At 43.9% G+C, this 922,746-nt stretch carries 813 protein-coding genes, 6 tRNA genes, 1 other RNA gene, 28 pseudogenes, 2 riboswitches and 1 other annotated feature (1 of these 851 only partly in view); of the genes and pseudogenes, 427 read left to right on the top strand and 421 right to left on the bottom strand.

Annotation, left to right across the window (positions count from 1 at the left end):
• Positions 1-133 precede the first annotated feature (133 nt).
• The 9 genes from BTO10_RS15150 to btuD all read left to right on the top strand — a co-directional run bounded on the left by BTO10_RS15150 (position 134) and on the right by btuD (position 8,988).
• Complete coding sequence (locus BTO10_RS15150; RefSeq protein ID WP_004741831.1) at positions 134-745, top strand: flavin reductase family protein; 612 nt, start codon at positions 134-136, stop codon at positions 743-745.
• A gap of 72 nt (positions 746-817) precedes the next feature.
• Positions 818-1,846, top strand: coding sequence for a nicotinate-nucleotide--dimethylbenzimidazole phosphoribosyltransferase (gene cobT / locus BTO10_RS15145; protein ID WP_105025077.1), 1,029 nt, complete (start codon positions 818-820; stop codon positions 1,844-1,846).
• A complete protein-coding gene (locus BTO10_RS15140; protein ID WP_105025076.1) occupies positions 1,846-2,652 on the top strand; it encodes an adenosylcobinamide-GDP ribazoletransferase in 807 nt (268 codons plus the stop codon). The genes cobT and BTO10_RS15140 overlap by 1 nt, the downstream gene beginning before the upstream one ends.
• Before the next feature lie 26 nt (positions 2,653-2,678).
• On the top strand, positions 2,679-3,272 hold the full coding sequence (gene cobU / locus BTO10_RS15135) for a bifunctional adenosylcobinamide kinase/adenosylcobinamide-phosphate guanylyltransferase (protein WP_105025075.1): 594 nt from the start codon (positions 2,679-2,681) through the stop codon (positions 3,270-3,272).
• A gap of 9 nt (positions 3,273-3,281) precedes the next feature.
• Positions 3,282-3,899, top strand: a complete 618-nt coding sequence (locus BTO10_RS15130) for a histidine phosphatase family protein (protein ID WP_105025074.1) — start codon at positions 3,282-3,284, stop codon at positions 3,897-3,899.
• Positions 3,900-4,023: 124 nt separating this feature from the next.
• Entirely contained in the window at positions 4,024-5,820 is a 1,797-nt protein-coding gene (locus tag BTO10_RS15125) for a M3 family oligoendopeptidase (protein ID WP_105025073.1), read from the top strand.
• Positions 5,821-6,084: 264 nt separating this feature from the next.
• Positions 6,085-7,113, top strand: coding sequence for a succinylglutamate desuccinylase (locus tag BTO10_RS15120; protein ID WP_004741837.1), 1,029 nt, complete (start codon positions 6,085-6,087; stop codon positions 7,111-7,113).
• A 134-nt stretch (positions 7,114-7,247) separates the two neighbouring features.
• Positions 7,248-8,243, top strand: a complete 996-nt coding sequence (gene btuC / locus BTO10_RS15115; RefSeq protein ID WP_105025072.1) for a vitamin B12 ABC transporter permease BtuC — start codon at positions 7,248-7,250, stop codon at positions 8,241-8,243.
• A complete protein-coding gene (gene btuD / locus BTO10_RS15110; protein WP_105025071.1) occupies positions 8,230-8,988 on the top strand; it encodes a vitamin B12 ABC transporter ATP-binding protein BtuD in 759 nt (252 codons plus the stop codon). Before btuC ends, btuD begins: the two co-directional genes overlap by 14 nt.
• Positions 8,989-9,194: 206 nt before the next feature.
• Here btuD and BTO10_RS15105 read toward each other — a convergent pair whose 3' ends face one another.
• Complete coding sequence (locus BTO10_RS15105) at positions 9,195-10,172, bottom strand: phage integrase (RefSeq protein WP_445656369.1); 978 nt, start codon at positions 10,170-10,172, stop codon at positions 9,195-9,197.
• 276 nt (positions 10,173-10,448) lie between these two features.
• On the bottom strand, positions 10,449-11,432 hold the full coding sequence (locus BTO10_RS15100) for an integron integrase (protein ID WP_105025070.1): 984 nt from the start codon (positions 11,430-11,432) through the stop codon (positions 10,449-10,451).
• Positions 11,433-11,775: 343 nt separating this feature from the next.
• Between BTO10_RS15100 and BTO10_RS15095 the strand changes: the two genes are divergently transcribed.
• From BTO10_RS15095 to BTO10_RS15050, 8 genes are all read left to right on the top strand, one after another.
• Positions 11,776-12,099 (top strand): hypothetical protein, encoded by a 324-nt coding sequence (locus tag BTO10_RS15095; RefSeq protein ID WP_146106821.1) that lies wholly within the window; start codon positions 11,776-11,778, stop codon positions 12,097-12,099.
• Positions 12,100-12,223: 124 nt separating this feature from the next.
• Positions 12,224-12,880, top strand: coding sequence for a hypothetical protein (locus BTO10_RS15090; RefSeq protein ID WP_219846858.1), 657 nt, complete (start codon positions 12,224-12,226; stop codon positions 12,878-12,880).
• 87 nt (positions 12,881-12,967) lie between these two features.
• The gene (locus BTO10_RS15085) at positions 12,968-13,447 is read left to right on the top strand and encodes a hypothetical protein (RefSeq protein WP_105025068.1); all 480 of its coding nucleotides are present in this window, start codon (positions 12,968-12,970) and stop codon (positions 13,445-13,447) included.
• A 146-nt stretch (positions 13,448-13,593) separates the two neighbouring features.
• Positions 13,594-14,004 (top strand): cytidine deaminase, encoded by a 411-nt coding sequence (locus BTO10_RS15080; RefSeq protein WP_010648722.1) that lies wholly within the window; start codon positions 13,594-13,596, stop codon positions 14,002-14,004.
• Positions 14,005-14,136: 132 nt separating this feature from the next.
• Positions 14,137-14,511, top strand: coding sequence for a hypothetical protein (locus BTO10_RS15070; protein WP_105023409.1), 375 nt, complete (start codon positions 14,137-14,139; stop codon positions 14,509-14,511).
• A 128-nt stretch (positions 14,512-14,639) separates the two neighbouring features.
• Positions 14,640-14,924, top strand: coding sequence for a MazG nucleotide pyrophosphohydrolase domain-containing protein (locus BTO10_RS15065; RefSeq protein ID WP_025794344.1), 285 nt, complete (start codon positions 14,640-14,642; stop codon positions 14,922-14,924).
• A 140-nt stretch (positions 14,925-15,064) separates the two neighbouring features.
• Positions 15,065-15,424, top strand: a complete 360-nt coding sequence (locus tag BTO10_RS15055) for a hypothetical protein (protein WP_105025066.1) — start codon at positions 15,065-15,067, stop codon at positions 15,422-15,424.
• Between the two features lie 95 nt (positions 15,425-15,519).
• Positions 15,520-15,918 (top strand): Imm41 family immunity protein, encoded by a 399-nt coding sequence (locus BTO10_RS15050; protein WP_105025065.1) that lies wholly within the window; start codon positions 15,520-15,522, stop codon positions 15,916-15,918.
• 389 nt (positions 15,919-16,307) lie between these two features.
• Here BTO10_RS15050 and BTO10_RS15040 read toward each other — a convergent pair whose 3' ends face one another.
• On the bottom strand, positions 16,308-17,333 hold the full coding sequence (locus BTO10_RS15040; protein WP_105025064.1) for an IS110 family transposase: 1,026 nt from the start codon (positions 17,331-17,333) through the stop codon (positions 16,308-16,310).
• Between the two features lie 90 nt (positions 17,334-17,423).
• Between BTO10_RS15040 and BTO10_RS15035 the strand changes: the two genes are divergently transcribed.
• The 6 genes from BTO10_RS15035 (at position 17,424) to BTO10_RS15005 (ending at position 22,480) form a co-directional block, all read left to right on the top strand.
• On the top strand, positions 17,424-17,843 hold the full coding sequence (locus tag BTO10_RS15035; protein ID WP_105025063.1) for a hypothetical protein: 420 nt from the start codon (positions 17,424-17,426) through the stop codon (positions 17,841-17,843).
• 111 nt (positions 17,844-17,954) lie between these two features.
• Entirely contained in the window at positions 17,955-18,287 is a 333-nt protein-coding gene (locus tag BTO10_RS15030; protein WP_105025062.1) for an immunity protein Imm33 domain-containing protein, read from the top strand.
• Between the two features lie 457 nt (positions 18,288-18,744).
• Positions 18,745-19,161: a DMP19 family protein gene (locus BTO10_RS15025; RefSeq protein WP_105025061.1), complete on the top strand. Its 417-nt coding sequence runs from the start codon at positions 18,745-18,747 to the stop codon at positions 19,159-19,161.
• Positions 19,162-19,253: 92 nt separating this feature from the next.
• The gene (locus BTO10_RS15020) at positions 19,254-19,574 is read left to right on the top strand and encodes an SMI1/KNR4 family protein (protein ID WP_105025060.1); all 321 of its coding nucleotides are present in this window, start codon (positions 19,254-19,256) and stop codon (positions 19,572-19,574) included.
• Between the two features lie 436 nt (positions 19,575-20,010).
• Positions 20,011-20,292, top strand: coding sequence for a hypothetical protein (locus BTO10_RS15015; protein ID WP_105025059.1), 282 nt, complete (start codon positions 20,011-20,013; stop codon positions 20,290-20,292).
• 1,393 nt (positions 20,293-21,685) lie between these two features.
• Entirely contained in the window at positions 21,686-22,480 is a 795-nt protein-coding gene (locus BTO10_RS15005) for a class I SAM-dependent methyltransferase (RefSeq protein ID WP_105025057.1), read from the top strand.
• A 274-nt stretch (positions 22,481-22,754) separates the two neighbouring features.
• Here BTO10_RS15005 and BTO10_RS15000 read toward each other — a convergent pair whose 3' ends face one another.
• Positions 22,755-23,012, bottom strand: a complete 258-nt coding sequence (locus BTO10_RS15000) for a bacteriocin (RefSeq protein WP_004741852.1) — start codon at positions 23,010-23,012, stop codon at positions 22,755-22,757.
• A 32-nt stretch (positions 23,013-23,044) separates the two neighbouring features.
• Between BTO10_RS15000 and BTO10_RS14995 the strand changes: the two genes are divergently transcribed.
• From BTO10_RS14995 to BTO10_RS14930, 14 genes are all read left to right on the top strand, one after another.
• Positions 23,045-23,353 (top strand): hypothetical protein, encoded by a 309-nt coding sequence (locus tag BTO10_RS14995; protein WP_105025056.1) that lies wholly within the window; start codon positions 23,045-23,047, stop codon positions 23,351-23,353.
• Entirely contained in the window at positions 23,354-23,896 is a 543-nt protein-coding gene (locus tag BTO10_RS14990) for a baseplate complex protein (RefSeq protein ID WP_105025055.1), read from the top strand.
• A 13-nt stretch (positions 23,897-23,909) separates the two neighbouring features.
• The gene (locus BTO10_RS14985; RefSeq protein ID WP_105025054.1) at positions 23,910-24,599 is read left to right on the top strand and encodes a hypothetical protein; all 690 of its coding nucleotides are present in this window, start codon (positions 23,910-23,912) and stop codon (positions 24,597-24,599) included.
• On the top strand, positions 24,590-25,285 hold the full coding sequence (locus BTO10_RS14980; protein WP_105025053.1) for a hypothetical protein: 696 nt from the start codon (positions 24,590-24,592) through the stop codon (positions 25,283-25,285). Before BTO10_RS14985 ends, BTO10_RS14980 begins: the two co-directional genes overlap by 10 nt.
• Positions 25,286-25,287: 2 nt before the next feature.
• A complete protein-coding gene (locus tag BTO10_RS14975; RefSeq protein ID WP_105025052.1) occupies positions 25,288-25,485 on the top strand; it encodes a hypothetical protein in 198 nt (65 codons plus the stop codon).
• Positions 25,486-25,645: 160 nt separating this feature from the next.
• Positions 25,646-27,205 carry a methyl-accepting chemotaxis protein gene (locus BTO10_RS14970; RefSeq protein ID WP_105025051.1) on the top strand — a complete coding sequence of 520 codons (1,560 nt, stop codon included), beginning with the start codon at positions 25,646-25,648 and terminating at the stop codon, positions 27,203-27,205.
• Positions 27,206-27,776: 571 nt separating this feature from the next.
• Positions 27,777-29,588, top strand: coding sequence for a hypothetical protein (locus BTO10_RS14965; RefSeq protein WP_258098771.1), 1,812 nt, complete (start codon positions 27,777-27,779; stop codon positions 29,586-29,588).
• A 520-nt stretch (positions 29,589-30,108) separates the two neighbouring features.
• On the top strand, positions 30,109-31,575 hold the full coding sequence (locus BTO10_RS14960) for a lytic polysaccharide monooxygenase (RefSeq protein ID WP_105025050.1): 1,467 nt from the start codon (positions 30,109-30,111) through the stop codon (positions 31,573-31,575).
• 213 nt (positions 31,576-31,788) lie between these two features.
• Entirely contained in the window at positions 31,789-33,207 is a 1,419-nt protein-coding gene (locus BTO10_RS14955; protein WP_181143985.1) for an aminotransferase-like domain-containing protein, read from the top strand.
• A gap of 172 nt (positions 33,208-33,379) precedes the next feature.
• Complete coding sequence (locus BTO10_RS14950; RefSeq protein ID WP_105025048.1) at positions 33,380-34,966, top strand: cytochrome ubiquinol oxidase subunit I; 1,587 nt, start codon at positions 33,380-33,382, stop codon at positions 34,964-34,966.
• Between the two features lie 12 nt (positions 34,967-34,978).
• Positions 34,979-36,115, top strand: a complete 1,137-nt coding sequence (gene cydB, locus BTO10_RS14945; RefSeq protein WP_105025047.1) for a cytochrome d ubiquinol oxidase subunit II — start codon at positions 34,979-34,981, stop codon at positions 36,113-36,115.
• Positions 36,116-36,125: 10 nt separating this feature from the next.
• Entirely contained in the window at positions 36,126-36,227 is a 102-nt protein-coding gene (cydX, locus tag BTO10_RS14940; protein WP_004741637.1) for a cytochrome bd-I oxidase subunit CydX, read from the top strand.
• Positions 36,228-36,448: 221 nt separating this feature from the next.
• Complete coding sequence (locus BTO10_RS14935; protein ID WP_004741638.1) at positions 36,449-36,628, top strand: hypothetical protein; 180 nt, start codon at positions 36,449-36,451, stop codon at positions 36,626-36,628.
• A gap of 293 nt (positions 36,629-36,921) precedes the next feature.
• Positions 36,922-37,410 (top strand): GNAT family N-acetyltransferase, encoded by a 489-nt coding sequence (locus BTO10_RS14930; protein ID WP_105025046.1) that lies wholly within the window; start codon positions 36,922-36,924, stop codon positions 37,408-37,410.
• Between the two features lie 100 nt (positions 37,411-37,510).
• Here the strand turns inward: BTO10_RS14930 and BTO10_RS14925 are convergent, their stop codons facing one another.
• Positions 37,511-38,086, bottom strand: a complete 576-nt coding sequence (locus tag BTO10_RS14925; protein ID WP_008217561.1) for a nucleoside triphosphate pyrophosphohydrolase family protein — start codon at positions 38,084-38,086, stop codon at positions 37,511-37,513.
• 212 nt (positions 38,087-38,298) lie between these two features.
• Here BTO10_RS14925 and BTO10_RS14920 point away from each other — a divergent pair.
• Positions 38,299-39,371: pseudogene (locus BTO10_RS14920) on the top strand (sensor domain-containing diguanylate cyclase).
• 25 nt (positions 39,372-39,396) lie between these two features.
• On the opposite strand, the gene BTO10_RS14915 reads toward BTO10_RS14920, so the two are convergent.
• Together BTO10_RS14915 and BTO10_RS14910 are read right to left on the bottom strand one after the other, a co-directional pair.
• On the bottom strand, positions 39,397-39,963 hold the full coding sequence (locus tag BTO10_RS14915) for a DUF1415 domain-containing protein (RefSeq protein ID WP_004741642.1): 567 nt from the start codon (positions 39,961-39,963) through the stop codon (positions 39,397-39,399).
• Between the two features lie 85 nt (positions 39,964-40,048).
• Positions 40,049-41,248: an MFS transporter gene (locus BTO10_RS14910; RefSeq protein WP_105025045.1), complete on the bottom strand. Its 1,200-nt coding sequence runs from the start codon at positions 41,246-41,248 to the stop codon at positions 40,049-40,051.
• 110 nt (positions 41,249-41,358) lie between these two features.
• Between BTO10_RS14910 and BTO10_RS14905 the strand changes: the two genes are divergently transcribed.
• Positions 41,359-42,231, top strand: coding sequence for a LysR family transcriptional regulator (locus tag BTO10_RS14905; protein WP_105025044.1), 873 nt, complete (start codon positions 41,359-41,361; stop codon positions 42,229-42,231).
• 682 nt (positions 42,232-42,913) lie between these two features.
• On the opposite strand, the gene BTO10_RS14900 is transcribed toward BTO10_RS14905, so the two are convergent.
• Positions 42,914-43,150, bottom strand: a complete 237-nt coding sequence (locus BTO10_RS14900) for a glutaredoxin family protein (RefSeq protein WP_004741645.1) — start codon at positions 43,148-43,150, stop codon at positions 42,914-42,916.
• 153 nt (positions 43,151-43,303) lie between these two features.
• Between BTO10_RS14900 and BTO10_RS14895 the strand changes: the two genes are divergently transcribed.
• A complete protein-coding gene (locus tag BTO10_RS14895) occupies positions 43,304-43,801 on the top strand; it encodes a M48 metallopeptidase family protein (RefSeq protein ID WP_105025043.1) in 498 nt (165 codons plus the stop codon).
• A 4-nt stretch (positions 43,802-43,805) separates the two neighbouring features.
• Positions 43,806-45,050 carry a 23S rRNA (adenine(1618)-N(6))-methyltransferase RlmF gene (gene rlmF, locus BTO10_RS14890; protein WP_105025042.1) on the top strand — a complete coding sequence of 415 codons (1,245 nt, stop codon included), beginning with the start codon at positions 43,806-43,808 and terminating at the stop codon, positions 45,048-45,050.
• A gap of 93 nt (positions 45,051-45,143) precedes the next feature.
• Here the strand turns inward: rlmF and pilW are convergent, their stop codons facing one another.
• On the bottom strand, positions 45,144-45,884 hold the full coding sequence (gene pilW / locus BTO10_RS14885) for a type IV pilus biogenesis/stability protein PilW (RefSeq protein WP_105025041.1): 741 nt from the start codon (positions 45,882-45,884) through the stop codon (positions 45,144-45,146).
• A gap of 181 nt (positions 45,885-46,065) precedes the next feature.
• On the bottom strand, positions 46,066-47,007 hold the full coding sequence (gene metA, locus BTO10_RS14880) for a homoserine O-acetyltransferase MetA (RefSeq protein WP_004739682.1): 942 nt from the start codon (positions 47,005-47,007) through the stop codon (positions 46,066-46,068).
• Positions 47,008-47,270: 263 nt separating this feature from the next.
• On the opposite strand from metA, the gene BTO10_RS14875 reads away from it, so the two are divergent.
• Together BTO10_RS14875 and BTO10_RS14870 are read left to right on the top strand one after the other, a co-directional pair.
• A complete protein-coding gene (locus BTO10_RS14875) occupies positions 47,271-47,639 on the top strand; it encodes an AAA family ATPase (RefSeq protein WP_004739680.1) in 369 nt (122 codons plus the stop codon).
• Between the two features lie 78 nt (positions 47,640-47,717).
• Positions 47,718-48,140, top strand: a complete 423-nt coding sequence (locus tag BTO10_RS14870; RefSeq protein ID WP_004739678.1) for a DUF3859 domain-containing protein — start codon at positions 47,718-47,720, stop codon at positions 48,138-48,140.
• 106 nt (positions 48,141-48,246) lie between these two features.
• Here BTO10_RS14870 and BTO10_RS14865 read toward each other — a convergent pair whose 3' ends face one another.
• Positions 48,247-49,353, bottom strand: a complete 1,107-nt coding sequence (locus tag BTO10_RS14865; protein WP_105025040.1) for a M20/M25/M40 family metallo-hydrolase — start codon at positions 49,351-49,353, stop codon at positions 48,247-48,249.
• A gap of 280 nt (positions 49,354-49,633) precedes the next feature.
• On the opposite strand from BTO10_RS14865, the pseudogene BTO10_RS14860 reads away from it, so the two are divergent.
• Positions 49,634-50,599, top strand: a pseudogene (locus BTO10_RS14860) (GGDEF domain-containing protein); the annotation flags it as partial.
• Here BTO10_RS14860 and BTO10_RS14855 read toward each other — a convergent pair.
• On the bottom strand, positions 50,593-50,901 hold the full coding sequence (locus BTO10_RS14855; RefSeq protein WP_181143984.1) for a TetR/AcrR family transcriptional regulator: 309 nt from the start codon (positions 50,899-50,901) through the stop codon (positions 50,593-50,595). The pseudogene BTO10_RS14860 and the gene BTO10_RS14855 overlap by 7 nt on opposite strands.
• Before the next feature lie 228 nt (positions 50,902-51,129).
• Positions 51,130-51,315, bottom strand: coding sequence for a hypothetical protein (locus tag BTO10_RS14850; protein WP_105025039.1), 186 nt, complete (start codon positions 51,313-51,315; stop codon positions 51,130-51,132).
• Positions 51,316-51,597: 282 nt separating this feature from the next.
• Between BTO10_RS14850 and BTO10_RS14845 the strand changes: the two genes are divergently transcribed.
• The 3 genes from BTO10_RS14845 to BTO10_RS14835 all read left to right on the top strand — a co-directional run bounded on the left by BTO10_RS14845 (position 51,598) and on the right by BTO10_RS14835 (position 52,658).
• On the top strand, positions 51,598-52,260 hold the full coding sequence (locus BTO10_RS14845; RefSeq protein ID WP_105025038.1) for a DUF2726 domain-containing protein: 663 nt from the start codon (positions 51,598-51,600) through the stop codon (positions 52,258-52,260).
• A 167-nt stretch (positions 52,261-52,427) separates the two neighbouring features.
• A tRNA-Val gene (locus tag BTO10_RS14840) sits at positions 52,428-52,504 on the top strand.
• A 77-nt stretch (positions 52,505-52,581) separates the two neighbouring features.
• Positions 52,582-52,658: transfer RNA gene (locus BTO10_RS14835), tRNA-Val, on the top strand.
• 616 nt (positions 52,659-53,274) lie between these two features.
• Here BTO10_RS14835 and BTO10_RS14830 read toward each other — a convergent pair.
• On the bottom strand, positions 53,275-54,168 hold the full coding sequence (locus tag BTO10_RS14830) for a LysR family transcriptional regulator (RefSeq protein WP_105025037.1): 894 nt from the start codon (positions 54,166-54,168) through the stop codon (positions 53,275-53,277).
• A 410-nt stretch (positions 54,169-54,578) separates the two neighbouring features.
• On the opposite strand from BTO10_RS14830, the gene BTO10_RS14825 reads away from it, so the two are divergent.
• From BTO10_RS14825 to BTO10_RS14755, 15 genes are all read left to right on the top strand, one after another.
• Positions 54,579-54,791, top strand: coding sequence for a Flp family type IVb pilin (locus tag BTO10_RS14825; RefSeq protein WP_105025036.1), 213 nt, complete (start codon positions 54,579-54,581; stop codon positions 54,789-54,791).
• A 137-nt stretch (positions 54,792-54,928) separates the two neighbouring features.
• Entirely contained in the window at positions 54,929-55,354 is a 426-nt protein-coding gene (locus BTO10_RS14820; RefSeq protein WP_105025035.1) for an A24 family peptidase, read from the top strand.
• Between the two features lie 21 nt (positions 55,355-55,375).
• On the top strand, positions 55,376-56,200 hold the full coding sequence (cpaB, locus tag BTO10_RS14815; protein ID WP_105025034.1) for a Flp pilus assembly protein CpaB: 825 nt from the start codon (positions 55,376-55,378) through the stop codon (positions 56,198-56,200).
• The gene (locus tag BTO10_RS14810; RefSeq protein ID WP_105025033.1) at positions 56,200-57,570 is read left to right on the top strand and encodes a type II and III secretion system protein family protein; all 1,371 of its coding nucleotides are present in this window, start codon (positions 56,200-56,202) and stop codon (positions 57,568-57,570) included. The genes cpaB and BTO10_RS14810 overlap by 1 nt, the downstream gene beginning before the upstream one ends.
• Positions 57,567-58,046 carry a hypothetical protein gene (locus BTO10_RS14805; RefSeq protein ID WP_105025032.1) on the top strand — a complete coding sequence of 160 codons (480 nt, stop codon included), beginning with the start codon at positions 57,567-57,569 and terminating at the stop codon, positions 58,044-58,046. The genes BTO10_RS14810 and BTO10_RS14805 overlap by 4 nt, the downstream gene beginning before the upstream one ends.
• Positions 58,046-59,287 (top strand): AAA family ATPase, encoded by a 1,242-nt coding sequence (locus BTO10_RS14800; protein ID WP_105025031.1) that lies wholly within the window; start codon positions 58,046-58,048, stop codon positions 59,285-59,287. Before BTO10_RS14805 ends, BTO10_RS14800 begins: the two co-directional genes overlap by 1 nt.
• Positions 59,284-60,555, top strand: coding sequence for a CpaF family protein (locus BTO10_RS14795; RefSeq protein WP_105025030.1), 1,272 nt, complete (start codon positions 59,284-59,286; stop codon positions 60,553-60,555). The genes BTO10_RS14800 and BTO10_RS14795 overlap by 4 nt, the downstream gene beginning before the upstream one ends.
• 1 nt (position 60,556) lies before the next feature.
• Positions 60,557-61,459, top strand: a complete 903-nt coding sequence (locus BTO10_RS14790; protein WP_105025029.1) for a type II secretion system F family protein — start codon at positions 60,557-60,559, stop codon at positions 61,457-61,459.
• Positions 61,456-62,298, top strand: a complete 843-nt coding sequence (locus BTO10_RS14785; protein ID WP_105025028.1) for a type II secretion system F family protein — start codon at positions 61,456-61,458, stop codon at positions 62,296-62,298. The genes BTO10_RS14790 and BTO10_RS14785 overlap by 4 nt, the downstream gene beginning before the upstream one ends.
• An 11-nt stretch (positions 62,299-62,309) precedes the next feature.
• Positions 62,310-63,047 carry a tetratricopeptide repeat protein gene (locus BTO10_RS14780; RefSeq protein WP_105025027.1) on the top strand — a complete coding sequence of 246 codons (738 nt, stop codon included), beginning with the start codon at positions 62,310-62,312 and terminating at the stop codon, positions 63,045-63,047.
• A complete protein-coding gene (locus tag BTO10_RS14775) occupies positions 63,034-63,516 on the top strand; it encodes a TadE/TadG family type IV pilus assembly protein (RefSeq protein WP_105025026.1) in 483 nt (160 codons plus the stop codon). The genes BTO10_RS14780 and BTO10_RS14775 overlap by 14 nt, the downstream gene beginning before the upstream one ends.
• Complete coding sequence (gene tadF / locus BTO10_RS14770; protein WP_004739654.1) at positions 63,506-64,063, top strand: tight adherence pilus pseudopilin TadF; 558 nt, start codon at positions 63,506-63,508, stop codon at positions 64,061-64,063. Before BTO10_RS14775 ends, tadF begins: the two co-directional genes overlap by 11 nt.
• A 4-nt stretch (positions 64,064-64,067) precedes the next feature.
• Positions 64,068-65,606, top strand: a complete 1,539-nt coding sequence (locus tag BTO10_RS14765; RefSeq protein WP_105025025.1) for a TadE/TadG family type IV pilus assembly protein — start codon at positions 64,068-64,070, stop codon at positions 65,604-65,606.
• Between the two features lie 8 nt (positions 65,607-65,614).
• Positions 65,615-66,253 carry an OmpA family protein gene (locus BTO10_RS14760; protein ID WP_105025024.1) on the top strand — a complete coding sequence of 213 codons (639 nt, stop codon included), beginning with the start codon at positions 65,615-65,617 and terminating at the stop codon, positions 66,251-66,253.
• A 190-nt stretch (positions 66,254-66,443) separates the two neighbouring features.
• Complete coding sequence (locus BTO10_RS14755; RefSeq protein ID WP_105025023.1) at positions 66,444-67,385, top strand: sensor domain-containing diguanylate cyclase; 942 nt, start codon at positions 66,444-66,446, stop codon at positions 67,383-67,385.
• 75 nt (positions 67,386-67,460) lie between these two features.
• Here the strand turns inward: BTO10_RS14755 and BTO10_RS14750 are convergent, their stop codons facing one another.
• On the bottom strand, positions 67,461-68,720 hold the full coding sequence (locus BTO10_RS14750; protein WP_105025022.1) for an adenylosuccinate synthase: 1,260 nt from the start codon (positions 68,718-68,720) through the stop codon (positions 67,461-67,463).
• Positions 68,721-69,428: 708 nt separating this feature from the next.
• Between BTO10_RS14750 and BTO10_RS14745 the strand changes: the two genes are divergently transcribed.
• The 7 genes and pseudogenes from BTO10_RS14745 to BTO10_RS14715 form a co-directional block, all read left to right on the top strand.
• The gene (locus BTO10_RS14745) at positions 69,429-70,346 is read left to right on the top strand and encodes a LysR family transcriptional regulator (RefSeq protein WP_105025021.1); all 918 of its coding nucleotides are present in this window, start codon (positions 69,429-69,431) and stop codon (positions 70,344-70,346) included.
• A gap of 222 nt (positions 70,347-70,568) precedes the next feature.
• Positions 70,569-71,543, top strand: a complete 975-nt coding sequence (gene dmeF / locus BTO10_RS14740) for a CDF family Co(II)/Ni(II) efflux transporter DmeF (RefSeq protein ID WP_105025020.1) — start codon at positions 70,569-70,571, stop codon at positions 71,541-71,543.
• On the top strand, positions 71,521-71,937 hold the full coding sequence (locus tag BTO10_RS14735) for a MarR family winged helix-turn-helix transcriptional regulator (protein WP_063523660.1): 417 nt from the start codon (positions 71,521-71,523) through the stop codon (positions 71,935-71,937). Before dmeF ends, BTO10_RS14735 begins: the two co-directional genes overlap by 23 nt.
• A 564-nt stretch (positions 71,938-72,501) precedes the next feature.
• A complete protein-coding gene (locus BTO10_RS14730; protein ID WP_105025601.1) occupies positions 72,502-74,211 on the top strand; it encodes a methyl-accepting chemotaxis protein in 1,710 nt (569 codons plus the stop codon).
• Between the two features lie 238 nt (positions 74,212-74,449).
• Positions 74,450-75,445 (top strand): acetyltransferase, encoded by a 996-nt coding sequence (locus BTO10_RS14725; protein WP_105025019.1) that lies wholly within the window; start codon positions 74,450-74,452, stop codon positions 75,443-75,445.
• Positions 75,446-75,897: 452 nt separating this feature from the next.
• Complete coding sequence (locus BTO10_RS14720; RefSeq protein ID WP_105025018.1) at positions 75,898-78,087, top strand: immunoglobulin-like domain-containing protein; 2,190 nt, start codon at positions 75,898-75,900, stop codon at positions 78,085-78,087.
• 246 nt (positions 78,088-78,333) lie between these two features.
• Positions 78,334-79,249, top strand: a pseudogene (locus tag BTO10_RS14715) (LysR family transcriptional regulator); the annotation flags it as partial.
• A gap of 8 nt (positions 79,250-79,257) precedes the next feature.
• Here BTO10_RS14715 and BTO10_RS14710 read toward each other — a convergent pair.
• On the bottom strand, positions 79,258-79,776 hold the full coding sequence (locus tag BTO10_RS14710) for a hypothetical protein (protein WP_258100155.1): 519 nt from the start codon (positions 79,774-79,776) through the stop codon (positions 79,258-79,260).
• 187 nt (positions 79,777-79,963) lie between these two features.
• On the opposite strand from BTO10_RS14710, the gene BTO10_RS14705 reads away from it, so the two are divergent.
• The gene (locus BTO10_RS14705; RefSeq protein ID WP_105025017.1) at positions 79,964-80,422 is read left to right on the top strand and encodes a GNAT family N-acetyltransferase; all 459 of its coding nucleotides are present in this window, start codon (positions 79,964-79,966) and stop codon (positions 80,420-80,422) included.
• Positions 80,423-80,871: 449 nt separating this feature from the next.
• Here the strand turns inward: BTO10_RS14705 and BTO10_RS14695 are convergent, their stop codons facing one another.
• Positions 80,872-82,590: a S8 family peptidase gene (locus BTO10_RS14695; protein ID WP_105025016.1), complete on the bottom strand. Its 1,719-nt coding sequence runs from the start codon at positions 82,588-82,590 to the stop codon at positions 80,872-80,874.
• 415 nt (positions 82,591-83,005) lie between these two features.
• Positions 83,006-84,358 carry a sphingomyelin phosphodiesterase gene (locus BTO10_RS14690; protein ID WP_105025015.1) on the bottom strand — a complete coding sequence of 451 codons (1,353 nt, stop codon included), beginning with the start codon at positions 84,356-84,358 and terminating at the stop codon, positions 83,006-83,008.
• A gap of 186 nt (positions 84,359-84,544) precedes the next feature.
• On the opposite strand from BTO10_RS14690, the gene BTO10_RS14685 reads away from it, so the two are divergent.
• The 6 genes from BTO10_RS14685 (at position 84,545) to BTO10_RS14660 (ending at position 92,570) form a co-directional block, all read left to right on the top strand.
• A complete protein-coding gene (locus BTO10_RS14685; RefSeq protein WP_105025014.1) occupies positions 84,545-85,141 on the top strand; it encodes a LysE/ArgO family amino acid transporter in 597 nt (198 codons plus the stop codon).
• Positions 85,142-85,251: 110 nt separating this feature from the next.
• Positions 85,252-85,908, top strand: coding sequence for a glutathione S-transferase family protein (locus BTO10_RS14680; protein WP_105025013.1), 657 nt, complete (start codon positions 85,252-85,254; stop codon positions 85,906-85,908).
• A 472-nt stretch (positions 85,909-86,380) separates the two neighbouring features.
• A complete protein-coding gene (locus BTO10_RS14675; protein WP_105025012.1) occupies positions 86,381-86,962 on the top strand; it encodes a porin family protein in 582 nt (193 codons plus the stop codon).
• Positions 86,963-87,150: 188 nt separating this feature from the next.
• A complete protein-coding gene (gene sbcD / locus BTO10_RS14670; protein ID WP_105025011.1) occupies positions 87,151-88,404 on the top strand; it encodes an exonuclease subunit SbcD in 1,254 nt (417 codons plus the stop codon).
• A 5-nt stretch (positions 88,405-88,409) separates the two neighbouring features.
• Positions 88,410-92,126 carry an AAA family ATPase gene (locus tag BTO10_RS14665; RefSeq protein WP_105025010.1) on the top strand — a complete coding sequence of 1,239 codons (3,717 nt, stop codon included), beginning with the start codon at positions 88,410-88,412 and terminating at the stop codon, positions 92,124-92,126.
• Between the two features lie 306 nt (positions 92,127-92,432).
• On the top strand, positions 92,433-92,570 hold the full coding sequence (locus tag BTO10_RS14660) for a DUF2256 domain-containing protein (RefSeq protein WP_105025009.1): 138 nt from the start codon (positions 92,433-92,435) through the stop codon (positions 92,568-92,570).
• Between the two features lie 1,038 nt (positions 92,571-93,608).
• On the opposite strand, the gene BTO10_RS14655 is transcribed toward BTO10_RS14660, so the two are convergent.
• The 4 genes from BTO10_RS14655 to BTO10_RS14640 form a co-directional block, all read right to left on the bottom strand.
• A complete protein-coding gene (locus BTO10_RS14655) occupies positions 93,609-94,349 on the bottom strand; it encodes an SDR family oxidoreductase (RefSeq protein WP_105025008.1) in 741 nt (246 codons plus the stop codon).
• Positions 94,349-95,908, bottom strand: a complete 1,560-nt coding sequence (locus BTO10_RS14650) for a cryptochrome/photolyase family protein (RefSeq protein WP_105025007.1) — start codon at positions 95,906-95,908, stop codon at positions 94,349-94,351. Before BTO10_RS14650 ends, BTO10_RS14655 begins: the two co-directional genes overlap by 1 nt.
• Complete coding sequence (locus BTO10_RS14645) at positions 95,905-97,263, bottom strand: DASH family cryptochrome (RefSeq protein ID WP_105025006.1); 1,359 nt, start codon at positions 97,261-97,263, stop codon at positions 95,905-95,907. The genes BTO10_RS14650 and BTO10_RS14645 overlap by 4 nt, the downstream gene beginning before the upstream one ends.
• A 204-nt stretch (positions 97,264-97,467) precedes the next feature.
• Positions 97,468-97,890 carry a universal stress protein gene (locus BTO10_RS14640; RefSeq protein ID WP_105025005.1) on the bottom strand — a complete coding sequence of 141 codons (423 nt, stop codon included), beginning with the start codon at positions 97,888-97,890 and terminating at the stop codon, positions 97,468-97,470.
• 235 nt (positions 97,891-98,125) lie between these two features.
• Here BTO10_RS14640 and BTO10_RS14635 point away from each other — a divergent pair, with 235 nt between their 5' ends.
• From BTO10_RS14635 to BTO10_RS14630, 3 genes are all read left to right on the top strand, one after another.
• A complete protein-coding gene (locus tag BTO10_RS14635; RefSeq protein ID WP_105025004.1) occupies positions 98,126-99,268 on the top strand; it encodes a PcfJ domain-containing protein in 1,143 nt (380 codons plus the stop codon).
• Between the two features lie 26 nt (positions 99,269-99,294).
• Positions 99,295-99,432: a hypothetical protein gene (locus tag BTO10_RS23500; protein ID WP_181143983.1), complete on the top strand. Its 138-nt coding sequence runs from the start codon at positions 99,295-99,297 to the stop codon at positions 99,430-99,432.
• A gap of 76 nt (positions 99,433-99,508) precedes the next feature.
• Entirely contained in the window at positions 99,509-99,976 is a 468-nt protein-coding gene (locus BTO10_RS14630) for a GNAT family N-acetyltransferase (protein ID WP_105025003.1), read from the top strand.
• Between the two features lie 60 nt (positions 99,977-100,036).
• Here the strand turns inward: BTO10_RS14630 and BTO10_RS14625 are convergent, their stop codons facing one another.
• Positions 100,037-100,531, bottom strand: coding sequence for a hypothetical protein (locus BTO10_RS14625; protein WP_258098714.1), 495 nt, complete (start codon positions 100,529-100,531; stop codon positions 100,037-100,039).
• 312 nt (positions 100,532-100,843) lie between these two features.
• Between BTO10_RS14625 and BTO10_RS14620 the strand changes: the two genes are divergently transcribed.
• The 14 genes from BTO10_RS14620 to BTO10_RS14555 all read left to right on the top strand — a co-directional run bounded on the left by BTO10_RS14620 (position 100,844) and on the right by BTO10_RS14555 (position 115,089).
• Positions 100,844-101,623, top strand: coding sequence for an ABC transporter ATP-binding protein (locus BTO10_RS14620; protein WP_105025600.1), 780 nt, complete (start codon positions 100,844-100,846; stop codon positions 101,621-101,623).
• Positions 101,623-102,558 (top strand): ABC transporter substrate-binding protein, encoded by a 936-nt coding sequence (locus BTO10_RS14615; protein WP_374955531.1) that lies wholly within the window; start codon positions 101,623-101,625, stop codon positions 102,556-102,558. Before BTO10_RS14620 ends, BTO10_RS14615 begins: the two co-directional genes overlap by 1 nt.
• Positions 102,555-104,531 carry a Fe(3+)-hydroxamate ABC transporter permease FhuB gene (gene fhuB / locus BTO10_RS14610; protein ID WP_105025001.1) on the top strand — a complete coding sequence of 659 codons (1,977 nt, stop codon included), beginning with the start codon at positions 102,555-102,557 and terminating at the stop codon, positions 104,529-104,531. Before BTO10_RS14615 ends, fhuB (BTO10_RS14610) begins: the two co-directional genes overlap by 4 nt.
• Before the next feature lie 411 nt (positions 104,532-104,942).
• On the top strand, positions 104,943-107,153 hold the full coding sequence (locus tag BTO10_RS14605; RefSeq protein ID WP_105025000.1) for a TonB-dependent siderophore receptor: 2,211 nt from the start codon (positions 104,943-104,945) through the stop codon (positions 107,151-107,153).
• Positions 107,154-107,365: 212 nt separating this feature from the next.
• On the top strand, positions 107,366-107,620 hold the full coding sequence (locus BTO10_RS14600; RefSeq protein WP_004739610.1) for a DUF3297 family protein: 255 nt from the start codon (positions 107,366-107,368) through the stop codon (positions 107,618-107,620).
• 444 nt (positions 107,621-108,064) lie between these two features.
• Positions 108,065-109,435: a glycerol-3-phosphate transporter gene (glpT, locus tag BTO10_RS14595; protein WP_063523272.1), complete on the top strand. Its 1,371-nt coding sequence runs from the start codon at positions 108,065-108,067 to the stop codon at positions 109,433-109,435.
• 82 nt (positions 109,436-109,517) lie between these two features.
• Positions 109,518-110,573 (top strand): glycerophosphodiester phosphodiesterase, encoded by a 1,056-nt coding sequence (gene glpQ, locus BTO10_RS14590; protein ID WP_105024999.1) that lies wholly within the window; start codon positions 109,518-109,520, stop codon positions 110,571-110,573.
• 223 nt (positions 110,574-110,796) lie between these two features.
• Positions 110,797-111,261 carry an ASCH domain-containing protein gene (locus BTO10_RS14585; protein ID WP_105025599.1) on the top strand — a complete coding sequence of 155 codons (465 nt, stop codon included), beginning with the start codon at positions 110,797-110,799 and terminating at the stop codon, positions 111,259-111,261.
• A 97-nt stretch (positions 111,262-111,358) separates the two neighbouring features.
• Positions 111,359-112,303, top strand: a complete 945-nt coding sequence (locus BTO10_RS14580; RefSeq protein ID WP_105024998.1) for a D-2-hydroxyacid dehydrogenase family protein — start codon at positions 111,359-111,361, stop codon at positions 112,301-112,303.
• Positions 112,304-112,341: 38 nt separating this feature from the next.
• Positions 112,342-112,842: a GNAT family N-acetyltransferase gene (locus BTO10_RS14575; RefSeq protein WP_105024997.1), complete on the top strand. Its 501-nt coding sequence runs from the start codon at positions 112,342-112,344 to the stop codon at positions 112,840-112,842.
• A gap of 42 nt (positions 112,843-112,884) precedes the next feature.
• Positions 112,885-113,406, top strand: coding sequence for an HAD family hydrolase (locus tag BTO10_RS14570; protein ID WP_105024996.1), 522 nt, complete (start codon positions 112,885-112,887; stop codon positions 113,404-113,406).
• A complete protein-coding gene (locus BTO10_RS14565; RefSeq protein WP_105024995.1) occupies positions 113,399-114,001 on the top strand; it encodes a class I SAM-dependent methyltransferase in 603 nt (200 codons plus the stop codon). The genes BTO10_RS14570 and BTO10_RS14565 overlap by 8 nt, the downstream gene beginning before the upstream one ends.
• A gap of 108 nt (positions 114,002-114,109) precedes the next feature.
• The gene (locus tag BTO10_RS14560) at positions 114,110-114,490 is read left to right on the top strand and encodes a SpoIIAA family protein (protein ID WP_105024994.1); all 381 of its coding nucleotides are present in this window, start codon (positions 114,110-114,112) and stop codon (positions 114,488-114,490) included.
• Positions 114,491-114,687: 197 nt separating this feature from the next.
• On the top strand, positions 114,688-115,089 hold the full coding sequence (locus BTO10_RS14555) for an NUDIX hydrolase (protein ID WP_004739594.1): 402 nt from the start codon (positions 114,688-114,690) through the stop codon (positions 115,087-115,089).
• Between the two features lie 30 nt (positions 115,090-115,119).
• On the opposite strand, the gene BTO10_RS14550 is transcribed toward BTO10_RS14555, so the two are convergent.
• Positions 115,120-115,521: a YkgJ family cysteine cluster protein gene (locus BTO10_RS14550; protein WP_105024993.1), complete on the bottom strand. Its 402-nt coding sequence runs from the start codon at positions 115,519-115,521 to the stop codon at positions 115,120-115,122.
• A 142-nt stretch (positions 115,522-115,663) separates the two neighbouring features.
• On the opposite strand from BTO10_RS14550, the gene BTO10_RS23495 reads away from it, so the two are divergent.
• The 51 genes and pseudogenes from BTO10_RS23495 (at position 115,664) to BTO10_RS14290 (ending at position 147,355) form a co-directional block, all read left to right on the top strand.
• Positions 115,664-115,825 (top strand): hypothetical protein, encoded by a 162-nt coding sequence (locus BTO10_RS23495; protein ID WP_004739590.1) that lies wholly within the window; start codon positions 115,664-115,666, stop codon positions 115,823-115,825.
• A 121-nt stretch (positions 115,826-115,946) separates the two neighbouring features.
• A complete protein-coding gene (locus tag BTO10_RS14545; protein ID WP_258098695.1) occupies positions 115,947-116,336 on the top strand; it encodes a VOC family protein in 390 nt (129 codons plus the stop codon).
• Between the two features lie 88 nt (positions 116,337-116,424).
• A pseudogene (locus BTO10_RS14540) lies at positions 116,425-117,033 on the top strand (sugar O-acetyltransferase).
• Between the two features lie 218 nt (positions 117,034-117,251).
• Positions 117,252-117,722, top strand: coding sequence for an MOSC domain-containing protein (locus BTO10_RS14535; RefSeq protein WP_105024991.1), 471 nt, complete (start codon positions 117,252-117,254; stop codon positions 117,720-117,722).
• A 205-nt stretch (positions 117,723-117,927) separates the two neighbouring features.
• Positions 117,928-118,842 carry an alpha/beta hydrolase gene (locus tag BTO10_RS14525; protein ID WP_105024989.1) on the top strand — a complete coding sequence of 305 codons (915 nt, stop codon included), beginning with the start codon at positions 117,928-117,930 and terminating at the stop codon, positions 118,840-118,842.
• Positions 118,843-118,983: 141 nt separating this feature from the next.
• On the top strand, positions 118,984-119,478 hold the full coding sequence (locus tag BTO10_RS14515) for a GNAT family N-acetyltransferase (protein ID WP_004741073.1): 495 nt from the start codon (positions 118,984-118,986) through the stop codon (positions 119,476-119,478).
• Positions 119,479-119,657: 179 nt separating this feature from the next.
• Positions 119,658-120,383 (top strand): class I SAM-dependent methyltransferase, encoded by a 726-nt coding sequence (locus tag BTO10_RS14510; RefSeq protein WP_105024988.1) that lies wholly within the window; start codon positions 119,658-119,660, stop codon positions 120,381-120,383.
• Positions 120,384-120,868: 485 nt separating this feature from the next.
• Entirely contained in the window at positions 120,869-121,285 is a 417-nt protein-coding gene (locus tag BTO10_RS14505) for a GFA family protein (protein ID WP_008217676.1), read from the top strand.
• A gap of 121 nt (positions 121,286-121,406) precedes the next feature.
• A complete protein-coding gene (locus tag BTO10_RS14500) occupies positions 121,407-121,820 on the top strand; it encodes a lipocalin-like domain-containing protein (RefSeq protein ID WP_102426578.1) in 414 nt (137 codons plus the stop codon).
• Positions 121,821-121,897: 77 nt separating this feature from the next.
• The gene (locus tag BTO10_RS14495) at positions 121,898-122,332 is read left to right on the top strand and encodes a transglutaminase-like domain-containing protein (protein ID WP_308736830.1); all 435 of its coding nucleotides are present in this window, start codon (positions 121,898-121,900) and stop codon (positions 122,330-122,332) included.
• Positions 122,322-122,939 (top strand): HAD family hydrolase, encoded by a 618-nt coding sequence (locus BTO10_RS14490; RefSeq protein ID WP_105024987.1) that lies wholly within the window; start codon positions 122,322-122,324, stop codon positions 122,937-122,939. The genes BTO10_RS14495 and BTO10_RS14490 overlap by 11 nt, the downstream gene beginning before the upstream one ends.
• 142 nt (positions 122,940-123,081) lie before the next feature.
• Positions 123,082-123,666, top strand: a complete 585-nt coding sequence (locus BTO10_RS14485; RefSeq protein WP_004741067.1) for a nucleotidyltransferase domain-containing protein — start codon at positions 123,082-123,084, stop codon at positions 123,664-123,666.
• A gap of 50 nt (positions 123,667-123,716) precedes the next feature.
• Positions 123,717-124,142, top strand: a complete 426-nt coding sequence (locus BTO10_RS14480; protein WP_105024986.1) for a GNAT family N-acetyltransferase — start codon at positions 123,717-123,719, stop codon at positions 124,140-124,142.
• A 44-nt stretch (positions 124,143-124,186) separates the two neighbouring features.
• Entirely contained in the window at positions 124,187-124,954 is a 768-nt protein-coding gene (locus tag BTO10_RS14475) for an alpha/beta hydrolase family protein (protein WP_063523254.1), read from the top strand.
• A gap of 293 nt (positions 124,955-125,247) precedes the next feature.
• Positions 125,248-125,712, top strand: a complete 465-nt coding sequence (locus tag BTO10_RS14470; protein WP_008217680.1) for a cupin domain-containing protein — start codon at positions 125,248-125,250, stop codon at positions 125,710-125,712.
• 25 nt (positions 125,713-125,737) lie between these two features.
• Complete coding sequence (locus tag BTO10_RS14465) at positions 125,738-126,172, top strand: GNAT family N-acetyltransferase (protein WP_258098670.1); 435 nt, start codon at positions 125,738-125,740, stop codon at positions 126,170-126,172.
• A 206-nt stretch (positions 126,173-126,378) separates the two neighbouring features.
• Entirely contained in the window at positions 126,379-126,774 is a 396-nt protein-coding gene (locus BTO10_RS14460; RefSeq protein ID WP_308736829.1) for a GFA family protein, read from the top strand.
• Between the two features lie 269 nt (positions 126,775-127,043).
• Complete coding sequence (locus tag BTO10_RS14455) at positions 127,044-127,442, top strand: GFA family protein (RefSeq protein ID WP_105024985.1); 399 nt, start codon at positions 127,044-127,046, stop codon at positions 127,440-127,442.
• A gap of 58 nt (positions 127,443-127,500) precedes the next feature.
• Complete coding sequence (locus BTO10_RS14450) at positions 127,501-127,998, top strand: GNAT family N-acetyltransferase (protein ID WP_105024984.1); 498 nt, start codon at positions 127,501-127,503, stop codon at positions 127,996-127,998.
• A gap of 193 nt (positions 127,999-128,191) precedes the next feature.
• Positions 128,192-128,614 (top strand): VOC family protein, encoded by a 423-nt coding sequence (locus BTO10_RS14445; protein ID WP_105024983.1) that lies wholly within the window; start codon positions 128,192-128,194, stop codon positions 128,612-128,614.
• A gap of 194 nt (positions 128,615-128,808) precedes the next feature.
• A complete protein-coding gene (locus tag BTO10_RS14440; RefSeq protein ID WP_105024982.1) occupies positions 128,809-129,654 on the top strand; it encodes an MBL fold metallo-hydrolase in 846 nt (281 codons plus the stop codon).
• Positions 129,655-129,700: 46 nt separating this feature from the next.
• Entirely contained in the window at positions 129,701-130,303 is a 603-nt protein-coding gene (locus tag BTO10_RS14435; RefSeq protein ID WP_105024981.1) for a glutathione S-transferase family protein, read from the top strand.
• Positions 130,304-130,370: 67 nt separating this feature from the next.
• Positions 130,371-130,709, top strand: a complete 339-nt coding sequence (locus BTO10_RS14430; protein WP_105024980.1) for a GFA family protein — start codon at positions 130,371-130,373, stop codon at positions 130,707-130,709.
• A 30-nt stretch (positions 130,710-130,739) separates the two neighbouring features.
• Positions 130,740-131,222 (top strand): AAA family ATPase, encoded by a 483-nt coding sequence (locus tag BTO10_RS14425; RefSeq protein WP_105024979.1) that lies wholly within the window; start codon positions 130,740-130,742, stop codon positions 131,220-131,222.
• A 142-nt stretch (positions 131,223-131,364) separates the two neighbouring features.
• Positions 131,365-132,120, top strand: a complete 756-nt coding sequence (locus BTO10_RS14420; RefSeq protein ID WP_105024978.1) for an isocitrate lyase/PEP mutase family protein — start codon at positions 131,365-131,367, stop codon at positions 132,118-132,120.
• Between the two features lie 192 nt (positions 132,121-132,312).
• Complete coding sequence (locus BTO10_RS14415) at positions 132,313-132,825, top strand: DinB family protein (RefSeq protein WP_105024977.1); 513 nt, start codon at positions 132,313-132,315, stop codon at positions 132,823-132,825.
• Positions 132,826-132,853: 28 nt separating this feature from the next.
• Positions 132,854-133,312, top strand: coding sequence for a GNAT family N-acetyltransferase (locus BTO10_RS14410; protein ID WP_181143998.1), 459 nt, complete (start codon positions 132,854-132,856; stop codon positions 133,310-133,312).
• Positions 133,313-133,394: 82 nt separating this feature from the next.
• Positions 133,395-134,243: an NAD(P)-dependent oxidoreductase gene (locus BTO10_RS14405; protein ID WP_105024975.1), complete on the top strand. Its 849-nt coding sequence runs from the start codon at positions 133,395-133,397 to the stop codon at positions 134,241-134,243.
• Between the two features lie 115 nt (positions 134,244-134,358).
• Positions 134,359-134,808 (top strand): DUF3291 domain-containing protein, encoded by a 450-nt coding sequence (locus BTO10_RS14400; protein ID WP_008217710.1) that lies wholly within the window; start codon positions 134,359-134,361, stop codon positions 134,806-134,808.
• A 349-nt stretch (positions 134,809-135,157) separates the two neighbouring features.
• Positions 135,158-135,643 carry a GNAT family N-acetyltransferase gene (locus BTO10_RS14395; protein WP_004741049.1) on the top strand — a complete coding sequence of 162 codons (486 nt, stop codon included), beginning with the start codon at positions 135,158-135,160 and terminating at the stop codon, positions 135,641-135,643.
• 70 nt (positions 135,644-135,713) lie between these two features.
• A complete protein-coding gene (locus BTO10_RS14390; RefSeq protein ID WP_004741048.1) occupies positions 135,714-136,103 on the top strand; it encodes an HIT family protein in 390 nt (129 codons plus the stop codon).
• 46 nt (positions 136,104-136,149) lie between these two features.
• Positions 136,150-136,758, top strand: a complete 609-nt coding sequence (locus BTO10_RS14385; protein WP_004741047.1) for a pyridoxamine 5'-phosphate oxidase family protein — start codon at positions 136,150-136,152, stop codon at positions 136,756-136,758.
• Positions 136,759-136,763: 5 nt separating this feature from the next.
• A complete protein-coding gene (locus BTO10_RS14380; protein ID WP_105024974.1) occupies positions 136,764-137,195 on the top strand; it encodes an NUDIX domain-containing protein in 432 nt (143 codons plus the stop codon).
• A 102-nt stretch (positions 137,196-137,297) separates the two neighbouring features.
• Complete coding sequence (locus BTO10_RS14375) at positions 137,298-138,020, top strand: riboflavin synthase subunit alpha (RefSeq protein WP_105024973.1); 723 nt, start codon at positions 137,298-137,300, stop codon at positions 138,018-138,020.
• A 68-nt stretch (positions 138,021-138,088) separates the two neighbouring features.
• Complete coding sequence (locus BTO10_RS14370) at positions 138,089-138,592, top strand: GNAT family N-acetyltransferase (RefSeq protein WP_105024972.1); 504 nt, start codon at positions 138,089-138,091, stop codon at positions 138,590-138,592.
• A gap of 44 nt (positions 138,593-138,636) precedes the next feature.
• A complete protein-coding gene (locus tag BTO10_RS14365; protein ID WP_105024971.1) occupies positions 138,637-139,266 on the top strand; it encodes an HAD family hydrolase in 630 nt (209 codons plus the stop codon).
• Positions 139,267-139,452: 186 nt separating this feature from the next.
• Positions 139,453-139,872: a GNAT family N-acetyltransferase gene (locus BTO10_RS14360; RefSeq protein WP_105024970.1), complete on the top strand. Its 420-nt coding sequence runs from the start codon at positions 139,453-139,455 to the stop codon at positions 139,870-139,872.
• A 26-nt stretch (positions 139,873-139,898) separates the two neighbouring features.
• Entirely contained in the window at positions 139,899-140,234 is a 336-nt protein-coding gene (locus BTO10_RS14355; RefSeq protein WP_105024969.1) for a 5-carboxymethyl-2-hydroxymuconate Delta-isomerase, read from the top strand.
• A gap of 70 nt (positions 140,235-140,304) precedes the next feature.
• Entirely contained in the window at positions 140,305-140,661 is a 357-nt protein-coding gene (locus BTO10_RS23765) for a hypothetical protein (protein WP_105024968.1), read from the top strand.
• Between the two features lie 122 nt (positions 140,662-140,783).
• On the top strand, positions 140,784-141,323 hold the full coding sequence (locus BTO10_RS14345; RefSeq protein WP_105024967.1) for a GNAT family N-acetyltransferase: 540 nt from the start codon (positions 140,784-140,786) through the stop codon (positions 141,321-141,323).
• A 27-nt stretch (positions 141,324-141,350) separates the two neighbouring features.
• Positions 141,351-141,743, top strand: a complete 393-nt coding sequence (locus BTO10_RS14340; protein ID WP_105024966.1) for a VOC family protein — start codon at positions 141,351-141,353, stop codon at positions 141,741-141,743.
• A gap of 10 nt (positions 141,744-141,753) precedes the next feature.
• On the top strand, positions 141,754-142,227 hold the full coding sequence (locus BTO10_RS14335; RefSeq protein ID WP_105024965.1) for a GNAT family N-acetyltransferase: 474 nt from the start codon (positions 141,754-141,756) through the stop codon (positions 142,225-142,227).
• A gap of 47 nt (positions 142,228-142,274) precedes the next feature.
• The gene (locus tag BTO10_RS14330) at positions 142,275-142,619 is read left to right on the top strand and encodes a VOC family protein (RefSeq protein ID WP_105024964.1); all 345 of its coding nucleotides are present in this window, start codon (positions 142,275-142,277) and stop codon (positions 142,617-142,619) included.
• A 95-nt stretch (positions 142,620-142,714) separates the two neighbouring features.
• Entirely contained in the window at positions 142,715-143,131 is a 417-nt protein-coding gene (locus BTO10_RS14325; protein ID WP_105024963.1) for a VOC family protein, read from the top strand.
• A 42-nt stretch (positions 143,132-143,173) separates the two neighbouring features.
• Entirely contained in the window at positions 143,174-143,581 is a 408-nt protein-coding gene (locus tag BTO10_RS14320) for a GNAT family N-acetyltransferase (protein WP_105024962.1), read from the top strand.
• A 62-nt stretch (positions 143,582-143,643) separates the two neighbouring features.
• The gene (locus BTO10_RS14315) at positions 143,644-144,225 is read left to right on the top strand and encodes an HD domain-containing protein (RefSeq protein ID WP_105024961.1); all 582 of its coding nucleotides are present in this window, start codon (positions 143,644-143,646) and stop codon (positions 144,223-144,225) included.
• A 165-nt stretch (positions 144,226-144,390) separates the two neighbouring features.
• Complete coding sequence (locus BTO10_RS14310) at positions 144,391-144,804, top strand: GNAT family N-acetyltransferase (protein WP_004741032.1); 414 nt, start codon at positions 144,391-144,393, stop codon at positions 144,802-144,804.
• Between the two features lie 67 nt (positions 144,805-144,871).
• Positions 144,872-145,264: a hypothetical protein gene (locus tag BTO10_RS14305; RefSeq protein WP_105024960.1), complete on the top strand. Its 393-nt coding sequence runs from the start codon at positions 144,872-144,874 to the stop codon at positions 145,262-145,264.
• Positions 145,265-145,426: 162 nt separating this feature from the next.
• Entirely contained in the window at positions 145,427-145,684 is a 258-nt protein-coding gene (locus BTO10_RS14300) for a hypothetical protein (protein ID WP_102423004.1), read from the top strand.
• Positions 145,685-145,788: 104 nt separating this feature from the next.
• Positions 145,789-146,793, top strand: a complete 1,005-nt coding sequence (locus BTO10_RS14295; RefSeq protein WP_105024959.1) for a S66 family peptidase — start codon at positions 145,789-145,791, stop codon at positions 146,791-146,793.
• Between the two features lie 40 nt (positions 146,794-146,833).
• On the top strand, positions 146,834-147,355 hold the full coding sequence (locus tag BTO10_RS14290) for a GNAT family N-acetyltransferase (RefSeq protein WP_105024958.1): 522 nt from the start codon (positions 146,834-146,836) through the stop codon (positions 147,353-147,355).
• Positions 147,356-147,653: 298 nt separating this feature from the next.
• On the opposite strand, the gene BTO10_RS14285 is transcribed toward BTO10_RS14290, so the two are convergent.
• Positions 147,654-147,986: a PBPRA1643 family SWIM/SEC-C metal-binding motif protein gene (locus BTO10_RS14285; RefSeq protein WP_004741022.1), complete on the bottom strand. Its 333-nt coding sequence runs from the start codon at positions 147,984-147,986 to the stop codon at positions 147,654-147,656.
• Between the two features lie 339 nt (positions 147,987-148,325).
• Between BTO10_RS14285 and BTO10_RS14280 the strand changes: the two genes are divergently transcribed.
• The 3 genes from BTO10_RS14280 (at position 148,326) to catB (ending at position 150,259) form a co-directional block, all read left to right on the top strand.
• Positions 148,326-148,721, top strand: a complete 396-nt coding sequence (locus BTO10_RS14280; RefSeq protein WP_004741021.1) for a nuclear transport factor 2 family protein — start codon at positions 148,326-148,328, stop codon at positions 148,719-148,721.
• Positions 148,722-148,807: 86 nt separating this feature from the next.
• Positions 148,808-149,539 (top strand): SDR family oxidoreductase, encoded by a 732-nt coding sequence (locus BTO10_RS14275; RefSeq protein WP_063523221.1) that lies wholly within the window; start codon positions 148,808-148,810, stop codon positions 149,537-149,539.
• A 93-nt stretch (positions 149,540-149,632) separates the two neighbouring features.
• Positions 149,633-150,259, top strand: a complete 627-nt coding sequence (gene catB / locus BTO10_RS14270; RefSeq protein ID WP_008217767.1) for a type B chloramphenicol O-acetyltransferase — start codon at positions 149,633-149,635, stop codon at positions 150,257-150,259.
• 34 nt (positions 150,260-150,293) lie between these two features.
• Here catB and BTO10_RS14265 read toward each other — a convergent pair.
• Both BTO10_RS14265 and BTO10_RS14260 read right to left on the bottom strand, forming a co-directional pair.
• Positions 150,294-151,376, bottom strand: a pseudogene (locus tag BTO10_RS14265) (glyceraldehyde-3-phosphate dehydrogenase).
• 210 nt (positions 151,377-151,586) lie between these two features.
• Positions 151,587-151,952 carry a c-type cytochrome gene (locus tag BTO10_RS14260; RefSeq protein WP_105024957.1) on the bottom strand — a complete coding sequence of 122 codons (366 nt, stop codon included), beginning with the start codon at positions 151,950-151,952 and terminating at the stop codon, positions 151,587-151,589.
• A gap of 204 nt (positions 151,953-152,156) precedes the next feature.
• Between BTO10_RS14260 and BTO10_RS14255 the strand changes: the two genes are divergently transcribed.
• Genes BTO10_RS14255 through BTO10_RS14245 form a run of 3 tightly spaced genes read left to right on the top strand, consistent with a single transcriptional unit; the run spans position 152,157 to position 153,151 of the window.
• Positions 152,157-152,408 carry a Rho-binding antiterminator gene (locus tag BTO10_RS14255; protein WP_105024956.1) on the top strand — a complete coding sequence of 84 codons (252 nt, stop codon included), beginning with the start codon at positions 152,157-152,159 and terminating at the stop codon, positions 152,406-152,408.
• An 8-nt stretch (positions 152,409-152,416) separates the two neighbouring features.
• Entirely contained in the window at positions 152,417-152,650 is a 234-nt protein-coding gene (locus tag BTO10_RS14250) for a hypothetical protein (protein WP_008217774.1), read from the top strand.
• Positions 152,651-152,701: 51 nt separating this feature from the next.
• Positions 152,702-153,151, top strand: a complete 450-nt coding sequence (locus tag BTO10_RS14245) for a GyrI-like domain-containing protein (protein WP_105024955.1) — start codon at positions 152,702-152,704, stop codon at positions 153,149-153,151.
• 81 nt (positions 153,152-153,232) lie between these two features.
• On the opposite strand, the gene BTO10_RS14240 is transcribed toward BTO10_RS14245, so the two are convergent.
• A complete protein-coding gene (locus BTO10_RS14240) occupies positions 153,233-153,892 on the bottom strand; it encodes a glutathione S-transferase (protein WP_105024954.1) in 660 nt (219 codons plus the stop codon).
• Between the two features lie 104 nt (positions 153,893-153,996).
• On the opposite strand from BTO10_RS14240, the gene BTO10_RS14235 reads away from it, so the two are divergent.
• The gene (locus BTO10_RS14235; RefSeq protein ID WP_105024953.1) at positions 153,997-156,252 is read left to right on the top strand and encodes a peptidase U32 family protein; all 2,256 of its coding nucleotides are present in this window, start codon (positions 153,997-153,999) and stop codon (positions 156,250-156,252) included.
• Positions 156,253-156,390: 138 nt separating this feature from the next.
• On the opposite strand, the gene BTO10_RS14230 is transcribed toward BTO10_RS14235, so the two are convergent.
• Both BTO10_RS14230 and BTO10_RS14225 read right to left on the bottom strand, forming a co-directional pair.
• Positions 156,391-156,855, bottom strand: a complete 465-nt coding sequence (locus BTO10_RS14230; RefSeq protein ID WP_004741007.1) for an acyl-CoA thioesterase — start codon at positions 156,853-156,855, stop codon at positions 156,391-156,393.
• A gap of 146 nt (positions 156,856-157,001) precedes the next feature.
• The gene (locus BTO10_RS14225; RefSeq protein ID WP_105024952.1) at positions 157,002-158,840 is read right to left on the bottom strand and encodes an ABC transporter ATP-binding protein/permease; all 1,839 of its coding nucleotides are present in this window, start codon (positions 158,838-158,840) and stop codon (positions 157,002-157,004) included.
• A gap of 517 nt (positions 158,841-159,357) precedes the next feature.
• Between BTO10_RS14225 and artP the strand changes: the two genes are divergently transcribed.
• From artP to BTO10_RS14195, 6 genes are all read left to right on the top strand, one after another.
• Positions 159,358-160,086 carry an arginine ABC transporter ATP-binding protein ArtP gene (artP, locus tag BTO10_RS14220; protein ID WP_004741003.1) on the top strand — a complete coding sequence of 243 codons (729 nt, stop codon included), beginning with the start codon at positions 159,358-159,360 and terminating at the stop codon, positions 160,084-160,086.
• Positions 160,087-160,181: 95 nt separating this feature from the next.
• A complete protein-coding gene (locus tag BTO10_RS14215; RefSeq protein ID WP_105024951.1) occupies positions 160,182-160,913 on the top strand; it encodes an arginine ABC transporter substrate-binding protein in 732 nt (243 codons plus the stop codon).
• 3 nt (positions 160,914-160,916) lie between these two features.
• Positions 160,917-161,603 carry an arginine ABC transporter permease ArtQ gene (artQ, locus tag BTO10_RS14210; protein WP_105024950.1) on the top strand — a complete coding sequence of 229 codons (687 nt, stop codon included), beginning with the start codon at positions 160,917-160,919 and terminating at the stop codon, positions 161,601-161,603.
• Positions 161,600-162,268: an arginine ABC transporter permease ArtM gene (gene artM, locus BTO10_RS14205; RefSeq protein WP_105024949.1), complete on the top strand. Its 669-nt coding sequence runs from the start codon at positions 161,600-161,602 to the stop codon at positions 162,266-162,268. The genes artQ and artM overlap by 4 nt, the downstream gene beginning before the upstream one ends.
• 336 nt (positions 162,269-162,604) lie before the next feature.
• The gene (locus BTO10_RS14200; protein ID WP_105024948.1) at positions 162,605-163,069 is read left to right on the top strand and encodes a GNAT family N-acetyltransferase; all 465 of its coding nucleotides are present in this window, start codon (positions 162,605-162,607) and stop codon (positions 163,067-163,069) included.
• A gap of 135 nt (positions 163,070-163,204) precedes the next feature.
• A complete protein-coding gene (locus BTO10_RS14195) occupies positions 163,205-163,780 on the top strand; it encodes an NADPH-dependent FMN reductase (protein WP_105024947.1) in 576 nt (191 codons plus the stop codon).
• Positions 163,781-164,205: 425 nt separating this feature from the next.
• Here BTO10_RS14195 and BTO10_RS14185 read toward each other — a convergent pair.
• Positions 164,206-165,404 (bottom strand): annotated as a pseudogene (locus BTO10_RS14185) (IS110 family transposase).
• Between the two features lie 143 nt (positions 165,405-165,547).
• On the opposite strand from BTO10_RS14185, the gene BTO10_RS23760 reads away from it, so the two are divergent.
• The 15 genes from BTO10_RS23760 (at position 165,548) to BTO10_RS14100 (ending at position 175,962) form a co-directional block, all read left to right on the top strand.
• Positions 165,548-166,330, top strand: coding sequence for an SAM-dependent methyltransferase (locus tag BTO10_RS23760; RefSeq protein WP_008217796.1), 783 nt, complete (start codon positions 165,548-165,550; stop codon positions 166,328-166,330).
• Positions 166,331-166,482: 152 nt separating this feature from the next.
• On the top strand, positions 166,483-166,890 hold the full coding sequence (locus BTO10_RS14170) for a VOC family protein (RefSeq protein WP_105024946.1): 408 nt from the start codon (positions 166,483-166,485) through the stop codon (positions 166,888-166,890).
• Between the two features lie 142 nt (positions 166,891-167,032).
• Positions 167,033-167,554: a GrpB family protein gene (locus BTO10_RS14160; RefSeq protein WP_105024944.1), complete on the top strand. Its 522-nt coding sequence runs from the start codon at positions 167,033-167,035 to the stop codon at positions 167,552-167,554.
• Positions 167,555-167,696: 142 nt separating this feature from the next.
• The gene (locus BTO10_RS14155) at positions 167,697-168,332 is read left to right on the top strand and encodes a LysE family translocator (protein WP_105024943.1); all 636 of its coding nucleotides are present in this window, start codon (positions 167,697-167,699) and stop codon (positions 168,330-168,332) included.
• Positions 168,333-168,649: 317 nt separating this feature from the next.
• On the top strand, positions 168,650-169,255 hold the full coding sequence (locus BTO10_RS14150; protein ID WP_105024942.1) for a rhomboid family intramembrane serine protease: 606 nt from the start codon (positions 168,650-168,652) through the stop codon (positions 169,253-169,255).
• A 152-nt stretch (positions 169,256-169,407) separates the two neighbouring features.
• The gene (locus tag BTO10_RS14145; protein ID WP_105024941.1) at positions 169,408-170,145 is read left to right on the top strand and encodes an SDR family NAD(P)-dependent oxidoreductase; all 738 of its coding nucleotides are present in this window, start codon (positions 169,408-169,410) and stop codon (positions 170,143-170,145) included.
• A 151-nt stretch (positions 170,146-170,296) separates the two neighbouring features.
• Positions 170,297-170,932 (top strand): hypothetical protein, encoded by a 636-nt coding sequence (locus BTO10_RS14140; RefSeq protein WP_258098617.1) that lies wholly within the window; start codon positions 170,297-170,299, stop codon positions 170,930-170,932.
• A 132-nt stretch (positions 170,933-171,064) separates the two neighbouring features.
• Entirely contained in the window at positions 171,065-171,598 is a 534-nt protein-coding gene (locus BTO10_RS14135; protein ID WP_105024939.1) for a DUF6817 domain-containing protein, read from the top strand.
• Between the two features lie 145 nt (positions 171,599-171,743).
• Entirely contained in the window at positions 171,744-172,199 is a 456-nt protein-coding gene (locus tag BTO10_RS14130) for a GNAT family N-acetyltransferase (RefSeq protein WP_105024938.1), read from the top strand.
• Positions 172,200-172,765: 566 nt separating this feature from the next.
• Entirely contained in the window at positions 172,766-173,392 is a 627-nt protein-coding gene (locus BTO10_RS14125; protein ID WP_105024937.1) for a LysE family translocator, read from the top strand.
• 219 nt (positions 173,393-173,611) lie between these two features.
• Entirely contained in the window at positions 173,612-174,250 is a 639-nt protein-coding gene (locus tag BTO10_RS14120) for an RraA family protein (RefSeq protein ID WP_105024936.1), read from the top strand.
• Between the two features lie 164 nt (positions 174,251-174,414).
• A complete protein-coding gene (locus BTO10_RS14115) occupies positions 174,415-174,837 on the top strand; it encodes a hypothetical protein (protein WP_105024935.1) in 423 nt (140 codons plus the stop codon).
• A gap of 44 nt (positions 174,838-174,881) precedes the next feature.
• Positions 174,882-175,295: a hypothetical protein gene (locus BTO10_RS14110; protein ID WP_004742201.1), complete on the top strand. Its 414-nt coding sequence runs from the start codon at positions 174,882-174,884 to the stop codon at positions 175,293-175,295.
• A gap of 61 nt (positions 175,296-175,356) precedes the next feature.
• A complete protein-coding gene (locus BTO10_RS14105) occupies positions 175,357-175,689 on the top strand; it encodes a YnfA family protein (protein WP_105024934.1) in 333 nt (110 codons plus the stop codon).
• A gap of 57 nt (positions 175,690-175,746) precedes the next feature.
• Positions 175,747-175,962 (top strand): DUF6434 domain-containing protein, encoded by a 216-nt coding sequence (locus BTO10_RS14100; protein WP_105024933.1) that lies wholly within the window; start codon positions 175,747-175,749, stop codon positions 175,960-175,962.
• Positions 175,963-176,088: 126 nt separating this feature from the next.
• Here the strand turns inward: BTO10_RS14100 and BTO10_RS14095 are convergent.
• The 18 genes and pseudogenes from BTO10_RS14095 to BTO10_RS14010 form a co-directional block, all read right to left on the bottom strand.
• A pseudogene (locus BTO10_RS14095) lies at positions 176,089-176,316 on the bottom strand (LysR family transcriptional regulator); the annotation flags it as partial.
• Between the two features lie 144 nt (positions 176,317-176,460).
• The gene (locus tag BTO10_RS14090) at positions 176,461-177,120 is read right to left on the bottom strand and encodes a sugar transferase (protein ID WP_105024932.1); all 660 of its coding nucleotides are present in this window, start codon (positions 177,118-177,120) and stop codon (positions 176,461-176,463) included.
• Between the two features lie 9 nt (positions 177,121-177,129).
• Positions 177,130-178,317 (bottom strand): glycosyltransferase family 2 protein, encoded by a 1,188-nt coding sequence (locus tag BTO10_RS14085; protein ID WP_105024931.1) that lies wholly within the window; start codon positions 178,315-178,317, stop codon positions 177,130-177,132.
• The gene (locus BTO10_RS14080) at positions 178,314-179,417 is read right to left on the bottom strand and encodes a glycosyltransferase (protein WP_105024930.1); all 1,104 of its coding nucleotides are present in this window, start codon (positions 179,415-179,417) and stop codon (positions 178,314-178,316) included. Before BTO10_RS14080 ends, BTO10_RS14085 begins: the two co-directional genes overlap by 4 nt.
• Before the next feature lie 289 nt (positions 179,418-179,706).
• Positions 179,707-181,131, bottom strand: coding sequence for a GumC family protein (locus tag BTO10_RS14075; RefSeq protein WP_105024929.1), 1,425 nt, complete (start codon positions 181,129-181,131; stop codon positions 179,707-179,709).
• Positions 181,128-182,246 carry a glycosyltransferase gene (locus BTO10_RS14070; protein ID WP_105024928.1) on the bottom strand — a complete coding sequence of 373 codons (1,119 nt, stop codon included), beginning with the start codon at positions 182,244-182,246 and terminating at the stop codon, positions 181,128-181,130. The genes BTO10_RS14075 and BTO10_RS14070 overlap by 4 nt, the downstream gene beginning before the upstream one ends.
• Positions 182,239-183,024, bottom strand: a complete 786-nt coding sequence (locus BTO10_RS14065) for an acyltransferase (RefSeq protein ID WP_004742213.1) — start codon at positions 183,022-183,024, stop codon at positions 182,239-182,241. The genes BTO10_RS14070 and BTO10_RS14065 overlap by 8 nt, the downstream gene beginning before the upstream one ends.
• Before the next feature lie 93 nt (positions 183,025-183,117).
• Positions 183,118-184,491 carry an O-antigen ligase family protein gene (locus tag BTO10_RS14060; protein ID WP_105024927.1) on the bottom strand — a complete coding sequence of 458 codons (1,374 nt, stop codon included), beginning with the start codon at positions 184,489-184,491 and terminating at the stop codon, positions 183,118-183,120.
• A gap of 197 nt (positions 184,492-184,688) precedes the next feature.
• Entirely contained in the window at positions 184,689-185,777 is a 1,089-nt protein-coding gene (locus BTO10_RS14055) for a glycosyltransferase family 4 protein (protein WP_105024926.1), read from the bottom strand.
• Positions 185,758-187,266, bottom strand: a complete 1,509-nt coding sequence (locus tag BTO10_RS14050) for a sigma-54-dependent transcriptional regulator (RefSeq protein WP_105024925.1) — start codon at positions 187,264-187,266, stop codon at positions 185,758-185,760. The genes BTO10_RS14055 and BTO10_RS14050 overlap by 20 nt, the downstream gene beginning before the upstream one ends.
• A 123-nt stretch (positions 187,267-187,389) precedes the next feature.
• The gene (locus BTO10_RS14045) at positions 187,390-187,794 is read right to left on the bottom strand and encodes an Hpt domain-containing protein (protein ID WP_105024924.1); all 405 of its coding nucleotides are present in this window, start codon (positions 187,792-187,794) and stop codon (positions 187,390-187,392) included.
• A gap of 360 nt (positions 187,795-188,154) precedes the next feature.
• Complete coding sequence (locus BTO10_RS14040) at positions 188,155-189,387, bottom strand: quaternary amine ABC transporter ATP-binding protein (RefSeq protein WP_105024923.1); 1,233 nt, start codon at positions 189,385-189,387, stop codon at positions 188,155-188,157.
• Positions 189,380-190,279, bottom strand: a complete 900-nt coding sequence (locus tag BTO10_RS14035) for an ABC transporter permease (RefSeq protein WP_105024922.1) — start codon at positions 190,277-190,279, stop codon at positions 189,380-189,382. The genes BTO10_RS14040 and BTO10_RS14035 overlap by 8 nt, the downstream gene beginning before the upstream one ends.
• Positions 190,280-190,432: 153 nt before the next feature.
• Positions 190,433-191,425, bottom strand: coding sequence for an ABC transporter substrate-binding protein (locus BTO10_RS14030; protein ID WP_004742220.1), 993 nt, complete (start codon positions 191,423-191,425; stop codon positions 190,433-190,435).
• Between the two features lie 516 nt (positions 191,426-191,941).
• Positions 191,942-192,631 carry a CpsD/CapB family tyrosine-protein kinase gene (locus BTO10_RS14025; protein WP_105024921.1) on the bottom strand — a complete coding sequence of 230 codons (690 nt, stop codon included), beginning with the start codon at positions 192,629-192,631 and terminating at the stop codon, positions 191,942-191,944.
• Positions 192,631-194,730 (bottom strand): SLBB domain-containing protein, encoded by a 2,100-nt coding sequence (locus BTO10_RS14020; RefSeq protein ID WP_105024920.1) that lies wholly within the window; start codon positions 194,728-194,730, stop codon positions 192,631-192,633. The genes BTO10_RS14025 and BTO10_RS14020 overlap by 1 nt, the downstream gene beginning before the upstream one ends.
• Entirely contained in the window at positions 194,727-195,560 is an 834-nt protein-coding gene (locus BTO10_RS14015; RefSeq protein ID WP_105024919.1) for an OmpA family protein, read from the bottom strand. Before BTO10_RS14015 ends, BTO10_RS14020 begins: the two co-directional genes overlap by 4 nt.
• Before the next feature lie 64 nt (positions 195,561-195,624).
• Positions 195,625-195,954, bottom strand: coding sequence for an STAS domain-containing protein (locus BTO10_RS14010; protein ID WP_105025598.1), 330 nt, complete (start codon positions 195,952-195,954; stop codon positions 195,625-195,627).
• 331 nt (positions 195,955-196,285) lie between these two features.
• Between BTO10_RS14010 and BTO10_RS14005 the strand changes: the two genes are divergently transcribed.
• A complete protein-coding gene (locus BTO10_RS14005; protein WP_105024918.1) occupies positions 196,286-197,131 on the top strand; it encodes a DNA ligase in 846 nt (281 codons plus the stop codon).
• A gap of 151 nt (positions 197,132-197,282) precedes the next feature.
• On the opposite strand, the gene BTO10_RS14000 is transcribed toward BTO10_RS14005, so the two are convergent.
• Positions 197,283-198,653: an MATE family efflux transporter gene (locus tag BTO10_RS14000; protein WP_105024917.1), complete on the bottom strand. Its 1,371-nt coding sequence runs from the start codon at positions 198,651-198,653 to the stop codon at positions 197,283-197,285.
• A 141-nt stretch (positions 198,654-198,794) separates the two neighbouring features.
• On the opposite strand from BTO10_RS14000, the gene BTO10_RS13995 reads away from it, so the two are divergent.
• Positions 198,795-199,403 (top strand): riboflavin synthase subunit alpha, encoded by a 609-nt coding sequence (locus BTO10_RS13995; RefSeq protein ID WP_105024916.1) that lies wholly within the window; start codon positions 198,795-198,797, stop codon positions 199,401-199,403.
• A gap of 106 nt (positions 199,404-199,509) precedes the next feature.
• Here the strand turns inward: BTO10_RS13995 and BTO10_RS13990 are convergent, their stop codons facing one another.
• Both BTO10_RS13990 and BTO10_RS13985 read right to left on the bottom strand, forming a co-directional pair.
• Positions 199,510-199,713, bottom strand: a complete 204-nt coding sequence (locus BTO10_RS13990) for a CPXCG motif-containing cysteine-rich protein (protein WP_004742234.1) — start codon at positions 199,711-199,713, stop codon at positions 199,510-199,512.
• Positions 199,714-199,770: 57 nt separating this feature from the next.
• A complete protein-coding gene (locus tag BTO10_RS13985; RefSeq protein WP_105024915.1) occupies positions 199,771-200,637 on the bottom strand; it encodes a fructosamine kinase family protein in 867 nt (288 codons plus the stop codon).
• Positions 200,638-201,145: 508 nt separating this feature from the next.
• Between BTO10_RS13985 and BTO10_RS13980 the strand changes: the two genes are divergently transcribed.
• Entirely contained in the window at positions 201,146-201,490 is a 345-nt protein-coding gene (locus tag BTO10_RS13980; protein ID WP_008217871.1) for a DUF3802 family protein, read from the top strand.
• A gap of 85 nt (positions 201,491-201,575) precedes the next feature.
• On the opposite strand, the gene BTO10_RS13975 is transcribed toward BTO10_RS13980, so the two are convergent.
• A complete protein-coding gene (locus BTO10_RS13975) occupies positions 201,576-202,061 on the bottom strand; it encodes a C40 family peptidase (RefSeq protein WP_105024914.1) in 486 nt (161 codons plus the stop codon).
• A 104-nt stretch (positions 202,062-202,165) separates the two neighbouring features.
• Between BTO10_RS13975 and BTO10_RS13970 the strand changes: the two genes are divergently transcribed.
• Positions 202,166-204,223 (top strand): methyl-accepting chemotaxis protein, encoded by a 2,058-nt coding sequence (locus BTO10_RS13970; RefSeq protein ID WP_105024913.1) that lies wholly within the window; start codon positions 202,166-202,168, stop codon positions 204,221-204,223.
• Between the two features lie 123 nt (positions 204,224-204,346).
• On the opposite strand, the gene BTO10_RS13965 is transcribed toward BTO10_RS13970, so the two are convergent.
• On the bottom strand, positions 204,347-204,682 hold the full coding sequence (locus BTO10_RS13965) for an AzlD domain-containing protein (RefSeq protein ID WP_004742244.1): 336 nt from the start codon (positions 204,680-204,682) through the stop codon (positions 204,347-204,349).
• 2 nt (positions 204,683-204,684) lie between these two features.
• Positions 204,685-205,422: an AzlC family ABC transporter permease gene (locus tag BTO10_RS13960; RefSeq protein WP_105024912.1), complete on the bottom strand. Its 738-nt coding sequence runs from the start codon at positions 205,420-205,422 to the stop codon at positions 204,685-204,687.
• A gap of 303 nt (positions 205,423-205,725) precedes the next feature.
• On the opposite strand from BTO10_RS13960, the gene BTO10_RS13955 reads away from it, so the two are divergent.
• The 3 genes from BTO10_RS13955 to BTO10_RS13945 all read left to right on the top strand — a co-directional run bounded on the left by BTO10_RS13955 (position 205,726) and on the right by BTO10_RS13945 (position 208,157).
• A complete protein-coding gene (locus BTO10_RS13955; RefSeq protein ID WP_004742245.1) occupies positions 205,726-206,106 on the top strand; it encodes a RidA family protein in 381 nt (126 codons plus the stop codon).
• Positions 206,107-206,146: 40 nt separating this feature from the next.
• Positions 206,147-207,421 (top strand): L-cysteine desulfidase family protein, encoded by a 1,275-nt coding sequence (locus BTO10_RS13950; RefSeq protein ID WP_105024911.1) that lies wholly within the window; start codon positions 206,147-206,149, stop codon positions 207,419-207,421.
• Positions 207,422-207,509: 88 nt separating this feature from the next.
• Positions 207,510-208,157: a helix-turn-helix transcriptional regulator gene (locus BTO10_RS13945; protein WP_105024910.1), complete on the top strand. Its 648-nt coding sequence runs from the start codon at positions 207,510-207,512 to the stop codon at positions 208,155-208,157.
• Between the two features lie 26 nt (positions 208,158-208,183).
• Here the strand turns inward: BTO10_RS13945 and BTO10_RS13940 are convergent, their stop codons facing one another.
• Positions 208,184-208,981, bottom strand: coding sequence for a sterol desaturase family protein (locus BTO10_RS13940; protein WP_105024909.1), 798 nt, complete (start codon positions 208,979-208,981; stop codon positions 208,184-208,186).
• Between the two features lie 72 nt (positions 208,982-209,053).
• Between BTO10_RS13940 and BTO10_RS13935 the strand changes: the two genes are divergently transcribed.
• Positions 209,054-209,800, top strand: coding sequence for a tRNA-uridine aminocarboxypropyltransferase (locus BTO10_RS13935; protein ID WP_105024908.1), 747 nt, complete (start codon positions 209,054-209,056; stop codon positions 209,798-209,800).
• 163 nt (positions 209,801-209,963) lie between these two features.
• Positions 209,964-210,872 (top strand): N-acetylglucosamine kinase, encoded by a 909-nt coding sequence (gene nagK / locus BTO10_RS13930; RefSeq protein WP_008217891.1) that lies wholly within the window; start codon positions 209,964-209,966, stop codon positions 210,870-210,872.
• Positions 210,873-211,004: 132 nt separating this feature from the next.
• Here nagK and BTO10_RS13925 read toward each other — a convergent pair whose 3' ends face one another.
• The 6 genes from BTO10_RS13925 to BTO10_RS13900 form a co-directional block, all read right to left on the bottom strand.
• A complete protein-coding gene (locus tag BTO10_RS13925) occupies positions 211,005-211,271 on the bottom strand; it encodes a DUF2960 family protein (protein WP_004742251.1) in 267 nt (88 codons plus the stop codon).
• Positions 211,272-211,489: 218 nt separating this feature from the next.
• The gene (locus BTO10_RS13920; RefSeq protein WP_105024907.1) at positions 211,490-213,307 is read right to left on the bottom strand and encodes a bifunctional molybdopterin-guanine dinucleotide biosynthesis adaptor protein MobB/molybdopterin molybdotransferase MoeA; all 1,818 of its coding nucleotides are present in this window, start codon (positions 213,305-213,307) and stop codon (positions 211,490-211,492) included.
• The gene (gene mobA / locus BTO10_RS13915) at positions 213,307-213,891 is read right to left on the bottom strand and encodes a molybdenum cofactor guanylyltransferase MobA (RefSeq protein ID WP_004742253.1); all 585 of its coding nucleotides are present in this window, start codon (positions 213,889-213,891) and stop codon (positions 213,307-213,309) included. The genes BTO10_RS13920 and mobA overlap by 1 nt, the downstream gene beginning before the upstream one ends.
• Positions 213,869-214,588, bottom strand: coding sequence for an energy-coupling factor ABC transporter ATP-binding protein (locus BTO10_RS13910; RefSeq protein WP_004742254.1), 720 nt, complete (start codon positions 214,586-214,588; stop codon positions 213,869-213,871). The genes mobA and BTO10_RS13910 overlap by 23 nt, the downstream gene beginning before the upstream one ends.
• 10 nt (positions 214,589-214,598) lie before the next feature.
• Positions 214,599-215,297: an ABC transporter permease gene (locus BTO10_RS13905; RefSeq protein ID WP_004742255.1), complete on the bottom strand. Its 699-nt coding sequence runs from the start codon at positions 215,295-215,297 to the stop codon at positions 214,599-214,601.
• A gap of 209 nt (positions 215,298-215,506) precedes the next feature.
• The gene (locus BTO10_RS13900; RefSeq protein ID WP_004742256.1) at positions 215,507-216,313 is read right to left on the bottom strand and encodes a substrate-binding domain-containing protein; all 807 of its coding nucleotides are present in this window, start codon (positions 216,311-216,313) and stop codon (positions 215,507-215,509) included.
• Positions 216,314-216,616: 303 nt separating this feature from the next.
• On the opposite strand from BTO10_RS13900, the gene BTO10_RS13895 reads away from it, so the two are divergent.
• From BTO10_RS13895 to BTO10_RS13885, 3 genes are all read left to right on the top strand, one after another.
• Entirely contained in the window at positions 216,617-218,080 is a 1,464-nt protein-coding gene (locus tag BTO10_RS13895; RefSeq protein WP_105024906.1) for a sigma-54-dependent transcriptional regulator, read from the top strand.
• A complete protein-coding gene (locus BTO10_RS13890; protein WP_105024905.1) occupies positions 218,070-220,097 on the top strand; it encodes a sensor histidine kinase in 2,028 nt (675 codons plus the stop codon). Before BTO10_RS13895 ends, BTO10_RS13890 begins: the two co-directional genes overlap by 11 nt.
• Positions 220,098-220,358: 261 nt before the next feature.
• Positions 220,359-221,978: a methyl-accepting chemotaxis protein gene (locus tag BTO10_RS13885; RefSeq protein WP_105024904.1), complete on the top strand. Its 1,620-nt coding sequence runs from the start codon at positions 220,359-220,361 to the stop codon at positions 221,976-221,978.
• A gap of 123 nt (positions 221,979-222,101) precedes the next feature.
• Here BTO10_RS13885 and BTO10_RS13880 read toward each other — a convergent pair whose 3' ends face one another.
• Entirely contained in the window at positions 222,102-222,992 is an 891-nt protein-coding gene (locus BTO10_RS13880) for a mechanosensitive ion channel family protein (protein WP_105024903.1), read from the bottom strand.
• A gap of 1 nt (position 222,993) precedes the next feature.
• Entirely contained in the window at positions 222,994-225,339 is a 2,346-nt protein-coding gene (locus tag BTO10_RS13875) for an AAA family ATPase (RefSeq protein WP_105024902.1), read from the bottom strand.
• 461 nt (positions 225,340-225,800) lie between these two features.
• Here BTO10_RS13875 and BTO10_RS13870 point away from each other — a divergent pair, with 461 nt between their 5' ends.
• Positions 225,801-227,384: an ABC-F family ATPase gene (locus BTO10_RS13870; RefSeq protein WP_004742262.1), complete on the top strand. Its 1,584-nt coding sequence runs from the start codon at positions 225,801-225,803 to the stop codon at positions 227,382-227,384.
• A gap of 171 nt (positions 227,385-227,555) precedes the next feature.
• Here the strand turns inward: BTO10_RS13870 and BTO10_RS13865 are convergent, their stop codons facing one another.
• Both BTO10_RS13865 and BTO10_RS13860 read right to left on the bottom strand, forming a co-directional pair.
• The gene (locus tag BTO10_RS13865; RefSeq protein ID WP_105024901.1) at positions 227,556-229,445 is read right to left on the bottom strand and encodes a methyl-accepting chemotaxis protein; all 1,890 of its coding nucleotides are present in this window, start codon (positions 229,443-229,445) and stop codon (positions 227,556-227,558) included.
• A 296-nt stretch (positions 229,446-229,741) separates the two neighbouring features.
• Entirely contained in the window at positions 229,742-230,581 is an 840-nt protein-coding gene (locus tag BTO10_RS13860) for a formate dehydrogenase accessory sulfurtransferase FdhD (protein ID WP_105024900.1), read from the bottom strand.
• 419 nt (positions 230,582-231,000) lie between these two features.
• Between BTO10_RS13860 and BTO10_RS13855 the strand changes: the two genes are divergently transcribed.
• The 11 genes from BTO10_RS13855 to cobB all read left to right on the top strand — a co-directional run bounded on the left by BTO10_RS13855 (position 231,001) and on the right by cobB (position 242,567).
• The gene (locus tag BTO10_RS13855; RefSeq protein WP_102424329.1) at positions 231,001-231,462 is read left to right on the top strand and encodes a DUF3305 domain-containing protein; all 462 of its coding nucleotides are present in this window, start codon (positions 231,001-231,003) and stop codon (positions 231,460-231,462) included.
• On the top strand, positions 231,452-232,099 hold the full coding sequence (locus BTO10_RS13850) for a DUF3306 domain-containing protein (protein ID WP_105024899.1): 648 nt from the start codon (positions 231,452-231,454) through the stop codon (positions 232,097-232,099). The genes BTO10_RS13855 and BTO10_RS13850 overlap by 11 nt, the downstream gene beginning before the upstream one ends.
• Before the next feature lie 301 nt (positions 232,100-232,400).
• The gene (locus BTO10_RS13845) at positions 232,401-234,068 is read left to right on the top strand and encodes a 4Fe-4S dicluster domain-containing protein (RefSeq protein ID WP_105024898.1); all 1,668 of its coding nucleotides are present in this window, start codon (positions 232,401-232,403) and stop codon (positions 234,066-234,068) included.
• A 9-nt stretch (positions 234,069-234,077) separates the two neighbouring features.
• Positions 234,078-234,716: a TorD/DmsD family molecular chaperone gene (locus BTO10_RS13840; protein WP_105024897.1), complete on the top strand. Its 639-nt coding sequence runs from the start codon at positions 234,078-234,080 to the stop codon at positions 234,714-234,716.
• A 78-nt stretch (positions 234,717-234,794) separates the two neighbouring features.
• On the top strand, positions 234,795-234,995 hold the full coding sequence (locus BTO10_RS13835) for a twin-arginine translocation signal domain-containing protein (RefSeq protein ID WP_181143982.1): 201 nt from the start codon (positions 234,795-234,797) through the stop codon (positions 234,993-234,995).
• Between the two features lie 10 nt (positions 234,996-235,005).
• A complete protein-coding gene (locus BTO10_RS13830) occupies positions 235,006-237,861 on the top strand; it encodes a formate dehydrogenase subunit alpha (RefSeq protein WP_105024895.1) in 2,856 nt (951 codons plus the stop codon).
• Positions 237,862-237,872: 11 nt separating this feature from the next.
• Positions 237,873-238,481, top strand: a complete 609-nt coding sequence (gene fdh3B, locus BTO10_RS13825) for a formate dehydrogenase FDH3 subunit beta (protein WP_004742271.1) — start codon at positions 237,873-237,875, stop codon at positions 238,479-238,481.
• A gap of 13 nt (positions 238,482-238,494) precedes the next feature.
• Positions 238,495-239,568, top strand: coding sequence for a formate dehydrogenase subunit gamma (locus BTO10_RS13820; protein ID WP_105024894.1), 1,074 nt, complete (start codon positions 238,495-238,497; stop codon positions 239,566-239,568).
• The gene (locus BTO10_RS13815; RefSeq protein ID WP_004742273.1) at positions 239,552-239,968 is read left to right on the top strand and encodes a hypothetical protein; all 417 of its coding nucleotides are present in this window, start codon (positions 239,552-239,554) and stop codon (positions 239,966-239,968) included. The genes BTO10_RS13820 and BTO10_RS13815 overlap by 17 nt, the downstream gene beginning before the upstream one ends.
• Positions 239,969-240,352: 384 nt before the next feature.
• On the top strand, positions 240,353-241,573 hold the full coding sequence (locus BTO10_RS13810) for an ammonium transporter (protein ID WP_105024893.1): 1,221 nt from the start codon (positions 240,353-240,355) through the stop codon (positions 241,571-241,573).
• Positions 241,574-241,832: 259 nt separating this feature from the next.
• On the top strand, positions 241,833-242,567 hold the full coding sequence (gene cobB / locus BTO10_RS13805) for a Sir2 family NAD+-dependent deacetylase (RefSeq protein WP_105024892.1): 735 nt from the start codon (positions 241,833-241,835) through the stop codon (positions 242,565-242,567).
• A 111-nt stretch (positions 242,568-242,678) separates the two neighbouring features.
• Here cobB and BTO10_RS13800 read toward each other — a convergent pair whose 3' ends face one another.
• The 6 genes from BTO10_RS13800 to potA all read right to left on the bottom strand — a co-directional run bounded on the left by BTO10_RS13800 (position 242,679) and on the right by potA (position 248,693).
• Entirely contained in the window at positions 242,679-243,479 is an 801-nt protein-coding gene (locus BTO10_RS13800) for a GGDEF domain-containing protein (protein WP_105024891.1), read from the bottom strand.
• 85 nt (positions 243,480-243,564) lie between these two features.
• The gene (locus tag BTO10_RS13795) at positions 243,565-244,602 is read right to left on the bottom strand and encodes an extracellular solute-binding protein (protein WP_105024890.1); all 1,038 of its coding nucleotides are present in this window, start codon (positions 244,600-244,602) and stop codon (positions 243,565-243,567) included.
• A gap of 180 nt (positions 244,603-244,782) precedes the next feature.
• A complete protein-coding gene (locus tag BTO10_RS13790; RefSeq protein ID WP_105024889.1) occupies positions 244,783-245,817 on the bottom strand; it encodes an extracellular solute-binding protein in 1,035 nt (344 codons plus the stop codon).
• Positions 245,818-245,966: 149 nt separating this feature from the next.
• Positions 245,967-246,737, bottom strand: a complete 771-nt coding sequence (potC, locus tag BTO10_RS13785) for a spermidine/putrescine ABC transporter permease PotC (RefSeq protein WP_105024888.1) — start codon at positions 246,735-246,737, stop codon at positions 245,967-245,969.
• Positions 246,737-247,594 (bottom strand): spermidine/putrescine ABC transporter permease PotB, encoded by an 858-nt coding sequence (gene potB, locus BTO10_RS13780; protein ID WP_105024887.1) that lies wholly within the window; start codon positions 247,592-247,594, stop codon positions 246,737-246,739. Before potB ends, potC begins: the two co-directional genes overlap by 1 nt.
• Complete coding sequence (gene potA / locus BTO10_RS13775; protein WP_105024886.1) at positions 247,578-248,693, bottom strand: spermidine/putrescine ABC transporter ATP-binding protein PotA; 1,116 nt, start codon at positions 248,691-248,693, stop codon at positions 247,578-247,580. Before potA ends, potB begins: the two co-directional genes overlap by 17 nt.
• A 330-nt stretch (positions 248,694-249,023) precedes the next feature.
• On the opposite strand from potA, the gene BTO10_RS13770 reads away from it, so the two are divergent.
• From BTO10_RS13770 to ttcA, 4 genes are all read left to right on the top strand, one after another.
• Positions 249,024-249,839, top strand: coding sequence for a hypothetical protein (locus tag BTO10_RS13770; protein ID WP_105024885.1), 816 nt, complete (start codon positions 249,024-249,026; stop codon positions 249,837-249,839).
• The gene (locus BTO10_RS13765; protein WP_105024884.1) at positions 249,832-250,683 is read left to right on the top strand and encodes a glucosaminidase domain-containing protein; all 852 of its coding nucleotides are present in this window, start codon (positions 249,832-249,834) and stop codon (positions 250,681-250,683) included. Before BTO10_RS13770 ends, BTO10_RS13765 begins: the two co-directional genes overlap by 8 nt.
• Positions 250,684-250,805: 122 nt before the next feature.
• Positions 250,806-251,456: a DUF2987 domain-containing protein gene (locus tag BTO10_RS13760; protein WP_105024883.1), complete on the top strand. Its 651-nt coding sequence runs from the start codon at positions 250,806-250,808 to the stop codon at positions 251,454-251,456.
• Positions 251,457-251,752: 296 nt separating this feature from the next.
• Entirely contained in the window at positions 251,753-252,646 is an 894-nt protein-coding gene (gene ttcA / locus BTO10_RS13755; RefSeq protein ID WP_008221945.1) for a tRNA 2-thiocytidine(32) synthetase TtcA, read from the top strand.
• 122 nt (positions 252,647-252,768) lie between these two features.
• Here ttcA and uspE read toward each other — a convergent pair whose 3' ends face one another.
• The 10 genes from uspE to ccoN form a co-directional block, all read right to left on the bottom strand.
• A complete protein-coding gene (uspE, locus tag BTO10_RS13750) occupies positions 252,769-253,719 on the bottom strand; it encodes a universal stress protein UspE (protein WP_008221946.1) in 951 nt (316 codons plus the stop codon).
• A 132-nt stretch (positions 253,720-253,851) separates the two neighbouring features.
• Positions 253,852-254,598 (bottom strand): FNR family transcription factor, encoded by a 747-nt coding sequence (locus tag BTO10_RS13745; protein ID WP_105024882.1) that lies wholly within the window; start codon positions 254,596-254,598, stop codon positions 253,852-253,854.
• Positions 254,599-254,684: 86 nt separating this feature from the next.
• A complete protein-coding gene (locus BTO10_RS13740; protein WP_105024881.1) occupies positions 254,685-255,359 on the bottom strand; it encodes a sulfite exporter TauE/SafE family protein in 675 nt (224 codons plus the stop codon).
• Entirely contained in the window at positions 255,349-255,585 is a 237-nt protein-coding gene (ccoS, locus tag BTO10_RS13735) for a cbb3-type cytochrome oxidase assembly protein CcoS (protein WP_102425549.1), read from the bottom strand. Before ccoS ends, BTO10_RS13740 begins: the two co-directional genes overlap by 11 nt.
• On the bottom strand, positions 255,585-257,957 hold the full coding sequence (locus tag BTO10_RS13730; protein WP_105024880.1) for a heavy metal translocating P-type ATPase: 2,373 nt from the start codon (positions 257,955-257,957) through the stop codon (positions 255,585-255,587). The genes ccoS and BTO10_RS13730 overlap by 1 nt, the downstream gene beginning before the upstream one ends.
• A gap of 5 nt (positions 257,958-257,962) precedes the next feature.
• Positions 257,963-258,442 carry a FixH family protein gene (locus BTO10_RS13725; RefSeq protein ID WP_105024879.1) on the bottom strand — a complete coding sequence of 160 codons (480 nt, stop codon included), beginning with the start codon at positions 258,440-258,442 and terminating at the stop codon, positions 257,963-257,965.
• Between the two features lie 85 nt (positions 258,443-258,527).
• The gene (gene ccoP / locus BTO10_RS13720) at positions 258,528-259,502 is read right to left on the bottom strand and encodes a cytochrome-c oxidase, cbb3-type subunit III (RefSeq protein ID WP_105024878.1); all 975 of its coding nucleotides are present in this window, start codon (positions 259,500-259,502) and stop codon (positions 258,528-258,530) included.
• Positions 259,502-259,678 (bottom strand): CcoQ/FixQ family Cbb3-type cytochrome c oxidase assembly chaperone, encoded by a 177-nt coding sequence (locus BTO10_RS13715; protein ID WP_004742291.1) that lies wholly within the window; start codon positions 259,676-259,678, stop codon positions 259,502-259,504. The genes ccoP and BTO10_RS13715 overlap by 1 nt, the downstream gene beginning before the upstream one ends.
• Before the next feature lie 9 nt (positions 259,679-259,687).
• Entirely contained in the window at positions 259,688-260,308 is a 621-nt protein-coding gene (gene ccoO / locus BTO10_RS13710; RefSeq protein WP_004742292.1) for a cytochrome-c oxidase, cbb3-type subunit II, read from the bottom strand.
• Positions 260,309-260,319: 11 nt separating this feature from the next.
• Positions 260,320-261,747: a cytochrome-c oxidase, cbb3-type subunit I gene (gene ccoN, locus BTO10_RS13705; protein WP_181143981.1), complete on the bottom strand. Its 1,428-nt coding sequence runs from the start codon at positions 261,745-261,747 to the stop codon at positions 260,320-260,322.
• Between the two features lie 258 nt (positions 261,748-262,005).
• Between ccoN and BTO10_RS13700 the strand changes: the two genes are divergently transcribed.
• The 5 genes and pseudogenes from BTO10_RS13700 (at position 262,006) to BTO10_RS13680 (ending at position 267,773) form a co-directional block, all read left to right on the top strand.
• Entirely contained in the window at positions 262,006-262,371 is a 366-nt protein-coding gene (locus BTO10_RS13700) for a hypothetical protein (protein ID WP_105024876.1), read from the top strand.
• Between the two features lie 111 nt (positions 262,372-262,482).
• Complete coding sequence (locus BTO10_RS13695; protein ID WP_105024875.1) at positions 262,483-263,667, top strand: FIST signal transduction protein; 1,185 nt, start codon at positions 262,483-262,485, stop codon at positions 263,665-263,667.
• Positions 263,667-265,391 carry an ATP-binding protein gene (locus BTO10_RS13690; protein ID WP_105024874.1) on the top strand — a complete coding sequence of 575 codons (1,725 nt, stop codon included), beginning with the start codon at positions 263,667-263,669 and terminating at the stop codon, positions 265,389-265,391. Before BTO10_RS13695 ends, BTO10_RS13690 begins: the two co-directional genes overlap by 1 nt.
• 878 nt (positions 265,392-266,269) lie before the next feature.
• Positions 266,270-266,856 (top strand): annotated as a pseudogene (locus tag BTO10_RS13685) (outer membrane beta-barrel protein).
• Between the two features lie 314 nt (positions 266,857-267,170).
• A complete protein-coding gene (locus BTO10_RS13680; RefSeq protein ID WP_004742299.1) occupies positions 267,171-267,773 on the top strand; it encodes a DUF2971 domain-containing protein in 603 nt (200 codons plus the stop codon).
• 94 nt (positions 267,774-267,867) lie between these two features.
• Here the strand turns inward: BTO10_RS13680 and BTO10_RS13675 are convergent, their stop codons facing one another.
• From BTO10_RS13675 to matP, 4 genes are all read right to left on the bottom strand, one after another.
• Entirely contained in the window at positions 267,868-269,088 is a 1,221-nt protein-coding gene (locus BTO10_RS13675) for a hypothetical protein (protein ID WP_004742300.1), read from the bottom strand.
• A gap of 146 nt (positions 269,089-269,234) precedes the next feature.
• Positions 269,235-269,546 carry a hypothetical protein gene (locus tag BTO10_RS13670; protein ID WP_105024873.1) on the bottom strand — a complete coding sequence of 104 codons (312 nt, stop codon included), beginning with the start codon at positions 269,544-269,546 and terminating at the stop codon, positions 269,235-269,237.
• A gap of 105 nt (positions 269,547-269,651) precedes the next feature.
• Positions 269,652-269,960 (bottom strand): DUF3634 family protein, encoded by a 309-nt coding sequence (locus tag BTO10_RS13665; RefSeq protein ID WP_004742302.1) that lies wholly within the window; start codon positions 269,958-269,960, stop codon positions 269,652-269,654.
• Positions 269,961-269,988: 28 nt separating this feature from the next.
• The gene (matP, locus tag BTO10_RS13660; RefSeq protein ID WP_004742303.1) at positions 269,989-270,444 is read right to left on the bottom strand and encodes a macrodomain Ter protein MatP; all 456 of its coding nucleotides are present in this window, start codon (positions 270,442-270,444) and stop codon (positions 269,989-269,991) included.
• A gap of 189 nt (positions 270,445-270,633) precedes the next feature.
• On the opposite strand from matP, the gene BTO10_RS13655 reads away from it, so the two are divergent.
• Together BTO10_RS13655 and fabA are read left to right on the top strand one after the other, a co-directional pair.
• Complete coding sequence (locus BTO10_RS13655) at positions 270,634-272,286, top strand: AAA family ATPase (RefSeq protein ID WP_105024872.1); 1,653 nt, start codon at positions 270,634-270,636, stop codon at positions 272,284-272,286.
• A 70-nt stretch (positions 272,287-272,356) separates the two neighbouring features.
• Entirely contained in the window at positions 272,357-272,872 is a 516-nt protein-coding gene (gene fabA / locus BTO10_RS13650; protein ID WP_105024871.1) for a bifunctional 3-hydroxydecanoyl-ACP dehydratase/trans-2-decenoyl-ACP isomerase, read from the top strand.
• A gap of 246 nt (positions 272,873-273,118) precedes the next feature.
• On the opposite strand, the gene rmf is transcribed toward fabA, so the two are convergent.
• From rmf to BTO10_RS13575, 14 genes are all read right to left on the bottom strand, one after another.
• Positions 273,119-273,292, bottom strand: a complete 174-nt coding sequence (gene rmf, locus BTO10_RS13645; RefSeq protein WP_004742306.1) for a ribosome modulation factor — start codon at positions 273,290-273,292, stop codon at positions 273,119-273,121.
• Positions 273,293-273,454: 162 nt separating this feature from the next.
• On the bottom strand, positions 273,455-275,164 hold the full coding sequence (locus tag BTO10_RS13640) for a DUF3466 family protein (RefSeq protein ID WP_105024870.1): 1,710 nt from the start codon (positions 275,162-275,164) through the stop codon (positions 273,455-273,457).
• Between the two features lie 9 nt (positions 275,165-275,173).
• Positions 275,174-277,090 carry an ABC transporter ATP-binding protein gene (locus BTO10_RS13635; protein ID WP_105024869.1) on the bottom strand — a complete coding sequence of 639 codons (1,917 nt, stop codon included), beginning with the start codon at positions 277,088-277,090 and terminating at the stop codon, positions 275,174-275,176.
• Positions 277,068-277,328, bottom strand: a complete 261-nt coding sequence (locus BTO10_RS13630; protein ID WP_105024868.1) for a glutaredoxin family protein — start codon at positions 277,326-277,328, stop codon at positions 277,068-277,070. The genes BTO10_RS13635 and BTO10_RS13630 overlap by 23 nt, the downstream gene beginning before the upstream one ends.
• A 25-nt stretch (positions 277,329-277,353) precedes the next feature.
• Entirely contained in the window at positions 277,354-279,474 is a 2,121-nt protein-coding gene (gene rlmKL / locus BTO10_RS13625) for a bifunctional 23S rRNA (guanine(2069)-N(7))-methyltransferase RlmK/23S rRNA (guanine(2445)-N(2))-methyltransferase RlmL (protein ID WP_105024867.1), read from the bottom strand.
• 507 nt (positions 279,475-279,981) lie between these two features.
• Positions 279,982-280,533, bottom strand: a complete 552-nt coding sequence (locus BTO10_RS13620) for a cell division protein ZapC (RefSeq protein WP_105024866.1) — start codon at positions 280,531-280,533, stop codon at positions 279,982-279,984.
• Positions 280,534-280,754: 221 nt separating this feature from the next.
• Positions 280,755-281,765, bottom strand: coding sequence for a quinone-dependent dihydroorotate dehydrogenase (gene pyrD, locus BTO10_RS13615; RefSeq protein ID WP_105024865.1), 1,011 nt, complete (start codon positions 281,763-281,765; stop codon positions 280,755-280,757).
• A 299-nt stretch (positions 281,766-282,064) separates the two neighbouring features.
• The gene (locus tag BTO10_RS13610) at positions 282,065-286,906 is read right to left on the bottom strand and encodes an NAD-glutamate dehydrogenase (protein WP_105024864.1); all 4,842 of its coding nucleotides are present in this window, start codon (positions 286,904-286,906) and stop codon (positions 282,065-282,067) included.
• Between the two features lie 228 nt (positions 286,907-287,134).
• Positions 287,135-287,353, bottom strand: a complete 219-nt coding sequence (locus tag BTO10_RS13600) for a DUF2835 domain-containing protein (protein ID WP_102425630.1) — start codon at positions 287,351-287,353, stop codon at positions 287,135-287,137.
• 220 nt (positions 287,354-287,573) lie between these two features.
• Positions 287,574-290,180: an aminopeptidase N gene (gene pepN / locus BTO10_RS13595; protein ID WP_105024863.1), complete on the bottom strand. Its 2,607-nt coding sequence runs from the start codon at positions 290,178-290,180 to the stop codon at positions 287,574-287,576.
• Positions 290,181-290,398: 218 nt separating this feature from the next.
• Positions 290,399-291,082 carry a hypothetical protein gene (locus BTO10_RS13590; protein WP_105024862.1) on the bottom strand — a complete coding sequence of 228 codons (684 nt, stop codon included), beginning with the start codon at positions 291,080-291,082 and terminating at the stop codon, positions 290,399-290,401.
• 259 nt (positions 291,083-291,341) lie between these two features.
• Positions 291,342-293,336 (bottom strand): carboxy terminal-processing peptidase, encoded by a 1,995-nt coding sequence (prc, locus tag BTO10_RS13585; protein ID WP_105024861.1) that lies wholly within the window; start codon positions 293,334-293,336, stop codon positions 291,342-291,344.
• Between the two features lie 17 nt (positions 293,337-293,353).
• Positions 293,354-293,977 carry an RNA chaperone ProQ gene (gene proQ / locus BTO10_RS13580; RefSeq protein WP_004742319.1) on the bottom strand — a complete coding sequence of 208 codons (624 nt, stop codon included), beginning with the start codon at positions 293,975-293,977 and terminating at the stop codon, positions 293,354-293,356.
• 97 nt (positions 293,978-294,074) lie between these two features.
• Positions 294,075-294,548 carry a GAF domain-containing protein gene (locus BTO10_RS13575; protein WP_004742320.1) on the bottom strand — a complete coding sequence of 158 codons (474 nt, stop codon included), beginning with the start codon at positions 294,546-294,548 and terminating at the stop codon, positions 294,075-294,077.
• A gap of 90 nt (positions 294,549-294,638) precedes the next feature.
• On the opposite strand from BTO10_RS13575, the gene BTO10_RS13570 reads away from it, so the two are divergent.
• The 4 genes from BTO10_RS13570 to rsmF all read left to right on the top strand — a co-directional run bounded on the left by BTO10_RS13570 (position 294,639) and on the right by rsmF (position 302,001).
• Positions 294,639-296,435 (top strand): ABC transporter ATP-binding protein, encoded by a 1,797-nt coding sequence (locus tag BTO10_RS13570; protein WP_105024860.1) that lies wholly within the window; start codon positions 294,639-294,641, stop codon positions 296,433-296,435.
• 54 nt (positions 296,436-296,489) lie between these two features.
• Positions 296,490-297,776 (top strand): paraquat-inducible protein A, encoded by a 1,287-nt coding sequence (locus tag BTO10_RS13565; protein ID WP_105024859.1) that lies wholly within the window; start codon positions 296,490-296,492, stop codon positions 297,774-297,776.
• Positions 297,763-300,420, top strand: a complete 2,658-nt coding sequence (locus BTO10_RS13560; protein WP_105024858.1) for a PqiB family protein — start codon at positions 297,763-297,765, stop codon at positions 300,418-300,420. Before BTO10_RS13565 ends, BTO10_RS13560 begins: the two co-directional genes overlap by 14 nt.
• Before the next feature lie 159 nt (positions 300,421-300,579).
• The gene (gene rsmF, locus BTO10_RS13550) at positions 300,580-302,001 is read left to right on the top strand and encodes a 16S rRNA (cytosine(1407)-C(5))-methyltransferase RsmF (protein ID WP_105024856.1); all 1,422 of its coding nucleotides are present in this window, start codon (positions 300,580-300,582) and stop codon (positions 301,999-302,001) included.
• A gap of 99 nt (positions 302,002-302,100) precedes the next feature.
• On the opposite strand, the gene BTO10_RS13545 is transcribed toward rsmF, so the two are convergent.
• A complete protein-coding gene (locus tag BTO10_RS13545) occupies positions 302,101-303,006 on the bottom strand; it encodes a CvfB family protein (protein WP_181143980.1) in 906 nt (301 codons plus the stop codon).
• A 28-nt stretch (positions 303,007-303,034) separates the two neighbouring features.
• Here BTO10_RS13545 and BTO10_RS13540 point away from each other — a divergent pair, with 28 nt between their 5' ends.
• Positions 303,035-304,390 (top strand): hypothetical protein, encoded by a 1,356-nt coding sequence (locus tag BTO10_RS13540; RefSeq protein WP_105024855.1) that lies wholly within the window; start codon positions 303,035-303,037, stop codon positions 304,388-304,390.
• A 101-nt stretch (positions 304,391-304,491) separates the two neighbouring features.
• Here BTO10_RS13540 and BTO10_RS13535 read toward each other — a convergent pair whose 3' ends face one another.
• Together BTO10_RS13535 and BTO10_RS13530 are read right to left on the bottom strand one after the other, a co-directional pair.
• Positions 304,492-304,977 (bottom strand): PaaI family thioesterase, encoded by a 486-nt coding sequence (locus BTO10_RS13535; RefSeq protein ID WP_105024854.1) that lies wholly within the window; start codon positions 304,975-304,977, stop codon positions 304,492-304,494.
• A gap of 176 nt (positions 304,978-305,153) precedes the next feature.
• Positions 305,154-306,041 (bottom strand): putative PEP-binding protein, encoded by an 888-nt coding sequence (locus tag BTO10_RS13530; protein WP_105024853.1) that lies wholly within the window; start codon positions 306,039-306,041, stop codon positions 305,154-305,156.
• Positions 306,042-306,248: 207 nt separating this feature from the next.
• Between BTO10_RS13530 and BTO10_RS13525 the strand changes: the two genes are divergently transcribed.
• Together BTO10_RS13525 and BTO10_RS13520 are read left to right on the top strand one after the other, a co-directional pair.
• Positions 306,249-307,307 (top strand): 3-deoxy-7-phosphoheptulonate synthase, encoded by a 1,059-nt coding sequence (locus tag BTO10_RS13525; protein ID WP_105024852.1) that lies wholly within the window; start codon positions 306,249-306,251, stop codon positions 307,305-307,307.
• 12 nt (positions 307,308-307,319) lie between these two features.
• Positions 307,320-307,802, top strand: a complete 483-nt coding sequence (locus tag BTO10_RS13520) for a YajQ family cyclic di-GMP-binding protein (RefSeq protein ID WP_105024851.1) — start codon at positions 307,320-307,322, stop codon at positions 307,800-307,802.
• A 185-nt stretch (positions 307,803-307,987) separates the two neighbouring features.
• On the opposite strand, the gene BTO10_RS13515 is transcribed toward BTO10_RS13520, so the two are convergent.
• Positions 307,988-308,929, bottom strand: a complete 942-nt coding sequence (locus tag BTO10_RS13515) for a precorrin-2 dehydrogenase/sirohydrochlorin ferrochelatase family protein (RefSeq protein WP_105024850.1) — start codon at positions 308,927-308,929, stop codon at positions 307,988-307,990.
• A gap of 481 nt (positions 308,930-309,410) precedes the next feature.
• On the opposite strand from BTO10_RS13515, the gene BTO10_RS13510 reads away from it, so the two are divergent.
• The 6 genes from BTO10_RS13510 (at position 309,411) to BTO10_RS13485 (ending at position 315,127) form a co-directional block, all read left to right on the top strand.
• Positions 309,411-310,439, top strand: a complete 1,029-nt coding sequence (locus BTO10_RS13510; protein ID WP_004742333.1) for an amino acid ABC transporter substrate-binding protein — start codon at positions 309,411-309,413, stop codon at positions 310,437-310,439.
• 146 nt (positions 310,440-310,585) lie between these two features.
• Complete coding sequence (locus BTO10_RS13505) at positions 310,586-311,791, top strand: amino acid ABC transporter permease (protein WP_105024849.1); 1,206 nt, start codon at positions 310,586-310,588, stop codon at positions 311,789-311,791.
• A gap of 1 nt (position 311,792) precedes the next feature.
• Positions 311,793-312,890 carry an amino acid ABC transporter permease gene (locus BTO10_RS13500; protein WP_105024848.1) on the top strand — a complete coding sequence of 366 codons (1,098 nt, stop codon included), beginning with the start codon at positions 311,793-311,795 and terminating at the stop codon, positions 312,888-312,890.
• A 22-nt stretch (positions 312,891-312,912) separates the two neighbouring features.
• Positions 312,913-313,677, top strand: a complete 765-nt coding sequence (locus BTO10_RS13495; protein ID WP_105024847.1) for an amino acid ABC transporter ATP-binding protein — start codon at positions 312,913-312,915, stop codon at positions 313,675-313,677.
• Between the two features lie 294 nt (positions 313,678-313,971).
• The gene (locus tag BTO10_RS13490) at positions 313,972-314,637 is read left to right on the top strand and encodes a Bax inhibitor-1/YccA family protein (protein WP_105024846.1); all 666 of its coding nucleotides are present in this window, start codon (positions 313,972-313,974) and stop codon (positions 314,635-314,637) included.
• Positions 314,638-314,797: 160 nt separating this feature from the next.
• Positions 314,798-315,127, top strand: coding sequence for a TusE/DsrC/DsvC family sulfur relay protein (locus BTO10_RS13485; RefSeq protein ID WP_008223499.1), 330 nt, complete (start codon positions 314,798-314,800; stop codon positions 315,125-315,127).
• Between the two features lie 44 nt (positions 315,128-315,171).
• Here the strand turns inward: BTO10_RS13485 and yccX are convergent, their stop codons facing one another.
• Positions 315,172-315,459: an acylphosphatase gene (gene yccX / locus BTO10_RS13480; protein ID WP_105024845.1), complete on the bottom strand. Its 288-nt coding sequence runs from the start codon at positions 315,457-315,459 to the stop codon at positions 315,172-315,174.
• An 88-nt stretch (positions 315,460-315,547) separates the two neighbouring features.
• Here yccX and BTO10_RS13475 point away from each other — a divergent pair, with 88 nt between their 5' ends.
• Together BTO10_RS13475 and BTO10_RS13470 are read left to right on the top strand one after the other, a co-directional pair.
• On the top strand, positions 315,548-316,951 hold the full coding sequence (locus BTO10_RS13475) for a methyl-accepting chemotaxis protein (protein ID WP_105024844.1): 1,404 nt from the start codon (positions 315,548-315,550) through the stop codon (positions 316,949-316,951).
• 150 nt (positions 316,952-317,101) lie between these two features.
• Positions 317,102-318,295, top strand: coding sequence for a class I SAM-dependent methyltransferase (locus BTO10_RS13470; RefSeq protein ID WP_004742341.1), 1,194 nt, complete (start codon positions 317,102-317,104; stop codon positions 318,293-318,295).
• Between the two features lie 55 nt (positions 318,296-318,350).
• Here the strand turns inward: BTO10_RS13470 and BTO10_RS13465 are convergent, their stop codons facing one another.
• The gene (locus BTO10_RS13465) at positions 318,351-323,300 is read right to left on the bottom strand and encodes an Ig-like domain-containing protein (RefSeq protein ID WP_105024843.1); all 4,950 of its coding nucleotides are present in this window, start codon (positions 323,298-323,300) and stop codon (positions 318,351-318,353) included.
• A 401-nt stretch (positions 323,301-323,701) separates the two neighbouring features.
• Between BTO10_RS13465 and BTO10_RS13460 the strand changes: the two genes are divergently transcribed.
• From BTO10_RS13460 to BTO10_RS13445, 4 genes are all read left to right on the top strand, one after another.
• Positions 323,702-325,009 (top strand): TolC family outer membrane protein, encoded by a 1,308-nt coding sequence (locus BTO10_RS13460; protein WP_105024842.1) that lies wholly within the window; start codon positions 323,702-323,704, stop codon positions 325,007-325,009.
• On the top strand, positions 325,009-325,626 hold the full coding sequence (locus BTO10_RS13455; protein WP_105024841.1) for an OmpA family protein: 618 nt from the start codon (positions 325,009-325,011) through the stop codon (positions 325,624-325,626). Before BTO10_RS13460 ends, BTO10_RS13455 begins: the two co-directional genes overlap by 1 nt.
• 135 nt (positions 325,627-325,761) lie before the next feature.
• The gene (locus tag BTO10_RS13450) at positions 325,762-326,112 is read left to right on the top strand and encodes a DUF2750 domain-containing protein (RefSeq protein ID WP_004738289.1); all 351 of its coding nucleotides are present in this window, start codon (positions 325,762-325,764) and stop codon (positions 326,110-326,112) included.
• A 161-nt stretch (positions 326,113-326,273) separates the two neighbouring features.
• Positions 326,274-328,307 (top strand): GGDEF domain-containing protein, encoded by a 2,034-nt coding sequence (locus tag BTO10_RS13445; protein WP_105024840.1) that lies wholly within the window; start codon positions 326,274-326,276, stop codon positions 328,305-328,307.
• Here BTO10_RS13445 and queC read toward each other — a convergent pair.
• Positions 328,267-328,962 (bottom strand): 7-cyano-7-deazaguanine synthase QueC, encoded by a 696-nt coding sequence (queC, locus tag BTO10_RS13440; protein WP_004738292.1) that lies wholly within the window; start codon positions 328,960-328,962, stop codon positions 328,267-328,269. The genes BTO10_RS13445 and queC overlap by 41 nt on opposite strands.
• 63 nt (positions 328,963-329,025) lie before the next feature.
• Positions 329,026-329,694, bottom strand: coding sequence for a 7-carboxy-7-deazaguanine synthase QueE (queE, locus tag BTO10_RS13435; RefSeq protein ID WP_308736828.1), 669 nt, complete (start codon positions 329,692-329,694; stop codon positions 329,026-329,028).
• A 184-nt stretch (positions 329,695-329,878) separates the two neighbouring features.
• Here queE and BTO10_RS13430 point away from each other — a divergent pair, with 184 nt between their 5' ends.
• Positions 329,879-330,688, top strand: a complete 810-nt coding sequence (locus BTO10_RS13430; protein WP_105024838.1) for a Cof-type HAD-IIB family hydrolase — start codon at positions 329,879-329,881, stop codon at positions 330,686-330,688.
• Positions 330,689-330,760: 72 nt separating this feature from the next.
• On the opposite strand, the gene BTO10_RS13425 is transcribed toward BTO10_RS13430, so the two are convergent.
• From BTO10_RS13425 to BTO10_RS13350, 16 genes are all read right to left on the bottom strand, one after another.
• Complete coding sequence (locus BTO10_RS13425) at positions 330,761-332,173, bottom strand: bifunctional NUDIX hydrolase/phosphatase PAP2 family protein (RefSeq protein ID WP_105024837.1); 1,413 nt, start codon at positions 332,171-332,173, stop codon at positions 330,761-330,763.
• Between the two features lie 83 nt (positions 332,174-332,256).
• Positions 332,257-332,736 (bottom strand): GNAT family N-acetyltransferase, encoded by a 480-nt coding sequence (locus tag BTO10_RS13420; protein WP_105024836.1) that lies wholly within the window; start codon positions 332,734-332,736, stop codon positions 332,257-332,259.
• 325 nt (positions 332,737-333,061) lie between these two features.
• Positions 333,062-334,234, bottom strand: coding sequence for a 2-methylaconitate cis-trans isomerase PrpF (gene prpF / locus BTO10_RS13415; protein WP_105024835.1), 1,173 nt, complete (start codon positions 334,232-334,234; stop codon positions 333,062-333,064).
• 9 nt (positions 334,235-334,243) lie between these two features.
• Complete coding sequence (gene acnD / locus BTO10_RS13410; RefSeq protein WP_105024834.1) at positions 334,244-336,898, bottom strand: Fe/S-dependent 2-methylisocitrate dehydratase AcnD; 2,655 nt, start codon at positions 336,896-336,898, stop codon at positions 334,244-334,246.
• A 78-nt stretch (positions 336,899-336,976) separates the two neighbouring features.
• On the bottom strand, positions 336,977-338,167 hold the full coding sequence (gene prpC, locus BTO10_RS13405; RefSeq protein WP_105024833.1) for a bifunctional 2-methylcitrate synthase/citrate synthase: 1,191 nt from the start codon (positions 338,165-338,167) through the stop codon (positions 336,977-336,979).
• Positions 338,168-338,326: 159 nt separating this feature from the next.
• Positions 338,327-339,223 (bottom strand): methylisocitrate lyase, encoded by an 897-nt coding sequence (gene prpB / locus BTO10_RS13400; protein WP_105024832.1) that lies wholly within the window; start codon positions 339,221-339,223, stop codon positions 338,327-338,329.
• A gap of 37 nt (positions 339,224-339,260) precedes the next feature.
• Positions 339,261-339,980 (bottom strand): GntR family transcriptional regulator, encoded by a 720-nt coding sequence (locus tag BTO10_RS13395; RefSeq protein WP_105024831.1) that lies wholly within the window; start codon positions 339,978-339,980, stop codon positions 339,261-339,263.
• 307 nt (positions 339,981-340,287) lie between these two features.
• Positions 340,288-340,608 carry a hypothetical protein gene (locus BTO10_RS13390; RefSeq protein ID WP_004738312.1) on the bottom strand — a complete coding sequence of 107 codons (321 nt, stop codon included), beginning with the start codon at positions 340,606-340,608 and terminating at the stop codon, positions 340,288-340,290.
• 187 nt (positions 340,609-340,795) lie between these two features.
• A complete protein-coding gene (locus tag BTO10_RS13385; protein WP_004738313.1) occupies positions 340,796-341,575 on the bottom strand; it encodes a winged helix-turn-helix domain-containing protein in 780 nt (259 codons plus the stop codon).
• Positions 341,576-341,909: 334 nt separating this feature from the next.
• Positions 341,910-343,544, bottom strand: a complete 1,635-nt coding sequence (locus BTO10_RS13380) for a carboxylesterase family protein (RefSeq protein ID WP_105024830.1) — start codon at positions 343,542-343,544, stop codon at positions 341,910-341,912.
• A 92-nt stretch (positions 343,545-343,636) separates the two neighbouring features.
• Complete coding sequence (locus BTO10_RS13375; RefSeq protein WP_105024829.1) at positions 343,637-346,231, bottom strand: hypothetical protein; 2,595 nt, start codon at positions 346,229-346,231, stop codon at positions 343,637-343,639.
• Between the two features lie 317 nt (positions 346,232-346,548).
• On the bottom strand, positions 346,549-347,238 hold the full coding sequence (locus BTO10_RS13370) for a hypothetical protein (RefSeq protein ID WP_258098451.1): 690 nt from the start codon (positions 347,236-347,238) through the stop codon (positions 346,549-346,551).
• Between the two features lie 272 nt (positions 347,239-347,510).
• On the bottom strand, positions 347,511-348,434 hold the full coding sequence (locus BTO10_RS13365) for a hypothetical protein (RefSeq protein WP_105024828.1): 924 nt from the start codon (positions 348,432-348,434) through the stop codon (positions 347,511-347,513).
• A gap of 73 nt (positions 348,435-348,507) precedes the next feature.
• Complete coding sequence (locus BTO10_RS13360; protein ID WP_105024827.1) at positions 348,508-349,239, bottom strand: hypothetical protein; 732 nt, start codon at positions 349,237-349,239, stop codon at positions 348,508-348,510.
• 50 nt (positions 349,240-349,289) lie between these two features.
• Entirely contained in the window at positions 349,290-351,536 is a 2,247-nt protein-coding gene (locus BTO10_RS13355) for an inverse autotransporter beta domain-containing protein (RefSeq protein WP_105024826.1), read from the bottom strand.
• Positions 351,537-351,931: 395 nt separating this feature from the next.
• Positions 351,932-355,102 (bottom strand): HD domain-containing phosphohydrolase, encoded by a 3,171-nt coding sequence (locus tag BTO10_RS13350; RefSeq protein ID WP_105024825.1) that lies wholly within the window; start codon positions 355,100-355,102, stop codon positions 351,932-351,934.
• Between the two features lie 385 nt (positions 355,103-355,487).
• On the opposite strand from BTO10_RS13350, the gene BTO10_RS13340 reads away from it, so the two are divergent.
• From BTO10_RS13340 to BTO10_RS13320, 5 genes are all read left to right on the top strand, one after another.
• Entirely contained in the window at positions 355,488-356,459 is a 972-nt protein-coding gene (locus tag BTO10_RS13340) for a tripartite tricarboxylate transporter substrate binding protein (protein WP_004738325.1), read from the top strand.
• Positions 356,460-356,701: 242 nt separating this feature from the next.
• Positions 356,702-357,202 (top strand): tripartite tricarboxylate transporter TctB family protein, encoded by a 501-nt coding sequence (locus BTO10_RS13335; protein ID WP_105024824.1) that lies wholly within the window; start codon positions 356,702-356,704, stop codon positions 357,200-357,202.
• 10 nt (positions 357,203-357,212) lie between these two features.
• Complete coding sequence (locus BTO10_RS13330) at positions 357,213-358,733, top strand: tripartite tricarboxylate transporter permease (protein ID WP_105024823.1); 1,521 nt, start codon at positions 357,213-357,215, stop codon at positions 358,731-358,733.
• Positions 358,734-358,929: 196 nt separating this feature from the next.
• Positions 358,930-359,688: a sulfite exporter TauE/SafE family protein gene (locus BTO10_RS13325; RefSeq protein WP_105024822.1), complete on the top strand. Its 759-nt coding sequence runs from the start codon at positions 358,930-358,932 to the stop codon at positions 359,686-359,688.
• Positions 359,689-359,911: 223 nt separating this feature from the next.
• Entirely contained in the window at positions 359,912-360,103 is a 192-nt protein-coding gene (locus BTO10_RS13320; RefSeq protein ID WP_004738330.1) for a hypothetical protein, read from the top strand.
• A gap of 126 nt (positions 360,104-360,229) precedes the next feature.
• Here the strand turns inward: BTO10_RS13320 and BTO10_RS13315 are convergent, their stop codons facing one another.
• Complete coding sequence (locus BTO10_RS13315) at positions 360,230-360,643, bottom strand: VF530 family protein (protein WP_032554115.1); 414 nt, start codon at positions 360,641-360,643, stop codon at positions 360,230-360,232.
• Between the two features lie 388 nt (positions 360,644-361,031).
• Between BTO10_RS13315 and BTO10_RS13310 the strand changes: the two genes are divergently transcribed.
• Positions 361,032-362,192, top strand: coding sequence for an HD-GYP domain-containing protein (locus BTO10_RS13310; protein ID WP_032554104.1), 1,161 nt, complete (start codon positions 361,032-361,034; stop codon positions 362,190-362,192).
• Positions 362,193-362,602: 410 nt separating this feature from the next.
• Here the strand turns inward: BTO10_RS13310 and gnd are convergent, their stop codons facing one another.
• From gnd to BTO10_RS13280, 5 genes are all read right to left on the bottom strand, one after another.
• Entirely contained in the window at positions 362,603-364,051 is a 1,449-nt protein-coding gene (gene gnd / locus BTO10_RS13300; RefSeq protein WP_004738333.1) for a decarboxylating NADP(+)-dependent phosphogluconate dehydrogenase, read from the bottom strand.
• Between the two features lie 29 nt (positions 364,052-364,080).
• Complete coding sequence (pgl, locus tag BTO10_RS13295) at positions 364,081-364,797, bottom strand: 6-phosphogluconolactonase (protein WP_105024821.1); 717 nt, start codon at positions 364,795-364,797, stop codon at positions 364,081-364,083.
• On the bottom strand, positions 364,794-366,296 hold the full coding sequence (gene zwf, locus BTO10_RS13290; RefSeq protein WP_004738336.1) for a glucose-6-phosphate dehydrogenase: 1,503 nt from the start codon (positions 366,294-366,296) through the stop codon (positions 364,794-364,796). Before zwf ends, pgl begins: the two co-directional genes overlap by 4 nt.
• 435 nt (positions 366,297-366,731) lie before the next feature.
• Complete coding sequence (locus BTO10_RS13285) at positions 366,732-367,427, bottom strand: response regulator (protein WP_105024820.1); 696 nt, start codon at positions 367,425-367,427, stop codon at positions 366,732-366,734.
• 61 nt (positions 367,428-367,488) lie between these two features.
• Positions 367,489-369,141 carry a sensor histidine kinase gene (locus BTO10_RS13280; protein ID WP_105024819.1) on the bottom strand — a complete coding sequence of 551 codons (1,653 nt, stop codon included), beginning with the start codon at positions 369,139-369,141 and terminating at the stop codon, positions 367,489-367,491.
• A 618-nt stretch (positions 369,142-369,759) separates the two neighbouring features.
• Between BTO10_RS13280 and BTO10_RS13275 the strand changes: the two genes are divergently transcribed.
• The 6 genes from BTO10_RS13275 to BTO10_RS13250 all read left to right on the top strand — a co-directional run bounded on the left by BTO10_RS13275 (position 369,760) and on the right by BTO10_RS13250 (position 377,102).
• Entirely contained in the window at positions 369,760-369,987 is a 228-nt protein-coding gene (locus tag BTO10_RS13275; RefSeq protein ID WP_004738340.1) for a hypothetical protein, read from the top strand.
• 214 nt (positions 369,988-370,201) lie between these two features.
• Positions 370,202-371,650, top strand: coding sequence for a TolC family protein (locus BTO10_RS13270; RefSeq protein ID WP_105024818.1), 1,449 nt, complete (start codon positions 370,202-370,204; stop codon positions 371,648-371,650).
• 3 nt (positions 371,651-371,653) lie between these two features.
• Entirely contained in the window at positions 371,654-372,628 is a 975-nt protein-coding gene (locus BTO10_RS13265; RefSeq protein WP_105024817.1) for an HlyD family secretion protein, read from the top strand.
• Between the two features lie 7 nt (positions 372,629-372,635).
• On the top strand, positions 372,636-373,844 hold the full coding sequence (locus BTO10_RS13260; protein WP_105024816.1) for an ABC transporter permease: 1,209 nt from the start codon (positions 372,636-372,638) through the stop codon (positions 373,842-373,844).
• Positions 373,841-375,010 carry an ABC transporter permease gene (locus tag BTO10_RS13255; RefSeq protein WP_105024815.1) on the top strand — a complete coding sequence of 390 codons (1,170 nt, stop codon included), beginning with the start codon at positions 373,841-373,843 and terminating at the stop codon, positions 375,008-375,010. The genes BTO10_RS13260 and BTO10_RS13255 overlap by 4 nt, the downstream gene beginning before the upstream one ends.
• Positions 375,011-375,560: 550 nt before the next feature.
• On the top strand, positions 375,561-377,102 hold the full coding sequence (locus BTO10_RS13250; protein ID WP_105024814.1) for an alanine/glycine:cation symporter family protein: 1,542 nt from the start codon (positions 375,561-375,563) through the stop codon (positions 377,100-377,102).
• 88 nt (positions 377,103-377,190) lie between these two features.
• On the opposite strand, the gene BTO10_RS13245 is transcribed toward BTO10_RS13250, so the two are convergent.
• Together BTO10_RS13245 and BTO10_RS13240 are read right to left on the bottom strand one after the other, a co-directional pair.
• A complete protein-coding gene (locus BTO10_RS13245; protein ID WP_105024813.1) occupies positions 377,191-377,376 on the bottom strand; it encodes a hypothetical protein in 186 nt (61 codons plus the stop codon).
• Positions 377,377-377,683: 307 nt separating this feature from the next.
• Positions 377,684-378,418 carry a hypothetical protein gene (locus BTO10_RS13240; RefSeq protein WP_004738350.1) on the bottom strand — a complete coding sequence of 245 codons (735 nt, stop codon included), beginning with the start codon at positions 378,416-378,418 and terminating at the stop codon, positions 377,684-377,686.
• A 529-nt stretch (positions 378,419-378,947) separates the two neighbouring features.
• A riboswitch (glycine riboswitch) is annotated at positions 378,948-379,067 on the top strand.
• 129 nt (positions 379,068-379,196) lie between these two features.
• Between BTO10_RS13240 and BTO10_RS13235 the strand changes: the two genes are divergently transcribed.
• The 4 genes from BTO10_RS13235 to BTO10_RS13220 all read left to right on the top strand — a co-directional run bounded on the left by BTO10_RS13235 (position 379,197) and on the right by BTO10_RS13220 (position 384,305).
• The gene (locus BTO10_RS13235) at positions 379,197-380,567 is read left to right on the top strand and encodes an alanine/glycine:cation symporter family protein (RefSeq protein WP_105024812.1); all 1,371 of its coding nucleotides are present in this window, start codon (positions 379,197-379,199) and stop codon (positions 380,565-380,567) included.
• Positions 380,568-380,892: 325 nt separating this feature from the next.
• Positions 380,893-381,687: a winged helix-turn-helix domain-containing protein gene (locus BTO10_RS13230; RefSeq protein ID WP_105024811.1), complete on the top strand. Its 795-nt coding sequence runs from the start codon at positions 380,893-380,895 to the stop codon at positions 381,685-381,687.
• Positions 381,684-382,145 carry a hypothetical protein gene (locus BTO10_RS13225; RefSeq protein ID WP_105024810.1) on the top strand — a complete coding sequence of 154 codons (462 nt, stop codon included), beginning with the start codon at positions 381,684-381,686 and terminating at the stop codon, positions 382,143-382,145. The genes BTO10_RS13230 and BTO10_RS13225 overlap by 4 nt, the downstream gene beginning before the upstream one ends.
• A gap of 678 nt (positions 382,146-382,823) precedes the next feature.
• A complete protein-coding gene (locus tag BTO10_RS13220; RefSeq protein ID WP_004738358.1) occupies positions 382,824-384,305 on the top strand; it encodes an aerolysin family beta-barrel pore-forming toxin in 1,482 nt (493 codons plus the stop codon).
• A gap of 88 nt (positions 384,306-384,393) precedes the next feature.
• On the opposite strand, the gene BTO10_RS13215 is transcribed toward BTO10_RS13220, so the two are convergent.
• Positions 384,394-385,029, bottom strand: coding sequence for a LysE family translocator (locus tag BTO10_RS13215; protein ID WP_004738359.1), 636 nt, complete (start codon positions 385,027-385,029; stop codon positions 384,394-384,396).
• Positions 385,030-385,324: 295 nt separating this feature from the next.
• On the opposite strand from BTO10_RS13215, the gene BTO10_RS13210 reads away from it, so the two are divergent.
• Positions 385,325-386,797 (top strand): carboxypeptidase M32, encoded by a 1,473-nt coding sequence (locus tag BTO10_RS13210; RefSeq protein ID WP_004738361.1) that lies wholly within the window; start codon positions 385,325-385,327, stop codon positions 386,795-386,797.
• A gap of 123 nt (positions 386,798-386,920) precedes the next feature.
• Here BTO10_RS13210 and BTO10_RS13205 read toward each other — a convergent pair whose 3' ends face one another.
• The 3 genes from BTO10_RS13205 to BTO10_RS13195 form a co-directional block, all read right to left on the bottom strand.
• Entirely contained in the window at positions 386,921-387,922 is a 1,002-nt protein-coding gene (locus BTO10_RS13205; RefSeq protein WP_105024809.1) for a metal-dependent hydrolase, read from the bottom strand.
• A 190-nt stretch (positions 387,923-388,112) separates the two neighbouring features.
• On the bottom strand, positions 388,113-388,496 hold the full coding sequence (locus tag BTO10_RS13200; protein ID WP_105024808.1) for a hypothetical protein: 384 nt from the start codon (positions 388,494-388,496) through the stop codon (positions 388,113-388,115).
• 196 nt (positions 388,497-388,692) lie between these two features.
• Positions 388,693-389,502: a sulfite exporter TauE/SafE family protein gene (locus BTO10_RS13195; RefSeq protein WP_105024807.1), complete on the bottom strand. Its 810-nt coding sequence runs from the start codon at positions 389,500-389,502 to the stop codon at positions 388,693-388,695.
• A 318-nt stretch (positions 389,503-389,820) separates the two neighbouring features.
• On the opposite strand from BTO10_RS13195, the gene BTO10_RS13190 reads away from it, so the two are divergent.
• Positions 389,821-390,798 (top strand): DUF1852 domain-containing protein, encoded by a 978-nt coding sequence (locus BTO10_RS13190; RefSeq protein WP_105024806.1) that lies wholly within the window; start codon positions 389,821-389,823, stop codon positions 390,796-390,798.
• Between the two features lie 78 nt (positions 390,799-390,876).
• The gene (locus BTO10_RS13185; RefSeq protein WP_004738368.1) at positions 390,877-391,905 is read left to right on the top strand and encodes a methionine synthase; all 1,029 of its coding nucleotides are present in this window, start codon (positions 390,877-390,879) and stop codon (positions 391,903-391,905) included.
• A 97-nt stretch (positions 391,906-392,002) separates the two neighbouring features.
• Here BTO10_RS13185 and BTO10_RS13180 read toward each other — a convergent pair whose 3' ends face one another.
• From BTO10_RS13180 to BTO10_RS13140, 8 genes and pseudogenes are all read right to left on the bottom strand, one after another.
• Positions 392,003-392,485 (bottom strand): tetratricopeptide repeat protein, encoded by a 483-nt coding sequence (locus BTO10_RS13180; protein ID WP_105024805.1) that lies wholly within the window; start codon positions 392,483-392,485, stop codon positions 392,003-392,005.
• Between the two features lie 135 nt (positions 392,486-392,620).
• The gene (locus tag BTO10_RS13175; RefSeq protein ID WP_105024804.1) at positions 392,621-392,995 is read right to left on the bottom strand and encodes a RidA family protein; all 375 of its coding nucleotides are present in this window, start codon (positions 392,993-392,995) and stop codon (positions 392,621-392,623) included.
• Positions 392,988-393,437: a GNAT family N-acetyltransferase gene (locus BTO10_RS13170; RefSeq protein WP_105024803.1), complete on the bottom strand. Its 450-nt coding sequence runs from the start codon at positions 393,435-393,437 to the stop codon at positions 392,988-392,990. The genes BTO10_RS13175 and BTO10_RS13170 overlap by 8 nt, the downstream gene beginning before the upstream one ends.
• 667 nt (positions 393,438-394,104) lie before the next feature.
• Positions 394,105-394,425, bottom strand: a pseudogene (locus tag BTO10_RS13160) (hypothetical protein); the annotation flags it as partial.
• 118 nt (positions 394,426-394,543) lie between these two features.
• Positions 394,544-395,380, bottom strand: a complete 837-nt coding sequence (locus BTO10_RS13155) for a DUF3626 domain-containing protein (RefSeq protein WP_105024802.1) — start codon at positions 395,378-395,380, stop codon at positions 394,544-394,546.
• A 102-nt stretch (positions 395,381-395,482) separates the two neighbouring features.
• Complete coding sequence (locus BTO10_RS13150; RefSeq protein ID WP_105024801.1) at positions 395,483-396,310, bottom strand: MBL fold metallo-hydrolase; 828 nt, start codon at positions 396,308-396,310, stop codon at positions 395,483-395,485.
• A gap of 56 nt (positions 396,311-396,366) precedes the next feature.
• Entirely contained in the window at positions 396,367-397,257 is an 891-nt protein-coding gene (locus BTO10_RS13145; protein ID WP_105024800.1) for a hypothetical protein, read from the bottom strand.
• 253 nt (positions 397,258-397,510) lie between these two features.
• The gene (locus BTO10_RS13140) at positions 397,511-397,987 is read right to left on the bottom strand and encodes a DUF2059 domain-containing protein (protein ID WP_105024799.1); all 477 of its coding nucleotides are present in this window, start codon (positions 397,985-397,987) and stop codon (positions 397,511-397,513) included.
• 584 nt (positions 397,988-398,571) lie between these two features.
• Between BTO10_RS13140 and BTO10_RS13135 the strand changes: the two genes are divergently transcribed.
• Positions 398,572-400,395: a M4 family metallopeptidase gene (locus BTO10_RS13135; protein WP_105024798.1), complete on the top strand. Its 1,824-nt coding sequence runs from the start codon at positions 398,572-398,574 to the stop codon at positions 400,393-400,395.
• Positions 400,396-400,930: 535 nt separating this feature from the next.
• Here BTO10_RS13135 and BTO10_RS13125 read toward each other — a convergent pair.
• The 8 genes from BTO10_RS13125 to BTO10_RS13090 all read right to left on the bottom strand — a co-directional run bounded on the left by BTO10_RS13125 (position 400,931) and on the right by BTO10_RS13090 (position 406,754).
• Positions 400,931-401,329, bottom strand: coding sequence for a MaoC family dehydratase (locus BTO10_RS13125; protein WP_105024797.1), 399 nt, complete (start codon positions 401,327-401,329; stop codon positions 400,931-400,933).
• Positions 401,329-403,086: a class I poly(R)-hydroxyalkanoic acid synthase gene (phaC, locus tag BTO10_RS13120; protein WP_105024796.1), complete on the bottom strand. Its 1,758-nt coding sequence runs from the start codon at positions 403,084-403,086 to the stop codon at positions 401,329-401,331. The genes BTO10_RS13125 and phaC overlap by 1 nt, the downstream gene beginning before the upstream one ends.
• 78 nt (positions 403,087-403,164) lie before the next feature.
• Positions 403,165-403,515, bottom strand: coding sequence for a phasin family protein (locus BTO10_RS13115; RefSeq protein ID WP_105024795.1), 351 nt, complete (start codon positions 403,513-403,515; stop codon positions 403,165-403,167).
• Between the two features lie 464 nt (positions 403,516-403,979).
• Positions 403,980-404,696, bottom strand: coding sequence for a dihydromonapterin reductase (folM, locus tag BTO10_RS13110; protein ID WP_105024794.1), 717 nt, complete (start codon positions 404,694-404,696; stop codon positions 403,980-403,982).
• Entirely contained in the window at positions 404,693-405,331 is a 639-nt protein-coding gene (gene folE / locus BTO10_RS13105; RefSeq protein ID WP_105024793.1) for a GTP cyclohydrolase I FolE, read from the bottom strand. Before folE ends, folM begins: the two co-directional genes overlap by 4 nt.
• Before the next feature lie 11 nt (positions 405,332-405,342).
• On the bottom strand, positions 405,343-405,720 hold the full coding sequence (gene folX, locus BTO10_RS13100; protein WP_063522227.1) for a dihydroneopterin triphosphate 2'-epimerase: 378 nt from the start codon (positions 405,718-405,720) through the stop codon (positions 405,343-405,345).
• A gap of 109 nt (positions 405,721-405,829) precedes the next feature.
• Entirely contained in the window at positions 405,830-406,327 is a 498-nt protein-coding gene (gene folK / locus BTO10_RS13095) for a 2-amino-4-hydroxy-6-hydroxymethyldihydropteridine diphosphokinase (protein ID WP_105024792.1), read from the bottom strand.
• 181 nt (positions 406,328-406,508) lie between these two features.
• Positions 406,509-406,754: a hypothetical protein gene (locus BTO10_RS13090; RefSeq protein WP_105024791.1), complete on the bottom strand. Its 246-nt coding sequence runs from the start codon at positions 406,752-406,754 to the stop codon at positions 406,509-406,511.
• 1,004 nt (positions 406,755-407,758) lie between these two features.
• Here BTO10_RS13090 and BTO10_RS13080 point away from each other — a divergent pair.
• On the top strand, positions 407,759-408,988 hold the full coding sequence (locus BTO10_RS13080; protein ID WP_105024790.1) for a DUF3103 domain-containing protein: 1,230 nt from the start codon (positions 407,759-407,761) through the stop codon (positions 408,986-408,988).
• A gap of 118 nt (positions 408,989-409,106) precedes the next feature.
• On the opposite strand, the gene BTO10_RS13075 is transcribed toward BTO10_RS13080, so the two are convergent.
• Both BTO10_RS13075 and BTO10_RS13070 read right to left on the bottom strand, forming a co-directional pair.
• A complete protein-coding gene (locus BTO10_RS13075; protein WP_032554108.1) occupies positions 409,107-409,430 on the bottom strand; it encodes a Dabb family protein in 324 nt (107 codons plus the stop codon).
• Between the two features lie 180 nt (positions 409,431-409,610).
• Positions 409,611-409,850, bottom strand: coding sequence for a hypothetical protein (locus tag BTO10_RS13070; RefSeq protein WP_105024789.1), 240 nt, complete (start codon positions 409,848-409,850; stop codon positions 409,611-409,613).
• Between the two features lie 256 nt (positions 409,851-410,106).
• Between BTO10_RS13070 and BTO10_RS13065 the strand changes: the two genes are divergently transcribed.
• Positions 410,107-410,991: a LysR family transcriptional regulator gene (locus BTO10_RS13065; RefSeq protein ID WP_105024788.1), complete on the top strand. Its 885-nt coding sequence runs from the start codon at positions 410,107-410,109 to the stop codon at positions 410,989-410,991.
• A 126-nt stretch (positions 410,992-411,117) separates the two neighbouring features.
• Here the strand turns inward: BTO10_RS13065 and tnaA are convergent, their stop codons facing one another.
• The 3 genes from tnaA to BTO10_RS13050 form a co-directional block, all read right to left on the bottom strand.
• Positions 411,118-412,590, bottom strand: a complete 1,473-nt coding sequence (gene tnaA, locus BTO10_RS13060; RefSeq protein ID WP_105024787.1) for a tryptophanase — start codon at positions 412,588-412,590, stop codon at positions 411,118-411,120.
• Positions 412,591-413,316: 726 nt separating this feature from the next.
• A complete protein-coding gene (locus BTO10_RS13055) occupies positions 413,317-414,969 on the bottom strand; it encodes a GTPase family protein (protein ID WP_105024786.1) in 1,653 nt (550 codons plus the stop codon).
• Positions 414,956-416,053 carry a YcjF family protein gene (locus BTO10_RS13050; RefSeq protein ID WP_105024785.1) on the bottom strand — a complete coding sequence of 366 codons (1,098 nt, stop codon included), beginning with the start codon at positions 416,051-416,053 and terminating at the stop codon, positions 414,956-414,958. Before BTO10_RS13050 ends, BTO10_RS13055 begins: the two co-directional genes overlap by 14 nt.
• A gap of 252 nt (positions 416,054-416,305) precedes the next feature.
• Between BTO10_RS13050 and BTO10_RS13045 the strand changes: the two genes are divergently transcribed.
• The 4 genes and pseudogenes from BTO10_RS13045 to BTO10_RS13030 all read left to right on the top strand — a co-directional run bounded on the left by BTO10_RS13045 (position 416,306) and on the right by BTO10_RS13030 (position 419,565).
• Entirely contained in the window at positions 416,306-416,800 is a 495-nt protein-coding gene (locus BTO10_RS13045; protein WP_105024784.1) for a peptide-methionine (S)-S-oxide reductase, read from the top strand.
• A 249-nt stretch (positions 416,801-417,049) separates the two neighbouring features.
• Positions 417,050-417,661, top strand: a complete 612-nt coding sequence (locus BTO10_RS13040; protein ID WP_105024783.1) for a toxin-antitoxin system YwqK family antitoxin — start codon at positions 417,050-417,052, stop codon at positions 417,659-417,661.
• 310 nt (positions 417,662-417,971) lie between these two features.
• Positions 417,972-418,598 carry a bifunctional 4-hydroxy-2-oxoglutarate aldolase/2-dehydro-3-deoxy-phosphogluconate aldolase gene (locus BTO10_RS13035; RefSeq protein WP_004738414.1) on the top strand — a complete coding sequence of 209 codons (627 nt, stop codon included), beginning with the start codon at positions 417,972-417,974 and terminating at the stop codon, positions 418,596-418,598.
• Between the two features lie 217 nt (positions 418,599-418,815).
• Positions 418,816-419,565 (top strand): annotated as a pseudogene (locus BTO10_RS13030) (transporter substrate-binding domain-containing protein).
• A 102-nt stretch (positions 419,566-419,667) separates the two neighbouring features.
• On the opposite strand, the gene BTO10_RS13025 reads toward BTO10_RS13030, so the two are convergent.
• The 3 genes from BTO10_RS13025 to speA form a co-directional block, all read right to left on the bottom strand.
• Positions 419,668-437,223 (bottom strand): retention module-containing protein, encoded by a 17,556-nt coding sequence (locus tag BTO10_RS13025; protein ID WP_105024782.1) that lies wholly within the window; start codon positions 437,221-437,223, stop codon positions 419,668-419,670.
• Between the two features lie 657 nt (positions 437,224-437,880).
• Positions 437,881-438,810, bottom strand: coding sequence for an agmatinase (speB, locus tag BTO10_RS13020; protein ID WP_105024781.1), 930 nt, complete (start codon positions 438,808-438,810; stop codon positions 437,881-437,883).
• Positions 438,810-440,717 (bottom strand): arginine decarboxylase, encoded by a 1,908-nt coding sequence (gene speA, locus BTO10_RS13015; protein WP_105025596.1) that lies wholly within the window; start codon positions 440,715-440,717, stop codon positions 438,810-438,812. Before speA ends, speB begins: the two co-directional genes overlap by 1 nt.
• A 423-nt stretch (positions 440,718-441,140) precedes the next feature.
• Between speA and BTO10_RS13010 the strand changes: the two genes are divergently transcribed.
• From BTO10_RS13010 to BTO10_RS12990, 5 genes are all read left to right on the top strand, one after another.
• Positions 441,141-441,845, top strand: coding sequence for a class I SAM-dependent DNA methyltransferase (locus BTO10_RS13010; protein ID WP_105024780.1), 705 nt, complete (start codon positions 441,141-441,143; stop codon positions 441,843-441,845).
• Between the two features lie 232 nt (positions 441,846-442,077).
• Positions 442,078-443,514, top strand: coding sequence for a coniferyl aldehyde dehydrogenase (locus tag BTO10_RS13005; RefSeq protein ID WP_105024779.1), 1,437 nt, complete (start codon positions 442,078-442,080; stop codon positions 443,512-443,514).
• Positions 443,511-444,098, top strand: coding sequence for a TetR/AcrR family transcriptional regulator (locus BTO10_RS13000; protein ID WP_105024778.1), 588 nt, complete (start codon positions 443,511-443,513; stop codon positions 444,096-444,098). Before BTO10_RS13005 ends, BTO10_RS13000 begins: the two co-directional genes overlap by 4 nt.
• A 491-nt stretch (positions 444,099-444,589) precedes the next feature.
• Positions 444,590-446,164, top strand: a complete 1,575-nt coding sequence (locus BTO10_RS12995; RefSeq protein WP_105024777.1) for an ATP-binding cassette domain-containing protein — start codon at positions 444,590-444,592, stop codon at positions 446,162-446,164.
• 115 nt (positions 446,165-446,279) lie between these two features.
• Positions 446,280-447,518 carry a leucine-rich repeat-containing protein kinase family protein gene (locus BTO10_RS12990; protein ID WP_105024776.1) on the top strand — a complete coding sequence of 413 codons (1,239 nt, stop codon included), beginning with the start codon at positions 446,280-446,282 and terminating at the stop codon, positions 447,516-447,518.
• Between the two features lie 131 nt (positions 447,519-447,649).
• On the opposite strand, the pseudogene BTO10_RS12985 reads toward BTO10_RS12990, so the two are convergent.
• The 7 genes and pseudogenes from BTO10_RS12985 to BTO10_RS12955 form a co-directional block, all read right to left on the bottom strand.
• A pseudogene (locus tag BTO10_RS12985) lies at positions 447,650-447,838 on the bottom strand (hypothetical protein); the annotation flags it as partial.
• Positions 447,834-448,148 carry a N(4)-acetylcytidine aminohydrolase gene (yqfB, locus tag BTO10_RS12980; protein WP_008224694.1) on the bottom strand — a complete coding sequence of 105 codons (315 nt, stop codon included), beginning with the start codon at positions 448,146-448,148 and terminating at the stop codon, positions 447,834-447,836. The gene yqfB and the pseudogene BTO10_RS12985, both read right to left, overlap by 5 nt.
• Positions 448,149-448,357: 209 nt before the next feature.
• Positions 448,358-448,711 (bottom strand): 50S ribosomal protein L20, encoded by a 354-nt coding sequence (gene rplT / locus BTO10_RS12975; protein WP_004733517.1) that lies wholly within the window; start codon positions 448,709-448,711, stop codon positions 448,358-448,360.
• Between the two features lie 42 nt (positions 448,712-448,753).
• On the bottom strand, positions 448,754-448,948 hold the full coding sequence (rpmI, locus tag BTO10_RS12970) for a 50S ribosomal protein L35 (RefSeq protein ID WP_004738430.1): 195 nt from the start codon (positions 448,946-448,948) through the stop codon (positions 448,754-448,756).
• Positions 448,949-449,052: 104 nt separating this feature from the next.
• On the bottom strand, positions 449,053-449,604 hold the full coding sequence (infC, locus tag BTO10_RS12965) for a translation initiation factor IF-3 (RefSeq protein ID WP_080566530.1): 552 nt from the start codon (positions 449,602-449,604) through the stop codon (positions 449,053-449,055).
• A gap of 2 nt (positions 449,605-449,606) precedes the next feature.
• Entirely contained in the window at positions 449,607-451,535 is a 1,929-nt protein-coding gene (thrS, locus tag BTO10_RS12960) for a threonine--tRNA ligase (protein ID WP_105024775.1), read from the bottom strand.
• A 790-nt stretch (positions 451,536-452,325) separates the two neighbouring features.
• Positions 452,326-452,937 (bottom strand): short chain dehydrogenase, encoded by a 612-nt coding sequence (locus BTO10_RS12955; RefSeq protein WP_105024774.1) that lies wholly within the window; start codon positions 452,935-452,937, stop codon positions 452,326-452,328.
• A gap of 113 nt (positions 452,938-453,050) precedes the next feature.
• Between BTO10_RS12955 and BTO10_RS12950 the strand changes: the two genes are divergently transcribed.
• Entirely contained in the window at positions 453,051-453,950 is a 900-nt protein-coding gene (locus BTO10_RS12950) for a LysR family transcriptional regulator (RefSeq protein WP_105024773.1), read from the top strand.
• Between the two features lie 907 nt (positions 453,951-454,857).
• Here the strand turns inward: BTO10_RS12950 and BTO10_RS12945 are convergent.
• The 4 genes and pseudogenes from BTO10_RS12945 to BTO10_RS12925 all read right to left on the bottom strand — a co-directional run.
• Positions 454,858-454,962 (bottom strand): annotated as a pseudogene (locus BTO10_RS12945) (IS200/IS605 family transposase); the annotation flags it as partial.
• An 826-nt stretch (positions 454,963-455,788) separates the two neighbouring features.
• Positions 455,789-456,052: a hypothetical protein gene (locus tag BTO10_RS12935; RefSeq protein ID WP_258098284.1), complete on the bottom strand. Its 264-nt coding sequence runs from the start codon at positions 456,050-456,052 to the stop codon at positions 455,789-455,791.
• Positions 456,053-456,182: 130 nt separating this feature from the next.
• On the bottom strand, positions 456,183-462,950 hold the full coding sequence (locus BTO10_RS12930) for a TcdA/TcdB pore-forming domain-containing protein (RefSeq protein ID WP_105024772.1): 6,768 nt from the start codon (positions 462,948-462,950) through the stop codon (positions 456,183-456,185).
• A gap of 1,036 nt (positions 462,951-463,986) precedes the next feature.
• The gene (locus BTO10_RS12925; RefSeq protein WP_181143979.1) at positions 463,987-465,405 is read right to left on the bottom strand and encodes a trypsin-like serine protease; all 1,419 of its coding nucleotides are present in this window, start codon (positions 465,403-465,405) and stop codon (positions 463,987-463,989) included.
• Positions 465,406-465,533: 128 nt separating this feature from the next.
• On the opposite strand from BTO10_RS12925, the pseudogene BTO10_RS12920 reads away from it, so the two are divergent.
• Positions 465,534-465,759: pseudogene (locus tag BTO10_RS12920) on the top strand (DUF3187 family protein); the annotation flags it as partial.
• Positions 465,760-465,850: 91 nt separating this feature from the next.
• Here BTO10_RS12920 and BTO10_RS12915 read toward each other — a convergent pair.
• A complete protein-coding gene (locus BTO10_RS12915) occupies positions 465,851-466,594 on the bottom strand; it encodes a sporulation protein (protein WP_105024770.1) in 744 nt (247 codons plus the stop codon).
• Between the two features lie 177 nt (positions 466,595-466,771).
• Here BTO10_RS12915 and hutC point away from each other — a divergent pair, with 177 nt between their 5' ends.
• From hutC to BTO10_RS12885, 6 genes are all read left to right on the top strand, one after another.
• Positions 466,772-467,485, top strand: coding sequence for a histidine utilization repressor (gene hutC / locus BTO10_RS12910; protein ID WP_105024769.1), 714 nt, complete (start codon positions 466,772-466,774; stop codon positions 467,483-467,485).
• A gap of 113 nt (positions 467,486-467,598) precedes the next feature.
• Complete coding sequence (hutI, locus tag BTO10_RS12905) at positions 467,599-468,843, top strand: imidazolonepropionase (RefSeq protein WP_105024768.1); 1,245 nt, start codon at positions 467,599-467,601, stop codon at positions 468,841-468,843.
• A complete protein-coding gene (hutG, locus tag BTO10_RS12900) occupies positions 468,830-469,855 on the top strand; it encodes a formimidoylglutamase (RefSeq protein ID WP_105024767.1) in 1,026 nt (341 codons plus the stop codon). The genes hutI and hutG overlap by 14 nt, the downstream gene beginning before the upstream one ends.
• Before the next feature lie 60 nt (positions 469,856-469,915).
• Positions 469,916-471,610, top strand: a complete 1,695-nt coding sequence (hutU, locus tag BTO10_RS12895; protein WP_105024766.1) for a urocanate hydratase — start codon at positions 469,916-469,918, stop codon at positions 471,608-471,610.
• Between the two features lie 14 nt (positions 471,611-471,624).
• Positions 471,625-473,157, top strand: coding sequence for a histidine ammonia-lyase (hutH, locus tag BTO10_RS12890; RefSeq protein ID WP_105024765.1), 1,533 nt, complete (start codon positions 471,625-471,627; stop codon positions 473,155-473,157).
• A 208-nt stretch (positions 473,158-473,365) separates the two neighbouring features.
• On the top strand, positions 473,366-474,091 hold the full coding sequence (locus BTO10_RS12885) for a DUF3581 domain-containing protein (protein WP_105024764.1): 726 nt from the start codon (positions 473,366-473,368) through the stop codon (positions 474,089-474,091).
• 94 nt (positions 474,092-474,185) lie between these two features.
• On the opposite strand, the gene BTO10_RS12880 is transcribed toward BTO10_RS12885, so the two are convergent.
• From BTO10_RS12880 to ydiJ, 3 genes are all read right to left on the bottom strand, one after another.
• Complete coding sequence (locus BTO10_RS12880; protein ID WP_105024763.1) at positions 474,186-475,841, bottom strand: trypsin-like serine protease; 1,656 nt, start codon at positions 475,839-475,841, stop codon at positions 474,186-474,188.
• 145 nt (positions 475,842-475,986) lie between these two features.
• A complete protein-coding gene (locus BTO10_RS12875; protein ID WP_105024762.1) occupies positions 475,987-476,448 on the bottom strand; it encodes a methyltransferase family protein in 462 nt (153 codons plus the stop codon).
• Positions 476,449-476,515: 67 nt separating this feature from the next.
• Positions 476,516-479,548 (bottom strand): D-2-hydroxyglutarate dehydrogenase YdiJ, encoded by a 3,033-nt coding sequence (gene ydiJ, locus BTO10_RS12870; RefSeq protein ID WP_105024761.1) that lies wholly within the window; start codon positions 479,546-479,548, stop codon positions 476,516-476,518.
• Between the two features lie 222 nt (positions 479,549-479,770).
• Between ydiJ and BTO10_RS12865 the strand changes: the two genes are divergently transcribed.
• The 7 genes from BTO10_RS12865 to BTO10_RS12835 all read left to right on the top strand — a co-directional run bounded on the left by BTO10_RS12865 (position 479,771) and on the right by BTO10_RS12835 (position 485,884).
• Positions 479,771-480,454, top strand: a complete 684-nt coding sequence (locus BTO10_RS12865) for a DUF3334 family protein (protein WP_004738470.1) — start codon at positions 479,771-479,773, stop codon at positions 480,452-480,454.
• A 209-nt stretch (positions 480,455-480,663) separates the two neighbouring features.
• Positions 480,664-481,353: a DUF2786 domain-containing protein gene (locus BTO10_RS12860; RefSeq protein WP_004738471.1), complete on the top strand. Its 690-nt coding sequence runs from the start codon at positions 480,664-480,666 to the stop codon at positions 481,351-481,353.
• 116 nt (positions 481,354-481,469) lie between these two features.
• Positions 481,470-482,135 (top strand): OmpA family protein, encoded by a 666-nt coding sequence (locus BTO10_RS12855; protein ID WP_105024760.1) that lies wholly within the window; start codon positions 481,470-481,472, stop codon positions 482,133-482,135.
• A gap of 154 nt (positions 482,136-482,289) precedes the next feature.
• The gene (locus BTO10_RS12850) at positions 482,290-483,348 is read left to right on the top strand and encodes a J domain-containing protein (protein ID WP_105024759.1); all 1,059 of its coding nucleotides are present in this window, start codon (positions 482,290-482,292) and stop codon (positions 483,346-483,348) included.
• A gap of 165 nt (positions 483,349-483,513) precedes the next feature.
• Positions 483,514-483,702, top strand: coding sequence for a hypothetical protein (locus tag BTO10_RS12845; protein WP_004738475.1), 189 nt, complete (start codon positions 483,514-483,516; stop codon positions 483,700-483,702).
• Between the two features lie 433 nt (positions 483,703-484,135).
• Positions 484,136-484,543 carry a SulA-like leucine-rich domain-containing protein gene (locus tag BTO10_RS12840; RefSeq protein ID WP_105024758.1) on the top strand — a complete coding sequence of 136 codons (408 nt, stop codon included), beginning with the start codon at positions 484,136-484,138 and terminating at the stop codon, positions 484,541-484,543.
• Positions 484,544-484,780: 237 nt separating this feature from the next.
• Positions 484,781-485,884, top strand: coding sequence for a phosphoribosylaminoimidazolesuccinocarboxamide synthase (locus tag BTO10_RS12835; RefSeq protein WP_105024757.1), 1,104 nt, complete (start codon positions 484,781-484,783; stop codon positions 485,882-485,884).
• 111 nt (positions 485,885-485,995) lie between these two features.
• On the opposite strand, the gene BTO10_RS12830 is transcribed toward BTO10_RS12835, so the two are convergent.
• Complete coding sequence (locus tag BTO10_RS12830; RefSeq protein ID WP_004738481.1) at positions 485,996-486,373, bottom strand: hypothetical protein; 378 nt, start codon at positions 486,371-486,373, stop codon at positions 485,996-485,998.
• 203 nt (positions 486,374-486,576) lie between these two features.
• Positions 486,577-488,964, bottom strand: a complete 2,388-nt coding sequence (locus tag BTO10_RS12825; RefSeq protein ID WP_105024756.1) for a helicase-related protein — start codon at positions 488,962-488,964, stop codon at positions 486,577-486,579.
• A gap of 184 nt (positions 488,965-489,148) precedes the next feature.
• Between BTO10_RS12825 and BTO10_RS12820 the strand changes: the two genes are divergently transcribed.
• The 3 genes from BTO10_RS12820 (at position 489,149) to BTO10_RS12810 (ending at position 493,321) form a co-directional block, all read left to right on the top strand.
• Complete coding sequence (locus tag BTO10_RS12820; RefSeq protein ID WP_004738485.1) at positions 489,149-490,837, top strand: NAD-dependent malic enzyme; 1,689 nt, start codon at positions 489,149-489,151, stop codon at positions 490,835-490,837.
• 161 nt (positions 490,838-490,998) lie between these two features.
• Complete coding sequence (locus BTO10_RS12815; RefSeq protein WP_105024755.1) at positions 490,999-491,751, top strand: SanA/YdcF family protein; 753 nt, start codon at positions 490,999-491,001, stop codon at positions 491,749-491,751.
• Positions 491,752-491,950: 199 nt separating this feature from the next.
• Positions 491,951-493,321 carry an SLC13 family permease gene (locus BTO10_RS12810; protein ID WP_105024754.1) on the top strand — a complete coding sequence of 457 codons (1,371 nt, stop codon included), beginning with the start codon at positions 491,951-491,953 and terminating at the stop codon, positions 493,319-493,321.
• Positions 493,322-493,570: 249 nt separating this feature from the next.
• Here the strand turns inward: BTO10_RS12810 and BTO10_RS12805 are convergent.
• Positions 493,571-493,786, bottom strand: a pseudogene (locus tag BTO10_RS12805) (GlpM family protein); the annotation flags it as partial.
• A 123-nt stretch (positions 493,787-493,909) separates the two neighbouring features.
• A complete protein-coding gene (locus BTO10_RS12800) occupies positions 493,910-495,205 on the bottom strand; it encodes a GGDEF domain-containing protein (RefSeq protein WP_105024753.1) in 1,296 nt (431 codons plus the stop codon).
• Positions 495,206-495,506: 301 nt separating this feature from the next.
• Here BTO10_RS12800 and BTO10_RS12795 point away from each other — a divergent pair, with 301 nt between their 5' ends.
• On the top strand, positions 495,507-496,331 hold the full coding sequence (locus BTO10_RS12795; protein WP_004738492.1) for a DUF2797 domain-containing protein: 825 nt from the start codon (positions 495,507-495,509) through the stop codon (positions 496,329-496,331).
• Positions 496,332-496,439: 108 nt separating this feature from the next.
• On the opposite strand, the pseudogene BTO10_RS23875 reads toward BTO10_RS12795, so the two are convergent.
• Together BTO10_RS23875 and BTO10_RS12785 are read right to left on the bottom strand one after the other, a co-directional pair.
• Positions 496,440-497,616: pseudogene (locus BTO10_RS23875) on the bottom strand (sensor domain-containing diguanylate cyclase).
• Between the two features lie 307 nt (positions 497,617-497,923).
• Positions 497,924-498,808 (bottom strand): LysR family transcriptional regulator, encoded by an 885-nt coding sequence (locus BTO10_RS12785; protein WP_105024752.1) that lies wholly within the window; start codon positions 498,806-498,808, stop codon positions 497,924-497,926.
• A gap of 207 nt (positions 498,809-499,015) precedes the next feature.
• Here BTO10_RS12785 and BTO10_RS12780 point away from each other — a divergent pair, with 207 nt between their 5' ends.
• Positions 499,016-499,687, top strand: coding sequence for a type 1 glutamine amidotransferase domain-containing protein (locus tag BTO10_RS12780; RefSeq protein WP_105024751.1), 672 nt, complete (start codon positions 499,016-499,018; stop codon positions 499,685-499,687).
• A 138-nt stretch (positions 499,688-499,825) separates the two neighbouring features.
• Here BTO10_RS12780 and BTO10_RS12775 read toward each other — a convergent pair whose 3' ends face one another.
• The 3 genes and pseudogenes from BTO10_RS12775 to BTO10_RS12765 all read right to left on the bottom strand — a co-directional run bounded on the left by BTO10_RS12775 (position 499,826) and on the right by BTO10_RS12765 (position 503,596).
• Positions 499,826-501,061 (bottom strand): cysteine desulfurase-like protein, encoded by a 1,236-nt coding sequence (locus BTO10_RS12775; RefSeq protein WP_105024750.1) that lies wholly within the window; start codon positions 501,059-501,061, stop codon positions 499,826-499,828.
• Positions 501,045-501,701 (bottom strand): 2OG-Fe dioxygenase family protein, encoded by a 657-nt coding sequence (locus BTO10_RS12770; protein WP_105024749.1) that lies wholly within the window; start codon positions 501,699-501,701, stop codon positions 501,045-501,047. Before BTO10_RS12770 ends, BTO10_RS12775 begins: the two co-directional genes overlap by 17 nt.
• A 718-nt stretch (positions 501,702-502,419) precedes the next feature.
• A pseudogene (locus BTO10_RS12765) lies at positions 502,420-503,596 on the bottom strand (ISL3 family transposase).
• A 324-nt stretch (positions 503,597-503,920) separates the two neighbouring features.
• On the opposite strand from BTO10_RS12765, the gene BTO10_RS12760 reads away from it, so the two are divergent.
• Both BTO10_RS12760 and BTO10_RS12755 read left to right on the top strand, forming a co-directional pair.
• Positions 503,921-504,268: an Ldh family oxidoreductase gene (locus BTO10_RS12760; RefSeq protein WP_105024748.1), complete on the top strand. Its 348-nt coding sequence runs from the start codon at positions 503,921-503,923 to the stop codon at positions 504,266-504,268.
• Position 504,269: 1 nt separating this feature from the next.
• A complete protein-coding gene (locus tag BTO10_RS12755; protein WP_105024747.1) occupies positions 504,270-505,451 on the top strand; it encodes an MFS transporter in 1,182 nt (393 codons plus the stop codon).
• 475 nt (positions 505,452-505,926) lie between these two features.
• Here BTO10_RS12755 and pheT read toward each other — a convergent pair whose 3' ends face one another.
• The 6 genes from pheT to BTO10_RS12725 form a co-directional block, all read right to left on the bottom strand.
• The gene (gene pheT / locus BTO10_RS12750) at positions 505,927-508,332 is read right to left on the bottom strand and encodes a phenylalanine--tRNA ligase subunit beta (protein ID WP_105024746.1); all 2,406 of its coding nucleotides are present in this window, start codon (positions 508,330-508,332) and stop codon (positions 505,927-505,929) included.
• 18 nt (positions 508,333-508,350) lie between these two features.
• Positions 508,351-509,334 carry a phenylalanine--tRNA ligase subunit alpha gene (gene pheS / locus BTO10_RS12745; protein WP_004741591.1) on the bottom strand — a complete coding sequence of 328 codons (984 nt, stop codon included), beginning with the start codon at positions 509,332-509,334 and terminating at the stop codon, positions 508,351-508,353.
• A 430-nt stretch (positions 509,335-509,764) separates the two neighbouring features.
• Positions 509,765-510,973, bottom strand: a complete 1,209-nt coding sequence (locus BTO10_RS12740; protein WP_105024745.1) for a hypothetical protein — start codon at positions 510,971-510,973, stop codon at positions 509,765-509,767.
• A 9-nt stretch (positions 510,974-510,982) separates the two neighbouring features.
• Positions 510,983-511,774 carry an outer membrane lipoprotein-sorting protein gene (locus tag BTO10_RS12735; RefSeq protein ID WP_105024744.1) on the bottom strand — a complete coding sequence of 264 codons (792 nt, stop codon included), beginning with the start codon at positions 511,772-511,774 and terminating at the stop codon, positions 510,983-510,985.
• A gap of 44 nt (positions 511,775-511,818) precedes the next feature.
• Positions 511,819-514,281 carry an efflux RND transporter permease subunit gene (locus BTO10_RS12730; protein WP_258098223.1) on the bottom strand — a complete coding sequence of 821 codons (2,463 nt, stop codon included), beginning with the start codon at positions 514,279-514,281 and terminating at the stop codon, positions 511,819-511,821.
• A 171-nt stretch (positions 514,282-514,452) separates the two neighbouring features.
• On the bottom strand, positions 514,453-515,238 hold the full coding sequence (locus tag BTO10_RS12725) for a TetR/AcrR family transcriptional regulator (RefSeq protein ID WP_004741595.1): 786 nt from the start codon (positions 515,236-515,238) through the stop codon (positions 514,453-514,455).
• Between the two features lie 422 nt (positions 515,239-515,660).
• On the opposite strand from BTO10_RS12725, the gene BTO10_RS12720 reads away from it, so the two are divergent.
• Positions 515,661-516,452, top strand: a complete 792-nt coding sequence (locus BTO10_RS12720; RefSeq protein ID WP_105024742.1) for a hypothetical protein — start codon at positions 515,661-515,663, stop codon at positions 516,450-516,452.
• The gene (locus BTO10_RS12715) at positions 516,373-517,125 is read left to right on the top strand and encodes a hypothetical protein (RefSeq protein WP_102424434.1); all 753 of its coding nucleotides are present in this window, start codon (positions 516,373-516,375) and stop codon (positions 517,123-517,125) included. The genes BTO10_RS12720 and BTO10_RS12715 overlap by 80 nt, the downstream gene beginning before the upstream one ends.
• A 134-nt stretch (positions 517,126-517,259) precedes the next feature.
• On the opposite strand, the gene BTO10_RS12710 is transcribed toward BTO10_RS12715, so the two are convergent.
• Together BTO10_RS12710 and hrpA are read right to left on the bottom strand one after the other, a co-directional pair.
• Positions 517,260-517,754, bottom strand: coding sequence for an outer membrane beta-barrel protein (locus BTO10_RS12710; protein WP_105024741.1), 495 nt, complete (start codon positions 517,752-517,754; stop codon positions 517,260-517,262).
• 143 nt (positions 517,755-517,897) lie between these two features.
• Complete coding sequence (hrpA, locus tag BTO10_RS12705) at positions 517,898-521,938, bottom strand: ATP-dependent RNA helicase HrpA (RefSeq protein WP_105024740.1); 4,041 nt, start codon at positions 521,936-521,938, stop codon at positions 517,898-517,900.
• Positions 521,939-522,147: 209 nt separating this feature from the next.
• On the opposite strand from hrpA, the gene BTO10_RS12700 reads away from it, so the two are divergent.
• Positions 522,148-522,732, top strand: a complete 585-nt coding sequence (locus BTO10_RS12700; RefSeq protein ID WP_105024739.1) for an FMN-dependent NADH-azoreductase — start codon at positions 522,148-522,150, stop codon at positions 522,730-522,732.
• 189 nt (positions 522,733-522,921) lie between these two features.
• On the opposite strand, the gene BTO10_RS12695 is transcribed toward BTO10_RS12700, so the two are convergent.
• The 3 genes from BTO10_RS12695 to BTO10_RS12685 all read right to left on the bottom strand — a co-directional run bounded on the left by BTO10_RS12695 (position 522,922) and on the right by BTO10_RS12685 (position 526,922).
• Positions 522,922-524,133, bottom strand: a complete 1,212-nt coding sequence (locus BTO10_RS12695; protein WP_004741602.1) for an L-lactate MFS transporter — start codon at positions 524,131-524,133, stop codon at positions 522,922-522,924.
• 22 nt (positions 524,134-524,155) lie between these two features.
• On the bottom strand, positions 524,156-525,202 hold the full coding sequence (locus BTO10_RS12690) for an alcohol dehydrogenase catalytic domain-containing protein (protein WP_004741603.1): 1,047 nt from the start codon (positions 525,200-525,202) through the stop codon (positions 524,156-524,158).
• A gap of 403 nt (positions 525,203-525,605) precedes the next feature.
• Positions 525,606-526,922 (bottom strand): MipA/OmpV family protein, encoded by a 1,317-nt coding sequence (locus BTO10_RS12685; RefSeq protein WP_004741604.1) that lies wholly within the window; start codon positions 526,920-526,922, stop codon positions 525,606-525,608.
• 81 nt (positions 526,923-527,003) lie between these two features.
• Here BTO10_RS12685 and BTO10_RS12680 point away from each other — a divergent pair, with 81 nt between their 5' ends.
• From BTO10_RS12680 to BTO10_RS12665, 3 genes are all read left to right on the top strand, one after another.
• Positions 527,004-527,468: a hypothetical protein gene (locus BTO10_RS12680; RefSeq protein ID WP_080566577.1), complete on the top strand. Its 465-nt coding sequence runs from the start codon at positions 527,004-527,006 to the stop codon at positions 527,466-527,468.
• 23 nt (positions 527,469-527,491) lie between these two features.
• Positions 527,492-529,480: an alkaline phosphatase D family protein gene (locus BTO10_RS12675; RefSeq protein ID WP_105024738.1), complete on the top strand. Its 1,989-nt coding sequence runs from the start codon at positions 527,492-527,494 to the stop codon at positions 529,478-529,480.
• Positions 529,481-529,856: 376 nt separating this feature from the next.
• Positions 529,857-530,306, top strand: coding sequence for a tellurite resistance TerB family protein (locus BTO10_RS12665; protein ID WP_105024737.1), 450 nt, complete (start codon positions 529,857-529,859; stop codon positions 530,304-530,306).
• A gap of 116 nt (positions 530,307-530,422) precedes the next feature.
• Here the strand turns inward: BTO10_RS12665 and BTO10_RS12660 are convergent, their stop codons facing one another.
• From BTO10_RS12660 to BTO10_RS12650, 3 genes are all read right to left on the bottom strand, one after another.
• On the bottom strand, positions 530,423-530,860 hold the full coding sequence (locus BTO10_RS12660; protein ID WP_008222104.1) for a hypothetical protein: 438 nt from the start codon (positions 530,858-530,860) through the stop codon (positions 530,423-530,425).
• Complete coding sequence (locus BTO10_RS12655) at positions 530,850-531,731, bottom strand: winged helix-turn-helix domain-containing protein (RefSeq protein ID WP_105024736.1); 882 nt, start codon at positions 531,729-531,731, stop codon at positions 530,850-530,852. The genes BTO10_RS12660 and BTO10_RS12655 overlap by 11 nt, the downstream gene beginning before the upstream one ends.
• Positions 531,732-531,796: 65 nt before the next feature.
• Complete coding sequence (locus tag BTO10_RS12650; RefSeq protein ID WP_105024735.1) at positions 531,797-532,477, bottom strand: hypothetical protein; 681 nt, start codon at positions 532,475-532,477, stop codon at positions 531,797-531,799.
• Positions 532,478-533,219: 742 nt separating this feature from the next.
• Here BTO10_RS12650 and BTO10_RS23735 point away from each other — a divergent pair.
• Positions 533,220-533,534: a cytochrome b/b6 domain-containing protein gene (locus BTO10_RS23735; protein WP_258098198.1), complete on the top strand. Its 315-nt coding sequence runs from the start codon at positions 533,220-533,222 to the stop codon at positions 533,532-533,534.
• A 123-nt stretch (positions 533,535-533,657) separates the two neighbouring features.
• Here the strand turns inward: BTO10_RS23735 and BTO10_RS12635 are convergent, their stop codons facing one another.
• The gene (locus BTO10_RS12635; protein ID WP_105024734.1) at positions 533,658-534,188 is read right to left on the bottom strand and encodes a 3'-5' exonuclease; all 531 of its coding nucleotides are present in this window, start codon (positions 534,186-534,188) and stop codon (positions 533,658-533,660) included.
• Between the two features lie 87 nt (positions 534,189-534,275).
• Positions 534,276-535,814, bottom strand: a complete 1,539-nt coding sequence (locus tag BTO10_RS12630; protein WP_105024733.1) for a sensor domain-containing diguanylate cyclase — start codon at positions 535,812-535,814, stop codon at positions 534,276-534,278.
• 349 nt (positions 535,815-536,163) lie between these two features.
• On the opposite strand from BTO10_RS12630, the gene BTO10_RS12625 reads away from it, so the two are divergent.
• The 3 genes from BTO10_RS12625 to BTO10_RS12615 all read left to right on the top strand — a co-directional run bounded on the left by BTO10_RS12625 (position 536,164) and on the right by BTO10_RS12615 (position 541,733).
• Positions 536,164-536,796, top strand: a complete 633-nt coding sequence (locus tag BTO10_RS12625) for a DUF2760 domain-containing protein (RefSeq protein ID WP_105024732.1) — start codon at positions 536,164-536,166, stop codon at positions 536,794-536,796.
• Positions 536,796-538,727, top strand: coding sequence for an Hsp70 family protein (locus BTO10_RS12620; RefSeq protein ID WP_105024731.1), 1,932 nt, complete (start codon positions 536,796-536,798; stop codon positions 538,725-538,727). The genes BTO10_RS12625 and BTO10_RS12620 overlap by 1 nt, the downstream gene beginning before the upstream one ends.
• Before the next feature lie 153 nt (positions 538,728-538,880).
• Positions 538,881-541,733, top strand: a complete 2,853-nt coding sequence (locus BTO10_RS12615) for an Hsp70 family protein (RefSeq protein WP_105024730.1) — start codon at positions 538,881-538,883, stop codon at positions 541,731-541,733.
• A 156-nt stretch (positions 541,734-541,889) separates the two neighbouring features.
• Here the strand turns inward: BTO10_RS12615 and BTO10_RS12610 are convergent, their stop codons facing one another.
• Positions 541,890-542,105, bottom strand: a complete 216-nt coding sequence (locus BTO10_RS12610; protein WP_105024729.1) for a hypothetical protein — start codon at positions 542,103-542,105, stop codon at positions 541,890-541,892.
• Between the two features lie 332 nt (positions 542,106-542,437).
• Between BTO10_RS12610 and BTO10_RS23730 the strand changes: the two genes are divergently transcribed.
• On the top strand, positions 542,438-542,632 hold the full coding sequence (locus BTO10_RS23730; protein WP_004741542.1) for a hypothetical protein: 195 nt from the start codon (positions 542,438-542,440) through the stop codon (positions 542,630-542,632).
• On the top strand, positions 542,610-543,431 hold the full coding sequence (locus BTO10_RS12605) for a sensor domain-containing diguanylate cyclase (protein WP_258098189.1): 822 nt from the start codon (positions 542,610-542,612) through the stop codon (positions 543,429-543,431). The genes BTO10_RS23730 and BTO10_RS12605 overlap by 23 nt, the downstream gene beginning before the upstream one ends.
• Before the next feature lie 50 nt (positions 543,432-543,481).
• Here the strand turns inward: BTO10_RS12605 and BTO10_RS12600 are convergent, their stop codons facing one another.
• The 7 genes from BTO10_RS12600 to BTO10_RS12570 form a co-directional block, all read right to left on the bottom strand.
• Positions 543,482-543,955: a DUF2947 domain-containing protein gene (locus tag BTO10_RS12600; protein ID WP_004741544.1), complete on the bottom strand. Its 474-nt coding sequence runs from the start codon at positions 543,953-543,955 to the stop codon at positions 543,482-543,484.
• A 133-nt stretch (positions 543,956-544,088) separates the two neighbouring features.
• Positions 544,089-544,676 (bottom strand): ribosomal protein S5-alanine N-acetyltransferase, encoded by a 588-nt coding sequence (gene rimJ / locus BTO10_RS12595; RefSeq protein WP_004741545.1) that lies wholly within the window; start codon positions 544,674-544,676, stop codon positions 544,089-544,091.
• An 18-nt stretch (positions 544,677-544,694) separates the two neighbouring features.
• Positions 544,695-546,239, bottom strand: coding sequence for a transcriptional regulator TyrR (gene tyrR / locus BTO10_RS12590; protein WP_105024728.1), 1,545 nt, complete (start codon positions 546,237-546,239; stop codon positions 544,695-544,697).
• A gap of 144 nt (positions 546,240-546,383) precedes the next feature.
• Positions 546,384-547,457, bottom strand: coding sequence for a YcjF family protein (locus BTO10_RS12585; RefSeq protein WP_105024727.1), 1,074 nt, complete (start codon positions 547,455-547,457; stop codon positions 546,384-546,386).
• Positions 547,458-547,472: 15 nt separating this feature from the next.
• The gene (locus BTO10_RS12580) at positions 547,473-548,846 is read right to left on the bottom strand and encodes a YcjX family GTP-binding protein (RefSeq protein ID WP_105024726.1); all 1,374 of its coding nucleotides are present in this window, start codon (positions 548,844-548,846) and stop codon (positions 547,473-547,475) included.
• Between the two features lie 208 nt (positions 548,847-549,054).
• Positions 549,055-549,240 (bottom strand): hypothetical protein, encoded by a 186-nt coding sequence (locus BTO10_RS12575; protein WP_105024725.1) that lies wholly within the window; start codon positions 549,238-549,240, stop codon positions 549,055-549,057.
• Positions 549,241-549,404: 164 nt separating this feature from the next.
• Positions 549,405-550,922: a fumarate hydratase gene (locus BTO10_RS12570; protein WP_105024724.1), complete on the bottom strand. Its 1,518-nt coding sequence runs from the start codon at positions 550,920-550,922 to the stop codon at positions 549,405-549,407.
• 520 nt (positions 550,923-551,442) lie between these two features.
• Here BTO10_RS12570 and pabB point away from each other — a divergent pair.
• Positions 551,443-552,819: an aminodeoxychorismate synthase component I gene (gene pabB / locus BTO10_RS12560; RefSeq protein WP_105024723.1), complete on the top strand. Its 1,377-nt coding sequence runs from the start codon at positions 551,443-551,445 to the stop codon at positions 552,817-552,819.
• Positions 552,820-552,953: 134 nt separating this feature from the next.
• On the opposite strand, the gene BTO10_RS12555 is transcribed toward pabB, so the two are convergent.
• Both BTO10_RS12555 and BTO10_RS12550 read right to left on the bottom strand, forming a co-directional pair.
• The gene (locus BTO10_RS12555) at positions 552,954-554,669 is read right to left on the bottom strand and encodes an ATP-binding protein (protein WP_105024722.1); all 1,716 of its coding nucleotides are present in this window, start codon (positions 554,667-554,669) and stop codon (positions 552,954-552,956) included.
• Between the two features lies 1 nt (position 554,670).
• On the bottom strand, positions 554,671-555,213 hold the full coding sequence (locus tag BTO10_RS12550; RefSeq protein ID WP_105024721.1) for a heme NO-binding domain-containing protein: 543 nt from the start codon (positions 555,211-555,213) through the stop codon (positions 554,671-554,673).
• Between the two features lie 267 nt (positions 555,214-555,480).
• Here BTO10_RS12550 and BTO10_RS12545 point away from each other — a divergent pair, with 267 nt between their 5' ends.
• The 3 genes from BTO10_RS12545 to BTO10_RS12535 all read left to right on the top strand — a co-directional run bounded on the left by BTO10_RS12545 (position 555,481) and on the right by BTO10_RS12535 (position 559,126).
• A complete protein-coding gene (locus tag BTO10_RS12545) occupies positions 555,481-556,080 on the top strand; it encodes a CoA pyrophosphatase (RefSeq protein WP_105024720.1) in 600 nt (199 codons plus the stop codon).
• Positions 556,081-556,389: 309 nt separating this feature from the next.
• Positions 556,390-557,643 carry an aromatic amino acid transport family protein gene (locus BTO10_RS12540; protein ID WP_105024719.1) on the top strand — a complete coding sequence of 418 codons (1,254 nt, stop codon included), beginning with the start codon at positions 556,390-556,392 and terminating at the stop codon, positions 557,641-557,643.
• A 121-nt stretch (positions 557,644-557,764) separates the two neighbouring features.
• Positions 557,765-559,126, top strand: coding sequence for an L-serine ammonia-lyase (locus BTO10_RS12535; RefSeq protein WP_004741556.1), 1,362 nt, complete (start codon positions 557,765-557,767; stop codon positions 559,124-559,126).
• A 92-nt stretch (positions 559,127-559,218) separates the two neighbouring features.
• On the opposite strand, the gene BTO10_RS12530 is transcribed toward BTO10_RS12535, so the two are convergent.
• Complete coding sequence (locus tag BTO10_RS12530) at positions 559,219-560,373, bottom strand: amino acid permease (RefSeq protein ID WP_374955528.1); 1,155 nt, start codon at positions 560,371-560,373, stop codon at positions 559,219-559,221.
• Between the two features lie 735 nt (positions 560,374-561,108).
• On the opposite strand from BTO10_RS12530, the gene BTO10_RS12525 reads away from it, so the two are divergent.
• Positions 561,109-562,731 carry a methyl-accepting chemotaxis protein gene (locus BTO10_RS12525; protein ID WP_105024717.1) on the top strand — a complete coding sequence of 541 codons (1,623 nt, stop codon included), beginning with the start codon at positions 561,109-561,111 and terminating at the stop codon, positions 562,729-562,731.
• A gap of 108 nt (positions 562,732-562,839) precedes the next feature.
• Here BTO10_RS12525 and BTO10_RS12520 read toward each other — a convergent pair whose 3' ends face one another.
• Entirely contained in the window at positions 562,840-564,330 is a 1,491-nt protein-coding gene (locus BTO10_RS12520; protein ID WP_105024716.1) for a SulP family inorganic anion transporter, read from the bottom strand.
• 623 nt (positions 564,331-564,953) lie between these two features.
• On the opposite strand from BTO10_RS12520, the gene asnS reads away from it, so the two are divergent.
• Positions 564,954-566,354: an asparagine--tRNA ligase gene (gene asnS / locus BTO10_RS12515; RefSeq protein WP_004741585.1), complete on the top strand. Its 1,401-nt coding sequence runs from the start codon at positions 564,954-564,956 to the stop codon at positions 566,352-566,354.
• 128 nt (positions 566,355-566,482) lie between these two features.
• Here asnS and BTO10_RS12510 read toward each other — a convergent pair whose 3' ends face one another.
• Together BTO10_RS12510 and BTO10_RS12505 are read right to left on the bottom strand one after the other, a co-directional pair.
• The gene (locus BTO10_RS12510) at positions 566,483-566,689 is read right to left on the bottom strand and encodes a hypothetical protein (protein ID WP_105024715.1); all 207 of its coding nucleotides are present in this window, start codon (positions 566,687-566,689) and stop codon (positions 566,483-566,485) included.
• A 138-nt stretch (positions 566,690-566,827) separates the two neighbouring features.
• Entirely contained in the window at positions 566,828-568,228 is a 1,401-nt protein-coding gene (locus BTO10_RS12505; RefSeq protein WP_105024714.1) for an aminotransferase-like domain-containing protein, read from the bottom strand.
• A gap of 219 nt (positions 568,229-568,447) precedes the next feature.
• Between BTO10_RS12505 and BTO10_RS12500 the strand changes: the two genes are divergently transcribed.
• From BTO10_RS12500 to BTO10_RS12490, 3 genes and pseudogenes are all read left to right on the top strand, one after another.
• Positions 568,448-568,747, top strand: a complete 300-nt coding sequence (locus BTO10_RS12500; protein ID WP_004741582.1) for a hypothetical protein — start codon at positions 568,448-568,450, stop codon at positions 568,745-568,747.
• A 178-nt stretch (positions 568,748-568,925) separates the two neighbouring features.
• Positions 568,926-569,207 (top strand): annotated as a pseudogene (locus tag BTO10_RS12495) (HD-GYP domain-containing protein); the annotation flags it as partial.
• A 203-nt stretch (positions 569,208-569,410) separates the two neighbouring features.
• Entirely contained in the window at positions 569,411-570,601 is a 1,191-nt protein-coding gene (locus BTO10_RS12490; RefSeq protein ID WP_063522461.1) for an amino acid aminotransferase, read from the top strand.
• Between the two features lie 103 nt (positions 570,602-570,704).
• On the opposite strand, the gene BTO10_RS12485 is transcribed toward BTO10_RS12490, so the two are convergent.
• The gene (locus tag BTO10_RS12485) at positions 570,705-571,349 is read right to left on the bottom strand and encodes an outer membrane beta-barrel protein (RefSeq protein ID WP_105024712.1); all 645 of its coding nucleotides are present in this window, start codon (positions 571,347-571,349) and stop codon (positions 570,705-570,707) included.
• Positions 571,350-571,499: 150 nt separating this feature from the next.
• On the opposite strand from BTO10_RS12485, the gene BTO10_RS12480 reads away from it, so the two are divergent.
• Positions 571,500-573,389, top strand: coding sequence for a DUF294 nucleotidyltransferase-like domain-containing protein (locus BTO10_RS12480; RefSeq protein ID WP_105024711.1), 1,890 nt, complete (start codon positions 571,500-571,502; stop codon positions 573,387-573,389).
• Between the two features lie 5 nt (positions 573,390-573,394).
• Positions 573,395-574,111, top strand: a complete 717-nt coding sequence (locus tag BTO10_RS12475) for a 3'-5' exonuclease (RefSeq protein WP_105024710.1) — start codon at positions 573,395-573,397, stop codon at positions 574,109-574,111.
• A 76-nt stretch (positions 574,112-574,187) separates the two neighbouring features.
• On the opposite strand, the gene BTO10_RS12470 is transcribed toward BTO10_RS12475, so the two are convergent.
• Together BTO10_RS12470 and BTO10_RS12465 are read right to left on the bottom strand one after the other, a co-directional pair.
• On the bottom strand, positions 574,188-574,880 hold the full coding sequence (locus BTO10_RS12470; RefSeq protein ID WP_105024709.1) for an MOSC domain-containing protein: 693 nt from the start codon (positions 574,878-574,880) through the stop codon (positions 574,188-574,190).
• A gap of 66 nt (positions 574,881-574,946) precedes the next feature.
• Entirely contained in the window at positions 574,947-575,189 is a 243-nt protein-coding gene (locus BTO10_RS12465; protein ID WP_004741575.1) for a hypothetical protein, read from the bottom strand.
• 87 nt (positions 575,190-575,276) lie between these two features.
• Between BTO10_RS12465 and BTO10_RS12460 the strand changes: the two genes are divergently transcribed.
• Positions 575,277-576,089 carry an AraC family transcriptional regulator gene (locus BTO10_RS12460; RefSeq protein WP_105024708.1) on the top strand — a complete coding sequence of 271 codons (813 nt, stop codon included), beginning with the start codon at positions 575,277-575,279 and terminating at the stop codon, positions 576,087-576,089.
• A gap of 88 nt (positions 576,090-576,177) precedes the next feature.
• Here the strand turns inward: BTO10_RS12460 and serC are convergent, their stop codons facing one another.
• Positions 576,178-577,272 carry a 3-phosphoserine/phosphohydroxythreonine transaminase gene (gene serC / locus BTO10_RS12455; protein WP_105024707.1) on the bottom strand — a complete coding sequence of 365 codons (1,095 nt, stop codon included), beginning with the start codon at positions 577,270-577,272 and terminating at the stop codon, positions 576,178-576,180.
• Positions 577,273-577,435: 163 nt separating this feature from the next.
• Positions 577,436-578,698, bottom strand: a complete 1,263-nt coding sequence (locus tag BTO10_RS12450) for a DUF945 family protein (RefSeq protein WP_105024706.1) — start codon at positions 578,696-578,698, stop codon at positions 577,436-577,438.
• 183 nt (positions 578,699-578,881) lie between these two features.
• Between BTO10_RS12450 and BTO10_RS12445 the strand changes: the two genes are divergently transcribed.
• The 3 genes from BTO10_RS12445 (at position 578,882) to BTO10_RS12435 (ending at position 582,151) form a co-directional block, all read left to right on the top strand.
• Positions 578,882-580,825: an ATP-binding protein gene (locus BTO10_RS12445; RefSeq protein WP_105024705.1), complete on the top strand. Its 1,944-nt coding sequence runs from the start codon at positions 578,882-578,884 to the stop codon at positions 580,823-580,825.
• Entirely contained in the window at positions 580,818-581,315 is a 498-nt protein-coding gene (locus BTO10_RS12440; RefSeq protein WP_105024704.1) for a response regulator, read from the top strand. The genes BTO10_RS12445 and BTO10_RS12440 overlap by 8 nt, the downstream gene beginning before the upstream one ends.
• A gap of 293 nt (positions 581,316-581,608) precedes the next feature.
• The gene (locus tag BTO10_RS12435; protein ID WP_004741569.1) at positions 581,609-582,151 is read left to right on the top strand and encodes a hypothetical protein; all 543 of its coding nucleotides are present in this window, start codon (positions 581,609-581,611) and stop codon (positions 582,149-582,151) included.
• 140 nt (positions 582,152-582,291) lie between these two features.
• On the opposite strand, the gene BTO10_RS12430 is transcribed toward BTO10_RS12435, so the two are convergent.
• Complete coding sequence (locus BTO10_RS12430) at positions 582,292-582,873, bottom strand: TfoX/Sxy family DNA transformation protein (protein ID WP_105024703.1); 582 nt, start codon at positions 582,871-582,873, stop codon at positions 582,292-582,294.
• 361 nt (positions 582,874-583,234) lie between these two features.
• Here BTO10_RS12430 and BTO10_RS12425 point away from each other — a divergent pair, with 361 nt between their 5' ends.
• The 5 genes from BTO10_RS12425 to BTO10_RS12405 all read left to right on the top strand — a co-directional run bounded on the left by BTO10_RS12425 (position 583,235) and on the right by BTO10_RS12405 (position 588,779).
• Positions 583,235-584,155 carry an HDOD domain-containing protein gene (locus BTO10_RS12425; RefSeq protein WP_105024702.1) on the top strand — a complete coding sequence of 307 codons (921 nt, stop codon included), beginning with the start codon at positions 583,235-583,237 and terminating at the stop codon, positions 584,153-584,155.
• 39 nt (positions 584,156-584,194) lie between these two features.
• Complete coding sequence (locus BTO10_RS12420) at positions 584,195-585,100, top strand: lysine exporter LysO family protein (RefSeq protein WP_105024701.1); 906 nt, start codon at positions 584,195-584,197, stop codon at positions 585,098-585,100.
• A gap of 174 nt (positions 585,101-585,274) precedes the next feature.
• The gene (locus BTO10_RS12415) at positions 585,275-585,802 is read left to right on the top strand and encodes a hypothetical protein (RefSeq protein ID WP_004741565.1); all 528 of its coding nucleotides are present in this window, start codon (positions 585,275-585,277) and stop codon (positions 585,800-585,802) included.
• A gap of 118 nt (positions 585,803-585,920) precedes the next feature.
• Complete coding sequence (gene panP / locus BTO10_RS12410) at positions 585,921-587,564, top strand: pyridoxal-dependent aspartate 1-decarboxylase PanP (RefSeq protein WP_105024700.1); 1,644 nt, start codon at positions 585,921-585,923, stop codon at positions 587,562-587,564.
• A gap of 360 nt (positions 587,565-587,924) precedes the next feature.
• On the top strand, positions 587,925-588,779 hold the full coding sequence (locus tag BTO10_RS12405; RefSeq protein ID WP_004734686.1) for a MurR/RpiR family transcriptional regulator: 855 nt from the start codon (positions 587,925-587,927) through the stop codon (positions 588,777-588,779).
• 90 nt (positions 588,780-588,869) lie between these two features.
• Here BTO10_RS12405 and BTO10_RS12400 read toward each other — a convergent pair whose 3' ends face one another.
• On the bottom strand, positions 588,870-590,162 hold the full coding sequence (locus BTO10_RS12400) for an iron-containing alcohol dehydrogenase (protein ID WP_105024699.1): 1,293 nt from the start codon (positions 590,160-590,162) through the stop codon (positions 588,870-588,872).
• Positions 590,163-590,687: 525 nt separating this feature from the next.
• On the opposite strand from BTO10_RS12400, the gene BTO10_RS12395 reads away from it, so the two are divergent.
• Positions 590,688-590,951 carry a GrxA family glutaredoxin gene (locus BTO10_RS12395; RefSeq protein ID WP_004741562.1) on the top strand — a complete coding sequence of 88 codons (264 nt, stop codon included), beginning with the start codon at positions 590,688-590,690 and terminating at the stop codon, positions 590,949-590,951.
• A 242-nt stretch (positions 590,952-591,193) separates the two neighbouring features.
• Entirely contained in the window at positions 591,194-592,876 is a 1,683-nt protein-coding gene (locus tag BTO10_RS12390; RefSeq protein ID WP_105024698.1) for an aspartate:alanine antiporter, read from the top strand.
• 313 nt (positions 592,877-593,189) lie between these two features.
• Here BTO10_RS12390 and fabV read toward each other — a convergent pair whose 3' ends face one another.
• The 4 genes from fabV to BTO10_RS12370 form a co-directional block, all read right to left on the bottom strand.
• On the bottom strand, positions 593,190-594,392 hold the full coding sequence (gene fabV / locus BTO10_RS12385) for an enoyl-ACP reductase FabV (protein ID WP_004741296.1): 1,203 nt from the start codon (positions 594,390-594,392) through the stop codon (positions 593,190-593,192).
• A 210-nt stretch (positions 594,393-594,602) separates the two neighbouring features.
• Entirely contained in the window at positions 594,603-596,885 is a 2,283-nt protein-coding gene (locus BTO10_RS12380) for an acyl-CoA dehydrogenase (RefSeq protein ID WP_105024697.1), read from the bottom strand.
• A gap of 57 nt (positions 596,886-596,942) precedes the next feature.
• Positions 596,943-597,572 (bottom strand): TetR/AcrR family transcriptional regulator, encoded by a 630-nt coding sequence (locus BTO10_RS12375; protein WP_105024696.1) that lies wholly within the window; start codon positions 597,570-597,572, stop codon positions 596,943-596,945.
• Positions 597,573-598,008: 436 nt separating this feature from the next.
• On the bottom strand, positions 598,009-600,786 hold the full coding sequence (locus BTO10_RS12370) for a VCBS domain-containing protein (protein WP_105024695.1): 2,778 nt from the start codon (positions 600,784-600,786) through the stop codon (positions 598,009-598,011).
• 300 nt (positions 600,787-601,086) lie between these two features.
• On the opposite strand from BTO10_RS12370, the gene BTO10_RS12365 reads away from it, so the two are divergent.
• Together BTO10_RS12365 and BTO10_RS12360 are read left to right on the top strand one after the other, a co-directional pair.
• A complete protein-coding gene (locus tag BTO10_RS12365) occupies positions 601,087-602,394 on the top strand; it encodes a TolC family outer membrane protein (protein WP_105024694.1) in 1,308 nt (435 codons plus the stop codon).
• A complete protein-coding gene (locus BTO10_RS12360) occupies positions 602,394-603,005 on the top strand; it encodes an OmpA family protein (protein ID WP_080566573.1) in 612 nt (203 codons plus the stop codon). Before BTO10_RS12365 ends, BTO10_RS12360 begins: the two co-directional genes overlap by 1 nt.
• A gap of 204 nt (positions 603,006-603,209) precedes the next feature.
• Here BTO10_RS12360 and nhaA read toward each other — a convergent pair whose 3' ends face one another.
• The 5 genes from nhaA to BTO10_RS12335 form a co-directional block, all read right to left on the bottom strand.
• Entirely contained in the window at positions 603,210-604,373 is a 1,164-nt protein-coding gene (gene nhaA / locus BTO10_RS12355) for a Na+/H+ antiporter NhaA (RefSeq protein ID WP_105024693.1), read from the bottom strand.
• 275 nt (positions 604,374-604,648) lie between these two features.
• Positions 604,649-605,785 (bottom strand): lipocalin-like domain-containing protein, encoded by a 1,137-nt coding sequence (locus BTO10_RS12350; RefSeq protein ID WP_105024692.1) that lies wholly within the window; start codon positions 605,783-605,785, stop codon positions 604,649-604,651.
• A gap of 1 nt (position 605,786) precedes the next feature.
• The gene (locus BTO10_RS12345; RefSeq protein WP_105024691.1) at positions 605,787-608,240 is read right to left on the bottom strand and encodes an ABC transporter permease; all 2,454 of its coding nucleotides are present in this window, start codon (positions 608,238-608,240) and stop codon (positions 605,787-605,789) included.
• Entirely contained in the window at positions 608,221-608,892 is a 672-nt protein-coding gene (locus BTO10_RS12340) for an ABC transporter ATP-binding protein (protein ID WP_004741308.1), read from the bottom strand. The genes BTO10_RS12345 and BTO10_RS12340 overlap by 20 nt, the downstream gene beginning before the upstream one ends.
• Positions 608,893-609,014: 122 nt before the next feature.
• Complete coding sequence (locus BTO10_RS12335; protein ID WP_004741309.1) at positions 609,015-610,388, bottom strand: MATE family efflux transporter; 1,374 nt, start codon at positions 610,386-610,388, stop codon at positions 609,015-609,017.
• A gap of 96 nt (positions 610,389-610,484) precedes the next feature.
• On the opposite strand from BTO10_RS12335, the gene BTO10_RS12330 reads away from it, so the two are divergent.
• Entirely contained in the window at positions 610,485-611,909 is a 1,425-nt protein-coding gene (locus BTO10_RS12330; protein WP_004741310.1) for a DUF2867 domain-containing protein, read from the top strand.
• 135 nt (positions 611,910-612,044) lie between these two features.
• Here the strand turns inward: BTO10_RS12330 and BTO10_RS12325 are convergent, their stop codons facing one another.
• The 3 genes from BTO10_RS12325 to rsuA all read right to left on the bottom strand — a co-directional run bounded on the left by BTO10_RS12325 (position 612,045) and on the right by rsuA (position 614,771).
• On the bottom strand, positions 612,045-612,704 hold the full coding sequence (locus tag BTO10_RS12325) for a DUF2913 family protein (RefSeq protein ID WP_004741311.1): 660 nt from the start codon (positions 612,702-612,704) through the stop codon (positions 612,045-612,047).
• Positions 612,704-613,921, bottom strand: coding sequence for a Bcr/CflA family multidrug efflux MFS transporter (locus BTO10_RS12320; protein ID WP_105024690.1), 1,218 nt, complete (start codon positions 613,919-613,921; stop codon positions 612,704-612,706). The genes BTO10_RS12325 and BTO10_RS12320 overlap by 1 nt, the downstream gene beginning before the upstream one ends.
• A gap of 154 nt (positions 613,922-614,075) precedes the next feature.
• Positions 614,076-614,771: a 16S rRNA pseudouridine(516) synthase RsuA gene (gene rsuA, locus BTO10_RS12315; protein ID WP_004741313.1), complete on the bottom strand. Its 696-nt coding sequence runs from the start codon at positions 614,769-614,771 to the stop codon at positions 614,076-614,078.
• 97 nt (positions 614,772-614,868) lie between these two features.
• On the opposite strand from rsuA, the gene BTO10_RS12310 reads away from it, so the two are divergent.
• The 4 genes from BTO10_RS12310 (at position 614,869) to BTO10_RS12295 (ending at position 619,422) form a co-directional block, all read left to right on the top strand.
• Entirely contained in the window at positions 614,869-616,611 is a 1,743-nt protein-coding gene (locus BTO10_RS12310) for a DEAD/DEAH box helicase (protein ID WP_105024689.1), read from the top strand.
• Between the two features lie 157 nt (positions 616,612-616,768).
• Entirely contained in the window at positions 616,769-617,167 is a 399-nt protein-coding gene (locus BTO10_RS12305) for a PepSY domain-containing protein (RefSeq protein WP_004741315.1), read from the top strand.
• Positions 617,168-617,262: 95 nt separating this feature from the next.
• Complete coding sequence (locus tag BTO10_RS12300; RefSeq protein ID WP_004741316.1) at positions 617,263-617,922, top strand: response regulator transcription factor; 660 nt, start codon at positions 617,263-617,265, stop codon at positions 617,920-617,922.
• Positions 617,923-618,072: 150 nt separating this feature from the next.
• Entirely contained in the window at positions 618,073-619,422 is a 1,350-nt protein-coding gene (locus BTO10_RS12295) for an ATP-binding protein (RefSeq protein WP_004741317.1), read from the top strand.
• 103 nt (positions 619,423-619,525) lie between these two features.
• Here BTO10_RS12295 and BTO10_RS12290 read toward each other — a convergent pair.
• From BTO10_RS12290 to BTO10_RS12280, 3 genes and pseudogenes are all read right to left on the bottom strand, one after another.
• A pseudogene (locus BTO10_RS12290) lies at positions 619,526-619,881 on the bottom strand (VOC family protein).
• Between the two features lie 232 nt (positions 619,882-620,113).
• Entirely contained in the window at positions 620,114-621,421 is a 1,308-nt protein-coding gene (locus BTO10_RS12285) for an LssY C-terminal domain-containing protein (RefSeq protein ID WP_105024688.1), read from the bottom strand.
• 14 nt (positions 621,422-621,435) lie between these two features.
• Positions 621,436-622,164, bottom strand: a complete 729-nt coding sequence (locus BTO10_RS12280) for a glycosyltransferase family 2 protein (protein ID WP_004741320.1) — start codon at positions 622,162-622,164, stop codon at positions 621,436-621,438.
• A 369-nt stretch (positions 622,165-622,533) separates the two neighbouring features.
• Here BTO10_RS12280 and rplY point away from each other — a divergent pair, with 369 nt between their 5' ends.
• The 4 genes and pseudogenes from rplY (at position 622,534) to tnpC (BTO10_RS12260) (ending at position 626,042) form a co-directional block, all read left to right on the top strand.
• A complete protein-coding gene (gene rplY / locus BTO10_RS12275) occupies positions 622,534-622,812 on the top strand; it encodes a 50S ribosomal protein L25 (RefSeq protein ID WP_004741321.1) in 279 nt (92 codons plus the stop codon).
• Between the two features lie 1,058 nt (positions 622,813-623,870).
• A complete protein-coding gene (gene tnpA, locus BTO10_RS12270) occupies positions 623,871-624,182 on the top strand; it encodes an IS66 family insertion sequence element accessory protein TnpA (protein WP_011999494.1) in 312 nt (103 codons plus the stop codon).
• Complete coding sequence (gene tnpB, locus BTO10_RS12265; protein WP_105024687.1) at positions 624,179-624,532, top strand: IS66 family insertion sequence element accessory protein TnpB; 354 nt, start codon at positions 624,179-624,181, stop codon at positions 624,530-624,532. The genes tnpA (BTO10_RS12270) and tnpB (BTO10_RS12265) overlap by 4 nt, the downstream gene beginning before the upstream one ends.
• A 59-nt stretch (positions 624,533-624,591) precedes the next feature.
• Positions 624,592-626,042: pseudogene (tnpC, locus tag BTO10_RS12260) on the top strand (IS66 family transposase).
• A 691-nt stretch (positions 626,043-626,733) separates the two neighbouring features.
• Here the strand turns inward: tnpC (BTO10_RS12260) and BTO10_RS12255 are convergent.
• The 9 genes and pseudogenes from BTO10_RS12255 to BTO10_RS12205 all read right to left on the bottom strand — a co-directional run.
• Positions 626,734-627,597 (bottom strand): annotated as a pseudogene (locus tag BTO10_RS12255) (IS5 family transposase); the annotation flags it as partial.
• Positions 627,598-627,634: 37 nt separating this feature from the next.
• A pseudogene (gene tnpC / locus BTO10_RS12250) lies at positions 627,635-629,085 on the bottom strand (IS66 family transposase).
• Between the two features lie 59 nt (positions 629,086-629,144).
• Positions 629,145-629,498, bottom strand: a complete 354-nt coding sequence (gene tnpB / locus BTO10_RS12245) for an IS66 family insertion sequence element accessory protein TnpB (protein WP_105024687.1) — start codon at positions 629,496-629,498, stop codon at positions 629,145-629,147.
• Positions 629,495-629,806 (bottom strand): IS66 family insertion sequence element accessory protein TnpA, encoded by a 312-nt coding sequence (gene tnpA / locus BTO10_RS12240; protein ID WP_105024686.1) that lies wholly within the window; start codon positions 629,804-629,806, stop codon positions 629,495-629,497. The genes tnpB (BTO10_RS12245) and tnpA (BTO10_RS12240) overlap by 4 nt, the downstream gene beginning before the upstream one ends.
• A gap of 292 nt (positions 629,807-630,098) precedes the next feature.
• A complete protein-coding gene (locus BTO10_RS12235) occupies positions 630,099-630,425 on the bottom strand; it encodes a hypothetical protein (protein WP_105024685.1) in 327 nt (108 codons plus the stop codon).
• A gap of 384 nt (positions 630,426-630,809) precedes the next feature.
• On the bottom strand, positions 630,810-631,169 hold the full coding sequence (locus BTO10_RS12225; protein WP_105024683.1) for an SMI1/KNR4 family protein: 360 nt from the start codon (positions 631,167-631,169) through the stop codon (positions 630,810-630,812).
• Positions 631,170-631,414: 245 nt separating this feature from the next.
• Positions 631,415-631,921, bottom strand: coding sequence for a cytochrome c oxidase assembly factor 1 family protein (locus BTO10_RS12220; protein WP_258098025.1), 507 nt, complete (start codon positions 631,919-631,921; stop codon positions 631,415-631,417).
• 143 nt (positions 631,922-632,064) lie between these two features.
• Positions 632,065-632,577 (bottom strand): DUF3916 domain-containing protein, encoded by a 513-nt coding sequence (locus BTO10_RS12210; protein WP_105024682.1) that lies wholly within the window; start codon positions 632,575-632,577, stop codon positions 632,065-632,067.
• A gap of 183 nt (positions 632,578-632,760) precedes the next feature.
• Positions 632,761-633,315 carry a hypothetical protein gene (locus BTO10_RS12205; RefSeq protein WP_105024681.1) on the bottom strand — a complete coding sequence of 185 codons (555 nt, stop codon included), beginning with the start codon at positions 633,313-633,315 and terminating at the stop codon, positions 632,761-632,763.
• A gap of 173 nt (positions 633,316-633,488) precedes the next feature.
• Here BTO10_RS12205 and BTO10_RS12200 point away from each other — a divergent pair, with 173 nt between their 5' ends.
• From BTO10_RS12200 to BTO10_RS12180, 3 genes are all read left to right on the top strand, one after another.
• Positions 633,489-634,643: an IS110 family transposase gene (locus tag BTO10_RS12200; RefSeq protein WP_105024680.1), complete on the top strand. Its 1,155-nt coding sequence runs from the start codon at positions 633,489-633,491 to the stop codon at positions 634,641-634,643.
• A 1,026-nt stretch (positions 634,644-635,669) separates the two neighbouring features.
• Positions 635,670-636,644 (top strand): integron integrase, encoded by a 975-nt coding sequence (locus BTO10_RS12185; protein ID WP_105024678.1) that lies wholly within the window; start codon positions 635,670-635,672, stop codon positions 636,642-636,644.
• A gap of 427 nt (positions 636,645-637,071) precedes the next feature.
• Positions 637,072-638,031, top strand: a complete 960-nt coding sequence (locus tag BTO10_RS12180; RefSeq protein ID WP_102426359.1) for a nuclease-related domain-containing protein — start codon at positions 637,072-637,074, stop codon at positions 638,029-638,031.
• Positions 638,032-638,127: 96 nt separating this feature from the next.
• On the opposite strand, the gene BTO10_RS12175 is transcribed toward BTO10_RS12180, so the two are convergent.
• From BTO10_RS12175 to BTO10_RS12165, 3 genes are all read right to left on the bottom strand, one after another.
• Positions 638,128-639,390 carry an integrase gene (locus tag BTO10_RS12175; RefSeq protein WP_016788799.1) on the bottom strand — a complete coding sequence of 421 codons (1,263 nt, stop codon included), beginning with the start codon at positions 639,388-639,390 and terminating at the stop codon, positions 638,128-638,130.
• On the bottom strand, positions 639,391-639,600 hold the full coding sequence (locus tag BTO10_RS12170) for a hypothetical protein (protein ID WP_010434910.1): 210 nt from the start codon (positions 639,598-639,600) through the stop codon (positions 639,391-639,393). It abuts the gene before it with no gap.
• Between the two features lie 468 nt (positions 639,601-640,068).
• A complete protein-coding gene (locus BTO10_RS12165; RefSeq protein ID WP_004741322.1) occupies positions 640,069-640,944 on the bottom strand; it encodes a LysR substrate-binding domain-containing protein in 876 nt (291 codons plus the stop codon).
• Between the two features lie 391 nt (positions 640,945-641,335).
• Here BTO10_RS12165 and BTO10_RS12160 point away from each other — a divergent pair, with 391 nt between their 5' ends.
• The 3 genes from BTO10_RS12160 to BTO10_RS12150 all read left to right on the top strand — a co-directional run bounded on the left by BTO10_RS12160 (position 641,336) and on the right by BTO10_RS12150 (position 644,908).
• Positions 641,336-641,830, top strand: coding sequence for a DUF4865 family protein (locus tag BTO10_RS12160; protein ID WP_105024677.1), 495 nt, complete (start codon positions 641,336-641,338; stop codon positions 641,828-641,830).
• 384 nt (positions 641,831-642,214) lie between these two features.
• Positions 642,215-642,904: a tryptophan 2,3-dioxygenase family protein gene (locus BTO10_RS12155; protein ID WP_004741324.1), complete on the top strand. Its 690-nt coding sequence runs from the start codon at positions 642,215-642,217 to the stop codon at positions 642,902-642,904.
• A gap of 723 nt (positions 642,905-643,627) precedes the next feature.
• Positions 643,628-644,908, top strand: coding sequence for an MFS transporter (locus tag BTO10_RS12150; RefSeq protein WP_146106820.1), 1,281 nt, complete (start codon positions 643,628-643,630; stop codon positions 644,906-644,908).
• Positions 644,909-644,978: 70 nt separating this feature from the next.
• Here the strand turns inward: BTO10_RS12150 and BTO10_RS12145 are convergent, their stop codons facing one another.
• The 5 genes from BTO10_RS12145 to BTO10_RS12125 form a co-directional block, all read right to left on the bottom strand.
• Positions 644,979-645,371 (bottom strand): NUDIX hydrolase, encoded by a 393-nt coding sequence (locus tag BTO10_RS12145; RefSeq protein ID WP_105024675.1) that lies wholly within the window; start codon positions 645,369-645,371, stop codon positions 644,979-644,981.
• Positions 645,372-645,494: 123 nt separating this feature from the next.
• Positions 645,495-645,911: an RDD family protein gene (locus tag BTO10_RS12140; RefSeq protein WP_258098002.1), complete on the bottom strand. Its 417-nt coding sequence runs from the start codon at positions 645,909-645,911 to the stop codon at positions 645,495-645,497.
• Between the two features lie 150 nt (positions 645,912-646,061).
• Positions 646,062-646,817, bottom strand: a complete 756-nt coding sequence (locus BTO10_RS12135; protein WP_105024674.1) for a nucleotidyltransferase domain-containing protein — start codon at positions 646,815-646,817, stop codon at positions 646,062-646,064.
• Positions 646,801-647,565: a carbon-nitrogen hydrolase family protein gene (locus tag BTO10_RS12130; protein ID WP_105024673.1), complete on the bottom strand. Its 765-nt coding sequence runs from the start codon at positions 647,563-647,565 to the stop codon at positions 646,801-646,803. The genes BTO10_RS12135 and BTO10_RS12130 overlap by 17 nt, the downstream gene beginning before the upstream one ends.
• A gap of 106 nt (positions 647,566-647,671) precedes the next feature.
• The gene (locus BTO10_RS12125) at positions 647,672-648,334 is read right to left on the bottom strand and encodes a DNA alkylation repair protein (RefSeq protein ID WP_105024672.1); all 663 of its coding nucleotides are present in this window, start codon (positions 648,332-648,334) and stop codon (positions 647,672-647,674) included.
• A 205-nt stretch (positions 648,335-648,539) separates the two neighbouring features.
• On the opposite strand from BTO10_RS12125, the gene BTO10_RS12120 reads away from it, so the two are divergent.
• The gene (locus BTO10_RS12120; protein ID WP_105024671.1) at positions 648,540-649,061 is read left to right on the top strand and encodes a prepilin-type N-terminal cleavage/methylation domain-containing protein; all 522 of its coding nucleotides are present in this window, start codon (positions 648,540-648,542) and stop codon (positions 649,059-649,061) included.
• 82 nt (positions 649,062-649,143) lie between these two features.
• On the opposite strand, the gene BTO10_RS12115 is transcribed toward BTO10_RS12120, so the two are convergent.
• From BTO10_RS12115 to BTO10_RS12070, 10 genes are all read right to left on the bottom strand, one after another.
• A complete protein-coding gene (locus tag BTO10_RS12115) occupies positions 649,144-649,677 on the bottom strand; it encodes a GNAT family N-acetyltransferase (RefSeq protein ID WP_063522410.1) in 534 nt (177 codons plus the stop codon).
• Entirely contained in the window at positions 649,667-650,215 is a 549-nt protein-coding gene (locus BTO10_RS12110) for a GNAT family N-acetyltransferase (RefSeq protein WP_105024670.1), read from the bottom strand. The genes BTO10_RS12115 and BTO10_RS12110 overlap by 11 nt, the downstream gene beginning before the upstream one ends.
• 38 nt (positions 650,216-650,253) lie before the next feature.
• Positions 650,254-650,772: a GNAT family N-acetyltransferase gene (locus tag BTO10_RS12105; RefSeq protein WP_105024669.1), complete on the bottom strand. Its 519-nt coding sequence runs from the start codon at positions 650,770-650,772 to the stop codon at positions 650,254-650,256.
• A 38-nt stretch (positions 650,773-650,810) separates the two neighbouring features.
• Complete coding sequence (locus BTO10_RS12100; RefSeq protein ID WP_105024668.1) at positions 650,811-651,458, bottom strand: HAD-IA family hydrolase; 648 nt, start codon at positions 651,456-651,458, stop codon at positions 650,811-650,813.
• Between the two features lie 60 nt (positions 651,459-651,518).
• The gene (locus tag BTO10_RS12095) at positions 651,519-652,148 is read right to left on the bottom strand and encodes a LysE family transporter (RefSeq protein WP_004742137.1); all 630 of its coding nucleotides are present in this window, start codon (positions 652,146-652,148) and stop codon (positions 651,519-651,521) included.
• Positions 652,149-652,336: 188 nt separating this feature from the next.
• Positions 652,337-652,825: a hypothetical protein gene (locus BTO10_RS12090; RefSeq protein WP_105024667.1), complete on the bottom strand. Its 489-nt coding sequence runs from the start codon at positions 652,823-652,825 to the stop codon at positions 652,337-652,339.
• Positions 652,826-652,888: 63 nt separating this feature from the next.
• Entirely contained in the window at positions 652,889-653,140 is a 252-nt protein-coding gene (locus BTO10_RS12085) for a TIGR03643 family protein (RefSeq protein WP_004742130.1), read from the bottom strand.
• Between the two features lie 113 nt (positions 653,141-653,253).
• Positions 653,254-653,775: a GNAT family N-acetyltransferase gene (locus BTO10_RS12080; protein WP_105024666.1), complete on the bottom strand. Its 522-nt coding sequence runs from the start codon at positions 653,773-653,775 to the stop codon at positions 653,254-653,256.
• Positions 653,776-654,633 (bottom strand): hypothetical protein, encoded by an 858-nt coding sequence (locus BTO10_RS12075; protein WP_258097989.1) that lies wholly within the window; start codon positions 654,631-654,633, stop codon positions 653,776-653,778.
• 97 nt (positions 654,634-654,730) lie between these two features.
• The gene (locus BTO10_RS12070) at positions 654,731-655,159 is read right to left on the bottom strand and encodes a hypothetical protein (RefSeq protein ID WP_105024665.1); all 429 of its coding nucleotides are present in this window, start codon (positions 655,157-655,159) and stop codon (positions 654,731-654,733) included.
• A gap of 506 nt (positions 655,160-655,665) precedes the next feature.
• On the opposite strand from BTO10_RS12070, the gene BTO10_RS12065 reads away from it, so the two are divergent.
• A complete protein-coding gene (locus BTO10_RS12065) occupies positions 655,666-655,863 on the top strand; it encodes a hypothetical protein (RefSeq protein WP_004742124.1) in 198 nt (65 codons plus the stop codon).
• A gap of 138 nt (positions 655,864-656,001) precedes the next feature.
• Here the strand turns inward: BTO10_RS12065 and BTO10_RS12060 are convergent, their stop codons facing one another.
• The gene (locus tag BTO10_RS12060; RefSeq protein ID WP_004742123.1) at positions 656,002-656,868 is read right to left on the bottom strand and encodes a LysR family transcriptional regulator; all 867 of its coding nucleotides are present in this window, start codon (positions 656,866-656,868) and stop codon (positions 656,002-656,004) included.
• Between the two features lie 141 nt (positions 656,869-657,009).
• Here BTO10_RS12060 and BTO10_RS12055 point away from each other — a divergent pair, with 141 nt between their 5' ends.
• On the top strand, positions 657,010-657,384 hold the full coding sequence (locus tag BTO10_RS12055) for a YybH family protein (protein WP_004742121.1): 375 nt from the start codon (positions 657,010-657,012) through the stop codon (positions 657,382-657,384).
• A gap of 310 nt (positions 657,385-657,694) precedes the next feature.
• Positions 657,695-658,432 (top strand): HAD-IIB family hydrolase, encoded by a 738-nt coding sequence (locus BTO10_RS12050; RefSeq protein ID WP_105024664.1) that lies wholly within the window; start codon positions 657,695-657,697, stop codon positions 658,430-658,432.
• A 53-nt stretch (positions 658,433-658,485) separates the two neighbouring features.
• Here BTO10_RS12050 and BTO10_RS12045 read toward each other — a convergent pair whose 3' ends face one another.
• A complete protein-coding gene (locus BTO10_RS12045; protein WP_102423016.1) occupies positions 658,486-658,698 on the bottom strand; it encodes a TIGR02450 family Trp-rich protein in 213 nt (70 codons plus the stop codon).
• 171 nt (positions 658,699-658,869) lie between these two features.
• Here BTO10_RS12045 and BTO10_RS12040 point away from each other — a divergent pair, with 171 nt between their 5' ends.
• Both BTO10_RS12040 and BTO10_RS12035 read left to right on the top strand, forming a co-directional pair.
• Positions 658,870-659,145 carry a nitrogenase-stabilizing/protective protein NifW gene (locus BTO10_RS12040; RefSeq protein ID WP_105024663.1) on the top strand — a complete coding sequence of 92 codons (276 nt, stop codon included), beginning with the start codon at positions 658,870-658,872 and terminating at the stop codon, positions 659,143-659,145.
• Between the two features lie 134 nt (positions 659,146-659,279).
• Positions 659,280-660,404: a M14 family metallopeptidase gene (locus BTO10_RS12035; protein WP_105024662.1), complete on the top strand. Its 1,125-nt coding sequence runs from the start codon at positions 659,280-659,282 to the stop codon at positions 660,402-660,404.
• Between the two features lie 130 nt (positions 660,405-660,534).
• Here BTO10_RS12035 and BTO10_RS12030 read toward each other — a convergent pair whose 3' ends face one another.
• Positions 660,535-660,891 (bottom strand): PilZ domain-containing protein, encoded by a 357-nt coding sequence (locus tag BTO10_RS12030; RefSeq protein ID WP_105024661.1) that lies wholly within the window; start codon positions 660,889-660,891, stop codon positions 660,535-660,537.
• A gap of 276 nt (positions 660,892-661,167) precedes the next feature.
• The gene (locus tag BTO10_RS12025) at positions 661,168-661,794 is read right to left on the bottom strand and encodes a LysE family translocator (protein ID WP_105024660.1); all 627 of its coding nucleotides are present in this window, start codon (positions 661,792-661,794) and stop codon (positions 661,168-661,170) included.
• Positions 661,795-662,003: 209 nt separating this feature from the next.
• Between BTO10_RS12025 and BTO10_RS12020 the strand changes: the two genes are divergently transcribed.
• From BTO10_RS12020 to BTO10_RS12010, 3 genes are all read left to right on the top strand, one after another.
• Complete coding sequence (locus tag BTO10_RS12020; RefSeq protein WP_105024659.1) at positions 662,004-663,287, top strand: DEAD/DEAH box helicase; 1,284 nt, start codon at positions 662,004-662,006, stop codon at positions 663,285-663,287.
• A gap of 287 nt (positions 663,288-663,574) precedes the next feature.
• Complete coding sequence (locus tag BTO10_RS12015) at positions 663,575-663,796, top strand: hypothetical protein (RefSeq protein WP_004742106.1); 222 nt, start codon at positions 663,575-663,577, stop codon at positions 663,794-663,796.
• Between the two features lie 123 nt (positions 663,797-663,919).
• Entirely contained in the window at positions 663,920-664,222 is a 303-nt protein-coding gene (locus tag BTO10_RS12010; protein WP_032554455.1) for a thiamine-binding protein, read from the top strand.
• A 40-nt stretch (positions 664,223-664,262) separates the two neighbouring features.
• On the opposite strand, the gene BTO10_RS23485 is transcribed toward BTO10_RS12010, so the two are convergent.
• On the bottom strand, positions 664,263-664,430 hold the full coding sequence (locus BTO10_RS23485; protein ID WP_004742101.1) for a hypothetical protein: 168 nt from the start codon (positions 664,428-664,430) through the stop codon (positions 664,263-664,265).
• Positions 664,431-664,538: 108 nt separating this feature from the next.
• Positions 664,539-664,802 (bottom strand): DUF1289 domain-containing protein, encoded by a 264-nt coding sequence (locus tag BTO10_RS12005; RefSeq protein ID WP_171368276.1) that lies wholly within the window; start codon positions 664,800-664,802, stop codon positions 664,539-664,541.
• Positions 664,803-664,990: 188 nt separating this feature from the next.
• Here BTO10_RS12005 and BTO10_RS12000 point away from each other — a divergent pair, with 188 nt between their 5' ends.
• From BTO10_RS12000 to BTO10_RS11980, 5 genes are all read left to right on the top strand, one after another.
• On the top strand, positions 664,991-665,437 hold the full coding sequence (locus BTO10_RS12000) for an META domain-containing protein (protein WP_102422912.1): 447 nt from the start codon (positions 664,991-664,993) through the stop codon (positions 665,435-665,437).
• A 381-nt stretch (positions 665,438-665,818) separates the two neighbouring features.
• Positions 665,819-666,985, top strand: a complete 1,167-nt coding sequence (locus tag BTO10_RS11995; protein ID WP_105024658.1) for an ABC transporter substrate-binding protein — start codon at positions 665,819-665,821, stop codon at positions 666,983-666,985.
• 5 nt (positions 666,986-666,990) lie between these two features.
• Positions 666,991-668,691, top strand: a complete 1,701-nt coding sequence (locus BTO10_RS11990) for an ABC transporter permease (protein ID WP_105024657.1) — start codon at positions 666,991-666,993, stop codon at positions 668,689-668,691.
• Positions 668,657-669,307 (top strand): ATP-binding cassette domain-containing protein, encoded by a 651-nt coding sequence (locus BTO10_RS11985; protein WP_105024656.1) that lies wholly within the window; start codon positions 668,657-668,659, stop codon positions 669,305-669,307. Before BTO10_RS11990 ends, BTO10_RS11985 begins: the two co-directional genes overlap by 35 nt.
• Complete coding sequence (locus BTO10_RS11980) at positions 669,297-669,917, top strand: CDP-alcohol phosphatidyltransferase family protein (RefSeq protein ID WP_105024655.1); 621 nt, start codon at positions 669,297-669,299, stop codon at positions 669,915-669,917. The genes BTO10_RS11985 and BTO10_RS11980 overlap by 11 nt, the downstream gene beginning before the upstream one ends.
• A gap of 81 nt (positions 669,918-669,998) precedes the next feature.
• Here the strand turns inward: BTO10_RS11980 and BTO10_RS11975 are convergent, their stop codons facing one another.
• From BTO10_RS11975 to BTO10_RS11960, 4 genes and pseudogenes are all read right to left on the bottom strand, one after another.
• The gene (locus tag BTO10_RS11975; RefSeq protein WP_105024654.1) at positions 669,999-670,952 is read right to left on the bottom strand and encodes a class I SAM-dependent methyltransferase; all 954 of its coding nucleotides are present in this window, start codon (positions 670,950-670,952) and stop codon (positions 669,999-670,001) included.
• Between the two features lie 8 nt (positions 670,953-670,960).
• A complete protein-coding gene (locus BTO10_RS11970) occupies positions 670,961-671,659 on the bottom strand; it encodes a TIGR01621 family pseudouridine synthase (RefSeq protein WP_061031732.1) in 699 nt (232 codons plus the stop codon).
• Between the two features lie 192 nt (positions 671,660-671,851).
• Positions 671,852-673,432, bottom strand: a pseudogene (locus BTO10_RS11965) (methyl-accepting chemotaxis protein).
• A gap of 174 nt (positions 673,433-673,606) precedes the next feature.
• Positions 673,607-675,040 carry a sodium-dependent transporter gene (locus tag BTO10_RS11960; protein ID WP_105024653.1) on the bottom strand — a complete coding sequence of 478 codons (1,434 nt, stop codon included), beginning with the start codon at positions 675,038-675,040 and terminating at the stop codon, positions 673,607-673,609.
• Between the two features lie 366 nt (positions 675,041-675,406).
• Between BTO10_RS11960 and cls the strand changes: the two genes are divergently transcribed.
• Positions 675,407-676,861 carry a cardiolipin synthase gene (cls, locus tag BTO10_RS11955; RefSeq protein ID WP_105024652.1) on the top strand — a complete coding sequence of 485 codons (1,455 nt, stop codon included), beginning with the start codon at positions 675,407-675,409 and terminating at the stop codon, positions 676,859-676,861.
• Between the two features lie 181 nt (positions 676,862-677,042).
• Positions 677,043-678,227 (top strand): cystathionine beta-lyase, encoded by a 1,185-nt coding sequence (locus BTO10_RS11950; protein WP_105024651.1) that lies wholly within the window; start codon positions 677,043-677,045, stop codon positions 678,225-678,227.
• A 111-nt stretch (positions 678,228-678,338) separates the two neighbouring features.
• Here the strand turns inward: BTO10_RS11950 and BTO10_RS11945 are convergent, their stop codons facing one another.
• The 9 genes from BTO10_RS11945 to pspA form a co-directional block, all read right to left on the bottom strand.
• Positions 678,339-678,809, bottom strand: coding sequence for a hypothetical protein (locus tag BTO10_RS11945; protein ID WP_105024650.1), 471 nt, complete (start codon positions 678,807-678,809; stop codon positions 678,339-678,341).
• Positions 678,800-679,708: a winged helix-turn-helix domain-containing protein gene (locus tag BTO10_RS11940; RefSeq protein ID WP_105024649.1), complete on the bottom strand. Its 909-nt coding sequence runs from the start codon at positions 679,706-679,708 to the stop codon at positions 678,800-678,802. Before BTO10_RS11940 ends, BTO10_RS11945 begins: the two co-directional genes overlap by 10 nt.
• Positions 679,709-679,815: 107 nt before the next feature.
• Positions 679,816-680,382, bottom strand: coding sequence for a DNA-3-methyladenine glycosylase I (locus BTO10_RS11935; protein WP_105024648.1), 567 nt, complete (start codon positions 680,380-680,382; stop codon positions 679,816-679,818).
• A 76-nt stretch (positions 680,383-680,458) separates the two neighbouring features.
• A complete protein-coding gene (locus BTO10_RS11930; protein WP_105024647.1) occupies positions 680,459-683,569 on the bottom strand; it encodes an efflux RND transporter permease subunit in 3,111 nt (1,036 codons plus the stop codon).
• A complete protein-coding gene (locus BTO10_RS11925) occupies positions 683,562-684,647 on the bottom strand; it encodes an efflux RND transporter periplasmic adaptor subunit (protein WP_004742071.1) in 1,086 nt (361 codons plus the stop codon). Before BTO10_RS11925 ends, BTO10_RS11930 begins: the two co-directional genes overlap by 8 nt.
• A gap of 1 nt (position 684,648) precedes the next feature.
• Positions 684,649-685,683, bottom strand: a complete 1,035-nt coding sequence (locus BTO10_RS11920; protein WP_105024646.1) for an efflux RND transporter periplasmic adaptor subunit — start codon at positions 685,681-685,683, stop codon at positions 684,649-684,651.
• A 158-nt stretch (positions 685,684-685,841) separates the two neighbouring features.
• Positions 685,842-686,228, bottom strand: coding sequence for an envelope stress response membrane protein PspC (gene pspC, locus BTO10_RS11915; protein ID WP_008222647.1), 387 nt, complete (start codon positions 686,226-686,228; stop codon positions 685,842-685,844).
• A complete protein-coding gene (pspB, locus tag BTO10_RS11910) occupies positions 686,221-686,454 on the bottom strand; it encodes an envelope stress response membrane protein PspB (RefSeq protein WP_004742066.1) in 234 nt (77 codons plus the stop codon). Before pspB ends, pspC begins: the two co-directional genes overlap by 8 nt.
• 14 nt (positions 686,455-686,468) lie before the next feature.
• The gene (pspA, locus tag BTO10_RS11905; protein WP_105024645.1) at positions 686,469-687,140 is read right to left on the bottom strand and encodes a phage shock protein PspA; all 672 of its coding nucleotides are present in this window, start codon (positions 687,138-687,140) and stop codon (positions 686,469-686,471) included.
• Between the two features lie 272 nt (positions 687,141-687,412).
• Here pspA and pspF point away from each other — a divergent pair, with 272 nt between their 5' ends.
• From pspF to BTO10_RS11870, 7 genes and pseudogenes are all read left to right on the top strand, one after another.
• A complete protein-coding gene (gene pspF / locus BTO10_RS11900) occupies positions 687,413-688,435 on the top strand; it encodes a phage shock protein operon transcriptional activator (RefSeq protein ID WP_105024644.1) in 1,023 nt (340 codons plus the stop codon).
• Between the two features lie 102 nt (positions 688,436-688,537).
• Positions 688,538-690,160: an ABC transporter substrate-binding protein SapA gene (gene sapA, locus BTO10_RS11895; protein ID WP_105024643.1), complete on the top strand. Its 1,623-nt coding sequence runs from the start codon at positions 688,538-688,540 to the stop codon at positions 690,158-690,160.
• Positions 690,160-691,122 (top strand): ABC transporter permease, encoded by a 963-nt coding sequence (locus tag BTO10_RS11890; RefSeq protein WP_008222638.1) that lies wholly within the window; start codon positions 690,160-690,162, stop codon positions 691,120-691,122. The genes sapA and BTO10_RS11890 overlap by 1 nt, the downstream gene beginning before the upstream one ends.
• Positions 691,109-691,996 carry a putrescine export ABC transporter permease SapC gene (sapC, locus tag BTO10_RS11885; RefSeq protein ID WP_105024642.1) on the top strand — a complete coding sequence of 296 codons (888 nt, stop codon included), beginning with the start codon at positions 691,109-691,111 and terminating at the stop codon, positions 691,994-691,996. Before BTO10_RS11890 ends, sapC begins: the two co-directional genes overlap by 14 nt.
• A complete protein-coding gene (locus BTO10_RS11880) occupies positions 691,996-692,997 on the top strand; it encodes a peptide ABC transporter ATP-binding protein (protein ID WP_004742055.1) in 1,002 nt (333 codons plus the stop codon). The genes sapC and BTO10_RS11880 overlap by 1 nt, the downstream gene beginning before the upstream one ends.
• Positions 692,994-693,776 (top strand): peptide ABC transporter ATP-binding protein, encoded by a 783-nt coding sequence (locus BTO10_RS11875; RefSeq protein ID WP_105024641.1) that lies wholly within the window; start codon positions 692,994-692,996, stop codon positions 693,774-693,776. Before BTO10_RS11880 ends, BTO10_RS11875 begins: the two co-directional genes overlap by 4 nt.
• A 35-nt stretch (positions 693,777-693,811) precedes the next feature.
• A pseudogene (locus BTO10_RS11870) lies at positions 693,812-694,592 on the top strand (DUF2927 domain-containing protein).
• Between the two features lie 104 nt (positions 694,593-694,696).
• Here BTO10_RS11870 and BTO10_RS11865 read toward each other — a convergent pair.
• Together BTO10_RS11865 and BTO10_RS11860 are read right to left on the bottom strand one after the other, a co-directional pair.
• Complete coding sequence (locus BTO10_RS11865; protein WP_105024639.1) at positions 694,697-695,086, bottom strand: DUF2750 domain-containing protein; 390 nt, start codon at positions 695,084-695,086, stop codon at positions 694,697-694,699.
• A gap of 149 nt (positions 695,087-695,235) precedes the next feature.
• Positions 695,236-696,141, bottom strand: coding sequence for a manganese-dependent inorganic pyrophosphatase (locus tag BTO10_RS11860; RefSeq protein WP_004742049.1), 906 nt, complete (start codon positions 696,139-696,141; stop codon positions 695,236-695,238).
• Between the two features lie 202 nt (positions 696,142-696,343).
• Between BTO10_RS11860 and BTO10_RS11855 the strand changes: the two genes are divergently transcribed.
• Positions 696,344-697,558: a putative manganese transporter gene (locus BTO10_RS11855; protein WP_105024638.1), complete on the top strand. Its 1,215-nt coding sequence runs from the start codon at positions 696,344-696,346 to the stop codon at positions 697,556-697,558.
• A 268-nt stretch (positions 697,559-697,826) separates the two neighbouring features.
• Here the strand turns inward: BTO10_RS11855 and torA are convergent, their stop codons facing one another.
• The 3 genes from torA to torE are packed head-to-tail and all read right to left on the bottom strand — an operon-like array spanning position 697,827 to position 701,725.
• Complete coding sequence (torA, locus tag BTO10_RS11850) at positions 697,827-700,289, bottom strand: trimethylamine-N-oxide reductase TorA (RefSeq protein WP_004742046.1); 2,463 nt, start codon at positions 700,287-700,289, stop codon at positions 697,827-697,829.
• A gap of 26 nt (positions 700,290-700,315) precedes the next feature.
• Positions 700,316-701,500, bottom strand: coding sequence for a pentaheme c-type cytochrome TorC (torC, locus tag BTO10_RS11845; protein WP_105024637.1), 1,185 nt, complete (start codon positions 701,498-701,500; stop codon positions 700,316-700,318).
• A gap of 45 nt (positions 701,501-701,545) precedes the next feature.
• Complete coding sequence (gene torE, locus BTO10_RS11840; RefSeq protein ID WP_105024636.1) at positions 701,546-701,725, bottom strand: trimethylamine N-oxide reductase system protein TorE; 180 nt, start codon at positions 701,723-701,725, stop codon at positions 701,546-701,548.
• 449 nt (positions 701,726-702,174) lie between these two features.
• On the opposite strand from torE, the gene BTO10_RS11835 reads away from it, so the two are divergent.
• The gene (locus BTO10_RS11835; RefSeq protein ID WP_105024635.1) at positions 702,175-702,969 is read left to right on the top strand and encodes an ABC transporter permease; all 795 of its coding nucleotides are present in this window, start codon (positions 702,175-702,177) and stop codon (positions 702,967-702,969) included.
• Between the two features lie 299 nt (positions 702,970-703,268).
• Here the strand turns inward: BTO10_RS11835 and focA are convergent, their stop codons facing one another.
• Together focA and BTO10_RS11825 are read right to left on the bottom strand one after the other, a co-directional pair.
• Positions 703,269-704,111 carry a formate transporter FocA gene (focA, locus tag BTO10_RS11830; RefSeq protein WP_004742041.1) on the bottom strand — a complete coding sequence of 281 codons (843 nt, stop codon included), beginning with the start codon at positions 704,109-704,111 and terminating at the stop codon, positions 703,269-703,271.
• Positions 704,112-704,473: 362 nt separating this feature from the next.
• Positions 704,474-705,778: an ATPase gene (locus BTO10_RS11825; RefSeq protein ID WP_105024634.1), complete on the bottom strand. Its 1,305-nt coding sequence runs from the start codon at positions 705,776-705,778 to the stop codon at positions 704,474-704,476.
• A 260-nt stretch (positions 705,779-706,038) separates the two neighbouring features.
• Here BTO10_RS11825 and BTO10_RS11820 point away from each other — a divergent pair, with 260 nt between their 5' ends.
• The 3 genes from BTO10_RS11820 (at position 706,039) to BTO10_RS11810 (ending at position 707,878) form a co-directional block, all read left to right on the top strand.
• Positions 706,039-706,269: a TIGR02647 family protein gene (locus BTO10_RS11820; protein ID WP_004742038.1), complete on the top strand. Its 231-nt coding sequence runs from the start codon at positions 706,039-706,041 to the stop codon at positions 706,267-706,269.
• A 114-nt stretch (positions 706,270-706,383) separates the two neighbouring features.
• Positions 706,384-707,238 (top strand): NAD-dependent epimerase/dehydratase family protein, encoded by an 855-nt coding sequence (locus tag BTO10_RS11815; protein ID WP_105024633.1) that lies wholly within the window; start codon positions 706,384-706,386, stop codon positions 707,236-707,238.
• Positions 707,231-707,878 (top strand): YdcF family protein, encoded by a 648-nt coding sequence (locus tag BTO10_RS11810; protein ID WP_181143978.1) that lies wholly within the window; start codon positions 707,231-707,233, stop codon positions 707,876-707,878. Before BTO10_RS11815 ends, BTO10_RS11810 begins: the two co-directional genes overlap by 8 nt.
• A 100-nt stretch (positions 707,879-707,978) precedes the next feature.
• On the opposite strand, the gene BTO10_RS11805 is transcribed toward BTO10_RS11810, so the two are convergent.
• Together BTO10_RS11805 and cysS are read right to left on the bottom strand one after the other, a co-directional pair.
• Positions 707,979-708,557 carry a thymidine kinase gene (locus tag BTO10_RS11805; RefSeq protein WP_004742035.1) on the bottom strand — a complete coding sequence of 193 codons (579 nt, stop codon included), beginning with the start codon at positions 708,555-708,557 and terminating at the stop codon, positions 707,979-707,981.
• A gap of 97 nt (positions 708,558-708,654) precedes the next feature.
• Positions 708,655-710,040 carry a cysteine--tRNA ligase gene (gene cysS / locus BTO10_RS11800; protein WP_105024632.1) on the bottom strand — a complete coding sequence of 462 codons (1,386 nt, stop codon included), beginning with the start codon at positions 710,038-710,040 and terminating at the stop codon, positions 708,655-708,657.
• Between the two features lie 189 nt (positions 710,041-710,229).
• On the opposite strand from cysS, the gene BTO10_RS11795 reads away from it, so the two are divergent.
• From BTO10_RS11795 to BTO10_RS11780, 4 genes are all read left to right on the top strand, one after another.
• Positions 710,230-710,724, top strand: a complete 495-nt coding sequence (locus BTO10_RS11795) for a peptidylprolyl isomerase (protein ID WP_004742032.1) — start codon at positions 710,230-710,232, stop codon at positions 710,722-710,724.
• A gap of 84 nt (positions 710,725-710,808) precedes the next feature.
• The gene (gene lpxH, locus BTO10_RS11790) at positions 710,809-711,555 is read left to right on the top strand and encodes a UDP-2,3-diacylglucosamine diphosphatase (protein ID WP_032554447.1); all 747 of its coding nucleotides are present in this window, start codon (positions 710,809-710,811) and stop codon (positions 711,553-711,555) included.
• Between the two features lie 111 nt (positions 711,556-711,666).
• A complete protein-coding gene (locus tag BTO10_RS11785) occupies positions 711,667-712,878 on the top strand; it encodes an EAL and HDOD domain-containing protein (RefSeq protein ID WP_004742030.1) in 1,212 nt (403 codons plus the stop codon).
• A gap of 113 nt (positions 712,879-712,991) precedes the next feature.
• Positions 712,992-713,501, top strand: coding sequence for a YchJ family protein (locus tag BTO10_RS11780; RefSeq protein WP_105024631.1), 510 nt, complete (start codon positions 712,992-712,994; stop codon positions 713,499-713,501).
• Positions 713,502-713,671: 170 nt separating this feature from the next.
• On the opposite strand, the gene hisIE is transcribed toward BTO10_RS11780, so the two are convergent.
• The 9 genes from hisIE to BTO10_RS11735 form a co-directional block, all read right to left on the bottom strand.
• On the bottom strand, positions 713,672-714,307 hold the full coding sequence (gene hisIE / locus BTO10_RS11775; RefSeq protein ID WP_105024630.1) for a bifunctional phosphoribosyl-AMP cyclohydrolase/phosphoribosyl-ATP diphosphatase HisIE: 636 nt from the start codon (positions 714,305-714,307) through the stop codon (positions 713,672-713,674).
• The gene (hisF, locus tag BTO10_RS11770) at positions 714,304-715,077 is read right to left on the bottom strand and encodes an imidazole glycerol phosphate synthase subunit HisF (RefSeq protein ID WP_105024629.1); all 774 of its coding nucleotides are present in this window, start codon (positions 715,075-715,077) and stop codon (positions 714,304-714,306) included. Before hisF ends, hisIE begins: the two co-directional genes overlap by 4 nt.
• Complete coding sequence (gene hisA / locus BTO10_RS11765) at positions 715,059-715,796, bottom strand: 1-(5-phosphoribosyl)-5-[(5-phosphoribosylamino)methylideneamino]imidazole-4-carboxamide isomerase (protein WP_105024628.1); 738 nt, start codon at positions 715,794-715,796, stop codon at positions 715,059-715,061. Before hisA ends, hisF begins: the two co-directional genes overlap by 19 nt.
• A gap of 44 nt (positions 715,797-715,840) precedes the next feature.
• The gene (gene hisH / locus BTO10_RS11760) at positions 715,841-716,455 is read right to left on the bottom strand and encodes an imidazole glycerol phosphate synthase subunit HisH (protein ID WP_105024627.1); all 615 of its coding nucleotides are present in this window, start codon (positions 716,453-716,455) and stop codon (positions 715,841-715,843) included.
• 9 nt (positions 716,456-716,464) lie between these two features.
• Positions 716,465-717,553, bottom strand: a complete 1,089-nt coding sequence (gene hisB, locus BTO10_RS11755; RefSeq protein WP_008223535.1) for a bifunctional histidinol-phosphatase/imidazoleglycerol-phosphate dehydratase HisB — start codon at positions 717,551-717,553, stop codon at positions 716,465-716,467.
• Between the two features lie 132 nt (positions 717,554-717,685).
• On the bottom strand, positions 717,686-718,726 hold the full coding sequence (gene hisC / locus BTO10_RS11750) for a histidinol-phosphate transaminase (RefSeq protein WP_105024626.1): 1,041 nt from the start codon (positions 718,724-718,726) through the stop codon (positions 717,686-717,688).
• 9 nt (positions 718,727-718,735) lie between these two features.
• A complete protein-coding gene (gene hisD / locus BTO10_RS11745; protein WP_105024625.1) occupies positions 718,736-720,037 on the bottom strand; it encodes a histidinol dehydrogenase in 1,302 nt (433 codons plus the stop codon).
• On the bottom strand, positions 720,037-720,933 hold the full coding sequence (gene hisG, locus BTO10_RS11740) for an ATP phosphoribosyltransferase (protein WP_061031761.1): 897 nt from the start codon (positions 720,931-720,933) through the stop codon (positions 720,037-720,039). Before hisG ends, hisD begins: the two co-directional genes overlap by 1 nt.
• A gap of 53 nt (positions 720,934-720,986) precedes the next feature.
• Positions 720,987-721,123 (bottom strand) — a sequence feature (His leader region).
• Positions 721,124-721,313: 190 nt separating this feature from the next.
• On the bottom strand, positions 721,314-722,906 hold the full coding sequence (locus BTO10_RS11735) for a Na+/H+ antiporter NhaC family protein (RefSeq protein ID WP_105024624.1): 1,593 nt from the start codon (positions 722,904-722,906) through the stop codon (positions 721,314-721,316).
• A 112-nt stretch (positions 722,907-723,018) separates the two neighbouring features.
• Positions 723,019-723,196: riboswitch (Lysine riboswitch) on the bottom strand.
• A gap of 364 nt (positions 723,197-723,560) precedes the next feature.
• Here BTO10_RS11735 and BTO10_RS11730 point away from each other — a divergent pair.
• Complete coding sequence (locus tag BTO10_RS11730; protein ID WP_105024623.1) at positions 723,561-723,971, top strand: H-NS family histone-like protein; 411 nt, start codon at positions 723,561-723,563, stop codon at positions 723,969-723,971.
• A gap of 211 nt (positions 723,972-724,182) precedes the next feature.
• On the opposite strand, the gene BTO10_RS11725 is transcribed toward BTO10_RS11730, so the two are convergent.
• Together BTO10_RS11725 and BTO10_RS11720 are read right to left on the bottom strand one after the other, a co-directional pair.
• Positions 724,183-725,487, bottom strand: a complete 1,305-nt coding sequence (locus BTO10_RS11725; protein ID WP_105024622.1) for an inosine/guanosine kinase — start codon at positions 725,485-725,487, stop codon at positions 724,183-724,185.
• Between the two features lie 102 nt (positions 725,488-725,589).
• Positions 725,590-725,859, bottom strand: a complete 270-nt coding sequence (locus BTO10_RS11720) for a hypothetical protein (protein WP_102426520.1) — start codon at positions 725,857-725,859, stop codon at positions 725,590-725,592.
• Between the two features lie 203 nt (positions 725,860-726,062).
• On the opposite strand from BTO10_RS11720, the gene mnmA reads away from it, so the two are divergent.
• From mnmA to purB, 3 genes are all read left to right on the top strand, one after another.
• Entirely contained in the window at positions 726,063-727,199 is a 1,137-nt protein-coding gene (gene mnmA, locus BTO10_RS11715; RefSeq protein WP_061031765.1) for a tRNA 2-thiouridine(34) synthase MnmA, read from the top strand.
• A 43-nt stretch (positions 727,200-727,242) separates the two neighbouring features.
• Positions 727,243-727,860 (top strand): high frequency lysogenization protein HflD, encoded by a 618-nt coding sequence (gene hflD / locus BTO10_RS11710; RefSeq protein ID WP_061031766.1) that lies wholly within the window; start codon positions 727,243-727,245, stop codon positions 727,858-727,860.
• Positions 727,861-728,004: 144 nt separating this feature from the next.
• Positions 728,005-729,375: an adenylosuccinate lyase gene (purB, locus tag BTO10_RS11705; protein WP_105024621.1), complete on the top strand. Its 1,371-nt coding sequence runs from the start codon at positions 728,005-728,007 to the stop codon at positions 729,373-729,375.
• Positions 729,376-729,639: 264 nt separating this feature from the next.
• On the opposite strand, the gene htpX is transcribed toward purB, so the two are convergent.
• A complete protein-coding gene (gene htpX / locus BTO10_RS11700; RefSeq protein ID WP_032498836.1) occupies positions 729,640-730,503 on the bottom strand; it encodes a protease HtpX in 864 nt (287 codons plus the stop codon).
• Positions 730,504-730,779: 276 nt separating this feature from the next.
• On the opposite strand from htpX, the gene BTO10_RS23480 reads away from it, so the two are divergent.
• Entirely contained in the window at positions 730,780-730,947 is a 168-nt protein-coding gene (locus BTO10_RS23480) for a hypothetical protein (protein WP_004742006.1), read from the top strand.
• Between the two features lie 83 nt (positions 730,948-731,030).
• Here the strand turns inward: BTO10_RS23480 and bioD are convergent, their stop codons facing one another.
• The 4 genes from bioD to bioB are packed head-to-tail and all read right to left on the bottom strand — an operon-like array spanning position 731,031 to position 734,729.
• The gene (gene bioD / locus BTO10_RS11695; RefSeq protein ID WP_004742005.1) at positions 731,031-731,714 is read right to left on the bottom strand and encodes a dethiobiotin synthase; all 684 of its coding nucleotides are present in this window, start codon (positions 731,712-731,714) and stop codon (positions 731,031-731,033) included.
• Positions 731,711-732,514, bottom strand: a complete 804-nt coding sequence (gene bioC, locus BTO10_RS11690; protein ID WP_105024620.1) for a malonyl-ACP O-methyltransferase BioC — start codon at positions 732,512-732,514, stop codon at positions 731,711-731,713. The genes bioD and bioC overlap by 4 nt, the downstream gene beginning before the upstream one ends.
• A gap of 3 nt (positions 732,515-732,517) precedes the next feature.
• Positions 732,518-733,690, bottom strand: a complete 1,173-nt coding sequence (gene bioF / locus BTO10_RS11685; protein WP_105024619.1) for an 8-amino-7-oxononanoate synthase — start codon at positions 733,688-733,690, stop codon at positions 732,518-732,520.
• A complete protein-coding gene (gene bioB / locus BTO10_RS11680) occupies positions 733,677-734,729 on the bottom strand; it encodes a biotin synthase BioB (protein WP_105024618.1) in 1,053 nt (350 codons plus the stop codon). The genes bioF and bioB overlap by 14 nt, the downstream gene beginning before the upstream one ends.
• A gap of 159 nt (positions 734,730-734,888) precedes the next feature.
• On the opposite strand from bioB, the gene bioA reads away from it, so the two are divergent.
• A complete protein-coding gene (gene bioA / locus BTO10_RS11675) occupies positions 734,889-736,166 on the top strand; it encodes an adenosylmethionine--8-amino-7-oxononanoate transaminase (RefSeq protein WP_105024617.1) in 1,278 nt (425 codons plus the stop codon).
• Between the two features lie 135 nt (positions 736,167-736,301).
• Here bioA and BTO10_RS11670 read toward each other — a convergent pair whose 3' ends face one another.
• The 6 genes from BTO10_RS11670 to lrp form a co-directional block, all read right to left on the bottom strand.
• A complete protein-coding gene (locus BTO10_RS11670; protein WP_004741997.1) occupies positions 736,302-736,568 on the bottom strand; it encodes a DksA/TraR family C4-type zinc finger protein in 267 nt (88 codons plus the stop codon).
• A 235-nt stretch (positions 736,569-736,803) separates the two neighbouring features.
• Complete coding sequence (serS, locus tag BTO10_RS11665) at positions 736,804-738,111, bottom strand: serine--tRNA ligase (protein WP_004741995.1); 1,308 nt, start codon at positions 738,109-738,111, stop codon at positions 736,804-736,806.
• A 142-nt stretch (positions 738,112-738,253) separates the two neighbouring features.
• Entirely contained in the window at positions 738,254-739,603 is a 1,350-nt protein-coding gene (locus BTO10_RS11660) for a replication-associated recombination protein A (protein ID WP_102425947.1), read from the bottom strand.
• Positions 739,604-739,696: 93 nt separating this feature from the next.
• A complete protein-coding gene (gene lolA, locus BTO10_RS11655; protein WP_105024616.1) occupies positions 739,697-740,293 on the bottom strand; it encodes an outer membrane lipoprotein chaperone LolA in 597 nt (198 codons plus the stop codon).
• Between the two features lie 83 nt (positions 740,294-740,376).
• The gene (locus tag BTO10_RS11650; RefSeq protein ID WP_105024615.1) at positions 740,377-743,544 is read right to left on the bottom strand and encodes a DNA translocase FtsK 4TM domain-containing protein; all 3,168 of its coding nucleotides are present in this window, start codon (positions 743,542-743,544) and stop codon (positions 740,377-740,379) included.
• Between the two features lie 163 nt (positions 743,545-743,707).
• On the bottom strand, positions 743,708-744,202 hold the full coding sequence (gene lrp / locus BTO10_RS11645) for a leucine-responsive transcriptional regulator Lrp (RefSeq protein ID WP_004734558.1): 495 nt from the start codon (positions 744,200-744,202) through the stop codon (positions 743,708-743,710).
• Positions 744,203-744,358: 156 nt separating this feature from the next.
• Between lrp and ald the strand changes: the two genes are divergently transcribed.
• Positions 744,359-745,483 carry an alanine dehydrogenase gene (gene ald / locus BTO10_RS11640; protein ID WP_063522332.1) on the top strand — a complete coding sequence of 375 codons (1,125 nt, stop codon included), beginning with the start codon at positions 744,359-744,361 and terminating at the stop codon, positions 745,481-745,483.
• Positions 745,484-745,643: 160 nt separating this feature from the next.
• On the opposite strand, the gene BTO10_RS11635 is transcribed toward ald, so the two are convergent.
• Together BTO10_RS11635 and cysB are read right to left on the bottom strand one after the other, a co-directional pair.
• A complete protein-coding gene (locus BTO10_RS11635; RefSeq protein ID WP_105024614.1) occupies positions 745,644-746,846 on the bottom strand; it encodes a methyltransferase in 1,203 nt (400 codons plus the stop codon).
• A 149-nt stretch (positions 746,847-746,995) separates the two neighbouring features.
• On the bottom strand, positions 746,996-747,970 hold the full coding sequence (gene cysB / locus BTO10_RS11630) for an HTH-type transcriptional regulator CysB (RefSeq protein ID WP_004741986.1): 975 nt from the start codon (positions 747,968-747,970) through the stop codon (positions 746,996-746,998).
• A gap of 321 nt (positions 747,971-748,291) precedes the next feature.
• On the opposite strand from cysB, the gene BTO10_RS11625 reads away from it, so the two are divergent.
• Complete coding sequence (locus BTO10_RS11625; RefSeq protein ID WP_004741985.1) at positions 748,292-749,059, top strand: hypothetical protein; 768 nt, start codon at positions 748,292-748,294, stop codon at positions 749,057-749,059.
• Between the two features lie 106 nt (positions 749,060-749,165).
• Entirely contained in the window at positions 749,166-749,960 is a 795-nt protein-coding gene (gene miaE, locus BTO10_RS11620; protein WP_284473949.1) for a tRNA isopentenyl-2-thiomethyl-A-37 hydroxylase MiaE, read from the top strand.
• An 89-nt stretch (positions 749,961-750,049) separates the two neighbouring features.
• Here miaE and pyrF read toward each other — a convergent pair whose 3' ends face one another.
• From pyrF to BTO10_RS11565, 11 genes are all read right to left on the bottom strand, one after another.
• Positions 750,050-750,745 (bottom strand): orotidine-5'-phosphate decarboxylase, encoded by a 696-nt coding sequence (gene pyrF / locus BTO10_RS11615; protein WP_105024613.1) that lies wholly within the window; start codon positions 750,743-750,745, stop codon positions 750,050-750,052.
• A gap of 125 nt (positions 750,746-750,870) precedes the next feature.
• On the bottom strand, positions 750,871-752,046 hold the full coding sequence (gene lapB, locus BTO10_RS11610; RefSeq protein ID WP_004741982.1) for a lipopolysaccharide assembly protein LapB: 1,176 nt from the start codon (positions 752,044-752,046) through the stop codon (positions 750,871-750,873).
• Positions 752,047-752,059: 13 nt separating this feature from the next.
• Positions 752,060-752,332 carry a LapA family protein gene (locus BTO10_RS11605; protein WP_105024612.1) on the bottom strand — a complete coding sequence of 91 codons (273 nt, stop codon included), beginning with the start codon at positions 752,330-752,332 and terminating at the stop codon, positions 752,060-752,062.
• 129 nt (positions 752,333-752,461) lie between these two features.
• Complete coding sequence (gene ihfB / locus BTO10_RS11600; protein WP_004741980.1) at positions 752,462-752,746, bottom strand: integration host factor subunit beta; 285 nt, start codon at positions 752,744-752,746, stop codon at positions 752,462-752,464.
• Between the two features lie 100 nt (positions 752,747-752,846).
• Complete coding sequence (gene rpsA / locus BTO10_RS11595; RefSeq protein ID WP_061031784.1) at positions 752,847-754,517, bottom strand: 30S ribosomal protein S1; 1,671 nt, start codon at positions 754,515-754,517, stop codon at positions 752,847-752,849.
• A gap of 106 nt (positions 754,518-754,623) precedes the next feature.
• Complete coding sequence (cmk, locus tag BTO10_RS11590) at positions 754,624-755,304, bottom strand: (d)CMP kinase (RefSeq protein WP_004741977.1); 681 nt, start codon at positions 755,302-755,304, stop codon at positions 754,624-754,626.
• A 255-nt stretch (positions 755,305-755,559) separates the two neighbouring features.
• Positions 755,560-756,306, bottom strand: a complete 747-nt coding sequence (gene kdsB, locus BTO10_RS11585) for a 3-deoxy-manno-octulosonate cytidylyltransferase (RefSeq protein WP_004741975.1) — start codon at positions 756,304-756,306, stop codon at positions 755,560-755,562.
• Entirely contained in the window at positions 756,306-756,485 is a 180-nt protein-coding gene (locus BTO10_RS11580; RefSeq protein WP_004741973.1) for a Trm112 family protein, read from the bottom strand. The genes kdsB and BTO10_RS11580 overlap by 1 nt, the downstream gene beginning before the upstream one ends.
• Entirely contained in the window at positions 756,466-757,473 is a 1,008-nt protein-coding gene (lpxK, locus tag BTO10_RS11575) for a tetraacyldisaccharide 4'-kinase (RefSeq protein WP_105024611.1), read from the bottom strand. The genes BTO10_RS11580 and lpxK overlap by 20 nt, the downstream gene beginning before the upstream one ends.
• A gap of 15 nt (positions 757,474-757,488) precedes the next feature.
• Positions 757,489-759,237, bottom strand: a complete 1,749-nt coding sequence (gene msbA, locus BTO10_RS11570) for a lipid A ABC transporter ATP-binding protein/permease MsbA (protein WP_105024610.1) — start codon at positions 759,235-759,237, stop codon at positions 757,489-757,491.
• A gap of 31 nt (positions 759,238-759,268) precedes the next feature.
• On the bottom strand, positions 759,269-761,572 hold the full coding sequence (locus BTO10_RS11565; RefSeq protein WP_105024609.1) for a DNA internalization-related competence protein ComEC/Rec2: 2,304 nt from the start codon (positions 761,570-761,572) through the stop codon (positions 759,269-759,271).
• A 17-nt stretch (positions 761,573-761,589) separates the two neighbouring features.
• Here BTO10_RS11565 and BTO10_RS11560 point away from each other — a divergent pair, with 17 nt between their 5' ends.
• Entirely contained in the window at positions 761,590-762,099 is a 510-nt protein-coding gene (locus BTO10_RS11560) for a DUF2062 domain-containing protein (RefSeq protein WP_008223866.1), read from the top strand.
• Positions 762,100-762,272: 173 nt separating this feature from the next.
• On the opposite strand, the gene lolE is transcribed toward BTO10_RS11560, so the two are convergent.
• Genes lolE through lolC form a run of 3 tightly spaced genes read right to left on the bottom strand, consistent with a single transcriptional unit; the run spans position 762,273 to position 765,411 of the window.
• Complete coding sequence (gene lolE, locus BTO10_RS11555; protein ID WP_105024608.1) at positions 762,273-763,517, bottom strand: lipoprotein-releasing ABC transporter permease subunit LolE; 1,245 nt, start codon at positions 763,515-763,517, stop codon at positions 762,273-762,275.
• Positions 763,518-764,210, bottom strand: a complete 693-nt coding sequence (gene lolD / locus BTO10_RS11550) for a lipoprotein-releasing ABC transporter ATP-binding protein LolD (RefSeq protein WP_105024607.1) — start codon at positions 764,208-764,210, stop codon at positions 763,518-763,520.
• Positions 764,203-765,411 (bottom strand): lipoprotein-releasing ABC transporter permease subunit LolC, encoded by a 1,209-nt coding sequence (gene lolC / locus BTO10_RS11545; protein WP_105024606.1) that lies wholly within the window; start codon positions 765,409-765,411, stop codon positions 764,203-764,205. The genes lolD and lolC overlap by 8 nt, the downstream gene beginning before the upstream one ends.
• 227 nt (positions 765,412-765,638) lie before the next feature.
• On the opposite strand from lolC, the gene BTO10_RS11540 reads away from it, so the two are divergent.
• The 4 genes from BTO10_RS11540 (at position 765,639) to BTO10_RS11525 (ending at position 771,192) form a co-directional block, all read left to right on the top strand.
• Entirely contained in the window at positions 765,639-766,208 is a 570-nt protein-coding gene (locus BTO10_RS11540) for a PilZ domain-containing protein (protein ID WP_105024605.1), read from the top strand.
• 6 nt (positions 766,209-766,214) lie between these two features.
• Positions 766,215-769,676: a transcription-repair coupling factor gene (gene mfd / locus BTO10_RS11535; RefSeq protein ID WP_105024604.1), complete on the top strand. Its 3,462-nt coding sequence runs from the start codon at positions 766,215-766,217 to the stop codon at positions 769,674-769,676.
• A 63-nt stretch (positions 769,677-769,739) separates the two neighbouring features.
• Complete coding sequence (locus BTO10_RS11530) at positions 769,740-770,504, top strand: peptidoglycan binding protein CsiV (RefSeq protein ID WP_105024603.1); 765 nt, start codon at positions 769,740-769,742, stop codon at positions 770,502-770,504.
• A 142-nt stretch (positions 770,505-770,646) separates the two neighbouring features.
• Positions 770,647-771,192: a GNAT family N-acetyltransferase gene (locus BTO10_RS11525; protein WP_105024602.1), complete on the top strand. Its 546-nt coding sequence runs from the start codon at positions 770,647-770,649 to the stop codon at positions 771,190-771,192.
• A 119-nt stretch (positions 771,193-771,311) separates the two neighbouring features.
• Here BTO10_RS11525 and BTO10_RS11520 read toward each other — a convergent pair whose 3' ends face one another.
• The 7 genes from BTO10_RS11520 to hinT all read right to left on the bottom strand — a co-directional run bounded on the left by BTO10_RS11520 (position 771,312) and on the right by hinT (position 777,855).
• Positions 771,312-772,601, bottom strand: a complete 1,290-nt coding sequence (locus BTO10_RS11520; RefSeq protein WP_004741956.1) for an NAD(P)/FAD-dependent oxidoreductase — start codon at positions 772,599-772,601, stop codon at positions 771,312-771,314.
• 486 nt (positions 772,602-773,087) lie between these two features.
• Positions 773,088-773,627 carry an alpha/beta hydrolase YcfP gene (gene ycfP, locus BTO10_RS11515; RefSeq protein WP_004741955.1) on the bottom strand — a complete coding sequence of 180 codons (540 nt, stop codon included), beginning with the start codon at positions 773,625-773,627 and terminating at the stop codon, positions 773,088-773,090.
• 108 nt (positions 773,628-773,735) lie between these two features.
• The gene (locus BTO10_RS11510) at positions 773,736-774,590 is read right to left on the bottom strand and encodes a phosphotransferase (protein WP_105024601.1); all 855 of its coding nucleotides are present in this window, start codon (positions 774,588-774,590) and stop codon (positions 773,736-773,738) included.
• A gap of 153 nt (positions 774,591-774,743) precedes the next feature.
• Positions 774,744-775,334 (bottom strand): penicillin-binding protein activator LpoB, encoded by a 591-nt coding sequence (gene lpoB, locus BTO10_RS11505; protein ID WP_004741952.1) that lies wholly within the window; start codon positions 775,332-775,334, stop codon positions 774,744-774,746.
• A gap of 125 nt (positions 775,335-775,459) precedes the next feature.
• On the bottom strand, positions 775,460-775,843 hold the full coding sequence (locus BTO10_RS11500) for a YcfL family protein (protein WP_004741950.1): 384 nt from the start codon (positions 775,841-775,843) through the stop codon (positions 775,460-775,462).
• The gene (locus tag BTO10_RS11495) at positions 775,843-777,234 is read right to left on the bottom strand and encodes a COG3014 family protein (protein ID WP_105024600.1); all 1,392 of its coding nucleotides are present in this window, start codon (positions 777,232-777,234) and stop codon (positions 775,843-775,845) included. Before BTO10_RS11495 ends, BTO10_RS11500 begins: the two co-directional genes overlap by 1 nt.
• Before the next feature lie 270 nt (positions 777,235-777,504).
• Positions 777,505-777,855: a purine nucleoside phosphoramidase gene (hinT, locus tag BTO10_RS11490; protein ID WP_065112155.1), complete on the bottom strand. Its 351-nt coding sequence runs from the start codon at positions 777,853-777,855 to the stop codon at positions 777,505-777,507.
• A 276-nt stretch (positions 777,856-778,131) separates the two neighbouring features.
• Here hinT and BTO10_RS11485 point away from each other — a divergent pair, with 276 nt between their 5' ends.
• Positions 778,132-780,123 carry a methyl-accepting chemotaxis protein gene (locus tag BTO10_RS11485; protein ID WP_105024599.1) on the top strand — a complete coding sequence of 664 codons (1,992 nt, stop codon included), beginning with the start codon at positions 778,132-778,134 and terminating at the stop codon, positions 780,121-780,123.
• 195 nt (positions 780,124-780,318) lie between these two features.
• Positions 780,319-781,485 carry a DUF1887 family protein gene (locus BTO10_RS11480; protein ID WP_063522306.1) on the top strand — a complete coding sequence of 389 codons (1,167 nt, stop codon included), beginning with the start codon at positions 780,319-780,321 and terminating at the stop codon, positions 781,483-781,485.
• Positions 781,486-781,653: 168 nt separating this feature from the next.
• On the opposite strand, the gene udp is transcribed toward BTO10_RS11480, so the two are convergent.
• From udp to BTO10_RS11460, 4 genes are all read right to left on the bottom strand, one after another.
• Positions 781,654-782,415: a uridine phosphorylase gene (gene udp, locus BTO10_RS11475; protein ID WP_105024598.1), complete on the bottom strand. Its 762-nt coding sequence runs from the start codon at positions 782,413-782,415 to the stop codon at positions 781,654-781,656.
• A 280-nt stretch (positions 782,416-782,695) separates the two neighbouring features.
• Positions 782,696-785,041 carry a zinc/cadmium/mercury/lead-transporting ATPase gene (locus tag BTO10_RS11470; protein ID WP_105024597.1) on the bottom strand — a complete coding sequence of 782 codons (2,346 nt, stop codon included), beginning with the start codon at positions 785,039-785,041 and terminating at the stop codon, positions 782,696-782,698.
• 166 nt (positions 785,042-785,207) lie between these two features.
• Positions 785,208-786,671 (bottom strand): MATE family efflux transporter, encoded by a 1,464-nt coding sequence (locus BTO10_RS11465; protein WP_105024596.1) that lies wholly within the window; start codon positions 786,669-786,671, stop codon positions 785,208-785,210.
• Positions 786,672-786,815: 144 nt separating this feature from the next.
• Complete coding sequence (locus BTO10_RS11460) at positions 786,816-787,232, bottom strand: CBS domain-containing protein (RefSeq protein ID WP_004741940.1); 417 nt, start codon at positions 787,230-787,232, stop codon at positions 786,816-786,818.
• Positions 787,233-787,900: 668 nt separating this feature from the next.
• Between BTO10_RS11460 and BTO10_RS11450 the strand changes: the two genes are divergently transcribed.
• Positions 787,901-788,173, top strand: a complete 273-nt coding sequence (locus BTO10_RS11450) for a hypothetical protein (RefSeq protein ID WP_105024595.1) — start codon at positions 787,901-787,903, stop codon at positions 788,171-788,173.
• Between the two features lie 90 nt (positions 788,174-788,263).
• Here BTO10_RS11450 and BTO10_RS11445 read toward each other — a convergent pair whose 3' ends face one another.
• Positions 788,264-789,250: a glycosyl transferase family protein gene (locus BTO10_RS11445; protein WP_105024594.1), complete on the bottom strand. Its 987-nt coding sequence runs from the start codon at positions 789,248-789,250 to the stop codon at positions 788,264-788,266.
• Positions 789,251-789,417: 167 nt separating this feature from the next.
• On the opposite strand from BTO10_RS11445, the gene BTO10_RS11440 reads away from it, so the two are divergent.
• From BTO10_RS11440 to BTO10_RS11425, 4 genes are all read left to right on the top strand, one after another.
• Positions 789,418-790,029 carry a TetR/AcrR family transcriptional regulator gene (locus tag BTO10_RS11440; protein WP_105024593.1) on the top strand — a complete coding sequence of 204 codons (612 nt, stop codon included), beginning with the start codon at positions 789,418-789,420 and terminating at the stop codon, positions 790,027-790,029.
• A gap of 148 nt (positions 790,030-790,177) precedes the next feature.
• Positions 790,178-790,510 (top strand): hypothetical protein, encoded by a 333-nt coding sequence (locus BTO10_RS11435; protein ID WP_105025593.1) that lies wholly within the window; start codon positions 790,178-790,180, stop codon positions 790,508-790,510.
• Between the two features lie 85 nt (positions 790,511-790,595).
• Positions 790,596-791,195 carry a thiol:disulfide interchange protein DsbA/DsbL gene (locus BTO10_RS11430; protein WP_105024592.1) on the top strand — a complete coding sequence of 200 codons (600 nt, stop codon included), beginning with the start codon at positions 790,596-790,598 and terminating at the stop codon, positions 791,193-791,195.
• Between the two features lie 209 nt (positions 791,196-791,404).
• The gene (locus BTO10_RS11425) at positions 791,405-791,899 is read left to right on the top strand and encodes a peptidylprolyl isomerase (protein WP_063522298.1); all 495 of its coding nucleotides are present in this window, start codon (positions 791,405-791,407) and stop codon (positions 791,897-791,899) included.
• 54 nt (positions 791,900-791,953) lie between these two features.
• Here BTO10_RS11425 and cyoE read toward each other — a convergent pair whose 3' ends face one another.
• The 7 genes from cyoE to BTO10_RS11390 form a co-directional block, all read right to left on the bottom strand.
• The gene (cyoE, locus tag BTO10_RS11420; RefSeq protein ID WP_105024591.1) at positions 791,954-792,823 is read right to left on the bottom strand and encodes a heme o synthase; all 870 of its coding nucleotides are present in this window, start codon (positions 792,821-792,823) and stop codon (positions 791,954-791,956) included.
• A gap of 8 nt (positions 792,824-792,831) precedes the next feature.
• Positions 792,832-793,143 carry a cytochrome o ubiquinol oxidase subunit IV gene (cyoD, locus tag BTO10_RS11415; RefSeq protein WP_004740018.1) on the bottom strand — a complete coding sequence of 104 codons (312 nt, stop codon included), beginning with the start codon at positions 793,141-793,143 and terminating at the stop codon, positions 792,832-792,834.
• Positions 793,143-793,760 carry a cytochrome o ubiquinol oxidase subunit III gene (cyoC, locus tag BTO10_RS11410; RefSeq protein WP_105024590.1) on the bottom strand — a complete coding sequence of 206 codons (618 nt, stop codon included), beginning with the start codon at positions 793,758-793,760 and terminating at the stop codon, positions 793,143-793,145. The genes cyoD and cyoC overlap by 1 nt, the downstream gene beginning before the upstream one ends.
• A complete protein-coding gene (gene cyoB / locus BTO10_RS11405) occupies positions 793,750-795,807 on the bottom strand; it encodes a cytochrome o ubiquinol oxidase subunit I (protein ID WP_102424600.1) in 2,058 nt (685 codons plus the stop codon). Before cyoB ends, cyoC begins: the two co-directional genes overlap by 11 nt.
• A gap of 5 nt (positions 795,808-795,812) precedes the next feature.
• A complete protein-coding gene (cyoA, locus tag BTO10_RS11400; RefSeq protein WP_008221709.1) occupies positions 795,813-796,709 on the bottom strand; it encodes a ubiquinol oxidase subunit II in 897 nt (298 codons plus the stop codon).
• 693 nt (positions 796,710-797,402) lie between these two features.
• The gene (locus BTO10_RS11395; protein WP_105024589.1) at positions 797,403-800,501 is read right to left on the bottom strand and encodes an efflux RND transporter permease subunit; all 3,099 of its coding nucleotides are present in this window, start codon (positions 800,499-800,501) and stop codon (positions 797,403-797,405) included.
• 8 nt (positions 800,502-800,509) lie between these two features.
• A complete protein-coding gene (locus tag BTO10_RS11390; protein WP_105024588.1) occupies positions 800,510-801,631 on the bottom strand; it encodes an efflux RND transporter periplasmic adaptor subunit in 1,122 nt (373 codons plus the stop codon).
• Between the two features lie 179 nt (positions 801,632-801,810).
• On the opposite strand from BTO10_RS11390, the gene BTO10_RS11385 reads away from it, so the two are divergent.
• Positions 801,811-802,425, top strand: coding sequence for a TetR/AcrR family transcriptional regulator (locus tag BTO10_RS11385; protein WP_105024587.1), 615 nt, complete (start codon positions 801,811-801,813; stop codon positions 802,423-802,425).
• 70 nt (positions 802,426-802,495) lie between these two features.
• On the opposite strand, the gene BTO10_RS11380 is transcribed toward BTO10_RS11385, so the two are convergent.
• Positions 802,496-803,014, bottom strand: coding sequence for a lipocalin family protein (locus BTO10_RS11380; protein WP_048669028.1), 519 nt, complete (start codon positions 803,012-803,014; stop codon positions 802,496-802,498).
• Between the two features lie 270 nt (positions 803,015-803,284).
• Between BTO10_RS11380 and BTO10_RS11375 the strand changes: the two genes are divergently transcribed.
• Complete coding sequence (locus BTO10_RS11375) at positions 803,285-803,947, top strand: hypothetical protein (protein WP_004740009.1); 663 nt, start codon at positions 803,285-803,287, stop codon at positions 803,945-803,947.
• Between the two features lie 147 nt (positions 803,948-804,094).
• On the opposite strand, the gene BTO10_RS11370 is transcribed toward BTO10_RS11375, so the two are convergent.
• Positions 804,095-805,294: an MFS transporter gene (locus BTO10_RS11370; RefSeq protein ID WP_105024586.1), complete on the bottom strand. Its 1,200-nt coding sequence runs from the start codon at positions 805,292-805,294 to the stop codon at positions 804,095-804,097.
• Between the two features lie 153 nt (positions 805,295-805,447).
• Between BTO10_RS11370 and BTO10_RS11365 the strand changes: the two genes are divergently transcribed.
• From BTO10_RS11365 to BTO10_RS11345, 5 genes are all read left to right on the top strand, one after another.
• Complete coding sequence (locus BTO10_RS11365; RefSeq protein WP_105024585.1) at positions 805,448-806,215, top strand: ABC transporter ATP-binding protein; 768 nt, start codon at positions 805,448-805,450, stop codon at positions 806,213-806,215.
• A gap of 17 nt (positions 806,216-806,232) precedes the next feature.
• Positions 806,233-807,144, top strand: coding sequence for an ABC transporter substrate-binding protein (locus tag BTO10_RS11360; protein WP_105024584.1), 912 nt, complete (start codon positions 806,233-806,235; stop codon positions 807,142-807,144).
• Positions 807,141-809,141, top strand: coding sequence for a Fe(3+)-hydroxamate ABC transporter permease FhuB (gene fhuB, locus BTO10_RS11355; protein ID WP_105024583.1), 2,001 nt, complete (start codon positions 807,141-807,143; stop codon positions 809,139-809,141). Before BTO10_RS11360 ends, fhuB (BTO10_RS11355) begins: the two co-directional genes overlap by 4 nt.
• 241 nt (positions 809,142-809,382) lie before the next feature.
• On the top strand, positions 809,383-810,339 hold the full coding sequence (locus tag BTO10_RS11350; protein WP_004740004.1) for a GntR family transcriptional regulator: 957 nt from the start codon (positions 809,383-809,385) through the stop codon (positions 810,337-810,339).
• 375 nt (positions 810,340-810,714) lie between these two features.
• Positions 810,715-812,871 (top strand): TonB-dependent receptor, encoded by a 2,157-nt coding sequence (locus BTO10_RS11345; RefSeq protein WP_105024582.1) that lies wholly within the window; start codon positions 810,715-810,717, stop codon positions 812,869-812,871.
• 135 nt (positions 812,872-813,006) lie between these two features.
• Here the strand turns inward: BTO10_RS11345 and BTO10_RS11340 are convergent, their stop codons facing one another.
• The 4 genes from BTO10_RS11340 to BTO10_RS11325 all read right to left on the bottom strand — a co-directional run bounded on the left by BTO10_RS11340 (position 813,007) and on the right by BTO10_RS11325 (position 819,692).
• Positions 813,007-813,663 carry a hypothetical protein gene (locus BTO10_RS11340; protein ID WP_004740002.1) on the bottom strand — a complete coding sequence of 219 codons (657 nt, stop codon included), beginning with the start codon at positions 813,661-813,663 and terminating at the stop codon, positions 813,007-813,009.
• Between the two features lie 374 nt (positions 813,664-814,037).
• Positions 814,038-815,519, bottom strand: a complete 1,482-nt coding sequence (locus tag BTO10_RS11335) for a serine protease (RefSeq protein ID WP_105024581.1) — start codon at positions 815,517-815,519, stop codon at positions 814,038-814,040.
• A gap of 578 nt (positions 815,520-816,097) precedes the next feature.
• Positions 816,098-818,032 (bottom strand): TonB-dependent receptor domain-containing protein, encoded by a 1,935-nt coding sequence (locus BTO10_RS11330; RefSeq protein ID WP_258097675.1) that lies wholly within the window; start codon positions 818,030-818,032, stop codon positions 816,098-816,100.
• Positions 818,033-818,099: 67 nt separating this feature from the next.
• Positions 818,100-819,692 carry an alpha/beta hydrolase gene (locus tag BTO10_RS11325; RefSeq protein WP_105025592.1) on the bottom strand — a complete coding sequence of 531 codons (1,593 nt, stop codon included), beginning with the start codon at positions 819,690-819,692 and terminating at the stop codon, positions 818,100-818,102.
• A gap of 120 nt (positions 819,693-819,812) precedes the next feature.
• Here BTO10_RS11325 and BTO10_RS11320 point away from each other — a divergent pair, with 120 nt between their 5' ends.
• Positions 819,813-820,802, top strand: coding sequence for a helix-turn-helix transcriptional regulator (locus tag BTO10_RS11320; RefSeq protein WP_258097672.1), 990 nt, complete (start codon positions 819,813-819,815; stop codon positions 820,800-820,802).
• A 97-nt stretch (positions 820,803-820,899) separates the two neighbouring features.
• Here the strand turns inward: BTO10_RS11320 and BTO10_RS11315 are convergent, their stop codons facing one another.
• The 4 genes from BTO10_RS11315 to BTO10_RS11300 form a co-directional block, all read right to left on the bottom strand.
• Positions 820,900-821,238, bottom strand: coding sequence for a hypothetical protein (locus tag BTO10_RS11315; RefSeq protein ID WP_004739996.1), 339 nt, complete (start codon positions 821,236-821,238; stop codon positions 820,900-820,902).
• A gap of 210 nt (positions 821,239-821,448) precedes the next feature.
• Complete coding sequence (locus BTO10_RS11310; protein ID WP_004739995.1) at positions 821,449-821,901, bottom strand: septal ring lytic transglycosylase RlpA family protein; 453 nt, start codon at positions 821,899-821,901, stop codon at positions 821,449-821,451.
• A gap of 409 nt (positions 821,902-822,310) precedes the next feature.
• Entirely contained in the window at positions 822,311-823,516 is a 1,206-nt protein-coding gene (locus BTO10_RS11305) for a serine hydrolase domain-containing protein (protein ID WP_105024579.1), read from the bottom strand.
• 398 nt (positions 823,517-823,914) lie between these two features.
• Complete coding sequence (locus BTO10_RS11300) at positions 823,915-824,406, bottom strand: VOC family protein (protein ID WP_004739993.1); 492 nt, start codon at positions 824,404-824,406, stop codon at positions 823,915-823,917.
• Positions 824,407-824,844: 438 nt separating this feature from the next.
• On the opposite strand from BTO10_RS11300, the gene ahpC reads away from it, so the two are divergent.
• Together ahpC and ahpF are read left to right on the top strand one after the other, a co-directional pair.
• Positions 824,845-825,402, top strand: a complete 558-nt coding sequence (gene ahpC, locus BTO10_RS11295) for an alkyl hydroperoxide reductase subunit C (RefSeq protein ID WP_063522278.1) — start codon at positions 824,845-824,847, stop codon at positions 825,400-825,402.
• Positions 825,403-825,603: 201 nt separating this feature from the next.
• Positions 825,604-827,196 (top strand): alkyl hydroperoxide reductase subunit F, encoded by a 1,593-nt coding sequence (gene ahpF / locus BTO10_RS11290; RefSeq protein ID WP_105024578.1) that lies wholly within the window; start codon positions 825,604-825,606, stop codon positions 827,194-827,196.
• A 159-nt stretch (positions 827,197-827,355) separates the two neighbouring features.
• Here the strand turns inward: ahpF and BTO10_RS11285 are convergent, their stop codons facing one another.
• Positions 827,356-827,955 (bottom strand): LysE family translocator, encoded by a 600-nt coding sequence (locus BTO10_RS11285; protein WP_004739990.1) that lies wholly within the window; start codon positions 827,953-827,955, stop codon positions 827,356-827,358.
• Positions 827,956-828,075: 120 nt separating this feature from the next.
• Here BTO10_RS11285 and BTO10_RS11280 point away from each other — a divergent pair, with 120 nt between their 5' ends.
• Complete coding sequence (locus tag BTO10_RS11280; RefSeq protein ID WP_004739989.1) at positions 828,076-828,561, top strand: Lrp/AsnC family transcriptional regulator; 486 nt, start codon at positions 828,076-828,078, stop codon at positions 828,559-828,561.
• A gap of 105 nt (positions 828,562-828,666) precedes the next feature.
• Here the strand turns inward: BTO10_RS11280 and BTO10_RS11275 are convergent.
• Positions 828,667-828,915 (bottom strand): annotated as a pseudogene (locus BTO10_RS11275) (L-serine ammonia-lyase, iron-sulfur-dependent, subunit alpha); the annotation flags it as partial.
• A 73-nt stretch (positions 828,916-828,988) separates the two neighbouring features.
• Here BTO10_RS11275 and BTO10_RS23725 point away from each other — a divergent pair.
• A pseudogene (locus tag BTO10_RS23725) lies at positions 828,989-829,154 on the top strand (carbohydrate deacetylase); the annotation flags it as partial.
• 63 nt (positions 829,155-829,217) lie between these two features.
• Here BTO10_RS23725 and soxR read toward each other — a convergent pair.
• The 4 genes and pseudogenes from soxR to BTO10_RS11250 all read right to left on the bottom strand — a co-directional run bounded on the left by soxR (position 829,218) and on the right by BTO10_RS11250 (position 832,938).
• Positions 829,218-829,658 (bottom strand): redox-sensitive transcriptional activator SoxR, encoded by a 441-nt coding sequence (gene soxR, locus BTO10_RS11265; protein ID WP_105024577.1) that lies wholly within the window; start codon positions 829,656-829,658, stop codon positions 829,218-829,220.
• 187 nt (positions 829,659-829,845) lie between these two features.
• On the bottom strand, positions 829,846-830,367 hold the full coding sequence (locus BTO10_RS11260; RefSeq protein WP_105024576.1) for an NADPH-dependent FMN reductase: 522 nt from the start codon (positions 830,365-830,367) through the stop codon (positions 829,846-829,848).
• Positions 830,368-830,614: 247 nt separating this feature from the next.
• Positions 830,615-832,177, bottom strand: a pseudogene (locus BTO10_RS11255) (glutamate synthase-related protein).
• 203 nt (positions 832,178-832,380) lie between these two features.
• Positions 832,381-832,938 carry a DUF1439 domain-containing protein gene (locus BTO10_RS11250; RefSeq protein WP_105024575.1) on the bottom strand — a complete coding sequence of 186 codons (558 nt, stop codon included), beginning with the start codon at positions 832,936-832,938 and terminating at the stop codon, positions 832,381-832,383.
• Positions 832,939-833,100: 162 nt separating this feature from the next.
• Here BTO10_RS11250 and BTO10_RS11245 point away from each other — a divergent pair, with 162 nt between their 5' ends.
• The 4 genes from BTO10_RS11245 to BTO10_RS11230 all read left to right on the top strand — a co-directional run bounded on the left by BTO10_RS11245 (position 833,101) and on the right by BTO10_RS11230 (position 836,309).
• Complete coding sequence (locus tag BTO10_RS11245) at positions 833,101-833,487, top strand: thiol-disulfide oxidoreductase DCC family protein (RefSeq protein WP_004739984.1); 387 nt, start codon at positions 833,101-833,103, stop codon at positions 833,485-833,487.
• Between the two features lie 384 nt (positions 833,488-833,871).
• Positions 833,872-835,215, top strand: a complete 1,344-nt coding sequence (locus BTO10_RS11240) for an ABC1 kinase family protein (protein ID WP_105024574.1) — start codon at positions 833,872-833,874, stop codon at positions 835,213-835,215.
• Positions 835,216-835,299: 84 nt separating this feature from the next.
• A complete protein-coding gene (locus BTO10_RS11235) occupies positions 835,300-835,845 on the top strand; it encodes a glutathione peroxidase (RefSeq protein ID WP_105024573.1) in 546 nt (181 codons plus the stop codon).
• Positions 835,842-836,309, top strand: coding sequence for a DUF3429 domain-containing protein (locus BTO10_RS11230; RefSeq protein WP_105024572.1), 468 nt, complete (start codon positions 835,842-835,844; stop codon positions 836,307-836,309). The genes BTO10_RS11235 and BTO10_RS11230 overlap by 4 nt, the downstream gene beginning before the upstream one ends.
• Before the next feature lie 56 nt (positions 836,310-836,365).
• On the opposite strand, the pseudogene BTO10_RS11225 reads toward BTO10_RS11230, so the two are convergent.
• From BTO10_RS11225 to BTO10_RS11195, 7 genes and pseudogenes are all read right to left on the bottom strand, one after another.
• Positions 836,366-836,800, bottom strand: a pseudogene (locus BTO10_RS11225) (GNAT family N-acetyltransferase).
• Positions 836,801-836,833: 33 nt separating this feature from the next.
• Complete coding sequence (locus BTO10_RS11220; protein ID WP_004739978.1) at positions 836,834-837,610, bottom strand: phosphotransferase family protein; 777 nt, start codon at positions 837,608-837,610, stop codon at positions 836,834-836,836.
• A 36-nt stretch (positions 837,611-837,646) separates the two neighbouring features.
• Positions 837,647-838,627, bottom strand: coding sequence for a phosphotransferase enzyme family protein (locus BTO10_RS11215; protein ID WP_105024571.1), 981 nt, complete (start codon positions 838,625-838,627; stop codon positions 837,647-837,649).
• Positions 838,628-838,648: 21 nt separating this feature from the next.
• A complete protein-coding gene (locus tag BTO10_RS11210) occupies positions 838,649-839,263 on the bottom strand; it encodes a LysE family translocator (protein ID WP_004739976.1) in 615 nt (204 codons plus the stop codon).
• Positions 839,264-839,390: 127 nt separating this feature from the next.
• Positions 839,391-839,708 (bottom strand): hypothetical protein, encoded by a 318-nt coding sequence (locus tag BTO10_RS11205; protein ID WP_105024570.1) that lies wholly within the window; start codon positions 839,706-839,708, stop codon positions 839,391-839,393.
• Positions 839,709-839,782: 74 nt separating this feature from the next.
• Positions 839,783-841,219 carry a lipopolysaccharide biosynthesis protein gene (locus tag BTO10_RS11200; protein ID WP_105024569.1) on the bottom strand — a complete coding sequence of 479 codons (1,437 nt, stop codon included), beginning with the start codon at positions 841,217-841,219 and terminating at the stop codon, positions 839,783-839,785.
• A 16-nt stretch (positions 841,220-841,235) separates the two neighbouring features.
• Complete coding sequence (locus BTO10_RS11195; RefSeq protein ID WP_105024568.1) at positions 841,236-842,162, bottom strand: glycosyltransferase family 2 protein; 927 nt, start codon at positions 842,160-842,162, stop codon at positions 841,236-841,238.
• A 295-nt stretch (positions 842,163-842,457) separates the two neighbouring features.
• Here BTO10_RS11195 and BTO10_RS11190 point away from each other — a divergent pair, with 295 nt between their 5' ends.
• Positions 842,458-843,603 carry a glycosyltransferase family 4 protein gene (locus BTO10_RS11190; protein ID WP_105024567.1) on the top strand — a complete coding sequence of 382 codons (1,146 nt, stop codon included), beginning with the start codon at positions 842,458-842,460 and terminating at the stop codon, positions 843,601-843,603.
• Between the two features lie 102 nt (positions 843,604-843,705).
• Here the strand turns inward: BTO10_RS11190 and BTO10_RS11185 are convergent, their stop codons facing one another.
• The 5 genes from BTO10_RS11185 to BTO10_RS11165 form a co-directional block, all read right to left on the bottom strand.
• Positions 843,706-844,488, bottom strand: coding sequence for a ribonuclease H1 domain-containing protein (locus tag BTO10_RS11185; RefSeq protein WP_105024566.1), 783 nt, complete (start codon positions 844,486-844,488; stop codon positions 843,706-843,708).
• An 81-nt stretch (positions 844,489-844,569) separates the two neighbouring features.
• A complete protein-coding gene (locus BTO10_RS11180) occupies positions 844,570-844,875 on the bottom strand; it encodes an NIPSNAP family protein (RefSeq protein ID WP_105024565.1) in 306 nt (101 codons plus the stop codon).
• A 46-nt stretch (positions 844,876-844,921) separates the two neighbouring features.
• Positions 844,922-845,251 carry an AzlD domain-containing protein gene (locus tag BTO10_RS11175; protein WP_105024564.1) on the bottom strand — a complete coding sequence of 110 codons (330 nt, stop codon included), beginning with the start codon at positions 845,249-845,251 and terminating at the stop codon, positions 844,922-844,924.
• 2 nt (positions 845,252-845,253) lie between these two features.
• Positions 845,254-845,982 carry an AzlC family ABC transporter permease gene (locus BTO10_RS11170; RefSeq protein ID WP_004739968.1) on the bottom strand — a complete coding sequence of 243 codons (729 nt, stop codon included), beginning with the start codon at positions 845,980-845,982 and terminating at the stop codon, positions 845,254-845,256.
• 104 nt (positions 845,983-846,086) lie between these two features.
• Positions 846,087-846,920 carry an AraC family transcriptional regulator gene (locus tag BTO10_RS11165; protein ID WP_105024563.1) on the bottom strand — a complete coding sequence of 278 codons (834 nt, stop codon included), beginning with the start codon at positions 846,918-846,920 and terminating at the stop codon, positions 846,087-846,089.
• A 248-nt stretch (positions 846,921-847,168) separates the two neighbouring features.
• On the opposite strand from BTO10_RS11165, the gene BTO10_RS11160 reads away from it, so the two are divergent.
• Positions 847,169-847,474: a hypothetical protein gene (locus tag BTO10_RS11160; protein WP_105024562.1), complete on the top strand. Its 306-nt coding sequence runs from the start codon at positions 847,169-847,171 to the stop codon at positions 847,472-847,474.
• Positions 847,475-847,666: 192 nt separating this feature from the next.
• On the top strand, positions 847,667-848,428 hold the full coding sequence (locus BTO10_RS11155) for a transporter substrate-binding domain-containing protein (protein WP_105024561.1): 762 nt from the start codon (positions 847,667-847,669) through the stop codon (positions 848,426-848,428).
• A gap of 108 nt (positions 848,429-848,536) precedes the next feature.
• Here BTO10_RS11155 and ffs read toward each other — a convergent pair.
• Positions 848,537-848,633: signal recognition particle sRNA small type (gene ffs, locus BTO10_RS11150), an RNA gene on the bottom strand.
• 211 nt (positions 848,634-848,844) lie between these two features.
• Entirely contained in the window at positions 848,845-849,588 is a 744-nt protein-coding gene (locus tag BTO10_RS11145; RefSeq protein ID WP_004739958.1) for a hypothetical protein, read from the bottom strand.
• Positions 849,589-849,639: 51 nt separating this feature from the next.
• Between BTO10_RS11145 and BTO10_RS11140 the strand changes: the two genes are divergently transcribed.
• On the top strand, positions 849,640-849,942 hold the full coding sequence (locus tag BTO10_RS11140; RefSeq protein ID WP_004739957.1) for an MGMT family protein: 303 nt from the start codon (positions 849,640-849,642) through the stop codon (positions 849,940-849,942).
• Positions 849,943-850,017: 75 nt separating this feature from the next.
• Here BTO10_RS11140 and BTO10_RS11135 read toward each other — a convergent pair whose 3' ends face one another.
• Positions 850,018-850,458 carry a YbaY family lipoprotein gene (locus BTO10_RS11135; protein ID WP_063523546.1) on the bottom strand — a complete coding sequence of 147 codons (441 nt, stop codon included), beginning with the start codon at positions 850,456-850,458 and terminating at the stop codon, positions 850,018-850,020.
• Positions 850,459-850,626: 168 nt separating this feature from the next.
• Between BTO10_RS11135 and tesB the strand changes: the two genes are divergently transcribed.
• Positions 850,627-851,487 (top strand): acyl-CoA thioesterase II, encoded by an 861-nt coding sequence (gene tesB / locus BTO10_RS11130; protein WP_105024560.1) that lies wholly within the window; start codon positions 850,627-850,629, stop codon positions 851,485-851,487.
• A gap of 112 nt (positions 851,488-851,599) precedes the next feature.
• Here the strand turns inward: tesB and BTO10_RS11125 are convergent, their stop codons facing one another.
• Positions 851,600-852,265 carry a hypothetical protein gene (locus tag BTO10_RS11125; RefSeq protein ID WP_105024559.1) on the bottom strand — a complete coding sequence of 222 codons (666 nt, stop codon included), beginning with the start codon at positions 852,263-852,265 and terminating at the stop codon, positions 851,600-851,602.
• 62 nt (positions 852,266-852,327) lie between these two features.
• Positions 852,328-852,783 carry an Lrp/AsnC family transcriptional regulator gene (locus tag BTO10_RS11120; RefSeq protein ID WP_004739953.1) on the bottom strand — a complete coding sequence of 152 codons (456 nt, stop codon included), beginning with the start codon at positions 852,781-852,783 and terminating at the stop codon, positions 852,328-852,330.
• A 147-nt stretch (positions 852,784-852,930) separates the two neighbouring features.
• Here BTO10_RS11120 and BTO10_RS11115 point away from each other — a divergent pair, with 147 nt between their 5' ends.
• On the top strand, positions 852,931-853,998 hold the full coding sequence (locus tag BTO10_RS11115; RefSeq protein ID WP_004739952.1) for a PLP-dependent cysteine synthase family protein: 1,068 nt from the start codon (positions 852,931-852,933) through the stop codon (positions 853,996-853,998).
• 85 nt (positions 853,999-854,083) lie between these two features.
• Here the strand turns inward: BTO10_RS11115 and BTO10_RS11110 are convergent, their stop codons facing one another.
• Entirely contained in the window at positions 854,084-854,404 is a 321-nt protein-coding gene (locus BTO10_RS11110) for a DUF1244 domain-containing protein (RefSeq protein ID WP_004736423.1), read from the bottom strand.
• A gap of 127 nt (positions 854,405-854,531) precedes the next feature.
• On the opposite strand from BTO10_RS11110, the gene BTO10_RS11105 reads away from it, so the two are divergent.
• Positions 854,532-855,125, top strand: coding sequence for a thioredoxin domain-containing protein (locus tag BTO10_RS11105; RefSeq protein ID WP_105024558.1), 594 nt, complete (start codon positions 854,532-854,534; stop codon positions 855,123-855,125).
• A 99-nt stretch (positions 855,126-855,224) separates the two neighbouring features.
• Here BTO10_RS11105 and vexH read toward each other — a convergent pair whose 3' ends face one another.
• The 3 genes from vexH to BTO10_RS23475 all read right to left on the bottom strand — a co-directional run bounded on the left by vexH (position 855,225) and on the right by BTO10_RS23475 (position 859,829).
• Entirely contained in the window at positions 855,225-858,338 is a 3,114-nt protein-coding gene (vexH, locus tag BTO10_RS11100) for a vibriobactin export RND transporter permease subunit VexH (protein ID WP_105024557.1), read from the bottom strand.
• Entirely contained in the window at positions 858,338-859,414 is a 1,077-nt protein-coding gene (locus tag BTO10_RS11095; RefSeq protein WP_004739949.1) for an efflux RND transporter periplasmic adaptor subunit, read from the bottom strand. Before BTO10_RS11095 ends, vexH begins: the two co-directional genes overlap by 1 nt.
• Positions 859,415-859,688: 274 nt before the next feature.
• Positions 859,689-859,829 carry a hypothetical protein gene (locus BTO10_RS23475; RefSeq protein WP_181144006.1) on the bottom strand — a complete coding sequence of 47 codons (141 nt, stop codon included), beginning with the start codon at positions 859,827-859,829 and terminating at the stop codon, positions 859,689-859,691.
• Positions 859,830-859,979: 150 nt separating this feature from the next.
• Here BTO10_RS23475 and BTO10_RS11090 point away from each other — a divergent pair.
• The 4 genes from BTO10_RS11090 to BTO10_RS11075 all read left to right on the top strand — a co-directional run bounded on the left by BTO10_RS11090 (position 859,980) and on the right by BTO10_RS11075 (position 860,628).
• Positions 859,980-860,064, top strand: a tRNA-Tyr gene (locus BTO10_RS11090).
• A 103-nt stretch (positions 860,065-860,167) separates the two neighbouring features.
• A tRNA-Tyr gene (locus BTO10_RS11085) sits at positions 860,168-860,252 on the top strand.
• Positions 860,253-860,356: 104 nt separating this feature from the next.
• Positions 860,357-860,441, top strand: a tRNA-Tyr gene (locus tag BTO10_RS11080).
• Between the two features lie 102 nt (positions 860,442-860,543).
• A tRNA-Tyr gene (locus BTO10_RS11075) sits at positions 860,544-860,628 on the top strand.
• 159 nt (positions 860,629-860,787) lie between these two features.
• On the opposite strand, the gene BTO10_RS23470 is transcribed toward BTO10_RS11075, so the two are convergent.
• Positions 860,788-860,943 carry a hypothetical protein gene (locus tag BTO10_RS23470; RefSeq protein WP_004739947.1) on the bottom strand — a complete coding sequence of 52 codons (156 nt, stop codon included), beginning with the start codon at positions 860,941-860,943 and terminating at the stop codon, positions 860,788-860,790.
• 232 nt (positions 860,944-861,175) lie between these two features.
• A complete protein-coding gene (locus BTO10_RS11070) occupies positions 861,176-862,090 on the bottom strand; it encodes a Tim44 domain-containing protein (protein WP_105024556.1) in 915 nt (304 codons plus the stop codon).
• Positions 862,091-862,287: 197 nt separating this feature from the next.
• Between BTO10_RS11070 and BTO10_RS11065 the strand changes: the two genes are divergently transcribed.
• The 3 genes from BTO10_RS11065 (at position 862,288) to BTO10_RS11055 (ending at position 865,838) form a co-directional block, all read left to right on the top strand.
• Positions 862,288-862,878, top strand: a complete 591-nt coding sequence (locus tag BTO10_RS11065) for a TetR/AcrR family transcriptional regulator (RefSeq protein ID WP_004739945.1) — start codon at positions 862,288-862,290, stop codon at positions 862,876-862,878.
• 17 nt (positions 862,879-862,895) lie between these two features.
• Positions 862,896-864,770 (top strand): MFS transporter, encoded by a 1,875-nt coding sequence (locus tag BTO10_RS11060; protein WP_105024555.1) that lies wholly within the window; start codon positions 862,896-862,898, stop codon positions 864,768-864,770.
• Positions 864,771-864,917: 147 nt separating this feature from the next.
• Positions 864,918-865,838 (top strand): YeiH family protein, encoded by a 921-nt coding sequence (locus BTO10_RS11055; protein WP_105024554.1) that lies wholly within the window; start codon positions 864,918-864,920, stop codon positions 865,836-865,838.
• A 119-nt stretch (positions 865,839-865,957) separates the two neighbouring features.
• Here BTO10_RS11055 and BTO10_RS23465 read toward each other — a convergent pair whose 3' ends face one another.
• The 7 genes from BTO10_RS23465 to BTO10_RS11025 all read right to left on the bottom strand — a co-directional run bounded on the left by BTO10_RS23465 (position 865,958) and on the right by BTO10_RS11025 (position 873,655).
• The gene (locus BTO10_RS23465; protein WP_004739942.1) at positions 865,958-866,122 is read right to left on the bottom strand and encodes a hypothetical protein; all 165 of its coding nucleotides are present in this window, start codon (positions 866,120-866,122) and stop codon (positions 865,958-865,960) included.
• Positions 866,123-866,261: 139 nt separating this feature from the next.
• Positions 866,262-867,713, bottom strand: coding sequence for an o-succinylbenzoate--CoA ligase (gene menE / locus BTO10_RS11050; protein WP_105024553.1), 1,452 nt, complete (start codon positions 867,711-867,713; stop codon positions 866,262-866,264).
• A 52-nt stretch (positions 867,714-867,765) separates the two neighbouring features.
• Entirely contained in the window at positions 867,766-868,773 is a 1,008-nt protein-coding gene (menC, locus tag BTO10_RS11045; RefSeq protein ID WP_105024552.1) for an o-succinylbenzoate synthase, read from the bottom strand.
• Positions 868,774-868,847: 74 nt separating this feature from the next.
• A complete protein-coding gene (gene menB, locus BTO10_RS11040) occupies positions 868,848-869,714 on the bottom strand; it encodes a 1,4-dihydroxy-2-naphthoyl-CoA synthase (RefSeq protein ID WP_004739939.1) in 867 nt (288 codons plus the stop codon).
• A gap of 105 nt (positions 869,715-869,819) precedes the next feature.
• Positions 869,820-870,617 carry a 2-succinyl-6-hydroxy-2,4-cyclohexadiene-1-carboxylate synthase gene (gene menH / locus BTO10_RS11035; protein WP_004739938.1) on the bottom strand — a complete coding sequence of 266 codons (798 nt, stop codon included), beginning with the start codon at positions 870,615-870,617 and terminating at the stop codon, positions 869,820-869,822.
• A gap of 9 nt (positions 870,618-870,626) precedes the next feature.
• On the bottom strand, positions 870,627-872,351 hold the full coding sequence (gene menD, locus BTO10_RS11030; RefSeq protein ID WP_105024551.1) for a 2-succinyl-5-enolpyruvyl-6-hydroxy-3-cyclohexene-1-carboxylic-acid synthase: 1,725 nt from the start codon (positions 872,349-872,351) through the stop codon (positions 870,627-870,629).
• Positions 872,348-873,655 carry an isochorismate synthase gene (locus tag BTO10_RS11025; RefSeq protein WP_105025590.1) on the bottom strand — a complete coding sequence of 436 codons (1,308 nt, stop codon included), beginning with the start codon at positions 873,653-873,655 and terminating at the stop codon, positions 872,348-872,350. Before BTO10_RS11025 ends, menD begins: the two co-directional genes overlap by 4 nt.
• Positions 873,656-873,946: 291 nt before the next feature.
• Between BTO10_RS11025 and BTO10_RS11020 the strand changes: the two genes are divergently transcribed.
• The 3 genes from BTO10_RS11020 to BTO10_RS11010 all read left to right on the top strand — a co-directional run bounded on the left by BTO10_RS11020 (position 873,947) and on the right by BTO10_RS11010 (position 877,334).
• Complete coding sequence (locus BTO10_RS11020; protein ID WP_004739935.1) at positions 873,947-875,179, top strand: pyridoxal phosphate-dependent aminotransferase; 1,233 nt, start codon at positions 873,947-873,949, stop codon at positions 875,177-875,179.
• A 171-nt stretch (positions 875,180-875,350) separates the two neighbouring features.
• On the top strand, positions 875,351-875,935 hold the full coding sequence (gene yfbR, locus BTO10_RS11015) for a 5'-deoxynucleotidase (protein ID WP_004739934.1): 585 nt from the start codon (positions 875,351-875,353) through the stop codon (positions 875,933-875,935).
• A 55-nt stretch (positions 875,936-875,990) separates the two neighbouring features.
• Positions 875,991-877,334 carry an anti-phage deoxyguanosine triphosphatase gene (locus BTO10_RS11010; protein ID WP_105024550.1) on the top strand — a complete coding sequence of 448 codons (1,344 nt, stop codon included), beginning with the start codon at positions 875,991-875,993 and terminating at the stop codon, positions 877,332-877,334.
• Positions 877,335-877,384: 50 nt separating this feature from the next.
• Here BTO10_RS11010 and BTO10_RS11005 read toward each other — a convergent pair whose 3' ends face one another.
• A complete protein-coding gene (locus BTO10_RS11005) occupies positions 877,385-877,984 on the bottom strand; it encodes a tRNA-uridine aminocarboxypropyltransferase (protein WP_105024549.1) in 600 nt (199 codons plus the stop codon).
• A 9-nt stretch (positions 877,985-877,993) separates the two neighbouring features.
• Between BTO10_RS11005 and rrtA the strand changes: the two genes are divergently transcribed.
• Positions 877,994-878,536, top strand: coding sequence for a rhombosortase (gene rrtA, locus BTO10_RS11000; protein WP_004739931.1), 543 nt, complete (start codon positions 877,994-877,996; stop codon positions 878,534-878,536).
• Here rrtA and BTO10_RS10995 read toward each other — a convergent pair.
• The 8 genes and pseudogenes from BTO10_RS10995 to BTO10_RS23870 form a co-directional block, all read right to left on the bottom strand.
• Entirely contained in the window at positions 878,533-878,832 is a 300-nt protein-coding gene (locus tag BTO10_RS10995) for a ComEA family DNA-binding protein (protein ID WP_105024548.1), read from the bottom strand. The two genes, rrtA and BTO10_RS10995, sit on opposite strands and share 4 nt — an antisense overlap.
• Positions 878,833-879,011: 179 nt before the next feature.
• Complete coding sequence (ppiD, locus tag BTO10_RS10990; protein WP_105024547.1) at positions 879,012-880,877, bottom strand: peptidylprolyl isomerase; 1,866 nt, start codon at positions 880,875-880,877, stop codon at positions 879,012-879,014.
• A gap of 220 nt (positions 880,878-881,097) precedes the next feature.
• Positions 881,098-881,391 (bottom strand): HU family DNA-binding protein, encoded by a 294-nt coding sequence (locus BTO10_RS10985; protein ID WP_012604504.1) that lies wholly within the window; start codon positions 881,389-881,391, stop codon positions 881,098-881,100.
• 169 nt (positions 881,392-881,560) lie between these two features.
• A complete protein-coding gene (gene lon, locus BTO10_RS10980; RefSeq protein ID WP_105024546.1) occupies positions 881,561-883,912 on the bottom strand; it encodes an endopeptidase La in 2,352 nt (783 codons plus the stop codon).
• Positions 883,913-884,044: 132 nt separating this feature from the next.
• On the bottom strand, positions 884,045-885,325 hold the full coding sequence (gene clpX, locus BTO10_RS10975; RefSeq protein ID WP_008220631.1) for an ATP-dependent protease ATP-binding subunit ClpX: 1,281 nt from the start codon (positions 885,323-885,325) through the stop codon (positions 884,045-884,047).
• Between the two features lie 82 nt (positions 885,326-885,407).
• On the bottom strand, positions 885,408-886,034 hold the full coding sequence (gene clpP / locus BTO10_RS10970; protein WP_105024545.1) for an ATP-dependent Clp endopeptidase proteolytic subunit ClpP: 627 nt from the start codon (positions 886,032-886,034) through the stop codon (positions 885,408-885,410).
• A gap of 105 nt (positions 886,035-886,139) precedes the next feature.
• Positions 886,140-887,438, bottom strand: coding sequence for a trigger factor (gene tig / locus BTO10_RS10965; RefSeq protein ID WP_004739926.1), 1,299 nt, complete (start codon positions 887,436-887,438; stop codon positions 886,140-886,142).
• A 318-nt stretch (positions 887,439-887,756) separates the two neighbouring features.
• Positions 887,757-887,939 (bottom strand): annotated as a pseudogene (locus BTO10_RS23870) (hypothetical protein); the annotation flags it as partial.
• Positions 887,940-888,101: 162 nt separating this feature from the next.
• Here BTO10_RS23870 and BTO10_RS10960 point away from each other — a divergent pair.
• The 3 genes from BTO10_RS10960 (at position 888,102) to BTO10_RS10950 (ending at position 891,622) form a co-directional block, all read left to right on the top strand.
• Complete coding sequence (locus tag BTO10_RS10960; protein ID WP_105024544.1) at positions 888,102-889,895, top strand: sensor histidine kinase; 1,794 nt, start codon at positions 888,102-888,104, stop codon at positions 889,893-889,895.
• 114 nt (positions 889,896-890,009) lie between these two features.
• Positions 890,010-891,344 (top strand): sigma-54-dependent transcriptional regulator, encoded by a 1,335-nt coding sequence (locus tag BTO10_RS10955; RefSeq protein WP_105024543.1) that lies wholly within the window; start codon positions 890,010-890,012, stop codon positions 891,342-891,344.
• 98 nt (positions 891,345-891,442) lie between these two features.
• Entirely contained in the window at positions 891,443-891,622 is a 180-nt protein-coding gene (locus tag BTO10_RS10950; protein ID WP_063523574.1) for a hypothetical protein, read from the top strand.
• A 42-nt stretch (positions 891,623-891,664) separates the two neighbouring features.
• Here BTO10_RS10950 and BTO10_RS10945 read toward each other — a convergent pair whose 3' ends face one another.
• The 13 genes from BTO10_RS10945 to prmB all read right to left on the bottom strand — a co-directional run bounded on the left by BTO10_RS10945 (position 891,665) and on the right by prmB (position 907,429).
• On the bottom strand, positions 891,665-893,026 hold the full coding sequence (locus BTO10_RS10945; protein ID WP_004739921.1) for a TRAP transporter large permease: 1,362 nt from the start codon (positions 893,024-893,026) through the stop codon (positions 891,665-891,667).
• A 2-nt stretch (positions 893,027-893,028) separates the two neighbouring features.
• Positions 893,029-893,763 (bottom strand): TRAP transporter small permease, encoded by a 735-nt coding sequence (locus BTO10_RS10940; protein ID WP_105024542.1) that lies wholly within the window; start codon positions 893,761-893,763, stop codon positions 893,029-893,031.
• Positions 893,764-893,829: 66 nt separating this feature from the next.
• Positions 893,830-894,825, bottom strand: a complete 996-nt coding sequence (locus BTO10_RS10935) for a TRAP transporter substrate-binding protein (RefSeq protein WP_105024541.1) — start codon at positions 894,823-894,825, stop codon at positions 893,830-893,832.
• A gap of 365 nt (positions 894,826-895,190) precedes the next feature.
• Positions 895,191-896,558 (bottom strand): GTPase HflX, encoded by a 1,368-nt coding sequence (gene hflX, locus BTO10_RS10930; RefSeq protein ID WP_105024540.1) that lies wholly within the window; start codon positions 896,556-896,558, stop codon positions 895,191-895,193.
• Between the two features lie 268 nt (positions 896,559-896,826).
• A complete protein-coding gene (locus tag BTO10_RS10925) occupies positions 896,827-897,939 on the bottom strand; it encodes an ABC transporter ATP-binding protein (protein ID WP_004739916.1) in 1,113 nt (370 codons plus the stop codon).
• Between the two features lie 6 nt (positions 897,940-897,945).
• On the bottom strand, positions 897,946-898,803 hold the full coding sequence (locus BTO10_RS10920; protein WP_008218366.1) for a carbohydrate ABC transporter permease: 858 nt from the start codon (positions 898,801-898,803) through the stop codon (positions 897,946-897,948).
• The gene (locus tag BTO10_RS10915; protein WP_105024539.1) at positions 898,800-899,738 is read right to left on the bottom strand and encodes a carbohydrate ABC transporter permease; all 939 of its coding nucleotides are present in this window, start codon (positions 899,736-899,738) and stop codon (positions 898,800-898,802) included. The genes BTO10_RS10920 and BTO10_RS10915 overlap by 4 nt, the downstream gene beginning before the upstream one ends.
• A 181-nt stretch (positions 899,739-899,919) precedes the next feature.
• Positions 899,920-901,167: an ABC transporter substrate-binding protein gene (locus BTO10_RS10910; RefSeq protein ID WP_105024538.1), complete on the bottom strand. Its 1,248-nt coding sequence runs from the start codon at positions 901,165-901,167 to the stop codon at positions 899,920-899,922.
• A gap of 110 nt (positions 901,168-901,277) precedes the next feature.
• The gene (locus BTO10_RS10905; RefSeq protein ID WP_105024537.1) at positions 901,278-902,723 is read right to left on the bottom strand and encodes an ATP-binding protein; all 1,446 of its coding nucleotides are present in this window, start codon (positions 902,721-902,723) and stop codon (positions 901,278-901,280) included.
• Between the two features lie 13 nt (positions 902,724-902,736).
• Positions 902,737-903,465, bottom strand: coding sequence for a response regulator (locus BTO10_RS10900; RefSeq protein ID WP_032549618.1), 729 nt, complete (start codon positions 903,463-903,465; stop codon positions 902,737-902,739).
• Positions 903,466-903,617: 152 nt separating this feature from the next.
• Positions 903,618-905,075, bottom strand: a complete 1,458-nt coding sequence (locus tag BTO10_RS10895) for a protein adenylyltransferase SelO (protein ID WP_105024536.1) — start codon at positions 905,073-905,075, stop codon at positions 903,618-903,620.
• A 513-nt stretch (positions 905,076-905,588) separates the two neighbouring features.
• On the bottom strand, positions 905,589-906,230 hold the full coding sequence (locus BTO10_RS10890) for a LysE family translocator (protein ID WP_105024535.1): 642 nt from the start codon (positions 906,228-906,230) through the stop codon (positions 905,589-905,591).
• Between the two features lie 266 nt (positions 906,231-906,496).
• Positions 906,497-907,429, bottom strand: a complete 933-nt coding sequence (gene prmB, locus BTO10_RS10885) for a 50S ribosomal protein L3 N(5)-glutamine methyltransferase (protein WP_105024534.1) — start codon at positions 907,427-907,429, stop codon at positions 906,497-906,499.
• Positions 907,430-907,491: 62 nt separating this feature from the next.
• Here prmB and smrB point away from each other — a divergent pair, with 62 nt between their 5' ends.
• Positions 907,492-908,022, top strand: coding sequence for an endonuclease SmrB (gene smrB, locus BTO10_RS10880; RefSeq protein WP_061033674.1), 531 nt, complete (start codon positions 907,492-907,494; stop codon positions 908,020-908,022).
• 102 nt (positions 908,023-908,124) lie between these two features.
• Here smrB and sixA read toward each other — a convergent pair whose 3' ends face one another.
• Entirely contained in the window at positions 908,125-908,589 is a 465-nt protein-coding gene (gene sixA, locus BTO10_RS10875; RefSeq protein WP_105024533.1) for a phosphohistidine phosphatase SixA, read from the bottom strand.
• Between the two features lie 305 nt (positions 908,590-908,894).
• On the opposite strand from sixA, the gene BTO10_RS10870 reads away from it, so the two are divergent.
• The gene (locus BTO10_RS10870; protein WP_105024532.1) at positions 908,895-911,672 is read left to right on the top strand and encodes an insulinase family protein; all 2,778 of its coding nucleotides are present in this window, start codon (positions 908,895-908,897) and stop codon (positions 911,670-911,672) included.
• A 635-nt stretch (positions 911,673-912,307) separates the two neighbouring features.
• Here BTO10_RS10870 and fadJ read toward each other — a convergent pair.
• Positions 912,308-914,524 (bottom strand): fatty acid oxidation complex subunit alpha FadJ, encoded by a 2,217-nt coding sequence (gene fadJ, locus BTO10_RS10865; protein ID WP_181143977.1) that lies wholly within the window; start codon positions 914,522-914,524, stop codon positions 912,308-912,310.
• On the bottom strand, positions 914,524-915,831 hold the full coding sequence (gene fadI / locus BTO10_RS10860) for an acetyl-CoA C-acyltransferase FadI (protein ID WP_105024531.1): 1,308 nt from the start codon (positions 915,829-915,831) through the stop codon (positions 914,524-914,526). The genes fadJ and fadI overlap by 1 nt, the downstream gene beginning before the upstream one ends.
• A gap of 561 nt (positions 915,832-916,392) precedes the next feature.
• Between fadI and BTO10_RS10855 the strand changes: the two genes are divergently transcribed.
• From BTO10_RS10855 to BTO10_RS10840, 4 genes are all read left to right on the top strand, one after another.
• Positions 916,393-916,941 (top strand): sigma-70 family RNA polymerase sigma factor, encoded by a 549-nt coding sequence (locus tag BTO10_RS10855; RefSeq protein WP_063523592.1) that lies wholly within the window; start codon positions 916,393-916,395, stop codon positions 916,939-916,941.
• Positions 916,934-917,662: a DUF3379 domain-containing protein gene (locus BTO10_RS10850; protein WP_105024529.1), complete on the top strand. Its 729-nt coding sequence runs from the start codon at positions 916,934-916,936 to the stop codon at positions 917,660-917,662. Before BTO10_RS10855 ends, BTO10_RS10850 begins: the two co-directional genes overlap by 8 nt.
• A 297-nt stretch (positions 917,663-917,959) precedes the next feature.
• Positions 917,960-919,240 carry an outer membrane protein transport protein gene (locus BTO10_RS10845; protein WP_105024528.1) on the top strand — a complete coding sequence of 427 codons (1,281 nt, stop codon included), beginning with the start codon at positions 917,960-917,962 and terminating at the stop codon, positions 919,238-919,240.
• Positions 919,241-919,536: 296 nt separating this feature from the next.
• The gene (locus BTO10_RS10840) at positions 919,537-920,838 is read left to right on the top strand and encodes an outer membrane protein transport protein (RefSeq protein WP_105024527.1); all 1,302 of its coding nucleotides are present in this window, start codon (positions 919,537-919,539) and stop codon (positions 920,836-920,838) included.
• Positions 920,839-920,926: 88 nt separating this feature from the next.
• Here BTO10_RS10840 and BTO10_RS10835 read toward each other — a convergent pair whose 3' ends face one another.
• The gene (locus tag BTO10_RS10835; protein WP_105024526.1) at positions 920,927-921,706 is read right to left on the bottom strand and encodes an MlaA family lipoprotein; all 780 of its coding nucleotides are present in this window, start codon (positions 921,704-921,706) and stop codon (positions 920,927-920,929) included.
• 116 nt (positions 921,707-921,822) lie between these two features.
• Positions 921,823-922,746: the 3' portion of a c-type cytochrome biogenesis protein CcmI gene (gene ccmI / locus BTO10_RS10830; RefSeq protein WP_105024525.1), read on the bottom strand. 297 nt of this gene lie beyond the right edge of the window; only the last 924 of its 1,221 coding nucleotides appear in the window; its start codon lies off the right edge, out of view; the stop codon is at positions 921,823-921,825.

The following is a 922,746-nucleotide window of genomic DNA, read 5'->3' as shown; positions in this document are numbered from 1 at the left end:
CTCAAATTGAGAAAATGTCGGTTTAAACTGCTTAAATTAAGAACATCCTCTCCGCTTTAGCTGATATAACGATAGATACAGCCTCGCTTAACACGTAAACTAAATCGTAATCCCCATAGACCAAGGATGTGCTATGAACCTCAAGCTTAATACTCTTGCTCCTACTCAGATTTACCACCTGATGACGCAAACCGTTGTCCCTCGTCCTATCGCGTGGGCATTAACGGAATCTGCTGACCAAGAATACAATTTAGCACCTTTCTCTTATTTCACGCCTGTTTCAAGTAACCCGCCACTGCTGATGTTATCGGTCGGGAAGAAGCCATCGGGAGAAATCAAAGACACCACTCGTAATGCCCATGAGACGGGTAAGCTAGTTATACATATTGCATCGTCGAGTTCAGCTGAAGTGATGACTGCGACTGCAGCTACTCTTGAGCATAATGAGTCAGAAGTAACCGCGAATAACATTGAATTAGTTGAATTTGAGGGTTTTTCCTTACCGAGAGTGAAGCGGTGCGCTGTGGCTTTTGGTTGCACACTCTACGAGGTCAAAGAAGTGGGTGAAGTGCCACAAAGCCTTATCTTTGCGCAAATTGAACAGGTGTATATAGCTGAAGAGGTGATCGATAATGAGAGCGACCGCCTGAAGATAGATGCGCTCGCATTGGATCCTTTATCTCGACTAGGTGGAGGGGAATACGCCACGCTATCCAATGTATTCTCAGTGACTCGTCCTAAGTAAGTGTTATTCAATTGAGCTTCAACTGGATAATAACGCTAAACCCCATTCTGCAATCTAAGTACCAGTAATTATATGTTAGATACCAAATACTCACAGCAAATCCAACACCGTATTGATCAAAAAACTAAGCCGCTTGGGGCATTGGGTTTACTCGAAAAAACTGCCTTTCAATTAGCATTAATTCAGAGCCAAGGGCAAGATTCGGCGGCCGAACATATCGAATTGAACAAGCCGAGCATCATTATATTCGCAGGCGATCATGGTATCGCTGACGAAGGTGTGAGTATTGCGCCAAGTGCTGTCACGCAGCAGATGGTATTGAACTTCTTAAACGGCGGTGCTGCGATTAACTGTTTTTGTGCTGTGAACAATATCGATATTACGGTGATAGACACAGGCATCTTATTACCCGTTGAAGCTGATTCTTCAATGCTAGTGTCACAACGTTTGGGCACACGAACCAATAACTTTGCCAACGAAGCCGCAATGAGTTTAGAAACGGTAGAACGTGGTATTGAACTGGGCACGGAGCTTGTATCTAGTACCATTTCGAATGGCACCAATATCATCATGTTCGGTGAGATGGGTATCGGCAACACCAGCAGCGCGTCAGCGATTTTAAGCGCACTAGCAAAGCGAACTGCGGCAGAGTGTGTTGGTTTAGGTACAGGCATTAATCACGAACAACTCGCACGTAAAGTGGCGCTGGTTGAACAAGGTGTTGCGCGCTGTAAAGGGCTCGATCCTAAATCGATTTTAGCTCAAGTCGGTGGCTACGAGATCGTGCAAATGGTGGGTGGTTTCCTTGGTGCTTACCACAACAGAACGCCAGTATTGGTCGATGGTTTTATTGTGTCAGTTGCGGCGTATGTTGCGACCTTAATTGAGCCTAACTGTCGCGATTACATGATCTTTGCACATCGTTCTGAAGAGTCAGGGCACAAAATCTTATTAGAGCTGCTCGATGCTGAGCCATTGCTCGACCTTGGTTTAAGGCTAGGTGAGGGGACAGGCGCTGCACTGGCGATGCCAATCCTTCGAGCGGCGGCAGAGTTTTACAACAATATGGCGAGCTTTGAGAGCGCTGGAGTAACGGTTTAATGAGTGATAAGCCAGAAAGGTCATTGAGAGATCGCATCGCTTATCAATGGGAACTGTTTTCGTTAGCCATGGGCTTCTTTTCTCGTTTGCCGATGCCAAAGAATACGCCTTATTCAGAAGAACGTATGAACCGCTCTGGTCGCTACTTCTCTACTGTGGGCTTACTGCTCGGTGTGTTGTGTGGTGGCGTATTTTTATTGCTTGATGCTGTACTACCAAGTGCTATTGCCATCTTTTTGATGATGAGTTTCAGCTTGATGCTCACCGGTGCTTTCCATGAAGATGGTTTGACCGATATGGCGGATGGCATTGGTGGTGGCATGACGGTCGAACGCCGTTTGACCATCATGAAAGACAGCCGAATTGGCACTTATGGCGCATCTGCGTTGATAATGGCGCTGCTTGGTAAGTGGGTGCTGTTGAATGAATTGGTCAGTATGGCCGGATTGTTCATGATCATTATAACGGGTTACACCTTTAGTCGTGCGATTGCGGCATCCCTTATTTACGACATGCCTTATGTCAGCGATTTAGATACTAGCAAGAGCAAGCCTCTCGCCAATAAGCAAACTAAGGGCGAACTTGCCTTTCTTATGCTGATTGGTTTGTTGCCGAGCTTGTGGTTTGGTTTGGCGTTTACGTGTGTATTGGCATTCGTCGCTTACGTGTTCAGGGTGGGATTCAAAAAGTGGCTCATCGCGCGAATCGGTGGCTTCACAGGAGACTGCTTGGGCGCTGCTCAACAGTTAATGGAACTACTGATTTACATCGTGTTTGCCGCAGCTTTTTATAACGGCTTTATGTAACGTATTCAGGGTATTATAGGCCATACATGACAACGAAAAATCAAGCTTATCAGATTCATCGACATCTTGTTTTAGGTGGCGCACGCTCGGGTAAGTCGAGCTTTGCAGAACAACAAGCATTATGTGCGCTCGAAGCATGTTCAAATGGTCGTTTGCATTACATTGCGACCGCCACGTATCTGGACGATGAAATGCGTGATCGAATCGCTCATCATAAAGATCGCCGTTGTGCACAGTGGATAGAACATGAAGTACCTGTCGAATTAGCCGCTAAACTGCAGTCATTCAAGCAAGACGATGTGGTACTGATTGATTGCTTAACACTATGGCTCAATAACATCATTTTCGAACTGGGTGATGATGCAACGAATGCCCAGGTTGAGGCCGTGATTGAATCCCTGGTTGAAAGCGTAGAGCAAAGCCCGGCACAGATCATCATGGTATCGAACGAGGTGGGTTTAGGGGTTGTTCCTCTCGGGAAAGTATCGCGCTTATTTGTTGATAATGCTGGTCGCATGAACCAAGCACTTGCTCGCGTTGTCGAACATGTCACTCTAATAGCCGCGGGGTTGCCACTACACCTTAAGCCTTCAAATCATTCTATCAACGCTCAAGGCTAGATCACTGATATGTTCAATGGAACCACTAAAAACATCTATTTGCTCAGACATGGCAAAGTGGAAGGGAAGGCTGCGCTAAACGGTGTCTCTGACGTATTGGTCAATCCGGAGCTTCAACAACAGATTTGTGACGCTCTGGTACATCAGGGTATAGCGGTTGATGCGGTCATCACTTCACCGTTGAAGCGTTGTAGCGACTTAGCTCACTTGTACGCGGAGCGCATGTCTGTGCCTTTGTCTGTTGCTCCTGAATTTCAAGAAATGAACTTTGGCGAAGTGGATGGTATCGCATTTGATGAGCTAGAAGACAAGTGGGCAATGCTCGACACCTTCTGGCAAGACCCATCGAACCATAAGCTCAATGGTGCAGAAAGTTTACGGAGCTTCCACGAAAGAGTAACTCAAACTTGGTCGCAACTTTTGAATAACCCAAGTGACAATCTACTGCTGGTTACTCATGGTGGCGTAATTCGAATGTTATTGGCGCATTGCCTTGATTTTGATTGGAAAAATCCGAGTTTGTACTCAAAGTTGTCGATTGATAATGCATCGATAACCCATATTCAAGTCACTCAGTTCGCGCAAAGCTTTATCAGTGTTAAAGCGATAGGGCTGCCCGTACTTTGAGTGCTAAAGCACAGTTATAACAAACAATTTATTAAACCTATAAATAGAAAGATAGAAGTAAAAGGCGGTATCCATAACCGCTGTACCAGATTGGTATTACTACCTACGCGAAAGGAATTTAGTCATGACAACACCTAGCTGGGATTTAAGCATTGCTTATCGCGGTCTTGATGATGCAAAAATCGAACAGGACATTGAACTGATTCAACAGTGTATTGAGCTGTTACATCTACATGTTGAAAAGCGCCACATTATTTTGGCGATGCAAAATGCCATCCAAACTTCAGAAGCGGCTGGTACATTACTTAGCACTATCAATACCTTCGCTAATTGCCACGCGTCAGTGGATGCAACACACACAGAAGCGAAAGCGTTGCTTGGCCGTGTTGCAAAGCTTAACTCTGAAATGTCTCAAGCGTTTAGCCCTTATGAAGACACATTGATTCACGCAGAGCCCGAGTTTATAGATGCTGTTTTAGAACACGAGAGCGCCGATGTTGCAGGTCAGCGCTTTGCGATTGAGAGCTCACGTAAATTAGCCAGCAGCCGACTCAGCGTTGCAGAAGAGCAGTTATTAGCAGCGATGAAAGTCGATGGTCGTGATGCATGGGGGCGTTTATATGACAACCTAACTGGTTCTTTGAAACTGTCGCTAAAACTTGATGGTGAAGAAGAAGCGCTTGGTTTCTCACAAGCCGCTAGCTTGCTGTATGGCAGTGAATTCGATAAACAAGAACCAGCATGGCGCGCTGTTCAAGGTGCCATGAAGACGCACCAAGAGTCATTTGCTTCGATCTTAAATGCACTGGCAGGCTGGCGTCTGACTGAAAATAAAAAGCGTTCGAAAATCAGTGATGTACATTTCTTAGATCCTAGCTTGCATGGCAGCCGTATCGTGCCTGAAACATTAGACACTATGATGTCTGTCGCTAAAGCGAATCGCGAAGTAGGTCAGAAAGCGGGTCAACTAATGGCAAGAGTTCACGGCTTAGATGAGATGAAGCCTTGGAACCACTTAGCAGCAATGCCACCACTGGGTGACACTGAATCTAAGGTTTACCCTTTTGATGAAGCGATTGAGGTGATCAAAACCGCTTTTGCTGAAGTGAATCCAGAGATGGCTAAGTTTGTCGCTTTAATGGTTGAGAATGGTTGGATTGATGCGGCACCAGCAGCCAACAAGCGCTTAGGCGCCTACTGCACTAAGTTTGCTGCGACACGCACACCACTGGTGTTTATGACATGGAGTGGGAGCCGCTCTGATCTAATGACACTGGCACATGAACTTGGCCATGCGTTCCACAACTGGGTAATGAGGGATATGCCACTGTGTAAGACGCGTTACCCAATGACGCTTGCTGAAACCGCCTCAATCTTTGCTGAAAACATCGTGCGTGATTACCTACTCAAACAAGCACAAACACGCAATGAAAAGCTTGAAATGCTATGGGAAGAACTCTCTTCTTCGTTAGCCTTGATGGTCAATATCCCAGTTCGTTTTGAGTTTGAAAAAGCGTTTTATGAGCAGCGTGAAAAAGGTGAACTGACGGCACAGCAGTTATGTGATCTGATGGAAAGCACTTGGAAAGAGTGGTACGGCGATGCAATGACTGAGGCCGACCCTTACTTCTGGGCGAGTAAATTACACTTCAGTATTTCTCAGGTGAGTTTCTACAACTACCCATACTTGTTCGGCTACCTGTTCAGTAAAGGCGTATACGCTCAGCGTGATGCGAAGGGCGAACAGTTCTATGGCGACTATGTGTCTTTGTTGCGAGATACGGGCAGCATGATGGCAGAAGAAGTGGTTCAAAAACATCTTGGAATGGACCTGACTAAAGCCGATTTTTGGCAACAAAGTATCGACATGGTCAAAGTTCAAATCGACGAATTTGAAAGATTGCTCAATCAGGAAGATTAATTGATCTCAATCTGTTCATGGTAGGTCAGAGTCGTGTTAGCTTACGTGGCTCTTATCCTGCTGAACTAACCTGAAGTAACGAAAAGTCGCTTTAAATGAGAAAGTTATTTGGCACAGGCCTCGGTTTGTTAATAAGCAGGAAATATAAATATATGGGTAGTATTTGTGAGTGATAACGGAGTTTCTATTGATAAGTGCGATCCTAGCAACACAATTTCTATGTACAATTTATTAACATACGGCCGTGCAATTAAGGAGTAGCGCATGACGAAGACCCTATTTCGCCAATCATTTCTTTTTGACAGCCTAGATCTTGAACAAGAAGTGTTTGCAGGACAGACCGTACTGAGTAACGGTGTTCAAATTAAGCTTCATCAACGTGGTGTATTGGAAGTCATTCCCGCGGATTACAATTCTGAAACCAAGAACATCATCTTTTCAAGCGGTGTACATGGCGATGAAACGTCACCAATGGAGCTGATTGATAAGCTCGTTGAAGATATTGAAACAGGCTTTCAGGCAGTGAACGCTAGATGCTTGTTTATCATAGCTCACCCAGAAGCAACCAACGCGCATACCCGTTTTCTTGATGTGAATATGAACCGTCTGTTTGATGACAAACAGTACGAAAGTAATCGAGAAGTGGATATCGCCCAGAACTTAAAGTTTTTGGTGACAGAGTTTTACAAAGAAACCAAACCAGCAACCCGCTGGCACTTAGATCTACACTGTGCAATCCGTTTGTCTAAGCATTATTCATTTGCAGTGAGCCCTAAGGTTCGCCACGAAGTACGAAGTAAAGAGTTATTCGACTTCATCAACAGTGCTCACGTTGAAGCCGTGTTGCTGTCGAATGCGCCAACCAGCACCTTCAGTTGGTACAGTGCAGAGAACTTCGAAGCGCAAGCTCTGACTATGGAACTTGGGCAGGTTGCAAGAATTGGTGAGAACCAACTTGATAAGCTAACCGCTTTTGATTTAGCAATGCGTAATTTAATCGCGGAAGTAGAGCCAGAGCACCTACCAAAGCCAACCATTACTTATCGAGTGAGCCGTACTATTGTTCGTTTACATGATGATTTCGACTTCATGTTCTCAGACTCTGTAGAGAACTTTACTGCCTTTAAGCACGGTGAAGTCTTTGGTCATGATGGTGACAAACCATTGATGGCAAAGAACGAAAACGAAGCGGTGGTGTTCCCCAATCGCAATGTTGCTATCGGTCAACGAGCAGCTTTAATGGTGTGTGAAGTGGAAACGCGATTCGACCATGGTCAGTTGGTTTACGATTAATCGGTAGAAGTGCTGACGGTTCGTTGAATAACCGCTCAACTGGTTGAAATATCAAGGTTCACATTACGGTGTGAACCTTGAGTTTATTTGGGGATACAGGTAAGGTTACGCGAACAATTTCAAAGTAGCTTGATATGGATTTCCAACAACTTCTTCACCAAAAACAGCGTAAATGGATGCGAGCCATTTATCTGATGGCAGCACTGCTTATCGCGCTGAGTGCTATTTACCTAATGGTTGGCGATCTCTTCATTTCCCCTCTGGGCACCTTGTCCACATTAGAACAAAAACTACTGATTGATTTACGCTTACCTCGATTATTGGCGGCGATTGCCATCGGGGCAGGGCTAGCTGTATCTGGCGCAAGCTTACAAGTCTTGTTAGGTAATGTATTAGCAGAGCCGGGTGTGCTCGGCATTTCTGGTGGTGCAAGCCTCGCCATGGTGATTGTGTTGTTCTTCTTGCCGTTTGCTCCTACCCCTGAACTCTTCATGGTCGCTGCGGTGTTAGGGTCACTCTGTTTCACAGTGATTCTGGTGAGCATGGTAAAAGCAATGCGGCTCACCACGACCAAGCTGCTGCTGGTGGGGGTAGCACTAGGTATTCTTTCTGGTGCGATGGTGACATGGGCATTCTACTTCAGTGATGACATGAGCCTTCGTCTCTTGATGTACTGGCTAATGGGTAGTTTAGGCGGCGTGACTTGGTATCAACACTCGCTGACATTAGTGATGATTCCTGTGATTATCTGGTTGTGTCTGCAAGGCAGTAAGCTCGACAAACTGATGATCGGTGAGATCCATGCGGCGCAACTTGGCGTGAATGTGCCTAAGTTACGTTGGCGCTTAATCTTCGTAGTATCCATTTTGGTTGGCTTTGCGGTGGCGTTGGGCGGTGTAATCAGCTTTGTTGGCTTGGTTGTGCCACATTTACTGCGTTTAGCAATTGGCACCGATAATAAATATCTACTGCCTTTGTCTGCAGTTGCGGGGGCTGCGCTGCTGGTGTTTGCTGATATTTGCGCACGAACCTTACTTGATTCTGCAGAATTACCTTTGGGTGTGATGACCACAAGTATCGGTGCACCTATCTTCATTTGGATGTTAATTAAAAATCATGATTCAAATTAAGAGCCTGAGCGTCGGCGCTCGTTTATTACCACTATCATTTGAGGTCAAGCCGGGCCAAGTAACTCATGTTATTGGGCCTAATGGCAGTGGCAAGAGTACTTTGCTGGAAGCTATTTCGGGCATTGGTGACAGCTATAAAGGCGATATCAAGCTCGATGAGAAGGACCTATCTGACTTATCGTTACAGGACCTATCATTGCACCGTGCCTACTTGTGTCAGAGTGCAAGACCGGCTTTCAACTTAGAAGTATTCCAATACCTGGCATTATCGCTACCAAGCTCGTCACAAGGGCTTAATACTGAAATCAATGCAGCCTTGGAAGAGATAACCCAGATGCTCGACATTGCGGATAAGCTTCATCGCTCAATCCAAGCTTTGTCAGGTGGTGAGTGGCAGCGCGTCCGATTGGCGGGGATGTGCTTACAAGTTTGGCCAACACTTAATCCATACGCGAAGTTACTGATCTTAGATGAACCTGCGGCACCGTTAGACATTGCGCAAGAGGCGTTACTCTATAAGCTCATTGAAAGAGTGGCACAAAAGGGCATCGCCGTAATCATGGCAACCCACGACCTTAACCGCACCCTAAGACACGCCGACCAAGTGCTACTGCTCAACAAAGGCGTTTTACAAGCTTCTGGTACCGCGGCAGGGGTACTGACTCCAGAACAACTTGAGTCTGTATTCAACACTCAAGTGAAAAGTGTGGCTGTTGATGGAATTATGGTATTGCTGTTTCAATAAACCAAGGGGCAGTCAATTGAAAAATAAAACCCTAAGTTTTATCGATATTGATGCTATATGCTTGTAAATTATTGATTTTATTTGACTTACCTGTTGTTTGGGATGCGTAAAAAGATGAGAAAAGCCGACTAAATCAGACTATAACCGAGATTTGCCGCCACTTTGTAGCCACTAATTTTCTAGTGGATTTAGTTCAACGGCTTGTATTAGTGCTCTGGTGCGAAGTGCGCATAAGTCATAGTTTGCTCTATCTTCTGGTGACCCCAAATACGCTGTAACACCAAAATATCGCCACCATTCATCATAAAGTGGCTAGCAAAGGTATGTCGAAAAACGTGAGTGGCTTGTCCTGCGGGTACATGGTTTGGTAATGCTCGTTTAACACACATCCAAGCCTTTTTGTAATTGACATTGAATATGGCGTGACTGCTTACTGAGTTCCTTAAGATCTCTTCATACAGAGTAGGGGAAATAGGGACGGATCGATTCTTTTTACCTTTCGTTTCAGTGAAGGTCAGCTTGTATTTTGTTATTTGAGAATGTTTGAGTGAAAGAGCCTCTCCTATACGGCATCCAGTAGCCAAACAGATTTTAGCGACAACATGAATCTGTTTTGCTGGAAGGCTGTCATCAGCAGCTAAAGCACTAAGAACGTTATGTATTTGCTCTTTTGTTAAGTAGCTAAGTTCTTTCTCTGCAATTTTGACGAGTTCAATATCCGCTAAAGGGTTCGGTAATTTCCATACATCATACTTGATTAGTCGATTAAACATTGAACGTAAGGTTTTTAGTTCGATGTTTTGATTAGATGATGAAATAGCAACATTTGGGGGGTTACGATGGTAGCTCACACGATTGGCGCGATAGGCCAAATAGTCTTTTTTCGTGAATAGGTGTGCTATTGGGTTATTGAGCATGGCGATCGTTTTAGCCATAAGATTATAGGAGTTCTGACCTGTTTTCACCGTATGGCCGTGAACCTCCCACCAGGTATCAAGCAAGTCTTTCAACCTGCGATTGTCGACCTTATTAGCTAACCACGGCTTGTCGTTCACCTCACTCATCGTGAAGTGTTCAAATGCTGTCGCTTCTCCTTTGGTGGCAAAACGCTTTCTTATACGCTTTCCATCTCTCCCGCTGGGATAGCATTCGCATATCCATGGCTTTTTTGATCTGTCTTTCAAATTTCTGACAGAATAGCAAACCTTATAATACTGTATTTATAAACAGTATAATGGGCGTTCAAAAGCAGAGCAATGTTTTAAATTGAGGTTGGGGAACATCGTACTTTCGGCGTAATAAACATGAGTAGAGTTCTAGTTCGTTTTCAAGATAAGAACCACCTTTGTTGGCCTTACTAAACTCAAAAATGCCCCAAAGTGTGTTTAGATTGTTTACTCCACTCAAGTATCTGTTCCAAATAAGCCCTAATTTTTCTTATGTTTGGTTCATGGCAAGGATCATTGGTTTTCCTTATAGTTTTCAATAAAGATTTTATTTAGTGGGCTTACAGTACCCGCAAAATGTTCGCCAATAACATGGGTATAGATTTGTGTCGTCGCTACATCTGAATGTCCTAATAGCTCTTGGACTGTACGAATATCTTGCCCCGAGCGCAGCAGTTCGGTAGCGAAGCTATGACGGAAGGTATGGCATGTTATTCGTTTATTAAAGATTTTAGCCTGTTGCACCGCTCGTTTGAGAGCCTTTCTTGGTGCAGAATCGTGTAAATGATGCCGACAAAGCTTATTAGTCAGTGGGTGCCGACAGATGCTTAAAGAAGGAAAGATAAACATCCAAGCAATTTGTTTAAAAGCGTTCGGGTACTTTTTACCAAGGGCGTGTGGAAGCGAGGGACCGATGCCTTGTTTGATATCTTCTTCTTGTATTTTTGACGCTTTCTGAATTTGCAATTGAAGAGAACCAATTAACGTTGGGCTAAGTAAAGTTACGCGATCTTTTTTTCCTTTCCCATCTCGCACGGTTAAAGATAGGTTTTGTAAATCAAGATCTTGAACTCTAATTCTCAAACACTCATTAACTCTAAGTCCAGAACAATACAACAGAGAAAAAATGATGTGATTAACACCAGAAAGGTGTGACAGTATCAGTTGGACTTCATTTGGCGTAAGTACGCTCGGAACCTTGCGCTGCTTTTTAGCATAAGTAAAACCTAGATCACCAAGCGGTCTTTGTAAAAACTGGTTGTAAAGGAACGCAATCGCATTAAGCGCGACTTTTTGAGTGTTGATAGCGACGTGTTGTTCATTAGCAAGATAAGACAGATAGGCTGTTACCTCAGTCGTTCCCATATCTTGAGGATGCTTTAGCTTGTTAAAGCGAATGAAGTATTTTATCCAGTATATATAGGCCTTTTCTGTTTTGAGACTATAGCCTCGCATTCGCATGTGTCTACGGATTTCTTCAATGAATTTGCTTGCCATTTCCCACATCCCAAAACTGTTTTTTTATACAGTTTATTGGTGTTAGAAGGAGTTTGAGTATGAAAAACGGCTTGTTTTATCAGGAGTAGTGGCTCATTTTGTCGGCAGAGCAATTAGTAAGTCGTTGTTAATAGGTAAGTTGAAGCAAGAACCCCCCAAGATAACATGCCACGTAAAAAGTGATAACAGGCCGGCTCGTTTTTATGTGAAGGTAAAATAATAAAATTTATGTATATTCTCTATTTTTTAATGGTTTATGTTAGATTGATTGTAAGTTAGGTTGGAGGGAAAACGAGCCGGCCTGTTATTAAGAATGTTAGCTGCATACCCAAATCGAGAATTTATGGTTGCAATAGGTTTATATTTATTGATCTTCGTGCTTTCTTTAGTGGCGATTGTATTTAGTGTCTACGCTGCTGGCATTGAGGGTAATATTATCCATTTGGAAAACGGTAGAGAGCCGAATGCAGGTGTGTCTCTATTCGGCTATATTTCGTTCCCGATATTTTTTGTAGGTGCGGCTTATCTAGGTAATACGTTGTCTTATGGGGTAGGTTGGTACATAAGCTTTGGCTTGTTTTTGATTATCTTTTTATACTCAGCTTTTACAATCCCAAGAAAAATAAAAAAATACAATGTCTTACTTAAACAAAGAAAATGCAGCTAACAAACGGCTCAAATCGACCTCCACTACGTTGCTCGTTTTGTGCTTTTCCGCTACGCTCGCACAAAACCATCAACTCCGTTTCGGCGATTTAGCCGGGCGTTATGCTTAAAAAGGAGCTTAGTAGTTGAGTTCGCTATCCAATCAAATAGACGAAATATTGCTAGAGCCGATGAAGATTCCAGATTTCTTCGAAAAGCTCTTCAGTTGGATTGAAAAAAACGGCTTCTACGAAGATACGGAAGATGGGAGGGTTGGTTATCTATACCCAATCAGCAAGCTTAGATCTGAGTGGGGAGACAATCAAAGGCCTGGCGGAACATTAATTGAATTCTACGCCGAGAAAGACTGCGATTTATTTTATTTCATAAATGAAAAAACAAAGGGCCGACTTCGGGTCTTCGCCAGAACTGGTGGTGATGGGTCAATGGCTGCGTTTTGGATTGACGATCAAGGGCAACAAAGGATTGTACATATAGGCTCAGGTTCTGGATCTATGCTGGCTTGTGTCTTGTGTGATGACCCTCTGGACTTCTTGAGACTCATTGCCATAGGTTACGATGAAATCTGCTGGAATGATGAGTTTGAACTTACACCTAGCGAAAGCTTTAAAAATAGTAACTTTGTGGTTCAACCAAATTTGAAATATCAGGATTGGCTAGTTCATGAGTTTCAAACCTCCATCCCAAGAAAGGCAAGTGACATAGTTAAAGAACCTGCAGAATTTGGAGATGAAGACTCGAACGATCCGTTTTGTAAATGGTTAATAGAAAATGACGCATAACAAAGCCAGCCAGAAGGACCAAAAAACCGCCGCTTCGCTCTGGTTTTTCGGCCCCTGCTGGCGGCGTTATGTAAAGGCTCGATTTAAATGAAGTGTTTAACCATCAGTGACGATGATATCAACTTCAAAGCAAGCAAATGGATTCTAGAAGAGTTGTTATCTGCTGGGTGCGATAGTTTCTCTTATGAAGAGCTTGATTCTAAGTGTGATGACTCAATATCCTTCAAAGATAAGCTAAGACGCGAGCTATCAAAATATAGTCTTGGTGTTTGTAAAGTCCAGACGCTCTTTTACAACCAAGGGGCTGACAACTGGTATAAAGAGTCGAAAGTCTACGCGTTCAACCGTGACTCGATGCCATTGATAATTGGAAACATGGGCAACAACCTTTTGGACTGGGATGTTCATTTGAACAAAGGAGTTGCGAATTGGCATTTCTACAAAGGTGGTACTCTGTTAGCTGGGGTAAATGTCGACGATGATTTTATATCAGTTAATAATCCAAGCGTTCACTTGATAGAGTTGCTGGAAAAGATGGGCATCGAGTATAGCATTGCTTTTACATAACAAGGGCTTAAAGGGGACAAAAACACTGGAACATTTTTTAGTTTTTTCTAATTTTGGCGCTTAAGGTGGTTGTTTCACACTAGTATTGTGTTTTTAGCCCCTTAAGCTGACGTTATAGCGCACGATAAAATTGAATATGGATGGTCATGGAAAATATCGAAAAAGAGCTGTATCAAGCAGCAATAGAACTAGTAAATATGCGATATCCTTCTGGTTGGGGTGGTGCTGCGGCTGTTAGAACAGAGTCAGGAAAAATATTAACAAGTATTGCTCCTGATATTAAAAACGATGCTCTTTCACTATGCATGGAAGTGGGTGCTTATTTAGAGGCTCACAAACTCAATGAGCGAGTGACTCACTCATTATGTCTGTGTCGTGAGAACGAGAACGATGAATTTCTAATCTTGTCACCATGCGGAGTTTGCCAAGAGCGTCTTGTCCACTGGGGTGGGGATGTCAAAGCAGCTATAACAACTCCAGAGAATGCATTGGTTTTCAAAACTATACGAGAATTAATGCCTCATCATTGGTCACTTGTAAACGGCAAAGCGCTATAACAAACTGTTCAAGAGTGATTCGCAACGCGTGGCATTTTCACTATGCGTTGCGTTTGGTGTTTAAGGTGGTATGTGGGAGCATCGGTATTGCGTTGCTCACACCTTTACAGGGCGTTATGAGTAAATTCGAGTATGCAGTATCAATTGAACTATGAGAATGAAATTAGGTTTGGTCCAGCATATTACTCATTAGAGATTGAGGGAAAAAAAGTACCTAACTTCTTTTATGGCTTCTCTCGTAGTGAATTATTAAATGGCCGCTATTTAGTTATTGAAGAGTGGCTGACGACTGACTATAAAAAGGGTCCAATAACTAGAGTTGCGATCTTTGATTTAGAAAATAAATTAGTATCTCGTTTAAAGGTTGTAGAAAAAGGTTTCGTTGGTAGCTTCAAGCTAAACAATAATATCTTTTCTTACCATAAGAATTACCTCGCAAAAGGTAAAGTAGTCGAGTCAGAATTAGAATGGGACTCAATTAAAGAGTGGAGCTCCATTTACTCATAACAAACGCTTAAACCAAAGGACGCAAAACAGCAGGCTTGCGCTCCTTCGTCGCTAATTTTAGCCTGCTATTTTGCGCCGGTTAAGCGAGGCGTTATACGCTTAATAGAAAATGATACAAAAAGGACGTTATGAAGTTATCTGAGTTACAAAGTCATATAAAAGAATTCGATTATGCGCCAGAGCAATCTGGACACTATTTTTTAAAACTAATCGAAGAAGTTGGCGAATTATCGGAATCTATTCGCAAAGGTAAAAGTGGGCAACCAACGCTAGATGAACTTAAAGGTTCAATCGCAGAAGAGTTATATGATGTCTTGTATTATGTTTGTGCTTTAGCCAATATTCACGGTGTAAACCTTGAGAAAACGCATGAACTAAAAGAAGTTCTGAACAAGGTTAAGTACAACCGCTAGAACGCGTATAACAAATTGTTCAAGAGGGATTCAGCACGCGTGGCATTTTTACTATGCGTTGGTTTTAGTGATTAAGGCGGTATGCGGTAGCATCGGTGTTGCGTGCTTCACCCCTTAACAAGGCGTTAGCTGCTAAAAGTATGATTGAGAAAATTGATGCAACAGAGCGGCTTGTGAGGCTGCAAAAGAAAGACAGGTTTAGCGATAGGCTTATGTTTGGTGCTGCACCTACATACTGGTGCAAAGCTTGCGATGACATAACCATTTTCAAACTAAATTGGCGCAAGGCATTTGAACCATCCGGTATCGAAGATGAGTTCAATAAAGCAATGGGTAAATTAATGGCATGGGAGCAGGAGTATTGCAATTTCCATTGTCGTATTTGTAATCAACCAGTACGCTGTGTGTACGACATCAATGAATTTGCGATGTCCTCTTATCATTATTACCCCACAACCATTTATTTATACCAGCAAGGGCAGCTAACAAGTGCAGTCTAGGGACGTAAAAACCGTCGCTTCGCTTTGGCTTTTCCGCCCCAGCTGCAAGCGTTAGGCACAAATTCATAATTATCGTTAAAACGTAAAGGTTATACATGAGCAACCCCCCTGTTGATGAAATTTATAAAAATGTCCCTGGGGATGGCAGCCCTGATTGGGAACATACATTTTATGGCCACTTATCCGAATATGGCGAGTGGGACATTGAGAAATTTTGGATTTTTCACAAAGCGCTTATAGAAGTAGGAATGCTTGTTAAAGAAGGTACCAGTGTCGACAGAAATCTAGCATATGCACTGCTTTATATTCAGCATGGAGTCCTTGTTCATATCGGTTCCCACTTTAATTCTCGTGTTAGTTGGAAATTCGAGTCAATTGATGATGAAGAGTTACGCGACTATGCCGAAAGGTTTCAGTTAGCAATACTTGGTGCAATTTCAGGGGATATTGTTCCAGAATCGTCTTTTGACCTCATAAACCCGTTGATCAAGTAGTGCCTAACAAAGCATTTAAGAGTGACTCACAACGCTTGGCGATCTTAGTTTAAACTTGGTTTTAGTGTTTAAGGTGCAATGGTTTAAGCTAGGTGTTTAGCGTTGTTCGCACCTTAATGCGGCTACATGGATTCCCCCGGTTGTCAAACATCCGCTAAACTTATGTTGATGGGTTTTGGACTGTCGCTCTACATTCGGCCTATTTATCGACGATTCGCATACGTCGTGGCCCTGATGACTTTGCGCGACTGCGGTGCCTTATTCGTTAGATGACATCTAGTGTGTCCGCCGCATTAACAGGCTCTCCGCAAGTGGTCTTAACCTATCTCCATCATTAGCGTCTGCAATGACCCGGTGGGTTTAACTCTTTATGCTGCTTAAGTTTTTACTTAAGCAGCATAGTTTTCATATTCTGTTTGATTGTGTAAAAGCGACCATATAATTCGTGCGTTCTTCGCGGCAAGTGCCACTATAGCTCGGTTCATTCCTCTTCGTTCTAGAACGCCGCGACACCACTGACTTAACTTATCTTGCTTGTCGCCAAGGTTGGCAATCATGGTCCTTGCGCCGTGAACTAATAATGTTCGTAAGTATTTGTCGCCGTGTTTGGTTATCCGGCCTAAACGAGGCTTTCCTCCTGTGGAATATTGCTTTGGTACTAAGCCTAGCCATGCAGAAAAATCACGGCTTTTATCAAATTGAGTGCCATTGCCTATCGAAGCGAGTATCGCAGTCGCGGTCTGAGGACCAATGCCCCGAACCTTCATCACTCGTTGAACATTAGTGCTGACCTTAGCAAAAGAATCGAAGACTTGCTCAGTATCGGCGATACGTTGATTGAGTTCGTCAAGGTGATGATAAGCATCGGCTATCACCGTTCTTGCGAGGTGTGGCAGTTCATTTTCTGCATCTTCGAGCATTAAGGGAACCTGTTTCATCAATGAAGAGCGACCAACAGGAATGATTAATCCGAATTCAGAAAGCAGGGCAAGCATGCGATTCATAAGCGCGGTGCGTTCACGAACCCAATGTTCTCTCATTCTATGTATCGATAGGATGGCTTGTTGCTCGGGGGATTTTACGGGCACAAAGCGAGTTGATGGGCGCTGAACAGCTTCGCATATGGCAGCAGCATCATTAAGGTCGTTCTTTCCCTTAGTTCGATAAGGAACTACGTATTTAACGGCCATAATACGTGCGTCGTGACCCAGTTTATTGAGTGTTCTTGCCCAATAATGTGCACCACAACACGCTTCAACGCCTATACGCATGAGTGGCATATTTGCTATTGTAGTCAGCAGTTTAGAGCGAGTTACTGACTTATGAAGTATGACCTTACCGTTTTGGTCTACGGCATGAAGACTAAAGTGGTTTTTGGCTAGGTCGATACCGCAGAAATAAGAATAATTAGACATGGTGCCTCCGGTGCAATTAAGTACCACATAAGTGTGGCAGATCCTCGGTAGGGGGAATCCATGTCATTCGTTATGTAGCTATGGAAAGTCATGAGATTTGAATTAGAACCAGAAGTCGCTGGAGGACTAGGCGAAAAAACCGTGATGGATAACTCGCAATTCCCCCCTCGAGTTTCAAGTTTGCATTATGAATTTGATGGTTGGCTTGGAGATGAACTCTTAGAGTCCTTTCCTTGCTTTATAGTCACTGAAACGTTGGCTAATAAGATTAAGGACTCGGGTCTTTCAGGGGTAGAAATATTGGATGTGATTATATCGAAATCTTCAGATTTTGAAGAGCTATATCCAAATACAGAACTACCATCTTTTAAGTGGCTTAAAATTGATGGTGACTACTCTAAAGATTTCTCGCTAAATTCAGAAAATCTGTTGCTTGTATCTAAATCAGCTTTCGATTTGATATCTCAATTTTCAATAATGAATTGTGAAGTCAGAGAAGCCGGTACATAACAAGGCCGTTAAACAAAGGACACAAAATAGCAGGCTTGTGCTCCTTCGTCGCTAATTTTAGCCTGCTATTTTGTGCCGTTTACGGCAAGCGTTATAAGCCAAAGGGAGTTTATGAGTAATCAGCGAGAAATTTGCTCAAAATTTGAAGCGGAATATATACCCTGCGAAGAGAGCGAAAAATTGGGTATCGCCATTCAAACTATAGGAAAACTCCCGATAAATGGTTTAAGGCATGAAGCCGAGAATGGCACATGTGGTTGGTACCTTTGGTGCGGCGAGGAGATGGCTGATGCTCCGGATTTCTTTAAACCTTTGCATGTAAGTCATATCAATGAATATCTTCCCCAAGTCGAGCCGTACTTAGCTTTACCTCCCGGTTATAGATTTCTACTAGCTGAGGATTACGTTGATGTTTGGCAAGATACGGACCTATTAGGCTTATAACAAGGCCATTAAACAACGCCCCCTTCGGGGGCTGGACTCGCAAAAAACGCGCTCGCCGTTTATGGCTGCGTTACTTTTCCATACTTAGGCTAATTCGTTATATTCTAATTTAGTAATAGAACTGACTCAGTTCTGTCCAGAACCTTCATAGTTGGCACTTCTTAACTCAGTTGTGCCCCAAAACTAGTTAGACTAAATAATCTACACATTTTAGAGGCGTTCGTTTTACCTACAAAATCTAATATCTAATTTATGTACCATCTTTACTTTTTTTCTATGTATCTATACAGTTTATTAAATTGAATATGGAAAGTGGCTCGTTTTTATGTGACGGTGAAATGAAAGTTTGATATATATTATTTGAATTTAATGGGTTATGGTCGGTTTGTTTTAAGTAAGGCTGGCGGGAAAATGAGCCGGCCTGTTATTAAGAATGTTATATGAATAGGAAAGTTCAGTGGACTACGATGAATGGGCATTAGAAGTAGGAATTGATGCAACGTCAAAAGCTCATACTACTGGTTGGGAATCATTGACCGAAATAGAAAAAATGTTTTGCGTAGTTAATGACATCGAACGTGAAGTTTACAACGGTGGCTTTGACCAGTTCTTTTATAATTCTTCTGGTGACTTCTCATCTTGTTCCGTTGAATACCTAGTTAAGTTGGGAGCAATAGAAACCGCAAGAATTGTGCAAAAAGCTATATCATTCTTTCCTAACTCTAAACCAGAATCAGACCAAGAAAAGCGCTGGGAGCAATTACGAAAAATTGAAAATATAGCATCCTCTTCTTGGGAAGAACTAGACAACGAATTTTATGACTTAGAAGAAGACCGCCATTTAAAAATGTGGCAAATTCATCTAATAAGTTAATAATGGCAAGGGCGTAAAACCCATGGCTTGCGCTCCTTCGTCGCTAATTTTAGCCTGTTAAGGCGGACGTTAGGGCTCTAGAGGTAATATTTATGTTTGGAAAGATCTTCATCGACTCTTCAGGTTGTGAGTATGGAGTTATTCGGAAAACGAAAGCGACTACACCCAGCGAGTTATCTGATGTAAGTGTAATTGCCGAAGATGAATGCGGTAACTACTTCATACTAAATACCCAGGGAGTCTTTTTTTGGGATCACGAAACATCGGGTAGAACTTTTCTTAGTGCATCACTACAAGAGTTTGAGGAAAGTTGTATGGAGCCTAGATGTATTGAGCTATCCGAAGGTCAGGTAGTTTCTAGCTGGATAGATCCAGATTTTGCAAAATTATATGGCATAAAAAACAAAACCTAATAGATAAGGGTTAAGCGTTGCGTAGCAAACGTAAAATCCCAAATGTTGAACAAGCCTTAGCCGATATATGAGTAAGTTGTGCGTCCTTCACGTTAATTTTACTATTTGCCATACCTGTAGTTATTGGTAGTTTGCGAATTTAGAGAAAGCGCTGGCACATTTTTGTCCATAACCTTCACAGATGGCACTTCTTAGCTTGTGATCACTAAGCGATTCTCTCGTACCTTAATTACCAAGCGACTTTGTCATTTTGATAGTGTTTCTGGTGGCAATGCGCCTCAAAATGAACAAACTTTAGCTTTTGATGGCGTAAGCATGGGTTGAAATGGCATATTTCTGTTTAAATTTATTGTTGTCCTCCAACGCTAGGGTATGATTCTCAATATACTAAATTTTTCTATAGTTTTTATTAATTTATAAGGCGTAAGTTTTTGCAATGAAAGAAATTTTTTTGGGGTTATCGTTACTTGCTCTAGCTGGGTGCTCAACAACGACAACAGGTCCTACCCCATCAGGAAAAGACCAGTATGTAATGTCTAGACAGGAGGGGGCTTTCCCGTCAGGTAGTGAGCCGCTATTGCAGGAGTTATTAGAACAAGCTAATAATTTTTGTAAAAGCCTAGATAAAGAATTAGAAGTAATAGACACCCACGAAAATCAGGGGCCATTTATTTTGGGAAATTATCCCAAGGCAACAATACGCTTTAAGTGTTTGTAGTGTTTGACAAGACAATGCGACTTTACGTAATGGCCCTTAACACGAACCCAGCCAATACTTATATGGTGCGATGTTACTCATAGCACTAGCTCTTCACTAAAAAACTTTGCCGTACTTGTAATTTGCCTATTTAGCAAAGTCACTGACAAAGTTCTGTCCAAAAGCTTCTAAGGTTGAATTTTTAACCGTGATACTTTCTAGCTTGAAAATGCCCAAAGAGGTGTTTGGTAGTAATTAAACCTTCGTGAGGTCTATTTGGGGAACAAGCTAGAGGTCAACGGCGGCGCGCCAGTTTCGTAAATTATGGCTGTTCAAGCTACCCTAGGAGTCGTGATACATGCGATTGCTAATGTGCACGTTGTGAGAGAGCGCTTCATATATACCCCCCAAATTTAAGGTAAAAAAATGCCACCTCAAGAGGTGGCCAAGTAGTCCTACTGATTTAGGTATTGCAAGTGAGTGCATATGTGATGTTAGTGCAAATTTTGTAAAGCGCAACTATCTAAAGTAGTAATGTTGAAGCCACTCGAAAGGGAATCAATTATGCAGGGTATTTGCCCTGTTTCAGAGTTGGATGAAATATGAGGTCATTAATCTGATTTGAGTGTGGTGAACTTTCGTGAGGGACGAACGAATAGTTATCCATCGCCCAAATCCGACACAGGAGCGCCTTGGCGTTCCCCGTTAGAACATTGCTTTAGGTTTACCTGGAAAAAAAGCCACCTCATGAAAGGTGGCGAAGATTGCGGCCAGTGTGTCAGCCCAGGAGTGATTATAAGCTTAGTTGCACATTGTCTAGATTCCAGATATTTACTTGCTCATAATTTGAAGTGGGTCGTAAATGGAGTAGGGCAGTACGAAAACTTTCACAACGAGAAAGTTTTCGTACTGCTAAACCAAATAATTTTTAGGGCTGTCAGCAAAGCGATCTGCTGCGTAGATACTGACTACGCGCTTAAGCGAGTTACAGTACTTAAGTTAATTCACACCTTGCTAAGTTAGAAAAAACTCGACTAGAAATTGTCCAAAGATGTGCTGATGCCGCTCTCGGCAAACACGTCTTTGCCCCTATTCAAGTTAAACCTATCTCAACATATCTTGTCTGAGTTTAAGCTATATCGTTTTAAACCACTGAAATCAGTTCAAGGTAATCACGTTTCTTAGAAGTTGACATTGTCATATTTCGGTATAGGATGCATAGAAAATACCTCTTCCATTAAAGGATATACGCCAATGAACAACTAATTCTGTTTCATCCATTTAATCATCGGATTTACAGGATCAGTAGGCGTAGTCTATCTTTCATATCTACAAATTAAAGAATCAGCTTAAGATTTAAAAGTTCATATTGAACTGAGTTCTACGTCTATCTTCCTAATTAATAGGAGGCTTTATGCCCAAGATAAGTACAGATATCATAAATCACAATAGTTTAGTTTGGGATAAATTCGCGCTAGCTGAAGCGGATTGGTCAAAACCTGTGTCGCAAGAAGTAATTGAGCAAGCCAAGTTGGGAAACTGGTCCGTTCATATTACAAAGCAACCATTAACCGAAAGTTGGCTTCCGAAATGTATAGAGGGCAAAAAAATCTTGTGTTTAGCCTCTGCAGGTGGTCAACAGGCTCCTGTTCTCGCGGCAGCAGGTGCAATAGTTACGGTATATGACCTCTCTCGAGAACAGCTCAATAAAGATAAATTCGTCGCTAAACGAGACGAACTGAACATTACCACTATTCAAGGAGATATGAGAGACCTTAGTATCTTCGAAGAGCAGACATTTGATTTTATCATTTCTCCAATATCAAATTTGTATATCCCTGATCTCAAAGACCTTTGGAATGAATGTTACCGAGTCCTTAAAACGAAGGGGGTTTTATTAACTAGTTTTTATAACCCTGTATTATTCATTTTCGAAAGGAATAAAAAGCTAGAAGAGCAAGGGCTCATAAAACCTAAATATGCGATACCGTATTCTGATAAAACTAGTCTTACCCAAAATGAATATGAAGAAAAGCTATCTACAGGACAGGCCATTGTCTTTGGACATACTTTAACAGAGCAAATCGGAGAACAAATTAATTCCGGTTTTGTAATTGCTGGTTTTTATGAAGACGAACACCCAACCCCGCGATTTATTATTGAAAACTATTTACCAACAATGATTGCAACTAAAGCTATAAAGCTTTAGATTGCTTTCGCAATGTTTATTACGAAAGAATGACGATATGTAAGGGAAGGACTTGATGCACAATAGGTTCTTTCGGGCTTAATTTTGTCCAAAAGCTTCTTAGCGGAATCTAATACATATGAAAAAGGCTGCCAGAAGGCAGCCTTTTTAGTTTAGCAAGCGTTGGTGTTACTAGTACCTTCCCCCGAATGAGTCACCATCACATCTGAACTGTCCGTGGACAAAATCCACTAACTGTTTAGATTCGAGTGATGTCTCATACAAAGCGGTAACTTTATATTGTCTTTAGTACTACTGCGACTCGCCCGACAATCTTTATATCTTCTTCAGTCACTTCCATCGTAGTGTCACCAAATGCGACAGCTAGTTTTTTACCTGGTAACCGCTGGACGTGATTGATAGACAAATGCCCGTCGATATCTACTAAATACTTTCCAGAGACAGCGCTCTTGATATCTTGATTTACAAGGTACAGAGCCTCGTTTGTTTCTATTTCAATAACTGAAGAGTCATTCAAACCGTACTTGTTCAATTTGTATGAACCAAAATCGTAAGGGATAGGTCATGATATCAGAATTAACGTTACCCACCGGTGAAGTGCTCATTAACGTGCCAAGTGAGCCGCTCATTTTAATGGAGCTTGGACTCACGGAAGAAGAGACCATGGCTTGTCTCTCTGCCGAGAAAGAGAAACAACAGCTTGAAGAGGTGATGAACAAACGCAAAGCCGCGTATCGAAGAGAGTCAGACCCATTGTTTATGGAATGGCAATTTGACGGCACCCCAGAGTCTGAAGCGCTTTGGAAGCGTAAAGTAGAAGAGATAAAAGCGCGCTACCCTCTACCGAGCGGTGACAATGCGTCTGAGGAGTAGATAACGTTACTCATTCTTAACGGCGCCCAGCTCCCATTAAAAAACCTGCGCATTGGCGTTCGTCAGCAATTGGCCGGACAAGACATGTCCGGCCAAACCTCGGCCACCGACCAAGCGGAAATGGGCAGCAAGGGTAAAATACTCACGGTGAAAGGGGTCATCCCTTTTACCAAAAGCCAGCTATTAACCCACTTGTTCAGCATGGCGGAAGCCCAAGATAACGATGCGCGCCAAATCTACCGTATCAGTAACCAAACCGCTGAAGCTTTAAAGATTCGTCAGGTGAAATTCCAAGGCGTCGTGCGCGCCGATGAGCAAGAAGCTCACCGCCAGTGGAGCGTGTCGTTTGAGCTGGTTGAACACCTCTCGGTGCCAGAGCGAGTCGAGCAGCGTCAACCGGATAAGCCTGCCGCGCAGCAAAAGGTGCAGGGGGTAAAGACGCCGGTTGAAACTGGACAAACCGAAGACGTGCCACCCGATACACAAGTGGAACTGACAGGCGTGATGAAAGTGCTGAAAAGCGTGGATAACGCACTGGCGTAAACGAGGGTTAACTATGACCATCAACAATAAGTTTCTTTGCCGTGCGTATGTGGGCATGCATAAAACCAAAGTCAAAAGTCACCGCATCGTTTTCAGTCACAATACGCCGGGTCGATGTGAGCTGTCGGTTGAAGGAAACCCAGAGCCCAATACGCTCATTGCGATTGATTTAGGGTGGGGGGATGACGTAACGCGCGTCTTTCTTGGTTATATCGAGCGCGTACAACCTTCTGAAAAAGGGTGGTCAACCGTGTTCTGTCGTGAGCTCGCGGCTCTTCTCTATCAGCCGCTCAATATCATTTTGCGTCACCCAACACTGATGCAGCTACTGAGCGAAGTCACCAATAAAACGGGGCTGCAATTTGTGGTACCAGAGAAAGCTTACAGCCAAACGGCCATTCCTTGTTTTTATAGCGATGGCAATGGTTATCGTGTCATCGATGAGCTAGCCCAGGCATTTAGCATTGATGACTTGTTTTGGCAGCAGCAGAGCAATGGCCAAATATACATCGGCAGCTGGGCTAATTCATTCTGGGTAGACAAACCCATCACGTTGCCCAATGCACTGATGACCAACCACACGGCTAACAAATCAGTAAAGGTGCCGGCTATACCAAAGCTCAAGCCTGGTGTGTTGGTAAACGGGCTTCGATTAGTGGGCGTTGAGTTTGAAGGGACGGAGGCCAAGCTGACATGGATGTGAACACCATCAAGCGAATCATCTTGAGACTGTTCCCTGAATTCACAGGGCGATGGCACTTACCCCGTTGGGGGAAGGTCGTAGCACTGCGAGAGCTGCCTGAAGAGGGCGATTTATCCGATCGCTTTTACCCACATTACGCGGTAGATGTTCAGCTACTCGATGAAAAAGGCATGGAGTATGAAGATAAATCACCACTGCAGGCCGTGCCGCTTCCCGTTCCTGGTCTCGGTGACCATGCTGGTCGTTTAGAGCCACCGGCTATCGGCAGTATTGTTGAACTCGGCTTTATGTTCGGTCAACCGGATAAGCCCTTCATTCGTTGCGTGCTGCCACTGGGATTCAAGCTACCAGGCATCAAAGAAGGGGAAAGCCGCTATCAACAGCGAAAAGGCGTGTATCAATTAGTCGACCAGGGAGGCAACTTTGAGCGAAAGACAGACCAAGCCGATAAGATTGAATGCCTCACTCAACAAATCAAAGTGCTCGAAGATCGAATTGTAGAGATAGACGGTGACCACACTGAAACCGTCGAAGGCAATAGAGCCATCAAAGCTAAGGACATCACCGAAGAGGCCGACACCATCAAGTTCAATGGCGGAAAAGGCGTGTGCACTGGCGCGAGCATTTGCCCGTTTATGGGTAAACCGCATGTTGATGTATCAACCACCGTTTATGCAGGGAAGTAATCATGACAATAAGTAAAGCATCACTGAAACAGAAATTGGAAAGCGAGCTTAAGGCCCAGGGTTTTGTGCTTGATGGCGAATTTGCTATGGCAGGTAAGATGGCAGAAGCCATTGCCAACGCAGTGGTGGACGAAATTACTCAGAATGCCCAAGTGGAAGTCACAGGCGGCAGCTCTGCGGGGAGTTATCAAGTGCGATGAGGTGTAAGTTAAACCACAAATTGAAGTTATAGCTTTTGTGACGTTATAGCTTTCAACACGCTTTGTGACCAACATACGTTTGCTCTAATGTCATGTTGATTTTTGTAAATAAGTGTGTAGATAATCGCTATTAATATACTTATTAACCATAAGGATAATCATGGCAGCTCAGAGTTACAAACAAAAAGAGATCACATACCCAGCCAGTTATAATCTTCTATCCATCACGAAGCCAAGTAGTCATATTACTTATGCAAGTAAGGAGTTTTGTGAAGTTGCTGGGTACACTCAAGAAGAGCTCGTAGGGAACCCACATAATATGGTTCGCCATCCTGACATGCCCTCTGAGGCTTTCAAAGATATGTGGGAACACCTCAAGTCGGGCAAGTCTTGGATGGGTATAGTTAAAAATAGATGTAAAAATGGCGACTATTATTGGGTCGATGCTTTTGCTTCCCCAATTATCGAAGGCGGTAAGACTGTCGAATATCAATCGGCACGTCTAGTTCCAAGCCGTAAGCATGTGGAAAACGCAGAAAAAATTTACAAACAGATAAAGGCGGGACGAACGCCTCGTAAGCTAAAAGGTGTACGTAGTCGTTTGTGGCAACGAGCAGCGGTCTCTATTATACCGCTATCAGTGATTGCAGCAGCTGTTGAGCAGTTTTTGTATCAAGGAGTGGGAATATGGCTTTTGATGATAGCTTCCATTACTAGTATTTATTTGTTGACTCGCCGCTTGGAGTCATTAACAGAAGAAGCACGTAAAGTGTTTGATAATCCTTTGATGGAGCTTGTTTATAATCAACATGTCGATGATATCTCAGAAATACAGTTAGCTCTAAAAATGCGTCAATCAGAGTTGAACGCTGTTGTTGGGCGAATACAAGATTCTAACGAACAAATCAGTTCTGCTGCTCAGTCATCTTCTAACAACTGTGATACGACAGCAAATAACCTCTCTAATCAAGCCTCAGAAACAGACCAGATGGCCGCGGCTATTAATGAAATGCATGCCACTGCAAACGAGATTGCCCAGAATGCGCAAAGTGCCTCTGAAGTGACTGAGCAAGCGAACCTGGCCGCGAATGAAGGTGTGCAATCTGTAAAAGAAACAGTTGATTCAATAACAATGCTATCGAATCAATTAAATGAAGCTTCAGATGTTATTACTCAGTTAGATGAGCATGGAAAAACAATAGATGTGGCACTGACAGTTATCCAAAGTATTGCTGAGCAAACTAATTTACTAGCGCTAAATGCTGCAATTGAAGCTGCACGAGCTGGAGAGCAGGGACGAGGTTTTGCTGTTGTCGCTGATGAGGTACGTACACTTGCGCAACGAAGCCAAGTATCAACACAAGAGATTCAAAGTGTTATCTCACTTATCCAATCGAGTACTCAGAAAGCCGTTCAAGTTATGGCGGAAGGTAATCAACTTTCTGAAGTGTGTGTAAGCAGTGCAGAGCTATCTGGTGAAAAGCTTAATGCTCTTATTCATCAGGTGAACGATATTTCTGATCGCAATGCTCAAATAGCTACAGCGATAGAAGAAATGGCGTGTGTAACAGAAGAAATGAACACAAATGTACAGTCGATCAGCGAATTAACTGCTGAGACTAATACTTTAGCATCGGAGACCCGCGATGAGTGTGAAGGCTTAGTTCGAAACTTAGATTCACAGGGGCAGCTGGTATCACAGTTTAGAGCAACCAATTAATTTCATTTTTCAAAAAACATTCTGCAGCTCTTGAAATGCTGTTGTCTGTATGAGTTAGAGTGCGTATAATTTCGTGCTTATTTTTAATTTCATCATACCCCTATACTTTGCCCACTTTCTCCCATTCTGAAAGTGGGCTTTTTTTCTCCATTTCTTGCCGTCTCTCAAAGATAAAATCGTCGCCAGTTTGTCGCCACTTCTAACTTGTTTTATTTCCGCGTGAGGGTTTATCGCCGATTTTTACCCAATCTTATTCTCTTTTATATACTATTTCTCGAAATTTTAATGTTAACAACAGTCTGTGTTTGATAACAATTGTTTTACTTCAAAGCTATTTGGATGCATAAAAAATCAAGGTGGCAGTTATTTTATCATAAAATAAAATTATTACCTCGCTATATTGATTTATTCATGTGATGTTTGTGTTGCATATGTTCCTTGTATGCCTTTGGGTGTTTGGGTTGTTTTTTTGTAATGATTTATTCGTTAAAAACAACCCTTATTAGCATAAATACTTTTAATTTGTGTTTGCACTGTAATCAATCCAATTAATCAAATACTGAGAAAACATATGAATATTACTATAAAGAAGCTAGCACTGGGCATATCATTAGCCATGGTCCAGTATTCTGCATTTGCTGATCACAATACCTTTCCTACACTCAACAGTTCACATGAACATAAGTTTAAAGCCAATAGTCAGCTTTCTAGAGAATCTGAATTAACTTTCAACTTCGTGTTAAATAATGGTCCTAGAAATAAGTTAGATACTTTATCTAAGTCTTACTTAAATCAAATTGAAATTATTGATAAGAATAATCCTTTTTATGATGAAAACCGTGTTAACCGTGATGCAGTAAAACAAGAGGTAGCTGAATCAATACAATATTATTTAAAACATCAGTTAGTGTTGAACCCAAGGTTCGCTATATTGGGCGGGAAAGTTGAGGAGTGGTGTTTGGAGGCACTTGACTCTACCTGTGTTAGTCCGATTGAGCCATTTGGACAATTGGCACACCTGGATAGTGCAATGGCGCCTTCGGGGGGGTTTACACTTATTGTCGGCAAACCTCATAGTCAAGCAACAATTAAAACGATACTTCAAACCGTACCTGGGCAGCGCTATACGCTTTCTTTTGACATCACCGGTGAATTTGTTAAGCATCCCGGACTCTCTTATACATATCAACCACTAAATACACGTGTGTCCATTGGGGGGGAGGATACGCTAATCACTAAAGCGCACCCTTTAATTCAAGAAGAGTTTTGGTCTGGGGGCGTTTATGGGGTTGTAGATGCACCGTGGGATAACAACGAAAACGGCCGAAATCATTGGGAAAAGGTTGAACTGCAGTTTGTAGCGACGCAAGAACAAACTATCTTAAGTTTTACAAATCTTGCTAGAACGAACAGTGGTCAGCAGACATCACCAACAATGCTCTCTAACATAATGGTTTATGATGATGTGACAGCAGATAAAGGCCTTCAGCCAGGTAAGGTTGCGGTTATCGCCACTGCTGGCGTTAGCGTTGCTGCGCTTGCTGGGACGACAGTTTATCTGGCTCGCAAAGGTGTTTTTCAAGATGTATTCCAAGCTCTTGGATATTCTGCAACTACAGTTGGTCCTGGTACTGATGCTATGAAACTAAATGCGTCTTTCGATGATATGTATGAGATCCTGCAAGGAAATGGTGGTAAGCAAGCTTTAGAAAATTATTTAACCTTCCCTACTCGAGAGTATGGCGCTGAATATTTTGAGAATCAGATTTCAGAGTCCGATCTTAACTTTATGACTGATATGGGATTTAAAGAACTCCACACTGGTTTGCCAGCCAATCAGCTCCCATTTGATGAGAGCGCGACATACATCACAAAAACGGTTTCAGATATCGCGCCTATAGAAGAACAAACTGTCATCAAGTTTGACTCTCAAGAAGCTGCTGCAAGTTTTGTTAGGCAGTTAGATTCGTACTTATTGAGGGAAGAAGACGCTATCCCAGGGATCAGTCAGCATGTGAATAGTATTAGTGTCATTGTTGGTACTGATGAAGCAAATGCAGTTGTAGCGGAGCATGAATCTGTGATTATTCTTCACAGTGCTAGTGAGTTTGAAGCTGGCGATGCTGGTCTTATGGGAGTAGGCGAATTTGTTGCCAGGTTTGCGGTTACCAACGGTTTTGAACAGTCTATCGTTGATAGTCTGCCGTTCATCTACAACTCAACAAGCCTCGCAGGTGTTGGTTGGAGTTCAGTCGTAGAAGACGTAAGTCAGGCTGCAACTACTGCCATTCATAGTTCCTACCAAGCAGGGATGACTGCAGAAGAATTTTCTGAAGCAGCAATGGAAGCTTTGGAGGTTGCTGGTATCGTAGCGTTACTTTAGTTCCTATTAGATAATTTGATTAACGGGGTGCTGAAGTATAAGCATTGTGCTTCTTATGGCCTATCAATTCTAACGGCCAGCACCTTGACCATGTCGACTTTACAAATTTAGTGAGACAGCAATGGAAGAAGTTGGACTAAGATCTCACTCATCTAGCTGATTTAATTCCCTTTTGACTATGAGAACCTCAAAGCGGCTTACTCGCTAAGCCGCTTTTTTCTTCACTTTGAATATTGTTTCTACAATCAAGACAGGATACTGAGATCCAATAATTAGAAGCAACATCATCTATCTACAACGCTTTTGTTTGAGTTGTGTGATTCCGATTCCTATCGATATAAAACTCACTGTTATTGATAAAATTGACGTATATATTTTTCGTTGTTCTTTAAACGAAAACTATAAATCCTTGAACTACAATCCTAATTGGTCGGCAGTCATTGGCATTGTTTAGGATAAAATAATAGAGAGTGGGAAAGTGACAACAATAAATCATAATCTTCTTAAAGCAGCAGTAGGTATGGCTTTACTATCGAGTGTGCCGTCGGTGGCAAATGCTCATGGTTGGTCTGAGTTTCCAAGTGCACGTCAGAACACGTGTTACGAGCAAGGTGGCATTTGGTCGGGCACGCCACCAAACGCAGCCTGTGCTCAAGCTAAAGAAATTTCTGGCTCATATCCCTTTGTTCAGCGTAACGAATATGCAAAAAATATTCAGGATTTCAACAACATCAATGCTGTAAAAGCAGCGATTCCTGACGGCACGTTATGTTACGCCAATGATTCGCAAAAGCGTGGTATGGGCGCACCTCACACGGGTTGGACTCGTACCGAGCTAAGCACTGGTACGTTTGAATATGTATTCAACGCGACGGCACCGCACAACCCTTCATTTTGGGAGTTTTACCTAACCAAACCAAATGCAGACTTGAGCAAAGGCCTAGCGTGGGGTGACTTAGATCTTATCCAAGAAGAGGGCAACGTCCCTGTAAATGGTGGTAAATACCGCATCAATGTAACCATTCCTTCGGACCGCTCTGGCGATGCAATTTTATTTGTGCGCTGGCAGCGTAATGATTCGGCAGGTGAAGGCTTCTACAACTGTTCAGACATCACCATTACTGGAGGTACAACTCCTCCGCCAGATCCTACTCCGCAACCAGATCTAGTACGTGGCGACCTGTTTGTGTCTGATCAGTTCGGTACACCAGAAATTGGCGACACAGTTCAGTATGACATCATCAACAAGTATGGTGAAATCGCACGTAGCTTCGACATTGTGATTGATGCGAGCAATGTGAACGATTGGGCTCGTCTGCTAGCTTCTGAAATTAACGGTTGGCATGAAGAGTTCAAAGACGGTGCGATCTTCATCGGTGACTGGCATGCTGAAATGCAGCACTACATGTACTTCCAAAACGATCCGTCTCGTAATTTCTTTAATTCAAAAGATAGTCGTGCTTCAGGTCAATTAACGCTTATTGAAGGTGGTGAAGGCGGTGTTGAGCCGTTGAAAGGCGATATTTACGAACTTGTTAAGAGTGACAATGTCGTTAATGCGGGCGACAAAGTTGTGATTGCAACAAGTGAAGCCGCAAACCTTACGCAAACACAAGGTTCTGCAGTAAGCATTCAAAACAATGGTACGGCTTCAATCGTGGTTGATACTACGGCGATCACAGCGAACGAAACCTTGTCTTTCATTGCTAGCTCTATTGAAAGTGAGAGTGTTGAAACCTTCACATTTGAAGTGATTGCTGAAGATGGTGGTGTAACACCTGACCCAGATCCAACGCCGGATCCAGATCCGACTCCAGAGCCTACACCAAACCCGGGCACATGGGATTCATCTAAGGTTTACCTTGGTGGTGAAATTGTGACTTACTCTAACCAGTCCTGGAAAGCGCAGTGGTGGATTCAGGGTGGTGAAAACCCGAAAGCGACTTACGAAAACGACAAATGGGGCGTTTGGCGTCCAGCTAACTAGTAAGCTAGTTAATCTAGACTAAGTAGCTCAGAATTAAGGTACCACACTCGATTGATGAGTGTGGTGCCTTTTCTTATATGGGTGAGATAAACAAGTCGACCACAGAGGTAATTGAGTTTAGGGTAGGGCTTTGGTTTACCTTGAATGTCTGCATATCTCGAATATCCAGAGTTTGGTAATCTTTAAGTGCATTAGCTAGAAAAGAATTTATTGATGAAAAAATCACAGATACTCGCCAATACAATCAAAAATCAGATAGAGCAAAACATCTGGTTAAGTGGTGAGAAGATCCCATCAATTCGAGATGCGTGTAAGCGTTACAAACTCAGTATTGAAACGGTGTTGCAAGCGTATCAACAGCTTGAAGACCAAGGCTATGTGCGCTCAAAGCCTAAGTCCGGCTATTTTGTGTTACCTCGCAGGAATGTATTCACTTCAGAAAACACGCAACACAAAGCCATCAAGCCGTATCCCGTTAAGATAAGCGATTTGCTTTACGATGTCCTTCAACGAGCCAAAGACCCTAGCATCATTCCGCTTAGTTCCGCATTTCCAGATCCTGCCTTGTTTCCGCATCAAGCATTGTCGCGCAGTTTAGCCAATGCCAGCCGCCAAATGCCAGATAACAGCATGCTCACCAATTTACCTCCGGGCAGTGAAACACTCCGTAGACAAATTACTCAGCGTTACCAAATGCAAGGTTTAAATGTATTGCCGGATGATATCGTGATTACCTCTGGTGCGATGGAAGCACTTAACCTCTGTTTGCAATCTTGCACGGAGCCGGGTGACTTGGTCGCTATTGAGTACCCTGCGTTTTATGGCGTTTTGCAGACCATTGAAAGGCTTAACCTTACAGCGGTAGAGATACCAACAGACCCTGAAACTGGTATAGATTTAGATGTGTTGGAGTCGGTGTTCGCGTCGATGGATATCAAAGCGTGTTGGTTCATGACTGAATCACAAAACCCAGTCGGTTATTCGATGAGAGACAACAGCAAGCAACGACTGGCTGAGTTGGTGAATAAACACAAGATCCCGATGATCGAAGACGATGTGTATCGTGAACTTCACGTTGGTAACCAAACATCATTGCCCGCCAAAGCCTATGATACAGGCGAACAGATTATGCTTTGTGGTTCTTTTTCAAAGTCATTGTCACCGGGCTTTCGAATTGGTTGGGTCGTGGCAGGTAAACAAGCGCTGAAGATTCAACGATTGCAGCACTTATCGACACTCTCAAGCAGCATTCCTATTCAGCTTGGTTTGTCTCACTATCTAACGTTTTATAGCTATGACAATCACCTTAAAAAGCTGCGTAAGCTACTGAATGAAAGGAAGAAGGCGCATATAGCCCTGCTCGAATCCAGTCTGCCTAAGAGTGCTCTGATTCATAAAAGCCAAGGCGGTTACTTCCTTTGGGTAGAATTGCCTCACTCTGTTTGTGTTGAGAAGCTTTATGAGCGAGCTCTTGAACACAACATCTCTGTCGCGCCGGGCATCATCTTCAGTAGTGACAAACAGTTTTCCCATCACATTCGCCTGAATTGTTCATACGCTTGTGACGATAAAATCGCTAATGCTATTCAAACGCTAGGCAACCTAGTCAGAGCCATGGAATCTCAAACTTAAACCGTTAGCTTAATTACCGACTGGTTTACTAAAGCGAGTCATTTATTGACTGTACAAACAATCTGTTCTGTTTTTTAACGACTTATCTGTTCTAGTTTGGTTCGTTAGAACTGTGCTGAAATACGCTCCAATTCTTAATATGAAAGCCATCATTATGATGTTTGGAGCTTAAATGTTTGATGTAGTTGAATTGTCGCGGTTACAGTTTGCGCTAACCGCTATGTTCCACTTTCTCTTCGTCCCGTTAACTATTGGTATGTCTTGCTTACTGGCGATCATGGAGTCGATCTATGTGCTTACCGGTAAGCAAATCTATCAGGATATGACTCGCTTTTGGGGCAAACTGTTTGGTATTAACTTCGCCTTGGGTGTCACTACTGGCTTAACCATGGAGTTCCAGTTCGGCACCAACTGGTCTTATTATTCTCACTATGTCGGCGACATCTTTGGTGCTCCTCTCGCTATTGAAGCCCTTGTCGCATTCTTCCTAGAGTCCACCTTTGTTGGACTCTTCTTCTTCGGTTGGGAAAGGCTATCTAAACGCCAACACCTTGTTGTGACTTGGCTGGTGGCACTAGGCTCAAGCTTCTCTGCACTTTGGATTCTGGTTGCTAACGGGTGGATGCAAAACCCGATTGGCTCCGAGTTCAATTACCAAACCATGCGTATGGAAATGACCAGCTTTGCTGAAGTAGTGCTCAACCCTGTGGCTCAGGTTAAGTTCTTACACACGGTCGCTTCTGCTTACACCTGTGGTGCAATGTTTATCCTAGGAGTGAGTTCTTACTACTTATTGAAAGGTCGAGACATAGCGTTTGCAAAGCGTTCTTTTGCTGTGGCCGCGTCTTTCGGCATGGCTGCGATTATTTCGGTTATTGTATTGGGTGACGAGTCTGGTTATGAACTGGGTGACGTTCAAAAAGTGAAACTTGCGGCGATTGAAGCTGAGTGGCACACCGAACCCGCACCTGCAGCTTTTACCTTGTTTGGTTTACCGAACCAAGAGGAGGGTAAAACAGATTTCGCAGTGAAAATTCCATATGTGATGGGGATTATTGCAACGCGATCTTTGGATGAACAAGTGACAGGCCTGCATGACTTACGAGAGCAACATCTAGTCCGTATTCGAAACGGCATTATCGCCTATGAACTTCTCGAACGTTTGCGAGCGGGTGACACCTCACATGAGACAGAACAAGCTTTCGATCAAACCAAGCACGACCTCGGCTATGGCCTATTGCTTAAGCGATACACAGACACCGTGACTGATGCTACTGAACAGCAAATTCAACAAGCAGCTGACGATTCAATACCAACGGTGTGGCCACTGTTCTGGTCATTCCGAATCATGGTGGGCTGTGGCTTCATTATGTTGTTTGTCTTTGGCGCGGCTTTCTTACAAACCTACCGTAAAAACATCACTCAAAAGCCTTGGTTATTGAAGGCGGCACTATGGTCAATCCCGCTACCTTGGGCGGCAATCGAAGCCGGTTGGTTTGTTGCTGAGTATGGTCGTCAGCCTTGGGCGGTTGGTGAAATTCTTCCTGTAACCGTAGCTGCATCTTCGCAAACCGTTGAAAACCTGCTTACGTCCCTCGCGCTCATTCTTAGTCTCTACACCGTGTTCATTATCGTAGAAAGCTATTTGATGATAACTGTAGCTAGAAAAGGGCCGAGCAGTTTGAAAACAGGGCGCTATCACTATGAACAAACAACAACATCACTTGAAGCCAAATTGGCACAACAAGTTCAACAATAAGGTGACTGACTCATGTTCGAATATGACACATTACGTTTAATTTGGTGGGTGCTAATCGGTGTGTTGCTGATTGGTTTTATGATCACCGATGGCTTCGATATGGGAGTAGGAGCGTTATTGCCGGTCATCGGTAAAACCAACTCTGAAAGGCGCGTGATGATTAACTCCATCGCACCCCATTGGGACGGCAACCAAGTGTGGCTAATTACCGCAGGTGGTGCTTTGTTCGCGGCTTGGCCGTTAGTGTATGCGACATCCTTTTCAAGCTTATATGTGGCGATGTACTTAGCACTTATCTCATTGTGGCTGCGTCCTTTGGCTCTTGAGTACCGAGCCAAGATAGACAACGACCAATGGCGAAAAGTCTGTGATTTAGCGATTGCGTTTTCAGGTTTCTTTCCGCCGATTTTATTTGGTGTCGCGTTTGGCAATTTAATGCAAGGACTTCCTTTCTCGCTCAATAGCTTGCTTATGGTTGAGTACCACGGATCGTTTGTTGATTTGCTTAATCCGTTTGCTCTGTTGTGTGGCTTCGTTGGGTTATTGATGGCGTTGTTACAGGGCAGTGTTTGGCTGATGATGAAAACGACAGATGCGCTATACAAGAAGGCAAGATTGGTGGCGCAGGTAAGTGCAGCGTTTGTGGCCAGTCTTATGGTCATTGGCGGCTTAGCGATAAGCCAAATTGATGGTTATTTAATTGTCAACGAATTGAACCATAGCGCTGTTTCAAACCCGTTGAATAAACTGGCGATAGCCGAAGCTGGTGCTTGGCTAACCAACTTTGAGACTTACCCTTGGATGTGGTTTGCACCGATTGGCAGCGTGTTAACTCCGTTATTGGCGTTGGTTAGCGCGAGATTAAAGTGGGATGCGTTGGCTTTCATCAGCTCTAGTTTTACTAATGCGTGCATTGTATTAACGGCGGGCTTTACGATGTTCCCTTTCATCATTCCGTCTAGTGTGAATCCAAGCCATAGTTTAACTCTTTGGGATTCAACATCGAGTGAACTGACCTTGAACATCATGACAGGCGTAGCGTTTGTGATGGTGCCCATCATTCTGTGCTACACGGCTTTTAGCTACCGAACCATGTTTGGACGACTCGATAGCGAGTATGTCGAACGTAATGGTCATTCACTGTATTAAGGGGTTTTCCATGTGGTATTTTGTTTGGATCTTAGGTCTATTCTTGGCTTCTGCATTTGCTGTTTTGAACGCCATTAGCTTAGAGAAAAGTGACTCAGAAACAGAGCACTGATTGACGTTTGAATCATAAAAAGACCAGAGGCGTAATGCTCTGGTCTTTTTTACACCTAAATCATGGCTTTGCTGCTTTATAAGTGAGTGGCATAAAATGGTAAGACTCGAACCGAGTGAATGACTAGAATTATCTCAAACGAAACAAGTGAACTAGGGCTGAATCTAGTCACGTTATCTAATTCGAATGGATGCTTCGAAAGCTCGAAAGAGGATTAACGAATGTACGAACTAACACTACTTCTAAGCTTAATGATGGGTGGCGCTGACAGCACGGCTGAAATGGAAATTAATACTCAATTTACGACTCTTGAGCAATGTAATGAAGAAGGCGCAGCACTAGCCGAGAAGCTAAATGCAACCGACCTTAAAGTGCTCCAAGTTCAATGTGAGCGTGACTAATCAAGAGAGCTAGTTTAACAATATGGGCACATATCTTTGTGTCCATATCACATCAATATAATAACCTATTCCTTACTCTCTCCATCGGCAACTCTTCCGTTAGCCACTACAAATAAAACCATACTGTTAACACGCCTTCGTCCAAATACTATTTCCCTTCCACTTGCTAATTATATAATTTGAAACAATTTCATCTGACCTATTGTTAAATATTCACTATTTGATAGTGTGTCTAGGTGCACATAAAAAGTGTACTTCAGATTTAGCAAAGAATAATAACAGTAGGAGTTGCGATGAGTATTGTAGTGAGACGCTCTGAACCGTCAGATGCAAAGGGAATAAAAGAAGTTTACGAATGCACTAATGCTTATACTTGTACGCTGCAACTCCCAAATCCATCTCTGGAAACTTGGCAAAAACGAATCTCAAATGTTCCAGATAATGTGTACTCTTATGTCGCGTTATTGGACGGAGAAATTGTTGGCAACCTAGGTTTAGAAGTGTGTGTAAATCCAAGAAGGCGTCATGTCGCTTCTTTTGGTATGGGTGTTAAAGACGATGTGTTAGGCAGAGGTGTAGGTAGCCAATTACTCGCAACGGCAATCGACTTATGTGATAACTGGATTAACATCAAACGACTGGAACTCACCGTCTATACCGATAACGAACGAGCGATCAGCCTATATAAGAAGTTTGGCTTCGTGATTGAAGGGGAGTCAGCAGGGTTTGCATTCAGAAATGGCGAATATGTGGCGGTTTACCATATGGCGCGACTGGTATAACGTCTAGGTTCGATTAATAGATAATAAAACGCCACGTTGTTATAACGTGGCGTTTGCTATTTCAGTTGGCTGCTTACTTAAAAGCCAATATTTGATGCACTTAAGCCGTTAGTGGCTCAAGGTTTGCTGGGCGGTAATGCACTGATTTCAGAACTTTACCTTGGCGAACTGTTTTACCTTCAGATACGAAATCTTCCGCACATTTAGCGATGATGTATTCACCTTTTTGAACCGCCATTAGTTTAATGTTCTGTTCAGCATAGAAAGCTTCAGTCTCTGCGTATTCTGTCTCGTTACGACATACTTTACTCATGTTGCTTGAATGTACTTCATCCCAGCAAGGTAAGAAGTCGATTGAGCGGTTTTTAGCAACGTTCAACAGAAGATCGATCAGGTAGCTGATCGCTAGGTTGTCTTCTACTTTAGATTGACCAAGGTGAACCAAACGTCCCATCAAAACATAAACGCTGTCTACAATAGCGTCCGCTTGTTCGATTTTAGAGTCAGCTTCTGCCAATTCTGTCAGCTCTTCGATCGCTAGAGAGGTATGTAGCGTATCGCCTTTTTCATCCATTGTTTCAGGAGCCGCAACAGGCAGATCAAAAGTACTGCGGAACTCTTCAATGTCGCGGTAAAGGTGATCGTAGATTTCTTGGTTTAGTTGAGAAAGGTTCATATTCCTATCCATTCTGTTTCGTTAATGGACCATTTTAACAAAGGTAAGAATAGGGTGCTAACGCAAAGTCGAAGAACTCGACTTTTATTCATTGGACCAATGAGGTATTTTGCATACAAATCAATTGATTATTATGATTTTCTACTTTTTACTCTTGTTTATATTAGAAATATTAATGTTGTCGCTCACTTAGGCAGCAGTGGGATATCGTTATGCACCAAGCTAGTGAAAGCGAAATTGTTATACGCCGCTTGTCTCAAATTACCAATGACTATCGAAAAGGATTCGATAGTCAGATTGCCCAACTACTCGCTATGGGGCTCGAACGTTTTGATTTGGATATTGGTATCTTGTCAAAAGTGGACGGTAATACTTACCTTGTGGAGCACTGTGTCACACCTGAAGGCGTTGACCTGAAAAGTGGTGATATGTTCGATTACCGCTCGACTTATTGCGAGATCACATGCAGCTCGAGTGGACCTATCTGCATAGAGCACTGTGGTGAGCATAACACTTACGCGCGACACCCTGCTTACCAATCCTTTGGTCTCGAGTCTTATATCGGTATTCCTATCTTTGTCGATGATGAACTTTACGGCACGCTTAACTTTTCGAGTGGTAACCCTTATTACCGAGAGTTTAAAGAGTTCGATATTGACGTGATGAAGTTAATGGCGTCATGGATCGAGGTTGAACTCGTTCGCAGGCAGCAAGAGAGAAAACTACAAGAATTAAATGAAAAGCTTGAGTATCAAGCGCTCTATGACCCACTGACACATCTACCCAATAGACGCTTTCTGTTTAAAACACTTAACGGTCAGGTAAAGCAACTTAAAGGATCTTTAGGTAAGGGAACGTTAGCCGTGGTTGATATTGATTTCTTTAAGTCAGTGAACGACAGTTTTGGTCATCAAATGGGCGATGTTGTACTAAAGAAAGTGGCTAATGTGTTGAGTAGTAATGCTCAAGAAGGAGAGTTTGTTGCTCGCTTTGGTGGCGAAGAGTTTGTGATTTGGTACCCGAGTACGCCAGTCAACACGGTTGAGGATAAGCTTGCGACGCTGCTTGAGGAAGTGAAGAAGATTACTCTTGATCGAAAGCCTATTACTATCTCTATTGGTGCTTGCCATTTCGAATTAAGTTCTGGTGAAACAAGGAATGAACGAATGCCGGCGTTAGACTCATTGATTAAAGTGGCCGATGAGTGTTTGTATGTTGCAAAAAAAATGGACGAGATCAGTTCGTGTCTCGTCCATATTACCAATATTTAAATGCTCAATCTTGAGAGCTGAGAGCTGAGAGCTGAGAGCTTAACTAAACAGGTACGGGAACAGTTTGCGACGCTCTTCTGGCGTTAACGATTCAACTCGAGCGATGTTGGTATCTGGAATCGCTTCAGGGTTAGGGTAATGCTTCAACACCTTTTCCATGCTCGCTTCACGAATTAAATGGTAAACCGGATAAGGGGAGCGGTTGGTTAGGTTTTCATCGTCTTCAGGATCCGCACCGCCAAAACAGTAATCAGGATGGAAGGTCGCCACTTGGTAAACGCCTTCCCAGTCTTGCTGCTTAATCAAAGCTTCTACCCAATCGATGAACATGTTGTAATCGAAGAAATCTTGCAGCATGTTAGGAACAACCACCAGAGTCGTTTCTAGCTCAGCGACTGGTGTGTTATCCAACTCCACAAATTGAGTCATAATATCTTCTAGCAATGCCTCTTCGGTTTCTGCTTCACTCACAAAGATCTTAATCTGCTTATTACGTTGTGGCTTTGCTGCAAATGGGCAAAGGTTTAGGCCAATAACAACATCGTCTAACCATTGTTTTACTTGGTCATGGATGGTTTGAAGATCAGTGTTTTGAGTGTTCGACATAGCAGGTTCCGAAATGAAATTTTGCGTAGGATATCAGAACGGTTGTTAATCAAAAGCACTAATTGTCTTGAAAATGCTGTTGTTTCTACGCTTCAGCGAGTTTAGGTGTCGATACTTGAAGTTGTTTCAACTGGTAGACCCAAGCAAATATCGCGACATAGAAGACTGAGCCTCCTGCAATCACGCCATTCCAACCAAATAACTGCCAGCAGTACAAGAGTAAGAACCCGCCCAAACTGCCACCAATATAGTAGTGCACAAGGTAGAGTGCTGTTGCCGTCGCTTTGGCGCTTGGTGCTTTTTGACTGACCCAAGAGTAGGCTAGGGTATGCGAGAAGAAAGCCCCGCCACTTATCAGCAATAACCCTGCAAGCATGAAAGGAATCTCATCAACCGCAGATACCAGCATTCCTAGCAAGCTTATAAACACACCTAACAGAATTCCGTTTAACGGGTCGAAACGTAGCGTCCATTTGTTAGACAGCTTCGAGCTGACGGTACCCGCTAGGTAGCAGAGAAAGATCAGTGATGCTAGGCCAACTGGAACGGAGTGAGGTTCTGACACCAATCTAAAGCCCATTACGGAATACAGGTTAACGAACAGAGCGAAGTTGGCTCCACCAATCAACATAGCAAGCCACAAGGTACGGTTGCGTAAATGCATCACAACTGAGCGATTATGATGAAAGAACAGCCCTTTTTGCGGCTTGAAGTTTTGCTGGTCTGGTAGTCGATAGGCAATCAATAAAGCGCCTAATAGCGAGCCCGCAACAAAGATCAGCACGGTAGCGTGCCAATCGAAATAGTCTGTCAGCAAGCCGCCTAACACACGGCCAAAGATACCCCCTAATGAGTTGGCAGCAATATAGCCACCAATCGCGACTGCAAAGGCTTTGGGCGTGAGCTCCTCCACCATATAGGCGACAGCAACACCTGCGAAAGCTGCGACCGCGATCCCCATCAATGCTCTAGCAATCACGAGTTGCAACAGCGTGGTGGTAAATGCCATACCTAAACCAATCAGTGGAATCGCAAAAAGGCTAAATAGAATGATAGGCTTTCGACCAAATGACTCTGAAGCGATGGCCCACGGTACTAAGCTAATGGATAACCCCAGTGTGGTTGCAGCAAATAGCCAGTTAATATGGGTTTCAGATACTTGGAAGTGTTCTGCCATGTGCGGCAAGATAGGTTGAAACACATAAAGATTACAGAAAATGATAAATGACCCAATCGCTAATGATTGAGTGATCCGTTTGTATTGAGTACTGCCTTTATCGAACATTTATCTTGTGCCTATGCGAGGGATTAAGCTATTTGTGAACAAGTTATCAGCACAATGGTGATTAAAGAAATATATTAAAAATATCATCTTCATATATTTAATATATCAATATGCTTGAATCAAAACCCCTTCGACATTTTCTTACCGTAGCTCAGTTTGGCAACTTTACCCAAGCAGCAAAAGCGTTACATATCGCTCAGCCAGCTTTAAGCATATCTATAAAAAAGCTGGAGCAAACACTTGATCTGATTCTGTTCCGAAGAGGAGATAAATCGGTCACTCTAACGGAAGAAGGGAAAGTACTACTTGAGCATGCCAAGCGTATCGCGCAGCAGTTTGATGACGCTGAGTTGGCGATGAATGAATTGAAAGGCTTGGAAAAAGGGGAGGTTCGTTTGGGAGCCCCAAGCATGATGGGGAGCTACTTCTTCCCACAAGTCGTTATGGCATTTAAAAGCCAATACCCAAATCTCAAGCTAACGTTGATTGATGCGGGCACAGCATCGATTCGTGAAATGCTATTAAACGGCGAACTCGATATCGGTGTTATCAATCATGAAAATGTACCGGATGACCTAGAAACTGACCACTTACTCAGTTCTGAAATGTTAGCTGTTGTCGGTAAAGAGCACCCATTGGCGTCACAGTCATCCATCACCTTTGAAGAGTTTTTTGAGCAAGAGTTGATCATGTTTAAATCAGGGTACTTCCATCGTGATTTCATTGATGCGACCTGCAAAAAATACGATTTAGATATGACCATCGCATTCGAGACTAACTTGTTGCCAATGATTCTCTCCATTGTAAAGCGTGAGTTCGCTATTACTGCATTGCTTAGCTTAGTAACAGAATATGAAGACAACGTTGTTGGTGTGCCATTTAAAGACCCAGTAAAACTCAATCTATCTTTGGCGTGGCGAAAAGAGGGCTATTTGTCCAAAGCTGACAGAACCTTTATCGATTTCGTTAAACAATATGTGTGATTAGTAACATATTAACCTCGTAAATACTTGGGACTAATATCACATTTATCATGGATTTATGAGACGCGTATCACTATTTGTGGCGCGGATATTAACAGTTTCTAATTTACTTGGTATGCATGCCCGTTAAATAATACTAGTACTTTTTGAGTAGTTAGTGAGGGACTATGAAATGTGGATGTAAGGAGCAAACGTTAATACGAACTCGTAGAACGTTTCTCGACCGAGTGTTAGGAATCAAGGGTCGATATAAATGCAGCAAGTGCGATACTGTCTTTAAAATAAAGGGCTAGGTATTGAGATGAGAGTAATGAGCCCGTTTGAAAATTAATTCGTCGATTATATTATTCTGTGAAAAATGTGTGCCCTACAATATGGTTAACAAGTGGTGACTGGGAGATATTATCTGTCTTTAAATTAGTCAATTAGGCAACCCTAGCTCCATGAAATGTAAGTGTAAAGAACGAAGGCTCATTAGAGTGCGTAGAACATCAGTCGACAAAGTTCTCGGTATAAAAGAGAAATACAGATGCGCGTCTTGCAGTAGCGTTCTGAAGGTAAAAGGATAGTGGCGAAAAGGGAAAGGTAGACCTTGGTTTCCGATACTGATAACACAAAGCCCGAATATCTTGGGTGAGATATTCGGGCTTTGTTGTAAAGAGGTATAGCAACTTACATAGTGTTAAGTGTTTTTTGAGTTATACATCTTATCGAAGTTCTTTTGGTTCCATCCGACCATAATCTGGTCACCGATTTTAAGCACTGGGATAGAGCGAGCGCCCATCGCTTGTAATTCTTTACGGCCGCGTTGCATCTTGGCATTCGTTAAGCGGTAAACAATCTTCTTAGAGTCCAAATATCTTTGAGCATCTTTACAGTGCGGGCATTTGTCTGCCACGTACAATACAACACGTTTCATCTTTACAGTCTCTTTTTGAGTCTAGCTCTTGGTGAATCTCGTTAAAGTGTAACGAATCCTAGGTGATTAGAAAAGTGTGATCAGTTACACTATGCGGCTCAATTTTCGACGTCACAACGTTTTGATGTGACGCAACTTGTACGGTCTTTCAGCATGCATCCTTCATTACGCTATATTCAAGGCTATCCTAAACACATTATCGATCCTGTTACTCAGCTTGTTGAGTCAGGTAAATTGGTGCCGTGGTTTGAAGCTCGCTACCCAAAGAATCATGAAATAAAAAGCGAGAAAGCCCTGTTTGATTATGCGATTGAGATTAAAAATCGCTATATGAAGAAAACACCACCCATTAGTAAAGTGATTTATGATGGCAAGATCCACCTAATCAACAATGCATTAGGTTTGCACTCTTATGTCGCCAAAAACCACGGTGGTAAGATCAAATCGAAGAATGAGATTCGTATCGCCAGTGTATTTCGTAATGCCCCTGAGCCTTTGTTGAGAATGCTAGTGGTACATGAACTGGCACACATCAAAGAGAAAGACCACGACAAAGCCTTTTACCAACTATGCTGTCACATGGAACCGGAATATCATCAATTAGAGTTAGATGCCCGTTTGTTCATGATTTATCAAGATTTAAAGAAGTAGCCCAATGAGCCAATCACAAAAAAGAACCACGCTAAGCCTATCAAAAAACAGTGCTTCTGATGCAAACCGTAACCGTGCGGATTCAAAAGCGACTGGACAGAACAAAGCTAAGCGAGCTTCTGGTAAACCAAACAACAAAGGCGGGAAGGGCAAAGCTCCTTTTAAAAAAGACACTTCTAATAAGAACGCACCAAAAAGATCGAGCGGCTCTCAAAAGCCTTCTGGCTCGAAGCGCACCGGAGGTTCACAACGCAATAAGAATACCGTAAAGCCAGCAGCGGGTTTGCACCCAAGAAACCAGCACACAGGGCGTTACGACTTCGAGCTATTGGTCGCGGCTTTACCAGAATTAAAAGCGCACTTAATTAAGAATCCAGTAGGTGAAGACACGATCAATTTCTCTGATCCATTGGCGGTTAAACTACTCAACAAAGCGTTATTGGCGCATCACTATGGTGTTAAGCACTGGGATATTCCGGTTGGATACTTGTGCCCGCCGATTCCTGGTCGAGCGGACTACATTCATAGAGTGGCAGACATTCTTAATAGCGATGGTCAGGGTGAACCTTATAATCATCAATCCGTGAAAGCGCTAGACATCGGTGTTGGTGCGAACTGTATCTACCCAATTATCGGCGCCACGGAATACAAATGGCGTTGCACCGGTAGTGATGTTGACCCTGTGTCGGTGAAAGCCGCGAATTTCATTGCTGCAAGCAACGTTAACTTAAAGGGTAAGATCAAAGCACGTTTGCAAGCGGACTCCGAATCTATCTTTAAGGGCGTGATCAAAGATAACGAACGTTACGATGTCACTATTTGCAACCCTCCATTCCACTCTTCTTTAGAGGAAGCAGAAAAGGGCACACAGCGTAAACTAGACAACCTAGCGGCAAACCGAGCTAAGAAAGCGGGCCAAACGTTCAAACCTGAAGCGAAAAAAGCCAAGCAAAATAAGCCAACCTTAAACTTTGGCGGTCAAAAAGCGGAGTTATGGTGCCCAGGTGGGGAAGCAGCATTCATCATGAAAATGGCAAGAGAGAGCCAATTGTTTGCGACTCAAGTGCTGTGGTTCACGACGCTAATTTCGAAGAAAGACAACGTTGATATGCTTCGTTCTGAGCTTGGTAAGCTTAAAGCGAAACAAGTGAAAGTCGTAGAGATGTCTCAAGGCCAGAAAGTGAGTCGCTTTGTAGCATGGACTTTTATGGACGACGGGCAAAGACAAGAATGGATCGCGCTTAAATAACGGTTCACACGTTAAACTAGAAAGTATCGTTATTTCTATTAAATAAAACGGGCTTGTTGTTCAATCAACAAGCCCATTTTTTATCAGATTTGGTTAAGCAGAGAGCAATTCATCCAACTTACTTTGGTACTTCTTCTCAAGCGCATGGTTTCCGGCTTTCTTTTCGAGATCGACTAAAATTTGAAGCGATGGAATTTGATAACCATATCGCTGGTGGAACTTAAACAGACGAAGCCTAGCGTCGTTATAATCGGCTTCACTCACTTCAATTTTAGATAACTGTAATATCGACTTTACTCGGTTCGGATCATGGTCAATGGCGCGTGTGAAGTAATACTTGGCTTGTTCTGTATTACCTGCCTTAAATGCGCAAAAAGCTGCGTTCTCATAACTGGCGGATACTAAGTAGTAGTAGGGCTGGTCAATGGCGCGATTAAAGTACTTATCGGCCTGTTTATACTCGCCTTGCTTACACAAAAACGTCCCGTAGTTATTGAGCACGTTTCCGTTTCTTGAGTCTAGGCTTAACGCTTTTCGATACGCAGACCTCGCTTCATCGACTTCACCCACTTGTTCATAGTAATGGGCCATTGAGAGTCGAGCACGGTAATAACTTGGTGCATGTTTGATAGCAAGTTCTAGGTTTTCACGCGCCCTTACCATGTTGCCTTGGCCCATGTACCCCAAACCTAATTCAATGCGAGATTCTGACATCGCAATAGGATCGCTTTCTATTTTCGGTGGTCCTTCTGTTACAGAGACACAGCCAGACAATGAGATAGAAGCAATCAGAGCTGAGATTAGGGGATTTGAAAACAATGACTTGGCAGGCATGTGAAGCTCCTTATGAACACCAGACAATCATATGAAATTGGTAAACATAAGGTGGTAAATCTATGGTGGAATGCGATCCACTCTCCATAAAAAAGCTGCGCCCAATAAGCATGTTTCTAACATCACAGAAGTAAACAGCTTGTTGGGCGCAACATTGTATCCTTGATAAACCAGCGAAGAATTAATCGTCTTTGGTGAAGTTTTCTTCGCTGAAGTGATCCAAATCGTAAGGCGTTTGTTGGTAAACGCAGTAGTTTAGCCAGTTTGAGAACAGTAAGTGCCCGTGACTTCGCCAGCTCGCAACGGGTTTGTTGTCTGGGTTATTGTTTGGATAGTAGTTAATAGGGATGACTGGCTCCATACCTTCACCCAAATCACGGATGTATTCGTTGTGAAGCGTATGCGCATCGTATTCAGGGTGACCGGTCACAAACACGTTTCGCTTGTCTTTGGTTGCCGCGAGATACACACCAGCGACATCTGACGTCGCAAGGACATCAAGGTCAGTATGCTCTGCTAGATACTCGGGTGAGAAATCTGCATAGCGAGAGTGTGGTGCTAAGAAGGTGTCATCAAAACCACGCAGAATAGGGTGGTAAGGGTTATGAATCTCGTGATTGTAAACGCCCGAAAGCTTCTCTTTGCGAGTACGCTTCGGTAAGTCATACAGCAATTTCAAGCCCGCTTGAGCAGCCCAGCACACATAAAGAGTCGAGGTAACGTGCTTGTTAGCCCACTCCATGATGGTTTTTAGGTGATCCCAGTAGATAACATCTTCAAACTGAACCAAACCTAATGGCGCACCAGTGATGATCAATCCATCAAAGTTACGGTTTTTCACCATCTCAAATTGACGGTAAAAGTTATCGAGGTGCTCAGTCGGTGTATTTTTACTTGGACGGTCATCGATTCGAAGCAGTTCAACATCCACTTGCAACGGGCTGTTCGATAGTAGGCGTAAGAATTGAGTTTCGGTTTCAATCTTCTTCGGCATTAGGTTGAGGATCAAGACTCGAAGTGGACGGATTTCCTGTGTCGATGCTCTTGATAGCGGCATAACAAAGATGTTTTCTTCACGAAGAACATCGCTCGCTGGCAATTGGTCTGGAATGCGGATAGGCACAGCTTTCTCCCTAAGCTAGATATATAGACGTCTATACATCTAAATCTATAATAGTTTGATACGCTTGTCGATATACAAAATGGATAGTTGTAAATTATTTGTGTTTTTATCGAGAGAGCACTTAGTTTTCTTGTGGTTATTGTCTCGCTCAACAATGCCAAGACGTGTAGAAGAGTGCTTAAGTGCTGGTATCGGTAGTAATCAGAGCAACAGAGTATTATTTACGATAAACTCATGCTTTTGATTTAAGCCGTAATGTATCAATGAAGTTAATACTCATTCGAGGGCTGCCAGGTTCGGGTAAGTCAACAAAAGCAAAAACTTATGACGCCTTGCATGTCGAAGCCGATATGTATTTTGTCAACGAACAAGGTGAGTACTGCTTTGACCCTAAACAGTTACAACAGGCCCATGAGTGGTGCCAGAACACCGCTGAAAATGGTCTAAAGCAAGGGAAGGACGTTGTCGTATCGAATACCTTCATCAAACACTGGGAAATGAAGGCTTATCGTCAACTTGCGCTCAAATACAAAGCGGATTTAGTGATTGAAGTTTGTCGAGAAAACTACGGAACTATTCACGACATTGAACCATCAGTGATCAAGCGTATGGCGAGAGATTGGCAAGAGTAGCTCAACATTCGTGCTGCTCTATAGAGTGGGCGATCCCTCATATTAAACTAACAAAGCAATTCCAAGGTAACGATTGAAATGGCAAAACGTTCTGTTGTCGTAGAGATGACTTCTTACGGTATTTACTCCACGTGGGATTCTAAGTCTAAAGACCTACCTAAAATCCAAGAGTTCACAACCACCGTTGACGCTGAAATCGACGTTGAATTTGGCTATATCTTGAACATTAAAAAAGCCAAAGGCGAAAAAATTCGTTACTGCATTTACCACCCGGATATCACGACCGATAAAGGCGAAGTGCTTGAGCCATTCGATGGTGAAGAGTACGTCGGCAATAACGATTGGGATTTCTACCTAGGCGACACCATTTGGGCACCAGTCTCAAACAAGATCGGTAAATGGCGCATGACGGTCGAACTCAAAGGCAACATCATCGCAGACAAGACATTCGACCTAGTAGCAAAAGACGAAGGCCAGTTCTGGAAGCGTAGAGGGTTCTAGCCTCGAACCTCTAGACAAATTTGAACAACAAAAAAGCCGAGTCCAACATGAACTCGGCTTTTTGATATTGGCTAGATGATGTTCTTCATCTCGCTTAGAAGTAAGATTATTGCGTTACGTAAGCCACAACAAACTCAGTGATAGCAACCATGTCTTTCACTGCGATGTACTCTTCAGTGGTGTGAACTTTCGCCATACCAGTAGATAGGTTAACCGTAGTTAGACCTTTCGCATTGAAGTTGTTTGCATCGCTACCGCCGCCAGTGCGTTTGGTGTTTGCTGTTACGCCAAGCTTCTCGAATGCCGATTTGATCGAAAGAATGTGGGGATGATCGTCTGCAATAACGAATGCATCGTAAGCACGAGTTGATTCGATTTCGACTTCAGCACCGAATTGCTTTGCGCTCTCTTCAAACGTTGAAATCATATGTTCAACTTGCGCTGTTAGCTTGTCGCCATTTAGTGAGCGAGCTTCCGCAACCACTTTTAGTTCTGGCATAACGATGTTAGTCGCTTGACCGCCTTCAACAATACCCACGTTCGCAGTTGTTTCTTCATCAATACGAAGTAGGTTCATTTTAGTAATAGCGTCTGCTGCTACTTGAATTGCACTGATGCCTTCTTCTGGTGCTAGCCCAGCGTGAGCAGGGCGACCTTTGATAGTTGCAACGATCTTTTGTTGGCCTGGAGCAGCATTTACGATTGTGCCGATAGGGCCGCCTGTATCTAGAACGATGGCATGCTCAGATTGAATGTAAGACATATCGAAGTTCAAAGACCCGAATAGACCGCCTTCTTCGAATACGGTGAATGCAATTTCAATGGTCTTGTGTGCTTGACCTTCAGCTTGAATGCAGCGAACGGCTTCCATGATAGCCGCAATGCCAGACTTGTCGTCACCACCTAGGATAGTGTTGCCCTTTGAACGGATGATGCCATCTTCGATGATTGGCTCAATGCCGATACCTGGGGTTACTGTGTCCATGTGGCAGCTGAATACTGTGCTACCCGGTAGCGTGCCGTCTAAACGCGCGTAGATGTTGAAGCCATTCGATACTTCTTCAGGAACCGCCAGTTTATGTACGTCAAAACCTAGTTCGCCTAACTGCTCAGCTAGCGCTTCAGCAATCGCTTTTTCGTTGCGAGATTCACTATCGATTTTCACAAGATCGCAGAAATGGTCGACTAGACGTTGTTCATTAATTTGGGTCATTGTTAATTCTCATTATGTGTCCGCTCTTTCCTTAGAAGTCACGGCTATAGGACCAGGAAAATCACTATAACGCCTCTTTGTAGGATGATTGCCTGAGTTAAATCAAGAAAACCGCCTGAATATTCCAGATTATGAGAAAAACAAGATCCAGTTCTATAAGTTGACAAAATTTTAATCTGTATATTGCTCGGGTATACTGCAAACCGAAATTAACCATGCAGAAAGTAAGAACACTGCCCGAATAGTAAGAGAACTATGCGATTGATAATGGCACTTATAAATGAATAAAAACAATGTTTTAGGGTCATTCCTGCTTGTTGTTACAATGAGTGCTTTTCTGGGCTTCTTTCTGCTGTATCCAATCAACGATGTAGATTTGACTAACTCGCAAGTCAACGAGCCCGCTGTTTACACCCCAGAAAAAGAACTTTCTAAAACAGAATATGGAAAAAAGCTAATTCATATTCTCGATTTGTCTCGAAGCGATCCCATATTCGCTGATAAAGCGCTGGCTCAACTACCTCGCCTGCATCCAACAAGAGACTTAGCCATCTAAAAAGCGTACCGTCTTATGATATTGACGAACGTGGCGCAACATCAGCAAGACACTAAAGCCGTGATGGGATATTTAGACGAGATCAACAACCTTGCTGAACAAGAAGGTATGTTGTGGTTGAAATCGAAGTCATTGGTTGAATCTGCAATTGAATATCTTAAAGAGGGCGACCTTGCAGCGTCTGAAATTCAGGTTCGTTCCGCTATCGGGATTGCAGAGTCGATTCGTTACGATGAGCTATTGGTTAAAGCTTACAACACGGCGGGTGCAATCAATAATGTGCGTAATGACCTTCAAGATGCGCAGTACTTCTTCCATAAAGGGTTACAACTAGGGAAGAAGTACCCAAAGCATATTTATAACAGCAAGCTCATGTCGAACATGGCTTTGCTTTACATCTACTTAGAAGATTGGCCGAAAGCACTAGGCATTCTAGAAAAAGCCAAAAAGCTCTATTTTGACAGTGGTCTATTTGAAGATGAAGCCATTGACATCCTTTATATCAACGAATCGTTCAGTTACTTAAGTAGTGGTGATTTAATCAACGGTCGTATTGCTTATGAAAAGGCAGAAGCGCTCAACAGCGATAAAGTGAGCAATCGATATAAAATACTCGTACTAAGAGCGTACAGTGAAGTGCTGTTGGCGGAAGGAAAGTTAAACGCTGCACTTGCAGTCGCCAATCAGTGCCCAAGAATAGCTGTAAACTCTTTGCTTTGAAGGGCTTTCTGCCAAGACAGTTCCAACGCTTCACCTCCTTCATTAATCGTCAGATGATCAACTAAAAGTTTTAAGAATCGTCCTTCTAATGCCATCAGAAAGTCAGTCTTCGTAGGGAAAGGATGGCTGATTCCCGTTCTTGAGATTTTGGTTGCTTGGGTTAGTGTGGTGTAAGACATGTTTTCGTAGCCAACCGTCAATAACTGATGACAGCTGGTATCGAGGATGAGTTGAATAGTGCGACAGGTATCGATCTTACTACGCTTAACCATCTTTAAGAGCGCCTATATAAAGAAATTAAAGTAAAAGCATACTCTCATATGAAATGCTATTCCATATAGTGGGCTGGTTAATGAAGGAAAACTTAGATTTATGTTTTGATTCTAGCTTCTTATTTTATATTTATAGCTGAGTTTGGTGTTGGGTTTACTGTCGCTAATAGTAAAATGTGTTGGGGAGGTAGGGAGTATTAACGATTTTAGCTATGTAATTGGTTTATGTTATTTGGCTATACCTTGCAGCATCTCAACCAACTCACCCTCTGTGGTTGGCTCTTTTGCAAGCTCGATGACTGCAGAGGCGCCGCCTTTAAGCATATAGGCTTGAGTGCCACAGTGGTCATAGTGGAACCATTTACCATCTACACATACGTCGGTATAACATCTTGGGTCTTGTTTGAGTTCCATATCAATTTCCTTATTAACATTTGGCTAACGTTTTTTAGGCTGATTGATCACAAAATGCTGAGAATTGATCTAGATCAATCAGGTGCTTGAATAGTTGAACAATGTTCAAATAAGAGAGCTGTGTCGAGGTGCCAAAATTCACTATCAAGCACTTAGGTAACTGATATCTTCTAAAGCACGTGATTATCGTTAACAACTGATTCTCTTTTTCTTGCCAGTTTCTTGTTTTCTACTTACGCTACAAATTCTTTATCTCCCTGAATCTTTGACTGTGTTTTACTAATGACCAATATATTTATCGTTGTAGTGGTACTTGTTGTCTTCTTTTACTTCATTCAGAAGTACGTATTCAAACATGACGACACCAAAGACCACGCTTATCAAAAGAGAGGTGCGTTGCTCAACATGCAACAAGCCGCGTTTTACAATGCACTGACTACGGCGGTAGGTACTCACGGTGTCGTGTTTGCCAAAGTAAACATGTCGAATGTGTTGGCACCAGCAAAAACGAATACCAAGAAGAATTGGTTTATCGCGAATAACAAAATCTCTCGTAGCTATTTTGACTTTGTGGTGTGCGACCCAAGAACGCTGGAGCCACGCGTGATCATCGAACTTGATAATGGTAAAGAGCTAAGTAAAGGCAAAGCTGACCGAGAGAAGCTGCTTATCCATGTATGTAAATCTGCTGGCTTACCGCTTATTGGCGCTTCAGTAAAACACAGTTATCAAGTGAGCCGCTTAAAAAGGTTGTTGGCGACTCATATCGATTTGATCGAGCCGGACAAAGAGGTGAGGTTCTGTAAGAAGTGTGGCAGCCCGATGATCATCAAGTTGGCTAGCCAAGGTGACTACAAAGGACGACGTTTCTTCACGTGCAGCCGTCAACCAAACTGTACTTATACCGAAAACTACAATGTTGTTTTCGATGTAGAAGAAGAGTAACAAAGAGTAGGGCACTGGTTCAGTGTGACCTAACTCAAGTTTATTTTGTTTTCACGTCTAAAAAATCAACGCATTGATGCGAATAAGAGCAAACGGTTGATTCAAGTGCAATTTCCACTTGCGCCACAATAAATCAGCCGTTAATATCTTCCTCGTTCTTAAGGAATGGGTCCGTAGCTCAGTTGGTTAGAGTACTACCTTGACATGGTAGGGGTCGGCGATTCGAGTTCGCCCGGACCCACCATTCCTTCTGTTAATTTTTGTCAAAGTAGCGGCTTTTGATTTAGTCACAATCGTCATAAAGAAGATTAAGAACATTGTGCGTCCGTAGCTCAGTTGGTTAGAGTACCGCCTTGACATGGCGGGGGTCGGTGATTCGAGTTCACTCGGACGCACCATTATTCGTTTTTAGGAACAAACAAAAAAGCCCACCTAGTGTGGGCTTTTTTGTGCCTGTAATTCGCAGATTTTACTTGTTCATCGATTTACAGACACTTCACTCTCCTTAGATCCTGTACCTATAGACAACATCCGATGCCATGTGTGACGTTTCTGCTTACAATCCACGTAAGTGTTTCTGTAAGGGATAACGTGGCGTGAGAGCCGTACAGAAGCAAGTATTATGTGTCGGGCTATATAGCACATCGGCATGGCTCGAACTTACCTTACCGCAATATAATTCATAGTAAGCTCATTACTTAAATACCAGATGTTATTGATCTTTTCTGGGTATGAGCCCTACACGCTTAACTTCACATTTGTTACTTGCTAGATGATATGCGCCAAGCTCACCCGTTTAAGGTGTTTAGATGACGTATTAAATACATATCAGAAGGTGATGTGTAAGGTAGAGCTATAAGCAATGAGCTATATAACAAATAAATGACAATTTAATTAATTATGTTTTTAGTTTATGTTTTATTGCGAAACTATATCAAGATGTTTGGTTTTATTAATACCAACTCCGAAGACGTTGAATGTACTAGAGCATAATTACCCGATTATAAGAGTGCGTTATTGAGCCAAATCGGCAACAAATGTTTGCTGGTAGTTAGTACTAGATTTCAGTTCTTTTTTTATCCATTGATTAAACAAGCTAAAGTCAGAATGTATTTGCCAGAAAAGGGAAGCAATAACTCGTTTACCAAAAAAATCAGGGTGGTCGGTAATGACCTTAAGTTTATTATCTTTAACATGAGTATCGATCAAAAAACCTGGTAAGAAAGCGATGCCTTTTTGGGCCTTACATAAATCGATAATGGTTCCTAGATCATCTAATCGCCAGAGGTTATATGCGGCGATACTGGACAAGTTAAGCAGTTCTTCGCACCCATCCATCAATAGAACCCGTTGAGACGGTGCATGTGACTTTATAGGCCCTAAATCTTCATGAGCCACCCACCAGCAGTCAACGTGGAACAGTTCCTCTACGTTGAAGTCATAATTTGACTTGTGGTAGGGGTTGCCTAACGCTAAGTCTATCTTTCCTTCATTTATATAGTTACCAAGAACAAAACTAGGCTTAGTGACCACAAGCAAGTCGACATTCGGGAATGCTTCAGAAAAAGCTAAGAGTGTCTTTTTTACGTCTGAATTATATACCAATGGATCAATGCCTACTCGATAGACAATCTGGTCTGATATATTCATTTGTTGAGCGACGGTGACCAAATCTCGATATTTCGATACCACGGGTAAAGATAATTGGAATAGACGCTCTCCTTTTTTTGTTAACCAAACTTTAGAATGCTCTCTATTAAATACATTGAAACCTAAGTCTGATTCTAGATTCTGTACAGCTGTACTAACTGTCGATTGTGATTTTCCTAGTTTGCGAGCAGCAGAGCTAAATGAACCTTCTTCAACTACTGCAATGAACGAAACAATATTTTCGAAATGTAGTTTCATGATTCGACTAACCTTTGACACAAAAAAATTATAATCTTTATTGTTTGTTTATGCGAAGAACAATAGCGTGATGATCCTCGTATTTCAACAATTTTATAATGGATAATAAAAGTTGATAAATCACTAATTAATATGTTCTTAAAGGTTATAGGGGGAAATAATCAAAAGGTTGAGCCGGATCTTACTTCTTAAAGTTTATAAATCAAATTTGATATCACACTTTTGATATAGAGTCATATTTAACTCTATGTTTTGTATGGTTTTATTTTAATATATTGTGTTTTCCCTTCTTTTGTTTTGCTTGTTTTTTGAACTGCCTATTGACGAAGTCGATAGGGGGTATTTTTATTTAACTTGGGGCGCTAATTATAATGCCGGAGAATTTTCAATAGCCCTTATAGGAATAAATAATGATTACCAAGCTATACGTGAAAACAACCATGTTTTTATCTCAATTTAAGAGCGATGAGCGCGGCGTAACTGCGATTGAATATGGTCTTATTGGTGTTGCTATGGCTGTGTTACTAGCTGCTGCATTAAATGGCGATGGCTTCATTGGTAAGCTTTCAGCTGCATTTGGCAAAATTTCTACCGAGATTAATACTGCTACAACAAAACAGTAGTAAACACATATTAAAAAAATATCGAAAGATATTTGTGCCGGACCAATGTATGCATCGGTCTGGCTTAGTTGTTTTATGATGTTAAATAAGATTAATTTTCATATAGGTTAGGTGGTATCCCAATTTTTAGTCATGAATTGTATTTAGTGACTCTGGCAGTATTAAGTGTATACGTGTCGGGCACTGATTTTCTCTATCGCAAGATACAAAATTACGCCTTGTACATATTACTCGTTGTGCAGTGTTTTTTGTCTCCACTAGATATTCAAATAATGAGCTCCTTATTGATGTTAGTTATTGGGCTCATTCTTTACAAACTGATTTGGATAGGGGCTGGAGATATTAAATACGTCGTTATTTTGTCGCTTACCATTCCAATTAACGACTTATTGTTGGCGTATATTCTGACCGCTTTTGCTGGTGGTATTTTAGCTTTCTCTTATCTAGTGAGTGGAAATTTATTTAAAAGAAACCCACACGCCAAAGATGGTATTCCATATGGGATTGCTATCAGCGTCGGGTTTTACTTAGTCATTTTAACTCTATCTACACCACATATATAAACCTCAAAATATGAGCACATTATGAGATCTCGACTGGTATTACTTGTTGCCATCGCAGCGTTAATCGTTGGCGCACTAGGCGTTATCGATCTGTTCAAAAGTGAACCTAAACCAACAACAACTGATGAAGTGGTCGCTGAAAAAAGCGAACAGCATGTGGGAGTTTGGATTGCTACCGGAGCCTTTGAAAAGGGGCGTGCAGTTAACTCGCAGGGTGTAGTGAAACAACAGTTGCCTCTGAGTGAGGCGCTAACACTTGGTGTTAGAGAAGATTCTCAAATCAGTTTATCACCTTCCACTTTGTTAAACCGAAGCCTTAATGCAGGCGACGTTATATTGCCTGAATATCAAGTGAGCCCTGGCAAACCTGGCTACATTGATTTGCTGGTTACAGAAGGCATGACGTTATACCCACTAAAGGTCAGCGATAAAAATCTGATTAATGATTACATCCGTCCGGGTTCGTTTATTGATGTTCTAACAGTAAGTTCTCCAAATGCCAACTTGGCTGGCAACGTCGATAAGCCGACGCGTTTTAGAGGAGTGAAGGCGTCGATGTTTTTGAAACACGTTAAGGTCCTCAATATCGGGAATGATGACACCAGTGATCGCTCTATTACTGCTCGTTCTCCAAGTAAGGAAGATGGACTGACAACCGTTGTCATTGAAGTTAGCCCGGATGAATTACCAAGACTCGCATTAGCACAGCGAACGATGCATATCGAAATTTATCGTAGCCAAACTTATATGCAGCCGGAGTTCGCAGAGGTGCGCAACATCATTGATAACTATACAGGTATCGTTGAGTTACGTGGTAACGAGAGCAATCCAAGAGAGGCTTTGTGATGACAATTATGCATCGAGTCAAACGAGCACTGTTTGGCCCAATTTTGCTAACGCTGATGAGCCTATTTTCTACAACAAACGCTTTTGCTGCAGATCGCTCTATCACGCTCAATGATGGTCAGCACATTCAGCTTAAAAGTCCAATAGGTCAAGTGTTCGTGAACAACCCTAGTATCGTTGATTACAAAATTATTAACGATAACACCCTTGTTGTGTTTGCCAACAGCACTGGTCAATCGCGACTGATTGTTTACGGTATCGATGATAAAGTCCTGCTATCCGACCGCATTATTGTTGACTTGGATTTAACCGACATTAGGCGCCAAATCAAATTCTATTTTCCAGATGCTCAAGTCAAGGTTCAGTCTGTTGGAGAGCAAGTCGCAGTGAGCGGCATTGTCGATTCAGAGGCAATACGTGATGACATTTATCGTTTAGTCGCGACACTACTAGGGCGAGACAAAACAGAGAAATGGGATAAAACCGAAAAACTAGAATTTAAGTCAGACAGCTCAGACTATGAAGAGCCTGAAAGCATGGTGTTTGCCCGCAATATGACATGGGAAGGGATCATAGAACGAATTGAAGTCGCCACAACTCAGCAAGTAAACGTAAAAATATCGGTTGCTCAAGTGACAGAATCGTTTGGTCAAACCGTTGGGGTTGATTGGAGTTCCGTGGGTTCAAGTGTCGGTGAGTTTGTTTTCGACCAATTTGATGCCGCCAATCTAAGCACCTTAATCACCGCGTTAGGCAACGATCAAATGGCTGAGGTTCTTGCTGAACCAAACTTGACCGTGTTGTCAGGAGAATCTGCAAGTTTTCTCGTTGGTGGTGAAGTGCCAGTCATCGTCTCTACCAGCAGTAACGTAAACATTTCCTTTAAAGAGTTTGGTATCAAGCTAGATCTAACCGCCAAAGTGTTAAGCCAAGACAAAATCCGTATGCAACTTGCACCAGAAGTGAGTGAGGTTGAGGGTTACGTTGAGGCTGCTGGCATTAAGGTTCCCCAGTTGGCTTCTCGACGTGCTTTGACGACCGTAGAGCTTGCCGATGGCGACAGTTTCGTTCTGGGTGGTTTGATGAGCAGCGCAGACTTGGAAAAAATGCAAAAGATCCCATTTGTTGGCGACATTCCAGTACTTGGCGCCGCGTTTAGGAAAGCGACCACGGAAAGAAAACGTACTGAATTGATCATCGTTGCCACCGTTAATTTAGTGGAGCCTATGAAGCCGAAAGACATTCAACTGCCATACATTAAGAAGACTTCGACATTGGCTCGTTGGTTAAACATTAAATGGGATGGCAAACAAGTGACCTCGTCCGATGCAACGATTCGCCTGCTGTCGCAAGGAGGGTTTATCCAATGAAGAAATTAGTATTGATGGCGTTGTTCGCGACCTCACTATTTGGCTGTGCTTCCGAGCAATATTTTGTTGCTCAGGGAGCAGAGGCATTGGCGTACAAAGAACATCATAATTTTGAGTTCGAGATTAAAAACCGCGCTATAACGGCTCAGCAGCTTGATGCCTTGATTCAGGAGATTGAGTCGACGGACAAGGAAGCGACGTATGTGGTGGATTACAAATCAGCCGCTAGCAAGCAGATGTTGAAGGAGATCTTTAAGCAGTATCCATCTCATCTGATCGCCCCCCAAAGAGTGGTTTATCGCAATGCGCAGTTATCACCTAGTGATCTAAATATCCAGGTGACTTTAACGCGCCTAAAGACACAAACGTGTAAACCAGCGCAGATACATGTTCGCTTGAGACAGTCTGACTGCTTCGTTGAGTCGATGCGATTGAAGCAAGTGGCGTACAAGTCGAGATTGGTAGGAGAACAATAATGTTTGATCTGACAAAAGCATTAACCACAAAGGCTAAGCCAGCTCAGACTGCGTCGACAGGTGTTGCTGGATGTACGTTGTTTTACCAATCACAAGAGTGCTTAAACCTAGTTCAAGAAGTGTTTCGCTTTGAAGGGTGGAACGACCCTGCTTGTGTGAAAGCGACAGCCGGTTTGACCAAGCTTACTGAGCAACAAAGTAGCCATATCGTCATTTTAGAGTTAAATGAGTCGAGCAATGTGGTGGAAGATGCAAAAGCTTTTGCTAGTAAACTGCCGACGCACAAAGGTGTGGTGGTCATTGGTAAAGAAGACGCTATTTCGACGCTTCGTTCTCTTAAGGAGATGGGCTTTTACTACGTTTTCTGGCCGGTGAATAAGCAGGAATTTGCGGATTTCTTAACTCACGTGAGTAAGAACCTTAAAACGTTTTCCGGTGTTAGCCAGAAGCGTAAAGCAAAACGCGTTGCCATTGTCGGCGCTAAAGGCGGTGTAGGAGTGTCATTCCTCGCTACCGAGCTAGGCTCACTCTTGTCGACACAAGGTTCAGATACCATCCTTGTCGATCATCAATACGCTGATACAAACATTGATGTCTTACTTGGGTTAAAAGATTTTAAACCACGCACCATCGATGAGTTCACGGCACCGCTGCACGAAATGGATGAAGAGGGCGCATTAAGTTACCTGTCCAACACTCGTAAGAACCTGCGTTTGTTAGCTATCAATGGTGACATGAGCCAAAACGATGTACTTAATTACAACCAGACCTTATGTGAGCTGTTAGCACGAAACACTAACTTCATCATTGAAGACTTTTCCGGAGCGGTGGATTTCAAAGTTGAACCACAACTCTTGGCAGAAAACTTTGATGTCGTCGTGTTGGTATTCGACGCGTCGGTGTCATCGGTGAGAAGTGCAAAACGACTGTATGAAAAGATAGCGAGTTTGCAACTGACATTATCGTCGCGTACTCGCATCATTATGGTCGCTAACTATCATCGTCCACAAAACGCCTATGTATTGCAAAAGCCTGATCTAGCCAAGTATTTAGGTACGAACGTTGATCTCGAAGTCGACTACTGTAAGTCGTTGGCTCACATCATCATTGATGGAAAGCGAGGTCACAAACACGATCGTCATATCAATCGCTCTATGGAAAAGTTGGTCAAACTGATTAATGGACAACCGATCGACCAGAAAACGATGAACTCGTGGTTAAAAAAGGTACGTGTTAAATGAGTTCGAATAAAGACTTATACCTCGCTTTTCGTGGCCAGATCTTTGAGGCGTTAGACGCTGAAGCGGTTCAGAAAATGAGCCGTAAAGACTTGGAGTCTCAGATACAAGCAGCGGTCGATTTATTAGCGAACAGCTACCAAAGACCTATTACTTCTATGATGAAGTCTGGTTTGGTGAAAAGCTTAATCGACGAGCTATTTGGGCTTGGTCCTTTACAGCCATTGGTCGAAGACCAGTCTATCTCAGACATCATGGTGAATGGGCCCAACAACATCTTCTTCGAACGCAATGGCAAGGTTAAAAAATCCGAAGTTTCGTTTGTTAACGAAGAGCAGTTATTGGCTATTGCCAAGCGTATTGCGTCACGTGTAGGAAGACGCGTCGATGAGCTTTCTCCTACGGTCGATGCAAGGCTAGAAGATGGTAGCCGTGTGAACATAGTGATCCCACCGATTGCATTAGACGGTACCTCGATCTCTATTCGTAAGTTCAGAGAGCAGAATATCGGGTTTGAAGACTTAATTGGCTTCGGGTCGATGTCTCCCGATATGGCAAGAGTGTTGATGATTGCGTCTCGCTGCCGCATCAACGTTCTGATCTCGGGCGGTACAGGTTCGGGTAAAACCACGTTACTCAACGCACTGTCTCAATATATCGCAGAAGATGAGCGTATTGTCACGATAGAAGACGCGGCAGAACTGCGCTTGCAACAGCCTAACTTAGTTCGACTTGAAACGAGAACTTCGAGCGTTGAGCAAACTGGGGCGGTCACTCAGCGAGACTTGGTAATTAACGCACTGCGTATGCGCCCTGATCGAATTATCCTTGGTGAGTGTCGTGGCTCTGAGGCTTTTGAAATGTTGCAAGCAATGAACACGGGGCATGATGGCTCGATGTCTACGCTCCACGCGAACACCCCGAGAGATGCGATTGCCCGTGTTGAGTCTATGGTGATGATGGCGAACTTAAATCAGCCGCTGGATGCGATTCGAAGAACGATCGTAAGTGCCGTGCAGATGATTGTTCAAGTCAACAGGTTGCGTGATGGCTCTCGCAAGATTACTAGTATCTCGGAAATCGTTGGCTTAGAGGGCGATAGCGTGGTGATGGAGGAGATCTACCGCTTCCGTTACGACGATGCTCACTATGGCGAAAACGTGAAAGGGGAGTTTGTAACCAACGGCATCATGCAGCGATCTGAGCTCGTGAAAAAAGCGCAATTCTTCGGGCTCTATGAAGAGCTTATCGCATCCTTTAAGGGGGCATAGCATGCTGTGGATTTCATTGATTCTATTCTCCTTTGTGCTGTTTTTGATAAGGGATTCAAAGGTAAAAAAGGTCAATCAATTCTTCAATATTGAAGAAGCGGAAGTTGAAAACTTTAACGCCATTAATGTGAAATCACTAGTTCGTAAACAGAGCTGGCACAGGTTTAAAGAGTCGATTTCGCCTACCTTAATGGTGCTTGGCCCACGTTCAACTTTATATATCGCCTTGTACATAACGATTAGCCTTATAGCTTCTTGGTACATCGTGGTTGACCTGCTATCGATGACTAACGATTGGTGGGTGCCGTTATTAGCATTGGTTTTTACCTTTTTTGGTTACCGTTTCTTGGTGACCAGACGACGTCGAGATTTCGAGAACACTTTTCCTGATGCGTTGAATATTCTGATGAGTGCAGTAACTGCGGGCGACAGTCTAATGCAAGCCATTAGCTATGTAGGCGAAGTGATGCACAACCCGATCGGACGCGAATTCAAGTTGATGGGCGACCGACTGAAGTTAGGTGAATCTCCGGAAGTGGTGCTTAGACGATCCTGTAAAAACTACCCATATCCAGAGTTTCTATTTTTTACCGTAACGATTCGAGCCAACATTGCGCGAGGTGGACAACTTAAAGGCGTGCTGGCCCGATTAATTCGTGTGTTGGTGGATGCTCGAACATTAGAGAAAAAGAAGATGGCAATGACGTCGGAGGCGAGGATTTCAGCCAAGATCGTTGCGGCTATTCCTTTGGTTTTCATGGTCATCCTTAATTATATCAATCCTGACAACGTTAACTATGTCTTGTATGACGAGTCGGGCCGTGTGGTGTTGTTTTATGTGTTGGGTAGTGAGCTTTTCGGCTTATTCATCGTTTGGCTATTGGTGAGAAGTGTGCGGGCATGATGATATTAGTTGCACTTATTGTGCTGTTTGTTTCGCTGCTCTTTTTGATTGTCGAATCGGTACGTGCCGACCAAAGACAAAAGAAAGTCGCTATGTACATTGATGGCGACACCATTAAACCACCTTCCCGTGTGAATCAATTTTTTGTTCGATTTGGCAAGGAGCATCGCCATGAACTTGAACAGAAATTTATAGAAGCGGGTTACTACAACACTGAATGGGCGAAGTTCTATTTTCCCGCCAAGGTATTGGTGCTCGGCCTTATTTCAGGGCTCGTCTTGCTGGGAGATATGACATCGACCAACAAATTGCTGGTAGTGATTGTCTCTCTAATTGTGGTGATTGTGGTGCCAGATACCATGCTGCAAATGCGCCGTAAAATGCTGATAAGTAAAACCTCGGCACAACTTCCTTACCTTTTGGACATGATGTCGGTATGTGTACAAACCGGTATGACTATAGAGGCGGCTTTAGCGTATTTGGGTAAAGAGCTTGCGGAGTTTGATTCTGACCTTTGTTACCAAATAAAACGAACCTCAGATTCTGCCAAGATACATGGCGTTGAGAAGGCTTTGAATGATCTCACTGAGCGTATTCCAACTCCCGCAATCCGAAGTTTTGTGCTGACAATCATTCAGAACTTGCAATACGGTACTTCCGTTGCACAGACACTCAGCGACTTAGCTGAGGATATGCGAAAAGTCCAAATCCTCACGGTTGAGGAGAAGGTTGGTAAGCTCTCTGCAAAGATGAGTGTGCCGTTGATCCTTTTCATCATGTTTCCGATCGTTATCTTGATTTTGGCACCGAGCATCATGCAAATGACATTGAGCATCTAGAGGGTAAACGAATGAATAGAAAACGTATTTTCTTTATGATGTTAACACTAAGTCTTTTAGCAGGGTGCCAAACGACACCTTCCGAACAAGACCAACCACGTGCTGATGTCACCAACATGGAGAAGGTGAAAAACTATGTTGGGCTAATTCACCACTATAAAGCCGAGCTAGAACAAGGTTCTCAAGATCCTGCGGTCAAAGAGAAACTGGCCTGGGCGTACTTTCATAAAGGTGACATCGAATCGGCAGATTTCTACGTTCAACACCTTCAACAAGAGGGTGTCGAAAATCCGAATTTGTACCAATTAGAAGGCCAAGTGTTCGACGCAAAAAACGATATTGAGAGTGCGATTTCTGCCTATGTCGCTTCTATTGAGGCAGGAAATAAAACGGGTCAAATTCATGTATTACTCGGCGTGTCATACACAAAGCTGGGTCAGTATGAGAAAGCGTATCAAGAGCTCAATCTTGCTCGCTTACGTGGCTATGATGATATTGTGGTGAAGAATAATATTGCGATGATTCAAATGGCCAATGGTGAGTATCAACAGGCGATTGAAACCTTAGCGCCAGTACTAAAGGAAGACCCTGCTAACAAGATTGTAAAAGCTAACTTAGCGATAGCATTGATGAAAACTCAGCAGGTCGAGTCGGCTCAAAAACTACTCAAAGGTGAATTTTCTGCGCGAGAAATACAAGACATTTCAGCTGAACTAACTCAACCGGGAGTTACTGATGGTGCGTCTTAGTAGGCAGACTGGAGTGACGGCTATCGAGTTTGTGTTTGGGGCGCTGGTTTTGTTCTTCGCTACCTTTGCGATCTTTGAATCGAGTTACCAAATCTACGTCGTCAACATGACGGAGTATTCCCTTAGAGAAACCATCAGGAACACCAAGATCTATGAAGGTAAGGGGGGCAACGAGCAGTACGAGAAGAAGTTTAAAGACTTGATCGAAGATGGTGACAATCTATGGAGCTTCTTAATCGATACCTCAAGGTTTTCTATCGAAGGTCAGTATTTCAAAACCTACGATGATTTCGTGGCGAATAGAGGACATTCAAAACAAGACTTGAACTTCAACTATGACCTAGCCGAGATCACTGTGACATACCGATACACTCCAATCATTAAATTGGCCGGTGCGGCTGATAGAGATATTTCACGCACCATGGTTTTGAACTTAGAGCATGAAGGGTGGAAAGATGATGAGTTGTAAGCAACACGCCTGTTCTGCGTCTCGTCAACAGGGCTCATTTACCGTTGAATTGCTGTTTATCTTTGTCGCGCTGTGGGGTGTTTATCTTTTTGCTGCTGATTTGAGTTATCAACTGCTCACGCGAGCAAAACTCGATAGATCAAGCTTTGCTTTGGTGAACGTTATCAAAGAGCGCACTCGTTATTTTGAAGCGGATGTACTCGCGGGACAAAACCTATCTGTCACTAATCACGAGTTGCAAGATATGACGAAGGTAGCCAGTCGAATGCTCAACACACCCGTAGACAATGTGGCAATCAAGATAGAGTCACTGACAAATAAAAGTAGTGTTGCTGAATTTACTAGCAGCAAGTTCAGAAGCTTAAATTGCGACACCGATTCGATTGTTGACCACGCTGAATTAGCACCGGTTGATAAAGGCGTTGTTTATCCCTTGTATCGGGTAAGCCTTTGCGAAGAAGAAAGTTCTTGGTTCAAGCCTTTCTTTAATGGTGGCACCAGTACTTCCGTTAAGATCGCTTCGTCTTCAATTATGCCAGGGAGGTAACGAAATGAAAATGCAGCATGCCAGCCTCCGATGCCAAGAAGGGGTAGCAGCAGTATGGATGGGCCTATTACTTGTTCCTATTATGGGCGTGACTTTCTGGGCCGTCGAAGGGACTCGTTATGTGCAAGAAACCAGTCGACTCAGAGATTCCGCAGAGGCAGCAGCGATAGCGGTGACCATCGAAGATCAACCCGACCTAGCTCGTAATCTAGCGACTCAATATGTCGAGAACTACGTTAGGGATATTAAATCCACTAATCTTACTGCTCAAAGATTTTACCAAGCAGAAGATGAAGGAGCCGGTATTCTTGAATATATACAGTACACGGTTAATGCAAAGACGACTCACGACTCTTGGTTCGCGAGCAGCTTTATTCCCTCGTTTGATGAGCAACAAGATCTCGCGGGCCGTTCATTAGCACGAAAGTACCCGGTATATCTTGGCGATAACAACATCGATATCGTATTCGTGTCGGACTTTTCCGGTTCAATGAATGACCGGTGGGGCTCAAGTCGACACATAAAAATAGACGATTTGAAAACAGCTATCGACCAAATATCAAGCAAGATCCTGTGTACTAGAACTAAACAAGACTATGTCGATGGTGAGTGGAAAGAGGTGTGTGATGAACCCGGTGAAGACACGACTGGAGATAAGCTACTTAACCGAGTTGGTTTTGTGCCTTTTAACGTTCGAACAAGAGAAATCGCCTCAGGAGGCAGAGCGAATGCAACCAGCCAGCTGAGTTACAAAGATAACTACAAGCCTTCAGTGTCACCTTATTCGTACAATAATGTTAACTGGGATTACTGGCGTACCTATTCGAAGCATCAGGTGCTTAATTGCGCTCGTTGGCAGTTATTTTGTTCAAATCCAAAATCGGATAATCAAAAGTATGCCAAACGCATAAAGAATGTCATCAATGCAGATGGATACGCCGTTGCCGATGTTTATAACTATGTAGATTTACCGAAATCAGTGTCTACGATGTTCACGGACAAGTCGGGATTGCAGCCTAATTTCTACGGTGTAAGTGGAGCAAAGCTATTCAACGCTCATGGATCTTCAAATTCCTCCCAGTTTAAAAACATTCGGTTATCGAACAGGCTGTCTGATTTGAACCCTATTAACAGTATGTGGGCTGATGGGAATACCGCGGCTTTTCAAGGCATATTGAGAGGGGCCCAGATTCTCAATGATGGTGATCCAAACAGCTTTGATGACGAGGAGCAGCAAGCGTATAACAATAAAATTAAGATGTTGCTCATTTTGAGTGACGGTCAGGAAAGCCCCAATAATGGGATTCTAAAAGGGCTAGTCGACAGAGGTATGTGTAACAAAGCAAGAGAGGAGATACCGGGCTTGTACATAGGGGTCATTGGTATCGATTTTCGAGCCTCTCAGCAAAGTGGTTTCCAGGACTGTGTTGTTGATCCGAATGAAGACATTATCGACGTATCTAACCTAGATGAATTGATTGAAAAAATAGAAGAACTCATCCGTAAAGGCTCGAAAGCAAGCGGAATCACTAAGTTGTATTAGAGGAAATTATGAAAAAGTTAATGATAGGTTCCATTGTCCTGTCGGCATTGCAATTTAGCTCTACTGCTTATGCGGAACAAGGTGTCAGCGTTTATTGCGACACGGCATTCAGTGAATACCAACATAGCGTTTGGGTTGATGATGTCGTGGGTATTGCTCAGCATAGACAGGGCGTTCTACAGGTCGAGCAGCAATCTGATAGTAGTGAATTGAAGCAAGCCTTAGCCAGTCAGTCCAGCATGGGTATGAATCAATCAGGATGTAAGACTTGGATTAGTAACCAAGAGCGTCGCGGGCTATTGGCTCGTCTTCACTTTGGGGTTGATCAACACAATTTAACACCAATGGGTAGCAAAGCCTTAACTCAATTAGCTAGCGAATTGCAGGCTAGTGGCAACTCGGTCACTGTTGATGGGCACACAGACAGCACTGGTGATGAAGGCTACAACCAAGCTTTGGGTTTACAAAGAGCACTCACTACTTCGAATGCTTTGGTTGCTGATGGTGTAGAGAAGAATCGCTTGGTTATTCGTTCTTTTGGTGAAAGTAAGCCTATCGCTTCTAATGAAACGAGTGGAGGGCGAGCAAAGAACAGACGAGCCGAGATCTGGACGTCGATGGATGATGCCACAGAACGAGTAAACTAAGAGCATATCTTAGCGTTCAACCCAATATAAATAGTTAATGGAGTCAGTGGCTTGTGATGTGGCTAAGAAAAAGTCTTAGCCATCAATCTGTCGGAACCCCACTCAATATTATCGTGCATAGAATTTTTGTTATAACGGATGCTAATGAATATTCAATCAAATTTAACTATCTGATACTAAGAAATAATTGATGCTATTTGACAGAGTCTCTTCTGAAGGGATGGAACAAAATATAGACGTAGATACTTGGATATCTATATTGGACAACATATGCGACATTATGGACGCATCGAATGCGGGGATCATCACGATCTCCGATTTTACTCGTTTGGGTTTTGAGAGCATTTTATGTTCTTCAACCAAACTATGCGAGCAGCACAAAAGTAAGATCAGTTGTTTTTGTGAGTATGTATACAAAGAGAACCGCACGGTTTATTTGAGTGGATGTTCTTGTGGTGAGGCAACCGTTGAGAAGGAACCTGACGACTATAAATCATTTTGTGGCATCCCGATCAGCGGCTCGGATGGAGAAGTGTTTGCCATCCTGTTCGTGTTTGACTTGAGTCCAACCCAGTATACGGAAAGCCAAGTGAACCTGATTGAGAACATTTCAACCTTGCTACGCTCTGAAATCCTTTTGAAAGAAGAGAGCCGGATTTTATATAAAAACAGTCACTTCGATATCATGACGATGTTGCTCAATCGAAGGGGGTTCTTTCATGAGTTCAACAAAGCAAACATTGGTCATGGAGAGATCGTTTGTCTCTATTTTGACTTGGATAATTTAAAGTACATCAATGATACTTACGGGCACTTTAAAGGCGACGATTACATTTCTGGCTTTGCTTCGTGCATCAGAAATAACATCAAATACAACACAATACCGGCGAGAGTGGGTGGTGATGAGTTCATTGTTGTTATTCATTCAGAAGAGCGCGGATACGCTTGTGAATTGGTTAGAAAAATTCGCGCAGATTTTCATGAGTTCATTGAAGGGTTTCGTGGTGATGATGATGTTTCACTAGGGTTTTCTTACGGGTGCGGAACCTCTGATTCTCAAAGTTTGAACATCATAAACTTAATCAAGTCTGCAGACGAAAACATGTACCGCAACAAGAAAAACAAATTGTAGGTTATACCGCTTTCATATGCCGATAACAGGTACGAAAAAGCCCACCAGTGTGGGCTTTTTGCTTATTCGATTTGTCTAAGCTCGAATGATCATTTGGTCTCGTTCTGGACCAACCGATACCATTACAATTGGCACGCCCATCAGTTCTTCAATGCGAGTAACATAATCCTGTGCAGCTTGAGGAAGGCTTTCAAAAGTGCGACAACCCGTGATGTCTTCATCCCAACCCGCCATGTCTTCATAAACTGGCTTCAGCTCAGCCGTTTGTGGCCAAATTGGGTTTTCGGTGTGCTCACCTGCGTATGCAGTACAGATCTTCAACTCAGCCAAACCAGACAGGCAATCAATCTTAGTTAGAGCGATTTCTGTCGCTGCTTGCAATTCAACACCGTTGCGCGTTGCTACAGCATCAAAGTAACCCATATCACGTGGACGACCGGTTGTAGCACCGTATTCGTTAGAGCTCTCACGGAAGCTATCTTGTTCTTCCATTGCTGTAACCAGGGTACCTGTACCAACAGACGAGCTGAATGCCTTAGCCACTGCAATAACGCGCTCTGGTCGAAGGGCAGGTAAGCCACTACCAATACCCGCGTAAGCTGCAGTTACATTTGATGATGTTGTCCAAGGGTATTCACCGTAAACCAAGTCGCGACCTGCACCGAGTTGAGCTTCAAACAGTAGGTTTGCGTCTTGTGCTTGAAGTGCCTTAAGAGGCTGAGTCACGTTACAAATGAACGGGCGCCAAGCTTTCGTCACTTCAAGTAGCCATTCAGTCATTTCTGAAGCGGTCTGCGTAAAGTCACATCGAGGATAAAGGGCTTTTAGTTGAGGCATTTTCCAATCAAGCATGAATTGAATGCGCTGCTCTAGAACCTCTGGTTGATTTAGCCAACCCACAAGGATGCCTTTCTTCATCACGCGATCGCCGTATGCTGGCGCAATGCCTTGACGAGTCGAACCGTAAGCAGCATCACCTAAGCGTTCTTCTTCAAGCGTATCTTCGAGTGCGTGCAGTGGTAGGCACAGTGTAGCGCGATCAGAAATAGCAAGTTTAACGTCAACATTTGCTGCTTGAACTTCTGCGATCTCTTCGCTTAATGCAGCAGGGCTAATCACCATGCCAGGGCCAAGTACAGCCGTACAGTCAGGGTTAAAAATACCGCTAGGAAGTTGGTGCAGTTTGAATGTACCGAAGTCGTTAACTACGGTATGGCCTGCATTGTTTCCGCCTTGAAAACGAATGCTTGCAGATGCTTCTGCTGCTAAAAAATCGACGATGCGGCCTTTGCCTTCATCACCCCAGTTTGCACCCACAACAACGATAGATGGCATAAGTTTATCTCCTGACTGATTGAGAAATCATGTTAGTGCTGCATTGTGGATAAGAGAAATTAATTATCTTTATTATCTTGATAAGGATTCCATATAACTCTAAAGTCTTAAGCACAAGCGAGATTCCCTATCACGTTCGTTCCTCACTGTAGGGAATGACGAAGTGGGGGCCCTTGTAGTCAAGAGTGACAGTCGTAATGTTGAATTGATTCTTAGGCGTCATTCCAGAACCGAGGGACGAGGTATCAGGAATCTCAAACCACAATCGAGATTCCCTATCACGTTCGCTACTCATTGTAGGGAACGACGGAATGGGCGGCCTTGTATTCAAGAGACGGTTGTAATGTTGAATTGATTCTTAGGCGTCATTCCAGAACCGAGGAACGAGGTATCAGGAATCTCAAACCACAAGCGAGATCCCTTATCACGTTCGTTCCTCACTGTAGGGAATGACGGACCAGGTGGATTGTGAATATAGAGAGTCACGCGTTTGTAGTTCTTTGCTTTGGAAGTGATGAACCGAACGTTCACTCGATTTGTTAGCGTCATTCCAGAACCGAGGAACGAGGTATCAGGAACCTCAAACCACAAGCGAGATCCCTTATTACTTTCGTTCCTTGTCGTAGGGGATGACGGAGCAGCGGGACTGTGAAATAGAGAGTGACGCGTTTTTAGTGCCGAACAATTGGAAGTAATACAAGAGAGAAGATGATGCTTGATATCAATTTGTTGAACACGTTTGTGACGTTAGCCGAACACAAACATTTCGGTAAGGCGGCCAACGCTCTGCATATGACGCAGCCAAATGTGAGCTTACATCTAAAGCAACTCGAACAGCTAACACGTATCAAGCTAATAGAAAGAAGCCCATTTCAGCTAACTCAAGCGGGCGAAAGGTTGTTAGAAACCAGCAAAAGAACCTTGCTTGAGTTACAGGTATGTCAGGCTGATCTTAATGCGATTAATGATCTCAAGATTGGCACGTTGACCATTGCGGTTAGTGACATTATCTCTCGATTTCTATTGATTCGTCCTTTCCAGAAATTTAAAGCACAGTACCCGGGCATCGATCTCACCTTGCTTAACACCACCTCATCTCAAGCATCCAGTTTGGTAAAGAATGCCAAGGCAGACCTTGGTTTTGTAATTGCGAAAGAGCAGCATAATGAATCGCTCTATTTTACTAAGCTGCAAGAACTATCATGGTGTGCTCTGGGAGATGGTTTAGATACGCAAGACTCTGACAATTTGAAGGATAATGACCCTCAGAATGATGAAGTCGAGCCTGAACTGACCTTGATCCTACTTGGTCACGATACAAGAACTCGAGACTTTATCGACGAAGGGCTTCCCAGTCTGAAACTTCCTAATTACAGAGTGATGGAAGTTGGCAGTGTTGATGCACAAATTGACTGGGCTGAAGCTGGATTTGGCGTTGCCATCATTCCTGAGTTCGCTATATCAACCAAGCCACACTTAAAATCGAAAGTCACGCCACTACTAAACTTCTCTAGCACCAGTCTTGGTTACATTGTCAGGCAGAACCAGGTGTTATCGAAAGCCACAAAGCAACTATTGGGTTGGGTGAATGATGAGATTACATTACTTCAAAAAAGCGTTGACTAGCGTCTATAGAAAACTCCTATACCCAGCAATAACCGAACCTAAGCCCACTGTATGTGGGCTTTTTTGTCGCTGCCATATACGTCACAGGAAATACCGCATTGACAATGTTTGATTATCAAACTAAATTTAGCGATATTGATTTGATGATCAAACTACTTGTTCATCAAAGTAGTTTAACTGATCAGTGACATCAACTTTGAGCATAAGACTAAGGACACCATTTTGAGCTTTACAACCCATCACCAACACAACTTCACTTCACATAACAGCCAAGGTGAAAAGCGCACTTTCTATGTCCTTTTATTGACTATTACGACCATGTTTATCGAAATCATCGCAGGTACTGTTTATGGCTCGATGGCATTGCTGGCAGATGGTTGGCACATGGGGACACACGCAGCAGCGTTTGGCATCACTTTGTTTGCTTATCGCTATGCAAGAAAACATGCTGATAGCGCTCGTTTCTCTTTCGGTACAGGTAAAGTGAGTGTGTTAGGGGGCTACACCAGTGCTATTGCTTTAGGTATTGTGGCTCTGTTGATGCTGGTGGAATCGGTACATCGTTTGTTCAACCCTCAAGCCATTCACTTTAATGAAGCGATTATCGTCGCTTGTATTGGTCTTACGGTGAATGTCGTAAGCATGTTCTTGTTGGAAGACCACCATCACGACCATGATCATGGACACGGTCACGGGCATTCGCATAGTCACTCACATAGCCATGATGATACGCATCATCATAGTCACACTGAGCATCACCATGATCACAATCTACGCGCTGCATACATGCACGTTTTGGCGGATACGTTAACGTCATTGCTAGCGATTGTGGCGCTGTTGTTTGGTAAGTTTTATGGTTGGAACTGGTTAGATGCAGTGATGGGGATGGTCGGCGCGCTGGTCATTGCTAAGTGGACTATGAACCTTATGAAACAGACGAGCCCAATCTTGCTCGATGAAAATATCCACCAGGGATACCGTGATTCGGTAATCGAGACGCTATCGCCTTATGCTTCAGTGACAGATTTTCACATGTGGAAGGTGAGTGGCCATCATTATTCGGCAGCGATTACTCTTGAATCGATCAGTGATAAATCCGTTTCTGAATATAAACAAATGCTCGCCAAGTTTGATAAGATAAATCATCTTACTCTTGAAGTGCACTTAAACGGCCATGCAAAACATAGAACAGCTTAACCAAATATTGACTGAGTTCTACGACAAAATGTCTTCTTGGGAACAATCCGTTGTTAAAGAAACGGGTTACTCACTCGCACAGGTCCATACGATTGAAGTGTTGGGTATGCATGGCGCGTTGCGAATGAAAGAGCTTGCCGAAAAGCTTGGTATCACAACAGGCACACTTACTGTTCAAATTGAGAAGTTAGTTAAAGCAGAGTTGATTGAACGCCATCAACACCCAACCGATCGCCGAGCAATTGTGGTTGCTTTGACTGATGAAGGGCAAAAGATCCATGTTCACCATAACCAACTTCACCTAAATCTCGTCAATGAGCTAACCCAAGGCATAGAAGAACAAGATAAAGCGGTGCTATTGAAGTGCTTAACTAAAATGGTGAAAGCTTTTTAACACGTTGCAGGTTATCAGCTCCTATCCAAGGGTAGGACAATTTGTGTGTCACGAGGTGAATCTACAAAGCCGACAGTTGATGTCGGATTTTTGTTATTTAGTGAGCGGTTACGACGTTCATTGATTAGTGACTTATTTTTTTAAATGAAGCACTTATCACTTGGATCTCATCTAAACAAAAGGGTCGATTAGAAAATCCACAGACCCCTTTGTTTTAAAGGTGTTAGGGCTGTTTTTAACGTTTGTATCAAACATGAGAAACCTTTGTATCCCAATTTTAAAATCTTGCTAATGTACATCGTACTAATTTGTGTTATTGATAATTTTAACCTTAGTGGGTAATCTTATTTGCACTTTCAATGAATGTGCAATAGCGAGCTATAGAGGCAATACAGCCCCTGTAAAGCGCCCATTATTGGTAAAAAGATAAAAATAACGAAATAGCATGGGCAAGATAACACAGTTAAATGCCCAGCCTTAGATACCTAAATTTAGTAAAGACGAGTCACATCTATGGATATAAAGAAAAAGCTCTATTCATTGGGAATGTTTTCCATTTTCGGCATGATTTCATTGCTGTTTACCACCTCGCAATTCGCAGATACGACTGCTCAAATGAGCGAAGCTAAACAAATTACTAAAGAACTAGAGGTTCGCTTGCTTAACCTCCGCCGTAATGAGAAAGACTTCTTGTTGCGAAATGATATGAAGTACCTTGATAAGTTCGACGTAAACTACGACAAGTTTTTGGCTTCAGAATCACAGCTCAATGTTGTTCTGAACGATTTAGGTTTAGTAAACAGTACACACTTACGTGAAGACATCGAGGCTTACCATACGAGTTTTGTAGAGTTGGTCAAGGCGACGGAAGTCTATGGGCTGGCAAGAGACAAAGGCTTATTAGGACAGTTTCATGAAGTGCTAGATAGCATGAGTGCAACCGCAAGCCCAGAGCAAAAAGTTGAGCTCTATCTTTTTAATGACCTAATTGAAAAGGGTACCTTTGATCCTAGCATGCTTTCATCAAGTTCCAGTGCTTTGCTACAAACAGCAAAGCTGGTGGTCGAACAAAAACGACTGATTGGCTTGAAGCACAACGAGGGCCTGCTTGGTCAAGCGCGTGCAGGTTCTCACGTGATTGAAACTCAGTTTAAAGAGTTTTCAGCCGTACTGGACCAAGAAACTCAAAAGGAGATGGACAAACTATCACTGATCAACAACATCCTTTGCGTCACATTACTTGTGTCGATCATTTTGTTCAGCTGGTTAATTGTTCGCTCTATCATTGGCAAAATTGAATCACTGCTTTCGGTGATCCGCAATATTGTCGATTCCAACGATGTGTCTATTCGTTCACATCTTGATGGTAAAGACGAGTTAAGCACACTAGGTCAATACTTCAATCAGTTGCTTGATCAGCTTGAAGGCTTGATTTCGGCCTCTCAATCTAAGTCTCTACAACTGACTCAAAGTACTTCTAACATGCACGACGAGCTTGAGTCTGTAATCAAACAGTTTGAAGTTCAAGCTAACCACACCTCAACCATGACAACATCTGTTCAAGAAATGGTATTAACGATTGGTGAAATTTCAGAAAGCACCTCTGTTGCTGCAGAAGGCGTTCAACAAGCGAAAGTGAACGCAGACAAGGGGCGTGAAGTCGTGGTCGATACTATCAATAATATTACTCAGTTGTCTGAACGTCTATCAAGCAGTCAAGATTCAATCAGCTCACTGAACCATCATGTCGATCAAATCGGTGATGCGGTCAACATCATTCAAGGCATTGCTGAACAAACTAATCTACTAGCATTGAACGCTGCAATTGAAGCAGCACGTGCGGGTGAGCAAGGGCGTGGCTTTGCCGTTGTAGCAGATGAAGTACGCGCACTAGCAAGCAGAACACATCAGTCGACGACAGAAATAACCTCGGTGGTAAGTGCAATTCAAAGCCAGATGCAGGCGTCGATGACTGAAATTGGTGAGTGTAACCAGCAAGGTCAGCTAACGCTTAAAGATTCAGAAGAGCTGGATGCTAGTCTGCAGCTTATCTTAAGCGACATGCAGAGCATTCAAGGTAACTCTGAACGCATTGCGTCTGCAATAGAAGAGCAGGGTGCTGTGATGACACAAGTGAGTGACTCCATCACGGAACTCAATGCCATCTCACACGATAACAATGCCTCAGCACAGCACTGTTTAGTTGAAGTAGACAAAGTGGCAGAGCAAGCCCATGAGATGGATAAAGCAGTCGCACAGTTCAAAACGTCCTAATCAAGCACCAAAATAACTAAAACCAAAGGCGCAGACTATCTGCGCCTTCTTGTATTTGAAAGGTATGGACAGACACGAAGATAGAGGATTAAGAATAAGGCATTCCAAATCGGACTTAAGTATCTATGAAATAAGGTTAAAATAATCATCGCCTATTAAGCTTAGTTATACCTTCACGATACGATCTGTACACATTGCTTTATCGTGAATGGCTGAATCTCACGGGAAGAGGAACAAAATGCATTACGACGTATTCAACGGAGATGCAGATGGCATCATCGCATTGCTTCAACTACGCCTACATGAGCCTAAAGAGAGCACTTTAATCACGGGGGTGAAACGCGATATCAAGCTGGTCTCGCAGGCTGTTACCCAGCTAGCGGAACAGAATCCCCAAAGTGATGTTACATCGGTGACTGTTTTAGACGTGTCGATGGAGAAAAATCTACCCGCATTACAATCACTGCTTGCTGATGAGATTACTATCTTTTACTGCGACCACCATCGTACAGGGGACATCCCCAAGTCTGAGTACCTTGAGACTCTGATTAATACAGCACCGGAGTGTTGCACAAGTCTTTTGATCAACCAAAAACTCAAGGGAGAATATGTAGCGTGGGCAATCGCAGCAGCGTTTGGTGATAATTTAAAAGCGGTGGCTGCACGATTAGCGCTAACAAATGGATTTGACCAACCTCAAACTGAATTTTTGGAAGAGCTAGGCACGCTAATCAACTATAACGGCTATGGCGCGTCATTGAGTGATCTGCACTTTTCACCGACTGAGCTTTACCAAGCGCTTTATCAATATCCGAACCCATTCGATCTCTTGGATGATAAAGATTCCGTGTTTTATCAACTTCGCATCGCTTATCAAACTGACAACCAACAATTATCAAACCTTACTCCGATCTATGAGAGTGAAGTCGCGCGCGTGTTCGAATTGCCTGCAGAGACTTGGGCTAGACGAATCAGTGGCGTGTTTAGCAATGAAATAGTGAATCAAGACCCAGATCGAGCACAAGCGGTGTTAACAAAAAACACTGATGGCCAGTCTTATACTGTGAGTCTAAGAGCGCCTTTATCAAACAGAGTTGGTGCAGATGAAATTTGTTCGAGTTTTGATACTGGGGGCGGAAGGAGGGCCGCTGCAGGAATAAATTCGCTTAAAGAAATAGATAAGCTGAGTCTGATTGAACGAATAGAGAACTATTATTCAGACCATTCGAAATAATCATGATGTTATATTTATTTGATTTATTAGTGTAGAGGTTTATATGTGGGATTTAATTGGGCTTGTACGTCCAATTAATCCATTTGCAAGTTTTGGTGATATCACTCGCAAAATAAAAAAGTTATAAATATCATAAGCTTTAGAGCTTTTATTCAGTTCGGTTGACGATCTTACCCTCGTATATAATGCTTAATTTTCTTCGTGAATTAACGCTGTTTAATATATTTATATGGTCAATATAAACTGCTAAAAATGAGCTTGTTTCGCATTTTAATTTGAATGAAAAGTCAAAATTATATTGATTCTAATATTCAATCTGTGACTTAAAATCACAAGTTAAATCAAAGGTCGTTATTTCCTATAAATTCCAATACTTCTCTATAAATATTCATGATTAAAATGAATTGGTTCGGTTGTGATTGGCACAGCTGTTAAGTAAGGAAGTGGGACTAATGTTGAAACGTAAAGCTCTACAATTAGCAGTATCAGTCGGCATGGCGGCCATGTCGGGCGCGGTTTATGCAAATGGATCTGACATGACGAATCCAGATTCAGGAGTCGTGGTAGGTTATTGGCACAACTGGTGTGATGGCGGCGGTTATCAAGGTGGTAATGCACCTTGTGTGACATTGGATGAAGTGAACCCGATGTACAACATCGTGAATGTATCATTCATGAAAGTGTACGATGTAGCGGATGGTCGAATCCCAACTTTTAAACTGGACCCAACGGTTGGGCTCTCAGAAGAACAATTTATTGACCAAATCTCAGAACTCAACAAGCAAGGTCGCTCTGTACTATTGGCTTTGGGTGGTGCAGATGCACACGTAGAGCTAGAAACCGGTGATGAAAGAGCCTTTGCTGATGAGATCATTCGTCTTACGGAGCGCTATGGCTTTGATGGTCTAGATATCGACCTAGAACAAGCGGCCGTTACTGCTGCAAACAACCAAACCGTTATTCCAGATGCGCTGAAGCTAGTGAAAGATCACTATCGTGCAGAAGGTAAAAACTTCCTTATTACAATGGCACCTGAGTTCCCGTACCTAACGACGGGTGGTAAGTATGTTCCTTACATCGATAACTTGGAAGGTTACTACGATTGGATCAACCCGCAGTTTTATAACCAAGGTGGCGACGGCATCTGGGTTGACGGTGTAGGCTGGATTGCTCAAAACAACGATGAGCTAAAAGAAGAGTTCATTTACTACATCTCTGACTCTCTAATCAACGGTACTCGTGGTTTCCATAAGATCCCGCACGATAAGCTTGTGTTTGGTATCCCTTCGAGTATTGACGCAGCAGCAACCGGTTTTGTGAAAGAGCCACAAGACCTATACGACGCGTTCGATAGTTTAACTGCTCAAGGTCAGCCTTTACGCGGTGTAATGACGTGGTCTATCAACTGGGATATGGGTACTAACAAAGCTGGGCAAGCGTACAACGAACAATTCATTAAAGACTACGGTCCATTTGTTCACGGCCAAGTGACACCGCCACCAGTTGAAGGTGAGCCTGTGTTGAAAGGTGTTGAGAATACACGTGTTCTCCACGGCACTGTTTTTGATCCAATGGAAGGCGTGAAAGCAACAGATAAAGAAGATGGTGATTTAACTTCATCAATTGATGTTGAAGGTTATGTCGAGACCAGTGTTATTGGAACTTATGTGCTGACTTACCGCGTGAAAGACAGTGACAACAATGAAACAACCAAGGCAAGAACGGTAGAAGTTTACAGCCAAAAACCTGTTTTCGACGGCGTGTCGGATACTACTGTAGTGCTTGGTAATTCATTCGACCCAATGGCGGGTGTTACAGCAAATGATGCTGAAGACGGTGACCTAACAAGTTCAATTACACACACTGGCAGTGTCGATGTGAATGAGATAGGTAATTACACGCTTGTTTATCGAGTAACAGATAGTGCAAATCAAACGGTAACTGCTGAACGAAAAGTAACTGTGACTGACGGTTCTAACTGCGCAGCAGCATGGGATGCTAATACCGTTTATGTCGAAGGTGACCAAGTATCTCATGATGGAGCAACTTGGGTGGCGGGTTGGTACACTCGTGGTGAAGAGCCGGGAACAACAGGTGAGTGGGGCGTTTGGAAGAAAGCGTCAGACAGTTCATGTGGTGGCAACCCTGGTCCAGGTGGTGACGTAGAACTGAGCGTGTCTGGTCTGCAGTCTGAATACACTCTAGATAATGGCGATGTACGTATTCAGTTCACATTGGCGTCGAATGAAGCGCTTGATGTAATCGCAAAGGTGGTTAATAGCGCGGGCTCTGTGGTTGAACAGACCAATGTCAACCTAACTGATAGCCGCACGGTTACGATGGATCTGTATGATGTTACAGAGGGTCAGTACAAGCTTGAAGTGGTTGGAACTGCGACAGATGGCGAAGTGGTGGTGGTGGATAACTCGTTCTCAGTAAAAGAAGAGGGTGGAACAACACCTCCTCCAGGTGACTACCCTCCGTATGAAGCCGGAACGAACTACGAAGCGAGCGATATCGTAGTAGGCAGAGATAATGGCTTATACGAATGTAAACCTTGGCCTTACACGGCGTGGTGTGCAAGTGCTTCGTACGCACCTGGCGATAGCCAATACTGGCAAGATGCGTGGATTAAACTTTAATCCTATAAAGCAAATGGGCAACTAAACGTAGTTCTAAAGTGAATGAAGGGAGAGGCTATATGCCTCTCTTTTTTATTGGTGATACAGCACGATCATTCATCCAGGCTTAATAGATATTACTTACCTAGCTAAAGACGTCAGTTAATTTTGCTTAAGATCAAAATAAGAGTGATTATCAATTGTATTACTTGGTGTGTAATAGCACTATTTGACTTCTGAATTTTCAAATTTGTGAATACTTAAATAATGAATCTTGCGCAAGTCGATCTCAACCTATTAGTTATCCTCAAACACCTTCTCGAAGAAAAGCATGTCTCAAACACAGCCTTAGCGTTGGACATGAGTCAACCTACGGTCAGTCGCTCGCTTCAAAAACTACGTACCGTGTTTAACGATGATCTGTTGGTAAGGGCGGCTTATGGCTACGAGCTCACACCAAAAGCAGAAGCCATTAAGCAAGATCTAAACTCAGTGCTTACACGTTTAGAGAAGTTAGTTCATGGTGATGTTTTTGAACCACAGACGAGTGATAGCACTGTACGTTTTTTCGGTTTGGTGCCACAGGTTTCGCACTTATTACCTAAAAGTAGTCGCAGAGATCCGCAAACAAGCACCAAATATGGTCGTTGATATCGATTCTATTCCTAAGCGTCATTTCGAGCCCTTGCAGTCCGGTGACGCACACTTTGTGTTATCGACTCATGAGCCGCTAAGTTCAGAGCAAAACCTGTATCGAATGTTCTTGATTAGCCGTGATTATCGTCTGTTAATGAGCAAGGACCATCCGTTGGCTGATAAAGAGATCACGGTTGATGACTTGTTGAATAGCCAGCTTGGGCAGATTTCACTCCAAGGCGATAAGAAGCTTTCGATTGAAAATAGATTCAAAGAGCTCGGCTTGATCGATAAGCAGCGTCAGCTATCGATTCCGATTCAATTGTCTAATTTCAATATTGCAGCGGATATAGCAGAGACGACAGACATCATTTTTCACCTACCGACGCCTTTCGCATCCCAAGCTGCAAAAAAGCGGAACTTGGTCTGTAAAAGGGCACCCAAGGCAATAAGAAGTGCGTCAGAAGATGTGTATTTGTATTGGCATAAACGTTTTCATAACGACCCAATGTGTCGTTGGATACGCGAATTGTTCAAAGAGTTGTACACCTTAAATCATAGTAACCGGATAGGTCGGTATAGAGCGCGTTGGCGGACATGTTTGCCTGCAGCATTTGCTGAAAAAATTGGGGTGGCGCATAGTAAACTAGAACTTGAAAATAACAAGAAAATCTTAATCTCTTGATGTTTACGTTCAGAGGCAACCACAGATGTGATATCGATGATCATGACTCGAAGAGCAGGGCGGTCATTGGGTTTAATGACGTGCGCTAGGCTAAATAGGGATAGAGTTCGCCCATTAATAGGTACATCCTTATACAGTTTTCCTTTCTGAAGCTGACCTTTAATGGCTGTGAGGTAACGTTCACGAAGAGCGCCGTGGTAACTCTCTGGTACCATGGAATAAACGAAGTCGACACTCTTTAATAGCGACTCTCGGTCATCGTAACCAAATAGGGTTGCGATATTATCGTCGACATCAATGATCTGATGATCCTGGAGGGTAATGTATCCTTGATCAGAATCGAAGTTCTGGCAAGGTAGGGCTGTCGTTAAGTCTAGTTGGATACTCATGTCAGTCTGATCAAATAATCTCTACCGTAAAATGGTGCTTTGCATTAATTTGGGTATATCGCTGATAGACACGGTAAATGCAGCGAGACTCTACATGCAAAGTATGATATTCATCATTTAACTACACTAGCGTAATTTTACTGAATGGAAAACGGATTAAAATTTTATTAAGGATAATTAAAGCGTTATGAAAATAAAAATTGATGATTTGTCAGGCGGAGAGGTAATTCGGCTATTAGAAGAGCACTTAGCGGACATGTATGCAACGTCGCCACCAGAAAGCGTTCATGCACTCGATCTTGATGCTTTGAGATCACCAGAGATTACTTTTTTCAGTGCATGGAAAGACCGTCAATTATTGGGTTGCGTGGCTATTAAAGAGTTGGATTCCCAACATGCTGAGCTTAAGTCGATGCGAACTTCTCAGTTTGCTCGTAATACAGGAGTGGCGAGTCAACTTTTGCAGCATGTTCTAGACACCGCTTCTTCGCGCCAATATCAGAGGATCAGTTTGGAAACAGGTTCCGAGGAGTACTTCAAGCCTGCGCGTAATTTGTACGAGAAATTTGGCTTTGGATACTGTGAACCCTTTGCGGATTATGAATTAGACCCTTATAGCCAGTTCATGAGTATCGAATTACGCTAAATATGGTCTAGTAGAATTACACCGTATAAAGAGATTCCCTATCACGTTCGTCCCTCACTGTAGGGAATGACGAGTGCTAAACTCGTGCTCTTTTCTCTTGTCATTCCAGAACCGAGGGACGAGGTGTCTGGAATCTCTTACGGCACAGCGAGACTCCTTGTTGCGTTCGTTCTTCACAGTAGGGAATGACGAATACAGCGTTCACGTTATTTCCGTTCGTTACCCTAGAAGGGAGGGGCGAGGTGTCTGGAGTGTATTACCGCAAAACGAGATTCCCTATCACGGTCGTTCCTCACAGTAGGGAGTGACGAATACAACATTCATGCTATTTCCTCCCGTCATTCCAGAATCGATGAACGAGGTATCTGGAATCTCTTTTGCTGCAATAAAAAACAAAAAGGTTGCTCTGAGCAACCTTTTTTCTTAATGAATCAATAGCTATGAAAGCGTTAGCGTGTTTCTAACTCTGTAAATATCGCTTCAGCGTCAACTACACTTCCGGAAATCGATAGGGTGTTGAAAGGCACTAAATCCGTCGGGCTAGAAGGCTTTTTAACAAGCAATTCTGGGTAGACTTTTGATTCGTTCATTAATAGCGATTTCAGCTCTTTCACTGATAGATCTGGGTAACGAGACCATACTAATGCCGCGATACCGGAAACTACAGGTGCTGCCATGCTAGTACCACTTTTTGAACCGTAAGTGTTGCCTGGTGTGGTTGATAAGATGCGATATCCCGGAGCAAATACATCGACTGATTCTTGACCGAAGTTGCTGAAGCTTGCGACTAAGCGTTGATCTGCGTATTTTGCAGATGCACCTACATCTAACCATGTTGAGATAGGCTTTGAACGGTAGTGCTTAGCGTAGCGGTTTGGAAAGCTTGGTTTGATGTCGTTGTCGTTACGGCTATTACCCGCAGAGTGAACAATCAGCACACCTTTACGAGCGGCATAGCGGAATGCATGGTCAACAATGTACTTGCGAGGTGAGTAGCTTTTTCCGAAACTCATGTTAATGATCTTTGCACCATTATCGACAGCGTAACGAACAGCGTTGGCAATGTCTTTGTCTCGCTCATCCCCATTTGGCACCATACGCACTGCCATTATCTGAGCATGGTCCGCAACACCATCGATACCAATAAAGTTGCCGCGTTCAGCAGCGATGATACCAGCTACGTGAGTGCCGTGAGAGCCAACAGGCCCCTTAACATCGTTGTTACCGTAACCTTTTTCCCAAGGGTTATTGATGTCATCTAGGACAATGTCGCGACGAGTATCGAGCTCAAGATTTAAATGGAAGTCTAAAGAGTCTTGATAGCGACTACGACGAGATTCCAAGTATTCAAAGGAGTACCAAGATTCAAATAGGCTAAGTAGGCCTTGCGCCGCTGCAACAACGCTAGCGTTTTCGTTATCTAATAACGTTTTTAAACCATTAGTCGAAAAGTCTTTCTGATCAACGTATTGAAGAATCTCTTGTTTGTATTCGTTGGCTTGGTCAATCGCGGTAGTGACACGATTTAACGCATCTTGGTCGTCTTTTAAAGAGGAGAGATAGTCGGACTCAACGCCTTCATAGTACTTACGCTTTTTGCGTGGAATCCAATGTCCATTTTCTTTAAGCTTCAGGTACTTCTTGTATTCTCGTGTAACCTCTAATGTATCTTGATCAACGTTGATCCCTAAAGAATTTCCGAGAAAGTTCCATCCGTGAATATCATCGATGTAACCATTGCCATCATCATCGATACCGTTATCTGGGATCTCGCCTTTGTTGGTCCAAAGTTTGTTTTTAAGGTCTTCATGTTCCACATCAACGCCAGAATCAAGAACAGCCACGATCACTGGCTCTGGCTTTAGTGGTGGCATAAGGTAGTCATATACCACGTCAGAACCTACGCCTTGAAGTCTTGTGTAGCTTGCAGATAGATTGAACCAATCGCCGCGCTGTGAATCAGCAGAGCTCATCATTCTCATCGAGAAGAAGGATGGTTGGATGGGGTCTTTAGAGTAATCCTCAACAATCGTACCTTTTACGTCTTGTATGAAAGGTGAATTGACAATCTGAGGTGAAAAGCTGTCTTCTTTAACTGTTGTAGCGGTGGCGTGTGCGGAAGCAATAATAGCTAAAGCGAGAGTAGTAAGTCTGTATCCGTGTTTCATCTGTGTAGCATCCTTATAATTATACGGCCAAAACTGTTTTTTAAACGCAATGCTTAACACGTTTTGCCAGTTTTGTGAGCGGGAAATACCCGTTCAAAAAGCAGCCCAAAGGTAATATGCAATTAGACTTCTATCATTCATTTGGTCAATGAAATGGTATTGAGATCCCACTGTGCGCGATTTTTAAGCTTTAAAGTTTGAGCTGAATTCTATTAACAAATTCAACATTTATAAAATGCACGCCGCAGGTTAAACTGCTTAAAAATCAATTGATTAATTTGTTATTTATAAGATGAGAAGGTTTTCATTGAGCCAGTGAAAGGAGAGGATAAGGAGCTCGATCTTCTTATTGAAAGAACAGAACGAGCATCCCAAGTGTGTTTTGTTAGTTCAAACTTATGGTTGTTTTAGAACGTTACTCATTTGGACTAAATACAAAGTTAGCATCAATAGCAAAATGGTCGGATAAGTGCCAACTTCCCCAAGTCTCTGAGTTTAGTCTTTGGTTGAGTTTTACCGTATTTGTATTATTTACTGCTCGTCTGTGCACTCTACTTACAAAAACGTAATCCAGATACTCTACATCGGCACCACCTGAATACTTATATGCGGCGTACGGGTTAATTGTCGGATCAAAGGTTGCACGGGTGTAGCCTCTGAACTCTGGAGGATCAACATCTAACGTAGCAAGCATCAAAAGGTATTCCAAGAAGTCACTATTTTTGTCGATGTTGAAGTCTCCAGCATAGATCACCGCTTCGTTAGCAGGAATGTCTTTGGTCAACATAAAGGTTCGCATTAGACCGAGTTGTAGGCGCCTTAGACGCTTAGCTGAAGGTGTGTTGAAAGAGGCAAGGTGTGTATTGAAAATGTGGTATATCTCGCCATCCTTGTTTATCTTGGTATATACAACGCCTTTGTCTGCGTAGCAGTCAGTGCCTGTACAGTGTTCGAAGACGATACTATCGGTGTCGATGATTGGATGTCGGCTAAATGTCACCACACCGCCATCGTACAGCGCATTACTGTTACCACCAACCACCTCTGTTCTGTATGGATATTCGTCCGCTAACTTATTGAATAGAATGTCTCTATCGCTAGAAAAAGCTTCTTGCAAAGTGAGTACATCAAATCCAGAAAGGCTATGGCTCATGATACTTGCTCGGCCTGCAATATTGGAAGACACAGAAGGGAGCAACCATAAGTTGTATGATGCAACGTTGAGGATGTTTGGTTCATATTCTGTGTCATTGATTGTATGTTCAGACACAACATATTCAACGTCGTCAAAACCCGATGTGTATACCGCTTTAACGCCGAACTCAGAGTGATATCCATCTTGATTATATCGATGAAGAATGTACGGGTTGTAGTCAGTCATTAAGCCTTGACCTTTATACCCATAAGACAACGTCGAGCCTGAACCATGACCAACCAACTTAAGTTGAGCGACTGGTTCTTGCGGTTTAACTTCCCATGTTCCCTTATCGCTCAATCGTGATATCGTCAGAAAGTAATTGTATGTAGCGCCATTTACTATCCCATAATATCGATTAAAATCAGCCACTTTAGCTTTTTGATACGGCCAAATTACTAAGTCATTTTCTGTTAACCTGTATTGGTAACCATTACTGACTGGCGCACTGGACTCTACTGAAAAGTTTATCAATATGGGTTTCTCAGTGCGGTTTATATAATAAAGTGATGTTGCGTATGCATGGCTCGCTATTACCCAAAGTATCAATGTTAAACACAGCTTTTTAATCATGTTTCTTCCTTTGATTACATTCCTAAAATCGAAGTCAGAAAGTAGCTCTGATATGCATGTAGTTGCAATTTGAATGTGTTGCTTTTGTGCTATGTAACGGATATGTGATCGTATTGTAAATTTTATGAAAAAATACACCATTTTATAGTAACTTATGATTATCCAACCTATTTCGAAGTGCTTTTAATGACGACTTACTTTGCCGGTTTCTCCCTCGGACTTTCGCTGATCCTTGCGATAGGTTCTCAAAATGCTTTTGTACTCAAGCAAGGCTTAAAGAACCAACATGTTTTTGTCATTTGTACTGTGTGTGCTGTCTCTGATGCGTTGCTGATTAGTTTTGGCGTCACAGGCTTCGGAGCTATTGTTCAGCAGTTTCCTCAAATCGAACTGATTGCTCGTTATGGTGGGGCAATGTTTTTGGGCGTGTATTCATTTTTAAGTTTCCGCTCGGCATTCACTGAAAATCATGCGCTAGAAGCGAATGCGCAAGCCAATGATTCACTAATCAAAGCTGTAGCCATGTGTTTAGCTTTTACTTGGTTAAACCCACACGTCTATCTGGATACCGTGGTGTTATTAGGCTCTATTTCTACTCAATATCAACCTAATCAGATGTTATTTGGAGCCGGAGCGGTGTCGGCTTCTTTTGTGTTCTTCTTTTCTCTTGGCTTTGGTGCGCGTTTCTTGGCTCCGATGTTTAAGAACCCGCGAGCCTGGAAGGTATTGGAACTTGTTGTGGGTGTAATAATGGCATCTATAGCAATTTCTTTAATCGTTTAAGTGGCTACATTTCTTAATTTTTAGAAAAATGGAATAATAGTTCGTCTTTTGTTGATGACGCTCGTCTTAGGGATGTAAATACAAATTAACTACCTGATACGGAGTCAACAATGATTAAACTGATTAGCTTTAAAAACTGCCCATTTGTTCAACGTGTAATGGGGGCTCTAGTTATGAAAAAAGTGCCGTTTGAAATCGAATACATTGAGCTTAACAACAAGCCACAATGGTTTTTGGATATTTCTCCAAATGGTCAAGTACCTGTGCTAGTGACGGAAGATGACACCGTATTATTTGAATCTGATGCGATTGTTGAATACCTTGACGATAAATATGCACCTATTGAAGAGGTAACTGCTGAGCAAAAAGCATTGGATCGAGCTTGGTCTTATCAAGCGAGCAAACATTACATGCCACAATGCGGAACGATGGGAAGTAAAGACAAAGATACGTTTGATACGCGCTTGGCAAATCTTCAAAAAGCGTTTCTTAAAGCTGAAAATAAATTAGGCGATACACAGTTCTTTAAAGGAAATTACATTTCAAATGTCGATATCGCTTGGCTACCACTATTACACCGCGCATCAGTGATAAAAGAACGTTCAGGTTTTGATATGTTAGAAGGTTTTCCTAAAGTGCAAGCGTGGCAGAGCGCTTTGATTAAGTCGGGCTTAACGGAGAAAACGGTACCTCAAGATTTTGTCGAAAAGTTTAGTGGCTTCTATTTAACGAATACCTATTTGGCAAGCCTTGCTGAAGCTCATTAATATTGCACTCACTATTTTAAATATATTTTAATAGTGTCTCGTTCTGAATGATTTGAAAGGATAAATTAAAGCTCACTCTATTAATAAATAGCGTGAGCTTTTTTGTTTTCCAGAAAGGGGAGTATTAAGTAATAGCTAGAATATACCAACCACTCTATATGATTGATTGTTCTATAACTAACTGTTTTATAGCTATTTATTTAATGCTGATACTGTGATTCTTACTCATCTTTACGCTTTTGCTCTATTTTGTCTCATAAATAAGACTCTATAAGATTTATGAATTATTCGCTTGGTGAATGAGAGTTGTCGTGATAATTTCCCAATCACTTCGCAAATGAACAGTGTTTTATTGTTTATTAGAAGTCGCTTGAATAATTTATTTTAAACAGTATCGCAACCGTTGGAATAGTGTCGGAAACCTATTAATAGTTGATGAACGGTACTGTGGAACAAAAAAAAGGGTATTTTAATGCTTAGAACAACATTTTTATTGGGCCTAGTTGGCTTGGTTTCGCTTCCTACATCTGCTGCGGGTATTGAGGGTGGTCCATACATTGGTGCAGGCCTTGGTGTTCATCAGGATTCGGACACAGATGGTGGTGCCAACTTAGACGCTGAAAGCATGGGATACAGCCTTTATGGTGGTTATCAATTCAACCGTATTGTAGGCATCGAACTAGGCTACACGGATTACGCTGAATACGGAAAATATAGTTTTAAGCTTCTTTCACCAACATCACTTTCGGTTGCAGCAAATGTAGGTTACACATTCGATAACTCAATCCGTCCATTTGTATTGGCAGGCTTTAGCTACGTTGATCTAAATTCAAGTAATGGTGCTTTTTATGGCGATGATTCAGGTGCAGGTTTCCGCTTCGGTGTTGGTGTGGAATATACGCCAGTAGAGAACCTAACGCTTCGCCTAATTTCTCAAGCGGACGCCGTGAATATTGAGACTTATACATATAGCATCAACGGCAACAAACTGCGTACAAGCAGCCGAGATGTCGCATTTAGTACAGTAACTCTGGGTGCTTCTTACAATTTCTAATGCATGTTGATATCTGAAATTGTTTATAGTTGATACGAAAGCCGCTCTGATTATGAGCGGCTTTTTTTGTAGCTATAACCCATGATGCGTTCATGCGTAAAATTAGTTGCTTTTCACAAGCTTATGAAAGGGAATTGTATGGGCGATTTTGGTAGATTATAGGTATTACCGACTTCCAGTGAGCAGCAATGAAGATTCTTCACACATCCGATTGGCACCTTGGCCAAAACTTCTACAATAAAAGCCGTAAGAATGAACATGAACGTTTCTTACAATGGTTACTTGAGCAAGTTACTGAACATGACATCGATGCGATCATCGTTGCTGGTGACATTTTCGATACCAGTACGCCACCAAGTTACGCTCGTGAGATGTATAATAAGTTTGTCGTCGATTCGAACAAGATTGGCTGTCAATTGGTACTGCTAGGCGGAAACCACGATTCCGTTTCGGTTCTGAAAGAGACCCAACAGCTGCTTAAATACATGGGAGCCGACGTCATCCCAAATACCAACGAAGATCATGCGACTCAGGTTGTTGAACTCAAGGGCAAAAAGGGCGATGTAGAAGCGCTTGTGTGTGCTATTCCTTTTATCCGTCCACGTGATGTGCTGACCAGTCAAGCTGGTGTATCTGGCGTAGAGCGGCAAAAGCAGCTTGGCGATGCAATCAAGCAGCATTACCAAAGTGTTTATGAGGCGGCAGTCGCTAAGCGTGCTACTTATGAAAACCATGAGCACATGCCAATCATCGCTACGGGACACCTTACTGCAATGGGCGTGCAACAGTCAGATTCTGTACGTGATATTTACGTTGGTAACCTAGATGGCTTTGCTGCGGATGGTTTCCCAGATGCTGACTACATTGCTCTTGGTCATATTCACCGCCCGCAAGTGGTGGCTAAGCGTGAATACATTCGTTATTCCGGTTCTCCAATCCCACTGAGCTTTGATGAGCTTAAATCTCAGAAGCAGGTGTGCGTGGTTGAGTTTTCTGAAGGCGAACGAACCATTTCTCAATTAGCCGTTCCAACTTTCCAGCCGTTAGCCGAAATTAAAGGCGACTTGAGCGAGATAGAGTCTCAGCTGAATCAATACATTGGTTTGGATGGCGAACAAAGCGTGTGGTTGTCGATAGAGGTTCAGGCTCAAGATTACCTATCTGATCTACAAGAACGTATGCGTGCATTGACTGAAGGCTTGAATGTGGAAGTACTTCAACTGCGCCGTGCAAGAGAGCGTCGCAACCAAGCGTTGGAGCAAGAATCAGCAGAAACTCTGTCTGAACTGAGCCCAATGGACGTGTTTACCAAGCGCATTGCTTTAGAAGAGTTCGAAACTGAGTCTGAAAAAGCCCGCTTAGAGCGAATGACGGTGAAGTTTAAGCAAGTCATGGTCGAAGTGTCTGAAAGCGCTCAAGCAACAAACAAAGTAGAAGAGTAACGAGTATGAAGATTTTAAGCCTAGAATTTGAAAACCTGAACTCTTTGAAAGGGCGTTGGAAGCTCGATTTCACCCAATCACCGTTTGCAGAAAATGGTCTGTTTGCAATCACGGGCCCAACAGGTGCGGGTAAAACGACTATTCTGGATGCAATTTGTTTAGCGCTATTCCACCGAACGCCTCGTTTGAAAAGCATAGCTAAAGGCAATAACGAGCTGATGACTCGCGGTACTGGTGAGTGTTTCGCTGAGCTTGAATTTGAAGTGCAGGGCAAAACTTACCGTTCTAACTTCCACCAAAAGCGAGCGCGCGGTAAGCACGATGGTGCTCTGCAAACACCAACATGTGAATTTGCTGATGCAGACACTGATAAAGTATTAGAGACCATGTTAACCAAGAAGACCAAGTTGGTTGAGCAGGTGACAGGTCTCGATTTCTCTCGCTTTACTAAGTCGATCATGCTTTCTCAAGGCGAATTTGCTGCCTTCTTAAATGCTAACGCGAATGATCGTGCCGAATTGTTGGAAGAACTTACAGGTACTGAAGTTTATAGCCTGATTTCAGAACGTATTTACGATCACTTCAAGTCGAGTGAAGAGTCGCTTAATCACCTGAAAGCAAAAGCTGAGGGTGTGAGTTTACTGTCTGATGAGCAAATTCAAGAGCTGACAACAGAGCGTGAGACGTTAGAAGCTGAACAGAAACGTTTAGCAGAACAACTAAAAGAGTGGCAAGCTCACCTTAGCTGGTGGAAAGACGTGACCAAAGCGCAGCATACTGTTGCGACCAGTGAACAAGACCTAAAAACAGCGCAAAGCGATTTAGAGCAAAACCAACCATTTTTGTTACGTTTGGCAAACAGCGAGCCGGCTGAGAAATTGCGACCTCTGCACAAAGACTTAAAACGCTGTGAACATGAGCTCAACCTTACGCAAATTAACCTAGATAACAGTTCTAAGTTGCTCGCGGTGCGCGAGACCGAGAAGTTAGACGCCCAAGCCAAGCTGACTAAAAGTAGCGAATCGGTTGAAAAAGTTAAAGCCGAGCAACAGGATCAAGAAAAGGTCATTGAGCAAGTCCGCCCACTCGACAACCAAATATCGGTACTCAAAGACAAGCAAACCTCGGCGGTTAACGCCGCAAATACGTTGAATGAACAACACGCACAGCAACGTAATCAACAGCTTATGTTGGTGCAACAGATTGACGAGTTGAAACAGCAAGAAAAGCTAAGTGCTGGCTATCTAGAGGCGCATCAGGCGGACCAACACCTCGAAAAGCACTTAGGTCAGTGGCAAGCCAAAGTTGAGCAAGTGCGTACGTTAGAGTCGCAGCATTCGCAACAACTCAATCTAGCGAAGCAAACCTATACGGCGCTAGAAGCTCAACAAGTTGTGATTAAAAACGCACAGCAAACCAAAGCATCGCAAGATCAAGCTCTAGCTGAATTGGTGCTGGCCGAGAACAATACCAAGCAGCAATGGGAAGCGCTACAGGCGAACACCAGTGAAACAACATTACTTGCTCAAAAAGAGATTTTGGAGTTTTGGAATCGTAACACCCACTCGTTGTTTGAAATCAATCGTGGTTTTTTAAACGCACAGCAACAGCTTGGCGTCAAAACACAAGCCCACCAAACTAACATTCAGCAGGCTGACAAGCTATCGAAAGAGCGTGAAGTACTCGTTGAACGATATAAAGAGAAAGAGACATCACTTGAGCGCTTAACCTTGTTAATCGCGCAAGAGGGAGAGCTAGCTAAGTACCGTGCGAAGTTGGAGTTTGGCTCTGAATGTCCGCTGTGTGGTTCTACTGAACATACGGTTGAGCAGTCGCAAGATATTGCGAACTTGATTGCTCAGCAAGAGCGAGAAAAACATGAGTTAGCGGTCATTAAGAAAGATGGTCAAGAGCATCGTCAACAGTTGGATTCTCTTGCTCCTATGATCACAGCACTAAGTGATGATATTCAACGTGCACAAGCGGATATCCAGCAAGCTCAACTTAATTGGCAATCTGTAATAGGTAAGCTTCAACAGAGTTTGTCTGACGTTACGGCTGTGACTCTGGAGTTAACACCACTTTCTGTGGCTGACCTGGGGAATGAACTTGCGGTGACGACTTTTGTTGAGCAATGTGAGCTTCACTTAAATCAAACTCAGCAGCAGCTAAAAGTCTTAGTAGATGCTAAAAACAGCTACGCCGAAGCTGAAAAACAACGTTTATCAGCGAGCGTTATGGCTGATAAAGCGCAAGCTAATCTTGTGTTAGCGGAGGAGCGTCTCAACGACCTCAAGAAGCAAAACCAAACTGCGAATGATCAAGCAAGTCAAACCGCGCAAGCTAGAGAGCAACAATGGCACTCACTCAAAGAGAGCATTGTGGAAACCTCGATCGAGGCTCCTGAGCTCGATCACATTGACGCTTGGTTTGCTGAAAAACTGCAAGCCTCAAACACATGGTTGCAAACCAAACAGCAACAGGCTGAGCTAGAGAAGCGCTTGATTACCCAATGTGCTGAACAAAAAACACTGGATGACAAACTCAGCAGTGCACAAAAAGAGCTGGATGCGTTAAGCAAAGAAAGCGAATTGTTAACAGCGGAGTTGGCTCGTATTGGTGGTGAAAGAGCGCAGTTGTTTGGTGAGCAAGACATTCAAGTAGCAAGCCAAGCAATGAAGCAAAAGGTAACAGACGCAGTTACAGCGTTTGACGCGGCTCAGCTGGTACTTAACTGCTGCGAATTGGAACATCGAACCGAACAAACGAAACATACCGGTTTTTCTGATGAGTTAACCACGAAGCAAACAAGCCACACGCAAGCGACCAATGCTTGGGTTGAAGCTTTGCAAGCGAGCCCATTTGAAGGGGAGGTTGATTTTGAAGCTGCACTGCTCGATGAAGAGGTACACACTCAATTACAAAACCTTAAGAAGTCTTTGGGTGAAGCAATTGTCGGCGCACAAGCAAGGCTGAATACGGCAAAAGCAGCGCAAGTGGAGCTACAAAACCACGAAAATGCGCAAACATGGCAAGAACAAAATCAACAGCAAGTGGAGCAGGCGACAGCTGACTGCCAAGAAGCTCAGCAAAATCATGCGAGTAAAATTGGCGCAATTTCTGCCTACCTTGAAACGGATCGTCAGAACCGAAGTAACCAGCAAGATTTGTTTAAGCAGATCTCTGAACAACAAGTCGAGTTCGATGATATCTCGCGCTTGAACTCGCTGATTGGCTCTAAGAATGGCGACAAATTCCGTAAGTTTGCTCAAGGTCTAACACTGGAAAACTTGGTGTACCTGGCAAACAAGCAATTACAGCGTTTGCATGGTCGCTATGAATTAAAACGCAAAGCCGACGATGGCTTAGAGCTACAGGTACTCGATACCTGGCAGGGGGATGTAATGCGCGACACCAAAACTCTGTCTGGTGGTGAAAGCTTCTTGGTGAGTTTGGCGTTGGCATTGGCGCTATCTGATCTTGTGAGTTACAAAACCAGTATTGATTCTCTCTTCTTAGATGAAGGCTTTGGCACGCTTGATAGTGACACGCTAGACATCGCATTGAACGCACTCGATAACTTGAATGCATCAGGCAAAATGATTGGTGTCATCAGCCACGTTGAAGCTTTAAAAGAGCGTGTGCCTGTTCAGTTGAAAGTAACCAAGCACGCAGGCCTTGGCGTTAGCGAGATGGAAAAGCAGTACAAAGTGGTTGCTTAATATCTCGAGATTGGTCGTCTGACATCAAAAGCCCAGCGTGTTGAGTTGAAATGGTTTCAGCTTCAACAAGAGCAGATCCCCAGCTCAGTCGTTCCTCCTTCTTGGGGATGAAGGAGTGGGGCTCTCAGTTTTATGCCAATGGATGGAAGATATGGTCGGGTGATAGAGAGTTCCGACCATTATTTGAAGTCGGGCAAGCTAGCTTGGGTATGACAACTACCGTCATTCCGTATAGCGAGGAACGAGCTTAATAGGGAATCTCTCTGTTAGAACTTCAATTGATAGGCCAAAACACAAGGAACATTCATGCACAAAAAGCTACACTTACCTACAAAGACATGCCCTGTGTGTCAAAAGCCATTCGCATGGCGCAAGAAGTGGGAGCGCTGCTGGGATGAAGTCGTGTATTGCTCTGAGCGTTGTCGCCGGAACAAACCTAAGTAAAGCTAGACTGTAGCAACGCTAGATTTTTCTGGCGAAGACTTCGTCATTCCATACAGCGAGGAGCGAGCGTGACTGGGAATCTTACTAACGTTTTGCGAATGTCTTAATGAGATTCCCGACTCAGTCGTTCCTCCCTCTCGGGAATGACGGTGAGGGTTATGAGTTACTCGTTGAATGAATACTGATTCCCCCCAGTAGGTTGCGAGTGAGGCTCATATTCTGAATAAAGGTAATGGTAACTTTGTTGGCGTAACCTTTGTCATTTCCTAAATCGAGGTACGAGCGTGATAGGGAGTCTCACTAACGTTTAGCGCATGTCTTAATGAGATTAGCAACTCAGTCGTTCTTCTTTCTCGGGAATGACGGTGAGGGTTATGAGTTCCTCATTGAATGGATACTGATTCCCCACAGTAGGTTGCGAGTGAGGCTCATATTCTGAATAAGGGTAATGGTAACTTTGTTTGTGTAACCTTTGTCATTCCTTAAAGCGAGGTACGAGCGTTATAGGGAGTCTCACTAACGTTTAGCGAATGTCTTAATGAGATTCCCGACTCAGTCGTTCCTCCTTCTCGGGAATGACGGTGAGGGTTATGAGTTACTCATTGAATGGATACTGATTCCCCACAGTAGGTTGCGAGTGAGGCTCATATTCTGAATAAAGGTAATGGTAACTTTGTTTGCGTAACCCTTGTCATTCCTTAAAGCGAGGTACGAGCGTTATAGGTAGTCTCACTAACGTTTAGCGAATGTCTTAATGAGATTCGCAATGCAGTTGTTCCTCCTTCTCGGGAATGATGGTGAAAGGTTATGGATTGGACTATTGCGTACATTTCCTGTTTGTACAGTACTTACTAATCGTTATGTTCATGTATTCGGATGTTCCGCGTGAGTGTAACTGACTTTAGATGCTAAACTGCCTTTTGGTTATTTATGAAAGGTATCCACATACCAATAAAGTCGTCATTCCCTACAGCGAGGGACGAGCGTGATAGGGAATCTCAGTGAAGTTCCGATAATTCCCAATCTTTAACGTCTACTTTACCAAGGTAACTGTTCACCGTTGTACGCGTAGAAATGACCGCTTTGCTCTGGTGTGGCGGTGCGAATAATGTCGACGAGTTGATGTGCCACGTAAGCTGAATCAAATAGTTTACCTTCAGGTACATTTGCTTGAAAGGGTTTCGATAACGCAGTATTGGTCGTCCCTGGGTGCAGCGCTAATATGGTGCCTTTCTTAATGGTGCGACCCCATTCAATCGACATGGTTTTAATGAACATGTTGAGGGCAGCTTTTGATGAACGATAGCTATACCAACCGCCTAAGCGATTATCTGAAATGCTGCCAACCTTGGCGGAAACCACCGCAAACTTGGGGTTGTCACTCGCTTTGAGAAGTGGAGTGAAGTGCTTAGCGAGCAACAAGCTTGGTAGGGTATTCACAGACATGTTTTTGAGGAAGAATTCTGGGTCGATGGACGACAAGTTCTTTTCTGGCCCAATTTCTGGCGTATGTAACATCCCAACGCAGTTAATCAGCCAATCGAGTTGATCAAATTGAGAACGTAATTCGACGATATCGGATTCTTGAGTCACATCAACTTGGTGCCAAGTTAGGCGCCTATCATCAATCTCAGGCTTTTGGGAATGGTAAGTCGCTGCAACATGAATATCGAGAAAATCAAAGCGAGACAGCTCAGACAGTAGGTGCTTAACCACGGCGAATCCAATACCGCCACTACCACCGATAACCAATATGTGTAATCTGAGTTGCTCCACCATTATAAGTTCTCCAAATTCATCAGTCGTTGTTCTGCGGTATCGAGTATCGCTTGTTGTTCTTGTTCATCCATGTTGTCCCAAGAACGATAAAGCATACCCATGCGAGGGTTTCGGTTTAAGGCGTCGCGGTGTTGATTCATGAAGCGCCAGTACAAACTGTTAAACGGACACGAGGACTCACCAGTGCGCTCTTTAATCTTGTAATGACAGCCTTTGCAGTAGTCACTCATGCGATTAATGTACGAACCGCTGGCAGAGTATGGTTTGGTTCCGACGATCCCGCCATCCGCAAACAGTGCCATACCTCGCGTATTTGGCATTTCAACCCATTCAATCGCATCAACGTAAATGCCGAGGTACCAACTGTCGACTTGGTCTGGTGCAATGCCTGTGATTAAGCAGAAGTTGCCCGTTACCATGAGCCTTTGAATATGGTGGGCATAAGCATACTCTAGCGACTGATCAATCGCGTGCTTCATGCAATTCATCTTAGTTTGGCCATCCCAAAAGTAATGTGGCAATGCTCTGTCTGCTGAGTAGTGGTTCTTGGTAGCGTAAGCCGGCATGTTCGCCCAATACACCGCCCGTATGTATTCACGCCAACCCAATATCTGACGAATAAACCCCTCGACCTGTGCGATATCGATAGTGGGCGCACCTTGCTTAGAAGAGGCGAGATAAGCCGAAAGAGCTGCATCAATAACTTCGCTAGGGCTAAGAAGCTTGCTGTTTAGCGAGAACGAGAGTCGGCTGTGATACAAGCTCCACTTTGAGTCATGTTCCACTGTCATTGCATCTTGAAATTGGCCAAATAGCGGCAGACAAACTTGGCAGAAGTGAGCGAGCAAAGACAAACTTTGCGCTCGATTCACAGGCCAAAGCAATTGGTCGCCAACTTGCCCTATAGTTACTACTTGATGTCGTTCGATGCGCTCTAGGATGGGTGAGATATCGTTGGCAAACATCAAGGGTTGTGGCAGGTTTTCGATGTCTTGTTTCTTGAGCTTTTTACGGTTGTTTGCATCATAGTTCCATTTGCCGCCGACTGGTTTTCCATCGTTTAAGAGAATATCGAAACGCTTTCTCATTCGGCGATAGAAATGCTCCATCATGATGTGTTTGTCTTTCGGAAACTGTTCTTCGATTTCAGAAAAAGGAAACATGAAGTGCTCGGAGTCGTAGCATCCTTTGATAGTGTTAGGCAGTTTGAGTTTGTTGAGCTGTTCTAATAGACGATATTCGTCTGGTCTTTGGTATTCAAATTTCTCGGCGTTAAACTCGTTTGTGTAGTGCTGAAGAACAGCATCGAGATCTTTAAACTGTGCCGTATCATCCAAGGTCAAATGCAACACTTGGTGTCCACGTTGTGTTAGCTCTTCAGCGAAATAACCCATAGCAGAGAAGAACGCCGCCACTTTTTGGATGTGCGAGGCAACATAGTCGGTTTCCTGCTTTAGTTCGGCGATGATGTAGATCACTTCATCACTGACATGAGCGAACCAAGAGTGCTCAATATTGAGCTGGTCACCTAAAATTAGGCGTACAGTTTTGTATTTCATATTACGTCCTGATATCGAGTTGACGTTGAAGCTTCATCACCCCGGTGCCACTTGTTGATAAAGGCGTGCTCTGGGTCATACATTTCTGTCTGCTTAACAAGATCGAAATGACGGGATTTAAGTTGTGATTGATGGGCTGCTCTTTGTTTGTTGACGTTCTGAGGAGCTTGTGGATTCAACGCTCCAGCGATATAAGCCCAATTCCCCCAATTCGATGCCACATCGTAATCGATGAGTTGGCTTTCGAAATAAGCAGCACCGTGGCGCCAATCAATACCGAGTTCATGAATCAAGCAGCTAGCGACCAGCTGTCTGCCTCTGTTAGACATATAACCCGTTGCGTTAAGCTGGCGCATGCAGGCATCAACAATTGGGTAGTTGGTGTTGCCGCTTTTCCACTTGGCGAAGCTTGATCCCGAAGTGGTATCGAGCAATTGTTCATTTGGCAGATCACTAGATTCTCGACCAAACAGCGATGTCCCCAGCGTTAAACACTTCCAGTAGAAATACTCACGCCACAACAACTCAAAATAAATCCAGTAGGTAGAATCGTTCGCGCCAAGATGCGCTTCGAATTGTTTTAAGTGGCGGTAAATGGTTTTTGGCGATACACACCCTAATGCTAGCCATGGCGAAAATTTGGTTGAGTTCTCAATGCCATCCAATGCGTTTCGCGTCTGTTTGTAGGTTCCGGCATAGTCATTTGAAAAGTAGTTTTCTAAGTGGATTAACCCTACCGTTTCGCCGCCTATGTAGTCGCCTGGTTTTGAGTCGTTTAACTCAGGTATCGGCTTTCTATAACACTCGGTAGCGGTTTGTGGCGCTGGTGGAAGGGAACTTATTACACTCTCTTCTATCTCAATCTCTAAATATTCAACTTGAAGACGGAACTTAGTGAACGAACGAGGTAGCTTAGTAAGTTCGAAGGGGAACGCATCACTCTCAAACAAAGTCGTGTGATGTTGTTGAGAGATGAATAAACCAGGGCACTGCGTTAGCGTATCAATTACTAACTGTCGCTCGTCATGGGCACAATGCGAACTGGCAAAAAAGTGTGTCACTTGCTGAGATTTGACGAGTTGAACTAAGTCCTCACTCGTATTTCGCTCTAACACTAAAAGGCGTTGTCCAAGACGCGCCAAACTCGAGGCTAAATCATCTATAGCTTGCTTAATGAAGAGGTGACGATGCGCCCCGTTTTCCTGTTCTTGCGAAAGTCGAACAGAGTAGGTAGAAAGCCTTGGTTCGACCGCGACACACAGTAGCTCGTCGACGCTCTGCGACGCTTTATAAAGTAGTGTGTTGTCATTGATTCTTAAGTCATTTGTAAAAAGATAGAGACCAATCTTTTTCATGCTTACACTCGTGAATTGTTAATTATTAGACGCTTACGAGTTGATACGCTAACAAGATCACAAATGATGTAGGGAAATCAGTAGTCTTGAGTCAGAGGGAAAGGGACGTTCAAAAAAGAGTATTCAACCAAACGAAATATGCCAACCAATAATACCGATAGAGGTTGGCAATGCTGAACGTTTTAACCGTTTAACAGAAAGCTGCTATTCCATCGGAACGACCAAGATATCAATCGGAGAAGTGTCGATTATCTGTTTCGAGTGGGAAATAAGCTTATGCCAAAAATCATGGTGATGGCCGCACATCAATAGGTCAACGTTATTCTCTGAGATAGTGTTCTTGAGCTTATCGTTCAGATCGCCCGTACCTACAAAAATATGCTTAATAGGGTGCTTTGCGTAAGCTTCGAACTCCTTCAAGTGGTTAACGGCATCTTGATTGATGGGTAAATCCCCGTCGTTTGCTTGAATATCAACAAGCTCAGGGTAGATTTCCCCATGCGTTCCATCGATGTAGACAAACGAAATACCCGCATCGAGTTTATCCGCGAAGAAAGTCGCTCTATCAATCAGTACTTTGGTGTCGTCAGACAATTCAACGGCGACTAGAATATGTCGGTATTCCATAATTTAAGCCTTTTGTTTTGGGTTATGTAACAAGCATAGTTTTTGTTGGCGCAAATGATATCGAAGGGGTCTCATATTAAGGAAAATCATCATTCAAAGATCTTATAAAGGCTATGCTGTATATAGCGCTTTGATTGATAAGAAATTTACAAAAGGTTGATATAGTGGATGAAGCGCTAGCTTATGCTGTTATATAGGCTTGAAAGTTCAATGCGCCACCAATGAAGAGGCATCAATGACAGCATTACTCACCATTCCCACCCGAACACTTGGCTTTGATTACGATATCGAGATTCGTGATTGGTCACAAAAATTGGTTGGCTTCCATGTGTTTGAAGACGGACGACGTCCACTCGATGGTGGTATTGGGTTAAGCCTTAACCTGATAGAGCAATTTGATGTTAACGGGCGATGGTTAGAAACTCTGCCTGCATGTTACCGTGAAATCACAGATAACTTTCCAGAATATCAGTACCAAATGTTATGGTTGGCGGCGAACACTTATGAAGCGGCACAACTGTTGGAATTACGGCCAGTGATCTTGGCGCTGATTTGTATGAAATACAGTGTTGATAACCAGAAGGCTCTGGAGCTGAGTCGTTTAGGGCAAAAGAAGATCCTGGCTAAGCTTGGTTTAGACAGCAGCAAAGCGACGCTAAAATTTATCGATAAGCTTGAGCTGCACTACAACGTTGGCGATGAACTCGACCATATCGTGCGAATTCTAGAGCCACTGCAAAGACGAGTTCTCAAGTTTAAGCACTACTCGAAGGTTGGCTACACGGCATTGCGTTTGGATCAGGTACATCCATTTTTAACTGGCAGTCGACTGGGCATTGCAATGGTTGAAGAGGGTAGACTCAACTCTCCGTCGAAGATGGCCATGTTCCAAGATGCGATATTGTTAGGGCAGGATTTAGAAATTGATGATCCTTTACGTTCAATAACCAGTCAGAACTCGTTCGTAATGTTCGAACAACTCCACGACCGTTGGACTGAGCAGCGTCAAATGCGACGTTTAGAAGGCAATCGCCCTATGGACATGGATATCCCGTATCCGGTCCCTTTGCTGGGGAATGAAAACATTCACCCAATTACGGATTACTTTGATCTTGAGAAAGAGGGTATCGAACAAAAGCACTGCATTGGCGTGTATCATAATCGCATAATGAGTGATCGCTATGTGGTGTTTCGAATGATGAAACCTCAGCGCTTAACCATAGGTTTACGTCGTGTTCCAAGTAAAGCGTTTCCTTTCGAGATTGACCAAATCTGCGGTAAAAGAAACGCGCCACCGACTGAGGCAGCTCGCCAAGTGATTCACGATTGGTTAGAAGCGAGCAAGCAAATGTACCCTAATCAAAATTGGGTAAAGTAGGCTGGTTAAAGTAGAAGGGAATCTATATGTATCAACAAGGCGATTTGTGCCCACATTGTGGTTTGATTATTGTGATGCCAACGGACTTACAAGCGGAATGCTTAGGTTGTGGAGAAGAGATTAATCAAGACGCAGACTATGATCATTATGAGGAAGAAGAGTAGCGTAATACTGCTTTTAGTGATTTGTTTAACTCACTGGTTCTCATTTCTATCGTTCGTATTTAAAAAGGAAGTTTAAATGCAAAAAGTCGTTTTTAGACAATGTGTCCAGCATTCTCCACACTGGCAAGAGCTCGAACGCCTTTTTCAAAGTGAATGGGCGGACTTTGAGTTTAAATCGGCCTATCCAGAAAACTCGGACCCAACCAACACTCATCTACCGCCAGTGATAGTGGTCATTCGCGAAAATGTTGTCATCGGTGGCTTAGCGTATTCCCATTTTCAAGAACCTCATCAAGTAAGGGATGTCGTCTGGATTAACGCTGTTTATGTTGATGATAAATGGCGAGGCCAAGGCATTGCGAGTGAATTGATTAAGCGAGCGGTGGAACAGATGCCAGCCTTCTACCAATCGAAAACTGCAGAAGATTCTGCGTCTAAGCTTTACGCCTATACCAATATACCGTCCTTGTACCTATCTCTCGGTTGGTCGAGCGTCGATATCGATAGCGACCCAGATCATCATGTGATGTGCGTTTCTTTTTGAGTTGGTGAATCAGCGCAATTGCAATTTATCGAGTTGGTAGTAATACACGGTTAAATACGCTTACTGCTGTTCTAAGTACCTGTATTGGCAGGTTACTGCCCTAAAACCACTCCACATTACGCTGTCACTTATGATATTGCGAGTTGGTAATGCGACTTGTTGTGACAACGCAAACTTAACGCCGACTTTATCTATCACGAACAGTGTCTCAGAGCCAAAATTCAAGCCGTTAGCTACAAATCGAGCAAATACTTTATAGATGGCTTCCTTAGCCGAGAATAGCAACGTCACAGCTTCGGAATGAATCATCCCCAACTTCACCATAAGCTCTATCTCGTCAACGTTCGCCTCTAGCCTATGATGCGCAAAGCCCAGTTGTTGTAACTCCTGCGCGACCAAATAATGCCCTTCAAAATATTCGTCCTTCCTTTTGTCAATTGAATGAGTAATTGCGATGGGACAGTACACGTTAGTGATATCAAATAGCTTGTCATTGAGGTGCTGTCGATCAAACGGCGTGATATGGATATCGATCTGTTTATCTTTGACGCCCAAGTCTGTTTTAAACTGAATTCATCGACCACAAACGGATGATTTAGTGGTAATGAGTGAAAGGGCAGTTCTTCATTGGTTTAACCATTTTGCAACAAGGTGAATAATCCATAACAAGCGCATTTGATTCATCGTAATAACGCTAACCCTCTAAATTAACGGGAAAAATCTCGTATGCAATACACTTTAATCTAAATGAAAATCGTTTGCATTTAAATTTTTGCAAGTGTATAAAAGCGTGTCTGTTAATGATCTTATGAATATGTTCGCATTTCATTAACGTTTTAGTGGATGATGTGTTTTAAGGTTGAAGATATGCTCGAAGCAAAGGGACTCGGTTTTAGCGTAGGAGATAAGCAATTGCTTAAGACATTCGATGTGTCGTTTGAGCAAGGTAGAATTTACGCTTTAGTTGGGCACAATGGTTCAGGGAAGTCGACCTTATTAAAGTTGCTAGCTAAGCAACAGCACGCCACTTCTGGTGATATTTTTCTTAAAGATAAAGCCGTAGGTAAGTGGTCAGATAAAGATTTCGCTCAGCAAATAGCCTATTTACCACAACACTTACCCGCAACCGATAGCCTGTCAGGCAAAGATCTCGTGAGCTTTGGTCGTTACCCTTGGCATGGCTTATTGGGCCGGCTTTCAAGTAAAGATAAGCAATACGTTCAAGAGGCGATGCAACTGACCGACACTGCCCAATACGCTGATCGTTTAGTCGATACTTTGTCGGGTGGTGAACGACAGCGTGTGTGGCTTGCGATGTTGTTGGCTCAGCGTACCAAATACCTATTGCTCGATGAACCGCTAGCTGCGCTCGATATTGGTCATCAGATTGAAATGCTGACATTGATTAAGCAATTGAGTGAAACGTTAGAGATAGGTGTCATCATCGTGATACACGATATCAACATGGCGGCACGCTTTTGCGATCATATCATTGCCCTTCATAGCGGGGAGCTATTGGTCGAAGGCGAGGTTGATGAGGTGTTCAAAGAGTCGATATTGAAAGATATCTATGGTGTACCTATGCACATTACCCAGCACTCGGCGGGTTACCCAGTCGCGATGCCAGGTGATTTGGATCCAGCATGATGTTTAGCCGTTATCTTCAACCTAGTTTTGGTCGTATGAACATCAAGCACTCCGTTGTTTCGAGTCTTGTTTGTGCGAGCTTATTGGCTGTTATTCCCGTTTATGCTACTGAAAAAGACATGCTTGATGTTAGCGCAGCTCCAAGCCCGCGCTTAGTTTCGATTGATTGGACTCATACCGAAACGCTTTTGGCATTGGGTGTAACGCCAGTCGCCGTCGCTCAAATACCCGATTATAACTCATGGGTGAAATCCCCAGAGGTTCCTCAAACCGTTGCGGATGTTGGCTTGCGAACGCAGCCGAATCTTGAACGTATTCATGAGCTGAAGCCAAACAAAATATTACTCTCCCCAATGTTTTCAACGTTGGAAACTCAACTAAGCAAAATTGCGCCTGTCACGACGATTGGTTTGTACCGAAGCGGTGATGTGGATTGGTCAGCGTTAGAGCGCGTCACGCGACAATTAGCTGAGGTATCTGAAAAAGAGCTTCAAGCTGAAGCTTTGATTGAACAAGCAAACGCAGAAATGAATCGTTTAAGCACGAAACTACCAGATAATGCGCCTCCTATGTTGATGGTCCAGTTCATGGACACTAACCACGTTCGCGTCTTTGGGAACAACAGTCTTTACAAAGCGTCAGTCAATAAGATTGGTCTTGAATCCGCGTGGAAAAGACAGACAAACGCTTGGGGATACAGTTTAGTCGGGGTCGACCAGCTGATAGGTGTTGATGGGCAAATTGTGATTATCTCTCCAATGCCAGCAGGAACAGAAGAGAGCCTGAAACAAAATCAGTTTTGGCAATACATAGTGAAGGAGTCGGGCTATCCGGCTTTACAAGTTCCCGCTGTTTGGAGTTTTGGTTCCATTCCTTCCGCTACACGTTTTGCTCGTTTTATTGTGTCTGAATTGAATCAGGGAGTAGTGCAATGAGATCTCTCTCGTTTGGTGTTTTGACACTGTTAATGGTGTCAACGTTGGCACTCATCGGCCAACACTTATCTGTTTCTCAGTTTGGACTGAGTCGTCTATCGAGTTTGTGGAGTGCAGACTTTTCTTCTCCTGACTCAGTCAAACTGCATTTGGCGTGGTGGCCTAGGCTGTTTACCACACTGTTGTCTGGCGCAGCGCTAGCCGTTGCGGGGGTGTTAATGCAACAGGTGCTTAGAAATCCATTGGCATCGCCTTCGACTTTAGGTGTTGCGAGCGGTTCAAGCTTTGCCCTTATGTTGGCGACCTTGTATGCCCCTTGGCTTTTAGAATGGTCGTATTCGTTGGTCGCCCTTATTGGTGGTATTTCTACGATTGGTTTAGTGTTCGTATTGTCTTGGCGACGCGCTTTGTCTCCAACTGTGGTCATTGTTTCTGGCTTAGTGGTCAACCTCTATTTTGGCGCTGTGAGCACCGTCTTATTAATGATGAACCAAGATAAGCTCAATGGTTTGATGATTTGGGGCGCTGGATCACTTGTCCAAAGCGGGTGGGAAGATGTTCAGTACTTAGCTCCGCGTTTGGTTATCGCAACTCTTGCTGCGTTTCTGTTCGTAAAGCCTTTAAGTTTGCTTCAGTTATCAGAGCAGGGTGCTAAGAGCTTAGGTGTTTCATTACCTAAGTTAAGAGTCGTTTGCCTCGGATTAGCAGTGTTGCTAACGGCTTGGGTTGTTAGTGCTGTGGGTGTTATCGGTTTTGTCGGTTTAGCCGCGCCAGCGTTAGCACGTTTAATGGGTGTGCACCGTTTAGTACCTAAGTTATTAGTTTCGATGTTACTTGGTGGCCTGTTATTGAGCCTTACTGATCTCCTGATTCAACAGCTGCCGGGCATTATGTCGATGTTTATCCCAACAGGTGCAGCGACCGCAGCCTTGGGCGCGCCACTGTTGTTGTGGCTATTGCCAAAGTTATCAATGAAAAGCCAGTCACAAACCCAGACCGTCTTAACGCGTCATAAGGAAGTGGCATCACGTTTAAACAAACATGCCGTGGTGTTGGCGAGCCTATCGATTGTTTTGTCGCTGGTGGTGTTCAGTTTATTTGCAGTACAGACAGAAGGTTGGCGCTGGTTATTTCAAACTCAAGATTGGGCGATGCTTGAATGGCGCTTACCTAGATTAGCTGCGGCAGCATTAGCAGGAGGCATGTTGGCGGTCGCTGGCACGATAGTTCAGCGTTTGAGTGGTAATCCAATGGCGAGCCCAGAAGTTATCGGTATCAGTTCGGGTACGGCGTTAGGCTTGATCATCGCGATCTTTGCCGGGCTTGGAAGTAGCGTTATTGGCTTGTATGTTGGTGGGTTCATTGGTGCGGTATGTACTTTGGGCATCATTGTTCTGCTCAACCAGAAGTCTGGCTTTCAACCTGAAAGAGTGTTGCTGACAGGTGTCGCAATAACAGCCTTAATGAATGCAGTACAGAGCTTTGTTTTAGCGGGCGGCGATCCAAGAAGTTATCAAGTTCTCGCTTGGTTGGCAGGTTCAACGTATTACGTTACCGAAGTAACACTTGTTCCGTTATTGATATCGTCGGTTGTATTTATCTCGTTAGGTTTTCTCTGTGCGCGATGGTTGGATGTGTTGCCACTAGGGCAAGTGAGCGCACAATCTCTAGGTATCAACGTTTCAAAATCTCGAATTCTATTGTTAGTGCTGGTGGCTTGCTTAACCGTAAGTGCAACACTGGTGGTTGGTCCATTGAGCTTCATTGGGTTGATGGCGCCGCACATGGCTAGGCTTTTCGGATATAGCCGTGCCAAAGAACACCTTATTTGTTCTTCGTTAATTGGTATGGCATTGATGCTGTTCTCAGATTGGCTTGGTAGGCAATGGCTTTACCCACAAGAAATTCCAGCAGGTTTAGTGGCTTCGATTATCGGCGGCATGTATCTGATGTGGGGGCTGAGAAGGCTTTAGCTTTGCAACTAATACTGACTTGTTGAACCAGTTGAATGTAGATATTTCTTGTTCAAGTGCCAGAGCTATTTGCTTGGTGATTGGCAAACATACAGAGCCTATTTTTACGATTTATATCAGAATTTAATGGCGCTATTTAAACAGTTTGGCGGGGTGTCACTCGTCTGTGCGTATTCAGGTTCTTGTCTAGTTGGTGTAGACCGTGTTTTCAAATTCCACCACGGCGGCCTTATTAAATTGATTAAAGGGAATTTAGTTCAAGCGAGACACATTGTCTTTGATTGAGCTATTTAGAGCCAGGTTAGGCTCAGTGTGCTGATACGTAATTTCAATTATTACAAATGATATTAGTACTTTTATTTAAATTGGTTCATAGCCGTATTGAAGGAGAAATATATGAATCGGCACTTTATGCGTACCCCAACAGCACTTTCGGTCGCTTTAGTTATAACGTCAGGAATGGTTCAGGCAAGCGAAGATGAAACGGTTGTTGTTATTGGTCAGCAACTTGAAGAGAGCTCAGTAGGGCCAGATTTTAGTTATGTAGGCTTAAGCAGTCGAACGGCAACGAAAACAGACGTTGCGATAGGTGAGACACCGCGTGCAATTTCGATTGTTACTCGTGAACAAATGGATGATCGAGCATCAATTAGCATTGCCGATGCATTGCAGTACACACCAAGTATCCAAGCTAACTATTTTGGTGAAGACAATAAGCAAGATTGGTTTGTTATTCGTGGCTTCAAGCAAGCCAATAGTGGTTTGTACCAAGATGGTACGCGTTTGTATTCATCGGGATTCTATAGTTGGCAAATCGACCCGTTTGGATTGGAACGTGTAGAAATCCTGCGTGGTCCAGGTTCTGCATTGTACGGCCAAACTCCACCTGGTGGCGTGATCAATGTAGTGAGTAAACGTCCGCAGTTTGATGGTGGTTCTGGTCAGTTTGCTATTGAATACGGTACTGACGATCGCAAGCAAATCAGTGTAGATGTGAACACTGAAGTCAATGACAAAATGGCGTTTCGCCTGCAAGCACTTGGTCGTAAAAATGGTAGTCGTGTCGATGGTGTAGAAGCTGAACGCATTTTTATCGCCCCTTCTCTAGCTTACAAATTCACAGACGACACCAAAATTACGCTATTAACTAGCTACCAAAAAGATGATTCAGATCCGTATCTGCAATTCTTACCGATGGAAGGGACGTTAACATCGAACCCAAACGGAAAAATCAGTGATAGCACTGCAGTAGGTAATACAGATTGGGAAACGTTTGAGCGTGAACAACTGTCGATAGGTTATGAATTTGAACACCATTTCAATGACAGTACCTACTTCATGCAGAACACGCGTTACAGCAAGATGGACATTAACCTTCGTCAAATGTACTCGCTTGGCTATGCAAAAGATTATGGTTTAGGTGTATATGACCCAACAGAGAGTAAAATCCTGCGTGGGGCATCGACGGAAGAAGGCACGTCTGACGCATTCAACATCGATAACCGTGTTGTACATACTTTCAAAACTGGTGTTGTAGAACATACTTTGCTAGCCGGTATTGATTACCAAAGTATCGATATCGACAGCAAGGATTATGCTGCTGACCCATTTGTTGCAGACGGCAATAGTTCTATTAGTGTCCCTGTACCTGGAGTAGGTTTAGTCCCAATTGCAAACCCGTTGTTTGATGTGTTTAATCCATCGTATAGCAATAACGTTACTCTGCTTGATTCAAACTTTAGTGTTGTTGATGAATCTGACCGCCAAACTACCGAGACCAAAAACAATCAGCTAGGCCTGTATCTTCAAGACCAAATGATGATTGCTGATAAATGGGCAGTCCAAATTGGTGTCCGTTACGATGATTCTCAAAACAAGACTCATAACACCACGACAGGTGCTAAAACTAAGGTTGATAACGAAGAATGGACAACTAACTTCGGTGTTGCTTATCTAATGGATAGCGGCTTTACACCTTACGCTAGTTACGCACAATCATTTAACCCGATAATTCAACTGGACCAAAATGGTAATCCAGCGAAGCCAGAGCGTGGTGAGCAATACGAAGTCGGTTTGAAATACCAACCGCGTAGTTTCGATGGTTACTTCAACATTGCCGCATTCGAGGGATCGAAAGAAAACTTAGCGCGTCAGGTTGCTGGGCAGTTGACGCAAATCGGTGAAGTTCGTAACCGTGGTGTTGAGCTAGAAGCGGTTGCAAATGTAACGGAAGAATTAACCTTAATTGGTAACGTATCGTTTATCGATTCTGAAATTACCGAAGATGCAAATAGCAGCAATGTGGGTAATACGCCGTCGCAAATCGCTGACCAATTGGCTTCAGCTTGGGCCAACTATCGTTTCTTGAGTGGTCCTCTCGATGGCCTAACAGTGGGTGCAGGTGCTCGTTACATTGGTGATTCTTACGCTGATAATACAGAGACTAACGCTGTTCCTTCTTACACGCTATTTGATGCAACAGTCAGCTACCGTATTGAAGACTACAAGTTCCAAGTTGCTGCAAAAAACCTAGCAGACAAAGAGTACGTGGCAACGTGTGATTTCTACTGTTTCTATGGTGACCGCCGTAACGTAATCGCGAGTGTAACCTATGATTGGTAGAGACTAGTCTGAGAGCACTCTGTTTAATGAACAGAGTGCTCTTCTTTTACTAAGCTATTTGTTTTTAAACAGAGCAATTATCGCCAATAAATCAAACAACTAGGCGCTGATTAAAGCTATCAATACGATTTATTACGGCAGTTGTTGAGCACAAAGCCTATATTGACTAGAATGACGCACTTTTTTTATTTACGTACATACAGGTAATGAACATGAGCGATACTAATTCAAGACCAGCTTTACCAGATCATCTTGCAGGCAACCCACGCAGCCCACACCACGTGGCTGAGTGTTTCGAATACCCAATCGGTATCCGTCTAAATGGTAAAGAGCGTACTGATGTTGAAGAATACTGCATCAGCGAAGGTTGGGTGAAGATCCCTTCTCCAAAAGCACTTGATCGTTTCGGTCAGCCAATGCTTATTACTCTTAAAGGCACTGTAGAAGCTTACTACATCGAAGAATAATAGATTGTTGTAGCTGAAATCAGCTGCGGAATACTGTTTTTAGAAGGGTCTAGAGAAATCTAGGCCCTTTTTTGTCTTTGTACCGTCCTAAATATGCTTTCTAGAAATAGAAAGTTGTCTTGTCGCCATCATAAAACGCAGTATTCAATATGCAGTCAGGACAATAATACGACGTACTGTGCTTGCTTAACGCTCGATTGCTCACCCATGGCTAGTGCTGCTCGATTTACAATTGGTTGAATAGTAAACGAATAGTCAAATATATGAAGCGTGATCTAATTAAATGAAACTAATTTGCTGTATTTAAACAAATTTATTGTTAATAGCTATATGCATCACAGAAATTATTCCTGAAGCACATACAATCCCTCCTGTTTTCGAATGAGCGTTAATTTTTTCGTTCGAGCATTTTATTCTTCCTTCGCCCAATAATATGAGGTTCCTATGTTTGGAATATTCAAACCTATGGCGCATATCGATCGTTTGTCATCAGATAAGATCGATAGCACTTACACACGATTACGATGGCAACTGTTCATCGGTATTTTTGTTGGCTACGCGGGTTACTACCTAGTCCGTAAAAACTTCAGCTTGGCAATGCCTTACTTGATTGAACAGGGTTTCAGCCGTGGTGAGCTGGGTGTGGCATTAGCAGCCGTATCTATTGCTTACGGTCTATCTAAATTCTTAATGGGTAGCGTTTCTGACCGTTCTAACCCTCGTTATTTCCTCAGTGGTGGCTTGTTAATGTCGGCACTGGTTATGTTCTGCTTTGGTTTCATGCCTTGGGCAACCGGCAGCATTACCGCAATGTTTATTCTTCTCTTCTTGAACGGTTGGTTCCAAGGTATGGGCTGGCCAGCGTGTGGACGAACCATGGTGCACTGGTGGTCACGTAAAGAGCGTGGCGAAATCGTGTCTGTATGGAACGTTGCTCACAACGTGGGTGGTGGATTGATTGGTCCAATGTTCCTATTGGGTCTGTGGGCTTTCAACGATGATTGGCGAACCGCTTTTTATGTTCCTGCATTTTTTGCCACTCTCGTTGCTATTTTCATTTGGTTCACAGTAAGAGATACCCCTCAATCTTGTGGTCTACCGCCAATTGAAGAGCACAAAAACGACTACCCAGATGACTACGACAAATCTCACGAAACTGAGATGACAGCGAAAGAGATCTTCTTTAAGTACGTATTCAACAACAAACTGCTGTGGTCTATCGCGATTGCAAACGCGTTCGTTTACCTAATTCGTTATGGCGTACTGGACTGGGCTCCTGTTTACCTAAAAGAAGCGAAAGACTTCTCTGTAGATAAATCTTCTTGGGCTTACTTCCTGTATGAGTGGGCAGGTATCCCTGGCACGCTGTTGTGTGGTTGGATCTCAGATAAACTATTCAAGGGCCGCCGTGCTCCAGCAGGTATCTTGTTCATGGTATTGGTGACTATTGCGGTCCTAGTTTACTGGTTTAACCCGGCAGGTAACCCAACCATTGATATGATGGCACTGATTGCGATTGGTTTCCTAATCTACGGTCCGGTAATGCTAATTGGCCTGTACGCACTTGAACTTGCACCTAAGAAAGCTGCAGGTACAGCCGCAGGTCTAACAGGTCTATTCGGTTACTTAGGTGGCGCAGTTGCAGCAAACGCGGTGCTAGGCTTCATGGTTGACCATTACGGATGGGATGGTGGTTTCACTATCTTGGTTGGTGCTTGTGTTGCTTCAATCATCTGTCTGCTGTACGCGTTTGTCGGTGAGCGTAAGCACCATAAAGAGAAAAGCCTTGAGCAAGAGAAAGAGGCAATAGCTTAATTATTCTTTAACTCAACAGCATCATACCAATAATTAAACGAGGCAGGGATAACCTGCCTCTATTTTATCAAGGAATAGAACAATGAAAACAACGTCCCTGTCCCTGACTCTGCTGGCTCTAAGTTTATCGGCTAACGCATTTGCCGATCCTTTGGTGATTGCTCACCGAGGCGCATCGGGTTACTTACCTGAGCACACTCTGCCTGCTAAGGCTCTTGCGTATGCAATGAAACCGGACTACATCGAACAAGATGTTGTGATGACCAAAGACGACCAGCTCGTCGTACTTCACGATCATTATTTAGATCGCGTTACCGATGTTGCTGAGCGCTTTCCTGACCGTGCGCGTGAAGATGGGCGCTACTACGCGATAGACTTTACGCTCGCTGAGATCAAATCATTAAGAGTGACAGAAGGCTTTAAGCTTGATGAGCAAGGGAACAAGGTCGCAGGTTACCCAACACGCTTCCCAATGTGGCAGTCTGATTTCCGAGTACCAACGTTTGCAGAAGAAATCGAAATGATCCAAGGCTTGAATAAGACCCTTGGTTATGACGTTGGTATCTACCCAGAAATCAAAGCACCTTGGTTCCACCGTCATGAAGGGAAAGACATTTCTAAAGCGGTACTGGCTACCTTGCATCAATATGGTTACTTATCTAAAGATGATAAAGTCTACTTGCAGTGTTTCGATGCGAACGAACTAAAACGTATAAACGACGAACTCATGCCTGCGATGGAAATGGACCTCAAGCTGGTTCAGCTAATGGCTTATACGGACTGGAATGAAACCATGACTTACAAAGGCGACGTAGCGACGCCTTATAGTTATGATTGGATGTTCGAGAAAGGCGGCATGGAAAAAGTGGCGACTTATGCTGACGGTATTGGTCCTTGGAAACCTATGCTGGTGGACGATGCATCAACCAAAGGCAACATCATCATTAAGCCATTGATGAAATCAGCGAAAGACGCAGGCTTAGATGTTCACCCATATACATTCCGCGCTGATCCAGGCCGAATTCCAGGTTATGTCGATAACTTCGATGGTATGTTGGACGTGTTTTATAACCAAGTGAAAGTCGACGGTGTGTTTACCGACTTCCCAGATAAAGCGGTAGACTTCTTAAACCGTTAATTGGTTAATTCACAATAAAATACAAAGAGTTAAAAGCACTGCCTGAAGGTGTTTTTAGCTCTTTTTTTGATCTAAGAGTCCTGCATTAAATCTACTCTCTGAGCACACTTTCATCGTTACTTGGTTTACACCGTTTACACTCCTTGATAGGTTACGCGCAATGCAGTCAGTTGCTCAATATATAGTGATTCTGGCTGAAATAAATATTGAAAATGGGCCCATCATGGAAGAAAGAAGCAAAGCTTATCTAGATAGCTATCTCAATTCACTGCCGGTTGAGGTTGCCAAACAATACACCTCATTCAGTGCCGACTATTACTGTGCGGATGAGTACAACGCCAATCTATGCGCGCAGCTGATACTGAAAGGTGAAAAAGAAGCCTCGTGCAGCATGGAATATTGGTACAGCCATGAAGGCGAAACCATGCCCGTTGTTGGACATTTACAGGTGGTCACTGATTGGAACGGTGAACCTGTCTGTATTGTTGAACTTACCTCGGTGTCATTGTGCCCATATAACCAGGTGACGGCTGAGTTTGCTGCCGCTGAAGGCGAGGGTGATAAAACGTTGGCTTGGTGGCGAGAAGCGCACTGGAACTTTTTCTCGAGTGAGTGTGAAGAGTTAAAGATTACGCCAAGTGAAGACATGATGCTGGTGCTTGAGCGTTTCAAAGTCGTCCATCAATAATTGGTTTGATTTATACAGTGTGTCACAGGTTAAATGAATCTTAACCCATGGCACTTAACGCTCAAAAATAGTAAAGCAATAGAACAAGGAGTGTGTAGTGAAAATTGCGATATTGGATGATTATCAAAATGCAGTAAAAAGCCTCGAGTGTTACCGAAAGTTGGAAGATCATGACGTGACCGTATTTACCGAGACCTATCCAGAAAATGAACTAGTGTTGAAGCTGTACGACTTTGAGGTGCTTGTGCTCATACGCGAGCGTACCGAAATCACGGAGTCGCTGCTATCTAAACTGCCAAACCTAAAAGTGATCAGCCAAACCGGAAAAGTCAGTAATCACATAGATCCACAGCTGTGTGAACGTTTCGGTGTGAAAGTGCTAGAAGGGCGAGGTTCACCTGTCGCGCCCTCTGAGCTCTGTTGGGGATTGATTATGGCGGCATCTCGTCACATTCCTACTTACGCTTCAAGGCTTAAACAGAACCAATGGCAAAGTTCAGGCGCACTCGGTTTAGGTAGAACGCTAAGGGGGTTAAAGCTTGGCATTTGGGGCTATGGAAAAATCGGGCGCTGCATCGCGCAATATGCTAAAGCGTTCGGGATGGATGTTATGGTGTGGGGTAGCCAAAATTCGCGAGAACAAGCACAAGCCGATGGATTCGAGGCGGCAGCAACCAAGCAGGCATTTTTCGAAAGTGTGGACGTACTCTCATTGCACCTTCGCTTAAACAGTGTCACTAAAGGCTGTGTTACTGCCAATGACCTTAATGTAATGAAACCTGACTCGCTATTCGTGAATATCAGCCGTGCGGAGTTAGTCGAGCCCAATGCGTTATTTGATGAACTCACTAAAGTACCAAGTAAACGAGCAGCAATTGATGTGTTTGATACTGAGCCCGCGACACCTGATAACGAGCCGCTGCTGTCTCTACCAAACGTTACTGCAACGCCGCATTTGGGCTACGTTGAACAAAATAGTTACGAACTCTACTTTGATATCGCTTTTGATAACATTCTGTCCTATCAAAAAGGTGGCATATAGAGCTAGAATCTGCCCATACAAAAAAAGGTAGAGAAAGTATGAACTTAACAGTCAGACAAGTCGTAGTAAGCGATGCTCAAGGCATAATTGACGTATTGAATCCAATTATCACTGAAGCTCGTTACACTATCTTGGATAAGACGTTTTCGGTCGAAGAAGAAAAGGCATTTATTGAGTCATTTCCAGAGCGAGGTGTATTCAGTGTCGCTGTTAATCAAGCGACTGGTGACCTGCTTGGTTTTCAAAACGTAGAGCCGTTTGCCTCATATACTAAAGCCTTCGACCATGTAGGTATTATTGGGACTTATGTTGACGCAAACAGCCGTGGGCAAGGTGTCGCAAAGCATTTATTTGAACATACATTCGAAATCGCAAAAGCCAAAGGCTACGAAAAGCTTTTTGCTTATGTTCTAGCCGATAACGAGCGCGCATTGGCGGTGTACCGCAAACAAGGCTTTGAGATTGTCGGAATTGCAAAGAAACACGCCAAGATTGGTGAGCAGTACTTTGATGAGATTCTTATCGAGAAATTCTTATAAGTACCGCAACACATTCGTAACATCATCGATGCAGGAGGCATGATGAACAGAGGTACAAAATCAAAGGTTGCAACCAAGCTGACCAAAACCGTCTTATTTGATTGGGGCAACACCTTAATGACCGACTTCCCAGACGCACAAGGGAAAATGTGTGACTGGGAAACCGTAAAAGAAGTGAGTGGAGCACAATCTTTACTAGCTGAATTGTCCAAGCATCACAACATCTACATCGCTACAAATGCAGCCGACTCAAGCAAAACTGACATCATCCGCGCGTTTGAGCGAGTTGGCCTGTCGCAATACATTGATGGTTACTTCTGTAAGGCGAGTATTGGATTATCTAAATACGAACCGGGCTTCTATCCTGCGATCATCTCGCAACTCGGGATAAAGCCACAAGAGATCACCATGATTGGCGATACCCTAGAGAAAGATATCTACCCTGCGCTTGAGGCAGGCCTGCAGGCTGTTTGGCTCAACACTGAAGGGGCCATCGCAGATACAAACTTACCTATCGTTGAGGTTCAAAACCTGACCGAACTGCTGGAGTTATGCAATGGATGATCATTCAGAGATTTGGCGTCAGTATTATCAAAAAGCTTTAGATAAGCCTCATTTAAAAAGAACAGAATTCGCTATGAAGCTGAACGAGTCAGGCTTAAATGTCGCGATTGATTGCGGTTGTGGTACAGGAAGTGACATTTCGTTTTTAGAGCAGCAAGGCCACCAAGTTTATGGTTTCGACGTTAATCCTGACTCAATATCGATATGTCGAGACAGGTTCGGCCAAAAAGCTTTGGTCGAGATATCTCAAAGCGCATTTGAAGATTATGATTATCCCAAAGCCGGGCTAGTGATTGCTAACTCCAGTCTATTTTTTGCAGAACCGAATCAGTTCGATCAGACGTGGCAACGAATCATCGATAGCATTGAAATCGGTGGTGTATTTGCGGGAGATTTCATGGGGGTAGACGATAGTTGGGCTTATGGTTACCGAACCTCTACGACGCCTCTCACAAAGACAAAAGTACAGAGTCTATTTGATGCGTTCGAAGTTATCCGTTTTCACGAGCGAGACGAACAAGCGCTTACATCATTAGGCAAGATGAAGCATTGGCATACTTACTCTGTTGTAGCGATTAAGCGACGTTCAACCTAGTAACGTTAAGCTAAATCTTTCTGTGCGTTCATTTTGAAAGCAACTTCTCATTTGTTGTCTAATTAATACTCTAAGCTAAGCCTATATTTCTAATAGAGGGGCTAGGTTATGAGTATCGAACGTCATGGAATATCGTTTGGAATTGAGCGTGTTAGCGGCGAAACCATCATCGTGTTCAAAGCGAAAGGGAAATTAACGCACGACGACTATCAAGCGATGATACCCATCTTAAAAACCACCATAAAAGAGATCGATTCGTCCACACTGAAGATGCTTGTTGATATCTCCACGTTAACGGGCTGGGAACTGCGCGCCGCGTGGGATGATTTCAAACTCGGGCTAGAACTCAACTCCAAGATAGACAAGATCGCTATTTACGGTGATCAAAGCTGGCAAGAACTGGCAGCAAAAGTGGGAAGCTGGTTTGTGTCTGGTGACATCAAGTCATTCGAAGATCACGACTCTGCCATAGAGTGGCTTGTTGATTAGATTCATCACATCTTATTTCAAGTGACAGCTGGTGGTAAGTGTTTACCTTTAACGAACCACCAGCTGTCATTCATCGACTCCCAACGCCATTTTTTATGTAATTCAATAGAATATGCTGACTGCTGTAGGTAACATACCGCCCATGCGATATCGTCGCTTTAATTAGAATAAGAAGCACAATAACAAGGTCTAAGAACATGAATAAGGTAATTGATAAGCTCGCTTGGGTATTCATTCAAGATGGCAAGCTGTTGATGGTGAGATCAAAAGGTAAAGAACGGTTTTACTTACCGGGTGGAAAACGCGAAGCGGGTGAAAGTGATGAGCAAGCATTGCTTCGTGAAATCAAAGAAGAGATTTCAGTCGATTTAGTGCCTGATTCACTCAAATACGTTGAGACGTTTACTGGCCAAGCTGATGGCAAAGCGGAAGGTATTTCAGTGCAATTGACTTGTTACGTTGCAGACTACACGGGCGAACTATCACCAGACGCTGAGATCGAAGAACTTAAGTTTGTCGATGGCAATGACAGAGAGGTATGTTCATCGGTGGCACTGGTTGCGCTAGATTGGTTAGAAGAGAATCAGTACTTGTCGTAACGACGAGGTCAGCTCCCCCAAAGATCACAATTATGAAAAGCTTGAAGGGCGACTTCCTTTCATTAAAAGGTCGAGCTTTCTTTGAGCTTTTTTCGTATCTTGCAGATCCACCACTTCAATCATCTCACACTCATCCCTGACCATCTCATTGATTAGGCTAGGGTAGTGTCGGCAATCCTCTGGGCGGTCTAAGTAAATACTGCAGGTGTATTTGGCTTGAGCGTTCGTGTTTTTATTCGGGACGACCTCTAGAAACGGACAACGAGTTAAACGTTCGCCTGATTGAGGATCAAACCAAATTTCACCATCGCGAACATATTCAAAGATGTCTGGGTTGAATAGTTCCCACAAATCTACCTCTTCTTGAGTCGCGGCGAGGTCGCCATCCCCATATTTGATGCAGCATTTTCCGCATTGATTACAATCTTTCATTCTTGGTTTCTTCGTTGGCTGACTCTTTTAATGTTACCACTGATACGCGTGGCACGTTGATTTTGTTGTTCAAAGTGTAAAAATGGCGCGATAAACAGTGATACAATTTGGTTTTATAAGTGATTAATACCAAAGGCTTCAAATGAGAACGATCTACACCACTGAAGGCGACATCAACGCAAAGAAACAGAAGGACGCTTACCCAAAGCTGGCACTATGTGAAAGTTGCGTGCGTGATTACGTGGTAATTGAACAAGGCGAACGTACTTACCAGCCTTGCGCAAAATGCGGTACTGACGATTAACTCATTTTCAAACGCTGCACTGCTCAATGGGGTGGTTACTGCGTGACAATGTCACCTAATATTTATCTCATTGTAGATCTCTACCCACATCACTAAGGAATAGCTCGTAATGGAGAAGGAAATGTCCAACGTAGAAAACCTGAAAGTCACTGAGATCAAATCGTTTGTGCCCGCAAAGGATTTCGACCTATCTAAGCGGTTTTACCAAGCTCTGGGGTTTGAACTCATGTCTGAGTTCCATGATATCGCTTATTTTCGTCACGGTGATTATGCATTCCTTTTACAAGATTTTTACGAACCTGCGCACTGTCACAATTACATGATGCACTTGCTCGTAGAAGACGTAAAAAGTTGGTATCAGCACGTAAAAAACTCTAATGTAATGGCGGAATTTGAAGTAACCGTTACCGAGGTTGTTGAGCAGCCTTGGGGAATGCTTGAGTTTTGTATCACAGACCCAAGTGGCGTGTTATGGCGCGTTGCCGAGAACATAGTGCCGCGTAGCTCGTAACTTGTTTTCAGGCCAGTGAAACGCTTCAAATTATCCATATGTCGCTTTATGTATGCCGTTCTTCGGTAATTATCAAATAGGTTCAAACATGGATATAAAGGCCAAAATGCACAACCAAGACGTTTATTACTGTGATGACGTCGATCTGGTCGCCGAGCAAACGCAATGTTTAGAAGTGCTGTACGATTTCAACCACACTCGCCCGAGTGAAGGTAAAAAACGCCAATAAATTATGAAGCAACTGTTCGCAGAAGTCGGCGAGGGTTGTTACATAGAACCGCCACTACACGCTAACTGGGGCCGCCACACTCACTTAGGTAACAACGTATACGTAAACTTCAACCTAACGCTTGTTGACGACACTGATGTATTCATCGGTGATAACGTGATGATTGCACCTAACGTCACCATTGCGACAGGCACACATCCCATCAGCCCACAACTCAGGCTCAAAGCCGCGCAGTTCAATGTTCCTGTGCGTATCTGTAACAATGTATGGCTTGGCGCACACACGGTCGTGTTACCGGGCGTTACCATAGGTGAAAACTCGGTAATTGGCGCTGGCAGCATAGTCACTAAAGACATTCCAGCCAATGTGGTTGCCGTTGGTAACCCTTGCAAAGTAGTACGAGAAATCAACGAACGCGACCGAGAGTACTATCACAAAGACCGCCGTATTCCAGAAGAGCTGAAGTAAGCAGTATTGACCAGATTCTTTATGTTGGGAGTTTGCTCATCCTAGACAGAAAAATTCCGTATTTTCTCTAACGCCGACTCTAGTTGTGATATAAGTCGTTGTTATATAATGACTAGGTTGTATATGAGATGTGAACGGTAGAAACTAGACAGAATTATTCTGCATTTAAATACAGAATTTTCCTGTCTAATATAGCTGTTAGCCCTCAGGAGGAATAGATGATAAATGTAGTATCAGTTAGTAAAAATGCGGAGCATACTTTTTCTAAATCCGTCGAGGAATCAATACTATTGATAGAAGGGGAGGGGGTTGAAGGAGATGCTCACAGAGGTAAAACTGTAAAGCATCGTTCGAGAGTAAAAGTCGATCCAACACAATCGAATCTAAGACAAGTACACCTGCTTCATAGTGAGTTGTTTCAGGATCTTGCTGCTAAGGGATTTGATGTTGGTCCCGCTTGTCTTGGTGAAAATATTACTACTTCAGGTATTGATTTGCTCGCTTTACCAAAAGACTGTGTTCTAAAATTTTCTGGTGGTGCTGAGATATTGGGAAGGGATCATTCGGGTAAGGTGGTTCGTAAAGCCGGAATAATGGGTGTAGTAAAGGTTGGAGGCTGGGTATCATCAGGAGACAGCATTGAAGTTGAGTTACCTCCGAAACCATTTGAACCCCTCCAAAGAGTTTAAGGGCTAACAAACTGTTTAAGAGTGATTCGCAACGCGTGGCATTTTTACTATGCGTTGCGTTTGGTGTTTAAGGTGGTATGCGGGAGACCATCTCATCACCTAACAGGGAGTTATATCTAATTTACATCACACATTACTACTGTATGGATGTACATGCCTTGTGTTGGTATACTATTCACCGGTTTTTTAGTTATAGAGTTATAAAATGACCAAGTACTTAGAAGCTGGCATCAGAGAGCTAGTCGAAGAATTTGAATCTAATGGCAAACCTTGCCCTTCAGCACAAACAATCGCTGATCGCCGGGCAGGCTATATTGGTAGCGCTGTACTAGCTGGTGAAAGTCCTAAAATTGAAAGCGAATACTTAGATGTAATTAATAGTATTCCGGTTAAGATTTACAAGCCTACAGATGAAGTGAACTTACCTATAACGGTCTATTTTCATGGAGGCTGTTTCATCAGTGGTGGCTTTGGTACACATGATGCTCAGCTAAGACAAATTGCTCTTCTATCCAACTCGATAGTTATTTGCATTCAATACAGGCTTGCACCTGAACATGCTTATCCAGCAGCACACGATGATGTATACCAAGCTGTACTCGGTATTAAGGAGCAAGCGCACAAGTATGGGGGGGATTCAGAGCAATTAGTATTTGTTGGCGATAGCGCCGGAGGGCAATTAGCTTTGGCTACGACGCTTAGATTGAAAAAGCTAGAGCAGTGGTTACCTCGTCAGCAAATTCTTATTTATCCAATGCTGGATCCAACAGGCAATTCGAAAAGTTATAGAGAAAATGGTTCAGATTATATTATAACGGCAAATATGCTTCTTTCTGGTTTCGAGTTATACGCGAATTGTAGCTCTAAAGAAATTGTTGAGCCAGAGCTCAACCTTTTAAACAGAGACTTCAGCGGTTTGCCCATCACAACTATTATTACCGCGGAGTTTGACCCGCTACGTGATGAGGGGGAGCACTTATACAAGTTGATGCTTTCACAAGGCGTAGAGGCTTACTGCGAACGTTATTTGGGTGTGATTCATGGTTTCTTTCAGTTGTCCGGCGTTTGTAATTCGGCAAAACGCTGTATTAGTGCAATTTCAAACCAAATAAAAAATTAGATTGAACAAGCTGTTTAAGAGTGACTCACAACGCTTGGCTTTTTTGCTGTGCGTTGAGTTTAGTGTTTAAGGTGGTAAGGGGCGGCTTCGGTGTTGCGTTGCTTCCCCCTTAACTTCGCGTTATATCTATGGAGGCATTAAGTGATTAAAACGGAGCGTTTAGAGCTCAGAAAATTTACGCAGCAAGACCGTAGTGAAGTTATAAAATTACTTGGTAATTCTGATTTTATGGCGTTTTCTCCAACTGGCGCAATGACACATGAGCAAGCAGATACGCGTTTTGAAGAGCTTGTTAGTGCATTTCAATATAAAGGTATTGGAAAGTTTTGTGTTGTGGAACGCAGGACTGGCGAGCTAGTTGGTTATTGTGGGGTAGAATCATTTAACCATAAAGGCGAAAGTGTAGTTGAACTTGGATATCGGCTTAAGGTTTCAGCTCGGGGTAAAGGGTATGCATTCGAAGCAAGTTCTGCCGTTCTTTCTTTTGCTAATCAAATTGGTTATACGAAAATTCTTGCTATAACTGAACCTGAAAACATGCCTTCGCAGCACATACTTCTTAAACTTGGGTTCAAGGCGTGTGGTGACGGTTCCTATCAAAATATGCCAGTTCAGTACTTCGAAAAATGCATATAACAAACATTTAAGAGCGATTCGGCACGCTTGGCATTTTTGGTTCTGGTTGAGTTCAGTGTTTACGGTAGTCAAATTAAGTGTCGTTGTTGAATGCTTCACATCTTAATTTGGCGTTATGTGCTTCTGATATCAATCATTCTGTCAAGTGTTTAAATTAGAAAATAGCATGGAAGGTAATCATGGAATATAACAGCCCCATTAGCCCAAGTTGTATAGATAACTTACTAGATGAGCTATGGCTAAATGACGACTCTTTAGTCTTAGATGTTGGTTGTGGTAATGGCGAGTTAATTAAAAGAGTTATAGAAAAATTTAATTGTCGGGCGGTAGTCATTGATAACGATGAATTGGAAATCGCTAAAGCAAAGGAAAATCTGGAATCGTATTTGGACCAAATTACCTTTCATACATCTGCATTCAAAGATGTTGAGTTGCCTAGGGGCGCATTTGATGCGTGTTTTAGCTTAGGCTCTACTCATGCTTTTGGCGATGTTGGTGAAGCTTTAGACAATGCATTATCTGACATGAAATCTCTTATAGTTTCCAATGGCGTAATTGTACTTGGGGATGCGTATTGGCGAAAAGAGCCAGATGAGGAATACTTACTCGCAACAGGTATTGATCCTTTAGAATTAAGGTCAAACTTAAAAAATATAGAAGCAGGCAATCAGTTAGGCCTCGAATGCGTTTATGTTGTTCACTCCTCCTATCAAGATTGGGACACATTTGAAAGTTCGTTTTGGTTGGCATCCGAACGAGAGTTGTTACTAGATCCTGCGAATATTGAGTTGTTGGACAAAGTCAAAACGATACGACACTGGAAAGATGCGTACTTAAAGTGGGGACGTGAAACAATGGGTTTTGCACTATACCTGTTTATTAACTCTACACACCGACCCACTTAACAAGTGTTTAAGAGTGATTTACAACGCGTGGCATTTTTACATTGCGTATCATGCGGAGGTTAATAAGGTATTACGTTTCTCAAACCTTAACGGTGCTTTAGTACGGGGTTGACATCAATGGTCATGAGTTTTGGTGTTGCTGACTAAGTGCGAGGAACGAATCCTTTTCTAACTTAAAATCAGTAAAAGTAGGGGAGTTCAGTTCGTTTTCCTCTGGCTAACTTTCGCCTCTTAATAGAGTTTAAGTTTTGTAGCTACCCGCCTCACTTCATTATTAAAAAGCTTTTGTATAATTCAATTTTCAATATCTTGTGGCATATAAATAGAAGTCGTGCATGTACTAACAAATGACCCAAGATTGATTTGTAACACATGGCATTCTCTATGCGTTGGTTTCAGTATGTAAAGTGGTATACAGGGGCTTTCTATTACGTTACTGCCCTTAGCAGGGCGTTATATGTTTTCACCAATTTAGGAGTAATTTAATGTCTTACGTAGAGACTAACTGTCTATGTGGCGCTGTAAAAATCAAAGCAAAAAGCATCAACCCTAACTTTACAGTTTGTCATTGTCAGTCGTGTCGAACTTGGGGAGGTGCACCATTTTTCGCAGTTAAATGTGGAACTCAAGTCAAAATTGAGGGGCAAAACAAAGTAAAAATGTACAAGTCATCCTCTTGGGCCTCTCGTGGTTTCTGTCTGGAGTGCGGCACTCATTTGTTTTACAAGTTCAAAGAAACAGGTGAATACAATATGCCTGTAGGTCTGTTCCCAAACTTAGAAGGTTTGAAAATGGACATGCAATACTTTAGCGACATGCGTCCAAGCTATTACTGCTTTGCCAACGAGACTAATGAGATGACTACAGAAGAAATCATGGCTTACTTTGCGGATAAGGTGTAACTAAACATATAACAAACATTTACAAGTGGTTCGTAACGTATGCAACTCTTATAGCACTGAGTCTCTTGTATTGTTTAGAACTTCATTGAGGTTAGGTTCCCAGGAAATTAAGGAAGCATAAGTGAAACTATCAAAGGAAATTCTGGTTGGTGTTTGGTCTTTAGATGAGTTCATCATCCATAGAGAATCAGGTGAAATGTTTAATTGGCCGGGGAAACAAAACGGTACTCTAATTTATACAGACAATGGGTTTGTTAGCGTCGCACAGAATAGAGATCCACTAACTAATCCTACAGACGAAGATAAAAAGAGAGAATCAAACTTTTATACAGCTACTTATGAATTAGATTTAGAGAACAATCGTGTGTTTCACTTTGGGCTTCAGTCTAGCGTGAAATCTGTTATAGGTGAACGTATGGAGCGTGAAGTTAAGCTACTAAAAGATGGTCGATTATGGTTATCTGGTAAAGGGCTAAAAGAGCGAGTCACACTCGTATGGTCAAAAGTTGATACCACGCAAACTGTTCAAGGGTGATTCGTAACGCTTGCTACTTTTGCTCTGAATCGGATTACGTTCAATTTGAGGTGTTTCTGTAAACCTCGTTTCAACCTATGCAGACTCGGAATGCTAAAGATTTAGTCTCTTTAGCAATGTTGAAATCAGGTGAGCCTTCACACGTTTTCAAGAAACCAAACCATAGAGTGATCAGTATTTGTAGAGACTTTTCACTATTAATTTGCGCAGTATTGAGAGCAAAAGGAATACCAGCGAGACTAAGGAGTGGCTTTGCGACTTATTTAGCTCAAAACCATTTTGAAGATCACTGGGTATGTGAGTATTGGAACAAAGAAAAAGGGTGGATAGCCGTCGATACTCAGTTAGACGATATTCATCGCCAAGTCTTGAACTTTGAATTTGATCCGTGCGATGTACCGTCATCAATCTTTATCCTAGCTGGGCGGGCTTGGAAGCTATGTCGTCAAAACGCTGAGTCTGATGAAAATTTTGGTTTTCGAGATTTCAAAGGAGTAAATAGTGAGTTCTGAAAGGATAAAAAATATTGTTTTCGACATCGGCAATGTCGTCGTTCGTTGGTCACCTGAAGAGATTATTCGTCTTACTTTTGGAGATTGCGCATCAGCAGAAGAGAAAGCGAAGTCTGTATTTCAGTCTGATATTTGGTTAAATCTAAACAAAGGGCTGTTATCTGAAAATGATGCAAAAACCCAATACCGTGATGTGCTAGGTTTCACTGAATTAGAATGTGAACGTCTATTTTACTACGTTAAGCAAACCCAAATCTTGATCTATGGCTCCGTAGAGCTTATTAGACGTTGTAAATCTGCAGGTTATAGAGTTTTTGCATTGACTGATAACGTCCATGAAATTGTTTCTCATTTAAAAGCAACATATACATTTTGGGACTTATTTGAAGGCGCTATTGTTTCCGCTGAGGTTGGTCTACTTAAACCTCAAGTTGAAATATACAAATCATTGCTCTATCAGTATGGCTTAGAGGCATCAGAAACCGTTTTCATTGATGATATGCCATATAATGTGGCTAGCGCAGAGTCAGTTGGTATGAACGCAATTCTCTTTAAAAACACTTATCAATGTGCACGAGCTTTGAAAGCACTGGGTGTCCAACATTGACAATATAATTGTCACTAGAACGCAAAGCCTGATTCATGGTTCTCGGCATTTGTTGTTCGAATTGGTTGAAATATCTATCCTCAAGATCAGGTTTGACGGCTTTGTTTAATGAAAATATTTTTTTACTAAAATGGAGGTAACTTTGAGAACAGAAAAGCTAGATTTAGAGCACCTTCCCCTTCAAAGTGAACTAATTCGCTCTGTTTGCTCAGCCTTTATGGTAGAAAGTGACGTAGTAGCGGCTGTGCTATTAGGCTCATTAGCAGCAGGGAAAGGTGACCGAGTTTCGGATGCTGATATTCTTATTTTTACGAAGAACAATTTCCATAAATCTGCCAATAAGTGCTTCTCAGTTTTTGAACACGACAAGGAAATATTTTACCTACTTGACGGCTTTCACAGTGGTAATGCTTACTTTAAAAAGTATATCTTCAATGATTTAACGAGTACCGAAGTTCACTGCTTAGATTTGAGTGAACCGTTCAGTATTTCAAAGCCATTCAAAGTTCTATTCGATAAAACAGGCATCATCGAACAAAGGGTAACCAGTGAACCCGCTCCAAAGCATGAGGATTCTCCTGCCTATACGAATGGTGATAAAGGCCTTACTTGGGAACTTTTTAATTGCATTAAGTGGATGAGTCGAGGGAACCATGAGTTGGCTAAGAACCATTTAAAGAAGCTTGTCGATAAACTTGAACCGACTGCATTAAAAAAAGAACGATAGTTTATTCTTTGTGAGAGCATTATTTTTTCAACCAAATTAAGGACAAATCATTGGATATCATTTTTACTCACTTGCCGAGCCCTCAAGATATCGATCAGATTTACCAAGGGCTAGGTGATTTCAATCGAAGATTTATACCAGAAATCACAGATGAGTCTTTTGCTATCTTTGTTCGCGATAAATCAGGAGAAATTCTCGGAGGTTTAACTGGTTTTATCTATATGACTTCAGTTCAAATTAGATTTTTGTGGTTAACAGAAAAGGAAAGAAGTCAGGGGTATGGAGCTGCACTAATACGAAAGATAGAGATGTATTGTAAAGAGCGAGAAATACGTAATATTACAGTTGACACTTATACGTTCCAAGCCCCCGACTTTTATGAGTCTCATGGTTTTAAGGAGGTAGGTCGTTATAAGGATTATTTGAAAGAAGGAGTAGACAAAATCTTTTATCAAAAAACATTAATAGACGACTAACAAATGGAAGCGTAAGTGACTTATAACTAAGGGTAAGAGGAATCATGGAAGGTGTTTTTGTCGAAAAAGTTGATTTAGGTGAGATTGTACATTTGCTTTATAGCAATAAAGAGTTGCTGAAAAGCCCTTTAGTCATCATCTGTCATGGTTGGAACAATGATAAGTATGAAGGTTCTAATTTGGCGTTAAACCTAGCTCTCCAGGGTTATTCAGTCATCTGTTTTGATTCAGATAGCCACGGTGAGAGGAATGATGGCAATGCTCAGAGCATGGATAGCCACGCGCGTTTTATTAAAAGGGTGACACAGGTTATCAAGCAGAACGCAAACGACATTGATACACTTATTAAGCATTATCAAGAAGATATTCGGATTGACCCATCAAGGATAGCTCTTGTCGGCATTTCAATGGGGGCACTGTCTACATTCTATTCGCTGACTCAAAATAACCAGATTAAAGTTGCGGTGCCTATTCTTGGTTCTCCTGATTTCGTTGGTTTGGAGAAGTTCGCATTAAAAGCAGATTCGGACAATAAGACTTTCAACGAAGACGAAAAGTTAGCAATTAGGTATATGAAAGAGATCGATCCATGTTTGTATCTTCTTGAAAATGAAAGTCGCCCAATGCTAATTATAAATGGCGAGAGAGATGATTGGGTTCCAGCCAAGTTCGCGAAAGACTTTTTTGAAAAGGTTAAGAGTAAATACGATAAAAATAATACTGAAATTGCGTTCAATTTGGCTGACGAATCACATTATTTTTCGAATGATATGCGTGATCATACGATATGTTGGTTGAATAAACATCTGTAAACTACCACTTATATCTGGAACGAAAAACAGCTAACAACTGTCCCCATCCTGATTCATAAGGCTTGGTGATTCTGTGTCCGGTGAAGGGTTCAGTTTGGAATATTTCAAGACAATGTGTTTTTAAAAATCGGCAAAGTACAAGAAATCTAATGTAAAGAGTGATTTATCGATTCAATATGCAAGCTTGAGGGATTCAGATTAAAAGCATTTTAACAGTTCGCTAAGTCTTGAGGCTAGAGAAGCTTATCAATCTTCGCTGTCGAGCTTTGCATCACATCCCACTGAGGAAAAATATGACGAAAGTAAAAGATACTGCAAGCTTAATAGGTGACACTTTTAACCCGTTTCCAGAGCCATACAAATCAATTCTGGGGGACTCTGAATGTAAGGGACTGGGAGACCTATTTGGCTTAACTCAGTTTGGAGTGAACCTAGAGATACTTGAACCCAATGCGCAATCAGCTTTAAGACATTGGCACACAAAATCCGACGAGTTCCTATATTTGCTTGAAGGTGAGCTGTGCTTAATCATGGATGGCGGTGAGCAAGTTATGAAGCGAGGAATGTGCGTTGGTTTTCCCGGTGGTGTCGAGAATGGGCATCATTTAGTAAACCGAAGTGACAAACAAGCAAAGTTTATTGTAATAGGTAGCCGTGTAGCAGGCGATAAAGCTCATTATCCGGACGACGATTTTAAGTGGGTAGAAGCAAGTTCTGGTAATTGGGTGGCATGCAGAAAGGACGGCACGCGCTATTAGCATATTAGTAGATAGGAAGGGAATTTTGACACTCACAAGAGAATTCGAATGCTTAGATCTTACATTTAGGCCAGTGGTCGTTGATGACGCCCTTTACTTGTTCAAATCTGTAGGTTCAGATTTGTTCCCTAAGTCGCTTCCTTTAGCAGACATTAAAACGCTCAAACAAGCACGAGAGTGGTGCTTAGAACGTGCTTTAGAGTGGGAAGAGGGTAAGTGCTATGTTTGGAGTTGTCGGCATTTAAACGATTCGCAAGTTATTGGTCAGGTCACGTTACTCCCTTTGGAAAATTGTTTTGCGTTAGCTTATTGGATTAGTCCCAAATGTTGGGGTAAAGGCATTGCTACGCAAATGTGCAAAGCATTATTATCACAAGTTCAGAGTTCCGGCTATCAAGGCGAAATTTGGGCTGGTGTTCACTCTTGGAATCACAAAAGCGCTTCGGTGTTGAAGAAGTAGGGCTTTCAAGAGATTACCTCTAGTAACGCAAATACTGTGGAGTACCGTTTAGCAATGGCTGAATATCAAGTTTAAGAGTTGCTGCCATTTAACCTGTGGTAGTGAGTCTTTTGGATAATCATCATTAGATATTGCTTGCCTGTGCCGATCAAACGTATTTTTATAGGTATTAACAAGGAGTATTTGAGTGAAAGGTAATTGTTTATGTGGAGTTGTCAGGCGTGTTACCCCTTATTTATCAATGCCACTGTTCATTGTGTCGCCAAGTCTCGGGGTCTTCATCAAATTCAGCTTTAATTATAAAAGAGTCGCAATTCAAATGGTGTACCGGCGAGCATCAAATTAAGTCATTTTCTACTCATTCGGGTTTTAAATCGGAGTTCTGTTCTCAGTGCGGTAGCCCTGTACCCAACATGAGTTCTAGCGGCGAATCTTATTGGGTTCCAGCTGGTTTGCTAACTGAAGCGGTAGATACAAAAGTTGCTGCCCATGTTTATGTTGGTTCTCACGCTAATTGGGATGTAGGTTTTGTTAACGACGGGATCCCTCAGTTTGAAACAATGCCAAGTGAACAAGATTGGTTAGCGCTAAGCGGGAAATAACTTCGTTAAGTGGGCTTTCTTTTTCTGCCCCCAAAAGTCGCCTGAACTCAACCATAGTACCAATAACGTCGTCCATATTATCGTTTCTATTGCTCATTGATGCGCATCGCTACTCAGTTCCGTATCTATCTTTATGATTGGTGTTTTTGATATTTAATCAGTGGCTTATAGTCGATTAGTCACTTGTGAGTTAGCTTCATGCTTTCGTCGATGTTATGAATACGAAAGTGATTGGGTGACTCGGTTAAATGCAAGTAATGAGGTATTAAATGGTTTTAGGAAGTTGTCTCTGTAATGCTGTACAGTTTAAAGTCACTGGTGACTTTAAGCGTATCGTCAATTGTCACTGTAATTTATGTCGAAAAATGAATGGAGCTGCATTTTCAACTTACGTTGCAATACTGCAGACAGACTTTGAGCTGGTTACTGGTGATTTATCCTTTTGTGATGTGACGGAGAATGCGCGAAAACACTTTTGCGGTGAATGTGGCACACCGATATTCAATTCAAATCCAAAATACGCAGGGTTAAATATTCTACATCTCGGCTGCCTAGACTCAGATTTGTTAGGTGAGCTAAAACCTGATGTAAATATCTACGATGAGTCGAAAATCAGTTGGTTAGAAAGCATTTCAGGTTTGCCCACTTTCGACAAGGCAATAGGTTGACGTCAAAGTCCATTCATTAGCGTAGTTGATCTTATTCATGTCATAGGGAGGCCCTTAAATGGACGTACAATTAATTAAGATTAAAGAACAAGAACGGAAAGTGCTTGAAAACCTGTTCTCTTATTACATATACGACATGACCGAGTATATGAAGTGGAGCCCTAATAATGAGGGCAAATTCAGCTACGACACTTCCCAGTTTGACGTTTACTGGGAGCGAGAAGATCATATTTCCTATTTCATCTATGTGGATGCCGAGCTCGCAGGGTTTGTATTGGTTCGCCGTTATCCTAGTGATTTATCGATCTATGATATTGAACAGTTTTTCGTACTCAGAAAATTTAAAGGGCAAGGTGTTGGCAAGGAAGCCTTAGCACAGGTCGTTTCTGTATTTACAGGCAAATGGCAAATTCGAGTGCTTTTAGAAAACTCTGCGGCTCTATATTTCTGGAAGTCCGCTGTTTCTCGCATTGTTGGGGACAAATTTCGAGTGACGAAAGCCAATGATGTCGATCTTTTGATGTTCTTCATACACTTTGAAAGCAACGGTTATTGATTAGCGAAAAGTAGTTTCCAAGTTTCGTTGACATGGCTTCAAGTGAGTTAAGAGTTGATAAGACAGTAGTAGTAATTCTCACTCAGTCGCTTAGCATCGTATTACTGAGTAAGTTTGCTTGACCTCAAGTTAAGTTGAAGTAACAGAATGTTTTCGATTGTTATTCGTATCACTAACTAGAGGACTATTTAGTATGACTCAGATTGAGCATTTAAACATTACTGTTCCAGATATTGATGAAACCCTGATGTTTCTTAGTATTGTCGCCCCTGACTTTAAAGTACGTAAAGATGTTGGGCTCCCTGGCCGCCATCGTTGGGTTCATGTTGGAAATGAGCAAAGCTATTTCGCTCTTCAAGAGCCTCACTTAGACTCGCTCGCGCCAAGGGCTATTCAAGAAACGTATAAGAACCATGGGGTCAACCATATTGGTTTAGTTGTACAAAATCTCAAAACAATAGAAACTAAACTTGTCGAACAAGGCTATCGTCGAGGTATATATGCTCCAAAAGAAACGCATCGAAAGCGAGCATACTTTTACGATAAAGCGGGGTTTGAGTGGGAGCTCACAGAGTTTTTATCTGACATACATGATGAAATGTACTTATACGAGTGATCGTAGAAATATGTGTGACCAGAAATACAAAAATTTACATTCGATGGCTATTACGCAATGGCTTTGTCATAACTGGTTTTCTTGCCTATGTAGTACTCAAGGCTGCAACGGGGGCCAAGGCCACAAAGAAATTAGCACCAAAGTTTGCATTGATGTTTGCGCTCTGAAGAGTGGAAAAATATATAAGAGAAATGATGAAAATAACGACGTTAGTTGATAACAATCGCTTAGACAGTAGGCCTGATTTAGCGGTTGAACGCGGGTTGTCACTGCATATCAAAACTGAGTCGCTAAGCATGTTATTCGATATGGGAGGTGGCGGTACTTTTTGTCAAAATGCGCCTTTACTCGACGTAGAGATCAAAGACGTAGACCTAGCCGTTATATCACATAGACACCACGACCATTGTAATGGCGCCATCGATTTTGTTCGCCATAATTCTAATGCCAATGTGTTTTTGAAACACAGTGATGAGCGAAGCTACTACTTCCGTGCTTATGGTTTTAAAAATAATGTCGGTATTAATCCGGATTTACTGAAAAATAGTAGTGGTCGGTTGAAATTCGTGAATAAGACGACCGAGATTGCGCGTAACGTATTTATCATTACTGATATCAGCGATAAATACGAAAAGCCAAAAGGGAATCAGTACCTTTACACAAAATCTCAGGACAAATGGAAGCAGGACTCATTCGAACATGAGCTTTTGTTAGTAATCAAAGAGGAAGACGGCATCGTCATTTTTACTGGCTGTGCGCATAGTGGTGTCCTAAATATGGTCGATACCGCGCTTACTCATTTTCCAGAAGAACGAATTAAAGCCGTTGTCGGGGGCTTTCATTTAGTGGGGTTACCCTTATTTGATAGCATTGGTGGGACTAAGCAAAACATTAAAGACCTTGGACTTGCGTTATCAGAGTATCCAATTGATAAGCTCTACACGGGGCATTGCACCGGAAAAAAAGCATATAAGTTGTTAAAAGAAGTATTGGGAGAACGCCTGGAGGCGATTCCAACAGGTAGCTGTATAAGTGTGTAGTTACTCTCGAGCTGGTGCAAACAAATGTCATTTTGAAGGAGTGGATATGTCAATTTTGTTATATAGCGCAAAGGGCTCGAATAGCTCTGAACGGGTAGAGTGGGCGCTTAATTTCAAGCAAATAGCTTACGATAGAATTGAAGTTAGCTCTAATGAACTAACGACAACATACCTCGATATAAATCCGTTTGGTTATGTTCCGGCACTTTCGGTTGATGGTTTAATTTACTCTGAATCGATGGCAATCATTGAGTACCTTGAAGAACGCTTTCCTAATCCGAGTTTGTTTGGAAAAAACCTAGATGAAAAAACTCACATTCGTCGAGTTTGTGAATACGTGAATAGCAGCATCCATTCACCCCAAAATAGAACAGTATTGCGATTTCTGCGCCCGCAATTATGTGAGCAGTCAAAGCGTGAACTTCGTGGAGACTGGATTATGCAATGTCTAAAAAAGTTAAGTTCGTCGATTTGCCTTAAATCAGGGTTCGCTGTGGGGGGGGATTTTAGCGCAGCGGATATCTTTGTTGCTTCAATTTATAAAAAGGCGTTACTACACGGTTGTGAAAGAGATGATTTCTATGACGGGTATTTGGAGTACCTCCTTGAAAATGAGAGTGTTAAGCTTTCAGAGCCACAACGTTGTTAGGTCTTAAGCGAATTATTTAAAAGGTCCAACGCTTATACGCATGTTGAGTTTCTTTAAGAGGAAAACAATGAAGTTAAAGTGTCACTGCGGGAATGTAATTTTGATATTAAGTTCGCTCCCTAAAGAAGTTGGCGAGTGTAACTGTTCTATTTGTCGTCGTTATGTTGCAGCTTGGGCGTACTTTTCTCCCGAGCAAGTTCAAATCAATATGATTGAACCAACAGATTTTTACTGTTGGGGAGACAAAGAAGTAGAGTTTCACCGTTGTAAGTCATGTGGGTGCCTGACGCACTATGTAACAACGGAGAAATGCTCCGAGGATATTTTGGCAGTAAACATGAGAATGGCCGACATTGAAATGCTTTCGAGTATTCCTGTTCGTAAGATCAATGGTGCTTCCTACTAGTCATCCAATAACACAAGCCGATGAGGAATTATGGCTAAAATCTATTTCGTATGTGGTTTCATTGGTTCCGGGAAAACAACCTATTCAAAGCAGCTTGCAGACAAACATAGCGCTTTTCGTTTTTCGATTGATGAGTGGATGATTCCTCTATATGGCGAGCATATGGAGCGCGATGTCTTCGATAAACGGCTCGCTACGCTCCAAGACTTGTTTAAAGAATCTGCGCTTCAGCTGTTTTCTCTCGATGTCCCTGTTATTTTCGACTTTGGCTTTTGGAAGAAAGCAGATCGCGATGCTTTTATAAGATGGGCATCGACTGTCGGTGTTGAAAGTGAAGTTCATTATCTCGATGTATCGTTTGAGACATGTAAGCAGAGGGCATTGAAGCGCAACGCAGATCTGGACGGAAAGTCGTATGAAATGACGCCTGATATGCTAGCTTTGTTCTGGTCTTGGTTTGAAATACCAACCTCAAATGAAAATGTGGTTTGGGTAAAGACCCCCTCCGAGTAGATATTCGATAGCCTTATTGTTTGTTCGGTACATTAAGAGTCTGGGGTAAATATTTACTATTCACTTCCGAAACTGGCGAGTCCTTTGGTATGCCTGTTGTTAGCCTATGTCTGAAACCAAAACACTTTAAGGAGTATCAGACATGTTTAAAACTATGCACACCGCATCAAAACCACTCGTTATTTGTAATGTTTGGGATGTAGCAAGCGCCTTAATTGCAGAGCAAACCGGCTTTTTAGCGATTGGGACATCGAGTGCGGCGATTGCACGCAGTCACGGGCTTGATGATGGCGAAAATATCGAATTTGAAGAGATACTATCGGTGGTAAAAGCTATTGCACAGGCAACAGATCTACCTCTGAGCGTAGATATTGAATCAGGTTACGGAGATACGCCGCAGGCAATCTATGACAATATTACTGAGTTGGTGAATGTTGGCGTGGTCGGAATCAATATAGAGGATAGCGTTGTCGTTAATCGTGAGAGGCGACTTTGTGATTGGATGATGTTCTCGCAAACGTTGAGAAAAGTTAAAAGTATGCTCGACAATGCCAACCTAGAAGTATTCATTAATGTCCGCATTGACACATTTTTAATGGGTGTAAAAGAGCCTCTAGTGGAGAGCATCAAGAGAATCCAAGCCTATCAGCAAGCAGGTGCTGATGGAGTTTTTCTTCCATGTATCAAAGGAACCGATGATATTAAAGCCGTTGTAGATAGCACGTTGCTGCCCATAAATGTCATGTGTGTTCCTGAATTACTAAATTTTAAAGAGTTAGAGGCTCTTGGCGTGAAGCGCATCAGTATGGGTAATTTCTTGTACGAAGCGATGCTTTCCTCATTGCAAAAAAACCTGATAACCATAAAACGTGAGCAATCATTTAGAACATTATTTTGATACCGCAACCCTAAATAGGGTGCAAGCGATCGGAACTTTAAGCTACAGCACTTGTTTTCAAACCAAGTGTGACCCCGTTCCCGTGCGCGGATAAGAATTGGGACTTTAAAACTCCACAGTTGATTCGCTTGATTTCAAAGTTTATGGAAATCTTAATGCACGGGAGTCAATCAAACCAAAAAGGATAAATAAATGCAGTTTGCTAAAGCATTTGAATACAAAAAATGGGCAAATAGTCAGCTACTCGACTTTGGAGAGAGACAATTTTCAAAACTGCCGGAAAATGATGGCATATTTTTCTTAAGAATTCTGAATCATACGACTGTAGTGGATAGTCTTTTTACAAGTCGAATCCTAGGAGAACCGGAAAAATACACTGCTGATAATACGGTTGAAACGCCTTCCTTTTCAGAGCTGCGTGAGCGGATGGCTCATAACGATACTAGGTTAGTGCAGTATGTAATGTCAGCCTCAAAAGATGAGTTAGACAAAGTCATTCAGTTTAACTTCATAGATGGTGATATAGGGACAATGTCTGTTGAAGAAGTCCTTCTCCACTTGCTCACACACGGTAATAACCACAGAGGCATGGCTTCTAGAGTGTTAGCTGAAAACAATTTAGAACGCCCAAAGGACACATTTACCCGTTACCTTCATCTCGTGGAGCCGACACGCAGAGGTAGCGCGGTGTTGAAAGAAAAATAGCAGTAAGTGAATTTGGGAATTCAATATGATGACTTTAAGAACTGCATACACGCATGAGTTAGATGATATTTATCTTATGGGCTTTGATGTATGGGGAGGTTCCGCATCTGTCGATGAGTATCTAGCTTGTTGTAATAAAAGTAATAAGTATCAGAAGGGAACTTGGTATGTGCTTATTGAACATCAAAAAATCTTATCTTCCTTGATTGTTTATCAGGGAGTGTTTGGTCTTGAAGATGGTAGCTGCGGGCTTGGTTCCGTTGCTACACCTCCAGAGCTAAGAGGCAAAGGCTATGCTTCAAAGTTAATTAACATGATAAAGAATGAGTTACTCCAGAATCAAAATAATACGGCGTTGTTCTTACATAGTGATATCGACAAAACGTTTTATAGGCGGTTAGGGTTTACAGTGACTGAAGGTTCTGACTGCATGTACATTACGAGTGATGGTAGGGCATTTAAAGGGACCCTGCCTAGATACTTCTAATCGCAGATGTCATGTAAGCTTTTTCGTAAAATAAATCACCAGTGTTAGAAGCCTAAGGCTTGGCACTTAATTGAGGGAACGAATGAGAGTTTTGATATCAGGCACCAGTGGTTATATTGGTCGCCACGTTTATAAAGTGTTCGTAGAAAGTGGCTTGGAGGTCTTTCGGTACTGTAGGCACAATGGTGTTGTTCCTTGCTCGGTTCATTCTAAAAACGTATCGACAGGGTATGAAAATTACTTTGATGTGATTATTAACTGCGCGCGTCCTCATTGGGCAGAGTATTCAGCAAGTGAAATTGTCGATATTGAATCCAGGCTAATCAAGCAGCTTGATAATTTTGCAAGTGAAAATGCAATAAAGATTCACACCTCGGGAGTTTGGTTATTTGGCCGTGCATCTCACCAAGATCTTAAAGAGTTTAGACTTAAGCCGCTCACAGCCGTTGAGTTAGACGTAAGAACAATTGAATATGCGATGAGTTCTAATTGGAATATTGTTTACTGCCCGAGCTTAGTGTATGGCGGTGACAATTGCCAATTAAAGCGAATCGTCGAGTCTCTTACTGAACAAACGGTTCAAGTTGCTGTTCCGTCGACAGGTTACAATCAATACGTGCACGTTTATGATGTCGCCAAATTTTATTTACTTTTGGTCTTAAACCCAACTTCGGAAACGCAGCACTTTATTGCAGAAACTAAGGGGTATAGCCCAGAACAGTTTTCTCAACTCTTATTTGAATCAAACGTTATCGAAAAAGTCGATAAATGTTCTTGGAGTGAATTTGCGAGACTGAAGGGCCATGATGCAGCAGATATAGAACGATTAAATCTCACCCTTCCAGTTAGCTCTTTATTCGAATCGACAGAACTTATTAGCGACTACATAACAAGTTTATGTACTCAAATTAATTGTAGAACGCCTAGGTAGTTGCCGTGTTACAGTGTGAAGCATCAGTGACGAGTTAAGGTTAGCGAATCGCCTTAGCTATTGCTCAAGGAAGCGTTCTTTATTTCCATCATAATCCATTCAAGGAAGAAGCATTGTGAAACTCGCTCAATTAAATATCGCACTCGCGAAATACCCTTTAGACGCACCAGAGATTAAAGATTTCGTCGATAACTTGGAATTGGTAAATGGCATTGCCGAAAGTAGTGAAGGGTTTGTGTGGCGTCTGAAAGATGAATCTGGCGATGCAACCAACATAAAAGCGTTTGATGATCCGAACATGATCGTCAATATGTCTGTCTGGGAATCGGTCGACGCGTTAAAGAACTTTATGTTTCGAACTCACCATCGTGACTTTATGCGAAGAAAGGGCGAATGGTTTCATCGCTTAGCGGAAGACACATATGTGCTTTGGTGGGTTAAGGATGATCACATCCCAACCCTTGATGAAGCGATTGAACGTTTAGAGCACCTCAGAGAAGTGGGAGACTCTCCTTACGCATTTACCTTCAAAACAAACTTCACTGAGGAAGAGGCTCCAAGATAGTCTGCTGTCGGCGCTTGTTGGTGATCGGCTTACCTCAATAACTGGGTTATAAAACATTTTATCTATAGTAGCTCTTTGTTAATAATGTGTATCACTACGCACTTCCGCATCTATCCGGAATGGAGGCATATTTGCTATGGTAGTCAGTACGTTACGGAAATGTATTAGCCAGTTAGCGAAGGTTTATAACTTCTTCTAACCACTCAGTTTTGACCTTTTGCTGCTGTGTTCTCCTTTCCTAACATACTAATTATTAACAGGGCGCCTCCGATAAATAAGTACCACATCAATGTGTCAACTTGGTGGTAGTAGAATCCGTGTTGCCATAAATTTGGTTAGGAGGAAATTCATGATCAGGGAAATGTCTAAATCTGACTTTGAGTCATTTTGGCCTACTTTCTCGGCTGTGATTCAAGCGCAAGAAACCTACGCATTTGATCCGGAAATGACGATGGAACAAGCCTTTTCGGTTTGGTGTGAACAGCCATCACAAACTTATGTCTATACCGAGAATGACGTTGTTTTAGGCTCGTATTACATAAAGCCTAATGCAATGGGTCCAAGCGGTCATATTTGTAACTGCGGTTACATGGTTTCCGAAGAGGCAAGAGGGCAGGGAATTGCTCGGTCTTTGTGCGAACACTCTCAACAAGTCGCGATTGAATTAGGCTTTGAGGCGATGCAATTCAACAGTGTAGTGTCGACGAACAAAACGGCAATCAAACTTTGGGAAAGGCTTGGCTTTAGTATTATCGGTGCCATTCCAAAGGCATATAAGCATCCTAAATTTGGTCCAATTAACAGCTACATCATGTACAAGTCACTCAAAAAGTAATGAAGCGCGATGTACGGCCTATAGCCCTTTAAGAAGGTAAGTGCTCAACACTGAAACTTGGAGATTTTAAATGACAATAGTCGAAAAAATTGTTCGCCGCGAAATGGAGGCTGTCATCGTTTACGAATCTGATGATGTGGTTGCGTTTGCTGACCACAATCCGATCAACTTTGGGCATATTTTGATTTGTCCCACACACCCTTACACCAACTATATCGATGTACCAGAAGTTGTTCTCACTGAAATTCATTCTGTCGCTAGGCAGGTGTATCGACGTATTGAAGAGGCATTTAAACCTGATGGTATTTCATTCTTGCAAAATAACGGTGAGTTTAATGAGTTGTCTCATTATCATCTACATATCTTTCCAAGATTTGAGGGCGATCAGTTTGGTTGGAAAAGTAGTGAACTCGGCATCCAAAGTATGGAGAAACTGCGCGAGTCATTAAAAAATTTGTAATTATAGTGAAAATTAGATGCACAAAAGTGCACGAAGAGGCATAACAATGAGTGAAATAAAAACATTAGAACAATTAAATGAGCTTTATGCCGAGCCGAGTAAAAGAGCTAAAAATAAAGTACTTCCAGCACTGGATGCCCATGCGATTACTTTGATCAACCATTGTCATTTCGCGGTTTTGGGGACGACAGACTCTCAAGGCTTTGGGGATCTGTCTCCAAAAGGCGGTGAGCCCGGTTTTATTAAGATTGTCGATGAGTCAACGGTCCTAATACCTGACAGTTCGGGAAACAATCGAATTGATGGTTTAAAAAACATCATCAATAACCCAGAAGTTGGATTACTGCTGATGGTTAATGGGATTGATGAAGTGGTACGTCTTAAAGGTAAAGCCAGCATTCATACCGATCCAAATTTGCTTGCCGCTTGTCCTGACGGGAAGAAAGCCCCAAAAGTCGTGATTAAAATCGCCGTAGAGTCTATGTACTTTCATTGCGCTAAGGCGGTAATGAGAGGCAAGCTTTGGTCTGATACGTTTAAAGTCGAGCGTTCTATTCTACCTTCACTGGCACAGATCATGAAAGATCAACAGAGCTTAGAAGGCCCTGCGATCAATCAAGACGATATGGTCAAATATTACCAATCGACACTGTGATACTCATGAAGAATGTAGTCCAAATTATCTTTATTTCGGGCTCTAAGTTTCTGCTCGGCTTTCGTCAAAACACAGAAGCGTTCGACCAATATTGGGGATTTCCTTCCGGCAGAATAGAGCAAGGGGAGTTACCTCGGACCGCAGCAGAGCGCGAAGCGCGAGAAGAGGTCGCAGTTGACGTTGGTAACTTAGCATTGTTCGCGATTGTCTCTGATCCAGAGCTACCCATTTGTCACTATTTCTACTTATGCCATGAATGGGCTGGCGACATACAGAATGCTGAGCCCCATTTATGCCAAGAGTTACGTTGGTTTGAGCATGATGAGCTACCCGAAAATTGCACACCGATAACTTACTTGATCACTCAGCAATTGAATGACACCGCGCTTACAAAAAACATAAAGCCTGAGATTGACCAACCAAAGCTTTGTGCGTAAGCCGTTCTGTGTTGAGTAACCGATTTTTCATTTAGGCCAGTGGCGTTGGGTATGAGTCAAACGTCACTTTGTACCAAAACTAAACACAATAACAGGGAAGATATGTTTACAGGTATTGTACAAACCGTTGCTTACATTGCTGAAGTGAGCGATAACAATGGAATAAGAACGTTTGTCATAGAGTTTCCGACAGGCTTTTGTCACGAGTTGGAAATTGGCGCTAGTATCGCAATTGATGGTGTGTGTTTGACCGTTACTGAGTTGCTGTCAGACGTTCGAGTAAAGTTTGACGTCATGTTGCAAAGCCTATTAATTACCACGCTAAGCAAGTATGAAGTTGGTCAATCAGTGAACGCCGAGAGGGCGGCAAGAGACGGCGCTGAAATTGGTGGTCACCCACTTTCTGGTCACGTTGACTTTAATGTCGCGATTATCCAAATATCCGAAATTGAAGATAACTACTGCGTGCGCCTAGCTCTTCCTAATGAGTGGAAAAGATATGTGTTCCCGAAAGGTTATATTGCAATCAATGGGGCTAGCTTAACCGTTTCTGACGTTAATAAAGTCGAAGGGTGGTTTGAGGTTTGGTTGATCCCAGAAACCCGTCGAATGACCGTCTTCTCATCGAAATCAGTAGGTAACTTCGTCAATATCGAAATCGAGCGTGGCACTCAAGTCGTCGTTGACACGGTGCGTGATACTCTAAATGAAAACTTAGGTCCATTGTTGCCTTTATTTGAGAAGTTACTTTCAGAGCAAGGTATCGATTTAGATGCATTGGGTTATAAGCCTAATACATTGGGTTTCTCAAGCGAACCAAAGTAATGCGGATTGGTACACCAAAAAGGTGAGCAGTTGAAATGTTATAAACGGCACGAACTCAGATTGAAGCAATGGGTAAGCAACACGCAGCAGCGCTTTTACAATATCACCTAGAAAATCGCTGTCATTTAGCTCCTTGGTCTCCCATGCGCGACGAGCAATTCTATACCTTGGAGTATTGGGAAGACTTTTGTCATGCCAGTGAAGCGTTATTCGAGAGCGGGAAAGAAATTAAATTTGTCGCAATCGACAAAGAAACGAGAGAAGTTGTCGGTGTCTGCAGTTACACCGCCATTGCTCGAGGTGTTTTTCAGGCATGCTTTTTGGGCTATCACATGGCACAAAAATATGAAGGCAAAGGTTTTATGACTGAAATTCTTGAGGTCACACTTCGATACATGTTTGACGTTGTCGGTCTCAATAGAATTATGGCGACCTATATGCCACGTAATAAAGCGAGTGAAAAGGTTTTGTTTAAGCTTGGTTTTGAAAAGGAAGGCTACGCCAGGAAATACCTGAAAATCGCAGGGAAATGGGAAGATCATATTCTTACCTCGAGGATTAGCGACAACTAGAAAGTACAATGATGAGCAAATGACACAAGGAGAGTAAATTGAAAATGTATGAAGTGTACCTATTTGATATGGACGGTACATTGGTTAATTCAGAACCTCTAAAAGGAAAGGCTCTCGCATTAGCATGTCTAGATTATGGTGCAACGGTAGACCACAATATTTACAAAGAGGTGATGGGAGAAAGTTGGCAGGTGGTGACAAACCACTTTTTCAAGCATGCTGATATCGCTCCAAGTTTGTCTGAGTTTAATCTAGCTTTTCGTTCTCACTATGAGCAAATGTTAGGTGAGCAACTTGAGCTGAATGATGGTGCCAAGACCTATCTCGAGAGCTTGAAACTTGCTGGTAAAAAATGCGGTGTGGTGAGCTCTGCGGCAACTTGGATGGTCGAAAATATCTTAACCTCGTTAAACCTTGAAGATACCTTTGACCTAGTTATCACACAGGAAGATGTGACTAGGCATAAGCCAGATCCCGAAGCATACAATCTTGCTTTGTCGGGGCTTAACGCTTCACCTGAGCAGACTATGGTGTTTGAAGATTCAGCTGCAGGTATTCAAGCAGGTAAAGCAAGTGGTTGTGATGTTGTTGCAATCCAGCATGAGTTCAATGGAAAGAATGACTTAAGTGACACCATAAAAGTCATCAATACATATGAAGAAATGTCCCTTTAAGCATCTAGCGACCATATGGACTGTAACCCTAACCTGTGCCATCACCTTTTTATCGTCAGGTACCCATCCCCCAAAATACGCAATAGATCGCCAAAAAAATTTGAAGACTGGCTTGTTGGCCCGGCAGAAGTTTCAATAATGAACGAGTTATTTTACATAACTCGACAGACTAGGAGTACTTAGCAAATGGAATACACATTAGATACCGACCCATCAGATAGTGACATCAACGAAGTTCGCGCTGGCCTAATCAAACACAATACGCCATTTCTTGAAGGCATACCTAAATCTCAAGTAGGCTATTACGCTATGGAGGAGGGTGTTAAGGTCGGTGGTGTTATTGCGGATCTTTGGGGAAACTGGCTATTGATCAAGTTTCTTTGGGTCGATGACTCAATGCGAGGAAAACAGGTGGGTAGCCAGTTACTGGAACGCCTAGAAGAGTACGCACAGTCCCAAGGCTGCACGTCGTCATTGGTCGACACGTTAAGTTTTCAGGCCAAACCTTTTTATGAGAAGCACGGCTACCAATGCCAAATGGTGCTCGAGAATTACCCTCAAGATTCATCATTAGCGTTTCTCACTAAGGCGCTCACAAAGCAGTAAACTGCACAATTCTTAAGGAGCAACATTTGCCACATTGTATAATCGAACACTCGTCGACAATTAACGCCGAGCAACTGAACAAGAAAGTGTTTTTAGGAGCACTAAACTCAGAGTTATTCGAAGCCGATGGACGAGACATTAAAGTTCGAAGTATCGCTTATGAGAACTACCAAACGGGTACAGAAAAAGAAGATTTTATCCATGTGACTGTGCGTATATTGTCTGGCCGAAGTGACACAGACAAAGCAATGCTTTCTGAGACAGTGATGACGCAATTGCTGTCTTTGTCCCTCAGCAGAGCATCGATCACCGTTGAGGTGGTAGATATGGACAGGCATGGTTATGCAAAGGTCGTTGTTTAACAGGGTGAAAGCCGCATTTTTGCGCTGATCTTTGTATCTTCACTGCAACTCGCTACAGGAATATTGGGAAATGTTGTTTATCCATAAATCTCAACCTTTGGTTCATGGCTCGGAACTATGCTCTGAGCTCGCCGATTTTTTAACTGAAAATAAGAGTAAATTTGAGGACCGACTGGTACCAGACCTGTCGTACATCGATGACATGGCACATGTGGTCAACGGAATCAAAATCAAAAGCGTACAACATGTGAATTATAACCAGTATCGTCTTGAATATGCGTTCGACTGGGAGCTCTTTCTCGGATGTTCTGATAGAAATGAAACGGGCGTTGAGAATGGGCGTGTTCTGTTTATCTTGGAAGACGATAATCATCTGAATTTTGATTTTCCAGATAGGAGCTCAAGAGATACTTGTGACGAGTTTTAACTGACACGTGGGGCATTGCTTTGGATTGGTGTTGATTCTTAAGGCTTGGCATTAACGATGCACAATGAGTAACCCGATAAAACATTTCTGCCATTTGAGGCGAAGTTTGAATAGGAGTAGTAATGAAAATAGTAGAAGCACAACACTCTGATTTAGAGAGTTTGTTCGTATATCTGGATACACAGTTGTCAGAAATCGCATTAGAAGAGACACCGCTATTCCAACCAGTCTCAAAGTCAGAGTGTAAAATGTCTGAAGCACATAAGGCTCGCTTTTCTGATGGGTTTAAGTTTGAGTTTGGAGAGAATGGCTGGCGAAAAATTTGGTTAGCTAAAGATTCGAATGGTGCTATTCGTGGCCATATCGACTTGCGCCATCATAATGGTAATTACTGTTCTCACCGTGTGTTGCTTGGGATGGGCGTCGACAGCAGTGTGAGAAAGCAAGGCTTGGGCTCCAAGCTAATGAATGTGGCGACTCAATACTGCCGAGAGAGCGAAGTGATTGATTGGCTGGACCTTAATGTATTGTCAAACAACCTTCCTGCTAAAAACCTTTATCTTAAAGCGGGATTTACGGTTGTCGGCGAAATGGAAGACTACTATCGCATTGATGGTCAGTCGGTGTCTGAACTAACAATGACGCAGCAAACTAAAGGGTAAAAGGCCCAAGTCAATTAGGAGGCTAACATGAGCAGACCAATAGCCATTCTCATTCATGTTCCAAACATCGAGCAAGGGCTCAGCTGGTATCAAGCCGCCTTTCCCGAGTTAGTCGCCACTTATCATCCGTCTTCTGACTTTACGACTCTAGATATCAATGGTTTTTCTATTGAGATTGTACAAGCGGATGAGAAAGTTGGCTCTGGCAAAAAGGGAACAGTCCTTTATTGGTCTACAGAGGACTTTGACAAGTCACTTTTGCATTTTCAGTTAATTGGGGCTCAGTTATACCGAGGTCCAATGGAGATTGAAGGCGGGTTGACGATGTGCCAAGTCGAGGACCCTTTTGGAAACCTGATTGGTTTACGCGGCATTCGTAAAAATATCGCTTGTAATGAGACACGACTAGATAGCGAATAAAGGAATAATAATGATTACTATAGAAAGACTTACTGATGCTCATATTGAGCAAGTTAATGAAATTCAGCTTGCAGATGAGCAGGTTAAGTTCGCAGGAACAGCAATGGACTTTTTGTCAGACGGTTGTGAGACCACGCATCTACATATTATTAAATATGGCAATGAGGTGGTGGGCTTCTTTAAGCTTGATGTTGCTTACCCGGCTGGCTACAAATTTTGTCCTGAAGGTAGTGTTGGCCTAAGGGCGTTTGCTCTTGATAAAAATCAACAAGGTAAGGGGTTAGGTACTGGCGCAGTGAAAGCGTTATTTCCTTATCTAGCAGCCAATTACGAAGGGTATGATTGGATTTACTTAACGGTTAATTGTAAAAATCCCGCAGCCTATAACTGTTATGTTAAAGGTGGTTTTGAAGATACTAATGAACAGTACCTAGGCGGCGCTGCTGGCCCACAGTTCATTATGCGTGGAGCTATCAGTACTTAACTTAAATCTGTTTATCAAAAGGTAACTAGGAGTCAAAAGGAAAGGCCTTGAAAGTTCAATATCTTGAAATTGTTACCCCCGAAATAGACACGGTTTGTGCAACTTACGCACAGATCTACGATGTGAAGTTTAGTGATGCGGATGTGAACTTAGGGGGTGCGCGTACCGCTAAGCTCTCAAATGGTGGAGTTATTGGTGTGAGGGGACCACTTCGTGAAACTGAGGAGCCAGTCGTTCGTCATTACACACTGGTGAAAGACATAGAAGCTGCAGTAAACACAGCTGAAAAGTTGGGTGCTGAAGTAGCAGTTCCACCAATGGAGTTACCACGTCACGGAATGTGTGCCATTGTCATTCAAAGTGGTGTTGAGCTCGGTTTTTGGCAGCTGTAGCTGGCCGTTTGACTAAGAAGTTTAAAATTTAAAGTGGCATTTGTTCTAAGGAGGGAACATGTCAATTACATCCGACACCCTCAACAAGGTATGTTATGAAACAAAATATTGTCCATATTGCACTTGTCGTAAAAGACTACGATGAAGCCCTAGATTTCTACGTAAACAAACTCAAGTTTGAACTTATCGAAGATACCTACTTACCAGAAGAAGATAAGCGTTGGGTTGTTGTTGCTCCACCTAATTCACACGGTGTGAGCTTATTATTAGCGAGAGCATCCAAGCCCGAGCAACTGGATTTTATCGGTAATCAAGCTGGTGGTCGTGTATTCCTATTCCTAAATACCGATGATTTTTGGCGTGACTATGAACGTATGGTGTCTTTGGGAATCAAATTCGTTCGAGAGCCGAAAGAGCAAGCCTACGGCACTGTGGCGGTATTCGAAGACCTTTATGGAAACCTATGGGATCTTCTGCAATTAAATCCAGATCACCCGATGGCGAATCGATAAGCTTGAACCTTACAAGTCAACACCAAATGGTATCGGAACAACATGGACATAATCCAAATTTCAGCGGCTGATGTGCTGCCCATTCGTCATCAAGTACTGTGGCCAAGCAAACCAATGTCGTTTTGTGCGGTAGAAGGCGATGAGCATGCCTCGCATTATGGTGCCTATATTGATGATCAATTAGTTTGTGTTGCGTCTGTTTACGTTCAAGAGAAGCAAGCCAGACTGCGTAAGTTTGCTACGTTGCCAGAATACCAAGGGCAGGGTATTGGCTCTAAGGTTATCGCACACATCATCAAAGACCTACAAGCGGATCAAGTGAGTTATTTTTGGTGTGATGCCCGTACAACCGCTTTGGGCTTCTATCAAAGGTTTGAGATGCAGGTCGAAGGCGTTGAATTCCAAAAATCGGGAGTCTCTTACTACAAGATGTCGGTTCGGTGGGGCTAAAGACTTTCCCTGTAACCCTGTGCATCACTTAAAACATCAATTCAAAGTTAAGGAAGCGTATCGTGGAAGAAATCAAAGGCATTTTGGAATTCATGGCTGAAGTGGAAAAGTTGAAGGATGTTCATAGACAAACGAAGCCAGTTGGTTTGGATCGCTATGAAAACTCCGCTGAGCATAGCTGGCATGTCTGTTTGAGTGCTCTGATGTTGAAAGACTATGCGAATGAAGCGATCGATATTACCCGAGTGATTAAGATGTTGCTGATACACGATCTCGGTGAAATCGATGCTGGTGACACGATTATTTACGCCAGTGAAACGGAAGAAAACAAACTTAAAGAGAGAAACTGTGTCGAACGTTTGCTCGAGTCATTGCCGAGCCATCTAAGATCCGAATATTTGGAGTTATGGCTAGAATTTGAAGCGGGTGAGTCACCGGAAGCTAGATTCGGTAAAGCGATTGATAGAGTGCCCCCTTTACTTCATAACATCCATGGCGGCGGTCATAGCTGGAAGAAGCACAATATATCTAAAGCTAAGGTACTGAGATTTAACGGTGAGCGCATTTCTAAAGGCAGCAAGGCACTGTGGAGCGAACTAGAAGTTCAACTTGAAGCCGCCGCCGACCAAGGGTTATTGAAGTAAATTTAAATCCAGCTTGCCAAGGTCGATGGACAAGAAATGACATCATCCCCCTTTGGGCTGTTATATGCCCTTTAGATTGTGACATTCTCATCAAAATATCGATATACTGTTTATTTATACAGTTTCAGTGTGTATTCTCACTGCTCATCAAAAGGAGCAGTAAAAATGGCGTTCAAATACGAAGAGAAAGTCCCAAATCCAGCCGAGTTTTGTGAGATGCGGGTGAAAGCAAAATTATCACCGAAGTCACTGAAAGCGGCCACAATCGCTTTACCAAATAGTTTATACGGCATCTCTATTCGAGAAGGTGACCAACTCATTGCGATGGGGCGTGTTGTCGGTGATGGTGCATGTAATTTTGAAGTGGTTGATGTCGCTGTTGATCCAATCTATCAAGGGCAGGGCTTGGGTAGAAAAGTAATGGAATACATCGACAATTACCTATCTTCTGTTGCACTGGAAGGGTCGTATGTTTCCATGATTGCTGATGAACCGGTGTTTTATGAGAAACTCGGTTATAAGCTTGTATCTCCTTCTAGCCAAGGTATGACAAAGAAGTTTCCACCCAAGCGTATGTAATAAAAACCTGAGGCTCTCCCATGACATTATGCAAAGAGCCTCAAGTTTAAAAGGAGCACATCAATTAATGAAAAATAGAATCTTGGCGTTATCGCTGCTTGGCCTATCAAGCTGTGTATTCGCTGATAGTGAATTACCAAGCAGTAGTTATGAAATGACCATTACGGTGGTAGAGCAATCCCTAAAGCGCGACTTTCCATCGGTTAAATTTGATTACCTTGGCCAGACGCTTACCACAAGCGTTGATGAGTGTTCGTATACTGGAACGCTCTCTGAACATAGCGACAACACGATTCTTCTATCGGCCACGATGTCATGTACTAATGAAAGTGGATCAAGCTACAGTGAGATGCCAGATTTCGCGCTCAAGCCTGAGGGTGGTGAAGCGAGTATGAGTTTTGGTGATGACGACACTGATGTGTGGACATACACCGTCACAGTAAAGAAGCTCGATTTATAGTTAACCTTCTTTAGCAAGGTGACACATTAGCCACGGCACTCTCGTCGTCTTGTGTAGCGTAACTACATGCCATGAGACGTCGTTCAATATAATAAGTTAGATAATCCAACGTTAGCTTGTTACTATGCAATCAACTTTATAAATGGACATTGGTTTATATAAATGATTGATAGTAAATACATTAAGCACCCATATTACTGTGAAAACTGTAACTCAATGACTCCACACCTTGCAATGAGCAGCTCTGTTGAGGAGCAAAAGGAGCAAGCGGAATCAGAAGCAAGACAGTGGAAAATAGGGATGTTGGTGGAGTATATCGTAAACCTGTTTTTTAAAGACGACAAAGACACGCCTGGATTTTTCATAGACCAAGAATATCAATATCAGTGTGAGAAGTGCGGCACCAAGTCATGGCATTGATATTATGAGATTTTGTTTCAGTTGATACCTAACTTTTAGCATCTAAAACTTCAGCTAATAAGGCTCATTATGCCGTTTCCTTTTTGTTATGGAGGACAAAGGAAGTGATTTACCCAAAGGCTTTAAACATCGGTGACAAAATTGGTTTTTTCTCACCGTCTTCCCCTGCGACAGTGTTCGCTCCCAATCGATTTGCTCGCGCTAAAAACTACTTGGAATCAAAAGGTTTCACTTTGGTTGAGGGCTCTTTGACGGGGAAGTCTGATGGTTACCGTTCTGGCTCTATTCAAGCAAGAGTCGAAGAGCTAAACCAACTGATTCGAGATCCTGAAGTTCGCTGCATTATGTCTACAATTGGCGGCAATAATAGCAACTCGTTATTACCGTATATTGATTATGAGGCACTCAAAAATGATCCAAAGATCATCATCGGTTACTCCGACGTAACCGCATTGCTATTGGCGATTCATGCCCAAACTGGCTTAGTCACATTTTATGGTCCAGCACTTGTTGCCTCATTTGGTGAGTTTCCACCGCTGGTTGATCAAACGTTCCAATCATTCAGTGAGTTGTTGTGCGAGAGTACAAGTCAACATCAATACATAATGCCCAAGGTATGGACGGATATTAAACATGATTGGGAAACTCAGAACTCCGCGAAGTCAGTCTATGACAATGAATGGAAGTTTATCGGCAAAGGAAAAGTTAGTGGCCGAGTGATTGGTGGTAACTTGAGTACGATGGCTGGGATATGGGGTAGCCAATATATGCCCGAAATTCTCGATGGCGATATTCTCCTTATCGAGGACTCATTGAAGGGTATCGAAACCGTAGAGCGCTCTTTTGCACACCTATTGGCTTGCGGAGTATTTGATAAGGTGGGCGCTATCATCTTAGGTAAGCATGAGCTGTTCGATGATAAAGGAACAGAGCGAACACCTCTTGATGTGCTTCTTGAAGTGTTAAACGGTAAAAGCGTGCCGATACTGTACGGGTTTGATAGCTGCCACACTCATCCAATGTTGGTCACGCCACTTGGCGTTCGAGGGAGTATCGACTTTGATAATCAGACCTTTGAGTTGCAGGGACCTTGGGTTACTAACTTCTAGTCTCATAATGTGTCGGGAGTTCATTTGGAAAAGGAAGTACATGGAAATCATATCTGAAATTGAAGTAAGCAAACAACAGCATCAAGCGATTACCACACTCAGGAACAGTGCATTTCCAGAGCATCAGGTTCAACGTTCATACTTCAAGCAATTACCCCATATGCGTGCACTCCAACTGGAACAAGGTAAGTTGGTTGGTTATCTTGGCCTTGACTATCGAATGATCAACGTTGGCGGCCATGCTTTTAAAGTTCTAGGTGTTATTGATTTTTGTATCGCCGAGGACGTTCGAGGTAAAGGCCTTGGTTCAGCAATGCTTTGTGAGCTTGATGCTTATGCAAAGGAGAGGGATGTTGACTTCATTATCTTAATCTCTGAGTTACACAGTTTTTATTCGTCGCAAGGTTACAACAGAGTCGTTGCTGACCATTCTTGGCTAAGACTCAATGAGCATCTAAATTATGGTATCGCTGTTGAGGAAGTTGACGACCTTTATGTTAAACCGATCAGTGGGGCGAGTTGGCCTTCCGGGAAAGTCGATTGGTTAGGGTATATGTATTAGGACACGGTCATAGCACGCGCAAGAAAGGTGCTCCTTTCAGCAAACTGAGTTATGAGCCTGTCTATACTGAGTTCCGACAGCTGGACCATCGATGGCTTTGGCTCGCTAGACTCGTTTATCTTGTCTGGGTTTATTTCCAATGGAGTAACGGGAGATTACAAATGCACTCGATGCGGTACCTACTTAGAGACGCCGGACAATCTAGATTGATGAAGGGTTTGAGTAAATAAAAACGGGAAGATCTAAGCGATCTTCCCGTTGTCTTTCGTTTTGCTATTGGCAATTCAATTCAGAAGTCTTAAGCGCAACACTTCTTATATTTCTTACCGCTACCGCAAGAGCATGGGTCGTTGCGGTTAGGTGTCTTTTCGAACGTCATCGTTTTTGGCTTATTTAGGAATGTATCAAGCTCGATGGTGTTCTCTTCTTGTTGCGCGTCTACTGTAATTTCAACAACGAACTCTTGCTCTTCAGCCAGTGTTTCGATTTCAGCTTTGCGAGTTTCGTTTTGAACCGTTACTTTGATTGGTGCTTCTTCAGTACCCGCTTTTACATCGCGGTTTACGTTGTAGCCTGCAAGGACGTGGTTTTGTCTTGTTTCGATACGGCCTTTGAAAAATAGTTTCGACATGGGGTACTCATTAAGAAATAGTGTTATGGCGCTAATGTTCATCTTGATAGCGCATGGAGCGGGGGATTATACGCATATATTCAAATTGATAAAGCTGAGATCCAAACATAGACAGCAATCTTTTTTACATGGTAATGTCGATCGGTGTGGAGTATTGACAGCAACTTAATCTGCACGCCTCGCGATGAAAAATAGACGATTTGTAGAATGGAGGCCATGACCAAAAACATGCGGCCTGACAAGGTTTTAGTATTATTTTAAGCTCGGTATTTGCTGAAGCCTAGCTCTACCGTTAATGTGTGTTAAATCAGAATAATAGCGAACATAAAGGATTAGGTAATGACATCAAAAGAGGTGGTGCTAAATTTTTGGGATGCAATGCGTACTAACGATTTTGCAAAAGCGAGCGAATGGTTGGCGGAGGATTTCCAAGGTTATTGGCCACAGTCATCTGAGCTAACCGTCGGGCGAGATAACTTCACAGCGATCAACTCTGAATACCCAGCAAATGATGTATGGAAATTTACGCTCAACTCGATTGTATGTGAGGGCGATACTGTTGTTACCGATGTGTCAGTGACTGACAGCGTTCTTAATGACCGCGTGATTACCTTCCATACCGTAGTTGACGGCTTGATCCAAAAGCAAACCGAGTTTTGGCCAGATGGCTTTGCTCCGCAAGAGTGGCGCTCAAAATGGGTTCAGTTAGTCAGCCCTGAATCACTCAAACAATAACATCAAATGTCACAACACGATCTCACAGAAGCGTACGTGCATAACAACAATCAGATAAACAAAAAGTCAGCAAGTTAGGGGAGTCCATGAACAAGGTCGTAATTGTTACCGGTGGAAGCCGAGGTATTGGAGCTGCAACATCTAAGCTTTTAGCAAAACAAGGCTATGCGGTTTGTGTCAATTTCATCCAAAATGAATCGAGAGCTGAAGCACTGGTTAATGAAATTAGAGAACAAGGTGGTACTGCTATCAGTGTACGTGCAGATGTTTCGGTTGAATCAGACGTTAAATCCTTGTTTGAAATTGCACGCAATAAACTCGGGCCGGTCACTCATTTGGTTAACAATGCTGGCATCTTATTCACTCAATCTGCATTAGAAGAGATAGAGCTGGATCGCTTTGAAAAGGTCATGAAGTCAAATGTGTCGAGCTGCTTCCTCTGCAGTAAAGCGTTTATTAAGCAAGCGGATGGTGCTGGCTCCATTGTGAATGTATCGTCTGCAGCGTCACGTACCGGAGCGCCATTTGAATATGTAGATTATGCGGCTTCGAAAGGTGCAATGGACTCCCTTACTAAAGGCTTATCTCTTGAATTGGCGTCAAGAAACATCCGTGTCAATGGAGTAAGACCTGGCTGTATCTATACTGAAATGCATGCCGATGGCGGCGAGCCGGGTAGAGTAGATAGGTTGGCTTCACAATTGCCACTACAACGAGGTGGTACGCCAGAAGAAGTCGCAAACTCTATCGCTTGGTTGCTGTCAGATGACGCTTCTTATGTGACAGGGTCATTTATTGATATTGCTGGTGGGCGTTAGGGTACTAAGGCTTTTACGCAAAAATGGAAATTAGTTAGAATCATAACGCAATAAACAGTACCCAACTAAAAGAACGAAACTAAGAGTACAAATATGAATAACTATTTTGAAAGCCCATTCGTGGGTAAATCGCTTAAAGAACAAGTAACCAACCCAAATATCATCGTGGGTGAGCACAGTTACTACTCCGGCTACTATCACAACCATAGTTTTGATGATTGTGCACGCTACCTGCTTCCTGACCGAACTGATATCGATAAGTTGATCATCGGTAGCTACTGCTCCATTGGTTCTGGTGCCGTGTTTATGATGGCAGGCAATCAAGGTCACCAAAACCAGTGGGTAAGTACATTCCCATTTTTCTACCAAGATGATGAAAAATTTGAAGGGGCTATCGACGGCTTTGAACGTTCTGGAGACACCGTGATTGGTAATGATGTCTGGATTGGCACAGAGGCGATGATCATGAGTGGCGTAAAGGTTGGCGACGGTGCCATTATCGCCAGCCGTGCAGTCGTAACCAAAGACGTTGAGCCGTACTCAATTGTCGGTTCTAACCCAGCTCGTCATATCCGCTATCGTTTTAGTGAAACTGAAATTGCGAAGTTGCTAGAAATGAAATGGTGGGAATGGAATGAAGAGCAAATCAAAGGTGCAATGTCCTTGATGTGCTCTTCTGATATCGATGGCTTGTACCAGTATTGGAAAACCTTTGCTTAGCATCTTCTGCTTGGTAAATTGAACCGTGATTTAGCTAGATACCGGCTCCGACTTGAAAGTAGAGTGCGGTATCTTCTTCACTAAACGCAATATCAATCTCTGAAATCAGGCCATAACGTCTCGCGATAAGGTATCGGAAACCAACGCCATACGCTGAGTGTGAGCTTTGGTCGAACATATCGCTGTCACTGTCGCCAGCATAACCAATCCCAGTAAACACACCTGTTGACCAACGCGGCGTCCATTGTTTGCTTACTTGCACCTCTGCCGCAAAGGTATGCTCTCCTTGATAACGGTTTCTTGCAATACCCCTAAACTGAATGTCTGGATAGTATTGAGGCGATAAAAAGCGTTCATCATTCGACAAAGATTTGTATTGTCCGCGCAACGCGAGATTCCATTCCTTGTTGAGTTCCCAATAATTCAGTCCCTCTAGATTGAACGTTTGGTAATTGTAATCACTGCCAAGTCCATCACCAAACCATAGATACTCAGCGACATAGTTATAGCCTTGAGTAGGATTTAGAAAGCTATTTTTACTGTCATACTCCGCGATTAAGCCCAAGCTTGATGAAGTTGGTGAGGTATTCCCAATATTGTTTAGGATCTCTTGCGCTTTGGGGTGATTATTGAGTGACAATATAGGTGCAAAAAACTGTAGAGATAGGCCAACTAACCATGGTGAGTCTTGGATTCTAAATTGAAGCTTTTGTATCCCTCCCATGCCTTTTAAGCCAAGCTCGATACCTTCATTTGGATCGAGTGGTGAAAGGGCATTAGGAGAACTTTGTCGATAGAAAGTCATGTTGATATCGCCGTAACCCAAACCACCAAGGTAGCGTATCGAATCCTCTTCCCAGCTTCGCTTGTGACCAATAAATGCCATCCAAGTGCCATTTTCTATCGCGAAGCCACCGACTGCGGTAATCGCAGGTGTTAAGAGTTATGCGCCGCCATCAAGGAACTTCTCCGCAAGTGCTTTGCGTGTGTTTTTCTGCTCTTCTGATTCATGAAGGAAGATACCGGTGAAACCACCACCGTAGCCAACAGCTGGCTCTGTAATCAGAATCGGGACGGGTAAAAAGCCATAGGCATTTTCAGCTAGGTATTCACCCATGTCCAAGTGACTATCGATTTGGTCTATAAAACTCACCGCACTTGCTGTTGTAGAGACGAGCACGAGAGTACTTGTGGCTAGGGGGTTAAGTTCATAACGTTCCGTATTATTCACTGTCCAATAACTTCAGTGTAATCATACGAATAGATAGCGCAATAAAACGAACGTTACTAAGTAAGTTCAGCCTCTAAAAGTTGAATCGATTAGCAATTATCGTTGGATCATTTCGACATAATCAAGAATATCAATGGCATCTTGTCTTGTTATCACTCCTTGCGACGATGGCATTCCTTCTTCCGTGTCACCTTCTAAAATGTCATCAACTAGGGAGTTCTTTGTCGTAAAGAATTCACCAAGCTTATTTGGAATATTGGCGGGTTTGCTTGACAGAGATGCTGCTGTTGGACCATCACCTAAACCTTTGTCACCATGACACGCTTGGCAAAGCTGTCGATATTTGGTTTTGCCGTTGGCGAAGTGGCTCGCATCATTCGCTGTCGCGGCACTCGCGGTGAATGACATGATTGACGGCATTAAGCAAAAAATGAAAAGGGATATGTGTTTGATGGTTTTCATCGTCTGGTACTCGGTTGTTACTGAACAATGAAAGCATAAGCAGAGGTGAGTAGAAGAAACGTGAATACCAAAAGTGGGACTATGATTAAAACCATGATCATCTGGTGTATGGCTGTTTCAATGTGATATGAATAAATGATTGATTATAAACAGTTTGCATAGAATGGTATGTCGCATTAGTGTGGTGGATAAATGGGAGGCATTATGATTAGTTGCAGTGATTACGATTATATTGAAATTGTGTGTATGCACAGATACCCAATTAAGCTCACTTTACGTTCTGGCGAACAGGTCGAGGGTGTTGCATTAGATACCCAGCGTAACCAAGACAAAGAAGAATGCATTAAGCTAAGTGTCTCTGGTCAAGAACAACTTGTTGTATTGACGGGAATTACTGAATTAGAAGTGTGTGTCGACAACCCTCATTTTAAGCAAAAATCTTTCAAAACGTCATAGGGTGACATATGAGTAATTCAATAGAGCAAAGCTACTGCACATCTTGTCGTGATCGTACGCAACACGTTGTTGTTTTGGTTAGAAAGGAAAGTGCATTTGCAGGCAAGCCAAACCAAAAGCGGCATGAATTTATCGCAGGCTTAATTAAAGGATGGTTTCTTGGTCCTTTTATTGCTTCTATGGATGAGTTTTCTCGCCATGTTGTTTGTGAAAAGTGCGGACACAAAGAGATTCAAGACTAGAATCGAGTTGGTTTAACAGTTGATGTAATAGATGGCTTAGGAAATAGAAGAGTGAAAGAACAGATATTAGAAGCGGTAAAGGCATATGGTTTTTCGGTAAGAACCAACAATACCGACGAAGTTGATCCAGCAAAGGCAAAAATAGGGCAATTGTGGCAAGGCTTTTTCGAACAAGCTTTCCCTAAGCTGACCCCAGACTCAAAGGTATATGGTGTTTACACCAACTACGAGTCAGATTTTACGGGTGACTTTGATGTGATTGCTTGTACCAATGCGCTTACTGATAACGACATTGACCAATTGGTCGAAACAAAAATTGAACCTGGAAAATACCTGACGTTCTCGGCACAAGGCGAATTACCACAAGCGGTGATCGATTTGTGGGGAGAAGTATGGGCGTATTTTAACGCGCCAGATTGCCCACATACACGAACGTACACAACCGACTTTGAGCTGTACAAAGGCGAAACTGAAGTCGAGATATCAATTGCGATTCAATAATCTTTGAGCACTTATATATCCTGTAAAAGTTAATGAAATAAAAGAGCCGCTCGGTTTGAGCGGCTCTTTTGCTATTGGGTCTTATCCAAAAAGACAATCTTGCTTGGTGTCATTCCATAATGGGTACTGTTTCATTACTTGGGTATAGAGTTTACTCTCGAGGTGCGACCGTAACCAACGCCCAACATTCTGGTATTCAGACTGCACAAACCATTTCTTTTCTACTCTTACAAACTGGCTGACGAATGGCATCACGGCAAAGTCGGCTAGGCTAGGAGAATCTCCAAACAAATAGTCGTGGTGGGCGAGCTTTGCCTCAAGCTCGCTAATAAAGGTTTCACATAAGTTTCTACGCTGCTCTATGTCGTCATTGCGATAGCGAACAGAAGCGCGATACTTCTCTAAGTGACCAATAAACTCATTGTCATTTTGTTGAATGAGCTGGTGGATTTGCTCACTGAGTGAAGGGTTACTAGAACGAAGCAGATCTTGTGGATCGTTCTGTTGAAGCGCCCACATCATCACATCTAAGCTCTGCTCAATAACCTTTCCATCGGATAACACTAAAACTGGAACTGTACCTTTTGGCGAACTGGCCAAGAATTCACTAGGCTTGTCTTTGGTGACGATTTCTCTCAGTAGTACTTGTTGTTTCGATAAGGCGATGCCCATTCTTCCACGCATTGCGTAAGGACAGCGACGGAGAGAGTACAGGACGGGTAGAGCTGAAGGATTAGGCATTGTTGAGGTCATTGAGTTTGAAAAGTGTTGTACGGTGGTAAACCGATCGTGATGTGGGTAGAATACGCGGCTTAAAAATTATAAGTAAGTGAGCGACTTCAAAAATGAGCAGAAAAATTGAGTTATTAGCCCCTGGTGGCGATGTAGAAGCGATCAAAGCAGCCATCGTAGCCGGAGCCAATGCAGTTTATTGCGGTTTAGACACCTTCAACGCTCGTAACAGAGCTTCTAACCTATCGTTAGATGAGTTGAACGGGGTAATCCGCCTTGCTCATGAATACGGTTGTGAGATCTTTCTAACGCTTAACGTAGTGCTACTGGAGCACGAAACGAAGAGCATCACTAAGCTATTAAACCAGCTAGTGAATACTAAGGTAGACGGCATCATTGTCCAAGATTTGGGCTTGTTTAACTTAGTGAAGAAGCACTTCCCATCGTTAGATATTCACGCTTCAACTCAGCTAACCACACACAATGAAGGTCAGATTAAGTTCCTGTCTAAGATTGGTGCATCGCGCGTTAACTTGTCTCGTGAGTTGAACCTGTCTGAAATTAAAATGCTGACTGAAGTTGCACACGAACATGATGTACTAACTGAAGTATTTGTACATGGTGCACTGTGTATCGCGTTTTCGGGTCAATGTTACTCAAGCTCAGTAAGTGTGGGTAACTCAGGTAACCGCGGCCGTTGTAGCCAAGCATGTCGTGATGAATATGAAATCACCAATGCGGGTAACCGTTTCCCACTGAACCTAAAAGATAACTCTGCTTATTACGATTTGCCTGAACTGGTAGACGCCAAGGTAGACTCGCTAAAAGTCGAAGGCCGTATTAAAGGCGCACACTATGTTTACACTGTGGTAGATACGTGGCGCAAGCAGATCGATAGCTTTGTACAAGAGGGTTTGTTGCTTGAAGACGATTCAAACCTACACAAAGTATTCAACCGTGAATTCACAAACTCTTTCCTTAAGGGCAACCTAACGAAAGACATGTTCATCGATAACCCTCGTGATAACAGCATTAACTATGCGGTTGAACAGGCGAAAGAGAAGAACAACGAAATCTCAGTGGTTCAGATTCAAGAAGCGACAGTACAGCTGCATGAAGCGAAAGATGTACTTGGTGACGAAATGCGTGACAAGATTAAGTTCCTTGATATCCGCAAAACGCCGGTTGCTATGTCTTTCAGCGCAAAAGCAGGTCAGCCATTTACGGTGACAGTGAAGACAGAAAAAGAGAACTTCACCCTGCAATCTAAGTCGCTGCTTACTACAACAGAAGAGAAAGCGATTACTCAAGAGCTACTTGAGAAGCGATTCAAAAACGTTAAGAGTGCGGTTCACACACTAGAGAGCCAAGACTTCAGCGAATTGGGCTCTGGGCTAGTGATTCCGTTGAAAGAAATTTCTGACATTAAAGACGAAATTGACTTCATTCTGAACGGCTCTGTTGAAGTGATTAAGCACGTTGAAGTGCCAGCACTGCCACAGCAGCCTAAAGTTAACGAGAAGCCGACTATGTCGATGCTTATCGCTGACGTTGCAGACTTGCACCTATGTGATGTGACGGACGCGGACGTTTACTTCAAGCTCCCAGAAAGCTTTAAGAAGCGTTGTAACAAGTACATTGATATCTTAGCGGCAAACCCACGTTTGATTCCGTGGTTCCCGGCAGTATTGATCGGTAAGGACTACGACGAAGCCGTTCGTATTCTTGAAGTCGTTAAGCCAGCTCGCATCGTTACTAACAACACGGGTATCGCATACAAGGCTTACGAGATGGGAATCGAGTGGGTTGCTGGTCCATTCATGAACACAACAAACTCTCACGCATTATTGACGCTTAAAGAAGAACTAAACTGTGCGGGCGCGTTCATTTCAAACGAGATCAACAAAGGTCAGATTCGTCATATTCGCCGTCCAGAGAACTTCAAACTGTTCTACAGCATTTACCACCCAATCTTGATGATGACGAGCCGACAATGTTTCTTCCAAAGAACAGTAGGCTGTAACAAGCCAAGCATCGAAGCGGGTTGTATGTTGAAGTGTGAGAAAGCAACTACGATTACTAACGTGAAAGGTATCTCGTTCGCGGTTGATAAGCAGAAGGGTGGCTACCCAAGCATTTACAACCACGAGCAGTTCCTAAACCATGACGCTGTAACGGATTTCTCTGGCCTGTTTGACGAATTCTTCATTGACCTAACCAACATCGGCGCGGGTTCAAAAGAAGTTCAAGACAAGGTAGAGCTGATTAAGCACTTCGAAGGTTTAATCAACGGCGTTGAAGGCTCACAGCAACACCTAGAGCAACTTGTCGAAATTCGCACTAACGCTCAGTACGTTCAAGGTTTATAGCTTTTAAAACAAAGAGTCTTCAAGGTTTATAAGGCATAACCGTTTATAAGCACTGTGAACCAAGAAACAAAAAGCCACTCAATCGAGTGGCTTTTTAATACGTGAGATTTTCTGATTTGGTCTGAACTAACGAACCATTTATTCCGCTACTGCTTCTTGTTTGAAGCATGGGCTTTTTAGCGTGTTCATGCGTTCAATTTCACTGGTTAGACGCAGTGACAGCAGCGCTTTTTGGTTTGATGCAAAATCGAACATCACGATAGTTGCTGTACCTACAGTAGTCAGCTTTTGCTGTGCTTTACTGACGATCGCGTATTCCATGGTAAAGCGGTCGTCTTGAATATCGGTGACTCGTGAACCCACCATCAAAGTATCAGGGTAGGTGACAGGTCGGAAATATTTACAATAAGTGTCGCCAAGAACAGGCCCAACCTTGGTGATTGCCATCTCTTCCATCAGCTCTACGTGTTTAAAGAAATCTAAGCGAGCGGTTTCAAAGTAGCGAAAATACACAGCGTTGTTGACGTGATTGAGTGCGTCCATTTCTCCCCAAGCGACTGGGATTTCTGTTACTACCGGGTAGTCAGATAATAATGCTTCCATGCGAACTCTCTTATTGTTATCTGCTTATCCGTCATCGGGATAAGTTGTTATTGGAATAAAAACCCTACCGCTAATTTAACAAAACTGCAACACGTGTAATTTTAGTTTTTGAAGCTAGAAATCACACGTTGTCAGAGACTTGGCTGTTAGCTACTAGCTGGTTCGTCACTCAGGTGTTTGAATTGGAGTTCAACCAAGCGTTGGTATAGTTCACAGCTATTGATGAGCGACTGGTGGTTGCCGATGTCTACGAGTTGCCCTTGATCGAGTACTGCAATTTGGTCTGCGTGTTTGATTGTCGATAAACGGTGGGCGATGATGATCGTCGTTCTGCCGCGCATTAATTCTTCCAATGCTTGCTGAACATGATGCTCACTTTCGCTGTCTAGGGCGCTAGTTGCTTCATCCAGTAGCAAGATGTTTGGATCTTTCAAGATGGCACGCGCGATAGCAATACGCTGACGTTGACCACCAGACAATCTCACGCCTCGTTCCCCAAGGAAACTATGATAACCATCTGGTAGGTTCTGTATGAACTCATGTGCGTGTGCTTTTTTCGCCGCTTCAATCACTTGTTCATCGGTCGCTTCTGGGTTGCCGTAGCGAATGTTATGGAACACATCGTTGCTGAACAGAGCGGGTTGTTGAGGAACAAGCGCCATCTGCTTTCTTAATTCGTTCGGGTCAAATTGATTAAGTTCCACGCCACCGAGAGTCACTTTACCCATTTGAGGATCGTAGAAACGTTGCAGCAATTCGAACAGGGTGGTTTTACCTGCACCAGATGGGCCAACTAACGCCAATACTTTACCTTCGTGCGCGGTTAACGACAGGTTGCTTGTTGCTGGTTGATCCGGTCTAGACGGGTAACAGAAGGTCACATCATCAAAAGCGACTTCTGGTGTTAGGTTATCGAGTGATTTTGGATTCTCGACAGGGGCAACGATATGGCTTTTCACTTGAAGAATCTCAATTAAACGCTCTGTAGCACCTGCTGCGCGTTGTAATTCGCCCATCACTTCTGAAATTGTACCTAAAGATGAAGCGACCATAATCGCGTAGAAGACAAATGCAGCCAGATCGCCGGCGGACATGGTGCCGTTGATAACATCAGTACCACCCACCCAAAGCATGCCTGCAATCGCACTGAACACGATAACAATCACGCCAGAGATCAAAATAGCGCGCTGTTTTACACGTTGACGACCAATTTCATATGCCTTTTCTACTTCAAGCGCGAACGATGCTTTCTCTTGAGCTTCTCGGCTGTAGCTCTGAACGGTTTTGATGTGCTCAATCGCTTCACCAGCATAAGAGCCAACATCTGACATCGAATCTTGGCTTTTACGTGATAGCGCTCTTACACGTCGCCCGTAAACCAAAATGGGAATTAAGATAAACGGCACCGATGCCAACACGATAAGTGTTAGTTTAATGTTGGTCGCAAACAACATAATGATTGCACCAAGGCACATCAGCGCGCTACGCATCGCCATCGAGAACGATGAACCAATGATACTTTGAAGTAGCGTTGTGTCTGTGGTGATGCGCGACATGATGTCGCCACTGCCATTGGTTTCAAAATAACTCGGATGAAGTGTGACAACGTGATTGAAGACGGATAGGCGGATATCCGCACTTACACGTTCACCAACTGAAGAGACTAAGTAGAAGCGGAAGAAGGTACCAATAGAGATCAATACCACCACGACCATGATGAATTGGATAGCGCTACCTAAGTCGGATAGTGACTGTTGGCTAAAACCTTGGTCGACAAGAAGGCGAATACCGTGTCCCACTGAAAGGGTTAAGCTTGCTGTGAAGATCAAAGCAATCAATGCTGCAATCACACGCCCTTTATACGGCTGAATAAACTTAATCAGCTCAAGCAAAATGCTGAGGCTTTTCTTCTCTGGTTTTGATTCTGGGTTCTGTTGAGTCTGTCGCTGAGTTGCCTCAAGCGTAGAAGAGACATCGTTTTGCATATGATTGCCTTAGTGTTTGTCGCTTTAAGAATAGATGACAGGTTATTTGTAATACGTCTTGTTCGCTGGCAAGTGCTAGTTATTGAGAGTAGACGCCATTAAAGCATTTATTGGAGCATCACGCTTCCTAGGAAACTCAATTTTCAATAATTCCTGTGTGTTCGATGTGCGCATCGAAAGCTAAATAAAAGGAATATTAAGCACACTTGTTCGCTGGTGTTAGGGCAGAAGTTGAGTGGTTGTCCATGAAATTTATGCAAGTATATAGCTGCCATTAAGAATTTACTTCCTTTGCTGAACAAGTGAGTTTGGATTTATAAAAACGTTTGCTCTTTGGTGTCATCTTAGGGTTTTCAATAACTTGGATGTTAAAGAGGTAAGAGCAGTTAATGAGGCTGTTTTTTGTGCAATATTTGTTACAAAAATTCAACAAATTAATTTTTTATACATTTTTCTTGCATAAAAGTTCAGTTTAAATAGAATAACCAACAAATGACAATTAATGCAGTAATTTGGCATGAGTATTCAAGTAAAGAGCATCAACAAATCATACGGCGATATCCAAGTTCTTCACGACATCAGTTTTAACTGTGAGAGTGGCGAAACCTTGGTACTGCTTGGCCCAAGCGGTGCTGGTAAGAGTTCACTACTGCGTGTTCTGAACCTGCTAGAAATCGCAGACGATGGCGAATTAAACATTGCTAACGAGCAATTTGATTTCTCAAGCCAGATCCAAGAGAAGCAGGGGCTTAAGCTACGTCGTAAAGTCGGCATGGTTTTCCAACAATACAACTTGTGGCCACACATGACGGTAATGGAAAACTTGATTGAAGCGCCAACTAAGGTTGCAGGCCTAGATAAGCAAGAAGCGATCAAACAAGCGCAAACAGTTTTGAAAACTTTACAGCTTGCAGATAAAGCAGACGCTTGGCCGTTGCAGCTATCAGGTGGTCAGCAACAACGCGTTGCCATTGCTCGTGCTCTTATGATGAAGCCAGATGTATTGCTGTTTGACGAACCAACAGCGGCTCTAGACCCAGAGATCACTAACCAAGTTGTTAGCATCATCAAAGAGCTAAGCGGCACTGGGATTACTCAGGTGGTAGTGACTCACGAAGTTGACTTCGCCAAGAAGATCGCGAGCCACGTTCTTTACCTTGAGAAGGGTTACATCGTGGAACACGGCACCAGCGACGCATTTATTAACCCGCAGACTCCAGAGTTTGCTGAGTATTTGACTCACTAAGCCACTGACTAGATTTACCTAACACAACATCGATTAAAACAATCAAATTATAAGAATGGCCACAGGCCGCTATTACACAGTATTCGGAGTACAAAATGAAAAAGATTCTACTAGCTTCACTTATCGGCCTTGCTTCTTTCAATGCAGCAGCTCAAGAAGAAATCAAATTTGCAATGGAAGCGACTTATGCACCATTCGAATACATGGATGAGAACAACCAAATCCAAGGCTTCGACGTTGATCTAGCAAACGCACTTTGTGAAGAGATGAAAGCAACGTGTACTTTCCACAACCAAGCATTCGACAGCCTGATCCCAGCTCTTAAATTCAAACGTTACGATGCGGCTATCTCTGCAATGGACATCACTGAAGCACGTCTTCAACAAGTAAACTTCTCTGACGCTTACTACGACAACTCTGCAGCATTCATCTCTATTGAAGGCAAAGTAGCAGACCAAGCAGCACTAGAAGGCAAGCGTATCGGTGTTCAAAACGGCTCTACTCACCAAAGCTACCTTCTTGAGCTACTACCAGGTGTAACAGCAGTACCTTACTCAAGTTACCAAGATGCATTCATCGACATGAAAAACGGTCGTATCGATTCAGTATTCGGTGACACAGCAGTAGTCGCTGAATGGTTCAAGAAAGAAGACAACCTAACGTACGTTGGCGACCAAGTAACAAACCAAGAGTACTTTGGTAACGGCTTTGGTATCGCAGTAAACAAGAGCAACCCAGAGCTAGTTGCACAACTGAACACAGCACTTGCAGCAGTTAAAGCAAACGGCGAGTACGACAAGATCTTCAACAAGTACTTCGGTAAGTAATTTATGGAATTAACGGGTTACTCTTTAGGGCTCGTCGAGGCAAGCTGGATGACTGTTCAGCTTGCATTCGTAAGCCTATTGGTTGGATTAATTTTAGCGGTAATGTTTGCAGGCGGTGAAATGTCTCGTCGTGTCGCAATCAAATGGCCGACAACCGCGTTCGTGACAATCGTACGTGGGCTACCAGAAATCTTGGTGGTTTTGTTTATCTACTTTGGCTCAACACAAGTGCTCTTCATGATCACTGGTGACTTTGTTGAAGTTAGCCCGTTCTTATCTGGTGTTGTTGCGTTGTCACTTATTTTCGCTTCATACGCTTCACAGACTATTCGTGGTGCGTTGAAAGCGGTAGGTAAAGGGCAGAGAGAAGCGGCGAATGCATTGGGTATTCCACAATCGCACGCATTCTTTAGAATTGTTTTGCCACAAGCAGTAAGGCACGCATTACCGGGCTTAACGAACCAGTGGTTGGTTCTATTGAAAGATACTGCACTGGTTTCTCTCATTGGTGTCACCGATCTACTGAAGCAAGCGCAGTTGACATCAGCAGCAACGCACGAAGCATTTACTTGGTACGCAACGGCGGCAGCTATCTACCTAATCATCACATTGATTACACAAAGAGCAGTAAAAGTGATTGATGGTAAGTTCTCTATTCAGGGTTTGGGTAACAAAGGGGCAATGGCATGAATCAACAATACCTCTCTCAAATGCTTGAAGGTTTAACGACCAGTCTTCAACTCACCGGCGCGTCACTGCTTGTTGGTTGTATCTTGTCGCTACTGATGACGGTAACACTGATCCTAAGATTACCTGCGATTCACTGGGTAACACGTGGCATCATTACCTTGTTCACTGGTACACCATTACTGGTTCAGATCTTCTTGGTATATTACGGCCCAGGTCAGTTCGATTGGATTCGTGAAAGCTTCATGTGGACATGGCTCAGCCAACCTTGGTTCTGCGCAATGTTGGCATTGGCTTTGAACACGGCGGCATACAGCACGCTACTGTTCAGAGGCGCACTCAATGCGATTCCTGCAGGGCAGTGGGAAGCATGTCGTGCACTAGGTATGGACAAAATCGCGACGCTTAAAGTGCTTCTGCCATACGCATTACGCCGTGCCGTTCCAGCTTACTCAAACGAAGTGATTCTAGTCTTCAAAGGCACATCACTAGCAAGCACCATTACCATCATGGATTTGATGGGCTACGCTCAGCGTATTAACGGCCAAACGTACGACACACTGACTGTGTTCGGTATCGCTGGTGCATTCTACCTAGCAGTAAACGGCATTTTAACACTTATCTTCCGCCAAGTAGAAAAGAAAGCCCTCGCATTTGAAGCGGCGTAAGCTAGCCAGTCAAAAGCTTAACTAACGTATAAAGCCTGCCATTTATGTTCGCATAGATGGCAGGCTTTTTTGTGTTTTCAACATAGCTCGGAGGGCTGTGGACACATACAGTGCGAGGCGGGTTTAGCTAGATTCATAACATATGGAAATATTCTGTATTTTGTTATTTGATATGCCTATCTATGTTTTAAGTCACTGAAATAATGTAATAAATCGTGCTAGATTGCTATGCATATGAAACTAGATAGAATGATCCTGTATTTAAATGAAGAATTTTTCGATCTAATAGCTGTTATGCCCTTTTCGGTTTTTTGAGGTTCTATGAAAATAAGAAAAATGAGTTCACCTGACTTGCCAGCTTTGTATGATATTTACACTGACAAAGAGGTTGTGAACAACAATCGTTACTTGCCTGACATCAAAAGGGAAGAGTTCGACTCAATGTTCAATGACAGCCAGCTTAATTTTGTCGCGGTTGAAAGCGATGGAGAACTCTTGGGTCATTTGGCTATTAACTCAACGTCTAAGCCGAGGTTAAAGCACTCTGCATCTTTTGGTATTGCGGTCGCCAAAACTTCCCGAGGAAAGGGAGTGGGTCGTTTCTTAATGGAATACTTGCTGTCGTATTGTGATGAGCAGCTAAACTTGACGCGTTTAGAGTTAGAAGTGCATGCAAACAACGTTGCAGCGTTGGCTCTTTATAAATCCTTTGGCTTTGAAGTTGAGGGTACAAAACGCAAGGCTGTGCTTGTTGAAGATAATCTAATAGACATCGTCATCATGTCGAGAGTACGGACATAACAAACAATTTAAGAGTGATTCAGCACGCTTGGCATTTTGGTTTGGGTTAAGTTCGGTGATTATGGTGGTCAAATTGAGTGCCGTGGTCGCGTGCTTCACACCTTAATTGGGCGTTAGCATTCGACAGGAGATAACATGTACATTTTGGTAGTAAGTTCGAGCTTGGATCCAAACAGTCGAAGTCGTCAAATCGCTAAGCTATGTATTGATGAACTACAATCGTTGGACAGACAAGTTAAATTCGTTGATTTGGCCGAACTTAATGTGCCAAATTTTGATAACGACAAAATATATCAGACAGGACAATATAAGGCGTTACATAAGTTAACGTCTGAGTCGAGTGGTATCGTTTTATGTAGCCCAATTTATAATTGGGGGTGTTGTTCTGAATTAAAGAAATACATTGAATATGTTGGGTCTACACCTCCTGATGGTAGTTTAACTGGCGCGCTCTTCGATAAAGTCGTGACGTTTGTAACCTCAGCGGGGCTACCTCATAGTTACATGGCTGACTCTGCGCTCTCGACGTCACTAAGCATTGATTTCAAGTGTATTATCAATCCCTACAACTTGTATGTTCATAATCGTCACTGGGTCAATGATACCCTTTCGGATGAAAGGCTACCCAGGCTTGAAAAGTCAATGAAAGTAATGGACGAGCTCTGTAGTTTATTGAGTGCTAGAACATATAAGTCTGGGTGGGAACTGTGATGCATACAATCTGTTAAAGAGTGATTCGTAATGCTTGGCATTTTTGCTATGCGTAGTGTTTAGTGTTTAAGGTGATATGTGGCGGCTTTAGTATTGCGTTGCTCACCCCTTAACAAAGCGTTGATATGACCCCCACTGTCAATTAAAAACGTAGAAGTTTCTGCTCCCTCATTTCAGAGCCTTTGTTCATTTTGGGATAGTGTTACCGCATAGATGAAGCAAGTAATGTCGGCGGTTCTCATGCTTATATACGTGGATTGCTCATCGTTTGATGAGTAGAGCCTACCTTACTTGTTCCGTCGTAGCACCTGTCTTCAGTCTATGCTCGTGGTTCAATACAGCCGAAGCTATATTGCCGTCCTAACGCCGTCGGTGTTTGTGCCACTCCCGATGCTTTATCCAATGCGATAACACTAATTCTGTCTTCATGCCGGTAAACGAGCGATTCGAGTTCTAGGATCTACGTCGCTAATGACAACTTCACGCGCAATGGCCCAGATGTAAGCGATCATCTCTCTTGCGATGGCGACCACAACGACATTTCGGTGTTTACCTTTTTGTAGTAGTCGTTGGTAACGACGACATAACCTTTGCTGGGCTTGCCAAGCGATATCAACTATCTCTTTAGGCAGCCCTTCTTGCCTTAGTTGCAGCTCTACAGAGATGTTCGCTTTATGCTTATAGGTGTGTGCGCCTTCAACGAGTAACCGTCTGGCTCGACTGTTGCCACACTTTGTTAAGCTGCCACGACGAGTTTTACCTCCACTGGAGTTTTCTGTTGGAACAAGCCCAAGGTAAGCCATAAGCTTTCTTGGATGGTCGAACCGCCGTAAGTCACCCAGCTCAGCTATTGTGCCAAGAGCTACGAGTAACCTAACACCCAGCTCAGCTATTGTGCCAAGAGCTACGAGTAACCTAACACCCCGCATAGCTTGAATGGCTTTCACAACAGGATAGTATCGCCAGTTTTTGACCTGATGGAGCAGTTCATTATCGAGTCGTTGCAGCCGCTGTATCCGCTCATTGATTGTAATGATCACCTCTTGCAAGACGATTTGTTGACTATGGTGAGGAAGAATGAGGTTGGTCAGCCACCGTAGATGCTTTTTAGACCAGTTATCATTCACCGTCGCTTGGATATTATTGCGAAGAAGAAAGCCTTTGAGTTGGAACTTTGCGTCTTTGAGATCTTTCATTGCCGTTTCTCTGGCACGCGAGAGATCTCGAATAGCTTCATCTTCGGCTTCTGGTACATAGATGGGTGTAAGCTCTTCGGCTTTTAACAGCTTGGCGAGCTTTGCTGCGTCTCGTTTGTCAGTTTTAACTCTATCGCCTGGCTTCTTAGGTATAAGTGATGGAGCGACGACATAGCAGCAGTGTCCAATGCTCGTAATCAGGCGATAAGTCCAGTAACCACATGGTCCTGTTTCATAGACAAAGTACAGAGTGGCTTTTGGATACTTGGATTGCAGTTGTCTGGCCAATCTAATAAGCGCGGACTTGTTAGATTTAATACGGGGCCAAGGTGTTGTGGGTTTGCCCCTCGATGTTCTTGTAAAACAGCGACTTGAATAAATGACTTATGCGTATCTAAGCCAATGAAAATTATGCTATCTTTACTCATGCTAGCCTCCAAATTTAGTTGTTTGACGCACTAATTATGGCTCTGGCTTAAAGCTAACCCACGATATTGGAGGCTAGCACCTTTCGTGGGGGGCATTATGTCTATGTTCACCGAATAATGAAGCTTCATAGGAGGAATTATAAATGGACGATTTTTACATAGATCCAAAAGGATTGGCAGCATACTATGAAGTTCAATGGCTTGATAAACTTCGCTTAAGTGGAGTGTCTGAACAATTCGAGAGTAAATCTAAGTACGTACCGGAGTCGTTTATCTCCTCAAAACACACACAACGCGTAGCTAAGTTTATTATTGATGCTCTCGAAGCTGAGAGTATTGAGCCTATTGACGCATTAGAGGTAGGGGCAGCTTTGGGACGAAATAGCTACGAGTTAGTTACTAACATACCAAGCATTAGTTCTGTCACAGTTGTTGAGCCGTCTCACCGCTTGCTATCAAACCTCAAACAAATACTAATTGACGGTACTAAATGTGAATTCCCTTATATCAAGAGCTTGAAAGAGTTGGGGTGTTTGGACTTTGATGCTTCAACAATAGCAAAAGCGTGTGATCATGTATCATTTACTTTAATTGAAGCACCTTTCGAGCGTGGTGTGGTTAAGAAAGAGTTTGATTTAACAGTTTGCCTCAATGTACTGGATCAATGTGAATCGCCTAAAACTTTAGTAAACGCATTGATGGATGCAACTTCTTTTAATGGAATGTTAGTTTTATCATGTACTTATCAGTGGAACAAAAAGCATTTAAAAGAAGAAAGTGAAGCTGTTAATGATATAAACGACTATTTTGGAGAGGGTTGGGAAAAGCTATCTGAAGATGAACATGAATACAAGATAAGATTTAACGAAAGGTATTCGTTACTATTTCTTTCCCATGTAGTCGCTTACAAAAAAGTTGGTGGCTAACGTTTGGTACGTGCGCATAACAAACAATTTAGTAGTGATTAAGCACGCGTGGTATTTTGGGTATGCGGTGACTTCGGTGTTGAAGTGCAATACAGAGACTTGGTCATTGCGTGTTTCACACCTTAATGCTGCACTATGTCCTTGGAGATAAAATGAGAAAACTATCAATCATTACATTGGGGGTATCAAATATCGAGTCCTCAGCAAAGTTCTATGAAGCCGTACTTGGATTAGAGCGCACAGGTTATCAATCTGACGAAATTGTATTCATGGATATTGATGGTCCGGAACTAGCTCTGTTTCCCAAAGCCGAATTAGCAAAAGATGTTGGTATTGAACCAAATGGTTCAGGTTTTGCCGGTATTACACTGGCTAGAAATGTTAGTTCGTCTCGTGAAGTTCTTAGCCTGCTGAAAAAAGCTGAAGATAATGGTGGAAGAATCGTCAAACAAGGACAGCCTGTGTTTTGGGGTGGTTTTTCAGGTTACTTCTCTGATCCAGATGGGTACTTGTGGGAGATTGCTGTAGGTTCAGAGCTCTACAAAGCAGAAATCGAGTAACGCACATAACAAATTGTTTAAGATTGATTCGCAACACGTGGCATTTTGACTATGCGTTGGTTTTAGTGTTTAAGGTGGTATGTGGCGGCTTCAGTGTTGCGTTGCTCGCATCTTAGTAGAGCGTTAGGTAAAAGGAGGGGTAATGAGCACGAGAGTAATTGAAGTTGTAGATTATCGAACTTCATGGGCCGATGAATTTAGCGACGAAAAGGTATTGCTTGGTTCGGTCTTGAATTCAGCTAATGTAGTGGAAATTCATCACATAGGCAGTACTTCAGTCAAAGGTCTTTGTGCGAAACCAATTATCGATATTCTTGTTGAAGTGAAATCACTAGAAGGGTTGGATAAAAACAATAAGCAGATGGGGTCGCTTGGGTATGAAGTCAAAGGTGAATTTGGGATAGCAGGTAGGCGTTATTTTCAAAAAGGTGGTATACAACGAAGTCACCAAGTGCATGCTTTTTTAGTTGGGTCTCCAGCAGTAAATAGGCATATTGCTTTTCGAGACTACTTAATTCAATTTCCAGAAATAGCGTCGCACTACGGTAATCTGAAGCGAGAAGGCGCTTCAATTTGTAACAATGATATTGGTGTATATTGTAATCATAAAGATAGGTTTATAAAGGAACATGAAGTAAAAGCACTACGCTGGAAATTTACCTAACAAGAAAATCGGGATAGATTCGCAACGCTTGGTGCTCTGAATTCAAGTCCGTTTAGTAATTAAGGTCAGTTGGTGGCGCTATTTACATCTTAATTTAGCGTTAGCCTTCGTCATAGGGTTGTTGAACCAGAAAGGGATATATATGGATTTAAACCACATCTTAACTTTTGTAGCGGTTGCGACATTGTTAGTTATCTCCCCAGGTGCTAATGGGGTTCTTATCGCTAAAACTGTGTCGTCATCAGGACGAACAGCTGGATTTGCTAACATTTGGGGCTTTGTCGTTGCGTTTTATGTGCATGGGACACTATCAATATTTGGTATTTCAATATTCTTAGTTAAGTCATCTCAGGCGTTTTTCATATTTAAGATGTTAGGTGCGGCATATTTAGTTTGGATTGGTTTGAAAGCGATGAAGAGTGCACTCCATAAAAATCAAGAGCACCCAAAGATTACAGGAGGGAATAATAAAGTTACCTCACTCCGCATAGCCTTCACGGAAGGGTTAATAACAAATTTATTAAACCCTAAAGTCTCTATGTTTTACTTAGCAGCCTTTCCTCAATTTATGCCTGATACTGAGAGCCCAATAAGTGCCTACGTGCTAGTAACAGCTCATTCAATGGTCAATTTTATATGGTTCGCTATTATGGTTATGGTCCTTTCCAAAGTTAAGAACGTTACCGATAGTGCTGAGTTTAAAACTTGGTTAAACTCAATTACAGGTTTAGTGTTTATTATTTTTGGTTCAAAACTAGCTCTAATGAAAAATGGCTAACAAAACACTTATGTTCAATTCTCTACACTTGGCATTGTTGCTTCGTTCACGGTCTCTAGCTACTTAAAGCCACACTAGTAGGTCAGGATGAATAAACAATATTAAAAAATCTAATTAAGCAGGTTCTACCGTTTTCTCGTTCGGCAGCCAACTTGATTATAGAAAAGTTCTTGCTTTGACCTAACCTGAAAATATTCCCTCTCAGCATATCCTACTTAAGCATGGGTTCAAACCTTGTGGGGGAGGTGACTACAAAATATGCCAGTGAGTACTTAGGGAAATACATATAACAAGGCTCAAGTAGCAAGGAGGAAATCGTGACAAAAAGGTATATACCTTACGCAACACTGATATTGGCATTGTGTACTGTATTGGTATCTTTGGGTGTGAATTTCCAAATAGCAGGGTCGCTATTCGGAAAAATTAAGATTACAGAGCTAGAGCCCTTTGGCGGCTTCACATACAAGCACATTTTAGACTTGGAACTATGGCGTCTAGTAGTTTCTCAATTCATTCACGTGATGCAATTTCACATGATTTACAACGTTCTCTCACTGTTTGCTCTCGGCTACTTGCTTGAGCGAAAACTAAGTTCCAGCGTTTTTCTTGTAATATGGTTTATTTCGGGAGCGATTGGCACATTTGCTAGTACATTTACGGTACCTGAACCATGGAATTTGGGGACTGGCGGTTCCCAAGCCATCTTAGGATTAGCTGCCGCGGGGCTCTTAATGTATTTAAAACGACAGATTGAAGGGAAGTTGGCGTTGGGTGTTTTAATACTAACAATTGGCCCAGCATTCGCTCTAGATCTAATCTTTAGTGAGTACCATCTTCCAAAGGTTGGTCATGTGGTTAGTTTTAGCTTAGGTGTTATTCTTTTATATGGTTTTCAACAACGTGGTAAAAATGCTACTAACTAGTTGGCGATTAAAATTGATTCACAATACATGGCATTTTCACTATGGGTTTATTTAAGGCGTTAAGGTGCTATTCAGAAAGATCTATGTTGCGTTTTTCACCACTTAATGCAGCATGATTGGTCACTATACATATCTAGAAAAGGAGTTCAAAGTTGAAAGTAGCTTTAGTAACTGGTGGTTCGAAAGGTATCGGACTAGATCTCGTTCTACGCCTAGTAGAATTGGGTTATAGGGTTGTCACGTGTTCACGTTCTGAAGCAGGGTGGGGAAAGGTGCTTGCTAAATACCCAGAATTAGACACTGTGGATCATAGGGTTGTAGATATTGCTGATCAAGAGCAACTAGCGGGTCTATTCTCCTATATTGAATCCGAATATAAGAAACTAGATATTGCAGTAAATAACGCTTCTCCAGCGCTGGTTTCACGAGGTTATCTACATAAAGTTGATATTGAATTACTTAAAGAAACTCTCAATGTGGATTTTTTGTGTCAGGCTTTATGTCTGAGAGCAGAACTAAAGTTAATGGGGCCCGGTTCAAGCATAGTTAATATAAGTTCGGTAAATGGCCTTAGACCAACGCCAAATGCATCAATGTACAGCGCGTCTAAACATGCTTTGGAAGGATTAACGCGCTCAGTTGCGCTTGAGAGTATTGGTTCTGGTATTCGAATTAATGCAGTAGCGCCTGGTGTAACGTGGACTCCTCGTTGGGAATTGCGCCAACTTGAAAATGAAAATATCCGCTCGGAGGTGTCTCAAGCCGTTCCCATGAAGCGGTTTGGTTGTACCAATGAGATAGTAGACGCAATAGAGTTCTTACTTTCAGACAAGGCTACTTATATAGTAGGACACACATTGGTAGTAGACGGTGGTTTGTCTTTGGCATAAACGGCCGATAATCTGTTTAATATGATTCACAATATTTGGCGCTTTTCGACGCTTTGCGTGTAGTGTTGAAGGTAGTGTAGCTGAGTTCGATGACAACGTGCTCACTACCTTTGTTTACCGTTATTCAAAAATTTCGAGGGTATTGTTGACTATGTTTCCAAAGTTGAGACAGCCAGAAGGTAGTTTGTATTGTGGACCTTATTGTATTACTGCTTATTTAAAAAGTATGGATAAATTACCCCTTAACTCGCCTCTTAAGCTACATAAATTTGATGCGGCGCAGGTTTCATTCACGGGGGCTCCTGTCGAAGTTAATGGTTTAGAGGAATTGAAAGACTTCGCTCTTGAACTCTATAAGGTCACGGGAATAATTACTCCCGGCGAGTACCCAGATTACATTGAACACTCCGGCTACAATTCATTAGGAGCAATGCTCTATGTTCTTCGTCAATTTGGCATAGAGTGTGAGGTTCTTATTAGAGATGCACAAACGGATGAATATTTGCGTCGAGTTTTCCCTATCGAATTTGAGCTAATTGAAAAGCTGGGTGTTTCAACAAAAATTTTGTCGTTAGGCAAGTCGACACCCAACAACACAATGTTGATATCAGTTATCAGGGTAAATGGTTCACTGCATTACGTACTTAACGATGCTAAGGGCAACTGGTTTGATTCAGGTATAACTGGAACTAGAGCCGAGTGGGACTCAATTGAGAGTTGGCACACTGCAGCTAACAAGCGTGAAGGCGCTGCTTGGTTAGGGATATCAATTCGAGTCAAATATTAAGTACACAACAAACTACCTAGCAAAGGTTCTCGCGCTTGGCAGTTTCAGCCTCATCTTTATGACCACACGAAATTCAGTTCAAGTGGTATGGCGTAATTATTCATTGGCTGGTTTTTAACCTTAAGGAGATTTATGGACAAATTTTTGATGCTTCAAGAACTTGGTGCGGGTGACTTTCAGCACCTTAACGGTTCATTGGAAGCACACCTGAAAGGAACTGAACAAGTTCTAATTAACTGGGGTAGTAGCGAGCTACTTCAAATCGCAGGTCTCTTCCATGCCGCGTATGGAACAGCAGGTTTCGATGAAAATATGGTGTCGTTAAGCCAGCGTCAAGACATAGCGCGAATTATTGGTAATGATGAAGAAGCATTGGTTTATTTGTATTGTTCATGTGACCGAGACTATGTATTTCCTCAATTTGGTAAAGTGCCAGAAATCGAGTTTAAAGACAGATTTACTGGTTCAATATTCAAACTCGAGAGTGCAACGGTGAAGTTGTTTTGCGAGTTAACGGTCGCTAATGAGCTAGAGCTTGTCTATAACAGTGAAGAGTTCAAGCTCACATATGGTTCTGAGCTAGTTGAACTGTTCCAAGGTATGGATAGCTACTTAAGTACTGAGGCTAGAAAGGCGTACAAATCAGCATTGTCGAATTTTGCATAACATTTGTTCAAAAGCAATTCAGCTCGCATGTCATTTTTCATCCAATAGTTGAGTTCGGTTTTTACGGTGGTATGGTTAAGCTTTGTCGTCGCATTGCTCATACTTTAATGCGGCGTTAGTAGTCAGAAGTAAAAAGGATTTATAGATGGAATTAAAGTATCGTTCAGCTGAATTTGAAGATTTGGAAAGCCTTGTTGCTTTGCTTTCAAATGACCCACTTGGTAGTAAAAGAGAAGATGCGTCTATTCCGTTGAATCGTGGCTACGTTGAAGCGTTCGAAGCGATTACCCGAGACCCAAGCAACGAATTATTGGTTGTTGAACTGGAAGGCGCTCTGGTCGGGATGCTTCAACTAACCTTTATTCCGTATCTAACGCATATTGGTAGTTGGCGTTGTCTTATCGAAGGTGTTCGAATCCATAGTGACTATCGTGGACAAGGTTTCGGTGAGCAAATGTTCGGGCACGCTATCGAACTGGCAAAAAACAAAGGCTGTACAATCGTTCAGTTAACAAGCGACAAGCAGCGCCCTGATGCCATCAGGTTCTATGAGAAACTTGGATTCAAAGCAACGCATGAAGGGTTCAAACTCGCGTTGTAGGCTGTCTGCTAACCAACTACATAGTGAATCGCAACGCGTCGCTTTTTGATCATGCTTTGCGTTTCATTGCTTACTGTAGAACGCGGGAACTTTGCTATTGCGTTGTTCAATGCTCGCAACGTAACGGTTTGTAGCCATTGTTATTTATCTATTTTAGCATTTATTATTGTTGTAGTGGCTTTGGCGATAGCCTTCGTTACTTTGGCTGTTGCTTTCAAAATATAAAAATGAATCCTTTTCTCATTTTAAGTTATTGAAATTTCGATAGTGCCATGCGTTCTTCTTTGAGCCCAATTTTGTCTCTCAATAGTAGCAAAGTTTTGTAGCCGCCCGTCTCACTTTTTTACTCAACCTCTTTTATATCATCTCAATTTTCAATATGTTTGCGCACATGGATTTAAGTGGTGAATTTGTCGACATATTGCTTAAGAATTGTTTGTCGTGCATGAATTTTTACTTTGCGGTGTTTTATTTGATTAAGGTGCTGCCCCTTAACTTTTGTATTGTATCGTTCAAACCTTTTCGATTCTCCACACCATAATGTGCTTAAAATAAGAGGAAAAGAAATGGATTTAAATTCACTGCTATTATTTGTCGTTGCTTGCCTAGCTATCAATATGATTCCAGGGCCTGATGTCATCTACATTGTTTCAAATACAATGAGAGGAAAGATGGCGAGTGGGATGAAAGCTGCTGTTGGCTTGGGTGTTGGTTACTTCATCCATACTTTAGCCGCATGCTTAGGCTTATCCGCAATAATTTTAAGTTCTGCTTTAGCTTTTAGTGTTGTGAAATGGCTAGGTGCTTTGTACTTGGTGTACTTGGGTATTAAGTCCCTAATCTCAATGTGGCGAGGGGGCAACAAAATTGTTGTGAGTGAAAACTCCGAAACCGAGAGAAGCGTATTTGTTCAAGGTGTCATTGTTAGCGTTTTAAACCCAAAGGTTGCACTCTTTTTCCTTTCGTTTTTGCCCCAATTTATTGATACATCAGTTGGCTCTGCTTCAACACAATTATTGATACTTGGTTTGTTGTTTAGTGCGTTAGCAACACTATGTAATGTTTTATACGCCTCAGTGGGAAGCTGGGTGTTTAGTCGCCCAAATTCTGAACGTTATTCTCGAACACTTGAGGGTGTATCTGGTTTTTTGCTTATTGGGTTGGCAGGTAAAGTTGCAATCATCGAGCGCTAGTCACATAACATAAGTACCAATTCGATTAAATATACTCGGTAATCTCTGTTTGCCGAGTTCTTCTCGCTTTAATACATCAACACAAAGTTAATTTGCATAGTCGTTATCGTGTTATGCATTAACAGGCAATACGGTTTTTTCGATGGCAATGGGCTAATACTAGATCCACTTTGCTTGGCATTTTGGGGGTCAAGCACAGTTCAAACAAGGAGTGTAAATATGAAGCAAGACTTTTCTACATTAGCGACAACCGAGTACGGAAACATATTGGGTAACCAGTACTTTATGGATTTCAATATTGTTCCTCTTTGGCACGACATGCCGCGAATTTGTGGCGAAGCTTTTACGGTTCAATTAGCTGCTGGTGATAACTTAATGCTTCATTCTGCAATATATGAAGCACCAAAAGGCTCAATCATTGTCGTCGATGGCGTTGATAGTGAATATGCAGTAGCAGGAGGCAATGTATGCGCAGTTGCTAAGAGCCGAGGGATAATAGGCTTTATTATTGACGGTGTCATTCGGGACTTAGGTGAAATTACAGACATGAAATTCCCGGTTTTTGCTAAAGGTGTTCATCCAGTTCCGGGAAAAAAAGAGGTTTATTCTGAACTAGGTACTGAAATTAGATGTGGAGGTATAAACGTCTCAACGGGAGATATCATTGTGGCTGATATCGAGGGAATTGCTGTTATTCCTCAGTCCAGAAAAGATGAGGTATTTTTAATGGCTTCAGAGAAAGCCAATAAAGAAGCCTCGTTAACATTGGCTCAGTGGGAAGAGAACCATAAGGCGAAGATTAAGCAAGCAATAATCTGTGCGAAACAAAAACAAAGCGTGCAAAATGATGTAGGTTGACCCAAAGATTTAAGGCTTACGTTACATAAGATTCACCAAAGACTGAGTCTTCTATCGAGTTGTTGAGATATAAGTGCATTTCAGATGCGCTGTTTTTGGTAATTAACGTTCCCTGTCTATTATCGACTTTTTCTTCAAGCTAATTACTAAGACAGGGAGCTGAAATGAACAGGTTAACATGGACTGCACTTGTGCCGCTTTTACTCTCAATGGCTATGGTGTTTAGCACTTATAGTTACGGAAGCCAGAGTGGGTTAGAAGCGTTCACTGTCTCTTTGGTGTTGTCTGCACCTTTAATTTTTACCTTTTTGATCGTTTTCTCATTTTGCCGAGATGGCGCTGCTGACAGGCATGCGTTATTTGGAACCATTGCCATTTGTTTGCACTTATCTACGTTATTGTTACATGTTTGGTGGAATGGATTCATGTTCACCGATGTGACCAGAAACAACGGTTTAGGGCCAGCACAAGGGTACTCTGGTTTGATACTTTGGTTGGGTAGCATCAAGGCAATGATCATTGGCGTCGCTGTTGGAGTCTGCGCACATTTCGTGACTCGAATGGTTAGAAGGCTCGCCTTTAGATAAGATTACCTAGCTTACCAACACCTCTAGCAAAAGGAATTTGAAGTATGTTTTATAGCAAAGAGCTCAACAAAGGGTTGCTGCTGATCCTCATTGTGCTTAGCGTGTTTATTGTATTTACATCGAACAACGGCTTCGGCGCCTTGTTTGCCCTGTCGATAAACGCTTTAATTGCAATTGTCTTTTTCTCCATGACGATTGAGCTCAAAGGTGACACGCTGACTTGGTATTTCGGCTTTGGTTTTTGGCGCAAGGTTGTGAAGGTATCTGATATCGTCGACACATCGTTTTACCAAACCAAGTGGTATCAAGGTATTGGTATCCGAATGTTGAGCGATGGTTGGTTGTATAACGCATCGACAGGCTCAGCAATAAAGCTAATCTTAAGCGGTGGAAAACACATTTATATTGGTTGTAAAGACGCACAAGGTTTGAAGGCTGCCTTGGGTAAAAGCAATTAGCGGAGAGAAGTGGTTAATTGAGTGAATGAACTGGGTTGGTTTTAGTGGGTAAAGGTAAGTTGTGATTGAATTTAAAACGGTAGGTCTATTTGTACTTACGGCGATAGCGGAAATAGTAGGGTGTTATTTACCTTACCTTTGGCTAAGGGAAGACAAGAGTGTTTGGCTACTTATTCCGGCGGCATTAAGCCTCGCAGCATTTGCTTGGTTGCTGACTCTGCACCCTACAGCGACAGGGCGTGTTTACGCGGCTTACGGTGGTGTCTACATCTCAGTCGCGCTGGTATGGCTGTGGCTTGTCGATGGTGAGAAACCAACAACCTGGGATCTAGTTGGTGGTTCGGTGGCGCTACTTGGTATGGCGATTATTATGTTCGCACCAAGAAACGTGTAATTAGACGCTGTTCCGGCGCAATTTGAATTAATTATTTTCAATAAGGAATTAGAGTACATGACAAAGGTAGATTGGCACAAAAATCATATAGATGAGAACACGTTAATCACAGATAGCTATAAAACGACTCAGAATGTCCGTCGATATTTTAAATCCCAACTTGGTGAGCAGTTTAAGTTTGATCGTGATTTCATGCTTTGGATGAAAAGCTCAACAGGATTAACGATGGGTGATGCGTTACAAGAGTGGGCGAAGCGCAACCAAGTCAAATAGTTTGAATACTAAAATACCGCTGATGGATTCAGCGGTATTTTTTTGCTTATTGCTTAGGTAAATTGCGTGTTGGTCTTTTAGGTCACAGTAACTAACTCGACGCTTTCTGTATTATTGTTATAGACCTTCCAATGCACTCAATGTCTTCAACAGTTCGTTGTAATACTGCTCGCCAGATTTTGTAACTGATAGGCTGCGCGTAGTACGGAAGAACAGATTTATATTAAGAGATTTCTCTAAATCATTGATCCGACGACTGACGTTTGCTCGTGGAAGTTTCAGCGCGTTCGCAGCAGCGGTAAAGCTTCCAAGCTCAACGACGGTAGTAAATAATTTAAGCTCTCCAATTTTCATAGCAAAGCGGCATCGAATATTAAATGGTATATAAAATCGAAAAACCAATGAGTAATTAATGACTCATTGGTTTTAATAGGACATAAATCAAAAAGTGCAGAATTACCCGTGACAGAATCTGATAAATGACTACAAAGTCGACTTTTAGCGACCTCGGCCATCAACCATCACAACGATCGTTTTAGTGATAATGCTTAGGTCAGTGGCAATCCAAGATTTCACCGAGCATAGGCTTAATGCGTAACTGTGGTCGAATCCAACTTTACGGCGCACGTCTTCAATACAAGTGTCATAGCCTTGATTAACTTGTGCTAGCCCTGTGATACCAGGCATAACGCCATAAGTACGGTCTGCAAAGTAAGGAATCTCGTTTTCTAACTTCGTGTAGAAAGTAGGGCGTTCCGGGCGTGGACCAATTAGAGACATTTCACCTTTTAGTACATTGAACAACTGAGGGATTTCATCAAGTCGAGTTTTTCTTAAAAAGCGACCTACAGGTGTAATTCTTGGGTCGTTTTGTGTAGCCCAAACCGCACCAGAGCGAGACTCGGCATCTTCATACATGCTTCGAAATTTCATTATCTCAAAGATTTCCATTTTCTCTGGTGTTGATTTACCGACACGAAGCTGACGATAAAATACTGGACCACGAGAATTGAGAACAATCGCTAGGGCAATGATAGGGAACACTGGTGACAAGATAATAAGTGCAACCAATGAGCTTACAAAATCGAAGGTACGCTTCGCACGAGAGACTTTGTATTGGTATAGGTTGTGATTTGATAGTTGGTCAATGTTCTTCATGGTCAATCCTTAACGATTTGCTCGAGTCCAAGGTGAGTTTTCAAGCCCGAATAAGTAGCGTAATCCGCCAATGAAGTTGGCATAATGCCCGACGACTAAATAAGAAATTAATGAAACAGGTTTGGTGACTAGGCGTTTTGGTAATATGCAGCCAAGTAAGCCAATGGTGTATACCGAAATCTGTGCCCACATTAGTGCTTCAAATACTAAATAGTGATTCAGGAGAACTGAACACACTAAGCACATGATCATTAAATAGGGAGTCAGTAGGCGTAGCCCTTTTCCTGAAAAGAAAGCAAAAGCGATACCTTTGAATTTAGGGCTGAACAAGCCGAACAGTCGTATAGCTTGCTGCATGTTGCCTGCCGAGATACGTAAGCGACGTTTGAAGTCGATTTTGAGGTTCGACTCTTCAAGCTCAAGTGCTACCATTTGAGTTTCGTATTCAGCGATGTAGCCTTGTTTAACGATTTGCATTGGTAAAATGAAATCATCATTGATTGTATTGAGTGGCATGGGCTCGAAAAGCGAAGTTCTAAACAAGTAGAAGGCGCCATGAGAACCTAAACTGGAGCCCAAAGATGCTTCACATTGTTTAACTGCAGTTTGATATCGCCAGTAGGCGTTTTCACCTTCGTTTCCTTTCGGGCATAACAGATAAGTCGCGTTAACAACACCAACCTTGTCACTTTTAAAATGAGCAGCTGCAATTAAAAGTGCATCCAATGATATCAAGGCTGATACGTCACTAAGTGCAGTGATGTCACTGGTTATGTTTGTCACTTCTTCATTTACTACAGCCACTTTACCTCGGTTTTGAATGTGATCATGTATTTCGAAGTGGATGTCACTGCACATTGCTTCTTGAATCGTCATCTGAGCAATGTCGACAGTATTATCAGTGCAGCCATCACACGCGATAATCACTCGCAGCTTCTTTTTTGGATAGTCGAGAGAAGCAAGGTTACGGACTTTATCTGCGATCCATTGTTCTTCGTTGAATGCTGGCACCAAAATCGTGATAGTCGGTAGCGTACAATCTTGTTTTTCATCTTTATAACAACGATGACTCTCTTCAACTTGGCGAGCCGGATGCCCCTTTGCGTACCAGCGTAGCAGGATTGGATATGCTGCATGATGGTAGACAATAAGTGCTCCAGAGAACAAACATAAACTTGCAAGTACCCAATCAATCATGCGTATACTCCTTCAGAAATGTCATCGTATGAAGCAACCATCTTAACTATGTCGAAGTTATTCAGAATGTATGGGCGAGGTGATAGGAAACGTTCACCTTGATGTTCTAGTAGCGCATGAGCTAAGCCAGTGATACTTCCTTTTTTCACAAGCGTTCCGCTAACAGGGCACAATGTTTCATCCACGGCACCCACATCCATCGCAACGGATGGGATGTTGCATGCTTGAGCTTCTAGTGTCGAAAGTGGTAACCCCTCATGACGAGAAGGTAAGCAAAAGGTATCAAGCGCGCCGTAAAAGGTGGTCATGTCTTCCACTAGGCCGAGAAAAACAATGCGGTCTGTTAAGTTAAGGCGGTTGGCAAGCTGTTGGAGTTCTTTTCGTTTAGAACCATCACCAGCGAAAGCAACGACCATATTTTCAGGAAGAAGTGCTAGGGCTTTGATCAGTTGGTCTTGGCCTTTAACGTGCTCCAATCGACCTGCACAACCAATAATTTTTTTGTCTAGAGGAAGATTTAATTGTTTTCTTGCATAGCTTTTGGATGTTGGTTTGAACTTGTCGCAATCAACGCCGTTCTTAATAGTGATGATATTGCTGTAGGTAAAAGCAGAACGAAGTTGTTCGTACACACAAGTTGCGTCAGCCACTAGTGTTGGCTTCGCTGCTTTTAACGCAAGTGCCTGCAAGCGGCGACGTTTATTGTTTTGTAGATGCCAAGCGTCATGCTCAGTATGAATGCGTGTAGGGACCCCAGAAACGCGAGCGGCACAGCCTGCGTAAAGAAGTGGGCCGATGTGATGAGTGTGAACCACGTCTGGACGAATTGCTTTAAACGCGGTTACTAGCTTAGAGATAATATTAACTTGAACACCTGGCGCTTTGTCCATAAAGACGATTTGTTTTTCATAAGGTTGAAGCTTAGGCCAGTTGTCGATGGATTCTTTCTTAGTTCCTTCAAGACTCACAATCAATACTCGGTCTACTGGTTTTGCCAAGCGAAGTAGATCCAGGGTCAGTGTTTCAAGACCTCCAGGGGCTAGGTGTTGAACGACATGTATTATTTTTTTACCTGTTCTAGCGACTTGTTGATTTGCCATGATGACGCTCCCTGCGATAACGCTTTTAATGTTGCACCTAGCTTTAATTCGTTGTTTTTCTTGTTACGGTCACTCTATTGCACGTGCTATGCCAGTTTATTAATCTATTTTTTTCAATAAGTTATATCGTTACTGAGAGCTTGGGTTTGTCATTCTCAAATTGGGAATCAAAACACGACAGTAAATCAAAGAACTAAGTCGCAAATAAAGAGCAACTCAACATGCGTTTTGCCCCGTTCTAAACAAAAAAACACCAACAAAGGTTGGTGTTTTCGTGATATTTGGTTATCTAATTCATTTTGGGAATGACGGTGATAACTGGGACATTCAAGATGTCTTCAATTTCACTTTTTCGTTTAACAGAAGAATCGAAGAGCTCAAAAAGTATCGCAAGACCAATTCCCAATCCAATCCCCGCGACTAAACCAGCGATAACAAACAGAAATGTGGGCATGTTGGATTTAATACTTGGTGTATAAGGCAAATCAATGATCTTCACTCGCTTGTTCTCTTCAAATACACCGAGTGAACCTGTTAACTGAGCCATCTCATATCGCTCGGTTAACTCATCGTAAAGTTGGCGCTTAATTTTTACGTCACGTTGAAGTCGGTACATCTCTTTCGCATTATCACCAAAGTTATTCGCTTTGTGCTCTAACTCGAAGATCATGGTACGAAGGCTTTTTGTTTCTTCCTTAAGAGATTCAAATTGGGCACGAACTAACTGAAGGCTATGCAGTTGAGTCACGAGTAAAGGTTGCGTGTCAGACAGCTTACTCATGGTTGTGCTACTCGCAATATCCCATAACTGGTCACTGTTTAAACCAGGCTGCTTAAGCGCAAGTAGTGTCTTTCTTTCGTTTTCTAACCTTTCTAGCTCAAGCATCTTCGCTTGCACTGCGCTGTGTTTGTTTGTGTACTTGGCTTTTAGCAGGGTTAGTGCGCTTTGAGTATCAATGATTTGGTCTTCTAGTCGGCCGATCACTGGGTTGGTTTTAGACAATTGTTGATCGATAGAACCAAGACTTTTTTGAACGCCAGACAACTCCGCCTCTTTTTCTGCAAGTGTTTGTTTAAGTGAAGCCAATCGGTTCAAGCTTTGACTCTGAACTTCTGGCGTTGAGTGAACATTCTCGTTTACGTATCTAGCGAGCGCTTCTTCCGCTTCGGCCAGTGCAGCACTTCGCTCATCTATGTGGATTTTTAGAAAGCTACTTGAGTCTTGGATTGAAGACCGTTCTGGTGCTAGTAATTGTTCGATAAAGTGCTGACTAACGGAAGTCAGAGTAGCTTCCATTCCTGCACGAGTATTTGAGCTAAGGCTGATTTTAATAAAGTCTTTACCTAGCTGATTGACGGATAATCGCTGTGACAAGTCTGTGATTATTTCTTGTTTCTCAACGTTAGACATCTCAGGAGTCGTTAATTCAAGCTCTTCTGCGACTGAGTAGAGTACATGGCGACTGTGAAGCAAGGTTCTCAAAGCACTCATACGATCTTTAAGCATGGTCGAGACAGCAATGTCCTCAAGGAACGGGTTCATTTTAGCGGTTTCTTGAATCAACATGCTGGTGTGCGAATCGTATTTAGTTGGTGCAAGTTTGCTTACACCAAAACCAACGAAAGGCAAGATCAGAATAGGCACAAATATTACGTAACGTTGACGCCACGCCGCATTCAATAAGCCCAACAGTCGTAATTTAAGGCTGTTCATAATAGCTCCAACATCCAATGTACAAAGTTACCGCGGTTTTTCCAGCTGTCTTTTTCTACAACAGAGATTGGTGAGTTTGCTAAATCACGAGCATGGTCTAATGCCCAAATCATTTGGTTTGCGCTACCGACTGTGGTCACGTGCTCCTGATATGGAACAAGCGCAGGGAACGGTGTTGTGACAATGGGCGTACCCGCCGCCAGGTATTCCATTAACTTAAGTGGGCTGCAAGCACGAATCTGTTCATTATCAACAAACGGTAGAAGGCTTACGTCCCAATGCTGCGAGTAACTTGGTAACGTATGATGAGGACGTGGGCCAAGATAATGCACATTATCCAGATTAGGTAACATAAGCGTATCTAGCTCGTTCGGACCGATAAAAACGAAATCCCATTCAGGAACTGCTTTCGCAACTTTCTTAATCATGTCGTAATCTAGCCATTTAGAAAGGCTGCCATAGAAACCTGCAATAGGGCGGTGACTACTTGGCAAATCTTTGGCACGTGGAGCTGGTGTTGAAAACAGGCTCACATCTACGCCGTGTGGCAAGAGCTGAGCTTTACCCTCTGGAAATTTAGCCATCAATTTTTTACTGGCTGCAAAGATAAGATCCGATTTTTCAATTAACTCAGACTCATGCTTAGCCACGGTTTTATGGTCAACACCTGCCAATGCACTAAAGTCGTCACCACAATAATATACGACAGATGATTCCCCTAAGTGACCACATAAATCGACAGCCGTTGGTAATGAGGCCCATAGAATCGGTGCTTTAAGTTGTAGGTCAGCAATGATGGGTTTCAACTGACGTAGCATCATATGTTGCGCGATTTTTCTCGATGCCGCTGATGCTGGTGCGGGAATCGTTTTGAGATTAACGACCGTAATATTGTCATGACCTTGTGAGTCAAGCATGTTCTGTGTCACTGCTTTGGTTTTACCAAACAGCTTGTTGAATGCTCGCGTTGCATCTTTGATTGACAGTCTTGGTTGTCTTAGGCCAATAGAATTAACCCAAAGTACTTTGTGTCGCTTTGCAAGATGACGAACGAGGTGTTGTGTTGAAGACGGAAGGCCGCCAAAATCTTCACCGAAGACGATTAAATCACGCATGGTCGCCTCCGTGCGTTTCTAGTGAGTCGAATACGTCAGATTCAGTAACCTCTACAGATTTGATGTGTCCCACGATTTTCGCCGGGTTTCCCGCTGCAATAGAGAATGCAGGGATATCTTTCGTTACCACACTGCCTGCAGCAACGACTGCGCCTTCACCTATTGTCACACCGCCTTTAACCGTTACATTGGTCCCAAGCCATACATCTTGTTCAAGAATGATATCGCCAATCTGCTGTGGGTCATCACCTTCGCCTCGTGCTCTTCGCGTTGCATCAAGTGGGTGGCCTGAATAACCGAACAGAAAAGCACCACCGGCGATACGAACGTTGTCTGAGATGATGACTCGCTTTCCGACCGCGATAGTCGACTGCCAACCGATGTCTACGTTGTTGCCGATAGAGAGTAGAGGGTGCTCTAATCCTTCTAGCGGTTGGGTACAGCCAGAGAAAGTGGTGTGTCCAGATACGCGGCAATCGTCACCGATTGAGATTTGTAGCGGACCACTTACAAAAGGAAGGCCACCATAAAGATAAAGGCGTTTACCACACTGAGCGACTCTGCCTTTGAACGCTGGTGTCCAATAACAAAAGCGGGTAAAACCGCCAATGATGTTCACAACAAGCTTGTGCGTCTGGTACAGACAGCGATTAAAGATTTGAGGTGTAGGGAGCTCGGCGCTTCTGATATTTTTCAAAATGAAAAACACATTTCTAATTCGAGAATTAGGGTGAAACTTAAGCCAGTGTTTGAATTGATGGATAGATGCTGACGTCATAATGAAGTTCCTTCTGTTTTGTTATATAGAAGTACTTTCATATTGTGTGCCAGTTAATAAGTTTAATAATTTCAGTTGTTTAAAAAATCGCTTTTAGATTTTCTCATTTTGACAAGCAGTTTGGGATACATTCGAAACGCAAACAGTGAGCGCTGCGAGGATGTAAATCGGCCAGTTGAAGCCTTGAGTAAGAAAAGTACCGGATACAATGGTACCGATCAGACCTGCATAGACCGCGTAGGCCACAGCATTGAGTTCTGGTGGGACAATGGCACCCCCAGCTTTAAGTCGCGCCAAAGTAGCTCGAGAGGTTTTGATCAGAGAGACGATAAGCGCTACGAAAATGATCAATCCAACAAATCCAGTTTCAGCCAGAACACCAAACCATGTGCTATGTACAGCGTGATTTAAGCCATCCCAATAAGAGCTATAAAAGAAGTAGTTTGAAAAAAAGTTGTTTAAGCCAACACCAGTAAGAGGGTTGTCTAACGCCATTTTGAATGCAGCTTCCCACGCATAGATTCTACCCATTGCGGATTCATCTATACCTTCTTCGGCCGCACCACCTGAAGCTCTGTCTGATATCCCAGCAACTAAGTAAAGGACGACTACGGCAATTGCTCCGCCAGACATTAACAAGAGTTTAGATTGAATCAATTTCCATGCGAAGATGCCGATAACGGCGATACATCCCAACAGTCCACCACGACTTTGTGTCGCAATTATGGCCGCGAGTAATAGCAGGCAAACGAGGGCACTGATAATTCGTTTAAACCAGGGTATTCCCGGAGTGCTTGCTTGGCTTATCGTAAATGCTAACGGGAACATGAGTACTAAAGCTAGGTCGTTTGGATCACCTAACATGGAGCCAAAATCTCGGCCGATTGTTACCCTAGAACCTTCAACGAGCCCAATTCCGTTTGCCGAGTTGTATACTGCAATGCAGCTGACCAATGCTCCTGCATAGATGATGGTCATCGCCGTTTTCGCAAGGTTCTCGGTGGTATTCACTAGCCACATGATCGCGAGTGTCATAACGATGATTTTCCAATAAATCCCTGTGAACTCAGCTAATGCAATCGGCCGATTTGACGCGAATAAGATACCAATGATGGTAAGAACCCAAAATATAGCAAGCCAATTGAAAGAGTGATGCCAGAAGATTTTTAGCTCTTTACTGACGAACGCGTGCCAGAGAAGAGCAGACAGTGCGCCCACAGAGAGCAAAAAAGGAATTTTCATCGGAAAAAGGACGGGAAGTGCTTCGTGAATTCTGAAAAACGAGAAGACGACGAACAATAGAACAAACCAAAACGCTTTGTTGATAATAAATAGCGCGCCCAGAGGTATAAAAGCAAGTACCAAGACCACGACCGGGTGAGGAAAGAGATACCAAGCAACACCAATAATAAGGCTTAGAAGTGAGAGTCCTAAAATTAGCGGTATTCGATTAACTTGGTCTCTCATTGTAAATCCCTAGCGTTTTTTATTATTGAATTAATTAGATAGCAAGGTGAATGCCACATATCGAATGACGCTAAGTTATTGTGTTTATATTCAATTTAGATTTTTCTGAAACTTTGAGTTGAGGCTGGTCAAAATGAGAATCAAATTGGAAACACGCTTGCCATTGTTATTTGGATTAAATCTATGATGTGGAAAAGTTATGCACCGTAGCAGGCTAGAATCTGTGGAATAACGGCTTGTGGAGAGTATTGTTCGATGATGGTATTTCTGGCTTTTTCGGCCATACCCATTTTTTTCTGCTCAGAAAGTGCAATCCAATCAACCAAACAAGTCAGTAGGTCAGCTTCGTCCTGAGCAATGTAACCATTGTCTTGGTGGTTGATGAGTTTCGGCAGGTTACCAACCTTTGACGCGATAACCGGAATACCGCGAGCCATGGCTTCTAGTGCCGCCATCGGTAACCCTTCATAGCGAGATGGGATGACTAAAACATCAATGGTTTCCCATGCATTGTCCATACTTGTTTGATGACCATGCAAGGTTAAGTTATCGGGCTTGGTTTGTTCAAGAGCCTGCCTTTCCGGACCATCACCAAATAGATGAAAATGATGATAAGTCAGAGATTGAGCGAGGGCGACAAACCGATCAGGCGCTTTCTCGTGGCTTAAACGTCCGACGAACCCAACGTGATAAATTTTGTCACTCTTGCCCTCGTCATCTAAATGTTTCGAGGTCACGGTGCTATCAGGGATCGCAATAAAATTATTAAGCAGGGTGGTTTGCGACGGGATCTTATCTTGTATTTTGTTGCTGACAACAAAACAGTGATTAGACAGGAATCCAGTATATCTATCTAAAAAATCGTAGAGCCAAACTTTGCCTTTAGGTGTTTCGCCTGCGTGATACGTCGATATTTGACGAGGCTTACAATGGCTTGGGATCACTAGCTTCACCAGTTTACTCACAATGCTTGCTTTGTATCCATGGGCGTGGATATGGGAGGGATGATAGTGTTCTATCGCTTGCTTTAGCTGAGAAAGTGCGTTGGTTTGATTAGACGCTAATTCGCTAAGGTGACTAAAAGGGATATCTAGTTCAGTTAGTCGCGTTACGATAGGAGGGAGAGGGGCAAACTTGGTAAGCAGGACCACTCTGGTTTCACACTGATACTTAAGCAAACCGAGTGCAAGCTCAATGACATGGGTTTCAATTCCACCAAAGGTTTGGCTGTCTATTAACAGCCAAACTTCATTTGGTATAAGTGTACTAGGCTTGATTACACTCATCATCAGATTCCCAAGCCTGTTTTTTACGGTAAACAGTAGATGGGCTAAGTTCCAATAGCACCGCTGCGTTTAAAACATTGCCATCACAATGGTTTATGGCGTGTTGTATTGCCTCTCGTTCAATCTGCCACATAGGTCGAATAGCACCATCACTCGTCGTGAAGGCCGGTGTCGCTGGAGAACTTTGAACATCACTAGCTGATGAACGCTCGAGCTCTTCGGGCGTAATTGGTGGAAGCTTAGTTTCAGCAATAGTAGGTGTTACTGGATCCACCGTGACACTTCGTATTGGTGTCACGCTTTTAGGTGCGGCAGCGTCAGCCTTATTGATTGGTAGCGGTAGCATCTCTTTAGTCACGCTAGTTTCATTGTTTAACACCACGATATTCCTAATGATGTTTTGCAATTGACGTACGTTACCAGGCCATGAATAGCGTTTTAGTAGGCTTTGAGTCTCTTTATCGATTGATTTGAATCTTTTCTTATCTTGTTTCGCATATAGCTTAAGAAAATGATTGGATAGAGTGACAATGTCACTTCCTCTTTCTCTCAGCGGTGGCATCTCAATAGGCACAACATGTACACGGTAATAAAGATCTTCGCGGAATCGTCCCTCTTCGACCTCTAAAAGCGGATCGCGATTTGTTGCACAGATGATTCTAACGTCGACTTTGATTTCTCTGTTGCCTCCTAGCGGGGTAAAGGTACCCGTTTGCAGGAATCGAAGTAGCTTCTTCTGCATCTCGAGTTCCATTTCACAAAGCTCATCAAGAAACAGTGTGCCGCCATGGGCTTGCATCGCCGCACCTTTACGGTCTGTAGTTGCTCCAGTGAAGGCTCCTTTAACATGACCAAAGATTTCACTTTCCATCAAATCACGAGGGATAGCTCCACAGTTAATGGCAACAAATGGTTTATCGCAGCGCTGACTCTCTTGGTGAATGGCTTCAGCACATACTTCCTTACCAGTCCCACTTTCACCATTAATAAATACGCTAGCGGTAGTGGGAGCGACAGAGTCAATAGTTTTATAAACAGCTTGCATTGGTAAACAAGAGCCAATGAAGTTATGGAAGCGATCACGATCAAACTTACTTTGAATGTCATCGACAAGGTTTTCGAGTTTGGCTCTGCGCAAGTGCAAGTTAACTGATGTTTTTAGGCGGTCAGCTTGAATTGGTTTCTCTAAAAAGTCTTCCGCGCCGCGTTGAATTAAATCAACAGCAATATTTACAGAACCATGAGCTGTCGCGATGATGACGGCGGTAGGGATGTCATTGTCGGTTATCCAGTCTAGAACTTCCTCTCCCGGCATATCGGGCAATTTGAGATCAAGGATAACCAGCTGAGGAGCATGTATTTCAATAAATGTTTTCGCTTCCAAACCTGTTTCGACATGGAAAATATCGTATGGCTCATCTTTAACGTACTGTTTGTACAGTACGGCGAGGGAGGTGGAGTCTTCAACTAACAATACTTTAGGGCGCATTGTGTTATTCCTTTTGAAACTTTATCCTAATCAATCAATAGCATAGTGAAAGTTGACCATCAATCTAGATATTGGTCACTAGCTATGTTGAATCTTATATCTGTTACATATGACGTAGATAAGCTAGCTAAAACCAGCATTTTTTCTCTGGACCAACGCCTCAATGGAACGTTCTGCCAATTCAATTAACTCGCTAACTTTTGAAAACGCGTCTTCGTGGTTTTGTTCTAAGCACTGTTTTTCTAATGCTCTTGCTAATTCGCCTAAAGGGCGATTGCCAAGTGAGAGTGCGGTGCTACCGAGCGTATGTACTTCAAACTCGAGTGTTTGGGCATCTTTACTTGTTGCGGCTTCTTGAATCGCGACCAATCTATTTTGTGATTCTTCTACATAGTGGTCGATTAAAATTGGAATGATATCGGCACTGGTGTCTAGAATCATTTGCTCCAGAACGCTTTCGTCAACAAGCAATTCATGGGCTTGCTGATCTACATCTGTCTTTGTGTCTGACGCTATTGTCGAGTTCATCAATCAAAATCCTTTTATTGAACTATAAACAAGCCCGATTTTTGAAGGCCAATATCTCTGTCCACTCTTAAGTTTTAGTCATTTTTTAGAATAATTTCAACTGGTTGGCATATAAAGATGGGAATTAGTGCTTATGGACATACGCTTATAGCCATCTTTGTGACCAAGCTAACGCACGGTTGTCAGGTGTTTTTCCTTACTAAATATGCACTTAAATGACTATATATTTAAGAGGCGGTTACTCGACATTAACCTATAGCAACTTTCATGCTAGCTAGGCATAAACGAAAAGAAAAAAGGCCACTACTGTTTTTATACAATCAGTGGCCATATATACATTAAATTAGGCGGCTCTTACGGCTAGGATGCCTTATCAATCTTTGGCTTTGGGGCAGGTTCTGCTTCCTCGTCGCTAGTTTCGGAGAAGATGTCCGCGACTGCACTTCTCTCTAGTTCGCCTCTGAGGTTACCGTCTTCATCAACGACTGGCAGTGAGTAATCACAAGACATTGTGTCTGGCAAGACTTCTTCGATCACAGCATCAGGTAACACGGCGGGTACTTCCTCGTAGATTTCATCACTAAAATCATGAACAGAAGAGTCTTCTACCGCATCTTCGAGGCTCTCTTTCGTAACAAGCCCTTGGTAACCGTCGTCTGTTACGTGGTAGGCGTAATCGTGCTTGAGCATTTTCATCTGCGCCAACGCACCCTCTATGGTCTCTGAAGTGATTCGATACAACGGAGGCTGCATAACCGTTTCAACAGTAAGAGCTCGAGCACGATTCACATCTTTAACGAAGGCTTCAACGTAGTCATCAGCAGGATTGAGAAGAATCTCATGTGGTGTGCCTTGCTGTACTAACTCGCCATCTTTAAGGATCGCGATTCTGTCACCGAGACGAAGTGCTTCATCCAAATCGTGAGTGATGAATACTATCGTTTTATGAAGCTTCTCTTGAAGTTCAATCAACTGATCTTGCATCTCACTTCGGATAAGGGGGTCGAGTGCAGAGAAGGCTTCATCCATCAACAAGATTTCAGCGTTAGTACACAATGCTCGGGATAAACCAACACGTTGCTGCTGACCACCTGACAGTTGGGCAGGGTATTGATTCCCATACCCCTTAAGACCTACCGTTTCCAACCACTCTGTTGCTTTAGCCAATCGCTGTTCTTTCTTAATGCCTTGAACTTCTAGGCCGTAGGCGACGTTTTCAACAACGCTACGGTGTGGCATCAAACCAAAGCGTTGAAATACCATAGACATTTTATGGCGGCGAAACTCTTCTAGCTCTTTGGTATTCAAGCTCATTACATCGATACCTTCGATCGTGATCTTTCCTTCAGTGGGATCGATCAAACGGTTGAAATGACGAATGAGTGTTGATTTACCAGAGCCCGAAAGCCCCATAATGACAAAAATTTCGCCTCGATTAATCTGAAGATTTATCTCTTTCAAGCCGACGGTATGACCGGTGTCCGCAAGGATAGCATCTTTGTGTTCACCCTTTTTCACGCGGTCCATAACAGACAAAGGCTTGGGCCCAAACACTTTGAACAGCCCACTAATTTCGATTAATGGTTTAGTCATGTTTGAATCCTCCTAGGTGCGCGTTGGTTCTACGTGCATAAGCTTGCGAAGCTCGGTCAAATAGAATCGCGAGTGCAACAATAGCGAACCCATTCATTAAGCCTAGAGTGAAGTATTGGTTGGTAATCGATTTAAGAACGGGTTGCCCCAAGCCTTTAACACCAATCATTGACGCGATAACTACCATCGATAGCGCCATCATGATGGTTTGGTTGATACCAGCCATGATAGCTGGCATTGCAAGGGGTAGCTGTACGCCCCATAAACGCTGTTTCTTGCTTGCACCAAAAGCGGTCGCTGCCTCTAGCACTTCCTTATCGACCAAGCGAATACCTAAGTTAGTCAAACGAATAACCGGAGGAATTGCGTAGATAACAACGGCGATTAGGCCTGGGATTTTACCGATACCAAGTAACATCACAACAGGGATTAGGTAAACGAATGCCGGCATGGTTTGCATGATATCAAGCAGCGGTGTCACTATGGATTGTGCGCGATTAGAGCGCGCCATGGCGATACCAATAGGAATACCCAGGAAAATAGACACCAGAGTACAAACAGTGATGATACTGAGTGTCCGCATTGTATCTTCCCACATACCAAAGTAACCAATGAGCAGTAGAGAAGCGACACAGCCTAGTGCCAGTTTCCAAGAGCGACTCGCTGCGTAAACTAAACCAGTGCAAACACCAAGAACGATGAGCCATGGGGTAGAGATGAGAAGTTTTTCAAACCACACTAAGAAGGAAAGAAGAGGGTCAAATAATGATTCGATCATTTCGCCATATTCACGGGAAAACTCACGATATGCGCCGTCTAGCGTCTTTTTAATTGCTCGCAAATCAGAGCGTTCCATTTCAGGGAAGCTCGATAACCAATTGCTGTCAGCCATTTTATATCCTTATAGTTCGGAGCGACTTGTTCAATACAGTGCAATGCCATGTGAACAAGGCTCCGAATTACGAATAACATCAAGTATAGCGACGTTATTTCCATTGAATTGAAGCGTAGCCATAGAGATATAACTACTCTCTAAGTCTTGCTATTAAAGCTCAGCTTCAACTTTCTTCGCGACTTCTTCAGAGACCCATGGGTGCCATACTTCTGGGAATTCACTCAAGAAATGTATGCTTGCTTCTTCACCATCGGCTTGGTTGTCTTCCATCCAAGCGAGTAAGGCATTCATTTTTTCATTAGTGAAACCACGCTTAGTAAAGTAGTCGTACGCTTCCGGTGCGCGCGACGCAAAACTTTCAGTGGTAATTGTATGGACAGGAGAAGGTGGGTACATGGTTGCTTTCGGTGATTCGCAGCCTTCTTGGGTCGTACAGCTGATAAACTCTTCCTTATCAACGCCGCTGCCAAAGTCGACTTTAACCATGTCGTATTTACCAAGAACTGCGGTTGGTGCCCAGTAGTAACCGAACCATGCTTCTTCACGCTCGTAAGCTTTCGCGATAGAGCCAGATAAACCAGCACTTGAGCCAGGGTCAACGATAGTAAAACCACTGTCTTCTAAATTGAGAGCTTCAAACAGGTTTGCAGCACTGATTTGACAGTTCCAACCTGCAGGACAGCTATAAAATGCGGATGTATCTGGGTCTTCAGGGTGTTTGAATAACGCAGCGTTCTTACGTACACCTTCGATTGTCGCCATTTCTGGGTTTTGTTTAACTAGGTAAGACGGAACCCAAAAACCTTCTTCACCACCATTTACAAGTGCTTTACCTGCGTAGCGAAGTCGTTTCTCTTCAACACCTTTATCAAGCGCGTCTTTGAGGCTGTTACTCCATAATTCTGGTGCAACGTCGGGCTGGCCTTTTTCTATCATGGATGTACCAGTTGGCATGGTATCACCAGGGATGAGCTCGGCATCACACCCGTAACCGTGTTCAAGGATGAATTGGTCGATGTTGGCGATGAGGGTTGCAGAGTTCCAGTTCATATCTGCGATTGTTACGCTGCCACATTCTCCAGCGTTAGCATGACCACTGGCTGCTGCAACTAACAAAAATACGGAGCTTAACTTGTATTTCATATTGAGTGTCCTTTCTCTTTAATAATACAACCAAGCTAATCAAGGTCGATTGACTAACTAAATTGCTCGATGGTGATCCTTTCCGTGTTTGAACCATTTGAGCAGAAAGAGGGATGGGGGAAGTGCATATAGAAAAATCAATAAACCGATAAGGTCGCAAAGCATAAAGTGTGATTTGCTTGATTTATCCACGGTGTTTCACCGCCATCGGATAACTTTGTCAAACTATTACAAATTCGTCAAAAACCACCTCTATTTATAATCTTAGGGAATATTCCTACGAATTCCATCTTTGACGCGATTTACATGGCACTTTAATAGACTGTGTCACATTAACGCCTAAGTTAAGTGATGGGTGGTGTTTTTAAGGGATGAAGACCATTCAATTTGTGTATGAAATGCATTGAATGAACGTAAACATCGTATTTTCTACATTAACTTCGGTTAAACAGAAAATACGATGAATGTGTTGGGAGATATGTTCAGTGATTCATTAGCTAGCGATAATGGCGACACCTACATCGGTAGATTGAGAAATTCGTTTTGATACAACTTGTTTGCGAAGCGTTCGCGGAGCTTTGCAGGAATAAACTTCATTCGGTTTAACTGCCTAACCAATTCCTGAACGAAGCTCGGCGTGTGCTTCATGTTCATGATGCAACCCATTAAAGAGATACTGTTCGCATCGAGAAGTTTCTTGGCTTGCTCAAGGTGGTGAGTCGACGTTTCGCCAAAAGCCACAACCAGAAGTGCACAATCGCAGGCACTCGCAACTGACTGAGCAGGGATGTTGCCTTTGTTTACATTGAGCAGTGGAGAGGTGTCGATAATTACACGGTCATACTTCTCAAGCCATTTAGATACCGCTTTTTGTAGAGTTGCTGGATCTTTATAGGCAAGTTGTGTCGATGAAACGGTAGGGGCTGGTACACCAATAAACATGCGTTGTGATTCGATATGTTCAATCAGTTGTCCCGGTTGCTCATTATCAAGCAGATGTAAATCTTTGAAACCAGGGTTGAACAGATTTAAATCTACATAAAGTGTTGAATGACCAGCCAATAGGAATCGCTCCGCAAGAGCTGTTGCCACTGATGTTACACCGTCACCCGAATGACAGGCGGTGACACAGATAGAACGTTGTTCGTTTAACTCAGACGCCAAATAGATTTGCTCAACTTCGGCATGCGTTGCTGAAATAGTCATTATAACGCTCCTATCAGTACAATCGTGGTGGTGATTCTTAGGATATCTTCTAGGCCAACACGCGCTTTTTCCATAAAGCTATCGCGACGGTCTGGAATGTAAATGGTGTCACCAGCGCGTAAAACTGGAAGATTGTAAATGTTCGCTGTTTTACTGAATTCGACTAGGTCGAACGTACGCGCTTGTCCTTGGCAACAAGACATATTCACAATGGTAATCTTTTCGACGTATGCGTTGTCAGTAGGGCCAGCAGCTTCCGCTAGGATGTCTAAAATGGTCATGTTGTCGTTGAACACATATCGGCCTGGGTTATTGATTGCGCCAAGCACACGTACAGTTTCTTCTTTCGGCTTGTCTAGCCAATTTTTATTCTTCTCAGGGATATAAATGGTATCGCCAGTGGTGACATTCGGTAGTAACGATTCATCGCCTGTTTCAAAATACAAAGACAGATTCAGTTTGCTCACTTTAGCGTATGATTTGTCGCGGTGCGTAACGCGAATGTTGTGGATGTCTGCATCACCAGTAGGGCCGTCGGCCGCAGACAAAATATCTAGGAAATGCATGTCTTTGGTGAAGCGATAACGACCAGGAGCATTCACTTGACCAAAGATGTAAATAGAAGCGTCTGAACTTTGGCGAACCCATTGTGATTTATTGTCTGAAGGGTCTTGTGGTAGGTCGTGTACACGAACAATTGAACCAGCAGTGATGTAGGGCATTTGGTCACGAGGTGCACCGTTTTTGATAAACTCGTCCAAATCAAACACGACCAGTTTTCTTCCAGTTACGATTTCAATCTTTGTTGTGTCGGCGCGAAGAGTTGGGCCACCTACATGAGCGAGTAAGCCCATGAAGTTCATTTCGTCTGACCATTCAATGCGACCCGGGCGATTCACTTCTCCGATTACATTTACCGCTCTGTCTGGGGCGATCTTCAACCATGATTTCTCATTCATGTCAGTTTTCTCAGGAACGAAAATCGCATCACCGGCTTTAATCGCAGGTGGGTTGGAGTTAGGTAAGCCTTCTGTGTACGCCGCTAAGTCGAATCTTAGAACTCGACCGTCCGCTTTAATAACGCGGATTTGGCGTGATTCAGCAAAACGAGTAGGGCCGCCGGCATTCGCAAGAATGTCCATGAAGGTTGCGCCTTTTTTACCTTCAAATGCACCAGGTGCAGCAACTTCGCCCATGACGTAAACCATATTGGCGCCAGACTTAATCTCTTCTTCTTGTTTTGGTACAAAAATAGTCGAACCGGGGCGTAACACTGGCAGTAGGCTTTCATCGCCTGAATCTAAGTAAAGCTTTAGGTTAAACAGTGTAGGAGTGTTGTTTGAAATTACACGGATTTGCTCAACACTTGCGTAGCGAGTTACACCGCCAGAGCGCATCAACACATCAACAAGATCGGTATTTTCTTTATATGTGAATGAACCAGGTGCGTTCACCTCACCAAACACTTTTATAGAGCTGCGATAATCTGCACTATCACCAGAGTTTGCTAATTTTGCAGGGTCAAATTCTTGTTCAATATTACCAACTAGCGGTGATGCTGGTACAAATAGTGAGTCAAGAGATTGAAGCTTTGGTAGGTTAGTTTCATCACCAGAGTCTAAAAAACGTTTGTAGTTGAACTCTTTACGTTCTGCGCCACGCTTTAAGATTAACTTGTCCAATTGAGCACCAGCACGTAGTCCGCCCGCCGCATAAAGCGCCATTTGAACACTAGAACCCAAAGCTAGTGTGTATTCGCCCGGTTGTTGAACATAACCTTGAACGTAAATGATAATTTGTTGCTCTTTCACATACACAGAGGCGTTGGATAGGTCTTTATAAGCGGTTGCTAAAGCCTCTAGAACCACTTTATTTAACTGTTGTTTGTCGTAACCTGCAACAAATACGGCGCCAACCTCAGGCAGAGTAATTCGACCACGCTTATCAACTTGGAAACCTTTATTTAATGTGGTTTCACCAGGAACATTAACTTGGATAAGATCACCAACTTGAACGGCATCAGAAAACTCGTCGTTCGCTTGTAAGAATGCTGAAAAGCTTAATGCGAACACCACGAATAAGCTGATTAATGATTTCATAGTGCACCTCCCATCTTAGCCGCATTTTTTGGTGAGATAACTTCGATACTTACTCGGCGATTGGTTAAGCGTGTACCTTCAGATTCGCCCTCAAACAGTGGTACGGTTTCACCAACTGAAACGGCTTTGATACGGGTAGGGCTTAAACCAAATATAGTGAGGTAGCGCTCAACTTGCTTCGCTCGGCCTAGGGCTAGTTTGTCGTTGTACTCTTCTGAGCCTGTTGCATCTGCATGGCCCGTCACTATTAGCTCTAGAGACTTGTTGTCTTTTAAGATGTAAGACGCCTCGGCAAGCTTACCCATGTATTTAGGGTTCACTTCGATAGAGTTGTGTGCGAATTGATTGTCGACATTAAGTAGATCGTACAGCTGTTGGATTATCGACAACTGCATACGGAATTGGTTTTCGTTCTTAGGTGGTTCGCAACGTGCTTGCGAAGTTACGTAGTCGAGTTGAAGTTCAAGCTCGTTTAAGCGTTTTCTTTGGATAACCAAATCGTTCGCTGCATCAAGCAGTAGGCCACCTTGAAGTTCTCGAGCGATTCGATTTTGCTTCTCTATTGCTTGAACAACCGCAGCAGGAAAACACCAGCGAGCGCCTTCTTGGATTAAAGCATCTAGATGAAGTTTCGCGAGTTGCCAATCAAAACGTAAGCCGTGCTCTGGACCTAAAGGCTCATCAGGCATAACCGGTGAAAAATCAGCATTCTGATAATTCATCGGATCATAACTCTCTGCCAGCCCGCCAGTACCGTGTTCTGGGTAACTTGTGCAACCCAGAACTAGCACAGACAGAGATAGGGCTATGTAGTTTTTGATTGTATTCATGCCAACGTCCTTTGTTTTTTAATTTTTTATTATTATTTTTTGTTACTTCTAGCTTAGTGGATCTTCATGAATTTGTAGGATTTTTTGAGTTAACAGGGATAGCGTGTCCAATTCGTAGCAGATTCATAATTTCTAGCGGTTGACCTGATACGTTTTCTAATCGCATGTTACGTTCACGTTCAGTTAGGCGTTTGAACATGTAAACAATCGCGCCCACACCTGACGAATCTAAAAACTCTACTTGGCTGAAATCAACTTCTATCTCAGGATGACCATCGTTTGAAATCACATCATCGATGTCCGTTTGTGCATCGCGGCTACCAGCGGCATCTAGGTCACCGTAAATAGAAAGAGTTAGTGTCGTTGTGTTTAAGTCAATCTTACGTAGTTCCATAGTCTTATCTCCTTGTTTGCTTGCGTTTACCAAAGCACTGAATGTGCCAACTTTTTTATCTTTATTTTTCAGTTGGTTAGGGTTGTATGCTTTGTGTGTTTCATATTGAGAAAGGCCGTTTCTCAATATGAGAACTAAAAACGGTTGGATTTCAGGGAGCTGTAACGAATTGATTTTGCAAATGAAACACAAACGCAAATAAGGTTGACGTATCGATCGCACCTTAACCGAAAGTTTGAATGATGAATGGCCAGAACACCTAGGATAGGAAATAGAGCTGACCAAAACGCTCAATCCTGTTAACTGACCAAGACATAAAAGGAATTTTGTAATGAAGCTAACCAGATTGGCAACAGCAACACTGTGCGCATTTTCTGCGTTACCTTCTCATGCTTCTTATCTGCCTCCAGAACAATTGGTTTTAGCCAATACCTATAAGCAAGGCATCGATGTGTCAGAGTATTGGACGAGTGAAAAACTGGACGGCATTAGGGCTCTGTGGGATGGCCAACATCTTTATACCCGAAATGGCAATCGAATTTATGCGCCGAAGTGGTTTGTTAAAGAGTTACCGGATGTTCACTTAGAAGGGGAATTGTGGGCAGGAAGAGGCAATTTTCACTTAGTCCAAGCAACGGTCTTAGACCACACGCCAAGTGACACTGCGTGGCAGCAAATCGAATTAATGCTGTTCGATATGCCAGGCGCAGCGGGCGACTATCAGAAACGTTACTACAACATCTTGCATTGGGTAAGAGTGATAAACGAGCCGCATATTGGTTATGTGGAGCACACACCAATTCCAAGTGAAGAAGCATTGTTTCATCAACTTGACAATGTCGATGAATTCCAAGGCGAAGGATTGATGCTTCGTAAGATTACCAGCCGCTATCAAGCGGGAAGAAGTAATGACTTGTTAAAACTCAAACGTCATCACGATGCCGAAGCGACCGTTATTGGCTACAAGACAGGAACAGGCAAGTATAAGGGGATGATGGGCTCAATTTTGGTACAAACAGAAGATGGTGTGGAGTTTTACATTGGAAGTGGCTTCACCGATAAGATGCGATTATCTCCGCCTGAGATCGGTAGTCGAATTACTTTTCGTTACAATGGCTTCACTCAAAATGGTAAGCCCAAATTTGCAAGGTTCGTTAGAGAAAAAAGTGACTATTAAATACTTGTGAATACGAATCGCGAACAAGCCTTGCTGATAACTATTTGGGATACGGACTAAGCGCTGACACCGCATAAACGTGGACACAGAATAAAAAAGAGCTCTGATAATCAGAGCCCTTTTGCTTAATAAACTTGTTTAGAAGAAGTGCTTAACGAGAGCCGAACTCCAACTGTACTTCATCACTTTGTTTGTGCATCCAGTGCAAACGCATGCCCAGCATAATCGCTGCTGAAGACAAACCGACGATGAAGCCAATCCAGAAGCCGTGTGCGCCCATTGGTTCAACAACCCAATCCGTCATTCCTAAGATGTAGCCAATCGGTAGACCAAGCAGCCAGTAAGCGATAAAAGTACGATTGAAGATTGAACGCATATCTTTATAGCCACGAAGTGCACCCGCAGCGATGACTTGAATTGCATCTGTACATTGGTACACCGCGGCAAAGATCAGAAGCTGCATTGCGATGGTAATTACTGCTGTGTTTTCCGTGTAAAGAAGTGACACTTGCTCTCTAAACAACACGGTTAGTGCCGCTGTGATAAAGGCTGTTACCAAGCCAACAATAATACCAACATGAGTCGCTATTTTAGCGCCTTCAGTGTTGTTCTCGCCCAGTTTATGACCAACACGGATACTAACCGCAGCACCAATACTCATTGGGATCATAAATACCAATGAAGAGAAGTTAATCGCAACTTGGTGTGCCGCTACGATCAATGAACCGAGTGGGGCAACTAACAGCGCAACTACCGCAAACAGTGTCACCTCGAAGAAAAGTGCTGCAGCGACAGGAAACCCAAGTTTAAATAAACGAACTTGAGCTTTTAACTGAGGCTTATGGAATTGACCGAAAATGTTGATTTTAGCTAAGCGCTTAGAAGTCAGCACATAGGTAAACAGTAAGCCAAACATGATCCAATAAACGATAGCTGTTGCTACGCCACAACCCACACCGCCAAGCGCTGGTGCACCAAGCTTACCGTAAACAAACATCCAGTTAAGCGGGATGTTTAATAACAGGCCAATAAAACCAATGACCATTGCAGGCTTAGTCAAAGACATACCATCGGTAAAGCTTCTTAAGGTTTGAAACAACAAGAAGGCTGGCACTGCAAACATCACGGCATTCATATAGCCGATAGTCTTTTCTGCCATTAAGGTTTCAATATCCATCAATTGCAAAATGGCTTGAGTTTGGAAAAGAACGCCAATGATTGGAATCGAAAGGACAAGTGCTAGGAATGCACCTTGCTGAATCTCAAAAGGAATCTTAATTTGACGACCAGAGCCATTAAGCTGTGCGACCACAGGCACCAACGCCATAAGTAATCCAACACCAAACAAAATCGAAGGAAGCCAGATACTTGCCGCTATTGATACTGCAGCCATATCGATAGCACTGACGCCACCGGCCATAACCGTATCAACGAAACTCATGCCGGTTTGCGCGATAGATGCGATCAATACTGGTGTCGCAAGTTTGATTAGATTTGAGGCTTCTTCTTTGTAACGATGCACAATAACTCCAGATGAGACAGAAATAAGAGGCGGAATGGATATTCAGAAGGAATCAGAGACACTGATCGTTAAGCTTCCATTGGACGAATCATAAAGAAATGTCACAATAACTGCTATAGTAAAGTGCTAAATAGGAAACTTATGTTTACAGGTATCGTTCAAGGCATGGCAACACTGGTTGCTATCAATAAAAAAGATATGTTTCAGACTCATACCATTGAGTTGGCTGATGAAATGGTAGAAGGATTAGCGATTGGCGCTTCTGTTGCTCACAACGGTTGTTGTCTAACTGTGACAGAAATTTCAGGCAACCAAATTTCTTTCGACCTGATGCAAGCCACACTACGTTTAACGAATTTAGGTGCTCTAAATGTCGGCGATAAAGTGAACGTCGAGCGCGCTGCGAAATTTGGAGACGAAATTGGCGGGCACAGTATGTCTGGTCACATTTCGTTAATGGCTAAGTTAGTAGAAGTCATCAAAACAGAAAACAACCGTACACTTTGGTTTGAACTACCAGAATCATCAATGAAATATGTTCTGAGTAAGGGGTACATAGGTGTTGATGGTTGCTCACTAACGATTGGTGAAGTGGAAGAGAACCGTTTCTCTGTACATTTAATTCCAGAAACGCTGAATCGCACTCTATTTGGTGGCCGCGAAGTGGGCGACGAAGTAAACATCGAGTTTGACCCTCAAACTCAAGCAATTGTTGATACTGTGGAACGTGTACTAGCAAATCAGAAGTAATTAACTGACGCATTCAATTTGCGTTGTTCGATTTACGAAGATCGCTAAATTAAAAAGAGCACCTTATGTGCTCTTTTTTGATTTTGTTGCTAGTGAGAAGCCTGGATTAAAACACCTGCTCATCGTCGGCATCGATCGACAGATTGATTCTGTCCCGTGCTTCGTCGACTTGCATGTCTAAATGAATGGCATTGCAACACGCAGGACAGTCGTCGTAAAAATCTTGGCTGCCATTAGAGGCATCGAGTGTTATATTAATACCGTGCCCGCAATGAGGGCAGGAGACATGTTTCTCTGTGTATTTCTGCATGACAAATTCTCCTCAGCTAACTTATACCATCTGACTGCTTATCTATTGTGACAAGTATTACACAGCCTGAATCTTCTGGATGCACGCTTCTGTTTGTGCCAAATATTCACCGCCAAATTGATTACAGTGATTAAGAAGGTGGTACAAGTTGTAAATGTCTTTTCGATCAGTATAGCCAACGTCAAGCGGCATGACGCTTTGGTATCCTTCATAAAACTCAGGCGGAAAGCCTTGAAACAATTCAGTGAGCGCTAAATCGCACTCATGGTCGCCCCAATAACAAGCGGGGTCGTAACAAATAGGGCCGAATGCCGAATTAGCTACATTGCCATTCCAAAGATCACCATGGAGTAATGAAGGACGAGGGTTGTGGCCAGCAAGTCTCATATTCACCATATCAACGATGTCGTCAATATCCCCGAACTCAATACCTTTCTCTTTTAGGAGTTGGAGTTGGAAACCGATGCGTTGCTCTGAAAAGAAACGGCCCCATTTTTTATGCCAGGGGTTTGGTTGAAGTGTGCTGCCGATGTAATTGTCTTGGTCGCAACCAAACTCTTTTTGCTCACCCCATTGATGAAGTTTGGCAAGCTGGACGCCGAAGTCGTAACTGTTGGTACCTGTCTCGAGTGGTTTAGTGGGCAGATAGTTAAGAATGATAAATGAACACTCTTTGGTTTTACCAATTAGCACCAGCTCAGGCACGTATACGGTGGAAGTTTCTCTTAATAAGCGAAGGTTTTCAGCTTCAATCTCAAACTTGGGTAGGAACTCTCGCTGATTCACCTTAACGAAGTAACGTTCATTACCGTCGCTGATCATATAGCAATCGTTAATGTCACCACCAGGCACTTTAACGCGCTCGGCAATCTGAAAATTGAATAGAAGTGTGTCTGAAAGCTGTTGAGAAATGGCCTGCCACATAGGAAATCCTCAATGAACTGTTGGAGTGAAATACTATCGTTTGATAGCAATAGTTTAGGACAAATCTACGTGATTTATAGACGTTCTGGTCAATGTTCTCAGCACTAGTACAAGAGAGTACCGATCAATTAGCGGTTTTGTGAACTCAGACTGTGCGAATACCTTTGATAAATCAGTAAAAAGTGAATGACCAACCGCGAAATAGTTGGAACAAATATCACGTGCGACACCAAATAACGCTACTTCCACTAGAAAATCATCGATAGCTTGTTAAGGTCTAAGCGCTAATACTATAGAGAACTGTTGATAGGTTGTGGTTTGAATAAAGCGGGTACTTGTTATCGAGTGAGCTGCATTGTGTGTTTATTGATTCAATTTTGCACTTAAATACTAACAAAGATCATTTTAATACTCGTTATAGCAATAAAATGATGACAAATGACTTCATATACATAGTATTAACCTAATACGTATTAATCTGCCTTAGAGCTTAAAACGGAGATTTATTGTGGTTGTAGAAACCGATGGCTACCTAGCTTTGATCGAGCACTTATCATTCAACCTAGATGTATTTACTAACGGTAACGGTGATACTGGAAACGAAAGTGTTGAAGACATTGTGACTGACATGATTTCAAGCAACATTATGGCGATCTTCGAGCAAAACCCTGAGCTGCATTCAAGTGTACGTTTTCAGTTGCTTAAAGAAGCAGATGCCGTGGTTGCTGATTTAGGGGAAGTGCTTGCCGGCGTGTGGGCTAAGAAAGCGACCAACGAACAGATTGTATTTCTTGATGAGTACATCGCCTTGGTGAAGAACCTGTTTGATACTGCAGTAGCAAAATACGATTAACCTCTAGTCGTCATTATTGACTGGACTGAAAGCGTAGCACTTTTATGAGGTTGCCCTTAATTCGATTGGTGGCCTCGCAAACACACTATATACGCCTAAAGTGCCAAAATTTAGAAGCCCAATATGGGTTATCTAGCCTAGATATGATCACACCTTTCGATGTAGACGCATGTAGGAACTGATTGTTCCCTAAATACACACCTACATGCCTAACTGTGAAAGACGTCTTGAAAAATACCAAATCTCCACTCTTTGCTTGTTCGTACGCAATTTCAACACCTTGTTTGCTCTGATCTTTTGTCGTTCTTGGCAATGCTTGCTGTGTCGCATTTTGCACGGCAATTTGGACAAAAGCAGAACAATCCACGCCTCTGAATGAAGTTCCACCGAAATGATAAGGTACGCCTTTCCACTGCTTATAGACACTCATATAAGCATTAGTAGTCAATTGTTCTGACTTTGATAGAGGTTTATTTGCAATTTGGCTATTTTTAGAAGGAGATGGTGCTGAGCTACAAGCGGTTAATGTTGCGAAAGTTATTGCAACTGCAAGCATTTTTCTGAATTTCATATGTAACTCTTCTGAAAGAAAACTGAAATAAAAGCGTAATCAAGGGCTTCTAGTATACCGACTAACTTAAGGATATCTCTTTTTGTAGTCAAACTGGATTTCGCATGACTGACACCAACTTATCAATAAAACCCTCACGATATACATTCTCGCTCATTCAAACGGTTAGTGCCGTATTTATTTCGATTCTTCTACTTGTTAGCTTTTTATCTATGGTCAGTATTCGTGGCGTAGATAGAGTAGGTGGATACTTTGATACTCTGTCTGAACAAGCTCTGCCACTCGCTCTGCATAACGCAGAACTAACCCAAAGCGTACTAGAACAAGTCAAACTTCTCACCTATAGCACTCAATCGACGGATTTAGACACGTTAAACCAAACCCGTTATTTGATCGAAGAACTCGCTGCTGAGAGTAACAACACGCTTAAGGAACTTCTTTTTATTTCCCAATCTTTTCCTGATGCGATTTCTCTTGAACAAAAGCAAAGCCTTATCGACGATATGGCGCAGCTACAGCAAATGACCAACACGGTGCTTTCTGCACAAATTGAAATACAAAGTAAGCAAAACCTGATCGACAGTAAAATTGGTGAGTTTCGTTACGGCGTAGGATCTATCGGTCCTGAAATGAATCGTATTAGCTCATTCTTAGTTGAAGATAATCCAGAAGCGAACGATGCGGCCAACCGCTTTACGTCGAGTGCATCTGCGATGGCCAATACTTTCTTAATGTTGATGATGCAAAACGACCTTGAGAAAGCAGAAGATGAATATCGTCAATTGAGGAACCGAATCGCAGGTCTCAATTTGGCCTACAGTGATTTCTCAGATTGGCACCCGGACATTGTCGAATTCGCGAGCCTAATCGCCCCTTATGAAATGGTAAAAGAGGGCTTTACAGAAGAAGGCGTAATCAAGCAAATATTGCTGAAGCTAGAGCTAGTTAAACAGCAAGAGCAAAACTTAGCACAAGTGATTGGACTTGCGAATACGGTGATTAATACGCTCAATCAACTATCGTCGACAGCGTCTCAATTGATCGATGAAAGTGAGCTAGTAGTAAATCAAACCATTACCAATATCGACCGTGTGTTGTTTATTAGTGGCTTAGTGATCGCCATAATCATTATTACATCGTGGCTAGTGCTGCGTCGTTGGATGAACAAAGGCTTAAAAAACATTACACGTCAGTTAACATCACTCGCAGAACATGACTTCTCGAAGCAAAGTGAGTTGCTTGGCCCGCTCGAACTACAAGTCATCACCTCTAAACTTAATACGGTTGTCGATTCAACGGCCGATTCTATACGTTTAGTTACTCGAAACTGTGAAACGCTTTATCAGACCGCAGAAGTGAGTCACGACGCTGCAGAGCAAACCAACTTAAGTTTGCATGAGCAGAATGAATCTCTGCAGAATATGATCACCACAATCACACAACTTGAAGCGTCTATTGCTGAAATTGCACGTATTTCAAACGCATCGAATGATGATGCTCAAGTCGCAGAAGATGAGTCAGTAAGTGGTAGCCAAGTTATTGGTTTAAACCAAGAGCGCTTACAAGCTTTAGAAGATTCTTTGAACATGAACGAACAGTCAATGGCTGATCTTGATGGGCGAGTAAAGCAAATTCGTGAAATGGTCGACATGATCAGTGGTATTGCAGAAAACACCAATCTATTGGCATTGAATGCAGCGATAGAAGCAGCGCGAGCAGGAGAGCAAGGTCGTGGTTTTGCGGTAGTTGCAGATGAAGTAAGAAAATTAGCGAGTGGTACATCCCAACAAACCACCAATATCCGAAATATGATGAATGAGCTGGTGGCGGCGGCGGATCGTTCTCGTACCTCCGTGACTGAATCACGAACTGAAATGGCGAATGCACTACAAGCAAGCGGAGATGTAAAACAAGCTTTTGAAAAGATTGAAGTTGCGGTTAACCAGATTAAAGGTCGTGTGGAGCAAATTATGGTCGCAACTGAGCAACAGGCTCGTGCCACTGTTGATGTAACACACTCAATCACGCGCGTATCCGAGCAGGGAGAAAACACCAAACTGCAACTTGAATCTATGATTGAAAGTTCTGAGCAAGTGGGTGAAATCGCAGGTCATCAACAAGCTATGCTCCATAAGTATCAATTCGACAGAGTGATAACCTAGCTATTTAACACACTTAGCGCAGTCACAAGCTGCCTCGCCCGAAAATACTAAAAATCCGAAATACAAAAAGCAAAAAGGCAGAGTTCACGCTCTGCCTTTTGCTTGTAGCTGGTGTTGGAATGCTTACATGAAAAAGGTAGGCATGACGTGCTGGAAAAATATTAGCGATGCGACGCCACTGATTACCACCCAAATCAAATCGAAGCGCAGGCTCACAAGCGTACAAACAATTGCAGCCAGTACTTTTGGGTTGTGTAGATCAAATTCCATATCTGGCCCGGCACCTAATATCTCGACAGCAATGATCGCAGGTAGAACCGTAACCGGAACAAAGCGCAGCGTCTTTTTGAATCGCTCCGACATTTCAAACTTGCCAGCTAAACCAATCACTGAAAATCGAATAACAAAGGTCGCCGCTGCCATCGCAAGAGTAATAAGAATAAAAGTCGTAGTATTCATTGTTATGCCACTCCACGATCTTGAGTTAATAGGTCATTTTGCATCGCTTCTAGTTCCGCTTGTTCAGTCGATAGATCCATTCGGTAGCCTGCGTACACCCCAACAACGGCAGCAATGACAAGGCCAAGAGAGTAGGGAAGTTCTGCAAGAAGAACCCCAGTAAAGGTCGCGACAATGGCTGCAACAATACATTCACGGCTTTTCACTTGTGGTATCACGATAGCGATAAAGGCTGCGACCATCGCGAAATCCAATCCATAGTTAGCAATTTCAGGGAACGAAGAACCGATCAGTGCGCCAAGGAAATCTGCCACTACCCAGTTAACCCAAAAACCACCCATTGCCGCTAAATAAAACCAGTGTCGACTTTCACCCTCTTGCTTCATCTCATTGATCGTTGCTGCATAGACCTCATCGGTAAGGCCGTAAGACATCAACATACGAACGTGAAAGGGATAGGATTTCATGTGCTCTGACATTGAAGCGCTGTAAAGCATATGGCGCAGGTTTATGATGAAGGTCGTAAACATGATGACCACAATACTTGCTGATGACTGGACTAGCCCTAACGCCACCATTTGTGATGATCCCGCAAAAACGGTGAAAGACCATAAGGTACTCTGAGTCACGCTCATCCCTGCAGTAATACTGACCGCTCCCACAATGAACGAAAACGGAAATGCACCAACGCATAGAGGGAAGATTGCTCTTAACCCTGCCTGGATTTGTTGTTTATTCATGACATGCTCACCCTAGATTAAAAATTCAAATTTATTTGCAAATTATGGTGAGAATCGTATTGGCGAATGAAATTATTTTCAAATCAAGATTAAAATTTATTTGATTTAGATCGATGTTTTGAAATCATCAAAATATGGATATGCTAAAGAGTTATTGATAATCAATTACTTAAAATGACTTCCATTTTTGAGATCTTTGATTGAATGGTTTTTACAACATTTATTGCAACTATTTTTGCATTTTAATATTTTCAGTGTTTAAACTGTAGTTGAAAAATTTAGCCAATCTGAATAGGAAGAATCATGAAAGAAATCATTACAGCAAATCAAGCGCCGGAAGCCATTGGTCCATACTCACACGGTAACGCATTCGGAAACCTTGTTTTCACATCAGGTCAATTACCGGTGTGTAAAGAGAAAGGTGGTGTTGTAGAAGGTGGCGTAAGTGAGCAATCTCGTCAGTCACTACTTAACCTCCAATATGTTTTACAAGCTGCAGGCAGCGACCTAGACCAAGTACTAAAAACAACGTGCTACTTATCAGACATTAATGACTTTGCAGCTTTCAATGAAGTGTACAAAGAGTTCTTTGAAAAAGACTGTCCTGCACGTAGCTGTTTTGCGGTGAAGGATCTTCCTTTAGGTGTGAAAATCGAAATCGAAGCGATTGCTGGTCGTAAGTAGTTGCTCGTAAATAATTGAAGAATAGTGTGAGGTCCTTACTATGAAACACCAATGGCAACAGTATAAAGAGATTTTGAATACCGTCGTGAAGCCAGCGCTTGGCTGTACAGAACCCATCTCCGCAGCCTACGCTTGTTCTGTTGCGGCCAAGATGCTTGTGGGTGCACCCGATAAAGTTCGCGTGTATGTGTCGGATAATTTATACAAAAACTCTATGGGCGTGTTTGTTCCGGGGACAGGAAAAATTGGCCTACCCATAGCTGCAGCCGTGGGTGCGATTGGTGGGGACCCACACGCTGGCTTGGAAGTGTTGGCGAACATCAACGAAAAAGATGTCGAAAAAGCACAAGCATTGATTGACGCAGGCCAAGTCAGCGCACACCGTAAAGATGTAGACGAATTCATCTATTGCTATGCGGAAGTAGAATCTGAAGGTCAAATAGCGGCCGTAGAAATCAGTGGCGGTCATACTCAGATCATCAAAAAAACCTTAAATGGAACCGTTCTATTCAGCCAAGATTGCGATCAAACAATACCAACAGGTTCTATCTGTGATGGAATCGATATTGATATTGGTAGCATCTACAACTTTGCCACCAGTGCGGACTTCGACGATATTGCTTTTATACTCGAAGCATCGGCTCTCAACGGCAAGCTGTCAGAAGAAGGGTTAGCTCATGCCTATGGGCTTGAAGTCGGGCGTACTATGGTACAAGGCATTCAATTAGGCCTAATGGCAGAAGACTTGATGAATAAGATCGTCATGCAAACGGCTGCCGCGTCTGATGCTCGAATGGGCGGTGCGACTCTACCTGCCATGAGTAACTTTGGTAGCGGTAACCAAGGGATAGCAGCAACAATCCCTGTCGCGGTTATTGCCGAGCACTTTAAAGCGACTCAAGAGCAATTGGCTCGAGCATTAATCATGAGTCACTTAGGTGCGATTTACATTAAGTCGCATTACCCACCGCTGTCTGCATTTTGTGGGAACACAGTCACGAGCGCTTCAGCAGCTATGGCGATGGTGTATCTTGCAAAAGGATCATTTGAGCAAGGCTGCTACGCGATTCAAAATGTACTGAGTGATTGTTCAGGCATGGTGTGTGATGGCGCTAAGTCTACCTGCGCAATGAAAGTGAAAACCTCAACCAGTGCTGCAGTTAATGGTTTCTTAATGGCAATGCGCTGTAATGAAGCACACAACCAAGGCATCGTTGCTGATGATGTTGAGACCAGTATCCGCAATATTGGAAAATTGGTTACCGCTGGTATGAGTGTTACAGACTCTACGATTATTGATATAATGTCAGCGTAATCAAACGTTTTTGATTCAAACTATTTTTAAGACGAACCGCTTGGTAATTTTTACTTAGCGGTTTTCTCGCCAAAAGAGGAAGGACTCAGTGTTCGAATTATCTCAAAGTGACTATGACATCTTGCACGCAATCGAGAACATCGTTGATGGCATCGCCGCAATGTATGGCGAGCATACCGAAGTGTTACTACACAGTTTAGATGTTCGTAATCCTTCGATTATTAAAATTGCGAATAGCCACGTCACCGGGCGAGAAGTAGGGGCTCCAATTACTAATTTAGCATTGATGAAGCTCACTCAAGGTAACGATGTTTCGGGCGCTTACATGACAAAATGTCCCGATGGCAAAACCTTACGCTCAATGACGACCATCATTCGAAACCCTCAACAACAAGCCATTGGTTTGTTGTGCATCAACACCAACCTCGACGCACCTTTTCAAGAAGTGATGCACTCACTTGTCCCTTGTTTACTACCACATATCGACCGTCCTCAAAAAACGCCTGAAACCTTTGCGCGTAGTAATGAAGAGATGATGCACAGCTCAATTGAAACGGTAAGAGAACAGGTAAGTAATGACGTAGACATCGCACCATCCAAGAAGAGCCGAGAGATTGTCACGCGGTTGCATGAGATGGGGATTTTCGATTTGAAAGACAGCGCCCAAATTGCGGCAAAAGGACTCGATATCTCTATCCATACCATCTACCGCTACCTACGTGAGCTGAAAGCCTAACGTTTGTTGGTTAGCTAACTCTCATTCTATTTGTTCTGGTTGTATCTAAATGGCTGGGTAATCAGTTTATCCAGCCTTTGTTCCTTCCCATCACGAATTTCCGGTACACCGATGCTTACCTTATCGTGACCAAGTTTAGGTTGAGCGCGATACGTCTTAAACCAGATATCCCACACCGATAAGAAGAAACCAAAATTAGAGTGAGTCTCTTTGACGATGACTGAATGATGCACTCGATGCATGTCTGGCGTGACAATCACTTTACGAAGCTGTTTGTCAAACCATAAAGGTAAACGACCGTTGCTGTGATTGAACATCGCACTCACATTCAGTACGACCTCGAATATCACAACTGCTAGAGCCGGTACGCCCAAAACGAAAATCAACGCGACCTTAATTAACATCGATAAGATCATCTCAATTGGATGAAAGCGGGTACCCGTAGTTACGTCTATATCCAGATCGGCGTGATGAACGCGATGAAGTTTCCATAGAGCTGGTATACGGTGGAAGACGAGGTGCTGAGTGTAAATGGCAAGATCTAATAACAAGACACAAAGGAACACGGTGATTTCAAAGGGCAGGCTGACGTTATTGAACAGACCCCATTGATTTTGTTCCGCAATCAGTGCCGCTTGAAATGCCGCAACAGGTAGTAATGTCGCCAGTAAAACACTGTTAAGCGCCATTAATGAGAAGTTATTTCCCCATCGAAACCACTTGTTTTGCGTTAGTGTTTTTCTAGGTGCTTGGTATTCCCACAAAGCACACAAAACAAAAGCGGTGATAAAACAGACAAGGCGAAGTAGTGATGGGTCCTGCATAAGAATTCCTTCTATCATTATCAAGCCACTGTAAGTACAATCGTGCCACTTTTCTAGTTCTATCTATCGTTATTGTCCATGAGAATTCACGCTTTCCACCGTTTGTACCAACACCGTTTATCACTTTCTACAAAGCCGTTTAACGCGCGTGGATGTAAGGTGGTGCGATGTGAGTATTGCAAAATCAAACAAGACAGTTGTATCTGCGAGCATCAACCAGACATAGATACGAACGTAGCGACAATGTTGATCTTGTCTGATAACGAAATCTTAAAGCCAAGTAACACGGGCCGTTTGATAGTAGACACGGTGAAAGACAGCCATGTGTACCTTTGGCATCGAACTGAGCCAAACACAGAGATGCTTGATGTTCTTAAGGACGAAAAGTATCAACCTGTGATTGTATTCCCAGAAGACTATACCGATGACAAATCACGAGTGGTTCAAGACCTGCCGCAAATGCGTGATCCAAACAAAAAGCTACTTCTGATTTTCATCGATGGTAGCTGGCGTGAAGCAAGACGTATCTTTAGACGTTCTGAGTACCTGCAAGATTTACCTGTGTTGTCGATTGAACCTGAATCGGTTTCTCAATACATGATGCGAAAGTCAAACAATGAGCAACACCTCTCAACTGCAGAAGTAGCAAGCTTGGTATTAAAACAGGCTGGTGAAGAGCAGGGCGCAAAAACATTACAGCTATGGTTTGAAGCATTTCGCGAAAGCTACATGCTAAGTAAGACTCGTTACAAGTCGGATCCGACCAAACCAAGCCTGAATACTTTCATAGAGCACAGTAAAAATGAGACGTCACTCTAACCTTTAACCGCTTTGTGCTGACTTGTTGTTCAAACAGACTCAAACACGAGATAAGTTTGTTATCTATCACGGTTTGTAGGGGGAGTGTTATGGATAATGTTCCCCAGTTGTTTTATTTAAAGAGTTTATTTGCCCGAATTTAGGGAAAAATTGGAGAGATTTCATGTATTACGGCTTCGATGTTGGCGGCACTAAAATTGAATTTGGTGCATTCAATGAGAAACTTGAGCGAGTAGCGACAGAGCGCGTTCCAACACCAACAGATGACTATCAATTACTGCTGGATACGATCGCTGGTTTAGTAAAGAAATACGATAGCGAATTCTCTTGCGAAGGCAAAATCGGCCTTGGCCTTCCTGGTATGGAAAACGCAGACGACGGCACTATGCTGGTTGTTAATGTTCCTGCATCAACAGGTAAGCCATTACGTAAAGATTTAGAAGCGCTAATTGGTCGTAGCGTAAAGATCGAAAACGATGCGAACTGTTTCGCGCTTTCTGAAGCATGGGATGACGAGCTAAAAGACGAGCCATCAGTTGCAGGTCTAATTCTAGGTACAGGTTTTGGCGGCGGTTTAGTTTACGAAGGTAAGGTATTCTCTGGTCGTAACCACGTTGCCGGTGAGCTAGGCCATATGCGTCTACCTTTGGATGCATGGTTCCACCTTGGCGACAACGCACCGCTATTAGGTTGTGGTTGTGGTAAAAAAGGTTGCCTAGACAGCTACCTATCGGGCCGTGGTTTCGAATTGATTTACGAGCACTACTTTGGCGAGAAGAAGAAAGCGATTGAGATTATCCAAGCTTACAACGAAGGTGAGGCTAAAGCGGCTGAACACGTTGACCGCTTCATGGAGCTTTTAGCAATCTGCTTTGCGAACTTGTTTACTGGCCTAGATCCACACGTTGTTGCTCTGGGTGGCGGTCTTTCAAACTTCGAGCTTATCTACGAAGAAATGCCAAAGCGTGTGCCTAAGTACTTACTGTCTGTTGCTAAGTGTCCGAAGATCATCAAAGCTAAACACGGTGATTCAGGCGGCGTTCGTGGTGCTGCATTCCTAAACATCAAATAGTGATGGTTTTCAGCTAAACACATTGCGCATAATAAATAAAAATGCCGCAATCTCAAAAGAGGTTGCGGCATTTTTTATTGTTTGGTGATTAGAGCCAGTAACTCGTTATTAAGAACGAAGCTCACTAGGAAATTACTTCTTCTTTTTACCAACACCAAGGTTTTCTTTTTGCTTCAGTGTAAGCTTTGAAAAACCGAGCTTACGGAAGTAATTGTCTTGGTAGTTACGAACCGCTTTAGTATCTGAAATCAACTCTAGCTGCTGCTCTGTTTTTAAGTATTCAGTGATATCGATGCCTTCAGCATCCGCAACCGCTTCTTGGATAGTGCGGTGTTCTTGTTTTGAAAACAGTAACTCTTTTTCTTCGTCTTTGTACGTGTACAGAATGGTACGAGCCATGATGCGCTCCAATAGAATTTTTACTTTGGGCGCACTCTACATAAAAACCGTACGTCGCTCAAGGTAATGGTAAGAAATCTTAAGATTAACTTAGTTAATGGGTTACTTATTAAGGTTAGCTCAGAAATATAAAAGCCCCTTGCGACCAAACCATCGCAGAAGGGGCTTCGAACGTTTGAGCTCTGGTGCAATCAACACACCTTAGGCAGTTTTACTAATTAAACACGGCCTTGCAGTGGAATGATCGTCACTGTTTCACCAACTTTGACGGTATCAACCGATGGTGAAATTTCAATTAAGCAGTTTGCTTCACTCATTGAGCGCAGAATGCCTGAGCCTTGTTTACCCGTTGTCTTAACTTCAAGTACACCTGATTCGTTCATAGTAAACACACCACGACTAAATTCAGTACGACCTTGGCGAGAACGTAATTGCTCAGTAGCTACTGCATTCGCTTTTACTGGTGTCCAGTTTGTTTGGCCTTGCAGCTTGCGAATCGCTGGCTCGACAAAGTTGATGAATGACACCATCACTGCGACTGGGTTACCTGGTAAACCGAAGAATGGTTTATCTTCAATTTTACCGTAAGCAAGAGGACGCCCCGGACGCATGTTGATGCGCCAGAAGTTAATCTCACCCAATTTATCTAGCGCGAGTTTGATGTAGTCAGCATCACCAACAGACACTCCGCCAGACGTTAATACCATGTCAGTCTCTAACGACGCAGCATGAAGGACATCCATCATCTTCTGTTCGTCATCTTCAATGATGCCGTAATCAACGATGTCACAGCCCAGTTTTTGAAGCATACCGATAATAGTAAAACGGTTTGAATCGTAGATAGAATTTGGTTTTTGCTCGCTACCTGGTGCTTGAACCTCATCACCTGTCGAGAATACGCCAACTTTCACTTTGCGTAGAACAGGGCAGGTACCAAAACCCAGTGATGCCATCATGCCCATTTCTGGTGCTTCGATTCGTGTACCGCGAGTAAAGACAGGTTGGCCGATTTCAAGATCTTCACCCGCCATACGGACATTTTGTCCTACTGAGATTTTTGCGTCCGGGAAACTAACTGTGTCACCTTCTTGAACGGCTTGCTCTCGCATCACAACAACATCAACACCTTTCGGCATTGGTGCGCCTGTCATGATCTTAACCGCTTCACCTTGTTGAACTGTCTTGTCGTAGCTGTGTCCTGCCATAACTTCAGCAACAACGTGGTAGCTATCCAGATCCAAATCTTCACTACGAATGGCGTAACCGTCCATTGCAGAGTTCGTGTTCTGAGGTACATTGATTGGTGAGATAACATCTGCCGCCAATACGCGACCATACCCCTGTTCTAGGGCTACAGATTCCGTCAGCTCTAGTGCATCAATGCTGTCAACAATCTTTTGCTGGCCTTGAGTCACGGTAAGACCTGCAGGGGAGAAAGAGTCGCAACATACAATCGGTGTATTATCTTTTGATGATGAACACGCCGATGTTTTGCTTGTTTTCAATACTGGATCAAATGACTGAGCGTATTCAATGATGAAATCACGAATTGCTTCTAAGTCGCTGATTGCCATTTGTGGCAGATCAGATTCGACTTTGCTGTCTGCTGCGATAGCAATGATGTTGTTATCGTTTGGATAGAGCCAAGGTTTACCTACTTCATCACGATGAAGCTCGATTTTAGGGAAAGCGATGTTCTTGCAGCCTTCAACCAAAATCAGATCAAGCGTGCTCGTATCGAAGCGCGTTAATAGGTAATCAAAATCCGCTTCTGCTTCCGGTGTTTCTGTCATCATGACATTACGGTTGCGAGAGCTGATCAACATTTGGTTCGCGCCAGCTTTACGTAAGCGATAGCTGTCTTTGCCAGGCTTATCGACATCAAAATCGTGGTGGGCATGTTTAAGAACACCAACTTTCAAACCTGCGTCGGTTAACAAAGGTAACAGAGCTTCAAGTACAGTTGTTTTACCTGTGCCGCTGTAGGCAGCGAAACCTAATAACGGCAGGTTAGGGCGTTGTTTTGAATCTTTCATTATTGAAGCGTTCCGAATTGGGTGAGTTCTTCTGGCGTATTAAGGTTTACAAAGCAGTTTGGTGCATCGCTGAAGTCAACGTACTCAGTGACGCACTCTTTGTAGAGCAAGATTATCTTGCGATCGCCACGTTCTAAAAAGGCTTCTAACTTTGGAAGAACGCGCTTGTGGAATAGGGTAAACACGGGTTGCTTAAATTCACCATCGTGAGCTACGAGAATGTCACTGTCTTCTTTTACAGCCGCACAAAAGCGTTGTACGAGATCATCACTGATTTGTGGGCTATCACACGGGACAAAACCGACCCAATCTGTGGTCGCGTTTTTAAGGCCAGCATGAATACCACCCAATGGACCTGGATAATCAGGAAAGGAATCGGAAACAACCGGAGCAAATGCTTGGTAACTGTCTAAGTTACGGTTGGCATTGATGGTGATGCTGACATCTTGTTGCGACAGCTTGTCTATAACGTATTGAATAAGCGGGGACCCGTTGAGCTCAACGAGTCCTTTATCTTTTCCGCCCATACGGCTGGCTTGTCCGCCAGCCAAAATAACCCAACTAGTTTGCGTTGGAAGCAGCATAAATATTCTCTTGTGCTTTGTTCTTTTTAATTACTTGCAGAAGCGGTGACTCAGTCAGGGTGTTGTCTTTGATCCACCATTGCTTCTTGCACAAATCGGTTAACGCGTTGGTTTGGTGACTGGTAATGACTAGACTCGCGCCTCTCTGAAGAAGATCTTCGGCCATAAACACCAATCTTTCAATAGATTCTTTGTCTAAAGAAGCACTTGGCTCGTCCATCAGCAAAATTGATGGCTTGAGAATCCAAGCTCTTGCCATTGCTACGCGTTGACGTTCACCACCAGACAACACAGAAATGTGTTCATCTGCTAGGGTTTCTAAACCTACCATCCTCAACGCGTTAATAATTTGAGCTCGCTTATCTTTTTGGCTCTCTTTATTAAAGCGAATCCCATAAGCGACATTTTGGTACACAGAGCCATCAAATAGGTAAGGCGTCTGATGCAGATAGATGATGTCTTTAAATTTTAGTCGAGGAAACAGATTATGTTGCCAGCTTTGTGTCGGTGACTGAATACGGCCAGAACTCGGCTTAATCAATCCAGACAGAATTTTTAGTAGAGTGGTTTTTCCTACACCGTTATCGCCCTTAAGATAAATCGCATCGTTCGGACCGATCGACAGTTCAGGGATGTGGAACAAAACACGCTCTTTGTAGCGCATTGAAATTTGCTGCGTTGTTATTTTTATACTCATGACAGCGTTCCTAAGTTCTTAAATAGCCTTTTCCTCTCACACTCGAAAGGAAAAAGTTAAGGGCTAATGCCAGTGCCAATAAAACCATTCCTAGCGCCACACCTTGAGCGAAAGCGCCTTTGTGACTTTCCATTGCAATAGCAGTAGGGATGTTTCTTGTCATTCCCATAATGTTGCCGCCAACCATCATTGAACAACCGACTTCAGTCACAATGCGAGAAAACGCTGCAATGGCTGCCGCCAACAAAGGAAAACGAGTTTCCCAGATCAAGGTACACGCAACGCGAGTGGTTGAAACTCCCAGAGTGCGCGCAGTTTCCACTGCTCGGCGATCACTGGCTTGCAGCGCACCATGCATCATGGCAACTAGAATAGGGAAACAGATCAGCATCTGACCTAAAATCATTGCCTTTTGAGTAAATAGCAGTTGCCAATCGCCCAGTGGGCCAGAACGAGAAAGCATCATGTACATCAACAAGCCAATAACCACGGTAGGTATTGCTTGTAATGTGTTGATTACAGAAAGTAACGCCCATTTCCCTGGGAATTCCGTGTAGGCCAATAAGAAAGCCATGATGATAGAGGGAACAATTACCAAAGAGATGGCGGACAAAGATACACTGAAGGACACCGCGACGATTTGCCACAGATCGTGGTCAAAATTCACCAGTAAATTCAATGCATCTAGCGTTGTTTGCCATAAGGTCATGAAGTATCTCGTGTGAATCGATAATAGGTTTTTATCGGTAATGACTGATGTTAATCATAGCTGACACAATATTAATGAGCCTTATTGGCCAGCTATTATTTCTTTACTTGTTTGGTTTACTGACTAGTTAAGCGTAGTGCTATTTGGCAAAGAGTGAATCTTTAACCCTATTTAGCACAAGCTAGCGATTAGTCCGCGTAAGCGACAAACTACTCAGCACTAGCAACAAACAGTTGCTTGCCGTGCAGCTTAAAGTCGTTAATCAGTTTTTGACCTTTAGGGTTAACTAACCAATCGCTGAACGTTTTTGCTGCTTGGTAATGAATGCTTGGGTAACGCTCTGGGTTAACTAGAATCACTTGGTAAGGGTTGAATAGGTTCTCGTCACCTTGGAAAAGGATTTTAAGATCTAATTTGTTTTGGTAAGCCAACCAAGTACCACGGTCAGTCATTGTGTAGCCTTGCATCTCTGACGCCATGTTCAGAGTAGGGCCCATACCTTGGCCAACACTGCGGTAACCGCCAAAGTTTGGCTCCATCTTAGTTTGAGCCCAGATACCCATCTCTTTCTTATGTGTACCTGAATCATCACCACGAGACACGAACGTGACATTGTTTGTCGCAATCGCTTTAAATACATCAGCGACTGCTTTTTGAGATTCAACTTTCGCTGGGTCACTTGCAGGGCCAACGATTACAAAATCGTTGTACATTAGTTTACGAGGAAGTACACCGTAGCCTTTCTCAACAAAGTTAGCTTCCGCTTTTGGTGCATGTGTCATCACCAAATCTACATCGCCGTTTTCACCCATGCGAAGTGATTTGCCAGTACCCGCCGCTAAAACATCAACTTTGATACCCGAATCTTTTTCGAATTCAGGCAGTAGGTAGTCCAGAAGACCTGAGTGATAAGTGCTTGTCGTTGTCGCAAGCTTGATATGTGTGGTGTCTTCTGCGCTGCTAGCCGAGTAACTGACGATAGATAGAGCTGCAACAGTTAGGGGAATTGCTTTCATTATTATTATGTCCATTTTGTTAGAAATGAATGACATGTCTTCTATTTTAAAGGGCTAAAAGAAGGACATGTGCATAAGATGCCAATTATAGTAATTAGAAATCCTCTCCCTATAAGCAATCTTAATGCCAATAAATAATGCATCAAGTCTCATTAAATTGCTGTTATTTCGGACAAAACTGCGTCATTTTGCGAGACAAAATAAACCAAAACATGAGCTAGGACAAAATGTCGCACATTGTCCCTGTTGAACAAAAGGTTAATTGGTACACTCTGTCCCAACTTTCCCTAACGGCTGATCATTATGTCTTTACCTAGTTCAAACGCCTCTAACCCCAATCCAAACACTTTGACCCAATATCAGGCATTTTCTGTCCTGGTGGTTGATGATGAAATTGGTATGCAGGCAATTTTAAAGAAAGCACTAGGTAAATATTTTGGCAAGGTGTCGAGTGCCGGCTCTGTAGAAGAAGCTGAAACGCTACGTTGCAATGAACACTTCGATCTAATCGTCCTTGATATCAATCTTCCGGGCCGCTCTGGTATCGAGTGGGAAGAAGCCTTCAATGATAGCGACCGAAAAGCCGATGTGATCTTTATGACTGGCTATGCCGATCTGGAGATGACTATATCTGCACTCAAGCTCGGTGCTTCAGATTTTATTTTAAAACCATTCAACCTAGAGCAGATGATACAAGCTGTACTTCGTTGTATGGATAAGCGCCTAGACCAAAGAATGCAGTACGCGTTGAAGCGTGATGTCAGCCGCCACATAAAAACCGAGATTATTGGTAACTCAGATAAGACCAAACAACTCAAGCTACTTATCAGCCAATTTGCACCATCACGAGCGTCTGTGTTGGTAGAAGGTGAGTCTGGTACCGGTAAAGAGTTGGTTGCCCGTGGTATTCATGAGGCCAGTAAGCGTAATGGACCATTCGTACCAATCAACTGTGGTGCGATTGCACCAGAGCTTCTCGAAAGTGAATTATTTGGCCACACCTCTGGTGCCTTTACTGGTGCGAAGAAGAATCGCGAAGGTTTATTCAGAGTTGCTAACGGCGGTACGTTATTCCTTGATGAAATTGGCGAAATGCCACTGCCAATGCAATCTGCATTATTGCGAGTGCTCGAGCAGCGAACCATTCGTCCGGTTGGCAGTGAGAAAGAGATTTCTGTAGACGTTCGTGTTGTCGCGGCAACCAATCGAAACCTTCAGGAAGAGGTCGAGAAAGGGCATTTCCGTCGCGATCTCTTTTACCGACTTAATGTACTCAAGATTGATGTGACTCCTTTACGTGAACGACCATCCGATCTGATAGAGCTCGTTCCATATTTCACTCGTCTATTATCGAGTGAACTGGGTATGCCGGTTCCTCATTGGGCGCACGAAGACATCTTGGCGATGAATGAGTATAAATGGCCAGGCAACATTCGTGAGCTTAAGAACATGGTTGAGCGCTGTATTCTATTAGACAAGCCACCAGCTCACTATTGGCGAGAGATAAATGGCGAGCCTGCACCCGCGAACATTTCGGTGACGGTGTCACACGGTGCTGAAGTACCAAACTTGAATCCAACGGACGCTGCTGAGGGGTATCCCAACACCTGGACACTCAAAGAAGTTGAGAAAGCACATATCGAACAACTTGTGAGTTTCCACGATGGCAATAAATCTGCTGCAGCGAGAGATCTTGGCGTTGCACGCAAAACGTTAGAACGTAAATACAAAGATTGGAATACAGAAGGCTCTGAATATGCCGATTAGACGTCATTGGTGGGCAAAGTGGGCGTTCCGTTTCAAAACAATGGTGCGTTATCGCTTACTGTTTCTCACATCAGCGCCGATTTTTCTGACGCTTTGTGCTCTTGTTGCGATCACTTTGTATTGGTCTGTGCACTATACCTGGCAGGGCGCTTTGATTGATGTCGATGAGCGCTTAGACGTGGCAGACAACAGTATCCATCTGATTCAAAACCAGCAAGCTTACAACGTGCGTGCGTTTGCCGAGTCGTACAGTTTTCAAATGAAGCTAGCGAGTGGCGTTTCTCAAAATGAACTTATTCATTGGGTTTCTGAGAATAAATCGCGCTATGAACTCGATTTTTTGCGCTGGCGCAGTGTTGGAAGCATGGCGAAGAAACTCGAGTACCTAGATTTAGCCAATAAATCGTCATTCTTTAGTGTGTTAGACAGTAAAGAGCTTAATTACTTAGACCGTGATCTTGCCAAAAAAGCGGAAGTCCCGATGCTCAATGGTAATGACGTTGAAACTCGTGGTTTGGTGAGCCGCACTGTAGTGTCGATTAGAGATGAGAAAGGCCATGTGATCGGCTTTCTTGATGGCGGGATCTTACTGAACAACAGCACACAGTTGGTTGATCAAATCAGTAACCTGATCTATCCGCAAAGAGATGGATTTAATCTCCATGTCGGTACTGTCACCGTCTTTCTTGATGACCTTCGTGTAAGCACAAACGTGCCACTAAGCAGTGAAAACAGTGAGGGACGAGCAATTGGTACGCGCGTTTCTCATGAAGTTCACTCAAAAGTCCTCAACGAGGGCAAAGAGTGGTTGGATCGTGCCTATGTTTATGATGCATGGTACATCACCGCTTATCAGCCAATTCACGACCAGTCTGGCAAGGTAATTGGCATGCTTTACACCGGTTATCTAATTTGGCCGCTCATTGAAACCTACCTGACTAACCTTGGCGAAATCAGCATCATTATTGTGTTGCTGTTGCTTGCTTCTGGTTTGATCGTTCACCGTGGTGCCCGCGATCTTTTCGATCCAATTGAACGAATTCATAAAGTGGTGAAGCTCGTGCAACTGGGCAAAGATAAACGCATCGGCACGTTGGGCTTGGATGATCAACACGAGCTAACCTTACTTGCTAAACAGTTCGATAAGATGCTGGATTTGCTCCATGAGCGTAATCAAGAGATTCAACAAGCGGCGTTAGAACTTGAGTGTAAAGTGCATTCACGTACCGCCAGTTTGAAGGAGAAAACCGAAGAACTTGAGTTACACATTAAACTGCTCAATCAAGCGAGAGATAAGCTGGTGGTCAATGAGAAACTGGCAGCACTCGGTGAGCTTACCGCTGGTATTGCTCATGAGATCAACAACCCAACAGCGGTAATTCTTGGCAACGTTGAGTTGATGAAATTTGAGCTAGGTGATGAAGTCAGCCGTGTCGAAGAAGAGGTTCATGCCATTATGGAGCAAATCGACCGAATCCGAAACATTACGCGAAGCTTGCTGCAATATAGCCGACACGGTGGTGTGCAGGATGAGATCACGTGGCAACACATCAACCCGATCGTTGATGAAAGTATCACGCTCGTGAAAACCGGGGCGAAAAAGCGCGATATGGTTTACGTTTCGAACCTAAACGCTAAAACATCGGTTGAAGTAAATCGAAACCAACTGCTACAGATTCTGGTAAATCTACAAATGAATGCGATTCATGCGATGGACGGGCAGGGAACATTAACGATTTCGAGTGAAGACTGGGTTGAGAACGGTGTATCTCACGGTGCTATCGTACATGTTGAAGACGAAGGTTGTGGCATAAAAGAAGAGCAATTAAAGCGAATCTTCTCACCATTCTATACAACGAAACGCGACGGTACTGGCTTAGGCTTATCCGTATCTCAGAGTATCTTGAGCCAAATTGGGGGCGAGATACGTGTAGAATCAGAAGTGGGGAAAGGCAGCCGCTTTAGTATCTACCTTCAACAAAAAGCGACACCGCAGTTGTTGATTTCAAATCTCTGAGTTAATTAAAGAAACTGTCACACGATCGTTACTTTAAGTGCTTGGGCTGCTAGTTCAATTTTCAGCCCAAGCACGAAAATCCCGCACTAATAAATCATCACCCACAAAACCTCAACCTCTACCGGTTTGACCTATACCTCTTTTTAGTTATGTAACACAGTGTATATTTGACGATCTTGATGCATATCATCTGAACTGTACGAAATTTTGATAACTTGGTCCAAAATCCATAATCAAAACATATATTAAAGTCAGTCAGCTATGAAATTAAGTAATCTATCTATCAAGTCAAAACTCGCCTTAATTGTCATTCTATCGGTTGTATTACTGGTAATGGCATCAACATTTAATCTGATGCAACAACGAGCCAGTTCCATGGAAGAGCGTCAAGATAAACTCAGCGCTCAAGTTGAAACTGCCGTTAGCTTAGCCAGCTATTACTACAGCCAACGCAGCGTGCTCGGTGAAGAAGTCGCAAAGGAGCGAGCGCTACAAGCTATTAAGACGCTTCGTTACGACAACACCAACTACTTCTGGATCCTCAACCAGCAACTCAACATTATCAGCCACCCATTAAAGCCAGAGCTAAACGGCACCAACGCAGGTAACTTGAAAGACGGCGCAGGAAAGCACCATTGGCGTGAAATGGTGACGATCTCGCGCTCTCCTCAAGAAAAAGGCTTTCTCGATTATCAGTGGATGAGCCCTCAAGGTGAACTCAAAGATAAAATCTCTTACGTACAGCTCTTCCCGGAATGGAACTGGATTATTGGCTCAGGAATACTGGTCGCTGATATTCAAGAGGCTTTTTACGCATTGGCACTGAAGGAAGGCATGGTCGCGGTTGTTCTATCAGGTTTGCTGTTTGCGATGGGCTATGCAATTTCAAATAACATACTGGTCCCACTTAACAAGCTTATCGACAACACACATAAGATAGCCGATGGTGACCTTCGTGTGCGTATGAACATGACACGTAAAGATGAGCTAGGCGATATGAGCCACCAGATCGATACCATGCTCGACAAACTGCAAACGACGCTTCGCACAGCAAACGAGTCTGCGGACCTGTCTAGCAATATGGCAAGTCATATTGCTCAGGCCAGTGAAGAAGCAGCAACCAGTGTCAATTCGCAACATGCACAACTTGAGCTGTTATCGACAGCAATGACAGAGATGAGCGCGACAATTTCAGATGTCGCGATGAATGCAGAAAACACCGCTGCGAGTACCAACAAAGTGGTCGATCACGCTAACCAAAATGATGAAAACATGCAGGTAACCGCAACGACCATATCTCAAGTATCTGAGAATATTTCGACTGCAAACAACTTGGTCAGAGATCTTCAATCTGGAGTTACAGAGATAAGCCAAGTAGTCGGTGTGATTCGCGATGTATCAGAACAAACCAATTTACTGGCGCTCAACGCTGCGATTGAAGCAGCACGAGCAGGGGAACAAGGGCGAGGGTTTGCTGTCGTTGCCGATGAAGTTCGTAATCTAGCGAGCCGCACGCAGAACTCTACCAACGAAGTGCAATCGACCATTGAGAAGCTAACACAACAAGCTGAACGTACATTTAATGCTATGCAAAGCAGCAATGAGAAAGTGGACCACAGCGTGGTTGCATCTAACGAGACACGCCAACAACTCGATGTTATTGTGAATGAGCTACACAACGCCAATGATATGGTTTCGCAAATTGCTGCAGCATCCGAGCAGCAGAGCACAGTAGCAACAGAGATGAGTGAGAGTGTCACTGGTATTCACTTGGCCGCTAACGAAGTACTACAGGCCTCACAATCGTTGGCTGAAGACAGTCAGAAGATGGCAAACACCACTGAACATCTCACTGAACAGTTGAAGTACTTTAAGGTTTAGTTCAATTAACCAAGCCGGAAAGACAACAGCGTTAAATAGGCGGAAACCATAAAAAAACACCTCCGAATCTTATTCAAGTACGGAGGTGTTTTTGTTTTTAACAATCTAGCTATCAACCTAAAATTAAGAGTGGGCAGCCACTGAGATTTTAGGTGGGTTGATATTGTGTTTCTTAAACTCTTTCATGACACGAAGTGTAATATCAGTCTCGAACAACTTCTCATAGGCTGTATCCACCACATAAGCCTTACAGGTTAGCTGTATTGCTAGGTAGTTGTCAGTAATGGTCTGTTTCACCAATACCGTCACAGGCTTGGGTAAGTGGATGTAACGGCTTGATGAAGCCGCTTCCTGTATCAGATCACGGGCGAGGGTAATGTCCTCATCCATACCGACATAAAACGGAATCACCACCTGCATATCCAACGCGCCATAGTTACCACTGGTGGTTACTTCGTTTAAGAACTTGTTGTTTGGAATTGTAATGATGTCGTCGTTCAAAGTTCTCATACGTACTGAGCGTAAACCAATAGTAATAATGTCTCCGTAGTTACCTTCGAACGTGACGCGGTCACCTACCTGAAATGGTCTATCAATCATTACAGTGATACCCGCGATGAAAGAGGCCGCCAAGTCTTTAAGCGCAAAGCCGACCGACACTGCTAGGGTACCGCCAATCAGAGCCAAGATTTGGTCGTTTATGCGGAAACTCATCATGAACACGATAAGACCAGTACTCACATAAATGAAGAATTGCATGAACGATTGAAGCTTTTGCAGCAACATTCGATATTGCACGAATTGGCTACCAAAGCTGGTCACCATTGAGTTAATGAACTTCAATAACAACCACATCGCAGCAATGACGATGATAGAGAAGAACACGCCACTCCAACGCACCAAGCTCGCAATCTTAGAAATGTTTTCTACATTGGCTAACTCTTCTGTCGCGTAAGTCGGGAAACTTACCGTCGTCGCCAAGCCAACAAGTAATAGGACAAATAACTTCTTCATTTTACTTCACCAATAAATGTTGACGGTCGAGAACGTTAGTAATGTGACGGAACCAGTGATCAGAGATTCTTGCCTTATCTTCATTCCAGCCAATGTAACCACGGCTTTCGAAGTAACGAAGAATACCGGTGATTTCAGCAATACTTAGCTGAGTACATTCTGATAGCACCTCGGTAGACGCGATTTCTAACTGAACGATAGAGCGCAGTACCGCCAGCATCGGTTTTGGCATGTTCTCTAGTTCTTGAGCCTCAGGCACATGGAACAACCTTACTACCGCTTGGTCTGTCTCTTTGTTCCTGTTTAAAGAAAGACGGAAGAAACGCAGTGCAACGGTTGGGTTACCATCTGAGTAGTGCCACAAGATACGATAGAAACCTTGGCGCGCGCGCTCTTCTTCGCTCATGTCATCTTGGTCCCACTGCTTTGGTACCACTAAACCATCAAATGATAATGACTTCTCAAGCTCGGTATTGATACGGCTAGTAAGCAACTCGCCAACTTGTTTCTCTGTCCAACGCGGAAGGAAGCAAACCAAATCAAATAACAGACGCTCACCACGAGCTCGATCGACAAATCGCCAGCTAGACTTAGCAATCGACATCACGATTCTGTGGTTCTTCTTCGAACGACGCAGTAAGTTAGTCAATCGAATCAGATCTGAAAGACCACCAACCATTGGTTTAACTAGGCGCTGGGCATTATCAATCGCAATCAGATAAGCCGTCTCACTCTTACGAAGATGCGCCAAGATTTGAATCTCAGTTGCGTCTTCTTCCAAGCCAATGCTTACCGCAAGGTGACACAGTAATTCTTGGTAACCCGCGTAAGGACAGCTAACGTAAATTGGCTCTGCATTCGATACCTTGTGCAGCAAGGTATACAGAAGCGTTGTGGCACCCACACCACGTTCACCAGAGACGATACAAATCGCCGGGCTGTCGGACATCAAATAGCGAGAAAGTTGTTTAACTTCATCGCCGGCATAGTCAATCAGCTCGCTGTCGATGGATCCAGGTAGAATGTATTCGTATGTTTGATCACCTTTGATGCGCACTAGGTTTTTCTGGTTCTTATCGAGATCAGACTGCTTAGCCACTTCAATCCTAAACAGATAAGCCAGTGCTTGACTGAATACTGTGTAGTTAGAAAGCAGCGACATGATACGATGCTGGAAGTGATACACACTCAACCAAGCGATACCAAGCGCAGTCGCGAGGATATTAAGTAAGAAGGTATCTTGGCGATTCACAGCCCAATTAACCCACACTGGACGGTCAGAGATATGCTCTAGGGTATTGAATACCTTAGCTCTCCATAAACGAAGGACCGAGATGGTCACCAACACAAACCAGAAGAATAGGACGCTATAAATCCAACTGTAAATGGTGCCTTTACCTAGCGTAATACTGGAAATCTGAAGAATCACACCAGCAACAATAAAACTCCACACATAACGTCGAATCGTTGAAAGGCGTAGGGCAATCACTTCTTGGTTTGATGTGCGACCCATGCGGTACGCAAACTCCAGAATGAAGCTGATGGCGATCGAGCCGCCTAGAATCCACCATGTAAAGATCTCAAGGAATATTAGGTGTTGCAGGCTAGGGATACTTGAAAGTACACGCAGCGACAGCGTGATAGCAATTAACCAAGCAATGGCTCTATCCGCACGGCTCACATACCAAATTAAACGAATCAGGAATGGAGGGTTTGGTTTCGCCTCAAGCAGGTTAACACGAAACAGTTCAATCAACCTTTTGCTGTTCGCTAACCACCACACTAGTGCAAAGTAGATGAACAGTACTTTTAACGCCGCACCAATTACAGGCACCGGCGAAATGAAGATATCTTTAATAAGTGCTTTGAAGCTACGTATTTGGAAATACACCAAGTATTCGACGTTTAGCTTGGTCAGTTCCCACTCTTGCTTAAACTGAGTAACACCGTAAGGGCCAAAACCGGTCAAGCGTTCTCTGTTACTTGCTGTGCTTTGCTCCAATAAGTGCTGCTTACTCACATTCAAACTGTTCAACGTGACGTAGCTAGACTCCACATCGAACCACTGCTCTGGCTCGCTGTTTTCACGATAGGCTTTGAGTCGTTGGTCGAACTTAGCGATTTGCTGATTCTGGACACGAAGTACCTCTGCGAGCAGTCGGTTTACTTTGCGTTTGTCAGACACTTCCATAAACAGAGGGTCGGGTAGTTGATCGATCCGATTATTCAGATCTTGGGCGATGTCAGAGACCTGAGGCTGTGATTGTAAGTCATATTCCAAGTTGGCATGACTTGGCCATGAGAGCATGGCTAATATGAAGAATAAGAAGCGCGGTAATGAACGCATAAAAGTCTCTTAGAATTATGAGGTTACGATTACTATAGTTAGAGAATCGAGCTTTGTGAAATCTCGTGCATCAATGAGGGCGAGTACTTTATCCCCGAATCTGGGCTCATTGTCATGAAACTGTCAGTCATTGAGCTACTATTTGTTCATTGAAGAGTGTTGTGAATAGCTCGATGCAAAGTAGGTTTGTTTGTAACAGATTGCTATGCGATATATTAAATTATTAAGACGAGATATGTCTTTATATAAGACGGTTTTTACTCGTTGGTTCAGTGCTTTGTATGTTGCAGGATTGGCTTATTTATCACTCCATAAATAGAAATCAAAAATGTGAGTTACCTCAAACTATGATTTAGCTAGGTTATCGCTCACTTATTAGCGGGTAATTGCAATCAATACTTGCAGTTAAAGCCCTGAACAAGTAACGTTGCGGCGTTTTTCACATTAAAAAGGTAAAGGCATTGATCTCCACAGCAAATATCACCCAACAATTCGGCGCTAAGCCACTTTTCGAAAATATTTCAGTTAAGTTCGGCGAAGGTAACCGTTACGGTTTAATCGGCGCGAATGGCTGTGGTAAATCGACGTTCATGAAGATCCTATCAGGTGAACTAGAGCCGACTTCTGGTAACGTAAGCTACGATCCAAACGAGCGCGTAGCTAAGCTAAACCAAGACCAATTTGCTTACGAAGAATTCACGGTAATCGACACGGTTATCATGGGTCACAAAGAGCTATGGGCAATCAAGCAAGAGCGTGACCGCATTTACTCTTTGCCAGAAATGAGCGAAGAAGACGGCATGAAAGTCGCTGACCTTGAAGTTCAGTTTGCTGAAATGGACGGTTACATGGCTGAAGCGAAAGCGGGTGAGCTTCTTCTTGCTGTTGGTATTGAAGAATCACAACACTTCGGCCTAATGAGCGAAGTAGCACCTGGTTGGAAACTTCGTGTGCTTCTAGCGCAAGTTCTGTTCGCAGACCCGCACATCATGCTTCTAGACGAACCAACGAACAACCTGGACATGGATACTATCCGCTGGTTGGAAGAGACACTAAACCAACGTAACTGCACAATGATCATCATTTCGCACGACCGTCACTTCCTAAACTCTGTATGTACACACATGGCTGACCTTGACTACGGTGAACTTCGCCTGTTCCCAGGTAACTACGATGAGTACATGACGGCAGCGACTCAAGCGCGTGAACGTCTACTGTCTGACAACGCTAAGAAGAAAGCACAAATTGCTGAACTTCAAACGTTCGTTTCTCGTTTCTCTGCTAACGCTTCTAAAGCGAAGCAAGCAACGTCTCGTGCTAAGCAAATCGATAAGATTCAACTTGAAGAAGTAAAAGCTTCTAGCCGTCAAAACCCATTCATCCGTTTTGAACAGTCTAAAGAGCTATTCCGTAACGCACTTGTGGTTGAAAACCTATCTCAAGGCTTTGAAGAAGACCTATTCAACAAGTTCGATGCAATCTTCGAAGTAGGTGAGCGCGTTGCAATCATTGGTGAGAACGGTGTGGGTAAAACAACACTACTTAACACACTAGCTGGCGAACTTGAAGCTCGTACTGGTGAGTACAAGTGGTCTGAAAACGCAAACATCGGTTACTACGCTCAAGACCATGCTCATGATTTCGAAGAAGACATGAACTTGTTCGATTGGATGAGCCAATGGCGTCAAGAAGGTGAAGACGAGCAGGTTGTACGTGGCTTCCTAGGTCGTATGCTATTTGGTCAAGACGACATTAAGAAATCAGTTAAGGTAATTTCTGGTGGTGAGCAAGGTCGTATGCTTCTTGGTAAGATCATGATGCACAAGCCAAACATCCTACTTATGGATGAACCAACTAACCACATGGATATGGAATCTATCGAAGCGCTTAACTTGGCTCTTGAGAACTACAAAGGCACATTGTTCTTCGTATCTCACGACCGCGTATTCGTAGATTCTCTAGCAACGCGTATTCTAGAAATCAAAGATGGCAAGATTAACGATTTCCGTGGTACTTACGCTGAATTCCTAAAAGCACGTGGCTAATTTTGGCTAGTGTTTTGGACACCGCTGTTTGTAGACACCAATAGTCTAGAGTAACGGAAAATGTCCTTATAGAATTGAAACGCCCTTATCTGCAGAAAGCGATAAGGGCGTTTTTTATTACCTGCAGTTTATTCAGAGATGGTGATAGTCCACAACACAGTGGAATACACATCAGTATTTAAACTGAGCCACAATCTCCTCTAATTTCACACTCACACTCGATACCTGTTCACTACAACGCACTGAACCTGATACCACGGTATGTGTATTACTTGCTAGATGAGCGATGTCGCTGATGTTTCGGTCTATCTCCGCAGATACCATAGATTGTTCTTCAGACGCTGTCGCTATTTGACTATTAAGATCGAACATCTCTCCAACTTGGAAGTGGATACCTTCAATCGCATTAACCACATCTTTAGTCTGGTGCTTAACTTGTTCGGTTTGTTCTAAGCTTGCCGACATATTGGCGACTGTCTTGGCAATGCCGGAAGTCAAACCATGGATAGTCGATTCAATCTGATGAGTCGAGTCGTTAGTCATCAGAGAAAGCTCTCTCACTTCAGAGGCAACCACAGCAAAGCCTCGCCCGTGATCGCCTGCACGAGCAGCCTCAATCGCCGCGTTAAGCGCGAGTAGGTTAGTTTGTTCTGCAATCCCTTGAATCGTCGTCACCACTTGATTGATTTCACGGCTCTGTTCTTCAAGCTGTACGATTAAGTCTTGCGACTCTGCAATGTTCTCAGCCAAAACATTGATACTCGAATCCGTTAAATGTGTTTCTTGTAGTGCTTGATGGGCGTTGTCTTTAATCTTCTCTGCATTAGTCGCAGCATTTTCTATATTGACTGTGACTTCATTACTGGTCATCACCAATTCGTTAACTGCCGTTGCGACCGACTCCGATTGTTGTTTCTGTTTCTCTGCATTGCTCATGCTTTTGATCGCGGCTTCTTCAGAACTACACGAGCTGTCGGTCAGTACCTTCATTACACTCGACAGCTCTTTGATGTTTCCATGTAGTTTATTGATGAAGGTATCGAATGAGTGAGCGAGCTGGGCTAATTCGTCGTTACCTTTGGCATTCATTCGCACCGTTAAATCACCATCGCCATTGGCAATCGACTCCATCATGACGTTAATCGCTTTAATACGCGCGAGTATGTTGCGACCAATGAACACCAACAACAAAGAAAGCAATGCGACGATAGCGGCACCAAACAGATGCAACATATTTTGTGTGTGTCTAACTGCCGCTGTAATTGCTTGGCTTATCTCATTCTGCACTTGTTCAATGGCTTGTTCCGTTTGATGGACATTGCTACGTAAGGCGCCTCTGAGCCCCAACTCTGCAGACAAACCTAGCTTACTGTTAGCAACCAACAGGGTTTCAACCGCAGCCTTATATTCGGAATAGGCTTGTTCAGTCACAATCGAGGTTTTGGAGTAGGGTTTGAACTCTATGAGTGCTTGTTCTAACGCACGGTTAGTTTGATCGTTTGTATGTGCAAGATAATGGAAGTCTTTTTCTATTAGCTCCAACAGAGCAAGCTCCAGGGTTAAGTTAGACTCGTGCTCGATAGCGACTTTCAGGTCTTCTCTTCTTTCTCCCAACGTCGCAACAAAACCCAACGGGGCGGTTGTTCGTTCTATATCGTTGACTTGATCGACTATCTGATGGAATTGTTTTTGATATTGATGAAGGGTATCTGAAATGTGAGTCATCTGATCGGATAGGTGAAGCTGGTGTGAGGTTAAGGTTTGGCTCAGAGTCACCAATCGTTCATTCAAGATGTTGACGGTTTTATCGAAGCGTTCTGCGTACTTCTGGTCATTGCGGGCTAAGAAATCTTTCTCATGTCGCCTTAACGTTAATAAATCGACCGAGCTTCTGAGGTTTTCGGTCGCAGCGATCTCCAATGATTCCAATTTGTCTAAACTGAACTGCTCGTAGACGGCATAGATAAAGACGGAAATAAATAGGGTGAGGTTGATTAGAATGAACTTACTACGAATTGAAAGAGACAGCGATCTACGCTGAGGTTCCGATGGATTACTCATGGTTAATTCCCTTTAAGCCGGTGACGTTGATATTCATCTTTAATTTTTTATTAATAGATTCATTAAATTGATGAATATGTAATTAATAGCTTATGGAATTCGTAAAGCAAGGTTAGTTTCGTATTGATGTTCAAAGAGATGTACTAGTGTGAAGAAACAGAACTAATAACTTTATGCGATTAACTTAAATTAGGTCTTATTATTCGGTAAACCAATGATTTACTCCCATACAAATAAAAACGCCGTTCATTAACCTTAATGAACGGCATGGTTTATTCACTTGTAGCAGGGGAAATCTAGCCCTCTGAAGGCGCTTGCTCGCCTTTGACGTTGAAATCTATCTTGTCTGCACCAGTAAACACTTGGAAGCGCAAGCCTTTAGCACGAGCAATCGTTGTTATGCCGAACTTCTTCGCTAAATCTAAGCCCATTTGTGTAACGCCAGAGCGTGATAGCAGAACAGGGATTCCCATCTGCGCTACCTTAATCACCATTTCAGAGGTAAGACGACCTGTGGTGTAGAAGATCTTATCTCCGCCATCTTCTTTGTTGAGCCACATCTCACCCGCAAGGGTATCGACGGCATTGTGACGACCTACATCTTCCACAAACGACAACACTTGGTCATCTTTGCACACCGCACAACCGTGAACCGCACCCGCTTTCTTGTAAGTATCGTTGTAGTGGGTCAAAGCCTCTAGTGCCGTATAGATTTCAGACTGCTTAATCTTAGTTTGAGGTACTTGGTAATCTTCTAACTGTTTCATCACATTGCCGTACATGGTGCCTTGACCACAGCCAGACGTCACCGTCTTCTTCTTCAATGCTTGCTCGAGTTGGCTTGTGTCTTCTTTAGTGATGACCGCTGCAGAGCTGGTTTCCCAATCAATAATGATAGATTCAACGGCTTCTGGATCAGAAAGGAAGCTTTGGTTTTTCAAATAACCTAAGACTAATGCTTCCGGGCGTGAACCCAATGTCATCAGAGTGACGATCTCTTTCCAGTTCAGCATTACCGTAAGAGGGCGCTCACAAGCGATTTGTTTTGTTAGCTTCTCACCATATTCATCAAACACTTCAACTTCGATGGTCTGAAGTGGGTTTTCACTGGTTTTTATTATGTTTGGTTTTACCACAGTCACGTCCTACTTAATGAGATAGCGATTTTATGAGATAGGCGTTAACAAGAGCAGCATAGCTCTTGTTACTAAATGCGTTAGTTTATATGTGTCGTTATCGTTCACGTTTCAATGAATAAACATACAACAGCATGGCGAAGAGCGTTTGCAAATCTTATTCCAAAATAACGGGGATTCGTTAAAACATGAAGCATTAGATTAAAATAGCGCAAAATATGAGAGTTCACCGAGACTAACTGTCTCAAACCAGCGCAATCGACTAACGTTATAAAGGTAACTTAGCGACAAACGCAACACAGACACAGTAGGACTCAAGCTGTATTGGCGTGTTTATTGCTTTGTAGAGGGTATATGGTTATGCGAAGTACAAAATGTCCTACGTACGATCAGAATAAAGAAAATCAATTGGGTGCAGTATGTCTGAGATAAAAGAATTCCAAGAACACTACGAAAAAACAGAATCAGCTTGGCCAATAGGTGTCCAAAGAATAGAGAAAGAGATCAAAACTGGCATTTGGGTAACGACTCAATGGGAACTCATCGGTTTTGAATTATCACCTGAAAATGAAACCCCAGACGTATGTTTGCTCCAACTACACAAAGACGAACGTACCGACTACCGCTTCAATCTAAGCTCTCAGCAACCTAAGCTATTCTTAGTCATGGATAATGTTGACTCCGGTAAACCTATTATTCAATTACTGACAGCATCACAAACAGTCGCAGGCCAGTACATGGACGGAGATAACCAAGTATTGTCTTACGACATGCCTTTACCTGTACAAGCGTGGATGGAAGCCTTTATCGGTCGTCATGGCGAATTATTAGAAGCTAGACGCAAGAAGCGTAAAGGGGCAGGTCGTTCTAATGGCAACTAACTTTTTTAGCCGTTGGTCTCAACGAAAGCTCGATGAATCGACTGACAAAGCGCTCGAAGCTGAACAGCCTGTTGAGGAAACCTCGGTTACTTCTTCTGAGCCAGCTTCTCAAACACTCAGCTCAGCTGAAGAACTCACACCAAATGACCCAACTTCTATCGAGCCAACTAATGCTTTAGAAGAGTCTGCTGACACTAAAGAGTCGGCATCAGAGACTACTGAAGAGCTGTCTATGGCTCAATTATTGGTATCAGAAGCATCAGAAAGCGTAAAAAAAGCCGCATTACGTAAATTATTTCTCTCAGAAGAGTTTAACGTACGTGATGGCTTAGACGATTACGATGACGATTACAGTAATCTTAAGTCACTTTCTGAAGGTGTCGCTGAAAGCTTACGTGATTGGGTAAAAGAGAAGGTAGAAGAAGAAACGCCAAGCGAACAAGAGCAAGCTACTGAAAATCAAGAAGAAGCTTCAATTAACAACGCTGAAGAAGCGGAATTAGATCTTGTTGAAAGTGACGAGATTACGAGACAACAAAGTGAACTGTATAAAAACACAGTATCAGATAATTTCGACACCGATGCTATCGAAAATGACCCAAAAGAGGTGAGACAAAATATACCACACAAAGAATAGGTACATTTTGACTAAACACTCAATGAACCGCTTGCGACAAAATGTCCCAAGCGGTTTTTTTATTATCAATATCGATTTAAATTTAATCTAATTCATTGAAAATATTGAGTTATTAAATTGGCACGCCATTTGCTAAAACCAGTCCATTATCGACTTTTTTGTAGATAACGCGCGTAAACTTGACGAGTGAATGAATAGTTAACGAGACCATAAGTTGTTAACTGATTACTCAGCAAGTTCTCCAACGCTAACTACAATGAAGATTGAACAGATTATCCATATCCAAAAATGGAACTGAGCAATGCTTAAACAATTATTAGAACAAGCAACTTCAAATAACGCAAAGGCGAGGCTGTATGCGTTTGAGAACACTGTTGAGTTAACAAACCTAATTCCACCGACAGTCAGTTATGAAAGTGGTGGTAACACGCTAATTATTGGTCCAACTGCGATCATTGAAAGTGCTGCGGCTCAATTGCCTCAGTTAACAAGCCTGACACTACTTTCAACAGACGGTGCGAAAGCGACTAATGCTGAGTCAGAGCTTTACTACGCAAATGCTGTTCAGGTTTCTGGGTTCCTTGGTACATTCGAAGTTCTAATCGAAAACAAAGGCCTAAACAATAACCTTGCGAAAGTAGCAATCAATCATGACTGTTTTGATGTGGTTTTGGATCTATGTCTGAATAGCTGCATGACAGAAGAAGTGCCTGTTCCTGGTTATTACCCAGTAGGGCGCGGTTATCCAAAGCTAGCTGAAGCGTTAGAAGAAATTCCTACGTTAATGGGCACGTTTGATAAGCCTAAGTTCTTCCGTTTGGACACAGACCTATGTGCACACAGTTCTCGTGGTGTTAAAGGTTGTGAGCGTTGTGTTGATGCTTGTCCTGCAGGCGCACTTTCAAGTGAAGGCTCTGATAAGACAGGTCACAAGATTGAGATCAACCCTTACCTATGTCAGGGCGTGGGTACTTGTGCAACGAGCTGTCCGACAGAAGCTATCTCTTACGCATTGCCTAATCCTGATGATACTCAAAAATTCATTGAACGTACGCTAGCCAACTACGAGCAAGCGGGCGGTTTGGATCCAATCGTACTTATCTGTAGCTCACGTCATGAAACCTACAACGTGATGGCTCTTAAAGCGCTACCAGACAACGTGATTCCTATTGTTGTCGAAGAGCTGCCATCTATTGGTATCGATACTTGGTTTGCAGCATTGGTTAATGGCGCGACTCAAGTTCTGTTTGCGGCATCTCGCTTTATGCCAGAAACGATCATTCGTGTTCTGAATAACGAAGTAGGGATTGCTCAAGAACTGCTAGACCAAATCGGTATTCCGAAAGAAACCATCGATATTCTGTACTTAGAATCTCTGCGTGAAGGTCCTCCGACACTTTGTGTGGATTCGTTCGACCTTGCACTTGGCGATCTTCAAGGTAACAAGCGTCAACGTCTATTCACTGCACTTGATGCGATGTCTTCAGCTCGTATTCCTGTTGAGAATATTGTTGAGCTTCCGTTAAACGCTCCATACGGAAACGTTTCGTGTGATAGCAAAGATTGTACGTTGTGTATGAGTTGTGTGGCTGTGTGTCCGACACGTGCACTTCATACCGACGGAGCTTCTCCATCACTTAAGTTTGTAGAACAAGACTGTATTCAATGTGGCCTGTGTGAGAAGGCATGTCCTGAAAATGTTCTGACTCTTACGCCTCGTATGAACTGGGTGAAAGAAGAGCGTCAGAAAGCGGTTGTGATTCATGAAGAGAAAGCAGCGGAATGTGTACGTTGCCATAAACCATTCGCACCTCAGTCTATGATTGACATGCTACAGAACAAGTTACGCGGTCACTCTCACTTTTCAGATGAAGCTGCGATTAACCGTATTGCGATGTGTGAAGACTGCCGTGTGGTGGATATGTTCGATTCAATGGCTCAAGACCCATTGAAACAATTGAAATACTAGGAGTTAGCCTTGGACACGAATTTGGATCAGGCACAAGAACAGACACTAAGAACTGAAATCTACTTGGTTCTTTCTGCACTGTTTCGTAGCGCACCTTCTGAAGAGGTGATCGACTTTCTAAAAACGCTCGATATTGAAGCGTCTGAAAGCGCAATGCAGAAAGCTTGGATTGCCATTCAACAAGCAGCAACAGAATCAAACCGCGAAGCACTGGAAGATGAATATCAAGACCTTTTCATTGGCATTGGTCGCGGAGAGGTCGTTCCATTTGGTTCTTGGCATCGCACGGGCGCCATGATGGAAAAACCATTAGCTGACATTCGTCATGATTTAGAGCTTCTAGGCATTGAGCGTGATGATCAAGTAAAAGAGCCAGAAGATCACATCGCGGCACTTTGTGAAGTGATGGCGATGCTAACGGCTGAGGAAGAAGCACTGCAACAAGCGGTATTCAATAAGCACCTTGGCCCTTGGTTTAACTCTTTCACGCGTCAGCTTGAAGGGGCAGAAAGCGCGAACTTCTACAAATCGGCCGCTCAGCTATGTGAAGCATTCTTAACGTTAGAACAAGTACGTTTTAGCGTGAATACAAAAAGCAGTAAGCACAAATTAAAGATTGATGTGAAAAACGTCACTGATTACGAGTAATCGAGCAGTACGCGATTATATCGATAGAGGGGCATTAAGCCTCCAAAAAAAGATCTACCGTAAGGTAAGGAAGCAATGATGAAAGATAATAAAGATATAAATACAAGCCGTAGGGATCTACTCAAAGGCTTGACGACTGCAGCCGTTGCTGGTGCCGTTGTCGCTGGTACAACTCAAGTGGCAACCGCTTCAGAAACTGTTGAAATTTCGAAAGAAGACGTGAAGAAGACTGGCTATCGTGAAACGCAACACATTCGCGATTACTACGACACACTTTAGGAGATAACGAATGAAACTTGTCAAACGCTCCGATAGTGTGAGCCAAGAAACCAATCAGCTAGGTGTGTCTCGACGTGCCTTCATGAAAAATACTTCATTAGCTGCTGGTGGCGCAGTCGTAGGCGCAAGTCTATTTGCACCAGGCATGATGAAGAAAGCACAGGCTAAATCAGTCGATCCAGAAGCGAAAACAGAAGTAAAACGTACTATCTGTTCTCACTGTTCTGTGGGCTGTGGCATCTACGCTGAAGTTCAAAACGGTGTTTGGACAGGTCAAGAGCCTGCGTTCGATCACCCATTCAACGCTGGTGGACACTGTGCGAAAGGTGCAGCACTTCGTGAGCACGGCCACGGTGAACGTCGTCTTAAATACCCAATGAAATTGGAAGGCGGTAAGTGGAAGAAGCTTTCTTGGGAACAAGCGATTGAAGAGATCGGTAACAAAGCGCTAGAACTTCGTAAAGAGTCTGGCCCTGATTCAGTTTACTTCCTAGGTAGTGCGAAACACAGCAACGAACAAGCTTACGCATTCCGTAAGATGGCGTCGCTTTGGGGCACGAACAACGTTGACCACCAAGCGCGTATTTGTCACTCAACCACAGTAGCCGGTGTTGCGAACACTTGGGGTTACGGTGCAATGACAAACTCGTTCAATGACATGCACAACTGTAAATCGATGCTGTTCATTGGTTCAAACCCCGCAGAAGCTCACCCAGTAGCGATGCAACACATCTTGATCGCGAAAGAGAAGAACAACTGTAAGATCGTTGTTGCGGATCCTCGCCGTACGCGTACTGCTGCGAAATCAGATCACTACGTTTCTCTTCGTCCAGGTTCTGACGTTGCGTTTATCTGGGGTGTGTTATGGCACGTCTTTGCAAACCAATGGGAAGACAAAGAGTTCATTAAACAACGTGTATTCGGCATGGACGAGATCCGTGAAGAAGTGGCGAAATGGAGCCCAGCAGAAGTTGAACGTGTAACTGGTGTTAGCGAAAAAGACGTATACCACACAGCGAAACTGCTTTCTGAAAACCGTCCGGGTTGTATCGTTTGGTGTATGGGTGGTACTCAACACACGACTGGTAACAACAACACACGCGCTTACTGTGTACTAGAGCTTGCGCTAGGTAACATCGGTAAATCAGGCGGCGGTGCAAACATCTTCCGTGGTCACGATAACGTACAGGGCGCAACTGACCTTGGTGTACTTTCTGACACACTTCCAGGCTACTACGGCTTGTCTGAAGGTTCTTGGCGTCACTGGTCAAAAGTTTGGGATATCGACTTTGACTGGGTGAAAGGCCGTTTCGACGACAACGCATACGGTGGTCAAAAACCAATGAACAGTGCAGGTATTCCTGTATCTCGTTGGGTGGATGGCGTACTTGAAGATAAAGACAAGATTCGTCAGCGCGAAAACATCCGCGCGATGTTCTACTGGGGTCACGCAGTGAACTCTCAGACGCGTGGTCCAGAGATGAAGAAGGCGATGCAGAAGCTGGATATGATGGTTATTGTTGACCCATACCCAACGGTTGCAGCGGTAATGAACGATCGTACAGACGGCGTTTACCTGCTACCAGCAACGACTCAATTTGAAACCTACGGCAGTGTAACGGCGTCAAACCGTTCTCTACAATGGCGTGACAAAGTCGTTGAGCCTCTGTTCGAATCTAAACCTGACCACGAAATCATGTACCTGCTTTCTAAGAAGCTTGGTTTCTCTGATCAGCTGTTCAAGAACATTCGTGTTGAGAACAACCAACCTCTGATTGAAGACATTACACGTGAATTCAACAAAGGTATGTGGACGATTGGTTACACAGGTCAAAGCCCTGAACGCTTGAAAGAGCACCAACAGAACTGGCATACATTCCACAAAACGTCTCTAGAAGCAGAAGGCGGTCCAGCAAATGGCGAGACTTACGGTCTACCTTGGCCATGTTGGGGCACTCCAGAGATGAAACACCCTGGTACACATATCCTTTACGATACGTCTAAAACGGTTGCTGAAGGTGGTGGTAACTTCCGTACTCGTTTCGGTGTTGAGTTTGAAGGTCAAAGCCTACTGGCTGAAGACAGCTACTCGAAAGGCTGTGAGATCAAAGACGGTTACCCAGAGTTCAGCGACAAACTACTGAAACAACTGGGTTGGTGGGATGATCTAACTGCAGAAGAGAAAGCGTCTGCTGAAGGCAAAAACTGGAAGACTGACGTTTCAGGTGGTATCCAACGTGTGGCAATTAAACACGGTTGTATCCCATTTGGTAATGCGAAAGCTCGTGCGATTGTTTGGACATTCCCAGACCGTGTACCACTGCACCGTGAGCCGCTTTACACGCCACGTCGTGACTTAGTTGCTGATTACCCAACGTGGGATGACAAAGAAGTTATCTTCCGTGTTCCTACGCTTTACAAGTCGATTCAAGAGCAAGACAAATCTGGCGAATACCCGATTATCCTGACCTCTGGTCGTCTGGTTGAGTACGAAGGTGGTGGTGAAGAGACTCGTTCAAACCCATGGCTAGCTGAACTTCAACAAGAAATGTTCGTTGAAGTGAACCCGAAAGACGCAAACGACATCGGCTTCAAAGACGGTGATGATGTTTGGGTTGAAGGTGCAGAGAAGGGCCGTATTAAGGTGAAAGCGATGGTAACACGTCGTGTTAAACCTGGTTTGGCGTTCATCCCATTCCACTTCGGTGGTAAGTTCCAAGGTGAAGATTTGCGTTCTAAGTACCCAGAAGGCACTGATCCTTACGTTATTGGTGAAGCTGCTAACACAGCAACCACTTATGGTTACGACCCTGTCACCTTGATGCAGGAAACGAAAGTAACCCTTTGTAATATTCGTAAAGCGTAAGGAGTCTTAAAATGGCTAGAATGAAATTTCTTTGTGACACCAAGCGTTGTATCGAATGTAACGGTTGTGTCACTGCATGTAAGAATGAAAATGATGATGCTCTGGAGTGGGGTATTCAACGTCGTCGCGTTGTGACATTGAACGATGGCGAACCGGGTGAAAACTCAATCTCAGTAGCGTGTATGCACTGTACTGATGCACCGTGTATGGCAGTTTGTCCTGCAGACTGTTTTGAACACACAGAAGACGGCATCGTACTTCACAACAAAGATCTTTGTATCGGTTGTGGTTACTGTTTGTTTGCTTGTCCGTTTGGCGCACCTCAATTCCCTAAACAGGAAGCATTTGGTGAGCGCGGTAAGATGGACAAATGTACCTTCTGTGCTGGCGGCCCTGAAACAGAACCAGGTTCTGTAGAAGAACGTCAGAAGTACGGTGCGAACCGTATTGCTGAAGGTAAGCTTCCAATGTGTGCTTCACTATGTTCTACCAAAGCACTGCTTGCGGGCGACGCAGAGAAAGTTTCTGATGTTTTCCGTCAACGTGTTGTTGAACGTGGTGCCAAAGGCGCGGGCTGGACAGACGGTAATGACCTGTCTTACGACGCAACTAAGAGCTAAGTAGGAGAGACATATGCTTACAATGTTTAAGCGTCTCTTCCTTGTTGTGCTGCCAATGTTGGCAGCACTAACAATGCTTTCTCCTATGAGTCATGCATCTGAGACGAACTCATCACAAACTCAAGCAAGCTCAGCTGAAAGAGAAGTGGTTCAACTTGCTGGTGCGGATTACTGGCGACAAGTTAGAGATGGACAATCAGGTTACACCACATCTCAGTCTCCTGAGCATGGCGTACTCATCAGTACTCCAGGTCAAACTTGGTACATCTTAAAAGAGAAGTGGATGTCACCAGCGGGTGCTGTGGCTATCTTTGGCAGTATTGCTTTTGTCACTCTGATGTACGTAGTGATTGGTCCATTGATGCTCAGTGCGCCAAGAACAGGTCGTAAGATCAAACGTTGGTCTCGATTGGATCGTGCATTACACTGGAGCATGGCGTTTACCTTCTTGACACTGGCGTTCAGTGGTTTGATGCTGGTTTATGGTAAACACTTCTTGAAGCCATACATCCCAACGGATCTATGGGGCTTTATCATTCTATTGGCAAAGCAGTACCACAACTACATAGGCCCGATTTTCTATGTACTGTTGATGGCAGTGCTTATCAAATGGTGGCGTAAATCGATCTTTAAGAAAGTGGATATTCAGTGGTTCTTGAAACTGGGCGGTATGGTAGGGAAACATAAAGGTTCTCACCCGTCTGCAGAGTTCTCAAATGCCGGTGAAAAAGCGCTGTTCTGGCTACTTATCGTTATGGGTAGTGTTGCTGCAATCAGTGGTTTGGTATTGGACTTCCCAATCTTTGGTCAAACTCGCCGTGATATGGAGCTTTCAAACTTAGTTCACATGCTAGCGGCTCTGATCCTTATCTGTGGTTTCGTGTTCCACATCTATATCGGCCTATTCGGTATGGAAGGGGCACTAGAAGGCATGGTAACGGGTGAAGTTGATGAAACCTGGGCGAAAGAGCACCATGACCTTTGGTACAACGAAGTAATGGAACAAGAGAAAAACGGTGTTGAACAAAACGCTAATGTCGCAACAGAGAAGAGTGAAGGGGTGAATAAGAATGAACAAACCTCATAAAGGTATTTGGGTTGCTTATATCCTAAGCTGTTTCACACCATTTACTTGTCTTATCTCTGGTGTGATCGCAATTATCTATGCGGGCTATCGTTTGGATAAAGGTGAAGACGGCGAAGTCGTTGATACGCATTACTATGGCTTAATCCGATCGTTCTTCTTGAACCTAACCTTCTTTGTGGTTCTTATCGTAACGGTAGCGACCTCAAACGGCGTGTTAATCGGTGTGAACGATTACTGGTATCAAAACCATATCATTGATGACATCGCTTACTACATTCCATATGTAGGTATGTTATTCGGTGGAGTTGCGATTGTGGTTTGGTTTATCCGCATGTATCAAGGTATGCAGCGTTTAAGTCAAAATCTACCACAAAACCCGTCTACAGGACCAAACCTGTAACGCCAGTGCGTTAGCTAAAGCTCGAAAGCAAAGCCCAGTGATTATTTCACTGGGCTTTTTGTTTTTAGGTCTCCGGCTAGAAACATAGCCGTTAGTTGCGTTCGATCTCTATATCCAGACCTACTCATTGATCGCCTCAATATGGTGCAACTCCCTTATTTGGTGCAGTTGGCGTTGTTATTTTTCCGGTATTTAAGGTCCATAAAAGTGCACCTAAATATTTAGCCATTCAAAATCAACAGCTTAAAAACAAAAACTGTTGCACGAAAATTACACCATGCACTTGGAACACATCTTGCGTTCACTGTTGAGTTTTTAATTAATTACGATATTGAATCGCACGATATCAGTGCAAATCAGATAAAGCGAAAGGAGAATGCTTTTATGAGTGAAACGGTGACTCAAGTTCATAGTGCAGTACAAACCCTTACCCAAAGTTCAGATACTTTATTCCTCTTACTCGGCGCGATCATGGTCTTCTTGATGCACGCTGGCTTTGCTTTTCTCGAAGTCGGTACTGTGCGAAAGAAGAACCAAGTCAATGCGCTGGTTAAGATCCTTTCAGACTTTGGTGTCTCCGCTATCGCTTACTTCTTTATCGGCTATTGGGTGGCTTACGGCGCTCACTTTTTTGCGGATGCAGAAACATTGTCCCAAGGTAATGGGTACGAATTGGTTAAGTTCTTCTTCCTAATAACCTTCGCAGCAGCAATTCCAGCCATCGTTTCAGGTGGTATCGCGGAGCGTGCACGTTTCTATCCAATCCTAATTGCAACGTTATTTACCGTTGGTTTCGTCTACCCACTTTTCGAAGGCATCATTTGGAACGGTAACTTTGGCTTCCAAGATTGGCTAGAAGGTCAATTTGGTTATGGATTCCATGACTTTGCAGGTTCTGTCGTGGTTCACGGCGTTGGTGGTTGGATCGCTTTGGTTGCAGTTTATTTCTTAGGAATGCGCAAAGGCCGCGTTCGCGCAGGTAAACACACCAACTTCGCACCATCAAACATTCCTTTCCTTGCGTTGGGGGCGTGGATCTTATGTGTCGGTTGGTTTGGGTTTAACGTAATGTCAGCACAAGCTATCAACGGTATTAGTGGCTTGGTGGCGATGAACTCACTAATGGCTATGGTCGGTGGCATTCTTGCCGCTCTTGTTGCAGGTAAAAATGACCCAGGCTTCATTCACAACGGTCCTTTGGCTGGTTTAGTAGCCATTTGTGCAGGTTCAGACTTGATGCATCCTCTTGGTGCTTTAGTTACTGGTGGTGTAGCAGGTGCGCTGTTCGTTTATCTGTTCACTTACATTCAGAATAAAACCCAGATTGATGACGTACTTGGTGTATGGCCTCTACACGGCGTCTGTGGCGCCTGGGGTGGTATTGCAGCAGGTATCTTTGGTCAACAAGCTTTTTGGGGCCTAGGCGGCGTAAGCTTTGCTTCACAGGTGGTTGGTACAGTTGTAGGTGTTGCTGTTGCTCTCATCGGCGCGTTAATCGTATACGGCGTATTGAGCAAAATGACAGGGTTGCGCTTAAGCGAAGAAGACGAGTTTAACGGTGCGGATCTTTCAATCCATAAGATCTCTTCAATCAATGAAGACTAACCTTTATGAGTTGTGTGATTGATAAGCACTATAAGTAAATAATCATTAGATCAATACTAAGCGGCTCCGGCCGCTTTTTTGCATTTATCGAAATCAGTGTGAGCGTGTTTTTGAGAAGAGAAGGCAAACGACAAGCGAGTTATGTCACAAATAGCTAATGAATTCAGTTGGGTAAGACTATGGTCTAATCCCCAAAACTATTGTTGGAATTTGAACAGTGCTAAGCTGTTACAAAGTGACATATTGAAAAGGACGTTATATGCATTTCCCATATCGAAATATCGTAATTCTTACTGGTGCCGGCATTTCTGCGGAATCGGGGATACAAACATTCCGAGCACAAGACGGGCTATGGGAAAACCATAAAATCGAAGATGTCGCGACGCCTGAAGGATTCGCAAAAGATCCAGACCTTGTACAAGCCTTCTATAACAAACGTCGTCACGGCTTACAAAGCGAGAGTATCTTGCCAAATGCCGCTCACAAGGCACTAGGCGAGCTTGAAGAGAAACTTGATGGCAGCGTTACTATCATCACGCAAAACATCGACAACTTGCACGAGAGAGGCGGTAGCAACAACATTATTCACATGCATGGTGAATTGTTGAAAGCCCGTTGCAGTGAGTCTAATCAAGTTGTAGACCACAAAGACGATATCGAAACGGGTGAGCTTTGTCATTGTTGCCAAATCCCGGCACAAATGCGTCCACACATCGTTTGGTTTGGTGAAATGCCGCTAAGAATGGGTGACATCTATTCAGCTCTTGAAGAAGCAGATCTGTTTATTTCGATTGGTACATCTGGTGTTGTGTATCCAGCTGCGGGGTTTGTACATGACGCTAAAATGCATGGCGCGCACACGATAGAGATAAACCTTGAACCAAGTGCGGTTGAGAGTGAATTTGAAGAGAAGCGCTACGGCAAAGCCAGTATCGAAGTACCAAAACTGGTGAGTGAGCTATTGTCGGTTGAGAGAGGCTCATTAACCGCTTAATCAACACTGTCACTGTTGAATGAAGCAAACACATGTCTGAATGCAAATAAGCGCTCAGAAAAGTGTTTGCTTTTTGTTTTTCTGACGGTTTGAAATCTTGCCTTGTGCCGATTAAACGTCTGCAGTGACGGAGCGTCGAGCTTCCTTCATCGCATACATGGCTTTATCTGATTCTTCCAACGCTTGTTGAAAGTTCTCTTGATTCGTCACTTCAATGCCGTAAGAAAAAGAGATATTTTCACCATGAAGCAGATTACTGACTTGGCTCACGAACTCGCCGCCACGCCCCAATTGTGCAGTCGCGACGAACTCATAGCCACCAACACGAAATACCATTTCATCTTCTAAAACGGTTTGACTCAGTGCTTGTGAGAAACGCACAATCATTAAGTCACCAACTTTATGACCTTTGCGGTCATTCACCTTTTTCAATCCATCTAAATCGAAGTAGATGAGCTCGAACTCTTTCAGTTTGATTGCATCGAACTTTTTACGATTGTATAAACCCGTTAGCTCATCTTGCTTACTTTGATCTTTCAATTGAGTGGTAAGCTCAGTAATGCCATAAGCAAGAAGTAGGAAGGCTACCTGCAACAAACCATCTTCTAAAAATGTATCGATTAACTCATTTCTGTCAGCCCATTCGTCGAGGTATTTGAGCTCAGTGGTGACATCATAAAATAGGTCAAAAATGAGTAGCAGAGCACCATAGCGAAGGATTTTGTGCGGGCGAATGGCGTGACGAGCAACGTAGTAGATATACATCGTAATCACGAGGGTGTTGGTTTCGAAAAACAGGTCGTAATTAGAGTCTATGTGGATGAATGAGCTCAAGGCTAACATCAAAAATGACGCCACAAGCATCAAAGTCACAATCAGTAAAATAGGGTTCGCAGGCATATTAAATCGCACCCTGCACTGTTTGATATAATCCTATATAAAGTGTAGATAAAAATAAAGCGGCTTACGCCGCTTTAGTCACCAATCAGTAACAAACTTAGTTGTTTACTTTTAGTTTTTGGAAGTACTCGTCATAAATGACGCTTGCTTCACCAACTTCATCTTGCCATACACCGTTATCCATCACAGATTGTGGTGGGAAAACGTTCTTGTCTTCAGCAAACTCTTTTGGAAGAAGAGGGTAAGCAGTCTTAACTGGAGTCGGGTAACCGATCTCTAGAGCAATCTTAGCTGCGTTCTCTGGGCGAAGAAGAAAGTCGATCATTTTATGAGCCGCTTCAATGTTCTTTGCACCTGAAGGAATCGCTAGGCTGTCCATCCAGAAGATAGCGCCTTTCTCTGGCCAGATGATATCAATGGTTGCGCCTTCTTGGCGAGCCATGTAAGCAGAGCCATTCCAAAGCATACCAAGAGACACTTCACCAGCAAGGTAAGGGTTCGCTGGGAAATCTGAGTTAAATACCAATACGTTTGGCATTAGCTTACGAAGTTCTTCGTAGGCTTCTTTGATCTCTTCTGGATTAGTTGTGTTTGGAGAGTAACCCAGTTTAGATAGTGCGATATGGAAAACCTCACGAGAGTCGTCCATCATCATCAGCTGACCTTCCCACTGTGTATCCCACAGGTCGCCCCAGTTTTTCACTGAGGATTTGTCTAGCATGTCTGAGTTGATACCAATGCCCGTTGCACCCCAAATGTATGGGATAGAGTAGTTGTTGCTTGGGTCAAATGGCTTATCTAAGTAGTTTGGATCCAAATCAGCAAAGTGGCTTAGCTTGGTTTTATCAAGCTCTTGAAGCATACCTTCTTTACGCATCTTAGAAACGAAGTAAGTAGAAGGAACAACTAGGTCATAACCCGTACCTTGAGTTTTTAACTTAGCGTACATGCTTTCGTTAGACTCGTAAGTAGAGTAATAAACTTTAATGCCCGTCTCTTTTGTGAAGTCTTCTAGCACTTCATTTGGAATATATTCAGACCAGTTGTAAAAATACAGTTCTTGGTCAGCTGCGAAAGAGGGTGTAGAAAGTAAAGTAGCAGCACACAATGCGCCGGTATACAGTGCTTTTTTCATTACTGTTCCGTTCATTTGTTTGATTTGAAGCTGGGTAGTGAACCCAAAGTAAATGGATTTCGAAAAATCGCGCTATATTATAGCAGTGATGAAATAAAATAGGCAGCCTAAGCTGCCTATTCATTGATATTCTTATTTTTAACTTGTTGATTGTCGAATGAGACTAATCAAACAAAGCAGTTATTGACCCGCTTTAAGCTTCATGAAGTAGTCTTCGTACTTCACTGTCTTATCGCCAACCGCAGCTTGCCATTCAACACGATCAAGGTCTTCTTGAGACGGGAACAGAGCCGGGCTGTCTTTGAAATTCTCGTTCGACGCTTTCACTGCTGTTAGGTAGCCAGTATCACGAGAGATTTGCTCAGCGATTTCTGGGCGCAGTAGGAAGTCGATCATCTTGTGAGCCGCTTCTACGTTTGTTGCGCCAGAGCTGATTGCAAAGTTATCAACCCAACCGATGCCGCCTTCTTTAGGGAATACCAGTTTAATTGGTAGACCTTCGTTTTGAGCCGCTGCTGCAGAACCGTTCCAAAGCATACCAAGGCCAACTTCACCAGACATGTATGGTGCGCCAGGGTTGTCTGAGTTAAATACTAGAACATTTGGCATTAGCTTTTGTAGCTCAGCGTACGCTTCGTCGATCTCTTTCTCGTTAGTTGTGTTGCCTGAGTAACCTAACTTACGTAGAGCAATGTGGAACAATTCACGAGTGTCATCCATCATCATTAGTTGACCTTCAAGCTCAGGCTTCCATAAATCAGCCCAGCTTTGAAAATCTTCTGGATCGTACATTTCTGTATTTACAGCAAGACCAGTGATCGCAACAACGTGTGGAATAGAGTAGTCGTTGTTTGGATCGTATGGCTTATCCAAGTAGTTTGTGTCCAGATTTTTGAAGTTGTTCAACTTCGATTTGTCGATCTTTTGTAGCATACCTTCGTCGCGCATCTTAGATACGAAGTAAGTCGACGGCACAACCAAGTCATAGCCTTTGTTGTGTGTTTTTAGCTTTGCGTACAAGGTTTCGTTCGACTCGTAAGTCGAGTAAATCACCTTGATGCCAGTTTCATCGGTGAACTTTTCTAGGATCTCACTGTTGATGTAAGGTCCCCAGTTCATGAATACCAATTCTTTGTTATCTTTCGCAAAAGACGGTGCAGATAACATTGAAAGCGCACATGCACTACCAGCTAATAGAGTAGCCCATTTTTTCATTGACGTTAGCTCCAAACTAAACGTTGCCCTAAGGCAGTAGATAGAAAAACAGAATGGCAATTTACCATTCTGTTTATGATTAACACTTTTTGTAGAACATGAAGTTTCTCAACTTCTTGTCAAGTCAGCCTCGTTAAAGAGTAGGAGGCTTACCTAATTTTCTCTCTCGCTAACAACTGAGAAATAATCACCAGTATTAGCGACACCACTAACATCACTGTTGCTAGGGCATTGACCTCTGGAGAGATACCTACTTTAACCATAGAGTAAATCTTCAGTGGCAAGATTTCATACGTTGGACCGGTTACGAAAGAGCTGATGATCACATCGTCCAAAGACAGTGTGAAGCTCAACAACCAACCCGCAGCAACCGCAGGCTTAGCAAGAGGCAGGATGATCTGTTTTAGAATCGTCCATTCACTTGCACCTAAGTCTTTTGCTGCTTCAAGCATTTTCACATCGAAGCCATTCAAGCGGCTGTAAACTGTTACAACAACAAACGGCAAACAGAACGTAATATGTGCAGCAAGTAAGGTAAAGAAGCCTAGTTGCACACCCATTACCAAGAACAAAGCCAGTAACGAGATTGCCATTACGATATCTGGTGACATCATTACGATGAACAACATGCCATTGACTACACCTTTACCTTTGAATTGGTAACGGAATAGGGCTACGGCTGTCAGGCTGCCGACAATCGTTGCGGCTGTTGCTGAGAACACCGCTACGTTAATCGAGTGCCACGCAGCCTGCATTAGGCTGTCGTTGTTAATAAGCGCGTCATACCACTTGGTGGTGAAGCCACCCCATTTCATACCAAACTTGTTGGCATTAAATGAGTTCGCAATCAATACGATAATAGGTAGGTATAGAAAAGCGTATACCAGCGCCATAAAGCTGAACTTAACTGTGCGACCCATTAGTCTAGCTCCACCTTCTTATTCAATAGCTTGCCTGCTCGGTAGTAGGCATATAGCATAATTGCCATCGCAACCGTCAGCGCAATACTCGTTGCCGCACCAAACGGCCAGTCTCGGGCGTTGAGTACTTGGCTCTTAATCACGTTACCAATCAGCAAGTTCTTAGCGCCGCCTAGCAAGTCAGAGATGTAGAACATACCTAACGCAGGAAGAAGTACTAATAAACAACCACCGATGATGCCTGGCATCGTTAGCGGTAGAACAACTTTCAACAATGTTTGAAGCTTGTTTGCGCCTAAGTCTTTTGCTGCTTCTAGGTACGTGTCATCCAGTTTTTCAATCGCTGAATACAACGGAAGAATCATGAATGGCAGTAGGATATACACCAAACCGATCATCACTGCCGTTTCTGTGTACATAATACGAAGCGGCTTATCGATAATATCTAGCGCTAGTAAGCTTTTGTTCAAGACACCTTGAGTACCCAGTACAATCTTCAAGCCGTAGGTACGAATCAAAGAGTTCGTCCAGAATGGCACAATCACCAAGAACAGCATGAAAGGGCGCCATTTCTCAGGCATTTTTGCCACGATGTAGGCAAACGGATAGCCAATGATCAAACACAATAGCGTCGCGATAATCGCCATATAGAAAGAGTGCATCAGCACTTTAAAATACAGCGGGTCGGCCAAACGGATGTAGTTATCGAGAGTGAAGGTCATCTCGATCAAGTTTGCTTCGTCACGAGTTAAGAAGCTGGTACCTATGATCATGATGTTTGGAATCATCACGAACAGCACCAACCAACCTGTGATTAAAGCAACAATCGCGTTTTGTAAATTAAACTTCTTGCTCATCTTCTAATACCACTTCCCAGCTCTCAACCCAAGTTACTGCAACTTTTTGGCCCAGTGAGTGATCAACATCAGGGTCATCTTCGTTGAAGAATTCGCTAACCATTACGCGCATGCCAGATTCAAGTTCTACAACTGAATCTAAAGTCATACCTTTGTAGGTACGCTCGACAATGTGGCCAACAATACCGCGTTGCTCATACTCTTTAATCTCTTCAATACGAAGATCTTCAGGACGAAGCAATACCTGCAGTTTTTGACCAGAGGTGATGTCTTTATCGTGATAGATAACCGACTCTTCACCTTCAATTGTCGCAACAATGCGCTTTTCATCTAAACGAGATGTCGCTGTCGCATCGAATACGTTAATTTCACCAATGAAGCGAGCAACAAAAAGGTTCTTAGGCTCTTCGTAAATCTCTCTAGGTGTTCCGTCTTGCTCAATCACGCCGTCACGCATAACAATAATACGGTCAGACATCGACAGTGCTTCTTCTTGGTCGTGTGTTACAAAAATGAACGTTATACCAAGTTGGCGCTGAAGTTGTTTCAGCTCGATTTGCATCTGTTTACGAAGTTTGTAATCCAGAGCAGACAGAGATTCATCCAACAAAAGAACTTTAGGCTTATTAACGACAGCACGAGCGATTGCGATACGTTGCTGCTGACCACCAGAAAGCTGGTGTGGTTTTCTTTGTGCCATCTGTTCTAGGCGCACCATTTTTAAAGCTTCCATTACACGAGGTTCAATCTCGTTATTTGGAACTTTCTGCATGCGTAAGCCAAATGCCACATTTTCGAAAACGGTCATATGTGGGAATAGGGCATAGCTTTGGAATACAGTGTTAACATGCCTTTGTTCAGCAGGGACTTGGGTTACGTTCTGTTCAGCTAGTAGTATTTGACCACTATCTGCCGTTTCAAAACCCGCAATCATTCTTAGTACCGTTGTTTTACCACAACCTGATGGGCCTAAAATCGTGAGAAACTCACCATGATTTACGTTTAGATCAAGATTGCCGATGACTTCCTTACCATCGAAGCTTTTACTAATACCAGTTAGCTGTACTACTGGTTTTCCTACTGATTTTTTAGCGTTCAACGTCTGTTTTTCTCCACCTTGGTTCCGTTTGAGAACCTGTTGCTATACACCTTTGAGGCGCGCATCATAATCACCAAAAACGTGAAATCAAAGCATTTTTTACCATTCGAAGATAAAAAATTTCGCAGGTAAAAGTAAACATCCTTTACCATACTGTTATTTACTGGGTTGACGCCCCAACAAGTGTCTAATTATTAACCATTAAGACGCAAAAGCAAGCCTTGTTACAGATTCATATTTTAGTTTGTATCCGACATATGAGTATAATGAAGGTAATTTTTTATCAATAAGTTAGGTGGCTCAGTTTAATTGGCACACCTAGGTATCACTATGAACAACGACATCGAAAAAGATTTTAATTTGGGCGGTAGTATCGACCGTGCACTTTCTGGCGATTATGAGCTCAAAGCAACGGCTGTATTCCAAGAGGCATGGAAACATACGGTAAGTCACTTTCTTTCGTTTTCGCCGGCAATAGTTGCTCTGATGTTCGTGCAACTGGCTATCTTCTATATTGCACTAAAGCTACAACTAGGTGACCCAGCCGTTATCTTAGATGCTGTTATCGATCCTGAGGCTTTTACCCCGCAGATCGTTGAATCGATCTTCATTGCTAATTTCAGCTATGAAGTTATCAGCGCACCTATCTATGCAGGTATCTGTTTGATGGCGATGAGCCATGCTGCTGGTCTACAGACTAAAGTTCGCCATATTGGCAAAGGCCTACAGTTTACGATTCCAGTAATCCTTGTGACTCTGTTCAGTCTGATGCTTCAAGGTATTGCAGGTATGATTCTGCCGTTTCTGTCGATTTACTTTTCGCTTGCTTTCAGCCACTCAATCCTGTTGATTTGCGATAAGAAAATACCACCAATGCAATCGCTGCTACTTTCTCTGAGAGCTGTAAACAAGAAAATCTTCACAGTTGCTTCTATATACCTATTAGTAATGCTGATGTTCATTGTCGCAGCAATGATGTACGGCATTGGTCTTATCTTCGTTTTACCTTTCTTCTTCCACGTGAAAGGCATTCTTTATCGCGAGATGTTTGGCATTAAACTAAAACTAATCGCGTCAGACAGACCAAAGAGCGACGACGACCACAACGGTAGCAACAACAAAGACCCACAGGTATTCGATGCATAACAACTTTAAATCAAGCGCAAGTAAATCACTTGCGCTAAAAGTGACAGCATTAGCCCTAGTTGGCTCGATCTCGTTAGTTGGCCCAATGCTTTACCAACAAGAGGAAGAGCGTAGACGAGCAGGTCAAAAGGCCCTGGACTCAGAGCAAAACTTTGGTGATTTGACGGTCTCTTCTGATAAGCCAGATTTCGCAGCTATTGAAGATGTAAATAAAAAGAAAGACACCTTCTTTTCTTACCTTCGCCCAAGTATCAATATCGAAAACAAACGAATCACGAAAGAACGTGCGTTTCTAACCAAGCTTTCGGAAGCGGGATTGAGCAATGTTGATTCTGAAAACGCGTCATACGCAAAGAGACTAGGGAAGCTGTATAGCCTTCCTGTACCTTCATCGGGCTTAAATGACGCTTGGCTAAAAGAAATGTTGAATCGTGTAAACGTGTTACCTGAAGCGCTTGTATTAACTCAGGCGGCAAACGAATCAGCTTGGGGTACGTCGCGTTTCGCCACTAAAGCGAATAACTACTTTGGTCATTGGTGTTACACCAAAGGTTGTGGCCTAGTTCCGCTACAACGTAACGAAGGTAGCTCTCATGAGGTTGCGACTTTCTCTTCGAGCCAAGAATCTGTGCATCGTTACTTCATGAACCTTAACCGCAACCGTGCTTACGCAGATCTAAGAGCGATTCGTGCAAAACTGGCGGCAAAGGGCGACGATCTGCTAACGACCCAAACCGCAACAGAGCTTACCAACGGCTTGCTAAAATATTCTGAGCGAGGTTCAGACTATGTGACTGATTTACAAGCTATGATCCGTCACAACGAGGTATACTGGAAAAAGTAACTCGATTTGATAGTCATTTGGTGAGCTTAAACGGTAAGTTTGCCCAAATAACATCACATAAAGAGCAGCTCATTGGCTGCTCTTTCTATTTATAAACGCTCAACTTCGACAAGACTATAACAATGAAAAAGACAGCACTCGCTTTATTAGCTTCTCTAAGCCTAGGAATCTCTTTACCTGCTGCAGCGCAAGAATACATGTTTACTTACTCTAAGCTTTACACACAGCTTAAAAACAACACCAAAGAAGGGCATGATGACGTTAAAGTTGCAGTCTTCTTTGTCGATCAGCAAGCCCAAACTACCTGTCATATCAGCAAAGCTTGGATGGAAAAAGAAGAGCACTATGAAGAGCTGAAAGTCTCTCCAGTTAACGAGCTATTGCTACCTGTTGACCAAAACCTTCGTTCGGCAAACCCGCTTATTTTTGTGCAAACAAAAGAACAAGAGTGCGCATACTCTTTGGTTGTTATGACTCAAGCACCTTTAGCAGGAACGGTTGAGGTTGCGCAGCTAGAAAAACTGTTACCACAGATGCAAGCAATGTTAGAGGACGTCAGCGGCATGTTCTCAAGCTGGTTCACACCGGACATCCAAGGATTAACGCTTGAGTTCGCAAACAAGCTTGAAGGTAACATTACGCTTTCTAACGGCAAGGAGCTCCCAATTACCGAAGGGCGAGCTAAGTTCACACTAGAAGAGCTCAACGGAAGTGACAGCATTACGTTACCCGAAGCCACAACTCGTGTGTTGCCTTACATTCCGGCTCAATAACCTTGGGTTAGGCGATAGAGCACACGGCATTATCTAAGCAACACATCGTAAAGCAGCCAACTCAAACCAAGTTAGGCTGCTTTTCTTTTCCTGTAACCTTCGTAGTTTGCACGTTTTAAGCTCATTTTTTATTAAAGATGAGTGCTTCCCACTAGATAAAGTGGAATCTTTCAACCAGTCGACTTGTTTATCCTGCCGTTACTATTTCAACATCAAATAAAAATCCGTATAATCCACGCCCTAAAACAGTCCCACTAGCAATCTACAGTCGGTAATACGACGGTGTGAGAGTCGCAATGAACCAAAACGATAATAGAAAAGAAGTACTAGAATTCAACAAACTTCAGAAACGTCTGAGAAGAAATGTTGGAAATGCCATCATTGACTACAACATGATCGAAGAGAATGATGTGGTAATGGCATGTATCAGTGGCGGTAAAGATTCATTTGCGATGCTAGATATTTTGCTACGTTTACGTGAAGCAGCACCAATCAAGTTTGATGTTGTTGCGGTAAACCTAGATCAAAAACAACCTGGGTTCCCTGAGCACATTCTCCCTGAATACTTTGAAACGCTGAACATTCCTTACTACATCGTAGATAAAGATACTTACTCAGTAGTTAAAGAGAAGATTCCTGAAGGTAAAACAACATGTGGCCTATGTTCTCGTCTACGTCGTGGTACTTTGTACTCATTCGCTGAGAAGATTGGCGCGACTAAGATCGCTCTTGGCCACCATATGGACGACATCGTTGAAACTATGTTCCTTAACATGTTCCACGGCGCTCGTTTAAAGGCTATGCCACCTAAGCTGCGTTCTGATGATGGTCGTAACGTTGTTATTCGTCCACTGACTTACTGTCGTGAAACAGACCTAATCAAATACGCTGAACACAAAGAGTTCCCAATCATTCCTTGTAACCTATGTGGTTCACAAGAAAACCTACAACGTCAAAGCATTAAAGCAATGCTGATTGATTGGGACAAGAAGACACCAGGCCGTGTTGAGAAAATCTTTAAATCAATTCAAAACGTTAGCCCAAGCCAGCTGGCTGACCGCGAACTGTTTGACTTCGTAAACCTTCCACTAGACCGTAGCGGTGAGCGTGAAGAGTACGAATTCCAAGAAGCTGAAATTTCATCTTCTAACATCGATGAGTCAATGTTCATCGACGTAACGAACGTATAAAACGAACAATCGTTGTAGAGCAATAAATACATCTACAACAGATAAACAAAAACGCCTCAAGCAATGCTTGAGGCGTTTTTTTATGAGTTGAACTTGCAGTTAAGTTCGTTTGCTTAAACGCATTAACCTTTCGAAAGGTTAGGGTCTAGCGGGCTAACGTAACCAGATGGCTTAAGAGCCAACACATCACAGTTAATCTTATCGATAACATGCTCCGCCGTATTACCAATAAACACCGCAGATAGCCCTGTACGACCGGTTGTACCCAAGATTACCATCGCAGCGTTGTTCTCAGACGCAACCCGTGGAATGACATCTTCAGGCAAGCCTTGCTCAACAACGGTCTGCTCTTCACACATACCATGCTTCTGACGCAGTGCCTTCATCGCCGTTAAGTGATGACCGCGAACCGCATCAGTGTAAGAGGTTGGGTCAAACTCAGGCAGCTCAATCGTTATATTTGCCGGAGTGACTGGGTAAGCGTTAACTAAGAAAGGTTCCGCATCCAGACGACCTGTTATCTCAAGAAGTCGATCAACCATAGTATCGTTGAGCTCTAGGTGTGCTTCCGTCTCTGAGCCTACGTGAACGGACGCATAAATTTTTGCGTGTTCTGGCCAGAAATCATTTTTAACGAGCAGTACAGGACTAGGACATTTTCTCAATAGGTGCCAATCAGTTGGTGTGAAGATAACTGATTCCAAAGTATCGTGCTTGCGCGTGCCCTTAATCAAAATATCGTGACCACCGCTATAAACTTCGGCAATGATGGCTTCATAAGGGCGGTTATGCCAAACCACTTGGACATTAAATTCAATAGAATCGTCTAGGTAAGGCTGTGCAACTTTATTCATCCAGATTTCACGCTGATGGATAACGCCTTTACGCATCGCGTCTCTTTCATCGACAGAGAGCATAGATGTCATTTCATACGAGAAATCGTAGATAGACAAAAAGAAAGTGATGTGGCTTGTTGAGGTGCTTTTCTTAGCAAGTTGGATAGCACGAACTAGAGCAGGTTGCTCATCGTGATTAATGTCTGCGACAACTAAAATTTTGTTATAGATACTCATAACTAAGCCTACTTTTCAGACCGAACATATAAATAATGTAGCGTAGTTATGGAGAGATTAAGAGAAATAAAAGAGGTTTTAAGGGAGAAACATGATGTAGCTCATTATTGAACTACATCATTGATATCTAGACTATTCTTTTGAAACGCCAGCAAGTTCCATCAGCGCATCGTGATCTTCGATAGTGATATATTTGCCTTTAACGCTAAGGATATCTGCTTTCTGGAAACGACCTAAAAGACGGCTAATAGTTTCAACTGTTAAACCTAGGTAGTTACCAATATCGCCACGAGTCATCGTTAAGCGGAACTCACGTGGGCTGAAACCACGTTGAGAGAAGCGAGTTGAAAGGTTGTAAAGGAACGCAGCAAGACGCTCTTCCGCGTTCTTCTTAGAAAGAAGCAGAATCATTTCTTGGTCGCCTTTAATCTCGCTACTCATCAGGCGCATAATTTGCTGACGCAACTTAGGCATTTTTCCTGATAGGTCATCAAGAATCTCGTATGGGATTTCACATACCATAGAAGTTTCTAGTGCTTGTGCGAAACTAGGGTGTAGGTCACCAGTAATCGCATCAAAGCCAACAAGATCGCCCGCTAGGTGGAATGCAGTAATCTGCTCATCACCTTGCTCGGTAATCGTGTAGCTCTTGATCGTTCCAGAGCGAATAGCATAGAGAGATTTAAGCTCGTCACCAGCTTTAAATAACTCTTGGCCTTTTTGAATAGGCTTTTTTCTCTCAATGATCTGATCAAGTTGATCAAGTTCAGATTCATTCAAAGTGAACGGAATACAAAGTTGGCTAATACTACAATCCTGGCAATGGATCGCACAGCCACCAGATTGGACACGTTTCGTTACAGGCTTTTCAGAAATCATAACAATCTTTCACTATTTGATATACGTCAATATTTTAGCATTCCTTAATCCAGTTGGGTAGTAAAAAAACCGGATTTAAAGAATGGCTATACGGTATAAATAATGAGCTGCAGTGCCATATATCCAGTGTAGAAACCGTAAATCAAGATTAAAATCGCACCGAGTTGACGAAATAAGTCAGCTTGTTGCAACTTCTTGAGGAAGCTAGCACCCATACCAACCGTCAGCATCGCAGGAAGCGTTCCTAAGCCAAATGCGAGCATGATTCCCGCTCCATTATACCAACTGCCTGACACAGCCGCCCAGGTCAGCATAGAGTAGACTAGACCACACGGTAACCAACCCCAAATGAAACCAAACGGCAGAGCGTGGCTTGGATGCTTGAGTGGTAGGAAAGACTTACCGACTGGTGAAATATAACGCCACAGCTTCTGACCGACCTTCTCAAAGAACAATAAGCCAAACCACCATTTACCGATATACAGACCCAAAATGATCATAAAGATGGCAGCAAACAAACGAAGCCAATTAAGTAGCGCGTTGAAATCGCTAAGTTGACCGATTGAAGAGATAGCACCGCCGATCACACCACCAATAACGGCATAGCTGAGTAGGCGACCAAGGTTGTAAAGTAAGGGAACAACCGGGGAAGGTTTGGTATTGCCGATTGAAAGGAGCGACGCAATGCCACCACACATTCCCATGCAGTGGCCAGCGCCGATCAAACCGACAACAAAGGCTCCGATCCAATCAGGCGTCATCGTTCTTTTTATCTAGGTTAGTTGGGCTTTCTGTATTGGCTTTATCATTCTTAACAGGCTTGCTGTCAGAGTGAGCATGGGCCTTTTCGTCTTCATCAAACAAAATGTTGTGACCTTGACGCTCAAGGTCCTCAAACTGTTCGCTCTTCACCGCCCATAGAAATATACCAACAGCGATACACACCAGTACAATCGCAATGGGAATCAGGATGTATAAACTTTCCATTATTTACCTTGCTCTTTTAAAAGCCTTAATGAATTAGACACAACAATAATAGAGCTTGCAGACATGCCAACAACGGCAATGTATGGAGCAACCAAACCCGCTACAGCCAATGGAAGGATGAGTAGGTTATATCCCAATGACCATGCTAGGTTTTCGCGGATTATCTTACGCGTTTTTAGCGCCAATGTACGGGACTTAAGTAATCTATCAAGCTTGTCGCCCAATAAAACCATATCTGCAGAGGCTTTTGCTACATCTGTTCCGCCGCCCATAGCGACAGAAAGGTGAGCACCTGCAAGGATAGGGGCATCGTTAATACCGTCGCCAACCATCATGGTAATGTCTTTTTCATCACGAGAGTTAAGGTAAGCAAGCTTATCCTCAGGCTTAGCATTCGCAACGATGTCGGTAATACCGATTTCTTCAGCAACAGGCTTCGCGTTAATCAAGGAGTCCCCCGTCAGCAGAGTAGTTTTAATACCCGCTTCTTTGAATTTCTGGATGAACTCAATGCTTTCCTTACGAATCGGGTCTTCATAAGTGAAGGTAGCGATATGACGTCCCGCCATCGACAAGTAGATGCCGTTGCTTTGCGTCGGTTGAGCTTCACCAAGAATAAACTCACTACTACCTATCGCCACTTCTTGGCCCTTCCACTCACCGGTAATACCCGAACCAATAACGTTGTTTACAGAATTGACTTCAACCTCATCGGACACGTGAGTTTTGAATGCTTTCGCGATAGGGTGGTTAGCATGCTGTTCTAGGCTCGCAGCCACTTTTAAACACGTCTCTTTATCAAGCTCTGAGAAGGTTTCCACTTGGCTGATACGAATATCACCCTCAGTCAACGTTCCCGTCTTATCGATGATCAAGTGGTTAACTTTGCACAAGGTTTCGAATACATGACCTTTACGCAGCAAAATACCGAAGTTACCCATACGGGAGGTTGAACAAGTAATCGCAGTCGGTGTCGCCAGTGAAAGAGCGCATGGACAAGTCGCAACCAGCACAGACAACATGATCCAGAATGCGTCTTCTGGTCGTGTTTGATGCCAGTAGAACCAAGTACCGAAGGAGATGACCAAGATTACTGCAACAAAGTAACGAGCCACAATATCGGCAATTTCTGCAATACGAGGCTTAGATAACTGCGCTTCATCTTGCAGACGAACAATATTAGATATCACGGAGTCCGCTTTTGATGTCATCACTTCCAGTTCAAACGACTCATCGCCATTCAACGTACCAGCGTAAACAGTGTCGCCTTCGTTTTTCACGACATGGATAGATTCGCCAGTCAGCATAGATTCATCAATATGAACTCGGCCAGAAAGTACTTTACCATCCGCAGGAATATGTTCGCCCGGAAGTACGCGGATCTTGTCACCCACTTTAAGGGTTTTCACTGGAACTTGATCGCCCTCTAACGTTGTCGCCATCGCAGGAACGAGCTTAAGCAGGTTACCACTCGCAGCCGCTGCTTTACGACGTGCTCTCATCTCTAAGAAACGACCAAGCAGTAGGAAGAAAGTGAACATCGAGATAGATTCGAAGAAAACTTCTCCTTTCTCTGTCACGGTTGCCACCAAACTTGCCACATAAGCAAACAGCAGAGCAATCGACACCGGTACATCCATACCCAGTGTTCGTCCTTTAATACTGCGCCATGCATTGATGTAGAAAGGCAGAGCAGAATAGAGCAATACAGGTGTAGCAAAGATCAGACTTACCCAACGGAAGTAGTTTTTAAACTCTGGTTCGAGGTTACCAAATACCTCAAGGTACAGCGCTACCGCAAGCATCATTACCTGCATGGTTGCCAAGCCAGCAACACCGAGACGGTATAGGTAGTTTTTCATCGAGCGGTGGTAAGCTGCTTCTTGTTGATCAGCTTCAAAAGGCGCGGCTTTGTAACCTAGGGTATGGATTGCTGACAACAACTCGCTCAATTTCACTTGCGTGTTGTCCCAGCTAAGTAGGGCACGGTTGGTGGTGGTATTCACACGAATACTGCCCACACCTTGTTTTGAAGAGACTTGTTTCTCAATGAGCCATGCACAAGCTGCACATGAGACACCCTCAAGTGACAATGTCACCTCAGAGACGTTCTCAGAGTTTCTTACAAACTCCAGTTGAACGTCTTCATTATCATAATGACTGAGTGCCAGGAGTTGCTCTGGCACTAGATCCGCTTTCTCAGCAGGGGCGGTGCGGTATTGGTAATAAGAAACCAAACCGCTATCAACGATTGTCTGAGCTACGGTCTCGCAGCCCGGACAACACATCTTACGAGGCGATCCTAAGATCTCGACTTCAAAATCCGTTTCCGCTGGTACATCTTCACCGCAGTGATAACAGGATTCACACATAAGCTTTAGTTCGTTAGTTGAGTAGGAGTTTCAATCGGGAAGTTCATGCGACCTTGAACCAACCATTCTTCGTCATGTGGCGTCAGCTCAATGAACCACGGGCCTTCTAAGTGATGGTCCAGAGTCAGTGTGTAGTTGCCTCTCGCATCAGCGGTTAGTAGCTGAGTGAAATCGCGATCTGGTAGCGTTCTGTGAACGAACATTGCGCTGATAGCAGGGAAGTGATCAAGTTTGCCTTTGTCTAATGTGATGATAACAGAGTTACCTTTCTCATTAAGTGAAGCTGATAAGCCTAGCTCTTTGGCGACATTTACTTTTGAAATGTCGACATTGATGCCTTTTCCTTTTTTATAGTAATCCTCAGTCACCAAGTCTACAGAGTTCTGTGTAAACACAATAACCGTCATAATGGTCCAAATAACTACTGTCGCTGGCAACGCGATTAAGAACCACGGCCAAAACTGTTTATACCAAGGCTTTACCATAAAAAAGATCTCAAAAAAGAATAAAAAGAAGAGGTTATAAAATAAAGGAAAGACAGCCTCTTAGAAAGAGGCTGTTATTGAAATGTTACTTATTATCTGAGTTGCTTAAGCTCCATACGTAAGATGAAACCAGTTGTACTTTGTCTTCGCCTAGGATGTCTTTCCAAGCAGGCATTACGCCAGAACGTCCGTACATAACTGTTTCAGTTACGTCTGCACGAGAATCGCCAAACAACCAATCGCGGTCAGTTAAGTCTGGTGCGCCGACAGCAGGGTTACCCTTACCATCAGTACCGTGACACGCTGCACACACTACGAAACGAGCTTTACCAGCTTCTGCTTCACGTGCGTTTACGCTACGACCAGAAAGGCTAAGTGTGTAGCTAACTACTTCTTTTACGCCTTGTTCGCCAAGCGCGTCTTTCCAACCTGGCATTTGGCCAACACGACCGTGCATAATTGTTGTAACGATAGCCTCAGGTTCACCGCCGTATAGCCATGCGTCATCAGTTAGGTTAGGGAAACCTTTCTGACCGCGTGCATCAGAGCCGTGACACTGAGAACAGTTTTGTAGGAACAAACGTTGACCCACTTTAATCGCATCAGCATCTGATGCAATGTCAGGGATTGAACGTAAGCCGTTTTCGTCGTGAGCTAGCTTTCTGAATGCTTCACCGAAGTAGGTGTCTGCATCATCAAGCTCTTTCGCGTACGCATCTAACTGTTTGTTTGCTTGCGCAGCAGCAATTGCAGAGCGAGACTCTTCAACGCTACGTACCGTTTGGTCTGAACTTGTCCAGCCTAAAAGGCCTTTAAAATTACCTAGACCAGGGTATAGAGCAAGGTAAACCGCTGCAAAAACAATCGTACTGATGAAAAGGTATGTCCACCATTTTGGTAGTGGGTTGTTAAGCTCACGAATACCATCGTATTCATGGCCCATATCTTGACCTTCTTCTACGCCTGTTTTGTCTTTAAAACACCAACGAAGTAAGACAGCACAACCAATTAGGGTACCAATCGTAATCGCACTAACCCAGATACTCCAGAATGTACTCATTACTTTGTCACTCCTTCATTTTTAGAACTTGTTGCTGGCTCGTCGTCAGCAAACACTAGGTTCGCGTCTTCGTCGAAACGTGATTTACGGTTCTTGCCATATGCCCACCAAACGATGCCGATGAAGCAAGCAAAAACAGTCACAGTCCAAACACTTTGAAATGTAATAATGTCCATAATTATTCCTTATTTCATTGCGTGGCCAAGCGATTGAAGGTAAGCGATGATTGCATCCATCTCTGTTTTTCCTTCAACATCTTGTTTAGCGTTAGCAATTTGTTCGTCTGTGTAAGGAACACCAAATTGATTACGGAACAGTTCAAGCTTCTGTTGAGTCAATTTGCCATCAAGTACATTCTCAGCAAGCCATGGGAAACCAGGCATGTTTGATTCAGGAACAAGTTCACGAGGGTCGATAAGGTGAACACGGTGCCACTCATCAGAGTAACGATCACCAACACGTGCTAGATCAGGACCAGTACGCTTAGAGCCCCATAGGAATGGGTGTTCCCAAACACTTTCGCCAGCTACAGAGTAGTGGCCGTAACGTTCAGTCTCAGAGCGGAAAGGACGAATCATTTGGCTATGACATACGTTACAACCTTCACGAATGTAGATATCACGACCTTCCATTTCCAGAGCAGAGTAAACGCGTAGGTTTTCTACAGGTTCAGTTGTTTGCTTTTGGAAGATAAGAGGGGTGATTTCTACTAACGCACCAAAACTGATAGCAATAACGATTAAGATCGCTAATAGGCCAACGTTTTTCTCTACCAACTCATGGCGATTATTTGAATTTGAGCTCATTCTAAATCTCCTTAAGCCGGTTGCGCGATAGCTTTTAAGCTAGCTTTTGGTGCAGAAACAGTTTTGTACGCGTTGTATGCCATTAAGAGCATACCAGATAGGAAGATGAAACCACCTAGGAAACGTACAAAGTAGAACGGGTAAGACGCTTCTACAGATTCAACGAAGCTGTAAGTTAATGTACCGTCAGAGTTAACTGCACGCCACATCAGACCTTGCATCACACCAGAGATCCACATTGCAACAATGTAGAAAACCGTACCAATCGTTGCTAACCAGAAGTGAACATTGATTAGAGATACAGAGTACATACGCTCTTGACCAAATAGTTTAGGAACTAAGTGGTAAACCGAACCGATAGAAACCATTGCAACCCAACCTAACGCACCAGAGTGAACGTGACCGATAGTCCAGTCCGTGTAGTGAGATAGCGCGTTAACCGTTTTGATTGCCATCATTGGGCCTTCGAAAGTCGACATGCCGTAAAATGATAGAGAAACGATTAGGAAACGTAGGATAGGGTCGTAGCGAAGCTTATGCCACGCACCAGATAGAGTCATGATACCGTTGATCATGCCACCCCAAGAAGGAGCAAACAGAACCAAAGACATAACCATACCTAGAGACTGAGTCCAGTCTGGAAGTGCAGTGTAGTGTAGGTGGTGAGGACCAGCCCAAATATACAGAGACACAAGTGCCCAGAAGTGAACGATCGACAAACGGTAAGAATAAACAGGGCGACCAGCTTGTTTAGGAACGAAGTAGTACATCATACCTAGGAAACCAGCTGTCAATAGGAAGCCTACCGCGTTGTGTCCGTACCACCATTGCACCATTGCATCAATTGCACCTGAGTAAATCGAGTACGACTTAAACGCAGATACAGGAACAGCTAGGCTGTTAACGATGTGCAACACGGCAACCGTGATGATGAAGGCTCCGAAGAACCAGTTCGCTACGTAAATGTGTGATGTCTTACGTTTAATCATGGTTCCGAAGAACACGATTGCATAAGCTACCCACACAAGAGTAATAGCAATATCGATTGGCCATTCTAGTTCTGCATATTCTTTACCAGAGGTTAAACCTAACGGTAGAGTAATTGCAGCCGACAGGATAATCGCTTGCCAACCCCAAAAGGTAAAGGCTACGAGAGGGCCACCAAAGAGACACGTCTGACAGGTACGTTGCACAACATAATATGATGTTGCAAACAGCGCACTTGTACCGAACGCAAAAATAACCGCATTAGTATGCAGGGGACGTAAACGACTGTACGTCAACCACGGCGTATCAAAGTTTAGCTGTGGCCAAACTAATTGAGCGGCAATCAAAACACCAACGCCCATACCGACAATACCCCACAAAATTGTAACTAGGGTAAACTGACGGACGACCGTATAGTTGTAGTTTTGTTCAAGCTGCTTTTCTTGGCTCATTTGCATGCTTCCAATTTCTTATTTACTACACTTTACTTCCAACACGACTCACGTCGTAATGCCACCCAAATTAGAAAAGGAAATTCAGCCTATTCAGGACCTTATTTCCACTTGCTGATTTTAAAAAAAAGTGGCATTTTCAACGCGACACTATACTTGAATTAACAAATCAATGACAGAGTAGTAACCTTACGCTTGGTCTGGAATTGGATTTTTATTTAAAAACTTTGAACTTTGTAACAAGGAGTAAAGATTATAATGGCGGCACAAAAGCTAACAAAAGGCAGGCTTGTTCAAATTATCGTCATGTTGGTTATTTTATTAGCTGCATTTACTTGGAGAACAGTGACATACGATAATAACGAAACAATAACCTGTATAGTTTCAAAACCTTGTGAATTTGGTATTGATAATAATAATGTTTCAATTACGGGCGATAGTCAGGGGTATTCAATTGAAACATCTAAAACTGGCAAATTTATCATTAGCTATGATGGAAGCGGAGTTTTGGAATCGAAAGGAGCGTCATCTTGGCTTTTAAAAACCAATGATAAGACTTCTTCAATAACGGTTACATTTCCACAACAGGTCATGACGTATACAGTTAAGCTCTCTAAAGAATAAAACTCAAAACTGAGCAACACCTCGCTCTTTGATAGAAATATTGACTAAACCAGTGAACCCCTGCGCATTAAAGTGTTATAAAGGCAATATTAATAAAGTTTCCAGAACTCTATGAAATTTCTATCAAAAGTCTCTTATTCTCTAGATGATAAAATCGCCGTAGATGAACTGCTTCTTGGGGTAGAAACCCCCGAGGACATCGCATGTCTTATCTGCTACTGCACAGAAGAGTATTCCACGCTTGCTGTGCAGAGATATTTCGTAGATGCTCTCCCTAATATTCCAATTCATGGATGCACGACATGCCATGGAATCATGACTGAAACTGGATTCCATTCAGGGCCTGTAATCGGTGTACTTATCATCTATGATTCTGGTATCAATGCATACGGCACCGGTATTAAACACTTCAGTCAATCCATCGAACAAAGTACCTTCGACGCAATAGATTTAGCGCTAAAAAGTGCCAACCGAGAAGGTGAAATTCCAGACTTGATCTTGCTTCATTCGACTCCCGGCAACGAAGAGAAGGTGATGGCTGCCATCGACAGTAAATTCGGCACTGAAGTACCTATCATCGGCGGTAGCGCGGCCGACAATCAGGTGTCTGGAAACTGGAGCATATTCACTGAAGAGTCACTCTCAATTAATGGCGTTTCATTAACCGTCTTTTTCTCCTCTCAGTCTATCTATTCGTCATTCAGTGCAGGACACACGCCTACGCGTTACTCAGGGACCGTGACCAAAGTAAGAAATAGAATCTTACTCGAGATAGACCACAGGCCAGCTGCTACGGTTTACAATGAATGGACTAATTTCCATTTAGGTGGCAGTAACGACGGCTATATCTTTGAAAAATCTTCTGTCTATCCACTAGGCAGGAAAGTCGGTACATCATACAACTATCCATATTTCAAACTGTCTCATTCTATCCGTGAGACAGAGTGTAACGGTATCGAACTCTTTACGGATATCAATGAAGGCGACACCATTTATTTGATGCAAGGCTCGAAGCAGCAGTTGATAAGCCGTGCCGCTAATATCATTCATTCGTCTTACTATAATGATATGGATCTGGAAGAGAAGTTAGGCGCGATTAACATCTTTTGCGCAGGGCCGATGCTCAATCTAAAACAAGACATGGATGAGGTTTGCGACCAAATAAATCAAGCACTTAACGGGCTTCCTTACATATGTCCATTCACATTTGGTGAGCAAGGGAGGCTTTCAGGTGGAGAGAATGCACACGGTAACTTGATGGTGTCATCAGCAACATTTTATAGGTTAAAAAAGTAATGGGTTCTGAAGGTCAAGAAGCGCTGCAAGAAGCACGTATTGAACTACAAAAATTAAAAGCCCGTGAGAGAAAGCTGGCTGAAGAGAATAGGGTAATCCTATCGACTATCTCTGCAATCAGTAAAGCGAATAACATCTCTGAGATATTTTCTAGCCTCGAGTTTGTGTTGAAAAAATACATTAAGTTCGACGACTTTATCGTGGTCTCTAGAGTAGGGAATGAAGGCAATTTCAAAACTCTACTGACCAACAATAAAGTCTTTGAAGAGATGATCTGGAACGATCATGGCAAGCTATCTCGAGTCATCAATGGTGAGTGCGCCATTCTTTTTGAACCCAAATCTCTGGGTGAATTTAACACTTTGCATCCCATTGTTCTCGACCAAATAAACTCAGTATTGATTACTGGTATCGACAGCGGACTAACACAGTCGGTCATCATTTTTATTCACTCGAATACCAAACATTTTAGTATCGAAACTAAAGCAACTCTGAACCGGTTCCGTCCTCTGATTGAGCGAGCTGTTTTCGATATAGAGAACAAAGAAAAACTTGAAGCGACGGTTAGAGAACGAACCGCCGAGCTTGTCACAGCAAGGAAAGACGCGGAAAGAGCGAACAAAGCCAAGTCAGAATTTCTCGCGATGATGAGCCACGAATTAAGAACTCCACTTAACGCCATCATTGGGCTGATCGACACACTAAAGTCGACCCAGCTAACAGAAGAACAACAGTCTATACTCCTAAATATGAGCACATCGTCTGAGCTTCTGTTGGCGATCATCAGCGATGTATTGGACTTTTCCAAAATTGAATCTGGTTGTTTCTCACTAGCTCCACAATGGAGCAACGTAAGAGACACTGTAACTTTTGTTTTATCAGAACAAACAAAGGCTGCAGACGACAAAGGTCTAAAGCTCACGGTGTCTAGCGATATCCCAGATGCTGAGCTTCACTATATAGACCCAAGCCGCTTAGCGCAGATATTGTTTAACCTAATCGGAAATGCCATTAAGTTTACGGAGCGCGGACACGTCCATGTTTCCATCAAATACCAGCAGAGTTCGTTCTATATAACCGTTGAAGACACAGGAATTGGAATTAGCTCCCAGCAGCTATCGTCGTTGTTCAGTCCATTTGTGCAAGCAGATAGCACAATAACGCGAAGGTTTGGCGGCACAGGGTTAGGTTTAGCCATCACCAAGCGCTTAGTTGAGTTGATGCGTGGGCGAATATCAGTAGAAAGTGAACCAGGGAAAGGTTCTAAGTTCGAGGTTCAATTACCAGTACTCACAAGAGTAACGAACAGCTGTAACCAACTGGAAGATGATGAATGTTCAAGAACACTCAGAAGTCGATATTCGGTGCTGGTCGTCGAAGACAATCCAACAAACCAAATGGTGATTAAGTTAATTCTAACGAGGCAAGGCCACGAAGTTTTCATCGCAAGTAACGGCGAAGAAGCAATAGGCTTTATACAAGACAACAAAGATTCCATAGACATTATCCTGATGGACGTTTCAATGCCGGTCATGGATGGTTTAACCACAACCAAACACATGAGAAAGGCAAACATCCAAACACCAATCGTGGCTCTAACAGCGCACACATCGGTTGAAGATAAATGTTCATGTTTAGATGTTGGTATGAATGATTTCGTTACCAAACCAGTAAGAACCAAAGAAATAACAGCAGCTATAGATAGACTAATGCTTGAGATCTAATAAACGTATTCTTAATCGAAGATTAGGAAATATGTTTATTAGGTATTTTATGGTAAATAGTCATTATGGTTAAATACACAGTATAAGATAGCCAGAAACGAAGGCAGGGCATCAGATATGCAGCTCTGCCTTATGATTACCAAACACAATTTAACATAATATACATAATGCGCAGTCATAACATGTAAAATCTGAGAGTTTTGCGAGCCTTATCCCTGGCAGATTTCACGTACAGAACCACTTAATTCATTCGCTTAACCATTTTTATGGGTTTGACTACACGTTGAATCAAACTAACTCGCTCCATCTTGATTACATCAGCTAAAACCTCGTACTGGATCTTTACGCAGCGCCTGTTCAAATTAACTCTCTAACTCTTAGATGCTATCCATCCAATATTTAACTTTCTACTAGAAACTTGGGTTCAATTGAGAACCCCGGTTCATCTTCCAACTGCAACTGAGAAAGCATTCAAAAACTCCAACACATTACTGAACCCCAATCTGACTTGCTGATGTGGATTCTTTCAAGTTGAGTTCGTTTCAAGCTCTATATTCGCGTAGCTCTCGTTACTTAAGGTTCCATGAACTTGTCTCTGAACCCCAAACGAAATTATGAACAAGCTACATTGGATTCAAAGTATGTCCGCATTAATTTCACAGGTTACAAGTTAACAATAAGTGACAACGCAACGCACTTCCGATTCACCACGTTCTGGAATGGTCATTGCGCCTTTGTCTTACAACTGAGATGTTGATACTTCTATTATTTACAAGCTTTTAAAATCAGATATTTAGACAGGTTTCGTATTAACTAATACGTCTTTTGTTTGATAGCATTTGCGGGAAATCAATAACTTACTATATAAAAGGTTTTATATGAAAAGCATTATGGTCGCCCTATCACTATTCTCTATTTTCGCGATGAACTCGTACGCGCTTGCTAGTGACAAAGAGAACTCAAAAGAGCTTGGCCAGCGGATGTCGGCTTGTATAATGAAACCGAATCAGAATATCTTGGTCGTTCAATTGAGGATTCGTCAGACCTGTCTGACCTCAGCTATAACCTAGTTGGAGGCTTCGAATTCAATACACATGACGTTGTTAAATTGGGGCTGGAAGCCGAATATCGCAAACTTGGCAAAGTAACTTATAACGAGACAATGGATATCGAAGGTCAGGCTTTCTTCGTCAATGTAAAGCCGAAATTCATTGTTGAAGGCGACGTATTAGATTTGTGCGTGTCCCTGTTGTTGGCTGGTATCGGAACTATGGATATGGAGGTCAAAGCTTTGGGATCATCTGTGTCTAAATCTGAAGCAGCATACCAAGTTGGTGCTGAGCTTGGTGCAATAGTTTCAGATAATATCGACATTCACCTTGGCTACCGAAATGCACGCGTTGAGATCGATAGTGTCGATATTTCATCGCAGACCGCCTACGTTGGAGCTCGCTATAAGTTTTAATCCCTTCAAATAACCGATATTAGCCCATTTGAGTAAAGCCTGCTCTTCAAAGCAGGCTTTACTACCGGTTAAAGCCGACTTAATAAACTCAAACGTTACGTTGTATCTTATTTAACATAGCCCTAGAAATCTTAAGGGCCGATGTATGGCAAAATAAACCACCTAAACAGGCCACTATTTCGTGTTTAAATTTTGATCTATCAAACAGTTATAATTAAAAATAAGGTGATTAAGCAATCAAATGCTGTGCATTCAGAGTTGCATTACCAATTAAAGTGTTAACATCAGAAAATGTTGTAAACTAGGTGTTTGATATGTTGCCTAAACTTTATAAGTTCAGATCGCTCCACGATAGAAACATACAATCTATATCCGAGTGTTCGTTGTGGTTTGATTACGCTAAATCCTTTAATAACCCTTTTGATTCTAACCACATCTTCAGCCAATGCCTTCAAAATGATTTTAAGGTGATGTGTTTCTCACAGTCCAGCGACCACCCAATACTGTGGTCTCAGTATGGTGATAACTTCAAAGGTATGTGTATTGAATATGACCTTAACTTTTATGAGGGTGACGCAAACCTAAACTGCTTCGAGGTCCAATATGAAGACCATCCAAACAATATCTGTTTACCCTTGTTAGAGAATTTACCGCCATTACGCTTAGGTACCGAACTCTTTAAAGTGAAGCATTCTAATTGGCGCTATGAACGAGAATATCGCTGGGTACTACCTAATGAAGAGCTCGTCGGCAATAAACTGTTTCTCAACAAGCAATGCCTGACTTCAGTCATTCTCTCAGAGCACGCTCCAGCAGATAGAAAGTTAAAACTGTTAATGACATGCCAACGCTTGGGTATTCCAGTCAAACAAGCAATAGCCAAACAGGACTCATTCACCTTTGAAGTCGTTTGCTAATATATACCTATGATAATTCCTCGGATTGTGATTATAAACAAAAGTGACAGTGCAACTTAAATAAAAAGAGCCACATCAGTTGTGGCTCTTTTTATTACATCTTATCGGTAATTTTACCGGGTACCCTATTCTGCATTTGCTCAATTGTCGTTGCTGACATTTGAACATTCGAGAACCAATAAGGTCTGTGCTTAATATTAAAGAAGTCACTATTGCTCAGTGCTTCAAAAATTGAGAACTTTCTTCCTTGAGCCAATGCTGCTCCGTAGAGGGTTCTTTCTAACACTGGAACATCGTTCACTTCCTCTAACAGCGCTCTCTTTATAAACTGGTTGCCAGGACTCCAATCAATGAATTCAACGAGCTTCTGAAGCAGTTTTAACTCAAGTTGCTCTACCATAGACTCCAGAAACTGAGTATTTGGGATGACTTCAGCACACGCGTAATATTCTTCATGCCTGTCACTAGCATCTCGATAACCGAGCATAGTTTTCACCAAGGCATCTTCGAAAGTTGAAGAAAAGTGGTTACAAATCAAGAATAAAGGTAATACTCTCAAAACCCCAAGAAGGATGCCAACGTTCGGATCTTTCACGGACGTTTCTTGTAGTCTTATACGCGTAGCATTCGAAGTCACCACCAAGTGTTGCCAAACCTTTGGCACAATATGCTTGATATTGACGTCGTTCCACTTGATTAACTGTTGGCTCATTAGTAACGGGAACAACAACCGACAGTTCTCTATACCAATTTGCCTTGCTGCAACTTTAGGGTCGAATATGATTTTCGATTTCTTACCGTACTTCTCTGTAAACTCACGATTGGAGACAAATTCAACAAGACTAGAGCTAAGTCCCCGACTCTCCGATGAAATTTTGTGTAACTTGGAAAAGTTTAAAGATGGAGAATACGCGACGCTTGCAAACTGATTGTAATCAGGCAGTTGTGTGAACAGAGAGCTTATCAATGTACCTTGAAGCTTCTCTAACATTAGCGCTGAAGCCGCATCACTCACATCGTCAATAACGTAACGCAGTGTTTGTTGTTTAGCCGCTACCTTCTCACGTTTAGCATTAACTCTATCTTGTTCACAACGCAAAAGAATACGTTGGTTATGTGAGATTCGGTCTGCCTCATTAAAGATGACGCTCTCGCAGTATCTATTTTCTAAGCTAAGTAGCGTATCGACCGTGGACTGGTCAAGTTTATACTTTTCAGACATCAACCACTTAGTAAAACGAGTCTCAACGTTAATTGAAACTTTTCTAGAGATCTCTATGACTTCTGGGGTGTAATTTTTATTTGCTAGCAACAACCGAGACTTTCCTTTGCCCTAATCTTCTTTTTGGCAGCATATGCCTACTTTATAAGTGAGCTAAATATTAATAGAAATTAGAGATTGGTTCACGAAATTGTTTCATTAAAATTATAGATATTTAGTTATAGTGCATCAGGGGTTGATTATTCTGATATGTGGAGGCGAATATATTTCTCGGGAAAGCTGTACTTAAACTTTTTACGCGTGGGCAAGTGCTTTTTAGCCTCTTTGCAAATTTTGCTATCTCCAGATGTTCTAACCTTTTTGATTCGTGCATAGCCTTTGCCATGCCTCATCTCAATCATAAGGTCACAATACCCTTCTAGCTCAATGTTGCTATTGTTGAGACCTTTCAGAACGCTGGTTTTAATCTTTTTTGCGACTGGATTAATCAGAGAATCGTCTGAAATCGCAAATGATGGCAAAAAACACAATAAAAATACTAGATATCTCATACTGTTCTCTATTCGTACAAATTGAAAACAGTATGCAGATAATGGAGAGTTGTTTAGGACTAACTTAGTATGGTGTTGTATTAGACAACACGTAATTATCAGAGATTACGCTTTCTTTGAGCCTTTCGATTTAAAGCCGTTATGCGGGAACACATTACGAATCCTCTGTTGAACACTTTTAGGCACATCCTTAGTGAACTTCAGATTGTAACCAGAGCGTTTCGCATACACCTTCAGCTCACCTTTAAACGCATTATTATGGCCAATTTCTTGAAGGTTATGTTTAAAACTCGGTGGTAGATGACCTTTGACTTGCTCAATAGCCCCATCATTGAATTTTATTTTTAGCACGGGCCTATCGACAGCAACCAGCCAAAATATCAATACTGCACCGATTAAGATTACATACATCATGAAGGTCACCATTAATTAATGTTGATGGTTATTTATCGTCAGAGAGGAGCTTGCTTAAATCTTCTTTAAGGCTTGTTACCGTCTTACTCGCCTGCTCGCTGCGAGATGCTTCACTTACCAGGTATTCAATGGCGTCAGACAAGGTACATCCCAACTCATTCGCTCTTTGAGATAGCTTTTCCCACACGCGGTAATCGAGATCGATTGATTTCTTTTTGGTGTGAACTTGCTCAGCGTTAAAGTGGCGTTTGCGCTTCGCTCTGATTGCCTGCTTAAGCTTGTTATCGAGCTCTGGAGACATGTTGTCAGATATCCACTCAAGTACACCAGTTGGTTGATGCTCAAGCTTTAACAACGCTTGTATTGCAACCTCAGCTTCACTTGAATCAATATGGCAGGTGATCGATTCGCCTTCTTTCCATTTTTTGACCAGATAGTTCCATTTCCAACCACATTCCAAGTTTTCAAGTTGCTGATATTTCATGTCTAATCTCGCGTGTTAATCCTAGTGACAGCGTAACCCAAAATGGGCTATTTAACAATTATTGTCTTGAAAGAATAGACCAAGATCATACTTATATTCGCCCCGTGATTGATCGTGTCGATATAGAGCTACAAGCGAGATCAGTTTTTCTATATACTCCCTACCTTATTATCCTAATCAGAAACCTAAATGACTCAAGTAGATTGGCGACATGTTACGCCTCAGTACGACGAATATAACGCTCAATTAGAGCAATTCCATGACATCTCGCCTCTCCCATTCTCAGTTATTCAACACCGATTCAGAGATGCGTTAACTCGCTTTGTCCGTTTATCTAACCTTTCACGTGTATTATTGGTGAATTCCCCGGACAACTCGATCTATCGCCAAATGATCGTTGAATCTTTAGTTGCTGAATTAGATGACGATACAAAGCCGGTTATCAAAACCGAATCTTTGAACGCAACGTCTCTGTTTGATCAAGTTCAATCACGTGATGGCAAAGTTGTTGCTACGAAACCCGGTTTACTCGCTAGAGCGAACAATGGGTATCTGATTGTGTCAGCCAACTTGATTCTTGCTAATCCAGGAAGCTGGTTGCTATTAAAGTCAGCACTGCTTGGTGAAGCTGTGGAGCCAATCAGCAGTAACCCTGAGCACTTGAATCAATCACCAACGCTTCCTCTTACATATAATATTAAATTGATTGTCGTTGGAGACCGATCGCAACTTGGTGATCTTGATTACTTAGATAGCGATATTCAAACTGGTTTTTGTCTTTTCAGTGAAATTGAACAAGACATTAAGCTATCTGAAGAAACTTTGATTCAATACCTTGGCTACCTTAAGTGGCTTGTGCAACGTTATGATCTACCAAACATTACACAAAACGCGTTAACAGCGATTTTGACCGCAGGCGCACGAGAAACGGAAGATCAAAGTTACATTCCACTGTGTCCAATTTGGCACAACGCGTTGCTAAGCGAAGCACTGGTTGAAGCCAACAACGGTGAGATTGATATCCACCATGTCCAACAAGCTCAACAACACAAATACAATCGAGAATCATATCTTCCAGAGCGCGCTCTAGATGACATTCGCGATGGCCAGGTCATCATTGAAACCGAAGGTGAACAAGTTGGCCAAGTAAATGGCCTCACCGTCATCGACGTTCCAGGACACCCAATCTCTTATGGTGAACCAGCACGTATTTCATGCGTAATTCACTTTGGTGATGGCGACATTTCCGATGTTGAACGTAAAGCAGAGCTTGGCGGTAACCTACATGCGAAAGGCATGATGATCATGCAAGCATTTGTTAGCAGCGCATTAAACCTTGAAGACCCATTACCATACGCTGCATCTGTCGTGTTTGAACAGTCGTATTGTGAAGTTGATGGCGACAGCGCTTCTCTTGCAGAGCTGTGTTCTCTAGTCAGTGCGCTATCTGAATACCCTATCGACCAACAGATTGCTGTAACAGGCGCTGTCGACCAGTTTGGCCGTGTACAAGCCGTTGGTGGTCTTAATGAGAAAATCGAAGGCTTCTACCATGTTTGTAAACACCAAGGACTCACTGGCAAGCAAGGCGTTATTCTTCCGAGATCAAATTTAAGGCATCTTGCTCTTAAACCAGACCTTATCGAAAGCATAAAAAACGAAGAATTTCACATCTGGTCTGTGTCAAATGTAGACGAAGCTATTCCTCTAATTATGAACAAACCATTTAGAGACGATGAAGAAGAAAGCGTTCTTAGCAAAATCGCGGAACGTATTGAAAACTTTGAAAGACATGAGCACCCAATGGGAATTGTGGGACGCATCAAAAACTGGTTTGTCTAGTACTGATCGGACTTGTTTAGCGTACACCTGTTCACTAATATGCACCTATCAAAAATCGGAGTAATTGATAATGCAAAACAAACGTGATTCTTACACTCGCGAAGAGCTTCTAGCTTCAAGCCAAGGCGAACTATGGCCACAAGGTCCTCAACTACCAGCACCAAACATGTTGATGATGGACCGCATCACTAAAATGTCTGAGACTGAAGGTGATTTCGGTAAAGGTTTGGTTCTTGCTGAGCTCGATATTACTCCTGACCTATGGTTCTTTGGTTGTCACTTCCCTGGTGACCCAGTAATGCCTGGTTGTCTAGGTCTAGACGCTATGTGGCAGCTGGTTGGTTTCTACCTTGGTTGGGTTGGCGGCGAAGGTAAAGGCCGTGCTCTAGGTGTTGGTGAGGTTAAATTCACAGGTCAAATCCTACCTACCGCGAAAAAAGTAACTTACGAGATCCATATGAAGCGCGTTGTTAACCGTCGTCTAGTTATGGGCCTTGCAGACGGTCGTGTGCTTGTTGATGGCAAAGAGATCTATGTTGCTAAAGATTTGAAAGTAGGCCTTTTCCAAGATACGTCAGCATTCTAATCAGATAGTTAGATTCGAATAAAGCAGCCAATGGCTGCTTTATTTTTGACTCCAAAACATTTAGTTATAGTGCATTAAAGATTGCTTTAAGGGAAGAAATGCCAAATCCACCAGCAATGGATGGAGCGTGAATATCATAGAAACATTGCTCTTTGCCGTTTGTAAACTTTACCTCCCCTTAAAAACTAACAAGGCCCCATTGTATTTAAAACAATGGAGCCCTGACCTGAATTCGTTGCGCTCTATCTACTTGTAGAGACCTGCTTGTTTGTCATCTCTGGCATCTCGCCAGCCACCTAACCAATAAGACCGAGAATCCATTTGGCTGTATGGGCAAGCTTCTTGTGACCTACCGTTTAAACCAGCTTTATAGCCTTGAGATTGTGCTCGTTCTAGTCGATCACGCTTTTGTCTCTTCATAGTGCAGTCCTCATACGGGTATTTCGATTTACTAACATACAATGATTACAACTTTGCGGAGTTTTTGTGACTCCAAGTTTAAGACTTGACCAATTTCTCAATTTTCTCAAGGCGAAAAAAAGCCCGAGTTCAGAATTGTGAACTCGGGCGCAAGAGAAAAAATTATTTAAATTTTTTACGGAACCCTAACAGACCAAGCACAGTCAAAGTTAACCAGCCTAGGCTACCACCTTGACGATCGACTTTCTCTGAGTCGGCACTACGAGCTTGAATATCAGCTTTGGTTGCACCAGCAATAGGTACAAGCTTAACCGCTACCACCTCTTCTACTGCATTAGATGACGCGCCACCACAGTATGAGTTGTGAGACGTTGAATCATACGGCTGAGCTGTTCCACCAACAGTACACTTAATCGCAGTCGCTGAAATTACACCAGCATCATTGATGTCGGTTGCGTCGATGATTCTAAACTTGTTGTTTTCACCAGAGGCATTACCATCATTGGTTAGATCATCTAGCCACCAAGCTTTGTTATCAAACAGCGCAATTCTTGATGCGTCAGTGCCATTTGCTTGATACGGATAAATAAAACCACGATGTCTACGTTCACTACCGTCAACTTCTCGAGTCGTTTCCGCGTCAATTTGGCCTACAAATTCGTTGTAGTTATTAACTGCTTTAGCTTCACCACTTGAGCTACTAAAGAAAATGCCACCAGTCAAAAAGTCAGCTTTAAGATCAGTTCCGGTATTTGCAGCATTTTTAACAACAAAGATCTTATTGCCCGCACTGCCGTTCTCAGGCACATAACCATTACGCTTAGCATAGCCAACTGCAAACAAGTTATTGTTTATATCAGTCAACACAGAGTTGCTGTATCTCGCATCGTCGTTAGACGAGCCTGACTTAACTTCTGCACCACTAACTTGCTTAGTCGTCCATGTCGCACTCGTTAGATCTAACGAATCACTCACAAAGACACTAGCATTCATGTCTTGTCGGTCGCCATTACCATCGGCAGTATTATAACCAACACCATAAAAAACAGAGTTTGATTCAACAATTGAACGCATGCTACCTTGAGCAAAGTAATCACCTTGTTGAGCATTACCGCTACGAATCCAATCGATTTTCTTAGTCGTCGTACCATCCCAAATTGCAGCTTTTGAGCTAAACGTCGTATCTGAAGTATCAGTACCAGGACCTTTTTCAGACACACTACCTATATTGTAAACAGAACCGTTACTTGCGGTAATTGCTTTCCATGCACGCGTTTCAGAAGTACCAGTAGGTCCACTTGTCGTTGTAAACAATGCATTATTACGGATACCACCTTCAGATTTAACACCTAGTGGTTGAGCTGTATTATCTAGAGAGTTAATAACTGTGTTACGGCTCTCAAACGTAGCGCCACCTTCAACAAAGGCTTTGGCATTTACGTAACTCAAGTCATTTTTTTCCTTACTCCAAGTTGCCCAACGCTTTTCAGCCCAGCTGTCACAAGTTGAGTATCTAAGCTCTCGGTAACAGTAGTTTTTAAAGTCGTCCCTTTCTTGAATGTATTGGAACGGAGCATCCATAGCGAACGGCACTTCTTCGCGATAGCTTACCGCTTCAACCGTATTGCGAGTTTCACCAGCGAGTTTGAATGTATTGTCAACACAGTTTGTTGCCGCTGAGTCAAAACATCCTAGTGCAAGGTCATTCGTTCCGTCGGTAGCACTCCCAGGCTGGATCGCTACGCCAAAGATTTCAGACGCACCGGTAATAGAAGGCGTTACTTCAACTACCTTATACAGCGCAGCGTTTGCATTAGTTGCAGCCAAAACTAGAGCTGCAACTGTTGTTAATTTAAATTTAGTACAAGTCATTATTACTTCTTAACTTTCCTGTTGTAGTGCCTCGAGCTCTTCCCAGCGCTCAAATGCAACTTCAAGCTCCTGCTCTGTCGCAGTTAGCTTATCTAAAACTGGCTGTGTCTGCTCTACAGATTTCGAAAAGAAGCTTGGATCATTAACTTCTTCCTGAAGAGCTTCAATTTGTGTTTCCAATTCTTCTAAACGTTGTGGTAACGCTTCTAGCTCTCGCTGTAGCTTATACGATAACTTCTTAGGTTTAGCTTTAACTGGTGCAGTTTTGGGAGTTTCCTCAACTACTTTCGTTGGCTTTGATGGCTTTTCAACCTGTCGGTATTCAAGCGCCTGCTTTCTTTGTTGTTGAGCATCGTGGTAGCCACCAACAAATTCTTCAATCACGCCGTTGCCTTCGAAGATCCAACTTGTCATCACTGTATTATCAACAAACTGACGATCGTGGCTTACTAAAAGAAGCGTACCCTGATAGTTGGCAAGCAAATCTTCTAAAAGTTCCAAAGTTTCGATATCTAGATCGTTGGTTGGCTCATCGAGAATCAGCAAGTTGTTCGATTTAAGGAAAATACGAGCTAACAACAGACGGTTTTTCTCACCACCAGACAACGCTTTAACAGGAGTACGAGCACGTTTAGGTGAGAATAAGAAATCTTGTAAGTAGCTTAGCGCATGACGCTCACGGCCACCTACTGTTACTTCTTGCTTACCATCCGCTAGGTTATCGATAACCGACTTCTCTGGGTCAAGGATTTCACGGTATTGGTCAAAATAAGCCACCTCAAGTTTCGTACCGCAATGTAGACGACCTGAATCAGGTTTTAGCTGGTCAAGAAGCAACTTAAGAACAGTACTCTTACCACAACCATTCGGACCAATCAGTGCAATACGATCGCCACGCATGATGTTGAAGCTGAAGTCTTTAACGATCTGTTTGCCTTCGAAGCCAAAGTTAATGTTCTCAGCTTCAAATACAATCTTACCTGAGCGCTGTGCATCATCGATTTGGATAACCGCTTTACCCTGCACTTCGCGACGATTCAAACGCTCTTCACGTAGCTTTTTAAGCGCACGTACACGACCTTCGTTACGAGTACGACGGGCTTTGATGCCCTGACGAATCCATACTTCTTCCTGAGCGAGCTTTTTATCGAATTCAGCGTTCTGCATTTCTTCAACACGAAGCGCTTCTTCTTTCTCAACTAGATAATTTTCGTAGTCACCAGGGAAAGAACTCAGCTTACCGCGATCAAGATCTACGATACGTGTTGCCATCGATTTAATGAATGCACGGTCGTGTGAAATAAAGATGATTGAGCCGCGGAAGTCTTTCAGGAAGCCTTCTAACCATTCAATAGTAGCAACATCCAAGTGGTTAGTCGGTTCGTCTAGTAGAAGCACGTCAGGGTCACACACAAGCGCACGGGCAAGAGCTGCTTTACGTTGCCAACCACCAGACAGGTCTGTCAGTTTAGTTTCCGCAGTCAGCTTTAGAGCGCCCAGAACATTAGTTACACGGTCTTCAAAACGCCATGCATTAGCGTGATCCAACTGTTCTTGTACGCGAGTAAGGCGGTTTAGATTCTTTTCACTAGGGTCGGTTGCGATCAGATCCAGAAGATCATGATAGATCTTTAGCTGCTCGCCAATCTCAGCAAGGCCACCAGCCACATAATCATATACTGTGCCTTCTTCGTTACGTGGTGGATCTTGTTCCAAGCGAGACACAACCACATCTTGCGTGATTTGCATCTTGCCGTCGTCCATGATGATGCTGCCAGAAAGCACTTTCATCAACGTAGACTTACCGGCACCATTGCGCCCTACTAAACAAACACGCTCATTTTCTTGCAGTGCGAAGTCTGCACGGTCTAATAATGGGTGATCGCCAAAAGCTAACTGCCCATTATGAATTGTAAGTAATGCCATTCTTCTTTAACCAATCATTAAGTTCTAACAAGCCAAATGGCCAGTTAAGCTCTGAGTGTTGAGAACCGTCAGAGCTTTCAAATTTGAGTACCGGAATAGTGACCCCGTAACGGGAAAAGAGCTCATCATCGAATGCAATATCAATAACATTGACATGATGGCTAATGTTTAACTGTTCCGTGAGTTGGAATGCCATCTCACATAGATGGCACCCTTCTGTACTGTATAGAGTCAGCACTATATATCCTTATACAATCTCTTGATTACTTATGTGTAATCAACCAGCAGTTATGAATATGCTTATTACGAGAGAAATCTAGAGGCAATGTCTTAGCAGAGATGTTCTGAGCTTTAAGGCCTAGCTCTTCTAATGCTTCTAAATCCATTTTGAAGTGACGTTTATTGTTAGAGAAAACAATCGTACCTTCTTCACGAAGCAGACGCTTTAGGTTCTCCATCAATTGGATATGATCACGTTGAACATCGAAAGATTGATCCATACGCTTTGAGTTTGAGAACGTTGGTGGATCAATGAAGATCAGATCATACGACCCTTGCTCTTTAGCCAACCACTGTAAACAATCAGCTTGAACAAATTGATGCTGACGACCTACACGGCCGTTAAGATCCATGTTCTCTTTCGCCCACTCTAGGTAGGTATTAGACATATCAACAGTAGTTGTAGAGCGTGCGCCACCCACAGCAGCATGTACAGATGCACTACCTGTATAAGCAAACAGGTTTAGGAAATCCTTACCTGCAGCCATTTCACCGATACGACGACGAGTAATCTTATGATCGAGGAATAAACCTGTATCTAGGTAGTCGTGAAGGTTAACAATCAGCTTAACACCGTACTCGTTTACTTCTAGGTTCGACGAATCTTGAGAAAGCTTCTGGTATTGAGAGCGGCCTTTTTGCTTCTGACGAACTTTCAACACAACGTTATTGGCTTCAACACCAGTCACTTGAATAGAAGCACGGATGATATCGGTTAGACGACGTTTTGCTTTCTCCTCCGGTACATCTTTAGGCGCAGCGTATTCTTGAATCACAAGGTGACCTGGGTATACGTCAATCGCTACATTGTATTCTGGTAAGTCTGCATCATAGATACGGTAACAATCTAGTTGCTCTTTCTTAGCCCACTTGCCAATTTTGCCGATGTTCTTCTTGAGACGGTTCGAGAAATCAGGTGCAATCTGCTGCTCTTGTTGCTCTGTTGGGCGCTCTGACATAGGACGATCGGAGATTGAGTAGTTCTTTTGGTGACACGGTAACGCACCGTTATTCAATTTGAACTGTTTGTCTGCACGCATACGCAAGCAGCTTAGAAGCTCGTCTGAGCTAGAGAAGATAGATGCGTTACAACCACCAAACTCAGCTTTTAGCTGCGCGCCAAATGCCGTGTATAGTGCAATCAAGCCAGGTTCAGTACCTAGACGCTCACCATAAGGTGGGTTTGATACAACCACGCCATTGTCGAATTCAGCAGGACGCTTAACAAGTGCAGCATCGCCTACTTCAAATTGAATTAAATCTTCAACACCGGCACGACGCGCATTGTCACGTGCAGTCTTGATCATTCGCTCATCGTTGTCATAGCCGTAGAACTTACACTCTACTTTCTTCACACCACGGCGACCTTGAACATTCGCTTCTGACTTAACTTCAGCCCATAGCTCTGGTTGAAAATCTTCTAGAGCTTCGAAACACCATTTCTGACGCTTAACACCCGGGGCCATGTTCGCAGCCATCATTGCCGCTTCAATCACAAGCGTACCTGAACCACACATCGGGTCTAAGAAAGGTTTTGTTGCGTCCCAACCACTACGAAGAAGAATCGCTGCAGCAAGAGTTTCACGCAACGGTGCGCGACCTGATTCAGGACGGTAACCACGCTGGTGAAGACCGCTGCCGACCATATCAAGGCCAAGAATCGCTTTGTCACGGTGTAAACGAACGTGAATACGAACGTCTGGGTTTTCTTTGCTAATAGAAGGACGAGGCAACGACTTCTTCTCGAAGCAATCGACGATAGCGTCTTTCACTTTCATCGCGCCATATTGGCTGTTGCGGATTTCGCGGTTAGTACCATTAAAGTCAACCACAAAACGCTTAGAGCTATGGAATTGATTCACCCAGTTAACCGCAGTGGTCGATAGGTACAAATCCATGTCGTCCTGACAAGTGAATTCAGAAAGGACACGTACAAATCGAGAAGCCAAACGACTCCACAAACAACAACGATAAATTTGCTCATTGGTCGCTTTGAATTTAACACCTGCCTGAACAGGTTTTGCGTTTGTAATCCCTAGTTGGGTTAGTTCTTCAACTAATAAATTCTCAAGGCCGTTTGAGGTAACCGCTAGATATTGATTCATAGTGTTCTTTTATTGATAAAAATGAGTTCGATTATACCTGATTTTGTTACCAGAGCATCACTCTAAACTCGTCTTTTCATTGAATCTTTCGACTAACTGGCTAGCAAACACTCAGTACTGAAGCGATCGCTTACCCACATCCCCTTAAAACATAAGACCTAACGAACTCACTCGTTTAGCACCCAATTTCCGAGCAACTCGCCTTTGTGAATTTATATTCACACCAAAACTGGTATACACCAAGCCAAAAATTAGGGTGAAATTTAGCTACAAAAGAACAAAAACAGGGAATAAATATGGGTAAATTACATTTTTGGGGAAGTAGACAAGGTGAAATTAACGTAAAAAAATCGTCTTAACTTCACTATTTTGATGGTTTATGAGTGATGCATTTATCAGGATGAGGTTTTTTAGGCACAAAAAAATCGGCTATTAAGCCGATTATTTGGAAGGTTTGATGAGGATGTTCGCTGCTACGTATGGCCGAAATGATGTATTAAATTTGAGTTAGCCAACCATCGCAATATGATGAGATTGATGCAGAATCGCGTTAGCATCAAGCATTCTATCGTGCATCACCTTGATCGAGTCACCAAAGCGTAATCCCTTTGAAGGAGTCAGTAGGAACTCTTCTAGGTCTACAAATGCACATAAGCTCGCACACTCGCCCACTTCTAACACGATGAAGTAACCAAGGCTATGCTCGTTATTCATTTGTACAATATCCCCTTCCTGAGGACACTCATGTCCTGCACCTTGAGGTGCGAAGAACCAACTCTTTGGTTGTACAGGCTTGTGGAAACGCTTCGCAGCCACGCAGTAAAGCGCAAGTTCTGCTTGGCGAGGCTCAGATAGCTCTAAGCCAGAAATTTGTTCTTTGAAGGTTTGGTATGAGGATGCGTCATCAACGGTGAATTCATTATCTCGAAACGCGCAGTCCACCAGCTTATTGCGGACCAGATTCGTTTTGAAAATCATATCCTCTCCGAGGTTTAGCATTAATGAACATTGCTGCTCATCGTAATACCAACTCCATGTATCGCTAGGTTTAAGCATCATTTCGTCTCACACTGTTGAACCATTCCATTAGGTAAAACGCAAAATTACCTTCAATTGCAGTAATTTTACTGAGCAATAGGCAAAAAAAAAGAGGAAATGAATTCCTCTTTCTTATCGCTTTTCTCTACAACTCAGCGAGTTACAGTGTCTCTTTTAGTAAGACGATGTCAGTTTATAGATACTTCTGATATTGATGTTCTATAACGACCATAGTTTGTAAACTACAGGTTTTTGACAATGTCAGCTACAAGGCGTGGACCCTTGTAGATAAAACCAGAGTAAACTTGAACAAGCTGAGCACCTGCCATCATTTTCTCTTTTGCAGCAACATAAGAGTCAACGCCACCTACCCCGATGATCGGCAGTTTATCACCTAGCTCTTGGTGAAGTTTACGAACTACTTCAGTGCTACGAGATTGAACTGGACGTCCACTTAGACCACCCGCTTCGTCGCAGTGTTTCATGCCTTCGACAATTGAACGATCCAAAGTCGTGTTTGTTGCGATCACACCATCGATCTTATTTTTGATCAATGATTCGCAAATTTGGCTGATTTCATCATCACTTAGATCCGGAGCAATCTTAAGAGCTAGAGGAACATACTTACCATGCTTGTCTTCTAGTTCCGCTTGTTTTGCTTTAAGTTCAGACAACAAATCATCAAGTGCTTCGCCGTATTGTAGAGAACGTAGCCCTGGTGTGTTTGGTGAAGAGATATTTACCGCAATGTAACCCGCGTATTGATATACCTTCTCCATACAGATCAAGTAGTCTTCTGCGCCCTTTTCAATTGGCGTGTCTTTGTTTTTACCGATGTTGATGCCTAAAATGCCATCGTAGTTTGACTTCTTAACATTCTCAACAAGGTTATCTACACCTAGGTTATTGAAACCCATTCGGTTGATGATACCTTCAGCTTCAACAAGACGGAATAAACGAGGTTTATCGTTACCTGCTTGTGGACGTGGAGTAACAGTCCCTACTTCTACAAAGCCAAAACCCATTGCGCCAAATGCATCAATACATTCGCCGTTCTTATCTAGGCCAGCCGCTAGGCCAACTGGGTTTTTGAAAGTAAGCCCCATGCACTCTACAGGTCGGTGAGGTAATTGTTGGCGATACAAAAGATCAATAGGTGTGCCAGTAAAGCGCTTGAAGTTTTGAATTGCGAGATCATGTGCCTTTTCGGCATCAAGTTGGAAAAAGCCAGTTCTGGCTAGACGGTAAAGCATTTTGCCTCCGATAGAAAAAAGCCCCGTGTAAACGGGGCGATATTATTTACTTATTTCCCCAACTATTCAATCTATTACTGTCTGTAAGGGTAAGATAATCGAGTTTGCTAACGAATGAGCTTCTTTATTAAGCAAACGTTATCGTATATTTAGCATATCGAGCACCTTTACTTCACTTTCCAACGAATCATTTTAGTCCACAGTGAATTGACTGACACTTTCTAAGCCCAAACCAATCGCACCTCAAAACGAAAAAGGCAGACCAAATGGCCTGCCCTTTATTACTGTCTATCTAATCATTAGTCTTTAGACATGCAGTTTAGATTCAGTAGCATCAATTCACGCAACGCAACTGAGAACTTAGCAAACTCATGAACAGAACCCACTTTGAATTCGTTCAGGATACTTTCCCAACGGTGAAGCGAAACAGAGTTACTTTCCATCCACTCATCGAGCGCTTTAATCACATCAAGATCTGAACCACAACCACAGTTAAGTACCTGACCCGTTAGCTGGCGTTGTTGCCAATCTAGATCTTCTCTGAATGCAGCACGTGCCAATGCTTGCCAGTTGTTATCGACTGCTTGACCATTGATTTGCTTCAAGAACCAGTGCAGAGACAAACGGTCGCCTAGATTGAAGTAAAGCTTAGACGCTTGTTGTACTGTTTTACCCGTTTCACGGGCCACTGTGGATATATCCAGTGCTGAGTACAAGCTAGACAGACGCGCTACTGAATTCGCCAATTCTGCAGTTACGCCTTGATCAATCCATACTTGCGCCATTGCTTGATGTTCTTCTACTTCTGAAGCAACCAGGTTTTCGTCCAGTTTCTCAGTAATAGCCACTACATCGCCTTGGTAAAGTTCAACCAGTGCTTTCACAGATTGCTTGCCAGTACGGTTTCTTAGCAACCAACGAGTCAAACGGCGCAGTGTACGACGTACATGGTACAGCAACTCATATTGAGCTTCTGAACTAGCGATGTTGTCCAGTTCACGGATGCTCTTAAGCACTTGACCCAAACCGTAGATTTCACGTGATGCCGCGTAAGCATTAGCAATATCGACAATGTTTGCGCCCGTCTCTTCTTGCAGACGAGTGATGAAGTTACAACCCATCTCGTTAACCATTTGGTTAGCAAGTGCAGTAGCAATGATCTCTGCACGCAGTGGATGGTTATCCATGTGCTGAGAGTAGTTACGGCGTAACTCAGTTGGGAAGTATTGCATCAATTGTTGAGCATGGAACTCATCATTCGCAATATCGTCGCTCACAAGGTCTTCTTTCAGAACCATCTTACCGTAAGCGATCAATACAGAGAGCTCTGGTCGTGTCAGGCCTTGACCTTGCTTCTCACGCTCTAGCAGAGTTTCGTCATCAGGGATGTATTCCAAACCACGATCCAGATACCCTGCTTTCTCCATTGTGTGAATGAAGCGGATTTGCTCTTTAACTAAGCTCACGCCTTGGTGTTCAGTTACCGAAATAGACTCAGCTTGGCAGTAAGCGTCATCAAGTACAATCTCACCAACTTCATCTTCCATTGACTCTAGAACTTGGTTACGTTGCTTAACGGTTAGATCGCCATTAGACACCAAGCCATTCAAGAAGATCTTAATGTTCACTTCGTTATCTGAACAGTCAACACCACCCACGTTATCAACAAAGTCTGTGTTCACTCGACCGCCGGTAAGCGCATATTCAATACGACCCAATTGAGTCATACCCAAGTTACCGCCTTCACCAACAACTTTTGCTTTCAAATCGCCGCCATTGATACGCAACACGTCGTTAGCACGGTCGCCAACATCAGTGTGAGTTTCACTTGAAGACTTAACGTAAGTACCGATACCACCATTCCACAGTAGATCAACTTCCATCGACAAGATCGCTTTGATCAGATCATTTGGCGCCATTGATGCTTTCTTGGTACCCAGCATTTTCTGAATTTCAGGTGTTAGAGAGATAGACTTCGCTCGACGAGAGAAGATGCCACCGCCCTGAGAAATCAGTTCTTTATTGTAATCTTCCCAGCTTGAGCGAGGTAGATTGAACAAACGATCACGCTCTACCCAGCTTGATGCTGAATCTGGATTCGGATCAATGAAGATGTGCATGTGGTTAAATGCCGCTTGTAGACGGATGTGCTTAGATAGCAGCATACCGTTACCAAATACGTCACCCGCCATATCACCAACACCGATAGCTGTGAAGTCTGTGGTCTGACAGTTAATGCCCATTTCACGGAAGTGACGCTTAACCGATTCCCAACCACCTTTTGCTGTGATACCCATTGCTTTGTGGTCGTAACCGTTAGAGCCACCCGAAGCAAACGCATCACCTAACCAGAAGTTGTACTCTTCAGATACAGAGTTCGCTAAGTCTGAGAACGTTGCTGTGCCTTTATCGGCTGCTACAACCAAATACGGGTCATCTTCATCATGACGAACCACGTTCTTAGGTGGGATTACCTCACCTTCAATGATGTTGTCTGATACGTCTAGTAGTGCACGGATGAAGCGCTTGTAACAACGTTGCCCTTCAGCAAAGATCTCGTCACGGCCAGACATAGTGTGCTGACGTTTACAAACGAAACCACCTTTTGCACCCACAGGTACAATCACAGTGTTCTTAACTTGTTGTGCTTTAACTAGGCCCAGAATCTCGGTACGGAAATCTTCTTGACGGTCAGACCAACGAAGACCACCACGAGCCACTTTACCGCCACGTAGGTGAACACCTTCAATATCTGGTGCGTATACGAAGATCTCAAATGCAGGCACTGGAGCCGGGATATCTGGAATCTCGCTTGGTCTCATTTTCAGAGCCAACCAAGGTTTAGCTTGCTTGTTCTTGTCTACTTGGTAGTAGTTAGTACGAAGCGTTGCAGTGATCATCTCCATGTAGCGACGAATAATACGATCATCATCCAAGCTGTCTACATGATCGAGCTGCTCAGTGATCTTCTTAATCAGATCTTGTTGCCCCTTCGCGCTGCCTTTCAGTTTAGGGTCAAAACGCTTACCAAATAAGCTTACTAGACCTTTAGCTAAATCTGGGTAGTGAGATAAGGTGTCTTCAATGTATTGTTGACTGAATGGGAAGCCAACTTGACGCATGTAACGAGCATAAGCACGTAAAATCGAGATTTCACGACCAGACAGACCAGCACCTAGTACCAAACGGTTAAAGCCATCGCTATCTAATTCACCAGCCCAGATTGCTGCAAATGCTTGTTGGAAAAGATCACGAGCTTCACGAAGATCAATCGTTTGGTCACTCTTATGAAGCATAGAGAAATCTAAGATCCAATAAGTAGTACCGTTAGTCTTACGAACTTCGTATGGTGATTCACCAATAACGCGCAAGCCAAAGTTTTCAAGCATTGGCATTACATCAGAAAGGTGAATTGGCTCTGCACTGTGGTAGAACAGTTTTAAGCGTACTGCTTTCGAGTCTGCCGCTTCTTCCTGCGGACGGTAGAAAAGCATACCAAGTTTATTATCTTCACTTAGTGCTTCTAAGCGCTCAATATCTGCAACAGCAGAACCTGGCATCATGTCTTCTTTGTACGAACGTGGGAATGCACGCATGTACTCTTTCGACAATGGAAGACCTTTGCTCTCACCGAAGTTTGCAATGATTGATTCAGATAGGCGGTCATCCCACGTAGACGATACTTCCATTAAATTTTGCTCGATTGTTTTCACGTCCACATCCATGTTGTTGTTATCAACACGAACAATATAGTGTGTTCTTGCCAGAGGGCTTTCAGAGAAATACGTTGTAAATTCAACTTCTTCTTCACAGCCAAAGTATTGCTTCAAGATGCGCTGAGTTTGGCGACGAAGCTCTGTGTTGTAACGATCTTTTGTTACGTAAACCATACAGCTAAAGAAACGGCCAAACGGGTCTTTGCGTACAAACAAACGTAGAAGATCACGATCTTGCATTTGTACTACACCGGTACCTACTTCAAGTAACTCTTCTTCTCGAGCTTGAAGCAGTTCATCACGTGGGTAGTTTTCAAGAATGTTGTGCAGCGCTTTGTAAGAGTATGAACCCTCACGGTAACCACTCGCGTCTAAGATACGCTCTACTTTCTCACGAACTAGAGGGATGGTTTCAACGGTTTGGTTATAAACCGCAGAGGTGTAAAGACCAGTAAAGCGATGCTCTCCAATAACCTTACCGTTCTTATCGAACTTCTTAATACCGATGTAATCATTGTAAGCTGGGCGGTGAATGCGTGAAGCCGTGTTGCCCTTGGTTACGATAAGTACGTATGGCTTTTTCGCTTCTAGACGTGCAGAGTCAGAAAATTCAGACAACTTAACGTTACGTACACGATCTGAATTCGCAAACAAACCAAGACCTTGCTCCTTGGTCGGTTGCAGCTCAGTATCGCCATTAACTGAAACTAGGTCATATTCCTTATAACCCATGAATGTAAAGTTGTGTTCGCCTAACCAACGAAGAAACGCCAACGTCTCATCGAAACGTTGGCCGTCTACTGGAATGCTGTCTTTCTGCTGCTCAACTTGGTCTGTTACTTCTTTCAGTTTTTCAACCATTTTAAGCCAGTCGTTAACCACTAAGCTTGTATCGGTGAAAATGTCTAGCAGCTCTGTTTTCAGTGCCGTCATTTCAGCTTTGCTGCTCAAACGGTCAACCTCAATATGGAATAGAGATTGGAAAACACCCTCGCCACTGCTCACACCCACTACGCTTCCTGAATCAGAACGAGAGATTTGTGTTGGGTTGTGCAACATAAGGTGAGAAGAAAGGTCTAGGCGAGTAAGTGCCATTTTTACAGAATCAACGAGGAACGGACTGTCTGGTACCACTATCTCAACGATAGTGTGAGTAGACTGCCAACCTTGACGACTTACCGTCGGGTTGAAAACGCGTACCGAAATTTCGTCGGCTTTCTTTTCGTTGATGTGGTGCCATAAGCTAACTACAGCACCATATAAATCGGATTCGTTTCTCTGAGTCAGATCGTCGTGAGAAACGTTACTAAACAAGTGTTGAGCAAGTTGAGTTACGAGAGGTCGATGAGCAAGGTCAAGTTTGTCTTGAATCAGCTTGTAAACTTTTTCAAGTAAAACTGGAACCACAGTTTCACGTGCGGTCATAGTCACACTCCACAATTAGAATTGTATTTTATTATTAGGGGTATCACTTAATCTGGTGTTTGAATTACGCCGTTGAGCGCTTGTCTACTAACGAGTTAAGCAAAGGTAATGCATTGGTTTATTGTAAAAGCATTATTGAAAAATGGTTAATTGTTTTAACTGTGGTAGGAGGTGAAATGTTTGATTATGTGATTAAGATTCCTTTTAACTCACTAGGCACACCAAGCTTTACAGAGCTTCCAACTTGATAAACTTATTTTTTTGGTCAGTTGTCAGCCTAAATTGCCCTCTAACCCCTATTTGTGTAAGAAAAGGTCTGAATCGAGTTGCAGGTAACTGTATGCGCAATCCTGTTGTTGTTATTACTTGAACTTGACTTGCCGCACCCGAATAACTGGCCAGAAATTGCTGATATGAGATGTTAAGTTGGAAAATATAGTGATTCATACGATGCCTGTATAAATGTACAGTATTAGTGTTTTTGGCACTTAAGGATGTCTAACTGTAAAAACGTTCGGTCTAAAAAGCTGGGGAATTAACTTTAGCTTACTTAAATATCGATCCCCTATAAACAAAAAATCAGTGGTAGATGCTCTCTACCACTGATGAATTTTCTATATGAGTAAACCGCTTCTTAGCAAACTGCTCACACTATTGAGTTCTTCACTTAAGCTTCTAGTGCTTTAGTTACTTTCTCAAACAGATCTTTTGCAAGGTTATCCATGTTCTTCAACGTTTCAAGCTCTGTTTTAATAAGTGCTTGGCGCTCGTCATCATACTTACGGAACTTAAGCAGTGGATCAATCAGACGCGAAGCAACTTGCGGGTTACTGCTGTTTAGTTCACGTAAGATCTCACCAGCAAACGCATAACCCTGTCCCGACTTATCATGGAATTGAACCGGGTTCATGTTAAAGAATGAACCAACTAAGTTACGCGTGCGGTTCGGGTTCTTTATGCTGAATGCCTGATGTGACATAGACTCTTTGATCACTTCAAGCGCATTTGAACTTGGGTTGGTACCTTGCAGCGCAAACCATTTATCCATAACAAGTCCATCATGCTTCCACTTGTCGCTGTAATCTGACATCAAGCTTTCGCGACAAGGCAGTTTTGCACTGTTAGCAGCGCCCATTGCAGCCATGGTATCAGTCATGTTGTTTGCTGTTTTATACATTTCAACAACCAAGTCGTTACCCTGCTCTGTATGAGCTAAGTAGCTTAGACAAACTTTACGTAAAGTACGCTTACCAATTGAGTCGTGATCAATTGTATAGTCCGTTAGCGCATGGCTGTGATAAACCGCAGCCAACTCATCTTCAAGCTCTGCTGCTAGCGTCACCTTCATCGAGTTAAGCACTGACGCGACAGCATCAATATCAACACGCTCATACCATCCTGACACTTCATTGTGGCTTGGTAGTGACAGCATTTCTGCGATAAATGCCGGTTCTAGCGAATCACTCAGTAGTACGCCGCGGAATGCATCAACAACAGACGCTGATAATTCAAACTTCTGGCCTTGTTGAACGTTCTCAACGTTACCGCGAATGTACTTAGCCAATAGCATTTGACCCGCATCCCAACGAGAAAACTCATTGCGCGCATTCACCATTAAGAAGATCAGCTCGTCATCTGAATAGTCGTATTCAAGTTTTACTGGTGCGGAGAATTCACGCAGCAATGATGGCACTGGTTTCTCGCTTACGTTTTCGAACACAAAAGTCTGTTCAGCTTCTTTCACATCTAACACATTGTGAACAGGCTTGCCGTTACATTGTAACTCAATCACATCACCTGTCGCTGTGTACAGTTCGATGTCTAGAGGAATATGCAGGGCTTGCTTTTCAGCTTGCTCATGCGTTGGCGCGGTTACCTGGCGAGTTTTTAGCGTGTACTGTTTTTTCTCTGCATCATAATGGCTTTCTACAGACAGAGTCGGTGTGCCAGATTGGCTGTACCATAAACGGAACTGAGACAGATCAACGCCCGATGCATCTTCCATTGCTGCAACGAAATCTTCACACGTTGCTGCTGTACCATCGTGGCGTTCGAAGTAAAGCTTCATACCTTTTTGGAAACCGTCTTCGCCCAGTAATGTGTGAATCATACGAATCACTTCGCTGCCCTTTTCGTATACAGTCAGAGTGTAGAAGTTATTCATTTCTATCACTTTTTCTGGTCGAATTGGGTGAGACATTGGGCTCGCATCTTCTGCAAATTGTGGACCGCGGATAATACGTACGTTGTTGATACGGTTTACTGCACGAGAACCAAGATCTGAAGAGAACTCTTGGTCGCGGAATACCGTTAAGCCTTCTTTCAGGCTCAATTGGAACCAATCGCGACAAGTCACTCGGTTACCCGTCCAGTTGTGGAAATATTCGTGACCAATTACCGCTTCAATACCTAAATAATCGGTATCCGTTGCTGTTTGGTCGTTCGCTAGAACAAACTTAGAGTTAAATACGTTTAGACCTTTGTTCTCCATCGCACCCATGTTGAAGAAATCAACCGCTACGATCATGTAGATATCTAAGTCGTACTCTAAGTTAAAGCGCTCTTCATCCCACTTCATTGAGTTAATCAAAGAAACCATTGCGTGGTTTGCACGGTCTAGGTTGCCTTTATCAACAAAGATTTCTAGGTCAACTTTACGGCCCGATTGCGTGGTGTAGGCGTCTCGAAGCACATCGAAATCACCAGCGACTAGTGCAAACAGGTATGCTGGTTTTGGGTGTGGGTCTTGCCATTTAACCCAGTGACGACCATTTTCGGCCTCACCTTCATCAACACGGTTACCATTACTTAATAAGAATGGGTTTTCTGCTTTGTCCGCGATAACGGTAGTTGTGAATTTCGCCAGTACATCAGGGCGATCCATGTAGTAAGTGATACGACGGAAACCTTCAGCTTCACACTGAGTACAGAACGCGCCGCCTGACTTATAAAGGCCTTCTAGTGCCGTGTTCCCTTCAGGGTTAACTTCAGTAACGACAGTTAGCGTAAATTCTTTTGGAAGTTCGTTTAACGTAAGTTGAGTTTCAGACTGTTCGTATTGCGACCACTCTTGACCATCGACCAAAACAGAAACCAACTTCAAACCTTCTCCATCCAATACTAATGTCGAGCTGTCTTTCTCTTGCTTAACACTAGAAACCGCTGTGATGATGGATGCTGAATCGTACAAATCGAAGGTGAGATCGATTTCAGAAATAGTATGAGATGGTGATTGATAATCTTTACGATACTTGGCTTGAGGTGTATGTGCCATGACGAGTTCCTTTTGATCGTTATACGTAATTATTTTTAACTGTATATATCTAAAGGTTGAGCGCCGAGAACACAAGGGGAATATTGAAAAAAGGAGGCATTGTTAGAAAATGCCTCCATGTTTTGCTATTTAATCAATCAAATCAGATACGAACGCCTAATAAATGACCTGAGAACCACATTATCAACAAGCTTGGATTTCAGAGACCAAAACGACATTTAGCGGATACGGTTTAGCACCGCAAACATGTCTCCCTCCTCACCTTGGAGCGTTAATACATCACTGTTTAGCGTGTAACGAGTACCATGTTCACCATCTTCGTAAAGCAGGACCAGCTGATCCCCTTCCGTATAGTAGACACCACGACGAACTACTTCGCTGCCAGCATCATCAGAGACACGAAACATGAAGATAAAGTCAGGCTGAAGGACCAAATCCATCTTTTGAATATTGCTCGCTCTCAAGTCACTGCCGGACAGCTCTGCGCTCGACCAGATCCCCGCAAGTGCATTAGGTAATGCTTTTGTGAACATCACACCATTGAGATTCAGCATATTGTGATTACTGCTGTATGAGTAGACTTGTGGCTCAGATGTATTCATACCCAGGATAATCGTATCTTCATTAGCGTTATATAAACCTTCCCAATGATCGACACTGTAGTCTTTTTTCTGGATATCGATAGTAAACGAGTAGTTTGAGTCGAGAGTCAGCTTGATTGCTCTAAAGTTTTCAGTGCCTTGCTCTGGATCCGGGTTCATCAGATACCAATCACCAAGCAACAAAGGAAGATCAAAATGGGATAGATTGCTGTCACTTTTTGATTGTTGACCATTAGGAGCTACTCCGCTCCCAAAAGCAGCGAAACTTAAACAAGATAAAAATAATAGAATCCATTTCATAAGCGTCCCCTCGTTTTCTTTAAGCTTAGGCACGTAATGAATAGAAAGCGAAAAAATATGATCCAAGTCACTAAATTTTAAATGCAAAGTAACTTAAATGTCATTATTAACCAAACGAAAATCTAGAAAACTCACGGGGAACTCCCTCGCTAATTTTCAATAAAAGCCCAAGTAAACAATTAGATAGAGTCACATCAGACCGAATAGATACAAAAAAAGCGAGCCTAAGCTCGCTTTTTAATTTCAACAGGTCGTAAACCTATTTATTGATCATATCTAGCATGATTGCAACCGACTCATCAAGATAAGCGTCTGGCGCTTCGTAATCGTTAGGAACATCATCCAACGTTTTAAACAGCTCTAAATCAGCAGCTTTTTGACGTTGATTGATACGTTCTAAACGTAGTGCTTCCGCATCGTCACTCTCTTGTTGGCGAACTTTTTCATTCAAAGAAAGTTCGTTGTCGTCTTTATCTGCCTTATATTTTTCAATATCTTGCGCGATAAAGCCAAATTCCATATCTGTCGCGATACGAGCTTGGTGTTTAGCCGTTAACGCAGCTATCTGCTCATCGTTACGTTGTAACACTGAGTATTTCGCTTTGTCGATACTATCCCAAGGTAGTGCGTTATCTTCAACACTTTCACCGGTATCTGCTGGGTCAATCGGTGTCGGGTAAGCAATATCAGGGACTACCCCTTTGTTTTGCGTACTGCCACCGTTGATACGGTAGAATTTCTGGATTGTGTACTGAACATAGCCCAACTCTTTATCAAATAAATCATAAATATGATTCAAAGAGCGGTGCTGTTGTACCGTTCCTTTACCAAAAGAGTTTTCGCCCAGGATAATAGCTCGACCGTAATCCTGCATCGCTGCAGCAAAGATCTCAGATGCCGATGCACTGTAGCGATTCACTAAAACCGTTAGCGGTCCTTGGTAGCTAATCTTACCATCGGTGTCACTGTTTACTTTGACACGACCGTAGCTGTCACGAACTTGGACAACAGGTCCCTCTTTGATAAATAGACCAGAGAGTTCCGTTGCTTCGGTTAATGCACCGCCGCCATTGTTTCGAAGATCGACAATAATACCTTCAACACCTTGCTCTTTAAGCTCAGTAATCAACTTGTCGGTATCTTTCGAAAGACCAACGTAGAAGCTTGGTACTTCGAGTACACCAATCTTCTTACCGTCTTTCTCGATAACTTCTGATTTAACAGCGCGGTCTTCTAGACGAATCTTGTCACGGACAATTGTGACAACGTGACTTTTTGCATCTTTACCATCTGGCAAGATCTGTAGCTTAACTTTGGTCCCTTTCGGGCCTTTGATAAGTTGTACTACATCGTCTAAGCGCCAGCCGATAACATCAACAATCTCTTCGCCATCTTGACCAACACCAACAATGCGGTCGCCATCACTCAACTGTTTACTGTTAGAAGCAGGTCCACCAGCAACTAAAGAACGAATAACGGTGTAGTCGTCTGTCATTTGAAGCACAGCACCAATCCCTTCCAGAGATAGGTTCATCTCAGATTGGAATTGCTCTGCATTTCTTGGCGAAAGATAACTAGTATGAGGGTCAACCTCTCGCGCAAATGCGTTCATGTAGATCTGGAAAGCATCTTCGTTATGCGATTGCGTGATACGCTTCATCGCATTGTTGTAACGCTTTTCCAAAACTTCTTGAATTTCTGGCCACTCTTTACCAGTCAGCTTTAGATTCAACGCATCATATTTAACGCGTTTTCTCCAAAGCTCATTCACTTCAGCGATATCTTTCGGCCACGCAGCCTCACTGCGATTCAGTTCAATAGTTTCATCGGTATCAAACTTGATCTCGTTATCGAGCAAAGACAGTGCATACTGAAAACGTTCAAAACGCTTCTGCATAGACAAATTGTAAACATCGAAAGCAATCTGGTTGTTGCCTGCTTTTAACTGATCATCAATTTGTTTAGATGCCGCAGAGAAAGAGTCAATATCAGCTTGAGTGAAGATATTACGATTATAATCCAGCATCTCTAAGTAACGATTAAAGATAGCTTGAGAAAAATCGTCGTTGAGATTGAAGTGTTTATAGTGGGAACGAGTAAATCGAGAAGTAACACGTTTACTAGCAGTTTCGTGTTGGACCTCAGGAGCGAGTAGAGGTAAATCGTCCTGATCTAATTTGGCTTCAAGAGCCTGAGCTGAAGCTGCTAGCAAAAAGCTAGCAGCAATCAGTGTCAATTTTGAACGGCATTTCATGCGTAGGAGTATCTCCTTTAAGCGCGCAAGTGCTCCGCTTTAACAACCATTTGTAGGCCGTTTGCTAACTGAACACGTACATCTTCCTTATTGATTTCAACAATGGTCGCAGCCATGTTTCCTTTACCCATGTTCACATTGACTTCTTTGCCAGCGATGAATTCGTCAGCGTTCAAAGCGCGTGTTTCTACAGGCTTTTCTACTTTTGGTGCTTTAGGCGCTTGGCGACGAGGCTGTGGAGCTTTCTTCGCCTTAGGTTTCGCTTTGCCTTCTTCACGAGCTTTTTGTGCTTGCTCTTTACGACGAGCTTGAACTTTAGCTTTGCTTTCTGCAAGTGTAGCTTTAGCGTGCTCAACGTGCTCTTCTTCTAGTGTGCCACACGCGTTGCCGTCTAGGTCAACACGCTCTGCACCAGCTTTTACGCCGTGCAGGTAACGCCATGATGATGTGTACTGTCTTAACGCTGCACGAAGCTGAGTCTTACTTACTTTTTCGTCTTCATTTAGACGTTCAGCAAGATCTTGAAAAATACCAATTTTAAGTGGCTTCGCTTCACCTTCTAAAGTAAAGCATTTAGGGAAACATTCAGCAATGTATGCGATAACTTCTTTGCTGTTTTTTAACTTTTCAGTGTTTTCCATGTGGGTTCCTGGTTTTTGCGGTTTTCCGCGAGCATTAAGAAAATATTTTTACGTATTATAGATAGATGCTTGGGAAAAACCACAGTAAGAGAATAATTTATGCCTTGTTCGCGTGCGAATTAAGCAGCTTTTCCACTTCAGCCATGAAAAACGTCAGTCCTTCCTCGTCAATTTCACTAAATCGACCAACATTTGGGCTATCGATATCAAGCACACCCGAGATTTTTCCATCAATCGAAAACGGAATAACGATTTCTGAGTTACTTGCCGCATCACAAGCAATGTGACCCTCAAACTCATGCACGTCGTATATACGTTGGACAGTGTTCTTTGCCACTGCCGTACCACATACACCACGGCCAACAGGAATACGCACACATGCAGGTTTACCTTGAAATGGACCAAGAACCAATTCATCGCCCTTCATTAAGTAAAAGCCTGCCCAGTTAAGATCGTCAAGTTCCATCGACAGTAATGCACTGATATTTGACAAATTTGCGATCATATCGGTTTCTGATTCGATTAATGCAACGGCTTGTTTGGTTAAGCGATGGTAATGTTCTATTTTCATTATTAACTTCCAATTAAATTGAGACTTCCATTATTAAGAGAACACAGTAGAATGCGACCACCCACCTAAATAGGACTTATTCTCATTAAAATGACCAATTCAGATGACACTATTAGCCGTTCTTGGCTGATAACTCAAGTAAAAAAACACAAGTCCAAACTGGTGTTTGCCAACATCATTGCCGTGCTCGCGACGCTGATCAGTGTCCCTATCCCACTGCTGATGCCACTTATGGTGGATGAGGTACTTCTCGACCAGCCAGCATCTGGACTTGAGATGATGAATCATCTGCTGCCAACCTCAATGCAAACGCCTACTGGCTATATTGCGTTAACTCTTTTACTTGTCATCTTGATGCGTACAGTCAGCCAAGGGCTTAATATCCTTCAAGGACGTCAATTCACTCTGGTCTCTAAAACCATCACATATAAGATGCGCAGCAAAATGATCGACAAACTTGGTCGTATCAGCATCAGACAGTACGAGACAAAAGGCAGTGGCGGTATCAATGCTCACTTAATCACAGACATAGAGACTATCGATAAGTTTATTGGTTCAACACTGTCTAAATTCCTAATCAGCTTTTTAACTGTGTTCGGTACAGCGATCGTTCTATTGTGGCTAGAGTGGCGTTTAGGCCTGTTCATTCTACTGGTCAATCCTGTTGTCATTTACTTCTCACGTAAACTAGGCAGTAAAGTTAAGCACCTAAAGAAACACGAGAACCAATCGTTTGAACGTTTTCAAAACCGATTAGTAGAGACATTAGATGGCATCTATCAACTGCGTGCAGCTAACAAAGAACGTATCTTCCTTGATGAACTCAAGGTTCAAGCTAACCAAGTAAGAATCGATGCTGACAAATATGCATGGCAGTCAGAAGCCGCTGGCCGAGTTTCCTTTCTACTCTTCTTACTAGGTTTTGAACTGTTTCGCGCGGTAGCTATGTTAATGGTGCTATTCAGTGACTTAACCATTGGTCAAATCTTTGCTGTATTCGGCTACTTGTGGTTTATGTTAGGCCCGGTACAAGAGCTGCTTGGTATTCAATTCTCTTGGTATAGCGCTAAAGCAGCGCTACAACGTATAAATGATCTTCTACAACTAGAAGAAGAGAAACGCCCAGTCAGCAAGGTGAACCCATTCAATGACGAAGAAGAAGTGACGGTCGATATTGATAACGTTACATTCTCTTACACATTAGAAAACACTGTTTTAAATAACCTCTCGCTGCACATACCTGCTGGTAAAAAAGTGGCATTGGTTGGGGCTAGTGGTGGCGGTAAATCTACGCTAATCCAATTGCTGATTGGGGTTTATCAAGCTGACTCTGGATGTATTCGCTACAACGGTGAAACTACCGATGACATCAGTTTTGATATTATACGCAATCAAATTGCTGTTGTTTTACAACAACCTATACTCTTTAACGATACATTAAGGCATAATCTGACCCTTGGCGCTGACTATAATGAAATGTCGTTGTGGCGCGCGCTTGAAGTCTCTCAAATGCAAGACGTGATCAAGCAGTTAAGTAACGGCTTGGATACTCAAATTGGTAGGAACGGTGTTCGACTATCAGGTGGTCAACGACAACGTCTAGCCATTGCTCGTATGGTGCTGAGCAACCCTAAGTTTGTTATTCTTGATGAAGCAACATCAGCATTAGATACGGCAACAGAGTCTGCACTGCATAAAGCGTTGAGTGAGTTTTTGAAAGACCGCACAACTTTAATCGTGGCTCATCGCTTATCAGCGGTGAAACAAGCCGATCTAATCTATGTTTTAGAAGATGGACAAGTCACACAGACGGGAACACATGGTGAACTGGTTGAACAACAAGGACTTTATCAAACACTCTATGGCAGTGTGCAATCGCACGCCTGATAGTTATTGTCCTAACCACATACACCACACTTCTAAACTGACACACAATTCAATATGGGAGGTCGCGTGACCTCCCCATCTGCAACTCAAGGTTTATCAACGACCAAGCATCAAAGCGACAGCAGCTCTGTTCGTTTGTGTCAGGGCTGTGAGCTTCCTATCGACAAGGTAGACATCCCACTAGGAAAGTCCGCCTATTGCCCGAGGTGTGGTACCCAGCTTTACCGAGGTGGCACCCCTAGCCTTTCTGGAAACCTAGCAATCGCGATCACATGCTTGTTACTGTTTATCCCGTCCCACTTTTTTGATTTCATTAGCATTCGTCTTATCGGGGTGATGATTCCCGCTACGCTGCCATCCGGCGTATTTACTTTGATGAATGAAGGTTTTCCACTGCTCGGCTTACTCATCTTATTCTGTAGTTCAATAGCGCCGTTGCTCGTTTGTAGTTCTGTACTAATCAGCCACTTCTCTCTTCGCTTTGGCCTCTTTACACCATTTCGCTACTCGCTAGTCATCATTCAAATCTTAAAGCATTGGATGATGTTGGATGTGTTCTTAGTGAGCGTGGCGATCTCCTGTTTTAAGCTACAAGACTACTCTGACATTTTTGTTGGTCCCGGTTTAATTGGCCTGATCTTACTCCAACTATTTAGCGTGTTACTGGTGAGCCGCATTAGTGTTCGCCGCTATTGGGAAGCGTGGGCAAAAGAATCGGAATATAGTTTTACCAAAAACAAAAACGTGCACTGCCACAACTGCCACCTTTCTCAGCCTGACGGTCACGCTTGTGTTCGTTGTCATCATGCTTTGTATCACCGCAAGCCTTACTCGATGCAAAAGACATGGGCACTGCTTTTTGCTGCCGCCGTCGCGATTGTGCCAGCGAACGTGATTCCTATATCTATTCTTATTACAAACGGCCAACGACTCGAAGATACGATCATTTCCGGTGTCGCCTCTTTAATTAATAGCGACATGTACGGCATCGCTGCCATCATTTTTATTGCGAGTATTGTCGTTCCCGTGGCCAAAATTCTTGGGCTTGCTTACATATTGATTTGTATTCAAATGAAACGAGCGCTTTACCACAGACAACGCATGACCATCTATTTTATCGTGAAATGGGTGGGGAAATGGTCCGTTATGGATCTGTTCGTTATTTCGATCATGATGACATTGGTCGACCGTGGACAAATTTTAAACTTCACACCAGGTTATGGTGCAGTCGCTTTCGGCGTGGTTGTTGTTCTAACAATGCTGGCAGCGGAAAGCTTAGATCCTAGGCTAATTTGGGATAACTATACCTCTAAAGATGAGTCAGTGAATGAACGACAATAACCAATCACAAACATCATATTCGCCGGAAGTCAGAAAAAACAAAGGAATTTCTCCTTTATGGATTCTGCCGATCCTCACCGTCGCGCTTGCGGGCTGGCTAGTAATGAAGTCAGTCCATGATGCAGGCCAGCGTGTGCAGATCTACTTCTCAGATGCGGCAGGCTTAGTCGCAGGACGCACCACGATTCGCTACCAAGGCTTAGAAGTGGGTATGGTCCGCGATATTACCCTCTCGAAAGACTTATCTAATATCTATGTTGATGCTGATATCTATCCGGAAGCGAAAAAGCTTCTGTCTAAAGGCACTCGTTTTTGGTTAGTGAAGCCGACCGCAAGCTTGTCTGGAATTTCTGGGCTAGATGCGCTGGTATCCGGTAACTACATTGCGATTCACCCAAGTGAGACCAAACAAGAGCCAGAAACTGTTTTCCAAGCTTTGGAGTCTGCGCCTTCTGACTTATTAGCTGCCGATGGCTTGAACATATCACTGACCACAAAAGATTTGGGAGGCGTCTCTGTCGGCTCTCAGATTGTTTATCGTAAAATCCCAATCGGTGAGGTCTACAACTATCAGCTTAACGAAAGCGGAAAGTCAGTCACAATTCAAGCGGCTATTAAAGATGAATACAGCCATATCATTACCGACCAAAGCCGTTTCTGGAACGTCAGCGGCTTAGGGGCAAGTATTGGATTTTCTGGTGTTGATGTCCACTTGGAAAGCCTAAGCGCTCTGTTAGGTGGCTCTATCGCCGTAGACTCACCAGGAGATGGTCAGCCGGTTGAGATGAACACCAAGTTCAAACTCTACCCAGATCTAAAAACCGCTGGTCGTGGTATCTCTATTAAGATTGCGGTCCCTGATGACAATAAGATCAGTGCAACTGGTGCTCCAATCATGTACCGCGGCATCGAAATTGGACAAATTACCGACTTATCACTCAGCGAAGGCCGTGAAAATGTCATCGCATCTGCAGCTATCCAACCTGCGTTCAGTGATTTCCTTAATAGTGGCAGTAAGTTCATTCTCGAAGAAGCTGAACTATCGCTGACAGGAATGAAGAACATCGCTAACTTGGTGACGGGCAACTTCTTAACGCTAGTCCCAGGTGAAGGTGAAAAAGCACGACGTTTCACTGCGATTCGCAAAACGGAATATAGCCAAGAGCAAGAAAAGTCCATTGCTATTCGCCTTACCTCGAACAACTCTTTTGGTCTCGATGTAGGCACACAACTACTCTATAAAGGCATACCTGTTGGCTCAATCATCAAAGTAGGTTTAGTTGATGGAGTTGGCACCGGCAGCGATAAGCACGAAGTGTTCATGGACGCGCTGATCGACAATCAATACGCTCACCTTATCAAGAGTAATAACCGCTTCTTCGTAACCGGCAGCGCAAGTGCTGAATTGACGGAATCTGGGTTAAGTGTGACCGTCCCGCCAGCAAAACAGCTACTGACAGGCTCTATTAGCTTCGTGAGCGAAGGTAAAGACCAAACAAGAGAAAGCTACCAACTTTTCCAAAGCAAATCGTTAGCTGAGATTGCAAAGCTCAACCTATCTGGCTCTAAAACACTATCGCTGTTCGCAAGTGAGTTACCATCAATTTCTAAAGGTAGCCCACTACTCTACCGCAACCTACAAGTCGGTAGTGTGAGTGATTTTCACCTTGCTGACGGCGGAGTAAGAATCCAGGCAAGCATTGAAAACCGCTACACGCACCTAATAAACAACAATACCGTGTTTTGGAATCGTTCTGGTGTTGAAGTCGACGCGTCTTTGTCTGGTATTAGCATCAAAGCAGCTCCGGTAAAAACACTAATTCAAGGTGGCATTGCATTTGATTCACTACCGGGTATCGACAACAAACTCGGTGATGTTTGGAAGCTCTATAACGACTCTAAATCTGCTCGTAAATTTGGCCGTGCCATAACGATTACGTCGTCAGGTGACCAAGAAGTCAGCAAAGGCACGCCAATTAAATATCAAGGCGTCAATGTCGGTGAAGTGACTTTAGTCGTTCCGAATTTCACTAAAGGTGGCATTGAGATTACGGCTCGTATCCTGCCTGAGTATGTCGATAAGATAGCTGTTGCCGGCAGCCATTTTTGGCTAGCTGAGCCAGAGATTGGTTTGAATGGGATTAAGAATGTCTCTTCTCTGATTTCTAAGCACATTAAAGTTGAACCGGGTAAAGGAAACAAAACCACAGCATTCAAGCTAAGTAATGGTCCACTTCAACCTGAAGGCAAGATTTTCACACTACAAAGCGAGAGCCGTGGTTCGGTATCAGAAGGTACGCCAATTCTGTTCCGCGAATTAGAAATCGGTACAGTCATTGACGTTCAACTTGGCGAGTTTGCAGATCGTATTATCTCTACGATTCAAATCAAACCAGAGTTCGCTTACTTAATTCGTGCCAACAGTGTCTTCTGGAATGTATCAGGTGTGGATGTGTCTATCGGCTTGTCTGGTGCAAACATCAAGGCAGGTACTGTCGATAGCTTAATCAGAGGTGGTATTACTTTCTCAACACCGCCAAGCGATGAACTGCAGCCTTTGGCAGAAGAAGACCAGTCATTCTACTTGTACCCTAAAGCGGAAGACGAGTGGAAATCGTGGAGAACGGCCATCCCTCGCCCATAGACTTGACTCATAGCTCCAGTCCTCTGAGCGCATAACCGACAATTCACATCTAAATGCAGCCTGTGGGCTGCATTTTTATTGTTTAAAGCAAATTTGGTTTAGGACAGTCTCATTTTGCTTTAAACTGCCCGCATTCACGCTAAAAATCGAGATACCCTTTTGCACGCTAACGTATATATCCCAGAAGAATTTCTTACTCATATTGAAAGCATCATGCCTAGCCATTTAGATATGGCTTCATTTGTCGCTTCTTGTCAAAAGCCACTTCGTAAAAGTATTCGAGTGAACACTCTCAAAATCAGTGTTGAAGACTTTCTGGTGCGCGCAAAAGATAAAGGTTGGGAACTGGAACCAGTACCTTGGTGTGAAACGGGTTTTTGGATCACTGCAGATGAAACTGAAGCGCCACTAGGTAATACTGCCGAGCACATGTCTGGTTTGTTCTACATCCAAGAAGCCAGCTCAATGATGCCACCGTCAGCGCTTTTCCAAGGTGAAGAAAACTATCAAGCAGTTTTAGATACCGCTGCGGCTCCAGGTTCTAAAACCACTCAAATTGCAGCGCTGATGAACAACTGTGGTGTGTTGGTTGCCAATGAATACGCAGCAAGCAGAGTTAAAGTGCTTCACGCTAACATTGAACGCTGCGGCGTAAGAAATGCAGCGCTAAGTAATTTTGATGGTCGCGTGTTTGGTGGCTGGTTACCAGAACAATTCGACGCTGTATTACTAGATGCCCCCTGCTCTGGTGAAGGCACAATTCGTAAAGATGCCGATGCTATGAAAAACTGGACGTATCAATCAGTTGTTGAGATTGCAGACACGCAAAAAGACCTCATTGAAAGTGCATTCCACGCTCTAAAACCTAATGGTGTATTGGTCTACTCAACTTGTACGTTAAGCACAGAAGAAAACCAACAGGTATGTCATCACTTAAAAGAGACCTTTGGTGATGCGGTGGAATTTGAATCTCTCGAATCCCTATTCGATAACGCGAAAGCAACTACGACAGAAGAAGGCTTCCTACACATCTTCCCTCAGGTTTATGACTCTGAAGGTTTCTTCGTTGCTCGTATCCGAAAATTAGCGTCTGTGACACCACCAGAAGTGAAAAAGCGTTTAGGTAAGTTCCCATTTGAGAAGGCTTCGAAGAAAGCACAACAAGAAGTTGCTGAACAGCTTTTAAGTACATTGGATATCGAGCTACCATCAGATACTCAAGTCTGGATTCGTGACAAAGACGTTTGGCTATTCCCCGAAGCATTGGAGCCAATGATCGGTGAATTCCGTTTCTCTCGCATGGGCATCAAGATCGCAGAAACCCATAAAAAAGGCTACCGTTGGCAACACCAAGTGGCAACGACATTAGCCACGGGCAATGAAACGAACATCGTGGAGCTCACTATCGAAGATGCTCGTGAGTGGTTCAAGGGACGAGACGTTCGCCCGGAAGGCTTATCCGGCAAAGGGGAAGTACTGGTCAAATACAATGGCGCAATCATTGGCCTTGGTAAGTGGGTTGGCAATCGAGTTAAAAACGGTCTGCCGCGAGAGTTAGTGCGTGATAAAAACCTGTTCTAGCCACAATTCCAGCCCTACCGCTGAATAGGCAGATAGGAGAACAAACAAAAAGCCCAAACAGGAAAGTTTGGGCTTTTTTTTAACCGAGGGTTTGGCTTATTAAGCTAGGCTGATGCCTTCTTTATCGATAGAGATCTTGCCAGCCTTGTACAAGCCACCGATGGTCTTTTTGAATGTACCTTTGCTGGTTCTGAAAGCAGAGAAGATCGCTTCAGGTGAAGACTTATCATTCAAAGGCAAAAAGCCGCCTTTCTTCTCAAGCAAGTCTAAGATCTTAACGCTTAGGTCATCCATCTTAGCTACGCCCACTTTCTGAAGAGAAAGGTCAATCTTACCGTCTTCTTCACGAATGTTTTTAATGTAGCCTTTCAGCGTCTTACCAATAAATAATTTACCGATAATGTCTGATGGGAAAATCATGCCCCAGTGTTCGCCGTTAACGATCGCTTTGTAGCCTAGTTGGCTGCGCTCAGCGATGATTAAGTCCACTTGCTGGTTACGTTTGTAATTCGCCGGAGTGTTGTCTAACCATTTGTTAAACTTAGTTGTACCTACAATGCGGCTAGATGCTTTATCAATGTACACATATACTAAAATTGACTGGCCTTCGTTTAATCGACCACGTTGTTCGCTGAAAGGAACTAGTAGGTCTTTACCTTTCACGCCCCAGTTCATGAATGCACCGGTGCTGTTTACACCTTCAACAGTCATCAAGCCAAACTGGCCAACTTGTGCGATAGGTTTTTCAGTCGTTGCAGCGATCTGGTTGTCAGAATCAATGTATAAGAACACATCTAACTTTTGACCAATTTCAACACCTTCAGGAGTAAATCGTTTCGGCAACAACACCGTTCCATAGTCGCTAGCGTCAAGGAATACACCGAAATCTGCTTGTTTTACTACTTCTAAGTTGTTTATTTGACCAATATTAATCATCAAGATTGTCTCTACTTTAAATTTGGCGGAGATTATACGTGATCTCTGATATGCTTTCGCTAGTTTCATTCATATTTTTACATTCTAGGAGCCATCGTTGATCACCGTTGATAAACAAGATGCGATAACACTCAAAATTAACCATGCAATGGCTAAGACAAAAAAGCTCGACATGGACGTTTATCTATTCATTCCCGGTGAACTTGGACTCACTCCAGAAGTACTTTCTGAGAGCGCATTTTTCTATAGCTCAATAACTCAAAAACGCGCGTACTACAGTGATAAAACACTACTGCCTCTGGTACACAGCCGTTTGGCAAAACGGGGACGACTGTCTACCACTCAATACCGTGTAAGTTTGAGCTTGTTCGCCTACCAATACGTTATCGCTCTAGATAAAGCCGTCAGCAGCTTAAACAAAAATGATAGTGACGACGTAACGGCAGACGAAGTGGATGAGGTTATCGAACTGGCGTTAGACATATTAAAGAAGCTACGCCGAAGTATCCCTTATGAAGAAAACTTGAAACGCTACTACGCGAATATAGACAACTACCTATCTTGGTACACCGAGCAAAAATTCCTATCGCTAGTGTCACACATGCCTCGTGGTAGCGAGTATTCAACCATTAAAGAGCGCCTGTTAACCCTTTGCGATAAAGAGACCGCTCACCGAAAGCTGAACCGATACAACTCTGCCAAGGTGCGAGAAGACATAACCCGCTTGAGTAACAAAATGCGCTTACTGCGTCGTTTGATTGAACACCCTATCGTACTCAAAGAGAAAACCACCTCGATGGGTAAAAACGTTAAACGAGCCGTGAAAGGTGTTGCGACAGGCTTAGTGATGGTGGTTGTAACCACAACGGTTATCTTAGCCCGAGATTTCCTGGGAGAGATTACCGCTTCTTTCATCGTCGCGATGTCTTTTATCTATGCGCTACGCGAGATCTTCAAAGACGATTTAAGAGATATTCTTTGGCGCTGGCTTCGTAAAGGCAAGCCAAAGTGGAAACGCCGTTATTACGACCCAACGACCAATAAGTCAGTCGGTCATAAACTCGAGTGGTTGGACTACGCAAGCTTTTCAAAACTCGCTGACCGAATTCAGTCGATACGCAAAAAACGTGTGGTGCAGCGTGAAGAGCAAATCTTGCATTATCGCTCACATACGGAGATGTCGACATCAACCTTTATGAGTGGCTACGAGGAAACGCGTGAAACCTTATCGATCAGCTTAAGAGCGCTGACACGCTTAATGGATAAGGGCTCAAACAAGATTTATCGATTGAATGAAGGCCAAGTGAGTCAAGAGTCCGTTGAGAAGCGTCACCTACTCAACCTGATCATCAAAGAGAACAACCACGACAACGAACCAACTTACTATCGTTGGAAGATAGTCATGAACCGTTCAAAGATTGTCGATATCGAGCAAATCACACAAGAGTCATAGTGCTAAGACGAATGTTACTATTACGGCATGTGGATATACATTCACATACCGTTTTTTTGATTTGAATCCCACCCAATATCATTATGAACTGCCACTTGTGACTACTTTCGAGATGGGATCTTTTTGATGGAAAGCGTGAGCGTAAATTCTGCCATTGGCTCATCGCCATGCAGAGATGGGCACGTTGCGATAATGGTTACTGGCTGATTCACTCGCTCCCCGGTCGACATGGTTTCTGCCAGCATAGTGTTGATCAACTCACCATCAGTACAAGTGAAATGCACATCACCTTCGGGGCGCTTCAAAAAGTTACCAGTCACCCCTTTAAACGCCAAAGAAATCTTCTCACCTTGCTGTTGAGATTTACTCATCGCAAGAAAGCCGCCTGCTACATCCGCACCTACAGCTAAAACACCGAAGTACATACTATTTAAATGGTTTTTGGTTCGTCTTCTGAGTGGAATTTTCACCTCTACACGCTCGTTGTCGAGAACCAGAAGCTTTGGTCGACACAGCCAGATGAGTGGGACTTTGAAAAAGCCAAACATGCTTAAATAGAAATTTGCTTTTTGTAGAGGGGTTAACATTCGAATCACCTAGCCTAATTAGTCATCAGACCAGTTAATCGACTAACGATTTAAATGTCAAAAAAATGTTACAAAAAAGAGATATCACCACACAATGATATCTCTTTCATTCTCAAGGCGTTAGCGCTTAGTATCAACTCATACAGCAAGCTGATTAATAAAAGCAATAGCCTAAATTATGCCGTCACGACGGTTTCAACACCTTCAAGGTCAGCGATGTAACCTTGTAAACGCGGATAATCAACCAAGCCTTGAGTCACAAGCAAAACAGGTTTCTTAGCGTTCTGTGTCGCTTTCACAATCATGTCTAACAGCGTAATTACCGCTTCGTTCTGTGGGTCAAAAGCGTGTTGCTGCGCTTCATTCTGCTTATCAACACCAAGCGTAAAAGACGCTAGGCTGTCGACATTCACTACCACACCATCAAAGTAATGCAGTAGACGTTCACTCAGTAGAACGGCAGATGGCACGTCACATGAGAACAACACCTTCAAGCCATTCAAACCACGAGGCAAACCTTGTTCTGCAAGTAAATCGATGATCTTAGCCGCGTCGCTTAATGCGCGCACATAAGGAACTACCACTTCTACATTAATGCCTTGTTCACGCAGAGCCTTAACGACCTGACACTCTAATGCAAAGGCTTTGCTGTATTCTTGCGTCGCATAACGCGCAACACCACGAACACCAAATGCTGGGTTTACTTCTTCTACTTCGCAATTACCGCCTAAAAGCGAGCGAAAGCCGCAGCTGTCAGCGTTGCTTAACGCGATGCGTACAGAAGCATGATTTGGTTGAACTGCCACTTGAATCGCCGTAACTAAGGTAGAAACGAAATGCTCATCAACGCTTTTGCCACCAAGAATAGCGTCCAGAGAGGTTTGCTCTATATCAGAAAGTGTATCTAAATGGCTTTCAATACTTGGATGGTAGAAGACGCGATCCATGACCAATTCAGATAGAGAGACGTACAAGTGGTTGGAATTATTATTATCGTTATAAGAAGGCAGCACATCGCCTAAGACTAGTTCTGGGTGCAAAGTGCTTTGATTTTCTTGAGTCATTGCTGCTCCAGCATTTTTATGTTGTGTTCAACCGAAAATACCGATAGCTGCCTGTTAATACAAGTGAAAATCCCGTATTTAGCGTCGGGCTGCTGATAAAAATAAGAATATTAGTAATAACAGAGATAACTTTGACTTAAGAGAGTTTATTCCTCGGTTCAATTCCGTTATCTTAACCACTTCGCAATAGAATAAAAAAGCTATCACATGCCATTAAAAACTGATGAGTTGAGAACCCAAGCTCTGGGTCCTATGCCAACTCCTGCCGAATTAGGCAACGCACACCCAATTACTGACGACGTTGCTGAGCGTATTGCAAATTCTCGCCGCCAAATCGAAGATATCCTAACTGGTCGTGATAACCGCCTACTAGTTATCGTAGGCCCTTGCTCTGTTCACGATACAGAAGCGGCACTTGATTACGCTGAGCGCCTGAGCCAAATTCAAGAACAATACAAAGACGAATTGTTTGTTGTAATGAGAACCTACTTCGAGAAACCGCGCACGGTTGTAGGTTGGAAAGGTCTGATTACCGATCCAAACCTTGATGGTTCATACGCATTGGAAACAGGTTTAAACAAAGCACGTCAGCTTCTGCTTGATATCAACAAGCTTGGCCTAGCAACTGCGACTGAATTCCTTGATATGATCACGGGCCAATACATTGCAGACCTAATCACTTGGGGCGCAATTGGTGCTCGTACTACAGAATCTCAGATTCACCGTGAAATGGCTTCAGCACTGTCTTGCCCTGTTGGCTTCAAAAACGCGACAAACGGCAACATCAAGATCGCTATTGATGCAATTCGCGCATCACAAGCTTCTCACTACTTCTACTCACCAGATAAAAATGGTCGTATGACGGTTTACCGCACTTCAGGCAACCCATACGGTCACGTCATTCTACGTGGTGGTGATAAAGGTCCAAACTTTGATGCAGAATCTGTTGATAGCGCATGTAAGCAGCTTGCTGAGTTCGACTTGCCTCAACGTTTAGTCGTAGACTTCAGCCACGCTAACTGTGAAAAGCAACACCGCAAGCAGTTAGACGTTGCAAAAGACATCTGTGAACAGATCAAATCTAACAAAAATCAAATTGCAGGCATCATGGCGGAAAGCTTCATTAAAGAAGGTAACCAGCCAATGACGGATATCAACAACCTAGAATACGGCAAGTCGATTACCGATCCGTGTCTAAGCTGGGAAGATACCGCGACAATGTTAGACATGCTTGCAACAGCAATTAAAGATAGAAACTTAGCTTAAGGAAATAACACAATGCCATCATTTGACATTATCTCTGAAGTAGAAGCAGTAGAACTACGTAACGCTGTAGACAATGCTAACCGTGAACTATCGACTCGTTTCGATTTCCGCGGTGTTGACGCAAGCTTTGACTACAAAGATGAGTCGGTAAAACTGACTGCTCAAGACGATTTCCAGCTTAAGCAAATGCGCGATATTCTTCGTAGCAATCTAACGAAGCGCAATGTTGACCCTAACGCGATGGAAGCAAAAACAGCAGATCAAACAGGTCGCACTTGGCACCAAACGGTTATCTTTAAGCAAGGTATCGAAACTGATGTTGCAAAGAAAATCGTTAAGCTAATTAAAGACAACAAGATTAAGGTTCAGGCGTCTATTCAAGGTGAAAAAGTGCGTGTAACAGGTAAGAAGCGTGACGATCTACAAGCTGTAATGGCACTAGTTCGTAACGGTGAGCTTGGTCAACCTTTCCAATTCGATAACTTCCGCGACTAATTGGGATTGAGCAACCACGTTTAACCGTTGCTCTATCGCAGTCACAATTCGTGTTCGAAATAGCAAAAAGCCACTTCCAGCGAAGTGGCTTTTTATTTATCTGGCTGTTTCGTTAAGCATATCCCCAACCAACAATGAAAATGCCTAGACGGATATGACTCCTATAAGCGCCATACTTATTAGCTTCAGCTTAAAATCTTGGCAGAAGAGAGCTTCAAGTCTTTTCCTACCAAAAGGTTAAATTCAACACTCGCTGGTGGGATGAACACACATACTCTTAAGTTTTCAGCTTTTGCTTGCTCAAGCTTAGTCGAGAGTTCTCCGCTATTAGCATAGCTTTCTCTTTCAGCATCACGACGACACAGGTCCACGTATTCAAATGGGCACTCTTTGGGAGCCAGTACCAGCTCAGCTTCCTGCATCAAGCGTAACGCCTTCATGGACAACAACTCGACATCTTGTTCAAATTCGATCCAAGTGACCAGCCCTTCGCTATCAACGCCTTCTGTCAGTGCTTGTTGGTAATGCGCTTCTAATTGCTCTCTATCCGTTACCTGCTCGATAAAACTGGATGATAAAAAGCGCTCCCAAAACTTGCGACGTTCATCGACGGTAGGAAACGACTCTTTGATCGAGTTGCGTTTTGATGCACCAAAGTCAGCGAGAAGACCGATATTCTGAGGTAATACTGTTTCGAGTTTTTCTCTAATATTTCTCACCAAAACAGGTGATGCACCACCGCTGGAGATCGCAATTTGGATTCTTCCACGATTTATCATTGAAGGTGTAATGAAGTCGCAGTATGGCAAATCATCAACCACGTTGACTAAAATACCCAGTTTCTTTGCATCATTATACACTTGATGATTCAAACTAGGGTTGTCTGTAGTAGCCCATACTTGAAGGTATTCTTTAGAGATGATTTGTGACGAGTAAAAGTTTTGCACCCAGTGAAGTTTGTTCTCATCAACAAGCTGTTGTAAGTAAGGTGCTACCTTGGGAGAAACTAAAGTGACATCCGCGCCAGCTCGCAGCAAGCTGTCCACTTTACGGCAAGCAACCTCACCACCACCGACCACGAGAATAGGCTTATTCTCTACATCCAAAAACATTGGGAAATAACGCATGTTCTTCCTTGAGATGACTTCAATAACTATTCAACCATGCTACCAAATTTGGAGCATATTAATAACTATCGAAGTGCAATAAAAATATTTATTGACCAAATTTCAATCTTTTTTAAGTTTAATCTTTCACCATTGTGAGATTCATTCAGGATTTTTATCTAGTCTATTATCAATATAAAAATCTAAATCTTGTTGCACCAACAGTGTGAACCCTTGCACTATTTACATTCAGTTAACATTTGGTCATTCTAAATGTGTTCGGATTTGTGATTTCATTCAAAAATCTTTTTAAATTATACATTTGTGAAACTACAGATCCTTTCCTAACCTTATAAACAGTTGATTAAATCGCACACAGTTTCATTTGCAAAATGCAACTCGTTTGATTTGAACAACAAGGTCATAGAAAACGCAACACATATAGAAAAACTCAAATGAGCACGAGTATCAGGTGTCACCTGGTTAACAAGGAAGGATACAAATGACAAATAAACTAACACTTCTTGCTTCAGTAGTAGCTGCATCAACTGCGATGATGGCAACATCAGCATCAGCGGCAGAAAGCACTCTGGACAAAGTCACATCTCAAGGCTTCTTAACTTGTGGTGTAAGTACAGGTCTTCCAGGGTTCTCTAACCCAAACTCAAAAGGTGAATGGGAAGGAATCGATGTTGAGTATTGTCAAGCTCTTGCAGCTGCTGTACTCGGTGACAAGACTAAAGTTAAGTATGTACCTCTAACAGCAAAAGAGCGTTTCACTGCGCTTCAATCTGGCGAAATCGACGTACTGTCTCGTAACACAACATGGACACTGCATCGTGACACGGCTCTAGGTCTGAACTTCGTAGGCGTTAACTACTACGATGGTCAAGGCTTCATGGTTAAGAAAGATCTTGGCCTAACCAGCGCTTTAGAACTTGATGGCGCTTCTGTATGTGTTCAATCAGGTACAACGACTGAGCTAAACCTAGCCGATTACTTCCGTAATAACGGCATGTCTTACAAACCAGTGGTATTTGATACTGCAGCACAAACATCTAAAGGTTTCGACGCGGGTCGTTGTGATGTGCTTACAACTGACCAATCTGGTCTATACGCGCTTCGCTTAAACCTAGCTGATCCAAAATCTGCACAAGTACTTCCTGAAATCATCTCTAAAGAGCCTCTAGGTCCAGTTGTACGTCAAGATGATGACAAATGGTTCAACGTTGCTAAGTGGACACTTTCAGCAATGGTTAATGCGGAAGAGTACGGCATCTCTTCTAAAAATGCTGACGAAATGCTTAAGTCAAAAGATCCAAACATCAAGCGTATTCTTGGTGTAGACGGTCCTAAAGGTAAAGGCCTTGGCATTCGTGACGACTGGGGTTACCAAATCATCAAGCAAGTTGGTAACTACGGTGAGAGTTTCGAGCGTACTGTTGGCACAGGTTCTCCACTTCAAATCGATCGTGGTGTAAATGCGTTATGGAATGCGGGCGGCTTTATGTACGCTCCACCAATCCGTTAATAGCACACGACGTGATTACTTGTTCGTAAACGTTGCTATCAAGCCTTTTAGCTCGATAGCAACAACCCGAAAATGAATAATTGAGTAACACGATTTAGGGCGGTTTTTCCGCCCTAAATATTAAATGGATTTGAGGTTATTGCAGTATGAAACCTAACAACACTCTTACTCCTTCCCAGGAAAAGCCCGAGGCTAAAAGTGCTAACCTGTTATACAACCCGACTTTTCGATCTGTTGTTTTCCAGATCATCGCCATCGGAGCACTTGGCGCCTTCTTCTATACTATCGTAAACAACGCCCTTACTAACCTGGAAGCCCGAGGCATCGCCACTGGTTTTGACTTTTTAAGTCAAGAGGCTGGTTTTGGTATCGGCCTTACCCTCGTCGAGTATGACGAAACCTTCTCATATGGTCGAACTTTCGTTGTCGGCTTATTAAACACCGCTTTGGTATCGGTACTAGGTATTATTCTAGCCACGGTACTTGGTTTCACTATGGGCGTCGCTCGACTGTCATCTAACTGGTTAGTGAGCCGTTTTGCAGCGGTATACATTGAAATCTTCCGAAATATCCCACTACTACTTCAAATCTTCTTTTGGTATTTCGCGGTTCTTCAAGCTCTCCCATCGGCAAGAAAAAGTCTCAGTTTGGGCGAAGCTATCTTCCTAAATGTGCGTGGCCTTTACCTGCCTGCTCCTGTTCTTGAACAAGGAAGCAGCTTCGTTATCGGCGCGTTAATTGTTGGCATCATTGCCACCATCATCATTAATATTTGGGCTAACAACAAACAGAAACTGACGGGGCAACAAACCCCAATGCTTCGAATCGCATTGAGCTTGATCGTTGGCCTACCTTTGGTTGTCTACTTTGTTCTTGGCATGCCAATCTCGGCGGAATATCCAGAGTTGAAAGGCTTTAACTTCAGAGGTGGTATCAGCATCATCCCTGAATTGGCTGCTCTTGTATTAGCCTTGAGCATCTATACGGCATCTTTTATCGCAGAGATCGTTCGTTCTGGTATTAATGCGGTTAGCCACGGTCAAACAGAAGCTGCGATGTCTCTAGGTCTTCCTCGAGCTCGCACATTAAAACTGGTTATTATTCCTCAAGCGCTGCGAATCATCATTCCGCCGCTAACTAGCCAATATTTAAACCTCACTAAGAACTCTTCGTTAGCAATGGCTATTGGCTACCCTGACTTAGTTTCTGTGTTTGCAGGTACGACTCTCAACCAAACAGGTCAAGCAATCGAGATTATTGCCATGACCATGGGTGTATACCTAACGCTAAGCTTATTGACCTCTGCGTTAATGAATATCTATAACCGTAAAGTAGCATTGGTGGAGAGATAATATGAGCACACATCAATTTCAACCGGATCTTCCACCTCCCGCTAATACCGTTGGTGTAGTCGGTTGGTTAAGAAAGAATCTCTTTAATGGGCCAATCAACAGTATCGTTACCGTTGTTCTAGGTTACACTGCTTTCTCACTACTCTGGACAACATTCGATTGGGCTTTCCTAAATGCAGACTGGGTCGGAACAACTCGTGATGCTTGTACTAGCGAAGGGGCTTGCTGGGTGTTCATCAGCGTTCGTTGGGATCAGTTCATGTATGGCTTCTACCCAGAGGCTGAACTATGGCGCCCTCGCCTTTTCTACGCAACATTGGCTATCTTTGTCGCGCTACTAGCCTACGAGAAAACACCGAAACGCACTTGGATTTGGTTATTCTTCGTAAACATCTACCCATTCATCATTGCTGGCTTGCTATACGGCGGTGTATTTGGATTGGAAGTGGTTGATACGCACAAATGGGGTGGCTTGCTTGTTACGCTTATCATTGCGTTAGTGGGTATCGTTGTATCACTGCCAATTGGTGTTGCATTGGCGCTTGGCCGTCGCTCTGAAATGCCGATCATCCGTAGTATTTGTACGGTGTACATCGAAATTTGGCGTGGTGTTCCACTGATTACGGTGCTGTTCATGGCATCTGTAATGCTGCCACTATTCCTTACTGCGGGTTCTGAGACCGATAAGTTATTCCGTGCGCTGGTAGGTGTGGTTCTATTTAGTGCTGCTTATATGGCCGAGGTAATTCGAGGTGGCCTGCAAGCTATTCCAAAAGGTCAATACGAAGCTGCAGATGCTCTTGGTCTGACCTATTGGAAAAAGATGGGGCTGATTATTCTTCCTCAAGCGCTGAAAATCACAATCCCATCAATCGTGAACACATTCATTGGCTTGTTCAAAGATACCAGTCTGGTACTTATCATCGGTATGTTCGATGTACTGGGTATTGGTCAAGCGGCGAACACCGACCCTGAGTGGTTAGGCTTCGCAACAGAAAGTTATGTATTTGTCGCGTTAGTGTTCTGGGTGTTCTGTTTTGGCATGTCGAGATACTCGATATGGCTAGAAAACAGACTTCACACCGGTCACAAACGGTAGTTAATAAGATCAAGGACGTATTATGACGCAACAACTAAACCCAGAATCGCAAGAGTTGATGATTGAACTTAAAGACATGAACAAGTGGTACGGTGAGTTCCACGTTCTTAAGAACATCAACTTAGAAGTTAAAAAAGGCGAGAAAATCGTTATCTGTGGCCCTTCTGGCTCAGGTAAATCGACTATGATTCGCTGTATCAATAGACTGGAAGAGCATCAGAAGGGACGCATCTTTGTGTCCGGTAATGAGCTGACTGAAGATCTAAAAAACATCGAAGCCGTTCGTCGTGACGTTGGCATGTGTTTCCAGCACTTCAATCTATTTCCGCACCTTACGGTACTAGAGAACTGCACCCTAGCCCCTATCTGGGTGAAAAAGATGCCGAAAGAAGAAGCTGAAGCGATTGCGATGAAATACCTGGAACGTGTAAAGATACCAGAGCAAGCAGACAAGTTCCCAGGTCAACTTTCTGGTGGTCAGCAACAGCGTGTAGCGATTGCACGTTCTCTATGTATGAACCCACAAGTCATGCTGTTTGATGAACCAACATCAGCGCTCGATCCAGAAATGGTTCGTGAAGTTCTAGATGTTATGGTTGAGCTGGCAGAAGAAGGCATGACCATGCTTTGTGTAACGCACGAGATGGGCTTTGCTAAGGAGGTAGCCGATAGGGTTATCTTCATGGATGCTGGGGAAATCATTGAAGAGAACAACCCTGTCGACTTCTTTGAAAATCCGCAGTCCGACAGAACTCAAAACTTCTTGAGTCAAATCTTACACCATTAATGTGTTATGATGCATAATTAAGAGAGGCGGCTTAGGTCGCCTTTTTATTTTTCAAATTGATAGATGGTTTATAGAAGGATATAAATAGGTAACGCAAGTATAAAGGTTAAACATCGGGTGTTCGTGGCACTTTGATATCCGTATAAGACATACTTTGTTACACCTTCAGAATTACTTAACCAGCTATTTTGATTATTATTTTAAGTATACAAGTGGACTGTAAGACTTGATTTTTCGAACTTTCAGCCCCATAAATGTACTAATAACTATTGAAGTCACCTTACGAGGAAGATTATGAACAGCCCTATGTTTTCACGCACAGCATCTCAAGAAAGTGCTCTGCAAACCAATAAAGTGTTGCGTAATACCTACGCACTACTGTCTATGACACTACTTTGGTCTGCTGTTGTAGCAGGCGTATCTATGGTGATGAACCTTCCTCGTCCTGGTCTTATCATGATGCTAGTTGGTTTCTACGGCCTACTTTTCCTAACAGAAAAGAACCGTGACAACAGCATGGGTCTAGTCTTTACGTTCCTGTTCACAGGTTTCCTAGGCTACACCATCGGTCCAATCTTAAACATGTACGTTGGCGCAGGCATGGGTGATGTTATCCTAACTGCTCTAGGCGGCACGGCACTAGCATTCATGGGTGCATCTGCTTACGCTCTTACTACTAAGCGTGACCTATCTTTCCTAAACGGTATGCTACTAGCAGGTTTCGTCGTGCTACTTGTAGGTATGGTTGCAAATATCTTCCTACAAATGCCACTTCTGTCATTAGCAATGAGCGGTATGTTCATCCTGTTCTCGACCGGTGTAATTTTGCTAACAACGCAAAACATCATCCGTGGCGGTGAAACTAACTACATCTCTGCGACAGTTAGCCTATATGTATCAATCTACAACATCTTCATCAGCCTACTAAGCATCCTAGGCATTATGGGCAGCGACGACTAATCACTCGCCTAATTGAAGAATATCTAGCCCAAGAGCCTATCTCTTGGGCTTTTTTGTATCTATAGGATCAATATTTATCAAGATCACTATGATATCTATTGAGAAAGGTAAACTTGGTCATGTACCCTATCCAAATAGTTAATTGGATTCTGGACTAAACATGTTTGAATATAACGGCAAGCAAATCGAAACCGACGCTCAAGGCTACCTATTGGATTACACACAATGGGAAGAAGGTATGATTGAAATTCTTGCACAAGATGAAGCCATTGAGCTTACGGAAGCACACCTAGAAGTCGTGCATTTTGTAAGGAGCTTTTACGAAGAGTTCAACACTTCCCCTGCGGTTCGCATGCTTGTTAAAGCGATGGAAAAAGCCCACGGCCCTGAAAAAGGCAACAGTAAATACCTGTTCAAATTATTCAAAAAAGGCCCAGCGAAACAAGCGACTAAACTCGCAGGCTTACCTAAGCCAGCAAAGTGTCTGTAACAACAGATTACTGACTAGCTCAATCAAATACTGTAGTCAGTTAGCTACAGTATTTGAAACTCCCCGATACGCACATTGCGCTTTTCATCTTCTCCCACCCTTTGCTTAACCACATTGTCTACCGATGCGCTAGCAGGACCTACTTGCAACCATTGGTATAGCTTGTCTACTTGGCCACTTTCGCCAACAGCCAACACTTCAACTCGACCATCATTTAAGTTCTTAGCGTAACCTGAAATGGCTAACTTCTGAGCTTGTCGACTGGTGTGATATCGAAAGCCAACACACTGAACTACGCCTGATACGACAAATATAGATTGTGAATTTTTCATAACGTTGCCTCATAAATTATATGAATGATATAGTTGAGAATCTATTCATTCACCGCTTATTGGTGGACTTACTTCGAGTATAACGATTATGAAAGAAATCCCATTTCGTTGGATTGATAAATATCTCATTCACCTAAAAATCCAAGAAAAGTTCTATCTCCTCTTTTTATTACCTCTTCTCGCTCTTGTTATATTAGCTCTCGTTTTAGATAGTGCAGCGGATTCATTACTAGCACACCTTTATCAAGAAGAATTACTCTTAATGAAGGGGCTTATCGAAGCTGGTCAACTCACCAAGGAGCAAGTTGCTCAACTGGTTAATAGCTCCGAAACTATCTCCCTTGGTTATGGCGCAGGCTCTGTTTCAGTTATGAATGGTGCATTTAGCTTGTTTGCTAACCACGACCAAAACCTGTGGTCTGCGCTTTCAGCAACACAGATATCGATCATTGCGGTAACTCTAACTTTGATTGCACTTGGTGTTTACTACATCATGACTTTCATTGGCGGAGCAATGTTCTCAATGAACAAAGCACTGAGCACACTCGCGAATGGTGACCTAACTTGTCGTATGAACTACTTCCCTGTTCGTGATGAGTTTAGTGAAATCGCAATTACTATCGACAAGGTAGCAGAACGCGAGCAAAACATGGTGCTTTCGATTCAAGAGTCTGTTGCGCTCATGCAGCAAATCAGTTCTGACCTAAATCAGTCGACACAACAAAGTTCAGATATTTCAGGTAATCAGCAAGAACACTTGAACAGCTTAGCAAGCGCAACAGAGCAAATGGCGGCAACTATCCGAGAAGTGGCAACCCTAGCTCACGCATCAAGCTCTCAAACGATGGACGCTCGGGGTGTAGCTCAGAGTGGGCAAGTCAAAGTGTCAAATACGTTAGCGTCTATCTCTAGCTTATCTCAAGAGATCCAATCCGCATCTCAAGCCGTTGAAGAGCTGGATGCAAACGCAGCGCAAATCGATGAAGTCGTGACAACCATCAATGGTATTTCAGAGCAGACCAATCTACTTGCATTGAACGCTGCTATCGAGGCGGCTCGCGCGGGCGAGCAAGGCCGTGGTTTTGCGGTTGTTGCCGATGAAGTTCGTGCACTTGCCGGTCGAACTCAACAAGCAACGGTTGAGATCCAAAGTATGATTGAATCATTACAACGTAACAGCCAGTCGCTGACAAAGCTGATGGAAGTGACGGTGAACAACGCAAATGAAGGACAAACATTGATGTCTGAAGTAAATGTTGAGATCGGCTCGCTCGCTGAAAAGAATCAATCAATTTCTGATAGCAGTACTCAAATCGCGACGGCAGCTGAAGAGCAAGGTGTTGTTGCTGATAACATTGCACAGAGCGTCGAAGAAATTCGTCATCAATCAGATAGCATCTGTGAAATGATCAGCAAGAGTAATTCTAATATTGACCAGCTTCGTAAGCAAAGTGACACGATGGAAGGGTTATTGACAGGCCTTAAAGCATAATCTTGGTCTTTCAAAGGCAGTATTTCGAATATTACTATCTAACTGATTAAAATCATGACAAGGGCTGCTCACGTAGCCCTTTCTTATTTGCTTTTCACCTGTACTTCCCCGACAATACCCCTCCTTCAAATTCAACAAACAGAGTAAATTATGACTCCTTCTATTCATCTAGCGAAAGGCCGTGACAAATCATTACGCCGTAAACACCCATGGGTATTTTCACGCGGTATCGATAAAGTCGAGGGCGAGCCAAAACAGGGTGAAACGGTAGACGTATATGCTCACAATGGTCAGTGGTTAGCGAAGGCTGCTTACTCACCATCTTCTCAAATTCGAGCACGTGTTTGGACATTTGAAAAAGAAGAAATCAACAAAGCGTTCTTCATAAAACGAATTCAAGACGCACAATCATTACGTGAAGACATCATTGAACGTGATGGCCTAACGGGCTACCGCCTGACCGCTGCGGAATCAGACGGCTTACCAGGTATTACCATCGATAAGTATCAAGACTACTTGGTTTGCCAACTTCTCAGCGCAGGTGCTGAATTCAACAAAAACGTATTGGTAGAAGCTCTAATCGAATGCTTCCCAGACTGCAACATTTACGAGCGTTCAGATGTAGCGGTTCGTAAGAAAGAAGGCTTAGAACAGGTAGTTGGCGTTCTTCACGGTGAAGAGCCACCAAAATCTATCGTCATTGAAGAAAATGGCGTTAAGATCAGCGTAAACATCATGGAAGGCCACAAAACAGGCTTCTACATGGACCAACGTGATAGCCGTAAAGAGTCAATGAAATACGTAAAAGACAAAGATGTCCTTAACTGTTTCTCGTACACTGGTGGTTTTGGCCTGTACGCGCTTAAAGGTGACGCGAAGCGCGTTATCAACGCTGACGTATCTCAACTCGCACTTGATACAGCCAAATTCAATGCTGAACTTAACGAGTTTGATATCTCTAAGAAGCGTGCTGTATTCCTTAATGCCGACGTATTCAAGCTACTGCGTGAGTACCGTGACCAAGGTACTAAGTTCGACGTTGTGATCATGGACCCACCAAAGTTTGTTTCAAGTAAAAACAACCTAACGTCAGGTGCAAACGGCTATAAAGATGTAAACATGTTAGCGATGCAGATCCTAAAACCAGGCGGTACGCTACTCACCTACTCTTGCTCTGGCCTAATGGGTACAGACCTATTCCAAAAGATCATCGCTGATGCAGCCATTGACGCTGGCAGAACCGTTAAGTTCGTCGAGCGCTTCGAGCAAGCCGCTGACCATTTAACAGACACGGCTTACCCTGAAGGCTTCTACCTAAAAGGCTTTGCTTGTAAGGTGCTTTAAGCTATCTAGTTTTAAATTACTACTTAATAAAAAAGGGCCTTTCGGCCCTTTTTTATTATTGGTCTGGTAACTGTTTGAACAACTGGTTCATCAGGTCGTTCAATTGTTGCCCAGTCACCTCTCCTGAGCTCAAGCCAGAAACCTGGTTAGCTGCCCCATCAAGGACGATCGTTTGTGTATCTCCTGTATTACCTGCCGATTCCGAAATCGTAATAACTAAGTCGTTTCCAGAAGCCTTTTCAATAACAATATGCTCTAATAGATCACTCATCGTATTCTCATTCGGTAGTAACTGAGAAATATCTAAGTGGTCTTCATCAAGGGTAAAGTCAGTTATTGTATCGACATCATTCTGGAATGGTTGATCAACCCACTGGAACAAATCGTCACCATCATCCCCTGTTAAGATATCGTCACCAATACCGCCAATAAGAATGTCGTCATCACCTTCACCTCTCAAGTGATCGTCGCCTGTTCCACCAATAACAATATCCCTGCCACTACCAGCACGAATATAATCATTTTCAGAACCACCATACAAATAATCGTCACCAGAACCACCTGATATCAGATCGATGCCGGCTTCACCCAAAATCACATCATTACCAGAGCCGCCCTGACCAACATCAGCCCAACTCGGCGCTACATAAGGTGATTCTAGTGTGCCATCTTCAGAATCTCCTTGATAAATTTGAGAAGCATCTGCCTCTACAAACTCTTCGGCGTCTTGAACATCGAATGCCGCATTACTGCCACTATCTCCTAAGTGAATAATGTCGTTGAAATCGCCACCTTCAACATGATCATTATCGCCACCTGTTACAATTAAATCGGAGTTGTCAGTAAGCTGAGGATTTTGTTGCCCTCGCTCAACTTTTACACCATTAACCGTTATGGAAGGTTCTGGCTGACTTTGCCAATTGTCGCCATGATTACTTGAAACAATCCCTTGTGGCATATATACCGCATTTATACCGTTTCCGTCAGATATTGTGTTACCGCTATGCGCTGTTATCGAAACCGACATAGTAGCGCTATCACTATTTCCATTTTTATCCGTTGCAGTGTATGAAATTTCAACGACATCACCGGCATTAGCATTATCACTAGGTACGAACAACACTTGTCCATCAACGATTGAAACTTGGCCGAGCGCTGGATTTAGTAATGTTACGCTTGATAGAGTCAAAATCGATGTCAAAGCATGTGGGTTGTAGTCATTTGCCAATACATCAATCAACACCGGAACCAATTCCGTAGTAGACACGTCATCGTCATTAGCTTCCATCACCGGAGCTTTTATATTGAAAGTCATATTACTGCTACTAATATCCCCATCGTTATCTGACAACTCATAGTCGAAATCCAACGAAATATCTGAGTCCACGACTGCAGCAAAGAATTGATAAGAGCCTGTGGCCATATCCAAAACCAATGTGTGACTATCATCAATAAATATAGAAACTTGGCTTCCGTCTATCGCCGTACTCACACCAGAATCAAAACCAGAAACAGAGGCCTCTACACCATTATAACTGACCGTCACCCCACCAAAGGTAACTTCAGATACGTAGCCACCATCTGCACCGAAACCACTTATGGAGCCATTGCTACCATCGTTAACCACTTGACCGGATATAGGATCGACGACCGATTGCAAAATAATAGGAGGAAGCTGAGTAATATCAGGAACTACGACAGCTCCGATCTCGCTATCGGTAGCACCATTGTATGCTATATCCTCTAGGTAAGTGATTGGCACGGCTTCACCCATACCGTAAGCAAGTGCCGTAATGTCATTGGAATCTACAAAGCTCTCCCAACTCGATTTTTCAGAATCTGTTAGGCTACCGCCAGAGTTTGGTGCACCGTCAGACAAGAAATAAGTTATGTTTGATGGATTACCATCGACCTTTCCAGTGTCATCCCAGTAATCCATAGCCGCATCAATAGCAGTGTCGTAATAAGTCGCGCCGCCAGCAGCCAAGTTATCTATCAAGTCAATAGCTTCTGTCACAGACATCCAACTCGTACCGCTTGCTCCATTTTGCGCATCAGAAGTACCTGAGAATGTGACTATTTGTACTTGTGTAACACCTAAGCTTTGGTACTCGCTAAGTAACTGCTTTGCCGCATCTTGCATAATGGATAGACGAGATTCATTAGTCACCGTCGAACTACCAGTTACTGAATCCCAGGCCATCGATCCAGATACATCTAAAATAAGCTGTACGTTTGCTCCCGCCTTAGCAGAAGGCTGTAAATCATTAATTATTGGCCGCGCAATTGGAGTATCGTCAGCAATAGAGAGTGATATAGTACCGGTTTGACTGCCGTTGCTGTTCGACGCCACTACCCCAATATCGATCGACATTTGGTCTAGCTGTGTATTGCCATCCAAATGATCAACGGGTCCACTCAAACTTAAGTCATAGTTACCGGCATCATCGATAGTCGCAGTTAAAATTACTGACCCGTTGACAGTACCAACAAGCGTTTGCCCAGCGTTCGAAGAAATCCAAGTAATACCATGCCCATTAGATGTGTAGCTTTCAGAAGGTTCCTGCAAAATAATACTGTCAGCGTAGAGTACGGCTATATTCCCCACAACAGCTTGTGTCGCACTAGCGTCTTCAGACACATCACGCAAGACACTAGTCACTTCAGGGGAAGGCTTCACGATAGATTCCGTCTCAATCGTAACTTGCGCTGTTGAACTCTCTAAGTCACTAGAGTCTTCTGCTTTGTAATCAATAGTCTCTGTAACTTTTGCATCAACTACCTCAACGCCTTTAAAGGTAATATTTGAATTTCTATTAGGGTTCGATGATCCATCTTGAGTTGTGAAAACTCTTAGTTCAGTAAACGGAATAAACCCACCATTACCATCAGGAATCGAGACATTAACTGTGGCATTACCGCTAGAATCAATGGATAACGTATACTCGTCGCCGAAATTGGAATTGTTTTCAGTATTGAAGTTGAACGTACCAACAACGTTACCATCAGAGTCCAATGCAACAACGTTAATCTCACCGTCAGCGCTACTGTTAGGGTTGTAATTCCCATAAACGCTACCGAAATCTAGATTAGCAGACAAAATTTCCGCACCACTATTCCCAAAATCGACAGAAATGAATTCTTTCGAGGTTACGTCAAGTTCGCTACTTCCGTTCTTACTTGTTGATACACCAAAACCATCTTCTACACTATAGCCATCGTAATTCAAGTAAACCCCAGGGTTACTAACTACATCGTTACCAACAGGTGAACTTCCCGTGTATGTACCAGCAGAAATCGAAATAAGATCGTTAAAATAAGAAATCGATGTGCTTCCGTTTGATGTATCAATATCAGAAGCAAGATCAGATGCACTAAAGCTAAGTTGGTCAGCAATATCTGCATCTAAAACATATTCAAAATTGTCAGCATCACCATACTCTTGTCCAACCACAACCTCAGTTTTAGTACCATCATCTGCCACTTCATATAGTGTACCAAAGATAGGATCACTCTCGACGATAACCGAAGTTTCAATTCCCGCCGCGTCATCCTCTTCATCGCTTGTATGTGGTGCGAAATCAACAGATGTTACGCAGTCGACAGTTGTTTCCGTGAAGTTATCTGCCTCTGGGCCATCATTTTGAGCGTTATAAGTTGGTGTATCGCTGTCAACCGCCGTCGCATTGTCGCTATCGGTCGCCGTTAGGCTCACCGCTGGCAGTGTCTCGCCTGCATTCACCGCGTCAACACCCGCTTGCGTCAGTACCACATCGGTGCCGCTGATCGCGTAGTAACCATCGGTGTTTGTGCCCGGCGTGAAGGCCACACTTGGTGTGCCGTCTTCTTCATCCGACGCCGTGAACGTCGCCACCACGGTATCTACCGCCGCGTCGTTTTCATTGAACGCTGCCTCTGCCACCACATCGATGGTTGGGCCGTCATTGATTTCCTCCACACCAACATCAACAGTAATAGTGTCTGTTCCGCCACTTCCATCGCTAACAACAACAGTGAAGCTATCATTACCGTTGTAATTTTCGTTTGGTGTGTAAGTCCAGTTTCCGTTTTCATCGACAACGACGGTGCCGTTGGATGGATCAGTGCCTTTAGAGAAGTTTAATGAATCACCATCAGTGTCTAATGCTGATAAGCTACCGCTGACTGGAGTATCTTCGTCGGTAGTTGCAGAAATACTATCGCCGAGTGGATTGCCATTGGCGTCTGTGATGATTGGCGTGTCGTTGGTTGGGTTAACACCAACATTTACGGTGATCGTATCAGTACCGCCTTGGCCATCGGATACTATGACAGAGAAACTATCCTCACCATTGAAGTCATCGTTTGGAGTGTAAGTCCAGCTTCCGTCACTGTTTAAAACAACTGAGCCGTTGTCGGGAGATTGTGACAAGCTAAACGTAAGAGCATCATTATCGTCGTCAGAAGCCCTTAATGTACCGCTAACAGGGGTATCTTCATCCGTTGTGAAAGGGACAGAATCTCCGACAACGACATTGTTAGCATCTGTAAATAGAGGGGCGCTATTAGATTCAGTTGAAGATTCTGAGATAGAACGATAGGCATCAAGAAGGCTTAAACTTTGAGTGCGGGACATGCCCAACGCTTCGAAGCCTTCGGTTACGAACTCGGTATCAGGGATAGTTTCTTCACCATCTCGCTCAATGGTACCGCTGGTGCCTGGACTTGAACCATTTTGACCAGCAGCGGTTGCGAACTCTTCACCTAATTCTGCAGGGTCTTGACCTTCTTCTAAGGCTGCAAATACATCAGCAATATCTTGGTCGAGTTCAATCTCACCATCCTCTGGTGAGAATCGCTTCGCGGAAACTTCAGGGCTATTTGATTCATTAAGAGATTCTAAGATGACATCTCCCGCCTGAAGTGACTCACCTTCTTCTAGGACTTTAATCGTGCCATCTGTTGAAATAACAATGCGCTGGCCCAGTGCTAGTGCACCAGCCAAATTCAAAGTCGTCATGTCCATATTAACCCCTAAAACCCATCTTTTGTCATCGACGTCAAAATAGTGACATCTTTTTATAATATTAGTTAGAATATAACACCTACAAACACATCATTCATAGTTATGATTCCATTATTTAACAACCTTAAATGCAAGTTAATGACAATGCTCACAACAAGTAACAATTCAGGTGTCTAAAACATCAATATAAGTTATTGTGTTAGCGAAAGATAATTCGAATACAAATAAAAGATTTCAGTGCTCAAAATCAAAATAAAACGCACGATGATCGGTTAACAAATTTACAACTATTTACGTCAGCTTCTAGAGCGAACGTTATTTTTTTGGCGGTTCACCTAAATTTTGTGTCTTTATCAAGTAAAGCTCAGATTTTGGTGCCAGTCCATTTGGGGAGATGGAAATTGAATTGCACTCAAGTAACAACATTAGGATTAGCAATAGCATTAAGCTTGCCCGCTAGTGCACAAACCTTAGAACAGGCCGTAGCATTTACTTTAGAAAGTAACCCTGAAATCAAAAGTGCTTACAACGAGTATATTAGTAAACGTTACTTGAATGATGCATCAGGGGGAGCCTATCGACCAAGTATCGATTTAGATGGAGGTATTGGTTATGAACATACTGATCTCGCGACCAACCAAGACACCACCGACCTAACACGAAAAGAAGCAACGATTACGTTAACCCAATTGATATGGGATGGGGCTAATATGTCAAATGACATCGATCGTACTGCGGCTGACGCTGAGTCTGTGCGCTATCAACTGTTATCTAACGCCCAGGACATAGCACTTGAAGTAACAAAAGTGTATCTTGACGCAGTTAAAGCTTATGAAGTTCTTTCTCTCTCAGAAAGCAACTTAGCGACACACAAAGAGATATACAGTGATATTCGTAAGCGCGTGGAGTCAGGAATTGGCTCGACAGCAGATATGTCTCAAGTAGAAGCTCGTATTGCAAAAGCACATGGCAACCTACTGGCGGCTCAAAATAACCTGTTTGATACCCATACTCAATTCAAGCGACTTGTTGGTCAATCTCCACTAGGTCTCACCTTCCCTCGCGCTGATGCGGGAGCTATTCCATACACAATCGATGGTGCATTGGCAAAAGCATTCAATCAACACCCGGTAATCAAGATAGCGCAAGCCGACGTTGACTCTGCAAAGTTTCAATATAAGCAATCGAAAAGCACTAACTACCCAACCGTGTCTTTTGAGGCCGCTCAAACCTGGCGTGATGATGCCGGTGGTACAGAAGGCAGTAGTGATGAGTTCTCTGCAATGGTTCGCTTGAGGTACAACCTTTACAACGGTGGTTCAGATCAAGACCGCGCTGAAAGTGCAGCCTACCAACTGAATAAAGCCAAAGATCTCCGTGAAAGCACTTATCGCAATGTCGAAGAGAGTTTGCGCCTTTCCTGGAGTGCGCTTGACCTAACCGTTCAACAAAAAGAGTTCCTATCTGATCACGTAGACTCGGCATCAGATACCGTTATCTCCTATGAGAAGCAGTATCGCATCGGTAAACGTACCCTTCTCGATTTGCTTAACACCGAGAATGAATTGTTTGAAGCTCGTAAAGGCTATTTAGATGCCAAGTATGACGAGCAATACGCAAAATATCGCGTGATGAACGCAACTGGCAATCTACTTACCGGCTTACGAGTTGAGATCCCTGAAGAATGGAATGAAAAGGTGGAATATTAATGAAGCTAACAAACACGGTTTTATCGCTTTGCTTCGTGGTTGTATCTACCCATGCTTTAGCTGACAACAATGAGGATGAATTTGAGTATCGTGCGCTTCCGCCTGTCACTCAAATTTACGATCTGCAAGATGACGACAACGATGGCGTTATCAATGCGCGTGATCTGTGTGCTGATACGCAGATTGGTGCAGAAATAGATAACGACGGTTGTGGTTCATATTTCGAGTCGTCGGAGAAGAAAGAGCTCCATATACTCTTCGCTAATAACTCTACAGAAATTAACCCAGCTTTCCTTAACCAGATACGCCAGATGGCTGCCTTTTTGAAGCGTTACGAAAGCACCACTATTGAATTGCAAGGTTACGCCAGTAAGGTAGGTAATGCCGAACATAATCTAAAGTTGTCAAAAGAGCGTGCTGCCAACGCTAGACGCGCACTTATCAGTAACGGCATTCAACCTTCTAGAGTCAACATCGTTGGCCATGGTGATGTTGAGTTCAGTAGTAATGACACTGAAATTAACCACGCACTTCACCGTAAAGTCGTTGCTTCTGTTGCCGGGTTTAAAGGAAATATCAAAGAAGAGTGGCACATCTTCACTAAGATTAAGAAGTAACTGTCGTCGCACCTAACCATACTGAAACGTTATCTTAAGTTAACGTTTCAGTATGGTGATAATTCCTTGAATAGCATGTACCTAAGCCGTCTATAATGTTAATCTTGCCACGTTATCAATATAGAGAATTAATCCATGAGCAAACTAACAGCTGATACTCAAGCAAATCTAGAACTTTTCGTTTCTGAAACTCAAGAAACTAAACTGGTATGGGGCCTTCGCAACGAAGAAGGTTGGCTAGCATGTGACTCAAGTGAATTCGAAAATAGCGAAGTGATGCCTTTCTGGTCTTCAAAAGAAGATGCTCAAACTCACAACGTTGAAGAGTGGGCTGACTTTGAAGTACTAGAAATCCCGCTAGACATCTTTGTAGAAGATTGGCTACTAACTCTTGCTGAAGATGGCGTACTAGTAGGTGTTAACTGGAACGAATCTCTAGAAGGCAAAGAGCTTGAGCCTTCTGACCTAGCGAAATTATACATCTAATTTCAAATATCGGCCGTACGAATCGTGCGGCCGATATCTCTGATAAAACTGAATAAATTAGAGATCTAGTTCGCAATACCTCTCACAAACACCCCTCAAAATTTGAAGCAAGATCAAACTAATCATAGAATTTCGTTCTTTATCCTGATTGATAGTTCCTTGTGACTCGTTCGATTTTTTTTAGCTTTATGTTCTTGGTTAGCTTTGCGATCCACAGCCAACCAGTCACTCCAAGTCGCTCTTCAGACTCATCTATCACTTTGCCAAATACGGCTGGTATCGACACTCCAAATGCTGATTGGAATGCACTCTATCTCACGACATTGAGCTACTCTCCTTCCCGTGCACTTACCATGCTTCAAACACGCTACATGAGTACAAACTCGTATGGAGAAAAGCTCTACCTTTCAGGTCTGTTATATCAATACATGAGCGAGCGAGATCAACCATTTTATGGCATTGCATCTAACGACAGTGAGTATCAAGCCATAGAGCAAGCGTTTGTTGCCGCGCTCGTTGAAGACAGCCAAGGACAGTATGAGCTCGCACAACAACGCTTCCTAATGCTGTTAGCAAAAATGCAATCTCGTAGCGATTCAACCGGCAAAGCACTGCTCAAGTACCAATTATGTCGCTCCCTAAACGAACAAGCTAAATATCACCAAGCAAACTACTATTGCTCAGGGCTTGAATCCGACTTACATGATGCCATCGATCCTGTGCTGCCCAAGTTCATTACTTATCGGGTCATCGCTAACAATCATCATTTTCGCAGTGACTACCATACAGCGTTAAATGCCTATCTCTCTTTGATCAAGGCATTTCCAAAAGGACATGATATCTCTGGGGTTTACAACGATATTGGTAACTTACTCAAAGAGCTAAAACAGTATGAAAAATCAACTCAATACCTAGAGGAAGCGCTTGCCCTTAGAGCTGATGCTTCCGGCCTAATGAAGGCTCAGGTTCATCACAGCCTTGCTGATCTCTATTTAAACCAAAGCCAAAGCGACTTAGCGATTCATCATTTTGAAAAAGCGCAGAAATTACTAAGAGAATCATCCCATAACTACGGCATGGCACTCACTAGCTTAGGGTTAGGTAAAGCTTATACGCAAACACAAAAGTATGATTTAGCGCGAAGCTATTTAGTAGAGTCACTCGAGGCTGCCAATGAGTTGAACAATGACGGGATTCGTATCAATGCTTATCTGGCAGTCAGTGATATGTTCGAAGAGAAGAAGCTCATGGCTGAGGCACTTAATTATGCCGAGCAAGCTTTGAAGTTAGCGGAGCAGATATCAAGACACAAATACACAGCTCAAGCTCTGCTTCAATTATCTGAGATACACAAAGCACTTGATGATTACCAACAAGCGTTTATCTATTATCAACGATATGCATCCATTCAAATGGAGGCGCGAGATACAGACAACCGACTCGCACTCGAAGCGCTCGATATTGCTCATATCAAATATGAACAAGAACTAGAGAGATCCTTATTGCTACACCAAGCGAACATTGATCGCCTTCATATCGAAAAAATGGAGCGCCAACGCTGGGTTTACAACATCATTGTGATTCTGTTGTTATGTGGTGCGAGTTTTATGGTATTCGCGAATAGAACAATTCGCTCAAAAGCTGCGATTGACTCTATGACCAAAGCGTACAACAGAACTGAAATCATAAGACGAATTAAACAGGTCAAGCGTTCTCAAGAAACGAATAAGCAGCATGTTCTAATCTTATTAGACTTAGATAAGTTTAAGAAAATCAATGATGAACATGGTCACCCAACTGGGGACAGAGCACTCGTCCACATTAGCAGACAAATCAGAAAACACTTGGTGAGCGGAGAGTTGTTTGGTCGCTTGGGTGGTGAAGAATTTGTAATAATGCTGACAGACACCACTCCATCGGAAGTAAGAGAACGAGTCGAAGAGTTACACTATGTAATCTCAAGCACCGTTTTTCTATCAGAAAGTAAAAAGCCACTTAATGTAACCGCGAGTTTTGCTTACTTAGCAACCTCAAACGCATTAAGTGACTTCGATGAGCTCTATTCAGTGCTTGACCAAGCTCTATATCAGGCAAAAAGTAACGGCCGAAACTGCATTATTGATGCGTATAACGACCCCATTGACCTGCCTGAGATTATTTATTCTCAGCCTGCTTTCGAACCAATTCAGCCATAATAGATTCGCGATCACCTAGGTAGTCATTGAGACCAACTTTTCTCAGCTCACATGCCGGGCAATCGCCACAGCCATCGCCTATGATACCGTTGTAACAAGTCAGGGTTTTATTACGCACAAGCTCAAGTGCTGAGTATTGATCGGCTAAGGCCCAAGTTTCAGCCTTGTTTAGCCACATTAATGGCGTTTTAATATCCAGCTGCTTGTCCATACCTTGTACTAACGCAGAGTTCATCGCTTTTACAAAGTCATTACGACAATCAGGGTAACCAGAGAAATCTGTTTCACATACACCAGTAATCACCGTTTCTGCGCCAATTTGATATGCGTAAATACCAGCAAGCGTTAAGAACAGAATGTTACGACCAGGGACAAACGAATTCGGTAAACCGTTCTCTTGCAGTTCATGAGAAACAGGAATATCGTCACGAGTTAAAGAGCTGATAGCTAGCTCGTTTAATAGAGTCACATCCATCACTTTGTGCGCCTTCACGCCTAACTCTTTAGCCAATGATTCAGCGACTTCAATCTCGAGTTTATGACGCTGACCATAGTCAAACGTAATCGCATGAACTTCATCATACTCTTTTAGTGCTTGAACTAGACACGTGGTTGAGTCTTGACCACCACTAAATACTACAACTGTTTTTTTCATTTCCATTCCTACTTAAAACTGACGAGCTTTCTACAACGGGTAAGCACTCTACAAAGTCACGAACTATGCGATGCTCAAGTACTTATGAGTTTGAATTGATAAGCGCCAATTGCGCTCAATGCAGGTATCAATACAAAGCTTCGTCGCACGATCTTTTTGGCTAATTGGTTGTAGAGCAATCACAGTCTCGTTAGATACTTCTGCTCGTTCCAGTAAACCATCAAGTTGCTCGATGTCCTTACCTGTTCCTACTGGGTGCTTAATTTCGTTAGCACGCTGCAAAGCACTGTCTAAGATTTCCAGTTTCGCTTTCATTGCCACCTTAGGTGACACCGTAACCCAAGTGTCTGGTGTTGCTTTTACTTCTGATGTACCGCTAGTCTCAATTTGGCAGCGACAGCCGTGTTTCTCAAATGCTTCAGTAAGAGGGACAAGATCATAAATGCATGGCTCACCACCCGTAATCACAATGTGTTTAGCGGTGTAACCTTGCTTAATGTATTCATTCACGATTCCTTGAGCATCAATAGAAGACCAAGTCGGTGAATCTTCTGTCTTAACCATAATATCACCAAGGCTCGTCTCGTCTTCTGGAAAAGCTTCCCATGTCTGTTTGGTATCACACCAAGAACAGCCTACAGGGCAAATTTGCAAACGAACAAAAACAGCAGGAACGCCGGTAAACACGCCCTCACCCTGGATGGTTTCAAACATTTCGTTAATCTTGTACAACTTTCCCTCAGCTCAATCATTTGATGAAATTAATCAACCGCAGACCTTAAAGCACTTGCCTCTTTTGGTCAAACAAATGAGTACTGATAAATCACTTGATCAAAGCCCTAGCCTAGCGTTTCAAGTTCCCTTATCCTTTCGCCCATTAGATTTCGTTAGCTTTTTATTTTTAGTAAGGATCAACATGTACAAACTGATCGCTCTTGATATGGACGGTACGCTGCTCAACAGTGATAAAGTAATTTCTCAAGAGAACAAAGACGCAATAGCCAAGGCTCGTGCTGCCGGTGTGAAGGTCGTTCTAGCTTCTGGCCGCCCTTTAGAAGGTATGCAGAGTAAACTCGATGAGCTTTCAATTAACGGCGAGGATGACTTTGTACTCTTCTACAATGGCTCTATGGTTCAGAATGTATCAACAAAAGAGATCATTCATAGCGAGATCAGTAATGGTAAAGCGGCAAAAGAAATCGCAGCACTTGCCGAGCAGCTTGGTGGCTATGTCCATGCATTCAGTAAAGTTCATGGCTTAATTACACCTGAGAACAACGAATACACCGGCATTGAAGCACGTATTAACGGCTTAGAGATTACCGAGTTCGATTTTTCTCAGTTGGAAGACGACCACGAAATCATTAAAACCATGATTGTTGCTGAGCCGACGAAACTGACAGATATCATCAGCAAATTGCCACAAGAGCTTAAGAATCAGTTTACGATTGTGCAGAGTGCACCTTTCTTCTTAGAGTTCCTAAATCCGAACTCAAACAAAGGTGTCGGTATTGAAGCCATTGCCAAACACTTAGGCATTACAGCCGAAGAAGTGATCTGTATGGGCGATGCTGAAAATGACCACCATATGCTGGAATACGCGGGCCTTGGCATTGCAATGGACAACGCGATGGAAGAAACCAAGAAAATCGCTGATCATATCACCGCAAGCAACGACAAACATGGTGTAGCGGTCGCGATCGAAAAGTTCATCTTCAACTCTTAACGATTAGATGCCATATCATAGATACTAAAAAGGCTGTGCACTGCACAGCCTTTTTTATTTAACAGTTCATTGCTATTTTCTTGCCCAAGGCAAACGAAATGCCACTACACCAAACAAAATCAAGATAGGGAAACGAAGCGTATCGACGACAAATGAAGCGATACCACTAAATGAAACAAAGCTCCCAGCCCAGCTAATCAACAGATTTCCCGCTAACAACATCACCATAACACCAAGCACGATCTTAAATGAGAACTGACCGGTTAAAGGTTTAGAATCCGTTAACGTTACCAAGCAAGCGATGGTCATTAAAATAGCGACCCAGAATGAGAACGTTGGCAATGGCCAGATAACCGTAAGTACGATTGATAGCAGGCATAGGCCCCACCACACGCCTTTGGAACTCAATAGCATACTAATATCAACATCGGGTTTACTATCTAGTCTTACTATATGCCAAGTCGTTAAGGCGCCTAACAAACCACCCATCAAAACATCGCTGAAAAACGCACTACCTGTGTAAGCTTTGAAAAGCATAATCCAAAGTAGCCCAGCAAGTACTATCAGTATCGATTTATGTTCGAAGAGACGTTTCAACTTCCACAACACCAACAAAGTCAAACTCACCCATAGCGCTGCCAACAAACTTGGAAAACTGTAACCACTGCTCATAACTAACTTTAATGTTGGAAGATAAGCGTGTGGGCGTGGGAAACCAAACCCTTGTTGCGCTATCAAAGTCAGCAGTGTCACCGATATCAAAGTGAAACCGAACTTCAACGCAAAATTGCGACCAAAATGCCAAGCGATTAATGGCAAGATCACAATGAAAGCCCATGGTTTTGCGAGTAGATCGGTCAATAAAACCGTATTAGAAAAAATACTAGGTAGGTTATCGAACATGTTTTGCAGCGAAACAATCCAACCTAGTTCAACTTGATGAACTTTTGGTGCTGCACCCACCAGCTCCGTTACATAAGTCACAGGTTGGTTTGTCGCCGAAAGAAACAGATCATTAATCTCAGACCACTGTTCAGGGTAGCGGTATTGATTTGCTGGCAATGCTGTCGGAGGAAGTAACATCGCCCTACTCACTTCCACTCCATAATGAGGAGCGAACCAAATAGGAAGCTCAAAGCCACCCAACTCATTTCGAGCTTGATAGCTGATGACTTCTGAATCAGAGATGCAATCATAAATAACGGCACTGTCGGTGTAACCGAGTACATCACCAACCGTTACAGATAGCCCTGCTTCTTCCCAAGTTTCACGTTGCGCTGCAATAGCGGGATCTTCACCAGAAACAACAGTGCCTCCCGGTAAAGACAATTGCCCAGTGATCAACTCATCAACCAACACAATTTGGTTATCAGCGCGTACTACACACAATGCGCCCGCAATATGATCGGGCAAGATTTTGTTCGCCCAAACGGAAGTAGTACTCAACAGAGAAAGAATAAGAACCAATAGATATCGAATAACCAACGAATTTACCTACAAATAATGGAAGAAATTGAGACTGCTATCGCAGTTGAACTATTGTAATGAAACACACGCCAAATCGCTGTCTATGTTTTGTGCAAAGCCTTTCTCATCCATTGAATGTGAGGTGTGAACCCCATTTTTTGATAGAAGTCCTTGGCAGGCGAATTAAAATCCCAAACCTCGACGAACACTTGCGTTACACCATAGTCATCAAAAGTTGATTCAATACGTTGAAACAACATCTGCGCCACGTCTGCTTTACGGTATTCAGGAAGAACAAAAAGCTCATCAACACTACCCATTTGAACCGGCTTGCTCACTGTAGAGATAAGCTCACAAAAGTGTCCTGAAATAAATCCGACAATCAACTGGCCTTTGAGCGCCACATACACTAAGCACTCTGGATCATCTAAGTACCTTGCAATACTCTTTTCCTGCTCGATCTCTTCTGCTGTTTTAAAGTGCTCAGGGCAGGCGATATGATGGTGGTGGTGAAGATCAAACATCAACTCATTCAATTGATCTAGATCGGTGTGTGTTGCGGCCCTTAGGGTGACATTCATGACGAGTATGGTTCTCAAACGAGTTAATATCTAAATTGAGTCTAGTTTACTTGCCATTGATATCTACACAAGTGATTGAAATAATTCGTAGTCTAGAGCGGATGTTTTGGATACGAAAATGACCACATTATGGTGGTTAATTCAGGGTGTTGTAAACATATTGGCGCAGGAAGGTTGTACTTCCCCCTTCCTACACCCCTGAGCAATGTCAATTCCACCAACCTTAGACCATTGCACACGCACAACGCTAATCCCCAAAAAAGTCAAAAGATTTATTACTGGGGGTACATCATCTCTTGATTCTTGAGACAGCCGCAGAATCGCTTTATTTAGAAAAAGGCACGCGAATGGCACCTTCCATGATCACTCGGGCACTACGACTCATGATCGCCCTCTCTATCTTCCATCCATCTTCGGTCTGCATCGCTTTAGCACCCACTTTTAACGTTCCTGATGGATGACCAAAAGTCACAAAGTCACGAGAGCCTCCTCCCGCCGCTAAATTCACTAGCGTGCCCGGAACACTCGCCGCTGAAGCAATCGCAACCGCAGCTGTGCCCATCATGGCATGATGCAATTGCCCCATAGACAAAGCGCGGACCAAAAGATCGGTATCAGCGACGGCAACTGCCTTTCCACTTGAAGCTTGATACGCTTGAGGCTTGGCTACAAAGGCCAGCTTAGGGGTGTGCTGGCGTGACTCCGCTTGTTCTAACGAATCAATAAGTCCCATTGCGACTGCGCCATGCGCTCGGATAGACTCAAACATTTCTAGGGCTTTTGGATCACTGTTGATATCTGATTGAAGCTCTGTGCCTTTATATCCCACCGATTCTGCATCAATAAAAATGGTCGGTATTCCCGCATTAATATAAGTCGCTTTGATGCAACCTAGCTCTGGAACATCTAAGAAATCGACCACATTTCCAGTAGGGAACATCGATCCACTCCCATCTGCCGGGTCCAGAAAATCGATCTGAATTTCAGCGGCTGGGAAAGTGACACCATCGAGCTCAAAATCTCCCAACTCTTGGACTTCACGATCCACGATGGGCACATGAACAATAATGGTCTTCTCTATGTTCACTTGCCATACTCGCACTTCGACCACACCGTTTTCAGGAATACGGCTTGAATCAACTAATCCAGTATGAATGGCGAATGGACCAATCGCCGCAGACAAATTACCGCAGTTCCCGCTCCAATCGACAAATGGCTTGTCAATGGCTACCTGCCCAAAGAGATAATCAACATCGTGACCCACTTTACCACTCTTCGACACGATGACGGTTTTACTGGTACTGGAGGTCGCGCCTCCCATACCATCAGTTTGCTTACCATAAGGATCTGGGCTGCCAACCACACGCAGAAGAAACTCGTCTCTCGCAGGCCCCGCAACTTGCGCCGCTTCGGGTAAGTCATTCAAGCAGAAGAAAACACCTTTGCTGGTTCCTCCACGCATATAAGTTGCTGGGACTTTTATCTGTTTAACGTTCATCACAGGCTCCTATTGCGCGAGAAAGTCTTTGGCAAAGCGTTGTAATACGCCACCAGCGCTATACACACTCACTTCATCTGCCGTATCCAATCTACAAGTCACTGGCACATCAAGTTTCTCACCACTTTTACGAGTAATGACCAACGCCAAATCTGAACCCGCTTGGATGTCGCCATACACATCGTAAAGTTCAGTACCATCGAGTTGTAAGGTGTTGCGGTCCGTCCCCTCTTTGAATTGCAGAGGTAAGACGCCCATACCCACTAAATTGGTTCTGTGGATTCGCTCAAAGCCTTCAGCAACAATCACTTCAACACCCGCTAATCGCACGCCTTTAGCCGCCCAGTCGCGTGATGAACCTTGTCCATAGTCTGCGCCAGCCACAACAATCAAAGGCTGTTTACGGTTCATGTAGGTTTCGATCGCTTCCCACATGCGAGTTACTTCTCCCTCGGGCTCAACTCGTGCCAATGAACCCTGCACCACGTTCCCTGACTCTCTGACCATTTCATTGAAAAGTTTCGGGTTAGCAAAGGTCGCTCTTTGTGCAGTTAAATGATCACCTCGGTGAGTCGCATACGAGTTAAAGTCCTCTTCTGGAACGTCCATTTTGGCGAGATATTCCCCTGCCGCACTTGATGCAAGAATCGCATTTGATGGTGACAGATGATCGGTGGTGATATTGTCACCTAAAATGGCTAGAGGTCTCATACCAGACAGGCTTCGTTCACCTGCGAGCGCACCTTCCCAATAAGGCGGTCTACGAATATAAGTGCTCTTAGGTCGCCAATCGTATAGCGGCTCACTGCTTAGCTGCTCATCATCTGGCTGGAACATTTTCACGTAAATTTGTTGGAATTGTTGTGGTTTTACATGCTCGCCAACAACCGTATCGATCTCCGCATCAGTTGGCCACAAGTCACTTAAATAGATAGGGTTGCCGTTGTTATCTGTGCCGAGGCTATCTTTCTCGATATCAAAACGAATCGTGCCAGCCAAGGCATAAGCAACCACCAATGGCGGTGACGCTAGAAAAGCTTGTTTAGCATAGGGATGGATTCGACCATCAAAGTTTCGATTTCCAGATAACACCGCAGTGGAATAGAGGTCGCGCTCAATGATCTCTTGTTGAATTTGAGGATCCAATGCCCCGCTCATACCATTACAAGTTGTACACGCATAGCCGACAATGCCAAAACCCAACTGCTCCAGTTCTGGAAGCAAACCTGCTGACTCTAAATAGAGCTTGGCGACTTTAGATCCTGGCGCAAATGACGTTTTCACCCATGGCTTACGAACCAAACCAAGTTGATTGGCTTTTTTCGCCACTAGTCCCGCTGCTACCACGTTTCTTGGGTTACTGGTATTGGTGCAAGAGGTAATCGCGGCGATAATTACCGCGCCATCTGGCATTTGCTCTTCGCTATATTGTTCAGCGTGTTGCGCTTTCCAAGAGGCTTGACTGATACCTTGGTGGGCAAGTTCGCTTGTTGGTAAGCGGCGATGAGGGTTCGAAGGTCCTGCAAGGTTTCGCTCAACTTTCGATAAATCAAATTCGAGTACACGCTCATATTGAGCCGAATCGAGATCATCCGCCCACAGTCCGGTTTGCTTAGCGTAAAGCTCGACTAACTCTACCTGCTCAGGGTCTCGACCTGTCAGCTTAAGGTATTGAATGGTCTGCTCATCTATGTAGAACATGCCTGCCGTCGCGCCGTATTCAGGTGTCATGTTAGAGATAGTCGCACGGTCACCAATAGTCAGTGCACGCGCGCCTTCACCGAAGAATTCCAAGTAGCTTGAAACTACTCTTTCATTGCGAAGAAACTCAGTAATAGCAAGCACAATATCGGTTGCTGTAATGCCTTCTTGTCGCTGACCGGTAAGTTTAACGCCCACAATATCTGGCAAACGCATCATCGAAGGGCGACCGAGCATCACTGTCTCAGCTTCCAATCCACCTACACCAATTGCAATGACGCCCAGCGCATCAACATGAGGTGTATGGCTGTCGGTGCCAACACAGGTATCTGGGTACGCGATACCTTGTTTAGATTGAATGACCGGAGACATCTTTTCCAGATTAATCTGGTGCATAATTCCATTGCCCGCAGGAATCACACTGACGTTTTTAAACGCCGTTTTACACCATTCAATGAAATGAAATCGGTCTTCGTTGCGACGCTCTTCAATTGCACGGTTTTTATCAAACGCTTCGCTATCAAACCCCGCATGCTCTACAGCTAGAGAGTGATCCACAATCAGTTGAGTTTCGACCACTGGGTTTACTTTGGCTGGGTCCCCACCTTGGTCAGCAATCGCATCTCTTAAGCCCGCTAAATCAACCAAAGCGGTTTGACCCAAAATGTCATGACACACGACACGCGCTGGATACCAAGGAAAGTCTAAGTCGCTCTTACGCTCAATGATCTGTTTCAAGCTATCTTCAAGAGCCGCTGGATCACAGCGTCTCACCAATTGCTCCGCCAATACTCTCGACGTATAAGGCAAAATTTTATAGCTACCCGGAGATATCGCGTCTACCGCTTCACGGGCATCGAAATATTCTAAGCCAGTTCCCGGTAGAACCTTTCTGTATTGGCTATTTTCAACGCCTATGTTTTGGTCAAGGCTCGGGGTTTTCTCAATTTTCACATCAGACATACATCCACCATTATCTAAAATTCTATTCATTGGCTCTCAAGGACAACTCGATATATGAGTCGCCTTGAGACAAAAGGATTAACGTAAATGAATAGGGAGCCAGTCTTGATGCTCTGGCCCGGTGTAGTCTGCACTTGGACGAATGATGCGGTTGTTTTCTCTTTGCTCGAACACATGCGCCGTCCAGCCTGTAAGGCGGCTCATCACAAAGATAGGCGTAAATAGTTTGGTAGGAATATCCATGAAGTGATAGGCAGAAGCATGGAAGAAGTCCGCATTACAGAACAAGCCTTTTTCACGCTTCATAACCGCTTCAACGCGCTCAGATACCGCGTAAAGCTGCTCGTCGCCAACTTCTTGTGCTAGCTCTTTTGACCAACGTTTAATTAGCGCGTTGCGTGGGTCACTCTCACGATAAATGGCATGACCGAAGCCCATGATTTTGTCTTTGTTTGCAAGCATCGTCATGATGTTCGCTTCAGCTTCATCGGCGGTTTTCCAATCTTGGATCATTTCCATTGCCGCTTCATTCGCACCGCCATGTAGAGGGCCTCTTAATGTGCCTATCGCTGCTGTTACACACGAATGAATATCCGATAGTGTTGATGCACAAACCCGAGCTGCAAAGGTAGAAGCATTAAATTCATGCTCTGCGTAAAGCGTTAGAGAACAGTGCATGACCTTCTTATGCAGTTCACTCGGAGCTTTGTCCGTTAGCATCTTCAAGAAGTAGCCACCCAAACATGGTTCGCTTTGATCCTGTGTATCAATTCGCACACCATCGTGACTAAAGCGATACCAATAGCAGATAATGGCAGGGAAAAGTGCAAGCATACGTTCAGTTGCTGATAGCTGCTCAGAGAAGTCAGATTCTTGCTCTAAGTTACCCAACATTGAGCAGCCTGTTCTCATCACATCCATAGGGTGAGCGTCTGCAGGGATAAGTTCTAAAGCGGCTTTCAACGGTTGAGGCAAGCCACGTAAACCAATCAACAATGTTTTGTAGTCGTCTAACTCTTTTTCACTGGGTAGATGACCTCTTAGTAGCAGGTGTGCGACTTCTTCAAATTGAGCATGATTCGCAAGGTCGGTTATGTCATAGCCACGGTAAGTTAAACCCGTTCCTAATTTGCCAACCGTACATAGCGCCGTCGACCCTGCGCTTTGCCCCCGCAGACCAGCACCACCAATCGCTGGTGCTGCGCTTGCTTGTTGGTTTACTGCTGAAGCATTATCGACAGTTGCTTTATCACTCAAAGATACAGACATGATGAACTCCTTTTCTGGGTTAGCCGCCCTGCACTCTTTGGTGCTGACTATTTATATTCAGTGACCGCAACTATCTCATTCGATTTCACGGACCCGATGTGGCTGACTAACCATTCACGTTATTGGATTAAGTTGATGTTTTAATGTTTGAAACTGTGTTTATTCGTCACTCGAAAACAATTGATCCAGCTTGTTCTCGTAGTCGTGGTAATTCAGGTGTTCATAGAGCTCTTTACGAGTTTGCATTGAATCCAACAGTGCTTCCTGATTACCTTCAACTAGCAAGTGCTTATAAACATTCTCCGCCGCTTTGTTCATTGCGCGGAATGCACTGAGTGGATAAAGCACCATGTCGACATGAGATTGCGCTAGCTCTTTGCAGTTGTAGAGTGGGGTTTGTCCAAATTCGGTGATATTGGCCAAGATTGGCACATGCTTACCTGTTGCTGATTTGAGCGCTTCAGAAAACTTTACATATTGGTCGAGCTGGTTCATCGCTTCAGGGAAAATCATGTCAGCACCCGCCTCAACACACGCAATCGCACGTTCAATCGCACTGTCTATGCCTTCCACGGCCAAAGCATCGGTTCGAGCCATGATCACAAAGCTCTCACTAGTTCTTGCATCGGTTGCCGCTTTTACTCGATCGACCATTTCCTGTTGGCTAACAATCGCTTTATTTGGTCGGTGACCACATCTCTTCTGAGCCACTTGGTCTTCCATGTGAATGGCAGCAGCGCCAGCTTTTTCCATCGCTCGAATGGTTCGTGCAATATTAAACGCCCCACCAAATCCCGTATCAATATCCACCAGCAAAGGTAAATCACACGCGTTGGTAATGCGTTCCACATCGACCAACACATCGTTCAATGTGGTAATACCCAGATCAGGCAAACCGTAAGACGCATTGGCGATACCTCCACCAGACAAGTAGATAGCCTGATGACCTAAGTTCTTTGCCATCATCGCGCAATACGGATTTACCGTGCCGACGATCTGCAGTGGATCATTGTCTTGCACAGCTTGGCGGAACTTCGCTCCTGCTGATAACTTCATAATGACGCTCCCTGTTTAATGTTGATTTTGTAAGTTTTTAATCCACACCTTTGGATTGAATTTGTTGTTCGATAAGCAGACGACTACCGGATATGTGTCGACGCATCAGCATTTCTGCTAGCTCTTCATCACGGTTACGGATTGCTTGTAGGATATATTTATGTTCATCAAGCGCCTCTTTTGGTCGAGACTGCGCTCTAGGTGATTGATAGCGATACATGCGTAACAAGTGGTAAAGCTCATCACACAGTAGAGAAATAAGTTTGCTGTTGCGGCTGGCTTTTATGATTCGATAATGGAAATCGAAATCGCCGTGTTGATGAAAGTAGGAAGAACCCTCTACTTCATCGATATGTTTTGAGTGTGTCGACAATAATCCTTCAAGCCCGATAAGCTCTTCTTGTGTGATGTGTCTTGCTGCTAGCCTTGCAGCCATGCCTTCTAGAGCCTCACGAACCGCGTAAAGCTCAAGTAGCTTGTCAGCAGAAAAGGTAATCACTCGGGCGCCAACATGAGGAATTCGCTCAATCAGCCCTAACCCTTCGACACGCATAATCGCTTCGCGCAATGGGCCTCGACTTACCTCAAAGCGTTTAGCTAACTCGGGTTCAGAGATCTTGCTGCCCGGAGCTAAGTCACCGCTGACTATCGCTTCAACCAAGTATTCCGTCAGGCTTTCTGACTTGGTATTTTCTTTGTCACCAACACGCGTTTTTATGTTAGCGCTTAAGGCAAGATCTTTTGTCGCAGTATTCATCTTCACTCTGCTCACTTCTCATTGTCGAACCAAAACTGTCAACAATTTAACAACATGAACATAAAATACACGATCAAATTGTCGACAATCAAGATAATTGTCGACAATTTAGACTAAGGTATGACGCAGAAAAACTGAACAATATGAGGTTGGATTGGTGAATTATCTTTAGCAGAACCCGATGGGGTATTAGTGTATTACCAGCGCTACGAGTCAAGTGAAAGTATATGGGACGAAACAGTACGTATGGAAATTTACCGTTTTACACGCTTTTTGATTTCTGACATTAACGGTCTACTCGTTTGAATCAGGTTATTGGCACGTATTGTTGACTGCGAGAACGCGATACCAACGTTGGGAACTCAAATATTCCCCCTTTGATAAGTACGATGTGTTGGCTAAAGTAATTCACGGCACTACTACTCACATCTCGGGTTCGTGTTTTCATTACGATGTCAGATGCCGTGAAAAACAACTCTTCAAAGTGAGGATCGGTTTTATGTTCAGTAAAGTCCTCCACCTCAGAATCATATAGACAGTACTCGAAAACGTTTTTATGCCTCTCAACCACTTGCGCTTCAGAAGTAAACAACACCCCATCACCGTTATTCGAAAAAGAGTAAGACATGATGGAAAAGTGCTCATCAGTAAAATTGGTCGAGCTTAATGTCTTTAGTTTGAGCCCGTTCTTTCTTTCAACGTACTGTTTATAGTTGTAGACAAAGCTTAAGTTGTGACGATTCTGATGCGTATAATGCCTAATAAAAGAAAAAAGCATAAAAACTAAACTTAACAGAAAGAAAAAGTGATACTTATTAAAACTTTTCAAGGATATTTTTAATTTTTTCATTTTGAGAGTGAACTGAGATTATATAGTTATTAGCATAAGAGTTTTGCGATACATCTTCTAGGGCATAGGCGAAGTAGACCTTCTTACCGTCAACTTGATAAAATAGCGTCATATCGGTATTCAGCTGGCTAATAAGGTTCAATAACGGCTTCGGCGCAGTATGATCCCTTAAAGTAATCAGGTTGATATTATTACCGGTCCGACTCTCCAAGACCTTTAAATGGTAATCAGAAGATATAAAAGAATCTTTCATATATGGGGAGATCTGGGACAAACCTGAGTAAGCAAAATCCTGGTACAAAAAGTAACCACCAATAGCAAGATTTAAACTAATTAAGAGCGTTAAAATAGGTTTTGCCTTGGTTGATATCTTGCTTGTAATCCCCTGATATAAGAGCTCGCTCTTTTCAAGTTCTGGCTCTTCAGAGTCTAAGCTTATCAGTGTGTTATCGATAAACACATTCAGTTTAGTGCTTATACTGTAACCAACACCACGGAATGCCCTGATTTCAACGTTCGCCTCTAGATCATAAAAGGCCTTTCTCAAAAGCGAAATACTTCGTTTTATCGACCCCTCAGTCACCACCTTGTTCTTCCAAACTGTATCTAATATGGTCGACTTTTCGACCATTTCTCCTTGCTTTTCCAATAAAAGAATAGCTAATTTAAACTCGTTATTATTGAGCAGTAATTCCTTTTCTCGATAAGTTATTTTATTTTTCCCACTATCAAATTCTACATTCATTGATAGAAAAACCTCATTAAAGCATTTAGATTCATAAAATCACATCGATTGTAATCACAGAACAATTATACCTAGTAAGCAACTTGATAAACACAGTCGCCCAATCAGAATTGAAATGAATCCTGGAAAGGATTTAATTACCCCCTACCACTACGCAAAAATAGAGGAAAAACGTTTACTATTTGACCTAAAATTTATTCAATTTACTAAGAAAATAAAAAAGCCACAGTTTTATACATAAACTGTGGCTTTTTGATTGATACCTAACCATTTAACTAACAAATAATTTAGAATAATAGTGGTCAGGGTTTTGGTTTATGCTTGTGTATTAGGGTTACAAAGCCATCACTTGGTTTACTTGTTCACATAAGCTGGAATTCAGCGTGTTGTCCCAATCATTTTCCGTAACAAACTCACCGTTAGTGTTGAAGACTGTCACATTGTCTTTTTCTAAAGCGTATGGTGTGAATGTAGAGTTTTGTAACCACTGTGACATAAGATCATCTTTAACAGACTTGTCCTTATTAGAAAATTCAGTAGGTCCAGATACTGCATTCACCTCATTACCGAAAATAAAAGAAAGTTCTGCACCATGGCATGAACTCTCAGATGGCTTACACGTTTTGGCAAAGCTCTCTACGTAGTAGTCGGGCCACAGGCTAAAGTCAGGTTGATAGTTGAACTGGTATAGCGCCGTATTCGAACCACCTGCAGCCAAGTTTTGCGCAACCTGTTGAGATGGACAAGCAAACAGCACTTGATTCATTAATTTGCGGGCATTGGCTTTACGCTTTGCTGCCGTACTATTCCAGAAGCTTAATTTGAACTCTGGAATCTCACGTAGCTTAGAACCCTTATCTGCACCGAAAAACAGATCGATCAATGAATTATAACTGCCTGGTAAATCAAGAAGCGCATCAAACGGCGCAACAAAGATATTCGACTCATCTTGGTTGAAACCCAGAGTCACATTAACACCATCTACTGACTTTAGTTCACTCGGCTGATACGGGACAGTCTCTCCATCGACATAGGGTGCCCAAGATAACAGACCCGCTGTTTTAGGGGTAATGCTGGTCAAGCTATTCAGCTGCGTTGCTACAGCTTTCATTTGAACCTGAACATCCACGATCTCTTCAAAAGGCACGCTAGTAATGTCTTTGTCCTTTCCAAGCTTATCTTGAACAATACCCGCTACCCATTTCGCTGACTCGGCATCTTTGTACTTAACACCATATGGGTTACTGTCCATGATGGCACGTTGGTACAGGTGAGAGTTTTGTTGCTCATCCATTAATTGGATGCCAATCGACATCGCACCTGCACTTTCGCCAAACAGAGTAATATTGTCGGCATCGCCACCAAAACTATCGATATTGGCATGAATCCACTGCAACGCTGCCTTCTGGTCTTGGATTCCGTAGTTACCAGAGTGTTGTTCACTGTAGTAGCTGCCAAAAATACCCAAACGGTAATTCATGCTAACTAAAATAAACGGGTTGCCCTCATCTGCATTTTTAGCAACAAGCTTCGCGCCATCAAACTGCTTGACCGTGCTAGAGCCAAGCTCAAATGCACCGCCATGAATGAACACATAAACGGGCAGCTTTTCGTCTTGTTCAACACCTGATGGGCGCCAAACGTTCGCATTTAAACAGTCTTCACTTTGTGTTTCTTGTACTACGCCGTTCGCTTCCATTGTGTGAGGTATTTGCGGGCAGATATCCCCTGCAGAAGTCGCATCATAATGAACGCCAGCTTCAAAGTGATTAAGCTTGGGTGCCTGAAAGCGTTCTGCTGAAGCATATTTTAGGCCCATAAACGCATCAACTTGTGATGAATAGCCCACCGGCGAATGTGCTAGGCCTTGTAGTGTCGCCCCTTCAACATCCACATTGGGTGCAGCAATGGCTTGGTTGCTTAACGCTAGAACGGCGCCTGCAATCGAGATTGATAACGTACTTTTCATCGGTTTACTCATAAATAGAGAATCAGTGTTATTTGTAAAAATCGAAAAAAAGGAGCAAGGTTTGTCACCTTGCTCCCTATGCTTACAAACTATTATTCAGGAGCGACTGTCCAAGCGTTGTAGCCTTTCTTCGTCTCAGTGAAATCAAGATTTGGTCGGCCCATTCCCGCTTCACACTTCGTTTCATTCGCTGGTAGAGAGAAGAATGCATTGTGTGGGTTAAACTCTGGGAAGAAACGATACACCTGATCGAAAGCCACTGGCATAGACATTAAACGGTTATCGACCATTCGAGTTGTACCCGCTCGAACCAGTTCCCAACGTTCATTCCAGTTAACACGAACATACGCGTCGTAATCTGACTTGTTGGTCGCGGTCAGCTGGATACGGCTCCAGTAATTCAGGAATGAGCCACCCGTTTGACATCTCATTGTTAAATCTACTGGCACAGTTTGTGGTCGGTTCGCTTCATTTTGAATACCGAAACGAGAAACAAACATGTGTTGGTTCATTGAACCCTTGTCCCCATTTTTCGGGTAAACAATCAAATCCCCCCATTGACTACCACCAGCACCACCGCCACTGCGGTCAAAGACACGGCCATTCCACAATGAAGAAATTGTCATCTCTGCAGTATTGCCTGAAGCAACAATAGATTCTTCTAGGTGGTTATCAGATTGCGCTTTAAAAGAGAACAATTGAGATACACCAGCGTCTACATTACATCCTTGGCTAACCACATTGTAACTGCTGTAACCATTTACCGTTAAACACTGTGTATCATCGCTCGCTGGGCGAACTTGGAATACATTCGTCGGGTGTGTGATGGTGCCTGGCGCCGCTGGTACAAATTTAAACAGCACATTAGGGTCGGTATTTTCATTTACCGCTTGTGATGTATCACAATCTTGGAAAGCAAACTTACCGCCAACATTGGTCAAACACTGTACGTTACCATTGCTATCGAAGTTAACAATACGCTTACCTCGGTCACCAATCGCAATATTGAAGCGTTTTGACTTCACCTTATCAACACCGTGTACACGGTAATGCGCGACAAGGTCCAGTGGGAGTACAACGTTTGCAAAACGTGGGAAGTACTGGTCATACTGACTGCCTAAGTTTGCAATTGCGTCTGTAATACCATCGTTAAGAGAAGCAACATCTAAGTAGAATTGACCATCTTCAGAGAACTCAACAGAGTTCGCTAAGATAGTGCCATTGATTGCCTTCTCTACCAGTTTCAAACCTTCTTCTACTAGGCTTGGTAGCTCGGGAGCGTATACCTTCACAAACTCAACCAGAGGATACTCTGCCGACCAAGTAACACTTTCCAAACCTGAAATCGCACTGTGATCCATTGTATCAAGTGACACTTGAATACCAGTATTACGCGCTTCACGGTTGCCATTTCGGTTACCTTTGTTTGTTACCTTAGTAACAGCACCGTTGATGTATGCGTTGTCGTAAACCACATCGTTCGTTGCATCAGCATCGGCAAGCACAATTTGGCTGGCATCAGTGTTGTACGTCACAACCGTAGAAACGTTGTTCCAAGTAAACGTCTGTTTGCCTGTGGTTTGAAGATCAAACGCGACGTCGTTTGTTACGTGGCCGCCTTGTAACGTTTTAGTTTGAGTGCCCGCTTGAATACTTTGTCGGTTGTCATCATCTTGCCATACATTAAGGCCCGTCAGTTTTACACCACTACCGTTTGCAATAAAGTCGCACGACTCTGGTGTGTTTGGTGTCAACACACAGGTGCTGTCTGGGTTGTTAGAATCAACAATACGCATAGGCGATGCACTCAAGTAAGCGCCCTGGCCTGTCATTGAAGTAGGACTTTGCGTATCATCAAAAAGAATCTCCTCTTTGTCGTTCAGCTTATAACCCATCGATACCGTGTAGAACGCCGCTGAATCCCAACCTTGCGAAGGAATAACCTGACCCGTGATGGTGTTGTGGCCACTGTTGATGCTTTGACTTTGGCCTGATAGCGTTACCCACTCTGTTGTGGTGTTGTCTTCGCCAGTACCGACCGTTTTTTGCAGTAGCACTCGAATAGGTTGGTTAGCAAAACTGTTTGTGCTGCCGTTAACCAAATCAAAGTCTAACTTGACATTGATTGGCGTTTGGGTCGCTAGCCACATTTTGCCATCTCGGGTCAGGTTTTCACCTTTTGCCGGTACAAATGTCGCGGATGCGTTTTCAATTGCAGGCGCATCAGGGATCAAATCATCGATGGTGAGGTTGCCGCCCCACTTGTTGCGCACGCCACTGGCCACCCACAGTTCTATCTGAACACCTGTGCTGTGGTAACCAGACTCAGGCATCAAGCACGACCACTGGCTATCTCCTAAGCTTGAACAGGTAGAATTGTGCCCATCAGAGCCACGAATCACCACATTGCTTGGCGCTTGCTCTCCGAACCATACACCATCCGGGAAAGAAACTGGCGTGGTGATCGTGACCCTTTGATTAGGCTCTAGGGTAAGCCCCTTCGGTTTAAAATTCGCAACACAAAATGCACTGGCACCATTAGGGTTGACATCTAAACACTGCTTGTTGGGCGGAATATTGTCTGCGCCATAACCTTCCGCAATGTTCTGAGAGTGTTGAGCAGCATGCGCTGCTGAAATGCTGGCTAAGCTGGTGAGCAATGCCGCGTAAATAGGAGAAAATTTCATTAAGATGTAAGTCTCTTTGATTGAAAATAACAGTATTTAAATGGAGATAAAGGCCTTTAAACCTCAACTGCTTCGAATTCGTTGGCAACGAATGCCACTGAATATGGTCAGCCAAATGGCCGTTGTTGGAAGGCACAGCCAACAGCAAGCAACGTTTAAAGACCCACCAAGCTTGTGCTTGATTCGGCGTGAAATACAGTGAATTACCGTTAGTTTAGGTTTTATGAGTTTTTTTTAGAGCTTGTTAATTCAATGAGTTAGGCAGAAGTGAGCCCGACTGAAAAAGCCGGGTTCACTTAATGAGAGAATAGCCAGTATTATGGCTTAAGAGGCGCGGGCACCTCGTCACTTTGCAAGGCGCAGGTGTGTAAAATGTCCAGAATCAGAGCATTTTCATCGATGGTGTCTTGGTAAGGGATAGTCGGTAGCCCTTCCAGCGCTAAGTGAAGTTTTTCTGCGGTATAACGGTAGCTATCAAACCCCTGGTGTTTCCACAATTCAATCGAGGCAATGGCGCGATCAATACACGCCTCCATCGGTACCGGCTCCACTAAATCATCGATGGTCAGTTCACCGCCCCACATCCAGCGCACGCCATCGGCCACCCACAGTTCTATCTGAACACCTGTGCTGTGGTAACCAGACTCAGGCATCAAGCACGACCACTGGCTATCTCCTAAGCTTGAACAGGTAGAATTGTGCCCATCAGAGCCAATAATCACCACCTTGCTTGGCGCTTGCTCTTCGAACCAATAGCCCTGTGGGAACGAAACTGGCGTGGTGATCGTGACCCTTTGATTAGGCTCTAGGGTAAGCCCCTTCGGTTTAAAATTCGCAATACAAAATGCACTGACACCATTAGGGTTGTAATCTAAACACTGCAAGTTTAGCGAAATATTGTCTGCGCCATAGCCTTCCGCAATGTTCTGCGTGTGTTGAGCGGCATGCGCTGCTGAAATGCTGGCTAAGCTGGTGAGCAACGCCGCGTAAATAGGAGAAAATTTCATGATTGTTGGTCTCTTGGTGATTAAATAAAAAGGGAAATGATTAAAGGGCACGAGTCAGCCCGTTCTAAAAGCGGTAAAAACGGGTGCATTGAATCGTGATTTTATGCGTGCTGAGTGAGTGGCATACAACGGCGAGAACAAACGGCCATCCTACAGCCGATTGATATGATATAAAGACGATTGGTTAGCGATCTCTGAAGGCAATCATCGATTTGCCCTCAGCGATCGCAAACTAAAATGCATGGCAAACTCAATGAGTCCTATTGCGATGGTTAGCGGTCAAACTGCTGGCAATAAACCATGCTTGTTCGTCTGTCTTGGTCACTGCCCGCCATATTGAAATCAAAGCTAACATCGCTGATGGTTATTTCAGGGGTTGTCTTCGGGTAATCAAATTGTGAACCAGTTGGTGTTTTATACATCACAAAACCAACAAAAGGAGGGATCGGCGACTTGGTCAGCGTAATCGATATCGGGTTTTTGCCATTGTATGAAAAGTCGACAACCAGCGTTTCGGGCAGCTTTTTGCTTTTAAATTTTGGGGTTGTGGGGTAGAAATTAACATCAATTACAGTTGCCGATTCTGTAGTTTCAACCACGCCCGGCACAGAATCAAACGCCAGCGCCTCAAAGCTCAACCTGTACTGTCGACTTCCAGCTGCGTTTAAATCAATATTGGTAAAGCTAATTTGCATATAATTGACAGATTGTGCTTCGTAACAGATCCCTTTGGTGCCATCTGGCGGGTACTGCAGTGCCACAGGTAACGGTTCACTTTCAAAAGTGCGCGTTGCTTCTGGGTAGCCCTTTTCGACCTTGCCGCTGTACGTCACGGTCAGAGGTTTAAAGCCCACGCCTTTATCAAACACCTTATCAATGTCTGATGGGTTGATGGTTAGGGTTGGCGAATTCGCGAAGCACTCTCCCTGCTCATTACACCACTGGTAGGTTTTTGAATCAGCAATGACCTCATCGCCATCGGGATCGAGATCTTGAATCGGACGAACGGAAATAGGGCCAGTGCCTATGGTGTTGTTCTCACTCGGTGCCACATTCCATTCGGGCATATCCGTTGGGTAGCCGTGGCCTGAAATGGCTGGCGTGTGGTTTGAACAAACTTGGTTTTCAGGGCATTCTGCCATCGCTGACCAAGAGCAGCATAAAGCCAAAATAGTGATGATGGATTGACGTATCATGGTTGTACCCCTATCGAGAGAAAGCGGGCTGAAAACAGCCCGCTTGGTTAGTGGTTAAAGCAATCTCAAAGGATTAACGTAGTGAAGCACGAGTAATTTGTGCCTCGTTCATAGACGCAGTGATCGTGTAACCTTGTGCCTCTTTCGGTAATACGAATGTTAGGTCGTTACCGGCATCAACCAGCGCCGCTTGAAGCGCAGCTTGAGCATCGCCTTTCGGGTAAAGGCCAGCTGTGTCTGTTTCATTTTCTGTCAGTGTGAACGTCACGTCTGCGATAGCCAAGTCAACAACCGCACCGTCATCCGCGTGTACCGTCAGAGTTTGACCCACTTCAGCTGTACCGCTGATGGTAAGAGCCGTCTTCGCACCAACCGTGAAGCTGTTCGAAGTCATTTCATTAGACACAAGCGTTGTTGATGGGTAGCCGTATTGAGTATGAACTTGCCACACTAGGTTTAATTGTTTGTTTTTTAACTCAGTGAAGTTTGAAAATGTAATGACACCGTCGTCCAGTTCGCTGATATCCGCTTCATCTACTTTTGCGTATTTGGTGCCACCCGCGTCTTGTAGCCAGTATGTCACCTTGGTGATGGCATCATCGTCTTGGTCTTCAAGAGTCGGTGTATCAAACTTAACTTCGATAGGTGCTGGTGCCCATAGAATTTCAGGTGTAGTTACTACAGGAGCCGATACCGTTGGCTGGTGACCCAGTACAGGTGCAGTCGCAACACTTTCGATAGCCCAAGCTGCTGTTGCTGTAAAACCACCCATAAGTAGGCCGATAGTGATCATTGATTTTTTCATTGTCTTTCCTTTCTGAACGAAAACGTTCATGTTTTATTGTTAGTTATGAATTACTTGTTGTTTGTCGCCGACTTTGAATCCGACGATTTTTTCTTTGTCACTTGGACTTTGAACTGGAACCCTTGGTCTTCGCCTTTCAACACGTACTTTTGCTGATTGGCGTTCGCCACCTTGGTAAATTCGTTTTGCGTATCATGCTCTCTTCGGAACCATTGGAACGAGTATTGAGAAAGGTCTAAGACCGCCGCTTCATCTTCGAACACATAAGCTGTGATGGCTTCTGTCGTGAATAGGTCTTCATCTAGATGATGCCCTTCATGAAACAGGTCGACACGATAGACACTGCCCTTTAACCACTCGATATTGCCTTGCTTTGCGTCTTGTTCGTTCTGGTCGTAAATTGCTGTTACCGTAACGGATTGCGCCACATGACTCAGTAAAACCAGCTCAGCGATGCCTTCTTCATTGGTGACAGTTTGGTAAACGAAGTTCGCTTGGTTCGATTCCAGCTCTAACGTCTCCCCATTTAACGTCAAAGATGTTAAGTCTTCTGCGGTGATTTGATAGGTCACCGGGATATCGGCAACGGCTTTGCTCAATAAAGCACTCGCAACAATGCTTTCACCCGCGGTCGCGGTTTCCGGCTCAAACGAAATTGACTCGAGAAACTTACTATCAGTGATCGTAATTGACATGGTGTTAGACTCTTTCACTTGGCCGCTTTTTAGCTTGTATCGAACCTTGAGCGAAAGTGTATTGTTGCCGTCATAGCGGTAGCTTGGCGCGGTAAATAAAGGTACCGAAGCACTCTGACTGTTCAGATACGGATTAGCAGTACCTAACCAGGTGTAAGAGACGATGTCAGGTCCCCCTTTCACCTCCATCCACTCCGCTAATGACTGCTGAGAATTTTCTGCAACCACCACAGATTCAGGCAGACGAATACTGATCTCTGCGTATTTCTGTTTGTATTCCAAAACAATGTTATGGTCACGTTCAACAAAGTCCGTTAAACGGTCTTGTTTTGGTAACGAGCTTTGGAAAACTTCACGGCGCTCAGGCTCGTAGAAACCGCCAAGAGACAAGGTATAGTTAACACCAGCTATCCACTGTTCACTTGCCCCTTCCTCATTTTGGTATCCCAATGAGAACGCCAGCTCTTTGGTCGGTTTAAACTCGGTGTTTAACTCGAAACGCAACGGGTTTTTGGTCGGGTTACTGCCATCGCGATGTTCTACGTATCGACCAAGATATTGACCCGCAGTACCACTCACCTTCCAGCGTGTATCCATCGGTAGATAGCTTTCTAGCGTGAGATCCCAACCCTTCGCAGGCTTTTCAACAAGGCTGTTCATCCCTTCATACTCGTCCGGCGAATCTTTCCAATTCGACAGAGGAAAGTAGAAGTTGGAGCTCATGTTTCCGTAACCCACCCCGTACTCAAAACCTAAGCTCATTCTTCGGTGATAGCGCTGATGGTCATAATCTATAAAGGTGTTTACCCCGTAGTACTCATCTTCAGCGAGTTGACGATAACCCGTACCAATGTGCGAAAAGTCTCGGCCATGGAAGTCGTCTTGGTTAAACACCGCACCCGCTTGAATAAACCACAAAGATTTATTGTCGGCTTGCCAAAAAGGGAACAGGCTTTCAACCTGATCAACTTGCCATTTGCTGCCTTTCGCTAAAGAGACGCCTAAATCAAACTGCGCGCCACCAAAAGCTTCAGATAACCAGTCTTCTGTTTCACTCACACCAGCAGCCACTAAACGAGATGGTACTTGCTCTTGGTAGGCGCGAATGTTGCCCTGCTCAGACTGCTGTTGAGCAATGGTCACGAGTTCAGAAGTCATTGGAGCAACATAAGGGTTAACTTCGTTAAGCTTACCCTCGTCCAAAGCCAGGTTTGGCAACGAAGTACTATTTAACCCCTTGCGGGTCTGATATTGGTGATCGGTCAATTCAGCAATAAGTGGCTCTACCGTTTTCCACTCCGCATCACTGTATGGACCACACTGAAGCTCGTCCTTCCCAAGTTCAACCTCACGACAATAGGTGCTCATGCTAGTAATGACATTTAGCAGCGCTTCATCGACTTGATAAGCTGAAAACGTGACAAAGGTATTTTTCACCGTCGCTTGCTCATTGCTAACTTGCGTGTTGTTAGCTTGTACGGTTGAAGCTACCTCTAGGGGTTTTAATTGGTCGCCCTCTAATGGGTTTGCATAACATGCTAGGCTCACAGCCAAACTACATGGCAGTAAGAACACAGCATTAATGGTTCGTGGCTTAAACATGACAAAATGGATTCTTCAAAAATTTTTCAGAATCTTAATCAAGAAAGCGTGAATTACCGCGTGATTCACCGTGAAAGATGAAAAGTACTTAAATTCAATAATTTGGAAGGTAATGTGATAGCTAAAAGGTGTGTAATTTAGAACTTTTTTAGTTTTTTATTGATGAAATTACCAAGTAAACTCCTTATTAATATGGGTTACCAATCAATAAATTGTTACTTCAAAAAATGAAATTTTTTTTCATCTTGTTTTTCTGAGAGCTTATTAACACATAGTGATATTGCATAGAAAAAGCGCACCAATTGGGTGCGCTTTTAAGTCCTGCCAAGTTAAAGGTAAACCGCGTATTTACCTAATTTGCATCGAGTAGCGAAGCACCTTTGAACTGAGATGTATTAAGCGGCTGCACTTTTCTGGAGATATTTCGACAAGTCGACGCTGTCTATTTGCTCTGGCTTCAAATACGTTTCAGCGTATCGAATGTGGGTCTCACTCGTTAGGAACAGCCTAAACAGTTCTATGTCAATATGTTCATCCAGAGCCATCTTGTGCATGATGTCGATGGCAACGCTGATTGGCTTCGCTTTCTTATAAGGTCTATCAGCAGCGGTCAGCGCCTCAAAAATGTCCGATATAACTAGGATACGCTCTGGAATAGAAAGGTCCTCTGCAGTTAACTTTCTAGGGTAACCAGTACCTTTAAGCGTTTCATGGTGAGTCGACGCATAGCGCGGCACTCGGCTAAGTTCTTTCGGGAATGGCAGGCTTTCAAGCATTTTGATGGTACCTATCATATGCTCATTGATTTTGAATCGATCTTCCACCGTTAAAGTGCCACGTGAGATACTTAAGTTATAAATTTCTCCCAGATTGTACAAGTGCTCAGGAACATCCATTTTTATTTGATGCTTAGGATCAAACTCTAATGGTCGGTCGCGTTTCACTATGTGTTCTGGTCTATCACTTAAAAGTTGCTCTTTAGCGGGTAAGCTGGAGTTAGGTATCCTATTCATCGCCTCTATTGGCGATAAACCCAATTGGTCATCAAAATTACGCGTCCAAGTCGTTTCAGCGATAGAATGAATACGGGCAACCTTATCATCACTCATAAATTCACCACCCACATTAGATGTCGCGATAAACGCAAAATCGTCTTGTAACTTTTTCTTCGTTATAGCTAACTCTTCGGCTATCTGATCCGTTGGCAATTCACCTTCAAGCTGCTTACGCAAAGCCGTAATCTCTGCATCACGCCAAAGCACCTCAAATCGTGTTCTCACCTCGTGAATACGGTTGTAGTTCGCTTCTAGCTTAGAGCCTTTATCGACGATATGTTCTGGCGTGGTGATCTTTCCGCAGTCATGCAGCCACGCAGCTATTCTAAACTCGCGACGTTCATCGTCATTTTCAAATTTAAAGTCTTTAAAGTAGTCTGATTGAGATTTTTCAGCCGCTTCTGCCAACATCAATCCGAGCTCAGGTACACGGTTACAATGCCCTGCGGTATAGGCAGACTTGTCATCGATGGCTTGTGCAATCAGCTTAATAAAAGATTCTACAAAGGCTTCATGCGTTTGTTCGTGCTGTTTTATTTCGGCGGCCATGTCTTTAACTGCGACAGATAGTTCCCATACTTCCTTGATAGGAGTATCAAGCACGGACACATTGTCATAGTCGCGCTGCTTTACTTTGTTAGTTTCAACTTTGAGCTTACGTATTGGCCGCACAATCGGCGCGCCAAAGAACCACGCTACAGGCAAGGTGAGGCTCATTAATAAACCTGTCACACTAACCGAGGTCGCTACTCGCTTGTTAACTGCGCTGTATACTTCAGCCTCAGGGATAACCACAGCAAAGTATTCTGAGTAGTGCTCACCCGTATCGATCTTCTTCAAATATAGGTGTTTAAGTTCACCATTGAGGTTTAGCTCAACCATCTCCCCCTCGACGGTCGCTGTTGCGGTTTTTTCATAGAGTTCCGTGTAAGGAATCGTCGTACCCGCATCCATAGCCTGATGATCAAACCACTTTTGAGCTAACGCCGTTTTCTGCTCATCAGTAAGCGACTTGATTGCTTGATTGATGATAGGTAACAGCAATTGGTGTTTATTCTGCAAAACAATATGGAATTGATTAGGATAGTCTGTTTTTAGATCAAGCAGCGCTTCACTCACTTTCAAGTTCTGATGGAAGAACTTATCCAATGAAAATGACAGTACAGGCTTAACATCAATTACCGCAAAAACCTCTTCGTTGTCGACAGCGTCTAGCGCTGCCTCAATATCCTTAAACTCCAAAAGCTTAATATTTGGGAAATCAGTTTTTAACTTCGGTGTCATTGACCATCCAGATACAATAGCTACGCTCTCTCCATCAAGCTCTCGGTAGTTAATTACTGCTGGAGCATCACGTTTAGTGACTACAGCAAACGGTAGTTCATAGATCGGGTCAGTGTATAAACCGATAATGCCATTGCTTTCGTAATTTTGAACCGAGTGTAAGCCATCAATACTTCCCTTTTGGAATTTTCCTGTTAACTCCGCCCACGAGAGGCCATTTACAAATTCGAACTGCACTCCACTCACCTCACTGATCATTTTCAATAGATCAATCGCATAACCGTGTGGTTTTCCTGATACTGAAAAATCCATCGGTCCCCGGTCACTTTGATTTGAAAACAATAAAGGCGATGTATTGTCTATTATGCTTTGTTGCTGTGAAGACCAATTAATTTGATTCGCTTGAGGGAGTGTGTTGTTCGACTGATAATTGCGATTAGACGCAATAATATTGCCCGCTTTAGAATATAGAAAGGATTCAGCTTGACTAGCTTCATCTAAACCCAACGCACTCACAGATAGCTTACTCGCTAACGAAGACAAAACAATATCAATCCCTATCACATGTTGAGTGTCGCTCGTTGCTTTGGATTCAAACGCTAATGAATATGTTTGGCCTGTAATTTGGAGGTGTTGAAAGAGATATGGCTGGGTTTTCTCGACAGTCTCGGTATTGGCAGAGACATACCAGGGTCTTGTGGTTGGGAAGTAATTACTTTTTTCAGCTTTGGAGTCCCTGAGGTTAAAATCAAGATCATAGTATCTGGTTTGACGAATACGACCTTTTTCGCCATTGCTAATGTCAATGACCACCCAACTGTCGCTATCTTGTGCGCCTATTTTTGCTCTAACCTGAGGAAAGGATTCCAAATTAATGATCTGGAAAAAGTTGTCGTTGGATGAACCAATATAAATACTGTAGAACAGCGGATTGCCTTTTATGGCTTCAGAGAGAATATCACGCGACTCTTCCCTTGAGATCTGGTCGCTCATTGAGCGATTCACTGAAGAAAGTAAATGTGCTGTGTTTATCGCATCTAAATCAACACTACCTATGTATTCGCTTAAATCCTGAGAAACCATGGTGAGTTTGGACAAGGTATGCTCAGTAGCCATCTTTTTGCTAAAGTAATATTGAAGTGATACAGCAACAATTGCCGTAAGTACCGTTGCAAGTAAAAACATCCCGCCAACGGTCACCCGTAATGAGATTTTTGTGTTTGTCATTATTCTATCCTTGAATAATTCCAGCTTGGAAATTTAACATCCGTGATACATTTATCTTTTTTACTACGTCATATCTACCCCTTCAATAGAAACTTAGACCCATGTGTTGTACGCTTCTTATACTGTTCTCTACGTCGCACTATCCTCTAATTTAAGTGATATTTATCAATATAAATGAATCTCTTATCACTTCCCGTGAACTTTATGAACTTTATTCACCCAAAGTTCTTTATTCCCAATATCGCCGCATTGAAGACACTTTGTTAACACGCCGTTAACTTTAACTTCACCTGCTGAGCAGCACCCGAGAGTGATGTTTAGCAGCTAGATATAAAACATAAGTTTCTCTCCATTGAAGAGATCCCCTACATAAGGAACGTGAACCATGTTCAAGGCACTGAAACCTACTCTTGCGGCTTCTATTATCGCAGCAACCTTTTCTTTCAACACTTTTGCTGCAGACGTAGAAAAAATCCACTTCCTAATCCCTGGCGGCGCTGGTGGCGGTTGGGATATGACAGCGCGTGGTACTGGTGATGTACTGGTGAAATCAGACATCGTAGAAAATGTCTCTTTCCAAAACCTATCTGGTGGCGGCGGCGGTAAAGCAATTGCTCATCTAATTGAAACGGCACAACGTCAAGAAGACACATTGATGGTGAACTCCACCCCTATCGTTGTTCGCTCACTAACAGGTATCTTCCCTCAATCTTTCCGCGACCTAACACCAGTTGCTGCAACGATTGCTGACTATGGTGCGATCGTTGCGTCTGCGGATTCTAAATACAACACTTGGGAAGACGTAGTAAAAGAATTCGAAAGTAACCCTCGTAAGGTAAAAATCGCTGGTGGCTCTGCACGAGGCAGCATGGATCACCTAGTGGTTGCAGCGGCATTTAAAGGTGAAGGCTTTGATGCTAAGAAAGTTCGTTACATCGCCTACGATGCTGGTGGTAAAGCGATGGCAGCACTGCTTTCTGGTGAGACACAACTCCTATCAACCGGTCTTGGTGAAGTACTAGAGATGTCTAAATCAGGACAAGTAAAAGTACTGGCAGTAACGGCACCAAAACGTCTTGAAGCAGCACCAGATATCCCAACACTAACCGAGTACGGCAATGAAACTGTATTTGCGAACTGGCGTGGTTTCTTCGCGGCTCCAAACACAAGCCAAGCGAAGATCGATGAGTGGAACGAAGCGTTAGGAAAAATGTACAAAACCGATGAGTGGCAAGTGGTTCGTGACCGTAACGGTTGGATCGATAACTACAAAGCCGACAAAGACTTCTACGCCTTCTTAGAAGATCAAGAAAAACAGATGGGCGACCTAATGCGTGAGCTAGGTTTTTTGAAGTAACCAATAACGATAGAGGGTCATAGTGCCCTCTTACTCTTTCCTTGTTTCGCCGTACATGAGTTTACTAAAACTCCTTTGTTTATTAGTAACGTATTACCAAAGCTTGCCGATTCGTTGTACACGCAAGTGGCTAAAGCAGCACTGTAATTCGCTTACTTTCGGTTAGTGATCCCAGACATTACTCATTAACTCGCTCATATACGGCTTTTTTTACTTTCTACACACCCCAAACGGAGTTGGATATGTCGGACTTACCAACCAAATTTTTTAGCAAAGAGTCTCTGCTTTCGAGTGATCGTCTCGGCGCAATGATCTTCATGCTAGCGTGCTTGTGCTACGGCTACCAAACTACCCTAATTCCGCTATTTCCCGGTGATGAGTACGAACCCTTTACTGCAAGAACATTGCCTACCCTACTGACTTTCATTGGCATCGGCCTTTCACTAATTTTGCTTGTTACTGGCCAACCAGACAAAAAGCTTAAGTGTGAAACCGCGCCTTTGAACTGGAAACTACTGATTGGTTTCTTAGTGCTAATGGCGTTTTACGGCATTGGACTGACATACCTAGGCTTCGTTTTAGCAACAAGTTTCTTTTTGCTTGCTGGCTTTTACCTACTGGGAGAGCGCCGCAAGTCAATCTTGTTTGGCGCATCGTTTCCTTTCGTGATCGCATTCTTTCTTCTTTTAACTCAAGGCTTAGATATCTACCTAGAGCCTGGTTTAATCTTCACTCTTTGGTAGGGACAACATTATGTTAGACGGAATTTTACAAGGACTTTCAACCGCCGTGATGCCAATGAACATCATGATGGTTATCGTGGGCTGTTTCGTTGGTACCTTCATCGGTATGCTTCCAGGATTAGGTCCAATTTCAGCGATTGCTCTAATGATCCCTATCACCTACGGTCTAGATCCTTCTTCTGGCCTTATCTTGATGGCGGGTGTTTACTATGGCGCGGTATTTGGCGGCTCGACGTCATCAATCCTAATCAACGCTCCAGGTTGTTCTTCAACAGTTGTAACCGCTTTCGACGGCTACCCAATGGCGCAAAAAGGCCAAGCAGGTAAAGCACTAGCCCTTGCTGCGTACTCTTCTTTTACTGGCGGTACGCTTTCAGCAATCATGCTATTAATCGCGGCTCCGGCTTTAGCAAGCGTATCACTGAGTTTCCAGTCTTCTGACTACTTTGCACTGATGCTATTAGGTCTCTCTGCTGTAGCAGCATTTGCTGGCCCGGGTCAGGTTATCAAAGCGTGGATGATGACTATCTTAGGCTTAATGCTATCAACCGTAGGTATCGACAAAGGTGTTGGGGTCGAGCGTTTCACATTCGGCCTAACAGACTTAATGGACGGTTTTAGCTTCCTACTACTTGCGATGGCAACCTTTGCTCTGGGCGAAACCTTAATGGGCATTCTTAAACCAGAAAAAGACACCAGTGCTGAAGAAAGCCAAAAGATGTCTGATATCGGTAGCATGAAAGTGACCAAAGAAGAGATCAAAGAAGTCGCGCCGGTTTCCATTCGCTCTTCAATCCTTGGCTTCTTTACAGGTGTACTACCGGGCGCAGGTGCCACTATTGCGGCATTCCTCAGTTACGGCATGGAGCGCAGCCTTGCACCAAAAGACAAACAGAAAGAATTTGGTCAAGGAAGCATTCGCGGTCTTGTTGCTCCCGAATCGGCAAACAACGCAGCATCAAGCGGCTCATTCGTACCACTGCTAACGCTTGGTATTCCTGGGTCTGGTACAACAGCTATCATGCTTGGCGCGTTAATCGCTTACGGTATTCAGCCGGGTCCTCGTCTATTTGTTGAGCATCCAGATGTATTCTGGTCAGTAATCATCTCTATGTACTTTGGTAACATCGTACTGGTTATCTTGAACCTACCGCTTATCCCGTACATTTCTAAACTGTTGGCTGTACCGAGAACCGTATTGCTACCAATGATTTTGTTCTTCTCAATCACAGGTGTTTACTTGGTCTCTTTCAATACCATGGATGTATTTGTGATGCTGATTATTGCGATGGCAGCCATTGCATTGAGGCTGGCTAACTTCCCTCTCGCACCGCTACTGCTTGGCTTTATCTTAGGTGGTTTGATGGAAGAGAACTTAAGACGAGCACTGATGATCAGTGATGGTGAACTGAGCTTCCTTTGGGAAAGACCAATTACGATGACATTCACGATCCTAGCCGTGTTGGTTCTTGCAAGCCCGATTCTGGTTAAGCTCTTCAAGAGCTTTAGAGCAAAACCTGTCGAGGTGTAATCAACACTCACACATGGTACAAAGTTCGAAACCCTAAAGGAGCCTCTGGCTCCTTTTTTTTATCCTCCGCTGAGAATAAACACGGCTTTAAGATGGTAGCAAACTCACAAACTCACGCTTTTAAAACGCTCAGCTCTGATATTCTTAACAAAATAAAGTAAGGTAACCAGTCATTTAACGCGTTGGATTCAAAACTATGGATTGGTTGGTTCTATTTTTGTCAGGAGTAATTGGTGGTGTGCTTAACTCTATTGCAGGAGGTGGCAGCTTCATAACCTTCCCTGCTCTATTGTTTGCAGGCGTCCCTCCGATTGCGGCCAACGCCACGAATACTTTCGCCTCTTGTGCCGGCTACATCAGTGGCGCATACGCGTTACGTCATGAGATTCAATCCGGTACCAAGCAACTCAAACTCGTTATCGCTTTATGCGTGTTAGGTGGCGGTATTGGTGCTTTCTTGTTACTGCACACGCCAGAGGCTCTATTTACCCATTCCGTGCCTTGGTTACTGCTTTTTGCCGCACTACTGTTTACCTTTGGTGGGACACTAAACAAATGGCTTAAGCAAGCAACCGCGAAACACAAACACGCCACCAGCGCTGGGGCATTTTTTTCAGCATTGTTACTACTGATTGTTTGTATCTACGGGGGCTATTTCAATGCGGGTTTAGGCATAGTGACATTGAGCTACTTGGCTCTAGCTGGCTACACCAATATTAATGTTATGAATGGCATCAAGTTATTGGTTTCGGCTTGTGCTTCCCTTACTGCGATAGTCTTTTTTATTGTCAAAGGTTCGATTGACTGGCCATCGGGTATAGCAGTTTTGATGGGAACCTTAGTTGGTGGTTATTACTCAGCCAAAGTCTCCCGTCGTATTCCGCAACAATACGTTCGAAATACAGTGATCATTGCTAGTTTCTTAATCACGGCTTACTTTTTTTACACCAGTTAAACGAAGAATTTTTGTTACTCATGCAAGAGTGACTATCTACACAACTTTACTCTCGAACTAGCCAGACCGCTATTCTATTACTTATATAGTAGCCAGCTTGGAATGTGTGAATACCGTCATCGAATTAGTAAATTTGATATTAATTTAGGCTATTTTTTAGCCTTTATTATGAGCAAAGTGGGATAATTCTCCTGTCGAAAATGAGACTTCATTAGGAGGCGTTATAAACATTAAACTCGGTCATGTCATGTCATCAAGTCGACTCATTTGCTTTGTGGCTTTTCTTGCCGCAACGTTCGCGTGGATCCTAAAAATGCCTGCTCTTTTTTCTGTATCTGCGCTCTTCTTACTGGTCAGCGCCATCGTTTATGTCGTCGATATCTGGAAGAACCAAAAGAGAAATCGCGAAGCTTAAAACTTAACAGCACTAAGCTGAATACACGAAAAAAGGAGCGCTTAGGCTCCTTTTGTATTTTGTGGTCAGCGCTTTCTTGGCGTAACGCTCGTCTCTAAAGGCGTCCAATTTATCGACGCCTTCTTATTAACGACGAAAATTACGACCGTTGCCGCCACGACGAGCTTTAAATGCAGAAGCCGCTTTCGCTTGAGAAGCTTGAATCGACTCGACTGTTAGCTCCATAGGCTCACGAGGTTCGAGCCCGTGGCGGAATGTACGTGAACGTGGGGGCATTTGGTATTCAATATCCGACGCTTTAGGCATACGCTTGAAACGGTAAAGATAGAAGTTTTCAACCTTTTCACGAGCCCACTCAGTCTTCTTAAGGTACTTAACAGCGCTTGCGATGGTTGGCTTAGTGTTAAAGCAGTTCATACGCATTGCTGCATCTAAAATCTCCCAACCATAATGGTCCACTAATTCAGTGATCATGGTTTCAAGCTTTAAACCATGCAGTGGGTTATTTCGTTGCAGTTCGATTCTTTCTTCTTCAGTCATAACATTACCTTTTTCAAGGCAGATCAACGCCTTGAATATACGCGAGAACGCCGTCATCACTGACCGCTTCTTGCTCGATCACTTAGGCATTATGTCCATTGCCCTTATCTATGTCGTTATGATGGCATAAAGCACGTTGGTTATCCTATTTATCTTTTCATTTAATTTTAAAACGTTCATTAAATGCTCTGACACTCAACATTTGGTCTAGCTGCTGTTTGGACCTACACAAACAAAAGTACGAGTTAACAAAAATGATGAGAACAAACTGAAATAACCTTTATTTTTTTATTGTTATTGTCTTTTATCCGCACGCAGTGCTATGGTTTGAGTAACGTCGAAAAATAAAAACCCCCCTACTAAACAATGATATAACTATAATTAAAGGTTGGCTTGCAACATGTTTGACTACTCCCAGATCAATAGATTAGCCGCACAGGATAAGGACATTATCGCCATCGTAGATGACCTTTTCCGGCTAGCTCGTGAACATTACCCCTCATTATCACGGCTCTCGGTCATATTATGCAGTGACAATAGAGCATCGAACTATTTTGTGTCAGATGCCCTGAGTAAAGAAGCTGAACATCGTTATATTGATCTAGAAATAAAACCAGAATCAGCGTTGTCCCGATTAGCAGAATCTCTCGATACTCGCATCATTCATGATCTCAGCTCGACTCCACCAACAGAGCAAACTTGCCATTTATTAAAGCTCGGCCATCAGAGCAGTTACACAACCCCTATTCACTATCAAGAACATAATCTTGGGTTTGTATTCGTGAATGCCTCATCGATTGGGTTCTTATCTAAATCATCAATACAATGCGATATGGCTTATCTCACTCAAGTCATCTCAAGCTTGTTCATTCAACTGTTCGAGCGGCAACGTCACTTCCAATCTTCCTTAGCAATTGCACTGAATATGGGACACGCTCGCGATCCGGAAACCAAAGATCATCTGATTAGAATGGGCAAATACAGTGAACAATTGGCTCGAACCCTATCAAATACAAACACAGAGATTACCCACCAGTTCATTCATCGTATTCGCTTATATGCACCCTTTCACGATATCGGGAAATACCGAATTCCAGATAATGTATTGTTCAGTACCGAGCGTTTCTCCGATGAGGAAAGAGCGATAATGAACAACCATACGTTATATGGGGAAGACATGATTAACGATGTGGTTTCGCTATCTCACCACAGTTCAATGTGTTCAAAAGAAATTCAGTTCATCAAGAATATCGTGCGTCATCACCATGAAAGGTTTGATGGTTCAGGCCTACCCGACGCCTTAAAAGGACAAGCCATACCGTTGGAAGCCAGAATAGTGACATTAGCGGATGTGTTTGATGCGCTAATGAGTAAGAGAGCCTATAAAAGAGCATGGACATTAAATGAAGTGATGGAATACATAGAGGTACACAACGGTTCGATGTTTGACCCACAGTGTGTCAAAGCACTGAAACAGAACCTCGACTACTTCCTGTCAATTAGAAAGCAATATAACGACGATATTCAACCGCAAGCCATGACAGCTTAGTTAGGGCGTGTTGTTCTTTCGAACTGGTTTTTGCAGCGAGTTGCTGGGTATTTATACAAGGCAGAGGCTTTGACGTGTAGCTAGCCTACATGAGAAGCCGATAACGCAGTAGAAATGACCAGCAAACGCTGCCCGAAGGGTTCGACTAAAAGCGTTTTACTCTTTGTTGAGGGAGATTTGCTTAGAATGACTAGGCCACTTCCCCCTCGCCGCGATTAAAACGCTTTTATCTCGAACAAAATTTAACCACGAAAGATCAACACGCCCTAGTACTTACCCTGCAAGATCTCAATCTAATATCAAGCGTTAACTAAACCGCAGCCAACAAAAAAGGATGCCAATTGGCATCCTTTTGATTTCTAGCTTTCACATTTTAGAGCGCCTGAGCTCTTAACAACTTCTCGCTAGGATTATACGTCGTAAGTTGTAGAAGCAGTGTCGCCGCCTGTACCAGTCCAGTTTGTGTGGAAGAACTCACCACGTGGACGGTCAGTACGCTCGTAAGTGTGAGCACCGAAGTAGTCACGTTGAGCTTGAAGCAGGTTAGCTGGTAGACGAGCAGTTGTGTAACCGTCTAGGAAAGATAGCGCAGAAATCGTACATGGCATTGGGATACCAGACTCTAGAGATTTTGCTGCTACTTTACGCCATGCCGCTAGGCTGCTTTGTAGGATGTTTTTGAAGTACTCGTCAGAACCTAGGAACGCGATGTCTGGGTTTGCTTCGTACGCATCACGGATGTTGCCTAGGAATGCAGAACGGATAATACAACCACCACGCCACATTAGTGCTACGTTACCGTAGTTTAGATCCCAGCCGTTCTCGTTAGACGCTTCGCGCATTAGCATGAAGCCTTGAGCGTAAGAGATGATCTTAGAAGCTAGTAGCGCTTGACGTAGTGCATCAACCCACTCTTGCTTGTCACCTTCAACTGGTGTGATTGTCTTGCCGAATAGAGTTTCAGCTTCAACACGTTGATCTTTTAGTGCAGATAGGCAACGAGAGAATACAGACTCAGAGATAAGCGTTAGTGGAATACCTAAGTCTAGTGCGTTGATACCAGTCCATTTACCCGTACCTTTTTGGCCCGCTGTGTCTAGGATCTTCTCAACTAGAGGCTCACCGTCTTCATCTTTGTAACCAAGGATGTCAGCAGTGATTTCAACAAGGTAGCTGTCTAGCTCAGTCTTGTTCCAATCAGCAAATACAGCTTGCATCTCGTCTGCAGACATACCAAGACCGTCTTTCATGAACTGGTAAGCTTCAGTGATAAGCTGCATGTCACCGTATTCGATACCGTTGTGTACCATTTTAACAAAGTGACCAGCACCGTCGTTACCAACCCAGTCACAACATGGCTCGCCAGCGTCAGTTTTTGCAGAGATACCTTGGAAGATTGGCTTAACCGCTTCCCAAGCTTCAGCTGCGCCGCCTGGCATGATTGAAGGACCGAAACGAGCGCCTTCTTCACCACCAGATACACCAGTACCGATGAAGTGGATGCCTTTTTCACGACAGTGCGCTACGCGACGGTTAGTGTCTGGGTAGTTAGTGTTACCACCATCAATGATGATGTCGCCTTCGTCTAGAAGTGGAATTAGGTTGTCGATGAAAGTATCAACAACTGCACCAGCACGAACCATTAGCATCACTTTACGTGGTGCTTCTAGCTTCTCAACAAGCTCTTCTAGAGAGTAAGCACCAACGATGTTTGTACCTTTCGCTGGACCTTCTAGGAACTCGTCTACTTTCGCAGCAGTACGGTTGTGAGCAACAACTTTAAAGCCGTTGTCATTCATGTTTAGGATAAGGTTTTGACCCATTACTGCTAGGCCAATTACACCGATATCACCTTTCATTATTTATATCTCCTTGCGGCTATTCGCGATTATGCGATAGCACTTGCTGCATTTGAATCTAGGAACCACTCTGTTTCACCAGTTTTAGACTGGATTTTCGCTGCCGGGTAAGGCAACTCTGAAGCAGGAGTAGTATGAATTTCTTTAACGATCTCAACTTTACTTGCACCCAGTACTAGGTAGCTGATTCGTTTTGCTGCTTCTAAAACTTTCGCAGTTTTAGAAACACGGATTTGACCAGACTCAGGGTGAGAAGCCAGTACAGACAGGTTCTCATCTTGGTAGTTTGTTGCACCCGGGAATAGTGAAGCCGTGTGGCCGTCTGCGCCAACACCTAACAGAATCCAATCGAAAACTGGTGTGCCGTTTTCGCAAGGAATCACATCAGCCATCTCTTTAGCGAAACGCTCAGCTTCAGCTTTTGGCTCATCTTCACCACGAATACGGTGAATGTTCTCTGCAGGAAGGTTCACTTGAGAGAATAGAAGTGCGTTTGCCTCGCCGTAGTTGCTTTCAGCATCATCCGGTGCAACACAACGTTCGTCACCCCACCAGAAGTGAAGGTTGTTCCATTGAATGCCTTCTGCGTATGGCGCGTGAGCCAATAGTTTGAAAAGCATTTTAGGTGTACTACCACCAGACAGTGAAATGTGAACAGGTTTTCCCTGCTCGCTGTACGCTTTCATTTCGTTTGCTAGGTTTTCAACAACTAGCTCTGGCGTTTCAAAGATCTTGTGGTTGATCATAGTTCGCAGTAATCCGTGTCTGTTAAGTTTTTGCATGGGAAACGCCATGCTCGGCCATCACGTTGCAGAAGTTCATCCGCTTCCTGTGGGCCCCAAGTACCACAAGCATAGCCAAACAGTGCTTGAGGATCTTGTTTAAAGTCTAAGATTGGTTGAACGTACTTCCAACATGCTTCTACCGCATCGGTACGTGCAAACAGAGTTGCGTCACCATTTAGTGCATCAAGAAGTAGACGCTCGTAAGCTGTTAGCATTTGAGTTTCTGGCAAGTCAGAGTAAGAGAAGTTCATTTTCACTTCTTTTGCTTTGAAGCCTGCGCCCGGCTCTTTCAAACCAAAGCTCATCTGAATACCTTCGTCCGGTTGGATACGGATAATCAGTTTGTTCTCTGGTGCATCTTGACCAAATACTGGATGCGGCGTGTTCTTAAAGTGAATCACGATTTCCGTCACGCGTGTTGGTAAGCGTTTACCGGTACGCACGTAGAATGGCACCCCATTCCAACGCCAGTTATTGATGTGCGCTTTCAGACCAATGTAAGTTTCAGTACGAGAGTCATCTGCAACACCGTGCTCTTCACGGTAACCCAACAAGTGCTGGCCGCGAACGTCAGAAGCAGTGTACTGACCTAGCACGAGATCTTTACGCAGGTCTTCTTCTTCAAGAGGCTTCAGACACTGAAGTACTTTAACCACTTCGTCACGAATAGAGTCAGCATTAATTTGAGCTGGTGGCTCCATACCAACCATTGCTAATACTTGTAGCAAGTGGTTTTGGAACATATCACGAACAGCGCCAGAACCATCGTAGTAGCCGCCACGTTCTTCAACGCCAAGGAACTCTGCACCTGTGATTTCAACGTAATCAATAAAGTTACGGTTCCACAGTGGTTCAAACATCGCGTTTGAGAAACGAAGCACTAGAAGGTTTTGTACCGTCTCTTTACCTAAGTAGTGATCGATACGGTAGATCTGGTGTTCTTGGAAGTGATGATGGATCTCTTCATCTAACGCTTGAGCAGAAGATAAATCGTAACCAAATGGCTTCTCGATGATCAGACGGCGCCAGCCATTCGTTTCATCGTTGAGGCCATGCGCAGCAAGGTTTGCTGGGATAACACCGTACAGGCTTGGCGGCGTTGCCAAGTAGAATAAAGTGTTGTGGTTTTCGAATTGGTAGTCTTGCTCAAGTTTGTCTAGACGTTGTGCTAAACGAGCGTAATCGTCTACATCTGAAGTGTTGATCGCTTGGTAATGCAAATGTTCAATAAATGCATTAAGCGTCTCTGGTTCAGTTTGTTCCATTTCCTGAAGAGACTTCTTCAGCTTCTCACGGTAAGACTCATCGCTGTACTCAGTACGGCTCACTCCAAGAATCGCAAAGGATTCTGGTAGTTGATTGCTAGCATACAGGTGGTACAAAGCAGGAATTAACTTACGGTAAGTTAGATCTCCCGACGCACCAAAAATAACGATGCTGCTGTTTTCAGGTATTACCATCATCTTTCCTATAAAAACAAGGTTTTTAGTATTCGCTAAAGGTATCAGCGACATACGAAAATAGATAATAGGTCTTGGCTATTACATCAATAGCAAGTGCCTATTACACTTGAGAATGCGTTTGGTAAACGAGGGTGAATGCTATCACCACTATTCGGGACAGTATTGTCTATGAGTATTTGATTTACATCAACCACTGTGAAGGCAATCGATTAAATATTGACTCTTTTCGAGCAAAATATAATCGACCATAGATTTCTCAAGGGTTGAAACAGAAGCAAATCGGCATTCTCGAACATTGTAGTCGAGAAAGAATGGCATCTGGTCTGTGGAGTGAGTAGAGAGCGGTGGAAAAGAAAGTAAAACCAGCTTATTCAACTGGTTTTACACATAATGAGTAGCAAAAGGTTATCTCTTAAAAAAAGGATAGATACGCTACCTTGTGGCTTTGTTATAGCAGCGTTCAGGTCGTCCCACTGTACCGTAATTCAAATCAGCGGCTAACTCTCCGGTAGTAATCAAGAACTCAAGATAGCGTCGTGCTGTAGTTCGACTTGCACCAATGCGTTCACCAGCCTCATCAGCCGTGATGTTCGCAGAATCTGCCTGTTGAAAAATCGCGCGAATCTTATCGAGCGTTACGCCGTCGATCCCTTTAGGCAACGTCGATACTTTTGCAGTGTCAGCTTTAGCATTGGCTTGCAACATCTTATCAACCAAACCTTGGTTAAGATCTGAAACGCTCTCGAACTCTTGTTGCTGTGACTGATACTTCTTCAGCGCAGCTTCCAAGCGAGGAAACATGACTGGCTTCAATAGGTAGTCCACCACGCCGCCACGCATCGCTGTCTGTAAGGTGTCCACATCTCGGGCTGCGGTGATTAAAATCACATCACACCCTTGGTTGTTACCTCTAACATGGTTAAGAATATCGAGCCCACTACCGTCTGGCAGATACACATCTAAAAGCACTAAATCTGGCTTTAAGATATCCAGCTGCATTAACGCTTCTGAATGGGTGGTCGCTATTCCGACAACATCAAAACCTCCCATCTGCTCTAGATAGCGATGGTGAAGTTCTGCAATCGCAATATCATCTTCAATGACCATGACTCTCGTGATTGCGTTCATTTAAGCTCTTCCTTTAACCATTATTTTTCGTCACGGCGATCTCCATAGGATCACTCACGTTTTATTGTTCTTCTTTCGGCAAATACACTGTCATGCGCGAGCCAAAGTCGTTGTTGTCGACCATTTCTAACTGCCCTTGATAGCGGTCGGTGAGCTGCTTAACCAAATACAAACCAACACCGCGGTTTTGTTTGGCTTTACTAGACACCCCTTTTTCAGTCAGCGCGTCAGTTGCCAAGTGCTTGGGTAATCCACATCCTTTATCTTCCACTTCCACGATGATCTCGTTGCCAAAATCACTGATAGACACTTCAATCACTCGACGTGAAGGGACAATCTGCCCCTCTTGCTTTATCGCTGCCATCGTCGCATCAAAAGCATTGTCAATCAGGTTACCTAGAATAGTCACGACATCATCAGCGTTCAGCCAACTTGGCAATACCTCGAGCCTAGACCCCTCTTCAACCTTGAGTTCTAAGCCTATCTCACGTGCGCGCTCGGTTTTGCCCAACAACATGCCCGCTATCAGTGGATCTTTTACCGTTTCTCTCAAGAACTCGATAAGGCTTTGATAGTGCGCTGTTTCTTGCCCTATCAATTGCCGAACAGATTCCAACTCCCCCATCTGGATCAAGCCACTGATCGTGTTTAGCTTGTTCTTATGCTCGTGAGTTTGTGAGCGTAATAAATCGGCATATTCTTTGGTTTGGGAAAGCTGATCCGTTAAATCACTAATCTCATCGCGTAATCGGAAACTGGATACCGCTCCTACTACTTCACCCGCAACAATGATGGGGCTTCGGTTGGCGATGATTCGTTTGTTATTAAGATACAGCTCGATGTCATGATCAGTGTCACCTGTCGATAGTAACTGCTCCAAGTCACTGCCAACCAACACATCAGAAAGGCGCTGTTGATTTAGGGCGGATTCTCTGTCGATAGATAAAATATCGCAGGCGCTCTTATTTATTGAGCGCAAAATTCCGTTCTTATCGATACTTAAGATGCCCTCTTTAACTGTACTCATAGTCACATCAAGTTCGACATATAAGCGGCCGATCTCTTCGGGTTCAAACCCCAAGATAGCGCGTTGGAAACGACGAGAAACGTAGCTTGAAATAAGAGCGTTTACTGCGACCACCAGCAATGCCATCACAATCAAAAAAGCCAAATAAGGTTCTATTCTGTCTTGTAGGGAATCTAAAAGATAGCCGACTGAGACAACACCAATTATCGTGCCGTCAGTGTCTTTTACCGCTGATTTACCACGTACTGAAAAACCCATAGAGCCTTTCGCGGTCGACACATAGGACTCTCCATGCACCAAGGCCTTTTGGTTATCGCCGCCTCGCATTGGTTTGCCAAGCCTATCGTCATAGGGATGAATCAAACGAACGCCCTTCTCGTCACCAACAACGATAAATGCAGCACCAATCAGCTGAGTAAGGTTTCGGAATTTGGCTTGAGTTTCTTCAGGAAGTGTATGTGGGACGCCTTCGGGATTCAGGGTTCCTTTTTCTTCAATAATGCTCGCTACAAGGGGAGATTCCGAAAGAAACTCAGCCACACCCAGCGCTTTCAACCCCATTTCTTGCTCTTGAGATTGTTTGATATAAGCAAAACCCGCTGCTGAAAGGATCAACAATTCAACAAGTCCAGTTACCGTCATGATAATCAGCAACCTTTTTCGGAAGCTGATACTACTCCATCTCATATAAATCCGCCCCTAGTGCTTAGCAGGTAATGTTAACACTAAGTTAATCACAGCACCTTTACGCCAATACGAATTTGTGACTATTGCTCAACTAAATAATTAACCAGATTATTAATTGATATTCCTTTATGTTCTCCACCCAATCAAATCGTTCATTTTTAGAACGGATTAGCTAAAAAACTCAAATAATCGAGTAAATATTGAGCTAGATCACTAAGCTTTTAGGTGTTTTTTTAGGTTGTTTAAAATAATTACAATTATAATGGTTGCATATGAAGGAGTTTATTGTTGCCAAACTATACGTTGCAACTTTAAGACAACGTTTTAAACAAGACTGTCGGTTAACCCAAAGGCAACAACTCTTCACTCACTGGACGTATCGATCAGTAAAAGTTGCGCGCTCGCCGTTACGAATGATGAACAAGCGGATTAAGTATTCTCCCCTATTCATCCACCGCTATTCCATACCCGGCTAGTTAGACAACGAAGAGGTGACTGATAAAAGTAGCACCCAATAATAAAGCATTGATGAGCAGGAAGTATCGATCAATGGCTACGTCCAATAGAAACAGGATAAAAAACATAACGTATAAACATTGTTGAAAAGGAAACCAGGCAATGAAACGCGATACTTTTGGAATCTGCCTTACAAAGGCTATGCTGTTCAAAAACTTACAATCTACTTTTACTCATGTCAGAGCATATGAGAAGAACGAGACTTCCCCTCTCGATCTAAAAGTGTTGTTAGCTTTCCCGCAAATGTCAGGTAGAGATTTATTACAAACGATGCAAGGTTCACGACAATTGGTGTGGCGTGCCGATCACCATTGCCCAAGCTTTAAATAGCACCCACCATTTGTAGTAATTTCTTCTATACTGAACTTGAAGAGCACGATTCGTCGTGCTTTTTTTGTTTCTTTGTCTTAAGCCGCTAAATCCTTAATAGCATTCACATTATGTTAACGATTGATTAGGTTATTTGCCCACATAAGGTAATCTGTTCAAGACAAATGATGATCCCCCTGTTAACATTAGAGTTAATACTCTAATTTGGTAATTAATGCAGATGACCAAACCGACATTCCGATGCCTTGCGATTGCCAGTATCCTTTTCGGTACTATCAGTACGCCAAGCTATGCTGCCCCGCTCACTTTTTCTGAGGCGTGGCAAATTCTTCAAGAGAACAACAATTCTCTTGCGGCTCAACAAGCTAATGTTGAGCGTTATCAACATCTCCAAAATGCAACTGGAAGCCTCAACCTGCCTTCAGTGACGCTAGGTGCTAACTACACTCACCTTGATAATGATGTAACCATCAATGGTGAACAGTTCGCTGATAGCCTGAGTGGTGTACCCTCCATTGGTCTCCCTGTTCCTCCTCAAATTATCAGTGCGCTCGGCGGCATTACCTCAACGATTACCGAGCAAGATATCTTCAGTTCTTCTATTCGTGCAGTATGGCCCATTTTTACAGGTGGTCGAATTACCGCAGCACAAACGGCTGCTGAAGGTAAAAGCGAAGAAGCGCAAAGCCAACTCTTGATGGAAAAGCAGGCTCGCTACGAAGACTTAAGCAAATACTACTTCTCAGTGATCTTAGCTGAAGATGTCGTAGAAACGCGTCGAGCAGTCGAAGCTGGCTTAACTCAGCACCGAGATTTCGCTATCAAGATGGAACAGCAAGGGCAAATTGCACGAGTAGAACGCCTTCAAGCAGACGCTTCTTTAGATAAAGCGGTAGTGGAACGCACCAAGGCTGAAAATGATCTTAAGATTGCTCAATTAGCCCTTACCCAAATTCTTGGTCAAAGCCAAAGCGTCGAACCTTCAGAGCAACTGTTTATCAACAAAAACCTACCTCATATGGATGTGTTTATTGATCAAACATTGATGACTTATCCGGGCCTAAAAATTCTCGATGCGAAAGAGAAGCAAGCAAGTAGCTTAATCAAAGCAGAAAAAGGCAAGTACTACCCAGAGGTTTACCTGTACGGAGATTACAACCTCTATGAAGACGATTCACTCGCCAGTGAAATGAAACCAGATTGGTTAGTTGGAATCGGTGTTAACGTGCCACTACTCGACACTTCAGGTCGTTCAGACAAAGTGGCGGCTGCGCACAGTGCAGTATCGCAAGTTAAATTCCTTAAGTCGCAAGCGAAGCAAGACTTAACCGTGTTGGTGCAAAAGACCTATCTCGAAGCAAACCAAGCTATTGAAGAAGTCCAAGGGCTAAACTCTAGCTTATCGCTAGCTCAAGAGAATCTGCTACTTCGCAAAAAGGCCTTCACTCAAGGGCTCTCTAACTCTTTAGAAGTGGTTGACGCTGAGCTATACCTTGCGAGCATCAAAACACAGCAATCCGCTGCAAGATTTAAATACTTAATCTCTCTCAACAAGCTTTTAGCGCTAAGCAGCGAAATGAACGCTTACTCGAGTTACTTAACTTCTTCTGTTACGTCTGATTTCGACTCAAAAACAGACACCGCTAGCCAGTCAAAAGGATAATTCATGAAACCTATTAAGCCTCTTCTTCTATCTATAGTTGGTATCGGTATTGTTGGCTGGGTCGGATACAGTTTTTACCAAGCGTACCAACCTCAGCCCGTTAAGCTTCAAGGCCAAATCGATGCTCAGCAATACAGCATCTCTTCGAAAGTACCAGGCCGAATTGACGAAGTCTTTGTACGGAAAGGCGACTCTGTTGAGAAAGGTGAGTTGATCTTTTCTCTTCTGAGCCCGGAAATTGATGCAAAGTTAGAACAAGCTAAAGCTGGTGAAAAAGCGGCTGGAGCTCTGGCTCAAGAAGCAGAAAATGGCGCACGTACTCAGCAAATCCAAGCGGCCAAAGACCAATGGCTGAAAGCCAAAGCAGCCGCTGATTTAATGGAAAAAACCTACCAGCGAGTAAACAACCTTTACAACGATGGCGTAGTCGCAGAGCAAAAACGTGACGAAGCCAAAACACAGTGGCAAGCAGCAAAATACACAGAAAGCGCCGCTTTCCAGATGTATCAGCTCGCACAAGAAGGTGCTCGTGATGAGACCAAAGTGGCGGCCGCTCAAAAAGCATTGATGGCCGCCGGTGCAGTCGCTGAAGTTGAAGCTTATGCAAAAGACACACAGATCCACAGCTGGTTCAGCGGTGAGGTATCTCAAGTGCTACTGAGTAGCGGAGAGTTAGCGCCACAAGGGTTTCCAGTTGTCACTGTGATCGATACTAAAGATGCATGGGCAGTACTTAACGTTCGTGAAGATATGCTCAAGCACTTTGAGAAAGGCGCACAATTTGAAGCTTACCTACCCGCTTTAGATAAGTCGCTGACTTTCCAAGTGACGCATATTGCTGTTATGGGTGATTTTGCAACTTGGCGCTCAACCGATGCTGCGCAAGGCTTTGACTTACGTACATTTGAAGTAGAAGCACGCCCTGTAGATACAAGCGAAACACTGCGTATGGGTATGAGCCTTGTGGTTGAGCTTTAGGTGACGTATGTCTGCTAATTCTCACTTACCAGAACATCACAAAGCGAAAAGCAATTTGCTTAGACAGTGGGCTATTGTACGTAAAGACAAGTGGCTGCTGTCGTGCTTAACTTGGATACCCTTGCTGCTTACTGCAAGTATCTGGCTGATCTTCTCACAAGGCATCGCCCGTGACTTACCTGTTGCTGTGGTTGACCTAGAACACAGCCAAATTTCACAGCAGTTTACTCGCTTAGTCGATGCCTCACCTACCCTGCAGGTCACTCAGAAATACAGCTCCGCAAGTGAAGCAGCTAAAGCCATGATTGAACGTGATATCTACGGCTATGTTGTTATACCTAGACACTTTGACCGAGATCTTTACCTTGGGCTAAACCCGCAGGTATCCGTGTTCTACAACAGCCAGTTTATATTGATTGGTAAACTAGTGAACTCGGCTCTACTGCAAGCTCAGGGCACGTTCAACGCTCAACTCGAAGTGATTAGACAGCTTTCACATGGTGACACCACGGTACAATCTGCATTGGGGCAAGCTGTCACCGTACAAAGCCAAATCACGCCATTGTTTAACAAGAACACCAGTTACGCTCAGTTCTTGGTATCTGCCGTAATTCCTGCTTTATGGCAGATCATGATTGTAGTGGGAACAATTTTGATACTGACTGCAAATGTACGCGCGCGTGGGCTTCAAGCATGGCTATCTCACTCTCCTGTTAAAGCACTCGCATCGACACTAACCCCTTACGTTGTGCTGTTTTTGGGGTTCGGTATTGCCTTTAGTTTTTGGTTTTATCGCCTTTTAGAGTGGCCATTTAACGGCAGCTTTATGGCATTAACCATCGCACAGTTACTGACGGTTATTAGTTGTATCATTATGGGTTGCTTGTTCTTCTTCTTGACGCTTGATCCAGCAAGAGCAATGAGTTTTGCTGGCGCATTTACGGCACCAAGTTTTGCCTTTATGGGAATCACCTTCCCTGTCACAGACATGAATACGGCTGCCCAAGTTTGGAGAAGCCTACTGCCTGTTAGCCATTACATTGAAGTACAAACGGCTCAGTCTAGTTACGGTGTGAGCGCTGCGCAATCGCTGATGAACCTCACTTCAATGTTTTGGTATGTTATTCCTGCTTTTATAGTGATCTTGTTGATTAAAAAGCACTTAGCGCAAGCAGCACAGTCGACACAAGCAGAACATCAAGGAGTAAATCAATGAGCTTTACTCAATTGCTGAAACAAGAATTACTGGCGGTTCTTTGCAACCCTGTTGTATTACTGACGGTATTTGGTGGCGTGGTCTTTTACTCATTTTTGTACCCGCTCCCCTACGCCAATCAAGTACCTCAACAATTGAAGGCATCAGTCGTGAACCTAGACAAGAGCCAAAGTAGCTACCACTTGGAGCGAATGGTTGACGCGACCTCTCAAATTGATTTGGTTCGCCGTGATTCCACTATCGCTGACGCGAAACAGGCTGTGCTTAACCAAGAAATAGGTGGGTTCATCGTCATTCCTGAAGACTTCTACAAAGACCTACTTTTAGGAAAAAGTCCAACGCTCTCTTATGCAGGTGATGCGTCTTACTTCTTGGTTTACGGCACTATAGTTGAAGGGCTTGCGAAGGCTGGCGGCACGCTAGCGGCACAAGTAAAGGTCAGCCACCTCTTAATTGAAGGCGTGCCTTTAGAATCCGCAGCCAAGGGTTATAGTGCATTTAGCTTGAATCTAAAACCTACTTTCAATAGTCGTATGGGATATATCGATTACGTTGTTCCGGCTGTTTTTGTGTTGATCCTTCAGCAAACTCTAGCCATGGCATCCGGGTTGGTTGGTGCGACACAAAACGCCCAGTCTACGTTCGGTTACTGGAGTAAAACCTCTCCAGCAAAACTTATCCTTGCTCGATGTTGCACCTTAGTGGGCATCTACTATTTGTTATCGATGTACTACTTCGGCGCCAGCTTTTCGATGTACGGCATAAACTTGCTCGCCGCTATCTCACAGATTTTAACCTTGTTACTGCCCTTCTTATTGGCTAGCTGTTTAATCGGGATTTTTATCGGAGAGTTAGTACCAAGAAGAGAACTCGTGACCGTAGTTGTACTGATCAGTTCAATGCCACTCATTTTCTCCTCTGGCTTTATTTGGCCTATTGAGATGATGCCAGAATGGCTGGTACTGTTATCACAACTGTTCCCAAGTACACCAGCGATTCAAGGGTTCTTAGCTTTAAACCAAATGGGCGCTTCGTGGCAAGAGGTGGCACCTCAATGGACGCTGTTATGGGGGCAAGTCGCTCTATGGGGATCGTTATTGGCACTCAAGCTCTACCACAAGTCGAGCAAAAGCGTCGTTAATCATGCTACCGACCATAGCTGTTGAACCGATTAACTCATCAAAAACTCAAAAGCCCTAATATAGGGCTTTTTTATTACCCTCAGACTTAAAACTGCCCTAAGTTCTTACGACCAGTAACCGCCAACCCACGTTTCCTGATTTAGTCTACTTAGACAACAACATCACAGCTCAGGTTTATCAAAAGCCATTTCAAACATAGTTACAGAGCCTACATGAGACCATTCATGCTGTGAGCCTTGCTCTTTTATATGCTTTTTCCAACTCAAAAATCATCGACTTATTCCCAAAAGACGACAAAACACGAATAATTGTAAATTTATTGTAAAAATTTCTTTGACGCCATTCGTTTTATGTATAGGGTTATCAATAAGACGTGGTAAGCCGAATATCATAGTCTTAATGGTGCACGTGCCGAAAGGATATCCATATAAAACGTGATTAATAGTTATATTTATTTCGCATTTCGACTTGGCTACAGAGCATTTTGTCGCTACCGAAGAGATAACTAAGCTATTGAAATATAAAACAAACACAACAGAAACAAACATAATTTAATAAAAAGACAGGGAAAACCATGAAAAACATAAGAGAATTATTTTTTGGGTTTATATTATTGTTTAGTTCCAGTGCATTTGCAGAAGAAGGATCATTTAATCAAGCTATTAGCAATTTGAGTCAAAGTGTTGATGGATTTTTCAACGAATACACAGGATGGTTCGTTGGATTAATATTTAAAAGTGTACCGGTGGGTGAAGCTAATTTCCCTATCATTGTAGGCTGGCTATTACTCGCAGCTATGGTCTTCACGGTTTATTTTGGTTTCGTTCAATTTAAACGTGTCGGTATGGCTATCGATATCATTAAAGGTAAGTACACCGACCCTAAATCGAAAGAAGATGGTGAGGTTTCTCACTTTCAAGCACTCACCACTGCTCTATCAGGAACCGTGGGCCTAGGTAATATTGCCGGAGTTGGTGCAGCCCTTGCGATCGGTGGTCCTGGTGCAACATTCTGGATGATTTTGTGTGGCCTTCTAGGGATGGCTTCTAAGTTCTGTGAGTGTACTTTAGGTGTTAAATACCGAACTATCTTGCCTTCAGGCGTTGTTTCGGGTGGTCCTATGTACTACCTCAGCCAAGGCCTTAGTGAAAGAGGTTTAGGCGGACTGGGTAAAGTACTGGCTATCGGTTTCGCACTCATGTGTATCTTAGGTTCACTGGGTGGCGGTAACATGTTCCAAGCTAACCAAGCTCACGCAATGCTAACGTATGCGTTTGATATCCCAAGTGAGTACGGTGTTATCACTGGTCTTGTACTAGCGGCTCTTGTTTTCTCTGTGATTGTTGGTGGTATGCCTTCTATCGCATCAGTAACGGAAAAAGTAGTTCCTTGGATGGCTGCACTATATATCGGTATGGCTGTGGTTGTGATCGGTTCTAACCTAGATCAAGTTGGCCCTGCGTTCAGCGCAATCTTTACAGGTGCATTTACTGGTGAAGGCGTCGTTGGTGGTTTCATTGGTGCATTAATTCAAGGTTTGAAACGTGCTACCTTCTCGAACGAAGCGGGTGTCGGTTCTGCGGCTATTGCTCACTCAGCAGTAAAAACAAAAGAGCCAATCACTGAAGGCCTAGTGTCACTGCTAGAACCGTTCGTTGATACAGTAATCATTTGTACTATGACTGCATTGGTTATCACTATCGCTGGCTTGAACACAGGTCCATTTGATGGTTCAGGTCTAACAGGTGTAACTCTAACTGCGGCATCGTTCACTGAAACTGCAGGTTTCTTCAAATACACATTAGCACTAGCCGTTATCATGTTTGCATTTTCTACTATGATTTCTTGGTCGTACTACGGTCTTAAAGCATGGACTTACCTATTCGGTGAAGGAAAGGCTACGGAACTGGTTTTCAAAGTGATGTTCTGTGTGTTCGTTGTAATTGGCGCAACAATCCAATTTGGTGCGGTAATCGACTTCTCTGATGCAGCTATCTTTGCAATGTCTATCTTTAACATCCTAGGTCTTTACTTCTTGATGCCTGTAGTTAAGAAAGAACTTCAATCGTTCGTTGCTCGTGTGAAATCAGGTGAAATCAAAACCTATGAAAAGTAATCACTCGCTAATTAACACTGTTCTAAAAACTTTGGTAATACCCTTTGCTTGAGAAAGCGAGAACAGGACAATAGCTTAATGAAAATCCCTACCAGCTTCGCTTGTAGGGATTTTTTGTCCCTAAATTTTCCTGTTCACGCTGCTCAGGATCTTGGCATACTTGTATACGTTCAACCGCCTCTTCCACACCAACCATATCTCGTTGCGCTAATGACGAGTTACAGTCATCAAAGCAATAAGCTACGGTGCAATTCTCACACTGATATTCTTTCATGGTCTATCCCTCCCCATCGTAATGACCTGACCAAAGAACAACAGGCCGCGTGTTCATCCTAGAATTGAACCACTATGAGGCTTACAACGTCTATAAATATGCGCGCAAAGTCGCCAAATTCCAAACTACTTGCATAAACCTGTTAACTACAAGCACCAATCACAAATGGCGGAGCAATCGATGCAAGCATTCTTAGTAAAGAGACACATTCTTCTCACCACTTAGCACAAACCAAAAACACCCACACCATTTGCATGATGTGGGTGTTTAAAACTAAAGATTAAAGAGTGATGACTTAGCGTTTAACCTACAAACCCATCTCTTCAGTTAGGGCTTTGATTTGCTCAAGATCCATGGTGTGAACCTCAATCATTTGTCTGATGTCGCTAAGACGAGAATTCGCGTTATCTTGCTTTTCACAAGCGTCAGACTTCGCGTCCCAAGACGTACCATCTAAGAAAACATCACACGCTTTCTTCAATGATCCTAGGTTCTGCTCAATGGTATCTCTTTCTTTCTCAAGCTTTTCTAGTTCTTGAGAAATCTGTAATTCTTTGCGGAAAAGCTCGCGAGAACGCTCAAACAAAGTCGACTGCATATCTGCCTGACGGTTTAGCTTCTGGTTATCTTGCTCTGTTTTATCTAATGTCTGTTTCTGCTCGTTTAACTGCTGCTCTAGTGAGTAATTTGCTTTCTCTAACACGGCAGATTGTTTGGCAAGATCTTGAAGTTCTTTTTGATGCGCTTCTGCTTGCTCGGCCAAAGCCGCTTCAACCTTAGCATCAATTTCAGTATCAACTTCCGCCACTTTCGCTTCAACAGAAGACATCAACTGTGTTTTGCTTTCACTCAATTCTTGATAACGAGCTTCGAGTACCTGATAAGTGGATTCCCACTTGGAAGCTGTCACTGTAGAACCAATCAAGCCACCAAGAGCCAAACCAATAACGGCAGCGATACCGATATAGAGCTGACTGCGCTTATCGCGTTCTTCAATAACAACCACTTCATCTTGTTCGCTTTGTCCAGGTTGCTGGTTCACTAGCGGGTACTCCCAAAAATATGTTAAACGTTACGCGGTCACTGAATAATTAAGTTATATCAAACAGTGCTAACGAGTTAATTCCGAAATCATTAGGTTAGCAGTATACAAAAGGAAGCTACTAACGATAACTATCACCACCCATTTTTGTACTTTTTCGTTTGTCCTATAACGAAACAGTACAAATGCCAACGCCAATAAAAAAACAATCGCTATTAGTCGAGTCATAACTCCTCCTTGTTTCTCTATTTTATACCATTTAAATAAGCAAGTTACGTCAGAGTCGCGTTGTTTGATCATTTAGTTGAACAACATTTGCTCAAACAGATATTTTGTAGCTGACATCACAATTTATATGATCTAGGATACGCCTACAGATTACCTGATAAGTAAGGTAATTGTTCCAATGAAGACTGCAGGAGAGTGGTTTTTAACTAAATATTAACATTTGGTTAGATTGACCCGCCGAAGAAGTAAATCTTTCAGGTGCTTTATGCTGGAGAAATCCAGAAAAGTGAGGACTGTCGTTGGAGGAACCTCTGGAGAGAACCGTTCAATCGGTCGCCGAAGGAGCAAGCTTAGTGCCCATCACTTATCTAACAGTGATTCGCTAAGTGAAACTCTCAGGCAAAAGGACAGAGGAGTGGAAAGCAACAAGCCTTAATTAACAAAAGAATTCTATCTAGAAATCCGTATGTATTAAGTGGTGCTACCGATCCCTGCGATCTGCACTGCCTTCCCTCTTCTCCTTAAATTTTTAATTTATTAAGGGGAATCTATGAACCACCTACAAGCTACACTACAAACCATCAACCAATTCGTTTGGGGACCACCACTGCTTATTCTGCTAGTGGGTACAGGTATCTACTTTACTTTTCGCTTAGGCTTACTCCAGTTTAGACACCTCCCAACCGCGCTAAAAATGGTGTTCAGCAAAGACAAATCCGGTACGGGTGACGTATCAAGTTTTGCAGCTTTGTGTACCGCGCTTTCAGCAACTATTGGTACAGGTAACATTGTTGGTGTAGCGACCGCGATCAAGATTGGCGGCCCTGGTGCCCTATTTTGGATGTGGCTAGCCGCGTTATTTGGCATGGCGACTAAATACGCTGAATGTCTACTAGCCGTAAAATACCGTAGAACTGATAGCAATGGTGAAATGGTTGGCGGCCCCATGTACTACCTGCAATACGGAGTAGGCTCAAAAATCTTGGCGGTAATGTTCGCTGTATTCGCTTTAGGCGTTGCTTGCTTTGGTATCGGTACCTTTCCACAAGTAAACGCGATCTTAGACGCAACTGAAATCTCATTTGGCGCTTCACGTGAGATGTCTGCTGTTATTCTAACGATATTGGTGGCAGTGGTAACCCTTGGTGGTATTCAATCTATCGCTAAAGTGGCTGGAAAAGTGGTTCCAACTATGGCGGTTATGTACATCGTCGCATGTTTAAGCGTTCTAGTTTCAAATGCAGATCAACTGCTGAATGCCGTTACTCTTGTGATTACCTCTGCGTTCACTAATACAGCGGCAACCGGTGGCTTCTTTGGTGCGAGTATCATGCTGGCAATCCAATCTGGTATTGCTCGTGGTGTATTCTCTAATGAATCTGGTCTAGGTAGCGCACCCATGGCTGCGGCGGCTGCAAAAACAGATTCATGTGTGAAGCAAGGTCTGGTCTCTATGACAGGTACCTTCTTCGACACCATCATTATTTGTACGATGACAGGTTTGGCGCTTATCTTAACCGGTGCTTGGCAGACTGACTTGTCTGGTGCTGCAATGACCACTCATGCATTTGCTATTGGTCTGAATGCAGACAAGCTCGGCCCTATGCTGGTTTCTGTTGGTCTAATCTTCTTTGCGTTTACTACGATTTTAGGTTGGAACTACTACGGCGAGCGCTGTGTTGTTTTCTTGCTAGGTACTAAAGCAGTCCTACCTTACAAGATTATCTTCATTGCGTTGGTGGCTTCTGGTGCATTCTTGAAGCTCGACATGATCTGGATAATGGCAGATATCGTTAACGGATTGATGGCGATTCCAAATCTAATCGGTCTTATCTTACTACGTCACGTCGTTATCGAGGAAACTAAGCTGTTTTTCAAACCATTATCTTCTTCTAGTGATTATAAAACTGTAAAAGCCTAGTCGAGATAAATTGCAAAATAAAAGCCAAAGCCCACAATCAAATGTGGGCTTTTTATTACCTAAGTAAAAAAAAAATTAATTAACTAAAAGATTACTTAAAACAATTACTCCCGAATATTATAAGACCTTTAAATAGTGATTTGCACTAATAAAACGAAAGCTTAATTAGCTATTACTTATATTTAATAATTATTAAATATTATGTATTTTCAAGAAACCAAAAAAATTCAAGAAAAAGCAACATGTGGCTTTTATTCATATATAAGTCAGTTTATAGTCGCTTACATTGTTGAGATAATTATAATAAAAATAAAACGTTGGCTATATGATCAAATTTGACCCTATAACAAACCGTATTTATAACGACGATCGTTCTATTAAGATTGGATACAGAGAGAGCCGTGTTTTAGAACTACTACTTAAACACGCACCTGATATTGTGAGTAAGGTGGACATTATTAACTACGCTTGGGGTAGCGAGTTCATAGGAGATACATCTCTTGCAAAAAGTATCAGTTTGCTGCGCCAAAAGTTCGTCAAGTTAGGTACTAAAGACTCACCAATAGTGACAGTTCCAAAGGTAGGTTACCGACTCATCGACCATTGCATTTGCATCGAATCGACTGGGGATGGTACTAGCATCACTGAACCTGAAGATACCACTGCAACGCAAGCTGACAACGAGTTGAAAAAGCCCTCAGGCGAAGAGCAAAGTGAAACACAAATACTTCCAATATATCGCAAAATTGCGTGTTATAAGAACTTCGCATGCTATTCCATCGCTGCCGCCCTGGTTGCAGCATCAATCGTGCTTGCATTCAGTAAATTTCACGATAAGAGTCTCCATGAAGTCAAACCATCTGATCGTCTGACTGAGTATTGGATAGGTCAACTACAGATATTTCAAGACCCTCAAATGACGCTAACCCCAGAGTTGAAAAGGATTCTTAACAAGTATCAATGTGACTGTATTGCTTATATCAGCGAAGAACCTGGTTATTCTGAACTTGCGATACTCAATAAAGTAACTCGTAAATCAGTGAATATTTTTTACAACCCATCACAACTGGACAAAGCCAGTAAAGAGATCGAGCTATTCCTAGAAAGGGGGTCATTATGATGCCATTTATTGCCGTCTTCTCCGCACTAATCTTGTTTGCCAGCGTATGGAGCATTCCTGATTCTCACAAACTTGAAGATCACAGTTACCAACATAGTATGATTGATTTACTCGCTGAAGATAACGTATTGCGAAGCGATGGATTCACAAAAATTAGGAACAACAAGGTTCTCCATATCGTATCCATTCAAGACGATAAAATACCAAACCCTATCGTTCTTCGCTTTCAAGGAAATGCGGGGTACTCTACATCATTCAATTTTGCGATTGCTGGCACTATAGACCTACTGTCGGTACAGAAAATAAACGAGGCCATGAACGATAATTTGTTATCGCCATACCTTTTGTTGAACAATGATCCACTAACGTTGAATATTGATATTTTGAGCGCTAATGAAGCATTTGCCATTATTCGCAGTTGTAATACAGGTCGTACCCAGCTGCTAGCTAAACGCTAAATTCCTTCCTTTACGATTAATAAGCTTTCTTCAAAGTTATATTCTCTAAGATGGATTTCGACTCAGTTCGAAATCCATCTCTTTCCTGTTATCTATTATTTACCTTAGTTATCATTCTTCATACTAATAATTCTCATCATTGAAACACAACTTATCTGGCCTTATCTATTCTATATATCGTCACTTCATAATTAGAACTAACAAAACAATTGAAGTAAGATCTCATTATTAGTTCCAAATAAACCTCATAGGTACGATGTAGTACTATTCACAAGCAATATTTTAGAAAATAATAGTTGATTGAATAGAGCTGATCGTTAATTCTCATCTCACATCCCAACCTGACATTGCCAACAACAGTAATTACTTGGTAATCCAAGGAAAACCAAACAAGCATTTTCAACGTCAAAACCATATTATCGAGCATCGCCCTCTAAAAAAGTTTCATTTTTCTAAATTCACTATGAAGCACGCCGAGAAAATCTATCTTTGTTGCATCAAGTTTTCATCAAAAAACAAAAAAATCAATATAAACAGCTGATTAGAATGATAAAAAATATTCAATCATTTTCAGTATCGTTACTTTTATCAGTATGAAAAAGTGAAATGGTCCTGCATAAGCAAGACATAAACAGCGTTACCAATATAAAAATGAAAATGAAAATGAGGGGATTGTTTGTGATCAGTAAAAATAAAAGTATCTTGGCAGCAGCAGTGTTGTCTGTATTATCGACCGGAGTAAACGCGAAAATATACCCAGACCAAATCGTACGTGACCAAAAAGGTGAAGATGTCTGTCGTTCAGGTTATCGCCCTTTAGATCGCTATGAGGCTGAGGAGCACAAAAGTTCACTTCTACAGCAAATGGGCACTTGGGATATTGTTGGCCTGAAAGGCAACTGGGTTATTATGGGTTCAGGTTATCATGGTTTGATTAAACAGGATCTTCCAAATGATAAAACCTTCTGTTACCCAAATAACGATCAATCAGAAATTCCAAACTACTCAGCAAAAGCAGTACCAGAAGGCGATGAAATTGATGTTGAGTATGGCTTAGTTACTGATCGCCAAGACTTTATCCGCCCGCTAAGTTACTTAGCACATAACCTTGGCTATTCCTGGGTTGGTGGTAATAATAGCGACTACGTTGGCGAAGATATGGTCATAAATCGCTCTGGCGATCGCTGGATTATTCAAGGGAACAACAACGGTCCTTGTAATGGTTACCGTTGTGGCGAAAAAACACAAATCATCGTTGATAACTTTACCTACACTGTTAACGACGACAACTTCTCGCACGGTGAGGTGACTGAATCAGAGCGTGAGCTCATAAAAGTAGTTCACGCAACCGCTAGAAACGACAGCGATATTGCTCAGCAAATTGTCGTTGACTTGAAATTCGATGAGTCGACAAACTGGTCAAAAACAAACAGCTACGGCTTTTCAGAAAGCGTTTCCACTGAGAATGAGTTCAAGTGGCCTTTAGTTGGCGATACCAAGCTCACTATTAAGTTTGAAGCGAACCAAAGCTTCTCAAACACGAATGGTGGTTCTTCAAGCGAGCAGGTGACACTTCAAGCTCGTCCAATGGTTCCTCCTCACTCTGAAATGCCAGTTAAAGTTGAGCTGTACCGTTCAACTATCTCGTATCCTTACCAGTTCAATGCTGATATTGCTTACGATGTTGAATTCTATGGCTTCCTTCGTTATAGCGGTAATGCATGGAACACTCATCCAACTAACCGACCATATAAGTCTCACACATTCACAATGGGCAGAGCAAGCGACAAATCTGCTGACATTCGTTACCAGTGGGACCACCGCTACATTCCAGGCGAGACAAAATGGTGGGACTGGGGCTGGGCGATTAAAGAAGCTGGCCTATCCAACATGCAATGGGCAACTGGTGGTAGCTTACGTCCATTCCACTCTTACGTATCTGGTGACTTTTACGCAGAGTCTCAATACGCTGGTACAATCGAAATTGGCCAAGCTAAACCAATCAGTAAAGATGGTCTAAGCGCACGAAGCAGCATTGAAGGCGAAAGCCAGACCACTGAACATCTTGGTGACATTCATGTAACCACCAACTTTGATGCTCAAGAACTGAGTGACTTAGGCTTTGAAGGTGCTGAGTTCAATGTTCGTCTAGCTGACTAATATTGTCATCTACATACACGGCAAAGCCCACGCTATTTGGTAACAAGAACCTAGCGTGGGCTTTCTTTTGTTCATAAGGAGCGAGAAACTAAGCTGGCTTTTCCATCAGAAGTTTAACGCCTAACCCCACCAATACCATACCGGTTACGCCTTCCATCCACTTCATAAAGCTTGCGTTTTTTAGTAGATTTTTAGCTGAATTTAACGCGCCAGCCAAACCGCACTGCCAAAGCATAGCGATGATAAAATGAACCGAAGCCATTAGCATAGACTGCAGTAACGGCGAGCCTTCAGGATTAACAAATTGAGGTAAAAACGCCAAATAGAAGACTGCGGTCTTTGGATTCAAAACGTTAGATAAAAAGCCTTCTCGTAGCGATCGTTTGGCACTGTAGGCTTGTTGAGTTTGCTCGCCTACTTTCAACCCACCACCGTTTTTCATCAATGCACGTAAGCTACTTAAACCAAGCCAGATTAAGTAAACGGCACCCACTATTTTCACGGCTTGAAATAGCTCTGCCGATTGAGCAAGAATCGCAGAAATACCGACTGCAGAGAAAAAGGCGTGTACATATAACCCAGCACAGATACCAAAGCTCGTCATGCATCCATCAGCGAGGCCTGCGCGACTGGTATTACGAATCACCAATGCTGTATCCAAGCCAGGCGTTAACGTTAAAATAGTGATGGCAATCAGAAATGCCTCAAAGTTCAAAATATCCATATCATTATCATCTTTATTCAGCGATCTATCATCAATACCGTTTATCTGCGCAATTCGCAAGCAACAATTACCACCAGCTATACAAGTCACTGATTTTGTGCACAATGGTACAGTTTAATTTGTTAAGAAATAGTAAACTCGAGCCATCGTATCGCTTGATACTATTACTGCTATATCTTCGACAAAGAAGTACAGCATTAGTCAAAGCGAAGCCGTAATAAAGTACATGAGAAATGAACCTTTTCGATCTTCGGTGCTAAGGGGCATTCAACGAAACCAAATTAAGAGTAGTCAAATGAGCGCATTCAAAAAACTAGTCGAACACTCTCAAAAATGTTCACGTTTTCAACATCTAGCTTCAATTTGTGGTTGGGACCAAGCGTCAATGATGCCAGCAGGTGGTAACCAAGCGCGTAGCGAAGCGATGGCAGAACTTTCTGTTCATATTCATGGATTAATGACTCAGCCACAGCTGGCCGATTGGATCTCTGACGCTGAAAACGAAGACCTGAATAATGAACAACAATCATCGCTTCGTGAAATCAAACGTCAATGGCAGCAAGCGAACCTACTTCCTGAGAAACTGGTTGAAGCTAAGTCGTTAGCCGGTTCAAAATGTGAACATGCATGGCGTAGTCAACGTGGAAACAACGACTGGGCTGGCTTCGAAAAAAACTGGCGTGAAGTGGTAGAGTTATCTCGAGAAGAGGCTCAAATTCGTGCTGATGCAGCTAATCTATCGCCTTACGATGCAATGCTAGATATCTACGAACCAGGTACTAGCTCAGCATCATTAGACATCTTGTTTGCGGATGTGAAAACTTGGCTCCCAGGTCTCATTGATGAGGTCATTGAAAAGCAATCGAGCGAGCAATTTAATGCTCCTAACGGCTTTTACGCCGCTGAAAAGCAAAAAGCACTAGGCTTAGAAGTCATGAAGTTACTTCAATTTGACTTCAATCACGGCCGATTAGATGAAAGTGTTCACCCATTCTGTGGTGGTGTGCCTTCAGATGTGCGTATCACAACTCGCTACGATGAAGCTGAATTCGTACAGAGCTTAATGGGTATCGTCCATGAAACCGGACACGCGCGTTATGAACAAGGCTTACCAAAACACCTAGCAGGCCAACCTGCTGGTCAAGCGCGCTCTATGGGTATTCATGAATCTCAGTCTTTGTTCTTCGAGATGCAAGTTGGCCGCAGCGACCCATTCATTGGGCACTTGGCAAACCTAGCGGGACAGCAATTCTCTGGTTCTGAATTTGAGAAAGATAACTTCCAGAAGATCTACACTCGTGTGAAGAAAGACTTCATTCGTGTCGATGCTGATGAGCTAACCTACCCTGCACACGTTATCTTACGCTACGAAATCGAACGTGACCTGATCAATGGAAAAATCAAGCACACTGATGTACCTGAATTATGGAACAGCAAGATGCAGTCTTACCTGGGTTTGAGTACGGAAGGCAACTTCACCAACGGCTGTATGCAAGATATCCACTGGACAGATGGCGCATTCGGCTACTTCCCATCTTACACATTAGGTGCAATGTACGCGGCTCAGTTCATGGCTTCAATGAAGAAGACAGTCGATGTGAACTCAGTAATTGAAAGCGGCGACCTATCCCCTATTTTCACTTGGTTAGAGTCGAATATTTGGAGTAAAGGCAGCCTACTCACTACCAATGATTTGGTAAAAGGTGCAACGGGTGAAACCTTGAATGCGCAATACTTCAAAGATCATTTGAGAAGTCGTTACCTTTAATCGAGCCAATTAACAAAGGCTGTATAGAACAATAAATGAAAAGGCTGAGCAAGTTACTGACTCAGCCTTTTTCATAGTAAAGTGGGCTCTATAATATCCTATAGATTCTGAGCTTTACCTACATTACTTGCCTTTCAACATATCGAAAAAGATCTTTCTCGACACCGGTGTATTATCTCTGTGCGTCTCATACAAAACGTGTTCTTCAGCGTGTGCAGATTTCGATAATTTAATGCTCCACAATGCTTTTAGTTGGTTAGGTACGATCGAGTAACGAACATCAATAACCCGAAGCGCATCATTTGGATCTTTTGAGATAAAACCATTCGAAAACCAGCGGAAACGCTCAATATCTTTTGCTTGCTGTGAATTAGGGTCGAGCCATGGGAAGTCCTGACTCACATTCAGTTTAGGAATTGAATCCCCCGGATAGGTTTTAACAGAAGTCCCGACTCGAACAGCATCTACGTAGTATCGAGATTCTGTTTCGTACACGACTTTCCACACTAAGATATTTGCAAAACTCGGCTTGGCCTCTAAGCGGATAGGCGTATGTCGGCGTTCTTGTGCTAATAGCCATCCTATCGCTTCTGCTCTATCACGTTGTATCATCCCCAACGTTGGATAAATTAGTGCCCAAGCAAACGCAGCGCGGGCTAGCCATGGAGTTCGTTTCCATGTCGCCAACACCAACAATATTAAGATAGGAATAGTGTAGACAGGGTCGATAATCGAAATAGTATTCCAAGCAAACCGCTCATTAGTCAGCGGCCAAAGCAGTTGAGTACCGTAAGTTGTGCAGGAATCTAACAATGCATGTGTGCCATAGCCCAATGCGCAGTATAACCAACTTTGTTTAAAAGAGAGCCCCCCCCCTTTTGCGAAGAGAGGATACAAAACCAGAGCGCAAATCAAACTGCCAATGGGGATAAACAGGAGCGAATGGGTAAACTGTCGATGAAACTCCAAGGCCAACAATGGATCACTATCGGAGCGAATAAGCGCATCCAAATCTGGCGCCATTCCAGAGAGCAAACCTAAAGCCCCAACGACCACCAAGTGTTGCTTTTTACTCGCCGATTGCGACAAAGAAGCGCCTAGCACACCCTGTGTTAACGGATCCATAAATCACTCACTTTTAGCATTCCCTTAATCTGAATATGTACATTTAGCTATAGCAGCGAATCAGGTTAAACAACAAGATTTTATCAACATACTCATAGACATAATCGTATAAATGTAGACTGGCAAACAAAAAGAGCAGCCTGATGGCTGCTCCTATTAAATTCTTACGACTGATATCTAATCAAAGTAATTATGTCGCCTTACTCAACAACAGATCCCAATCAGATAGCTCAACCTGCCCTTTGCGAATATTCACCTTGTGGTAACCTTTTTCGGTCAAGGATTTCACTTCAATAAAAGAATGACCAAACAAAGACTTTTTAACCGTTAGATTCGCCTCAATAGCATGCAAATACACGATTCCATCATCTAAAGACAAATGGCTTTTCGTGAGCCTTGAGGCAAACATGTAAAACGCAGTCATGAGAGTAGTTGAGGTGATGAAAGGAAAAAGCTGTAATTCAGTTTGATAAAAGTAGCTGATCATCAAAGATACGATCGTATAGGTTACAGTCATTGATAAAACAACACTCCATTGTGGCCCATTACTTTTAAATGAGATTTCCCGTACCATTATAAATTCCTTTGGGTCAGTGTTTGAGCACATTTGAGATATTTATAAAACAGGATGATTTTATTATGAGTAATGATGCATTAAAAGGAGGAGATCATGTTATTGGAGGACTCGGTCGCAATTAGACATTTACATGGTATTTCACACCTAAATGTCTAATCAAGTCATCAACCGGATAAGCATGAACTGTCTGGCACTAACGAGTGACCATGCTAACCGCAATAATCACCAACAATACAGAGAAGATCTTCTTAATCGTTGGAACGGGTAAACGGTTTGTCGCTTTTGCCCCCAAAGGAGCGGTGAACCAAGACGTACACACGATACCTAACAACGCAGGCAAATAGACAAAACCTGCAAAGCCATCACTTAGTGCAAAGTGGCTGCTGCCCGAGGTGATGTAACCGATAGAGCCGAATAGCGCGATGACAATACCACATGCAGACGCACAGCCAATCGCCTTTTTCATATCAACTGAAAAGAACGTTAGTAGTGGCACTAATAGCGCACCTCCCCCAATCCCTATCATTGCAGACAAGCCACCAGTAATGGTTGTCAGAACCGTTAAAACCCCCTTATTCGGCAGCTTTCGCTCTGAAGGTGCATCGCTTTTGCTGCTTAAGAACATCTTAACTGCGATAAGCACCACACTGACTGCAAACACAATACGCACGACTTTTTCCGGCAACAAAGCCGCCATAAAGCCACTCACCAAAGCACCAAGTGCTACGCCGAGCATAATCCAAGGCGCAATATTCCAGGGCACATTTCCATTCTTATGGTGAGCAAGTGCAGAAGAAGTTGAAGTAAATAGAATCGAGGCCAAGGAAGTCGCAATTGCAGCAACAACCACTTGGTCAGATGGTAAAACATCTAGATACAGTAAAATGCTGCTTAGCACAGGCACAATGATCAGCCCCCCACCAATACCTAACAACCCGGCAAGAAAACCAACACCACTACCTAATAACGCGCAGTAAAAAATCAACAACAGCAAATCACTCATTTCATCCCTCTTTTAATTGAATAAACCATCTTAAATAACCCGATATAATTGTGGTTATATTTCCATGAAGATAATTAATATAACTGACACCAGCTTTCATTTTCAAACAGATAGATCATGAATATTCCTCATGTTGATTGTGAAGTAATACCATTGTTAATCACAGCTCTGTCCAAGTATAAAAATACTAAGCGGATAACTTAGTACAAATTATTAAACGAAATAGCCAACACTCTTAATACGGTTACAAGCGAAAATAAAGCAGTGATATAAAAGACCGAGAGTAAGTCAGACAACGAATTGGGAAGTCAGAACAGTATGAATAACGAATTTAATTTTACGATTAAGAGCATCAGCCTCGACGAAAACTACACACCCGCAGACAGTACGCGTACCACAACGAACTTTGCTAACTTGGCTCGTGGTGCAAGCCGCCAAGCGAACTTACGTAACGCTTTACAGATGATTGATAATAGCTTCAATGCCTTAGCTCATTGGGATAACCCTAACGGTGACCGTTACTCTGTCGAAATAGAAATCATTTCAGTTGACATGGACATCGAAAGCAACGGGGAAGCATTCCCTTCGATTGAAGTGCTTAAAACCAACATTCTTGACCGCCAATCTAACGAGCGTATTGAAGGGATCATTGGTAATAACTTCTCTTCTTATGTCCGAGATTATGATTTCAGCGTTTTACTTTTGGATCATAATAAAGGCCAAGATAAATTCAGTATTCCAGCTGACTTTGGTGAGTTACATGGCAAGCTTTTTAAATATTTCGTCAACTCACAAGCTTATAAACAGAATTTCAAAAAACCACCTGTTATTTGTTTAAGCGTATCGGATAATAAGATCTATCATCGTACCGAAAATCAACACCCAGTATTGGGGTTTGAATATCAGCCGAATGAGTCTTCTCTAACGGAGCAATATTTCAAGAAGATGGGATTAGAAGTTCGTTATTTCATGCCCCCAAATAGCGTTGCTCCATTAGCATTCTATTTCTTTGGTGATTTACTCAATGATTACTCTAACTTGGAGTTGATCAGTACCATAAGCACCATGGGCACTTTCCAAAAGATCTACCGACCTGAGATTTATAACGCAAACGCTGTTGCAGGAAAACGCTACCAACCTAACTTGAAAAACTCGGACCACTCACTGACTCAGATTGTGTATGACCGCGAAGAGCGCAGTAAGCTGGCTATCGAACAAGGTAAGTTCGCAGAAGAACATTTCATAAAGCCATACCAATCGGTTCTAGAAAACTGGTCTGCCAATTACGCGCTATAACGCGCTTTGGGGGACATTCAAACCAATTTGGACAGCAATTAAACGCTTCTAGCAACCTACGGACAGGCAGAATTATTTATGAAAACACTATTACCGACTTCAACAGCAGGCAGCTTGCCTAAACCATCTTGGCTAGCACAACCTGAAACACTTTGGTCTCCATGGAAACTGGAAGGCAACGAACTAACGGATGGCAAACAGGATGCTCTGCGTGTATCGCTTCACGAACAACAACAAGCAGGCATTGATATTGTCAGCGACGGTGAGCAAACACGCCAACACTTTGTAACGACCTTCATTGAGCACCTTAATGGTGTCGACTTCGAAAAGCGTGAAACCGTGAAAATCCGCGATCGTTACGATGCCAGTGTCCCAACCGTCGTTGGCCCGGTTTCACGCCAGAAACCTGTATTTGTTGAAGATGCTAAGTTTCTGCGCCAGCAAACTGACCAACCGATCAAATGGGCTCTGCCGGGGCCAATGACCATGATAGATACACTTTACGACGCGCATTACCAAAGTCGTGAAAAGCTGGCGTGGGAGTTTGCCAAAATCCTAAACGAAGAAGCAAAAGAGCTAGAAGCTGCCGGTGTAGACATTATTCAGTTCGATGAGCCTGCCTTTAACGTGTTTTTCGATGAAGTGAATGATTGGGGTATCGCTTGTTTAGAAAGGGCTATTGAAGGGCTTAAATGCGAAACCGCAGTACACATTTGCTATGGCTACGGAATCAAAGCAAACACAGATTGGAAGAAGACATTAGGCTCCGAATGGCGCCAGTACGAAGAGGTATTTCCTAAGCTGCAGCAATCGAATATCGATATTATCTCGCTAGAGTGCCACAACTCTCATGTACCACTTGAACTGCTTGAACTTGTTCGCGGTAAGAAAGTGATGGTCGGTGCGATCGATGTTGCAACCGATTCGATTGAAACACCAGAAGAAGTAGCGAGCACTCTGAGAGAAACACTTAAGTACGTTGATGCAGACAATCTCTACCCTTGCACCAACTGCGGCATGGCTCCCCTACCTCGCGATATTGCCTCTGCTAAGCTGAATGCACTCAGCGCTGGTGCAGAGATAGTGCGTAAAGAGCTTTCTGCGTAACGCTGATCAAAACGTATAAAAGCGAACCCTTCAGCCTAAGTGTCACTCGATATTTAGGCTTTTTCTTTGATTAGTAAGTTGCCGATTGAAAACTCATTTACCAAGTTTTATCCAAGTCTTTTGCGTACAAAGAGATAGCTCGTTGGTACTCTTTAATCGCCTCACTATTGGTTGTGGAAACCAATAACTCAAGTAACAGAGATGTCGCCTCTTTGTGACGACCTAAATTGTACAGACACATCGCGTAAAACGGCTGAACTTCAAGGGATTGAGGGTACTCAGACATAGTTTGTTCGAAATAGCTTAAAGCCTCAGTATATTGACCTAGACTTCGGTAAGTGCATGCTAAGCCAAACAATGCGTCAAAGCGCTCTACCGAAGAAAGCTTCCCTTGAAGAGACAAAACATAATGCTCAATCGCCTGATGTTCCTTGCCTTGATTATCGTATGACCAGGCTATCTGTAGGTGTGCTTTGGCTGCAAGATTTTCATCACTTAATAGTGTCGCCAACAAGTCTCGCGACTCTTGATATTTCTGTTCTTTTCGAAGCGCAATGGCTTGTGAGATAGTTGTTTCCATTCTTAATACCTGATAGCTCTGCGGCTGGGATACACGCGCTTCTAATTTAAGCCTAATGAGATACCTAGGCAGCATAAGCAGATTAGTGCACTAAGTAAACGATGCTAGCACGGACTCTCGTTTATATTTAAATAGCTATGACAACGCTACAGTCGCCTCAATTTCAATTCTTAAATCAGAGTGAATCAATTTAGAGACCTCGACTAGAGAGCAAGCTGGAAGATACTCTCCATAAAAATCGAACAATAATTCTCGAATACTGCCTAGTTCAGACATATCACAGATAAAGATCGTCAGCTTAATAAGATCACTGACTGCTCGCTGTTCATGCTCTAGTATTTGCTTGATCTGACTAAGTATCTCGTTCGTCTGCTCACCAATTCCTTGATCCTGTGAACTTGTGCCGTAAGCAGTCAAACCAGAAACATAGAGCGTACCGTTGTGCTTTGTCGCGTGAACATAAGGCCCAGCAATTGAAGGTAAGCCTTGATAATTTATACGTTCAACCATTTCGTTTCCCTTGTAGTTTAGCTAAAGGTAATTCCATTTCAACAAGCCCTTTTACCTCAGAAATTTTTTTAAAACCTTTTGATTGATACAGCTTAATAGCGGGATTCTCACTGAACACGCGCAGCACTAACTGAACCGACGCCTGACTGTTAGCGTGTTCAATCACTAAATCTAAGCACCTAGAACCAAAGCCCCTGCCTTGGTGCTCGGTTAATATCTGTAAATCTCGAAGGAAGGTTGTCTCACTGGTGTAACTAAAGCGGACAACGCCAATACGAATATCGTCTACATAGACTTCATAGTTATCTAGCTCATCCCAGCTGCGTAAAAACTGATCATGACTCCAAACGATTCCACGCGTATCGTAGTAAGACGCCATATTCTTTTTGGTTATCAGCTCTGCGAATTTTGGGTCTGAACCTTTGACCAATTTTACGTCCATATTGTGTCCTTTGTTCTAGTTCATATATAGATGCGACATTGATAAGTGCCAAGCATGTCGATTCATTTCTAGGTGCATTTCGGCTTCATAGCCTCCCATTTATCTTCTAACAAATTGGGAAGCTTTTCACAGTTGTATAAATAGCTAAGACTATCCTTACAATACGCAGTAAGCACTTCAGCTAACTGAGTTGATGCTTTCTCGTTGTCTTTGAGTTTTCAAAACAGTCTGGAAAGTGTCCTCGTCAAGCTCTGACGGTTGTTTCGATAACATGCCTAAGGAAACAGCATCAAGAGAGAGGGTTAATGCGATAGCGTCTCCTTCATCTCCCTCTAATTCACAAGCGCTGTAGCGCGCTAACCAGTTTGATGTTTTTATCAATGGAGCAAGATCATCTGTGTTCGCATATTTATAGGTTTCAAATCCTTATTGTAAGACAGCCTTATGACTGTCTTGGATGCTCTCAACATAATCGGTCAGCACATGTAAACTCGCATATGCGCCCAATCCGAACGCCACAATAAACACAGCGATTAATCTGATCACTTATCTCTCCTGAAAGAACCCTATGTTGATTAGTTTGAAGCGACGTATTGCTCTCACAACCTTACTTGCCGTCGACCTTTTCTATAAGCCAACTCCCTTGGCACGGCCCATTAGTTAATTGTCAACGACCATCAAACCAGTTGCCGCTGCCAGTTACTGAAAAGCGATAGTCCCACTGGCGATGTTTGGCATTTAACCGTAATACGCCGCTTTCACAAACCCAACCCGCTAATGCTGTTCCGTTGTAGGTAAGCCTCAAAGTGGCTTTACCTTCACGGATGATTCCTGTAATGGTTGTTCGCTCACACATATTATTGCCATTGGTGTTAATTCGTTGACCTAACCACTCACCGTCAAAGTCAGTAGATGGCACAAAACCAGGACTACCAAGAAGTTTAGGAAAAGACTCGGAGTTGCTGGACCCTCCAACACACCAGAGATAAAGCGAGCAATCTTACTCATTTCAAAACCCTACCGAATATATTTTGCATGCGGGTTTTCGCTAAATGTAGGGCGTTGTAGTTAAAATCTCAGAAGAGCCCACTGATACGATTAGAGATTTATTCTGATTGATAACCAAACCGAGCCAAGTAATGCCAGACCTTCTTTACGTCTTGTTGGTCATAACCTTGCTGTGTCACGGCTAGCCCCAGTATTCTCGCATTGATCTTTCCGTTTACTGCTAACTTTTTTGCGAGTTCGATAAACGACTGGCCACGATAATCTGGGTAGCGACTCATCTCTTCTATGCTCAGCTCGAAGCCATTGTGCCACTTTATCGGAACGCCCAGTTTCGCCGCGCGTTCTTCAATAATCGTCGAGCGGTAAATTGGGTCTAATACAAGACATTCAATATCGTCTTTCAGAGAGATAACCCCATGAACATGCGCCTCAATATAATCATCAAGTAAGTCAACATCGGATGACAATGCTGTATCAACTAATGCCTGCACACGGCTAGCAACAGCGAAATCCTCTGGCTCAAAGAAGCTGTCTGGATAGCAGAACGTAGTTCGTTCCGAGGTCTCCGCTTTCAGTTGGAAATAACAAGATCCGAAACGAGGTGCAGCGCCAGTCTCATAGTTACGGTAGTTCAGTGCCCCATATTTAGGCCTAAGCCCATTTGGGGCATCATCATACGCGCCGTCGAACACTCGCTTTTCCCATAACCAACGGTCACCACCTGGGTAAGCCGTCATACCACCGTTACTGGTACCTGTTTCAAATTGAGACTTCAAACATCCATCTTCAGCAATTACTTCGAGCAAAGGTTTATTGTCGAACGTATAACGATCAGGGTGGAAGTTGATCGTCACCGCGCAACTCGTTAAACAATCCGTGCCTTGTGATTTCAATCGGATATTTTCGATTGCTTGCTCAACTGCGTTCTCAGCCATGAAATCTCCTGTGTTCAAAAAATTAAATCATTAAATTACAGCCAAAAAGTTCAATCTGACTATGATAAACATCTGTTGAGAAAGAACTCATCTTACCTTAGATTAGTCAAGCTTTTCCTTCGCTAACGCTTCCTGCTGTTCTAGGAAGCGGAAAAAATTGCTTTCGCTAATGAACGGGTTATTCGAACCATCGACATTTCGTTTCTCACGATTAACGAATAAATGATTCTTATGTGGATGGTTAGACAAATTAACACTCACAACAGGAGGCTGCAAAGCGATCTCTCGGACTCTGTCCATACTCTCGAAAAACTGCTTCGCTAGTTTTGGATCTCGTGCATTAATACTGTGTCCGCCAACTACAAATGCGCGATGTGATACCCCCTTGTCTTTCACCATAAGGTCTATTGAATAGTCCCCTTCCGTATGACCGGGGGTAAGGTAAAACTTAAACTCGTCCTCACCGACGATAAGACTGCTACTGTCTTGCACAATTAAGTCTACTTCGGGAGGCAAAAAAGTATTCTTACCGCTGCTTTTGTTGGCTTGAGAAATGGCTAATTCATAACCCTTCTGCGTCATCACAACTTTTGAGTCATATTCAGATTGAAGATAATGCGCTCCGCCAGCATGATCAGAATGACCGTGAGTCACTAAAATGTGCGTGATTGCCTTATCTTGCAACCCAAGCTTTTCTAAATTGGTGGGGATCCACATCGAATAGGGGAAATCGAGTGTATCAATAAGAATCAACCCTTTTGATGTCTCTACCGCATAAGACGACACCCACCTATCACCAACGTAATAAACGTTATCGAACATTTGGAACGGTTCAACATAGCCGTTTTTAATCGACATTTCCGGAACGTTTTCAGACGCTATGGCACTGCTTGAAACCAGTAGAAATAAGCCAATAGATAGCTTTTTCATTTCTCTTCCTAAGTTACTGACATTGCATAATGTTAGCTACAACATCCTAATTAAATTCACTCTTCTAACAAACGACACTGATACTCTGCGACACATTTTAGCTCTACTGCATGTTCAGGGAATTGTTCTTGAAGAAAACACAATGCATCCGCTAGCGTTATCTGATGTAAGTTGGATGTATATCCAAAAACCAATCGGTTCACATTGTCATAGAACTCATCCGAATCATCTGAGCTTTGACACTGCGCTAAGATAGATTGATCAATCTCATCGTCTGGATCTTCCAATGGACTATTAGCCTGTCGATAAAGATTAAAAAGCATTGTGTCATAGTGCTCTTTCGACAGCTCTTCCTTGCTACGCAATATCCACGTAAGCGTAATAAGGTTGTGCCCAAAAAAACCGAACTGCTTTAAGCATGCTAGTACTACGCTTTTCAGCTCTACGACTTCACGTGTATCAATGCTTTGGTCGCCATCAGAACAGCTCGATGTGACAAATTCAGTGACGCGGTTAAGGAATGCTGGAATTTGAGACGGCTCTAACTCACGGTAAACACGATTTAACGCCAATAAGATAGTCACATTGTGAGATAGGTATTCGCTTGTTCGAGAAGCTTTTGAAACGTAATGCGCGAAGATGTCTTGAAAACCCTGATTCTCATACCACTGTATTAAAGCAGCATACGCAGCTGGATATACCCCGTTTTCCAATATCTTATGAATACGAAATTCTGAGAACTTTGGCGCCAGAACCGTTGAAGAGCACTCGCCTAAAACTTCAATCTCAGTTTGACCTATCAGCTCACTCGTTTTAAGCCACACATTGCCTGATTTAGCGAAATAAGCATTGAGATAATTCGCAGCCAAATAAGCTTTTAGAGAATGAGGTTGGTGGATACTGGCGCTGCTATAAAGTGCCTTTTCCAATAGTTGGTCGCTTGTCATATTTCCTCCTTGAAACCGAAGCTGGAAATTAATAGAACATATTATACGGAGAGTACATTTACCGTAATGCACAGCAGAGTGCCATGCATTACAATTCAACCAACAGAAATTTATATCGGCGACTTAATTCGTCAGTTTACCTGAGAGCAAATTGGTTTGTACTTCATACGAGCAGGTAGCCGATTAGAGGTCGTATTCCGATCTTCAGTTAACAGCTACTCAATACTGAGTCTAACCGTGATCTAGAAATTAATCACTCGCTGCTATGCTCTTCCATAAAAGGAGTCAGTTTTTCAACTAGCAAATGTTGCTTATTTTGAGCTTCAGCCATACCGATCTGCGCTCCAAGCTTTGTAAGCTCCGGCGACTGTTGAATAAATTTTTTTCCAACAGATGTACCATAAAACTCAATTATCTGTTTCATTTCTGACATCGTGAATTGTTTTGAATAAAGGTTCGCTATTTCAGTTCGCATTTTTACTCGGTCAATATCGTTGTCAAACCAGTCCCTGTAAATCCCTTTAAGCTCTTCTGTCTCTTGAGCATTCAGCTTGAGTTTATCAGCTAACTGGTTAACGATTGGCAACATAGCCTCAAAGCCACCTAACATTTGCTTATCAACTTCCATTACAGTCAACAACTCTTGAGCCGTTTCAAACTCTAATGTTTCATTGGCTTGAGCAACTGAAAAAATTGAAATCGATAAAAATAAACTAACTACCTTAAACATTGGATTCCCTTTAATTTTGTAGAACTTAATTCTGTATATTTATTATTAGTTATTGGAGTAAATAAAACATTATCCATTATTACCAGTAAAAATGTTACTTTAATTAGCATTTATAACAAGGGGTTATGCAAAAACAGGTTGAATTTGCAATTCAAATCAAGGTTACCCTTCCAACGCAAGGCTTAATTACAAATAAGTCATTTAATTTTGCAATGCATATTTAATAACTATATTAACAATAATAATGGATACAAGTATTATTGTTAGTAATGCAATTAAGAAAACCTGTTCTACAGGTTAAAAAACACACCAATACGATTAAAACAAGTTAAGGGTTAATAACATCTTTCACTTCATATAATTACAATTAAAATAAAAACGCCAACATTAAAAACAATTAAATCAATAATTATATTTGTAAATTATGAATTACATACACTAAAAATAAATCTCTCAAAAAAACTTGTCACAAATCGATATGCTCTTCCAATCTTGATTCGTAACACATGGCATCATCGTGTTGCATATAGACTTCCTATTTAGCCGTTGGGAAGAAGGAGTTTATATAAAATCAGGAACAAGAAATGAACCAACAACGTCAACTAAGCTGGAAAATAGCAGCAATACTAGGTACTTCTTTCGGCTTCAATGCACACGCAGCTGAAATGGTCACCATCGAGAACGATAGCCTACTCCAACAAAGCCTCATCGCTCAGTCGAAGAGTGTTGCCCCACTAGAGTTAGGTTTTTCTGAGGTAAAACGGGTAGTACTGCCCAATGGAAAAACAAAAGTACGCTATCAACAAACCCACTTCGGTTTACCTGTCTTTAATACATCCGTTGTCGCCACCCTATCTAAAAACCAGCCTTCTCAAATATTTGGTTCGATGGCACAAGGGATCAGCGATGATCTCTCAAGCATCGCGCCTAAATTAAATAAAGAGCAAGCCATAGAGGCTGCACTGTCCTCCCACCGCTCGTTTACCGTCGGTAAAAAGTCGATTGAAAACAAAAATGCTAAGTTGGTTGTAAGACTCGATGAAAGTCAAACCGCTCAAATGGTGTATTTGGTCGACTTCTTTGTCGCTTCCAATTACCCAGAACGTCCTTTCTTCTTTATTGACGCCATGACGGGGGAAGTCCTTCAAAAATGGAACGGCTTAAATCACGCCAAAGCTGTGGGAACCGGACCTGGTGGTAATAGCAAAACCAATCGATATGAATATGGCACTGACTTTCCAGGATTCTCGATTGATAAAACCGGAACCACATGTACATTAGAAAACGCCGCTGTGAAAACGGTCGACTTAAATAACAGAACTTCTGGCAGTTCAGCCTACAGTTACAACTGTAGCGACGACGCCAACTATACAGATCATAAATACGTGAATGGCGCCTACTCTCCCCTTAACGACGCACATTATTTCGGAAACGTCGTCTTTGAGATGTACAAAGAGTGGATGAACACATCACCTTTATCGTTCCAACTCACTATGCGTGTTCACTACAGTACCGACTATGAGAATGCCTTCTGGAATGGCTCATCTATGACTTTTGGTGACGGCAAAAATACCTTCTACCCATTAGTCGACATCAACGTCAGTGCTCATGAGGTAAGCCACGGTTTCACCGAGCAAAACTCAGGACTGGTCTACAGAAACATGTCAGGCGGTATAAACGAGGCCTTCTCCGACATCGCAGGCGAAGCTGCTGAATATTATCTACGTGGGAATGTGGATTGGATTGTTGGTAGTGATATATTCAAGTCAGAAGGTGGATTACGCTACTTTGACCAACCTTCAAAAGATGGCCGTTCAATTGATCACGCCTCTGATTACTACGATGGCTTAAACGTTCACCTGTCGAGCGGTGTTTATAACCGAGCATTTTATCTTTTAGCCAACAAATCAGGCTGGGATGTACGCAAAGGTTTCGAGATATTTACCGTCGCAAACCAACTGTATTGGACAGCAAACAGTACCTTTGATGCCGGTGCATGTGGTGTAGCTAAAGCGGCTGCAGATATGGGTTATACCGTTGCCGACGTGGAGGTTGCGTTTAATAGTGTTGGCGTCAACGCAAGCTGCGGCCCTACCATTCCGGGTGACAATGTGCTCACCAAAGGGACGCCTATCGCGAACCTAAGTGGTAACAAATACTCTGAAAGTTTCTACACATTCTCCGTAGATTCTGCATCAAGCATAACGGTGGCAATGTCTGGCGGAACTGGCGATGCAGATCTGTATGTCAAAGCAGGCAGTAAACCAAGTCCCTCAAGTTATGATTGCCGCCCTTATCGTACCGGTAATAACGAGCAATGCAGTGTTAACGCGCAGCCGGGCGTTACCTATCACGTGTTACTTCGTGGGTACACAAATTACTCTGGAGTGACTCTTCGCCTAGATTAAGTCCAAACAAATCAATTACTGATACATAGTTAATTGCTTACAGGCTACTAATATAACAACCTCTGCTTACGCTAAGCGTGAACAGAGGTTTTATTTTTGGGTCATACTCTTTTAGATTACATTGTTAACGTATTTCTTTCATAGCTAACAACACTATTGACAGAAGAGTCGTTTAAGTTCTTCAGAATACCTTCTGTATTTTGTATACAGGGAAGCGAGCACCTTCGATAAACCCTTTATGGAAACTACATGACAAATAACGGCTACTTTTAATTGTGCCGACTCGCCCTTAAGGATTAGCACCATTGATCATATCATCCGCACAGTTTAAGCAAGCTGAGTTCGTGGAGTCTAGTATCGGTAGAGGTATTTTGAAAATCAGAACTTTATATTTTAGACAATAGCGTTTTAGCGCAAAGCACTAAAACGCACATTAGAATCAAATTATTAATTGAAAAGATCTGGTAGTACATCCGCTGATCGCGTTATTGCCTTTGTTTTCAGTAAATATTGGCTGTCTTGTATGGCGTTGTGGTTAAACAGAATACATCACTGTCGCTTCACCATCGACCGCGACTTCACCATTGGCGTTCAATACTTGAGTAGATATCACAGCGATAGGTTTGTCTTCACGCACACTGGTCACTTCCACCTTGGCTGTGACAGTTTCGCCAACAAAAATAGGGCGAAGAAACTTCAAAGATTGCCCCAAGTAAATGCTGCCAGCCCCCGGCACTTTAGAAGCCAACAAGCCAGAGATAAGGCTCGATGCCAACATGCCGTGCACGATTGGACGCTCAAATTGTGTGGTTTTAGCGAAATCTTCATCTAAATGGATTGGGTTGTAGTCTTCCGAGACGCTAGCAAACGCTTCTACGGTTTGCTTATCTAATTTCTTTTCTATTGTGGCAATTTGTCCGATTTCTGGATTCATTATGCAAACTCCTTTTCCATGTCATTTTCTTGCACAATGACATCTTGAATGCGCTGCTTCACGTATTCACCTGGCGCATCCAGTTCCCCTTCTAGCTCACGAGCTTCAATCATTTCGGAGAAGTTGCGCTCATCAACCCAGTTTTGCCAATGTGACCACCACGAGCCATGGTGCTTGTCGGCGCTGGCAAGCCACTGAGATGGTGCTTGGTCGTTATCATCATTGGTCCAAAAACCATATTTATTGGAATCGGCATGGTTCATCGGCCCTGCAATATGACCACTCTCGGTAAGTACAAATTTATTGTCTCCACCTAGCAGTTTTGTGCCTTCAAAATTGCCGTCCCATAGCGCGATATGATCATCGATAGCAGAGAGGAAATAAGCCGGCGACTTTACTTTACCTAAATCAATCGCCACACCATCGATCACTAACTCACCTTTGGCGAGTCGATTCTCAAGATAGCACTGACGTAGCAGCTGGTTATGGGTCGCAGCGGTCACGTTGGTGTTATCACAGTTCCAATAAAGGAGGTCGAATGCCATTGGGCTCTCCCCTTTCAAATAATTGGAAATGTAGTAATTCCAATACAGGCTGTTTTCACGAAGTAAGCTGAATGACACGGCCATTTGGCGGCCATCCATATAACCACGTTGGTTGTTTTGCGCTTCAATGCTGCTAATGATCGGATCATTGATGAAGACCCCTAACTCACCTGGCTTTTGGAAGTCGAGGATCGTAGTCAGCAGAGTGACCGATTTGATTCTCTGCTTACGACGTTTGCCAGAAAGGTAAGCCATAGCTGCGACTAAGGTGGTGCCACCGATGCAGTAACCGATACCGTTAACTTCTCGCTCGCCTGTGACACTTTCAATGGCATCAAGTGCAGGTAGCACGCCTTGAGTCACGTAGTTGCCAAAATCGACGTCTCGCATTTGAGCATTAGGGTTCACCCAAGAGATCATGAATACTGTGTGGCCTTGGCTGACCAACCACTTCACATAAGAGGTCTCTGGATTGACATCCATAATGTAATATTTGTTGACGAATGGCGGTACGATCAGTGTCGGGCGTTTATAGACTTGTTCTGTGGTCGGCTTGTATTGAATCAGCTCGAACATCTCGTTTTGAAAGACGATTTTTCCGGGCGTTGAGGCAATATTCTCCCCCAGTTTGAACTGGTTTTTATCCGTCATTCGAATATTGAGCATGTCGGCACTTTGCTCTAAATCCTGACGGAATTGCTTCATCCCCTGGATCAGGTTTTCACCCTTACTCTCCATGGTCAGCTTGAGTATCTCTGGGTTAGTCGACACGAAGTTACTTGGCGACATGGCATTCAAATACTGCCGAGTGAAAAATGAAAGGCGAGCTTTGGTCTCGTCGTCCAGACCATCTGCGTTCTCAACTGATTGTTGAATATTGTCACAAGCAAGTTTGTAGCTTTCTTTGATGTAACGATACAGTGGCGTGTCATTCCATAAAGGGTCACGAAAACGACGATCCGTCTCTTTAGTTTGTTCTTGAGTGCCGAGGATACAATCGTTAAGTAGATTAACTTGCTGCGCCCACCAATTCATCTGTTGCTCAACCATATTGGTTGGGTTCTGAGTCATTGAGCCCACCCACTTCGTAAAATCTTCCGATTGGGTTTTCATCAATGTCGATTGTGTTGGCTGCCCTAGATTGTCCATCCAGGCTTGTCCGTATTGGGACATGAGGTTCATCATACCTTCAAAGGGCGATTTATTTTCCATTCTGACATCCTTGTTAGAAGTGATGCTGAGAGATGGCGGCTAGACGTTACGCTCCGCCATCAACCGACAAGCAATAAACTAAGCACTTTTCGCAGTCTTTACCGCAGAAGCTGTAAGCTCGTCAGCGGCAGATTTAAAATCTTGACCAAGTTGAGTCAGCTTTTGGCTATCTTCCATGAGTTGTTGTGAGATCTTACTCGCTACTTCCATCTGTTTTGAACCATAAGCTGGAATATCTTGTGGCTGCTTTAACGAAGATAAGCTCTGCAAAGACTCATTACCTAGCGCGCTATAAGCTTGTAGGCTATCAAGCTGAATCTTGGTCAGTGTCTCTATATTCTTAGTCACTAGCTGATTGAAGTTGTAAAACGGGTTTGTTACAGACTCTAGCTGCGATGTGAAAGCCTTAAATGTTTCCTGAGTAGACATAATTTTATTCCTTGTACTGAGCAGATCGAAGAAGTAAATGTGCGCTTCCTATGCAAATTTGATTTAAATTTGTTGCGCAACAGTTAACATATTGATCAAGATCAAAGTAAAAGTCATCCCGTTAAATGCCCGATAAATCGCTCTATAAATTCATTAATTTAAACATTTGTTTGAATTTTCGGTTCAGATGCTCATCACCCTAAATAGGTAAGTGGGTTCAAAGCGAACTCAATATGAACTGCGTTTAATACAACCCGCTCGATTCAGGAGATGAATTGACAGAAATGTGAGATTAGTCACTTTGTTGCGTAAGGTTGAATGAGGTTGTTCAGGATAGAACAACCCAAATAGGCTGCTAAACATGAACACTCAAGCTATAAGTTTGTAACCAGAGCGGGAGAGTTCATATTCAGAATAAAATGGGCTTTTCACCCAAGAAAGAGCGCAATGTTATCGACACGAATTCACTTCAGATGCCTGCCGCCATCAAGGTGCAATGTTCTTCCTGTCATGTAACGACTGGACAGTACATACTTGATGCCATCAACCACTTCCTCAAAACCCGCTTCTGCCGGAATCAAAGCTTTTTGCAGAGCTTTAGCCTTATACGCCTCGTCATCATAATCATTGAATTTGATCATAGCTGGTGAGACAGTGTTTACTTTCACGTTGGGAGCCATCATCGCCGAGAACGAAAGCGTTAAGTTATTAAGCGCAGCTTTGCTTGCCGCGTAAGCGATATGTTTTTTACTGCCTTTTTCGGCAACATAGTCACTGATATGGATGATATCTGAGGTTTGATCGCCAGACATCAGCAGGTCTTTGAGCGACAGATTGATAAGGTATGGTACGCCGACGTGAACTGCCATCATCTGGTTCATAATTTCTGCAGCGTTCTCGCTCGGATCTTTCTTATTCTCCGGCTTCCAATCAGAGGCATTATGAACGATGGCTCGAAGTGCTCTGTACTCTTGCCCTACATAGTGCAGAAAGTCCTCTACGCTGCTTTGCTGGTAAAAATCGACGTACTGTAGATCAGCCCCCTTATCACGCAGCTGTTGCAACTGAGGATACTCTCTGCGAAAGGTACCAATCACTTGGTACCCATCAGCCAGAAGTTGCTGAGCGAGTGCGAACCCTAATCGCTTCCCTACTCCAGTTATCAGAATCGTCTCACTCATCGTAAAAACTCAGCTCTAGTTTGAGGATTAGTTTTGAAAATGCCACCGAGCGCTGTTGTGGTCGTTTCAGAGTTGGCATCCATTACGCCTCGAGACTTCACGCAGTAATGCGTTGCTTTGATGGTCACCGCGACATTTTCTGTTTCAACGAGAGTCTGTATGGCAATCAAAACCTGCTGGGTTAAGCGCTCTTGGACTTGGGGGCGCTGCGCGAAGAATCGGACAATTCTGTTTATTTTCGACAGGCCAAGTATCTTCGATTCTGGAATGTAGGCTACTTGCGCTAAACCGTCGATGGTGATGAAGTGGTGCTCACACGTAGATGTTAAGTCGATATCTGATACCTTAACCATCTCATCTACCGACATTTTGTTCTCTATGACGCTGATTTTTGGAAAATTGTTGTAATCAAGCCCGGAAAATATCTCGTGTACATACATTTTTGCGATGCGGTGCGGCGTCTCTGCAAGGCTGTCGTCAGTCAGATCCAAACCTAGCGTACTGACAACTTCGGTGAGTAGGCCCTTAATACGATTGTATTTCTGGTCGCTGTTCATTTCACTTGCGGTCATCGGGGTTTCAAGTCCTCTCGCTAGTAGAGCTGTTCTTACTTGTTCTGCTTCTGTGCTCAACATTGGATCGCTCCTTAGAAGTTATTATCTTGATCCGCTTCGTAACTCAGTGTGAGCGAAACGGAGTCGGCAAAACGCAGCGCATGAGGTTTATCAATTCTCACTTGAGCGTACCGAACCCATGAGTGATCAATGCAGATTCCGAGTACATCGCTGGTTAGCTTTTCTAGAAGCAGAAATCTTCCAGACTCGACATGGTGGATAATTTTCTTGCAAATGTTTTTGTAATTGAGGGCATTGTCAACGTCATCAGAGAGGCACAAATTGTTGGCTGGATAGTGAATCTCTGCGTTTATGACAATATCTTGCTGCTTGGTTTTCTCTTCTTCGTTGAAGCCGATGAAGGTTCGTAGTCTGAGATTTGTGATGGTAATAATGGCGTTGTGGTTCATAACAGTTTCCATTCCGTCGAAAGTGATATCAGGTACGTGCTTGTTTTAAGAAAAGATCAAATAAAGCTCTGATAATAAGAGTTTGCGGTTTTTGACAGCTCTGAAGGCATTAGGTGAGCCTGAGCTCGAAGGGGATTGGAACGGTTTTCTGACTCGCCTGGTCAAAGCTATTCCAAAGCTGTTGGAACGAGGTATTTAGAATGGGGTGATGGGCAGTCGCGGCAAGATCGACTAACGGACGAAGCACGAAAGCGTACTCGGTGATCTCACCTCTGGGTAACTCTACGCCGTCGATAATGCCCACTTGATCGCCGTAAAGAAGGATATCGATATCCATGGTTCTTGAAGCGTACTGTTTAGTCTCACGTTGGCGACCGTTATCAAATTCGATTTGATGAAGAGTTTTAGCTAATTCTGCGATAGGAAGGTCGCATTCAAAGCCCGCTACGAGATTGAGGAAGTTATCTCCTTCAAAACCGACTGGCTCGCAATCGTAAAACTGAGAAATTTGCAGTGGAGCAAAGCGGTGGTTCAACGCTTTGAGAGATTCTGTGATGTGATGTTCGCGGTTTATGTTGCTTCCGATGCTGACATAGACGATGGCCATAGTATTTCTTCCTTTTTAAGCTGCCTATACGTCCTACTCGCTGTGAAGATCAGCTATATGTCCTTTAAATGTCAGGTAGATAGTTAAAAAGGTTTTGTCGAAAGCTTTCCTACATGCTTGATAGTTATGTATCGTCGCCCGTTTGAAAGCGACGACACACTAAGCGACAATTATTGCCCACTTAGTTGTTTGACTGATACCCAGTCTTCTTGGCTAGCTTCTGCATTGCTTCAGCGAACGTTGTTGTCCCACCTTTAGCCTTAACTTGCACAACCTTGTAACCCATTTTTTCTAGCGCTTGGCGCTCTGCCAATACTGCTTGGTCGTTTTGCTGGCTACCTTGAGCTGGCTGATGAATGTAACACCCTTCTAGTTGACCATCTTCGACCAATTGGTGGTGTTTCAGTGCTTGGAAATCAAAATTCATAAGTCAGTCTTTTCATTTAAATTGGAAGTCTATGTGGCAAAAGCCACCAGCATTTTTCATGTTGTCATTTGTACCATAAGGTACTTTATACATGAAGAACGAGTCGAATGACCAAGACGTCTACTCACACAACTAGGCGTTATCTTATATTTCGGAGCTCAAGGTTAAAACTTCGCTGGTAAACAACTCTCTTAACCATTGATTGACGATGTCATCATTCCGATTGCTGTGCCAATAAACACTGAGTGAAGGCTTGATGTATTCAAAAGGAAGCTCTAGAAGCTTAATTTTACCTTTACAGAAGTCGGCACTACTTTAAGGTTCGTGATAGCAGTTTAACCGCGCTCTAGGTTAAACGCTTCAAACAATTAACTTCGTTCTACCGGAATAACCTTGACATCAACAGTGGATCAGTAAGTTTAAGTACCTGACCAAAGTAATAGATTTGCTCAGCTAAAATCCCATTAGGCCTAGCGTTTTATGCAGGAAGTGTTTGACGCGAGTAAGACGTCATAACGTTGTTCAGTGAGGAGTGGATTGATCTTAAAAACAACGTAGTGCGCAGATCAGAGCATTTCATCGCGCTAGTGATTTAGGGAGTCGAATTATACCGAAAACTATCTCTTCCGAAATACGGCCGAAACTATAGTAAATACAGAGTAATCCTATATCGCTTTTTGGCGGCAATAGCGGTGATTCTAACTTCCAGTTTAACCACAAAGCCTACTCTAGAACGAGTAGGCTTTCTTTTTCTTGACTCACCTACCCCTCCATACACCGTAATAGTTAATAATATTGTAGTTTATCTATTGATTGGTTTATAAAAACAAAAATATCAAGCTTGTATTTAATAAATTTTATAAGAATCAATAAAAATAAGATCTTGTGCTAGAAATTAAAACAAAAATCAATGGCTACGTTTTGAACATATTCACCTTATTGATAGGTTAATTCTTGTAGGGCAAATGCTCTATTAATGATAAAAATTAAAATAAGGATTATTTATGAGACCATCTTTTTCGATCAGTATGGTGCTTGCAACAACAGTGGTTGGCTTCCAATCTTATGCAAACAATATCGACACAACACACTCTGTTTCAGATCCACTTTCAATTGCAAATAATGCCGCCGCGCAAAAGCAATCATTGGCGCTGCAAATAAGTGCTCGCTATGCAGATCTTGAGTCTTCTTTGAAAGCACAAATCACTGAAAAAAGTTTATCGACTCCTTTAGACGAACTTAGTTCGGCTAAACCCTACTCCGCCTTTTCAAGCAAAATGCACAAAGCCGACCTCAGCTACCGTAAGATGAAAGGGATCAACGACTTCAGTGACTCTGTGTTAGAAATTAGGATGGCTGATGAAACCATGGTTGAAGCTTGGAAAAATGGTGAAAACCCGCTGTTTGCTTACGAACCATCTGGGGATGATTCGAATTGGCAATACATCGAAGCTTACGATGTGTATGGGCAAGTGCATGAGTTAGATGTGTACCAAATGCCCGATGTTCCGGTGTTTGTGATTGATAGCAACGGTGCAGAAGAGCTCAAAGCCGGGTTAATGACCATGCAAGCTGAAATGCAAAAACAAGGCACAGACACGCTACTTAACTCTGACAGCAGCGACAGCACTAGCAGCCATAAAAAAGAACCTCAAAAGCAGACGCTATTTAGCGGTGCTGCACGCTCATTGGCTGAATTAGAGCCTGAAGAGTTGAATACCACTCAGTTAACTAAGATTCGTTTAGCGATCGATAGAGAACCATGGATCTCAGGCAAAGCAGAGATCTACGCTATCGTTACTGGCGTAGATTCAAGCCGTATAGCTCCACAAATCGACTTAATTGAAATGCCTTACTTGGATTATGACAAACAGACGTACTATCCAAGCCAAAGTATCATCTTCTGGCCACGTTACCGCTGGGGTGCTGCAGATATGATCTTGATGGAGCATGATGACGGAACTAACTACAAAGAGCTAGCCAAACTACTGGTGCAAGCCGCGGAAGAGATCTTGAAAATGATTCCAGACCCAGAAGTTCAGGGCTATGCGATCATCCCTCAGATCACCAGTAAAATCATCGAGCTTATCCCAAACAATGTGTTGGTGAATGACGATGACTTCGTCGACGTGTACTACACCTTAATGCAAAACACCCCTTATGTTGACCGCCCTGGAGCAGGTGGCAATGCTGTAGCTTCTTTCACTCCTGTCACCATACTACCGACAGAGTAAGCTGTAATTTTTAACTAAAAATAAAGCGCACAGGTCAATACCTGTGCGCTTTCTATATTACTCATTTTGAGAGTTTGAAATTCAGCCGAGGCGACTACTAGACTCTTGGTCACTATTACTATTGATATAGAGAGTAATCAAACACGATGATGTCATCCAATAGTGGGCGAAATACCTCTTTCAGGGCATCGTGCTCTGGATGCGGTAGATAATTTTGTCGCCCTGCTTCATCAGCAAACGTCATCAAGACAGAATGACTGTAACCTTGGTTCTTGTTCTCTGGACTGTCATTTAGCCCCCACTCTACTGAAGTTACACCTTCAACCTTACTTGGCATTGCTTCAAACAGCGCCTTTAGCTTTTCAATTTCTGAAAGCTCCACATGTGCTTTGAATTTTATCAGTAAAATATGACGTATCATCTGCTCTTCCTTTCCACGCATTATCTAATGCAGCAAAACCTTTAACAGTGAACAAAATGCCACACGTCACACACCATGCCAAGGCTTGTTAGTTACTAGTCTGCCATTAGAAGATTCCCATAACGAAAAATGCTGCATTCTAAGGCACAGCATTTTTATGACAATGGTCAAACGTTCAAAGTGGTAAGCACACTTTAAAAATTAGTCACGGCGACCTGTAAGCTTGATCGCTTGGTTTTTATCCACATTCTTTTGGAATTGGATTCCGCCATTAGAAGCTTCGTTTCTTCCTTCAAGAACTAAGTCTGATTCTACACGTTCTGCCTTCACTTGATTGCCTTCACTTCTTGTCATATCGATAGTGCCGGTATGTGTACCGTTAGCTGCAAAAGCAGTGTTCATTGAAAGCGCCATCAAGCCAAGTGCAAGTAACTTATTCATACATCACCTCGTTGTATTTCTAATTATCTGTTCGTCTAATATCTGTGTTGCTTTGTTGAGTTAACTTTAGCGACACAGTAATAATGACACGAGGAAAAGCAAGATTTACTAAATGGAAAATCAAGGGATTAGCGATCTTCTGACGTTTTCCTGTCTTAGAAGTTGTGCATTGCCACTATGATATTAGAGTCACATGATTTCTGGCGACTTAGCGCACAGAAATTGCTGCCTATAAAAGGAATGATTTGGAGAGCCTGTGGACATCAACCTCGATATTCAAAATATCCTCGTCATCAAGCGGATGTATGAGCTTCGTAATGTTGGACTGGTAGCAGAGTCGCTGGGAAAAACTTCTGGAGCAATCAGTAAGAACCTTTCAAAGTTGAAAATCCAACTTAACGACCCACTGTTTATTCAAACCAAACACGGCTTCGAACCCACGACCTTTGTTGAAAATAATATCAGCAATTTTGAACAGATATCGAGTAGCATCGAGGCCATCAAACACCAAGACTTCTCTCCGGATTCTTACAATGGTGACATCAAGATCTACGCGAACACCCTATTTTGGGAACGTTTTGGTTCGAAACTCTACTTTGCTCTGAGTAAAGCAGCGCCACACGCGAACTATTCATTCGTAAGGTGGGGAAGTAACGCTAGGAATCAACTGATTGACGGCGAAGAGGCGATAGCGGTTCATTACTTTGATGAAACCTTACCGCAGTCGATATCTCAAATGGAGTTCGGAAAAGGAAAGGTGGTGTTTTTTGTAAGAGAGGACCACCCAGCAAAAGACTTTATGTCATTCGCTAACTATCCAATCATTCTTTTCAAAACACCAGGATGGAATGACAACAAGTACCCTATTCTTGAGCGCCTCAGGAACATAGGTTTCGACGTCAACCCAAAGGTCGAAGTCGAACACCCAGCAATGATTCACGATGTGGTCACCAAGTCCGACGCTTTTGGTATCACGCTCAGTGGCAGCGTACCGGACGGCTGCCGCAGCATGGACCTTCCTGAAAAATTAACGATAGATGTGAGCTATGTGATGAGCTGCCGCCGCTCTCAAAAAGATGCACCGTTGAATCAGTGGTTATTTCAAATACTGAAAGCAACCCTGAAAAATAAGCAAGCTTAGACCAAATCAAATCGCCTCTGGCGACCCATAGCAGTTGTCTCAACTCCAGAACTTCACACCAAAAAGAAAAGGCTCCAAAGGAGCCTTTAATTATGGTTCTGATGACTATTCGCTTATTTTATTATTTTAAAATGCTTCTTCGAGCGTTGGTTGACTCTTTTTTTCAGCTTGGTTCTCATGGGTTTCCGCCTCTTTCAAACGCGCTGTGAAATGTCTTAGTACAGGTGGTTCATAAACAAAATCGAGCCCTTTCACTTTGCTCGCGTTCTCTTTTACTTTTTCGAACGCTTCAATAATGAAGTCCATATGCGTTTGAGTGTAAGTCGCGCGTGGAATGGTTAAGCGCAATAACTCAGCAGGACATGGATGCTGCTCACCTGTTGCTGGGTCTCGCCCTTGCAGCAATGAACCAATCTCAACGGCTCGGATTCCCGCTACTTTGTATAGCTCACACGCTAAAGCATGGGCTGGGAACTGACCCGCCGGAATATGTGGAAGCAATTTACCCGCATCAACAAACGCAGCATGACCGCCCGCTTGCTGACACACAATACCAATCGCTTCCAAGCCATCAACCAGGTATTGCACCTGACCGATGCGGTACTCCAACCAATCTTGGCGCATTCCATCGTATAGCCCAACCGCAAGGCGCTCCATGGCACCGCCCTCTAAGCCACCATAAGTCGGGAAGCCCTCTTGCACCACACACAAGGTTCGGCACTCTGTGTACACATCCATGAAGGAGTCGTCTTTAAAGCACAACAAACCGCCCATTTGCACCATCGCATCTTTCTTAGCGGACATGGCTAAGCCGTCTGCGTATTTGTAGGACTCACGAGTAATTTGCTCGATAGTCCAATCTTGATAGCCCGGTTCACGCTGCTGAATAAAGTAAGCATTTTCAGCGTAGCGAGCCGAGTCCATGATGACGGGAATATCGTACTTCTGCGCGATTTCATACACGGCTTTGAGGTTAGCGATAGAAACAGGCTGTCCACCAGCCGAGTTGCAGGTAATAGTACTCACAATGTAAGGAACATTGGCAGCACCCGCTTCTATGATCGCCTCTTCCAATTTGACGATATCGAAGTTGCCTTTGAAGTCAGCATTCACGGAGGTATCAAACGCTTCTTTGGTGTAAACGTTCTTGGCAACACAGCAATTCACTTGGGTGTGGCCTTGTGTGGTATCGAAGAAGTAATTCGACAAAGCGACCATTTTACTGCGGTCTAACCCCTTTTCCATCTCACGCTTTTTGATCAGTACCGGAATGTAGATCTGCTCTGCGCCGCGCCCTTGGTGAGTCGGAATGGTTAGCTCATAGCCAAAGATATCTTTCACAGCATTCGACAGTGCGTAGTAACTACGACTGCCACTGTACGCTTCATCGCCCATTAGCATCGCCGCTTGCATACGTTGAGTAATTGAACCCGTGCCGCTATCGGTAAGCAGGTCAATGAACACATCATCGCTATCGAGTAGAAATGGGTTCATACCCGCTTCGACGATGGCTTGCTCACGATAAGCGTAGGTAGTTCTTTTTACTGGTTCTACAACGCGAATACGAAACGGTTCAGGTAGATGTTTGAAATTTTCCATAATAGTACCTTTCAACGAACTCAGTATTCCATAATGAAGAAATATTAAAGGAACAGCCTAAGTTCATTATTTTTAGATGTCACAGTTCATCACTACTAATTTTATTTACCTAACAATCACATTCGTGATAATTACGATAAAACTTAATAGCGAGAAATAAATTATTGAATCAATAAGATATTGATTGTTATCCTATTAATAACGACCAAGATATAAATAACGATCAGCAAGAAATACAGTTAACGAACTGGTTGTTCCATTGCTTGTCGAATATCTTAAAGACAGAATTAACAGGATTGGCAAAGCCAGAAGGCTCAGCTGGGCGTGTTACGCCAAGAGGGTACTACTCTGAAGAAAGGTGAAACGAGAGCTGGTGATCTAAGGTGTACCAAGCTAACAGGGTTAGCCATGTTGTTGATTGCCATTTCAGATACATGTTCACAATATATCCCTACGTTGAAATCAAAGTGATCCGAAATTTAAATATAGTGCAATTATTTTATAAATAAAGACGATTAAAGCATAAATGTGATCAATATTTAGAATCACAGCACAGCTCTTTATGTCTTATATCACTCTATCATAAGAGTGACTTAATGCACTATTACACTAGTTCGTTAATTTAAAGATAATAATAAGTTCAAGCATTAAAGGTTCAGAAATATAAAAGAAATTGTTTACCAAAGCGATATTACGACTTAACCAATATCGCTTTGGTATTGTTGGCTATTTTTTCTTAGTGACTTGTTTTATCGCCATCTCAGCCAGTTTAGGCGTTGCGGCTTTCAATGCGCTCGGAGCAACCTTCTTACCCGCTTTCATGGCTTTATTAAGCTGGCCTTTTACCGAGGTTCCTCTATTGATAGCTTCGAGGCGCTGACGATTTCTCTGCACGTTATTGGCGTCTGCGATGTGTTCGATCAGTGTCTGTTTCAAAGCCTCTAAACCAAACTGTATCTTTTCTGGTGCAATCGCTAGTGGTAAAGCGATATCAGGCTTCAGAAGTGTTTGGTTGTATTTAAGGGCCTGAGCAATGACCTTAGCTTTTGCCGTCATTGGATTATCTAAATCGTAAGGTGGCTGCCACTCTTCCACCGGCTTTAACCGATCGACTTGGTTGACGACAGTGATCACAATGGGCTGCTTGCGCGAGATATTCTTAGGATCATCGTAAAATGCATCAAACTTATCTTTAAGCTGTTTATCCAATTCACGAGCAGACTGATTCGCCTTAAGTACCCACAACACCACATCAGCTTGAGTCATCTCTTTAAGCATCACAGCTTCGGTTTTAGCGTTTCCATCCAACCCTTGAAGATCAACCACTCTCACATCGTTGTCATCAACAAATGCGTTGTAAACCGTCGAGCTGTTCGTTGATGGTAGAACATCCACCTCAGCAACCATTTCCTGCTTGAGAGCATTGATAATCGATGATTTACCAGAGCCCGTTTGCCCGACCAGTACAATTCTCACTGATTCTAATTCAGGAGCGAAACGCTTCTCGTCGACTTCTGAAACATCGGAAACTTTTAACGCTTCATCTTCAATGCTGAAACGCCCACTGTATAAATCGATCGCAACGGCTGCTACTTCATCGAGCAAGGCTTGTTTCGCTGCATATTGCATGTCGTCCACAACGCCCTTTGTCATAGACGCTGTCGCTTGCTCACGACCTAAGTCAGAAATAACCTTCAATGGATTCAAATACAGATTTTTAAGGTGATTACCCCAAATCGCCGCTTTGAAGATCTTTTGCCCCAATTCACCATATTTATCATAGGCTTCGTAGCCTGCCTTGATGTAAGAAACCTTAAGGTACTCAATGCCCGGTATATGCTCTTTTACTACCACTTTGTAGCGACGGCTTACCTCTTCAAACAGCTTGAGCCCTTCTGGAATTGAAAAATCGAGCGACTTCTTACCAAACTTTTTGGCGACGAACTCCAGTACCTGCAAACCAGTTTGGTCAAGATTACCCCACTCAATATCATCGGCCAATTGTTGACGAACGTAATGTTTCGAGTCGTTCCAGATCGACAGTTCAGCTTGAGACCATTCATTCGACGCCTTGACCAACGCATCGTCGATATTGTGACTTGATGACACAGTTTTGGTTTCATCTGTTGTATTTTTTGCCGCATCACTGTTAGTTGAATTGCGTGAAGAACGGCTAGAGATGTATAACGGAATCGTGAACAGCAAGGTACTCACAGCCATGGCTATCGACATTTCCAGTAGGTAACCATACTTGATTGCCAAGAACAGACCAAAGCCCATCATGATGATGCTCGGGAAGAGCGCCGAAATCAGAGCGATCCCCCAACGCCCGCTCGACAACACGGCGAGCAATCGAAATAAGTTTTTAATTTTCTTCATAGCCCGACGCTGCCTTACCTTTTTTCAGGGATTCTTTATAGATTGTTTGCATCTCTTGTTCAGAAACTGCTTCGCCTCTGTTCTTGTGATAAAAGTAGTAACATGCCGCTCGGCCAAGACCATAACTGGTACCAAAGCTCATAGCCGCAGCGGCGGCGGCGCCAACCGTTAGTCCATACACAGGAATCAACTTAACCAGTTGCCGTGTACCAAGCTTCACTCCAAATTGCACCGCAAAGCTACTCCCTAAAGTACCAATAAGTTCACTAAAGACTCGCTTATTCCACTCAACCCCATATTGGTTAGCTAAACTGTGAAGCATTTTCGCTTGAATAGCAGGCACAGACACCAAGCCCACGCCTGGAACTAAGTCGCTAGCCGCTGCACTTCCCGCATACCAAAGCACTTCATTTTCAACCTTGTCAAAGTTGGCTTCTTCTTGCGTAGCGTGTTCTTTGTCTTGCACCATCATCCCTATAACAGGAAGTATGCTGGTCAACCGTTCTAACAATAATTCGAGGTTGTAGACATCATCATTGTCGCTCTCAAAATCAACCGCGACTGATTCAAAGCCTTTGCCCCAAACCTTCTCTACTTGTTGAGTGTTAAATTGAACTTGCCTTGCGCGGTCTGGTTCTTGAGAAGACAACACCGCTGTATGAACGAGGAGCAAGTGCTTAATCTTCTTTTGCTTCTTAATCTGTTTGAGTGCAGACAGTACCGCCGATTGCTCTGGCTCATCCGCTTTCATTACCACCACTAACGCATTACCCGCTTGACCAATTTCTCTTAGGTCTTCGTCGGGGTCATAATCCGCTTCACCCAAACCACGAGTATCAAGAAAGCGCATCACAGGTTTGTCTTGAGGGAAAACATACGACATTGCTGTCATGGTACATGGTGCAAATCCGTTTCCGACTTCCACCGAAGAATCACCCGTGACCGCTTGAATAAACGATGATTTACCTGCACCCGTTTTGCCGAGCAGCCACAAGGTTGGCAAATGTTTACGTTGATATTCGTGTGCCTGAGTTAGGTCAGGATTCTTGCTCGGGTTAATGAAGTCTTTGACTTGTTCAAACATGATTCGGTTAACTCTCACTGATGTTGAGGTTCGGGTTGGTGACAAGTAGCGATGACCTATATAATCTTGATATCGCATTCAACTTACATTTGTTCATCTACGACGATTTGCAATGCTTAGGCGTTTGTTTTTATGAGCTTATTTTAGTACATACACGTCTATCGCGTATTGATATAGGCTCCAATCTACTGTTACGGTTTAAGCTATAAATCAAAACCATCGAACAAAAACTCAGAGAGCTCAAAAAGAAGTATGGAACAAATTTATTTAGCGGGTGGTTGCTTGTGGGGCGTACAAGAGTTCATTAAGTATGTGCCCGGAGTAATAAGCACAGAAGCAGGTCGTGCTAATGGACGTTCTCAAAAAAAGGATAACCAAAGCAAACCAAGCGAATACGATGGCTACGCAGAGTGTGTACAAATTGAATTTGACCCACACCTCACCTCAGTAACGGCGCTAGTGGGCCACCTTTTTGAGATCATTGATCCTTACAGCGTCAATAAACAAGGTGTTGATGTAGGCGAAAAGTATCGCACTGGCGTGTACAGCACTGAAGCCAAACACTTAACTGAAGCAAAACACTATATCGCATCACGTGAAGACGCCGAGCGCATCGCCGTAGAGGTGTTGCCATTGACCCACTATGTTGCCAGCGACGATATTCACCAACATCATTTGAGTCACTTCCCTGAAGATCATCACTTATGTCACATCCCTTGGGATCTTCTGCATAAATACAAATCATAGTGCAAAGCTCAACCTTGCGTCCTGTCTGCATCTACCATCTGTCCGGAACCTCTTCGTAACTCCGTAGGTGAACTGGATCAGTTTCAGACGAGCCCCTATGTCAAAATTCACTTCAAAAAGTTCCGTTCCCGTTGCCTTCAATAATGAAAACTTGAAACCCAGTAATAGATACTGACAGTAGTTACGAGAAGTGAAATGCTGTTAACACATTGGTTACACTTTCCTCCCGTCCAATAAAAAGGTGTCATTATGAAGAAATACATCCCAATATTGATTGCTCTTAGTACGATGTCCTCAATGAGTTACGCAGCGACTCCACGTGAAGATGCTGTAGACTATTTACAGATGCGTAAAGGCGTGGCTTATCAAGTAAACCACTCAAAGCCCTTTACCGGTCAATTTGAAGAAAAGTTCGATAACGGTCAGATCGCTACTCAAGCCCAGTTTGCCGATGGTCTGGAGCTTGGGTTAGAAACCAATTGGTATCCAAATGGACAGATCGCTTCCAAAGTGAATTACGTCAAAGGTCAATTGCAAGGTATAGCAGAAACTTGGTATCCGAATGGGCAGAAAAAAGCCGAGCTAAACTACAAAGACAACGAACTTTCGGGCGTCGCAACTCGATGGTATCCAAATGGCGAAAAGAGCCTAACTGCAGAGTACAGTGAAGGGCTAAAAGATGGCTTGGTGACCGACTACTACACGAATGGCAATAAAGCGACAGAAGCAAAATTCGATGATGGCGAAATCGCCAACGGCAAATTGACCCGCTGGAACCTCAACGGGGATAAAGTAGAAGAAGTGACCTTTAAAGATCACCAGGTCATATCGAAACAAGTTTGGATGCCTACACAAAGCTAATTCCTGTCATTGTTGAGAGGATATAACAACGCTCACCGCGTTAGCGTATACAACTTAACCTGAAACCAACGAGCATTCGTTTACTAACTTTTGAATGCTCGTATTGCCTTCCTATTTAATACTTTCACGTTTTATCTACTAACACCAAATATCAGAACTTCGCTCAAATTATAAAACGTGACTTACCATGCAAGACAGCGCACTCTCCTAGAAGCATTGCCTGACCTACTCTTATAATTAAGTACTTTGTTTAATAATCAGGGGTTTGCTTAGCCTGAAGCAAACCCACCGCTATAGTGGGAACTAATTTATGACAACCTTGAATGCACAGTTAGCAAACCTGAAAGTAATCCCTGTAATCGCCATCAACCGCGCTGAAGATGCCATCCCTTTAGGCAAGGCACTAGTTGAAAACGGAATGCCATGTGCGGAGATCACGCTACGAACAGAATGTGCCATCGAAGCGATTTCTATCATGCGTAAAACGTATCCGGACATGTTGATCGGCGCGGGTACTGTACTGACTACAGAGCAAGTAGACGCATCAATCAATGCGGGGGTTGATTTCATTGTTAGCCCAGGTTTCAACCCTCGTACCGTGCAATACTGTATCGACAAGGGGATTGCAATCGTGCCGGGAGTGAACAATCCAAGCCTTGTTGAACAAGCAATGGAAATGGGTCTTCGCACGCTGAAATTTTTCCCGGCTGAGCCTTCAGGTGGCACAGCAATGCTCAAAGCCTTAACGGCCGTGTATCCGGTTAAGTTCATGCCTACTGGCGGTGTCAGCTTGAAAAATGTAGACGCATACCTTTCTATTCCTTCTGTATTAGCATGTGGCGGTACTTGGATGGTACCAACTAACCTTATCGACGAAGGTAAGTGGGACGAGCTTGGTAAACTAGTGCGAGATGCTGTGGATCACGTTAACGATTAGTCAGTTTTGGCCTTTATGTTAAGCCCTTCAGTTGTGGGGCTTTTTATTTAAATTTTAAATCAGTTTCTAAACTGGCAAAACAACACATTTACGGATGACTCATCACAAAAAACTCACTTAAATTTAATCCTATTTCTACCATTTTTAATGGTTTGATCTCTTTCTCAGATTGTTTCTGTTACTTTGATTGCTACTACAAACACAACAGATAATTACAATGACAAAAACATCACTATTGCTTGCTTCTATGGCACTTGCACTATCGGGAGCAGCACAAGCTGACCAACTCGAAAACATTCAAAAATCAGGCACGCTACGTGTCGGTACTACGGGCGACTACAAGCCATTTTCTTACTTCGATGGTAAAAGCTACTCAGGCTATGACATCGATGTCGCACAGCACATTGCAGAGCAATTAGGCGTAGAGTTACAGATCGTTCGCACCACATGGAAAGATCTCATTACGGATCTTGATAACGATAAATATGATATTGAGATGGGTGGTATCACGCGCAAAATTCAGCGCCAACTGAGTGCAGAGCAAACTCAAGGCTAAATGACCTTTGGTAAGTGTTTCTTGGTCGCTAAAGGCAAGACAGAACAGTACAACAGCATTGAGAAAGTAAACCTATCTTCGGTACGTGTTGGCGTAAACATCGGTGGCACTAACGAGATGTTTGCAAACGCAAGCTTCACACGCTACGAGAACAACTTAGATGTACCGCAAGCCGTTGCGGAAGGCAAAGTTGATGTGATGGTAACCGAAAACCCGGAAGGCCTATTCTACCTGGTGACCGACGAGCGCTTTGAAGCGGCTCGCTGTGAAACACCGTTTACCCACAGCCAGTTCGGTTATCTGATTCCTAAAGGTGAGCAACGTTTGTTGAACACTGTGAATTTCATTATGGATGAGATGAAACTGAAAGGCGTTGAAGAAGAGTTCCTGATTCACAACTCACTTAAATAGTCTTCTAGTCTTCTAGTCTTCTAGATAAAAAATAGGCCAGCATTGCTGGCCTATTTCATTATTTTAATCCGCTCTGACTATCGAGCTTGTCAGAGCGAAAAACTACCCATGAGTAATAACATTCTGCTGCACGAGCGCATCCAGAATATCTGAAGGCATGGTGCCGCTTAACGTCAACTGAGGCGCGAGGTCTTCAACGACAATCACTTGCTCTGTTGTACCTAAGCCATCAGGATTGATGGTTAACTCAACATCATTCCCTTCTAACTTGGCATCAACATGCTGAAGCAATGTCGCCATATTCACATTCGCGTCTTTCAGTTCAGGTAATACCTCGCGTAGGTCAATCTGGTCACCTTCGGCTAAGTTGAAGTCAGTGATCGTATCTTCGACACCATCCTCAATGTTCAGCCAGACAAATGAATCCATACCATCACCACCGGTCAAGATATCCGAACCACCGCCACCAATAAGCATATCGTTACCATCACCGCCAATAAGGGTGTCATCACCAGTTCCGCCTTCAAGTCGGTCATTACCTGAACCCGCCGTTAGATCTGTCGCATTAGCCCCAGCCAACAACTGAACATCATCGGTCTCACCAGCCAAATTAATATCGACCGCGTTTGACACAATGTTCACGTTTAGATCGATTGCCGCCGATGTGGCTGTATCGTTGTTATCTAGCTCTTCAGAAACCGCCTCAACTTTAAGCGTGTAACTACCTGGAGTTTGAGAAAGCCCAACCACTTGCAAACTTTCAATTGCATCAGCGGTCGCCATCCATACCCCACCACCGAGATCCGTTACGGAGCCAACGTCACTGGTGATTTGAGCGCCCGCAGGCACATCACTAATGTGCAGCGTTAGCTCTTCTGTAACGTCTGTTAGAGCTGCGATAATGCCAACCAAAGGAACACCACTATTGCTCACCGATTGGCTCGCAGTGATGTTTCTTACATAGTTAGACGCCGGATCAATCGTTAGGCTTGGCGCGTTCGCTACTGGCGTCACCGCAATGTTATAAACAACAGGTGCAGTTTCAATGGCGATACCAGAAGGATTACCACTGTCTTTGGCAGTGACTTCTAAGCCGATGTTGTTGGTTGGAGCCAAGCTTGCATCAAGGTAAACCCCATTCGGGCTGGTCGGTGTGTCAATCAAGGCATTCAGATCGCTCAGCGTCCCTACTAACGTCACCGAACCACTATTGTCACCATTAACGGTCACGCTAGTACCAGCAGGTAGTGATACGGAAAGCGTTCCATAATCAACGGTCAGCGTTACTGTCATCAAGTCATTAGCAAAGCTATCGACATAATCAGGGTCACTGACATTAATACCACTAAGCAGTTGTCCTGCGTCTTCATCAATCAGCATGGTGACACTGTCACCATTAACAACAGGAGTATCGTTCACACCTTGCACAACGGCAGTGATTTCAGCTGTATCTGTTAAGAAGTCATTAACGCCATTCGTCGTGCCGTCATCCTCAACGCTATAAGTGAATTTAACGTCGCCGTTATATTCATCCGCTGCGGTAAACACCCAATATGGGCCCGTAATCGTAGCATCATCAGCACCACCCACGTTTTCGAAGCGTTGCAGTGTGCCCTGACCTTGATCGAGCACCAAACTGGTCACAGTAATGGCGTCATTGTCTGGGTCCGTGGTCGCCGCTATCAAGTCCTCTTCTTTGATGATCAATTGACCTTCTTCAAGCATGGTGCCTAGGTCAATATCCGCCGCGACTGGCTGATCATTCACCTCGGTGACTTCAAGGCTAATTTCAGCACTGTCGGTTTTAAAATCATCCACGCCATTGGTTGTGCCATCATCGATAATGGAGTAATTGAATTTAACATCGCCGTTAAAATCGTTGTCAGCGACAAATAGCCAGAATGGACCGGTAATCGCTGCGTTATCAGCACCACCAGAATTTTCAAAGCGCGTTAACTGACCTTGTCCCTGATTCAGAGTGACACCTGTTACCGTGAGGTTGTGGTTTTCAGGGTCAGAACTTGCTGCAATCAAATCACCTTCAATAATGACTATCTGGCCATCTTCAGCAATCGAGCCTAAATCAACGTCTGTCGCGATAGGCGCGTCGTTTACTTCCGTCACCTTAATCGTGAAAGTCGTCTGGTTAGTCTGTGCAGTGTTCGGATCAGCTGGGTCAATAAGACCATTATTACCGCCGTCATCGAGCGTTGCGTTGATTGTCACCAACCCACTCTGGTTGAGGTAGTTCTGGTCTGGATCCGGCTTGAAGGTCACCGCACCATTGGCCAATGCCGTATTGATGTCAGCTTCTTTACCCGTGATGACCAGTGAACCGTCAGGTTGCAAGACAAACGTCACATCTGAAAAGCTTGTAAACTCAAATACACCCTGCGCTCCTGGCAGTGTTTGGTCAATCTCCAACGTCAGCGTATACGGTGCATCGGGGTTATCAAAACTTGCGTCTACGTCGTAGATGCTGAAGTTGTTAATCGCTACACCAGCTGAGTCCTCTTGCGTTTCAATGTTGGTAACGTTGACGAACGTTGGTTGATCGTTGATAGGATCAATCACTAAATCCACATCGAAGCTGGTTGGTGTACCCAGGTATTCGGTGTTGTCTGCATCTGTATCCACAGAACGAACCGTGATCTGCAGTGGACCTGTAATACCCAGCGCATTACCTGTATCGCTATTGTGTTGACCAGAGTTGAATACGATCTTATCAAGTGACTGAGCTGGCATATCCAGCGTCCAAATCTGTGTCACCGGATCGTAGCTCGCCAAAGTCGTGCCGTCTGGATAGTAGATAGAGGCATCTTGAGGTACACCAGCCACCTCGACACGAAGTGTCTCTGGCGCATTTTCGGTATACGTGCCGCTGCCTGTTGCAGATAGCTCTTTATCCAAAATAGTCGCGTTGATTTCGATATCAATGTTTTGGCCTTCATTGCCAGTAACAGAATCCGTTTGGTTGGTATCAACATCATCACCCACCGGCACCACATGCAGCTTAAAGCTTGGCAAGTTCGAGGCTGCAGTAGGTACGCCTAACAAGGATTCTTGAGTAAAGACAGCAACGCCAAATTCCGCCGTACCACTAAAGTTTTTAGGCGGTAAGATCGAAATCTCGCTCAAATCAAATGACAACCCTGATGCTTGAGGAAGTTGAACACTCCACTCACCACCACCATTGTTCTTCACTGTATAAGCGGAGCCCGGATCTGCACTCATTAAGAAACCATCTGGCACACCAGTGAACTTAATCGAAACGAACTGCTCTGAGCCGTCTAGGTCAGTGAGCGCGATGGAGACAGGACCTGTTCCCGATAGAGAAATAGCTTGATCTTCATTGCCCGTGATCTCAATGACATCAGGATCACTACCCGGCCCTGTTACAAGCACATCATCAACCACAGGGACAACTTCAAAGCTAACACTGGTATTGAACGTATCAGTATCGGTTGCCGTTCCGACTGGAGACGAGGCGTCATTGTAGGTAGCAGTATCGGTTATTGTTCCACTGATATTAACTTGTACTTGATTGATGTCATTCCCCGTTGGGTAATTAGGAGCAGGACGGAACAATACATTATCTAGGGCGCCGGCATTAATTTCCGCTTCATTGAAGGTCACGGATGTACCAAGCGATACACCCGCGCTTGTGTAAAACGCACCGACACTTGTGTCATCCAAAGTCAGCGTAATAGATGTGAATTTTTCATCACCCCCCTCAACTCCACTGACTTGGTCAGTAATGGTTGTGCTGAAATCAAGCTGAATGTAAGTATCTTCGTAACCCACCGGGTCTTGTCCCGGTTGACCATCAGTATCGACAGGATTAAACGAGTCATCGAGCGAACCAACAACCGTAACATCAATGTCCGGGTTACCTTCAACGTCAGGAGCGACTTTAATAACGACATCGGTCACCAAGGTTTTCTCATCACCAGACAGTGTATCTTTGGTTACTATTGTGATTGGTAACCTAAAATCGCCAGAATAGTCAGCAGGCAGATTAAGTAGCAGGCCAGAGAAATCCGTTGGAACACCCTGAACGACGGTTGATTCAAATACATACTTCCCGTTTACGAAGTCAACATCACTGCCTCCCCCTAAACTGATTGGGAAAGTTATTCCTGGCGGGATGGTCACAGAGTCATCAATAATGATAGTTACTTGGTCTGTTGAAGCGTCTTCACCGGAGAATGTGATCAGACTATTTAGAGCAGCTCCCAAGTCTAACTGTGTGTCTTCTACAGCATCGACAACGCTATCTGGTGTCATCGTAATATCTGCAGCCTCCTCGTTCCCGCCAACAAGCACTTCTGGGAATGACAAGTTCACTTCACCTTCCCTCTGAACCGCAGATGATGACTCAGTTTCTGCGCCATCACCTCGATCAATCACGGTACTATAGATGGTCATCTTGATGTCATTGAAAACGCCTGGAAGGCCAGAAACTGGCGGAAACGCAAGGCCGTTTGGTGCACTAATACTAAACAGGTCTTCATTGGTTACCACCCAACGACCATTGCCTTCATAAGCAGCACCCATCACAACTAACTGATTGAGGACAGCATCTGATAACGCCGAGTCGTCCACATTAGTCAGTTGAATCACTAGCTGGTCAACCTCTTCGATAGCAGACGAAGCATCAGTTTCTTGGTATCGAATAACGAACTCATCCGTAACCGATGTATTATCACTGTTGGTTGTGAATTTAAGAACACCTGTTAGAGCATTCGCTACCACTGTACTCAAGTCCGTAAGACCCGCGACCTCATCGACCACCAGTTTGTTACTCGCATCTTCAGGCTCAACCACAGGTCGCACACGAACATCAATTGAGCCCGTGATTGTCGCTGTTGCAATACCCTGACCTGGGTCAGTTGCGTCAACATATTCATGATCGCGTTCTTCAATCATGACAACCGTATTAAGCGCAAAGTCGGTGCTCGAATCTTGTTCCGGTATTATCTGAATAAAATTATTGTTCAGTGCTATCTGGGTGAACGCTTCTGGAGTCTGCCCACTCTTAGGTGTGATGGTTAGCGTTCCGGCTACAGCATCGTAGTTCCAAATCACATCACCGTTTACAACCACACTTGCAACACCACTTGGAATACCACTGATAACGATTGAAGTGAAATGCTCATCACCGTCAATGTAATCAGTGCCCTCTGGGTGCCAATCAATATTGATCGCCGTATCTTCGTCCCCACGAGTCACCGTATTGTAGGTTGCTGAGGTATCAATCCTAGGCTCTACAAGTATACGAATTTCCTTATCAAAAGAGAGTGTATGGCCATCATTCTCAGTCACGACCACTTTACCCAAAATATTAATGTTCTCCGTAGATGAGTCAACTGGCCTTATACGGATACCTGAAGTTACCCCAGCTTCCGTTATATTGGCTTCGTAAATAGGTTTAGATAAATCCGGACTTCCATTTGGACTAGTTGCATAACCGACAAAATTTAGATCAATCGTTGCTCCATCACCATCTTCAAGAACGACCCCCTCAGGAATGCCTGAAAGAATAACCGTTACAGACTCTGAGCCATCGTCGGGTAAGGGTGTAGTGCCGCTATCTGGTCTTCTCTCACCTGACAATACGGTGAAATCAAGCTCAGCAAAGCTGTCACCATTTTGACTCTCTTGAATCGTAGTTTGGACACCGAATATCGAACTATCAGTAATTTCCGTCCATGCAGTACCGTTTGTACCACCGTAAGGGCTGTCCGCTACCCCTTTAACCTCAACGTTCACCGTTTTAGTTCCTAAGATTTCTTCATCGACCTGAGGCCCAGAAGAAAGGTTCGCGGTATCTTTGACAACACCCGTCACCTCAAACGTAAAGTCAACATTGCTGTGTTTAGCCGGAACGATCTCTACATTGGCTAAATCAGAATAGGCCACTTCCTGATAATCGACACCGTTGATAGTAATTGTAGGAACCGGAGTAGTGGTTCCGAGGAAATAGAGCACCGCACCTTCGGTTATATTGCTGATGCGAACAAACAACTCTTCGGAGCCATCAGTGTCCACCGAGCCATTCATGGTGATCACTTCATCCAAGGTGAAGGCATCTTTGTTCGCCAGAGGACCTAGGTAGTCTGGATCATCAATATTGTCTTCATTAATACGAATTCGGTTAACGCTGAACGAGCCAGGGTCCGCATCGGCTGTCACATCAATGATGATGTTTTGCTCTACAGAGCGAGCCGTTGTCTTATCATTTGCCCCGCCGTTAGCCGAATCATCGTATGGGTTGAGCGTCTCCTCAGTAATTGCCGTTGCTTTGAACTCAATTTGTCCAGAGAAGTTGTCGATTGGATTAACCACGGTGCTATTGATATCTGCAGCAGCAATCGTGTAGACACCATTGACTGGCGTTAAAACATTGCCATTTTGATCCAACAGCTCAAACTTCCCATCACCTTGAACTGCTTCTAGCTCATAGGTAATCGTCTCAGTATTACTGTTATCTTGCGACTCTGCATTCAGCTGAAGTGTCACATTGTCTTCATCTTCATTCACTTGATATTGATACGTACTATTCGCATCATCCCAAGTGGCAATATCCGCTACCGCTTCAATCTCAATTCTGAAGTTTGAATTTACTGTCTGATCAAGCGTGCCGTTGTTATCAATTTCGAGCTCGTAGTTGATTCGTACACCATTGTCATTTGAACCGTAGTTTTGGTCTGGAAAAAAGAACAAGTTATCGATTGTCGCGATGATGTCTAATGGCTGGTTCGTGCTTGGAGCAAAGCTCTGCTGCATTTGAGGCGGACCAAACAAGATATCACCGTTTGGTTCAGCGACTAACTTGTGATATTCCACGCCATCAAAGTAATAGAACGTTCCTCTGTGATTACCACTTTGAATCGTCAGTTGGCCGATAGACTCGCTGTTATCTTGGTCCTTCAGGTTAACCTGCAGCGCAATTTGTGCTGGTGCATCAGGCAAACCGCTTTGGTTATCTTGAATATTCTCTAGGCTTGGAGCATCACCCGTTGCGTAAGGGATTGTCGAGTCTCTACCCGCATCCTCAAACGTAGTCACCTTGAGCGATACTGCTGATGACTCTTCATCGGTGATCGTGATGTTCAGAGGCGTTGATGATGTATCCAAATCACCGTCTGTCGCAATCACATTGATTGAGAAGTCGATGGTGTCTCCATCATGATCAAGATAATTGGTCGCTCTAAACTCCACTTCACCATTGGAATTTATGCGCAGTCTACCAAGCTCACGAGTATCGATACCGCCACTACCATCATCGGTTTGTTCATACACTCGTACCTGCTGGACACCACTGTTTAAATCAAAGCTGCTGCTGTATGGCCCATTGTTTCCTGTGCGGAACACGATGTCGGCGCCATTGCTGGTAATACCCTCTATGCGAGTCAGCGCTGCATCATCTGCACCCACATCCGTCGCATTGGCAAACATGTTAACTTTGGAGTTGCCATAGCCTTGACCCTCAACTCGCGTGATCGATTGAGTGGTCACCAATGGAACATCATCAGTTACAGTAATAGTCAGGTCGATCGCGTTCGATTTGTCTTGGTCAAAATCTTCAGCGACGACAGAGAAATCAAGCTCTATGGTGTTTTCATTCGCGCCATCAGGATGCTTAAGTGGTTTAAACAGCTCAAATTGATAGCTGTTGTTCGAGGTATCAAAAATGATTTCAAACACAGGCTGATTGCTGGTTACCGTCTGTGCAACATAAGTGAAGGTTGTACCGCTTTGTGAAACAGGCAGCCACTCTAGGCTTTCTCCATCAGAAGTTAAGCCTGCAATCACTAAGTTTTCATCGACCAATTCGTACTTAACAACACCATCAGCACCTTCATCAACCGTGAATAGCCCGTTAATAATGGTATCTTCGGATTGATCCGAACCAATCCCAGTAAGATCATCTTCATCAACCACCGTCTCACCCGTTGGCGCACTCATCACTGGCACATCATCGAGCACTTCGATCGGCAATACATACTGATTAGAGTCATCACCGTCACCATCAACCGCAACGACATCAAATGGAATCGTTAAGGTATTGGAATTCGGGCTTGTTGGATGGTTTAGAGGACCTAGCAACGTAAACGTATAAGAGCCGTCATTCGCTAGCGCGAGCGTGAAGATAGGAGTTCCGCTTGTCGTCGTACCTTGATAAGTCGTTGTGTTCGCAGCACCAGTGACTTCTGTAATAGAAATCGCTTCAGTTCCAGAGGTCAATGTCGCTTCAAGCGCAGAGATATTACGCAATTCGTAAGCCTCTACTTGGTCAGCACCTTCTGTGGTAACAAATGCACCTGTTGCTTGAGAAAGCACAGATCCAAGATCATCTTCATCAACCACAAATGTGCTGGTCACTGTCGTGTCGGTAATGACAGGCACATCATCGGTGATAGTAACGGTCAAAGGTTTCATCACAGAATCAGTATTGTCTTGGTCGACCGCGATCACTGGCAGAGTGAATGCTTGATCGTTGTTGCCTTGTACAGGAAGATGATCGAGCTCTTCCAATAAAGTGAAGGTGTATTCGCCTAGCACTACACTACTAAAAGTGATGGTAAAGATATCCGTTTGAACACCCCCACTTTCAACGAAGCCAATATAGGTTCCGCTGTTGGCTGGATCTTCTTTAAGCTGAACTACCAAGCCATCCGATTTCAAATCACCAGACGTGTTGAACTGAGTGGTATCAATACGGAAATGGCTCACATCATCACTTCCCGCAGTGAAAGTAATGGTTTCAGTTTGGCTCACAGGTAAGCTCGGAGATGAGCCATCCACAAGATTCGCTTCTTCCAATGCAACCGTTGGTACCGTATCAATTACCGGTGGCGCACCATCTGAAATCGTCAGCGTCACTGTCGAAGTAACGATATCGCCGTCTTTGTCTTCTGATGTCACGGTAATAGTCTTAACGATATCACCACCAGAATGATTCAGATTTCGATTAGGCTCAAAGCGCACATCGCCTTCAAGCGTGATAAACAACGAACCTTCCGTAAATACGAACTCTTGCTCACCAGTGTTGGTTTGCACCAGAGACTCTTCAGGCTGACTACCATAAGTAAATTGAGTTATGGTAGCGCCATCAGCACTTTGCGCAGGCATCACATCAAATGTCGTTGTGGTAGGTGTGCCCGTGCTTGGCTCTGTGATGCTAAGAGCACCAGATTGCATCAATTGAACGTCATCACTGATGGTCACAGAAAGCGGTTTAGACGGTGAAATATCACCATCGGTATCTTGCGCATATACCGACAAGTCAAAGCTGAGGTCGTTGTTTCCTAATCCGTCGACATGATCCAAACGCTCTAACAAAGTAAACGTGTACTCACTCGGGTTAGTGTTATCAAATTCTAGGGTGAAGATAACTTTCTCAACACCCGAGCCATCCGTTGTGAATGCTATGTAGTCACCTGAACCCGCAGGCTCTTCACGCAAGCTCAATTCAAGGCCATCAGACTTCAATACACCGCTGGTATTAAACAGCCCTACTTCGACGACAATCTTCTCGATATCATCACTGCTTGCAAGTGAAGTAATGGTCTGAGTCACGCTGACTGGGCTGCCACTCGGCGTTGAACCATCAGCAAGTAAGCTTTCAGACAAGCTAACACTCGGAACGACATTCAACGTTGGTCCATCACCATCAACGATAGTGAGTGTGACCGTTGAAGAAGAAATATCCTTATCAAAATCAGATGAAGTAAATTCAATCAGCTTAACTATGTCGCCTGCAGAGTGGTCAAGATTACGATTTGGTTCAAACCTTACATCACCATCCAAGGTGACAAACAGCGAGCCTTCAGTGAAAACAAATTCCTGCTCACCGCTAATGCTTTGATCCAAAGTAATCGCAGAGCCACCGTCATAGGTGAACTGTGTAATGGTTGCCCCATCAGCACTTGGCGTAGGCAAGACATCAACGGTCGAGGTAGTTGGTGTGCCAGTATTTGGCTCTGTGATGGTTAACGTGCCATCTTGCATTTGTTGGAGGTCATCTTGAATGGTGACAACAACATCACGCTTAACTGAGTCATCACCATCAGTATCAACCGCATAAACAGGCAAGTTGAAATTAAGGTCGTTATTAAGCGCGCCATCAAGGTGATCGAGAGCCTCAATCAGCGTGAAGGTGAACTGACCTTTATTGACACTATCAAAATCAATGGTGAATACATTGGTTACGTTACCTGCCCCGTCATCAGTAAACCCGATGTAGTCGCCAGGTGAAGCAGGATCTTCTTTTAGCTGAACAACAAGACCATTTGATTTCAGAACATCACCTAGGTTGAATTCGTTGGTCGCGATTCTAAAGTGGCTTAAGTCATCACTCCCCACGGTGTAGGTAATGGTTTGTGTTGAACTCACCGCAGAACCACTCGGCGTTGAGCCACCTGCTAGGTTCACTTCCGATAAGTTCACGCTCGGAACAACATCGATGACCGGATCAATCCCATCTTGGATCGTTAATGTAACATCCGCGGTATCAGTATCGTTATCAAAGTCGCTGGTCGTTACAACGATCGTTCTAACAATATCACCCGCTGAATGATCCAGGTTTCGATTTGGCTCAAAACGAACTTCGCCTTCAATCGTAATGTACAGTAAACCATCGGTTACGGTAAACACCTGCTCTGTCGATACATTCGGGTCCAAGGTGACAGCAGTACCACCATCGTAAATAAATTGGGTGACCTTTGCGCCGTCAGCACTTTGAGTCGGCATAACATCGATAGTTGGCGTAGTTGGAGTGCCTGCCACGAGATCATCCAGTGAAGGCTCAACAATATTCAATGACCCGTCTTGTAAACCTTGTACATCATCGGTAATGGTCACTGTCATTGGTGACATCGCAGACTCATCACCATCGGTATCCACAGCTATAACAGGTACATCGAAGTTTAAGGTGTTGTTCTGCAAGCCATCCGCATGGTCTAACGCTTCAAGCAGCGTAAACGTGTATTGCCCTAAATTGGTGGTTGAGAAATTAATTGTGAATACGTTGGTTTCTACGTTAGCACTGTCTTTTACAAAGCCAATGTAGTTTCCAGAGTTCGCTGGCTGCTCTTTAATCTCAACATCTAAGCCATTCGACTTCAAAGCACCCGAAGTATTGAACTGAGCAGGGTCAATTCTGAAATGACTAACATCATCACTACCCTCGGTATAGGTAATCACTTGAGTCGTCGATACTGGATTGCCTATTGGTGCAGAACCATCAGCCAGATCGACTTCAGAAAGACTCACGCCAGGGATGACGTTGATGATTGGTAGATCGCCATCGGTAATGGTTAGCATTACTGTAGAAGTCACCACATCACTATCAAAGTCACTTGAACTGACCACTATAGACTTAACGATATCCCCGCCCGAGTGATTAAGATCGCGGTTCGGTTCAAAGCGCACATCGCCTTGAAGCGTGATATAAAGCGAGCCTTCAGCAACCACAAACTTTTGCTCACCCATATTACTCTGGTCAAGCGTAAACACGGTGCCATTATCGTAATTGATTTGGGTAATAGTCGTGCCATCAGCCCCTTCTTGATCAAGAACATTGACGGTCGTTGTTGTCGGCGTGCCCGTGGCTAAGTCAGCCACTGTCGGCTCTTCAATGCTGAGAGAACCATCCACCATGACTTGAATATCATCGGTAATCGTTACAGCCAAAGGCGACATCAGAGAGTCATCGCCATCACTATCGACCGCATACATAGGCAAGTTGAATTTTAGGTCGTTATTACCTTGAATTGGTGTATGGTCAATCGCTTCTAAAAGCGTGAAGGTGTATTCACCTAACGTCGTGCTGCTAAATGCAAGTGTGAAGACCGTGGTTTCTACATTTGAAATGTCCGTAGTGAATCCGATGTAGTTACCCGAACCCGCAGGCTCTTCTCGGATCTCAATCACTAAGCCATCAGACTTCAGAGTGCCGCCAGTATTAAACTCACTCGGCTCTAAGCGGAATGTTACAACATCATCACTTTGGTTGGTAAAAGTGATGGTTTCTGTTTGGCTAACCGCACTGCCACTTGGTGACGAACCATCGGCCAGATCCGCTTCTTCAAGTGCAACACTTGGCACCGCATCGATAGTCGGGTTGTCGCCATCGGTTATGGTCAAAGTTACGGTCGCAGTCACCGGATCGTTATCAAAGTCATTGGATGTCACGACTATCGACTTAACAATGTCTTCGCTCGCGGAATGGTCTAAGTTACGGTTGGGCTCGAAGCGCATCTCACCTTGAAGAGTGATGTACAACTCACCTTCTGTGAAACTGAATTGCTGCTCGCCTGCGATGCTCTGATCCAACGTCTTAACGATTCCACCAAAAGAAAACTCAGTAAACGTTGCACCATCAGCACTTTGGTTTGGCATTACATCAATGGTATTGGTTGTTACCGTGCCATCTGCCAAATTCGGCTCAACGATATCTAGCGTGCCATCTTGCATGATTTGAACATCATCGCCGATGGTTACATTGAGTTGAGACACCAAAGAGTCATCGCCATCGCTGTCGACCGCATAGACCGGAAGATCAAAGCTCAGATCATTGTTTGCTAGACCATCTGCATGGTCTAACGCTTCCAATAAAGTAAAGGTGTATTCACCAAGGTTCGAGGTCGAAAAGCTAATCGTGAACACTGGAATTTCAGTGTTTGAGCCATCAGTAATGAAGCCAATATAAGTGCCCGGATTCACTAAATCTTCTTTTATCTCGACCGCAAAACCATTCGATTTCAGTGCACCACCAACATTGAACTCAGTAGGTTCAATACGGAAACGGGTCACATCATCACTTTGATTAGTAAAAGTAATCGTCTCAGTTTGACTTACAGCACCGCTACCTGGTGCAGAGCCATCCGCAAGATTGGTTTCAGACAGAGTAACACTTGGCACAGTATCAATGGTCGGGATATCACCATCGGTAATCGTCAGGGTGACTGTCGAGGTCACGGTATCTTTATCGAAGTCGCTTGAGGTGACCTCGATCTGTTTAACGATATCTCCACCAGTATGGTCGAGGTTACGGTTCGGCTCGAAGCGAACATCACCTTGGATAGTGATATACAGTGAACCTTCGGCAACTACGAACTTCTGCTCGCCAATATTGTTCTGGTCAAGCGTTAATACAGCCCCGCCATCATAAGCAAATTGCGTGATGGTCGCGCCGTCTGCCCCTTCTTGATCAAATACATTAACGGTAGTTGTCGTAGGTGTGCCCGCCGCCAAATCAGCAACCGTTGGCTCGACAATATTTAGAGAGCCGTCTTGCAGGATTTGAACATCATCACCGATAGTCACATTCAACTGTGACACCAATGAATCGTCGCCATCGGTGTCTACCGCATAAACAGGAAGGTTAAAACTAAGATCGTTGTTCGCTAAACCATCCACATGGTCTAATGCTTCCAACAGTGTGAAAGTGTATTGGCCTAGGGTAGTACTAGAGAAACTAATCGTAAACACGTTGGTTTCGACGTTCGAACCATCAGTCACAAAGCCGATGTAACCACCTGGTGTGGTTGGGTCTGCTTTTAGCTCAACCACCAGCCCATTTGATTTGAGCGCCCCACCAACATTGAATTCTGTCGGTTCAATACGGAAACTCGCCACATCATCACTTTGATTGGTAAAGGTAATCGTCTCTGTTTGACTTACTGCGGCACCGCTTGGCGTAGAACCATCACTCAAATTAGTTTCAGATAAAGTAACACTCGGTACATTATCAATCGTTGGAATGTCACCATCAGTAATAGTCAACGTGACCGTAGAAGTAACAACATCACTATCTGAGTCGCTTGAAGTCACGACTATCGACTTAACAATGTCTCCACTTGTATGATCGAGGTTACGATTTGGTTCAAAGCGCACATCACCTTGCAGCGTGACATAAAGCGAACCTTCAGCAACCACAAATTTCTGCTCTCCAGTATTGCTCTGGTCAAGCGTAAACACTGTGCCGTTGTCATAATTGATTTGGGTGATGGTCGTGCCGTCTGCCCCTTCTTCATCAAGAACATTCACAGTCGTGGTTGTCGGCGTACCCGCTGCTAAATCAGCGACAGTCGGCTCTTCAATCGTAAACGCGCCATCTACCATGACTTGGATATCATCAGTAATCGTCACAGCAAGTGGCGACATTAGAGAATCATCGCCATCGCTATCAACCGCGTACACTGGCAAGTTAAACGTTAGATCGTTATTACCTTGATTTGGTGTGTGATCAATCGCTTCTATAAGCGTGAAGGTGTATTCACCTAAAGTCGTGCTGCTGAATGCAAGTGTGAAGACAGTAGTCTCGACATTTGAAGTGTCTGTGGTGAAGCCTATGTAGTGACCCGAACCTGCAGGCTCTTCTCGAATCTCAATCACCAAGCCATCAGACTTCAGAGTACCGCCAGTATTAAACTCACTCGGCTCCAAACGGAATTTTTCAACATCATCACTTTGGTTGGTAAAAGTGATGGTTTCTGTTTGGCTAACCGCACTGCCACTTGGTGATGAGCCATCAGCGAGATCCGCTTCTTTAAGTGATACGCTCGGTACCGCATCGATATTCGGGTTATCGCCATCGGTAATTGTCAGAGTAACCGTTGACGTTACTGGATCTTTATCGAAATCACTTGAGGTGACCTCTATCAACTTCACGATGTCTTCACTCAAGGAGTGGTCTAGGTTACGGTTTGGTTCAAATCGCACCTCACCTTGCAGCGTAATAAACAGCTCCCCCTCTGTGAAGCTGAATTGCTGCTCACCCGTGTCATTTTGATCAAGCGTTCTAAGTTGGCCGTCATAGGTGAACTGAGTAATCGTCGCACCATCAGCACTTTGGTTTGGCATCACATCAATGATGTTAGTGGTCACCGTGCCATCAGCTAGATTAGGCTCAACAATATCTAATGTGCCATCTTGCATGATTTGAACATCATCACCGATGGTTACATTCAGTTGGGACACAACAGAATCATCGCCATCGCTGTCTACCGCATACACCGGAAGATAAAAGCTCAGATCATTGTTCACGAGGCCATCTGCATGGTCCAACGCTTCTAATAGGGTAAAGGTGTATTCACCAAGCGTGGTGGACGAGAAGCTAATCGTAAACACTGGAATTTCAGTGTTTGAACCATCAGTAATGAAACCAATGTAGGTACCTGGATTCGCCGAGTCTTCTTTTATATCGACCACAAAACCATTCGATTTCAGAGCGCCGCCGAGATTGAACTCAGTAGGCTCAATGCGGAAATTCGCTACATCATCACTACCAGCGGTAAAGTTGATCGTATTGGTTGCGCTTACTGCACTTCCACTTGGTGCAGAGCCATCAGCTAGATTGGTTTCAGATAAAGTAACAGGTGGAATCAGATTGATTACCGGGTTTTGACCGTCGGTAATACTTAATTCAAGCGTTGATGTATCAGTGTCACCATCACCATCTTCTGCTAAGAATGAAAACTGTTTGATGATCGTTTCGCTACTTGAGTGGTCGATATCACGAGCAACCTCAAAACTGAAATCACCGTTAAGCGAGATAGTGACCACGCCCTCAGTGAAACTGAAGGTTTGAGGAGCATCAGGCAGTAAGCTTTGATCTAATGAATAATCAACACCATCGTAGTTGAATGATTGAATTGTCGAACCATCCGCACCTTCGAAATTGAACAGGTTATACGAGACAACAGTATCGCCAGCTAAAGTTGGCTCAGTAACAGATTCAACCTTATCAACCAGTTCAACGACATCATCTTTAACGTTGATAAGAATCTGCGCAGCTTCTGGAGTACTTGAACCACTAGATAACGCCGATCTATCGCCATCGGCATCTACTGCATAGATAGGCAGTGCAAAGGTTAAAAGTGCGTCTTCAGCACCTTGATGCGACAATTCTTCATAGAGGTTAAATTCATAGTTACCCAAAGATGGGCTATCAATTTTTACATCAAAAACCGTAATTCTTGCGCCATTAACCTCGACATAGCCTTCGTACGTTCGCACACCATTGGTTTCATTAACCAGTTCGAGTAACACAACCTCACCGTTAGATATCAGTGTGCCGGCGGTATTAAACTCTGCAGGTTCAAGTTCATGATGATCGATAATGTCACTATCAAAAATTTCTGAAGCGACACTACCACTTCCTGAGACCGTTGCCGTTCCCTCTTGAGAACCGCCAACAATACCAGCTTCATCAACATCAATACTGTCGACATTGGTAATGACTGGTTTATCGCCATCAGAAATAGCGAGGTTGATGGTATTAGTTACGACATCTTGGTCAAAATCGGTAACCGTGATTGGCAAAGAGAAAGAAAGCGAATCAGTGCCGACTTGCTCAATTGGTCTCAACTGCTCAAATCGATAGGTACCGTCAGTATCCAAGCTAACGGTTAAAATAACGTCGCTGCTACCTTGGATTGACAGTGTTATGGTACTTCCATCAGCAGACAAAGATGCAACGGTCGCCTGATTATCACTGAGCACACCATCAAATTGAGCAAGTGAGCTTGAGTCAAAAACAGCTGACTGTAGGTTATCACTACCAATATTTGAAAACGTGCCCTCAATTGCAGCACTGCTTGTTTCAACGTTGTCGATAGACACGCTTTCGACAGACGGATCTACCCCATCAAGGACGGTTACTTGCGCATTAATCGGTGTGACGAGCTGATTACCTGCGGTGTCTTGGCCCTGTATGTCAAAAGCGATGTTGATTTGGTCGCCCGTAAAGGAAACCTGTCCGCCACCAATCGACGGAACATGATCTATCGGCTGAGAAATAGTTGTGGTAAGCGATAATTCAATGTCATTTCCAACACTTACGGCATCAATATCGATGCGCAGTGCCTCATCTGTGCCTTGAACACCGATAATCGAATTGGAGGCTGAGTCATACGTAAAGCTAACCGGCTGGCCACTAGAGGTAATGTCGCTGTTGAGTTCACTAAGGAGCGAAGCGAGAGAGAGTGTTTCTGGAGCAAACGAATCTGGGTCAAGCGCTAAACTACCCGCAACAACGGTATCTGTAACTGTCACCGATTGAGGGTAAGTATTGCCGGAAATGGAACCTTCAGTCAGTGTTTCAGCGATGGATTGACCACCCGATGAGAGCGTGATCGATCTAAGCTCTTCCCTATCTTCATCAACAGATTGCTCTTCTAGGCCTGAAGTTTCAAAGAAGGTCGAAGGACGAGTTTCTGTATAGTTGTAATCAATGGTGACAAAGCCCGCATTTGCAGAACCTAGAGCGCCACCAGCTGCGGTCGCTTCTAAAATTTGAGTTGGATCGGCACCACCTAAAATGGCTTCTTGAATAGCCGCAAGATCGTCATCAGTGAATGAATCATCAGCAGCTTGCGCCAAATCGATATTCACCTCTCCGGCGATCGGTGCATCTGCCCAAGCCAAATCTTGATCGACACACCCAACACAATTGCCCTCAACCTCAACAGGGCCGCTAGGCAAACCTATTAGGAGTTCAGCATCATGCGCGGTCATAACAATCTCATTTTCACGGATGATATCGCCAACCGAAACTTTTCTGGCACTGCCGTCAGGCTTAACTACAACCACATCTCCACTGGTAGCTTCAACTACCACAGTCTGACGCGAAACTTCGATATCCATATATCCCCCGATGTCACAAGTCGCTGCTTAAGAGCGGTGAACATTGTTTGTAAAAGCAATCTCAGATTTTCATTAACTTATATCTCGCTCTTCGGAACACATTCAAACGGTTCATCGAAGAGGTACAAAAAGAGAATAAAATTCACCTGTTTTTTTATAATTTACTTACCTTTAAGCCTAGTCTTCCGCATAAAAAATGCCATATCTGCCTGAGTAGACCTCTTCATGCAAATTTGTCTATTTTCCAAGAGTTTCCAGAACATGAGTTAAAAGTTAGTAGGGTGCTGATTTATATGCAAATAAACTCACAGATATACACACCTCTCAATTTCATAAATTTATACCGCAATAAAGTTAACAAATCATTAGCGAAAATAAGGCATTAATTGAAGTGAGCTATGTATCAACAACTAAACAGCAACGATTCCCATCTTTGAGACAACACGCAGGCTATCGCCTCTAGGAAACCACAAAAACATAATAAAATAAGTTGCATAATAGATATTTAGCAGAAGATTACCCAACCTATACCGCAAGCGTTGTCACCTTTGCGATAGCTTAGTCAATCAAGCTGCTGTGAAAACAAAAAAGCCCACCAAGTAAAACCTGGTAGGCTTTTAAATCAGATAGCAACGCTATGCTTATAACAACGACATTTTATGATCTAGCTAGACGATTCGCCGTCCAAACATAAAGCAGCTCAAGCGCAATCGTAGCACCCGCTAACGCTGTGATGTCACTTTGGTCGTACGCTGGAGACACTTCTACAACGTCCATACCAACCATGTTGATACCCTGCAAACCACGGATGATTTTCAGCACTTTATCTGAGTTCAAACCACCACACACAGGCGTGCCAGTACCCGGTGCAAAAGCAGGATCAAGACAGTCGATATCAAACGTCAGATACACTGGTTTATCACCAACAATATCTTTCACTTGAGCAATGATCTCGTCCACACACATGTCATTGGCTTGCATCGCATTAATGACGTTGAAGCCATGACCTTCTTGTTTGTACTCAGTACGAATGCCGATCTGCACCGAATGTTCTGGCGAGATAAGACCTTCGTTTGGTGCATGGTAGAACATGGTGCCGTGGTCATAACGGCTGCCTTGGTTGTAGGTGTCAGTATGTGCGTCGAAGTGAATCAACGCCATCTCACCGTACTTCTTACCATATGCTCGTAGTAGAGGCAGTGTAATGAAGTGATCGCCACCTAAACCTAACAGAGTTTTACCGCTATTTAGAATCGCATCAGCTGCTGCTTCCAAACGCTGAGTGAGGTCTTCTGCGTCACCGCAATCAAACACAAGATCGCCAGCATCAATCACTGAGGTATGTTCAAATACATTGAAGTCCCACGGGAATTTCTTACCTTCCCACGCCAAGTTTACCGATGCACGACGAATCGCATCAGGGCCCATGCGAGCGCCCGGACGACCAGATGTCGCCATATCTAGCGGCGCACCTAATACAACCACATCAGCATCGTTGTCGATTGGGTTTTGCACCAAAGGACGACGCATAAATGTCATCGCATTGGAGTACAGCGAGTAATCTGGTTTCGTAAATAGATCGTTCATTAAAAATCCTCAAGATAGGTGTAACCCATCAAGCCTTGCTCTAACTCTTCAAGCACGCTTTGCTGCTCTTGCGCTGGTACTTTCGCCGTTACCAATTCTTTGTAGTTCTGACGAATTAGGTCCATATCAATGTGAACATAACGCATCATATCTTCTACTGTGTCGCCTTCGTTGATGTAGTCAATGTTCGCTTCTCCGCTCTCATCAACATTCACCACAACACTATGCGTATCACCAAATAGGTTATGCATATCGCCCAAGATCTCTTGGTACGCCCCTACTAGGAAAAAGCCCATTAGATATGGTTCATCTGGGTTCCACGCTGGCACTGGCAATGTTGTTTCAATGCCTTGACCATCTACATACTGGTCAATCGTACCGTCAGAGTCACAAGTGATGTCCAACACCACAGCACGACGCTCATCCGCATTATCTAAACCGCTCAGTGGCAATACAGGGAACACCTGATCAATACCCCAAGCGTCTGGCAATGACTGGAATAGTGAGAAGTTCACGAAGAACTTGTCTGCTAAACGCTCGCTCAACTCATCCAAAATTGGACGGTGGTAACGGTTCTTAGTGCTCATGCGAGTACTAAGCTCGTAGTTGATGCGCAAAGACATCTGCTCAGCCCAAGCACGGTGCTGAAGGTTCAACATACCGGTCGCAAATTGGTTGTGCGCTTCTGCAATATCACTCTGCGTGTCGTTGTAGATCTCAATCAACGCACGGTCGTCGTTCCCAGCATCAAGTTCTAAGAAGTTATTCCACATGTTGTTGAGCAACAGTGGTGCGTCTGCTTCTGGCGCAGCCATGTCTTCCGGTGAGTAGCTTTCAGTACCAATCACGTTGGTAATCAACACAGCATGGTGCGCTGTCAGTGAACGACCAGACTCCGAAATGATCACAGGTTGTGGCTGGTTGTAGAGCTTACAAATGTCCCCTACCGTCATCACGATGTTACGAGCGTACTCAAGCAGGCCGTAGTTCATTGAGTTTGAAGATTGGCTACGTGTGCCGTCGTAATCGACAGCTAAACCACCACCAACATCTAAGAACTTCAGTTGAGCGCCAATATCACGCAGTTCACAGTAGAATCGAGCCGCTTCACTCACACCATTGCGCACATCACGAATGTTCGCCATTTGCGAACCTAGGTGGAAGTGTACGAGCTCTAGAACATCCAGCTGGTCTTCTGCTTTCAAGCGCTCGATAACAGTAAGCACTTGTGATGCAGACAAGCCAAACTTCGACTTCTCACCACCACTTGCTTGCCATTTACCTGCGCCTTGAGAAGCAAGACGGATACGTAAACCCAAACGAGGTTTCACACCCAGAGCTTTCGCTTCAGAAAGAACAAGATCAAGCTCAGACAATTTCTCTAGAACGATAAAAACCTTGTGCCCTAGTTTCTCGCCAATCAGTGCAAGGCGGATGTATTCTCTGTCTTTGTAACCATTACACACGATCACAGAGCTCGCTTTTTGAGCCAGCGCCAATACCGCCAATAGCTCAGGTTTGCTGCCCGCCTCTAGGCCTAGCTGCTTTTGCTCTAATTGAGCTTGGCTCGCTAAGATCTCATCAACCACTTCTTTTTGCTGGTTCACTTTAATCGGATAAACAAGTAGGTAACGGTTGTCGTACTGATATTCTTCGATCGCTTGGTTAAATACGTTACAGATATTGTGCACGCGCTGATGCACGATTTGAGGAAAACGCACAAGAGCAGGTAAACCAATATTTCTTTGCTCTAACTGTTTTACGATCTTACTTAGTGGGACTTGATGATCCGTTTCGCTCGGTGATACATACACTTCACCGTTGTCATCAATGCCATAAAAACCTTGGCTCCAGTGCTTTACATTATACTCAGCACGGATGCGTTCCAAATTAACCGAATTTTCCAATTCTAGAGACCTCACACTATAGGGCCATCGACAGAAGATACCTCTTTGGAATAGCGAGGTATAACCCAACAAAAACGTTAGAATACGATTTGTTGGCTGCATTAACCGATATTATTAAGAGCGAGTCCAACCATTGATATTTGTGGTTACGATTACGTTTTTTTATCGACAGATCGACTTAAAGTGACAACTAAGGAATTACAAGGTTTTAGGGCAAAAAACAGACTGAAATGCATTAAAAATAAAGCACTTTCTAACAAAAATTTAGGTGAATAAAATAGCAATGACGCCTAAAATTCTTAGCTAATTTGGTGATGTTAAGTCAGGGTTATGACAAATATCGGCACTTCACTATCATAACTCTCGCTATCACCAAGATAGTCAGTATCCTGTTCTTTCATACCTATTGATGAGTGTTAAATCATGTCCGAAATGTACACCACCTACGCAAAGCAATACGACTCTGCTGCTCGCGATAATATTTATAATACCCTACTAGAACGCCCATCAACCATAGCCTTACTAGACGATGTTAAAGGGCTCGATATTGTCGACCTTGGTTGCGGCTCAGGTATATACGCGCAATGGTTTATCGACCAAGGTGCCAACAAGGTCACGTGTACCGACCTGTCTCAAGATATGGTTGACCTAGTGAATGGAAAACAAATCCCCAATGTAACCGCATACGCGCAAGATGCAGCTCTTGGTTTACCTAAGGAAGCTGATAACAGCGCTGATGTCATCGTGTGCCCGTTGGTGCTGCACTACATTGAAGATCTAAAACCTGTCTTTGATGACGTGTATCGCGTTTTGAAACCGGGCGGCTACATCGTGTTTTCCACTCATCACCCTTTTGCGGATTTTGAGTGCACCCTTTCAGGTAACTACTTTGAGCGCGAATTCATTCAAGAAGAGTGGAACACAGTTGGAACACCCGTTCAGGTAAGCTTCTACCGCCGTTCATTAACCGAGCTTTGCCAAGCTGTCAGCCTATCTGGCTTGCTGATTTCACAGATCACTGAAGGCACAATCGACGAGAAAGCCAAAGCCATCTCTGAAGAAACGTACGAGCGCCTATCAAACAACGTTAACTTCATCTTTATGCGTTGCGAGAAAGTCTCTGCCTAACCCGTAAGCAAATCGCGTGTGCCTTTAACGACACCAAAGGCACACGATCACTTCTCGTAAACCTGTCACTTCTTCCTGAATACCCGCTTTTCAGTTGTTGGCCCACTTAGCTAAATTGCCAGTTAATTGCACAAAAAATAAACTTTTTTCGTCCATATCTTGTATTCGACCATAACTTCTTGTAATTTTAACCGACCAACCAATCGGTCAGCCTTCGAATTTAGGGGATACTATGAGCCATAATCTAGACCTTGAACCAAACACGTCGAGCACCAACGACATGGATCAAATATTCAACCGACAACAAGATCACTACCGTAACAACGTTAATCCAACACTTGAGCAGAGACGAAATGATCTCTCAGTCTTGAAAAAACTATTAATGCGTTATCAAGAGCAGTTAATTGAAGCGGTATCTGAAGATTATGGCCATCGAGCAAAGCACGACAGCTTAATTGCTGACATCACCCCTTCTCTACACCAGATTAATTACAGTGATAAAAATCTTAAGAAGTGGTTGAAGCCTTCACGTCGTAAAGCCGGCTTGATGCTAACACCAGCCAAGATTACTGTGCATTATCAGCCAGTAGGTGTAGTTGGTATCATCGTGCCTTGGAATTTCCCAGTTATGCTCTCTTTGGGTCCTCTCATCACAGCATTGGCTGCAGGTAACACTGCAATGCTCAAGATGTCTGAGTTTACCCCTGCAACCAACCGTGTTTTGAAAGCGATGTTGGCCGAAGGTTTCAGTGAAGAGCAAGTGGCAATCATCGAAGGTGAAGCCGACGTTTCTGCTAAGTTCAGCCAGCTGCCGTTCGACCATATCCTATTCACAGGCTCAACCTCTGTTGGTAAGCACGTAATGAAAGCTGCAGCCGCGAACTTAACGCCAGTAACACTTGAACTTGGCGGTAAGTCTCCAACCATCATCGCACCAGATTTCGATATCGCAGACGCGGTTGAACGTATCCTGTTTGCCAAGAGCTTAAACGCAGGTCAAATCTGTGTCGCACCAGATTACATCTTGCTGCCACGGGAGAAAGTCGATGCATTTATCACCGCTTACAAACGCTACTTCAAGAAGCTCTATAAAGCAGGAATTGAGAGCAAAGACTTAACCTCAGTGGTTAACATGCGACAGTACAATCGATTAAAAGGTGTAGTTGAAGATGCGAAGTCAAAAGGTGCTGTGATACATAACGTTACCGAGCACGCACAAGACGACGTGAACCACAGAATGACACCGCATCTTCTCACCGAAGTGAATGATGACATGGTGGCAATGCAAGAAGAGTTGTTTGGCCCTGTTCTCCCAATCGTGCCTTATGATTCGATTGACGAGGCAATAAGCTACATCACAACAAGAGAGCGTCCACTTGCGCTGTACCTAATGAGCCACGATAAGAAAACCCAAGACCGATTTCTATCGGATACACACTCTGGCGGTGTTTGTATCAATGACTCTTTGGTGCATGTGGCAGCGGAAGACGCACCGTTTGGTGGTATTGGCCCTTCAGGCATGGGACACTACCACGGCATTGAAGGCTTCAAGACCTTTAGCCATGCAAAAACCGTGTTGACTCGAGGCAAGATCAACTTCACTAAGTTGATGCACCCTCCATACAACAACCCAATCAAGAAAATGATGTTCAAAGTACTGAATCGATGATTACAAAAAGGCAAAAAATCCTAGATGCTGCACTCCTACTCTTCTCCCAACAAGGGTTAGAGGGCACATCTACAGGGCAAATAGCGAAGACCGCCGGTGTAGCAAAAGCGACACTGTTTCATCACTTTGAGAACAAATCTCTACTGATTGATGAACTGTTTCGTGAACTGAAAGTAGAGCTATTTTCTACTCTGACTCAACATACAGAAATCGCTGAACAAAATCGCTATCAAGCCTTTAAATTCATGTGGATGACCGGAATTGAGTGGGCGTTAGAAAACCCAGTCGCCATGAAGTTCTTCACCAATGTGCATTTTGACCCAACGACTCAAACTCGCGAAGTCATTGTCTCGCAGATGTTTGCGTCACTCGATGACATCATTTTGAAAGGACAACAAGCCGAAGAATTGATGGTGTTAGACATTAATCTCGTTAGACACTTCATCCATAGCCACTTTTTGATCTGTGCGAATTGGCTTGTTGATCAGCAAGAGCCGCAGCCAGAGCAGTCAGAAAAGTACATCAACGACAGTTTTGATATGTGCTGGCGTGCTATTGGTGGTCAAGCGCAGCCGTCCTGTTAGCTAGACTATCAGCGGGCTATAAGCTAGATACCCTGCTATTAAGTAGCGTCAAGTTTCATCGAATCAATAAAAGCGTCTCATCGGCGCTTTTATTATTTGGGTACATTTTAATCACTTCACCCTGTTGACTTTCTAAGCTCGCATTCAGTACCATTCCACCATCATTTCAAAAGAGAATAACGCCATAATGAAGTACTAACATCCTGACATCCGATTTATTTTTTAAAAATCATTTGGACACTCGGGGTTAGTGGGCGTTACTTCGTCATCTATTTTCGCGACATATTAAGCTCTTAAAGATCCGCCGATTAACGGCCTGCATCTTCCAGAGCCACCTAAAAGACAGAAACCATCTCAATACCGCTTTCTCTCTTTCATTGGTCATCTATCTAAGTAACGCCTATGGCGATCTGTTGTTAGCATCCAGCAGGATCTTGCACGAAAAGCGCCTAGCCCCTTTTACTCGTTTATACGTAAAGGGAGGTATTTTTATGCCTACTATCTTAGCCAATAATCTCTCATTCCAGCTCGATACTGGTGAGTGGCTATTTAAAGAGATCACCTTCAATTTGAACTCGCGACTGACTGGCTTAGTTGGAAGAAACGGAGCCGGAAAGTCGTTGCTACTTTCATTACTCACTGGGCAAACGCAGCCGACATCTGGGAGTGTGTCTAGACAAGGCTCGATTGGTTTCTACTCACAATTGCCCTCAGAACTTTTGGATAGCACGATCAGCATTGCTGATTTCTTAGGTATCACAAATAAAATCAATGCCTTGCATGCTATCGAACAAGGCAGCTGCGAGCTTCAACATTTTGACATCGTTGGTGAAGATTGGGATTTGCAAGAAAACACTCAGAGGCTGTTGGCCAATCTGAAAATAACCAGCGAGTTGGCCACGCCATGCAACACATTAAGCGGTGGGCAACTTGCCCTTTTACAGCTTCATCAACTGTTTACTTCAGACCACAACATACTGATTCTCGATGAGCCGTCGAACCATTTAGACAGTGACGGGCGCAACTGGTTGATAGAACGGTGCCAACAATTTGAAGGCAAAATACTGATGGTTAGCCATGACCGAAGCCTGTTGAGACACATGGAAGGGATCTACCACCTCAATAGTTTGGGGCTACGTTTCTACAAAGGAAACTACGATAATTACTTCAAACAAATGTCGAATCAGTCCGATGCACTAGATAAACAGATTGCTCATCACCAATCAGAAAAGAGACGACTGGAGCGACAAGCTCAAGCCAATAAAGAAAAAGCGCAACAACGAGAGGCGCAAGGAAACCGACTGCGAAAATCCGGCAGTCAGCCAAAGATCTTAATGGATGCGATGAAAGACAAAGCCGGACGAACACAAGCAGCATCAGCCACTAGCCAAAATAACTTAAAGGATCAAAATCAAGATAAGCTTCAATCTCTTAAAGAACAAAAAGAGCAACTGAAACCGCAGGCCTTGTATCTACAACAGAGTAATAGCAGGAAAAAGAACGCGCTGTTAACGGTTGAAGATTGCCGACTTGAATATGGTTCTGGTACTGCTATCAATTTTTCTCTGTCACAAGGTGAACGCTGTTATCTCAGCGGCGCAAACGGCTGTGGTAAGTCGACACTATTGAAAGCGATTCACAACGAGCACTCGCACTACACCGGTACCATCAAACGCTTAGGATCTACTGTATACCTTGATCAACACTTTGGTTTACTGGATACCCATAACACCATGTTCGATAGCCTCATGACACATAGTGACGGGCTCACAGAGAGTGATGCTCGCATATTGTTGGCAGGCATCGGCTTTAGGCGTGATTCTGTGTACCGCAAAGTCGCTCACCTGAGTGGCGGAGAGAAAATGAAACTGGCGATGTTGATTGTCAGCCATAAGCAAGACTCCCCATTACTGCTGCTTGATGAGCCAGACAACCATTTAGATATCGAATCTAAGCAGATATTAGCGTCAGCTTTGCGTGAATACCGAGGCGCTTTTATCTTAGTCAGTCATGACGTGGATTTTGTTGAGGAGGTCGGCGTTAGCCCAAATCGCATTCAGCTTTAACCTTGATACTAACTACCACTGAGCTTAGATAGGCGAGTATTGTTGCGGATACTCGCCTTTCTCGATTGAGACAAGTACACTACGCGCCTCGAACATCTAATCATAAGGCTAAGGTTTGCATACTCTAGAACAATTAAAATCAGGGCAACTTAAAGGTATTAAGCGCTTAAAGCTATCAGAAGGTCTCACTGAGTTTCCATTAGAAATCTTGGATCTTGCCGATTCACTAGAGATTCTCGATCTTTCGGGGAACCAGCTATCAGACTTACCTGAAGAGTTATCACAGCTTACTCACCTGCGTATTATCTTTGCGTCGAATAACCTGTTCACGCACCTTCCTGATGTTCTCGGGTCACTTCCTAAGCTTGAAATGATCGGTTTTAAGACCAACCAAATCAAAACCGTAAGCGAAGCGTCTCTGCCACCTCAATTGCGCTGGTTGATCCTAACCGACAACGCCATCGAAGTTCTACCGAATTCACTGGGTGAAAGACCACGACTGCAAAAGCTGGCACTCGCAGGCAACCAGATTCGCGTTTTACCTGAGAGTATGGAAAAGCTATCCAACCTCGAACTGGTCCGCTTGTCTGCAAACCAACTGACTGAATTCCCAGAGTTCCTTATCAAGCTACCAAAACTGGCTTGGCTAGCGTTTGCGGGCAACCCGTTTTGCAAACACCCTAGCAGCTTAGATAGCGTGCCTGCGGTTAGCTCTCAAAGCTACTCGCTAAATCAAGTTCTTGGCCAAGGCGCGTCTGGCGTGATCTCTCATGCAAGCTGGCTAAACAGCGACTTTGATTTCCCACAAGAAGTGGCGGTTAAAGTGTTTAAAGGCGAAGTCACCAGCGATGGTTACCCACATGATGAACTGGAAGCGTGCCTGCAAGCTGGTCACCATAACAATTTGGTTAAATCTATCGCCCAAGTAGAAGAACAAGATTACTTAGCTTTGGTGATGGAACTCATTCCAAGCAGCTACTACAACCTAGGGCTACCACCAACACTCGAGACTTGCACGCGTGATACTTTCCCTGAAGGTTTCGAACTTCCAATCTCGCAAATCGACAACATCGTGACTCAGATGATCGATGTATTTAATCACCTGCATGACAACAAGGTTTGTCACGGTGATTTGTACGCGCATAACACCCTAGTCAATGAGCAAAGCCAAATGATCTTTGGTGATTTTGGAGCAGCGACCATCTACGGTTACCTAACTGAAGAACAGAAGCAAGGCATTCGACGCATCGAGGCTCGCGCTCTCAAGTACTTTATTGATGACCTACTAACGGTTTGTGCCAAGCAAGATGTTGGAAGTGAACTGCACTCACGCCTAACAACCTTTGAAGCGTAAACGCCTTAGATAAAAAGAACTTAAAGAATGCTAACGCTTAGTTAGCTTCGCCAGAAACAACAAAGCCAACATCACTGTTGGCTTTTTGCTTTTTACAGGCTCGCTCGCTTAATCAAGCTCGATGAAAAGAGTTAACGCTCAGCTTGCACCAACTTCAGATACGAATGCAGCTCGCCGTTCTTATATTCCACCGCAGAGTGGATATTAAGGTCTGCTCGCGCTACAACCGCAAATTCATATCGGTTATCGCCTTTAGTAATCTCAGCGTTCAGTAAGCCGTCTTTTAACTGCCACCGCCCTACCGTCTTAAAGCGATTAAACCAGCTCGTAAGAAACAACGTAAAGCTGAGAGATACCTGGGTAGATATCTTGAATCACATCTTTCAACACTTGCAGCGTCATGTTCTCTTGTTGTGCATGGAACTCGCCCAGTTCATCGAACAAGATTGGTTCTACGCTGATGATCTTAAGATTACAGAATACGCGCCCTTCTTCTAACGTTGATACTTCAACAACGCTGCCCGGTTGGTAATCACGCTCTGATTCATCGCGAATAGTGATGGTCTTTTTTCCAGAAAGGATGTCAGCTTCAAAACGTTCGAAGAACGTCATAGTAGTTGGTGCGGTCATTTATCTCGGTCGCTTAACATTAAAGGTTAGGTAGATGTTTGTATACCAGAATGCCTGTTCAAGCGAATAAAAATTAGATGCGGAAGTTTATCTCGTCACTCCCAAGACTGACGGAGGAAGGAGTTGGGAATCTCTAGAGGATAAATTACAAGCAATAAAAAAGGAGAACCGAAGTTCTCCTTTTCTTAAACCTTAAAGCTAACTCTAAATTATAGAGATGCTTTCGCTTTTTCAACTAGAACAGCGAATGCTGCTTTGTCGAATACTGCGATGTCAGCAAGAATCTTACGATCGATCTCGATAGATGCTTTCTTAAGACCGTTGATGAAACGGCTGTAAGATAGACCATTTTGACGAGATGCCGCGTTGATACGTGCAATCCAAAGTTGACGGAATTGACGTTTCTTGTTACGACGGTCACGGTAAGCGTATTGACCAGCTTTGGTAACTGCTTGGAAAGCTACGCGGTAAACACGTGAACGTGCACCGTAGTAACCTTTAGCTTGTTTTAGAACTTTCTTATGACGTGCACGAGCTTGTACACCACGTTTTACGCGAGGCATTATGCTTCTCCTAAACTAAACGAATTTATAAACTAAAAAGAATTAAGCGTATGGCATCATACGTAGAACTTGAGCAACTTCACACTTAGGAAGGATCGAGTTCGGACGTAGCTGACGCTTGTTCTTAGTAGTACGCTTAGTCAGGATGTGACGTTTACCAGCGTGCTTAAACTTAATACCACCAGCAGTTTTCTGGAAACGCTTAGCAGCACCTTTGTTGGTTTTCATCTTAGGCATGATGAATAACTCCGCATTGTTGAGTTGTTAATAACATAGTAATTAGGGCGAATAAAACCCCGCAACCAGAGGCTGCAGGGTTCAATTACTTGCAAAGCCGTTAATTACTTCTTTTTAGGGGCCAATACCATGATCATCTGGCGACCTTCAATTCTCGTTGGGAAAGATTCGACTACTGCAAATTCTTCAGTATCCGCTTTCAAACGATTAAGAACGTCCACACCGATGTCTTGGTGAGCCATTTCGCGGCCACGGAAGCGAATTGTTACCTTCACTTTGTTGCCGTCTTCAAGGAAACCAGTCAGGTTGCGTAGTTTTACCTGATAGTCTCCAATATCAGTTCCAGGGCGGAATTTAACTTCCTTAATCTGAACCTGCTTTTGCTTTTTCTTCTGCTCTTTCGCAGCTTTGCTCTTCTCGAAGAGGAACTTACCGTAGTCCATCACACGACAAACTGGCGGCTCGGCGTTAGGGCTGATCTCTACTAGATCCATACCAGCTTCATTTGCAGCTTCCATCGCTTCTGCGATTGATACTACACCAACAGCTTCGCCGTCTGCGCCAGTTAGACGCACTTCACGAACGCCACGAATGTCACCGTTTAAACGGTGCTGGTTTTGTTTGGCCGGTTGTTGGCCACGTCTTCCGCCTTTAATAGCTATTCCTCCAGATTGAGCTTACGGCTTGAAACCTCAGCTTGGATGTATGAAATAAAGTCATCCACTTTAAACTTGCCAAGGTCTTTACCTTTACGTGTACGTACTGCAATTTCGCCGGCTTCCATTTCTTGGTCACCACACACAAGCATGAACGGTACACGTTTCAAAGTATGTTCGCGAATTTTAAAGCCAATCTTCTCATTTCTCAAGTCTGCTTTGACTCTAAATCCACTTTTTTGCAGTTTTTTCGTAATTTCTTGTACATATTCAGACTGTTTGTCTGTAATGCCCATTACAACTGCTTGTTCTGGCGCCAACCACGTTGGGAAGAAGCCAGCGTATTCTTCAATAAGAATACCGATGAAACGCTCTAGTGAACCTAAAATCGCGCGGTGGATCATAACTGGCGTGTGACGCTCGTTATCTTCACCTACGTAAGTTGCACCTAAACGCTCTGGTAATGCAAAATCGAGCTGCACTGTACCACATTGCCATGCACGGTCCAAACAATCATGCAAAGTAAATTCAATCTTAGGTCCGTAGAACGCACCCTCGCCTTCTTGAATCTCGTATGCAATCTCCATTGACTCTAGTGCAAGCTTAAGGTCAGCCTCAGCACGGTCCCACATTTCGTCAGAACCTACACGTTGCTCTGGACGAGTAGACAGCTTAACAACGATGTTTTCGAAACCGAAAGTTGTGTAAGTGTCGTAAACCATTTCAATACAAGCTTTAACTTCTTGCTGAACTTGGTCTTCAGTACAGAATACGTGAGCGTCATCTTGAGTAAAGCCACGAACACGCATGATGCCGTGAAGTGCGCCAGACGGCTCGTTACGGTGACATGAGCCGAACTCAGCCATACGTAGCGGTAGATCACGGTAAGACTTAAGACCTTGGTTGAAGATCTGTACGTGACCCGGGCAGTTCATTGGCTTGATAGCGTATTCACGGTTCTCTGAAGACGTTGTGAACATCGCTTCTGCGTATTTGTCCCAGTGACCAGAACGTTCCCAAAGTACGCGGTCCATCATTAGTGGGCCTTTTACTTCTTGGTAATCGTATTCAGTCAGTTTTTGACGTACGAATACTTCTAGTTCACGGAAAATAGTCCAACCGTTGTGGTGCCAGAACACCATGCCTGGTGCTTCTTGCTGCATGTGGAATAGATCCAATGCTTTACCAATCTTACGGTGGTCACGCTTAGCCGCTTCTTCTAGACGAACTAGGTGAGCTTTAAGCGCTTTTTTATCATGGAATGCAGTACCGTAGATACGTTGAAGCATCTTGTTGTCACTGTTACCACGCCAGTAAGCACCGGCTACGTTTAGTAGTGTGAAGTGCTGACAGAAACCCATATGTGGTACGTGTGGACCACGACACATATCGATGTATTCTTCATGGTGGTATAGGCCTGGACGGTCGTCTTTAGAAACGTTCTCGTCTAGGATTTCCATTTTGTATCTTTCGCCGCGAGCTTCGAAAGCATCACGCGCTTCCTGCCAGCTAACTTTCTTCTTAACAACCTGGTACTTGGTCTTCGCTAGCTCTTTCATGCGCTTTTCGATCTTTTCTAGATCTTCTTGCGTTAGAGAGTGCTCAAGGTCGATATCGTAGTAGAAACCGTTATCGATGGTAGGACCGATCGCCATTTTCGCTTCTGGGAAAAGCTGTTTAACCGCGTGGCCTAATAGGTGAGCACAAGAGTGACGAACGATCTCAAGGCCATCAACTTCATCTTTAGCTGTGATGATTTCTAGGCTTGCATCGTTTTCGATAAGATCACAAGCATCAACACGCTCGCCGTCTACACGACCAGCAATGGTTGCTTTCGCAAGACCAGGACCGATTGATAGGGCAACATCTAGAGTTGATACAGGGTTGTCAAATTGACGCTGACTACCGTCAGGAAGAGTAATAATTGGCATTATTTGTCCTTTACAGTGGTGTTGCACACCAAGCAACACATGAAAATGTTTAATATATGTCTTTCAATCAACTAGTACGCTGATTGGGGATATATGCATAATAAATATACCCACGGAGAAGCAAATACAGATGCCTCGCTCGTGGGTATCAGAGCATTGTAACGAAATTATACTAAATAACAATAATCCATAGAATTTACTAATCTAAACCGTTGTTAGGCAAACTCGTATTATAAAAGTGCAGCTTTGAGAATTAGACGTACTTTGGAAGGCTTGCCAATCTCCTAGCAGCATTCCATTGAACGGGTGCTGTCCAGGATTGACTGTCATCGAAAATCTACTGCCATAAGGGACAGGCTGGCGTCTTACAAAAAGATAAAAACCGAAACTGGATACCTCAAATGGACAGTTACTGGTTCGAAAAAAGTAAGGAGTAATTTAGTACCATTCGAATGGCTAAGAATGGTGATATTTATTCTTAGTCGATCTTGACAGAACTTACTTATCGACGGGCTAGTCGGGTATTTGTTAGCGTAACAACAATGTCGCTTATAGATAAAGCGTATTCTGTATAAATATCACCTCTATATTGTACAAAGTGATCCGTTAGCCTTACGAATTTAACAAGTATTGAAAAGTTAGAACGGTGAATAAACAACATCGCACTAGAAAGAAGTTAGATTTATCAAAGTAATGACTAATATTTTAAATTTTTTATGAGTCAATGATTCCGGCCATGCTTAAAAAGCCCCCTAATCAGGAGGCAAATTCAACGAATAGCTGCACTTGACTAACTGTTCCCAGCGAAACACTTAAATGTGTAGCCGTTTTCTAATCCCGTAATTGACCGCTTGTAAGATTGTGCTACTTCTTTTGCTGGAATTGTTAAGAAACCAGGAAAGAAATCACCATAAACAGGAATAGATTCCTCCAATATTGTCGGGCTCACCACATTGATTCTAATACCGCGTGGGGCTTCTAACCCTGCAGATTTCGCAAAGAACTCGATGGCGCCACCAACTGTCGTCGCGCTCGTACCAAAACGAATTGGAGAATCTGAAGTGATACCGGAAGTTAGCGTTACACTACCGCCATCATTTAAATAATTAAGCCCTTCTTCAGCTAAACGAATCTGCCCCATAAGCTTACTCTGAAGGCTAACTTCCCAATCTTGATCGCTATACTCACCTAATGCTTTAAAAGAAACTTGACCAGCCGTACTAATAATTGCATCGATATTGCCGACCTTATCAAAAGCAGATCTAATCGATTCTCGACTACTCATATCAATAAGTACATCACCAGAAGTGATTCCCATTTTGATCACCTCATGATCTCTTTCTAGTAGTTCAACCACTGCTCTACCGATTGTGCCACTTGCGCCTACGATTGCTATTTTCATTCTGCATACTCCAAATAAGTTGTGTCGATGAGTGAACGGTTGATAGCATAAACACTACAGGTGATACTAAAAACCGTAAAAAGGCACATCACTGTTTACATAATGGAGCTAATATGAATCTCACACACCTCGAAACATTTCTTAAAGTCGCTCAATTAAAAAACTTTTCAGCTGCAGCAGAACAACTTGACGTGTCAAAAGGTTTAGTTTCTCGTCACATAAAGTCATTGGAATCAGACCTAACATGTACCCTATTCCATCGCACGACACGAAGCGTGACATTAACGGAAGCGGGTAGAGAGCTGCTTGATACCGCACAAAAGATTGAGGAGTTAACGCTAAAGGCTTCGAAAAGCATTCAAGATTTATTAGCGGAAGACAGAGGCGATATCCGTTTCACAGCTCCGAGTAGCCTAGGAAGTCAACTCTGTACAAAAATGCTACCTGAATACAAGAAACAATATCCGAATATGAAAATTAACTTGGAGTTAACTACCGCTCTAAAAGATGTGGAGTTTGGTGAGTTTGATGTTGCTTTAAGAGCTCATGAGGACTTACCTGAAAACTTAATCGCTAAGAACCTTGGAGCGATGAAGAACATACTCGTTGCGTCCCCTGATTGGCTGACCCAAAACGTGATCAAAGTGCCTGAAGATATACAAAATGTGGAATGTATCCAAAATACCCTGAACCCAACTTGGAACAATTGGTCGCTATTTTCAAACGGCCGCCAAGACGTATTGATTCGCTCTCAGGGTAAATACTCATGTTCAAGTTATGAAGGGATAAAAGCCCTCGCTACAGCACATATGGGGCTTGCTAACTTACCATTACCTATTGTTGAAGAGTTGCTCGATAGCGGTCGACTGGTCAGAGTATTACCTGAATGGCACAGCTTACAGCATCATTTTTACTTGGTATACGCAAAACAGCGATTTTACCCAAAGAAGCTAAGAGACTTCATCAACACACTCCTTATATGGCGTGATGAGAATTCTCGTTGGTTTGTTTGATGTGGATAGATAAAGTATTTAGATGACTCAAACTTTACGAAGGCTTGTAATTGGTTCTTTACCACTGCTCCCGACAACGTAGTTAAGGGTTAAATTTTAGGATAGATGATTACCTCAATTCAGAAACAATTTTCACGTGTCGATTTAATTCCACAATACAAAAAAACAAGTGAGCATTGTTATCTTATCTAAACTTCTGTAGCAAAGTTCTATCGCCAAGCGACTCCAAGTTAGTAAACACTTTTGATCAGAACATACAATACAAGTTGATCTGAGACACCTCCAATAAGATTTGAGTATTGGAACAAGCCGCCCACTATCAAAAGCCTCAGTTAACGTTCATTGTCGCTTCTACAGTGCGCCTAGAACCGATTGGCACACATTTAAACGTCAAAAGTCGCTACGCAACGATACCAGCTGGTGGTATAACTTAAAAACTAAGTTTAGATTTGAAACAAGTTTGATAGCTAACCCCGAAAGACAGCATTACACTTTTAGGATGCGTTTTATCGAAATATATTAATTCTTACTGGCAGAATTTTACCAAGTGCAACGCTTTTAGCTTCAGGCTAACCTTTGCACATAGAGAAGTACGAATGAAGTTTTCAACTTATGATATTCTCCCTTTAAAGCATTCGCATTTTTATACGGTAGTCTACACATCTCTAAAAAATCCTAAATCTAATATTTCCCATGAGATAAAATAAGCAAATCAACTAGTCTCACCCATGACTTTGTTTAGTTCTTTATTAATAAACCCCAGAGCACTTCAACCTAACAATGTTATTTAAATGTTACACGTAAATTATCTATCTCCATAACGAATCACCACTGTAAATATATTAAGTAAATTACCACCTTCTAAAGAAGGTGGCTTTGTGTGAGCCCCCTAAAAGGGGGCCTTTGTTTAGTCCAGCGCTAATTGTTGCTGTTCCATGCGATCTTTCTTCTCCTGATGTCTTACATAACCTCGAATAATTTCTTCATTAACTCCTACGCTATCGACAAAATACTTGAGAAGCTTGATTGATCTACTCATGTTATTTGTCCTCTTTGACTTCGCTAAAAATCAAGAGAGCATTTAACATGAGCGGAACTACAGGCGAAGCCTAACTAAATGATAACCACCTACTGAAGTAGGTGGTTTAGGGCTGAAAATAAAAAATTAAAAATTTAGTTATAAGTCATGACTTTAAATTAGTTTGAAGTTTAAAATACTTTTATCAGCAACATCTTTTGCTTTGTCTCACAATACTTTTTCTCGCGAAGTTGAAGCAAAAGTTTATTGTGGCAATGACGAGGGAACAATTGGGGTTGGCTTCACATTGATGACTACCACCCTAGCAATGAAAACATAGTCACTATTCGCGGCGACTTTAAATTCTTCCAAACGATGACGTATGATACATGGGAAACTCCACATTACATACACAAGGGAGCACTTATTATTAGCGAATCATCGGATTACTATAAATACTTGTCAGATTGTCAGTCATATGGCTTTTACAATGATATCAATGGAGATAGTTGGCATAACCGGAATGTTCACACAGAAATTCCTGGTTATTCTAGACATTGGATGGGAATTGCGACGAGAGCCCCCTGATATAATGCTAAGTCCAGGTTATTACTCAAGCTATAGTGGAAACCCAGAACCAACGAACAATTGATCAATCTCCCACCCTAAAAAATTCACAATGCAATAAATTATTTAGTCATTTTCGAACCGTATGAAATAACAAAAATTGGTAACTATTTTTACTTATAAAAAGTGCGGCTTCAGTTTTCCACTTAAAAATTGTTAAAAAATAAACTAACTTAAGAATGCTCATCGATACCTAAAGACTACAAGCTGATGTTGGCTTAGCTCCATTCCTTATTTGATTTCGCTTTAACGCACGCATTTTAAAAAGATTAATCTTTATTCTTTCTTTTCGATGTGCAGTAAAGCTAACTTGAAGCTGAGCCTCTTCACCAAGAGCTAAACCGTCGTTTTCACTCATGTATTGGTACCATGAGTTATTCTCTAAATCATTAAAATTTTCTGGCATCTGCCCTAAATAGCTGACATCTACAGTAGCGATATGAGGCACTGCCGTCAATTGCTCTTCAAATAAAGGAGTACAAGATTAACAGGGAAGTTGCTTCACAAATACAGTTAAGACAGTATGCAGACTCAAAACATTTAAAGCCCCCTTTTGGGGGGCTTTAAATGTTAAGCAAAGTGACTCCCTACAAATCTAGCTCGCTCATTTCAACAATGCCATCGATACTACGGGCATCAAGGGCTGAAATTATGTAGATAAGTCGTACAGGCTGTGCATCACCTGCAAACCTCAACGCTAATTTGTTCTTCGAGGCGCGTTCTGCCTCTTCAATCACGACATATGTACTGTTAGCGATCACCAATTTCAGCCGGTTTTCTTCGTGTTGAATGACAACTTGGTCACGATCAAAGTCCGATAAGTCAATAAACGAAGCATGGCTGTTATCGTTGATGAACACTTGTTTGTACCGACCAATAGCATCATTTATGTCGTAACCATTACTGCGGCCCGATGTCGAAAGAACAATAGCATCTGTCCCTTCGAGCTTGACCACTTCAATCAGCTCACCACGAGTAGACTCCGAAATGAGTGACCAAGCATCGCCAGTTCTAAACACATCTTGGTAGCTTCCTATCGAGACACTTCCATGTTGATCATCGGATTGAATCAGCTCGTTGGTTTCTGGTACGAAGAACAGTTCACGCACTACAGGGCCTTCCACCGAGCCAATCCAAATGGCTTGTCCTGATTTGCCGAGACGAATCTCTTTGCCCGTTTCGACCACAAGCCAGCGATCACTGTTTTTGCCTAGGTGAATCACGGCCCCCGTTTCAAAACGTTCTGATAAAGTGTTTAGCATCCCCTCGTTCTCTATCAGCCAATGTTCACTGACTTCGACGAGCTTTGGCGGTTCATTCGCCGTCAACTCAAACACCAATCCGCTCTCTGTTTCTGCTCGATAACCGTCATGACTCACATAAACATCAGTCAAAGCCTCGCCAATCAAGTCAAACTCAACAGGCTCAGTCAGTTGTCCGTCGGCAATGAATCGGAAGTCCGGTGTAAAGTTATACATTTGTTCTAAAGAGAAAGAAGGCTGAGCATATAACTTGCCTGTCATTGGCTCAAACAGCCAAATAGATTGGTCGTCTTTCTTACCAACCAGTTTTAGTTGCTTATCGCTCCATTGGTTTGGTATTAAAACAAACTGCTCACTTGACGGCAGATACCACGCTTTTAGAGCTTTACCATCAAAATCTGACAATCCAAAAATCATAAGCTGATGTTTGGTGCCGTTAAATTTGGTCACCAACGTATCTTGCCAGTTGTACTGATACTGCTCCATCCATTGCTGGTTAATTGCGATCAGGCTTTTCGTACCTTCAGGCGTTAACACATGAATTTCGCCATTGTCACTCGCGATATAGACATGCTCGTGGGCAGTAACCTTGTCACCTTCTTTTAGAGTCACGTTTTTAATTCGTCCCTCTTTTTGAAGGTAAATAGATTGTTCTTTCTCACTATAGAAATACGCGACATCCTCATCGACAAGCAGCAGCTTTAGCTCTTCCATAGCAGGCAACGTACTCACAACTGTTGCCTTTTCTTTACCAACAATGCTCCATACTGGCGTTTCACTTTCAACGGCAACTTCAACGGTATCAGCCAATTGTGTTGGCATTTTCTCGTAAGCCGAAAGATCAAATTGTGCAAATTCGCTCGAGCTCATGGAATCCGAGATTAAGCGTCTGTGATCCGAATCGACTGGCGCAACAAGAGCTTGGTACAACCGCTCATTGCCATGAATATCTGTCAGCATTAACCCGCCTTCCGTTAAACGGTACAGGTATTTAATTTGCGACTGATCAGGCATATGATACGTGGCAGCAACATGAACAACGTTCGCCTCCGTCCAAGCATTGAAGCTGACAGAGATAGAAGGCCTAGACGGCTGGAATAACGTGTAAAAGCCCATCATCTCGCCAGTGGCAATATCAACTTTCCATAATAAGCCATACTGCTGATTAAACAGCCAAGCTTCATCACTGGTTGCCGTTAGCAATTGCGCTTGCTGCGAGAGTTCAACAGAAACATCGCGGCTCACTATCACACGATCATTATTAATGTCGTAATAAGCGGTGCCAAGAGGTTCTCCGGCTTCTTCATAATTATTGATAACAACATAATCACCTAGAAGCTGATGCTTTTCAGCTAACGTTTCAAGGTGCTCAATCACATGAGAGCTGCTCTCTTCTTTTTGAGCGTCTGTCGCGATCAACGACAGTGTTAAGTCTTCCACTTGCCAGATTTCACCTTGGTCTGTAAACACTTCGACAACTGACTCGCTCAACGAGGAGATATCAAGGGTGACGGTGCCAATTTTCAACGCTCCATTCGTCACTTCGGGTGTGGCTCCCTTAATAGCTCTCGCGTCAACTACCCACTTGATCGATGCTGCAGAGTCTTCTGAAAGCACGAACTTCGCGTGCGGCTGTACAATCAATTCTTGTTTACCCGATTCAGCACTCAAATGGTAAGTCAGCTTTCTCAAACCAAGCTCTTTAATCTCTGGCGTGACAACAACACGCTCCATAGCTCCCAGCTTTACGGATACGGTGTGCGAAACGAACTGCTCTCGCATAGTGCGTATGACATATTCCGATGGGAAAACGTAAAAGTCGAAGTCGAAATCAAGATGCGTTTCAAGCGATCTTAAAATACTAAATCCTTCGTCGTTTCTAGTCGTCGAACCAGGTAGGATTTCATAGTCATAATCGATGTACGACTTGCCTGTTGCAGGCAGCACTAATGTGGAGCTGCGGGTATCGATACCAACGAACGAGCCATAGCCTAGGCGCTCTCTTAGCGGTAAAGCCTTAGACTTGTCTCTCAATGCTTTTGGTAGATCGCCCGCCCAAAAGAAGTAGTTTAACCAACCGGACCCGGTTTTACCGTGCTTGGAAGAGTAAAGGGCTTGGCTACCAAGCTCTAATTGCCCGTTTGATAAATCAATTTGGTTAATGACCGCGCCAGGAATTGGCAACAAAACGTTCTTCTCAGAATCATAACGGTATCCACCTTCACGGTAAGCATTGTCGACTTGATAGAAGTAGTGCCCTACTTGTTGCGCATCCATCGCAATATCACCAAATGCTTCTGCTAATGCAGTAAAGCCAACCGCTAAACCACCGACGATAGCTCCAGCTTCTCCCAGTACTAAAGCAGTCGTAGAAGCTTCTGCAATACCAGCGCCTAAAGCGGCCCCGCCGATGGCAGTGCCGACCGCATTGAAACCAAGCTGAGTGCCGAAAATTGCTTGTTGTTGAGCATTTTGCGCATGGGCCAATTCATAAGCGCTCAAACTGACATTCACAGCACCAAATACCAATCCAACGCCCTGATTCGCAATACCTGATAAACTGTTTACTGTGGCGTTAACAAGCTCAGCGTCGGTCGCTACGGCAACCTTAAATAAATTCACCATGTGCTGAGCATCCATCAGAAGGCCGTGGGAGATTTGTCCTGCCATAACGTAACTGTGAATCTCCAACGCTTTCTGTAAGGCACTGGTTTTCTCGCCCGAGGTTTGGCCTCTTTTTTCGTTTTGAAACCAAGTGATAACCGACTGAACCGCAAAACCCGCATTCAAACCATCGAATCCTTGCACGTCTTCAAATTCAAAGGTTCGAACACGTTGGCCAGTACGAAGGTCAAAGCGAGCCTTCACGTTTGCATATTGCTCATGAAGATACTCACTCACTTGGACCAACTCTCGCCCTTGAATTTGTACCCTTTGTTCCATTGCCCCATCTGGTGAAACAAAAGTGATAGCGGAATATCCGGGAGATGATTCCTCGATGCTCCCTATCACTGGTAACCACTCCTCTGGCAATCGATACTGAGTTCTCGCACGTTCTACAGCATTAGATAAAAGGCTGGCATGCTCATAAGCTTTGACTTTAGTTAGATTCATTCTCAGAGCGAGATCCTGTTGTGCTTTACTCTCTGAGTTTTCTAAAACGATAATGGATTCATCATCGTCAATCGTCATGATAGATGCATCATCATCAATAGTGACTATGGAATCCTCGTCGCTCAAAGTAACGATAGAATCTCCATCTCTCACCGGGCTAAGCGGCTCTGTAGAAGAGAGGTCGAAAACCTGCTGACCGGGTAAAATTTCTACTAGAGACATTTTGGATGTATCAATTGCTAGCACGTTGAATTCAGGGTTAGCTTTGGTCCCCAGTGATAGATAGAATTCCGCCATCTCATGCACCACAAAATGTGCTTCTAACGCTTTTTTGAGAGATTTCAACGAAGAAAATTCAACAGCTGCAAAGTTAGGATCATAGAAATAAAAACGTTTCTGTCCCATATCATTGATCGCAGCAACACCAACCGAATGTGTACTCGTATTGACCGCTAGTGAAACTTGTCCTTGATCCGAGAGACCACGTTCTACAGCCGCTATAATGCCCGCAATATCGAGTTGGCCGATCATTTGGCTGCTTTCTCTTGCCTCATAATTCGAGTGCAGGTTGCGAAGTGCATCTAACAAGAAATGGCTTTCCGCATCATGTGGGTTTGCAGCACCGATAAACAGCTTGTCAGAAAAGTTTCGGATAGACTCTGTACCCCTAGAGATCGCAACAGACATCGCGCGTACCAGAGGGTAACAACGCCCACTACCATCACCCATCAGCGTCAGCACAAATCCTTGAGGTAGGCTCGCGACAACTCGACCACCTAAACGAGACATTTCTCGATTAAACTTAGCGGTAAAATCTAAGTTCTTAGTGATGTTCTCTTTGGTAATTTGATTGCTGATTCGCCTAATTAGCGCTCCTTGCTGCCGAGCATCGAGATCATTAGACCCCAATAGCAATAACTGCTTTTGCGTCAGAGTCATTGACTCGTCGTAATCAGGAAGCCAAATCGCTTCAAAATTATTATACCCGTCCTCGTAAGCGGCTTTTTTACTGCCTGATAGATCTTTTATTGCTCTCTCTTTTACCAAGAAACGTTGGTGTATTTGGCCCTTATCAAAATTGCCAGTCCTTAGGCTGTTGTCTGTAACAATGAGCTGCCCTAGGCCACTCTCTGACTTTTGCTGTAGGTTCAGCCACATCTGATCGACCTGCTCAGACAAAGTAATCAGTGACTGAGCGTTGTTGTCTAGCTCCAACAAGCTGGCACGCAGTAACGATAGCTTCTTCATCGATTGTGCGTTATTTGAGTTACCGGGTAGCTTTAACTTGGCGAGCTCAGCAATTCTTTGTCTAGCAAGCGATTTTCTCTGCGCTGAGATCTTCTTATTCAGTTGAGTTCTCAGCTCATTCCACCGCTTTAAGCTTGAGTGCGTTTCTAACACTTTCGCTTCCATTGGGTCGTAAGGTAGGTCTTCAATCTGAGCCGTAGACAAACCAAACCTTTTTGCCAGCTCAAGTAACTCTTTCTGCAGGCTTGTACGATTTTGCTCAAACAGTTGAGTTAAGTTTTCACCGACTGGCATAAAAGGCACCGCCGTTGTGGAGCCCGTACGGCGAACCTCTAAATCACTAAAACTATTGAAAGACTGCTTCTGTACGACGCTTTGCCAACCTTTATCATTATAAACAAAGAAGGTAACATCGAGTCCTTTATCAAACTTGGTCACATCTCCAACGCGATACCCTGAACTTAAATCTCGCAATGCAACAACATTATCGTACAGAGCGTAGGCGTGCGGACGCTTGTCGAAGTATATGCGATAGTGATCAGCGTCTTGATCGATCACAACAATCGTTCCTCCATTGTTGGAGGCCGCCACTAAAACCTGGCCGACTCTGGCAGACTTAGCAACATCAATGAATGAGGGCATATTGTCGAGTAAAGGCTCACCGATAACTCGCAATTTGTTACTTCTGGAAAATTGGGTATTCTCAAACCCCAATTGGTAACCATCCGTCCCTGATTGCATTAGTGGTTTGCCTTTATGAAGCGAGTATTTACCCATAAGAGGCGTAACATCAAGAGTATGCTCTTTGAGGAATCGTTGGGGATCACGAATGAAATCAGCAGCCGCTGTCATGGAGTCCATTTGCTCAGATTTATAATCAAAAGCAGGGTCGAGCAAAGGAATACGAGAAGAATCATAACCATGAGCGCTTAGCGCTTCTGGTAGCAAAATCGCCAGACTCTCACCACCAAATAAGTTTTCAAGAATCGCATCAGTCGCAACTACCGCTCTTGCACCACCGTGGCTGGAGAAAGCAAAACGTGAGCTTTCAGAATAATTTCGGCCTTTAGCAAGTGAAACCATACCCAATGGGGTGTGTTCAACCCAAGCTTGTTCCGGGATACGTTGCGCTAAAAAGTCGATGACTCGTTGAGCATTGTTGATGTCCGCGCCCTCAAGATACAACACAGCTTGGTCCGTCAATGAGCCAAAATATGCCGGCGCCATAATTTTCGCCTGCCTGACTACATCTGCGACTTCACCAGAGTACAAATGACCGAAAGCGCTAATCACTTGCGGTAAGTACTCTTTGGTAAAATTGAGGGTAATTCGAGACGTAAAAAGAGACTGCGATTCCGGCTCGGAATAAAACGTTTCCGGAATAAAACGGGCAGAAGTCGCGCTGCTGATAAAACTAGCCTTGGATACTTCAGCTATGGGGCGTTCGTTGAAGCCCTGGATGTTAATATTTAACCCAGCACTAGACTCGTCAAGTTGACGCAACATTTGATAAACACCTTCACTCTCTTCGGTATTTAGAGGTGTTAAAACAGGAGGTTTTGCTGAAGAGTAAGCGTCATAAAAGTCTTGATGTACATTCGACTTCAACAAGATGTACTGCTGGCGAGCCCCAACTGTCCAATGCCCTTCTTTACTCAACGTTGATTTGATATCCGATACCAACCGCCTGTTTGCTGGACTGTTTAAGATTGAATCACGCGTACTACGCATTGCACTTAGAAAGGCGTTAAATCCCACTTGATACTGCCTTTCTGCAAAAGTCGATGAAGAATAAACTGAATTTGAAATGTGGATATCATTCACCTCTTCGCTAGATAGCGAGTAAGGACTAATAAAGGCCGACGCCAATGCTGTCGTTAATAGTTTTTTTCTCATAATGGCTTAATTTATAAAATGCAATTTGATTTATATAACTAACAAACCATTGGTAATCAATCAATAAATTTTGAGTATATTTAATTTCAACCGCCAAAAATGAAGGATAAAAGAAAAATAATTAAAATAATGTAAATTTAAACGAAAATAATACATAAGGTTTAATCAAAATTTAGGTTGTACTTGGTACAAAAAAAACCATAAAAATCTGCATTCCCCAATATAGTCAAAGTAAGAGAAGTTACAAAGTACTGCGCGAATTTTAAAAATTTATGTATGCAGGCTTCCCCCAATAAGGAATGAAAAATATGATAGTTATTCAGACATAAATACAATAATTATTTACAAGCGTAATGCCTTGCTAATTATCATTTCAAATGAATAAGGCTTGGAAAAAATCTATATAAATAGGCGTTTTTTCCTAAATCAGTTGAACCTTTTCAACTCATGCGATCTGAAATTTTATGATATTTAGAACTGTAGTAAGATGGGAAAATAAATCAGTAACGACTCTAAAGCATAGGACAATAGCGGAATGAAAAACACCATCAGATAGTCTCTACGGCTCTATATTTGAAGGAGCTCTGTATCGATGTAAAGAATAACGATAAATTGGAATAAAGCTTGAAAGCAAAAGCACATATCAACTTATCTGCTAGTGTTTCACTACAAACAAGACATGTATTATCCAGCATAAAGACGGAGCCGCTGAAATCGTAAACGCAAGATAAGGCAGCGTATCGGGAAGAAGAACAATTCAGAAGTGGATAGCGTAATAAGTAAGAAGAAAATTGTGGGACTCATGCTCGACTGAGCCCCATATATTTTGAACTAATCTACTGAACCCTATGTTGACTGTTCAGGTACTGTATCATTTTCTGTCTTCCAATTTAGCAAATGAAGAGCGAAGAAAATAGGTCATAAGGAGGAAAAACAAGACATAAACGCTTAAACCACCTCCACTACCATTGCCACTCGCTTCACCACCACCAACCTCACTGCCCTCTATTGGATTAAGGGGCTTAAGATTCTCATTCGACGAGCTTGCAGGTTCATATTTTACAGCAATAGTCAGCGTATTTTTTAGAGTTTTTAGTTCAATAAGACCATCTTGATCTTTATCAAGAGTAAAGGTTAGTTCACAGCGCTCAAAAGGGGCTACCTCTCTGTTACAATCTGAACTTGGATACACAGTGATATTGTCACTGCTATACACACTACTATCATCCAAAAGATGCACAGGGTTAGAGGTTAAATTTTGAACAGCAAAGGTAGTTACTTTACCAATCTCACTGACTTTGATTAGGGTAGGCCCGTTCCAAGAATCAAAAAATTTAGCCATCTGGTCATTAACGTTTTTAGTGAACGCTTGGTACAGAACAACTCTATTGGTACTAGATTCAAGATTCCCAGCTGGGATTGTCCCCGAATGCGTAACTCCATATGTTAAATCAATTCCATTTTGTTCGACCACTATAGGGCCACCGGAGTCACCATGGTTTGCATTACTGTAGCCCACATCATTATCAACAATACTAAACTTGTTACTTGTTGAGCAGACCAATTCGTCCATACTTTGCGGCCACCATGCAAAATCTGTCGGGATTTGATTAGATGTAAGCCCACAATCTTTCTCTAAAGAAACAGTCGTTTGTAACAAATAGTCAGTGTCGCCTTGAGGTAAGCCACAGTCTCCCCCCAAACAACGAGTACTGCCGAACCCCATAATTCGGGCAGATTGTTTGAGAGTCATAGTCTCATAGTTTCCTAGGTAAACGGCTTTATCGAGCAACAAGTCTTTTTTAATGTACTTTTCTAAATCAAGGACGATGATATCTTTATTATACATCCAGTCTTTGTCTCCCCATTGACTGATTGCTCCCGAAATAATCAGTTTCTGATTAAATATTTCAGGCTTTTGATTATCAGAAACAATCTTTTCCAAACCAACAACTATATTTGCATTTACAAGATAACCAAGATATTTGGGGAATTGATGTCCTGGCGCCTTTCCATCCCACCATGGGTTTGGATCATCACCTTCTGCAAAGCAATGGGTTGCAGACAAAAAATATCGGCCTGCAATAATGACACCGCCACAGTTAACTACTGATGGCCAGTCTTGAACGATGTGATCATAGGTTAAAGCTGAAAAGTATGGGTACTCCCCTGCTTCTATACGCTCACCGTCATTAATTTTCAGGTCACCGTTAGCGAACACTGAGTGTGAGCAAACAGCAAATAATAGCGCTGAGAAGCAAGCCTTAAAGTGTGTCGAAGAGAATCTCATAAGAACATACCTTCTGTAATAGGGGAGGAAAATATCGAACATGCTACACGCTTTGCTTTAATCAGCAATGAAACCTTATTCTTTATTTATAACACTATTAACTCTAGCTTATTTATGATTAGAGTTAGCAAAAAACATTCATCGTCAGTCGCGAATTGCACATAAAGACTAAATGGTACAAAGGTGCTAAATATGGTGACAACCAACTTTAACAAACAAACATTGAAATAATGTTTGGCTACAGCTATGTGATGCAACGCTCGCCAGTAGAGGGTATCCATCATTGAGAATATCTTCAATATGGACAACTCGACCGATGTGGCCTTTCAATTGGCTTATAGGCATCAGTGGTGAATCTAATTCAATTGAAGATGATGAAATCAAAAAAGCCGAACAGTAAAGTTCGGCCTTAGAATTATGATGTCATTATCAGTAGATAGAGCAACTACGCACTCATGATTCTTGAAACTGCATTGCGGATGTCCGAGTCAGCCGCGTTAGCAGGCAGAGTAAATGAGATGTATTGGTCACCACGTAAGCTCAGTGAGCGGTCAATTTCTGCCAAGCAATGAACCATAGAACCATCTACGATGAATGACAGCTCGATTTCTTTGTTATTCATGAAGCCGCCGCTACGAAATTCAATCTCTTGGTAACAGCCCGAACGTGAAGCGAAGGTATTCCCTTTCAAGTAGCCCTTCTCTACGTCGGCTTTAACCATTGCCATGCCTGAAGCTTCAACACCTTGAATGATTTTCGCGACTGCTGGTAATGGGTGAACAGAGATGAAATCACGGTCTTTAGGGTCAATCGCGAAGCCGATATCTAGGTTGGTTTCTACCCAAACATGGCACTGATTCATTTTTGCGTTCAACGCAGTCACGGGCGTTTCATCATTCAGCTTAAGACGGAATGGCACCAACTTAGTTTCGTCGGGTTGAATCACAAACGGCTCTACAGCTTGAATGCGGCCAAGTGAAAAGGTTTCGTAGCTGGTGCTATCTTCTGTTTCCACTTTAACTTCTGTGTTGAGAACCAAGTTAATCATGTCGATTTGTTGCTCAACATCGCCACCAATGATGTGAACGTTACCAGACAACTCGCCACCTTGGAAAACGTCAATATTATCTAAGACGGTATCGACCTTAGCTGCACCTATGCCTAGCGAGGCCTTTAATTTCTTAAACATATCCTTTCTCTTTGTAATTATTTGATTAACTAGGGCGTGTTGACAATTTGCGACACTTGCCCCACAGAATCAAGACATTTGCGTTATCTATGTTGAACAAGCTCACATCCTCTGAGGAAATGTTGAAATCATGAAAAAATCCGTTACTCTATTTGTATAGTCAAATAAGGTTTCATTATGTCGAAAGCGCCGCTCTACCTGCAAATAAAACAGTTCATAGACGATAAGATCAGCAATGGTCATTGGCCAGTTGGATATCAAATCACCACAGAGCTTGAACTCACAGAGCAGTTCAACGTGAGTAGAATGACGGTGAATAAAGCCATCCGAGATCTTGTGTCTGAAGGCAAGCTCATTCGAAAACCAAGACTGGGCACTTTTGTGTGTGAACCACAGGAAAAAGCACAATCTCCCCTACTTGATATCAACAACATCGCGCAAGAGATCAAAGACCGTGGCCAAACGTACACAAGCCAAGTGATCAAGCACGATAGCATCAAGGCTGATGAAAGCACCGCTACACGGTTAGGTGTGATGATCAATGCGGACGTCTTTTATAGTGAAATCATCCACTTTGCCGATAACACACCGATACAGCTAGAAGCTCGCTGGGTAAACTCACAAGCGGCTCCCCAATACTTAGAGCAAGACTTTTCAACCTCAACACCGAATGAATACCTTTCCAAAAGTTGCCCTCTGAGTGCGATTGAACACACGGTCGAAGCCATCATTCCAGACTCCAACATCCGCCAAGCACTAAAGCTAACGGAATCAGAACCTTGCTTGCTTCTTAATAGAAGAACATGGAGCAAGGAGCGCCTTATCAGCTTTGCATTGCTCTACCACCCAGGCTCTAAGTACAAATTAAGCTCTAAGATAGTTTTAGATTAAAGAATATCATCCTGATCGCCGATCACATTTTTGCAACATCAACTTGATTCGGGTCAGTATTTAGCCTATTTATTTGTATATACATTTACTGTTTAGCAAAGATCTAGGTGATTATGAATTTGATCCTCAAAAATGCGCGAGTGGTCTGGATGAGCTCGGGAGCCGACGGTTACCAACCTTCTTCCCCGCAAGATATCGTTATCGAAAACGGTAAGATCGTATCCCTGTCTCACTCAAGCGATGAGTCACTTCATTGTGACACCGCGAGTGCTAGCCGCTCTGTTGATCACATCATCTATGACTGCAAAAACAAGCTCGTTACCCCAGGTTTGATTGATTGCCACACACATCTGGTGTTTGCAGGTAATCGTGCTAATGAATTTGAGCAGCGTCTAAATGGGGTGTCCTACACCGACATCGCAAAACAAGGCGGTGGTATTTTAGCGACGGTAACGGCGACACGAGCTGCACAAGAAGCTGAACTGGTTGAGATGGCGCTGCCTAGATTAGACGGCCTGCTGAGAAGTGGCGTCACCAGCATTGAAGTAAAATCTGGCTACGGCTTAACGCTTGATGACGAACTTAAGATGTTACGTGCTGCTAAAGCCTTAGAAAACCACCGTCGTATTAAAATCACCACCACACTCCTTGCAGCACATGCTGTACCACCAGAATATAAAGAACAGCCCGATCGTTACGTTGATCTGGTATGCCAAGAGATCATCCCTAAAGCCGCAGAGCAAGGACTAGCTGACGCGGTCGACGTATTCTGCGAATCGATCGGCTTCAACCTAGAACAAACCGAGCGTGTATTTGCGGCAGCTAAAGAACATGGGCTAGCGATCAAAGGTCACACAGAACAGCTTTCTAATATGGGCGGCAGTGCGCTAGCGGCTAAATACGGTGCTCTCTCTGTTGATCATGTTGAGTACTTAGATGAAGCAGGGGTAAAAGCGCTGGCGGAATCAGGCACCGTCGCCACCTTATTACCGGGTGCTTTCTACTTCTTGAAAGAGACTCAACAGCCGCCTATCGCCCTACTTCGTGAACACAATATTCCAATGGCAATCGCGACCGACTTAAATCCCGGCACTTCTCCTTTTGCTGATTTAGCACTGATGATGAACATGAGCTGCACCCTGTTCGGCACAACCCCAGAAGAAGCATTACGTGGGGTGACTTGCCATGCTGCCGCCGCCATTGGCGAGTCGCAAAACAGAGGAAAAATTGAAGTGGGTTACGCCGCTGATTTGGCTATTTGGAATATCGACCACCCTGCCGACTTAAGCTATCAAGTTGGCGTACCTCACCTGCATAAACGCATTGTTAATGGCGAGGTATGTCATGACTCAATCTAAATCCAACAGCACAAGTACTGTAGCTACTACTCACAACTTTGTATGGACGGGACGTAATGATCTTGAAGATGGCGAACTCGGTACTCGCGTTCATCACATTACCAAGCAAGTGCAAAGTACTGATTTAAATGACGGACTTAATGACAACACCGTTGCCTTGGTTGGCTTTGCTAGCGATGCCGGTGTTGCAAGAAATAAAGGACGTGTTGGCGCAAAACAAGCACCTAATTTAATTCGCCAAGCGTTAGCTAATATGGCTTGGCACAATGATGCACGCATTGCTGATCTTGGCGATATCGAATGTAGCGATGATCAATTAGAACTCAGCCAAAAGCAGTGCGCAGATGTGATTGCCAATGCGCTATCCACCAGCAAAGTGATTACCCTAGGTGGCGGGCACGAAGTGGCTTGGGCGTCTTTCCAAGGCCTAGCTGAGCATCTTCACAGAACTCAACCAGAGCACAAACCTAAGATAGGCATCATTAACTTTGATGCTCATTTTGATCTTCGTGAATTTGAAAGCGACATCGCTGACGTCAAGCCAAGCTCAGGCACACCATTTAATCAGATTAGCGAATACTGCCACGCACATCAGTGGCCGTTTCAATACGCTTGCCTAGGCGTAAGTGCTGCCAGCAATACTAAAGCGCTGTTCAACAAAGCCGACCAACTTGGTGTGTGGTACGAACATGATCGCGATATCACCCAAGTAAACCAAATAGCTCAACTGGTTAAGTTGCAAAAGTTCATCGCTGATTGTGATTACCTCTATCTCACAATTGATCTCGATGTCTTCCCTGCGGCGACTGCGCCGGGTGTCAGTGCCCCAGCGGCAAGAGGCGTTAGCTATGAAGCGCTCGCGCCTTTCCTAGAACAGATTTTAAAACACAGTGAGAAACTCATTATCGCGGACATTGCGGAATATAACCCAGAATACGACGTCGATGGCCAAACGGCTCGATTAGCGGCTCGTTTGTGTTGGGATATTGCCAGTGCAATGGACAGTGAATAAGCCAGCTATATAGATAAATACAACTACAACGATATAACGTGAAACAGAAGGAATTTCAAAATGACGGAACACCACAACAGTGACCCTCGTCTCGACACGACTCGCGAAATTCGCGCACCTCATGGCACCACATTGCGCGCAAAATCTTGGTTAACAGAAGCACCACTACGTATGCTGATGAACAACCTAGATCCTGATGTGGCAGAACACCCGCATGCACTGGTTGTGTATGGTGGTATTGGTCGTGCAGCACGCGATTGGAAATGTTACGACAAGATTGTTGAAGTATTAGAGCGCTTAGAAGACGACCAAACACTGCTTGTTCAATCGGGTAAACCTGTAGGCGTGTTCCCGACTCATAAAAACGCACCTCGCGTATTAATCGCTAACTCGAACCTTGTTCCACACTGGGCAAACTGGGAACACTTCAACGAGCTCGATAAAGAAGGCTTAATGATGTACGGCCAAATGACCGCAGGTAGCTGGATCTACATCGGTTCACAAGGCATTGTTCAAGGTACTTACGAAACCTTTGTCGCTATCGCGAAGAAACACTTCCAAGGCGAAGCAAAAGGCAAATGGGTACTCACTGGTGGCCTTGGCGGCATGGGTGGTGCTCAACCTCTTGCAGCGACCATGGCTGGCTTCTCAATGATTGCAGTTGAATGCGATGAATCACGAATCGATTACCGCCTGCGTACTGGCTATGTCGATAAGAAAGCCACCAGCTTAGATGAAGCGATGGCTATCATTAAAGAGTCTGACACACCTATTTCTGTTGGCCTTCTAGGTAACGCTGCGGATGTTTTCCCTGAGTTAGTAGAACGCAACATCACGCCAGATGTCGTGACAGACCAAACCTCGGCCCACGATCCTCTGAATGGCTATTTGCCTCAAGGTTGGACGATGGAGAAAGCTGCACAAGAGCGTACCATTGATGAAGCGAAAGTCGTTAAAGCAGCTAAGCAGTCCATGGCGATTCAAGTGCAAGCCATGCTAGACCTGCAATATCGCGGCGCTGCGACCGTAGATTACGGTAACAACATTCGCCAAATGGCACTGGAAGAAGGCGTAGAAAACGCGTTCGATTTCCCGGGTTTCGTTCCTGCTTATATTCGTCCACTGTTCTGTGAAGGTATCGGTCCATTCCGTTGGGCAGCACTGTCTGGTGACCCAGAAGATATCTACAAAACAGACCAAAAAGTAAAAGAGCTGATTCCAGACAATCCTCACCTGCACAACTGGCTAGATATGGCTCGTGAACGCATTCAGTTCCAAGGTCTACCGGCACGTATCTGTTGGGTTGGCCTGAAAGATCGCGAACGCTTAGGTCAAGCCTTCAATGAAATGGTGAAAAATGGCGAGCTGAAAGCACCAGTAGTTATCGGTCGTGACCACCTAGATTCAGGTTCGGTGGCAAGTCCGAACCGTGAAACAGAAGGCATGATGGATGGTTCAGATGCCGTATCAGATTGGCCTCTATTGAATGCACTGCTAAACACAGCTGGCGGCGCAACTTGGGTTTCTTTACACCATGGCGGCGGCGTTGGCATGGGCTTCTCGCAACACTCAGGTATGGTGATTTGTTGTGACGGCAGTGAGGATGCATCACAGCGTATTGCTCGCGTACTTCACAATGATCCAGCAACAGGCGTTATGCGTCATGCAGATGCGGGTTACGACATTGCTAAACAGTGTGCAAAAGAACAGAAACTTGATTTACCTATGCTGAACGAAGAACTTCGTCGCCTTTAATGTCTGGAGAGAACATGTTGAATTTATTACTTAAACCAGGGCATCTAGGTCTATCTGAACTGCGTAAAATCAGCCGCAGCCCGGTGAATTTGTCGCTAGACCCTGCAGCTATTCCAGATATTGAAGCAAGCATGCAGGTTGTAGAGCAAGTGATCGCTGAAGACCGCACTGTCTATGGCATCAACACGGGCTTTGGCTTACTGGCGAACACCAAGATCGCCCCAGAAGATCTCGAAGTTCTACAGAAAAGTATCGTACTTTCTCACGCAGCAGGCATCGGTAAGTTCATGTCTGACGAAACCGTGCGCTTGATGATGGTACTCAAGATTAACAGCTTGTCTCGTGGCTACTCAGGTATCCGACTCAAAGTGATCAATGCCCTTATCGATCTAGTGAACGCGCAGGTCTACCCTTGTGTGCCACAAAAAGGCTCGGTAGGTGCATCAGGTGACCTTGCTCCCCTCGCCCACATGAGTACCGTTCTACTTGGTGAAGGCCAAGCTCGTCACAACGGTAAAATTATTACTGGTTTAGAAGCGATGAAGATCGCGGGACTAGAGCCAATCACACTCGCTCCTAAAGAAGGTTTAGCGCTACTCAACGGTACGCAAGCATCCACCGCATTCGCCTTAGAAGGCCTATTCGCAGCAGAAGACTTGTTCGCGTCTGCGGCAGTATGTGGCGCGATGTCTGTTGAAGCAGCACTGGGTAGCCGCCGCCCATTTGATCCTCGTATTCACCGCGTTCGTGGTCACCGTGGGCAAATGGACGCTGCGTTAGCTTACCGTCATCTGCTCGACCAGAAGAGTGAGATTGGTGAGTCACACACGTGTTGTGAAAAGGTTCAAGACCCTTACTCACTACGTTGTCAGCCTCAAGTGATGGGCGCGTGTCTGCAGCAGATCCGTAACTCCGCAGAAATACTGATGGTTGAAGCGAATTCCGTATCGGACAACCCACTGGTCTTTGCCGACGATGGTGACATTATTTCGGGTGGTAACTTCCACGCAGAACCCGTTGCTATGGCCGCAGATAACCTAGCCTTAGCTATCGCCGAAATCGGTAGTTTGTCAGAGCGTCGAATGGCACTGCTGATTGATAGCGCGTTAAGTAAACTTCCACCGTTCTTAGTCGACAATGGCGGCGTTAACTCTGGCTTTATGATTGCTCAGGTTACCTCAGCAGCATTAGCAAGCGAGAACAAAACACTGGCTCATCCAGCTTCTGTAGACAGCTTGCCAACGTCTGCTAACCAAGAAGATCATGTTTCTATGGCAACCTTTGCTGGTCGTCGTCTTCGCGACATGGCAGAGAACACTCGTGGAATCTTGGCGGTTGAGTATTTAGCAGCAGCGCAAGGATTGGACTTTAGAGCACCAAATCTATCTTCACCTCGAGTAGAAGAAGCGAAACAGATCCTGCGTGAAAAAGTCAGCTTTTACGACAAAGACCGCTACTTCGCACCGGACATCGAACAGGCTAACTTATTGCTCAAATTGTCTGTGCACAACCACTTAATGCCTGAAGGTATTTTGTGTAGCTTCTAAGTCGTGAAATAACACATCATATAAACAAGGGCTATCGATTAGCCCTTGTTGCATTGAGCCAGTCACCATATCCCCCGTAAAATCCTCACATACCATCCAACGTATTTATCTAATTGACTGATATATAAGCAAAGTTAACTGGATAGACCATTAGATCGAAGTTAGTTAGCTATAATCCACCCCAGATTTGATGACTAATAGCGATACTATGTTTCTGACACCTTACTTTTCTACTGAAGACAATCAATTTCAATTCACTCGTGAACAAGCAAGCCACTTTGCTAAAAAAGTAGCTGGCGATTTCAACCCAATTCACGATGAAGACAACAAGCGCTTCTGTGTTCCTGGCGATCTTTTATTTGCGGTTCTTCTGCAAAAAGAAGGCATCAGCCAAAAAATGCGTTTTGATTTTTCAGGTATGGTTGGCAACGGTATTGCGTTAAGCGTTGACAACAAGTGTGAGAAAGAAAGCTCACTGGTTGACGAGAAAGGCAAAGAGTACCTGCACATGTCTTGTGAAGGTGAGAAAAGCCACGATCAAGCATTCATCGAACACGTAGTAACAAACTACGTTAAGTTCTCCGGTATGAACTTCCCACACATCATGGTTCCTCTTATGGAAGAGCAACAAATGATGATCAACTGCCAGCGCCCTCTTGTGATTTACGAGAGCATGGAAGTTGAGTTTTCTCGCCTAGACCTTTCTCACCCAGAAGTTGAATTCTCTGGTGCGACGTTTGACGTTGAAGGCAAGCGCGGCATCGTGACACTGAATTTCGATTTCAAAGAAGATGGCGAAGTAGTCGGTAAAGGCGTGAAGCGCATGGTAGCAAGCGGCCTTAAGCCATACGACCAAGCTTCTGTAGACGATCTAGTAAACCGCTTCAACGAGCGCAAAGAGATGTTTCTAGCTCAGTTCGCAACAGCAGCTTAAGTAAGCTAATACAGAATTAAAAAGCCCGGCTTGATATCCCCAAGCTGGGCTTTTTTCATTCTAAACAATAGATATTGGTTTAAGGCACAGTTATTTACTGAGTCCCTTTCCTCTTCAATGACGAAAGTGACTTACGCATCATCGCACCGCCTAACAGCATCGCCAGCCAATACCAACCCATTGAACCACCTGTCTTTTTGATGGTTGGATCTTCCACCAAACTTAACTCTCTAATCTCATTACTATAAGCAAAGTTCTTAATGGTCACTCTGTCATGCCCTGTAGACCCAACCTCATCTTTGCTGTAGGCAATCATGAAGCTATTGTCTTTAGTTCTCGCCATTGGCAGTTCAACAGTCCCAGATAATTGCCCCGCAAACGCGCCGACTTCAAAGCCGTTAATGTAGATCTCCATATAGTCATGCTTTTCTTCAGAAAATACGGTGAGATCCAAAGACACGGTACCAGCGGGGATACCGTCCACAATGAATGCAGTGGACTGACTATTACCAATATCTGGTGAAGCTATCGTATTCCCTTCTACATCCCAAGCTTCTGTGCTGTAGACAGCATTGTTAGGTATCGTGACGAGTGCATTCACCGTATCAGAAACCTTATTTGCGCCAATAGCATATGCCTTTGATATCACTACACCCGCTAGTGAGTCGGTTGACACCTTGATACCAAAATCATGATTACCCACTGAGTCTATGTTGTAGCTTACAACCACATCACAGCCTTCATTCGGCGATAACGTCCCACAACTGTTACTCTTTATAATCGCACTACCATTGTAGGTTATAGGATCGTTTGTACCGACAGCCAAAGATACGTTGGTGACGCTAATCTCTTGATCAGATTTGTTCGTAAATTCAAACTTGTGTTCAATCGGACCCAAAGGTCGAGCGCCTAGCATCGCTTTAGTTTGGTAACTAAAGCCAGCCGTCTTCTTACCAATCCACTCGGCAAAGTGGCTAATATTGGTGTAAACACCGTATGCCTTTGGCTGAGCGCAACCTTCTCCCCAACTCACAAGACCTAGCTGCTCGTATTGACCATTGGTGGATAACATGATTGGGCCACCGCTATCCCCGCTACATGAATCGCGGCCGCCTTCTCTGTAACCGGCACAAAAAGCATCAGCGCCAATATCTGAATATCCATCTCCTTGACCAAGGTTACAATCTCTCTGACTAACTAACGGAACATTCACTTGATGCAACTGGCTCGTAGATGAGTATTGCTCTTCTGATGGATTCTGATCACCCCAACCTATGACGGTTAACATCTGACCTGCATTCAAGTTATCACGAACATAACCATCGACAAGACTGACGGTAGGTTCCGCAGGTTTTTCGCTAAGCTCAATAATGGCGATGTCATTACTCGCAGGCTCTTGAGTATAACTTTCATGAGCATAAATTTGCTCAACAGAATAGCGGTGCTGCTCTACGTCGGGCGAAGAAAGATCAGAGACACCAATGACAACCTCAAAATCTTGGTTGCTGCTTGCTTCGACACAGTGCGCTGCTGTGAGTACATATCGCTCACCAATGAAACTTGCACCGCAGAACTGCCCTTCGTAGGCATCCACATTTTTTGAAACAAGCGCGACCATAAATGGCCAGCTACCTTTTGCTGCTTCATTACCGTTGATAATTTGAGGAGAAATATCTGCCAACACTGGCATTGAAGAGAGGCCAACCGCATAAATACTTAATGGCAGCCATTTTGTCTGGATAACTTTCATTACCTAACCTTTCATTTGTTTTAATAATGATGGGCAGGTTATTTGATAAAAAATAAATATAAACGGTAAGCACATCAAAATATGGCTTACCTTGAAAACGTAACGGATATTAGGGGTTGGTTAACTCATCACCCCACAAAGCAAATCAAATCCATCGCCTTACCTTTTGTTTGTAATCAACATATTCCGCACCGAACAATTGCTCCAGTGCTCGCTCTTCTGGTTTGATTTGGAACTGATTCATGTAGATAACAAAAGCAAAACTTAATAAGACGCTGAAAATATTCTGGAAGAAATAACCAAAGCAGAACAGTAAAATGAAAAGGCCCAAATACATTGGGTTTCGCGTGTATCCAAAAATCCCACTATCAACGACGGTAGAAGCAGTTTCTACTTTAATTGGATTAACGGTAGTTTTCTGTTTTCGAAACTCCCAAATGCCAGATAATCCAATAACGCCACTCAATGCGATTCCAACACCGAGAACAATCAGCTTAAACGGCATTTCTATCTCGCCTGCACTCAACTGTTGAGCACTGAAATAAGAGACGACTAAAACCAATATAAACAGAGCAACAGGTGGGACTTTCAACTCAAGAAATTTCATAACTTTCCTTATTAACAATTCCATTGTTAGTTTAGAAAAAAGCCCAGCAATTGCTGAGCTAAATAGTTTAAAGAATTTGTGCGAGTGCCTGTAATGGGTGGGCAAGCTTCTCACCTTCAAAACGCTTCACTTGGCTACGGCAAGAGTAACCTGTTGCTAAACAGCGCTCTTTTGGTAAGTCTTGAATCCTTGGCTTCCAACTTAAACCATAGATGTCTTTCGACATTTGTAATTTATCGACTTCATGTCCAAAGGTCCCCGCCATACCACAGCAGCCAACAGGTACGCTAGTAAGGGCTGCTCCAAAGTGTTGGAAGATAGCGCCCCACTCTTTTTCAGCATTTGGCATCTTGGTTTTCTCGGTACAGTGAGAGAACAAATACCACACCTCTTCACTCGCAGAGCGCGCTTCATAGTCATCGAGCGATGGCAATAACCACTCATGAACAGTAAGCACATCGAAGTCACCACGCTTGTCCCCTAAGATCTCGACATATTCATCGCGGTAACAAAGTACCAGAGCCGGATCCACACCCACTAATGGAATACCAATATCAGCCACCATCGACAAGAAACCAGAAGTGGATTTCGCCTCGCGTGCAAAACGACTTAAGAAGCCCTTGATGTGTAACGCTTTACCATTTGGTTTAAACGGCAGTAGCACAGGTGTTTTGCCAAGCTTTTGAGCCAGAGTGACAAAGTCTTCAACCACTTCTGCATCATAGAAGCTAGTAAACGGATCTTGGACGATCAAAACGTGCTGCTTCTTCTCTTCAGAAGAGAGCCCTTCTAGGTATTGAATATCGAAGAGTTGTAGCTCTTTACTCGCCAGACGATTTTTCAGCGTCGGTACCGACATCAGCGGCGCATCGACATAACCGACCGTTTTCGCGGTTGCAGATTGAACCCACTTTTGCCCCAATGCAGCATTAACGACCTTTGGCGCTTTCGCCATGAGTGGCAGCATGGTTTCAATGTTAGCCACCAAGTAATCTTTCGCTGGGCGTTGATAGCGTGAGTAATAGATATTTAAGAATCGTGAGCGGAAACTTGGTACATCAACTTTGATCGGACACTGACTCGCACACGCTTTACATGCAAGACAACCATTCATCGCTTCGTGTACTTCGTGCGAGAAGTCGTACTCATGGCGTTTATTCATGGTGTTGCGAATGCGCTCAACCATGGTTTTGACCGGCGTATCGTCTTTTAGCGCTTCTTGCTCTAAATCGAGTATATCCACGCCTTGCTCAGTTAGCTGACGCAACCACTCTCTGACTAAACCAGCACGACCTTTTGGTGAATGGCGACGGTCAGCAGTGACTTTCATTGACGGACACATTGGCGAGCTCGTGTCGTAGTTAAAGCACAAGCCGTTACCGTTACACTCCATTGCTTGCTTAAAGCTATCGCGCACTTGAACGTCGATCTGGCGATCATAAAAGCCACGCTTGGTGTCGGTCACTTTCACCAACTCAGCGTCACTTTCTAAAGGTGTACAGATCTTGCCTGGGTTCATTTTATTATGTGGGTCGAATGCCGCTTTAACACGTCGAAGCTCGGTAAACAGTTCTTCACCGAAGAAGTCAGGACCGTACTCAGAGCGGAATCCTTTACCGTGCTCCCCCCACATTAAGCCACCGTATTTCGCCACCAGCTTAACCACTTCATCAGAGACTTCGTGCATTAAGGCTTCTTGCATTGGGTCACATAGGTCAAGTGCCGGACGGACGTGTAGAACACCCGCGTCAACGTGACCGAACATGCCGTAATTCAGCTCTTTCGAATCAAGTAGCACTCTAAATTCAGCGATGAAGTCAGCCAAATTTTCAGGTGGTACACAAGTATCTTCAGCAAAAGCGACTGGCTTAGCACGACCTTTCGCCGCACCTAATAGGCCTACCGCTTTTTTACGCATGTTGTAGATTCGACCAATGCTCGCCAAATCGCTGCATACTTGGAAGCCAATCACGCCCGCTTCTTCGCTCTCAACCATAGTTTCAAGTTTGGCTGTCAGCGATTGAACTTGCTGTTCAACTTCCGCTTCATCTTGGCCCGCAAACTCAACCATGTTGATGCCAAGCATCTCTTTGTTAGGAACGTCCATCAGCAGGTCGCTCACGGTATGCCAAACAATGTCTTGTTTCGCTAGGTTCAATACTCTTGAATCGACCGTCTCTACAGAGAGAGCCTTCGCTTCAACCATGAACGGTGCATTACGCAGAGCAGAATCAAACGTGTTGTATTTCACGTTAACCAGAGTTCGCGCTTTCGGGATTGGGGTTAGATTTAGCTTTGCTTCAGTAATGAATGCTAAAGAGCCTTCTGCGCCACATAACACGCGAGTAAGGTCAAAGCTGTCATCATCATTGATAGCATTCTTAAGGTCGTAGCCCGTCAAGAAGCGGTTCAATGGTGGGAATTTATCGAGGATTTGAGTGCGTTTTTCACGACACACCGCTTCGGTAACCGCAAGCGCATGATGAGCAAATTCACCCTCTTCCGGTAAGCCATGTGATAAATCAGATTCTAAACACGAACCATCGGCGAATACCGCTTGCAAAGACAACACATGGTCAGATGTTTTACCGTACTTTAATGACCCTTGGCCTGATGCATCAGTGTTAATCATGCCACCAAGTGTCGCTCGATTACTGGTTGAGAGGTCTGGAGAGAAAAAGTAACCGTAAGGGCGAACCGCGTCGTTCAATTGATCTTTAACGATGCCCGACTGAACTCGTACCCAGCCTTCCTTCTCATTAATCTCAAGAACCTGATTCATGTAGCGTGATAAATCAACCACAACCCCTTTAGTTAGGGATTGTCCATTGGTTCCGGTACCGCCACCACGAGGAGAAAAAGTGACGCGTTCATAAGCAGATTTAGAACCCACTTTACCGAGAAGCACAACGTCGTGTGTTGTTTTGGGAAGAATGACAGCCTGGGGCAGTTGCTGATAGACACTGTTATCAGTCGCGACCGCCAAACGGCTAGAATATTGAGATTCAATGTCGCCAGTAAAGCCCGCTGTTTTTAGTTCATCTAAAAAGCGTACAACAACTGGATCGACATCAGCATTGAGTTGAAGTCTTGGTAACATTTGCTTCCTGCCCCTACTTCGCTGATCCTATCAGCATTGGGTTATCTGAGATTTTTAATAATTTTCTTTGAATTTCGTCACTTTACTACTATTAAGATCATATAAAAAGGTGATCAAATCAGAATCTCAGTGCAAGAATGGAGAAATAGTCACTTTCGTCTTAATTCAGTAACAATATATTGAATAACATTCTGTTTAAGACATCTCCACGAGCACATCACAATGAAAAAAAATAAAACAGTCACCACTGAAGACATTCTTCTTAAGCTTTGCCAATCAGTCTCAAGCGTACTTACTTCAGCGACGGCTTCTCAGGTGTCCTACTCTGCTATGGTGCAGAAGATCAACAAAACAAGCCTCAAGCCAGATTTCGGTTGTTTTGTTCTTTTTGACGGCGGCTTTTCTGGCCTTGTTGTTATTAATTTTACGTCGAAAGCCGCATTAGAGATCTACACCAATTACATGCGTAACATGGGCATGCCTGAAAATGAATTAGCAGTGCTGCATACATCTGATGAGGTCGGTGATGTTCTAGGTGAACTAATGAACCAGCTAGTTGGTGATTTCACTAATAAGATCCGCAAAGAGCTGCAAACTAACATCACGCAGAACCAACCGAAAATGCTGGCACTGAACAAGCAAGTAAACCTTTCTGTTGATACCAATCTTGATCGCCCACAGGCTCGTCGTGTGACCTTCTCAACTGAAAACAACAACATCTTCTACCTTGAGTTGGCTATGGACAAAACAGAGTTCATCCAACTAGAAGAATTTGAGATTGCAGAAGACGAGTGCCCAGACAGCATTCTCGAAGCAACTCAGAAGAAGATGCAGGAAGGCAATAAGTCAGCTCAAAGCTCAGGCAACGATTCAGCAGCCGATCTGCTTGATGAACTGGGTATCTAGTTTGCGAATGCTCTAGTCATTCTAAAAAACTTTGTCAAGAACGCCATCTATCCTCTTGATGGCGTTTTTGTTTATGCCCCAAAGTCCGTTTTGCTTAATTAATTGTTACCAACCCAACTCGCCCACAGAGTGAGTTTTGCTTTCTGTTACCCGCCAAAACATGTAAAATGTCGGACTTTTCAAAATTTGCGGTAATGATTAAGTAGTCGATGGATAAGAAAAAAGCCCTAAAGAAAATAGCCAAGTGTCTTGAGCTTGGTAATTCTGCTAACGTCAACGAAGCTGCCAATGCAATCAAAATGGCGCATAACTTGATGCTGAAATATGGTCTTGAGAAAGACGATATTGAATTTATCAAGATGGGCAAGACTCAATCCACGCACCTATTACCCGCAAATATCAGTTCAACACTGCTTCGTGTTATTCGTGGTATTAATACTAAGTTCGGCGTAGAAGCTGTGCTGCTCAACCACAAAGGCCTTAAACGCGTAGAGTTCATCGGTGAAGCCGATCGTGCCATCTTTGCAGCCTTTGCTTTCGATATCATCTACCGTGAACTCAATGAGCATACAGGCCAGTTTCGTAACAGCTTTGCGGGGTCTGGTACGGGTACATTAGAAGTAACCCGTCGCGTAAATTCATTTGTATCAGGTTGGGTTGAAGGCGCACTTGAGAAGCTACCAACGATCACACCAGACGAAGAGTCGAACAACAAGATCAATAACTACATCGATAAAGAGTTCAAAAATATCGACCGCGAAACCTTCAAACAGCAGCTTAAAGAGGCGATGAAAAATCTCACTGCTGATTACGAGGTTGGTTTGAAGAAAGGTCGTAAATTGTCTGTTAATCGACCAGTTGCCGGTGCACAGGCACCTAAAAAGATATCTAAATCATAGAGCTTCTTTACATTGCTTCAGCGTATTGATAAAAACCATCAATAGGACCTACAGGACTATATGTTTGTCATTCGTAATCCATACGTTTGACAGAAGTACATGATGGAGAAAATACGTTGAAAAAAATCACACTAGCCCTAGCGCTTACTGTCGCACTTACGGGTTGTCAGGCAACTCAACGCCAAAACGCTACTACTGGCGAATCTGAGACTAACTCTGCAACTCAAGGCGCTCTAATCGGTGCAATCGTTGGTGCCGTTGCTGGTGCTGCTACCGGTGACTCTAAAGACCGTGGTAAACGTGCTCTTATTGGTGCTGCTGGTGGTGCTGCTGTTGGCGGTGGTATTGGTTACTACTTTGACCGACAAGAAGCTGCACTTCGTGAAGAGTTGATGAACTCTGGTGTTCAGGTAGAGCGTGTTGGCGAAAACCAACTTCTACTTCGCCTTGAAAACGGCATCGGTTTCAATTCTGGTTCTTACGCACTTGAATCAAGCATTCACAACACGCTTCGTGGCATTGCTCGTATCCTAGTTGAATATCCAGACACTAGCCTAGTGATCGAAGGTCACACTGACAGTACAGGCAGTGAGTCGACTAACCAAATCCTTTCTGAGCGCCGTGCTGAATCTGTTCGTGCATTCTTGATCTCTCAAGATGTAGCTGCAGGCCGTGCCATTGCTCGTGGTAACGGTGAGCGTTACCCTCTATGTGACAACAACACGTCTCAAGGCCGTGCTTGTAACCGTCGCGTAGAAATTCAAATCTTGCCGCTTAAGTAGCACGATTAAAGCCCAGTCTCCTTTATCTATTGAAATAACCGCTATATAGTGGCTTGTCAGTCGTATGGCTTATTTAAAGCTGTACGACTTTATTGTTCACTACATAGCGTCTTGATACTGATATCGGCACTGGGCTTTTTACGAGACTTATCTTTTGCTTATCCTACCCAACTTTCGATCACTACCGTCCCCGAGAACTTTCCTTCTAGCCCTTGTTTTATTGCTTTCCTCCCTCGCCCATGCGGCAAATAAAAGTGAAGAAAGTAACGCAGCCGATTCATCACCTAAAGATTCAGTATCACAATATCAATTGGCACAGGCGTATGAACTAGGAGTTGGCGTCCCTCAGAACATCGATGATGCATTCTATTGGTATTCACAATCCGCAGAAAACGGCAATGTAGATGCACAGTTCAGATTGGCTGAGCTTTACTTAGCAGGAACGGATGGAAAACCCGACAACAAATTGGCCTTGGAATGGTTTATCAAAGCCGCATTGCAAGGGAACAAGCGAGCGACAGTAGAAATCGCCAAGCTCTACGAATCTTCCCCAGAACAAGTGCTACTCAGCCCGCTAGACGCGGCACAACTTTGGTATGAAACAGCATTACCAGACAACCCAGACGCAGAAGATGGCTACAACCGTGTTCTTGAAGCACAGTTCAATCAACAACGTGCAAAACAGATCTCTTCAATCGAGCAACTCGACGAGGGTATCGGCTCTGAAATAGACAACAGTCAGGGATTGCCTCAGCAAATACAATCTAACCCCTCCAGCTCTAACCTCAATGGCACTGACTTTATGATTGGTGCGGCATTGGTGTTACTGATTATTATCGTGAGTATCGGCGCGACTCTGGTGCTCTCGCGAAAAAGAGAGATTCTAAAATCGAGTGACCTGGGAACACAGAAGCAGGCACTCGAAGCGCAGCTGAGCGAAAAGAGCCGCACCATTAAGCAGCAAAAGCGTCAATTGCAGACCATGTTCAACGAATTGAAGAAACAAAAAGGCCAAAAGAGTTCGAACAATTTACAGCTAGCCTGTGCGCTATTTGGTTACACGCCGAGCTCTATTCCTAATCAGAAAAGTATTAAGGTGAGATATAAGCAACTATCAAAAATTTATCACCCTGATGGTCAAGGATGTGATGAAGAAATGAAACGTTTGAACAGCGCGCTAAAAACCATCTTACAAAGTGTTACGAAATCGTAAACAATTACACACCTTTATCTTTCCATCTCACAGAGATATCGATTTTATTAGTGTTGCAATCGATCACCTTCTCAAAAACGAGTAACAAACTATTAACTAATAGGTCTCTGTTGTGTCATAATTTGCGCCGAAAATACACCTGACTTAAACAGGTGAGGAGAGAATATGTTCACAATAGAAGGCGTTTGTGATTGGTGCAAAAAGCCAAGCCTAGTAAAAAAGCACGACTACCTAGATGGTAAGTGCCATCATGCATGTAAAGACTGCAATGATATCGCGACCATGGATGTTCGCCAGTTCAATATTGGTGAGATGGAAATGAGAGCAAAACTCTCCCAAGCAACACTGAGATAAGCTACACCATTGAAATATAAGAAAGCGCCTTAGGCGCTTTTTTTGTGCCCAGCGTTTATCTTCTTATCTTCTTATCTTCTTATCTTCTTATCTTCTTATCTTCTTATCTTCTTATCTTCTTATCTTCTTATCTTCTTATCTTCTTATCTTCTTATCTTCTTATCTTCTTATCTTCTTATCTTCTATACAGGTGTATACAGTGGTTTTGACAGAAAACTACTGTATACACCTGTATAAAGCTCACATTTTTTCCATTTATGAGACAAAATAGCAAAATCATTCAAATTTAATTTATCTAATAATTTCAATATCTTAATTACAAAAACCTCATTTCAACATAAGAAATCGTCCAATAATCCCGCAAAAAACGCTTGATCTTATAAGTAACAAAAACTACTGTATACACATACAGCATGTATATAAGGACAGCAAAATGATTCAAGCACACGTTAAAGCACAACACTCTAGCCCGCTAATTCACGGCGCATTTGCATCAGCTTCTCGCTCAGCTCATCATTCATCTGATGAAGTGTTATTTGCAAAAATGGCGTTGCTGTCCAATCAACATCAATGGCTACTATTTACGGCGCAAACACCACGACCATCCGCTAAGCAACTGCAGAAACATAACGTATGCTGCGACCGGGTTATTCATATGAAAGCTTCTCACCAAATGACCGAAGCTGAAACAGTAGAGAAAGCGATCCGCTCTAAAAATGCGAGTGCGATCGTTGCTAGCGCGTCAATTGATCAATTTAGCCAACAATACTTAAGAACATTAGGTATGCGTTTCCAGTGTGAAGTTTTCTTCATGGATGCCAACTCAGAGCGCATTCACTAAGCAACATCGCTCAACTAGATAGCTCAGTAATATAGTCCAAATATACTGCCTTCCCCTGCCCTACGATTCGCCTTAAATTTGGTGGATAGTTAGGCAGGGGTTTTTATTTGATTAGCAGATTTAGCAAACGTTTGCTTTTTCTCTGGAAGCAAACGTTAGATTGGGTATAATGCCCGTCTAATCATGTGCACATTGCACTTCTCTGTATGACGTTTGATAAAAGATAGGAATGTCTAAATGAGCCTCGCTGATCAAGTTCTTGCCGTAAATGATGACCTCCCAATCCGCACTGATAAACCTGTCCACAGTGGCAAGGTTCGTTCGGTTTACTGGTTAACTGAAGAAGATAGCCAACGACTAATTAAAGAGAAAGGCTACGACGTAGCACCTGATGCTCCTTTAGCTATCATGGTGATCAGTGACCGTATCTCTGCATTTGATTGTATCTGGCGTGGTGAAGGCAACCTGAAAGGTGTTCCTGGTAAAGGCGCTGCGCTTAATGCTATTTCTAACCATTGGTTCAAGCTTTTTAAAGACAACGGTCTTGCTGACAGCCACATTCTTGATATCCCTCACCCATTCGTATGGATTGTACAAAAAGCTTGCCCAGTAATGATTGAAGCTATTTGTCGCCAATACATCACAGGTTCTATGTGGCGTGCGTACGCAAATGGTGAGCGTGAATTCTGTGGTATCGAAATGCCAGAAGGTCTAGAGAAAGATAAGAAACTACCAGAGCTTCTTATCACTCCTTCGACTAAAGGTATTTTGAAAGGCATTCCTGGTGTACCAGAAGCGGACGATGTAAACATCACGCGTCAGAACATCCAAGATAACTTTGCAGCATTTAACTTCTCACAAGAGAGCGATATCGCGCACTATGAGAAGCTATTGAAAGAAGGCTTTAACGTCATCAGTGACGCACTAGAAAAAGTCGATCAAACCTTCGTGGATACCAAGTTTGAGTTTGGTTACGTGAACGATGCACAAGGTAAAGAGAAGCTTATCTACATGGACGAAGTGGGCACACCTGACTCATCTCGTATCTGGGATACAGAGCAATACAACAATGGCAACATCGTTGAAAACTCAAAAGAAGGTTTCCGCCAATTCCTACTTAACTACTTCCCTGATGCCGATATTCTGCTGAATAAAGAGCGTATGCCAGAGCGTGAAGCGCTAGCGCGTGACAATGAATTGCCATTGGATGCACTGATGTCTCTTTCTCGCACTTACCTTGATATCGCAGCAAAGATTACCGGCGCTGAGATTGTACTGAGCGAAAATCCTAAACAAGAGATCATCGACGTATTGCGTGCTGACTACGGGCTAATCGATTAATCATCTTATCGATTTAAACACCGTTACGATACAAAAAGGGCCTCAACATTAAGGCCCTTTTTACATGTAGTTTTCCGTCTTGTTTGAGCATCGCTCTCACTGGTACAAGGCTTACAGTCGTATAGTAAACTCTTCTCCAGTATTACCTGCAATCACTAAATGACTACGCGATTCGATGTACTCAATCTGCTCTTCTTCAAGAGAATATGGCATCACTACTTTGAGCTCATTGATACCTTCTAATTTGGCAAGCTTAAGCAAAGTAACGATGTTCGATTCATCACTCTTACGCGTAGACATCGATTTTAGTGCCATTTGCCATAAGCGATCTTCTGGGCTTGCTAGCTCTTTGATGCTGTCTCGCCAAACGGTACTGAACACTGGAGCGATAGTGGTAAGTGCTTCCAGAAAAGTCCATTTTTTACTGCACGAGGCGCCAAGAAAAGTTGTGTAATCAAACTCTACACGCGTCTCTTTCTGATTATCCATGATGTCCCCCGACACTTTGGCAACACAATATACTCAATATCTATCAACTCTTTCTTTATAGCAATAGGATATAGAAGAATGGTCTTTTATGACCTTTTGATTGGTTAAAATGGCATATAAAAATCAAATTTGTAACATAATCACCACTGAAAAATCATATATGCGCCTATTTGATTAATATTTTGAAGATAAAACTTATCTATCTATTTTATATCAATAATTCGGCTCGCCTTTTTGTACTGAATACGCCAGCCAGACCAAATCGGTAATTCCCATCGTTTCGGCGGTGATTTTCTACTGCCCGACTGATAATGAACGTAAACCAGCTTTCTTCCCACAAGGTACTCAACCTCCAAGTTCAAATCAGCAAGAGTGATTGAGAACGGGTACTTTTCAGCGAACTCTGTGTATAGCCAACTAGGGATACCTTCAAAAGGAATGTCCGAAGCATCAAACATTTCAAGCTCACTGACATCGGTAACCCCTAACACCTCAAGCTGCTCAATAAACCACGATTCAAAATTCAGTTGCTCGATATCGGAGGTAAACTTGGTTTGCTCATCCAGCCCAAGCTTGACGTACAGCTGCCAATGCTTGATCTCTCGAGTGCGAGCCTCAGAAAAACCAGGAAGCTGAGCACCACTTACCACCAGATCCACGATAGGCTTTAAGGACAACTGACCTTCTGCTGCAACCAGTTTTGTCGAGATTGTGCGACCTGCGTACACCAAATCCATCTCGGTAAACACACCATCATCATTGACCACTGTTTCACCCTGTTGCCATTCGCCAAGTTCCGCCTCAACCATCAGATCAAGTGCAATCGGTGCTGTGGTTGTTGCGAGAGTCAGTGTCTGCTTAACTCCTCGCCCGGGAAGGCTGTGAGTATCAAACACCAACATAGCCTGCGCATTATCAGGAAAGCGATTTTGTCGACCAAGCACCACCTCTAGTGACCCGTTAGCAAATGCCTCTCTTCTTTTTAAACGGCGCACAAACACCAACTCAGGATGCAACTTGATAATGGTTTCAAGCAGGGCCGTTCGTTGATAACGAGACGCAACTTCCAACTGAGGAAGCTCAAACACTTCACGCATTTGCTCGGCAAGCCCTTGTGCTTCCGCCAAAGCTTGTTGGTCGATTTCAAGGTGCGGATAATTGCGACCACGCACAATCTGAATCAACAAGGTTAAATCACACCCCTCTTTTTCTTGCTGAGCGAGCGCTTCCAAATGTTCAGCATTATTGGGTAACTGATATAAACGAGCAGGCACAGACAATGCGGCGGTGAGATCGACCATCGCCTCTTTGAGTGCTTTAGTTTTAATACGGGTAACAATATCGGCATACAAAGCATCAATCGGCAGTGGGTAAAGCTTTTTTCCGTGCTCGGTAATTTGATGGTCGACGTCAATCGCTTCCATCGTCAACAAAGTTTGTGTTGCGCTGTGTAGCGATTTTTCTGGAATCGGATCAAGGAAAGACAAACTCTCCAAAGTGAAACCACTGCATGCCGCCGCCAGCATCAGCTCAGTCAGCTCTTCACGCTGTAACTCAGGTGGCGTGACTAACTCTAATGCTGCATGTTCGCCATACAAACGAACGCAAACTCCGTCCATTACCCTACCTGCACGGCCTGCTCGCTGCTTAGCACCCGCGCGTGATATGGATTTCAACATCAAAGTGGTTCTGCCGTTACGCTGAACGGTTCTTCTCTCTAATCCTGAATCAATTACCACACCAATATCGGGAATTGTCAGCGAGGTTTCAGCCACGTTAGTCGCGAGAATGACCTTTCGCAAGCCTCTGCCATCGAGATCGTCGTTAGCCACGTTGCGACCAGATAGCGCGAGATCTCGCTCCTTGTCACTTACTGATGCATGCAATTTAACAACTTGCAGATCTGGGTGTTTTGCCAACGCTTGCTCACACTGCACAATCTCTTTCTTGCCCGGAAGAAAAACCAAGATATCGCCGTGCGATGCCATAAGTTGATGATTCACTTCTTCAGCGATGCGTTGCTCTAGATGTCGACTATCTGGTAAAGCCCTAGATTCATTTGCTTGATGCTCGATATCAACCTGATAAGTTCGCCCCTCACAACTGATCCTGTTCGCTTTTAGATAATCAGCGAGACGCTCCCCTTCGATGGTTGCCGATGTGATGACCAAACGGTGACTCGCTTTCTGCTTGAGGATCGCCACCAGCAAGTCGATGTCCCAACGCCTTTCGTGAAACTCATCCACCACAATCACATCAAAGCCGGCTAGCCCATCTTCTGCTAACCAACGTAAAGCAATACCGGGTGTGACAAACACTACATCAGTCTGCTCGTTGTATTGCGCTTCAAGCTTGATGGCGTAACCCACTTTGCTGCCCAGCTTCTCACCCGATTCTTTCGCTAGAAACTTAGCTAACGATGTACAAGCGATTCTTCTTGGCTCAACCACCAGCACACGCCCATGTTGAGATGCCCAAATTGGCAAGCGCGTTGATTTACCCGAACCGGTTTCAGCTTCTACAACAAGGTGAGAATCGGCGATCTGTTGATGGAAAGTACTTTGATAGCTATCGATGGGAAGTTGAGACATAAAAAGAGAGAGCCGCGAAAAAATGTGAGCAAAGTATAACGAATTATGACGTTAGAATTCGATAACTGTGGGATGGGAGAAAGAATATCATTTTGTTTGCCAAGATCGGGGAGAAAGTATTTACAATTGAATAACTAAACCGTTATCATTTTTCAGTTACTCTTTCTCCCATATTAGGCATCCAATGAACAACGATAAACGCCCTCTATATATCCCTTATGCTGGCCCTGCTCTACTAAGTACACCCCTTCTAAACAAAGGCAGCGCATTCACTGCTGAAGAGCGTAGCTCTTTTAACCTTGAAGGTTTGTTACCGGAAACAACGGAAACAATCCAAGAGCAAGTTGGACGTGCATATAAACAATATTGTAACTTCGAAAGTGATATGGATAAGCATATCTACCTTCGTAACATCCAAGACACTAATGAAACGCTTTTTTATCGTTTAGTTCAAAACCACATCTCTGAAATGATGCCTATCATTTACACGCCAACAGTTGGCGCAGCATGTGAGAACTTCTCAAATATCTACCGTCGTGGTCGTGGTCTGTTTATCTCTTACCCGAACCGCGATCGTATCGATGATCTACTGAATAATGCGACAAACCACAATGTTAAAGTTATCGTGGTTACGGACGGTGAGCGCATTCTTGGTTTGGGAGACCAAGGTATCGGTGGCATGGGTATTCCAATCGGTAAACTAGCACTATACACAGCGTGTGGCGGCATCAGCCCAGCATACATGCTACCAATCGTACTTGATGTTGGTACAAACAACCCTCAACGTCTTGCTGACCCAATGTACATGGGCTGGCGTCATCCTCGTATCACAGGTGCTGATTACGATGCATTCGTTGAAGAGTTCATCCAAGCGGTTCAACGTCGTTGGCCTGATGCGCTAGTTCAGTTCGAAGATTTCGCACAGAAGAACGCAATGCCTCTACTTGAGCGTTACAAAGATCGTATCTGTTGTTTCAACGATGATATCCAAGGTACAGCAGCGGTAACTGTTGGTTCTCTACTAGCGGCTTGTAAAGCAGCAGGTAGCAAACTGTCTGATCAACGTGTGACCTTCCTAGGTGCAGGTTCAGCAGGTTGTGGTATCGCAGAAGCGATCATTGCTCAGATGGTGTCTGAAGGTATCAGCGACGACCAAGCGCGTTCTCAAGTTTACATGGTTGACCGTTGGGGCTTACTACAGGAAGGCATGCAGAACCTGCTTGACTTCCAACAGCGCCTAGTTCAAACCAACGCGAACACGAAAGACTGGGAAAGCGATGGTACTGGTTTCTCTCTACTAGACGTTGTTCGTCACGCTAAACCAACAGTATTGGTTGGTGTATCTGGTGCACCGGGTCTATTCAGCAAAGAAGTGATCAAAGAGATGAACCTTCACTGCGAACGCCCTATCGTGTTCCCACTATCGAACCCAACAAGCCGTGTTGAAGCAACACCAAACGACATCATTCGTTGGACAGATGGTAAAGCACTAGTAGCAACAGGTAGCCCATTTGAGCCAGTGGTTCACAACGGCACAACTTACCCAATCGCTCAGTGTAACAACAGCTACATCTTCCCAGGTATTGGCCTTGGTGTGTTGGCTGTGAACGCTTCACGTATCACTGACGAAATGCTAATGGAATCGAGCCGTGCACTGGCAACGTGTTCTCCACTAGCAATCAATGGTTCTGGTGCTCTACTTCCACCACTGGAAGAGATCCACACTGTATCTAAGAAGATTGCTTTTGCTGTTGGTAAGAAAGCGATTGAACAAGGTGTTGCACTTGAGATCACAGAAGAAGCACTACAACAAGCGATTGACCAGCACTTCTGGCAGCCGGTTTACCGTCGCTACAAGCGTACTGCATTCTAATAGAGCGTACTTGTTCTCAAATACCACTCTTACAAAAGCCCCTGCCATTTCAGGGGCTTTTTTCTTTACATTGTCTTGTCTTTTTAACTGATTTTTCTCATTTTTATTTGGTATTATCGAGAACTCAAAAAATAATGCTCAGTCAAAGGACTATGCCGAGAGTGAAATTCAATTCTCACATTTGCCGAAACTACTTACTAAAAGCATACAAAAAGCTGCAAGGTTTTCTGTATGGCGCTTTCCTAGTGTTCTTGGTAGGCAGCGCTGCGGTGATTGCGATTGATTATTGGGTTTCGTGGCAAGCAGAAGACCGCATCATCTATGACATCGATGAGGTGCCAGAAGTTGAGGTTGCCGTCGTGCTGGGTACCAGCAAATATTTGGGTAGAACGCTCAACGACTATTATAAACACCGCATCGAAGCGGCCATTGAGCTGTTCGAGCGTGAAAAAGTAGACCAATTTTTATTAAGTGGCGACAACGCTCACCGATCTTACAATGAGCCGTGGACCATGAAGCGCGACTTGTTAAAAGCGGGGGTTCCTGATGAGCGTATCAACCTCGACTACGCGGGCTTTAGAACCTTAGACTCGATTGTTCGTGCGAAGAAGATCTTCGATACCGATAACTTCCTGATCATCACTCAAAAATTCCACTGTGAACGAGCGCTATTCATCGCCAACTCGTATGACATTCACGCGCAATGTTTGGCGGTTTCCGGCCCAACCCACCACTCTGGAACATCCATACGTTTACGTGAAGTGTTTGCTCGCACCAAAGCATTCCTAGACCTATATATTATGGGCACAACCCCGAAATTCCTTGGCCCGAAAGAGCCGATTCAACCTAGCCCAAAACAAGAAACATCACCAATTCCAAGCCCTATTTCAATCCCTTCAGAAACCGATGTGTAGAAATCTACACATTTTGAATTTGTTGCCTCACATTTCCCCACTGTTACACAAAAACACACCAACGCTCCTTTATTAACTTAAGTAACATTCCCTCAACAAAGCCCAACCCTACATGAAGTCAATATTCCTCGAAAAACAATAAGCACGGCTCTATGAAGCGAGTGCATCAATAAACGAGGATAAACAAAAGGAGCGCCTTATGACGGCACTTGTTACTACAATGAAACATTGGTTGTTTACCCGCAACAGCATGATATTAATTGGTAATTTCACGCTGTTCGCACTCTTGCTCAACACCCTTCCTTTCGAATCACAAGTCAATACTGGTTTGAGTATCCTCGTGTTCGTTGCGGTTCTATGGTTAACCGAAGCTATTCATGTCAGCATCACCGCTCTGCTTGTTCCACTCTTGGCTGTCCTGTTTGGTGTCTTCAACACGCCCGCTGCATTGGCGAACTTCTCTAACCCAATCATCTTCCTATTTTTGGGTGGTTTTGCTCTTGCTGCCGCGCTCAACAAGCAAGAACTTGATAAAGCGATTGCCGACAAAGTACTGCTGATTGCAAAAGGCAGAATGTCGGTTGCGGTATTCATGCTATTCGGTGTGAGTGCTGGTTTGTCGATGTGGATTTCTAACACAGCAACAACGGCAATGATGCTTCCTCTGGTTCTTGGCATCATGAACAAAGTAGACCAAAGTGAAGACCGCAATACTTACGTGTTCGTGTTATTGGGTATCGCTTACTGTGCGTCTATCGGTGGTATCGCAACGCTAGTAGGTAGCCCACCGAACGCTATCGCGGCTGCGGAAGTTGGTCTTAGCTTCACAGAATGGATGGCACTTGGCCTACCAATCTCGATGATTCTATTGCCAATCGCAATGTTGATTCTTTACGTTATGACTAAGCCAAAACTAAACCATAAGTTCGAGCTAGACCACGCGCCAGTAGAATGGACAAACAGCAAAAAAATCACACTGTCTATCTTCCTACTCACCGTGACGCTATGGATTTTCGGTAAGCCAATCAACGCAATGATCGGCGGTTTCTCTAAGTTCGATAGCTTAGTTGCGATTGGTGCAATCGTGCTGCTTTGCGCTTCTCGAGCGGTGGAATGGAAAGATGTTGAGAAGACAACCGACTGGGGTGTATTGATTCTATTCGGTGGTGGTATCTGTCTAAGTAACATCCTAAAAACGACTGGCACCAGTGTATTCCTAGCACACTCACTAAGTGGCTTCTTAGAGACAGCAGGTGTTCTACTAACGATTCTAGCGGTAGTCGCATTCGTGGTATTCCTAACAGAGTTTGCGAGTAACACAGCAAGTGCAGCATTGTTAGTACCAGTATTCGCAACCATTGCTGAAGCATTAGGCATGTCGCCAGTTATCCTGTCTGCATTAATCGCTGTCGCCGCATCATGTGCCTTCATGTTACCTGTAGCAACACCACCCAACGCAATTGTATTTGGCTCAGGTCACATCAAGCAGAAAGAGATGATGCGAATTGGTATGGTTCTAAACCTAGTGTGTATCCTAGTGCTAACACTGTTCGCTTGGATCTTCTGGTAAGAAGTAAACACTGATAAAGAGAGCTGCATAAGCAAAAGCTCTGACTTAACTGGCTGCAGTTCCCCCGCTCAGCCAGTATAAAAAGCCCACTCAATGTGAAGCGATCATTTACTTGAGATTATCACTAAGCGGGCATTTAAAAAGAATAATAAAACGATTTCCCTTTTTGGTGGCTCCTCGCCACCTTTTTTGTTTGGGAATGATTACATCCCTATCATGTAATCATTCCCGTTCTAAAAGCCCCCCTCACGCCGCATATGGCACCAGAGAAAACAGGCCAAACAATGCGGTAGTACGCAGCTCTACCATGGTTTGTTCTGTGCCGACAATGTAATGAGCAATCAAGGCAAAAGTAGGAAACAGAGGGACAAGCCCTGATATGTAAAAACTCTTACTTTTCGACAACAGTGCAATCAACAAAACCGCTGCGGCACCAAGCAAACATTTAAAGAACAGTGAGATCATTTCAATACGTTATCCAAACAAACCAACAAAAGCTTTAGAGAGTAAACTCATACAGCGCGTACAAAAACGCCACACGTCACATATGCACGTGTGGCTTATAAAGTAATAAAAACAATTTGCAGATTAGTGGCTCAAGATCACCTGATTACGCCCTGAGTGTTTAGCTTGATAAAGCGCCTCGTCAGCGCGAGCGATTGTCTCTGTCACCCTCTCTTGCCTCATTTCAGCAATACCGATACTGCATGTCAGCGGGTCACCATGAACCCACAAATGCTGACTCACCAACAAGCGAATTCGTTCCGCCTTACTCTGGGCTTCACCCGCCTCAGTTTCCGGGCAGAAGATGATAAATTCTTCACCGCCCCAACGGACCAACTTATCTGTAGGGCTGATTGCACTGCCGACCACCATGCTAAACTCTCGCAGTATATGGTCTCCCATTTGATGGCAGTACTTGTCATTCACACTCTTGAAGTAGTCGATATCGAGATACAACATACTGAGCTTACTATGGCCTTGCTTGACATGTTGCGACTGCATCTTCAGCCAGTCTCGAATCGCATGTCTATTAAGGATTCCAGTTAACTCATCACGGTGAGCCATTTCAGAAAACTCAAAGTTTTGCTCTCTCAGCGCTCGATTAACGTTTTTTAGGTGGTGATGTCTCTTCTCGGCAATCACCATACGTTTGCGCGAGTTGTGTAACTCTGAAATTAAGAATACGGTGCCAGTGCCAACCCAAACAAACAGCAAGATTAGGAATAAGCTCTCGCCGGTGATGTAAGAGCCTTCAAATTCGATACTGCGAATAACAATGCGATGATGCCCAAGCTTTGCGCCCGACGCTGTCGCGAACTCCACCATATTTACGTTAGAATACTCAGGAGCAGAGTGCTCCAGCGCAATGTCATTATCCGCTAGCCACCATGTCATCACTTGCAGGTTTTTAATCGGTATTTCAATCACGCCCCCATCAACACCAGGCGAGAACTCCATGCCATTGTACTTGTGCGTATATTCATTATCCGGAACCGAATAAGCAGGGTTGTAGTTTCTCAGGTAGGTTCGTAAACGACCGCTAGAATCCGCTTCCGCATGGTAATCAATGTTAACTCTAAAGGTGTGATATTGAGATAGATTCAGGCCAACAGTGATGTCTGGGTTGATACGAACCGACAGGCCACAGTATGGCCAAGGGTACTCAGACTCTTTCAATTCACAATCGAGAATGTACTGACCATTCTCAAACGATAATTCAGATGTGCTAACGCCTCGATCAACCTGATCACTGGTCGCGATAAACTCATATTTATCTGGAGTAATCGCTGTTATCACGCGATTTCCGCTAACACGGTAGTACTGCACGATGGCAAGCGTCGCGATAACTAAAAAGATGACTATCTTATGGCTCCACTTCACGTCTAAGCTTCCGGCTTATATCCCTATGGTTGGGATTTCACGATATAAAATAAGTTACGTAAATTAGTGATCTTAATTCCAATAATTCACTGAAAAACGTTATATCACGGCTGAACAAAATGTCATACTATATTTTTATGCCTATATTTCATTCGGATTATTTACGTCGAGAATCAAGTAATATTGCGTATAAAAACAGGCGCCATTTGTTATACTCATCGCATAATCATCGTTAGCCGTATTACCTGATTACAGGGTAAGCGAGCGACGAAATAATAATCAAAATACAATGAGTAATGTCATGTCTTTATTAGCGAAAGGAACACTCAAGAAGATGAGTGCATCCCTTGATGGCGCGGTAACCTACCGTTTGCCTGTAGGCGAAGAGTTTGTAGAGCTAAACCCTCTGATTGGTAAAACCATCAACCTAACTCACACTGGTAATATTTTTTGCTGCTCTTGTGGTAAGAAAACGAAGAAAAGCTACTCTCAAGGCCACTGCTTTGTATGTATGAAAAAGCTGGCAAGCTGCGACATGTGCATCATGAAGCCAGAGACTTGTCACTACGATGAAGGCACTTGTCGTGAGCCCGAATGGGGCGAAGCAAACTGCATGGTTGATCACTTCGTTTACCTATCGAACACATCAAGCCTAAAAGTGGGTATTACTCGTCATACGCAGATCCCTACTCGCTGGATTGACCAAGGCGCAACACAAGGCCTACCAATCCTTAAGGTTAAAACTCGCCAAATCTCTGGCCTGATCGAAGTTGAGTTAGCAAAACACATTGCTGATAAAACTAACTGGCGCACACTGCTGAAAGGCGATGGCGACGACATGGAACTGGTAGAGAAAGCAAAAGAGCTGCTTCCACTGGTTGAAGATAAGATCCAAGAGATCAAAGCAAAATTCGGTGACGATGCTATCGAAGTATTGAGTGAGAACATCACTTCACTAAGCTACCCAGTTGAACAGCACCCGGTGAAGATTGTTTCGCATAACTTTGATAAGAACCCTGAAGTATCTGGCGTGCTGCAAGGCATTAAAGGCCAATACCTAATCTTAGATACGGGCGTGATTAACATCCGTAAATTTGGTTCTTACGAAGTTGAGGTTTCTGCTTAAACAGCGGAGCACCATGACAAGTGAGATACAAAAATGCCCTGAGGCTTCTGCTTCAGGGCATTTTTATTTCAGATGAGACGAGCCGCTTTAAAAAATAACGAGAAAAGACTAGAGCGCGACCATATCCCCATCTACACAGTTCTTACCATTGGCTTTAGCGCGATAAAGAGATTGATCGGTGAGGTTAACCAGAGCATCAATCGTCATGCCTTCTTCACACGCACGGCTATCGCTCACACCGATACTGACACTCGAATTGAATCGAATCTGCTCATCAATTTTGAACTCAGCTTGATTAAACTGTTGGCGAATTTGTTCAGAGATTTCACATGACATTTCTGCCGTCGCATTCGGAATGAAGACAATAAACTCTTCACCTCGTCACCGACCATGTGACCGTATGTATCATTAATCGATTTAAAATCATCTATATCAAGCAGCATACACACGAGATGATTTTCAGAGGCCATGTGCTCTCTAAACCACTCATAAATAGCCCGGCGATTCAGTAAGTCCGTCATCTCATCGTAGTGCGCTTGGTGCACGAGCTGTTTTTCCAACATCACCTTTTGGGTGACATCTTCAAGCACAACCTGTACGGCTGGTTGACCTTCCCAAATAATCGCATTGTCATAAATATTAAAGAAACGATGGAACCATCTAAGCCAATATTCTCTCCCACGTTACTGGTGCCTGAGGGCTCACCCGATATCACCGCTTGATAACGCTGGCAGATACTTTCTACATTTTGCTGTGGTACCAAATCGAGAATAGAATCGAGCTCCAATACCTGCTCAATCGACTTACCACCTTGCAGGTTCACCCAAGACTGATTGACCATCAAAGGTTTGAAATCTCGGTGCACTAATATTCCCTGCCCTGATTTCATAATCATGTCTTGATACATCTGATCTTGCTTGCGCATCATATTCTGCAATTGAATCGCAGGGCTCAGATCGATCACCGTCACTTGTAATGCAGGTCTTCCTTGCCATTCGGTCACATGATCAATAGAAAACACCGTAAACTCTCTGCCATTTCGGTCCACATTGGTAGAGGTGTGGACTTGAGGATCGCGTTGACCACTGACGGTTTCAAGATAATTTTTGTAGGCAGCGACATGAAAGTCTTCTGATATGAGATCAAGAAAGCTATCAATTTGGGACATTAACTCTTCTGGAGATTGGTACCCATAAATACGAGCGTAGTTGGCATCAACACTAACCACATTCATATCTTGAATAATAATTATGCCGTACGTAGATTCGAAATTTATTGAAGACATTACCAACTCCACACTCTAGCTATACTTCATCACTGGAGCATTGCAATATATCCCACTAACCCTTCCACAGAATCTTTCAAGTATCAGGGGACATCAACACACCACATGGTATATCGTACTGTTGATTGCTTCTCTACAAATCAATCGCTAGCACGAGTTACCAAAAGTAGACAAGCATCTCAATCTGATTGCGCGCGCCAAAAAACAAAAATAGATAACCTATAGCAATGTAATGATTAACTTTTCTATCTTTTGCCTTCCTTGGTTTCTATCTGCAATAGTTTCTGGCTTCTTAGCTTGGACAGCACTACTCATTCCAGTCAGAAAAATAAGAGACCAAGAAATCTATCGCTAGCCGCGCTCTCTGAGGTAGAAAGCGTCGGTTCTGATAAACAATCCAGCTGCTTGTACCCGAGCCCCAATACTCTTCTAGCACAGGAACCAGCTTGCCATTGGTTAGCCCGCCATTAAAACTGCTTCTAGGAAGGTACACAACGCCGAGCCCCTCTTCACACGCTTTCAGTACCGCGCTTGAATTGTTACTTCTCCATCGACCATGCACTCTTACCGCATTCAATGGCTTTCCATTTTGCTCAAACAGCCATTGGTCACTATTGGCAATAATGCAGCTGTGTTGTTTTAACTGTTCTGGATGAGTGGGGGCGCCATATTGATCGATATACGCTTTACTCGCCGCCGCTGCCATTGGGCGATCGACCAACTTTCTTGCCACCAGCCCTGAGTCATCTAACCGACCGTAACGAATCGCGAAGTCGATACCGTCTTCAATAAAGTTCACCATCTTGGTGTTGAAGTTCATTTCAATGGTTAGATCTGGATGAGATTTTGCAAATTCCATCAGCGCTGCCGCAACATGATTCTCGGCAAATCCGCCTGCAGCACTGACACGTAATGTACCGCTCAGCTGAGTCTGTTGCGACGTAACTTGCTCATTAGCTTGTTGTAGCCCAATCACTAAGTCTTTGCACTGTTGATAGTAAGTATGTCCAGACTCAGTCAGGCTTACCATGCGCGTTGAGCGGGCAAGCAAAGCCACCCCAACTCGCTCTTCTAACCTTGAAACTTGTCGACTCACATGGCTGGTGCTACAACCTAACTGCTTAGCGGCCGCAGAAAAACCGTGGCATTCGGCAACCGCAACGAATTCGTTAATCCCTTCAAAGCTATCCATACTTAACCTACTCGCGTTTTATCTTTGCTATATAGCAACAATGTTTTGCCTTTTAAGCATATTATCACCTAAATGATTTGGAACTAGTATTAGATGTAACAAGACGGCGATAGCTAAGTAACAGTGCACAGGTTAACACCAAGCACGAGTGCTTAGAGAAAAGCGCCAACATCTAACGAGAAGAACAGCAGCTCAAAGGGACGAATCATGAAAAAAATACTAATTCCAGTGACTAACCACGCGACACTTGGCGAGACAGATCAAGCGAACGGCACTTATGCTCCAGAACTTACCCACGCTCTGAAAGAGATCTTGGCTGCTGGGTTCGAATACGACATCACCTCTATCAATGGTGGCAAAGCACCGATGTACGGAACTGATATTGAAGGAGATACGGTTAATGCTGAGATCTTGGCGAATGATGACTTCCAAAACCGCATTAACAACACGATTCCAGTAAGCCAAATCAATGCAGACAGCTATGATGCGATCTTCTACCCAGGTGGTTTTGGCCTGCTTTCAGACCTAGCGTCTAATGAGCAATTCGCTAGCATCGCTGCCAAGCATTATGAAGATGGTGGCGTTGTCGCGGCAGTATGTCATGGCCCAGCAGCCCTGCTACCTATCGTATTGAGCAATGGCGAAACACTTCTGAGCTCTAAATCAGTGACTAGCTTTACACGTGAAGAAGAGATCGACTTCGGCACCATCAACGACATTCCATTCCTGCTGGAAGAGTCGCTAGCTCGTGGGGCAGCGCGTTTCAACAAGGTTCAACCTTGGCAAGAGCTTGTGATTGTTGATGAGCGAGTAATCACCGGTCAAAACCCGACAAGCGCACACGCTGTAGGTGTCGCAATTGTTGAGCACCTTTCTTAATCGAGTAATAGCTTGATGGATCTATAGCTTGACTGACTCAACTACACGAGTCCCTTAAATAAAGCGAAAAAAAAGAGCATACTTCAGACTCAATATTCTTGAGAGAGGTATGCTCTTTTCTAATTCTGTAACCCGCTTTTAGTTATTTCTAACAATGCCCTCGAGCACGTTGAACAGTAGGTCTATTTCTTCAATCGAGTTGTAATGCATGCAACCAATACGCACTACACCCTGCTCTTCAATACCCAGCTGCTTCACCAAACCTAATGCATAGAAGTGTCCGTTCCACACACAGATATTATGCTCGCCCAGCTTCTTAGCGATAAATTCTGGAGAGTGGTTATCAAAGGTGATGGCGAATGTTGGCGTTCTTAGGTTGGAATCAAATTCCGTCTTACCGTAGAGTTTAACCCCTTCTAGATCGCCCAAGCGTTTTAGGAAGTACTCGCTCAGCTGGCTTTCATGCTTGTTATACAACGCGTAGCTTTGCTCTAAGCGAGAACGTAATGAGTCGGTTGGCTCACCAAATTGTGCCAAGTAATCCACCGCAGCAATCACACCCGCTAGGCCTTCAAAACTCTGCGTTCCTGTTTCAAAACGACCAGGACCGATGTTAGTGGCAGGCTCAACCTTGTATGGCTTTAACGTATGTAGCCATTGAGGCGCCACGTAAGCAATACCAACGTGAGGGCCAAAAAATTTGTAAGCCGAACACGCTAAGAAGTCACAGTTCAACTGCTGAACATCAATCAAGTGGTGTGGTGCATAATGAACAGCATCCACATACACCTGAGCGCCGTGTTGGTGTGCAAGCTCGATAACTTTCGCGACATCAACAATTGAGCCCGTGGTATTTGAAGCAAAGGTCACAGCAACCAGTTTGGTTTTCTCGTTCAGTAACGACTCAAAATGTGCCATGTCTAGGCTGCAATCTGACTCGTCGACACGAACTTGGCGAACAATCGCACCCTTGTCGTCTGCTGCTTGTTGCCAGCTCGATACATTTGAGTAGTGGTCTAGCGCAGTAACAATCACCTCATCGCCTGCTTGCCAATCGCGGCTAATCGCTCGGCTAAGCTGAAAAGTCAGCGAGGTCATGTTGGCACCAAATACAACATTGCCAGAGGATTCAGCATTAAGTAATGCTTGCACTGACTCTCGCGCTTGCTGCATCAAGCCTGTCGTCCTCTGGCTCGAGAAATAGTGACCGCCTAAATTAGAGTTAAAGTGGCCAAGGTATTCTGTCATCGACGCAAGAACATTCTCAGGAACCTGAGAACCACCCGGGCCATCAAAAAAGGTAACCGGCTTACCGTCATGGTATTGGCCTAAGGCACTGAACTGCTGACGTACATCATTAAGAGTGAAGGACATTGCGCGCATCCTTAGCCGTTAGCACAAACAAATCCATGTAGCCCATCTCATCGTGGTCTATGGTGCGAATTGGTTGTGCGTTGTGCCACAGCTTACTGTCTGCAAGCATTGTAACATCACCATTTTCAAGCACTTTTCTAAAGAACGGAGCTTCATGAGAATCTTGGTACAGCATGATTTCGCCACCAACAATGTTGTGACGGTTCACGCCAACTAGGGCGATGTGGTCGAAGCCATCTTGGTGCACGCCTTCTGGCGCAACCTGTGTCTCTTCATAAATGGCAGCGATACGAATTTGGTGGATTTCTATTTCTTGTCCATCTTCAAGCCCGTTAGTTTCAATAAACAGTTCACACATCTCTTGCATGCCTTCGCTGCTAAGAATTGGTGCTTCAATTGGCTCGAATTGACGAACAACATCACCTTGGAAGTGGTTGATGTCTTCAGACTGGACGAAGTCATGTTTGTCTAGCTCAACGACTTTTCCATTACTGAATTCAACCACAGAATACCTTCTCAATCGGTACTGTCCGTCTGCGTGCTCTGTGCTAGGTAGCTTAGAGAAAGAAGGTGACAGCTCCTTAACCGCGTGGTTACTGAGATGGGTAATATGTAGGGTATTTTCGTGAGCGTGTAACATCATCGACTCCTTAATGATTGTTAATTTACTTTCGACATTTAACGTTTTGTTTACATAAAAGGATACTTGAAGATCTTGCCAAATCAACAATAAACAATCATTTATCCCGTCAGAATTAATAATTCAGATTGTAAAACCAAGTTTTAAATAAAAAGCAGTGTATAACACCAGAATAAAAGATGACCAACTCTTAAAACTAGCACACTTCACTATCTAGTTATAAACACCTTTAAAATCAATTCTAACGATATTATTAACTAGCATGCTGTCTTTATTATTTTTTCAGCACTCACGTATTAATACGCCAGCCGCGGCATCTAGGCTCATCCCCCTATTTCGACATACTTTATTTGTATATTTTTGCACATCGAAATACGACCTACCTATCAGTGGCCAAGCTATTGATTGTTTACACAACAAAATGGAATTGGTTAATTTATGAGTACGCCAGAATCCACACGCCTTTGCTTGCGCGTCTGGAACAGGTCGAGTTCGGGGGGAACTCGGCCTCCCTCAAACGGTTTAATTCTGTTGAGAGAGCGAGTTGATTGCGTTTTTAGTCTCGAAGATGCTTGAAGTGGGATATTTCGGTTGAGAATGTGGAAATCCACTATGACCATGGATGTAGCTCCGAGATATGCCCGGAAACAATTCAGAGCAAAAGCTGTTGCGTACTTCGAACCGAATAATTTCCCCTATTAAAAGGGCTCTTCTCCGCTTACGTAAGCTTGGTATTTGGGTAAAAGATAGAATAGGTGTCTGGAACCGACGTTTGTCTGATCTTTGAGTTGAAATGTTCGATATCTTTTACTCCTCAAGCTCTTCGCCTGAGCAAACCAATAGAGACATTTTCAGCCTCTACTCGAGCGTTAGTTAATTTGTATTTCGCGTAGTTAAAGATACCAACCTTCCTTTCTAGAGGTGCATCAGCAATGTTACTTAATGAGAGAATTCGAGTCGATTTCGCAAGACGACTCCGAGCTTCGAGTTCAGCCACCATTGTCTTGTAACAAGGCTCATCCCAAATCGCTTGTAGCTGCTCTTTCAGCATATAAATGATGCATAGGGTCTTATTGCTTTCGAGTAAATCGTCGAGCCTGTTGGATTGTTTATCATTCAACTTGATCGCATTTTTCAGTAAGAGAAAGAGCGTGCCTTTGAGTATTGTCTTCTCCTCGTGGGAGCAGTTCTTAAACGCTTTTGCTCTCACTTTTTTCATAAACATGCAGTAGTTCTTCATCACATGAAATCGGTCGAAGGCGACATCTGCGTTGGGCAACATTTTCCTAACAGCTGATTGATAAGCTTACCCCATATCCATTGAAACTGCCTTAATCCCCTCTCTCGTTGTTACTGATAACCGCTTAAAAAGTGATGAGCACTTTGGCTTTTCGACCATGCTCTACCCAAATGAGGTGGCCAGAAACTAGGTCATATACCACCCTCATATAGTCATGCCTCTTCGCTCGTGCTACCTCATCAACACCAATATGCATTAGGTTGGTCAATTTCTCAGACTCCAAGGAAGGTAAGCTCGCTCGCAAGTACTCCCTATCGATATTCTGGGCGGTTTCCCAGCGAATACCTAAATGTTGAGAAACAGCATGGATACTCATATGGCGGCATAAACCGCTGATGAGCTTGCAAAATCGGGCCGTGTAACGACTTCCTTTGGCAACATATTCAGTAGGTTCAATCAACCTTCTACCGATTTGGTCTCGAGTCTGAGAGAACTCTACTTCAATCGTACATGGTCGGCCACTAACAGGAAGATCTTGAATCCGCCTTCGAATGTGGTGGTCGACGGTGCGTGGAGAGTCTGACATCGGCTTCTTAACTTTAAACCGCCTGTCTCGACGACACCGAACTAATAGCGATTGAGAGGCTTCTTCTATTTAAAAAGACTCAACACATTGCCCCTTAAAGCGAAACAATGTGGAAGATAATAACGGCAAGGTAGACCATTAATTTTCTAGAGAAAGAAGCATTGTAAATCAGAGTATTACCAATAAACCTCGTATGTATTCAGACTCATTTAACCAGAGAACAACCATCATACTCATCAGTCACACATTGCTATGTTACAGCTTAAATTCACAAAATAAGTTTTCACATATGCAATATGCAACTAGTTGAGTTTGAGCGTGTAATCTCAGTTTTAAGAAATTTAATGGATAGAATACTTAGATTAAGTAAATGTTAAAAAAGAGAAAAGTATTATGAAGAAAATAGCCATAGAGCTATTACAAAGCATGGTCAAAAAAATATTTTTTGACGCGCAGCTTTCAGATAAACAAGCAAACGAATTAACAGAGCAATTGCTTTACTCTGAGCAGCGCGGTGTGACTTCTCACGGTTTGGTTAGAGTTAAGTGGATAATCGACCAATTACATAAATACCCAAAAAAATCGCCAATACAGCTGTTGAAAAACGAGATAACAGAACTATATGACGCAAGTGGTATTCTAGGTTATGTTGCTTTGAACGAAATCGTTAAGCAACAAGGAGCTGCTAAAAATAAAAAAATAACATCACATTCCACTATGATTTTTTCTTTTAGGAGTTAGGGTGTTTTACATATTTTTCTCATCATTTACTTCAGGTGTTGCTATCTCTGTTTTTATTACGGCCATTTCTTGGTACGTAGAAAATATCTTTAATTCTTCCATGTACCTTTCATATGTTTTGGTTTCTGGTTATATATTTTCTTTTTTTGCCCTTCCTTATATCAGTAGACTTTCTGATAAGTATAGGTCCAGATTAGTATTAATTGGCATATACACCTTGGGCACTCTCGTATGTTTATTCCTTATAACTTACCCAGATATCAAGAGTTTACCTGTTTTTTATCACTTGACTTTGGTTGTACTGGCAACAGCAATTCTCACTATGGTAAAGACTGCGGATCAAGTTGTGCGTAGTATTTATGTTAAGCGTAAGTTTAGAGATGGCGTTATACACAAAGCCAATAAGGGACTTGAGGTTGTTAGACAAGGAATTACTGTTTTCTCTGGAGGGTTTGCGTATATATTTATTCGTGATGACTCTCTTGTTTATGTTTGTTCGTTCGGATTAATTTGTTTTATTGCTTCTATAATGATTTCGTTTGGGATTGAGAATGAGAAGCCAGTCAACACCCCCCAACATCGCAATAAATTGGAGCATGCTTACACTTCGGGCTTTCAATGTGGGGATAATAATAAAATAATCACCTTAACTATTGCGCCATATGTCTTAGTTGTTTCATTAAATGTACTATACCCCCCTTTGTTCAACTCTTTTAATGCGTTATCAAGTGATTTTGGAATCATGGTTATCCCTTATGGATTAGGAGCTATAGTGGGTAGCCTTGCTAGTCCTCAATCAATAGAAGATTTTAAGAAGCACTATATTTGCTTTTCTTCTTTAATTGTTCTCTCTATGCTTCTACCCTATTTAAATGTAGGAATTTATTCTTTATATGTAATGTTATTTATTTTAGCTTTAAGCCACTCTTATATTAGAGTAATGAGAAATACATTAATTATGAATTACACTTCAAAAGGAAGAATAAGTAATGCAATGGCATACAATGAAAGGTTGTTTATTTTCTTTTCTGTTTTTTCAACTATACTTCTTGCCTTTCTTTCTGATTGGCTAGGTATAGAGTTAGCTTGGTTTTTTGCTCTTACAATGTTTCTAATAGTAACGATATTGGTTTTACGCTCTCCATTTTTAAAAGAACAAGGCGTATTTGTACAAATACCGTAACTAATATTTGTTGGCATTCTCCCCTAGCGAAGTCGCTAGGGAATTCCCATTATATGGCTCACACTAAATTGCTTTAGGTGCAAACTCCTGATTCATCAAGTGGCTAATGCCTACTCTCCACAGTCCAGCAAGCGGAATTCCTGCTTTAAAATATTTAGAGTACCAATGATATCTGTATTGTCAGTGTTGCCACACACAAAGAGCTCTTGTGATTCACGGTTGTCGGGGTGATGTTTGACGTCTAGTTGTTAATTTTATCTAAGACTTTGATTTACAATGCTTGGGTTATTGTGGAAGACATATCGGGAGAACTAATCCATGACAGAGGCCGATATGTCTTCTTTTTATTTCTAGCAGAGTTCTCTCTAACTCAAAACTGCCAAAAAAACGAGTTAGCCCCTACTCTCTATTCGACCTATAAACAAAAAGGCCTCGCAATTGCGAGGCCTTTGATTTTTCTATCTATCAGAAGAGATTAGTCGCGAAGTGCTGCGCCGAATTTCTCTGAGATTGAAGCTACGATAGCATCTACTGAACCAGCGATGTCTGCATCTTCTAGTGTGCGTTCTACAGACTGAAGAGTCAGTGCGATAGCTAGGCTCTTCTTGCCTTCTTCTACGCCCTTACCTACGTAAACGTCGAACAGTTTAGCGTCTGTTAGGAATTCGCCACCAGCTGCGATACACGCTTCTACGATGTCGCCAGAAGCTACAGCTTCGTCAACAACAACTGCGATATCACGACGGTTTGCAGGGAACTTAGATACTGCTACTGCTTCTGGAAGCACACGAGTGTTGATAGCTGCCCATTCGATTTCGAATACGATAGTACGGCCGTTAAGACCAAACTTACGCTCTAGTTCTGGGTGAACAGTACCAATGATACCCACTTCTTTGCCGTCTACTACGATAGCCGCAGTTTGACCTGGGTGAAGTGCTGGGTGCTTAGCTGCTTTGAAGCTGTATGCTTTCTCGTTCGCTGTTAGCTCTAGAACTGCTTCTAGGTCGCCTTTCAGGTCGAAGAAGTCAACAGTGTTAGTTGCAACGTCCCAGTGCTCTTCGCCACGAGTACCAGAGATAACGCCCGCAAGCATCATTTCTTGGCGCATGCCGTTTTCAGCTGTTTCTTCAGGGATGAAACGTAGGCCTGATTCGAATAGACGAACGCGAGACTGTTGACGCTTCTGGTTGTGAACCACTGTGTTTAGAAGACCTTGGATTAGGCCAAGACGCATAGCTGACATGTCCGCAGAGATTGGGAATGGCAGGATTAGCGGCTCAACATCTGGAACGATCAGTTTTTGCTGTTCTGGTTCTACGAAGCTGTATGTAATTGCTTCGTGGTAACCACGGTCTACAAGAAGGTCACGAACGCGCTTAAGCGGTTGGTCAGCTTCTTTGTGGTCGTTCATTTTAAGTGCCGCTTTAGGCGCTTGGTTTGGAATGTTATCGTAACCGTAGATACGACCTACTTCTTCAATTAGGTCTTGCTCGATTGCGATATCGAAACGCCAAGATGGAGACGTTGCCGTCCAACCCGCTTCCGTTGTCTCCGTATCTTCTACAACAGAAACAGTACAGCCTAGACGAGTTAGGATTTCTACCACGTCTTCAGATGGGATTTCGTGACCTAGTAGGCTGTCTAGCTTAACGCGACGTAGAGATACTACGTTTGCTTTTGGTAGATCAGCTTCAGATTCGCTGCCGTTTACTGGCGCAACTTCACCACCACAGATATCAACTAGAAGCTGTGTTGCACGCTCCATAGCAGCTAGCTGAAGTGTTGAGTCAACACCACGCTCGAAACGTAGAGAAGAATCTGTGTGTAGGCCGTAAGCACGTGCGCGACCACGGATGTGATCTGGTGCGAAGAATGCTGCTTCTAGAAGTACGTCTGTAGTTTCAGTTGTTACACCAGACTCTTCACCACCAAAGATACCAGCGATTGCTAGTGCTTTGTTGTGGTCAGCGATAACAAGTGTGTTGCTGTTTAGTTCAGCCTCGTTGCCATCTAGAAGTGTTAGTTTTTCGCCCTGCTCTGCTAGACGAACCACGATGCCACCTTCGATCTTAGCTAGATCAAATGCGTGCATTGGCTGGCCTTGCTCTAGCATCACGTAGTTTGTGATGTCTACAACTGGGTCGATTGAACGGATACCACAACGACGCAGTTTTTCTTGCATCCAGATTGGTGTTTCCGCTTTCACGTTTACGTTCTTAACCACACGGCCAAGGTAACGTGGGCAAGCATCAGTTGCTTTAACTTCAACAGATACTGTGTCTTCAATGCTTGTTGCAACAGCTTCTACTGCTGGCTCTGTAACGTCTGCGCGGTTTAGTACGCCAACTTCACGAGCAAGGCCACGGATGCTGAAGCAGTCTGCGCGGTTTGCTGTTAGGTCTACATCGATAGTTACGTCGTTAAGCTCAAGAAGCTCACGTACGTCCATACCTAGCGTTGTGCCTTCTGGCAGCTCAAGGATGCCGTCAGACTCTACGTCGATACCTAGCTCAGAGAAAGAACAAAGCATGCCGTGCGATGGAACACCACGTAGTTTTGCTTTCTTGATTTTGAAGTTACCAGGCAGTACTGCGCCAACTGTTGCTACTGCTACAGTTAGGCCAAGACGACAGTTAGATGCACCACAAACGATGTCTAACAGCTCTTCTTCGCCGATATCAATTTTAGTTACTTGTAGTTTGTCTGCGTCTGGGTGCTGACCGCACTCAACCACTTTACCTACTTTAACGCCGGTGAATTCACCAGCAACAGGTTCTAAATCGTCAACTTCCAAACCAGCCATAGTGATTTGGTGAGCTAGCTCTTCGCTGTTAATTGCAGGTTTAACCCACTCGCGTAGCCAAGATTCACTGAATTTCATAGTTTCGACTGCCCCGGATTACTTGAATTGTTTAAGGAAACGAAGGTCGTTCTCGAAGAACGCACGAAGGTCATTTACGCCGTAACGTAGCATCGTTAGACGCTCTACACCCATACCGAATGCAAAACCAGAGTATTTCTCAGGGTCGATGCCAACAGAGCGAAGTACGTTAGGGTGAACCATGCCACAGCCTAGAACTTCTAGCCATTTGCCATCTTTACGTTTCACGTCAACTTCAGCTGAAGGCTCTGTGAACGGGAAGAATGAAGGACGGAAACGCACTTCAACTTCTTCTTCAAAGAAGTTACAAAGGAAATCGTTAAGAATGCCTTTAAGTTGTGCGAAGTTTACGTTCTCATCAACTAACATACCTTCCACTTGGTGGAACATTGGCGTGTGAGTTTGATCGTAGTCGTTACGGTAAACACGCCCCGGAGCAATGAAGCGGAATGGCGGTTTGCCGTTTTCCATCGTACGGATTTGAACACCAGAAGTGTGCGTACGTAGCATTAGATCAGGGTTGAAGAAGAAAGTATCGTGATCAGTACGAGCTGGGTGATCGTCTGCGATGTTTAGTGCATCAAAGTTGTGGAATGCATCTTCGATCTCAGGGCCAGACTCAGTGTTAAAACCAAGCTCACCAAAGAACTGTTCGATACGCTCAACTGTGCGAGTAACTGGGTGAAGACCACCGTTCTCAATGCGACGACCTGGTAGGCTCACATCGATAGTTTCTTCAGCTAGTTTCGCTTCAAGCTCTGCACGTTGAAGTGCGTCTTTGCGAGCTGCGATCGCTTGTTGAACAGCACCTTTCGCTTTGTTGATCTCTTGACCAGCAGTGCGACGCTCTTCAGGTGGAAGTTTACCTAGGCTTTGTAGTTGAAGAGTTAGTTCACCCTTCTTACCTAAATACTGAACTCGCACTTCATCAAGTGCGACTAACGAATCTGCTGTATCAATAGCAGTCGTTGCATTAGCAATGATCTCTTCTAGATGTTGCATCATTTCCTCATCTACCAGTTGGTAGTGTCCGTATCGGATGATTAGTTTTTTTAGATAGCTACACATAGTAATCAAACACGCAACCAATGCCAAATTGAATCGCTAAAAGAACAAGTTATTGCCTAAAAACACGGCAAATTTAACGTTACAAAACAGAATTTCATTGAAATCGGTGAAATCAGAGAGAAACCGATACAAAAACGTCACCAAGTGAGACAGTTTGATTACATTCACCGAAGCTAGGTTGAGGCAGTGTTGTTCACAGGATTTGGATAGGAAGGATGGAATTGAGATCAGAATGTACAACTGAGATAACTAGGTAGAACTGAGATAAGAGACCAAGGAGCGAGGTTTAAGGCCATCACTCCTTGGTTTATTCGTAAACAAGCTTAATTTGAACTCAAAGGATGGAAGCGAGAACATCGAGCCTTTAGAAGTAATACTCCAGCGCGACTTCGACAAAATCATCTTTGCGAGCGAAGAACAGCAAGTCCTCTGGGGTTTCGTTCTCAAACAACCAAGCATTCAACCGCCACTTGAGGTTGTTATTGATGCGGCTCGAGGCTTCAAGCTTGGCACTATAGACATCGCTGTTATCCAAGTCTTGCGTGATGCCAGTCAGCACTTCGGTGCCGTCTTCATCGTTCAAGACGAAACGCGCGCCAAGGAACACATCGTTTTGACCGATGGTTTGCGCGTTATTGCCTCGGCTGTCATACAGATATTCAGCGATGAAGCCGATGTCCCAATATGATTCAAGCGCCCCAACCCAAGTGTATTCAAAGCCCGTTGCTACGCCGGTGTGGTTGTCGTAACTGGCGCGATAAATGCTTTCCAGCTTCCATAACCAGTCACCAATAATGCCCTGCACATCCAATCCGAAATGCTGCATTTGCGCATAGTATGGCTTGAGCTGGTTGCCTTGCACACGGTAGTAAGGGTCGCGGTTTGTGCCGCCTAAATAACTTAAACCGACATCCCAATCACCGTACATTTGGCTATAGCGTAGCGCCACATCGACGTGCTTTTCTTCTCGCGAGGATTCATAAAGCGCATCGTCTGAAACAGGTATCGTTGGTCTTAAGCGTCCGTCTTCGCCTGCAAAGGTACGCTCACGAAAATACGGCAATAACATGGCGTCGATGGTGCCCCACTCTTTTATCGAGGTGAAGTGCACCATTGGCTGACCTAGCTTGGATTCGCCATCGACCGATTCAATAGCGTCGGTTTGGTTTACCACATCCACTAAATGTGCAGATTCAGTCACGCCCCAAAACACTTTGCCTACACCTGCTCGCAGTTCGTAGTCGTCCCAGTAGGTGAGATACAAGGCTTCGCGAATATCACCATGAGTTCGCTCATCGTCTTCACTGTCTAGGCGATAAAACGGAGTGAAGGTAAAGCTGCCGTTGCCCTCTTCTTGCTCCCAGTAAAACTCTGGCTGCAACACCAGTGAGCTTTGCCCTTTATCTTGCCCTTGTAAGCCGTCGCTAAAGAACTGCCTGTGTTCAATATTCACCTGCCCTGCGATTTCAGGATTAAAGCCTGCCGCCACACAAGGCAACGACACCTGCATAAGCCCGACGGTCGCTGCCAAGGTTAAGGATAACTGGGTTCCTGTTGCCACAATCCTTTTCATATTCCTGCCTTATTTCGCACGTTTTAGTGTGTTCTTTTGGAAATCCTTGTCTTTAAGACCGGTCTGGAACACTAAATCTGTCGTGGTTAATACGGTGCTTTTGCCTGTTTGATGGTTTTGCATCGCCATGGTATGTGCACGCCAGTATTGGTTTAGGTATTGTTTGTAGTCTTGGAAAGACAGAGTTTTCAACAGTGCACCTTTGCGGTCGTAAAACTCGACTTTCATTGGGCGGTAGTACTGTTGGTCTAGCCATACTTTCTGCATGGTGTAGCCAGAGTTTTTATCGGTCGGTACTTGCTCTAAAACAAAGGTGTCTACGCCTTCCAGTTTCGCGTCTTCAATGTAGTTGAAGGTGTACTTTTCTAGCTCAAATGAACTTAAGTCTTCATACGCAAATTCACTGCCCATAAACGGGCCAGATTTGTTGCGTGAAGAGATGCGTTTTACACGCTTAAGTGCAGGCAGATACAACCACTGGTCATCGGATTTAGCGATGTGTGAATGGTTTAGGAAAGCCGTGCCTTTTACATCGCGCGGTTCATCAAAAATGGTTAAGCCTTTATCGCCATCGTTATCGACTTCTAACGATTTCAATCGCATCAGGCGTGTGCTGCTTTCGCCTTGTTTATTGCGAAGTAGCATTTCCATAGTCGCGACAGAATCGCCCCACCCGACATCGACCGCTTTACGTTGTTCGGCAATTTCTAAGCCTTTCGCTGGGTCTGCTAACGCTGGGAAAGCAGCCAACGTGCTCATTGTAAATAATGTGGTAACGAATGTTTGTTTAACGCTTTTCATAAATATCTCCTTGAGTCAGCCCACCGCAGCAGGCTGACATTTCCTTATTTAGTCGAAGTAGTCAGTTCGGCTGTCGAGCTAGGCTGCGACTTGGTATCTGGCTTTGATTCGTGCTGAGGTTTAACTGAATAGTGGGTCTGTTTGTCGAAGATCATCAGTAGGCTTGGTAGCAAGATGAAGTCGACCACCAACGCAATGAAAATCACAATCGCGCTGAGTAAGCCCATGTCGGAGTTGAGTCTGAAGCTCGACATCGCCAGTACAGTGAAACCAGCTACGAGTACCACTGTGGTGATCCACAATGCGCGTCCAACCGTGTGGAAGGCGTATCGAACCGCTTCTTCTGCCGATTTACCTTCGATTCTTGCGCGCTGGTATTTACTTAAGAAGTGCACCGCATCATCAACCACGATACCCAGAGTGAGCGTTACCACTACGGACAAACCAAGGTTGATTTCACCAGAGATAAGCGCCCATAGACCAAAGCCAATGATCGCAGGTGCAATGTTTGGCACTAGGCTGATAATGCCCAAGCGAACTGAGCGCAACGCAAAGATCATCAAGCCAGAAATAAGTACTAAGGTGATAGGCAGGGCCGATAACATGCTCGCCATGTTGGTTTCGCCAATGTGAGCAAACATCAGTGATGGGCTAGATGCGACGACTTCATACTGAGGTGCATTGGCTGCAAACCATGAGTAAATGCGCTCTTCGAGTTCGACTAGCTCAACGCTGCCAAGGTTATCAACAGTAAGAACTATTTTGATCGATGACTTATCGACGTTGATCTGGTTGTTCAAGTCCAAGCCATACGGCAGAGACATCTCATAAAGCAGCAGGTATTGCGCAGCAAGTTCACGGTTAAGCGGCAGCTTGTAGTAACTTTCATCGTCGCCATGCATGTTCTTGTTCAAACGCATGTAAACATCGGAAAGCGTTGCCACGTGGTCGGTTTCTGATTGAACGCGTAGCCAATCAGTAAAATCACCAATCGCCTGCAAAAACACAGGATCAGCAATCGCTTGAGACTCGTTAGTCTTCACAGCAATGCTGATGGTGGTCATGCCGCTTACCGTCTCTTCCATGAAGTCTGCCGCTTGTCTGAACTCACTTGAGGTATCAAAATACTTCACCGATTCATCATTCACTTTGTTAAGTGGAATTAGCGCGGCAGCGCCAACAATCACCAGAGTTGAAATCGGTAGCAGTGCTTTACGGTTGGTAACGACAAAATCGCCCAAATTATCCATAAAAGTGATTTGGTCTTCCGCTTTAGGATTGGCAGGTAGGCGTTTAACTGGTAGCAGTTTTAGTAACGCAGGCAACATGGTCACTGACAAGAAGCACGCGATGAGTACACCCAGTGCCGACAAGTTACCGAAATCACGCAGAACTGGAGAGTCCGACATGTTCATCATCAAGAAACCAATCGCAGTGGTCACTGAAGTGATCAGAATCGGCATCGCATTGAGCTTGATGCTGTATTGAATGGCTTGTGCTTTTTCCATGCCGCGTTGCATTGCTTGTCCCATGGTCACAATCACGTGTACACAATCGGCTACCGCCAAAGTTAAAACCAAGGTAGGCACATTCACAGTTGCGGTACTCAAGAACATCCCTGCCCAACCGGATAGACCCATGGTGGAAACAATTGAAGAGATGATCACAATAAGCGTCGCCACCACACTAAAGAACGAGCGCAGCATAAAAGTCAGGAACACCAGCACCACCAACAGCATTAAGGGAACGAGCGTTGAGCTGTCTTGTTGAGCCGAAGTCATAAAGGCGTTGTTCATCGCAATGATGCCCGCTTTATGGAACTCGACATTGGGATACTGAGCTTGGTACTTGCCGGTCATGGCATTGATCGCCGCAATCACCTCTTGCACTTCCGCAGTCTTGTCCACTTCTGGCAGCTGCACGGTAACGTTAACAATCGTCACATCGCCAGAGGCCGACACCAAGGCATTCTTAAGCAACGGTTCGTTTAGGGCGATCTGCTTTACTTTGGCGATTCGCTCCGGTGTGTGTTCGTACTCTTCATACAGCAAGTCTTCTACCAAAAGATCATCTTCAATGGCTTCGGTGTGCTGATAGTTGGCAAGGGAGTCCACACGGCTTGAATACGGGATCTGCCACGCATCGACCGTGAGGTTTTGAATCAGGGTGAGAGTTTCAGGTGTGAAGACATTGCCATCTTCAGGAGCGACAACAATCGCAAGGTTGTCGGTTTTTGCAAAGGTGGTTTGAATCTCATCGAACGCCATCAACTGCTTGTTGGTGCCTTCGAAGAAGATATTATAGTCCCCTCTAAAATAGAGGTTCTTGGCCCCTAATGCAGAGAGAATGATAATTGAAAACACCACCAGCAAAACGATAAACGATCGCTTGGTAGGTATTGAGTGCCAACTGTTTAGATCTGCGTTTGCGCTATCGGCATTCGGGTTATCTCGGTTTTGCTGATCGAACGTGGGCTTTTGGCTGTCATGTTTCATCACAGTCTCCATTTGTGACGATTCGTCATATTTGTGTCATAAAAAGCCAGCCGAAGCTGACAAAAGACACAATGCTTAGTCAAACACTCAAGAAAACAGCAACCACAGTCGGTTAGTCTCAAGTTTGTGACGAATCGTCAAAAATGGTTATTAATAAACCCACATGTGTGGGCTTAATGGAAGCTATCGGCCTACAGACTCTAAGTAAGCGATCTCTTCACTGAACAGTTCCTGTTCTACACGACGCCAAGTTTTCCGGTAATCCCAATCGCTAGAGAGGGGCTGCCAATTGAGGCCGTCTAGAATCATGTTCGCGTTGTGTAATACTGAATACGGGTCTTGTAACCGCTTAATACAATGACTGTTCGATGCGTTCTGTGACAAGGCATTTGAACCAAATGCAATTGACCAGTTAGCAAAAACGATGGCATCAGAACCAACACCAGAAGAGAACTTTAGGTCACCCGCTTCTACGGCTTGGTTAACCATAGAGTCGCATTGTTCAATCACCAACTCTTCCAGTTCATTCATCTCGGCGACGCGTGCACTAGACGCTTTCTCTAGTACCCACGGGCTTTTTGCCATGATCGCACAGGTTGATAATACCGGTTCCATGCGAGCATAGATTCGGTAAGCAACGTGCAGTGCGACGATCTTTTCACGTGTGTTGCCTTCAAACTCTCCAGAGCGAGCAAACATCATTGCTTCTGTCTTAAGAGAATGAATACATAACGCTAAAACGACGTCTTCTTTGCTGCAAAAGTGATTGTAGATTGTCCCTTTAGAATAAGAGCTCGCTGCCGTTAGCTTGTCCATTGTTAGGTTTCCGAACCCTTGTTCTCGAACCAGATCTTTCGCCAATAACATCAACTCTACTTCTCGGTCTGCAATAGACTGCTGCTTTTTAGACAACACGCCTTTGCAACCAAAGATACCTTGTTTATCGCCTTTACAACCAAAGCCAAACATAATTTCTCAGTCCGTATTTGAGCTTAGCCATTATCTAAGCTTAGCCAGTATTTAAAACACTCCTATCCAATATATTAACACGAATAGTAAATTCATGTAGTTAACCATTTTGTGACGCTTCGTCATTTCTGACTTATCGTCATAGTAGCTCATTTATTGATCATATCAAGATGTTTTATAAATTCAATATAATCTGTGAATAACTGGGTGAATAGATGAGGTAATTATCAATAGCAAAAATGTGTGATGGGTATGTGAACATCCTACGAAAAAATTGGCGTGTCATGCTGCCTTTATGAGGCAAACCTCTCCTTATGGTTAATATTTGTCTCACTGATGTGGTTTTCTGCTAAGTTGCTATAAATTCAGTAAGGGGTGACTTACAATAGAGTCAACGACCTACCTTTTTTGAGAACACGATATTGAGCGCCAAATATTCTTATTTAGCTTGGCAAGTGAATACTTCTAGCCCAGCAGAAAAGCTTGTTTTATTGATGCTTGCAGACGGTGCGGATGAATCCGGTTACACCAATGTGTGCCTGCAATCGGCAAGTCAGCTTTGTGCTCTCTCTACGTTTGGTTTAGCCGACTGCCTTAAGTGCCTAGTCGACCAAGGTATTCTCGATAAGGTAAAAGTAGACTATCGAGATCAAAAAGAGATCCACGTATTCAAACTGCTCATTGAGCAAGAGCTAGCTGCGGCGCCCGTTGAGGCTCAACCGGTCAATAGTATTCCGGTCTACTCTACGGCACCTGCACCTGCACCTGCACCTGCACCTGCACCTGCACCTAAGTTTCAGCCTGCTCCGGCGCCAATGCAAAACATGCAGCATGCCCCTCGTCCACAAAGTCGAGGCTCAATGAGCAGCAACACGGTTTCCACTCATGATTTGGATGAAGAGATCATTCCAACATGGGCGGAACGTGCGTTTAAATTCTCCGGCCTTGCTGGTGACCATAGCTTAATATGGAAAAAATTTGTCCTCTGGTATAAAGCCAAAGCCAATGAACTCATGCCAATCTCTCGCATCGAATCTAAGTTGCAGTACTGGTTAGTTAACGAGAAGCAAAATGAAAGACAACAACAGCAGAAGACCTCTCAATATTCAGGAAATGCAGGACAAGCTCAAGGAAATGGGTATCGACAAAAGCTTAGCCCATCTGAACGCTTCAGGCAGCAGCTCATTCAAAAAGGCAAAAAGCCAACCTTCTGATCCTGCACCTACAGTCGTTCCAGAAGTTTTACCGGCAGTTTCGTCGCCATCGGTACCTGTTGTTGAATCAGACACTGGCTCAAATCAACAAGTACCTGTGGTTGACCAAGATCCAGCAGAACTTGAGCTAACAGACTGGTGTATCCATGTGTTCGGCTCTTTCTTGAGCGTGTACGAGACTCAGTGGGAATACCAATACGGTAGTGAGCCAAGCGGTAAGTTCATTGAGTTTGCTAACTCTGTCGATTCTGACGGGCTTAACCGCGTGCTAATGCACTGTCATGAACGTATTCAGCTTGGCAACAGCTGGCCACCGCAAATGGGTGAGCTTTGGATTCTGAAAGACTCTCTAACAGAAGAAGAGCTGTTGGATAGCCGCATTCGAGTATTGTCTCGCACTGCTGCGAACAAGATTGAGAAATGGCTAATTCAAAACAAGCTGTATGACTTAAAACGCACTGCGGAAAACAAGCTTGATGGCCTGTTTAAGAAATACTACTTGGAAGCGAAGCGTTTAGACGAGAAAGGTATGCTTGAAACAGAATTACCGCAATTCCTTCTTGCCGCTAACTCAGTGAAGAATCTGAATGATTTGAAACGTGAAGAGTACGAAAGCAAACACGGTAAAGCGCTGAACCCAAGAATCCAACAGATTCTCAACAGCAAGAAATAGCCACTCGCTTTCTAGTGTGAAATACACAGTGAACAGATACAAAAATGCCAGCAATTCAGCTGGCATTTTTTATGAATTCTAACGAACTCTTTAGCGACTAAACAACCGTTATTTACGATCGCCTTACTGAGTAGTTACAGTAGGTGGATAGTTGCGTTTAGCGTGAATACGCCTGAGTCGTCATCTTTCATTTTGAAGTTTTGGTAGCTAGCGCCTACAGATAGAGGACCAAAGATGAAGTATTCTGCGCCTACACCGTACATGATATCAACGTCGTCTTGCTTGAAGTTATCGCCTTTCAGCTCGTAAGAGTGAAGACCACCTTTCGCGTATACGTGAAGAGGACCGAAGTCGATGCTTGGTTTGATTGCTAGGTAAGCAGTGCTTGCATCTAGGTTTGTAACATTACGGTTACCGTATTTAACGCTGTCGAAAGAGCCTAGATCCCAGTAACCTGCTTCAACACCGATAAGTGGCAGGATACCTGTACCCACGTGGATACCCATTGCTGTTTCTTCTTCGTTACCTAATGAGTTTTGACCACCCATTACACCGCCGTACAACCAAGAATCAGCCATTGCTGTTGAAGATGCACCTAGCAGTGCTAGTGCCAATAACGTTTTTTTCATATTCGACCTTTTTCGTCCTAGTGGCAGGCCTTGAGTGGTAATAAATTGCCACCAAGTCGCCCTGTATGTAATAACTATTCAATTAGTAATGCAATAAGCAAGATTTATACCCAAACCTTGCCGTTGCGTCTAGCATTATTCCTTTAGCAAGCATCGATTGCGTTTTTAACACGCTTATCTGACACTGGATAAGGCGTACCGAGTTGCTGTGCGAAGAAGCTTACACGAAGCTCTTCTATCATCCAACGCACCTCTTTTACGTTTTCTGGAACCGCGATCCCTTTTGGAATTTTATTCAGCAGCTCTTTGTAATCATTCATTACGGACTCAACTTTAATCATATGCAAACGATCTTTGTTAGGGTCAATTGGCAACTTCTCCATGCGGCGTTCGATTGCCTTCATATAGCGTAGGATATCTGGCAAGCGTTTCCATCCACATTCTGTGGCAAAACCCTTAAAAATCAAACCTTCTACCTGAGCTTTTATGTCAGAAAGTGCAAATGCCATAGAAAGATCCACACGCCCTTTCAGTTTCTTGCTGATACTGAATGCGGTAGTAAGAATGGTTTCTACCTGCTGAGCAATCTCAACCACGGTGTCGCCCAACTCTGCACGTACGTGTTCTTTCAGTGCTTCAAACTGTTCTGGTTCCCAAACCAAACCCCCCTTCTCTTCGATGAGCTTATCAATACCACAAGCGATACAGTCATCGATAAGATCGAGAACCTTGCCGTATGGGTTGAAGTACAAGCCAAGTTTCGATTTGTTCGGCAAGTTCGAGTGCAAGTATTTAATTGGCGACGGCACGTTCAACAAGATCAAACGACGCTGACCCGATTTCATTGCTGAGATCTGCTCTTGCTCCGTTTCGAACAGTTTGATCTCTACGCTGTCTTTGGTATCCACCAACGCTGGGAAAGCTTTTACATCGTAGCCACCGCGCTTCTGTTGGTAGACTTTTGGTAACTCACCAAAGCTCCACGTATACAGGTTTTGCTGCTCGATATCGTCATCCGCAACTTTAGAAAGCGTTTCTTGAACTTTGTCTTTCAGGCTCTCTTTCAGTTCATGTAAGTCTTTGTGTTCTTTCAACTTACGTTTGCGATGATCCACCGCACGGAATGTTACCTTTAAGTGCTCTGGAATCTGGTCTAACTTCCAATCATCTCGTACCACTTCTACACCCGTCATGCGGCGCAGCTCTTTCTCAAGAGAATCCAGTAGCGGCGCTTCAAGTGGTGTCACACGAGCCAAGAACGCATCAGCGTAATTTGGCGCAGGCACAAAGTTACGTCGTAACGTCTTTGGTAGTGACTTGATTAAGCTAACCACCAATTCTTGACGTAGGCCTGGGATCTGCCAATCAAAACCGTTCTGGTCGATTTGGTTCAAGATAGGCAGCGGAATGTGTACCGTTACACCATCGTTGTCATCGCCCGGCTCAAACTGGTAGCTCAGTTTTAACTTCAGGCCATTTTGGTGCCAGAAGTTAGGGTAGTCTAAATCAGTAACGTGGCTTGCATCACCGCGGAACAGCATCGATTTCTCGAAGTTAAGTAGCTCTGGAGTCTGTTTGCTGGTCTTCTTCCACCAAGTGTCAAAGTGACGGCCCGAAACCACCTCTTCGCCTACGCGCTGGTCGTAGAATTCAAACAGCTCGTCATCATCGATCAAGATGTCACGACGACGTGATTTATGCTCTAGCTCTTCCACTTCTTGTAGAAGTTTGCGGTTCTGTTTGAAGAACGCGTGTTTGGTTTCCCACTCACCTTCAACCAGTGCGCTACGCACAAACAACTCACGGCTAATCGTTGGGTCAATCGCGCCATAGTTCACTAGGCGCTTAGGAACAATTGGAATTCCGTAAAGCATCACTTTTTCGTGTGCCATTACCGCCGCTTGTTTCTTCGACCAGTGTGGTTCGCTGTAGCTGCGCTTAATTAGGTGCTTCGCTAATGGTTCAATCCACTCAGGCTGAATTTTAGCAATCACACGACCCCAAAGTTTTGAGGTTTCCACCAGCTCAGCAGACATGATCCACTTAGGCTGTTTCTTAAATAGGCCAGACGCTGGGAAGATATGGAAGCGTGCGTTACGTGCACCTTGGTATTCATTCTTCTCTTGGTCTTTCATACCGATGTGAGAAAGCAAACCTGATAGCAATGAGATGTGAATACCATCGTAGCTGCCCGGTTCGTCGTTGAGCTTGGTATCCAGTTCACGCATTGCTTGGTGAATTTGGACGTACACATCTTGCCACTCACGAATACGCAGGTAGTTCAGGTAATCTTGCTTACACTGTTTGCGGAATTGGTTGCTCGACAACGCTTTTTGCTGCTTCTTGATGTAATCCCACAGGTTCACAAAGGTGATGAAGTCTGAGTCTTTGTCGAAGAAACGCTTGTGCTTGTCGTCAGACGATTGCTGTTTGTCTGATGGACGCTCACGCGGGTCTTGGATTGAAAGTGCAGACGCAATAACCATCACTTCGTGTAGACAGCGGTTGTTTGGCGCTTCGATAACCATGCGCGCTAAACGCGGGTCGATCGGTAGCTTCGACAGCTTACGACCAATTGCCGTTAGCTTCTTAGTATCGTCGCCTTGGTTCTTGTTGTTATTGCTCGGTTTACCCGAAGCAATCGCACCTAGCTCTTCAAGCAGTCTTACACCATCTTGAATGTTGCGCTTATCTGGCGCTTCAACGAATGGGAATGCTTGAATGTCACCTAGCCCTAGTGCCGTCATCTGCAGGATTACAGACGCTAGGTTGGTACGCAGGATCTCAGGATCGGTAAACTCTGGGCGTGACTCGAAATCTTCCTCAGAGTACAAGCGAATACAGATACCCTCAGCCACACGACCACAACGACCTTTACGCTGGTTCGCACTCGCTTGAGAAATTGGCTCAATCGGTAGACGTTGTACTTTGGTGCGGTAGCTGTAACGGCTGATACGCGCAGTACCAGGGTCGATTACGTACTTGATGCCCGGAACCGTTAACGAGGTTTCTGCTACGTTGGTTGCCAGTACAATTCGACGACCAGTGTGTGACTGGAAGATACGGTTCTGTTCACCCGCCGACAAGCGAGCGTACAAAGGTACAATCTCGGTATCACGCAGATTACGCTTACTTAGTGCGTCCGCAGTATCACGAATTTCACGCTCGCCATTCATGAAGATCAGGATGTCGCCTAAGCCTTCATCACAAAGCTCATCAACCGCTTCGAAGATACCTTCCATTTGGTCGCGGTCTGAATCGCTGTCGTCACCACCGAGTGGGCGGTAGCGTGTATCAACTGGGTAAGTACGACCCGACACTTCAATGATTGGTGCATTGTCGAAGTGTTTAGAGAAACGCTCTGGGTCGATGGTTGCCGACGTGATGATCACTTTTAGGTCAGGACGCTTTGGTAGCAACTCTTTCAGGTAACCCATGATGAAATCGATGTTTAGGCTACGTTCGTGCGCTTCATCGATAATGATGGTGTCGTACTGATTTAAGAAACGGTCGTGTTGAATCTCCGCCAGTAGAATACCGTCGGTCATCAGTTTGATTTGTGTGTTGTCAGAAATCTGGTCGTTGAATCGAACCTTATAACCAACAAATTCACCCAGCTGCGTTTCCATCTCTTCAGCGATACGGTTCGCAACCGAACGCGCAGCCAGACGACGAGGCTGAGTGTGACCAATTAGGCCAAAGCGGCCGCGGCCAAGCTCAGAACAGATCTTTGGAAGCTGAGTGGTTTTACCCGAACCCGTTTCACCCGCTACGATAACCACTTGGTTTTCTTCAATGGCTTTCGCAATATCATCGCGCTTTTGGCTAACAGGGAGTATCTCTGGGTATTCAATGGTTGGTTTTTGCGCAGCACGCTGGTTTGCCGTCATCATAGATTGGGCAATGTCTAATGCGATTTCATCGAAAACAGCATGCTTAGATTTTTCGTTCTTAATACGGCTTGCACCAGAAATGCGCTTACTTAGACGGAAGCGGTCGCGCATCATGCACTCATTTAAGGCCTTACGAAGAGAGGCTGAGCTATTTTGAGATGCGCTAGCTTTAGGTGCTTGTTGTTTGTTGTTTTGCTTTTTTTGATTAGCTTGATCAGCAGCAGAGTCCGGTGTCGCGTTGGTATTCGCTACATGGTTATTTTTATCTGCTTTTTCCGGAGACGAAGTCACAGCGTGTCCTATTCTTTCTCTTATATAAACTCGCGCGATTGTAGCACATAAGGGCTAAAACAAGATAATGGAAAGCACCTAACAAAAGCGCACCTTCTAGAGTCATTCAATTTTTTCGAACAACTTAAGCGAATCTATCGCCTTTTTGGCTTTCTTTGTTTTCCTATAATGCATCACATAACAAAAACACTTATTCAAGGATTCCCATTATGTCTCGTGTATTAGCCCTAAAATCAAGCATCCTAGGCGACTACTCTCAATCAACTAAACTGGTTGAAGAGTTCATCAAAAATGTAGACCAAGATAAACTGACGGTTCGCGATCTAGCTGCAAACCCGTTACCAATGTTGGACTTCTCGGTAGCGACTGCACTTCGCGCGACAGAAGACCTATCTCAAGACCAACAATCGATTGTTGATCTATCTAACACGCTGATCGAAGAAATTAAAGCGGCAGATACACTAGTGATTGCTGCACCTATGTACAACTTCACTATCCCTACTCAGCTTAAAAACTGGATTGACCTCATTGCTCGTGCTGGCGTGACGTTCACTTACACAGAGAACGGCGTTAAAGGTCTAATCGAAGGTAAGAAAGCGATTGTAGTGACGACTCGTGGCGGCATCCATAAAGACGCAGCAACTGACAGCATGACGCCATACCTACGCACAGTACTTGGTTTTGTTGGTATCACAGATGTGGAATTCGTTTACGCAGAAGCACTCAACATGGGTGAAGACGCAGCAGCAAAAGGCATCTCAGAAGCACAGAGCCAACTGGCTGAGCTAGTTTAAAACTAAGCCGACGCAGCAAGCACTGGCTTCGCTTGATAGAAGAAAATCAGAGCCCCCTTTGGGTACAGTAACCTAAGTTTATCTGCAGTAGCCGAAAAATGTTGGCCTAGATTGCCCAAGCCAACATTAGGTGGAAACACGTTATCGGTAGAGACTCTTAATCTGATAAGAGCCTCACCGATCTCACGTTTAGTATTCCAGATTAACTTCGTCTTTTAATAGCACAGACTTATCAACGGGTTTCATTAAGTAATTCATTACGGTGATTGAAACCAATAGCGCAGCGTAAGCCAAATAGGTGTTTTCAGCCGTCCCCGCTACCGAGGCGAGTATTCCCCCGAAGAACCCCGACACACCCCAAGCTGAATAGAGTATTCCAAAGTTGGTCCCGTACGTCTTCAAACCATAATCGACCGCGGTTACTGGAGGGAAAACACCAAATAACGCACCATAAGACATAGCGCCTGCGGAGATACCGATCATGAGAGGAATGGTCGTTTCAATAGTTGTAAAAAACACCATATTGACGGCTTGCAACATGAATATTAAGCCCAGTGTATGAACACGCCCTATCCTGTCGAATATAACGCCGCCAATGACTCGCCCTGCGGTATTAAAAATCGCTAATAAAATGATACCTAACGCAATTTCTTCAGCGGTTAACCCTATCGATTTACTAACGTTGCCAATAGAGCCGATAAGCATGATACCTGCTGCTGATGACACCATGAACATTAACCAGATCTGGTAAAATTGAGGGGTTTTCAGCATATCTAGCCACTGGATGTTTATGTCTGAGCCGTATTCCGCAGCCTTTCCTCCGGGAATTTCTGAAACATACCCTTTGGGTGGGTTGACCAGCAGAGAAGCCATCGGGATCATAAAGAGCAAGCCGACACCAAGGATCTTGAACGTATCTAAGATGCCATAGTGTTCGATGAGAACGGTCGATAACGGAGCCAAATACAGTGCCGCCATCGCAAACCCACCAGCGGTTAAGCCACTAACCAACCCCTTTCTGTTCTCTGGCCACCACTTCATGGTACATGGGCCAATACAGGCATAGGCAAAGCCCATCCCAGCACCGACCATACACCCGAAAGTAACCTGCAATTCCGCTAATGTTGAGGCATAACCGGACGCTAAAAGACCCGCCCCGACAAGAAACACACCAAGTATTGTGACCTTCCTTGGTCCTATTTTGTCTTGCCATACCCCAGCCAAAAACAGACTTACCGAAAATGCGAACACCGAAGTCTGATAAGGCCCATCTACGTCCTTAGGATCAACACCTAGCGCCTCAGCCAAAGGTTCACTGAAAACGCCCCATACATATAGGATACCGATCGATAGGTTCACGATTAAACCTATCACGAGTATTTTAAATGGTTTACTAATCAAGCTAACCTCAACAATTCGCTGTTTATGAACAATCGTTAGAAATGATGACTTTCAACGACTTGTGGTCTGAAGCATGGATAAAGGTCGAATAAGCTTCTTCTGACTCTGTTAAATTGAACTGGTGACTAATCAGTTTTTGCGGTTCCAAATAACCCGCTCTAATTTGCTTGATTAACATTGGTGTTGTGTTGGTATGAACCATGCCAGCTGTCATAGTGAAGTTTCGTTTCCACATGTCTTCTAGGTTAATCGTTGCGGATTTACCATGAACACCAAGCACTGCAATGTTGCCCCCTGGGCAAACCAGCTTCTGAGACATATCCCAACCAGCAGGAATGCCAATAGCCTCAATCACCACATCCACACCCACATCATCGGTCATGTCGAGAATTTGCTGTACGGCACTACCATCTGAGTTATCGATCGCATGAGTTGCACCTAGCTCTTTCGCTACCTGAAGTCGATGAGGGTTGTTGTCGATCGCATAGATTTCGCTTGGAGTGAAGAACTTAGAGGTCATCAGAGCCGCAAGGCCAACAGGCCCACAACCAATAACGGCAACAGAGCAACCCGGCTGAACCTGCCCATCTAATACACCGACTTCGTAACCTGTTGGGAAGATGTCGCTCAATAGAACCAGAGAGTCTGTATCGATGTCGTCAGGAACAAGGTGTAGGCTTGTATCACCATAAGGAACGCGAACGTATTCCGCTTGGCAGCCATCAATTTCATTACCCAGTAGCCAGCCACCATCTAAACATTGACCAAATTTAGACACTTGACACATTTTGCAGCTACCACATGAAGTAATGCATGACACGATTACACGATCGCCTGGCTTAAACTTACTCACCAACTCACCGCACTCTTCGACTATACCAACCCCTTCATGACCCATGATTGTGCCTGGCTTAAATGTCGCAACGTTGTTTCTTAATATATGTAAATCCGTACCACAAATTGTGGTTTTCTCGATTCTTACTATGACATCGCTTTGCTTCTCAATTGTTGGGATTGGACGTTCTTCCAATTTCGCGCTGTCTTTTCCATCAAATACATATGCTTTCATTATTATTCCTAGCTGACGTTGTTGTTATATAAATTCGAGCTCATCATATAGACGCAATTAAATAATTAACGTGACCAGCACAGCGATTAACAATCGATTAACAGATAACAAACACAGTTAGAACACCATAAAAGTCCAGGATAGCAACATAATATAAGTCATTGTAAATAATATAAAAAAGTTAACAAGTGATGAAAGAAAGTTAAATAATCAAATAGTAGTAAAATACGAAAAGCAGGCAGAAAATATTAGATAATCAGAATAAACTCATATATTAGGTTTCAATTGAAGTGACTTTCGAATAATTGATTAGCAGTGGCTGGTGATGGTTATCTCTGTTTTCTTTAATGATAAAAAATGCCGCTCATTAAGAGCGGCATTTTAATATTGCAGGGATAATGGTTTAGAACTCGTATTGGAAGTAAACCGTGTTGTAGTTACTGCCACCTTTGATACGTCCAAACTGGGACGCATTTTCAAAGATCGCCGAGCGGTGATGCAGTGAGTAACCAAACCATAAATTATTAAGGTCATTCTTACCGATAAGGTCACCGACATTCACATCAAATGAGAAGTCCAAGTAGTTTAACAAGTGGCTTGCCGTGTAGCCCTTACGATCCATTTCAGAACCTTCGATGTAAGTAATCGAATCTATGTAAGACATACCCTCTGCAACGCCAAATCGCCACTGCGTTGGCCAGTTAAAGGTGTAGTACGCTTTAATCGCAATAATGTATTCCGTGCTACTGGATTGAACCTCTGAACTCCAATGGTGTGCGATACCAGGCGTTAAGTAGATATCCAACGGCAAACCAAAGATCTCATCAGTTAAAGGGTGGCCATAAAAGAATGATGTGAGTTGGTTGTTGTACTCGTCTTTCTCTCTGTCGAACTCAATAATTTCACCAATATTCGACGGTGTTGCCCAACCGTGCGCGACTCGTAAGTACGGTGCATTGCTTAACTTAGGCTTAGGCGCTTTTGTTTTGTCGTTGAAGAAACCAAAACCAAGGTAAAGTTCGCCTTGGTAACGATCTTCGATAATAGAAGAGTCGTAAGCGTTATCATCCAATCGAGTCACACTGGTTGAACCCAATAGGTAAAGGTTAGAGATAACATGGTAACGCGCTTCAACGCCAAGGTTTAAATCTACGCCGGCACCAATTGACTGACCCGCAGCTGAGTAGTACTCACTGTTAAAATCAGCGCTTTTATATCGCAGTGTCGCACTTGGGTAGAACTCCCAGTCGCCTTTCTCGTACTTGGCTTTCGCACGTAAGTTACTGTGAAGGTTGAATTCACTATCACTCATGATTTCTGTTTCAACCGCCCACTGCTCATCCAGTTGGTACGTCAGTTGTCCACCAAAGTCAGCGGTATCGCCCTCAATAGCATTCTGCTCAGAAGCCGGAATATCAATAAAGCGCATTCGAGAAATGGCATTAAAAGACCACTTTTCATCTTCGGTTTGATACAGGTAAGCGCCCATTTCCGTGCCATTAATGAACACGTAGTCGTTTTTAAAGAACAACATCGGGACAAACGAACTTACCGTCTTATCACCACCAGACGTGTCATACGGGATACTGGCAGTACGGAACATTGCTGCAATGCCCCACTCTTGCTCTTCAGCAGCCCACGCCACGCTATTCGCTAAGAAAGCGTTACTCAGTAAAATTGCCCCATACGAAATGAGCTTCGGTGAAAATTTGCGCTTCATTCTTGTTTAATTACTCTTTGTAATAAGTTTTGTGGTACTGGTTAGACATTTATTGACTATTCTAGCCAACAATTTTTAGGTTTGATCGAGATTGACCGTTACAATGAAGAACATTCTCGGTTAAATGAAAGTATTGTGAAAGTCTCAGAATTACAAAACATTATAGACCACTTACCCAATGATTCCGACCCAGATATCGTTATGGGTGAGGAATGGTTGCCAGAGCGACTGATCAAAACAAAATTAGACGGTGAGATGCTCTTTCTTGAATTCGACAACGCCCCTGAAGAGAACCAAGGGGACAGCGAAGGTCGTGGCTTTGTAGAGCACGAGATCGCAATGATTCGAGAAAAACTAGAGCAAGTGTTGGATGAGCCTTCTGATACTAAAACGAAAGCCGACGCCCTATTAGCAATATTTCTGATGGGACATGAACTTTCTAGTTCAGAAGTTATCGAAATCCTGGAATCAACAGAGCCAGACATTGAACCCAATGAACATGAAATGGCCGATCCAGAATGTAACGCCGAAGCGCTTAACGACTAACCACCAAAGATTTAGGAATCGACTTGAAACGCCCGATGACATCCTCTCTCCCCTTCTTACTCGCTGGCCCTATTTTAAGAAAGACGACCGAAACTGAGGTTGTGCTTTGGGTTGTCACTAGTACACCACTCAATGGAAATGCAGAGCTATACAACCAAGGCCAAGAAGCCCCTTTCTATACGTCACCACTTAGCGAACACGAATCGATTCAGGTCGGTACACATACTTGGGTAAGCTTGATTCAATTAAAAGGTGAGTTTCCAACCAACACGCCTTTGGAATATCAGATAGAGACTGATCAAGGCGCGTTAACCGAGTTGGCTGCGCATCTGGTGTACCAAAATCCACAAAACACCACTGGTGCGCCAAGAATAGCCTTTAAGATCTCAACCAGCGCCGACTACATCTTGCATGGTTCATGTCGTAACCCTCATCATCCAAGCAAAGACAGCCTAGTCGCGGCAGATAATAAAATCGAACAGCAAAGCGTGCTTGAGCGACCAGATATGCTGATGATGAGTGGAGACCAAATCTACGCAGATCACGTCGCAGGTCCAACACTCGATGCAATTCATCAAGTGATTCAACTACTTGGATTAGTAAGTGAAGATCTATCGACCGATTCATTAGACGGAAAAATCGATAGCAGTGAAGCCCTGTTCAATAGCGAATATCACCTCTATCAACGCCATCACTTGCTGCCACACCACAATACATCACATTCATTGCTCGATAAGTTATTCCCTAAGCGCGGAATACCAATCTTCAGCTCTACCGACTGTGAAAACCACTTGGTGACCTTGTCTGAATTTATTGCCATGTATCTGCTGGTGTGGTCACCGACTTTGTGGCAATGCATTAACCGCGAAATGTTGATCGAGAATAACTTCATGCAGGCAGGTCGCCAGCTCACGCCAGCCGAGCAGCAACAATGGCGTGATGAAAGTGTCATCATCGATGATTTCATCGCTGGCCTGCCGCAAGTACAGCGTCTATTTGCTCATATTCCAACGTACATGATCTTCGATGATCACGATGTCACTGACGACTGGAACCTCACCGTTGGTTGGGAGCATGCGGTAGATCAAAACCAGTTTGCTACACAAGTCATTGGTAACGGTCTTGCGGCTTATTGGATGTGCCAAGGATGGGGTAACGCACCAGAGAACTTCAACTGCGATTTCATGGAGCAAACAAAACAACTGTTCTCAAAGTTGGTGAATACCAATCATAGTGAACAAGCCATTGACGCGCCTATTGGACAACTCGAACCTACAAGACACAAACAGTATCTTGAAATGCTCGATCGCTTTGAAGAATGGCACTACACCATCAACACCTCGCCGAAAGTGATTGTGTTAGATACTCGTACCCGCCGCTGGCGCTCTGAATCACGTATGAATAAACCTTCGGGTTTGATGGACTGGGAAGCACTCACCGAGTTTCAACATCAGTTGATTAACCAAGAGAAAGTAGTAATAGTGTCTGCCGCGCCAATGTTCGGGGTTAAATTCATCGAAACACTACAGAAGATGATGACCACACTAGGAAAACCACTAGTGATTGATGCCGAGAACTGGATGGCACACCCAGGCAGTGCTAACACGTTGATTAGTATCTTTACTCATACCAAAACACCAACTAACTTCGTGGTGCTTTCTGGTGACGTGCACTACTCCTTTGCTTATGACATTAAGCTTAGATATCGCCGAAACAGTCCAAACATCTATCAAATTACTTGTAGCGGTATTAAAAACCAGTTCCCTGCACCGCTACTAAAATTCTGCGACGTATGTGACCGCTTGCTGTATAGCCCACGCTCGGTGCTTAACTATTTCACCAAGCGTAAGCGTTTAAAAATAGAAAAGCGTAGCCCTGAAAACCAAACCTTCTACCGTCTTTCAAACCGCAGCGCGATTGGTGAATTAAGGCTAGATAGCGATGGTAAGCCACAATCGATTACCACTCTAAGCGGCGATGGCAAAGTGACGCGTTTTCCAGAGCCGAGCTAGGGCATGTTAATCTTTCGAGCTGATTTTTGCAGCGAGTTGCTGGGGATTTATACAAGGCAGAGGCATCGATGTGTAGCTAGCCTACATGAGAAGCCGATAACGTAGTAGAAATGACCAGCAAACGCTGCCCGAAGGGTTCGACTAAAAGCGCTTTACTCTTTGTTGAGGGAGATTTGCTTAGAATAACTAGGCTACTTCCCCCTCGCCCCGATTAAAACGCTTTTATCTCGAACAAAATTTAACCGCGAAAGGTCAACACGCCCTAATATGTTCCTTATTGCTGGCTTATACGTAATGTCAGTTTTAAGTAAAGGGGCTTGCGATCACACTCTGTAGGCCCAATAGTTATAATATTCACCATTACTGGAACGCTCATATGTTTAATTCACTTACATCGTTATTTAAACAGTTGGTTGAAGGCTCTGATTTAGGCAAAACACCTACCGCCTCACCAAACTTAGCTATCGCCAGTTTGTTATGCGAAGTCGCAGGCGCAGACCATGAGATCAACGAATCAGAGCAAGAAGCGAAGTTGAACTTACTGCAACGCCTGTTGGGCATTACAGAAGAAGAGTCGAAAACCTTGTTACAACAAGCTGAGCCGCAAGTTGAACAATCTGTTTCTTTGTATGATTTCACTTCACAACTGCGTGAGTTGTCACAGCCAGTGAGAATCGACCTGATTAAGGCTATGTGGGAAGTGGCGCATGCTGACGGAGAGATTGATCCACTTGAAGATTCAGTGATCAGAAAAACCGCTGAACTACTCTATGTTGACCATAAAGACTTCATCAAGAGCAAACTTGATGTACTTGGCGAAGACTAAACACCAAAACAATTGAGCAGCGTTTGGGGCTAAAACCTAACGCTGCTTAAGATTGTCGTAACGCCCTATACCAACAAACCTGTCCGAATTAAGCGCTTAGCTTGTCGCATTACCAATTAGCGCATTGCCTTCCCATAGAGAATGCCGTTGAGCTCTAGAATTGTACCGTCTTTCGTAATGTACGCGCCTCTTTGATCGGATATCAAAACACTACGCTTGTTGTCATGATGCTTGATAAACAGATTTTTAACGTTGAAGGTTTGATTTCCGTGGGCTTGGTGCTGTTCAAGCTGATAGAAGTAATAGTGATTACCCCAACGTAGGAACACACCAAACAACTGCTTGGTTTGCACGACTCGTCCATTTCGGTCGTAGCCAACATAGCGCATTTTTGAGCGTCCATTCTTCAGCTCAAGGGTCAAGACCTCCCAGCCATAATTCTCGTACTGACTTTCAAACTGGTACGAACCTTTGGTCGCTACCCCTGAGACTAAACCAAACGCTAAGATCACAAATACGGTTACAACAATCGGCAGCCAAAAGTTACGCTTCATCTGCAGTTCCTTCTACCTTTTCATCCTCTTTCTGGCCTTGTGAACAGCGCCCAGACTTGAAATCTGCACTAATGTCGTGCCAACCACTTTCGTCTAACACCACCACCTGCATACCACCACACTCGATACCCATGCGGTGAAGATAGATCGCCTCTACGCCCGGCTTCACAAGTGAAGTTAAGTCTTCTACCAGCTCTTGTTCCAACTCGACACTATCGTGGTATACATCGACACCCTTGATGGAAGCTCTTTCCATAAACAACCCAAGATAAGACAGGATAATGACGATAAAAAGGCTTACCGCGAGCCCACAAATAAACGGGATAAACTTAGAAGATGCTAGCTTGCCTTGTGCCTGAGTATTCTTTGATAGCCCTTGAGTGTCAGCTACTTCGTTTAAATCAGAAGCTGATTTTGACTCCAGCACGGTGGGTTCTGAGCAAGTAGAACTATCCTGTTCACTCAAACTGGCAGATTGCGGTATGCCTTTGCCTTGTTCGGCAAGGTTTTCAGACACAATATTGCGCTCGAGAGCGGTATGGCTATCTGTTTCGACACTGCTCTCAGGAGCAACAAAACAGTAGCCTTCCTTTTGTACCGTAATCACTTTGCAGTCGGACCCTACTTCTTTAAGAGCACTGCGAACATTCTTGATTGCGACATTCAGAGAGCTGCTAGTAACAATGCGTCCCGGCCAACAATGCGTTAAAAGAAATTCACGACCTAAAGTTTGTGAGCAGTTGTCCATTAAATGCTTTAAAAGCAGACACTCTGATCGCGACAATGTCACAACTTTATCTAATGACGGGTTAATCAATGTACGGTCATCAAGTTCAATAACCAAATCATACTCTTGTAATTTATTATTCATAAGGTGAGTTAACACTGTTAATAATCTCACCTTAGAATAACACGAGGCTTTACATTAGTTCAAAATCACAGGGATAGTTTAAAACCCAACTCACTAATATTGATGCTAGCGAAGCCTAATTTAACGGCGTTAAGTTCACTAGCAATGTCAAGAGCATGTTGCTCATCCTTTGCCAATATTGAGATAGAGTATATTGGTTGAATCATCGCTATCTGGTTTGGCTTCCGCTCAGCAGTAGACTGATTTTTTATATAAGCTGAAGTAATCACTCCTTGAGCTCTCCAATCAACCACTTTTTGTAAATCAACGCTAATAATTTTATCTACCAGCAACTGATCTTCTGGCTCTTTCCAAGTCAATTCAATCGCATAGTTTTTAAAAGCAACTTGAGTATCTAGCCATTTACTTCCGATGTTTCTTACTTCAGTTATCTCGGCTAGCTTTTTAAATTGAAAAGGGAGATTTCCAATAACGCGTCTTACTTCTTCTTCACTATTGGCTTCCATCACAAATTTAATTTTTGGAAACTGATTTTCGCCATTAAAACTATCAGAAAAAAACATATCGTGAATTAAACCAGCATCAATTAAGTTAGCAAATGCTTGCTTCTGTTGAGGCAGCGCATCTAATACAGCTCGAGCATCTTGTGTTTTCCAAGCAACCGATACACCATAAGCAGCTGAATAACTATTAACCGAAAACAAAAAGCTAAAAATAACTAAAAAAAATTGTGGTACATATTTCATTCAAAACACTCTCTATTATTTTCGGATGACTTAGTAAATATTAGTATCAGTAGTAACCTCTAATGATTAAGAGAGGTTGTTCCTCTCTCATTATAGAGATCGCATCTATAAAATGCTTCTGGCTTTTCCAGTTCGCGACACTTACGTAAGGTTAAGTGCGTCTGCGTTTGATGCTCAATGTAACCTAGTAGAAATAAAAGCGGGTTGTTGGGATAAACGTCCCTCGCAATTTTCCAATAGGCTAAGGTTTGCTCATACTTACTCCAATATACTGAAAATGTGTTGATAAGCACAACAGGCTGTACAAGCGCTAATGATTTTATACTTAATAATCTCAATACGATGGGATTTTTAATAAACCACTTCATAGGACCTGCGTTGATTAGATGTTGCACACGCTAACAGAAATAAAAGAGTCATCAAGAGCCAAGCTAATGGTTTAATATTAATTAAATGGCCATCCTATTATTGACATTAAACATTATAAAACAAAGCCATGAGAAATATAGTCTATCCCTCAGACGTGGATAATTGAAGTCAGGATGTTAAAAATACTATCAAATAAAAGAGAAAACCATATCCTCAAGAATCAAATCGATTTTCTTCACTCGAGAATGTTAAAGTTAACTCTCGACTTTATATCAATCCGACGCCTGCCTTTCTCTGACAAATATCCAACAATTTTAACTCATTACTACTCGATTCAATTGTCCCTATTCTCATCAATATAGTGATTGCAAGCATGCTAGTTAAGCCAGAACCAGATAAACGTAAGTTCAACTTACCTAAAATGGTTCAATTTGTTCAATCAGTTACATTGACCTTTATCGCTATATCAGGTTTAAGCATGGCACTGATTGATACACCAATATTCAGTGTGTACTCATGGGCATTTAGCGATAGTGCAACCTCTAGAGAAGTATTTTCTCTGCTGTTTTTAATTCACGCTACTGCAATTAAAGTTTTTATGTCGTTGGTAACATTACATATACTGGGGGCATTAAAGCATCACTTTTTTGATAAAGGCGATAAGCTCAAGGTAATGTTAGGGAAATAAGCATCTTGATACGCGAACGATGATGTTTTATGTAGTCACTATGCTAGCCAGAAGATGTAAAAAAGCCACCTTATCTAGGTGGCCTTTTTATAGTTCGGAGCAAATATCAATAATCGCTTACGACTAAAGCATCGTCAGAGCGAGCTTCGCCAGGTTGTAAGCATCAACATAACCAGAATGCTGGCGCCCTTCCCATTCGATGTTTTTTGCTTCTTGAGCCGCTCGGTGGCCAATGCGTTTGTCTTTCAGCCGGTTTTGTACGCGATACAGTGTCGCAATATTGATGAACTCGCTAAATGGTGGTTCGATACCTTTCTCTTGACACTCTTTGTGTAAAATCAGGTCATCACGTCCCCACGCAGCATAGATCTTGTTTGGACCACCGAAGTTCTTGATCATCGATTTGATGACGGATTCTAAAGGACGCCCCTGCTTTTCGATTTTACGTGGAGTAATGCCGGTTAGCTCGGCACAAAACTGAGAGACTTCGTCTTTTTCTGGCTTAACGTAGTACTGCGCTCGTTTCACGATGGTTCCAGATGCCAGATCAACCTCAGCAAGACCCACTTCAATGATCTCGCCTGTTGTTCCTACACCATTTTCGCTCCAACAGCACATTTCCAAATCGAAACACACCACTCGATTGTGATTCATACGTCGCCTAATTCTCTCGTCCAAAATTTTGTGAAATTGTACATGAGCCCAATACAGAACTCGACCCTAGTTGTATCAAGTGCTCATTTAGCCTGCAATTGTGACTCGATTTCGACCATTTAACTTACTTTGATAGAGCATGCTATCTGTTTTTTGTAGCAGTTCTTCAGTGTCTTCATTGGTATGGATGGCCGCACCAATACTCAAAGTGCAGCTCAACTGTTGCCCTTTATGCTCACAATGAGAATGACTGACGGTGTTCAGAATGCATTGTAAGTAGCGGTCTAGTGCTTCAGGCTCTGAGATACTCGAAATTATACAGAACTCGTCGCCGCCCAAACGGAAAAGATTATCCCCTTCTTTCAAATTTACCGAAATCAACTTAATGACATGAACAAGCAAAGCATCGCCAGCAGGGTGACCAAACTTGTCATTAATGCTCTTAAATTTATCGACATCAAAGCCAATTAAGCTAAATGACTCACTTCGCTTAACCGCCCTGTCAAACATCTTATTGAAAGCTCGTCGGTTATAGATTTCAGTTAAGCTATCGTGGTTCGCTAAGAATCTAAGTTCTTCTGTCCTTTTGTCTAACATGCGATACAAGCGCTCTTTCTCTCTAATTTGCATATTAACGATATACGCTAGTAACAATGAGATGGTTGTTCCGACTAAGGCTATTCCAGTTAAAACTAGGTAGCCATAAAAAGAGATGCAGGAATCTATCTTGTAATCGATCTTCCAATTTCGGTTGGCCAGCTCGATTGTCTTAGTTATATGATGCCCTGTTACACCCTCATAGCCTTCAGTTTCAAACAGAACTGGGGAGTCTTCTGCTTCAAACCCGGTATCCGTCACGCGAACATACACATCCATATCACCGACAGCTGATGCTAACAGGTTTTCAAAGTAATAAGTGGTACGAACTACACCAATCACAACACCTAGCAAGTTATCACTTTCCCCTTCAAAGACCGGGTGATAAACCAACATGCCAGTCTTAGGTGTATCTGGAGTTAAGCCATCTTGAATAAGGCGTACTTTGTCAGAGATATTCGCTTGGCGCGTCTGTTTGATATTTTCGACAATACGCTTAAATCGCTCGCGTGCAGAGTAGAAACCGATCACTCTGTTGTGCGCTTCAGTATTCGGATAAATATCGGTAGCAATAAAAGCAGGCTCGCCATCTAACTGGTAACCATAGGTTTTAGGTTCATGTTTAGGGATGGTGAACAAGCGGTAAAATGGGTACTTTGCTTCCATTTTCGCAGTGTGTTCGGCAATCTGGTCTGCCGTGACTTTCTGCATCCACTGTAAGCCAATTAAACTTTTTGAGCCGTTAATGGTTTGCTGTGCAAAACGGTCAAATTTATCCCAGTCTTCAGGATCATTAGAATAGAAAAAGTTTGCGCCCGAACCTATGTAAGCCACATCATTGTCGATAAACGCTTCCAAGCTCAGTGTTTGGTGTTTAGCAAAGCTGTCCAAATTCATGTTCAATGCGCGGTTTTGGTTGAGCGCGACTAGAATAAAACACAACACTGTAATCAAAAAGCTGACCGAGAATACGACCAGTGGTAGCGTTCGTCTCTTCAACCCTGTTAGTGGGTCGGTAGTGTGAGGCATAGAGTTTCCAAATTGGCTTTGATGAGGCCAAAGTATATAACGGAAGGGAATGATGCTCCATTTAAGTTTTCGTTATAAAAATGACATAAGAGACGCACTCTTTACTTTGCCTTCACATCACAGGTTAACAATCGACCGAATCTCGACTAAATTTCAAGCTAACACACTCAAAAACTACTGGTTTGAAAACATAAATTACCACTCTTAAGCCTTGAATATGCTAGTATCCCCCCATATTTATAGCTTGAAAGTGACCGTTTGGCCTTGTGCCCATGAGTTTCTTTCTAACCTGTATATTCCCTATAACCGACGAATATACCGTTAAATCAATTTAAAGAGAAAAATCACTATGATCGTTGATTTGAACCTAATCCCACAGACGTTTGATATGCTTCACGCAGGCCTAACTGCATCAAGCGTTTTACTACTGCTAATTGCCGTTTCTCGTAAAACCAAAGTGGTTGAGAAAGTCGTAGAAAAACCAGTAGAAAAGATCGTTGAAGTTGAAAAGCCAGTTGAAAAGATTGTCGAAGTAGAAAAAGTTGTTGAAGTAGAAAAAGTCATCGAGAAAGTAGTAGAAGTTGAATCCAAGCTCGCTACAGCACCAACAGATTCTGCAATGCAACTACTGTCTATCATGCAGCAAGAAGCACGTCTAATCGACTTCCTAAAAGAAGACCTTACTTCATTCTCTGACGAAGAAGTTGGCGCAGCCGCTCGTGTTATTCACACTGGTGGTCAAAAAGTACTGGCGGACTACGTAACGCTTGCTCACATCCGCAATGAAGATGAAGAGACTCGCATCACGGTAGCTGAAGGCTTCAACCCTCAAGAGATCCGTCTAACAGGTAACGTAACAGGTAACGCACCATTCAACGGCACACTTATTCACAAAGGCTGGAAAGCAACTGACATGAACCTGCCTAAGCTTGCTGAAAACTACGATGCATCTGTGATTGCACCGGCAGAGGTGGAGCTATAATGGAACACCAAAGTCATTCAGCTCAAGAGCATCAAGCTCCTAAGTTCAGCGTTGGTATCGATTTGGGTACTACACACTGTGTTTTGTCTTACATCGACACAACCAATGAAGATGCACGCGTTGAGGTAATGCCAATTCCTCAGATTACGGCTCCTGGTACAGTAGAAACTCGCAGCCAACTTGGCTCGTTCCTATACCAACCGCACGAGCACGAAATGAACGAAGCGTCACGTGTTCTACCTTGGTCTTCTGAACCAAAAGCACTAGTTGGCGCTATCGCTCGTAACCTTGGTGCTAAAACCCCTATCCGTTTAGTAGCAAGTGCGAAATCTTGGCTATGCCACGGTGGTGTAAACCGTCGTGACGCGTTCCTTCCTGCTGGTAGCCCAGAAGAAGTGGAAAAGGTATCTCCGCTTAAGACAACTGAGCTTTACCTTGAGCACCTTAAAGACGCTTGGAACCACGCCAATCCAGAACAAAAACTGGCTGACCAAGACGTAACGATCACCGTTCCTGCTTCGTTTGACCCAGCGGCTCGTGACCTAACAGCAGAAGCCGCTCGTAACGTCGGTTTCACTCATCTAACGCTTTTAGAAGAGCCTCAAGCGGCTCTATACAGCTGGATCGATAACAGCAATGACAAATGGCGCGACGAAGTAGATGTTGGCGACATCGTGCTAGTTGTAGATATCGGTGGTGGTACTACCGACCTTTCTTTAGTTGAAGTAACTCAAGACGACGGTAACCTGAGCCTCGACCGTATCGCTGTAGGTGAACATATCCTACTTGGCGGTGACAACATGGACTTAGCTCTGGCTTACCGCTTGAAGATGAAGCTAGCACAAGAAGGCAAAGAGCTGGCACCTTGGCAAGTTCAAGCGATGACTCACGCATGTCGTGACGCAAAAGAAGCACTACTGAACGATGCAGAGCTTCAAGCTGTACCAATCGTGGTTCCTAGCCGTGGCTCTAAGCTACTTGGCGCGACACTAAAAACAGAACTGACTCAGCAAGAAGTACAACAAACATTGGTTGATGGCTTCTTCCCTAAAGTTGCTGTGACTGATCACCCGGTACAAAAAACGCGCGGCGCACTAACTCAAATGGGTCTGCCTTACGCTCAAGACGCAGGTATCACTCGTCACATTGCCGCATTCCTGTCTAAGCAAGCGAACGCGCTTTCTGGAAATGGTGAAACAGCTCAACAAGATTTCAATCCGTTTGCAAATATGCCGGGCATGCCAGGTGCTGAAGCGCCTGCTGCTGATTTCATCAAACCAACAGCAATTCTGTTCAACGGTGGTGTTCTAAAATCTAACCTACTTGCTGATCGTCTTTCAGAAACAATCAACGAGTGGTTGATCAATGCTGATGCAGAATTTGCGAAACAACTATCAGGCTTAGATCTTGATCTAGCCGTTGCGAGTGGTGCTTCGTACTACGGCGCGGTACGTCGTGGTCAAGGCGTTCGTATCCGTGGTGGTATCGCTTCTGCTTACTACGTAGGTATTGAAAGCGCGATGCCTGCAATCCCAGGTATGGCTCCTCCAATGGAAGCACTGTGTGTTGCACCATTTGGTATGGAAGAAGGCTCAAGCGTTCAAGTTCCTAGCCAAGAGTTTGGTCTAGTGATTGGTCAGCCAGTTCACTTCCAGTTCTTCGGTTCAACTACACGCCGTGAAGATGAAGCTGGTACTCACCTTGATCACTGGGCGCCAGAAGAGCTTGATGAGCTTCCTGAAATCCAAGTGACACTGCCTGTTTCTGAAGGCCGTCGCGAAGGTGAGGTGGTTCCGGTTACTTTAGCTTCTCGCGTTACTGAGCTAGGTACTTTATACCTAGAAGCGATTGCCACTGACAATGGTCAGAAATGGCATGTTGAGTTCGACGTTCGTGAAGATTCGAACAACGACTCAAACGACGAAGCATAATGAATCAACGGCACCTTAGTGGGTGCCGTTATTTTATCAATACCATTCCCAACTCAGTCCACCCTGTTTCTCAGGAACGACGTAGACGAATAACAACAATAAGACCAAAGCTATCAACACACTGGTCATCACTCTGGAAGAATAAGGTTTTGTATGGCAACTCCTCGTTTTTTAGTCGGCATTGACTTAGGCACAACCAACACTGTGGTTGCCTACTGTGAAATTAGCGACGACCTACAACATGCTCCCGTTTCCCTTTTCGAAATCGATCAACTTATCGGCCCTGGTGAAGTGGTTCGTAAGCCCCTACTCCCATCGTTTCGTTACCACCCAGCCCAAGGTCAAATCTCTCCTTCAGACCTAACTATGCCGTGGGAACCAAACCCAGTTGAAGGCGATATCAACAATGTTATCGTCGGTGAGTGGGCGCGTGAATTGGGCGCTAAGGTCGAAGGGCGCCAAGTATCAAGTGCGAAGAGTTGGTTATCACACCAAGCGGTGGATCGTAGCTCAGACATTCTCCCTTGGGCTGGTGCAGCGGATGTCGATAAAGTTTCACCAGTTGTTGCGAGTGCTAGCTACCTCAATCACATTCGCCAAGCATGGAACTACCGTAACCCAAGCAATAAGCTTGAAGACCAAGATGTTGTTGTCACGGTTCCAGCGTCATTCGATGAGACAGCACGTAAGCTGACACTTGAAGCCGCAGAGCTAGCCGGTTTAGGCAAGATCCTCTTACTCGAAGAGCCACAAGCGGTTTGTTACGACTGGTATGCACGCCACCAGCAAACCGCCGCGGAAGAACTCCAACAGATCCCGTTAATCTTAGTATGTGATGTCGGCGGTGGTACTACCGACTTAAGCTTAATTGAAGCCCAGTTCAATGAGAATAGCGATGCAGACAAACAAGGCCATAGTGAACTAGCACTCGACCGTATTGGCGTTGGCGAACACTTAATGCTGGGTGGTGATAATCTAGATCTAGCCCTCGCTCACCTTGCAGAGCAGCGCTTCAACCAAAACAAGAAACTGAATGCCTCTAGCCTCACCAAACTGATTCAACAAACTCGCGCAGCAAAAGAGAGCCTGCTTTCTGCTAATGCGCCAGACGATGTCAAAATCACCATGCTTGGCAGCGGTTCGAAGCTATTAGGCGGTACTAAAAGTATCGGCTTAACCAAGCAAGAAGTTCATCAAATCGCATTAGAAGGCTTCTTCCCACTGTCTGAATTTACTGAAACACCAGACAAACGTCGCAGCGCTGTAGTTGAATTCGGTCTGCCTTACGTTGCGGACCCAGCGGTAAGTAAGCACGTTGCTGAATTCCTGACAACGCATCAGCAAGTGTCTAAAGCGGCGCTACAAAATTCAGATGCGGTTCAATTCGATGACACCAAACCAGCTATTCCTGTCGGTGTGCTGCTTAACGGTGGTGTGTTCAACAGTGAACTTGTCACGGAGCGTATAACTCAGCTTCTAGGTAACTGGAACGGAGCTCCAATCACAGTACTAGATAACCCTCACCCAGATTGGTCTGTGGCATTAGGCGCGGTTGCGTTTGGTAAAGCTCGCCGTGGTGCCCAGCTGAAAATCGGTGGCGGTGCTGCTCGTTCTTACTTCTTGCATCTACAAGAAAAGAACAAGATGGGTAAAGCACTGTGTCTGCTTGCTAAAGGTACCGAAGAAGGCCAAGAAATCCGTTTGAACAGCCGTCGTTTCTCACTGACGTTAGGCGAGCCAGTTCGTTTTAACCTGCTGACTTCAACTCACGATCAAATTGCTCAAGATACGGCAATTCAAAATGGTGTGATGGTCGATGTGGATGCCGACCTGTTCTCCCCTCTTCCACCTTACATCTCGACGCTGGAAGGCTCAGGCACAGCAGAGCTTCAAGCTAACCAAAAAGAGCGCGTTGAAGTGCTGCTCGCTTGTCAGTTAACCGAAGTCGGCACACTGAAAATGGAGTGCGTGAGTACTGAAGATGACTCGAAACGTTGGTTACTTGAATTTGAAGTCAGGAATAAACAAGGCGATGAGTCCGAAAACTCCACACTTCACCCACGCTTAGATGAATGTAAAGAGTTGATATCTCGCCTGTACAGTGGCAACAAAAAGAGTGCGGAATCGAAAGAGATCAAAACTCTATCGAAAGATCTTGAGAAACGACTCGGAAAACGTGATGAGTGGGATTTCACCACCCTCCGTCATCTATTTGATACCTTGTCATTAGGTCGTAAACGTCGTCGCCGCTCAGAAGCACACGAGAAAAACTGGTTGCGCTTAGCAGGTTACTCACTGCGCCCTGGCTTTGGTGATCCTACTGATTCATGGCGTATCGAACAGATTTGGGGTCTCTACCAACAGAACATTCAGTTTAAGAACCACCAAGGTTGGACCGACTGGTGGGTTTTCTGGCGTCGTGTTGCCGGTGGTTTGAACCAAGAGCAGCAAGAGACAATCTTGGCTGACATTGCGAAGTACCTTCACCCAGGTGCTATGAAGAACCCTAAGAGCGCTAAAGATGCCCAAGACAATGGTTATGAAGCCATGGTGAGATTGGCGGCATCCCTTGAGCAACTCGAAGTGGAAGACAAAGTGCTTCTTGCGTCTTGGTTCCTAAGCAAAGCGATCAATCACAACCAGTTTGAACAAGCACACTGGTGGGCGCTAGGTCGACTGGCTTCAAGAACCCCGTTATATGGCAGCCAACACAGTGTGATCCCTAGAGAGCAAGCAGAACAGTGGTTACCAAAATTACTTGAGCAGAATTGGCAGAAAGAGCAGATGATTGCCTTTGCTGCTGTGATGATTTGTCGTAAAACTGGCGACCGTCAGTTTGATATCTCTGACGATTATCGTAATCAAGTGATTGAGAAGCTAAAGCAGAGTAAGGTTCCAGAGTCTTGGTTAACGCTGGTTAGCGAAGTCACTGAGCTTTCCGAGAGCGAATCTAAGCGTGTGTTTGGTGATGCTTTACCAAGCGGCTTGAGCTTAATCAACAACTAGGGCTGAATGCAGGTCTTGCTTCTAAGCAGCTAGAAAAGAAAAAGCCACTTTCGATACGTTGAAAGTGGCTTTTTTATTGGTGGCTAAAGGCTGGTGTGTGTCGTTGATATGTAGCTTTCGGGTTAAGAGCCTCAGCCGTGTTGCGGTTAATCATTGTTAATGTTTCGTTCCGTTTGGGTTGATAGTGAAGTCTGTATTCTCATAAATGTCAGACAGTTTTTTGGGGTTCTTTTCTTTAGCTCCTTTATTGGGTTGATTATGAGTTTCGCTCAAAAGCCATTCCTCATGCATTTTTGCTGAATCCAAGAATTCTGGATCCTCCATTGCTTCCTTGCGAAGTTTATTTACACGTTCGAGAGTATCCCAAATCATAATACTTCACCTCAACTAAGGCTACACTTTCCAATATAGGACTCCGCCCTATTGATTCAATACTTTCCGGTTAAACCATAGTGAATTTGTGATTTAGATATCGAAAACCGCCTTATAAGCACATTATTTAAACAGATATAATTCACTTATTTTTATTAAAAAATAAATATGGTCGAAGTGTTTTTTATCTGGTTTTTATAAACACACCTCCTATGGGCTATGACTTTGTCTTATTAAAAATACAAACGAAAGGAAATACATTATTTCAGATTGCAAAGGCATAAATTTGACATTAGAGTCAACGGTATGACATTCCAAAAAGGTGATCATTCATGCCATTTACCAATATCTATCAATCCAGCTCTAAATATGCCATCAATGATCTAGTGAAAGAAATGGACCTCTCTTTATGGAAAAGCATGCTCAATAACATAGCAGAAGTGCTTAATGCTCCTGCTGTTGGGCTTATTCTTACGTCTGAAGTTGGATTCCAAGAACATTGCGATGTCTTCTTCACCAGGCGTTAAAGCGAACCCTGGCAAAATCATCCCCAGAGACATCAATTTGTACTGCAAGAAAGTGATGAGAGCCATGCTTTATGTAAAAAATGCGTCTGGTAAAGAGGAATGGAGCGACAATCCCGAACTCACGCAGATGGGCTATGTCTCTTATCTAGGTTTACCGATCTTCCAATCGGACGGCAGCATGTTCGCAACACTCTGCGCGCTAGACACTAAAGAGACCTCTTATAAACCAATACAGATAAATTTAATGGAGAGTATTCGCGCGCTATTGGAAAGAGAAGTACATACTGCAGAACGAGTACGCAAATTGAAGTATACGTCTAATCACGACGAATTGACTCAAGTATTTAATCGTAGAGCGATATTAAGCGAGTCACCCAAATTCATCGATAACACTATAGAAAATAGTGTCAGTATTGGAGCTGTTTATTTTGATATCGACGGGCTTAAGTATGTTAATGATAACTTCGGACATAATATTGGCGACCAATATATAAAGTCCTTCTCTCATTCACTTCAACGTAACACTCGTAAGGATGATATTTGTGGAAGACTTGGAGGAGATGAGTTTCTCTTATTGTGTAGAGACATCACAGAAGAGTCCCTAAACAAGATAATAAGCCGAGTACAATCTGACTTTAATAAACACTCCCAAAAGCTGGGGATAGATTGCCATGCCACTTTTAGCCATGGTTCACTTATTTACTCGTCAAATATTCCACCTATCGAAGAGTTAATTCGACTAACGGATGAGCAAATGTACGAAAACAAAATGAGTAAACGTTACGCCCAACTAAAATAAAAAAAGCGAGCACTATGCTCGCTTTTTTACCGCTTAAAATTCGTTTCGGCTTATGCTCGGTTACCGATTTTCACCGTACCATTAGTCGCAAACCAAAGCGCTTCAGAGCGACGACGACCTAATAGAATTGGACCATCATCGTAGAACAAAAAGTTCTTCCAATGCTTCTTAAAAACGGCCCATTTGGTTTCAAGAACATTATATTTTTCATAACAAAAATAAACAGTTACGTCATCTTGCCAATCAATAAAGTTAAGGATCTCTTCTGGCATTTCCGGCTCATCGGCTTCCCAATGTGCCATCCAGCTGATCTCTTCTTTCCAGTTCGATGCTTTGCTAGGCCAGTCTTGCGAGCTTAATCGCTCAGCGTCTGGGCTTTGAGGGCTCACGTTCTCTTTCCAAAACTGAGACGCTCTTGCCTGTGTCATTGGCTTAATCTTTTCCAAATCCTCAGCCGGAAGTGGCATAGATTGGTGAGTAAAAATCCATTTTCTTTGGTATTCGTCCAAAGTTGTGTATGACATCAAAATTCCTCAAATTTCTTCTCAGGCCGATGGTTCAACCATCGCTCTATGTTCTTTTAATAAAGACAGCAACGCTTAATATTCGCTGCCTTTTTTAATCGCTGCTCGCTTGTGAGCTTATAGACTGCGTTGTCTAAATGTTGCGTCTATCTTCCCAGTTAGGATTGACGAGCGCTGTCAGTATGTGGTCTTCCCATTTACCGTTAATTTGTAGGTAATCTTTAGCAAAACCTTCACGTACAAAGCCTAGATGCTCAAGTACACCCGCACTTCGTTCATTGTGAGGCATATAACCCGCCATTAGGCGATGCATGTTCTGCACGTCAAACATGTAGTCTTTCGCCATGCTGAGGCCTCTGCGCATGTAGCCATGGCCCTGGGCTTGCTCTGCGAGTGAATAACCTACGTTGCACGCATAGAACGGGAAACGAGACAAATTACTGAACGAGATAGTCCCTAACATTTCGTTAGTATCGGCATTAATCAATAAACAGTAGTAGCCGAGCCCCATTTTATGAAGCTCGTTTAGCTTAATTAGTCGCTGTGCCCAGCCTGTTCTCTCAAAAAATGCATCTTCACGAATCGGTTCCCAAGGCTTGAGATACTCTCGATTCACTTGGAAGTACTCACTGATCATAGTCGCATCGTCTATCTCAGCGGTACGTAGAATCAGATTTCCATCTCGCTTGTAAATGCGTTCCGGTGTGCTCAAATCTTCCATAATTTAGGTCTTATTCGATCAGTTCTTTCTAATACCGTAATCACGAAGTTTATTCGCAATAGAGGTATGAGACACGTTCAAACGCTTGGCTAACTTGCGACTTGATGGGAATGACTGGTAAAGCTTCTCCAAAATCTGAGACTCATAGTCTTTCATGATCTCATCCAGAGAGCCATCTAAGCTCAAGTTCGCCATGCCTGTTGTCATGGTCTCTAACTGAGGCAAATGGAACTGCTCAACCGTTAGCGTATCTGAATCCAGTTCAGTAAGCGCACGTAATACCATGTTGTCTAGCTGACGAATGTTACCCGGCCATTGGTAGTTACCAAGTTGGTCGATCAACTCTTGAGTAAACTTTGGCTTCAACATACCAAGCTGTTGTGCGTATTTAGCTACGAACAGTTCTAGTAATGGTGCTACGTCGTTAGAACGTTCACGCAATGCTGGAATAGAGAGCGTCAGTACATTCAAGCGATAGAACAAGTCTTCACGGAACGAGCCTGAATCAGCAAGTTCAGAAAGACGGTGACGCGTTGACGCAATAATACGAACATCAGCGTGCATCTCTTCCTCTTCACCCACACGACGGAATGAACCATCTTGTAGGAAGCGAAGCAGTTTGATTTGTAGATGCGGGCTCATTTCGCCAATCTCATCTAAAAATACGGTACCGCCATTGGCTTGTTCGAAAATGCCTTTATGACCTTGTTCATGGTTGAATGAACCTGGGGCGTGACCAAACAGCTCGGTTTCTGCTACGTCATCAGGCATCGATGCACAGCTCAGAATCAAGAATGGGAAAGATGAGCGGTTCGAGCGGTTATGACACGCTTTCGCCAACATCTCTTTACCTGTACCTGTATCACCTTCAATCAGCAGAGGCTGATCTAGCATCGCCAGTTTTTTTGCTTGGCTGATTAACGCTTTATGGCGATTAGAAACACCAACAAAATGCTCAAAGCCTAAGTTGTTCTGTTCAGGAATCGCATCAGGCGTATTCATCTCTTGGTTGCAAGAACGAATCGTCATAACCGCGCTCGCAAGCACAGGCTCGTTGACGTCACCACCCAGATAGATAGGTAGGATTTCAATAGAAAAATCTAAACCGTCCAACACAACAACTTCACGGTGGCGTGTGACTTCACCTTCGATCCAACGACCAAAGTTAAAGCTAGGCACGAAGGATGCGAGTGGTTCGCCAATCACTTCGTCTTCTTCCTTGCCAAATAGGTTGAGTGCAGCGTGGTTTGCCATATCGACTGAGCCTTTAAGGTCAATCGCAATCACAGGATCAGGTAGGTTAGCCAGCAAAGCGATCAGCTCAGTGTTGTGCCTTTCGCTTGGCATGAATTGTATTTTTCGTACATCCTTTACACCTGAAATTCGACGAATTTCAGCCATAAGTTCACTAAAAGCATCAAAATCAATATCAGGGCAGTTCAGGTAAATAATGCCTTTAACATCGATTTCGATTCCTCGTAAATCAATGCTTTTTGAGGCCAAGATATCGAGCAACTCACGCGTTAAGCCGAGTCGGTCTTCACACAATACTTCAAGACGCACAAATAGTCCTATTATAGGTGTCAGGATAAGTTGACAGTAGTGTGAATTAAGGTCTGAGTTCAGTCAAGAAGAAGAGTAAACATATGTTTACTCTTCGCTCGCAAACCACTCAATGTCATACATTTTGTTTCAAAGACGTACGTTTTATTTGAGGGTGATACGCTTTATTTCAGAAAGGACAGCTTTGCGCATGTCGGCCAGTTTTACTTTACGTTCATTATGCCAAGGCATAGGGCGAAGTAATGTCATGGCTTTTAGACCCAATCGTGCAGTCAGGATACCAACACCCAAGCCCTGCCCCGCTCTCGCTGAGACTTTACCAGCCAGATCCATGGAAACTAAATCCATACTTGCATCAATCGCGAGTTCACTGGCACCAGCTGCTGCCATGTTGATTAATACCAACTTGAACAGCTTAATGCGAGACCAGTATCCAAGTTCAATGCCGTACACATCAGCTAGCTTGTCTATCATGGTGAAATTACGCCACGCCACCAGCAACATGTCTGCCGCTGCTAATGGACTCACCGCAACCAAGGCTGCCGATTCAGTCGAAAACTTAGTAACGATTTGAGTCGCCACTTTGTCTTGCTGAGCAACAACTAATGCATCGTACATATCCAACACTTCGGCATCACTATGTGCAGGGTTGATGCTGTTTCTCCACTTATCGAACGCCGGAGACTCCGCAATAATGCCGCCCTGCTTAGCGATGTTTTCACAGAACGCTTTGCCTTTACCGACACTTTGGCTCTGCAGTAGCTCTTCACTCTGCTCTTGTACGCTAAAGTGATCTTTCAATGAGCGTAGCTTCCACAGCTCTTTGCCAATTGCACCTAAGCCCAATGAAGCGATTGCCGCGATAAAACCAGCCCAACCGAGCGCGAGCCAATCGGCTGATTGAACCGCCGTGACGACAGAATCAATCGCTTGCCAGCCCACTAAGCCTGCGAAAGCAACCATTAAGCCAGAGCCCAACCACTTTCTCTTTTTACTTGGACGAATGATCTGTTCCAGTTGTTGCTCGGCTTCGCCATCTAGCTCGCTCTCAACCTGTGGTGCAACGGGTACAAACTTCTCTTGTTCCGTAAACAACTGCTGGGCGCCTAATTCTGGGTTCGCTTCGCCCACGCCTTGTTTACCCAAAGCATTATCACTGTCATCAAAAGAGGTCTTCAGCGGCTCATTAAAGACCTGCTTTGTTTTTAATTCACTCATCTTTTATTGCCTCAATTACTTCAACTTATCGCTAATGAGATACTCTAAAACCTTATCAATTCTTAGGTGTTGGCAAGGTTCATCAGAATGTTGCTCCATTGGCCTAAAGCTCGTGAAATCAAACTGGTTAGTTTCCCAGTACTGCTTGTTCGGCAGCTTGCGAGGCACCTCACCCGGATACATAGTCTGGGGAACGTTATCCAAAGTAACACCTTGCAGCGCTGGCACATTGCCCGAGCCCGACGAGATATAACCTGCGCTGGTCGCTTGAATAGAAGCGATGCTCATGCAGCTCATATCGATATGCTCAAACGCCGCCTGTTGCCACGCTGGGTGTACCATCTGTTGCAACAGTGACACCAAGTTTGGATGCTGATCTGGTGTTACATGGTCTGCCTTAGTCGCTGCAAACAGGATCTTGTCGATCTTCGGAGCAAACAAGCGTCTCAGGATATTGCTTCGGCCATATTTAAAGCTCTTCAATAACTGTTCAAGTGCACCACGCATATCCATGAAAGAGTCGTAACCTGCATTGAGTGGCTGCAAACAATCCACCAGCACAATTTGTCTGTCGAAGGTTGAGAAATGATTCTTGTAGAACGCTTTAACAACCTTCTGTTGGTACTCTTCATAGCGAGCTTTCAGCACCGCATAGTTACTTGTTTTTGAGAATTTACCTTCTGGTGCTGCGCATGGGAAAAACTGCAACACAGGCGCGCTTTCAAGCTCACCAGGTAATACAAATCGTCCCGGTTGCACCCAATGTAGTCCATTGCTCTTACAAGTATGGAGATACTGAGTGTAGCTATCCGCAATGTTAACCAGTTTCTTCTCATCAGCCTCAGCCAACAGGTCAACGTCGGCAAGCATTGCACTCCACTCTTGCGAGTAAGTTTCTCTGTCACCTTTTAATGCCGCAAACTGAGATTGGCTCCACGTTTCAAAATCCATATCTAGTAACGGTAAATCAAGTAACCATTCACCCGGGTAGTCAACAATGTCGAGATAAAGGGTGCTGTTTTTACTCAGTAACTTCTTCGCGCCTTTTGCCGGCTTGTATTTGATGGCCAAGCGAATTTCACTGACATCGCGTGTCGGTACTGGCCACTCTGGTGGCTGACCATTTAATGATTCCATCGCTTCGTCATAAGAGAAACGCGGAATCATCATGTTATGTTGTGGGATGCGCTTTGCACCAATAATTCTTCCATCTCTCGCGGATGCGAGAAGCGGTAAATTCTTATGAGTAGAAGTATGAAGAAGTTGGTTAACCAACGAGGTAATGAATGCTGTTTTACCTGCACGAGACAGACCCGTGACCGCTACTCTAATATGAGAATCCGTTCCTCTGCTTATAAAGTCACTCATTTCTTGAGTTAGGTGTTTCATTTGAACGACTCCGTGATATTTAGGCAAGCTGGTTATGATGATATAGAGGCAAGCCTATGTTCTTTCCCTATTGGGCTAGTTTGTATGCTGTTGCTTGTTCTTTCGCTAATAGTAGTGAGTATGCAATATCCATTCTTAATGCTAGATGAATAAAAGCCCCTGATTACATTAATAATCAGGGGCTTTGAAATTTTTCATGAATAGCAGACTAATCGTCTTCTATGAGTTTGTAGATAACAAACAGTGCTATCTCAGCAATCAACCATAATACACATGTAATGGTTACGTATTTTTCGTTAAAGATGCTGATTCCGTGCAAGATCAAATCGTAACCAATGAAACTACCAATCACCACTGCCAAGACAATTTGTAGGATATGAATAAAACGAGGCATTCCTATCTCCTATGTTCTTATATCAAACGATGTGTTTATCACTATATCATTGATAATAAGACAAAAGTGCAGATAATGCTGCACTTTTGTCTTTAACTTTCTATCAAAACTTGCAATTCAAACGCTAGATTCAGCATCAATTACGACTTTTTGACTTCGGTTGATTAAGCTTTTTCAGCTTCGGCAATTTTCACTTTCCACGTGTCAGGGCCGATCTGGTGAGCGTTTGCGCCCGATGAGTCAACCGCTACCGTTACTGGCATGTCTTCAACTTCAAACTCGTAAATCGCTTCCATACCAAGATCTTCAAACGCAACAACACGTGCTTTCTTGATTGCTTTTGCAACTAGGTAAGCCGCGCCACCTACAGCCATCAAGTAAACCGCTTTGTGCTCTTTGATTGATTCAACCGTAGCAGGGCCACGTTCCGCCTTACCGATCATACCCATGATGCCTGTTTCGTTTAGCATCATGTCAGTGAATTTATCCATACGTGTTGACGTTGTTGGACCCGCAGGACCTACCGCTTCGTCGCCGACTGCATCCACAGGGCCTACGTAGTAGATAAACTTACCTTTAAAATCGACGCCTTCAGGTAAACCCTCACCGCTTTCGAGCATACCTTGAATACGCTTATGCGCTGCATCACGGCCCGTTAAGATTTTGCCTGATAGAAGAACCGTTTCACCCGTCTTCCACTCTTGAACGTCTTCTTTGGTTACTTCATCAAGGTTCACGCGACGTGTATTTGCACCCGCTTCCCAAGTGATGTCTGGCCACTCTTCTAGTTTAGGTGGCGTTAGCTCTGCTGGGCCGCTGCCGTCTAGTGTGAAGTGAACGTGACGTGTTGCTGCACAGTTCGGAATTAGGCAAACAGGCTTAGACGCGGCGTGTGTTGGTGCTGTTTTGATCTTCACATCAACAACGGTAGTTAGGCCACCAAGACCTTGTGCACCAATACCTAGTTTGTTTACGCGGTTGAAGATGTCTAAACGAAGCTCTTCTTCTGCGTTCTCAGGACCTTTCTCGATAAGCTCTTGGATATCGATGTGTTCCATCAAAGACTCTTTCGCCAGTACCGCCGCTTTCTCAGCAGTACCGCCGATGCCTATACCTAGCATACCCGGTGGACACCAACCTGCACCCATCGTTGGTAGCGTCTTCTCTACCCATTCTGCGATGTCATCAGAAGGGTTTAGCATAACCATCTTAGTTTTGTTCTCAGAACCGCCGCCTTTCGCCGCGATTTGAATTTCAACCTTGTTGCCAGGAACCATATTAATGTGAACAACCGCAGGAGTGTTGTCTTTAGTATTAATACGCTTACCTGCAGGGTCCATTAGGACAGATGCACGCAGTGGGTTATCTGGGTTGTTGTAAGCTTGACGAACGCCTTCATCAACCATTTGTTGTACTGTTAGATCCGTTTCCCACTTCACATCCATACCGATGTTCACGAAACAAGTAACGATACCTGTATCCTGACAGATAGGACGGTGACCTTCCGCAGACATACGTGAGTTAATCAGAATCTGAGCGATAGCATCTTTAGCTGCTTGGCTCTCTTCTTTCTCGTACGCTTTTTCTAGGGCTTGGACAAAGTCTAAAGGGTGATAATAAGAAATATACTGAAGTGCGTCAGCGACACTGCTGATCACATCTTGCTTACGAATAACCGTCATTGCATGCCTCTTTATTGTTCTAGTTCCATGTGGGTTCACTATTTAACGAATAACGCTAAATGAGATCAGTAGGTTTAGCTTTTTATAATGTTGAGCTGTATTTAGTTGCTTTAGCAATCGCTTGCATAGCTTTAAACTAAACCACTTGGATTACAATGTTCTAGGGCGTGTAGACCTTTCGTGGTTCAATTTTGTTCGAGATAAAAGCGTTTTAATCGCGGCGAGGGGGAAGTAGCCTAGTCACTCTAAGCAAATCTCCCTCAACAAAGAGTAAAACGCTTTTAGCCGAACCCTTCGGGCAGCGTTTGCTGGTCATTTCTACTACGTTATCGGCCTCTAATGTAGGCTAGCTACACGTCGACGCCTCTGCCTTGTATAAATACCCAGCAACTCGCTGCAAAAATCAGCTCGAAAGATCAACACGCCCTAATCAAGAACCCATTTTATTTTCAATTTATGATACTCTTGCTTCCTCTCACAAGCCATGCAGTGATCGAACTCTTTGTCACAAATTAAACAAATGAATAACAACGAATTTCGCGCTATCCAAATCAAGCCGCTTGAATATCAATCAACTTTAGCTAAACAGCTGTTTTCTCATATCGAAAACCTGCCGTGGGCAATGCTATTACGCTCTGCTTCAGAAAGCCACGTTGATAGTCGATACGACATTTTAGTTGCTCAACCCATCGCCACCTTCGAAACAATCGATGCAAAAACCACCATTAATGTTAAAGAGACGTGTGATGTTTCAGACTCCGATCCTTTCGAACTGCTAAACCACTATCAGCAGCAATTGTTACCAGCCACAAATGAGCACTCTGAGTTGCCGTTCATCGGTGGTGCATTAGGCTACTTTAGCTACGATTTGGGTCGAAGAGTAGAAACGCTTCCGACCACTTCAACACGTGATATTGATGCACCCGATATGGCGGTGGGTCTTTACGAGTGGGCGATTGTGGTTGACCACAAGTTGAAGACAGCTTATGTGGTTGGGCAAAACATAGAAGCACACTGGGATTGGTTATCTCAACAGCAAGAAACTCAACCTACGGTTGAAGAGTTTAGCCTGACAACACCGTGGCGATCGAACATGAGCGAGCAGAGCTACGCAGATAAGTTTGAGAGCGTCCAAGAATATTTACTGTCTGGTGACTGCTATCAAATCAACTTGGCTCAGCGCTTCAATGCAAAATACCAAGGCAGCGAATGGTTGGCCTACGAAAAGCTTGAGCAATATAACTCCGCTCCGTTTTCTGGCTTCATCCGTCTAGCCAACAGTGCCATTATCAGTGTCTCACCTGAGCGCTTCTTAGAACTGAAAGACAATGTGATTGAGACTAAGCCGATCAAAGGCACTCGCCCTCGTTCTGATGACCAAGTGATTGATGATACTAACGCACAAGACTTAGCGAGCGCAGATAAAGATCAGGCGGAAAACCTGATGATTGTAGATTTACTTCGTAACGATATCGGTCGAGTGGCAAAGCCAGGAACGGTTCATGTCCCTAAATTGTTCGATATTGAGAGCTTCCCTGCTGTGCACCACTTGGTAAGCACCATCAGAGCTGACCTTGATTACCAATATTCTGCGACAGACTTATTAAGAGCTTGTTTCCCAGGCGGCTCTATTACCGGCGCCCCTAAAGTTCGTGCGATGCAGATCATCGAGGAGCTAGAGCCACATCGACGTTCAGCATATTGTGGCAGTATCGGTTACATCAGCCGAAATGGCAAAATGGACACCAGTATTACCATCCGAACCTTAGTGGCAGAACACAACACGCTTTATGCTTGGGCAGGCGGTGGTGTGGTATTCGATAGTGATTGTGCGTCTGAATACCAAGAAACGCTGGATAAACTAAGTCGAATCCTTCCTGTACTGGAAGAGTGCTAAGCGACGCCAGTTTACTGACCGCTTAGTACAAGTTCTAAGCCCAAACGAAAAGTATAAAAAGCCGAAGTCATCGCGATGATCACTTCGGCTTTGTTTTTCCAAACGTTTTGCTAAAGCTGTTATGCAGTCATCAACTATGACGTAGTGATAGCCCCCCCCCACTTCTTAAGCATTTCTTTTAAGTCATTAGCCGTATAAGGCTTACTGAGGATGTCGTTCATCCCACATTGAATACAACGCTCACGTTCTTCCAACGTAGTCCCTGCCGTAAGCGCGACAATAGACTTAGAATAACCTTTCTCTCTGAGTGTCTCCGTTGCTTCAAAGCCATCCATGAGTGGCATCCGGCAATCCATAAACACTATGTCATATTCTGTGTCTAACGCGAGCTCTACTCCTTCAACACCGTTGCTTGCAATCACTGGCTCTATCTTATGTTTTCGTAGCATCTGCTGAATGATGATCTGGTTCATCTTAATATCATCAACCACCAACACTTTCAGCAATGAAAGTTCAACTTCAGATTCAACCCCTTTGGAAATCGTATCGCTACCATCAGGAACATCGATAACTTGGAGGGGAACTGAAATGGTAAATATCGTCCCTGCACCAACAATGCTGGTTACACCTATATCACCATCCATCAAGCCGACGAGCTTACGGCAAATCGCTAAACCTAGCCCGGTACCTTCATAATTACGGCTACTTGAGTTATCCGCTTGGGTAAAGGGTTCAAACAGCGTTTTATAAGCAGACTCAGCAATACCGACTCCAGTATCTTCTACAGAGAAAACGAAGTGCTGGTCACGCCATTCAATATCAACGTTTACATGCCCTTCCTCGGTAAACTTAATCGCATTACCAATAAGATTTACAAATAACTGAGTGATACGCTCTAAATCCCCTTTAAAGTGTGACGGGACGTCTGAAGCCACGCTAATATTGAAGTCGAGTTGTTTCTCAATCGCTCGATTGGTAAAGATACTCTCAATCGTATTTCTTAAGTTATGCAAAGAGAACTTTTTCGGGATCAACTCCAGCATACCTGCATTGATTTTACTGTAGTCCAATAAGTCATTAATGATATTTCTTAAAAACTCACCTGATTGACTTAGATTATTTACGATTTCTCGTTGGGAACTATTGAGCTCGGTATCACTGATTAATTCAGCACTTCCCAATAAACCATTGAGCGGGGTTCTTAGCTCATGGTTAATCATCGCAACAAAATCGCGCGTGGCCCTTTCAGATTCCTCAGCTCGCTTACGAGACTCAATATTTCGATTGATGGCTAATTGGTGAGTAATGGCACTGCAGATAAGATCTGTGACCAATAAGAGTTGGCTCTCTATAAAGTCGACATCCTGTTCAGATAGGTTGACCTTGACGATCAATGCTCCAACGATAACCTTCTCAACTTCAAGTGGTACTGTGAGTAAATCACCTTCCCATTGGGTTTCTACGATTTCTTGGTCGAAATCACCAACCGATGCATCACCATAATCGTAAGTTTTAAGCTGTGGGAGTAGTTTTAATGGCAATATTAAGCGGCTAGCTTCAATCAGGTAACTGTTGGTCACGTTTGTGGTCAGTTGAGACAGCATCACATCATCTAAGTCGCTTCGAAGAAACGCGCGACCGAAATCTATCAATAGATTATCGATTTGCTCTTGAAACTCGATACGACGAATATTCGCGTTGGAACGTTTTTCCAACTGGCGCAGAGCAAGCTCCAACTGTTGGTTGGCTTCAAACAGCTCAAGGCTTTTTTGCTCCAACAGAGCTTCAGCCGCTTTGCGGGCGGCTATTTGGCGCTTTAGTTTCTTCTCTAAGGCAGAGGCCGGATCCATATTATTTTTCTACTTTGAGATTAAACCTAACCACACTTTGGTCATCATTCTGAGGCGTCATTTCCACCGTAATCGATTCTCCATGATGTTCAGCACATCCTTCAATTAACCCTAAACAGACATGCGACATGCATCGTGCGCTTTTATAATCGAAAACTAGTTCAGCTTCCGTCGTAGTGATAAAACTAAACTCAGGTGGCTCAGCATCTGAGTAAAGCTTTTTTACTTCAACGTGAATGTATCGCTCAACGTGCTGGACAAATTGAAAGGTAGTATTGCTGTGTGTGAGACTGGCTTTGTCAGGTAGCGAAGCTAGCAAGTTCTTAAACACGGATTGCCCGAACACGCGCTGTAAAGTAGCGGCATCAATGTCCGTTTTTTTGCTCAAGTTAATAATAAGCTTAACCAGGGCCTTGTGATCATAACTGCCAACAGAGGTGTAAATACCTTCGTCTTCAGACATCTCTAGCACTTCTTCCAACAGCCCTAGTCCAAATTTATCTTCAACAAGATCCAAAAATTCGGTGAATATGATTCCTTTCATCTCATACCTTATCTTTTGTTTCTTTTTAGAGTGGTCTACTAAGTCTTTGCTATCAAATTCTTAATAAAAAAAATAGGAGTTTTCAGCTTATTTTATGACATTAATAACGGATACTCATCTAGATGCTCACTTCAAATATAGCAAAAATCAACAATATTGAGCGTTCTAGCTCACCGATAACCTATATCGTACTTACCAGTTAGATTGGTATTACGCGAAAGGTTGAGTCTATACTTAAGGCAATATTAATCAATATATTGGCAAGCTATGAACCGAAATAACTTCCTACAACAGTTTCAACTAAACCCACCTGTTGGCTATCACCCGGAGTCCTTTGATCGCGTTTCTCATATCAGTAGTGAGGAATTGCGAAAAGCGGCAGTGGTAGTTGGTTTAGTAGAAAGGGAAGGTGGTTTACACGTCATTTTTACTAAAAGAGCAGCCCATTTAAAACATCACCCAGGACAAGTGAGCTTTCCAGGAGGGAAACATGAGCTCTCCGACCCATCTATGCAATTTACTGCACTCAGAGAGCTTCATGAAGAGGTGGGAATTAGATCGGATCAGGTTAAAGTTGTTGGGCAATTACCTACCTTGAGTACTATTAGTAAATTTTCTGTTACGCCGATTGTCGCATTAGTCGAGCCCGACTATAAACCCATCATTGATCAGAACGAAGTCGCTTCCATTTTTGAGGTTCCGGCCACCTATGTTTTAGACCAAACAAAATTGCACAGCCACATTTTCAACTTCAAGAAAATCAAACATCGTGTTTTCGCGATGCCCTTCGAGGAGCACCTTATATGGGGCCTCACAGCACAAATCATCCAATATATGCAGCAGCATGTAGTGCCACAAACCACATAGCAACTACGTTTTGTTTCACCTTTATTAACAAATAACACGCTTCGTATAGAACAGATTTATTAATGCAACTTTACGCAATCGTTTACTTGGTATAATTCTGTACAGGCACTCCTTTCAGATAAGATAAACTAATATCACACATAAACATAAATCACATGTAGCACGCCATTTTCGTGATCAAAAATCCGTTTTTCGCATATCATGTGACACGCCGTTTCATTACATGATTTAGATCTATTTTTTGCCGACGAAAATTCTGCAAAATTAGCCCCGACTTATTTCCTGTTCCCAAAAAATGAGTAATTTAACATGAACACAACAACTTCTTCGGCAAATGCCGTAAAAGACTCGAGCAAGTTTAACTATAAAGATTTTACCTGGTGTTTATCACTATTCGGTACAGCAGTTGGTGCTGGTGTACTATTCCTTCCAATTAAAGCTGGTGCGGGTGGCTTTTGGCCATTAGTTATCCTAGCTCTTATTGCTGCACCAATGACTTGGTTCGCACACAAATCTCTAGCACGTTTCGTACTGTCTGCAAAAAATCCTGAAGCTGACATTACAGATACAGTAGAAGAGCACTTCGGTAAGACTGGCGCAAACCTTATTACTTTCGCTTACTTTTTCGCTATCTACCCAATCGTTCTAATTTACGGTGTTGGTATCACAAACACTGTTGATTCTTTCCTAGTAAACCAAATGGGTATGGAATCTATTCCTCGTCCTCTTCTTTCTGGTGCTCTTATCCTTGCAATGACAGCAGGTGTTGTATTCGGTAAAGATCTAATGTTGAAAGCAACTTCAGCAATGGTTTACCCACTAGTATTCATTCTACTGGCACTGTCTTTCTACCTAGTTCCAGAGTGGAACACTTCAATGATGGAAGTAACGCCTGAATGGTCAACAATGCCTTCTGTTATCTGGCTAGCAATTCCAATCATCGTGTTCTCTTTCAACCACAGCCCAATCATTTCTCAGTTCTCTAAAGAGCAACGTCGTGTATACGGTGAAAACGCAGTTAAGAAAACTGACGCTATCACTGGCGGCGCAGCAATGATGCTAATGGGTTTTGTAATGTTCTTCGTATTTTCTGTTGTACTTTCTCTATCTCCAGAGCAACTAGCGAATGCACAAGCACAGAACATCTCTGTACTTTCTTACCTAGCTAACGTTCACGAGTCTCCGCTTATCTCTTACATGGGTCCTCTAGTAGCATTCGCAGCAATCACTTCTAGCTACTTCGGTCACTTCCTAGGTGCTCACGAAGGTCTTGTTGGTTTAATCAAGTCTCGCTCTAGTTCTTCAGTAAGCACTATCGAGAAGGTATCTCTAGCGTTCATCGTTGTGACTACTTGGATTGTTGCGGTAGTAAACCCAAGCATCCTAGGCATGATTGAAACAATGGGTGCTCCAATGATTGCAGCTATCCTGTTCTTAATGCCTGTATTCGCGATGAACAAAGTACCAGCAATGGCTAAGTACAAAACTTCAGCACCTGTACAAATCTTTACAGCTTTATGTGGTCTAGCGGCTATTACTTCTGTAATCTACGGCGCTCTTTAATCTATAAGCAGCTTTTATAAGATGCCTTTCATCTTATATCGCGAGATTAGACACAAAATATAATGATAATAAATGAGCCTCCCTACTCCCCTTGGGAGGCTCTCTTTTTGAGGTAATCGCTATGATTAGTGTATTTGATATCTATAAAATCGGTGTTGGTCCATCGAGCTCGCACACAGTTGGACCAATGAAAGCGGGTAAAGAATTTATTGATGACCTACGTTCAATGGGAAAATTGCGCGACATCACTAAAATCACCGTGGACGTATATGGATCACTATCACTGACAGGGAAAGGTCACCACACAGATATCGCAATCATCATGGGTCTTGCTGGCAATACTCCTGAGCGTGTTGATATCGATTCTATTCCGGGCTTTATCGCTCGCGTAGAAGAAACCGAACGCCTTCCTGTTGGCATGCACTGTCACACAGTTTCGTTCCCTCGCGATGGTGGTATGAACTTCCATACTAGCAACCTTTCTCTACACGAGAACGGCATGAGCATCCACGCGTGGATTGATGACGAAGTTGCATACTCAAAAACTTACTACTCAATTGGTGGCGGTTTCATCGTTGACGAAGAGAACTTCGGCAAAGAAGAAGAAAACCCAATCAAAGCACCTTACGAATTCACAACAGCTGAAGAGCTAGTTAACCAGTGTAAAGAAAGCGGTCTTTCTATCAGCACACTGGTTATGAAAAACCAAGCAGCTTTCCACTCTGACGAAGAGTCTCGTACTTACTTCGCAAACATTTGGAAAACAATGCGTGAGTGTATGGATCGCGGCATGAATACTGAAGGTATCCTGCCTGGTCCACTACGTGTTCCTCGCCGTGCTGCTGCACTTCGCCAACAGCTAATGACTTCAGAAAAAACAACAAACGATCCAATGTCTGTTGTTGACTGGGTAAACATGTTCGCATTCGCAGTAAACGAAGAGAACGCAGCTGGCGGTCGTGTAGTTACTGCACCAACAAATGGCGCATGTGGCATCATCCCTGCAGTTCTGGCTTACTACGATAAGTTCATCCAAACTGTGACTGAGAAAGACTACATTCGTTACTTCGCGGCTTCTGGCGCTATCGGTGGTCTATACAAGCGTAACGCTTCTATCTCTGGTGCAGAAGTTGGCTGTCAGGGTGAAGTTGGCGTGGCATGTTCTATGGCTGCTGCTGGTCTTGCTGAGCTTATGGGTGGTAGTCCTGAGCAAGTATGTATGGCTGCGGAAATCGCAATGGAGCACAACCTAGGTCTAACATGTGACCCAGTTGCTGGCCAAGTACAAGTACCATGTATCGAGCGTAACGGTATTGCTGCTGTAAAAGCAATCAACTCAACTCGTATGGCACTTCGTCGTTCTTCTGCTCCTACTGTTTCTCTAGATAAAGTTATCGAAACAATGCTAGAAACAGGTAAAGACATGAACGCTAAATACCGTGAGACATCTCAAGGTGGTTTGGCTGTTAAGGTTGTTTGTTAATCGACTCTCGCTAACAAACAAGCAATAAAAAAGGAACGCATATGCGTTCCTTTTTTTATGTCTCGATATCAGCTGCTGTCGGTCACAGCAAGTTAAATCACTTGAGAGATAAGTAAGAAGCAGCCAAACAGCAATGAGAAAAGCAACATTGGCTTGCCACCTTCCGCACTGTATCTGTCTTCTGCTACTTTCATAAAGCGTTGCTTGTGAACCATTACCAGAGGAACGAATACCGCTAAAAACACAAGGATGATACCAGCGTAGTTCAGCACTTGTAGAAACTTATCCGCAGCCAGCAGTGAACCCGCTAATGGCAGGATAAAGCTAATGCAGTAAGTCACCGCCGTATTTTGGTTGAACATGTCTCGGTTTTGGTTGAATAGCGACATAGCCACACCAAAGAACGAAGTCAGCAGAGCCAAACCTGTGAAGATAGATAGCACGGTGCCAACCCATGGTGACTGAGCTTCAAATGCAGCCATCAAGTCAGAGACATTGTGGAAGCTTCTAAACTGCTCTTCACTCAAATTACCTACCACAGCAAACAACCAACATAGGTAGCACACTAGAGGAATAAGAGAGCCTACGATTACCATATTACGAAGCTGCTTATCGGTCGCTTCATGGTTGTAAGAAACCAAAGTTGGAATCACGACCATAAAGCCAAAGCTGGTGAACAAGATTGCACTCGTTTTAATTAAGTCAACGTGATTGTGACTCGTTACCTGCATTAAGTTAGCTTGCGTCATGCTTGGTGCTAAAAATGCCATCGTTGCAAACAAACTTGCCAGCATCACGAAGAACAGTGCACGATTGAGCTTATCAATTACACCTGTGCCACTTGCCACAACAGCGCCTGCAATCAGGGTAAAAGTGATTTGACTTGTTGTCGCGGTAAGATCGATACCAAAGTTAGACAGCAACTTACTCAGCAAGTCACCCGCGCCTAAGATGTAAGCCATTAGCAAGCAAATCAGCAACGCGTAAAGCAGACCATTGGTGATAAGTTGCCCTTGTTTTCCAAGTGTCTTTCTAGCGATAGAGTTTAATCCTAAGCCACCACCCGCTTTGATGGTTGCTTCTAGAAGTAGTAATGCCGCGTAAGTGGTACCGAAACAGATCAGAACCATTAGCATTGTGCCGTAAAGCAATCCGAATTGAGCTAATACCATTGGGATTGCAAGCATACCAGCACCGAGAGCGGTACCAGCGATAATTAGGGAGCTACCCATCATTTTAATATTCATTGTCTTTAACTTATTCATTTAGTTTTTAATAGGTGTAGTTCTCTGTCATCAACCAAGATGCGAAGAAAATTCGAAAGAAGTTAAGCTTTAAAACGAATATCGATAGGAGCGATAAGCGGAGTTAAATCGCGAAAAGGCAGTAGAAAACGAGTAGTACAGGCGAGAGTATAGAGAGGTGTGATCAGATGAAGAAGCCATGTTCTGATGTGGTGACCCTTCTGTGGGTTCGATGATCGGTGATGTAATCTTGAATTTCATGTATGTGTCCAATATCAATAAGTCACATTCCATATTATTTAAAGCAGCGTATCCATTGCTGCCCTTCCTCTATCATTAGAGGTGACTTCATATTATCGAATGAACTCTGAAACACAACGCTATAACCACATTTTTTGCTATTAAATTGAACAAAACAAGCATTTGGATATTAATTAACCACCAAACATCAAAAAACAATAATCATTATTAATAGAAGACTTGTTAACTAATACAACTCGAGCATCCAAAATAGTACTTTTATTCGCGACAGCTTCGACTCACTTGCTAGGCGAAACTATCAAAACCGGATCCTTACTCTTTAGAGGTTCCTATTAAACCTCGGCTAACATACAAACTCGCTACATCACAGAAAAAAAACCACAACCGGAGTATGGTCACACTATTCGATATACCCCATAGGTGGTAAGGACTCTTGCCAGTACAGTATCCGCGTCATCAGAATTAATAAAAACACCTATGCGCTCAACAATAACCTTCAAGATCTTGGTTGCTCTTGCCATTGTATTTACCTTTTTACTGGCAATATCCACCTACTTTCAATATTCCCAACAAAAGCAACTGGTTAATTCCGTTCTAAGTGAACAACTTCACGATAAAGCGAGCAACTACTTCGATAGCCTTAATATGATGATGCTGACAGGCACTATGGCGCAGAAAGAAACACTGCGTCAGAAAGCATTAGCGCAAGAAGGCATTGAAGATGTTCGAGTATTACGTGCCGAAGCAGTAAGTAAGTTGTATGGCCCAGGAAATGACAATCAAACACCTGTCGACGAGATTGATAAAAGAGCCTTGTCAGGCGAAATGGTTATCGAGCCATTTTCCGCTGAATGGGGTAAAGGGCTAGTGATCGCCCTGCCAATGAAATCGAGCGAAAACTATCGTGGTACCAATTGTGTCGCGTGTCATATGGCACCAGAAGGCGAAGTATTAGGCGCAATACGACTGGAGTACAACCTGAGTCATGTTAATTCTCTAATTAACACTCAAACCATGGCTGCGATTGGTATTATGGCGGTGATCTCTTTTGCCGGTTTTGTACTGACGATAGGACTGATTCGTAAAATCATTGTCCGCCCACTTCAGCAAACCTCGCGCTTTATGACTCAAGTCAGCAGCGATAAAAACCTTTCAAACCGCTTGCCTGAACAGAGCCAAGATGAAATTGGCACTTTAGCCAAATCAATCAACTCATTTATGGGCACCGTGTCTAACAGCTTGGAGCAAGTACAAGACACTTCTCATAAGCTGAACGCGTCCGCCAATCAACTGACGAGCGTTGCTCAAATTACTGAGCAAGCCGCTGGCGACCAGCAAAATGAAACGGCGGAAGTTCAAAGTAATATTGAAGGAATACAAGCTCAACAAATTAATGTGGAGCAAGCAACGCTAACCGCATCCGACCTTATCAATCACACTTCGGACGTTGCCTGTAACAGTGCAAACCAAGCCCACGATGCAAGCAGCGAGATAAAGAACCTTGTTAGTAGTATCGAAGAGGTCAAACACAAGATCACCACACTCAATGAACAAACCGGCGAAGTGTCTTCGATATTGAGCGTGATTCGTGGCATTGCCGATCAAACCAACCTTTTGGCACTCAATGCGGCGATAGAAGCAGCAAGAGCGGGAGAACAAGGCCGAGGGTTTGCTGTCGTTGCTGACGAAGTTCGCCATCTCGCCTCTCGAACCGCAGAAGCCACAGGCAGTATTGAATCGATCATCCACCAATTCCAACAAGGCAGCGAAGGATCACTAACTTCCGCTGACCGCGTATGTGAACAAGCGCACCGAAGCTCAAGTGACATCGACGCACTCGCTGCTGAAATGAATGGTGTTGTCGAAGAGATGAAGCAGGTGCTTACCCACGCGCAGAATATTCAGCAACAGACTCAATCTACGACCCAAGCTACCAAAGATGTTCAGCAGAAAGTCGAAACCATCACTTCACATGCTAATGACACGTCTCTATCGGCTGGTGATACGCGTAATATCAGCAATGACTTAGAAGAGCTTTCTGATCACCTAGAATCCCTGATTAATCAGTTCACCTTGTCTTGTACAGAAGACAAGGCCTAAACCGATTACAACACCTAACTGCAACCCAACAAAAAAGCGCTCAATCATGAGCGCTTCACTTTTCTATGTGCCTCTATTTAGGCTTATAACTCTGAGTTCAAACAGCCGTTAGTGCGTAATCGACACCGCTGATAAGTCTTTATGCTTATGGTACATCGCATGCTTGTAAATGAGCTTTGCGCTGACCTCATCCATTCCAGCGACCTCTACATAAGCACCTTTCTTACGAAACTTAAACACCACCTTATCGAGCGCTTCGACTGAGGTGTTATCTAAGAAGGAGGCTTCAGAAACATCGATTGTGACCAACGACGTCGCCTTGTCGTAATCAAACAAATCAACAAAGGCATCGGAAGAAGCAAAGAACACATACCCCTTAACTCTATGAGTTGTGTGCAGTTGATTGGCCACGACCTCATCAGAGATAAAGACCATAGACTTACTCGCGTGTGCATAAAATAGGGCCGAAAGTACTACACCAACCGCAACACCAATCGCAAGGTTATGAGTAAAGACGACCACAACCACCGTAGTCAGCATGGTGACATTGGTCGGTAAGGTATGGTCTTTAAGTTCGACAATTGAACGCCAAGAAAAAGTACCGATTGATACCATAATCATCACAGAGACTAACGCCGCCATTGGAATCAACTTTAACCAATCAGAAGCAAACACTACCATTAGTAAAAGAAGTACGCCTGCGATCATGCTAGATAGCCTGGTTAGACCGCCAGATTTAATGTTAATGATCGACTGACCTATCATGGCGCAGCCTGCCATACCACCAAAAAGTGACGCAACAATGTTAGCGACCCCCTGCCCTTTACACTCATTATTCTTATTGCTTTCTGTATCCGTCAGATCATCAACAATGGTCGCTGTCATCAAGGATTCCAAGATGCCAACAACTGACAAAGCAATGGAGTATGGAAGTATGATTTCGAAGGTTTCTAATGAGAATGGAATGTTAGGAATTAAGAAGATTGGGAGTGAATCAGGTAGTTTTCCCATGTCACCAATGGTTCTCACATCTAAGCCAAACATCAAACTGATAATAGTGAGCACGATAATAGCCACCAAAGGTGACGGTATTGCAGTTCCAAATTTGGGTAAGTAAGGCAACAAATAGATAATCGCCAGCCCCAAAACAACCAACAGATAAACGCTTGAGGGTGCATTAATCAGTTCAGGCAATTGGGCCATAAAGATCAGGATAGCAAGCGCGTTTACAAATCCGGTAATCACAGATTTAGACACGAAGTTCATCAAATTACCTAGCTTCAAATAACCTGCAACAATCTGAATAACACCAGCTAAAAATGATGCTGCTAGTAGATAATCAAGCCCGTGATCTTTAACTAATGTAACCATCAACAGCGCCATTGCGCCTGTCGCACCAGATATCATCCCCGGGCGGCTACCCACTAAAGCGGTGACAACACAGATACAGAATGAAGCGTACAAACCCACCTTCGGGTCGACCCCTGCAATAATGGAAAATGCGATAGCTTCAGGGATCAATGCAAGTGCAACCACAATCCCAGATAATGAATCTCCTTTGATATTTGATAACCAGTGTGTTTTTAAATAATTAAGCATGTAATTCTCTTTTACTTGTACAGTCAGTCCTGCCTTGTTCAGACATCGTGTGATCGACTGTTTTTCATGAATGAGCGAGCGCTCGAAAAGTGCGGGTGTAGAGAGAATGCAGGGGCTAAGGCGGCGTAATTAACACGTGAATATTAAACTCCTCTGGTAACTCTTTAGTTTGCAGCGACATGAGTTCGTGCCAAACAAAGAAGGTGAATGGTCTCCTAGATAGGAGAGGCCGCGACAATATAGTGTGAGGTTCGATGCAATCACACAATCATTATTGGAAACAAAGATTGCAACGGTTCAGTCAATATAGGCCATGCGCAGACGAATCGAGCTAAACAAAAGTTAACAAGTAACCAAGTAATCAAAGCAAAAGTTAAACCCATGGCAAGATCGAACAAAAAACCAACCCTTTGTGAGTTTTATAGCGGACATACACAATATTTCTTTCGACAAGCAAGAATAAAGGTTGAAGCTCTCTGTATGACAGGTAATATGTTTCACTGATTTAAAAAGTTTATACAACTCAATGTTTCGATTGTTTTTTGTTCAAAACTTAGCGAACTATAGACAATCACTTGCAAACATTGCGCTGAATTTGTCCCTCAATGGAGAATGAAACCAACATGACTTACGCGCCTGTAAAAGACGTACTTGGCGGCAAGCTAGCGGTAGACAGTGAAGTAACTGTTCGCGGCTGGATCCGTTCACGTCGTGATTCCAAAGCTGGAATCTCTTTCCTTGCCATTTATGACGGCTCTTGTTTCGACCCGATTCAGGCCGTGGTCCCTAATAATCTTAATAATTACGAAAACGAAGTACTAAAGCTAACTACTGGCTGCTCTGTTGAAGTAACAGGTAAGATTGTTGAGTCTCCAGCGAAAGGTCAAGATTTTGAGCTTGCTGCAACTGACGTTAAAGTTGTTGGTTGGGTTGAAGACGCAGAAACATACCCAATGGCGAAAACTCGTCACTCTATCGAATACCTTCGTGAAGTAGCTCACCTACGTCCACGTACAAACGTAATCGGTGCAGTAGCGCGTGTTCGTAACTGTCTATCTCAAGCGATTCACCGCTTCTACCACGAGCAAGGTTTCTTCTGGGTATCTGCTCCACTAATCACTGCTTCTGATGCTGAAGGTGCTGGTGAAATGTTCCGCGTTTCTACGCTAGACATGGAAAACCTACCTCGCACAGAGAAAGGCGATGTTGATTACAACGAAGATTTCTTCGGTAAAGAAACATTCCTAACAGTATCTGGCCAACTAAACGGTGAAGCTTACGCTTGTGCACTAAGCAAAGTTTACACGTTTGGTCCTACGTTCCGTGCTGAAAACTCAAACACAAGCCGCCACCTAGCTGAATTCTGGATGGTTGAACCTGAAGTAGCTTTCGCGGATCTAGAAGATATCGCTAAGCTATCTGAAGACATGCTTAAGTTTGTATTCAAAGCCGTACTAGAAGAGTGTCGTGACGACCTTGAGTTCTTCGCTCAACGTATCGACAAAGAAGCAATTACTCGTCTAGAGCAGTTTGTAACTTCTGACTTCGCACAAGTAGACTACACTGACGCAATCCAGATCCTTCTAGATTCAGGTCGTGAATTCGAATTCCCAGTTGAATGGGGTATCGATATGTCTTCTGAGCACGAGCGTTACCTAGCTGAAGAACACTTCAAAGCGCCTGTAATCGTCAAGAACTACCCGAAAGACATCAAAGCATTCTACATGCGTGCTAACGATGACGGTAAGACTGTAGCGGCAATGGACGTACTAGCACCTGGTATCGGCGAAATCATCGGTGGTTCTCAGCGTGAAGAGCGTCTAGACATCCTAGACGAGCGCATGCGTGAAGTAGGTATCGACCCAGAGCACATGAACTGGTACCGCGACCTACGTAAATACGGCACAGTGCCTCACTCTGGCTTCGGTCTAGGTTTCGAGCGTCTAGTATCTTACGTAACAGGCATGGGCAACGTACGTGACGTTATCCCATTCCCACGTACTCCTCGCTCTGCGAACTTCTAATTCCGCGTTAAGCTCGAATTAAAAGAAAGAAAACAAAAACCTCCGCAATTGCGGAGGTTTTTTTATATTCAGAACAGAACGAAAATGTTATTGGGAGTCATGCCAAACCAAGCTCCTTGATAGGTGTGTTAATCAACGTCTTGATTACTTGCATACTTTATCGCGAGACCACATATCGCCATCATTACAAATGGAATCGCAGCGGTGGTGTATTCCGCCCAAGCCATATCAGCGAATGCTTTTGCCAACAATACATGGCCAAAAATAAGTAGAAGCGCACACACAATCGCGACGACAATCAGCTTCACTTCATTTCCCATAGTCATTTTCAACATAACGGTATCTCCAATATTTGGTCTAACGTTATTGAATCACAACTGTTCGGTAAATAAGGCGTACAGTTTCCCCACAATAAAACCGTACAGTTAGCATTATGTTGTTTTTTATGAGTCAGTTAGCGTTTATGTCTGCACTTAATACGCCAACTTATGGGCGAGTTTGCCGAGTAAAACGAGGGCATATTCTCTCTCTTGAGTGAGTTCATAGGAGAAGTTCAGACGAATTGCATTGTCAGCTCTCCCCTGCTCACTAAACAAGTCACCAGATGCGACACTTATTCCCTGCGCAATCGCAAGTTGATGAAGCTGCTGGCTATCAAAGTCAGAATTGAAGCGGATCCAGATGAAGTAACCACCAGCGGGATCTTCAATTTTGATAGAGTGCGGAAAGTACTGCTTGATGATTTCTAAAAACCGCGCTTTTCGCTCCAAAAGACTCTTACGTAATTTACGTAGATGATTATCGTAGCTTTCATGAGTTAAGAAATGTGCGACACCAAGCTGAACAGGCGCGCTACTAGAGAGCGTGGAAAGCAGTTGTAGTTTCTGAATCGCATCATTGGAGCGAGCATTCACCACCCATCCCACTCGATAGCCTGGGCAGAGACTTTTTGAATAGGAACCACACAGTAAAACCGAATCCGTTTTATCAAAAGCCTTCAAAGGCTTAGGTTTGTGCCCTTCGTGGTAAAGGTCACCGTAAACGTCATCTTCAATGATGTAAGTGTTGTGCTGCTCTGCTATCTCGACTACTCGACGTTTGGCTTCGTCCGATAAACTTGTGCCTGTCGGGTTTTGAAAAGTCGTCATCAACCAACATGCTTTCACATTATTGTTCTTCAGTACGCTTTCAAACTGCTCCATATCCAATCCGTTGACAGGGCAAACGTCCACTTCGATAGGCTTAAGCCCCAGCCTTTCTACGGCTTGCAAAGCGCCATAAAATGCTGGCGATTCAATCACAACGTGGTCGCCAGATTGCGTCACGGTTTGCAGGCTCAAGTTCAGAGCTTCCATCGCACCCGAAGTAATCACAATATCTTGATGGTTAACGCTAATACCTTGTTGTAAGTAGCGCTGTGCGATCTGCCTTCTTAATGACTCACTGCCAGGCGGCAAGTTATTAATCACGCTCGCACCCGTCATTTTTCTTCCGGCGCTGGCTAGGTTGCGAGTTAAGGTGGGTAAAGGAAAAAGATCTGGGTCAGGGAAGGCGGAGCCAAAAGGAACAATACCCTCAGCAGAACTGGACTTTAGAAAATCAAATAAGCGATCGTTAATCGCCTTCTTCTCTCGAGCTACTGGCGGCTGATAATCCACACCGTCGACTTTAGGAGCAACAAAGTAGCCAGACTGAGGCTTGGCAATGATCCAACCTTCGCTTTCTAGCAACTGATAGGCTTGTAGCACAGTACTATTACTGACGTTGTAGTTACGACAGCTCATGCGCACAGAGGGGATCTTCTCTCCTGAACGCCATGTGTTATTAGCGATCTGAGTTCGAATATCCTTTGCAAGCTCTTCATAACGCGCCATCTAATTGTACTACCTAGATAAATTCCTGTGGACGGGTGATCTTATCATTAACGTGATCAACTATTGCTTCTATCCATGTGATTGCACCTAATTTCTATAATTGTGTGAATTGGTTCACAGATAACTTTGTAAGCTTTGCTAAGTTTGTATCCAAGGTAAGAGCTAAATTCGCTTTACGCCTCAATAATTTGATGTAACCCAAAAACATGCGAGATAACAATGAAAAAAATAGAAGCAGATCAGTTAAGTTATAAAGGAGAGTCAAACGGTGTTCATAGTTGGACAACACCGAGTGGCCAGCCATACTACTGGCACCCAGATTGGCTCCATATTGCTGAAGATGCGACAGGCTCACATCCAAAGCAGAAGCTAGATGTAGACCAAGATCAAGCACCTACTGAAAAGCACGCGGTATCTGCAATTCTTAAGCACATCAACCAATGGGCAGCAGACAAACTGGCGTCACACCCAGAAATTGAAACTGGCTCAATTGAAGCTGAAATCAATCTTAAAAAGTAGTCAGCTTTTTATAATCGGTGGGTCGCGTTGCAGCTAGTCTTCTCAGTTCTCATCGCAACCTCATCGACGTAATAGCCTCGAGACTCAACCGAGGCTATTCAAACCTCTTCACAATAACGCTGTAATATTCCCCACCTAGCTAACAAAAATTCAACACCAACCACTTTCTTGTATCAATCCGCAAAAGCTATCGATAGAATTTCCTTTGTCGGGTCGCTTAATGGCCTTAGCCGATGTTTATGACGCATTAATATCTAAACGCGTCTATAAACCGGCATTTACACATAAACAAGCCAAAGCGATCATTTTAGAAGGTGAAGGTTCTCATTTCGATCCGCAAGTTGTTCAAGCCTTTTTAGCCGTCGAAGACCTTTTTGTCGAAATCGCAGCCACTTACAAAGATGGAAAAAGTGTAGAACACGAACTCGAGAGAGAAAGCTTTATTGCTTCGCCTGCATAATCTTTTCAAAAACCACTAACTTCTTTGCACCCTATAGGTTAATCCGTAGGGTGTTTTGTTATCAAATACCCTCTTTAGTCAATAAATCTGATTGAAATGGATTTTTTTTGGTCTTTCTGTTCACTTCGTATTGTCTTAAAAATTCCATACAGGTATAACTACCCATAGATACTATCCCCTCTCAATTGACATGGATGAAGATTATGTTTGAAAAAGTGTTAGCTGCGCCTGCCGACCCTATCCTCGGCCTTACTGAAGAGTTTAAAAACGACTCTCGTGCAGAGAAAATCAACCTTGGTGTTGGCATCTACAAAAATGAAGATGGTCAAACGCCAGTACTTAAAACAGTAAAGAAAGCAGAAGCTGCACTTCTTGAAAACGAAAAAACCAAATCTTACCTAACGATTGAAGGTACTGCTGAATACGGTCTTGCCGTTCAGAAGCTACTTTTCGGTTCAGATGCGGAAATCGTAACTTCTCAACGCGCTAAAACAGCACAAGCTCCGGGTGGTACTGGTGCTCTACGTGTTGCAGGTGAATTCATTAAGCGTCAACTTGGCGATGTGAAGATCTGGATCAGCAACCCAACTTGGGCTAACCACAACGGTGTTTTCGCTGCTGCGGGTATCGAAACTGCTCAGTACAGCTACTACAACGCTGAAACAAAAGACAAAGACTTCGCTGGTATGGTTGCTGATCTAGAGAAAGCATCTGAAGGTGATATCGTTCTTCTTCACGGCTGCTGTCACAACCCAACAGGTATTGACCCAACAGCTGAAGAGTGGGAAGTACTGGCTAAGCTCGTTGCTGAGAAAAAGCTTCTTCCACTATTCGACTTTGCTTACCAAGGTTTTGCAAAAGGCGTTGAAGAAGATGCTGCTGGCCTTCGTACTTTCGCTAAGTACAACAAAGAGATTTTAGTCGCGAGCTCATTCTCTAAGAACTTCGGTCTATACAACGAGCGTGTTGGTGCGTTCACTTTAGTTGCTGAATCTGCAGACGTAGCAACAACAGCATTCTCTCAAGTTAAGAGCATCATCCGCTCTATCTACTCTAACCCACCAGCGCACGGTAGTGCTGTCGTAACTCACATCCTTGGCGATGCTGGTCTACGTGCTGAATGGGAAGCGGAAGTTGCTGAGATGCGTGACCGTATCCAAGAGATGCGTGAGCTATTCGTTGCAACACTGAAATCTGAAGGTGTGGATGCAGATTTCACGTTCATCGAGCGTCAAAACGGCATGTTCTCTTTCTCTGGTTTGAGCAAAGAGCAAGTAAACCGCCTAAAAGAAGAATTCGCAATCTACATTGTTGGCTCTGGCCGTATCAGCGTAGCGGGCATGACTAAGTCAAACATGGGCCCTCTATGTAAAGGTATCGCTGCGGTTCTTTAATCGTAACAATACCCAGTCTGCTCTTGCAGACAGTTAGATATGCAAAAGCCAGCGATTAAGCTGGCTTTTTTGTAACTGTCGTAACGTGTGAGGTTTAATTCAATTAATACTCGAGCAAGAACTCGACACCTAACTCATTAGTTCTCTCACTTACGCCTGTGCTCCCTTCACCATCTCTATGCTGGTATGAGCCACCAATCGCAAATTTGTTGGTCACTAGATAACGTAAACCTAGGTGGTAAATTTCTTCATCGAATAAATCACTGCGATTGAGCTGTACACTACCGTTCGCAATCCAACGCTTAGCAAAGCCATAGTTAAGCTCGGCTTTAACACCTTGGACAAACTCCGTGTCTGACTCTAAGGTCTCATTGGTGCCATTCAGCTCAACTTTCCCTTTAGTCACGCCAAGCAAATAAGAAGCGACAATATCCAAGTCTTTCTTGATGCTATAACGATAACCCGCACCAGCCATTAGTGTATCAATTCGAGTTGTACTCTCGTCAGGGTGGATGAAACGCGCGGTATAATCACCAAGCAGTAACCAATCATCGGTCATGGTGTAGCTCACACCCAATCCAAACGCCGATGCGTTATTATTTCCCCCAGCATCTTCGTTTAAACTGCCTGAATGCGCCGTTGCATAAACGTGGTCGTAATCAAGAATATCCACACTGTGAGTGTCTGCCCACAAACTTGAAGAAAACATAAAAACTGCAGATACAAAACTAAGCTTCCACTTCGACATTCCCATCATCCTTAAACTGTCACTCCATTATTTGAAAGGTTAGTCTATCCCTAAGACTTTAAAAAGGTTTTAGCTCACAGATTGATTTGTGACGGCAAATTATTATCAAATGTTGTACCATGAAATCATACAAACCAATGGATGATTACTATGGATGCTGAGTTATTAGAGATTCAAAACTTTCTGGCACAATACCCGCCTTTCAATGAGCTCCCTGAGGAGATGTTGACGAAAGTGACCAGTAGCGTGGAAATTTCTTATTACCGCCAAGACACACCTATCATTCACTTTGGTGATCAAATTCATGACCTGTATATGGTTCGAAGCGGCGAAGTCGAAGTCTATCGTCGTAAAGGGGAACTGTATAACCGCCTTGATGAAGGCCATCTGTTTGGTCAAATGGGCCTGCTTACCAACAACAAGGTACGCTTCCCAGTAAAAGCGACCGAAGATACCCTGCTCTACTGTATTCCTGAGCCTATTTTCCAAGAACTCTACGATAACTACGACTCTTTTGCTGATTTCGTAGAGGTTGAAGATAACGCGCGCTTACGTCAGGCAAACTCAAGTAATAACGATGCCAACGATCTCACGACATCTAAAGTGAAAACGCTGCTGACCAGTGAGGCGCCGATGATCGAAAAAACGCGCACCATTCAACAAGCCGCTACCATGATGGCAGAAGAAAATGTCTCTTCCTTGCTGATCATCGACCCTGACATCGTTGAAGATGATGAAGACGATTCGACGCCCGTTATCGGTATCATCACCGACCGAGACTTATGTACTCGCGTACTGGCGGAAGGCCTCGATCCATCCGATGAAGTCTCTAGCGTGATGACACCTGAGGTTATCTCTCTTGACCACAATGCTTACGTATACGAAGCCATGATGACCATGCTTCGTTACAACGTGCACCACTTACCTGTCCTGAAAGATAAGAAGCCAATCGGTATTATCGAAGCGACCGACATCGTCCGTTACGAATCTCAAAACTCACTGCTCTTAGTAAGTAGTATCTTCCAGCAACAAAGCATCGAAGATCTCAAAGTGCTCTCTGAGCAAGTGAAAGACAGCTTTGTCCGTCTGGTTAACGAAGATGCCAATGCTCACATGGTTGGCACTGCAATGTCGGTAATTGGTCGTAGCTTTAAGCAGCGTATTATCGAACTCGCCGAAGAGCAGTTAGGCAAATCTCCAATTCCATATTGTTTCCTAGCATTAGGCTCTATGGGGCGTGATGAACAACTGCTGGTGACAGACCAAGATAACGCCATCATTCTTGATGACACCTACGATGAAGCAAAACATGGAAAGTACTTTGAAGCGCTCTCAAAGTATATTTGTGATGGCTTAGACCAGTGTGGTTATGTGTATTGCACGGGTGACATCATGGCGACTAACCCAACGTGGCGAATGACCCGCAGAGAATGGGAAGAGTGCTTCGCTGACTGGATTGATGATCCAAACCCGAAAGCACTGCTAAACGCGTCGATCTTCTTCGACCTAGATGGTGTTTATGGCCGCCTGAAATGGGCAGAACAACTAAACAGCTTTATCGTGAGACGTGCACGTAAGAACAACCGCTTCTTGGCGTGTCTGGCTCGTAACGCACTCAACCGAACTCCGCCACTAGGCTTCTTTAAAGACTTCGTTATGGAGAAAGATGGTCGTCATAACAACTCCATCAACCTCAAAAGACGTGGTACAGCTCCTCTTGCAGACTTGATTCGTGTCCATGCGCTAGCGGTAGGCTCTCGTTCTAAGAACTCCTTTGAGCGCTTAGATGACATTATCGACGCAGGTATTCTGCCAAAAGGCAGAGCGCAAGATCTTAAAGATGCGATGGAATTTATCTCTCTTGTGCGTATCCGCCACCAAGCGCACGATGTTGATAATAATGTCGAGCCGGATAACAACATTGAACCAGAGAACTTGTCCGATTTCGAACGTCGTAACCTGAAGGATGCATTCCAAATCTTAAGTAATGCGCAAAACTTCCTTAAGTTCCGTTACCAAGCCAGTAACAAGTTTAAGTAGGGCCTATGAACAAACTATTCAGATCACCTGCGGTCGATTGGTCATTTAAGTTTGCTCAAAAGCTTGAACGTACCCAGGACGAACGCTTAAAGCAGTTCTACAGCCAGCCCCTTCCTGCGCCTGATACACCACTCTCAGAGGTGATGTTCTTGGCGTTGGATTTCGAAACAACCGGTTTGAACCCTTCCAAAGACGGGATCATCACCATAGGTTTGGTGCCATTTACCCTTAACCGTATCTATCTTCGACAAGCAAGGCACTGGACATTACGCCCAAGGCAGAAGCTAGAGGAAGAGTCAGTGGTAATCCACGGCATTACCCACAATGACATCATCGATGCGCCAGATCTTGATGAAGTGTTGGATGAAGTATTACAAGCGATAGCTGGCCATATTCCCGTTGTTCACTACCGCCGTATTGAGCGAGATTTCTTAAACAACGCATTGAAAGTGCGATTGAATGAAGGCATCGAGTTTCCGGTGCTGGACACGTTAGAGATTGAGTCTCAGATCCAGAACAAACTGGCTGGCGGCCTATGGAATAAATTAAAAGGTAAGAAGCCAGGTTCGGTTCGACTAGGGCAAAGCCGTCGTCGATACCACCTACCCGACTACACGCCACATCATGCGCTTACTGATGCGATTGCAACCGCAGAGTTGCTTCAAGCACAGGTTGCTCATCACTTTTCGCCAGATATGCCACTGAAGAGTTTCTGGTTGTAACAGCACTTATAAAGTTCATCACTATTAAAAAGCCCGCTATATCTAAGTAGCGGGCTTTCACTATCTAACGACTGGTTTATACCGCTGTAGGTCCAACCAAGCGCATTTCCCAATCTTCGACTTTACCCGTTTCGAGGCGACGAGCAACAAGCGCCCCCCAAGATTCAACCAATGGCAATTCCGTCATTTGGCTTAATAAGTCTTTATCTAAGCTACCGGTAAAAACGGCACCCATGATGCGAGCAAGCGACCAGTCAGGATAAGGACGCTCGCACAGTATAATCTCATCACCTGCACCTATCTCGCCCTCTTCTAACACTCGGAAGTACCAACCAGTTCTAAGTGTGTCTTGCAGTCTTTGCGCCATATCGTGTTGGTCAAAGCGCACATTGAGCTTCCAACAAGGCATGCGCCCTTGCGATACCTCCAATAAAGTTGACCCAATACGAATTTTATCTTTTAAGCAAATCGATTGTTCGGTTACGCCACTTGAGCTGATGTTCTCTCCAAAAGCGCCAGCTGATTGAAAAACACCTTTGTCGCCCAGCTCCTGCTGCCAAACTTGATAGTGTTCACTTGGGTAGATATGAAGGGCTTTCTGAATGCCGCCATGGAAACGCGGATCGCCTTGCTCATCATTGGTAAAACCCAGCTCCGTTGCGTGTTGACGGTCCAACAATACTTGTTTGTTGATTGCACTTTTTGCACCATGTGCGAAAGCGACCGTTTTGCCCGCCAATACATTGTTAACCACGCCTAACTTCTTCATATCTCTCCCTTCTTGTCTAAATCTTATTATTGTTTCTTGTGAGAATATTGCCGTTTACGACCAGTACTAACGCTCTCCTAATGATCTAAATATCGGAATCGCCGCCAACACTTCAATATTCTGGTCGGTACTTTTGAGGTAGCGAGTCTCACTATCAGAAACCAACACATGACGCTGATAGCCCTCTTCGATTGGAAACTTAGCTAATACGGTATCGAGTGATGTTTCACACTTGCTGCGGTCGATATTCTCTATATCAACTTTAAACAAAAGCTGGTTCTGTTTGGATATCTCTACTTGAAAGCGCATGCGCGTGTCCTCTCGGCTTCATTCTATATGCCGAGCATGATAGCCTAGGGTCGCCGCGTCAGAATAGGGACATAAGGACACTTAACCATGCTAACCCGCCAAATCAATTCTCGTACTGGAGTTGTCACCTCCAACAAGATGATGGCCGCCAATCCAAATTCGCCCGCGCTCGTTAAGACTATCGACATGCCGAAAGGTTACATCGATGCGATGCACCAACACACATGGCATCAAGTGATCTTTCCACTCAAAGGTTTACTACAAACTCAAACAGAACACTATCAACACCTGGTGCCGCACACATCGGCTTTGTTTGTCCCTGCCGGTATTTCACATGAATCTATCGCATTGAGCCATACCACGTTTGTTGGTATTTACCTTAACCCAGCCTTTGGAACGAAGTATGAGCCAGAGGTTCGAACCATTGCACTGACTCCCTTTCTAAACGAGTTATTGCAAGAAATTCGCAGACAGTGTGAGGGATTGGCGAGCGATGAAGAAGTGTCTCGCCTACTGTCCGTATTGCACGACCAAATAATGAAAGACAACGTGCAGACCTTTCAGTTGTTATTGCCACAAGACAGACGTTTGAAGTTGATATTTGAAGCCCTCACTGATGAGCCAAATTTAGACTTGTCGCTAAAAACGTGGGGAGAACAAGTAGGTGCATCCGAGCGAACCTTGTCGCGATTATTCTCGAAAGAGTTCAACACCTCGTTTCAGCTGTGGCGTCAACAAATACGACTGATTTATTCATTGTCTCTCCTAGACGAAGATGACTCAATACAAAGCATTGCTGATCAAGTGGGTTATCAAAACGACTCCTCTTACATTAAAGCCTTCAAAGCGACATTTGATGTCACGCCACAGCAATTTCGTTTGAACAGTAAAAGAAAGTAGTCAGTGCTACAGATAAGTGTTTGAGGAACTGAAAGAAAAAGAGGAGCCGTTAGCTCCTCTTTTAATCGTTTAATCTCAGTTAGGCAGATTAAGCGTATTTTTCTTCGAAATCTTTCATGAAGCTTACTAGTGCTTGTACACCTTCTAAAGACATCGCATTGTAAAGCGACGCTCTCATTCCGCCTACAGCTCGGTGACCTTTCAGTGACTTAAGACCAGCAGCGTCAGCCAATTCTAAAAACTTCGCATCTAGCTCAGGTTTCGCAAGTTGGAACGGTACGTTCATTCTTGAACGGTTTGCTGCGTGCACTTCGTTCTTATAGAAATCAGAATCGTCGATCGCGTTGTACAGTAGTGCTGCTTTTTCTTGGTTCACACGCTCCATCGCTTCCACACCACCTTGAGCCTTCAACCATTTGAAAACAAGACCAGATAAGTACCAAGCGTAAGTTGGTGGCGTGTTGAACATAGAGTCTTTTTCAGCAAGCACTTTGTAGTTAAGAATGCTTGGCAATACGTCATTTGCAAGATCCAGCAAATCATCACGTACGATAGCGATACAGATACCCGCAGGGCCAATGTTCTTCTGTGCACCAGCATAAATAACGCCATATTGAGACACATCGATCTTGCGAGACAAGATGTTAGATGACATATCCGCAACAATAGGCTTATCGGTTTGTGGAAGTTCACTGATCTCTATGCCATCGATGGTTTCATTCGGGCAAAAGTGAACATACGCCGCTTCAGGATCGATTTTCCAGTCTTTTGCTGGAACCACAGCCGCTTTACCATCGACTGTTGTTTTTGCATTGAATACGTCGATTTCACAGTACTTACTTGCTTCCGTAACTGCGCTTTCAGCCCAGTAGCCCGCATCAATGTAAGTCGCTTTTGTTGCATCGCCAAGAAGGTTTAAAGGCACAGCAGCGAATTGAGCACGAGCGCCCCCCTGACAGAACAGAACTTTGTAGTTGTCTGGGATGTTCAGAAGATCACGTAGGTCTTGCTCAGACTCATCAGCAACTTTAATAAATTCTTTGCTGCGATGGCTGATTTCCATAACGGAAGTGCCTAAACCGTTCCAATCAATGAAGTCAGCTTGTGCTTGTTTCATTACTGGCTTAGGCAGAGCCGCTGGGCCAGCACTAAAATTGAATACGTTATCTAATGTAAGTTCCATGGGGATGATTGCTCCTGCTAAATAATAACTATGCAAGTAATACCATGTTTTACTCAACATAAAAACAACAAAAGAGGTCTTATGACCTCTTTTGTTTCGTACAGTACAAAATCTTTAACTTAATGCGCTAAATTGCCCTATGAGTATTCTTGCCTACTCAGTTTTATTGAACAAAAGCCGGCATAAGTAGTGCAATTAGTGGAATTTCTTGTCCATTTTCAAACACTAGGTTTCCATTTTTTAGGTCAGCACTGATTTCGTAACCCTTGTCTGTTTCTTTGATCATTTCCATCACGATCAACTCATCGATACCTTCGCGAATAAACGGGTACTCTTCTACTAGCCCGTTTGAGAAGCTCGAGTGAAGATTCCCCGTTAGTGCAGGCATAATCATTGAAGGGTTACTGCTGATGTTTTCTGTACCTTCAGGAACACTCACCAACCACTTAGATTCAAACTGGCCTTTGCCTAACTCTAGTGACATGTTGTTCATTGAAAGGTCGAAGCCCTTAGCAAACAGAATGTCGATGAATGGGATGATCTCAGCAACGTCTTCTTGTGTAAGAACAGGGTTAGACTGGTAAATCTCAAAGATTTTTTCAAACGACTCGCTATCGAGTTTCGACATTTCGAAATCAACGTTTAAGTTGTTCACTTGTCCTTCACTCGTCTCGATGTTTGCGATATCCAGTTTAAGGTTGCTACGCAGACGCTTAGTTGCTTCATCTAGGTGAGATTCAAAGTCATAGGTTGAGTTCTCGATGGTCATGAATGGCTGCATTGACGAATCTGAAATCAAGAAGCTATCAATCGTGAAGTTCTGCGTGCCTAGCCAGTAACCTTTAGCTTGTTGGCCGGAACCCGTACCTTTCAGGTTTGACAGTGTCACCTCTTCACCCGTTTCAAAATCGATTTGAACAGAAGGGATAGAAAGCTGGTAATCCACTTGGCCCAACACAGTCGCATGACCTGTCAGGTTCGATTTGGTAATAGACACCGAGGTGCCATTCTCATCAGTACCTTGATGATTGAATTGGCTTAGCTCGAAGTCGAAATCCGTATTGCCGTTCAGCTCTGTGCTCGTCGTTAAGGTCAGTGGCAGGATGTCTGCATTGTCTAACGTCGAAACAGCGTTAAGGCTAACCAAACCATGGCTAACCGCACTATTAATGACAAACTCACTTGGTAAGCCATCAATCGCAAGTTGTTCTTTGAGATTTTCATCCGTTACAGTGATGCGAGTGGTTACATTAGAAGAAAGGTAACCCCTATCGTACTCAACGATCTCAGCTTGAATGCTCGAATTGTTAAGTTTTGCAACGCCATCACTAATCGCATTTTGTCCAATTTGTCCAACCGCTAGAGGCCAACAAAGAGCCAATGAGATTGCGCCGCCAATTGCGCCAATTTTTCTTAACTGTTCCATGAGTTCTCTTTCTACATGTGTTTGTTTTTTTCAGTCTAACCCATCAGTCGCAAACAAGAAACATTGAGTTAAATCAGTCTATTGCTCGATACTTCAAATCAATCAGCAAATTAACGGCTAGCTCTCATCCTTAATCTGCGGTTCTTGCTAGGCTAGAAGCGTTGCGACTACTAAGGGAAAACTGTGAATCAATACGTTGTTATCTGTTTGGACAATAATCCAGTTAGCATCGAGCGAATACGTACGGAATTAGCTCCGTTGTCTTGTGTGTTCGATATCTACACTGCCGAGAACATTGAAGATGCGCACCACGCATTGGAAGACATCCACGACAATCATCAAACCGTTGCTTTAGTGATCACTCACCATCACTCTAAGTTCAATGGCGTGCAGTTTCTAATTGAGCTCGAGCAGTTACCTCATAGTAATACAGCGAGAACCATACTCGTCAGTGCATCGTCAGACATTCAATCCATTCTAACTGCGGTAAACGAAGGCAGACTTAATCACTGCTTAACCAAACCGGTTCAAGATCAGGTTCTCTTCAAGTCAGCACAAAAGGAACTGACCTCTTTCGTTATCCAATACGATGCGGAAAATCTACTGTCATACAGTGATGCATTAGATCAACAGCGCTTACTAAGAGCTCATATAGAGCAAAAGATTCAATCTTTTCAATCAGGCTTTATTCACGATTACCACCAGCTTTCAGACAATACGCTCGCTGAACGTGTCTTTAATGCCTTGCAAGAGGTCTTCTCCAAAGATGATAAAAACAAAGCAATTCGCGATTACTCTCCAGAGCACTTATTAACGGTTGAAGGAGAAGACAATCGCTTCTTATGGTTGATCATAGAAGGTGACGTCGCCCTCTATAAAAAAGATGAATTAGGACAACAGCGAGAAGTGGTACGTCACTCTAAAGGCAACATCGTTGGAGGAATGTCATTTGTGACGGGCGAGCCTTCTTTCTCTACAGGGATCACTCTGACCCCAACTCGAGTTATTAAACTTGATAAAGAGAGTTTTACTCAGGTGATGCATTCCAATAATACTTTGCTGCCTTTGTTTACTAACCTACTGCTCCGTCATTTTAATCGCCGCTTACAACGTAGTATCACCAACAAAATCAAGCTGCAACAAACACTTGAATCATTGGAGTCTGCACACCAGCAATTGATTGAAAAAGAGAAAATGGCCATGCTTGGGCAACTTGTTGCAGGTGTCGCACATGAGCTTAATAACCCAATAGCGGCAATTATGAGAAGTATTGAAACGCTATCAAAGCATCTAGACCAGATACTGGAGCAGCTATCCGTTCCTCATTCCAATAAGGGAACGGAAGTATTGGCGTGTTCAAAATTAGCTAAACCACTCTCCACTTCTCAGGAGAGACAACTGGTAAAACATTTAGCATCAACCATTGATGATCGTACCCTCGCAAAAAAAACCGTGAGATTGAATTTAAGCCAAGATGCTAAAGTTCTAGAGACCCTAAAAGACTCCCCTGTCGCAGGCAAAGAGTTACTCAACGACTTGGAGCATTACCATTACGTCGGCAACTCTATCCGCTCCATTCAAGTGTGTAGCAAGCGCATTGCCGACATGGTTAAAAGCCTAAAAAGCTATGCTCGTGAAGACGATGAGCTTCGCCATTACACAGACATACACGAAGGCATTGAAGACACTTTGGTGATCTTTGAAAACCGCTTGAAACACCATCAACTTGAAAAGCACTACGACACAAACTTGCCACCTTTGCTCTGCCAATCACTGGCGCTGCAACAAGTCTGGACCAACCTTCTTTCTAACGCACTCGATGCCATTCCAGAGCGAGGCAAGGTTTCTATCTCCACTTCACAACAGACCAAAGACAATCAAACGTTTCTAGTGGTGCAGATATCAGACACTGGCATTGGAATCGCTAAAGAAGACATTCATTCTATTTTCAACCCTAATTTCACGACCAAAAAAGAAGGTAACTTTGGTTTAGGGATTGGGTTATCTATTTCTCAACAGATCGTTTCGGCCCATCAAGGATTCATTTTGGTGGAGTCTGAGGTTGGAAGCCACACTCACATGCATGTATGGCTGCCGTTCAAACAAGAAGGAGCACCTCATGAATAAGTACTTAATTTTATGTGTCGATGATGAACCAGAGGTGCTCAATAGTGTGCTTCAAGATTTAGCTGTAATTGAAGAAAACTTTATCGTTGAGGGCGCAGAATCGGTCGATGAAGCAAAACAAGTCATCAAAGAGATGGAGCAAGACGGCATTAAGCTCGCTTTGATCTTATGTGACCACATCATGCAGGAAAAAACAGGTATCGATTTTCTTATAGAACTTAACCAGCACGACTCTACAAAGCCTACGCGCAAGCTGCTGCTCACCGGGCAAGCCGGGCTTGAAGATACGGTAACTGCCATTAATAACGCGGCCCTCGATTTCTATATATCCAAACCTTGGCAAGGCGACCAACTCAGAGACACCATAACTCAGCAGCTGACCGACTATGTGATTGCCAATGATAAACAACTACTGAATTGGACTTCGATTCTAGATACAGAGCGCATCCTTACCTCGATGGCAAATAAGCGCACAAGCTTTGGAGAGTAATGCTTCCGATTAACATTTGAAGGGCAATGAGATAAACATCAGTCAATATAAGACACGAACAGACACATATAAAATCTGGATGATTCACTTGTCCAACTTTCTCATTTGCCCCAAAACATGAGATCTCCGTTGCAGACTAGCCCTTAATTTGTTTATTTTTTAACTAAATGATTAAGGATTTACATTTTAATGGATTACTTTTCCGTGAGTTAGATTAAACTGTCTCGATGTTTATGGTTTGCCGATTTCTCTCAAACCAAAGGAATTAACACTAATAAAGGTTTACGGTCGTTATGCGCAAAATACTACTTACTACCGCTATGCTGTTGGCTTCGAGCCAAGCGCTAGCTGTCGAAGAACAACCACAAGTAATGAGCAACTTCAGCTACGATTACTTCGAAGCACGTATCGGTGCTAGCCCTGTTACATTTGGTGGCGCGTTCAGTAAGTCAATCCACCCGAATGCTCACGCAATTGCGCGCATTGATTCAGAATTTGAAAGTGATTTCGACTCTGCTGTTGGTCTCGGTTTCCACGCTCCAATTAACAACTGGGCAGACCTAACAGGTGAAATGCTAGCGCGCATCGTTCAGCCTGAACACACAAGCTCTACTGACATTGGTATGGAAGTTAACATTGGTGTTCGCCAATGGCTTGGTCCACAACTAGAAGTTGGTGGTAAAGGTGGTTACGTTTCTATCGATGATAACGATGATTGGATCGGTTCTGTTTACGCACGTTTCCACTCTACAGAGCTATTCTCTATCGGCGCTGAAGCTCGTATCAACGACTTCTACGGTGATCAGCTAATGTTCACAGCACGCTTCAAGTACTAATACTTAGCTGACGAGTTCGAACCTTTGGGTTCCAAGAGAATACTCAGTCTCTTTCATTGATACAGAAACAAAAAAACCGAGGATTTATTCCTCGGTTTTTATTTATAAACTGTAACTTCAAGCATATAAGGACGACTTCTTTAGTGGCAGCTCTTTAGTAGTTGCTGCTTGCGTGGTTCTTGTAATAGTTTCCAATGGATACCATCAATCGCACCCGCAAATTTCCAAAGTAGTTTTAGGTCAACATCGTTTCCATACGCTTTGCGAACCTTATTAAATACTTCTGGTGCGCCTAACTGAATAAACATAGAAACATCGTCGACACCCGCCTTTTTCACCATGCGCTCTAACGTAAGCTGCATGTTAGGAAGATCTCTTAATCTACGGCTAGCAGATGACTTTTTGAAGCTGCGCTGCTGAATTGAATTATCGATAGAAGTACGAATAATGCTATCCAATTCAGGATGTTCGCATGTGAACAGATCAGTAATATCGTAGTAGTTTACGGTTGCTGTTGTCTGTTTTTTCACATGGCGATACTTTTCACAATCAAGATCTGCCAGTTTTTTATCTAATGACTTGCCACCTCTAATGAATAAACAACCTTCACTCAACAAGGCAAACATCGCGTCATTTTGAAAGAGGCCAATACCTCCGAACATAGAACGTTTTTGATGCTCACCAAATTGATTCACGTAATTAATAAATGCTGTCTCGGTCATATCCGTTGATCCTTAATCAAATTACCCCGATTAGGTTGATCACCAGACAAGCAGCTTTTTATGCGAAAAATTTTTGAATCTAATTTTTATTGTTGTTTAGGTGAATATTATAGTTGCGTTTTTCACCTTTAAATAAATGATACTTCGAAAAGAAAAATAAGTCTGGACTTAGTTCACATCAATCAATTGTGTATTCTGCTTTTTCATGATTAACATCACACAAAGCTATCATTCCATGATTGAATTTTGACGTTTGATGATACACCGGTTCAATATTTAAAAGCTTGTGTGGACCTATCAGTATTGCCTCGCAGCATTGTGGCTTGTAAAATGGTAGGACATACATGTTTTTACTTTTTATATGAATCATTTATCGTTTTTCTGGCTACCACAAAACAAGGCACTTCTTCTTAAGGGCCTAGAATCAGAATTTGCCCAACTTGTTGGACATTCCCTCGCAGCGGGAAAAATAACCCTTCCTCCTATTCCTAACGTTGTACTTAAGATCCAAAAGCTTTGTACCCTTGAATCGACTGGGATAGCGGAAGTTGCCGAGTGCTTACTTGAAGACCCAGGCCTTACAGCCATCGTCATTCGAGTTGCAAACTCGGTTGTCTTCAACAGACGCAACATTACCTGTGTCGACATTATGACAGCCGTTTCACGCCTCGGCATACTGCGTGTTCGTGACATCGTGACAGCACAAGCGATCGAGCAACTCAAGCATTCAGTAGATTTAAGTAAAGAGTGTAACCAGCTATTGATTCAAAGCGCTTCTGTATCAAAAGAGTTAGGCGCAACCATGGTACTTGTGACCAATGGCTTTAAAGAGATCGCTCCTGCTGAATATCGCTACCTTGAACATGAGAAGTCTTTACTAGTTGGGCTATTAGCCGATATTGGGCTGTTCTGCCTAGTAAGCGAATACCACCTATACCTTGAGAACGGTAACTACCTCGACCACGATATCGCGCTTCAGATTTTCCAGGGCCAATGTTCAGCCACCAGCAAGCTAGTACTCAAGCGTTGGGGCTTCGACAGCGATTTCATTGACGTGTGCAGCAACACCATCAACAAACAAGAAGAACGTGAAGTGTCTTACTTAGATATCGCACGCATTGCTAACCACCTACTGATGTTCAGAAACAAGGATGAGAACATCGATGATCACGAAGTTGAGCTCAACGTGACAGGTGCAGAGGTGCTTTATAATCTAAGCAACTTGAGTAAACATGATTTTAATGCAAAGCTAAACGACGTGATCAACTCTAGTGGCTTCTAAGTCATAGAAAAAGTTGAAGTAATTGCAATAGAGGAAAGCATGTTTACAGGGATGATCTTCATATTTGCTCCACTTGTTGTGGGGTATCTATTCTCAATTTCAAACACCCAAACGCTAGAATTCATCAACCGCTCTACATCGCGTTTGATCTATGTAATTCTAGCGCTGATGGGATTAAGCCTTGCCGCGCTTGATAATCTTGGTAATAACCTACAGACAATCCTTCTTTACACAGTCACTTTCTTTGTCTGCTTGAGTGTTTGTAACCTGATGGCATTGCCCGCGATAGACAAAGTACTACCACTCAAAACAGACAGTAGTCAAAAGAAGCTGCCCCTTTCTTCGATGGCAATGGAGTCTGCCAAACTCATTTTGGTTGTCGGCTCAAGCCTTATCGCAGGACTCGTTCTGCCTATCAGCCTTCATTGGGTCGATACAGCGAGTGAGTGGATTCTATTCGTTCTTCTATTCTTCATTGGCATCCAGCTGCGAAACAGCGGGCTGACCCTAAGACAAATCTTGCTCAACAAGCATGGCATGGTCATCGCTGTCACGATAATTATCACCTCTATGTTAGGTGGTGTTATCGCTGCTTACTTGCTTGATATTCCTCTGTTTAACGCGCTAGCCATGTCTTCTGGTTTTGGCTGGTACTCCTTGGCTGGAATCCTAATGGGCGATGCATTTGGTCCGGTCTACGGCGGAGCATCATTCATGCTTGAGCTCCTGAGAGAGCTTGTCGCGTTAGTTCTGATTCCAGTGCTCATTCGAAGCTATCCATGTACGTCTATTGGTTATGCTGGAGCTACCGCCATGGACTTCACTTTGCCTGTCATTCAAATAACAGGCGGCGTCCGCTGTGTGCCTATCGCGATTGTTAGTGGATTTATATTGAGTCTACTCGTACCTATTTTGATGTTGTTCTTTGTATCTCTTGCTAACTAGATCGCAGGAATAGCGATCGATTTAGATTAGAATGCACCTCGAATACCATTGCCCAAGACACCGATACAGTTACCCAAATAAAAAGACACTAAGTGTCATTGCTCAACAAAGAATGATCACGGTAACCTGTAACGACAAAGTAATAACAAGAATAAACTTACAAAAGGACCCGCTATGAAACGCCTTTGCGTCGCATTACTGCTAGCTTCAACTTCTACTTTCTCTTTTGCAGCAGATTCAATGTCTGAAACAAACCAGTGCCAAGCGAAAAAATACGATGCTTACATCGACGCCTCTCTAAATTGGTACGCCGATCTTGCTGAACTCACCTCAGAGCAATACCCAGAGCTAACAGAAGTAAGTGAATGGTTCCTTGAAGGCCGTAAGCACCACTTCGAGCTAAATCGTGCTGCGGTACACTACTACCTAGTGAATGACTCAAGCAAAGTAGCAACAGAACAACCAGTTGAAGGCTGGCTGCAACTTGAGCAACATGACATAAAGACTCTATCACAACGCGATGATGAGCTAGGCAAAGTCGCTAAAACAACGTTCGACGATCGTCAATCAAAGCCTCATGAGCAAAATTACGAGCTGCGTTCGGCATTCGCAGAGCTGCTTAGTCACCCTAAACAAATCGACACTGCACTTCAGCGCTACAACAGCTCGATCGCCGAACTTGAAGCGATTAAATGTAAGTAACCCCTCATTTAATAAGCTTTTGTGAGAAGTTGGATTTCATAATTAAGACGGGACATTGTTCCCGTTTTCGTTTAGATTGTCCCGCTCGCGTCAATATTAAAAAAATAACTCGCTTGCTATGGTTACGGAACAAAAAACAGCAGATGTTAGCTTCGACAGTCTTCTACGTATCTTCACGGTACCTGAAGGCCCAGATTCAACACTCACTCAAATTGAAGACAAACTTTCACGAAACCTGAATCAATTCTTACGTGAACATATCGTGGCTGAAGAAAAGCCGCTGCGTGAAATTGAGAAAGATTTTTCAAATGCTCATATCCCAGAGCAACCTGAGTTTGTTTCTGAACATACTGAGCATCTCCTCGATTCTCTTGTATCGCACTCGGTTCATACTTCATCGCCAAGCTTCATTGGTCACATGACGTCTGCCCTGCCTTACTTTTTGATGCCGCTTTCAAAGATCATGATTGCGCTCAATCAGAACCTAGTAAAGATCGAGACTTCCAAAGCTTTCACCCCCCTAGAGCGTCAAGTTCTGGGTATGCTGCATCGCTTGATCTATCAAGATGATGACGCGTTCTATTCTCGTTGGATGCACAGTGCCAATCACTCATTAGGGGCGTTTTGTTCTGGTGGTACTATCGCGAACATTACTGCGCTTTGGGTCGCACGTAACAATGCACTAAAAGCACAGGGCTCGTTCAAAGGTGTCGAGAAAGAAGGCTTGTTCACAGCCATGAAACACTACGACTACGAAGGCCTAGCCATCTTAGTCTCTGAACGTGGTCACTACTCCCTGAAAAAAGCCGCTGACGTACTGGGTATTGGTCAGGAAGGTCTTGTATCAGTTAAAACAGATAACGACAATCGCATTTGTACTGACGACCTACGACTGAAGATCGAGCAGCTCAAGCAGAACAAGATTAAGCCTTTCGCCGTTATCGGTGTCGCTGGTACAACGGAAACCGGTAATATCGACCCACTAAGAGATATTGCCGACGTATGTGCCGAGTCTGACTGCCACTTCCATGTGGATGCAGCTTGGGGTGGTGCAACCTTGATGTCGAATAATCACCGTCACCTTTTAGATGGTATTGAACTGGCTGATTCGGTCACTATCGATGCTCACAAGCAGCTTTACATTCCTATGGGTGCTGGCATGGTTCTGTTTAAGAAACCAGATGCGATGACAGCCATTGAACACCACGCGCAATACATTCTGCGTAAAGGATCGAAAGACTTAGGTAGCCATACCTTAGAAGGTTCTCGTTCAGGTATGGCTATGCTGGTTTATGCTGCAATGCACATCATCAGCCGTCCAGGCTATGAACTGCTGATCGATCAAAGCATCAACAAAGCACGCTACTTTGCCGACCTAATCAAAGAACAAAGTGATTTCGAACTGGTATCTGAACCAGAGCTTTGCTTACTGACCTACCGCTACGTTCCTGAAGTGGTAAAAGCAGCCCTGCTTAAAGCCGCTCCTGACCAGCGTGTAGAGTTGAACGAACTTCTGAACGAACTGACTAAGTTTATCCAGAAGAAACAGCGTGAAACAGGCAAATCGTTTGTATCTCGTACTCGCCTAAACCCTGAAGCGTGGGCTCATCAGCCAATCATCGTTTTCCGCGTAGTATTGGCTAACCCCTTAACGGGCAACGAGATTCTTTCTTCTGTACTTGAAGAGCAGCGTGAAATCTCTAAACTAGCTCCTAACTTGATGGGTAAGATCACCAAACTGGTTACGCAAATAAACGCATAGCCATTCAACTTTAGTTGCATCAAATTGAAAATTTATTTCTTTTTGATGTAACTTAGGTGTCAGTTCATACTAAAATCGCATTCTTTTTGCTCAAAGCCTCTTCCAATTCTGTACTTTTCTAAAGTTTTGTTGAGGCCTGTCATATTCTTAGGCATTCATCCCGTGTTTTTGTATTAGTGAATAGTATGTTAGGTTTATACTGACTCTATGGTGCTAGTTAGCTTGATATCTATTTGATACAGCAGCAATTACAATATTCAACAAAACGTTGGTGTTGTGCTTACTGATATTTGTTTCAGCCATACCCCCTGGTAAAAAGATATTAACTGGCAAGTTGTTCTCTATACCCTTGTGAACACTATGAATACATTAGAAAAAATACAAAAAAACCTGGAAAATTTCAGCAAGTCTGAGCGCAAGGTAGCCGAAGTAATTATGGCTTCCCCTCAAACTGCAATCCATTCTAGCATTGCTACCTTAGCTAAAATGGCTGACGTAAGTGAGCCTACAGTTAACCGCTTCTGTCGTCGTTTAGACACAAAGGGCTTCCCTGACTTTAAACTTCACCTTGCTCAAAGCTTGGCGAATGGTACACCTTATGTGAACCGCAATGTCGAAGAAGATGATGGCCCTGATGCTTACACGCATAAAATCTTCGAATCAACAATGGCATGCCTAGACGTTGCGAAAAACAGTCTAGATGCAATGCAAGTAAACCGTGCGGTTGACTTGCTGACTCAAGCAAAACGCATTTCGTTCTTCGGACTAGGTGCCTCTTCTGCCGTAGCGAAAGACGCTCAAAACAAGTTTATTCGTTTTAATATTCCAATCACGTGTTTTGAAGACATCGTGATGCAACGAATGAGCTGCATTAATTGCAGTGACAACGACGTTATCGTATTAATCTCTCACACAGGTCGTACAAAGAGCCAAGTTGAAATTGCAAACCTAGCACGCGAAAACGGCGCAACGGTTATCGCAATCACAGCAAAAGACTCTCCACTAGATAAAGCAAGCTCGCTTTCTATCTCGTTGGATGTACCGGAAGACACAGACGTTTATATGCCAATGGCAAGCCGCGTTGTTCAAATGACGGTTATTGATGTGCTAGCGACTGGCTTTACACTGCGTCGCGGTTCTGGTTTCAGAGAGAATCTTAAGCGTGTCAAAGAGTCACTTCGTGATTCACGCTACGAGAAATACTCTCAGTTCTAACCCCAAAGATGTAAATTGAAAAACGGAGCCTTGTACTCCGTTTTTATTTATCTGCGTCTTGAATAGTGTCATGACCATTTACCAATACTATTAAATGGTCCAGCTGTTCCCCTTCTCCACCACACTATTCTCTGAGGCATAAGAGTTGATGATCGTGAAACTCGACTCCACCATTTGAGACTCGGCATCGTTATGACTAAACGAGACTTCACCCTGAGCTTCACCACAATGACACTTCTCACAAACCTGCTGCAGGATATGTATCAAACGCTCTTGATTCAATGGCAATGGATTCCCTTTAATAGCAACCGACTTGAGTGCATCAGCCGATACCTCTTCGAATTGCGCTTCACAAACAGCAAACTCTAATAGACTTGGTAGCTTGAGCGTATCGAGTACTTCTGATAACCAAGAAATTGCATCCTCTGCCGAGGCTTGCGCTTTGCCCGTGACTATTTGAGCAATCCTTTGATAGCGCTCTAAAATATCGCTTCTTTGATGCTCCCTCGCGACCTCAATATTCTCTAGCATCACAAATGGCGCTAATCGAGCCGTAATAACACTGTGCGGAGCCGATATCTTACCACCCAACGCAGAAGCCAATCCGTGCGCAGCACCTAGCTTGGCGTTGGTGATTGCCATCCCACCAAGCATGGAAGCGAATGCCAGATCAGAGCGTGCTTGCGGTTCATCATAAACACACGCTTGCACCACGGAACCGCTGAGCTTACGCAACCCTTCTTCGCAGATCATATCCGTCAATGGGTTTGGATCTCCGCACACATAAGCCTCCATCAGGTGAGTAAACGCGTCCATCGCGCCCCTGCCCGACAAATACAGGTTAGTACCATGAGTTAATGTCGGATCGACAATAGCGACATCAGCCAACATATCTGGGCTTCGTAAGCTGATCTTCACTTGGTCTTGCCCTGATTTGAGTACAGCATTTTTAGTCACCTCTGCACCGGTGCTCGCGGTTGTGGGAATAGCAATAAATGGCAGTGGTTTAGTTTTGAGAGGGACATTGCGACCAACTACTTCAACGTAGTCATAGAGGTTACCTTGGTTAGGTAATACGGCAGCTAACGCTTTGCCCATGTCTATCGCACTGCCTCCGCCCATAGCGACAACCATATCGGGCTTAAATCGTCGTGCAGATATCGCGGCCTCTTCAACCATTTTGATATTAGGCTCACCAGAAACCGCGATGTGTTGGTAACGCATGCTTTGCGCATCTAGATAATCAGTGACAATTGACGTGCGCTGGAGTGTATTCCCGGTCACTAATAACACGCTGTAGCCATATTGGTTAAAGAGAGACAATGAAGCGGAGAGTGCTCCATCACCAAAGATGATCTTTGTAGATGTCATAAATTGAAACATGGTGCCTCCTGCGCCTATGACCAAACAAAACTGCGAACTCTTGGTTGTTGGAATGTTGTCTTTGTACCTAGTGCCTGTTTTTAAAAAGGCTCATTAAGAAAACGACTCTTGTTGCCACCCCAGACTTCTAAAGGCGACGCTTCGTGGGTTGTGTATGAACACTCTAACCTTTATCGTTTAATTTTCGTCAATCAGTCATAAGATGCCTCGTTCTGAAGACAATTTTTTTGACGAAGTGCAACTTGTCACACTAAAGGTGCATAAAAGTCGCTTTCTTAGGGGTAATTCACACTCTGATAATAAGGGTACTTAGACTTGATACTGACCAAAAATTCGAGCGGATCGCTTTTGTGAACATTATTTGCTCTGATAGGCAAAACCTATTGTATTAAGAGGTAATTCCATCTTTATTTCCCTAAAGCATTAGGGCATAGTTGGATTCAAGAATTTTTGAGTCTTGTTCAATTAAGAATAGTTGACGTATTTTAGGTTAACGAGCCTCATCCCGTATTTAGGAGAAATGAAATGTTTGTTGTTATTTTTGGTCGCCCTGCTTGCCCATTCTGTGTTCGTGCAAAAGAGCATGCTGAAACTCTTAAAGCAAAACGCGATGACTTCAACTACCGTTATGTTGACATCCACGCTGAAGGCATCAGCAAAGCAGACCTAGAGAAGACAGTTGGTAAGCCAGTTGAAACTGTGCCACAAATCTTCATCGATCAAGACCACATCGGCGGCTGCACAGAATTTGAAGCATACGCAAAAGAAAACCTAGGTCTTTTCGACTAATCTAGTGTTTGAATCTTGGGCTAAGCCCTTAATCAGCTGAACATTTTTAGTATCAGACTGTAAGATTTCTATTAAGCCCGCTTATTAAAGCGGGCTTTTTTTATAGCCAGTTTTCATACGATATAAGAATCTGGTCAAAATCAAGTAAAAAGGGAAAATATCACTTATAATTTATTTATATTTAGATACAATCCACATTTCAAACTTACCCTGTTTTTCACGCCTATTATTGAGCGACCACTGTGAATATCGACGTTGTTTTTCTGCTAGAACAAAACCCCATTCTCCTCATCTTTGTTGTTTTATCGATTGGTTTAGCCATTGGTAAAATTCGTTTCGGTAGCCTGCAACTTGGTAATTCAATCGGCGTTCTGATTACTTCCCTTGTTATGGGTCACCTTGGTTTCTCATTTAACGCAGACGCCCTAACGATTGGCTTTATGCTGTTCATCTACTGTGTCGGTATTGAAGCGGGGCCAAACTTCTTTGGTATCTTTTTCCGAGATGGCAAACACTACCTGATCTTAAGTTTAGTGGTGCTCTCTACCGCTATAGCGCTTACTTACTTCTGTAGCGAATACTTAGGTCTTGGTTTCGGCCTTTCTGCCGGCATGATGGCTGGAGCACTAACTGCGACACCAATCTTGGTAGGTGCGCAGGACGCACTCAACTCAGGGCTTGCTGAAGTGCCAAGAAATATGGATTTAAGCCTGATTATCGAAAACCTATCGGTCGGCTACGCTATGGCTTACCTAGTTGGCTTAATCAGTATGATTATGTTTGCTCGTCTGATTCCAAAACTTCAGAAAGTAAATCTGCACGACTCAGCAGAGCAAATTGCTCAAGAACGAGGCTTAGGCGCTTCAGGTCAGCGCAAGGTTTACCTGCCGATTATTCGTGCTTATCGTGTGGGACCAGAACTTATCTCTTGGACAGACGGTAAGAACCTGCGTGAGTTGGGTATCTATCGCCAAACAGGCTGTTACATCGAGCGTATTCGCCGTAATGGCATTCTTGCCCACCCAGATGGTGATGCCATTTTGCAAGAAGGCGACGAGATCGCATTGGTTGGTTTCCCGGACAGCCACGCGCGCCTAGACCCAAGTTTCCGTAATGGCAAAGAGGTTTTCGACCGTAACCTTCTTGACCTACGTATCGTGGAAGAAGAGATCGTCGTTAAAAGTGACAGCATCGCAGGCAAACGCCTTTCAGACCTAAATCTATCTGAATACGGCTGTTTCCTTAACCGCGTAGTACGTGCTCAAATTGAAATGCCGATGGACTTAAACATCGTGCTTGCTAAAGGTGATGTTCTGCAGGTGAGTGGTGAGAAGAGTCGTGTTCACGGCCTAGCAGAGAAAATTGGTTTCATCTCGATCCACAGCCAAATGGCGGATCTGATGGCTTTCTGTAGCTTCTTCATCTTGGGCATTCTATTTGGTTTGATCACTATGACATTTGGCCAGGTTTCATTTGGCTTAGGTAACGCGGTTGGCCTACTGCTATCAGGTATCATGCTAGGTTTCTTGCGTGCAAACCACCCTACTTTTGGTTATGTACCTCAAGGGGCACTGAACATGGTCAAAGACCTAGGTTTGATGTTCTTTATGGTGGGTATCGGTTTAAGCGCCGGTGGTAAGATATTTGAGCACTTAACTCAAGTTGGTCCGCAAGTTATCGGTATTGCTCTGATAGTCAGTGTAATCCCGGTATTCTTCGCTTACTTAGTAGGCGCTTACGTACTTAAGATGAACCGTGCATTGCTGTTTGGTGCGATTATCGGTGCACGAACATGTGCTCCAGCAATGGACATCGTAAATGACCATGCTCGCTCAACAATCCCAGCATTAGGTTATGCGGGCACCTACGCGATAGCAAATATTTTGATGACCTTAGCCGGTACCTTCATCATCATTATCAGCTAGCCACACATCGCTAAACGATTCATTTCTAATGCACTAATTCATGTTTGGGTTAGTGCATTTTTATGGACTGTTTCAAGCAGTTCAGCCTTCCTCCCCTCTCCTGCTCTTAACTCTCTTCGTATCTCGAATCTCGTCACTCGTAGCTGCTCTTAAATCTTTTCGTATCTCGAATCGTGTCACTCGCAACTGCTCTTAAATCTTTTCGTTTCCCGCCACTCGCATCCCGAATCTGCTCTTAATCTCCTTAATCAAATAGCAGACAAAAAAATAGGCGCTCAATGAGCGCCTATTCGTTTAGATTCGATAATTTGAATTAGATGTCAGCTACATCGAATTCAACAGCTGGGTTAACGTCAGCTTCGTAATCAACACCTTCAACACCGAAACCGAATAGCTTCAAGAACTCTTCTTTGTACTCAACGTAGTCAGTTAGCTCTTTTAGGTTTTCAGTTGTGATTTGAGGCCATAGGTTACGACAATGCTCTTGGATGTCGTCACGCAGTTCTAGGTCATCCAGACGTAGACGGTTTACGTCATCAACCTCTGGAGCGCTGCCGTCTTCTTTATATAGACGCTGGCTGAACATACGGAAGATCTGTTCCATACAACCTTCGTGAATACCTTCTTCACGCATCTTTTTGAACACCATAGCGATGTAAAGAGGCATAACAGGGATTGCAGAGCTTGCTTGAGTCACAACAGACTTAAGAACAGCAACGTTAGCAGTACCGCCAGTTTGGCCTAGTTTCTCGTTTAACGCTGCCGCTGCACGATCTAGGTCCATCTTAGCTTTACCTAGCGCGCCATCCCAGTAGATTGGCCACGTTAGTTCAGTACCGATGTAGCTGTAAGCGACCGTCTTACAACCGTCAGCTAGAACACCAGCTTCAGAAAGAGCATTAATCCAAAGTTCCCAATCTTCACCGCCCATTACAGTAACAGTGTCTTTAATCTCTTCTTCAGTTGCAGGCTCTACGCTTGCTTCGATGATTGTGTCTTTGTTCGTATCAACCGCAGTTGACGTGTACGTTTCACCGATAGGCTTTAGAGATGAACGAATTACTTCGCCAGTCTCTGGCATTTTACGCACTGGAGACGCCAGTGAGTATACAACCATATCGATTTGGCCTAGATCTTCTTTAATCAGGTCAATTGTTTTCTGTTTAGCTTCGTTAGAGAAAGCATCGCCATTCAGGCTTTTTGAATATAGGCCTTCTTCTTTAGCAAACTTGTCGAACGCTGCTGAGTTGTAGAAACCAGCTGTGCCAGGCTTTTTCTCAGTACCGGCTTTCTCAAAGAAAACACCGATAGTTGAAGCGCCGCCACCAAATGCAGCCGCAATACGTGAAGACAAGCCGTAGCCACTTGAAGAGCCAACAACTAGTACACGTTTAGGTGCGTTTGCGATTGGGCCTTGAGCTTTTGTGTAAGCAATTTGTTCTTTTACATTAGCTTCACAACCGACTGGATGTGTTGTAGTACAGATGAATCCGCGAATTCGAGGTTTGATGATCATATTCAACTTCCTTAAAAAATCAGGTTAAGGATAAAAGTTTCGTACGCAAATGGCATCTAATTTCTGTAAAAATGTGGTGAAAATGCAAGTGGTTGGAGCACTCAGTGAATATTTGCTGACTAAGTCACCATTTGTTAACGCGACTATTGCGACTTCTACGACAAAAACAAAAAAAGGCACCTTTTAAGGTGCCTTTTATCATTTCTTAATCTAAGCAACGCTATTTAGCTTAGGTTTTAACTCTTTTCGCGTCAAAGTTTCACTGTAATCGTGACTGAAGTGGTCAACTTGGATTGCAGCGTAGCGTAGTTTGTCTGCTGCAACGATTTGGTCAACTTCGTCTTGAGTCAGTACATCAGCTGCAAGTGCTTGAGCAAGTTTGTCTTGCAGCAGACCTTTACGAGCAACTTTGCCCTCTTTAACCGCTTTGAAGATCTTACGCTCAAGTGGTTTGATGCTGTACATCGCATTGAACGCGTTTTCCATCAAGCCAACACTATCGTCCTCTTCCTGGCCGATGTAGCAAAGATGAGTCAGACGTTCACGGTGTGCTCCCGGCGTCATCAAGCTTTCAGCCAACTGAACGGTTAGATCATCACTTGGTTTTTCGAAGTGGTTACCTACAGGGAATATTAGCCCTTTAAGTACCTTACCAACCACCTTATTCGGGAAGTTACGGTACGCCTCTTGTAGTGCTTTTGCAGCATGGTGGAAACAGTGCTGAACCGCGTAGTGTACATAGCCTAGGTCTGCTTGTTGACGACCTTCATCTTCATACTTCTTAAGCGCAGCTGAAGCCATGTATAGGTAACTTAGACCATCACCTAAACGTGCAGAGATAAGCTCTTTACGTTTCAGTTCACCGCCCAGAGTTAGCATCGCGAAGTCGGCACTTACCGCTAATGCACGGCTTAGACGTGTTAAGTCTTGGTAGTAAGGCTTAGTTGGACCACTCATGTCCGCTTTAATGAACTTAGAGCCTGTCAACGCAGCACCGAACGCACCAAATGTGTTCTTAGTTGCGTGACCAATATGCTTGAATAACAAGTCATCGAAGTCTTTCGCACCTTGCTTCTCATCTGGGTTAGCTGCCGCTTCCATCTCGCTCAATACGTATGGGTGACAACGTGTCGCACCTTGACCAAAAATCATCAGGTTACGAGTCAGGATGTTTGCACCTTCTACTGTGATTGCAACTGGAATACCCAGGTAAGGTGCAGCCAAATAGTTCATTGGACCATCTTGAATTGCACGACCTGAGTGAATGTCCATTGAATCATTCAGAATAGTACGTGCCATCTCTGTCATGTGGTATTTCGCGATAGCCGTTACGATGCCCGGCTTCTCTTTCATATCAAGCGATGTCGTTGTAAGTGTTCTTGTCGCTTCTAGTAGATACGTTAAACCACCGATACGACCTAAGCTCTCTGCAACGCCCTCAAACTTACCAATCGACATACCAAACTGCTTACGAACGTATGCGTATGCACCTGTTGTCCTCGCCGTTAGGTGGCCCATTGCCGTGCCTAGTGCTGGTAATGAGATACCACGACCCGCAGATAGACATTCCACTAGCATACGCCAGCCTTTACCTGCGTAATCCGCGCCACCGATTAACCACTCCATTGGAATGAATACATCATGACCACGTGTTGGACCGTTCATGAAAGCAAGACCTAGTGGGTCATGACGTTCACCAATCACAACGCCTTCATGGTCTGCTGGAATAAGCGCACACGTGATACCGATATCTTCTTTATCACCCAACAGTTTTTCTGGATCGTGCAGTTTGAATGCAAGGCCAAGCACTGTTGCTACGGGTGCTAGCGTGATGTAACGCTTGTTCCAGTTAAGCTTGATACCCAGTGTCTCTTTACCTTCGTGCATACCCATACATACGGTACCAACATCAGGAATACCGCCTGCATCAGAACCCGCTTCAGGGCCAGTTAGTGCGAAACATGGGATATCTGTACCGTCAGCAAGACGTGGCAGCCAGTAATCTTTCTGTTCTTGAGTACCATAGTGAGATAGAAGCTCACCTGGACCCAGTGAGTTAGGAACCATTACAGAAACTGCGGCACTGATGCTGCGAGTTGCAATCTTAGTAACAATTGTTGAGTTTGCGTGCGCTGAAAATTCACGACCGCCGTACTCTTTAGAAATGATCAACGAGAAGAAGCGTTCTTTTCGTAAGAAGTTCCAGACTTCCTTCGGAAGATCTCGGTCTTCTTTCACAATCTGATGGTCATCAAGCATAGAAAGCAAAATTTCTAGCTCATTGTCCATAAAAGACTGCTCTTCTGACGAAAGTTGAGGCTTTGGATATTGGTGCAGCTTAGTGAAATCTGGTTTACCAGAGAACAGCTCTCCGTCCCACCACACGCTACCCGCTTCCATCGCTTCTTTCTCAGTGCTAGATAGTGGTGGTAGTACTTTTTTAAAGAGTTTAAAAGCTGGGTCACTTACCCATTTTTGTCTTAGAGAGCTCATAGTTCAGATCCTTTTGTTCACTATATTGGTTGTGAATTTATTCGCTTTTTATTTGTTTTATTCTTCTGCTGACATGCCAGCGGCCAAGTATGGAATTAAAATATCGACCACTGCTTTGGCATCCATTTTCTTTCCGTAATCATTCTCTGCAATTTCTACGAGAGCCTGACTCGAAGCCATGGTGAATACACAAGTCCCGAGGGTGAAGTGCAAACGCCAAAATAACTGTTCTTTAGTGAGGTCCGGGTTAGCTTTCATTACTGAACTAGTAAACAAAGTCAGCACTTCGCTATAACGAGTCGTAATGAACCAACGCAAATGCCCCTGTACGTCCGTGTAGCCTCTGCCGATAAGTAACATGAATCGGCTGGTACCATTTGGCCTTACATCATTCAGTGCTCGTAGCGGCTGTCTTAAAGACTCAAACACGTCACTCATAGAATACGTTTCGTTCAAGTTTAAGTTCACTAGTGCATCTTGCAGTGCAGGCATAAATGCTTCCAAGTAGCGATTGAGTACTGCACGAACCAGAGTTTTCTTGTCACCAAAGTGGTAGTTCACTGAAGCTAGATTAACATTCGCTTTACCCGTAATAGTGCGTAAAGAGGTGTCATTAAAACCATGCTCAGCAAACAAGCCTTCAGCTACGTCTAAGATTTTGTCTTTGGTTGTACTTCTTGGTGCCATTTCAATCACTCGTATTAAACAACTGTTTGAAATATACGACGAGAACATTTATTTAACAAGCAAGCAACATCACATTTTCACAAATTGGTCGTACCAGTTGAAAAATATCGCCACTAACCGATTGAATCGCGGGAGATTTAAGAAAAAAGTAAAATTTAATGAATTTTCTGGGAACTGATTCAGAAATGGAGAGTCATAAATTACGTAGAAAACAGAGTATTTAGAAGTTTAACAGGCCGTCAAACTTGTTGTTCTCCCTGCTTTCTTAATTACTGCATTTTCCTTATTAACTCCTATACTTGTATCCGCCCAAACCACGTTGGTTTGGGCTTTTTTTTGCCTGTGATTGGCGCTCCTTCGACACTAAATCCCCACAACAATGTCTCTATAGTTAGGGCTTTGGTGTATTCGAATAGATGAAGCTTCAATTTTCCGATCAAGCTGCATCATTTTTTATTAGCTCGCCAAGCGCTGAAATACTGTCAAAGCTACTATCCACAACATGCTCGATTAACTGATCTTTCACATCCTCCAAAACAATGGTTTGTTGACCTCCATCGTGTTCAATGCTCATCACCAAGTTGTCCCCTTGCAACTCAGCGTCAATTTCGGGAATGAGATCATCGACTGAATCGCTACCTGTCGCGTCTAAAATGTCACTGAACTCAAGTAAGTCTTCACCTACAGTGAACTCTTTAACCACATCGACGCTGTTATCGAGCGCTGAGTCTACCCATTCGAAAATGTTATCCGCATCGTTACCAATCAAGATCTCGTTACCTAATCCCGCAACAAAGTCAGACAATTCGGGGTCACTCAGGACTTGATAAGCCGCTGCCCCTTCCGCATTAAGCGTAACCGTCTCAACGCTACTTACTTCCCCGGTAGAGTCGACAACTTGGTAATCAAAGCTGTCTTGATTGACTTCTAGGTCACCACCAATATATCTAAGCTCCCAGCTCCCTTTCGGGTTTGAGAACTCGACTTGTTCAATGACCTGCCCAGGTGAAGAGTACGTGAATTCATAGAATAATCGCTCAACACCTGTCTCTCCGAGTTCTTTCTCGTATTCAACCGTTTCGCTGCCGCCACCAACAAAGTAAAAAACGGCTCTCACAACATTAGGGTTATCTTCTTCAAACACTGGTCCTAAACCATCTAAGCCAAATCGAACCTCTGATATTGGGTTCTGCGCAAAGTCTATGGTCAGAGTTTCATCTCGGTTAATACCACGCCCGTCACTATCACCAATCCCATACCCCACATGACTTTGCTCAGCATTGTATTGCTTGAGTGGCTTATTGTTTGGGTTATCTATCTCGACATAAATCGAGCTGCCATTGGCTAATTCGACTTCACGCCTCATTCCTCCAGAGTCTTCAACCGCGCTACCCCAGTTATAAAAACCGTCTTCAGACACTGGCGTGTCGTCATTAGGGACATCTGTGATACCAAGTAGGAATGCTTCACCTGCACCGGCAACATAACTTAAGCTGGAATGGTCAAATTGCGTTTCTCTAGATACGTCACTTTCCACAACCTTACGTGTAACGCCATCGCTATTTGTATACAGTAAAGTACCTGATGTCGGCAGTGCTTTAATCACGATATGTAAATCGACCTGGTTGTGGTTATCTTCTATGTCTGATATCCGATCTTGCGCTGCTGTCGTGGAATTGAACGTGATGGCCGTTTCTACATCACCGTATTGAATGACTCCCTCACCGTCGGCAACGCTTTGATGAGGCTCTCCAGACGCATCAACATTGAAACCTGTCGCCACAGGCACGTCATTGATACCATTAATCGCAATTTCGATGATATGTTCAGCTCCATCAGTCGAAGTGACGCTGTATCGCTCCGTAATAACTTCGCCCGTGTTTAGATGCTGAACTAGGTCATTATTCACCATATAGGTCCACAGGCCTGTCTCTGTGACAGCTAATGTACCGAGCGCACTTACGCCAGTTGAGCCTAAGGAAGTGAATACACCTGTTGGGTTAAATCGCGGTACATCGTTTAGATCATTGTCGGTAATAGTCAGGGTGCCTGTCACTTCAAGGTGATTAGACTCTTCTTCGACATCCACATCTTCAATAACACTACCTGTATCACTATCACCTTCTCCGACCGAAATCTCAGATGAGTCGTCGGCTCCATTAATAACAATCGTAATCTCGCTTGTAGTTCCGTCCGAGGCAGTAATGACATAAGTTTCAGTCACTGACTCACCTTCCCCTAAGTATTGCACGTCATCATTATTGACGTTGTAAATCCAGCTACCACTTGGAGCAATCGAGAGCTCACCGAGCTGGGTCGTATTGGTAGACTTGCCCGCGTCGAGTCCGCTATTGGGTAAAAAGGTAGGCGTTGTGCTATCGACATCGATAATGGTGACCTCACCAGATGTCTGTAACTTGCTAATCTCTTCATTAATACCGATATCTTCGGTCACGCTTCCTGACCCGTTGGTCGCGATAGCTCGGTCATCAGTGCCCACTATGGTCACCGTTATTCTTTGTTCAACACCGTCGGAAGTTCGAACTATCGTGGAATCTTGTGTCTGTTGACCAATACCTAGCTCATTAAAAGAGTTGTTTGCCAAAAAGGTCCAAGTACCGTCAGCATTCACAGTAAAAGTACCTAAGCCATTTTCACCAACGACCTCTTGCTCAATAAAAATAACTTCTAGCTTATCTAGTGTTAGTGAGCCACTTGCTTCTATGGGTTGATCTTGCTCCAACTCAACAGCGTTGGTTTCACCAGACACAAGTGTTAACGCGATGATGTCAAATAGCGTCAGTGACTGAGTGACGGATAGCCCTTGAGATTCAAAGCCTGACGTTTCAAAGTCAGTTTCTGCCTGGCTTTCTGTACCTGTTCGTTCAATCCGACTACTGTTAGTCAGGCTCGATCCTTGGTCACCTGCGGCAGTATCAAACTCATCACCTAACTCAGTTGGATCAAAGCCATCCTCTATTGCACGTTCGACTTGTGCGATTGCGTCATCAATCTCCAACTCACTCTGTTGTCCTTGGCTATCAACGAATCGTGCCGAAACACTTGGCACATTCTCTTCGTTCTCGGCAACATTAACCACGACATCACTCGAGGCTGGTTGTTCGCCCGGTGCTAATTGACGCAATCTACCCTGAGCGTCAAGCACAATAGTGCCGCGAGCAAGGCCTAGAATATTAAGGTTCACACTACCCATAACTCAGTTCCTACTTCAGCCCAAAACCAACCACACACGCGCTAAATCCACCCAGGGATGTGGTTGCTTCACTCCATAAATTCAGTAGTGCCACTATTGATAATCAAGCCAGTAAGAGCTAGCGATTGGAGCTAATATCAAATTGTTCAACAGCAATAGCCACTTACAGGCAAAAATAAGCCTTCAAACTTCGCATTTTTTTACAGATGTCCTAAGCTTCGATTAGTACACTTCTCTCAATTCAACGGGGAACATTGGTTGAGAAAAAGAGGAGGCAATTAGAGTAGAAGGAGAGCTAGTTTGAGATTGTTCAAATTACCCATAATGTATTGCTTAGTCATCACCACACCGCTCGCCGCTCAAACCTTGGAACAGGCTGTCGCTATCACTTTGGCAACCAACCCCGAGATAAAAAGTATCTTTAACGAGTTTGAGAGCGTCAGAAAGCGGAACGATGCCTCTGGGGGTGCTTACCGACCAAGTATCGATCTAGATGCCGGAATTGGTTACGAGGGCATAAAACCCGCACCAAACAATGGCCCAGATACCGACCTCACTAGAAAAGAAGCAACGATTTCCCTCACCCAATTATTGTGGGATGGTTCGGCGACGCTCTACGATATGGATCGTACTGCTGCAGAAGCCGAATCGGTCCGGTTACAGCTATTAGCGGATGCTGAAGACAAAGCGCTTGAAGTTACACAGATTTACTTAGACGCGGTAAAAGCGACTGAGGTATTAGCTTTGTCAGAGAGTAACCTTGCTATACATAAGAAAATTTACAAAGACATCAAAAAGCGAGCAAGCTCTGGTATAGGCTCTACAGCAGACGTATCACAAGTAGAAGCAAGGATCGCAAAAGCTCACGGTAACCTACTTGCTGCACAAAACAACCTAATAGATACACATACCCAATTTAGAAGAATCGTGGGGCGAGAACCACTCGGCTTAGTCTATCCGAGAGCCGATATTTCAATGATCCCACTTTCACTGTCGGATGCACTGGTTGATGCACTCGACCAACATCCCGTCATAAAAGTCGCCAACGCGGATGTCGATTCAGCACACTTCCAATATAAACAATCAAAAGGCGTGAATTACCCAACATTCTCCATTGAAGCATCACAATCGTGGCGGGATGACGCTGGCGGTGACGAAGGTTCTAGCCAAGAAACATTGGCGATGCTCAGAATGCGATACAACCTGTACAACGGTGGCACAGACAGCGCGAACTCGGAAGCCGCCGCCTATCAACTGAATAAAGCAAAAGACTTGAGAGACAGAGCTTATCGACAAGTAGAAGAAGGGCTGCGTCTATCGTGGAGTGCATTAGATTTAACACTGCAACAAAAGAACTTCTTATCTGACCATGTGGACTCTGCATCAGAAACGGTTGTCGCTTATGGCAAACAGTACCGGATAGGTAAACGTACTCTTCTTGACGTGCTAAACACTGAGAATGAATTGTTTGAAGCTCGAAAAGATTACCTAGATGCTCATTACGCTGAGCAATATGCCAAGTATCGAGTAATGAACGCGACAGGTTCTTTATTGAACGCTCTGCTGGTTGACATTCCAGATGAGTGGACAACGGCCGTGGAGTATTGATCATGAAGATAACCTACTTACTGCTTCCTGCACTAACAATGTCACTACTCGCTTGTTCTAGCCAACAAGAGGAGGAATATATTGAGACACCCGAAGCCGAGCAAATATCCGATCTACAAGACGATGACAAAGACGGTGTCGTCAATGCGAGAGACGCCTGCACTGCAACACCTCCAGCGTCGTTAGTCGACAACGAAGGTTGTGGGGAGATCATACTTTCGGAAGAAGTTAGACAGCTCAATATACTATTTGCTAACGATTCTTACGAAGTGAACCCGATTTTCTCTGAGCAGATAGCCACCATGGTTGAGTTTTTGGAAACCTACCAAAGTGCGTCCATCGAGATTCAAGGCTACGCAAGTAAAGTTGGCTCTAGCGAATACAACTTAGAGCTGTCAAAGAAACGCGCTCACAATGTCGAAGATGAGTTGCTATCTAACGGCATAGATCCAAGCCGAGTTAGAGTCGTAGGTTACGGTGAAGATAGTTTAGAAAGTGACGGTGACGATGCAACATCACACGCTTTGAACCGCAGAGTAACCGCAACCGTGGTTGGCTTAAGCGAACAAATCGTTGAGGAGTGGACTATTTTCACCACACTTAAAAAATAGACAAAGATTCACCGATAACAGAAGGTAAAAAGATAAACCGCTATAACAAGCATAACAAGAGAAAGCCGCGATAGGATTGCCCACCGCGGCTTTTTTGTTATTTGTAGCCACATCGCTCTCGGGAATAGCTCAGTGGCTGTTGCTACTCAAGAATTAGCTTATTTCTCAGGAAGTGGCTCGACGGTTAGCCGAGCCAGTTACCGATTAAAGTTTTACTTCTTGGTGCTTAGTTTTCGGTAAAGAAATGCTTAGCAGTAAGTAACCTAAGATAGCTGCAGTCGTTGAGCCCATCAGGATACCTAATCGAGCAAGCGTATCGAAATCTGCGTTTGTAGGGCCAAATGCCAGCGATGAAATAAAGATAGACATCGTAAAGCCGATACCACATAGCACAGACACCGCGAAGATGTTCATGAAGTTCACACCTTCAGGAAGCTTAGCTACGCCTGTCTTCACAGCCCCCCAGCTAAATAGGAAGATACCCAGTGGCTTACCAATCAATAGACCTAGAGCGATACCAAGCGGTAGCATGCCTGTCAGGTTTGAAATTGAGATGCCTTCCAGTGAGATACCTGCGTTTGCAAATGCGAAGATTGGCAGAATTGCAAAAGCTACGTACGGGTGCAGTGCGTGCTCTAGGTGTTTCAATGGAGAATGTTCCCCTTTATTACCTTTAAGTGGAATCGCGAAACCGATAACCACACCAGCAAGTGTTGCGTGAACACCAGACTTCAACACTGCGAACCACAGAATTGCACCAACAATCAGGTAAGCGCTCAGTTTAGTAACATGCTTGTTGTTTAGCATGAACAGCACACCTGTCGCGATGAAGCCAACTGTAAGCGCAAGTGTTGATAAGTCACCTGAGTAGAACAATGCAATGATAACAACAACACCTAGGTCATCGATAATTGCTAGAGCTAACAGGAACACTTTCAAGCTTACCGGTACGCGGTTGCCAAGAAGTGCCATGATACCTAACGCGAATGCGATATCAGTTGCAGCCGGGATAGCCCAACCTTGAAGCGCTTCAGGGTTACTAGAGTTAAATAGCACGTAAATAAGTGCAGGAGCCAACATACCACCTACCGCAGCGATAGCTGGGAAGATAGCAGTTTCTTTAGACTTTAATGCGCCTTCTAAAAGCTCACGTTTAACTTCTAAGCCAATAAGAAGGAAGAAGACAGCCATTAAGCCATCGTTGATCCAGTGAGACACTGACATACCAAGAACGTAACTGTGCAGGACGCCCTGGTACATTTCGTTCAGTGGTGAGTTTGCTACAAACATTGCGATCGCCGCAGCGATAACTAGGATGATGCCGCCAGCAGATTCCATTTTAAAGAAGTCACGGATGACGTCGGTCATGATTTCGCCCTTATATTTATTATTTAAATAAACGAATAACAAAGAATAGCCATGAGTTTATATCCAAGCTTTATCGATAGATAATCACTTCTTTGGATGTTTAACTTCGGTTTTTCCTACAAATACTAAACAATACGTCGTATATTCCATAATGTTGTTATGCACCTTAAATTAAGTATAGATGAGAACATTACACCTGTATGCACAATTCATTGAGTGCTAACAAAACTAGGAAATATAAAAAAAGGCTATCAAATGATAGCCTTAGGTGTTTTTTAGTAGCCGGTGAGCTGCATAAAGCCGGTCGCTTCATGACTTCCGCTAGCCCTTATTGGCCCTTCCCAATAAGGTATGACAAATGGCAGCCACATATCTCGACGTATGATGCGTGTAGTCAGATTGATATCGTGCTCAGGGACGTTGATGATCCACTGAAGCGGCATTCGTCTGCCATTCATAAGCGTTGTGTTCTGCAAAGGCTGAATCGAAATATCCGATTCCGTTAACTGGTAAACCTTACCAGAGCGAGTGGCTAATGTTCCGAACACATAAGGTAACTGCTGATTATGGCGATAGCGGCTGATACTCAGTGCTGTACCGTCATCAAAGTTAAACACAAACCAATCCCAGCCTTGCTGACCGACTCCGAGTAAGCCACTGCCCCACTCTTTATGGACCCACGCTGTGCCTTCTACTTCCTTAGCTACGCCATCAAGGTTCAGTACACCACTCAATGATAAAAACGGCGCATTAAAGTTGTAAGACGCGACAGGTAGCAGGTCATGCTTTTTCTGATAGCCGTTATCACCATTAAGTACATATGGTCCTTTTGCCACTGTATCTAATTGCAACCCAAACGTATCCGTTTGTACTTGTAGTCGACCAGGAAACGGTGTGTTCCCCAGTGAGCGCCAATTCCAATTATCAATCCAAATTCTAAATGGACGACTGGTCATTCCGGCTTGGCCAATGCCACCACGAGCCATTCGCTGCTCTTTCCACACTTTGGATTTAGAAGAGATCACCACATTCGAGATGTAAACTTGTGGACTCTGCCATCCCGGAGTTTCACGCTCATCCGTTGCAATGCGGAAAAAGCTCCACTGAACCGAATACTCTTTGCCATCGTCGCCTTTCAAAGACGCAAAATAGTGCCACCATTCGTGCTGAAATTCTGGGTGGAACTTGAAGTCTCGTGGAAGTGATACACCTCGGTCAGGCAACACTGGCTCGAAAACATTGAAATGTTCACTGACCAACACTGAGTTGACCTCGTTGACTCCTTTCTCGCCAGGGTCGACAAAATAGGAATAGTAACCCCAGACACTCAAAAAGATGCCGAAGAAGCCGATCAACAACAGGGATGATAAAAATCGATGTCTTAACTTGGTTGAGCCATTCCTTAGAAACATATTAAAGCGCGTCTCTTAGCGATTTCATCGGTGTGTTCCGAATCATTCTCATCACTGGTAAAGCACCAGCTAACATTAATGCTGCCATTGCCCAAGCAAATATCTCGAAGTAGTCCCAAGGGAGCACTCGTAGCTCAAGTGACCAGCCAAAAGACTGCTTAATAACGATATCAACTATCAAGTTCGCCAACGCTAAGCCAAGTGGAACTGCGATTAACGAAGAGATAAGCCCAAACACAAACAGCTGTAAACTACCGGTAAGGAGCAACTCTTTCGCCGATACGCCTAAACATCGTTGCAGCGATATATGCCTCTGTCTTGAGACCTCACCAGCGACCGTCGCAAAGAAAATACCAAATACGGCGATTACCAAGGTAATGTTACCCAAGGTATCTGCAATAGCGAAGGTTCTATCAAACACTCGCATCGCTTGGCTATGAATATTGTTGTTATCGAATATGCGCTCAGAGCCCAGTCTAAATACACTTTCCAACCGGCTTCTAAGCCCTATTGCACTCACATCATCTTTTAGTATGACGCCAAGCCCTACATTACCTCGACCTGCAAAACCGTATAACCAGTTTCGATGTGACATCATCACTTGGTGGTAAGGGTTGCCATAATCGTAATACACACCGACAACCTGCCATCCAGAGCCTAGGTTATCGTAGAGATCAATGTAATCCCCAGGGCGAATCCCTAGTTTGAGTGACATGGATTCACTGATCAACACACCTTTAGAGTGGTGTAAGTGATACCAATAATTCGGGATGCCGAGTTTGATCGTTAATGCTTCAAGCTCCCCCTCTGAAGGCCCTGTACTCACCACTTGAATACTGCCTACTGGAGAAGCGACATCTTTTTCCCAACGCCACCACACAGAGTCGACTTCTGGCTGCTCTGACAACCAGTTACTCATACGTGCTGCTGCGTTGTTTGTCGGGTATATATAGAGGTCAGCCGCTAATCGCTGTGTTAACCATTTGTCCGTGGTGTCTCTGAAACTACCAACCATGGTTTCTACCCCAATGTTCGCGGTTAACGCCAACATAAAGGCCATAGTCGCGACACCGCGGTAACTCATGCTAGATGCAGCATCAGCAAAGAACCAGCGAGCACGAACCCAACGCAATGAGTAAGAGAGGCTGTTGAATAGCTTCCACATCAAAAACGGTGTAAACAGAGCCACGCTCACCAGCATTAAAGCAATGATGGCAAAACCAGACTCTTGAGTTTGTGGCGCTTGATAAACCGCAACAGCAGCAACCAGGAAACCACAACCAATCAAAGCTTGCCAAGTGAACTCAGTCCCCGCAAAACGCATCAGAGATAAGCGAGAAGACAAACGAATAGGCTGAGATTTAAGTAAGCGAACCAACGGCCATGCACACGCTAAGAAAGCACCAATCAACGCCATCATGAAGCTGTAACCGCTCCAACTCCAATTCCAGTCAATCGTTAAGCCAACATTGGCGTCATATAAGTCGCCAAGGCTTGAAGATACCGCAGGTAACAGTTGGTTAGCCAACATCACGCCAAATACATTGCCGCAGATCCAGCTCAGTAAAACCAGAATCAATAGCTCTAGACATAGCGCTTTAGTGAGCTGCCAACCCGATACACCGGTTTGTCGTAAGATCCCCACTAACGGCTGACGCTGGATAAATGATAACGACATCGCTTGGTAGAAAATAAACAAACCTACGACAAATGACAGCATTCCCATCGCCTTGAGGTTCAAGTGGAACGCATTAGTGAGTGACTCAAGTTCCGCTTTAGAGCTGCGCGAAATCGTCAAGCCATTCGGTAGCATATTCTTAAGTCGTTCAAACTTTTCGGTAGACATGTCTGAACACGCAATCACCGACAGGCCAGCGCTGCGTTTCAGCATTCTAAGTAGCGAGATATCGGCAATCAGCCTAGTGCCATCAATGATGTTGTTTTGATCAACCATTAATGGGCCAAGTTCAGAACCATCCATAAGGTGGATATGGTCGCCGTTCTTCCACTTCATGTGTTCAGCAAGATCGTCGCTCACAAGGATTGGGTAAGGCGGTTTCATCAGGTTCAACGTATTAAGATCTTTTAACGCCACGCCAGGTTGCAGTTGAAGCATCGAAACAGGGTCGATACCAATCAACATAAAGTTCGCGCCATTTTCATCAGTGATACGATGATGGTCAAAAGGAGAGCACTGTTGAAAGCCTTCACGGCGAAGCTGGATGTAAAAACCTTGCGGAATTTTATTGGCGTTGTGTTTTGGTCGAATACGGTAAGGAAGAGGATTCGAAAAGAGTTTTTCGCCATGCGCATAACTTTGCTTAGCGTGTTGGTTGATAGCAGTAACACCAACCAATAGTGATACGCCAAGAGTTAAGCCTAGCCATACCAGGATAATTTGTAGAGGGTAACGTCGATAGTGACCGAGTAGCGCCTTAACTACGGGCCATAACATGCAGCTGTCCTCCTTGTAGGCGGATCCGGCCGTCCATGTGTAGGGCAACTTTTTCACTGTGCGTTACCAACAGTAGTGTACATTCTAATTGGCGAGCTAAAGAAGTCAGCAAGCGCATTACCGCTTCGGCGTTACGCTCGTCTAGGCTACCTGTCGGTTCATCAGCCAATAAGATTTTTGGTTCCATATACAAAGCTCTAGCGATCGCGGCACGTTGTTGCTGACCACCTGATGCTTCCTCTGGATAACGACCAAGCAGAGGCATAAGGTCTAAAGCAGAAAGAATCTGTCTCCATAAACCTTTATCTTCAGGTAAGCCTTTTAGTTGACGGCAAAAACGGATGTTATCTGCGATATTCAACGTTGGTAATAAGTTGAACTGCTGGAAGATATGACCAATATTGTTTCGACGATAAGCGGTACGTTCACGCTCGGTAGAATCGTGCATATTGAAATTAGGAAAAACGATTTCGCCAGAGTCAGCGAGATCCAAACCTGCAATGAGGTTGAGCAGAGTACTTTTTCCTGAGCCGCTTTCGCCCATTAATGCGAGTTGGTCACCTTGATTCAATGTCAGTTCAGCACCTTGCAAAACAGGGTGGAACTCCCCCCCATCAACATAGCCTTTACATAGGTCTGACAGCTTTAACATTCAACAGCTCGCATTAGTTAGAATTTGGAAGGAGAATCTACACTAATTCCCTGTTAGGAGGAAGTATTTTGAAAGATAGATCACATGCCAACGATAAAGTGATGCGATTGATGCGCCTTACTTCAACTTCCTATCAAGTTTTTAATCCATTTTCTTGTTTTCATGCGATACAGCGAACCGCTCCACTTAATCACCTCTTCAGTGAGGAAAAGTAAGTACACCCACTCGGGTGGAAATTTAAAGTAGATAGCCGCAATAGCCGCTAACGGAATACCAATCACCCACTGTGCTATCAGGTCTTGGTAAAGGCAGAACTTAACATCGCCACCCGCTCTCAACACACCAACAATTACAGTCATCGGAATTGAGCGAATAACAATGCCGACACTAAGGATCAGAATAAACTTCTCAGAAAGTGCTCGGGTTTCTTCCGTTAACGCACTAAACGCGTTCAAGATTGGTGTTTGCACAAAGTAGAGGAAAATCGCGACCACAATACTGGTTAAGAAGCACAGGATAGTAATACCGAGCGCTTGGTAATAAACCGCTTCGTTGTTCTTGGCGCCGAGTTGGTTCCCCACCAATACCGCAGCTGCGTTCGACATCCCTATCAATAAGCTCAACGAGATAGATTCAACAGGTGTCATCACCGAAAGCGCCGCTAAGCCTTGCACACCGGATTGTCCCATGATGGCGTGATAAGCAAACAACCCACCAGCCCAAGCCAAGAAGTTGAAAGTTGTTGGCAGGGATAGCTTCAAGAAGCGCACGACTTTATCGACTGTTGCAGCAGCTTTTATGTCACGGAACTTGAAAGCAAGTAAGTGTTTAGAGAAATAGAGGTAACCAAACAAGGTCGCCACTTCGATAGCGCCACTTAATACCGTGGCTATCGCGGCACCTTTGATGCCAAGAGCTGGAAAACCTAGGTTACCGAAGATCAGCACCCAGTTTAAAAACACGTTGGACAAGATACCGATACCACTGAAGAAGGTACTTAGCCCAGGTTTGTGCATCGCTCGTAAGCCAACGGCCATGCTGCTAACGCACGACACCGCCAACATACTAAAAGAGGTAATGACGATGTATTCAACACCTAAGCTGATCACTTCTTGAGAATCGGTCGTCACACCCATAATTTGAGTAGGGAAAGAGACAAAGAAGGCAATAGTCAAAAGAGCAAACAGGGTCGAAACCAACCAGGTTAATGCCGTACTTTCCCTTACCCCTTGCCTATCACCAGCTCCCCAATACTGAGCAGTAAGCAAAGCACCACCAGTGGTCACACCCACCAGCATAATAGTCGTCACAAACATCGCACGGCTGGCGACACCAACCGCAGCAATATCTGCTTCGCCAAGTTGACCTAACATCAGCACATCCACCAAGCCTCGGCTTGAAAACATGATGCTCTGCAAGGTGATTGGCAAAGCAATAGCAATCAGCCTGCGAACAAAGTCGCCGCGTGTATGATGGATAATTGAAGAGAGCAGCATAGGCACACCTGAACGGAACGTGTTGATGAATATAGGTAAATATCACGCTATTATATCAATGTTCGGTTTTTAACCACAGATATAAATGGAGTAACGATGAAGAAAGTACTGGTTTTAGGCGCTTCTGGATATGTTGGTTCACAGCTGCTTCCTCTGCTGCTAGAACAAGGTTATCAAGTAACCGCTGCAGCAAGGCACATCGACTACTTAAAAGCGCGAACCGAGCCTCATGAGAATTTATCACTCGAATTTCTCGACCTGGCTGACCAAGCGGCAACACAAGCTTTAGTCCCTGATTTTGACCTCATCTTCTTCCTTGTCCATGGTATGGCGGAAGGTCATGATTTCATTGACTACGAGTTAAGCCTGGCCCGTAACTTTGTCTCCGCACTTGGCCCTAAAAATCAACACATCATCTACTTAAGTTCACTTCAGCCTCAAACCGGCGATTCTGAGCATCTTCAAGCGAGAAAGAAAACCGGAGAAGTGCTTCGTAAAGGATCGGTTCCCGTTACTGAGCTTCGAGCTGGCGTCATCATCGGCCCGGGTTCAGCGGCCTTTGAGATAATGCGAGACTTCGTTTACAACCTACCAATCATGATTGCGCCGAAATGGGTTGACTCGAAAGCTAACCCTATCGCATTGAAAAACCTCAATCACTACTTACTAAAGCTTGCGCAAGATACCCCAAGCGACAACCAGACCTTTGAGGTTGGCGGTCCAGATATCGTCTCTTATCGCAATCAATTCGCGCATATCGCTAAAACTGCCGACCGTCCACTTAGATTATGGGCAACTTCCCTACTTACGCCTAAAATTGCCTCTTATTGGCTTGGCGTGGTGACCTCTGTCCCTTCCAACATAGGGAGAGCATTGCTCGCAGGTTTAAAGCATAATTTCATAGCTAACTCGACCACCATCCAAGAAAAGTACCCGCAAAAGCTCGTGTCGTTCGAGAGCATGGTTGAACAAGCGATTCATGCTGAGGGTAACTTCGTAAAAAGTAATGTGTGGGGCTTTGATAAAACCGCCTTTAAACGCTGGCAAGCGGGATACGGTTACTATCCGAAAAAGACAGGTGCAAGTATCACGTCGACTGCCTCGCTAGAATCGCTTTGGCACGTAGCTCAACAGATTGGAAGCCCTAAACAGGGTTACTTCTTCGCTAACGTTTTATGGCGCACAAGGGAGTGGTTAGATCTTCTCTTTGGTGGTGGAGTGCCCGTTCGACAAATGCCAGAAGGGCCAAAACTAAAAGTAGGCGACAAAATTGACTCATGGAAAGTGATTCGCTGTGAAGAGAACCAATTCTTATCGTTGCTGTTCGGGATGAAAGGTCCGGGCTTAGGGCGACTAGAAATCACGGTTTCTGATAACGGAGACACACGTGAATTAAACATCACCGCTTGGTGGCACCCTAAAGGCTTTCTGGGGTTACTGTATTGGTTCGCAATGATGCCTGCTCATCTGTTTATCTTTAAAGGCATGGTAAAAGCGATAGAGAAGCAAGCGAGAGAATAGATGAGAGATGCGAGTAACGGGATGCGAAGAGATTCAAAGCAGATGAGCGGCTCGAGTGGCTACAGGCGCTATGAGAAGCAAAAAAAAAAGAGCGGATAATTCCGCTCTTCGTATCTCTAATCTTGTATCTAGCCGTTAGCCAACAAAGCTAATTGGAATCTCAGCCAATTGGTTGCCTTGGTTAGCTGGGTACACGATGTATTCACCGTGGTACTTCACAGCAGACTTGTAGTCAGTCACTTTGTGAAGCATGAAACCCGCTTCCATTGCTGCTTGGATAAACTCAGCGTGGTTACCACGAACAAACCAGTTCATCGGCTTAACCATCAACTCACCGTCGAAAGAGTCATCACACTGCTTACCACATAGCGCGAATGAGTGCTCACCATCGGTAAAGAACTGAATTTTGCCACCCGTGGTTAACTCATCTTCACTCGATACGCTCCAACCCATCTCGTACATTTTGTCCATAAAGGCTTCAACGTCGCTGTCTTTTAGTGCTTTAGGCTCTTCACCTTCTGGGAAGAACTGAGCGTAAAACGCTGAGATTCGCTTAAACGTAAAAGTTAAATCAGAGTTGTTACCCTTTGAACGGCCTTGCTTTTGCCAGCGAACCAAATCAGGCACAACAACGCGATCATACGCTTGTGCTTTGATTGCTTTAGTCACCCAGCGAACAAGGTATAGGTTGTTTGCGATAGGTGCGTCAATCGCTTTACCTGACTTGTGTAACGCGTCAAGCTCACCAAGTGCGGTGTTCACAAGCTTCTGAATTTCAATATAGTATTTTGACATTATGCCTTCTTTCCTAATGTCCAATATAGTAATGCTGACAGTATTGCACATGCTGCCATCACCATAGCCATTGGCCCTGCAGTATCACTTGGTAGCATTGCGACAATTGCTCCAACCACAGAACCAGTACCAAATCTTAATGTGCCCGCGAGTGATGATGCCGTACCTGCCATATTCGGATACCCGCTTAGCAGCAGCGCCATTGAGTTACTACCAATGGTAGACAGTGTGCCGATAAACAGCATCACGAATGGCACAATGCCCCACAAGCCAATATCTAACGACCAGCCGACCAACAAACCTAAACCTGCGAACAACTGAATGGTTAAACCCACTCGAAGCATCACGTGAGAGCCGACTTTCTTCACGATTCGGCCATTAATGCTCGTCATCAAGATCATTGCAACGATGTTCAAGCCAAACAGGTAACCAAATAAGTCTGGGCGAACACCGTAGATGTCGATGTAAACAAACGAACCAGCGGTTAAGAATGCGAACATTCCCGAGAAAGAAAATGCACCCGAAAAAATCAAGCCCATTGCCGTTGGGTTTTTACATAAACGAGCGTAGTTACGAATCGTCGTTTTGAAACGCAGTGGTTGTCGGTTTTCTGCCGGTAGCGTCTCAGGGATCTTCATCGATACCGCTAGAATGACGATCACTGCAAAGATAGCCAGTACCCAGAAAATTGAGCGCCAACCAAACCACAATGCCAAGTAACCACCAATCATTGGTGCGATAAGTGGTGCAACCGTCATAACCAAGGTTACGAAAGACATGGTTCTTGCAAAATCTTCACGATCAAACATGTCACGTACAACCGCTTGGATGATTACCGCTGCCGCTGCGCCTGCAAAACCTTGTGCAGTACGAACGTAAGTCAGCGCTTCAATGCCGTGGGTTGTAGCACTCACCACAGAAGCAATCGCAAACAAGAACACACCAATCAAGAGTACAGGCTTACGTCCATAGCTATCAGCTAATGGGCCATGCAGCAGCTGACCCAACGCAAAGCCTGCGGTGTAAGCCGTTAGCGTTATCTGTACTTCACCCGCCGTCACACCAAGATCTTTGGCAATGGTCGGCATCGCAGGCAAGTACATATCGATCGCGAGCGGCGTCAATGCACCAATCGCACCGAGAATCAAAAATAGTACTAAGCCTAATTGAGGAGTTTCTGGTTGAGAGCTTGGGCTCTGTGGGGTAGATGTCTGCATGGTTCTCCGAATGTTTAACTGATAAAACTAGGACCAGCGTGAACACGCAAGTCAAAAGATTGGCTGAGACTTTCCTAGTACCAGTCAACATCATCAGCCGACGCTATCCTTGGTCGGTTTTGCAACGAGAGCGCTATAAATTAATAGCTAAAGGTTACTTCCAGATAGAATCAACTTCTTCTTGCGTTAGGTAACGGTACTCACCTAGCTCAAGAGATTCGTCCATCTCGATTTCACCAATACGTTCACGGTGTAGTGCTTCAACCTTGTTACCAAGTGCTGCAAACATGCGTTTTACTTGGTGGTATTTGCCTTCGTGAATCGTTAATAGCACTTCACGCTCTGCACGCACTTCAAGGTGCGCGGGAAGTGTTAGGCCATCTTCGCTCTTAAGCTGGATGCCCTCTTTGAATTTTTCAACGTAGTCTGGTTCTACTGGATCAACCAACCACACACGGTACATCTTTTCGCACTTGTGTTTTGGTGCGGTAATACGGTGAGACCATTTACCGTCATCAGTGATCAGTACTAGACCTGTAGTATCAACGTCTAGACGACCTGCAAAGTGCAGCTTGTCCATTTTGATTTCATCAAGCAATTCAAATGCGGTGCGATTTGAGCCATCTTCATGCGAACAAACAAAGCCTTCTGGCTTATACAACATAATGTAACGTGGGCCTTGAACACGAAGTTCATTGCCTTGCCATTCCACAACACACTCTTCAGTTACTTTAACTGAACCGCTTTTTTGCATGACATCATTTACTGTCACAGTCTTTGTTTTTAATAATTGTGTTGCTTCTTTTCGAGTAATGCCTAGTGCATCGCACAGAAATTTATCTAAACGCATGAATACCTCAACTAATCTAAGTCGGGTATTATAGTCACCTTTGCTCGATTAGTTGAGCTATTTCACACTATTTGTTCTCCATTTTACAAGACGCGATATGTATACACTCCGCCCATACCAAGCAGACTCAGTAAAATCAGTCATTCATTACTTCAGAAAACACCAAACTCCGGCTGTTCTCGTGCTACCGACAGGGGCAGGAAAAAGCTTGGTTATTGCCGAGTTGGCAAGGCTTGCGAAAGGTCGCGTATTGGTACTTGCACACGTGAAAGAGCTAGTTGAGCAAAACCATGAAAAGTATGAAGGTTATGGGTTAAAAGGCTCCATTTTCTCTGCAGGATTAGGCCGAAAAGAGACCGACCAACAAGTGGTATTCGCATCAGTTCAATCTGTAGTTCGCAACCTCGACTCATTCTCTAACCAATTTTCACTTTTGGTTATCGATGAATGCCACCGAGTACCCGATGAAAAGAACAGTAGCTATCAGAAAGTGATCACTCACTTGCGTGAAAATAATTCTGGCATCAAGGTGCTTGGCTTAACGGCAACCCCTTATCGCTTAGGCATGGGGTGGATTTACCAATACCACACTCGTGGGCAAGTGCGCTCGGAAGAACCAAGATTCTTTAGAGACTGTATCTTTGAGTTACCGATTCGCTACCTGCTCGACGAAGGCTTCTTAACACCAGCTCGCATGATAGATGCTCCAGTATTGAGTTATGACTTCTCACAATTAAAACCCGCGAGCACGGGTCGATACAAAGAAGCCGAACTTGATATGGTGATCGAACAATCAAAACGAGCGACACCACAAATTGTCGATCAGATCATTCACCTCGCCCAAGACAAACTGGGCATCATGGTGTTTGCAGCCACCGTTCGACACGCTCAAGAGATCCTAGGCTTACTACCCGAAGGTGAAGCCGCGATTGTCATTGGTGACACGCCAACACTCGAGCGTGACCAAATCATCAATGGTTTCAAAGAACGAAAAATCAAATTCCTGGTCAACGTGTCGGTTTTAACCACTGGCTTTGATGCACCGCATGTCGATTTGATCGCGATTCTTCGCCCAACCGAATCCATCAGTTTGTATCAACAAATCGTTGGCCGGGGTCTGCGTTTATCTCCGGGCAAAAAAGAGTGTTTGGTGCTCGATTACGCAGGTAACAGCTATGATCTTTACCAACCAGAAGTCGGCGACCCTAAGCCAGACTCAGACAGTGAAATCATCACCATCCCCTGCCCAGCTTGCGGCTTCAATAACAACTTCTGGGGCAAGCTAGACAGCAACGGCTTCTTACTTGAGCACTTTGGCCGCAAATGCCAAGGCTACTTTACCGATGAAGACACAGGTGAGAGAGAACACTGCAACTATCGCTTCCGCGCTAAATACTGTGGCGAGTGTGGCGCCGATAACGACATCGCGGCCCGTATTTGTCATGAATGTGACGCTACCTTAGTAGACCCAGACAAAAAGTTAAAAGAGGCACTCAATCTAAAAGATGCTTTGGTGTTTGAGTGTTTAGAGATGGACCTTAATGTACTTAAGGACGACAAAGGCAAATCGCAACTTAAAGTCACCTACCGAGGTGAAAACCAAGCGCAAGTCCATGAGTTTTGGTCACTGACCACCAAGAAGCAAAAGCAGAACTTTAAAGATCAGTTTGTTCGCCCTCACCTTGCAGATAGACACAGACCTTTTGAGGAAGCGTCACCGTCAAAAGTGGTTGCTCACCAACATAGGTTCCGCCCACCACAATTCGTGATTGCACGTAAAGTTGGTCGCTTTTGGAAAATGAGAGACAAAATATTCGAAGACGAGCTTCAACAACGTTAATCATTACGGTCTTAACACTTGTGGTTAGTCTCCGTGATGTATTGAAGCTCTCATCGTCAAATTTTTAGGTATCAATTTCTCATTATTAATCAGGTTCACTTTCTGTTCAGAATTACTTTTTTATACTGAACGCTATCAACCTTCTCTAGGATTCGCTATGTTTAGTAAAGCTATGATTTCTTTGTTTTCTATAAGCTTAGGCTTATTTGTTTCTGCTGGCGCATGGGCTGACTCACACCATAATGGTCATGAATTAGTGCAGGACGTTCATAAGGCAGGAACCCGCATTGAATTTGAAGAAGACCAAGACGAGGTCTACGAAGCAGTTCGAGAAGGTTATATTCGCCCTTTCTCTGAGATGTATGCAGCGGTAGAAAACGACCTTCATGGCCGAATCATTAAAGTCGAACTAGAAGAAGATGATGATATTTGGGTGTATGAATTAAAAATTAACTACCAAAACAACATCATCAAAGTTGAATACAACGCCGAAACATTAGAAATGCTAAAGATTGAAGGCCGCAACTTTAAAAACGCTATTAAACACGGCGATTAATTTAGCGCGACAATTAATTTACCGCGACTAATAGCTAAACACGGCAAATAGTTAAGCACAACGAACAGTCATTACAAAAATTAAGAAGAACAATTATGAAAATTTTAGTCGTTGAAGACGAACCTCGTTTGGGCCAACAGATTATTGAAACACTTGAGGGGGCTGACTGGGTTCCAGAACTTTCTCAAGATGGTATCGACGCTCTTTATCGCGCGACATCAGAAGAGTGGGATGCGATTGTTCTCGACTTAGGTCTACCTAAGCTTGATGGCCTAACCGTTTTAAAAGGCATTCGAGACGAAAACATCAACACGCCGGTGATTATCCTAAGTGCTCGTGACACCCTAACCCAACGTGTTGAAGGCTTAAACGCAGGCGCTGACGATTACCTAACTAAGCCATTCGAAATGGTCGAGCTGATTGCCCGTATTCGCGCACAACTTCGCCGTGCGTCGGGCAGCGCAGCACCCGTTCTTCAAATTGGTGATTTAAGCTTGGACACTCGCAGTTCAAAAGTGTTGTGGCAAGGCCAAGCAGTCAGCCTAACGGCACTAGAATATAAGGTTGTCGCGTACTTCATGCACAACCAAAATAAGGTTATCTCACGCACTGAACTGGTTGAGCATATCTACAAACAAGACTTCGACCGCGATTCAAACACGGTTGAGGTATTTATTGGTCGTATTCGTAAGAAAATCGCACCAAAGATCATCAAAACCGTGCGTGGCCTTGGCTACCAACTGAATGCTGAATAAGTCTCTATTTAATTAGAACAACAAACATCAATTAAACTAAGAGAAATCAAGCACACTCACCCACTAAGTGGACAGCCTGTACTGATCATCGAAATAGCTGATCATCGAAATACAAGTCGATAACGATGAGCAAAGGCAGGCTGGAAATGCATGAATCTAAAGAAACGAACACTTAAAAACATCAGTCTAAAAAGCCGCTTGCTTCTCGCTGCGGCTTTTTGGCTAGGTGCGATGATATTAGCCGCCGGTGTTGGTATACCAAAACTGGTGAACGATTACCTTGTCGACGACATGAAGCAGCAACTTGCCCTAACCATGGACGAGCTCACCGCCAATATTGAGACCAATGACAATGGCAACCTAATCATGGCAGAACGCCTGTCCGACCCTAGGTTTAACCAACCATACAGCGGTATTTATTGGCGAGCTTCAACTCAAGATCAAATCATTCGTTCTCGCTCCTTATGGGACAAAGACCTCACCATCAAGCGTTCTCCTATTCATACTTCCGTTAAAGGACCTGAAAAAGAGAAACTGATTTACATTGAGCAAGATATCTATCTACCTTCGCTGAGCGACCCAATTACCATCACCATTGGTATTGACGAAGACCCACTCGAGTCGACACTAGCGGAGTTAACGGGTCAGGTATGGCTTATCCTGATGCTGTTATTTGTCGGCGTACTAATGTTGATTGGTATTCAAGTGAGCTGGTCTCTATTGCCGCTGAGTAAGATGCAACGTGAGCTGGTAATGCTGAGAAAAGGTGAACAACAAGGGCTAAGCGACAACTACCCGAAAGAGGTCTCGCCACTAGTATCTGACCTTAATGCCCTACTGTTTCACTACCAAGAGTTACTGGAGCGTGCTCGTAACCACGCAGGTAACCTATCTCATGCGTTAAAGACGCCGTTGTCGGTGATGAAAAATGAAATTGAGATGCTGCCTGACAATGAAAAGAAACTATTACAACAACCGATTCAACAGATCCAAAGCCAGATAGATTATCACCTTGGTCGTGCTCGTATGGCGGGTGCGATGAACATTCTTTCGGTGAAATCCTCACCTTGCGAGCGTGTTGAAGCGATTTCAATGGCGTTTGATAAAGTTTATGCCGCTAATGAAGTCACCATGATCAATGAGCTGGATTCTGAACTAGAGGTCGCTGTAGAAAAAACCGACCTTGATGAGATGGTCGGAAACCTACTCGAGAACAGTTACAAGTGGGCCAATAGCATTATCCGTGCTCACGCTAACGAACTGACCGACGGTAATGTCGAGTTAATCATTGAGGATGATGGACAAGGCATCCCCGAAGAGAAGCTCGAACAAGTGACTAAACGAGGCGTAAGGCTAGACGAAACCACGCCAGGAACAGGTCTAGGGTTGAATATTGTCAATGAGATGGCACACAGTTACCGGGGGAGCTTAACGCTAAGTAAGAGTTCAATGGGTGGCTTAAAAGCTTCTCTTGTTCTAAAGGTATCTCAAGCCTCTTAAAGTGACTACATTCAAGAACCTGCTATACCTTAAATAAAAATAAGGAGTTTACGTATCACGCGTAAACTCCTTTTTGATCTTTTGCCGTTTTTACTCTGCAAATTTAAGTCATCGAATACGAACTAACGACATTGCCTTTGGTATCACTGACCACGCTGATGAAACTTTGTTATCCATGAAGAAAGCGGGCTGTCCAATCGCCATTTTAGGTACTTGTAGAACACCACCATTCGCCGCCGCCAAGCTTGCTTCTATCGAACAATCATCGCAAGAGAAATAGACCATAGTGCTATTGCCCCCGGCCTTAACATTAGGCATCGAGCACAAAGCCCCTGTCGCGCCGTATTTGTCCATATCGCTAGGAAACACCCACATTTCAATATCGATGCCCGTTTCGTTATCCAACTTATCTAGCGTCACTTTAAAGACGGCCTCATAAAAGGTTTTGGCTCTCACCATATCGTCGACATAGATTTCAAACCAACCGGATTCATTTGCATACTTTGTCCTTAGCTTTCGCCCTTGTTCACCCTTATTTAAGATAGACAAGGTTGACACTATTAGAACGATAGAAACGCCCAAAAGAGGCTCGGCTTTAACAAGCAGAAATAACAGAACCTTGTTTGATTGATATTCAAACAAGGTTCGTATTTATCGGGAACTAAGTTAGAGAGCGTCTTAAAGCCGTGCTTTATATATCATTAACTGCAACATCTAAGGTTTGTGAATCATCACTGTATGTCGTTGAGCCAATAACCAAGATCTTTCCGTCTGTGTAGTAGTCATGTTGATCATTCATTACTTGTGCATTCGCTAGAGGTAAATTGACCAGTTCCGTATTCGGGTAAGCGGATTTAATTTGCTGCGCCAACCGATCGCGCTCTTCATCAACATTCGGGTCTATTTTATGAAGCACGGTGACAATGCCAGAATACGGTGTCACTTTTAAACCGTCATCGTAGCTGATTGCCCCTAACCACTTTGTTTGATTACTGTTTCTGTCTAACCCCGCATTCCACCAGCGTATGTGGCTTCTCTTCATCAGGTTTCCTGGCAATTGAAAGGCCATATCTTGTGGTTGATTTCGCCAATATAAGTCAGATACAGGCGGTGTCTTATCTTTTAGGAGAGTAAGGTAACTCGACCACTCAATATCATTTCGAGAGAACGTTTGATTTTCTATCCAGCCCAACTGGTTCATGAGTTCACGAGGCGATTCCCCTACATAAACAACATTGATCGCTTGCGCATCATAGATTGGAGAAAGCCCAGGAAACGCTTTGTAAGTCACTTGTTGTAAGTCGACAGAGTTCATCTGTGCCGATGTTTGTTGATTTTGAAAGTCATCAGCTTTCCAGAAGAAATGGGCATAATTTGCGTAACACAGCCAAGCCACTAAAAACGCGCTGGTTTTCAAGGTCAACTTACGCCATTTAAATTTGTTACCCACAACAACAAAAATGGTCACCGCGACTAAACCAATCAGCAAGCTTTGGTGTTCGCCGAGGAAAACCTTAACTGCCCCTAATAAAGGAAACTGTTCGACACCATGTGCTAACAACATACCCCAAGCAATAAATTGACCACCGCCAAGCAATAAACCTACCGAAGAAAACAGCGTAAAACTGCGCCACTTAACGCGATGAGAACCAGCAATAACAGGAACAACCCAAGCAATAGGACCCAAAAGGCGTGCCGCGACTATAATGAATGTGCCCTTTTTCGCAATGAGATAACGACACCGTGCGATCAGCCTTTTGGTTTTTGGTCGAAATTGAATTAGCTTCTTTTGGGCTGTCCTTCCCCACTTTAAACCAATGAAGTAACTCAGTTGATCCCCAACGAAACCACCTAACATTACAAACACCAACGCCATCCATGCACCTGAATACAGTTGAAAGCCCGCAGCGATAAAAAAGGGCTCTCCCGGTACAAATAGGTTTGGGCCAATGAGAGCATCACCCAATGCTCCCAAAAACAGCCCTAGTCCATCAAACATAACAACCTCAATGCTTACTGCTCTTTGTAATGACCAAACTCATAGTTCATTTCGTTGTTACGCATTTCGCCTTTAAAGAAGCGTCTTATATTGGCTTTGAGGTAAGTTGAACCCGTCTTCACAACACCATCTTGGTCTAATCGACGTGGGTCAAAACCAAAGGTCATATTTAGGAATCTAAATCGCCATGTTTTGCTCGCACGTTTTACATAATCACAATCCTCACAAAGGAAAATCTCTTCATCGAAACCACCGATCTCTTCATGTGCTCGTTTGGTTGAGAAAATACACGCGCCAATCGCGGTCGGGAAAAAGAACTGAGTCGCAAATAAGCCCGCATTAAACAGCCCATAACCGAATTTATGAACCAATGGCAGCCCTTTTGAACTCATGTATACGCCAGCAACTTCAAGCTTGTTCTCTTCTAACTCATAAAGCGCCTTTGCAAGGAAGTTACGAGGCAGGCTTACGTCGGCATCCAAGAAAAGGATTCTGTTGTACTGTGCCAAAGCAGCCCCGGTGTTTCGACCAAGGCTAACACCGCGTTCTTGCATATGGTGGACTGTCAGTTTTGGCAATGCACTTTCATAGGCTTGTGCGACTTCTCTGGTGTTATCTTCACTATTTGAGTCGACCACGATCACTTCGAACTCTTGATGGGTTTGCACGCTCAACTCTTCCATTAAGCGACTAATGCGTTTCTCTTCGTTTAACGTAATAACGACAATACTTACCGGTTCCATGTTTTCACCTATTCATTCTGCTGATTAATTAACACTAAGGTTACCTAACCAAGCATTAACCAAGCCTTAGGCGAACATTCATTTTCCGTTCATTAACTTGATGATTTCGCGACGATATAAACAGGGCAAGAGAACAAGACAGAAGAGTAAAGAAGGCGATAAAATAGGGTTAGCGAGCGTTTTATCTACAAACGAGCCAAATATCGAAGGAAATTCACTTTGTGATAGGCTTCTTACTTGCTCATATTCAAATGTGATGTTAGTATCCGCGCTCGCTTAAGCATGAACTCGTTTCTGCCTAAGCATTACCACATACTCAAGGTCGCATTGAGGTGTGAAGTTAATTTTTACTAATTTGAGAGTAAAACTATGAAATTTGAAGCAGTAGTACGTACTGAACTAGGTAAAGGTGCGAGCCGCCGCCTACGTCACGCTGGTAAATTCCCAGCTGTAATCTACGGTGGTGAAGCAGCAGCTGTATCTATCGAACTTAATCACGACGAAGTGATCAACCAAATGGACAAGCCTGAGTTCTACGAAGCAATCACTCTACTGATTGACGGCGCAGAAGTTAAGGTTAAGCCACAAGACGTTCAACGTCACGCGTTCAAGCCAAAAGTTGAGCACATGGACTTCATCCGCATCTAATTCCCTACCAAGGAATAAGATTGGATTAATCCAGCCTTCTGCATAGAAAAGATAATCGACCTTACCAATCGAGAAATCTAAAAATTCGAAACCCCGATGCTACCAACATCGGGGTTTCACCGCTTTTGAGCCCTCAAAAACGTCGTAAATCTCGCGCAATACACTGAAAATAATCAACTTTCTTCTCCCCCACTTTATCCCAATCTTGCTTGGGTGGATTAAGGGTGGACGAAAGGTGGACTTATACAGTAGTTTTTCTAACAGTAAGACTAGACCGCTTTTTCGCTAGGTTCAACACTCGAATCAAACAAAAAGACAAAACCGACTAGCACCTAGAATGTTACTTGTATGACCTTGTACGCACTTCTAAACGAATATAGTCATCATGAATAAAAACTACTCCTTTAGCACAGCTGACGTCAGTTAAGAGCCACCTATTTGTGTTCCTGTTTATTAGATAGGACGTTACCACCGCGTAATACACTCTAGGCTAATCAAACAAGACTGAAAGGCGATCAAGAAAACACTTCTGGCCTTTCGTCCATTCTTAACACCATCTCCCAGCTTAATCACTACAACCCTCATTTGATGGCATAACACGCCTAAACTAACCATTAGCCAATAAACCTACTAATCCAGTATTAAGACTTTAAAGGCCTATAGGCATTCACTGATCCGCACAATCATTTTTCACAACATAACACTCGGCTTGTCTGTCCAAAAATCATGGATTCAGATTCCGAATAACAGCTCGAACGCCCATGCAAACCTAAAATATTAAAGCATTTGGTCCAAGAATTTGTGATGGTGGGGCTCTGGTCGCATCACAAGCATAAACTCCCGTAACCCCCACCCTCGCGCACTCTAGGTGACACTTTCAGCTCACCTAGAGCGCACGGATTTAAAGGGCTAGTGAGAGGTTTTATTGACAAAGTAATGTTGACACTTTTTGGAAAGAAATCTCAATCCAGATTCTAGGTAAGCGCTCCATAAACACCGCATTCTAATCGCCTAGCGCGAAGAATAAGATCAAGTCTCTGACCATGAGGAGATTTGAAATGGGAAAACGACACACTAATCAAGAATGGCAAACGCTCATCGAGCAGTCTGAATCGAGTTCATTGTCAACGCTTGCATTTTGTAAGCTCAATGAACTCAACCCCTCAACGTTTTATGCTAAGCGCCAGCAACTCAAAAAAGCGGATGTCTCTCAAGGCTTTGTACGGGCAGAGGTCGTCGAAAAGACAACGAAATATCAAGCTCAAATAGCCACCGCTAACATGACACTTCTCATCAATGATGTGGAATTGAGCATTCCTCAAGGCACGCCCGCTGCCTACCTGGCAGAACTCATTGGAGCCTTGTCATGAAACATATGCTCAGCGCACCAGAGATTTATCTGTATCGTGAGAGTGTCGATTTTAGAAAGTCCATCAATGGCCTCGCGGCGATTATCGAAAGTGACACCGATTTACCCTTGGGAAGCGGCGCACTGTTCCTGTTCACCAATAAACAGCGCGACAAAATCAAAGTGCTGTACTGGGATAAAACTGGCTTTGCGCTTTGGTATAAACGCCTTGAAAAAGCCAAGTATAAATGGCCTACAAAAGAGAAAAATGAGGTGTTTACTCTGACTCAATTCGAGCTTGATAGACTGCTTTCTGGCTTCACGATTATCGGCCACAAACCCGTACAAATAAAATGTTTTACAATGACTTAATCGATAATAAAGCCTTATCCACCAAGCATTCATGGTATGGTTTCAGTATAATAAATGCCATGAAAAAGACGCCAGATATCAACCCCAAAAGCCAAGATGTTGCCGAGCTACAAGCGATGGTGAAAGCTCTGATGGCGTCAGAAAACCAATGGAAACAAGAGCGCCAGTCGCTACTCGAACAGCTCAAGCTTGCCTTTGACCGTCAGTTCGCGAAACGCTCCGAGGCACTAAAGCCTTACGATGAATCTCAAGGTGACCTCTTCAACGAAGTGGAATGTGAAGCCGCTAAGGAAGAAGAGGTTGAAGTGGTCACGACGACCATGAAAAACAGTGTGCATGCTGCCAACATAGTCTGCATAAAATCGGTGAAGACCGCAGTGAGAAACTTGAGTTCTCACCAGCTGTGCTCAAAGTGCTGGAATATGTTCGTCCTAAATATGCTTGTCGTCAGTGTGAGCAAACTGAAGACAACAGCCACATCGTTCAAAAACCAGCGCCTCAGAGCATCATCCCTAAAAGCTTCGCGACAGAAAGCTTGCTGGCCAATATCATCCTTGGTAAATATCAATACGCAATGCCACTTTACCGCCAAGAGTCGCTGTTTACTCAGTCGGGTATTGAGCTATCGCGAACTACCATGGCAAGGTGGGTTATCCAAGTCAGTGAGAAGTTCACACCGCTGTATGCGGCCTTAAAAGAGCATCTACGCCAACAAGTAGTGGTTCAGGCGGATGAAACGCCGCTCAATGTCCTTAAAGAAGATAAACAGTGTTATATGTGGCTCTACTGCTCGGGCGCAGACTCGCCCGACGCTGCACTGCCGAATGTAAAGAATATCGCCTTGTACGACTATCAAAACAGTCGCGCGAGGGCATGCCCTGTTGCCTTCTTGGGGGATTACAGTGGTTATCTGCAAACCGATGGCTATGGTGCCTATGATGGTCTTCATCACGTAACCAATGTTGGTTGCTTGGCGCATGCACGGCGTAAGTTCATGGATGCTAAGAAGCTTCAAGGTAAAGGTAAGTCAGGTAAAGCAGATAAAGCGCTAGCCAAAATCCAGAAGCTCTATGGGATAGAATCGCGCTTAAAAGGTGCGACTGTCGAAACACGAAAAGCAGAACGTCAACAGCATGCCAAGCCGATACTGGATGAGCTGCACGACTGGATGACGTCTCAACAAGTAATAAGCTCTAGTCCATTAGGAAAAGCGATTAAGTATACGCTCGGCCAATGGCCCAAGCTCATCCGCTATATCGATGACGGTCATTTATCTATCGATAATAATCGTGCTGAACGTGCCATTAAACCGCTGGTCATTGGCAGAAAAAATTGGCTCTTCTCGAACACACCAAATGGTGCTGATGCGAGTGCGATGCTTTACAGCATCGTCGAGACGGCGAAAGCCAACGGCCTTATCCTCTACGACTACATGGTCAAGTGCATGAAAGAGCTCGCGAAAGCGGAGCCTGATATCGATGCGCTCCTACCTTGGAACTTCAAACATTAACAACACCGCCCCGTGGGTTCATGGGGCACATCCCCTGTTGTAGTGAATGTCCTAAGAATATTGAGATTTTATTGTCGATAGGCATGTTAACTCAATTTGCTTTTTAGTCGTAGGTAAAGTCGCCCATAGTATCAAAGGTTACTATAAGGAATTTCAAGAAAAAACCATTCGAACACGCTAGGCACTTTCCTACTTTTCCCAGTGAAGAGTTGAAGGGAAGTGAGGAACTCTCAGGTTTTAATTTGATTTATATTCAAATTTTGGGGACAACTTCAAAATTTTCAGCTCTAATCTTAGAGCTTTGCTCTTTTATTTTCAGCTTTTATTTAATGGCTAAGTATGATTTACATTAAATATACCACTATTGGACTATTGGACTATTGGACTCTGATTTCTTAAAAAACTTACCTCCAGAAAAGGTAATTGCTTTAGTGGAAAGCCTACCTTTTGAGCAACTTATTGTTTTAAAGAGACATATAGACGTTGTAGTTAATTGTAGGAAAGATTTAGCGTGTTCCCTTTCCGATGATGAACTGTCATTTATTGCCAGTTTATACAAAAATAAATGAATAATATTTTGTACAAAGAAGTTCTATATCGGTGGAATGTACTCCCCATATTTTTATCATCTCTACAGGACTTTGTTGCGTAATTCGGACAGAAAATCAAACAGCCCGAGATTGAGTGATTATTAAACAACACACTGAGTTTCAGGCATACCAAGCCCTGTAAGCTTGTTATGCGCTTTAATTATGGCGTAGGTTTCGCCAACTTGAGCATTGTAGTTTCTCAAGCTTAACCTCCCACCTAGCAACTGCTGCACACGATACATGGCTGTTTCAAAGAGTGAACGCTTGTGATACCCATAACACTTTTTCCATTTTTTGTTGGAGCCGTAGAGCTTCTGACAACCTACTGCTAAACTGCGAGGGTGCCCTTGCTCCCAGAATGCAGCTCCTTCTCGTGGCGGGATAAGCGGAACCGCTTGCTTTATCCGTATGGCATCATGGCAATTTCTTGTATCATAAGCACCATCACCTGATATATCAATGATTTTGCGATGTGTCTGTTTGAGTAAGTTAGGGAGCACTTCGGCATCAGTGACGTTAGATAAACTCAGTTCTGCTGCGACTATTTCGTGGGTGCCTGTATCTACTGCGATGTGCAGCTTACGCCAGACTCTGCGCTTCCCATCAGTGCCATGCTTCTTGATCTTCCATTCACCTTCGCCATAAACCTTGAGGCCAGTTGCATCAATGGCCAGATGTTGTATTGTGGTTCTGGTTCTGGTTCTGGTTTTAAATGAAGCCTAAACTTCCTTAGCTCGGCGGCTTATACAGGTGTAGTGTGGGCAAACAAGCGGGATGTTAGCCAGCTTAAATACGGAGTCTAGAACGCCTTGCAGCGCTCTCAATGGCATCGAGAAAACACGCTTCACCATCAGTGCGGTAATAATGACTAAGTCGCTGAATTGGCGAGGTCTACCACGCTTGCCTTGTTTGATTTGCTTCCACTCGGCTATCGCCTCCTCATCAATCCAAAAGCTCAGAGAACCAAGGGGATGCGCCCCATGAACCCACGGGGCGGTGTTGTTAATGTTTGAAGTTCCAAGGTAGGAGCGCATCGATATCAGGCTCCGCTTTCGCGAGCTCTTTCATGCACTTGACCATGTAGTCGTAGAGGATAAGGCCGTTGGCTTTCGCCGTCTCGACGATGCTGTAAAGCATCGCACTCGCATCAGCACCATTTGGTGTGTTCGAGAAGAGCCAATTTTTTCTGCCAATGACCAGCGGTTTAATGGCACGTTCAGCACGATTATTATCGATAGATAAATGACCGTCATCGATATAGCGGATGAGCTTGGGCCATTGGCCGAGCGTATACTTAATCGCTTTTCCTAATGGACTAGAGCTTATTACTTGTTGAGACGTCATCCAGTCGTGCAGCTCATCCAGTATCGGCTTGGCATGCTGTTGACGTTCTGCTTTTCGTGTTTCGACAGTCGCACCTTTTAAACGCGATTCTATCCCATAGAGCTTCTGGATTTTGGCTAGCGCTTTATCTGCTTTACCTGACTTACCTTTACCTTGAAGCTTCTTAGCATCCATGAACTTACGCCGTGCATGCGCCAAGCAACCAACATTGGTTACGTGATGAAGACCATCATAGGCACCATAGCCATCGGTTTGCAGATAACCACTGTAATCCCCCAAGAAGGCAACAGGGCATGCCCTCGCGCGACTGTTTTGATAGTCGTACAAGGCGATATTCTTTACATTCGGCAGTGCAGCGTCGGGCGAGTCTGCGCCCGAGCAGTAGAGCCACATATAACACTGTTTATCTTCTTTAAGGACATTGAGCGGCGTTTCATCCGCCTGAACCACTACTTGTTGGCGTAGATGCTCTTTTAAGGCCGCATACAGCGGTGTGAACTTCTCACTGACTTGGATAACCCACCTTGCCATGGTAGTTCGCGATAGCTCAATACCCGACTGAGTAAACAGCGACTCTTGGCGGTAAAGTGGCATTGCGTATTGATATTTACCAAGGATGATATTGGCCAGCAAGCTTTCTGTCGCGAAGCTTTTAGGGATGATGCTCTGAGGCGCTGGTTTTTGAACGATGTGGCTGTTGTCTTCAGTTTGCTCACACTGACGACAAGCATATTTAGGACGAACATATTCCAGCACTTTGAGCACAGCTGGTGAGAACTCAAGTTTCTCACTGCGGTCTTCACCGATTTTATGCAGACTATGTTGGCAGCATGCACACTGTTTTTCATGGTCGTCGTGACCACTTCAACCTCTTCTTCCTTAGCGGCTTCACATTCCACTTCGTTGAAGAGGTCACCTTGAGATTCATCGTAAGGCTTTAGTGCCTCGGAGCGTTTCGCGAACTGACGGTCAAAGGCAAGCTTGAGCTGTTCGAGTAGCGACTGGCGCTCTTGTTTCCATTGGTTTTCTGACGCCATCAGAGCTTTCACCATCGCTTGTAGCTCGGCAACATCTTGGCTTTTGGGGTTGATATCTGGCGTCTTTTTCATGGCATTTATTATACTGAAACCATACCATGAATGCTTGGTGGATAAGGCTTTATTATCGATTAAGTCATTGTAAAACATTTTATTTGTACGGGTTTGTGGCCGATAATCGTGAAGCCAGAAAGCAGTCTATCAAGCTCGAATTGAGTCAGAGTAAACACCTCATTTTTCTCTTTTGTAGGCCATTTATACTTGGCTTTTTCAAGGCGTTTATACCAAAGCGCAAAGCCAGTTTTATCCCAGTACAGCACTTTGATTTTGTCGCGCTGTTTATTGGTGAACAGGAACAGTGCGCCGCTTCCCAAGGGTAAATCGGTGTCACTTTCGATAATCGCCGCGAGGCCATTGATGGACTTTCTAAAATCGACACTCTCACGATACAGATAAATCTCTGGTGCGCTGAGCATATGTTTCATGACAAGGCTCCAATGAGTTCTGCCAGGTAGGCAGCGGGCGTGCCTTGAGGAATGCTCAATTCCACATCATTGATGAGAAGTGTCATGTTAGCGGTGGCTATTTGAGCTTGATATTTCGTTGTCTTTTCGACGACCTCTGCTCGTACAAAGCCTTGAGAGACATCCGCTTTTTTGAGTTGCTGGCGCTTAGCATAAAACGTTGAGGGATTGAGTGCATTGAGCTTACAAAATGCAAGCGTTGACAATGAACTCGATTCAGACTGCTCGATGAGCGTTTGCCATTCTTGATTAGTGTGTCGTTTTCCCATTTCAAATCTCCTCATGGTCAGAGACATGATCTTATTCTTCGCGCTAGGCGATTAGAATGCGGGTTTTATGGAGCGCTTACGATTCTAGTGCTATTTCTTGAAAATCAACGGCGTTTTTAAGGAGAAAAAACAAGTAACTCTACGATTTTCAATACAACTCGTATAATAAAACTCGTAAAAGTGAGGTTGTCGAAGCAGAACTGTAGCGGATATCCGAATTCGCGAATAAAAAGGAGTAATATTGAGATAGTTGCAGCTATGAAAAAGAAGCGGCCTGATTAACTAACTTTCCTTAGGCTCTTCTTTCTAGAATACTCGTAATGTCTTTTTTGAGTTCCTCTGAAAGGCGTTCGAATTGTTCTGGTGCAACCAAACCTTCCTCGCACATTTGCATGAGCTGGATAAATGCTCGGCTTCGAGAATGGCCATCAAAAAACAACTTCATTTGCTTTTGAGATTCTTTGGAGTGCTGACACATAAAGTTGAACCTTTTCCCTACAGGTTCTGCTTCATCAGTAATCGTTTTGATGGCTTCATCTAGTTGACGAGTACAAAACACTTTCGCTGCTTCACTCTTTATTTCGCAAAAGATTTTCCAATCAGACTCTTTGATATTCATACCGACCTCCATAAAGTGTTACTTTTTAGGGTAGGACATGACACCATAAAAAGTTGCTATATTTGGTCTGTATCTGGTGTAGTTATTTTAGACACCTGTTGCTCAGCCTCATAAGCATGTAGTTCCCGAACATATGCAATCAAACCTGCGACAAACATACCACCGGCCATTGCGGGAAAAGCGTCGATGAAGAGTTCAAAAACGTAAACATCCTTAAACTCTGAATTCTTTATCAATGGTATTGGCAAAAACATAAAGCACGGTTGGGGTGTAAACAACGCAATTCCAAAGCTGCTGTGTACCACTTTAAACACAACAACACAGCGCATAGTAAAAAATATCTACTGTTGCGAATCTGTCTTAAGCGTTTTGTTAGTTTTACGTTTACGCTTCAGACTCCGCGATCATTTGAGCTCGCCACTCGGCTACATTTGCCCATTTCTCGTCTGTTACACCGTTATGTGACCAAAACACTACTTCACCCCACGGGTTTAAACAGTAATAATCAGAGTTATCTTCGCATATAGGTAGTAGTTCCGCAGGTAAATCGTCATACTCTCGAGCATCTTTCAACGCCCCGAAAATATCTGCATGGCTGGGAGGATCCGATATTTCTAAAGCTTCAATAGGAGCGTCGCCTAAGTCATAACCAGATTTAATGAATTCGATATATTCCAACGGAAATTCAAACCCTAGCATTTTTTGAGCTTCATCTATTTCGGCATCTGTAATTGTTTTAACCATAAACCTTTCCATTTTCATGATACTAATTAGTACAACTAACGCCAAATTAAGTAGTGAGCAACGCTGCCACCTGACCTAAACCATTGTGCCCTAAACACTAAAGCTGATTAAAACCGAAAGTGCCAAGCATTGCGAATCTGCTTAAATTTATTATTATGTGCCTTTTTCACAAGGCGCTAGAATTTCGAGTTCTTGGCTAGGTAAATATGTAATTTCCAAGCAAGTTAACCGCCACATACTTTCACTTAATTCGCTTTAAACTCAAATAGGCCATCACCTTTCGGACCTTCGAGCTCGTACTGCATATCAGCAGAACCAGAAACTTCATACCCTCGAATGATTCCTTTAACTAAGTCAATGTCGTAAGGTGTGCCAATACTTGCGTGAAACTTGTCCGAGCTCTCTAGAGTGCTGAGCGCTAGCTTAGTTGAACCAGACTCTTCAAATGAGCTATTCATGCTTATAGAGAAGATGAATGCCAAGGTAACACCACAGGCCAGCATTATCGCAGCTGCAACAGACCACTTCCTTTGAGAGTTTTTGAACTCTTCAACACTACTCCATTGGTTATGCTTCCAAGCCCACTCATTGCCTTTGAAACCAAGAATAAATGGCATCGCAATGTTAACTAACGGCACAAAAACCAACAAAGCTCGATAGGTGCGAAAGCGAATACCCCATATCCAATTGAATGCAAACGCGCCCCAATTCCAACCTTTAATCTGTTCAGGGACTTCTTTACTATTATCCATATATTCCACTAATCTTATTCGGGCACATAACGCCTTGCTAAGTGGCTAGCAACGCAATACCGATGCCACCGCATACCCCTTAAACACTAAAACCAACGCATAGTAAAAATGCCACGCGTTACGAATCCCTATTGAACAGTTTGTTATAAGGAGGGTTCACCTATTGTCCACATTTCGACTTCTATACTTTCTTCTTCATCACCCCAGTCTTCTTTGTAACCCAACTCTATGTAATCGAAATTTACAGATATTTCATACTTTTCCAAAATGCTTCTACGCTTCAGTAAGCCATCGTCAGGCCTAAACCGCTTATAGTAGGGTTCATCGAAGAATACCGTTACTTCACTCGCAAATAGGTTGGGATAACAAAGAAGTACAGCTACCCAAGACTTGCCTTGTTCGTTATCTGGCTTTGCATTAACCATATGATTGGCGGCTACAAACAATTGCTCTAATGCCTCTTTCTGCCACTCAAACTTTGAACTACAACCTTGGATCAAGCGATCAAGTGTCCAGATTTTAAAGTTAGTATATTGCTCACCATTCCGTTCAGGGTAATAACCTCGAAACTCTTCAGCCCACCCTTTCAGGGCACGTATATGCCTTTCTGGATTTCGTACTTTCTGTTTTGGACGATGAAAGCTAATTCTTCGCATATCTTCCTTCTTATAACGCCGCGTTAAGTGGTGAGCAACGCTACCACTGCAATTAAAGTATTGTGCCGTAGACACTTAAGCTGAAGCAAATCAAAATGCCGAGCGTTGGGAATCAATCTTAAACGCTTTGTTATAAATACATTGCTTACAAGCATCCCACTTAAATTCTCACAACACAGAGAATTACACTTTGTCTAAATGTACTTGGCAGTTTATCTTCTCGAAGCCAATTAGTGTCTTAGAATATATAAGGCTAAATGTAGCGGGCAGATTTTTCTCAATAATGTGATTATAATACCCCCGACAACTTATGCTTTTCCCGTCATCAGAAACCATTACTAACGCTGCCCGAGATCTTCCAATAGTCGTTGCCTTTGACTCAAGCATGCTCAGCCCAGTATTCACTCTTTTATCTAGCTCAATACTTTGATCAATCGTTGAAAGTAACAAAGTAGTTGCTACCCATAAAAAGAAAGCAACTGTTAACTTCGAGTACTTTTCATACCAACGGTTTTTCTTAGGTCCATATTGTTTGAATGTACTGCTGTCAACCGGAGTCTGATTTCGAGACTGCATCCTAATAAATTTCACAACAAACATAAAATAGACAATGACTGCAGATACAAGCATTACTACAGCAGAGTAAAGGAAATTATGGGTTACATCATAGTTAATCTCTGAAAAAACGTAGATATAAAAGACCAAACATATAGCTTCGCCTACAAACCAAAACTTCAAGGTACTCTCCCTCACATTCGAATATGTATTCTTCCAAGAACCACCAGGCTCAAAAGTAGATGGTATTTATAGACATAATGACCCCCACGAAAGGTGCTAGCCTCCAATATCGTGGGTTAGCTTTAAGCCAGAGCCATAATTAGTGCGTCAAACAACTAAATTTGGAGGCTAGCATGAGTAAAGATAGCATAATTTTCATTGGCTTAGATACGCATAAGTCATTTATTCAAGTCGCTGTTTTACAAGAACATCGAGGGGCAAACCCACAACACCTTGGCCGTATTAAATCTAACAAGTCCGCGCTTATTAAATTGGCCAGACAACTGCAATCCAAGTACCCAAAAGCCACTCTGCACTTTGTCTATGAAGCAGGACCATGTGGTTACTGGACTTATCGCCTGATTACGAGCCTTGGACACTGCTGCTATGTCGTCGCTCCATCACTTATACCTAAGAAGCCAGGCGATAGAGTTAAAACTGACAAACGAGACGCAGCAAAGCTCACCAAGCTGTTAAAAGCCGAAGAGCTTACACCCATCTATGTACCAGAAGCCGAAGATGAAGCTATTCGAGATCTCTCGCGTGCCAGAGAAACGGCAATGAAAGATCTCAAAGACGCAAAGTTCCAACTCAAAGGCTTTCTTCTTCGCAATAATATCCAAGCGACGGTGAATGATAACTGGTCTAAAAAGCATCTACGGTGGCTGACCGACCTCATTCTTCCTCACCATAGTCAACAAATCGTCTTGCAAGAGGTGATCATTACAATCAATGAGCGGATACAGCGGCTGCAACGACTCGATAATGAACTGCTCCATCAGGTCAAAAACTGGCGATATTATCCTGTTGTGAAAGCCATTCAAGCTATGCGGGGTGTTAGGTTACTCGTAGCTCTTGGCACAATAGCTGAGCTGGGTGACTTACGGCGGTTCCACCATCCAAGAAAGCTTATGGCTTACCTTGGGCTTGTTCCAACAGAAAACTCCAGTGGAGGTAAAACTCGTCGTGGCAGCTTAACAAAGTGTGGCAACAGTCGAGCCAGACGGTTACTCGTTGAAGGCGCACACACCTATAAGCATAAAGCGAACATCTCTGTAGAGCTGCAACTAAGGCAAGAAGGGCTGCCTAAAGAGATAGTTGATATCGCTTGGCAAGCCCAGCAAAGGTTATGTCGTCGTTACCAACGACTACTACAAAAAGGTAAACACCGAAATGTCGTTGTGGTCGCCATCGCAAGAGAGATGATCGCTTACATCTGGGCCATTGCGCGTGAAGTTGTCATTAGCGACGTAGATCCTAGAACTCGAATCGCTCGTTTACCGGCATGAAGACAGAATTAGTGTTATCGCATTGGATAAAGCATCGGGAGTGGCACAAACACCGACGGCGTTAGGACGGCAATATAGCTTCGGCTGTATTGAACCACGAGCATAGACTGAAGACAGGTGCTACGACGGAAGAAGTAAGGTAGGCTCTACTCATCGAACGGTGAGCAATCCACGTATATCAGCATGACAACCGACGACATTACTTGCTTCATCTATGCGGTAACACTATCCCAAAATGAACAAAGGCTCTGAAATGAGGGAGCAGAAACTGCTACGTTTTTAATTGACAGTGGGGGTCATATCAACGCCCTGTTAAGATGTGAGCAACGCAATACAAAAGCCGCCGCATACCACCTTAAACACTAAAACAAACGCATAGTAAAAATGCCACGCGTTGCGAATCACTCTTAAACAGATTGTTAGGTATATTTATTCAACCTATTTTGAAGTTCTTTTACTAACTTGTCTCGCCCTCTGGTCGACGCACGTGCCCGAATCTTTTGAATCTCCTTTTCCAATAAGTGCTTTGCTTTGACTTTCCTAACACTTGAGTCATGTATCAAATACCGTCGAAAAGCAAAAACCTCATCATGTAGCTTTGTCCACTCCTTAACTCTCTTTTTGGACGGAACTTTAATCGTTGGTCCCAGAAAGTACATCAAAGATCCACAGTGTTGACATTTAGTAACAGTGCTTTTTTCCCCGATAGATTCAGGTTTATCATATGTAGCTCTCCGCCATGTTGGGCGACGAGCTACCACCCTGCAGTTAAAACATACGCAATTTCCGAAACATGCCATTTTATTATACCTAACAGCTATATTAGACAGAAAAATTCTGCACTTAAATACAGAATTATTCTGTCTAGTATCTCAATGACGTAAACGATACCCCGTTTTTATGAAAACTAACAGTAACTTAAGCACTACAGCTCCCTTCCTACATCCCAAAATACAGAATTTTTCTATATAGCATGAATTGATGTGCCAAACTGAAACCTATGTATGCATAACCAGTTAAAGTTTAATGAAAAAATCACCATTTCTATCGTATATACAAGAATATATGCTTGGACGGCACTATGCCCTTCGTACAACGGAGGCGTACATTTATTGGATTCACCAATACATTCTTTATCATGATAAAAAGCACCCAAAGAGCTTAACTTCCAGACATGTAGAAGATTTCCTAACGCACCTGGTTGTTAACAAAAAGTCAGCGAGGAAAACGCAAAGTCTAGCTCTCAATGCATTAGTCTTTTTATACAAAGAAATTATTCAAGAACCCATAGAGCTTGATATGCAGTTTCGGCGCTCAGATAAATCAAGAAAATTGCCAACAGTCATGACTCCAGAAGAGATTGGAAGGCTATTCAATCACTGTTCACCTAACTACAAATTACCTTATCAATTAATGTATGGGTCAGGGTTGCGTTTGATGGAGTGTCTACGCCTACGTATACAAGATATCGATTATGCATATAAATCTGTACGTGTATGGCAAGGGAAAGGAGGTATAAACCGTATAGTGACAATAGCACCAGAGCTTTTCCCCGCTATCAAACAACAGCAACAGAGATCCGCGAGTTACTATCATCAAGACATGAATGACACAGTTTTCTCTGGTGTATACATACCTGAAGCACTCGCTAGAAAATACCCGAGCGCAGAAAGGAGACTAAATTGGCAATTCCTCTTTCCCTCTAGTCGTTTGTCGCCAGATTTACAAACAGGCGAGCTACGTAGACACCATATTCACCCAACAGCGCTTCAAAAACACATTAAGGTAGCAGGCCAAAAAGCCAACATTGACAAAAACATCTCGTGTCATACTTTAAGGCACTCATTCGCTACGCACCTTCTTCAAAGCGGAGCGGATATCAGAACCGTTCAAGAACAACTTGGTCACACCGATTTGAAGACAACGCAAATCTATACTCACATCATTGATAGAGGCGCCAATGGCGTTGTTAGCCCATTATCAAGAATATTCGTAAAATAACGATAAATGAAATTCGGATTCCGAATTCTGAAATGACTTCATAATCACGAAACAGGGCACTATCACCTGCTCTTAAGGCTGAGGCCTCTAGTCACTCCAAAAGCTCAATAACAATTTATGTGTGTGTTTTTCTCTGCAGCAATGGCTACGTATCACCTCTTATTGTTGCGCCACCATTACCTATTTACAACTTTCATGGCGCTCACAACGCCCTAACACGCACAATAACGGGATGCCTAACAAACACATTATTAAACAGCGAGTTGCAGGGTTCCCACTCTCTACTTCGAGCTTTCGAAAAGAGATATTTCACAATTTTCATCAATAACAGTGTTCGAAAAAGAACATAGGTCTCAAAAACATACACACCATCAATATGAATGAGACTGCATGGTAAACTGCTTTTATAAAAAAGCAGGAATAAAGAATGATTACTAAGGATAGAGATTCAAAAATCGACAACAGTCTTCAACAGAAAGCTGGCGCAAAAGTAGAGCAGGATGTCGCGTTTTACTTACGCAGAGAGTTTGGAGATGCAAATGACATCTTCATTATCAATGACCTACGCATACAGTTTAAAAATGAAACAGCTCAGATCGATCACTTAGTCCTTTATAACAAAGGATTTATCATTATTGAGTCGAAATCGATTCGCGGTGAGGTTAAGGTCAACAATCAACTCGAATGGAGCCGAACCGTAAGAGGGAAATGGACAGGAATGCCCTCACCTATCGAGCAAGCTAAGTTGCAAACCAAACTATTGAAAGCACTTTTAAATGACAACGCTAAGTCGTTATTAGACCGAATTGCATTTTTACAAGGGTACTTTGGTGGTCGCTGTTGGGATCAACTCTGTGCCGCGTCCAATGACGCTCTAATCGATCGAACTTCTATCCCTAAAGATATATCGAAGAAGCTCATTAAAGCCGAATCTATTGGTAGCAGCGTTAAGAGTCTCATCAAAAAGCACCGCGTAGGTTCAATACTAAATCCGAATCCTACGTTTAATCGTGATGAACTGTACCGCCTAGTTCACTTTCTAAACGAACAACATGTGCCTACGTCTTCTCCGGCTCCCAAAGTACATATCGCAGAATTGAGCGAAACTGAAAAGGTAGACTTGCTTCCAGCTCAAGAAACAATTGAAGAGGCCAAAGTTCCACAAATAAGGCATGGTTTTAATTGTAAGAAGTGTCAAAGCCCTCAGACCGAGCCGAGGTATGGAAAGTATGGGTATTACGTCTACTGCCCACAATGTAAGGTGAATACTGCAATGCGTATTAGTTGCCATTCTTGCCAATCTAATTCAGCCAAAGTCAGTAAGAAAAAGAACACGTACTCAATAGCATGCTCTTGTGGTGAAGGAACTCAAGTCGTATTTCCTTAATCTAATAATTCGGAATCCGAATTACAACGCAATTTAAAGCGATGCGGATTCAAATTCGGATTCCGAATTCCCCCAAAACTAAACAACTAACACGAATCACTTCTGGCCACTTTTCGGCATAACCTCAACAGGGGGTACTTGGTGCCAAATAATGTCACTTGTGCCTGTATAGATTTTTGTTGTTTTAGCGTTCGCATGCGCCATTCGCTCGGTAGCACTCTGCCCTTGCTGTTCAATCATCCGGGCAGCTAGTCCTCGAATTTCATGATAGGTCGGCCTTAACGATTTCTTTAGGTGACTATAAAGCCCTAAAGAGTCTCGAACCTTACTGAACTCTTTACTTATATTGTGGTGATGTACTTGGTAAAGATGGTCCGTCTCTTTTGAAATACCACGTTGCTGCTGTTTGGGTTTACGGTGAACGATATAAGGACAAATCAATCTCGATGTTTTAGAAAGATCGACAATGTCTTTAATCGTCTGAGTGACCGGAATGGCGACAGTGGAAGCATCGGACTTTTTCACCTTTTCTCGATGAACATAAAGCATTCCATACACTGCATGCCCATCCACATACTCCACCTCTTTGTCAGGGTTCCATAGAATCCCACAAACGCCTTCCCGTGGTTTGTATATCCGATAACGAAGCCTATAGATCTCTCTCACAGCATGAGTCGTCTCAAGTGTTAAGCTCATTGCGACCTTAAGAAACAGTGGCGCTGCATCGTAGACCTTTTGGTAGTTTTCGATATCTAGGTCGTGGCGAGCTTTGGTGTAATCTTCTCTGGTCAATCGACGCTGTTTTTTATTGAGTACAAAATTACTCTCAATAGCGCTCTCGTCAGCAAGGTAGGAAAATACCTTTTTAAGATTACTGATCTTGTTGTTGAGCTGACGATTACTTAACTCTGAATAGTATTTCGAAAGGAACTCATTGATGTGCTGTAACTTGATCGATTTGGTTGGCAACCGCCCCATGAACTCATCAAGGCGGTAACAGTCCCTCTCCAAATTTCGATAAACGTCTTTGGAAAGCCGTTCTTCTTTCTTCACACGAGACAACACTAATGGAAGCCACTCTTTTAAAGGCCGATTGAATTTGTCCTTACGGCCTTTAGAGACAGCTTTGCGAAATGGGGTCATCTCAGAAAGGGAAAACGCGCTTCCTAACTCAGGACGATATTGCAAGTTGTAAACATGCGCAGCTTGTATCGCTTCTTGCTCTACAGTCCCGATAGGAAATAGCTTCTTCACACCATCTACGGTCGTAAACCGAAATCGAGATTGCCCCCTATGGCTCATTTTCACCAAGAATGGAGGGTAATGAGCCGTTTCTTTGCTTCTAGCTCTACCAACCATTTATGACTCCAAGAATCTTAGAAGTTCACTCACCCTGTCTGCAGGGTTCCCTATCTCATCGTCAACACAGACTAAATATCGGCCCGTTGGCGTTCTAGTGCCCTCGAGCTTGCCATGTTTAATCCAGTTTATGATGGTGGTATTGCATATCCCTGAATCAGGGTAAAACTCATCAATAAATTGTCTAGGTCTGATTTTACGCGTCGCCATGTCGTTCTCCTTACCTTTCTCACTACATGAAAATTAAGATTTTTCATCTACTGGTAGAAAAACTATGCACGATTTTTTCAATGACATTCTATTTGCGCAGCAATTAACGAAAAGGATTCCCGAAGCGTAAAACAATTCAACGAATCGATTTCAAGCCCACTTTAGGGTGGACTAATACAGTAGTACCAAGTTGCTAATCCATTGATTTTATTTGACTATTTCATTGGCCTTTTTAACCGTTTTTTAGGCCAATTAGAACTTAACCACCAGCTCTAAATACATGAAATTCATATAAATCAATATCATACAGCTAAGATTACTACCAACATCGGGGTTTCACCGTTTTTGAGCCATCGAAACGCCCAATACCACTTCCCCCATCGTAAAAAGCTCTGATAGCACGTTGTTTTAGTATCTTTACTCTTTCACATCCTGTTTATGACATTTTCTTAATAAAAGTTATTCATGTCAGCTGTAGTTTGCCTTAATCACCCTTGTTATTAGATCAATCAACTTTTCCTTCACGTTGTCAGTTGCTGCTTGTGAACGATGAATTTGAACGCCAATATTTCCCAATTCTGGTAATCCTTTTTTGATGATTTCGAGGGGAGCTGGACAACCCATGCTTGTTCGAACTGTAATACCTATTCCCGCGTGCACAGCAGGCCAAACACCACCGAGACTTTGGCTTTGGTATACAACTTTCCATTTTATTCGTTCAGCATCCAACGCTTCTATAGCTTTCTGTTTAAAAAGGCAATTTGGCTCAACCACTACCAATGGTAAAGGTATATTTTTTTCGAGAAAATGACCGAGGGGGAAATCTGATGAGGATACCCAACGTACTGGAGTATGGGCAATGGTATCAGAGTATGGAGTTCGCTTAACGCCTTGCCAAGTAACAGATATATCGAGTGAACCATCTTCAATAGCCGATATTAGTCCAGCGTACCTCTCGATCATTGTATTCATTTGAATTTGTTCATTAATGCGACTAAAGCGTCCAAGGCATTCGGTGAGAATTTCTTCTGCGAAATCTTCTTGTAACCCCACATTTACTGTGCCTTGCAAATCAACGCATCTTAAGGTTTCCAACACTTCATCGTTTAGAGCAAGCATTCTCTTTGCGTAGCTCAATAAGTACTCTCCTTGCTCAGTTGGTAATAGATATCTGCCCTCTTTCTTTACTAGTGTGGAATCAGTCTGCATTTCTAGTTTTTTCAAATGTGCACTTACAGCAGATGTTGACTTGTGTTGATGCTTTGCAGCGAGGGCAAAGCTTTTATATTCAATGCCAAGTACGAATGTTTTTAGAGCCTGAAGATCCAATACTGTATCTTTCATGTCATTGACTATCCCAAATTTGTGAATTAATCATCCTGAATGTTTTGATTTTCCGAATTGCCTGCGGATGTCATTATAAACATCAGTTTTGAAATCGGAAGTAATGAAATGACTAATAACCAAGATAAATTAACGATTACCCCGAGGCTAAACGAATTAGCTAAAAATGTACTGTCGGGTGACGCTTACAAACCTAGCCTTGTGAGGAAGGCTTAAAGAATTGCCCCAGCACATAGATCTCGCAAGAACTGACGGGATCAATAATAGAGAATTCAAAGAAACGTTAACTCATCTGGCTTTTTATGTTTTGTGGCTTGCAGACGACAGTGTGATTAAGCGTGTAAGTAACGCCATTAGCTTAGATAGAGTATTCAGTAAATAGGAGATAGAAATGATCGCTATGCAATATAAAGTAGTTCTTCCATCTGATTATCCGATGGAGTCTATTGAGAAAAGAATTCAAGAAAAAGGTCACCTTTTTGATGGGGTACCAGGGTTAATTTTTAAGGCTTTTCTATATTCACGTAAAGATGCTAAAAGTTATGAGAATCCTATAAATAGTTATGCGCCTTTTTATGTTTGGAGAGATCATCATGCAATGGTCTCATTTCTTCAAAGTGATGGTTTTAAAGCGGTTTGTGAACATTTTGGTCGCCCGAGGGTTGAAGTATGGTATGTTGATGAGGAGCCAACGGTGCCAACCTCTCAACACTCCCTTGCGTGCATTTATAAGAATCTGAGTCAGCCTAAAGATGTTCATGGACTAAACTATACTTCGTGGGAAACAATTGGGGTGACGTGGTTGAGTCGTTCTGACGGCATTAATGATAGCAGGGGGGAAGTTTACTCTGTGGGCTATGTTGCTCATGGTCAAAATGATACTTAGTTAGAAGTTCTAACGCGCTGCTCTCAAAAACTCAAAGTTTGCAATTTGCACTTATGGCACTTCTCAACTCGAGGGTGCCGCAAGAGAGACTCAAAATGATAGAACCTACGTTTTATCTACGATCAGTTAAACCAACATAGATCGGCGAACAAAACTTACCTGAGCATGTTGCTTTGAGTTTCATTGATATATGTCTTTAATTTTTTGTATTAGCTTGTTGTATTCTCCCCGTAAAGGGACTCTAGGTTATTGTTTAATGAGCGTCCATTTATTAATAGTTAAGCTTATTTAGAACTAGCTAACACTTCTTAGACTTTATATGCATTCGGTTTAGTATTTTCTTTTCTAACCATTAAGATGTTGATTTTTTGAGGTTTAGAATGAATGAAAACGGATAACTGTGCAGTATTAGATGGTGAAGGGCGTAATGATTATGCACGCTACATGAAGACCGATGTTTTGTTGTCACTTCAACTGCCTGATGAAAAGCTGATCCATAAGGATGAGATGATGTTTCAAATCGTGCATCAATCGACGGAGCTATGGCTTAAACTAAGTTGCTATGAGTTGAAGCAGGCAAGATCATCGATAGAACAGGAAAAAATTCAACAAGCCATGACTCATGTCAGAAGAGCAGCACTGGCAGTTGCTCAGATCATCGAGCAGTTGAGTATATTAAAGTCTATGACTCCATGGGATTTCCAAGGTATACGGCCTGCACTGGGTAATGGCTCAGGTATAGAATCACCGGGTTGGCGTGAAACTCAGTCTATAGCCAAGCAGTTAAACATTGCGGTGGAGACTTATTTGTCAGAGAAAGACATTGACCTTGTCAACCTGTACCAATCGCAAACCCATACTCCATTATTCGCTTTGATGGAATCTTTGATTGACTGGGATGAGAATGTCAGCTTATGGCGAACATATCATTACAAACTTGCCGTTAGAACCTTGGGAATGAATACTCAAGGAACAAGAGGTAAGCCGATTGAGAAGTTAACTAGATTGATTGATCGCCAATTCTTCCCTCAAATTTGGCAAGTAAGAACTAACTTAACTTCTTCAGTCTACTAATCATGGCCATGCTCCCGCAGCTGAGCTTTGATAAATATATTCCGATATAAAATGTACTTAGTGGCGAGCTTTATGATTCGCTGATTGGGATTATTGCAAAAGGTAAAGGTTATTTCAGAGGTGCCCATATGAGCACCTCATTTCATTCGTAAATTCTAAAGAGGTTAAAAGTTTGTTGAGGTAGGCGAAACTCTCCTGCCTTCTCAATATCAGCTCAATACGACTTAACAGTTCAGCTATGGTTGACACTGCCGCCGTTAACTTGGTCATGTCACTCGTAGAATATCCAAACATTTTCAATTCCCTCAACCTCAGTCGTCAGCAGTATAGGTAAGCAATATTACCTTTCTGCCCAGAATCGAGCATACAGACTCCTTGTAATACTTTGCTCGTTTTAGTATTTCGATTAGCCTGTCGGGTTAACATGAAAGTGTTACCAAATCTAAAATAAACCTATAATCTACGTTCCTCCCAAGCAGTTTACCTAACACGATTGCTGAACGACTCGCAGCCACCATTATTCGACAAGGCGTCCTATAAAGCCCCAAAATTGAATACCTAATCAACACCATGTCAAACAGTTGGTTGAAAATTTCCTACGATCTACTTCAAGCTTCCGAAAAGGAACCGTCATCACAAAAACACACTCACAAATATGAGACAGCATGCACGCTTCAGGGTAATTTTATAAAATATAGCGATAGTTAAGACTGCTAAGTCTTCTTGTTAAAAACAACACCGATTGAGCAGCAGGTGACTTTAAGGCGTGGCAACGTAAGTGTGAAAATGATCAACATCCCAGTATACATCGAGTTTTTTACAAAGATGAGTAGCGCTATATTTACGTTACTTCTAGGCAAGTTACTTTTTGATGAAACCAATAGTTTATGGGCATTTGCTTCAGCATATGGAGGGGAGTTTGTCATTGTTACACTCATTCAAATGTATGCAGGTTCCATTGCGGATAAATACTCTCCTCTTAGAATTCTAATATTCACAAATGCGATCAGTTCTATTGTTTTTATCTCCTTGTTTACTGTGTATGACTACTTTTTGTCCCATAGTTTGTTTATCGCCGCAGTAATTGTCTATATCTTCAGGCCATTTTATAGGACCAGCTTGTTTGTTCTTATTAGAACCGTAGCAAAAAAAGAAGAGCTTAAAGTACTAAATGGAAGAGTAACCTCAGCATCACAACTAGGCCAAATATTCGGTCTAACTCTTACAGGCGCAATGCTCTCTTTTTACTCGGTAAACTACATATTCCTAGCAATGGCAATTATCTACATTTCGTGTTTGTTTATGTCAATAAAATTCTGTACGTCCTCACATTATAATTGCTCTACAAATGCGAGAGGTGATGGAAACAGAATTAACTGGAGAGAGTTTGGGCAATTTTTAAAACTAGAAAAGCATTTCAGTGTGAGATTATTGAGCAGCTTTTCAATAGCATTTTGCTTGGGCGGCTTCTATGTTCACCTTGCACCTGTAGTTGTAGAAAAGTTCGCCAATAGTGAAATATGGCTATCTATTCTCAGTGTAAGTTACGCTACTGGTGCCATTATTTCAGGTATGCTCATAAAAAAGACAAATAACAGCTTATCTAATACATCATCAGATAACCTACTATTATTCAATCAAATACTAGCCATAGCCACCTTCATGTCTTTTGGTCTATTCGATAATCTTTACTGGGTACCAATTTTACTATTCACATTCGGTATATCTACCACTTTATCAGCTGTTGGCTTATCTACGTACTTACAAAAAAACACGCTCGATGAGGTAGCAGGCAGGACCGCAGCAGCACAGAACATTGTGATCGCATCAGGTAACGCGTTGGTTGCTTTCTACTCCTCGTATCTGTTCGACTATTCTTTTATTTACTCGTCGATTGGTGTTTCTATAATACTATTTTTCCAAGCTATCTTTTTTAGAGTTTTATTTTTGTTATATCCAGGAAAACCAAGTGATGTTTTTTGTATGGACACGATTAAATCATAGGTAGCGATAAATTTTCTTCAAAGCCCATCAACTCTATAAAACACGGAACATTTTTGGTGTAGCTGGATAGTCACAGGTAATGTCCCACCCGCCCAACTTCTTTCAAAGCAACACCATCAGCACTTATACCTACAGGCGCCGAATTCAGTGGGTACCACGCGATGCTGTCTGCTTCTTGTGCTGTGATTTCACCTTCCCATTGGGTTACCACAAAATAATGAATCAGCTGTAACTCTTTTGTTGGGTGGTAGAGTGAACATAAGAATGTGTATTCAATTGGAGTAACGTTTAGCTCTTCGTTAAGCTCTCTAAACAGTGTCTGAATTTGATTTTCACCCTGCTCTATATGTCCGCCAGGTATTGTAATTAAGCCGGGGTCAGTGTCCTTAGAATCGCTGCGCTTTTCTAACAATACTTGTGATTCATTGAGCAAGATAAAAGAGACACACTCATGGACATCCATCGATTTTTCCTTAGGCCGAAGTTTAGATAATTAGACTTTCTTTACGACAACAGAGCCTGCAATGAAATCATGAATCGCTCTGCGTTTGTGATTAAATAGCATGGAGGTGAACTCTAAAAGAACTCAACCGATCATTGCGTACCCAACAAAAATAAAGGCTCGGCCTTGCTCTAAACTTTCCCAAGTCTGGCCGTAGAAAGACAGTTGCGCGTAAGCATAGAGGCTAAAGGGGACGAGCATAATTGGGACAATATCTCTCATACAAGACTGTTTGAGGGTTAGGTTTCGACTTTCAGAGACATCCACTACTTTCACTCGGGTGACCATCTTACCGATTGTTTGCCCAAATTTAGCATGCATGCCAACGTAGTAAGTGACACCAATTAGTGAATTCACCACTCCCCAAGCAAAAACACCACCTGAACTTATCACGCCAGAAAGTACGTAGTTGTCTATCCACTCCAAAGGCAAAAATACGATTGAATCTATCCAGATAGCAAAGAATCGTCTCCAAAAATTAGAATACTTATTGGCGTACATTTTTGTTCCTTGGTCTCTATTGGCAATAAAGCACAGCCCCTACAACACATCAGTTTTTACTACATTCATCTGGTAATGATTTATAAAGCAAATGCGAAGCGGTGTGCATATACCAATGATTCCCTCATCAATTTGCAGGCTAAATGACGTTCACGACAAGTTCTTGCTAAGCCTTTCATACAAATCCAAGGCTTCAACTTTAGAGGTTAATTGCCCAAGAGCGTATTGATGTGCTAATTCAATATCGTCACTTTGCTCTGGATAATAACGCTTGGCTACTGCAGTACACTGGCTAAGGTTGGTGTGCCAACTTCCGTCTTTCTCAGCGACAAAGTAGTACGCCGCCCGCACTAACTTTTTGCCAATCAGCTTAGCGACATCCGCATCGGTCATTGTTTTAAAAGCTGGACTCATTTGACCCAGAAAAGTAGACAAGTCACCATTAAGCGCTTGGGCTATTTCACGACTAGGTTTGTAACGTGGAAAACCAATAGATAAATCATTACCCCAAATACAACAGCAACAGTGCTTGAGCCAAAACTGCCAATGGAATTTTTCTTGTGATTGCAGCACTTCCGAAAGAAAGCCAGGGTCAATATCAAGCTTACTTACTTGGGAATATGCTTTGGGGGTCCAGTCAGAAAGGCGTTGAAATACTCGCTTCTCTTTTTTGCCAATAGGTGTATTGAGTACAATAGAAACATCCAAATCCGAGCGACTAACAACCGCCGTGCCTCTCGGAACACTTCCATATAGGTAGATACCATCAATTTGATTCGGCAGGTCACTTAACAACGAATCAATAACAGCAGTCACAACCTCTTGGAATTCGGGAGCGATATTCTTAGGAGAGTATAGATTTTCTATGAACCCGTCTTTGTCGAGACCTCTAGATTGAGTCAGCATACCACTTTCCAGTTAGATTAAGATCCGTCTCACAGCCCGAGATAGTACATAGAACAATGCCACTCTCTTTTGAGTTTGCACTGATCACGAGCTCTCCTTGCGAACTCCAAACCGAGCTCTTGCCACACGTTTCCCAACCTCCCGTCACAGAGATATGGTTACTCAGTAATACTGGTATACCGTGTTCCGACGCAATGCCAGATAAGATTTTAGAATCCGGGACAAAGCCATTCTCGGAGATTAAAGCGCTCGCTAAATAGACATCAGCACCTAGATTCTTGGCTCGTCGAGAGTGATCCGCCTCTGTGAAGTCAGCACATATTGCTAGCGCGATTTTATGCCCGTTGACATCAAATACATAATCAACGTTGCCGGCAGAGCAGAATTCACTCTCACCATCATGCAGGTGCTGTTTAGAGTAGAACTCAACTCTACCATTGGGAAAGCAAACAACGGCGCCTATGGTGGGATGGGATAAGCCTGGAACTCGCAGGGGACAACCAGCCACAATAATCATCTCACTTTGAACCGAAGATCGGGAGAGTTCTTCAAAATTTGATGGTTCAAGAGACAATGCAAGTTCTTCAGCTAAATCAAGCTCATAGCCGGTCAATGATAGCTCGGGGAAAACAACCACATCCGCATTGTAATTTGACGATTGCCCTATCATTTTTAGATGTTGCTTAAGGTTTTCTCTCCAGTTGCCTCTTACGACAGGAATTTGGGCCAAACTGATAGTGACACTCATTTCAAACTTCTCCAAAAAACAAAAATTGCTACACAAATTTCTACATAGCTAAATGCGGTTTACGTTAGGGGGACTGTGGTTATAATTTGGCTGCAAACAACGCTAATCAAAGCGACATCAACTCTCGCTTAATGTCATTGTCCAATTTTTCAATCGCGTAACGAAAAGCCACTCTTGGTATTACGGCATGCTTAGCATTCAGATAACCAATAACCTGTTGAGGCTCTTTTTGACTGAGTACTTTAAGCATCCAACCATAGCCTTTCTGTACTAAGTCATGCTTATCTTCGAGCAATAGATCCGCCACGCGAAACGGATCCAACGCAGCGCAACGATTCTTATTGATAGGATAAATTAAAACGACCGCAGCGGCCCTGCGTACAGCGAAATTCGAATGCTCGACCCATTTTGTGGTGAGATTGAACAAGTCATTGTATTGAGACAGTAACTCCCCAAAAGCATGAGTACAAAAGTCGTCACAATCGTTCCAGTCTGTGACGAACTCTTTTAACCAACGCTCAAAAACAGGAAACGTGTCTCTTGAATATTGTTTTCTTACTCTAAAAGCCCAATCGTACGCGATAACTCCTAGCGCCCAGTCTCTTTGCTCCAATAATTGAGTACACAGAGACAACACACTAGAAATATCTTTGTCTTCAAGAGTCTTAAAAATCTGAGCAGAAATGGAACGAACCTGAGCTGTTTTGATATCCACTTTCGGATAACCCACTTCTGAAAGATGCTGCTTTGCCGTTTCGACCATACTCACGAAAACAAACTCCTTGTCTATCTAAATTCAATATTGAAGTGAGATATCCGGCTCTTAAGATATTTCTAGATTGAGTTTTATAAAATAAAGCCATGTAAATCACAACATTCATTATTGGTTAATAAAATCACCTCTGCAATATAGAAATTTCCTTTGGCAATAGTTACTTATGGTGCATACTTGCCGTCTTCAAAAGAGGTGCATAATGAAAAAGAACGGTTTTACAATTATTGAGATTGTTGTCGTTATTGTGATTCTTGGAATAATCGCCGTTACGGCAGCGCCCAGATTCCTGAATGTGAGTACAGATTCGCATATTGCAGCCGTGAAAGGTACTGGCGCTGCTTTCAAAGCAGGTGTCGATCTTGCCTACTCAAAAAATTTGACCTTAAACGGTGGCGGTCCATCTACGAATATTCCTATATATGATGATTCTGTCACCGGCCAGCTTGACTTCAATGAATGGGGATACCCAGTACAGCAATGGCCTTACGCAGAAGATTTTCCAAGGCTGGATAATCCGGAAGACTGTATTTCGGTATGGGGAGCTCTCCTGATTGATCCACCGAGCGTTTCTAGTTTCAACTCACCGACTAATACTGACTATATCGCTGAGTACATCCACACCGACCAATGCCGTTATCATTATCGAGTCGTACCGGGGATATCTATTTACTACAACTCGATGAATGGCGATGTCACAGTAGATGACGAACCAAACAGCTAAGTTCAAGTCTAAAGCTCAACATGTTAGTACTTACAAATAAACTTAGAAAATCCCACACATCAAGATTCAACCATCCCAGAAATTAAGATAAGCACGTTTTGGCATAAACCAGCGTGCTGTCTAACTCTCCAGAAGGTAAACGCCGAGCATTAGCTAAACATGCTTCTTGCTGGTAGCCACATCGCTTCGCCACTGCCTGACTTTTCAAATTCGTTGCAGCCATTTTTATTTCAACCCGCTTTGCCCCTTTATTAAGGAAGGCAAACTCTTCGACGAGATGAATAGCCTCGCTCACATAACCAAATCCAGTTTTAGAAGTTCTTAACCAATAACCTATTTCAAAACAAGGTATAGAGTCGTCTCGGACAATAAAACCAATGGCGCCGATGAACGCCTCAGTGTTCTTTTCAATAATATTGAACCAAAACTCCCCCATAAAATTAGTGAAATTATTGGCGGCCTCTTGAGTATTGAGTTCAAGTTTTTGCCGAGTTAAGGATTCAGAAACCCAAGGCAGGAATTCGGACAGCTCAGCCATACATTCCTGAACAACGTTAAACATTTCATCAGTATGGATTAATGAAGGAGGCGTTAATTTAAGTCGTTCACTTTCCATTATTCTCACCTTCCCACTCTGAGCGAAGCATCGCTAATACAACGGTATCCCACCACTTATTTTTGAAAAATCGGTGCTCTTTAAAGCAAGCTTCTTGTCTCATCCCGAGTGACTTACACAATCTTATCGCCGCTAGATTCTCACCAATGGTTTCCGCATAAATTCGATGAACACCTAACTCTGAAAACCCAAAACCAGCCAGAGCATTGGCCGCTTCTATGGGTAGCCCTTTCCCCTGAATCTCTCTCGCAAAAGCGCAACCCATTGAAGCTTGCTGGTTATCTTCAAGGCGCAAACACACGGTTCCGATAAACTTCCCTGACTCTTTACTTTCCACAGCTAATTGATAGGACTGACGAGGATCTTCCTCAGCCTGTTCAACAAACAATTGAGTAAGTTGATGGTACTTACTAGGCTCACAATCAATCTCATTATAGAAGCGCTGATATTTAGCGTCCTGTGACATAGCCACAAACGCGCTTTGATCCTCAAACATCATGTCTCTCAGAACCAACCTGGCAGTCTCTATTTTAAACATCAAAATTCCTTTTTATCTGTCGCCTAACCTGTATTGCGTTACTGACAGTCAAGCCAATAACGAGCTACTGGACCAGGAAAAACTTTACCAAAAACGATTTTTTCAAACTTACCGCCATTTGCCTCAATGACTTTTCGTGAAGCTATATTGTCTTCGTCCGCGGTAATCAAAGCTTGTTTAATACCCAGAGAGCTCGCTTTTGGAATAGCGAATTTGAGCATTGCCTTGCCGTAGCCAGAACCTCTCTTTGAAGGAGCAATATCGTAGCCAATGTGCCCCGCTTCAAGTGACAGAAACTCATTATCGATACGATGACGAACACGAATGGCGCCGAGTATCTCTCCTTCATCATTTACCAACCAATAATGATTACATGGCACATAACCATCGGGTAAGTTAACGCCTCTAGCCTCATCATTTAAGCATTCAATATAACGAGAAAAATCAAGAACACCGTCTTTGTAATACTCAGAGTTATCGATGTCGTGCTCCAAGAAGTCTTGGTAATACACCTTAAAAGCGGACTCAAATTCTTTGGAGGGCGACACTAGTTTCATTGTTATCTATTCCTCTTACGATAAAATTAAGGATGTTTCTAATAAGCACGATGAACCTGATAGGTTCCAATCGGACTGCAGGTAAGTTTGAGCTCATCAAAACCATTTACGATCAAATCTGCTGATTTTAATTCTTCTCTGGTATGGCTGGTTAATAGAGCGATCGTGAAACACCCTGCCTTCTTGGCCGATAGTACGCCAGATGGTGAATCTTCAACTGCAACGCAATCTTCTGGTTTTGCGCCCAAAGCTTCTGCGGCTTTAAGGAAAGGATCCGGTGCTGGCTTACCTCGTGCCACATCTTCGGCACAAATCATGACCTTTGGCAACGTAAAACCGGAGGCTTCCAAGCTTGTTGTTGCGACCGCTCTAGGTCCACTCGTTGCGATTGACCAGCAATCCGGGCCTAATTTTGATAAGAAATCATGAGAATTTGGTATAGCCTTGGCGCACTTCATCTCTTGGGTCGCAATAGTTTTGACTTTATTGACCTCAGTGACATTAGAGAATTCCATACCAATACAGCTCAGCGTCTCTTCGATTTTTCGCCCGTGGATATATTTACTCATGGTTTCATAACGAACACCAACAGTCTTGCACCATTTTTTCCAAATATTGTCGATAACCACTTGGGTATCAACCAGTGTTGCATCGACATCAAAAATAAACTTCTTACATTCAATCATGAACTCTAAAACCTATTAAAAACACTTTGATACAGTATTGATATGAGCAGATAACACACATTAAGACGCCATGACTTTAATACCAAACAGCGTAAACAAGCCGCCGGTTACATAATCCATGATACTTGAGATACGTGCATAAACACTTTTCGCTGCTCGATGTGAAAAGGCTGTCGCCAAAAACATATGCCAGCATAAGGTGATACCAGACATAGTCAGCATAATGGCGATGACCATCGGGATGGTAATATTTTCAGGCATAGAGACACTAAACAAACTCACGACAAAGAAACCCGTTTTAGGGTTTAAGATGCTAGTGATAAACGCAGACATAAAGACTTTTCTACTTGAAGGCAGCATCGCTTCGCTAGTATTCAGGCCTTCATCTAGTTGTTTGGCTTTTCGTGTTGAAAGGATCTGGCGCATACCCAAGTACAACAAATAACTGCCACCAACGATCTTCATAACGCTAAACAATGCCGGGAAATGGGAGAGCAAAATAACCAAGCCGGTGCATCCAAACAGTGACCATAGCAATATGGATGTACTGACACCAAAAGCAGAATATTTTGCTAGCTTGCGGTTGTAGTGCAGCGCTGTGTTAATCGTCAACAGCACATTCGCGCCGGGCGTTGCGACCGCCAGCATCCAAATCAGCGCAACGTGAAGAAGAACCAATAAATATTCCATTTTCCTCTACTCAATTCACTCAAGCTTAAGTAATGATATCGCACGCACTAACGGTTTTGCGTCGCTTGATTCACAAAATTAGTGCGCTCGAACGTGGTGTGATAAGTGTCTTTCAACTCAGTATTAGAGTCCACATTTGAATCCAAAAAATGCCAAGCAATAAGATTCAACCAATCTATTAACGACCACTACTCTCGACACTTTGCTAAGCCATAAAGTTCCAGTAGTTGCCTACCATCACTAGGCATCCCTTCATAGGCACCAAACGCACTAGGGTAATAGATAGGCAATGCTGTCATCACAAACTGAGCCAATGAAAAATAGACACCAAAATTAATGACGTAAGAAGCGATGTAAGGGAGTTGATTGCTATTAGTAAAATACAACGATAGACACAGGAGTAATGAGGTAAGCGGCCCCATAACTAGAGACCATGCTTGTAAGGATTTACCGCCCTGTTTAGTTATTGAGGCAAAGCCAACATTCATTGAAAAGCTTGAAATTGACAGTGTGAGATTGCCAATTTGAACAACTTTGGCCTTTTCGCTATTCCCGAGGGCCACCTCAACTTTGTGACCCGCAATAAGCTGAGGGGTTGCATGACCCAATTCATGCAATAAGGTGGCGATAGGCATCACAAACAAAAAGCCTATCGCTAATCCAATCAAACTATTCAATCTCAATCTCCCTATTTAGATCGATAGCCACTGAAAGAAAGAGATAAATGGTTAGTAGAAAACCTACTGCCGCTTATATTGTGTTGGACAATAACCTCTCGACACTTCAGAGCTACGAAGTTTTAAATGTTTTGTCGCACGACCTGCGACGCGAGCGCGCCATAATTTGAAGCTACCTGGCTTCATGTGACTTCGCATAAAACGAATCACCTGGGATTCGTTTAAACCAAATTGGTGTTCTATTGCCTCAAATGGCGTTCGGTCTTCCCACGCCATTTCAATAATTCTTGATTCACTCTCTTTAGATAATTTCATTGTCTACTCATCCTTTAAAATCTGAGTAGAAGTACGCTCACTCTCACTTTTTAGATCAGGGTGTTACCACTGAATCGATAAGGAATCATCAAACAAAAAACAGATATTTATCGCTATCCTCTCTCCAGCCACTCGCTACGCAGCACCCCATACTTCAACGAGTCATAATACTCGCCTTGGTAATATCGCACCTTTCTCAGCTTCGCCTCTTGCTGGAAACCTAGCTTCAAAGCGAGAGACATCATGCGCGGGTTACCTGACCAAGTAGTTAGCCCAACACGCTCAATCTGTTTGTTTTCGAATAAGTAAGTAATCCAAAGCGGAAGTGCCAATGCTGCGATCCCCTTCCCCCAATAATCAGAGTTATAAATGACTACGCCAGCTTCGAGCCATCGTGTCTCTTCGCATTCCCAGTAGCAGCTCACGGTTCCAACAGGTACACCTTCGACCACCACCAGCTGCAGGTCATCACCCTCGAGCAACCGTTTAAACGAATGCGCTTCAAAGCTTTCTAATGACGGATGAGAATACGAAAAATAAGGGCCATTAAACTTAGTCCACTCATCGTTTGAGATAACCAAAGCATAAATAGCAGCTAATTCGCTAGACATTGCTGGTCTTATCATTATGTCCATTCACTTTCCTTGTCCTGTTTTCAAACGCCATCGTACTGTTTGATTATTCTCGGTATTAGCTCGACTTATTTTTTTTGAGTCTATTAGCTTTAAATGAGTATCTGCGAACTCTCTAAGCACTCTCGCATTATTGTGATGCGCGTTATCTCCACATTGCTGTCCGTTAACTCTAATTTCAGGACTAGAATAGGCAGGAATAATATCACGCTCATAAGACATCACAGTGCCTCTCTCTGCACATGTAGCACCGAATGAATATGCGGGCGCTTTGGGGTACCTGTCAGCGATAAAATGTTCGATAGTCGCGTAATCTTTTAGCACCGTTTTATAGTCATGGTTGGCGCCGCTCATATGACCAATTTCATGTTCCATTGTCGAGTCTGGGCAATTTATAGCCAAAGAGAAAAAACGAGAGGCCTTAGATGCGACACCACAATATCGAGACTCGAAAGCAGAATGATAATTTGAAAACACAACACCTGTAAAAATAGGACGACCGTCCTCTGTGATTTCTTCAATTGGATCTTCCATCAATAATTTGAGTAGCCTCTCTGCCGCACTCACATTTTGAAACCAAAGGCTATCGATAGCAGATGTATAAGTAATTTGGGTTACCTTTCTCCACATAGGAATACATGAGTTTTTCAAAACTAGGTTGGAGTAACCTTCCCATGTGGCGACTTTACTAGCGATAAATGCCTTCGAGTATTCCAACAACATAGACTCGTCAATGTAAAGGTGAACCTCGGTGTTCAACACTTCACCTTCAACACAACCAGGGAACTCAATAGTGTCAGCATTAGTGTAAAGACTGAAACCAAGAAAGATGACACCCAAGGCTACTGGCTTTTGCTTCATATCGTTTTTAATAAGTCTTGCCTTTCCAAAAGTAAAAAGCTCGCCAATGATGACGAGCCTAGTTTAGGGGTGAACCATGCTATCTGCGAGGTCGCACTTAGCTTACAACTTGTTCTCGCAAATTCACTTCGATACTCTTTAAGATCTTAAACTCTTCACGAGTACAGCCTCGAGCTACAGATACCCAGTGATCACCAGTTTCGTCTGCCCCTTTAAACTCTGCACGAAGCTCGTATTTTCGCCACGAAACAAAAGCCAAAATGAAGGTCAGAGCGAGCATAGGTAACCCAAACTGAGGTACGAACGCCCAAGTTGCTGCAGATAGCATCAAGGCCAATGAAATGACGTTGATTGCGTTTTCTTTGATACCTAGCTGTCGGATTTCCAGCTGTTTGATTTTACGTAAGCTGTAAACATCCTTCTTGACTCGAAGTTCATCAGAGCTCACTAGAAAGTCAGATGCCTTGTATGGTCTACGCAGCCTCAATAAATTCGCTAACCTATTGCGTGTTTGGTTCTTATTCATCGCCTTTCTCCATGTTATTAAAGGTTAGTAAAAACTAATATAATCATGAATTTATCGGTGAATGCTTATTTTATAAATCAAGAGAATATAAAAAGCAAGGATATGAATTTAATAACATTTATAACATTTATAACATTAGAAAATGTATATCCATGAACAATTATGAGTTCCAATACATCCAAACCGAATACCTCTGCTTAAATACCAACCCAAGATAGAACGATTAAATTGAGGGCATTACGCAACAGCACACACTACTTTGTTACTATTTATTTCAATCAATTTTCTGCAGGAAACAGCGGTGCTCCAAAAAACTTGACCAATTTCACATCAATTTATCTAAACCATAAGCTACACATTGTTAATACAAGAAGATCATCAGTGAATTAAATATTGAAAATAATTAAACAGAATCCATAAATTAAAACTATTATTTAAGCAATTGATCTCATAACAAAGAGTCTTTACCTTTACATTATGTACAGTGTTCAGCAATGGAGAAAATTATGGACGAGCTACTAACACACGCTATGGAACAGAAACAACGCACGGTCGTCACAAGCTTATTTGCTAAAAATGGATTTAAAATCGCAGCGACAGATTTTGATGATGTGACCTTTGAACGCGAAACCGTTTTGGTCAATGTTAGATTCGATGCATCTTCTAATGTCGAGTCAATTTCAGTATCCAACCACAAACCTTAAAAAAATATTGCTCTGAAGCAAGAGTGACCAGCATTCTGTATGCCTTTATGATGGAGATACCACTACCTAGTAGGTTTACCTCCATCAAAAGAATTACAGCAATCAAGCTAGAGCATGCTCCAACAAAGTTTCCTCATATCAAGTCAAGTTTTGTTTGAGCTTTTCTTCTAATGCTTGGACACACAATTGGATGGCAATCGGCGTGTTTGAAGTAAATGGGGTCAATGCATAAACCATGTTGGTCGGTAATTCAAAGCTAGGCAGCATATCAACAACCTGACCAGATAACTGAGGAATGCAGAAGTCTGGGATTGCACCAATACCAACACCCGATTTAATAAGTGCAAGACAACTGTGAAACGAATTAGTTACACAACTAGCTTGTTGTTGATAAACAAAGTTCTCTTCGGTTTGAGAACTAAAATGGTGAGTCACCTGCTTTCCCTGCCATGAATTTGCAATGTATGGAATCGATTCAAGCTCGCGTTCACGCATGCTTTTGACACCACACAATACATCTTTAAACTTACCTAAACGTTTCTGTTTTAGATTACTGTCACGTGAGCTACCAACTCGTACCGCAAGATCAATATCGTGCTCCATGAAATCTAAGTGTTGATCATCACTAATCAACTCCGGCTTTAATTTTGGATACTGTTTCATCAGGTCTGCAATAACAGGCACCACCAGCAAATCCATCAACGCATTCGGAGCCGTGATACGAATCCGCCCTTGTGGCTCTTCCAATTCCGATTTCGCCATATCCCACGCCGATTCGGCGATCACATTAATATCCTTACAACTTAGATAAAAACGTTCTCCCATACTGGTTAAGGTTTGTCTTCGCGTTGTTCGTTTAAGAAGGGAAGCGCCTAGCTCTTGCTCCAATATTTTTAGATGCTGACTGACAACAGATTTAGACAACTCTAGTTTTTCAGCCGCGGCCGATACAGAGCCTTGCTCTACAATATGAGCGAAAATCGACATCTGCTTTAGTTTACTCATCTTATTGTTCTCTTTTTAAAAACAGTATTTTCTATTATCTCTGTTTTTCAAGTTAATTACCAAGGATAAACTACATTCAACTTATCAAGGTTACCCAATCAAAAACACAGTGTTTAGAAGAAGACTGTAACGGAGAAAACAATGACAAATAATCAAGTATTAGAAGCATGTAAGCAAGGTATCAACGCATGGCAAAAAGCATTCAACAACCAAGATGCGAAAGGTTGTGCAGATCAGTATGTAGAAAACTGTGTAATGGAAGCGCGCCCATTTGGCACTTTTGAAGGTCGTGAAGCAATTCAAGCATTCTGGCAAGGGATCATGGACCAAGGTTTCAAAGATGTTGATTACACAGATGTTAAATGGGAAGAACACCCAGAAGGCGGCTACGTTCTTACGGCAAGCTGGACGATGAATAAAGCATTTGGTGTAGTTCATCATGAACACTGGGCAGTACAAGAAGATGGTAAAGCTCGTCTTGTCAGTGATGACTTTGAAGTTCAAGGCGAACGCTAGAAACGAGTGGCTCAAACAGTAGCAAAAACTAAAGCCAGCACCCTACCAGGTTGCTGGCTTTTTTGTATAACAACACAACCCCATTCCGTCATAATTTCAACTAAATGCAATCATAATCCACACCTAATAATTAATAGATTTATCTTTAGTTTCCATGACATAGCAGCAAGTGTGATACCTGCTACAAACTATCGAATCTCACTTATCGATCCGCAAAGACAACTTGAGATGTTGTTATTGCTGAGCCATTCTTTGTATAAATGATGGAGAGTGTTTCCATCACAATTAATGAGAGTGACAAGGAATTCGAATGATAAAAATGTTGGTTTGTGACTTTGACGGTACACTCGATGGCGGCCCTTCTCATGGGGTTAATCAACTTTTCAATTACCTTACAGAGCAACCCGATATCCGCTTTGTCATCGCGACCGGTAGAACGCTCCCTTCCATTCAAGTTGGCTTGGCATCAGATAACTACCCAGAACCACACAGCATCATCAGTGATGTTGGCACAAGAATTCACCACAACCATATCCAAAAGCCTGACCATATCTGGCATGAGAAACTCGAGGCATCATGGAATAAGTCAAAGGTAGAATCGGCGTTAGCACCACTCAGCTTTATGGGTGAACGCTTGGAAAGCCACCAAGGTCCCCATAAGATGACCTTTGAAGGTAAGCTGTCTGAACCTCAGCATGCATTAATTGAATCACAATTAGAATCACATGGCTTAGATGTCCACCTCACCTATTCACACGACTGGTATCTGGATATCACACCAAAAGGCGTCAACAAAGCAACAGCAATCCATCACCTGCTGAAGCAACATGACTTAAGCATTGAACAGGTGTGTGTTGCCGGTGACTCAGCGAACGATACATCAATGCTAACGATCGAAGGGGTGAACTCCATATTAGTGGCGAACCACTACCCTGAAGTAGCTCACCTATCGGGCAGAGATAACGTGTATACCAGTAAGGCGACCCATGCAGCAGGCGTGCTTGAAGGGCTCAAATACTGGCAACAGCGAGCTTCAAGTAACCACTAATATATATCGTCGCAGCTTCCAGCTAGGCAGTTCAATCGAAGCTGGGTTCCTTGCTACTTCCAACCAGGGAGCCACGCTTGATTGTCGGTGAGGTCGCGCCAATTTATCGCTTCTTCCCGTTTCGTCATCACCGCTTCGATCAAACAGCGCACCACTTCTCCTTCGTCAAACTCTACCTCCGTAACCATGAAGTGCTTTTCCTTTTTCACCGGGCTAACAGCCGTCCACTTACTACGAAATAGTTTCTTGGGGTTGATACGGTTCATGGGCTTTTCCTGTCTCAATTGCAACAGAACTTTATAAGACTTGTGGATTTAAAAAGATCACTACATACCAAAAAACATAATTTAAATCCAAGTACGCCACAAGTAAGATCAATAAAGTCGGGCCATAAATTCGATACAATTAATGCTCACCAATTCAAAAACTAACTTTCCATGAGCCAAACAGAATTCCAGCAAAAAATGGCGAGCTTTACCTCTATTGAACAGGCGCTCGATTACTTTGAAATTGGGTTTGATAGCAAGTTCATCGACCAAAATAGAGTCGAGCTTGTGAAACGCTTTAATGGCTATCTGATTCTGTCGAAACCTGACGATTGGTTTTCTGGGAGAAGAGCCCTGAAAAATGCCTACTGCAAGGTGCAACGCAGTAAGTTAGATCGTTATACGCGTTCGGCTTGCCGAGGCTGCACAACTTGCCAGCGTCGATAAGCATAAAGTGCCGTTAAAAAAGAGAGCTCGGAAATAGATAGTTGAAATAACATCTCATTACGATTTAGTTAGTAGTTTGCTCGAAAAAAAGTGTGCTAGTCTTACGACAACTCAACTACGAGATAACAACTACAATGAAAATTTTCAGCAATTTCGAAAGCGGCAACATTCACGTCGTTTCAGCAGATTCACCACAAAACATTCAACTGACTATCCCTGCAGACAACCAAACTGAAATCTCTCAGTGGTTCCATTTCCGTTTAGAAAGTGAAGCGCAACAAGCTCACCATTTTGAAATCGGTCAATTGGCAACGTCTGCTTACCCTGAGGGCTGGAAGGATTACGATGTAGTTGCATCGTATGACCGCGAAGAGTGGTTCCGTATCCCATCTCAGTTCGATGGTGACACGCTGAGCTTTGACATCATTCCTGAGCACGACTCAATGTACTTCGCGTACTTTGCGCCATACTCATACGATCGTCACCAAGATCTTCTGCACAGTGCACAAACTCACCCTGCGTGTAAGCTTGAAACACTAGGCCACACGCTAGACAACAACGACATCACTTTGCTAACCATTGGTGAGCCTAGTGAAGAGAAGAAAAATATTTGGGTTATTGGTCGTCAACACCCTGGCGAGACAATGGCTGAATGGTTGATTGAAGGCCTGCTTCAGCGCCTACTTGACGAAACAGACACAGTAGGTCGCTCTCTTCTCGACAGCGTAGTATTCCGCGTTGTTCCGAACATGAACCCAGATGGCAGTATCCGTGGTCACCTACGTACCAACGCAATTGGCGTGAACCTGAACCGCGAATGGCAATCACCGTCTATGGAACGTAGCCCAGAGGTATTCCTTGTGCGTGAACGCATGTTAGAAACTGGCGTTGATATGTGTTTAGACATTCATGGCGACGAAGCGATTCCATATAACTTTGTGGCAGGTAGCGAAGGTACACCTTCTTACGATGAGCGTATCGCGAAGCTAGAGAACCACTTCAAGCAAGCACTACTCACGATTACGCCAGAGTTCCAAGACGAGTTTGGTTACGATAAAGATGAGCCGGGCAAAGCTAATATGACGGTTGGTACCAACTGGATCGGTGAGCAGTTTAAGTGTTTAGCGTACACAGTAGAGATGCCATTTAAAGATCACATCAGCCACGCTGACGAACTTTACGGTTGGTCGCCAGAGCGTAGTGTTGCGTTTGGTCACGACATGCTAGCGGCGGTTTGGGCGACAGTAGACGAGCTATAAAGCAACGAGTGTCTTGGCTATCAAAACCAGGACTATAGATAGAACAAAGCCCAGCACTTGCGAAAGTGCTGGGCTTTTTATTGTTTGCCTATGATTTACGATTTATCTAGCCACCTAGCTCTAGAGGCCGTTATGCAACCCTCAGGCTCGCGAAAAAGACTGGGTATTTCTTCCTGATGTGCCTTTGCTCAGACACCATGTCCTTAAAGCTTGGTCCTTGTGATAACTGAACAACCACTTCATCGCCTTCTTGACGTAACACAGCACCGCTAATAGCAACACTATTGTTGCCATGTAGCCTCAAAGTGCCAGCCATTGAGAAGCCACGATATACTGGGATGATGTTACGCATCATAAGGCGAACACCCTTTTCAGAAACCTCACTGACGTGAAAAAGCTCATCCTTAATTCGCATCACCGGACGTGCCTTGTGTGGGTACTTCAAACGGTAATATTTGCGCTTTTGAATGAATGACTTTTCACTCATCTGTGACTCCCTGTCTCTGTTTATTCGCAGTAGCAATCTGGTCGTTCATTCCACTATTCGGAACTATTCTTGATTGTCGAACAGCCGAACAGCCTTTAGCCCCAGTTTGTAATTCAACTCAGATATTCATCAAATTAATGACTAATTATTATATCGACTCTGCTAGCTATTGCTTTAAGCATTTATACAGAGATAGCTGGATTCAACATGATTCACTAAAAAGTGAGATGTGAGTCGTATCGTCTTAGCCTCAATACCTCACAACGGTAATTAAACCTAAAGTTGAAACAGGGCTAACTGAATACTGAAACCGACAAATAGCACGCCACATACAATATTCATCATTTGCGAGGTACGCTTTTGAACCAATAAGCGTTTAAAGGTATCTGCCATTAAAATCACAACCAAGAACCACATTGAAACGACCATCGCCTGAATCCCGCCAAGAATCAGGCTGTCGGACACAATCGCATCTGTAGTAACAAATTGAGGGAAAATCGATAGATAAAACAGGACGATCTTCGGGTTAAGTAAATTGGTAAGTAGCCCTTTAAAAAACTGGCTATAGAGTTTGCTCCCAGATGCACTTACAACAGAAAGCACGCCCTCTTGAGCACGTAATGCCGCCCGAAAGTGGTTGTAGCCTAACCAGAGCAAATACAAAACACCCGCCCACTTCAGTCCCTCAAATGCCATTGGCTTTTTCGACAGTAATAGGCTGATACCATTCGCAGAAATAAAGGCGTGGAAAAAGAAACCACATGATACGCCTAACACATTCACAAATGCGAACAGCTTCCTTTGAGTCAATGCTGTGCTTAACACAAGCAATGCATTGGGTCCTGGAATAATTGCAATAAAAAAGACAATAACAATGAACAGCCAGATACTATCCCAACTCATTTTGTTCTCATACAGTGAAGGTTTTTAGGGCAGACATTGTACGTCCAATTGATACCATTACAATATGATAAACGCTTAATTAACTCGTATGTCTAACTTACAAAATTGGCGCATATAATAAATACGTTTATCGTGAAGCAAACAAAACTGATTCTCTAACATTTGTAGCCCTGTTAGACTCCACCTCCCTTTTGATACTTGGTTCATTTATGTCATTTGCTAACCTAACCCTAAACACAAAAACCGTTGCTGCTCTCCCGTCTCAATTCAATAAGCCGACTGAGATCCAACAAGCGGTCATTCCTACGATTGTTTCAGGAAGAGATGTGCTTGCATTGGCTCAAACAGGTAGCGGGAAAACATTGGCATTTGGGTTACCTTTGCTCAATAACATCGACCAAGGTTCGAATAAACTGCAAGCGCTTGTCATCGTTCCAACACGCGAGCTAGCGTCTCAAGTGACTGAGTCTTTACAACCGACTGCAACTGCCCTGAGTATCAAAACGGTAACGCTCACGGGCGGTGCCAATGCAAATGAGCAACAGCAGCAACTGTCAACCGCACCTCAGCTCGCCATCGCTACGCCAGGGCGCCTGCTTGCACTCATCAAGAGTGGTGAATTAGAGTTAGCTCAATGCACATCATTAGTTTTAGATGAAGCCGATCGATTGATCGACATGGGCTTTTGGCCAGATATTCAAGCGATCACCGCAGCTCTGCCAACTGAGCGCCAATCACTGTTATTCTCTGCAACGCTTCCACCTGAGTTAGTGAGCCAAGCAGAAACGCTTTTATCGAACCCAGAGAAGATTACAACTCATAAAGAAAACAGCGTTGTAGAAACTATTGAAGAGACACTGTATCAGGTAAACAAAGGCAGTAAAGCTCAAGCATTGATTGCCCTGCTCAATCAGAACCCGTGGCCACAAGTACTAGTGTTTATTGGCGCGAAAGACAACGCAGACGCACTCACTAAGCGATTAAACAAAGCCAAAATCAGCGTGAGCGCATTACATGGCAACAAGAGCCAAGAAGAACGAGCACAAGCGTTAGATAGCTTTAAAAATGGTGATACCCGTGTTCTTATCGCGACCGATGTGATGGCTCGTGGCATCCATATTGATCAGCTACCTATTGTGATTAACTTTGAGTTACCACCTCATTCAGCAACTTATGTACACCGTGTTGGAAGAACGGCAAGAGCAGGAAGTACTGGTTGTGCAATCTCGTTGGTTAGCCACAGTGAAACTGACTACCTTACTGCCATTCGCACTTTAACCAACAAAGCACTGCCGCTGCAGTCATTGGAAGGCTTCCCAGTCACCGACAAACCAGCATCAGAAACAACGACTCGTAAGCGCCCACCAAAAGACAAAATGGCAAACCGCAGAACGGCTAAAAAGAAGAGCGTAAAACAGTTTAAGAGCAAACCGAATAGCTCGAGATCCCTCAGCTCAAAATCCAACAGCACCAAGCCAACGAGAGCAAAGTAGAGCGAGACTAAAGATTCAGCGTTTGTCCCTGTTAATTCCCAAACTCAACGACAATCATTTTGATTAAATTCAGCCCAGAGTTTTCTGGGCTTTTTTTCGCTTCAACCACCGACTATCAGATGCTAAATATGACACTAATGCTATTCACTAGATGACATTTTTGTGAATTACGAAGGCAAGGTATTGATTCTTGGTTGCTCAAAAAAAATACTTTCTGATCACGTTGACGCCCCTATATCTGGCAACTAGATTTTTCTATTAGTGTCTAAAACCAGGAGGTCATTGAAATGAAACGTGCTAGCTCTACATATCGATTACAACTGATTAAGGAAGTGGCAACTCGCCGAGATCGTCAACGTTCTAATGACCCGATGGCAAACTACATTCAAACTCTAATCGACAACAAAGATGACTGTGATACTTCAGTTGAACGTAACCAAAGATTCAGTGGAAACCATTTTGATGAGCACATTGGTGGCTGGGTTAGCGATCATTGGGGTAGTAAATAAAACCAAGAAAAACCACCAGCTTTGCTGCTGTAGAATTAATCTCCGCATTAACCTATCATCTTCAACAACTTCCAATCATTGAGTAAGCAGAAAGTGTCTGAGTTAAAAAGAGAAAAAGAAGTGATGGTTGCCTTCCAAGTGATCCCTCGCGTTAAAGAAGGCAACAACTTCGAAGTGGTCGATAAAGCAATTGAAGTCGTGAAAGAAGCCGGTATTCCCTTTCAAGTCGGTGCGATGGAAACGACCATGAAAGGCGAACTCAATCAATTACTCGATATCATCAAAAATGCTGAGCAGGCTTGTTACGATGCTGGTGCCGTAGAGGTCATCACAAACATAAAGATTCACAGCAAAACCACCGCTGCCGATGATACATTTTGCACGTATCATCGTGGTGTGACGAAAGCGAATCATATGTTTGTGTAAGAAAGTTCTGTTAAAGAAAGACTCTAATTAATCAGTGATGTTATTGAAAAGGCATGTCGGAAAGGTGAGACAGTATCTCCATGCGCTCTTCTTCTGACATGGTATGCCAGTCACGCGCGCTTTCCTCAGGGTCATCTTTCGCCCCCAATCGCTTTCTATCCAAAGCTTTAACTGGTTTCTTGTTGAGTTTTACGTCCTTTTTATTCATACCGACACCACTCCTCTGGTACAAAGGTACCTATCTTAATATTACACCCCAACCATTATGTAAAGTAATAGTTACTACGGAGTTAAATAAAATCTTAATACTTCCTCTTTAGCCGAAAAGATCTCTTTGGGGACTTGTACTTCCCTCTTCTTCTACCGGCTGACCAACCAAGTTGTTTTGCTTCATTATTTTTCTTCTGTAACGCTGACGACACAGCTTGATGACGTGTAATTGCTCTGCGGGAGTCATCGACATCCAATTAAAACGTTCATCTCTTTTTCTCATACACCCATTGCAATAACCTTTGTCATCGCTAGAGCAAACCCCAACGCAAGGGCTTGGAACTTGGAAAAACTCTAACTGCTCCACCACGCCTCCTTACACATCCAAAATTACGCTTACTATCTCAAAAATAAGCGATTAATTTGTCGCCACGCCTACGAAATCCATACTAAACTATGACCTTATACTGACACATATAGTATTTTGTAAACTATACTTTTAACCCATCAAGTTACAGATTCTCGGTAACTTCGTTTTTTCCTTTGGAGCCATATAATATGAAGTTTAGTTCAAAAAAATTACTAGCAGTAGCCGCTTTACCTATGATGCTAGCAGCATGCACAACAACAGGTGATAACGCGATGCAAGTAACACCAACCGATCTACAGCACCATAATTGGGAACTTGCGCAAATTGATGGCAAGGACATTGAGAAAAGCGAACACCAAGCGACACCTCGTCTAGAAATCGGTGAGAAGATGACTGCAAACGGCGTAGCTGGTTGTAATAACTTCTTTGGCCAAGGTGAGCTGAAAGATGGTCAATTCCGCATTAAGCAAATGGGCATGACTATGAAAATGTGTCACGGCTCAGCGATGGAAATCGAGCAATCAGTTTCTGCTACTCTAAGTGAGTGGAGCGACGTAACCCTAACAAAAGATACTCTAGTACTTAAAAACGATGTACACACGCTAACGTACACAATTCGTGACTGGGTAAACTAATCTGTCATCGACATCAAATAACAAAAAGGAGCCTTCATGGCTCCTTTTTTATTGTCTGCTTCAAGGCTCACTCTACTCAAAACGACTCTTCACACCAGCTTTTAGTACCAAGCTCCGATAAATCATAAAAAAACCTCATTTAGACGCAATTAATTCACCGCTTTAACGGTCTGTTGCTAGGATGGCAAAAGCCCAAAGTCTGTTGAGTTGCATAGATAACTGCACATTGAACAAAACTCAACCGAGAACTTCCGGCGTCTTCTCAAGTAATTGATTGAATTTACTGTTGAATTAGAATTTATTTGAGAAAGAGATAGAATAACTGTTAGGGAGTTCGAAAACACAATGCTCTTGCCCGTTCACTACCAAATGGAAAAGTTTATGAACAAGATAGTAAGTACGTTAGGAATCATGGCAACCGTTGCCTACAGCGCAACCATTTATGCTGATGAAGCAACATCCACCGATAGCTGGAATCAAATAGAACAGCAGGCAGAAGGACAAACTGTCTACTTTCACGCTTGGGGCGGAAGCCAAGAGATCAACCGTTACCTACAATGGGCAGGCAAAAAGTTACAAAGTGACTATGGCGTAACGTTAAAACATGTAAAAGTCACAGATATCGCTGAAACAGCGACTCGCCTACTTGCGGAGAAGGCCGCAGGTAAGAATAGCGAAGGCAGTGTCGATATCGTTTGGATCAACGGCGAGAACTTCCGTTCAATGAAAGACAACAAACTGTTGTTTGGACCATTCACTGAATCCCTTCCTAACTGGAAGTACGTCGATAAGTCTTTACCCATTGATGTCGACTTTTCTGAACCAACGGAAGGTCTAGAAGCACCTTGGGGCGTTGGGCAATTAGTGTTCATTCATGACCAAGAAACACTGCATAATCCACCACAATCGTTTTCAGAGATGTTGAGCTACGCTCAGGCATTCCCTAACCGTTTGAGCTACCCTCGCCCACCAGAATTTCATGGCACTAGCTTTATTAAGTCTTTACTGATTGAGCTAACCAACAATAGCCCAGAACTCGCTAAGCCGGTTTCAGAAGAGAACTTCCAAGCGATCACTGCACCACTATGGGCTTATTTAGATAAATTCCACAAAGTTGCATGGCGCGGTGGTAAACAATTCCCTGCAGGCACATCAGAAAGTATTCAGCTTTTGGATGACGGACAACTCGACCTCGCGATTACGTTCAATCCAAACTCTGTGTATTCAGCTCAATCAAGTGGCCGTTTAGCAGAAACAACCAAAGCCTACGCGATGGAAAACGGCGCTTTATCTAACATCCACTTCCTTGCGATCCCTTGGAATGCGAATGCTACCGCTGGCGCACAAGTGACCATCAACTTCTTGTTAAGCCCAGAAGCACAATCACGCAAAGGTGACCTCAATATTTGGGGTGACCCTTCAGTATTGAGCAGTAAGTACCTAACAGGTAGCGCTAAGAATACTCAGCAATTTAAATCGATTGATGAACCACACCCAAGCTGGCAAAACGCACTCGAGAAAGAGTGGCTAAAGCGATACGGTAACTAAGCTCGATGCTACGTGCTCTATATTTTGTCGTTATAGTGGTATGCATTATCCCAACAATTCCTGGGGTAGCGGGAGTAGTGGCTTCGTCACTGAGTTATATCCCGCCCCTAGGGTTAATGGAGCCCTCTCTCAACGGTTTTAGCCAAGTATTCCAATGGGAAGGCGCTTGGCACTCGATTGGTTTGAGTCTTTGCTCTGCGATTGCGAGCAGCTACATCGCGTGCTTTCTTACCTTTTGTATTCTCCAAGCTTCGTGGGGAAAACGCTTCTGGAGAAAGATCGAACTGACCCTTTCACCTATGTTGGCTATTCCCCATGTGGCTTTCGCCATTGGCTTTGCCTTTCTATTTAGCCCGACAGGTCTCGGAGCGAGAGCTGTGCATCATTTGCTTGGTGAATCCGCGACCAGTTCCGAGTTAGCGCTGCTCGTAAAAGATCCGTATGCATTTGGCTTGATCATTATGTTGGCACTCAAAGAAGTACCTTTCTTATTGCTGATGAGTATATCGATACTTCAGCAAATTGACGTTGAGCGTATTACTAAGGTGAGTGCTTCATTGGGTTATAGTCGCTCACAGATATGGTGGAAGTGCATTTTCCCACAATGGTTCACCAAGCTTCGTTTCCCAATGCTTGCGGTACTCGCCTACAGTGTATCGGTTGTCGATATTGCGCTAATCATTGGCCCCACTAACCCGCCTACTTTTGCCGTTTTAGTATGGCAATGGTTCAACGATCCCGATCTTAACCTACTGCCGAGAGCAGCGGCTGGCGCTATTGTTTTATTCGGATTAGCGTCCTTAATCATCGCCTTAGCCCGTTTCATTGAATGGGCTGTGTTGAAGTACTTTAGAGCTTGGCAATATTCGGGGCGAACAGGCATTAAACTACCAGGAAAAACCGTATTCACAGCTTTGGCAGCACTATCACTCGCAATCATTCCTTTGATGATGATTTGGAGCGTGGCTCAACGTTGGCGCTTCCCTGACTTACTTCCAAGTCGCTACAGCATGCGCTTTTGGGAATTTGAATGGGATGGCATCATGATTACCGTTGGTCAAAGCTTATGGATTGGTCTGATCGCAGCTTCAGTTGCGCTGGTCCTTGCACTGATTGCTCATGAATACCGAATCAAATACAAGTGGCAAGTGCCTGGTTTCGTCATCGCTATTCCAATGTTGATACCACAACTATCGGTATTATTTGGTATGCAAGTCACCACGCTCTATGTAGGAAGTAATGCCTATGAATTCTGGGTGATTTGGGCACACGTATTTTTCGCCTTTTCATTTGTCTATTTATCTTTAGATGGACCATGGAAAAGTTTCAACGATGGACTCATTAAAGCATCACTCAGCTTGGGTAAATCACCATTTCAAAGTTGGTACTCCATCAAACTGCCTATCTTATTACCAGCGATTGCCTTTGCGTGGGCCGTTGGTATCAGCGTGAGTTTGGCTCAATATTTACCAACATTGATGCTAGGCGCAGGGCGTATTAGCACCATCACTACAGAAGCTGTCGCCCTAACGAGCGGTTTCGACCGCAGAGTGACCGCAATTTATGCCATTTGGCAGGCCTTATTGCCTCTGTTCTTTTTCTCTATAGCGATATTAGTCAGCCGACTTCAACTCAGATATCGCCGTCTTACTTTCAAAGGTTTCTTAAGTAATGAGTCTGTACCTCAACGACCTCGCCATCCATAAAACCGGTGGTGATTCGCTGTTCTCAGCGCTAAATGTAACATTAGAATCGGGCCAGATACTGGCGTTGATGGGCCCGAGCGGTTGCGGAAAATCCACCTTATTGGACGCCATCGCAGGCCACTTGAATGAAGAGTTTTCGTATTCTGGAAGTGTTGTTTTGAATGACATTCAACTGGACGATCTCCCATCACACCAACGTGAGGTCGGTATTCTTTTTCAAGATGATCTATTGTTCCCTCACTTAAAAGTATGGGAAAACTTGGCATTCTCACTACCTAATTCGGTTAAAGGCTCTGCTCGCCAACAGCAAGCCATGGCTGCACTAAAAGATATAGAGCTGACTCACTTGGCAGAGTCTTTTCCCGATCAGATTTCTGGTGGTCAACGAGCAAGAATCAGTTTAACTCGTATGTTATTGGCGAAGCCTAAATTGGCTCTACTTGATGAACCATTCAGTAAGTTAGACCAAGAGCTTAGAGCACAGTTTCGAGACTGGGTATTTGATCAATTAACCAAAGCTAATATACCAACCTTGATGGTGACGCACGACGAAGCAGATGTGCCTCAAGGGGCTCAAGTACTCTCTTGGCCATGGAGAAGCAACCATGCTGGATAAGTACTCTATAAAGGTCATCAAGTGGCCATTAAACCAGTCAGCAAAAGTACTGAATCGAGTCGGTATTACCGCTAATCAAACCACCCTATTCGGTTTTTGGGTCGGCTGTTTAGCGTTTCCGGCGTTGGCGCTTGAGCAATATGAGTGGGCGTTAGGTTTCATCATCTTCAACAGAGTTTGTGATGGACTTGATGGTGCCTTGGCTCGAATCCAAGGTATCAGTGACGCGGGTGGTTTCCTCGACATCAGTTTAGATTTCCTTTTCTATTCACTGATCCCTTTTGGTTTTGTGATTGCCAATCCAGAACACAACGCCATTGCCGGTGCATTTTTGATCTTCTCTTTTATCGGCACAGGCAGTAGCTTTTTGGCGTTTGCAGTCATGGCGGGCAAACGAGGTATTGAGAATCCAGTGTACAAGCACAAGTCTCTCTACTACATGTCTGGCCTAACCGAAGGGACAGAGACCATCGCCTGTTTCATTGCCTTTTGTATTTGGCCACAACACTTTGCTGTTATCGCCTATAGCTTTGGTGCAGCATGTTGGCTCACCACATTTATGCGTATCTATTTTGGGTTCCAAACTCTTAAGACTCAGCAAGAGAGTTAGCGGTCTAACAAACGACACATACAAGATACAAAAACGCCACTCAATATGAGTGGCGTTTTCTTTTCTAATGCTGACGTTCAATTAAGCATCAGCAGACGTGTTAATTCTAAATCTCAGTACTTTGAGGCTTGAATCAAGGTCGACATCCACAAACTCAGGTGGGTTATCTAAGCGTTCAATAAATTCAACGTTTGGCGCTTCTTCTGCCATCGTCTCGATAAGGAAGTTAGGTGACACTGCTGGTGAGTTCACACACGCGATCACTTCACCCCCTTCCGTTAGAAGCTCTGGCAAACGACGTAAGATCTTTTTGTAGTCTTTAGTTAATGCGAAGCTGCCTTTTTGGAACGAAGGTGGGTCGATGATAACCAACTCATAAGGACCGCCCTTCTTGATTTTTCCCCACGACTTAAAGATATCGTAACCAAGGAAATTCACCGAGCGCATGTCATGCTCATTCAAACGGTGGTTATCACGGCCTTTGTTCAGTGAGCCACGTGACATATCAACGTTCAAACATTGACGAGCGCCACCCGCAATTGCAGCCACAGAGAAGCCACAAGTGTATGCGAACAAGTTAAGAACATTCTTACCATTGGCATTATCTTGCACCCATTGACGACCATTGCGCATGTCTAGGAACAGACCAAAATTCTGGTTACGACCAATGTTTAGCTGATACTTAAGGCCATGCTCAACAACCACTGGAGAGTCGTTAAGCTCACCCCACAGTACTTCCGAAGGTGCGCCGTCAGCGTAACGGTGTTGAAGCACGATGCTTGTACCTTGCTTGGTTTGCCAAATGTCTTTGCTGGTCAGCGCTAGCAAACCGTCTTTAAGCGATGACAAAAACGCGTCATCAATCTCTTTAAACACGTTCACCAATAATTGGCCATCGACCCAATCACATGTGATCTGTTCTAGGCCTGGCCAAAACTTACCACGACCATGAAAAATACGACGTAGCTCGTTAGGTACTTCGTTTAGCTGTTGTTCGATATGTTCAAAAAATACAGGTAAAGCAGATGCTTCCATTATTTCACTCACTTAGTATTTAGCTTTGGCCAACTTAATGACCAAGGTTCAAGCCAACCGTTCAAACCGTTAGATACGGTTTCTTGGTGCCACTTCTCACCTAAAGAGTGCAGGCTCCTTGGGTCACAGACAAATTGGTAGGCTTGTGATTGATAAGTAAATCGAATCGCGAAGGCATGCAGATAACCTCTGTCAGCCTCACTCGATGGATTATAAATTGGGTCACCAACGATTGCTGAGCCTATCGACTTCATCGCCACGCGGATCTGGTGCGTGCGCCCTGTAAAGGGTTTACATAAAAGAAGTCGCTCACCAGGTTCAGCCGCTGCTGATAGAAATTGAGTTATCGCTGGGTTTTCTTTGGTTGTTAAGAGCTTCCAGCTAGAGCGTCGTGAACGCTCCATATCTCCAGAGATTAAACCCTGTTTTTTCTTCGGCTTCTTAGAGCCAATCGCCAAGTAGTACTTCTCCACTTCGCGCTTAGCAAATAGTTGTGAAAGCTCACTAGCCGCCGATGCACTCTTGGCTAATAACAGAATACCTGAAGTCATTTTATCAAGACGATGAACGAGATATAGCTTAGGCTCATTGATTGCCTTAGCGACTTCTTGAAGCAGCATGGTATCACCATCGTCTTTGTGGACGCTGATTCCAGGGTGCTTATTGATGAGTAAAAAATCAGAGTGATTGAGAAGAATATCGAACATGTAAAGGCTAGCTCCGTTATAGAAGGTGGAGTATACCGTGTCTGAATCCAGATTCCAGCCACGAAAAAGCCCAACTCACTCAATAAAGATTGAATCGCTGGGCTTGTTTCTCGTTGTCTGCATTCAAGGGTAGGTTTTACCCCCTATAAATAGAAACTAAGCGAGCTTGAACTTACCGACCAAGGCTTCTAGCTACGCAACCTTCCCGTTCAGACCTGAAGTATTTTCTGAGCTACGCGTTGCCAGTTGCAAGGATTGCTCAGAGATATCGCTGATTGCCGTGATATCTGCAGCAATTTCTTTGGTCACAGCTGTCTGCTCTTCTGCTGCGGTCGCAATAGAGTTAACCATGCTTTGTACATTGCCTTCACCGCTTACAATCGCTTCTAGGGCAGAAACAGCACCAGAGCTTTGCTCAACACCAATATTAACCAAGCGGCAGTTATCTTGGGTATAAGTCACCGCCTCTTGAGTGCCAGACTGAATCGACTGAATAATACCAGACACTTCTTGTGTCGCTTTGGTCGTTCTCTCCGCAAACGCGCGTACTTCATCGGCAACCACAGCAAAACCACGATCGAATTCGCCCGCACGTGCCGCCTCAATCGCCGCATTTAACGCTAACAGATTGGTTTGCTCAGCAATGTCTTCGATTACCTTAATTACACTACCAATCTGCTCACCATGTGAACCCAAAGCATTCATTTGCAGAGACATATCGCTCATTTGAGTCGACACCTGTTGAATACTCGCCACCATTTCGACAATCACGTTGCGGCCATCTTCTGCAGAGGTTTCAGAGCGGCGTGCTTCTTCATAAGTCGAAGTACCCTGCTGCGCCACTTCTGAAATGGTCAAGCTTAACTCTTCAGCAGCCGTTGCAATCAAGTTCGCTTTATCAACTTGAGCAGAAGCGCCCGTTACGATGTCTTGGCTAATAGAAGATAGCTCACCGGTAACAGATTGAACTTCGTGCGTCACAGAAGAAATAGAACCTAATAAGTCCACTAACGACTTCTGCATCTGGTTAATCGAACTAGCAAGATCAGCTAGTTCATCACCAGGCTCATCGGTAATGTCAGCTGCGGTTAAATCACCATTTGCCACGCGGCGTGCTACTTGTTCAACACGAGTCAGGCGATTAGTAATAGAACTCGACAACATATACGCAATCACACAACCGAAGACGATAGCAATCGCAGACAACACCATGATAGTACGTTCAGTAGTAGTAAACGTATCGGTGAGTATCAGTAGCGACTGCTCGGTATCCGCTCGCTCACTTGCAGATGCTTGATCCAGCAAGTTTTCAATGGGTATCAAGTTGGTCTCGTATAGAGAACGCAGCTGTTGAATATTGGCTAGTAGCTCATACTGATCATTGATCTTAGGCACAAGCTTAGATTCAAACTCTTGGGTGAAGCGTCCCATTAACTCTTCAATACGCAGAATACGGCGATGATCTTCAGAGCCTCTGCTTTCCAAGCGTTTTGCCTGTTCAGTAGCCTGAGCGAACTCACTCTTATTAGTGCGATAATCATTCAGTGCGTTATCAACCAGTGTAATTGCACCCAGCGCATCTCGGTATACATCACCCGCTTCATCAATCAGTACAAGCTAGGTAACAGTACCCGGAACATCGTCCATTCTAATTTCATCTGCGCTTTTATGGGCATCAATGACTTCAAACCAGACGATGGTAACTAAGGTAACAAGCACCGCCAAAATTGAGCCAAACCCAGCATAAAGCTTTTTTCTTACAGATAATTTCACACAACACCTACCTAAATAAACGACAGCTTATACAGCCTTAACATTTAATATATCGTCTGCCAGACGGATAAATTTAGTGAATACCAACGGTTATTTTTTATCGATTATTAAGTTACAGGTACAAAAAAACGGGAGCCATTGCTCCCGTTTTTTCGTTATTTACTTAGCTTGCGATTATAGCTTCTTAGAGATAAGCGCAGAGCCAGCAATAATACCAATACCTAGTAGCATGATTGCACCTTTACCGCTGTCGAAGCCAGAAGAGATACCCATGAACGCAACTATTGCGATAGCTACTGGGATGATGTACTTAACTAGTGCGTACCATAGACCGAATAGTGGGAAAGATACTTCACCGTCGTTAGTGATTTCTTTCTCTAGGTCTGCACGGTTTAGTCTCCAACCAGCGAAGATACATACCAACATACCGCCAACAGCTAGGAAGATCTTATCTGTTAGTAGGTCGAAGATATCAAATGCACCCGTGTCGAATAGTGTTGGACCAACGCCACCTAGAGATAGAGAAGCGAAGATACATAGCGCAGCCATTACAACACTTGCAGACACTACTGCTGTTACACGTTTCATGCCTTTCTCGTCGATTAGGTAAGAAACCACAACCTCAAGTAGAGAAACAGAAGATGTTAGAGCCGCAACACTTAGACCGATGAAGAACATAAGTGCGAATAGAAGACCGATTACGCCGCCCATTTCAGCAAATAGCTGAGGAACAACAACGAAAACTAGACCAGGACCTGCTGCTGGTTCCATACCGAATGCGAACATCGCTGGGAACATTGCAACACCAGCAAGGATAGCAACACCTGTATCCATTGCGGTAACCATAGCGGTAGTTTGAACCAGGTTTTCTTTCTTCTTAAGGTAAGAACCGTAAGTCAACATACAACCCATACCTAGAGACAGTGAGAAGAATGCTTGGCCAAGTGCAGCTAGAATTACGTTACTGTCTACCTTAGAAAAGTCAGGGCTGAATAGAAACTCAAGACCAGCCATAGAACCTGGAAGAGTCAGACCTTTGATCGATACCACGATAAGGATCAAGAATAGCAATGGCATTAGAACCTTACCCGCTTTCTCGATACCGCCCGAGATACCTTTCATAACGATAACAACGTTAAGAAGAAGGTATAGACCCATCCACATTAGTGGTTGAACTGGGTGAGAGATGAAACCACCGAAGCTATCACCGATTGCTTCAGGTGCGTCTAGAAGACCACCAGCAATCTTACCGATGTATGCGATAGACCAGCCGCCCACTACAGGGTAGAAACCCATGATCAGTAGACCACTTACTACGCCAATAACACCTGTGAAAGTCCAACGACGGTCAGTTGATTTAAATGCACCTACTGCTGATTTTTGCGTATGACGGCCGATAGCAAATTCAGTCAGCATTACACTGAAACCGATGAAAATTACAAAAAACAGGTAAATTGCAACGAATGCACCACCGCCACTCTCGCCTGCTGTGTATGGGAATTTCCAAATGTTACCTAAGCCAACAGCAGAACCTGCTGCAGCCATTACGAATCCTAACTTCGAACCCCAGGTATCACGGGGTGTTGTGGTTGTATTACTAGTAGCCACGTTTACTCCAAAATTTGTGTTGTGTGATGTTGTGTTTTGCTTTAGGTGGCGTCTTTAAAAGATAAGGTGTACAAACGGCTTTACACACCTAGAAGGTTTGATTGACGCTACTTGTATAGCAAGTAAAGCAGTTTAAGAGTACAATTGGAAGCCCGAACCGTATGTTTCCCGCTAAAAATGTGAGTTTTTATGATTAAATGCCGCTTTTTCATACAAAACTACCGTTTCCGTCTTAAGTTAACAAAAACTTAACAACTATAACCTGTTTACAGCCTTTGCTCTAATTTGTAAATAGTTGATTCCTTGAATTCCCATATTCGTAAAATAGCATTACTATCTAAGTGTCTCTTTTTTCGAGTATTCAATGTGGAAAAGCTCTACCATTTTTTAACTTTAGCCTCTGTCGCTTTGTACTGGGTCCTTGTAGCCGGTGTAACACTGCGTGTTGTACTAAAACGACGCTCTGTCAGCGTTTCTCTCGCCTGGCTTATGGTTATCTACATTATCCCAATTGTAGGGGTGGCTTGTTACTTCCTTTTTGGTGAACTGAACCTCGGTAGAAAAAGGGCTGAGCGCGCACATCGCATGTTTACTCCCTTTGGAGATTGGTTCCGTCAATTGAACGATTGCCAACTTCACCAACCAGGAAAAGTCGGCTCCCCTATCCATAAGATCGACGAACTTTGTAACAATCGAATGGGCATTCCTGCACTCAGTGGACACACTCTATCCCTACAATCGTCACCAAACGAAATCCTACACGCAATCATCGAAGATATAGAAAATGCCCAAACCAGTATTAAGATGGTTTTCTATATTTGGCACCCAGGCGGCCTAACAGATTCAGTGGCCTCTGCTCTGATTCACGCAGCAAAACGTGGTGTAGATGTTAAAGTTTTGCTCGATTCAGCGGGTAGCCCACGCTTTTTCAAAAGCCATTGGCTGCTAATGATGGAAGATGCCGGTGTGCAGGTTGTACAAGCTCTGGAAGTAAGCCCTTGGCGTATTTTCTTGCGACGCCTTGATCTAAGGCAGCACCGTAAGATCATCGTGATTGATGAGACTATAGCTTACACAGGCTCGATGAATATGGTCGACCCTGCTCATTTCAAACAGAGCTCAGGTGTTGGCCAGTGGATCGATGTTATGGTTCGTGTGACAGGCCCAACCGTTAACGTACTCTCTGCAATCCATGGTTGGGACTGGGAAGTAGAAACCGGAGACCGCATTCTACCTGAATTACCAGAATGTTCTGTAGAAGAAGCGGTGACGCATCATCCCGTACAAGTGGTACCGTCGGGCCCAGGTATGCCAGAGTATTTGATCCTACAGGTTCTGACTATTGCGATTAATCAGGCTAACCATACCGTGCGTATTACGACCCCTTATTTTGTGCCGAGTGCGGACTTATTAGAAACACTTAAGATGACGGCTCAACGCGGTGTCAAAGTCGAACTCATCATTCCTCATAACAATGATTCGTTAATGGTGAAATGGGCCTCTCGCGCTTTCTATACCGAATTACTAGAAGCCGGAGTTAAGATCTACGAATTCTATGGTGGCCTTCTTCATACCAAGTCGGTAGTCATCGATGAAGAGTTTTGCTTGATTGGAACGGTCAATATCGACATGCGCAGTTTATGGCTCAACTTCGAAGTGACGCTCGCGGTGGATGATGTACATTTCACTCAGAACCTCTCTGAACTGCAGAAAGCTTACATCGATTCATCCCACTCAGTTGAGTTAGAGCAATGGGAGCAAAGAAGTTTACGCAACCGCTTCTTTGAAAGACTGTTCTATCTATTCAATCCTCTTCTGTAATTTAAGTGGTGAGCTGTAATAGCTCGCCGTTTCCCCGTCGCTCACTTTTAATCTTTCACTCTTTACTGAGTGAAAGATTAAAAATCGTAAGAAAAGCGTAAAAAACCCCGCTCCGCTCTTGCTTTGAATACTCTTGACATGTTTTAAATAGAACATAACCGATTGATAAGGAATTCACAGCATGTCCGAGAACAAAACCACTAAACTCATCACTGCCGGTCGTGATAAGAAGTGGACCAATGGTGTTGTTAACCCACCAGTACAACGCGCTTCAACTGTCGTATTTAACTCAGTAGAAGAGAAGCGTAAAGCGACGATTAACCGCGCTAACAAGACCCTTTTTTACGGACGTCGTGGAACCAACACTCATTTTGCCTTCCAAGATGCGATGGTTGAAGTGGAAGGCGGCGCAGGCTGTGCACTCTACCCTTGTGGAACGGCAGCTATCTCTAATGCGATCCTTTCTTTTGTAGAAACAGGCGACCATATTCTGATGGTTGACACTTGCTACGAGCCAACTCGCGATTTCTGTGACACCATCATGAAAAAGATGGGCGTAGAAACCACCTACTACGAACCAACAATTGGCGAAGGCATCAAAGAGCTTATCAAGCCAAATACCAAGGTGTTATTTACCGAATCTCCGGGTTCAATCACCATGGAAGTTCAGGATGTCCCTACACTCGCGCGTATTGCTCACGAGCATGACATCATCGTGATGTTAGACAACACGTGGGCTGCTGGTGTTAATTTCTCTCCATTTGATTTTGGTGTTGATATCTCAATTCAAGCGGCGACTAAATACATCGTCGGTCACTCTGATGTGATGTTAGGTACTGCCGTTGCCAACGAGAAGTGCTGGGATCACTTAAGAGAACAAAGCTACTTAATGGGCCAATGTGTTTCACCAGATGACGCTTACCTTGGCCTGCGCGGCATTCGTACCTTAGATGTGCGACTACGCCAACATGCGGAAAGCAGTTTAAAAGTCGCGAAGTGGTTAGAAACTCGACCTGAAGTAGACCACGTTCGTCACCCAGCTCTTGAATCATGCCCAGGTCATGAATTCTTTAAACGAGACTTCACCGGTGGTAATGGCCTGTTCTCGTTTGTGCTAAAGAATACGAATACACAAGCAACCACAGCGCTGCTTGATGGTATGAAACACTTCAGCATGGGTTACTCATGGGGTGGATTTGAGAGCTTAGTTCTAGCGAACGAGCCGAGCAGCTTTAACAGCCTAAGAACAGTAGCGAATCCAAACTTCGACGGTACTTTAATTCGCGTACATATCGGCTTAGAAGATGTTGATGATTTGATTGCAGATCTAGAGGCAGGGTTGGATCGCTACAGCGCTCTGGTTTAGCTAGAAACGGTATATTTAACATACAAAAAAGGCAGGATATTCCTGCCTTTTTCAGTTCCGCGCATCAGCGGCCTATAACTCCACAACTAACGCACAGTGCTTCGTAATTCATTATTGAACTTGGTAGCATGTCCAATTAAAGATTTCAGAGCGGTGTTCATTAAACAGATATAGGGACTGCTCCTGCTCTAAAATCGAGTAATCAATGGTCACTCCTTTGTACTCACTGTATTCCTGGTTAATGATCGGATCATGAAACGGAGTTGCGGTCCTCACATCAATAATGCTCATCGACAAATGATCCCCGTCCAAACCATAGTAACCAGAATAAAGGTTTTCCATTGTGCCTTCGGTGCCGTCTTTCTCAGTGATCGTCACAAACTCTCTCATGCTATAAGTTTGGTCAGACTGAAAAGTAAAGATTATTCGCTCATAAAGTGATTGGTACGGTTGATATGCCTGAGATAAGAAATCCGTTTTTAGTGTTTTACAATGCCATCGAGTACCTGCCAGTATGTTCTGGTCTAGAAAAAAGCTCACCGATGCAATTGCCAATAAAATGAGTAAACCAATTAATCGCAAAAGTAGCCCCTCTTTTCCATATAGGCAGCAAACGAGTCAAAAGACGTTTCTACATTGAAAATTGTCGCCCCGTAATTGAGCGCCTCGCCATCCTTCTTTTGAACTAACATGTACAAAGCATCGCTTTCTGGTTGGTCGACAGATGGATAAATACGGACAAACACATCCACATTACAGTGGCTAGGTATCACGCTGGTCAGCTTTTCTGTTATCGCTGGTAGCGAATAAGAATCTCCATGAACAATATGGAAAAAGTAGTGGTTAGTATTGTCTGCGTAACTATCTCGATATTCCGACTTATCAATAAAGTAAGGCGTTGGCTTGTAGTAAGTTTGGAATAGATTGAACGCAGTAACGAGAATACAAATAAGTGCGAATATATAGCCCGCTATTACCGCGTGCTTATTGCTAGTGATATTTGATAAACCAAGTGCAACCGAACCGTGCGCTTGATTTGAAGTTATAGAGTCCGAAATGATAGTCGAAGAATTCTTTACAGGCTCTTGGCTTGTCGTGGATGATTTATCTGCTGGTGCAATTAGCTCTGCTTGAGGCACAGCTTGGTTGTTTAAGCTTGTCTTTTTCGACTCGTCGATTTCAAGGGAATAGCCGGTTTTACTGACGGTGCGGATCGTTGCGCAGCCACAGGTTACCCTAGATAATGTTTTTCTGATCTTTGAAATTACATTAGTAAGCGCTTGTTCCGAAACAATCACATTGCCCCAGCATCTATCAAATATCAGACCTCGTTCGATGCACTCGCCCACATTTTCAAGCAAGAGGAGGAATACCTTGCCTTCTAGTGGCGAGATAGTTTCTACGTGTCCATCTTCACGCACAAACTGCCTAAGCAAAGGATCATAACTAGCATCACATATTTGGTAGTTTTGTTGTTTCACTATCGTTTTCTATCTTTAAACTCGGTCACATATAATATTAAATAGTTTATAAATGGCTAGTGCTTTTTTGTCATTTATAAGTAACTATTTTCGCGATAATAAATAATCTACCTGTAAGGACAACACACCATATGGTCATTAACCATACCGGTCGCTTGCATGAACGCGTAACAGATTGTTTCACCTACAAACTTAAAGCCTCGCTTTTTTAAAAACTTACTCATGGCTTTAGATTGCTCAGTAGAAGCAGGGACTTGTGACATCTCTGTCCACTGATTATCGATCACCTTGTTATCAACAAATTGCCATAAGGCATTTGATAAAGAACCGAACTCTTTTTGAAGTTCCAGCGCTGCACGCGCATTGTTGTACACGGAGGCAATTTTGCCCTTATGCTTCACCACATCATAGTTTTCAATGATATTGGGTACATTGTCTTCATTGAGTTCTGCTAATTTGTGTAAGTCGTAGTTCTCAAATGCCGCGCGATAGCCTTCTCGTTTTTTCAGTATAGTAATCCAACTAAGACCCGCTTGAGCTCCCTCTAGAGTGATGAATTCAAACAGCACCTGATCATCATAGACGGGGACGCCCCATTCAGTATCGTGGTATACCCTTTCAAGTTCATGCTTAAGTGCCCATGCACAAGTTCTCTCAGTAGCATTCGCTTTCATTTCGATAATCTCGCTTAAGTAAAATACATAAAAATAATGCCCCAGTTAGGGGCATTATTTCAAAGGTAAATTGGCGTTATGCTACGTCAATCTTATGGAACAGGCGGTACAGTACCGGTACAACGATAAGCGTCAGTACCGTTGCAAAACCTAAACCAAACATAATGGTTACCGCCATTGGCTTGAAGAAGATATCTGGCAACAGAGGAATCATACCTAGAATCGTTGTAATCGCAGCCATACATACCGGGCGAACACGGCTTAGTGCAGCATCAACGACAGCAACATAAGGATCCTTACCTGACTTCATCTCAATCTCTATTTGGTCAAGCAGTACGATACCGTTCTTCAAAAGCATCCCGGATAGACTCAAGAAGCCTAACAGAGCCATAAAGCCAAATGGGGTGTTTAAGGCCAGCAAGCCAGTCGTCACACCAATTAAAGCCAGCGGTACCGTTAACCACACGATCAGCGGCTCTTTTACTGAGTTAAACAGGAACACAGTGATCAAGAACATAAACAAATAGCCAAGAGGCATGGTTGTAAACAGAGATGCCTGCGCTTTAGCTGATGATTCATACTCACCACCCCACTCAAGAGAATAACCCGGTGGCATCTCAATCGCTTCAATTTGTGGCTGTAGGCGCTTCTGTAACGTAGAAGCAGTTTCTTCGCCCAGTAGGTCTGGATCCGCCATCACTGTAAGCATACGCTTACGGTTCTTACGGATGATCAGTGGATCTTCCCATTCCAACTCATAACCTAAAGTCACTTGTTGCAGTGGGATGTATTCACTTAACGCAGGGCTCCAAATCTTCATACCTTCGATGTTACGAATATCAACACGCTCATCTTCCGGTAAACGAGCCACAATTGGCATCAGCGTTGTACCATCACGATACACACCAATCGACTTACCAGAGAAAGACATCGCGAGGAAATCATCAACATCAGACTTGGTGATACCGTAACGACGAGCTTGGCTTTCATTGAACTGAGGCTCTAGCACCTTAGTTCTCTCACGCCAGTCGTGGCGAACGTTAAATGCACCACTATCAGCACGCATTACATCCATCACTTGTGCTGCGATTGAACGTAATACCGTTGGATCAGAGCCTACAATACGAGCTTCTATCTTCGCACCGCCACCAGGACCTAACTCAATCTGTTTTAGCTTGTAGTCGATCTCAGGGAACTGACCATTAACATGGTCACGGAAGCGCTTCATTAGCCCTTCAAGCACTTCGTAGCTCTTAACACGAACCGTTATCTCGCCGTAAGCGCTATAACTTTTCTCTGGTGCGTAAGTCAGCATGAAACGTTGCAAGCCTTTACCTGCGGTCGTCGTGATGTGTTCAACTTCGTCCTGTTCAGCTAACCAGCTTTCAAGCACTTTAAGCTTAGTGTTGGTCGCTCGAATATCGGTCCCTTCCGGCATCCAAACATCAACTTGAAACATTGGTGTTGTCGATGACGGGAAGAAAGCTTGTTTTACGAAACCAAAACCGTAAACACTTGCACCTAGACCAATCACCAGAACAATCATGGTTAGCCACGCACGCTTCATACAGAATTCTAGGAAGTTTTTGTAGACAACAAAAACCATCCCGTTGTACGGATCTTTACCCTCATTGTCTGCATCGACCTTCTGACCTTTAAAGAAGATATCGGCAAAGAATGGCGTAATTGAGATAGCCGTAAACCAGCTCAACATTAGCGAGATAAGCAAAACCGTGAACAAGGTGCCACAATACTCACCCGTCGAGTCTTCAGACAAGCCGATAGGCGCAAATGCCGTTACCGCGATAACCGTTGCACCCAACAATGGCCATTTAGTTTGAGTTACGATATCAGTGGCGGCCTGCATCCGGGTTCGCCCCTTCTGCGTGCCGATCAATATCCCTTCGACCACCACTATGGCGTTATCCACCAGCATCCCCAGTGCGATAACCAATGCACCCAGTGAGATACGTTGGAGGTCGATTTTGAAGTACTGCATGAAAATGAAGGTACCAAACACGGTCAGTAGCAGTATCAAGCCAATCAATAGACCGGAACGCAGACCCATGAAGAACAGTAGCACCACGATTACGATCGCAACCGCCTGCCCCAAGCTCACCACAAAGCCGCTTACGGATTTATCTACTTCTTTAGGTTGGTTATAAACCTCTGAAATATCGATACCAACTGGCTGTTGGTATTTCAATTCAGCAAGCCTGCGGTCAAACGCTTCACCCACCGCGACCACGTTTACGCCTTGAGCAAAGGACACACCAAGGTTAAGCGCTAGTTTACCGTTATAGCCGATAATGTTAGTCGGTACTTCAACATAACCGCGGGTTACTTCTGCCACATCTTTTAGATAGATCAGGCCTTGAGCACCACCTTCGGTCAGAATCAAATCACCCAACTGTTCTACGTTCTGGAACTCGCCCGTAGGATGGATACGAATGTATTCGTCACCAATTCTCACCGCACCCGCACTGGAAACAATGTTTTGAGTCGATAAAAGATTAAATACTGTGTTTGGCGAGATACCCAAAGAGCTGATCCGTTTCATCGAGATTTCAATGAAAACTTGCTCTTGCTGCTGACCAGAAACAGAAACTTTACTGACCCCATCAACCAGTTCCAGCTCACGCCTTAAATAATCGATATAGTCCAACAGTTCTTTATAGCTGTAGCCATCACCGGTTACCGCGAGCAAAATACCGTAAACATCACCAAAATCATCAATAACTTGCGGGTCGTTCACACCAGGCGGCAGTGACACTTTCAAGTCATTCACTTTTCGACGAAGTTCATCCCAAATCTGCGGCAGATCGTCTGGGCCATAGTTGTTCTTCATCGTTACCGTAACCTGAGACAGGCCACGGCTAGAGATAGAGTTAACCTCGTCAACATAGGTAAGTTGTTGGATCGCTTTCTCTAGTGGATAAGTGACTTCCTCTTCCACTTGCTGCGGTGTCGCACCTGGGTAAGAGGTGACAACCATCGCATCTTTGATGGTAAAGGCCGGGTCTTCTAGACGCCCCAAACCAAAGAAGGCAGACACACCACCAATCAGGAAAATCAACGACAGCATCCAACTGATAACTTTATTGCGAATAAAGTAAGCCGCTACACCCGTGATCTGGTCGTCACTTTGTTGAGCGTCATTCTGGGGCTTGTTATTTGCTTCACTCATTGTTCGCCTCCTGAGATAATACTTCCACTGTCATCCCATCTCGCAATCGCGATACGCCCGCTACAACTATATGTTGCCCCATCTCTAATCCTTTGATTATTTGCAACGTTTTCTGGTTAGCTTTGCCTAATACCACTTTCTGCTTTGAAACGGTGTTGTCGTCATTAATGACCCAAACGAATGAGTTCTTACGAGTCAGTTCATCGCCGTCAGCATTGAATACCGCCTCAATAGGCACTAAAACACCGGCTTTCAGTTCTAAGCCAATATCTCGACCATGTGAGGTAACGTCGACCGCCATACCGTCCAAAATCAGATCGTCTTCAGGCATAGGCAGTGCCAAGGTCACGGTAAAGGTTCCGGTGCTTGGATCGGGCTCTGTTGTGAACTCTTTAATGCCTGCTGGGTACTCATTACCGCTTGGAACTCGTACCAAGGCTGTCACATTTTCAAGGATGGTCTCGCTAGGCTGGTTAACGTAGATTTGATCAGGTAGCTGAATCACCACCTCAACATCCTCAACGCTGTGAATATTCACGATTTGCTGACCAACCTGAATGTTCTCAAATTGGTCGACACTGACACGGGAAATGATGCCATCAACGGGAGCTTTGAGCTTAGTGAAAGACAAGCGAAGCTTCGCCAGCTCTAACTCGGCGTATGCAATCTGACGTTGAGCGGCAATCTCATCAAACTGAGACTTCGCGAGTAAGCCCTTTTTCACTAGAGGTTTTGAACGCCTGAACTGGCTGTTCACCACAGTATATCGAGCTTGGGCATTATCGACGTCTAATTGATAGTCCGTTGGATCTAGCTCAGCAATCACATCCCCAGCTTCAACTCGTTCGCCTTCTTTAACATCGAGCCTGTATATCTCGCCCGCCACACGAAAGCTCAGGTGTGCTTTTTCTGCCGCATTGGCAACGGCTGGGAAATAGAGTTTGTCATTGAAATCTAATACTGAAATCTCAATTGCTTTAACTAATGGAATGTTCTCGGCTTCTACTTGAGGCTTTTCTCCACAAGCGGTCAGCAAAGCTAAACATGACAGTCCTGTCGCTAATTTGAATGCACTCATGTTATAGCCCCCTTTCCTTGATCCACTCTCGAACTTTAATGCCGGATTCAAGGCCATTAACACCAGAAGTTACAATGCGATCTCCATCGTTTAAGCCAGAGACAATGTGACGTTTTTCATCAATCACGATCGCGACTTTTTCAACGATACCATCACTATTCACTCGCCAAACTGAGACATCATCGCCATCAGTCATCATTGCAGAGGTCGGGATTTTGGTTGCAGCTGCTTGAGCTGACACAAGATTCACGGTACCAGACATGCCAGGCAAGATGCCGATATCGGTTGGTCTTTCCATCACCATAGTGACTTTATATGAACCCGTTTTAGGGTCAGCTTCCGTATCAACCTCTTGGAACGTCAGTACGTAGGAGTTTTCAGGAAACGCATCAAATACCATGGTTGCATCGGTTTCAAACCCTGAAGAAAAGCGCGTAATAAGTTGGTCGGGTAATAAGAAAACGACTTTAAGAATCTGATTGGTTTGAATATTCATTACGCCTTCTTTAGCGGCAATGTACTCATGATTTTCAGCTGGAATAATGGAGATGGTGCCATCATAAGGGGCAACTAAAGTGGTGTAGCGAAGATTCGCGTTCGCTTGATTAAGCATCGCGCGAGCTGAATTGTGGTTTGCTTTCGCTTGGTCGAAATCTTGCTCTGACACTACGCGGTCTTTACGCAGTTTGATCGCACGTTGGTACTGAACATCGGCAAGCTGAAAGTTCGCTTTTGCTTGCTTCTCTAGCAGTTGATATTCATCAGGGTTTAGCATGGCGAGTTTGTCGCCTTTCGACACATGCTGCCCAGCAGTCACGTCGATGCTCTGTAATAACCCGGGAACGCGGAATGCGAGTACCGCTCTATCACCAGCTTCAGTTGTAGCAGGAAAATTACGCTCAAAAGCATTGTTACCGACGGAGATAGTGAAGAGTTTGGCGGGTCTAGATTCAGGTTCAGGTACGGGAGGAAGCTCCTTACCACACCCAGACAACCCAGCTAAGGCCGTCAATAGGACAAGGGAGGCTCTATACATTGGTGATCATCCATATCTATAAATATTTTTATAACATAGATTAATCGCATGTAACTTACCAGTCAGCGTAAGATTTATTTAGAGAAAATTATTAAAAAAAATAACGGCTTGGAATAAATTTTCCTAAACCGTCATCTTATATTTTTTAGGTTTTACCGCTACATGTTCTTAAATTCGCGGTTCACTTTAAACGTATCGGATGTGACATAAGCTTCCATGTTGCGGACACTGGTCTCTAACTTCTGGAAATCACCCTCTAAAGTGTTCAATAGCGACTCTGCAGTTTGCCCTTTTTCCCAAGGCTTTTGCTTGAGCGTATGCTCTTGTTTAGCCTTCATTTGGTCGACATACTGAGGTGGTTGTTTTTCAAGCATAAATGTCAAAGCAATATACGCCAATAACACCAAAAAACTACCACCGAGCAGTGCAGCAGAGATAACCATGATGCGAACCAGCCAGACTTCCAGGCCGAAATAGTTCGCCAACCCTGCACACACGCCAGACAACTTACCGTTAATTGGATCGCGATACAGATCTCTACTCATAGTTTCGTCTCCAGTTAGGTGACTCCGCATCCAGTATTTTTTCTAGCGTTGTTACACGATCTTGCATCGATTCTGCCTGTGCTGAAAGCTTATGCAGGCGTTGAAGATCCGTTTCCGATAGCCCATTACTGGATTTCTTCTTGCTGCGGTAATGTAGGAATAACCATAGCGGTGCCACGAAGATCAAAAAGACAATCAGTGGACCTGCAATTAGAAATGTGGACATAGACAACTCCTGAATTATTTATCGCGGTTTTCAACTTGTTGCTTCAGTTTCGCTAACTCTTTTTCAATTTCATCTTGAGCTTGTAGCTCTGCAAATTCTTGGTCTAATGATTTTGCATTGCCTGTCTTCGCGTAAACATCCGCTTCAGCTTCTAATTCATCCACTTTACGCGAGAATTGCTCAAACTTCGCCATTGCTTCACTGGTTTTGCTTGAGTGCAGGTGTTTTTGCACATCACGACGGTTGCTTGCAGCGTTGTTGCGAATCATCAGAGCTTGTTGCTTGGCACGTGTTTCTGCGATCTTAGTTTCAAGCTTACCAATCTCATTCGTTAGTTTCTCAATCGTTTCATGCACTAACGTTTGCTCTGTGTGAAGGCTCTTGATGATCTCTTCCAGCTTTTGCTTTTCGATCAGCGCCGCTCTCGCTAGATCTTCACGTTGCTTGGTCAGTGCCAGTGTCGCTTTATTCTGCCAATCAAGAATCTGAATTTCGATAGCTTCAACTTTACGAGCGAGTTCTTTCTTGTCCGCGATTGCTTTTGCTGAATTAGTGCGAACCTCTACCAATGTATCTTCCATTTCTTGGATGATCAGGCGAATCATTTTTTCAGGATCTTCAGCCTTGTCTAATAATGCGCTGATGTTTGAATTTACGATGTCTGCAAAGCGAGAAAAAATACCCATGAGAAACTCCTTAATTACAATTGAAGGCAAATGCGTTTTAAATCGTTGTGCGACTCATCACCACTTGCTCGCTAATTTACATTTGTTGTTAAACCTACCATAAGTAATCCAAGTAGCGTGCCAACTTTTAAGGCATTAATTATCAGTCACTTACAATGTAATGGCGATTAACCTGAACCATGCTATGATGAATTTAACCAAGTATTGGTATTTTTCACCATTACAGCCCTTATATGACCTCCACCAGCGCTCAGCTACTACAAGGACCCGCTATGCAGCAGAATCTCATTGGTGAATCACCTAGCTTTCTCTCTGTTTTGGACAAAGTTTCTCAACTGGCTCCAATAGAAAGACCTATTCTGATCATTGGCGAGCGTGGTACAGGTAAAGAGTTGATTGCACAAAGGCTCCATTACCTCTCAAAGCGTTGGGACCAGCCCCTGATCTCGCTAAACTGTTCAACACTGAGCGAAGGCTTAATTGATTCAGAACTGTTTGGTCATGAGTCAGGCTCCTTTACCGGTTCAAAAGGTCGTCACCATGGCCGATTTGAAAGAGCAGAGGGCGGCACACTATTTCTTGATGAACTCGCGACAACGCCCCTTGCAGTTCAAGAGAAACTATTGCGGGTTATTGAATACGGACAATATGAACGTGTTGGCGGGCAAAAAGCACTAAGTGCAAATGTAAGGCTTGTGTGTGCGACCAATGCAGACCTACCAGAGATGGCATCTAAGGGCGAATTCAGAGCCGACTTATTGGATAGACTCGCCTTTGATGTGATTACTATCCCGCCGCTTCGTGAACGTAAAAAAGACATCACATTACTGGCCGAATACTACGCTATTAAGATGTGCCGTGAATTAGAGCTTGAGCTATTTGTTGGCTTTGCACCATCAGCCATTGAATCCTTGTTGGGATACTCTTGGCCAGGTAATGTCAGGGAGCTCAAGAACGTCATCGAACGTGCCATCTACCAACATGGCAATAACCCATACCCTATTGAATCTTTGGTATTTAACCCGTTCAAGCCAGCGTGGGACACGAATCAAGAATCCTCTCAAGAAATTGGAAATGCTCCATCCAACAGCCATACTTCTACTGAGAGCTCGTTTTCTTTGCCTCTTGACTACAAAGCATGGCAAGAACAACAAGACATCAAACTGCTCAATCAAGCCTTAAAAGAGAGCAAATACAACCAAAAACAAGCCGCCGAATTACTCGGGCTCACCTACAACCAATTAAGGGGAATGGTGAGGAAGTACGCGATTGTCGGACAAGGCAGTGAGAAATAGCCACACTCATAGGATTATTATTTGGAGCCGAATAAATAAAATGTTAAATTATCCGGATCTTGAGGCTCCTCTAACGCCTCGTTTCGAAAAGTATTTCTTTTTATGAAAGCACTAATAAGACTATCACTGAGCATCTGCACGCTGAGCTTTTTAGCCGGATGTGGTGAGAGTGTGAATCACGATCAAATTCGTGAAAAAGGCTTCATTTATTGCGGCCAAGGTAATCCTAGTACCTTCAACCCTCAATTGGTTGATAGTGGAATTACAGCAGAATCGCTGAGCCCTCAAATCTTCGACACGCTGCTCACACTCGATCCTATGACCTATCGACCACAACAGAACCTAGCAACAAGTTGGTCTGTCGATAAATCAGGTACTGAATACACTTTCAAACTTCGCCCGAACGTTGCGTTCCAGACCACAGACTGGTTTACGCCAACTCGTTCTATGAACGCGCAAGATGTGGTTTTTAGTTTCGAACGTATCATTGATAGCTCAAACCCATTCCACTATGTGGGCGGTGGCCTATATCCATGGTTTGCTGGTATCGATTTCAAAAACTTGATTGTTGATATCACAGCATTGGACGACTTAACGGTTAAATTCCAATTAAGCCGACCAGACAATTCCTTTTTAAATAACATCGCGACCAGTTATGCGGTGATTCACTCTAAGGAATACGCAAACCAACTCGTGGCTGCTGATGAGAAGAATGAAATCGACTCAAAGCCAGTTGGTACAGGTCCATTCTATCTGGATGAATATCAAATCAACGACTTGGTGCGCCTTAAAAAGAACAAGCATTACTGGAAAGGTGATGTGCAAATGGACCAAGTGGTTTTCGATACCTCACAACGCGGCACTGGCACACTCGCTAAGTTGCTGCGCAATGAATGTGATGTGTTGAACTCGCCGATTTCTAGCCAGATCCCAATCATTCAAGCACATGAAGAGCTGCAGATATCCGCGACACCAGCGGTTAATGTCTCTTTCATCGCCCTTAATACTGAGCACCCTGCCCTACGTGATTCTCGAGTACGTAAAGCGCTGAACTTGGCTATCAACCGCCAGAATATTCTTGATTCGGTATACTACGGTACAGGCACCAAGGCTTATACACTGCTGCCTCCGACATCTTGGGCTCATCAGAAAGATAATGTTCAAGTGCGCTACGACCGAAACTATGCGATTGCCCTTCTCAAAGAAGCCGGCGTAGAGCCAGGGTTAGAGCTTTCAATGTGGGTACCGCTAGAACCAAGAGCGTACAACCCAAGCCCGCGTAAGACTGCTGAGCTTATCCAAGCTAACTTAGCGGACATCGGCATCGAATTGAAACTATACACAGACGATCGATTCGACCGTACACAGCTATCTTCAATCGCCTCAACAGATCTGCTACTAACTGGCTGGATAGGTAATACCGGCGACCCTGATAATTTCTTGCGTCCCCTACTCTCGTGCAGCTCTGAGCGCGCAGGTCTCAACGTATCGATGTGGTGTAATTCAGACTTTGATTTCCTTCTGGATTTAGCCTTAGAGATCAACCAACAAAGGCACCGTGTAAACTTGTATCGCCAAGCCCAAAACATTCTTAACGAAGAAGTTCCTGTGATCCCTCTGGCTCATGGAGTGCAGTTCCGTGTTCATGATCGTTCACTAACCGGCTTTAAACAAAGCCCGTTCAATGCCCAACCTTTTGATCAAGTCAGAAGAGAGGTGCACTGATGTTTTGGTATACATTAAGACGTATTAACCTGTTCGTGATCACGCTTGCTATCCTGACAATGGTCGGCTTTTCGTTACTGCGACTCGACCAAACCTCACCGTGGGCGATTCAAGATTTCTGGCCAGGCTGGATAAGCTACGTCACTGAATTGTCGACGCTGAATTTTGGCTTAAGCAAACACGGCACACCTATCATTGATGAGCTTGTGGTTGTGTTCCCAGCCACATTAGAACTGTGTTTCTTTGCGTTTGTGTTAGCGCTTTTGATTGGCATCCCTTTTGGGACCATCGCAGGCATGAGGCAAGGTAAATTTGTCGACACCACTATCTCGTTCACCTCGATGGCGGGTTACTCTGCACCTATTTTCTGGGTCGCACTATTGATGATTATGGTGTTCTCTCTGCATTTTGAGATGTTCCCTGTTGGCGGTCGATACGATTTACTTTATGAGATTGAGCACGTGACGGGCTTCGCGATCATCGATGCTTTTTTTGCTGAAGGTCGCTACCGCGCGCACGCGTTGCAAAGTGTCATCGAGCACATGGCGCTTCCGTGTCTTGTTTTAGCATTGGCACCGACGACTCAGGTTATCCGTTTAATGCGAGCGTCTGTAGCTGAAGTGATGACGCAGAACTACATCCGTGCGGCACGTATTAAAGGTCTATCAACAAGAGAGATTGTGACTCAGCACGTATTACGAAATGCGATTCCACCGATTATTCCTAAGGTCGGTGTTCAGCTTTCGAGCATGTTAACGCTTGCGATCATTACCGAGTCTATCTTTAACTGGCCGGGAATTGGACGCTGGTTATTGGACGCTTTATCGAATCAAGATTACGTTTCTATTCAAGCTGGCGTAATTGTGGTGGCAACTCTGGTTTTGACTGCAAATATTCTGTCTGACCTGTTAGGCGCTATGGTCAATCCACTGGTAAGGAAGGAATGGTATGCTAACAAATAACGTCTACCAGGAAGAACAAATTCCTACCCAGTTTGAGCGCTTCTGGCGTAGCTTCCGCTCTAACAACCTTGCGATGTTTGGCTTGTGGTGTTTGATACTGATCATTCTGGTGACGATCACTTCTCCGTGGTTAGCTCCCCATGATGTACAAGAGCAAACGGGCCATCTACTAACACCGCCATCTTGGGATCCAGCAGGTACTGTTGAATATTTCTTGGGTACAGACGATCTAGGCCGAGATATTCTTTCTCGCTTAATCATTGGCTCTCAGTTTACCTTTGGCGCTGCTGTCGTGATTACCTTTATCGCTGCCGTTATTGGCTGTCTCATTGGCGTACTTGCGGGTATGACGCGTGGTTTGCTATCAAGTACCCTAAACCACCTGCTTGATACGGTGATGTCGATTCCGTCTCTGCTACTAGCAATCATCTTTGTAGCATTCCTTGGCTTTGGCGAGTTCAATATCTTGCTGGCCTTATGTTTGGCATTGATTCCGCGCTTTATTCGCTCGGTCTACATTGCCGTGCATGCTGAGGTAGAGAAAGACTATATTCTGGCTTCTCGCCTTGATGGTGCAAACGACTTCTACCTGCTGTGGAACTCGATTCTTCCAAATATTCTTACTGTGGTGGCACTAGAAATTACACTGGCGTTATCGGTCGCGATTCTTGATATCACCGCCTTAGGCTTCCTTGGGCTTGGCGCTCAAGCACCAAGTACCGAATGGGGCTCTATCCTCGGTGATTCTGTAGAACTGATTTATCTCGCACCATGGACAGTAACCCTACCCGGCCTAGCCATTATGTTTACAGTGATTGTGATTAACCTCGTCGGTGAAGGTGTTCGCCAAGCGCTAAATGCAGGAATCGAATAATGCCGTTACTTGATATTCGACATCTAACCATTGAAATTGAGACCCCTCAAGGGATGGTTAAAGCGGTAGATCGAATGAGTATTACCCTCAATGAAGGGGAAATTCGTGGTTTAGTAGGTGAATCAGGCTCTGGTAAAAGCTTGGTTGCTAAAGCGATCGTTGGTGTTTGTAAAGAAAACTGGAAGGTATCCGCTGACCGTATGCGACTTGGGAATGTTGACCTGCTTCAACTAACACCGAAGGAGCGCAGACGTGTTATTGCTCGTGACATCGCGATGATTTTCCAAGAACCATCGACGTGTCTTGATCCTTCGGAAAAAGTGGGCAATCAACTGATCGAAGCCATTCCTTCCCACGCCTTTGAAGGTCGATGGTGGCAACGATTTAAGTGGCGCAAGAAGCAAGCTATCGCTCTGTTGCACAAAGTCGGCATCAAAGATCACTCACGTCTAATGGACAGCTACTCTTACGAGCTCACTGATGGTGAGTGTCAAAAAGTGATGATCGCGATGGCAATCGCGGCCAAACCGAAGGTCTTGATTGCCGATGAACCGACCAACGACTTGGACCCGATTACCCAGTCTCAGATCTTGCGATTATTGAGCCGAATGAATCAGCTCCATAATACGACCATCATCCTGATCGGCCATGACTTAACGACCATCACTCAATGGGCGACTCGAATTACCGTTATGTACTGTGGTCAGTCTGTTGAATCTGCGGATACGCAAAAACTGTTGGATGCACCAAAGCACCCATACACTGTGGCTCTGTTGAAAGCGATGCCAGACTTTAACGACTGGATCCCACACAAAGAGAAGCTTCAATCACTGCCAGGGTCGATTCCTCCACTACAGCATCTACCTATTGGTTGTCGATTAGGTCCACGTTGCCCTTACGCGCAAAGACAGTGTGTGGAAATTCCACATACCAAGCGAATTAAGAACCATAAGTTTAACTGCCACTTCCCTCTGAATATGGAGAAGAAAAAGAAATCATGAGTGCATTATTAGAAGTCAGTGAATTATCTAAAGACTTTACGACTCGCTCTGGTCTTTTCCGTAAAAAGATTCATCAAGCGGTGAAACCGGTAAGCTTTACGCTTGAAGCAGGCCAAACGATCGGCTTTATTGGTCAGAACGGCTCTGGGAAATCGACATTAGCAAGAATGCTAGCAGGCATGGTAGCACCGACTGCGGGTGAGATTCGTGTAAACGGTGAAAAGCTAGAGCATAAAGACTATTCGACTCGCTGTAAGCTGATTCGCATGATCTTCCAAGATCCCAACACTTCGCTTAACCCGCGCATTCAGATTGGTCGTATTCTGGAAGGCCCTTTGAAGCGAAACACCAACATGCCACCAGAAGCCCGCATGCGCCGTGTAAAGGACACACTCTTACGTGTAGGCCTTCTGCCGGAACATGCTTACTTCTACCCTCAGATGCTTGCTGCGGGCCAGAAACAAAGGGTTTGTCTAGCTCGTGCCTTGATACTTCAACCATCAATCATTGTCGCTGACGAAGCTTTGAACGGTCTAGATATGGCAATGCGTTCTCAGATCATCAACCTGTTCTTAGAACTGCAAGAAGAGATGGGCGTATCTTTCGTCTACGTATCTCAACACCTTGGCATTGTTAAGCACATCACCGACAAAATCATTGTGATGCACGAAGGCGATGTGGTTGAGAGTGGGGACACCGATGAAGTATTAACCAACCCAAGTCACCAAATCACTCAAAGACTGGTTGAGAGTCATTTCTCCAAAGCGCCAAACCACTAAGCTAGAACCACGCTATGTTCAGTAGGAGGGAAAGTATGTTACGAACTGCTACAATGCTTCCCCCTCTTGCTTGTTAGCCTCTCATTTAAAGCGGCAAGCACACCACTGACTTGGTTAGATAAAGCCTTCATAGAAACCGCGTTTTATAACGTGGCACTGCAACACGAATACTCCTCAGGAACAAAACCACTCGCCAAATGGCAGCAACCAATCAAAATTTGGATTGACCATCGTGTCGGCGATAAAGAGCTTCATCAAGAACTCGCAGAGCTGCATATCCAACACTTAGCTCAAGTGACCCAACATCCTATCTCACTCGTCGATAAAGAGTCTGAAGCGAACGTTAAGTGGATATACACCAGACAAAGCAAGTGGATTTCGGAATCCAAACGCGTACTCAATCTCAAATCGATCGAGCACCTAAACAGTGCGATTTGCACAGCAGGCTATCGAACTAACGCAAAAGGTGAAATTGTCTATGCAGGAATCATTATTCCTGTTGATCAGGCTAGGTCACGAGGAAAGCTTGTCGCCTGTATCGTAGAAGAAATCACACAAGTTCTTGGGCTTCCCAATGATTCAGATACAGCCTACCCTTCCATCTTCAACGATCATACGCCAGAGGATCTACTTTCAACGCTAGACGTGGTGCTACTTCAATTACTCTACGAACCAGAGTTAAAACCTGGGATGACTAAAACACAAGTAAAACCCATTGTGCGAAAAATTTTGAAGAGATATCAAGAGACGGGTGTACTTAAACGGGCACCAAACACTACACAGCAAGCACCTTTGTGTCAGTTGATTGGATATTAATACGCGAGATAGTAGTTGTGTTACTTGGGGGACGCTGCAACAGCAAACAGGATTAAAGCGTTGCCTAACAGAAGGCAACGCTGACTTATGATGTGACGAGAAGATTAACGCTTAGCAGCCTGTTTCTTCAGTTCGAAATCAAATTCATCAGGGAACAGGATAACGCCTTCTTCTTGCTCATTAGGGAATACAACCACAGCAAGTTCATCGTCTTCTAGACCATTCGTCCAGCGGCTATGCCATTTGTTCAATGAGATAGACTCAGCCTTACACTCAGCCCAGTCACCTGTCGCCCATGACTCAGCAAACTCTTGGTTTGGCCATACAGGAACGCAGTCTTCGTCTTCTGTGTTTAGCATTACACAACCGTGCTCATCGGTTAAGATCCATACTTGACGGTTTGCTACGATTTCTTTCACACAGTACTTTAGGCGTTGCTCACCCGTGTACTTATTGATTTCCGCGATTCTTTTATCGTCTAGCTGTGTAGTCATCTTAATTTCCTACTTTAGTCAGTAACTTTGCGCTTAAAGTTATTTTATGCAGAGTGCTTTTAACTGCAAATATTATCGATGAAGAAAAGTGCTTACTTCAAAGAAAAACGCCTGCTAAATTAGCAGGCGTTTATTATTAAGTGACTTGATTAAACAAGCTCACCTTGTAGCCAAGGCCAGCCTTGCTTCTTACGGCTTAATGTATTTTCCATCATTAGCATGCCGTCTTTTTCGTGCTTAACCAATTTCTCAGCCCACTCACCTTTGTAAAGTAGACGAGTTTGAGCAGTAGTGATGTCAGTAAGCATTACAGCAGCGAATGCTAGACCGTCTTTCTCACAACGCTCTTCAAGATCCGCTTCAAGTGCTTCGATCATGCCATCTACTTGCTCAAGAGTCGCAAGCTCAACTTGACCTACAACAACATCGCGACCGTTGAACGGGTAGCCTTTAAGGTCTTTTTCTACTAGCTGTGCAGCAGATAGGCCTTCGATGTTTGTTTTAGCGATTAGAAGTGCTTTGATGAATGCATCAACGTCGTCTACGCCAGCGATTTCAGCAAGTTCAGCAACCGCGTCTTTGTCTTTTTGAGTACAAGTTGGAGATGCGAAACCAACAGTGTCTGAAAGAATTGCAGACATCATTAGCTTAGCGATTTGTTGAGAGATAGCGTGACCTTCAATCTTGAACATGTTGAAAAGTACTGTGTTAGTACAACCAACAGGCCAGATCCAAGCTTCCATTGGGTTAACTGTCATCACGTCGCCTAGACGGTGGTGATCGACAATACCTAGGATCTCTGCGTCAGCAACATCGTCTGGTGCTTGTGCTAGATCTGAGTAGTCTACTAGCCAGATTTTCTCACCAGCAACAGAAGTACGAAGTTCTGGCATTTCTGCGCCAGCAACTTCAAGAATGTGTTGAGTTTCGCGGTTGATCTCGCCTTGGCGAATTGGTGTCGCTTCCTCGCCACGAGCTTTAAGAAGCTCTGTTGCAACTAACGCACTACAAATACTGTCACTATCAGGGTTTTTGTGACCAACAACTAAAATCATGTTTCTTCCTATTACACTAACAATTACGACTCTACCTATAGAGCCTCTCTTTATTAGGCACACTTTACCTTATTTTTTTAGTTTGGTCATGTTTCGTCGATTTTCCCCACTTCAAGAATAGAGAAAAAAACCAATAATGCAATTGATAATTATTATCATTCGTATATATTAATCTTTAGACACCTATTTTTGAGTAACACCTATGGATCGACTAATCTCATTTTTACCAAGTAGTAGCACTGCGAAAACCACTCAGTTTTCACTCTCTTTCAAGCGACTGCTTTTGCCTATTTCACTTGCTGCTCTAGTTGCAGCACCGGCTACGCGAGAGCTTACGGTAACCACCTTATCTGACGCGTTCTGGGCCGTGTCTTGTTATGTTGCTCTAACCCTGGCGGTCTATCACTGGCTAGCTCTCTACATCAACAAAGACAACGTATTCAGTAAGTTGGTCCATCAATCTCGCTCCAACCAAGTTGTATTTGCCGCTCTGATGGGGGCGCTGCCCGGTTGTGGTGGTGCTATCGTGGTAACCACACAATTTATCTCGGGCAAGCTCGGTTTCGGCGCTGTTGTCGCTGTGTTGGTGTCCACTATGGGCGATGCAGCCTTTCTACTCATCGCCAGCGAACCGAAAACAGGCCTAGCTATGATGGCGATGGGTGTCATCGTCGGTACGGCTTCAGGTCGAATCATCAACCTATTCCACGCCGATGACTTTTTACGCCCTAAACAAGTTGAGAATAATGAACCTGTTAGAAGCTGTTCATCGCAATCACAAGACAAAGAAGCCGTTTCTAAAAAAGCGATCAATTTGCAGGGTTACTTGTGGTCAGTATTGATTATCCCAGGCGCTTTGGTTGCCCTACTCGGCTCATTTCAAGTCGATATAAATCAACTGCTCGCTTTACCTGAAATGTCGATGGAATGGCTTGGCGCTATCTTGTTGACTAGCTCAATGTTTTTGTGGGGACTCACACGTGAGATTAAAGACTACAAATCAGCGGTAAGTGAGGACGAAAAATGTCTAGGCTCTCATCCACTACAAAAAACAGCGCAGGATACGAACTTTGTTACAGCGTGGGTCGTGGTTGCTTTTCTGTTTTTTGAGTTCGGTTCTGTGATAGCAAATGTTGATTTTGCGACGCTATTCTCAAGCTGGGGAATTATGCTCCCCCTGGCTGGGGTCCTGATGGGTTTGCTACCGGGCTGTGGACCACAATTATTGGTGACTAGTCTTTACCTTTCAGGCGCACTTCCTCTTTCAGCTCAGGTAGGCAATGCAATTTCAAATGATGGTGATGCCCTGTTCCCTGCCATTGCGATGGCACCTAAAGCCGCACTAGTCGCGACCTTGTACTCAAGTATACCCGCTTTACTCTGTGCATACGGTTATTGGTTTATGTTCGAGATTTAAATCTCGCAGCTCGATAGGTTTCTATTAGGTCGGTACTTGGTATCGACCCTTTTACTTTGTCATCCTAATTACCACTTACAGCAACTCTTAGCTATCAACACACTCTAGCCTGGAAGCTTAACTGTCTTTCCTCTATCCATACTCTTCCGGATGCGCTCCAAAGGCGTCTAACCATGAATACTTATACGTAATTGTCAAAATCAAAAAAGCCCCTGTGAGCTTGGCTTACAGGGGCTTTAACTTAAACTTGGCTGCTTAAGTAATTTGTTTAAGATGCATCAATAGGTCCGCCAAAAGCAGTAACTGGAGGTGCCTTACCAACAAACTTCTCAAAGTCCACAATACATGTGTGCGCAGAAGTAGCCTGTGCTAGCTCAGAAGAGCCGATATCTTGAGTAAGTGTGTTGGGGTCACCATAAGTACAAATTGCACCTACTTTTTCGTTTAGAGGGCCATACCAAGCACCTTCTTCGATACGGACAACACCACGTGGGTAGCTATCAGTAAGTACAGCACCAGCAAGAAGTTGACCACGGTCGTTAAATACACGTACCAAGTCACCGTCTTTAATGCCTTTCGCTTTTGCATCAACTGGGTTGATGTATACAGGCTCACGACCTTGAACAGCGTAAGTAGCACGGAAATCTTCAGATTCACACATCTGAGAGTGCAGACGCTTGTCCGGGTGGCAAGATTGTAGCCAGTACGGGTGTTTGTCAGAGCCAGGACCACCGTGTGAGCGTTCTGATTTCTCAAACCACATAGGGTGTTCTTGACAGTGTTCGTAACCGTAACGACCGATCTTACGAGAAGTGATCTCGATGAAGCCAGAAGGTGTACCCAGTGGGTTGATTTCTGGGTCTTGGCGGAAGTCAGCGTGACGCACCCAAGGCTTACCTTGACCGAAGTCTAGTACACTCTTTTCCCAGAACTCATTAAACTCTGGCATTTCGAACTTCCCGTCGTTCGCTTTCTTACAATCGTTGTAAAGACTGCGAATCCACTCCATCTCACTCATACCACGAGTGTATTCCTCGCGACGACCAAAGCGTTGAGTAAGTTCGCTCATGATTTGAAAATCAGACTTAGAATGGAACAATGGATCAACCAGGCGATGCATCGCAATCAGACCTTTGCTTGAATAAGATCCGTATACGTCAATATCATTTCGCTCCCACTGCGTACAAGCAGGCAGAACGATATCAGAGAAACGACAAGTTGCTGTCCATGCGAAATCAATAGTGACGACAGTTTGAAGCTTTTGAAACGCTTGCTTCATACGGTTTCGATCTTGGTGATGGTGCCATGGGTTATTTCCTGAAATAACCATCATCTTGAAACCAGGCAGTTTAACTTTACTCCCGTTGTAATTGATCTCTTTGCCAGGTTCTAGCAAACTGTCGACCCATCTTGCAACCGGTATAGTGCGGCTGTAGCCATTAAAGTTACTATTATCCCATTTAGGTTTCATACCTGTATCTAGGTTTCGAGGAAAACCACCGGGCCCCGCGAAGCCAGTTGAAGGTACACCAATACTTGAGTAGTGATGACCGTAAGAGATGCCACCACCAGGTAGGCCGATTTGACCAACCATTGCTGCCACTACTGCTGCCGCCCAGTATGGCTGCTCACCATGCTCTTGACGTTGGATACACCAACCCATAAGGATCTGTGTACGACCGTTCACTAGCATGCGTGCGAATTCACGAATCTTGTCCGCTTTAACGCCACAGATAGGTGCAGCCCACTCAGGGGTCTTAACAACTTTATCTTTCGTTTCACCTTGAACGTACTTGATGAAATCTTCGAAACCTAGACAGTAAGTTTCAATGAACTTCTTGTCGTACAGGTCTTCGTTGTACAGTACGTGTGCAACAGCAAGCATGAATGCTACGTCTGTTAGTGGGTTAATGTATAGGTGATCGTTCTCTAGGTAACGTTGAGTCTTGTTCTTAACTGGGTCTACAGATAGAACGTTGATCTCACCTTTCGCTACTTTTTCCTTCAACTGCGCTAGGTAGTTGAAAGATTCGTGCGTTTCACAGTTCCAACCTACTTGTAGGTTTTTCACTGGGTCGTTTGCCCAAAGAATGATGTTGTCTGAATTCTCTAGGATTTCAGACCAAGACGTACCTTGTGCATAAACTTCTGTTGAACCAAGTACGTAAGGCATGATGGTTTGACCTGCACCAGTAGAGTAGTCGCCTACTTTAGTGATGAAGTTACCGTGCATACCTACAGCACGTTGCATGTGTGCCGTACAGTTGTTGAACGCACCAGTTTGGTTCCAACCAGTTTGACCTGCGTGTAGAGCCCATGGACCGTATTCTTTCTGAACACGTTCTAGCTCACGGTAGAACAGGTCTAGAGCTTCATCCCAAGTTACACGGATGAAACGGTTGTTACCGCGCGTCTCAGCGCTGTATTTGTGCTTCTTCAGCCAATCTAGACGAACCATTGGGTAACGAACACGTGATGGGCTGTAGATAATGCCCTTGATGCCGTTCAACATTTCTGTTGGGTTCTGGTCTAGTTCTAGCGGTTTGATCTCTTGAACTTTACCCGCGTAGATGTGGGCGCGGAACGCGCCCCAGTGTGAACCTGTTACTTTCCAAGTACCAGTAGACTCAGCTGCGTTTGCAGATGCTGAAGCCAATAAGCTTGGACCGATAACTGACGCTGCGCTTGTGGTTGCTACACCTTTAAGAAAACTTCTTCGTGTAATAGCCATTTATTTTTACTCCAATCCGACGCTTATTAGTGGTGACCTTCAGCATAATCTGAAGAGTGCTTCTGTAGGTACTTCAAGATCAGTGCTTCGCTGTCTGTATCTAGGTTAACGAACGCTAGCATACCGTCGAACATACCTGGCCATGTGTTCGCATCGAAGTGCGCTTCAGCTGGTTGTGTGTGACATACAGAACAGTTAGTTTTATAAGCTTCTTTCGATTTTTCCCATACAGGGTTGATGTCGTTCAGCATAGATTCTTTCTTGATCCATACTTTCGCTGCTACTTTCTCCCAAGGAAGACCAGTTAGCTCATCAACTTTCTTCTCACCAGCCGTAACAATGTTCGCGTCTGTTGATGCTTCTTTCAGTAGAGATGCTACTGCGATGTTTTTACCGAAGTCTTCTTGAATTACACGACCGAAGCCTTTCGCTTTACGCCAGCCGTCGATTTCAATTTCAACGTAGTCGCCTTTGTCTTCAAGAACTTTTACAGTCGATGCTGGGTTTAGAAGACCTGCTTCTTCAGCACCTTTGTCATCGAAGTAGATTGGTAGGTGACGAACACTAACTAGTTGCTGACCTACACCGTAATCAGTGTTTGAAGTCATACCTTCTAGGTCACCAACGATACCACCGATGCTATCCATGCCCGCAGGTAAATGGTGGGCGATACCTTTATGACAATCAACACAACTCTGATCTTTCTCTGCTGCTTGTTTCATCTGAATTCGAGCCGTTGGGGACATCTGGTTAAAATCCATCGAGTCATAGTTATGACAGTTTTTACACTCTAAAGATTTATTCGCCGAGAAGCGGTCCCACTCGTGTTTGGCAAGCTCAATGCGGCGTTCTTCGAAAACACCCGGTTCACCATAGTTACCAAATACCTGTGCAAACACTTCTTTTGAAGCTTGCATTTTACGGGCAATCTTATCAGTCCAATTATGAGGTACGTGACAATCAGGGCAAGTAGCTCGAACCCCCGAGTGGTTTTTCCAGTGAACCGTTTCCTGCAGTTCAACGTATACGTTATCACGCATGGTGTGACAGCTGATGCAGAACTTTTCAGTGTTTGTAGCTTCTAGGGCTGTATTAAAACCACCCCAGAAAATAACACCAGCTATAAATCCACCCATGGTAAGCACACCAAGGCTAATGTGGACGGCTGGGCGAGACATAGTTCGCCACAGTTTAATGATTAACGATTTCATTTTTTACTCTCTTAAACTTTAAATGCTAATGAGGCTTGATAGGAGTTAAGCGCCATGCGCACCAGGAGGACCGAAGAAAAATACCTGAAGTGCCCAGACGATAAACCCATACCCACCTACAAACGCTACACTCAATACTGGAAAGAGAACTACCGCGATAAAGAGGAATGACTTCCACTCTAGCGAGCGTTTTTCGCCCGCTTCAACTTTTTTAACATCACTCATACACTGTGCCTATTTTGTATTTAGTAATTCCGATTAACCCGTTTACGGAGCTAATTTACTGGGAACATTTTCTTAGCTACCTACTCACGAATATTAAACCATACACAAAGTGTGGTTCAACGAAATCCATACTTTAATTGTTGTTAATCAATACTTTTTTGAGTTCATCCAATTTTGTTTTCAGTTAAAGAAACATATTAAAAATCATTAATAAATATGAAGAATTAAGTACACCTCAAAAGCATCAAACGCTAACACTTATGAAACTGTGCTGTAACCAAATTTAACGTTCTACTTACTAAGTAGTAGCTAACAATACCTAAAATAACCAATATTTTGAGCTGTAATTTTTAAAGCTATTGCGTAACAATTGAAGAAAAAACTGGCGTACTGAAATTCATCATTTGGCACTTTCAGATATGATGTGTGTCCAATAAAAAGGAAGCACTATGCAAGATGTTATCGACATATCTTGGTGGCAGTTACTGCTATTTAGCTCACTTCTCCTCTTACCAATCACCATTAATCACAAACTGAAATTAGGTCTAGGCAAAGAGGCTTCTATTAGTATTGTGCGTATGGCTGTACAGCTCTTTCTGGTAGGGCTTTACCTAGAGTACCTATTTACTCTAAATAGCTTATGGGTCAATTTACTGTGGTTATTTGCCATGATAGTCGTCGGAGCGAGTTCGATTGTCGAAAAATCCAAGCTGCCTAGAAAGCTGCTACTTGGCCCAGTTGCTGTAGGTCTTGCTGTAACGTGCGTACCCATTGTTTTGTTTATCTGCTTCTTTATCATCAAGCCGACACCGTTGTTTAGTGCACAATACCTTATCCCTATTGCAGGGATGCTATTAGGTAACAGCTTAAGCAGTAATATAGTGGCACTACAGAACTTGTTTGGCGCTTTCGAAACACAAAAATCAGAATATGAAGCAGCTATAGCCCTAGGAGCCGCACCGAGTTACGCAGCCGCGCCATTTGTACGCAATGCAATACAGAAGGCGATGTCACCAATTATGGCGTCGATGGCCACTACCGGCTTAGTAACACTACCAGGAATGATGACAGGACAAATTCTAGGTGGGGCTTCACCAATGATCGCTATTAAATATCAACTGATGATCATGCTGGCTATTTTTGTCATGATGAGTTGCTCTTTGGCACTTGCATTGCAACTATCTTTGAAGACATCACTGACCAAAGAAGGTCGAGTTCTTGCACAAATTCAGGCTTCTAAATAGCCGCTCCCCTACCATGAGAACTGGTTACTCACTGAATTTGAGACAGGTTATCCACAGAAACTGTGGATAACCAAATCAATATAGATCCTTTTTTATCCAACTCCCCCACCTAAAAGATCATTTCCTTTGATCCTTGGTTAATTTCAACGACATATACATATCTGTAGATCGTGATTATTAAGTCTTCTATTATTTAAGAGAGTGTCCTATTGCGTGGTTTTCCACAAATAAAAAACGGCCTGCAATGCAGGCCGTCTTTTTAGTGTCACAGTCAGTTCGGTGCAATCACCGAGCTTGAATTAGTCGCGTAGATAAATCATCCAATACCACATGCCAACAAAGATACCACCACCGATGATATTACCTAAAGTCACAGGCAGCAGGTTATTGGTCAAAAAATCCATCATATTAAGGTCAACATAGTCCGCAGGGTTAGCGCCAGTCATCGTCCAGAACTCAGCAGGAGCGAATGTCTTAATACCGATAGCAAGCGGGACTTGGAACATATTCGCAATACAGTGCTCAAAGCCTGATGATACAAACATCGCAACTGGCAAGATCATTACCGCGATTTTGTCAGTCAGCGTGCGTCCACTGAAAGTCATCCACACCGCAATACAAACCAACACGTTACACATGATGCCTAGCGCGACAGCTTGGATAAAATCGTGATGCATCTTATGTTGAGAAATCGCCATCGCGTTTAAACCAACTTGCCCATGATCAAACATGTATTGCTTAGTCAATAGCATACAAGTTACAAGCAATAATGCCCCAACCAGGTTACCAATATAAACCGTCGCCCAGTTCTTAATCAGTGTTTGCCAAGTGATTTTGCCACTTGCACGAGCCACCAAGGTTAGCACTGAACTGGTAAATAGTTCACCGCCAGTAACCACAACAAGAATTAAGCCCAAGCTAAATGCTAAGCCGCCCAACAAGCGAGTAATACCCCATGGTAAATCGCCAGCACCGGTAGTAACGATGGTGTAGAACACAAACGCAATACCGATATGGATACCAGCAGAAATCGCTAGAAGGAAAGATTTGATTGGATCTTTAGTTGCTTTACCTACGCCAATATCTGCAGCGCGCTCAGCCATTTGTGGCGGTAATAATGAGTCAAATTGGTTTAGATTCATGATGATTTACATTTTGAAACATGTCGTCGGGAGCGCGATAATCCTCTCTTTCATTTCTGAATTCAAGAGCTATTTTTGACTCAAATTCCACTCAACAACTAAGAATATGCAAAACTCATAATGATATTGAAATTTCATACGACTTTAGTAGTAAAAACAAAACTGTGATGAATGAAAACCCGTTACCAATAAAAACAGCACATCTTTAAATATCAACAAGTTACGTTAAAACAATAAAAATGACGTACACTAAAAACGCGTTTTTAGGGCTTTTGCATCCAGATTTTGACATAGATCAACAGAACGTAAAAAAGTGCCCTCAGGCGCTTTTAACTCAGTCACAGATTAAGAGGTTTGTTGTCCTAAACCGACGGGTCAACCACTTCATCTGATACCGACTCTAACCTTGTCTCTTCAAGATCTGATTCAGTGTTAGTAGGCGTCAGTTCAGAATCACTTTCATTAGCGACCTTCCCGCCTAGAGTCTTCAAATTTTCCACTAGCTCTTCCAAACTCTTAATATGTGCATCACTCTTCGCAACTTGTTCGTCTAAAAGCTGACTGCGTTTTGTTGCCTCAGACAATTGTTGCGCCTGTAGCTGATTTTCTCTTTCTAACTGCGCGAGCTGGTCAGTTAAAGATTCAATCTCAGATTTAAGCATGGCTGTCATATCTGAGCTTTTAAGCTCGTTGATGCTTGAAACAATCTTCTGAGACTGAAGACGCAATACTACGTCACGATAATCTTCTTCATTGATCGCCTGTGAGATGCTCAGTAACTGATTCTCAGCATTCAGCACCGATTGTTCGAACTTGTCCCCTTTAACACTCGCAAGTACCTTTACTTCATGAGCAACGCTTCGGACGTGGTCCAATTCAAACTCTGCGGCTTGAACAGCACCCTCAATGATCGACTTTTCACGAGGGCTCGCTTTGACCTGATTCTCAGCTAACGCGATTTGCGCAGTGGCCTTAGCAAAGGTCAACGGTACCACATCATCAAAGTCTTCATCTTCTAAGTACTCTAATTGATCTTTGAGCGGTTCGATGTATTTTTTGTGTGCGACTTTCACTTCCAACAGGCGTGCATTATTAAGGAACTCAACTTGAGCTTCTTGAGCGTCCTCTAATTCATCGACTAACACATACTCAAATAGCTCGCTGTATTCTGAATACAATCGTTTGTAACTCGAAGCGAACATGGTGTCAGCGCCAAGATATTTGAGGTAATCCATTTGCACAATCGAATCGGCAAGTACTCTATCCGCTTTTTCCTTAAGTACGAGAATCGCATCGTAGTTTGATTTGATTAACGCAATCTTCTCATCGAAGGCTTCAGCATAAGTTAAGCTCGAGAAAATTGAATAGCTCTTAGTAAGACGCGTCTCGTCTTTGAGTAAATCGGCATAAATACTTTCCGCATCTTCCCATGCGTCGAGCAATTCATTGTAATTCTCTGGAGCATAAAGAGACAATTGAGTGTGGTCTTCCAACTTTGTCTCCCACTCTGTATAGACAACTTGTACAGAATGAAACGAACGGACCTCTACTGCAGATTCATTGTTGTTTGTGGTTTGACTTGCGTCTGTCTGCTCTGAGGGTGTGCTTTGACAACCTGAGATTGCAAATAGCATACTAATTACTAATGCTAATTTGTTCGCTCTCACTGATGCATTTCCTTTTTTCTACAATATTAGCTGAATGCAATATATTTCTAGTCACACAATATATTACAACCACTTAGCAATAAACATCATTCGCCATTTAGGTGGGCACAAATCACTCAATACAACCAAAATAAGTTCACCATACGACGATTAATCATTCAATTTGGTATCAGTTATCAAATCTATTTATTTGCTGTTGCCTGAGCCGAGAATGCGCACTAAGGTGAAGGTAGAGAACGTTATGAATATATAGGTTAATTATGAAGTACACCGCTGAACATATTGCTGATTTAAACCTCCTTCTTCAATTTGATGTAAGTAGCGCAGCTACGGGTATTAAAGTTCATCAAGAAGCTAGCCAAGAAACTCAAGACGCTGTTAAGCGCCTATTCGAAAAGAACCTTTGTACTCAACCAGACGGCGGTTACCTAACCGATGAAGGTATTGAGATGGCAGAGCGCGCTGACAAGCTGCTTCGCGTACTCAAATAAAGCGCGACGGTTATTGTAAAAACTCCACTTGCTTCGGCCGTGGAGTTTTTTCATTTTTGGCCAAAGGTTTGTTAGGCTTATTGTAAATCCATCAATTTCAGTTGTGAGGAACAGATGGCTTCTATATTTATTGTTGGTGCTGGATGGGTAGGCGCGCCTTTATCTGAACACCTAGAGAGACATGGTAACCGCGTCGTCGTCACTAAAACGACCCAAGCAGGTGCAGATACGATCGGCAGTGAACGTATTCCCTGCGAAGTATTCAGCTTTGATTCGTCAAACTCAGACCAAACCGTCGGACAACTCTATTCTTTACTGCTCGAACACAATACCGAGATCGTGATTGGGAGCTTCCCTCCTGGTTTTAGGAAAGGCGCTGGGAAAGAGTATGCAGTCTATTGGCAGCTACTTACTAAAGCTTGTCAGCAAGCAAATATTAAGAAGCTGATTATGGTCAGTTCAACAACGGTGTACCCTACTAAACCGGGTATCATGTACGAGCAGGATGCATCACTTGTGCTTGCGAACGCTGACAGCGGTGACGCTTGCACATTCTCCGATAACGCGCGAATCATGCTTCAAGCTGAACAGTCGGTGATGGATTCTGGTATTGATTACGCCATTCTTCGCTTTAGTGGATTAATTGGCCCAAATCGCCATCCGTCGCGCTTTGCCAGTAAACTCAAACAAGTGAGTAACCAAGCCCCTGCAAATATGCTGCACCTTGATGATGCCATTGGCGCGGTTGATTTTGCGATAAGCCACCTACATAACGAAATCGCCAATGTGACGACACCAAACACGGTAAGCAAAGCTGAGTTCTACGCTGCCGCTTTAAAAAGTGCCAACAGTAGTGAACCACTTCCGCCTGTTGTTAATGAACCGGATAAACTGATTTCTTCGAAAAAGATCCTCGATTTAGGTTATTCATTTAAGTTTGAATCCACATTGGACGCTCTTCATGACTAAGCCATCCTCAAAGAACCTACACCGCTCAATCGATACCCTTTGGAATTTCATGTCTATGGGACACAAGGTTGAGCCTTCAGATTGTATTTTTGTATTGTGCAGTAACGACACTCGCGTCGCTGAATATGCTGCTGAGCTTTACCAGCAAAAGGTCGCGCCTTATATCGTATTTTCTGGAGGCGTCGGAAGATTTACTGAAGGCAGTTTTGAACGCTCAGAAGCAGAAACTTTTGCAGCAATTGCTAGAGACTGTGGCGTGCCTGATTCTGACATCGTCATCGAAAAGCACGCGACAAATACGGGAGAAAATGTCCGCTTCACACACGAGTTACTTACTGAGTTAGAATTATCTCCTAAAAGACTGACCTTAGTGCAGAAGCCCTTTATGGAGAAAAGAACCTACGCGACCTTCAGTAAACAATGGCCTGACGAGACAACGGAAATAACCGTAACCTCAAAATGGCAAGACTGGGTCGATTACTTTAATGAAGAGTTGCCATTAGATATGGTGCTAGGCGCATTGGTGGCGGATTTTGAACGCATCAAATCGTACCCCGCTAAAGGTTTTCAGATTGAAATGCCTATCCCTAAGGAAGTGGATGACGCCTATCAATCGATCAAGAAGCTCGGCTTTGAATAGATAACGATAACCAACGAGAAAACAAAAACGGTGGCACTAAGCCACCGTTTCTTTTTTATCACTTTGCCTTTCAGCTATTGCTACAGGACTTAAGAAGCGTTTACTTACCTAGCGCTTCTTTGTAGTGAAGACGACATACAGACACGTATTTGTCGTTACCACCAATCGCTACTTGATCACCTTCCGCGATCGCGACACCGTGTTCATCAGTACGAATTACCATATTCGCTTTGCGGCCACAGTGACAGATAGTTTTAAGCTCAACCAGTTTATCTGCCCAAGACAGCAAGTAACGGCTGCCTTCAAATAACTCACCTAGGAAATCGGTACGTAAACCGTAACACAGTACAGGAATATGCAGTTTATCTACCACTTCTGTTAGCTGATATACCTGCTCTTTCGACAAGAATTGACACTCATCAATCAGTACACAGTGACGCTTTTCTTCCTCGTTCAGCTCGTTAATCGCTTCGAAAAGATTCGTGTCATTCTTAAAAAGCTGCGCTTCAGACTGCAGACCAATTCGAGAACTCACTTTACCAATACCGTAGCGATCATCGAGTGCCGCTGTAAAGATCACAGGCGTCATACCGCGCTCTTGGTAGTTGAATGAAGATTGAAGAAGCGTTGTCGATTTACCCGCATTCATTGCTGAGTAGTAAAAATACATCTGAGCCACAGAAATATTCCTGTTTAATAAAGTTGAATATAGAAAAGATGAAATTAGAGAATTTTTACTAGAAAAAAGGGCTGAAAATCAGCCCTTTTTATAAGATTTACTTACGACGCCAAGTCGTACCTTCTGGGCCATCTTCCAGAACGATACCTAATTCGTTTAACTTATCACGTGCAAGGTCAGCATTTGCCCAATCCTTAGAAGCACGAGAGTCGTTACGCAGTTTGATCAGAGCTTCGATTTCAGCCACTTCGTCATCATTACCAGCAGCATCACCTTGTAGGAAAGCTTCTGGGTCTTGGTGAAGAATACCGATAATGTCCGCTAGTTCGCGCATCAAAGCGCCAAGTCCACTTGCTTTTTCTATGCTTTCTGTCTTGATGCGGTTGATTTCACGAGCCATTTCAAAAAGCACTGAGTATGCTTCTGGCGTATTGAAGTCATCGTTCATCGCAGTAGAGAAACGAGTTACGTACTCTTCACCACCAGCTGGTGCTGCAGTAAGATCTAGACCACGAAGTGACGTGTATAGACGCTCAAGTGATGCTCGAGCTTGGTTCAAGTTATCTTCGCTGTAGTTAAGTTGGCTACGGTAGTGACCAGACATTAGGAAGTAACGAACCGTTTCGGCATCGTAATGAGCCAGCACGTCACGGATAGTGAAGAAGTTACCTAGAGACTTAGACATCTTCTCTTTATCTACCATCACCATGCCACTGTGCATCCAAGTATTTACATACTGAGTACCGTGTGCACAGCAAGATTGTGCGATCTCGTTCTCGTGGTGTGGGAACTGCAGATCCGAACCGCCACCGTGGATATCGAAGTGGTTGCCAAGAATAGACGAGTTCATTGCTGAACATTCAATGTGCCAACCTGGACGACCTGGGCCCCATGGCGATTCCCATGTCGGTTCACCTGGCTTAGACATTTTCCAAAGAACGAAGTCTAATGGGCTACGTTTTGCTGATTCAACATCAACACGCGCACCAGCTTGAAGTTGCTCTAGATCCTGCTTAGAAAGCTTACCGTAATCGTCAAACTTCTTAACTTCGAACATTACATCGCCGTTGCTTGCTACGTAAGCAAAACCACGTTCAATCAGCTTTTCAACAAGCTCGATGATTTCTGTGATGAATTCCGTCGCACGAGGCTCAACGTCTGGACGCTTCATGTTCAACGCATCGAAGTCAGCGTGCATTTCACTGATTAGGCGCTCAGTTAGAGAATCGCAAGACTCGCCGTTTTCGTTCGCACGCTTAATGATTTTGTCGTCGATGTCTGTGATGTTGCGAACAAACGTTAGGTCATAACCTAAGTAACGCAGGTAGCGAGTCACAACGTCGAAAGAAACGAACGTACGGCCATGACCAATATGACAGAGATCGTAGATGGTTACCCCACAGACATACATGCCGACTTTGCCAGCTGTAATTGGTTTGAATTCCTCTTTCTGTCTTGTGAGTGTGTTATATATCTTTAGCATGATCTCTATCTATTTTATGGATTAATCAAAATAAGCTCGCAGTATAACAAGTCATACCTTAATAGGTAATACCTTTCACCATCAAATCAGCTAAACTCCTTGTTATCTATTGACGATTTCGTATTTTGAAACTCAATCAAACTAGGCTAGAATCGCCTTTCATATTAAAAAGACAGTAAGGTAACAATCATGATCATCCTTCACACAAATTTTGGTGACATCAAAGTTCAACTAAATGAAGAAAAAGCACCAGAAACAAGCGCAAACTTCCTACAGTATTGCCGTGACGGTTTCTACGACAACACACTATTCCACCGTGTTATCGATGGTTTCATGATTCAAGGCGGCGGCATGACTTCTGGCCTTAAAGAAAAAGCGACTCGCGCAACTATCAAGAACGAAGCAAACAACGGTCTAGCGAACAAAGTTGGTACGCTAGCAATGGCTCGTACTATGGAACCGCACTCAGCAAGCTCTCAGTTCTTCATCAACGTAAACGACAACTCTTTCCTTAACTTCCGCAGCGAAAGCCTAGACGGTTGGGGTTACTGTGTATTCGCAGAAGTTGTAGAAGGCATGGACGTAGTAAACAAGATCAAAGGTGTTAGCACTGGTTCTATGGGTATGCACCAAGACGTACCACTAGAAGAAGTGATCATCACTGGTACTACAATCGAAGCTTAATTACTCGCTTTCGGTTAGTATTAATAATTGATGAGCCGATAAAATCAGGATACAGGGAGCGAATCGCTCCCTTTTTTTAGACCTATGAAAACATATTTTATATCAGACCTTCACCTTGCTCCGTCACGACAAGACATCACGGACTGCTTCCTAACCTTCATGAAGAATGAAGCGGTAGAAGCGGATGCACTCTACGTATTAGGTGATCTGTTTGAATTCTGGATTGGTGACGACGATAAGAGTGAATTCGCCAATTCTATTCGCCAAGCATTTATCGATTTGGTGAAAGCTGGTGTCCCTTGTTACTTCACTCAAGGTAACCGTGACTTTTTGGTTGGGAAAAGATTTGCCAAGCAGACTGGTGTACAGCTTCTAGACGAAGTGACGACTATCGATATCTACGGGCAAAAAGCCGTGGTACTGCATGGTGACACTCTATGTACTGAAGACGTAAAGTACCTCGCTTTCCGTGAGAAAGTACACCAACCTTGGCTACAGTGGATCTTCAACAGAATTCCATTCTTTATTAAAAAGAAAATCGTTTCAAAAGTTCAGTCTGATATTAAAGATGATAAGCAGACTAAGTCGCTAGACATCATGGATGTGACGCAGCAAGAGGTCGAAAACGTGATGGAGAAAAACAATGTGGATCTCATGATCCACGGCCATACCCATCGTCCAAACGTCCACACTTTTGATGCTAACAATTGCACTAAAACTCGTATTGTACTTGGTGATTGGTATACACAAGGCTCTGTACTGGTGTTTACTCCGCAAAGTTTTGAACTACAGAATCGAGCGTTTAGCAATAGCTTTCAACAACAGCCTTAAACTTTCAGTTTGATTATTATAGTGGGTCAGACTTTCTTAGATTGTGTATGGTAATTTCTAGTGAATTAGCTATTATCTCTCTATCTGAAATAAACCGAACACAGTACCAAGTTGAAATATTCATACGTAGCGCGTCAACCAATACTCGATGCAGACAAGAAAACCATAGGTTACGAGTTGCTATTCAGGGATGGTCCTAAGAACACTTTCCCTGAAGTAGAACCGGAACTCGCTACTAGTCGTTTGCTATCTGACCACTTCTTATCGACTCACTACAATACATTGGGTGATAAGCTTGGTTTCGTTAACTTCCCTTATGCAAGCCTAATCAACTTAGTCCCTACTCTGTTCCCCAAAGAAAGCTTAGTCGTTGAAGTTCTAGAAGACTGCGAACCAACTGACGAGTTACTTGAGGCGATCAAGACTATCTATGATGCTGGCTACACTATTGCATTAGATGACTTTGTGCCAAGTAAGGCTTGGAAGCGTTTCCTACCTTACGTATCGATTATCAAATTCGATATTCGTTTGGTCTCTATTGAAAAAGCTTCGATGTTCATGAGCTCAATGAAAGGATTAGATGTTAAGTTTCTTGCTGAAAAAGTAGAGACTTATGAGGAATATCAAGAAGCGAATAAAGCGGGTTTCAGCTACTTCCAAGGCTACTTTTTTAGCAAGCCAGAGATGATTCAGACTCGTGCACTCAACCCTGCTTTTTTAACTATCGTGCAACTGTTAAAAGAGATCGCCAACGATCCTATTGATTTTGGCGAAGTAGAACGCCTGATCACCTTAGATGTTACGCTTTCATATAAGCTGCTTACCTACGTAAACTCGGCAGGTGGCTCAGCGACGACCATTCGCTCTTTCCGACAAGCATTGGTTTATCTGGGAGAGCAAAAGCTTCGTAAATTTGTCTCTCTTGTTGCGATTGCGTCTGCGAAGGAAGACAAACCTGACTCACTTTACGGCTTAGCTGTCATTCGCGCTCGCCAGTGTGAACTGTTAGTCGAAAAGATGAACGTTAAAGTGGAGCCAGGACAAGCTTTCTTAACTGGTATGTTCTCGTTATTAGATTCATTGTTTGACCAACCGTTAAAACAGGTACTGGATTCTGTGCCAATTGACGAAGAAATAAAACAAGCACTAATACTGCGCAAAGGTGTATTAGGTGCGGTCTTAGCTATGGTGGTAGCCTATGAGCAAGCTCGTTGGGATGAAGCAACTCGCATTCGTAATCTCCTCAAACTCAGTGAGGCTCAACTTGGCCTCGCCTATGACGAAGCGACAGCTTGGGCGCAAGATTTGTTAGCACCAGCTTGATTGACCATTAGCTTGGTCGAAACGTCCTCTTTAGTGGACCTTAATTTCTTGTTAAACTCCAACGCATTCATTTATGGCCTCTTACTCAGAGGCCATTTTTACAGGATCTGACTATGTCTTTATGCCCATGTGGTAGCAACAATACTTACCCTCAGTGCTGTGAACCAGCACACCTTAATCACAGCTCAGTTGAAACGCCAGAGCAGTTAATGCGCTCGCGTTATTCAGCGCATGTTTTAGGGTTGGTGGACTATGTGATTGCTACCTACCACCCTAGCTGCAATGCAGAAGCACAAAGAGAAGGCATTGCAGATTCGATCAACAGTGACTGGGCTGGTCTAGAAGTTATCGACACTGCTGCTGGTTCCCACGAAAACGAGGGCTATGTTGAATTTAAAGCCTATTTTAATGAAGAAGGCGCGCAATACTGCATGCAAGAACGCTCTCGTTTCGTTCGTGAAAACGGCCTTTGGTTCTATATCGATGGTGAATTTCCAGAACAAAGCCAACCTGAGCCTGAGATTGACCCTCGCCTAAACCAAACCGTAGAGAGCTTTAAGATCGGCCGCAATGACCCGTGTATCTGTGGCAGCGGTAAGAAATCCAAGAAGTGCTGTGGCTAACTCGTACGCATAGGAAGTCAGATTAGAAGAAGAGATTCCTGATGTCGCTTAGGCTCCTCGGCATGACGAGGCCTAAAGGTGAGATAGGCACAGGATAGAACGCTAAAAAAGCCCCGTAAACCTGGTTGTTTACGGGGCTTTTACTTATCTATATGTACCCTAAAGATAGATTACTTATGGCGCTCTTTTAGCTTATTCACCACATCGTTCATCGATAGACCTTGGTCTTGCAATAGAACCATTAGGTGATAGATCAAGTCTGCTGATTCACAGACTAGCTCCGCCTTATCGCCCGACGTCGCCGCAAGCGCGACTTCAACGCCTTCTTCGCCCACTTTTTGCGATATACGCTTGGTGCCACGGGCATATAAGCTGGCAGTGTAAGAAGAGTCAGGATCTGCGTCCTTGCGGGCAGCCAGTAGCTGCTCAAGTTGATGAAGCCACACCATCTGAGACTCTTCCTGTGGATCCGAATCCCAGCATGTTGTCGTACCCAAGTGACACGTAGGACCGATTGGGTTCACTTTGACTAGCAAGGTATCGTTGTCGCAGTCCAGTGACATATTCACCAGTTGCAGAACATTTCCTGAAGTCTCACCTTTAGTCCAAAGGCGCTCTTTAGTACGAGAGAAAAAGGTCACTTGACCTGTTTCGCCCGTCTTTGCTAACGCATCTTGGTTCATGTAACCCATCATCAGCACTTGGCTTGACTGGAAATCTTGTACAATCGCAGGAACGAGACCGTCGACTTTATCCCAATTGATACGTTCAGCTAGCGTATTTACTTCTGTCGCTGCAAAACTCATAGACGCACCTCTACACCTTGTTGTTTTAGATACTGCTTTAACTCACCAATATTGATGACTTGTTTGTGAAATACCGAAGCCGCAAGCGCTCCATCCACATTAGTTTTGTTGTACGCTTCTGCGAAGTGCTCCATTGCACCTGCTCCACCCGAAGCAATCAATGGAACGTTACATACTTCACGTACCATGTTGAGCTGTTCAAGGTCATAGCCGTTGCGAACACCATCTTGGTTCATCATGTTCAACACAATTTCACCAGCGCCACGTTCCTGTACTTCCTGCACCCAATCTTTGGTTTCCCATTTGGTTGCTTTAGTACGCGCTTCATCGCCAGTGAATTGATAAACCTGGTACTTGCCGGTTTCTTTATCGAAGTATGAGTCGATACCAACAACGATACACTGCACACCGAATTTATCAGCCAGATCAGTGATCAATTGAGGGTTAGCCAGTGCTGGCGAGTTAATGGATACTTTGTCAGCTCCAAATTCTAAAATGCGAGCAGCATCTTCAGCCGACTTAATACCACCAGCGACACAGAAAGGAATATCAATCACCTCTGCAACACGCTTCACCCAACTCTTATCAACAACACGGCCATCACTTGATGCCGTGATGTCGTAAAATACTAATTCATCCGCGCCCTCTTCTGCATAGCGCTGTGCTAGCGGAACGATGTCGCCAATGATTTCGTGGTTACGGAACTGAACGCCCTTAACCACTTGTCCGTCACGGACATCCAAACAAGGGATTATTCGCTTTGCCAGCATGCAAATGCCTCCTCTGCGGTGAACTTACCATCAAGTAGCGCACGACCCACAATCACACCAGCCACACCGCTACCTTTTAGAGCTTCGATGTCTGCTAGGCTGCCAATGCCGCCCGATGATTGGAATTGAACCTGCGGGTACTGCTTACAAAGATCCACGTAAAGCTCTACGTTTGATCCTTCTAGCGTGCCATCACGAGAGATATCAGTACACAGAACGTGCTTAAGACCAACGGTTAGGTAATCTTCAACCAGCGCTTCAATGGTCACGCCTGAATCTTCCTGCCAACCTGAAATCGCCACTTTGCGAGTGCCGTTTTCGTCAATGTTGATGTCCAAAGCAAGAACGATTTTTTCAGCACCGTACTTTTCCATCCAGCCTTTAACAAGCTCTGGCTGTTTGACTGCCGTTGAACCAACCACAACACGTTGTGCTCCAGCTTCCAGTAGATCAATCACATCTTGTTCATTACGCACACCGCCGCCAATTTGAATGTTAGCCGGTGTGCTAGCCAGCAACTTAGCAATCAGGTCAAGTTGGCGCGCTGTTGTGTCTTTAGCGCCGGTAAGATCAACAAGGTGGAGCCAGTTAGCACCCGCTTGGTGATACAGATTGAACTGTTCAGCTGGGTCAACTTTGTATTCTGTTACTTGGCCGTAGTCGCCTTGGAATAAGCGAACAACTTGGCCTTCAATTAAATCTAATGCGGGAATAATCATTTACATTCCTTTTATGGCTGTGTTAGCCACTGCCTAATCCTTTATTACAATTCCAAGAAGTTCTGAATAAGTTTAGAACCAGCTTTTGATGAACGTTCTGGGTGGAACTGAACACCATAATAGTTACCGCTTTGCACCGCTGCGGTAAACGGATTACCGTAATCACACTGTGCGATGGTGTATTCACCTACTGGCATTGCGAAGCTGTGAACGAAGTAAAAGTACTCGCCTTCTTCAATGTATTTAAATAGAGGGTGATTCGGTGTTGCTGTGACGGTATTCCAGCCCATGTGTGGCAGTGGTAAATCGCCCGTATCCAGTAAACGAACTTCACCCTCACACAAGCCTAAACATTCAACTAACTCATCAGCTTTTTGGCCTTTCTCTTGAGACAGTTTGCCTAACAGCTGCATACCTAAACAGATTCCCAGTAGAGGCTTCTCTACTTGCTTCACAAGGCTAACAAGGTCACGCTCTTGCAGGTTTTTCATTGCTTCACTTGCTGTGCCTACACCGGGTAGGAATAACTTGTCAGCTGCAAGAACCACTTCTGGCTCTTTTGAAATTTCAACCGCATAGCCCAAACGTTCAATGGCGAACTTCACCGATGAAACATTGGCACAACCAGTATCAATAATGACGACTTTCTGCTCTTTCATACCCATTCCTTACAGGACACCTTTGCTGCTCGGTAACTCGTTACCTTCAACTTTAATTGCTTGGCGAAGTGTACGACCAAACGCTTTGAATAGGCTTTCAATGATGTGGTGATCATTGTTGCCAGCAGAAGAAAGGTGCAGCGTACAAGCCAGTGTGTCAGTTAATGAGCGGAAGAAGTGAACCACCATCTCCGTTGAAAGGTCACCCACTTGCTCACGGCTGAACTTAGCATCGAACTTCAAGTACGGGCGACCAGAAAGGTCTAACGCGCACTGAGCTAAACACTCATCCATTGGTAAGCTAAAGCCAAAGCGACCGATACCACGTTTGTCGCCTAGCGCATCTTTCAGAGCCTGGCCTAACGCAAGTGCTGTATCTTCTACCGTGTGGTGATCGTCAATGTGCAGATCGCCTTTCACAGTCAGGTTCATTTGGAAACCACCGTGCGTCGCAATTTGATCAAGCATGTGGTCGAAGAAACCCATGCCAGTGTCAATCTTGTTACCGCCCGTTTCATCAAGGTTTACCGCTACTTTGATGTCCGTTTCTTTCGTCGTTCGAACGACTTCAGCAACACGAGCGTTAACCGTTAAGTCTTTAACAATTTGTGGCCAGTTAAGTGTGCCTTCTGTTTCAGCATCTGGACCATATTGAATACCACGGATTGCCATGTTCTCTGCCAATTGCAGGTCAGTCACTCGGTCACCAATCACAACAGAGTGTTGGAAGTCTACTTTACCGCCTTGCAGATACTCTTTGACCATGCCCAGTTTTGGTTTACGGCAAGAGCAGTTGTCTTCGTCAAAGTGAGGGCAAATAAGCACGTCATCAAACTTTACGCCTTGAGATTCAAAGAAATCCATCATCATGTTGTGTGGCGCATCGAAATCTTCTTGTGGGTAGCTATCAGTACCAAGGCCATCTTGGTTAGTTACCATAACTAAGCGGTAGCCAGCGTCTTGTAATGCAAGCAGGCTAGGAATCACTAGCGGTTCAAATTTCAGTTTGTCTAAACGGTCTACTTGAAAATCGACTGGCGGCTCAACAATTAAGGTGCCGTCGCGGTCTATAAAAAGTATTTTTTGTTGTTTACTCACTTGAACTTCCTTTTAATTTTAAATCTGGTGGCCTAGCTGAAATTAAACGCCAACCCAAAATATAAGTTTCATTTATCAGCCTGCTATTTATCGCATAAAGGCTGACAAATGTTATTACTGGCAAGCCTTTCGTTACTGGTTAAAGTTACGAATGAATCCAAGTGTCTTTTCGCACTCTTCGCGGTTACCAATACTAATTCGAACACAGTCTTCAATTGGCGAATTACGTAAGATAATCCCACTGTCCCATGCCGCTTTAAATAGTTCGTCACCGTTCGGGAATTTAACCAAAAGGTAATTGCCCCAACCATCGAATACCGTAACGTTAGGCATCCCCATCAGACCAGCCTGTAGGTACGCTCGGTTAGCGCTTAAGTCCAGAACTTGAAACTTCGCTCTCGCAAGGCCTTGCTCTGAGAGTGCTTGAACTGCGATATCAGCAACAGGGATTGGCACTGGGTATGGCGCAATCACTTTCAACAATACATCGATAAGCTCTTGGTTCGCTAGCGTAAAGCCGCAGCGTAGTCCAGCCAATGCAAAAGCTTTAGACAGAGTACGCAGAATCGCTAAATTCGGGTATTGCTCAAGTAAATCAACGGTTGACGCTTCTGGGCAGAAGTCGATGTACGCTTCATCCATCACAACAATTGCTTTATCTTGAGTCATCTCAAGTAGCTTAATGATGTCCTTGCGTTCAACCAAATTACCAGTTGGGTTATTTGGGCTACAAACAAACACCACTTTCACGTTGTCTAGCTGAGCTTCAATCGAAGGAAGGTCAAGTTGCCACTCTGCAGTTAGAGGCACAACTTTACGCTCAACACCGATGGTTTCTGCACTGATTGCGTACATACCGTAGGTTGGTGGGCAGTAAAGGATAGCGTCTTCGTTCGGCTCACAAAAAGCACGAATCAGCAGTTCGATACCTTCATCAGCGCCTCGTGTCGTCAGAGTTTGCTCTGATTTCACACCTGCATATTGCGCGTAAGCATCAATCAACTCTTTAGGCTGACACTCGCTGTAACGATTAAGACGAGACAGGTTTAAGTTGTACTCGTTATCAAACGGAGATTCGTTGGCATTTAGCCATACATCACCGGTACCGCCAATGCGTCTTGCAGACAAGTAAGGTGTAAGAGCCTGAACTTGTTTTCTTGCTAACTTTTCCATGCCCTGCCCTTATTTAGCTTGGTTTAACTTTTCAACTCGGATTGTCACAGCACGTTTGTGTGCATCCAAGCCTTCGGCTTCCGCCATAGTAACTACTGTTGGTGCTAAGCCTTTTAGGCCATCAGCACTCAGTTCTTGTACAGTCATACGTTTTGAGAAATCAGCTAAACCAAGGCTAGAGTATGTCTTGGTGTAACCGTAAGTCGGCAATACGTGGTTAGTGCCAGAGGCATAGTCGCCTGCAGATTCTGGAGACCAATCGCCAAGGAAGATAGAGCCTGCATTGTCTAGCAATGGCAGCAATTCACGTGGGTTCTTGGTTTGAACGATCAAGTGTTCAGGACCGTAGAAGTTTGAAATCGCTATCGCTTGAGTGATAGATTCAGCGATGATGATTAGGCTTGATGCCAACGCTTGCTGAGCGATACTCGCGCGAGACAGCTCTTTCAATTGTTTTTGAACGGCTTCGGTCACTTGATCCGCAATCAATGGAGAAGGTGTGACCAACACCACTTGAGAATCAGGGCCGTGCTCGGCTTGGCTCAACAAGTCAGCCGCAATGAAGTCTGCGTCTGCCGTTTCATCAGCAATCACTAACACTTCTGATGGACCAGCTGGCATATCAATCGCCGCGCCACGGAAGTCATTGCTCACTTGGCGTTTCGCTTCAGTTACGAAGGCATTACCTGGGCCGAAAATCTTATCGACTTTAGCAACACTTTCCGTACCGTAAGCCATCGCAGCAACCGCTTGACCACCACCAACGTTGTAAACCTCATCGATCTTACAAAGCTTAGCGACATACAAAATCTCGTCAGCGATTGGTGGAGGCGAACAAAGTACAACCTTACGACAACCTGCGATTTGAGCGGGAACACCTAACATAAGAACCGTTGACGGAAGCGGCGCACTGCCACCCGGGATGTACAGACCAACCGTGTTAATTGCACGTGTCACTTGCTCACACACAACACCTGGTTGCGTCTCAACTTTAATTGGTTGAAGTTTCTGAGCTTCGTGGAACTTAGCAATATTGCTGTAAGCTTGTTCTAGCGCCTGCTTCATTTCTGGAGTTAGACGAGCGCTCGCTTCTTCAATCTCATCTGAACTTACTCGAATTGATTTTGGAGTCACGCGGTCAAACTTCTCAGTCAGTTCTTTAAGCGCTGCATCGCCCTCATTTCGTACTTTTGCAATAACATCAGAAACTGTCGCTGTGATGTTTGCACCTTCAGTAATAGCGGGACGCTCTAATACCGAGTCTTGCTGTGACTCACTTAAAGATTGCCAAACAACGGTTCTCATCGTCATTACCCCATCATTTTTTCGATTGGTAGTACTAGAATCGAGCTAGCGCCCAACTCTTTCAGCTGTTCCATCGTTTCCCAGAACAAGTTCTCTGTACTTACTAGGTGAACAGCTACTTTATCTTTATCCGTTGATAGTGGAAGAACCGTTGGATCTTCAGCACCAGGCAGTAGTGCTTTGATTTGCTCCAGCTGAGAAGTTGGCGCGTGTAGCATGATGTACTTCGATTCTTTCGCTTGTTGAACACCCTGCATACGAGTCAGTAGTTTTTCAATCAATGCTGTTTTGTCTGCGTCGAATTCACCAGTACGTTGAATCAAGGTCGCTTTAGATTGGAAAATCACTTCCGCTTCTTTTAGGCCGTTTGCTTCTAGCGTCGCACCAGTAGAAACCAAGTCCGCGATTGCGTCTGCAAGGCCAGCGCGAGGAGCTACTTCAACCGAGCCTGTTAGCATACAAGTGCTGAAATCAACACCCTGCTCGTCCATGTAGGCTTTAAGTAGTTGTGGGTAGGTTGTTGCAATACGCTTGCCCGCTAGATCTTGTGGGCCGTTGTACTCTTCATCTTTGTTAATTGCGATAGATAAACGGCAGCCACCGAAATCTAGACGACGTAGTGTTTCGAACTCTGCAGGCTCTTTAAGAGCAAGGCGATCTAGACGAACTTCTTCAAGCTCATTTTCACCGATAAAACCAAGGTCAACCACACCGTCCATGATAAGACCTGGGATGTCGTCATCACGAACTAATAGCAGGTCAATTGGCATATTTAGTGAATGAACGACTAGGCGCTCACCCATGATGTTAAATTTAACACCACATTTTTTTAGTAGGTCTTGGCACTCTTTACTTAAGCGACCTTTCTTTTGAATTGCGATTCTTAGGCGTTGTGTCTGCATTGCTGTATCCCTGTGCAAATATTTGAATTTATTGATTATTTAAAAGCGCTAAAACTAAAAAACCCTCGGAAGACTCTGTCATCCCGAGGGTTTAAATCTAAATTCTTTTGACTTAACCTCCGGGAGTAATCATGCTCCCGGGTATACGTAAATCTCCCCGAAAGACTAGATAGGGTGATGATGGTGATGAATGTTCATTACTAATTTACGCATACTTATTAGCTCTTAGGTTGTTTGCTGTCTTGTCTCCACACTAACTAAGGTAAGATCCTTTTTCAACCATTTATTCGAACTTTTTTCACGAAACTTAAAATTAAATTAACAGGCATAAAAAAGGGAGGCCAACGCCTCCCTGATAGTTTACTGATTAACTTTCGTTTTTAGCTTTTACATGTCGCCATTTTGCAACGAGAGAAATAAGCCAGAGCGAAACATACAGATACGAACGTTAGTGCTGCAGCGCTGAATGCGATACCGATAGAAGCTGTCATACCTAAGGTAATAAAGCCAATACACGATACAAATGCGACTGACAGCGCGTACGGAAGCTGTGTCGATACGTGGTCGATGTGGTTACAACGAGCACCAGTAGAAGACAGAATCGTCGTATCAGAGATTGGAGAACAGTGGTCACCAAATACTGCACCCGCTAGAACCGCACTTAACATAGGAAGAATCAGTGCGATATCCGATGCTGCTGCCATGTCACCTGCGATAGGTAGCATGATACCGAACGTACCCCATGAAGTACCTGTAGAGAACGCCATAACGCCCGCTAGAAGGAACAAGATAACTGGTAGCCAGTGGTAATCGATGCTGCCCGTTACTAGAGATGATAGGTACGAACCTGTTTTCATGTCACCGATTACAGAACCGATAGTCCAAGCGAACACAAGGATTAGGATAGCGCCAAACATAGAGCTCGCACCGATCCACATCGTTCTTGCGATGTCTGCCATAGATAGCTTCTGCTTAAATACAGTCGCTAGCGCAACAAGAAGACCGATGATGCCACCGTAAACAAGAGATTTACCAACATCTGTATTTTCGAATGCACCAAGTAGGTTAAACGCTTGACCATCAGCAGCTAACGCTTGACCGCCTGTGTAAAGCATTGCTGCAACTGTCGCTACGATCAATGAAACGATCGGCATGATTAGGTCAGAAACAGAACCGTTCTCGCTCTCTTCGATATCTAGCTCTTCGTTTAAATCGTGAGCTTGCTGGCTATCGTTGTCACCTTCAAAACCACGGCCTTGAGACGCTTCGATTTCGTGATCGCGCATCTTACCAACATCTAGACCAAACCATGCAACTGCAAATACCATAAGCAGTGCGAACACAGCGTAGAAGTTCATTGGAATAAGACGAACGTAAGCACCCAGTGCAGAATACTCAGTCACACCGTGTGTTACTAGGATGCCACCGATGATGGTAATGATGTAAGCACCCCAGCTAGAAGCGGGCATGATCACACACATTGGTGCAGCTGTAGAATCAAGAATATAAGCTAGCTTAGCGCGAGATACGTAGAAACGGTCTGTAACAGGACGAGAGATTGCACCCACTGCCAAGCTGTTGAAGTAATCATCAACAAAGATGAATACACCTAAGAATGCAGCAAGCAGTTTTGAACCACGCTTGCTCTTAACTCGAGATTGAGCCCACTCAGCGAATGCACGAGTACCACCAGAAAGCGTTAATAGCGCTGTTGTCATTCCAAGAATAATTAGGAAAGCAATGATGCTCATGTTCCAAGTATTGATACCACCATCTTCGATGAAAACACCAGATGCTTTAGTAAATACGTAGCTAGCGGCATTACCTACTGAATAGTCAGCCAGTAAGATGGCACCCATAACGATACCGACACCCAAAGAAACCAATACACGGCGGGTAACAATAGCAAGACTTAAAGCCACAAGTGGCGGAAGCAAAGATAAAGGAGATGTTGCAAAATCTATTAAATTCATGATCTTCAAAAACCAGTTTTTTATTTGGCTAGAGATCTACTGCAGACAAACTTGATACGGCTGACCAAGTTCATGTTGAACTAAGCGAAAGGGAAGTGAACACTTCACCCAACCCTACAGTAGCGCTCCATAGTTTAAAATTAAGACTATGGCAGTGTTGTACCTATTGAGCACAACCCCAGCAAATTGCTTAGATATACAATTTACTTCGGCAATTACACCTTTCATTCCCGTTCATTGGCATCACCCCAACGAAAACTACTTTTTATAATTGCACCTCTACGTGCGACAACATTATTAACCAATCAAACAACAGTTTAACAAATGATTAACCAAAGCATCGCATCAGGTAGCCGCAATTGTACCCATCAAGAGCAACAATGCAACATATCATTCCGAGAAAAACAGCTTTTTATTTATGAACTAATCAACCTAAGCGTAGTCAACATAAGGTAATTACTCCACCAGTCACATATCAGTTTTTAAGATAGTCTTAATATCTATTATAAATTCAATAGAAAGGTGCATGGAAATTTTCAACTATTCATCTCACTTTTATATTTAAATATGTAATAGAAGAAATACTATTTGTTTTATTCCTAAGCTCTGTTTATTATTAGGTGGATTATTTAGTTTACCTTGATGGAAAATATCATGTCTGAATTAACAAAAACTCTATTAAATATCCGTAGCCTTCGCGCATTCTCACGTGAATTAACTCTTGAGCAATTAGAAGAAGCGCTAGACAAGCTAACTATTGTTGTACAAGAGCGTCAAGAGTCTGAAGCTGAAGAACGTGCAGCAAAAGCAGCACAAGAAGCTAAACTTTCTGCTATTGCTGAGCAAATCGCAAAAGACGGCATTGATGTTGCTGATCTTATTGCTGCGCTTTCTGGCGAAGCAAAATCTAAATCAACAAAAGCGAAACGCGCTCCTCGTCCAGCTAAATACAAATATGTAGATGCGAATGGCGACGAGAAAACTTGGACAGGCCAAGGTCGTACACCTTCAGCTATCCAAGAGCAACTAGACGCTGGTAAATCTCTAGAAGAATTCGCTATCTAACTGTTCAATTTGCATAATAGGTGCTCCAATTACCGACTAAGCAATAGAATTAATATTTAAGTCGACCAAAGTATTATTTACGGCTTCAATATATTTAGAAACAAAAAAGGCTCCTTTCGGAGCCTTTTTTATATTTTGTTACTCATTAATGTCTTTTATAAACATCGGTGCGTATTTGATAAACTTGTACGCACCAGATGAACAAAGTTTCTTATCTTTCCCAGTACGCTTCTTCTAGGCTATCTTCTCTTTCAGGAAGACCGCGAGATAAACGCGGAGAGTGCTGAACCAATACTTCATAGCTCGCACGGTTTGAATATTTACAAACTTGTGAGAAAGAAGAATATGTCAGGAATGAATGTTGGTGCTTGCTTGAGTTTGGCACGTTTTCTTTGTGGTACTTATTCGCAGCCATATCATGCAATAAAGCCGATAAAGCCGCATCACCAGCACCATTAGTATTTTTGATCTTTTCTGGACCGCCCATATAAGGAGCAATATGTGAATAAACTTTCGTTGGGTTTTCACATAGATCTTTATGAGCCGGACGACTAAATTCGTAACGGTTGAATTCGGCAATAGAACCAGGGAGTAAAGGCAGTGATGTTTCACGCTTCGCTGCTTCTTCTGTGTAACCCGCCATAAATAAGCCAACAGGACCAGCTGTACATAATACTAGGTCTACCCAGTCTAGCGCTTTATCAGAGGCAGCGAGTGGATCGCTTTCGCCAGTTAAAGCTTCAGCTTCGTCTTCATTCATTGCAACAACGGTTACGTGTTGCTCTAAGAAATCTTTCCAGAATTCAGGATCGTCTTGAATAACAAATTTCGTACCCAGTGTTAAAACAACAGGCACATCGTATTTCTTCGCGTATTCGATCGCTTTCATTGTTGCTTCAGGCATAGGGTCACCTGGTTTACAACGAACCAAATAAGCAGTTAATACTAAAGCAGAAGCACTTTTGAAAATCTTTTCAGGAATACTTTCTGGATTTAGTTGGTTCATTTGACCTTCGCTAATTGCGAAAGTACGTTCACCGTCTTCAGTAATTAATGCAAAGCAGCGACCAATTGCGCCATCTACCCCTTGTAAATGGTTCAAATCCATTCTGCTTGATGTATTACATAAATAGCGGTAACCATAACTACCGATTTTAATATCTTGGCTCATTACGCCCAGCAGCGTTGAGCGGTCATCCGCCAGTACTGAATAGTTGTGTAATGTATTACCAATAGTGCCACCAGCATATTCATTGGTAATTAAGCACTGTTCTTTGAGTTCTTGATATAAAGACTCAGCCGCTTCATCACCGATAACCAGTGAGTGTCCCTTACTTAAACCGTACTTCTCAATAAGTTCAGAACTCACTTTTGCTTCAATATCCACCAAAGTTTGGTCAATACCGATAATATGAGTACGTGACATGCTTTTACTGCTTTGAGCTTGGCTCACTAATGGATCACGAGCGTGAACCGGAAAATAGTGCTTTGATTTACGTTGTCCAGGGAATTTCATAGGGCTAGTCTAAGTCAAGGGGAAATAGGTGGCGGATTCTACCGTGCTATATTTAACGCGGCAATCATTCAAACTATAGCAAACGTTTGCTGAGCTATTTTTTTATTCGCCTTCCATAAAGCTTAAATCAGGCAGCATCTCTAAATGCTCGGCATAACGCTTTTGGTTAAACTCTGCGCCATTTTTCATTACGTCAAATACTTCAACGGCAAGTGCACATGCCATTGCTGCAATTGCATCTTCACGCGCTGTGCCTGTCATCATCAGACGCATTAACGTCTCTTTTACCTTAATTGGCTGGCCGTCTTCTAGCTGATTTTCAATAATTTCAATCAACTGCTCTTCTTGCATAAATTCGTTTTGTTCAGACATTTTTTTATCTCAGGTCTTGGATTTCGAGCGACTATGCCACATATACTTCTGACATCCTAGCGACTCACCTCGCTCTCATGCGATTCCTAACAAACTCAGCGCACTATTTGTGCAAATGAAACTGTGATTCCGGTCTCGGATCTGTCACGGCGTTTCTCTTTCTGTTAGAATCTGCGACCAAGTAATAGTAACGGTGTTTAGACATGTCAGATATCAGCTCTGGAAACAGCGAAAAGAAAGTAATTGTCGGTATGTCCGGCGGTGTAGATTCGTCAGTATCGGCGTATCTTCTTCAGCAACAAGGCTATCAGGTAGAAGGCCTTTTCATGAAAAACTGGGAAGAAGACGATAACGAAGAATACTGCACAGCAGCTGAAGATCTTGCTGATGCTCAAGCGGTATGTGACAAACTAGGTATCCACCTTCACACTATCAACTTTGCTGCAGAATACTGGGACAACGTATTTGAATACTTCCTTGCGGAATACAAAGCAGGCCGTACGCCTAACCCAGATATTCTTTGTAACAAAGAAATCAAATTCAAAGCATTCTTAGAGTTTGCCGATGAAGTACTAGACGCAGACTACATTGCGATGGGTCACTATGTTCGTCGTACTTTCCCGACTCAAGAAGAACTAGAGGCTGGCGTTAAACCAGAAATGCTACGCGGTCTAGACAGCAACAAAGACCAAAGCTACTTCCTTTACACACTAAGCTCAGATCAAGTTGCGCGCAGCCTATTCCCAGTTGGTGAACTAGAGAAGCCTGAAGTTCGACGCATTGCTGAAGAGCAAGACTTAATCACCGCGAAGAAGAAAGATTCGACAGGTATCTGTTTTATCGGTGAGCGTAAGTTCACAGAGTTCCTTGGCAAATACCTACCAGCACAACCAGGTGATATCGAAACACCAGAAGGTAAAGTGATTGGTAAGCACAACGGTCTGATGTACCACACATTGGGTCAGCGTAAAGGCCTTCACATTGGTGGCACCAAAGGCGGTGGCGGTAACGAAGACCCTTGGTTTGTTGGCGAAAAAGACCTTAAACGTAATGTTCTGATTGCCGTACAAGGTAAGGATCACCCACTTCTAAAATCAGAAGGTTTGATCGCTTCTCAGCTTCATTGGGTAAATCGCACACCAATTACTGAAGTTATGACATGCACGGTAAAAACACGTTACCGTCAAACCGATATTCCTTGTACAATCATCCCAATTGATGACGAGAACATTAAGGTTATTTTTGACGAGCCACAAATCGCAGTGACCCCAGGTCAATCTGCAGTATTCTACCAAGATGACGTATGTCTTGGTGGTGGTATCATCGAAAAACGCATCTAACTGATCGAACGACAAACGATAGAAGACAACTAGGAGTTACTACGTGGCTAATACACTTTATGACCGTACTATTGCTTTCGCCGGAATTTGCCAAGCTGTGGCTTTGGTTCAACAAGTAGCGAAAGACGGCCATTGTGATAAAGATGCCTTCGAAGCTTCACTCAGTGCTATTTTGAACACTAACCCAGCGAACACTGTGGGTGTTTTTGGGCGTGAAGCTAACCTAAAACTTGGGCTTGAGTGCCTAGTAAAAGGTATCGATAGTACTCCTGCTGGTAGCGATATTACTCGTTACATCATCAGCTTAATGGCGCTTGAACGTAAGCTATCATCTCGCAACGATTCTATGTCTCAGCTTGGTGACCGCATTCAAACAGCAGAGCGCCAGAGTGAACATTTCGACTTGTTTGATGAACAAATGATCAGCAACCTAGCGAGCATCTATCTTGATGTTGTAAGCCCAATCGGCCCTCGTATTCAGGTTTCTGGTACACCAGCGGTACTTCAACAAACCTCGAGCCAACACAAGGTTCGCGCCCTACTACTCTCAGGGATTCGAAGTGCTGTTCTATGGCGTCAAGTTGGCGGCAAACGTCGTCACCTTATCTTCGGTCGCAAGAAGATGATCGAGCAGGCTCAAATCCTATTAGCTCGAATGTAACTTATTAGCTCGCGCCTCGTCGCGAGCTTGTTTTTTTGTATCAACACAACTCTCACGCAAACGTTTGCGCAATGTGCGTGACAATTGAGATTGTTACTGGTATAAACCTCTCAAAATTTAGAAAACTCAATTCAGGAGAACACCATGGAACTGTCAGCATTGACTGCTGTTTCACCAGTAGACGGCCGTTACGGAAGTAAGACTATTGCATTACGCAGCATCTTTAGTGAGTTTGGTCTACTAAAGTACCGCTCTATCGTTGAAATTCGTTGGTTACAAAAGCTTGCAGCTACTGATGCAATCAAAGAAGTACCAGCGTTCAGTGCAGAAGCTAACCAGTTTCTTGATGAACTAGCCGCTAACTTCAGCGAAGAAGATGCTCTACGTATCAAAGAGATCGAGCGCACAACAAACCACGACGTAAAAGCGGTTGAGTACTTCTTGAAAGAGAAAGTAGCTGGCGTTCCTGAGCTTCACGCTGTAAACGAATTCATCCACTTTGCATGTACTTCTGAAGACATCAACAACACGTCTCACGCGCTTATGCTTAAAGAAGCTCGTGACGAAGTTGTTCTTCCAGAAATCCGCAACGTAATCGACGCAATCAAAGCACTTGCGAGCGAATACCGCGACATTCCTCTTCTATCTCGTACACACGGTCAGCCGGCTTCTCCTTCTACTATGGGTAAAGAGATGGCTAACGTTGCGTACCGTATGGAACGTCAATACAAGCAAATCGAAAACGTTGAGATCCTAGCGAAAATCAACGGTGCTGTTGGTAACTACAACGCACACCTTTCTGCATACCCAGAAGTAGATTGGCACCAGTTCTCTGAAGAGTTCATCACTGAGTCTCTTGGTGTAACTTGGAACCCGTACACAACTCAAATCGAACCTCACGATTACATCGCTGAGCTATTCGACGCGATTGCTCGTTTCAACACTATCCTTCTAGACTTCGACCGTGACGTTTGGGGCTACATTGCTCTTGGCCACTTCAAGCAGAAAACGATTGCTGGTGAAATCGGCTCATCTACAATGCCGCACAAAGTTAACCCAATTGACTTCGAAAACTCAGAAGGCAACCTTGGTCTAGCTAACGCTGTATTCGGCCACCTAGCGCAAAAACTTCCAGTTTCTCGCTGGCAACGTGACCTAACTGACTCTACGGTTCTTCGTAACCTAGGTGTTGGTGTTGGCTACGCTATCATTGCATACACTTCAACTCTGAAAGGTATTAGCAAGCTAGAAGTTAACCGCGAAGCACTACTTGCTGAACTAGACAAGAACTGGGAAGTTCTAGCTGAACCAGTACAAACAGTAATGCGTCGTTACGGCATCGAGAAGCCATACGAGAAGCTTAAAGAGCTAACTCGTGGTAAGCGTGTAGATGGCGAAGGCATGCGTGCATTCATCGACGGTCTAGAGATCCCTGAAGACGAGAAAGTTCGTCTAAAAGAGATGACTCCAGCGAACTACATCGGTCAAGCTATCGAGCTAACTGACAAGCTGTAATTCGAGTTTCGAATTAGATGATATGAAAAGGCTTCCTATGTGGAAGCCTTTTTATTGCGCGGAACTAAATCTATCGCCAAAAGAATCGTCAACATAGAACACCAAGCCTTCTCCAATTGATCTACTCGTCCCTTACTCATTCGATTTAACTACCTAGCGACAACTGCACCTCATACCTCATGTCTCACACTTATTATCTTTAACGCCAAGATCAAAAAAGGCCTCCCGAAGGAAGCCTTTCATATTCTCTCATTGTGTTAGAGATTACATGTTACGTAGAGACGCGATACGCTTATCTAGCGGTGGGTGGCTCATTAGAAGCTCTGTTAGAGAACGCTTACCGTTGATACCAAATGCCATCATAGAACCTTCTAATTGTGGCTCGTGGCTCACCTTCAGACGCTCTAGAGCAGCAATCATCTTCTCTTTACCCACTAAGTGAGCAGCACCTGCATCAGCATGGAACTCACGATGGCGGCTGTACCACATGGTGATGAAGCTCGCTAGGAAACCGAATACCAATTCCAGCACCATAGACACACCGAAGTACACCATCATGTTGCTGCCACCTTCTTCCTCGTTGTCATTCGATGCCACAATGTTGGCAATGAAACGAGATAGGAAAATAACGAACGTGTTCACGACACCTTGCATCAGCGTCATTGTCACCATGTCGCCGTTTGCGATGTGACTAACTTCGTGAGCCAGTACCGCTTCAGCTTCATCACGCGTCATGTTGTGTAGCAAACCAGTTGATACCGCGACCAGTGAATCGTCACGCTTAGCGCCTGTCGCAAATGCGTTGATGTCTGGCGAGTCATAGATCGCCACTGTCGGCATACCAATACCAACCTGTTGAGATTGACGGCTTACCGTCTCCATCAACCAATGTTCTGTTTCGTTACGCGGGCTTTCAATAACCATACCGCCAACAGAACGAAGTGCCATTTTCTTTGACATCATTAGTGAGATGAATGAGCCGCCGAAACCGAATACCGCAGCCATCACCAGTAAGCCTGAGAGGCTACCTGGTTGCATACCTGTGACTGCGTATACAATATTAAGAACAACACTTAGAACCAATACAACCGCAAGGTTGGTTGCAAGGAACAACATTACTCGCTTCATTACTTATCTCCGCATGAAAGCTGTTTTTATCAAACTTATTGTTATAGACAAGGCAGACAGCAATTGATTCCAACCTTGACGACTTATACTTACTTATACATATAGTCTTAGATTAAGAAAACAAGGTTAAGCATTAAATTGAAACATTTGATTACGGGAGTAGCGCAATTCGCACTCGTCCATTAGACCTAAGTAGTATGGTCTACCTCTAACGATCCGTTTAGAGTGTCAGTCAATTAATGTATTGGCTAGTTCATGTAACAAAAGGAAAGGATCATGGTTGAAGGTACTAACACTCAAATGGCTATCGATTTACTGTGCTGTCACCTAGGGATTACTGAAGAAGAAGCGAAAAAACAGATCGGTATTCTTACGCCAGAATCAGCTCAAAAAAACATCACAGAGACACAGCAAGCACTAATGGGGCTGACTAAAGAGCACTAATCCCTTGCTTGACTCTATAAAGGCTTAAATAGCAAAAGGGCTGCAATCGCAGCCCTTTTCTTATTCTGTGCCCTAGTCACTAATTACAGTGCAAGCAATGGCTGAACATCGATGTACTTACCAATGTTCTTAGACTTAGCTTTTGGTACGTAAGGGATCTCACCCAGTTTTGGCGCACCTAGCTTGTCTTCAAGCATCGCAATAATATCCGCGTAATGCTCAGTACCAGGATTAATGCGGTTAGCTACCCAACCGACTAGGTTTAAGCCGTCAGCACGAATCGCTTCTGCAGTTAAAAGAGCGTGGCTCAAGCAGCCTAGCTTAATACCTACCGTCAGAACCACTGGAAGCTGTTCTTTTTTAACCCAGCTAGACAGATACTCATCGTCTGAAACAGGTACTCGCCACCCACCAGCGCCTTCCACCAAAACGATGTCAGAGTTCTGCTTATGTTCAGCTAGCTTAGCCGATAGCACTTCTTCTTCAATCACCACACCGTCATGCTTAGCTGCAATGTGAGGGGATGAAGGTAGTAGCAATGCGTACGGGTTAACATCTTCATAAGCAATATCTTGTGTCGCTGCTTCTTGAAGATGTAGCGCGTCGCTATTACGTAACCCTTCAGGGTACTTTTCACACCCTGCAGCAACTGGCTTATAACCAATTGTTGATAAATCTTGTGCGGCCAAAGCTTGAAGAATCGCTTTTGAAACCACAGTCTTTCCCACTTCGGTATCCGTACCTGCAATGAATACTGCATCAATCATAATTGAATAACCCCTAAACAAACTTGATATGTTGCTGGTAAGAAACCTTGATGGTTTTTAAACTCTCGATATTCCCGTTCAACAAGCTGCAACATACGACGACTTGTCAAACCTTGTGAGCGACCACTTACGTGATTAGCGCCAATGCCTTTAAGGTCTCGCATCAGTTCAAACGCAGTGTCGTACCAAACGGTGATGGTGGGCAAGTCTAGTTGATGAGCCGTACAGCTAGATTGCGCTAACGCAATTTTTACCTGATTGATTGTAATAAAATGGTTAACGTGTTGATGTGAGTCAATTTTGGACCATGACTTTTCTAGCTCAAACAGTGATCCATCAAGCAAAGTTGAGAAGATGACTTGCCCATTAGCCGCCGTAACACGCTTCATCTCCTTCAACGGCGATGATAAATCATCACACCATTGCAACGCCAAGCTCGAGAAAACAATATCAAAGCTTCCATTGGCAAACGGCAATTGTTCGGCATCAGCTTGTTGATATAAAGAGACAGCAGAACCACAGCGCTGCTTAGCCTTCTTTAGCATTCCAAGAGAGAGATCGGCACAAATCACTTCAGCACCGCGACTCAACAACTGTTCTGAGAAATAGCCCGTTCCACAACCGAGGTCGAGTACCTTAAGACCAGAAAGATCGCTTGGTAGCTTATCCAGTAAACGGTGGCCCACATCACGCTGAAACTCAGCATGTTTGTCATAGGTAGTTGCCGCTTTACCAAACGCTTCGGCAATCGCACTTTTATCTTGGCCTAGGTATTCATGCACTACTGCTTCCTGTGACATTTGCTAAACCTCTCCCTTTAATGCACAGCTCAATTCGATAGCTTGAAGCAACGAACGGCTCAATTGGTTAACCTGCTTTTGAGTGTGATTGGCGGTTAATGTAATTCGCAAACGAGCCGTCCCAGCCTGAACGGTTGGCGGTCTTATAGCCGTTACCCATATCTGATTGCGCTTTAACTCTTCTGCTATCGATAATGCCGTCTGCGCTTCGCCTATCACAAATGGCTTAATAGGAGTCTTGGTATCAACAAAGCCTTGTATACCTTTCATCTGTTCCGCATAGATACCACCTAGCTCAATCAGTTTTTCTCTGCGCCAATCTTGGGTTTGAATCATCTGACACGCATGGGACAAAGCGAAAGCCTGTGAGGGCGGCATTGCCGTCGAATACACATGATGACGTGCAAACTGGGTTAAGTAATCCCCCCCCTCTGATGAACATAGAATTGCAGCACCGGAAAGACCAAATGCTTTACCAAAAGTCACCACCAAAATATTGGGTGTGATTTGCACAGCATTGCAGCTACCTGCCCCTCTGTCGCCTAATACACCGATCCCATGAGCATCATCAACCGCCAACCAACTGTCGTATTCATTGGTAAGGCTAGCGATATCTTCGAGGGGCGCTTGGTCACCATCCATGCTGAACACGCCCTCCGTCACAACCAAGGATTGTGGAGAACGGCTTAGTAACGACTCAAGATGCTGCACATCGTTGTGCTTAAAGCGTTTCGTTGTGGCAGGAGAAAGCACACCCGCTTCCATCAGAGAGGCGTGATTGAGCTTGTCTTGTAGCAAAACGTCGTCCTTCTCGAGCAGAGAAAACAACAAGGCTTGATTCGCGCTGAATCCTGAACTGAAAAGAATGGCACGCTCAAAGCCAAGCCACTCACACAATTGAGCTTCTAGGTTTCGATGAGCTGAGCTAAACCCGGTGACTAATGGCGACGCTGCACTGCCAGCACCATACTGAGACAACCCGTTTTGCCATGCTTCGACCAACTCAGGATCGTTGGCCAGTCCCAAATAGTCATTGCTCGAAAAGTTTATGAAGTATGAACCTTCACTACTAAGCAACGGACCATTACTGTTTTCAAGCACCTTGAGTTGACGAGTTAACCCTTGCTCATGACGATGAACAAGGGCTTCTTTAATGCGAGATTTAAACCGTGGCATCGTAGAACATGTCATCTTTCGTAGGGCGAGCCACAACACGCTCCACCACTTGATCTAACAGTTCGTTTTCTTGAATTTCATCAGGCTTTTGAGACACTTCTTGGCTGTTGATACCCAACTTCTTGAACAGCTGCATATCTGTATCTTCATCTGGGTTTGGTGTCGTCAGTAGCTTACAGCCGTAGAAGATAGAGTTTGCACCAGCCATGAAGCACATCGCTTGCATCTGTTCGTTCATGTTCTCACGACCAGCAGATAAACGAACCGCAGACTTAGGCATCATGATGCGAGCGATCGCGATCAATTTAATAAAGTCGAAAGACTCAACGTCATCGACGTTTTCCATCGGTGTGCCTTTCACTTTTACTAGCATGTTGATTGGCACACTCTCTGGGTGTACCGGAAGGTTAGCCAGTTCAACCAGCAAGCCCGCACGGTCATTAGTGCTTTCGCCCATACCAATGATACCGCCCGAACAGATCTTCATACCGGCATCACGAACGTGAGATAAGGTATCTAGACGATCTTGATAGGTACGAGTGGTGATAATGCTTCCATAAAACTCTGGAGAGGTATCAAGGTTGTGGTTGTAGTAATCCAATCCTGCATCGGCTAACTCACCTGCTTGCTCTGGCGTTAGCATGCCAAGTGTCATACAGGTTTCTAGTCCCATACCTTTCACACCTTTAATCATATCGGTGAGGTGTGGCATATCGCGCGCTTTCGGGTTCTTCCATGCTGCGCCCATACAAAAACGTGTTGAGCCCGCATTCTTAGCTTTTTGTGCGGCATCCAATACGCGCTCAACTTCCATCAAGCGCTCTTTATCAACGTCAGTTCGATAGTGAGCGCTTTGAGGGCAGTATTTACAATCTTCAGGACAAGCACCTGTTTTGATCGATAACAGCGTACTCACCTGCACGTGGTTGTGCTCTTGGTACTGTCTGTGAACCAGTTGTGCTTCAAACATTAAATCCATAAATGGTTTTTCAAGCAGTGCCTTTACTTCAGCGACTGTCCAGTCATGACGAACTTCCACGTGTCGATCCTTTTTTATTATTTGATGTCGCATCTCCATCACTAGAGATTGCATTTATGCTTGGCTAGTCTACCGACAAGCTTTAGACTGTCAACACATTGATAATAACAAAAGTTTACATCTGATTATTTACCAACCACAACAAGAACGGAAATCGTTATGGATCTTGCCTTTGATCGCCAGCATATCTGGCACCCCTATACGTCAACGTTAACACCTCTGACCTGCTATCCTATTACCAATGCAGACGGCGTTTACCTAGAACTAGAGGGCGGAAATCGAATTATTGATGGCATGTCCTCTTGGTGGTCAACGATCCACGGATACAATCATCCGGTCTTAAATGAAGCCGCGCATAACCAAATCGATAAGGTTTCACACGTGATGTTTGGTGGCATCACCCACCAGCCCGCTATCGATTTATGTAAGAAACTTCTTAAGCTAGCACCAGACAATCTTGAACACGTATTTTTGGCTGATTCGGGCTCAGTTGCGGTAGAAGTGAGCCTAAAAATGGCACTTCAGTTTTGGCATGCGAAAGGACAGCCTCGCTCTAAATTCTTAACGCTGAGAGATGGTTATCATGGTGACACGTTCGCTGCGATGTCAGTGACAGACCCCGATAACTCAATGCACAGTCTTTATAAGGGCTTTTTACCTGAGCATATTTTCGCTGGCTCACCAAAGACCGGCTTTTGGGATGAGTGGAACCCAAGTGACATTGATAGTTTTCATGAAAAGCTATCCGCACACCATGAAGAAGTCGCCGCCGTGATTTTAGAACCGATTGTTCAAGGCGCTGGCGGTATGCGTATTTACCACCCTGAGTTCTTGAAACAAGTTCGCTTGCTTTGTGACGAGTTTAACGTGCTGTTAATTTTGGATGAGATTGCGACCGGTTTTGGCCGCACAGGTAAATTGTTTGCCTGCGAACATGCAGATATACAACCGGATATTTTGTGTGTCGGCAAAGCGCTGACTGGTGGTTACATGACGCTTTCCGCAACACTGGCAAGCAAAGAAGTCGCGGACACCGTATGTGGAGGTGAAGCCGGTTGCTTCATGCACGGCCCAACGTTTATGGGTAACCCATTAGCTTGTGCCGTTGGGGCCGCGAGTTTATCCCTAATAGAGCAAGGCCACTGGCAAAATCAAACTCTACAAATTGAACAGCTCTTCTCAGAGTTACTGCCACCGTTGCTCAAACATGAAAGGGTTAAAGACGTTCGTTGGTTAGGCGCTATTGGCGTCGTAGAGACCCACTCGCCAGTCGAAATGGAAACTATACAGGCTCACTTTGTCGAGCAAGGTGTTTGGATTCGTCCATTCGGAAGGTTAATTTATATGATGCCTCCGTTTATTAGCGAACCACAACATATCGAAAAATTGGTCGCTGCTATCGACACTGCATTACAAAATACTCATTGCTTTAAATAGCCATTAAATAATGCGTTATTGTTCTGAACAAGAGCGGTGATTATTTCCGTATATCTTCAGTAATAAATAATTTAATAAAACTAAAAGGCCTTACATAAAAGTAAGGCCTTATCTATTTTGAAGATATCCGTCAGTTTAACGTAATTGACTATCTTTACTTGCTCGACGGTTAAACAATGAATGTCGATGTGCGTCGTGCTCTAATAATGACTGACATTCGATACACAAACGAACGCCTTTTATCGCGAGTCGTCTTTTTTCTGGTATCTCGTCGCCACACTCATCACAATAACGCAAACTCTCACCACCTCGAAGGTTTCCTCTTACACGAGAGATCTCATCATCGATGGTGTTTTGTATTTGCTGGCTGACGCTGTCATCTCCAGCCCATCCTACGGCCATAAGCCCTCCTCTATACATAAACGAGAAAATCTTTACCTACCGCGGTAAGAGGACATTATAGCCGGATATCAATTAAGTAATAATAACCACAAATAACAAAATACTATTACAAATTGGTAATAGTAATTAAATAAATGTAGTTAAGGAATGCATCGATTTATTTTTCAGATAATAAAAAACCCAGCCAATAGGCCGGGTTTTCAATATTTTATGTACTCACTACATCGTAAAACGATTAGCCAATGTGCGTTACGCCGCCCATGTATGGCTGAAGTACTGCTGGGATAGCAATACGGCCATCTGCTTCTTGGTTGTTCTCAAGAATCGCAACCATAGTACGACCAACAGCAAGACCAGAACCGTTTAGTGTGTGCACAAGTTCAGGTTTCTTCTCGCCTTTACGACGGAAACGAGCTTGCATACGACGAGCTTGGAAATCCCACATGTTTGAACAAGAAGAGATTTCTCGGTAAGTCTCTTGTGCTGGAACCCATACTTCTAAGTCGTAAGTTTTCGCAGCACCGAAGCCCATGTCACCAGTACATAGAACCACTTTACGGTAAGGAAGCTCTAGAAGTTGAAGTACTTTCTCAGCGTGACCTGTTAGCTCTTCAAGAGCTGCCATTGAGTCTTCTGGCTTAGTGATTTGTACTAGTTCAACTTTGTCGAATTGGTGCATACGGATAAGACCACGAGTGTCACGACCGTAAGAGCCCGCTTCAGAACGGAAACATGGAGTGTGAGCTGTCATCTTAAGTGGCAGTTCAGCTTCGTCTGTAATGGTATCGCGAACCATGTTTGTTACCGGTACTTCCGCAGTAGGGATAAGTGATAGCGTCTTAAGAGGAACATCACTTACTTGCTCAGTTAACGGGCTTGTGTGGAACAAGTCTTCGCCAAACTTAGGAAGTTGACCCGTGCCGTATAGGCTATCGTGGTTCACTAGGTACGGTACGTACATTTCTGTGTAGCCGTGCTCATCAGTGTGAAGGTCCAACATGAACTGAGCAATCGCACGGTGTAGACGTGCAAATTTGCCTTTCATCACGATGAAACGAGAACCAGAGATTTTGACTGCGCTAGCAAAATCAAGACCGCCAGACATTTCGCCAAGATCAACGTGATCCTTTACTTCGAAGTCGTAAGTCTTAGGTTGACCCCAACGAGAAACTTCAACGTTATCATCTTCGTCTTTACCTTCTGGCACAGACTCGTCTGGCAGGTTTGGAATAGACATAGTGATCGTTTCTAGATCAGATTGAAGCTCAGCCAATGCTGCTTTAGCTTGGTCTAGTTCTGCGCCTAAGTTGCCTACTTCAGCAAGGATACGCTCAGCTTCTTCATGGTCGCCTTTTGCTTTCGCTTGACCAATGGACTTCGATCGAGAGTTACGTAACGCTTGTAGCTCTTCAGTTTTCATCTGAAGGGACTTACGTTTTTCTTCAAGTTCACGAATTGTCTCTACATCAAGGGCGAAGCCTCGACGTGCTAATTTTGCCGCTGTTTCATCCAGCTCAGCTCGAAGTAATTTAGAATCCAGCATTGCTAATCCTATGCTTTAGTTATTTGAATATTCAGTAATTTGCTACTGAATCACTGCTAAACCCCTAAAACTGGTGCTATTTCGACCAATTTGTAACGATTTAATTTAAATTTTATGACTAGGTAACGATATCCAAAAAAGACTACTTTTCATAGCGTTTTTGTGGGCTTTTTGCGTCCAAATCCGCCAGATAATCTAGCTTCTCGCCAATTTTGGTCTCTAAGCCTCGTTTTGTTGGGAAATAGTATTGCTTCTCTCCCATTTCAGGAGGCAAGTACTTTTCACCCGCCGCGTAGGCTCCTGGTTCGTCATGAGCATAACGGTATTCTTGTCCGTAGCCCATGTCCTTCATCAAGGTTGTTGGTGCATTTCGCAAATGATGAGGCACTTCGTACTCAGGAAGATTGTGAGCATCGGTTAACGCTTGCTTCCAAGCCGTATAAACCGCATTACTCTTTGGTGCACACGCTAAATAAACAACCGCCTGTGCAATCGCGCGTTCACCTTCTGCAGGGCCAATGCGTGTAAAGCAGTCCCAAGCAGACATCGCAACCTGCATGGCACGAGGGTCGGCGTTGCCAATATCTTCTGAAGCTATCGCCAATAAGCGCCTAACGATATAAAGCGGGTCACACCCGGCTGCAATCATTCGAGCCGACCAGTACAAGGCTGCATCAGGTTTTGAACCACGTATCGACTTATGAACCGCGGATATTAGGTCGTACCAAATATCACCCTTATTATCAAAGCGAGCGACTTTCTCACCTGCGACTTCAGCAAGCAGCTGTAAGGTTATCGACTTCTCGCCTTTGTCGTTGTCTTCAGCCATGTCGTACAGCAGCTCAAGATAGTTGAGCGACATTCGTGCATCACCGTTCACTAACTCAGCTAAGCGATCCAAAACATTATCAGCAAAGTGTGCAGGAACATCACCAAGGCCACGCTGCTTATCTTCAATCGCTTGGCGAATTACCGTCGCAATATCATCGGTATTAAGAGAAGTCAGCTTATACACTCGCGCACGAGATAACAGAGCGTTGTTTAACTCGAAAGAAGGGTTTTCGGTCGTCGCACCAATGAAGGTAACCGTACCGTCCTCAATATGAGGCAGAAACGCATCTTGCTGGCTTTTGTTAAAGCGATGGACCTCATCCACAAACAAGATAGTTCTACGTCCTGCTTGCTTGTTTTCACGCGCTTTTTCAATAGCGATGCGAATGTCTTTCACGCCAGATGTCACGGCAGAGACACGCTCCACTTCTGCATTAGCATAATTGGCGGCGACTTCTGCGAGCGTGGTTTTACCGGTGCCAGGAGGCCCCCACAAAATCATCGAGTGGATATGGCCCGCTTCAAGGGCTCTACGAAGGGGTTTACCTGGACCTAATATGTGCTGCTGACCGATGTACTGTTCTACAGTTTCTGGTCTCATACGAGCAGCAAGGGGACGAAAATCTTCGTCCCCTGCAAAATCTAAGCTGTAATTACTCAATTGCAATCTCTTGATTATTTGATGGCATCGAGCTGATGGAAACAATATCCATCAACCCTATCGACGTACTACCAAACGATCGGCTTGTTTCGATCAATTTCTTTGGTCGTCGACCTCGACACCTTCCGGTGCTACAAAAGTAAAGCGGTCTGCTGCTGGTTTACCCAGGTTTACATTGCTGAAGGTAAACTCGCCTTTTTGACCGTCTTGTTCAATCACATTAAAGCCCTGAACAATGCCTTTTTCATTGATGTTAATCTGGAAGTCGCCCTGATTAGAGTCAACTGCCGTTGGTGTTAATGTAAATTGGTTACCCGATTGCGCCACGTTGTAGTTATCCCAATCGCTTTCTTGGTTGCGAGTCAGTAGTACAAAAGGCGTTTGCGATGTCGCTTGCTCTTGCCAGTAAATACTGACTTGCTCAATGAACGGGCTGTAATACCACAAACTCTGCCCATCAGAGACCAATAGGTTTTCATCAGGGAAAGTGGTTTCCCAACGGAATAAGCTTGGACGTGCAATTTCAACCGTGCCTTCACCTTCCATTACAACATCACCTTCAGGGCTTGTGACCACTTGTTTAAAATCAGCACTAAACCCTGCGTTCAATGCCAAGCGGCTACTCAACTCTTCTTTCGGAGAAGCAAACACTGAGAAGCTCATAAATAAAAGTGCGAATACTTTTTTCATTAATAGTCCTGTTACAAGGTAAATCGGTCATAAAACTATGACCGATTATTAAGGGTTGAGTTCCTATCTACACAATTAAGTGATTACTCTTTCGGCGGCGCTGGAGCCAAGACTTCTCGGTTACCGTTATGACCCGGAGCACTTACAATGCCTTGCGCCTCAAGCTGCTCAACAATTCGTGCCGCTCGGTTGTAACCGATCTTGAATCGACGTTGTACACCAGAAACTGAACCGCGACGAGAATGAACAACGTGCTCGACTACTTGATCAAACAGAGGATCAACCTCTTCATCACCTTCCATCTTCTCACCCGGAAGCAAGGTTTCAGGCGTTTGCTCACCATTGGTGATTTCATCTATGTAGTTTGGTTTACCACGTGCTTTCCAGTTGTTTACCACTGCGTGTACATCATCATCCGATGCAAACGCACCATGAACACGGATTGTATGGCTAGAACCTGGCGGTAAGTAAAGCATATCACCCATACCAAGCAGCGATTCTGCACCACCTTGGTCAAGAATCGTTCGAGAGTCAGTCTTAGTTGATACGGTAAAGGCAACACGCGTTGGAATGTTGGCTTTAATCAGACCTGTAATCACATCTACAGATGGGCGCTGAGTTGCAAGAATCAAGTGAACACCAGCTGCACGCGCTTTTTGTGCCAAGCGGGCAATCAGTTCTTCTACTTTCTTACCCACTACCATGATTAAGTCAGCAAATTCATCGACGATAACCACAATGTATGGCAGCTTCTCGAGCAATGGCGCTTCTGGGTCCATGCTATCACCCGGTTTCCACAATGGATCGTGGATTGGGTGACCTGCATCGGCAGCCATCTTAAGCTTGTCGTTGTAGCCTTTAATGTTACGTACGCCCAACGCTGACATCAGCTTATAACGACGTTCCATTTCACCAACACACCAGCGAAGCGCATTCGACGCATCTTTCATGTCGGTAACCACTTCAGTTAGTAGATGAGGAATACCCTCATATACAGAAAGCTCAAGCATTTTCGGGTCAATCATGATGAAGCGAACGTCTTCAGGCGATGCCTTATACAGCATACTCAAGATCATTACGTTCACACCCACCGATTTACCAGAACCTGTAGTACCAGCAACCAGAACGTGTGGCATCTTAGCTAGGTCTGCAATCACAGCCTCACCTGCAATGTCTTGTCCTAATACCACCGTCGTTGGCGACTTCGCTTCTTGGAACTGCTCGCTGCTCACTACGTCTGAGAAGAATACGGTTTGACGACTCATGTTTGGCAGCTCTAAGCCGACATAAGGTTTACCCGGGATTACTTCAACAACACGCACTGCTAATGCAGACAATGAACGAGCCAAGTCCATAGAAAGGCCAGAAATACGGCTTACTTTCACACCTGGAGCCAAATCTAACTCGAAGCGTGTAATTACTGGACCAGGGAAGATATCAACAACATCCGCTTTAATCTTGTAGTCAGCTAGCTTGGATTCAACCAAACGAGCGATCGCTTCTAGTGCATCGCGGTCGATGAATGTTTCACGCTTCTCTGGGTGGAACAATAGATCCAGTGTCGGTAGCGGCTCTGCCGGTTTCGGCAAGTTAACTTCCTGCTGAACCAAGAATGGGTTTTGTGCAGCTGCCATATTCGCTTGAGCTTCAGAAACAATATTCTGGAAGGCCGCAACGTCTTTATCCTGATTCAGATCTTCATCTTCCGTTACTTCTTCCCAAGGAAGGTCAATCGCCTGCTCTTCATCCGCACCGGCAGGTTGCGCTGTTTGCTCTTGCTGATAAGAGAATGATTCAGGTTGTTCTTCGATATCACTCTCTACTGTTTCAGAATCAAATTCAGAAGGCTGCTCGTATCCTTGCTCTTCAGGCACATCAAATGGTGCACTGTGCGCTGAGAAATCATCTTGAGTATCAGCTTCTGGTTCACCTATAGGTGAGGCATACAAAGACTCAGGTTGAACGTCGTCAGCATCAAATTCTGAAGACGCTTGAGCTTCATTTTCAATCTCTGGTTGTACATATTGTTCATCACGAGCTGTTTCTACGCTCTCTTCCACGATAGGCTCAGCAGCACTAACTGATTCCTGTTCTTGCTGCATGTATTGCTGGTAAGCAGCTTGAGATTCATGTGCATCTGTCTGATCTTGTTCTGCAAGATCATCTTCATACATTGCAGCACTTTCTAGCTGCTCTATCGTCGCATTCAACTGCTTAGAACGCTCGACGCCCTCTTCCAATGGCTCTTGTGGCGCTTGATAAACAGGGGCGGCAGAAATTGGTTTTTCTGGCTGAGGAGCAACAACGGGTTGAGTCACTCGAGAAACGGGCTCTCGAGAAACCGGGGCCTGCAGCTTAGCCGGCGCTTCCGCAGGCATATGAATATTGTAATGACGTTTTTCTTCTGCGCCTTCACCAGATACTCTATGAGCAGTATCAGAAGGTTCATTGGTCGCTGAGAAGCTCATTGCAGGATCGAGAACTTCCGATGCCGCACTAGACTCTTCAATAACATCTTCATTGTAGATTGGCTGCTGACGGCTCTCTTGTAGAGGATCCCGGTCTGCCGACTCTTTCAATTCTGGCTCAAGCAATTCTTGGTCTTGACCACGTGCTTTATTGACCGCTGAAGTAAAGAGCTTAATCGCACCTTCACCTAGCCATTCCACAATTCTCAACCAAGAGATACCGGTTAAAAGCGTAAAGCCTGCACCCCAAAGGAAAAGAAGCACAAGCGTACTACCCAGAATATTCAGCGTTGGCAGTGCAAGGCTTGTTAAAACGTCGCCAACCACGCCGCCTGACGAGAAGTACCAGATATCATCGAAGTTAATGTCTGCCAAACCACAGCTGGTCAGGATAAGTACCGTTAAGCCGAGTAAACGGGTGCCCCACAACATAAAATCGATCTGTTCGTCTTCATTACGCTTACGGAATAAGACCCAAGCTGCAACAGTCACTAAGATAGGCAGTGGATAAGCCAGAGAGCCAAACACAAAGAAAAGCGTATCTGCTAGCCATGCACCTAGATAGCCACCTGCGTTTTGAATGTCACCACCCCACGCGGTTTGCGACCATGAAGGATCGGCTGGGCTAAAGGTTAATAACGCAACGGCAAGTAGAATAGAGAAAAGAACACCCAATATCAGGCTGCACTCTTTAAGGCGTTGAGAACCATTCAAACGAGAAGACTGGGGCTCTTCACTCGTTTTCATGATTGTTTCTACTTTATTACTGCTCTGCTTGAACATAAACCAACTTAATAATTAAACGGGATAAAAACATAGCGAGCGGCACAGGCCGCCCGTTTCAATGAAACTACTGTTGATTTAACCATATCAAACCAAAAAACCCAATTCCAGAAAGCAAGAAAGCGGAACAAATGTCCGCTTTCTTTCATTTCACCAATTATGACTAACGAGTTTTAATCACAAGTTGATTGGTCTGTTTCACTTCTTCCATTACCACGTAAGTTCGAGTGTCGTTTACGCCCGGTAGACGGAGTAACGTGTCACCCAGTAGCTTACGGTAAGCACCCATATCAGATACACGTGTTTTTAGAAGATAGTCAAAGTCACCTGACACTAAATGACACTCTTGGATGTCATCCAGTTTCTGCACAGCGGTGTTGAATTGTTCGAACACATCTGGCGCACCGCGGTTCAATGTGATTTCAACAAACACCAAAAGTGAAGCATCAAGGTACTGTGGGTTCAGCAACGCTGTGTACCCAGTAATGTAACCTTGACGTTCTAAACGACGAACACGTTCAAGACACGGAGTCGGAGAAAGTCCTACTCGTTTTGAGAGTTCAACGTTCGAGATACGACCGTCTTTTTGCAACTCATTAAGAATGTTGCGGTCAATACGATCTAGTTCCTTGGACGGCTTCTTATAATTGTCTGCCATTTTTTATTCCACCTTATTACTTCCTTGCAAAAAAATATACTACAACTTTTTAATATTCAGTATCAAATTTTATCTGAACATATCTATACTAGATATTAATTCGACAGAATTACCCTACACATAGATAAAACAACCAAAATAAAATGAGGAGTCAGGATGATCATTGGCGTACCTAAGGAAATCAAAAACCACGAATACCGCGTTGGTATGACCCCAGCTAGCGTGAGAGAACTAATCTCACACGGCCACCAAGTTTTTGTTGAAACCAATGCCGGTACTGGTATCGGTTTTTCAGACGATGATTACATCGCTGTAGGCGCATCCATTCTTCCTACTGCTGCTGACGTTTTCGCGAAAGCAGAGATGATTGTAAAGGTTAAAGAACCTCAAGCTGTCGAGCGAGCTATGCTTCGCGAAGGGCAAATATTATTTACTTATTTACACCTTGCACCAGATTTTCCACAAACTGAAGAGCTTATCAAGAGCAAAGCTGTCTGCGTAGCCTATGAGACTGTAACAGATAATATGGGTCGCTTGCCACTATTAGCACCAATGTCTGAAGTAGCTGGTCGCATGTCTATTCAAGCAGGTGCACAAACTTTAGAGAAATCTAACGGTGGTTGTGGTCTTCTTCTAGGCGGCGTTCCAGGTGTTGAACCTGCGAAAGTTGTTGTTGTTGGCGGCGGTGTTGTAGGTGCTAACGCAGCACGTATGGCTGTTGGCCTTCGCGCTGACGTAACGATTCTTGACCGTAACGTAGACACACTTCGTCGCCTTGACGAAGAGTTCCAAGGTCGCGCAAAAGTGGTTTATTCTACTGAAGACGCTATCGAGAAACATGTTCTAGAAGCAGACCTAGTGATTGGTGCAGTACTGATCCCAGGTGCAGCAGCGCCTAAACTGGTTACAAAAGAGCACATCGCTAAGATGAAACCAGGTTCAGCAGTTGTTGACGTTGCAATCGACCAAGGTGGTTGTTTCGAAACGTCTCACGCGACAACTCACGCAGAACCAACTTACATCGTTGATGACGTGGTTCACTACTGTGTTGCAAACATGCCTGGTGCTGTTGCTCGCACTTCTACTTACGCACTAAACAATGCAACACTTCCTTACATTGTTAAGCTAGCGAACAAAGGTTACCGCGAAGCACTTCTATCAGACAAAGGCTTCCTAGAGGGTCTTAACGTGATTCACGGTAAAGTGACTTGTAAAGAAGTTGCAGAGAGCTTTGACCTAGAATACGTAGATCCAGCTGAAGCTATCGCGATGTTCAACTAATGATGTCATGACTCACTGAGCGTCAAATTTTCTCGTTGAGGCGCTCAGTTGAATCATACACATGAAAAAGCCAGTCCGATTATGTCGAACTGGCTTTTTTGTCTCTGTAACACTCATATTCGAAAACTGTGAGAAGCACACTTTCTAGTAGCCGCACCGTTTATCGGTCGCTCTTAACACCATGAATCAACAGGTTTCTGGGGGTGACGCTACGTTCGCAAAACTCTTCTATGGTTGCTTCATAGCCTTGTTCGTTTAAGTAAATTGCTCGGTCTAATGCGAGCCATATCTCTAATGGGCGTCTGAAAACCTGCTGAACTAGGCTTAACTTTTCCATCTCCCAGAAAAGTGCTTCGCCTTGCACTAGATAAGAGTCAAAATCGACATTAGAACCAAGCGACAATTCCTTCACTTCACAAGCCCAACGGCAGAACGACTCAAACCCTTCAGCTAGCTCTGATTTTTTGATACTCGGCACAGGAATGTATTCATCAATTCCCACCTCAGCCTTAAGTAACTGGCTGAAGCCTAGGCGATAGCTCATCTCCAATTGACGATGACGTTTAACCCTCTCGCCACCAGTGACGGTTTCTTGCAGTGGGATTCGTAAATCACTCTTGCTCAATGTTAAAGCAGAGGCCTTTGCCACTGATGACATCGGTTGGTAGTTTTCGTCACGAATAAGGTGATAACAACAAGGAGATATAGTCACCGCAGGAAGCCCATGCGACACGGACTTTTTAACTAACCCGACATGAAGATCACCACAGGCATGTAGTGCGACCGCATGTTGATTTGGATTAAATACCTCGTCTGCCCTTTCAGAAAACGCATCACCTTGCACAAAGGTCATTTCTAGACGTTGTGCATCCGCAATTTTTTGGCCACTTTCACACAATGATTGTTGCCATTCAAAACTGGTCACCTTTTGGCTCGATTGCTGAGACAAAATTCGTCCTAGGAACCCTTTACCAGAACACCACTCCAACCATTCTTCACCGTGGTGATGCTCAAGCGCCGCTTCACCCATAGATACGATTTGCTGCAACTTTCTTCCAGGAATGCCGTCTTCAGTCCCTCTAGGAAGCTGAAGACCTTTGAGATCTGTATTAGTAAATTGAGTACTTTGGTGAGCCTGCGCAAGCTGTGGCAGAAAACGACCGAGCTCAGTAATCAACAAATCAGGCTGCTCTTTTAGCGTCTGAATATTTTCAGTCGTTAAGCTATTTAGCCAGTCAACAAGCGGCGAGTTAATGTCTTGCCATGGCTGCTGCTGTGTTTGGCATAGGTGAAAAGGCTCAGAACGCCAATAAACTTGGTGCTCAAGCAAAAATGAGTCGAGTATTTTAAATCGTGAATGCATGCTTCCCCCTAAGGTGCGTGGATTGTAGGGGTAACCGGCGTAAATGAAAAGGCTCGAGGTAAAGAGAACGAAAGGTGAACGCTAAATGCCAAAAAGAAAAACGGCCTGTAAATACAGGCCGATTAAGAATCTAGTTTTGTATGTTGTGATTAACGAACTGGAAGCTCGATATCTTTAAACATCTCTTCGATTTCTTCATTTGATTTCAAAGAGATAGCTTGCTCTACCACTGGACGAGTTAAGTGAGGTGCAAAGCGCTCCATGAAATCAAACATGTAAGAACGCAGGAACGTACCTTTTCTAAAGCCAATGCTGGTTGTGCTCGCACCAAATAGGTGGCTCGCATCAATCGCAACCAAATCGGTATCTTGTTCATGGTCAATCGCCATGCTCGCAATCACACCAACACCAATGCCCATACGAACGTAAGTTTTGATTACATCGGCATCCGTTGCAGTAAATACAACGCGTGGTGTTAGACCCACTTTGTTAAATGCGGTATCCAGCTCAGAACGACCTGTAAAGCCGAAGACGTATGTGACCAGAGAGTAGGCCGCCAGATCCTCAATAGTGATATTCTGCTTTTGAGCTAGCGGGTGATCTTTTGTGACCACGATAGAACGGTTCCAGTGGTAACAAGGCAGCATGATCGCGTCTTGGTAAAGGTGAAGCGCTTCTGTCGCGATCGCGAAGTTTGCTGTTCCTTTGGCTACCGCCTCAGACATTTGGCTTGGCGTACCTTGGTGCATATGAAGCGACACTTTAGGGTAACGTGCTGTGAAACCTTTAATAACATCAGGCAGAGCATAACGTGCTTGAGTATGGGTCGTCGAAATATTCAATGTGCCCATCTCTGGATGAGTATGCTCACCTGCTACGGCTTTAATGCTTTCAACGCGAGCTAGAATCTCCTGAGAGATACGAATGATATCCTCACCAGCTTGAGTAACCTGAGTCAGATGCTTGCCGCTTCGCTCAAAGATCTGGATACCCAACTCATCTTCCAGCAATCTAACTTGTTTACTGATGCCAGGCTGAGAAGTGTATAAACTCTCCGCTGTCGCAGAAACATTTAGGTTATGGTTTACAACCTCAACAATGTACTTCAGTTGCTGTAACTTCATATCTAACCTCGTAATCCTTTACTCATTTCTGTGCTAACTTATTTGCAAAGGGAGCATTCTAGTCTCGTGTAATATAATTATTAGTTATAACGCTTCAAGCACTAAAAAGACAGAAAAATTGAGTTTTTCTCGATTAACAAACAAAAACATCACTACAGCTTTGCAACCCAGCCCTCATTCCCATACATTAGTTGGCAAGTTTTGATTGCCGATTGTGTTCAACAAGAGATAATCAGAAATTGCATTTTACGAGTGCCGATACATCATGGAATCGTGTATCCTCTCTAGTTAGCTCAAGAAAACATAAGCAGACATAAATATATGAATAACCCTGGTTTAATTATTGCCTTAGTCGCGATTCTTTTGGTGTTGGTATTAGGTTACAACATCATGCTTCAGTACAAAGTTAAGGTAGAAACAGCGAAGAAACAGGAAGCTTCTCGTTATTTAACCATTATTGATGGAACCGAAGAGCTGATTGGCAACGCGCACCACATGCCGTTTAGCCAAGATCTTCTTGTGTGCTTAAATAATCGAATTCTCGATGCATTAGAGAACATGTATCAGCTCGACCCAAAAAATAAGCAGCTTGCCCAGCGTATTGAAAGCGTAAAACAGCAAATCACTCAGCTTAAAGAGAACTACCAAGGTGGCGAAAGCACGGTCTTTAGAGTTCCAAGCAGCGATAAACAAGCAATCATGATGCTCAAACTGGTTAAGCGCCTGCGCGATACGGTTCGCAACGAGCACAACAAAGGCCGCTTTGAAACCCAAGCTTACGTGGTAGAAAACGCACGTTTAGAGACTATTCAGATTCGAATCAACATTGAGAACGTGATTAAACGTGCCAACGATTCAATTTCACGCGGTCAACCAGGTACCGCTATTCAACTGCTTCGTAAAGGTATTGATGCATTAGCAACCAAGAATGACGCATACTCAATGAGAGCAAAAGAAAAGCTTCAGCAGATGCTGAATGACCTTGACCAAAAACGCCAAGACAAAAACGCACACGATTTACAGCAGATGGAATCAAAAGAGCGCGAAGACGATATGGACGCGCTATTCGGTCAGAAGAAAAAGTGGTAACTGCTGCTTAATTCAAACGATTGAGAAGGCCACCTTTAGATATCTAAGGTGGCCTTTTTTATCGCCAACGAATTTCCTTTCTCGATATAGGGAGATCTGATTAGCTGTGATAAACTCCCGCATTATCAACAAACCTGCTCCGACCATGTATCAAGAACTACTCGCTCCAATCCACTCTTTTCTAAAAGCTGAAACGCCAGATTCATGGATCGATGAAGCCAAAAAGCCTGAAAACCTTCACATCATTTTGCGCGATCACATGCTGTGTGAACTTAAAGCAGCGCAAAGCGCTTTATTCCTTATCCGTAAATACGCGGTAGATAAAGAAAGCGCTAAACAACTGAATGAATGGATCCTGCCATACGAGCAATTTGCCTACCGTCGCATCGGTGATTTAGAGTCACTTCGTGGCAAGAGCAACGTTTCAAAACAGATCACAGCAAAAGAAGGCTGTAATTACGGCGCTGACCTTATCGATAAGATGGTGTTGTTGATTAAAGAAGAACTCCACCATTTCTATCAAGTAATGGAACTGATGGAGAAGAAAGGCGTGACTTACCAACCAATTGAAGCAGGTCGTTACGCTAAAGGGCTAATCAAACAAGTAAAAACATACGAACCAGATGCTCTAGTCGACAAACTGATCATCGGTGCCTTTATCGAAGCACGTTCTTGTGAGCGTTTTGCTAAATTAGCGCCTTTCTTAGAAGAAGACATGGAGAAGTTTTACGTATCTCTACTTCGTTCAGAGGCTCGTCACTACCAAGATTACCTTGAGTTGGCCGAGCAAATCGCTGGCAAAGATATCTCAGAGCGTATTGCCCATTTCGCTCAAGTGGAAGCAGATCTGATTACCTCAGACGACAGCGACTTTAAATTCCATAGTGGCGCACCAGTATAATCCGCTAAGAAAGTACGCTCCAACCCAAACAAAGAAGGCCAGCTAATTGCTGGCCTTTTTATTTGTTTCACGCTAGCTATAAGAGAAAGTTAAGCTAGTGTGCCGTTAATTTCAGCAAGCACAGCTGCAGGGTCTACAGCCTGAGTAATTGGACGACCAATAACTAGGTAGTCAGAACCTGATTCAATCGCTTTAGAAGGCGTCATGATGCGCTTCTGGTCACCAACATCGGCACCTACAGGGCGAATGCCAGGAGTCACCAGTTTGAACTCCTGGCCAAGAGCACCTTTCAATAAAGAAGCCTCTTGTGCTGAACACACGACACCGTCAAGACCTGAGTTTTTAGTTAAAGAAGCCAAACGCATTACTTGCTGTTGTGGCTCAAGATCTAAACCGATACCAGCTAAGTCCCATTGCTCCATGCTCGTTAGTACTGTTACACCAATCAGTAATGGACGATCTTTACCATAAGGTTCCAAGATTTCGCGTGAAGCCGTCATCATGCGTTCGCCACCACTTGCGTGCACGTTCACCATCCATACACCCAGCTCAGCGGCTGCGCGTACTGCTTTTGAACATGTGTTCGGGATATCGTGGAATTTAAGATCCAAGAATACTGAGAAACCACGTTTATGTAATTCACGAACAAATTCAGGACCAAACAGGGTAAACATCTCTTTACCCACTTTTAGGCGGCAAGATGCTGGATCAATACGGTCAACAAAGGCTAACGCATCTGCTTGGTTGTCATAATCCAAAGCTACAATGATTTTTTGGTCGTTCATTTCATCTCCTAACGCAGTTAACTTTCTTAAAAAATATTTTCCCACCTATGCAGGCGGTATATAACAGTCATAAAAATGCAGCCCGAAAGCTGCAATTAATAATTTGGTCTTGAATGACCACAAATCTATTCACCATCTAGCCCACGAATAGGCTTGATCGTCCCCCACCCTTTACATGAAGGGCAGTGCCAATACATTGAGTGTGTTGAGAACCCACACTGACGACAACGGTAATGAGGCTTAACCTTAAGCTGTTCACCAACCATAGATTGTAGCGTGGTTAAGCTTTCTTTTGCTCGACCTTCTTCTGCTTCTGCTAGGTGGTAATCGATCAATCGATAGAAACCTTTCATGGTTGGGTTTTTCACGAGTTGCTTAGTCAGTAACTCTTGAGCAGAACCAATATCTTCATGATGAGCGACTAACTGCGCCAGCATCAATTCAGCCGACACACCAGCTTTCTTCTGGATACAAGCTTTAAGGAATTCAACTAACTGAGCTTCGTGTCCAAGTTTGTGGTAGCACTCAGAAAGGGTCGGTAACACCTCACTGATAAAATCGATATCTTGCTCAAGAACAGCCTCAAGACAATCAATCGTCTTTTGGTAATCTTCATTCGCTAAGTGGAATTTACCCAAAGCGATGCTCGCACGCACACACTTAGGGTCTTCAGATAACGCCTTCTTAAAATGCGCTAGTGCTTTAGAGCGATTACCATCGGCTTGTTCTTGCATTGCAAGTTCACACCAAAAATGCGCAACCGTAGCACGCATCTTCATTTTCTTCTTACCTAGCTTTACTAGGATATTTCCGTAATGTATTGCTTTGTTCCACTCTCGAGTTTGCTGGTAAATTGCAACTAACTGCTGCAGAGCACCCTCTTTGTGGTCGGGCTCATCAACCAACTGCTCAAAGATTTTTTCAGCACGATCAAGAAAGCCAGAGACCATATAGTCTTTTGCTAATTGTTGCAGTGCGAGGTTTTTCTGGTCGAGAGTAAGCCCTGAACGGGAGATGAGATTTTGGTGAATGCGAATAGCACGGTCGACTTCACCTCTTGAACGGAACAGATTGCCCAAGGCCAAGTGAGTATCGATGGTTTCATTGTCTACTTGAAGCAGCTCTATGAAGTGATCAACCGCTTTGTCAGATTGATCTGACAGTAATAGGTTCAAACCCGTCACGTATTGACGGGAGATCTGGTGTGATTGCTTTTGTTTTTCTTGCTGAGCATTACGATTACCCATATACCAACCATAAGCGGCTGCAATCGGCAAAAGTAAGAACAGTAACTCTAACATCAAATATAGCCTTTTAAGCTTTAGTATCAGCAGCGACCTGCTTTGCTTGCTTATTGAGTTGCTTCTTCAAGCGATGAATTTTCAGCTGAGATCGCATGTGCATGTTACCAAAGACTAAACAAGCAAGAGCAAAGCCTGAAATGAAGACAATACCTAGTAGGCTGGAAAGGTGGAAATCACCTTGTGCTAGCAGGTAATTAAAATTCACGATAGTTTGGTTTTGAGAGCCTAAAGCCAGTGCAATTAGGAAAAGTGCGATAACGGCGACTATTTTTATAATTTTCATAGTTCATCACTCATTGGTTGGTTAGCTGTACGATTATGCAGGAAAATTACTAATCAGACCACCATATTATGGTCATAAAAAAGCGGCATACATTATAGTATGCCGCTTTTCATAATTCCGATAAGTAGACTACATTCCTGTGTTTACTCGTTCACGTAGCTCTTTGCCTGGTTTGAAGTGAGGAACGTATTTACCTTCTAACTCTACCTTGTCACCAGTCTTTGGGTTACGTCCAACACGAGGCTCACGATAATGCAGAGAAAAGCTGCCAAAACCGCGAATTTCGATTCGATCACCACTTTCTAGTGTTGAAGCCATATGCTCTAAAATATCTTTTACAGCGTCTTCAATTTCTTTTGCAGAAAGATGCGTTTGCTCAGCGCACAGTCTTTCAATCAATTCAGACTTAGTCATAGTTACCCTCGTTGGTTTTCTTTTTAGAAATTATAGACCTATCGGAAAAATAAGCAAAAAAAAAGGAGCCTTACGGCTCCTTTCTTAGCGAAAAGTTAAATTATTCGCCTTTAGCAGCTTTGAATGCGTCTGCCATTGCGTTACCGAACGCGCCTTCTTCAGACTTGTTCAGTGAAGCCATTGCTTCTTGCTCATCAGCTTCATCTTTAGCTTTGATAGATAGGTTGATTACGCGGTTCTTACGGTCTACACCTGTGAACTTAGCTTCAACGCTGTCACCAACGCTTAGGATTAGAGATGCATCTTCGATACGATCGCGAGATACTTCAGAAGCGCGGATGTAACCTTCAACGCCTTCGATTAGCTCGATAGTAGCGCCTTTCGCGTCAACTGCAGTAACAGTACCGTTTACAAGAACACCTTTCTTGTTGTCAGCAACGTATGCGTTGAACGGGTCGTTTTCCATTTGCTTAACGCCAAGAGAAATACGCTCACGCTCTGCATCTACTGCTAGAACAACTGCTGAGATTTCGTCGCCTTTCTTGTACTCACGTACAGCGTCTTCGCCAGCAACATTCCAAGAAATGTCAGATAGGTGTACTAGACCGTCGATACCGCCTTCTAGACCGATGAAGATACCAAAGTCAGTGATAGACTTGATCTTACCAGTAACTTTGTCGCCCTTAGCTTGCATTTCTGCAAATGACTGCCATGGGTTAGCTTTACACTGTTTCAGACCTAGAGAGATACGACGACGTTCTTCGTCGATATCAAGAACCATAACCTCAACTTCGTCGCCAACATTAACAACTTTAGAAGGGTGGATGTTCTTGTTAGTCCAATCCATTTCAGAAACGTGTACTAGACCTTCAACGCCTTCTTCGATTTCAACGAAGCAGCCGTAGTCAGTTAGGTTAGTAACACGACCAGAAAGCTTGTGACCTTCTGGGTAACGCTTAGCGATTGCTACCCATGGATCTTCGCCTAGTTGCTTAAGACCTAGTGAAACACGAGTGCGCTCACGATCGAACTTAAGAACTTTAACTAGGATTTCGTCACCAACGTTAACGATCTCTGATGGGTGCTTAACGCGCTTCCAAGCCATATCTGTGATATGTAGAAGACCGTCAACACCGCCAAGGTCAACGAATGCACCGTAGTCAGTAAGGTTCTTAACGATACCTTTAACTTCAGTACCTTCTTGTAGAGTCTCAAGAAGTTCGTCACGCTCAACACTGTTTTCAGATTCGATAACAGCACGACGAGAAACAACAACGTTGTTACGCTTCTGGTCTAGCTTGATTACTTTGAACTCTAGCTCTTTGTTTTCTAGGTGAGCAGTGTCACGGATAGGACGTACGTCTACTAGAGAACCTGGAAGGAAAGCACGGATACCGTTTAGTTCAACAGTGAAACCGCCTTTAACTTTACCGTTGATGATACCAACAACAGTTTCAGCTTCTTCGCAAGCTTTCTCAAGAACGATCCAAGCTTCGTGACGCTTAGCTTTCTCACGAGAAAGTTGAGTCTCACCGAAACCATCTTCAACAGCGTCTAGAGCTACGTCTACTTCAGCACCAACTTCAACTTCAAGTTCGCCAGCAGCGTTCTTGAACTGTTCAGCAGGGATAGCAGATTCAGACTTAAGACCAGCGTCAACAAGAACGAAACCGTTCTCGATAGCTACTACAGTACCTTTAACGATGCTGCCTTGTTGGAATTCTGTTTCGTTTAGAAACTCTTCAAAGAGTTGAGCAAAAGATTCAGTCATTATTTAATCTTCAATAATTAAACGTCCATGGGTATCCTACCGCATGGGGTTGATAAATTCGCCGGTCATCATCCTTGCGACCAACGTTCTTGCCAGCCGGGCAGAATTACCCAGCTAGTTTCGATTCAATATAGTGTAGTGCTTTTTCTACTACCTGCTCAATATTCATTGAGGTGGAATCAAGCACTAGAGCATCCTCTGCAGGGCGAAGTGGCGCCACTGGGCGATTACGATCTCGGTCGTCTCGCTCTTGGATCTCGCTCAAAAGGTCGTCAAATTTAACATCTAACCCCTTCTGTTGCAACTGTTTAAGGCGGCGAGTCGCACGCTCTTCTGCACTTGCATCTAAAAATATTTTTGCTTCTGCTTCAGGGAAGACAACGGTTCCCATATCGCGACCATCAGCCACCAAACCTGGCGCTGCGCTGAATGCACGCTGACGACGAAGTAGTGCTTCACGTACGCGAGGTAATGCAGCAACTTTTGAAGCCGCCATGCCAGTCTCTTCTTTACGAAGTTCTCCCGACACATCTTCACCTTCTAGGATAACCTTAACTAGGTCGCCTTCAGCAATAAACTGAACGTCTAAATGAGTTGCAAGAGGAACTAAAGCGTCTTCCGATTCAGTATCTACACCGTGATGAATTGCTGCTAAAGCCAGTACGCGATAGATCGCACCTGAATCTAGAAGATGAAAGCCTAGCTTATCTGCTAGTAACATACACAGGGTACCTTTACCTGCGCCACTTGGTCCATCAACCGTAATCACTGGGCTTTGAGAAGGCATCTTTTACTCCACGTTTAGTCGTAAGTTTTATTCTGTACTAGCGAGTCGCCACTACTTTATAGGCGGCATATTATAGAGAAAAATTAGAAGTCGAGCGAGGTAAATCTCAGATAATTCCAAGATGATGATGCATTCGATAATGCAACAGGCCTAATATCAATCACCTGATGCTAATAAGGCTTTCTACTGGCTGTAAATTGGCATAAAAAAGCCTCGCACGAGCGAGGCTAAGTATATTCGTTACTTCAAGCAAATCTAACCGATGATAGCGCGTACCGCTTCCAAGTCTTCTGGAGTATCAACCCCCGCAGCGGGCGCTTCAACGGCAACATCTACGTGAATCTTCTCACCGTACCAAAGTACGCGAAGTTGCTCTAGGCACTCGATACGCTCTAGGGTACTTGGTTCCCAGTTGATGTAGGTATTGATGAAACCCGCTCGGTAAGCGTAAATACCAATATGACGAAGCAACGGAGATTCTGCAGCAGTACCGTTATTAGCGTAAGCGTCACGATCCCAAGGAATCGTTGCACGGCTAAAGTACAGTGCATAACCGTCTTTATCCGTTACTACTTTTACAGCATTAGGGTTAAACACCTCATCAACGTGAGAGATTTCTACACCAAGTGTGGCCATCGGTGCTGTGCTGTTTGCTAGGTTATTTGCTACCTGATTAATAATCGCAGGTGGAATAAGTGGCTCATCCCCTTGTACGTTCACAATAATGTGGTCATCAGGGATGTTCATCACTTCAATCACTTCAGCTAGGCGTTCAGTGCCAGACTCGTGATTCGGTGACGTCATACACACAGTCGCACCAAATGCTTTCGCAGCCTTTTCAACGCGAGCATCATCGGTTGCGATAATAACGTTATCAGCCCCCGCTTTCATTGACTGTTCGTATACCCATTGAACCATCGGTTTGCCGCCAATGTCAGCCAAAGGCTTACCTGGCAAACGGCTCGATTGATATCTTGCTGGTATAACTACCGTGTAAGACATTACTTGCCCTCGTCCATTGAAAGAGTACGAGCTTCAGGTTCAAGAAGAACAGGAATACCCTCTTTAATTGGGTAAGCTAGGCGATCGATTTTACAAACAAGCTCTTGCTTATCCTTGTCAAAAGTTAGTTTACCTTTACATACAGGGCAAGCAACGATCTCAAGCAGACGGTGATCCATAGTATTCCATAACCTCTTTTATTCTTTTTAAAATTTGCTGTTGCGCTTCTTCATCGAACTGCGCAGAAACTGGAAGATACCACCAGTTGTCTTGGGCATATTCTTCGCATTTTACAGCGTCTTTTTCTGTCATAATCATATTCATACCTTTCTTTGCTAAGGCATGAAGTTCATCTTTATCAAAATCCTGATGATCGGCGAAGCCTTGTGTGTAAACCACATCACCATCAAGATCGTCTAATGTTTTGAAAAAGCGTGGCGGGTGTCCTATTCCAGCAAAAGCCACCAGCTTTGGTAATTCTGAAACTGGCTTTTTCTGACCAGTCTTCAGATTAACGGCTTCACTTGGCGCCAAAGACATTGAGAACTCTCGCCCTTGTGCCTTTCCGCCATTGTTAATCAGGAAATCTACGTCAGCTAAACGCGATACTGGCTCTCGCAACGGGCCTAATGGAATCAGACTCTCGTTACCAAAACGCCTTACACCGTCGATAACTGAAAACTCAATATCACGCTCAAGTGCATAATGCTGCAAACCATCATCAGTAATAATGACATTCACGCCTTGATCCAATAAAGCCTTTACTGCATTCGCTCTTACTGGGTCAACCGCTACCGGCGCACCCGTTCGCTTGCGAATCAAGCGGGGTTCATCACCCGAGTGTTCCGCAGGCGTGTTCTCATCCAAAACCAGAGGGTAACTCGGCGCTTTTGCACCGTAGCCACGAGAAACCACACCGGGTTTAAAACCATTGGCTTGAAGCACCTCTACCAACCAAATCACAACGGGGGTTTTACCGTTGCCACCAGCGGTAATGTTACCAACAACAATTACAGGTAGAGGGGGTCGATAGGTTTCTTTCTTTCCAGATAGATAAGCATCACGACGCTGCCCACTGACCATTTTGAACAGCAGACTCAATGGCCACAATAGCGGCCAAAGAAGGTATTTTAACGGGTGATTGTTAAACCAAATCTTTTCGATCACAACAAAGACCTAATCTTATCCACTGAACTGAATTCGATGTAGTTGAGCATAGGCACCATCATGAGCAATTAGCTCTGCGTGCGGGCCTCGCTCTACAATCTGACCATCATCAACAACCAAGATTTCGTCAGCTTGTTCGATCGTCGACAATCGGTGAGCAATAACCAGTACCGTTTTGTCTTTTTGCAGTTCTTCTAATGCAGATTGAATCGCTCTTTCTGACTCAGTATCCAGCGCAGACGTCGCCTCATCAAGAATCAGAACTGGCGCGTCTCTCAACAGTGCTCGCGCGATCGCGATACGTTGTCTTTGACCGCCAGACAAACTTGCACCGTTTTCACCTACTACCGTATCAATACCATTTTCCATGCCTTCGATGAATTCACTTGCATGAGCAAGCTTAGCAGCATGTTCGATCTGCTCTCGGGAATACTTCTCTTCCGCAGCATAAGCGATATTGTTCGCAACGGTGTCATTGAATAGGTGTACGTTTTGAGAAACCAGAGCAAAGTGCTCACGCAGGTTTTTCAGTTCGTAATCACGAATATCATGGCCATCCAGTTCGATAGAACCAGAATCTACGTCATAGAAACGAGTAAATAGGTTAGCAATGGTACTCTTACCTGAGCCCGAACGTCCAACAAGCGCAACCGTCTTACCTTTAGGTATATTAAAGCTCACATTATCCAATGCAGGCTTCTCGGCGCCTTCGTAAGTAAAGGTCACGTCTTTTACTGCAACATCACCACCGACAGTTTCAGGTTTCAAGGTACCCGTGTTCTGCTCAGTGTCTAAGTCCATCAAGCCAAACAGTGTCGTACTTGCAGCCATACCACGTTGGAATTCAGAGGTTACGTTAGTTAATGCTTTCAGTGGACGCATTAGACCAAACATTGCTGAGAACACCACCGTAAACGTACCCGGAGTTAGCTCAGCCTTAATTGAATCAACGCTTGCCAAGACAAGTACAACAACAATAGCAACCGATGCAATCATCTGAATGATCGGGTTAGCGGCCGCTTGAGCTGTTACTAGCTTCATGCTCTGTTGACGCATCTGGTTACTTACTTTATCAAAGCGATGTTTTTCTAAATCCTGACCGCCGTAAGTAAGCACCACTTTGTGACCTTTCAGCATTTGTTCAGCTGACGAAGCAACGTGACCCATGCTGGTTTGCATGTTTTTAGAAATCTTTCTGAATCGCTTCGATACTATGCTGATTGCCCAAGCTACCAGTGGAGCAACCGCAAATAGAACCAAAGACAACTGCCAGCTGTTCCAGAACATCAAGGTTAACAAGCCAATGATGCTTGCGCCTTCACGAACAATACTCACCAGTGCTTTACTGGTTGCTGCAGAAACTTGCTCTGAATCGTAGGTGATTCGAGACAGCAGAGCACCCGTCTGTTCTTTATCAAAGAAAGAGACTGGCATGTGCATAAAGTGACTGAATATTTTACGGCGGATTTCCATCACCACATTGCCAGAAACCCAGCTCAAGCAATAGGTAGATACGAAACCGCTGACGCCACGAATGAACATCATGGCAAAGATAATAAGAGGAAGTGTGCGTAGGAAATCAGATTCTGCACTACCAAAGCCTTCATCAAGTAATGGCTTTAGCAAAGAAATCATGTAGGTATCAGAGACGGCATTTAGAATAAGCGCAATAACCGCAACACCAAGGCCAGCCTTATATAGTCGAATATAAGTCCAAAGTCGTTTAAATGTGACCCAGGTAGTTTCATCTGTTTGTGTTGACATAAAATCGCTTAATTTTCTCACAATAATCTATCTATTCTACTCCCTTACGAAGCATCTGCCTATACCACTGCCGCCCTTGTTCCCCTCTAATCGCATGATAATGCCAACCTTCTTGGTCAATAGTGATGGTTATTTGTCCACTTTCACCCGTATCAAGCCAGGCACTTCCACTTTGTAGGTAACGTTGAATGACAGACTCACTTGGCATCCCCCATTGATTACCTTTTGCCAACGAAGCAATCGCTAACTTTGGTGAAACGGCTTCTATGAAAGGTGTAATAGATGAAGTGTCACTGCCATGATGAGGCACGAGCATGACATCGCTTTTTAGCTGTTCGCCTTCCCGAGCAAGTAACCACTCACTCACGAGTTCAATATCACCCGTGAGCAACATCGAAAAGCCCGAATCTGGTTCAATAATCCGTATGACACAAGAGTGTGGGTTATACGCCCTATTCACTAGTTTTGGAGGCCACAACACCTCGAACTGCACGCTCTGCCATTCCCACACCTCACCTAACATACATGCTTGAACAACTGAGCTCATTTGATGATTCAAACTTTGGCTCGCTCTTATCCATTCAGGTTGGTAGCTCTCAAGCAATGCAGGGTAACCGCCAGCGTGATCAGAGTCGAAATGGCTAATGATAACTCCTTGAATTTCATCAATACCTCTTTGCGATAAAGTAGGAATCAATAGTGACTCGACCATCGACCCTCCTGGCCACGCGTTACCTAAATCGTACACCACCGCGTGACTGTTCTTTTCAAGGATGAGAGACAAGCCATGCCCTACGTCCAAAACATCAATAGTTAACCTGTCCTGTTTAACTTTGCCAAATTCCCACCACAACAGGAATACAGAAATGATGACAGCAGCTGCTCCATGTTTAAGGTATCGAGCAATAAAACCAAAGAATAAGATAGGAGCAACGAGCAGCAGGGTTACGTGATTATCTACCTGAATCCAAAACTGTTCAGAGAACGGCAAGCTAAACACCAAGGGTTCAAGTGATAAATCAACCAGTATCCATAACTGAGTAGAGAAATGAGCCATTGATTCGTTGTCCCCAATTACTGATTCAGCTATCAAACTTAGAAACATCGACAAAAACAGCAAAGGTATCGTCACCATTGATACCCAAGGCAATAGCAGCAAATTGTAGACAACCGAGACCAAGCTAACGCCCTTGAAAAACAACATCGAAAGGGGCGCAATTAACAAGGTCAGCATGACCTGTAATTTGATGAGATTTAGCACTCGTTCAATAAAGGTAGATTTTGTAGAAGAGGCGTTACTATTGAACGCAATGTAGAGAACCGCACCCAATGTGCCAAAAGATAGCCAGAAACTACTGGATAACACAGAAAAAGGCCAAATAACGAGTACGATACACAAGCTGATTAAAACATAACGAGCCACGCTGATGCTTTGCCCACGCCACAGAAAGTAACTTGCCACGACACACATCACTAGCGCTCTCAGGGTCGGCAGTGTAAACCCAGCAAACCAACTGTACAAATAAGCGAAGCCTAAACCAAACAGTGTCGGAAACCATAACAACTGAGGAGACAACAAACGCACTAGCTTCCCCACCTGATAGCCGATACCAAAGGCAATACCAATATGAAGCCCTGAAATCGCCATCAGATGAATCAAGCCGCTACTTTTCAACAGCTCCCATCGCAAAGGAGGAATAAGTTCTCGGTAGCCAAAACTCAAGGCGACAATTAGGTCGTTATTGTTTAGCTGGCTAAGATGATCAAGACTGCGCTCGAACCACCGAGCACGTAGATGGTTGCTAGAGTGGATTCTATATTTAGTATCCGTTCGGTAATTCGCACTTGCCGTAACCCCAGTGCTAAAAAGGTGCTTTTCTAAATCAAAGCCAGCTTCATTAAGCTTTCCAAAAACAGGCTTGATACTGACCGACAAATGAACGTCATCACCCAAAGTGAGCTTGAAAGGCGTAAACAATCGCAATTTTATCAATTGAGGAAAGATTAATTTTTCACCGTCAATTGATCTAACTACTACTACGCTTTCAAAACCATGGCTATTTTCACTAAAAAGACTAACTACTGAGGCATTTATGGTAGTATTCTGCCCTGATTGAAATAAGCGACTTGTTTGGATTTCAATCGCATTCCCTAGGAATACAACGAGTATCAACGCAGTAGCTAGACCTCTTGTACCTCGGAAAACGCTATACTTTATTGATGCGATTAGTAATAACAGCATCAATGGTGCCAATACCCAATGTGGCATCACAGGCCAGAAGCTGGCAGACACAACTGTCGCAGCAAATGAAATCAAGAACCAAGTGTTAAACAAGAGAGTAGCTTCCTCCTATGCCAAGAAAGTTTATCAAACGATTTATGCCTGACCATGAGCTCATCAAGCGTCAGAAAGCATTAAAAGTTTTTGGCAATGTTTTGTACAACCCCAACTTATGGTGCCTTAATCGTCGCTCCGCGGCCGGCGCGTTCGCTGTTGGGTTATTCATGGCGTTTGTCCCTCTACCAAGCCAAATGATTATGTCTGCAGGCCTAGCCGTTGTATGTGGTGTTAACTTACCGCTGGCTGTCGCTCTCGTTTGGATCAGTAACCCCGTAACCATGCCAGTCTTGTTCTACTTTGCTTATAAAGTAGGTGCATTCGTTATGCATGTTCCGCCACAAGCCTTTCACTTCGAGCTTTCTTGGGACTTTATCTTGGCGCAAATGAGCACCATCGGACCTCCGTTTCTGCTGGGCTGCATGATTTGTGGTGTGATTTCAGCAATGATTGGTTATTTTGGTATTCGAGGCTTATGGCGCTACTCAGTAGTAAGAAGCTGGAAGAAACGACAAGCAAGATAGTGAACCTATACTGACGCGCTCTCCACTTTTAATGGATAGCGACCAAAATCAGACAAGTTATAAGCCATTAGATGATAGGCATGTAATGAAAGTCTTAGATAATACAGTTTGAATTCAATAAAAAAGGATCCCACATGGGATCCTTTTTTGTATCTGTCGAAACAGGAGATTTGTTATTTGGAGCTCAACACAGAAGCTGGATTTAACTTCGCAGCTCGAGATGCTGGGTACCATGTCGCCAGCAAACTTAAAGCGATTGCAGTACCTGATACCACAACGACATCCATCATATTCAGCTGTGATGGCAAGAAGTCGACAAAGTAGATATCACCTGACAGAAATTGGTGATCAATCAGCTTCTCAAGCCCTTTAATAAGAGTGGTCAGATTGAGTGCAACCAAAACACCTATCGCACTACCGACTAAGCTACCTAATACGCCAGAGAACACCCCCTGCCAAACAAAGATACGCTTAACTAAGCCATCGGAAGCACCCATGGTTCTTAGGATTGCGATCTCCGAAGCTCTGTCTTTTACCGCCATCATCAATGTCGAGACAATATTGAAACACGCAACACCAATCACCAGCACCATGACTAAATACATAATGGTGCGAACCAATTGAATATCTCGATATAAGAAGCCGAACTTCTGTTGCCAACTACGCAGGTAAACATACACATCAAGTTGGTTTCCGACCTCTCGGACAATCTCGTTCGCGTTCAGTACATCGGTCACTTTCAAAGAGACACCTGTCACTGCCTCACCCAAGTTCGCGTAAACTTGAGCATCACCAATCGGAATGAGCGCTAAGCTATGATCGATTTGTCCATTAAGCGTCAGCAAGCCGGCAACTTTTACTCGTACCCGCTTGGGCGCCTGAACCTTAACAGAGCCGTTGACTGTGGGGATCATCAAGGTCACATAATCACCCACTTGAGCGCCAAGCACATTGGCCACACCAGAGCCTAAGATGATCTGTTGCTGTCCTGCTTTGAAATCGCTCCACACTTGCTTATCAATGAAGCTTGATAAACTCGATACCTGCTGCTCAAGCTGTGGGTCAACACCACGCACTTCAATCGCTTTAAGTTCTTTGCCCTTTTCAGCGAGCGCTGTGATTTTCACATAAGGCGCAGCTGCAACGACTTTGTCATTTTTTTCGGACTGCTCTACCACATGCTCCCAGCGAGTTACAGGTTTATTGACCCCTTCAAACTCACCATGTGGAATCACAGAGAGCACGCGCGATTCTAGCTCACGCTCAAAACCATTCATGGCTGATAGACCGATAATGATCACCGCCACACCAACCGCAATACCAATCGTCGAAGACAAGGAGATGAAAGACACCATCTTGTCTCGCTGTTTAGCACGGCTGAAGCGGCCGCCTATCAATAGAGATAAAGAAGAAAACACTTAGCTCTCCTCTTTTTCTACGTTAACCAACAAACCATCTTGCATGTGCAGTTGGCGGTCCATTTTAGCTGCGAGTTCGCCATCATGGGTCACGACTAAAAAGGCAGTATCGTACTCTTGGTTTAACTCTCGCATTAAGTCATAAATAGAAAGCGCAGTATTGTGGTCAAGGTTACCCGTCGGCTCATCCGCTAGTACAAGAGCTGGCTTGTTGACTAATGCACGGGCAATCGCCACACGCTGCCTTTCACCACCAGAAAGCTCTGAAGGTCGGTGATCAACTCGATGACTCAGCCCCACTTTATCAAGTAGCAACTGTGCTTCTTGTTTCGCTTTCGCAGGCTTTTCACCGCCTATTAGCAATGGCATAGCAACGTTTTCTAGTGCAGAAAAGTCGGATAGCAAGTGATGGAACTGATACACAAAACCAAGGTGTTGGTTGCGAAGCTTAGCCTGCTTGTTCGAGCTCAGAGACGCTAGGTCTTGACCAAGAAAGCTCACACTGCCCGCAGAAGCATCATCAAGCGCCCCTAGGATATGCAGTAGCGTACTTTTACCCGACCCAGAGGTGCCAATAATCGAGACCAGTTCACCTTTTTCGATCTCAAAGCTCACCCCTTTGAGGACTTCGGTATCCAACGAGCCTTCACGGTACGTTTTACGGATATCATTACATTGAAGAAAATTACTCATAACGAAGGGCCTCAGCAGGTTTCACAGAAGATGCACGGTAAGAAGGGAAAATAGTAGCAATCAAGCTAAGTGCAATAGCGAGTACCACCACAACGGCGATTTGAATTGGGTTAATCAAAATAGGTAACTGACCACCAAACGAAAATAGAGCAACTCCCATCGCTTCTAAAATCGGGTTAAGGTTCATTGCCAGGACAACGCCTAGTGCGCCACCCGATAGTGCGCCAATCACGCCGCTACTCGCACCCTGAACCATAAAGATGCCCATCACTTGACCATCGGTCATGCCTTGGGTTTTAAGTATCGCGACCTCAGATTGCTTCTCCATCACCACCATAATCAGCGCAGAGATAATATTAAATGCAGCAACCCCGATGATAAGACCAAGCATTAGACCCATCATGTTTTTCTCCATACGAACCGCTTGGAACAGCTCGCCACGTTGGTCGCGCCAATCGCTCCATAACCATCCTTCAGGTAAGGGTTGGTTCGATAGCTCCGCGACTTCAAATGGGTCTTCAAAAAACAGGCGCCAACCTGAAATAGTGTCCGACTTATAACGCATCAAACGCCCTGCGTCCTGAATATCCGTAACCATAAGTTGAGCATCAATGTCCGAGCCTGTATTAAAGATACCTGCTACGGTGAAATTTCGCTGGCTAGGAATACGGCCAAGTGGTGTGTACTGGCTTGCGCTAGTCACCATTAGACGAACCTTGTCGCCCATTGATACCTTTAGGTTTCTCGCCAACGTGTGACCAAGAAACAGCTGATATTGCCCGGCTTTAAGTGAAGACAATCGACCAGCAATAAGGTGGTCTCGAAGTGGGTCATCAGAATTGGGTTGGATGCCAATCAACAGGCCCGCTGACAGTTGCGCTGGACTCTGAATCACCGCCTCACTGCGAACAATCGGTTCAACATGACCATTAAGCGACATTTGCTTAGCAAAACCAGGAGCCTGTTCAGAGAGTAGCGTCTTACCGCCTTGCTCATAAACCACTGCCTGAGGGAGAACGCCGAGAATTCGGTCTTTTAATTGCGCTTCGAATCCATTCATTACCGACAAAACAGTAATCAAAGACAGCACACCAATGGTGATACCCGCTGTCGACATATAAGAAACAAAACGGCTAAAGCGATCACCTGAACGGCCTTTCAAATAACGTAGGCCAACAAACATTGAAATAGGATGAAACATACTTTGAACCATCAAAAAGGGATGCGGGTTAATGTAACGGGTATTGCTGTTACTGTGTAGGGGTTAATTGAAAATATAGAGTGAATTAACTCAATTAGTTAGGCCTGAAAAACAGAACCCTGTCAAAACACCAAATTTCAAACAACTATTTGATAGTTTCAATTAACTGACCTTGATTACTGCCGCCACATAGCGATAATCAATAGATCACTTCAAGGAACTAACGCATGACAGAACAAGAGTTTTTCACTGTTCACCACAGTCTTACCGCTAATATAGAACCGATGGAAAGTAACTTCACTTTACCCTCTCAAATTCAGTTCGAATCCGAGATCCCTGCCCCTTTTGTTGTGGCAAGTGAATTTAGCCAGTTGGACCTATTAGCCGACAGTGCTCGCGCTGAACTGAAAAACAGCGACTTGAAGAATGTCACCAGTTTATTGGATGCACAGAACTCCAAATTAAACCTGTTGTTGAGCTTTATGTTATCGCAGCAAGATGATGAGAAGTTTCGAACTCACACCTACTCATTCGGTGCGAGCCAATTTTCCTGTTTTTCTAAGACAGACATCGAACCGGGTCGCTTGGTAAAGGCGAAGCTGTTCTTGGAACACCCTGCCGCAGCGATTTACTGCTATGCGGAAGTGTTTGCAAGCCAACCTAAAGATTCAGGTTTCGAAATTAACTTCAAATACGCTCATCTTCGTGATATTGACCAAGACCTGCTGATCAAAGCGGCACTTCATCAACAACAGAAACTTTTGCGTCAACGCTCTCTAGACCGAGATAACAAGTAAATTAACATGACCAAACAATCTATTTTTACCCTACCTACCCTCAAAGGAGCCGGTGACAAAAAGCACATTGGTAACCTTGTGGGTTCGTCTCTCGCTCTTGCTATTGCTAAACTCGCAGAGCAACACAACAGTCATACTGTACTTGCTGTGCCAGATCCACAAATCGCACTCAAGCTGCAATCTGAAATTGAGCAGTTTACTGCAAGCGAAGTCGCGCTATTCCCAGACTGGGAGACTTTGCCATACGACAGCTTCTCACCACACCAAGAGATCATTTCAGATCGTATCGCGCGCCTTTATGCATTGCCAACGCTAAAAGACGGCATCACGATCGTGCCGATCAGCACCCTACTCCAGCGCCAATCACCACGTGACTTCTTGCTACAGCACACTCTAATGGTGAAAACCGGCGATCTTTACTCACTAGAGAAACTGCGCCTGCAGCTTGAAAAATCTGGCTATCGTTACGTTGACCAAGTATTTGGTCCGGGTGAATACGCGAGCCGTGGCTCTATTCTTGACCTGTTCCCAATGGGCAGTAAAGATCCTTATCGTATCGACTTCTTTGATGACGAGATCGACACCATCCGAACCTTCGATCCAGAGAACCAACGTTCTATCGAAGACATCTCTGAAATTCGACTCTTACCAGCGCACGAGTTTCCAACTTCGGAAACAGCGATAGAAGATTTCCGCATTCGTTGGCGTCAACAATTCGATGCACGCCGTGAGCCAGAATCGGTTTACATGCAAGTATCAAAAGGTACGTGGCCTGCTGGTATTGAGTATTGGCAGCCTCTATTCTTCGATCACACAGAAACACTGTTTGACTATGTCGCTGACGAAGCACAGATTTTGGTTTTAGGTGATGTCGAAACCGCTGTTGATTCTTTCCTTGTTGATGTCGCACATCGATACGACCAACGTGGGGTCGATCCATTACGTCCTCTATTAGCGCCAGAACAGCTTTGGCTGAAAAAAGACGAACTGTTCGCACACTTCAAGCAAAAGCCACAGGTCAACCTGAGCTTAGAGTCTATTGAAGAGAAAGCTGGACGCATCAACCTTCCGGTCACGTCACTGCCTGACCTCAGTGTTCAACACCAAAACAAAGAGCCTTTGGCTAACCTAAGAAAATTCACTGAAGCCTTCGATGGCAAAGTTGTTTTTTCGGTTGAGTCAGAGGGTCGTCGTGAAGCATTAAGCGAACTACTTCGTGGTATCAAAGTACGACCAAACGAAGTAGAAAACCTAGATGCAGCCTTTAAGGCCAAAGACAAGTTCAGCCTGATCTTAGGTTCAGCTGAACACGGTTTTGTTCACGAAGAAAAAAACATCGCGCTTATCTGTGAAAGCGACTTACTCGGCGACCGCGTTGTTCAACGCCGTAAAAAAGATAAGAAAAGCGTTAATAGCGACACCGTTATCCGCCACCTAGCGGAGCTAAAACCAGGTCAACCTGTTGTGCACATTGACCACGGTATTGGTCGTTACATCGGTCTTCAAACCCTCGAAGCCGGCGGCATGAAAACCGAATACGTGACGCTTGAGTACCAAAACGAAGCCAAGTTATACGTGCCAGTTGCTTCTTTGAACCTTATTGGACGCTACTCTGGTGGCGCCGAAGAATCCGCGCCACTGCACAAGTTAGGTGGTGAGGCTTGGCAAAAAGCGCGTAAGCGTGCCGCTGAAAAAGTACGTGACGTTGCTGCAGAGCTGCTGGATGTCTACGCCAAGCGCGAGCTTAAACCTGGCTATAAATTTGTTTTAGATCGTGGGCAATACGCAACCTTCAAAGCTGGCTTCCCGTTTGAGGAGACAGATGACCAAGCGATGGCAATCAATGCGGTTATGTCTGACATGTGCCAAGCCAAAGCCATGGACCGCTTAGTGTGTGGTGATGTTGGTTTTGGTAAAACCGAAGTGGCGATGCGCGCAGCTTTCGTGTGTACGGACAACAGTAAACAAGTGGCGGTTCTGGTTCCGACTACCCTACTTGCTCAACAACACTTCGAAAACTTCCGAGACCGTTTCGCGAATTTACCGATTCGTGTCGAAGTGCTTTCTCGATTCAAGTCCGCTAAAGAGCAAAAAGCGATCATGCAAGATGTCGCAGACGGCAAGGTTGATATCCTAGTCGGTACTCACAAACTGCTCTCTAGTGATATCCAGTTCAAAGATCTTGGCTTACTGATAGTCGATGAAGAGCACCGCTTCGGTGTCCGTCAGAAAGAGAAAGTAAAAGCGATGCGTGCCGATGTCGACATCCTAACGCTGACTGCAACCCCAATCCCAAGAACGCTCAACATGGCGATGAGTGGGATGCGTGACCTATCGATCATTGCTACTCCACCAGCACGACGCTTAGCTATCAAAACTTTTGTTCGTCAAAGTGACGATGCAGTGGTAAGAGAAGCAGTACTTCGTGAAATCATGCGTGGTGGTCAGGTTTACTTCCTGCATAACCAAGTCGATACCATTGAGAAAACCGCAGAGTCATTACAAAAATTGATTCCGGAAGCGCGGGTAACGGTCGCTCACGGTCAAATGCGAGAGCGCGAACTAGAACGCATCATGAACGACTTCTACCACCAACGCTTTAACTTATTGGTGTGTACAACCATCATCGAGACCGGTATCGATGTTCCGACAGCCAACACCATCTTAATGGACAGAGCCGATAATCTTGGTCTAGCACAGCTTCACCAATTGCGTGGTCGTGTGGGTCGTTCTCACCACCAAGCCTATGCATACCTACTGACGCCACATCCGAAAGCGATGACTAAAGATGCGATTAAGCGATTAGACGCGATTGCCTCTTTGGAAGACTTGGGGGCAGGCTTCACTCTCGCAACACACGATTTAGAGATCCGTGGTGCCGGTGAGCTGTTGGGTGATGAACAGAGTGGTCAAATCCAATCTGTCGGCTTCACACTGTATATGGAGATGCTAGAGCAAGCGGTTGAGGCCTTGAAAGAAGGTCGTGAGCCGTCACTTGATGATCTGTTACGTGAGCAAACTGAGATTGAGATGCGTATTCCAGCACTCTTGCCAGACGACTATATTCCAGACATCAACACGCGCTTATCAACATACAAACGTATTGCGAGCGTGAGTGACACAGATGAACTTGCAGAGCTGAAAGTCGAGCTTATCGACCGCTTTGGTATTCTTCCTGATGCAACTAAGAACTTATTATCGGTTTCCGAGCTTAAGTTAGCGGCGGCCTCTATTAAAGCGAAGAAAATTGAAGCGCACGATAAAGGCGGATTTATCGAATTCTACCCGGATGCTGACATAAACCCGAACTACCTTGTTAAACTGTTGCAATCTCAACCGCAAAAGTTTTCAATGGAAGGACCAACTAAGTTCAAGTTTACGATACCATTGGTCGACAGACGGAAACGAATTCAATTTGTTAGTGATTTATTAGGCGAATTCAGACAGAACTTGCTGTCTTCAGCGTAAAGCCTAATCCACTTGCACATATAATTTATCCAGCCGGTAGTTCGGCTGGAAAACGGAGTAAAAATGAAAAGACTGATCCCACTGCTACTATTGTTCGTCTCACTGCCAAGTTTGGCACAGAGACAATTTGATATAGAAGTGATCATTTTTAAGCGCGCAGTTGATGCCGAGAAGGTGAATGAGTCTTGGCCAAACACACAGCCAAAGATTTCACTTGAGCGCGTTGGTTCATTTCAGGACACCCAATACCGAGCAAGTAAAGGGGTAAAAATGCTCCCTTACTCGGAGTACAAACTGACACCTCAGAAAGATAAGCTGAAGCAGCATGCTGGCTTTGAAGTACTGATGCATACGGCTTGGCGTCAAGGCGATCAAGGTAAGAGCTCAGCACCTGTGTTCCACATTCAAGCAGGTAAAGACTTCTCTAAACAGTTCAATGCTGACGGTTCTGAAAAAGGCGCGGTTACCGCAAGTAGTGATGGCTTCAAAGAAGAGACCATCGACAAGCCACTTTATGAACTAGACGGCAAGCTACAAATCTATGTTCAGCACTACCTATACGCTGAAACCACTCTGGATTTGAAAGCACCAAGCGTTCGTGAAGTGAAGCTGCAAGAACAGCAAATCGAACTCGACTCTCCAGTAAGCGGTGCTGAGAGCAATGTTCAAGTGGGTAACCTAACGGAAATCTCACCAACGGTTGAAGTGGAAGAGTTTCTTAAGAGCTACCGTATGGAACAAAAGCGTCGTATGCGCAGTACTGAGACTCACTATCTTGACCACCCGCTTCTAGGCATGGTGATTCAAGTTCGTCGCGTTGCTCAGTAACCTGCTCGAGTGAAATAGCGACTAAACTAGTTGGTTTGTTAGCACCCAAGCTATACTCCTACTAATCATTCAAAACGCCCTCCATTGTGAGGGCGTTTTATTAAGCTACAGACTTTATTGCCCAGTCTAATTGGTACACCCTATGAGCCCTGACTTTCAGATCAATACACAAAACCTCAGCCTAAGAATTATTGAGCCTTCTGACGCTCAAGAGTTTTCTCAACTGATCAAGTCTTCCCCTAGCTTACTCCCGTGGGTCGACTGGTGTCATGATCAATTCTCTATCGCAGAAGCTGAGAAGTTCATTCTGGCCACTCGCTTAAACTGGGTGAAAGCCGATGCATTTGGCTTTGGCATTTTCGAGCGAAAAAGCGATAAGCTGGTTGGCATGGTGGCAATCAATGAACTTTACCACACCTTTAATATGGCGAGTTTAGGGTATTGGGTTGGCGACCAATTTCAAAGAAAAGGCATAGCAAAGGAAGCGATGCTAGCTCTGTTTGAATTTTGCTTTGCTCAGCTCAAGCTAACACGTTTAGAGATAGTCTGTGACACCGAAAACCTACCAAGCCAAAGGCTCATAGAAAAGTGCGGCGCAGAGCGAGAGACCATTGCCAGGAATCGCTTTATCTTCAACGGCAAGCCAAAAGATGGTGTGGTTTACTCGGTATTGCCACCGGTGGCTTAGCAATCACCAACAAGGCTACCACTTAACTGACACGATCAAAAAAGAGCTCCGAAGAGCTCTTTTTTACTATCAGCGTTAAGCGTTTTGAAAGCTTAACTCTTCTTCGAAAAGCTAGCTAATTAGTGAAGCTTTAGATTTGGACGTAGAACACGGTTAATACGACCTACCAACATCATTAGAGATGTCTTGATGATTCCGTGAAGCGCCATCTGGTGCATGCGGTACAAAGAGATGTAAACCACACGAGCAATACGACCTTCAACCATCATCGAACCTTTAGTCAGGTTACCCATCAAGCTACCGACTGTAGAGAAACGGCTTAGTGATACTAGTGAGCCTTTATCTTTGTAGATGTAGTCTTTCAGGTCACGACCGTTCAGCTTAGCAATGATGTTGCTGAATGCGCAGCTTGCCATTTGGTGAGCCGCTTGAGCACGAGGTGGAACAAATGAACCATCCGCCTGTGTACATTGTGCCAAGTCACCGATAGCAAAGATGTTGTCATCAAGCGTCGTTTGCAGCGTATTTTTCACAACCAGTTGGTTGATACGGTTGGTTTCAAGACCACCAATATCTTTCATAAAATCTGGCGCTTTGATACCTGCTGCCCATACCATGATTTGAGCTGGGATCTTGTCGCCATCTTTCGTTGTTAGGCCATCAGCGTCCGCTTGAGTCACCATTGTATTAGTGCGAACGTTCACACCAAGCTTAGTCAGCTCAGAGTGTGCAGCACTTGAAATACGAGGAGGAAGAGCTGGAAGGATACGCTCGCCTGCTTCAACTAGGTTTACGTTCAACTTGCTTGAGTCTAGGTCGCCGAAACCGTATGTACGAAGCTCTTTCACAGCGTTGTGAAGCTCAGCCGACAGTTCAACACCAGTCGCACCCGCACCAACAATCGCGATGTCTACCGTACCTTGACCGTTCTTAGCGTGCAGCTTCAAGAACTGGTTGTTCATTTCAGTACGGAAACGGTGAGCTTGCTCTGGGCTATCAAGGAAAATACAGTTATCACGAACGCCTGGAGTATTGAAATCGTTAGACGTTGAACCTAGTGCCATAACCAGAATGTCGTATTCAAGCTCACGGCTTGGCATCAGCAATTCACCGTGCTCATCTCTCAGCTCGCTAAGTGCAATCACTTTACGCTCACGATCGATGTCGTTCAGGCTGCCCATTTGGAAATCGAAGTAATGGTTTTTTGCATGCGCGCGGTAACTTAACGCATCCACACCTTCATCTAGAGAGCCAGTCGCTACTTCATGAAGTAATGGCTTCCATAGGTGGCTTGCTTTACGGTCTACCAGTGTAATCTGGGCACGTTTCTTACGACCTAAAGTGCGACCAAGCTTAGTTGCTAGTTCTAAACCACCAGCACCGCCGCCTACTACGATAATTTTTGTCACAATGACAATCCTCTACAAAATGAATAAATAGGGTTCGGCTCGATTACTCCAACCGATAAATTCTATGTATCTACCCGGCCTTGACATAAGGCTGTGACATATTGGATAACCGCGAAAAAGAATAACGACAGCTCACCGAGTAGTTAGAGGGATTACAAGCAACAAACACCCGCTTGTCGACTTGCTCACGTGGATAAAAAGGTGACGACCTTAGAGGCAGTACACAAATAATGGGCAAGTTTTATCACTCGCTCTCAATTTTTTTTGATATTTATCAAAATATTTTGCTTTGGAACATTATATATAGCAAACCGATGACCGCAACTAAAATCCTTACCCTCAATGAGGATTCGCCGCCAAATAGTTAACGTTTGCGCAAACTTATCAACATAGCAGCTACGATAGCATCATCAATAGTAACGTTACATTCAAAATAAAAAAAAGCGGCACTCATTGAGTGCCGCTTTTTATAAAATACTTAGTATATTAAGCGTCTTTGAAAGCTTTCATTGCTTGAAGGTGTTGAGAGATTTTTTTGAATTTATGGCTCTCTTTCTCATCCCAAATCACATCGTAGTAATCTTCGAGTGCAGCAGCTGTCTTGCTATTGTCGTGAATTTCATCTTCGCGAGAAAGTACCACAAGACAACGACCTTTGTTTTTCATGCGGTACTGTTCCACACACTTGGTCGCAATATCTTCGTACTCTTCAGGACGATCAATTCGGCCTACCATGTTGTTTTCAGGTTGAAGATTTGGATTGAAAATAACCTGTTTGATACCACACAAGAAGCCAATACGCTCAGACCAAAAACCACCTAAACCAACACCACAGATAATTGGATGCGGGTCGTCTGATTGCTCTATCACTTTGTGCACCTCTTTCAGTAGGTGCTGCATGTCGTGCTTTGGATGCAAAGTACTGTAGTTGATGAAACGAACGTCATCATCAATGAATTGCAACTGCAGTATTTTTTCGTGATTGCCCGGGCTTGTTGAGTCGAAGCCGTGAAGATAGATAATCATTGTACCTCCCTCATTGAATATTGGTACGTTTTGATCAATCTAACACGAAAAACAAGGTTTTAAAGGGAAGACCATCGAAATTATATTTTTCACTTCCTAAACGTGATCCTAGCTACAGAAAGTGTGACTGAGAGCCTCCGCTTCACGCAGATAACTTTCATCACCCCACAGTTGATGAGCGAGCAAATACCACAACATTGCCATCATTCGACTTCGTGGTAACCACGCTTCTACACCATCCAACCAAGGCTGAACGTCGTGAATACCACGCAGTTGACAGTACTTTTCAACCGTTTCTTGCACCGAGGCATCTGCGACTGAAATGGTTAAGGTTAGATCTAATCTAGGGTCAGCAATTGCTGCATATTCCCAATCGATGATTTTAATACCGTCACTATTCTTCACCAGGTTATAACCGCCGAGATCAAAGTGACATAAGGAGAGTTCAACACTCGGGATACTTGGCGTTGTGCGCCACTCTTTATAAATGGTGCTGTAGACTTCTGTCTTATGAACGGCATCAAGCTGAAGCCAATAATGATCCACTCGCGCTGTAAAGCTAAACGGTTTAAGTGGTAGCCGTGCAGTATTAACCAGATGCACAGAGATAAGCGTTTTCAGAAGATCATCAATATCCAAACCTTCATAAAGCGTATCTCCAGCAACCCATTCAACCAATAAGCCCTGTTCATTCACTACTATCGGGCTTGGCCCAATACCGAGACGTTCGATGGCAGACAACACTTGGTACTCTTCATGACGGGAAATAAAAAAAGCGTTGGTAATCGGCGTGATCGGACGCCACACGTATTCAGAACCATCAGCAGAAACCAGCTTCCAACATCGGTTAGTCAGACCACCGGTGAGTGTCTGAGCCTTCACTGGCGGCTGCGAAAAATAGCCATCAAGCGAACTCAAACTGGTATCAAGAAGCTTAGCCTCAGACCAAGAAAAGATTGCCATTGCTCATTCCCTATTAACGTCTTCGTGTCCCTACAAAAAAGACACTGACCAGAGCCAGTGTCTTCAAATATCAGCACATCATGTACTGAATTGGCGTGTGACCAATCTATTCACTTTCAATAGTAAGTGTTCATAGTTGGCAGTGAAGCAAAATTAAAGACCTAGTAGGCTCTTAGATTGCTGCTTACGGATTTCAGTCTCGTCAGCCCACTCGATCAAGCCAGACTCAAGGTCCATCAGACGCATGGTCATTTTGTAGTACACATCTTCGTCGCTGCCTGCTTTCTTAACGATGCTTGATAGGTTGCCGTAAAGCATGTACTGAGCACCAACCATCTTACCGAACTGAATCGCAGAGCTTTGGTTCACTAGCTCATCGTTGTTTTGGAAGTTTAGTTGGTCACGAACAGACTCTACACGGTCCATGTCAACGAAACGGAACTTACCAGAGTTCAGCATTTTAGTACTGATAGTGTCAGTGATTGACTCAGTATCGATGTGCTCACTTGTTTTGTTCTTGATTCGCTCTACGAACACGATTGGGCGCTGATCACGAGTAATGTAAGACACTGAACCAGAAGCCATCATGCTATCAACCATCTCACCAGCAATAGTTTGAAGGTCAGTTGAACCGAAATCGATTGTTGTGGTTTCTACTGCTTGTGCATCACCGTAGCTTACCTTGTTCGAACAACCGCCTAAAATAACCGCTAAGCCTAGTAGCGCAATGACACTCTTTTTCATGATGTTTCCTCAACTTATCATTGAGTGGGGTTACCCACACTCTTAAATTTTGATCTGTGCGAATCAATTCGCTTTCTTAAGTGCTAGTCCACGTTGACTAGCACCGGTTATAACTCAATCTATTGTTACTGCTCTCGGAACTGCACTCGGAACTGAGTTGCTTTCGGGTTTACCGATACTTCCGACAACGAAATGCTTTCAAAGCCACGCACAATCGCTTGCTTCCAAGGCCCTTGCTTCAAGTTGACCTCAAGCCCTGCATCGTCATACCAATAGAAACGATAAAGGATATGTTGGTCACCTTTATAGTTACTGTTTAAGCGGACAATACCTCGAGTGTGACCATCAATCTGATCGGTACGAATATCTTCAACTTGTAAACGGCTGCCCAATACATTGTCGCCAAAGAATACGTTCTGAGTCAGACTATCAACCCTTACGCCAGCTGTATTATCAGCACAACCAGCCAGAGCCATAACCGCTGCTAAGCTCACTAACCACTTTTTCATTACAGCCTCCCTAGCTGTTTATGCCACATTGTTGCGTTGTTTCCTTGTCGAGAAATCCATACCAAAGTGGTCTGCCCTTCTCGAATATCAAAATCGTAGGTTTTAGCACCCGCTTCCAAGGTATATTGGCCGCTGTTTGCTACAAACGTACTGCTCTTAATCTCAGCTGGTAATGATTGCCAACTGCGAGTGTCTGGTTGCTCTGTCAGCGTGTTCCACACATTGAACAAAATGTTGCCAACGTCATCACCCTTGGTTGCCTCTTTACGAATACGGTCTTTTGCGACCACACGCAGTGCTTGGCGAATAACAATGCTCGTCATACGCTCAGATAGATCGTTCTGAGCCATAGCGTTTACGTCGGTAATCAAATGCTCTTGCAGCGGCTGCCCACTGATTCGTAACGGGGAAAAACGTTCTACGTTCTGACTTGGGTAATATGGCAGCGCAAGAGAGTATATTGCTCCCTGATCGCGACTGTCATAAACAGGTAAATCCAATCGCCAACTGTCCATTGCTTGAACAGCACTCTGCTCTTGAAGAACAATCACGCGCCCTTGCCCGCTACTTAGCTTAGATGACTGCTTGTAACGCTTCTCAAGTGTCGCTAAATCTTGTCGCATGCCCAAACGTGCAGCCGTTGCCATGGTTCTATCGATAATCTCTTGGTTATCAGGCATCACAGCTAATGCACGTCGATAATCAACGTAAGCACTGTTTAAATCGTTTGAAGCCTCATACAGCAGACCCGATAAAAACATCAGATAAGCGTTCTGCACTGATTGCAGCTTTTTACCCGCATCTGGGTAATTCGCTAGAATACTGCCAACATTGGCAGATAGCCCCTGCTTCTTCGCGTCGCTGGCTGCTCTTTCTAGCTCTGCCTCACGCTGCTTCTTTGCTTGCTCTTGAACTTGGTTGGCGCGACGCATTTCAATCACCGCACCTTCTAAATCGTTTTTCTTTAGATAATTCAAACCGAGGTAGAGATGAAGAAAGCCCAACTCGTAATCGGGCGGCACATACTCGGTAATATTGTCATTTACAGCCAATGCACCCACACTGGTTGCACTGGCTGAGATTGAGATGACGGCTTTTCTCTGCTGTTCCGTAACAGCCTGATCCGCCGCTTCAAACGAAGACTTACTCTCTGGGTATTTTTGATCCAACAGATTGATTCTGCCTCTCTCAAAATTATCGAGAATATCGCCTGCTGCGTAATCTGGTAACTCTTGTTGAGCCTCTGAATAATCTCCAGATTTAACGGCTTGATAGATACTTTTATTTTGTGCGCTGTAATGACTGAACAGATTACCTGCAGACATACTCGCGCATCCCGCGGTCAGCGCCGATAGTAGGGCAATGGAAGCGTATCTAAACTGTTGCTTCACTTATCGTCTCCGTGCATGTTTAAAGTGCCAACTTTATTAGGGTCTACTGACCTTTCGTGGTTAAATCAACTCGAAAGCTCAACAGCTACTAGTTTCATTATCAAAACGAAACGTGCTGTAAAAAGGATCTCAAGCAAGTAAATACTTGCTTCATCGGGCTCTGGCTAAGCAAAGCCGATATTCAGACAACAGATAACAATTAAAGTTGGCATACAAACAACAAATTTTCCAACTTGTTGTTTGTGTTAATTAACTCATTAACGTATTTGATTAGCTCATAAGTAAAGGGCCAAGCGGACGGCCACCAACTAAGTGCATGTGGATGTGGTAAACCTCTTGGCCACCATGAGAGTTACAGTTCACGATAAGACGGTAGCCACCTTCCGCGATGCCCTCTTCTTTTGCTAGCTTACGAGCAACAGTAAACATGCGCCCCATCATTGCTTCATCTTCCACTTCAACATCGTTGGTTGTTGGAATCAGCTTATTAGGGATGATAAGGATGTGACTAGGAGCGCGTGGATTGATGTCACGGAACGCTGTCACTAAATCGTCTTGGTATAGCAGATCTGCTGGAATTTCTTTATTAATGATCTTACTAAAGATGGTTTCTTCAGCCATGTTTTTCTCCGATAAAACATTTACTTTTTAGTGTTTTGAGTATGCGCTATGCCGCATCAAACCACAATAAACCTGCTGTAAAGCTTAATAAAAAACACCGTTCAAATCAAAGAAAACTGGTCTTAGCTCTCAAGAATGGCATGTTGATTATAACTGAGCGCTATTTTTGACGTGTGCGTCATAAAATGCGTAAGAGGAGCTCAATAGAATGCTGACTATTTTGTTAGTTTTACTTTGACCTGACATTAGGTCTGCATTTTATTTAGGGAGAAAGCCATGAAGGGATCTGTGATCAAGCGTATGTACGCTGGTTTCGCACTGATCATCATCATGTTCGCAGTCACGATAACCATCATGATGAACAGCATGAATCAGATACACAGCAATTTTGAGAGTGTTTCAGAAACCTCATTACCGCTTGTTGCGCTTTCCAATCAAACAAGTGTCCAATTGCTTTCTGCTGATAAGTCATTCAAAGATTTCTTAACCACACAAAATGCTGAACGCATGTCTGCAATGCGCACAGAATTTGCTGCATCACAAAACGCTTTTTCAGAAGTTCTTGGCAATCTAGAAGCAGCAAGCCAAGACAACACCTCACTCATCGAACGCATTACTCAGCTAAGAGCTATGGAAGAGCGCTACTTTACTGAAGCAGATGAAGCGATGAACAATTACGTCGCGATGTTTGAAGCACAAGAGCAAGTACAAAAAGCATCACGCGATTTCCAACGCCTACACTCTGAGTTGACCGTTGGCATGAAAGAGTACGTAGCCGATCAGAAAAGTATCTCTGTGAAAGTAATGGCGAAAAGCTACTTCATCAAACTACAAGACGCAGAAGTAATCACATCAGACGCACTTGCGAGCTCTGATGTGGCATTCGTACAAAAAGCCGTTAACCAAAACAAGAAAGCTGTTACTCACCTAAACTACGCCTACCGCGGTTTAGCAACACAGCTACCTGCTCTTAAGAATGTATTCGATGAATCAGTTCAGAAGTTCACTAAAGACGTAGGCCAAAAAGGCGGTGTTCTTGATAAGCACAACAACTACCTTCAAGCGAAGCAAGCACTTTATGTAAACATCGCTAATCTAGCGGTTGAAGTAGACCAAGCGATGGCAGTGTTAGACTCATTCAACGTAACAGCCGAAGAACAACTTAACTCTTCATTGGCAGACGCGAGCAGCATATACGACAAAGGCCTATTCAATGCTATTGCAATCGGTGTGGTTGTAACACTATTTGCGGCAGCGATTGGCTACCACATTGCTCACAGTGTAAGAGAACCACTAACCCGTATCCTTAAGACACTGGAAGGCCTAACAGAAGGCAACATGACACAGCGCATCGATATTCGTTACAACAACGAATTCAGCCGTGTAAGTGGTCACATCAACACCTTAGCCGATAATCTGCACAATATACTTGTGAAGCTTAACGATGCGTCAGATGACCTAACCAAAACAGCAAGCGTTAACCAGAAGACCTCTTCAGAAACTCAGGCTCAACTTAACAGCCAGCGTGAACAAACTGCGACAGTAGCGACGGCAATGACAGAGATGTCTCACTCTGTACAGGAAGTGGCAAATAGCGCACAAAGCTCTTTGACTATGGTTCAGCAAGTTGAAACCGCTTCTGAATCGGGTCGTCAGATCATGAACACCAACATCAGCACCATCAACCAACTGGAAACTCGCTTAACCGAATCAGTTAGTGCTGTGGGTGAACTGCAACAGATGAGTAGCCAGATTGGCTCAATCCTGGACGTAATTCGCGGCATTGCAGAACAGACCAACCTACTCGCACTGAATGCTGCGATTGAAGCGGCGCGTGCTGGTGAGCAAGGTCGTGGTTTTGCGGTCGTTGCCGATGAAGTTCGTGTGTTGGCACAGAAAACAACGCAATCTACAGCTGAAATCGAAACTATGATCAGCAACCTACAGTCCAGTTCGAAAACAGCAAGTAACGTTATCGAAAGCTGTATGAGTGACATGGATATGTCGGTACAACAAGCATCGAATGCCAACAGTGCAATGGAAGAGATTCAAGCCTTGATTCTAGAAATCAGCCATATGAGTACTCATATCTCTCAAGCAGCAGCTGAACAGAGTAAAACGTCTGGCGATATTGCGCGTAATATTGAAGACATCAACCACATTGCCGATGCAAGTTATCAAGCAATGTCATCGATCGCTGAGGCGAGCCAAAACCTAACGATTCTTGCGAATCAACAAGGAGATTTAGTTCATCAATTTAAGCTATAGATAAATGATGAAACCATAGATATTAAGTGAGATTGTTGGGACTTCTTACCCAATAGTGGTAACTATTTGAACAAGGGCAACTTTAATCAAGAGTTGCCCTTGTTTTTTATGAGCTTTGTCATTATATGGTTATTAAGGCTTGCTGTTTCCCGTTTTCTTTCACCTTTATGAGCGAGCCGCTATTAAGGAATTTATATGGCTGTTCATGTTGGCATTATCGATCAAGACCCCATTCGCTTGCTTACCCCACTGCTTGATAACCGAACGATCAGCACGCACATCGTGTTCATCGGCGATAAGAATCAAGTCGATATGTATCAGCGCTTAGACAGCGTTTTGCAAAAACGTGATATTACGAGCGAGTTCTTTGAAATTCCGACCATCGTAAACACGTCAGTGATTAAAGAATCCATTCAAAACCTTGCCGAAGATTTAAAAGCTCGCGGTCAAGAAGTGAAACTCAACGCTAGTTGTGGTCTGCGTCACCGTCTACTCTCCGTTTACGAAGTGTTCCGAACTTACCACTGGCCTATCTTCGTTGTAGAACCAAATAGTGACAAACTGTGCTGGCTTTACCCGAACGGAAAAGAAGACGCGCAAGTTCAAGACCGTATCACTATCGATGACTACCTAACCGTATTTGGCGCTCGTGGCGAATTCAGTGATGTACAGCTACCTCCACAACTCGATCAGAAGCTATACGAGCTAGGTGAACGTTGGGCAAGTAACGCACTTGAATTAGGTCCTGGTCTTGCGACACTTAACTACCTTGCAACCACTTGTCGCAAAGAGCAGAAGCTGGATGTTGAGTTATCAGAGAAGCAACAGGGCTATCGCGAACTGAATATGCTTTTAAGCGATTTAGTAGAAGCGAAAATTGCGACTTATGAGAATGGCACACTAACCTTTGCCAGTGAAGATGCTCGACGCTTCTCGAACGGCGAGTGGCTTGAAACTCTCGTTCATAGCACGGTAAAGCAGATCCAAGATGACATGCCGACCATCCAAGATCGCTCTTTGAATGTTCAGGTATACCGCCAACTAGGCGAACGTGAAGTTCGAAATGAGCTAGATGTGGCATCTGTGGTGAACAATAAACTGCACATAATCGAATGTAAGACGAAAGGCATGCGTGATGATGGTGATGACACCTTGTACAAACTGGAATCACTAAGAGACCTATTAGGTGGCCTACAAGCCCGCGCTATGCTAGTGAGCTTCCGCCCGCTACGCCATAACGACATCACACGCGCAGAAGATCTTGGCCTTGCTTTGATCGGCCCTGACGAGTTGAAAGATCTTAAAACTCACCTAACAGCTTGGTTTACGGCTGCTGGCGGTAACGAAGATCAAGAGTGCTAAGAGTAAAATCTCTTAAATCAAAATAACAAAGGCGAGTCACTATTGAATGACTCGCCTTTTTCTTATCTGTTTTCTCTCTGTCACTTAACCAGTAAATAAAAAATGGCCGCATCAATCGATGCGGCCATTTCAAAATTTGCTGTCAGATTAAGACCTAAAGCACTTTTGCTACTTAAGCATTTTGCGAGCAGCTTCTACAACCACTTTGATTGAGCGTGCTTCTGTTACTTTTAGTGTGTCGTGATCAGGCGTCTCTTTTTGCGTACGGTTGATGATTACACCAGCAACACAACCCGCTTTCAGACCTGAACTTGCACACATAGTTAGCAGCGTTGCAGATTCCATTTCGAAGTTTAGAACGCCCATGTCTTGCCACTCTTGCATAGAACCTTGGAAACGCTTAACTACACGACCAGAGAACGTGTCGTAACGCTCTTGACCTGGGTAGAAAGTATCACTTGAAGCCGTTACACCCATGTGAACTGTTGCGCCTGCCTCTTCAACTGCTGCTTTCATTGCTGTCGCTACTTCGAAGTCTGCAACCGCTGGGAACTCCATTGGAGCAAAGTGTAGGCTAGCACCGTCTAGACGAACAGAACCAGTAGAAACAATCATGTCACCCACGTTTACGTGAGGTTGGATAGCACCAGTAGTACCAACACGTAGGAAAGTGCGAACACCCAGTTGAGCTAGCTCTTCTACAGCGATAGAGGTAGATGGACCACCAATACCTGTTGAACATACAACCACTGGCTTACCGTCTAGTTCTGCGCGGTAAAGTGTGTATTCACGATGGCTAGCAAGAAATACTGGGTTCTCCATCTCTTCTGCAATTTTTTGTACACGAGCAGGATCACCTGGAATGATCGCAAGAGTAGCACCGTTAAGATCTGCTTCAGTAACACCTAAATGGAAAACAGCTTGAGACATAGTTCGCTCCTTTTGGCTTATTGGGCTTTTACCCTTATTTAAGCTCATAGTAAATTCGTGGGGTACGAACACACTCTAACCAAGCTCATTATAAAATGAAGTGACACAGCTCACACCATTAGTAGCAACAAGATTTCAAGTTTCACAAAAAAACGATTGGTATCACAAAAATAAGCAATCTCAGAACCTTCGTTGCATACTAATGAGACAAAAAACGCCTTTAACGTATTACCGCTAAAGGCGTTTATACAGAATGCAATTCCGTATAAGAGTGTTGAATTTAGTCTGCTTTAGACTTGAATCGTAGCAGGCGCAATGCGTTCAATGTCACCAGTGCTGTTGCACCACTGTCCGCTAAAACCGCTACCCACAAGCCCGTGATACCAAATAAGCTCGTCACTAAGAACACACCTTTCAAGCCAAGAGCCAGAGCGACGTTTTGACGGATATTATTGATAGTAGCTTGCGACAGCTCAATCATTGCTGGTAATTCAGTTAGACGGTTATGAGTCAGTGCTGAATCAGCAGTTTCCAGAGCAACATCTGTGCCCCCACCCATTGCGATGCCGACATGCGCGGTTTTCATCGCTGGTGCATCGTTGATGCCATCTCCAACCATCGCTACATGCGACTGTTCAGACAGCTCTTGTACGTAAGACACCTTATCACTTGGAAGCAGGCTCGCTTTGTACTGCATACCAACCTTGCCACTGATCGCAGCTGCACTGCGCGGGTTGTCCCCTGTCAGCATAATGGATTGAATACCAAGATCATTGAGGCGCTCAATCGCTAACTTCGCATCACTACGTAATTTGTCTTGCCATGCAATCAAGCCAATCGCGTTGGCTGCCTGAGCAGAGTCTTTAACCTCTAATGCAACAACAACGGTTTTACCCTCATCTTCTAGCGATTCGATTTGCTTAGATACTTGTGCATCCAAAGCAAAATCAAGTTTAGATGGCGCAAGCACTCGATATTTCACACCATCGACGTCACCTTCCACGCCACTACCAATCAGCGCTTTCTTGTTGTGTGACTCAGGAATATCGATGCCTAATTCTTCAACTTTTGCAACCAGCGATTTTGCCAATGGGTGGGTAGAGCCAACTTCAATAGCACCAACCACACGAAGCATCGCCTCTTTCTGCCAACCTGACAGTGGCTCAATATCAGTCACCTGAGGCTTACCTTCGGTCAGTGTGCCTGTTTTATCGAAAGCAATAGTTTCGATCTTGCCAAGCTGCTCAAGTGCTGCACCGCCTTTGATTAGAGCGCCACGTTTTGCTGCCGCAGCCAAACCAGAAGTGATCGCTGCAGGTGTTGAGATAACAAGTGCACAAGGACATGCGATCAGCAATAATGCTAGACCACGGTACACCCATGTTTCCCAAGGTTGAGCAAACAATAACGGTGGTGTGATGATGACGAGCAAAGCCACTACCATCATCAATGGTGTGTACCAACGACTGAACTTATCAAGGAAACGTTCTAGTGGTGCTTTACGTGATTCCGCCTCTTCAATTAGGTGAAGAATACGGTCAATGGCGTTCTCACCCTGTTTAGAGGTAATCGTAATGCGTACCACTTTATCGACCACTACGGCACCGGCCATGATGCTATTACCTTGGATATGCTCCACAGGCACAGACTCGCCAGTCAACGCACTTTCGTCAAAACTCGCAGCATCGGTAATCAACTGGCCGTCTGCTGGCAAACGAGAACCCGCAGCCACTTCAATCACATCACCAGGTACCAACTCGCTTACCGCTACTTCAACACGTTCACCATTGATAATCTTGGTCGCATTCTCAGGTACTAAAGCCATCAGCGCTTGAACGCCACTTCTCGCTCTAGAAGAAGCAAAAGCCTCTAAGCGTTCGCCAATCAAGAACAGAAGCAATACCATTGCCGCTTCTGCAGTCTCGCCTAGGTATAGTGCGCCCAGTGCAGCCACACTCATTAAGGTTTCTATCGCGAAAGGAGTTCCCGAGCTGGCTAGTTGAACGGCTTTCTTAGTGACCGGATACAATCCAAGTAGACATGTCGCGATGAATAAGCCTTCACTTAATTGAGGCGCTGAACTTTTCAGTAACGCCGCGAACAGCATCGCAGCAGCTATCGCGATGATCTGTAAATTAGGTTGGATATGCGCTTGCCAAAACGTCTCTGGTTGTTGTTTTTCTTTCTTAGAACCCACTTCCGTTAACGGGAAGCCAGTGGTGATAGAGACTTGTTCGATAGTGTCAGCAAGACTTTCATTGTTAAATTTCACAACCAGTTTTTCGGTAGCAAAGAGCACCTTCGCTTGAATTACACCGTCGATATTACTGATCGCTTTTTCTATTTTTCTGGCACAAGCTGGACAGTCCATTCCGGAAACTAACCAACTTTTAGAAAATTGGGCATCGTTCGTTATCGTTGAGGACTGACTGTCTTCTTCTCCACTGTCTGAACTACAACAGCCATCACCCGATGACGCGACTGTCGCTGAAGAAGAGCTGCAACATCCTGATGATGTACCAACTGCAGTAATGCTTGAAATTTTAGGGCTAGAGCAGCTTGTTGCGGCTGCTTGTGGTTGAACGTCCACTTTTACTGAGCGGCACGCTGCGTGTTTTGCGCACATAATGTATCTCCTTAATACTTCAATACCCTTGGAGTGATTACTTCAGTCATTAAAGCAACCAACCCCAAGTTCATCGAAAGTATAAACCTTGGAGGTAGCTCCAAGGTCAAGAAGAAGTTTTCGGTTAAGGCAATTTATTTAACAGTCTCAACCAAGTAGGTCGCTATTATTGAGGCTTAAGTTCGGCACACTCTTCTCTGTTCGCTGAGACATCATCAATCAGGACGGCATCATGAGAGCAGAAAGGCTGTGTATTCAAACTTACGATAGACACATCATCTTCAACAGGCTCAACGTTGGAGCCCTGCATCAATTCAGAGATGTGGTAACGAAGCACTAAGACACCCAACAATCCAAACAGAATATTACCCAACGCTTGTCCGTAAAGAACGCCTAACGCGCCATACCATTGCGAACCTAAATAGACGAAAGGCAAGGTACCAAGTGTCGCTTTACCTAAGTTCAGAGCGGTCGAATACAGCGGCTTACCTAGGTTATTGAACGAAGTGTTCGCGACAAACAGTGCACCATTAAAGATGAAGGTAATGGCCACATAGCTACAGAAAGTGGCAACAATGATCGCTGCATCTCCTTGCAGACTAAAGCCATGAATCACAAGGTCTTGTAGGAAGTACAACAGAACACAAACCACAATGGTGTATACCGTGGTCACAAATAGAGAGTTATTAAGCGTCTCTTTTACTCTGTCCATTCTCTCGGCACCAAAGTTCTGACCAATGATTGGCCCTACCGCGCCAGACAAAGCAAAAATCACAGCAAAACACACAGGCGTTAAACGACCAATCACCGCAAAGCCCGCCACGAAGTCTTCACCATATTGTGCAATACCTGTCGTAACAATGGCATTGCCGATAGGTGTCGCGGTGTTAGTAATGATCGCAGGGATCGCGATTGCTAAGATTGGGCGGATATTGATACGCCGCTGCACGAATGATGGCGGAGCCACCAGCTCATGAGTGCGAATCAGAGGATAAAGTGAGAAGAAAAGAACCGAAAAACGTGCCACTACAGAAGCGAAAGCCGCTCCTTCAATATTCCAGCCAAAGCCAAAAATAAACAGAGGGTCTAAGATCGCATTTACGATCCCTCCCGATAATGTCGCCCACATAGAACGCTTGGCATCACCCGCAGCTCTTAGGCCAGCACCTGCAGCCATCGCGAGCGCCAAAAATGGACCACTCGGTAATAAAATCTGTAAATAAGCTTGTGCACGCTCTGCGGCTAAGCCTTTCGCGCCAATGGCTGCCAATAGCTCAGGGATATAAGCGTACATCACAGCAGTGACCGTTGAGCTAATGACAAACGCGGTCAGCATAATACTGGTGCTGAGATTTCTGGCTTGGTCTCTATTTTTTGAGCCAATAGCTTTTGATACCAAGGCGCCCATCGCAATGGAAGTACCAATCGACACAGAAGTAGAAAAGAAAGTGAGTGTGCCAGCAAAACCAACCGCAGCAGCCAATTCAACCTGACCTAGCATACTGATAAATAACATATCGAGCAGATCGACCACAAACAGTGCCATCAAGCCGACTGAGCCTGCTCCCGACATCACCAAGATGTGGCGCATCGTTGAACCTTCTACAAACTTTGCAGTTTGGTTTGACATGAAACCTCCAAAAGCAGAAACACCACAGACCAAATCTATCGACCGACAAACAGGTCTAAATAGAAAAGCTCCACGAAGAAAAAGGCGCCAGTGCGCCTTTTTTATTTAAGGGTGTTGAGAAAAATAATCGTTCTTAACACGCTACTATACAGGATGTTGGAAACATTCATCTAAGTTCTTGCCGATTGCTCTTAACACATCGGTTCGAGTGATAATGCCAACCAATTTCTGATTGTCGATGACAGGGTAAGCTTTTGGTTTACCTACCTGCATCATATCTGCCAACTCGATAATGGATAAGTCTGGTGCGACTGACAGCACCTCTTGGTACATACAATCACCAACAACGTGTGTGTCTTGGCAGAAGTAACTAACTTTAACTAGCTTCTCTAATAAGTCTTGTTCAGAAAGGAAACCAATCACTTGTTCATTGTCATCAATAACTGGCCCACCCATGTGATGACTGCTCATCACTTTGTCTAACGCTAGACTTAACGGCATATCAGGAGTGAATGTCACAACCTGCTGCGTCATGTAATCTTTCACTTTAATTGAATGCATAGCGTTCTCCCTAAATACTTTGCGTCATGTTTTTATCTGCTTCTTTCATTTAATTGTTGTCTAAAATTTTGATTTTACTAAATGGATTTCAACAATTTTATTGATAGACAAAACCTAACAAGACAAAAAGGCGAGGTAGATAAAGGGTTGAGCGCATTTTCAAACATCCAAAAAAAGTAAAAAAAAGAGCCCTTACAAAGTCTTACTTTCTCTTTCTCAACCTTACTTAGCCGCACTAGCCTGTATACATAAACCCTGTAATCTTCACCGCATCAATAATAAAAACACCATTTGAGAAAGTTTATGCAACACAACGAAAATCCTATGTATGCGTATGTTTATAAGGGCTAGCACGGCACTGACAACACACTCATTGCCACTATCGATAACCAAGAAAAGCCTCTGGTTTCGAATTGTCTCGATGAAATAAAAAACATGTCGAATCTAGCCATTGATTTGGCCACTCAACACAATCTAAGGGTCAAGCTCGTCAAATATCAAAAAGAGCAAGAGATCGATTTCGGCATGTTCTTCAACTAACCATTCACATACTCCCCCTTCGCTATACGGCAGCCATGTTCGAGTGGTTGCCGAATTCAGACTGACAAGCTTGAGCAACAAACGGTATACTTGATAAACACCAAGTTCTCCTCTTTATTCGGTCTCGTATGTCTTTATCCACCGCCATCTCTAAGATCAAAACTTACTTCAGCACATTGCTGGATTTTCAGTCCCGTATTTGGGTGGTTCATATCTTTGAAGATTCGATTACTGAGCAATCATTTGTCATTAATGAGGATGCCTTTAAAGAACCGCTAGAGTGGATGAGAAAGCGTGATTACCAATCAAAAATGCTCGATCGTGTCGATAAAATGAAGATATCACAGGTTATCGAGATTCAATTCGAAGACAAAATGCATAGGCTGATGCGAGTAAAATAGTGGTTCAGTCCTGACCATTTAACCGAAACACCCGATACAAAAAAGGCCAGCAATCGCTGACCTTCTCTTACAAGCTCTATCGTCTTTTAACTAACGTGCACAGTACTCATGCCATAGGCGTACCGCTTTTTGGTAGGCCTCAGTTTTGTCATGCGTCTCCGCAAACAAAATTGCAGTCATACTATCAACCACTGTGTTTGCCATCAAAGTCATCTCTTCAGCCGGCGTCCCGAGTACACATTCACTCGGTAGTGGTAGATCTGAGTTCATCATCTCTTCCCAATAGAAAGACTCAACTTTATCAGGAGAGCTCATCCATACCGTTTGACTCACTTTCGGGTTGTATTCCGACTCACCGTTCATTCCTTTGAAAGAGATAACCGAATGAGATTTGTTGCCAATCACATGCTCAACTTCAGCATGAAGTTGTGGGAAGCCAGGGTGAAAGCTGCCACGTAAACCTAAACGCCCACCACCAGGGTTCAATGCTCGAACCACCGTATTGATCGGCGTTCTCAACCCATAACGATGCTTCCAACCAATCATGGTTTGCGCTTCAGGAGCAAAATTTGCCAACGGCAAATAAGCAATGCCATCTTGCTCAAGGATCGACTTAGCATGTTCAGGGTTATCAGCACGTTGCACACCGACATCTTGCAAATGGCTTTCTACGTGCGTTCTACCGCTCGGCTGATCCATGTAACCATGCATTAATACCTTGTAGCCGTTATCCGCCAAGATCTTAGCAGCAAGCAAGTTCCAAGGCTTACCACTTGCACTTTCATTGCGCTTACCGGCATAACACGGCCAATCAATATCAGCCCCTAAATCGGGTACGCGAGATTGAAACGCTTTAACAAAGCCAGCAATCTCTTCATTGGTCTCGTTCTGCACACGAATTAACATCAGTAGCATAGCCATCTGGTCGTCACCGACCTGTCCGCTTAAATACTCATCCATGATGCGGTAGGCTTGTTCGAACGATAAAGGCTTACGCCCTCTTTCTCCTCGTCCAACAGTACGAATACACTCTAAAATACTACTCATTGATTGTTTATTCTCTTCCGTTGATATCAATAAAATTCGAATACGCTTTCGATTCTATGATACCCACAGTGCATTGCAAAGCGATTCAGGTGCTAACACTCTAATTACTAAAACCGTCGTGGGAGTTCTAAAAGTAAACTTCGTGGTGTAAAATTAACGTATGCAATGCTAACCGCGACATATTGAGTAGTATCCAAATGACTTTAAAGAAAACACTGAGCCAAAGAAAACGAGAATCGATCGTTGCCGCTGCTATCGCAGAATTTACTGAGCACGGTTATAAGGCCACCAGTATGGATAAAATATCGAGCCGAGCAGAAGTGTCTAAACGCACCGTCTACAACCACTTTGCAAGCAAAGAGCTGCTTCTCGAGGAGATACTAGACAGTATTTGGAGTAAAACGCTCGCCGCCACGCACTTCCCTTATCAAGCTGAGCTGCCTCTTGAACAACAGCTCGCATCAATCGCGAATCAAGAACTAGAGCTTTTAGAGTCTGAAGGTTTTATCGATTTATCACGCGTACTTTTCTCTGAGTACTTCCATAATGTGGAACTCGCGAGCCAAGCAATGGAGAAATACTCTCAAGCAGAGAGTGGGCTGATGACTTGGATAAAAGCAGCGCAAGCCGATGGTCGCTTAGTCGAGCTCGACCCTCTGTTTGCTTCAACTCAATTCATTGCACTCATTAAGTCGTTCGCTTTTTGGCCGCAGATCATTGGTCATGCCCCTTCTCCCGACACACAGCATAAGCAAGTCATAGTGAACTCAACGGTTGATATGTTTCTCAAACAGTATCAGGCCAAATAAAAGTTGAGCCCTGCTAAGTTTTGCCGAGTTTTAATTAGAGATAGATAAACGAGTGAGGTATGATTTGCTCGTTTTGTGGCTGAGCGGTTTGCCAGTTGCAGAATCTGATTTATTTCAGCCGTTGTTCAGATACAAAGACCACTATTTCATGCCAAAGTTGATAAGCAAAATTTGGGTACACGTTTTTATGCTGCTTGCGATGTTAATGGCCACCATTAGTGTGGATAGCATTGCGAGTAACAATATCGTGGCATCTCAACATCTATCAACGCCGTCAAACAGTATCTCGCCTTTACAGCCGATCGCCCAAGCTAACATTGAACATCATTGTTGTGGCTCAGTCTGCTTGTTAAAAATGCCACCATTGATTGTGTCTGAGTCCTTCGATACTCAAATTGCCTCTTTGGCTCTTATTGAAAAAGAGCCTTCACACAAAGCGATTATTGCGCCTCAAGCACCTTATCGCCCCCCTATTTCTTAATCGTTTGTCCCAAATTGGCAATCCATGCCACCCAAAACAGCAGTTTTGCTGTGCTTAACGACATCCAAATTTAGGAAATAAACACATGAAAAAACTATTTAGCCTTTTTGCTGCTCTAATTATGAGCGCTTCAGTCAACGCCGCTCAGTTTGAAGAAGGTACTCACTACAAGATCCTTGATGTAGCAAAAGCAGAAAAGCCAGTTGTGACTGAATTTTTCTCTTTCTACTGCCCACACTGTTACAAATTCGAAGGGGTAATTAAGTACCTGAAAGAAGACTTACCGGAAACAGCAAGCTTCCAAAAAGTTCACGTCGCTTTTATGGGTAACAATATGGCCGTGCCGATGGCCAAAGCTTACGCAACAATGATTGCGTTGGATGCTGAAGAGAGCATAGTTCCTGCTATGTTTGCTCAGATCCATGAGAAGCAAAAGACACCACGCGACGAAGCTGAACTGCGCCAAGTATTCATTGATAATGGTGTCGATGCGAAGAAGTTTGACGCGGCATACAACAGCTTTGCGGTTAACTCAATGCAGAAACGCTTTGATCAACAATTTGATGCAAGCACGCTAACCGGCGTTCCTGGTGTGCTGGTCAATAACAAGTACATCGTTAAGCCGGACCAAATCAAAAGCTACGAAGAGTACAACCAACTAGTTAACTACCTGCTAACGCTCTAAGTCGTTTTTCATCGCCAAGCCAGTGAACTCATCACTGGCTTTTTTATCTCTATCGGCGCTCAGAGCACATGTAAATTATGACTAACGCTATTGTTCACTGGCATCCGCAGTAAATTTTCATATACTGCACCCTATTAAGTCATCGACTATGTTGTTGTACTGAAAATACTCGTACTCAAAACCCTTAGCACTCAAATATTGGGACCTTTATGATCACTCTGACTACCAACTTTGGCGACATTGAAATTGAACTGAACCTTGAAAAAGCACCAGTAACGTCGAAAAACTTCCTTAAATACTGCCAAGACGGTTTCTACGAAGGCACGACATTTCACCGTGTTATTGAAGGTTTCATGATTCAAGGTGGTGGTCACACTATCGATATGACAGAAAAACCAACACGTGCGCCTATCGTAAATGAAGCAAACCGCGGTCTAAAGAACGTAATTGGCTCTGTAGCAATGGCACGTACTGATGCTCCACATTCTGCAACAGCACAATTCTTTATCAACCTTGATGACAACGACTTCCTTGATCACACCTCGACTACGAACGCAGGTTGGGGTTACGCAGTATTCGGTAAAGTATCGGCAGGTATGGATGTAGTAAATAAGATTGCAGCTGAACCAACGACAATTCGCTGGGGTCACGAGGATGTACCTTGTGAAGATATTGTGATTACAAAAGTCACGATCAACAAGTAATCGGTAGAGAGTAAAAAATACCCCGCTGATGCGGGGTATTTTATTAGTGCTGTGCTACAAAAATGGCAGTGGGATCAGTTCGAGACCGAGCACACCACTGATGCTCATCACCACCAGCAAAGAGACTTTAAAGACCGTCTTTGACCATTGGATGTAGTTGGCGCAATCCACCTTACGGAATGTCACCTTGGTCCACATAAAGCATACTGCTGCCGACACCGCTAGGTATTCGTAACCCGCTTCTCCGAGCAAGAACAGCCCAAGAGCAACCGCGCCAAAAGCAACCACGTACGCTTTCATATGTTTGTGAGCCTTATCGACACCCTCTTTTACCGGGAGTACAGGGATACCTGCATCTCGGTAGTCTTGAATGCGGAACATCGCAATCGCATACGAGTGCGGCATCTGCCATAAGCAGAACATGATAAACAGCAGTACCGCTTCGATACTCAAGTAGTTTGTCACGCCAAGGTAACCAACTAATGGCGGTACCGCACCAGAGATACTACCTACGAGCGTGCCATATACCGAATTACGCTTGTACCACATAGTGTAGAAAAAGACGTAAAACACGTAGCCAAGCAACACCACCACCGCAGACATTGGATTAACGTATTGGAACAATAAAGCCGTACCAGCCAGCAACATGACTAACGCATAGATGAATGCGACGTCAGTATTGATGTTGCCCTGAACCAACTCTCGGTTCTGAGTGCGTTTCATTTTTTGATCAATATCGCGATCAAAAATGTTATTCACCACACAACCTGATGCAATCACAAGCCCCACACCCGCCAATATTGTCAGTAACAACATCGCACTGGCTGGTTCTGTCTTTGCGGCAAGGAAAAACCCCGCCGCAACAGAAATCAGGTTGCCGAAAATGATGCCCGGTTTGGTAATAGACAAATAACTTTTCAGCATACCCTAGCCTACAACTTCATGTTGACGTTCATGTTGTAGATGATCCACACCGAGCCAGCGATAAGGATCAATACAACAATGGCTGTAAACATCAGTGATACTAAGTTCCACTGACCATCGGTTGTTTTCACTTCCATATGTAGGAAGTACTTAAAGTGTACGAAGATCTGCACTAGCGCACAGCCAAACAGAACGACGTAAGTCTCAGTACTTGGAAGCGCATGCGCCCACACAACATAGAACGGAATAATGGTCAGAATCAGTGATGCAACAAAGCCAATCACGTAATCTTTTGCGCCACTGTCTAGATGCTGTTCCATTACATCACCCCCATTAAGTACACGATGGTAAATACACAAATCCAAACGATATCTAGGAAGTGCCAGAACAAGCTCAAGCACTGAAAGCGCATCGACATGTTGTCGTTTAAGCCTTTGGTTGAAAGCTGGTGATACGCCACTGCCATCCAAATAAGACCAAACGTCACGTGAAGACCGTGTGTACCCACCAAGGTAAAGAACGCAGATAGGAACGCACTCTCTTGAGGACCATAACCTTCAGCAATCAAGTGATGGAATTCATACACTTCCATACAGATAAAGGCTAACCCCAGTAGAAACGTTACTTTTAGCCACTTTTTCAGACCAGCAACATTTTGGCGTTTCATTGCGATCATGCCAAAACCGAAAGTGATACTACTGAACAGCAGCATCATGGTTTCCACAAACACGAACGGAAGTTCGAAGATGTCTTTGCCCGTTGGCCCTGCAATAGAGCCACTTTCTAACACGGCATAAGTCGCGAAAAGCGTGGCAAACAGCACACAGTCACTCATCAAGTAAACCCAGAAGCCAAACAGCTTGTTGCCCGCTGAGTCATGGTGATGATCATGCGAGTGTGCAAGATCGTAAGTGTGTGACGGAGTATTAGCTTGCATACGTCGTCTCCAAATCATCTTTATTTGTGTTGTTATCACCGTCAGCGCTGTTCTCACCCACCGACTGTTTTTTCGCCTCTGCTAACTGTGCACGTCGAGCCGCTTCAATCGCTTTGATCTCTTCTACTTCCACGTAGTAGTCAACATCGTCGTTGTAGCTGTGTTGAATACACGTCACGACAATACCAACTAGGCTTGCCGCCGCTAGCCACCAGATGTACCAGATCATTGCGAAACCAAATACCAACGACCATGCAGATACATAAATACCTGTCGGTGTGTTCTTCGGCATATGAATACGTTCGTATTCTTCTTCCTGAGTTGGATCGAACTCACCACTTTGCTTTTGATACCAGAACGCATCTAGCTCATCGCCTTTTGGCAGTTTTGCAAAGTTGTAGAACGGCGGTGGTGAAGACGTTGCCCATTCAAAAGTACGTCCGCCCCACGGGTCACCAGTAAGATCGCGGTTTTGGTCACGGTCACGAACACTCACGAAGAACTGAACAAACTGACACACAACACCCATCGCAATCACACCAGTACCTGCAGCCGCAACCGCCAGTAGAGGTAAGAATTCAGGGTTAATATCTTGGCTCAAACGACGCGTCATGCCCATGAAACCAAGAGCGTAAAGCGGTAAGAACGCCATCAAGAAACCGATGATCCAGCAGTAGAAAGCACGTTTACCCCAAACTTCGTTCAGAGTGAAACCAGTCGCTTTCGGGAACCAGTAGCCAATTGCCGCAAAACAACCGAATACTACGCCACCGATGATCACGTTATGGAAGTGAGCAATTAGGAATACTGAGTTATGCAGAATGAAGTCTGCACCAGGTACTGCCATTAATACGCCCGTCATACCACCAACGGTGAAAGTGATAAGGAAACCAACAGTCCACAGCATAGGTGTTGTGAAACGGATGCGGCCTTTGTACATGGTGAACAGCCAGTTGAAAATCTTAACCCCGGTCGGGATAGAGATAATCATGGTTGCGATACCAAAGAAGGCATTCACATTCGCGCCAGAGCCCATGGTGAAGAAGTGGTGTAGCCAAACGACAAACGCAAGGATAGTGATTGCAACCGTTGCCCAAACCAGTGAGGTGTAACCAAATAGCTTTTTACGTGCGAACGTTGCTGTCACTTCAGAGAACACACCGAAGATAGGCAAGATTAGGATGTACACCTCTGGGTGTCCCCATGCCCAAATCAGGTTCACATACATCATCACGTTGCCACCAAGATCATTGGTGAAGAAGTGCGTGCCGATGTATCTATCCAGCGTCAGTAGCGCGATAGTTACCGTTAAGATCGGGAAAGAGATGATGATCAGAATGTTGGCACACAGAGACGCCCACGTGAACACAGGCATCTTCATCATTGGCATAGACGGAGTACGCATGCGCAGAATGGTCGCGAAGAAGTTCACACCCGTTAGCGTTGTACCGACACCAGATATTTGCAGCGCCCATATCCAATAATCGACCCCGACTCCAGGGCTTGCCTCAATACCAGACAGTGGCGGATAAGCTAGCCAACCTGTACGGCCGAATTCACCAAGGCCTAGTGACATATTGGTTAGGATCACGCCCACGACGAACAGCCAGAAACTCAGGTTGTTTAGGTAAGGGAACGCAACATCACGAGCACCAATTTGTAGCGGCACGATGATGTTCATCAAGCCAATAACCAGCGGCATCGCCACAAAGAAAATCATGATCACACCATGAGCGGTGAAGATCTGATCATAGTGATGCGGTGGTAAGTAACCGCTCTCGCCTGCCGCTGATAACAACTGCTGACTGCGCATCATTACCGCATCGGCAAAACCACGAATCAACATGATCATTGCAACGGCAATGTACATGAAGCCCAGTTTTTTGTGGTCTACTGAAGTAAACCATTCATTCCATAAGTATTGCCATTTCCCAGCTTTCGTTACCGCAGCAACAACAGCCAAACCAACCAGCGCAATCACCGCAAGTGTCACGACGATAATAGGTTCGTGGTAGGGAATGGACTCTAGAGTTAATCTTCCAAACATTACGATTATCCTTGGTTTTCCGGCAAACAGTTCATTGAACCAGGGTGCTGGGTCACAACATCAGTGAACAAAAATGGTGGGACACTAGAAAACAGCGTCACAGGTTCAGCGACACTTGGCGCAGCCAGTGAACGGAACTGCTCCCAATCTTCAATGCGATCAGGGCTTGCCTTCACCGTCTCCACCCAGTTTAAAAATGCCACTTGATCAGGCAGTGCTGATGCTGTGAATTTCATCTGAGAGAAACCTTCGCCACTGTAGTTCGACGCAAAACCTTTGAAGTCACCTTCGTGGTTTGCAATCAAGTTCAACTTGGTCACCATTCCCGGCATCGCGTAGATCTGCGAACCAAGACGCGGGATAAAGAACGCGTTCATGATGTTGTCTGAAGTCAGCCTAAACGTAACAGGAACATCTTTCGGGAATGCCACGTAGTTAACCGTTGCAATGTGTTGTTCCGGGTAGATAAACAGCCATTTCCAGTCCAGCGATACCACTTCAATCACCATTGGCTGTACATCACTTTCTAGAGGCTTAGATGGCTCCAGTTCGTGTGTTGAACGCCAAGTGATGGTCGCAAGAATCGCAATAATGATGATTGGAATCGTCCATACAACGATTTCAATCTTGGTCGAGTGCGCCCAGTCAGGTGCATACTCTTCCGTGGTATTGGTTTCGCGGTATCTATAAGCAAAGTAGACCGTCATTAGGATCACAGGGATAACGACAATCAGCATCAGGAGTAAAGCAGTAATAATCAGCTCTTTTTCCTGAACGCCAACGCTACCTTTAGGGTCGAGCAATGCGGAGTTGCATCCTTCGAGCATTAGGGCAGTTGCCACCAAACCAATCCTCGACAGGTTTGCTCTCGATAAAATGCGTTTATATCTTGAAGCTTCCATTAACTTTCTCGATGGTTATCCAGTCTCAAATCGAACGTCCGAGTACTGGTTATCATGGTCATTAGAATATTTATGTGTTGAGCATGTGAAACGCTGCATCTCAAAGGGAAGCCGAATTGAGTCTAATTTTGCTTGGTGAAAACATTACCGCACGGTTAAAACCACACAAAAATTATGACTTAATTGTTACACTTTGAAATACATTGTTACATTCGGCGCATTATGGGGAGTTGGAATTGAAAGCTCACCCAGCAAACTTGAAAACTAACCTTCCAATTATGAAAGTAGAATGGGTGAAATGAGTCGAGAGAAAGGTGCACGAGATAAGCGTGCTACATCAGCAAAGCTAATTGTGAAAAGGAATCGCAAAGAAACAATGGACGAAGAGACAGGTAGTCAACGACCACCACAGCGATGAACTACATTAGAAATCACGAATTAAACAAAGCGTGATCAAGTTCAAACTTATGAATTCACATACAAGTTTAATGGTATTCATAAATAAAATTGTTAGCACGAAGCATTCATTATAAATATGAATAATAAGCTTCATTTCATCACGATGATGGGTATCGAAATAGAAGGTTAATCAAGCCAAAGCCGAGTAAAAGGAGTCGTTTTGCCGTCAAAATACAGAGACAAGCACGCCCTTACTCTCCCACTTCGAGGAAAATAAGGGCGCTGATTTGTCAATTATGCCGCTTGTGGTGCCACGGTTTTGCGCTGTTTTTTAGTCATCAGGTGATAAACCACGGGCACGAAATAGAATGAGATAAGTGTGGTTAATACCGTACCGCCAACAATCGCGACCGCGAACGGAGGCCAAAAGCCACCACCAGCAATAATCAACGGCATAAAACCGCCAACGGTTGTAATCGTAGTTGAGCTGATATGACGAGTACACGACATCACCGCCTCTACGACCGCATCGACATTGCCTGATGAGGCTTGTTCATCCAGTTTCAACTCCGTCAAAATAACGATGGCTGCATTAATCGCTAGCCCGGCGATGCCAAGCATCGCTATGATCACCGTAAAACCAAATGGATAGCCGAAGATCCACACCGATAGCAACCCTAGCCCACCAGCCAGTGCCGCTACCATAAAGATAATGCTACTTAGCCTAAACGAGTTAAACGACATCACAACAACTAACACCATCAACACAACCACAACGGCGACATTCGAGATAAGACTATTTACCGAATGATCGCGCTCTGCCGACTCTCCGCCAAACTCGATGCTGTAGCCCGATGGAATTTCGTAACTTTCCAATCGGTGTTGGAACTCATTGAGCACGGTTTGCGGCAAGACGCCCGCTTCAATATAGCCCTCTATGGTGTTAACACGCTGCCCGTTACGACGAGTAATCGCACCACGACTGGTGGTCAGTTCAAGCTCAGCCAAAGTCGAAACATTAATGCCCGTCGAGTAGACCTCAGAACTGATTGGCAAACGGATATTGCTTAAATGCACTAGGTTTTCACGCGCTTCATCCGCAACACGAACACGAATCGGTACTGACTCACTGCCTTCAATCACAGAGCCACTTTCGCGACCAGTCAAGGTGTTTTGCAACATGCCAGCAAACTGATTCAGTGAAATGCCGTTGAGTTTTGCCGTGTCTTCATCAACCTTCAACCACACCTTAGGTGTACCCGGCTGCAAGGTTTCTCGCGTGTGAGTTACATGAGGAACACCCGCTAAGATCAATCGAACATCTTCACCAATCGCTTTCAAAGTATCGAGGTTTTCACCATAAACACGCAGCTCAACTGGCGCAGTAAAGGGAGGACCTTGGTTAAGCTTACGTACCAAGATTTGTGCTTCCGGTACCTCTTCATCCAACACCTTTTGCAACTCAGGAATCAACGCATTCGCCTGAGTAAAGTTTTCAGTTTTGACCATAGCTTGCGAGAAGTACGGTGCGTTATTTTGTCTTGCTTGTAAGTTGTAATAGAAAGACGGGAAGTTTGCGCCCACCAGCCAATCAATGCGTTCCACTTCTGGATAACGATGGATGATGTCGTCTATTTTTTCCGAGGTATTTTTAGTCGCATAGATGCTCGCTTGAGGCGGCATGTACACCTGAATCTCAAACATGTCTCTGTCTGATGGCGGGAAGAACTGCTCTGTAAGTTGAGACATGCTCCAGTAGCCAGTAAACGGCACCAACAATACCAACGCAATAGTGATGATTGGATGCGTGACACCAAAACGGACAGAAGACGAGAACCAACGTGTTAGAGCAGGAATTCTTAAGCCCGTCATGTACCAGTGATGTTGCCCTTTCTTGTCCACATCACTCAATTGTTTCGGCAGTAACCTTGTCGCTAGGCCCGCAATTAAGGTGTGCGAGATAATGTAAGAACCGATCAATGAGAAAGAAACGGTAATCGCAATACCACCAACAAATTCACCGGATGCACCCGGCATCAAGATAATCGGTGCAAATGCTAGAACCGTGGTCAAGGTTGAGCCCAACAGCGGCACCCACAAGTGCTTTAGCGCATTCATGGTTGCTTCTGCTCTGTGCTGCCCTTTCAATCGATACGCCTGAATAGTATCAACCATCACCACCGCATTATCGACCATAATCCCGAGCGCAACAATCAAGCCTGTGACTGACATCTGGTTGATTGGCACACCGGTCATTTTCATGATCGATAGTGTAAGCAGTGAAGTAAGTGGCAGCGAAATAGCCACTAATATTGCCGCACGGACACCTAAGGTCACGAACAATACAATCAAGATCAACCCGAAACCGATCATCAAGCTTTTGCCTAAATCATCTAGACGAGTTTCGGTATAGCCCTGCTGATTGAACAGCACGGTGACGTCGATATTACTTGGCAGCTCTTGTTGAAACTTGTCGATCAACGCATTCGCACGTGAAGTCCAGTTATCAACCCGAAGATCAGGGTGCATTCGCGCCGCGACGATCACACCCGGTTCACCATCAATAATGGCAATCTGATCTTGTGGGGTTTTCTCAGCACGCCTTACCGAAGCAATGTCTTCCATGCGGATGATGTGACCATTGCTATCCGTCGCGATAGGGACTTGCTTAATACGTTCAATCGAATCAAGCTCCGATTCAATCTCTAAACCAAATCGAGAATAAGCACTGACCAGTTCACCCGCCGAGTTTTTAGCATCTGCCCCTTCTAGCGACTCTGCGATGTTTGAACTAGAGCGACCAAGCGCTGCGGCATCAGCACTTCGTAGACTTATCTGAATTTCTTCTTGAGGCATCCCGTATTCATCAACAAACTCAGTGCCTGAAAGAGTTCTCAACCGCTTAGCCAGTTCTTTGGCATAACGCCCCAGAGTTAAGCGATCAGGCTCACCCGCACCAGACCAAGTCAAAGAAGCAATGGTAGTGAAAGCATAGGTATGGTCACTGTCGAGATCGGGAGAATGGGCACCCGCTGGTAAAACGGATTCGATATCAGACAGCTTGTCACGTGCTTGCGACCAAACCGGTTCAGGCTCGGTGATAGTGTCATCAAGTTCAAGCGTGACAATAGACACGCTCGGCCTTGAGGTTGAGCTCACCAGTTTAACTTCACTCAGCTCACGAAGCTTATTCTCGATAACCTCCGTAACCAAAGTTTCCACTCGTTCGGCGCTAGCACCTGGAAAACTAGTGGTAATATTTGCATAACGGTTGATGATCACTGGATCTTCTGCGCGTGGTAGCGTCATGAAGGCTGAAATGCCACTCACCATCAGCAGCGCAGTCATTAAGATCAGCAGTCGGGTATTAGAAATAGTCTCTATGATTTTCATACTATTCCCTATTTAGCAGCAGTGCTTACTGGCTTCACGGTTTGGCCCGGAACCAAGCGATGCAAACCACTCGCGATCACCTGTTCACCATCCTCAATCGCACCACTCACGTACGCTTGTTGATTGTTCGCAAACAACACCTGAACACTTCTACGTTCAACCTTGTTGTCTTCACCAATCACAAAGATATTCCACACACCGCGTAAGCCATCAATCAAGCCAGTTAAAGGGACCCAATAGCCTTGTTCCTCAACTTGTTCATCAAATTGAAGGTAGGCCAGTTGCCCTTCCAATACCGAAGATTGCTCGGGAAATAGGTAGCGTAATCCAACACTGCGAGACTGAGTATCGACCATCGCGCCCGGATTCAATAACTCTACTGCATAATCGTTACGTCCAACTCGGATACTAGGCGCGGAGAGTGACGTGACCTTTTGTATTTGGTGGGCTGGAATGCCAATAAAGGCTTCTTTGCCTTCCGATGCCAGCAATGTAAGCGTTGGGTTACCGACATTGACCACATCACCTAACGAGACAAAGCGAGTGGCGATAGTGCCAGAATAAGGCGCAAGAATTGTAGATTTCACTAGCTTGAGCTCATTACCTTTCACCGAGGCATCAATGCGCAGCAAGTTCGCTTGTAAAACACGCTGTTCACTGGTTAACGAGTCGATTTCTGCTTCGGCACTGAAGCCTTTTGCTTTCAGTGAGCGTTGACGTTTTAAGTTCGCAGCGACCAGGCTCAACTGCGCTTTCACTTCTTCAGCTTGTGCTTTCAATTGGCTAGATTCGGTCTTCAAAAGCTGAGTATCTAGCTTGATTAACGGCTGACCTTCTGTGACTGTGTCACCGACATCCACCAGAATCTCGTTAACTTTTCCCGCCAATTCAAAGCCGAGATTCGCCTGTTGGCCCGCTTTTACCACACCGACATATTCACGTTGTACTTCGTATGATGGAGAACGCTCTAGGGCGACAGTTTCTACCGTTAACACTGTCGATTCGGTACCATTCGATTCAGCAGTGCTCGCTGCATCGGTAGTTGTCTCGGCTTGTGTGCTTTCACCACACCCAACAAGAAGAGTCGACAACGCCACGGCTACTGCGCTTCCCTTCATCAATTTATACATACTCACTGTTCCTATGCGGTACTCAATTATGTTCTTTTTTTAGACTAACTAAACCAAACTAGACTGTCTAGTTTGATTATGTTAAAAATAAGTTTCATCGTTAGTGATTGATAAAACCATCACAAAAAGCATAATGCTAGCGCACAACGAGTTAGCACTAGGTAGCGAGAAATAAGCACGTGACGAAAATCATCAAAAGTGAACAGAAGAGATCGCAGATCTTAACCGCAGCAAGTAAGCTTTTCTCTGAACATGGCTTCAAGATCAATATGGATCAAATAGCCAAAGCAGCGAACGTTTCCAAGCAAACGGTCTACTCTCACTTTAAAAATAAAGACGTACTTTTTGAAACTTGCATGCAAACCAAATGTGCCGAGCGTGAACTGAGCCATTCAGCCTTTGATATGGACGCCACTTTGGAAGAAGAATTGGTGAAATTTGGTGTGAAATTTCAGGATTTATTGCTGGATGAACAGTCACGACAAACCTTTCAGAATGCGGTCAGCCAATCCAATACTCACCCAGAGATCGCCTCTATCTATTTAGAAAGCGGCCCTCAAAAAACGACCAAGTTACTCGCCGATTACCTGCAATCGAAAATAGATTCTGGTGACCTTACTCTGTCGACGTCTAGCTCACCGATCATTGCAGCTCGTCAACTGCTGCTGATGTTTCATGGCAAATCAGCCTATTGGTCTTTCTTCGGCCATGATAGCGGCGAATCTGATGAAGAAAGACTCAACTACACGCGCGAATGCGTTGCACTTTTCTTGAATGGAAACCAGCCTCGCTAGCTGTCGCTCTATCTTTGAAAAAAATGAAAAAGGCACAGAGAAATTCATCCTCTGTGCCTTAGCGTTCAGTTTATTGGGTATGTTCCACAACGATCAGCTCATCGGTATTAAAACCACGCTCTTTCGACATCGCTTTAAATTTCTCCATCACTTCTGGTGCGACTTCAGGCGTTCTTGCTAGTAGCCATAAGTAATCAGTGTCGGGGCCAGAAACGAACGCGTATTGGTAGCCTTCCTCTTCCAATTCAAACACCACGTAGGCACCGTAAAACGGACCGAAGAACGACACCTTTAAGTAACCTTGGTCGCTACCTTCAACAAAGTACGCTTTGCCTTCTGCCTCATTCCATTCACCCTCTTCAGCCGAATAGCCGCGGTTGATCACTTTCACACCACCATCATCGCGTAGGCTGTATTCAGCGCTCACATTACTTAAGCCGCGCTCAAACGAATGGTCTAAGCGAGCCACTTCGTACCATTTCCCTAAGTATCTATCCAATTCAAACTGCTGAACTGGCTTGACGGTTTCTGGCATGCCAACACATCCACCCAATAAAATCACACTCAGCAGCAATAGTATTTTCTTCATCCTAACCTCGACTTGTTTTAATCGTAATACGAGTAAGTCATTTGAGTCTCAACTTACGTCCTTGTTAATACGTGAACCCCATTAGCATGGTTCATATAACATTAAATTATTCAGACGTTTATGGAAATCGTTTCGTTGAAGAATGAATCAAAGCCGCTTCATTGACTCTCGATATTGAGTCGGCGTTACCTGAATATAAGTTTTCACAATACACAGATTAAATTAGATCATTAAAATACTGACAAACCCTTCAAAATAGCGAGGCTATAAATGAAAAAATACTTAATTCTACTTGCAGCATTAGCGTCTTTATCGGCGAATGCTAATGATTTCTCTTCGGCATCGTTTGGCATTCAATACGGAATTGATGATGGCATTGCTGATAATGCGATTGATCATGCTGAAAGTGATTTAGGCGGATACGCAAGGCTTTCATGGAACTTCTACAAGCACTTCTTCGCCGACTACAATATCAGTTACAGCTCATTTGAAGGGCCAAGTTTTCATAGTTCAAATTTTTCTGCTTCAGCAAATGCTTCAACAACTAAACAAGACTTTGGAATCGGTTACTACTTAGACTTAGGTTCATTTGCACCCTATGTAAAAGTAAACCAGAATTCTTATAAGTTAAATTACTATAGCGTAAGAGGTAACGGCACCTCAACACCTTACGTTAACAGTGGTACACAAACTGAAGATGGATATGGCCTAGAATTTGGTTCATTCATTCATATGAGCGACACTTGGAAGGTAAAGCTATCAGGCAGCATCGCTAAGCTGGACAATGTCGATTTAATTGAAACTTACTTGATTTCAGATACCAAATTCAATAACGATAAATGGGCTTTAGAGGCAGCAATAGGCTATCGTACATTCAAAGGTGAGGATATGGCTGAGTTCATGCCACAAATTGGTGTTAAGTACGCTTTTTAAAATAACCGCTTCTTTGAACTAAAAATCTAGTGACACCAAACAAAAACTCAATGTTTGTTTGGGGCTCTTTAAATGGAGAGCCATATTTTATAACTTCAGTTTTCATAGAGAACAGTGCCCACTGCACACTCAAGCATCTTGAGAAATTTACTTTCTCTCGACCAAGCGAGCCATTGTGAGAATCAAGGTAGAAAAAAGAATACAAAGGTAAACAGGGTAAAGCGGGCATAAAGTTGAAGTAAACGCCAGCAACGACGCGACTCCATAGCCAAGTGTGTGAGACATCGAAATAAAGCCTGCGGCAGCACCCGGGGCTTCACTTTGTTTTTCAGTCGCAAATACCGTGTATGCAGGAACAAGCAACGCAGCACCTATGGCCGTCAACATCATCGCACCACCAAACACCCAAATATTGGGTATCAGCAACACGATAAACCCAAGCACTAAACATAATGCGCCAAAGCGATACATAGTTGTGGGCGTCAATTTGCTTTTCTTAACCACCAAAACTTGAGTCGCAAAAGTACACGCTGCACTAATGGTTAATAATACGCCAATCGCATCACTCACTTTTTCAGTTGACCAACTAGTAACAGCATAAATGAGTGGCGAGAAGCTATATTGCGTTAATGCCACTGTCGCACAAAGCAACAACCCGCTCGACAAAAACATCCATAGCCCTTTTTGGGGCAGCCACGATGCGCTCTCTCGCTGGGCCTGCTTGGTACTTAGCATTGCCGGTTCAGGCAAGAAAATAGCTAAGACTAGCGCAACACATGGCAGTAGAATCATCAACATGAGCGGTGCGAAATAAGAAAATTTGAGTGCCACAATTGAAATGAGTGGGCCAATCAATCTACCAGCACTCAAACCGATACTCACCGATGTTATCGCCTGCAAGCGGTTCTTCTCACCACACAACAATATTGCCCAGTGCTGACTTGCCGGCACCAAACCTGCGACCGTGCAGCCATATAGAATTCGTGCGATGACCAGCCCAATAAAACAGACAATGTACACGCGATCACTATGGCTATCCGATTGAAAATCGCCGCTATTCATTGCAAACAGTGTCAATAACGCAAAGCTAACTGCCATTCCAGATAACGCCTGTAGCACCACTTTTTTTGGGCCATGTTTATCACTGTACCTTCCCCAAAAAGGGGCGGAAGGCAAAAACAGCAAACTTCCAATCGCGATAAATATAGACCATGTAGGTAAGCTGAACGCAGAGTGCTCAACAAGAAATGGTAAGGAGACAAGTAAGCCGTTTTGTCCTATGCCCATCAACGCCGAAATCAGGCTAATAGCCACTAAATGAAATTTTTTGTTTTGTATAACGGACATAGTATCGAGGTTGATTAAGCTATTTTTGAAAGCAAGTGAGTGGGAAATAACATGAATGGAAACAAATTAATTGATTTGGAGAATGATTATCATTTGTTTTTCATTATGTTACATTAACGGCTAGTAGCCTATAACTCAACTTCATATTTCACTATGTACAAACTTACCAATGCCTCGTTCGAAATCGACGGTAAGAAGATCCTCTCCCCTACCCAATTAACCTTTGAGCCTAAAAAGGTCACCACATTACTTGGTCATAATGGATGCGGTAAGTCGACTCTCATGAAACTACTGAGTCGACAAAATGCCCCAACTCAGGGAGAAGTGTTCTTCAACGAACAACCGCTTTCTTCATACAGTAACCTAGAGTTTGCACATCAAGTCGCTTACCTACCGCAGCATCCACCTATTACTGATGGTGTCACCGTTCGAGAGTTAGTTTGCTTTGGTCGCTACCCTTGGAAAGGTGCATTTGGAAGATACAGCAAAGAAGACTACCAAATTGTCGATGAAGCTATTGAGAAAGTAGGCTTGAACGCTTTCGCTGATCGATTTGTTGCAACCCTATCGGGTGGTGAGCGACAAAGAGCTTGGGTCGCCATGCTACTTGCCCAACAAAGCCAATGTATTTTGTTAGACGAACCAACATCGGCACTAGATATTGCCCACCAACATGAGCTGCTGGCTTTAATTCGAGAGCTTAACCAATCACTGGGTTTGACCGTGATTATGGTACTTCATGACGTCAATATGGCGGCAAAATTCAGTGACCATCTTATTGCTCTTCACTCCGGAGAAGTGATCGCTTCTGGCTCTCCGAAAGAGTTGATGACACCGGAAACGCTGATGAAAATCTACGGCATGGAGCTGGCGCTATTCGACCACCCTGAAACAGGGCAACCAATCAGTTATATCCCTTAAATGACGAGGAATCTGTTATGAAAAAGTTCATGGCGCTACTGTCTGTCTTATTCGTATTTAATGCTTACGCGCTAGAGAGCCCTCATGCATTAGAAATCACACACGAAATGGGAACCGCTTCTTTCAAAACAACCCCTCAAAAAGTTGTGGCGTTAGATTGGGTCCTTTCAGAAACGGTGCTCAGCCTTGGCGTTGAGCTAGAAGGCATTGCCGATGCCAAAGGCTATCAACAGTGGGTTGTGAAGCCAGAGTTGAACCAAGGTGTCACCGATGTTGGTTCTCGACGCGAGCCTAACTTAGAACTATTAACTAAGTTGAAGCCTGATGTCATCCTAATTAGCGAACACATGGCTGCGGCTTATCACCAACTCAATAAAATTGCTCCGGTGTTAGTTTATAGCGTTTACAGCCAAAAGAAACAGCCGATTGAATCTGCAACGGCGATTACGTTGTCGCTTGGTAAATTGTTCGACCAAGAACAAAGAGCACAACAAATTATTACAGACACAAAGCAGCGACTTCACGACAACGGTGAGAAAATACAAGCAGCAGGCAATTCAGATAAGCCATTGATCTTTGCACGTTTCATCAACGATAAAACTTTGCGAGTTCACAGCCAAGGTTCTCTGGCGCAAGCAACCATTCAAGCGATGGGGCTAAAAAACGATTGGCAGGAACCGACCAACCTTTGGGGCTTTAGCACCACAGGTGTCGTGAGGCTCGCGGAACATCAACAAACAAACGTGATGCTTTTTGGTCCTTTGACTGAAAACGAAAAAAATCAACTTACTCAATCTGCACTTTGGCAGGCAATGGAATTCACCAGAACAGATTCAGTGTATGAGCTTCCGAGCATCTGGACCTTTGGAGGTCTTATCGCTGCGCAAAGATTTAGTGACCACATAACAGAACTACTGACCCAAAAATGATAACAACCACCAAGATTGAAGGTTCAGCAGTGGCAAGAACTCACCTTAAAACAGTCGCCCTATCGGTTACGGCTGTTCTCCTTATCGGCTCGCTACTGCAGATAACGGCCCCCTACTCGAAAGGTATTGGGTTGATTTGGGATACGCTCTTTCATTTTGATTCAGCGAACTACCAGCACCTGATCACCCACCTCACTTATTTACCGAGACTTGCAGTTGCACTCCTGTGTGGTTTTGCATTAGCGGTCGCCGGCTGTGTGATGCAGTTTGTATTACGTAACCCTATTGCTTCACCGACGACACTGGGTGTCGCTGCCGGCGCAGAGCTAGGTATGGTATTGGGTTTGCTTTTAATCCCGGCAAGTGTCGCTGTTCCTCTTTTTATCCCTGCTTTCATTGGTGGCTGCCTTGCTACGGGTTTAGTCTTTGCACTCAGCTCTACACGTGGGTTTTCGCCTCTGCATATGGTTCTGGCGGGTATGGTCGTGAGCCTATTTTTAGGATCACTCAACACCATGCTACTCATGCTACATGAACAACAGCTTACCAGTGTATTCGTATGGGGCGCAGGTGTGCTTAACCAAAATGATTGGTCTAGCGTTCAAGTTTTATTACCCCTGATTGCCATTCCAACTCTACTACTGCTTGTCCTGCAAAGGCCATTATCCGCATTGCAGTTTGGTGATAATGTTGCCACTTCGCTAGGCGTGAACATTAAGCAAATCAAACTGTTGTGTTTATCGCTCGCAATCTTTATCACCGCGGCGGTAGTCAGTGAGGTGGGCTTGATTGGCTTTGTGGGTATCGTTGCCCCAGCGATTGCAAGGCTGCTAGGCGTTAGATCATTAGCTAAACAAATTTTAACCAGTGGCTTGATCGGTAGTTTAATCCTGTTGATTGTCGATTTAGTGATTCAGCCATTCTCAGGTTTTGGTGGTGAGCTACTGCCTACGGGCGCAATGACGGCATTACTTGGCGCTCCATTTTTATTATGGCTACTGCAACGTACTAAACTTCAATCGGATCTTAAGAGTCGTAACGAGCATATTGAACAGTACAAGCGAGTTAGCACAGCCAAAACCTTGATTGCTATGTCTTTGGTATTGGCGGTTACGTGCTTTATTGCGCTCACTGTCGGCAAAAACCAATTTGGCTGGAGTCTTGAGATTCATGAATCCTTGTTTGAATTACGCACGCCACGAGTACTGGTTGCACTGTTAGCCGGTATTGGCCTTGCTTTCGCGGGTACCATTATTCAGCGCATTTCAAATAACCCGATGGCGAGCCCGGAAGTTTTGGGCATAAGTTCAGGTGCCGCCCTAGCGCTGGTTCTTGGCACACTCTGGGGCAACTCGATTGGACGCGAAGAACAAATGCTGCTTGGTACACTTGGAGCAACGTCTGTTACGGCTGTAGTTTGGTTGATGGGCAGAAAGCACAACTTCGCGCCAACGCAAACTCTCTTAACCGGTATCGCGCTGAGTGCAGGGCTGGATGCTTTGCTGCGTATTACGATGAGTTCAGGTAACGAAAATGCCTCGGCGCTGCTGACTTGGTTATCGGGTTCAACGTATCTGGTTGCCACACAAGATGTCGTTTTACTTGCTGTTGGTGTGACAGTTATTGGTGCTATTTCCCTTTCACTGCATCGCTGGATTGAGCTTATAAACCTGGGTGAAGTGACCACCAGCAGTTTGGGGATGAACACAACCACAGTTCGCTTAGCTTTGCTGTTATTAGTCGCAGCACTGACTACGCTGTGCACCATCGTTATTGGTCCTCTGAGCTTCATCGGACTGTTAGCGCCTCATATGGCCCGCTCGCTGCACCAATATAGAGCGATTCCGCAAATGCTAACAGCGGCATTGTTGGGCGCGATCATCATGGTCGCAGCGGACTGGATTGGGCGTACGTTGTGGTTCCCTTGGCAGTTCCCTGCTGGGCTGCTTGCTTCTCTACTTGGAGGCGGCTACTTCCTTTACCTAATGAGAAAGTAACCTTTCAACAAGCCTATTAATCTCTCCTCCACTTCGCTGAACTCCGAAGTGGAGGCTTATTTCAACTCTGTCTTTCCCCCTTCAATCCTTGTTTATCCCCTCAACCCTCGTTTATCCTCTCAACCGACATCGCTAATCCACAATACTAGTAATTGTTTTTTGGTTGCAGAAACACAATAAATGGTATTCGAGCACTTTTATGTTTACCATGGTTCCAATAACAAACTGATTTGTAAGCCCTATGGACATAACGACAATTACAAAGCTCCAACAAGACTTGCTGTTTAAAGTCATTGCTAGCTTAAAAGCCGAAGACGCTAAAGCCGGTAGCAGCCTCAATGAATCTTCTTTGGCACAACAATTCGAAGTTTCAAGAAGCCCAATACGCGCCGTTTTAAAACATTTGTCGAGTCAGGGCATTACTAAGGTTGTTCCCTATAAAGGTTCGGTGCTTCAAATGGATGCGGCTGATATTAAGCTAGACGTACCGACAGACGACGAACAGCCCCGCCAAGAACAACTGTACCTGAATATTTTAATGGACCTGTTCTTTGGGGAATTAAGCAGTTCCTTCTCGGAAAAAGACCTGCAAGAACGGTATAAGGCTAACCGTGGCGAAATACAAAATGTCACTCGCCTACTAGAAAGCGATGGTATTTTCCGTCGTAGTCCTGGTTATAAATGGCAACTTGATGGTGTTCTAAACACACTTGAAAGGCATACCGAGAGCTATCGATGTCGCTTGATCTTTGAGCCTGCAGGACTACTTGAGCCGACATGGAACTTAAAGCGTAGCGAACTCGAAGCATGCCGAGATCGCCATATCTACGCCATCAACAATCCAAAATCGACTTCCGCTAGTCAACTCTTTGCGCTGAGTGTCGACTTCCATGAACTGATCGCAGCCAGCTCCGGAAACCGCTTTTTGTTAGGAATGATGCAACAACAAAATCGTCTACGTAAGGCTACGGATTTGGTCTCCATGCATATCCAATCTTCCGTGGTCAAGTCATGCCAGCGCCGCTTAGACATCATGGATCTGGTTCTAGAAGGCGACAATCAAAGTGCCTCAGCAAAGCTAGCCCAACTGCTCGAAAACGATATACGAGTAATGAATCGCACCTACAACAATGTCATGAACGTATCGCGCGAGCAACGAGAACAATTACTCAGCAGTATTTCAGGAAAAAACAACTAATCTAGGAGCAGCATACTTTCATGCTGCTCTCTCTTCATTTACTTTCCGAAGCCTCTCGCCCCACGAAAAAATACTATTTAATCAGAAGCTTAATATGAAACCAGACATAAAAGCTGGGCTTTAACGATCCTATAAAACAGACACTATTATTGCATTTGAAAATAAATTGCATTGTCATATTGTTTTTTCGCATCAGAAATACAATAATAATGATTCTTATTTAGACTAAGAGCTGAAACAGCAGTAATAACGACTCACCTATCCGATTCGTCATTACTCACCACTCTGTTGAGTCTGGATAAACACAATAAAAAATAGAGTCACCGCGCCAAAAGAAATGTGTGCAGCCTTTCATTGATAAATGCAGAGAAAAAAATGAAGACCGAAAAAGGAAGTTTCAAGCTTTCCACCGTCGCATTAGCAGTTGCGGCAGTAACTACAGTATTCACAGCCCAAGCTCAAGATCTAACAACTGAAGAAAAAATGGTGGTGGTTTCTAGCCGCACGCCTAAAGCCATCAGTGATATCCCTGGTACCGTTTGGTATATCGATGCTGAACAAATTGAACAAGAGTATCGAGGTGGTAAATCACTAGGTGAGATTCTATCGGCGACCATCCCATCTTTAGATGTTAGCAGTGGTGCTCGCACTAACTATGGTCAAAACTTACGTGGTCGTAAGATGCTAGTAATGATTGACGGCGTATCATTGCAGTCATCTCGTCCAATCAGCCGCCACCTGGATTCCATCGACCCGTTCAACATCGATCGTATTGAAGTGTTGTCGGGTGCAACCTCTATTTATGGTGCTGGCGCTTCAGGTGGTGTTATCAATATCATCACCAAAAAAGCGCAAGGTGAAGAGCTAGAATTCGAATCCTTTGTTGGCGGTTCAACTGGCTTCAACTCGAATGAAGATTTCGATTACAAAATCGGTCAATCTATCTCTGGCGGCAACGAGACGGTTCAAGCTCGCTCTTCTGTGGTTTACACAGAGACACAAGGCTTCTTCGATGCAAATGGTGACATTGTTACCCCTGATATTTCACAAGGTTCGCTGCAATTTAATAAGACGGTCGACTTCTTAACCACAGTGGGTGTCAACATCACTGAGACTCAGAAGCTTAACTTCCTTGCTCAATACTACGATAGCCAACAAGATTCACCTTACGGCCTATACATTGTCGGCAGTGACTTTGTTGATGTAAGAAAAGGATTTGATTCAGACCGCGAACATGGCACAGAGCGCATCATGTTGAGTGCTTCCTATATCGATGAGCAGTTCCTTGGTCATCAGCTGATCGCAGAAGCGTCTTATCGAAAAGAAGATCAAACTTATACACCTTATTACCAATCTTCTGGTCAGCAAATTACCGACGTTATCTCACTTAAAACAGCGTTGGCGAAAAGCTTTAACAAGTTCAACCTTGTTTACGGTATTGATGCTTATCAAGACAAACTGGATAGTAACCAAGCTCTGTATGATCCAACGATTGCCAATGATTCTGGCAATTTGATCAACAAAACGTATGCTAAAACAGGTCGCTACCCTGGTGTAAAAGTGAGCTCAATTGCTGGCTTTATCCAAACGGATTATGCGATAACCAATGATTGGGCTGTCGAAGGTGGCTTCCGTTACCAATATATGTCTAACGAGATTGATGATTTTGTCGGCTACACCCAACAAAAGAAAATTGCCTCTGGCACTGGCACGTCTGCCGATGCGGTACCAGGCGGTGAAACAAGCTACACCGTTGGTCTATTTAACTTGGGTACGATTTACCACCTAAACAACGAGTCTCAAGTATGGGCAAACTTCTCACAAGGCTTTGACCTTGCAGACCCTGCAAAATACTACGGACAAGGTGACTACACACTGGTTGGCGATCACTGGCAACTGAACGACAGCATCAATGTGAATGATTCAAAGATGTCTGGTATTAAAACCAACAGCTTCGAGCTGGGTTACCGCTTAGAAACAGGTGAGCTAAACCTACAAACGGCTGCGTACTACTCGCAATCTGACAAGTCTGTGAGTTATAACAAGAACACATTACTTATCGAAGAAATTGATGATAAGAAGCGTGTTTACGGCCTAGAAGCGATGGCCTCTTACTGGGTACACGATAACATTCAGCTTGGCGCATCTGGCCACTATGTGATTTCTGAAGTAAAAGGTGACGACGGTTGGGAAGACTTTACCGCGGGTGAAGCAAGTACATCGAAAGCGAACGCATGGGCTGGTTGGTACGATACAGATCTATCTGTAAAACTACAAAGCCAAACTATGTTCGATTACGAAGATGCGGATCAAAACAAGCTAGATGGTTACACCGTGTTTGATTTAGTCGGTACCTATCAGCTTCCTGTTGGTAACCTTGGCTTCGGTATTCAAAACTTATTGAACGAAGACTACACAACTATTTGGGGACAGCGTGCTCAAATTGTCTACTCAGCACACTACGATCCAGAGGCATACGACTACAAAGGCCGCGGACGAACTTATACTCTGAACTATCAGGTTAAGTTCTAAAACTTACTGTTGTTTATTAATAATTAAAAGGTTGGTATTTATTACCAACCCTTTTTTATTTAATACTAATTTAGAATAACCAAATAAATATGAGCCAGATTGTTCATATAAAAATCTGTTCAAACCTTCACACGATTAAATAGCGTTAAATTTAACAAGTCGCTCACTATAACCAAAGTTAGCCGGTGTGTGATTAACTTCCACTGTAATACTACCAGACAGTTCTCCATCTGTTTTATACACTGGACATGATGCAATATCGGATAAGTACGATTCTTCTGTTGGCGCGCTGAAGTAATAAATCTTTTGTAGATTACATTCACCAACCTTCATTCCCAATGCTTCAACTTCAGAACGCTGACGGTAGTAATGTGGACCGATATCAAGAAGATACTCAGGACTATGTGTATAAATCTCGCTAGTGTAGCGCTCGGTAAACTCACTCTCCGCAATAAAGTGCTCATTTTCCATGCTGTAAAGCACATTCAGGTGCCAGTAGATCAACTCAGACTCATCACTGGTTGATGCGCCAGGCTTAGAGTAGACACACTGGATCTGACTATGAGGAACTTCCAAGCTCTGAGTCGCTTGGATGTTATTACGAAGAGCCTTGATTCCACAGCGGTGCATCGTGAAACCCTCACTCTTCATCGACTCGGTAACTTGGTTAATTGACTGATATTGAACGTAAACCCCTTCCGGTGATTCGCCAGTGATAACATTAATATTATCAGCGTACGCAAACGAACTAAGAGAAGAGATTACAGACACTAAAGCTATTGTTTTTTTCATTGTTATTTGTCCTTTGTGATTGGCGGCAGGAAAATAACTCAGAAACTAGATACGCAACACTACACGTATCAATATTTGTGATCTTGGTGGAAGCAATGATTGCTTTTATGAATATTAAAGTTTGTCGTCGGGTATATTTTATATCTCGAAGGTTAAATAGCTTAAATTTAATAGGGATATACATCAGTTAGTGAGAGAAACTTAATAGAGGTATGACGTTTATTATTAATAAATTAGATTTTAAAAAATTAAGAAATATTCAACTATCAATAACACCTGCTCTATTTATTAACTATTTTGTTTAATTAATAAAATATAAGACGAACCTAATAGGCTCGCCTTTATTATTCATATCGTAAACAGATTTCACGACGTTATTGAGACTCTGACAATAAGAGAGATACACCAGAAAAACTTCGGAATGCATTGATCATAATGTAGAGATCTTCATCAGCCCTAGGCACCTCGCACGTTTCAAAGTTACCTGAGCGATAAGGTCGGCAATCGTAGGTACTTTTCGTTGGTTGCGCGCCAGAACGAATGTAGAGATCAGCGTCCCCTACTCCAGACTTAATGACGACATTCACGTCCGAGGTGCGATTTGCTGCTTTGAGCACAAACAGTTTCTGTTGTCCGGACGTCGCGGCGAGATCGTTAATCAAGCTTCCTAAAGCCACCTCAGGAAGATCATTGTTCGGCTCACCGACAGAGCCATCTGGCAATGTATCACCAAAGTATGAAGACACGAGTGGCCAAATCTTACTGATTTTAACGCCTTGGTTTTCACAACCTCCAAAATGATGCAGCGCAATCGCTTTGTTGTTGTCAGTACGCAAAACAGGTGAACCAGACGACCCGCCAATGGTGTCACAGAAATAACCAGTGTCGGTATTAGCACCTCGCCCACCAGTTGAAGCTACATCAATCTGACACATTCCAGAACCATTTTGGTCACTTTCAATTGCCAGTTCTTTCGGCTTACCAGCTCCATGTTGAGGAATATAAATACCATCGCCAAAGATTGGCTCCTGATCATCTAAACCTAGATAGCCAAACGACTCAATTTTTGAAAAATCATCAACAGTGAAAAGTGTGTAATCCAAATCATAATCGGTGCTAAGTATCTTACTCCCCATGACTTTTACCGTGGTGGCCATAGAACCGTCACAAATACGGCGCTGATAGTTAAACCATACCTCTGTATTTCTCAGTTCTGATTCTGATGCGACACAGTGGTTATTGGTGAACATATGGTTATCTGGCCCCACCCGCCAAGCGGTACATAAACTACGCCCATTAATGAGTAGCCTTGCAACGGGAGTTGTCCAAGCCACCTTATCTGGATGAGACTCTTCCCAGCAGGCTACGTCTCTGCGCTCATTAACACCACATGTCGATAACGTTGCCAATGCCTCTTCGTCTGCACTCTTGCCCGCCATGTAGTAATCTATCTCGAACTCAGCGTATTGGCCCTTTGAGTTTGGCACAACCTCAATCAACATGCGTTCACTTGAAATAGACTGAGCGAACCAATCTGTCTGGCTGTCACGATACTCAACTACCTCATCACTGGTGCCCGAACTCAAGCGCAATAGACTGCCTTTTGGCACAACAAGCGACTTGAAGTGAAGCTTAATGAACGAAGCCCCCACATGCTCAATTTGCTGTTTGCGCACGTTGCCCGATGTCTCAATCAACGCTTGGTGTGACAATGGGTACTCAACTTCATTGGCAATAACGGGTATGTGTGGCTGAACAGCAAGATTCGGCTGAACTAGGGATTGTGGCTGCGCATTTACGAACGAAGAAAAGAGACATGTTGTCGCTAACCCAAGGTTAGATAAGATTACTTTCATTGGATTTCCTATATCAATTTGTAGTAGTTCCCTCCACAAACATACGTGCTAACAACCAATATGACATAAAATGCATATTTGTTTGTTAGTAAAGAAATCTCAACACACAAAGTAAACTCGAATATTCAATAAGATAGACATCATCAGTATTGATTGACACCTCTCTGACTGTACAAATTTATGTGCTAGTTGAAGAAAAAATGAAACACGGAAAAGTCGCGTTGTTTGCTATTCTGAAGGTACAGTCGGCAGAGCTGCGCGCTTGATGTGCTCATTTAAAACGATAGATAAAATCTCAAAACTAACAAGCATAAAAATAGGCGCCTGACCTATAGAGCATAAAACCACCAAGCTCACTTCGTTATTGAGTAGCCACTGAAATACAATGGGTAAAAATTAAGCTGAACTTTCATTGCTGGTATATATTCTTCCGATCACCAACATAAGACTCAATCAAGTAGAAATACCAACATAACAAACGAACGAACAAGGCTATAGCCTTGGAGAAATGAACTCGTGTGTGGCAGAAATACAAATAAAAAATGGAACGCATACGTCCCATTTTATTAGGTAAAGCCTTAGAAATCGAAATCCATCTTCAAATAATAGGTACGTCCTACTTCTGTTTCTTCGTACACTTGGTTTGATTGGTCCAAGCGCTCATCCGTTAAGTTAGTCACCCCTGCGCGAAGTTTGAAGTTGTCATTAAACGCATACGAACCGCCCAATGACACGATAGTGTAAGGGTCTAAATCATCATCAGAGCCGTCTTTTTGCTTGCCGGTATAATTCAAACCAGTAAAGAAAGCTAAATCACGCGTTGCCAACCAATTGAGATTTGCATTCGCTAACCATTCAGGGCTGTACGCAATATCTTTATCATCAACTTTGTTAACCGCATCAGTATACGTCGCATTTGCCGTAAACGACCAGCTTACGGAAAGCTCATAGCTACCCTCTAGTTCAATACCTTTGGTTTCGACTTTATCGACGTTCTCATACTGAATAATTGCGGAGGTGCCATTGAAAAATGGAGTTAAGTCGCGGTCTATCAAGTTTTTCACATCATTGCAGAAAGCCGTCGCCTGCACATACCCATCAACTCCTGAATACATCGCTGAAAATTCGTAAGTCTTAGAGGTCTGTGGCTTGAGATCTGGATTCCCGACCAATGTACATCGACCACCGCAACTCACTAATGAGAAATCTTCGGACGATTGGAAAAGTGTTGGTGACTTAAAGCCTTCGCCATACCCACCTTTGAAGGTCACATTATCGATGCCGTTGTAAACAAAATAGACTCGAGGGCTAAAGTCATTACCAAACTGGTTATTGTGTGTAAGGCGACCACTTACGGTTGCGGTTAAGTCATCCGTAACGAAGTACTCATCTTGAACATAAGCGGCACTTTGTGTTACTGAACGAGAGCTAGAATAATCACGATCGTTATCAACACTGGTATAAGACACTTGTGCCCCAAGTGACAAAATCTGGCTTTCAAACTGATCAACGACAAACTTAGCATCGACGGTGTGGTTGTCTTGACTCAGCACCGCTGCATCCACCATTGGGTGAAAGTTGTTTTCATCCACTTCAGCGGTTTCGTAAAAATAACTGGCATCAGACTCACCCCAATCCCAACTACGTACATGCCCTAACGTGCCAGTTAGCTTTTCACCCTCATAATAGCTAGTTGCTAACCTGTTGGGGTTAATCAAGTAACGATTCTCTACACGGTCATCCTTTGAGTAAGAAAGATCAAAATAGATTTCGTCTTGCTCTGTCGCGTACCAATTCAAAGATCCACGAAATACATTTCTTTTTTGTTCCGTTTGAGGAGAAAAGCTTGCCCCAGCATCTTCCGGGAACCAAGCATTACGCTCACTAATATCGACTGTCGTGGTGTACGTCAGAACATCGGGAATGATCGACCCGCTGACGAACACATTGCCACTTTTGAGTTCGCCATCTGCATCAGACAATAACGCATTCGCTTTATTATCTTCTGGCATACTATAAGTCAGGCTTCCAGAAACATGAGTCTCTGTCGACGCATGCTTGAGAATCACGTTAACCACACCACCAATCGCTTCACTACCATATAGAGATGACATTGGGCCGCGCACCACTTCAATTCGCTCAATCGCGCTCATTGGAATGCTCGATAAATCAAACGACGCCCCACGAATCACTGTTTCGCTAGAGCTGATACGACGACCATTTATCAAAAACAGAGTGTAATTTCCGTTGGCTGAATTCTGGTTCTGCAAGCCACGAATTATGATTCTAGGCTCAGCACCCGTTGTTCTCGCCACATGCACACCCGCGACACTCTCAAGCGCGGTAGAGATATCGGTCGCAGGAAGCTTATCTATCTCTTCGCGCGTAATCACAGATATTGATGCAGGTGCATTTTTTATCGCCGTTTCATACTGACTTGCGGTAACAACCATAGTTTCTGTGTGCTTTGCTTCACTAGCTTTAGCTGATAGAGAGGCAAATCCAGCCAGCATGAGGGCCGCTGCTAATTTATTTTTTTGTATTTTTATGTGTTCCATTTCTTGGATATTTCCTTGGTCTTTACTTACTAAAAAGTGTTGTTAGTCCATCAGCGAGCAAAACGCGCCAACTGTAATAATCATGACCACTCGCAGCACTTTTGAACGTAACGGGGTACCCTTTCTCTTTGAGGGTATTAAAAAGGGTTTTATTGGTTTGATAGATGCTGGCATGCACCGGCTCAGTCTCAAAAACACCTGCATTGAGGTAGACCTGAATGTCTTTCTTACCGCTTGATGCGACCAGTTCACTCATCCAACTTTGTTTATCACTTGCGATACTCTTAGCGGTCTTTGGCTGCCACCAAAATGAACCAGACTGACTCAACACTTTTCCAAAACGTTGAGGGTGTTCCAACGCGATGAACATTGACGCTAATCCACCAAAGCTCGAACCAGACAACACTGTATTTTCAGCTGTGGGGCATATTGAGTGCGTACTACAAAGCCAAGGGATAAACTCATTAGCGAGCATGTCGGCAAACGCTTTATTCGGTGTCAACTCTTTTGCACGAAGGCTCGGTCTGGGCGGGTTAACAAACACCACTCGCATCGGAGGAATAGCTTTACTCGCAATTAAGTTATCCATCACCAGAGGCGCTGGTACTTTGTCGAGGTAAGATTCACCATCAAACAAGATCAAAAGCGGTGACTTATCAGTTGTTGAGTAAACGCTATTTGGCTCATACAGACTGATTTGCCTTGCTTCAACCTGAGCCCCCCCCTGATAAAGAAAATGCGTTAACTGACCTTTGGGGTTACCTTCTTCTGTTGCTACGCTATCGCTTGATGCATGTTTAAGCGTCAAGGTAGAAGCAGAGCCAAATATTCCAGTATCAGAGCCAAAGCTGGGCTCCAAATTTAATGGGTCTAGTGCTGCAGTCGCCAATACTGCTCTGCGTTGTTCTCGATTAGTATCACGAGCTAATTGAGGCACATTAGGTGCTATTCGATAGGAGAGACGCGTTGAATCTGGAACTTCAAAAGAGCGAAACCAGATATCACTGCCTTCAATTTTGCTCATCTGTGCATGTCCGCCATATGGCGCACCTAATAGCCGAACGTTGTTGGCATTCCCACGAAATAAAAAAGTAACGAAAGCCTTGTTGTCAGGTTGATACTCGACAAGCGGTGCCCCCTGAGACTCAATGATTTGCCAAAACTTTTTTTCTGCATCTTTTACACCGCCCTGAATATCAGCTGCAGTACGTGATAATGTTGGGCTTAGCATCGACACCTCTGGTGATAGATACTGATCCTTTTTCAGAGGCATAGGAGCAATCTGCATTTCAGCCTTAGATGCCTCTGTATCAGCACTCTTCATTTCAATTCGATAAGTGTCAGCTTGATCGACATACCAGAAAATCTCAGTCTCTCTCGCCTCATGATTCAGTAATTTTTTTATTGGATCGCCAGCGGAATTAAAAGCAATCACGTGTTCCATGTGGCTTTGGCTTCGGATAAAACCACGGTAGTAACCTGGTTCATTGATCTTTAAAAACGTGTCTTGCTGAGAGTGGAGCTCAATACGTTGAGGCTTATTGGCTTCAACGATCATTGCCTGAGCACTTACTATTTGAGTGAACAGAGCGGTAACGAAAAAAATCCATTTCATGATAATCCAATTGCGGTTAATGATATTGATTATCATTTATGGTAATTTTCTTTTTCACTTGGGAACAGCAGATTGAGTTATCCAAAGTGACTGGATTGTTATGAAAATTGGCAGGAGCTTATGAATAGTCGAATACCTTTACCTCTTAAGAAAAGTGCCCTCGTGCGTTGGGTAGGGAGTGAAGAAAACTTTCAAATGGTATCGGAGCAATATTCAGAAACAGTCCCTCTAATTGAAGGCAATGTGGATATTTGCAAGGTGCAAGAGAACTTCTCTCTGCACTGGGGAACTACGACAGAACTCAAAGATCACCAAGTCATCTCAACGGCTCGTAAGGCTCTGATTTTAATAATTTTAAAAGAAGGGAAACTCGATTTCGGCTACGACGATTCAAACTTCGTTATGGATTCAAAACATGGCTATCAAGCCTTGGTAGTCAATCTAGCAAAACCCGCGACGTTCCGACGAACTGTTCAAAAAGGCAACAAGGTTTCTAAATTAAAAGTACTCATCCCGCACCATTGGATCCAAGAACGCATAGAATCTGGCAGCCGGATTGACGATTTCATTTCTCAACACTTATCCCATTTCGACTTGCAATCAAATCATCAGTTACAAGAACTACTCGACAAGATCATCCAGTTACAAGATGGAAGCGACACATTTAAGAAGATCAAGCTAGAGGCATTAACGCACAGCTTGGTATTAGAAGTGTTCGAACAGCTGTCTAATAGTGATACCGCGTTAGAAGTCAGAGTTACAGAAACACAAACAGCGGCGACTGAAAGTGCAAAGCACTCGATTGATGAGTTGGTTAATTACATCGAGGAGAACCTCGACAAAGACTTGTCAGTTAAGTCCTTGGCTGAATACGCGACCACTAGCGAGTCAAACCTTAGAAGAAAGTTCAAAGACGTAATTGGTTGCAGCATCAAAAGTTACATAAGACGTCGTCGGCTAGAAATGGCACGCAAGCACTTAGAACAAGGGTTGGTGTCAATCACTGAAGTAGCTTACCACGCAGGTTATCGACACCCTTCTAACTTCACCAGCGCTTATAAAAAAGCGTTTGGCTACCCACCAGCATTTTCAGTAAACAAACGCGATTGATTGCTCTAATAACTTGAGTTGAACAAATAAGAAAATGACAGAGGCATCAATAAAAAATGGAACGCTCTAGCGTTCCATTTTGAGTCATGAGGGAGTCTCAATCCATTCGGGTAATGAAGGTTTGCTCATCATCCACAAAAGCAACAAAGCCTCCGTGATAGATAAACACTCGACCACGTCCCTCAACTAAGCAGGCAAGCTGTGGATTCAAATCTTCTTCATTATCCGGGCTTTGAAAAGTGCCGGTATCGGTGATAACACCGCGAAGTGGAGGTAAGTATCCATAAGCGCGCTTGGCTTGATCAATCAGGCTCAATTCGCTAGCGACAGAGAAGCAGCGAGGGATCCTGCCTGCATCTTCAATAAACATAGTTTTCAGTTCTTCAAAAGCGGTAATAACCAGCCAGTCGATGTCATTAACTTGATGGATAAACATAGAGTTTCTCGGTAATTCTGATACGGGGATTCTATCACTATCTGAGGCTGAGCGGAGTAGAGATTGAGTTCTCACAGAGGCGCTCGGTGCCTTTCCGTCGTTCTACTTAAAATACGACCTTGTCGCACCTAAGTTGGAGCCCTAAAACGAGAGGGTTGGTATATCTACCAACCCTTGGAGTTTCAAAAACTAGTTCAGACTGAGGGATGATTAATGCTTGTACCTAAAGGTATTACTGTCATCAACAATCTCGATTCTGACAGGAACTGTGCCTTGCTTAACGTTGCCGATTTGTGCAAATGCTTTGTGTGAAAGGTCGATCACTCGGCCTTTTACGTAAGGGCCTCGGTCGTTAATTTTAACTTCGACAGACTTATTATTGGTAGTGTTAGTCACTCTCACGATCGTGCCAAAGGCTAAGGTTTTATGCGCTGCCGTGTAAGCATTCATATTATACGTCTCACCACTTGCAGTGAGCTTTCCATGGAACTTGTCACCATACCAAGAAGCTTTACCAGTCAAAGCATGTGACTTGGCATATTCCTTTGTTTTAGAACTGCCGACCGCCGACGTTGAGGTGCATCCGGCTAATATCATGAGAATAAGAGCGGTAAAGATGATATGTAGTTTTTTCATGTAACTTGGGTGCGCTAATTTGTGCATTTTTCTCTGTTTTCGTTGTGTTTTGGTTCGCCATACAATGCTGAGTATAGTCGCGGTTCAGCAAAGGCTACCATCCGGTATGAATGCACCATGTTTTCATGAAGATCGCTTTCTCCAGTCATGTTCATGAAAGGTTTTATCGTCAAAACGTCAACTTTAACAAAACCTATCAAAGTACTGCGGCCTGTCCATCAGTACTTTGAAAACAACAGGATCAATAACCCACCAAGCTCAAAAAACGTTCAAAGCATCCTATGCACAAAAACTATAAATAAGTTTTACAAGATTATCTTCAGAAACTAACGAACACAAAATACTTAAACCACGTACTTCTGAACAAAGAAATGCTTCTAAAGCTGCTTGTCCACATTGAATTATTAATAAAAATAAGTGATATAAAAGCCGAGGTCTATTTTATCATCCAAGCATCTTCAAGCTGACCAACGATCGGCCAGTGATAAGTTTCAGCAATCGAATAAATTAGAGCTTGAGCGAGGTCTCTTCCATTATCAGAATTTGTCATAATCACAGCGCCTTGACCTGTGTTCGGTAGTCCAACTAGCCAACCTTGGTAACCCGAGTTCTGGCCCAGCTTCATAAAATGAAGGTTATCACCTTGGCCCTTCACTACAAAGCCTAATCCATAAGGTGTATTTTTCTGACGAGAAAGAGATTGCCTTGCAAGTAAAGGGCTAACGATTTGTTTATTAGACCCTCTATAAGCTTTATTAATTGATATGATAAACTTGCCAATATCAGTAGGTGTGCTCCAAAGGCCAGCAGCTGCATATTCAGGATAAACTCTCCACTGATATGGAAATGCCTTACCATCACTATCAGTTGCTTGAGCCGCGTTGGCTAAATTATCATATGTGGGTTGAGCATAACTTGAATTGAACATCGCAAGCGGCTCAAAAATAAACTTATTAGCAGCTCTCTGAGCAGTCATTTGACTGATATTCTCAGTAATTAACTGAACAACCTGATAGCCACCGCCCGAATACTCATACGCGGTGGTAGGCTTTTGTGTTAACACAACAGGCTTACTATTTGCAGGTTCTTTACCACCCAGAGTTTCGAGAAGACTCGGTATTGACTCTCCAGGAGAGTAGCCAAAATACCCACCAACACCCAAACCAGATGACATACTCAATATTGTCCGTAAGGTCACATCATCATTTTGATGGTTTTTAGGGTTTGGTATACGCCAATTTCCAAGAAATGGCTCGACATTGTCATCTAAATCAATGAGTCCACTATCAACTAAGCTTAAAGCAAGAATTGCAAAAATAGATTTTGATATTGATCCTGCTTGAAATAATGTGTTTACATCGACTTCTTTCGATCCACTACTATTTATGTAGCCTATTGCATCAGCTCTAGCGATCTCGTTGTTCTCTATAACCGCAAAGCTCACAGCTGGCACTTTATAAGAGGCCATGGCTGAAATAATACTGCTAGTATCTAATGCAAACTCTTCTCTACTTGTTACACTTGAACCCTTCTCTAATATTTTTATATCTTTTCCAGTTGTAAGGGTCTCAGCGGGAACTAGAAACGAAAAAGTTACGCTAAAAAAAAGAAATATTGATACAAAAAGTCGATTATTAATCATCGAAAAACCTCGTAATACCTAAAGTGAGTAACTAGGCGTTTGATAAACGCTACATTCTTGACTAAAAGGCTTTTGCGTAATCAATTTGCGTACCAACGTATATCTTATATCTATCAACGATCTATAGTGATTTAAAAGTCAAATAAACAAAACGGGTGGTAAAAAAAACCAAGTTATGGTGTAAAACACCTCATTAAATAACGAAGAAAGTAATTACTGCGCTCTCTGATTTCATTGGTAACTCTAAAGTTAACAATATTTAATTATCTAACTAGCATAGGTAACTTAGTAACCGCTTTAATCGAATCTATGTGAGTTCAAGCTACAAAAAGGATTGGTATCTCTACCAATCCTCTTTGGGGGTGTTTAGGTTTTCTACCTTAAAGGCAATAACGCGATTACTCGTAATCTGTCGCGTACGTATCTTCGTATGAGTGAGAGTAGAATTCGAATAGGTTGCCAAACGGGTCTTCTAGGTAAACCATTTGTGCTTGTTTTAGCTCGTCTTCCGGGTGATAACGGTGAATGTCCATACGTACTTTACCGCCAAACTCTTCTACACGTTTGATAGCTGAATCAAATTGCTCTTTTGGAAGCTGCAGACAGAAATGGAAGATACCTAAACGAGAGAAATCTACTTCGTGACGCTCCTGGCGGTCAACCATTTCGAATAGCTCAACACCGATACCGTCTGAAGTTACTAGGTGAGCAATGTTGAAGCCTTTGAAGCCTTCACCAAATACAGCGATACACATGCGGCCGATTGCAGATTCGCGTTCTTCCATCACTTTAGTGTTGTTCATTACAACTCTTAGGCCTAAGGCTTTAGTATAAAACTCTACTGCTTTGTCCATGTCGCCTACCATGATGCCTACGTGATTCATTTTCATAACTTTCTCCAATTCGTTTTTATTCTGTGCTTTCGAAGCTTAGCTTCTGTATTTCGTTTCGATGAAGAGAGTATAGGTAGAGCTATTAATTAAATGAAATTATCATAATTTATATTAATAATAATTTTATATTATCAAAAAAACCAATGAGATCCTAACCCACTTCAGAAACGCCAAATAAATACTCACACTATACATAGGCACTCACGCTAATAGAGATAAGCCTAATGTAGAGAACAACCTAACGAGCATAGTCACTCAAATTAGGTGTTGCCGACGTTTGGTAGCTTTTGTCGATAACTTTCTCCTTTCAAAGATAGGAATCACCTATTGAATCTATAGAAATGTCCGATTTCACTAATTTTCGGTGCGGATGCAATATATCTCCATCGACGCGGGATAGCGTTAAACACTACAAATTAGAAAGAGAATCCAAACATGATCAATACAGAAATCAAACCATTCAACGCAACAGCATTCAAAAACGGCGAGTTCGTAGAAATCACTGAGCAAGACGTTAAAGGCAAGTGGGCAGTGTTCTTCTTCTACCCAGCAGACTTCACTTTCGTATGCCCAACTGAGCTAGTTGACCTACAAGAAAAATACGCAGAGCTTCAATCTCGCGGTGTAGAAGTTTACTCAGTATCAACTGACACTCACTTCTCTCACAAAGCATGGCACGATACTTCTGACAAAATCGGCACTATCGAATACTTCATGGTAGGTGACCAAACAGGCACTATCACAAACAACTTCAACGTAATGCGTGAAGGTCAAGGCCTAGCAGACCGTGCTACGTTCCTAATCGACCCAGAAGGCATTATCCAAGCAATGGAAATCACTGCTGAAGGTATCGGTCGTGACGCTGAAGACCTACTACGCAAGGTTAAAGCAGCACAATACGTAGCGGCTAACCCAGGTGAAGTTTGCCCAGCTAAATGGAAAGAAGGCGAAGAGACTCTAGCACCATCTCTGGACCTAGTAGGTAAGATTTAATCTATGCCTATCTAAAAAGAACAAATCAAACGGTTCTACAGGCGCGCTTCGGCCTCCCTCCTAAAGGGCAGTTGCGCGCCACCCTTTCAAAGCAGCAACACCACATTCAATTTGCCGACTTGCGCCCCCTTTTTATTTTCCTTTTTCAGCAAGAAGGTATTGGTCAATACCACGACACAGAATTTAAGAGCAGGCACGATTATGTTAGATCAAGCAATGAAGCAGCAGCTAAAAGCATACCTAGAAAACTTAAAAACCAATGTTCAGTTAGTACTGAGCCTAGATGACAGCGATACCGCACACAAACTCCAAGGCCTAGCAAATGACATCGCATCTTTAACCGATAAAATTGAAGTAACTCGCGATGATAGCGCAAGCACGCGTAGCCCTATCATGCAGGTAGTCAACCAAGAGAAAGGTACTGCGATCGGTTTCGCCGGTTTACCAATGGGTCACGAGTTCACGTCACTGGTACTGGCACTGCTTCATAGTGGTGGTCACCCTATCAGGCTTGAAGCTGACGTAATCGAGCAAATAAAAGAATTAGATCAAGAGCTTAATGTAGAGATTTTCATCTCACTATCGTGCCAAAATTGTCCAGAAGTGGTTCAGGCATTCAACATGATGTCAGCGATTAACCCGCTGATTAAGACCACTATGATTGATGGCGCAGCATTCCAAGAGGAAGTGAAGTCTCGCGATATCATGGCGGTACCAAGTGTATTCATTAATGGTGAACTATTCGGTCAAGGCCGTATGTCACTAGCTGAGATCCTTAATAAAGTAGACTCTGGCGCAGCGGAAAAGAACGCAACAAACCTAAACCAACAAGCGCCATTTGACGTGTTAGTTGTGGGTGGTGGCCCTGCTGGTTCTTCAGCAGCTATCTACGCAGCACGTAAAGGCATTCGCACTGGTGTCGTTGCAGACCGCTTTGGTGGCCAAGTCATGGATACCATGGCAATTGAGAACTTTATTTCAGTGAAAGCGACGACGGGTCCTAAGTTAGTGGCTAGCCTAGAAGAGCACGTAAAAGAGTACGGCGTAGAAGTAATGACTGAGCAGCGTGCTGCCAACATCATTGCTGCAGAAGACACGAAAGACGGCTACATCCACGTTGAATTAGAGAGTGGCGCAACACTGCGAGCTCGCTCTGTTATCACAAGTACAGGTGCACGCTGGCGTGAAATGAACGTTCCGGGTGAGCAAGAATACCGCAACAAAGGCGTGGCTTACTGCCCACACTGTGACGGTCCACTATTCAAAGGTAAGAAAACAGCGGTTATCGGTGGCGGTAACTCAGGCATCGAAGCGGCTATCGACCTAGCAGGTATTGTGGAACATGTAACCGTGCTAGAGTTTGCTGACACACTACGTGCTGACCAAGTACTTATCGACAAAGCGAACGCAACGCCAAACATCGAAATCATCAAAATGGCTCAAACCACACAAGTGTTGGGTGATGGAAACCGCGTAACAGGTCTGGAATACAAAGACCGCAACACTGAAGAGCTTAAACAGATTGAGCTTGCGGGTATCTTCGTTCAAATCGGTCTGATGCCGAACAGCGAATGGTTGAAAGGTTCGAAGGTTGAGCTTTCACCACGCGGTGAGATTGAGATTAACGCTCATGGCGCAACATCGATGAAAGGTGTGTTTGCAGCAGGCGATGTAACCACAGTACCTTACAAGCAGATCATCATTGCGATGGGTGAAGGTGCGAAAGCAAGTCTAGGCGCATTTGACCACCTAATCCGTAACCCCGCTCCAGTTAAAGTAGCTGAAACCGCTTAATCTTGTAATCAAATTTTCCTTAAGTGTCCTTGTTAACGTATCAGTTATGATTAACTTATTAGTGATGATTAACTGACTGTTTATCGTTAACGACTTTGTCGATATTTAGACACCACTCCTATGGATTTAGGAGTGGTTTTTTTCTTTGGTAAAGACGCTCTACGCTGGTTGATAAAGCATAAAAGCAACCACTAACGCTAGGCTTCCACCCAAACAGCGGTTAACCATCACCATTTGTTTTGGTGATTGCAGAAGGCGCTGCAACATAGTGCCGCAATACGCCCAAACCAACATACACAAGACACCAGTTCCGACCATGATAGTGGTAATCGTCACCACTTGAATCAGGTAATCTGCCTGTGTGGTAATAAACTGAGAAAACACCGTTAACGAAGCAATCCATCCTTTCGGGTTCAATACTTGAATCAAAACGCCAGACATGAACCCTGAGCGATTCACCGACTCTTCTTGCTCAATTTCCATATTGGCAATCGACCACGCCATAAACAGTAAATAAGCCGCCCCAAGGTACTTCATTACCGTGTAGATCTCTGGGTAAAGGGTAAATAGGCTCACTAAGCCAGCACTTGAACCCGCCAGTATGATGATAATGCCAAAAGCGTTACCAGAGACAAAAGGCAATGTTGCCGCAAATCCATATCGACTTGATATCCCAAGCAATGCAATGTTTCCTGCTCCCGGTGTAATTCCAATCGATATTGAAAACAACAAGAACGCTAGCATTAATTGAGCGCTCATTCTTTCTCTCCTAGTAAATAAAACGTTATTGGGAGAAGAGTTTACCGATTCGAGTAGGAATTAAATTGCTATATGCGCTAGTATAAAATCAAATTTGAGCAGAATTCCTCTAAAAACACCATGAAAGTGAAAGAATCCACCAATGAAGTGCTAGATGATACGGATATTGCCATTCTTGGACATATCCAAAAAGATGGGCGCATGAGTAACAGCAAGCTTGCCGAGAAGGTCAACCTGAGTGAAACACCTTGCTGGCGTCGTTGGAAACGCATGGAAGAGACGGGCTATATTGATGGCTATACCGCGCAGCTTAATCGCAAAAAGCTAGGGCTTCATGTGGCAGGTTTTACCCTAGTGACACTCGGTAACCATGAGGTTGAAAACACCGAGCCTTTTGAAGAATTTGTCGCAGTGACAGACTGGATCACCATGTGTCACTGCATTGCAGGCGGTGCCGATTACATGATTCAGGTTTTGGCGAGAGATCTGGAAGAGTATTTTGAGCGAATCAGCTCAATTCGACGAGTGAAAGGCGTCAGTGCAATTCAATCTAACATTTCAGTGAAGGAGCTTAAAAACAGCTACCAACTGCCACTGCAAGATTAGTGGATTGAAAACTTAGAAGCCCAGTCAGCGATAATGCGACTGGGCTTTTTGTTGTCTTACTTATAAGAGTATCTGCCTCAGAAAGGCTTGAGACTGAGTTAGCTCCTACTCACAAGGGTGTGCGAGATGAATTAGCGCTAAACCGCCCAATGACGTTTCACGATACTTCTTATTCATATCTTTACCCGTTTGATACATGGTCGCGATAACCTTATCAAGTGAGATCAAGGATTTACTATTACGCTTTAATGCCATGCGAGATGCATTAATTGCTTTCATCGCACCCATCGCATTTCGCTCAATACACGGCACTTGTACCAAACCACCAATTGGGTCACACGTCATACCTAATGAACAATCATCGCTTCCATACCAGAGTTATAAACCTAACCAGTCATGCCTACAAACGTCATTGCACTGATATAAATTGCACGATTTGCTGTTGAGCCACAAAGCCATAATGCATAACGGCACGATCGAGTTGATGTGCCATCCCGTTTTTTGCCAGTGAAGAACAGAGATCACTATCTAGCTACCTCACTAAGCGAGTGGAAGAACACGCCTTATTGACGAATCCGGCCTTACAACAATAGCTCCCTGACAATGGTATTGAGTGCATTGAATTCGATCAGCTTTAGCTAAATCCTAAAATTAATCTAGTCGAAAATACGCTGAGCACCCTGACCTTGGTCATGCAGAATATCTTCTGGGTTCAATAGATGGCATTTCTGCATGCTCAGACAGCCGCAGCCAATACAGCCTGTGAGATTTTCTTGTAGTGAACGGATCTGTGCCATCTTACTGTCGAGTTGCTCCTTCCATTTCTTTGCCACTCGCTCCCAATCGCGCTTAGTTGCGGTGTGGTTCATCGGCAAGCTAGACAACTCTTCGGTGATCTCTTCTAGCGTGAAACCTATCGACTGAGCGACTTGAATCAGGGCAATCCGTCTCAGCATCGCTGATTGATATCGTCGTTGATTACCATTGGTGCGGATAGAGGCAATCAATCCTTTGGTTTCATAAAAACGCAGAGCCGAGGGTGCGACACCACTGCGCTCCGAGAGTTGACCAATCGTTAAATACACGATGTTTTTCATGTTGTTACTTTCCCTGAATGTATTGCAGATAGATTCAAATTCGTTTTGGATTATAGCTAAAGTTAACCTTAAGTTTAGCTATATTGACTAAATTACGTTGACAACACGTGAAACATCTTTACCTGAAACAAAAAGCAGCCGTCAAATGATGGCTGATTTAGCTTAGTGTAAAATATAAATCTTATATTCAGACCTTCTTCATGATCATCTTAAGATTCTCGATCATCTCTAGGTTAGTCATCTCGCCCGTCTCCATATTAAAGTTATCGTAGAAGCTTGGCACTGACATCGAACCTTTCACGTCTGCGTCAAAGTAAGGCGCTGAGTTCACTGCAGAAGACAGCACCGAGGTCGCACCACCTGGGCCAGGAGAAGTTGCAAGCATCACCACAGGTTTGCCTTGGTACACTTTCATATCGATGCGTGATGCCCAATCAAACACATTTTTAAACGCCGCTGTGTATGAACCGTTGTATTCTGCAAAAGAGATGACTACCGCGTCTGATTCTCCGATTTTGTCAAAGAAGCGTTGAGCGTGTTGATGAATGCCCGAGTCTTGCTCTCTCTTCTCGCTATAAATTGGCATCTCAAAATCATTGAGATCAAGCACCTCAACTTGCGCGCCTTCGACTAAACCTGCGGTGTATGCTGCAAGCTGTTGGTTGATTGATGTTGTACTGTTAGTTGCGCCAATCGCTAATACTTTCATTATTTATCCTCAAATTTGGTTAGAAACATTTCTTTAGAAGTGAAAAAATGATGGTTTGTATTTTTAGATTGGGAAGGATGATAAAACCTCAAGTTAACTTTAGGTAAAGCGATATTTTCAAAAAAACAGGAAATAATTTAAAAGTACTTATAAAACAATGATTTGTAATGTGTAAATGGGTTGATAATTTAATGGAGAACACAAGCACACTCACAAATCCAGTGAATGTGCTTTAACGACGTGCTGTTTACTTAAGTGGATTGAGTGGACCAACACCAGAATAGGCAACGCCCGATAGTTCTGCCATCTCACGATTCCATGTAGTCAAATCGTGAGGGTTGAATTGATTCAGATGATCATGTCCACACGCTCTCGCCATCACTTGCATTAATTCGGTCGACGCCTCGAAGAAGTTTTTAAGCTGATTCGAAGCCTTCTCGACATTTAAACGCTGGCGTAAGTCGGCCTTTTGAGTCGCGATACCCGCCGGGCAATTATTAGTGTTACACATTCTCGCTGCCACACATCCTATCGACTGCATGGCACTATTTGAGATAGCGACACCATCAGCACCAAGCGCCATCGCTTTTACAAAGTCCATCGGCACACGTAAACCACCCGTGATGATCAATGTAACTCGGTCACTGGCGCCTTGTTTATCAAGGTAGGCTCTAGCGCGAGCCAAAGCTGGAATCGTTGGCACACTGATATGATCTCGGAACATTTCTGGCGCAGCCCCAGTACCGCCGCCTCGACCGTCTAAAATGATGTAATCGGCACTGGCATCCAATGCAAACTGAATATCTTCTTCGATATGGTTAGCACTTAGTTTAAAGGCAATTGGGATACCGCTCGTCACTTCTCGAACTCGGTCGGCGAATTTCTTGAAATCCGCTGCGGTTTTTAAATCTTTAAAAGTAGGAGGAGAAATCGCCGCAGTGCTCGCTTCAATACCACGTACTTCCGCGATCTTACCGATATTTTTGACGCCAGGCAGATGCCCGCCCGTTCCGGTTTTTGCGCCTTGCCCACCTTTAAAATGAAAGGCTTGAACATTTTTTAGCTTGGCTTCATCGTAACCAAACTGAGCACTAGCTAACTCATAAAAGTAACGAGAATTGGCGGCCTGTTCCTCGGGTAACATGCCGCCTTCCCCTGAGCATATCCCGGTTCCTGCAAGTTCAGCTCCTGTCGCCAAAGACACTTTCGCCTCCTCAGATAGCGACCCAAAACTCATGTCCGATACAAACAGCGGAATATTGAGCTTCAATGGTTTTCTGGCGTTAGGGCCAATAATCAGTTCCGTTCCTACTGGCACATTTTCCAATAAAGGCTTGGTGGCCATTTGCGCAACCATCACTTGAATGTCATCCCAGTGAGGCAAGAGGTGCCTAGGTACACCCATAGAGGTCATAGGCCCATGACGTCCTACTTTGGACAAGCCATCACGCGCTAGTTGGTGAATAAACTCCACGGTAGGCTATTCTTTGGTTGCGGTTGCTGCAGGGGATAAATCAGGGGCAGCCGCTTAAATGTGAACTTCAGGGCCTTCTTGCCCAACTTGCTCCGCAGTGAACTGTTTATGAGTGCCATCGCAAAAAGGAAGGTTGTTAGAATACTTGCAACGGCAAAGGTAAGCATCACCGTCCTCTTCGGCGACAAAGCTTTTCGGTTTGAACCCCGTACCGGCATGAGAACCGGCACAAAACGGTTGGCTTTTCGATTTCCCACAGGTACTGAAGTAATACTCCTCTCCCTTCGTCAGCTCTACTTTTACGGGTTTGTTATCCGCAATTACTGGACTCTTCATAGTTCGCTCACCTTTTCTTTCTTATGATTTGATGACTGAAGCGATGACTTGCTCACAAGAGTAAAGTAAAGGTGAGATACGCGGCTAATTCAATAAATGGCTCAATAGATAGGGTTAGTGAACCAACTCAATAGAAAGAAAAATGGCCGCCCAATAGGCAGCCATTATGTGCGATAGCTTAGTAGAAACGAATGGACGTGAGATTAATCAAACAACTCGATGACCAGTTTGTTATCTCGGATCACCAGATTCGGTTCTGATGACTTGATCAACGACTCTTGAACCTTGTTGCTATCCAGTTTGAATACGGGAGATTGAGACAAAGCAAAACCGATCATCGATACCGCAGGCTTAAGCAGCTTTTCAATCTCAGGAGATAGCTGTTGCTCCTTCTCTTCAAATCGCTCTAGACGCAATGACTTGAGGTACACTTCACCGCTTTCCTTATCATATTCAGGAATCGCGCTGAATTCTAAATCTAGGTCTAACCCCATATTCGGCATATTGAACACTTGAACTTTTGCATTGGTGTTCGCTAACACTGACACTCGCTGTTCATCTGTTCGACCAATTTTCACTTGTAGATCATCGACCGCGACTTGCGCATACATCACGCTTTGTACACCTACCTCTTGTTCAAGCATGACTGAATCAGCAAGATATTCTGTCATCTCTTGTTCGGTAATGCTGTAGCTGACACAACCACTCAAGATGAGCGCGATACAGGTGATGATTAAGCGATTAATTAGCTTGGTTGTCATGTAAATTCGACTCTTAATTTCTAATTGCATGGAACGGATGTTACCTCGAGATGATATCGTAAAACAGTCGTCACACTGACAGTGTCGGATATGTAGGCGGAATGATCCACTTAATCAACATTCGCGTATAGCTTGGAAATGGCAAAAATAGTAAAGAAATCAATGACTGAATTAACAATATTTTATGATGGAACGTGTCCACTGTGTGCAAAAGAGATGGCTGCGCTCGCCAAGTACGATACTAAAAACAAGATTCAGACCATCGACATCTATAGTGAAGCGTTTGCAAGCTACCCTCAGATTGATGCGAATGCGGCTAACACCGTTCTGCATGCTCTCGATGAGAACGGGAAGCTAGTTCTGGGGTTGGACGTGACCTACCAAGCATGGAACTTAGTAGGAAAAGGTTGGCTTTATGCGCCATTACGTTGGGCCATATTTAAGCCGTTTGCAGACTGGTGCTACCTAAGGTTTGCCAAGAATCGATATAAGATCTCATTCTGGCTGACCGGAAAATCACGTTGCAATGGAAACAGCTGTACCAAATAGTAGTGATTTAAGACATACCACTGGCGACTTTGTAGTAAACGATGCCAAACAGTGCAGCAAATACTAATACGGTAAGAGCGACTTTCAACCAAATAAACTTCATGCTTCGTCCTTTTCAATCGAGTTACTGATTCAGGCGACAAGTTATCACAACATAACAAACGGTTGTGTAATGATTGATAGAACTTTGTAGTCAAACCAATCACAGTAAGTAAGGGGTCAAAAATAGCGCAGGGAAAAAGCTTGAGAACAAGACAGATTTTTCGATAAGTAGTTATTCTACAATCAAAAAAATCTAACGAAGTTATCGAGTTTTTTAACAAGCTAGGGTGAACCGTTATTTAATTCGATTGGTATCACACCTAATTCCCAGAGAGAGACTTTATGTCGGCAAAAGAGAGAAACCTTCCCACTCATCGACTTTCTAGATTTAGTAAGTTCGCCTCGCTGGCGACAAGAGTCGCAAGTAACGTGCTAACAGAAGGCACCAAGCAAATCGCACAAGGCAATAGGCCCAAGGCAAAGGATTTGCTGTTAACGCCACAGAACATCGCTCGCCTGACCGATCAACTCGCACACTTGCGCGGTGCGGCTATGAAATTAGGACAGATGCTTTCAATGGATGCGGGGGATGTCTTAGAACCGGAGTTAGCCGACATTCTTTCTCGCCTGCGCTCAGACGCTGACCCACTGCCAACAAAGCAGCTCAATCAAGTCTTAGAGAGCTCACTTGGGAACGATTGGAAAACCGAGTTCCTTTCCTTCAACTTTAAACCGATAGCCAGTGCCTCCATCGGCCAGGTGCATCAAGCTTACAGCGATGCTGGGGACAAGCTCGCCGTCAAAGTCCAATATCCAGGGATTCGAAAAAGTATCGACAGTGATGTAGATAACGTCGGCACACTGCTCAACATTGTTGGTCTGATACCGAAATCGGTCGACTACAAAGGTTTGTTAGAGGAAGCAAAAAAGCAACTCCATGATGAAGCAGACTATGCTCGCGAGGCTGACTATGCGACCCGTTATTACAATGCATTAAAAGAACACTCACACTTCGTCGTACCTGAGGTTCATCCGCAAGTCTCTTCAGAATCCGTGCTCGCTATGGACTTCATTGAGGGCGTTTCAATAGAACAGATAGAAAGTTACGACCAAAGCACCCGTGACTTTGTAATGCACAGCTTGCTTGAGCTCCTATTCAGAGAGTTGTTCGACTTTAAGATGGTGCAAACCGATCCCAATTTCGCCAACTACCTTTACGTTGAAAACACACGACAAATTGGCTTATTAGATTTCGGAGCAACACGTGAGTACAGTGACCGCTTCAGTGAGGGTTATCGTTTGGCCTTTTCCTCTGTCATTAACAACGATGAGCAAGGGCTCAACCAAGCTTTAGAGCAGATTGGATTCTTTAGCGAGACAATTCTTCCTGAACAACGCCAAGCGATTCTAAACCTAGTGAAGATGGCTTGTGAGCCGATGTTAGTAGACGAAGACTACGACTTCAAAGCAAGTGGGTTAGCGCAACGTCTTCGTGAAGCCGGCACAATTCTGAGCATGGAACAAGAATATTGGCATACCCCACCTGCCGATGCGCTGTTCTTACACCGAAAGATCGGAGGTATGTATCTACTCGCGGCTCGCCTTGGTGCGAAAGTGAATATCAGTCGCTTGGTCTCTCCATACCTTATCTCAGAGAACAAATGCACGACTAAAAGCGCGAGTTAAAGAGACGCTAAATAATACGCAAAGTGATCATTTCATCGTGCTCAAGAGTAATAACCATTACGCCAACTAAAATGAGCCAACCCTATGAAATGTTCACTACTTTGCTCAACCGCACTGATCACAAGCCTCACGAGTTCCATCGCCTTTGCAGCGAGCTGTCCCGAGATACTCAGTGGCCAGCAACGCTTACTAAATTCAACCGAAGAAATCGCGCTGTGCGATGAGTTTAAAGGCAAAACTCTGTTGGTGGTAAATACAGCGAGCCAATGTGGTTTCACTCCGCAGTTTGAGCAGCTCGAACAACTTCATCAAACCTACAAAGATCAAGACTTCACCGTTATCGGTTTCCCAAGTAATGATTTTCGCCAAGACAAGGGAAGCGAAGAGAAGACGGCAAAAGTCTGTTACCTCGACTACGGCGTGACCTTCCCTATGATGGCGCGAGCTTCACTGTCTGGTAGCAACGCCAACCCCGTGTTTACAGAGATACAACAGCAAGCGGGCGTAACGCCTAAGTGGAACTTTTACAAATTCTTGATCAGTAAAGAAGGTAAAGTCGTCGCCACCTTCCCTAGCTCCACATCACCAGTGAGCGCTACGCTCAAAAACGCGATCGAGCAGCAGCTATGAATACAGATTATATGGCAACAACTCAAACCCGTAACACCATGGCCAAACTGGGGTACATGGGATTAATTCCGTTTTTATTCGGTCTTCTCCTTTCGCTCACCGACAGCCAATTTATGGGGATAAGCGGTGAAACGCTCTTCATCACCTACAGCGTGGCAATTTTGAGCTTTCTTTCAGGGATTTTGTGGGCAAATGGAATAGAGAACTTTGAAAGCCAATCAAGCAACAAAGCGCTACTGCTAAGCAACGCGATTGTGCTCGTCGCTTGGCTGGCCGTATTGCTTGGCGAACAAAAGGAACTGGTGACAACTCTGATTCTTATCCTTGGTTATATGGCGGTTTGGCGAGCTGAAAGGACGATGAGAGAAGAGAACCAGAGCCAAGGTCCCGACGGCTACTTTGATATGAGAACTCGGCTCACCTCTAGTGTCGTGTTGATGCACGGTATCGTGATGCTGACCTAGAGCTACGAGACTGCCTTCGAAGCATGAGCCTTTGATTGACAACCGTTAACAACAATCTAGATGATGAGCTGCATCACTAACCTCGGCTCATCATCACCGAAATAGTTTTCTTCTTGTTTGATCGTAGAAAATCCCATTGATGCGTAGAGCGCGCAAGCGGATGTGTTATTTGGATCTACAGTGAGCAAAAGCTTAGCGTCTCGCGACAACTACTCAACCGCCTGTTGCATCAGTTTCCGGCCAATTCCCATACCGCGATAATTCGGGTCTACCGCTAATGATAGGACCCAAAACTCATTCTGCATGTCCGTGGTTGTCGTTAAGACATAGCCCGCAATCTTTGAGTCTTGCTTAGCGACTAATAAGCCTTTTCCCCAGCAATCAAATGCCTGACGAATGAAAAATTGCGGATAGGCATGGTCACCAAACAAAGCATGTTCAAGCTGGTAAATTTCAGCCAGTTCCTGTTTTTCCGCACAGACAATATTCATAGATAGACCTTTATAGATTTGACTCCAACCTTGTTACAGCTGACCTTCCACGCTAGCTAACCAAGTTGGTAATTGATCTCTAAACCAGTGGATGTATTTCGAAGCTTCAGGGTTGTTACGCGAGACTAAAATATTCGTGACTTCGACAACGATCCAGCTTTTCGCGATGATCAATTGTTTTATTAAATCTTCTCGGGAAATCAGATTGTTATGAAGTAGATACTGGTCAACAATAAACTCATAGTCAGACAAAGTGCCCATCCGAGAAACGAGCGGTGCCAAATCGATAGCTGGGCTGCCATAACCAAAACGCTCCCAATCAAATAATACGAGCTCACCATTGTCTCTTCTGCCCCAATTACCTTCGTTCGAATCACCCGAAAGCAAGGTGTTATGGTGAAACAAAACATCACTATGCTGCTGGATACGCAATAAGCTGTCTTGAGTCACTTGAGGTAAATTCAGAGACATGAGTGCTGCTTCAGTGTCACTGGTACTCCAACTATGCTCTTTCACTGCAAAACTCGGCGAGTATTGAGACTGATGAATACGAGATAGTTGCTGATACACCTCTGAAGTTGTTTGAAGCTCATTTAGTGTTAAAGAGTGAGGAATGTGCTCGATGAACAGAGTATCTCCTTCCACAGCCAACAATTTAGGACTGTGCACACCAGACAAATGCTGCGCAGCATGTTGGTAAAAAGAAATCTCAACTTCACCCGCCCCTTGCTTTCGAATACAAGGTACGCCGTTACGATTTACAAGAGTGACCTTAGCCGAACCCATTTTAGATAGGTCTTTGTTACTCATTAGAGCTCCCTGAAAATACAATGAAACGCCTTTCCTTTATCGCTTATTTACCAAGCGCGCCTCTATCAATGACCATTGCCGAGCGAAAGGCAAAAAGTTCTTATGAGGTATGAATTTACGTGCGGCTAAGTTCTGCTTTAAATACACCTCTTCCAACGCCCAAATATGGTGGTCAGCAAAAATGCCCCAAGCACAGACTCCATCAGTCATACTCGCTTTTGAAAGTTCATTAATGGACAAATAACCGCTAACAAATTCGACCGACTTCTTCACATCCATATCAAACATGTACATGCAAGCCCGAGCTATTTCGTAGGCAGGTGGCATGTATTGAACCAAGTCCCAATCAATAATACCACTCACCTTAGAACGATTATCAAAGAAGAGATTATAATGATGGAAGTCGCCGTGAATCAGTACTCGCTCGGTTTTGGTCTGATAAGAGTGGACACTGTGGTCACTTGCTAAAAAACAACGTTGCTGCATAGACCTTCGCAACGCCCAGACATCCTCAACGTTTTGATCCCCTTTTGCTTCGATAGCAGCAATGATCTTATCAAGACGCTGTAGCCATTGATCTCTGTTCCATGACAGTTGAGCCACTGGAAATATTTCGTTTTGCATTAAACTTCGAGGATAGAGACTCAACTGACGATGAAGCTTAGCAAGGGTAATGCCGGCTTCAAATGCATGCTTGTCTGTCAAAGCATGCTTCTCAATCAATGAACCATGAGCTTCTGGAAACAACGCATAGTATTCGCCATTGACCTCAACAAAGCTTTGACCATCTGTGCTGAGGCAAGGCGACACGACAGTGGGTACTTTTTGAGATAAAAAGAACAGCAGTTTATGCTCATTCATTATACGGCTGGCATCATGAGCCCGGTACTTCCTCAAAAAGAAAGCTGGCGTAGATTCAACCTTATACACCGAGTTGTTTGCCCCAAGAGTAACTTCAGCTAAGGACATATGGGGTTTGGTTTCTGGCCAATGAGAGAGGATTTCTGTACTTACCATATTACTTTCAGCCCTAATTCGTTACTGTCTACTTACCAGCAGATTAGCACCGGATAGAGCAAGAAAAACCGAGCACGCTTTGTTGAAACGCTTCGCCATTTGCGGCTTGGAGAACCAATTTCTGAGATATAAACCAAAGGCAGCGTAGATAGATATCGCGAGCAGCTCTAGCACTAGGAATGTGACACCTAGAATGAAGAATTGTGTGTTTACATTGGCTGAAACATCAACGAATTGAGGCAGAAATGCGGTAAAGATGAGTATCGCTTTGGGGTTGCCAGCCGCAAGGGCGAACTCTTGTTTAGCTAGACCAAACCAGTTTTTATTGCGTTCGATGCCTACGATAGGGCTAACTTGAGAACGCCATAAATTAAACGCGATCCACAATAGATACATTGCGCCAAACAGCTTGATAAAAAAGAACAAGGTCTCAGAAGTATAAAGAACGACGGCCAAGCCAGACGCCGCCAACGCAATCATGCCAGAGAAAGCAACAATTCTGCCTAACCCTGCGATAAATGCAGCTTTAAAGCCATAGCAACGGGCATTATTCATCGACAAAAGATTATTTGGGCCAGGCGTCATGTTCAGCGCAAAGCACGCTGGAATAAACAGCAGCAACTTCCATATTTCCATTGGTATGTCCTAGTTTCAATATGCCAAGGCAATTGAATCATTAAAGTTAAAATGTCCCTTCATAATTAAAGTTTATCTTTTTAGCAAGCCATAAAAAGAGATACTGGTCGGCCATCCTCACTTTCAACTAATTCTCAAAGAATTTTTCATATTCTGGAGTTGATAGGTTTTCAGCAACGCCCATTTCACCCACAAAGTAGATTGCGCTGGTTATCGTATCTATTGTTGGGTTCGATTCGCGTTCAGGAAAATCCCCCGCAGAAGAAACTAATTGTGGTTCGGATATCGAATTACAGACAAGGCTGTTACAAACGCTGTGTTGCTTTTTCAAAGATGGAGGCTCTGGGGCATTAAAATGGTGAGACAATAAATCTTGGTTAACAAGCTCAGTAGAAGCATAAGACAGAGTTGAGCAAAACGCTGAAACTACAATCCACTTATTCATATATCTTTCCGTAGTAAGCATTCATTTAATTTATAAATACTATCTAATTCAGTTAATAATGAACAGTGTTTTATTTAGTTGGCGTGTGACTGTTTTTCCGGTGTGAGCTTATCAAGTAGAGCCTGTGGAATAACGATCACCGAATATTTCACAAAGGCCACCAGCGTAATCAATGCAACAACGGTTCCTAAAACAAACTCATGGACATCGACCAGGAAAAGTCCTAGAACACGGTCACCAGCAATAGCGACAATGGCAATGCTGAGTGCAGTTATCCATCTACGATGATCATAAGGCAAACGCTCCATCGATTGGCTAACAAAATACAGAACCAGTAGCCTCAAAGTATAAATAGCACACAGAACCGCAATCACGCCCCACACTCCGTATATTGGGGTAATGGTAAAATAACCAATTGCTGCCAATACCGCACAGCCGCCTTGTATCCACATCTGAGATTGACTTGAGTTACCGCTGAAACAGCCTAAATTGAGGTAGTCGCCTGCACTTTTAATAACAGCGATAGCCAGCAATGCGACCACTATAACCCCAGCCTTATGATAACTGCTTGGTAAGATAAGAGAAATGAAGCCAGGGACAGTTAAGATCATCAAGCCCCCTAACACTATGGCTAGGTTAACTCCGATTAAGGCTCTGTCTGCACACATCTTGCTACCACCAGGTTGCTGAAGCATGGCGACTCGGTTTGGAAACCACCAAAGCGCGTAAGGTTGCAGTAGCAAGCCTAGAATTAACGCAAACTTACCACTAACCGCATAAATGGCCAGCTCCTCTACTCCAACAAAACTTGCCATCACCCAGCGATCTAGCCCGGTGATCATGTAAATGGATGCCCCGCCAACCAAGGTTGGTAACCCAAATTTCAAGATCTTTGCTGAATATTGAAAACAACCTAAACTGCCCATCTGCTGCCATTGATAACTCACCAGACAAAGCATCAATAGCAGACTAGAAGCAGCGGCAGAAATCAGCACGCCATCAATGCCATAACCCGCTTCGAGCAGGCCAAACGTCATAATAGCCTGAACACCGGCTTTCAATACGTTGAGTTGGCAAAAACGTTTCGCCATGGCGTTCATTCGCATCAAAGTAAGAGGGATAGATATTGCCCCATCGAGTATCGTAGGAATGAGTAAAAGAACGATCTGATAAGGTTTGAATTCAACAGGTAACATCAGCAGCAACAGAGGCATACTGAGCGCAATGAGCACGCCGCCGAGTACACACACCACTAAACTGAGCGTAAAGCAGTTAGATATCAGCTTGCGCTTCTCATCACCTTCAGCGACGCCAACGTAACGATACATCGATTCAACAATACCGAAACTAAACAGGATCGTACCGATGTCCGCCAGTAAGACGATCGCTTCTAATGATCCATATTCTGCCAACGTCATTTTGTGAGTAATGTAAGGGATCATCACCAAAGAAATCCCTTTCATCATCAATATGCCAATAGCGTAATAGGCTGACTGTTTTAACGAACCCATACGAGTCACCGATCCCTTACCAAACAGGCTTTAGGAAACTCTTACAGTCACCTATCAAATGTCGCAATGTACGTTTTTGAGGGGCCATCACTAAAGAGCGGAAACTGTAGACAATAGCCTGTCTGTTCTGTTGCAAGCTTCGATAATAGTCTGCATAACCCTCTAATATTCTCGCCTTTGCAACTTTAAAACTAGACTGAGGTAAATTCCAACGCTGGCTGTTATTTTGATAACGCTGAAGAATGGTCTCTATAGAAGCTAGGTTTCTGAGCTTGAGGTCTTCAGTTTGAGTCACTGATGTTGCTCTCATTAAGTAGCCCACCTCAACAGAGTTCAACACACCAATCTGATGGTTTTCACTCATTCGAAGCCACAACTCCCAATCTTCGCCATACTTGATGTCGGCATTAAAGCTATCGGTTTGAGAAAACACATCGGCTTTCACCATAACGGTCGACGTACCAATCACGTTATTCTCAATGATGAACTCTAGTGGGTTATCGATGTTGATGAACTGCTCATCTCTATTTTGAAATTGCGACCAATAGCTAAAGCAATCAACAATAACTTCATAGTCTTCTGTTAGGTGCTCGTAGTTAGTAAAACTCATCGCCATGTCAGGGTATCGTTGGTGGAACTCGAGCTGGCGCTCAATTTTTTCAGGAAACCAGAAATCATCCGCATCTAAAAAGGCAATAAATTCACCAGTTGCCTTCTCTATACCTAGATTTCTTGCTTGTGGTGCTCCTACTCCCAAAGTTGATAACTTAACGATCCGGTGATCTTGAATCGACGCGAGATAAGTCGACGTTCCATCATTGCTATTGTCATCAATAATGATGAGTTCAATGTCTTGATGGGTTTGTTGTAATACGCTGCCAATTGCCTTTGGCAGATAGTCCAAGCAATTATAGGTTGGGATAACAATACTCACTTTAGCCATAATGACGCTCTCTCAATTATTTCTTGTACAGCTAACAGTGCATCTTCTATGCCGAGTTCAGAAAACGATTAGAGTGCATTCATATCAGCCACTTACGGCTCTATTCGCAAAATGACAACTGAGCACAACACGCCAGAAAGCACACAATTTAAAATTGATTTCTATTTTGAGAAAAACAGCGTTAAGCGACGTATAAGGTCAGGAAAAGCATCAAAAAGTCCCTCCCAAAAGGGTTTTAATCTTGGTTCATATCTTGCTTATTCAACTGTAGTGGCCTTCATTGAGGGAGAGAAAAATGAAGAAAGTAGCGTTCGTTGCGCCGACATATCCGGTGCTTAGCGAAACTTTTATCCAAACGGAAGTGGAATCCGTGAAAGCGTGCGGGCATCATGTCTGCGTAATGACATTCAAAATTGAAAGCAGCGAAAAATCGTTCGATTACGACATTGTCAAAATTGGCCAAGATGTCCGTGTAGGCACAATCACCCGCATTAATTGGTTAGGTTTTGTCCAAGCACTTTCATTTGTTTCAAGACAAAACAGCATGCCGAAGAAGTCACTGTTTGCATACGGGTTTAAACTCGCAATGCAATTGGCGGAGAGAGACATAGACCACGTTCATGCACACTTCTGTCAGCATACCGCTGCACACGCCATTGTCGCTGCCAAACTGCTCAATATTACTTGCTCGTTTGTCGCCCACGGACACGATGTCTATGAATTTGCCTACGACATCGAACAAAAGATCTCTTCGAGTGATTTTGTGGTTGCCGTTTGTAAAGACATGCTCAACGACTTCAATTGCATGGCTAAAGGGAATGTGAAGCTGCTCCACTGTGGTGTGAACACTAAGCAGTTTAAGCTACAACCTAAAAACGACACTAAACTCCTGCGTCTAATCTTTCTCGGTCGTCTGGTTGAACAAAAAGGCGTTCATCACTTGATCGATGCACTAGCTCCCATCGCGCAACCACTCAATATTCATTTAGACATCATCGGAACTGGCGACTTAGAATCTCAACTCAAGATGAAAGTAGAGCATCAGGAACTTACCCGAAACGTGACTTTCCATGGTGCACAAACTCACGAGTGGGTGAAGAAGAACTTACCTAAATACGACAGCTTAGTGGCACCTTTCTGTTTTTCAGAAACAGGCTGTGTCGATACCGGCCCCTTAGTGCTTAAAGAAGCGATGGCCGTTGGTGTTCCCGTTATCACCACAAACATCATGGGGTGTAAGGAGATTGTCACTCCAGAGACTGGTTTTTTAGTGAATGAGAAAAGTGTTGATGAGTTACGAGAAACTATCGAGCGTTTTGCTCAACTTAGCAGTGATGAAAGAGCAGAAATGGGGATGAGAGCCAGAGCACGAGTTGAGACTAAGTTTAACTCTCTCAAGCAAGCCCAGCAGTTGTCTAACTGGATAGAGAACCCGGCTTAGTGCCAGCTAAAACTTTCGAGTAGAATGGAAAATAAAACAAAGCGTTACATAGCTCAAAGCGGTAACGCTTCAGACAGGTCGTGCTCTCACGAGCAGTTCTTGTTAACCCGCACGTAGCGCTAATATCTCTGCAAGATCGTCCGTTTCGGTGTAACGAATCAAATCTTGCTCTTTCGAAGAGATCGCCACAATAGACATTCGGTCAGCCAGCTCATTGCCCTCAATACCAACGTGACCGTTTACGTGGTAGATAGTGATTTGAGAAGCGAGCTCTTGATAAAGGGCATAAGCAGCTTTAATGATATCGAGGTTTTTTATCTCGCCACCAGATTTAGTCCAGCCCTTTTTCTCCCAGCCTGATGCCCACTTAGTGATGCAGTCTATCGAATATTTTGAGTCGCTATAAATCGCAACAGACAGCCCAGCTTTCAGCTTCTCTTTTGCGAGAATAAAGGCCTGTTCTAAGCCTTGTAGCTCAGCAGTATTGTTAGTCCCCATCGGTTGGTACAAGCCATACCATAGTTCAGTAAGATCATTCTTCAAATAAACCGCTAAACCCGTTCCCGCTTCCCCTGGGTTAGGTTCACAAGCACCATCAGTAAAGATTTTAATATCAAATGGCATGTCAGTAATTTGCTGCTGAGAAAGAGGTGGAGTCTTTGACTTGTTTGCACCACTGGACTTTGGAAATGCAGACTTAGAACCTGGCACAGCTTTAGTCGCAAAAGACGAGCTACCACCAAAGGCAGATTCAGCCTCTCCCAGTGTTGGAAACGATTTATATCTCGCGCCTGCAAAGCCATCGACCTGAGCTTTACATTCGTTCCAAGTGGTAAAAATACCGGGTGTGCGACCTTTCCAAACCACATAATATTTCTTAGCCAAATTAACTCCTTACCAAAAACTGACGACACAAACAGTGAAGCAATACATTAGAAGTCACCAAGCCACGTGTTGCAAGGTCAATCACTCAAAAACCGGTCTAAAGAAGCTGCGCTCATAACTCACAATACAGTCAACTTCATCCGCATATTCAAAAGCTCGAATACACTCCGGGTCATTTAAGGATAAGGTTCGATACTCTTCATAGGCCGCTAAACTATCAAACGAAAACAGTGCCATCGCAATATTGTTCGCGCCTTCAGATGGTAGAAAGTAGCCATTGTGCTGACCGCCAAATTTAGCCACCAAAGGAATCCACATTTTTGCGTAGTTCTCAAACTCCTTAATCTTTTTAGGATCAATTACATATCTAACATAACAAGTAATCATATATCGCCCTCAAATAACAAATAACAAACCAAATTTAGATTGGCCATCAAGAGAAAAAGAAATCAACCGCGACAAGGTTATAGAACAAAAACACCGCCATACTGACACCAATGGTTAGCAGCACGTTGCCGGTTTTCCATATCAGCAAACCTGTCACAAGTGCCCCGATTAAATACGGATTTTCAAAACTTGGCCAAAATGTCTGCTCTGGAGCAAACACAATCGGCCCCCAGATCGCAGTAAGTACCGCAGGGCTTGAATAGCGTAATAAACGTCGCGCTGTTTGGTTGAGTCGAAGCGGAATCGCTGGCTCTAGAAATAAGTATCGGCTAAAAAACACAATCGCTGTCATCAGTAATATCGTTAACCAGATCATCTCTATTTTCCTTCCATGATTGGCTTTTTGCCGTTATTGCGTTCTTGAAATGATTCACTGAAAAAGCCCGCTAACATGCCAGCAATTGCTGCAATCATGAGCCCGCCTTCAACGTTATTCACCGACATAGCAACCGAAGTCACCAATGAAACCAACACGCACACCACAACAGGCAGTGTTCTGATTAACGGGAATACCAACGCAATAAAAGTCGCGGCAACCGCAAAGTCGAGGCCAATTTCATTGAGGGATGGGATTTGGCTTCCAGCGACAATGCCAACGAAGCTCGCTATGTTCCAAACCAGATAAAAGCCGCCGCCAACACCCGCGGCATACCAACGATTAAACTCTTGCTGAGACTGCCCACTACAAATCGCAAACAGCTCATCGGTTAACCAAAAGCCAAGCAATAAGCGCCATCGAGCAGGAAGGTGACTGATTTTGTCGCGCATCGACACACTGTATAAAAAATGCCTTGAGGTGATGAACAGTGTGGTCAGCAACATGGTGCCAAGGCCAATGCCAGCTTTGAACATCCCTGCCGCGACCAGTTGTGCGGAGCCGGCAAACAAGATCGCTGACATCGCTTGTGCTTGCAGTTGATTCAATCCAGCATCAATCGCGTATGAACCAGCTAAGATTCCCCACGGTATCACGGCGATACTCAGAGGCATGCCCGCTAAAACCCCCTTCCACAACTGTGTTCGCCTATCCATCTTTTGATTATCCATATTATTCTTTTCTCTCTTCACATTGGCTATTCAATGTAAAAACACCTGAGTGGATTCGATTGTACAAACTTGCTCGATTAAGCGACCGTATTTTTCACCAACGCTCAAAGCATCTTAATGTATTGCCCCGGCGTGTAACCATTGGCCTTTTTAAAGTGTCGGTGAAAATGGCTTTGGTCGTGAAAACCACACTCTTGGGCAGTATCTGAAATGGTATGCCCTTGCTTCAACAGCTTGCGGGAAAGTCTCAAACGAGACTGGATCTGATAAGCATGGGGAGGAAGACCAAACTCTTTCTGAAATGATCGAACTAAATGAAAGGGACTTAGGGCCGCCAATTTAGATAACTCTTCCAAAGAGACATCGGCCTGCGGGAAATCATCTAAAAACTCTTTAACCAGAACAAGTTGGCGCTGGGTTTTACTATCCAACTGAGGCTTAAGGCTCGACTTACCATGTCGGCTAATCAACTTAACCAACATCCCATACATCAAAGTTTCACGGAGCAGCCGATTATCCGACTCATCAATCGCGTTAAACACTAGCCTCAGTTGATTGGCGAGTTCAGGGTCTTCAACGACCGCTCTAGGGAAATAAGGGGCACCATAATTAGGAAGGTTTAGTTCTTGAGTAATTTTGGCTAGTTGCTCTGGGAGCGGGTACATGGCGCGATAAGCCCAACCGCCTTCCGTTGCCGAATGACCGCTATGTACCTCGTCGGCATTAACCAGAATAATGGCGTCTTGTGGTGCAATATGGTGACCACCTGTGCGATAGAAACGTTGAGCGCCCTGCTCTATAACCCCAAGCGTGTAACCCTCATGGCTATGACGTGAGAAGTTCTGCTTTTCGTACTCAGCATTAAGGATTTCAATGCCGCCGAGCTCCTCAGCGACTTTATATTCGGCCTTTTCTTTAGAACGTATCTTGTTCTCCATAACAATTCCCAAGCCTGTTAATTATCGAACGACTTATCAGTCTACTCTATAGGCTCTTTTAGCTTTTGTACAAAATTGCGCTTTTGGTAGGTAATACTATTTTTAGCTTTAGATTCAAAGCTCGGGATAATGCTTTCTAATTAAGAGCGAAGTCGTGCTAGGCTGGTACTTGGCGACAAATTGACAAATGAATGGCTAAATCATGCCAATAATTCTCACCCACCATAAGCTACCCTTAGAGAGATATAATGAAAAAAACCGTAGCACTTCTGTTCTTATTCAGCCTAACAGGCTGCACTCACAACCAGTCGAAAGCATTAAGCATGAACTCTTCGTCTGTTAATTCATACCCTCAGTCGATGTCGAACCTACAACTGTGCGACACCTTGTATTACGGAAGACCGAGCAATCAAACACTGGCCGCCATTGGCAGCGAGTTTAATCGCAGAGGTCTTTCAAAGCGTTGGTGTGATACCGAAACAAATAAGCTTTATCTAACCAAGACAATTGATTGGGTTGCTGAACAAGTTGAAGGCAAAAAAGATTCTGAATAAACATCGGCGGTGGTGTTGCCTACGGATTGAGAGGTCAAACTCAATGTGATGTGCAAAAGCCACCTCTAGAAATAGAACCAAAACAAACTGAACACCATTCATGCCTTTGCTCACAACAATATGGATTCACGTTGATAAATGTTAACAATTGGTTAATTATCAGTATCCATTATTACTATAAGGAAATAACAAATGAAATGGATACTTGTTGCATTCGTCAGTGTTTTCTCTGTATTCACATACGCAAAAGATTGGAAGCAAATTCGATTTACTGTTGAAGGGGCTTACCCTCCATTCAGTTGGACAACGCAGGACGGTGAATTAGAAGGATTTGAAGTCGATTTGGTCAACGCACTGTGTACCGAGCTAGAGGTGAAGTGCATCATCTCAAAAACAGATTGGGACGGTATTATCCCATCTCTTCTAAGCCGAAAAAACGATGCCATAATAGCAGCGATGACAATTACCGAAGAGCGTGAAAAGAAAGTAAACTTCACTATCCCCTACGCCAAAGTTCCTACTCGTTTTGTGATGAAGAAAGATCGAGAGATCAATATGAACGACGACAGCTTGAATGACCTAACTATTGGGGTTCAGCGAGCAACTATTGGCGATAAGTACCTTTCTGAGATTTACCCAGATGTAGACATTAAACGTTATGGCTCATTCGACGAAGCCTTTACCGATTTACTCAACGGTCGTCTAGATACCGTATTTGGTGGCTCTATGGGCCTCAATTCGGGCTTTCTTGAAACAGAACAAGGCAAGGACTATCACTTTACCGGCCCTAAATTCACCGAGGAGAAGTGGTTCGGACGTGGTATTGGTGTAGCGGTACGAAAACAAGATAATGAACTCAAAGATCTTATCGATAGTGGAATACAAAGACTGATCGACAACGGTCAACACCAAAAGATTGCTAGCAAGTACTTCTCATACAGTATTTATGAATAGCCTAGCGCACAGAATGAATGAGCTTCACTGATGAAAATTGCTGGTCAGTTTTTGGAAAGCTTCAGATAGCAAAAAGCCGCTCGTTAAGAGCGGCTTTTTTAAAGGGTGGGAACCCAGCCACATCCCGGCACACAAGTCACACGCTGCGGCTGCTTCCTTCCGGACCTGACCGAGTTCACGAGCTATTGTTGCGGGAGGACCAGGCCCCCATAGATTCGTTTTCTAAGAGGCTCGCCTCAAAGAGTGAATGGATTATTAAGCATCCCGGCAGCCATTGCAAGCCCTTCCCCTTTCTTTTTGAGCAATTGTGGTCTAAGTGCTTATCCTTTATTCAAACCACCAGTAAATCGCAGGTAAATTCACCATTTACCTGCGATTCTAAGCTCTCACACAACATTATCTAGATTGAGTAGGCACTAGATATCGATGTCTTCGTTATCTTCAGTGCGAATGATGTAGTCCGTCATCCATGCCGTTCCCAACAAGCATAGCCAGACTACAAATACAGGGCTTGGTACTTCAATGCTCGGTGTAATCACCAGTGCTGCGAAACCAGCAGTTGGTAGCGTCCAACACAGTAGCTTATTCCAGCGGAAGGTTTTCAGCTTCGTCATCGCTTCCATTGACGCCATGATGCCCGTCACACACAAGGCCACAAGTGCTGCATAAGGCAAGTCGGCTATCCAAAGAGGCAAGATTAACCCTAATGACCACCAGCTGTGTCGACTCGCGGGTTTAAGATGATTAGCAGCCCACCAAATAACCATGATGGACAAGACTTGTAATAGAGTCACCCATGGCGTGCCATCAAGCTTGCCTGCTGATTGCGTGACCATAATCCCAACCTGCAAAGTAGTCACGATCAAACCAGAAATAATCACTACCGACAAACTACTGCGTCTTGAGAAAACCACCATTAACAGTGGGAATAACACCCACGCGCTAACAGAGAGCGTGATTGGCTGTAGAGGAAGAGTTAAGCCATAAGTCGTCATGGCAGCAAGTAGAGCTAAACCTGCGATACCACCCTGCGGTAAGATCCATAACGCAGGAATCACCATCGCCAGTACTGGGATATCTCCCTCACTTAAACTGATTGCTCTCGCACAAACAACGGCTAATAATGTTGTAATTAGAAATTGAAACGTTGAAAAGACCATAGCTCTCTCCTTCTACCGATCCGTGGTATTTATGAACTAGGAACATTTAGTATGGACCAATTTTTAGCCCAAATCTTTGCTGTGATTCACCAAATTCCATATGGAAAAGTAACAACTTATGGAGACATAGCACGTTTCTCGGGTTTTCCGGGCTATGCACGCCATGTGGGAAAAGCATTGGGTAAGTTACCTGAAGGTAGCAAACTCCCTTGGTATCGAGTGATCAACAGTAAAGGCGAGATTTCCTTGAAAGGCGACTCGTTTGAACGCCAAAAGAAGCATTTGGTGGAAGAAGGGATTGAAGTGAGTGACGCAGGAAAAATTAAACTCAGAATATACAAATGGCAGCCCTAGAGCTGCCATCATTCGCCTATTCAACTGGCTAGATTAAACCAATCAAGATGCCTTAACAGTGGCATCCATTTCTAATTAGCGAACACCGACCAAGCGTAGGTCAGCGTGTTGTGTGTTTTCTACATCTGTAATCACAGACTTGATAGTATCTGTTGTGAAACGTAGTTTACCGTCAACATGGATCGTTGCACGCATGTTGTAACGGTGGTTAGGCTGAATCTTGTTGTCGTCATAGCTTAATTCGAACGCAAACGGTACTTGCTTACCATCGGTTGTGAACTCTTGAGTCGCGATAACCGTTGATGGAGCATCTGCTAGTGAAATATCTTCTAGCGTTACAGTAACCAATGCATTCTCTGGTAATGCCATTCTTTCGCGGTAGCTAACTGTTCCTGAAATCACTTGAGTATTCTCTGCAACCACTTCCTGAGAAGCGTTCGTTTCAGATGTTGTTTGGCAACCGACTAACATGCCAAACGATACTAAAGACATTAGAAGAATTAGAGCCTTTTTCATATTCAATTTCTCTCAACATGTTTGCCGGACTCGGCAAATCTCCAGACTAATTATAAGAGGGCTTTCATATTCTGTCTTGAAAACCTATGATTTATTGACAGATATATGACTAAGCTAATTGATTAACACCATAATCTGACACTCATTTTACGAAGAGGAATGCTGACGATGAGTCAACCTTTAAAAGAATTACTCAGTTTACTTCAGCTAGAGAAGCTGGAAGAAGGTTTATTCCGTGGGCAAAGTGAAAACCTCGGTCTCCCACAGGTTTATGGCGGTCAGGTCTTAGGGCAAGCGCTTTCTGCTGCTCGTTATACCGTTGAAGACGACCGCAGTGTTCACTCGTTCCACAGTTATTTTCTATTCCCAGGCGACTCTGAAAAGCCGATTATTTACGATGTTGAAAACCTCAGAGATGGGCGCAGCTTCAGTACCCGCCGTGTTAAAGCGATTCAAAATGGCCGCCCTATTTTCTATCTGACGGCTTCTTACCACGGTGACGCACCGGGCTTTGAACACCAAAATCCGATGCCTGATATTCCAGGGCCGGAAAACTTTGCATCTGAAACTGAACTTGCAAGCCATATTGCGGAGTTCTTACCGGAGAAGTTGCGTAAAACCTTCTGTGGTGAAAAGCCAATTGAGATGCGCCCTGTAACGGTGGTTAACCCACTCAAACCAAAGAAGACGGAAGCGAAACAGTACCTTTGGGTTAGAGCAAATGGCGCGATGCCAGACAACCACTTGATTCACCAATACCTGCTTGCCTACGCTTCAGATTGGGGCTTCTTAGTCACTGCGCTTCATCCACACGAAGTCTCTCTAATGACGCCAAACTTCCAAGTGGCGACGATAGACCACTCAATCTGGTTCCACCGTCCATTCAAGATGGATGAATGGCTGCTCTACGCGATTGAAAGCCCAACAGCGGCCAACACTCGCGGCCTAGTGCGCGGTGAGATTTATAACCAGAGAGGTGATTTGGTTGCGACAGCCGTTCAAGAAGGTGTGATGCGCTTTACTAAGTAGTCATCAAATACTTCTGAGCGTCTGCAAGCAAACGCCTTAACCGAAAAGAGGCTAGGTATCGTACCTAGCCTCTTCTCTTTTTAATCACAATGGCAGTTCAACGAAACTGTGTTTAGTTCCCTTGCTCAACCGGCTTAGACTCACCTTGTACTCGCGTTTTGATACCATCACCCGCATCGCGCAATAAGTTAAATGGCGATAACACCACGCCTTTTACCGCACCTTCTGCCGCACTTTGAGCAAGCTCCTTACTCTTGTCAGCCAACAAGTTAGCTTGCACTAGAATCGCAGGGACTTCGGCTCTCAACATTTCAGACTCGGCAATCACCACTGGAATCGTTTGTTCTCGGTAAGATTTACTTTCAGCAAGCATTGGTGGCATAACATCAACACGGTAGCGCTTAAGTTCGGTCAGCGTTGGCGGAATCACATCCGTTCTCACCTGCCCGACTTCAACTCGTACATTTTTCACTTCGTCTAGGATAGCTGGAATTTTACTGTCGACCGATGCGACCGTTTTATTCACCTTCTCCACCGTCTTTCTTACATCTTCAACGGTACTCAACATCTGGGGTGCCAACTCGTCGACGTGCTCTGCCAGTATCAGAAACTCTTCGACTTTTAGCTCTTTGGTGAGCACGGAAAGATCCTCAATAACCTGAGGATAGGTATCGACAATTTCACCGACTTTATTGGTGAATGAATAGATGGTGTAGCCAAGGTAAAAAATAGCGATAGCTAACACGAGTTGAATAGCAGTAGAAACTTTTGCAAACATGAATAATCCTTTTCTTCATCGCAGAGGCAATATCTAAACTCGAAACACAATCTTTAACAAGGTTATAGCGGTAGCGCAGTGGTGTACTTTAATGGTTCCATCGCAAACGTAGAAGTAACGTTTGATATACCATCCACACTGTTAACTAAGCGCTTATAGAACTCATCAAAGCACTTCATGTCTTTAACCTGCACCTTCATCATATAATCGTACTCGCCCGCCATGCGGTAGAACTCCATGACTTCTGGGAATTCCGACACAGTATTCACAAAACGACCATACCACTCATGAGAATGATCGCTGGTTTTCACCAATACGAACGCGGTAAAAGAAAGATCTAACTTTTCAGGGTTCAGCAATGCCACTCTTTTTTCAATGATGCCATTCTCTTCCAAACGCTTTAAGCGCTTCCAGCAAGGCGTTGTGGTGAGGTTGACGGCTTCAGAAATGTCGTTCAATGACAGGGTACTGTCTTCTTGTAATAACGCTAATATTTTTTTATCTACGGCATCTATCACACTTTCACCAAATCGCTTTTAAATAGAATAATTTTCTACATTTTAGTCAAAATAAAGCAAATATGGCAAAGTTTTTCTCTCCGGATCTAGCTAAATTAAAACCATACCAATTACAAAAAATTCCTACACTCGATCAGGAGAACGCTTATGTGCACTGACCATCAATGGATTAACAACGCGATTCGTAAAATTGAAGCGGACTACCAACGCTCTGCGGATACGCACCTTATCAAACTAGACCTTCCAAGCATTGAAGGCATTGATATCTATCTTAAAGATGAAAGTACACACCCAACAGGCTCTTTGAAGCACCGTTTGGCGCGTTCTCTATTCTTATACGCTATCTGTAACGGTTGGGTTGGCCCAGAAACTACGATCATTGAGTCTTCATCTGGCAGCACAGCGGTGTCTGAAGCTTACTTCGCTCGCCTACTTGGCCTTCCATTTATCGCAGTAATGCCAAAGTGCACAGCGAAGAAAAAGATCGAGCAGATTGAGTTTTACGGCGGCCAAGCACACCTAGTTGACCGCTCTGACCAAATCTATGATGAGTCACGTCGTTTAGCAGCGGAACTCAATGGTCATTACATGGACCAATTTACTTACGCTGAGCGCGCAACCGACTGGCGTGGTAACAACAACATCGCAAACTCAATTTTCAATCAAATGCAGATGGAAGATCACCCGGTTCCAACTTGGGTTGTAATGAGCCCGGGTACTGGTGGTACTTCAGCAACGATTGGTCGTTTCATTCGTTATCAACAGCATGAAACTAAACTTTGCGTTGTCGACCCTGAAAACTCAGTTTTCCACGAGTATTACAAAACAGGCAATACAGAAGTAAAAGGCAGCACATTCAGCAAAATTGAAGGCATTGGTCGCCCTCGTGCAGAACCAAGCTTCATTCCAGGTGTGGTTGACGAAATGCGTAAGATCCCAGACGCGGCAAGTATTGCAACGACACATTGGTTGTCTGACATTCTAGGCCGTAAGGTTGGCGCATCTACGGGTACCAACATGTACGGTGTGCTTCAACTGGCAAGTGAAATGAAAGCGCGTGGTGAGAAAGGCTCTATCGTGACTCTACTTTGTGATAGCGGCGAACGTTACCTAGACACTTACTTCAATGACGAGTGGGTGAGCAACAACATTGGTGACCTTCAGCCTTACGCTGCGAAGTTAGAAGCTTTCTCTCAAACGGGTGAATTAGTTTAAGCACCAAGCAAAGCACAAGCGTCCAAAATAAAAAGAGCCCTTAATGGGCTCTTTTTGTGTGTCTTTGGTTAACGACAAACTAAGACTATTCTGGCTTCTGCTTCGCTTCAAAAGCAGCCAGTTGCTCTGGTGTTGCTTTTGGTTGGTGGTTTTGTTTCCACTCATCGTAAGTCATGCCATAAACACGCTCACGAGCGTCATCGATATCAAGGTCTAAACCTTGCTGCTCAGCTTCGGCTTTGTACCACTTACTGAAGCAGTTACGACAGAAGCCAGCCAAGATCATCAGATCAATGTTCTGAACATCTTTGTTGTTGTCTAAGTGTGCTAATAGGCGACGAAAGGTTGCTGCATCCAGCTTGTCTTGTTCTTCTTGAGAAAGATCTTTGTATTTAAATTCAGCCACTTTGGTGTCCCTTAATAGTTTTCATTTTTTAATGTATTGAGCAGATATTGTTATACAAAAAAAGCCCGCATTTCGCTAGGAGCAAACGCAGGCTTTTCAAAACATTCACAGATAAACCGGAACTCTCATGAAACGATTACAAAACGTATTTATCCTTTTAGCTTCTCTTATCCTAAGCGCTACTGCTTATGCATCTCCATCAGAGGGAAAACAATACACGCTTTTGGAAAAACCTTATTCGACCGAGTATCAAGTAGATAAGTTCTTTTCGTTGACCTGCATGCCTTGTTGGCAGATGACAGAGTTACTCAAAGATAAAGAGGGCTCTGGTGAACTGGAATTGCATCGTACTCACGTGATTTTTAACGACTCGACCTTACAAGCTGCGGGTATTTACTACACCGTATTGGCTCAAAAGCCGGATCTGTCTCATGAGCTTTTAAGTGAGTTATTCTCGCTGGTTCAAACTAAAAACCCGCTGCAAGAAACGGATATTGATGCTTTTTTCAAAGAACACAACCTTGTGAAACAAGAAGACCTGACTCAAAGCCAGCAACAGCAATGGGCTAAGTTTATGGAAGACGCTGTTACGAAGACTGAGCAAGCGTCGATTAGCAGCATTCCGAGCTTTATTATTAATGGGCGCTATATGGTGAAGCTAAGAGGCCACCGCTCTATGGAAGAACTGCTCGAAACCATTCAATACCTGAAAGAGCAATAGAGTCTCACTCTTTTCTGGCACCATTCGCAGTACCAAATAAAAAGCCCGACAACGAGTAAGTTGTCGGGCTTTCATCTATTACTTGTCTATACCACGATATTAACCGTGGCTAGTTCGACCTATGTTGTCATGGCTTAGCTCTTTGTTGAGCACCGCTTCAACGTGACCAGGTGAACGAGTGGTACCAGAAATCAATCGATACATCGCTGGGATTACGAATAGAGTTACCAAGGTCGCAAAGCCCATACCAAAGAAGATAACCGTACCTACTGCCACACGGCTTTCATAACCCGCACCTGTTGAGGTAATCAATGGGATTGCACCTGCTAGCGTGGTAAATGCCGTCATCATGATTGGTCGTAAGCGTCGAGCAGAAGCATCAATGATGGCTTTTTCAAACTCAATACCGCGGTCACGCAGTTGGTTAGCAAACTCAACGATCAAGATACCGTTTTTGGTTACCATACCGATCAACATGATCATACCGATCTGGCTATAGACGTTGAGCCCCTGACTCATCACTACCAAGCCTAAGAAGCCACCAAAGATACCCATAGGTACAGTGAACATCACCACTAACGGGTTTATGAAGCTCTCGAACTGCGCCGCCAGTACCAAGTACGCCACCAACATCGCTAATGCAAACACCACCAAGATGCTCGATTGGTTCTCTTTGAAGTCTTTAGACTCCCCCGAATAGCTTACCGAAATATCACCCGGTAGTTGCTCAATCGCTTGTTCATCAAGGAAATCCAGAGCTTCACCTAACGTGTAACCTTCCATCAGGTTGGCTTTAATCGTTATCGACTTCTGCTTGTTGTAGTGCGACAAACGAATCGATGATGCGACTTCTTCAATGTGAGTCAAAGTATCTAGTGTCACCAACTCACCAGACTGAGTTCGCATGTAGATTTGGCTCAAGTCATTGGCATTGTTGAAGCTGTTTTCGTCACCACGCAGGTAAACATCATACTCTTCACCACGTTCGACGAAAGTCGTCTCACTGCGTCCGCCTAGCATGATTTCTAAGGTATCGGAGATGTCAGACACACTCACACCCAGCTCTGCTGCACGCTGCTTGTCTACAGTAACCAGTAGCTCAGGCGTTTTCTCAGAGTAATCGATATCCGCGCCTTCCATCATCGGCGAATCTTCAGCGGCTTGCTTTAAGATCTCCGCCCACTTTTGCAGTTCAGAGTAATCTGAGCCACCAAGTACGAATTGCACTGGCTCACTCGACCCTCCTCGAAAACCAGGCATAAACGGGAACACTCGTACATCAGGAATACCGGCTAGTGACTTACGAACTTCATTCAGCGCTTCTTGCGCGGTCACGTCACGCTCATCCCAATCTTCTAGGATCATGATAACAAAGCCCGTTTGGTCACCGGCATTACCGCCAAATGCTGGCGATTGAATACTGAATGACTTCAAGAAGCCTTGACCAAGCAATGGCATTAGACGTTCTTCAACAATGTCCATGTTGGCAGACATGCGGTTATAACTGGTTGCATCAGCACCACGGACAAACGCAAAGATAACACCACGGTCTTCTTGCGGAGTCAGCTGCGCAGGCACTTGTTGCATCAAACCATAGCTACCACCCAAGCATGCGATAATGATGATAGGAGCAGCCCAACGCCAATTTAACGCGCGGCGTAATACCGAGCGGTATCCAGACTCTAATTTGCCAAATACACGTTCAACAAACAGGTTAAAGCGGTTTGGTTTCACGTTCGCTTTTAGGATCTTACTGCCTAGCACTGGCGTTAGCGTCAATGCGACTAGCGACGAGAAGATCACCGACATAGCAAGCAATACAGAGAACTCGGTAAACAGAAGACCAACCATGCCGTCCATGAACGAGATTGGCAGGAATACCATCACCAATACAAGCGTCGTTGCGATTACCGCGAAGCCAACCTCTCGTGTCCCTTTATAGGCCGCAAGCAGTGGCGACTCACCACGTTCAATGTGGTGGAAAATGTTCTCAACCACCACGATTGCATCATCAACCACCAAGCCAATCGATAGGATAAGTGCCATCAAGGTAATCAGGTTGATAGAGAAGCCGAAGTAGTAAGCCGCAATAAACGACGAGATTAAAGATACAGGTACGGTTACCGCAGGGATAAGCGTCGCACGAGCTTGACCGATGAAGATGTACAGCACCAGGATAACCAAACCACCTGTGATAAAGAGTGTGCTGTAAACCTCAGAAATAGAACGGTCGATGAACACAGTCGAGTCATAGTCGACAGCCAAGCGCGTACCATCTGGCAAGAACTTCTGAATCGCTTCCACTTCTTTGTGTACTAAATCTGCCACTTCAAGTGGGTTGGCATCTGACTGAGGCACGATACCCATACTGACGTTAACAACGCCGTCACTCTTAAAGGTCGAGTTTTCGTTCTCTGCGCCAATGTAAACATCAGCGACATCTTTAAGATAAATTGGCGTGTTGTCAGAAGCGCGCTTGACCACTAGGTATTCAAAATCTTCTGCTTCAGTGTATGAGCGAGCAGTACGAACCGACATCACGATCGCGTCATTACGAACTTCACCGCCCGGGCTCTCGATATTCTCATTGTTCAATGCAGACGTAATATCAGATGTGGTAACCCCACGCCCTGCCATTTCCGCAGGCTTTAGCTTCACGTACATTACTTTGTACAAGCCACCCGAGATATCCACAGAACTTACGCCGGAGATCAAACTAAAGCGGTCAATCAATACACGCTCTGTGTAATCGGTTAGCTGCGTTCGGTCCATCTCAGTAGAGCTTAGGTTGATGTATACCGAAGCCTCACCGCTACCGTTGTTCTTGTAAACAATCGGGTCATCAGCTTCGTCAGGCAGAGAGCGCTGTGCACGAGCAACGGCATCACGAACGTCACTAACACCAGTATTTAGGTCGTAACCCAATTCAAAGGTAATCGTGATTCGCGACATACCGTTACGAGTGGTGGACTCGATCTCATCAATACCACTGATACCGGATAATTGGTCTTCAAGATTGGAGGTTATTTGACTCTCGATGATGGTCGCTGATGCGCCTTCGTAGCGTGTGCTGATCGATACCACAGGGCTTTCGATATCAGGCATCTCACGAACGGCAAGCTTACTAAAAGAGACAATACCAAACACAACCAATAGCAAACTCAATACGACAGCTGCTACTGGTCTCTTTACTGAAACGTCAGATAACAACATTAGTTAGCGCCTTCTTGTGCTGTTTTCTCGGTTGCGGAGTCAGCCGGGCGGTTTATAGCAAGTTCCTGAACCTGAACACCATCACGCATGTTCACGATGCCTTGAACGACAATCTTCTGTCCAATCTCGATACCCTTTTCAATCACAACTTCGTTGTCGATACGAGCGCCAAGGAAGACTTCCGTTCGCGTTGCCTTGTTATCTTCACCAACCACGTAAACAAAACGTTTAGTACCTGAGTACTCGAGAGCTTGAACGGGAATGATTGGTGCTTCAATTGGAGGGAAGTCCATCGCTGCCGACACCAACATGCCCGGCTTTAGATAATCATTGTTGTTGTCGAAATTAATTCGAACTCGAAGGTTTAATGTCTCTGCGTTGATACGAGAATCAATGCCAACCACTGAACCTGTAAATTCTGTATCTCCCCATGCACTGGTGCGAGCCGTCACTTTCATGCCTTTAGATAGCTTAGAAAGGTAACGTTCAGGGATCTGAAGGTCTAACTGCATGACTGAAAGGTCATCTAGGGTTACCAGTTCAGTACCCGCTGTCACCATTTTGCCGCGGCTAAAATCGATAAAGCCGACTGTGCCTGAGAATGGTGCGCTAATGTGAAGATCTTTTAGGTTGGCATTTGCTGCCGCCAAACGAGCATTGGCGATCTCTACATTGGTTTTCTGTGCGTCAATTTCGGTTTGCGTGATCGCGTTACGTTTCACCAAGCGTTCAAATTCCGCTAGTTTACGTTTCTCGTCTTTTAGATACGCTTGCGCTTCTGCAACTGCAGCTTTTGCCTTATCGTCATCTAACTGAACCAACATCTGACCTTTAGTCACATCTTGATTCGCTTTAATGTTGATAGAGTCAACGCGTCCAGCCACCTCAGAAGTGATCATCACTGATTGCTCAGCTTCTAGTTTTCCAACTAGAGAAAGGGATTGGCTAACTTGGTGAATATCAACCTGCTCAGTAACAACAGTGACAGTGCTCGGGCCCATGCGCTTTGCAAGTACGGCTGGAGACGCCATAAGAATAGACAAGCTCAGCAGGGTTAAAACAGATTTATTTTTCATAATTATGGTCTGCAAGTAAGTTTTGTAGCAATCACAGTGAGTAAGTGGTCAGCAATAGCGTAGAAAAAAGGCTTGAAAACAAGGCTGCTCTTTTCAACAGGGTAGCTTTGAAAAGTAGTTACCCTACAATCAAAAATCCTAACGCAGCTGCCGAGCATTTTAATTAGCTAGAACGACAAGTTACTTACTACGATTGGTATTATTCTCTATAAATGAAATTAACCGTATTCTATCAACTGATGAATGCTGTAACGTCAAGAAGTGTAAATCTAGATTAAATTTCGTTTACGTTTCGTGGTGGTTTAGCCAAAACAACAGCAAGACAGAAAGTCAATAACCTCAAGGCGTTACCCACCAGTACGTAAACCTCAGTACAGATGTTCACTTCACGAGCAATATGCGTACTTTTCGCCATCTTTGCCCAAAAAGGCAGCATTTAACACAAAACCATAAGAAAAACCCTTTACAGGTTTAACGTGTTTGCTATGATGCGCTCCGCACTTGAGAGATGCGTTGGGAAAAACATCTCTTTAGCCTATCCATTATGAGTTAGGAAAAACACCCTGGAGGGGTTCCCGAGTGGCCAAAGGGAGCAGACTGTAAATCTGCCGGCACTGCCTTCGATGGTTCGAATCCGTCTCCCTCCACCATATTTCTTCTTACCTCTACCTAGAGTTAAGAGACCAACCTAGTTGATGGGCTTATGGGAAAACATCAATTTAGGCTTACTTTGTGAAAAGTAAGACACACCCTGGAGGGGTTCCCGAGTGGCCAAAGGGAGCAGACTGTAAATCTGCCGGCACTGCCTTCGATGGTTCGAATCCGTCTCCCTCCACCATATTCTTCTTGCCTCTACCTTAGAGTTAAGAGAACAACCTAGTTGATGGGCTTTATGGGAAAACATCAATTTAGGCTTACTTTGTGAAGAGTAAGACATACCCTGGAGGGGTTCCCGAGTGGCCAAAGGGAGCAGACTGTAAATCTGCCGGCACTGCCTTCGATGGTTCGAATCCGTCTCCCTCCACCATATTCTTCTTACCTCTACCTTAGAGTTAAGAGAACAACCTGATTGATGGGCTTATGGGAAACATCAATTTAGGCTTACTTTGTGAAGAGTAAGACACACCCTGGAGGGGTTCCCGAGTGGCCAAAGGGAGCAGACTGTAAATCTGCCGGCACTGCCTTCGATGGTTCGAATCCGTCTCCCTCCACCATATTATCCTTAATTGGAAAATCGAAAAGCCAACTCATTGAGTTGGCTTTTTTCGTTTCTAACGTTCCATATTATCAGCGTAACTTCTCTTCTAAACATTAGAACACTGCAATACCGATCTTATCGCAAGGTAGTTGATACCTTTGAACTTACCGATGAATCAATCACTCCAAACTTCCATATGACGCTTACAAACCAAATAAGCTGCGCAACCTAAGCAGTTTGTAGAAACAGGGTCTTCGCAATCATCCACCACTTTCTGCTTCTGCTGCGATGAAAGCTCAGGCTCTAATATAGGCTCAAAAAACCTCGTCATATCAACCAACTCCTAAGTTTTATTTGGTTAAGTAACTAATTAAGAACATTAAAATGAGTAACTTACATTGAGGTTAGCCCACCTTATTCCCAGCCATTACTTAAGTAACTCTCTTCCTAACACTTGCGGAATCAAACGACCAGACACAAAAAAGCCCCTACAGATTTCCCTGCAGGGGCTTTCAATAATCAAAGCACTGGTTTGCTAACGTCTTCTGTTAGCTATACCGATATTAACCTTGAATACCAACAATCAACCAAGGTGCGTTGTCAGTTGTTAGATCACGCTCTAAGTGCCAGATATCAGTGATGTCTTCTTCGATACCTTCCGCAGAATCACGGTAGCGACCGCTAAACTGTAGGCTTAGCTGTGCTTTGCTGCCGTCATGGTCTGCACGAACGATTTCAGCATCAACGTACATTACGTCTGTGTGTTGATCACCGTCTAGCTTGCTACGCTCAGCTTTTAGGTCTTCGAAAAGGCTTGGAGACACGTACTCTGCAATCGTGCTTAGCTCGTTGTGGTTCCATGCACCTTGCAGTGTACGGTAGTGCTCACGAGAGCCGTTGATGAATGCCGCTTGATCAAAACCCGGTGGGTAGTTATGTGGAACATCGCTTTGCGCACCAAAACCAAAGCCACCAGCAGTGCCTTGTGATTGAGGTTGTGCTTGCTCGAAGTTATGAACATTTGGCTGTTGCGTTGGTTGTTCAAACTTATTTTGTCCCATACCGCCGAATGCTGGCTGTTGGCCACGTGCATTCTGCTGATTCATCGAACCCTGCTTCGCGCCAAGCATGCCACGTAGGAACTTAAACGCTAGGAAAGCAATCAGACCCATAATCAGAATATCCATGAACTGGATACCTTCAAATGCGCCACCGAAGAATGCTGCTAGTAGACCACCTGCAAGTAAACCGCCTAGCAGACCGCCCATTAGGCCTTTCTTGCTAGAGTTAGCCGCTGTGTTCTTACCGGCTTGATCTTGTCGGATTGAATTCGTGTTCTGTTGTTGCTGTTTGGGTGCAGGAGCCGTTTTGAAACTCTTACCAAAAGACTTACCACCACCAAACTTTTTCGCTTCCGCGATTGGTGTCACCGCGACTGATACCATCAGAATCGCGACTAGTGAGAAAAATCGTTTCATTATTATCCTTTATAGGTTTCTTTATCTTTCGACACCTTAATCATACTCGTTAACAAAGCACAATGAAATATTCACTGTGTTTACACATGTTTCATAATATTGCGGCGATTAGTTGATTACTAAACTAGCGAAAGGATTGACGGCACTCAGGGGCAGCATTAAAATATTGAACGATGTTCATTTACTAGAAACTACTCATGGCACGCAGAAACGACCACACTCGAGAACAATTGATCCAGCTGACTTTAAATACAGTGACAGACTTTTTAGAGCAGCACTCCTATCACGAGTTGAGCCTACGAAAAATCGCGAACATGATTGGTTATGTACCAAGTACACTGGTCAATGTATTCGGTAACTACAACCTTTTGCTTCTTCACGTAGTAGCTAAAACGTTAGATGAACTCGCGGCTGAATCTGCAACTGCCGTTGAACAATCAAGCAATGCACAACAAGCATTATTTAATCTTGCTTACTGCTACCATGACTTTGCGCAAAAGCACCCACACCGTTGGCAGCTTATCTTCGAGCACAACATGAACGGTGAAAACCTACCTGAATGGCAATCCAACCGTATCGATAAGATGACTGGCATGCTAGAGCAATTGTTAATCGCAATTGCACCTGAACATACGGAAAGCGAAGTTGTTAAAGCGAGCCGTGTATTATGGTCTGGCGTGCACGGAATTACACTTTTAAGTGTTGATGATAAGTTTTTCGCATCTGAGCCTATCGATGGTAAAGAGTTGATTAATAACCTAGTCTCAAACTACTTAACCAACTGGTAAGCATTCAAGGAAAGACAATGAACAACAGCAGCCAATCTTCGCTGTTAACGCAAAAAAGGTTCCTACCCTACTTTATTACCCAGTTTTTGGGAGCCTTTAACGACAACATCTTCAAAAATGTTCTGTTGCTGTTTGTTGCTTTCGCAAGCGTAGACACACTACCTATCTCCAGCAACCTATTCATAAACTTGGCAGCTGGCCTTTTTATTCTACCCTTCTTCCTATTCTCAGCTTTAGCTGGTGTACTGGCTGACAAATACGAAAAATCTTGGTTTATCCGTAAAGTGAAGCTCCTTGAAGTGGTGATCATGTCGTTGGGTGCGATTGGCTTTATCTACGAAAGCTACGGGATATTGCTTCTACTTCTGTTTCTAATGGGAACGCAGAGTGCCTTCTTTGGACCAGTAAAATACGCCTTACTCCCTCAGCAACTAGAAACAAAAGAGCTCGTTTCAGGGAACGCTTTAGTGGAGACAGGCACATTCCTAGCTATTCTGATTGGTACTTTGGGTGCCGGTATTATTGCATCGGAAAAGAGCGCGAAGCTGGTTGCAGCAATTTGTATTGTGTCATTTGCTGTACTTGGCTATGTATCAAGCTGCTTTATTCCTAAAGCACCAAGCAATGCGCCAGATCTTAAAGTGAAATGGCAGCCAATCAAGCTAACCCAAGCAACACTCGCGATTGCAAAAAAAGACCACCCAACCTTCCAGGCTTTAATGTCTATCAGCTGGTTTTGGTTCCTTGGCGCGACCTACTTAACCCAATTTCCAAACTTCACTAAGCTGCATTTGAATGGCACTGAGAGTTCGGTTGCCTTTTTGCTGGCGCTATTCTCTGTAGGCATTGCCATTGGCTCTCTAGCGTGTGACAAGCTTTCCAATCACCGAATTGAGATCGGCATTGTGCCAATGGGCAGTTTAGGGATTTCACTTTTTGGCTTGCTGATGGCGACATCCATCCCTGATTCTTTGCCCGAGTTTAGCTCTTTTCAGCAATTTGTGACCTATTCAGAGCTATGGCCGCTGTTTGCTTATCTGCTACTACTTGGCATCTCTGGTGGTATCTTTATTGTGCCGCTTTATTCACTGATGCAGCTGCGCGCGAAACCAGACGAGCGTGCTCAAGTGATTGCAGGGCTAAATATCTACAACTCGCTGTTCATGGTAGGTAGTGCTGTAATGGGCATCGTATGCTTAAGCGTGCTAGAGCTATCCATCCCACAGCTGTTTATACTGCTGGCGCTATTGAACACCTTCGTGATGCTTTACCTGTTCTATCAGGTACCCATTTACGCCTTCCGCTTCTTCACTTGGGTCGTCACTCACACCATGTACCGTGTTAAGCACAAGAATCTGCACAACCTGCCTGAGGATGGTGGAGCGTTGATTGTTTGTAACCACGTCAGCTATATGGATGCACTGCTGCTAAGCGCGGTATGTCCTCGCCTGATTCGTTTTGTGATGGAGGAAGACTATGCCAAACTTCCACCATTGAGACGCTTCTTGAAAAGAGCTGGAGTGATTCCTATCTCATCCACCAACCGCCGCTCGATTCGCAACGCTTTCAACGAGGTTGAACAAGCACTGCATGAAGGTCATATCGTGTGTATCTTCCCAGAAGGTAAACTCACCTCAGATGGCGAGGTTGCGGAATTCATGCGTGGCATGGAGCTGATTATCCGACGCTCTCCCGTGCCAGTCATTCCAATGGCTCTCAAAGGATTATGGGGCAGCTACTTTAGCCGCTATAAAGGCCGAGCATGCAAAGGATTACCAACTCGTTTCTGGACAAAGCTAGAGATCGAAGCGGGTGAGCCAATTTCGCCGGCCGACGCCTCTTGTGAAACCCTGCGTCAGGCCGTTGCCGATCTACGTGGCTCTCAAAGATAATTAGCTTAAAATAAGTCCAAATGCCCCTCCTGAACAGACGTTTAGTTTTTCTTAACGTTTGTTCAATTCATTTAGACTTACTTATCATCAAGTTAAGCGTATAGTCTTCGCTACGCTGCCATAACCAGAAACGATAAAAACAATATAATGAAAATGAATAAATCCATTCCATTTTATCTCGCTGCTATATTTTGCTTAACCCCATGGGTAAGCTCACCTACCGCGCTGGTTGTCGGTTTTCTGCTTGCAAGCTTAGGCGTGGTGCCTGAAAACGTAGAGGTTGGCAAAATCACTAAAAAGCTGCTGGCCTACTCAATTGTCGGCTTGGGCTTTGGCATTCAGTTTGAGAAAGCGCTAGCGGTGACTGGTGACGGTATTGGTTTGATCATCACTACTATCATTGGCACACTGGTTATTGGCTGGTTCTTAGCAAAACGTATGGGGCTGGACCGTACTACTGGTTACCTAATTTCTTCTGGTACTGCCATTTGTGGTGGTAGTGCGATTGCTGCGGTCGCTCCAGCAATCAAAGCAGAAGACGAACAGATTGGTTTAGCATTGGCTACCGTCTTTGTATTGAACTCTGTAGCACTATTCCTATTCCCGATGATTGGTCATGCACTTGAATTGAGCCAACAAACGTTCGGTACCTGGGCTGCCATCGCGATTCACGATACTTCTTCAGTTGTTGGTGCTGCCTCTGCATATGGTGAAGAAGCACTGACAACCGCGACCACACTTAAGCTCGCTCGTGCACTATGGATCATCCCAATCGCGTTGGTCAGCGCAATGATCTTCAAGAGTGATCAAAAGAAGATTACCGTGCCTTACTTCATTTTCTTCTACTGCGCGGCTATCGCAGTCAGCGACTTATTGCCACAGTTTGAAGTGGTATACCAAGGCATCTTTGACGTGTCTAAGCGTGCATTGGTTGTGTGCCTATTCTTAATTGGCTGCGGTATCTCTGTAGAGAAACTGAAAGCGGCGGGACCAAAACCGTTGATGTTTGGTATTACGATGTGGGTGATGATCTCTACAGGTTCATTAGCGTGGTTGACCCTCGCATAACCTCTAGGGAGTTAAATCTCTAACAAGCTCACTAAGCTCGAAGATCGAAACAGGAAATAAAAAGGCAAAGCTTATATGGGCTTTGCCTTTATCGTTTTTGATACATTTCGACCAATTCGCTATTCAAACAGGGGCTTATCACTCTTCTGGCTCTCTCTTTTCATCAAAACCAATACCACAACTAACACAAATGCAGTAAGTTCAGCTAACGAACGCGTCAGCCCTGACGATGTGATGGCTTGGCCTATCTGCAGTAACACTGCAATGATGAGGGCAATTTTCATAATAAGACCTTATTCTATAATCCGTTATTTATATGGCTTATTATGATGGATGGTTATAAAGACAATAAATTCTGTTTTGAACTATCTAATGTCCAAATCTGCTAAACGGAGACTAAACAGATTAAAATCTCCATTTCTATCATTTTGATTTTTTGTGTTGCAACAGCCACTGCGCTAATCCCGCTCTCGATACCTTGATGCCTAATTGTTCTTGCTCTGGCATGCGGTAGTAGTCGATAGGGAACTTAAATCGCTCCAGACTTCCTTGTAGCTGTTCGGCAAACCACACTTTGCTTGGCATTTCATCACAATCGATAATCGCAACGGGTCTAAAACCAAATTCACTGTCTTCAACGGGTATGATAAAGGCTTGCTTAACCTCAGGAAGTTTACTCAGTGCCCTCTCAATTTCTTCACAGTGAATATTCTCACCGCCAGAAATAAACTGATTATCGGCTCTGCCAATAATCGACACTTGCTCGCCATTCCATTGACCAAGATCTTTACTATCAAACCAGCCATTCTCATCCACTAATGGGGTTAAATTACCTTGATAGTAGTAACCAGAAGCGAGGGTATTGCCTCCAATATAGATACGTTGGTTTTCTATTTTCAATTGGCGATGATTAAGCACAAAACCGGCAGTGCAGCTCGCATCAACAGGCTTTGCCGTCACCGTTGAGGCCGCTTCCGTCATGCCATAACCAAGCCAAGTCTCGATCCCCATTTGCTGAGCTTCAAGGCCAAGTGCTTCTGGAATATGGCTACCACCTAACAGCACATGAGTTAAAGTAAGTGCTTGCTTACTCTTTAATAACCTATGTAGTTGAGTAGCGACCAACGAAGCATGACTACACCCCTTGATATCGGATTCAAGCTGACCAATACCCATTTTTATACAGCCACCAGCAACGAGCCAACGATGAACAATCGCCAGCCCCGACACATGGTACATAGGTAAACTCAGTAGCCACGTATCACTGCCTTTAAATTGGAAAGCGCCCAGTAACCCGGCAGCAGAACATAAGTGCTGCTCAAGTGTGTGAGCCACCGCTTTAGGGTTTCCGGTAGAACCTGAAGTAAATACGATACTCGCGAGGTTTTGAGGACTGAAACAGGAAAGTTCTGACGTTGCTGCTGGCTTGTCATCAACATTCAGTTTTTCATCAACATTCAAATCACTCAAACAAGGCAATGTAAGTAACTGAGTGTTTGGCTCAGCAAGGTTTGATTGATTTAAACCACTACTTTCTAACAACCATAGATAACGCCTAGCCGACGTCCTATAAAGCGATTCAAGCTTTTGTGCTAAGCGAGCAGCAGGTTGAGGCATAGTGAACGCGCAAAGCACACCTAGGTTCAGTGCCGCTAGATAAACGGGAATCACTTCGGCTTGGTTCTTACCAACAATGGTCAACACATCGCCTTGAGAGAGGCCTTGTTCTGATAACTGTTGTTGGTAATCACTCACTAACGCCACAACTTGCAGCCAAGTGTATGCACGGTTGGGAGTAACGAATGCTGTTTGATGTGGGTTCAGCTGCGCCCACTGTACCCAGAGCGGGTGATGATTAGATTGTGGGCGCATCATAAGATAACCAAGTTAAAGATTGAAAACTGATTGAGTCAACCGAACAATCGGCCTATGAAGACCAAATCAGCTGCTGCTGTTCAAGCGTCGCAACAGGAAGTTGGCAACCTGGCCATGGCACTTCAAGCTGTTGTTGATACAAACCAATCGTATCAAGCCCCGGCACTTCATTAGGCAAGTACTGCTGTGCCAATCGCGCAATCTGAGTTAAGCCAAGGCTCGACTCAATACTTGAGCTTAGTACAGGCTTAATACCGAGTTGCTGTGCTCGTTCAATGATTGCCACACAACGCTCTACCGAGCCAATTAAGGTTGGTTTAATTACCACAGCCTTAACACCAGTTAAATCACTTAAATCAAACTCAGGGTTACGCACCGCTTCTTGCAGTGTTTCGTCCCAAGCAATTGCTACGCCGTGGTCGATGGCAAAAGCCAAGCTATCTTCTGGCTTTTGGCAAGGCTCTTCAATAAAGCTAATACGCTGACGCAGTGATGGCGAAATGTATTTAATGAACTGCTTCGCTTTTTCAGGCTTCCACGCTCGGTTAGCATCAAGTCGTAGCGTTAAATCAGGAATCGATTCAAGGAATAAGCTCACCAGCATCCCATCACGGATCGCTTCGTAAAGACCCACTTTAACTTTAGCGACCTTCTCACCTTCCATCTCATTAAGCACAGGGATCAATTCATCAGGGTCACCTGTACATAGAGGTGCAGCTTGGTAGTTACCTTCCGCATTGAGTTCGCCTTGAAGCTCCATCAACGCCATTGAAAAACCAAACGCCACTGACGGATAAAGTTCATCGAATGGGGTGTTAGGTTTGTTGTGACTCCAAAGCTCTAGCTCGTTTTGTAACTGAATGCCAGCTTGCTCGGCATCTTCTTGACTAAAGCCCGGCAAAGGTGCGACTTCGCCAAAACCAGACTTACCATCACACTCAAGATGGATAATGTAGCCAACACGTTCGTTCAACTTATTATCACGCAGCACCACGCCACTATCCATAGGTAGTTGATAACGATACAGTTTAGCGTGACGCTGGGAATTCATTGAATTCATAAGGTTTCCTAAAAAACGGGAACATTAAAACAAAACGAGCCGCTATTTAGCGACTCATTCTGAAGAGGATAAAACTATGGGTTACGCGGGAATTTGTCGAAATCAGGTCGACGTTTCTCGTTAAACGCATTACGGCCTTCTTGGCCTTCCTCTGTCATGTAGAACATCATGGTTGCGTTACCTGCAAGCTCTTGCAGACCGGCTTGGCCATCACAGTCGGCATTTAGCGCTGCTTTCAGACAACGTAGCGCCATTGGGCTGTGTTGCAGAACTTCACGACACCAACGAACGGTTTCTTTTTCTAGGTCAGCGACAGGCACAACCGTGTTCACCAAGCCCATATCCAATGCTTCTTGAGCATCGTAGAAACGGCATAGGAACCAGATTTCACGCGCTTTCTTCTGACCAACGATACGAGCCATGTACGAAGCGCCCCAACCGCCGTCGAACGAACCCACTTTAGGGCCAGTCTGACCAAATTGAGCGTTGTCTGCTGCAATAGTAAGGTCAGCCATCATATGAAGCACGTGACCACCACCTACAGCCCAACCCGATACCGCTGCGATTACTGGCTTAGGACAAGTACGGATTTGGCGTTGGAAATCAAGCACGTTCAGGTGGTGAGTACCTGAATCATCTTTGTAGCCGCCGTAGTCACCACGAATACTTTGGTCACCACCAGAACAGAACGCCTTTTCACCAAGACCCGTTAGAATGATTACGCCAACTTTCTCGTCGTAACGAGCGTCAGCCAGAGCATTAATCATCTCTTTTACGGTTTGTGGACGGAACGCATTGTGCACTTGAGGGCGAGCAATCGTGATTTTCGCAATACCGTCTTCAGACTTGTGGTATTGAATATCTTCATATTGACTGCTTTCATCGCGCCAGTTAACGGCTGCGTAAAGTTCTTCTTCTGTGATGCCTACTGTTTTAGCCATGGTGATTCCCATTGTTCTATTAGAGAGCGCGACTATCGAAGAGTCGCGACGGTGTTGCTCTGCTTGTCATAGCGCTTGATACGAGAGACACGCTCAGTCAGTTCATCAACGACTGGCGATACATTGGATAATCAAGTTTGAAAACATCTCTGGTTGTTCAAAATGAACATTATGACCAGCGTAATCAACCTGACTATATTCAAAGCCACTATTCTCAGCTAGCTCCATGAATTTACGATCTTTTTCACCACATACATAGTGCAAAAGATGCTCATGAGATTTTAATGTAGCACGTAAATCAGGTTGCTTCGCTAACGAAGTAGATAACAACATATTTGCTACGGATACTCCAAGGTTACCACTACGCTTTATGACCAAAGTTTGTCTTTGCTCATGATTTAGTGAAGAAAAGACGCTTTGTTGATACCAATCGTCTAAAACATCCTCAATCGACTGCTGTGCAAAGCGCACGGCCCATTGCGTATCATGCACTAACCTTTGTGCTCTTTCTTCGTCACACTCCAAGCCAAAGTTACCACCTTCGATAATGACTTTTTCAAGATTCAGTGTTTCAAAGCAAGGGCTTGTCACCCCATACATGGCGAGCCTTCCTCCCATTGAGTAGCCAATCACCACGATAGGATAATCTGCAGGAAGATCGTTCTCCTCCAACTGAGAAGTGATGCACTGAACGATCTTGGTGCAGCAGTGTTCAAAGCCTACAGGATCGATAAAACGGCTTTGTCCGTGTCCAGGTAAATCTATGCAAAGACGAGGAAAATCTTCGAGGAAGGGGTGGCATGCACTCCAATCATCCCCGCTTCCGAGTAAACCATGTAAAAAAACAAGCAAAGGTTTGTCAGAAGGTACTTGCGCAGCTGGGTAGTAATTGGAGTAAAGCATGTATAGTCCTTAGGCTAATGCCTCGGTGAGCATTGAGCTGAATTGCTTCAACAAAGTAGACGCTTGTTCGGGAGGCGTCTTAACTTCCACGAGCAAAGTACCTTGACCTTGTTCGAAATGTTTTTCGATAAGCGTTTGATAACAGTTAAGGGTTTCAGGGGCAGCATAATCGATCTTGAATTGTGCAGCGGCATGCTCAAAGCTGAAACCATGAGGCATCTGATAAAGTGCCTGTTTTTGTTGCTCAGGTACCGGCAACAAATCAAAAATCGCCCCGCCATCGTTATTGGTGACCATAATAACCATTGGCGTTGTGTTGTGAGTGAGTAGCGCTAGCGAATTGAGATCGTACAACAAAGAGGTATCACCAATCAGCATCATCAAAGGGGTTTGGTTAGCTTTCACCACGCCCGCAGCCGTCGCCACCAAGCCATCAATGCCCGAGGCACCACGGTTGCTGTACACTTGAGTCGCAGATATTGATGACAACATATCCACCAGCCTTACCATCAAGCTATTTCCCACAAATAACTCTCTGCCTTTAAGTCTAAACGACAAGTCAACGGCGACACTCAACTCTGTAAGTTGATCATTATTAGAGATTTGTGCCAATACTAATTGTTGAACTATGTTCGCGACTTCAGCCAAAGGTGCCGCCCAGCCAGCATGTTCTCCCAACAGCGTCGGTAGATGCTGCTCTGATAACCAATATTCGATATCCGCGACGATGTGAGTTTGAGGCAGATGATCTTGATTAATACGATGTACATCTGGTGAAACAACGATGTACTGCGATGAACAAAATGTGGAAGCTTGTCCTTTTACCCATTGGTTAAGACGCTTAGATACGATGCGCTCACCAAACTGGATAATAAAATCACACTGACTAAGCTGCGCTTTGGCTGCGTCACTTTGCATCCACAGATCATAGTGTTTCCAGTCACTACTGACACCCGATTGAGGGTCACAGAAAACTGGCCAGCCCAAAGCTGACGCAAATTGCTTGGCTTTAATTGCAGCTTCATTCTCGATAGAACCAATAATCACCGCGCCTTTAAAAGCGACATAATCACTTGCTGAAACAGGCTGAGCGTTTAAATGGCTCGGTAAATAAGTGTTCGAGTAAAGGCTGGTTGAAGCTCTCCAAGCTGCCACGCTCTTTGTATAACCCGCATACATCTCAGCGCTATTAGCGGAATAAAGAGGCTCTGGGAACGGACAGTTGATGTGAATAGCACCACCAACACTGCGTTGTTTCGCCAGCGTGTGATCAATCGATGTCAGCAGCCAATTCAAAGAAACTTGTGTCGTCGGGCTTGGCAGGTTTAGCTCAGTTTCAACATGAGAAGAGAAGATACCCTGTTGCTGAATCGCTTGGTTAGCACCACAATCGACTAAATCAATCGGTCGATCAGAGGTCAGCAAGATTAGCTTTTCTCGCGTTAACCCAGACTCAGCGGTCGCTGGTAGAAGGTTAGCCACAGCAGTACCGGACGTAACAATCACCGCAACTGGCTTGTTACTGGCTTTTGCTAAACCTAGAGCAAGAAAGCCAAGCCCGCGCTCATCAAAGTGCGTATGTAAAGTGAGCTTAGAGTTGGCTTCAGCTTCGAGTGTTAGTGGTGTTGAACGAGAGCCAGGCGCGATGCAAACATGTTCAACACCGCTGCGGACAAGCTCTTCAAGTAATGTGTTACACCAAACTCTGTTTAATACCGCTTGGTCGTGACTCATGATGCCACACCCAATGGTGGGTGATCAGAAATCAGGCTAAGTAAGGTCGACATCTTCTTATTCAGTTCTTGCCACTCGTGCTCTGCTACCGATCCGGGCACGATCCCCGCGCCTGCAAACAGCTGTACTTGATCGTTTACAACCAATGCACTTCGAATCGCCACACAGAATTCCGCTCGTTGATGACTGATATAACCGACAGAACCGGCATACCAGCCTCTAGCAAACGGTTCATGTTCCAGAATGAAGTCCATTGCTTCTTTACGCGGTAAACCAGCGACTGCTGCGGTAGGTTGTAAAGCCGCAAGTAACTGAACGCCATTAACGCCATTATTAAGCTGCGCGTGAATATTGCGTTTTAGATGCTGCACCTTACGCAAACGAACAAGGCGCGCTTCTTTCTCTACGTGCACGGATTGTGAATGAGGCGTGAGACGCTCAATGATGTCGTCGACCACATATTGGTTCTCATTGAGGTTTTTAGTGTCTTGAGAAAGCCAGTTGGCTAGCTCCATATCCTCAGTCGCGTTCTCGCCACGACCAATAGTCCCAGCCAGTGCTTCCGTATCAAGCTCGGTGCCATGTCGACTATATAGGCGCTCAGGCGTCGAACCAATAAAGCTGTGCTTTGAATCCAGTACCAACATAAAGTGGAAGCTGTGGTGATTTTGCAGATAGCTCGCTTTAAGTAGTTGAGCAGCACAAATAGGCGCATCAAGCTTTAGCGTCGTTTTGCGTGCCAAAACCACTTTCTTATATTCTTCGTCGCTAATGCCTTTAAGCACCTTCTCAACCAAACCACCCCACTGTTCTCTTTCTGGAACGTGGTTAATCTGTTCAATATGCGCAGACAATGGAGCCAATATCGCAGCATCAACAGCCAGCTTATTCAGAGCATTAATCGACGCAACGCGATCGGACGATAAATTAACGGCCAACGACCAAGTGTCGTCAAAGCGGAGCAATTCTATATGAGGAAGAAAGAAGAAAGACTCCATGCAACGACGATTTTTTTCAGTGTGACCGTCAAATGAACGCCCACCCCAAATTCGTTGGTCTTCACCAAGAATCGCATACGCGGGTGCTGGATCTGAAAATGTGTGCAACTGACCAAGCGCAACCACCTCTTCACGAATGTCGCGTGACTGCCAGTAGAACTTAGGAAAGAGCGGTTGAGCATGAAGCCATTCGATAAATGCAAACGATGGTTTTTGCGTGAGAGCTTCAACACAACGAACTTCGCTTGCTTGGGCATTTTGTACTCGCTCAATCAAAGCTGAGATAGTTTGCTGGAAATGTGACAAATCGACCTCGTTCACATCTAAATTCTTATTATATTAGTTTGATAATTTATGTGTAGCACCCACTTAGATCAAGAATGTCCGATATCTTTTCAAAATTCCTGTGACTTTAAGCGAGCCCCTCTATCATTCTAGACAATAACCATAAAAGCGATGAATTAAAACTTAGAGAAGGGTGACAACAAAAAGACCAAACGTGACACTGAAATGCGACATTCATCAGATTTTTATTCTATCAAACGTCATTTTGCGGTACTTTAATAAAGTATTTAAATTAATTTCAGGAAATCGGCAATGCAAAATATCGGGATGTCGTCAAAACTCAACAGCGTATGCTACGAAATCAGGGGGCCTGTACTCAAACATGCTAAGCGCATGGAAGAAGAAGGGCATAAAATACTAAAGCTTAACATTGGTAACCCCGCCCCATTTGGTTTTGACGCCCCTGATGAAATCCTTGTTGACGTAATCCGTAACCTGCCGACATCTCAAGGTTACTGTGACTCAAAAGGTATCTATTCAGCCCGTAAAGCGGTTGTTCAACACTACCAGAAAAAAGGTCTACGCAATCTTGACGTAGAAGACGTTTACATTGGTAACGGTGCTTCAGAGCTTATCGTTATGTCTATGCAAGCGCTACTGGATAATGGTGATGAAATCTTAGTTCCCGCTCCAGATTACCCTCTATGGACAGCGTCTGTTGCGCTTTCTGGTGGTACTCCGGTTCACTACATGTGTGATGAAGATGCAGACTGGTATCCAGATCTGGATGACATGCGTGCAAAGATCTCTCCAAAGACTCGCGGCATCGTTCTTATCAACCCGAACAACCCTACAGGTGCGGTTTACAGCCGTGATTTCCTACTTCAAGTTGTCGAGATTGCACGTGAACACGGCCTAATCATCTTCGCTGATGAGATTTACGACAAAGTCCTTTACGACGGTGCTGTACATACCTCTGTTGCAACGCTTGCTGAAGACGTACTGATGGTAACATTCAACGGCCTATCTAAAGCTTACCGTGTTTGTGGTTTCCGTGGCGGGTGGATGTTCCTAACGGGCCCCAAACATTTAGCCAAGGGCTATGTTGAAGGTCTTGAAATGCTTGCCTCGATGCGTTTGTGTGCCAACGTGCCAATGCAGCACGCAATCCAAACGGCACTAGGTGGCTATCAAAGTATCAATGAACTGATCCTGCCTGGCGGCCGCCTACTTGAGCAACGTGACCGAGCATGGGAACTGATTAATAAGATCCCAGGTGTTTCTTGTGTAAAACCAAAGGGCGCGATGTACCTGTTCCCAAAAATCGACACCGAGATGTACAACATCAAAGACGATCAGAAGTTCGTACTCGATTTCCTAAAGCAAGAAAAAGTACTGTTAGTACAAGGTACTGGGTTCAACTGGCCTAAGCCTGACCACTTCCGTATTGTGACTTTGCCACATATTGAAGACCTTGAAGTCGCAATTGGTCGCCTAGAGCGCTTCTTGCAGACTTACAATCAAGACGACCTTATCGAAGGTTAATCATCACAAAGAAAGATGGCTACAATTTGCTGTTTTAAAAGACTTTAACTTGTATTCATTCACTTCTATGCTTAAAAGGCTCCAGTTTAGGAGCCTTTTTTGTATCCGATGTCTCGTGCAGTTTGTGGCAAACAAAAAGTACGAGTGGAGCACTCTCTAGATAGGACACTTATGAAACAGAGCCATTTCTTCGCCCACCTCGCACGTATGAAGCTTATCCAGCGCTGGCCTCTGATGCGCTCCGTCTCAAGCGAGAATATTTCAGAACATAGTCTACAGGTCGCATTCGTCGCCCATGCCTTGGCGCTTATCAAAAACAAAAAGTTTGATGGCAAGCTGAATCCAGAACACATTGCCCTAATCGGGATGTACCATGACACCAGTGAAGTACTGACTGGGGACCTACCAACGCCTGTCAAATACTACAATCCAGATATTGCCCAAGAGTATAAGAAAATAGAAGCCGCCGCAGAGCAGAGACTGCTTTCGATGCTGCCAGAGGAGTTTCAAGACGACTTCGCGCCTTTCTTAATCTCCGGCACCGCCAGTAAAGAAGAGCAGAACATCGTAAAACAAGCCGACACTATCTGTGCTTATCTCAAATGTTTAGAAGAGCTCAGTGCTGGCAACCATGAGTATGAACAAGCCAAACGTCGGTTAGAAGAGACTCTCGAACAGCGCAAAAGTCCTGAAATGGACTACTTTCTCACCACCTTTGCCCCAAGCTTTGAATTATCACTAGACGAGATAAGCTAGCTGGGTATAAGTTGCTTGTAATTACTTAAATAAAGTCAATTTGATAGGTGATATTTTGAATTCTCAACTCGAACCTTCTTTTGCACTCGAACAAGAGTGGCAACATCGAAATGACGATGAACACAAAATAAGACGTGATGATCACCGCAGCCCTTATCAGCGCGACCGAGCGCGCGTGCTTCACTCTGCCGCTTTTCGTCGACTACAAGCAAAAACTCAAGTGCACGGCACCACAGTTAATGACTTTCACCGCACGCGCTTAACCCACTCGTTAGAAGCGGCACAGCTCGGTACGGGCATTGTTGCGCAGCTCAAGAAAAAACAACCTGAGTTTCGAGACCTTCTGCCTTCCGATAGCCTAATTGATTCTTTATGCCTGGCTCACGACATCGGCCACCCACCTTATGGACATGGTGGTGAAGTTGCACTCAACTACATGATGCGCGAACACGGTGGCTTTGAAGGCAATGCCCAAACGTTTCGCATTGTCACGCAGTTAGAGCCTTATACTGAGCATCATGGGATGAATCTATCTCGACGTACGCTATTGGGACTGATCAAATACCCTTCACTACTCAGTGAGGTTGAGGCAAAAGAGCAGTCTGAGCCAGTTAAGCACCAGCGACAACTCCGAGCCAAAGATTGGATGCCCGCGAAAGGTATCTACGATCATGACGAAGCACTCTTCAACTGGGTACTTGAGCCGCTTTCTGCTAACGATCAACAACTTCTCAAACAGAAGAGAAAGTCGCACACAGAGCCACTCGAACATAACAAGACTAAGTATAAGTCACTCGACTGTTCCATCATGGAGCTTGCGGACGACATCGCCTATGGCGTGCATGATCTGGAAGATGCCATTGTGCTTGGTTCAGTGACTAAAGCGCAGTGGGTTGAATCTGCTTATCCGCATTTAAAAGAGGTCGCTGATCCGTGGATTTGTGAGCACCTAGACTCCATCACAGAGATGTTGTTTTCTGGCGAGCAATACCGCAGAAAAGATGCCATTGGTGGGATTGTTAACGCGCTACTGACGAGTATCTCGATTAAGCCCGTTGATGAAAGTTTTGAGAACGCACTGCTTGCCTACAATGCCGTCTTGGAGCCCAGCATGGATGCCACCCTCGATAAGCTAAAACACTTCGTTAGCGAATTCGTGATTCAAGTGCCGCAGGTTCAAGTTATTGAGTACAAAGGTCAGCAGATCATCATGGATATGTTTGAAGCGTTCAGCGCCGATCCTGAGCGCCTGTTGCCACTGCCAATCAAGAAGCAATGGCTACAACATCAAGATGGATCCAGAAAGATGCGCGTAATTGCTGATTACATCTCATCAATGACCGATGACCTTGCTCAGAAGATGCACCAACAGTTGTTTTCTGCACATACCGAGTTCTAGACGTAATCGCAGTACTTAGACTCAGCGAACTTAGATAAGTATTGGTGAGATTACGCTAAGTAGTTTTTCTCAAATACACCCGGCGGCATTTGATTGATTTGAAACTGAATCATTTGGTCAAATGCCGTTAACAGCGGGCTGAAATCTCGGTCACCTTCTAACAAGCTCAACAAATAGTACCCAGCTTCTACCGTCGACAAGCTATTTTCGCTTGGCGCTTTACGGATTCGGTAATTACCTTTGAGATCTTTTGGTAGGTGTACTGTGCTTAGCGCATGCAAGTTGCTAGACACTTGCCATATCTTGAATGCCTTTTTCCAAGTGCCATCCAGTAGAATCACACGCAGCTTTTTATTAGGGCTTGTTACAGACTCGACAGGCACAGAGTGTTCACTCGGGTACAAAATCACGTGCTGATATTGCTCATCAGCCAGTAATGCATTCAGTCGCTCATTGTCTGAAAAATCTTCGCCGACAATCGTCACGCTGTTTTTTAAAGATAACGAGAGGATACGCGCGGTTCCCATCGGACGATGCTCTTCTGATGGGTGCTGAAGAATGATAAGCTCAACGTTCGACTCTAGTGGTGTAACCCACTGACAAATACAAGCTTTCAAAGCCTTGCTGCATTGGGGGCAATAACGAGACATGGATGTAATGTGTACCCTGTTTTAATTTTCACTTCACTTTTATGCGTCATATTCCAACTAGAGCCCGTGCAAGCTTGGGTCATTTGGGATAAAAGTGCGATTGTCGATGGACAATGGTGGCGGATCCTAACAGGAAACTTTTCACATACCAACTACTCACACCTGCTTATGAATCTTGCGGGCTTATGGATCATCAGCTATCTGTTTCAACCGACACGAAAACAACTTATCTCCGCGTTAATTCTGATCAGTTTAGTTACTGGATTGGCTCTGCTACTTTCAAGTATTCAAGTCTATGTAGGCTTATCGGGAACGCTGCATGGATTGTTTGGTTTATTCGCTCTCAGAGAGGCGTTAAACGGCAGGAAATCGAGTTGGCTGTTAGTATTAGGATTAGTCGCTAAAATCGCTTGGGAACAGCTTGTTGGTCCTTCTAGCACGACCGGTGAACTGATTAACGCGAGAGTGGCTATTGAAGCCCACCTAGCAGGTACACTGACAGGCGGCTCCATGGCTATCATTTCATTTTTAATGGGTAAAAAAGCGAACTAAAGTTGTATCCTTTCGCGATTCTTTTCAACCGTAGCCTCACCAATCCCTTTCACACTCACCAAGTCGTCAGCACTCGCAAACGCGCCGTGCTCAGTTCTGTAGTCGACAATATCTTTAGCTTTCTTATCGCCCACGCCTACCAGTAACGCTGATAATTCCTCTGCGGTCGCGGTATTAATGTTTACCGTAATCTCAATGCCATCATAAAGCTCAGCCTTGGTTGGGCTGTCTGCAAATGCTGTAGGGCTTAAGAAAATCAAAAATGAAAGAAGTAGTGTTGAATATAAAGTACGCATAATCCATTCCTTTGTGAAAAAAGGTAACTTATGCGTTTGCAGCAAGAGATAACATGATCACCAGATAAAAATAAAGCGGGCCACCTAAGTGACCCGCTTTGTTATACATCTTATTTTCATCAGCTTGCTTGTTGGCTCACAAATCTGTTTTGGAGTTCAACTAGCGAGACAATTGATGATTATTGACCTTGGCCTACAACGTAGTATTCAACGTCTGCGTTTTTACGTAGTACGTTTAATACATTAGTCAGATCTTGCTGGTTACCAACACGCTCCAACTGAGCACCAATTTGAGTGCTGTATGCAGGGTTAATTTCAGCCGTTACTTTAGACAGCTCTACAACAACGATGTTGCCGTTTTGGTCTTTAGACTGGCCGAATACCACTTTGCCTTCTTCTGGCTTCGCTAGAGCGAACACAGACGCAGCTAGTGGAGAGTTACGGTCAATAGTCTCAAGCTCTGTGAACTCAAGGTTGTTTTCCGCTAGTACTGCTTCGTTACCAGCTTTAAGGTCATTAACTAGAGAAACACCTAGCTCAACAGCTTGCTCTTCCGCTTTTACAGCAGATAGTGCAGCCACAACTTGATCTTTCACTTCTTGAAGAGGAAGAACTGTCTCATCACGAGTCTCTTCAACACGTACAACGATTACGTGCTCAGGAGCCACTTCGATAACTTCAGAGTTTAGGCCATCTTCTTTCACTTCAGGGCTCAAGATAGCTTGCATTACTGCAGGCGTCTTCAACACTTCAGGTGCATCTACTTGAGAGATGAAATCTGTTGTTGTGATCTTAGCGTTGATAGCTTCTGCAGAGTCATCTAGTGAGTCAGGGAATTCAAACGCTACTTTTTCTAGCTCAGTTTGCATTTCGTAGAACTGGTCTACTGCGTGTTGGTCTAGAAGTTCTTGCTTAATCTCAGATGCTACTTCTGCGTATGGCTGAGATTCAGGCGCTTTTAGTTCGTTTAACTTGATGATGTGGTAGCCGAAATCAGACTTAACCAAACCAGTAGTATCACCAACGTTCTGAAGTGCGAAAGCTGCGTCTTCGAATGCTGGGTCCATAACATCGCGTTCGATCCAACCTAAGTCACCACCAACATCTGCACTGCCGAAGTCGTCAGATTTCTCTTCCGCTAGCGTAGCAAAATCAGCGCCTGCGTTTAGCTCGTCTAGGATCGCTTGCGCTTTCGCTTCGTCGTCGCCTTCAACAAGGATGTGGCTAACTTTACGTTGCTCTGCCGTTGAGTACTTGTCTAAGTGCTCTTGGTAGTATTTTTGTGCTTCTTCGTCGCTTACTTCAAGCTGAGACTTAAGTGCTTCAGCAGAAAGTTCAATGTAAGACACTTTAGCTTGCTCTGGGCGAGTGTACGCTAGAGGGTTTTCAGTGTAGTACTGTTCGATTTGCTCATCAGTTAGCTCAACGTTTTTCGCAAGGTCAGCAACAGAAAGAGTTACTGTGCGAATATCACGAGTCTGTGCAATTAGCTTGCTTTGCGTGTCGATTTCGCCTTGAAGAACAAACTCACTGCCTTGAAGTGCCGTTACAAGCTGGTTACGCATTAGGTCACGACGCATGTATTCAGCGAAGCTTTCTGCGCTGAAACCTGCACGACGTAGTGCTGCTTGGTAAACTTCTTGGTCGAATTGACCCGCAGTTTGGAACTGTGGCATTTCTAGAATCATTGTACGGATTTGAGAATCACTGATTCGTAGGCCTAGAGACTCTGCTTGCTGCTCAAGTAGAACGTCGTTGATCATGCGATCAAGTACTGATTTACGGAAAGACTCTACGTATGCAGGGTCTGCAAGCATTTGAGCAAAGTAATCGCCAAGCTGAGATTGCATTCGATTACGTTCGTTTTGGTAAGCTTGTTCGAACTCACCACGACCGATTTCTGTATTGCCAACTTTAGCTGCTGCGTTGTTACCGCCACCGGTGATGTAGCTGCCTACACCTGCGAATACGAATGACAGGATAATCAACCCAAGGATAATTTTTACCGCGATGCTATTCACGCCTTCGCGTAATCGATCCATCATAATTTAAGTGCTCTCCGGATATGAAGCATTGGCTTCAAAATAAAAATCTATTCACGCGATATTATCAGAAAAAGAAATGCGCATCAGTAGGATGCGCATAATTTAAATTAGTTCAATGTGCTTCGCACATATACTGTTTAAGAATGAAACATCATTTTTCAAACAGTAAACGCATTTTACTGCCTTCCCCTCTTTCAAATAGAGGTTTCAGCAATAGAAATTAGTTACATGCGTCTTTAAGTGCTTTACCCGCTTTGAAGCCAGGTACTTTAGCTTCTGCAATTTGGATCTCTTCACCAGTTTTTGGGTTACGACCTGTACGAGCTGCACGAGTACGAACACTGAAAGTACCAAAGCCAACAAGTGCAACTTGATCGCCTGATTGTAACGTTGTACCAACTGCTTCGATGAATGCGTCTAGAGCACGGCCAGCTGAAGCTTTAGAGATGTCTGCGTTTTCTGCGATTGATTCTACTAGTTGTGTTTTATTCACTGTTTTTCCCCTATGTGTCATCTGTGACTACTTCTCGATGACTGTACGTTCCATTTTGGTTTTAATTTAGCCGCAAGCCTTATTGCAAAAGGGCTGCCGCTTTGATCAATAACTTAGCGTCCAAAAAAAACGCTGACAAGCCTTTTCGGGCCTATCAGCGTAATTCTTTACTTATTTTTGCTATGCATCACTATTTTTTCACGTCAAACTCGACCCCTGACGGATCTCGTTCTAGCGCGACTTTCAGTACTTCATCAATCCACTGAACCGGGATCACCTTCAAGTCAGCGATTACGTTGTCTGGAATCTCCTCCAAATCACGCTCGTTGTCTTTCGGAATCAGTACTGTTTTGATGCCACCACGGTGCGCAGCAAGCAGTTTTTCTTTCAAGCCACCGATAGGTAAAACTTCACCGCGAAGGGTAATTTCACCAGTCATACCAACCTCTGCTTTCACCGGATTACCCGTTAAGCTAGAGACAAGTGCAGTACACATCGCGATACCCGCACTTGGACCATCTTTCGGTGTTGCACCTTCTGGTACGTGAACGTGAATATCACGCTTCTCGTAGAAATCTGAGTTGATACCCAGTTTTTCAGCACGAGAACGAACCACGGTCATCGCAGCTTGAATCGACTCTTTCATCACATCGCCAAGAGAACCGGTTTGCGTTAGTTTACCTTTACCCGGCATTGCTTCGGTTTCGATAGTTAGCAGATCGCCACCAACTTGAGTCCACGCTAGGCCTGTTACTTGACCAATACGGTTGCTCTCATCCGCTTTACCGAAGTCGTGACGCTGAACACCTAAGTACTCTTTTAGGTTATCCATAGTAACAGTCACAGACTTAAGATCGCTGTCTAGCAGGATGTTTTTAACCGCTTTACGGCAGATCTTAGAGATTTCACGCTCTAGGCTACGTACACCCGCTTCACGTGTGTAGTAACGGATAATACCGATGATTGCAGAATCTTCGATAATAATCTCGTTTGCCTTAAGACCGTTGCGTTTCACTTGCTTATCAACAAGGTGACGCTTAGCGATATTCAGCTTTTCATCTTCTGTGTAACCAGACAGACGAATCACTTCCATACGGTCCAGTAGTGGGCCAGGAATGTCCATCGAGTTAGAAGTCGCAACAAACATAACGTCTGACAGATCGTAATCTACTTCTAGGTAGTGATCGTTAAACGCGTTGTTTTGCTCTGGGTCGAGTACTTCTAGTAGGGCTGAAGATGGGTCGCCACGCATATCAGAAGACATCTTGTCGATTTCATCTAATAAGAACAGTGGGTTCTTAACACCAACTTTAGACATCTTCTGGATTAATTTACCCGGAAGAGAACCAATGTAGGTACGACGGTGACCACGAATCTCAGCTTCATCACGAACGCCACCTAGTGCCATACGCGTGTACTTACGACCTGTAGCAGCCGCGATAGAGCGACCTAGTGACGTTTTACCCACACCTGGAGGACCAACAAGACAAAGGATTGGACCTTTCAGCTTATTGATACGGTTCTGCACCGCCAAGTACTCAAGAATACGTTCTTTAACACGTTCTAGACCGTAGTGGTCTTCGTTTAAGATCTCTTCCGCTTTCGCTAGATTCTTCTTAACTTTTGAGCGCTTAGCCCAGGGAACGCCAACCATCCAATCGATGTAGCTGCGTACTACTGTTGCTTCAGCAGACATTGGCGACATCATTTTTAGTTTTTGCAGTTCTTGCTCGGTTTTTTCACGAGCTTCTTGAGGCATTTTTGACTCTTCGATCTTCTTCTTCAGAGTCTCGAATTCGTCTGGAGCGTCGTCCATCTCGCCAAGTTCTTTCTGAATCGCTTTCATTTGCTCATTCAGGTAGTACTCACGCTGAGATTTTTCCATCTGCTTCTTAACACGGCCACGGATGCGTTTTTCAACCTGCAGGATATCAATCTCTGATTCCATTTGGCCCATCAGGAACTCTAGACGCTCAGTCACATCTAGAATCTCTAGTACGTGCTGTTTGTCTACCAGTTTAAGTGGCATGTGTGCTGCGATGGTATCTGCAAGACGAGCTGCTTCATCAATCCCGTTCAGAGAGGTTAGAACCTCTGGTGGAATCTTTTTGTTTAGCTTAATAAAGCCTTCGAATTGATTGATCGCGCTGCGAACAACCACTTCTTGTTCTTTTTCGTCAAGTTCTGAGGTAACAACGTATTCGGCATCCGCTAGGAAAAACTCACTCTCTTTGAACTCATGAATTTTTGCACGTTGCTGACCTTCAACAAGTACTTTAACCGTACCATCAGGGAGCTTAAGTAACTGAAGAATGGTAGCGACGGTACCTACTTTAAATAGGTCGTCAATTGAAGGCTCATCAGTGTCCGCTTCTTTCTGCGCAACAAGTAGTACTTGTTTGTTAGCTTCCATTGCCGACTCTAGGCAAGTAATCGATTTTTCACGACCAACAAACAATGGAATAACCATGTGTGGGTAAACCACTACATCACGTAGAGGTAGCACGGGGATTTCGATACGCTCGGAACGTTCCAAGTTCATATATTTCTCTCTTCCGCTTTAACTTATAAAGCAGTATATGGGGCTTAAACGACTGGATTCAATGGAAGAATAAAAAAAAGGAGGTAATTGCTTACCTCCTTTTTCAATTTGAGCGACTTGTCTAAAAAAGACCTACTCTGCAACAGCTGCTTGATTGTCTGAGTTGCTGTAAATCAACAGTGGTTCTGACTCACCATTGATTACCGACTCATCAATCACAACTTTGCTTACATCAGTTGAAGATGGCAGTTCGTACATAGTTTCTAGTAGAACACCCTCCAAGATAGAACGTAGACCACGAGCACCCGTTTTACGGCTCATCGCTTTCTTAGCAATCGCACGTAACGCGTCTTCGCGGAATTCTAGTTCTGTATCCTCTAGCTCAAATAATGCTGCGTACTGTTTAGTCAGTGCATTCTTCGGCTCACAAAGGATTTGGATTAGCGCTTCTTCATCAAGCTCTGTCAGTGTTGTTGTAACAGGTAGACGACCAATGAATTCTGGAATTAGACCATACTTCACTAGATCTTCAGGTTCTACTTGAGTGAACAGTTCACCAATCGTTTTGGTTTCATCTTTTGAACGCACTTCAGCGCCAAAACCGATACCTGAACCTGTTTCTACACGCTGTTCAATCACTTTATCTAGGCCGGCAAATGCACCACCACAGATAAATAGGATCTTAGACGTGTCTACTTGCAAGAACTCTTGTTGTGGATGCTTACGACCACCTTGTGGTGGAACAGAAGCAACTGTACCTTCAACAAGTTTTAGTAGAGCTTGCTGTACACCTTCACCAGACACGTCACGCGTGATTGATGGGTTTTCAGCTTTACGAGAAATCTTATCGATTTCATCGATGTAAACAATGCCGCGTTCCGCTTTCGCTACGTCGTAATCACATTTCTGAAGCAACTTCTGGATGATGTTTTCAACATCTTCACCCACGTAACCTGCTTCGGTTAGTGTAGTTGCGTCTGCCATTGTGAACGGAACGTCTAGGAAACGAGCCAGTGTTTCAGCCAGTAGCGTTTTACCACTACCAGTAGGACCGATAAGAAGAATGTTACTCTTACCTAGTTCTACGCCTTCAGCTGTCGTATCACCATTACGTAAACGCTTGTAGTGGTTATATACTGCAACTGCTAGCACTTTTTTCGCGTATTCTTGACCGATTACATAGTCATCAAGGTGCTCACGAATCTCACGCGGCGTTGGCAGCGATTCAGATTCTTTCTTAGGAAGAACATCTTTGATTTCTTCACGAATAATGTCGTTACAAAGATCGACACATTCATCACAAATGTAAACAGAAGGACCTGCGATTAACTTGCGAACTTCGTGCTGGCTTTTGCCACAGAAAGAGCAGTAAAGCAGTTTACCGCTACCACCCTCTTTGCTTTTATCTGTCATTCGCTAACCTCTTAGCCTTTACTCTCTATGGTTTGAGTGTATATCAATTTGCATCACTTTGCGTCAAACAATTGCCCTGCAATTATTGACCGCGGTGATTAAGAACTGAATCCACTAAACCGTATTCTACTGCTTGATCAGCAGACATGAAATTGTCACGATCTGTATCACGCTCAACAACTTCTAGAGGCTGACCAGTGTGCTCTGCCAATAGTTTGTTTAGCTTCTGTTTGATCGTTAGGATCTCTTGCGCGTGAATCTGAATATCAGACGCTTGGCCTTGGAAACCGCCAAGTGGTTGGTGAATCATTACGCGTGAGTTTGGAAGCACGTGACGCTTACCTGGAGTACCACCCGCTAGTAAGAATGCACCCATAGAACAAGCTTGCCCAATACATACTGTGCTCACGTTTGGCTTGATGAACTGCATTGTGTCGTAGATTGACATACCAGCTGTTACGCTACCGCCCGGCGAGTTGATGTAAAGGTAGATATCTTTGTCTGGGTTTTCAGATTCCAAGAAAAGCAGTTGAGCCACGACAAGATTTGCCATGTGGTCTTCCACTTGACCTGTTAAGAAAATGATTCGTTCTTTTAATAGACGAGAATAAATATCGTAAGAACGTTCACCACGGGAAGTCTGTTCAACCACCATAGGAACTAGTGCGTCCATAATCGATGGCATTGTATTTTTTTCTTGGTAGCTCATATTCTTATGTCCCTAAAATAAATGGCCCGAATGATAAAATCATACGGACCATTGTTAGCAGAATTGTTGACCGTACGTCAACCTTCTACGTCAGATATTACTATATTAAGCAGGTTGCTGATTCATTAGCTCGTTGAAGCTAACTTCTTTATCAGAAACTTGAGCTTTAGCGATGATTGCATCAATAGCTTGCTCTTCTAGAGCAACATTGCGCATGTTGTTCATCATTTGCTCGTTTTGCTCGTAGTAAGCAATAACTTCAGATGGATCTTCGTATGCTGTAGCCATCTCTTCGATGATAGCTTTAACTTTCTCGTCGTCAGCTTTTAGCTCTTCAGTCTTGATTACTTCACCAAGTAGAAGACCTACAACTACGCGACGTTTAGCTTGCTCTTCGAACAGCTCACGTGGAAGTTGGTCAGCAGCTTCAGTGTTGCCACCGAAACGTTGAGCAGCTTGTTGACGTAGAACACCGATCTCTTGATCGATTAGAGCTGAAGGTACGTCGATGTTGTTTTCGTTAACTAGACCATCGATAGCTTGCTCTTTGATGCGGTTCTTAACAGCTTGCTTAAGCTCACGCTCCATGTTCTTACGAACTTCAGCTTTAAGACCTTCAACGCCGTCAGTTGCACCGAACTTAGCAACGAATTCTTCGTTAAGTTCTGGAAGTTCACGAGCTTCAACTTTGTTTACTTTGATTGCAAACTTAGCTGCTTTACCTTTTAGGTTTTCAGCGTGGTAATCTTCTGGGAAGTTTACGTCGATTTCGAATTCCATACCTGCTGTTTTACCAACGATACCGTCTTCAAAACCAGGGATCATGCGACCAGCGCCCATCTCTAGTGGGAAGTTCTCAGCTTTACCGCCTTCGAACTCTTCACCGTCGATAGAACCAACGAAGTCGATAGTTGCACGAGAACCAGCGTCAGCTGCAGTGTCAACTTCAGTCCAAGTTGCTTGTTGCTTACGTAGAGTTTCGATCATCTCTTCAACGTCTGCGTCTTTAACTTCTACTGCTGGCTTCTCAACAGTGATGTTTTCTAGACCTTTCAGCTCCACTTCTGGGTAAACTTCAAAAGTTGCGTTGAATACTAGGTCAGCGCCTTCGTTGTTTTCAACTGGTGCGAAAGTTGGTGCGCCAGCTGGGTTGATTTTCTCTTTAACGATCGCTTCGATGAAGTGACGTTGCATTACTTCGCCCATCACGTCTTGACGTACTGCTTTGCCGTACATTTTAGCAACCATCTTCATTGGCACTTTGCCTTTACGGAAACCATCGAAACGACGGTTTTTCGCGATGTTGCGTAGTTCAGCTGTAACTGCATCTTCGATGTTAGCAGCAGGAACAGTAATATTAAGACGGCGCTCTAGGCCTTCTAGCGTTTCAACAGTAACTTGCATTATATAAACCTCAAAACTGGCTCAGTAATCTGAGCATATGAGCCGTAACTTAGCTTTAATTCAAAAGCCGACGTTGTTGGCTGCATCCTTGTGTAGTGCTCTATCCGAACACCTAATTTAAAATCGAGCATTGATGTTTGAATTGATCATTCAACCAAACACCAGACTAATCAGCGATATCTTCATCTTCACATACTTGTTAAAAGCTCAGTTTTCACTCACTAATAAAAAGCAGCGAAGCTTGTTTTCGGAAACAAGAAAGGTATCTCCGATTAGCCTCAGGACAGAAATTTTAGACGCGACATTCTAGCGATCTGTTTAATCTCTGTCGAGCCGTTCACCTCTGCTTGATGATGAATGCTCTAAATTCGTCCAACTAAATGATACAAAAACGTTCAGAACATCACTTAGCACAACAGAAATGGGGACAATAGCGACTTTTTCAAGGGAATCGAGGGCTTTTTTTGCTAAAAACCTTAAAAAGAGATCTTGCTCTTGTTTTACCCCTCAGAGTCGATAACTTTTTCAACAATCTCCGTTACAAAGCCTTAACCTAACTCCATCTGCTGGCTCTCTATTTTCAGCAAAAACTACCGCTAATTGCTGTGATGAATGAGAGAAAGCAAGTTTTATATTGTCGCCCTGATTTAGCGGAGAACCAGCATGTTTCAAGCTTCGAGAATTCGTATCCTGTTATTGATCGCCTACAGCGTTTTGATGATCCTTGGTGGTCACTGGGTATGGAATACGAGCCATCAAAGTTTGTTAAATGATCACCAATCTAACTTAGACCGCTTTTCCGTTCACATTGCCAGTCAATTGGATAAGTTCGCTCATATCCCTGAGCTGCTTTCGAAGGATAAAGAGCTGGTTGATGCCCTGCACTCACCAAGCAACACTGCTCAAATAGAACTCACCAATCGCTATCTAGAGCACGTCAACACTGTGATTCAGGCGTCTGACACCTATTTGTTGGATAGCATAGGTACCACTATCGCAGCCAGTAACTGGAATCTAAAACATTCTTTTGTTGGGCGTAACTTTGCATTCCGTCCTTATTACCAACAAGCCATTCAAGGGCATGAAAAGCAGTACTTTGCTTTAGGTTCAACTTCAGGAAAGAGAGGCTACTATTACTCATATCCGGTCTCTTATGCTGCTGAAATCATCGGTGTTATTGTGGTAAAAATGGATTTATCTTCGATAGAAGCAAGCTGGCAAGGTAAACAGAGCTTTTTTGTCGCGGATGATAAAGACCAGATCATATTTATGTCGAGCAATCCTGAATGGCTATTCAAAAGTCTTCAGCCTCTCGATGGTGCACAACAAGCTCGCATTCGGGAGAACCAGCAATATCTCGATACCCAAATTGAAAGCCTCCACTTCTCTGGCGATCTAGAGGACGTAACCAGCAGCATTCGTTCATCTCATCCTTTAGTTAGAGAAAAGTTTTTCACCTCTTCACGCTTTCTACCTGATCCTGGATTAACGGTCAGGGTCTTCTCTCCTACACACTTGGTTTGGTGGGATTTGGTCGCCTACATGGTGGTATTGAACTTAGTATTCGCGATCATTTATCTGGTCATCCAGCTTAACCTCCATCGCCAACACCGACGCGCTCAGATAGACCGACTACAGTCTGAAGCTAACCAAAAGCTAGAGTTTCAAGTACTCGAAAGAACCTCGGAGTTGCATGGAGAGATCAAGCAACGTATCGAGACCGAGCGAGTATTGAGACACACCCAAGACGAGCTCATTCAAGCAGCCAAGCTAGCGGTATTAGGGCAGATGTCAGCCAGTATTAGCCACGAGTTGAATAACCCTCTCGCGGCCATTCGCAGCTACGCCGACAATGGGCGACTGTTTCTGGCTAAAGAGAAAATAGATCGAGTCGATAACAACTTGTCTAGGATATCAGCACTCACCGATCGCATGGCGAAAATCAGCCACCAGCTTCGTTCATTTGCTAAAAAGTCGACCGCCGAAGAGCTGCATACCTTACAAATACTGCCTGTTATTCACTCTTCTAAAGAGCTGATGAAGCCACAATTCAAAAGCGAGCGAGTTAATCTTAATGAGCTACCTGAAACCTTTGATGCCTGTGTACTCGCTAACGCCATTCAACTGGAACAGGTGATTATCAACTTGCTCACCAATGCCGTTCAGGCAATGGAAAGCCAAGACGATAAGCAATTAGCCATATTGTTAGAAATCAAAGAAACGGATGAGGCTCAAGATAACACGCTACTGATTCACATCGATGACAACGGGCCTGGCTTTACGTCTTCATCAAACGGTAACTTTTTCGAACCTTTCCACACGACAAAGAAGAACGGACTTGGGTTAGGTTTATCGATATCTCAGCAAATCATCAGTGGGATTAACGGCAAGCTCACTACAGGAACCAGTCCACAAGGTGGTGCTCGATTTAGCATAGAGTTACCGCTTGTTTTGTAATAGAAAGAACAAGAACATCAAAGACAAAAACAATAGACTGAGGCTAACCCGCAGACTTACGGCCTAGCATATGAACTCAGCGATAATCAGTTATGGAAAATTAAAGGAATAACTATGTGTCACGTCTACTTCATTGATGATGAATCTGACCTAAGAATAGCGATTGAGCAGAGTTTTGAGCTCGCGGATATTAACGCCGAATTCTTTCCCGATGCGGAATCAGCTTTGCTCGCGATTCAAGACAACGGGTTACCTCATGTGATCATTACCGATATCTGTCTACCCGGTATCTCTGGCCATGACTTGCTCAACACTGTAATGCATAAAGACACAGAGATTCCCGTCATCATGATCACAGGGCACGGTGACATCTCGATGGCAGTACAAGCGATTCAAGACGGTGCCTACGATTTTATCGAGAAACCTTTTACCAATGAGCGCTTGATAGAGACCACCAAACGCGCCATTGAAAAGCGCCAGCTTACCTTGGAAAACCTCGAGCTAAAACGCTCACTCAAAGCCAGTAAAACCCTTGGGCCAAGAATCATTGGTGATAGTCAGTCCATGACTGAGCTTCGCTCTGTGATTACCCATGTCGCCGACACCAACGCCGATATCTTGTTATTTGGCGAGACAGGCACAGGTAAAGAGCTGGTCGCACGCTCCCTACATGAGCAAAGCAGCCGCAGAGAACAAAACTTTGTCGCTGTAAACTGTGGCGCCGTTCCTGAAAACCTAATTGAGAGTGAGCTCTACGGCCATGAAAAAGGTGCATTCACAGGTGCAGAGAGTAAACGAGTGGGTAAGTTTGAGTTTGCTCAAGGTGGAACCCTGTTCTTGGATGAAATAGAGTCCATGCCGATGCAAGCACAGATACGCCTGCTGCGCGTGTTACAAGAGCGAGTGATTGAACGCATTGGATCTAACCAGTTACTCCCTTTGGATATACGCGTCATTGCTGCTACCAAAGTAGACCTTAAGAGAGCCGCTACGGAAGGCACTTTTAGACAAGACCTCTACTATCGTCTTAATGTTGTAACTCTTGATTTGCCGCCACTTCGTAGCCGTAAAGAGGATATCGCTACCCTCTTCCACCACTTTTTACTGGTTGCCGCAGCTCGCTATGGCAAAACCGCACAGGCACTTCCACGCAGCGACCTTCACAAGCTCATCACCCATGACTGGCCGGGAAACGTACGAGAACTGAGGAATACCGCTGAACGCTTTATCTTACTTGGTAAACTTGCACAGCTGGGAGATACGGTTGAACAGGAATGCTGTCCTAGCCTCGCTGATCAGGTCGCAAGGTTTGAAAAGTCCGTCATTGAGCAAGCTTTGAGCGATAACGAAGGCAGTATCAAGCTAACAATGGAGCTGCTTAACGTACCGCGTAAAACGCTCTACGACAAGATGCAACGCTACCACATCGACAAAGACGATTTTAAGTAATGAACGACCTTCTGCAGATTTAGGCTCTAAGTTGGCAGAGATGCATCAGCTCAACCATACTTTCATTATCTAATTAACAACACAAATACAGTTAGGTCATGAACGAGAAAACAACAGTTCCTGCGATATCCGATACCGTTTTGATCGATGGGCATTACGAAGAAGAGAAGCGTTCGGGGCGCGAGCGACGAAAAAGTAACGTTCGTTGGAAAGGTTACGACAGAAGAAACAAAACCTCTCGTCGTGATCCAGGCAACAAAATAGATGAAAAGGTTTAACTTTTCATCTATTCATTGATGGTAAGGCTGCAAATAATTGTGTTATTTAGTGATGATTTCCGGCCCCATCAAGGTGGTTGGTAACCAAGTTGATACCCAAGGCACGTAAGTTACGATTATCAAGAACAAGAACATCACACCAACCCACGGCAGCGCCGCCTTCACTACATTCATCATCGACATCTTGGCGACACCAGCTGTCACAAATAGGTTAAGCCCAACAGGCGGCGTTATCATGCCAATTTCCATGTTAACGACCATCATGATACCAAGGTGAATTGGGTCAATACCCAACGCAATCGCGATAGGGAAAACCAGTGGTGCAACAATGATCAATAGACCTGATGGCTCCATGAACTGACCACCAATCAACAGGAGTACGTTCACCACAATCAAGAAGGTGATTGGGCCAAGACCCGCCGATAACATAGATTCTGTGATCATCTGTGGAATACGTTCTTCTGTTAGAACGTGCTTCAGAATCAGAGCGTTCGCAATGATAAACAGCAGCATGATCGTCAGCTTACCCGCGTCATACAGCGTATCTTTGGTATCTTTGTGGAAGAAGGTTTGGAACACTTTAATTATCGCTGGCTTGGTATTGTTCTTATCAGCGAATGGTCCCATGTCCTTATAGACAAAGTTCGCGATAAAGAAGGCGTACACCGCTGCCACAGCCGCCGCTTCTGTTGGTGTAAAGATACCACCGTAAATACCACCAAGGATGATTACGATAAGCAGCAAGCCCCAACTCGCGTCTTTCGCAGCATCAAACATTTCACCCCAACCAACAAATGGTTGTGCTGGGATCTTCTTAATGCGAGCTGCAATGTAGATAGCAATCATCAGCATCACGCCAGCCAGTAAGCCCGGGATCACGCCACCAAGGAACATACGACCTACCGATACATCGGTTGCTGCTGCGTAAACCACCATTACGATTGATGGCGGAATCAAGATACCCAAAGTACCTGCATTACAGATAACACCTGCTGCAAACTCTTTTGAGTAACCATTTTTAATCATACCTGCGATAACGATACTACCGATTGCCACTACCGTTGCTGGTGAAGAGCCAGACAGTGCCGCAAACATCATACACGCGACAACCGACGCCATTGCCAGACCGCCGCGGAACCAACCTACCATTGCGATTGCAAAACGGATGATTCGCTTTGCAACGCCGCCCGTAGACATAAAGCTAGACGCTAAAATGAAGAACGGGATTGCTAACAAAGTGTAGTGACCCGCAAACGCGTTAAACAGGGTTTGCGCCACTGAAGCAAGCGATGCGTCTGAGTGCATCAACAAAAACAGAATACTGGATAGACCCAGTGAGATAGCAATCGGCACGCCCACCAGCATGAAAGCGATTACCATCAAGAATAGAAATAACATCGCCATGATTAGTCGTCCTTGCTTTTCGATTGTTGATTAGATGGCTTTGAGTCTTCCGCTTTCACGGAGTTTTGCGAATCCAATACTGCAGTCGCGTCTTCGTTAGAACCCGCAAGCACATCTGCTTTTAACGCATCCAGCTCTTCTTCAGCTTCATGACCTGCAATCATGCGGTCGAGTTTGCCAGTCACAACTTGGTAAGAAATTTGGATGAATCGGAACGTTAGTAATGCCATACCAATTGGCAGCGCCATGTAAGGAATAAAGCGTGGCAACTTTTCGTATCGCTCACCTTCATTCAGCCAGTCAGCAAGAAACTGCAGCATCTCTGGCATTGGGATATCATCGGTTTCATACCATGCGCGATCGGTCGCGAATGGGTACCAATAGTTCCATGAACCAATGAGAAGTAAGATTGAAAAGGCAAGGCAACTAGTGACGGCAATTAACGCGTACACTTTACGTAGCTTTTCAGGGGCAAGGTTGATGATGACATCAACGCCAATGTGGAAGTGTTTTTTAACGCCGTAAGAAGCGCCAACTAACACCATCCACGCAAACATGAATACGGTGAGTTCCAATGCCCATAAAATGTTGTCATTGAACGCGTATCGAAATACCACGTTCGCAAAAGTTAATAGGGTCATTGCACCCAGAAAGAAGGCTATTAAAGACTCTTCAATTAAATCGGTGACTCTTCCGACTTTGGAAAATAAAGACTGTTCCATTTGAGACTGTTCCATAAAATGCTCCGCTTATAATTGTTTTAATAAAGGGCGGCGGTAGGGAGCCGCCACCCAATAGCGGTATTACTGGTTAGAAGCCAGTGCAGCTTCGATTAGATCAGAGCCGATGTCTTTCTCAAACTTCTTCCATACTGGTTGAAGCGCTGTTACCCAAGCTTGACGCTGTTCAGGTGTCAGAGTACGAACCTCACCATCCGCTTCGATGATGTTGTTTTTATTCGCTAGGTTAACTTTTGAAGACTCAGCGTTACGTGTCTCAGAAACTTCTTTAACAATCGTGTTTAGCTGTTCACGTACGTCTTTAGGTAAGCCTTTCCAGAAGTCGTTCGACGTTACAACTAGGTAATCCAGAATACCGTGGTTGGTTTCTGTTACGCCGTCTTGTACTTCGAAGAATTTCTTACCGTAGATGTTAGACCAAGTGTTCTCTTGACCGTCGATAACTTTAGTTTGCAGGCCGCCGTATACTTCTTTGAACGACATCTTCTGTGGGTTAGCACCTAACTGCTCAAATTGTGCAACCAGTACATCAGACGCTTGAACACGGAACTTCAAGCCTTCCGCATCTTCAGGGCTGATAAGCGGCTTGTTTGCAGACATCTGCTTCATGCCATTATGCCAGAATGCCAAGCCTTGAAGACCACGACGCTTCATTGCATTCTTCAGCTTTTCACCAGATTCTGAGTTTTGGAAACGGTCAACAGCGTCAACATCTTCAAATAGGAACGGAAGGTCAAAAATGCGGTATTTCTTAGTGAACTTCTCAAATTTAGACAGCGAAGGCGCCGCCATTTGAACATCACCGTTTAACAGGGCTTCCAGTACCTTGTTGTCATCGTAAAGCGTTGAGTTAGGGAAAACTTGCATACAAGCTTTACCATTCATTTCCGTGTTTACTCGCTCTTCAAGTAGAGAAGCAGCGATGCCTTTCGGGTGCTTATCCGTGTTAGTTACATGACTGAATTTAATCACGATTTCACCTGGGTCACAGTTTGCAGCAGCATTAAAACTGGTGAGTGCCAGAGCAGATACAGACAGCAGGGTAAGAGGCTTAAACATTATTATTCTCCTTAGTAAACAAAGCAGCCCTTCAATGGGAACTGCGTGCTTTCACTAAGGCAATTAGCGCGCCATATTGACACAAACCATTAACAACCCTTTAACCATAAGGCTTGACAATATCGAGTCGCTCACCAGTCAGCTCAGCTAATAATATTAATGGGTGGAAAATGACCCATAGAATATTTATAAATGGGTGAGAGTTGACCAAACTATCAATGATGAAATAGAGGTTTAGAGGACAAATAGAGGTAAGGAGGAAAAATAAAGGCCACCACTTCGGTCAACAAAGTGGTAGCCTTAATAGAGATTCTCCAGAACTGGCTATCTCAATAGGATATTGAAATATTATCTGAATCAGATGATTACGAGTCCTGCATACGCTTTTTTAGTCGTGCTAAATCAATAGCACTTGAACGTACCGTCAGCTTAATACACTCGTAGTCGTACTCTTCTTTCACCACGCTCATGTTAGAGCGGATCTCACCGATGATGCCTTGTCCAGAATAAGGAATCGTGATTTCCTCTTCGATCATTCCTTGCTCTGCTACACCCACGATGTATTTATGAAGCTTGGTAATATCCAGTGGGTCGCGAGTTGACGTCAGCATCGCATCTGGGAATTCGTCCATCAACGCAAGCTGCTGCTCTTCACTCAATCTATCACACTTGTTCAGTACCAAGAGTTTTTCACTGTCTTCAACACCAACTTGCGCCAATACTTCGTGTACCACATCGAGCTGAGCGCGGAATGAAGCGTCAGATGCATCAACCACATAAAGCAGCAAGGACGCATCATGCGCTTCTGCGAGCGTTGAGTGGAATGAAGCAACCAGATCATGTGGCAGCTTCTTGATGAAGCCAACCGTATCTGACACTAGGATACGCGGCTGAGTGATCGGCTGAAGCGCACGAACCGTGGTGTCTAGGGTTGCGAATAACTTGTCTTCACCACTTACTTCGGTTGCGGTCATTGCACGCATCATCGAAGATTTACCCGCATTGGTGTAACCGACTAGAGCAACGGTGAAAAGCTCCGAACGCTTAGTGCGTCGATTCTTCATTTCATCTTGTACGCTTACCAGCTCACGCTTAAGCGCAGCAATTTGGTCGCGTACTTTACGACGGTCAAGCTCTAGTGAGGTTTCACCAGCACCCTGACCCATTTGACGTTCTTTGTCACCGTCGGCTGTTTCACGAAGTCGAGGTACTAAGTAATTTAGGCGAGCGATTTCAACTTGCAGACGTGCGGTACGAGTACGGGCGTGGCGACTGAAGATTTCGATGATGATACCGGTGCGGTCAAACACCTCGACACCCAAGTGAGCTTCCACGTTACGCAGTTGAGAAGGGCTCAAATCACAGTCAAATACCACAACATCAGCAGTACCAAACTCCATCTCTTCAGATGGCAGATCATCAAAATCGAGTTCATCAATACCAGCATGAAAATCAAACGATTCATCGATGAAATCTTCGTCTTCCACTTCTTGAATCGAACCTTGGTAACCGGTTAGGTGAGCAATTTCTGCAAGCTTACCGGCACCCAACACGTTTTGTCGTTGGGTGGAACTGTGGTGTTGTGACTGAGTACCGACCACTTTAAACCCTAAGGTTGTCACTAATCGAGCAAGTTCAGCAAGAGACTCTTTTGCTTCGTCACCTTTAAAATCAGGTGTCGTAATAGAGATAAGTAGAGCGTTACTAGCGGAGGATTTTGCTGTTAGTTTCATGTTTTATTCTGTCTATGCACAAAAGTGCACCTAGTATTGGGTCTAAAGTAGCGCGATCCTACGCTGTTCTCAGTCCGCTTTATAGAGCTAACCGTGACTAATTGGCGATATTATTTAAGTTAATCTACTTATCTCGTTTATCCCTCTGTTTTCATGAGGAAATAAAACGAGCTAAAACAACAAAAAGGCAGCATCACATTATCAATTACGAATTGGTGATACTGCCTTGTTCTAAGCTTAGCCTTTAATTGATCGACTGACTCAAAAACTAGAAATCAATTCTCGCTTCGGTCTGCGCATCAAAGAATACCGCCTTTGATAAGTCAAAATGCAGCGGTGCCATCTGCCCTACCGACACTTCAAATTCCGGTGATAAGCGACACGCCACTTCTTGGTCGTTCACTTTCACCATCGCAATCGTATCTGGCCCTGTCGGTTCTAGCACTTCCAACTGCAAGTCCAGTTTAGTGGTTGCCGACAGATCATCTCCTTGTTGCTCGGTAATATGTTCAGGGCGCAGTCCAATCACCACTTCTTTACCATCTTGTTCGCGCATGCTTTGCGGCAGACGAATATGGTGTTCCTGATCAGCGGTACCAATAACCTTAATGATCGGGTTCTGCTCCTCGTCGAGATCCACCATAGTCTTGATGAAGTTCATCGATGGTGACCCCATAAAGCCTGCCACAAACATGTTGCTTGGCTTGGTATAGATCTCTTGTGGTGTGCCTAACTGCTGCAATTCACCATCTTTCATTACTGCAATTCGGTCAGCCAGCGTCATCGCCTCGATTTGATCGTGGGTTACATAAACAATCGTGGTGTTCAGCTTTTGATGTAGGCGCTTAATCTGATGGCGCATTTCCACACGCAGCTTGGCATCCAAGTTAGAAAGCGGCTCATCGAATAGATACAGCTTAGGACGGCGAGCCAAAGCACGCCCCATTGCGACACGTTGACGTTGACCACCCGATAGCTGTGATGGTTTACGATCCAGCAGTTGTTCGATTTGCAGCATTTCAGCGACGCGATTCACTTCAGCATCGATCTCGTCCTGCGGCATCTTGCGAATCTTCAAGCCAAAGGCGATATTGCCGCGTACCGTCATGTTTGGGTATAGCGCGTATGACTGGAACACCATCGCGATGTCGCGGTCTTTAGGTTCAACCTGAGCCACGTCGACACCATCAATCACGATTTCACCTGAACTAATGTTTTCTAACCCAGCAATTGTGTTCATTAGGGTGGATTTTCCACACCCCGAAGGGCCGACAAGTATCAAGAACTCCCCCGAATCGATACTAATGTCGATGCCCTTTAACGTTTCGTTGTCCGCGTTGCGATAGGTTTTACGGATCTGTTTTAAATCTAATGTTGCCATGAGTAATTATCCTTTTACTGATCCTGCCGTTAGGCCACGAACAAAATATTTTCCTGCGAAGACATACACCAACAATGTTGGCAGTGCGGCGATGATCGCAGCAGCCATATCGACGTTGTACTCTTTAACGCCCGTACTGGTGTTGACTAAGTTGTTTAATGCCACGGTGATCGGCTGAGTCTCTGAGCCTGAATACACCACCCCGAATAAAAAATCATTCCAGATTGCAGTGAACTGCCAGATCACCGTCACCATGATGATGGGTGTAGAGATTGGTAGTAAGATTTTGAAGAATATGGTAAAGAAGCCCGCTCCATCCAGTTTTGCCGCTTTGATCAACTCATCAGGAATCGAGATATAGAAGTTACGGAAAAACAGCGTCGTAAACGCCATACCGTAGATAACGTGCACAAGTACTAGACCCACCGTGGTGTTTGCTAAACCCATCTTGCCCAGTACGGTCGCCATTGGTAACAGCACCACTTGGAATGGAATAAAGCAACCGAACAGCAGCAAGCTAAAGAACAGGTTTGAACCGCGGAACTGCCACTTAGTGACCACGTAGCCATTGAATGCACCCAGTAGCGTTGAGATAGCTACCGCAGGAATCACCATTTGGAACGAGTTCCAGAAATAGCCTTTCACCCCTTCACACTTCACGCCAGTACAAGCGCTGTCCCACGCTTTATACCAAGCATCAAACACCCACTCTTTGGGTAAACTCATCAAGTTACCTGCCTTGATGTCTGGTAAGGTTTTAAATGAGGTTAGTACCATTACAAACAGTGGCATGAGATAAACCAAGCAGAAGAAAAGCAGCGCCGAATAGATAAACATTCGAGCAAAGTTGATGTTGTTCATCATGACTTTTTCTCCCTAAGCTCAGAGTAAAGATACGGCACCAGAATCGCTAGAATACCGGCTAGCATCATCATGGCACTGGCAGCGCCGAGGCCTATTTGTCCACGTGTGAATGAGTGTGCGTACATGAATAGCGCGGGAAGATCCGATGAATAACCTGGGCCACCTGCCGTCATTGCTGTCACAAGGTCGAAGCTCTTAATCGCAATGTGTGAAGTAATGATCACCGCACTGAAAACCACAGGTCGCAAGCAAGGTAAAATGATTTTGAGATAAATAGTGGGTAGACTAGCACCGTCAATTTGCGCCGCTTTAATGATCGAAGAATCGATACCACGCAGGCCAGCTAAGAACATCGCCATCACAAAGCCTGACGACTGCCAAAGTGCGGCAATCACTAATGTGTAGACTGCCATTTCAGAGTCGACCAACCAATCGAATTTAAAGTCGGTAAAGCCCCAATCTTGCATCAACTTTTCAATACCTAGACCCGGATTCAGAATCCACTTCCAAGCGGTACCCGTCACGATAAATGATAGTGCCATCGGGTAGAGGTAGATGGTACGAATCGCGCCTTCTTGCCGGATGTTCTGGTCAAGCAAAATCGCTAAACCGACTCCCAATACGATAGCAATCACCATAAATAGGATCCCAAACACACCGAGGTTAGTGATTGAGGTGATCCAGCGATCGTTTTCCATCAGCTTTTCATATTGAGCAAAGCCAACAAAATTGAAGCTAGGTAGAAATCGAGAATTAGTAAATGACAGCGCTGCTGTCCAGAATATGTAGCCGTAGATACATACCACGGTCACCAACGCGGTCGGTGCCAGCACAACCTTAGGTAACCAATGTTGTAACCTGTCAGCAAAACTGGGCTTTGGTGCAGGCTGGCTCCTTGTCGGTTTTGGAGTCGACTCAGTCAAAACATGCTCCATAACTTTTCCTTGTTGCACAATTGAGCCAATGGCTTACCTCTCGGCACCACATCAGCATCACGCATATCAGAATTGAGGTGAAGAGCGGATAGGCTCCCTACGAACCTACCCACCCTGGGGGTTAGGGATAAGCAACATACTCAGCAACTCGCGTTCTGTTCATGTTGCTTATCAAGCTAGCTTAGATAGCCGCTTTTACTGCTTTCGCTAACTTAGTTGCAGCCTCTTTAGGATCAGCATCTTTCTCATTGAAGAAGTTAGTCACAACGTCATAGATGGCGCCTTGGGCATAACTTGTTGTAGATAGGCCGTGAGCCATACTCGGTACAAGGTCACCAGATTCCGCACTCGCTTTGAAGGTTGCCATTGAGTCCAACGCACATTGGTCGAATTTAGACATATCCATATCAAGACGTACTGGAATCGAACCTTTGTTTAGGTTGAAGACCTCTTGGAAGTCTTTAGTAAGAATGGTTTTCGCAAGATCTTGTTGCGCTTTTTGATTCTCTTTATCGCCTAGCTCGAAGAAAGCAAAGCTATCGATATTGAAGGTAAATTGGCCGTCAGTACCCGGAGCTGGTGCACAAATGTAGTCTTTGCCTGGCACTTTACCTGCAGCGGTAAACTCGCCCTTCGCCCAGTCACCCATGATCTGCATTGCCGCTTCACCATTGATAACCATTGAAGTTGCTACGTTCCAGTCACGACCTGGAGAGTTGCTGTCAATGTAATCACGCATCTTTTTGAACTTGGTGAATACGTCCACCATTTTGTCGCCAGATAAGACGTCCATATCTAGATCAACGAACGCTTTGTTGTAGTCTTCACTGCCAAGTACATCAAGTGCCACAGCCTCGAAGACAGTTGCGTCTTGCCAAGGTTGGCCACCATGCGCCAAAGGAATAAAACCTGCTGCTTTGATCTTATCTGCTGCAACAAAGAATTCATCTAATGTGGTTGGAACCGTCACACCTGATTTTTCGAGTACTTCTGGGTTTGCCCAAAGCCAGTTAACACGGTGAACGTTCACAGGAACCGCTACGTACTCGCCGTCCCATTTCATTACTTTGGTAACAACAGCAGGAAGTAAGTCATCCCACTTTTCTTGTTTCGCAGTTGCATCGAGAGACGTTAGAAAACCTAAACCACCCCACTCCTGAATATCATGACCTTTGATCTGCGCTGCAGATGGCGGATTGCCAGATACTGCTCGTGTTTTTAAAACGGTCATCGCACTTTCACCGCCGCCACCAGCAACAGCGAAATCTTTCCAAGTATGACCTTGTTCTTCAATCATCTCTTTAAGTACTGCGGCGGATTTAGCTTCACCGCCAGCAGTCCACCAGTGAAGCACTTCTACTTCACCAGCTTGAGAAAATGTTGAGGCAGCAAGAAGAGATAGAGTAAGTAGGGTTTTATTGATTTTCATTATAATCTTCCATGTTTAGCGGACTCGACGCCCGGTTCAATAAAGAGTCTACTTATTCTGATTTATAAGATTGAAACAAAAGGTAAGCCCAATGTAACACAATTGTTACATTACACTTCTAGGCCACGTGGGATATAGACTTTGGCTTCTAAGCCACCTTGAGGGGAGTTGCGAATAATGAGATCTCCGCCGTGTCCGTGCAGGATATTTCGACAGATTCCAAGCCCTAAACCGTGTCCTTGATCGTCGGTCGCAAGCCTAAAGTAGGGTTCAAACACCAACTCAAGTTTGTCTTCTGGGATTCCTTCGCCGTGGTCCTGAATCGTCACGATGACCCACACAGAATCGCTACTGATATCGACATTCGCGGATGTGCCGTATTTCACTGCATTATCGATAAGATTGGTCAGCACACGTTTAATCGCTAACGGCTTAGCGACTAACGGCTCAACTACGATGGGTTCAAACTCTACTAAGGTTTGATGCTGGTTATGCGACTCTATAACCGAAGCAACCATGTCATTAAGGTCAATAATAGCGTTGTTTTCGTGAAGGTCTGTATCTCTTACGGCTTGCAGAGCACCTTTGACCATCATCTCTAGCTCATCTAAATCCTTGTTAAACTTCTCTTTCTTAACTTCGCTTTCCAACAGCTCAGCTCTGAGTCTCAGTCGAGTGATCGGTGTCTTTAAATCATGAGAGATAGCTGAGAAGAGATGTTCTCTATCGGCCACATAACGACGAATACGCTGCTGCATGCGATTAAACGCCCGAGTCGCAGTGACCAATTCAGTCGCCCCCTCCTCGTTAAGTGGCGGCTGCTGGATATCCATACTCATCTCGTTAGCAGCCCTTGCGAGCTTTTTAAGCGGGCGCACTTGGCGGCGAATCATTAAGTAGGTCAACACCAGCAGAATCAACGTTGAAGAGAGCAAAAAGATCACCTGCTCACGACCAAGAATAGTGTCATCCAGTTTGACATAGGGTGCAGGCAACAGCGCCGCAATATAGACCCACTCATGGCTGGCTAGCTCGATTTGAACAACCAGAATTGGCGGATTAAGCGGCTCTAAGGTTAAGGTATGATGCGCCCACGATCGCGGGAGATCGCTCAAGTAGATATCATTTTTAAGCAAGCGAAGATGTTCTGGGCGAGAGAAATCGACACGAACTGACTCCACCTTATTAAGCTTGCTACTCAAGACACTCTCTATCGCTTCTATCGATGCGGTTTTCAAGCGGGTATCGGGGATTGGTTCAACAATCAAAGCCTCTTTATTGAAAGAGACGAAGAATCGCGTCCCGCCCATGTTACGAATTTGGTCTAACACGATATGGCGATATTTGACGGGCAGAGACTGGAAGAAAGTCACTGTTGAGGCAAACATGTTCGCCATGCTCGAAGAAGCAGAACGAATACCTTCTAGTTCTTTTTGTTTGGATTCGATATACCAAATCGACGTTGCAATGCCTTGCGCAATGACGACGGCTAACAAGGTCAAAAGCAAAGTTCGAGCAACCAAGGAGTTTGGCTTTAAACTTCTCAACCACTTCATACGGACTTCTTACTCAGTGCTCATAATGCACAGGTACAGCCAATATATAGCCGTTGCCACGCATGGTTTTGATGTAGTGCGGATATTTAGCGCTATCACCCAGTCGGCTTCGCAAACGACTTAATTGAACATCAATTCCACGCTCGAAAGGCAGCGCTTCACGTCCTCTGGTCGCAAAAGAGATAGTGTCTCGGTCTAACACCTCATTGGGGCGAGTAAGGAACAGCATTAACAGTGAAAAATCACTGCCCGACAAGTCCATCTCTTCAGCGCTTTCATTGTGTGAGATTCGGTGCGCAAGTGTATCTAGCGTCCAATCACCAAAGATGATCTGTTTAGGCAATGCATCACTCGGCTTGTCATCAACCACTTGAACACGGCGTAACAGAGCTTTGATGCGAGCCATTAATTGGCGTGGGCTAAACGGCTTAGCAATGTAGTCATCAGCACCAATTTCTAAGCCAATAATCTGATCGGTTTCATCCGATACCGCAGTCAGCATTATGATAGGTACATTGGAATTTTTGCGAACGCGCTGACACAAGGTAAAACCATCGTCCCCGGGAAGCATTACATCGAGAAGTATCAGGTCAGGATAACCTTGGCTTTGTAGATGAGTTTCTAGTTCAGCCCCATCTCCAACCGAAGAGACATCGAAGCCCGATTTTGAAAGGTACTCTTCCAGCAACTCGCGGATTTCTTGATCATCATCCACCACGAGAATTCGAGTGTTTGTTGGCATCGCCCAAACCTATTAAATTTACAACTTATTCACATAGTGTATAGGCAGGTCGAGTATTTGATTATTGATATGTTTGTAAAATTAGAAGAACAAACAGATAGAGATCACAACTAAGCGACCGCTATCTGTTGGTATTGCATTGATAAGCCGATTTAAGACGAGCAGCTGATCTCCATACCCTTACCCCATTCCGGTGGTAAGGCTGCTAAATGTTCATAATCAGGGTGCTCTGCATACGGGTCCGCGAGTACCACCATCAGAGCATCAACATCGCTGCTATCACCACGTTCGGCCTTTTCAATCGCAAGTTGAGCCAAATAGTTCCTAAGAATGTATTTAGGATTTACCTGCCTCATCTTTTCGCAGCGCTCTGTAGCAGAACTCTCTTCAAGCTCACAACGTTGCAAGTAGTTATCTACCCATAACTTCGCAGCATCACGGTCGAGGACTAGATCAATAACTTCCTGAGCAGGCACAGTGTCTAGATTCGACAAAGTTCTAAAGAACCTAGGGTAATCCACTTTATTTTGCGACATTAACTCGAACATAGATTCAAACAAGCGGCTATCACCTTCTTGCTTGGAGAGTAAACCGAGCTTTCTACGCATCAACTGACTAAAGTAACCATTCATTTGTGGCTCGTACTGTTCCAGTGCCGCTTCTAAATCGGCCCTTTCCACTAGCGGTGATAACGAGTGTGCCAACGCCGATAAATTCCACATCCCGATTCTTGGTTGTTGATTGAATGCATAGCGCCCTTGGTAGTCGGAGTGATTGCAGATCAAGCGTGGATCATATTCATCGAGGAAGGCAAATGGACCGTAATCGAAAGTTTGTCCAATGATCGACATGTTATCCGTGTTCATCACCCCGTGAGCAAAACCATTTGCTTGCCACAACGCAATCATCTCTGCGGTACGGTCAACAATTTGATTAAACATAGCTGCGTATGGTTTTTCTTCATCTAAGCACTCTGGGAAGTGCCACTCGATGACTTTATCGGCCAACAATTTATGTTCAACCAACTGATTTGTGTAAAACAAGTGCTCAAAGTGACCAAAACGGATGTGTGATTCAGAAGCACGCACCAACAATGCGCCCCACTCTTGTTTCTCTCGGTAGACCGGCGTGTCACTGGTCATCATTGCCAACGCACGAGTCGTTGGAATATTCAGCCCTGCCATTGCTTCACTACATAGATACTCACGCACAGTCGATCGGATAACCGCACGCCCATCCCCCATGCGCGAATATGGTGTTTTACCCGCACCTTTAAGGTGTAAATCGAACGTTTCACCACTTTTAGCGACAACTTGAGCTAACAACAATCCTCTTCCATCGCCCAAATCAGGGTTATAAGCACCAAACTGATGGCCTGCGTATTTCATAGCTAACGGAGAAAATTGCTCTGGTTCCACATTGCCAGACAAGGTGTCTAGCAGTTCTTCTGAAGCACTCTCAAATGATGGAAAGCCAAATTCAGTTGCAAGGTTATGATTCCATGAGAGCCATTGTACATTGCTTAACGGTGTTGGTTGGATTGGGGTATAGAACAGCCGAGGCAGTGCAGTAAATCGATTGTTAAATGAAATAGAATCCCAGACAGACATGAGAGATACACTGTAGATAAAAGATAAATTAAGATTATCACAGTTTAGTAACAACTTCAGATCAGGTTATAAGGATAGATAATTTCGGAGAAGGTTGCTTGCTTAATCGATAAAGAGTAAGGCTTTGCTAAAGGAAAGAAGCGATTTAGAAGAAGTTAAGTGGCTAAGCTGTTGAGAAAAGCCACATTTATTGAAGACAGAGTTCTAACTTTGAAAACTTTTTTACAAGTATGTTCATAATAAAAACTGGAAATATAGAGCCATTAAGCTGACTACATTAGAGCAAGAATACCCACTAGAGAAAGGGTAGAGAAAATCCAAGTGCGGCTGATAACGCCAAAGTTGCTGTGTTGAATCATTTCTTGATGCTGCATATGCCTCTCCTTGAGAACGTGATGGTGTAACTACAATATATCGGCTTTTTGTTAAAAGCAGCAAGCATATTAATGTTAACCTTTTATGACAGCATCAAGAAGTTTCTGTAACTATTCACCCCTTTGATAAAACATAGAGTTAAGCTCGACTTGTCGTTGAAAGCAGCGCTCCAGCTCCAATAAAAACGCCCCCTGTCACACGATTGAAAACCTTGGCACGACCTTTCGCAAACAACCAGTTCGACGACTTAGCACCTAAATACGCGTAGACCAATAACCAAGACAGCTCCATCACAGCAAAGGTTGAGGCAAAGACAGCAAACTGTGGTAATAACGCGAGTGATGGGTCAATAAACTGTGGGAAAAGTGCGGTAAAAAACAGAATCGCTTTAGGATTACTGGCGCCGACAATAAAGCCACTTACATAGTGAGAAAGGATGCTCTCTCTAACAGCTTTAGAATCTGATTCCTGACCCGGTAGCTGGTCATAATCTTGCTGGCTCGAGCGTAGAGACTTCCATCCAAGGAAAATAAGATAAGCAGCACCCGTCCATTTAATGACGTTAAATACCACTTCCGAAGAGGCAATAATTACACCGAGTCCCGTAAACGATAGCGTGAGGATTCCGGTAATCGCCGTTAGGCTACCCATGGCTGTAAATATCGACAATTTGAAGCCCGATTGCACACCTTTGGTCATGCACAATAAAGAACTTGGGCCTGGGGATGCCGTCAAGATCAGCACGGCTAGCAGATAGTAAATCCATGTATCAAAGCTCATCGTGAATTCTCCTTAACTCACTAGAATATATAGTTTTAAGCTCCAATATGAATTAGATGTGCAACTTGATCAACTTCACCCCACGGCTTTCGTTCGCACTGAACGGCACTTCACATTATAAAGTGGCTATACGAGCAGCGTAATATTCTACCCCAAGAAAAAATAGTAAAACCTTTATTCAAAGATAGAAGCAAACCAGGTATGACTCGCCAAAAACAAAAAAGCCGCACTATTCAGTGCGGCTTTTGATTCGGTCATTGTGCTAATTAGTCTTTGTAGATAGAGAACTCATCATCACAAGCAACTAGCTGCTCGCGAGTCATCATGAATACACCGTGACCACCATTAGAGAACTCAATCCAAGTGAATGGAATCTCTGGGTACTGATCCATCATGTGAACCATTGAGTTACCTACTTCACAGATAAGAATACCGTCATCAGTCAGGTAGTCTGGCGCGTTAGCTAAGATACGGCGAACCAGTTTAAGCCCGTCAGAACCAGCAGCTAGGCCAAGTTCTGGCTCATGAGTAAACTCATCAGGCAGGCTGTTCATGTCTTCTTCGTCCACGTATGGCGGGTTAGACACGATCAGGTTGTATTTCTCTTTTGGCAGATCACGGAAAAGATCTGAACGGATCGGGAACACTTGCTGCTCCATGCCGTGATCTTGAACGTTCTGCTCTGCAACTTGCAATGCATCGGTAGAAATATCAATTGCGTCAACTTCTGCTTCCGGGAATGCGTGTGCGCAAGCGATAGCAATACAGCCACTGCCCGTACAAAGATCCATGATGCGAGTCGGCTCTTCAGTTAACCAAGGTTGGAATTGAGCTTCGATAAGCTCACCAATTGGAGAACGAGGTACAAGGACACGCTCATCAACGAAGAACTCAAGGCCACAGAACCAAGCTTTGTTCGTTAGGTAAGCCGTTGGTGTGCGATCATTGATACGCTTGATTACACGCTCAACAATGCGTAGACGCTCGCTGCTCGTTAGGCGAGAGTTCAATACATGTGAAGGAACATCAATCGGCAGATAAAGAGTTGGTAAAATAAGTTGTACCGCCTCATCCCACGCATTATCAGTGCCGTGACCATAAAATAGGCCCGCTGCATTGAAGCGGCTAACAGTCCAACGAATCACATCTTGAAGCGTGTGTAGTTCTGATACCGCTTCTTCTACAAAAATCTTATCCAAAATTGTCTCCGAAAAGCGCTACAATACTGCTAATTACGTTTCAAATTAGAATTCATAACCTGATGAGCAAAAAAGACACCGATTTCGATGACGATTTCGCCCTGTTCAGCGATGCAGTAAAGGGCGTTAAAAAGTTGCAACAGGATACCATAATCCAGCAGCCAAAAAGAAATGCCAAACAAAAAGAAATTACTCGAACGGCAAGACAAGCCAGTGACAGCGAGTTTTATTTCTCAGATGAGTTCATTCCGCACCTTAGCGAAGAGGGTCCAACACGCTATGCGCGTGACGATGTCTCCAAGTATGAAGTGAAACGACTTCGTCGTGGTGTCTATGTACCAGACGTCTATCTAGACATGCATGGCATGACTCAACAAGAAGCCAAACGCGAGCTGGGCGCCATGATCGCACATTGTGTCAAAGAAGGTGTCGCGTGTGCCTGTGTTCAGCACGGCATCGGTAAGCACATCTTAAAAGAGAAAGTGCCTTTGTGGTTGGCTCAACATCCAGATGTAATGGCTTTTCACCAAGCGCCTCTTGAGTTTGGCGGCAATGGTGCACTGTTGGTGTTGCTCTCTATTCCAGAGAAATAGAACGAGTCGTGATCACTTCACACCAAATAACAAAGGGCACCTCAATTACTGAGGTGCCCTTTTCTATTCTGGCTGTCGCTCTATGTTCTATCAAACCCTAAGTTATGGGTTGATGTTCCACAGCAGCTCGCCTTTTTGTGTCTCAAGGTCGAATTCAATACAGGCTAAACCTGATGTTGGGAACATCGGTGGCGCCATACCGGTTGCGAATTCAGCAGTTAAGTAGCCCACTAGAGGTAAATGAGAAACAAATAAAATGGTCTCTAGTTTTTCTACTTCAGCCATTGCCACGGTCAAATCAAACACATCATCAGACATTCCATAAGGCGTGATGTCATCACAGGTTTCCACTTTCTTTCCAGAAAACGCCTGAGAGATCTCTAACCACGTTTCTTGTGCCCTCAAGTATGGGCTCACTAGTACTTTATCAAACTGGCTGATGCCCTGCTCGTTTGCAACTTGAGCCACCGCAAGAGACGCCATTTTACCGCGCTTAGTTAACGCTCGTTCTGCGTCCGAGTTAGCAAAATGTTCTGCTTCACCGTGGCGCATTATGAATATTTTCATGTTCAGTCCTGTCTACGTAACATTTCGAAAGTCGATATATCCCATATCAGCGATACGCTACTTAGCGTTTGGCCCTCAATCCAGAGGAAGCCGCAGTCTATATAAATAATTATATCAAGTCACTTGCTAAAGAGTTCGACTTTCTTAACAATCTTGTTAAAAGAAAATAAATCACTGATAAAAATCGACAAAATGATTCAGAAGTCGCCAAAAAAGCACTTCATATCCCAAAATATGATCACAAGGTTTGCACGCCGAACCATCGGGTACATAATTTAAAAACCACCTTCTTCGGAGATGCTCCAGTGCATTTAAGCCCCAATGATGAACATCAATACCGTTACCTCACCTTACATAACGGATTGCGAGTACTTTTGGTTCAAGACCATAGCGCTCAAAAAGCTGCAGCTGCACTCGCCGTTAATGTCGGGCACTTTGATGATCCTGCTGACCGAGAAGGTTTAGCGCATTACCTAGAGCATATGCTATTTCTAGGAACTGAAAAGTATCCAAAGGTCGGAGAGTTCCAAAGTTTTATCAGCCAGCATGGTGGCAGCAATAATGCCTGGACCGGAACAGAGCACACCTGCTTCTTCTTTGACGTTGAATTGAATGCTTTTGAGGCCGCTCTCGATCGCTTTAGCCAATTCTTTACAGCCCCTCTATTTAACGAAGAAGCACTAGATAAAGAACGCCAAGCCGTTGATTCTGAATACAAGATGAAACTCAACGACGATGCGCGACGCCTTTACCAAGTTACCAAAGAACTGGTTAATCACAACCACCCATTCTCGAAGTTTTCTGTCGGTAATATCGATACGTTAGGTGACAGACATGGCGTCACCATTCGCGAAGAGATTCTCACATTCCACCAGCAGCAGTACTCTGCAGACCTAATGACCCTGACGCTGTCTGGCAATCAACCATTAGATGATATGCAAAGCTGGGTTGAGGAGCGCTTTAGCTCCATCCCCAATCACAACCTTCAAGGCAAAAAGGTTGAGGTGCCAATTGTTGGCGAATTGAGTACTGGAGTTCAGGTACATGTAGAACCGATTAAGGATGTCCGCAAACTTACCTTAACCTTCCCTATGCCGAGCATGGATGAACACTACGGTGTCAAACCGCTGTCATTCTTCGCACACCTATTAGGTTACGAAGGTGAAGGCAGTTTGATGATGCAGCTCAAAGAGAAAGGCTGGATCACATCCCTCTCTGCCGGCGGTGGCGCTAGCGGCAGTAACTATCGTGATTTCACGGTGAGTTGCTCACTAACTATCGAAGGCTTAACCAAAACAGACCACATCATCCAAGCGGCGTTCCAATATATCAAGTTGATTGAACAACAAGGGATTGAAGAATGGCGTTACCTTGAAAAACGTGCCGTTTTAGAATCCGCTTTCCGTTTTCAAGAGCCAGCAAGACCGCTCGATGTCGTCAGCCATTTAGTTATCAACATGCAGCACTATCAAGAGCAAGATGTGGTGTATGGCGACTATAAAATGTCGCATTTCGACGAAGATCTACAACGTTCACTGCTTGCTTACTTAACCGTCGACAATATGCGTGCGACCATTATTGCCAAAGGTTTTGAATATGACAGAGAAGCAAAATGGTACTTTACGCCCTACTCGGTGACTCCTTTTGCGGCTGAGCAAATTCAATGCTTTACCTGCATTAACCCCAGTTGGCAGTTCGAGCTACCCGGTAAAAACTCTTTTATTTGCTATGACTTAGACCCAGCAGAACTTGAAGGTGACGCTGAGCACCCGCAGCTATTACAAGAGCTCGATGGTTTTAAGCTATGGCACCTACAGGATCACCAGTTCAGAGTTCCAAAGGGTGTGGTGTATATCGCCATTGATAGTCCACACTCGGTAGCCAGCCCAAGAAATATCGTAAAAACACGCTTATGTGTCGAGATGTTCTTAGATTCGCTGGAAAAAGAGACCTATCAAGCCGAAATAGCAGGCATGGGTTACAACATGTATACCCATCAAGGTGGCGTCACACTGACACTCTCTGGATTCAGCGAAAAGCAGCCACAATTGCTCAATATGATCCTAGAGCGCTTTCAGGCACGCGACTTTAGTCCAACACGCTTCGACACCATTAAGCATCAACTGCTTAGAAACTGGAATAATGCGTCGCAAGACCGCCCCATTTCGCAACTGTTTAACGCAATGACGGGGATTTTACAGCCCAACAACCCACCTTATGCGGTACTCATTGAAGCACTCGAGACGATTGAAGTCGATGAACTCTCGTCATTTGTTCAATCAATTTTGGCTGAGCTTCATGTTGAGATGTTTGTGTATGGTGATTGGCGACAAGCAGACGCACACAAGATGGCTGAAACCCTCAAGGATGCACTGCGAGTTCAAGATCAAGCTTATGAAGAATCGCTACGTCCACTGATCATGCTGGGTGAAAACGGTAGCTTCCAGCGTGAAGTAGTCTGCAATCAAGATGATTCAGCGATCGTGGTTTATTATCAATGCCCTGATATTTCGCCAAAGAATATTGCGCTGTATTCGTTAGCCAACCATTTGATGTCTGCGACATTCTTCCATGAAATACGCACCAAGCAGCAACTGGGCTACATGGTTGGTACCGGCAATATGCCGCTCAATCGACATCCCGGCATAGTGCTTTATGTACAATCGCCGAATGCTGCTCCTGCTGATTTACTAGTCTCAATCGATGAGTTTCTCAACGCCTTTTACATGGTGTTGCTGGAGCTGAACGACTACCAATGGCACAGCAGTAAACGAGGCCTTTGGAATCAAATATCAACACCAGATACGACATTGCGAGGACGTGCTCAGCGCTTATGGGTTGCGATAGGTAATAAGGACTTGGAGTTCAATCAGAGAGAACGAGTACTAGAAGAGCTCAAAGGGCTCACTCGCTCAGATATGATGCGTTTTGTGGTTAGTCAGCTTAAGCCACGTACTGCTAATCGACTGATTATGCACGCACATGGTAACGCTCACAGCGAGGAAGATAAACTATCCGCTGGTGTGGAAATAGGCTCTATTGATGAGTTTCAATTGCGCCCGAAAGATACTGAGCTTGGCTAATTAATAGGCTAACAATTCAAAAGGTTGATGTGAAAGCATCAACCTTTTTTATTGGATGAAGCACAAAATCAGATCTCCTATTACGCTCCTCCGTCGCTTTAGGAGATGACGTTAGTTTTGATTGAGATGCGTTTGACTACCTGTCTTATCAACGCCATAGCTTACTTTTTATCTCTCTATCGTCATTCTCGAAAAAGAGGAACCACTGAATTGAGAACCACCCACACCAACCAGCACTACCAGACAAAACACATCCCTCCCCTTCATTCCCGAGAAGGAGGAACGACTGATTCGGGAATCTCCCATACCTACCAACACTACCAACACTACCAGACAGAACACATCACTCCCCCATCGTTCCCGAGAGGGAGGAACGACTGAGTCGGGAGTCTCCCATACCAATCAGCTCTTCCAGACAGAGCGCATCACTCCCCTATCACTCTCGAGAAGGAAGAACGACTGAGTAGAGAATCTCCCATCCCGATCAGCTCTTACAGACAGACCCCACCTCCCCCCCGTCATTCCCGAGAAGGAGGAACGACTGAGTCAGGAATCTCATATATTCCAAACTGCCCAGAAACAAAAAGCCCGCATCAACTGCTTGATACGGGCTCAATATTTAGCTGACTAGAGAATTACTTGTAGAAAGATTCATCCAGACCAGCTCGTGTCAGTAGGCCATCACATGGTGCGAAGCGATCGCCATACTTAACAGCAAAGTCGTTCATCATCTCAACCAGTGACTTAATACCAATTTGGTCCATGTAACGGAACGGACCGCCCAGGAATGGAGGGAAACCAATACCGAAGATAGCACCAATATCGCCATCACGAGGGCTGCGGATAATGCCTTCATCTAGACAACGAACCGCTTCATTCAGCATAGGCAACACACAACGCATTGCGATGTCGTTATCACTTAGTTTCGGCTCAGGTTGCAGCTTAAGGAGCTTGTAAACAGACTTATCGACTTCCTTCTTCTTACCCTTGTAAGTGTAGAAACCTTTACCGCTCTTACGGCCTTTACGGTTGTCATTCAGAAGAATGTCGAACACATCAGGGCCTTGGAAACGGTCGCCTAACTCATTGACTAGAATCGGTATGATCTTAGCACCGATATCCACACCTACCTCATCTAGCAAGGTAATTGGGCCAACCGGGAAGCCAAAATCTAGCAGTGCACTATCCAGTTTTTCAATCGGCTCATTCGCTAGTAGCAGATGTGCCGCTTCATTCATGTACGGAGCCAGAATACGGTTCACATAGAAACCTGCCGTGTCTTTAACAACAATCGGCGTTTTGCCTTGCTTCTTCGCCAATGCTACTACCGTCGAGATAGTCTCTTCTGACGTTGTTTCATGAGGGATAACCTCAACTAGCGGCATTTTCTCTGCAGGACTGAAGTAGTGAAGGCCTACCACGTTTTCAGGGCGCTGCGCCTTCTCTGCAATCTTATGGATTGGCAGTGATGAAGTATTCGTCGCGAAGATAGTCTCTGGCTTCGCATTTTGTTCAATGTCTGCAACCATTGACTGCTTAAGGTCAAGATCTTCAAACACCGCTTCGATCACTACATCTGTGTGGTTAAAGCTCGTAAAGTCGATACCACCAGAAAGCTGAAGCATCTTACTTTCAAGGCCTGCACGGCTCAGAATACGACGCTTACGCTGCTTATCGAATAACTTGTAGTTGTAGTTAAGTGCGTTTAAGACACCATCATTTGATACGTCTTTAACACGAACCGGTACTTTTGCTTTCGCTACACTTACATGGCTAATACCTGCGCCCATAAGACCACCGCCTAACACGCCAACACGCTTAACCGCTTTTGGCTCTGCATCTGCACCGTGTTCCTTCTTCATTTCAGTCGTAGCAAAGAAGATAGAACGAAGCGCTTTTGACTCAGAAGTCATTACTAGCTCAGAGAAACGCTTCGCTTCATACTGAAGACCTTTTTCAAAGCCATTCTCTAGGCCATAACGAATCACATCCAGAATCGCGTCAGCTGCTGGGTAGTTACCACGAGTTTTCTGATTGGTCTTCTTCGCAGCTTGTTCAAAAATCACTTTACGACCAAGGCCGTTGCGAGAGATAAGTTTCTCTTTCGTCGAAGCTTGGCTCTTAGAAGCAAGGCGCTTACCTTTTTTGCTACCCGTATTCTTTTCAACGTAGCTTTTCGCTACTTCAAGCAAAATCGTATCTGGGACACAAACATCTACAACACCAAGCGATTTCGCTTTCTTAGCACGCAGCTGCTTACCAGTAAGAATCAGGTCGAGTGACGGTAGCAAACCAATTAAACGAGGCAGACGTTGCGTACCACCAGAACCTGGTAGTAAACCTAGCTGAACTTCAGGCAGACCAAGGCGAGTCTTATCTGAATCGGTACACACACGGTAGTCACACGCTAATGCGAGCTCTAAACCACCACCAAGACATGGACCATGAATTGCAGCAACAACTGGGTAAGGAAGATCAGACAATGCTTGGAACATCTCCTGACCTTGGCGTGCTAGAGATTGTGCTTCATCAGCGGTTTTACACGCATCCAGCATTCGAACGTCTGCACCCGCGATAAAGTTATCTGGCTTAAGAGAGTGAACAATTAGGCCTTTAACGCGGCTTTGTTTTTCTTTTAGCTGTTCAAAGATCGCTTTCATCTCTTCAGCAAAAGCCGCTTGTAGCGTGTTCATTTTCTCACCTGGTACATCAATCGCTAGCCAAGCAATGTCTTGGTCGTCGATGTTAAGAGAGAATGCGGTCGCTTTCTTTTTCGGTGCTTCAGTCACTGGAGTTGACTCCGCGTTAGTGACTACTTCTTTTTCTGTTGTTGCATCAAGAGTCGTAGACATTATTCTACCTCCAAGATCATTGCTGCACCTAAACCACCAGCTGCACACGCTGTATTCAGTGCCAAGCCGCCACCGCGACGTTTTAATTCACGTAATGTTTGAGTCATCATGCGCGCGCCAGTTGCTGCAAACGGGTGACCGTAAGCAATTGAACTACCCAGCACGTTGAACTTATCCATATCAATCTCACCGATCGCTTTATCACGGCCAAGATTCTTCTGTGCGAACTCATCACTAGCAAACATCTTCACATTCGCTAGAACTTGAGCTGCAAAGGCTTCATGCATCTCGATAAGCGTAAGGTCCGATAGTTCTAAGCCAGTGTTTTTCAATACTTGCGAGGTCGCGTAAGTCGGGCCCATTAGCATATCCGTTTCAACACCAATCGCTGAGAACGCATAGCCACGAATATAACCCAGCACTTCTAAGCCTAGTTCTTTAGCTTTGCCTTCGCGCATCAACATCACAGCTGCACCGCCATCAGTCAGCGGAGTTGCATTCGCAGCAGTCACACTGCCGTATTTTCTATCGAACGCAGGACGAAGCTTGGCGTAACCTTCAACCGTAGAGTCATGACGAATGTTGTTATCTTCCGCTAGGTACTTTTTGTACGGTGCCGGAAATGCCGTCATTACTTCATCTTTAATCTTGCCGTCTTTCCATGCTTGAGAAGCCAAAGAGTGAGAACGGTGAGCAAGTGCATCTTGAGCTTCACGAGTAATACCGTGTGTCTTTGCCATCTGCTCAGCGGTTTGGCCCATCGATAAACCAGTCGAGTATTCAGCAACTGCAGGCGGCACTGGCATCAAGTCTTTCACTGAAAGTGTTTTGAGGATTTTCAGTTTTTGGCCCATGGTTTTCGTTTTGCTCAGCGCTAGCAAGTTAGCGGCAAGCTTTTTAGAAACGCCAATCGGCAATACAGAAGAAGAGTCTGCACCACCAGCAATGCCGACATCAATCGTGCCAGCCATAATGCTTTCGGTCACATTAACTGCAGCTTGGAAGCTGGTCGCACATGCTCGAGTCACACTGTAGGCATCAGTATTGATATCCATGCCTGTGCCCAACACGATTTCACGCGCGATGTTCGGTGCTTCTGGCATTTGCACGACTTGGCCGAACACAACTTGTTCGATAAGCGCAGGATCGACATCAGTTCTTGCAAGCATTTCGCTCACAACCATTTTGCCTAAGTCGACCGCAGGCACTTGACTAAATTCGGTGCTCTGGCGAGCGAATGGGGTTCGTAATCCAGCGACAATGGCAACACGTTCTCCAGAACGCGTTTTGACTTCCTGTTTGCCCATGGTTTCTCCTTAAAGTTAAGAGGTCTGACCTGAAGCATTGTAAAGAAGTTGTTAATTAAATCAAACGAGCGTTTAAATAAACGTGATACGAGTATCTCACTGTCTGAAAATATAACTGCAAATTCAGGCGAACCTTTTGGGGTGAAGGGTTGTCCTAAGATACTAAACTATTGTAAGTAAAGACTGTTATAGCGATGTAGGAGATTGGTTTTCTTGAGGCAAAAAAAACCACACAATACTGTGTGGTCGGAATGTGTATAAAGCAATTAACTTAACGCCAATTGAAATAATCAGTTTCCTGATTAGGAGAAAGTAAAGTCAGCCTTCAAAAGGAAGTGCCGTCTTGCTCAACATGCTAGTCATCAATGACTAACTAGACGACAAGGTGTACTATAACTTTTTCAGGGTCTCAGATTTTGAAGTAGATCAATTTTAATGTGATTTTACGAATTCCTGCCTCTCGTTCGCTCTAAAGACGAAACAGATTATAAAACGAAGCACAACGAATAGAGCACAACTATACGCAGAGCAATTATGGAGGCTCGAGTGTCAATAATAAAAATGTTTGGAAAGAAAAAAGCCAAACGTCCGGTCAACTCTGATATGGACAAACAAAGAAAATATGAAGCACTCGTACGTGCCTATCACCGTGACCTCTTTCGCTACGCCTATTGGTTATGCAAAGACAAAAGCATTGCCGAAGATTTAGTGCAAGAAACTTGCCTCCGCGCATGGAAATCACTCGATAACCTAAAAGATGAAAAAGCCGCGAAGTCTTGGCTGATTACTATCTTGCGCCGCGAGAATGCTCGACGTTTTGAACGCAAACAGTTTGATCTGGTTGATATCGACGATCATGGTAATGATGCTAGTGTCAGTGATGACCCGCACCATCAACACCAATGGTTGCAAGTCCAGATCATGAAACTTGAAATTGATTACCGTGAACCTCTCTTCTTACAAGTGATTGGTGGTTTTAGTGGTGACGAGATCGCGGATATTCTCGATCTCAACAAAAACACGGTGATGACACGTTTATTCAGAGCTCGAAACCAATTGAAAGAGATGCTGGATACAGAAGAAGCAGAGAGGGGGCAACATAATGGATGATTTAGAATTTCGTCGTCGTGTATTGTCGGAACCTAAACAGCGCACACAAGATATTGTTGATGCAGCCGCGAGCAATGAAACTAACAGTCACTTTTTAGATGACGTACTATCGCTTGATAAACAGATCCACTCTGCAATGAATGTAGACGTGCCAGACGATCTTGCTGATCGCATACTGTTCAATCAAACCTCAAGCGAAGAGAGCAAAGTCGTAAGGCCTACTTTTGCGAGACGTGCGATGGCAATGGCTGCTTCTGTAGCGTTTGTTGCTGGTCTCTTGGTTGGCCAGGTAAACTGGGGGAATGCGTTAGTATCTCCAGCACAAGCAAGCTTGGCTGATACGGCGATGCAGCATGTTATCGATGAAAAAAGCTTTGTCAGCACCATTGATGAACAAGTTACATCACAGCAAATCAATGCAAAAATGAACCCATTTGCTTTTGAGTTTGATGAAACTTTCCCATACCACGTCTATTACCTAAACCATTGTGGTTTTGGGAAGTCTACCGCAGTGCACATGGTATTCCAGGGTGAAAAAGGCAAAGTTACGCTATTTCTGACTAGCATCCCGTCTGACAAACCGGTCGACTTTGATGAAAAAGGAATGTCAGGTTCGGTAACACCAATTGATAACAGCAGTTTGATACTCGTCGGTGAAAATGGCGAGGATGTTTCTAAAATCTCAGAAAAGCTGACGAAAATGATCAAACCGATGAGCTAATCAACTCTCAAAGCCTCTCAATTAAAGGCCCAGCAATTATATCCTTGATATTGCTGGGCTTTATTTATAAATAAAGCACCAATCCATTCACAAAAAAAATAACTCTAGAGTTAAAACTCTAAAAAACAGCATTTAGCACCATTTTCGTGCCAGATAGGCGTCATTTCCATAATTTTCCACTCAAATTTTCCAATGGTCGGATTTGTATATCGTATACTTGCGAATAGGATCAGCCACCATTGAGCAATTGCTCAAATTAATCGCCCTATAGAGGCGGAAATATAAAGGAATAAATGAATGACTACCAACAACACGCGTCTGTTTAAAAAGTCTCTTTTAGCAGTAACAATTACACTGGCGTCTTCGCAAGCGATGGCAGCAGGTTTCCAACTCAACTCACAATCAGCAACTGGTCTTGGCCGTGCTTTCGCTGGTGATGCAGTAATCGCAGATAACGCATCAGTGATGGCTCGTAACTCAGCAGCAATGGCTTTGTTCGATTCATCTCAATTTTCTGCTGGTATAAACTATATCAAGACAGATATCGATGTGAAAAATGTAAAAGCAGGCGGTTCAATGCCTGTCGATAGCGCGAACAATAGCAGTGGTACTCCAGTTCCAAATATCTACTATATCCACAGACTAAACGACCAGTGGGCTTTTGGTGCTGGTATTTACTCAAACTTTGGCACAACTAATAACTTTGATAGTAGCTTTGGATCAAGCAGCATTTTAGGCGGTGCACACACTGGTGTATCTGCATATGGCGGAACTACTGAAATCAAGAGTATCAACTACGCACTATCAGCTTCCTACCGTTTCAGTGAACAGTTCTCTGTTGGTGCTGGTATCGATATTGTTCAAGGTAGTGGTAAGCTTGAACGTAATTTAACACAAACGAATCCTTCAACAGGTAAAACTAGCACATCGAATCTAGCATCAATCGACGCGGATGGTGTTGGAGTTGGTTGGAACATTGGTGCAGTATATGAACTTGACTCAGCAAACCGCTTTGGCTTTTCTTACCATTACAGCCCAGAAATCGAAGCTGATGGGGATATGACCCTCACTGATCCAACTACAGGTAGAGCACTTCCGCTAGATACCCTATATTTGTCGCTTCCAAGTATGGCCGAGTTTTCTGGTTACCACGAGATCCAAGATACACAATTTGCGGTGCACTACTCTGTGCAATGGATTGGTTGGAGCGTATTTGATACTCTAGACGCTGATTCTGTTGCGGGTAAACAGCAAATAGGTAACTACCAGTGGCAAGACGGTTGGCATTACGCAATCGGTGGTACTTACTTCCTAAACGACGCTTGGACTCTGCGCGCGGGTTACATGTACGACACTGCGGCTCAAGATAAAGTAACTTCAATTTCTGTTCCTGATTCTGACCGTCAGTGGTTCTCTGCAGGTTTCACTTACGCATTCCAACAGCAGCATACTGTTGACTTCGGCTTTACTTATCTACTAGGTGAAGATGTTGATGTGACTGAAGGTAATGGTGCACTAACAGCAACTACTCACGCAGATGCGATTCTAGCGGGTATTCAATACAGCTACAGCTTCTAATATAAGCTGAGTTATAAATCTCAAAGGGTCGCTTTATGCGACCCTTTTTTGTTATCTAAGCCAATGGCCAACACCAATTTAAGCTTACAGCTGTAGCCTACACAGGTCATATCTAGCTACAAGTGTACGCTCAAATTCGATCACACACTCGAAACATTCAGACTATTAAGCTAATAATCAGTCATATTTTATCATTTAATCGCTAAAACACTGTTTTACTCGAATTTCATTTTTAAAGTAATAACTCTAAAAGTAGAATCGTGACACTAAATACTTATAATTCAGCGAACATAATAATGAAAATGAATAAAACTCTTCTATCTACTGCTGTGGCAGTTGGACTACTTTCAACTTCTACGGTGACTCAAGCAGCGGGCTTTCAACTAGCAGAATACTCAGCAACAGGCCTGGGCCGAGCTTACGCTGGTGAAGCAGCAATGGCTGACGGTGCAGACGCACAATGGCGTAACCCTGCAATGCTAACTTACCTAGAAGGCACTCAAGTTTCAGTTGGTGCTATCTATGTAGATCCAAACATTGACATTGACGGCACCTCTACAACACCTCGTGGTACAACGAGCTCAAACTCTAGTGACTTCGCCCACAGTGCAGTAATTCCAAACTTTTATGTTTCTCATAAGTACAACGACAAATTCGCGTTAGGTTTTGCGGCTGGCACGAACTACGGCATGGAAACTGACCTAGGTACAGACTTCGGTGGCGCAAACCACGGCAACGAAGCAAGCGTTAAAACCATGGAGCTAAACCTTAACGCCGCTTACCAAGTACTTGAAAGCGTATCTATTGGCGGTGGCTTCCGTTACATCATGGCTGAAGGTAGCTTTGGTGCGGTATCGACTGCAAACTCTCTAGCTCCTCTTCCTCAAGGTACAGCTTTAAAATACATGGAAGGCGATGACGCAGCGTGGGGCTGGCAAGTTGGTACAGCTTGGCAGATCAATGAAAGCAACCGCCTGGGGTTTACCTACAAATCTGAGGTAGATCTAACATTGGAAGGTCACGCAGAAGGTCTTGCTTTTAATTACGTAGCAAATAAAATTGGTGGACCAGTTAAATCTAAGTACAACGGGTCTATGGCGTTAGCTCTTCCTGCTACAGCAGAATTGGCTAGTTTTCATCAGTTAACAGACAAGGTAGCAGTACACGCGAGCGTTAACTGGACTAACTGGAGCAGCTTCAAAGAGCTAGTTGCAGACATCCCTGAATTCGGCCCAGCTAGAACTCAAGATATCAAAGAAGAAAACTGGGAAGACAACTACCGCTTCGCTATTGGTACCACATACCAAATATCACCTAAGCTGGCACTACGTTCTGGTATCGCCTACGATACTTCAGCAGTAAGTGATGAGCACCGTACCGCGACGATTCCAGAAACTGACCGTACTTGGTTAAGTATTGGTGCAGGTTACCAATGGTCTGAACAACTAACATTAGACGCTGGTTTTACTTACATTCTAGCTAAAGATGCAAAAATGGTTGAAGCGGACACAGCTTCTGCACCATTTGGTGGTAACTTCGAAGGTGAAGTGACAGGCAGCATCTGGCTAGTTGGTGTACAAGCTAACTACCGCTTCTAATCAACTGTTCTAAAAGTAGAAAGCATTAAAAAGCTCGATGTTGTTTTAACATCGAGCTTTTCTATTATCGGTTTCCTAAATCGCGTATCTAGTAATCTTCTAGATAACCATCGAAGAAATCTTCTTCTTCAAGATCCACATCTTCTGGTTCAATCTCAGCTTTAAAGTCACGGCGTTGGATATAGACATCACGCATTAATGCATATGGGTCAGGGGAGTCATCCAGAAGAGCTTCTTGCGAAACTAACTGAGCACGTGTTTCCATTCCTTCGAAGGCCCACTTGCCTAGGCCAGCCCAAACGTTCAACAAAGACAGAGGCACATAAAGGCTGTCCACCTGACTGGTCACTTCACGAGCCGTGACAGAGCCATAGCCTGGTACGACAAAGTATGGCCCATTCCCTACCCCATAATGACCAATTGCATCAGAGAAAGATTTATCATCATATTTGGTGATCCCGGCTTCGCTAGCAATGTCAATCAAACCTAACAAACCAAACGTCGAGTTAATCCAAAAACGATTAAAATGGTCAACTGCTTTTCTGCCATTACCCATAAGTAAGTTATTCACCATACTGGCTGGTTCGTCTAAATTGGCGAGAAAATTGGAGATTCCTGTGCGAATGGGGGCAGGTGTGTAATCAACATAAGCGACAGACACCGGCCGAACCAAATAAGGATCTAAGTAGTCATAATTGACCGTCCACATCGCTCGGTTGAAACCTTCAAAAGGATCATTCGGGTGGGACTCTTCGACGTATTCAGAGGTTTCAAGGTTATTATTGCTTTCATCTGGCGCACTAGAGCAGCCCACCGTAAGGCTTGCGATAAAGAGTAAACTCGAGAGTCTTAAAACACTGACAGACATATCACCTTTCCATAAGGAATAATAAAAAGGCCAGCAATCGCTAGCCTCAATTGTTGGCGTAAGTCTATACCGTTTATATAAAAATCGGAATAGCTACCCCCTATGCAAAATGCCAATTAATATTGCTTGTTGATGTTAATTGTTACTGGCGTACCCAATTCAACCACTTTACTTTCGCCATACCAATCACCACCTCGGGTTGAGACATTACCATCAGAATCAAGCCTCGCTCTCACCATCAAAGTATCAAGACTAGACAATTTTTGACCTTGGATCATGCTATTACCGTCATCAAGTACAACTGTACGAGGGAATGAACCCAGCGGATAACGTGCCGCAGCAATGGGCATACGTGAGCCATCCGCTCGGTGCACAGAGACAACGAGCACTGAATTAGGGTCCGCATCCACCTCCGCGGATAGTTTAAGTGTTACTGCCACACTTTTGCCTTGGTCAACACCCATCACGTCGCCCATTTTCTTCTGAGCGCTTTCGATGCTGCGAGAAAGCATTTCATAACGGCTGTCTTGTGGACCAATCATTTGTTGCATGATGCTCCAGTACTTAACCGCACCCGGGTAATCTTGACGCTCAAATGCATCGAATGCGAGTAGCGAGAACACACGAAGATCAACGTAATCGTTTTGAACCAAACGACTTAGAAGCAAGCGAGCTTGGTTTTGCTCTGCCTCATCTGGAGATAACATCAGTGCTTGCGCAAAGCCAAGTTGAACGTCTTCGTCCTTTGGTTCTAGCTTATAAGCACGCTCCATCGCATCAATCGCGGTCTGTGCATCACGGTTAGCTAGTGCAATACGACCGAGTAGCAACCAACCCGTTGAGTCTTTTGGTTGGTAATGTAAGCGGGTACGTAGTGCTAGTGTCAAATCTTCCAGTTCATCATCAGTTAGCGTACCACCTTCTGATGACATTAGCTTTTTAGACAGCTCAGGAAGGTTGCTAGTGACTTCTTGCCAGTGTTGCACTTTGTCTAGCGCACCAAATTTAAAGTACATCCCGTAGGCAACTGCAACAACCAA

The sequence above is a fragment of the Vibrio chagasii genome (assembly GCF_002954585.1).
GTDB classification, from domain to species: domain Bacteria; phylum Pseudomonadota; class Gammaproteobacteria; order Enterobacterales; family Vibrionaceae; genus Vibrio; species Vibrio chagasii_A.
The sequence above is the reverse complement of the archived record's forward strand: the minus strand, read 5'-3'. Positions and strand labels throughout refer to the sequence as shown.

What these genes read in the sequence shown, in the direction of transcription:
- BTO10_RS12730 (WP_258098223.1), bottom strand. Translation starts at nt 514,281, where the DNA reads ATGGAGACTGTGATGAAACATGACAGCCAAAAGCCCACGTTCGATCAG.
- BTO10_RS13265 (WP_105024817.1), top strand. Translation starts at nt 371,654, where the DNA reads ATGAAACCTATTAAGCCTCTTCTTCTATCTATAGTTGGTATCGGTATT.
- BTO10_RS15125 (WP_105025073.1), top strand. Translation starts at nt 4,024, where the DNA reads ATGACAACACCTAGCTGGGATTTAAGCATTGCTTATCGCGGTCTTGAT.
- tnpB (WP_105024687.1), top strand. Translation starts at nt 624,179, where the DNA reads ATGAAACATATGCTCAGCGCACCAGAGATTTATCTGTATCGTGAGAGT.
- BTO10_RS13850 (WP_105024899.1), top strand. Translation starts at nt 231,452, where the DNA reads ATGGCAACTAACTTTTTTAGCCGTTGGTCTCAACGAAAGCTCGATGAA.
- cyoC (WP_105024590.1), bottom strand. Translation starts at nt 793,760, where the DNA reads ATGCAAGCTAATACTCCGTCACACACTTACGATCTTGCACACTCGCAT.
- BTO10_RS14365 (WP_105024971.1), top strand. Translation starts at nt 138,637, where the DNA reads ATGTATGAAGTGTACCTATTTGATATGGACGGTACATTGGTTAATTCA.
- lon (WP_105024546.1), bottom strand. Translation starts at nt 883,912, where the DNA reads ATGAACTTGGAACGTTCCGAGCGTATCGAAATCCCCGTGCTACCTCTA.
- BTO10_RS13155 (WP_105024802.1), bottom strand. Translation starts at nt 395,380, where the DNA reads ATGGCTGAGAACGCAGTTGAGCAAGCAATCGAAAATATCCGATTGAAA.
- BTO10_RS14320 (WP_105024962.1), top strand. Translation starts at nt 143,174, where the DNA reads ATGGACATAATCCAAATTTCAGCGGCTGATGTGCTGCCCATTCGTCAT.
- BTO10_RS12055 (WP_004742121.1), top strand. Translation starts at nt 657,010, where the DNA reads ATGACAAATAATCAAGTATTAGAAGCATGTAAGCAAGGTATCAACGCA.
- cydX (WP_004741637.1), top strand. Translation starts at nt 36,126, where the DNA reads ATGTGGTATTTTGTTTGGATCTTAGGTCTATTCTTGGCTTCTGCATTT.
- BTO10_RS12470 (WP_105024709.1), bottom strand. Translation starts at nt 574,880, where the DNA reads ATGAAGAAGTTAGGCGTGGTTAACAATGTATTGGCGGGCAAAACGGTC.
- BTO10_RS12625 (WP_105024732.1), top strand. Translation starts at nt 536,164, where the DNA reads ATGATCGTTGATTTGAACCTAATCCCACAGACGTTTGATATGCTTCAC.
- BTO10_RS13245 (WP_105024813.1), bottom strand. Translation starts at nt 377,376, where the DNA reads ATGAAAGAATATCAGTGTGAGAATTGCACCGTAGCTTATTGCTTTGAT.
- BTO10_RS14725 (WP_105025019.1), top strand. Translation starts at nt 74,450, where the DNA reads ATGCATTACGACGTATTCAACGGAGATGCAGATGGCATCATCGCATTG.
- BTO10_RS11995 (WP_105024658.1), top strand. Translation starts at nt 665,819, where the DNA reads ATGAACAAGATAGTAAGTACGTTAGGAATCATGGCAACCGTTGCCTAC.
- BTO10_RS11925 (WP_004742071.1), bottom strand. Translation starts at nt 684,647, where the DNA reads ATGAGTGCATTCAAATTAGCGACAGGACTGTCATGTTTAGCTTTGCTG.
- BTO10_RS14390 (WP_004741048.1), top strand. Translation starts at nt 135,714, where the DNA reads ATGACAATAGTCGAAAAAATTGTTCGCCGCGAAATGGAGGCTGTCATC.
- BTO10_RS14495 (WP_308736830.1), top strand. Translation starts at nt 121,898, where the DNA reads ATGCAGACTCGGAATGCTAAAGATTTAGTCTCTTTAGCAATGTTGAAA.
- BTO10_RS13285 (WP_105024820.1), bottom strand. Translation starts at nt 367,427, where the DNA reads ATGAACGCAATCACGAGAGTCATGGTCATTGAAGATGATATTGCGATT.
- BTO10_RS13795 (WP_105024890.1), bottom strand. Translation starts at nt 244,602, where the DNA reads ATGAAAAAAGCACTGTATACCGGCGCATTGTGTGCTGCTACTTTACTT.
- nhaA (WP_105024693.1), bottom strand. Translation starts at nt 604,373, where the DNA reads ATGACCGACGTCATCCGTGACTTCTTTAAAATGGAATCTGCTGGCGGC.
- BTO10_RS13145 (WP_105024800.1), bottom strand. Translation starts at nt 397,257, where the DNA reads ATGACAAGCGACCAACTATTGGAAAAGGCACTTTATAGCAGCGCCAGT.
- BTO10_RS13430 (WP_105024838.1), top strand. Translation starts at nt 329,879, where the DNA reads ATGTACAAACTGATCGCTCTTGATATGGACGGTACGCTGCTCAACAGT.
- BTO10_RS14020 (WP_105024920.1), bottom strand. Translation starts at nt 194,730, where the DNA reads ATGAAATCATTAATCAGCTTATTCGTGGTGTTCGCATTAAGCTTTTCA.
- BTO10_RS11820 (WP_004742038.1), top strand. Translation starts at nt 706,039, where the DNA reads ATGAAGTACACCGCTGAACATATTGCTGATTTAAACCTCCTTCTTCAA.
- yqfB (WP_008224694.1), bottom strand. Translation starts at nt 448,148, where the DNA reads ATGACCGCACCAACTACTATGACGTTCTTCGAACGTTTTGAAGCTGAC.
- BTO10_RS23495 (WP_004739590.1), top strand. Translation starts at nt 115,664, where the DNA reads ATGAGAACGATCTACACCACTGAAGGCGACATCAACGCAAAGAAACAG.
- BTO10_RS11200 (WP_105024569.1), bottom strand. Translation starts at nt 841,219, where the DNA reads ATGGGTTCGTTAAAACAGTCAGCCTATTACGCTATTGGCATATTGATG.
- BTO10_RS13520 (WP_105024851.1), top strand. Translation starts at nt 307,320, where the DNA reads ATGCCATCATTTGACATTATCTCTGAAGTAGAAGCAGTAGAACTACGT.
- bioC (WP_105024620.1), bottom strand. Translation starts at nt 732,514, where the DNA reads ATGTCACAGGAAGCAGTAGTGCATGAATACCTAGGCCAAGATAAAAGT.
- BTO10_RS11105 (WP_105024558.1), top strand. Translation starts at nt 854,532, where the DNA reads ATGAAACGATTACAAAACGTATTTATCCTTTTAGCTTCTCTTATCCTA.
- BTO10_RS13900 (WP_004742256.1), bottom strand. Translation starts at nt 216,313, where the DNA reads ATGAAAGCAATTCCCCTAACTGTTGCAGCTCTATCTATCGTCAGTTAC.
- BTO10_RS11205 (WP_105024570.1), bottom strand. Translation starts at nt 839,708, where the DNA reads ATGAATAAGTGGATTGTAGTTTCAGCGTTTTGCTCAACTCTGTCTTAT.
- BTO10_RS12335 (WP_004741309.1), bottom strand. Translation starts at nt 610,388, where the DNA reads ATGCTGCTCTCTTCAATTATCCATCATACACGCGGCGACTTTGTTCGC.
- BTO10_RS13575 (WP_004742320.1), bottom strand. Translation starts at nt 294,548, where the DNA reads ATGAAAATAGAACATTACCATCGCTTAACCAAACAAGCCGTTGCATTA.
- BTO10_RS14825 (WP_105025036.1), top strand. Translation starts at nt 54,579, where the DNA reads ATGATTACCAAGCTATACGTGAAAACAACCATGTTTTTATCTCAATTT.
- BTO10_RS12685 (WP_004741604.1), bottom strand. Translation starts at nt 526,922, where the DNA reads ATGAAGCGCAAATTTTCACCGAAGCTCATTTCGTATGGGGCAATTTTA.
- BTO10_RS11635 (WP_105024614.1), bottom strand. Translation starts at nt 746,846, where the DNA reads ATGCATTCACGATTTAAAATACTCGACTCATTTTTGCTTGAGCACCAA.
- BTO10_RS12015 (WP_004742106.1), top strand. Translation starts at nt 663,575, where the DNA reads ATGAAACGTGCTAGCTCTACATATCGATTACAACTGATTAAGGAAGTG.
- BTO10_RS13510 (WP_004742333.1), top strand. Translation starts at nt 309,411, where the DNA reads ATGACAAATAAACTAACACTTCTTGCTTCAGTAGTAGCTGCATCAACT.
- BTO10_RS12950 (WP_105024773.1), top strand. Translation starts at nt 453,051, where the DNA reads ATGAATCTCACACACCTCGAAACATTTCTTAAAGTCGCTCAATTAAAA.
- sixA (WP_105024533.1), bottom strand. Translation starts at nt 908,589, where the DNA reads ATGAAAATATTCATAATGCGCCACGGTGAAGCAGAACATTTTGCTAAC.
- BTO10_RS11390 (WP_105024588.1), bottom strand. Translation starts at nt 801,631, where the DNA reads ATGTATAAATTGATGAAGGGAAGCGCAGTAGCCGTGGCGTTGTCGACT.
- BTO10_RS13270 (WP_105024818.1), top strand. Translation starts at nt 370,202, where the DNA reads ATGCAGATGACCAAACCGACATTCCGATGCCTTGCGATTGCCAGTATC.
- BTO10_RS23470 (WP_004739947.1), bottom strand. Translation starts at nt 860,943, where the DNA reads ATGACGAGGTTTTTTGAGCCTATATTAGAGCCTGAGCTTTCATCGCAG.
- BTO10_RS12225 (WP_105024683.1), bottom strand. Translation starts at nt 631,169, where the DNA reads ATGGTTAAAACAATTACAGATGCCGAAATAGATGAAGCTCAAAAAATG.
- ahpF (WP_105024578.1), top strand. Translation starts at nt 825,604, where the DNA reads ATGTTAGATCAAGCAATGAAGCAGCAGCTAAAAGCATACCTAGAAAAC.
- BTO10_RS14275 (WP_063523221.1), top strand. Translation starts at nt 148,808, where the DNA reads ATGAACAAGGTCGTAATTGTTACCGGTGGAAGCCGAGGTATTGGAGCT.
- BTO10_RS11795 (WP_004742032.1), top strand. Translation starts at nt 710,230, where the DNA reads ATGATCATCCTTCACACAAATTTTGGTGACATCAAAGTTCAACTAAAT.
- BTO10_RS13560 (WP_105024858.1), top strand. Translation starts at nt 297,763, where the DNA reads ATGAACGACAATAACCAATCACAAACATCATATTCGCCGGAAGTCAGA.
- BTO10_RS13365 (WP_105024828.1), bottom strand. Translation starts at nt 348,434, where the DNA reads ATGATACGTCAATCCATCATCACTATTTTGGCTTTATGCTGCTCTTGG.
- BTO10_RS12925 (WP_181143979.1), bottom strand. Translation starts at nt 465,405, where the DNA reads ATGAGATTCTCTTCGACACACTTTAAGGCTTGCTTCTCAGCGCTATTA.
- lpxH (WP_032554447.1), top strand. Translation starts at nt 710,809, where the DNA reads ATGAAAACATATTTTATATCAGACCTTCACCTTGCTCCGTCACGACAA.
- smrB (WP_061033674.1), top strand. Translation starts at nt 907,492, where the DNA reads ATGAGCAAAAAAGACACCGATTTCGATGACGATTTCGCCCTGTTCAGC.
- BTO10_RS10940 (WP_105024542.1), bottom strand. Translation starts at nt 893,763, where the DNA reads ATGGAACAGTCTCAAATGGAACAGTCTTTATTTTCCAAAGTCGGAAGA.
- BTO10_RS13885 (WP_105024904.1), top strand. Translation starts at nt 220,359, where the DNA reads ATGAAATTAAGTAATCTATCTATCAAGTCAAAACTCGCCTTAATTGTC.
- BTO10_RS14410 (WP_181143998.1), top strand. Translation starts at nt 132,854, where the DNA reads ATGACTTTAAGAACTGCATACACGCATGAGTTAGATGATATTTATCTT.
- BTO10_RS12490 (WP_063522461.1), top strand. Translation starts at nt 569,411, where the DNA reads ATGTTTGAAAAAGTGTTAGCTGCGCCTGCCGACCCTATCCTCGGCCTT.
- BTO10_RS14900 (WP_004741645.1), bottom strand. Translation starts at nt 43,150, where the DNA reads ATGAAACGTGTTGTATTGTACGTGGCAGACAAATGCCCGCACTGTAAA.
- BTO10_RS23730 (WP_004741542.1), top strand. Translation starts at nt 542,438, where the DNA reads ATGCCATTTACCAATATCTATCAATCCAGCTCTAAATATGCCATCAAT.
- artQ (WP_105024950.1), top strand. Translation starts at nt 160,917, where the DNA reads ATGGAATTAACGGGTTACTCTTTAGGGCTCGTCGAGGCAAGCTGGATG.
- BTO10_RS13500 (WP_105024848.1), top strand. Translation starts at nt 311,793, where the DNA reads ATGAGCACACATCAATTTCAACCGGATCTTCCACCTCCCGCTAATACC.
- BTO10_RS12480 (WP_105024711.1), top strand. Translation starts at nt 571,500, where the DNA reads ATGGATGCTGAGTTATTAGAGATTCAAAACTTTCTGGCACAATACCCG.
- pspA (WP_105024645.1), bottom strand. Translation starts at nt 687,140, where the DNA reads ATGGGTATTTTTTCTCGCTTTGCAGACATCGTAAATTCAAACATCAGC.
- BTO10_RS15120 (WP_004741837.1), top strand. Translation starts at nt 6,085, where the DNA reads ATGACGAAGACCCTATTTCGCCAATCATTTCTTTTTGACAGCCTAGAT.
- BTO10_RS10890 (WP_105024535.1), bottom strand. Translation starts at nt 906,230, where the DNA reads ATGAGCTTTGATACATGGATTTACTATCTGCTAGCCGTGCTGATCTTG.
- BTO10_RS12535 (WP_004741556.1), top strand. Translation starts at nt 557,765, where the DNA reads ATGATTAGTGTATTTGATATCTATAAAATCGGTGTTGGTCCATCGAGC.
- BTO10_RS14300 (WP_102423004.1), top strand. Translation starts at nt 145,427, where the DNA reads ATGATTGATAGTAAATACATTAAGCACCCATATTACTGTGAAAACTGT.
- BTO10_RS12325 (WP_004741311.1), bottom strand. Translation starts at nt 612,704, where the DNA reads ATGTCAAAATACTATATTGAAATTCAGAAGCTTGTGAACACCGCACTT.
- BTO10_RS13920 (WP_105024907.1), bottom strand. Translation starts at nt 213,307, where the DNA reads ATGAAAGATTCAAAACAACGCCCTAACCTGCCGTTATTAGGTTTCGCT.
- BTO10_RS14525 (WP_105024989.1), top strand. Translation starts at nt 117,928, where the DNA reads ATGACCAAGTACTTAGAAGCTGGCATCAGAGAGCTAGTCGAAGAATTT.
- glpQ (WP_105024999.1), top strand. Translation starts at nt 109,518, where the DNA reads ATGAAAACAACGTCCCTGTCCCTGACTCTGCTGGCTCTAAGTTTATCG.
- BTO10_RS15140 (WP_105025076.1), top strand. Translation starts at nt 1,846, where the DNA reads ATGAGTGATAAGCCAGAAAGGTCATTGAGAGATCGCATCGCTTATCAA.
- BTO10_RS14255 (WP_105024956.1), top strand. Translation starts at nt 152,157, where the DNA reads ATGATTAGTTGCAGTGATTACGATTATATTGAAATTGTGTGTATGCAC.
- BTO10_RS11810 (WP_181143978.1), top strand. Translation starts at nt 707,231, where the DNA reads ATGACTAAGCCATCCTCAAAGAACCTACACCGCTCAATCGATACCCTT.
- BTO10_RS12115 (WP_063522410.1), bottom strand. Translation starts at nt 649,677, where the DNA reads ATGGAAAGTGAACGACTTAAATTAACGCCTCCTTCATTAATCCATACT.
- BTO10_RS12690 (WP_004741603.1), bottom strand. Translation starts at nt 525,202, where the DNA reads ATGAAAGCATATGTATTTGATGGAAAAGACAGCGCGAAATTGGAAGAA.
- BTO10_RS13530 (WP_105024853.1), bottom strand. Translation starts at nt 306,041, where the DNA reads ATGACTCAAGAAAATCAAAGCACTTTGCACCCAGAACTAGTCTTAGGC.
- pilW (WP_105025041.1), bottom strand. Translation starts at nt 45,884, where the DNA reads ATGCCTGCCAAGTCATTGTTTTCAAATCCCCTAATCTCAGCTCTGATT.
- BTO10_RS14635 (WP_105025004.1), top strand. Translation starts at nt 98,126, where the DNA reads ATGACAGCATTACTCACCATTCCCACCCGAACACTTGGCTTTGATTAC.
- BTO10_RS14560 (WP_105024994.1), top strand. Translation starts at nt 114,110, where the DNA reads ATGAGTATCGAACGTCATGGAATATCGTTTGGAATTGAGCGTGTTAGC.
- phaC (WP_105024796.1), bottom strand. Translation starts at nt 403,086, where the DNA reads ATGGAAAATAAATCGCCCTTTGAAGGTATGATGAACCTCATGTCCCAA.
- soxR (WP_105024577.1), bottom strand. Translation starts at nt 829,658, where the DNA reads ATGAAAAACATCGTGTATTTAACGATTGGTCAACTCTCGGAGCGCAGT.
- BTO10_RS13835 (WP_181143982.1), top strand. Translation starts at nt 234,795, where the DNA reads ATGAAAGATAATAAAGATATAAATACAAGCCGTAGGGATCTACTCAAA.
- BTO10_RS11725 (WP_105024622.1), bottom strand. Translation starts at nt 725,487, where the DNA reads ATGAAATTCCCTGGACAACGTAAATCAAAGCACTATTTTCCGGTTCAC.
- BTO10_RS23765 (WP_105024968.1), top strand. Translation starts at nt 140,305, where the DNA reads ATGTTGTTTATCCATAAATCTCAACCTTTGGTTCATGGCTCGGAACTA.
- BTO10_RS14305 (WP_105024960.1), top strand. Translation starts at nt 144,872, where the DNA reads ATGAAAAATAGAATCTTGGCGTTATCGCTGCTTGGCCTATCAAGCTGT.
- BTO10_RS10985 (WP_012604504.1), bottom strand. Translation starts at nt 881,391, where the DNA reads ATGACACATAGGGGAAAAACAGTGAATAAAACACAACTAGTAGAATCA.
- BTO10_RS13730 (WP_105024880.1), bottom strand. Translation starts at nt 257,957, where the DNA reads ATGTGTGAATCCTGTTATCACTGCGGTGAAGATGTACCAGCGGAAACG.
- BTO10_RS13010 (WP_105024780.1), top strand. Translation starts at nt 441,141, where the DNA reads ATGTCCGAAATGTACACCACCTACGCAAAGCAATACGACTCTGCTGCT.
- BTO10_RS14550 (WP_105024993.1), bottom strand. Translation starts at nt 115,521, where the DNA reads ATGAAAGATTGTAATCAATGCGGAAAATGCTGCATCAAATATGGGGAT.
- torE (WP_105024636.1), bottom strand. Translation starts at nt 701,725, where the DNA reads ATGAGTGATGTTAAAAAAGTTGAAGCGGGCGAAAAACGCTCGCTAGAG.
- artP (WP_004741003.1), top strand. Translation starts at nt 159,358, where the DNA reads ATGAGTATTCAAGTAAAGAGCATCAACAAATCATACGGCGATATCCAA.
- kdsB (WP_004741975.1), bottom strand. Translation starts at nt 756,306, where the DNA reads ATGTCTTACACGGTAGTTATACCAGCAAGATATCAATCGAGCCGTTTG.
- cyoD (WP_004740018.1), bottom strand. Translation starts at nt 793,143, where the DNA reads ATGGAACAGCATCTAGACAGTGGCGCAAAAGATTACGTGATTGGCTTT.
- bioF (WP_105024619.1), bottom strand. Translation starts at nt 733,690, where the DNA reads ATGCCACGGTTTAAATCTCGCATTAAAGAAGCCCTTGTTCATCGTCAT.
- BTO10_RS14765 (WP_105025025.1), top strand. Translation starts at nt 64,068, where the DNA reads ATGAAAATGCAGCATGCCAGCCTCCGATGCCAAGAAGGGGTAGCAGCA.
- BTO10_RS12465 (WP_004741575.1), bottom strand. Translation starts at nt 575,189, where the DNA reads ATGCGCTTTCAAGTAGAGATATCCAAACAGAACCAGCTTTTGTTTAAA.
- BTO10_RS12930 (WP_105024772.1), bottom strand. Translation starts at nt 462,950, where the DNA reads ATGCGTAGTACGCGTGATTCAATCTTAAACAGTCCAGCAAACAGGCGG.
- BTO10_RS14065 (WP_004742213.1), bottom strand. Translation starts at nt 183,024, where the DNA reads ATGACGTCAGCATCTATCCATCAATTCAAACACTGGCTTAAGTTTCAC.
- BTO10_RS14250 (WP_008217774.1), top strand. Translation starts at nt 152,417, where the DNA reads ATGAGTAATTCAATAGAGCAAAGCTACTGCACATCTTGTCGTGATCGT.
- BTO10_RS13125 (WP_105024797.1), bottom strand. Translation starts at nt 401,329, where the DNA reads ATGAATCCAGAAATCGGACAAATTGCCACAATAGAAAAGAAATTAGAT.
- BTO10_RS14230 (WP_004741007.1), bottom strand. Translation starts at nt 156,855, where the DNA reads ATGGAAGCATTATTATCTGACTACCCGGTAGTAACAGAAATCCCAGTC.
- BTO10_RS14260 (WP_105024957.1), bottom strand. Translation starts at nt 151,952, where the DNA reads ATGAAAACCATCAAACACATATCCCTTTTCATTTTTTGCTTAATGCCG.
- BTO10_RS10950 (WP_063523574.1), top strand. Translation starts at nt 891,443, where the DNA reads ATGAACGAGAAAACAACAGTTCCTGCGATATCCGATACCGTTTTGATC.
- BTO10_RS10935 (WP_105024541.1), bottom strand. Translation starts at nt 894,825, where the DNA reads ATGTTTAAGCCTCTTACCCTGCTGTCTGTATCTGCTCTGGCACTCACC.
- BTO10_RS14505 (WP_008217676.1), top strand. Translation starts at nt 120,869, where the DNA reads ATGTCTTACGTAGAGACTAACTGTCTATGTGGCGCTGTAAAAATCAAA.
- BTO10_RS12735 (WP_105024744.1), bottom strand. Translation starts at nt 511,774, where the DNA reads ATGAAAAGCGTTAAACAAACATTCGTTACCACATTATTTACAATGAGC.
- BTO10_RS13450 (WP_004738289.1), top strand. Translation starts at nt 325,762, where the DNA reads ATGAGCAAACTAACAGCTGATACTCAAGCAAATCTAGAACTTTTCGTT.
- BTO10_RS13790 (WP_105024889.1), bottom strand. Translation starts at nt 245,817, where the DNA reads ATGAAAAAATGGGCTACTCTATTAGCTGGTAGTGCATGTGCGCTTTCA.
- mobA (WP_004742253.1), bottom strand. Translation starts at nt 213,891, where the DNA reads ATGCTGCTTCCAACGCAAACTAGTTGGGTTATTTTGGCTGGCGGACAA.
- hisF (WP_105024629.1), bottom strand. Translation starts at nt 715,077, where the DNA reads ATGCTGGCAAAGCGAATAATCCCTTGTTTGGATGTCCGTGACGGACAA.
- BTO10_RS11315 (WP_004739996.1), bottom strand. Translation starts at nt 821,238, where the DNA reads ATGTTTATCCATCAAGTTAATGACATCGACTGGCTGGTTATTACCGCT.
- BTO10_RS14280 (WP_004741021.1), top strand. Translation starts at nt 148,326, where the DNA reads ATGACATCAAAAGAGGTGGTGCTAAATTTTTGGGATGCAATGCGTACT.
- BTO10_RS14730 (WP_105025601.1), top strand. Translation starts at nt 72,502, where the DNA reads ATGATTTCATTGCTGTTTACCACCTCGCAATTCGCAGATACGACTGCT.
- BTO10_RS12570 (WP_105024724.1), bottom strand. Translation starts at nt 550,922, where the DNA reads ATGACGGTTATTCGTAAGCAAGATGTGATCAGCAGTGTCGCTGACGCA.
- BTO10_RS14005 (WP_105024918.1), top strand. Translation starts at nt 196,286, where the DNA reads ATGAAGCTAACCAGATTGGCAACAGCAACACTGTGCGCATTTTCTGCG.
- BTO10_RS14930 (WP_105025046.1), top strand. Translation starts at nt 36,922, where the DNA reads ATGAGTATTGTAGTGAGACGCTCTGAACCGTCAGATGCAAAGGGAATA.
- BTO10_RS15130 (WP_105025074.1), top strand. Translation starts at nt 3,282, where the DNA reads ATGTTCAATGGAACCACTAAAAACATCTATTTGCTCAGACATGGCAAA.
- BTO10_RS11465 (WP_105024596.1), bottom strand. Translation starts at nt 786,671, where the DNA reads ATGTCAAACCAAACTGCAAAGTTTGTAGAAGGTTCAACGATGCGCCAC.
- BTO10_RS13635 (WP_105024869.1), bottom strand. Translation starts at nt 277,090, where the DNA reads ATGGCATTACTTACAATTCATAATGGGCAGTTAGCTTTTGGCGATCAC.
- BTO10_RS15095 (WP_146106821.1), top strand. Translation starts at nt 11,776, where the DNA reads ATGGTTGCAATAGGTTTATATTTATTGATCTTCGTGCTTTCTTTAGTG.
- BTO10_RS14340 (WP_105024966.1), top strand. Translation starts at nt 141,351, where the DNA reads ATGAGCAGACCAATAGCCATTCTCATTCATGTTCCAAACATCGAGCAA.
- BTO10_RS14985 (WP_105025054.1), top strand. Translation starts at nt 23,910, where the DNA reads ATGACCATCAACAATAAGTTTCTTTGCCGTGCGTATGTGGGCATGCAT.
- BTO10_RS11060 (WP_105024555.1), top strand. Translation starts at nt 862,896, where the DNA reads ATGAACAACAGCAGCCAATCTTCGCTGTTAACGCAAAAAAGGTTCCTA.
- BTO10_RS14810 (WP_105025033.1), top strand. Translation starts at nt 56,200, where the DNA reads ATGACAATTATGCATCGAGTCAAACGAGCACTGTTTGGCCCAATTTTG.
- BTO10_RS11095 (WP_004739949.1), bottom strand. Translation starts at nt 859,414, where the DNA reads ATGAAAAATAAATCTGTTTTAACCCTGCTGAGCTTGTCTATTCTTATG.
- BTO10_RS13760 (WP_105024883.1), top strand. Translation starts at nt 250,806, where the DNA reads ATGAAAAAGACAGCACTCGCTTTATTAGCTTCTCTAAGCCTAGGAATC.
- BTO10_RS12580 (WP_105024726.1), bottom strand. Translation starts at nt 548,846, where the DNA reads ATGAAACACCTAACTCAAGAAATGAGTGACTTTATAAGCAGAGGAACG.
- BTO10_RS11300 (WP_004739993.1), bottom strand. Translation starts at nt 824,406, where the DNA reads ATGAAAATGAATCACGTAGGCATCATGGTAGGCGACATGGACAAAGCA.
- BTO10_RS13390 (WP_004738312.1), bottom strand. Translation starts at nt 340,608, where the DNA reads ATGTCTTACTCTTTTTCGAATAACGGTGATGGGGTGTTGTTTACTTCT.
- BTO10_RS12045 (WP_102423016.1), bottom strand. Translation starts at nt 658,698, where the DNA reads ATGAACCGTATCAACCCCAAGAAACTATTTCGTAGTAAGTGGACGGCT.
- gnd (WP_004738333.1), bottom strand. Translation starts at nt 364,051, where the DNA reads ATGAAAGGTGATATCGGTGTAATTGGCCTAGCAGTAATGGGTCAAAAC.
- BTO10_RS14200 (WP_105024948.1), top strand. Translation starts at nt 162,605, where the DNA reads ATGAGTTCACCTGACTTGCCAGCTTTGTATGATATTTACACTGACAAA.
- BTO10_RS12080 (WP_105024666.1), bottom strand. Translation starts at nt 653,775, where the DNA reads ATGGACATAATGATAAGACCAGCAATGTCTAGCGAATTAGCTGCTATT.
- BTO10_RS14775 (WP_105025026.1), top strand. Translation starts at nt 63,034, where the DNA reads ATGGTGCGTCTTAGTAGGCAGACTGGAGTGACGGCTATCGAGTTTGTG.
- BTO10_RS10850 (WP_105024529.1), top strand. Translation starts at nt 916,934, where the DNA reads ATGGATGATTTAGAATTTCGTCGTCGTGTATTGTCGGAACCTAAACAG.
- BTO10_RS11510 (WP_105024601.1), bottom strand. Translation starts at nt 774,590, where the DNA reads ATGGCAATCTTTTCTTGGTCTGAGGCTAAGCTTCTTGATACCAGTTTG.
- lpoB (WP_004741952.1), bottom strand. Translation starts at nt 775,334, where the DNA reads ATGAAAAAGAGTGTCATTGCGCTACTAGGCTTAGCGGTTATTTTAGGC.
- BTO10_RS13525 (WP_105024852.1), top strand. Translation starts at nt 306,249, where the DNA reads ATGCCATTAAAAACTGATGAGTTGAGAACCCAAGCTCTGGGTCCTATG.
- BTO10_RS13090 (WP_105024791.1), bottom strand. Translation starts at nt 406,754, where the DNA reads ATGAATTTTGATTTCCAAGCACTGAAACACCACCAATTGGTCGAAGAT.
- BTO10_RS14195 (WP_105024947.1), top strand. Translation starts at nt 163,205, where the DNA reads ATGTACATTTTGGTAGTAAGTTCGAGCTTGGATCCAAACAGTCGAAGT.
- rpmI (WP_004738430.1), bottom strand. Translation starts at nt 448,948, where the DNA reads ATGCCTAAGATGAAAACCAACAAAGGTGCTGCTAAGCGTTTCCAGAAA.
- BTO10_RS12635 (WP_105024734.1), bottom strand. Translation starts at nt 534,188, where the DNA reads ATGAATCACAATCGAGTGGTGTGTTTCGATTTGGAAATGTGCTGTTGG.
- btuD (WP_105025071.1), top strand. Translation starts at nt 8,230, where the DNA reads ATGATTCAAATTAAGAGCCTGAGCGTCGGCGCTCGTTTATTACCACTA.
- BTO10_RS13665 (WP_004742302.1), bottom strand. Translation starts at nt 269,960, where the DNA reads ATGATGTATGTAATCTTAATCGGTGCAGTATTGATATTTTGGCTGGTT.
- BTO10_RS14710 (WP_258100155.1), bottom strand. Translation starts at nt 79,776, where the DNA reads ATGAGTATCCAACTAGACTTAACGACAGCCCTACCTTGCCAGAACTTC.
- BTO10_RS13700 (WP_105024876.1), top strand. Translation starts at nt 262,006, where the DNA reads ATGGCGGCACAAAAGCTAACAAAAGGCAGGCTTGTTCAAATTATCGTC.
- BTO10_RS14600 (WP_004739610.1), top strand. Translation starts at nt 107,366, where the DNA reads ATGAGCGATACTAATTCAAGACCAGCTTTACCAGATCATCTTGCAGGC.
- BTO10_RS11605 (WP_105024612.1), bottom strand. Translation starts at nt 752,332, where the DNA reads ATGAAAATTATAAAAATAGTCGCCGTTATCGCACTTTTCCTAATTGCA.
- BTO10_RS13485 (WP_008223499.1), top strand. Translation starts at nt 314,798, where the DNA reads ATGTTTGAATATAACGGCAAGCAAATCGAAACCGACGCTCAAGGCTAC.
- tadF (WP_004739654.1), top strand. Translation starts at nt 63,506, where the DNA reads ATGAGTTGTAAGCAACACGCCTGTTCTGCGTCTCGTCAACAGGGCTCA.
- BTO10_RS12405 (WP_004734686.1), top strand. Translation starts at nt 587,925, where the DNA reads ATGAATACATTAGAAAAAATACAAAAAAACCTGGAAAATTTCAGCAAG.
- BTO10_RS13005 (WP_105024779.1), top strand. Translation starts at nt 442,078, where the DNA reads ATGAGCCATAATCTAGACCTTGAACCAAACACGTCGAGCACCAACGAC.
- BTO10_RS14080 (WP_105024930.1), bottom strand. Translation starts at nt 179,417, where the DNA reads ATGGCAAATCAACAAGTCGCTAGAACAGGTAAAAAAATAATACATGTC.
- BTO10_RS10855 (WP_063523592.1), top strand. Translation starts at nt 916,393, where the DNA reads ATGTTTGGAAAGAAAAAAGCCAAACGTCCGGTCAACTCTGATATGGAC.
- fadI (WP_105024531.1), bottom strand. Translation starts at nt 915,831, where the DNA reads ATGGGCAAACAGGAAGTCAAAACGCGTTCTGGAGAACGTGTTGCCATT.
- BTO10_RS13905 (WP_004742255.1), bottom strand. Translation starts at nt 215,297, where the DNA reads ATGACCTTATGGCAAACAACGCTAGATGCATTGAATTTACTGGTGAAT.
- BTO10_RS14085 (WP_105024931.1), bottom strand. Translation starts at nt 178,317, where the DNA reads ATGATTGATTGGGTACTTGCAAGTTTATGTTTGTTCTCTGGAGCACTT.
- pyrF (WP_105024613.1), bottom strand. Translation starts at nt 750,745, where the DNA reads ATGAACGACCAAAAAATCATTGTAGCTTTGGATTATGACAACCAAGCA.
- BTO10_RS14050 (WP_105024925.1), bottom strand. Translation starts at nt 187,266, where the DNA reads ATGCGCCCTAAAGTATTGTTAGTTGAAGACTCCACCTCCCTCGCCGTA.
- BTO10_RS14760 (WP_105025024.1), top strand. Translation starts at nt 65,615, where the DNA reads ATGAAAAAGTTAATGATAGGTTCCATTGTCCTGTCGGCATTGCAATTT.
- BTO10_RS11815 (WP_105024633.1), top strand. Translation starts at nt 706,384, where the DNA reads ATGGCTTCTATATTTATTGTTGGTGCTGGATGGGTAGGCGCGCCTTTA.
- BTO10_RS13250 (WP_105024814.1), top strand. Translation starts at nt 375,561, where the DNA reads ATGAAAAACATAAGAGAATTATTTTTTGGGTTTATATTATTGTTTAGT.
- BTO10_RS13360 (WP_105024827.1), bottom strand. Translation starts at nt 349,239, where the DNA reads ATGAAAAAATCAATGATCACTATCGGCCTACTTATGGGTGGTTTTACA.
- cydB (WP_105025047.1), top strand. Translation starts at nt 34,979, where the DNA reads ATGTTCGAATATGACACATTACGTTTAATTTGGTGGGTGCTAATCGGT.
- BTO10_RS15065 (WP_025794344.1), top strand. Translation starts at nt 14,640, where the DNA reads ATGAAGTTATCTGAGTTACAAAGTCATATAAAAGAATTCGATTATGCG.
- BTO10_RS13715 (WP_004742291.1), bottom strand. Translation starts at nt 259,678, where the DNA reads ATGGACATTATTACATTTCAAAGTGTTTGGACTGTGACTGTTTTTGCT.
- BTO10_RS14370 (WP_105024972.1), top strand. Translation starts at nt 138,089, where the DNA reads ATGGGTAAGCAACACGCAGCAGCGCTTTTACAATATCACCTAGAAAAT.
- fdh3B (WP_004742271.1), top strand. Translation starts at nt 237,873, where the DNA reads ATGGCTAGAATGAAATTTCTTTGTGACACCAAGCGTTGTATCGAATGT.
- panP (WP_105024700.1), top strand. Translation starts at nt 585,921, where the DNA reads ATGGTTACGGAACAAAAAACAGCAGATGTTAGCTTCGACAGTCTTCTA.
- BTO10_RS14395 (WP_004741049.1), top strand. Translation starts at nt 135,158, where the DNA reads ATGATCAGGGAAATGTCTAAATCTGACTTTGAGTCATTTTGGCCTACT.
- BTO10_RS12760 (WP_105024748.1), top strand. Translation starts at nt 503,921, where the DNA reads ATGAAGAAAATAGCCATAGAGCTATTACAAAGCATGGTCAAAAAAATA.
- BTO10_RS14650 (WP_105025007.1), bottom strand. Translation starts at nt 95,908, where the DNA reads ATGAAATACAAAACTGTACGCCTAATTTTAGGTGACCAGCTCAATATT.
- BTO10_RS13535 (WP_105024854.1), bottom strand. Translation starts at nt 304,977, where the DNA reads ATGTTAACCCCTCTACAAAAAGCAAATTTCTATTTAAGCATGTTTGGC.
- BTO10_RS13115 (WP_105024795.1), bottom strand. Translation starts at nt 403,515, where the DNA reads ATGTCTACTCAGGAAACATTTAAGGCTTTCACATCGCAGCTAGAGTCT.
- BTO10_RS13865 (WP_105024901.1), bottom strand. Translation starts at nt 229,445, where the DNA reads ATGAGTAATCCATCGGAACCTCAGCGTAGATCGCTGTCTCTTTCAATT.
- BTO10_RS15055 (WP_105025066.1), top strand. Translation starts at nt 15,065, where the DNA reads ATGATTGAGAAAATTGATGCAACAGAGCGGCTTGTGAGGCTGCAAAAG.
- BTO10_RS12095 (WP_004742137.1), bottom strand. Translation starts at nt 652,148, where the DNA reads ATGGAATATTTATTGGTTCTTCTTCACGTTGCGCTGATTTGGATGCTG.
- BTO10_RS11220 (WP_004739978.1), bottom strand. Translation starts at nt 837,610, where the DNA reads ATGAGTAACAAAGACCTATCTAAAATGGGTTCGGCTAAGGTCACTCTT.
- BTO10_RS14030 (WP_004742220.1), bottom strand. Translation starts at nt 191,425, where the DNA reads ATGAAATACAAGTTAAGCTCCGTATTTTTGTTAGTTGCAGCAGCCAGT.
- cysB (WP_004741986.1), bottom strand. Translation starts at nt 747,970, where the DNA reads ATGAAGTTACAGCAACTGAAGTACATTGTTGAGGTTGTAAACCATAAC.
- BTO10_RS14430 (WP_105024980.1), top strand. Translation starts at nt 130,371, where the DNA reads ATGAAGTTAAAGTGTCACTGCGGGAATGTAATTTTGATATTAAGTTCG.
- BTO10_RS13215 (WP_004738359.1), bottom strand. Translation starts at nt 385,029, where the DNA reads ATGGATATTTTGAACTTTGAGGCATTTCTGATTGCCATCACTATTTTA.
- hisD (WP_105024625.1), bottom strand. Translation starts at nt 720,037, where the DNA reads ATGACGATGAGAACCGTTGTTTGGCAATCTTTAAGTGAGTCACAGCAA.
- ppiD (WP_105024547.1), bottom strand. Translation starts at nt 880,877, where the DNA reads ATGATGGATCGATTACGCGAAGGCGTGAATAGCATCGCGGTAAAAATT.
- BTO10_RS11735 (WP_105024624.1), bottom strand. Translation starts at nt 722,906, where the DNA reads ATGAATTTAATAGATTTTGCAACATCTCCTTTATCTTTGCTTCCGCCA.
- BTO10_RS12955 (WP_105024774.1), bottom strand. Translation starts at nt 452,937, where the DNA reads ATGAAAATAGCAATCGTAGGCGCAAGTGGCACAATCGGTAGAGCAGTG.
- BTO10_RS12530 (WP_374955528.1), bottom strand. Translation starts at nt 560,373, where the DNA reads ATGAATATTAAAATGATGGGTAGCTCCCTAATTATCGCTGGTACCGCT.
- cpaB (WP_105025034.1), top strand. Translation starts at nt 55,376, where the DNA reads ATGAGATCTCGACTGGTATTACTTGTTGCCATCGCAGCGTTAATCGTT.
- BTO10_RS11440 (WP_105024593.1), top strand. Translation starts at nt 789,418, where the DNA reads ATGACTTTAAAGAAAACACTGAGCCAAAGAAAACGAGAATCGATCGTT.
- BTO10_RS10895 (WP_105024536.1), bottom strand. Translation starts at nt 905,075, where the DNA reads ATGTCTGTCTGGGATTCTATTTCATTTAACAATCGATTTACTGCACTG.
- BTO10_RS13340 (WP_004738325.1), top strand. Translation starts at nt 355,488, where the DNA reads ATGTTCAAGGCACTGAAACCTACTCTTGCGGCTTCTATTATCGCAGCA.
- BTO10_RS13950 (WP_105024911.1), top strand. Translation starts at nt 206,147, where the DNA reads ATGAAACACCAATGGCAACAGTATAAAGAGATTTTGAATACCGTCGTG.
- rmf (WP_004742306.1), bottom strand. Translation starts at nt 273,292, where the DNA reads ATGAAGAGACAAAAGCGTGATCGACTAGAACGAGCACAATCTCAAGGC.
- hisH (WP_105024627.1), bottom strand. Translation starts at nt 716,455, where the DNA reads ATGAAAGAGCAGAAAGTCGTCATTATTGATACTGGTTGTGCCAATGTT.
- BTO10_RS13315 (WP_032554115.1), bottom strand. Translation starts at nt 360,643, where the DNA reads ATGACTGAAGAAGAAAGAATCGAACTGCAACGAAATAACCCACTGCAT.
- BTO10_RS14125 (WP_105024937.1), top strand. Translation starts at nt 172,766, where the DNA reads ATGGATTTAAATTCACTGCTATTATTTGTCGTTGCTTGCCTAGCTATC.
- BTO10_RS14140 (WP_258098617.1), top strand. Translation starts at nt 170,297, where the DNA reads ATGTTTCCAAAGTTGAGACAGCCAGAAGGTAGTTTGTATTGTGGACCT.
- BTO10_RS14335 (WP_105024965.1), top strand. Translation starts at nt 141,754, where the DNA reads ATGATTACTATAGAAAGACTTACTGATGCTCATATTGAGCAAGTTAAT.
- BTO10_RS12310 (WP_105024689.1), top strand. Translation starts at nt 614,869, where the DNA reads ATGTATACACTCCGCCCATACCAAGCAGACTCAGTAAAATCAGTCATT.
- fhuB (WP_105025001.1), top strand. Translation starts at nt 102,555, where the DNA reads ATGAGATCTCTCTCGTTTGGTGTTTTGACACTGTTAATGGTGTCAACG.
- BTO10_RS12350 (WP_105024692.1), bottom strand. Translation starts at nt 605,785, where the DNA reads ATGTTTCTAAGGAATGGCTCAACCAAGTTAAGACATCGATTTTTATCA.
- BTO10_RS14100 (WP_105024933.1), top strand. Translation starts at nt 175,747, where the DNA reads ATGACAAAGGTAGATTGGCACAAAAATCATATAGATGAGAACACGTTA.
- BTO10_RS11070 (WP_105024556.1), bottom strand. Translation starts at nt 862,090, where the DNA reads ATGAAACGATTTTTCTCACTAGTCGCGATTCTGATGGTATCAGTCGCG.
- BTO10_RS12810 (WP_105024754.1), top strand. Translation starts at nt 491,951, where the DNA reads ATGACGGCACTTGTTACTACAATGAAACATTGGTTGTTTACCCGCAAC.
- BTO10_RS12440 (WP_105024704.1), top strand. Translation starts at nt 580,818, where the DNA reads ATGAATAAGTACTTAATTTTATGTGTCGATGATGAACCAGAGGTGCTC.
- BTO10_RS13725 (WP_105024879.1), bottom strand. Translation starts at nt 258,442, where the DNA reads ATGGTAAAGCCTTGGTATAAACAGTTTTGGCCGTGGTTCTTAATCGCG.
- BTO10_RS12340 (WP_004741308.1), bottom strand. Translation starts at nt 608,892, where the DNA reads ATGTTAAAGCTGTCAGACCTATGTAAAGGCTATGTTGATGGGGGGGAG.
- lolA (WP_105024616.1), bottom strand. Translation starts at nt 740,293, where the DNA reads ATGAAAAAAGTATTCGCACTTTTATTTATGAGCTTCTCAGTGTTTGCT.
- BTO10_RS14910 (WP_105025045.1), bottom strand. Translation starts at nt 41,248, where the DNA reads ATGTTCGATAAAGGCAGTACTCAATACAAACGGATCACTCAATCATTA.
- hutU (WP_105024766.1), top strand. Translation starts at nt 469,916, where the DNA reads ATGACGGAACACCACAACAGTGACCCTCGTCTCGACACGACTCGCGAA.
- BTO10_RS14240 (WP_105024954.1), bottom strand. Translation starts at nt 153,892, where the DNA reads ATGCCTAATCCTTCAGCTCTACCCGTCCTGTACTCTCTCCGTCGCTGT.
- BTO10_RS11235 (WP_105024573.1), top strand. Translation starts at nt 835,300, where the DNA reads ATGAAATGTTCACTACTTTGCTCAACCGCACTGATCACAAGCCTCACG.
- BTO10_RS12155 (WP_004741324.1), top strand. Translation starts at nt 642,215, where the DNA reads ATGAAAACGGATAACTGTGCAGTATTAGATGGTGAAGGGCGTAATGAT.
- BTO10_RS11155 (WP_105024561.1), top strand. Translation starts at nt 847,667, where the DNA reads ATGAAATGGATACTTGTTGCATTCGTCAGTGTTTTCTCTGTATTCACA.
- rpsA (WP_061031784.1), bottom strand. Translation starts at nt 754,517, where the DNA reads ATGACTGAATCTTTTGCTCAACTCTTTGAAGAGTTTCTAAACGAAACA.
- BTO10_RS12650 (WP_105024735.1), bottom strand. Translation starts at nt 532,477, where the DNA reads ATGAAATATGTACCACAATTTTTTTTAGTTATTTTTAGCTTTTTGTTT.
- menE (WP_105024553.1), bottom strand. Translation starts at nt 867,713, where the DNA reads ATGATGCGCCCACAATCTAATCATCACCCGCTCTGGGTACAGTGGGCG.
- rlmF (WP_105025042.1), top strand. Translation starts at nt 43,806, where the DNA reads ATGAGCCAATCACAAAAAAGAACCACGCTAAGCCTATCAAAAAACAGT.
- BTO10_RS13355 (WP_105024826.1), bottom strand. Translation starts at nt 351,536, where the DNA reads ATGTTTAAGCCACGAACCATTAATGCTGTGTTCTTACTGCCATGTAGT.
- BTO10_RS11835 (WP_105024635.1), top strand. Translation starts at nt 702,175, where the DNA reads ATGCAAGATGTTATCGACATATCTTGGTGGCAGTTACTGCTATTTAGC.
- BTO10_RS13370 (WP_258098451.1), bottom strand. Translation starts at nt 347,238, where the DNA reads ATGAAATTTTCTCCTATTTACGCGGCGTTGCTCACCAGCTTAGCCAGC.
- BTO10_RS13055 (WP_105024786.1), bottom strand. Translation starts at nt 414,969, where the DNA reads ATGAAGAAAATTAAAAACTTATTTCGATTGCTCGCCGTGTTGTCGAGC.
- BTO10_RS11930 (WP_105024647.1), bottom strand. Translation starts at nt 683,569, where the DNA reads ATGAGTGAAGCAAATAACAAGCCCCAGAATGACGCTCAACAAAGTGAC.
- BTO10_RS13515 (WP_105024850.1), bottom strand. Translation starts at nt 308,929, where the DNA reads ATGCGTTATTTCCCAATGTTTTTGGATGTAGAGAATAAGCCTATTCTC.
- clpP (WP_105024545.1), bottom strand. Translation starts at nt 886,034, where the DNA reads ATGAGCTACCAAGAAAAAAATACAATGCCATCGATTATGGACGCACTA.
- ydiJ (WP_105024761.1), bottom strand. Translation starts at nt 479,548, where the DNA reads ATGTTACCAAGACTTCAACTCAATGCTGATGTCGATCCAGTTGTTGTA.
- BTO10_RS14735 (WP_063523660.1), top strand. Translation starts at nt 71,521, where the DNA reads ATGCAAAACATAGAACAGCTTAACCAAATATTGACTGAGTTCTACGAC.
- BTO10_RS12375 (WP_105024696.1), bottom strand. Translation starts at nt 597,572, where the DNA reads ATGGCACCAAGAAGTACAACCAAAGACAAAATCTTAGACGTAGCTGAA.
- BTO10_RS14605 (WP_105025000.1), top strand. Translation starts at nt 104,943, where the DNA reads ATGCGTACCCCAACAGCACTTTCGGTCGCTTTAGTTATAACGTCAGGA.
- BTO10_RS13940 (WP_105024909.1), bottom strand. Translation starts at nt 208,981, where the DNA reads ATGCAGGACCCATCACTACTTCGCCTTGTCTGTTTTATCACCGCTTTT.
- BTO10_RS11140 (WP_004739957.1), top strand. Translation starts at nt 849,640, where the DNA reads ATGGACCAATTTTTAGCCCAAATCTTTGCTGTGATTCACCAAATTCCA.
- BTO10_RS11380 (WP_048669028.1), bottom strand. Translation starts at nt 803,014, where the DNA reads ATGAAGAAAATACTATTGCTGCTGAGTGTGATTTTATTGGGTGGATGT.
- rsuA (WP_004741313.1), bottom strand. Translation starts at nt 614,771, where the DNA reads ATGCGTTTAGATAAATTTCTGTGCGATGCACTAGGCATTACTCGAAAA.
- BTO10_RS14705 (WP_105025017.1), top strand. Translation starts at nt 79,964, where the DNA reads ATGAAAATAAAAATTGATGATTTGTCAGGCGGAGAGGTAATTCGGCTA.
- BTO10_RS11530 (WP_105024603.1), top strand. Translation starts at nt 769,740, where the DNA reads ATGAAAAGACTGATCCCACTGCTACTATTGTTCGTCTCACTGCCAAGT.
- lolD (WP_105024607.1), bottom strand. Translation starts at nt 764,210, where the DNA reads ATGAGTAATTTTCTTCAATGTAATGATATCCGTAAAACGTACCGTGAA.
- BTO10_RS12505 (WP_105024714.1), bottom strand. Translation starts at nt 568,228, where the DNA reads ATGGCGCGTTATGAAGAGCTTGCAAAGGATATTCGAACTCAGATCGCT.
- BTO10_RS12210 (WP_105024682.1), bottom strand. Translation starts at nt 632,577, where the DNA reads ATGCGAAGAATTAGCTTTCATCGTCCAAAACAGAAAGTACGAAATCCA.
- BTO10_RS14535 (WP_105024991.1), top strand. Translation starts at nt 117,252, where the DNA reads ATGATAAATGTAGTATCAGTTAGTAAAAATGCGGAGCATACTTTTTCT.
- BTO10_RS11195 (WP_105024568.1), bottom strand. Translation starts at nt 842,162, where the DNA reads ATGGCTAAAGTGAGTATTGTTATCCCAACCTATAATTGCTTGGACTAT.
- BTO10_RS12145 (WP_105024675.1), bottom strand. Translation starts at nt 645,371, where the DNA reads ATGGATGTCCATGAGTGTGTCTCTTTTATCTTGCTCAATGAATCACAA.
- BTO10_RS13985 (WP_105024915.1), bottom strand. Translation starts at nt 200,637, where the DNA reads ATGTGGCAGGCCATTTCTCAACAGCTTTCAGACACACTTCTATTCAAT.
- BTO10_RS14895 (WP_105025043.1), top strand. Translation starts at nt 43,304, where the DNA reads ATGCATCCTTCATTACGCTATATTCAAGGCTATCCTAAACACATTATC.
- BTO10_RS11480 (WP_063522306.1), top strand. Translation starts at nt 780,319, where the DNA reads ATGGCTGTTCATGTTGGCATTATCGATCAAGACCCCATTCGCTTGCTT.
- BTO10_RS13190 (WP_105024806.1), top strand. Translation starts at nt 389,821, where the DNA reads ATGAATAACGAATTTAATTTTACGATTAAGAGCATCAGCCTCGACGAA.
- BTO10_RS13810 (WP_105024893.1), top strand. Translation starts at nt 240,353, where the DNA reads ATGAGTGAAACGGTGACTCAAGTTCATAGTGCAGTACAAACCCTTACC.
- BTO10_RS14965 (WP_258098771.1), top strand. Translation starts at nt 27,777, where the DNA reads ATGAATATTACTATAAAGAAGCTAGCACTGGGCATATCATTAGCCATG.
- BTO10_RS11730 (WP_105024623.1), top strand. Translation starts at nt 723,561, where the DNA reads ATGTCTGAATTAACAAAAACTCTATTAAATATCCGTAGCCTTCGCGCA.
- ald (WP_063522332.1), top strand. Translation starts at nt 744,359, where the DNA reads ATGATCATTGGCGTACCTAAGGAAATCAAAAACCACGAATACCGCGTT.
- BTO10_RS12665 (WP_105024737.1), top strand. Translation starts at nt 529,857, where the DNA reads ATGTTTAATTCACTTACATCGTTATTTAAACAGTTGGTTGAAGGCTCT.
- BTO10_RS14420 (WP_105024978.1), top strand. Translation starts at nt 131,365, where the DNA reads ATGTTTAAAACTATGCACACCGCATCAAAACCACTCGTTATTTGTAAT.
- BTO10_RS10840 (WP_105024527.1), top strand. Translation starts at nt 919,537, where the DNA reads ATGAAAATGAATAAAACTCTTCTATCTACTGCTGTGGCAGTTGGACTA.
- hflX (WP_105024540.1), bottom strand. Translation starts at nt 896,558, where the DNA reads ATGAAACTAACAGCAAAATCCTCCGCTAGTAACGCTCTACTTATCTCT.
- ccoO (WP_004742292.1), bottom strand. Translation starts at nt 260,308, where the DNA reads ATGAGCTCAAATTCAAATAATCGCCATGAGTTGGTAGAGAAAAACGTT.
- BTO10_RS14755 (WP_105025023.1), top strand. Translation starts at nt 66,444, where the DNA reads ATGCTATTTGACAGAGTCTCTTCTGAAGGGATGGAACAAAATATAGAC.
- folE (WP_105024793.1), bottom strand. Translation starts at nt 405,331, where the DNA reads ATGTTGAGCACAGAAGCAGAACAAGTAAGAACAGCTCTACTAGCGAGA.
- BTO10_RS14620 (WP_105025600.1), top strand. Translation starts at nt 100,844, where the DNA reads ATGCTCGAAGCAAAGGGACTCGGTTTTAGCGTAGGAGATAAGCAATTG.
- BTO10_RS12130 (WP_105024673.1), bottom strand. Translation starts at nt 647,565, where the DNA reads ATGAGTGTCACTATCAGTTTGGCCCAAATTCCTGTCGTAAGAGGCAAC.
- hisIE (WP_105024630.1), bottom strand. Translation starts at nt 714,307, where the DNA reads ATGAGTTTTGCAGCGACAGAAGTAAATACGCTAGCTGAACGTATCAAT.
- BTO10_RS12615 (WP_105024730.1), top strand. Translation starts at nt 538,881, where the DNA reads ATGGCAACTCCTCGTTTTTTAGTCGGCATTGACTTAGGCACAACCAAC.
- BTO10_RS13770 (WP_105024885.1), top strand. Translation starts at nt 249,024, where the DNA reads ATGAACAACGACATCGAAAAAGATTTTAATTTGGGCGGTAGTATCGAC.
- BTO10_RS12740 (WP_105024745.1), bottom strand. Translation starts at nt 510,973, where the DNA reads ATGAAAAGGATTGTGGCAACAGGAACCCAGTTATCCTTAACCTTGGCA.
- BTO10_RS12845 (WP_004738475.1), top strand. Translation starts at nt 483,514, where the DNA reads ATGTTCACAATAGAAGGCGTTTGTGATTGGTGCAAAAAGCCAAGCCTA.
- BTO10_RS11160 (WP_105024562.1), top strand. Translation starts at nt 847,169, where the DNA reads ATGAAAAAAACCGTAGCACTTCTGTTCTTATTCAGCCTAACAGGCTGC.
- BTO10_RS12525 (WP_105024717.1), top strand. Translation starts at nt 561,109, where the DNA reads ATGCGCTCAACAATAACCTTCAAGATCTTGGTTGCTCTTGCCATTGTA.
- pabB (WP_105024723.1), top strand. Translation starts at nt 551,443, where the DNA reads ATGAATAACAACGAATTTCGCGCTATCCAAATCAAGCCGCTTGAATAT.
- BTO10_RS11335 (WP_105024581.1), bottom strand. Translation starts at nt 815,519, where the DNA reads ATGAAAGTAATCTTATCTAACCTTGGGTTAGCGACAACATGTCTCTTT.
- BTO10_RS14830 (WP_105025037.1), bottom strand. Translation starts at nt 54,168, where the DNA reads ATGAAACTACATTTCGAAAATATTGTTTCGTTCATTGCAGTAGTTGAA.
- BTO10_RS10835 (WP_105024526.1), bottom strand. Translation starts at nt 921,706, where the DNA reads ATGTCTGTCAGTGTTTTAAGACTCTCGAGTTTACTCTTTATCGCAAGC.
- BTO10_RS10960 (WP_105024544.1), top strand. Translation starts at nt 888,102, where the DNA reads ATGTTTCAAGCTTCGAGAATTCGTATCCTGTTATTGATCGCCTACAGC.
- BTO10_RS11935 (WP_105024648.1), bottom strand. Translation starts at nt 680,382, where the DNA reads ATGAAAGCGAATGCTACTGAGAGAACTTGTGCATGGGCACTTAAGCAT.
- tnpA (WP_105024686.1), bottom strand. Translation starts at nt 629,806, where the DNA reads ATGGGAAAACGACACACTAATCAAGAATGGCAAACGCTCATCGAGCAG.
- BTO10_RS12050 (WP_105024664.1), top strand. Translation starts at nt 657,695, where the DNA reads ATGATAAAAATGTTGGTTTGTGACTTTGACGGTACACTCGATGGCGGC.
- pspB (WP_004742066.1), bottom strand. Translation starts at nt 686,454, where the DNA reads ATGTCCACATTTCTAATTGCAGGTCCACTGATTGTCTTTTTGATCTTC.
- BTO10_RS11625 (WP_004741985.1), top strand. Translation starts at nt 748,292, where the DNA reads ATGAATAACCCTGGTTTAATTATTGCCTTAGTCGCGATTCTTTTGGTG.
- BTO10_RS11780 (WP_105024631.1), top strand. Translation starts at nt 712,992, where the DNA reads ATGTCTTTATGCCCATGTGGTAGCAACAATACTTACCCTCAGTGCTGT.
- BTO10_RS12655 (WP_105024736.1), bottom strand. Translation starts at nt 531,731, where the DNA reads ATGAATAATAAATTACAAGAGTATGATTTGGTTATTGAACTTGATGAC.
- BTO10_RS13325 (WP_105024822.1), top strand. Translation starts at nt 358,930, where the DNA reads ATGGATTGGTTGGTTCTATTTTTGTCAGGAGTAATTGGTGGTGTGCTT.
- BTO10_RS11560 (WP_008223866.1), top strand. Translation starts at nt 761,590, where the DNA reads ATGCCAAGAAAGTTTATCAAACGATTTATGCCTGACCATGAGCTCATC.
- BTO10_RS13080 (WP_105024790.1), top strand. Translation starts at nt 407,759, where the DNA reads ATGAGACCATCTTTTTCGATCAGTATGGTGCTTGCAACAACAGTGGTT.
- BTO10_RS11360 (WP_105024584.1), top strand. Translation starts at nt 806,233, where the DNA reads ATGAAAAAGTTCATGGCGCTACTGTCTGTCTTATTCGTATTTAATGCT.
- BTO10_RS10915 (WP_105024539.1), bottom strand. Translation starts at nt 899,738, where the DNA reads ATGGAGCATGTTTTGACTGAGTCGACTCCAAAACCGACAAGGAGCCAG.
- BTO10_RS12860 (WP_004738471.1), top strand. Translation starts at nt 480,664, where the DNA reads ATGGATAAGAAAAAAGCCCTAAAGAAAATAGCCAAGTGTCTTGAGCTT.
- BTO10_RS13330 (WP_105024823.1), top strand. Translation starts at nt 357,213, where the DNA reads ATGTTAGACGGAATTTTACAAGGACTTTCAACCGCCGTGATGCCAATG.
- BTO10_RS12370 (WP_105024695.1), bottom strand. Translation starts at nt 600,786, where the DNA reads ATGGGTAGTGTGAACCTTAATATTCTAGGCCTTGCTCGCGGCACTATT.
- BTO10_RS11970 (WP_061031732.1), bottom strand. Translation starts at nt 671,659, where the DNA reads ATGTTCGATATTCTTCTCAATCACTCTGATTTTTTACTCATCAATAAG.
- BTO10_RS13490 (WP_105024846.1), top strand. Translation starts at nt 313,972, where the DNA reads ATGAACAGCCCTATGTTTTCACGCACAGCATCTCAAGAAAGTGCTCTG.
- BTO10_RS10905 (WP_105024537.1), bottom strand. Translation starts at nt 902,723, where the DNA reads ATGAAGTGGTTGAGAAGTTTAAAGCCAAACTCCTTGGTTGCTCGAACT.
- BTO10_RS11245 (WP_004739984.1), top strand. Translation starts at nt 833,101, where the DNA reads ATGACTGAATTAACAATATTTTATGATGGAACGTGTCCACTGTGTGCA.
- BTO10_RS13855 (WP_102424329.1), top strand. Translation starts at nt 231,001, where the DNA reads ATGTCTGAGATAAAAGAATTCCAAGAACACTACGAAAAAACAGAATCA.
- BTO10_RS12235 (WP_105024685.1), bottom strand. Translation starts at nt 630,425, where the DNA reads ATGAATATCAAAGAGTCTGATTGGAAAATCTTTTGCGAAATAAAGAGT.
- BTO10_RS11435 (WP_105025593.1), top strand. Translation starts at nt 790,178, where the DNA reads ATGCCAAAGTTGATAAGCAAAATTTGGGTACACGTTTTTATGCTGCTT.
- hutH (WP_105024765.1), top strand. Translation starts at nt 471,625, where the DNA reads ATGTTGAATTTATTACTTAAACCAGGGCATCTAGGTCTATCTGAACTG.
- pyrD (WP_105024865.1), bottom strand. Translation starts at nt 281,765, where the DNA reads ATGCTTTACCGTCTAGCCAGAACTGGCTTTTTCCAACTTGATGCCGAA.
- BTO10_RS13135 (WP_105024798.1), top strand. Translation starts at nt 398,572, where the DNA reads ATGAACCAACAACGTCAACTAAGCTGGAAAATAGCAGCAATACTAGGT.
- BTO10_RS12085 (WP_004742130.1), bottom strand. Translation starts at nt 653,140, where the DNA reads ATGAAATTATCTAAAGAGAGTGAATCAAGAATTATTGAAATGGCGTGG.
- fadJ (WP_181143977.1), bottom strand. Translation starts at nt 914,524, where the DNA reads ATGTCTACGACTCTTGATGCAACAACAGAAAAAGAAGTAGTCACTAAC.
- BTO10_RS11005 (WP_105024549.1), bottom strand. Translation starts at nt 877,984, where the DNA reads ATGTCTCGTTATTGCCCCCAATGCAGCAAGGCTTTGAAAGCTTGTATT.
- BTO10_RS14795 (WP_105025030.1), top strand. Translation starts at nt 59,284, where the DNA reads ATGAGTTCGAATAAAGACTTATACCTCGCTTTTCGTGGCCAGATCTTT.
- htpX (WP_032498836.1), bottom strand. Translation starts at nt 730,503, where the DNA reads ATGAAGCGAGTAATGTTGTTCCTTGCAACCAACCTTGCGGTTGTATTG.
- ycfP (WP_004741955.1), bottom strand. Translation starts at nt 773,627, where the DNA reads ATGATTATCTATCTTCACGGCTTCGACTCAACAAGCCCGGGCAATCAC.
- BTO10_RS13995 (WP_105024916.1), top strand. Translation starts at nt 198,795, where the DNA reads ATGTTTACAGGTATCGTTCAAGGCATGGCAACACTGGTTGCTATCAAT.
- artM (WP_105024949.1), top strand. Translation starts at nt 161,600, where the DNA reads ATGAATCAACAATACCTCTCTCAAATGCTTGAAGGTTTAACGACCAGT.
- BTO10_RS11580 (WP_004741973.1), bottom strand. Translation starts at nt 756,485, where the DNA reads ATGGATCACCGTCTGCTTGAGATCGTTGCTTGCCCTGTATGTAAAGGT.
- BTO10_RS14645 (WP_105025006.1), bottom strand. Translation starts at nt 97,263, where the DNA reads ATGAAAAAGATTGGTCTCTATCTTTTTACAAATGACTTAAGAATCAAT.
- BTO10_RS12835 (WP_105024757.1), top strand. Translation starts at nt 484,781, where the DNA reads ATGAGCCTCGCTGATCAAGTTCTTGCCGTAAATGATGACCTCCCAATC.
- BTO10_RS12520 (WP_105024716.1), bottom strand. Translation starts at nt 564,330, where the DNA reads ATGCTTAATTATTTAAAAACACACTGGTTATCAAATATCAAAGGAGAT.
- BTO10_RS13050 (WP_105024785.1), bottom strand. Translation starts at nt 416,053, where the DNA reads ATGTTTGAACAAGTCAAAGACTTCATTAACCCGAGCAAGAATCCTGAC.
- BTO10_RS11670 (WP_004741997.1), bottom strand. Translation starts at nt 736,568, where the DNA reads ATGGCCGTAGGATGGGCTGGAGATGACAGCGTCAGCCAGCAAATACAA.
- yccX (WP_105024845.1), bottom strand. Translation starts at nt 315,459, where the DNA reads ATGAAAAATTCACAATCTATATTTGTCGTATCAGGCGTAGTTCAGTGT.
- BTO10_RS12575 (WP_105024725.1), bottom strand. Translation starts at nt 549,240, where the DNA reads ATGCCTCGTTTTATTCATATCCTACAAATTGTCTTGGCAGTGGTGATT.
- BTO10_RS14875 (WP_004739680.1), top strand. Translation starts at nt 47,271, where the DNA reads ATGAAGTTAATACTCATTCGAGGGCTGCCAGGTTCGGGTAAGTCAACA.
- BTO10_RS14345 (WP_105024967.1), top strand. Translation starts at nt 140,784, where the DNA reads ATGAAAATAGTAGAAGCACAACACTCTGATTTAGAGAGTTTGTTCGTA.
- BTO10_RS12170 (WP_010434910.1), bottom strand. Translation starts at nt 639,600, where the DNA reads ATGGCGACGCGTAAAATCAGACCTAGACAATTTATTGATGAGTTTTAC.
- BTO10_RS10945 (WP_004739921.1), bottom strand. Translation starts at nt 893,026, where the DNA reads ATGGCGATGTTATTTCTATTCTTGATGGTAATCGCTTTCATGCTGGTG.
- BTO10_RS11485 (WP_105024599.1), top strand. Translation starts at nt 778,132, where the DNA reads ATGAAGGGATCTGTGATCAAGCGTATGTACGCTGGTTTCGCACTGATC.
- BTO10_RS14360 (WP_105024970.1), top strand. Translation starts at nt 139,453, where the DNA reads ATGGAATACACATTAGATACCGACCCATCAGATAGTGACATCAACGAA.
- BTO10_RS14075 (WP_105024929.1), bottom strand. Translation starts at nt 181,131, where the DNA reads ATGAACAGCCTTAAATTACGACTGTTGGGCTTATTGAATGCGGCGTGG.
- BTO10_RS12620 (WP_105024731.1), top strand. Translation starts at nt 536,796, where the DNA reads ATGGAACACCAAAGTCATTCAGCTCAAGAGCATCAAGCTCCTAAGTTC.
- BTO10_RS12035 (WP_105024662.1), top strand. Translation starts at nt 659,280, where the DNA reads ATGAAAATTTTCAGCAATTTCGAAAGCGGCAACATTCACGTCGTTTCA.
- BTO10_RS11310 (WP_004739995.1), bottom strand. Translation starts at nt 821,901, where the DNA reads ATGCACAAATTAGCGCACCCAAGTTACATGAAAAAACTACATATCATC.
- BTO10_RS12475 (WP_105024710.1), top strand. Translation starts at nt 573,395, where the DNA reads ATGAACAAACTATTCAGATCACCTGCGGTCGATTGGTCATTTAAGTTT.
- BTO10_RS14045 (WP_105024924.1), bottom strand. Translation starts at nt 187,794, where the DNA reads ATGAACTCGACAATAGCGTCAGACACAAAGACAGATGTAGATCAGCAA.
- BTO10_RS11190 (WP_105024567.1), top strand. Translation starts at nt 842,458, where the DNA reads ATGAAGAAAGTAGCGTTCGTTGCGCCGACATATCCGGTGCTTAGCGAA.
- BTO10_RS11320 (WP_258097672.1), top strand. Translation starts at nt 819,813, where the DNA reads ATGAATAGTCGAATACCTTTACCTCTTAAGAAAAGTGCCCTCGTGCGT.
- BTO10_RS14445 (WP_105024983.1), top strand. Translation starts at nt 128,192, where the DNA reads ATGACTCAGATTGAGCATTTAAACATTACTGTTCCAGATATTGATGAA.
- cobB (WP_105024892.1), top strand. Translation starts at nt 241,833, where the DNA reads ATGCATTTCCCATATCGAAATATCGTAATTCTTACTGGTGCCGGCATT.
- BTO10_RS11370 (WP_105024586.1), bottom strand. Translation starts at nt 805,294, where the DNA reads ATGTCCGTTATACAAAACAAAAAATTTCATTTAGTGGCTATTAGCCTG.
- BTO10_RS15150 (WP_004741831.1), top strand. Translation starts at nt 134, where the DNA reads ATGAACCTCAAGCTTAATACTCTTGCTCCTACTCAGATTTACCACCTG.
- BTO10_RS13745 (WP_105024882.1), bottom strand. Translation starts at nt 254,598, where the DNA reads ATGATTTCTGAAAAGCCTGTAACGAAACGTGTCCAATCTGGTGGCTGT.
- BTO10_RS13910 (WP_004742254.1), bottom strand. Translation starts at nt 214,588, where the DNA reads ATGAGTATAAAAATAACAACGCAGCAAATTTCAATGCGCTACAAAGAG.
- BTO10_RS11990 (WP_105024657.1), top strand. Translation starts at nt 666,991, where the DNA reads ATGCTACGTGCTCTATATTTTGTCGTTATAGTGGTATGCATTATCCCA.
- BTO10_RS12175 (WP_016788799.1), bottom strand. Translation starts at nt 639,390, where the DNA reads ATGGTTGGTAGAGCTAGAAGCAAAGAAACGGCTCATTACCCTCCATTC.
- asnS (WP_004741585.1), top strand. Translation starts at nt 564,954, where the DNA reads ATGACTTACGCGCCTGTAAAAGACGTACTTGGCGGCAAGCTAGCGGTA.
- yfbR (WP_004739934.1), top strand. Translation starts at nt 875,351, where the DNA reads ATGAAACAGAGCCATTTCTTCGCCCACCTCGCACGTATGAAGCTTATC.
- pspC (WP_008222647.1), bottom strand. Translation starts at nt 686,228, where the DNA reads ATGAGTAGAGATCTGTATCGCGATCCAATTAACGGTAAGTTGTCTGGC.
- BTO10_RS13200 (WP_105024808.1), bottom strand. Translation starts at nt 388,496, where the DNA reads ATGGTACGGGAAATCTCATTTAAAAGTAATGGGCCACAATGGAGTGTT.
- BTO10_RS14665 (WP_105025010.1), top strand. Translation starts at nt 88,410, where the DNA reads ATGAAGATTTTAAGCCTAGAATTTGAAAACCTGAACTCTTTGAAAGGG.
- BTO10_RS11230 (WP_105024572.1), top strand. Translation starts at nt 835,842, where the DNA reads ATGAATACAGATTATATGGCAACAACTCAAACCCGTAACACCATGGCC.
- bioD (WP_004742005.1), bottom strand. Translation starts at nt 731,714, where the DNA reads ATGATTGATGCAGTATTCATTGCAGGTACGGATACCGAAGTGGGAAAG.
- BTO10_RS12025 (WP_105024660.1), bottom strand. Translation starts at nt 661,794, where the DNA reads ATGAGTTGGGATAGTATCTGGCTGTTCATTGTTATTGTCTTTTTTATT.
- BTO10_RS14155 (WP_105024943.1), top strand. Translation starts at nt 167,697, where the DNA reads ATGGATTTAAACCACATCTTAACTTTTGTAGCGGTTGCGACATTGTTA.
- BTO10_RS14575 (WP_105024997.1), top strand. Translation starts at nt 112,342, where the DNA reads ATGAACTTAACAGTCAGACAAGTCGTAGTAAGCGATGCTCAAGGCATA.
- BTO10_RS13455 (WP_105024841.1), top strand. Translation starts at nt 325,009, where the DNA reads ATGAAGCTAACAAACACGGTTTTATCGCTTTGCTTCGTGGTTGTATCT.
- pgl (WP_105024821.1), bottom strand. Translation starts at nt 364,797, where the DNA reads ATGATCAACCACAAGATCTTTGAAACGCCAGAGCTAGTTGTTGAAAAC.
- BTO10_RS15050 (WP_105025065.1), top strand. Translation starts at nt 15,520, where the DNA reads ATGAGCAACCCCCCTGTTGATGAAATTTATAAAAATGTCCCTGGGGAT.
- BTO10_RS14555 (WP_004739594.1), top strand. Translation starts at nt 114,688, where the DNA reads ATGAATAAGGTAATTGATAAGCTCGCTTGGGTATTCATTCAAGATGGC.
- BTO10_RS12500 (WP_004741582.1), top strand. Translation starts at nt 568,448, where the DNA reads ATGAAAAAAATAGAAGCAGATCAGTTAAGTTATAAAGGAGAGTCAAAC.
- BTO10_RS13600 (WP_102425630.1), bottom strand. Translation starts at nt 287,353, where the DNA reads ATGAATCACTATATTTTCCAACTTAACATCTCATATCAGCAATTTCTG.
- BTO10_RS14510 (WP_105024988.1), top strand. Translation starts at nt 119,658, where the DNA reads ATGGAATATAACAGCCCCATTAGCCCAAGTTGTATAGATAACTTACTA.
- vexH (WP_105024557.1), bottom strand. Translation starts at nt 858,338, where the DNA reads ATGTTGTTATCTGACGTTTCAGTAAAGAGACCAGTAGCAGCTGTCGTA.
- BTO10_RS12700 (WP_105024739.1), top strand. Translation starts at nt 522,148, where the DNA reads ATGTCTCGTGTATTAGCCCTAAAATCAAGCATCCTAGGCGACTACTCT.
- BTO10_RS14385 (WP_004741047.1), top strand. Translation starts at nt 136,150, where the DNA reads ATGAGTGAAATAAAAACATTAGAACAATTAAATGAGCTTTATGCCGAG.
- zwf (WP_004738336.1), bottom strand. Translation starts at nt 366,296, where the DNA reads ATGGTAATACCTGAAAACAGCAGCATCGTTATTTTTGGTGCGTCGGGA.
- BTO10_RS14995 (WP_105025056.1), top strand. Translation starts at nt 23,045, where the DNA reads ATGATATCAGAATTAACGTTACCCACCGGTGAAGTGCTCATTAACGTG.
- BTO10_RS11020 (WP_004739935.1), top strand. Translation starts at nt 873,947, where the DNA reads ATGCAAAATATCGGGATGTCGTCAAAACTCAACAGCGTATGCTACGAA.
- BTO10_RS13680 (WP_004742299.1), top strand. Translation starts at nt 267,171, where the DNA reads ATGTTGCCTAAACTTTATAAGTTCAGATCGCTCCACGATAGAAACATA.
- BTO10_RS15005 (WP_105025057.1), top strand. Translation starts at nt 21,686, where the DNA reads ATGCCCAAGATAAGTACAGATATCATAAATCACAATAGTTTAGTTTGG.
- BTO10_RS10920 (WP_008218366.1), bottom strand. Translation starts at nt 898,803, where the DNA reads ATGATGAACAACATCAACTTTGCTCGAATGTTTATCTATTCGGCGCTG.
- BTO10_RS13000 (WP_105024778.1), top strand. Translation starts at nt 443,511, where the DNA reads ATGATTACAAAAAGGCAAAAAATCCTAGATGCTGCACTCCTACTCTTC.
- BTO10_RS11345 (WP_105024582.1), top strand. Translation starts at nt 810,715, where the DNA reads ATGAAGACCGAAAAAGGAAGTTTCAAGCTTTCCACCGTCGCATTAGCA.
- BTO10_RS12420 (WP_105024701.1), top strand. Translation starts at nt 584,195, where the DNA reads ATGTTTACAGGGATGATCTTCATATTTGCTCCACTTGTTGTGGGGTAT.
- BTO10_RS14785 (WP_105025028.1), top strand. Translation starts at nt 61,456, where the DNA reads ATGATGATATTAGTTGCACTTATTGTGCTGTTTGTTTCGCTGCTCTTT.
- BTO10_RS13070 (WP_105024789.1), bottom strand. Translation starts at nt 409,850, where the DNA reads ATGAATAAGTTACTTGCACTTGGCTTGATGGCGCTTTCAATGAACACT.
- BTO10_RS11280 (WP_004739989.1), top strand. Translation starts at nt 828,076, where the DNA reads ATGAAAGTGAAAGAATCCACCAATGAAGTGCTAGATGATACGGATATT.
- BTO10_RS13640 (WP_105024870.1), bottom strand. Translation starts at nt 275,164, where the DNA reads ATGACTTGTACTAAATTTAAATTAACAACAGTTGCAGCTCTAGTTTTG.
- mnmA (WP_061031765.1), top strand. Translation starts at nt 726,063, where the DNA reads ATGTCAGATATCAGCTCTGGAAACAGCGAAAAGAAAGTAATTGTCGGT.
- BTO10_RS14865 (WP_105025040.1), bottom strand. Translation starts at nt 49,353, where the DNA reads ATGACCCAAATTAATGAACAACGTCTAGTCGACCATTTCTGCGATCTT.
- BTO10_RS11720 (WP_102426520.1), bottom strand. Translation starts at nt 725,859, where the DNA reads ATGTCTGAACAAAACGAATTTATGCAAGAAGAGCAGTTGATTGAAATT.
- rplT (WP_004733517.1), bottom strand. Translation starts at nt 448,711, where the DNA reads ATGCCTCGCGTAAAACGTGGTGTACAAGCTCGTGCACGTCATAAGAAA.
- BTO10_RS12435 (WP_004741569.1), top strand. Translation starts at nt 581,609, where the DNA reads ATGCGCAAAATACTACTTACTACCGCTATGCTGTTGGCTTCGAGCCAA.
- cobT (WP_105025077.1), top strand. Translation starts at nt 818, where the DNA reads ATGTTAGATACCAAATACTCACAGCAAATCCAACACCGTATTGATCAA.
- serS (WP_004741995.1), bottom strand. Translation starts at nt 738,111, where the DNA reads ATGCTGGATTCTAAATTACTTCGAGCTGAGCTGGATGAAACAGCGGCA.
- BTO10_RS14935 (WP_004741638.1), top strand. Translation starts at nt 36,449, where the DNA reads ATGTACGAACTAACACTACTTCTAAGCTTAATGATGGGTGGCGCTGAC.
- BTO10_RS13420 (WP_105024836.1), bottom strand. Translation starts at nt 332,736, where the DNA reads ATGAATGTCACCCTAAGGGCCGCAACACACACCGATCTAGATCAATTG.
- BTO10_RS11950 (WP_105024651.1), top strand. Translation starts at nt 677,043, where the DNA reads ATGTCCGAGAACAAAACCACTAAACTCATCACTGCCGGTCGTGATAAG.
- BTO10_RS13620 (WP_105024866.1), bottom strand. Translation starts at nt 280,533, where the DNA reads ATGATGCTTAAACCTAGCGATACATGGAGTTGGTATTACGATGAGCAG.
- BTO10_RS11135 (WP_063523546.1), bottom strand. Translation starts at nt 850,458, where the DNA reads ATGAAAAAGGCTCTAATTCTTCTAATGTCTTTAGTATCGTTTGGCATG.
- rlmKL (WP_105024867.1), bottom strand. Translation starts at nt 279,474, where the DNA reads ATGAATCAATATCTAGCGGTTACCTCAAACGGCCTTGAGAATTTATTA.
- BTO10_RS13025 (WP_105024782.1), bottom strand. Translation starts at nt 437,223, where the DNA reads ATGGATATCGAAGTTTCGCGTCAGACTGTGGTAGTTGAAGCTACCAGT.
- BTO10_RS10955 (WP_105024543.1), top strand. Translation starts at nt 890,010, where the DNA reads ATGTGTCACGTCTACTTCATTGATGATGAATCTGACCTAAGAATAGCG.
- BTO10_RS12795 (WP_004738492.1), top strand. Translation starts at nt 495,507, where the DNA reads ATGTCTTTATTAGCGAAAGGAACACTCAAGAAGATGAGTGCATCCCTT.
- BTO10_RS12280 (WP_004741320.1), bottom strand. Translation starts at nt 622,164, where the DNA reads ATGGAACCGGTAAGTATTGTCGTTATTACGTTAAACGAAGAGAAACGC.
- BTO10_RS12395 (WP_004741562.1), top strand. Translation starts at nt 590,688, where the DNA reads ATGTTTGTTGTTATTTTTGGTCGCCCTGCTTGCCCATTCTGTGTTCGT.
- pheT (WP_105024746.1), bottom strand. Translation starts at nt 508,332, where the DNA reads ATGAAATTCAGTGAATCTTGGCTACGCGAGTGGGTTAAACCTGCAATT.
- BTO10_RS12865 (WP_004738470.1), top strand. Translation starts at nt 479,771, where the DNA reads ATGAAAAAAAATAAAACAGTCACCACTGAAGACATTCTTCTTAAGCTT.
- hutC (WP_105024769.1), top strand. Translation starts at nt 466,772, where the DNA reads ATGTCGAAAGCGCCGCTCTACCTGCAAATAAAACAGTTCATAGACGAT.
- torC (WP_105024637.1), bottom strand. Translation starts at nt 701,500, where the DNA reads ATGAAATCGTTAATCATTAAACTGTGGCGAACTATGTCTCGCCCAGCC.
- BTO10_RS11855 (WP_105024638.1), top strand. Translation starts at nt 696,344, where the DNA reads ATGGATCGACTAATCTCATTTTTACCAAGTAGTAGCACTGCGAAAACC.
- folM (WP_105024794.1), bottom strand. Translation starts at nt 404,696, where the DNA reads ATGAGTGAGACGATTCTGATAACTGGAGTAGGGAAGCGATTAGGGTTC.
- BTO10_RS13925 (WP_004742251.1), bottom strand. Translation starts at nt 211,271, where the DNA reads ATGGCTCGTACCATTCTGTACACGTACAAAGACGAAGAAAAAGAGTTA.
- BTO10_RS12285 (WP_105024688.1), bottom strand. Translation starts at nt 621,421, where the DNA reads ATGTTTGATGGACTAGGGCTGTTTTTGGGAGCATTGGGTGATGCTCTC.
- BTO10_RS12070 (WP_105024665.1), bottom strand. Translation starts at nt 655,159, where the DNA reads ATGAATAAGAACCAAACACGCAATAGGTTAGCGAATTTATTGAGGCTG.
- BTO10_RS12060 (WP_004742123.1), bottom strand. Translation starts at nt 656,868, where the DNA reads ATGAGTAAACTAAAGCAGATGTCGATTTTCGCTCATATTGTAGAGCAA.
- BTO10_RS12400 (WP_105024699.1), bottom strand. Translation starts at nt 590,162, where the DNA reads ATGTTTCAATTTATGACATCTACAAAGATCATCTTTGGTGATGGAGCA.
- BTO10_RS12995 (WP_105024777.1), top strand. Translation starts at nt 444,590, where the DNA reads ATGCCTACTATCTTAGCCAATAATCTCTCATTCCAGCTCGATACTGGT.
- uspE (WP_008221946.1), bottom strand. Translation starts at nt 253,719, where the DNA reads ATGAGTATCTATAACAAAATTTTAGTTGTCGCAGACATTAATCACGAT.
- BTO10_RS14285 (WP_004741022.1), bottom strand. Translation starts at nt 147,986, where the DNA reads ATGTCGAAACTATTTTTCAAAGGCCGTATCGAAACAAGACAAAACCAC.
- nagK (WP_008217891.1), top strand. Translation starts at nt 209,964, where the DNA reads ATGTATTACGGCTTCGATGTTGGCGGCACTAAAATTGAATTTGGTGCA.
- BTO10_RS12630 (WP_105024733.1), bottom strand. Translation starts at nt 535,814, where the DNA reads ATGCCTCACACTACCGACCCACTAACAGGGTTGAAGAGACGAACGCTA.
- BTO10_RS14025 (WP_105024921.1), bottom strand. Translation starts at nt 192,631, where the DNA reads ATGACTATTTCAGCAACGCATGCCGAAGTTGAGCAAATCTATTTGGCG.
- BTO10_RS11305 (WP_105024579.1), bottom strand. Translation starts at nt 823,516, where the DNA reads ATGATTAATAATCGACTTTTTGTATCAATATTTCTTTTTTTTAGCGTA.
- lapB (WP_004741982.1), bottom strand. Translation starts at nt 752,046, where the DNA reads ATGTTAGAGTTACTGTTCTTACTTTTGCCGATTGCAGCCGCTTATGGT.
- BTO10_RS11325 (WP_105025592.1), bottom strand. Translation starts at nt 819,692, where the DNA reads ATGAAATGGATTTTTTTCGTTACCGCTCTGTTCACTCAAATAGTAAGT.
- BTO10_RS12165 (WP_004741322.1), bottom strand. Translation starts at nt 640,944, where the DNA reads ATGAAAGATACAGTATTGGATCTTCAGGCTCTAAAAACATTCGTACTT.
- hutI (WP_105024768.1), top strand. Translation starts at nt 467,599, where the DNA reads ATGAATTTGATCCTCAAAAATGCGCGAGTGGTCTGGATGAGCTCGGGA.
- BTO10_RS12880 (WP_105024763.1), bottom strand. Translation starts at nt 475,841, where the DNA reads ATGAAAGTTATCCAGACAAAATGGCTGCCATTAAGTATTTATGCGGTT.
- BTO10_RS23760 (WP_008217796.1), top strand. Translation starts at nt 165,548, where the DNA reads ATGGACGATTTTTACATAGATCCAAAAGGATTGGCAGCATACTATGAA.
- BTO10_RS13230 (WP_105024811.1), top strand. Translation starts at nt 380,893, where the DNA reads ATGATCAAATTTGACCCTATAACAAACCGTATTTATAACGACGATCGT.
- BTO10_RS12875 (WP_105024762.1), bottom strand. Translation starts at nt 476,448, where the DNA reads ATGAAATTTCTTGAGTTGAAAGTCCCACCTGTTGCTCTGTTTATATTG.
- purB (WP_105024621.1), top strand. Translation starts at nt 728,005, where the DNA reads ATGGAACTGTCAGCATTGACTGCTGTTTCACCAGTAGACGGCCGTTAC.
- BTO10_RS13185 (WP_004738368.1), top strand. Translation starts at nt 390,877, where the DNA reads ATGAAAACACTATTACCGACTTCAACAGCAGGCAGCTTGCCTAAACCA.
- prpB (WP_105024832.1), bottom strand. Translation starts at nt 339,223, where the DNA reads ATGAAGTTATCAGCAGGAGCGAAGTTCCGCCAAGCTGTGCAAGACAAT.
- BTO10_RS11145 (WP_004739958.1), bottom strand. Translation starts at nt 849,588, where the DNA reads ATGGTCTTTTCAACGTTTCAATTTCTAATTACAACATTATTAGCCGTT.
- btuC (WP_105025072.1), top strand. Translation starts at nt 7,248, where the DNA reads ATGGATTTCCAACAACTTCTTCACCAAAAACAGCGTAAATGGATGCGA.
- BTO10_RS13255 (WP_105024815.1), top strand. Translation starts at nt 373,841, where the DNA reads ATGAGCTTTACTCAATTGCTGAAACAAGAATTACTGGCGGTTCTTTGC.
- BTO10_RS14960 (WP_105025050.1), top strand. Translation starts at nt 30,109, where the DNA reads ATGGCTTTACTATCGAGTGTGCCGTCGGTGGCAAATGCTCATGGTTGG.
- BTO10_RS12885 (WP_105024764.1), top strand. Translation starts at nt 473,366, where the DNA reads ATGTTTCTGACACCTTACTTTTCTACTGAAGACAATCAATTTCAATTC.
- BTO10_RS11860 (WP_004742049.1), bottom strand. Translation starts at nt 696,141, where the DNA reads ATGATTTTAGTTGTTGGTCACAAAAACCCTGATAGTGACAGTATTTGT.
- BTO10_RS15035 (WP_105025063.1), top strand. Translation starts at nt 17,424, where the DNA reads ATGAGATTTGAATTAGAACCAGAAGTCGCTGGAGGACTAGGCGAAAAA.
- BTO10_RS12380 (WP_105024697.1), bottom strand. Translation starts at nt 596,885, where the DNA reads ATGAGCTCTCTAAGACAAAAATGGGTAAGTGACCCAGCTTTTAAACTC.
- potB (WP_105024887.1), bottom strand. Translation starts at nt 247,594, where the DNA reads ATGAGCAAGAAGTTTAATTTACAAAACGCGATTGTTGCTTTAATCACA.
- udp (WP_105024598.1), bottom strand. Translation starts at nt 782,415, where the DNA reads ATGTCTCAAGCTGTTTTCCATTTAGGTGTTACTGAAGCAGATCTTAAC.
- ahpC (WP_063522278.1), top strand. Translation starts at nt 824,845, where the DNA reads ATGATCAATACAGAAATCAAACCATTCAACGCAACAGCATTCAAAAAC.
- BTO10_RS11525 (WP_105024602.1), top strand. Translation starts at nt 770,647, where the DNA reads ATGAGCCCTGACTTTCAGATCAATACACAAAACCTCAGCCTAAGAATT.
- BTO10_RS14970 (WP_105025051.1), top strand. Translation starts at nt 25,646, where the DNA reads ATGGCAGCTCAGAGTTACAAACAAAAAGAGATCACATACCCAGCCAGT.
- hisC (WP_105024626.1), bottom strand. Translation starts at nt 718,726, where the DNA reads ATGGAAAAGTTAGCAAGAAAACAAGTTCAGGCTCTTACACCTTACTTG.
- BTO10_RS14660 (WP_105025009.1), top strand. Translation starts at nt 92,433, where the DNA reads ATGCACAAAAAGCTACACTTACCTACAAAGACATGCCCTGTGTGTCAA.
- BTO10_RS13260 (WP_105024816.1), top strand. Translation starts at nt 372,636, where the DNA reads ATGTCTGCTAATTCTCACTTACCAGAACATCACAAAGCGAAAAGCAAT.
- BTO10_RS14455 (WP_105024985.1), top strand. Translation starts at nt 127,044, where the DNA reads ATGGTTTTAGGAAGTTGTCTCTGTAATGCTGTACAGTTTAAAGTCACT.
- msbA (WP_105024610.1), bottom strand. Translation starts at nt 759,237, where the DNA reads ATGTCAACACAAACAGATGAAACTACCTGGGTCACATTTAAACGACTT.
- BTO10_RS14225 (WP_105024952.1), bottom strand. Translation starts at nt 158,840, where the DNA reads ATGCAAAACGATGTCTCTTCTACGCTTGAGGCAACTCAGCGACAGACT.
- BTO10_RS14845 (WP_105025038.1), top strand. Translation starts at nt 51,598, where the DNA reads ATGACCAATATATTTATCGTTGTAGTGGTACTTGTTGTCTTCTTTTAC.
- tig (WP_004739926.1), bottom strand. Translation starts at nt 887,438, where the DNA reads ATGCAAGTTACTGTTGAAACGCTAGAAGGCCTAGAGCGCCGTCTTAAT.
- BTO10_RS13890 (WP_105024905.1), top strand. Translation starts at nt 218,070, where the DNA reads ATGCCGATTAGACGTCATTGGTGGGCAAAGTGGGCGTTCCGTTTCAAA.
- BTO10_RS11175 (WP_105024564.1), bottom strand. Translation starts at nt 845,251, where the DNA reads ATGATCTGGTTAACGATATTACTGATGACAGCGATTGTGTTTTTTAGC.
- BTO10_RS23465 (WP_004739942.1), bottom strand. Translation starts at nt 866,122, where the DNA reads ATGAAAATTGCCCTCATCATTGCAGTGTTACTGCAGATAGGCCAAGCC.
- BTO10_RS14870 (WP_004739678.1), top strand. Translation starts at nt 47,718, where the DNA reads ATGGCAAAACGTTCTGTTGTCGTAGAGATGACTTCTTACGGTATTTAC.
- BTO10_RS12840 (WP_105024758.1), top strand. Translation starts at nt 484,136, where the DNA reads ATGATTCAAGCACACGTTAAAGCACAACACTCTAGCCCGCTAATTCAC.
- BTO10_RS12555 (WP_105024722.1), bottom strand. Translation starts at nt 554,669, where the DNA reads ATGGATCCGGCCTCTGCCTTAGAGAAGAAACTAAAGCGCCAAATAGCC.
- BTO10_RS14120 (WP_105024936.1), top strand. Translation starts at nt 173,612, where the DNA reads ATGAAGCAAGACTTTTCTACATTAGCGACAACCGAGTACGGAAACATA.
- BTO10_RS11880 (WP_004742055.1), top strand. Translation starts at nt 691,996, where the DNA reads ATGCCGTTACTTGATATTCGACATCTAACCATTGAAATTGAGACCCCT.
- BTO10_RS13880 (WP_105024903.1), bottom strand. Translation starts at nt 222,992, where the DNA reads ATGAAGAAGTTATTTGTCCTATTACTTGTTGGCTTGGCGACGACGGTA.
- BTO10_RS11215 (WP_105024571.1), bottom strand. Translation starts at nt 838,627, where the DNA reads ATGGTAAGTACAGAAATCCTCTCTCATTGGCCAGAAACCAAACCCCAT.
- BTO10_RS14615 (WP_374955531.1), top strand. Translation starts at nt 101,623, where the DNA reads ATGTTTAGCCGTTATCTTCAACCTAGTTTTGGTCGTATGAACATCAAG.
- BTO10_RS12605 (WP_258098189.1), top strand. Translation starts at nt 542,610, where the DNA reads ATGTCTTCTTCACCAGGCGTTAAAGCGAACCCTGGCAAAATCATCCCC.
- BTO10_RS13820 (WP_105024894.1), top strand. Translation starts at nt 238,495, where the DNA reads ATGCTTACAATGTTTAAGCGTCTCTTCCTTGTTGTGCTGCCAATGTTG.
- BTO10_RS11375 (WP_004740009.1), top strand. Translation starts at nt 803,285, where the DNA reads ATGAAAAAATACTTAATTCTACTTGCAGCATTAGCGTCTTTATCGGCG.
- BTO10_RS23475 (WP_181144006.1), bottom strand. Translation starts at nt 859,829, where the DNA reads ATGGCGAAAAGTACGCATATTGCTCGTGAAGTGAACATCTGTACTGAG.
- BTO10_RS12415 (WP_004741565.1), top strand. Translation starts at nt 585,275, where the DNA reads ATGAAACGCCTTTGCGTCGCATTACTGCTAGCTTCAACTTCTACTTTC.
- BTO10_RS12135 (WP_105024674.1), bottom strand. Translation starts at nt 646,817, where the DNA reads ATGCTGACTCAATCTAGAGGTCTCGACAAAGACGGGTTCATAGAAAAT.
- proQ (WP_004742319.1), bottom strand. Translation starts at nt 293,977, where the DNA reads ATGGAAAACACTGAAAAGTTAAAAAACAGCAAAGAAGTTATCGCATAC.
- sapC (WP_105024642.1), top strand. Translation starts at nt 691,109, where the DNA reads ATGCTAACAAATAACGTCTACCAGGAAGAACAAATTCCTACCCAGTTT.
- BTO10_RS12710 (WP_105024741.1), bottom strand. Translation starts at nt 517,754, where the DNA reads ATGAAAAAAACGTTATTGGCACTAGCACTGCTAGGTGCATCTTCAACA.
- tnpA (WP_011999494.1), top strand. Translation starts at nt 623,871, where the DNA reads ATGGGAAAACGACACACTAATCAAGAATGGCAAACGCTCATCGAGCAG.
- BTO10_RS11210 (WP_004739976.1), bottom strand. Translation starts at nt 839,263, where the DNA reads ATGGAAATATGGAAGTTGCTGCTGTTTATTCCAGCGTGCTTTGCGCTG.
- lolC (WP_105024606.1), bottom strand. Translation starts at nt 765,411, where the DNA reads ATGTTTCATCCTATTTCAATGTTTGTTGGCCTACGTTATTTGAAAGGC.
- pspF (WP_105024644.1), top strand. Translation starts at nt 687,413, where the DNA reads ATGCAGCAGAATCTCATTGGTGAATCACCTAGCTTTCTCTCTGTTTTG.
- BTO10_RS12425 (WP_105024702.1), top strand. Translation starts at nt 583,235, where the DNA reads ATGAATCATTTATCGTTTTTCTGGCTACCACAAAACAAGGCACTTCTT.
- BTO10_RS14375 (WP_105024973.1), top strand. Translation starts at nt 137,298, where the DNA reads ATGTTTACAGGTATTGTACAAACCGTTGCTTACATTGCTGAAGTGAGC.
- BTO10_RS11170 (WP_004739968.1), bottom strand. Translation starts at nt 845,982, where the DNA reads ATGGATAATCAAAAGATGGATAGGCGAACACAGTTGTGGAAGGGGGTT.
- speB (WP_105024781.1), bottom strand. Translation starts at nt 438,810, where the DNA reads ATGAACGATCTATTTACGAAACCAGATTACTCGCTGTACTCCAATGCG.
- BTO10_RS13895 (WP_105024906.1), top strand. Translation starts at nt 216,617, where the DNA reads ATGTCTTTACCTAGTTCAAACGCCTCTAACCCCAATCCAAACACTTTG.
- cmk (WP_004741977.1), bottom strand. Translation starts at nt 755,304, where the DNA reads ATGCCTTCTCAAAGCCCAGTGATTACGGTTGATGGACCAAGTGGCGCA.
- tesB (WP_105024560.1), top strand. Translation starts at nt 850,627, where the DNA reads ATGAGTCAACCTTTAAAAGAATTACTCAGTTTACTTCAGCTAGAGAAG.
- BTO10_RS11365 (WP_105024585.1), top strand. Translation starts at nt 805,448, where the DNA reads ATGTACAAACTTACCAATGCCTCGTTCGAAATCGACGGTAAGAAGATC.
- BTO10_RS12160 (WP_105024677.1), top strand. Translation starts at nt 641,336, where the DNA reads ATGATCGCTATGCAATATAAAGTAGTTCTTCCATCTGATTATCCGATG.
- pheS (WP_004741591.1), bottom strand. Translation starts at nt 509,334, where the DNA reads ATGCAACATCTAGAAGAGATCATTGCTAATGCAACGACTGCTATTGAT.
- BTO10_RS14475 (WP_063523254.1), top strand. Translation starts at nt 124,187, where the DNA reads ATGGAAGGTGTTTTTGTCGAAAAAGTTGATTTAGGTGAGATTGTACAT.
- BTO10_RS13970 (WP_105024913.1), top strand. Translation starts at nt 202,166, where the DNA reads ATGACTGACACCAACTTATCAATAAAACCCTCACGATATACATTCTCG.
- BTO10_RS14310 (WP_004741032.1), top strand. Translation starts at nt 144,391, where the DNA reads ATGGCGTTCAAATACGAAGAGAAAGTCCCAAATCCAGCCGAGTTTTGT.
- BTO10_RS13380 (WP_105024830.1), bottom strand. Translation starts at nt 343,544, where the DNA reads ATGAAAAGTACGTTATCAATCTCGATTGCAGGCGCCGTTCTAGCGTTA.
- BTO10_RS10845 (WP_105024528.1), top strand. Translation starts at nt 917,960, where the DNA reads ATGACTACCAACAACACGCGTCTGTTTAAAAAGTCTCTTTTAGCAGTA.
- BTO10_RS13670 (WP_105024873.1), bottom strand. Translation starts at nt 269,546, where the DNA reads ATGAGATATCTAGTATTTTTATTGTGTTTTTTGCCATCATTTGCGATT.
- folX (WP_063522227.1), bottom strand. Translation starts at nt 405,720, where the DNA reads ATGAACCACAACGCCATTATTACCATCACAAATCTCAGACTACGAACC.
- BTO10_RS12510 (WP_105024715.1), bottom strand. Translation starts at nt 566,689, where the DNA reads ATGTTGAAAATGACTATGGGAAATGAAGTGAAGCTGATTGTCGTCGCG.
- BTO10_RS12820 (WP_004738485.1), top strand. Translation starts at nt 489,149, where the DNA reads ATGAACAACGATAAACGCCCTCTATATATCCCTTATGCTGGCCCTGCT.
- BTO10_RS14170 (WP_105024946.1), top strand. Translation starts at nt 166,483, where the DNA reads ATGAGAAAACTATCAATCATTACATTGGGGGTATCAAATATCGAGTCC.
- BTO10_RS12295 (WP_004741317.1), top strand. Translation starts at nt 618,073, where the DNA reads ATGAATCTAAAGAAACGAACACTTAAAAACATCAGTCTAAAAAGCCGC.
- BTO10_RS14950 (WP_105025048.1), top strand. Translation starts at nt 33,380, where the DNA reads ATGTTTGATGTAGTTGAATTGTCGCGGTTACAGTTTGCGCTAACCGCT.
- BTO10_RS13610 (WP_105024864.1), bottom strand. Translation starts at nt 286,906, where the DNA reads ATGACCGCACGTGAAACTGTGGTTCCAGTTTTACTTGAAAAAGTTTAC.
- BTO10_RS15070 (WP_105023409.1), top strand. Translation starts at nt 14,137, where the DNA reads ATGCAGTATCAATTGAACTATGAGAATGAAATTAGGTTTGGTCCAGCA.
- BTO10_RS14160 (WP_105024944.1), top strand. Translation starts at nt 167,033, where the DNA reads ATGAGCACGAGAGTAATTGAAGTTGTAGATTATCGAACTTCATGGGCC.
- BTO10_RS12020 (WP_105024659.1), top strand. Translation starts at nt 662,004, where the DNA reads ATGTCATTTGCTAACCTAACCCTAAACACAAAAACCGTTGCTGCTCTC.
- BTO10_RS13545 (WP_181143980.1), bottom strand. Translation starts at nt 303,006, where the DNA reads ATGAAACTAGCGAAAGCATATCAGAGATCACGTATAATCTCCGCCAAA.
- BTO10_RS11330 (WP_258097675.1), bottom strand. Translation starts at nt 818,032, where the DNA reads ATGCTGGCTGGATTTGCCTCTCTATCAGCTAAAGCTAGTGAAGCAAAG.
- BTO10_RS13565 (WP_105024859.1), top strand. Translation starts at nt 296,490, where the DNA reads ATGGGAGGTCGCGTGACCTCCCCATCTGCAACTCAAGGTTTATCAACG.
- BTO10_RS13395 (WP_105024831.1), bottom strand. Translation starts at nt 339,980, where the DNA reads ATGAATACTGCGACAAAAGATCTTGCCTTAAGCGCTAACATAAAAACG.
- BTO10_RS12320 (WP_105024690.1), bottom strand. Translation starts at nt 613,921, where the DNA reads ATGCAGACATCTACCCCACAGAGCCCAAGCTCTCAACCAGAAACTCCT.
- BTO10_RS14690 (WP_105025015.1), bottom strand. Translation starts at nt 84,358, where the DNA reads ATGATTAAAAAGCTGTGTTTAACATTGATACTTTGGGTAATAGCGAGC.
- BTO10_RS12010 (WP_032554455.1), top strand. Translation starts at nt 663,920, where the DNA reads ATGGTTGCCTTCCAAGTGATCCCTCGCGTTAAAGAAGGCAACAACTTC.
- BTO10_RS11865 (WP_105024639.1), bottom strand. Translation starts at nt 695,086, where the DNA reads ATGACTACACAGCTAGACGATAAAAGAATCGCGGAAATCAATAAGTAC.
- BTO10_RS13740 (WP_105024881.1), bottom strand. Translation starts at nt 255,359, where the DNA reads ATGACGCCTGATTGGATCGGAGCCTTTGTTGTCGGTTTGATCGGCGCT.
- cysS (WP_105024632.1), bottom strand. Translation starts at nt 710,040, where the DNA reads ATGCTAAAGATATATAACACACTCACAAGACAGAAAGAGGAATTCAAA.
- BTO10_RS14955 (WP_181143985.1), top strand. Translation starts at nt 31,789, where the DNA reads ATGAAAAAATCACAGATACTCGCCAATACAATCAAAAATCAGATAGAG.
- BTO10_RS12715 (WP_102424434.1), top strand. Translation starts at nt 516,373, where the DNA reads ATGGGTATCGACAAAAGCTTAGCCCATCTGAACGCTTCAGGCAGCAGC.
- sapA (WP_105024643.1), top strand. Translation starts at nt 688,538, where the DNA reads ATGAAAGCACTAATAAGACTATCACTGAGCATCTGCACGCTGAGCTTT.
- BTO10_RS14585 (WP_105025599.1), top strand. Translation starts at nt 110,797, where the DNA reads ATGGAAGAAAGAAGCAAAGCTTATCTAGATAGCTATCTCAATTCACTG.
- BTO10_RS13955 (WP_004742245.1), top strand. Translation starts at nt 205,726, where the DNA reads ATGAAAGAAATCATTACAGCAAATCAAGCGCCGGAAGCCATTGGTCCA.
- BTO10_RS11165 (WP_105024563.1), bottom strand. Translation starts at nt 846,920, where the DNA reads ATGGAGAACAAGATACGTTCTAAAGAAAAGGCCGAATATAAAGTCGCT.
- BTO10_RS13960 (WP_105024912.1), bottom strand. Translation starts at nt 205,422, where the DNA reads ATGAATAAACAACAAATCCAGGCAGGGTTAAGAGCAATCTTCCCTCTA.
- BTO10_RS11350 (WP_004740004.1), top strand. Translation starts at nt 809,383, where the DNA reads ATGGACATAACGACAATTACAAAGCTCCAACAAGACTTGCTGTTTAAA.
- BTO10_RS12075 (WP_258097989.1), bottom strand. Translation starts at nt 654,633, where the DNA reads ATGAAGCAAAAGCCAGTAGCCTTGGGTGTCATCTTTCTTGGTTTCAGT.
- folK (WP_105024792.1), bottom strand. Translation starts at nt 406,327, where the DNA reads ATGGCCATCGTCTATGTCAGCATCGGAAGCAACATAAACCGCGAACAT.
- BTO10_RS14425 (WP_105024979.1), top strand. Translation starts at nt 130,740, where the DNA reads ATGGCTAAAATCTATTTCGTATGTGGTTTCATTGGTTCCGGGAAAACA.
- BTO10_RS11470 (WP_105024597.1), bottom strand. Translation starts at nt 785,041, where the DNA reads ATGTGCGCAAAACACGCAGCGTGCCGCTCAGTAAAAGTGGACGTTCAA.
- BTO10_RS13335 (WP_105024824.1), top strand. Translation starts at nt 356,702, where the DNA reads ATGTCGGACTTACCAACCAAATTTTTTAGCAAAGAGTCTCTGCTTTCG.
- BTO10_RS23500 (WP_181143983.1), top strand. Translation starts at nt 99,295, where the DNA reads ATGTATCAACAAGGCGATTTGTGCCCACATTGTGGTTTGATTATTGTG.
- BTO10_RS12915 (WP_105024770.1), bottom strand. Translation starts at nt 466,594, where the DNA reads ATGTTTAAGAAATTAAAGGCCTCGCTAGGCATAGGTGCAGCTAAGGTC.
- BTO10_RS13465 (WP_105024843.1), bottom strand. Translation starts at nt 323,300, where the DNA reads ATGGACATGACGACTTTGAATTTGGCTGGTGCACTAGCACTGGGCCAG.
- prpC (WP_105024833.1), bottom strand. Translation starts at nt 338,167, where the DNA reads ATGTCTGTATCTTTGAGTGATAAAGCAACTGTCGATAATGCTTCAGCA.
- BTO10_RS12040 (WP_105024663.1), top strand. Translation starts at nt 658,870, where the DNA reads ATGAGCCAAACAGAATTCCAGCAAAAAATGGCGAGCTTTACCTCTATT.
- BTO10_RS14010 (WP_105025598.1), bottom strand. Translation starts at nt 195,954, where the DNA reads ATGGAACTACGTAAGATTGACTTAAACACAACGACACTAACTCTTTCT.
- BTO10_RS13140 (WP_105024799.1), bottom strand. Translation starts at nt 397,987, where the DNA reads ATGTTTAAGGTAGTTAGTTTATTTTTATCGATTTCAATTTTTTCAGTT.
- BTO10_RS13195 (WP_105024807.1), bottom strand. Translation starts at nt 389,502, where the DNA reads ATGAGTGATTTGCTGTTGTTGATTTTTTACTGCGCGTTATTAGGTAGT.
- BTO10_RS13965 (WP_004742244.1), bottom strand. Translation starts at nt 204,682, where the DNA reads ATGAATACTACGACTTTTATTCTTATTACTCTTGCGATGGCAGCGGCG.
- fabA (WP_105024871.1), top strand. Translation starts at nt 272,357, where the DNA reads ATGCAAAACAAACGTGATTCTTACACTCGCGAAGAGCTTCTAGCTTCA.
- serC (WP_105024707.1), bottom strand. Translation starts at nt 577,272, where the DNA reads ATGGAACTTACATTAGATAACGTATTCAATTTTAGTGCTGGCCCAGCG.
- BTO10_RS14440 (WP_105024982.1), top strand. Translation starts at nt 128,809, where the DNA reads ATGAAAATAACGACGTTAGTTGATAACAATCGCTTAGACAGTAGGCCT.
- BTO10_RS13990 (WP_004742234.1), bottom strand. Translation starts at nt 199,713, where the DNA reads ATGCAGAAATACACAGAGAAACATGTCTCCTGCCCTCATTGCGGGCAC.
- BTO10_RS14235 (WP_105024953.1), top strand. Translation starts at nt 153,997, where the DNA reads ATGAGCAGAAAAATTGAGTTATTAGCCCCTGGTGGCGATGTAGAAGCG.
- BTO10_RS13175 (WP_105024804.1), bottom strand. Translation starts at nt 392,995, where the DNA reads ATGGTTGAACGTATAAATTATCAAGGCTTACCTTCAATTGCTGGGCCT.
- BTO10_RS11260 (WP_105024576.1), bottom strand. Translation starts at nt 830,367, where the DNA reads ATGAAAGTATTAGCGATTGGCGCAACTAACAGTACAACATCAATCAAC.
- BTO10_RS12000 (WP_102422912.1), top strand. Translation starts at nt 664,991, where the DNA reads ATGAAGTTTAGTTCAAAAAAATTACTAGCAGTAGCCGCTTTACCTATG.
- BTO10_RS10925 (WP_004739916.1), bottom strand. Translation starts at nt 897,939, where the DNA reads ATGGCAACATTAGATTTAAAACAGATCCGTAAAACCTATCGCAACGCG.
- BTO10_RS14750 (WP_105025022.1), bottom strand. Translation starts at nt 68,720, where the DNA reads ATGCCATCTATCGTTGTTGTGGGTGCAAACTGGGGTGATGAAGGCAAA.
- BTO10_RS14655 (WP_105025008.1), bottom strand. Translation starts at nt 94,349, where the DNA reads ATGGTGGAGCAACTCAGATTACACATATTGGTTATCGGTGGTAGTGGC.
- prpF (WP_105024835.1), bottom strand. Translation starts at nt 334,234, where the DNA reads ATGAACGTTAAACAGATAAAAGTCCCAGCAACTTATATGCGTGGAGGA.
- prc (WP_105024861.1), bottom strand. Translation starts at nt 293,336, where the DNA reads ATGAAATGCCGTTCAAAATTGACACTGATTGCTGCTAGCTTTTTGCTA.
- BTO10_RS14565 (WP_105024995.1), top strand. Translation starts at nt 113,399, where the DNA reads ATGGATGATCATTCAGAGATTTGGCGTCAGTATTATCAAAAAGCTTTA.
- BTO10_RS14850 (WP_105025039.1), bottom strand. Translation starts at nt 51,315, where the DNA reads ATGGAACTCAAACAAGACCCAAGATGTTATACCGACGTATGTGTAGAT.
- BTO10_RS11065 (WP_004739945.1), top strand. Translation starts at nt 862,288, where the DNA reads ATGGCACGCAGAAACGACCACACTCGAGAACAATTGATCCAGCTGACT.
- BTO10_RS12780 (WP_105024751.1), top strand. Translation starts at nt 499,016, where the DNA reads ATGAAAAAAATACTAATTCCAGTGACTAACCACGCGACACTTGGCGAG.
- BTO10_RS14695 (WP_105025016.1), bottom strand. Translation starts at nt 82,590, where the DNA reads ATGAAACACGGATACAGACTTACTACTCTCGCTTTAGCTATTATTGCT.
- BTO10_RS14090 (WP_105024932.1), bottom strand. Translation starts at nt 177,120, where the DNA reads ATGAAGAACATTGACCAACTATCAAATCACAACCTATACCAATACAAA.
- BTO10_RS15020 (WP_105025060.1), top strand. Translation starts at nt 19,254, where the DNA reads ATGTTTGGAAAGATCTTCATCGACTCTTCAGGTTGTGAGTATGGAGTT.
- BTO10_RS15040 (WP_105025064.1), bottom strand. Translation starts at nt 17,333, where the DNA reads ATGTCTAATTATTCTTATTTCTGCGGTATCGACCTAGCCAAAAACCAC.
- ccoS (WP_102425549.1), bottom strand. Translation starts at nt 255,585, where the DNA reads ATGGAAAGTTTATACATCCTGATTCCCATTGCGATTGTACTGGTGTGT.
- BTO10_RS11395 (WP_105024589.1), bottom strand. Translation starts at nt 800,501, where the DNA reads ATGAAAATCATAGAGACTATTTCTAATACCCGACTGCTGATCTTAATG.
- BTO10_RS13170 (WP_105024803.1), bottom strand. Translation starts at nt 393,437, where the DNA reads ATGGACGTAAAATTGGTCAAAGGTTCAGACCCAAAATTCGCAGAGCTG.
- BTO10_RS14470 (WP_008217680.1), top strand. Translation starts at nt 125,248, where the DNA reads ATGACGAAAGTAAAAGATACTGCAAGCTTAATAGGTGACACTTTTAAC.
- BTO10_RS13655 (WP_105024872.1), top strand. Translation starts at nt 270,634, where the DNA reads ATGACTCAAGTAGATTGGCGACATGTTACGCCTCAGTACGACGAATAT.
- BTO10_RS14415 (WP_105024977.1), top strand. Translation starts at nt 132,313, where the DNA reads ATGCAGTTTGCTAAAGCATTTGAATACAAAAAATGGGCAAATAGTCAG.
- BTO10_RS13280 (WP_105024819.1), bottom strand. Translation starts at nt 369,141, where the DNA reads ATGAGATGGAGTAGTATCAGCTTCCGAAAAAGGTTGCTGATTATCATG.
- BTO10_RS14640 (WP_105025005.1), bottom strand. Translation starts at nt 97,890, where the DNA reads ATGGAATACCGACATATTCTAGTCGCCGTTGAATTGTCTGACGACACC.
- BTO10_RS12300 (WP_004741316.1), top strand. Translation starts at nt 617,263, where the DNA reads ATGAAAATTTTAGTCGTTGAAGACGAACCTCGTTTGGGCCAACAGATT.
- BTO10_RS12430 (WP_105024703.1), bottom strand. Translation starts at nt 582,873, where the DNA reads ATGACCGAGACAGCATTTATTAATTACGTGAATCAATTTGGTGAGCAT.
- lrp (WP_004734558.1), bottom strand. Translation starts at nt 744,202, where the DNA reads ATGGCAGACAATTATAAGAAGCCGTCCAAGGAACTAGATCGTATTGAC.
- BTO10_RS12830 (WP_004738481.1), bottom strand. Translation starts at nt 486,373, where the DNA reads ATGGATAATCAGAAAGAGACGCGTGTAGAGTTTGATTACACAACTTTT.
- BTO10_RS14290 (WP_105024958.1), top strand. Translation starts at nt 146,834, where the DNA reads ATGGAAATCATATCTGAAATTGAAGTAAGCAAACAACAGCATCAAGCG.
- BTO10_RS11980 (WP_105024655.1), top strand. Translation starts at nt 669,297, where the DNA reads ATGCTGGATAAGTACTCTATAAAGGTCATCAAGTGGCCATTAAACCAG.
- BTO10_RS13275 (WP_004738340.1), top strand. Translation starts at nt 369,760, where the DNA reads ATGAAACGCGATACTTTTGGAATCTGCCTTACAAAGGCTATGCTGTTC.
- BTO10_RS12460 (WP_105024708.1), top strand. Translation starts at nt 575,277, where the DNA reads ATGCTAACCCGCCAAATCAATTCTCGTACTGGAGTTGTCACCTCCAAC.
- BTO10_RS14070 (WP_105024928.1), bottom strand. Translation starts at nt 182,246, where the DNA reads ATGCGTGATTTAATCGTCTTCGGTGAAGATTTTGGCGGCCTTCCGTCT.
- BTO10_RS14450 (WP_105024984.1), top strand. Translation starts at nt 127,501, where the DNA reads ATGGACGTACAATTAATTAAGATTAAAGAACAAGAACGGAAAGTGCTT.
- BTO10_RS12825 (WP_105024756.1), bottom strand. Translation starts at nt 488,964, where the DNA reads ATGTCTCAACTTCCCATCGATAGCTATCAAAGTACTTTCCATCAACAG.
- hisG (WP_061031761.1), bottom strand. Translation starts at nt 720,933, where the DNA reads ATGCAGACACAACGCCTAAGAATCGCAATTCAAAAGAAAGGTCGCTTA.
- BTO10_RS13975 (WP_105024914.1), bottom strand. Translation starts at nt 202,061, where the DNA reads ATGAAATTCAGAAAAATGCTTGCAGTTGCAATAACTTTCGCAACATTA.
- BTO10_RS12585 (WP_105024727.1), bottom strand. Translation starts at nt 547,457, where the DNA reads ATGAGTGAATTAAAAACAAAGCAGGTCTTTAATGAGCCGCTGAAGACC.
- BTO10_RS12660 (WP_008222104.1), bottom strand. Translation starts at nt 530,860, where the DNA reads ATGAAGCGTAACTTTTGGCTGCCGATTGTTGTAACCGTATTTGTGATC.
- BTO10_RS12545 (WP_105024720.1), top strand. Translation starts at nt 555,481, where the DNA reads ATGAACCGAAATAACTTCCTACAACAGTTTCAACTAAACCCACCTGTT.
- BTO10_RS11890 (WP_008222638.1), top strand. Translation starts at nt 690,160, where the DNA reads ATGTTTTGGTATACATTAAGACGTATTAACCTGTTCGTGATCACGCTT.
- menD (WP_105024551.1), bottom strand. Translation starts at nt 872,351, where the DNA reads ATGAGTCACGACCAAGCGGTATTAAACAGAGTTTGGTGTAACACATTA.
- BTO10_RS11430 (WP_105024592.1), top strand. Translation starts at nt 790,596, where the DNA reads ATGAAAAAACTATTTAGCCTTTTTGCTGCTCTAATTATGAGCGCTTCA.
- ccoN (WP_181143981.1), bottom strand. Translation starts at nt 261,747, where the DNA reads ATGAGCCAAGAAAAGCAGCTTGAACAAAACTACAACTATACGGTCGTC.
- ihfB (WP_004741980.1), bottom strand. Translation starts at nt 752,746, where the DNA reads ATGACTAAGTCTGAATTGATTGAAAGACTGTGCGCTGAGCAAACGCAT.
- BTO10_RS13350 (WP_105024825.1), bottom strand. Translation starts at nt 355,102, where the DNA reads ATGACAAACACAAAAATCTCATTACGGGTGACCGTTGGCGGGATGTTT.
- BTO10_RS12110 (WP_105024670.1), bottom strand. Translation starts at nt 650,215, where the DNA reads ATGTTTAAAATAGAGACTGCCAGGTTGGTTCTGAGAGACATGATGTTT.
- BTO10_RS14015 (WP_105024919.1), bottom strand. Translation starts at nt 195,560, where the DNA reads ATGAATACAATCAAAAACTACATAGCCCTATCTCTGTCTGTGCTAGTT.
- BTO10_RS15015 (WP_105025059.1), top strand. Translation starts at nt 20,011, where the DNA reads ATGAAAGAAATTTTTTTGGGGTTATCGTTACTTGCTCTAGCTGGGTGC.
- BTO10_RS11425 (WP_063522298.1), top strand. Translation starts at nt 791,405, where the DNA reads ATGATCACTCTGACTACCAACTTTGGCGACATTGAAATTGAACTGAAC.
- BTO10_RS12200 (WP_105024680.1), top strand. Translation starts at nt 633,489, where the DNA reads ATGAGTAAAGATAGCATAATTTTCATTGGCTTAGATACGCATAAGTCA.
- queC (WP_004738292.1), bottom strand. Translation starts at nt 328,962, where the DNA reads ATGAAAAAAACAGTTGTAGTATTTAGTGGTGGTCAAGACTCAACCACG.
- BTO10_RS13845 (WP_105024898.1), top strand. Translation starts at nt 232,401, where the DNA reads ATGCTTAAACAATTATTAGAACAAGCAACTTCAAATAACGCAAAGGCG.
- clpX (WP_008220631.1), bottom strand. Translation starts at nt 885,325, where the DNA reads ATGACAGATAAAAGCAAAGAGGGTGGTAGCGGTAAACTGCTTTACTGC.
- cyoE (WP_105024591.1), bottom strand. Translation starts at nt 792,823, where the DNA reads ATGCTGAAAAGTTATTTGTCTATTACCAAACCGGGCATCATTTTCGGC.
- BTO10_RS14215 (WP_105024951.1), top strand. Translation starts at nt 160,182, where the DNA reads ATGAAAAAGATTCTACTAGCTTCACTTATCGGCCTTGCTTCTTTCAAT.
- BTO10_RS14800 (WP_105025031.1), top strand. Translation starts at nt 58,046, where the DNA reads ATGTTTGATCTGACAAAAGCATTAACCACAAAGGCTAAGCCAGCTCAG.
- BTO10_RS12485 (WP_105024712.1), bottom strand. Translation starts at nt 571,349, where the DNA reads ATGTCGAAGTGGAAGCTTAGTTTTGTATCTGCAGTTTTTATGTTTTCT.
- BTO10_RS13205 (WP_105024809.1), bottom strand. Translation starts at nt 387,922, where the DNA reads ATGGATCCGTTAACACAGGGTGTGCTAGGCGCTTCTTTGTCGCAATCG.
- BTO10_RS14570 (WP_105024996.1), top strand. Translation starts at nt 112,885, where the DNA reads ATGAACAGAGGTACAAAATCAAAGGTTGCAACCAAGCTGACCAAAACC.
- BTO10_RS13875 (WP_105024902.1), bottom strand. Translation starts at nt 225,339, where the DNA reads ATGCGTTCATTACCGCGCTTCTTATTCTTCATATTAGCCATGCTCTCA.
- BTO10_RS11450 (WP_105024595.1), top strand. Translation starts at nt 787,901, where the DNA reads ATGTCTTTATCCACCGCCATCTCTAAGATCAAAACTTACTTCAGCACA.
- BTO10_RS13375 (WP_105024829.1), bottom strand. Translation starts at nt 346,231, where the DNA reads ATGAAATTTTCTCCTATTTACGCGGCATTGCTCACCAGCTTAGCCAGC.
- BTO10_RS12065 (WP_004742124.1), top strand. Translation starts at nt 655,666, where the DNA reads ATGGACGAGCTACTAACACACGCTATGGAACAGAAACAACGCACGGTC.
- BTO10_RS15100 (WP_105025070.1), bottom strand. Translation starts at nt 11,432, where the DNA reads ATGGCAAGCAAATTCATTGAAGAAATCCGTAGACACATGCGAATGCGA.
- BTO10_RS13695 (WP_105024875.1), top strand. Translation starts at nt 262,483, where the DNA reads ATGAAATTTCTATCAAAAGTCTCTTATTCTCTAGATGATAAAATCGCC.
- BTO10_RS14135 (WP_105024939.1), top strand. Translation starts at nt 171,065, where the DNA reads ATGGACAAATTTTTGATGCTTCAAGAACTTGGTGCGGGTGACTTTCAG.
- BTO10_RS23480 (WP_004742006.1), top strand. Translation starts at nt 730,780, where the DNA reads ATGGTTGAAGGTACTAACACTCAAATGGCTATCGATTTACTGTGCTGT.
- BTO10_RS14680 (WP_105025013.1), top strand. Translation starts at nt 85,252, where the DNA reads ATGATTAAACTGATTAGCTTTAAAAACTGCCCATTTGTTCAACGTGTA.
- BTO10_RS14925 (WP_008217561.1), bottom strand. Translation starts at nt 38,086, where the DNA reads ATGAACCTTTCTCAACTAAACCAAGAAATCTACGATCACCTTTACCGC.
- BTO10_RS14855 (WP_181143984.1), bottom strand. Translation starts at nt 50,901, where the DNA reads ATGGTTAAGCGTAGTAAGATCGATACCTGTCGCACTATTCAACTCATC.
- BTO10_RS14110 (WP_004742201.1), top strand. Translation starts at nt 174,882, where the DNA reads ATGTTTTATAGCAAAGAGCTCAACAAAGGGTTGCTGCTGATCCTCATT.
- matP (WP_004742303.1), bottom strand. Translation starts at nt 270,444, where the DNA reads ATGAAATATCAGCAACTTGAAAACTTGGAATGTGGTTGGAAATGGAAC.
- BTO10_RS12770 (WP_105024749.1), bottom strand. Translation starts at nt 501,701, where the DNA reads ATGTTACACGCTCACGAAAATACCCTACATATTACCCATCTCAGTAAC.
- BTO10_RS11240 (WP_105024574.1), top strand. Translation starts at nt 833,872, where the DNA reads ATGTCGGCAAAAGAGAGAAACCTTCCCACTCATCGACTTTCTAGATTT.
- BTO10_RS14630 (WP_105025003.1), top strand. Translation starts at nt 99,509, where the DNA reads ATGCAAAAAGTCGTTTTTAGACAATGTGTCCAGCATTCTCCACACTGG.
- BTO10_RS13040 (WP_105024783.1), top strand. Translation starts at nt 417,050, where the DNA reads ATGAAGAAATACATCCCAATATTGATTGCTCTTAGTACGATGTCCTCA.
- BTO10_RS10910 (WP_105024538.1), bottom strand. Translation starts at nt 901,167, where the DNA reads ATGAAAATCAATAAAACCCTACTTACTCTATCTCTTCTTGCTGCCTCA.
- BTO10_RS11340 (WP_004740002.1), bottom strand. Translation starts at nt 813,663, where the DNA reads ATGAAAAAAACAATAGCTTTAGTGTCTGTAATCTCTTCTCTTAGTTCG.
- BTO10_RS13765 (WP_105024884.1), top strand. Translation starts at nt 249,832, where the DNA reads ATGCATAACAACTTTAAATCAAGCGCAAGTAAATCACTTGCGCTAAAA.
- tnpB (WP_105024687.1), bottom strand. Translation starts at nt 629,498, where the DNA reads ATGAAACATATGCTCAGCGCACCAGAGATTTATCTGTATCGTGAGAGT.
- BTO10_RS13815 (WP_004742273.1), top strand. Translation starts at nt 239,552, where the DNA reads ATGAACAAACCTCATAAAGGTATTTGGGTTGCTTATATCCTAAGCTGT.
- BTO10_RS12140 (WP_258098002.1), bottom strand. Translation starts at nt 645,911, where the DNA reads ATGTACGCCAATAAGTATTCTAATTTTTGGAGACGATTCTTTGCTATC.
- BTO10_RS13690 (WP_105024874.1), top strand. Translation starts at nt 263,667, where the DNA reads ATGGGTTCTGAAGGTCAAGAAGCGCTGCAAGAAGCACGTATTGAACTA.
- BTO10_RS13210 (WP_004738361.1), top strand. Translation starts at nt 385,325, where the DNA reads ATGAGCGCATTCAAAAAACTAGTCGAACACTCTCAAAAATGTTCACGT.
- BTO10_RS11875 (WP_105024641.1), top strand. Translation starts at nt 692,994, where the DNA reads ATGAGTGCATTATTAGAAGTCAGTGAATTATCTAAAGACTTTACGACT.
- hinT (WP_065112155.1), bottom strand. Translation starts at nt 777,855, where the DNA reads ATGGCTGAAGAAACCATCTTTAGTAAGATCATTAATAAAGAAATTCCA.
- acnD (WP_105024834.1), bottom strand. Translation starts at nt 336,898, where the DNA reads ATGTCTGATGTGAAAATTGAGAAAACCCCGAGCCTTGACCAAAACATA.
- BTO10_RS23485 (WP_004742101.1), bottom strand. Translation starts at nt 664,430, where the DNA reads ATGAATAAAAAGGACGTAAAACTCAACAAGAAACCAGTTAAAGCTTTG.
- BTO10_RS13570 (WP_105024860.1), top strand. Translation starts at nt 294,639, where the DNA reads ATGACCAATTCAGATGACACTATTAGCCGTTCTTGGCTGATAACTCAA.
- BTO10_RS12600 (WP_004741544.1), bottom strand. Translation starts at nt 543,955, where the DNA reads ATGTCATACACAACTTTGGACGAATACCAAAGAAAATGGATTTTTACT.
- cobU (WP_105025075.1), top strand. Translation starts at nt 2,679, where the DNA reads ATGACAACGAAAAATCAAGCTTATCAGATTCATCGACATCTTGTTTTA.
- BTO10_RS14975 (WP_105025052.1), top strand. Translation starts at nt 25,288, where the DNA reads ATGACAATAAGTAAAGCATCACTGAAACAGAAATTGGAAAGCGAGCTT.
- focA (WP_004742041.1), bottom strand. Translation starts at nt 704,111, where the DNA reads ATGAATCTAAACCAATTTGACTCATTATTACCGCCACAAATGGCTGAG.
- BTO10_RS14035 (WP_105024922.1), bottom strand. Translation starts at nt 190,279, where the DNA reads ATGGCTGACAGCAATTGGTTATCGAGCTTCCCTGAAATGGAACGCTCT.
- BTO10_RS11540 (WP_105024605.1), top strand. Translation starts at nt 765,639, where the DNA reads ATGACAGAACAAGAGTTTTTCACTGTTCACCACAGTCTTACCGCTAAT.
- fabV (WP_004741296.1), bottom strand. Translation starts at nt 594,392, where the DNA reads ATGATCATCAAACCTCGAATTCGCGGATTCATCTGTACTACAACACAT.
- glpT (WP_063523272.1), top strand. Translation starts at nt 108,065, where the DNA reads ATGTTTGGAATATTCAAACCTATGGCGCATATCGATCGTTTGTCATCA.
- BTO10_RS12220 (WP_258098025.1), bottom strand. Translation starts at nt 631,921, where the DNA reads ATGGATAATAGTAAAGAAGTCCCTGAACAGATTAAAGGTTGGAATTGG.
- hisA (WP_105024628.1), bottom strand. Translation starts at nt 715,796, where the DNA reads ATGATTATTCCCGCATTAGATTTAATTGAAGGCCAAGTTGTTCGCTTA.
- BTO10_RS11125 (WP_105024559.1), bottom strand. Translation starts at nt 852,265, where the DNA reads ATGTTTGCAAAAGTTTCTACTGCTATTCAACTCGTGTTAGCTATCGCT.
- BTO10_RS12775 (WP_105024750.1), bottom strand. Translation starts at nt 501,061, where the DNA reads ATGTCCTTCACTCTTAATGATGTACGTCAGCAGTTCAGTGCCTTAGGC.
- BTO10_RS23735 (WP_258098198.1), top strand. Translation starts at nt 533,220, where the DNA reads ATGCTAGTTAAGCCAGAACCAGATAAACGTAAGTTCAACTTACCTAAA.
- BTO10_RS14405 (WP_105024975.1), top strand. Translation starts at nt 133,395, where the DNA reads ATGAGAGTTTTGATATCAGGCACCAGTGGTTATATTGGTCGCCACGTT.
- BTO10_RS13235 (WP_105024812.1), top strand. Translation starts at nt 379,197, where the DNA reads ATGAACCACCTACAAGCTACACTACAAACCATCAACCAATTCGTTTGG.
- thrS (WP_105024775.1), bottom strand. Translation starts at nt 451,535, where the DNA reads ATGCCAATTATTACTCTTCCTGACGGTAGTCAGCGTCAATTTGACAAC.
- BTO10_RS11650 (WP_105024615.1), bottom strand. Translation starts at nt 743,544, where the DNA reads ATGTTCAAGCAGAGCAGTAATAAAGTAGAAACAATCATGAAAACGAGT.
- BTO10_RS13385 (WP_004738313.1), bottom strand. Translation starts at nt 341,575, where the DNA reads ATGAATGTAGAATTTGATAGTGGGAAAAATAAAATAACTTATCGAGAA.
- BTO10_RS13035 (WP_004738414.1), top strand. Translation starts at nt 417,972, where the DNA reads ATGACAACCTTGAATGCACAGTTAGCAAACCTGAAAGTAATCCCTGTA.
- ccoP (WP_105024878.1), bottom strand. Translation starts at nt 259,502, where the DNA reads ATGAGTACATTCTGGAGTATCTGGGTTAGTGCGATTACGATTGGTACC.
- BTO10_RS12330 (WP_004741310.1), top strand. Translation starts at nt 610,485, where the DNA reads ATGAAGAAAGTACTGGTTTTAGGCGCTTCTGGATATGTTGGTTCACAG.
- bioA (WP_105024617.1), top strand. Translation starts at nt 734,889, where the DNA reads ATGGATCTTGCCTTTGATCGCCAGCATATCTGGCACCCCTATACGTCA.
- torA (WP_004742046.1), bottom strand. Translation starts at nt 700,289, where the DNA reads ATGGCTATTACACGAAGAAGTTTTCTTAAAGGTGTAGCAACCACAAGC.
- menB (WP_004739939.1), bottom strand. Translation starts at nt 869,714, where the DNA reads ATGGCTAAAACAGTAGGCATCACAGAAGAAGAACTTTACGCAGCCGTT.
- cyoB (WP_102424600.1), bottom strand. Translation starts at nt 795,807, where the DNA reads ATGTTTGGAAGATTAACTCTAGAGTCCATTCCCTACCACGAACCTATT.
- BTO10_RS12100 (WP_105024668.1), bottom strand. Translation starts at nt 651,458, where the DNA reads ATGATTGAATGTAAGAAGTTTATTTTTGATGTCGATGCAACACTGGTT.
- BTO10_RS14675 (WP_105025012.1), top strand. Translation starts at nt 86,381, where the DNA reads ATGCTTAGAACAACATTTTTATTGGGCCTAGTTGGCTTGGTTTCGCTT.
- BTO10_RS14060 (WP_105024927.1), bottom strand. Translation starts at nt 184,491, where the DNA reads ATGAGAGACCAAGTTAATCGAATACCGCTAATTTTAGGACTCTCACTT.
- BTO10_RS14040 (WP_105024923.1), bottom strand. Translation starts at nt 189,387, where the DNA reads ATGACTAAACCATTAATCGAAATTAGTGGGCTGTTCAAAGTGTTTGGG.
- BTO10_RS14915 (WP_004741642.1), bottom strand. Translation starts at nt 39,963, where the DNA reads ATGTCGAACACTCAAAACACTGATCTTCAAACCATCCATGACCAAGTA.
- BTO10_RS14905 (WP_105025044.1), top strand. Translation starts at nt 41,359, where the DNA reads ATGCTTGAATCAAAACCCCTTCGACATTTTCTTACCGTAGCTCAGTTT.
- catB (WP_008217767.1), top strand. Translation starts at nt 149,633, where the DNA reads ATGAATAACTATTTTGAAAGCCCATTCGTGGGTAAATCGCTTAAAGAA.
- hutG (WP_105024767.1), top strand. Translation starts at nt 468,830, where the DNA reads ATGACTCAATCTAAATCCAACAGCACAAGTACTGTAGCTACTACTCAC.
- BTO10_RS13045 (WP_105024784.1), top strand. Translation starts at nt 416,306, where the DNA reads ATGGAACAAATTTATTTAGCGGGTGGTTGCTTGTGGGGCGTACAAGAG.
- BTO10_RS14545 (WP_258098695.1), top strand. Translation starts at nt 115,947, where the DNA reads ATGTCCAACGTAGAAAACCTGAAAGTCACTGAGATCAAATCGTTTGTG.
- BTO10_RS14980 (WP_105025053.1), top strand. Translation starts at nt 24,590, where the DNA reads ATGGATGTGAACACCATCAAGCGAATCATCTTGAGACTGTTCCCTGAA.
- BTO10_RS14720 (WP_105025018.1), top strand. Translation starts at nt 75,898, where the DNA reads ATGTTGAAACGTAAAGCTCTACAATTAGCAGTATCAGTCGGCATGGCG.
- BTO10_RS13225 (WP_105024810.1), top strand. Translation starts at nt 381,684, where the DNA reads ATGATGCCATTTATTGCCGTCTTCTCCGCACTAATCTTGTTTGCCAGC.
- BTO10_RS11920 (WP_105024646.1), bottom strand. Translation starts at nt 685,683, where the DNA reads ATGTATAGAGCCTCCCTTGTCCTATTGACGGCCTTAGCTGGGTTGTCT.
- BTO10_RS12105 (WP_105024669.1), bottom strand. Translation starts at nt 650,772, where the DNA reads ATGAAACTAGTGTCGCCCTCCAAAGAATTTGAGTCCGCTTTTAAGGTG.
- BTO10_RS13475 (WP_105024844.1), top strand. Translation starts at nt 315,548, where the DNA reads ATGAAAGAAATCCCATTTCGTTGGATTGATAAATATCTCATTCACCTA.
- BTO10_RS14130 (WP_105024938.1), top strand. Translation starts at nt 171,744, where the DNA reads ATGGAATTAAAGTATCGTTCAGCTGAATTTGAAGATTTGGAAAGCCTT.
- rplY (WP_004741321.1), top strand. Translation starts at nt 622,534, where the DNA reads ATGAAATTTGAAGCAGTAGTACGTACTGAACTAGGTAAAGGTGCGAGC.
- BTO10_RS12120 (WP_105024671.1), top strand. Translation starts at nt 648,540, where the DNA reads ATGAAAAAGAACGGTTTTACAATTATTGAGATTGTTGTCGTTATTGTG.
- pepN (WP_105024863.1), bottom strand. Translation starts at nt 290,180, where the DNA reads ATGGCACATACACCTCAAGCCAAGTATCGTAAAGATTATCAATCACCA.
- BTO10_RS14685 (WP_105025014.1), top strand. Translation starts at nt 84,545, where the DNA reads ATGACGACTTACTTTGCCGGTTTCTCCCTCGGACTTTCGCTGATCCTT.
- sbcD (WP_105025011.1), top strand. Translation starts at nt 87,151, where the DNA reads ATGAAGATTCTTCACACATCCGATTGGCACCTTGGCCAAAACTTCTAC.
- BTO10_RS12550 (WP_105024721.1), bottom strand. Translation starts at nt 555,213, where the DNA reads ATGAAAGGAATCATATTCACCGAATTTTTGGATCTTGTTGAAGATAAA.
- BTO10_RS11055 (WP_105024554.1), top strand. Translation starts at nt 864,918, where the DNA reads ATGAAAATGAATAAATCCATTCCATTTTATCTCGCTGCTATATTTTGC.
- BTO10_RS11500 (WP_004741950.1), bottom strand. Translation starts at nt 775,843, where the DNA reads ATGAAAAAGTGGTTAGTGAGCTTAGCAGCGGTTATGGCTCTGGCTGGT.
- BTO10_RS14745 (WP_105025021.1), top strand. Translation starts at nt 69,429, where the DNA reads ATGATGCTTGATATCAATTTGTTGAACACGTTTGTGACGTTAGCCGAA.
- BTO10_RS13150 (WP_105024801.1), bottom strand. Translation starts at nt 396,310, where the DNA reads ATGAAAAAGCTATCTATTGGCTTATTTCTACTGGTTTCAAGCAGTGCC.
- BTO10_RS11285 (WP_004739990.1), bottom strand. Translation starts at nt 827,955, where the DNA reads ATGAGCGCTCAATTAATGCTAGCGTTCTTGTTGTTTTCAATATCGATT.
- BTO10_RS14055 (WP_105024926.1), bottom strand. Translation starts at nt 185,777, where the DNA reads ATGAGTGTAATCAAGCCTAGTACACTTATACCAAATGAAGTTTGGCTG.
- BTO10_RS12725 (WP_004741595.1), bottom strand. Translation starts at nt 515,238, where the DNA reads ATGTTTGGCTTTGGTTGTAAAGGCGATAAACAAGGTATCTTTGGTTGC.
- BTO10_RS10995 (WP_105024548.1), bottom strand. Translation starts at nt 878,832, where the DNA reads ATGCGTACTTTATATTCAACACTACTTCTTTCATTTTTGATTTTCTTA.
- BTO10_RS12305 (WP_004741315.1), top strand. Translation starts at nt 616,769, where the DNA reads ATGTTTAGTAAAGCTATGATTTCTTTGTTTTCTATAAGCTTAGGCTTA.
- BTO10_RS14380 (WP_105024974.1), top strand. Translation starts at nt 136,764, where the DNA reads ATGAAGAATGTAGTCCAAATTATCTTTATTTCGGGCTCTAAGTTTCTG.
- tnaA (WP_105024787.1), bottom strand. Translation starts at nt 412,590, where the DNA reads ATGGAAAATTTCAAACATCTACCTGAACCGTTTCGTATTCGCGTTGTA.
- BTO10_RS13495 (WP_105024847.1), top strand. Translation starts at nt 312,913, where the DNA reads ATGACGCAACAACTAAACCCAGAATCGCAAGAGTTGATGATTGAACTT.
- BTO10_RS11460 (WP_004741940.1), bottom strand. Translation starts at nt 787,232, where the DNA reads ATGCATTCAATTAAAGTGAAAGATTACATGACGCAGCAGGTTGTGACA.
- fhuB (WP_105024583.1), top strand. Translation starts at nt 807,141, where the DNA reads ATGATAACAACCACCAAGATTGAAGGTTCAGCAGTGGCAAGAACTCAC.
- BTO10_RS13590 (WP_105024862.1), bottom strand. Translation starts at nt 291,082, where the DNA reads ATGAAATGGATTCTATTATTTTTATCTTGTTTAAGTTTCGCTGCTTTT.
- BTO10_RS14115 (WP_105024935.1), top strand. Translation starts at nt 174,415, where the DNA reads ATGAACAGGTTAACATGGACTGCACTTGTGCCGCTTTTACTCTCAATG.
- rimJ (WP_004741545.1), bottom strand. Translation starts at nt 544,676, where the DNA reads ATGGAAGATTTGAGCACACCGGAACGCATTTACAAGCGAGATGGAAAT.
- potC (WP_105024888.1), bottom strand. Translation starts at nt 246,737, where the DNA reads ATGGGTCGCACAGTTAAGTTCAGCTTTATGGCGCTGGTATACGCTTTT.
- BTO10_RS13830 (WP_105024895.1), top strand. Translation starts at nt 235,006, where the DNA reads ATGAAACTTGTCAAACGCTCCGATAGTGTGAGCCAAGAAACCAATCAG.
- menH (WP_004739938.1), bottom strand. Translation starts at nt 870,617, where the DNA reads ATGCTTTACTCCAATTACTACCCAGCTGCGCAAGTACCTTCTGACAAA.
- BTO10_RS14435 (WP_105024981.1), top strand. Translation starts at nt 129,701, where the DNA reads ATGTCAATTTTGTTATATAGCGCAAAGGGCTCGAATAGCTCTGAACGG.
- cyoA (WP_008221709.1), bottom strand. Translation starts at nt 796,709, where the DNA reads ATGGAAGCTTCAAGATATAAACGCATTTTATCGAGAGCAAACCTGTCG.
- BTO10_RS14780 (WP_105025027.1), top strand. Translation starts at nt 62,310, where the DNA reads ATGAATAGAAAACGTATTTTCTTTATGATGTTAACACTAAGTCTTTTA.
- menC (WP_105024552.1), bottom strand. Translation starts at nt 868,773, where the DNA reads ATGAATTCAATGAATTCCCAGCGTCACGCTAAACTGTATCGTTATCAA.
- BTO10_RS15030 (WP_105025062.1), top strand. Translation starts at nt 17,955, where the DNA reads ATGAGTAATCAGCGAGAAATTTGCTCAAAATTTGAAGCGGAATATATA.
- BTO10_RS10900 (WP_032549618.1), bottom strand. Translation starts at nt 903,465, where the DNA reads ATGCCAACAAACACTCGAATTCTCGTGGTGGATGATGATCAAGAAATC.
- BTO10_RS14325 (WP_105024963.1), top strand. Translation starts at nt 142,715, where the DNA reads ATGAAACAAAATATTGTCCATATTGCACTTGTCGTAAAAGACTACGAT.
- BTO10_RS11115 (WP_004739952.1), top strand. Translation starts at nt 852,931, where the DNA reads ATGTGCACTGACCATCAATGGATTAACAACGCGATTCGTAAAATTGAA.
- mfd (WP_105024604.1), top strand. Translation starts at nt 766,215, where the DNA reads ATGACCAAACAATCTATTTTTACCCTACCTACCCTCAAAGGAGCCGGT.
- BTO10_RS11180 (WP_105024565.1), bottom strand. Translation starts at nt 844,875, where the DNA reads ATGATTACTTGTTATGTTAGATATGTAATTGATCCTAAAAAGATTAAG.
- BTO10_RS11975 (WP_105024654.1), bottom strand. Translation starts at nt 670,952, where the DNA reads ATGGAAGCATCTGCTTTACCTGTATTTTTTGAACATATCGAACAACAG.
- BTO10_RS13075 (WP_032554108.1), bottom strand. Translation starts at nt 409,430, where the DNA reads ATGCGTGGAAAGGAAGAGCAGATGATACGTCATATTTTACTGATAAAA.
- BTO10_RS13505 (WP_105024849.1), top strand. Translation starts at nt 310,586, where the DNA reads ATGAAACCTAACAACACTCTTACTCCTTCCCAGGAAAAGCCCGAGGCT.
- BTO10_RS13470 (WP_004742341.1), top strand. Translation starts at nt 317,102, where the DNA reads ATGACTCCTTCTATTCATCTAGCGAAAGGCCGTGACAAATCATTACGC.
- BTO10_RS12185 (WP_105024678.1), top strand. Translation starts at nt 635,670, where the DNA reads ATGAAAAAATCACCATTTCTATCGTATATACAAGAATATATGCTTGGA.
- BTO10_RS15085 (WP_105025068.1), top strand. Translation starts at nt 12,968, where the DNA reads ATGAAGTGTTTAACCATCAGTGACGATGATATCAACTTCAAAGCAAGC.
- BTO10_RS12450 (WP_105024706.1), bottom strand. Translation starts at nt 578,698, where the DNA reads ATGGAACAGTTAAGAAAAATTGGCGCAATTGGCGGCGCAATCTCATTG.
- BTO10_RS12345 (WP_105024691.1), bottom strand. Translation starts at nt 608,240, where the DNA reads ATGTTATGGCCCGTAGTTAAGGCGCTACTCGGTCACTATCGACGTTAC.
- BTO10_RS12030 (WP_105024661.1), bottom strand. Translation starts at nt 660,891, where the DNA reads ATGAGTGAAAAGTCATTCATTCAAAAGCGCAAATATTACCGTTTGAAG.
- BTO10_RS14805 (WP_105025032.1), top strand. Translation starts at nt 57,567, where the DNA reads ATGAAGAAATTAGTATTGATGGCGTTGTTCGCGACCTCACTATTTGGC.
- BTO10_RS11250 (WP_105024575.1), bottom strand. Translation starts at nt 832,938, where the DNA reads ATGACAACCAAGCTAATTAATCGCTTAATCATCACCTGTATCGCGCTC.
- BTO10_RS11985 (WP_105024656.1), top strand. Translation starts at nt 668,657, where the DNA reads ATGAGTCTGTACCTCAACGACCTCGCCATCCATAAAACCGGTGGTGAT.
- BTO10_RS13180 (WP_105024805.1), bottom strand. Translation starts at nt 392,485, where the DNA reads ATGGAAACAACTATCTCACAAGCCATTGCGCTTCGAAAAGAACAGAAA.
- BTO10_RS14790 (WP_105025029.1), top strand. Translation starts at nt 60,557, where the DNA reads ATGCTGTGGATTTCATTGATTCTATTCTCCTTTGTGCTGTTTTTGATA.
- ttcA (WP_008221945.1), top strand. Translation starts at nt 251,753, where the DNA reads ATGAACCAAAACGATAATAGAAAAGAAGTACTAGAATTCAACAAACTT.
- BTO10_RS12785 (WP_105024752.1), bottom strand. Translation starts at nt 498,808, where the DNA reads ATGGATAGCTTTGAAGGGATTAACGAATTCGTTGCGGTTGCCGAATGC.
- BTO10_RS12180 (WP_102426359.1), top strand. Translation starts at nt 637,072, where the DNA reads ATGATTACTAAGGATAGAGATTCAAAAATCGACAACAGTCTTCAACAG.
- BTO10_RS12540 (WP_105024719.1), top strand. Translation starts at nt 556,390, where the DNA reads ATGAACACAACAACTTCTTCGGCAAATGCCGTAAAAGACTCGAGCAAG.
- BTO10_RS15080 (WP_010648722.1), top strand. Translation starts at nt 13,594, where the DNA reads ATGGAAAATATCGAAAAAGAGCTGTATCAAGCAGCAATAGAACTAGTA.
- BTO10_RS12610 (WP_105024729.1), bottom strand. Translation starts at nt 542,105, where the DNA reads ATGATTTGGGATACTCTCGAACGTGTAAATAAACTTCGCAAGGAAGCA.